The 922746-nt window shown below is 71.8% G+C and carries 748 protein-coding genes, 2 tRNA genes and 4 pseudogenes (2 of these 754 running past the window's edge); 427 read left to right on the top strand and 327 right to left on the bottom strand.

Translation table 11 applies throughout. The features are described from left to right. Positions 1–2279 carry the end of a discoidin domain-containing protein gene (locus Cs7R123_RS32705; RefSeq protein WP_212832293.1) on the top strand. It extends 2299 nt beyond the left edge of the window, so only the last 2279 of its 4578 coding nucleotides appear in the window; the start codon falls outside the window, past its left edge; the stop codon is at positions 2277–2279. Between the two features lie 66 nt (positions 2280–2345). On the opposite strand, the gene Cs7R123_RS32700 is transcribed toward Cs7R123_RS32705, so the two are convergent. Next, on the bottom strand, positions 2346–2855 hold the full coding sequence (locus Cs7R123_RS32700; protein WP_212832291.1) for an IPT/TIG domain-containing protein: 510 nt from the start codon (positions 2853–2855) through the stop codon (positions 2346–2348). A gap of 213 nt (positions 2856–3068) precedes the next feature. After that, complete coding sequence (locus tag Cs7R123_RS32695; protein WP_212832289.1) at positions 3069–4748, bottom strand: GDSL-type esterase/lipase family protein; 1680 nt, start codon at positions 4746–4748, stop codon at positions 3069–3071. 208 nt (positions 4749–4956) lie between these two features. Here Cs7R123_RS32695 and Cs7R123_RS32690 point away from each other — a divergent pair, with 208 nt between their 5' ends. From Cs7R123_RS32690 to Cs7R123_RS32680, 3 genes are all read left to right on the top strand, one after another. Beyond that, positions 4957–5493 carry a hypothetical protein gene (locus Cs7R123_RS32690; protein ID WP_212832287.1) on the top strand — a complete coding sequence of 179 codons (537 nt, stop codon included), beginning with the start codon at positions 4957–4959 and terminating at the stop codon, positions 5491–5493. A gap of 31 nt (positions 5494–5524) precedes the next feature. Then, positions 5525–8038: a LuxR family transcriptional regulator gene (locus Cs7R123_RS32685; protein ID WP_212832279.1), complete on the top strand. Its 2514-nt coding sequence runs from the start codon at positions 5525–5527 to the stop codon at positions 8036–8038. Positions 8039–8193: 155 nt separating this feature from the next. Further along, positions 8194–10482, top strand: a complete 2289-nt coding sequence (locus tag Cs7R123_RS32680; RefSeq protein WP_244872294.1) for a glycoside hydrolase family 3 N-terminal domain-containing protein — start codon at positions 8194–8196, stop codon at positions 10480–10482. A gap of 50 nt (positions 10483–10532) precedes the next feature. Here the strand turns inward: Cs7R123_RS32680 and Cs7R123_RS32675 are convergent, their stop codons facing one another. After that, complete coding sequence (locus tag Cs7R123_RS32675; protein ID WP_212832277.1) at positions 10533–13766, bottom strand: GH92 family glycosyl hydrolase; 3234 nt, start codon at positions 13764–13766, stop codon at positions 10533–10535. Positions 13767–14090: 324 nt separating this feature from the next. Here Cs7R123_RS32675 and Cs7R123_RS32670 point away from each other — a divergent pair, with 324 nt between their 5' ends. Next, entirely contained in the window at positions 14091–15569 is a 1479-nt protein-coding gene (locus Cs7R123_RS32670) for a cellulase family glycosylhydrolase (RefSeq protein ID WP_212832275.1), read from the top strand. 64 nt (positions 15570–15633) lie between these two features. Here the strand turns inward: Cs7R123_RS32670 and Cs7R123_RS32665 are convergent, their stop codons facing one another. Continuing rightward, the gene (locus tag Cs7R123_RS32665) at positions 15634–16587 is read right to left on the bottom strand and encodes an RNA polymerase subunit sigma-70 (protein ID WP_212832274.1); all 954 of its coding nucleotides are present in this window, start codon (positions 16585–16587) and stop codon (positions 15634–15636) included. A gap of 125 nt (positions 16588–16712) precedes the next feature. On the opposite strand from Cs7R123_RS32665, the gene Cs7R123_RS32660 reads away from it, so the two are divergent. The 7 genes from Cs7R123_RS32660 (at position 16713) to Cs7R123_RS32630 (ending at position 23258) form a co-directional block, all read left to right on the top strand. Then, on the top strand, positions 16713–17051 hold the full coding sequence (locus Cs7R123_RS32660) for an RNA polymerase-binding protein RbpA (protein ID WP_212832273.1): 339 nt from the start codon (positions 16713–16715) through the stop codon (positions 17049–17051). 114 nt (positions 17052–17165) lie between these two features. Then, the gene (locus Cs7R123_RS32655) at positions 17166–17690 is read left to right on the top strand and encodes a PadR family transcriptional regulator (protein ID WP_212832272.1); all 525 of its coding nucleotides are present in this window, start codon (positions 17166–17168) and stop codon (positions 17688–17690) included. Further along, positions 17687–18370: an ABC transporter ATP-binding protein gene (locus Cs7R123_RS32650; protein ID WP_212832271.1), complete on the top strand. Its 684-nt coding sequence runs from the start codon at positions 17687–17689 to the stop codon at positions 18368–18370. Before Cs7R123_RS32655 ends, Cs7R123_RS32650 begins: the two co-directional genes overlap by 4 nt. Further along, the gene (locus Cs7R123_RS32645; RefSeq protein WP_212832270.1) at positions 18367–20565 is read left to right on the top strand and encodes an ABC transporter permease; all 2199 of its coding nucleotides are present in this window, start codon (positions 18367–18369) and stop codon (positions 20563–20565) included. The genes Cs7R123_RS32650 and Cs7R123_RS32645 overlap by 4 nt, the downstream gene beginning before the upstream one ends. Before the next feature lie 65 nt (positions 20566–20630). Beyond that, positions 20631–21119 (top strand): ATP-binding protein, encoded by a 489-nt coding sequence (locus Cs7R123_RS32640; RefSeq protein WP_212832269.1) that lies wholly within the window; start codon positions 20631–20633, stop codon positions 21117–21119. Positions 21120–21162: 43 nt separating this feature from the next. Next, on the top strand, positions 21163–21360 hold the full coding sequence (locus Cs7R123_RS32635; RefSeq protein ID WP_212832267.1) for a hypothetical protein: 198 nt from the start codon (positions 21163–21165) through the stop codon (positions 21358–21360). Positions 21361–21647: 287 nt separating this feature from the next. Continuing rightward, positions 21648–23258, top strand: coding sequence for a TROVE domain-containing protein (locus Cs7R123_RS32630; protein WP_212832266.1), 1611 nt, complete (start codon positions 21648–21650; stop codon positions 23256–23258). Positions 23259–23263: 5 nt separating this feature from the next. On the opposite strand, the gene Cs7R123_RS32625 is transcribed toward Cs7R123_RS32630, so the two are convergent. From Cs7R123_RS32625 to Cs7R123_RS32615, 3 genes are all read right to left on the bottom strand, one after another. After that, positions 23264–24037, bottom strand: a complete 774-nt coding sequence (locus Cs7R123_RS32625; protein WP_212832264.1) for an SDR family oxidoreductase — start codon at positions 24035–24037, stop codon at positions 23264–23266. 102 nt (positions 24038–24139) lie between these two features. Further along, positions 24140–24925, bottom strand: coding sequence for a TNT domain-containing protein (locus tag Cs7R123_RS32620; protein ID WP_212832262.1), 786 nt, complete (start codon positions 24923–24925; stop codon positions 24140–24142). A gap of 163 nt (positions 24926–25088) precedes the next feature. Continuing rightward, entirely contained in the window at positions 25089–25934 is an 846-nt protein-coding gene (locus tag Cs7R123_RS32615) for a hypothetical protein (RefSeq protein WP_212832260.1), read from the bottom strand. 167 nt (positions 25935–26101) lie between these two features. Here Cs7R123_RS32615 and Cs7R123_RS32610 point away from each other — a divergent pair, with 167 nt between their 5' ends. The 7 genes from Cs7R123_RS32610 to Cs7R123_RS32580 all read left to right on the top strand — a co-directional run bounded on the left by Cs7R123_RS32610 (position 26102) and on the right by Cs7R123_RS32580 (position 36232). Next, the gene (locus tag Cs7R123_RS32610) at positions 26102–27127 is read left to right on the top strand and encodes a LacI family DNA-binding transcriptional regulator (RefSeq protein WP_244872293.1); all 1026 of its coding nucleotides are present in this window, start codon (positions 26102–26104) and stop codon (positions 27125–27127) included. 362 nt (positions 27128–27489) lie between these two features. Then, positions 27490–29385 carry a ricin-type beta-trefoil lectin domain protein gene (locus tag Cs7R123_RS32605; protein WP_244872292.1) on the top strand — a complete coding sequence of 632 codons (1896 nt, stop codon included), beginning with the start codon at positions 27490–27492 and terminating at the stop codon, positions 29383–29385. Then, positions 29385–31592, top strand: a complete 2208-nt coding sequence (locus tag Cs7R123_RS32600) for an RICIN domain-containing protein (RefSeq protein WP_244872291.1) — start codon at positions 29385–29387, stop codon at positions 31590–31592. Before Cs7R123_RS32605 ends, Cs7R123_RS32600 begins: the two co-directional genes overlap by 1 nt. Positions 31593–31693: 101 nt before the next feature. Then, on the top strand, positions 31694–32980 hold the full coding sequence (locus tag Cs7R123_RS32595; protein WP_212832255.1) for an extracellular solute-binding protein: 1287 nt from the start codon (positions 31694–31696) through the stop codon (positions 32978–32980). A gap of 74 nt (positions 32981–33054) precedes the next feature. Then, positions 33055–33954, top strand: coding sequence for a carbohydrate ABC transporter permease (locus tag Cs7R123_RS32590; protein WP_212832253.1), 900 nt, complete (start codon positions 33055–33057; stop codon positions 33952–33954). Next, the gene (locus Cs7R123_RS32585; RefSeq protein WP_212832251.1) at positions 33951–34847 is read left to right on the top strand and encodes a carbohydrate ABC transporter permease; all 897 of its coding nucleotides are present in this window, start codon (positions 33951–33953) and stop codon (positions 34845–34847) included. The genes Cs7R123_RS32590 and Cs7R123_RS32585 overlap by 4 nt, the downstream gene beginning before the upstream one ends. Next, the gene (locus Cs7R123_RS32580; RefSeq protein WP_244872290.1) at positions 34844–36232 is read left to right on the top strand and encodes a GH1 family beta-glucosidase; all 1389 of its coding nucleotides are present in this window, start codon (positions 34844–34846) and stop codon (positions 36230–36232) included. The genes Cs7R123_RS32585 and Cs7R123_RS32580 overlap by 4 nt, the downstream gene beginning before the upstream one ends. 94 nt (positions 36233–36326) lie before the next feature. Here Cs7R123_RS32580 and Cs7R123_RS32575 read toward each other — a convergent pair whose 3' ends face one another. Next, positions 36327–36773, bottom strand: coding sequence for a hypothetical protein (locus Cs7R123_RS32575; RefSeq protein ID WP_212832249.1), 447 nt, complete (start codon positions 36771–36773; stop codon positions 36327–36329). A gap of 315 nt (positions 36774–37088) precedes the next feature. On the opposite strand from Cs7R123_RS32575, the gene Cs7R123_RS32570 reads away from it, so the two are divergent. Further along, entirely contained in the window at positions 37089–37499 is a 411-nt protein-coding gene (locus Cs7R123_RS32570; protein WP_212832248.1) for a hypothetical protein, read from the top strand. Positions 37500–37569: 70 nt separating this feature from the next. Here the strand turns inward: Cs7R123_RS32570 and Cs7R123_RS32565 are convergent, their stop codons facing one another. After that, a complete protein-coding gene (locus tag Cs7R123_RS32565) occupies positions 37570–37968 on the bottom strand; it encodes a YchJ family protein (RefSeq protein WP_212832246.1) in 399 nt (132 codons plus the stop codon). Here Cs7R123_RS32565 and Cs7R123_RS32560 point away from each other — a divergent pair. Then, a complete protein-coding gene (locus Cs7R123_RS32560) occupies positions 37967–38479 on the top strand; it encodes a hypothetical protein (protein ID WP_244872289.1) in 513 nt (170 codons plus the stop codon). The two genes, Cs7R123_RS32565 and Cs7R123_RS32560, sit on opposite strands and share 2 nt — an antisense overlap. A 108-nt stretch (positions 38480–38587) precedes the next feature. On the opposite strand, the gene Cs7R123_RS32555 is transcribed toward Cs7R123_RS32560, so the two are convergent. Then, positions 38588–39073, bottom strand: coding sequence for an FBP domain-containing protein (locus Cs7R123_RS32555; RefSeq protein WP_212832245.1), 486 nt, complete (start codon positions 39071–39073; stop codon positions 38588–38590). 67 nt (positions 39074–39140) lie between these two features. Here Cs7R123_RS32555 and Cs7R123_RS32550 point away from each other — a divergent pair, with 67 nt between their 5' ends. Then, on the top strand, positions 39141–39479 hold the full coding sequence (locus Cs7R123_RS32550) for a nuclear transport factor 2 family protein (protein WP_212832243.1): 339 nt from the start codon (positions 39141–39143) through the stop codon (positions 39477–39479). A gap of 135 nt (positions 39480–39614) precedes the next feature. On the opposite strand, the gene Cs7R123_RS32545 is transcribed toward Cs7R123_RS32550, so the two are convergent. From Cs7R123_RS32545 to Cs7R123_RS32530, 4 genes are read right to left on the bottom strand one after another with little or no spacing between them, the layout of a single operon-like run. Beyond that, on the bottom strand, positions 39615–40919 hold the full coding sequence (locus Cs7R123_RS32545) for a toxic anion resistance protein (RefSeq protein ID WP_212832241.1): 1305 nt from the start codon (positions 40917–40919) through the stop codon (positions 39615–39617). 11 nt (positions 40920–40930) lie between these two features. Further along, positions 40931–42082, bottom strand: a complete 1152-nt coding sequence (locus tag Cs7R123_RS32540; RefSeq protein WP_212832239.1) for a hypothetical protein — start codon at positions 42080–42082, stop codon at positions 40931–40933. A 13-nt stretch (positions 42083–42095) separates the two neighbouring features. Then, positions 42096–42689 carry a hypothetical protein gene (locus tag Cs7R123_RS32535; RefSeq protein WP_212832237.1) on the bottom strand — a complete coding sequence of 198 codons (594 nt, stop codon included), beginning with the start codon at positions 42687–42689 and terminating at the stop codon, positions 42096–42098. 13 nt (positions 42690–42702) lie between these two features. After that, on the bottom strand, positions 42703–44340 hold the full coding sequence (locus tag Cs7R123_RS32530) for a VWA domain-containing protein (protein WP_244872288.1): 1638 nt from the start codon (positions 44338–44340) through the stop codon (positions 42703–42705). Positions 44341–44766: 426 nt separating this feature from the next. On the opposite strand from Cs7R123_RS32530, the gene pstC reads away from it, so the two are divergent. The 10 genes from pstC (at position 44767) to Cs7R123_RS32480 (ending at position 57105) form a co-directional block, all read left to right on the top strand. Beyond that, on the top strand, positions 44767–45783 hold the full coding sequence (gene pstC, locus Cs7R123_RS32525; RefSeq protein ID WP_244872287.1) for a phosphate ABC transporter permease subunit PstC: 1017 nt from the start codon (positions 44767–44769) through the stop codon (positions 45781–45783). 1 nt (position 45784) lies between these two features. Further along, the gene (gene pstA, locus Cs7R123_RS32520; protein WP_244872286.1) at positions 45785–46927 is read left to right on the top strand and encodes a phosphate ABC transporter permease PstA; all 1143 of its coding nucleotides are present in this window, start codon (positions 45785–45787) and stop codon (positions 46925–46927) included. Beyond that, complete coding sequence (pstS, locus tag Cs7R123_RS32515; protein WP_212832233.1) at positions 46927–48513, top strand: phosphate ABC transporter substrate-binding protein PstS; 1587 nt, start codon at positions 46927–46929, stop codon at positions 48511–48513. Before pstA ends, pstS begins: the two co-directional genes overlap by 1 nt. Further along, on the top strand, positions 48510–50876 hold the full coding sequence (locus Cs7R123_RS32510; RefSeq protein ID WP_212832231.1) for a hypothetical protein: 2367 nt from the start codon (positions 48510–48512) through the stop codon (positions 50874–50876). Before pstS ends, Cs7R123_RS32510 begins: the two co-directional genes overlap by 4 nt. Positions 50877–51020: 144 nt before the next feature. Continuing rightward, positions 51021–51977 (top strand): hypothetical protein, encoded by a 957-nt coding sequence (locus tag Cs7R123_RS32505; RefSeq protein WP_244872285.1) that lies wholly within the window; start codon positions 51021–51023, stop codon positions 51975–51977. Further along, a complete protein-coding gene (locus tag Cs7R123_RS32500) occupies positions 51974–53581 on the top strand; it encodes an Ig-like domain repeat protein (protein ID WP_244872284.1) in 1608 nt (535 codons plus the stop codon). The genes Cs7R123_RS32505 and Cs7R123_RS32500 overlap by 4 nt, the downstream gene beginning before the upstream one ends. Before the next feature lie 59 nt (positions 53582–53640). After that, positions 53641–54699 carry a DUF916 domain-containing protein gene (locus tag Cs7R123_RS32495; RefSeq protein WP_212832227.1) on the top strand — a complete coding sequence of 353 codons (1059 nt, stop codon included), beginning with the start codon at positions 53641–53643 and terminating at the stop codon, positions 54697–54699. Next, positions 54680–55393 carry a hypothetical protein gene (locus Cs7R123_RS32490; protein WP_212832225.1) on the top strand — a complete coding sequence of 238 codons (714 nt, stop codon included), beginning with the start codon at positions 54680–54682 and terminating at the stop codon, positions 55391–55393. The genes Cs7R123_RS32495 and Cs7R123_RS32490 overlap by 20 nt, the downstream gene beginning before the upstream one ends. Further along, positions 55390–56250 (top strand): sortase, encoded by an 861-nt coding sequence (locus Cs7R123_RS32485; protein ID WP_212832224.1) that lies wholly within the window; start codon positions 55390–55392, stop codon positions 56248–56250. The genes Cs7R123_RS32490 and Cs7R123_RS32485 overlap by 4 nt, the downstream gene beginning before the upstream one ends. A gap of 33 nt (positions 56251–56283) precedes the next feature. Then, positions 56284–57105: a phosphate ABC transporter ATP-binding protein gene (locus Cs7R123_RS32480; protein ID WP_212832223.1), complete on the top strand. Its 822-nt coding sequence runs from the start codon at positions 56284–56286 to the stop codon at positions 57103–57105. Between the two features lie 148 nt (positions 57106–57253). Here Cs7R123_RS32480 and Cs7R123_RS32475 read toward each other — a convergent pair whose 3' ends face one another. The 9 genes from Cs7R123_RS32475 to Cs7R123_RS32435 all read right to left on the bottom strand — a co-directional run bounded on the left by Cs7R123_RS32475 (position 57254) and on the right by Cs7R123_RS32435 (position 67339). Continuing rightward, positions 57254–58537: an ATP-grasp domain-containing protein gene (locus Cs7R123_RS32475; RefSeq protein ID WP_212832222.1), complete on the bottom strand. Its 1284-nt coding sequence runs from the start codon at positions 58535–58537 to the stop codon at positions 57254–57256. Between the two features lie 80 nt (positions 58538–58617). Next, the gene (locus tag Cs7R123_RS32470) at positions 58618–59178 is read right to left on the bottom strand and encodes an HD domain-containing protein (protein WP_212832221.1); all 561 of its coding nucleotides are present in this window, start codon (positions 59176–59178) and stop codon (positions 58618–58620) included. Between the two features lie 63 nt (positions 59179–59241). Further along, positions 59242–60183 (bottom strand): DMT family transporter, encoded by a 942-nt coding sequence (locus Cs7R123_RS32465; RefSeq protein WP_212832220.1) that lies wholly within the window; start codon positions 60181–60183, stop codon positions 59242–59244. A 40-nt stretch (positions 60184–60223) separates the two neighbouring features. Continuing rightward, a complete protein-coding gene (locus tag Cs7R123_RS32460) occupies positions 60224–61534 on the bottom strand; it encodes a glycosyltransferase 87 family protein (RefSeq protein WP_244872283.1) in 1311 nt (436 codons plus the stop codon). Positions 61535–61548: 14 nt separating this feature from the next. Beyond that, on the bottom strand, positions 61549–63018 hold the full coding sequence (mptB, locus tag Cs7R123_RS32455; RefSeq protein WP_212832218.1) for a polyprenol phosphomannose-dependent alpha 1,6 mannosyltransferase MptB: 1470 nt from the start codon (positions 63016–63018) through the stop codon (positions 61549–61551). Positions 63019–63094: 76 nt separating this feature from the next. After that, positions 63095–64252 carry a glycosyltransferase gene (locus Cs7R123_RS32450; RefSeq protein WP_244872282.1) on the bottom strand — a complete coding sequence of 386 codons (1158 nt, stop codon included), beginning with the start codon at positions 64250–64252 and terminating at the stop codon, positions 63095–63097. Then, entirely contained in the window at positions 64249–65466 is a 1218-nt protein-coding gene (locus Cs7R123_RS32445; protein ID WP_212832216.1) for a glycosyltransferase family 1 protein, read from the bottom strand. The genes Cs7R123_RS32450 and Cs7R123_RS32445 overlap by 4 nt, the downstream gene beginning before the upstream one ends. Positions 65467–65583: 117 nt before the next feature. Continuing rightward, positions 65584–66387: a hypothetical protein gene (locus Cs7R123_RS32440; RefSeq protein WP_212832214.1), complete on the bottom strand. Its 804-nt coding sequence runs from the start codon at positions 66385–66387 to the stop codon at positions 65584–65586. A 73-nt stretch (positions 66388–66460) separates the two neighbouring features. Then, entirely contained in the window at positions 66461–67339 is an 879-nt protein-coding gene (locus Cs7R123_RS32435) for a sigma-70 family RNA polymerase sigma factor (RefSeq protein WP_212832212.1), read from the bottom strand. Between the two features lie 92 nt (positions 67340–67431). Between Cs7R123_RS32435 and Cs7R123_RS32430 the strand changes: the two genes are divergently transcribed. Next, a complete protein-coding gene (locus tag Cs7R123_RS32430; protein WP_212832211.1) occupies positions 67432–67884 on the top strand; it encodes a carboxymuconolactone decarboxylase family protein in 453 nt (150 codons plus the stop codon). Positions 67885–68001: 117 nt separating this feature from the next. Here the strand turns inward: Cs7R123_RS32430 and Cs7R123_RS40505 are convergent, their stop codons facing one another. The 4 genes from Cs7R123_RS40505 to Cs7R123_RS32415 form a co-directional block, all read right to left on the bottom strand. Next, entirely contained in the window at positions 68002–68358 is a 357-nt protein-coding gene (locus Cs7R123_RS40505) for a transcriptional regulator (protein ID WP_244872281.1), read from the bottom strand. Next, positions 68355–69104, bottom strand: a complete 750-nt coding sequence (locus Cs7R123_RS40500; RefSeq protein WP_244872280.1) for a hypothetical protein — start codon at positions 69102–69104, stop codon at positions 68355–68357. Before Cs7R123_RS40500 ends, Cs7R123_RS40505 begins: the two co-directional genes overlap by 4 nt. A gap of 108 nt (positions 69105–69212) precedes the next feature. Further along, positions 69213–71240: a phosphocholine-specific phospholipase C gene (locus Cs7R123_RS32420; protein WP_212832209.1), complete on the bottom strand. Its 2028-nt coding sequence runs from the start codon at positions 71238–71240 to the stop codon at positions 69213–69215. Positions 71241–71412: 172 nt separating this feature from the next. Next, positions 71413–72507 (bottom strand): serine hydrolase domain-containing protein, encoded by a 1095-nt coding sequence (locus Cs7R123_RS32415; protein ID WP_244872279.1) that lies wholly within the window; start codon positions 72505–72507, stop codon positions 71413–71415. A 122-nt stretch (positions 72508–72629) separates the two neighbouring features. Here Cs7R123_RS32415 and Cs7R123_RS32410 point away from each other — a divergent pair, with 122 nt between their 5' ends. After that, the gene (locus tag Cs7R123_RS32410) at positions 72630–73622 is read left to right on the top strand and encodes an aldo/keto reductase (RefSeq protein ID WP_212832208.1); all 993 of its coding nucleotides are present in this window, start codon (positions 72630–72632) and stop codon (positions 73620–73622) included. On the opposite strand, the gene Cs7R123_RS32405 is transcribed toward Cs7R123_RS32410, so the two are convergent. Together Cs7R123_RS32405 and Cs7R123_RS32400 are read right to left on the bottom strand one after the other, a co-directional pair. Next, positions 73619–74572, bottom strand: coding sequence for a hypothetical protein (locus Cs7R123_RS32405; protein WP_212832207.1), 954 nt, complete (start codon positions 74570–74572; stop codon positions 73619–73621). The two genes, Cs7R123_RS32410 and Cs7R123_RS32405, sit on opposite strands and share 4 nt — an antisense overlap. 95 nt (positions 74573–74667) lie before the next feature. Further along, positions 74668–75204, bottom strand: coding sequence for a hypothetical protein (locus tag Cs7R123_RS32400; protein WP_212832206.1), 537 nt, complete (start codon positions 75202–75204; stop codon positions 74668–74670). Positions 75205–75692: 488 nt separating this feature from the next. Here Cs7R123_RS32400 and Cs7R123_RS32395 point away from each other — a divergent pair, with 488 nt between their 5' ends. The 4 genes from Cs7R123_RS32395 (at position 75693) to Cs7R123_RS32380 (ending at position 82246) form a co-directional block, all read left to right on the top strand. Then, positions 75693–78953, top strand: a complete 3261-nt coding sequence (locus Cs7R123_RS32395; RefSeq protein WP_212832205.1) for a S8 family serine peptidase — start codon at positions 75693–75695, stop codon at positions 78951–78953. A 149-nt stretch (positions 78954–79102) separates the two neighbouring features. After that, a complete protein-coding gene (locus Cs7R123_RS32390; RefSeq protein WP_212832203.1) occupies positions 79103–79678 on the top strand; it encodes a hypothetical protein in 576 nt (191 codons plus the stop codon). A 219-nt stretch (positions 79679–79897) separates the two neighbouring features. Then, the gene (locus tag Cs7R123_RS32385) at positions 79898–81430 is read left to right on the top strand and encodes a M4 family metallopeptidase (RefSeq protein WP_212832202.1); all 1533 of its coding nucleotides are present in this window, start codon (positions 79898–79900) and stop codon (positions 81428–81430) included. 114 nt (positions 81431–81544) lie between these two features. Beyond that, positions 81545–82246 (top strand): hypothetical protein, encoded by a 702-nt coding sequence (locus Cs7R123_RS32380; protein ID WP_212832201.1) that lies wholly within the window; start codon positions 81545–81547, stop codon positions 82244–82246. Between the two features lie 185 nt (positions 82247–82431). On the opposite strand, the gene Cs7R123_RS32375 is transcribed toward Cs7R123_RS32380, so the two are convergent. The 6 genes and pseudogenes from Cs7R123_RS32375 to Cs7R123_RS32350 form a co-directional block, all read right to left on the bottom strand. Further along, entirely contained in the window at positions 82432–83346 is a 915-nt protein-coding gene (locus Cs7R123_RS32375) for an MBL fold metallo-hydrolase (RefSeq protein ID WP_212832200.1), read from the bottom strand. 52 nt (positions 83347–83398) lie between these two features. Then, positions 83399–83755, bottom strand: a complete 357-nt coding sequence (locus tag Cs7R123_RS32370) for a hypothetical protein (RefSeq protein ID WP_212832199.1) — start codon at positions 83753–83755, stop codon at positions 83399–83401. A 31-nt stretch (positions 83756–83786) separates the two neighbouring features. Continuing rightward, positions 83787–85190, bottom strand: a complete 1404-nt coding sequence (gene sthA / locus Cs7R123_RS32365; RefSeq protein WP_212832198.1) for a Si-specific NAD(P)(+) transhydrogenase — start codon at positions 85188–85190, stop codon at positions 83787–83789. A gap of 125 nt (positions 85191–85315) precedes the next feature. Further along, a pseudogene (locus Cs7R123_RS41155) lies at positions 85316–86618 on the bottom strand (Ig-like domain-containing protein). A gap of 140 nt (positions 86619–86758) precedes the next feature. Beyond that, positions 86759–87262, bottom strand: a complete 504-nt coding sequence (locus tag Cs7R123_RS32355) for a hypothetical protein (RefSeq protein ID WP_212832197.1) — start codon at positions 87260–87262, stop codon at positions 86759–86761. A gap of 99 nt (positions 87263–87361) precedes the next feature. Continuing rightward, positions 87362–88648, bottom strand: coding sequence for a hemolysin family protein (locus Cs7R123_RS32350; RefSeq protein WP_212832195.1), 1287 nt, complete (start codon positions 88646–88648; stop codon positions 87362–87364). Positions 88649–89120: 472 nt separating this feature from the next. Here Cs7R123_RS32350 and Cs7R123_RS32345 point away from each other — a divergent pair, with 472 nt between their 5' ends. The 4 genes from Cs7R123_RS32345 to Cs7R123_RS32330 all read left to right on the top strand — a co-directional run bounded on the left by Cs7R123_RS32345 (position 89121) and on the right by Cs7R123_RS32330 (position 94210). Next, on the top strand, positions 89121–89564 hold the full coding sequence (locus Cs7R123_RS32345; protein ID WP_212832193.1) for a hypothetical protein: 444 nt from the start codon (positions 89121–89123) through the stop codon (positions 89562–89564). 20 nt (positions 89565–89584) lie between these two features. Next, positions 89585–90784 (top strand): hypothetical protein, encoded by a 1200-nt coding sequence (locus Cs7R123_RS32340; protein ID WP_212832191.1) that lies wholly within the window; start codon positions 89585–89587, stop codon positions 90782–90784. Continuing rightward, entirely contained in the window at positions 90781–91902 is a 1122-nt protein-coding gene (locus Cs7R123_RS32335) for a S8 family serine peptidase (protein WP_212832189.1), read from the top strand. Before Cs7R123_RS32340 ends, Cs7R123_RS32335 begins: the two co-directional genes overlap by 4 nt. 214 nt (positions 91903–92116) lie before the next feature. Beyond that, a complete protein-coding gene (locus tag Cs7R123_RS32330; protein ID WP_212832187.1) occupies positions 92117–94210 on the top strand; it encodes a sorbosone dehydrogenase family protein in 2094 nt (697 codons plus the stop codon). Positions 94211–94242: 32 nt separating this feature from the next. Here Cs7R123_RS32330 and Cs7R123_RS32325 read toward each other — a convergent pair whose 3' ends face one another. Further along, entirely contained in the window at positions 94243–95148 is a 906-nt protein-coding gene (locus tag Cs7R123_RS32325; RefSeq protein WP_212832185.1) for a metallophosphoesterase, read from the bottom strand. 139 nt (positions 95149–95287) lie between these two features. Continuing rightward, positions 95288–95710 carry a DUF350 domain-containing protein gene (locus Cs7R123_RS32320; protein WP_244872278.1) on the bottom strand — a complete coding sequence of 141 codons (423 nt, stop codon included), beginning with the start codon at positions 95708–95710 and terminating at the stop codon, positions 95288–95290. Positions 95711–95768: 58 nt separating this feature from the next. Here Cs7R123_RS32320 and Cs7R123_RS32315 point away from each other — a divergent pair, with 58 nt between their 5' ends. Both Cs7R123_RS32315 and Cs7R123_RS32310 read left to right on the top strand, forming a co-directional pair. Further along, positions 95769–96125: a hypothetical protein gene (locus Cs7R123_RS32315; protein ID WP_212832183.1), complete on the top strand. Its 357-nt coding sequence runs from the start codon at positions 95769–95771 to the stop codon at positions 96123–96125. Continuing rightward, positions 96125–97297 (top strand): glutathionylspermidine synthase family protein, encoded by a 1173-nt coding sequence (locus tag Cs7R123_RS32310; protein WP_212832181.1) that lies wholly within the window; start codon positions 96125–96127, stop codon positions 97295–97297. Before Cs7R123_RS32315 ends, Cs7R123_RS32310 begins: the two co-directional genes overlap by 1 nt. A gap of 10 nt (positions 97298–97307) precedes the next feature. Here the strand turns inward: Cs7R123_RS32310 and Cs7R123_RS32305 are convergent, their stop codons facing one another. Then, positions 97308–97952, bottom strand: coding sequence for a DJ-1/PfpI family protein (locus Cs7R123_RS32305; protein WP_212832180.1), 645 nt, complete (start codon positions 97950–97952; stop codon positions 97308–97310). Positions 97953–98054: 102 nt separating this feature from the next. On the opposite strand from Cs7R123_RS32305, the gene Cs7R123_RS32300 reads away from it, so the two are divergent. After that, on the top strand, positions 98055–98639 hold the full coding sequence (locus Cs7R123_RS32300; protein ID WP_212832179.1) for a TetR/AcrR family transcriptional regulator: 585 nt from the start codon (positions 98055–98057) through the stop codon (positions 98637–98639). Then, entirely contained in the window at positions 98636–99118 is a 483-nt protein-coding gene (locus Cs7R123_RS32295) for a GNAT family N-acetyltransferase (protein WP_212832178.1), read from the top strand. The genes Cs7R123_RS32300 and Cs7R123_RS32295 overlap by 4 nt, the downstream gene beginning before the upstream one ends. Positions 99119–99155: 37 nt before the next feature. Here the strand turns inward: Cs7R123_RS32295 and Cs7R123_RS32290 are convergent, their stop codons facing one another. The 5 genes from Cs7R123_RS32290 to Cs7R123_RS32270 form a co-directional block, all read right to left on the bottom strand. Continuing rightward, on the bottom strand, positions 99156–99977 hold the full coding sequence (locus Cs7R123_RS32290; RefSeq protein ID WP_212832177.1) for a hypothetical protein: 822 nt from the start codon (positions 99975–99977) through the stop codon (positions 99156–99158). Positions 99978–100056: 79 nt separating this feature from the next. Next, positions 100057–100590, bottom strand: a complete 534-nt coding sequence (locus tag Cs7R123_RS32285; RefSeq protein ID WP_244872277.1) for a GNAT family N-acetyltransferase — start codon at positions 100588–100590, stop codon at positions 100057–100059. A gap of 17 nt (positions 100591–100607) precedes the next feature. Next, positions 100608–101747, bottom strand: a complete 1140-nt coding sequence (locus Cs7R123_RS32280) for an LCP family protein (protein WP_212832176.1) — start codon at positions 101745–101747, stop codon at positions 100608–100610. 56 nt (positions 101748–101803) lie between these two features. Next, complete coding sequence (locus Cs7R123_RS32275; protein ID WP_212832174.1) at positions 101804–102442, bottom strand: FMN-binding negative transcriptional regulator; 639 nt, start codon at positions 102440–102442, stop codon at positions 101804–101806. A 12-nt stretch (positions 102443–102454) separates the two neighbouring features. Beyond that, entirely contained in the window at positions 102455–103411 is a 957-nt protein-coding gene (locus Cs7R123_RS32270) for a DMT family transporter (RefSeq protein ID WP_212832172.1), read from the bottom strand. Between Cs7R123_RS32270 and Cs7R123_RS32265 the strand changes: the two genes are divergently transcribed. Beyond that, positions 103410–104816 carry a PLP-dependent aminotransferase family protein gene (locus Cs7R123_RS32265; protein ID WP_212832170.1) on the top strand — a complete coding sequence of 469 codons (1407 nt, stop codon included), beginning with the start codon at positions 103410–103412 and terminating at the stop codon, positions 104814–104816. The two genes, Cs7R123_RS32270 and Cs7R123_RS32265, sit on opposite strands and share 2 nt — an antisense overlap. Positions 104817–105450: 634 nt before the next feature. Here Cs7R123_RS32265 and Cs7R123_RS32260 read toward each other — a convergent pair. Then, positions 105451–105921 (bottom strand): aminoacyl-tRNA deacylase, encoded by a 471-nt coding sequence (locus Cs7R123_RS32260; RefSeq protein ID WP_212832168.1) that lies wholly within the window; start codon positions 105919–105921, stop codon positions 105451–105453. 67 nt (positions 105922–105988) lie between these two features. Here Cs7R123_RS32260 and Cs7R123_RS32255 point away from each other — a divergent pair, with 67 nt between their 5' ends. After that, positions 105989–106789 carry a GNAT family N-acetyltransferase gene (locus Cs7R123_RS32255; protein ID WP_212832166.1) on the top strand — a complete coding sequence of 267 codons (801 nt, stop codon included), beginning with the start codon at positions 105989–105991 and terminating at the stop codon, positions 106787–106789. A 39-nt stretch (positions 106790–106828) separates the two neighbouring features. Here the strand turns inward: Cs7R123_RS32255 and Cs7R123_RS32250 are convergent, their stop codons facing one another. Together Cs7R123_RS32250 and Cs7R123_RS32245 are read right to left on the bottom strand one after the other, a co-directional pair. Beyond that, a complete protein-coding gene (locus tag Cs7R123_RS32250; protein ID WP_212832164.1) occupies positions 106829–107065 on the bottom strand; it encodes a hypothetical protein in 237 nt (78 codons plus the stop codon). 63 nt (positions 107066–107128) lie between these two features. Continuing rightward, positions 107129–107800 (bottom strand): SDR family NAD(P)-dependent oxidoreductase, encoded by a 672-nt coding sequence (locus Cs7R123_RS32245; RefSeq protein ID WP_212832162.1) that lies wholly within the window; start codon positions 107798–107800, stop codon positions 107129–107131. A gap of 101 nt (positions 107801–107901) precedes the next feature. Here Cs7R123_RS32245 and Cs7R123_RS32240 point away from each other — a divergent pair, with 101 nt between their 5' ends. After that, on the top strand, positions 107902–108147 hold the full coding sequence (locus tag Cs7R123_RS32240) for a DUF2630 family protein (RefSeq protein WP_212832161.1): 246 nt from the start codon (positions 107902–107904) through the stop codon (positions 108145–108147). A 178-nt stretch (positions 108148–108325) separates the two neighbouring features. On the opposite strand, the gene mctP is transcribed toward Cs7R123_RS32240, so the two are convergent. Both mctP and Cs7R123_RS32230 read right to left on the bottom strand, forming a co-directional pair. After that, complete coding sequence (mctP, locus tag Cs7R123_RS32235) at positions 108326–109972, bottom strand: monocarboxylate uptake permease MctP (RefSeq protein WP_212832159.1); 1647 nt, start codon at positions 109970–109972, stop codon at positions 108326–108328. 1 nt (position 109973) lies between these two features. Next, positions 109974–110201: a DUF3311 domain-containing protein gene (locus Cs7R123_RS32230; RefSeq protein WP_212832158.1), complete on the bottom strand. Its 228-nt coding sequence runs from the start codon at positions 110199–110201 to the stop codon at positions 109974–109976. Between the two features lie 238 nt (positions 110202–110439). On the opposite strand from Cs7R123_RS32230, the gene Cs7R123_RS32225 reads away from it, so the two are divergent. The 3 genes from Cs7R123_RS32225 to Cs7R123_RS32215 all read left to right on the top strand — a co-directional run bounded on the left by Cs7R123_RS32225 (position 110440) and on the right by Cs7R123_RS32215 (position 113207). Continuing rightward, a complete protein-coding gene (locus Cs7R123_RS32225) occupies positions 110440–111783 on the top strand; it encodes a lamin tail domain-containing protein (RefSeq protein ID WP_212832156.1) in 1344 nt (447 codons plus the stop codon). A 77-nt stretch (positions 111784–111860) separates the two neighbouring features. Beyond that, a complete protein-coding gene (locus tag Cs7R123_RS32220; RefSeq protein WP_212832155.1) occupies positions 111861–112466 on the top strand; it encodes a hypothetical protein in 606 nt (201 codons plus the stop codon). Between the two features lie 48 nt (positions 112467–112514). Then, positions 112515–113207 (top strand): GAP family protein, encoded by a 693-nt coding sequence (locus Cs7R123_RS32215; protein ID WP_212832154.1) that lies wholly within the window; start codon positions 112515–112517, stop codon positions 113205–113207. A gap of 119 nt (positions 113208–113326) precedes the next feature. Here the strand turns inward: Cs7R123_RS32215 and Cs7R123_RS32210 are convergent, their stop codons facing one another. Both Cs7R123_RS32210 and Cs7R123_RS32205 read right to left on the bottom strand, forming a co-directional pair. After that, the gene (locus tag Cs7R123_RS32210) at positions 113327–114142 is read right to left on the bottom strand and encodes a glycosyltransferase family 8 protein (protein ID WP_212832153.1); all 816 of its coding nucleotides are present in this window, start codon (positions 114140–114142) and stop codon (positions 113327–113329) included. A 100-nt stretch (positions 114143–114242) separates the two neighbouring features. Next, on the bottom strand, positions 114243–115160 hold the full coding sequence (locus tag Cs7R123_RS32205; protein WP_212832151.1) for an SPFH domain-containing protein: 918 nt from the start codon (positions 115158–115160) through the stop codon (positions 114243–114245). Between the two features lie 225 nt (positions 115161–115385). Here Cs7R123_RS32205 and Cs7R123_RS40915 point away from each other — a divergent pair, with 225 nt between their 5' ends. Then, on the top strand, positions 115386–116714 hold the full coding sequence (locus tag Cs7R123_RS40915; protein ID WP_212832150.1) for a glycosyltransferase family 2 protein: 1329 nt from the start codon (positions 115386–115388) through the stop codon (positions 116712–116714). A 209-nt stretch (positions 116715–116923) separates the two neighbouring features. Here the strand turns inward: Cs7R123_RS40915 and Cs7R123_RS32195 are convergent, their stop codons facing one another. Further along, on the bottom strand, positions 116924–120310 hold the full coding sequence (locus Cs7R123_RS32195) for a glycosyl hydrolase (protein ID WP_212832149.1): 3387 nt from the start codon (positions 120308–120310) through the stop codon (positions 116924–116926). 933 nt (positions 120311–121243) lie between these two features. Beyond that, complete coding sequence (locus Cs7R123_RS32190; RefSeq protein WP_212832148.1) at positions 121244–121984, bottom strand: dienelactone hydrolase family protein; 741 nt, start codon at positions 121982–121984, stop codon at positions 121244–121246. 493 nt (positions 121985–122477) lie between these two features. On the opposite strand from Cs7R123_RS32190, the gene Cs7R123_RS32185 reads away from it, so the two are divergent. From Cs7R123_RS32185 to Cs7R123_RS32145, 9 genes are all read left to right on the top strand, one after another. Continuing rightward, complete coding sequence (locus Cs7R123_RS32185) at positions 122478–122681, top strand: hypothetical protein (RefSeq protein ID WP_212832147.1); 204 nt, start codon at positions 122478–122480, stop codon at positions 122679–122681. 215 nt (positions 122682–122896) lie between these two features. Further along, entirely contained in the window at positions 122897–124312 is a 1416-nt protein-coding gene (locus Cs7R123_RS32180; RefSeq protein WP_212832146.1) for a hypothetical protein, read from the top strand. A 279-nt stretch (positions 124313–124591) separates the two neighbouring features. Next, positions 124592–125464: a MurR/RpiR family transcriptional regulator gene (locus tag Cs7R123_RS32175; RefSeq protein ID WP_212832145.1), complete on the top strand. Its 873-nt coding sequence runs from the start codon at positions 124592–124594 to the stop codon at positions 125462–125464. A gap of 22 nt (positions 125465–125486) precedes the next feature. Beyond that, positions 125487–126221 (top strand): sugar isomerase domain-containing protein, encoded by a 735-nt coding sequence (locus tag Cs7R123_RS32170; RefSeq protein WP_212832143.1) that lies wholly within the window; start codon positions 125487–125489, stop codon positions 126219–126221. A 28-nt stretch (positions 126222–126249) separates the two neighbouring features. Continuing rightward, a complete protein-coding gene (ngcE, locus tag Cs7R123_RS32165; protein WP_244872276.1) occupies positions 126250–127638 on the top strand; it encodes an N-acetylglucosamine/diacetylchitobiose ABC transporter substrate-binding protein in 1389 nt (462 codons plus the stop codon). 5 nt (positions 127639–127643) lie between these two features. After that, positions 127644–128519: a carbohydrate ABC transporter permease gene (locus tag Cs7R123_RS32160; RefSeq protein ID WP_212834770.1), complete on the top strand. Its 876-nt coding sequence runs from the start codon at positions 127644–127646 to the stop codon at positions 128517–128519. After that, positions 128516–129328 carry a carbohydrate ABC transporter permease gene (locus Cs7R123_RS32155; RefSeq protein WP_212832139.1) on the top strand — a complete coding sequence of 271 codons (813 nt, stop codon included), beginning with the start codon at positions 128516–128518 and terminating at the stop codon, positions 129326–129328. The genes Cs7R123_RS32160 and Cs7R123_RS32155 overlap by 4 nt, the downstream gene beginning before the upstream one ends. A 133-nt stretch (positions 129329–129461) precedes the next feature. Further along, complete coding sequence (locus Cs7R123_RS32150; protein ID WP_244872275.1) at positions 129462–130694, top strand: family 16 glycosylhydrolase; 1233 nt, start codon at positions 129462–129464, stop codon at positions 130692–130694. A gap of 40 nt (positions 130695–130734) precedes the next feature. Then, positions 130735–131778, top strand: coding sequence for an N-acetylglucosamine kinase (locus Cs7R123_RS32145; RefSeq protein WP_212832137.1), 1044 nt, complete (start codon positions 130735–130737; stop codon positions 131776–131778). Between the two features lie 550 nt (positions 131779–132328). Here Cs7R123_RS32145 and Cs7R123_RS32140 read toward each other — a convergent pair. The 5 genes from Cs7R123_RS32140 to Cs7R123_RS32120 all read right to left on the bottom strand — a co-directional run bounded on the left by Cs7R123_RS32140 (position 132329) and on the right by Cs7R123_RS32120 (position 139207). Further along, positions 132329–133150: an alpha/beta fold hydrolase gene (locus Cs7R123_RS32140; RefSeq protein WP_212832135.1), complete on the bottom strand. Its 822-nt coding sequence runs from the start codon at positions 133148–133150 to the stop codon at positions 132329–132331. Positions 133151–133451: 301 nt separating this feature from the next. Further along, the gene (locus Cs7R123_RS32135) at positions 133452–134894 is read right to left on the bottom strand and encodes a SigE family RNA polymerase sigma factor (protein ID WP_212832133.1); all 1443 of its coding nucleotides are present in this window, start codon (positions 134892–134894) and stop codon (positions 133452–133454) included. Between the two features lie 85 nt (positions 134895–134979). Continuing rightward, on the bottom strand, positions 134980–135474 hold the full coding sequence (locus tag Cs7R123_RS32130) for a hypothetical protein (protein WP_212832131.1): 495 nt from the start codon (positions 135472–135474) through the stop codon (positions 134980–134982). 156 nt (positions 135475–135630) lie between these two features. Next, positions 135631–138021, bottom strand: a complete 2391-nt coding sequence (locus tag Cs7R123_RS32125) for a Tex family protein (RefSeq protein WP_212832130.1) — start codon at positions 138019–138021, stop codon at positions 135631–135633. Between the two features lie 34 nt (positions 138022–138055). Next, the gene (locus Cs7R123_RS32120; protein ID WP_212832129.1) at positions 138056–139207 is read right to left on the bottom strand and encodes an MFS transporter; all 1152 of its coding nucleotides are present in this window, start codon (positions 139205–139207) and stop codon (positions 138056–138058) included. A gap of 227 nt (positions 139208–139434) precedes the next feature. On the opposite strand from Cs7R123_RS32120, the gene Cs7R123_RS32115 reads away from it, so the two are divergent. Then, entirely contained in the window at positions 139435–140904 is a 1470-nt protein-coding gene (locus Cs7R123_RS32115) for a multicopper oxidase family protein (protein ID WP_212832128.1), read from the top strand. Here the strand turns inward: Cs7R123_RS32115 and Cs7R123_RS32110 are convergent. Continuing rightward, positions 140896–141984 carry a winged helix DNA-binding domain-containing protein gene (locus Cs7R123_RS32110; RefSeq protein ID WP_212832127.1) on the bottom strand — a complete coding sequence of 363 codons (1089 nt, stop codon included), beginning with the start codon at positions 141982–141984 and terminating at the stop codon, positions 140896–140898. The genes Cs7R123_RS32115 and Cs7R123_RS32110 overlap by 9 nt on opposite strands. 64 nt (positions 141985–142048) lie before the next feature. Between Cs7R123_RS32110 and Cs7R123_RS40910 the strand changes: the two genes are divergently transcribed. The 5 genes from Cs7R123_RS40910 (at position 142049) to Cs7R123_RS32085 (ending at position 148014) form a co-directional block, all read left to right on the top strand. Next, the gene (locus tag Cs7R123_RS40910) at positions 142049–143206 is read left to right on the top strand and encodes an amidase family protein (protein WP_212832126.1); all 1158 of its coding nucleotides are present in this window, start codon (positions 142049–142051) and stop codon (positions 143204–143206) included. Then, the gene (locus Cs7R123_RS32100) at positions 143203–143898 is read left to right on the top strand and encodes an EcsC family protein (protein ID WP_212832119.1); all 696 of its coding nucleotides are present in this window, start codon (positions 143203–143205) and stop codon (positions 143896–143898) included. Before Cs7R123_RS40910 ends, Cs7R123_RS32100 begins: the two co-directional genes overlap by 4 nt. Positions 143899–144007: 109 nt before the next feature. Continuing rightward, positions 144008–145267, top strand: coding sequence for a nucleotide sugar dehydrogenase (locus Cs7R123_RS32095; protein WP_212832118.1), 1260 nt, complete (start codon positions 144008–144010; stop codon positions 145265–145267). A 145-nt stretch (positions 145268–145412) separates the two neighbouring features. Beyond that, complete coding sequence (gene manA, locus Cs7R123_RS32090; protein ID WP_212834767.1) at positions 145413–146567, top strand: mannose-6-phosphate isomerase, class I; 1155 nt, start codon at positions 145413–145415, stop codon at positions 146565–146567. Between the two features lie 196 nt (positions 146568–146763). Then, complete coding sequence (locus Cs7R123_RS32085; RefSeq protein WP_212832117.1) at positions 146764–148014, top strand: sporulation protein; 1251 nt, start codon at positions 146764–146766, stop codon at positions 148012–148014. A gap of 22 nt (positions 148015–148036) precedes the next feature. Here the strand turns inward: Cs7R123_RS32085 and Cs7R123_RS32080 are convergent, their stop codons facing one another. Next, on the bottom strand, positions 148037–148243 hold the full coding sequence (locus tag Cs7R123_RS32080; RefSeq protein ID WP_212832113.1) for a DUF2277 family protein: 207 nt from the start codon (positions 148241–148243) through the stop codon (positions 148037–148039). A 34-nt stretch (positions 148244–148277) separates the two neighbouring features. On the opposite strand from Cs7R123_RS32080, the gene Cs7R123_RS32075 reads away from it, so the two are divergent. Further along, the gene (locus Cs7R123_RS32075; protein ID WP_212832111.1) at positions 148278–149138 is read left to right on the top strand and encodes a hypothetical protein; all 861 of its coding nucleotides are present in this window, start codon (positions 148278–148280) and stop codon (positions 149136–149138) included. Positions 149139–149315: 177 nt separating this feature from the next. Here the strand turns inward: Cs7R123_RS32075 and Cs7R123_RS32070 are convergent, their stop codons facing one another. Then, the gene (locus Cs7R123_RS32070; protein ID WP_212832109.1) at positions 149316–150293 is read right to left on the bottom strand and encodes a GlxA family transcriptional regulator; all 978 of its coding nucleotides are present in this window, start codon (positions 150291–150293) and stop codon (positions 149316–149318) included. A gap of 99 nt (positions 150294–150392) precedes the next feature. On the opposite strand from Cs7R123_RS32070, the gene Cs7R123_RS32065 reads away from it, so the two are divergent. From Cs7R123_RS32065 to Cs7R123_RS32055, 3 genes are all read left to right on the top strand, one after another. After that, on the top strand, positions 150393–151682 hold the full coding sequence (locus tag Cs7R123_RS32065; protein ID WP_212834765.1) for an MFS transporter: 1290 nt from the start codon (positions 150393–150395) through the stop codon (positions 151680–151682). Positions 151683–151809: 127 nt separating this feature from the next. Continuing rightward, the gene (locus Cs7R123_RS32060; protein ID WP_244872273.1) at positions 151810–153009 is read left to right on the top strand and encodes a glycosyltransferase family 4 protein; all 1200 of its coding nucleotides are present in this window, start codon (positions 151810–151812) and stop codon (positions 153007–153009) included. 2 nt (positions 153010–153011) lie between these two features. Next, positions 153012–155123, top strand: coding sequence for a glycogen debranching N-terminal domain-containing protein (locus Cs7R123_RS32055; protein ID WP_212832106.1), 2112 nt, complete (start codon positions 153012–153014; stop codon positions 155121–155123). On the opposite strand, the gene Cs7R123_RS32050 is transcribed toward Cs7R123_RS32055, so the two are convergent. Beyond that, on the bottom strand, positions 155103–155894 hold the full coding sequence (locus Cs7R123_RS32050; RefSeq protein ID WP_244872272.1) for a SigB/SigF/SigG family RNA polymerase sigma factor: 792 nt from the start codon (positions 155892–155894) through the stop codon (positions 155103–155105). The genes Cs7R123_RS32055 and Cs7R123_RS32050 overlap by 21 nt on opposite strands. 122 nt (positions 155895–156016) lie before the next feature. Here Cs7R123_RS32050 and Cs7R123_RS32045 point away from each other — a divergent pair, with 122 nt between their 5' ends. After that, positions 156017–156499: an 8-oxo-dGTP diphosphatase gene (locus tag Cs7R123_RS32045; protein WP_244872271.1), complete on the top strand. Its 483-nt coding sequence runs from the start codon at positions 156017–156019 to the stop codon at positions 156497–156499. Between the two features lie 156 nt (positions 156500–156655). Here the strand turns inward: Cs7R123_RS32045 and Cs7R123_RS32040 are convergent, their stop codons facing one another. From Cs7R123_RS32040 to Cs7R123_RS32025, 4 genes are all read right to left on the bottom strand, one after another. Next, positions 156656–159541 (bottom strand): BTAD domain-containing putative transcriptional regulator, encoded by a 2886-nt coding sequence (locus tag Cs7R123_RS32040; RefSeq protein ID WP_212832104.1) that lies wholly within the window; start codon positions 159539–159541, stop codon positions 156656–156658. 77 nt (positions 159542–159618) lie between these two features. Continuing rightward, complete coding sequence (locus Cs7R123_RS32035; RefSeq protein WP_212832102.1) at positions 159619–160803, bottom strand: ABC transporter permease; 1185 nt, start codon at positions 160801–160803, stop codon at positions 159619–159621. After that, the gene (locus tag Cs7R123_RS32030) at positions 160800–161516 is read right to left on the bottom strand and encodes an ABC transporter ATP-binding protein (RefSeq protein WP_212832101.1); all 717 of its coding nucleotides are present in this window, start codon (positions 161514–161516) and stop codon (positions 160800–160802) included. The genes Cs7R123_RS32035 and Cs7R123_RS32030 overlap by 4 nt, the downstream gene beginning before the upstream one ends. Then, the gene (locus tag Cs7R123_RS32025; protein WP_244872270.1) at positions 161513–162850 is read right to left on the bottom strand and encodes an efflux RND transporter periplasmic adaptor subunit; all 1338 of its coding nucleotides are present in this window, start codon (positions 162848–162850) and stop codon (positions 161513–161515) included. The genes Cs7R123_RS32030 and Cs7R123_RS32025 overlap by 4 nt, the downstream gene beginning before the upstream one ends. A gap of 87 nt (positions 162851–162937) precedes the next feature. Here Cs7R123_RS32025 and Cs7R123_RS32020 point away from each other — a divergent pair, with 87 nt between their 5' ends. The 3 genes from Cs7R123_RS32020 (at position 162938) to Cs7R123_RS32010 (ending at position 165058) form a co-directional block, all read left to right on the top strand. Then, positions 162938–164056 (top strand): AI-2E family transporter, encoded by a 1119-nt coding sequence (locus Cs7R123_RS32020; protein WP_212832099.1) that lies wholly within the window; start codon positions 162938–162940, stop codon positions 164054–164056. Positions 164057–164064: 8 nt separating this feature from the next. Further along, positions 164065–164610, top strand: coding sequence for a hypothetical protein (locus Cs7R123_RS32015; protein ID WP_212832097.1), 546 nt, complete (start codon positions 164065–164067; stop codon positions 164608–164610). 64 nt (positions 164611–164674) lie between these two features. After that, on the top strand, positions 164675–165058 hold the full coding sequence (locus Cs7R123_RS32010) for a VOC family protein (RefSeq protein ID WP_212832095.1): 384 nt from the start codon (positions 164675–164677) through the stop codon (positions 165056–165058). 3 nt (positions 165059–165061) lie between these two features. Here the strand turns inward: Cs7R123_RS32010 and Cs7R123_RS32005 are convergent, their stop codons facing one another. The 4 genes from Cs7R123_RS32005 to Cs7R123_RS31990 form a co-directional block, all read right to left on the bottom strand. Next, positions 165062–167122, bottom strand: a complete 2061-nt coding sequence (locus tag Cs7R123_RS32005; RefSeq protein WP_212832093.1) for an Hsp70 family protein — start codon at positions 167120–167122, stop codon at positions 165062–165064. A 229-nt stretch (positions 167123–167351) separates the two neighbouring features. After that, positions 167352–168725, bottom strand: coding sequence for a DJ-1/PfpI family protein (locus Cs7R123_RS32000; RefSeq protein WP_212832092.1), 1374 nt, complete (start codon positions 168723–168725; stop codon positions 167352–167354). Positions 168726–168786: 61 nt separating this feature from the next. Further along, positions 168787–169752: a GlxA family transcriptional regulator gene (locus Cs7R123_RS31995; RefSeq protein ID WP_212832090.1), complete on the bottom strand. Its 966-nt coding sequence runs from the start codon at positions 169750–169752 to the stop codon at positions 168787–168789. Between the two features lie 187 nt (positions 169753–169939). Further along, positions 169940–170440, bottom strand: coding sequence for a DUF3592 domain-containing protein (locus Cs7R123_RS31990; RefSeq protein ID WP_212832089.1), 501 nt, complete (start codon positions 170438–170440; stop codon positions 169940–169942). Positions 170441–170498: 58 nt separating this feature from the next. Between Cs7R123_RS31990 and Cs7R123_RS31985 the strand changes: the two genes are divergently transcribed. From Cs7R123_RS31985 to Cs7R123_RS31975, 3 genes are all read left to right on the top strand, one after another. Beyond that, positions 170499–170831 (top strand): hypothetical protein, encoded by a 333-nt coding sequence (locus Cs7R123_RS31985; protein ID WP_212832087.1) that lies wholly within the window; start codon positions 170499–170501, stop codon positions 170829–170831. Next, a complete protein-coding gene (locus tag Cs7R123_RS31980) occupies positions 170804–171361 on the top strand; it encodes an HD family hydrolase (protein WP_212832085.1) in 558 nt (185 codons plus the stop codon). The genes Cs7R123_RS31985 and Cs7R123_RS31980 overlap by 28 nt, the downstream gene beginning before the upstream one ends. Before the next feature lie 96 nt (positions 171362–171457). Then, positions 171458–172129, top strand: coding sequence for an SMI1/KNR4 family protein (locus tag Cs7R123_RS31975; RefSeq protein WP_212832083.1), 672 nt, complete (start codon positions 171458–171460; stop codon positions 172127–172129). A 232-nt stretch (positions 172130–172361) separates the two neighbouring features. Here Cs7R123_RS31975 and Cs7R123_RS31970 read toward each other — a convergent pair whose 3' ends face one another. The 5 genes from Cs7R123_RS31970 to Cs7R123_RS31950 form a co-directional block, all read right to left on the bottom strand. Next, entirely contained in the window at positions 172362–172850 is a 489-nt protein-coding gene (locus Cs7R123_RS31970; RefSeq protein WP_212832081.1) for a hypothetical protein, read from the bottom strand. Further along, on the bottom strand, positions 172843–173511 hold the full coding sequence (locus Cs7R123_RS31965) for a response regulator transcription factor (protein ID WP_212832079.1): 669 nt from the start codon (positions 173509–173511) through the stop codon (positions 172843–172845). Before Cs7R123_RS31965 ends, Cs7R123_RS31970 begins: the two co-directional genes overlap by 8 nt. After that, positions 173511–174644, bottom strand: a complete 1134-nt coding sequence (locus Cs7R123_RS31960; RefSeq protein WP_212832077.1) for a sensor histidine kinase — start codon at positions 174642–174644, stop codon at positions 173511–173513. The genes Cs7R123_RS31965 and Cs7R123_RS31960 overlap by 1 nt, the downstream gene beginning before the upstream one ends. Before the next feature lie 99 nt (positions 174645–174743). Beyond that, positions 174744–175511, bottom strand: a complete 768-nt coding sequence (locus Cs7R123_RS31955) for a hypothetical protein (protein ID WP_212832075.1) — start codon at positions 175509–175511, stop codon at positions 174744–174746. Between the two features lie 109 nt (positions 175512–175620). Next, complete coding sequence (locus Cs7R123_RS31950) at positions 175621–176283, bottom strand: fasciclin domain-containing protein (RefSeq protein WP_212832068.1); 663 nt, start codon at positions 176281–176283, stop codon at positions 175621–175623. 303 nt (positions 176284–176586) lie between these two features. Between Cs7R123_RS31950 and Cs7R123_RS31945 the strand changes: the two genes are divergently transcribed. Next, entirely contained in the window at positions 176587–177984 is a 1398-nt protein-coding gene (locus Cs7R123_RS31945; RefSeq protein WP_374707103.1) for an MFS transporter, read from the top strand. 206 nt (positions 177985–178190) lie between these two features. On the opposite strand, the gene Cs7R123_RS31940 is transcribed toward Cs7R123_RS31945, so the two are convergent. From Cs7R123_RS31940 to Cs7R123_RS31925, 4 genes are all read right to left on the bottom strand, one after another. Then, positions 178191–178904: a M23 family metallopeptidase gene (locus Cs7R123_RS31940; RefSeq protein ID WP_212832064.1), complete on the bottom strand. Its 714-nt coding sequence runs from the start codon at positions 178902–178904 to the stop codon at positions 178191–178193. A gap of 134 nt (positions 178905–179038) precedes the next feature. After that, on the bottom strand, positions 179039–179491 hold the full coding sequence (locus tag Cs7R123_RS31935) for an RDD family protein (protein WP_212832063.1): 453 nt from the start codon (positions 179489–179491) through the stop codon (positions 179039–179041). Then, positions 179488–180240 carry a hypothetical protein gene (locus Cs7R123_RS31930; protein WP_212832058.1) on the bottom strand — a complete coding sequence of 251 codons (753 nt, stop codon included), beginning with the start codon at positions 180238–180240 and terminating at the stop codon, positions 179488–179490. The genes Cs7R123_RS31935 and Cs7R123_RS31930 overlap by 4 nt, the downstream gene beginning before the upstream one ends. 451 nt (positions 180241–180691) lie before the next feature. Next, positions 180692–181426, bottom strand: a complete 735-nt coding sequence (locus tag Cs7R123_RS31925; RefSeq protein WP_212832057.1) for a hypothetical protein — start codon at positions 181424–181426, stop codon at positions 180692–180694. A 190-nt stretch (positions 181427–181616) separates the two neighbouring features. Here Cs7R123_RS31925 and Cs7R123_RS31920 point away from each other — a divergent pair, with 190 nt between their 5' ends. Both Cs7R123_RS31920 and Cs7R123_RS31915 read left to right on the top strand, forming a co-directional pair. Next, on the top strand, positions 181617–182585 hold the full coding sequence (locus Cs7R123_RS31920; RefSeq protein WP_212832056.1) for an inorganic phosphate transporter: 969 nt from the start codon (positions 181617–181619) through the stop codon (positions 182583–182585). Beyond that, complete coding sequence (locus Cs7R123_RS31915; protein ID WP_212832055.1) at positions 182582–183217, top strand: DUF47 domain-containing protein; 636 nt, start codon at positions 182582–182584, stop codon at positions 183215–183217. Before Cs7R123_RS31920 ends, Cs7R123_RS31915 begins: the two co-directional genes overlap by 4 nt. A gap of 6 nt (positions 183218–183223) precedes the next feature. Here the strand turns inward: Cs7R123_RS31915 and Cs7R123_RS31910 are convergent, their stop codons facing one another. Continuing rightward, complete coding sequence (locus tag Cs7R123_RS31910) at positions 183224–183529, bottom strand: hypothetical protein (protein ID WP_212832054.1); 306 nt, start codon at positions 183527–183529, stop codon at positions 183224–183226. 102 nt (positions 183530–183631) lie between these two features. On the opposite strand from Cs7R123_RS31910, the gene Cs7R123_RS31905 reads away from it, so the two are divergent. Beyond that, entirely contained in the window at positions 183632–184333 is a 702-nt protein-coding gene (locus Cs7R123_RS31905) for an MBL fold metallo-hydrolase (RefSeq protein ID WP_212832053.1), read from the top strand. Between the two features lie 74 nt (positions 184334–184407). Here Cs7R123_RS31905 and Cs7R123_RS31900 read toward each other — a convergent pair whose 3' ends face one another. Both Cs7R123_RS31900 and Cs7R123_RS31895 read right to left on the bottom strand, forming a co-directional pair. After that, positions 184408–185844: a cellulose binding domain-containing protein gene (locus tag Cs7R123_RS31900; RefSeq protein ID WP_212832052.1), complete on the bottom strand. Its 1437-nt coding sequence runs from the start codon at positions 185842–185844 to the stop codon at positions 184408–184410. A gap of 507 nt (positions 185845–186351) precedes the next feature. Next, positions 186352–187401 (bottom strand): LacI family DNA-binding transcriptional regulator, encoded by a 1050-nt coding sequence (locus Cs7R123_RS31895; RefSeq protein ID WP_244872267.1) that lies wholly within the window; start codon positions 187399–187401, stop codon positions 186352–186354. Between the two features lie 248 nt (positions 187402–187649). Between Cs7R123_RS31895 and Cs7R123_RS31890 the strand changes: the two genes are divergently transcribed. Beyond that, entirely contained in the window at positions 187650–188861 is a 1212-nt protein-coding gene (locus tag Cs7R123_RS31890; RefSeq protein ID WP_212832051.1) for an RDD family protein, read from the top strand. Here the strand turns inward: Cs7R123_RS31890 and Cs7R123_RS31885 are convergent. The 7 genes from Cs7R123_RS31885 to Cs7R123_RS41150 form a co-directional block, all read right to left on the bottom strand. After that, positions 188848–190545 carry a proline--tRNA ligase gene (locus Cs7R123_RS31885; protein ID WP_212832049.1) on the bottom strand — a complete coding sequence of 566 codons (1698 nt, stop codon included), beginning with the start codon at positions 190543–190545 and terminating at the stop codon, positions 188848–188850. The genes Cs7R123_RS31890 and Cs7R123_RS31885 overlap by 14 nt on opposite strands. A gap of 50 nt (positions 190546–190595) precedes the next feature. Then, positions 190596–191282: a hypothetical protein gene (locus Cs7R123_RS31880; protein ID WP_212832047.1), complete on the bottom strand. Its 687-nt coding sequence runs from the start codon at positions 191280–191282 to the stop codon at positions 190596–190598. A gap of 46 nt (positions 191283–191328) precedes the next feature. Then, positions 191329–191892: a septal ring lytic transglycosylase RlpA family protein gene (locus tag Cs7R123_RS31875; RefSeq protein WP_244872266.1), complete on the bottom strand. Its 564-nt coding sequence runs from the start codon at positions 191890–191892 to the stop codon at positions 191329–191331. 195 nt (positions 191893–192087) lie between these two features. Beyond that, positions 192088–192594, bottom strand: coding sequence for a potassium channel family protein (locus Cs7R123_RS31870; RefSeq protein WP_212832046.1), 507 nt, complete (start codon positions 192592–192594; stop codon positions 192088–192090). A 52-nt stretch (positions 192595–192646) separates the two neighbouring features. Next, complete coding sequence (locus Cs7R123_RS31865) at positions 192647–193588, bottom strand: formylglycine-generating enzyme family protein (protein WP_212832045.1); 942 nt, start codon at positions 193586–193588, stop codon at positions 192647–192649. Between the two features lie 127 nt (positions 193589–193715). Continuing rightward, a complete protein-coding gene (locus Cs7R123_RS31860; RefSeq protein WP_212832044.1) occupies positions 193716–195128 on the bottom strand; it encodes a sulfatase in 1413 nt (470 codons plus the stop codon). 120 nt (positions 195129–195248) lie between these two features. Next, positions 195249–195326 carry a putative leader peptide gene (locus tag Cs7R123_RS41150; protein ID WP_374707102.1) on the bottom strand — a complete coding sequence of 26 codons (78 nt, stop codon included), beginning with the start codon at positions 195324–195326 and terminating at the stop codon, positions 195249–195251. Between the two features lie 272 nt (positions 195327–195598). Between Cs7R123_RS41150 and Cs7R123_RS31855 the strand changes: the two genes are divergently transcribed. The 3 genes from Cs7R123_RS31855 (at position 195599) to Cs7R123_RS31845 (ending at position 200590) form a co-directional block, all read left to right on the top strand. Then, positions 195599–196297, top strand: coding sequence for a PH domain-containing protein (locus Cs7R123_RS31855; RefSeq protein WP_212832043.1), 699 nt, complete (start codon positions 195599–195601; stop codon positions 196295–196297). 184 nt (positions 196298–196481) lie between these two features. Then, complete coding sequence (locus Cs7R123_RS31850; protein ID WP_212832042.1) at positions 196482–198596, top strand: N-acetylmuramoyl-L-alanine amidase; 2115 nt, start codon at positions 196482–196484, stop codon at positions 198594–198596. A 494-nt stretch (positions 198597–199090) separates the two neighbouring features. After that, a complete protein-coding gene (locus tag Cs7R123_RS31845) occupies positions 199091–200590 on the top strand; it encodes a VCBS repeat domain-containing M23 family metallopeptidase (protein WP_244872265.1) in 1500 nt (499 codons plus the stop codon). Between the two features lie 49 nt (positions 200591–200639). On the opposite strand, the gene Cs7R123_RS31840 is transcribed toward Cs7R123_RS31845, so the two are convergent. Further along, a complete protein-coding gene (locus Cs7R123_RS31840) occupies positions 200640–201230 on the bottom strand; it encodes a hypothetical protein (RefSeq protein WP_212832041.1) in 591 nt (196 codons plus the stop codon). 210 nt (positions 201231–201440) lie between these two features. On the opposite strand from Cs7R123_RS31840, the gene Cs7R123_RS31835 reads away from it, so the two are divergent. The 3 genes from Cs7R123_RS31835 (at position 201441) to Cs7R123_RS31825 (ending at position 208828) form a co-directional block, all read left to right on the top strand. Next, positions 201441–202919 (top strand): hypothetical protein, encoded by a 1479-nt coding sequence (locus Cs7R123_RS31835; protein ID WP_212832040.1) that lies wholly within the window; start codon positions 201441–201443, stop codon positions 202917–202919. A gap of 186 nt (positions 202920–203105) precedes the next feature. Further along, positions 203106–207644, top strand: a complete 4539-nt coding sequence (locus tag Cs7R123_RS31830) for an ExeM/NucH family extracellular endonuclease (protein WP_244872264.1) — start codon at positions 203106–203108, stop codon at positions 207642–207644. Positions 207645–207937: 293 nt separating this feature from the next. Further along, positions 207938–208828: a hypothetical protein gene (locus Cs7R123_RS31825; protein WP_212832039.1), complete on the top strand. Its 891-nt coding sequence runs from the start codon at positions 207938–207940 to the stop codon at positions 208826–208828. Between the two features lie 10 nt (positions 208829–208838). Here the strand turns inward: Cs7R123_RS31825 and Cs7R123_RS31820 are convergent, their stop codons facing one another. From Cs7R123_RS31820 to Cs7R123_RS31795, 6 genes are all read right to left on the bottom strand, one after another. Then, positions 208839–211061 (bottom strand): DUF3488 and transglutaminase-like domain-containing protein, encoded by a 2223-nt coding sequence (locus Cs7R123_RS31820; RefSeq protein ID WP_244872263.1) that lies wholly within the window; start codon positions 211059–211061, stop codon positions 208839–208841. Beyond that, positions 211055–212242 carry a DUF58 domain-containing protein gene (locus Cs7R123_RS31815; RefSeq protein ID WP_212832037.1) on the bottom strand — a complete coding sequence of 396 codons (1188 nt, stop codon included), beginning with the start codon at positions 212240–212242 and terminating at the stop codon, positions 211055–211057. The genes Cs7R123_RS31820 and Cs7R123_RS31815 overlap by 7 nt, the downstream gene beginning before the upstream one ends. Position 212243: 1 nt before the next feature. Next, the gene (locus tag Cs7R123_RS31810) at positions 212244–213251 is read right to left on the bottom strand and encodes a MoxR family ATPase (RefSeq protein WP_212832035.1); all 1008 of its coding nucleotides are present in this window, start codon (positions 213249–213251) and stop codon (positions 212244–212246) included. Positions 213252–213307: 56 nt separating this feature from the next. After that, positions 213308–215887, bottom strand: coding sequence for a fibronectin type III domain-containing protein (locus Cs7R123_RS31805; protein ID WP_308442902.1), 2580 nt, complete (start codon positions 215885–215887; stop codon positions 213308–213310). Between the two features lie 185 nt (positions 215888–216072). Further along, the gene (locus Cs7R123_RS31800; protein ID WP_212832025.1) at positions 216073–217674 is read right to left on the bottom strand and encodes a tetratricopeptide repeat protein; all 1602 of its coding nucleotides are present in this window, start codon (positions 217672–217674) and stop codon (positions 216073–216075) included. A gap of 60 nt (positions 217675–217734) precedes the next feature. After that, complete coding sequence (locus Cs7R123_RS31795; RefSeq protein WP_212832023.1) at positions 217735–218004, bottom strand: Smr/MutS family protein; 270 nt, start codon at positions 218002–218004, stop codon at positions 217735–217737. A 183-nt stretch (positions 218005–218187) separates the two neighbouring features. Here Cs7R123_RS31795 and Cs7R123_RS31790 point away from each other — a divergent pair. The 5 genes and pseudogenes from Cs7R123_RS31790 to Cs7R123_RS31770 all read left to right on the top strand — a co-directional run. Beyond that, positions 218188–219477 (top strand): annotated as a pseudogene (locus Cs7R123_RS31790) (M14 family metallopeptidase); the annotation flags it as partial. Between the two features lie 183 nt (positions 219478–219660). Then, entirely contained in the window at positions 219661–220101 is a 441-nt protein-coding gene (locus Cs7R123_RS31785) for a helix-turn-helix transcriptional regulator (protein ID WP_212832019.1), read from the top strand. A gap of 134 nt (positions 220102–220235) precedes the next feature. After that, positions 220236–221696 carry an APC family permease gene (locus tag Cs7R123_RS31780; RefSeq protein WP_212832017.1) on the top strand — a complete coding sequence of 487 codons (1461 nt, stop codon included), beginning with the start codon at positions 220236–220238 and terminating at the stop codon, positions 221694–221696. Then, entirely contained in the window at positions 221693–222697 is a 1005-nt protein-coding gene (locus Cs7R123_RS31775; protein ID WP_212832014.1) for an acetamidase/formamidase family protein, read from the top strand. Before Cs7R123_RS31780 ends, Cs7R123_RS31775 begins: the two co-directional genes overlap by 4 nt. A 66-nt stretch (positions 222698–222763) precedes the next feature. After that, positions 222764–223402, top strand: coding sequence for a GPP34 family phosphoprotein (locus tag Cs7R123_RS31770; protein WP_212832013.1), 639 nt, complete (start codon positions 222764–222766; stop codon positions 223400–223402). Here the strand turns inward: Cs7R123_RS31770 and Cs7R123_RS31765 are convergent. After that, positions 223368–224576 (bottom strand): sodium:proton antiporter, encoded by a 1209-nt coding sequence (locus Cs7R123_RS31765; protein WP_212832011.1) that lies wholly within the window; start codon positions 224574–224576, stop codon positions 223368–223370. The genes Cs7R123_RS31770 and Cs7R123_RS31765 overlap by 35 nt on opposite strands. A gap of 178 nt (positions 224577–224754) precedes the next feature. Between Cs7R123_RS31765 and Cs7R123_RS31760 the strand changes: the two genes are divergently transcribed. The 6 genes from Cs7R123_RS31760 to Cs7R123_RS31735 all read left to right on the top strand — a co-directional run bounded on the left by Cs7R123_RS31760 (position 224755) and on the right by Cs7R123_RS31735 (position 233028). After that, positions 224755–226350 carry an NAD(P)/FAD-dependent oxidoreductase gene (locus Cs7R123_RS31760; RefSeq protein ID WP_212832005.1) on the top strand — a complete coding sequence of 532 codons (1596 nt, stop codon included), beginning with the start codon at positions 224755–224757 and terminating at the stop codon, positions 226348–226350. Beyond that, complete coding sequence (locus Cs7R123_RS31755) at positions 226347–227489, top strand: aromatic ring-hydroxylating dioxygenase subunit alpha (RefSeq protein WP_244872262.1); 1143 nt, start codon at positions 226347–226349, stop codon at positions 227487–227489. Before Cs7R123_RS31760 ends, Cs7R123_RS31755 begins: the two co-directional genes overlap by 4 nt. A gap of 90 nt (positions 227490–227579) precedes the next feature. Further along, a complete protein-coding gene (locus Cs7R123_RS31750; protein WP_212832004.1) occupies positions 227580–228572 on the top strand; it encodes a hypothetical protein in 993 nt (330 codons plus the stop codon). Positions 228573–228642: 70 nt separating this feature from the next. Then, complete coding sequence (locus tag Cs7R123_RS40905; protein ID WP_212832003.1) at positions 228643–231684, top strand: glycoside hydrolase family 2 TIM barrel-domain containing protein; 3042 nt, start codon at positions 228643–228645, stop codon at positions 231682–231684. 194 nt (positions 231685–231878) lie between these two features. Next, positions 231879–232316, top strand: coding sequence for a hypothetical protein (locus tag Cs7R123_RS31740; RefSeq protein ID WP_212832002.1), 438 nt, complete (start codon positions 231879–231881; stop codon positions 232314–232316). A 4-nt stretch (positions 232317–232320) separates the two neighbouring features. Further along, positions 232321–233028 (top strand): hypothetical protein, encoded by a 708-nt coding sequence (locus Cs7R123_RS31735; RefSeq protein WP_212832001.1) that lies wholly within the window; start codon positions 232321–232323, stop codon positions 233026–233028. A 196-nt stretch (positions 233029–233224) separates the two neighbouring features. Here Cs7R123_RS31735 and Cs7R123_RS31730 read toward each other — a convergent pair whose 3' ends face one another. Beyond that, complete coding sequence (locus Cs7R123_RS31730; RefSeq protein ID WP_212832000.1) at positions 233225–234613, bottom strand: lamin tail domain-containing protein; 1389 nt, start codon at positions 234611–234613, stop codon at positions 233225–233227. A 280-nt stretch (positions 234614–234893) separates the two neighbouring features. Here Cs7R123_RS31730 and Cs7R123_RS31725 point away from each other — a divergent pair, with 280 nt between their 5' ends. Continuing rightward, positions 234894–236798 carry a DNA/RNA helicase domain-containing protein gene (locus Cs7R123_RS31725; RefSeq protein ID WP_244872261.1) on the top strand — a complete coding sequence of 635 codons (1905 nt, stop codon included), beginning with the start codon at positions 234894–234896 and terminating at the stop codon, positions 236796–236798. On the opposite strand, the gene Cs7R123_RS31720 is transcribed toward Cs7R123_RS31725, so the two are convergent. Next, complete coding sequence (locus tag Cs7R123_RS31720; protein ID WP_212831998.1) at positions 236795–237382, bottom strand: AAA family ATPase; 588 nt, start codon at positions 237380–237382, stop codon at positions 236795–236797. The genes Cs7R123_RS31725 and Cs7R123_RS31720 overlap by 4 nt on opposite strands. Positions 237383–237515: 133 nt before the next feature. Between Cs7R123_RS31720 and Cs7R123_RS31715 the strand changes: the two genes are divergently transcribed. After that, positions 237516–237599 (top strand) — tRNA-Leu (locus tag Cs7R123_RS31715). Between the two features lie 82 nt (positions 237600–237681). On the opposite strand, the gene Cs7R123_RS31710 is transcribed toward Cs7R123_RS31715, so the two are convergent. From Cs7R123_RS31710 to Cs7R123_RS31685, 6 genes are all read right to left on the bottom strand, one after another. Then, positions 237682–239094 carry a recombinase family protein gene (locus tag Cs7R123_RS31710; protein WP_212831996.1) on the bottom strand — a complete coding sequence of 471 codons (1413 nt, stop codon included), beginning with the start codon at positions 239092–239094 and terminating at the stop codon, positions 237682–237684. A gap of 456 nt (positions 239095–239550) precedes the next feature. Further along, positions 239551–240402, bottom strand: a complete 852-nt coding sequence (locus tag Cs7R123_RS31705) for a hypothetical protein (protein ID WP_212831994.1) — start codon at positions 240400–240402, stop codon at positions 239551–239553. Positions 240403–241170: 768 nt separating this feature from the next. Further along, the gene (locus tag Cs7R123_RS31700) at positions 241171–243909 is read right to left on the bottom strand and encodes an RNaseH domain-containing protein (RefSeq protein WP_212831993.1); all 2739 of its coding nucleotides are present in this window, start codon (positions 243907–243909) and stop codon (positions 241171–241173) included. A gap of 48 nt (positions 243910–243957) precedes the next feature. Continuing rightward, complete coding sequence (locus Cs7R123_RS31695; protein ID WP_212831991.1) at positions 243958–247236, bottom strand: hypothetical protein; 3279 nt, start codon at positions 247234–247236, stop codon at positions 243958–243960. Next, positions 247227–248450, bottom strand: coding sequence for a hypothetical protein (locus Cs7R123_RS31690; RefSeq protein ID WP_212831989.1), 1224 nt, complete (start codon positions 248448–248450; stop codon positions 247227–247229). Before Cs7R123_RS31690 ends, Cs7R123_RS31695 begins: the two co-directional genes overlap by 10 nt. 66 nt (positions 248451–248516) lie before the next feature. Beyond that, positions 248517–249752, bottom strand: coding sequence for a helix-turn-helix domain-containing protein (locus tag Cs7R123_RS31685; RefSeq protein WP_212831987.1), 1236 nt, complete (start codon positions 249750–249752; stop codon positions 248517–248519). Positions 249753–250003: 251 nt separating this feature from the next. Here Cs7R123_RS31685 and Cs7R123_RS31680 point away from each other — a divergent pair, with 251 nt between their 5' ends. Next, a complete protein-coding gene (locus Cs7R123_RS31680; RefSeq protein ID WP_212831979.1) occupies positions 250004–250192 on the top strand; it encodes a hypothetical protein in 189 nt (62 codons plus the stop codon). 8 nt (positions 250193–250200) lie between these two features. On the opposite strand, the gene Cs7R123_RS31675 is transcribed toward Cs7R123_RS31680, so the two are convergent. From Cs7R123_RS31675 to Cs7R123_RS31660, 4 genes are all read right to left on the bottom strand, one after another. Then, positions 250201–251538 (bottom strand): recombinase family protein, encoded by a 1338-nt coding sequence (locus tag Cs7R123_RS31675; RefSeq protein ID WP_212831977.1) that lies wholly within the window; start codon positions 251536–251538, stop codon positions 250201–250203. 511 nt (positions 251539–252049) lie between these two features. Then, positions 252050–253462, bottom strand: coding sequence for a hypothetical protein (locus Cs7R123_RS31670; protein ID WP_212831975.1), 1413 nt, complete (start codon positions 253460–253462; stop codon positions 252050–252052). Further along, complete coding sequence (locus Cs7R123_RS31665; protein ID WP_212831973.1) at positions 253462–255606, bottom strand: ATP-binding protein; 2145 nt, start codon at positions 255604–255606, stop codon at positions 253462–253464. Before Cs7R123_RS31665 ends, Cs7R123_RS31670 begins: the two co-directional genes overlap by 1 nt. Positions 255607–255674: 68 nt before the next feature. Then, complete coding sequence (locus Cs7R123_RS31660) at positions 255675–256640, bottom strand: DNA adenine methylase (RefSeq protein ID WP_212831971.1); 966 nt, start codon at positions 256638–256640, stop codon at positions 255675–255677. 315 nt (positions 256641–256955) lie between these two features. On the opposite strand from Cs7R123_RS31660, the gene Cs7R123_RS31655 reads away from it, so the two are divergent. From Cs7R123_RS31655 to Cs7R123_RS31620, 8 genes are all read left to right on the top strand, one after another. Continuing rightward, positions 256956–257879: a DNA-processing protein DprA gene (locus tag Cs7R123_RS31655; protein WP_244872260.1), complete on the top strand. Its 924-nt coding sequence runs from the start codon at positions 256956–256958 to the stop codon at positions 257877–257879. Then, positions 257866–258585 (top strand): hypothetical protein, encoded by a 720-nt coding sequence (locus Cs7R123_RS40470; RefSeq protein WP_244872259.1) that lies wholly within the window; start codon positions 257866–257868, stop codon positions 258583–258585. Before Cs7R123_RS31655 ends, Cs7R123_RS40470 begins: the two co-directional genes overlap by 14 nt. A gap of 1460 nt (positions 258586–260045) precedes the next feature. Continuing rightward, a complete protein-coding gene (locus tag Cs7R123_RS31645) occupies positions 260046–260651 on the top strand; it encodes a hypothetical protein (RefSeq protein WP_212831961.1) in 606 nt (201 codons plus the stop codon). 234 nt (positions 260652–260885) lie between these two features. After that, a complete protein-coding gene (locus tag Cs7R123_RS31640; RefSeq protein WP_212831959.1) occupies positions 260886–262406 on the top strand; it encodes a DUF3375 family protein in 1521 nt (506 codons plus the stop codon). Next, on the top strand, positions 262399–263163 hold the full coding sequence (locus Cs7R123_RS31635; RefSeq protein ID WP_212831957.1) for a DUF4194 domain-containing protein: 765 nt from the start codon (positions 262399–262401) through the stop codon (positions 263161–263163). Before Cs7R123_RS31640 ends, Cs7R123_RS31635 begins: the two co-directional genes overlap by 8 nt. Continuing rightward, positions 263156–266521: an ATP-binding protein gene (locus Cs7R123_RS31630; RefSeq protein ID WP_212831955.1), complete on the top strand. Its 3366-nt coding sequence runs from the start codon at positions 263156–263158 to the stop codon at positions 266519–266521. The genes Cs7R123_RS31635 and Cs7R123_RS31630 overlap by 8 nt, the downstream gene beginning before the upstream one ends. Next, positions 266514–267698, top strand: a complete 1185-nt coding sequence (locus Cs7R123_RS31625) for a Wadjet anti-phage system protein JetD domain-containing protein (RefSeq protein ID WP_212831953.1) — start codon at positions 266514–266516, stop codon at positions 267696–267698. The genes Cs7R123_RS31630 and Cs7R123_RS31625 overlap by 8 nt, the downstream gene beginning before the upstream one ends. 225 nt (positions 267699–267923) lie before the next feature. Continuing rightward, entirely contained in the window at positions 267924–268109 is a 186-nt protein-coding gene (locus tag Cs7R123_RS31620; RefSeq protein ID WP_212831951.1) for a hypothetical protein, read from the top strand. A 12-nt stretch (positions 268110–268121) separates the two neighbouring features. Here the strand turns inward: Cs7R123_RS31620 and Cs7R123_RS31615 are convergent, their stop codons facing one another. After that, the gene (locus tag Cs7R123_RS31615; RefSeq protein WP_212831949.1) at positions 268122–269003 is read right to left on the bottom strand and encodes a sigma-70 family RNA polymerase sigma factor; all 882 of its coding nucleotides are present in this window, start codon (positions 269001–269003) and stop codon (positions 268122–268124) included. 147 nt (positions 269004–269150) lie between these two features. On the opposite strand from Cs7R123_RS31615, the gene Cs7R123_RS31610 reads away from it, so the two are divergent. Next, positions 269151–269609, top strand: coding sequence for a carboxymuconolactone decarboxylase family protein (locus Cs7R123_RS31610; protein ID WP_374707046.1), 459 nt, complete (start codon positions 269151–269153; stop codon positions 269607–269609). Between the two features lie 18 nt (positions 269610–269627). Here Cs7R123_RS31610 and Cs7R123_RS31605 read toward each other — a convergent pair whose 3' ends face one another. Further along, positions 269628–269804, bottom strand: coding sequence for a hypothetical protein (locus tag Cs7R123_RS31605; RefSeq protein ID WP_212831947.1), 177 nt, complete (start codon positions 269802–269804; stop codon positions 269628–269630). Positions 269805–270839: 1035 nt separating this feature from the next. Between Cs7R123_RS31605 and Cs7R123_RS31600 the strand changes: the two genes are divergently transcribed. Together Cs7R123_RS31600 and Cs7R123_RS31595 are read left to right on the top strand one after the other, a co-directional pair. Next, positions 270840–271712, top strand: coding sequence for a hypothetical protein (locus tag Cs7R123_RS31600; protein WP_212831945.1), 873 nt, complete (start codon positions 270840–270842; stop codon positions 271710–271712). Next, positions 271712–275023 (top strand): DEAD/DEAH box helicase, encoded by a 3312-nt coding sequence (locus tag Cs7R123_RS31595; protein WP_212831942.1) that lies wholly within the window; start codon positions 271712–271714, stop codon positions 275021–275023. The genes Cs7R123_RS31600 and Cs7R123_RS31595 overlap by 1 nt, the downstream gene beginning before the upstream one ends. Positions 275024–275510: 487 nt before the next feature. Here the strand turns inward: Cs7R123_RS31595 and Cs7R123_RS31590 are convergent, their stop codons facing one another. Both Cs7R123_RS31590 and Cs7R123_RS31585 read right to left on the bottom strand, forming a co-directional pair. Then, a complete protein-coding gene (locus tag Cs7R123_RS31590) occupies positions 275511–277226 on the bottom strand; it encodes a recombinase family protein (RefSeq protein ID WP_212831940.1) in 1716 nt (571 codons plus the stop codon). A gap of 423 nt (positions 277227–277649) precedes the next feature. Beyond that, on the bottom strand, positions 277650–279494 hold the full coding sequence (locus Cs7R123_RS31585; RefSeq protein WP_212831937.1) for a recombinase family protein: 1845 nt from the start codon (positions 279492–279494) through the stop codon (positions 277650–277652). A 426-nt stretch (positions 279495–279920) separates the two neighbouring features. Here Cs7R123_RS31585 and Cs7R123_RS31580 point away from each other — a divergent pair, with 426 nt between their 5' ends. After that, positions 279921–280238, top strand: a complete 318-nt coding sequence (locus tag Cs7R123_RS31580) for a hypothetical protein (RefSeq protein ID WP_212831936.1) — start codon at positions 279921–279923, stop codon at positions 280236–280238. A gap of 248 nt (positions 280239–280486) precedes the next feature. Here the strand turns inward: Cs7R123_RS31580 and Cs7R123_RS31575 are convergent, their stop codons facing one another. The 7 genes from Cs7R123_RS31575 to Cs7R123_RS31545 form a co-directional block, all read right to left on the bottom strand. Continuing rightward, positions 280487–281026 carry a hypothetical protein gene (locus tag Cs7R123_RS31575; RefSeq protein ID WP_212831935.1) on the bottom strand — a complete coding sequence of 180 codons (540 nt, stop codon included), beginning with the start codon at positions 281024–281026 and terminating at the stop codon, positions 280487–280489. 684 nt (positions 281027–281710) lie between these two features. Then, the gene (locus Cs7R123_RS31570; protein WP_212831934.1) at positions 281711–282247 is read right to left on the bottom strand and encodes a hypothetical protein; all 537 of its coding nucleotides are present in this window, start codon (positions 282245–282247) and stop codon (positions 281711–281713) included. Beyond that, positions 282234–282941: a hypothetical protein gene (locus Cs7R123_RS31565; RefSeq protein ID WP_212831933.1), complete on the bottom strand. Its 708-nt coding sequence runs from the start codon at positions 282939–282941 to the stop codon at positions 282234–282236. The genes Cs7R123_RS31570 and Cs7R123_RS31565 overlap by 14 nt, the downstream gene beginning before the upstream one ends. 67 nt (positions 282942–283008) lie before the next feature. Then, positions 283009–283692 carry a hypothetical protein gene (locus Cs7R123_RS31560; protein WP_212831932.1) on the bottom strand — a complete coding sequence of 228 codons (684 nt, stop codon included), beginning with the start codon at positions 283690–283692 and terminating at the stop codon, positions 283009–283011. Positions 283693–285148: 1456 nt separating this feature from the next. Beyond that, on the bottom strand, positions 285149–285463 hold the full coding sequence (locus Cs7R123_RS31555) for a hypothetical protein (RefSeq protein ID WP_212831931.1): 315 nt from the start codon (positions 285461–285463) through the stop codon (positions 285149–285151). A 4-nt stretch (positions 285464–285467) separates the two neighbouring features. Further along, the gene (locus tag Cs7R123_RS31550; protein WP_212831930.1) at positions 285468–286205 is read right to left on the bottom strand and encodes a hypothetical protein; all 738 of its coding nucleotides are present in this window, start codon (positions 286203–286205) and stop codon (positions 285468–285470) included. Further along, on the bottom strand, positions 286202–286552 hold the full coding sequence (locus Cs7R123_RS31545; RefSeq protein WP_212831928.1) for a type VII secretion target: 351 nt from the start codon (positions 286550–286552) through the stop codon (positions 286202–286204). The genes Cs7R123_RS31550 and Cs7R123_RS31545 overlap by 4 nt, the downstream gene beginning before the upstream one ends. Positions 286553–287014: 462 nt before the next feature. On the opposite strand from Cs7R123_RS31545, the gene Cs7R123_RS31540 reads away from it, so the two are divergent. Next, on the top strand, positions 287015–288256 hold the full coding sequence (locus tag Cs7R123_RS31540) for an IS701 family transposase (protein ID WP_212834567.1): 1242 nt from the start codon (positions 287015–287017) through the stop codon (positions 288254–288256). A gap of 373 nt (positions 288257–288629) precedes the next feature. On the opposite strand, the gene Cs7R123_RS31535 is transcribed toward Cs7R123_RS31540, so the two are convergent. Further along, positions 288630–289364 (bottom strand): hypothetical protein, encoded by a 735-nt coding sequence (locus Cs7R123_RS31535; protein WP_212831926.1) that lies wholly within the window; start codon positions 289362–289364, stop codon positions 288630–288632. Between the two features lie 476 nt (positions 289365–289840). Continuing rightward, a pseudogene (locus tag Cs7R123_RS31530) lies at positions 289841–290332 on the bottom strand (helix-turn-helix domain-containing protein); the annotation flags it as partial. A gap of 642 nt (positions 290333–290974) precedes the next feature. On the opposite strand from Cs7R123_RS31530, the gene Cs7R123_RS31525 reads away from it, so the two are divergent. From Cs7R123_RS31525 to Cs7R123_RS31505, 5 genes are all read left to right on the top strand, one after another. After that, complete coding sequence (locus Cs7R123_RS31525; protein ID WP_212831922.1) at positions 290975–291685, top strand: hypothetical protein; 711 nt, start codon at positions 290975–290977, stop codon at positions 291683–291685. A 19-nt stretch (positions 291686–291704) separates the two neighbouring features. After that, positions 291705–292424, top strand: coding sequence for a tetratricopeptide repeat protein (locus Cs7R123_RS31520; protein WP_212831920.1), 720 nt, complete (start codon positions 291705–291707; stop codon positions 292422–292424). Continuing rightward, entirely contained in the window at positions 292312–293073 is a 762-nt protein-coding gene (locus Cs7R123_RS31515) for a tetratricopeptide repeat protein (RefSeq protein ID WP_374707101.1), read from the top strand. The genes Cs7R123_RS31520 and Cs7R123_RS31515 overlap by 113 nt, the downstream gene beginning before the upstream one ends. Positions 293074–293710: 637 nt before the next feature. After that, entirely contained in the window at positions 293711–295942 is a 2232-nt protein-coding gene (locus tag Cs7R123_RS31510) for a tetratricopeptide repeat protein (RefSeq protein ID WP_212831918.1), read from the top strand. Positions 295943–296510: 568 nt separating this feature from the next. After that, positions 296511–297041 (top strand): excisionase family DNA-binding protein, encoded by a 531-nt coding sequence (locus Cs7R123_RS31505; protein ID WP_212831917.1) that lies wholly within the window; start codon positions 296511–296513, stop codon positions 297039–297041. A gap of 165 nt (positions 297042–297206) precedes the next feature. Here Cs7R123_RS31505 and Cs7R123_RS31500 read toward each other — a convergent pair whose 3' ends face one another. From Cs7R123_RS31500 to Cs7R123_RS31490, 3 genes are all read right to left on the bottom strand, one after another. Then, complete coding sequence (locus tag Cs7R123_RS31500; protein ID WP_212831916.1) at positions 297207–298820, bottom strand: hypothetical protein; 1614 nt, start codon at positions 298818–298820, stop codon at positions 297207–297209. 1205 nt (positions 298821–300025) lie between these two features. Beyond that, positions 300026–302128 (bottom strand): FxSxx-COOH system tetratricopeptide repeat protein, encoded by a 2103-nt coding sequence (gene fxsT / locus Cs7R123_RS31495; protein ID WP_212831915.1) that lies wholly within the window; start codon positions 302126–302128, stop codon positions 300026–300028. Positions 302129–302615: 487 nt separating this feature from the next. Next, a complete protein-coding gene (locus tag Cs7R123_RS31490; protein ID WP_212831914.1) occupies positions 302616–303482 on the bottom strand; it encodes a helix-turn-helix transcriptional regulator in 867 nt (288 codons plus the stop codon). Between the two features lie 101 nt (positions 303483–303583). On the opposite strand from Cs7R123_RS31490, the gene Cs7R123_RS31485 reads away from it, so the two are divergent. Next, positions 303584–304327 carry an SDR family oxidoreductase gene (locus Cs7R123_RS31485; RefSeq protein ID WP_212831913.1) on the top strand — a complete coding sequence of 248 codons (744 nt, stop codon included), beginning with the start codon at positions 303584–303586 and terminating at the stop codon, positions 304325–304327. A gap of 576 nt (positions 304328–304903) precedes the next feature. Here the strand turns inward: Cs7R123_RS31485 and Cs7R123_RS31480 are convergent. The 5 genes from Cs7R123_RS31480 to Cs7R123_RS31465 all read right to left on the bottom strand — a co-directional run bounded on the left by Cs7R123_RS31480 (position 304904) and on the right by Cs7R123_RS31465 (position 309234). Further along, positions 304904–305329, bottom strand: coding sequence for a GIY-YIG nuclease family protein (locus tag Cs7R123_RS31480; protein ID WP_212831911.1), 426 nt, complete (start codon positions 305327–305329; stop codon positions 304904–304906). 447 nt (positions 305330–305776) lie between these two features. Next, positions 305777–305908, bottom strand: coding sequence for a hypothetical protein (locus tag Cs7R123_RS40900; protein ID WP_280517341.1), 132 nt, complete (start codon positions 305906–305908; stop codon positions 305777–305779). 10 nt (positions 305909–305918) lie between these two features. Continuing rightward, a complete protein-coding gene (locus Cs7R123_RS31475; protein WP_212831910.1) occupies positions 305919–307112 on the bottom strand; it encodes an NAD(P)/FAD-dependent oxidoreductase in 1194 nt (397 codons plus the stop codon). Then, positions 307112–307795 (bottom strand): bifunctional 2-polyprenyl-6-hydroxyphenol methylase/3-demethylubiquinol 3-O-methyltransferase UbiG, encoded by a 684-nt coding sequence (locus tag Cs7R123_RS31470; protein ID WP_212831909.1) that lies wholly within the window; start codon positions 307793–307795, stop codon positions 307112–307114. Before Cs7R123_RS31470 ends, Cs7R123_RS31475 begins: the two co-directional genes overlap by 1 nt. Next, positions 307795–309234, bottom strand: coding sequence for an MFS transporter (locus tag Cs7R123_RS31465; RefSeq protein WP_212831908.1), 1440 nt, complete (start codon positions 309232–309234; stop codon positions 307795–307797). The genes Cs7R123_RS31470 and Cs7R123_RS31465 overlap by 1 nt, the downstream gene beginning before the upstream one ends. An 83-nt stretch (positions 309235–309317) precedes the next feature. On the opposite strand from Cs7R123_RS31465, the gene Cs7R123_RS31460 reads away from it, so the two are divergent. Continuing rightward, entirely contained in the window at positions 309318–309944 is a 627-nt protein-coding gene (locus Cs7R123_RS31460; RefSeq protein ID WP_212831907.1) for a TetR/AcrR family transcriptional regulator, read from the top strand. A 261-nt stretch (positions 309945–310205) separates the two neighbouring features. Here Cs7R123_RS31460 and Cs7R123_RS31455 read toward each other — a convergent pair whose 3' ends face one another. Together Cs7R123_RS31455 and Cs7R123_RS31450 are read right to left on the bottom strand one after the other, a co-directional pair. Then, on the bottom strand, positions 310206–310976 hold the full coding sequence (locus Cs7R123_RS31455) for an MFS transporter (protein ID WP_212831902.1): 771 nt from the start codon (positions 310974–310976) through the stop codon (positions 310206–310208). A 12-nt stretch (positions 310977–310988) separates the two neighbouring features. Beyond that, positions 310989–311708 carry an MFS transporter gene (locus tag Cs7R123_RS31450; RefSeq protein ID WP_212831899.1) on the bottom strand — a complete coding sequence of 240 codons (720 nt, stop codon included), beginning with the start codon at positions 311706–311708 and terminating at the stop codon, positions 310989–310991. A gap of 164 nt (positions 311709–311872) precedes the next feature. On the opposite strand from Cs7R123_RS31450, the gene Cs7R123_RS31445 reads away from it, so the two are divergent. After that, on the top strand, positions 311873–312340 hold the full coding sequence (locus tag Cs7R123_RS31445) for a MarR family winged helix-turn-helix transcriptional regulator (RefSeq protein ID WP_212831897.1): 468 nt from the start codon (positions 311873–311875) through the stop codon (positions 312338–312340). Between the two features lie 537 nt (positions 312341–312877). Here the strand turns inward: Cs7R123_RS31445 and Cs7R123_RS31440 are convergent. Continuing rightward, the gene (locus tag Cs7R123_RS31440; protein WP_212831895.1) at positions 312878–313609 is read right to left on the bottom strand and encodes a hypothetical protein; all 732 of its coding nucleotides are present in this window, start codon (positions 313607–313609) and stop codon (positions 312878–312880) included. Positions 313610–314309: 700 nt separating this feature from the next. On the opposite strand from Cs7R123_RS31440, the gene Cs7R123_RS31435 reads away from it, so the two are divergent. The 15 genes from Cs7R123_RS31435 (at position 314310) to Cs7R123_RS31365 (ending at position 331218) form a co-directional block, all read left to right on the top strand. Continuing rightward, positions 314310–315671, top strand: coding sequence for a SagB family peptide dehydrogenase (locus Cs7R123_RS31435; protein WP_212831893.1), 1362 nt, complete (start codon positions 314310–314312; stop codon positions 315669–315671). A 395-nt stretch (positions 315672–316066) separates the two neighbouring features. Then, complete coding sequence (locus Cs7R123_RS31430; RefSeq protein ID WP_212831891.1) at positions 316067–316765, top strand: hypothetical protein; 699 nt, start codon at positions 316067–316069, stop codon at positions 316763–316765. Between the two features lie 386 nt (positions 316766–317151). Beyond that, positions 317152–319107: a DNA topoisomerase (ATP-hydrolyzing) subunit B gene (gene gyrB / locus Cs7R123_RS31425; RefSeq protein ID WP_244872258.1), complete on the top strand. Its 1956-nt coding sequence runs from the start codon at positions 317152–317154 to the stop codon at positions 319105–319107. A gap of 600 nt (positions 319108–319707) precedes the next feature. Further along, the gene (locus Cs7R123_RS31420) at positions 319708–319992 is read left to right on the top strand and encodes a hypothetical protein (RefSeq protein ID WP_212831889.1); all 285 of its coding nucleotides are present in this window, start codon (positions 319708–319710) and stop codon (positions 319990–319992) included. Between the two features lie 98 nt (positions 319993–320090). After that, positions 320091–321443 (top strand): radical SAM protein, encoded by a 1353-nt coding sequence (locus Cs7R123_RS31415; protein ID WP_212831887.1) that lies wholly within the window; start codon positions 320091–320093, stop codon positions 321441–321443. After that, positions 321440–322141 (top strand): hypothetical protein, encoded by a 702-nt coding sequence (locus tag Cs7R123_RS31410; RefSeq protein ID WP_212831878.1) that lies wholly within the window; start codon positions 321440–321442, stop codon positions 322139–322141. Before Cs7R123_RS31415 ends, Cs7R123_RS31410 begins: the two co-directional genes overlap by 4 nt. Then, the gene (locus Cs7R123_RS31405) at positions 322138–322743 is read left to right on the top strand and encodes a S9 family peptidase (RefSeq protein WP_212831876.1); all 606 of its coding nucleotides are present in this window, start codon (positions 322138–322140) and stop codon (positions 322741–322743) included. Before Cs7R123_RS31410 ends, Cs7R123_RS31405 begins: the two co-directional genes overlap by 4 nt. After that, positions 322740–323765, top strand: a complete 1026-nt coding sequence (locus Cs7R123_RS31400; RefSeq protein ID WP_212831873.1) for a radical SAM protein — start codon at positions 322740–322742, stop codon at positions 323763–323765. The genes Cs7R123_RS31405 and Cs7R123_RS31400 overlap by 4 nt, the downstream gene beginning before the upstream one ends. A gap of 216 nt (positions 323766–323981) precedes the next feature. Further along, on the top strand, positions 323982–325253 hold the full coding sequence (locus Cs7R123_RS31395; protein ID WP_212831870.1) for an AMP-binding protein: 1272 nt from the start codon (positions 323982–323984) through the stop codon (positions 325251–325253). Between the two features lie 18 nt (positions 325254–325271). After that, positions 325272–325520: an acyl carrier protein gene (locus tag Cs7R123_RS31390; protein ID WP_212831867.1), complete on the top strand. Its 249-nt coding sequence runs from the start codon at positions 325272–325274 to the stop codon at positions 325518–325520. Beyond that, positions 325517–326194 carry a 2OG-Fe(II) oxygenase gene (locus tag Cs7R123_RS31385; RefSeq protein WP_212831865.1) on the top strand — a complete coding sequence of 226 codons (678 nt, stop codon included), beginning with the start codon at positions 325517–325519 and terminating at the stop codon, positions 326192–326194. Before Cs7R123_RS31390 ends, Cs7R123_RS31385 begins: the two co-directional genes overlap by 4 nt. A gap of 12 nt (positions 326195–326206) precedes the next feature. After that, positions 326207–326980, top strand: coding sequence for an aspartyl/asparaginyl beta-hydroxylase domain-containing protein (locus tag Cs7R123_RS31380; protein ID WP_212831863.1), 774 nt, complete (start codon positions 326207–326209; stop codon positions 326978–326980). A gap of 228 nt (positions 326981–327208) precedes the next feature. Continuing rightward, positions 327209–328840, top strand: coding sequence for a hypothetical protein (locus tag Cs7R123_RS31375; RefSeq protein ID WP_212831861.1), 1632 nt, complete (start codon positions 327209–327211; stop codon positions 328838–328840). Then, the gene (locus tag Cs7R123_RS31370; protein WP_212831859.1) at positions 328837–330744 is read left to right on the top strand and encodes a TOMM precursor leader peptide-binding protein; all 1908 of its coding nucleotides are present in this window, start codon (positions 328837–328839) and stop codon (positions 330742–330744) included. Before Cs7R123_RS31375 ends, Cs7R123_RS31370 begins: the two co-directional genes overlap by 4 nt. Before the next feature lie 18 nt (positions 330745–330762). Continuing rightward, complete coding sequence (locus Cs7R123_RS31365; RefSeq protein WP_212831855.1) at positions 330763–331218, top strand: ATP-binding protein; 456 nt, start codon at positions 330763–330765, stop codon at positions 331216–331218. 2 nt (positions 331219–331220) lie between these two features. Here the strand turns inward: Cs7R123_RS31365 and Cs7R123_RS31360 are convergent, their stop codons facing one another. Continuing rightward, positions 331221–331739 carry an NUDIX hydrolase gene (locus Cs7R123_RS31360; RefSeq protein ID WP_212831853.1) on the bottom strand — a complete coding sequence of 173 codons (519 nt, stop codon included), beginning with the start codon at positions 331737–331739 and terminating at the stop codon, positions 331221–331223. A 219-nt stretch (positions 331740–331958) separates the two neighbouring features. Between Cs7R123_RS31360 and Cs7R123_RS31355 the strand changes: the two genes are divergently transcribed. After that, a complete protein-coding gene (locus Cs7R123_RS31355) occupies positions 331959–332579 on the top strand; it encodes a cyclopropane-fatty-acyl-phospholipid synthase family protein (protein WP_212831851.1) in 621 nt (206 codons plus the stop codon). 149 nt (positions 332580–332728) lie between these two features. Here the strand turns inward: Cs7R123_RS31355 and Cs7R123_RS31350 are convergent, their stop codons facing one another. The 4 genes from Cs7R123_RS31350 to Cs7R123_RS31335 form a co-directional block, all read right to left on the bottom strand. Next, a complete protein-coding gene (locus Cs7R123_RS31350; RefSeq protein WP_212831849.1) occupies positions 332729–334804 on the bottom strand; it encodes a hypothetical protein in 2076 nt (691 codons plus the stop codon). Continuing rightward, entirely contained in the window at positions 334801–335658 is an 858-nt protein-coding gene (locus Cs7R123_RS31345) for a TIR domain-containing protein (protein ID WP_212831847.1), read from the bottom strand. Before Cs7R123_RS31345 ends, Cs7R123_RS31350 begins: the two co-directional genes overlap by 4 nt. 2 nt (positions 335659–335660) lie before the next feature. Continuing rightward, positions 335661–337166, bottom strand: coding sequence for a helix-turn-helix transcriptional regulator (locus Cs7R123_RS31340; RefSeq protein WP_212831846.1), 1506 nt, complete (start codon positions 337164–337166; stop codon positions 335661–335663). 180 nt (positions 337167–337346) lie between these two features. Continuing rightward, positions 337347–340430 (bottom strand): DUF3427 domain-containing protein, encoded by a 3084-nt coding sequence (locus tag Cs7R123_RS31335; protein WP_212831844.1) that lies wholly within the window; start codon positions 340428–340430, stop codon positions 337347–337349. A 750-nt stretch (positions 340431–341180) separates the two neighbouring features. Between Cs7R123_RS31335 and Cs7R123_RS31330 the strand changes: the two genes are divergently transcribed. After that, complete coding sequence (locus Cs7R123_RS31330) at positions 341181–342188, top strand: serine protease (RefSeq protein ID WP_244872256.1); 1008 nt, start codon at positions 341181–341183, stop codon at positions 342186–342188. Positions 342189–342484: 296 nt separating this feature from the next. Here Cs7R123_RS31330 and Cs7R123_RS31325 read toward each other — a convergent pair whose 3' ends face one another. The 5 genes from Cs7R123_RS31325 to Cs7R123_RS31305 form a co-directional block, all read right to left on the bottom strand. Beyond that, positions 342485–343105: a hypothetical protein gene (locus Cs7R123_RS31325; protein WP_212831833.1), complete on the bottom strand. Its 621-nt coding sequence runs from the start codon at positions 343103–343105 to the stop codon at positions 342485–342487. A gap of 167 nt (positions 343106–343272) precedes the next feature. Continuing rightward, positions 343273–344931, bottom strand: a complete 1659-nt coding sequence (locus Cs7R123_RS31320) for an SGNH/GDSL hydrolase family protein (protein WP_212831832.1) — start codon at positions 344929–344931, stop codon at positions 343273–343275. A 185-nt stretch (positions 344932–345116) separates the two neighbouring features. Continuing rightward, positions 345117–346310, bottom strand: coding sequence for a hypothetical protein (locus tag Cs7R123_RS31315; RefSeq protein WP_212831830.1), 1194 nt, complete (start codon positions 346308–346310; stop codon positions 345117–345119). Positions 346311–346554: 244 nt separating this feature from the next. Continuing rightward, positions 346555–350088 (bottom strand): LamG domain-containing protein, encoded by a 3534-nt coding sequence (locus tag Cs7R123_RS31310; protein ID WP_212831829.1) that lies wholly within the window; start codon positions 350086–350088, stop codon positions 346555–346557. 307 nt (positions 350089–350395) lie between these two features. After that, entirely contained in the window at positions 350396–351304 is a 909-nt protein-coding gene (locus Cs7R123_RS31305) for a helix-turn-helix transcriptional regulator (RefSeq protein WP_212831826.1), read from the bottom strand. A gap of 174 nt (positions 351305–351478) precedes the next feature. Between Cs7R123_RS31305 and Cs7R123_RS31300 the strand changes: the two genes are divergently transcribed. The 4 genes from Cs7R123_RS31300 to Cs7R123_RS31285 all read left to right on the top strand — a co-directional run bounded on the left by Cs7R123_RS31300 (position 351479) and on the right by Cs7R123_RS31285 (position 356562). After that, on the top strand, positions 351479–352336 hold the full coding sequence (locus Cs7R123_RS31300; protein ID WP_244872255.1) for an aldo/keto reductase: 858 nt from the start codon (positions 351479–351481) through the stop codon (positions 352334–352336). A gap of 53 nt (positions 352337–352389) precedes the next feature. Then, positions 352390–353373, top strand: a complete 984-nt coding sequence (locus Cs7R123_RS31295) for an aldo/keto reductase (RefSeq protein WP_212831825.1) — start codon at positions 352390–352392, stop codon at positions 353371–353373. A 33-nt stretch (positions 353374–353406) separates the two neighbouring features. Beyond that, positions 353407–353817, top strand: a complete 411-nt coding sequence (locus Cs7R123_RS31290; RefSeq protein WP_212831823.1) for a hypothetical protein — start codon at positions 353407–353409, stop codon at positions 353815–353817. A 327-nt stretch (positions 353818–354144) separates the two neighbouring features. Further along, complete coding sequence (locus Cs7R123_RS31285; RefSeq protein WP_212831821.1) at positions 354145–356562, top strand: non-reducing end alpha-L-arabinofuranosidase family hydrolase; 2418 nt, start codon at positions 354145–354147, stop codon at positions 356560–356562. Between the two features lie 585 nt (positions 356563–357147). On the opposite strand, the gene Cs7R123_RS31280 is transcribed toward Cs7R123_RS31285, so the two are convergent. The 4 genes from Cs7R123_RS31280 to Cs7R123_RS40465 form a co-directional block, all read right to left on the bottom strand. After that, a complete protein-coding gene (locus tag Cs7R123_RS31280; protein ID WP_244872254.1) occupies positions 357148–358092 on the bottom strand; it encodes a hypothetical protein in 945 nt (314 codons plus the stop codon). A 122-nt stretch (positions 358093–358214) separates the two neighbouring features. Then, complete coding sequence (locus Cs7R123_RS31275; RefSeq protein ID WP_212831819.1) at positions 358215–359498, bottom strand: MFS transporter; 1284 nt, start codon at positions 359496–359498, stop codon at positions 358215–358217. Further along, complete coding sequence (locus Cs7R123_RS31270) at positions 359495–359668, bottom strand: hypothetical protein (RefSeq protein ID WP_212831817.1); 174 nt, start codon at positions 359666–359668, stop codon at positions 359495–359497. The genes Cs7R123_RS31275 and Cs7R123_RS31270 overlap by 4 nt, the downstream gene beginning before the upstream one ends. A gap of 134 nt (positions 359669–359802) precedes the next feature. Then, the gene (locus Cs7R123_RS40465) at positions 359803–360972 is read right to left on the bottom strand and encodes an OmpA family protein (RefSeq protein WP_244872253.1); all 1170 of its coding nucleotides are present in this window, start codon (positions 360970–360972) and stop codon (positions 359803–359805) included. A 44-nt stretch (positions 360973–361016) separates the two neighbouring features. Here Cs7R123_RS40465 and Cs7R123_RS31260 point away from each other — a divergent pair, with 44 nt between their 5' ends. Continuing rightward, a complete protein-coding gene (locus Cs7R123_RS31260) occupies positions 361017–361736 on the top strand; it encodes a hypothetical protein (RefSeq protein ID WP_212831815.1) in 720 nt (239 codons plus the stop codon). Positions 361737–361739: 3 nt separating this feature from the next. Beyond that, positions 361740–362993 (top strand): hypothetical protein, encoded by a 1254-nt coding sequence (locus Cs7R123_RS31255; RefSeq protein ID WP_212831813.1) that lies wholly within the window; start codon positions 361740–361742, stop codon positions 362991–362993. A gap of 66 nt (positions 362994–363059) precedes the next feature. Here Cs7R123_RS31255 and Cs7R123_RS31250 read toward each other — a convergent pair whose 3' ends face one another. Both Cs7R123_RS31250 and Cs7R123_RS31245 read right to left on the bottom strand, forming a co-directional pair. Next, positions 363060–363728: a 4Fe-4S single cluster domain-containing protein gene (locus Cs7R123_RS31250; protein ID WP_212831812.1), complete on the bottom strand. Its 669-nt coding sequence runs from the start codon at positions 363726–363728 to the stop codon at positions 363060–363062. Then, positions 363721–365073, bottom strand: coding sequence for a hypothetical protein (locus Cs7R123_RS31245; RefSeq protein WP_212831810.1), 1353 nt, complete (start codon positions 365071–365073; stop codon positions 363721–363723). Before Cs7R123_RS31245 ends, Cs7R123_RS31250 begins: the two co-directional genes overlap by 8 nt. Before the next feature lie 81 nt (positions 365074–365154). On the opposite strand from Cs7R123_RS31245, the gene Cs7R123_RS40895 reads away from it, so the two are divergent. From Cs7R123_RS40895 to Cs7R123_RS31225, 4 genes are read left to right on the top strand one after another with little or no spacing between them, the layout of a single operon-like run. Next, on the top strand, positions 365155–367446 hold the full coding sequence (locus Cs7R123_RS40895) for a serine/threonine-protein kinase (RefSeq protein ID WP_212831808.1): 2292 nt from the start codon (positions 365155–365157) through the stop codon (positions 367444–367446). A 52-nt stretch (positions 367447–367498) separates the two neighbouring features. After that, positions 367499–368881: a hypothetical protein gene (locus Cs7R123_RS31235; protein WP_212831806.1), complete on the top strand. Its 1383-nt coding sequence runs from the start codon at positions 367499–367501 to the stop codon at positions 368879–368881. Continuing rightward, positions 368878–370821 carry an AAA family ATPase gene (locus Cs7R123_RS31230; protein ID WP_212831804.1) on the top strand — a complete coding sequence of 648 codons (1944 nt, stop codon included), beginning with the start codon at positions 368878–368880 and terminating at the stop codon, positions 370819–370821. The genes Cs7R123_RS31235 and Cs7R123_RS31230 overlap by 4 nt, the downstream gene beginning before the upstream one ends. Continuing rightward, complete coding sequence (locus tag Cs7R123_RS31225; RefSeq protein WP_212831802.1) at positions 370818–371393, top strand: FHA domain-containing protein; 576 nt, start codon at positions 370818–370820, stop codon at positions 371391–371393. Before Cs7R123_RS31230 ends, Cs7R123_RS31225 begins: the two co-directional genes overlap by 4 nt. 71 nt (positions 371394–371464) lie before the next feature. Here Cs7R123_RS31225 and Cs7R123_RS31220 read toward each other — a convergent pair whose 3' ends face one another. Both Cs7R123_RS31220 and Cs7R123_RS31215 read right to left on the bottom strand, forming a co-directional pair. Next, a complete protein-coding gene (locus Cs7R123_RS31220; protein ID WP_212831800.1) occupies positions 371465–372193 on the bottom strand; it encodes a CHAT domain-containing protein in 729 nt (242 codons plus the stop codon). A 7-nt stretch (positions 372194–372200) separates the two neighbouring features. Beyond that, positions 372201–373502: a caspase family protein gene (locus Cs7R123_RS31215; protein ID WP_212831798.1), complete on the bottom strand. Its 1302-nt coding sequence runs from the start codon at positions 373500–373502 to the stop codon at positions 372201–372203. A 127-nt stretch (positions 373503–373629) separates the two neighbouring features. Here Cs7R123_RS31215 and Cs7R123_RS31210 point away from each other — a divergent pair, with 127 nt between their 5' ends. The 4 genes from Cs7R123_RS31210 (at position 373630) to Cs7R123_RS31195 (ending at position 378596) form a co-directional block, all read left to right on the top strand. Further along, positions 373630–374181, top strand: coding sequence for a DUF6232 family protein (locus tag Cs7R123_RS31210; protein ID WP_212831796.1), 552 nt, complete (start codon positions 373630–373632; stop codon positions 374179–374181). 12 nt (positions 374182–374193) lie between these two features. Beyond that, a complete protein-coding gene (locus Cs7R123_RS31205; protein WP_212831794.1) occupies positions 374194–374409 on the top strand; it encodes a hypothetical protein in 216 nt (71 codons plus the stop codon). A gap of 70 nt (positions 374410–374479) precedes the next feature. Further along, on the top strand, positions 374480–377128 hold the full coding sequence (locus tag Cs7R123_RS31200) for a CHAT domain-containing protein (RefSeq protein WP_212831792.1): 2649 nt from the start codon (positions 374480–374482) through the stop codon (positions 377126–377128). Between the two features lie 16 nt (positions 377129–377144). After that, positions 377145–378596, top strand: coding sequence for a hypothetical protein (locus Cs7R123_RS31195; RefSeq protein ID WP_212831790.1), 1452 nt, complete (start codon positions 377145–377147; stop codon positions 378594–378596). Here Cs7R123_RS31195 and Cs7R123_RS31190 read toward each other — a convergent pair. The 6 genes from Cs7R123_RS31190 to Cs7R123_RS31165 are packed head-to-tail and all read right to left on the bottom strand — an operon-like array spanning position 378593 to position 384047. Beyond that, a complete protein-coding gene (locus Cs7R123_RS31190) occupies positions 378593–380167 on the bottom strand; it encodes an AAA family ATPase (protein WP_212831788.1) in 1575 nt (524 codons plus the stop codon). The two genes, Cs7R123_RS31195 and Cs7R123_RS31190, sit on opposite strands and share 4 nt — an antisense overlap. Before the next feature lie 20 nt (positions 380168–380187). Further along, positions 380188–380733: a hypothetical protein gene (locus Cs7R123_RS31185; RefSeq protein WP_212831787.1), complete on the bottom strand. Its 546-nt coding sequence runs from the start codon at positions 380731–380733 to the stop codon at positions 380188–380190. Next, positions 380733–380897: a hypothetical protein gene (locus Cs7R123_RS31180; RefSeq protein ID WP_212831784.1), complete on the bottom strand. Its 165-nt coding sequence runs from the start codon at positions 380895–380897 to the stop codon at positions 380733–380735. Before Cs7R123_RS31180 ends, Cs7R123_RS31185 begins: the two co-directional genes overlap by 1 nt. Next, entirely contained in the window at positions 380894–382666 is a 1773-nt protein-coding gene (locus Cs7R123_RS31175; protein ID WP_212831776.1) for a hypothetical protein, read from the bottom strand. The genes Cs7R123_RS31180 and Cs7R123_RS31175 overlap by 4 nt, the downstream gene beginning before the upstream one ends. Positions 382667–382683: 17 nt before the next feature. Then, positions 382684–383154, bottom strand: coding sequence for a hypothetical protein (locus Cs7R123_RS31170; protein WP_244872251.1), 471 nt, complete (start codon positions 383152–383154; stop codon positions 382684–382686). A 32-nt stretch (positions 383155–383186) separates the two neighbouring features. Further along, positions 383187–384047: a hypothetical protein gene (locus Cs7R123_RS31165; protein ID WP_212831774.1), complete on the bottom strand. Its 861-nt coding sequence runs from the start codon at positions 384045–384047 to the stop codon at positions 383187–383189. Positions 384048–384553: 506 nt separating this feature from the next. Between Cs7R123_RS31165 and Cs7R123_RS31160 the strand changes: the two genes are divergently transcribed. After that, positions 384554–385579 (top strand): hypothetical protein, encoded by a 1026-nt coding sequence (locus Cs7R123_RS31160; protein ID WP_212831772.1) that lies wholly within the window; start codon positions 384554–384556, stop codon positions 385577–385579. Positions 385580–385583: 4 nt separating this feature from the next. Here Cs7R123_RS31160 and Cs7R123_RS31155 read toward each other — a convergent pair whose 3' ends face one another. Next, the gene (locus Cs7R123_RS31155) at positions 385584–385811 is read right to left on the bottom strand and encodes a hypothetical protein (RefSeq protein WP_212831771.1); all 228 of its coding nucleotides are present in this window, start codon (positions 385809–385811) and stop codon (positions 385584–385586) included. 331 nt (positions 385812–386142) lie between these two features. Between Cs7R123_RS31155 and Cs7R123_RS31150 the strand changes: the two genes are divergently transcribed. The 4 genes from Cs7R123_RS31150 to Cs7R123_RS31135 all read left to right on the top strand — a co-directional run bounded on the left by Cs7R123_RS31150 (position 386143) and on the right by Cs7R123_RS31135 (position 393134). Next, positions 386143–387129, top strand: coding sequence for a hypothetical protein (locus tag Cs7R123_RS31150; RefSeq protein ID WP_212831769.1), 987 nt, complete (start codon positions 386143–386145; stop codon positions 387127–387129). Between the two features lie 243 nt (positions 387130–387372). Beyond that, complete coding sequence (locus Cs7R123_RS31145; protein WP_212831768.1) at positions 387373–390225, top strand: helix-turn-helix transcriptional regulator; 2853 nt, start codon at positions 387373–387375, stop codon at positions 390223–390225. 71 nt (positions 390226–390296) lie between these two features. Then, positions 390297–392840: a caspase family protein gene (locus Cs7R123_RS31140; RefSeq protein ID WP_212831767.1), complete on the top strand. Its 2544-nt coding sequence runs from the start codon at positions 390297–390299 to the stop codon at positions 392838–392840. A gap of 60 nt (positions 392841–392900) precedes the next feature. Beyond that, entirely contained in the window at positions 392901–393134 is a 234-nt protein-coding gene (locus Cs7R123_RS31135; RefSeq protein WP_212831766.1) for a hypothetical protein, read from the top strand. A 71-nt stretch (positions 393135–393205) separates the two neighbouring features. Here Cs7R123_RS31135 and Cs7R123_RS31130 read toward each other — a convergent pair whose 3' ends face one another. Next, positions 393206–393625 (bottom strand): hypothetical protein, encoded by a 420-nt coding sequence (locus Cs7R123_RS31130; protein WP_212831765.1) that lies wholly within the window; start codon positions 393623–393625, stop codon positions 393206–393208. 39 nt (positions 393626–393664) lie between these two features. Between Cs7R123_RS31130 and Cs7R123_RS31125 the strand changes: the two genes are divergently transcribed. The 3 genes from Cs7R123_RS31125 to Cs7R123_RS31115 are packed head-to-tail and all read left to right on the top strand — an operon-like array spanning position 393665 to position 398869. Beyond that, positions 393665–396757 (top strand): CHAT domain-containing protein, encoded by a 3093-nt coding sequence (locus Cs7R123_RS31125; protein WP_212831764.1) that lies wholly within the window; start codon positions 393665–393667, stop codon positions 396755–396757. A 59-nt stretch (positions 396758–396816) separates the two neighbouring features. Next, the gene (locus Cs7R123_RS31120) at positions 396817–397413 is read left to right on the top strand and encodes a TetR/AcrR family transcriptional regulator (protein WP_212831763.1); all 597 of its coding nucleotides are present in this window, start codon (positions 396817–396819) and stop codon (positions 397411–397413) included. After that, the gene (locus Cs7R123_RS31115) at positions 397397–398869 is read left to right on the top strand and encodes a nitrilase-related carbon-nitrogen hydrolase (protein WP_212831762.1); all 1473 of its coding nucleotides are present in this window, start codon (positions 397397–397399) and stop codon (positions 398867–398869) included. Before Cs7R123_RS31120 ends, Cs7R123_RS31115 begins: the two co-directional genes overlap by 17 nt. A gap of 58 nt (positions 398870–398927) precedes the next feature. On the opposite strand, the gene Cs7R123_RS31110 is transcribed toward Cs7R123_RS31115, so the two are convergent. Together Cs7R123_RS31110 and Cs7R123_RS31105 are read right to left on the bottom strand one after the other, a co-directional pair. Beyond that, positions 398928–399827 (bottom strand): hypothetical protein, encoded by a 900-nt coding sequence (locus tag Cs7R123_RS31110; RefSeq protein WP_212831761.1) that lies wholly within the window; start codon positions 399825–399827, stop codon positions 398928–398930. Between the two features lie 60 nt (positions 399828–399887). Then, the gene (locus Cs7R123_RS31105) at positions 399888–401099 is read right to left on the bottom strand and encodes a serine hydrolase (RefSeq protein ID WP_212831759.1); all 1212 of its coding nucleotides are present in this window, start codon (positions 401097–401099) and stop codon (positions 399888–399890) included. A 262-nt stretch (positions 401100–401361) separates the two neighbouring features. Between Cs7R123_RS31105 and Cs7R123_RS31100 the strand changes: the two genes are divergently transcribed. The 5 genes from Cs7R123_RS31100 to Cs7R123_RS31080 all read left to right on the top strand — a co-directional run bounded on the left by Cs7R123_RS31100 (position 401362) and on the right by Cs7R123_RS31080 (position 406140). Continuing rightward, positions 401362–401883 carry a GAF domain-containing protein gene (locus tag Cs7R123_RS31100; RefSeq protein ID WP_212831758.1) on the top strand — a complete coding sequence of 174 codons (522 nt, stop codon included), beginning with the start codon at positions 401362–401364 and terminating at the stop codon, positions 401881–401883. A 31-nt stretch (positions 401884–401914) separates the two neighbouring features. Next, a complete protein-coding gene (locus Cs7R123_RS31095; protein ID WP_212831757.1) occupies positions 401915–404014 on the top strand; it encodes a bifunctional diguanylate cyclase/phosphodiesterase in 2100 nt (699 codons plus the stop codon). A 21-nt stretch (positions 404015–404035) separates the two neighbouring features. Next, complete coding sequence (locus Cs7R123_RS31090; protein WP_212831756.1) at positions 404036–404329, top strand: hypothetical protein; 294 nt, start codon at positions 404036–404038, stop codon at positions 404327–404329. 208 nt (positions 404330–404537) lie between these two features. Next, a complete protein-coding gene (locus Cs7R123_RS31085) occupies positions 404538–405200 on the top strand; it encodes a hypothetical protein (protein ID WP_212831755.1) in 663 nt (220 codons plus the stop codon). A gap of 205 nt (positions 405201–405405) precedes the next feature. Then, positions 405406–406140, top strand: coding sequence for a hypothetical protein (locus Cs7R123_RS31080; protein ID WP_212831754.1), 735 nt, complete (start codon positions 405406–405408; stop codon positions 406138–406140). 101 nt (positions 406141–406241) lie between these two features. On the opposite strand, the gene Cs7R123_RS31075 is transcribed toward Cs7R123_RS31080, so the two are convergent. From Cs7R123_RS31075 to Cs7R123_RS31055, 5 genes are all read right to left on the bottom strand, one after another. Continuing rightward, on the bottom strand, positions 406242–407069 hold the full coding sequence (locus Cs7R123_RS31075; protein ID WP_212831753.1) for a DUF1295 domain-containing protein: 828 nt from the start codon (positions 407067–407069) through the stop codon (positions 406242–406244). 109 nt (positions 407070–407178) lie between these two features. Beyond that, complete coding sequence (locus Cs7R123_RS31070) at positions 407179–408570, bottom strand: carbohydrate-binding protein (protein ID WP_212831752.1); 1392 nt, start codon at positions 408568–408570, stop codon at positions 407179–407181. Between the two features lie 155 nt (positions 408571–408725). Beyond that, positions 408726–409598 carry a permease prefix domain 1-containing protein gene (locus Cs7R123_RS31065; protein ID WP_212831750.1) on the bottom strand — a complete coding sequence of 291 codons (873 nt, stop codon included), beginning with the start codon at positions 409596–409598 and terminating at the stop codon, positions 408726–408728. After that, positions 409598–410008: a PadR family transcriptional regulator gene (locus tag Cs7R123_RS31060; RefSeq protein WP_244872250.1), complete on the bottom strand. Its 411-nt coding sequence runs from the start codon at positions 410006–410008 to the stop codon at positions 409598–409600. The genes Cs7R123_RS31065 and Cs7R123_RS31060 overlap by 1 nt, the downstream gene beginning before the upstream one ends. 84 nt (positions 410009–410092) lie before the next feature. Then, the gene (locus Cs7R123_RS31055) at positions 410093–412432 is read right to left on the bottom strand and encodes a carboxypeptidase-like regulatory domain-containing protein (protein ID WP_212831748.1); all 2340 of its coding nucleotides are present in this window, start codon (positions 412430–412432) and stop codon (positions 410093–410095) included. A gap of 297 nt (positions 412433–412729) precedes the next feature. On the opposite strand from Cs7R123_RS31055, the gene Cs7R123_RS31050 reads away from it, so the two are divergent. Then, the gene (locus Cs7R123_RS31050; RefSeq protein ID WP_212831746.1) at positions 412730–413599 is read left to right on the top strand and encodes a hypothetical protein; all 870 of its coding nucleotides are present in this window, start codon (positions 412730–412732) and stop codon (positions 413597–413599) included. Positions 413600–413675: 76 nt separating this feature from the next. Here Cs7R123_RS31050 and Cs7R123_RS31045 read toward each other — a convergent pair whose 3' ends face one another. Then, complete coding sequence (locus Cs7R123_RS31045; protein ID WP_212831744.1) at positions 413676–414116, bottom strand: globin domain-containing protein; 441 nt, start codon at positions 414114–414116, stop codon at positions 413676–413678. After that, positions 414113–416716: a LuxR family transcriptional regulator gene (locus Cs7R123_RS31040; protein ID WP_212831742.1), complete on the bottom strand. Its 2604-nt coding sequence runs from the start codon at positions 416714–416716 to the stop codon at positions 414113–414115. The genes Cs7R123_RS31045 and Cs7R123_RS31040 overlap by 4 nt, the downstream gene beginning before the upstream one ends. 213 nt (positions 416717–416929) lie before the next feature. Between Cs7R123_RS31040 and Cs7R123_RS31035 the strand changes: the two genes are divergently transcribed. Beyond that, the gene (locus Cs7R123_RS31035) at positions 416930–418912 is read left to right on the top strand and encodes a peptidoglycan DD-metalloendopeptidase family protein (protein WP_212831740.1); all 1983 of its coding nucleotides are present in this window, start codon (positions 416930–416932) and stop codon (positions 418910–418912) included. A gap of 219 nt (positions 418913–419131) precedes the next feature. Beyond that, positions 419132–419272: a hypothetical protein gene (locus tag Cs7R123_RS31030; RefSeq protein ID WP_212831738.1), complete on the top strand. Its 141-nt coding sequence runs from the start codon at positions 419132–419134 to the stop codon at positions 419270–419272. A gap of 39 nt (positions 419273–419311) precedes the next feature. Here the strand turns inward: Cs7R123_RS31030 and Cs7R123_RS31025 are convergent, their stop codons facing one another. From Cs7R123_RS31025 to Cs7R123_RS31005, 5 genes are all read right to left on the bottom strand, one after another. Next, the gene (locus Cs7R123_RS31025; protein ID WP_212831736.1) at positions 419312–419929 is read right to left on the bottom strand and encodes a response regulator transcription factor; all 618 of its coding nucleotides are present in this window, start codon (positions 419927–419929) and stop codon (positions 419312–419314) included. Next, a complete protein-coding gene (locus tag Cs7R123_RS40890; protein ID WP_280517339.1) occupies positions 419926–421131 on the bottom strand; it encodes a sensor histidine kinase in 1206 nt (401 codons plus the stop codon). Before Cs7R123_RS40890 ends, Cs7R123_RS31025 begins: the two co-directional genes overlap by 4 nt. Then, complete coding sequence (locus tag Cs7R123_RS31015) at positions 421092–421904, bottom strand: ABC transporter permease (RefSeq protein WP_212831735.1); 813 nt, start codon at positions 421902–421904, stop codon at positions 421092–421094. Before Cs7R123_RS31015 ends, Cs7R123_RS40890 begins: the two co-directional genes overlap by 40 nt. Beyond that, the gene (locus tag Cs7R123_RS31010) at positions 421901–422749 is read right to left on the bottom strand and encodes an ABC transporter ATP-binding protein (RefSeq protein ID WP_212831734.1); all 849 of its coding nucleotides are present in this window, start codon (positions 422747–422749) and stop codon (positions 421901–421903) included. Before Cs7R123_RS31010 ends, Cs7R123_RS31015 begins: the two co-directional genes overlap by 4 nt. Positions 422750–422999: 250 nt before the next feature. After that, on the bottom strand, positions 423000–423524 hold the full coding sequence (locus Cs7R123_RS31005; RefSeq protein ID WP_212831733.1) for a hypothetical protein: 525 nt from the start codon (positions 423522–423524) through the stop codon (positions 423000–423002). 216 nt (positions 423525–423740) lie between these two features. On the opposite strand from Cs7R123_RS31005, the gene Cs7R123_RS31000 reads away from it, so the two are divergent. Continuing rightward, complete coding sequence (locus Cs7R123_RS31000) at positions 423741–424250, top strand: DinB family protein (RefSeq protein WP_212834712.1); 510 nt, start codon at positions 423741–423743, stop codon at positions 424248–424250. Between the two features lie 24 nt (positions 424251–424274). Here Cs7R123_RS31000 and Cs7R123_RS30995 read toward each other — a convergent pair whose 3' ends face one another. Beyond that, positions 424275–425708 (bottom strand): WD40 repeat domain-containing protein, encoded by a 1434-nt coding sequence (locus tag Cs7R123_RS30995; protein ID WP_212831732.1) that lies wholly within the window; start codon positions 425706–425708, stop codon positions 424275–424277. Between the two features lie 153 nt (positions 425709–425861). Here Cs7R123_RS30995 and Cs7R123_RS30990 point away from each other — a divergent pair, with 153 nt between their 5' ends. Further along, on the top strand, positions 425862–426695 hold the full coding sequence (locus tag Cs7R123_RS30990) for a hypothetical protein (RefSeq protein ID WP_212831731.1): 834 nt from the start codon (positions 425862–425864) through the stop codon (positions 426693–426695). Between the two features lie 7 nt (positions 426696–426702). Here the strand turns inward: Cs7R123_RS30990 and Cs7R123_RS30985 are convergent, their stop codons facing one another. After that, positions 426703–428010 carry a macro domain-containing protein gene (locus Cs7R123_RS30985; RefSeq protein WP_212831729.1) on the bottom strand — a complete coding sequence of 436 codons (1308 nt, stop codon included), beginning with the start codon at positions 428008–428010 and terminating at the stop codon, positions 426703–426705. 177 nt (positions 428011–428187) lie between these two features. Between Cs7R123_RS30985 and Cs7R123_RS30980 the strand changes: the two genes are divergently transcribed. The 3 genes from Cs7R123_RS30980 to Cs7R123_RS30970 are packed head-to-tail and all read left to right on the top strand — an operon-like array spanning position 428188 to position 429973. Then, entirely contained in the window at positions 428188–428544 is a 357-nt protein-coding gene (locus Cs7R123_RS30980) for a hypothetical protein (RefSeq protein WP_212831727.1), read from the top strand. Positions 428545–428556: 12 nt separating this feature from the next. After that, positions 428557–428856, top strand: a complete 300-nt coding sequence (locus Cs7R123_RS30975; RefSeq protein WP_212831725.1) for a hypothetical protein — start codon at positions 428557–428559, stop codon at positions 428854–428856. A gap of 34 nt (positions 428857–428890) precedes the next feature. After that, on the top strand, positions 428891–429973 hold the full coding sequence (locus Cs7R123_RS30970) for an ATP-binding protein (RefSeq protein WP_212831724.1): 1083 nt from the start codon (positions 428891–428893) through the stop codon (positions 429971–429973). Here the strand turns inward: Cs7R123_RS30970 and Cs7R123_RS30965 are convergent. Beyond that, positions 429960–430787 (bottom strand): DUF72 domain-containing protein, encoded by an 828-nt coding sequence (locus Cs7R123_RS30965; protein WP_212834710.1) that lies wholly within the window; start codon positions 430785–430787, stop codon positions 429960–429962. The two genes, Cs7R123_RS30970 and Cs7R123_RS30965, sit on opposite strands and share 14 nt — an antisense overlap. A gap of 229 nt (positions 430788–431016) precedes the next feature. Here Cs7R123_RS30965 and Cs7R123_RS30960 point away from each other — a divergent pair, with 229 nt between their 5' ends. Both Cs7R123_RS30960 and Cs7R123_RS30955 read left to right on the top strand, forming a co-directional pair. Continuing rightward, positions 431017–433104, top strand: coding sequence for a hypothetical protein (locus tag Cs7R123_RS30960; protein WP_212831723.1), 2088 nt, complete (start codon positions 431017–431019; stop codon positions 433102–433104). Positions 433105–433284: 180 nt separating this feature from the next. After that, the gene (locus tag Cs7R123_RS30955) at positions 433285–436428 is read left to right on the top strand and encodes a BTAD domain-containing putative transcriptional regulator (protein ID WP_212831722.1); all 3144 of its coding nucleotides are present in this window, start codon (positions 433285–433287) and stop codon (positions 436426–436428) included. A 2-nt stretch (positions 436429–436430) separates the two neighbouring features. On the opposite strand, the gene Cs7R123_RS30950 is transcribed toward Cs7R123_RS30955, so the two are convergent. Further along, positions 436431–437288, bottom strand: a complete 858-nt coding sequence (locus Cs7R123_RS30950; protein ID WP_212831721.1) for a hypothetical protein — start codon at positions 437286–437288, stop codon at positions 436431–436433. 173 nt (positions 437289–437461) lie between these two features. On the opposite strand from Cs7R123_RS30950, the gene Cs7R123_RS30945 reads away from it, so the two are divergent. After that, positions 437462–438046, top strand: coding sequence for a hypothetical protein (locus Cs7R123_RS30945; RefSeq protein ID WP_212831720.1), 585 nt, complete (start codon positions 437462–437464; stop codon positions 438044–438046). Between the two features lie 58 nt (positions 438047–438104). Here Cs7R123_RS30945 and Cs7R123_RS30940 read toward each other — a convergent pair whose 3' ends face one another. The 6 genes from Cs7R123_RS30940 to Cs7R123_RS30915 all read right to left on the bottom strand — a co-directional run bounded on the left by Cs7R123_RS30940 (position 438105) and on the right by Cs7R123_RS30915 (position 445175). Next, entirely contained in the window at positions 438105–438572 is a 468-nt protein-coding gene (locus Cs7R123_RS30940) for a hypothetical protein (protein ID WP_212831719.1), read from the bottom strand. Between the two features lie 117 nt (positions 438573–438689). Beyond that, positions 438690–439097: a hypothetical protein gene (locus Cs7R123_RS30935; protein WP_212831717.1), complete on the bottom strand. Its 408-nt coding sequence runs from the start codon at positions 439095–439097 to the stop codon at positions 438690–438692. A 113-nt stretch (positions 439098–439210) separates the two neighbouring features. After that, positions 439211–440140, bottom strand: coding sequence for an LLM class F420-dependent oxidoreductase (locus tag Cs7R123_RS30930; protein ID WP_212831715.1), 930 nt, complete (start codon positions 440138–440140; stop codon positions 439211–439213). Positions 440141–440190: 50 nt separating this feature from the next. Next, a complete protein-coding gene (locus Cs7R123_RS30925) occupies positions 440191–441168 on the bottom strand; it encodes a hypothetical protein (RefSeq protein WP_244872249.1) in 978 nt (325 codons plus the stop codon). 54 nt (positions 441169–441222) lie between these two features. Next, positions 441223–442068 (bottom strand): alkaline phosphatase family protein, encoded by an 846-nt coding sequence (locus Cs7R123_RS30920; RefSeq protein ID WP_212831713.1) that lies wholly within the window; start codon positions 442066–442068, stop codon positions 441223–441225. Positions 442069–442235: 167 nt separating this feature from the next. Further along, positions 442236–445175, bottom strand: a complete 2940-nt coding sequence (locus Cs7R123_RS30915; protein ID WP_212831711.1) for a tetratricopeptide repeat protein — start codon at positions 445173–445175, stop codon at positions 442236–442238. Positions 445176–445388: 213 nt separating this feature from the next. Here Cs7R123_RS30915 and Cs7R123_RS30910 point away from each other — a divergent pair, with 213 nt between their 5' ends. From Cs7R123_RS30910 to Cs7R123_RS30885, 6 genes are all read left to right on the top strand, one after another. After that, positions 445389–451688, top strand: coding sequence for an RHS repeat-associated core domain-containing protein (locus tag Cs7R123_RS30910; protein WP_212831709.1), 6300 nt, complete (start codon positions 445389–445391; stop codon positions 451686–451688). After that, entirely contained in the window at positions 451685–452104 is a 420-nt protein-coding gene (locus tag Cs7R123_RS30905; protein WP_212831707.1) for a hypothetical protein, read from the top strand. The genes Cs7R123_RS30910 and Cs7R123_RS30905 overlap by 4 nt, the downstream gene beginning before the upstream one ends. Positions 452105–452180: 76 nt before the next feature. Continuing rightward, a complete protein-coding gene (locus Cs7R123_RS30900; protein WP_212831706.1) occupies positions 452181–455996 on the top strand; it encodes a LamG-like jellyroll fold domain-containing protein in 3816 nt (1271 codons plus the stop codon). Positions 455997–456035: 39 nt separating this feature from the next. Next, complete coding sequence (locus tag Cs7R123_RS30895) at positions 456036–456392, top strand: hypothetical protein (protein ID WP_212831704.1); 357 nt, start codon at positions 456036–456038, stop codon at positions 456390–456392. 152 nt (positions 456393–456544) lie between these two features. After that, positions 456545–462883: an RHS repeat-associated core domain-containing protein gene (locus Cs7R123_RS30890; protein WP_212831702.1), complete on the top strand. Its 6339-nt coding sequence runs from the start codon at positions 456545–456547 to the stop codon at positions 462881–462883. A 13-nt stretch (positions 462884–462896) separates the two neighbouring features. After that, entirely contained in the window at positions 462897–463235 is a 339-nt protein-coding gene (locus Cs7R123_RS30885; RefSeq protein WP_212831701.1) for a hypothetical protein, read from the top strand. 84 nt (positions 463236–463319) lie between these two features. On the opposite strand, the gene Cs7R123_RS30880 is transcribed toward Cs7R123_RS30885, so the two are convergent. Then, the gene (locus Cs7R123_RS30880) at positions 463320–464120 is read right to left on the bottom strand and encodes an anti-sigma-D factor RsdA (RefSeq protein WP_212831699.1); all 801 of its coding nucleotides are present in this window, start codon (positions 464118–464120) and stop codon (positions 463320–463322) included. Then, positions 464117–464710 carry an RNA polymerase sigma factor ShbA gene (gene shbA / locus Cs7R123_RS30875; protein ID WP_212831698.1) on the bottom strand — a complete coding sequence of 198 codons (594 nt, stop codon included), beginning with the start codon at positions 464708–464710 and terminating at the stop codon, positions 464117–464119. The genes Cs7R123_RS30880 and shbA overlap by 4 nt, the downstream gene beginning before the upstream one ends. Before the next feature lie 160 nt (positions 464711–464870). Here shbA and Cs7R123_RS30870 point away from each other — a divergent pair, with 160 nt between their 5' ends. Together Cs7R123_RS30870 and Cs7R123_RS30865 are read left to right on the top strand one after the other, a co-directional pair. Continuing rightward, positions 464871–465341, top strand: a complete 471-nt coding sequence (locus tag Cs7R123_RS30870) for an RNA polymerase sigma factor (protein WP_212831697.1) — start codon at positions 464871–464873, stop codon at positions 465339–465341. Then, positions 465322–466227, top strand: a complete 906-nt coding sequence (locus Cs7R123_RS30865) for a hypothetical protein (protein ID WP_212831695.1) — start codon at positions 465322–465324, stop codon at positions 466225–466227. The genes Cs7R123_RS30870 and Cs7R123_RS30865 overlap by 20 nt, the downstream gene beginning before the upstream one ends. Before the next feature lie 305 nt (positions 466228–466532). On the opposite strand, the gene Cs7R123_RS30860 is transcribed toward Cs7R123_RS30865, so the two are convergent. The 3 genes from Cs7R123_RS30860 to Cs7R123_RS30850 form a co-directional block, all read right to left on the bottom strand. Then, positions 466533–467018 (bottom strand): GNAT family N-acetyltransferase, encoded by a 486-nt coding sequence (locus Cs7R123_RS30860; protein ID WP_212831693.1) that lies wholly within the window; start codon positions 467016–467018, stop codon positions 466533–466535. 319 nt (positions 467019–467337) lie between these two features. Next, positions 467338–469368 (bottom strand): hypothetical protein, encoded by a 2031-nt coding sequence (locus tag Cs7R123_RS30855; RefSeq protein WP_212831691.1) that lies wholly within the window; start codon positions 469366–469368, stop codon positions 467338–467340. Between the two features lie 423 nt (positions 469369–469791). Then, a complete protein-coding gene (locus Cs7R123_RS30850; RefSeq protein WP_212831689.1) occupies positions 469792–470322 on the bottom strand; it encodes a hypothetical protein in 531 nt (176 codons plus the stop codon). 199 nt (positions 470323–470521) lie between these two features. Between Cs7R123_RS30850 and Cs7R123_RS30845 the strand changes: the two genes are divergently transcribed. The 6 genes from Cs7R123_RS30845 (at position 470522) to Cs7R123_RS40885 (ending at position 483434) form a co-directional block, all read left to right on the top strand. Further along, the gene (locus Cs7R123_RS30845; RefSeq protein ID WP_212831688.1) at positions 470522–471055 is read left to right on the top strand and encodes a DUF402 domain-containing protein; all 534 of its coding nucleotides are present in this window, start codon (positions 470522–470524) and stop codon (positions 471053–471055) included. Between the two features lie 133 nt (positions 471056–471188). Then, the gene (locus Cs7R123_RS30840) at positions 471189–472526 is read left to right on the top strand and encodes a C39 family peptidase (RefSeq protein WP_212831687.1); all 1338 of its coding nucleotides are present in this window, start codon (positions 471189–471191) and stop codon (positions 472524–472526) included. Between the two features lie 188 nt (positions 472527–472714). Beyond that, positions 472715–474742, top strand: a complete 2028-nt coding sequence (locus tag Cs7R123_RS30835; RefSeq protein ID WP_212831686.1) for a carboxypeptidase-like regulatory domain-containing protein — start codon at positions 472715–472717, stop codon at positions 474740–474742. 149 nt (positions 474743–474891) lie between these two features. After that, complete coding sequence (locus tag Cs7R123_RS30830) at positions 474892–477687, top strand: BTAD domain-containing putative transcriptional regulator (protein ID WP_212831685.1); 2796 nt, start codon at positions 474892–474894, stop codon at positions 477685–477687. A gap of 126 nt (positions 477688–477813) precedes the next feature. Beyond that, positions 477814–480909: a hypothetical protein gene (locus Cs7R123_RS30825; protein WP_212831683.1), complete on the top strand. Its 3096-nt coding sequence runs from the start codon at positions 477814–477816 to the stop codon at positions 480907–480909. A 128-nt stretch (positions 480910–481037) separates the two neighbouring features. Beyond that, on the top strand, positions 481038–483434 hold the full coding sequence (locus tag Cs7R123_RS40885) for a glycosyl hydrolase (RefSeq protein WP_212831681.1): 2397 nt from the start codon (positions 481038–481040) through the stop codon (positions 483432–483434). 100 nt (positions 483435–483534) lie between these two features. Here the strand turns inward: Cs7R123_RS40885 and Cs7R123_RS30815 are convergent, their stop codons facing one another. The 3 genes from Cs7R123_RS30815 to Cs7R123_RS30805 are packed head-to-tail and all read right to left on the bottom strand — an operon-like array spanning position 483535 to position 485625. Further along, a complete protein-coding gene (locus Cs7R123_RS30815) occupies positions 483535–483984 on the bottom strand; it encodes a nuclear transport factor 2 family protein (protein ID WP_212831679.1) in 450 nt (149 codons plus the stop codon). A 58-nt stretch (positions 483985–484042) separates the two neighbouring features. Beyond that, positions 484043–485293: an RNA polymerase sigma factor gene (locus Cs7R123_RS30810; protein ID WP_212831671.1), complete on the bottom strand. Its 1251-nt coding sequence runs from the start codon at positions 485291–485293 to the stop codon at positions 484043–484045. After that, the gene (locus tag Cs7R123_RS30805; RefSeq protein WP_212831669.1) at positions 485290–485625 is read right to left on the bottom strand and encodes a YciI family protein; all 336 of its coding nucleotides are present in this window, start codon (positions 485623–485625) and stop codon (positions 485290–485292) included. The genes Cs7R123_RS30810 and Cs7R123_RS30805 overlap by 4 nt, the downstream gene beginning before the upstream one ends. Positions 485626–486064: 439 nt before the next feature. On the opposite strand from Cs7R123_RS30805, the gene Cs7R123_RS30800 reads away from it, so the two are divergent. Next, complete coding sequence (locus Cs7R123_RS30800) at positions 486065–488032, top strand: N-acetylmuramoyl-L-alanine amidase (RefSeq protein ID WP_244872248.1); 1968 nt, start codon at positions 486065–486067, stop codon at positions 488030–488032. 259 nt (positions 488033–488291) lie between these two features. Next, positions 488292–490649, top strand: coding sequence for a transglycosylase domain-containing protein (locus tag Cs7R123_RS30795; protein WP_212831667.1), 2358 nt, complete (start codon positions 488292–488294; stop codon positions 490647–490649). Positions 490650–490703: 54 nt separating this feature from the next. Here Cs7R123_RS30795 and Cs7R123_RS30790 read toward each other — a convergent pair whose 3' ends face one another. Beyond that, the gene (locus Cs7R123_RS30790; protein WP_212831664.1) at positions 490704–492350 is read right to left on the bottom strand and encodes a beta-1,3-glucanase family protein; all 1647 of its coding nucleotides are present in this window, start codon (positions 492348–492350) and stop codon (positions 490704–490706) included. 597 nt (positions 492351–492947) lie between these two features. Here Cs7R123_RS30790 and Cs7R123_RS30785 point away from each other — a divergent pair. Together Cs7R123_RS30785 and Cs7R123_RS30780 are read left to right on the top strand one after the other, a co-directional pair. Then, entirely contained in the window at positions 492948–494747 is a 1800-nt protein-coding gene (locus Cs7R123_RS30785; RefSeq protein WP_212831663.1) for an anthranilate synthase family protein, read from the top strand. A 397-nt stretch (positions 494748–495144) separates the two neighbouring features. Continuing rightward, the gene (locus Cs7R123_RS30780; protein WP_280517338.1) at positions 495145–496179 is read left to right on the top strand and encodes a TrmB family transcriptional regulator; all 1035 of its coding nucleotides are present in this window, start codon (positions 495145–495147) and stop codon (positions 496177–496179) included. Between the two features lie 10 nt (positions 496180–496189). Here Cs7R123_RS30780 and Cs7R123_RS30775 read toward each other — a convergent pair whose 3' ends face one another. The 12 genes from Cs7R123_RS30775 to Cs7R123_RS30720 all read right to left on the bottom strand — a co-directional run bounded on the left by Cs7R123_RS30775 (position 496190) and on the right by Cs7R123_RS30720 (position 506498). Further along, the gene (locus Cs7R123_RS30775; RefSeq protein WP_212831659.1) at positions 496190–496450 is read right to left on the bottom strand and encodes a hypothetical protein; all 261 of its coding nucleotides are present in this window, start codon (positions 496448–496450) and stop codon (positions 496190–496192) included. Positions 496451–496591: 141 nt separating this feature from the next. Next, positions 496592–497377: an AfsR/SARP family transcriptional regulator gene (locus Cs7R123_RS30770; RefSeq protein WP_212831657.1), complete on the bottom strand. Its 786-nt coding sequence runs from the start codon at positions 497375–497377 to the stop codon at positions 496592–496594. 83 nt (positions 497378–497460) lie between these two features. After that, entirely contained in the window at positions 497461–497670 is a 210-nt protein-coding gene (locus Cs7R123_RS30765; RefSeq protein ID WP_212831655.1) for a hypothetical protein, read from the bottom strand. Positions 497671–497799: 129 nt separating this feature from the next. Continuing rightward, positions 497800–499287 carry a class I adenylate-forming enzyme family protein gene (locus Cs7R123_RS30760; RefSeq protein ID WP_212831653.1) on the bottom strand — a complete coding sequence of 496 codons (1488 nt, stop codon included), beginning with the start codon at positions 499285–499287 and terminating at the stop codon, positions 497800–497802. Continuing rightward, positions 499284–500123, bottom strand: a complete 840-nt coding sequence (locus Cs7R123_RS30755; RefSeq protein WP_212831651.1) for a hypothetical protein — start codon at positions 500121–500123, stop codon at positions 499284–499286. The genes Cs7R123_RS30760 and Cs7R123_RS30755 overlap by 4 nt, the downstream gene beginning before the upstream one ends. Before the next feature lie 9 nt (positions 500124–500132). Then, positions 500133–501074, bottom strand: a complete 942-nt coding sequence (locus Cs7R123_RS30750) for a 3-oxoacyl-[acyl-carrier-protein] synthase III C-terminal domain-containing protein (RefSeq protein WP_212831649.1) — start codon at positions 501072–501074, stop codon at positions 500133–500135. Continuing rightward, positions 501071–502759, bottom strand: coding sequence for an NAD(P)/FAD-dependent oxidoreductase (locus tag Cs7R123_RS30745; RefSeq protein ID WP_212831637.1), 1689 nt, complete (start codon positions 502757–502759; stop codon positions 501071–501073). The genes Cs7R123_RS30750 and Cs7R123_RS30745 overlap by 4 nt, the downstream gene beginning before the upstream one ends. Then, positions 502756–503145, bottom strand: coding sequence for a holo-ACP synthase (locus Cs7R123_RS30740; RefSeq protein WP_212831636.1), 390 nt, complete (start codon positions 503143–503145; stop codon positions 502756–502758). Before Cs7R123_RS30740 ends, Cs7R123_RS30745 begins: the two co-directional genes overlap by 4 nt. After that, positions 503142–504239 (bottom strand): acyl-CoA dehydrogenase family protein, encoded by a 1098-nt coding sequence (locus tag Cs7R123_RS30735; protein WP_212831634.1) that lies wholly within the window; start codon positions 504237–504239, stop codon positions 503142–503144. Before Cs7R123_RS30735 ends, Cs7R123_RS30740 begins: the two co-directional genes overlap by 4 nt. Positions 504240–504251: 12 nt before the next feature. Next, positions 504252–504920: an acyl-CoA dehydrogenase family protein gene (locus Cs7R123_RS30730; protein ID WP_212831632.1), complete on the bottom strand. Its 669-nt coding sequence runs from the start codon at positions 504918–504920 to the stop codon at positions 504252–504254. A gap of 4 nt (positions 504921–504924) precedes the next feature. Continuing rightward, positions 504925–505179: an acyl carrier protein gene (locus Cs7R123_RS30725; protein ID WP_212831630.1), complete on the bottom strand. Its 255-nt coding sequence runs from the start codon at positions 505177–505179 to the stop codon at positions 504925–504927. Continuing rightward, positions 505176–506498 (bottom strand): type III PLP-dependent enzyme, encoded by a 1323-nt coding sequence (locus tag Cs7R123_RS30720; RefSeq protein WP_212831628.1) that lies wholly within the window; start codon positions 506496–506498, stop codon positions 505176–505178. The genes Cs7R123_RS30725 and Cs7R123_RS30720 overlap by 4 nt, the downstream gene beginning before the upstream one ends. 181 nt (positions 506499–506679) lie before the next feature. On the opposite strand from Cs7R123_RS30720, the gene Cs7R123_RS30715 reads away from it, so the two are divergent. From Cs7R123_RS30715 to Cs7R123_RS30670, 10 genes are all read left to right on the top strand, one after another. Further along, the gene (locus Cs7R123_RS30715) at positions 506680–507636 is read left to right on the top strand and encodes a beta-ketoacyl-ACP synthase III (protein ID WP_212831626.1); all 957 of its coding nucleotides are present in this window, start codon (positions 506680–506682) and stop codon (positions 507634–507636) included. A 20-nt stretch (positions 507637–507656) separates the two neighbouring features. Beyond that, positions 507657–507902, top strand: coding sequence for an acyl carrier protein (locus Cs7R123_RS30710; protein ID WP_212831624.1), 246 nt, complete (start codon positions 507657–507659; stop codon positions 507900–507902). Then, positions 507902–509260: a condensation domain-containing protein gene (locus Cs7R123_RS30705; RefSeq protein ID WP_212831622.1), complete on the top strand. Its 1359-nt coding sequence runs from the start codon at positions 507902–507904 to the stop codon at positions 509258–509260. Before Cs7R123_RS30710 ends, Cs7R123_RS30705 begins: the two co-directional genes overlap by 1 nt. A gap of 112 nt (positions 509261–509372) precedes the next feature. Beyond that, positions 509373–510344 carry a 2,3-diaminopropionate biosynthesis protein SbnA gene (sbnA, locus tag Cs7R123_RS30700; protein WP_374707100.1) on the top strand — a complete coding sequence of 324 codons (972 nt, stop codon included), beginning with the start codon at positions 509373–509375 and terminating at the stop codon, positions 510342–510344. After that, on the top strand, positions 510338–511387 hold the full coding sequence (gene sbnB, locus Cs7R123_RS30695; protein ID WP_212831618.1) for a 2,3-diaminopropionate biosynthesis protein SbnB: 1050 nt from the start codon (positions 510338–510340) through the stop codon (positions 511385–511387). Before sbnA ends, sbnB begins: the two co-directional genes overlap by 7 nt. Beyond that, positions 511384–511587: an MbtH family NRPS accessory protein gene (locus Cs7R123_RS30690; protein WP_212831616.1), complete on the top strand. Its 204-nt coding sequence runs from the start codon at positions 511384–511386 to the stop codon at positions 511585–511587. The genes sbnB and Cs7R123_RS30690 overlap by 4 nt, the downstream gene beginning before the upstream one ends. Before the next feature lie 41 nt (positions 511588–511628). Beyond that, positions 511629–516593, top strand: a complete 4965-nt coding sequence (locus Cs7R123_RS30685; protein ID WP_244872245.1) for a non-ribosomal peptide synthetase — start codon at positions 511629–511631, stop codon at positions 516591–516593. Continuing rightward, complete coding sequence (locus Cs7R123_RS30680) at positions 516590–537652, top strand: non-ribosomal peptide synthetase (RefSeq protein ID WP_212831609.1); 21063 nt, start codon at positions 516590–516592, stop codon at positions 537650–537652. Before Cs7R123_RS30685 ends, Cs7R123_RS30680 begins: the two co-directional genes overlap by 4 nt. After that, positions 537649–538587, top strand: coding sequence for an ornithine carbamoyltransferase (locus tag Cs7R123_RS30675; RefSeq protein ID WP_212831600.1), 939 nt, complete (start codon positions 537649–537651; stop codon positions 538585–538587). The genes Cs7R123_RS30680 and Cs7R123_RS30675 overlap by 4 nt, the downstream gene beginning before the upstream one ends. Before the next feature lie 2 nt (positions 538588–538589). Continuing rightward, positions 538590–539882, top strand: a complete 1293-nt coding sequence (locus Cs7R123_RS30670) for an MFS transporter (RefSeq protein ID WP_212831597.1) — start codon at positions 538590–538592, stop codon at positions 539880–539882. 170 nt (positions 539883–540052) lie between these two features. Here Cs7R123_RS30670 and Cs7R123_RS30665 read toward each other — a convergent pair whose 3' ends face one another. Next, positions 540053–540823: an SGNH/GDSL hydrolase family protein gene (locus Cs7R123_RS30665; protein ID WP_244872244.1), complete on the bottom strand. Its 771-nt coding sequence runs from the start codon at positions 540821–540823 to the stop codon at positions 540053–540055. A gap of 223 nt (positions 540824–541046) precedes the next feature. Here Cs7R123_RS30665 and Cs7R123_RS30660 point away from each other — a divergent pair, with 223 nt between their 5' ends. Then, entirely contained in the window at positions 541047–543728 is a 2682-nt protein-coding gene (locus Cs7R123_RS30660) for an NB-ARC domain-containing protein (RefSeq protein WP_212831588.1), read from the top strand. A gap of 66 nt (positions 543729–543794) precedes the next feature. Here the strand turns inward: Cs7R123_RS30660 and Cs7R123_RS30655 are convergent, their stop codons facing one another. From Cs7R123_RS30655 to Cs7R123_RS30645, 3 genes are read right to left on the bottom strand one after another with little or no spacing between them, the layout of a single operon-like run. Beyond that, positions 543795–544583, bottom strand: coding sequence for a DUF4097 family beta strand repeat-containing protein (locus Cs7R123_RS30655; RefSeq protein WP_212831586.1), 789 nt, complete (start codon positions 544581–544583; stop codon positions 543795–543797). Between the two features lie 11 nt (positions 544584–544594). Further along, positions 544595–545236, bottom strand: a complete 642-nt coding sequence (locus Cs7R123_RS30650) for a response regulator transcription factor (protein WP_212831584.1) — start codon at positions 545234–545236, stop codon at positions 544595–544597. Beyond that, on the bottom strand, positions 545227–546501 hold the full coding sequence (locus Cs7R123_RS30645; RefSeq protein ID WP_244872243.1) for a sensor histidine kinase: 1275 nt from the start codon (positions 546499–546501) through the stop codon (positions 545227–545229). The genes Cs7R123_RS30650 and Cs7R123_RS30645 overlap by 10 nt, the downstream gene beginning before the upstream one ends. A gap of 134 nt (positions 546502–546635) precedes the next feature. Here Cs7R123_RS30645 and Cs7R123_RS30640 point away from each other — a divergent pair, with 134 nt between their 5' ends. From Cs7R123_RS30640 to Cs7R123_RS30630, 3 genes are all read left to right on the top strand, one after another. After that, entirely contained in the window at positions 546636–548801 is a 2166-nt protein-coding gene (locus Cs7R123_RS30640) for an MMPL family transporter (protein ID WP_212831582.1), read from the top strand. Positions 548802–549035: 234 nt separating this feature from the next. Further along, the gene (locus Cs7R123_RS30635; protein ID WP_212831579.1) at positions 549036–549974 is read left to right on the top strand and encodes a TauD/TfdA family dioxygenase; all 939 of its coding nucleotides are present in this window, start codon (positions 549036–549038) and stop codon (positions 549972–549974) included. Positions 549975–549987: 13 nt separating this feature from the next. Then, positions 549988–550917, top strand: coding sequence for a TauD/TfdA family dioxygenase (locus tag Cs7R123_RS30630; RefSeq protein ID WP_212831577.1), 930 nt, complete (start codon positions 549988–549990; stop codon positions 550915–550917). 67 nt (positions 550918–550984) lie between these two features. Here the strand turns inward: Cs7R123_RS30630 and Cs7R123_RS30625 are convergent, their stop codons facing one another. Beyond that, positions 550985–551737: a thioesterase II family protein gene (locus Cs7R123_RS30625; RefSeq protein ID WP_244872242.1), complete on the bottom strand. Its 753-nt coding sequence runs from the start codon at positions 551735–551737 to the stop codon at positions 550985–550987. Positions 551738–551832: 95 nt separating this feature from the next. Here Cs7R123_RS30625 and Cs7R123_RS30620 point away from each other — a divergent pair, with 95 nt between their 5' ends. From Cs7R123_RS30620 to Cs7R123_RS30605, 4 genes are read left to right on the top strand one after another with little or no spacing between them, the layout of a single operon-like run. Continuing rightward, entirely contained in the window at positions 551833–552213 is a 381-nt protein-coding gene (locus tag Cs7R123_RS30620; protein ID WP_212831576.1) for a hypothetical protein, read from the top strand. Continuing rightward, positions 552213–552683, top strand: coding sequence for a 3-hydroxyacyl-ACP dehydratase FabZ family protein (locus tag Cs7R123_RS30615; RefSeq protein ID WP_212831575.1), 471 nt, complete (start codon positions 552213–552215; stop codon positions 552681–552683). Before Cs7R123_RS30620 ends, Cs7R123_RS30615 begins: the two co-directional genes overlap by 1 nt. Continuing rightward, entirely contained in the window at positions 552680–553420 is a 741-nt protein-coding gene (gene fabG, locus Cs7R123_RS30610) for a 3-oxoacyl-ACP reductase FabG (RefSeq protein WP_212831574.1), read from the top strand. The genes Cs7R123_RS30615 and fabG overlap by 4 nt, the downstream gene beginning before the upstream one ends. Positions 553421–553440: 20 nt before the next feature. Further along, positions 553441–554187 (top strand): thioesterase II family protein, encoded by a 747-nt coding sequence (locus Cs7R123_RS30605; protein ID WP_212831572.1) that lies wholly within the window; start codon positions 553441–553443, stop codon positions 554185–554187. 301 nt (positions 554188–554488) lie between these two features. On the opposite strand, the gene Cs7R123_RS30600 is transcribed toward Cs7R123_RS30605, so the two are convergent. Then, entirely contained in the window at positions 554489–554911 is a 423-nt protein-coding gene (locus Cs7R123_RS30600) for a hypothetical protein (protein WP_212831570.1), read from the bottom strand. A gap of 190 nt (positions 554912–555101) precedes the next feature. Beyond that, a complete protein-coding gene (locus Cs7R123_RS30595; protein ID WP_212831569.1) occupies positions 555102–555998 on the bottom strand; it encodes an STM3941 family protein in 897 nt (298 codons plus the stop codon). A gap of 103 nt (positions 555999–556101) precedes the next feature. Between Cs7R123_RS30595 and Cs7R123_RS30590 the strand changes: the two genes are divergently transcribed. Beyond that, positions 556102–556542 (top strand): hypothetical protein, encoded by a 441-nt coding sequence (locus tag Cs7R123_RS30590; protein ID WP_212831567.1) that lies wholly within the window; start codon positions 556102–556104, stop codon positions 556540–556542. Positions 556543–556586: 44 nt separating this feature from the next. On the opposite strand, the gene Cs7R123_RS30585 is transcribed toward Cs7R123_RS30590, so the two are convergent. From Cs7R123_RS30585 to Cs7R123_RS30570, 4 genes are all read right to left on the bottom strand, one after another. Next, positions 556587–557096: a hypothetical protein gene (locus Cs7R123_RS30585; protein WP_212831565.1), complete on the bottom strand. Its 510-nt coding sequence runs from the start codon at positions 557094–557096 to the stop codon at positions 556587–556589. Positions 557097–557248: 152 nt separating this feature from the next. Then, complete coding sequence (locus Cs7R123_RS30580; RefSeq protein WP_212831564.1) at positions 557249–558262, bottom strand: hypothetical protein; 1014 nt, start codon at positions 558260–558262, stop codon at positions 557249–557251. Between the two features lie 66 nt (positions 558263–558328). Beyond that, positions 558329–561031, bottom strand: a complete 2703-nt coding sequence (locus Cs7R123_RS30575) for an AAA family ATPase (protein ID WP_212831559.1) — start codon at positions 561029–561031, stop codon at positions 558329–558331. Positions 561032–561142: 111 nt separating this feature from the next. Next, positions 561143–563344: a M4 family metallopeptidase gene (locus Cs7R123_RS30570; RefSeq protein WP_212831555.1), complete on the bottom strand. Its 2202-nt coding sequence runs from the start codon at positions 563342–563344 to the stop codon at positions 561143–561145. Between the two features lie 289 nt (positions 563345–563633). Here Cs7R123_RS30570 and Cs7R123_RS30565 point away from each other — a divergent pair, with 289 nt between their 5' ends. Then, positions 563634–564533, top strand: coding sequence for an aminotransferase class IV (locus Cs7R123_RS30565; protein ID WP_212831553.1), 900 nt, complete (start codon positions 563634–563636; stop codon positions 564531–564533). A 101-nt stretch (positions 564534–564634) separates the two neighbouring features. Continuing rightward, the gene (locus Cs7R123_RS30560) at positions 564635–564982 is read left to right on the top strand and encodes a hypothetical protein (protein WP_212831552.1); all 348 of its coding nucleotides are present in this window, start codon (positions 564635–564637) and stop codon (positions 564980–564982) included. Positions 564983–564997: 15 nt separating this feature from the next. Here Cs7R123_RS30560 and Cs7R123_RS30555 read toward each other — a convergent pair whose 3' ends face one another. Next, positions 564998–565708 carry an HAD family hydrolase gene (locus tag Cs7R123_RS30555; RefSeq protein WP_212831550.1) on the bottom strand — a complete coding sequence of 237 codons (711 nt, stop codon included), beginning with the start codon at positions 565706–565708 and terminating at the stop codon, positions 564998–565000. A gap of 167 nt (positions 565709–565875) precedes the next feature. Here Cs7R123_RS30555 and Cs7R123_RS30550 point away from each other — a divergent pair, with 167 nt between their 5' ends. From Cs7R123_RS30550 to Cs7R123_RS30530, 5 genes are all read left to right on the top strand, one after another. Continuing rightward, entirely contained in the window at positions 565876–566373 is a 498-nt protein-coding gene (locus Cs7R123_RS30550) for a hypothetical protein (RefSeq protein WP_212831548.1), read from the top strand. Between the two features lie 103 nt (positions 566374–566476). Next, on the top strand, positions 566477–568342 hold the full coding sequence (locus Cs7R123_RS30545; RefSeq protein WP_212831546.1) for a hypothetical protein: 1866 nt from the start codon (positions 566477–566479) through the stop codon (positions 568340–568342). Between the two features lie 291 nt (positions 568343–568633). Next, positions 568634–569344: a hypothetical protein gene (locus Cs7R123_RS30540; protein ID WP_244872241.1), complete on the top strand. Its 711-nt coding sequence runs from the start codon at positions 568634–568636 to the stop codon at positions 569342–569344. A gap of 56 nt (positions 569345–569400) precedes the next feature. Next, positions 569401–569946, top strand: a complete 546-nt coding sequence (locus tag Cs7R123_RS30535) for a TetR/AcrR family transcriptional regulator (protein ID WP_212834695.1) — start codon at positions 569401–569403, stop codon at positions 569944–569946. An 11-nt stretch (positions 569947–569957) separates the two neighbouring features. After that, the gene (locus tag Cs7R123_RS30530) at positions 569958–570659 is read left to right on the top strand and encodes a hypothetical protein (protein ID WP_212831544.1); all 702 of its coding nucleotides are present in this window, start codon (positions 569958–569960) and stop codon (positions 570657–570659) included. Here the strand turns inward: Cs7R123_RS30530 and Cs7R123_RS30525 are convergent. Continuing rightward, positions 570643–573432: a BTAD domain-containing putative transcriptional regulator gene (locus Cs7R123_RS30525; protein ID WP_212831542.1), complete on the bottom strand. Its 2790-nt coding sequence runs from the start codon at positions 573430–573432 to the stop codon at positions 570643–570645. The two genes, Cs7R123_RS30530 and Cs7R123_RS30525, sit on opposite strands and share 17 nt — an antisense overlap. Positions 573433–573941: 509 nt before the next feature. Between Cs7R123_RS30525 and Cs7R123_RS30520 the strand changes: the two genes are divergently transcribed. Further along, complete coding sequence (locus tag Cs7R123_RS30520; RefSeq protein ID WP_212831540.1) at positions 573942–575294, top strand: hypothetical protein; 1353 nt, start codon at positions 573942–573944, stop codon at positions 575292–575294. A 132-nt stretch (positions 575295–575426) separates the two neighbouring features. Here Cs7R123_RS30520 and Cs7R123_RS30515 read toward each other — a convergent pair whose 3' ends face one another. The 9 genes from Cs7R123_RS30515 to Cs7R123_RS30475 form a co-directional block, all read right to left on the bottom strand. After that, on the bottom strand, positions 575427–576887 hold the full coding sequence (locus Cs7R123_RS30515) for a hypothetical protein (RefSeq protein ID WP_212831538.1): 1461 nt from the start codon (positions 576885–576887) through the stop codon (positions 575427–575429). Positions 576888–576987: 100 nt separating this feature from the next. After that, the gene (locus Cs7R123_RS30510; RefSeq protein WP_212831536.1) at positions 576988–577743 is read right to left on the bottom strand and encodes a hypothetical protein; all 756 of its coding nucleotides are present in this window, start codon (positions 577741–577743) and stop codon (positions 576988–576990) included. A 109-nt stretch (positions 577744–577852) separates the two neighbouring features. Continuing rightward, on the bottom strand, positions 577853–579109 hold the full coding sequence (locus tag Cs7R123_RS30505) for an MFS transporter (RefSeq protein WP_212831534.1): 1257 nt from the start codon (positions 579107–579109) through the stop codon (positions 577853–577855). 277 nt (positions 579110–579386) lie between these two features. After that, positions 579387–580535: a cytochrome P450 gene (locus Cs7R123_RS30500; RefSeq protein ID WP_212831532.1), complete on the bottom strand. Its 1149-nt coding sequence runs from the start codon at positions 580533–580535 to the stop codon at positions 579387–579389. Beyond that, the gene (locus Cs7R123_RS30495) at positions 580532–581602 is read right to left on the bottom strand and encodes a glycosyltransferase family A protein (RefSeq protein WP_212831530.1); all 1071 of its coding nucleotides are present in this window, start codon (positions 581600–581602) and stop codon (positions 580532–580534) included. Before Cs7R123_RS30495 ends, Cs7R123_RS30500 begins: the two co-directional genes overlap by 4 nt. Next, positions 581590–582261: a lysophospholipid acyltransferase family protein gene (locus tag Cs7R123_RS30490; protein WP_212831528.1), complete on the bottom strand. Its 672-nt coding sequence runs from the start codon at positions 582259–582261 to the stop codon at positions 581590–581592. Before Cs7R123_RS30490 ends, Cs7R123_RS30495 begins: the two co-directional genes overlap by 13 nt. Continuing rightward, entirely contained in the window at positions 582254–582583 is a 330-nt protein-coding gene (locus Cs7R123_RS30485) for a lycopene cyclase domain-containing protein (RefSeq protein WP_212831526.1), read from the bottom strand. The genes Cs7R123_RS30490 and Cs7R123_RS30485 overlap by 8 nt, the downstream gene beginning before the upstream one ends. Then, positions 582573–582989, bottom strand: coding sequence for a lycopene cyclase domain-containing protein (locus Cs7R123_RS30480; protein WP_212831525.1), 417 nt, complete (start codon positions 582987–582989; stop codon positions 582573–582575). The genes Cs7R123_RS30485 and Cs7R123_RS30480 overlap by 11 nt, the downstream gene beginning before the upstream one ends. Continuing rightward, entirely contained in the window at positions 582989–583927 is a 939-nt protein-coding gene (locus tag Cs7R123_RS30475; protein WP_244872240.1) for a phytoene/squalene synthase family protein, read from the bottom strand. Before Cs7R123_RS30475 ends, Cs7R123_RS30480 begins: the two co-directional genes overlap by 1 nt. Before the next feature lie 115 nt (positions 583928–584042). On the opposite strand from Cs7R123_RS30475, the gene Cs7R123_RS30470 reads away from it, so the two are divergent. From Cs7R123_RS30470 to Cs7R123_RS30370, 21 genes are all read left to right on the top strand, one after another. Then, entirely contained in the window at positions 584043–585134 is a 1092-nt protein-coding gene (locus Cs7R123_RS30470) for a polyprenyl synthetase family protein (protein ID WP_244872489.1), read from the top strand. A gap of 20 nt (positions 585135–585154) precedes the next feature. Continuing rightward, positions 585155–586624 carry a phytoene desaturase family protein gene (gene crtI / locus Cs7R123_RS30465; RefSeq protein WP_212831521.1) on the top strand — a complete coding sequence of 490 codons (1470 nt, stop codon included), beginning with the start codon at positions 585155–585157 and terminating at the stop codon, positions 586622–586624. An 85-nt stretch (positions 586625–586709) separates the two neighbouring features. Then, positions 586710–587174: a MarR family winged helix-turn-helix transcriptional regulator gene (locus tag Cs7R123_RS30460; RefSeq protein ID WP_212831519.1), complete on the top strand. Its 465-nt coding sequence runs from the start codon at positions 586710–586712 to the stop codon at positions 587172–587174. Next, a complete protein-coding gene (locus Cs7R123_RS30455) occupies positions 587171–587587 on the top strand; it encodes a hypothetical protein (RefSeq protein ID WP_212831517.1) in 417 nt (138 codons plus the stop codon). The genes Cs7R123_RS30460 and Cs7R123_RS30455 overlap by 4 nt, the downstream gene beginning before the upstream one ends. A gap of 120 nt (positions 587588–587707) precedes the next feature. Continuing rightward, positions 587708–588952, top strand: a complete 1245-nt coding sequence (locus Cs7R123_RS30450) for a hypothetical protein (RefSeq protein ID WP_212831516.1) — start codon at positions 587708–587710, stop codon at positions 588950–588952. 209 nt (positions 588953–589161) lie between these two features. Continuing rightward, on the top strand, positions 589162–589662 hold the full coding sequence (locus Cs7R123_RS30445; protein WP_212831514.1) for an RNA polymerase sigma factor: 501 nt from the start codon (positions 589162–589164) through the stop codon (positions 589660–589662). Continuing rightward, positions 589662–590417 carry a hypothetical protein gene (locus Cs7R123_RS30440; protein WP_212831511.1) on the top strand — a complete coding sequence of 252 codons (756 nt, stop codon included), beginning with the start codon at positions 589662–589664 and terminating at the stop codon, positions 590415–590417. The genes Cs7R123_RS30445 and Cs7R123_RS30440 overlap by 1 nt, the downstream gene beginning before the upstream one ends. 52 nt (positions 590418–590469) lie before the next feature. Then, a complete protein-coding gene (locus Cs7R123_RS30435; protein WP_212831509.1) occupies positions 590470–591084 on the top strand; it encodes a DUF2625 family protein in 615 nt (204 codons plus the stop codon). Between the two features lie 40 nt (positions 591085–591124). Then, the gene (locus Cs7R123_RS30430; protein ID WP_212831507.1) at positions 591125–591322 is read left to right on the top strand and encodes a hypothetical protein; all 198 of its coding nucleotides are present in this window, start codon (positions 591125–591127) and stop codon (positions 591320–591322) included. Positions 591323–591422: 100 nt separating this feature from the next. Beyond that, on the top strand, positions 591423–593153 hold the full coding sequence (locus tag Cs7R123_RS30425) for a GTPase domain-containing protein (protein ID WP_244872239.1): 1731 nt from the start codon (positions 591423–591425) through the stop codon (positions 593151–593153). Then, a complete protein-coding gene (locus Cs7R123_RS30420) occupies positions 593150–594763 on the top strand; it encodes an ABC transporter (RefSeq protein ID WP_212831505.1) in 1614 nt (537 codons plus the stop codon). The genes Cs7R123_RS30425 and Cs7R123_RS30420 overlap by 4 nt, the downstream gene beginning before the upstream one ends. 37 nt (positions 594764–594800) lie before the next feature. Continuing rightward, complete coding sequence (locus tag Cs7R123_RS30415) at positions 594801–595538, top strand: NRDE family protein (RefSeq protein WP_212831503.1); 738 nt, start codon at positions 594801–594803, stop codon at positions 595536–595538. Between the two features lie 200 nt (positions 595539–595738). Continuing rightward, on the top strand, positions 595739–596092 hold the full coding sequence (locus Cs7R123_RS30410; protein WP_212831502.1) for a hypothetical protein: 354 nt from the start codon (positions 595739–595741) through the stop codon (positions 596090–596092). A 223-nt stretch (positions 596093–596315) separates the two neighbouring features. Beyond that, entirely contained in the window at positions 596316–597257 is a 942-nt protein-coding gene (locus Cs7R123_RS30405) for a hypothetical protein (protein ID WP_212831501.1), read from the top strand. Between the two features lie 451 nt (positions 597258–597708). Continuing rightward, positions 597709–599160 (top strand): APC family permease, encoded by a 1452-nt coding sequence (locus Cs7R123_RS30400; RefSeq protein WP_212831500.1) that lies wholly within the window; start codon positions 597709–597711, stop codon positions 599158–599160. A 1-nt stretch (position 599161) separates the two neighbouring features. Continuing rightward, positions 599162–599965, top strand: coding sequence for a hypothetical protein (locus tag Cs7R123_RS30395; protein WP_212831499.1), 804 nt, complete (start codon positions 599162–599164; stop codon positions 599963–599965). Further along, positions 599962–601179: a pyridoxal-dependent decarboxylase gene (locus Cs7R123_RS30390; RefSeq protein WP_212831498.1), complete on the top strand. Its 1218-nt coding sequence runs from the start codon at positions 599962–599964 to the stop codon at positions 601177–601179. The genes Cs7R123_RS30395 and Cs7R123_RS30390 overlap by 4 nt, the downstream gene beginning before the upstream one ends. A gap of 89 nt (positions 601180–601268) precedes the next feature. Further along, positions 601269–602702, top strand: a complete 1434-nt coding sequence (locus Cs7R123_RS40880; protein ID WP_212831497.1) for a pyridoxal-dependent decarboxylase — start codon at positions 601269–601271, stop codon at positions 602700–602702. A 196-nt stretch (positions 602703–602898) separates the two neighbouring features. Then, complete coding sequence (locus Cs7R123_RS30380; RefSeq protein WP_212831496.1) at positions 602899–603930, top strand: endonuclease domain-containing protein; 1032 nt, start codon at positions 602899–602901, stop codon at positions 603928–603930. Between the two features lie 2 nt (positions 603931–603932). After that, positions 603933–604604, top strand: coding sequence for a hypothetical protein (locus Cs7R123_RS30375; protein ID WP_212831495.1), 672 nt, complete (start codon positions 603933–603935; stop codon positions 604602–604604). After that, the gene (locus Cs7R123_RS30370; RefSeq protein ID WP_212831494.1) at positions 604601–607738 is read left to right on the top strand and encodes an ATP-binding protein; all 3138 of its coding nucleotides are present in this window, start codon (positions 604601–604603) and stop codon (positions 607736–607738) included. The genes Cs7R123_RS30375 and Cs7R123_RS30370 overlap by 4 nt, the downstream gene beginning before the upstream one ends. Positions 607739–607741: 3 nt before the next feature. On the opposite strand, the gene Cs7R123_RS30365 is transcribed toward Cs7R123_RS30370, so the two are convergent. The 5 genes and pseudogenes from Cs7R123_RS30365 to Cs7R123_RS30345 form a co-directional block, all read right to left on the bottom strand. Next, the gene (locus Cs7R123_RS30365; protein ID WP_212831491.1) at positions 607742–607981 is read right to left on the bottom strand and encodes a hypothetical protein; all 240 of its coding nucleotides are present in this window, start codon (positions 607979–607981) and stop codon (positions 607742–607744) included. A gap of 78 nt (positions 607982–608059) precedes the next feature. After that, entirely contained in the window at positions 608060–609034 is a 975-nt protein-coding gene (locus Cs7R123_RS30360; RefSeq protein WP_212831490.1) for an asparaginase, read from the bottom strand. A 46-nt stretch (positions 609035–609080) separates the two neighbouring features. Beyond that, positions 609081–611306, bottom strand: a complete 2226-nt coding sequence (locus tag Cs7R123_RS30355) for a germacradienol/geosmin synthase (RefSeq protein ID WP_244872238.1) — start codon at positions 611304–611306, stop codon at positions 609081–609083. A 197-nt stretch (positions 611307–611503) separates the two neighbouring features. Beyond that, on the bottom strand, positions 611504–612337 hold the full coding sequence (locus tag Cs7R123_RS30350; RefSeq protein ID WP_212831488.1) for a GNAT family N-acetyltransferase: 834 nt from the start codon (positions 612335–612337) through the stop codon (positions 611504–611506). 106 nt (positions 612338–612443) lie between these two features. Then, positions 612444–613730 (bottom strand): annotated as a pseudogene (locus Cs7R123_RS30345) (alpha-L-fucosidase); the annotation flags it as partial. 89 nt (positions 613731–613819) lie between these two features. On the opposite strand from Cs7R123_RS30345, the gene Cs7R123_RS30340 reads away from it, so the two are divergent. Then, complete coding sequence (locus tag Cs7R123_RS30340; RefSeq protein WP_212831486.1) at positions 613820–614677, top strand: AraC family transcriptional regulator; 858 nt, start codon at positions 613820–613822, stop codon at positions 614675–614677. A gap of 128 nt (positions 614678–614805) precedes the next feature. Beyond that, positions 614806–615483 (top strand): LysM domain-containing protein, encoded by a 678-nt coding sequence (locus Cs7R123_RS30335; RefSeq protein WP_212831484.1) that lies wholly within the window; start codon positions 614806–614808, stop codon positions 615481–615483. 117 nt (positions 615484–615600) lie between these two features. Here Cs7R123_RS30335 and Cs7R123_RS30330 read toward each other — a convergent pair whose 3' ends face one another. Together Cs7R123_RS30330 and Cs7R123_RS30325 are read right to left on the bottom strand one after the other, a co-directional pair. Next, complete coding sequence (locus Cs7R123_RS30330; RefSeq protein WP_212831482.1) at positions 615601–616842, bottom strand: cation:proton antiporter; 1242 nt, start codon at positions 616840–616842, stop codon at positions 615601–615603. Between the two features lie 9 nt (positions 616843–616851). Continuing rightward, on the bottom strand, positions 616852–617334 hold the full coding sequence (locus Cs7R123_RS30325) for a cation:proton antiporter regulatory subunit (RefSeq protein WP_212831481.1): 483 nt from the start codon (positions 617332–617334) through the stop codon (positions 616852–616854). 113 nt (positions 617335–617447) lie between these two features. Here Cs7R123_RS30325 and Cs7R123_RS30320 point away from each other — a divergent pair, with 113 nt between their 5' ends. Further along, complete coding sequence (locus Cs7R123_RS30320; RefSeq protein ID WP_212831480.1) at positions 617448–618695, top strand: MFS transporter; 1248 nt, start codon at positions 617448–617450, stop codon at positions 618693–618695. 7 nt (positions 618696–618702) lie between these two features. On the opposite strand, the gene Cs7R123_RS30315 is transcribed toward Cs7R123_RS30320, so the two are convergent. Further along, positions 618703–619260, bottom strand: coding sequence for a GNAT family N-acetyltransferase (locus Cs7R123_RS30315; RefSeq protein WP_244872237.1), 558 nt, complete (start codon positions 619258–619260; stop codon positions 618703–618705). A 155-nt stretch (positions 619261–619415) separates the two neighbouring features. Here Cs7R123_RS30315 and Cs7R123_RS30310 point away from each other — a divergent pair, with 155 nt between their 5' ends. From Cs7R123_RS30310 to Cs7R123_RS30290, 5 genes are all read left to right on the top strand, one after another. Next, complete coding sequence (locus Cs7R123_RS30310) at positions 619416–620702, top strand: M20 family metallopeptidase (RefSeq protein ID WP_244872236.1); 1287 nt, start codon at positions 619416–619418, stop codon at positions 620700–620702. 203 nt (positions 620703–620905) lie between these two features. Then, complete coding sequence (locus Cs7R123_RS30305) at positions 620906–623302, top strand: nitrate- and nitrite sensing domain-containing protein (protein ID WP_212831479.1); 2397 nt, start codon at positions 620906–620908, stop codon at positions 623300–623302. A gap of 45 nt (positions 623303–623347) precedes the next feature. After that, complete coding sequence (locus Cs7R123_RS30300) at positions 623348–623755, top strand: roadblock/LC7 domain-containing protein (RefSeq protein WP_212831478.1); 408 nt, start codon at positions 623348–623350, stop codon at positions 623753–623755. 80 nt (positions 623756–623835) lie between these two features. After that, positions 623836–624147 carry a DUF742 domain-containing protein gene (locus Cs7R123_RS30295; protein WP_244872488.1) on the top strand — a complete coding sequence of 104 codons (312 nt, stop codon included), beginning with the start codon at positions 623836–623838 and terminating at the stop codon, positions 624145–624147. Beyond that, positions 624128–624706 (top strand): ATP/GTP-binding protein, encoded by a 579-nt coding sequence (locus tag Cs7R123_RS30290; protein WP_212831477.1) that lies wholly within the window; start codon positions 624128–624130, stop codon positions 624704–624706. The genes Cs7R123_RS30295 and Cs7R123_RS30290 overlap by 20 nt, the downstream gene beginning before the upstream one ends. Positions 624707–624793: 87 nt before the next feature. On the opposite strand, the gene Cs7R123_RS30285 is transcribed toward Cs7R123_RS30290, so the two are convergent. Continuing rightward, entirely contained in the window at positions 624794–626776 is a 1983-nt protein-coding gene (locus Cs7R123_RS30285; protein WP_374707041.1) for a proprotein convertase P-domain-containing protein, read from the bottom strand. 164 nt (positions 626777–626940) lie between these two features. Between Cs7R123_RS30285 and Cs7R123_RS30280 the strand changes: the two genes are divergently transcribed. After that, positions 626941–627540, top strand: a complete 600-nt coding sequence (locus tag Cs7R123_RS30280; RefSeq protein WP_212831469.1) for a cadmium resistance transporter — start codon at positions 626941–626943, stop codon at positions 627538–627540. A gap of 3 nt (positions 627541–627543) precedes the next feature. Here Cs7R123_RS30280 and Cs7R123_RS30275 read toward each other — a convergent pair whose 3' ends face one another. Further along, positions 627544–628110, bottom strand: coding sequence for a DUF4352 domain-containing protein (locus tag Cs7R123_RS30275; protein ID WP_212831467.1), 567 nt, complete (start codon positions 628108–628110; stop codon positions 627544–627546). Between the two features lie 266 nt (positions 628111–628376). Here Cs7R123_RS30275 and Cs7R123_RS30270 point away from each other — a divergent pair, with 266 nt between their 5' ends. The 4 genes from Cs7R123_RS30270 (at position 628377) to Cs7R123_RS30255 (ending at position 633230) form a co-directional block, all read left to right on the top strand. Further along, on the top strand, positions 628377–629627 hold the full coding sequence (locus Cs7R123_RS30270) for an MFS transporter (RefSeq protein ID WP_212831465.1): 1251 nt from the start codon (positions 628377–628379) through the stop codon (positions 629625–629627). Positions 629628–629674: 47 nt separating this feature from the next. Then, the gene (locus Cs7R123_RS30265) at positions 629675–630268 is read left to right on the top strand and encodes a pentapeptide repeat-containing protein (protein ID WP_212831463.1); all 594 of its coding nucleotides are present in this window, start codon (positions 629675–629677) and stop codon (positions 630266–630268) included. Positions 630269–630624: 356 nt separating this feature from the next. Then, positions 630625–632619, top strand: coding sequence for an endo-1,4-beta-xylanase (locus tag Cs7R123_RS30260; protein WP_212831461.1), 1995 nt, complete (start codon positions 630625–630627; stop codon positions 632617–632619). 152 nt (positions 632620–632771) lie between these two features. Next, positions 632772–633230, top strand: coding sequence for a MaoC family dehydratase (locus tag Cs7R123_RS30255; RefSeq protein WP_212831460.1), 459 nt, complete (start codon positions 632772–632774; stop codon positions 633228–633230). 27 nt (positions 633231–633257) lie between these two features. Here the strand turns inward: Cs7R123_RS30255 and Cs7R123_RS30250 are convergent, their stop codons facing one another. Continuing rightward, positions 633258–633704 (bottom strand): hypothetical protein, encoded by a 447-nt coding sequence (locus tag Cs7R123_RS30250; RefSeq protein ID WP_212831459.1) that lies wholly within the window; start codon positions 633702–633704, stop codon positions 633258–633260. Between the two features lie 251 nt (positions 633705–633955). Here Cs7R123_RS30250 and Cs7R123_RS30245 point away from each other — a divergent pair, with 251 nt between their 5' ends. The 3 genes from Cs7R123_RS30245 to Cs7R123_RS30235 are packed head-to-tail and all read left to right on the top strand — an operon-like array spanning position 633956 to position 635427. Then, the gene (locus Cs7R123_RS30245) at positions 633956–634174 is read left to right on the top strand and encodes a hypothetical protein (RefSeq protein WP_212831458.1); all 219 of its coding nucleotides are present in this window, start codon (positions 633956–633958) and stop codon (positions 634172–634174) included. Beyond that, positions 634171–634575, top strand: a complete 405-nt coding sequence (locus Cs7R123_RS30240; protein ID WP_212831457.1) for a PIN domain-containing protein — start codon at positions 634171–634173, stop codon at positions 634573–634575. The genes Cs7R123_RS30245 and Cs7R123_RS30240 overlap by 4 nt, the downstream gene beginning before the upstream one ends. Positions 634576–634629: 54 nt before the next feature. Next, positions 634630–635427: a hypothetical protein gene (locus tag Cs7R123_RS30235; RefSeq protein ID WP_212831456.1), complete on the top strand. Its 798-nt coding sequence runs from the start codon at positions 634630–634632 to the stop codon at positions 635425–635427. A gap of 116 nt (positions 635428–635543) precedes the next feature. Here the strand turns inward: Cs7R123_RS30235 and Cs7R123_RS30230 are convergent, their stop codons facing one another. Further along, on the bottom strand, positions 635544–636329 hold the full coding sequence (locus Cs7R123_RS30230) for an SDR family oxidoreductase (RefSeq protein ID WP_212831455.1): 786 nt from the start codon (positions 636327–636329) through the stop codon (positions 635544–635546). Between the two features lie 142 nt (positions 636330–636471). Between Cs7R123_RS30230 and Cs7R123_RS30225 the strand changes: the two genes are divergently transcribed. The 10 genes from Cs7R123_RS30225 (at position 636472) to Cs7R123_RS30180 (ending at position 647811) form a co-directional block, all read left to right on the top strand. After that, positions 636472–637245, top strand: a complete 774-nt coding sequence (locus Cs7R123_RS30225) for an SDR family oxidoreductase (protein WP_212831454.1) — start codon at positions 636472–636474, stop codon at positions 637243–637245. 14 nt (positions 637246–637259) lie between these two features. After that, complete coding sequence (locus Cs7R123_RS30220) at positions 637260–638195, top strand: LLM class F420-dependent oxidoreductase (RefSeq protein ID WP_212834679.1); 936 nt, start codon at positions 637260–637262, stop codon at positions 638193–638195. Then, positions 638192–639229: a phosphotransferase family protein gene (locus Cs7R123_RS30215; RefSeq protein ID WP_212831453.1), complete on the top strand. Its 1038-nt coding sequence runs from the start codon at positions 638192–638194 to the stop codon at positions 639227–639229. The genes Cs7R123_RS30220 and Cs7R123_RS30215 overlap by 4 nt, the downstream gene beginning before the upstream one ends. 5 nt (positions 639230–639234) lie before the next feature. Beyond that, positions 639235–640446, top strand: a complete 1212-nt coding sequence (locus tag Cs7R123_RS30210; protein WP_212831451.1) for an acyl-CoA dehydrogenase family protein — start codon at positions 639235–639237, stop codon at positions 640444–640446. An 11-nt stretch (positions 640447–640457) separates the two neighbouring features. Next, complete coding sequence (locus Cs7R123_RS30205) at positions 640458–641042, top strand: TetR/AcrR family transcriptional regulator (protein WP_212831449.1); 585 nt, start codon at positions 640458–640460, stop codon at positions 641040–641042. Positions 641043–641137: 95 nt separating this feature from the next. Next, positions 641138–641830, top strand: a complete 693-nt coding sequence (locus tag Cs7R123_RS30200) for a hypothetical protein (RefSeq protein ID WP_212831447.1) — start codon at positions 641138–641140, stop codon at positions 641828–641830. After that, positions 641827–644007: a hypothetical protein gene (locus Cs7R123_RS30195; protein WP_212831445.1), complete on the top strand. Its 2181-nt coding sequence runs from the start codon at positions 641827–641829 to the stop codon at positions 644005–644007. Before Cs7R123_RS30200 ends, Cs7R123_RS30195 begins: the two co-directional genes overlap by 4 nt. A 23-nt stretch (positions 644008–644030) precedes the next feature. Then, positions 644031–644402 carry a hypothetical protein gene (locus Cs7R123_RS30190; RefSeq protein ID WP_212831444.1) on the top strand — a complete coding sequence of 124 codons (372 nt, stop codon included), beginning with the start codon at positions 644031–644033 and terminating at the stop codon, positions 644400–644402. Positions 644403–644513: 111 nt separating this feature from the next. Further along, positions 644514–646343, top strand: coding sequence for a glycoside hydrolase family 15 protein (locus Cs7R123_RS30185; protein WP_212831442.1), 1830 nt, complete (start codon positions 644514–644516; stop codon positions 646341–646343). 100 nt (positions 646344–646443) lie between these two features. Then, positions 646444–647811 (top strand): transaminase, encoded by a 1368-nt coding sequence (locus Cs7R123_RS30180; protein WP_212831440.1) that lies wholly within the window; start codon positions 646444–646446, stop codon positions 647809–647811. Between the two features lie 17 nt (positions 647812–647828). Here Cs7R123_RS30180 and Cs7R123_RS30175 read toward each other — a convergent pair whose 3' ends face one another. From Cs7R123_RS30175 to Cs7R123_RS30140, 8 genes are all read right to left on the bottom strand, one after another. Beyond that, entirely contained in the window at positions 647829–648569 is a 741-nt protein-coding gene (locus Cs7R123_RS30175) for a class F sortase (RefSeq protein ID WP_244872235.1), read from the bottom strand. A gap of 70 nt (positions 648570–648639) precedes the next feature. After that, positions 648640–649146 carry a hypothetical protein gene (locus Cs7R123_RS30170; RefSeq protein ID WP_212831438.1) on the bottom strand — a complete coding sequence of 169 codons (507 nt, stop codon included), beginning with the start codon at positions 649144–649146 and terminating at the stop codon, positions 648640–648642. A gap of 63 nt (positions 649147–649209) precedes the next feature. After that, positions 649210–650436, bottom strand: a complete 1227-nt coding sequence (locus tag Cs7R123_RS30165; protein WP_212831436.1) for a VWA-like domain-containing protein — start codon at positions 650434–650436, stop codon at positions 649210–649212. Next, positions 650433–651608: an AAA family ATPase gene (locus Cs7R123_RS30160; RefSeq protein ID WP_244872234.1), complete on the bottom strand. Its 1176-nt coding sequence runs from the start codon at positions 651606–651608 to the stop codon at positions 650433–650435. Before Cs7R123_RS30160 ends, Cs7R123_RS30165 begins: the two co-directional genes overlap by 4 nt. 5 nt (positions 651609–651613) lie before the next feature. Next, a complete protein-coding gene (locus tag Cs7R123_RS30155; RefSeq protein ID WP_212831433.1) occupies positions 651614–653281 on the bottom strand; it encodes an ankyrin repeat domain-containing protein in 1668 nt (555 codons plus the stop codon). Further along, positions 653278–654426 (bottom strand): gala protein, encoded by a 1149-nt coding sequence (locus tag Cs7R123_RS30150; protein ID WP_212831432.1) that lies wholly within the window; start codon positions 654424–654426, stop codon positions 653278–653280. The genes Cs7R123_RS30155 and Cs7R123_RS30150 overlap by 4 nt, the downstream gene beginning before the upstream one ends. Beyond that, a complete protein-coding gene (locus tag Cs7R123_RS30145) occupies positions 654423–655799 on the bottom strand; it encodes an SDR family NAD(P)-dependent oxidoreductase (protein ID WP_212831431.1) in 1377 nt (458 codons plus the stop codon). The genes Cs7R123_RS30150 and Cs7R123_RS30145 overlap by 4 nt, the downstream gene beginning before the upstream one ends. 94 nt (positions 655800–655893) lie before the next feature. Beyond that, a tRNA-Cys gene (locus Cs7R123_RS30140) sits at positions 655894–655966 on the bottom strand. Positions 655967–656236: 270 nt separating this feature from the next. Here Cs7R123_RS30140 and Cs7R123_RS30135 point away from each other — a divergent pair. The 3 genes from Cs7R123_RS30135 to Cs7R123_RS30125 are packed head-to-tail and all read left to right on the top strand — an operon-like array spanning position 656237 to position 663084. Continuing rightward, entirely contained in the window at positions 656237–659413 is a 3177-nt protein-coding gene (locus Cs7R123_RS30135) for an efflux RND transporter permease subunit (protein WP_212831430.1), read from the top strand. A gap of 4 nt (positions 659414–659417) precedes the next feature. Then, positions 659418–659894, top strand: a complete 477-nt coding sequence (locus Cs7R123_RS30130; RefSeq protein WP_212831429.1) for a hypothetical protein — start codon at positions 659418–659420, stop codon at positions 659892–659894. 22 nt (positions 659895–659916) lie between these two features. Next, entirely contained in the window at positions 659917–663084 is a 3168-nt protein-coding gene (locus Cs7R123_RS30125; protein ID WP_212831427.1) for an efflux RND transporter permease subunit, read from the top strand. Positions 663085–663382: 298 nt separating this feature from the next. On the opposite strand, the gene Cs7R123_RS30120 is transcribed toward Cs7R123_RS30125, so the two are convergent. Continuing rightward, complete coding sequence (locus Cs7R123_RS30120; protein WP_212831425.1) at positions 663383–664222, bottom strand: patatin-like phospholipase family protein; 840 nt, start codon at positions 664220–664222, stop codon at positions 663383–663385. A 388-nt stretch (positions 664223–664610) separates the two neighbouring features. Here Cs7R123_RS30120 and Cs7R123_RS30115 point away from each other — a divergent pair, with 388 nt between their 5' ends. From Cs7R123_RS30115 to Cs7R123_RS30095, 5 genes are read left to right on the top strand one after another with little or no spacing between them, the layout of a single operon-like run. Then, positions 664611–665486, top strand: a complete 876-nt coding sequence (locus tag Cs7R123_RS30115; protein ID WP_212831424.1) for a DUF4132 domain-containing protein — start codon at positions 664611–664613, stop codon at positions 665484–665486. After that, on the top strand, positions 665483–670213 hold the full coding sequence (locus Cs7R123_RS30110) for a hypothetical protein (RefSeq protein ID WP_212831422.1): 4731 nt from the start codon (positions 665483–665485) through the stop codon (positions 670211–670213). The genes Cs7R123_RS30115 and Cs7R123_RS30110 overlap by 4 nt, the downstream gene beginning before the upstream one ends. Then, complete coding sequence (locus Cs7R123_RS30105; RefSeq protein ID WP_212831421.1) at positions 670210–671370, top strand: AAA family ATPase; 1161 nt, start codon at positions 670210–670212, stop codon at positions 671368–671370. Before Cs7R123_RS30110 ends, Cs7R123_RS30105 begins: the two co-directional genes overlap by 4 nt. Next, the gene (locus Cs7R123_RS40435; protein WP_244872233.1) at positions 671354–675058 is read left to right on the top strand and encodes a DUF5682 family protein; all 3705 of its coding nucleotides are present in this window, start codon (positions 671354–671356) and stop codon (positions 675056–675058) included. Before Cs7R123_RS30105 ends, Cs7R123_RS40435 begins: the two co-directional genes overlap by 17 nt. Further along, a complete protein-coding gene (locus Cs7R123_RS30095) occupies positions 675055–677043 on the top strand; it encodes a hypothetical protein (RefSeq protein ID WP_212831419.1) in 1989 nt (662 codons plus the stop codon). Before Cs7R123_RS40435 ends, Cs7R123_RS30095 begins: the two co-directional genes overlap by 4 nt. 63 nt (positions 677044–677106) lie before the next feature. Here Cs7R123_RS30095 and Cs7R123_RS30090 read toward each other — a convergent pair whose 3' ends face one another. Then, positions 677107–677958, bottom strand: coding sequence for an SDR family oxidoreductase (locus Cs7R123_RS30090; protein ID WP_212831418.1), 852 nt, complete (start codon positions 677956–677958; stop codon positions 677107–677109). Between the two features lie 37 nt (positions 677959–677995). On the opposite strand from Cs7R123_RS30090, the gene Cs7R123_RS30085 reads away from it, so the two are divergent. After that, positions 677996–678250, top strand: a complete 255-nt coding sequence (locus Cs7R123_RS30085; RefSeq protein WP_212831416.1) for a DUF6343 family protein — start codon at positions 677996–677998, stop codon at positions 678248–678250. Positions 678251–678315: 65 nt separating this feature from the next. After that, the gene (locus Cs7R123_RS30080) at positions 678316–678669 is read left to right on the top strand and encodes a VOC family protein (protein ID WP_244872232.1); all 354 of its coding nucleotides are present in this window, start codon (positions 678316–678318) and stop codon (positions 678667–678669) included. A 17-nt stretch (positions 678670–678686) separates the two neighbouring features. Here Cs7R123_RS30080 and Cs7R123_RS30075 read toward each other — a convergent pair whose 3' ends face one another. Continuing rightward, entirely contained in the window at positions 678687–679277 is a 591-nt protein-coding gene (locus tag Cs7R123_RS30075) for a TIGR03086 family metal-binding protein (protein ID WP_212831414.1), read from the bottom strand. A gap of 46 nt (positions 679278–679323) precedes the next feature. Here Cs7R123_RS30075 and Cs7R123_RS30070 point away from each other — a divergent pair, with 46 nt between their 5' ends. The 4 genes from Cs7R123_RS30070 to Cs7R123_RS30055 all read left to right on the top strand — a co-directional run bounded on the left by Cs7R123_RS30070 (position 679324) and on the right by Cs7R123_RS30055 (position 682266). After that, positions 679324–679944 carry an SGNH/GDSL hydrolase family protein gene (locus Cs7R123_RS30070; protein WP_212831412.1) on the top strand — a complete coding sequence of 207 codons (621 nt, stop codon included), beginning with the start codon at positions 679324–679326 and terminating at the stop codon, positions 679942–679944. 63 nt (positions 679945–680007) lie between these two features. After that, entirely contained in the window at positions 680008–680619 is a 612-nt protein-coding gene (locus Cs7R123_RS30065) for a glycine zipper family protein (RefSeq protein ID WP_212831411.1), read from the top strand. Between the two features lie 50 nt (positions 680620–680669). After that, a complete protein-coding gene (locus Cs7R123_RS30060) occupies positions 680670–681668 on the top strand; it encodes an aldo/keto reductase (protein WP_212831410.1) in 999 nt (332 codons plus the stop codon). Between the two features lie 13 nt (positions 681669–681681). After that, positions 681682–682266: a TetR family transcriptional regulator gene (locus Cs7R123_RS30055; protein WP_244872231.1), complete on the top strand. Its 585-nt coding sequence runs from the start codon at positions 681682–681684 to the stop codon at positions 682264–682266. Here the strand turns inward: Cs7R123_RS30055 and Cs7R123_RS30050 are convergent. Together Cs7R123_RS30050 and Cs7R123_RS30045 are read right to left on the bottom strand one after the other, a co-directional pair. After that, positions 682263–682922 (bottom strand): methyltransferase, encoded by a 660-nt coding sequence (locus tag Cs7R123_RS30050; protein ID WP_212831408.1) that lies wholly within the window; start codon positions 682920–682922, stop codon positions 682263–682265. The genes Cs7R123_RS30055 and Cs7R123_RS30050 overlap by 4 nt on opposite strands. A 63-nt stretch (positions 682923–682985) precedes the next feature. Beyond that, on the bottom strand, positions 682986–683615 hold the full coding sequence (locus tag Cs7R123_RS30045; protein WP_212831407.1) for a hypothetical protein: 630 nt from the start codon (positions 683613–683615) through the stop codon (positions 682986–682988). Between the two features lie 76 nt (positions 683616–683691). On the opposite strand from Cs7R123_RS30045, the gene Cs7R123_RS30040 reads away from it, so the two are divergent. Both Cs7R123_RS30040 and Cs7R123_RS30035 read left to right on the top strand, forming a co-directional pair. Further along, complete coding sequence (locus tag Cs7R123_RS30040) at positions 683692–684777, top strand: hypothetical protein (protein WP_212831405.1); 1086 nt, start codon at positions 683692–683694, stop codon at positions 684775–684777. A gap of 23 nt (positions 684778–684800) precedes the next feature. Next, positions 684801–685160: a VOC family protein gene (locus tag Cs7R123_RS30035; protein WP_212831399.1), complete on the top strand. Its 360-nt coding sequence runs from the start codon at positions 684801–684803 to the stop codon at positions 685158–685160. A gap of 192 nt (positions 685161–685352) precedes the next feature. Here the strand turns inward: Cs7R123_RS30035 and Cs7R123_RS30030 are convergent, their stop codons facing one another. Next, positions 685353–685850 carry a hypothetical protein gene (locus tag Cs7R123_RS30030; RefSeq protein ID WP_212831397.1) on the bottom strand — a complete coding sequence of 166 codons (498 nt, stop codon included), beginning with the start codon at positions 685848–685850 and terminating at the stop codon, positions 685353–685355. A gap of 160 nt (positions 685851–686010) precedes the next feature. Here Cs7R123_RS30030 and macS point away from each other — a divergent pair, with 160 nt between their 5' ends. The 4 genes from macS to Cs7R123_RS30010 all read left to right on the top strand — a co-directional run bounded on the left by macS (position 686011) and on the right by Cs7R123_RS30010 (position 690657). Beyond that, complete coding sequence (gene macS, locus Cs7R123_RS30025) at positions 686011–687135, top strand: MacS family sensor histidine kinase (protein WP_308442901.1); 1125 nt, start codon at positions 686011–686013, stop codon at positions 687133–687135. Between the two features lie 37 nt (positions 687136–687172). Beyond that, a complete protein-coding gene (locus Cs7R123_RS30020) occupies positions 687173–687814 on the top strand; it encodes a response regulator transcription factor (RefSeq protein ID WP_212834667.1) in 642 nt (213 codons plus the stop codon). A 69-nt stretch (positions 687815–687883) separates the two neighbouring features. Continuing rightward, positions 687884–689785 carry a 3-oxoacyl-[acyl-carrier-protein] synthase III C-terminal domain-containing protein gene (locus Cs7R123_RS30015; RefSeq protein ID WP_212831396.1) on the top strand — a complete coding sequence of 634 codons (1902 nt, stop codon included), beginning with the start codon at positions 687884–687886 and terminating at the stop codon, positions 689783–689785. Beyond that, entirely contained in the window at positions 689782–690657 is an 876-nt protein-coding gene (locus Cs7R123_RS30010) for a hypothetical protein (RefSeq protein WP_244872230.1), read from the top strand. Before Cs7R123_RS30015 ends, Cs7R123_RS30010 begins: the two co-directional genes overlap by 4 nt. Here the strand turns inward: Cs7R123_RS30010 and Cs7R123_RS30005 are convergent. Continuing rightward, complete coding sequence (locus Cs7R123_RS30005) at positions 690618–691340, bottom strand: NUDIX hydrolase (protein ID WP_212831394.1); 723 nt, start codon at positions 691338–691340, stop codon at positions 690618–690620. The genes Cs7R123_RS30010 and Cs7R123_RS30005 overlap by 40 nt on opposite strands. A gap of 70 nt (positions 691341–691410) precedes the next feature. Then, entirely contained in the window at positions 691411–692340 is a 930-nt protein-coding gene (locus Cs7R123_RS30000) for a LysR family transcriptional regulator (protein WP_212831392.1), read from the bottom strand. 69 nt (positions 692341–692409) lie between these two features. On the opposite strand from Cs7R123_RS30000, the gene Cs7R123_RS29995 reads away from it, so the two are divergent. Beyond that, on the top strand, positions 692410–693615 hold the full coding sequence (locus Cs7R123_RS29995; RefSeq protein WP_212831391.1) for a DMT family transporter: 1206 nt from the start codon (positions 692410–692412) through the stop codon (positions 693613–693615). Then, positions 693584–694114, top strand: a complete 531-nt coding sequence (locus Cs7R123_RS29990; RefSeq protein WP_212831389.1) for a hypothetical protein — start codon at positions 693584–693586, stop codon at positions 694112–694114. The genes Cs7R123_RS29995 and Cs7R123_RS29990 overlap by 32 nt, the downstream gene beginning before the upstream one ends. A gap of 4 nt (positions 694115–694118) precedes the next feature. Here the strand turns inward: Cs7R123_RS29990 and Cs7R123_RS29985 are convergent, their stop codons facing one another. The 4 genes from Cs7R123_RS29985 to Cs7R123_RS29970 all read right to left on the bottom strand — a co-directional run bounded on the left by Cs7R123_RS29985 (position 694119) and on the right by Cs7R123_RS29970 (position 699139). Next, complete coding sequence (locus tag Cs7R123_RS29985; RefSeq protein WP_244872229.1) at positions 694119–694703, bottom strand: 4'-phosphopantetheinyl transferase superfamily protein; 585 nt, start codon at positions 694701–694703, stop codon at positions 694119–694121. Between the two features lie 145 nt (positions 694704–694848). Then, positions 694849–696333 carry a saccharopine dehydrogenase NADP-binding domain-containing protein gene (locus Cs7R123_RS29980; protein ID WP_212831388.1) on the bottom strand — a complete coding sequence of 495 codons (1485 nt, stop codon included), beginning with the start codon at positions 696331–696333 and terminating at the stop codon, positions 694849–694851. Next, positions 696330–697520, bottom strand: a complete 1191-nt coding sequence (locus tag Cs7R123_RS29975) for a type III PLP-dependent enzyme (RefSeq protein WP_244872228.1) — start codon at positions 697518–697520, stop codon at positions 696330–696332. The genes Cs7R123_RS29980 and Cs7R123_RS29975 overlap by 4 nt, the downstream gene beginning before the upstream one ends. 185 nt (positions 697521–697705) lie before the next feature. Next, positions 697706–699139 carry a M28 family metallopeptidase gene (locus Cs7R123_RS29970; RefSeq protein ID WP_374707099.1) on the bottom strand — a complete coding sequence of 478 codons (1434 nt, stop codon included), beginning with the start codon at positions 699137–699139 and terminating at the stop codon, positions 697706–697708. Positions 699140–699381: 242 nt separating this feature from the next. Here Cs7R123_RS29970 and Cs7R123_RS29965 point away from each other — a divergent pair, with 242 nt between their 5' ends. Next, entirely contained in the window at positions 699382–700005 is a 624-nt protein-coding gene (locus tag Cs7R123_RS29965; RefSeq protein ID WP_212831386.1) for a hypothetical protein, read from the top strand. 106 nt (positions 700006–700111) lie between these two features. Further along, on the top strand, positions 700112–701743 hold the full coding sequence (locus Cs7R123_RS29960; RefSeq protein WP_212831385.1) for an acyl-CoA dehydrogenase family protein: 1632 nt from the start codon (positions 700112–700114) through the stop codon (positions 701741–701743). A 7-nt stretch (positions 701744–701750) separates the two neighbouring features. On the opposite strand, the gene Cs7R123_RS29955 is transcribed toward Cs7R123_RS29960, so the two are convergent. From Cs7R123_RS29955 to Cs7R123_RS29945, 3 genes are read right to left on the bottom strand one after another with little or no spacing between them, the layout of a single operon-like run. Further along, positions 701751–702209 carry a hypothetical protein gene (locus Cs7R123_RS29955; RefSeq protein WP_212831384.1) on the bottom strand — a complete coding sequence of 153 codons (459 nt, stop codon included), beginning with the start codon at positions 702207–702209 and terminating at the stop codon, positions 701751–701753. A gap of 17 nt (positions 702210–702226) precedes the next feature. Continuing rightward, on the bottom strand, positions 702227–702649 hold the full coding sequence (locus tag Cs7R123_RS29950; protein WP_212831383.1) for a hypothetical protein: 423 nt from the start codon (positions 702647–702649) through the stop codon (positions 702227–702229). Between the two features lie 20 nt (positions 702650–702669). Further along, entirely contained in the window at positions 702670–703002 is a 333-nt protein-coding gene (locus Cs7R123_RS29945) for a DUF4190 domain-containing protein (RefSeq protein ID WP_212831382.1), read from the bottom strand. Positions 703003–703075: 73 nt separating this feature from the next. Between Cs7R123_RS29945 and Cs7R123_RS29940 the strand changes: the two genes are divergently transcribed. Both Cs7R123_RS29940 and Cs7R123_RS29935 read left to right on the top strand, forming a co-directional pair. After that, positions 703076–703804 (top strand): peptidase E, encoded by a 729-nt coding sequence (locus tag Cs7R123_RS29940; RefSeq protein WP_212831381.1) that lies wholly within the window; start codon positions 703076–703078, stop codon positions 703802–703804. A gap of 185 nt (positions 703805–703989) precedes the next feature. Continuing rightward, the gene (locus tag Cs7R123_RS29935; RefSeq protein ID WP_244872227.1) at positions 703990–707244 is read left to right on the top strand and encodes a carbohydrate binding domain-containing protein; all 3255 of its coding nucleotides are present in this window, start codon (positions 703990–703992) and stop codon (positions 707242–707244) included. 68 nt (positions 707245–707312) lie between these two features. On the opposite strand, the gene Cs7R123_RS29930 is transcribed toward Cs7R123_RS29935, so the two are convergent. Further along, complete coding sequence (locus tag Cs7R123_RS29930) at positions 707313–707978, bottom strand: DUF2238 domain-containing protein (RefSeq protein WP_244872226.1); 666 nt, start codon at positions 707976–707978, stop codon at positions 707313–707315. A gap of 37 nt (positions 707979–708015) precedes the next feature. Here Cs7R123_RS29930 and Cs7R123_RS29925 point away from each other — a divergent pair, with 37 nt between their 5' ends. After that, a complete protein-coding gene (locus Cs7R123_RS29925; protein ID WP_212831379.1) occupies positions 708016–708702 on the top strand; it encodes a hypothetical protein in 687 nt (228 codons plus the stop codon). Here the strand turns inward: Cs7R123_RS29925 and Cs7R123_RS29920 are convergent. Next, positions 708678–709118, bottom strand: a complete 441-nt coding sequence (locus tag Cs7R123_RS29920) for an NUDIX domain-containing protein (protein ID WP_244872225.1) — start codon at positions 709116–709118, stop codon at positions 708678–708680. The genes Cs7R123_RS29925 and Cs7R123_RS29920 overlap by 25 nt on opposite strands. A 153-nt stretch (positions 709119–709271) precedes the next feature. Here Cs7R123_RS29920 and Cs7R123_RS29915 point away from each other — a divergent pair, with 153 nt between their 5' ends. Beyond that, positions 709272–709760, top strand: a complete 489-nt coding sequence (locus tag Cs7R123_RS29915) for a hypothetical protein (RefSeq protein WP_212831375.1) — start codon at positions 709272–709274, stop codon at positions 709758–709760. Positions 709761–709974: 214 nt separating this feature from the next. Beyond that, positions 709975–711171, top strand: a complete 1197-nt coding sequence (locus Cs7R123_RS29910) for a hypothetical protein (RefSeq protein WP_212831373.1) — start codon at positions 709975–709977, stop codon at positions 711169–711171. 173 nt (positions 711172–711344) lie between these two features. On the opposite strand, the gene Cs7R123_RS29905 is transcribed toward Cs7R123_RS29910, so the two are convergent. From Cs7R123_RS29905 to Cs7R123_RS29890, 4 genes are all read right to left on the bottom strand, one after another. After that, positions 711345–713507, bottom strand: coding sequence for a transglycosylase domain-containing protein (locus Cs7R123_RS29905; RefSeq protein WP_212831371.1), 2163 nt, complete (start codon positions 713505–713507; stop codon positions 711345–711347). A gap of 68 nt (positions 713508–713575) precedes the next feature. Continuing rightward, positions 713576–715315 (bottom strand): serine/threonine-protein kinase, encoded by a 1740-nt coding sequence (locus tag Cs7R123_RS29900; protein WP_212831369.1) that lies wholly within the window; start codon positions 715313–715315, stop codon positions 713576–713578. Between the two features lie 228 nt (positions 715316–715543). Next, entirely contained in the window at positions 715544–715906 is a 363-nt protein-coding gene (locus tag Cs7R123_RS29895; protein ID WP_212831367.1) for a PH domain-containing protein, read from the bottom strand. Between the two features lie 32 nt (positions 715907–715938). Continuing rightward, on the bottom strand, positions 715939–717297 hold the full coding sequence (locus Cs7R123_RS29890; RefSeq protein WP_212831365.1) for a hypothetical protein: 1359 nt from the start codon (positions 717295–717297) through the stop codon (positions 715939–715941). Positions 717298–717483: 186 nt separating this feature from the next. Here Cs7R123_RS29890 and Cs7R123_RS29885 point away from each other — a divergent pair, with 186 nt between their 5' ends. After that, the gene (locus Cs7R123_RS29885; RefSeq protein WP_212831363.1) at positions 717484–718584 is read left to right on the top strand and encodes a YihY/virulence factor BrkB family protein; all 1101 of its coding nucleotides are present in this window, start codon (positions 717484–717486) and stop codon (positions 718582–718584) included. Position 718585: 1 nt separating this feature from the next. Here Cs7R123_RS29885 and Cs7R123_RS29880 read toward each other — a convergent pair whose 3' ends face one another. Beyond that, a complete protein-coding gene (locus Cs7R123_RS29880) occupies positions 718586–719074 on the bottom strand; it encodes a glutathione peroxidase (protein ID WP_212831362.1) in 489 nt (162 codons plus the stop codon). Positions 719075–719185: 111 nt separating this feature from the next. Here Cs7R123_RS29880 and Cs7R123_RS29875 point away from each other — a divergent pair, with 111 nt between their 5' ends. The 4 genes from Cs7R123_RS29875 to Cs7R123_RS29860 all read left to right on the top strand — a co-directional run bounded on the left by Cs7R123_RS29875 (position 719186) and on the right by Cs7R123_RS29860 (position 722648). Further along, positions 719186–719641 carry a hypothetical protein gene (locus tag Cs7R123_RS29875; protein ID WP_212831360.1) on the top strand — a complete coding sequence of 152 codons (456 nt, stop codon included), beginning with the start codon at positions 719186–719188 and terminating at the stop codon, positions 719639–719641. 503 nt (positions 719642–720144) lie between these two features. Continuing rightward, positions 720145–721305 carry an acetyl-CoA C-acyltransferase gene (locus tag Cs7R123_RS29870; RefSeq protein ID WP_212831359.1) on the top strand — a complete coding sequence of 387 codons (1161 nt, stop codon included), beginning with the start codon at positions 720145–720147 and terminating at the stop codon, positions 721303–721305. A gap of 130 nt (positions 721306–721435) precedes the next feature. Then, entirely contained in the window at positions 721436–721621 is a 186-nt protein-coding gene (locus Cs7R123_RS29865; RefSeq protein WP_212831357.1) for a hypothetical protein, read from the top strand. Positions 721622–721679: 58 nt separating this feature from the next. Further along, positions 721680–722648, top strand: a complete 969-nt coding sequence (locus Cs7R123_RS29860) for a GNAT family N-acetyltransferase (protein ID WP_212831355.1) — start codon at positions 721680–721682, stop codon at positions 722646–722648. A 16-nt stretch (positions 722649–722664) separates the two neighbouring features. On the opposite strand, the gene Cs7R123_RS29855 is transcribed toward Cs7R123_RS29860, so the two are convergent. The 8 genes from Cs7R123_RS29855 to Cs7R123_RS29820 form a co-directional block, all read right to left on the bottom strand. Then, positions 722665–722847, bottom strand: a complete 183-nt coding sequence (locus Cs7R123_RS29855; protein WP_212834657.1) for a DUF4236 domain-containing protein — start codon at positions 722845–722847, stop codon at positions 722665–722667. Between the two features lie 49 nt (positions 722848–722896). Then, positions 722897–723820, bottom strand: a complete 924-nt coding sequence (locus Cs7R123_RS29850) for a PfkB family carbohydrate kinase (RefSeq protein ID WP_212831354.1) — start codon at positions 723818–723820, stop codon at positions 722897–722899. Between the two features lie 29 nt (positions 723821–723849). Further along, on the bottom strand, positions 723850–724827 hold the full coding sequence (locus Cs7R123_RS29845; RefSeq protein WP_212831352.1) for a hypothetical protein: 978 nt from the start codon (positions 724825–724827) through the stop codon (positions 723850–723852). Positions 724828–724942: 115 nt separating this feature from the next. Next, positions 724943–725803 carry a hypothetical protein gene (locus tag Cs7R123_RS29840; protein WP_212831350.1) on the bottom strand — a complete coding sequence of 287 codons (861 nt, stop codon included), beginning with the start codon at positions 725801–725803 and terminating at the stop codon, positions 724943–724945. Positions 725804–725939: 136 nt separating this feature from the next. Further along, a complete protein-coding gene (locus Cs7R123_RS29835) occupies positions 725940–726971 on the bottom strand; it encodes a S66 peptidase family protein (protein WP_212831349.1) in 1032 nt (343 codons plus the stop codon). A 62-nt stretch (positions 726972–727033) separates the two neighbouring features. Beyond that, positions 727034–727378: an Imm51 family immunity protein gene (locus tag Cs7R123_RS29830; RefSeq protein ID WP_212831344.1), complete on the bottom strand. Its 345-nt coding sequence runs from the start codon at positions 727376–727378 to the stop codon at positions 727034–727036. Positions 727379–727555: 177 nt separating this feature from the next. Beyond that, a complete protein-coding gene (locus Cs7R123_RS29825) occupies positions 727556–728125 on the bottom strand; it encodes a hypothetical protein (RefSeq protein WP_212831342.1) in 570 nt (189 codons plus the stop codon). Then, positions 728125–728790: a reprolysin-like metallopeptidase gene (locus tag Cs7R123_RS29820; RefSeq protein WP_212831340.1), complete on the bottom strand. Its 666-nt coding sequence runs from the start codon at positions 728788–728790 to the stop codon at positions 728125–728127. The genes Cs7R123_RS29825 and Cs7R123_RS29820 overlap by 1 nt, the downstream gene beginning before the upstream one ends. A 163-nt stretch (positions 728791–728953) precedes the next feature. Here Cs7R123_RS29820 and Cs7R123_RS29815 point away from each other — a divergent pair, with 163 nt between their 5' ends. After that, positions 728954–729376 (top strand): NUDIX hydrolase, encoded by a 423-nt coding sequence (locus tag Cs7R123_RS29815; RefSeq protein ID WP_244872485.1) that lies wholly within the window; start codon positions 728954–728956, stop codon positions 729374–729376. Here the strand turns inward: Cs7R123_RS29815 and Cs7R123_RS29810 are convergent. Together Cs7R123_RS29810 and Cs7R123_RS29805 are read right to left on the bottom strand one after the other, a co-directional pair. Continuing rightward, positions 729366–733397: an AAA domain-containing protein gene (locus Cs7R123_RS29810; RefSeq protein ID WP_212831337.1), complete on the bottom strand. Its 4032-nt coding sequence runs from the start codon at positions 733395–733397 to the stop codon at positions 729366–729368. The genes Cs7R123_RS29815 and Cs7R123_RS29810 overlap by 11 nt on opposite strands. Before the next feature lie 103 nt (positions 733398–733500). Continuing rightward, positions 733501–734148, bottom strand: a complete 648-nt coding sequence (locus Cs7R123_RS29805) for a TetR/AcrR family transcriptional regulator (RefSeq protein WP_212831335.1) — start codon at positions 734146–734148, stop codon at positions 733501–733503. Between the two features lie 47 nt (positions 734149–734195). Between Cs7R123_RS29805 and Cs7R123_RS40875 the strand changes: the two genes are divergently transcribed. Both Cs7R123_RS40875 and Cs7R123_RS29795 read left to right on the top strand, forming a co-directional pair. Next, positions 734196–734900, top strand: a complete 705-nt coding sequence (locus Cs7R123_RS40875) for an ABC transporter ATP-binding protein (protein ID WP_212831333.1) — start codon at positions 734196–734198, stop codon at positions 734898–734900. Then, positions 734893–735630, top strand: a complete 738-nt coding sequence (locus tag Cs7R123_RS29795; RefSeq protein WP_212831332.1) for an ABC transporter permease — start codon at positions 734893–734895, stop codon at positions 735628–735630. Before Cs7R123_RS40875 ends, Cs7R123_RS29795 begins: the two co-directional genes overlap by 8 nt. A gap of 563 nt (positions 735631–736193) precedes the next feature. On the opposite strand, the gene Cs7R123_RS29790 is transcribed toward Cs7R123_RS29795, so the two are convergent. Continuing rightward, complete coding sequence (locus tag Cs7R123_RS29790) at positions 736194–737276, bottom strand: DUF5925 domain-containing protein (protein WP_212831330.1); 1083 nt, start codon at positions 737274–737276, stop codon at positions 736194–736196. A gap of 261 nt (positions 737277–737537) precedes the next feature. After that, positions 737538–737849 carry a MazG-like family protein gene (locus Cs7R123_RS29785; RefSeq protein WP_212831328.1) on the bottom strand — a complete coding sequence of 104 codons (312 nt, stop codon included), beginning with the start codon at positions 737847–737849 and terminating at the stop codon, positions 737538–737540. A 72-nt stretch (positions 737850–737921) separates the two neighbouring features. On the opposite strand from Cs7R123_RS29785, the gene Cs7R123_RS29780 reads away from it, so the two are divergent. Then, the gene (locus tag Cs7R123_RS29780) at positions 737922–739049 is read left to right on the top strand and encodes a DNA polymerase III subunit beta (RefSeq protein WP_212831327.1); all 1128 of its coding nucleotides are present in this window, start codon (positions 737922–737924) and stop codon (positions 739047–739049) included. A gap of 43 nt (positions 739050–739092) precedes the next feature. Here the strand turns inward: Cs7R123_RS29780 and Cs7R123_RS29775 are convergent, their stop codons facing one another. Continuing rightward, positions 739093–739632, bottom strand: a complete 540-nt coding sequence (locus Cs7R123_RS29775) for an NUDIX hydrolase (RefSeq protein WP_244872224.1) — start codon at positions 739630–739632, stop codon at positions 739093–739095. Positions 739633–739862: 230 nt separating this feature from the next. Beyond that, complete coding sequence (locus Cs7R123_RS29770) at positions 739863–740672, bottom strand: hypothetical protein (RefSeq protein ID WP_212831325.1); 810 nt, start codon at positions 740670–740672, stop codon at positions 739863–739865. A gap of 132 nt (positions 740673–740804) precedes the next feature. Here Cs7R123_RS29770 and lysX point away from each other — a divergent pair, with 132 nt between their 5' ends. The 3 genes from lysX to Cs7R123_RS29755 all read left to right on the top strand — a co-directional run bounded on the left by lysX (position 740805) and on the right by Cs7R123_RS29755 (position 746213). Next, positions 740805–744083, top strand: coding sequence for a bifunctional lysylphosphatidylglycerol synthetase/lysine--tRNA ligase LysX (gene lysX, locus Cs7R123_RS29765; protein ID WP_212831323.1), 3279 nt, complete (start codon positions 740805–740807; stop codon positions 744081–744083). A gap of 205 nt (positions 744084–744288) precedes the next feature. Then, complete coding sequence (locus Cs7R123_RS29760) at positions 744289–745113, top strand: glycosyltransferase family 8 protein (protein WP_212831322.1); 825 nt, start codon at positions 744289–744291, stop codon at positions 745111–745113. 173 nt (positions 745114–745286) lie between these two features. Next, positions 745287–746213 (top strand): polysaccharide deacetylase family protein, encoded by a 927-nt coding sequence (locus tag Cs7R123_RS29755; protein ID WP_212831320.1) that lies wholly within the window; start codon positions 745287–745289, stop codon positions 746211–746213. Between the two features lie 5 nt (positions 746214–746218). On the opposite strand, the gene Cs7R123_RS29750 is transcribed toward Cs7R123_RS29755, so the two are convergent. After that, a complete protein-coding gene (locus Cs7R123_RS29750) occupies positions 746219–747142 on the bottom strand; it encodes a hypothetical protein (protein WP_244872223.1) in 924 nt (307 codons plus the stop codon). A gap of 295 nt (positions 747143–747437) precedes the next feature. Between Cs7R123_RS29750 and Cs7R123_RS29745 the strand changes: the two genes are divergently transcribed. Continuing rightward, the gene (locus tag Cs7R123_RS29745) at positions 747438–748211 is read left to right on the top strand and encodes a DUF2127 domain-containing protein (RefSeq protein WP_212831319.1); all 774 of its coding nucleotides are present in this window, start codon (positions 747438–747440) and stop codon (positions 748209–748211) included. 29 nt (positions 748212–748240) lie between these two features. On the opposite strand, the gene Cs7R123_RS29740 is transcribed toward Cs7R123_RS29745, so the two are convergent. Continuing rightward, positions 748241–748642, bottom strand: a complete 402-nt coding sequence (locus tag Cs7R123_RS29740; RefSeq protein WP_212831317.1) for a YidB family protein — start codon at positions 748640–748642, stop codon at positions 748241–748243. Between the two features lie 124 nt (positions 748643–748766). On the opposite strand from Cs7R123_RS29740, the gene Cs7R123_RS29735 reads away from it, so the two are divergent. Then, complete coding sequence (locus Cs7R123_RS29735) at positions 748767–749165, top strand: hypothetical protein (protein ID WP_212831315.1); 399 nt, start codon at positions 748767–748769, stop codon at positions 749163–749165. Positions 749166–749296: 131 nt separating this feature from the next. On the opposite strand, the gene Cs7R123_RS29730 is transcribed toward Cs7R123_RS29735, so the two are convergent. The 3 genes from Cs7R123_RS29730 to Cs7R123_RS29720 all read right to left on the bottom strand — a co-directional run bounded on the left by Cs7R123_RS29730 (position 749297) and on the right by Cs7R123_RS29720 (position 751071). Continuing rightward, positions 749297–749815: a 2'-5' RNA ligase family protein gene (locus Cs7R123_RS29730; protein WP_212831313.1), complete on the bottom strand. Its 519-nt coding sequence runs from the start codon at positions 749813–749815 to the stop codon at positions 749297–749299. A gap of 71 nt (positions 749816–749886) precedes the next feature. Then, on the bottom strand, positions 749887–750630 hold the full coding sequence (locus tag Cs7R123_RS29725; protein ID WP_244872222.1) for a Sir2 family NAD-dependent protein deacetylase: 744 nt from the start codon (positions 750628–750630) through the stop codon (positions 749887–749889). A gap of 42 nt (positions 750631–750672) precedes the next feature. Then, on the bottom strand, positions 750673–751071 hold the full coding sequence (locus Cs7R123_RS29720) for a DUF6220 domain-containing protein (RefSeq protein ID WP_212831311.1): 399 nt from the start codon (positions 751069–751071) through the stop codon (positions 750673–750675). A 137-nt stretch (positions 751072–751208) separates the two neighbouring features. Between Cs7R123_RS29720 and sigJ the strand changes: the two genes are divergently transcribed. Both sigJ and Cs7R123_RS29710 read left to right on the top strand, forming a co-directional pair. Further along, on the top strand, positions 751209–752111 hold the full coding sequence (gene sigJ, locus Cs7R123_RS29715; RefSeq protein ID WP_212831310.1) for an RNA polymerase sigma factor SigJ: 903 nt from the start codon (positions 751209–751211) through the stop codon (positions 752109–752111). Further along, entirely contained in the window at positions 752108–752977 is an 870-nt protein-coding gene (locus Cs7R123_RS29710) for a hypothetical protein (protein WP_212831308.1), read from the top strand. The genes sigJ and Cs7R123_RS29710 overlap by 4 nt, the downstream gene beginning before the upstream one ends. Positions 752978–752987: 10 nt before the next feature. Here Cs7R123_RS29710 and Cs7R123_RS29705 read toward each other — a convergent pair whose 3' ends face one another. Together Cs7R123_RS29705 and Cs7R123_RS29700 are read right to left on the bottom strand one after the other, a co-directional pair. Then, positions 752988–754100, bottom strand: coding sequence for a serine/threonine protein phosphatase (locus Cs7R123_RS29705; RefSeq protein ID WP_212831306.1), 1113 nt, complete (start codon positions 754098–754100; stop codon positions 752988–752990). Between the two features lie 58 nt (positions 754101–754158). After that, a complete protein-coding gene (locus Cs7R123_RS29700; protein ID WP_212831304.1) occupies positions 754159–756249 on the bottom strand; it encodes a prolyl oligopeptidase family protein in 2091 nt (696 codons plus the stop codon). A gap of 105 nt (positions 756250–756354) precedes the next feature. On the opposite strand from Cs7R123_RS29700, the gene Cs7R123_RS29695 reads away from it, so the two are divergent. Continuing rightward, positions 756355–757398 carry a glucose 1-dehydrogenase gene (locus tag Cs7R123_RS29695; protein WP_212831302.1) on the top strand — a complete coding sequence of 348 codons (1044 nt, stop codon included), beginning with the start codon at positions 756355–756357 and terminating at the stop codon, positions 757396–757398. A 65-nt stretch (positions 757399–757463) separates the two neighbouring features. Here Cs7R123_RS29695 and Cs7R123_RS29690 read toward each other — a convergent pair whose 3' ends face one another. From Cs7R123_RS29690 to Cs7R123_RS29680, 3 genes are read right to left on the bottom strand one after another with little or no spacing between them, the layout of a single operon-like run. Next, complete coding sequence (locus Cs7R123_RS29690; protein WP_244872221.1) at positions 757464–758246, bottom strand: alpha/beta fold hydrolase; 783 nt, start codon at positions 758244–758246, stop codon at positions 757464–757466. Continuing rightward, positions 758243–759130, bottom strand: a complete 888-nt coding sequence (locus Cs7R123_RS29685) for an SDR family oxidoreductase (RefSeq protein WP_212831300.1) — start codon at positions 759128–759130, stop codon at positions 758243–758245. The genes Cs7R123_RS29690 and Cs7R123_RS29685 overlap by 4 nt, the downstream gene beginning before the upstream one ends. After that, entirely contained in the window at positions 759130–760620 is a 1491-nt protein-coding gene (locus tag Cs7R123_RS29680; protein WP_244872220.1) for an NAD(P)/FAD-dependent oxidoreductase, read from the bottom strand. The genes Cs7R123_RS29685 and Cs7R123_RS29680 overlap by 1 nt, the downstream gene beginning before the upstream one ends. A 247-nt stretch (positions 760621–760867) precedes the next feature. On the opposite strand from Cs7R123_RS29680, the gene Cs7R123_RS29675 reads away from it, so the two are divergent. Further along, positions 760868–761425, top strand: coding sequence for a TetR/AcrR family transcriptional regulator (locus Cs7R123_RS29675; RefSeq protein ID WP_212831298.1), 558 nt, complete (start codon positions 760868–760870; stop codon positions 761423–761425). A gap of 181 nt (positions 761426–761606) precedes the next feature. On the opposite strand, the gene Cs7R123_RS29670 is transcribed toward Cs7R123_RS29675, so the two are convergent. After that, entirely contained in the window at positions 761607–762104 is a 498-nt protein-coding gene (locus Cs7R123_RS29670; RefSeq protein ID WP_212831297.1) for a MarR family winged helix-turn-helix transcriptional regulator, read from the bottom strand. Between the two features lie 52 nt (positions 762105–762156). On the opposite strand from Cs7R123_RS29670, the gene Cs7R123_RS29665 reads away from it, so the two are divergent. Further along, positions 762157–762531 (top strand): VOC family protein, encoded by a 375-nt coding sequence (locus tag Cs7R123_RS29665; protein WP_212831295.1) that lies wholly within the window; start codon positions 762157–762159, stop codon positions 762529–762531. A 402-nt stretch (positions 762532–762933) separates the two neighbouring features. Beyond that, positions 762934–765045, top strand: a complete 2112-nt coding sequence (locus Cs7R123_RS29660) for a glycoside hydrolase family 6 protein (RefSeq protein WP_280517337.1) — start codon at positions 762934–762936, stop codon at positions 765043–765045. Between the two features lie 121 nt (positions 765046–765166). Here the strand turns inward: Cs7R123_RS29660 and Cs7R123_RS29655 are convergent, their stop codons facing one another. Together Cs7R123_RS29655 and valS are read right to left on the bottom strand one after the other, a co-directional pair. Then, positions 765167–767563, bottom strand: a complete 2397-nt coding sequence (locus Cs7R123_RS29655) for a transglycosylase domain-containing protein (protein WP_244872219.1) — start codon at positions 767561–767563, stop codon at positions 765167–765169. A 148-nt stretch (positions 767564–767711) separates the two neighbouring features. Further along, positions 767712–770210 (bottom strand): valine--tRNA ligase, encoded by a 2499-nt coding sequence (gene valS / locus Cs7R123_RS29650; RefSeq protein ID WP_212831291.1) that lies wholly within the window; start codon positions 770208–770210, stop codon positions 767712–767714. Between the two features lie 341 nt (positions 770211–770551). On the opposite strand from valS, the gene Cs7R123_RS29645 reads away from it, so the two are divergent. The 4 genes from Cs7R123_RS29645 (at position 770552) to Cs7R123_RS29630 (ending at position 772788) form a co-directional block, all read left to right on the top strand. Next, positions 770552–770758, top strand: coding sequence for a TM2 domain-containing protein (locus Cs7R123_RS29645; RefSeq protein WP_212831283.1), 207 nt, complete (start codon positions 770552–770554; stop codon positions 770756–770758). Positions 770759–770887: 129 nt separating this feature from the next. Next, a complete protein-coding gene (trmB, locus tag Cs7R123_RS29640; RefSeq protein ID WP_212834641.1) occupies positions 770888–771577 on the top strand; it encodes a tRNA (guanosine(46)-N7)-methyltransferase TrmB in 690 nt (229 codons plus the stop codon). Positions 771578–771878: 301 nt separating this feature from the next. Then, on the top strand, positions 771879–772073 hold the full coding sequence (locus Cs7R123_RS29635; protein WP_212831281.1) for a hypothetical protein: 195 nt from the start codon (positions 771879–771881) through the stop codon (positions 772071–772073). Between the two features lie 223 nt (positions 772074–772296). Further along, a complete protein-coding gene (locus Cs7R123_RS29630; RefSeq protein ID WP_212831280.1) occupies positions 772297–772788 on the top strand; it encodes a hypothetical protein in 492 nt (163 codons plus the stop codon). Between the two features lie 79 nt (positions 772789–772867). On the opposite strand, the gene Cs7R123_RS29625 is transcribed toward Cs7R123_RS29630, so the two are convergent. Then, positions 772868–774724 carry a hypothetical protein gene (locus Cs7R123_RS29625; protein ID WP_212831278.1) on the bottom strand — a complete coding sequence of 619 codons (1857 nt, stop codon included), beginning with the start codon at positions 774722–774724 and terminating at the stop codon, positions 772868–772870. 75 nt (positions 774725–774799) lie between these two features. Here Cs7R123_RS29625 and Cs7R123_RS29620 point away from each other — a divergent pair, with 75 nt between their 5' ends. Next, positions 774800–775765 (top strand): ketopantoate reductase family protein, encoded by a 966-nt coding sequence (locus tag Cs7R123_RS29620; protein ID WP_212831276.1) that lies wholly within the window; start codon positions 774800–774802, stop codon positions 775763–775765. Here Cs7R123_RS29620 and Cs7R123_RS29615 read toward each other — a convergent pair. Further along, positions 775760–776659, bottom strand: a complete 900-nt coding sequence (locus Cs7R123_RS29615; RefSeq protein ID WP_212831274.1) for a DMT family transporter — start codon at positions 776657–776659, stop codon at positions 775760–775762. The two genes, Cs7R123_RS29620 and Cs7R123_RS29615, sit on opposite strands and share 6 nt — an antisense overlap. Before the next feature lie 70 nt (positions 776660–776729). Between Cs7R123_RS29615 and Cs7R123_RS29610 the strand changes: the two genes are divergently transcribed. From Cs7R123_RS29610 to Cs7R123_RS29575, 8 genes are all read left to right on the top strand, one after another. Beyond that, the gene (locus tag Cs7R123_RS29610) at positions 776730–777635 is read left to right on the top strand and encodes a LysR family transcriptional regulator (RefSeq protein WP_212831272.1); all 906 of its coding nucleotides are present in this window, start codon (positions 776730–776732) and stop codon (positions 777633–777635) included. A gap of 204 nt (positions 777636–777839) precedes the next feature. Further along, positions 777840–778676 carry an SDR family NAD(P)-dependent oxidoreductase gene (locus Cs7R123_RS29605; protein WP_212831270.1) on the top strand — a complete coding sequence of 279 codons (837 nt, stop codon included), beginning with the start codon at positions 777840–777842 and terminating at the stop codon, positions 778674–778676. A 151-nt stretch (positions 778677–778827) separates the two neighbouring features. Beyond that, positions 778828–779652, top strand: coding sequence for a GDSL-type esterase/lipase family protein (locus Cs7R123_RS29600; RefSeq protein ID WP_212831269.1), 825 nt, complete (start codon positions 778828–778830; stop codon positions 779650–779652). 171 nt (positions 779653–779823) lie between these two features. After that, positions 779824–781398, top strand: a complete 1575-nt coding sequence (locus Cs7R123_RS29595) for a cellulose binding domain-containing protein (RefSeq protein WP_212831268.1) — start codon at positions 779824–779826, stop codon at positions 781396–781398. Between the two features lie 188 nt (positions 781399–781586). After that, positions 781587–783596 carry an MDR family MFS transporter gene (locus Cs7R123_RS29590; RefSeq protein WP_212831267.1) on the top strand — a complete coding sequence of 670 codons (2010 nt, stop codon included), beginning with the start codon at positions 781587–781589 and terminating at the stop codon, positions 783594–783596. Between the two features lie 188 nt (positions 783597–783784). Continuing rightward, positions 783785–784273, top strand: coding sequence for a thioredoxin family protein (locus Cs7R123_RS29585; RefSeq protein WP_212831265.1), 489 nt, complete (start codon positions 783785–783787; stop codon positions 784271–784273). Then, entirely contained in the window at positions 784270–784701 is a 432-nt protein-coding gene (locus Cs7R123_RS29580; protein ID WP_212831263.1) for a DUF4395 domain-containing protein, read from the top strand. The genes Cs7R123_RS29585 and Cs7R123_RS29580 overlap by 4 nt, the downstream gene beginning before the upstream one ends. A 526-nt stretch (positions 784702–785227) precedes the next feature. After that, the gene (locus Cs7R123_RS29575) at positions 785228–785509 is read left to right on the top strand and encodes a hypothetical protein (RefSeq protein ID WP_212835145.1); all 282 of its coding nucleotides are present in this window, start codon (positions 785228–785230) and stop codon (positions 785507–785509) included. A gap of 169 nt (positions 785510–785678) precedes the next feature. Here the strand turns inward: Cs7R123_RS29575 and Cs7R123_RS29570 are convergent, their stop codons facing one another. Continuing rightward, the gene (locus Cs7R123_RS29570) at positions 785679–787889 is read right to left on the bottom strand and encodes an ATP-binding cassette domain-containing protein (RefSeq protein ID WP_212831262.1); all 2211 of its coding nucleotides are present in this window, start codon (positions 787887–787889) and stop codon (positions 785679–785681) included. Positions 787890–788474: 585 nt separating this feature from the next. On the opposite strand from Cs7R123_RS29570, the gene Cs7R123_RS29565 reads away from it, so the two are divergent. Beyond that, complete coding sequence (locus Cs7R123_RS29565; protein ID WP_212831260.1) at positions 788475–791744, top strand: S8 family serine peptidase; 3270 nt, start codon at positions 788475–788477, stop codon at positions 791742–791744. Positions 791745–791820: 76 nt separating this feature from the next. Here Cs7R123_RS29565 and Cs7R123_RS29560 read toward each other — a convergent pair whose 3' ends face one another. Beyond that, positions 791821–792978: a lytic polysaccharide monooxygenase gene (locus Cs7R123_RS29560; RefSeq protein ID WP_212831258.1), complete on the bottom strand. Its 1158-nt coding sequence runs from the start codon at positions 792976–792978 to the stop codon at positions 791821–791823. A 257-nt stretch (positions 792979–793235) separates the two neighbouring features. On the opposite strand from Cs7R123_RS29560, the gene Cs7R123_RS29555 reads away from it, so the two are divergent. From Cs7R123_RS29555 to Cs7R123_RS29545, 3 genes are all read left to right on the top strand, one after another. Continuing rightward, positions 793236–793766 carry a hypothetical protein gene (locus Cs7R123_RS29555; protein WP_212831256.1) on the top strand — a complete coding sequence of 177 codons (531 nt, stop codon included), beginning with the start codon at positions 793236–793238 and terminating at the stop codon, positions 793764–793766. 19 nt (positions 793767–793785) lie between these two features. After that, positions 793786–794685, top strand: coding sequence for a Gfo/Idh/MocA family protein (locus tag Cs7R123_RS29550; RefSeq protein WP_212831254.1), 900 nt, complete (start codon positions 793786–793788; stop codon positions 794683–794685). A gap of 81 nt (positions 794686–794766) precedes the next feature. Then, positions 794767–796149, top strand: a complete 1383-nt coding sequence (locus Cs7R123_RS29545) for a serine/threonine-protein kinase (RefSeq protein ID WP_212831249.1) — start codon at positions 794767–794769, stop codon at positions 796147–796149. A gap of 88 nt (positions 796150–796237) precedes the next feature. Here Cs7R123_RS29545 and Cs7R123_RS29540 read toward each other — a convergent pair whose 3' ends face one another. Beyond that, entirely contained in the window at positions 796238–797674 is a 1437-nt protein-coding gene (locus Cs7R123_RS29540; protein ID WP_212831248.1) for a GH1 family beta-glucosidase, read from the bottom strand. Between the two features lie 697 nt (positions 797675–798371). Here Cs7R123_RS29540 and Cs7R123_RS29535 point away from each other — a divergent pair. Beyond that, on the top strand, positions 798372–798599 hold the full coding sequence (locus tag Cs7R123_RS29535) for a hypothetical protein (protein WP_212835143.1): 228 nt from the start codon (positions 798372–798374) through the stop codon (positions 798597–798599). A 197-nt stretch (positions 798600–798796) separates the two neighbouring features. Here Cs7R123_RS29535 and Cs7R123_RS29530 read toward each other — a convergent pair whose 3' ends face one another. Both Cs7R123_RS29530 and Cs7R123_RS29525 read right to left on the bottom strand, forming a co-directional pair. After that, positions 798797–799183 (bottom strand): hypothetical protein, encoded by a 387-nt coding sequence (locus tag Cs7R123_RS29530; protein ID WP_212831247.1) that lies wholly within the window; start codon positions 799181–799183, stop codon positions 798797–798799. 438 nt (positions 799184–799621) lie between these two features. After that, a complete protein-coding gene (locus tag Cs7R123_RS29525; RefSeq protein ID WP_212831246.1) occupies positions 799622–799813 on the bottom strand; it encodes a hypothetical protein in 192 nt (63 codons plus the stop codon). Between the two features lie 146 nt (positions 799814–799959). On the opposite strand from Cs7R123_RS29525, the gene Cs7R123_RS29520 reads away from it, so the two are divergent. Continuing rightward, on the top strand, positions 799960–800763 hold the full coding sequence (locus tag Cs7R123_RS29520) for a hypothetical protein (protein WP_212831245.1): 804 nt from the start codon (positions 799960–799962) through the stop codon (positions 800761–800763). Here the strand turns inward: Cs7R123_RS29520 and cutA are convergent. The 5 genes from cutA to Cs7R123_RS29495 form a co-directional block, all read right to left on the bottom strand. Then, entirely contained in the window at positions 800750–801073 is a 324-nt protein-coding gene (gene cutA / locus Cs7R123_RS29515; protein WP_212831243.1) for a divalent-cation tolerance protein CutA, read from the bottom strand. The genes Cs7R123_RS29520 and cutA overlap by 14 nt on opposite strands. Positions 801074–801143: 70 nt before the next feature. Beyond that, the gene (locus Cs7R123_RS29510; protein ID WP_212831241.1) at positions 801144–801554 is read right to left on the bottom strand and encodes a hypothetical protein; all 411 of its coding nucleotides are present in this window, start codon (positions 801552–801554) and stop codon (positions 801144–801146) included. 576 nt (positions 801555–802130) lie between these two features. Next, positions 802131–803090 (bottom strand): carbohydrate ABC transporter permease, encoded by a 960-nt coding sequence (locus Cs7R123_RS29505; protein ID WP_212831239.1) that lies wholly within the window; start codon positions 803088–803090, stop codon positions 802131–802133. Beyond that, positions 803087–804106, bottom strand: coding sequence for a carbohydrate ABC transporter permease (locus tag Cs7R123_RS29500; protein ID WP_212831237.1), 1020 nt, complete (start codon positions 804104–804106; stop codon positions 803087–803089). Before Cs7R123_RS29500 ends, Cs7R123_RS29505 begins: the two co-directional genes overlap by 4 nt. A gap of 101 nt (positions 804107–804207) precedes the next feature. Beyond that, the gene (locus Cs7R123_RS29495; RefSeq protein ID WP_212831235.1) at positions 804208–805551 is read right to left on the bottom strand and encodes an ABC transporter substrate-binding protein; all 1344 of its coding nucleotides are present in this window, start codon (positions 805549–805551) and stop codon (positions 804208–804210) included. 357 nt (positions 805552–805908) lie between these two features. Between Cs7R123_RS29495 and Cs7R123_RS29490 the strand changes: the two genes are divergently transcribed. The 3 genes from Cs7R123_RS29490 to Cs7R123_RS29480 all read left to right on the top strand — a co-directional run bounded on the left by Cs7R123_RS29490 (position 805909) and on the right by Cs7R123_RS29480 (position 808253). After that, positions 805909–806112: a cold-shock protein gene (locus tag Cs7R123_RS29490; RefSeq protein WP_212831233.1), complete on the top strand. Its 204-nt coding sequence runs from the start codon at positions 805909–805911 to the stop codon at positions 806110–806112. 281 nt (positions 806113–806393) lie between these two features. Next, on the top strand, positions 806394–807209 hold the full coding sequence (locus tag Cs7R123_RS29485) for a trans-aconitate 2-methyltransferase (RefSeq protein WP_212831231.1): 816 nt from the start codon (positions 806394–806396) through the stop codon (positions 807207–807209). A gap of 30 nt (positions 807210–807239) precedes the next feature. Beyond that, complete coding sequence (locus tag Cs7R123_RS29480) at positions 807240–808253, top strand: adenosine deaminase (protein ID WP_212831229.1); 1014 nt, start codon at positions 807240–807242, stop codon at positions 808251–808253. On the opposite strand, the gene Cs7R123_RS29475 is transcribed toward Cs7R123_RS29480, so the two are convergent. From Cs7R123_RS29475 to Cs7R123_RS29465, 3 genes are all read right to left on the bottom strand, one after another. Continuing rightward, positions 808254–808718: a type II toxin-antitoxin system PemK/MazF family toxin gene (locus Cs7R123_RS29475; RefSeq protein ID WP_212831227.1), complete on the bottom strand. Its 465-nt coding sequence runs from the start codon at positions 808716–808718 to the stop codon at positions 808254–808256. Positions 808719–808847: 129 nt separating this feature from the next. Next, positions 808848–811829 (bottom strand): EAL domain-containing protein, encoded by a 2982-nt coding sequence (locus Cs7R123_RS29470; RefSeq protein ID WP_212831225.1) that lies wholly within the window; start codon positions 811827–811829, stop codon positions 808848–808850. A 127-nt stretch (positions 811830–811956) separates the two neighbouring features. Then, positions 811957–813096, bottom strand: a complete 1140-nt coding sequence (locus Cs7R123_RS29465; RefSeq protein WP_212831223.1) for a class I SAM-dependent methyltransferase — start codon at positions 813094–813096, stop codon at positions 811957–811959. Positions 813097–813264: 168 nt separating this feature from the next. Between Cs7R123_RS29465 and thrS the strand changes: the two genes are divergently transcribed. From thrS to Cs7R123_RS29440, 5 genes are all read left to right on the top strand, one after another. Continuing rightward, positions 813265–815313, top strand: coding sequence for a threonine--tRNA ligase (gene thrS / locus Cs7R123_RS29460; RefSeq protein ID WP_212831221.1), 2049 nt, complete (start codon positions 813265–813267; stop codon positions 815311–815313). Next, complete coding sequence (locus tag Cs7R123_RS29455; protein ID WP_212831219.1) at positions 815310–815780, top strand: GNAT family N-acetyltransferase; 471 nt, start codon at positions 815310–815312, stop codon at positions 815778–815780. The genes thrS and Cs7R123_RS29455 overlap by 4 nt, the downstream gene beginning before the upstream one ends. Continuing rightward, the gene (locus Cs7R123_RS29450) at positions 815777–816277 is read left to right on the top strand and encodes an HIT domain-containing protein (protein WP_212831218.1); all 501 of its coding nucleotides are present in this window, start codon (positions 815777–815779) and stop codon (positions 816275–816277) included. The genes Cs7R123_RS29455 and Cs7R123_RS29450 overlap by 4 nt, the downstream gene beginning before the upstream one ends. Positions 816278–816313: 36 nt before the next feature. Then, positions 816314–817027, top strand: a complete 714-nt coding sequence (locus Cs7R123_RS29445; RefSeq protein WP_212831216.1) for a VOC family protein — start codon at positions 816314–816316, stop codon at positions 817025–817027. A 155-nt stretch (positions 817028–817182) separates the two neighbouring features. After that, the gene (locus tag Cs7R123_RS29440) at positions 817183–817980 is read left to right on the top strand and encodes a polysaccharide deacetylase family protein (protein ID WP_212831214.1); all 798 of its coding nucleotides are present in this window, start codon (positions 817183–817185) and stop codon (positions 817978–817980) included. Positions 817981–818031: 51 nt separating this feature from the next. On the opposite strand, the gene Cs7R123_RS29435 is transcribed toward Cs7R123_RS29440, so the two are convergent. Beyond that, positions 818032–820191 (bottom strand): elongation factor G-like protein EF-G2, encoded by a 2160-nt coding sequence (locus Cs7R123_RS29435; RefSeq protein ID WP_212831212.1) that lies wholly within the window; start codon positions 820189–820191, stop codon positions 818032–818034. A 138-nt stretch (positions 820192–820329) separates the two neighbouring features. Here Cs7R123_RS29435 and pgsA point away from each other — a divergent pair, with 138 nt between their 5' ends. The 5 genes from pgsA (at position 820330) to pdxS (ending at position 824616) form a co-directional block, all read left to right on the top strand. Then, complete coding sequence (gene pgsA, locus Cs7R123_RS29430; protein WP_212831211.1) at positions 820330–820965, top strand: phosphatidylinositol phosphate synthase; 636 nt, start codon at positions 820330–820332, stop codon at positions 820963–820965. Further along, on the top strand, positions 820962–821858 hold the full coding sequence (locus tag Cs7R123_RS29425; RefSeq protein WP_212831209.1) for a phosphatidylinositol mannoside acyltransferase: 897 nt from the start codon (positions 820962–820964) through the stop codon (positions 821856–821858). Before pgsA ends, Cs7R123_RS29425 begins: the two co-directional genes overlap by 4 nt. Before the next feature lies 1 nt (position 821859). After that, a complete protein-coding gene (locus Cs7R123_RS29420) occupies positions 821860–823014 on the top strand; it encodes a glycosyltransferase family 4 protein (RefSeq protein WP_212831207.1) in 1155 nt (384 codons plus the stop codon). 44 nt (positions 823015–823058) lie between these two features. Beyond that, complete coding sequence (locus Cs7R123_RS29415; protein ID WP_212831206.1) at positions 823059–823547, top strand: hypothetical protein; 489 nt, start codon at positions 823059–823061, stop codon at positions 823545–823547. A 160-nt stretch (positions 823548–823707) separates the two neighbouring features. Next, positions 823708–824616 (top strand): pyridoxal 5'-phosphate synthase lyase subunit PdxS, encoded by a 909-nt coding sequence (gene pdxS, locus Cs7R123_RS29410; protein ID WP_212831205.1) that lies wholly within the window; start codon positions 823708–823710, stop codon positions 824614–824616. Positions 824617–824759: 143 nt separating this feature from the next. On the opposite strand, the gene Cs7R123_RS29405 is transcribed toward pdxS, so the two are convergent. Then, complete coding sequence (locus tag Cs7R123_RS29405) at positions 824760–825230, bottom strand: Lrp/AsnC family transcriptional regulator (protein ID WP_212831204.1); 471 nt, start codon at positions 825228–825230, stop codon at positions 824760–824762. A 60-nt stretch (positions 825231–825290) separates the two neighbouring features. Here Cs7R123_RS29405 and Cs7R123_RS29400 point away from each other — a divergent pair, with 60 nt between their 5' ends. The 4 genes from Cs7R123_RS29400 (at position 825291) to Cs7R123_RS29385 (ending at position 828544) form a co-directional block, all read left to right on the top strand. Continuing rightward, a complete protein-coding gene (locus tag Cs7R123_RS29400) occupies positions 825291–826715 on the top strand; it encodes a PLP-dependent aspartate aminotransferase family protein (protein ID WP_244872218.1) in 1425 nt (474 codons plus the stop codon). Positions 826716–826731: 16 nt separating this feature from the next. Continuing rightward, the gene (gene pdxT / locus Cs7R123_RS29395) at positions 826732–827361 is read left to right on the top strand and encodes a pyridoxal 5'-phosphate synthase glutaminase subunit PdxT (protein ID WP_212831202.1); all 630 of its coding nucleotides are present in this window, start codon (positions 826732–826734) and stop codon (positions 827359–827361) included. Positions 827362–827402: 41 nt separating this feature from the next. Next, complete coding sequence (locus tag Cs7R123_RS29390; protein WP_212831201.1) at positions 827403–828155, top strand: YebC/PmpR family DNA-binding transcriptional regulator; 753 nt, start codon at positions 827403–827405, stop codon at positions 828153–828155. 101 nt (positions 828156–828256) lie between these two features. Then, positions 828257–828544 (top strand): 4a-hydroxytetrahydrobiopterin dehydratase, encoded by a 288-nt coding sequence (locus tag Cs7R123_RS29385; protein WP_212831199.1) that lies wholly within the window; start codon positions 828257–828259, stop codon positions 828542–828544. A gap of 108 nt (positions 828545–828652) precedes the next feature. On the opposite strand, the gene Cs7R123_RS29380 is transcribed toward Cs7R123_RS29385, so the two are convergent. Next, positions 828653–829432 carry a VOC family protein gene (locus Cs7R123_RS29380; RefSeq protein WP_212831197.1) on the bottom strand — a complete coding sequence of 260 codons (780 nt, stop codon included), beginning with the start codon at positions 829430–829432 and terminating at the stop codon, positions 828653–828655. Positions 829433–829760: 328 nt separating this feature from the next. Here Cs7R123_RS29380 and Cs7R123_RS29375 point away from each other — a divergent pair, with 328 nt between their 5' ends. Next, positions 829761–831362 (top strand): MFS transporter, encoded by a 1602-nt coding sequence (locus tag Cs7R123_RS29375; RefSeq protein WP_244872217.1) that lies wholly within the window; start codon positions 829761–829763, stop codon positions 831360–831362. 13 nt (positions 831363–831375) lie between these two features. After that, complete coding sequence (locus tag Cs7R123_RS29370; protein ID WP_212831196.1) at positions 831376–831981, top strand: TetR/AcrR family transcriptional regulator; 606 nt, start codon at positions 831376–831378, stop codon at positions 831979–831981. 743 nt (positions 831982–832724) lie between these two features. Here Cs7R123_RS29370 and Cs7R123_RS29365 read toward each other — a convergent pair. Continuing rightward, entirely contained in the window at positions 832725–833495 is a 771-nt protein-coding gene (locus Cs7R123_RS29365) for an alpha/beta fold hydrolase (protein WP_212831195.1), read from the bottom strand. Positions 833496–833830: 335 nt separating this feature from the next. Between Cs7R123_RS29365 and ruvC the strand changes: the two genes are divergently transcribed. The 8 genes from ruvC (at position 833831) to Cs7R123_RS29325 (ending at position 842723) form a co-directional block, all read left to right on the top strand. Further along, on the top strand, positions 833831–834370 hold the full coding sequence (ruvC, locus tag Cs7R123_RS29360; protein ID WP_212831194.1) for a crossover junction endodeoxyribonuclease RuvC: 540 nt from the start codon (positions 833831–833833) through the stop codon (positions 834368–834370). Continuing rightward, a complete protein-coding gene (ruvA, locus tag Cs7R123_RS29355; protein WP_212831193.1) occupies positions 834367–834963 on the top strand; it encodes a Holliday junction branch migration protein RuvA in 597 nt (198 codons plus the stop codon). The genes ruvC and ruvA overlap by 4 nt, the downstream gene beginning before the upstream one ends. After that, complete coding sequence (gene ruvB, locus Cs7R123_RS29350) at positions 834960–836024, top strand: Holliday junction branch migration DNA helicase RuvB (RefSeq protein WP_212831192.1); 1065 nt, start codon at positions 834960–834962, stop codon at positions 836022–836024. The genes ruvA and ruvB overlap by 4 nt, the downstream gene beginning before the upstream one ends. Before the next feature lie 206 nt (positions 836025–836230). Beyond that, positions 836231–836518 (top strand): preprotein translocase subunit YajC, encoded by a 288-nt coding sequence (yajC, locus tag Cs7R123_RS29345; protein ID WP_212831191.1) that lies wholly within the window; start codon positions 836231–836233, stop codon positions 836516–836518. 99 nt (positions 836519–836617) lie between these two features. Next, complete coding sequence (secD, locus tag Cs7R123_RS29340) at positions 836618–838441, top strand: protein translocase subunit SecD (protein WP_212834637.1); 1824 nt, start codon at positions 836618–836620, stop codon at positions 838439–838441. Beyond that, positions 838438–839535 (top strand): protein translocase subunit SecF, encoded by a 1098-nt coding sequence (gene secF, locus Cs7R123_RS29335; protein ID WP_212831190.1) that lies wholly within the window; start codon positions 838438–838440, stop codon positions 839533–839535. The genes secD and secF overlap by 4 nt, the downstream gene beginning before the upstream one ends. 81 nt (positions 839536–839616) lie before the next feature. Next, a complete protein-coding gene (locus Cs7R123_RS29330) occupies positions 839617–840174 on the top strand; it encodes an adenine phosphoribosyltransferase (RefSeq protein ID WP_212831189.1) in 558 nt (185 codons plus the stop codon). A 275-nt stretch (positions 840175–840449) separates the two neighbouring features. Next, positions 840450–842723, top strand: coding sequence for a bifunctional (p)ppGpp synthetase/guanosine-3',5'-bis(diphosphate) 3'-pyrophosphohydrolase (locus tag Cs7R123_RS29325; RefSeq protein WP_244872481.1), 2274 nt, complete (start codon positions 840450–840452; stop codon positions 842721–842723). Between the two features lie 55 nt (positions 842724–842778). Here the strand turns inward: Cs7R123_RS29325 and Cs7R123_RS29320 are convergent, their stop codons facing one another. The 4 genes from Cs7R123_RS29320 to Cs7R123_RS29305 form a co-directional block, all read right to left on the bottom strand. Next, positions 842779–842925: a GPGG-motif small membrane protein gene (locus Cs7R123_RS29320; protein WP_212831185.1), complete on the bottom strand. Its 147-nt coding sequence runs from the start codon at positions 842923–842925 to the stop codon at positions 842779–842781. Positions 842926–842970: 45 nt separating this feature from the next. Next, positions 842971–843801, bottom strand: coding sequence for a peptidylprolyl isomerase (locus tag Cs7R123_RS29315; RefSeq protein ID WP_244872216.1), 831 nt, complete (start codon positions 843799–843801; stop codon positions 842971–842973). A gap of 139 nt (positions 843802–843940) precedes the next feature. Beyond that, on the bottom strand, positions 843941–844768 hold the full coding sequence (locus Cs7R123_RS29310) for a peptidylprolyl isomerase (protein ID WP_244872215.1): 828 nt from the start codon (positions 844766–844768) through the stop codon (positions 843941–843943). 27 nt (positions 844769–844795) lie between these two features. Next, entirely contained in the window at positions 844796–845749 is a 954-nt protein-coding gene (locus Cs7R123_RS29305) for a peptidylprolyl isomerase (RefSeq protein WP_212831183.1), read from the bottom strand. 312 nt (positions 845750–846061) lie between these two features. On the opposite strand from Cs7R123_RS29305, the gene Cs7R123_RS29300 reads away from it, so the two are divergent. The 3 genes from Cs7R123_RS29300 (at position 846062) to Cs7R123_RS29290 (ending at position 849773) form a co-directional block, all read left to right on the top strand. Continuing rightward, complete coding sequence (locus Cs7R123_RS29300; protein WP_212831181.1) at positions 846062–846751, top strand: MBL fold metallo-hydrolase; 690 nt, start codon at positions 846062–846064, stop codon at positions 846749–846751. Between the two features lie 70 nt (positions 846752–846821). Next, complete coding sequence (gene hisS, locus Cs7R123_RS29295) at positions 846822–848156, top strand: histidine--tRNA ligase (RefSeq protein WP_212831179.1); 1335 nt, start codon at positions 846822–846824, stop codon at positions 848154–848156. Between the two features lie 57 nt (positions 848157–848213). After that, positions 848214–849773: a glycoside hydrolase family 3 protein gene (locus Cs7R123_RS29290; RefSeq protein ID WP_212831177.1), complete on the top strand. Its 1560-nt coding sequence runs from the start codon at positions 848214–848216 to the stop codon at positions 849771–849773. 60 nt (positions 849774–849833) lie between these two features. Here the strand turns inward: Cs7R123_RS29290 and Cs7R123_RS29285 are convergent, their stop codons facing one another. The 3 genes from Cs7R123_RS29285 to Cs7R123_RS29275 form a co-directional block, all read right to left on the bottom strand. Next, positions 849834–850577, bottom strand: a complete 744-nt coding sequence (locus tag Cs7R123_RS29285) for a LamG-like jellyroll fold domain-containing protein (protein ID WP_212831176.1) — start codon at positions 850575–850577, stop codon at positions 849834–849836. Positions 850578–850740: 163 nt separating this feature from the next. Next, the gene (locus Cs7R123_RS29280; protein WP_244872214.1) at positions 850741–852060 is read right to left on the bottom strand and encodes an ATP-binding protein; all 1320 of its coding nucleotides are present in this window, start codon (positions 852058–852060) and stop codon (positions 850741–850743) included. Beyond that, positions 852057–852752 carry a response regulator transcription factor gene (locus Cs7R123_RS29275; protein WP_212831174.1) on the bottom strand — a complete coding sequence of 232 codons (696 nt, stop codon included), beginning with the start codon at positions 852750–852752 and terminating at the stop codon, positions 852057–852059. The genes Cs7R123_RS29280 and Cs7R123_RS29275 overlap by 4 nt, the downstream gene beginning before the upstream one ends. Before the next feature lie 59 nt (positions 852753–852811). On the opposite strand from Cs7R123_RS29275, the gene Cs7R123_RS29270 reads away from it, so the two are divergent. The 4 genes from Cs7R123_RS29270 to Cs7R123_RS29255 all read left to right on the top strand — a co-directional run bounded on the left by Cs7R123_RS29270 (position 852812) and on the right by Cs7R123_RS29255 (position 857043). Continuing rightward, the gene (locus Cs7R123_RS29270; protein WP_212831172.1) at positions 852812–853399 is read left to right on the top strand and encodes a hypothetical protein; all 588 of its coding nucleotides are present in this window, start codon (positions 852812–852814) and stop codon (positions 853397–853399) included. A gap of 269 nt (positions 853400–853668) precedes the next feature. Further along, positions 853669–855462: an aspartate--tRNA ligase gene (gene aspS, locus Cs7R123_RS29265; RefSeq protein ID WP_212831170.1), complete on the top strand. Its 1794-nt coding sequence runs from the start codon at positions 853669–853671 to the stop codon at positions 855460–855462. Continuing rightward, positions 855459–856268, top strand: a complete 810-nt coding sequence (locus Cs7R123_RS29260) for a sugar nucleotide-binding protein (RefSeq protein WP_212831168.1) — start codon at positions 855459–855461, stop codon at positions 856266–856268. The genes aspS and Cs7R123_RS29260 overlap by 4 nt, the downstream gene beginning before the upstream one ends. Positions 856269–856311: 43 nt before the next feature. Next, on the top strand, positions 856312–857043 hold the full coding sequence (locus Cs7R123_RS29255) for a M50 family metallopeptidase (protein WP_212831167.1): 732 nt from the start codon (positions 856312–856314) through the stop codon (positions 857041–857043). Positions 857044–857553: 510 nt separating this feature from the next. Here Cs7R123_RS29255 and Cs7R123_RS29250 read toward each other — a convergent pair. Continuing rightward, a complete protein-coding gene (locus Cs7R123_RS29250; protein ID WP_212831165.1) occupies positions 857554–858291 on the bottom strand; it encodes a GNAT family N-acetyltransferase in 738 nt (245 codons plus the stop codon). Between the two features lie 106 nt (positions 858292–858397). On the opposite strand from Cs7R123_RS29250, the gene Cs7R123_RS29245 reads away from it, so the two are divergent. The 16 genes from Cs7R123_RS29245 to aroQ all read left to right on the top strand — a co-directional run bounded on the left by Cs7R123_RS29245 (position 858398) and on the right by aroQ (position 880247). After that, positions 858398–859798, top strand: coding sequence for a replication-associated recombination protein A (locus tag Cs7R123_RS29245; protein ID WP_212831157.1), 1401 nt, complete (start codon positions 858398–858400; stop codon positions 859796–859798). Further along, entirely contained in the window at positions 859795–862134 is a 2340-nt protein-coding gene (locus tag Cs7R123_RS29240; RefSeq protein WP_212831155.1) for a hypothetical protein, read from the top strand. Before Cs7R123_RS29245 ends, Cs7R123_RS29240 begins: the two co-directional genes overlap by 4 nt. A 77-nt stretch (positions 862135–862211) precedes the next feature. Then, on the top strand, positions 862212–862664 hold the full coding sequence (locus Cs7R123_RS29235) for a DUF948 domain-containing protein (protein WP_212831153.1): 453 nt from the start codon (positions 862212–862214) through the stop codon (positions 862662–862664). A gap of 1 nt (position 862665) precedes the next feature. Beyond that, on the top strand, positions 862666–862983 hold the full coding sequence (locus Cs7R123_RS29230; protein ID WP_212831152.1) for a hypothetical protein: 318 nt from the start codon (positions 862666–862668) through the stop codon (positions 862981–862983). A 119-nt stretch (positions 862984–863102) separates the two neighbouring features. Beyond that, positions 863103–863561 carry a Holliday junction resolvase RuvX gene (gene ruvX, locus Cs7R123_RS29225; protein ID WP_212831150.1) on the top strand — a complete coding sequence of 153 codons (459 nt, stop codon included), beginning with the start codon at positions 863103–863105 and terminating at the stop codon, positions 863559–863561. Continuing rightward, positions 863558–864775, top strand: coding sequence for an endolytic transglycosylase MltG (mltG, locus tag Cs7R123_RS29220; RefSeq protein WP_212831148.1), 1218 nt, complete (start codon positions 863558–863560; stop codon positions 864773–864775). The genes ruvX and mltG (Cs7R123_RS29220) overlap by 4 nt, the downstream gene beginning before the upstream one ends. Before the next feature lie 157 nt (positions 864776–864932). Then, entirely contained in the window at positions 864933–866192 is a 1260-nt protein-coding gene (gene mltG, locus Cs7R123_RS29215) for an endolytic transglycosylase MltG (RefSeq protein WP_212831146.1), read from the top strand. Beyond that, a complete protein-coding gene (locus tag Cs7R123_RS29210) occupies positions 866192–867010 on the top strand; it encodes a shikimate dehydrogenase (protein WP_244872480.1) in 819 nt (272 codons plus the stop codon). The genes mltG (Cs7R123_RS29215) and Cs7R123_RS29210 overlap by 1 nt, the downstream gene beginning before the upstream one ends. 260 nt (positions 867011–867270) lie before the next feature. After that, positions 867271–868518, top strand: coding sequence for an endolytic transglycosylase MltG (gene mltG, locus Cs7R123_RS29205; protein ID WP_212831144.1), 1248 nt, complete (start codon positions 867271–867273; stop codon positions 868516–868518). Between the two features lie 115 nt (positions 868519–868633). Further along, on the top strand, positions 868634–869734 hold the full coding sequence (locus tag Cs7R123_RS29200) for a glycerophosphodiester phosphodiesterase (RefSeq protein WP_212831142.1): 1101 nt from the start codon (positions 868634–868636) through the stop codon (positions 869732–869734). 335 nt (positions 869735–870069) lie between these two features. After that, positions 870070–876414, top strand: a complete 6345-nt coding sequence (locus Cs7R123_RS29195; RefSeq protein ID WP_212831140.1) for an RHS repeat domain-containing protein — start codon at positions 870070–870072, stop codon at positions 876412–876414. A gap of 73 nt (positions 876415–876487) precedes the next feature. Then, on the top strand, positions 876488–876880 hold the full coding sequence (locus tag Cs7R123_RS29190; RefSeq protein WP_212831138.1) for a hypothetical protein: 393 nt from the start codon (positions 876488–876490) through the stop codon (positions 876878–876880). A gap of 125 nt (positions 876881–877005) precedes the next feature. Beyond that, positions 877006–878184: a chorismate synthase gene (aroC, locus tag Cs7R123_RS29185; RefSeq protein WP_212831136.1), complete on the top strand. Its 1179-nt coding sequence runs from the start codon at positions 877006–877008 to the stop codon at positions 878182–878184. Between the two features lie 11 nt (positions 878185–878195). After that, complete coding sequence (locus tag Cs7R123_RS29180) at positions 878196–878702, top strand: shikimate kinase (RefSeq protein ID WP_244872213.1); 507 nt, start codon at positions 878196–878198, stop codon at positions 878700–878702. Between the two features lie 5 nt (positions 878703–878707). Beyond that, complete coding sequence (aroB, locus tag Cs7R123_RS29175) at positions 878708–879784, top strand: 3-dehydroquinate synthase (RefSeq protein WP_212831134.1); 1077 nt, start codon at positions 878708–878710, stop codon at positions 879782–879784. Positions 879785–879812: 28 nt separating this feature from the next. Next, positions 879813–880247 (top strand): type II 3-dehydroquinate dehydratase, encoded by a 435-nt coding sequence (gene aroQ / locus Cs7R123_RS29170; protein WP_212831132.1) that lies wholly within the window; start codon positions 879813–879815, stop codon positions 880245–880247. Here aroQ and Cs7R123_RS29165 read toward each other — a convergent pair whose 3' ends face one another. Then, positions 880248–880790, bottom strand: a complete 543-nt coding sequence (locus Cs7R123_RS29165; protein WP_212831130.1) for a hypothetical protein — start codon at positions 880788–880790, stop codon at positions 880248–880250. Positions 880791–880844: 54 nt separating this feature from the next. Here Cs7R123_RS29165 and Cs7R123_RS29160 point away from each other — a divergent pair, with 54 nt between their 5' ends. Then, the gene (locus tag Cs7R123_RS29160) at positions 880845–881996 is read left to right on the top strand and encodes a branched-chain amino acid ABC transporter substrate-binding protein (RefSeq protein WP_212831128.1); all 1152 of its coding nucleotides are present in this window, start codon (positions 880845–880847) and stop codon (positions 881994–881996) included. Positions 881997–882022: 26 nt separating this feature from the next. Further along, positions 882023–882637 carry a hypothetical protein gene (locus Cs7R123_RS29155; protein ID WP_212831126.1) on the top strand — a complete coding sequence of 205 codons (615 nt, stop codon included), beginning with the start codon at positions 882023–882025 and terminating at the stop codon, positions 882635–882637. Positions 882638–882640: 3 nt separating this feature from the next. On the opposite strand, the gene Cs7R123_RS29150 is transcribed toward Cs7R123_RS29155, so the two are convergent. Then, positions 882641–883939, bottom strand: coding sequence for a HAMP domain-containing sensor histidine kinase (locus Cs7R123_RS29150; RefSeq protein ID WP_212831124.1), 1299 nt, complete (start codon positions 883937–883939; stop codon positions 882641–882643). Further along, positions 883936–884601, bottom strand: coding sequence for a response regulator transcription factor (locus Cs7R123_RS29145; RefSeq protein WP_212831122.1), 666 nt, complete (start codon positions 884599–884601; stop codon positions 883936–883938). The genes Cs7R123_RS29150 and Cs7R123_RS29145 overlap by 4 nt, the downstream gene beginning before the upstream one ends. A gap of 125 nt (positions 884602–884726) precedes the next feature. Here Cs7R123_RS29145 and efp point away from each other — a divergent pair, with 125 nt between their 5' ends. After that, a complete protein-coding gene (gene efp / locus Cs7R123_RS29140; protein ID WP_212834628.1) occupies positions 884727–885284 on the top strand; it encodes an elongation factor P in 558 nt (185 codons plus the stop codon). A 54-nt stretch (positions 885285–885338) separates the two neighbouring features. Further along, on the top strand, positions 885339–885755 hold the full coding sequence (gene nusB, locus Cs7R123_RS29135) for a transcription antitermination factor NusB (protein ID WP_212834626.1): 417 nt from the start codon (positions 885339–885341) through the stop codon (positions 885753–885755). Between the two features lie 56 nt (positions 885756–885811). Here the strand turns inward: nusB and Cs7R123_RS29130 are convergent, their stop codons facing one another. Then, a complete protein-coding gene (locus Cs7R123_RS29130) occupies positions 885812–886303 on the bottom strand; it encodes a transcriptional regulator (protein ID WP_212831120.1) in 492 nt (163 codons plus the stop codon). A 348-nt stretch (positions 886304–886651) separates the two neighbouring features. Between Cs7R123_RS29130 and pyrR the strand changes: the two genes are divergently transcribed. From pyrR to Cs7R123_RS29060, 14 genes are all read left to right on the top strand, one after another. Then, the gene (gene pyrR, locus Cs7R123_RS29125) at positions 886652–887227 is read left to right on the top strand and encodes a bifunctional pyr operon transcriptional regulator/uracil phosphoribosyltransferase PyrR (protein ID WP_280517335.1); all 576 of its coding nucleotides are present in this window, start codon (positions 886652–886654) and stop codon (positions 887225–887227) included. After that, a complete protein-coding gene (locus Cs7R123_RS29120; RefSeq protein ID WP_212831118.1) occupies positions 887224–888132 on the top strand; it encodes an aspartate carbamoyltransferase catalytic subunit in 909 nt (302 codons plus the stop codon). Before pyrR ends, Cs7R123_RS29120 begins: the two co-directional genes overlap by 4 nt. After that, positions 888129–889436, top strand: coding sequence for a dihydroorotase (locus Cs7R123_RS29115; protein ID WP_212831116.1), 1308 nt, complete (start codon positions 888129–888131; stop codon positions 889434–889436). Before Cs7R123_RS29120 ends, Cs7R123_RS29115 begins: the two co-directional genes overlap by 4 nt. Next, positions 889433–890572, top strand: a complete 1140-nt coding sequence (carA, locus tag Cs7R123_RS29110) for a glutamine-hydrolyzing carbamoyl-phosphate synthase small subunit (RefSeq protein WP_212831114.1) — start codon at positions 889433–889435, stop codon at positions 890570–890572. The genes Cs7R123_RS29115 and carA overlap by 4 nt, the downstream gene beginning before the upstream one ends. A 1-nt stretch (position 890573) precedes the next feature. Continuing rightward, positions 890574–893930, top strand: a complete 3357-nt coding sequence (gene carB, locus Cs7R123_RS29105; protein ID WP_212831112.1) for a carbamoyl-phosphate synthase large subunit — start codon at positions 890574–890576, stop codon at positions 893928–893930. Continuing rightward, the gene (locus Cs7R123_RS29100; RefSeq protein WP_212831110.1) at positions 893927–894940 is read left to right on the top strand and encodes a quinone-dependent dihydroorotate dehydrogenase; all 1014 of its coding nucleotides are present in this window, start codon (positions 893927–893929) and stop codon (positions 894938–894940) included. The genes carB and Cs7R123_RS29100 overlap by 4 nt, the downstream gene beginning before the upstream one ends. Positions 894941–895017: 77 nt before the next feature. After that, positions 895018–896271, top strand: a complete 1254-nt coding sequence (locus Cs7R123_RS29095; protein WP_280517363.1) for an adenosylmethionine--8-amino-7-oxononanoate transaminase — start codon at positions 895018–895020, stop codon at positions 896269–896271. Between the two features lie 19 nt (positions 896272–896290). After that, on the top strand, positions 896291–897136 hold the full coding sequence (pyrF, locus tag Cs7R123_RS29090) for an orotidine-5'-phosphate decarboxylase (protein ID WP_212834621.1): 846 nt from the start codon (positions 896291–896293) through the stop codon (positions 897134–897136). A gap of 210 nt (positions 897137–897346) precedes the next feature. Next, positions 897347–897661, top strand: coding sequence for an integration host factor, actinobacterial type (mihF, locus tag Cs7R123_RS29085; RefSeq protein WP_120320109.1), 315 nt, complete (start codon positions 897347–897349; stop codon positions 897659–897661). Positions 897662–897985: 324 nt separating this feature from the next. Next, entirely contained in the window at positions 897986–898600 is a 615-nt protein-coding gene (gene gmk, locus Cs7R123_RS29080) for a guanylate kinase (RefSeq protein ID WP_212831105.1), read from the top strand. A 36-nt stretch (positions 898601–898636) separates the two neighbouring features. Beyond that, positions 898637–898903, top strand: a complete 267-nt coding sequence (gene rpoZ, locus Cs7R123_RS29075; RefSeq protein ID WP_212831103.1) for a DNA-directed RNA polymerase subunit omega — start codon at positions 898637–898639, stop codon at positions 898901–898903. Between the two features lie 10 nt (positions 898904–898913). Further along, on the top strand, positions 898914–900107 hold the full coding sequence (gene coaBC / locus Cs7R123_RS29070) for a bifunctional phosphopantothenoylcysteine decarboxylase/phosphopantothenate--cysteine ligase CoaBC (RefSeq protein ID WP_212831101.1): 1194 nt from the start codon (positions 898914–898916) through the stop codon (positions 900105–900107). 148 nt (positions 900108–900255) lie between these two features. After that, a complete protein-coding gene (metK, locus tag Cs7R123_RS29065; protein ID WP_212831099.1) occupies positions 900256–901443 on the top strand; it encodes a methionine adenosyltransferase in 1188 nt (395 codons plus the stop codon). Between the two features lie 398 nt (positions 901444–901841). Continuing rightward, positions 901842–903755, top strand: coding sequence for a primosomal protein N' (locus tag Cs7R123_RS29060; protein ID WP_212834619.1), 1914 nt, complete (start codon positions 901842–901844; stop codon positions 903753–903755). An 85-nt stretch (positions 903756–903840) separates the two neighbouring features. On the opposite strand, the gene Cs7R123_RS29055 is transcribed toward Cs7R123_RS29060, so the two are convergent. Beyond that, positions 903841–904131 carry a hypothetical protein gene (locus Cs7R123_RS29055; RefSeq protein WP_212831092.1) on the bottom strand — a complete coding sequence of 97 codons (291 nt, stop codon included), beginning with the start codon at positions 904129–904131 and terminating at the stop codon, positions 903841–903843. A 124-nt stretch (positions 904132–904255) separates the two neighbouring features. On the opposite strand from Cs7R123_RS29055, the gene def reads away from it, so the two are divergent. From def to Cs7R123_RS29005, 10 genes are all read left to right on the top strand, one after another. After that, on the top strand, positions 904256–904813 hold the full coding sequence (def, locus tag Cs7R123_RS29050; protein ID WP_212831090.1) for a peptide deformylase: 558 nt from the start codon (positions 904256–904258) through the stop codon (positions 904811–904813). A gap of 4 nt (positions 904814–904817) precedes the next feature. Then, entirely contained in the window at positions 904818–905744 is a 927-nt protein-coding gene (gene fmt, locus Cs7R123_RS29045; protein WP_212831089.1) for a methionyl-tRNA formyltransferase, read from the top strand. After that, positions 905699–907198: an RsmB/NOP family class I SAM-dependent RNA methyltransferase gene (locus Cs7R123_RS29040; RefSeq protein ID WP_374707098.1), complete on the top strand. Its 1500-nt coding sequence runs from the start codon at positions 905699–905701 to the stop codon at positions 907196–907198. Before fmt ends, Cs7R123_RS29040 begins: the two co-directional genes overlap by 46 nt. A gap of 353 nt (positions 907199–907551) precedes the next feature. Next, a complete protein-coding gene (gene rpe / locus Cs7R123_RS29035) occupies positions 907552–908226 on the top strand; it encodes a ribulose-phosphate 3-epimerase (RefSeq protein WP_212831088.1) in 675 nt (224 codons plus the stop codon). Beyond that, positions 908171–909274, top strand: coding sequence for a response regulator (locus tag Cs7R123_RS29030; RefSeq protein ID WP_374707097.1), 1104 nt, complete (start codon positions 908171–908173; stop codon positions 909272–909274). Before rpe ends, Cs7R123_RS29030 begins: the two co-directional genes overlap by 56 nt. A gap of 79 nt (positions 909275–909353) precedes the next feature. Continuing rightward, the gene (ribD, locus tag Cs7R123_RS29025) at positions 909354–910442 is read left to right on the top strand and encodes a bifunctional diaminohydroxyphosphoribosylaminopyrimidine deaminase/5-amino-6-(5-phosphoribosylamino)uracil reductase RibD (RefSeq protein WP_374707037.1); all 1089 of its coding nucleotides are present in this window, start codon (positions 909354–909356) and stop codon (positions 910440–910442) included. A gap of 56 nt (positions 910443–910498) precedes the next feature. Further along, a complete protein-coding gene (locus Cs7R123_RS29020) occupies positions 910499–911104 on the top strand; it encodes a riboflavin synthase (RefSeq protein WP_212831087.1) in 606 nt (201 codons plus the stop codon). Continuing rightward, positions 911101–912345: a bifunctional 3,4-dihydroxy-2-butanone-4-phosphate synthase/GTP cyclohydrolase II gene (locus Cs7R123_RS29015; RefSeq protein ID WP_212831086.1), complete on the top strand. Its 1245-nt coding sequence runs from the start codon at positions 911101–911103 to the stop codon at positions 912343–912345. Before Cs7R123_RS29020 ends, Cs7R123_RS29015 begins: the two co-directional genes overlap by 4 nt. Next, on the top strand, positions 912345–912842 hold the full coding sequence (gene ribH / locus Cs7R123_RS29010; protein WP_212831085.1) for a 6,7-dimethyl-8-ribityllumazine synthase: 498 nt from the start codon (positions 912345–912347) through the stop codon (positions 912840–912842). Before Cs7R123_RS29015 ends, ribH begins: the two co-directional genes overlap by 1 nt. Positions 912843–913072: 230 nt before the next feature. Further along, positions 913073–913954 (top strand): GerMN domain-containing protein, encoded by an 882-nt coding sequence (locus Cs7R123_RS29005; protein WP_212831084.1) that lies wholly within the window; start codon positions 913073–913075, stop codon positions 913952–913954. A 10-nt stretch (positions 913955–913964) separates the two neighbouring features. Here Cs7R123_RS29005 and Cs7R123_RS29000 read toward each other — a convergent pair whose 3' ends face one another. Next, a complete protein-coding gene (locus Cs7R123_RS29000) occupies positions 913965–914912 on the bottom strand; it encodes an NADP-dependent oxidoreductase (RefSeq protein WP_244872210.1) in 948 nt (315 codons plus the stop codon). 92 nt (positions 914913–915004) lie between these two features. Between Cs7R123_RS29000 and Cs7R123_RS28995 the strand changes: the two genes are divergently transcribed. The 9 genes from Cs7R123_RS28995 to pheT form a co-directional block, all read left to right on the top strand. After that, positions 915005–915268, top strand: a complete 264-nt coding sequence (locus tag Cs7R123_RS28995) for a phosphoribosyl-ATP diphosphatase (RefSeq protein WP_244872209.1) — start codon at positions 915005–915007, stop codon at positions 915266–915268. A gap of 124 nt (positions 915269–915392) precedes the next feature. Next, the gene (gene hisG / locus Cs7R123_RS28990) at positions 915393–916238 is read left to right on the top strand and encodes an ATP phosphoribosyltransferase (protein WP_212831080.1); all 846 of its coding nucleotides are present in this window, start codon (positions 915393–915395) and stop codon (positions 916236–916238) included. Positions 916239–916310: 72 nt separating this feature from the next. Beyond that, positions 916311–916751: a PH domain-containing protein gene (locus Cs7R123_RS28985; RefSeq protein ID WP_212831078.1), complete on the top strand. Its 441-nt coding sequence runs from the start codon at positions 916311–916313 to the stop codon at positions 916749–916751. 325 nt (positions 916752–917076) lie between these two features. Then, entirely contained in the window at positions 917077–917664 is a 588-nt protein-coding gene (infC, locus tag Cs7R123_RS28980) for a translation initiation factor IF-3 (protein ID WP_212834611.1), read from the top strand. Between the two features lie 69 nt (positions 917665–917733). Then, complete coding sequence (rpmI, locus tag Cs7R123_RS28975; protein ID WP_212831077.1) at positions 917734–917928, top strand: 50S ribosomal protein L35; 195 nt, start codon at positions 917734–917736, stop codon at positions 917926–917928. A gap of 83 nt (positions 917929–918011) precedes the next feature. Beyond that, positions 918012–918386, top strand: coding sequence for a 50S ribosomal protein L20 (rplT, locus tag Cs7R123_RS28970; RefSeq protein WP_212831076.1), 375 nt, complete (start codon positions 918012–918014; stop codon positions 918384–918386). After that, positions 918383–919204 carry a TrmH family RNA methyltransferase gene (locus tag Cs7R123_RS28965; protein WP_374707096.1) on the top strand — a complete coding sequence of 274 codons (822 nt, stop codon included), beginning with the start codon at positions 918383–918385 and terminating at the stop codon, positions 919202–919204. The genes rplT and Cs7R123_RS28965 overlap by 4 nt, the downstream gene beginning before the upstream one ends. Before the next feature lie 370 nt (positions 919205–919574). Further along, entirely contained in the window at positions 919575–920666 is a 1092-nt protein-coding gene (gene pheS / locus Cs7R123_RS28960; protein ID WP_212831075.1) for a phenylalanine--tRNA ligase subunit alpha, read from the top strand. Between the two features lie 61 nt (positions 920667–920727). Then, a protein-coding gene (pheT, locus tag Cs7R123_RS28955) for a phenylalanine--tRNA ligase subunit beta (RefSeq protein WP_212831069.1) crosses the window boundary here: on the top strand, positions 920728–922746 show its 5' portion. The gene runs 462 nt beyond the window's last position; only the first 2019 of its 2481 coding nucleotides appear in the window; its start codon is at positions 920728–920730; the stop codon falls past the right edge of the window.

Below are 922746 nucleotides of genomic sequence, written 5' to 3'. Positions count from 1 at the left end.
CCGCGACCACGCTCAACTTCTACCTGGACGGCGTGCTCAAGACGACCGCCAACGTCGGCCCGATCGGGGCGGGCAGCTCGCTGCCGATCTCGGTCGCGATCGGCAACCTGCCGCAGGGCACCTTCGCCCTGTCGGCCAAGGTCGACCCGTCCAACACGGTGATCGAGAAGAGCGAGGCCAACAACTCGGCCAACGCCGCCTCGCCGCTGACCGTCACCCAGGCCCCCGGCCCGGACCTCCAGGTCGTCGGCATCTCCACCACCCCGGCCAACCCGGCCGTGGGCGCGGCGGTCAGCTTCACCGTCCAGGTGAAGAACCGCGGCATCGACCCGGCCGGCGCCTCGACCACCCGCGTGGTCGTCGGCTCCACCACGCTGAACACCAGCACCGGCACCATCGCCGCGGGGGCCACGGCCACCGTCGCGATCACCGGCACCTGGACCGCGACCAGCGGCGGGGCGACCATCACCGCCACCGCCGACGCCGCGAACGCCGTCACGGAGACCAACGAGACCAACAACTCGCTCTCCCAGGCGATCGTGGTGGGCCGCGGCGCCGCCACCCCGTTCACCACGTACGAGGCCGAGGCCGGGACCTACCAGGGCACCCTGCTGACCGCCGACCCGCTGCGCACCTTCGGGCACACCAACTTCGGCACCGAGTCCTCGGGCCGGCAGTCGGTGCGCCTGGACAGCCAGGGCCAGTACGTGCAGATCACCTCGACCGTGCCGACCAACTCGATCGTGGTGCGCAACTCGGTTCCGGACTCCGCCTCCGGCGGCGGCCAGGACTACACGATCAGCCTCTACGCCAACGACGTCTTCGTGCAGAAGCTCACGTTCTCGTCGCGCAACAGCTGGCTGTACGGCAGCACCGACGACACCGAGTCGCTGTCGAACACGCCCCAGGCCAACGCCCGGCGCCTGTTCGACGAGTCGCAGGCGCTGCTGTCCTCCTCGTACCCGGTGGGCACGCGGTTCAAGCTCCAGCGCGACGCCGGTGACAACGCCTCGTTCTACATCATCGATCTCGTCGACCTGGAGCAGGTCGCACCCGCGCTGACCAAGCCGGCCGAGTGCACCTCGATCACCAGCTACGGCGCGGTGGCCAACGACGGCATCGACGACACCGCGGCGATCCAGCGGGCCGTGACCGACGACGAGAACGGCGTGATCAGCTGCGTCTGGATCCCGGCCGGCCAGTGGCGCCAGGAGCAGAAGATCCTGTCGCCGGACCCGGCCCGGGGCCAGTTCAACCAGAAGGGCATCAGCAACGCCGTCATCCGCGGCGCCGGCATGTGGTACACGAAGCTGTACACCAACACCGAGCCGCAGAACGTGGTGGGCAACATCAACCACCCGCACGAGGGCAACGTCGGCTTCGAGGTCGAGACCAACACCCAGATCTCGGACCTGGCCATCTTCGGTATGACCACCAACCGCGCCAACCGGGGCCACGGCCTCAACGGCCGGTTCGGCCAGAACTCGAAGATCACCAACGTGTGGATCGAGCACGTCAACGTCGGCGCCTGGGTCGGCCGCGACTACTCGGACACGCCCGCCTACTGGAACCCGGGCAACAACCTGGACTTCAGCGGCATGCGCATCCGCGACACGTTCGCCGACGGCATCAACTTCTCCAACGGCACCCACAACTCCCGCGTGTTCAACTCGTCCTTCCGGACCACCGGTGACGACTCCCTCGCGGTGTGGGCCAACCCGTACGTGAAGGACCAGAACGTCGACATCGGCCACGACAACCACTTCACCAACAACACGGTGGCCCTGCCCTGGCGCGCCAACGGCATCGCGATCTACGGCGGTTACGGCAACGCGATCGAGAACAACCTCATCTACGACACGATGAACTACCCGGCGATCATGCTGGCCACCGACCACAGCCCGCTCCCGTTCTCGGGAACCACGACGATCTCGAACAACGGGATCTACCGTGGCGGTGGCGTGTTCTGGAACGAGGCCCAGGAGTTCGGCGCGATCACCCTGTTCGCATCGGGCAAGGACATCATCGGCGCCGTCATCAAGGACACCGACATCTACGACTCCACGTATGACGGCATCCAGTTCAAGACCGGCGGCGGCAGCATGCCGAACGTCGTCATCACGAACGTCAAGATCGACAAGTCGAACAACGGCGCGGGCATCCTGGCGATGAGCGGCGCTCGCGGCAACGCGACGCTGACCAACGTCACGATCACCAACTCCGCCGACGGCAACATCCTCATCCAGCCCGGTTCCCAGTTCACCATCACCGGCAGCTGAGGTAGCGCGACCGCTACGGTCAGACAGTGCCCCCGGCTCGCGCCGGGGGCACTGTCGTATCAGGATCTAGCCCCAGGCGCGCCACTTGTCCCTGAACCAGGCCGCATCGTGCTCGTTGAGCTGGGCGAGCTGCCACTCCATCCAGCCCTGATCTCCCTTGTGCTGCTTGATCTGGGAGAGGACGTCCCGCTTCTCGAACTCCGACAGCGATCCCGGCTCGTACACCGACGTGATCCTGTTGTGCTGGCCTGGCTCGGTCGCGGCGGTGACGCCGTAGGTTCCGGTGGCCGCCATGGAGTCGCCGTCGGGTACGAGGACGTCGACCTCGGGAGTCGTGGACCTCTGGCCGTTGGCGACGACGTAGATGTGGAACGTGCCGAGGACGTTCACCCGTGGGGCGACCGCGGTCAGCCGGTTGTCGCTGACCACCTTGAAACTCTGCGCGTCGTACTCCTTGGAATTCTGGTCGCGGAAGTAGACCCTGCTGGCCCCCTTGAATCCCGACCCCTCGACGGTGACCTCATTGCCCCCGCTCCGGTAGAACGTGCCGCAGCTCAAGCCGGTGACACTAGGCATGGTCCAACACCCTCCTCGCATCGGTTGCCTTGGCCATAGTTTGGCAGCGTCAGCTAGGTTACCGACCGGTTTGGAATAACTCGCGCCATCAATCCCCGCCCTGAGGCGGGGAAGGGCAAGATCGGTGCAGTTTCGGGGAAACTGCACGAAAGGCAGCCGAGATTCCAGCACTTTCCCCGAAACTGCACCGATCTTGGGGCCTGGGCGGGCGGGTCAGGCGCCGGCGGCCTCCAGGGAGTAGACGCGGGTGACGGTGTCGGTGGTCTGGGACGGGGTCACCACGACCAGGCGGACGTAGCGGGCCGTGGCGTTGACCGGGTGCGTGGTCACGCCGTCGGCGTTGGCGGTCACGGTGACCAGGGTGGTCCAGGTGGTGCCGTCGGTGCTGCCCTCGATCCGGTACGCCTTCGTGTTCAGGGCCAGGATCTCGCCGCCCGCCGAGGCGTGGCGGACCACGAACCGCCGCACGGTGCGCACCGCGCCCAGGTCCACCTGGAGCGTGGCGCCCGCGACGCCGCTGCACCACTTGCTGTTGCCGCTGACCACGCCGTCGACGGCCTTGGCGGGTGCCTCGGCGGCCACGCACGCGGCGCTGCCCGTGGCCGGCCGGCCCAGCGCCAGGTCGCTGCCCGGGAACGTGCCGCCCTCGTCGGACAGGGTCAGGTCGTCGAGGTAGCCGCGGAACGTGCCGGTGCCGGTCGGCCGGTCGAAGCCGAGGTCGACGCGGGTGACGGTGCGCCCGGCCAGGCCGCCGAGGTTGACCCGGACCAGGTTCCACTGGTTGACGGCCAGGTGCCCGCCCTCGCCCTGGAACTGGGGGTGCGCGCGGACGCCGTACTGGTCGGCGGCGCCGGTGTCGCGCAGCGCCGAACCGTCGCTGAACTGGAGGTCGACCCCGACGAAGGTGCCGTTGGCCTGCTGCGGGTAGATCCAGTACGACAGCACGCTGCGCGAGGTCAGCGGCACGTCGGCGGCGAAGATCCGGGCGTACGAGTACGACTGGGTCGCCGAGTTGTCCGATCCCGAGTACAGCAGCGCCCCGGCCCCGCTGTGCGCCAGCTCGGCCCGGGTCGACGCCTCCATCCCGGTCAGCGCGCAGCAGTAGCCGCCCACGTTGACCGCGGCCGCGACGCTGTCGCTCCAGGTCGGGGCGGTGTCGGTGGTCTCGAACGCGGTCGACAGCAGCGGGTGGTCGCGCCCGTCGCCGAGCACGGACTCCAGCCCGCTGTACCAGCGCACCGCCATCCGGGCGTACCCGGCGTCGTTGGGGTGCAGCGTGTCGGCCAGGTCGGCCGAGCCGAGCACGGACAGGTCGACGAGCTTGGCCCGCGCGCCGCGGGCGGACACGATCCCGGGCACGGCCGCGTTGAACGTGTTGATCCGGGACTGGATGCCGGCGTCCAGCGCGGGAATGATCTTGGCGACCAGCACGGTGGCGGTGGGCCGGGCGGCCAGGATCTGGTCGATGAGGGCGGCGAGCCGGGCGGGGGCGTTGGCGACGTCGTAGTTCTGGTTCATGTCGTTGGTGCCGATGTGCAGCAGCACCACGTCGGGCTGGTACGTGTTGAGCCAGCCGGTGGCGCTGGCGGCGATCTGGTCGATGCGCCAGCCGGAGTGGCCCTCGTTGTCGGTGTCGGGCAGGCTGCCCGACTGCTGCGATCCGACGAAGTCGACGGCGTACCCGGCCTGGGCGACCAGGCGCTGCCACAGCGCGGCGCGGTAGCTGGAGGTGCTGGGGCTGCCGACGCCCCAGGTGATCGAGTCGCCCAGCGGCATGATCTTGATGGGGCGGGTGGTGACGGCGGCCTCGGCCGGTGCGGGCAGGAGCGCCAGGGACAGGAGTGCGGCCAGGGCCGCCGCGAGACGGGCGGCGAGGCGGGGGACGGATGGCACGGATACCTCCGGGACGGGGGAGGTGGCGGCGCGGCGGCCGCCGGGAACGGGTGCTTCCGTCCAGCCTGGAGTTATTATTCATGCTTGTCAATGAATTTTGACAACGTTGCCAATCGCCGGGGATCAGCATAGCGTCGCCTTGCGGACAGGGCGATCTGAGTGGCGGCCACTCAGGCGTACCCACCGCTTCGCCCCGATGCTCGGCGGCATGAGGAAATCGCTGCTCGCCATCACCCTGCTGACCGCCGCGCTCGCCGGCTGCGGCCCGGCCGACGAACCCGTCACCCCCGCGGCGAACCCGCCCGCCGCCACCTCCGCCGCGGCCGACCCGGCCCCGGCCGCAGCCGCCGCGGTGACCCCGGCGCAACTGTGCGGCCTGCTGAGCGTCGCCGACGCCGTGCGCATCACCGGCTTCAGCGAGATCGCCAAGGCGACCCCGAGCATGTCGGGTGACGTGGCGGTGTGCACGTACGAGAAGAGCGACGGCATCGGCAAGGTCATCACCGAGTGGCAGCCCAATGCCAAGACCATGTTCGACATGACCAAGGCCAAGGGCGAGCGGGTGTCCGGCCTGGGCCAGGAGACGGTGTACTTCAAGACCTCCGGCCAGCTGTCGGTCCGGCTGACCGCGCGTGGCGACCTGTTCCACGTGTTCATGCTGGACGTGCGGGCGCACGGCGGCGACCCGAAGGGCGGCGCGGTCGCGATCGCGAACATCGTGGTCCCGCACCTGCCGGGTGCGTAACCGACGCCGTGTAGGAGGTAGATTCGCCCGCGTGCGTGATCTTTCCGCGGTCGGTCCGGCGGTGGCCGGGCGCGGCGCGGAGCTGGCCCGCGCGCGGGCGTTCCTGACCGGATCCGGGGGCGTGACCCTGGTCGGCGCCTCCGGCATGGGCAAGACCCACCTGGCCCGCGCCCTGGTGGGCGGGCGCGCCGAGTGGATCGCCGCGACCCGGGCCGCCTCGGCCATCCCGTTCGGCGCCTTCGCCCGCTTTCTCGACGACCCCGGACCGCGCGGGGCCTGGCCCGGCCCCCGGGCCCTGCCGGCGGTGATCCTGCGGCGGCTGCTGGCACAGCTGCGCGAGGGCACCTCGACGATCGTCGTCGACGACGCGCACCTGCTCGACGACGGGTCGGCGGCGCTGGTGCACGAGCTGGCCCGCGATCCGTCCCTGCGGCTGGTCCTGGTCGTACGCGCCGGGGAGCCGGTGCCGGGCGGGCTCGGCGGGCTGCGTCCGGCCGTACACCTCGACGCTCTCGACGAGACCGGGGTGGCCCGGGTGGCGGCCGCCGTGCTCGGCGGGGCGCTGGACCCGGCCGCCGCGGCCGACCTGCACCGGCTCAGCGGCGGCAACGCGCTGGCCTGCACCGAACTGGTGCGCTCGGCGCTGGCCGACGCCACCCTGCACCGCGGCCCGGACGGGCGCTGGCAATGGACCGACCGGCAGCGCCGCGGCGGCGTCACGGGGGTGCTGCTGCAACGGCTGGCCGGGCTGACCCGGGCCGAGCGCGAGGTGCTCCAGCTCGTCGCGCTGGCCGAGCCCGCCGACACCGACGCGGTCGCGGCCGTCGGCGGCCCGGCGCTGGTGGAGGCCCTGTGCGAGCAGGGCTGGCTGGTCGCCAGCGCCGCCGGGGACCAGCTGTCCCTGCCGCACCCACGCTACGGCGAGGTGCTGCTCGACGGCGCGACCCCGGTGACGCTGCGGCGGCTGCGGCGGGCGCTGGCCGACCGGCTCACCGGGCCCGGCCACCTGCTGCGCCGGGTCACGCTGCGCCTGGACGCCGCCGACACCGCGCCCGACGCCGAGCTGCTGGCCGGGGCCGACGAGGCGCTGTCGCGGCTGGACGGCCCGCTGGGCGAGCGGCTGGCCCGCGCCGCGGCCGCCGACGGGCCGCGCCGGGCGGAGCTGCTGTCGCGGGCGCTGCTGCTCCAGCAGCGCTGGGCCGACGCCGAGCAGGTGCTGGCGGCGGCGACGGCGGCGTATCCGGGGCGGCCGGAGCTGGTCGGGGCGCGGGTGAGCAACCTGGTGCGCGGGCTGCGCCGCGACGACCTGGCCATCGCGTTCCTGGAGGGCGAGCGGCCGGACCCGGTCACGGCGGTGCAGCTGGCGGTGCTGCGCCGGCAGTACGCGGCCGCCGTCCGCGCCTGCGCCGCCGACCCGCTGCTGGCCGACCTCGACCTGGCCGGCCCGGCCGGGTACGCCATCCACCAGCTCGCCGGCGCCTACTACCAGCTCGGCATGGTGGCCGAGGGGCTGGCGCTGCTGCGCCACCACGACCGGCCCGGCATGCCCGCCGAGGTGCTGCTGTCGCTGCGCTTCGGCATGGTCGGCTCGCTGCTGGCCGCCGGGCGGCCGGACGAGGCGCAGACGCTGGCGCAGACGCTGTCGCACTGGGGCGAGCAGGCGGGCTGGCCCCTGGCGTCCTGCCTGGGCGAGGCGGCGGCGGGCGGGGTGCGGGCCTACCGGGGCGACTTCGCGGGGGCGGCGCGGTCGCTGCGGGCGGCGCTGGGGGCGGCCGGGGCCGTTCCGGCGGGGGTACGCCACTGGATGGCGTGCCAGCTCGCCGCGGCCGAGGCGGCCCTGGGCCGCGTCGACGCCGCGTACGAGGTGCTGCGCACCGCCACCGCCCTGCGCGAGAGCGGGTCGATGCCGTACGTCGCCGTCGACGAGCACCGGGCGCGCGCGTTCGTGCGGGCCTGCGCGGGCGTCCCGGCCGCCGCCGAGCTGCGCGACCTGTTCGACGACCAGCTCGGCTGCGCCGCGTACGCCGTGGCCGTCGAGGCGGCGCTGCTGCTGGCCCGGGTCGACGACGCGGCCGGGGCGCGCGACCTGCTGGACCGGCTGCCGCCGCTGGCGGGGGTGTACGCGATCCACGCCGGGTTCGTCCGGGCGCTGGCCGCCGGATCGGCCGCCGACCTGCTGGAGGTGTGCGACCGGTACGCGGCGGCGGGCGCGGCGGGGCTGGCCGCGGAGGCGGCGGACCGGGCCGCGCGCTGCGGCGGGCGCACCCCGCGTAAGCTCGCCGCGACCGCCGCGTGGCGCCGGGACCGGCTGGTGGCGGGCGGGGCGACCGCGCTGCCGTGGTGGTCGGGGACGCCGGCGCCGTCCGGGCTGAGCCCGCGCGAGCGGGAGGTGGCCGGGCTGGCGGCCGAGGGGCTGTCCAATCCGGAGATAGCCGCCCGGCTGGTGCTGTCGGTGCGTACGGTGGAGAACCACCTGCACAGCAGCTATGCCAAGCTGGGTGTGACCGGCCGGGCGGAGCTGCGCGCGGCTCTGGGCTGGGGCTGACCGTCCGGGTGATCCCAGGGCGGCGGGGGTGACGGCGAGCCGCCGGATGTGGCTATAGTGTTCGGAGAGCGCTCTCCCGGCGACGCGGGCGGGGGCTGTCGTGGACCGTGCGCCGGGAACGCCCGACTTAGGGCGTCCATGAAAGGACCTACCCCGTGAACACCCCGCTGCCCTATCTCGACCCTGCCCTGCCCACCGCTGCCCGGGTCGCCGACCTGCTCAGCCGCATGACCCTGCCGGAGAAGGCCGGGCAGATGCTCCAGCTGGCCGCCCGCGACGGCGTCCGCCGCATCGTCGAGGACCTGCACGTCGGCTCCATCCTCCACGCGTCGCCGGAGCACCTCCAGGAAGCCGTCGCGCTGGCCGCGGACTCCCGCCTGGGCATCCCGCTGCTGGTCGCCGAGGACTGCATCCACGGCCACTCGTTCTGGATCGGCGCCACCATCTTCCCCACCCAGCTCGGCATGGCCGCCACCTGGGACCCCGAGCTGGTCGAGCGGGTCGCCCGCGCGACCGCGGTCGAGGTCGCCGCGACCGGCATCCACTGGACCTTCTCCCCGGTGCTGTGCATCGCCCGCGACCTGCGCTGGGGCCGGGTCAGCGAGACGTTCGGCGAGGACCCGTTCCTCATCGGCGAGCTGGCCTCGGCGATGGTGCGCGGCTACCAGGGCGACGGCCTGGCCGACCCGACCGCCATCCTGGCCTGCGCGAAGCACTTCGCCGGCTACTCCGAGACCCAGGGCGGCCGCGACGCCAGCGAGGCCGACATCTCGCGGCGCAAGCTGCGCTCGTGGTTCCTGCCGCCGTTCGAGCGGGTCGCCCGCGAGGGCTGCCGCACCTTCATGCTCGGCTACCAGTCCATGGACGGCGTCCCGATCACCATCAACAACTGGCTGCTCAACGAGGTGCTGCGCGGCGAGTGGGGCTACACCGGGACGCTGGTGACCGACTGGGACAACGTCGGGCGCATGGTGTGGGAGCAGAAGGTGGCCGCCGACCACTCCGAGGCGGCGGCGCTGGCGGTCAAGGCCGGCAACGACATGGTGATGACCACGCCCGACTTCTTCGAGGGCGCCCAGGACGCGGTGGCCAAGGGCATGCTGGAGGAGGCCGACCTGGACGCGGCGGTCAGCCGCATCCTCACCCTGAAGTTCGAGCTCGGCCTGTTCGAGAACCCGCGCCTGCCCGACCCGGCCCGCCAGGCGCAGGTCATCGCGAACCCGGCGCACACCGCGCTCAACCTGGAGGTGGCGCGCCGGTCGCTGGTGCTGCTGCGCAACGACGGCACGCTGCCGCTGGCGGGCGGGTCCACCGCCGACGCCGCCGGCCGGGCCGCGGGCGACGGCACGGCCCGGACCGTCGCGGTGATCGGGCCCAACGCCGACGACCCGCACACCATCCTCGGCGACTGGGCGGGCGCCTCCGGCCAGGCCGAGTGGCTGCCCGACGGCCACCCCCGCGAGATGATCTCGACGGTGCTGGACGGGTTCCGCGCGCACGCGCCCGCCGACTGGACCGTCGTGCACGCCCGGGGCGCCGAGATCGTGACCACCGGCCCGGACCCGGAGGGCCCGTACTTCCCGGACGGCCAGCCCCGCCCCGACGTCGCCGTCCCGGCCGAGCCCGATGCGGCGATGATCGCCGAGGCGGTCGCGGCCGCGCAGGCCGCGGACTACGTGGTGGCCGTGGTCGGCGACCGGATCGAGCTGGTCGGCGAGACCAAGTCGACCGCGACGCTGGAGCTGGTCGGCGGCCAGGTGGCGCTGCTGGACGCGCTGGAGGCTGTCGGCAAGCCGCTGGTCGTGGTGCTGGTCAGCTCCAAGCCGCTGGTGCTGCCGCCGTCGGCGCACCGCGCCGCCGCCATCGTGTACGCGTTCAACCCCGGCATGCGCGGCGGTCAGGCGATCGCCGAGCTGCTGCTGGGGCTGGCCGAGCCGACCGGCCGCCTGCCGATCTCGTTCGCCCGCCACGCCGGGCAGCAGCCGACGTACTACAACCAGATCCGGGGCCAGCACGGCACCCGCTACGCCGACCTCACCCAGGCGCCGGCGTTCGCGTTCGGCGAGGGCCTGTCCTACAGCACCGTCGAGTACGCCGACCTGCACGTGCTCACCCCCGAGGTGCGGGCGGAGGACACCGTCCGGGCCCGGGTGATCGTGCGCAACACCGGCGCCCGCCCGGTCACCGAGACCGTCCAGGTGTACGTCACCGACACGGTCACCTCGGTGACCTGGGCGGAGAAGGAGCTCAAGACGTTCCGGCAGGTCGTGCTCGCCCCCGGCGAGGCGCGCACGGTCGACCTGGAGCTGCCCGCCGCCGACTGCACCCTGGTCGACACCGCGGGTCGCCGGGTCGTGGAGCCGGGCGCGTTCGAACTGCTCGTGGGCCCGTCCTCGCGCGAGTCCGAGCTGCTGCGGGCGGACTTCACCGTCTTCGCGGGCTGAAACGGGGGCGCCGCGGGCCGGGTTCACCGGCCCGCGGCGTCACAGCCGTACTAGCCGAGGACCCGCAGCTCGTAGATGCGGGTCGCGCCGTCGGTGGTCTGGGTCGGCGTCTGCACGGTGAGGCGGACGTACCGGCCGGACGCGGTCACCTGGTGCGCGGTCTCGGCCGCGTTGTTGTTGGTGACCGCGACGATCGGCGTCCAGGTGGTGCCGTCGGTCGACACGTCGATCGTGTACGCCTTCGTGTTGTAGGTCGCGGGTTCGCCGCCCGCCTCGGCGTGCGCGACCTCGAACCGGCTGATGTTGCGGACCGAGCCCAGGTCCACCCGCAGCCAGGCCCCGGCCACGCCGGAGCAGAACTTGTCCGCGTTGCCGCCGCTGACGGTGCCGTTGACGGCCTTCTCCGGGCCCTCGGTGGTGGCGCAGGCCGTGGAGCTGGTGACGGGCTTGTTGAGGGCCAGGTTCACCGGGCCCGCGGTCGGGGCGTACACCTCGAACTCGTAGACGCGGGTGGCGGTGTCGGTGGTCTGCGTCGGCGCGCTGACGTTGAGTTTCACGTAGCGGGCCGTGGCCGTGGCGATGGTGTGCGTGGTGACGCCGCTGTTGGCGCCGCTCACGTTCACCGGCGTGGACCAGTTGGTGCCGTCGGTGGACAGCTGGATCGTGAACGCCTTGGTGTCGTAGTCGGCCGACTCGCCGCCCGCGCCCGCGTGCCGGATCACGAAGCTGCCGAGCTGCTGGTTGGACCCGAGGTCGACCTGGAGCCAGCTCGGGCCGGTCAGCGAGCAGAACTTGTCGGTGTTGCCGCCGCTCACGCTGCCGTTGACGGCCTTGTCCGGGCCCTCGGTGCTCGCGCACGCGGTCGAGCCGGTGGCGGGCCGGTTCAGGGCCAGGTTGGTGCCGAGCGCGGGCGGGTTGGCGTGGACCGCCGACGGCGGGACGTCGCCCGCGCCGGTGCCCCAGGTGCCGGGGGTGCCGCTGACGGTGTAGTCGAGCGTGGCGCCCTTGGCGACGTCGGCCTGCGAGAGCCAGGTCCTGGTGAACCCGGCGCCGTTGCGGGCGGCGGTGGCGATGTAGCGGTTGGTGTCGGTGACGCCGGGGGCGTTGACGGTCAGCGTGCCGCCCTGCTGCGTGCCGTACGAGCCGATGGTGACCTTGGCGTACGGGAACTGCGGGGTGGTGACGCCGTAGAAGTTCGCGCCGTTCATCAGCGGGTACAGGCCGAGCGAGGAGAAGACGTACCAGGCCGACATGGTGCCGAGGTCGTCGTTGCCGGTGACGCCGTTGGGCGCGTTGGAGAACAGCGTGAACGCCGAGCGCACCACCGTCGCCGTCTTGTACGGCTGCCCCGTCCACAGGTACGTGTACGGCGCCAGCAGGTCAGGCTCGTTGTTCGGGTTGTACGTCATGAAGCTGTAGTAGTCGTAGGCGCCGTTGACCCACTTGGTGCGTGCGGTGCCCGACGGGTCGGTCAGCAGCCCGCTGTAGGCGAAGAACTGGTCCAGCCGCGCGTTGGCGGCCGTCTTGCCGCCGAGCAGCGCGACCAGGCCGTCCGGGTCCTGCGGCACCAGCCACTGGTACTGGTACGCCCCGGCCTCGTGGAACATGTGCGCCCCGTCGGTCGGCGAGTACGACGGCTGCCAGGTCCCGCCCGCGTTGCGCGGCCGGAAGAAGCCGATCGAGGAGTCGAACAGGTTGCGGTAGTTCAGGCCGCGCGCGGCGAGCATGTCCGCGTCGGCGGTGTGGCCCAGCGCCCGCGCCATCAGCGACAGGCCCGCGTCGGCGGCCGAGTACTCCAGCGTGGCCGAGGCGGGGTACTGGCAGTCGTGGTCGAACGGGTGCGTCGGGGTGCAGGAGCCGCCGGTCGGGACGTACCCGATGGAGGTGTAGTAGTTGTTGCCGTTGCGGGCGTTGATGCCCAGGCCGGTGCCGGGCACGCCGGTCGCGTTCTTGCGCAGCGCGGTGTAGAACTGCTCCTCGTACCCGTTGAGCAGCCCGCGCGCCCACAGATCGACCAGGAACGGGGTCACCGGGTCGCCGGTCATGGTGTTGGTCTCGGTGTTGTAGAGCGACCAGCGCGGCAGCCAGCCCAGCTCGCGGTCCACGGCCAGCAGCGACAGCGCGTAGTCGCGCGCCACCTGCGGTTCCAGCAGCGCGACGAGCTGGTTCTGGGCCCGGTAGGTGTCCCACAGCGAGAACGTCTGGTACGGCGTGTACCCGGAGGCGGTCCGGGTCACGTTGTCGAAGCCCCGGTAGGAGCCGTCGGTGTCGCCGGACAGGTTCGGGTGCAGCAGCGAGTGGTAGAGCGAGGTGTAGAAGGCGGTCTGGCGGTCGGCCGTGCCCCCGTCGACCTCGGCCTTGTGCAGCTTGGTGTTCCAGGTGTCGTGCGCGGCCTGCTTGACCGTGTCGAAGTTGAACCCGGCCGACGTGGTCTCGGCGGCGAGGTTGGTGCGCGCCCCCGCGATCCCCGTGTACGACAGCCCGAGCTTCAGCGTGACCACCCGGTCGGTGCTGGTGTCGAACCGCACCCAGCCGCCGGTGGAGGCGGTGCCGGTGGAACTGCGGCTGCCGTTGGTGAACGTGCCGCCTGACCAGGTGCCGAACGAGGCGAACGGGCGGCTGAACCTGGCCGAGAAGTACACGGTGTGGGCCGGGGAGCTGCTGCAGAAGCCGCTCTCGGTGACCGAGCCCTCGACGGTGTCGCTGTTCACGATGGACACCGAGGAGCTGTTGGCGCCGCCGTTGCCGCCCTTGACCTCGGAGGTGTTGAACATGACGTTGGCCTGGGTGCTGGCCGGGAAGGTGTACCGGTGCCAGCCGGTGCGCAGCGTCGCGGTGAGTTCGGCGGTGACCCCGTTGGGCATGCCGACCCGGTAGAACCCGGCGGTGGCCTGCTCCTGGGCGTGGTTGAGGGTCTGGCCGTAGGTGTTGGGGTCGTTGGAGCCGACCGCGCCGACGGTCGGCATGACCGACACCTCGGTGGCGGAGCCGCAGCCGACGCCGGACAGGTGGGTGTGCGAGAACCCGCGGATCTTGGTCTGGTCGTAGTTGTACCCGGTGCCCCAGCCGGTGTCCGGGCTGAGCTGCACCATGCCGAACGGCAGGGCGGCACCGGGGAAGGTGTTGCCCTCCTTCTGGGTGCCGATGAGCGGGTTGACCAGCGGGGTCAGATCGGCGGGCACGGCGGCGTGCGCGGGCGCGGCGGCGAGCCCGGCGGTCAGCAGCGAGGCGACGAGGGCGAGAGCCGAGGCCGCGGCGAGCGACCTGGGCGAAAGGGGTGGCATGACATGCTCCTTTGCCGGCGGACAACGTTGTCATGTTTCGGCAAAGTTTCACGGCCTTCGATTGGCATGTCAAGCGCGAGCAATCCGGACGGTGCCTGAAAGTTCCACGCCGGACACCGGTCCGTACGACTGTCACGGATGCAGATATTGCGAACGCGTTACCGGCGCCTTAAGCTCCGACCCGTGGGAGCGCTCCCGGCCCAAGTGGAGGCGCTCCATGTCGTCCCGCCTGCGCGTAACTGCCCGTACGCCAGGCACGGACGGGGCCTGCTCCATCCGGAATGTCCACTCCCGATCACCGGACAGAACAGAAAGGCCAGTCCCATGCAGTTCCTCCCGCGCGCCTCCCGGCGCAGCCTGGTGGCGGCCGGTGCCGTCGCCGCGCTCGCCGTGGGCGTGACCGCCGCCCTACCGGCGGTCAACGCGATGGCGGCCACCGGCTGCCAGGTCACCTACACCACCAACACCTGGGCCGGCGGCTTCACCGGCAACGTCGCCATCAAGAACCTGGGCGACGCGATCAGCTCCTGGACGCTGAAGTGGACCTTCCCCGACAGCGGCCAGAAGGTCGTGCAGGGCTGGTCGGCCACGTACACCCAGAGCGGCGCCAACGTGACCGCGGTCAGCATGGACTACAACGGCGCGCTGGCCACCGGCGCCGAGGCGACCATCGGCTTCAACGGCAGCTGGACCACCGCCAACCCGGTCCCGGCGTCGTTCACGCTGAACGGCACGGTCTGCACCGGCACGGTCACCAGCTCGCCGTCGCCCAGCCGCTCGGCGAACCCGTCGCCCTCGGCCTCGCCGTCGAAGTCGCCGTCCCCCTCGCCGTCGCCGTCCAGCTCGCCGAACCCGCCGACCGGGACCACCCCGGTCGCGATCAACGGCCAGCTGCACGTGTGCGGCGTGAACCTGTGCAACCAGTACAACAAGCCGATCCAGCTCCGCGGGATGAGCACGCACGGCCTCCAGTGGTTCGCGAACTGCTACAACGACGCCTCGCTGGACGCGCTGGCCAACGACTGGAACGCCGACCTGCTGCGCATCGCGATGTACGTGCAGGAGCAGGGCTACGAGACCAACCCGGCGGCCTTCACCAACCAGGTGAACACGCTGGTCGACAAGGCCCAGGCCCGCGGCATGTACGCCCTGATCGACTTCCACACGCTGACTCCGGGCGACCCGAACTACAACCTGGACCGGGCGAAGACGTTCTTCGCGGCGGTCGCGGCCCGCAACGCGGCCAAGAACAACGTGATCTACGAGATCGCCAACGAGCCCAACGGCGTGAGCTGGGCGGGCATCAAGAGCTACGCCGAGCAGGTCATCCCGGTGATCCGGGCCAACGACCCGGACGCGGTGGTCATCGTCGGCACCCGCGGCTGGTCGTCGCTGGGCGTCTCCGAGGGCGGCAACGCCTCCGAGGTCATCAACAACAAGGTCAACGCCCAGAACGTGATGTACACGTTCCACTTCTACGCGGCGTCGCACAAGGACAACTACCGCGCCGAGCTGGAGCGGGCCGCGGCCTCGCTGCCGATGTTCGTCACCGAGTTCGGCACCGTCACCTACACCGGCGGCGGCGCGTTCGACCAGTCCAGCAGCACCGCCTGGCTGGACATGCTGGACCGGCTGAAGATCAGCTACGCGAACTGGACCTACTCCGACGCCAGTGAGAGCAGCGCCGCGTTCAAGCCGGGCACCTGCGCCGGCGGCCAGTACGCGGGCACCTCCGTCCTCCAGGACTCGGGCCTGTTCATGCGCTCGCGCATCCGCACCGCGGACAACTTCCCGACCAGCTGAGGCAGCGCCTCGCCCGGTCCGCACAGCCGAACGGGGTCCCCGCCCGCCGCGGGGGCCCCGTTCCTCATACCTGCTGCGGCAGGTCGAACCAGGTGAACAGCTCCGGGTCGTGAAACGACGTGATCTCCGCGATGGCCCCGCCGGCCACCGTGAACACCGCCACGGCGTACGCGGTGTGCGCCCGGCCGCCGGGCGGGCACCGGTACACCCCGGCCGCGGGCTGCCCGTTGGCGCCCGTCGCCACGAGCCGGAACGTCCCGGCGTAGCGGGGCGAGGCCGGGTCCCAGGCGGCGGCGGCCACCGCCCGCAGCGTCTCGCGGCCCTGGTACCAGACCAGGTGCGGCGGCATGCTGATCCGGACGTCGGGGGCCAGCAGCGCGGTGGCCGCGTGCAGGTCGCCCGACTCGACCGCGTCGGCGTAGCGGCGCAGCAGCTCCTGATGCGACCCGCGCGGTTCGCCCGCGCGGCCGGCGGCACCGCCGAGCAGGGTGCGCGCGTGCCGCAGGTGGTGGGTGACCACCTGCCCGGTCGCGTCCAGGGCCGCCGCGATCCGCGGCACCGGCCAGCCGAGGTCGGCCAGCAGCAGCACCGCCCGCTGCCGGGGTGGGAGCTGCTGCAACGCCGCCGTGTAGGCCAGCGCGATCCCGGACCGGTCGTCACCGCGCAGCCGGTCGGGATAGGGACGCAGCCAGGCGATGTCCCGCCGGGCGACCAGGTCCGCGTCGGCGGTCGCGGGCGCCGACAGGTGCGGGGGCAGCACCCGCCGGTCGCGGCCGTCGAGCAGGCGCAGGCAGGCCAGGGTGGCGAGGCGGTACAGCCGGTCGGGCACCGGTTCGGCGGTGTGCGCGGACACCGCGTGCAGCACCGCCTCCTGGACCACGTCCTCGGCCTGGCCGTACGAGCCGAGCATGCGGTAGCAGTGCGCCCGCAGCCCGGCGCGGTGCCGCCGCAGCAGCGCGGCGAACCCGGCCAGGTCGCCGCTGCGCGCCGTGGCCGAGCCGTCGCCGGTAGTGGTCATGGCGGCCATCTTCGCTCATGAATGCGCACGGACGAAGTGGCGCGAGGAACAAAACCGCACTGCGCCTCGTTGGCTCACCGGGACACAATGTGTCCGACAGTGGTGCCAGAGCAGGAGGAGAAGGTATGGGCGAGCGGATGCTGCGGGGAAGCCGACTGGGCGCCGTCAGCTACGAGTCGGACCGCAACACCGAGCTCGCGCCGCGCCAGACGCGCGAATACCTGTGCGCCAACGGGCACCGGTTCGAGGTGCCGTTCGCGATGGACGCCGAGGTGCCGGCGCTGTGGGAGTGCAAGTTCGACGGCAGCGTGGCCCGGCTGATGGACGGCAGCGAGCCGGAGCAGAAGAAGGCCAAGCCGCCGCGTACGCACTGGGACATGCTGCTGGAGCGGCGCTCGGTCGAGGAGCTGGAAGAGATCCTGAGCGAGCGGCTGGCCGTCGTCAGCGCGCGCCGCGGTCGCTGATCCAAGCAGGTCAGAGGGCGCTTCCCGGTGGGGGAGGCGCCCTCTTCCGTGTGCCCGGAGACTAGACTCCGGGTGTATACACTCGGTGTATACACCCGGTGTATTCTCCTCGGCATGAGTGTCCCCCTCACCCTTCTCGGGCTGCTTGAGCGCGAGCCCCGGCACGGCTACGACCTCAAGCGCGACTACGACGCCTACTTCGGCCGCGGCCGCCCCCTGCCCTACGGCCAGGTCTACGCGACCCTCAGCCGCCTGGCCCGCGACGGCAAGGTCGTCATCAGCGAGGTCGGCCCCGGCGAGGGCCCCGACCGCAAGCGCTACGTCATCACCGACCTCGGCGCGACCGAGGTCGAGACCTGGCTGACCGAGCCGGTCGACCCCGAGCCGCACCTGCAGACCGTGCTGTTCGCCAAGGTCGTGCTGGCGCTGATGCTGGAACGTCCGGCCGAGGAGTACCTGGACACCCAGCGCGCCGCCCACGTGCGGCGCATGCGCGAGCTCACCGAGATCAAGCGCACCGGCAGCCTGGTCGACGCCCTGCTGGCCGACCACGGCCTGTTCCACCTGGAGGCCGACCTGCGCTGGATCGACACCACCAAGGCCCGCCTGGACCTGCTCGCCAGGACGGTGCGGCCGTGACCGCCCGCCTGATCGAGGCCCGGGGCCTGGAGCTCTCGTTCGGCCAGACCCCGGCCCTGCGCGGCGCCGACTTCAGCGCCGTGCCCGGCGAGATCGTCGCGGTGACCGGCCCCAGCGGCTCGGGCAAGTCGACCCTGCTGCACTGCCTGGCCGGCATCCTGGTGCCGGGCGCGGGCGAGGTCTGGTTCGACGGGAACCGCATCGACACCATGGCCGAGCAGAAGCGCAGCACGCTGCGCCGCGAGCGGTTCGGGTTCGTGTTCCAGTTCGGGCAGCTGGTGCCCGAACTGACGGCTGAGGAGAACATCGCGCTGCCGCTGCTGCTGGGCGGCGTACGCCGGAGCGCGGCGCTGGCGCAGGCCCGCCCCTGGTTCGCCCGCCTCGGCCTGGACGGGCTGGAGCACCGGCGCTCCGGCGAGCTGTCCGGCGGCCAGGCGCAGCGGGTCGCGCTGGCCCGCGGCATGGTGACCCGGCCGCAGGTGCTGTTCGCCGACGAGCCGACCGGCGCGCTGGACTCGCTCACCGGCGAGCACGTGCTCGACCTGCTGGTCGCGGCGGCCCGCGAGCAGGGCACCGCGGTCATCCTGGTGACGCACGAGGCGCGCGTGGCGGCGTACGCCGACCGCGAGGTGATCGTCCGCGACGGGCGCGCCACCGAGCTGGAGCAGGTCGTCGCATGATCCGCTTCGGACTGCGGCTGGCCCTGAGCGGCGGCCGCGACGCCGTGGCCCGTCTGGCGATCATCGCCGCCGCGGTGGCGCTGGGCACCGGCCTGCTGCTGGCCACCGTCGCCAGCCTGCACGCTGTGGACAAGCAGACGGCGCGCTTCGGCTGGATGACCACCCGTCCCGAAACGCCTGCGGCCACCCAGGGCGCCGACCCGCTGTACTGGGCCCTGCGCGAGGACTTCTACGACGCGAAGCTGATCGGGCGGCTCGACGTGGCCGCGACCGGCCCGGACTCGCCGGTGCCGCCCGGCCTGCCGCGGCTGCCCGGCCCGGGGGAGTACTTCGCCTCCCCGAAGCTGGCCGAGCTGCTGGCGCACACCCCGGCCGAGCTGCTGGGCGACCGCTACCCCGGGCACCTGGTCGGCACGATCGGGCGCCAGATGGTGCCCGATCCGGACACGATGCTCATCGTCGTCGGCCACGCGCCCGAGGAGCTGGCGCAGGCCGGGGTCTGGCAGGTGACCACCATCGCGAGCGAGCCGCCGGGGGCCCGGACCGCCGGGCTCGACCTGGTGCTGTCGACGGTCGCGGGCGGCCTGCTGTTCCCGGTGTTCATCTTCATCGGCACCGCGACCCGGCTCAACGCCGCCCGGCGGGAGCAGCGCTTCGCGGCGATGCGGCTGGTCGGCGCCACGCCGCGGCAGATCTCGGCGATCGCGGCGATCGAGTCGACCACGGCCGCCGTCATCGGCACGGTGCTCGGCTTCGGCCTGTACGCCCTAGGCCACGACACGCTGGCGAGCATCCCGTTCACCGGGTCCCGCTTCTACCTCGACGAGGTGGCGATCACCTGGCTCGACGCGCTGCTGGTCGGGCTCGGGGTGCCGCTGGCCGCCGCGATCGCGGCCCGCGTGGCGCTGCGCCGCGTCCGGATCTCCCCGCTCGGGGTGTCCCGGCGGGTCACGCCGCGCCCGCCGCGGGCATACCGGCTGATCCCGCTGGTGCTCGGGCTCGCCGAGCTGACGTACTTCATCGGCCGCCGACCGCCGACGTCGCAGGGCCAGGTGGCGGCCTTCCTGCCGGGCCTGCTGGTGATCATGGTGGGCCTGGTCGTCGCCGGGCCGTACCTGACCATGGTGGCCGCGCGGCTGCTGGCGGGCCGGGCGGGCCGCCCCGCCGCCCTGATCGCCGCCCGGCGGCTGGCCGACAACCCGAAGGCCGCGTTCCGCGCGGTCAGCGGCCTGATGCTCGCGCTGTTCGTCACCAGCACCACGTCCGGGATCATCACCACGATCGTGGCCGAGCGCGGCCCGCAGCGCGCCGGCACCGCGTCGGCCAACAGCATGGAGGTGCACCTGCCGCACGACAGCGGCCTGCTCGCGCTGCCGGACGGCACGTCGGCCCGGCTGGCGGCCATCCCCGGCATCAAGAACGTCATCACCGTGCGCCGCAACCCGGTCGACCGGCCGGGCACGGGCGGCGGCCCGGAAGACCCCGGCTCGCTGCCCGGCGTCATCACCTGCGCCGAGCTCGACCCGGACTTCGGCCGCTGCGCGCCCGGCGCGACCGTGGTGGAGGTCTGGGGCGACCTGATCGGATACCGCAACGTCAAGGGCGCCGACACGGTATGGGCCGCCTCCACCGTCACCCCCGAGCAGTACGCGCAGCTGCCCGTGCTGTCGGTGGTGCTGAACACCGACGGGGCGACAGCCGCGCTCGAACGGGCCCGCACGGTGCTCGAACTCGCGCTGCCGTGGCTGGAGATCCCGCCCATGACCAACCACGACTTCGAGTCCGACTTCGCCAACGCGCTCACCGGCTGGAAGCAGCTCGCCGACGTGCTCATCGTGGCCAGCCTCGTCATCGCCGGGTGCAGCCTGGCGGTGGGCATCGCGGGTGGACTCAGCGAGCGAAAGCGCCCGTTCAGCCTGCTGCGGCTGACCGGGGCGTCGCTGGGGACGCTGCGCTGGGTCGTGCTGCTGGAGAGCGCGGTGCCACTGCTGGCGGTGGCGGTCGTCGCCATCGGGGCCGGGATGCTGGCGGCGCACCTGTTCCTCACCGCCCAGATGAGCTACGAGCTGCGCCCGCCGGGGCCCGCCTACTACCTGACGGTGCTGGCCGGTCTCGCCGCCTCGCTGGCGATCATCTCGTCGATGCTGCCGATGCTCTCGCGGATCACCGGTCCGGAGACCGCGCGCAACGAGTGAACAAGCCGCCCTGGGAGTTCGTGGCGGAGCTCCCAGGGCAGCTTTCTATCGATACCATTCCACGGATGAGTGCCACGCTCTTCCTCATGTGCGGCCTGCCGGGGGCGGGCAAGACCACGCTGTCGCACGAGCTCGCGGCCGACCACGGCGCGCTGCGGATCAGCTCCGACGAATGGCTGCTCGACCTGCTCGAAGGGCCGCAGCGCGAGCGGGCCGACCCGATGCGGCTGCAACTGGAACCGCTGCTGCTGGCCGTCACCGTCCGCGTGCTCAGCCTGGGCGGCAGCGTGGTGCTCGACTTCGGCTCGTGGCACCGGTCCCAGCGCGACCGCGTCCGGGCGGCGGGCCGGATCGCGGGCGCCCGCGTCGAGCTGCACGTGCTCAACCCGCCGCTGGACGTGCTGCGGGCGCGGGTCGCCGCGCGCAACGGCGACCTCGACTCGCGGTCGTTCCCGATCACCGACGACGAGATGCTGGCGTGGGCGCACCTGTTCGAGGTGCCCGACGCCGACGAGCTGTCGCTGTTCGATCCGCACGTGTCGCCGTACGCGTGATGAGGTAGTTTCGCGGGGCAGGAAGAGCGAGCGGAGTGCGGCGATGGAGCAGGCGGGTCCCCTGATCGCGGTGGCGCTGATCGTGCCGGTGGTGGCGTTCTGGCTCTGGATGTTCCGCGACATGCTCGGCAACCACCGCCTCTACGGCCAGGCCCGCAACCTGTGGCTGTTCGGCTTCCTGTTCCTGAACGTCTTCGCCGCCGGGGTGTACTACGTCTCCGAATACCGCGACCGCCCGTAATTCGCTTGCCCCTGCCGGGCGCCGCCGCTAACTTCGGCCGTGCGCCTTCCGGTGTGAGCGGTGACGGCTACTTCCTTGACGAAAAGTGCCCGCCGTCGCCTGGATGTTCTCGGAGGGCGCCATCGCGCACCCGGTCATGGACTCGCTCCATCGACTGCGGGACGGCCGCCCGGCAGGTACCGGCGCCGCCCGCCGGCTCAGGCGACAGAGCGACATGTCGCCGCGACCTCGCTCCCGGGTTGACGCCTCCGCGCCCCGGGACCGGTCCTCTCGGGGGAATCGCACCTTTGGCCAGGTTCAACTTCAAGGCGCGCGAGAACGCTCACGAACTCGACGAGGTCGTCCTCGTCCCGCCCCGGCCGATCCGGGACTACCCGGCGCGTGTCCCGGTGCCGCACACGCCCGAGTGGGCGCCGGTTTTCACCGCCAACGGCGCCCGCGGCTACGAGCGGGAGCCCCGGCAGGAGCTGTACCTGCTCGCGGTGTCGAACATGGTCGGCGCGGACACGTACTACGAGGCTGCCGCCGAGCGGGACGCGCGGTTCCGTGAGCTGGCCGCCGCGGTCGCGGTCGACGACCCGGAGTGGTTCGCCCGGTTCGTGCCGTGGCTGCGCACCGGCGCGCTGCTGCGCTCGGCCTCGGTCGTGGCCGCCCTCGAAGGCGCCCGCGCCCAGCTCGCAGCGGGCATCACCGGCTCGCGAGCGCTGGTCGACGCGGCGCTGCAACGGGCCGACGAGCCCGGCGAGGCCCTGGCCTACTGGCTGGCCCGCTACGGCAGGCCGATCCCCAAGCCGGTCAAGCGGGGCATCGCCGACGCCGCCCGCCGCCTCTACACCGAGAAGAGCCTGCTCAAGTACGACACCGACCGGCAACCGGTGCGCTTCGGCGACGTCGTCGACCTGACCCGGCCCAAGCCCGTCGCGCCGTGGCAGGCCGACCTGTTCCGCCACGCCCTCGACCGCCGCCACCAGCGCACCGGCCCGGTCCCGGCGAGTCTGCCCACGGTCGCGGCCCGCGCCGAGCTGATGGCCGTCCCGGTCGAGGGGCGGGCCGCGATCACCGATCCGGCCGTGCTGGCCGGAGCCGGGATGACCTGGGAGGCGCTGGCCGGATGGCGCCAGTCCACCATGGACGCCGCCGCGTGGGAGGCGGCCATCCCCTCGATGGGCTACTTCGCCCTGCTGCGCAACCTGCGCAACTTCGACCGGGCCGGGGTCGGCGACGACGCCACGGCTGCGGTCGCCGCGCGTCTGGCCGACCCCGCGGAGGTGGCCCGGTCGCGCGTGCTGCCGATGCGGTTCCTGTCGGCGTACGAGGCAGCCGGTGCCCGTTGGGCCGAGGCGCTGGAGTCGGCCCTGCAGGCGGCGCTGTCGCACGTGCCCCCGCTGGACGGACGGCTGCTGGTGCTCGTCGACACCTCCGGCTCGATGGCGGCCGCGTTCAGCCGCGACGGCACGCTGGCGTACTGGCAGGCTGCGGCCCTGTTCGGGCTCGGCCTGGCCGCACGCGCGACCGAGGCGACCGTGGTCACCTACTCCGACCACCACGCGCTGTTCCCGCTGGTGGCGGACGAGCCGGTGCTCGCGTCGCTGCGGCGGTTCCGGGAGGGCTACTTCATCGGCTGCGGCACGCGGACCGAGCGGGCGGTGCGGGAACGGTATGCCGGCCACGACCGGGTCGTGATCCTCACCGACGAGCAGGCCGACCCCCACCGAGGAAGGGACGTGGCGCACGCCGTGCCGCGCCGCGTCCCGGTGTACACCTGGAACCTGGCCGGATACCGGATCGGGCACACGCCGCAGGTGCCGAACCGGTGCACCTTCGGCGGGCTCACCGACGCCGCGTTCGGCATGATCCCGCTGGTCGAGGCGGGTGCCGACGAACGCTGGCCGTTCTGAGCAGGTCAGGCCACGTGCTCGCCGAAGCCGCCCGCCGAGTCGATCACCTGGGCCGTCACCCACTCCGCCTCGTCCGAGCACAGGAACCCGACCAGCTTCGCGGTGTCGTGCGGGGTGCCCCAGCGCTTACGGGGGAAGCGCTCGCGGACCCACTCGTAGGTCTGCGGGTCCGCCCAGCCAGTGTCATTGGGGCCGGGGTTGACCGCGTTCACCGTGATGCCGCGCCCGGCCAGCAGGGCCGAGAAGTCGCGGGTCAGGTACTCCACGGCGGCCTTCGACGCGGCGTAGGCGAGCTCGGTGGTCATCGGGCCGTGGCGCTGGCCGCTGGTGAACAGCACGATCCGGCCCGGACGGGCGTCGTCGTGCGCGGCGGCGTACGCCTGCACCAGCAGCATGTTCGCGCGCACGTTCACGGTCAGGTGCCGGTCGATCTCGTCGGCTTCGAGGCTGCCCAGCGTCGTGGAGGTCGAATACGTGTGGCAGGAGACCAGCGTGTCCACCCCGCCGAACCGCTCGACGACGGCGGCGACCAGCTCGGCCGGGCCGTCGGGCGTGCCCAGGTCGTGCGGCTGGACGTGCACGTCCGGCCCGAGCTCGGCGGCCAGCGCCGCAGGATCGTCGCCCGGCACGCCGACGCTGGCGTCGTAGCGGGGCAGGCCGGTCGCGAAGACCCGGTAGCCGTCGGCGGCCAGGCGCCGCACCACGGCGGCGCCGATGTTGGCGGTCCGGCCGACGCCGGTGACCAGGGCGACAGGGCGATAGGTGTCATGGTTGCTCATCGCCGCCGACCGTAGCCGCCCGCCGGGTAGATCGACAACGGCATCAGCCGGAATGGACGGTGGTCCCCACCGCGCCGAGGCGACGGGGACCACCGGGTCAGGTCAGGGCCGGGGGCAGGCGTCCTCGCCCCGGCCGTCCGCGCAGTCGCCGTATCCGGTGCCGGGCGGGCGCTCCTCCACCAGGAACTTGTTGTCCAGCAGCCACTGCACGGTCGCGGCCGCGCCCTGCGGCAGGTACTTCTGGTCCAGCACGTACTGGGTGCCCAGGCTCGGCTGGGCGAACCACGTCGCGATCGGGCCGGTGTCCACGCCGAACGGCTTGAGCACGCAGTACACGTGGTAGTTGGCCAGCGGCACGAGGTCCTCGTGGGCGATCTCCGGGGTGGGGGTGTTCAGGTTGGACGGCGGCAGGCCGCGCTGGGCGAACGGGGTGCCCAGCGGCGCGAGGAACTGGCCGGTGCCGGGGCTGCCGAACCGGTCGACCCGGGTGCCCGGCTGGAGCTGCTGCGGGAACTTGATCGGCAGGCCGTCGGGCTGCAGGACGTAGCCGAGGGCGGGCGGGTAGACGTAGCGGGTCTTCGTGTCGTTGCCGTACTGGGTGAGGAACACCGAGTCGGTCAGGGCGCCGAAGCGGTGGTAGTCGGCCAGCAGTGGCCCGATGGGGACCGCTTTGGGCAGCTTCTCGGGGCCGAACAGGAAGTTGTCGTCGTAGAAGTCCGTGGTGGCGGGTGCGGCGTCGGGTGTGCCCGGCACGCACAGGCTGGCGGCGGCGGCCGCGCTCTGCGACGGGGGAGCGCTGGGCTGCGCCGGGGCGGCGTGGGCGATGACCGGCTGGAGCGCCAGCATCGCGCCGGCCAGCACGGGCAGGAGGAAGCGTTTGATCTTCACGATAGGTGATCTCCGACAGAATCAGGACGATGAGCCACCTGATCAACGGAGCACCGCGGACCGAGGACATGCGCCCGGCCCGGGAACCTCCCCTGCCGCACCCACCCTGACCAGGGCCGCTGCGGCCACCGACATCGACGGCCGCGATCTTCGCGCGCTGCGATCATGCAGTTTCGGGGAAAGTGCTCGAATCCTCGCCAAGATTCCAGCACTTTCCCCGAAACTGCACCCCGCCCACCGGCGGCGGGGTGGTCAGGAGGGGGAGGGGCTGGTGGGGGGTGTTCTGGGCTTCGAGCCAGGCGGCGAGGTTGAAGGTGCTACCGCAGGAGGTGCAGGTGGCGGTGCCGAACAGGTGGGCCAGGCCGGTCGCGATCGCCGGTCGGCCGCAGGCGAGCGCGGCACCGTGCATCCATGCGGCGATGCCGTCGAGCCGGTCCGGGTCGGCGGGAGTCAGCGGCACGCGGTGTATGTCCCCTGCCCAGCCGTCGCGTACCGCGCAATAGCGGCCGTAGTCACCGATCACGATCGCGAGCCGGGTCGCGCAGTGGGGGCAGTCGACGACATAGTGCTCGTCGGAGTAGTCGAGCCCGATCCGGGCCCAGAATACGTATCCGCCGAATGCCAGCGCCGCCCGGAAACAGCATTCGAAACCGTGCGCGGGATCGTCGGCCAATCGCGCCGCCGCGAGGCGGTGCAGCGCCGGAAAGACATCCGCGACGGTACGGAAGACCTCATCATCCTCGTCCCGGACGTGTAGGGTCGTCGTGATCGCCGCGGCCAGTGCCAGCGCGTGGTGCTGGTTCTCCGCATCGGCGGACGCCGCGATAGCGGCCAGTCCGGTGAGGGCGGCGGCCCCGATCGGGGAATGGCATTCGCCTTCGATCGTCAGCCGGCGCCGCAGATCGTGCCATAGTTCGGCGGTGGGCTCCTGCCGGAGCTGTTCGAGCAGCCCGGGGATCTCATCGGCGGGACGATCCCGGAAATCGCGGTACGCGCTCCACTCGAACACGTCCCGATTCAACCGGAAGATCGCCGTCTGCGGTCAGCCGGTGCGCTTAGTGCGCGGCCGCTGACCGGAAACGGCGATCTTGGGAACAACGGCGCGCCGGGAGGGTCACTGGCGCCGGGTGGGGGTGGGCGGCCATGATGGCGGCGTGTCGGGAGCGGGAGGTTGGTGTGGCTAGGACGGCGGGGGTGCGGGCGACCGTGCGCGACGTGGCCGCCGAGACCGGCCTGTCCATCGCCACCGTCTCGCGGGTGCTCAACGGCGCGACCAACGTCGCCCCGCATACCCGTGACCTGGTCCTAGCCGCGGTGCAGCGCCTCGGTGACCGCGCCCCGCTGCGCCGCACCGATCCGCCCGCCGCCTCCGGCGCGATCTACGTGCGCTGCCCGTACGTGCTCACCGACTACTTCGGGATCATCGTGAGCTCGATCGCGGAGACCCTGGAGTTGCACGGCCGCCAGCTGGTGCTCAACGCGGGCGAGGCGGCGCAGCCGGTGCGGGTGCTGACGGGGCTGAGCGAGCGCCCCGACGTGGCGGGCGCGATCCTGATCCTGCCGCCGGACCCGCCCGAGGACCTGGTGCTGCTGCGCGACCAGCAGTTCCCGTTCGTGGTGATCGATCCGCGCTCGTCGCCGCCGCGCGACGTGGTGACGGTGTCGGCGGCGCACTTCGCCGGGGCGCGCCGGCTGATGTCGCACCTGGTGGAGCTGGGGCACCGCCGGGTGGGCATCATCGGCGGCCCGCAGGAGTGGCTGGCCAACGACGCCCGCATGGCCGGGTACGTGGCACCGCTGGCCGACGCCGGGGTGCTGCCGACGCCGGAGCTGGTGCGGCACGTGCCGGAGCCGAACACGGCCAACGGCTACCTGGCCGCGGGCGAGCTGCTGGACCTGCCGCAGCGGCCGACGGCGCTGGTCGTGTTCAACGACAAGATGGCGGTGGGGGCGCTGGCGGCGGCGGCCGACCGGGGGCTGCGGGTGCCGCAGGACCTGTCGGTGGCCGGGTTCGACGACATCGACGTGAGCCGGGCGACGACGCCGATGCTGACCACGGTGCGCCAGCCGCTGCAGGAGATGGGCCGGATGGCGGTGACCATGCTGATGCGGATGCTGGAGCGGCACACGCTGGAGGCTGTGCACGTCTCGCTCGGCACCGAGCTGGTCATCCGCGACTCGACGGCCCCCGCGCCGCGTTAGTCGTAAAGAAAGTTGGCATATTCGGCCGGGGCCGCCGCGCGCCCTCGGCGGCGTCGCACTGTGCGCTGAATCACGGCAGGCAGATCACAAGTTTCATTTTGTTCCACTGCCAAATCGGCCTATTGCGACGCTCCGAAAGCCCTAAAACGGCGCCTTGACAGGCATGTTGCCGTATGTTTCAGTGCTGTCAACAGGACGTCAATCATTTTGTTACATCCGTTACATCGACGTTCCTGCGTGTACAAGGCACGGCTGCACAGGCAACTCCGGGCCGGGTCAGGCGGGTGCCCCCTCGCCCACCCGGCCCGTTACCCCCAGCCACTCATGGCACCGCCATGGCTTGTCGAAAGGAGGGTCCCGCCTTGTTCCGTCCCCGATCAGGCTGGACCACCGCCGGCGCGGTCACCGCCGCCGGCGCCGCCGCACTGCTGGCGGCCGCACTGCTCGTCGCCCCGCCCGCGCAGGCGGCGGGCGAGCCGGTGAGCATCTGGCTCACCACCACCTCCGACTCCGGTGGCCGCACGGTCACCCGCGGCCTGCAGCAGCAGGCCAACATCGCCTTCGGCCCGGCCGGCGGCAGCGCCAACCAGACCGTCACCGTCAACGAGAACACCACCTACCAGCAGTTCGAGGGTGCCGGGGCGTCCATCACGGACACCACGGCATACCTGCTGCGCGGCGGTCCGATCAGCGCGGCCACGCGCGACGCGGTGATGGCCAAGCTGTTCTCGCCGACCTCGGGCATCGGCCTGTCGTTCGTACGCAACCCGATCGGCGCCTCGGACCTGTCCCGGCCCGGCAACGTGTCGCTCGACGACACCTGCTGCGACCTCAACGACTTCGGCTCCAACGGGTACGACACGAACGTGCGGCTGCTGACCGTCCAGGCCAAGCAGCTCAACCCGGCCCTGCGCATCATGGCCGTGCCGTGGAGCGCCCCGGGCTGGATGAAGGACAACGGCCGGATGGACCAGATGGGCTGGCTCAAGGCGCAGTACTACTCGCTCTACGCCCAGTACATGGTCAAGTACCTCCAGACCTACCAGGCGGCGGGCGCGCCGGTGGACTACCTGTCGGTGCAGAACGAGCCGAACTGCTGCCAGTCCGGCAACCCGACCGCCATGGACTACCCGGGCATGAGCTGGAACTCCTCCGGGCTGATCGAGCTCACCAAGAACAACGTGTACCCGGCCCTGCACAACGCCGGCCTGGGCACCAAGGTGCTGATCCACGACTGGAACTACGGCGACTACGCCAGCATGAGCGCCCCGACCCTGGCCGACGCGGGCATCCGCGGCGACGCCAACTTCGGCGGCATCGCCTGGCACGGCTACTTCGGCGACCCGTCCGTCGGCAGCTCGGTCCACGGCAGCTACCCGTCGGTCAAGCAGTTCAGCACCGAGCACTCGGGTGGCACCTGGATCACCAACCAGCACAACGAAGACATGTCCGACATCGTGAACTACACCCGCAACTGGAGCAGCAGCGTCGTCAAGTGGAGCCTGGCCCTGAACCAGAACATGGGCCCGCACAACGGCGGCTGCGGCACCTGCACCGGTCTGATCACCGTGCAGGAGGGCGGCTCGCGCGCCGGGCAGGTCGACTACACGATCGAGTACTACACCACCGGCCACCTGACCAAGTTCGTCAAGCCGGGGGCGTACCGGATCGACTCGACCGCCAACAGCACCGTGCAGAACGTCGCGTGGAAGAACCCGGACGGGTCCAAGGCCCTGATCGCGCACAACGGCGGCACCTCGGCGCAGTCGGTGCGGGTCAACTGGGGCAACCAGTCCTTCGTGTACACGCTGCCCGCCCGTACCACGGCGACCTTCACCTGGTCGGGCACCCAGGGCACCGGCGGCGGTGGCGGCACGACCGGCACCATCACCGGCCTGGCCGGCAAGTGCATCGACGTGGCCGGGGCGGCGACCGCCAACGGCACCGCGATCCAGCTCTACACCTGCAACGGCACCACGGCCCAGCAGTGGACCCGCAACGCCGACGGCACGGTGAGCTCGCTGGGCAAGTGCATGGACATCGTCGGCCCGAGCGCGGCCAACGGCACCAAGGTCCACCTGTGGGACTGCCACACCGGCAGTTCGCAGAAGTGGACGTACAACAGCAGCACCCAGCAGCTGGTCAACGGCTACTCGGGCACGTGTCTCGACGTCACCGGCAACAACTCCGCTGACGGCACCCAGCTGCAGATCTGGTCCTGCACCACCGGCGCCAACCAGAAGTGGACGTTGAACTGATGAACCGGCGCATCCTCATCGGCAGCGTCGCCGTCTCGACGCTTGTCAGCGCGGCCGTCATGGTCGTGCTCGCCGCCCCGGCGGCGCAGGCCGCGGTCACCTCCGGCACCACCTACACGGTGGTGAACAAGAACAGCGGCAAGTGCGTGGACGCCCGCGCCGCGGCGACCGCCAACGGCACCGCGGTGCAGCAGTACGCCTGCAACAGCACCACGGCGCAGCAGTGGCAGTTCGACGCCACCAGCGGCGGCTACTTCCGCACCGGCGTCGCCCCGAACGTCAACCAGGTCTGGGACGTCACCAACGTCTCGACCGCCGACAACGCCGCGATCCAGCTGTGGCTCTACGGCGGCGGCAACAACCAGCAGTGGCTGCCGGTGCAGGAGGCCGACGGGGCCTACCACTTCGTCAACCGGCTCAGCGGCAAGTGCCTGGACGTGCCCGCCGCCTCGACCGCCGACAGCGTGCAGCTGGTGCAGTACACCTGCAACGGCACCGGCGCACAGGCGTTCTACCTCAACCCGGTCGGCGGCCCGCAGCCCTCGACCAGCACCGTTCCGCCGAACCCGAACAACCCCGACCTCGGCCCGAACGTGCGGATCTTCGACCCGTCGCAGTCCGCCTCGACGATCCAGTCGCAGCTCAACACGGTCTTCAACGGCCAGGTCAGCAACCAGTTCGGCACCCAGCGGTACGCGCTGCTGTTCAAGCCGGGCAGCTACAACGTCGACGTCAACGTCGGCTTCTACACCCAGGTCCTCGGCCTGGGCCTGTCCCCGGACGCGGTCAACATCAACGGCGCCGTGCACGTGGAGGCGGACTGGTTCCCGCCGAACAACGCCACCCAGAACTTCTGGCGCGGCGCGGAGAACCTGTCGGTCACCCCGAACGGCGGCACCGACCGCTGGGCCGTGTCGCAGGCGGCGCCGTACCGGCGCATGCACGTGCGCGGCAACCTGGTGCTCGACGACGGCGGCTGGGCCAGCGGCGGCTGGTTCTCCGACGTGAAGGTCGACGGGCAGGTCAACTCGGGCACCCAGCAGCAGTGGATCTCGCGTAACTCGCAGTTCGGCAGCTGGGCCGGTTCGAACTGGAACATGGTGTTCGTGGGCACCTCCGGCGCCCCGTCCAACACGTTCCCGAGCCCGCCGTACACCACCGTCGGGCAGACCCCGGTCGTCCGGGAGAAGCCGTTCCTGTACGTCGACAGCCAGGGCGCCTACCAGGTGTTCGTACCGGGGCTGCGCAGCAACAGCACCGGCACCACCTGGGCGGGCGGCAGCGCGCCGGGCACCTCGCTGTCCATCAGCACGTTCTACGTCGTCAAGTCCGGCGACACCGCCGCCAGCATCAACGCGGCACTCGCCGGCGGCAAGAACCTGCTGTTCACGCCGGGTGTCTACCACGTCAACGACACCATCCGGATCACCCGGGCCGACACGGTCGTGCTGGGCCTGGGCCTGGCCACGATCATCCCGGACAACGGCGTGACCGCGATGTCGGTCGCCGACGTGGACGGCGTCAAGGTCGCCGGGCTGCTCATCGACGCGGGCAGCACCAACTCGGCCACCCTGATGCAGGTCGGCCCGGCCGGGTCGACCGCCAGCCACGCCGCCAACCCGACCTCGCTGCACGACGTGTTCTTCCGCATCGGCGGCGCCGGGGTCGGCAAGGCCACGACCAGCCTGGTCATCAACAGCAACGACGTGATCGGCGACCACACCTGGATCTGGCGCGCCGACCACGGCTCGGGCGTCGGCTGGGGCAGCAACACCGCCGACACCGGCCTGATCGTCAACGGCAACAACATCGTGTTCTACGGCCTGTTCGTCGAGCACTACCAGAAGTACCAGGTCATCTGGAACGGCAACGGCGGCCGCACGTACTTCTTCCAGAACGAGATGCCCTACGACCCGCCGAACCAGGCCTCCTGGATGAACGGATCGACCCGGGGCTACGCCGCGTACAAGGTGGCCAACACCGTCACCTCGCACCAGGCGTGGGGGCTGGGCAGCTACTGCTACTTCAGCGCCAACTCCTCCGTCGTCGCCGATCGGGCCTTCGAGGTCCCGGCCAGCGGCACGACGTTCCGCGACATGGTCACGGTCTCGCTCGGCGGCACGGGCACCATCGCCCGGGTCATCAACAACACCGGCGGCACCGCGAACTCGTCCAACAACGTCGTCTACCTGACCACCGGTCCCTGAGAGACCGGTCGCCGGCCGCCCACGACCCCTCTCGTGGGCGGCCGGCACCCCTGAATGGCACTACGGCACCAGACACATAGATCCAGCCCTGGAGGATTTCGATGCGTTCCGTGTTTTCGCGCCGGCGGGTGACCGCGGTCGCGGCGCCGCTGCTCGCGGCCGCGCTCGCGCTGACCACCGCCGCTTGCGGCGGTAGCGACGACCCGGCGAAGCCGGGTGGCAAGGTCAAGCTGACCATCGCCACGTTCGGCGAGTTCGGTTACAAGGATCTGTACAAGGAGTACATGCAGCTCAACCCGAACGTCGAGATCACTGAGCGGATCACGAAGGCTGAGGACCACCACAAGAACCTGGCGGCTCACCTGGCGACGAACACGGGTGCGGCTGACATCGAGGCGATCGAGGAGGGCTGGGCGGGCCAGTTCACCGCGAACCCCGGCAAGTTCTACAACTGGAACGACTACGGCGCGGCGGAGATCAAGTCGCAGTGGCCGGCGTGGAAGTGGCAGCAGGGTTCGGCCGCCTCCGGTGAGGTCATCGGCCTGGGCACCGACGTCGGCGGTATGGCGATGTGCTACCGCCGCGACATCTTCGAGAAGGCCGGCCTGCCGACCGACCGCGAAGAGGTCACCAAGCTGTGGCCGACGTGGGAGGACTACATCAAGGCCGGCGAGCGCTTCAAGGCCGCCAACGTCAAGGGCTCCTCGTGGATGGACGGCCCGACGGTCATGTACCGCTCCGTCCTGGGCCAGCAGCCGGTGGGCATCTACGACGGCGCCAACGTCGTGGTGGAGACGAACCCGGGTGTGAAGAAGGCCTGGGACCTGACGATCGACGCGATCAACAAGGGCCTGTCGGCGAAGATCGCCGCGTGGTCGGCGGACTGGAACGCGGGTATGGCCAACGGTTCGTTCGTGACCCTGGCGTGCCCGTCGTGGATGATGGCCTACATCCAGTCGCAGGCCAAGGACTCCTCGGGTAAGTGGGACATCGCCGGTATCCCCGGTGGTGGCGGTAACTGGGGTGGTTCGTTCCTGACGCTGCCCAAGCAGGGCAAGAACGTGGCTGAGGCGTCGAAGCTGGCCAAGTGGCTGGTGGCGCCGGAGCAGCAGGCGAAGGTGTTCCGGGCGCTGGGTAACTTCCCGTCGACGGTGTCGCTGTACGAGCAGCCGGTGATCAAGGACTTCAAGAACCCGTTCTTCAACAACGCTCCGGTCGGCCAGATCTTCTCGCAGTCGGTGAAGACGATGGTGCCGCAGTACATGGGTCCGAAGTCCGGTGACATCAACACCGCGATCCAGAACGGCCTGACCCGGGTCGAGCAGGGCAAGCAGAAGCCGGACGAGGCCTGGACGCAGTCGCTCAAGGACGTCAAGGCGCTGCTGTGAGACCGGGGCCGGGTCCGGCCGCGTCGCTCGGCCGGACCCGGCCTCATTCCCCTCGGAAAGGATCGGGCCCGTACATGAAGAACCTGTTCTACCGCCTCGACACCAAGGGTTCGCCGTACCTGTACGTCGCCCCGTTCTTCCTGCTGTTCGCCGCGTTCGGGGTGTTCCCGCTCATCTACACGGCGTGGGTGTCGCTGCACGACTGGAGCCTGCTGTCAGAGACCCACACGTTCGTGGGGATCCAGAACTACAAGGACCTGTTCGCCGACGAGTACTTCTGGAACGCACTGCGCAACACCGCCCAGATCTGGGTGATGTCCACCGTTCCCCAGCTGATCATGGCCCTCGTGCTGGCGCACGTGCTCAACCAGCGCCTGCGCGCCCCCACGTTCTGGCGCATGACGGCCCTGCTGCCCAACATCACGTCCGTCGCGGCCGTCGCCATCATCTTCGGCCAGATCTTCGGCAAGGACTACGGCCTGGTCAACTGGCTGCTGGACGTGTTCGGCCTCGGCCGGATCGACTGGCAGGCGGGCACCGCCAGCTCCCAGATCGCCGTCTCCGTGATGATCATCTGGCGCTGGACCGGCTACAACGCCCTCATCTACCTCGCCGCCATGCAGGCCGTCTCCAAGGACCTCTACGACGCCGCCTCACTCGACGGTGCGAGCAGCTTCCAGCAGCTCACCCGGATCACGGTCCCGGCGATCCGCCCGACGATCATCTTCACGGTCATCATCTCCACCATCGGCGGCATGCAGGTCCTGGCAGAACCGCTGCTGTTCGGCGGGGCGTCGGTGACCGGCGGTTCGGACCGGCAGTTCCAGACGCTGTCGCTGTACCTGTACGAGGTCGGCTTCTCCCGCTTCGACTTCGGCTACGCCTCCACGGCCGCGTGGGTGATGTTCTTCATCATCGTCATCGTCGCCGCGATCAACTACTTCCTGACCAGCCGTGTGCGGAGCGCGCGATGACATCCACCACCCTGACCCGCCCCGTGGCCGACGCCGAACCGCAGGTGCGCGCCCCGCGCCGCCGGGTGTTCCGCGCCGACCGCCGCCCCGGCAAGCTCGCCTACCTGGCCCTGAGTGGCCTGGCCCTGTTCTCGGCGTTCCCGCTGTACTGGTCGCTGGTCGTGGCCTCGCACGACAACGGCATCCTCGGCCAGGTCCCGCCGCCGCTCGGCCTCGGCGGCAACCTCTTCGCGAACCTGGACCGCGCGTTCGGCACCGTCCCGTTCTTCAAGGCCCTGGCCAACTCGGCGCTCATCTCAGGATCCATCACCTTCAGCGTGGTGCTGTTCTCCACCCTGGCCGGGTTCTCGTTCGCGAAGCTGCGCTTCAAGGGCCGCAACGCGCTGCTCGTGATGATCATCGCGACGATGATGATCCCGAACCAGCTGGGCATCATCCCGCTGTACATGCTGATGGCCAAGATCCAGTGGACCGGCACGCTCTACGCGGTCGTCGCGCCCGGCCTGGTCAGCGCGTTCGGCGTGTTCTTCATGACCCAGTACCTGCGCGAAGCCGTTCCCGACGAGCTGCTCGAAGCGGCCCGGGTCGACGGCTGCTCGACGATCCGCATCTTCTGGCACGTCATCCTGCCCGCCAGCAAGCCCGCCGCGGCCGTGCTCGGGATGCTGACGTTCATGACGGCGTGGAACGACTTCTTCTGGCCCCTGGTCGTGCTGACCCCGGAGGACCCGACGGTGCAGACCGCGCTGTCGACCCTGGCGTCGGGCTACATCCAGGACTACTCGCTGTCGCTGACCGGAACGGCGATCGCGACCGTGCCGCTGCTGGTCGTGTTCGGCCTGCTCGGCAAGTACATCATCGGAGGCATCATGCAAGGAGCGGTGAAGTCGTGACCGCCGTCGCACCAGCACAGCTCGGCAGCGCGCTGCGGTTCCCGGAAGGCTTCCGGTGGGGCGCGGCCACGGCGTCGTACCAGATCGAGGGGGCGGCGCACGAGGACGGGCGCACGCCGTCGATCTGGGACACGTTCGCGCGTACCCCCGGGAAGGTCTTCGAGGGGCACACGGGTGACGTGGCCTGCGACCACTACCACCGCTACCGCGACGACGTGGCGCTGATGAAGGGGCTCGGCATCGGGACGTACCGCTTCTCGATCGCCTGGCCGCGCGTCAAGCCGGACGGCTCCGGCCCGGTCAACTCCCGCGGCCTGGACTTCTACGACCGGCTCGTCGACGAGCTGCTGGCCGAGGGCATCTCGCCCATGGCCACCCTCTACCACTGGGACCTGCCGCAGGTCCTGGAGGACCGGGGCGGCTGGACCAACCGCGACACGGCCTACTACCTGGCGGACCTGGCGGCCGCGGCCGTGGCCCGGCTCGGCGACCGCGTCGCGACGTGGACCACGCTGAACGAGCCGTGGTGCTCGGCGTTCCTCGGCTACGCGGCCGGCGTGCACGCGCCCGGCCGCGAGGACCCGAAGGCCGCGTTCGAGGCCGTCCACCACCTGCTGCTCGGGCACGGGCTGTCGGTGCGGGCGCTGCGGGCCGGGGGAGCGCGGGAGGTGTCGCTGACCCTGAACCTCGCCCGCGTACGCCCCGACGACCCGGCCGACCCGCACGACCTCGCGGCGGTGCACCTCATCGAGGGCCTGCACAACCGTCTGTGGCTGGACCCGGTGCTGCGCGGCGCCTACCCGGACGACATGCTGGCGCTGTTCCGGCGCTTCGGCGCCGACCACGCCCTCCACCCCGGCGACGACGCGATCATCGCCAGCCCGATCGACCTGCTCGGCGTGAACTACTACCAGCCGGCCCGGGTCCGGGCCGCGCTCGGCGTCGACGCCGGACCGGCCAACCCGGGCACCGAGGGCGCCGAGTACGTCGCCCAGGACCTGCCCGTCACCGCGATGGACTGGCCGGTCGACCCGTCGTCCTTCTACGAGCTGCTCCTGTGGCTGTCGGAACGCTACCCCGGCACCCCGATGATGATCACCGAGAACGGTGCCGCGTACGACGACGTCCTGGTCGGGGACCGGGTCGCCGACACCGACCGGATCGGGTTCCTCGACGGGCACCTGCGCGCGGTCCACTCGGCCATGGCCGAGGGCGCCGACATCCGCGGCTATCTCGCGTGGTCGCTGCTGGACAACTACGAGTGGGGCTACGGGTACGGCAAGCGCTTCGGCATCGTGCACGTCGACTACGACACCCAGCGGCGCACCCTGAAGGACAGCGCCCGCTGGTACGCCGCCGTCATCGGCCGCAACGGCCTGGACTGACGGCGGTACGTGACTCACGTGGGGGAGGGGAGCGGCCCTCCCCCACGTGCCCATCGCAGCATCAGCGGCGCCTGCCGCGCATCGACCGGAAGGGCTAGGGCAACCGCCGCCAGAGCTTGGCCAGGGCCGAGACCACGACCACCACGGCGGCGGTCAGCGCCAGGTTGCGCAACCCGTGGAGCGGTCGGGCCGGACTGCCGAAACCGAGGAACACCGGCCACGAGATCAGCAGGGCGGCAGCGGCGATCCCCGCGATCCACAGCACCCGGGTCCGGCGGGTCGAGGTCGGCTCCAGCATCGGCAGCGGCACCCGGACCCCGTTCGCGTACAGCACCGCGATCCCCAGCAGGGCGCATCCGAACGGGATCATGGACCAGGCCCCGGGGTGGTGCACCGAGCCGCCCGCGTACAGCAGGGCGAGGAGGTTCCCGTAGAAAGCCGCCATGGTCACGGCGGCGACGGCGTGCAGCGCGCGCCGAGGCAGCCAGGGGCGTCGCGGCGGCTCGGGCTCGTCCGGCTCTGCCCCGTCACCCAGCATCATGCGCAGCAGAATAACGGCCTCCGGCAATCCACCACCCTCTCCCGCTCACCCACCGGCCCCAGGCCCGGCCGAGCCCGGCCAAGATCTGCGGAGTTGCCGGGCAACTGGGCGAAAGCGGTGGCTTCATTCGCCCGATTGCCCGGCAACTCCGCAGATCTTGAGCCCGCCACCCCACCAGCCTCATCATCGTCGCAAGTGGATGGCAAGCATCCGGATAAGCGCGTTCTCGCAGACTTCTCGCAGCGGTCAGGAAGACCGTGAACGCCGATCGGGCGGGGACGCGCATAGGTCCCGCCGTTCTACGGGGAGAGCTCTATGAGAATGTCCAGAAGGGTCGCCGCGCTGGTCGTGGCGGTGGCGTCGGCCATCCTGTTCGTGCCGGGACCGGCCGAGGCAGCGTCGGGCGGCGGTTGCAAGACCGGTTCCTACGACCTGCGGCCGTGCATCAGCTTCACCAACGACGGCGGCGGCACCCTGCACGCCGACTTCTACGCCCTGGTCGACCACGGGTGCCGCAAGGCCGTGCTGCTGATGTACATCAACGGCAAGGCGTCCACCACCACCGGGACGTACGAGATCCGGTCCGGGCACTACGGCCCCATCCGCGTCTCGGTCGCGAGCGCTCCGTCCTACGCCCAGAGCGCCTACACCCGGGTGAACTACTACGACTGCAACTGGAACTACATCACCTACGTGAACAGCCCGACGATCTACTACTTCGCCTGATCACGGTCCGGTCCGCCGGGGCGGTCCGACCCTGCTCTCCGCAGGGCCGGGCCGCCCCGGCCTGGTGGCGTCAGCGCGGGCCGACGTAGCGCCAGTGGCCGTGCTCGCGGGTGAAGGTGCTGTGTTCGCGCAGGACGCCGGGGTGGCCGCCGTCGACGTAGTGGGCGGCGAAGCGGACGGTGCCCTCGGACTCGAACATGCTGCCGCCGGTGGTCTCGAAGACCTCCAGGCGGGTGTAGCGCGGGCTGTCGGACAGGTCCAGGGTGCGCGGGCGGGTGCGGGGGTGCCAGGTGCGCAGCAGGTACGCCGTGTCGCCGCGGACGAAGGCCGTGTATCGCGAGCGCATCAGCAGCTCGGCGGTGGGGGCCGGGTCGGTGGATCCGTGCCAGCGGCCGCAGCATTCGGCGTAGGGCGGGCCGTATCCGCAGGGGCAGGGGGCGGTGTCGGACTGCGGACGGTTGCGGGCCATGCGTCCATCGTCCCGTACCGGGCGGCTGCTCTACGCTGCGGGGATGGCCGCCGAGGAGCAGTACGTCCCGCCGGAGGAGGTGCTGGCCGCGACCTGCGCGGTCTGCCCGGCGCAGCTGCTGCGCTCCGGCGCGTTCGACGTCGCGCCCCGGCCGGGCCCGGAGAGCAGCTACCGGCCGGAGCTCGGCTGGCGGGCCGACGTGGCGACGGGGGTGCCGACGTGCGTGCATCCGTACCGGGTCGGGCTGCCGCCGGGCCGCTACGCCTCGGCGGCTGAGCCGCTGCCGCCCGAGCCGGCGGTGCAGGTGCCGGATCCAGCCGCGCTGGTGCTGCCCGAGGATCCGACGCTGCTGGAGGCGTGGCTGGTCGCGGTGCTGCGCACCGCGCCGCCGGAGCGCATGGCGTATGCCCTGTTCCAGGCGGAGGCCTCGGCCGGTGCCAGGTTCGAGCCCCGGGTCGTGGTCGCCGCCATGCGCCGGGTCATGTCACACGAGCTGGCGCGCGGGCGCTGAGCCCAGCGCGGCCGACCATCCAGCAGTTTCGGGGAAAGTGCCGCAATCGCGGCCGAGTTTCGTGCAGTTTCCCCGAAACTGCACGCAGACCCGGCGGGGGGAGGGCGGTCAGCCCGTCACCCTGGCAAGGAATGCGGCGAGGTTGGTGGTGAGGCGCTGGACCTTTTCGTCGAGGTCGAGCGTCTCCCCGATGGGCCGCCCGGCGGCCTTCTTGCCGCGCAGGTAGAGCGAGCAGGCCAGGTCGGCGCAGAGGTAGAGCCCCGCCGAGTTCCCCTGCCGCCCGCCGGCTCCGGCCAGCCGGGCGGTCATCAGCGCGACGCCGTCGCCCTCGTGGGAGGTCAGGCAGAGGGTGCACACGCTGCGCCGCATGAGCCCGGACTGCTGGGAGACCCGCAGTGCCGCGCCGATCAGCCCGGTCGGGGACGGGAAGACCAGGTAGGCGCGGTCTTCGGTAGCGGGGTCGCGCCAGCCGAGGTAGTCGAGGTCGTCCCACGGCCGGGTCGCGAGATCCTTCGGCACGGCCATCCGCTGGGCCTCGCCCTTGGTGCAGTTGACGAAGGACGCGCGGATGGCGGGAACGGTGATCGGCTCCATGAGGCCTACCCTAGGTTCACCGGCAAACGATTATCTGCGCACGTCAACGGCGTGAAGGAGTCGGAACATGGACGCGCTCGGGCTGATGGACGCCTTCAACGCGGCGTGGAACGGCCACGACATCGAGGCGGCACTCGACCTGTGTACGCATGACGTCGTGTTCGAGAGCACGGATCCGGCGCCCGACGGGCGGCGGTTCGAGGGCCGCGACGAGGTGCGCGAGGCCTGGCTGCCGGTGTTCTTACAGCTGGGTGGCCGGTTCGACATCGAGGAGCTGACCGTCTCGGGTGACCTGGTGGTGCAGCGCTGGCGCTACGACTGGGGCACCGGCCACGTGCGCGGGGTGGACGTCGTCAGGGTCCGGGGCGGCCTGGTCGCCGAGAAGCTGTCCTACGTGAAGGGCTGAGCGGGGGAGCGGCGCTCAAGTTGCCGGGCAATCGGGCGTAAGCGGGTCCAAGATACGCCCGATTGCCCGGCAACTTGAGCAGGAAGCGGCCCGTCCCCGGTGGTCGGGGACGGGCCGGTCGGGCGGGCGGGTGGGTCAGGCGGGCTGGCGGGGGACCAGGGCCGGGGCCTGCTCCAGGATCGAGGCGGGCAGGGCCGGGGCCGCGGGCAGCTCCAGCGGCTTGGCGGCCCGGGTCACCAGGTCGACGACGTTGCGGCTGAGCTGCTGCGAGCTCGCCGACATCGACTCCTGCGCGGTGACGATCGCCGACACCACCTCGGCGCGGGCCTGCTGGCCGAACCGCACCGCCTCCTCGATGCCCTTGGCCTGGGCGTCGATCGAGGCGGCCACCTCCAGGATGGTGTCGGGGCGGATGGTCGGGGTCTGGATGAGCTTGGCGATCTGCGGCACGGCGGAACCGGCGGCGTGGGCGTACGCCGAGAGCACCTCGTTGGCGCCGTCGGCCACCGCCTGCTGCATCGCGGCGGCCTGGTTGGCCTGCAGCAGCAGGCCCCACTGGGCGATGGTCAGCTTCATGGTCGGGATGGTCAGGTTGACCAGCAGCGCGAGGCGCTGGCCGAGCCCGTAGTGCAGCGAGCGGATGTTGCGCACCTGCGGCGAGGTCGACCAGGCGACGAACAGCCGCTGCTGGTACTCGTTGATGCGCACCTCGATGGCCTGGATGAACTCGGTCACCCGGGCCAGGCGCTCCTCCTTGTCCCGCTTGTCGAGGTCGGCCGGGTCGATCTTGATCGACTTGGCCTCCTCCAGCGCCAGGTCGCGCACCAGCTCCATCACGGCGATGACGCCGACGAGCTGGCCGATCGCGGCCTCGTTGGCCTTGTACAGCTCGTCGCAGAGCACCACGTTGCGCTTGAGCTGCTGCTGCTTCTCGACCAGGGTGCCGGCGATGCGGTCGAGCTGCTGCTCGACCGAGCGCGCCTCCTCGAACAGCATCTCGACCAGGTCGCGGCCCTTGCGGAAGATGCCCTTGACCGCGTCCATGAACTTGTCGAACGCCTCGCGGACCTTCGGGTCGGACGGGTCGTACTTGCGGCGGAAGTCGCGCATCCGGTCGTTGATGTCGTGCATGATCTGGGTCAGCTCGGGGATCTTGACCGGGCCGACCTCGCGGAAGATGCGCTGCACCTGGGTGTTGACCTGGTCGATCGCGCCGTTGCCGAAGTTGGCCAGCTTGTCGGTGTCGGCCAGCATCTGCGGGTAGGTCTGCCTGGCCAGCGACAGCGCCTGCTCGCGCTGGGGCGCGGTGAGCAGGTCGACGCAGACGAGCTGGCGCGGGTCGCCCGACTGGGCGACCGCGGCCAGGGCCTTGTCGGCGCTTCCCGTGGGCTCCTGCGCGGCACCGGTGATGTTGCCGAAATCGATCTGAAGCTCAGTCATCGTCGTCCTTCTTACGAGCACTTGCCGGCGTCGCGTACGCAGGCGAGCAGCGCCAGCGTCACCTCGGCGTTGGGCGGGGTGGTGGTGCGGATCTGCTCGGCCAGCGCCAGCGTCGGGAAGTCCGACGCCTTGCTCAGGCCGACCTGGACACCTGAGCGCAGGCCGTACTTGTGCCAGGCGATGCCCTGGATCTGCGGGTCCTTCATGGCGTCCAGGAAGCGGATCGCGTTGGCGTTCAGCGCCAGGATCGGGTGGTCGCTGTAGATCGTGGGGTCGGGGTAGAGCACCCGCACGTCCTTGAGCAGGCCGGCGCTGTCGGCGCCCAGCTGCACCACGAGCTGGATGAGCTGGTTCTCGTAGCCGGCGTACAGCGGGGCGTGGAACTCCGCGCCCTGGGTCAGCCACTGCCGGAACCCGGCGTCGGAGCCCGCGGCCTGCAGGCCCTGCGCGTCGTACACGGCGCGCACCGTGCCCAGCGCCTTCTTCGCCTGGGCCAGGCTGGGGGCCTGGAAGACGTCGTCGGTGGCGATGATGTTGAGCTGGAGCTGGGCCATGGTGAAGCCGCTGTTGGACTTGGCGGCGTCGGTGCTGGACACCGCGATCGGGCCGCGCAGGTCGGCCGCGCCCAGCGACTCCCAGGTCTTGCGCTTGAGCACGTTGTCCAGCAGCAGCTTCTTCATGTCGACGATGAAGTAGCGGTCGCCGCGCTTGCTGACGATGCCCGCCTTGACCAGCGCGTCGGTGCCCTGCGGCCCGGCGTAGACCACCTCGGGGGACTGGAGCACGGTCTCGGCCCGGTACTGCGGGTACTTGCCGGTGTGCAGGCTCTCGAAGACGCTCTGCGCGCTGGCGCTGGACGGCCACAGGCAGTCGGCCTTGCGCTCGGCGAGCTGCTCGGCGGTCAGCTGGACCTGGTCGTACGACCCGAGCGGGTTGTAGACGACGGTCAGGCCGTACTTGTCCTTGAGCACCTTGGCGATCTCCGGGTCGGCCATGAGCTCGGTCTTCTCGGAGCCGCCCAGGCAGGTGACGGTGATCGCCGCCGCGGGGGTGGCGCCGGGCGGGTCGGACTTGCCGCGCTGGGTCAGGACGTACGCGGTGGCCACGCAGACCACCAGGACCAGAACGAGCCCGATGAGGAATCGGGGGCTCGGCATTCTCACTTCGGTGCTCTCCTTATCCCAGCTGGGGAAGCTTCGGCGGGGCGACGGTCTCCAGGTTCGCCTGGTACTGCGCGAGATCGCCCTGGTTGACCAGCCGCAGGCTGTCGATGGTGAAGTCGGTGAACCGCTGCACCGCGCCCTCGCCGCCGGTCAGCAGGGCCGCCGGGTCGTGGTAGAAGGTCGGGTTGCGCTGGATGTCGAGGTACTGGGTGACCACGCCGAGCAGGCTCTGCAGGTGCGCCCCCAGCGCGCTGGCGCTGGAGTAGAGCGTGTTCGGCGCGGTCGCCTTGACCCGGGTCAGCAGTTCGGGCACGTAGTCGGCGGACTGCTGGAGCAGGTGCCGCACGGTCGGCGAGTGCACGTCCTTGCTGAGCTTGCGGATCTTCCGGGCGGTCTCGACCGCCTGCTCCACCTTGGCGTCGGCGTCGTCGGCGTACTCGTCGTCGCGGATCTGCGCGGAGGTGCGGCCGTCGAGCATCAGGTAGAGGCCGACCGCGGCCGCCGCTGCGAGCAGCGGCGACCACAGCAGGCTGCCCGTGGCGGCGTACAGGCCGCCGAACACCGCGATCGCGGCGACGAGGGCGAGGGGGGTGGCCAGCTTGCGCATCAGGGCTGCTCCGTCACTTGTAACCGGCCGCGGTGCGCAGCGCCGCGACGAGGTCGTTCTGCTGGACGAACGCGCCACCGGTGGCGGCGGCGACCTCCTTGAGCTGGCCGGGGTCGGCGTCGTCACCGAACGCGATCGCGATGACCGGGATCTTCGCGGCCTTCAGCGCGGCGACGGCGGTGTCGTGGTTGTCGGTGCCGGACTGGCCGTCGGACATCACCACCACCAGGCGCTTGCGGTCGGTCGAGGTGCCGGTCAGCGCCTGGGCGGCGCGGATGAGGCAGCTGTACATGTCGGTGCCGCCGCCCGCCTCGTGCCGGACGATCGACTCGGTGAGGCTGTGCAGCTTGGCCGCGTCGTTGCCGGTGACCGTCCACGGGCCCGCGGCGATGCCGCTGTTGAAGATGGTGACCGTGGTGGCGTCGTCGGGGTGGGTCTGCAGCAGGTTCAGCGCGGCCTGGTCGGCGTCGAAGATCTGGTGCGCGGCGTCGCGTACGCCGGTCCAGCCCTTGTTGTCGTTCATCGACCCGCTGCCGTCGAGGCAGTAGTAGATGTCGGCGGGCTTGCGGTAGTGGGTCTGGTAGCGGTTCAGCGCGGCCTGGATCACCGCGACCGACGGGTACGCGATGCCCTGCTCCTTGAGGTTGGCCTGGATGCCCCAGTCGGGGTTGAACACGGCCAGGTCCGGGTTGTCCAGGGTCAGGCCGATGCTGGTGGCCGGGCGGCGGCCCAGGGTGAGCAGCTTGGCCTTGGCGTCGGCGTCGGTGAGCAGGTAGTTCTGGAGCTCGCCGAAGGCGGCCCGCTTGCCGGTGTCGGCGTCGTTGTGGTGCGGCAGGAAGCCCAGCGGGGCGTCGCTGATGGCCAGGGCGCCGCGCGGGTAGACCGCGTACAGCGGCTCGCGGCCGGCCTTGACCAGTTCCTGGTTCTTCTCGATGACCAGGTCCTCGTAGGTGAAGACGGTGCGGCAGTCGTCGGGCCGGGCCAGGCAGTCGTTCATCAGGGTGCCCGAGGAGGGCGGCGTGGCGTCCATGGCCCGGATGAACCGGGTGATGCCCGCGTCGACCTTGTCGGAGTCGAGCTGCTGCTGGGTGAGCGGCTGGCCGGGGCCGTTGCCGGCGAAGTGGTTGAGGAAGCCGAACAGCACGGTCGCGCCGGAGTTGGACTGGGTGGGGTTGGTCACCCACACCTTGGTGCGGCCCGACTCGACGGCGGTCAGGATGTCGCCGACGGCGACGTCGGACTTGCCGACGAAGCCGAGCTGCTGCATCTGGCTCTTCCAGCCCGCGTACACGATCGGGGTGAGGAACATCGGCTTGACGTCCTGGAGCACCGAGGCCTTGTCGCCGATCTGGGAGAAGACGGAGCTGGCGAACCAGTACGCGTCGTAGGCGGTGTCACCGCCCGCCAGCAGCCGGGCCTGGTCCACCGAGCCCTTGAGGGTGAACCGGCAGTCGTAGCCCTTGGCCTTGCACCACGGCGCGACGACCGTGTCGAGGACCTTCTGCTGCTCCGAACCGGCCACGATGGACAGCGACTTCGGATCGCCGCTGTAGGTCGCCGAACCCTTCGGCGGATCAGCCGAGTCGTCGCATCCCGCCGACACCAGCAGGGCGAAGGCCATCACCACCGCCGACAGCACCCTGACGCGCACGCCTTCTCCTTCGTCTGTATTGCCTGATCGCTGGACGATCCCTTGATAGCAGGCGTCTACCAGGGCAAACAGGCGAACGAGAGGTAAACGGAACATGAACTGTGCCCGGATAATCCGATGTGGTGTGAGACGGACGGCCACAGCTGTCACCCGATCGGCTATCGTCGGCGAGCGGACATACGACCCCGCGATGCGGCTCGTCCCTTGGTGTGTCGGCTTGCGGCGATAGCCGCTATTGCCGATCAGGCACGGTTGTGGACGCTCATGGCCGTCGTCATGACGATTCGGTGTCCCTGTGTGACATGCCCGTTACCGAGTCATGTTACGTGCGCGCTTCGCCTCCAGTTCACACAACCCGGGCCGGGCGGCAAGGTGATTTGGATTCTCTCTATCCGGACTTGATTTCCTCTGGTTCGGAGGTGCGGGGTGACCGCGACCGTGCAGGTGCAGCCGGACGCCCCGGCCGAGGCCGAGCGGCGCCGCAGGCTGGCGCCCAGTGGCGGCGCCGACCTGGCGTTCCGTGCGCTGCTGCGCACCGCGGGCGCCGTGGTGCTGGCCATCATGGCGATCGTCGGATTGTTTCTGGCGGGCCGGGCCGGAGAGGCTGTCTCCCAGGCGGGTCCCGACTTCGTCACCACGCAGAACTGGGAGCCCGACAGCCACAACTTCGGCATCGCCGCGGTGCTGGTGGGGACCTTCCTCATCGCGCTGGTCGCGATCAGCCTGGCGGTGCCACTGGCCACCGGGATGGCGCTGTTCATCTCCGAATACGCCACCGGCGGCCTGCAGCGCTTCCTCATCGGGTTGGTGGATCTGATGGCCGCCGTGCCCAGTGTCGTATATGGACTATGGGGCGTGAACTGGCTGCAACCCAACATCGTCGGGCTGTCGCGGTGGCTGGCGACGTACTGCTCGTGGATTCCGTTCCTCCGGGTCGACGGGTACGACCCCGGCGATCCGCTGTCGCCGCAGACGGTGTTCACGTCGTCGAGCTTCATCGCGGGCGTGGTGGTCGCGCTGATGATCACCCCGATCGTCTCCTCCATCATGCGCGAGGTGTTCTCGCAGGCGCCGCTGGGTGAGCGCGAGGGCGCGTACGCGCTGGGCGGCACGCGGTGGGGCATGATCCGGACCGTCGTGCTGCCGTTCGGCCGCGGCGGCATGATCGGCGGCACCATGCTGGGCCTCGGCCGCGCGATGGGAGAGACCATCGCCATCTACATGATCATCTCGCCGGTGTTCGTGATCCAGCCGCACCTGCTCCAGAACGGTGCCAGCTCGATCTCCTCGCTGATCGCGCTCAAGTACGGCTCGGCCTCGCCCTTCGGCACCTCGGCGCTGATGGCGGCGGGCTTCGCCCTGTTCCTGGTGACGCTCGCGGTCAACTTCCTGGCCTCGATGGTCATCGCCCGCAGCCGTTCCGGCGCCCAGAGCGAGGTGTGACGTGACCACCGCCATCCCGCCCATGACCACCGACGCCCCGCCCGTGACGACCACGGTCCCGCCGGTGACGACCACCATCCCGCCCGAGCCGGCGCAGACGCCGGAGGTGCGCCGCGACACCAGCGCGGGCCGTTCGGCCGACCGGGTCGCCGTGCTCGGCAGCCTGGCCGCCGCGATCAGCTTCACCTGGATCATCTTCACCTGGATCGCCCCGTTCGACGGCGTGATCGGCTTCGCGGTGATCACCTACGTGCTGTTCCTCGCGGTGTACGCGGCGCTGGTCTCCCTCGACGAGACCGGACCGACCATCCGCGACCGCGTCGCCGCGGTGGCGATCCGGGGCATCGGCGCCCTGCTGCTGGTGACGCTCGGCCGGATCATCTGGTACACGGCCGCCGAGGGGCTGGGCGCCGCGCTGCGCCCCAACTTCGTCACCCAGGACCTCTCGGTCACCCAGCAGCTCGACCCGCTGAGCGTCGGCGGCATCCTGCACGCGATGGTCGGCACCCTGGAGCAGATCACCATCGCCCTGGCGGTGGTGCTGCCGCTGGGCCTGACCTGCGCGGTGTTCCTGACCGAGACGCGCGGGGCGTTCACCCGGTTCGTGCGCATGGTGGTCGAGGCGATGACCGCGCTGCCGTCCATCGTGGCCGGCCTGTTCGTCTACGCCGCGCTGATCCTGAGCCTGGGCGTGCCGACCTCCGGGTTCGCCGCGGCCATGGCGATCAGCGTGATGATGCTGCCGATCGTGATCCGCGCGGCCGACGTGGTGCTGCGGGTGGTGCCCGGTTCGCTGCGGGAGGCGTCGCTGGCGCTGGGCGCCTCGGCGTGGCGCACCACGTGGCACGTGGTGCTGCCGACGGCCCGGTCGGGCCTGGCCACCGCGCTGATCCTGGGCACCGCGCGCGGCCTCGGCGAGACCTCGCCGGTGCTCATCACCGCGGGTTTCACCACGAACCTCAACCTCGACCCGTTCTCCGGCCCGCAGGTGTCCCTGCCGCTGGTGACGTTCAACCTGGTCCGCTCGCCGCATCCGCACATGGTCACGCGCGGCTTCGGTGCCGCGGCCGTGCTGATGGTGGTCGTGGTGGTGCTGTTCTTCGTCGGGCGGCTCGTCGGACGAAACCGGAAGGGGAGCAAGTGATGCGTACCTGGTGGCGGGCTGCCGCGGCCGGGCTGGCGCTGGTGCTCGGAGCACTGCTGCCGGCGGCCCCGGCGTACGCGGTGACGTACGTGCCGATCAGCGGCGCGGGGTCGTCGTGGAGCGGCCCGGCCGTCTACCAGTGGGCCAGCAACGTCAAGCAGTACGGCATGACGGTCAGCTACGCCGACACCGGTTCCTCCGACGGCCGCAACCGGTTCAAGAGCGGCGTGGTCGACTACGCCGTCTCCGAGATCCCGTACGGCCTGACCGACGGCGGCGTGACCGACTACCCGCCGACCACGAAGTTCTCGTACATGCCGATCGTCGCGGGCGGCACCTCGCTGATGTACAACCTGAAGATCGGCAACAGCCGGGTGAGCAACCTGCGCCTGTCCGGCGAGGTCGTCGCGAAGATCTTCACCGGGGTCATCACCAACTGGTCAGACCCGGCCATCAAGGCCGACAACCCGCGGCTCAACCTGCCCGCCCGCAAGATCGTGCCGGTGGTGCGCTCGGACGGCTCCGGCACCTCGGCCCAGTTCACGCTGTGGCTGTCCACGAAGTACCCGAACCTGTGGAACGACTACTGCCGCAAGGCCGGCCGGTCCACCCCGTGCGGCTTCACCTCGAACTTCCCGGTGGTGCCGGGCATGGGGTTCACCGCGCAGTCGGGCTCCAACGGCGTCGCGGGCTACGTCAAGCAGGACGGCAACATCGGCACCATCACCTACGTCGAGTACTCGTACGCGGTGAACCTGAACTTCCCGGTCGCCAAGGTGCTCAACAAGGCGGGCTACTACATCGAGCCCACCGCCAGCAGCGTCGCGGTGGCCCTGGTCCAGGCGCAGATCAAGAGCGACCTGACCCAGAAGCTCGAAGGCGTGTACGACGCCGAGGACCGCCGCGCCTACCCGCTGTCCAGCTACAGCTACATGATCATCCCGGTGGACCAGGTCCAGGGCTCGTTCAGCCTCGACAAGGGCCGGACCCTGGCCGCGTTCGCCTACTACTTCCTGTGCGAGGGCCAGCAGCAGGCCGAGTCGCTGGGCTACTCGCCGCTGCCGGTCAACCTGGTCACCGCGGGCAAGGCCCAGGTCGACCGTATCCCCGGCGCGGTGCCCAAACCGATCGACGGCCGCAGCTGCAACAACCCGACCCTGTCACCCGACGGCAAGAACGCCCTGGCCACCAAGGCGCCCCAGCCCAAGGACTGCGACAAGAAGGGCCTGGACATGTGCGCCTCCGGCACCGGCGGCGCGCGGTACAACACGCCGCTGCTGGCCATGCCGACCGGTGGCGCCAGCGCCAGCCCCGGGGCGTCGGCGAGCCCGGGTGCGGGCACCGGCACCGGGACGGGCACGGGCACGGGGACCGGCACCGGCGGCACCGTGATCGACCCCGACACCGGCCAGCCGATCGGCACCGGCGGCGGCGCGACGGGCGGGGACGTCACCGCGACCACCGTCGACCTCGCCGCCCAGGACAGATCCACCCGCCGCGGCATGCTGCTGCTGGCCGCCGCGACCCTGGTCGCCGTCGTCCTGCTGCCGCCGCTGCTGGCCCGCACCCTGCGGAGACGGCCGTGAGACTCAGACTCGTCCTGGCCGTCGCGGCCATGCTCGCGGGCCTCGTGCTCGCGGTGACCCCCTCGCCGGTCAACAACGCCCCGGCCGCCGCCGACGAGGCGGGCTCGGCGGTGACCGTCAACGGCACCGGCGCGTACGCCGACCTGGCCGTCACCGTCGACATCACCGAGGCGCTGGTCAACCAGACCGTGCACCTGACCTGGACCGGCGGCCGCCCGACCGCGCCCGACTACGGCCGGTTCGACACCGACTTCCTCCAGATCATGCAGTGCTGGGGGGACGAGGAGACGCCACAGCGGGAGAAGTGCCAGTTCGGCGGCCTGTTCACCGACACCCGTGGCGGCAGCTTCGCCAACTCGCGGCAGGTCGACTACGGCAGCACGCTGGTCGACCCGAACGAGGTGTACGCCACCCCGGGCCGGTACGTGCCGTTCCGCCCGGCGACCGGCGCCCCCGACGTGATCGGCTCGCGCAACGAGTACTTCGACGCCAACACCACCAACGAGATCCCGTACGCCCGGATCCGTCCCGACGGCACCGGCGAGGCGTTCTTCGAGGTGCAGACGGTCACCGAGGCACCCGGCCTGGGCTGCGGCGAGGTGCCCGAGGGCGCCGTCGCGCCGCGCGCCTGCTGGCTGGTGGTCGTGCCGCGCGGCGCCGCCGAGGTCGACGCGACCCCGGCCGCCGGCCAGCCCGACCACCGGCTGGTCTCCTCGCCGCTGAGCGCGTCCAACTTCACCCACGCCCTGGCGGTGCGGCTGACGTTCCAGCCGGTCGGCACGGCCTGCACCATCGGCGTCAACGAGCGGCGCATGGTCGGCCACGAGCCGCTGCGCGAGGCGGTCAACCGCTGGCAGCGCTCGCTGTGCACCCCGACCACCGTGTACGGCTTCTCGCAGGTCTCCGACGACACGGCCCGCCGCCAGGTCGTCTCGGCCGACCCCGGCATGGTCTTCACCGGCCGCGCCGCCGACCCCGACACCGTCGACCCGGCCCGCCCCCTGGTGTACGCGCCGGTCGCCGTCTCCGGGGTGGTGATCGCGTTCAACGTGGAGCGGTCGGCCAACCCGGTCGGCGACCCGCAGCAGCGCCTGCGCGACGGCGAGCGCATGACCGACGTCAAGCTCACCGCGCGGCTGGTGGCCAAGCTGCTGACGCAGTCGTACCGGTTCGGGGCGTTCTTCGCCGAGCAGGAGCTGGCGGGCAACCCGTCGGACATGACCGAGGACGAGGAGTTCCTGACCCTCAACCCGGAGTTCCGGCAGGACTCGTTCCTCACCGCGCTGCCCGACGCGCTGATGCCGCTGATCCCCACCGACGCGGCCGGGGTGCTGTGGGCGTGGGTGAACGGCGACGCCCAGGCCCGCGCGTTCCTCGACGGCACGCCCGACGAGCACGGGATGATCGTCAACCCGCACTACAAGGAACTGGTGCTGCCGCGCAGCGACTTCCCGAAGCAGGACCCGTTCTGCGACGCCGGGCAGCCGGGCACGCCGTGCACCCAGGACGCCCACCCGTACACGACCGACTTCCACGACGGCGCGCGCGCGGCCAGCCGCGGCGACACGCTGACCCGCTTCTACGACACCACCAGCGACCCGGTGGCGTGGAAGAAGGTCCCGCCGCAGCTCGGCGGCCTGCGCGCGGTGCTGACGGTGACCGACAGCGCCAGCGCGGCCCGCTACGGCCTGCCGGTGGCCAAGCTGCGCAACGCGGCCGGGCAGTTCGTGGCGCCGACGGCGCAGTCGCTGCTGGCCGGGGTGGCCGCGATGGTCCCGACGGCGGTGCCGAACGTGGTGTCGCCCAACCCGAACACGACCGACGCCGCGGCGTACCCGCTGACGATCGTGTCGTTCGCCGCGACCGCGCCCAAGGCGCTGGCCAAGGCGGCCGGGCGCGACTACGCGACGTTCCTGCGCTACGCCGCCGGCGACGGGCAGGTCCCGGGCGTCGGCGCGGGCCAGCTCCCCGAGGGCTACGCGCCGCTGCCCGAGCAGCTGCGCGCCGCGACCCGCACGGTCGCGACCAGGGTCGAGCAGGAGGCGGGGACCGGGGTGGTCGTCTCGCCGTCGCCGACCCGGCGCAGCCCGTCCCCGACGCACACGTCGTCGGGCTCGGGTTCGGGCAGTGGTTCGGGCTCGGGCAGCGGATCCGGCAGCGGCCAGTCGGTCGCGCCCGTGCCCTCACCGACCCCGACCGACGTGGGACTGGCGCCGATGAGTGCCACGCCCGCGCAGCCCACCTCACCCACGGGCCGCTACGCGCTGGCGGCCCTCCTGATCCTCGGCGGGCTGGCGGGGGCCATCGGCCCCATCCTGTCCCGCCGACCGAAGACCCGGCCCATCGAAGGAGGTGGCAGCTGAGGTCTTAGGCGCTGCGACCAGGAGCGGCAACTCCCGATCGCAGCTGGGGAAAGAACGAACCGGACAAAAGTCCGGTGCGATCCGTCGTCGCAAAGGATACCCGCAGTGCAGAAGAAGGCGCTTCTCGCGCTCACTGGAGCGGGGGTGGCCGTCGCACTCATGCTGGCGTCCGCACCGGCTCAGGCGGACCCCACGGGTACGCCCACCTACCGTGCCCTGGTCGGTGTCGGCTCCGACACCACCCAGGGCGTGATGAACGGCCTCTCCGAGGTCGTCGTCGACGGCACCGGGACCAAGCTGATCGGCTCGTACGACGCCGTTCCGCAGGGTTCCAGCATCACCACCAAGGACCCGTCCACCAACCCCGCCTGCACCCTCACCCGCCCGAGCGGGTCGGGCGCCGGCGTCACCGCGCTCGTGAACTCGCTCGCGGCCGGTAACGGGTGCATCCAGTTCGCGCGTTCGTCGAGCAACAACTCGGCGAACTACGCGGGCAAGAACCTGACCTACGTCCCGTTCGCCACGGACGTGGTCGCCTACGCGGTGCGCTCGGACAGCACGATCTCCAAGAAGCTGACCAAGGCGCAGCTCACCGCGATCTACAACTGCGCGGGCGGTGTCAACTACAAGCCGCTGTTGCCGAAGTTCGGCTCGGGCACCCGCTCGTACTTCCTCAGCCAGCTCGGTTTCACCGACGCTGCCAACTTCACGTCGACCCCGAACCACACGTGCATCGTGGAGACGGACGCCACCTCCACGCCGATCGAGGAGAACGTCGGCACCCTGCTGACGGACCCCAAGCACATCATCCCCTACTCGGTCGGTCCGTACCTGTCGCAGATCAACGCGGTGGTGCCGGACGTGCACGGCAAGGCGATCCTCGGCCAGATCGACGGCATCGCCCCGCTGGTGAGCAACGTGGGTTCGACGCTGGTCCGCACCGTCTACAACGTGGTGCCGACCGGTCAGCTCAGCGACCCGACCTACGCGAGCGTCTTCGTGGGGCCGACGTCGCAGATCTGCACCAACACCGCGGTCATCGTCAAGTACGGCTTCGGCCTGAACGCGAACTGCGGCAACACCACCCTGACCACTCCGTGACCCTCCGTCGGAAGGAGAACAGCAACATGATCGTCAACAAGCTCCTGCGTCCGGTGGGTGTCGGCGTGGTCGCCGTCACCGCCCTCGCGGGCATCATGATCGGTGCGCCGGCGTACGCCGCCGTACCGACCGGCACGCTCGGCACCGTCGCCCTCATCCCGGCGAGCGGCTCCGACGTGATCGCCCCGAAGGTGCACACCTCGGCCGGTTGCCCCGCCTCGGCGGACGGCTACTACGCCTCGATCTACGGCCCCGGCGCGTTCGCGGCCGGTGCCATCGTCACGAGCACGACCGACGTCGGCTTCTCGACGTCGGGCGGCTTCGACGTGCAGATCGGCAACAGCGCGAAGGACGTCGCCACCGACCTCGGCACCACCGTGGTCGCGGGCCAGTACGCCTACGAGGTCTCCTGCATCGACCAGTTCAGCGGGGACGTCAAGGGCACCTTCGCCGGCTCGTTCTGGTTCACCAGCGCCACGGCGTACCAGAGCACGGACCCCAACGCCCCGGTGTCGACGACCACGTCGCTCGGCATCGCCCCGGCCGCGCCGGTCGTCCAGGGCACCACGGTGACCCTGACCGCGACCGTCACCCCGGCCGCGGCGACGGGCACGGTGCAGTTCTTCGACGGTGCCACCCCCCTGGGCGGCCCCGTCACCGTCGCGAGCGGCTCCGCGTCGCTGTCGACGGCTGCGCTGACCGCGGCCACGCACTCCCTGAAGGCGGCGTTCACGCCGTCGGGGGCGCCGTACACCGCGTCGGAGTCCGGCGTGACGTCGTACCAGGTCACCGCCCCGGTGGCGACCGTGACGACGACTGCTCTGGCGGTCACCCCGAGCGGGACCGTCACGCAGTACAGCCCCGTGTCGCTGAGCGCGACCGTCACCCCCGCCGGTGCGGTGGGTGCGATCCAGTTCCTCGACGGCGGGGTCGCCCTCGGCGCCCCGGTGGCTGTCAGCGGCGGTTCCGCGTCGCTGAGCATCAGCTCCCTGGGCGTGGGCGCCCACTCGCTGAGCGCCCGCTTCGTGCCCACCAACCCGGTCAACTACGCCGGGTCGGAGTCGGACTCGGTCGCCCTCGCGGTGACCGCGTTCGCCGGTGTCTCCACCAGCGAGAACATCTCGACCACGGTGGTGCCCGGTGCGCTGGTCATCAGCGTCGCGAACGCCAACGTCGTGCTGCCCACCCCGCAGCTGACGCCGGACGCGACCAAGCTGACCACCGCGGGCAGCCTCAACCCCATCACCGTCACGGACACCCGGGCCGGCAACGTGGGTTGGAACGTCGCGGGTCAGGTCTCCGACTTCACTGACGGAGCCGCGCACGGGATCAACGGGGCCAACCTCGGTTGGGACCCGAAGGTCATCGACAAGTTCGCCGTCCAGACGATCACGGCTGGTCCGTCGATCGCCCCCGCGAACGCCATCGCCGTCGGGGCCTCGGCTCCGGCCGGCCTCGGTCTGGCCACCAGCCGGACGCTGGCGACCGCGGCGGCACTGGCCGGCGTCGGCACCGCGCACCTGGGTGCCGACGTGTCGCTGTACGTGCCCACCTCGACCGTGGCGGGCACCTACTCCGCCACGCTCACCCTCACCGCCATCTGATGGCAGGGCGGGCGGGGCCTCGCGGCCCCGCCCGCTCCCTCGCAGAACGGACCTCCGCGATGAGACCCCTCGCCCGCCTGCTCGCCGTGGCGCTGCTGGCCGTGGCGCCCGGCCTGGGCGCCCCCGCCGCGGCGGCACCGCGCACCGCACCCGCCCCGGCGGCCGCCCCGGCCACCGGCCCGGCGACGTTCGGCATCCAGCCCGCCAGCCCCACCGGCCCGGACAGCCGGGCCCAGTTCCTCTACAGCGCCACCAAGGGCGCCGTGGTCAAGGACCAGTTCGTCGTCAGCAACTACGGCACCGCGCCGCTGACCCTCAAGGTGTACGCCAGCGACGCGTTCAACACCGTCGAGGGCGGGTTCGACCTGCTCGCCGCAGCTAAGCAGCCCGTCGACGTCGGCGCCTGGACGAAGCTGACCGCCGGCACGGTGACCATTCCCGCGCGCGGCAGCACCGTCATGCCGTTCACGCTGACGCTGCCCGCCAACGTGACCCCGGGCGACCACGTCGGCGGCATCGTCGCCTCGCTGACCACCACGCAGACCGACGCGAGCGGCAACAAGGTCGCCGTCGAGCAGCGCGTGGGCGTACGCGTCTACCTGCGGGTCTCCGGCCTGCTGCGGGCCACCTTGTCGGTGGACTACCTGCACGGCGAGTTCCAGCCCGCGGGCGCGACCCGGGGCGGCGTCGTCTACCTGACGTACACGGTGCGCAACACCGGCAACGTGCGCCTGGCCGGCCACCAGCAGCTGAGCCTCAGCTCGCCGCTGTGGACCGACATCACCGTGCCCAGCCTGCCCGACCTGCCCGAGCTGCTGCCCGGCGCGACGCTCCAGCGCACCGTCGCCGTCGCCGACGCGCCGCCGGTCGGCTGGCTGGACGCGACGCTGCGGGTCGACCCGCAGGCCGTCGGCACCGACCTCAACCCGCCGACCATCGCCGTGGTGCGCCACACCACCGTCTGGGCGTTCACCTGGCTGACCTGGGTGGTGCTGGGGGTCGTGCTGCTCCTGCTCACGCTGCTCGGGCTGTGGATCTTCTTCCTGGTGCGCCGCCGTCGCCGCGGCACGCCGCAGCAGCAGACGGGAGGGCGCAGCCGTGCGACCGTCGCCGCGTGACCTGCTGGCGCCACTGCTGGTGGCGCTGGCCCTGCTGCTGCCGGGCACCCCGGCGTACGCCGAGAAGCTGGGCGGGCTGGTCGTCTACCCGGGCGCCAGCCTCGACACCGCCTCGATCAAGGTGGTGACCGCCCGGGGCTGCCCGAGCACCGCCGACGCCTACTACGTGAAGGTGCGCGGGCACGGCTTCCCCGCCGACGGGCTGGTCGTCACGCAGACCACCGACGCGGGCCTGTCGCACACCGACGGCTTCGCCGCGTACTTCGCGCTGACCATGATGGACTTCGCGGCCGACCAGCACACCAAGCTGTCGGGCACCTACGACGTCACGCTGTACTGCATCGACGCGTTCACGCAGGAGAGCCGGGGCGAGTTCACCGGCTCGATCCGCTTCTCCAGTCCGACCCGCTACCAGGCCGTCGGCGCGGCCATGCCGCCGCCGAGCCCGTCGGCGGTCCCGGGTGCCTCGGCGTCGCCGGGCGTGGGCACGCCCGCCCCGGGCGCCGGGTCCGGCGATCCGGCCCTGGCCGCGGGGGCGCCGTCCGCGGCCGCCGCCGCGACGCGGGCCAGGCCGAAGGCGGCCGAGGGCGGTTGGGTGATCTGGCTGGTGTGCACCGCCGCCGCGGTGGGCCTGGTCTGGGCCTGGCAGCGGCGCAAGGCGTGGCTCGACGCCGGACCGAGGCGGTCCAGGTGAGCGCCGGAGGCCGCCCGCCGCTGCGGGTGCTGATCGGGCAGATCCTGACCCTGTCCGCCGCGGTGCTGCTCGGCACCGCGGTGGCGCTGGTGCTGCTCGGGGCGCTGCGCCACCAGCGCACCCAGACCCTGGCCGAGGGGCGGCTGCGCCTGGCGCTGGCCGAGGGCACCGCCCCGGTCAGCCAGCTCGCCCCCGACGGCGCCCCGCTGGACCCGGGCACGCCGGTCGCGGTGCTGGTCATCCCCAGCATCGACCTGCGCGAGGTCGTCTTCGAGGGCACGGCGGGCCAGGTGCTGACCGACGGTCCCGGGCACCGGCGCGACACCGTGCTGCCCGGCCAGGCCGGGGTGAGCGTCCTGATGGGACGGCGCGCCGGCTACGGCGGCCCGTTCGCGAGGGTGCCGGACCTGCGCGTCGACGCCGAGATCACCGTCACCACCGGCCAGGGCGTGCACCGGTACGTCGTCACCGGCGTACGCCATGCCGGGGATCCGCAGCCCGAACCGGCCGACCCCGGCACCGGCACGCTCATCCTGACCACCGCCGACGGCCTGCCGTACTTCCCGGACGACGTGGTGCGCGTCGACGCGAAGCTGACCACGCCGGTCATGCCGACGCCGGGACGCGCGTTCGGGGTGTCGGCGCTGCCCGCCGGGGAGCTGGCGATGGCCGCGGGCGACGACGTGGTGCCGCTGGTCTTCTGGCTCCAACTGCTGGTCGCCCTCGGCTGCGGCGTGGTCTACGTGCGGCTGCGCCTGGGCGCCTGGCACGCGTGGCTGGTCGGGGTGCCGACCCTGGCCGTGGCGGGACTCGGCGCCGCCGACGCGGCCCTGTCGCTGCTGCCGAATCTTCTCTGACGTATCACCCGTACCCGTGAAAGGCCCTGCCCGATGATCCTCACCGAGACCGCCACCGACGCCTACGCCCCGGTCGGCGACGCCGCCCCGCTGGACGCCCGGTCGATCTCCGCCTGGTTCGGCGAGCGCAAGGTGCTCGACCGGGTGTCGCTGGAGATGCCGGCCGGGACGGTGACCGCGCTGATCGGCCCGTCCGGCTGCGGCAAGTCCACCTTCCTGCGCATCCTCAACCGCATGCACGAGCTGGTGCCCGGGGCCACCCTGGCCGGGGAGGTGCTGCTGGCCGGGTCCGACATCTACGACGCGGAGCGGCGCCTGACCGAGGTGCGCCGCCAGATCGGCATGGTGTTCCAGAAGCCCAACCCGTTCCCGGCGATGTCCATCTACGAGAACGTCACCGCCGGGCTGAAGCTCACCGCGACCAGGATCAGCCGGTCCGAACGCGACGACCTGGTCGAGCAGTGCCTGCTGCGGGCCGGGCTGTGGAACGAGGTGCGCGACCGGCTGCGCCAGCCCGGCGGGGCGCTGTCCGGCGGCCAGCAGCAGCGCCTGTGCATCGCCCGCTCGCTGGCGGTGCGTCCCCGGGTGCTGCTGATGGACGAGCCGTGCTCGGCCCTGGACCCGACCTCGACGCGCCGGGTGGAGGAGACCATCGCCGAACTGGCGTCGCAGATCACCATCGTGATCGTCACGCACAACATGCAGCAGGCGCAGCGGGTGTCGCAGCAGTGCGCGTTCTTCCTGGCGGAGCAGAACACCCCCGGCCACATCGTCGAGCACGGCCCGACCGACCAGATGTTCCGGCGGCCGCGCGACCCGCGCACCGAGGACTACGTCAACGGCCGCTTCGGCTGACCGGCCGCGCGCGCCGCACCCGGCGCGCCGAGAGGGAGGCGGTCGGCTCGCGCGGCCGCCTCTTTCGTCATAGACGTTGGCCTATTACATCGAGTGTGATCTTTGTTCAGTCGATGTAATAGGCCAACGTCTATAGAAAAAGGGGTCGTCAGGCGAGCGGGATCACCTCGACGCCGTCGACGAGGGCGGCGACCAGGGCGCTGGCGCGGGCGGTGAGGGCGCGGCCGTCCGGTGCGGCGAGGCTGCCGGTCGACTCGATCCGGCCGAGGATCGCGCCGGGCAGCAGCGAAACGCCGGTGCCGGGCAGGCCCGAGACGCGGGCGGCCGGGTCGGCGACGGCTCCGTCAGCGGGTACGGCCCGGACCACGCCCGCCGGGCCCTGCCAGCGGATCAGAAGGTGGCTGCCGGACGGCACCGGGTCGGGGTGCCGCTCCGGGCCGTCGAGCGGGGCGCCGAGCAGGGCCAGCAGGTGCTGGTGCAGGCACGGGGTGCCGCCCTGACGCTCCTGGAGGCGGCTGAGCAGCCACGACGAACCCTGGATACGCGGATTGACCTCCAGGAAGCCCAGCTCGTCGCCGGACACCGCGATGTCCACGCCGAACAGACCGCGGTGGCCCTGCCCGCGCAGCCAGTGCCCGATCGCGGCGGTGTGCGTGTAGGCGCGGTCGAGCACGCCGGCGCCCAGTGCCGGAGTGGTGAAGTCGCTGCCGCAGTAGCCGCCGAAGGCCAGGCCGAGCTGGTCGATGCCGCTGATCTGGGTGGAGGCGGGCAGCAGGCGTACGCCGTCGTGGTGCACGACGCCCGCGCAGTTGATCGTGGTGGGCCCGGCGAAGCGGGACACCAGCCAGCGGTCGACGTGCGGGTGCGCGACCAGCGCGGCGACGAGCTCGGCAGCCTCGTGCACGAGGTAGGTGCCCTGGCCGCCCGCGCCGTTGGGGGTCTGCGCCACGAACGGGGTGCCCAGCCGCTCGGCCAGCGGCGCGAACGCCAGCTCGGTCGCGTCGGCGACGACCGCGTCGGGCACCGGCACCCCCAGCGACGCCATCACCTCGCGTACGTGGATCTTGTCTCCGGCCAGCCGCTCCACCACGGCCAGCGGGCTCGCGCCCAGCCGCACCCGGCCCGGCCAGGCCGCCGCGGCGGCCTCCCAGGCGGTGCTGGCGCGCGGCGGCACCAGCAGGATCGGCCGGTCGTCGGCGGGGGCCTCGGCCAGCACTTTCGGGACGAAGTCGGCCAGGCGCGCCACGTCGCCGAAGCGCCAGCGGCGGCGTACCCCGTCCAGGCCTTCGAGGGACAGCACCGGCCGACCGGGCAGCCCGGGGTCGGCGTCGCCGGACAGGACGCACACGCACGACCCATGCTCGGTCAGCGGCGCCATCATGCCCGGGTACGCGCTGGCGGTAACCAGGCGGAAGTCGTGCAGGTCGGTCATGGCGGCTACTGTGACCGATCGGGGTCGGCGCAGCAGGGCGCCGCGGCGGTACGCCGAGCGAACGGTGGGGAAACTCTTGCCTATGCGGCGGCGAGCCGCCGCTCCACCCGCCCGGCCACAGCCAGCAGGTACGGCTCCCGCAGGTGGTGGATGCGGGCCTGCACCGAGTCCGCCCCGTGCCGCGCCAGCACCTCGGCCATGCGGTCCGCCACCGCCATCGGCCGCCCGTACGGCCCCACGGTCTGGTCGGCGTAGGTCAGCGCGTCGGTCACCGGCGACACCTCGAACGGGTAGCGGGCCAGTTCCCTGGTCAGGCCGCGCGCGGAGGCGGCGAACCGGGCGCCGGAGTGGTGCGCCACCAGCGCGCACACCGGCTCGGGCCAGCCCTGCCGGTGCAGCCACGACGCCCCGTCGAGGGGATGGAAGCCGGTCTCGGCCAGCTCGGTGTGGTAGCCGATGTCATGCAGCCACGCAGCCGCGACGAGCAGCTCGCGGTCGGCGGCGGCGACCGAGGCCGACAGCTGGGCGGCGCGGTGCGCCACCCCGGCCGTGTGCGCCCAGCGCTCGGGCAGGTCCCGCAGCAGCAGTTCGGCCGTCCGGGCGGCGGAGGCCAGGTCAGGGCGGGTCAGCACGAGGGGCATGTTCGTCACGCTAGAACCGTCCCGGGGCTGCGCCAATCGCGGTCCCGCCGCTGGACGGTTTGTTCATCTTCTGTTCGTGTCGTGTTCGGCAGGTGTTGGCAGCTCGACGGCCGGGGCGAGGGTGGGGGAGAACGCCAGCGTGCCGACCCCGACCGCGATCGCCACCCCCGAGGCGGTCAGCGCCGACAGTGCGGTCACGCTGGTCGGCGGGGCGGCGTCGAACAGCAGCGCGCCCCACACCCAGCTGAACACCGGGTCGGCGACGGTCATCGCGGTGAGCGCGGTCGGCAGCGAGCCGCTGCGGAACGCCTCCTGCACCAGCAGCGCGGCGACCAGGCCGGACAGCGCCAGGGCGTACAGCGGCCAGTGCAGCGGCAGCGCCGCCGGGCCGCCCCGGGCCAGCTCGTCGGTGACCACCACGGTCAGCACGGCCGTGGTGCTGAAGCCCGCGCCCGCCGCGACCCCGACCGCGGCGGTGCGCGCGACCCGGCCCAGCCGCCCGCGTACCGCGACGAGCAGGCCCGCGATCAGCAGCACCACGGTGAGCAGCACCAGCGGCACCCGGCCGTGCCGAACCGTCTGCGGCACCGAGCCGCGCGCCAGCACCAGCGTGACCAGCCCGGCCACCACCGCCAGGGTGCCCCACCAGTCCCGGGGCGCGGGCGGGCGCCCGGTGCGGGCGGTGGCCAGCGGCAGGGCCAGCAGCAGCTGCACCGACAGCAGCGCCTGCACGATGCTGATCGACCCGGTGTGCAGGGCGGCGGCGTGGGCCGCGAAGCCGAGCACGTTGCAGGCCAGCCCGGCCAGCCATACCCGGTGGCGCAGCAGCCCCGGCACGACCGCCAGCACCGGCAGCCAGCCCTCGGCGGGCCGGTCGCGCCGGTCGCCGGGGACAGGCTGGGTGCTGACGACGCGATGGGTGCTGGTGACCCGGTGTTGCAGCGCCGCGGCCGCCGCGAACAGCGCCGCGGCGAGTATGCCCAGCGCGATGCTTGCGAGGTTCATCTTCCCGCCCCTTGCCGCCCTCGGTCAGGCGGCGTGCGCATCATCGCCGGGCCGCGAGTACGGAGATCGACTCCCGATCCGCCGCCGCGTGAACGGCCGGGGACGGGACCCGCTCCTCGGCCGCCGTAGCACCGGCCACCAGAACCGGAGCCTGCTCGCGTACGGCGGGCACCGGGGCGGCCGGGGCGGGGGCGGCGGCCCGCAGCGGCATGAAGGCCAGCAGCCCGAGGGTGACCCAGACGTACGCGCTGCCGCCGAGCAGCCCGCCGAGGCCGTCGAAGTGGTACCACCACAGCCACACCACGCTGCTGCACAGGATCGCGTACGCCGTCGCGGTGCCCCACAGCAGGCGCCGCCGCCGGGCCGCGGCCTGGGCCAGCGCCACCTGCGCGGTCACGGCCAGCGCCGGGACCGCCCACACCAGGTGGTGCACCCAGGTGATCGGGCTGACCAGGCAGGCGACCAGCCCGGTCAGCGCGAACCCGCCCGCGAGGTCGCCCGCCCGCACCGCGCGGCGCGCCCGTACGGCCCACAGGGCCAGCACCGCCACGACCGCGACCAGCCACGCGATCCGGCTCGGCGCGGCCGGGTGCAGCCGGGCCAGCGCCCCGAGCAGCGACTGGTTCGAGATGTACGCCAGGTCCCCGACCCGGCTGGTGTGCCACAGCGCGCCGGTCCAGAACGCCAGCGACGGGCCGGGCGCGACCAGCGCCGCCACCGCGGTCGCGGCGGCGGCGGTCGCGGCGGCGGTGGCCGCGGCCCGGCGCCGTCCGGCGAGCAGCAGGAAGACGATGAAGACGGCAGGAGTGATCTTGATGGCGGCGGCGAGCCCGATGCCGACCCCGGCCCAGCGGCCGCCCCGGCGGCCCGCCCCGCGTGCCAGCAGTTGCGCGTCGGCCCAGACCAGGGCCACCAGCAGCAGGTTGACCTGCCCGAAGCTGACCGTGTCGCGGACCGGTTGCAGCATCGCCAGCGCGCACGCGCCCAGGCCGTACACGAAGGGGCGGTTCCAGCCGTGCTCGCGGGCGATCGGGTCGACCAGCCAGTACAGCAGCGCGGCGCAGGCCGCGGCGGTCAGCACCGTGTGCACCGCGACGACGGTGTGCCACCCGAGCAGGCTCATCGGCAGCATCGCCACCGCCGCGAACGGCGGGTACGTGAACCCGTAGTGGGTGCCGGGCTTGAGGTAGTCGTAGATGCCGCCGCCGGCGTGCACCCAGTCGTTGACGGTGCCGTAGTACACGCCCACGTCGAACCAGCCCCGGTGCCCGGGCACCAGGGCGATGAACAGGGACACTGCGGTGGCCAGTCCGGCCACGCACAGCAGCCGGGCACGGCCGGTCGTCACCACGAAACGGGTTCCCTTCATCGGGCGGCGGCGGCCGGGCCGACGCGGCGGTAGTAGCTCAGCGCGGCCAGGACCGGGACGGCCAGCAGAGCCCCGGCCCCGGCGGCCGCCAGATCGGGCAGGCGCGGGGTGAACCCGCTGGGGAAGACGAGCACCGCGAACAGCAGGCACACCACGGCGGCCCAGCGGCGTACGCGCCCGTCCGGCGCGGCGGCGGCGATGGGGATCAGCCCCCACAGCAGGTACCACGGCCGCAGGGCAGGCCCGAGCAGGGCCAGCGCGCCCAGGCTCAGCCCGAGCGCGTACACCGGCCCGAACCTGGGTTCGGCGCGCCAGGCGTAGCAGGCGACGGCGACGGTGGCGAGCAGGCCGAGCCAGCGCCAGGCGGGGATCGCCAGCGGGGCCAGGTCGCTGCCGAACAGGTGCAGCAGGTTGCGGGTCAGACGGCCCAGGGTGCTGCTCAGGGACCAGTTCTGCGACGAGACGGGCGTGTTCAGGGAGCGCAGCCAGCCGTAGCCGGTGCCGGTCACGGCCGTCACCGCGACCGTGGTCGCGGCCGCCACCGCGGCGGTCAGGCCCAGCGCGGTCAAGGTGGCGCCGACGGTCCGGCGCCGGGACGCCTGTTGTTCCGGGTCGGACCGCGGCAGCCGGTCGCGCCACAGCCACACCACCACCAGCAGGCCGAGCGCGGCGGGGGCCTTCACCAGCGACGACAGCGTGATCAGGGCGGTGGCCAGGCCGAAGCGGGCCGCCGCCGCGGCGGTCAGCCCCGCCGCGAGCAGACCGAGCATCACGGCGTCGTTGTGCGCACCGCCGACCAGATGCAGCAGCACCAGCGGGTTCAGCCCGCCCAGCCACAGGGCCGCGGCCGGGTCCACGTGGCAGGCACGGGCCAGCCGGGGCAGGCATCCGATCATCAGGACCACCCCGGCCAGGGCGACGGCGCGCATGCCGAGCACGCCCAGCGGCACGTCGGTGTCGGCGGCGCGGGCCACGGCGGTGGCCAGGGCGAGGAACGCCGGGCCGTACGGGGTCGGGGTGTGCTGCCAGATCGGGGGCACCTCGGCCGACAGCGGGCCGCCGAGGCTGGACGGGCCGAACTCGTACACGTCGATGCCCGCGCCGACCATGGCGCCCTGCGCCAGGTAGCTGTAGACGTCGCGGCTGAACAGTGGCGGGACCAGCAGCAGCGGCGCCGCCCACACGGCGAGCGTGGCCAGCAGCGACCGGATGCCCGGCGGGACCGGTCCGCGCACCGCCCGGCCCAGCCGCCACCAGGCCGCCGACAGCAGCGCCAGCCCGAAGTACGCGCAGACCAGCCCGGCCTGCTCGTGCTGGCGCAGCCCCGACAGGCCCAGCACCGGCGCGAGCGTGTCGCGCACCGGCAGCGCGCCCGCCGCCAGGCCGCCCACGGCCAGCGCGGCCGATCCGGCGAGGCCGAGCAGGCGGCTGGCGCGCGCGTCGGCGACGGCTGGGGCAGCGGGCACCCAGGCAGGCTGCCAGCGCACCGTGTACGAAACGCGACGGCCGGTTGAAGGACCCGTGTCCGCCACGTGGCCGCCGTCAGGCCGACAGCGCCCGGTGCACGGCGAGGAACCCGCGCACCGCGACGTCCCACCCGAACCGCTCCGCGCGCTGCCGGGCCGCGCCCCGTCGCGCCGCCTCGGGCCGGGCCAGCAGCTCCCGCACCCCGGCGCTCAGATCCTCACCGGCCACCGCGATCCCGGCGTCGCCGACGACCGCGGGCAGCGCGCTGGACGCGCTGACCACCGAGGGCGAGCCGCACGCCAGCGCCTCCAGCGCGGCCAGCCCGAACGTCTCCATCGGACCGGGTGCCACCACCACGTCCGCGGCGGCCAGCAGTTCGGCCAGCCGCTCCCGGTCGCTGAGCCAGCCGGTGAACACGACCGGCAGCCCGGCCGCCTCGGCCTGCAAGCGGCCGCGCAGCGGCCCGTCGCCGATCAGCACCAGCCGCGCGGGCACCCCCTGCTCGCGCAGCGTACGCAGGGTGAGCAGGGCGCGGTGCGGGCGTTTCTCCAGCGACAGCCGGGTGCAGCACACCAGCAGCACCTCGTCCGGCCCCGCGAACCCCGCGCGGGCCCCGGCGTCGCGGCGCGACGGGTGGAACAGGTCCAGGTCCACCCCGAGCGGCACCTGCGTGACGTTGACGGCACCGAGGCCGGTGAACTCGCCGGTGGCCCAGTCGGTGGTGCAGACGATCCGGTCGTACCCGTCGGCGCTGGCGCGGTTGAGCCGCGCGGCGGCCAGGCCGCGGACCCGGGCGGGCAGCTTCACGACGCCGAGCAGGCCGTCGACGCTCTCGTGCGAGACCATCACGCTGGGCACGCCGTGGCGCCGCGCCCACGCGCCGGTCCAGCGCAGCGTGGTCCGGTCGGACACCTCCAGCCGGTCCGGCCGCAGGTCCGCCAGCACCCCGGCCAGCGGGCCGCGCCGCACCAGCAGCCGGTATCCGCCCAGCGCGGGCACCTTCGGGCCGGGCAGCGTGATGACCCGGCCCTGCTCGGTCAGCTCGTCGGCGTGCTCGGGCCCGGGGATGACCAGCACCGGCTCGTGCCCCGCCCGCAGGTAGCCCTTGCCCAGCTCGCGCAGGGCGGTGCGCAGCCCGCCGGAGCTCGGGGTCACGAAGTTGGCCAGCCGCACGATCCGCAGCGGCGGCCCGTCGACGGGGGTGACGGTGTCGGTGGCGGCAGGTGCGGTCACGGGACCGGCACCGCCACGGCGAGGCTGCTCGCGGGCAGCGGCTGTGCCGCGACCGCCGCGGGCGGTGCGGGATCGGGGACCGGCTCGGGCAGCGCGGCCGGGGCGGTGCCGGCCGCGGCGTGGTAGTGGTCGATGAGCTGGTCGCCGAGCGCGGCCCAGGTGCGGCCCGCGACGGCGGTACGGGCGGCGGCGCCGTACGCGCGGCGCAGGGACGGGTCGGCGTGCAGCCGGGCGACGGCCCCGGCGATCGCGGCGGCGTCGACCGGCGGCACCAGCAGCCCGTCCACGCCGTGGCGCACCAGGTCGAGCGGGCCGCCGGTGGCGGGGGCGACCACGGGCACGCCGCTGGCCTGCGCCTCCTGCACGGTCTGGCAGAACGTCTCGAACGGGCCGGTGTGGACGAACACGTCCAGGCTGGCGTAGAGCCGGGCCAGCTCGACCCCGCGCCGCCCGCCCAGCAGCACCGCGCCGGGCACCGCCTGCCGGACCGCGTCGCGGGTCGGCCCGTCGCCGACCACCACCACGCGTACGCCCGGGACACGCGCGGTCTGGGCCAGCAGCTCGACCTTCTTCTCCTTGGCCAGCCGCCCGACGTACCCGACCAGCAGCTCGCCGTTCGGGGCGAGTTCGGCGCGCAGGCTCTCGTCGCGGCGGCCGGGGTGGAACAGCTCGGTGTCCACGCCGCGGCCCCAGCGGCCGACCCGGGGCACCCCGTTGGCGACCAGCTGGGCCGCGGTCATCGACGACGGGGCGAGGGTGGCGGCGGCGTCGGCGTGGATGCGCCGGATCCAGCGCCAGGCGGCCGCCTCGCCGAGGCCGACGCCGTACGCGCGGGCGTAGCCGGGCACGTCGGTCTGGTAGATCGCCACCACGGGCAGACCGAGGCCGGCGGCGGCGCGGGCGCCCCAGGCGCCGAGGATGAACGGGCTGGCCAGGTGCACCACGTCGGGCTGGAAGGCGCGCAGCGCGGCGCCGATGCGCCGGGTGGGCCAGGCCAGCCGGACGTTGCCGTACCCGGGCATCGGCAGCGAGTCCAGCCGCACCACCGGGTACGGCTTGGGCGTGATCAGCTGCCGCGTCCGCCGCCCCGGCCGGGGTGCGATGACCAGCGGCTCGTGCCCTCTGGCCAGCAGATGGTCCGCGACGCGAGAGACGGAGTTCGCCACGCCGTTGACGTCCGGGGAGAACGACTCGGTGATGATCGCCACGCGCATGGCCGCCACGCTAGGAACGCCAGCGGGATCCCAGGAGACACTCCGACGTCGCCCAAACGAAGAACATGCGAACGATGCGCCACGCCCCGGGGTGCGCCCGGGGCGTGAGGTCTGCGGCTACGGGGTGGGGTCGGGGAAGTTGCGGACGGGGCAGCTGTTCGGGGTGGCGGGGTCGACCCGCTTGAGCGCGTACGCCACCCCCTGCGTCGGCACGTGCGTCACCGGCGCCCGGTCACCGATCACCACCAGCGCGTGCCATCCGGTGGCCGTGGCCGTGTACCTCGTGCACCCGTCCACGTACTCGATGGTCTGCGACGAGGCGGCGGCCGTCCGGTTGCGCACGTACGTGCCCGGCACACCGGCCGTGCTGGACAGCAGGAACACGTGCGACCCGGCGCCGCTGGTGGCCGCCCAGAACTGCTGGCCGCTGGTCAGCCAGATGTCGGCGATGCTGACGATGTCGTGGTCGACCAGCGTGGCGAAGGCCAGGTCCGGGTCGGACGGCCCGGTGCTGCCGGAGTGCGTGATCGGGGGCAGGTTGACGATGGCCGCCCCGCTGCGCTGCTGCACCCAGTACGACCCGGTCCCGGTGGCCACCGCCTGGTAGCGCCCCAGCGGCCGGAACCCGCTGTTGGAGTTCACCGCCGTGAAGTCGGTCCGGCTGCCCGGCATGATGCTGGTCGCCAGGATCGCCCCGGTGCCGTCGTTGAGGGTCAGGTCGGTGCCGCCGGGCACCGCGGGCTGCACCGCGGCGACCGACCAGTAGTAGTTGCCCGTGGTGTAGAGATAGGTCTCCGGCGCGGACGCGGCGACGACCGCGCCGTCGGCCAGCGAGACGGCCGCCTGCGCGACGCCGGGCAGCGCCGCCACGAGCAGCCCGGCCAGCAGCGCGGGCAGTGCGGTGATACGTCGGATGGACACGTTTCCTCCCTGAGGTTGGCGCGAACGGTAGCGGTGATGCCGCCGCCGTTCAGTCGCCAATCCGTCGGTGTGATCACATGTCCAGGAACGTCACGTCCAGCTCGCGCAGCCGCTCGGGGTCGCCGACGATGTCCATCTCCACGATGCGCCCGTCGCGGATCAGGAAGCCCAGCACGGACATGATCTTGCCGTCGACCACGGTGACCACGCCCGCCGCCCCGTTGACCAGCGCGTACCGCGCGGGGGGCGCGAACCGGTTGTAGGCGGTGGCGCCGGAGGCCACCGCGTGCGCGCCGCGGATCAGGCGGGAACCCGCGCCGGGGCCGTAGTCGGCGCGCAGCACCACGTCGGGGTCGAGCACGGCCAGCAGGCCGTCGAAGTCGCCGCCGCGCGCGGCGGCCAGGAACGCGTCGACGACCTCGCGCTGGCGGCCCAGGTCCGGGTCGGGCGCGGGCGCGGCGCCCTGCACCCGCCGCCGGGCGCGGCTGGCCAGCTGCCGGGCGGCGGCGCTGTTGCGGCCCACGATCGGGGCGATGTCGTCGAACGGCACCGCGAACATGTCGTGCAGCACGAACGCCAACCGCTCGGCCGGGTCGAGCGTGTCGAGCACCACCAGCAGCGCCAGCCCGACCGCGTCGGCCAGCAGCGCCTGCTGCTCCGGGTCGGTGCCCGAGGGCGGGCTGAGCACCGGGTCGGGCACGTGCACGTCCAGCGGCTCCTCCGGGTGGGTGCGCCGGGCCCGCAGCATGTTCAGCGACACCCGGCCGACGACCGTGGTCAGCCACGCGGCCAGGTTGTCGATCTCGGCCGCCTCGCTGCGGCTCAGCCGCAGCCACGCCTCCTGCACCGCGTCGTCGGCCTCGCTGAGCGAGCCGAGCATGCGGTACGCCACCGCCCGCAACTGCGGCCGGTGCTGCTCGAACCGGCGTGCCAGAAATTCCTCGTCGTCCACGGTCACATTCCTCCGTCGTGCGGTGTCGAAGAAGCGACCCCACCGGAGCGGCCGATGTGACCGGCCGCCCCAAGATCCTAAAGGAGCACGACATGCAGGCACGAATGGCACACCCCGCCCTCAGCATCCCCGGCGCCCTGGCGGCCCTCCAGGCGCTGTCGGCCGCGGTCGGCACGACCGGCCTGGACAAGAACCTGCTGGAGCTGGTGAACCTGCGCGCCAGCCAGCTCAACGGGTGCAGCGTGTGCGTGCGGATGCACGCCGCCGACCTGCGCAAGAACGGCGAGGGCGACGACCGGCTGGACACGGTCGCCGCCTGGCGCGACACCCCCTACTTCACCGACGCGGAGCGGGCCGCGCTGGCGCTGACCGAGGCCGTGACGCTGCTCGCGGGCCGCCCCGACCCCGTCGATGACGCCCTCTGGGCCGAGGTCAACCGCCACTACACCGAGGCGCAGGTGCAGGGCCTCCTGCTGTCCATCTCGGGCATCAACGTGTGGAACCGCCTCAACGCCGCCACCCGCCAGGTCGCCGGCGCCTGGTGACGCCACCCGGCGTGCGCCCCTCGCGGGCGCGCGCCGGGGCGTCACCCCGTCGATCATGAACTTATGGCACGGGTCGACGGTGTGTCCCGGGCACAGCTTCCTGATCAACCGGTCTGATCAACCGGCCTGGGCGGCCGGGTCGGGCGGTGCCGTGGCGTCGGCGGCGCGCAGGCGGGTGACGAGCTGTTCGAGGGCGGCCAGTTCGCGGCGCAGGGCGGTGCGGCCGTCGCGGGTCAGGGCCAGCCAGGTGCAGGGCTTGCGGCCCTCGTACGCCTTGCGGATGCCGACCAGCCCGGCCTCCTCCAGCACCCGCAGATGGCGGCTGAGGTTGCCGTCGCTGAGCTGGAGCTGATCGCGTACGGCCGTGAACGCGCACTCGGGCGTCTCGGCCAGCACGGTCAGGATGCCCAGCCGGATGCGCTGGTGGACCGTCTCGTCCAGCCCGAGCGCCGGATGCGCCCCGTCCTGCGTCACCGGCTGCCGCCCCGCGTCCGCAGGGCCCGCACCACCGCGAACACCACTAGCGGCAGTGCCATCAGGATCAGCGTCGGGCCGGGCCGGTTGAGCCCGAACAGGGTCAGCTCCCCGCCCAGCGCGGGCCCCTCGAAGAAGCCGAGCACCCAGGCCGTGAATCCGGTGAGGTGTCCCATGCCCATGGCGGACTGCCACCAGGCGATCAGGCCGACCCAGGCGCCGGCCAGCGCGACCGCCCGGCTGCGCTCGATCCATCCGAGCGCCACCAGGGCGAGCGAGACGGGCAGCAGCGGGGTGGCCAGCCCGCCCAGCAGCGACGACCGCTCGGCCAGCAGTTGCGAGTCCTCCGGGTGCGGCACGGGCGCGGCGGCGAGCACGGCCAGCGCGGCCAGGGCGCCGAGCGCGGTGAGCACGAACCAGCGCAGCGGCAGCCGTACGCCCACCCGCTGGGCCCGGTGGCGGTACCACGCGGCGCTCAGCGCGATGACCAGCGGGGTGCCGACGAACCAGAACAGGTACGAGGCGGTGGCGCTGCGCTGGGCGTCGGGCAGCCCGGCCCAGGAGTCGGTCGCGGGAATCCAGCTCACCTGGGCGAAGGGCGTCCGGTAGAGCGCGATGCTCGCCAGCAGCAGCGCGGCGAGCAGGGCGACGGGCAGCCAGGCGCCGCCGTGGGTGCGGCGGCGTGCCTGCTCGCGCAGGTGCCGCAGGTCGTCGAGCAGTTGCGCGGATGGGTCCACTGTGGCCATGGGTCTGCTCCTTGTCTATTGGCAAGTACTTTGTATCGCAAAGTGCTTGCCAGGGCAAGGCATATGCGGCGCGTCCGTCCGGAACCGACGGACGCACCGCGCACCGGCTCAGCCGCTCACACTGGCCGAACCGGTCTCCAGGTGGCCGGTGAACCGCTGCGACCAGGACGTGTCGCCGCTGACGGTGATCGTGAAGTCGTACCAGCCGCTGTTGTAGGCGACCGCGTTGAAGTAGTCGTCCGCGCTGCCCCCGGCGGCCACGGTGTAGGTCCACGGGCCGTCGGTGCGGTACTGGTTCGACTTGATGGTGAAGGTCATCGCCGCGGTCGACGTGTTCTTCAGCCGGAACCAGATCGCCTGCTGCCCCGTGTTCGGGGCGACCGCGAACCAGCTGCTCACGAAGGCGTTCTTGCCCGCCGTCGTCGCGTTGCCGGTGAACCGGCGCAGGAACCGGTTCGGGCCGTACATGCTGATGTCGTACTTGCCGTCGCCGTAGCCGGTGCCGACGTTGAAGTAGTCGGTGGCGGTGGCGCCCGCGTCGACCGTGTACTGCCACGGGTCACGGGTGCGGTACGCGTTGGGGTGGATCGAGAAGTGCGCCGCCCGGGTCGCCGGGGCACCCTGGTTGACCAGCTGGAACCAGGTCAGGATCTTGCCGCCGGTGCCGAACTCCAGCCGGTCCAGATACCCGTTCACCTGGTACGGCAGCGCGCGGGCCGGCCGGGTGCCGGGCTCCTGGGCGGGCAGCGCGTTGGTGGTCGGGGCCGGGTTGGGCAGCGTCTTGCAGTAGTTGTGCGTGATGACGCTGGTCGCGGGGAGCGTCGGCAGGCCGTACACGGGATGGGCGAAGTCGAACGCGCCCGTGAGGTCACCGGTGACCCGGCGCCGCCACGCGCTGATGTTCGGGCAGTTCGCGGGCGTGCCGCGCGCGGCCGTCCAGGTCTCCAGGAACCGGATCACCGAGGTGTGGTCGAACACCTCCGAGCTGACCCAGCCGCCCCGGGTCCACGGCGAGATCACGATCATCGGCACCCGGAAGCCCAGGCCGATCGGGGTGCCGCTGAGGAACTCACCGGTCGTGTCCGCCGGGGGAGAGGGCGGCGGCACGTGGTCGAAGAAGCCGTCGTTCTCGTCGTAGTTGAGGAACAGCACGGTGGAGTTGAAGGTGTTCGCGTCGGCGGCCAGGGCCTGGAGCACGAGGTTGACGAAGTGGGCGCCGTCGCCGGGCGGGGCCGACGGGTGCTCGGAGAACGCCTCGTTCGCCACGATCCAGCTGACCTGCGGCAGCGTGCCCGCGACCACGTCGGCGCGGATCGCGGCCGCGATCGCCTCGTGCGTGGGCAGGCTGCCCGGCACCGAGGCCATGCCCCGGTCGTAGAGCGGGTTGCCGGGCGCGGCGCTGCTGAACTGCGAGAAGTACGCCAGCCCGTTGTCGCCGTAGTTGTCGCTGGCCCGCTGGTACACCTTCCAGCTCACGCCCGCGTTCTGCAGCGCCTCGGCGTAGGTCTGCCAGTTCAGCCCCGACTCGTCGCCGCCGTCCTTGCTGCCCGCGTCGATGCGGCCGCTCCACAGGAAGGTGCGGTTGGGGCCGGTGGCGCTCAGCGCCGAGCAGAAGTACGCGTCGCAGACGGTCCAGTTGTCCGCCAGCGCGTAGTGGAACGGGATGTCGGCCCGGTCCAGGTATCCCAGGCTGCGCACGCTGCCGACGCCGGAGACCCAGTTGTCCATCTTGCCCTTGGCCCAGGCCGAGTGCTGCGAGCTCCAGCTGTGCGGCAGGTCGCCGTTGCACTGCGCCATGTCGTCGGGGTCGGCGCCGCCGGAGGAGTTCGTGCTGCTCATCTTCCACGGGTACTGCCGTCCGGACCCGTTGGGCTGCTGGAACGCCGGGTACCCGCCGTTGAGCAGCACCCCGGCCCGGTCCGCGAACCCGCGTACGCCCTTGAGGGTGCCGAAGTAGTGGTCGAAGCTGCGGTTCTCCTGCATCAGCACGACCACGTGCTTGACGTCGGTGATGGTGCCGGTGGCGGCGGCGCTCGCCTCGGCCGTGCTGCCCAGCTCCACCCCGGTCGCGACGACGGCGCCCGCCGCCGCGCCGGCGGACATCGCCACGAACTTACGGCGGCTCACTTCTTCCATCGGAGTCTCCTTCGCCTGCTCTCTGCCATGGACGGTGGCGAGAGCGTGAAGGCTCCGGGTTACGCCGGGTTTGCCCCGTGACGAAGACCCGCCCAGCGTCGTGGCAACACCACGCGAACAGGGCGGATATCCGATGATCCGATGTGTACACGGTACGTTCGGCCGACCCGCGTCAGTGCGCGGCGACCTCCGTCTGGATCAGCTCGCGCAGCTGCTCCATCGGGTCGCCGTCGCCGAACGACATCTGGTTCTTGGTCGCGGCCACGGCCAGGCCCAGCTGCGGGAACGCGTACGCGAGGCTGCCGCCGCTGCCGCTGGAGCCGAAGTGGCCGTCCTCCACGGCGTAGCCGAGGCTGCGGCGCACCGGCTGCCCGAACACCCAGTCGGGCCCGTCCATCGCGACCGCGGTGACCCGGGCCAGCCGCTCGGGCGAGATCAGGCGCACGCCGTCGACCGCGCCGAGCAGGGCGGCGTACATCCGGGCCGCGGCGCGGGCGCTCATGGTGCCGGTGGCGGGCACGTCGGCGCGCAGGAACTCCGGCCGGTTGCCCAGTGCCGCGTCCGGTCGCACCGCGGGCGGAACCACCAGGTCGATGTGGGGCAGGTTCGCCGACAGGTACGCCAGCGCGGGCTGCCAGCCGTGCTCGCCCAGCCGCGCCACCCGCCCGAGCTCGGCCTCCGGCACGCCGAAGAACAGCTCGCCGCCGACGCCCAGCGGCCCGGCGACCTGCTCGGCCAGCGCCTGGGCCAGCGTGCGGCCGGTGGCCCGGCGCACCGTCTCGCCGACGATCCAGCCGTAGGTCCAGGCGTGGTAGCCCTGCCGCGTGCCCGGTTCCCACTGCGGGGCCTGCGCGGCGATCAGCGCGCACATGCGGTCCCAGTCGGCGAAGTCGGCCGGGGTGACGTCGGCGGGCAGCTGCGGCACACCGGTGGCGTGCGTCAGCGCGTGGGCCAGGGTGGTGCCGGATTTGCCGTGGGCGGCGTACTCGGGCCACACGTCGGCCAGGCGCAGGCCGTAGTCGAGCTCGCCGCGCTCGGCCAGCACGTGCACGACCGTGGCGGTGACACCCTTGGCGGTGGAGAAGCTGGGGAACAGCGTGTCGGCGGTGACGGGGCGACCGGTGCCGTCGGTCCCCGCGTACGCCTCGACGATCGGCTCGCCGTGCAGGTAGGCGCTGACCTGTACCCCCGTCTCGGCGCCGGAGGCGACGAGGTCCTCGATCGTCTGCTGCACCCGGTCGCGCAGCCCGTCCCACTGTCCGCTCATGGCGATCCACCCTGCCAGACCGGAACGCCCGCCTCGACCGCATTTCCCGGCGACATTTCCCGGCGGCGCCATTTCATATATCGTATAGGATAAGCCCGCCGCCCTGCTCCGGAGGTTTCGCCATGCCCCACCAGCTCGGACGCTCCCGCGTCACCGTCGGCCCGCTCGGCCTCGGCGCCGCCTCCATCGGCAACCTCTACCGCGCCGTCCCCGACGACCGCGCGGCCGCCACGGTCGACGCGGCCTGGCAGGCGGGCGTCCGCTACTTCGACACCGCCCCCCACTACGGTCTCGGCCTGTCCGAACGCCGTCTCGGCCAGGCCCTGGCCGCCCGCCCGCGCGAGGAGTACGTCCTGTCCACCAAGGTCGGCCGCGTCCTGGTCGACAACCCGGCCGGTGCGGGCGCCAACGACCTGGCCAACGGCTTCGACGTCCCGGCGGGCCTGCGCCGTGAGTGGGACTTCAGCTCCGCCGGGATCCACCGCAGCATCGAGGACAGCCTGCGCCGCCTCGGCCTGGACCGCATCGACCTGGTGCTCATCCACGACCCCGAGGAGAGCCCCGACGCCGCCCGCGCCGTCACCGAGGCCTACCCGGCCCTGCACGAGCTGCGCGACCAGGGCGTCATCGGCGCCGTCGGCGTCGGCTCCAAGGACACCGCCGTGCTCACCCGGTTCGCCGTCGAGACCGACGTGGACGCGCTCATGGTCGCGGGCCGCTACACGCTGCTGGAACAGCCCGCCCTCGACGACCTGCTGCCCGTCTGCGCCGCCCGGGGCATCTCGATGGTCAACGTGGGCGTGTTCAACAGCGGCCTGCTCGCCGTCGACTGGCCCGACGAGACCCGCCCGTACGAGTACGGCACCGTCCCCGCCGACATCCTCGCCCGCGCCCAGGCCATCGCCCTGGCCTGCCGCCGCCACGGCGTGGCCCTGCCCCAGGCGGCGCTGGCCTTCGCCGCCGCCCATCCGTGCGTCGCCTCGGTCGTCGTCGGCGCGGGCCGCCCCGAGAACATCCTGCGCAGCGCCGACCTGTTCGCCCGGCCGGTCCCGCCGGAGCTCTGGACCGACCTGGTCGCCGAGGGCCTGCTGCGCCCCGACGCCCCCACGCCCTAGCGCGCGGCGGCCATCGCGCCCAGCAGCGCCTCGACCTCCGCCTGCCGCCGGGCCAGGCGGGCGGGGGCGGCGACGGCCAGCCGCTCGAACCGCGCCGCGGCCCTGCGGGCAGCCTGCTCGGCGGCGACCGCGTCGAACGGCCGCAGCGCGTACGCCACGGCGAAGTCGGCGTAGCCCATGCCCTCGGACTCGTGCTCGCCGTAGACACCGAGGTCGAGCAGGCCTCGCCAGATCTCGGCGGCGGTCTGGGCATCCGGGCGCCCGTCCTGGCCCGCGTCGGTCCGGGCGAGCGCCAGCGCCGCGTGCAACCAGCCCGCACTGGCCCGAGTGAACGGGGGCAGGCTGCCGGCGGCCAGGCGCCCGTCGACGCCGACACCCCACTGCGCCACGGCGATCGCCGTCGCGCAGTCGCCGAGCCGGCGCAGGACCATGGTGTAGTTCGCGGCGACGAGCACCCGCAGGGCATCGGACTCGGGGTCGTTCGAGGGGTCGGCCCGCACGTCCTCGTAAGCCTCGCGCAGCCGCTGTCCGGCCCCGTGGTCGTCGCGCTGGTCGGCGAGCACCTGCCCCAGGATCACCAGCGGCCAGGCCGCGTGGCCGGGATGGCGGTCGGCGACCGGCCGGGCGACCGCGACGGACTCCTCCGCCAGCGGCCGCGCCTCGTCGAGGCGCCCGTCGCGGTGGTAGAGGTGCGCGCACATCCGCAGGATGGTGGCCAGCCGCGACCGGTCGGCGTCGGTGGCCGCGGACCGGCGCAGCCGATCGATCTCCGCGAGCATCAGCGTGGCCGCCTCGGCGTCCAGGCCGCGGTCGAGCAGCTGCCGCAGCCGCTGGTCCAGGCGCCGCGCGCGGCGGTCGGCCGCCCAGCGGCGGATGCGGGACAGGTTGAGCAGCAGGCCGATCGCCAGCAGGGCCAGGCCGAGCAGCAGCGGGACGCGTTCGTCGGACACGAGCCGAGATGCTAGACGCACCACGGCCATCGCGGGGGGTGGTGCGTGTGCCGGGGCGGCACCCCGCGCGAGGTGGTGCCGCCCCGGCCCGGCGATCAGTGGAAGATCGTCAGCTGCACCTTCGACACGATGCTCGGGAGCTTCCCGACGCCGTTGAGGCAGTTGATCAGGTCGGTCGCGTTCGCGGTGAAGACCTGCTTGGCCGAGCTGCCCGCGAACAGGCCCGCGGTGACCGTGCCGTTGAAGGTCACGATCAGCTGGCCACCCGAGATGGTGGCGGTGCGCACGGCGCTGATGGTCGACGTCGCCCCCGTGTTCCAGGTGATGGTGAAGTTGACGTTGAGCGTCAGCAGCACCATCGTGCAGTCGTCGTTCATCGTGATGGTCTTGGTCTCGAAGCCCGAGTTGAGCTGCGGCACGCGCGGCGCGCGGCAGGGCTCGTACTTCGTCGTCCGCTGGACGACGGTGGGCTGGTTGACCAGCGTCAGCGGCGGGTTGAACGTGGTGACGTTCTGGCTGTTGGGCGACACGCAGGTGAGGTCGATCACCGCGGCGTCGGCGGGCGCGGCGGCGAGCAGGCTGCCGCCGAGCGCCAGGGTGGCGATCATGGCGGCTCTGACGAGTCGGACCATGAGGGGACTCCGATCTGAGGGGGGACGGTGGTGACCGCCGGCGTGGGAGCGTTCGACGGTCACCGATATATTAGGTATCGTTGTCGGTCTATTGATTGTCGGATATCGATCCGCTGCGGCCGTTGAAACAATCTATTAACATCTATATAGTCGTGTGGTTGCGGGTGCGTCGCCCCCGGTGAAGCGACCATCGAGCGCCTTCTCAATTGCGTCCAGAATGGACAAACAAACCCCACCCTGAAGTTCAGCTGTGAACCACCCACCCGTTAGGTGGATTCCACAACCGACCCCTTACTCGAAGGATGGTCGGATGACATGGATCGGCGCGTGGTGCGCACGCTGCCGGTCCGTCGGGATCGGATCGCTCCCGCGATGCCGGTGAGCACAGCCAACACCCTCGGGAAGGGGCTCAGATGAGACCTCGCAAGTGGCTACGAGCTGCGTTCGTGGGGGTCCTCGTCGTTCCGTTAGCCGGTGCGACGTGGACCATGCCCAGTGCCGCCGCGCCGTCGCCATCGCGGTTCACCGCGACGGCCATCGCACCGACGTCGGTGATCACCGGCACCAAGACCCCCAGCAGCCGCCTGGCCCAGACCGACCCGTCGCTGCTGGGCCGCAAGGACGGCGCGCTGGTGCCGGTGCTGGTGAAGCTCGACGCCGACGCGGTGGCGACCTACACCGGCGGCGTGCAGGGCTACGCCGCGACCAGCCCCACCGTGACCGGCCGCAAGCTGTCCGGCGCCGCGGCGGAGAAGCGGTACGAGGGCTACCTGGCGCAGCGTGAGGACGCCTTCGTCAAGGCGCTGGCCAAGGTCCCGGGCGCCAAGGCGGGCACCCGCCTGCGCACCGTGTACGGCGGCGTCGCGGTGGTCGTGCCGGCCAACCGCATCGCCGACCTGCTGCGGATCCCCGGCGTGGTCGCGGTGCAGAAGGACGAGCTGCGCAAGCCGCTCACCGACGCCAGCTCGGCGTTCATCGGCGCCACCTCGCTCTACCCGGGCCTGGGCGGCACCCGCAACGCGGGCCGGGGCGTCATCATCGGCGTCATCGACACCGGCGCCTGGCCGGAGCACCCGTCCTTCGCCGACCAGGGCAACCTGGGCGCCCCGCCGGCCAAGGCCGACGGCACCCCGCGCACCTGCGACTTCGGCGACAACCCGCTGACCCCGGCGACCGACGTCTTCGCCTGCAACAACAAGCTCATCGGCGGTGCCAAGTTCCTGGACACCTACGACGCGCAGACCGGCGACGACATGTACCACTCGGCCCGTGACAGCGGCGGCCACGGCACCCACACCGCCTCCACCGCGGCGGGCGACAAGCTCGCCTCGGCGAAGGTGTTCGGGGTGGAGCGCGGCCCGCTGAACGGCGTCGCGCCGGGCGCGTGGCTGTCGGTCTACAAGGCGCTGGGCCCGCAGGGCGGCTTCAGCTCCGACCTGGCCGCGGCGGCGCAGCAGGCGATCCTCGACGGCGTGTCGGTCATCAACTACTCGATCTCGGGCGGCAGCAACCCGTACACCGACGCGGTCGAGCTGACCTTCCTCGACGCGTACGCGGCGGGTGTGTTCGTGGCGGCCTCGGCGGGCAACTCCGGACCGGGCTCGGCCACGACCGACCACGTGTCGCCGTGGGTCACCACGGTGGCCGCGTCGACGCAGACGCGCGAGTTCGTGTCGACGCTGACCCTCAAGGGCGGCGCGGACACCCTGACGCTGACCGGTGCCTCGATCACCAGCGGCGTCGGCGAGTTCCCGGTCGTGCTGGCCTCGGAGGCGCCGTACAGCGACGCGCTGTGCACCACGACGCCGCCGGCGGGCCTGTTCGCGGGCAAGATCCTGGCCTGCCAGCGCGGCGTCAACGCCCGCGTGGAGAAGGGCCTGCACGCCTCCCAGGGCGGCGCCGCGGGCATGATCCTGTTCAACGCGACGCTGGCCGACGTGGAGACCGACAACCACTTCCTGCCCACCGTGCACCTGGCCGACGGCACCGCGTTCAACGCGTTCCTGGCCGGCCACACCGGCGTCACCGCCAGCTTCACCGGCGGCACCAAGCACAACGGCCAGGGCGACGTGATGGCCGCGTTCTCCTCGCGCGGTCCGGGCGGGCTGGGCATCAAGCCCGACATCACCGCGCCGGGCGTGCAGATCCTCGCGGGCAACACGCCCACCCCGGACTCGCCGGAGAGCGGCCCGGCGGGCGAGTACTTCCAGGCGATCGCCGGCACCTCGATGTCGTCGCCGCACATCGCCGGCGCGGCCGTGCTGCTGAAGGCGGCGCACCCGAACTGGACCCCGGGCCAGATCAAGTCCGCCATGATGACCACGGCGAAGACGTCGGTCGTCAAGGAGGACACGGTCACCCCGGCCGACCCGTTCGACTACGGCTCGGGCCGCCTGGACCTGACCAAGGCGTCCAACCCCGGTCTGACCTTCGACGAGACCCCGGAGCGGATGTACGCGCTGGGTAACGACCCGCTCGCGGCGGTGCACCTGAACCTGCCGTCGGTCAACGTGCCGACCCTGCCGGGCCGGATCACGACCGAGCGCGTCGCCAAGAACGTCTCGGGCAAGACGCTGACCTACAAGGTGAGCACCACGGCGCCGGCCAAGAGCAAGATCACGGTGTCGCCGAGCACGTTCACGCTGCTGCCGGGCAAGTCGGTGAAGCTGACCATCACGATCAGCTCGTGGGCCGAGACCGCGCAGCTCTTCGGCCAGATCAAGCTGACCCCGACCAAGGCCGGCCAGCCGGCCCTGCACCTGCCGGTGGCCTTCGTGCCGCAGCAGGGCAGCGTCAGCCTGGACAGCAAGTGCGCCGACACGTCCATCGTGAAGTACGGCACGACCAGCTGCACCGTGACCGCGACGAACAACTCGTTCGCCGACGCGGTGACCGACTTCAAGACCACCGTCGACTCCGACCTCAAGGTCACCGGAGCCACCGGCGCCACGGTCAAGAACGGCAGCACCGTCGAGCTGAAGAACGTCACGCTGCCGGGTGCGGCCGCGGGCGTGCCCTCGATCGACCCGGGCGTGACGCCGGCGGGCTACCTGCGGCTGTCGCTGTTCGGCATCCCGGCGACGCCGGTCGGCGACGAGAGCATGCTGAACTACACCGTGCCGGAGTTCCTGTTCAACGGCGTGACCTACGACAGCATCGGGGTCGACTCCAACGGCTACCTGGTCGTGGGCGGCGGCACCAGCGAGGACAACAACTGCTGCAACCTGACCCAGATCCCGGACCCGGCGAAGCCGAACAACATCCTCGCCCCGTTCTGGACCGACCTCGACGGCACCGCCGCTGAGGGTGTCCGCATCGCCAACCTCACCGACGGCGTCAGCAGCTGGCTCGTCTTCGAGTGGCAGGTCAACATCTTCGGCACCAGCGCCAACCAGCACTTCCAGGTCTGGATCGGCGTCAACGGCGTCCAGGACATCTCGTTCACCTACGACCCGGGTCAGCTCCCCAATAACATGGGCCAGCCGTTCCTGGTCGGCGCGGAGAACGAGAGCGGCCTGGGCGGCGAGGGACTGCCGCTGGGCGTCCTGCCGACCGAGGACCTGGTCGTCACCAGCACCGACCCGACCCCGGGCGGCTCGGTGTCGTACACGGTGAACCTGCGGGCGATCAGCACCGGCGTGGGCGTGGTGACCACCGAGATGGTGGCCTCGACCGTGCCGGGCACCACGGTGGTCAACTCGGCCATCCTGGTCACGCACTCCTCGCGCAGCACGGGCCGCCTGCCCTGACGGGCTGACGGCCTCGGTTGACACACCGGCGGCTCCGGCACCTGCGGGCGCCGGAGCCGCTTCGCGTCGCGGGCCGGGTCCGTGCGATGCAAGAAAAGATATGGATCCGTTGGGTACCGTCGGCGGCCGGATCGAACCGGAGGAATGCCTTGCGAACGTCGTCGAAAGCCGTGGTGGCACTGCTGCTGGCGGCCGGTCTGCTCCAGGGGTGCGGATCGGGGCGCGACCCGGACGGCCCGCTGCGCGGCGTCGACCCGGCAGGCGGCTTCGTCGTGAGTGACCGGGAGTCGGTGGTCGACCGGCCCTGGAGTGTGGGCGCCATCAGGATCTGCATGCAGGAGGCGGGCACCGCGGTCATCGAGGCCGTACGCCCGCAGCAGGTGATCGGAGCCGTCGCCGTCGACCGCTTCGGCCTGCGTGCGAACAGGTCGGACGAGGTGGAGACCGGTGGCTCGCACGAGCCGCTGCCGACGCTCGGGTTCGGCGACGTGAACGGGTTCGCCGTGACCGCGAGCTGCGCGGCGGACCAGCCGGGCCCGGAGCTGGCGATCCAGCTGCACCGCACCGGGACGGGCGGCGGCGCCGTCGACGGGATCGTCGTCGACTACCGCGTCGGCGACCAGGAGTACCAGCTGGTGAACAAGCTCGTCGTCGTCGCGTGCGACCCCGATGTGCCGGGGGCCGCCCCGGAGGAGCTGAGGCAGGACTGCCCCGACGCGGACTGACCGCGGTCATGGAGAGCACCTTCTACATCGGATACCGACAAGAAGTTGCCCTTCCTTGTCTTCAGGGTGGTTGCGGCGTGTGACCAGCTGTCGGACAGGCGGTGACACATTCGCGGCTCGCATCGCTGTATGGACAGCAATGAGACCCTCGCCGACCGGTGCGGGTCCGATGCGGGCCCGCTACCCCGCGGTCCGCCGAGCCAGCGGAGGCACCTCTCCATGCGTCGTACCCCCGTCATATTGAGCGGCCTCGCGGTGGCCGCCCTCGTCGCCGCCGCGGGCGCCACCGCCGCGGCCGCACCGCCCGCGGACCCGTTCGCGCGCGCCGTCGGCCACCTCAGGTCGCACTCCGGCACGCAGTACGCGGCGGGCCAGACCTTCACCCTGCGCGGTGTCGCCACCGACGCCGACGGCACGCAGCACGTCCGCATGCACCGCTACTACGAGGGCCTGCCGGTGCTCGGCGGCGACGTCGTGGTGCACCTGGACCGCGCCGGTGCCTACCGGGGCGCCAGCCAGACCCTGGCCGGGGCACCGCGGCTGGACCGGACACCGCGGGTGAGCGCGCAGGCGGCCGCGGGCGCGGCCCTGGCCGCCTCGACCGCGGGTTCGCGGGCGGTCGCCGGGACGCAGCTGGTCGTCGACGCGGACGGCGCGGCGGCGGCGCTGGCCTACGAGGTCGTGGTGTCCGGGGTGTACGCCGACAGCACCCCCAGCGAGCTGCACGTGCTCGTCGACGCGACCAGCGGCCGGGTGCGCGACTCGTGGGAGGCCGTGCAGGCCGACGGCGTGGGGCACAGCTTCCACTCCGGCGACGTCGCCGTCGGCACCGTGCTGTCCGGCGGGACGTACCAGCTGAACGACGCCGCGCGCGGCGGCCACAAGACGTACGACCTCAACGGCGGCACCAGCGGCACCGGCACGCTGTTCACCTCGACCGCCAACGTCTTCGGTGACGGCACCCTGGCCAACCGCGCCACCACCGGCGCGGACGCGCACTACGGCGCCGCGATGACCTGGGACTTCTACAAGAACACGTTCGGCCGCAACGGCATCCGCAACGACGGGGTCGCCGCCTACAGCCGGGTGCACTACAGCTCCAACTACGTCAACGCCTTCTGGGACGACTCGTGCTTCTGCATGACGTACGGCGACGGCAACGCCGCCCAGGGCTGGACGCCGCTGACCTCGCTGGACGTGGCGGGCCACGAGATGAGCCACGGGGTCACCAGCAACACCGCCGGGCTGCGCTACAGCGGTGAGTCGGGTGGCCTCAACGAGGCGACCAGCGACATCTTCGGCACCATGGTCGAGTTCTACGCGGCCAACGCCAACGACCCCGGCGACTTCCTGATCGGCGAGGAGCTGCGCACCAACGGGACGCCGCTGCGGTACATGGACAAGCCGTCCAAGGACGGCGCCTCGGCCGACTGCTGGTCCAGCAGCGTCAAGCGGCTGGACGTGCACTACTCGTCGGGCGTGGCCAACCACTTCTTCTACCTGCTGTCGGTCGGCAGCGGCGCGTCGTCGTGGGGCAACAGCCCGACCTGCAACGGCTCGACGGTCACCGGCATCGGCCGGGACAAGGCCGCCGCGATCTGGTACCGGGCGCTGACGGTCTACATGACCTCCCGCACGGCCTACTCCGGCGCCCGCACCGCCACCCTGTCCGCCGCCGCCGACCTGTACGGGTCGGCCGGCACCGAGTACAGCACCGTGGCCGCCGCCTGGTCGGCCGTCAGCGTGAGCTGACCCCTGACGCGGCAGGACCCGGACGGCCTCCCCGCCGGGTCCTGCCGCCGGATGACGCCGATCCGCCAGTGCCGGGCCTGGTGCGGGGCCGGGCCGCTCGGGCACGATCGCGGAATGGATGCCGAGGTCGCAGAGCAGGGCACCACGTACCGCGCCGTGCCGGCGTGGCGGAGGGTGACCGAAGGGGAACAGCGCTGGCGGGTCGGCCTGGCCGTGCTGGTGCTGATCGGGTTGCAGCTGTACGTGCCGCGCGAGTACGCGTTCCGCCCCGCCTGGGTCGTGCCGGCGCTGGAGCTGGCCCTGCTGGTGGTGCTCAGCATCGCCAACCCGCGCCGGATCAACCGCCGGTCCCGCCCGCTGCGGGTGCTCGGGCTGGCCCTGGTATTCCTCTCCGGGCTGGCCACCGCCTGGTCGGCGCTGGTGCTCGGCTACGCCCTGATCCAGGGCACCGACCTGGACACCCCGCTGGAGCTGCTGCGCGACGGCGGCGCCATCTGGGTCACCAACGTCATCGTCTTCGCCCTCTGGTACTGGGAGTTCGACCGGGGCGGCCCCGCGGCCCGCGCCCACAACGTCTGCCCGCCGCCGGACTTCGTGTTCCCGCAGATGACCAACCCCGAGCTGGCCGCGCCCGAGTGGGAGCCGGAGTTCGTGGACTACCTGTACCTGTCGTTCACCAACGCCACCGCGTTCAGCCCGACCGACGTGCTGCCGATGTCGCGCTGGGCCAAGCTGACCATGATGACCCAGTCGGCCACCACCCTCGTGGTGATGGCCCTGGTCATCGCCCGCGCCGTCAACGTCCTGGGCGCCTGACGCACCCGTCGCGCCCGTCGCACCCGCCGCACCCGCCGCACCCCGTGCGACGGTGCAGTTTCGGGGAAACTGCACGAAAGACCGCCAAGATTCCTGCACTTTCCCCGAAACTGCACGAACCCGCCGCGGCGGGCGCGGCGGGCGTGGCGAGCCGGGCGCGAGACGGGTGGAGCGGGTGGGACGGGTCAGGCCAGGCAGGTGGGGATGCGGCCGCCGTTGAACACGACCATGTCGCCCAGGACGGCCGGGACCGGCAGCTCGGCGGCCTCGGGCAGCCCGGACAGCTCCGCGTACCCCCGGTGCAGGTTGGCCACCAGGCGCTCGGAGTCGAGCAGGCTCTTGAACGCGCCCAGGTCGGCGGTCTGGGCCGTCTCCAGCGGCGTACGCCCGGCGGCGCGGCCCTCGGCGGCCAGCTCCTGCACCCACCGCAGGTAGGCCGCGTTGGCGTCGAAGACCTCGGGCCCGGTCACCGGCCCGTGCCCGCTGACCACGATCTCCGGCTCCAGGGCCCGCAGCAGGTCCAGCGCCCGCAGGGTCCCGGTCAGCGACCCCATCAGGTACAGCGGCGTGACCCCGGAGAAGGTGATGTCGCCGGTGAACAGGATCCGGTGCTCGGGCACCCACACCACCGCGTCCCCGGCGGTGTGCGCCGGACCGGGGTGGATCAGCTCGACCCGCAGCTCGTCGACCCACAGCGTGAGCCGGTCGGTGAAGGTGACCGACGGCGCCCGCAGCGCGACCTCGCCCCAGGCGACGTCGGGCCAGATGCCGGGCAGGTTCAGCCCGTCGGACAGCAGCAGCTCGCGGGTGCGCTCGTGGGCGACGACCGTCGCGTCGGGCGCGACCGCGCAGGCGCCGTAGTGGTGGTCGCCGTGCCGGTGGGTCACGATCAGGGTCCCCACCGCGGCCGGGGTCACGGAGTCGATGTGCTCGCGCAGGTGCAGCGCCCGGGGCACCGTCGCCGTGGCGTCGACCAGGGTGACCGCCTCGCGGCCGACCAGCACGCCGGCGTTGCTGACACACCAGCCGCCGTCGGGCTGGACGTACGCGAAGACGCCGGGGGCGAGCGCGGTCAGCGTGGGCGGCGGAGTGATCGGCATGGGCTCTCCTGGACGGTCGTGACACGAGACCGCCAGTGTTCCACGCCCGCCGTCACAGGGCGCAGAAGATCAGTCCGAGCGGCACGAAGCCGAGGCCGAGCCCGATGGCGGCGGCCAGGTGGCGGATGCGGTGGTACGCCCGGTAGAGCTGGAAGAAGACCGCGGCGGTGAACAGCATCGCCACGGTCAGCGCGACATACGCCGACCCGGCCGCGACCGAGGCCAGCAACCCTTCGGGGCTGCCGTCGTGCGCGGCCGCCTCGGCGACGGCGAGCAGCACGATGCCCAGCGCCCAGCACCCCAGGGCCGGGCCGATCAGCCCGCGGCTGACGACCTCGCGCACCGGCCGCACCGGTGGCGGCTCCTGCGGGGCGGGCGGTTCGGGGGCCGGGGCGGCAGGGTCGGACATGTGCGGCATCGTAGACCCATCGCCTCGGCGTTCAGTCGCGCAGGCTGGCGATGTGCCGCATCTTGTTGGTGGCGTCCAGCGCGGCCACCTTGTACGACTCGGCCAGCGTCGGGTAGTTGAAGACCGCGTCCACCAGGTAGTCGACGGTGCCGCCGCAGCCCATCACCGACTGCCCGATGTGCAGCAGCTCGGTGGCGCCGGTGCCGAACACGTGCACGCCGAGCAGCCTGCGGTCCTCCGGTGACACCAGGATCTTCAGCATGCCGTGCGAGTCGCCGATGATCTGCCCGCGGGCCAGCTCGCGGTAGCGGGACACGCCGACCTCGAACGGGATGCGGTTGTCGGTCAGCTCATCCTCGGTGCGGCCGACGTAGCTGATCTCGGGGATGCTGTAGATGCCGATCGGCTGGAGCGCCGACAGGAGGCCGACCGGCTCGCCGCAGGCGTGGTGGGCGGCCAGGCGGCCCTGCTCCATCGAGGTCGCGGCCAGGGCGGGGAAGCCGATGATGTCGCCGACGGCGTAGATGTGCGGCACCGCGGTGCGGAAGTTCTGGTCGACCGCGATCCGGCCGCGCTCGTCGGCGGACAGGCCCGCGGCCTCCAGGTTCAGCGTGTCGCCCATGCCCTGGCGGCCCGCCGAGTACATGACCGTGTCGGCGGCGATGGTCTTGCCGCTCTCCAGCACCGCGATCGCGCCGCGCGCGTGCCGTTCCACCGCCGCGACGGCCTCGCTGAACCGGAACGTCACGGCCAGGTCGCGCAGGTGGTACTTGAGCGCCTCCACGACCTCCAGATCGCAGAAGTCCAGCATCCGGGCCCGCTTCTCCACCACCGTCACCTTGGTGCCCAGGGCGGCGAACATCGAGGCGTACTCGATGCCGATGACGCCCGCGCCGACCACGACCATCGAACGGGGCACCCGGTCGAGCTTGAGGATCCCGTCGGAGTCGATGACGGTCAGGTCGTCGAACTCCACGGTCGCGGGCCGGGCCGGGCGGCTGCCCGCGGCGATCACGATGTGCTCGGCGGAGATGGTGTACTCGCGGTTGCGCTCGCCCGCGACGTGCACCGTGTGCGGGTCGGCGAAGGTGGCCTTGCCCGCGTGCAGCCGGATGCCGTTGCGGGCGAGCTGGTTGCGCACCACGTCCACCTCGCGGCTGATCACGTGGTGGGTGCGGGCGGTGAGGTCGGCGACGGTGATGTCGTCCTTGAGGCGGTAGCTCTGGCCGTACAGCTCGCGCTGGCTCAGGCCGGTGAGGTAGACGACGGCCTCGCGCAGCGTCTTGGACGGGATGGTGCCGGTGTTGACGCTGACGCCGCCGACCATGTCACCCCGCTCCACCACGGCGACCTTGCGGCCGAGCTTGGCGGCGGCGACGGCGGCCTTCTGCCCGCCGGGGCCGGATCCGATGACGAGCATGTCGACGTCGCGCATGGCCGAAACTGTGGCACGCCAACGTTAACGCCGGGCACCTCCGCGGCGGCGGAGTCGCCCGGCGAAAAGAACGAGGGGGTACGGCCTGACGACGGTCAGGCCGCACCCCCTCGCGAAGACGGGTGCTACGCCGTGGGCGAGGCCGACGGGGCCGGGCTGGCCGAGGCGGACGGCTCCGGCGACGCCCCCGCGCCGCCCAGCGCGGCGAGGTCGGCGGGCACCGGCAGCGCGCTGCCCTTGACGTACTCGTCCCAGGTCAGGTCCCAGGCGGTGAACCCGTTGCCGGACTTGAGCCGGCGCTCGGTGCCCTTGACGGTGACCGGGTCGCCGATGCGGGTCAGGTTGAACAGGAACTTCGCGTTGGCCATCGACACGTTCACGCAGCCGTGCGACACGTTGCGCTTGCCCTGGTTGGGCACCGACCAGGGCGCGGCGTGGATGTACTCGCCGTTCCAGGTCAGGCGCTGGGCATACTCGATCTCGACCCGGTAGTGGGTCGACGCCGGGCTGGCCGGTGGTGTCGAAGATGGTCTTGACCAGCTTGTCCATGATCACCATCGTGCCGGAGGAGGACGGGGTGCTGGCCTTGCCCAGGCTCACCGGCAGCGTCTTGATCAGGGTGCCGTTCTTCATCACCCGCATCTGCTTGTCGGCGTTGTCCACGAACAGCTCGACCTTGTCCTTGCTGATGTTGCCCTCGCCGTAGCGGTCCTGGTCGCCGTAGCGGCCGCCGCCCAGCGGCACGCCCTCGAACGCCACCCGCACCTTGATCTTCGTGCCGGGCTGCCAGTACTCCGGGGCGCGGTACATGATCTGCTGCGGGCCGGTCCAGTGCCAGATGCCGGGCTGCGGCGGGTCGGTGGTGACGAACAGGCGCTTCTCCACCGCCGCGCGGGCCGAGTCGGCGATCGGCTTGGTGAACTCGACGACCACCGGCATCGCCACGCCGTACTCGCGGTCGGCGAACAGGTAGAGGCCGCTGCCGCCGCGCTTGCCCGGCTTGGCCATGGTGGTGAACGAGGTCTGCTGGGTCACCGTCTGGCCGTCGGGCGCGGCGGCGACCACGGTCGCGGCGTACTTCTTGCCGTACTTGAGCGGCTTGTCCGGCACCCAGGAGCTGCCGTCGGCGCGCATCTTCCCGGCGACCTTCGCGCCGCCCGCGTCGGTCAGCGTCACCGACTGCACCTGGCCGCCGGTCAGCTTGGTGCCGACCTCGGTGCTCACCGGCTGGTTCTTGGCGTCGGCGGCCGGGTTCAGCGCCAGCGTCAGCGGCTCGGGCGCCGGGGACGGGCTGGCCGACGGGGCCGTCTGCACGAACGTCGGCGGTTTCTCGTCCTCGCTGCACCCGGTGAGCAGCAGCGGCGCCGCGATCAGCAGCGCCAGGGCGGCCACCGTCCCGCGCGCCCGCAGCCTGAACCGACCCGTCATCACGTCAAACCCCCGCTCGATACCCCGACGACACAACCGCACATGGTGCCGGACGCGAGACATTCTCGGGAGGGCTGTTCGGGTCGTCTGCGCTGGCGGGCCGGTCGCCGGACCGTCGCCAGTGGAACTCTGCGGCAGTCTCAGGGCGTGAGCTCGGCCGAGAACGCGGCCAGCACGCTGCCGTCGGCGGCGTACGCGGTGAGCTCGCCCGCGGCCAGGTTCGCGCTGCGGAACGAGAACCCGCGTTCGCCGAACATGTCCACGATCGGGATCAGCCGCCGGGCGCCGCCGGGCGCCGACCGGTACTCCAGCCGCGCCACCGCCGGGTCGACCACGCCGTTGACCCGGGCCTTCGTCTTCTCCCGCACGATGCCGAACCGCACCGCCGCCCCCTGCGCCGCCGCCCCGTGGGCCGCGTCGGCGCAGGTCGCCTCGGTGCGGCAGAAGTAGAAGTAGCGCGGATTGGCGGTGTCGGTCTGCGCGTACGGCTTGAAGGTCGGATCGGCGCCCGCCGGCAGCGGCAGCACCGCGAAGCAGGCCAGCACCGCCGCCATCGCCGTCGCCGCACGCAGCCACACCCGCCCGCGCCGCCGCGCCGTGCCCACCGCCAGCGCCGCCGCCCCGCCCAGCCCGGCCAGGCCCATCACGTTAAGGCTCCGGTGCCCGGCCCCGGACGGCCTAGATCTATGTCTGCGGTCGGAAGACGTCTTCCTGCTGCGTCTTCCGACCGCAGACGGCGATCACTACACCGACTCGTGCCGCTCCCGGTCGACGGCGCGCAGCCGTATCCGGGTGATGGTGTGGCCGGTCACCTCTACGACCTCGGCGGTCAGGCCGGGTGCCTTGATGGTCTCGCCCGGGGCGGTCGGGATGTGGCCGAGCTTGTCCAGCACGAGGCCGGCGACGGTGGTGTAGTCGACCTCGCCGAGACGGTCGTCGTCGATGCCGAGGTCGGGCAGGTCGTGCAGCGGGAACGAGCCGGGCACCAGGAAGACGCCCTCGCCCTCGCGCACCGCCGACTCGACGTCGCGGTCGGTCTCGTCGTAGATCTCGCCCACGACCTCCTCGACCAGGTCCTCCATCGTGATGATGCCGTCGATCGAGCCGTGCTCATCCACGACTAGGGCGAACTGCTCGCGCTGGTGGCGCAGCTTGCGCATGGCGTCCGACACCGACTGCGTCTCGGGCAGGAACAGCCCCGGCCGGGCCGCCTCGGCGGCGGTGCCGTCGCTGTTCAGCAGGTCGCGCAGGTGCACCACACCGACCGTGGAGTCCAGGCCGCCCTCGCCGACCACCGGCGCCCGGGTGTGCCCCGACTCGGCCAGCACCCGCAGCGCCTCCTGCGTGCTCAGGCGCCCCGGCAGGGTGAACACGTCGCGGCGCGGCACCATGATCTCGCGTACGTCCCGCTCGATGATCTCGAACGCGCCGGAGATGATCTCCCGCTGCTGCGCGGTGAACCCGCGCTGTGCCACGACCAGGTCCCGGATCTCCTCGGCCGAGATCTCCTCCCGGCCCGCCCTCGGGTCGCCGCCCGCGATCCGCACCAGCAGGTCGGTCGACTTGCCGAGCAGCCACACGAACGGCCGCGACGCGGTCGCCATCCAGTTCAGCGGCCGGGCCGCCAGCAGCGCCCAGCTCTCGGCCCGCTGCATCGCGATGCGCTTGGGCGCCAACTCGCCGATGACCAGGGTCAGGAACGTCAGGATCAACGTGACCACGATGATCGAGACCGCTTCGGCCGCCTCGCCGAGGAACGACAGCGGCTTGTACAGCGGCTGGGCCAGCGAGGTCGCCGCGAACGCCGAGGCGAGGAAGCCCGCCAGCGTGATGCCGATCTGAATGGTGGCCAGGAACCGGTTCGGGTCGCGCGACAGGCGGGCCAGCACCCGGCCGCCGCCCGAGCTGCGCTCCAGGCGCTGGATCTGCGACTCGCGCAGGGAGATGAGCGCCATCTCGCTGCCCGACAGCGCGCCGTTGATCAACATCAGGACAAGCACCAGCAGTACCTGGGTGCCGTAGCCGCCCACAGGCGTTCACTCCTCGGAAGGTGAGTACGAAGCCTCAACCGTAGTCGGCCCGCGCCAACCGGTCGGCACCGCGCCACCCGTCCGGCCGCCGCCGACTACCCGACCGGCCCCGCCAGGCGTTCTCCGGCGTTCTCCGGTTGGGAGCTTGTGTCATTTTCGGGATGTATGTGTTGAAGTGGCGTGTGTCGGGCGTCGGTGACGTGGGCGGTACCTGCGACCAGAGCGGACGGGTCACCCCGACGGGTGGAACCGCCAGCGGCTTTCGTCGCGATGTAGCTGCCGGGTTGAGCCGGCCGTTTCCTGGAGGCTGCAAAAAGGGGTGGACAGGAAGCGGAACTAGGAGTGAGCTGTGAGTCCGGGCAGGACGGTTGAGCCACCGTCCTGCCCTACTCGTACCCCGGGATTCTGCCTGTGGGTAACGGTTCCTGCCTGTGGACAACATCGACGCTGCCGTTTGAGTTCGATACGCTCCGTGCTGATCCATGGAGGCGGGGAGGATCTCATGGGCAGCGGGGGAAGCCCCAAGGTATCCGTAGACCTCGGCGAACTGCGCATGTTCGCCGACGTACTCAAGGCTGACGTCGACCGGGGGCTGCGGCCGGGGGTGGCGAAAGCCGACCAGGAATTGCAGAACGGGCTGCGCTTCGGCGCGCACACGGTAGGTGGCGAGGTCATCGCCAGCCGACAACTGGTCGCCATGGCCCTGAACCGAGCGAAGGCCAACGGTGCACGCCAGGTCGAGGCGGCAGATGTTCTGGCACAGGCTATGCAGCAGGTCCTCGAGAACTACTCGAACGCGGACACTCACTCCGCCGGGCAGATCGATGCCATTGAGAAGACACTTTTGGATGCCATCGTAAGGGCGAAGCTCATACTGCCTTCGGTCACTGAGCCTCACCGGAGCGAGATCGCATGAGTGATCAAAGGCGAGCCGTCGTGGCGCCCCTGAACGCTGCTGTGATCAAAGGCGAATTCGTTGCCCCAGTCCGCACAGTTTTCACAGAACAGCCCGAGATCCAGGCGGTTTGTACTTTCTGGGGTGCATTCGATGTACCCCGGATGTGGGACTCTGTTCGGACCGAGGACGATCCCGACGCCTGGAAGCAGGTGCAGGGATGGGAGAGCCTCGGTCAGCTGCTCGCTGAGCATCACGACCGACTGGCGGGCATGCGCAACAGCCTCATTGAGGTGTGGGATCCAGCGCGTTCTCGCGCGGCGGACGAGTTCTTCAAGTTTCTGGACAAGCTGATCGACACGATGGGCGAGAACGCTTACGCATCAGTGGGCAATGCACGTGGACTCGACGGTGTGCTTACAGCGCTGAAGACGGCGAAGGAGAAAGTGTCTCCACTCAAGGAGCAGTGGGACAGCGTGACTTCGGACTGGCTGCCCGAGTGGTGGGATCACGCGGCGGGGAAGCTCAACGATCAGGCCCGCCAGGCCATGACCGATGCTGAGACGGCGGTGGCCGACCACCGTCGCCGTATGATCATTCCTCAGCCGTACGAGTTTCGCGAGGCGCAGTCCAGGCCTCGTGATGAGGACGACGATGACGACGACTCGCCGCACGGCGGTGGTCCTGAGACGCACCGGATTGGCAAGCCCGCAGGTCCGCCTCCTGTCCCCGGGCACCACCCGGTGATGCCCGGGAGCCCTGAGCTGGAAGGCCTACCGGACCCAGTACCGGCAGTGCCCGGTTCGCCGGTCTCCGTTCTCCCCGTGCCGCCCGGCAATCGTTACGCGCCAGGCGGTGGTGCATATGTGTTGCCCGGACCTGGCGTCGGACGTGGCGGCTGGATCGCGCCTATGCCCTCGCCTGGTGGCCTTGGGTCCGCGCAGGCTGGTGCCACAGCTGGCAGAGGCGCCGCCGGAACGGGCATGATGCCGATCGCCAGTCCGGTCGGTGGGCCCGGTCAGCAGGGTGCCCGTGGATCTGGTCGAGAGGGTCGTAAGGATGTCATCTGGCAGGTGGGCCAGGGCGTTCCGCCTGTGATCGAGGGTGCGCCGCGCGACCCTGGTCCGGCCAGCCGCGACGAGATGGCCGCAGTAGATGAAAGCTTTGTCGACTGGTTCGCAGGTGTGGCGACCCCGTGGAGCGATGACCTTAAGGTGAAGATCACGAGGCGGGCGGAATGACTTTCGTATTTGCGTCATTCCGCTCGCGCATCTGGGCGGCCGCGATTGTGGTGCCGATCGCGTTGAGCCTTTCCGCTCTCGGCTCTCCTGCTGCGGGAGCAGACAAAATCTCCGATGGCCAGTGGTACCTGAACTATCTCGATGTTTCTGCTGCGCACAAGATCAGTCAAGGTGAAGGTGTTCGGATTGCGGTGATCGACACCGGAATCGATCCGAACCATCCCGACATCCGAGGCTCGGTGGAACCCGGGGTTGATGTCAGGCAGTTCCCTGCGTCCGGCGACGGACTGACCGACGATGACGGCCACGGCACCTCCATGGCCAGCCTGATCGTCGGCCATGGCCGGATTCGGGGTATTGCTCCGAAGGCCACCGTGGTCTCGTTGAAATACGCGGACTCGGTTTCGAGTTCGCCGACCGCCATGGGTAGCGCGATCAACTGGGCCGTCGAGCACGGCGTTAAGGTGATCTCCATTTCGGCGGCTCATGTAGACCGTGACCTGGTTCTACAACAGGCTGTGGAGAAGGCGATCCTTCAGGACGTGGTCATCATCGCCTCTGCGGGCAATAAGCCGGAGAAGTCGGCGATCGAGTACCCCGCTGCCTTCCCTGGTGTGGTGGCCGTGTCCGGAATCGGCTCGGACGGGCAGCTCTGGTCGAGTTCCGTGACCGGGCCCGAGGTGCTCCTGTCGGCGCCGGCGAAGGGGATCAGCACTGCCTGGCGGGACAACCGGCGTGTGGTCACGGACGGCACCTCCAACTCGGCTGCCATCGTCGCGGGAATGGTCGCCCTCATCCGGGCCAAGTATCCGACGATGCCTGCTACCGAAGTCATCCGTCGGCTGATCAGCACCGCAACCGATAAGGGCCCAGCCGGACGAGACTCAGCCTACGGATTCGGCGTGCCGAATCTCGTCGCGGCCCTCACCGCACCGGCAGTCAGTGCATCGGCAGGGAGGTCCGTCGCCCCCAGTCAGATCGCGCCAACCCGGATCGACGCACCCGGGGCCGAGTTCCCGCTGCGGACGGCACTCTTCTTGGGCGGGGGCTGTCTGACGATCGTCATTCTCGCGGTTGGGCTCGTGGTGATGGTTGTTCGGCGGCGTAGGCCCGAGTGAATCTTGCAGTTTCGGGGAAAGTGCTGGAATTCGGGCGAGGATTCGTGCAGTTTCCCCGAAAGTGCACGCACGCAGGGAGCTCGAGTGCGGAGGCGGTCCCGAGGGGGAGTGATGCGTCCGGGATGTGCGGCGTGTTGGGGGCATAAGTCCGAAATGTGGCGTGTAGCCTGGCGCGGTTGTCAGCACCCCCGCGCTGATGGAGATCACGCCGATCATGAATTCCCGAAAGGTCGCCCTCGCTGGTGAGGCGGCCCTGCTCACGTTGGTCATGGCCGCCGCCGGAGTGGTGGCGCTGGTGCGCCCCGCCGCCCCGGCCGGGCCGGTAGACCTGTCCCCGCTCGCGCCGACCATCAGCGAGCCGAGCACCGACGGCCAGCTGGTCAGCGGTGCCGATCTGCACATGGAGGCGCAGCCGTTCGCGGACCCGGACGTACGCGACGAGCACCGCTGCACCGACTGGGAGGTGTGGACGGTGCCCCCGGCGCAGGCGGAGCGGGTGTGGGCGTCGGAGTGCATCACCGGCGCCCAGCGACTGCACGCCCACCTGGGCGACGGGGTGTTCCAGGGCTCGCTCGCGGGCGCCGCGGAGCTGCCGCCGACCACGGCGTTCGAGGTCCGCAGCCGCCACCGGGACAGCAGCGGTGATCCGCGTGCGGAGTGGGGCCAGTGGTCGGTGCGTACGTTCCGGACGGACGCGCAGCTCAAGCCGCTGCCGGGGGCGCCGATCTGGCGCACCTTCCAGGATGGGTACGTCGTGGAGGAGGTGGCGTCGGGCTTCTCGCTGCCGGTGAACATCGCGATGGTGCCCGCGCACGGGTCCGCGCCGAGCAAGCCGATGTTCTACGTGACGGAGCTGTACGGCCAGATCAAGGTGGTCCGCGGCGACTTCACCGTCGGGACGTACGCGAAGGATCTGTTGAATTTCGACCCGCGCGGCCGGAAGGTGCCCGGTGACGGTGAGATCGGCCTGACCGGCATCGTGGTGGAACCGGCCAGCGGCGACGTGTTCGCCTCGATGCTGTACCGGTCGGGCTCGGGCGCGCACTTCTATCCGAAGGTGGTCCGGTTCCACAGCGACGACGGCGGGTTCACGGCGGCGAAGGCGACGACGGTGCTCGACATGAAGGACGAGGCACAGGAGGCCTCGCACCAGGTGTCGAACCTGACGATCGGGCCGGACGGCAAGCTGTACGTGCACATGGCCGACGGGTTCGAGCCGAAGACGGCGCGCAGACTGGATTCGTTCCGGGGCAAGGTGCTGCGGATGAACCTGGACGGCAGCGCGCCGGAGGACAACCCGTTCTACGACGCCAAGGACGGGATCAAAGCCAAGGACTACGTGTACGCCTCGGGCTTCCGCAACCCGTTCGGGGGCGCCTGGCGGGCCGCCGACGGCCAGCACTACTCGGTGGAGAACGGCCCGTCGGTGGACCGGTTCGCCCGGGTGACCCGCGGTGCCGACTACGGGTGGTATGCCGGTGACAGCGCGATGCGCAAGAAGGCGCTGTACAACTGGGGTGTCGCGCACGGGCCGGTGAACATCGCGTTCGTGCAGCAGGAGGGCGGGCAGTCGGCCGGCTTCCCGAAGGACAAGCTCGACCACGCGTTCGTGTCCGAGAGCGGCCCGACGTACGCGACGGGGCCGCAGGTGCGCGGCAAGCGGATCGTGGAGTTCGTCTTCGACGGCGACGGCGAGGTGGACGACCCGAAGACGCTGGTGGAGTACAACGGCAACGGCAAGGCCAGTGTCGCGGGCCTGGCGGCCGGGGCCGACGGGCTGTACTTCACGGCGCTGTACCCGGACGATCTGAAGGACGGGCCGTACGCGGCGAAGGCGAAGATCTACCGGGTGCGCTATGCCAGCGAGGCCGGGGCGGCGCCCAGGCCGGTCAAGCTGGACCCGAAGCTGTGCACCGACGACGAGCTGTCGGTCACCGCGGTGCCCGCGCGGACCAGCCTGGACGCGGGCTCGCCGCTGGCGGTCACGCTGAAGGTGAAGAACTCGTCGAAGCGGACCTGCTCCCGCGACATCGGCGCGGACCTGCAGGAGCTGCGGCTGCTCGACGGCGAGCAGCGGGTCTGGTCCTCCGACGACTGCGGGGCACAGCACGGCAACCAGCTGGCGAAGTTCGCGCCGGGCTACGAGCGGGTGTTCCAGGTGGTGTGGAACGGCCGGTCGAGCACCGAGTGCGTACGCAAGAACCGCCACCGGATCCCGGACGGCCCCGTTCCGGACGAGGGCAAGTATCAGCTCGTCGGCCGGATCGGCTCGGACCGCAGCAGGCCGGTGACCATCACCCTGAAGTAGTCCGCCGCTGCCGCTGACCGGGGACGCCCCCGTCAGTGGCAGCGGCCGGTGCCGGTGTCGGTGAAGGTGCTGCCAGGCTGGGCCACGAACGCCCAGTCGTACCCGTCGGGGTGCAGGGCCAGCTTGAGCACCCCGAACGAGCGGTCGTCGCGCGACTCGGAGTTGGCGGCGACGGCGTCGGGGAAGCGGTAGAGCGAGGCGCCGCCCGTGCCGACGACGAACTCGCGCACCCCGGCGGCGTCGTCGCGTATGCCGTCGGGGTTCTGCGGGGCGAAGCGCTCGTAGTTGTGGTTGTGCGCGGTGACCAGGACGTCGACGCCGTGCTCGTACAGCTCGCGGAAGGCGGGCAGCAGGCGCTGCTCCGGCGGGTGCATGCCGCCCGAGGTGAAGACAGGGTGGTGCCACATCGCGACCGTGCACCGCGCCTGCTCCTGCTGGAGCGTGCGGTGCAGCCACCGCGCCTGTGGCCCGCGGGCCGAGCAGTCCACGACGTCGCAGGTGGAGTTGAGCACCAGCACCAGCCAGTCGCCGACCCGGTAGGAGTACCAGCCCTGGCCGGGCGTCCCGGCGGCGGCGCCGAAGTAGTCGTAGTACGGCGCGCCGCCGTCGGTGAGCAGGTCGTGGTTTCCGGCGGCGGGCCGGGTGCGGTCGCGGTGGCGCCCCCAGTACGGCGCGTAGCACTGCCGGAACTGGCTGCGCGAGCCCGACATGTACGCGTTGTCGCCCAGCGTGAACACCGTGCCGGGGATGCCGTCCAGCAGCTTCGCGGTGATCTTGTCGCCCTTGCTGGTGCAGCTGCCGATGTCACCGGCCCCGACCAGCACGGTCGGCTGCGGTTCGCCGGACCCGGCGGCGAACACCAGCGCCCCGGCGGCGAGCACCGCCAGGGCGACCGGCACCAGACGCAGGACCAGTCGCGGATTCAGCGGCGGCAGCACCGCCCGATTATCCCGAAAGATGACGTTATCGCTGGTGGCGCCATTCGTGCAGTTTCGGGGAAAGTGCACGAACGGCGGCCAAGATTCCTGCACTTTCCCCGAAACTGCACCCACGCCCCACGGGGGCGCGGAGGCGGGCTCAGGAGATCGAGGCGCAGACGATCGCGGCGACGGCGACGTTGGTCGCGGCGCTGACCCAGACCGCCGGGTGCGGCTTCGCGTCGACGAGGATCTCGCCGAGCCGCCCCGGTGTGACGAGATCGACAATCAGGAACGCCACGGCCATCAGCACCATCCCGAGCACGCCGAACACGGCGGTCGAGAACAGCCCGACCAGCAGGTCGTCGTACGTGGTGATGATCGAGGTGAAGCAGATCGCGCCCACGCCGACAAGCGCTGAGCTGAGGAAGATCGAGGCGTTGGCGTTGCGCTCGGTCCAGATCTGGTGGCGCAGCCGACCCGGGGTCAGCAGATCGACCAGCAGGAATCCGCCCAGCAGGAGGGCCACGCCCACGGCGGCGAAGGTGGTCGCGGCGACCAGTCCGTGCAGTACGTTCGTCACGGCCGCAGACCGTACATGATTACCGCCAACTTGCGTCAGCCTTGTAGCCTGCCCGCTCATGACGTCCACGAGGAAGAAGCGCAGGTCGAAGGTGGTGCGCCAGCAGCGCCGCCAGGCCGGCCTGGGCCTGGTCGCCGGGTCGCCGCGGCCCAAAACGGGCATCAAGCGGTCCCAGTATGTGACCTTCGGCGTGGTCGGCGCGCTGGCGCTGGCGTGCTGCGGGTGGGGAGCGTTCGGCCAGAGCCGCGAGTGCGTGGACGCCACCAAGACGGTCGTGGACAAGTCCCGGTGCGAGCGGGGCGGCACCGGCGCCCGGTGGTACTACGGCGGCTCCAGTCGCGGCACGGGCAGCAAGGCGACCGGCGGCTCGTACGAGCGCGGCGGCTTCGGCGGCCGCTTCTTCGGCGGCGGCTGATGCGCCGCGTCGCCTGCGCGCCCCGTGAGGGCTGGCGCGAGACGGTCGAGGAGCAGGGGCTCGTGTACGCGGTCCCGCGCGGCCAGGACGACCTCTACTGGGACGAGTCGGCCTACTACGAGTTCACGCTGGCCGAGGTGGAGGCCCTAGAGGAGGCCGTCGCCGACCTGCACGAGATGTGCCTGGACGCGGCCGGGCACGTCGTGGCGTCCGGCCGGTACGCCGACCTGGGCATCACCGACCGCCGGGTGATCGAGCTGATCGAGCGCTCCTGGGCCCGGCGGGACACGGAGATCAGCCTGTACGGCCGCTTCGACCTGCGCTACGACGGGTCCGGCCCGGCCAAGATGCTGGAGTACAACGCGGACACCCCGACGTCGCTGCTGGAGGCGGCCGGGCCGCAGTGGTTCTGGCTGGAGCAGCTGCATCCGGGGTGCGACCAGTGGAACTCGCTGCACGAGCGGCTGGTGGCGGCGTGGCGCAAGCACGCGGCGACCCTGCCGCGCGGTCCGGTGCACTTCGCGTACACGCTGACCGACGAGATCGGCGAGGACATGATGACCGCCGCGTACCTGCAGGAGTGCGCCGAGCAGGCGGGCCTGCACGGGACGCTGCTGCCGGTGGAGGAGATCGGCTGGGACCCGGCGCTGCGGCGGTTCGTCGACGAGCAGGACCGGACCGTCAACACGATCTTCAAGTTGTACCCGTGGGAGTGGCTGGTCGCGGACCGCTTCGGCGGGTACGCGCTGGACCTGGCGCTGGCCGGGCAGGGGCCGGCCTGGATCGAGCCGCCCTGGAAGATGCTGCTGTCGAACAAGGCGCTGCTGGCGATCCTGTGGGAGCGGCACCCCGGGCATCCGAACCTGCTCCCGTCGTACCTGGACGGGCCGCGCGAGCTGTCCGTGTTCGGGTACGTGGAGAAGCCGCTGCTGGGCCGGGAGGGCGCGGGCGTGCGCATCGTGACGCCGGGCCACACGGTCGGCACGGCGGCCGAGCCGGGCGAGCGGCTGTGCTACCAGGCGTTCCACGCGCTGCCGGACTTCGGCGGCAACCGGACGGTGCTGGGCGCCTGGGTCGTCGACGGCGAACCGGCCGGGCTGGGCATCCGGGAGACGGCCGGGCTGATCACGGACACGACGGCCCGCTTCATCCCGCACCTCATCCGCGGCTGACCCGCCCCGGTCAGGGGAGGGTCTCGCTGCGGAGCAGGGTGGTGGCGTGGGTGATCGCCTCGGGGGAGGCGGTCGCCGGGGAGCCGGTGGTGAACGGCGGCCGCGGGTCGTATTCCAGCGCGAGCTGGATGCTCTCGGCGACCTCGGGGCCGGCGACGAGGATGGCCAGTTCGAGGGCCATGTCGATGCCCGCGGAGACCCCGGCGGCGGTGATGACGCGGCCGGAGCGGACGACCCGGCGCGGCACGTAGGTCGCGCCGTACGCGGCCAGGGCGTCGTGGGCGGCCCAGTGGGTGGTGGCGTCCAGGCCGTCGAGCAGCCCGGCGGCGCCGAGCAGCAGCGCGCCGGTGCACACCGAGGTGGTCCAGGTGCTGGTCGCGTGGGCGTTGCGCAGCCAGTCGAGCAGGAGCGGGTCGTCGGCGGCGGCGTAGGTGCCGTGCAGGCCGCCGGGGACCACCACGATGTCGGGCTCGGTCAGGTCGGCCAGGCCCGCCTCGGCGGTCATGGTCAGCGCGCCGGTGTCGGCGACGACGGGTCCGGCCCGGTGGGCGAGGAATACGACCCGGGCGTCGGGCAGGCGCGAGAGCACCTCGTACGGCCCGACCGCGTCCAGGGCCGTGAATCCCGGGTAGAGCAGCACCCCGATTTTGGTCATTCATCCACTATCGCCCGCCTGGACAGGTGCTGCTGGCACTGTTAGCGTAACGCGTGTTACGTAACAAGCGTGATGCAACAGCTGATGCGACGGAGGTGCGCGATGCCCCGCCAGGTCGACCACGACCAGCGCCGGGCCGAGCTCTCGCAGGCGGTGTGGCAGGTGGTCGGCGAGCGCGGGCTCGACGGGCTCACCCTGCGCGCGGTCGCCGGGGCGGCCGGCTGCACCACCGGCCGGGTGGCGCACTACTTCGCCGACAAGGAAGCGCTGCTCGCGCACGCCCGCGACATCATGCACCGGCGCATGACCGAGCGCATCGAGGCGCTGCCGACCGGCACCGGGCCGCGTGCGCGGCTGCGGGCGGTGCTGCTGGAAGGGCTGCCGCTCGACGCGGAGCGGCTGCTGCTGACCACGGTGTGGGCATACTTCCTGATCGCCGCGCACAGCAGCGCGATGCTGCGGGCCGAGCACGACCAGCGGCACGCCTCGTGGATCGGACGGCTGACCGGCCTGCTGCGCGCGGCGTACCCGCAGCCCCCGGCCGACCTCGACCTGCGGGTGCGCGGCCTGGTCGCGCTGCTGGACGGCCTGGCCGTCTACGCCGTCACCACGCCGCACACCTACCCGCCCGAGCTGCTGGTGCGCACCCTGGACAACCACCTGGAACTGCTGGGAGTCATGCCATGACCGTGAACTGGCCGACCGTGGACGAGCTGACCGTGGACGAGCTGACCGTCGCCGAGACCTCGGGCACCGACCCGCGGGTGGCGCCGCTGGTGGCGGCGATGAAGGCCGAGATGGACCTGCGCTACCCCGAGGAAGTCGGGCTCGACCACCCGCAGGTGCTCACGGATGCGGTGTTCCTGCTGGTGCTGGCGGCCGGGGAGCCGGTCGGGACCTGCGCGGTGCAGTTGCTGGGCGCCGAGGCCGAGCTCAAGCGGATGTATGTGCGCCCCGACCAGCGCGGGCGCGGCGTCGCCGGGCGCCTGATGCGCGAGGCCGAAGCCGTGGCGCGGCGGGCCGGGTGCGCGCGGTTCAAGCTGGAGACGGGTGTACGCCAGCCCGAGGCGATCGCGGTCTACGAGCGCGCCGGGTTCGCCCGCATCCCGAACTACCCGCCGTTCGACGGCTGGGAGCTGTCGGTCTGCTTCGCCAAGGACCTGTGACCGGCCCGCCGAGCGCGGCCGGGGCGGCCGTGGCCGGTCAGGCGACCACGGCCACGCGCACCTGGTCGGGCAGTCCGACGTGCGCGGCGATGATCTGCGAGGGCACGCCCCCGGCGCGGCACTCGCGCACCGCCTCGTCGCGCAGGGCGGTCAGCCGCCCGGCGTTGTAGTCCAGCGCCCAGGCCAGCTGCGCCATCCGCTCCAGCAGGATGCTGTCGGCGTCCGACGGCGGGTGGTGCTCGGCCGCGGTCATCGCCGCGCGGACCTCGTCGACGGTCACGCCGGCCAGTTCGGCGACGGTCGTCTCGGGCCAGCCGTGGTGGCGGGCCAGCACCGCCGCGTACAGGATGCGCGAGGCGTCGTTGGCGGCCTGCAGGCCCTCGACGAAGCGCAGCCAGTGCGCGCAGTGGGCCACCCGTTCGGTGGGCCCGTCGGGCAGGTTGCGTTCCAGCCGCACCGCGGGCAGCAGCCGGGTGGCCTGGTCGTACGCGCGTTCCAGCAGTTCGTGCAGGTCGGCGACGACCTGCTGGTGCTGGTAGAGGTCCTGCTCGGTGCCGGGGGCCTCCTCGGCGCCGTAGGCGTGGCGCAGGCCGGTCCAGTCGACGATGGTCGCAGCGCGGTGCGCGTGGGCGCGGTGGCCGCAGATCACCTCGGCCACGTCGGCCGGGGACCAGCCGCTGCGGCGCACCAGCGACGCGGCGGCCTGATCCCGGGCCAGCAGTGCGCGGCGGTACTGCTGGCGGAGGTTGAGGGTGAGGGTGCACACGTCGAGCGCGCTCTGGTCGACGTCCTGGTAGTCAAGCAGGTCGACCTGCCGCCCCAGCTCCGGCACGCAGATGTCGGCGATAGGGTTGGTCATGCCACCGACCGTAACCGAGCGTGTGCACGCTGCCTACGTTTAGTGCTGGTCGGGTGACATTGCCGACCCGCGGAACCGGTCAAAGCGCCTTGATCAGCAGTTCGAACTCCAGATCGGTACGTTTGGGCAGCCCGAAGCGCGGATCGCCGTACGGGAACGGGTAGCGCTGCCCGGTCCGGCGGTAGCCGCGCCGCTCATACCAGGACAGCAGTTCGGGGCGCTGCACCAGCACGGTCATGTGCAGCTCGGGCGCGGTCCATTCCTGCCGGGCCAGCCGCTCGGCCTCGGCCAGCACCGCCCGGCCGATCCCGCCGCCCTGCCGGTCGGGGCGCACCGAGAACATGCCGAAGTAGGCATATCCCTCACGGCGCTGCACGTGGCAGCAGGCGACCAGGGCACCGTCGCGTTCGAACAGCAGCACCCGGCCGTCCTCGGCGCCGACCATCCCGGCCACCGCGTCGGGGTCGGTGCGCTGCCCTTCGAGCAGGTCGGCCTCGGTGGTCCACCCGGCCCGGCTCGACTCGCCCCGGTACGCCGACTCGACCAGCGCCACCACCGCGGGCACGTCCGCGGTGGTGGCGCGACGGATCTGCAACTGTCTGATCGTCTCCACCCGATCAAACTACCGAATCAGGCTCGTGGATCGACGTTGACCAGCTTCGGATGCGTCTTCACCCAGCCGGCCAGCTGATCCTTGCGCAGCGCCGCGAAGTACGACGCCTGCACCGAGTCCAGCGCCTCACCCTGGTACTTGCCGCCCGTGTAGACGCCGTGGCCGGGCAGCCCGACCAGGGTGATGGCGGCCGGGGTCAGCTTGCGCAGCGCGTACGCCCAGGCTGAGGGGGTGTGCCCGCGCCCGTCGAACACCATCGTCTTGCCCAGCGCCTGCAGGATGGCCTCCAGCCGGCCGGGGCTGGTCAGCAGGTCGCCGCTGAACGCCCTGGCCGCCATCGCCTTGATGAGCTGCCGCTGGTGCCGCTGCCGGGTGTACTCGCTGCCCGCCGTGTAGCGCTGCCGCCCGTAGTCCAGCGCCTGCCAGCCCGTCATGTGCATGGTGCCCACGTTGTAGGTGGCCTGCGGCCCGCTGTAGCCGTGGCTGCACCCGCCGCAGGAGGGCCGCAGCTTGCCGTCGGGCGCGCGGTGGATCGAGACGATCTTCTGGTCGACGTAGATGTCGACCCCGCCCATGGCGTTGATGAGGTCGCGGTATCCGGTGAACGTGACGACCGCCCCCGCGTCGAACCGCGCGATCCCGGTGTACCCGCTCACCGCCTTGGCCATCAGCTGGAACCCCTGCGCCATGTCGAACCGGCCGGTGCCGGGCACCCGCGCCCCGAACGTCATCGCGTGGGTCAGCTTGGTGTGCGCCGTGCCGCCGTAGTTCGACGGCTTGAACGCGGGCACCCGCACCACCAGGTCGCGCGGCAGCGAGGTCAGCCACGCGCTGCTCAGGTCGGCGTTGACATGCATGATCATGACCGCGTCGCCGTGCGCCGGCCAGCTCTTCTGCGCCTCGCGGGTGTCGACGCCGACGATCAGGATGTTCAGCGGGCCCTTGATGTCCGATCCGGCGGGCGGGGTCGGGCTCGCGCTGGGGCTCGGCGAGCCGGGCGCCGACGGGGACGGGGTGTCGCTCGGGCCGAACAGGTCTGCCTGCGGGATCGCGTCGTCCACATGGGAGCGCAGCATCGACACTCCGGCGTACGCGCCGCCGCCGAGCAGGACGACGATCACACCGATGATCAGCAGGAGACGGGTGGAACGGGTCATCGGTCTTCCTCCAGGGGGTGCGCCGGGGGACGGCGCGGAGGTCAGGGGCCTCGACTTTAACCATCCGCTCCCGCGCGGAACACCCCCCGCACCGCCTCGGCCGCCGCGTGCTGCCCGGCACCGTCCAGACCGGACGCCACGCCGCGCAGGTCGGCGTCGGAGCGGTTCTGGCTCAGCTTGAACTTCGCCTCGACCCGCGAGATCACCAGTTCCACGCCGACGATCGCCCGCAGCTGGCCCTCCACGTACGCCGCCGGGGCGTCGTCGACCGACCAGGGGTGCTCGCGGCCGGCCTCGTGCCGGTCGGTCAGCTCGCGCACGAGCGCCCCGGTCCAGACCGGGTCGTCGTGCACCACCAGTTCGCCGTAGACGTGCGCGGTGACGTAGTTCCAGGTGGGCACGACCCGGCCGTGCTCGGCCTTGGCGGCGTACCAGCTCGGGCTGACGTAGGCGTCGGGGCCGCGCACGATCGCCAGCGCCTGCCCGAGCACCGGCAGGCGCCACTGGTCGTTGTTGCGGGCCAGGTGGCCGCGCAGGCGGCCGTGCGGCAGGTGGGCCGGGCGGTCGAACAGCATCGGCAGCAGGGTCGCGACCGGGCCCTGCTCGGTCGCGGTGACCAGGTCGACGGCGCCGATCCCGGCCAGCAGCTCGGCCACGGCCGCCTCGTCGGCGGCGAAGTGCGCGGGAATGTACACGGCTCGCTCCTCTCAGGGCGTCGCCGCGACCGGCGCGGGCGCGGCGGGCGCGGCGGGTGGCGCGGCGGCGCGGGTGCGCTGGGTCAGGGCCACGCAGGCCAGCACGGCCAGGGCCGCAACGATAGCGGCCGGGCCGACCGGCTCGCCCAGCAGCAGCGCCGACCACAGCAGCGTGAGCACCGGCTGCGCGAGCTGCACCTGCCCGACCCGGGCGACGCCGCCCCGGGCCAGGCCCGCGTACCAGGCGAAGAAGCCCAGGAACATGGAGACGACGGTGACGTAGCCGAACCCGGCCCAGGCGGTCGCGGCGGCGTGCGGCGGGTGCGCGAGCGCGGACAGCGCGGTGACCGGCACGGTGACGGGCAGCGCCACGATCAGAGCCCAGCAGATGGTACGGGCGCCGCCCAGCTCGCGGGCCAGCGCGCCGCCCTCGGCGTACCCGAGCCCGCACAGCAGCACCGCCGCCAGCAGGTACAGGTCGGGCAGCTCGACCGTGCCGCGCACCGCCCCACCCGCGACCAGGAAGCCCAGCACGGCGACCAGCCCGGCCGACGCGGCCAGCCAGAACGCCCGGGGCGGCCGCTCGCCCGCGCGCAGCACCGCGAACACGGCCGTGGCGGCGGGCAGCACGGTGACGACGACGGCGCCGTGCGCGGCGGTCTGCGCGGTCAGCGCCAGCGACGTGAACAGCGGGAACCCGACCACTACGCCGAGCGCTACCACGGCCAGCCGCCGCCACTGGGTAGCGGTGGGTCGGGGTGCGCCGGTAACGCGCAGGTACGCCGAGGCCAGCAGGCCCGCCCCGACGGCCCGCCCGAACGCGACGAACCACGGATCGAGCTCGTGCACGGCCAGCTTCGTGGCAGGCAGCGACATGCTGAACAGGACCACCCCGAGCGCGCCCAGCAGCAGTCCGCCGGTCGGGACCGCTACCGTATCGGCGACGATAGCGCTACTCTTGCTCTTCATGAACAACGGTAACGCAGTGCTCCGCGTTATCCAAGATCTGCGCGACCGGGCGGCCGCCGCCCGCCCCGGCGCCCAGCTCCCCTCGGTACGCGAGCTCACCGCCCACCACCAGGCCTCGCCGGTCACCGTGGCGCAGGCGATCCGGCAGCTCGCCGCCGAGGGCGTGCTGGACGCCCGGCCCGGCAAGGGCACCTACGTGGCCGCCCGCCCGGCCCGCGCCCAGGCCGCCGACCTGGCCTGGCAGACCGTGGCGCTGGGCAGCGCGCCCGACGGCGAGCGCGAGATGCAGGAGCTGCTGGCGATCCCGCAGCCGGGGGCGATCAGCCTGTCCAGCGGATACCTGGAACCGGGGCTGCAACCGGTCGCGGCGCTGGGCGCGGCCCTGGCACGGGCCGCCCGCCAGCCCGCCGCCTGGGCGCGCGGGCCGGTCGAGGGGCGCGAGGACATGCGCGCCTGGTTCGCCCGCGAGGCCGGGGCCGGGCTGCGCGCCGACGACATGGTCATCTGCCCCGGCGGCCAGGCCGCGCTGTCCACGGCGCTGCGGGTGCTCGGCCGCCCCGGCGACGTGCTGCTGGTCGAGTCGCCGACCTACCTCGGGGCGCTGGCGGCGGCGCGCGCGGCCGGGCTGCGGGTGGTGCCGGTGCCGGCCGACGCCGACGGCGTACGCCCCGACCAGCTCGCCACCGCGTTCGCCCGCACCGGCGCCCGCCTGTTCTACTGCCAGCCGCTGTACGCCAACCCGCACGGCGCCACGCTCAGCCCCGACCGCCGCACCGCCGTCATGGACGCGGTCCGCGCCGCCGGGGCGTTCCTCATCGAGGACGACTACGCCCGCGACCTGGCCATCGAGGGCGACCCGCCGCCCCCGCTGGCCGCCGACGACCCCGACGGGCACGTGGTCTACCTGCGCTCGCTGACCAAGTCGGCCGCGCCCGGCCTGCGGGTGGCCGCGATCGGCGCCCGCGGCCCGGCCGGGGCGCGGCTGCGGGCCGGACGGCTGCTCGACGACTTCTTCGTCTCCGGGCCGTTGCAGCAGGCCGCGGTCGAGTTCGTCACGGCGCCCGCGTGGGGCCGCCACCAGCGCGCCCTGCGCACCGCGCTGCGGACCCGCCGCGACGCGCTGCTCGACGCGATCCGCCGCCACCTGCCCGCGGTCACCCCTGTCGGCGTCCCGCGCGGCGGCCTGCACCTCTGGGTACGCCTCCCCGACGGCACCGACGACGTCGTCCTCGCCGCCAGGGCCGCCGCCGAGCAGGTGATCGTCTTCCCCGGCCGCCCCTGGTACGCCGCCGAGCCCCCCGCCCCGCACCTGCGCCTCACCTACGCCGCCGCCCCACCCGACCAGCTGGAAGAAGGCACCCGCCGCCTATCCCGCACCCTCCCCACCCCACCCCCACCTGGTTGATCATGAACTTATGGCCGTGTTCGACGGCGTGTCACACCCCCACCACCGTGATCACCTCTATCCGCCAGCCCGCCAGCCCGCCAGCCCGCCAGCCCGCCAGCCCGCCAGCCCGCCAGCCCGCCAGCCCGCCAGCCCGCCAGCCCGCCAGCCCGCCAGCCCGCGGGGCGGGTGCGTGTCGTGCGGTGGGTGCCGGTCCGGAAGCGCGGTCTCGCGCGCAAGATCGCTGTCTCCGGTCGAAACCGGCAGGAAAACGGCGCCGTTGGACCGCAAGCGGCGATCTAGGCGAACCGCGCGGGCCCGCAGACTCCCTCCCGCCAGGCGCGGGCCTCCGCTGGTGGCTGCAGTTTCGGGGAAAGTGCAGCTAAGGCGGCCAAGATTCGTGCAGTTTCCCTGAAACTGCAGCCGACCGAGGGCGAGCGGCGAGGCGACGCGAGGCGGGCGAGGCGAGGCGAGGCGGCGGTGGGCGGCGAGGCGGGGCGCAGGCGGGATGCGGGTGGGGTGCGGATCAGCGGGTGATGGGTGGGGTGCGGGTGAGCAGGTGGTGGGTGGGGTGCGGCTCAGCGGGCGGTGGGTGGGGTGCGGGTGAGCAGGTGATGGGTGGGGTGCGGGTGAGCAAGCGGTGGGTGGGTGCGGGTCAGCGGGTGGGTTCGGGGTCGGTGAGGTCGGCGAAGGTGCCGGCGAGGCCGGTGACGGCCGTGTCGGCGTCCACGGCGACGGCGACGCCGCGCTCGCCCGCGCCCAGCGTGATCTCCCGCCCGCGCAGCCGCTCGTCGGCCAGCACCGGCCACGCCTTCGCCGCCCCGTACGGCGTGATCGTGCCGCGCTCGTACCCGGTGGCGTCCTTGGCCTCGGCGGCGTCGGGCAGGGACAGGCGGTTGACGCCGAGCAGGGCCCGCAGCTTCGGCCACGAGATCACCCGGCCGCCGGGCACCAGCACGAACAGGTAGTCGCCCGCGCCGCGCCGCACCACGATGGTCTTGACGACGTCGGCCACCTCGACGCCCCGCGCGGCCGCCGCCTCGGCGAGGCTGCCCACGGCGCCATGTCTGATCACCCGATGGGCGATCCCGGACGAGACGAGCGCGTCGAGCGCCGAACCGGTCATGTGCGCACCCTACCGGCCGGAACGACGGGTGCCCGTGACGGCCGAGCGGCCGCACTACCCTGAGTACGTGCCCACCGTGCGCCCGGCGACCGCGGCCGACCTGCCCGGCGTGCGCGCCGTGGCCGCCCGCTTCGGCAACCTCTGGCCGAGCCGCCCCGACCATCTCGACCGCGAGCTGGAGACGGGCCGGCTGTGGGTGGGCGAGCGCGGCGGCCTGGTCGTCGGATTCGGGGGTACGACCGCCCGAGGCGCCCTGACCCACCTGGCCGACCTGTTCGTGCTGCCCGAGCACCAGTCCAGCGGTGTCGGGCAGGCGCTGTTGGCCCGGCTGCTGCCCGCCGGCGCGCCCCGGATCACGTTCGCCTCATCCGATCCGCGCGCGATCGCCCTGTACACCCGGCTGGGCCTGCTCCCGCGCTGCCCGCTGCTGTACCTGCGCGGCGTACCCGGCGCCCTGCCGCCACCGCCCGCACCCGCCCGCCCGGCGACCGCCGCGGCCGTGGCCGACCTGGACGCCCAGGCCGCAGGCGGCGCCCGCCCCGCCGACCTGGCCTGGTACGCGGCCCTGCCCGGAGTCACCGCCCACCGGGCCCGGGACGGCTACGCGTTCGCCCGCGCGCTGCCCGACGCGGTGCTGATCGGGCCTGCGGGCGGCGCCACGGCACCTGACTGCGCGGCCGCGGTGCTCGCCGCGCTGGCCGCGCACCGCGAGCTGCCCAGCGCCCGGCTGACCGTGTTCGGGCCGAACCCGCTGCTGCCGCTGCTGCTCGGCCACGGCTTCACCATCACCGACGTCGACCTGTGTGCCGCCAGCGTCGCGGACCCCCTGCCGTACGACCGCTACCTGCCACATCCCGACCTGGGCTAGAGCAGGTCGCGACCGCTACCGGCCGCACCCCGATCTGGGCTAGAGCAGCTTCACCGCGGTCCCGGTCATCACGCAGTGGGTGTGCTGGCCGGTGCTCAGCAGCGTCTTGACGTCGACGATGCCGTCGGCTTCGAAATGGGTGGCCTGGTAGACGAGCTGCTGCACCAGCTGGTGCACGCTGGTGCCGCCCAAACTGCTCAGGGCACCGTCCGCGAACACCAGTCCGCGCACTTCGAACGCGCGTCCGCCGAGGTCGGGCAGGGTGGAGATGAGCACGGGATACCTCCGGGAAGCAAGCCTGGTTCGTCGGCTGGATTGTGGCGTACGGGCGCCAGCGCGTCAGACGAGCAGCTGCGAGCCGCGTACCGCCGCGGAGTCGGGCGAGCACAGCCAGGCCACGGTCTGGGCGATGCGCTCGGGCGGGGTCCAGCCGCCCCGGTCGGCGCCGGGCATCGCCGTGCGGTTGGCCGGAGTGTCGATCACTCCGGGCAGGATCGTGTTGACGCGCACCCCGTCGGCGGCGTACTCGGCGTGCAGCGCCTCGGCCAGGCCCAGCACCGCGGTCTTGGCGGTCAGGTAGCCCGCCGCGCCGGGGAACGGGTGCCGCACGGACTGGCTGGACACCAGGACCAGCGCGCCGCCGCCCGCCGCGACCAGGTGCGGCAGCGCGGTCTGGCTCACCAGGTATGCCGGGCGCAGGTTCAGCCGCAGCATCCGGTCGAACTCCTCGACCGGCGTCTCGTGCACCCGCCCGCCCATCGCGAACCCGCCGACCAGGTTGACCACCGCCCGCAGCGGCCGCTGCGGGTCGGCGGCGGCCAGTTCGGCGCAGCGGGCCGCCGCGTCCGGGTCGGTGAGGTCGGCGCGCACCCCGACCAGGCCCTCGCCGGCGTCCGGGGCGGGTTCGGACCGCTGGGGCAGCACCACGCGCCAGCCCGCGGCCAGCAGCGCGGTCACGACCGCCCCGCCCAGCCCGCCCGTGCCGCCGGTGACCAGTGCCGTCGCGCCCATGCCCGCTCCCTGCCGATCGTGAGGTCGGGCGGCCGCCCGCACCCATCACAGCACACGCGGAACGGCGGCGCGGCCGTACCGCAGCGTGGAAGGCTGGGAGCATGAACGAGAAGCAGATCCTCGACCGCATCGACGCGCTCGTGGCCGAGGAGCACCAGCTGCGGGCCAGGCGGGTGGCGGGGTCGATCGAGCCTGAGGTCGAGTCCGCCCGCCTGCGCGACCTCGAACAGACCCTCGACCAGTGCTGGGACCTGCTGCGCCGTCGGCGCGCCCGCACCGACGCGGGCGAGAACCCCGACGACGCCAAACCCGCCGACATCGCCCAGGTCGAGAGCTACCTCCAGTAACACCCCGCCTGCGGGAGTGCAGTTTCAGGGAAAGTGCACGAATTCAGGGACGGATTCCTGCACTTTCCCCGAAACTGCACGGCTGCTGCGTCATACACGAGACGGCGACCTCCGGGGAGGAGATCGCCGTCTCGTGCCGGGAGCCGCGCCGGGCCGCGCGGCTGACCGGGAGGGAGGGTCAGGCCACCGCGACCGGCTCGCCCTCGTCGACGACGTCGCCCCGGCGCGGGGTGTCCTCGTCGGCGAAGTAGTCGGCGCGGGTGGTGGCGTCGATGCCGTCGGCGACCTTCGCCGCCCGCAGCACCAGGGTGAACAGGACCGCGACGAGCAGGTTCACCGCTACGGCGACCAGCCCCGCGTAGATCGTCATGGGGGTGTCGAAGCCCAGCTTGGACAGCGGGAACGCCGATCCGGCGAAGTGCGCGCGCCCGGTCGCCGGGTTGGCGACCTGGTAGAGCATCCACATGCCGAAGCCCATGCCCGCGACCCAGCCCGCGATCAGCGCGCCGCGGTGCAGCCAGCGGGTGAACAGGCCCAGCGCCACCGACGGCAGCGTCTGCAGGATGATCACACCGCCGATGAGCTGGAGGTCGATGGAGAACTGCGGGTCGAGCAGCACGATGCAGCCCAGCGCGCCGACCTTCACCACCAGCGAGGTCACCTTGCTGACCTTGGCCTCCTGGGCCGGGGTGGCGTCGCGGTTGAGGTATTCGCGGTAGATGTTGCGGGTGAACAGGTTCGCTGCCGCGATCGACATGATCGCCGCGGGGACCAGGGCGCCGATGCCGATGGCCGCGAACGCGATCCCGGCGAACCAGTCGGGGAACTGCTGGTCGAACAGGAGCGGCACGATGGTGTTGGTGTCGACCGAGCCCGGCTTGGCTCCGGCCAGCGGCTTGACCTTGGCCGCGATCGCGGCGAAGCCGAGCATCGCCAGCAGGCCCAGCAGCAGCGAGTACGCGGGCAGCGCCGACATGTTCCGCTTGATCACGTCGCGGTTGCGGGAGGCGAGCACGCCGGTGACCGAGTGCGGGTACAGGAACAGCGCCAGTGCCGAGCCCAGCGCCAGGGTGACGTACTGGAGCTGGTTGTTGGCGTTGAGCAGCAGGCCGTCGCTGGGGGCGGGGCTGGCGTCGTACTTGGCCTTGGCGGCGCCGAAGATGGCGTCCCAGCCGCCGAGCTTCGCGGGCAGCCAGAACACCGCGACCAGGATGACGATGTAGATCAGCGCGTCCTTGACGAACGCGATGAGCGCCGGGGCGCGCAGCCCGGACTGGTACGTGTAGGCGGCCAGGATCGCGAAGGCGATGATGATCGGCGCGTGCCGGGCCACGGTGGACTCGCCGGTCACGCCCATCGTCTTGAGCACCGCCTCGATGCCGACGAGTTGCAGCGCGATGTACGGCATGGTCGCCACGATCCCGGTGATCGCCACCAGCAGCGCCAGCGTCGGCGAGCCGAACCGGGCGCGGACGAAGTCGGTCGGGGTGACCATGCCGTGCCGGTGCGCCACCGACCACAACCGGACCAGGACCAGGAAGAACATCGGATAGATGATCACGGTGTACGGCACCGCGAAGAAGCCCATGGCGCCGGCGCCGAACACCAGCGCGGGCACGGCGACGAACGTGTACGCCGTGTACAGGTCGCCGCCGACCAGGAACCAGGTGATCCAGGAGCCGAAGTTGCGGCCGCCCAGCCCCCACTCGTCCAGGTGCTCCATGGTGGTGGGGCGCCGCCAGCGGGCGGCGACGAAGCCCATCGCGCTCACGCCGACGAACAGCAGCGAGAACAGGATGATCTCGGTGAGATGGTCACGCCACATGTCAGCGCCTCCGGGTCATCCGGTAGACCAGCGTGGTGGTGCAGACGCCGACGGCGATGTACGCCAGCTGCTGCCAGTAGAACCGCGGGAAGCCCAGGAAGGCCGGGCCGGCCGTGTTGAAGAACGCGGGGATCAGCGGCAGCACGATGGGGACGAGCAGCAGCCAGTTCCACGGGCTGTGATCGCTGCGGGAGCGGTCTGGCAGCGCGTCGGGTGCGGGTTCACCCATGGGGGTCTCCTAGCCGGACGGGATCGACGGTGCCGGGAGGATACGCAGCGCGCGAGCGCCGTGTGCCCCTAACGGCCGCCGACACGCGCCGAACGGTGTCATCGGTGCGCTGAACGGCTGATGCCTGCTTAGGCAACCAGTGGCACATCATCGCCTTATGTAGTCATACCAATGCAGAAAGTAACCTTCGGACACCGGGTCAGTTGAGCGCACCAGGGACGCGGGTCGAGGGGGACACATGCGGCACGGGGCGCGGACACTGGCGGGACTCGGCCTGGTCGGCCTGGGCGCGGGCACGGGAGCGCTGACCGGCACGCCCGCGCTGGCGGCACCCGGCGACATCGTGATCAGCCAGGTGTACGGCGGCGCCGGCAGTGCCGCGGCGGCGTACCGCCAGGACTTCGTCGAGCTGTACAACCGCTCGCGGGTGCCGGTGTCGCTGGACGGCTGGTCGGTGCAGTACGCCTCCGCCCTCGGGATCAGCTGGCGGCTCACCGCGCTGTCCGGCACGCTCGACCCCGGCCGCCACTACCTGGTCGCCGAGGCCGCCGGGGTCGGCGGTGCCGCGCTGCCGACTCCGGACGCCACGGGCGTGATCAGCCTCAACGCCGTCGCGGGCAAGGTCGCCCTGGTCGCCGGGACCACCCGGCTGTCCTGCCTGGGCTCCTGCCACGACGCCGCGGGCGTGGTCGACTTCGTCGGGTACGGCGACCGGGCCGGCGACTGGGAGGGCGGCGGCCCCACCCCCGACCTGGATCGCGTCACCGCGGCCGTACGTGACGACGCGGGGGCGGGCGACACCGACGACAACGCCACCGACTTCACCACCAGCCCGCCCGACCCGCGCGACAGCGCCGACGGCGTCCCGCAGCCCCCGCGGTCCGAGGCGGACCTGGTGGTGGCGGTCGTGGACACGCCCGACCCGGTGGCGGCGGGGGACAAGCTGCTCTACACGATCACGGTCCGCAACGACGGCCCGCAGGCCGCGCGCCAGGTGCGGCTCAGCGACGCCGTGCCGGTGCAGACGGCGCTGCTCGGCTTCAGCGCCCCCGACGGCTGGGCCTTCTCGGCGCCCCCGGTCGGCAGCGGCGGCACCGTCACCGCGACCCGCGACGCCGTCGCCGCGGGCGAATCGGCGACGTTCACCCTCACCGTGGCGGTCGGCGAGGCGGCGCTGGGCACGATCACCGACCGGGCGCAGGTCACCGCCCTCACGTCCGACGGTGACACCGTCGACAACACCGCCGTCGCCGCCACGCCGATCGCGGTAAGCACGCCGTCGTGCACCATCACCGGCACCGGCGGCCTGGACCTGCTCACGGGCACGTCCGGCGCGGACGTGATCTGCGCGCTGGGCGGCGACGACATCATCTCCGGCGAGGGCGGCGACGACGTCATCTACGGCGGCCCTGGCAGCGACTTCATCGACGCGGGTCCGGGCGCCGACACCGTGTACGGCGAGGACGGCGGCGACTTCATCGACGCCGTGGACGACGTGGCCGGCAACGACACCGTCGACGGCGGCCCCGGCTTCGACCTGTGCGGCACCGACAGCGGCGACGTCATGTCCGCCTGCCCGTAGCCGGGCCCTTCGCGCGGGGCATCGCGCGGACGCCCCGCGTGAGATCATCTCGCCCTACGCGCGACGGTGGAGGGGCGATGCTGCACACACGGCTTCCGGTGGCCTGGGTACGCGCCGGGCACGGCATCCCGACGGTGTGCAGCCGGCACGGCCTGCCCGCCACGCTGCGGGCCCACACGGGGTTCGAGTCGTCGCCGCCCGGCTGGACGTACGCCACGATCCCGCTCGGCCTGTTCCTCTTCTTCATCGTCCGGGCCGCCACCCGCAAACGGGTCGAGGCGCCGGTGTGGCACTACTGCGACCGCTGCCGAGCGCTGCGCCGCAACGCACGGGCGGTGTTCGGCTCGGCCACCGCTGCCGGAGTCGGGATCATGGCAGCCGGGTTCGCCCGCCACGTCGGCGATCCGGGGATCCTGCTGTTCTCCCTGGGCCTGCTCGTGGCGGTCATCGGGTATTTCGGCCTCACCCGTACCCGGCTCGCGGTCATCGCCCAGGGCGCGGTGACCCAGGACGGGCAGTGGGTGACCGTCGCCAGGCCGGCCGCCGAGTTCGCCGCGCAGGTCGACGCCGCCTACCGCCAGGCCCAGGCCCAGGCGCAGGCGCAGGCGGCGGCCGTGCCCGCGGTGCCGCAGGCGTCCTTCGAGGAGCAGGCGCGCCAGTTGCTGCGCGAACCCGGCCGCTGATCGGCAACCAGGCCCGATCTGGTCTTTGACCAGGTCAGACTGGACGGTGTGAGCGCGACGGGCGACGCGATCGGCGCGATGCTGCCGTACGCGGTGGGTATCGCGGTCAGCCCGCTGCCCGTCATCGCCGTGATCCTGGTGCTGTTCTCCAGCCGGGCCCGCGTCGGGGGCCCGGCCTTCCTGGCCGGCTCGCTGCTCGGGGTCGCCGTCGTCGGCACGGGAACGTTCCTGCTGGCCGGGGGCGGCACGGTCGCGCCCGGCTGGGAGTCGGCGGGCTGGACCCGCTGGGTGCGCCTGGCCCTCGGCCTGCTGCTGGTCGCCGCGGCGGTACACCACTGGATGCGCCACCGGCACCACTCCCGCACCGGGCGCGAGCACCTGATGCCGCGCTGGATGTCGGGCGTGGACCGCTGGTCCCCGGTCAAGGCGGCCCTGCTCGCCCTGGTCATGTACGGCCTGGACCCCAAGAACCTGGCCCTGTGCGCCGGTGCGGGCCGCCAACTGGCCGGACACGGTGTCACCTGGCTGGGCGCGGTGCTGGCGCTGACGGTCTTCACCGCCGTGGCGTGCGTGCCGGTGCTGGTCGTCGTGCTCGGCTACCTGGCCGGCGGCGACCGGGCGGCGCGCATGCTGGGCCACTGCCGCACCTGGCTGTCCCGCCACCACCTGCTGGTGATGGCGGCCCTCCTGCTCGTCTTCGGCGCCATCCTCATCAGCCACGCCCTCCGCGACTTCCTGTGACCCGCCTGCGCGCCGCCCGGCCTCGTGTTGATCAGGAAGCCGTGCCCGCGACGCGCCGTCGAGCCGTGCCATAAGTTCATGATCAACGCGGAGAGGGTCGGTGGGGGGCCGGTGGGGGGTTAGTGGTAGGTGGTGACGCGGGTGGTGAGGGTTTGGTGGCGGGATTGGCGGAAGCCGGGGCGGAAGCCGGGGGTCCAGGGTTTGCGGGGGCCGGCGAAGTGCATGACGCGGACGTCTTCGGCGGCGCGCTGCTGGGGGGTCATGGGTTCGAGGAGGTAGCTGCACATGTGGTTCCAGCGGGGCGGCAGGCGCAGCCATTGGGCGAAGGCGACCAGGTTCAGGGCGTCCTGGTCGGGGAAGCGCAGGCTGCCGCCGTGCTCGGCCAGGTACGCCAGGCAGCGTTCGGTCACGCGCAGCTCGCGCCAGCGGTCCATGTTGATCAGGAGCACGCCGGAGTTGAAGTACGGCGCGTCGTCCGGGTGCTCGGCCCCCGCGCCGGGGATGCCGCCCCACATGTCGAACCGGTCGGTGAACGCGTCGCGCACCGCGGCCAGCGGTGCCGTGCCCAGCGGTAGCTGCCACAGCGGCCCGAGGTCGCCGCAGACCTGGATGTCGGCGTCCAGGTACAGCAGCCGCCCCGGGCCGTCGACCAGGTCGGGCAGCAGCAGCCGCAGATACATGCCGGGGCTGAGGTAGGTCAGCGACTCGTGCTCGGCGACCGGCAGCGCCCGGAAGGCGTCGCCGGTGGTGAGCAGGTGCAGCCGCCCGCGCCCGGCCAGCTGGCGCCGCAGCGACTGCTCCTGCTCCTTGGCGACCGTGTCGGTGGTCAGCAGCCAGAACGTGATGTCGTCCCGGTCATGGCTGTCGAGCACCGACTCCAGCGCCACCCGGGCGTGCCCGGCGTACGCCTCGTCGAAGGCGAAGGCAATGTCCACCCTGGTGGTATAGCAAGACTTAACCGCATCACTGAACCGTCATGTCGGAATCTGGCACAGCTTCGTTAAAAAACTTGCACGAGTCTGCAACAGACTTGCGCTACTTGACCGGCACCACGGTGGTGGGCGGGGCGCCGCAGGTGAACGCGGCGGGCAGCTGGCGGCCCTCCTTGGTCATCCGCTCGACCATGTCCAGGCAGTTCTGGTAGAGCACGCCGGTGGTGTTGTTCGCCGCGGCCAGCAGGTCGTTGGCGCGCTTCTGCGCCTCGGCGGTCTTCTGGCGCTGCTCGGCGATCTGCGTCTCGGCGACGGCGGCCAGGTACTGGTTGATCTTCGCCTGGATGTTGTCGTCGAAGCGGATCGTCGGGATGGTCACGCTGCGGATGATCACACCGGGGGGCATGACGCCGCTCAGCTCGGTCTTGGTGTCGCCGGCCAGCTTCGACAGCGGCGCCTGCTCGGCCCCGGCCTTGGTCAGCGCGCGCAGCGGGTCGTACTGCTCGAACACCGAGTTCAGCGCGCTGGCCAGCTGCCGCTTGACCACGTTGTCCTGGATGTTGTCGAAGTTCCGGTAGTCGCTGTACAGGTCGACGATGTTGGCGGCCGGGTCGATCTGCCACTGCACGGTGACGTCGACGCGGGCGGTCGCCGCGTTGGCCAGCCGCACCAGCAGGCCCGGGTGGTCGCCCTGCTCGCCGGAGAGTTTGAGCGTCTGCACGGTGGCGTCGAACTGCTCGATCGTGGCCCACGGCGCGACCAGGTGGAAGCCGTTGCGCAGGGTGCCGACCGGCTTGCCGAAGCTGGTCTCGACCGCGACGGTCCGGGTGGGCACGACCTGCGCCATGGTGCCGAAGATGCCCAGCACGCCGAGCACCACGGCGGCGGCCCCGCCCCAGCGGATGTAGCGGGAGCCGTCCTGCGCGGCCCTCGTCGACGGGCCGCGTGAGGCCAGCGAGGAGACGACCAGCGCGGCGAGGCCGGCCAGGACGAGGAGGGTGAGGAGGACGAACGCTGACATGGTCGCTTCCGATCTTCAGGTACGGACGCCAGCAGGGTGCCACGACCCGTCAACCCCGATCCGCCGAGAGAGCGCGATCATCGCCCGTCGATGAAAGCTGACACCGGCACCGACCTGCGAACAGAGCCGAATATCAAACCACGGGCCGGGAAACCGTTGAAGCGTTTTCGCAACTCCTTCAGGATCGGATCGACTGCACCGCATCGATCAATGAACGGAGCCCGGATGCTCGCCAGTGCGACCGGTCGCTTGAGCGTGCTCATCCCCACCTACGGCGACGCCTACGCGTTGGAGCTGGTGCTGCGGATGCTCGACCGGCAGACCCTCGCCCCGGACCGGTTCGAGGTGGTGGTCGTCAACGACGGCTCCGACCCGGCGCCCTACCAGCCGCTGCTGTCCGCCGTACACCCGTATCGGCTGCGTTTCGACACCCTGCCCGCGCACCAGGGCCGCGCCGCCGCCCGCAACCGGGCCGTCGCGCTGGCCACCGGGGAGGTGATCTGCTTCCTCGACGGCGACGTGCTCGCCGAGCCCAGCCTGCTCGCCCGCCACCTGGAGTTCCACACCGAGCGCACCGAACCCGCCGTGCTCATCGGCAAGCGGTACGAGGGCGACTGGGGCGTGCTGGCCGCCGCCGCGGCGGGGGAGCCGGTCGACGCGGGGCTCGTCAGCGACCGCCACGAGGACTTCCGGTTCCGGGTGCCGGGCCGCGACGAGCGCCCCCGGGCCTGGCTGGCCGGGGCGCCGTGGGCGTTCGCGCTGACCAACAACGTGTCCATGCCCCGGCGGGTGGTGCTCGACGTGGGCGGCTTCGACGAGGCGTACGGCACCCGCTGGGGCTTCGAGGACACCGACCTGGCGTACCGCATCCACCGCCACCTCGGCGGCGACGACGAGCGCTTCTGCTACGACGCGGCCGCGATCGGCTTCCACCTGCCCGCCGTGCGCGACCTGACCAACCTGCAGGACGACTACCTGGTCAACCTGAAGCTGTTCCGGGACCGGCACCGCGACCTGGCCGCCGAGCTGATCGACCTGCCCGCCCCGACCGAGGTGTCGCGCAAGCTGCGCTACTACCGCCGGATGCTGGCGCTCTGCGAGCAGCAGCGGGTGGGGTGGCTGCCGGACGCGTGGCCCCGGGTGGACCATCTGGCCGGGCGGCGGGTGCTATGCCAGGCGTTCGGCACCGGCGAGGTGGAACTGGGCCCGGGTTCGGCGACGCTCGACCACGGCCGGGAGGCGTCCGAGACCAACCTGCACCTGCTGGGGGTGTGGACGCCGTACGCCGACGACGAGTTCGACGCGGTGGTCAGCGTGGACCTGTGGCGGTTCCTGGAGCAGCGGGAACTGTCGCGGTTCCTGCGGCAGAGCCTGCGGGTGGCCCGTGAGGTGGTGCTGCTCTACACCGAGGGTGCCGCCGAGCGGATCGCCGGGCCGGACCTGCCGGTGCTGACCACGCCGGACCTGTTCCTGCCGATGCTGCGCCGCCGGTATCCGCAGGCGGTGCGCGAGCCGGACGGCTCCGGCAGCGTCCTGCGCATCCCCCGCACCTGACCCCGAGGCGCGACCCGGCCCACGCCTCGGCGGTGCCCACCCTCGCCGGCCGCCCCGACCTAGCATCGACGCTGGCCTATCTAGGAGACGATTCTCCGAAATCCGTCCTCTGGATAGGCCAGCGTCAATGCTAGGTCGGGGCCGTGAACGCCGTGTGGGTGGTGCCGACGCGATGTCGGCACCACCCACACGTTCACCGCCGGGACGGGCTACGGCGAGTAGACCTCGAACTCGAAGAGGCTGTAACCCCACGCGGTCGCGCGGGTGGTGGCGTAGACGCGCACGTAGCGGCCGCTGCCGGTCAGGCCGGTGAGGTCGTCGGTGCCGCCGTCGCCGCCGGTCACGGTCCGGATCGTGGTCCAGGTGGCGCCGTCGGGCGAGGTCTGGATCTGGTACGCCGACCCGTAGGCCGCCTCCCACACCAGCTTCACCCGGCTGATCGAGTACGTGCCGCCCAGGTCGACGCTGACCCACTGCGGGTCGGCGAACGCGCTGGACCAGCGGGTGGCGGTGTTGCCGTCCACCACGTTGGACACCGGGTAGGTCGCGTTCTCGGTGCTGGACGCGGTCACCGGCTTGTTCAGCGCGACGTTGGTCGAGGTGGTGGTGCCCGTGTAGGGCAGGGTCACCTTCGACTGGTTGCCGACGCCCAGCGTGGTCGCCGTGTTGCCGATGGCGTTCCACACCTCGACCTTCACCGTGCCGTTGGCCAGGTTCGCGAACGTGCCGGTGGCGGTCTTGATCCCGGACGCCTGGGTGTAGTGCTCGTACCCGGCGACGGGGTCGGTGGCGAAGTAGTTGTACGTCTCCACCCGGTCGAAGCTGCCGTCACCGGTGAAGTCGTACGACACCCGGGCCTGGGAGCCGCTGCCGACGCCCGTACCCGCCTCCAGGAACAGGTCGTACTGGGTGGCCGCCCCGGAGTAGGCCGCGGTCAGGCCGGTCGCGGTGAAGACCTGGGCGCTGTGCGGGGTGCCGTCCCAGTTGCCGTTGGCGGCCGCGATGGTCACCGTGGTCGCCGCGCCGGTGGTGCCGGGCAGGCCGCCGCCGGTCTGCGGGTAGCGGATCGCGGCGAAGTTGCCGGGCGGGTTCGGCGAGGTGCTGGGCGAGGGGCTGGGGCTCGGGCTCGGCGACGGCGACGGGCTGGTCGACGGCGTCGGGCTGGGCGAGTTCGGCGGCTGCGACGGGTTGGTTCCGCCGCAGGCGTTGCCGCCGCTCCAGGTGAACGCGCCCGAGGTGACCGTCTTGCAGCCGGGCACGGTCAGCGTGGTGCCGTTGGAGAAGGTGACCGTGATCGCGGTGCTGCCGGTGTTGGCCGCGACGTACGTGCGTACGCCGTTCTTGCTGAACACCTTCGCCAGCGGGTGGCTGGCCGTGACCGTGTTGTCGACGTTGCCCAGCGCGGCCAGGTTGCGGATCCAGTGGTAGGTGTGGGCCTTGCTCTCGCCCTCTTCACTGGTGAACCCGCTGTTGGCGTTGAAGTTGTTCAGCGCCGTCTGGCCGTTGCCCAGGGCCAGGAACTCCCAGATGACGTCCTGCCAGACCGTCGGCGCGCCGCCGTTGTTGGTGACCAGCTCGTTGTAGTTGGTCTGCACGTACGCCGGGTTGTCGCCCAGGTAGAAGTGGCCGCCGGTGACGGGCAGCATGTTGATGCCCTGGATCATCTCCGGCTCGCCGCTGAACCAGGTGGCGTAGGCGCCGCCGTCGCCCCAGACCATGCCGACCGCGTTGTGCGCGAAGGCGGCAGGGAAGTTCTGGTTGCGCACGTCGAACCAGTACTCGCTGATCGCCGCGGCCTGGGTGGTGTAGATGAACACGCCCGCGTCGCGCACCGCCGTGTTGCCGGTGGCCTGGCCCCACTGGATCAGGGCGTTGGCGAAGTTCATGCCCTCCGACGAGGACTCCTGGTTGTTGCCCGCGCCGAACGAGCCGTGGCCCGAGGCCCAGTCGTGCCCGGCGAAGATGTCGAAGTCGCGCAGGTACGGGAACCGGGTGTCGTTGCGGTCGTAGTTGTTGGCGTCGCGGACCAGCAGGTCCACCATGCCGCCGTACTGCGCGTTGGTGGCCCAGGTGGGGTCGAACTTGGCCAGCGTCGCCGCCGCGGCCACGAAGTAGCCGTAGTGGAAGTGGTGGTCGTTGAGCTCCTGGTCGGAGCCGTACGACGCCGGGTAGCCGAGCAGGGTGCCCCACGACGGGTTGTAGTAGAAGACCCGGGCGGTCTTGCCCGCGGACGCGGTGAACCAGTCGTTGAGCCGCGTGCGGATCGTCGACAGCGCGGTGTCGCGCACCGAGGTCAGGTTGAGCTGGTCGGCGATCTCGGCGATGCGCGCCGCGCGGCCCAGGCCCTTGCCGGTCCAGTACGTGTCGTCGCCGCGGAAGTCGGCCGGGTTGGCCGCCACCGCGTTGAGGTAGTTCGTCAGCGTGGTCAGGTCCGCGCCGCTGCTGTCGGCGACCGCGGGGATCTCCGGCAGCACGCCGTTGTACTTCATCGAGGTGGTGAAGCTGCTCACCCCGGTGAGGATCTTCATCTGACCGCGCGCCGACGTGTACGTCTGCGCCAGCGGGGTCGCGCCGGTCAGGTAGTTCCACTGGTGCGGGTAGAGCGCGGTGACCGTGCCCGAGCCGCTGCCCTGCCGGGCCGTGGTGGTGAAGCTGTACGTCGTGTTCAGCGTCGCCGTGGCCGGGTTGTAGCTGTACGACACCCGGGTGCCGGTGACGTGGTTGTGGGCGTACTGCCCGTACGTGGCGGCCAGGGCGGGCTTGTCGGCACCGGCCGGGAGCACGGCGACGGAGAAGAAGCCCTGCCCGTTCAGGCCCGACGAGATCGAGGTGCCGCTGACCGACCAGGTCGCCCCGGTCGGCGCGTACGCCACGTAGTCGCGGCCGTTGACGGTGAACCCGATCGTGGCCCCGCTGTTGGACCACACCGTCGGCGTCGCCACCGTCGTGATCTGCGCGTTGCCGCCGGTCACCTGGAAGTACGAGAACGGCAGGCCGTGGCCGATCGTCGCCTTCATGGTCCGGGTGCCGTCACTCCAGTACGGCGTGACCGTCCAGTCCGACCACCCGTCGACCTTGGTGTTCGGCGAGTTCAGCCCCGCCACGCCGACGAGGATGTCCTGCGTGTACGGGTAGTGGAACTCACCCGGCCCGGTCGCGGTGCCGCTGATCGCCGGAGTCGTGTTGTACGAGAACCCGAGCCCGCCCGCGAGCGTGTCGTACGACAGCGGGTGGGCGTGCAGCGGCTCGCTGTAGGCGCATTCGGTGCGCTTGAAGATGAGCGAGGACCACCAGTCGTTGGTGGGGATCGGCCCGGCCGGGGCGTTGGCCGTGACCCACAGACGCGGGTTGGTGGAGATGGCGCCGCAGCCCGTCGGCAGCGAGGCCCCGGCGGGCAGCGAGTCGGCGTAGCTGCCCGCGCCGACCGTGCCCGCCTGGGCGGGGGTGCCGGCGGTGGCGATGGCGAAGCCGAGCAGCGCGGCGGTGAGGGTGGCGACCGTACCGGCGGCGAACAGGCGCCGGCGGGTGCGGTGGAGCGGGCCGGACCTGCGGCGGGGGGCGCCGCCGGAGGTCGGGGTCCGCGAGGACGGTTGCATGGCATGGCCTCCCGAGCTGAGGGGCGGTGCGTGACAGGGAGAGCGCCCGGAGGGGGCGGGTCGGGCGGCCGTCGGAATCGGCCGTGAGAGCGCTCTCTGCGTGCAAACTAGACCGTGCCTGTGGGATACGTCAATGTTTCACCGCGATGGCGTCCGGATTAATGGCGCCGCCGCAACCGTTCCCACCCCCGTCCCTCCAAATGAGAGCGCTCTCATCCCACCCCCCACCACCCCCTCACCCGTCGATCATGAACTTATGGCCGGGTTCGACGGTGTGTCGCCACCCTGGCACCGTGATCGATCTGCGAGAGGCGTCGCCGTGCGGCCGGGCGGGGCGTCTGTCGCGCCGGGCGGTGTGCGGCGCGGGGCCACTGGCCGGGGCGTCTGCTGTCCTGGGCGGTGTGCGGTGCCGGGCCGCTGGCCGGGGCGTCTGCCGTGCTGGGCGGTGTGCGGCGCGGGGCCACTGGCCAGGGCGTCTGCCGTGCTGGGCGGTGTGCGGTGCCGGGCCACTGGCCAGGGCGCCTGCTGTGCTGGTCGGTGTGTGCGGCGCCGGGCCGCTGGCTGGGGCATCTGCCGTGCTGGCCGGTATGTGCGGCGCCGGGCCGCCGGGTGTGGCGTCTGCTGTGCTGGATGGGGTGTGGCGCTGGGCCACCCGCCCCAGGGGGTGGGTCTGGATCTTGGTAGTGCGTTCGTGCAGTTTCGGGGAAACTGCGGCTCTGGCGGCCGGGATTCGTGCAGTTTCCCCGAAAGTGCAGCTTCGACGTGCCCGGTTTGGGGCGGACGGTGGCGGACGGTTCGGGCGGTGGCGCCTCTGGCGAGTCGATCACGGTGCCAGGGTGGCGACACACCGTCGAACACGGCCATAAGTTCATGATCGACGGGGTGGTTGCGGCGGCGGCGGCGGCGGTGGGCGGTGGCGGCGGTGGTGGGGGGTTAGGGGGTGGGGTGGGTGGTGGTGAAGGTGAGGATGCGGTGCCAGGCGTCGGTGCAGGCGTCGGCCCACTGGTCGTACGAGCGGTCGAAGAACGAGTGCGGGGCGCCCTCGTAGACGTACATCTCGTAGTCGGCTCCGGCGTCCGCCAGCGCGTCGGCGAACTTCTCGAACTCGGCCAGCGGGGTGGCGGCGTCGTCACCGGCGACGAGCAGCAGCAGCGGTACGTGCATCTGGTCGACGACGTCGTAGACGCGCTCGGGCCGGCCGTAGAAGCCGATCACGCCGGACAGGCCGAGGTCGGACGCGGACAGGCGCCACGAGCTGCTGCCGCCGTAGCAGAAGCCGACGGTGAACACGGGCCCGTCGGGGTTGGCGGCGCGGACGGCGGCGACCGCGGCGGCGGCGTCGGCCTTGACCTGGTCAGGCGTGAGCTGCGGCAGGTGCTCGGCGAACGGGAAGGACTCGTCGCGCTGGGACACCCCGGCGGTGCGGCCGAAGTAGTCCATGGCGACGGTCTCGTATCCCGCCTCGGCGAACCGCTGGGCGAGCCGGACGTAGAACGGGTGCAGCCCGCGCACGTCGGGCAGGATGACCATGCTCGCACCGTTGGGCGTGGCGGGGCTGGCCTGGTACGCCGCGAACGTGTTGCCGTCGGCCGCGGTCAGTTCGAGCGGGCCGTGCGAGGCGACGTCGCCGGCCTCGGGCGCGGCGGGCGGGGCGCTGTCGTCACTGTGGCACATCAGGACGGATCCTCTCAGAATCACTCTAAACGGCCGATCCGGCAGCGGACCGCCGCGGCGGCAGCCTAACCCGCAAACCCGGACACCGAACCCTCGCATGCCGCGCCGCGCCGCCCGCCCCCTACCAGCCAAGTTGCCGGGCAATCGGCCGTTTGACCGGCCACCGAGTGCCCGATTGCCCGGCAACTTGGCCAAAAAGGGGTTCGCGACCACGGGCGGGTGAGCGGGGCGCGGGGCGGGGCGGGCGGCGCAGGGCGGGGCGTGGGGTGGCGGGGGGATTGTCAGGGAACTCCGAGGGTGGTGCGGGTGGTCTGGGGGGTGTATAGGTGCTATGAGGTGTTAGTACTTTTCTTGAGGAAGATGCATTCCGCGTAGTGGCGGATGTTTCGTGGGCTTAGAACCCGGATCCTTGGTGGGGTGAGGGCGACCCGGCGTGCCGGGAAGTCTTCTGGCGTGCCGGGGCACCGGCGCGCCCCGGAGGAGGAGACGCACTTTGTACGTCACATCTGATCTGGCGCTGTGCCTGGTCGACGAGGCGTCCGCAGGACGGGTCGACGACAGCGACAAGGTCTGGCGTTCCGCGATCCGGGAGGCCATCGCGTGTAACGCGCCGATCGAGCACGTGGCGATGCGCGCGCGGACCACGGTCGAGGACGTCATCTCGATCGTGAGCGACGAACACGGGATGCTGCCGTGACGGTGCGGTCACGGCGCCCGGTGTACGCCGGCTGAGAGCGAGCTTTCCGCACAGCGCAGTGCGGCCGCGATGACCGCACAGTGCTGTGCGACCCATCCCCAGCAGGTCACCCGATCCCCGAAGCCTGAACCGTAGGGCCCCGACGCGAGTCGGGGCCCTACGTGTATCAGTACGCCCGCTAGCATATCGGGCAAAATGCGCTTCGAGGGAGGAACGTGAGCGGGACTCTGCTGGAGCGGCGGCGGGCGTCGGCCCGTACCCCCGAGCAAGCGCGACCGGAGCGGCTGCCGCGCGTCCTGGCCTGGTCGGTTGCCGCCGGTGCCGCCGCGACACTGCTCGCGGTGCTCGCCCTGCTGCTGCGCGAGCTGCCCACCGGCTCGCGGCTGGGTGGCTGGACCTACCCGTACGTGCGCGCCGCCGGGTCCTGGGCGGTGCTCTGGCCCGCCGTGCCGGTGATCGCGGCCGTGCTCGGCCTGCTGGTGCTCTCGCGGCGGCTGCCCGCCCGCCTCGACGCCGCGGCGGTGACCGGGTGGCTGGTCGCGGCGGTGCCGCTGCAACTGCTGCTGCGCTGGTACGCCCCGTCGTCGCTGGCCGGGATCGTGGTCAGCGACCGGGCCAACTCGTTCTACTCGCCGACGCGGCGGTGGAGCGCGGGGGAGTTCATCCGGGGCTACCACGAGCTGGTCGAGCAGCTGCCGCCGCACGCGCGCACCAACATGCCGGGCAAGACGATGCTGTACTACCTGCTCGACGCCCTCGGGCTGACCCCGGCGGGCATGGGCACGGCGGTGCTGGTGCTGTCGAACCTGGCCGCTCTGCTGCTGTACCTGGTCGTGCGCGACCTGACCGGCGACCGCCGCCTCGCGCTGTACGCGCTGGTGCTGTGCCTGTTCGCGCCCGGGCGGCTGCACTTCGTCCCGATCCTCAACGCGGTCGCGCCGGTGCCGATCCTGCTCGCGCTGTGGCTGCACGTGCGCTTCCTGCGCACGCGCCACCGGGCGTACGCCCTGGGCCTGGGCGCCGCCGTCTACCTGACCCTCTTCTTCGAGCCGTCGCCGCTGATCCTGGGCCTGGTCTTCGCCGCGCTGCTGGCCTTCGCGCTGCGCGGCGGGTCGGACCGCGTGCACGCGAGCTGGGCCGACACGGCCCGCCTGGCGGCGCTGGCCGTCGCCGGCTTCGCGGCCTGCCTGGTCGCGATGCGGCTGCTGTTCGGCTACGACATCGTGGCCGGTTTCGAGTACGTGCTGGCCGACGCGAACCGGTTCAATGACCGGTGGCGGCCGTACGGCATGTGGGTCACCCGCAATCTGTGGTATTTCGTGCTCTGTGCCGGGTTCGCCAGCTGCGCGCTGCTGCCCGCGGCCGCGTGGGCCTCGGTGCGGCGGGTGCTGGTGCACCCGATGGCGCTGCTGACGCTGTCCGGCCTGGCCGTGCTCGCGCTGCTGGACCTGCTCGGGATGAACCGGGGCGAGACCGTCCGGCTCTGGATCTTCATCGCGGTGTTCCTGGAGCTGCCCGCCGCCTGGCTGTGCGCGCGGACCACCCGCCTGTGGCCCTTCGCCGTCGTCACCTCCGCCCTGATCCTCCAGGCCGCCGCCGCCACCGCGATGATCGGCTTCGTCCAGCCCTGACGCCTCCCCGGAGCGCGCCCCGACGCCCGTTCTGACGTGCAGTTTCGGGGAAAGTGCTGGAATCTTGAGCCGGATTGCAGCACTTTCCCCGAAACTGCACGAAACCGCAGCGCGAGTGCGTTGAGGCGGCGGCGCGGTCGATAATTTGTAACACCCGAACCCGTTACGGGGAAACAAAATTTTTGTCGCGGTGCGTTGACAGCGGGGGGTGTGGGTCGTAATTTTCTTCACCAACGGCATGCGGTGAAGGGAATTCTTGTGCAGGGTGTGATCGGTCGGATGCGGATGGAGCTGCCCAACCTGCCCGACGCGTTGCAGCGGGTGGCGGAGCAGATCCTGGAGGACCCGGCGCTGGCCGCGCAGGCGTCGATCGTCGACCTGGCCGAGCGCTCCGGCACCTCCACCGCGACGGTGACCCGGTTCTGCCGGGTGCTGGGCTTCCGCGGGTACGCCGCACTGCGGGTGGCCCTGGCCACCGAGAGCGGACGCGCCGCCCAGGCCCGCTGGGAGACCGACATCGACCGCGACATCGAGCCCGGCGACTCGCTCGACCGCGTGCTCGGCGTCATCGCCAGCGCCGACGCCCGCGCCATCCAGGAGACCGCCGCCCGGCTCGACATGGCCGCGGTGGCCCGGGTCGCCGAGGCGGTCGCGCAGGCCAACCGGGTCGAGTTGTTCGGCCTGGGCAGCAGCGGCACCGCCGCCCGCGAGATGGCGTTCCGGCTGGAGCGCATCCGGGTCCCCTGCTGGCACCGCGAGGACTCGCACAAGGCGCTGACCAACGCCGCGCTGCTCGTCCCCGGCGACGTCGCGATCGTGCTGTCGCACAGCGGCCGCACCCGCGAGGCGATCGAGGTGCTTGCCGAGGCGGGGGAGCAGGGGGCGCTCACGGTCGCGGTCACCTCGTTCGACAAGTCACCGCTGGCCGAGGCGGCCGACGTGGTGCTGACCACGGCCGTACACGAGACGACCTTCCGGCTCGCGGCGCTGTCGGCGCTGCACGGGCAGCTGGTCGCCCTCGACCTGATCTACGTGGCGGTCGCGCAGCTCACCTACGAGCGCACGTCCGAGGCGTTCGAGGTCACCGCCCGTGCGGTGCAGGCGCACCGCCTGCACGACGAGCCGACCTCGCACCGGCGCAACCGGCGCTGACAACCATCCGAACAGGAGCATCATGAACGCGCAGACGTACCTGGAGACCGTCACCGAGCTGGTCGCCAAGGTGGGCAACGGCCAGGCGGCCGCGGTGCAGCGGGCCGCCGACCTGATCACCGAGAGCCTGGCGGCGGGCGGGGTGGTGCAGGCCTTCGGCAGCGGCCACTCCGAGGCGGTGGCGATGGAGATCGCCGGGCGCGCGGGGGGCCTGGTGCCGACCAACCGGATCGCGCTGCGCGACATCGTGCTGTACGGCGGCGAGCCCCGCGAGGTGCTGGAGGACCAGCTCCTCGAACGGCGCACCGAGGTGGCGCACCGCATCTACGACCTGGCCCCGATCTCGGCCGCCGACGTGTTCGTGCTGGCCTCGCAGTCGGGCATCAACGGGGTGATCGTCGAGCTGGCGCTGCTGATCAAGGAGCGCGGGCACCAGCTGATCGCGGTCACCTCACTGGAGCACACGGCGCGCTCGGAGCCCCGCCACCCCTCGGGGAAGCGGCTGGCCGAGATCGCGGACGTGGTGCTCGACAACGGCGCACCGTACGGCGACGTGGTGCTGGGCAACCAGAGCGGCGCGGTCTCGTCCGTGACCGCGGCGGTGCTGGCCCAGATGGTCGTCGCCGAAGTGGTGGAGCGCCTGGAGCAGGCGGGGCAGACCCCGCCGATCTACCTGTCGGCCAACATCGCCGGCGGATATGAGCACAACCTGCAATTGGAGGCGCGATACGCCGGGCGCATCCGGCGTATCGCCTAAACCACCCCTATGTGCGAAGGGCGATACCGTGAACCCTACAAGACGAGGCCTGCTGCTCGGGACGGCTGCCGCGGCCGCGACGACGGCCTTGGGCGCCTGTGCCACCTCGGGCAGTGACGCCGACAGCGCCGGCAAGGGCGCTGTCACCGCCGAGAACCCGCTGGGCGTGCCGGCGGACGCGAACCTCGAAGTCGTGATCTTCAAGGGCGGCTACGGCGACGCGTACGCCGTGGACGCCGGCAGCAAGTACAAGGCGAAGTTCCCCAAGGCGACCGTGGACCACAAGGGCATCCAGGGTGTCGGCGAGGTGCTGCAGCCCCGGTTCGTGGCCGACAGCCCGCCGGACGTGGTCGACAACAGCGGTGCCGGTCGGTTGGACCTGGCCACCCTGGTCACCGCGGGCAAGATCAAGGACCTGACCGAGCTGCTGGACGCCCCGAGCCTGGACGACCCGAGCAAGAAGGTCCGCGACACCCTCATGCCGGGCGTGATCGAGGACGGCAGCTTCGACGGCAAGCCGCTGGTGCTCAACTACTCGTCGGTGGTCTGGGGCGTCTGGTACTCCAAGTCGCTGTTCGCCAAGCACGGCTGGACGTTCCCGAAGACCTGGGACGAGATGCTGACGCTCAACGACGAGATCAAGAAGGCCGGCCTGCACGCCTGGACCTGGCAGGGCAAGTACCCGGAGTACCTGAACGACCCGCTGGTGTCGCTGGCGGCCAAGGCGGGCGGGTTCGAGCTGGTCAAGGCGATCGACAATCTGGAGCCCGGCGCCTGGAAGAGCCCGGCGATGACCGCGGCCGCCGAGGCGATCTACCAGCTGGCCGTACGCGGGCACATCATGCCGGGGTCGGAGGGCCTGTCCCACACCGAGGCGCAGAACGCCTGGTGCAAGGGCCAGGTCGCGTTCATCCCGTGCGGCTCGTGGCTGGAGGGCGAGCAGCAGGCCGTCACCCCGGCCGGGTTCGACATGGTGATGGCGCCGGTGCCGTCGCTGACCAGCGCCGACAAGCTCGCCGACGGCGCGGTCATGGCGACCAGCTCCGAGTCGTTCCTGGTGCCCGCCAAGGCCAAGAACGCCCAGGGCGGCCTGGAGTTCCTGCGCATCCTGTTCTCCAAGCAGGTCGCGCGGGGCTTCGCCGAGAGCGCCAAGTCGCTGCCGGTGGTCGCCGGGGCGACCGACGGGCTGACCCTGTCCAGCGGGCTGGGCTCGGTCGCGCAGGCGGTGGCCGGTGCGGGTGCGAACGTGTTCAGCTACAAGTTCCGCACCTGGTACGCCCCGCTGTCCAAGGCGGTCGACGACGCCACCGGCGAGCTGGCCACCAAGCGCATCAACCCCGCGCAGTGGGCCGAGCGGGTGCAGAAGGCCGCCGACGCGGTCGCCGCCGACAGCTCCATCGCCAAGCACAAGCGGTGAGCGGCATGCGGCACGGCAAGTTCCGGTTCCTGGCCGGGGCGCTCACGCTGCCCCTGGCGCTGTACGGCCTGCTCGTGCTGTGGCCGTACCTGCAGGCCTTCTACCTCGCCTTCACCGACTGGACCGGTGTCACCAGCGAGGTGAACCTGATCGGGATCGACAACTTCACCCGCATGTGGAGCGACCCGCTGTTCCTGGCGGCGCTGCGGCACAACGGGCTGATGCTGCTTGTCGTGCCGCTGGCCGTCATCGTGGTGGCGCTCGGCCTGGCCGCGGGGACCCGGAACACGCGGGTCTACCGGGTGGTCTACTTCTTCCCCCAGCTGCTGTCGGTGGCGATCATCGCGGTGCTGTGGCAGTTCGTGTACACCCCCAACAGCGGGCTGCTCAACGGCCTGCTGTCGGGGCTGCACCTGGACTCCTGGCGCCGCTCCTGGCTGGCCGAGCCGGATCTCGCACTGTGGTGCGTGATGGCGGTGCTGGTCTGGTCGGCGATCGGCTTCTACGTGGTGCTGTTCGCCGCGGCGATGGAGTCGGTGCCCGCCGACATCATGGAGGCGGCCGCGATCGACGGGGCCGGTGAGCTGACCGTGTTCCGGCGGATCACGCTGCCGCTGATCTGGGACAGCGTCCAGGTCGCCTGGATCTACCTGGGCATCCTGGCGCTGGACGGGTTCGCGCTGGTGCAGATCATGACGGTCGGTCCTGGCGGGCCGGACAACGGCACCGAGGTGATGGGGCTGACCCTCTACCGGTCGGCGTTCACGTACGGCAAGTTCGGCTACGCCTCGGCGATGGGGGTGGCGATCTTCTTCCTGTCGCTGACCCTGGCCGTACTGATGCTGAGGTTCACCAGGCGGGAGCGGGTGGAGCTGGCATGAAGACGATCCGGCACACCGTCCTGACCCTGTGGGCGCTGGTGTTCACGGTGCCGCTGCTGTGGGCGTTCATGTCGTCGGTGAAGACCGACGCGGAGATCTTCGACAGCCCGTGGCAGCCCCCGTCGACGCCGCACTTCGAGAACTGGTCGCGGGCCTGGGAGCAGGCCTCGATCGGACGCTACCTGGGCAACACCGTCATCGTGGTCGGCGGGTCCCTGATGCTGACCATGCTGCTGGGCGCGCTGGTGGCGTACTGCCTGGCCCGGTACGAGTTCCCGGGCAACCGCGCCATCTACTACACGCTGGTGGCGGGGATGCTGTTCCCGGTGTTCCTCGCCCTGGTGCCGCTGTTCTTCGTGGTCAAGCAGCTGGGCATGCTCGGCACGTACCAGGGGCTGATCCTGGTGTACACCGCGTACGCGCTGCCGTTCACCGTGTTCTTCCTGCACGGCTTCTTCCGCGCCCTGCCGGGGGCGGTCGCCGAGGCCGCGTTCATCGACGGTGCCTCGCACGCCGGGGTGTTCTGGCGGGTCATGCTCCCGATGGCCCGCCCCGGCATGGTCAGCGTCGGCATCTTCAACTTCCTCGGGCTGTGGAACCAGTACCTGCTGCCCAAGGTGCTCAACCCCGATCCGGACGACTACGTCATCACCCAGGGCCTGGCCGCGCTCGCGCAGAGCCGCGGGTACGGCAGCGACTGGAGCGGCCTGTTCGCCGGTCTGGTCATCGCGATCCTGCCGGTGCTGATCGCGTACGTCTTCTTCCAACGGCAGATCCGGGCCGGCCTGACCGCGGGGGCGGTCAGGTAACCACCACCGGCCCGTTTTGCGGGCACGGTTCGGCAGACGCCGCGGCGGGCGTGCTCCGCCGCCGCTGGACCGTGCCCTTTTTGCTCCAAACAGCACAGTCAGCACCTCAGCGCAGTTCAGAAAGGAGAGCACCATGTCCATCAAGCGTCCCATGGCCGCCGGATTCGCGGCAGCCATGGTCGCCCTGGCCGCCGGCACCGTCGCCGCCGTGGCCTCGGGCGGCACGGCCGTCGCGGCCCCCACCTCGTGCCAGGCCCTGTTCGACGACTTCTCCTACAGCAGCGCGTCGGACCCGCTGATCCAGTCTCACGGCTGGACCGTGCGGACCAACTCGGGCGGCCCCGGCATCCCCGGCGCCTCCTGGCCCGCCTCCAACATCTCGTTCCCGACCGTCGACGGCGCGAAGGGCCTGCAGCTGCAGGCCGCGACCGACGGCACGGCCGGGGGCACCAGCCAGGCGGAGTTCCTGGCCGGGCAGCGGTTCTTCGAGGGTACGTACGCGGCGCGCGTCAAGTTCGCCGACGCGCCCGTGTCCGGCACCGACGGCGACCACCTGGTGGAGACGTTCTTCACCATCACGCCGCTCAACGCCCCGATGGACCCGAACTACGGCGAGATCGACTTCGAGTACCTGCCCAACGGCGGGTGGGGCGAGCCGTCGAACATCCTGTACGAGACCACGTGGGAGACGTACCGCCCCGACCCGTGGGAGGCCGTCAACGTGCACGGCCAGCAGTCGATCTCGTACAACGGCTGGCACGACCTGATGTTCACCGTCTCGGGCGGGCATGTCATCTACTACGTGGACGGCGTGCAGGTGGCCGACCACAGCGGCATCTACTACCCCGAGACCAACATGTCGGTGAACTTCAACCTGTGGTTCATCGACTCGGCCGCGCACTCCGGCGGCACCGCCACCTACCGGCAGCAGGTCGACTACTTCCTGCACACCGCCGGTGAGGTGCTCACCCCGGCCCAGGTGAACTCGCGCGTGGGGTCGTACCGCGCGTCGAACATCGCCTGGACCGACTCGGTCGGCACCGGCGGCGGCACCTGCCCGACCGCCTCGCCCACCGCGGGGCCGAGCAACCCGCCGACCAGCCCGTCCCCGTCGCCGAGCAAGTCGGCCTCGCCGTCGCCGTCGGCGTCGCCGAGCCCCGGCGGCACCGGCTGCGCCAGCGCGCCGCTGTGGAACATCAGCGGCGTGTACCTGGGCGGGGCGCAGGTCAAGTGGGAGCGCAGCGCCAACGGCAACCCCGGCGGCCCGAAGTCGGGCGACGGGGTGCACCTGTGGCGGGCCCGCTGGTGGACCCAGGGCTCCGAGCCCGGCTGGACCCAGCAGTGGGAAGACCTGGGCCGCTGCTGATCCGGCCCGCACAATGCACTGAATGAGAGGAGCAGCGCCCGTGACGTACGTACTCGGCCTCGACGTGGGCGGGACCGCGTCCCGGGCGCTGCTCACCACGCTCGACGGCGCCCGCGTCGGCTTCGGCCGCGCGGGCGCCGGCAACCCCGTCGCCGTCCCGCTGGACGAGGCGGTCACACAGGTCGCCACCGCCGCCCGCGACGCGCTCTCCGGCGCCGACGGCGCGCGGATCCAGGCCGCGGTGATGGGCATCGCCGGGGCGGGCCGGTTCACCGACCCGGTCATCGCGGCCGCGTTCGCCGCCGGGTTCGCGCAGGCCGGAGTGCCCGTGGCGGTACGCCCGGTCGGTGACGTCGACGTCGCGTACGCGGCCGGGGCGACCGTCCCCGACGGCACCGTGCTGATCTGCGGCACCGGCGCGATCGCGGCCCGCATCGAGGGCTGGGAACTCGGCTCGACCGCCGACGGGCTCGGCTGGCTGCTGGGCGACCTCGGCTCCGGCTTCTGGCTCGGCCGGGCCGCCGCCGCGACCGCAGCCCGCGAGCTGTACGCGGGCCGGGCCGACTCCCGGCTGGTCCGCCAGGTCACCGTCGCGCTGCTCGGCTTGCGTCCGGACCTGGCCGCGAGTCCCCCGACCGTTGACCCGAGTCCGCTTCTGGCCGTTGATCCGGGGCCACCTTTGGCCGGTGACCCGGGGTCGCCCCCGGGCGCAGACCCGGCACCGGCGCGCACCGCGCGACGCGGGCCGTCCCGGCAGGACGCCGATGATCTGGTCAACGCGGTGCACGAGCGGTCGCCCCGGACACTCGCGCAGCTCGCGCCGCTGGTCACCGAGGCCGCTGTGGCGGGAGACCGGCTGGCGCTGGCCATCGTGGCCGAGGCGGCCGGGCATCTGGTCGACACTGCGTGCGAGGTGCACGCGGGCGGGCCGGTGGTGCTGGCGGGCAGCGTGCTCCGCCATGCCGCCCCGCTCCGCGACGCTGTGCTGGCGTCGCTGGCGCTGCGCCTGCCGGGCACCCCGGTCACGGTCGCCGGTCCTGGCGAAGTAGGTGCCGCCCGCCTCGCGGCCGCCTCCCTGCCCTGACCCCGCCTCTCGCCTGCCCACCCGCTCACCGCTTGCCGACCCGCAGACGAGTTCAGACCACCCGATTTGCCGGGCAGCCGGGCCACTGGAGACGGGCGATCGGCCGGCTGCCTGGCAGGTCGCGAAGTCCGCGCCAAGGGCCGTTCGCGTCGTATCCGTCTGCACCGGGTCACGTCCATGGACGTGGTGTATCGCTAGACGACCATCGCTGATCCTGGGTTGAGCCTATGCGCGGCGGTGAGCTCGGGTTCGGGCTGCGCCGCGCTGGACGGGACTTGGTCCTCGATGGTCTCTTTCCGGGCCTTGGTGAGGAGTTCCGGGCCCATGGAGCGGCGCTGCTCGGTCCATCACTCAGGTGTCGCGGATTCGCTTCTCGGACACGTTATTGTCCCACGGCTTCAATCGACGCTATCCGATTCGGGTAGCGTCTTTGCTGTTTGACGGGGTGTGCGCTGTTTCGGGATGGGCGGCATCCGAGGCGGGTCGTTCTCGGCTACGAGAGAGATCACCGGCCGGGCCAGCACGCAGGCAGGCAGGCAGGCTGCTGCTGCTAACCGGCCGCGACCGCTGCGGCCAGTTCATGGAACGCGTCGCGCACCTCGTCGGGCCGTTCGATCCATGGGAAGTGCGCGGCACCCTCGATCTGGCGGTGCAGGACGTGACGGCCCTGGAACCGGGGCTCGTCCCACAGCCGCTGAGCGACGATCCGGTCCTGCGCCCCGCTGACGATCAGCGTCGGCATCGCGGCGGGCCACCACCGCAGTTCGTAGGTGCTGTCGAAGTTCTGTGCCGACCAGTTGACAGCGGCGGTGTTGTAGGGCATCCGGGCGAGCAGCTCCGTGCCGACGGCCAGGCCGTCGGGGGTGAAGTTCCACGGTGCCGACGCGACCGTGATTCGCCCGAGGTTCGCGTCAGTGGGGTCGGCGTCGAAGGCGGTGGTAGCCGCGTCGACGGCGGGCAGTGGGTTCTCCTGTGCCATGTGCACGAAGTCGGTCAGCCAGCCGGCGTGCGGCGCTGAGCTGACCAAGGCGATCCCCGCCAGTAGGGGCTCCAGTTCTGCTATGGAGAGCAGGTACATGCCGCCGGTGGAGTGTCCTACGAACACCGGGCGGGGCAGGGCCCGCGCGGCTTCGACGAGAACGTCCGGCCACTGCGCGAATGGGTCGCCGCAGGCGGCGGTGTTGGACCCGTCGCCGGGCAGGTCGACGAGCCAGGTCACGCCCGGCACACGGACCGTCTCGGCCAAGCCCTGCAGGATCTCCGATCCGATGCCGGGCCCGCCTGGCAGCAGCAGCCAGTTGAGGTCGCCGGGTTGTTCGATCACCGGCCGTAGCCGCACTCCGGACGCGGTCCGGAACTCATGTGTCGTCACGAGGTGCCATACTCCGCCGTGCCGCCGCCCCGTGCCACGCATTTGTGGTTGGCGGCGGCTGAGTCGCCGGCTGTCCGCAGTGGTGCCTGCCGCCAGGCGGATCCGCACCTGCAGTGCGGCGCCGCCAGCACGCTCAGGACACCATCATCATCATCGGTAAATCACGCTCAACCAGCGCCCGGCCGGCACCAACAACCTGTTCGTGGCCTGGGAGACGCTGACCCACGCCGCCAACCCGGCCTGATCCGGCTCGTCGCGGCGCCCTTCCCGGACCGGGTCGGGCGCCGCGACGCCGGTCTGCTCATCCCCGTATCCGCACTGCCCAGTCGCCGCCGAGGTGCTCCGGAGTGACGGTGACGGTCACCCGCGAGTCCGGCCGGAACACGAGTCCGCGCTGCCGCAGGCTGTCGGTGTCGAGATCCACGTCGTACTGGGTCCCCGTGGCCCGGTAGTCGTACCAGGCCAGCGTGGCGATCCGTACCCCGTCGACGGCGACGTGCAGCAGGCCCGGCGTCTGCGACCAGCCGAGCAGGGTGAGCCGGCCGCCGCCGACGGCCATGGTGAACTCGGTGGCGCCGCCGGAGCGCAGCAGGACGCCGTCCGAGACCTCGACGCGCTGGGGCAGGGGTTCGAGTCTGGCCGGCGGGGCCGGCAGCGGGTACTGCTCGAAGGGCACCACCTCGCCGACGATGAAGGCCATCACGCCTTGCGGCAGGTCCGCGACGTTCGCGGCGTCGCGGTAGGGGTTCTCGGCGTCGAAGTCCTTCCCGGGGACGGCGGTCAGGGTGATGGTGGCGGGTTCGCCCACCCGCACGCCCCACCTGCTCGCCACGTCCTCCGGCGGGATGTGGGAGCCGGCACCGAAGTTCAGGCCGCCGTACGGCTCGCACTTCTTCATCAGCGGCGGCCTGCCGTTCACGGCGAGCAGCAGCATCACGTCCGCTTCCGAGTCGGTGGCGCAGTCCGGGTAGAACCAGGCGTCGAGCGTGGACGGAGTCCAGCTGAAGGTGGCGGTCCCCCCGGTCATCGGCGCGAGGCCGCGCGCCGTGATGTGGCGGCCGTCGCGGTACTCGGGGACGGCCGCCAGCGCGTCCTGCGGCGAGCGCGTGCGCGGTGCGACGGCGTATCCGGTGACGGCGGCCAGGACGACCAGGCAGGCGGCGGCCAGAGTGGTGAGCCGGTGGCGGCGGCGTTGCGTGATGCGGCCGCGTACGGCCGCGAGCCGCTCGTTGCCCGCGGGCACGTCGTCGTCCGCGGGCAGCGGCAGCGCCCGCAGGGACGGGTCCAGGCGCAGGCTGCTCAGCGCCCGCGACGCGTGCGCCTTGACCGAGCCGGGAGAGATGCCCAGCGTGCGGGCGATCTCGGCCTCGCTGAGGTCCTCGAAGTAGCGCAGCACCACGACGAGCTTCTGCTGGCGGGGCAGCCGCGACAGCGCCCGCCAGATCTGGTCCCGGTCGTCGACGGCGGTCTGCGGCGCCGGGCCGGTCTGCTCGGGCAGCGTCTCGGTGGCGCGCTCGCCGTGCCAGCGGCGGCGCCACCAGGAGTTGTACGTGTTGGTGAGGATCTGGCGCACGTACGGCTCGGGGTCGCCGTGCACGCGCGGCCACGCCGACCAGGAGCGGGCGAGCGCGGTCTGGAGCAGGTCCTCGGCCAGCGTGTGGTCGCCGGTGAGCACGTACGCGATGCGCAGCAGGTGGCGCGATCGCGCCGTGACGAACTCGTCGAACTCCACCGTGCCGGCCATCCCCGAACGCCTCCCGTTGCCATGGTCAGCAGTGTGTACCGGGTGGGCCTGGGCGCCGGTTGACACCGGGTGGGGAATTCCGGCCTCAGCTCTGGTTGAGGTCGAAGTAGGCGAGGCCGTGGGCGGCGTCGAGGTAGAGGGCGCCGAACCACGGGCCCATGAGGTGCGCCTGCTCGTAGCCGTCGCTGCGGGACCAGGTGGTTCCGGCGGGGACGAACGGGGCCAGCTTCGCGTGGATCTTCGGCGCCTCGGTGACGGGCGCCCACTGGTAGGCGCTCGCCAGGGCCCGGGCGACGTCAGGTTGCAGGCGCAGGACGACCTCGTGGTACCAGTCGGACAGGCCCGGTGCGCGGGAGCAGGCGTTCGCGGCGGGCCGGGCCAGCCAGTGCGCCTCGACGGGGGTGCCGACGCCGGACAGGGCCTGCTGCCATACGGCGGAGTCGGTCTGGACGGTCACCGCGTCAGGGGTGGCGCAGGCGGCGGGCGGATCGGCGTCCCGGTCCGCCGGGCCGTTGACGGAGCAGCCGGTCAGGGCGGCCGTGAGGACGAGCGCGGTCAGCCGCAGCCATGGGCGAGTCACGCTCGGCAAGGTAACCGGTGTGCGCTCGTCGCGCTGCCCCGAAGATCGTCGTCGCGTGGTCCCGCCGCCCCAAGATCGGTCGAGTTGCCGGGCAATCGGTGGTATGGCGAGTGCGATACCACCGATTGCCCGGCAACTTGGATGACCTTGGGCCCGTCAGCGGAGCTTGTCGAGGCCGGCGCGGCGCAGGGCCTCGGCCATGGCGTTGTTGGCGATCGGCTCGTTGCGCTGCTGGCGGGGCTGCCCGCCGCCGCTGCGCTGGCCGCCCCGGTCGCCGCCGCCGCGCTGGCCGCCGCCACCGCCGCTGCGGTTGTCGCCGCCGCGCTGGCCGCCGGGGCGGTTGCCGCCGCCGGCCGCCGGGGTCGCCTCGTCGTCCAGGCGCAGGGTCAGCGAGATGCGCTTGCGCGGGATGTCCACGTCCAGCACCTTGACCTTGACCACGTCACCGGACTTGACCACGTCGCGCGGGTCCTTGACGAACGTGTGCGACAGCGCCGACACGTGCACCAGGCCGTCCTGGTGGACGCCGATGTCGACGAACGCGCCGAACGCGGCCACGTTCGTGACCACGCCCTCCAGCAGCATGCCGGGCTGGAGGTCGCCGATCTTCTCGACGCCGTCCTTGAACGAGGCGGTCTTGAAGGCCGGGCGCGGGTCGCGGCCGGGCTTCTCCAGCTCCTTGATGATGTCGGTGACCGTCGGCAGGCCGAAGACGTCGTCGGCGTACTCGGCGGGCTTGAGGGTGCGCAGCAGCGAGCCGTTGCCGACCAGCTTGGCCATCTCGACGGCGTTCTGCTTCAGGATCCGCTGCACCACCGGGTATGACTCGGGGTGCACGCTGGAGGCGTCGAGCGGGTTGTCGCCGTTGGGGATGCGCAGGAAGCCCGCGCACTGCTCGAACGCCTTCGGGCCCAGCCGCGCCACGTCCTTGAGCGCGGTACGGGACCGGAACGGCCCGTTGGCGTCGCGGTGCAGCACGATGTTCTCGGCCAGCCCGGCGCTGATGCCGGAGACCCGGGCCAGCAGCGGGGCCGACGCGGTGTTCACGTCGACGCCGACGCCGTTCACACAGTCCTCGACGACGGCGTCCAGCGAGCGCGACAGCTTCACCTCGGACAGGTCGTGCTGGTACTGGCCGACGCCGATCGACTTCGGGTCGATCTTGACGAGCTCGGCGAGCGGGTCCTGGAGGCGGCGGGCGATGGAGACCGCGCCCCGGATGGAGACGTCGAGGCTGGGCAGCTCCTGCGAGGCGTACGCCGACGCCGAGTAGACCGACGCGCCCGCCTCCGACACCACGATCTTGGTGAGGTTGAGCTGCGGCGCCATCTTGATCAGGTCCGTGGCGAGCTTGTCGGTCTCGCGGGAGGCGGTGCCGTTGCCGATCGCGATCAGCTCGACCTTGTGCGCGGCGCACAGCTTGGCCAGCGTCGCCAGGGACTCGTTCCAGCGGTTCGCCGGCACGTGCGGGTAGATGGTCTCGTACGCGACGACCTTGCCGGTGGCGTCGACGACGGCGACCTTGACGCCGGTGCGGAAGCCCGGGTCCAGGCCCATCGTGGCGCGGGTGCCCGCCGGGGCGGCCAGCAGCAGGTCGCGCAGGTTCATCGCGAAGACCCGCACCGCCTCCTCCTCGGCGGCCTGAAACAGCCGGGTGCGCAGGTCCAGGCCCAGGTGGACCAGGATGCGGGTGCGCCAGGCCCAGCGGACGGTGTCGTTGAGCCACTTGTCGGCGGGGCGGCCGCGCTCGGAGATGCCGAACTTGGCCGCGATGCGCTGCTCGAAGATGGTCGGCCCGGCCGGGGCGCCCTCGGGCGCGGGCTCGTCGGGCTCGGTGACGAGGTCGAGGACCTCCTCCTTCTCGCCCCGGAACATGGCCAGGATGCGGTGCGAGGGCAGCTTGGCGTACGGCTCGGAGAAGTCGAAGTAGTCGGAGAACTTCGCCCCGTCGTCGGCCTTGCCCTCGCGCATCTTCGAGACCAGCCGGCCCCGGGTCCACATCTGCTCGCGCAGCGCGCCGATCAGGTCGGCGTCCTCGCCGAAGCGCTCGACCAGGATCGACCGGGCGCCTTCGAGCGCGGCGGCGACGTCGGCCACGCCCCGGTCGGCGTCGACGTAGCCTGCGGCGGTGGCCTGCGGGTCCTGCGACGGGTCGCCGATCAGCGTGTCGGCCAGCGGCTCCAGCCCGGCCTCGCGGGCGATCATGGCCTTGGTGCGGCGCTTGGGCTTGTACGGCAGGTAGATGTCCTCCAGCCGGGCCTTCGAGTCCGCCCCCATGATCAGCGCTTCGAGGGCGTCGTCGAGCTTGCCCTGGGACCGGATCGACTCCAGGATCGTGCCGCGCCGCTCCTCCAGCTCGCGCAGGTAGCGCAGCCGCTCCTCCAGCGTGCGCAGCTGTGCGTCGTCCAGTGCCCCGGTCACCTCCTTGCGGTAACGCGCGACGAACGGGACCGTCGCTCCGCCGTCGAGCAGCTCGACCGCCGCGGTGACCTGGTTCTGCCGTACGCCGAGCTCCTCGGCGATGCGCTGTGCAATGGACGTCGTCACGTGGCCATTCTGCCCGCCCGTGACCTGGAAAGGGTCACAGGGGGACTGTGGCGGGGAACCCGTTGCGCCGCCCGGCCGCCACACCGACCAGGCCGATGCCGGTCAGCACGGCCGCGACCAGCGGCAACGCGGCCACGCCGAACGAATCCAGGACGAGCCCGCCGGCCAGCGCGCCGCCGCCGATGCCGATGTTGAACGCCGACGCGTTCAGGGCCGACGCGGTGTCGGTGGCCCCGGCCGGGGCGGCCCGCAGGGTGGCCGCCTGCACGCCCAGGGCCTGCGAGTTCAGTGCCATGCCGGCCAGGCAGGCGCCGATCACGGCCAGCGGGACCGAGCCGCGGCCGACGGCCATCAGCGCCAGCGCCCCCGTCAGCAGGACGGCGCCGCCGAGCATGGCGACGCGGGGCCGCTTGTCGATGAGCAGGCCGGTCACGAACAGCCCGACCGCCCCGGCGACGCCGTAGCCGAGCAGCACCGGGCTCAGGCCCTGCTCGCTCACGCCCGCGTGCAGCAGGAACGGGGAGATGTAGGTGAAGAAGCTGAAGAAGCCGAGCATGGTGACGGCGGTGGTGAGCACGACCACGGTCACCGCCGGGGTGCGCAGCACCTGGAGCAGGCTGAGCTCGTCGGCGCCGTCGGCGCCGGGCAGGTCGGGCAGGATGCGCCAGCCGAGCAGCACCAGCAGCAGCGACACGGCCGCGAGCACGACGAACGCCATGCGCCAGCCGACCGCGACGCCCAGCGCGGTGCCCGCCGGGACGCCGAGCAGGATCGCCAGCGTGCCGCCGGTGAAGACCAGGGTCATGGCGCGGCCGAGCCGGGCCGGGTCGACCATGCGGGCGATGTACCCGGCGAGCATGGCCCAGAACAGGCCGTGGGTGAGGCCGCCGGTGAGGCGGGCGACGGCGGCGACGGGGTACACCGTGGCCACGGCCATCAGCACGTTGCTGGCGGCGTACCCGGCCAGGGCGCCGGTGAACAGGACGCGGCGGCGGATGCGCGCGGTGGCCCGGCCGAGCGGGGCGGCGAACAGGGCGACCATCAGGGCGTACCCGGTGACGAGGATGCCGACGCGGGCCTCGGAGGCGTGCAGGTCGCGGCTCATCGCGGTGAGCAGGCCCGTGGGCAGCATCTCGGTGGTCACCGACAGGAAGGTCGAGGCCGTGAACAGCACCAGCGCTGCCACCGGCCAGGGGGTACGGGTTGATCTGTCGGCGCTCACCCCACGAAGGTAAGCGCTCTCTCGGCGAACCTCACCTTACTTATCCGGGTGAACTCCGACACAGGCCACGAGCCCGGCTCGGGGTTCCCCTGACTTCTGCCCTGGTATCGGCGTCGATCCCTCGACGGCGCCCGGCCCCCTGCGCCACCCTCCCTTCGACCATGCGGGACGGAAGAGGGACGGGGATCAGGGTGCGGCTCAGGCAGGTACTCGTGGTGCTGGTCGTGACGGTGCTGGTGCTGTGCGGGCTGTGTACGGGCGCGGGGGTCTGGGTGTGGAACAGCGCGGTGCTGTCCACCGCCGACCAGGTGGACTTCACCCGGCCGCTGGCGGTGCCGCCGCTGGCCCCGTCGCACCTCGACGCGCAGGGGCGGCGCGTGTTCGAGCTGAAGGCCCAGGCGGGCACGCACGACTTCGGGCACGGCGCCACCCCGACCCGGGGGTACGGCGGGTCGTACCTCGGCCCGACGCTGCGGGCGGCCCGGGGCGAGCAGGTCGTCGTCGACGTCGCCAACGGGCTGGACGAGGCGACCACGCTGCACTGGCACGGCATGCACCTGCCCGCGGGCATGGACGGCGGGCCGTACCAGGGCATCGAACCCGGCACGACCTGGTCGCCGACCTGGCAGATCGACCAGCCCGCCGCGACGCTCTGGTACCACCCGCACCCGCACGGGCGGACCGCGCAGCACGTGTACCAGGGCCTGGCCGGGATGTTCCTGGTCGACGACCCGGCCACCGACGTGGCGGCGCTGCCGCACGAGTACGGCGTCGACGACTTCCCGGTGATCGTCCAGGACAAGAAGTTCCACGGCGACGGGCGGCTCGACGACACCGCCCCGTTCCTGAGCGGCATCGGCGTGCTCGGCGACACGGTCGCGGTCAACGGGACGGTCGGGCCGTACCTGGAGGTCACCACGCAGCGGGTGCGGTTGCGGCTGCTGAACGCGTCCAACGCGCGCTCCTACGACTTCGGGTTCGCCGACGGGCGTACGTTCGCGCTGGTCGGCAGCGACGGCGGGCTGCTGCCGCGGCGGGCCGACCTATCGCGGATCATGCTGTCGCCGGGGGAGCGGGCCGAGATCGTGGTGACCGTGGCGCCGGGCGAGCGGGTCGTGCTGCGCAGCTACCCGCCGCAGCTGGGGACGCCGCTGTTCGACCGGTTCTCCGGCGGCGCGGACACCCTCGACATCCTGCAGCTGCGGGTGTCGAGTGGGGCCGTGGCACGTCCGCAGGTGCCGGAGCGGCTGGTGGACGTGCCACGCCTCGACCCGTCCGGCGCGGCGCAGCGGCGGTCGTTCAGCCTCGGCGGGCACGCGATCAACGGCAAGGGCATGGAGCCGGCCCGGGTCGACGCCGCGCCGGTGCTCGGCACGACCGAGGTGTGGCGGGTGGTCAACAACGACGGGACGCCGCACAACTTCCACATCCACGACGTGCAGTTCCAGGTCGCGAGCGTGGACGGCCACGCACCGCCGCCGTGGCTGGCGGGCTGGAAGGACACCGTGTACCTGCCGCCGAACCGGCCGTACGAGCTGGTCATGCGCTTCGCCGACTACGCGGACCCGAACACGGCGTACATGTTCCACTGCCACCTGCTCGCCCACGAGGACGCGGGGATGATGGGCCAGTTCGTAGTGGTTCCGGCCGACTCACGTTAGCCGGATGTCGTGGGCCGTGTCCGGGGCGGCGAAGGTCAGCAGGGCGGCGGCCTCGGCGGCGATCTCGTCGCGGACGGCCGCCGGCTGCGGCCCGAACAGCTCGACGGTGACCGTGGCGGTGCCGCGGCCGCGGTCCAGCCGCCACATCCCGGCCACGGCGCCGTCGACCAGCACCGTGGCCCGGATGATGCCGTTGACCGTGAACACCCTGGCCCGGTGCGGCTCAGACAGGACGCGGGAGCGGTCGGCGTACGACAGCAGCATGTTGTCGAACTCGCCCAGCAGCCGGACCGGCGCGGGCGTGTCGGCGGGCGGGCGGGGCGCGTCGGGCAGGTCGTACAGGGTGGTGCCGGACTCGTCGGTGAAGGTGACCAGGCCGGGCCGCAGCCGGTCGAAGACCTCGCGCAGCCTGGTCAGCCCCGACCAGGTCTGCGCGTCGCGCACGCTCGCCGGGCCGTACGCGGCCAGGTAGCGCAGCACCGCCCCGTCCACCGACGGCTGCGGCAGCGCGCTGCCCAGCCAGGCCTCGGCCGAGGTGTGCGCGGCCTGGCCGCTGGTGTTCCACAGCCCGCGCGGCGGCACCTGCACCAGCGGCACGCGGGTGCGCACCACCGGCGCGAGCGCGTCGGCGTCGTGGCCGGGCCAGCGCCGGGCCAGCCGCTCGCCCAGCTCGGCGAAGGTCAGCGGCTGCCGCTCGACCAGCTCACGGCCGTGCGCCGCGACCTCGGCGAGTTCCAGACCGGTCAGCCGCCTGCCGAAGGTGTGCTGCAACTGCCGGTCGAGCACGGGCTGGACCACCGGCCGCAGCAGCAGGCAGTCGGCGGCGGTGACCAGGTGGATCGTGCCGCGCATCAGCGCGATCCGCACCACCTTGCGCTCGGTGACCAGCTGGGACAGGTGCTCGGGCGCGAACCCGGCCAGCCGCGCCCACAGCCCGGTGTACGGCGGGTTCGGCGCCTGCGCCTGCATCCCGGCCAGCCGTGCGACCGCCTGCTCGGCGGGCAGGTCGGCCCGTTCCAGCAGCAGCTGCCGGGCGAGCGTGGCGCGGTTGAGGGCGGGGCGGGACAGGACGTCGGTCATGGCCGCCACGCTACGTCGCCGGTGCGTCTTCCTCCGGCCCCACGTTCGTGGTAGGAGTGTGGCGGTGACCGACGTGATTGCCGCGCCCTACGTGCCCTGGCTGCCGACGATGCCGTACCGGCCCGAGGCCGACGGGCCGCTGAGCGGGATACGGCTGGCCGTCAAGGACCTGTTCGATGTGGACGGCCTGCCCACCGGGGCGGGCAACCCGACGTGGCTGGCCACGCACGCGCCCGCGACCCGGGACGCGGCCGCGGTGGCGGCGCTGCTGTCGGCCGGGGCCCGGCTGGCGGGCAAGACCCATACCGACGAGATGGCGTATAGCCTGTTCGGCACCAACGCCCACTACGGCTCCCCGGAGAACCCGGCCGCGCCCGGCCACCTGACCGGCGGCTCGTCCAACGGCACCGCCGCGGCGGTCGCGTCCGGCAGCGCCGAGCTGGGCCTGGGCACCGACACTGGCGGCTCGGTGCGCATCCCGGCCGGGTGGTGCGGCCTCTACGGGCTGCGGCCCAGCCACGCCCGGGTCAGCCGGGACGGGGTGGTGGCGCTGTGCGGCTCGTTCGACGCGCCGGGGCTGCTCACCGCGGACCTCGGGCTGCTGCGTACCGCGGCCGGGGTGCTGCTGCGCGGCGGTGTCGACAGCACCCCGGTGCGGGGCCTGCTCGCGCCGCCGGACCTGTGGGAGCTGGCCGGGCCCGAGGTGCGGGCGGCGCTGGCCCCGGCCGTGGACCGGCTGCGGGCGGTGCTGCCGGTGGACGGGAAACCGCTGTTCGACGCGGCCGCCCCCGACTACCGGTTCGGCTACGCGGTGCGCACCGGCTGGGAGTTCTGGCAGGAACACGGCGACTGGGTACGGGCCGAGAACCCCGTCTTCGGCCCGGGGGTCGGCGAGCGGGTGCAGGTGGCGTCGACCCGTACCGCCGAGCAGCTGGCCGCGGCCGACGAGCAGATCCGCGCGGTGCGCGACACGATGGCCCGGGTTTTGACCGGCGCGGTTCTGGTCATACCCACGGCACCGCAGCCCGCGCCGTTGCGCGGCGCCGACACCGCCCCGCTGCGGGCCCCGATCCTGGGGCTGACCGGCATCGCCAGCGTGGCGGGCCTGCCCGCCCTGAGCGTCCCCGGTGCCCGCGTCGGCGGCCTGCCGGTCGGGCTGTGCCTCGTGGGCGCCCCCGGCACCGACGAGTACCTGCTCGAACTCGCGGAGGTGCTGAGATGACCGTCGAGGTCGCCGCCGAGTCGCCCCCGGCCGGGCTGTGGGAGACGATGCGCGCCGATCCCCAGTACGCCCCCGAGCACCTGGCCCTGGCCGCCGTCCGCAGGATCGGCCCGCAGGCGGCGCAGTGGGCGCGGGCGATGCGCGAGCGCCACCCGTCCATGCATCCCGACGGGCTGGCGCAGCTCGCGGTGCAGCGGTTCCGCTGGCACGGGCGGCTGTCCGGGGCGGCGACCGGCGCGATCGGCCTGCCCGGGGCGGTGCTGGACGTGGCCGGGCTGGCCTGGACGCAGAGCCGCCTGGTGCTGCACCTGGCCGCCGTGTACGGCATCGACCCGACCGTGCCCGACCGGGCCACCGACCTGCTGGTGCTCCAGCGGGTGCACAAGGCGGGCGAGGGCGCCCGCGCCGCGCTCGGGGTGGCCGCCGGGCGGGAACACATCGGCGCCGCCGTCGCCCGGGTGGCCGGGATGTCGACCGCGCGGGCGATGGCGCAGCTGAGCTGGCGGCTGGCGCGGATGGCCGGGGTGCGGGCGGTCCGCAAGGTCGCCGCGAAGGCCGTCCCGTTCGCCGGGATCGTGCTCGGGGCCTGGGTGAACTCGTCGGCGGTCAACGACGTGGCCCGGCGCGCCATCGCGCAGTACCGGCCGCCCGAGCTCACCGCCGTCCCGCTGCCCAGGTCACCCTCGGCGTAGCGGGAGGACGCCGCCGGATCCGGGTCGGCTACGATCGCGTCTTCGGCGACGTGAATCCGGTTCGGGACGGCCGCGAGGGTCACGCCGAGACGCGCGAAGGAGCAGGTGCATGGCTGTCGACGTGGTCATCCTCGGACTGGGGTACGTGGGCCTGCCGCTGGCCCAGGAGGCCGTGAAGGCCGGGCTGACCGTGTTGGGGTACGACGTCAACACGAAGCTGGTGACGTCGCTGAACGAGGGCCGTTCGCACGTGGACGACCTGTCCGACGCCGACATCGCGCAGATGCTGGCGGGCGGGTTCCGGGCCACGACCGACGAGACCGAGATCGCGTCCGCGAAGACGGCGGTGATCTGCGTGCCGACCCCGCTGTCGGCCGACGGCGGCCCCGACCTGGGCGCGGTCGACTCCGCGACCCGCGCGGTCGCCCGCAACCTGCGCCCGGGCATGGTCGTCATCCTTGAATCGACCACCTACCCCGGCACGACCGACGAATACGTCCGCCCGATCCTGGAAGCAGGCGGCCTGACCGCCGGGACCGACTTCCACCTCGCGTTCTCCCCCGAGCGCATCGACCCGGGCAACAAGCAGTACGGCCCGCACAACACCCCGAAGGTCGTCGGCGGCCACACCGAAGCCTGCACCGAAGCCGCCGCCGCGTTCTACGGCCGGTTCGTGGCCACCGTCGTGCGCACCAAGGGCACCCGCGAGGCCGAGACCGCCAAGTTGCTGGAGAACACCTACCGGCACATCAACATCGCCCTGGTCAACGAGATGGCGAAGTTCTGCCACCACCTCGGCATCGACCTCTGGGACGTGATCAAGGCCGCGTCGTCCAAGCCGTTCGGGTTCCAGGCGTTCTACCCCGGCCCCGGCGTCGGCGGCCACTGCATCCCGATCGACCCGAACTACCTGTCCCACAACGTGCGCGCCAAGCTCGGCTACCCGTTCCGGTTCGTCGAGCTGGCCCAGGAGATCAACGCGACCATGCCCGCCTACGTGGCCCGGCGGGCGCAGAACATCCTCAACGACGCCGGCAAGGCCATCAACGGCGCCTCGGTCCTGCTGCTGGGCGTCACGTACAAGCCCAACATCGCCGACAAGCGCGAGTCCCCGGCCACGCCCCTGGCCCGCGCCCTGGCCGGACTCGGCGCCAAACTCAGCTTCCACGACCCCTACGTGCAGCGCTGGGAGGCCAACGGCGTCGAGGTCCTGCGCGCCGACGACCTGGAGGTCGCCGTGGCCGAGGCCGACCTGGTCATCCTCGTCCAGCAGCACCGCCAGTACGACGTCGACGCCCTCGCCGCCGCGGCGCGGGAGTTCTTCGACACCCGCGGTGTCACCACCGGGGACGACGCGCACCGGCTCTGACCTGCGCAGCTCTGCCCGGCGCCCACGGCTATGGGCCTGCTCACAAAGCAGGCCCGGCCGTGGCGCCCGCCTTGCCGTCGGGCCCGCGCGGAATCTAGTGTCGCTGCCGGTCCGGTGCCGTGCCCCCAGGAGTGTGAAGGTGACGCTGTTCGCTCTGCGCTGCGCGGTGCGGCCGTACGCCTGGGGCTCGCGCGAGTTCATCGCCGCCATGCAGGGCCGGGCCGTGCCCAGCGCCGGACCCGAGGCCGAGCTGTGGATCGGCGCCCACCCCGGCGACCCGTCCCGGGACGAGGCCGGGCGGGGGCTGGACGAGCTGATCGCCGACGCGCCGCAGCGGCTGCTCGGGGCGGCCGCCGACCGGTTCGGGGCGCGGCTGCCGTACCTGATGAAGGTCCTGGCGGCGGCCTCGCCGCTGTCGTTGCAGGCCCACCCCGACCTCGACCGGGCCCGCTCCGGGTACGCCGCCGAGGACGCCGCGGGCGTCGCGCTGGACAGCCCCGCGCGCAGCTACGTCGACCGCAACCACAAGCCTGAGCTGCTGGTCGCGCTCACCCCGTTCGACGCGCTGTGCGGCTTCCGCCCGGCCGGACAGGCTCGGGAACTGCTGTCCGCCGTCGCCGTGCCCGTGCTGGACCCGGTGCTGGCCGACCTGGCCGCGCGGGGACCGGTCGCGGCGGTCGGGGCGCTGCTCGCGCTGCCCCGCGACACCGCGGCCGCAGCGGTCCGGGCGGCCGTGAACGCCGCCGACCGGCTGCCCGTGACCGAGGCCGCGCTGGTGCGGCGGCTGGACGCGGCGTTCCCAGGGGACGTCGGCGTGCTGGTAGCGCTGCTGCTGGCGCACCTGACGCTGCGGCCCGGCGAGGGGCTGTGGGTGCCGGCCGGGGTCATGCACGCGTACGTCCAGGGCGCCGGGATCGAGATCATGGCCGCCAGCGACAACGTGCTGCGCGGCGGGCTGACCGGCAAGCACGTCAACGTGCCGGAGCTGCTGGCGGTGCTCGCCGACGGGTCGGCCGCGCCCATGGTGATCGCCCCGGTGGAGACGGGCGACGGGGTGACCTCGTGGCCGGTGCCGGTGGACGACTTCGCCCTGCACCGGGTGCAGCTCGACGGGGGGCGCCACGAATTGGAGCTGGACGGGCCGCGGCTGGTGCTCTGCGTGGCGGGGGAGATCGTCGCGGGCGGTGCTGATGCGGGCGCTGGTTTGGTGCGGCTGGGTGCGGGGTCGGCGGCGTTCGCGGCGGCGGGTACGCGGCTGGAGCTGTCCGGCACCGGCACCGCCTTCATCGCCTCCGCCTGACCCGGCGAGTAGTGGGGCGACCGCCTCACCGCTCACCGCCTGGTTTTTCATAGACGTTGGCCTATGACATCGAAAACGATCTCGATCCAGTCGATGTGATAGGCCAACGTCTATCGAAAACCGTGGCCCCGGTGGCGGTCGGCGGATATTGTGTCGGAGTCGGGCGGGTTTGCCCTGTTCGGGTCATGATGGACGCATGGTTCTGCGACGGATCCTCAGCAGCCTCGGCTTCGGCGGCGTCGACGTCGACACCGTGCTGGCCACGCCGACCGCCCGGCCGGGCGGCCCGTTCGCCGGGCAGGTGCGGCTGCACGCGCGCGGCGCGGTCGAGATCAGCGCGGTGGACCTGCTGGTGGTCGCGTCCAGCCCGGCCGGGTCGGGCGAGTTCGAGCTGGCCCGCTTCCCGGTCGCGCAGCGGCTGGAGCTGGCCGGCGGCGCGGGGCAGGCGGTCGGGTTCCACCTGGTCCTGCCGTACGCGGTGCCCGTGACGCTCGTGTACGGCCACCCCATGCCCGGCATCGGCGTCGGGGTGCGTACGCAGGTGAGCGTGGCGGGCGGGTCCGCCAAGACGGACTTCGACCCGCTCGGCGTCGAGCCGACCGAGATCCACCAGCGGGTGCTGGACGCGCTGGGCACGATCGGCTGCCGGTTCGTCCGCAGCGAGCTGCGCCCCGGCCCGCAGCCGTGGCAGGCGATCACGTTCTACGCGCCCGTGCCGGCCGGGCAGCCGGTGGGACCGCAGATCCCGCAGCTCATGTTCGCCTTCACCGCGGACCCGCAGGGCATGACCGTGTACGCCGAACCGGCCGCCCGGTCCGGCCACGGCGACACGTACCGGATCACCACCGAGCAGTCGCGCGACCTGGGCGCCGACGCCGCCCGCTGGATCGAGCTGGTCGACGGCTGGGTGCGCGGCGCGCTGGCCCGGCTGGCGCAGGCCCCGGCCGACCAGGGCGCGTTCATGCGCCCGCCCGCCGCGGCGCCCGCCGGGCAGGGCTGGCCGCCGCGCCACCCCAACCACGGCTACGCCTACTCCGGGTTCGGCGGCCCCGGCGGCTACCGGTACGGCGGCTACCGGCCCGGGATGGGCGGGGCGATCGCGGCCGGGCTGGGCGGCGCGGCGCTGGGCTTCCTCGGCGGCATGGTCGTGGGCGACCTGGTCCACGACGCGCTGACCCCGGACGTGACCGCCGACGCCGCCGGTGCCGGGGACGCGGCCGCCGGGGACGCATCCGCCGACCAGGGCGCCGACCAGAGCGCCGACCAGGGCGGCGACGCGGCCTCGGCGTTCGAGGGCGGCGGCTACGACCCGAACAACTACGAGGTCGGCGGCGACGGGTCCGGCGGGTTCGACTCCAGCGGCTACGGTGCGGGCGGCTACGACCCGGGCGGCTACGACCCCGGCATGGACGACTTCGGCGGAGACTTCGGCGGCGGCGACTTCTGACCGCCCCCGCACCGGGACGCGGTCAGCGGCGGACCTGGAGGGTGGCGAGCAGGGTCGCGGTGGCGGCGGTGACGGCCGCCACGGCGTCCTCGAAGGCCTGGGCGTTGTGGGCGGCCGGGGCGCGGAAACCGGAGATCTTGCGGACGTACTGCAGCGCGGCGGCGTGCATGTCGTCCTCGGTGACGATCTCCTGGAACGGCGGGCGAAGGGTCTTGATGCTGCGGCACATGGCATCCATTGTCCCCGCTGCGCATCATGGACGGGTGACCGCAGCGCCGGATACTTCCGCACCCCGCCCCGCCTCCGTCCGCGTGCTGGCGGTGCTGCTGGTGCTCACGGCGCTGGTCACCGCCGCCGTTGAGTGGCTGAACTGGTACTACGCCGAGGACGGCGGTTACAGCCTGTTCATCCGTACCGGGTGGGCGCTGCTGCGGGCGCTGGGGTTCCTGGTGCTGATCTGGCACGTGTGGGCCGGGCGGCCCGGCGCGGCGCCGTTCGGGCTGATCCTCGCCGTGACCACGATCTTCTCCGTGGCGCGGCTGGTGGTGCCCAAGCAGGGCTACCCGCCGTTGCCCGGGATCGCCGGGTTCGCCGTCGTCATGGTGCTGTGCCTGCTGGTCATCGCACTGCTGTACCGGGCGTCGGGCGTCGTCGGGCACCTGACCCGGCCCCGGGCCCGGTGGGTGCTGGACCGGGAGGGGTTCAACCGCAAGGTCGTGCAGGCGCGGCCGCACGCCGCGGGCTGGCTGATCACCGCGCGGGTGGCCTCGATCAGCTACAGCGCGCTGATGCTGGTGGCGTGCGCGGTCGCGTTCGGGCCCGTGTTCGACGGGCGGCTGGGCCGGCTGCCGCTGGTCGTGGTCTGGTTCCTGCTCGCACTGGCCACCAGCTACGTGACGGTGGTCGTCAGCTACTTCCTGCTCAAGGGCAAGACCTGGGCGAAACTGCTGCTGGTGGCGCTCACGATGACCGTGCTCGCCGTGCACCTGCCGCTGTGCTGGTGGCTGCTCGGCCTGGACGGACTCGTCCGCGACGGCGGCCCGCTGCTGGTCGCGGCCCTGCTCGCCCTGTACGGCCTCTGGCGCGCCGGCCGCAACGGCCGCACCGCACCCGCCCCCGCCTGACCCTCGGGACCACCCCCACCGCCCCGCGTCCGCCTGCCGCGGCGGCAGCCCGATCTTGCAGTTTCGGGGAAACTGCTGGAATGCGCGGCCGGATTCGTGCAGTTTCCCCGAAAGTGCAGCGATCAAAGGGCGCGACGGCGCGCGGAAGCGCGGGTGCGGGCGCGGGTGGGCGGCGGGTCAGGGGGTCGGGGTGAGGGTGGGGCGGTAGGTGCGGCGGTAGGCGAGGGGGGCGGTGCCGACGCTGGCGCGCAGGTGCTGGCGCATGGAGACGGCGGTGCCGAACCCGGCCCGCTCGGCGACCTGGTCCACGGTCAGGTCGGTGCTCTCCAGGAGGTGGCGGGCGTGCTCGACGCGCTGGCCGGTGAGCCAGCGGCCGGGGCTCATGCCGGTCTCCTCGCGGAAGCGCCGGGTGAAGGTGCGCACGCTCATGTTCGCGTGCCGGGCGAGCTGCGGCAGGTCGAGCGGTTCGCCGAGGCGGTTGAGCGCCCAGGCGCGGGTGGCGGCGGTGGTGGCGTCCCCGGCCTCGGGCATCGGGCGCTCGATGAACTGGGACTGGCCGCCGTCGCGCCAGGGGGCCACGACGGTGCGCCGGGCGGCCCGGTTGGCGACCTCGGCGCCGTGGTCGCGGCGTACCACGTGCAGGCACAGGTCGAGTCCGGCGGCGACCCCGGCTGAGGTCAGGATCTCCCCGTCGTCGATGAACAGCACGTCGGGGTCGAGATCCACCTGCGGGAACATGCCGCGGAACAGGTCGGCGTACGCCCAGTGGGTGGCGGCGCGGCGGCCGTCGAGCAGCCCGGTGGCCGCCAGCGCGAACGCGCCGGTGCAGATGGACATGATCCGGGTTCGCGCGGCGGCGGCGCGGCGTACGGCGTCCAGCGCCGGGTGGTCGGGGTCGAGGCGGACGTGTTCGCGGAACAGTCCGGGGATGATGACGGTGTCGGCCCAGTCGAGCAGCTCCAGCCCGTGCTGGGGGACGATGTCGTAGCCGCCGCTGCTGCGAATCTGGGCGGCGCCGGGGGTGCAGACGCGCACCTCGTAGAGGCGGTTGCCGTCGGCGTCGGTGGCGGAGTGGAAGACCTGGGTGGGAATGCCCAGGTCGAGGGCGACGACGCCGTCGAAGGCCAGCACGGCGACGCGGTGGGCTCGGTCCATACCCCCGATGATGCCACGCCCGTGGCCGGATGTTTTCGGATAGTGGCAATCAGGCCACTGGCCGGGCCGGGCGCGTGCTCGGATGATGGCGTCGTGACATTGCTCGAAGGCCGCGTCAAGCGGGTCAGAAGTCAGAACGTCGCCTGGGCGGTGGCGGCGGTCGCATTGGTGGCGATCGTCGGCTCGGCCGGGTTCCGGGCCACGCCCGGGGTGCTCATCGAGCCGTTGCAGCAGGAGTTCGGCTGGTCGCGCGGCATCATCTCGATCGCGGTATCGGTGAACCTCCTGCTGTTCGGGTTCACCGCACCGTTCGCCGCCGCGCTGATGGAGCGCTTCGGCATGCGCAAGGTCGTGGCGGCGGCGATGCTGCTGGTCGCCACGGGCAGCGGGCTGACCGTGTTCATGAACGCGAGCTGGCAGCTCATCCTGTGCTGGGGTGTGCTGGTCGGGCTGGGCACCGGGTCGATGGCGCTGGCGTTCGTGGCCACGTTCACCGGCCGCTGGTTCATCAAGCACCGGGGCGTGGTGACGGGCGTGCTGACGGCCGGCGGCGCCACCGGCCAGCTGATCTTCCTACCGCTGCTGGCGAACCTGGTCACCCGGTTCGACTGGCGCGTCTCGGCGCTGGTGGTCGCCGGATCGGCGCTGCTGGTGGTGCCGCTGGTGCTGTGGCTGCTGCGCGACGACCCGGCGGAGCTGGGCGTGCTGCCGTACGGTGCCGACCCGGCCGAGCCGGTGCCGTCGACCCCCGCCCCGGCCGGCGCGGCCGGCCGCGCCCTGGGCGCGCTGCGCGAGGCGGCGAAGACCAAGACGTTCTGGCTGCTCGCGGCCGGGTTCGCCATCTGCGGCGCGACGACCAACGGGCTGGTCGGCACGCACTTCATCCCGGCCGCGCATGACCACGGCATGCCGACGACCACGGCGGCGGGGCTGCTCGCGCTGGTCGGCGTGTTCGACATCGCGGGTACGGTGCTGTCGGGCTGGCTGACCGACCGGTTCGACCCGCGCAAGCTGCTCGGCGCGTACTACGCCCTGCGCGGCCTGTCGCTGCTGATCCTGCCGAGCCTGTTCGCGGCCGACCCGCACCCCAGCATGCTGGTCTTCGTCATCTTCTACGGCCTGGACTGGGTGGCGACGGTGCCGCCGACGATCGCGCTGACCCGCCAGGCGTTCGGTGCCTCGGGGCCGATCGTGTTCGGTTGGGTGTTCGCCTCGCACCAGCTCGGCGCGGCGGCGGTCGCGTTCACGGCGGGCGTGGTCCGCGACCAGTCCGGCACGTACGCCGGGGCGATCTATGTGGCGGGGCTGCTGTCGCTGCTGGCCACGGGGTTGTCGCTGGCGGTCCGCCGGCCGGGCGAGGTGCGCCGCTGGCGCCTGGCCCGCGCCTGACCGCTTGGCGTGGGGTGGTGACGGGGAGGGGTGGCGAATGCGACATCCTCCCCGTTTCCGTGCCACGTTTCATCGACAGGTCGTGTTGCAAGGTGTGTCCGGGGGCCGGTCGGGGTAAACAGGGGTGGTGAGAACCACGCTGGTCAAGGGCGGTGACAGTACGCCCGAACATTTCGCCAGGGTGCAGAACACCCTGTCCGGCACCGGGTCGGCCCCACTGCGGATCGCGATGGTGGCACCGCCGTACTTCGACGTGCCGCCCGCGGCGTACGGCGGCATCGAGGCCGTCATCGCCGACCTCAGCAACGCGCTGGTCGACCTCGGCCACACGGTGACCGTGATCGGGGCCGGCCGCGACGGCACGCAGGCCCGCTTCTGGCAGGTCTGGGAGCAGGCGGTCCCCGACCGGCTCGGCGAGCCAGGCCCGGAGATCATCTACGCCGCCCTGTCGCGCCGCGTGGTCGAGGACCTGGCCGCGGCGGGCGAGGTGGACGTGGTGCACGACCACACCTTCGCGGGCCCCCTCAACGCCCCGGCGTACGACATGCTGGGCCTGCCCACGATCGCGACCGTGCACGGGCCGGTCGACTCCGAGCTGCGCGGCTACTACCGCACCCTGGACCGCGACCTGTCGCTGGTGGCGATCAGCCGCCGGCAGCGGTCGCTGGCGCCGGAGCTGAACTGGCTGGACACCGTCTACAACGGGCTGAACCCGCACGACTGGCCGTTCCAGGAGCACAAAGAGGACTACGCGCTTTTCCTGGGCCGGTTCAACGCCGACAAGGGCGCGCACACGGCGATCGAGGCCGCGCACCGGGCCGGGCTGCCGCTGATCCTGGCGGGCAAATGCTCCGAGCCCGAGGAGAAGGAGTACTTCGCCAAGGAGGTCGAGCCGCGGCTGGGCCCCGACGACCGGATGATCGGCGTCGCCGACGCCCACCGCAAGCGTGAGCTGCTCACCAACGCCCGCTGCCTGCTGTTCCCGGTGCAGTGGGAGGAGCCGTTCGGCATGGTGATGATCGAGGCGATGGTCTGCGGCACGCCCGTGGTGGCGCTGCGGGCCGGGGCCGTGCCCGAGGTCGTGGAGACCGGCGTGAGCGGCATCGTCTGCGACGATCCGGACGAGCTGCCGCAGGCGCTGGCCGACGTGGTGCAGCTCGACCCGCGGGCGTGCCGGGAGCACGTGGTGCGCGGGTTCAGCGCGACCCGGATGGCGGTCGGCTACGCGCGGGCATACCGGGCGGCACTGGCGGCCCGCCGCCGACCGCAGGCACCCGGGCGCGCGGGCCGCTCGGCCGTGCGCGCCGGCCGGCTCACGGGGCGGTGACCGTGACGAATCCCGCCCCCCTGAACGCCTCCGAGCCGGTTCCGCACGGCCAGGGCGAGGTCACCATCGTCGAGGGCACGACGTTCAGCATCTGCGCGCCCAACGGGGACATGAACCCGGGCGCGGCGCAGGGGCTGTTCTTCCGCGACACCCGGATCGTGTCGTGCTGGCAGCTGCGCCTGGACGGGCAGCCGCCGCAGCCGCTGCAGGTGGTCGACCGCGACGCGTTCGCGGCCCGGTTCATGCTGCGCCGCCCGCCCGCGCCGGGGCATGCCGACAGCAGCCTGCTGGTGGTGCGCGAGCGCATCGTCGGCCAGGGCATGCGCGAGGTGATCACGCTGCAGAACGTCGGGTACGAACCGACGATGATCACCCTGGACCTGCGCGTGGAGACCGACTTCGCCGACCTGTTCGCGGTGAAGGAGGGCCAGATGGTCCCGTCGGTCACGCACGCCACCGCGACCGGGGTGAACCTGGTGTTCAGCCGCTCGGACAACTCCCGCGGGCTGCTGGTGCACGCCACCGGCGAGCCGACCAGCAGCCATAACGGGTTGAGCTGGCAGGCGGTCATCCCAGGCCGGGGCCGCTGGCAGACCGAGATCGAGGTGCACCCGGTGGTGGAGAGCCGCCGGATCGAGCCGCGCTTTCGCGACCACCTCGCCGCCGAGGACGCCGACGACGGTTCGTGGCGGCGGCAGGTCTCGGCGATCCGGGTGCAGCACGACGGCATGTCGCTGGTGCTGCGCCGCAGCGTACGCGACCTCGACGCGCTGCGGATCTCCATCACCGACGAGGCCAGGCAGACGTTCGTCGCGGCCGGGGCGCCCTGGTTCATGACCCTGTTCGGCCGCGACAGCCTGCTCACCTCGTGGATGGCGCTGCCGCTGGACCCGGGGCTGGCCGTGGGGACGCTGTACACGCTGGCCGGGCTCCAGGGCCGCAAGGTCGATCCGCGTACCGACGAGGAGCCGGGGCGGATCCTGCACGAGCTGCGGCTGGGGCCCGAGAGCGCGTCGGCGCTGGGCGGCTCGCACTACTACGGCACCATCGACGCCGGGCCGCTGTTCGTGGCGCTGCTGGGCGAGGTGTGGCGGTGGGGCGCGGCCGAGTCGGACGTGCGCGCACTGCTGCCAGCCGCCGACGGCGTCCTGAACTGGATGCAGGTCTACGGCGACCGCGACGGCGACGGGTTCGTCGAATACCGCCGCGCCACCGACCGGGGTCTCTTCAACCAGGGCTGGAAGGACAGCTTCGACGGCATCAACGACGCGGCCGGGCGGCTGGTGGAGCCGCCGGTGGCCCTGGCCGAGGTGCAGGGCTACGCCTACGCGGCGTGGCGGGCGCGGGCGGAACTGGCCGAGGCCTTCGGCGACCAGGCGTGCGCGGCCGCCTGCACCGAACGGGCCGACAAGCTGCGCGAACGGTTCGCCGAGGCGTTCTGGCTGCCCGACGAGGGCTACTTCGCGGTGGCGCTGGACGGGCACAAGCGGCCGATGGACGCGCTGACGAGCAACCCGGGCCACTGCCTGTGGACCGGGATCGTCTCCGACGAGCACGCCGCGCAGCTGGTCCAGAAGTTCGCGGGCGCGGACATGGACAGCGGGTTCGGGCTGCGCACGCTGTCGGAGCGGATGGGTGCGTACAACCCGATGAGCTATCACAACGGCTCGGTGTGGCCACACGACACCGCGCTGTGCATCGCCGGGCTGATGCGCTACGCGCACGTGCCGGGCGCGGTGGAGCTGGCGCACCGGCTGGCCGACGGCCTGATCGCGGCGGCGACGGCGTTCGGCGGGCGGCTACCGGAGCTGTACTGCGGGTTCCCGGCCGACGTCTACCGGCCGCCGGTGCCGTACCCGACGTCGTGCTCGCCGCAGGCGTGGGCCAGCGCGGCGCCGCTGCTGATCGTGCGGGCCTTCCTCGGCCTGGACCTGGACGTGCCGCGCCGCAGCATCGTGCTGCGGCCGCGGCTGCCCGAGTCGTGGGGGACGGTCACCGTGGACCGGCTGCCGTTCCTGGGCGCGAAGCTGCGCATCAGCGCCAAGGGCACCGAGGCGGAGATCAAGGGGCTGCCGGAGTCGTCGGCGGCGGAGTCAGGCCTGGTCGCCGAGTGATTCGCGCAGCTGGACGAAGCACCGGTTGAGCAGCCGCGACACGTGCATCTGGGACAGGCCGAGCCGCTGGGCGATCTCGGCCTGGGTCAGGTCGGCGGTGAACCGCAGCGCCAGCAGGTGCCGGTCGCGCTGAGGCAGGGCGGCGACGGCCTGGCGGACGACGTGCTGGTCGGCCAGCGACTCCAGCCGGGCGTCGGCCGCGCCGAGCAGCTCGCCGAGCTCGGCGAGGCTGCCGCCGGTGCTGACCATGCTGTTGAGCGAGCCGACGGCGTACGCGCTGGCGCAGGCCATCCCGGCGCGGATCTCGTCGGGGTCGCGGTGGAGGTGGTCGGCGAGGTCGCCGACCTGCGGGGTGCGCTGGAGCCGCTGGCACAGCTGCGGGATGCTCCGGTTGATCTCCAGGTGCAGTTCCTGGAGGCGGCGGTGCACGCGCAGGGTCCAGCCCCGGTCGCGGAAGTGGCGGCGCAGCTCGCCGAGCATCGTCGGGGCGGCGAAGCGCTCGAACCGTACGCCCTGGGCGACGTCGAAGCGGTCGACCGACTTGATCAGCCCGAGCAGGGCGACCTGGGTGAGGTCGTCGAGTTCCTCGCCGCGGAAGCTGAACCGGCGCGCCAGCCTGCGGGCCAGCGGGATCGCGGCGTTGATGGCCTCGTCGCGGGCCTGCGCCCAGGCGGGATCGTCGCGCGGGAACCGGCGCAGCCGCGCCAGCGCCGCTGACACGACCCGGTCGCGTCGCGCCGACCATCCGTCTGTGGACCCGTCCCCGTTCACTATGCGAATTTTATCCGTGTACGCCCCGCCCGCCGCCCGATCAGCGGAGTTGCCCGGCAACCGGGCGTATCTTGAACCGTCATACGCCCGATTGCCGGGCAACTCGTCCCGGGGAGGGCTGATTGATCACGCCGATCATGGCGACGCTGGCGTACGTGGTGTCGCCCGACGGGGGCAGCGTGCTGCTGCTGCACCGGGACAAGCGGCCCGACGACATCCACTACGGCAAGCACGTCGGGCTGGGCGGGCGGGTCGAGCGCGACGAGGACGTGCTGACCGGCGTACGCCGCGAGGTGCACGAGGAGTCCGGGCTGCACGCCGGGGCGCTGTCGCTGCGCGGCACCGTGTCCTGGCCCGGGTTCGGCAAGCGGGGCGAGGACTGGTTCGGGTTCGTGTTCCGGGTCGACTCCTTCACCGGGCAGGCGCACGAGGGCAACCACGAGGGCACCCTGACCTGGGTGCCGGTCGAGCAGCTCTACGACGTGCCGATGTGGGCCAGCGACCGCGAGTGGCTGCCGATGGTCTTCGACGACGACCCGCGCCCGTTCCACGGGGTGATGCCGTACCGCGACGGCGAGATGGTCAGCTGGTCCTACGTCCGCTGACCGCGGCCGCCGCACCGGGCCGCGGCAGCCGCCCGCTGTTCAACCGTCGTAAATATATGACCCGCTGTATCGGAGCCTGGCAGGATCGACGGCACCGCACGGGAGCGGTGTGAGTTTCGGTGATGATCCGGCAATCCCACACTGGCGGTGACGCGCCTACGGAGGGTGCGGGAGGGTCGGGTCATCACCGAACAGGAAGTACTCGATCGCGGCGTCCTGCGGTTCGACCAGCCGGAACTTGTCCCGGGCCCGGTCGAGCGCGGCGTCCGCGCCCGGATCGCCGAGGGCGCGTAGCGCCTTGACGCGCAACCGCTCGGCCGCGGCCGGGATGTAGCGGTTGCTCAGCTGCCCGTACCGCCGCTCGATCAGCGCGGCCTCGGCCAGTGCCAGGTCGGGCCGCCCGAGCCGGACGCAGGTCTCGGCGCGCATCAGCAGCTGCAACGCCAGCGTGGTGCGGTCGCTGACCGCACGGGCCAGCCGCACCGCGCGCGCGTGCTGGCGCAGGGCCGACGGCCACCGGCCCGCCATCGCCTCGAACCGCGCCAGCGACGCCGCGTCGCCGATCCGTCCGATCAGGTCGATCCCGCCCGCGCGGATCTCCACCGCCAGGTGGAGCGTCGAGACCGCCGCGTCGATGCGGCCCATCTCGGCGTACGTGTCGGCGAGGTTGTTCAGGACGTTGGCCTCCAGCGACCGGTGGCCCAGCCGCCGCAGCACGGTCAGGCAGGCCTGGAAGTATTCCGTGGCGCCGGGGAGGTCGCCCTCCAGCCGGGCCGTGAAACCGAGGCTGTTGAGGACCACCGCCTGCCCGTCGGGCTCGCCGAGCCGCTGCCACAGCTGCGCGGCCTGCTCCAGGTGGCGCCGCGCGTCGGCGGTCCGGCGGTAGCGGGTCAGCTGCTGGCCGACGATGCCGTGGGCCACCGCCTGCGACTGGAGGTCGTCGGGTGCGCACGTCTCCAGCGCGACGGTCGCGATCTGGCCGACCATGCGCCACTGCCGGCTCTGCATCAGATGGTGCGAGGTGCCGCGCAGCAGCCGCGCCGGATAGCCGCGCGACGGCCCGGTCAGCTCGCCCGCCTGCGCCGCGATCGCCAGGGCGCACGGCCAGTCCAGCTCCAGCCACCGGTGGGCGTCGTCGACGGTGTCGATGCGCACCAGGCCGGTGCCCTCCGGCCCGTCGAACGCCGGGTCGGCCGGGCGCTCCACCGTGTGCAGCCGGTACACGGCGCGCCGGGCGGTGCCCAGGTAGTAGACGAGGGCGCGGTGCACGGCGGCGGCGCGCGGCTCGGCACCGTCCTCGGCGGTGCTGCGCTCGGCGGCGTACAGGCGCAGCAGGTCGTGCAGGCGGTAGCGGCCGCCGTCGGCCTCGACCAGCCGCGCTTCGACGAGCCGGTCGAGGGCCGCGGCGGCGGTCGCCTTGGACTCGCCGAGCAGCGCGGCCAGCGACGGGACCGTCAGGTGGGGCACGCGGGCCAGCCCGCTCATACGGAAGGCGCGGGCGGCGACGGGTTCGAGGGCGCGGTAGCTGGCGTGGAAGCAGGAGCGCACGGCCATGTCGTCGGTGTGCAGCTCGTCCAGGCGCATGCGTTCGTCGACGAGGCGTTCGACCAGGTCGTCGGCGGTCCAGTCGGGGCGGGCGGCCAGGCGGGCCGCGGCGATGCGCAGCGCCAGCGGCAGCTTTCCGCACAGCGCCACCAGGTCCTTCGTCGCGGCCGGGCCGCGGCCGGGGCCGGCCAGGCGGTCGACCAGCTCGGCGGCGTCGTCCTCGGACAGCACGTCCAGCGGGAGCAGCTCGGCGCCGTCGAGGGACGTCAGCGCGCGGCGGCTGGTCACGACGACCAGGCTGCTGGCCGTGCCGGGCAGCAGCGGGCGCACCTGCGCGGCGTCGACGGCGTTGTCCAGCAGGATCAGCATCCGCCGCTGCGCCAGCTGCGACCGGTAGAGCGTGGTGGCCTCGGCGGGGGTGGCGGGGACGGCCGCCTCGGCGACGCCGAGCGCGCGCAGGAACCGGCTGGTCACCTCGTCGCCGGTGAGCGGGGTGAGGCGCGGGTTGGAGCCCTGGAGGTCGAGGTAGAGCTGGCCGTCGGGGTAGCGGTCGGCCAGGCGGTGCGCGGCGCGTACGGCCAGCGCGGACTTGCCGACCCCGCCCGCGCCGTGGATGTTGTGGACGGCCGCACCCGACCGGACCAGCCGGTCGAGTTCGCGGTCGCGGCCGACCAGCACCGGGATGTCGGCGGGGAGCTGGCGCGGCACGTCGGCGGGCGGGGCGGCCGCTGCCGTCCGCGCCGCCAGCGCCGGGTCGCGGCGCAGGATCGCCGCCTGCGTCTCGCGCAGCTCCGGGCCGGGCGACAGGCCGAGCTCGTCCTGGAGCGCGGCGTGGGCCTGCCGGTACACCTCCAGCGCCGCCGCCGGGTCGCCGGAGCCGTACAGCACCCGCATGAGCTGGCCGTAGCCGCGCTCGCGGGTGGGGTGGGCGGCCAGGTGCCCGCGCAGCGGGGCCACCAGCGCGGTGCCGTCCCCGGCCAGCAGCCGCGCCTCGAACAGGTCCTCGCTGGCGGCGGTGCGCAGCTCGCCCAGTGCGGTGGCGCGGGCGGCCAGCGCCGCGCTCACCGGCACGTCGGCCAGGGCCGGGCCGCGCCAGCGCGCCAGCGCCCGTTCCAGCAGCGGGACGGCGTCGGCGGGACGGCCGGCGGTCAGCGCCGCGCGGCCGCGGTCGGCGTCGGCCTCCCACGCCGCCAGGTCGGACTCGCCGTCCTCGACCCGCAGCCGGTAGCCGCCGGCCGTGGTCTCCAGCCGGTCGGGGTCGACCCCGGCGGCGGCCAGCAGGCGGCGCAGCGTCGAGGCGTACGAGCGGAGGTTCGCCACGGCCGAGCGGGGCGGGTCGTCGGCCCACAGCTCGTCGGTGAGCCGGTCGAGGCTGACCTGCCGGTTCGCGTCGAGCAGCAGCACCGCGAGCAGGCAGCGCACCTTCGGGACGGCGACCGCGACGGCGGCGCCGGGCCCGAGCGCCACCGGCCCGAGCAGGTGAAACACCGCCCCCATCGCCGCACCCCTTCACCCCGTGACAAAACGGGATACATGATACGTGCAGCGTGCGGGCGGCCTTCCTCATGATCCCGTCAGTCGGTACGCAGTGCCACCACGGGATCGAGCTTGCCGGCCCGCTGCGCGGGCACCACCCCGAACGCGATGCCGACCCCGGCCGAGACGCCGAACGCCAGCGCCGCCGACCACCAGGTCACCGTCGCGGGCACCGGGCTCAGCGCCCCGACGGCCAGCGACACCCCGACGCCGATGACGATGCCCAGCACGCCGCCGACCGAGGTGAGCAGCACCGCTTCGAGCAGGAACTGCAACCCGATGTCGCGCGGGCGGGCGCCGACGGCCTTGCGCAGCCCGATCTCGCGGGTGCGCTCGCGGACCGACACCAGCATGATGTTGGAGACGCCGACGCCGCCGACCAGCAGCGAGATGCCCGCGATCGCGGCCAGCACGGCGGTGAGCACACCCAGGATCTCGCCGAGGGCGCCCAGGATCTGCCCCTGGGTGACGGCGCTGAACTCGTCGTCGGGGTGGCGGCGGTGCAGCTCGGCGACGATGTCGCGGCCGAGGGCGTCGATGCCGTCGCTGTCGGGGGCCTTCACCGCGAACGCGTCGATGCGGTTGGTGCCGATGAGCCGCTGCGCGGTGGTCAGCGGGATGTGCACCTCGTTGTCGCGGTCGACACCCAGGCTCTGGCCCAGCGGCGCGAACACCCCGATCACCCGGAACCGCACCCCGGCGATGGTGAGCTGCTGGCCGACGGGGTCGCGGGCGCCGTACAGCCGCTTGGCGACCTTGTCGCCCAGCACCGCGACCCGGCGCCCGGTGTCGACGTCGGTGCGGCTGAGGTACGTGCCGGAGCGCAGGTCGCGCAGGAACACGTGCGGCGTCGACTCCAGCACCCCCAGGACGCTGGTGAACATGGCGTTGTTGCCCGCGCGCACGTTCTCGCCGGAGGTCAGCGACACGGTGACCCGGTCCCGGTCCCCGACGATCTTCACCACGGCGTCGAGGTCGGTGCGGTCCAGCTTGGACACCGTCGGGGCGGCGTTGAGGTTGACCTGCCCCGGGACCACGATCAGCAGGTTCGAGCCCAGCCCCTCGACCTGGGCCTGCACCGCGTCGCGGGTGCCGGTGCCCAGCGCCACCAGGATCACCACCGCGCCGACGCCGATCACCATGCCCAGCATCGTGAGCAGGCTGCGCAGCCGGTTGGCGCGCAGCGCGTCGACGGCGACCCGCCACGCCTCGGCGAACCTCACGCGGCCACCTCCCCGGCCGGGGCGGCGCTGTCGGACAGCATCAGCCCGTCGCGCATCACGATCTGCCGCCGGGCCCGCGCGGCCACCTCCCGGTCGTGGGTGACCAGCACCACCGCCACCCCCTCGTCGGTGTTGAGCCGTTCCAGCAGCTCCAGCACCGCGGCGCCGGTGGCCGAGTCCAGGTTGCCGGTCGGCTCGTCGGCCAGCAGCACCACCGGCTCGGTGACCAGCGCGCGGGCGATGGCCACCCGCTGCTGCTCGCCGCCGGACATCTGGTTGGGCCGGTGCAGCATCCGGTGGCCGAGCCCGACCCGCTCCAGCATCAGCGCGGCGCGGCCGCGCCGCTCTTTGGCGCCCAGGCCCCGGTAGACCAGCGGCAGCGCCACGTTGTCCAGGGCGCTGGTGCGCCCCAGCAGGTGGAACGACTGGAAGACGAAGCCGATGGTGGCGTTGCGCAGGTGCGCCATCTCGCCCGGGTCCAGCCCGGCCACGTCGCGGCCGCCGATGCGCAGCGTGCCGCGGGTCGGCTGGTCCAGGCCGCCGAGCAGGTGCATCAGCGTCGACTTGCCCGAACCGGACGGGCCGACGATCGCAGCGTACTCGCCGTGCTCGATGGTCAGGGAGACGCCGCGCAGCGCGGCCACGTCGACCCCGTCCAGGGCGTACGTGCGCTCGACGCCGACCGCCTCGATGGCCGGGGCGGGGCCGGTCACGGCAGCCGGTCCCCGGCGGTGACGCGGTCGGCGCCGCGTACCACCACCTGCTCGCCCTCGGTCAGCCCGGCGGTGATCTGCAGCGTGTCCATCCCGGACACCCCGACCGTGACGGTACGGCGCTGCGCGGTGCCGTCGGCGGCGCGCACCCATACCGTGTCGTGGCCGTCGCTGGTGAACACGGCCGAGGCCGGCACCGTGACCGCGTCGGCGGCCTCGCGGACCTGGAGCCGGACCACGGCGCTCATGCCGGGCCGGGGCTCGGGCGCGCCCGAGGGCAGCGCGGCCAGCGACAGGTGCACCCGGTAGGCGACCGCGCCGCGGCTGTTGGGCGTGGGCAGCACGTCGATCGCGGTCACCGTCGCCGGGTACGCGGTGCCGGGCGCGGCGTCGAGCTCGGCCTCGGCCGCGATGCCGGTCCGCACCAGCAGGATGTCGGTCTCGTCGACCTCGGCGACCAGGCCGAGCTCGCTGGTGTCGACCACGGTGACGATCGCGGTCCCGGCGGACACGGGCGCGCCGACGGCGGGCACCCCGGCGACCCCGGCGGGGACCGACGTGCCGCCGCCGCTCGCGCCGCCGGCACCGCCCATGCCGCCGAGCAGGCTGGACAGGTCGGGGGCGGCGGCGGGGGTGGAGGTGCCGCCGAGCTGCACCACGCCGGGGATCGGGGCGCGCAGCGTCAGCGCGTCCACGGTGGCCTTGGCCAGGTCGTACGCCTGCTGCGCCTGCAACCGCTGCGCGGCGCCCAGCGCCTTCATCGCCGAGCCGAGCGACGCGACGCCGCGCTGCACCGCCCCGGCCGCGTCGGCGACGGCCGCCGACGCCTGCCGGTAGCTGCGCTCCCCGGCGGTGATCTGCGCCAGCAGCGCCTGCCGGGCCTGCTCGTCGGCGATCTGCCCGGCCGCCGTACGGGCCTGCGTGAACGCCTCGGCGGCGGCGGAGTCCAGGTGCCGCTGCGCCCCGCGCAGGTCGACCGACGGGCTGCCGCCGCCGGAGCGCTTCGCCGCGTCCAGGGCCTGTTTCGCCTGGGTGAGCCGGGATTGGGCGGCCGGCGAGGCGACCACGGCGAGCACCTGGCCCTTGGTCACCTGCTGGCCCGGGGTTACCGCGAGCCGGGCCAGGGTACCGTCGGCGGGTGCGGTCAGGGTGGCCGCGGCCCGCGCGGTCACCGCGGCGGGGGCGTCGACGACCTCGGTGACGGTGGCGCGGCTCGCCGCGGCCAGGGTCACGTCGGGGGCGTCGTCACAGGAGGCGGCGGACAGGCCGATCGTCAGCAGCACCGTGCCTAGCAGCAGGGTGGGCCGGACGGTTCGGTGCAGGAGGGGTCGCACCTCGGCGATGGTAGCCAGCGTCGGCCGCCGATCGCCATACTCAGGTGGCTCAGCTCACCGTCCGATGTGAGCTCAGGGAGGTCGATCGTGGACAAGCACATGTCGCCGCGCAGGTCGGTGTTCGGGACCGGGTTCGTGGGCGGGCTCGGGCTGGTGTGCGCGGTGGTGCTGGCGCTGGCCGTCCGCGAGGCGCTGTCGGTGCTGCTGCTGATCCTGGTGTCGCTGTTCCTGGCGATCGGCCTGCACCCGGCGGTGGCGTGGCTGCGGCGGCGCGGCCTCAACCGGGGCCTGGCCGTGACCGTGGTGGCGCTGGCGGTGGTGCTGCTGGGGTGCAGCGGCATCGTGGCGCTGGTGCCGCCGCTGCTGAGCCAGTCCGGCCACCTGGTGGACGCGATACCCACCTATCTGGACAAGATCGGCAAGGACCCGCAGCTGGCCGAGTTCCTGGCCCGCTACGACCTGGTCGAGCGGCTGAAGTCGGCGGCGACGCCGGAGGCGCTCGGGCAGGCGGTGTCGGGCGTGTTCGGCGGGGTGCTGCTGTTCTTCGGGCTGATCTTCAACCTCGTCACCGCGGCGGTGCTGACCATCTACTTCCTGGCCGCCTGGGACCGGCTCCGCGAGGGCTTCTACCGGCTGTTCCCGGCATACCGGCGCGAGCAGGCGCGGGCCGTGGGCGACGAGATCTTCGAGAAGTTCGGGGCGTACCTGCTGGGCTCGCTGGCGGTGGCACTGCTGGCCGGGGTGTCGGCGTTCGTGTTCTTCCTGATCGCCGGGGTGCCGTACGCGTTCGCGCTGGCCTCGGTGGTGGCCGTGTGCGACCTGATCCCGCAGATCGGGGCGATGCTGGGTGCGATCGTCGGCGTCATCGCCGGGTTCGCCGTCTCCGTCGAGGTCGGCGTCGCCTGCATCATCTTCTTCATCGTGTACCAGCAGATCGAGAACTGGATCATCGCCCCGCGCATCATGAAGCGCTCGGTCGACATCTCCGATCTCGCGGTCATCCTGTCCGCGCTGGTCGGCGCGGTGCTGCTCGGTGCGGTCGGCGCGCTGATCGCCATCCCGGTGACCGCCGCGCTCCAGCTCATCCTGCGCCGCATCATCATGCCCCGCCTCGACCGGGCCGGGATCATCGACATCCCGCCGCAGTCCGAAGCGCCGCAAGAGGAAGCAAGCCGACACACCGAAGAACAACTCGATACGGTATGACTTCAGCCATGACGAACGCCTTCGGCGCCCCCGCGCCGTCCACTCCCGACACCGACGCGGCCGCGAAGGTCAGCGACTCGGCCCGGGGCTGGCACGGCATCCAGCTCGGCGTGCTCGGCTTCATCGGCTTCTGCGGCGTGCTGCGGATGGGCGACGAGAGCGCGGGCCCCGAGTGGCTGTCGTGGATGGCCGCGATGGCGACGGTCGGCGCCTTCGTCACCGCCCTCTGGTCGATCCTGAAGGTCGGCAAGGTCGCCTGGCCGGTCGGCGACACCCCGGCGCACCCGCGGTGGTCGAGCGCCCAGCTGCGCACCGGCATCCGCGCCACCATCGCCTCGGTGGCGATGATGGCGGTGGCCGGGCTGACCGCGTGGTGGCCCGCCACGCCCGCGCCCTCGGTGGAGCTCCAGTTCGGCAACGGCGCCACCGCGTGCGGCGTGGTCACCGACGGCGCCCCGCCGCGCATGCTGTGGCTGAGCACCGACAGCGGCGTCACCCTGCCGGTCCCGGTCGACCAGATCGTCACCATGCGGCCGGTCTCCAGCTGCGCCTGAAACGTGTGAGGCCGTGCGGGCAAGTCGGTGGTGCCCGAGCTGAAGATCGGGATAGCTTGCCCGCATGGTTTCGGTATTGCAGAACGTGGCGATCGACTGCGCCAACGCCTACGAGCTCGCCCGCTTCTGGAGCGGCGTGACGGGCCGTCCGCTGGACCCGGACAACCGGCCGGGAGACCACGAGACCCAGGTGCTGCTGGCGGAGGGCCCGATCCTCTACTTCAACCAGGTGCCCGAGCCCAAGCAGACCAAGAATCGGCTCCACCTGTGCCTGCGCCCGCAGACCTCGCGCGACCAGGAGGTGGAGCGGCTGCTCGGCCTCGGCGCCACCCTCGTCGCCGACCGCCGCAACCCCGACGGCACCGGCTGGGCGGTCCTGGCCGACCCCGAGGGCAACGAGTTCTGCGTCCTGCGCAGCGACTCCGACCGGGCGGCGACGGGTTCCTGAGGCTCAGACCTGCCAGACGTCCACGCAGCTGGTGTCGGCGGCGCTCCACTGGGCCAGCAGGTGGTGGCCGTCGGCGCTGAACGCGGTCCGGGCCGAGCGCACCGAGCCGAGGTCGCTGCGGAACACCTCCTCCGCGCTGCCGGTCTCGTGCAGCCACACCGCCAGCCCTGCCGCGCTGCGCGCCGTGCCCGCCCGCAGCCGCCCGTCGGGGCTGTCGCACTCGGCGGCGAACCCGTCGGCGGTGCAGTGGTCGGTGTACCCGCCGTAGCGCCGGTTCAGGTCCTCGCCGACCATCTCCTCGACGACGGTGCCGGTGTTCAGGTCCCACATCGTCGCCACGTCCCGGACGTACCGCCCGACGTGCACCTTCCGGTCGGCTTCGGCGATCAGCCGCCACTGGCCCTCGTGCACCAGCACCTTCACCGGCCGGTTGTTGGCCGGGGCCTGGAACCGGTTGGTGAGCTGCCCGGAGAACACGTCCCAGACCGAGAACTGCCCCTGCGGGTCCCACGAGACCAGGGCGAGCCGGTCGCCGGGTCCGACGAAGACCTTGCCGCGGGTGTCGGCGGTGACGCCCATCGGGCGGACCTCGCTGACGACCGCGCCGGACGAGATCGCCCGCATCCGCACGTACGCCCCCGAGCGCTCGCACTCGACCAGCAGCTCGTGGTCGGGGGTGAGCATCCAGTCCCCGGCCACCCGCATCTGGTGCCGCTTGGCGGCCCGGTCCCCGGCGATCACCCGGACGGTGCGGCTCATCGCCGCGATCGCGTCCGAGGTCAGCATCGCGCCGGGCGCGACCCGGTGCTCGACGAGGATGCCCTCGCGCGGGGCGGTCAGGTCGAAGACGCGGTCGTCGGCGGTGCGCACCTGGGCGATCGTGGTGCCGGGACCGTACTGCTGGCCCTGGCCGACGAGCCAGCGCACGAGCCGGGCCCGGCCCTCGGGCAGCTCCCAGATCAGCGGTTCCATCCGCCACGTCGGCGCGTTCGCGGCGATGCGTCGGGCCCCGACCCGGCCCGCCCAGCGGGCCGCGCCCCGGATCACGGCCAGCTCGGGATCGGTCGGCTGCCACAGCGGGCGCTGCAGGTCCGCGCGCAGCGCCGCGCGGGCGGCGGGCAGCCGGGAGGCGCCGCCGACCAGCAGCACGCCGGTGACGTCGTTCAGGCTGAGCCCGGCGCGGGCGACTACCGCGCGGCAGCTGGCGGTGAGCCACCGCAGCGCCGGTTCGGCCAGCCGGTCCAGCCCGGCGCGGGTCATCCGGTATGCCGGGGCGTGCGGGGAGATCCGGTCGGTGACGTCGTCGGTCTCCGCCAGCCGGTGCTTGACCGAGCGGACGAAGTCGGCCGCGGCGTAGCGGGCCAGCAGCCCGGTGTCGCCCCCGGCGTGCAGCGCGGGGGCCAGCCACTCGTGCAGCGCCGCCCGCAGGTCGTTGACCAGCAGCAGGTCGAAGTCCTGCCCGCCGCCGGAGGTCTCCTGGCCGAGCACCACCGGGTGCTCGCCGTCGACCCTGGTCAGGGCCACCGACCAGGAGGCGCCGAGGTCGCACACCAGCAGCAGCGACCGGTCGGGGAAGTCCCCGTGCGTGTACGGGTCCACCACCGCCGCCACCGCGTCGCCGACCAGCTCCGCGTCGGGGAACCCGGCGTCCGCGGCCAGTGCGAGCAGCTGCTGCCGCCTCGGGTCCTGCGGCCCGTACGCCGAGGGCACGGTCAGGGCCAGCCGCTCGATCGGGCCGCCGTGGCGCTGCTCGGCCTCGCCCCGCAGCACGCGCAGGTACGCGCCCAGCACTTCGGCGGCGGTCAGGGTGCGGTCGCCGAGGTGGACCGGTTCGCCGGTGTCCAGGGCCTGCCGCGGTCCGGCGGCGAACCAGCGCGGCAGCAGCTCGCGCCGCTGCACGGCGGCGGTGCCGATCACGAGGCTGTCGCCGTCGAGGCACACCGCCGAGGGCCAGCGGGTCGCGCCGGACAGCGGGCAGGGCACGGGGTGGATCTGCGTGCCGGACACGACGGCGGCGGTCGTCTGATACGCGCCGAAGTCGACCACCAGGATGGGCTGTGTCATTTGCGGACTCCCTGCTCGTGCCGCACCGAGGGTTGACACCGTCGTCAGCCGCGCGCTGATGGACGCCGATGCTAACCATCGGCTGTTGCGAGCCCGTTAACCATTCGCGTATCGGGGTTAAGAGTTCGGCCGCCCCGTCCCGCCCGCCCCCTTCTTGATCGTCCGAGTTGCCGGGCAATCGGGCGTATCTTGGCCGGTCATTGCCCCGATTGCCCGGCAACTTAGCTGATCAAGGGGTGGGGCGGGGGCGGCGGCGCAGGCGGGAGAAGAGGAGGGGGAGGAGGGCGGCGGCGGTGGACAGGGCGAGGGTCAGGGCCAGCAGGAGGGTCGGGCGCCAGGGCCAGGCGGGGCCGTCGAGCGCCAGGTGGCCGGTGGGGTATTCGACGAAGCGGGCCGCGGCCAGGGCGGTGGCGCGGTCGGTGTGCGCGGCGAGGTCCCGCAGCACCGGGTCGAAGCTGAACTCGTCGGGGCGCTGCGCGGCGTGCGGCAGCTCGATCCGCAGGTCGCGGGCCTGCGCCCAGCGCGCGAGCGCCGGGTCCACGGCGGCGGGGTCGCGTACGCCGGGGACCAGGAACCGGTCCGCGTCCGCGTCCGTGTCGGCCGCCGCGCCGACGACCAGGGTCACGCCGTGCGCGGTGGCGACGGTGCGGCCGGTGCCCAGGGCGACCAGGGCGGCGGCGTTGGCGGTGCCGCCGTACAGCTCGAACGGTGCTGCCGCGTCGAGCTCGCCGACCCCGTCGACCAGCCCCACCGCGAGCGTCGGCCGCCCGAGGGGGAAGGCGGCGTTCAGCGCGTACGGCAGGTCGCCCGGTCGCAGGCGCAGCGCCTCGATGGCGGTGCCGGACGTCGGCGACCAGCCGGGGAAGTGCAGCTGCCCGCCGATCCGGGCCGCCTCAGCCGGTCCGGCGAGCAGCTGCATGACGTGCAGCGCGCCGACCACCCCGGAGGTGACCCCGGCGGTGGTGGTGAACAGCCCGTCGTCGACGTACCGGCGGCCGGCCTGCCAGCGCACGGCGGGACGGCTGTCACGCAACCGGTCCAGGTTGGACCAGTGCGTGGTGGCCGTACGCCCGTCGAGCAGCCCTGCCGCGGCCAGCACCTCGACCCCGGAGCACACGCCGAGGATGCGCGCGCCGCGCGCGGCCTGCCGGGCCAGCCAGTCCCGCAGCGGCGCGGCCGAGGCGGCTGCCGGGTCGACGAACGCGGGCACGACCACGGCATCGGGTGCCAGCTCGGGCCGTCGGTCCAGCTCGGACACGGTGTAGTCGGGCAGCAGGTGCAGGCCGCCGGACAGCGGCACGGGCACCCGCGCCGTGGACACGGTGAAGACGGCGAACCCGGCCGACCGGGCGAATACCTCGTACGGGGCGAGCACGTCGCTGACCACCGACCCGTCGGGCCCGGCCAGGACCGCGATCCGGTGCGGTCCCGGCGGCACCGGCCGGGGTGCGGGCCAGCCCGCGGCGGGCGGGTCGGGTGGCAGGGCGGCGAAGCTGGCGGTCATGGCCGCGGTGACTCCGGTGACGGCGACCGCGGTCACCGTCGCGGCGGCCAGGACCAGGCCCGTCAGGGCCAGAGCGGCTCGGCGCAGGGCACGGTGCATCGTCTCTCCTCGCTGGGGGGTGCGGCAGGATTCGGGGGTACGGCGGGAAGGGCGGGACGGCTCAGGCGCGGGCGGCCGACGGCGTGCGGCCGAACCGGGCGCTGAACAGGCGGCGGAAGTGCCGCGGGTCGCGGAACCCGCAGCGGGCCGCGATCGCCTCGACGGTCAGCCCGGTCTGCGCGAGCAGGCTGCTGGCCAGCTCCAGCCGTAGTCCCTGCTGGTATTCCAGCGGCGTCAGCCCGACCGCCGTGGTGAAGGCCCGGGTCAGGCCGCGTTTGGACAGGCAGGCCAGGGCGGCCAGGTCGTCGAGGGTGTGCGGGGCGTCCAGGTGCTGCGCCAGGTGCTCCTGGACCCGGTGGACGGCCGGGTGCAGGTGGCCGCGGTGGGCCAGGAACGGGCTGAGCTGCTGCTGGTCGCCGTCGCGGCGCAGGTAGACGACCAGTTCCCGGGCCACGGCGGCGGTCAGGGCCGGGCCGTGGTCGCGTTCGACCAGCGACAGGGCCAGGTCGATGCCCGCGCTGATCCCGGCGCTGGTGCTCACCGGTCCGTCGTGGACGTACAGCACGCCGTCGCGGACCCGGGCCGCCGGGTAGCGCCGCCGCAGGTGCTCGGTCAGACCCCAGTGGGTGGTGCAGCGGCGCCCGTCCAGCAGCCCCGCCTCGCCGAGCGCGGCGGCGCCGGTGCACACCGCCGCGATCCGCGCCCCGGCCCGGTGCGCCCCGCCCAGCCACGAGGTGACGGCCGGCGCCACCAGCGGGGCCCCGCCCGCCCCGGCCGTCGGCGACAGGCGCGGGCCCGGCACCAGGACCAGATCGCCCGGGTACACCTGCGGCAGGCTGGTCAATCCGGCCAGCAGCAGGCCCTGTGCCGAGCGCTGCTGGGGCGCGTCGGCGGCGTACTCGACGCGGTAGTCCGCGCCGAGGTGCGCGGCCGCGTCGAAGACCTGCACCGGGCCGCTCAGGTCCAGCAGGTTCACCTCGGGCAGCACCAGCACCACGACCCGGCCGGTACGCGGTTCGTCACTCACCGCCCCAGGCTAGCCAGCCGCCCCATACCCCCAGAAGGGCTCCACAGGCCCCCCACCGGACGGATCAGGCACCGCCCACCGCCCTTCGCCCGCCGCCAAGATCGCGGCAAGTTGCCGGGCAATCGGCCGTATCTTGGGCGCCGATTACCCCGATTGCCGGGCAACTTGCCGCGATCTTGGGGGGCGGTCAGCTGTTGACGTTCACCGAGGACAGGATGTCGTTGATGGTGTCGGACAGCATTTTGGACACGTCGGGGAACAGGACCGACACCACGACGATGACCAGCGCGAGGAACAGCAGCACCGCCAGGCAGCCGCCGCAGCCGCTGTTGGCGCTGGACTTGCGGCCCATCAGCGGGACGTAACCGTCGGTCTGGTCGTAGCGGACGTTGACCTCGTCGCCCTGCCGGAAATGGCCGTCGAGGCGGACCGTGCGCTGCTCGTTCCAGTGTGTCCGGTATGCCGCCTCGGCGTGGTGATTCGTGATGGTGTGCATGCCGCCGTTGGCGTTGTGATGCGTATGCGTGGTGGTCCAGGTCCGGGTGATGGTGCCCGTGGCCGACCAGCCGCTGCCCTTGATGCGGCGGCGCCGGAAGAACTCGTAGACCAGGTAGAAGAACATGCCCGCGCAGATGAGCGCGATGAACAGCCCGATTATCGCGCCCATGCCATCGGCATTGAAATCCATCACGCGAGTGTAGGTAGGCGGGCATCGGGACGGGCAGTCGGGAAACTGGATCGGGGAGGTGACCGAACGGCAGCGCGACGACCGGTTCATGGTCGACAGCGCGCTGACCTGGCGCGGCAACCGGCTGATGCGCCACCTCGTCGGGCGAGTCGATCCGGCCAAGCCGTACGTCGACCTGTCGATACATTCGCTGTGGGCGCTGCTGGCCGTTCGCCCCGGGCTGCCTCATGATGATCCTGAATCCGCTCGACAGCTCTACCGTCGGGCTGAAAGCCTGGTCGAGGCTGCATCTGTCTCGCGTCAGTCACGACGAGAACTCGAATCGATCATCTACTGCTTGCGTGTCGAGGGATGGGAGAAGCGATGGGCGAGGACCTCGCCGGAACGGTGAGTTACCTGTTCGAGCTGGGGATGCTCAAGCGGGCTCGGCGTACCGGATGGTGGATCGCCGGAGTCAGGGATCCGGAGAGCATCGCCGAGCACAGCTTCCGTACTGCGATCCTCGGCTCGATACTCGCCGCGATGGAGGGGGCCGACCCTGCCCGCACCAGCCTGCTCTGCACGTACCACGACACGCAGGAGACGCGGATCGGAGACATTCCGCGCATCGGGCGGCGTTACCTGACTGCGGCTTCCAACGAGTCGGTCACGGCGGACCAGGTGGCGAAGGCTCCGGACGCTGTGGCCGAGATGATCAGGTCCGTCGTGGCGGAATACGAGCAGGGAGAGACGCTGGAAGCAGTCGTGGCCCGCGACGCCGACAAGCTGGAATGCCTGATCCAGGCGGTCGAGTACCGACACCAGGGGTACGCGGACGTGCAGCGGTGGGTCGACAGCTCCCGGAGCAGCTTGAAGACCGGGGCCGCCATCCGGATCGCCGACACCGTGGAGTCCGTCGGCATCCTCGACTGGCTGCGCTGACCCATAGGCGTGCAGCCGGTCGTGGGGCGAGGGGCCGGCCGCTGCCGCCGCCGCTACCGGCACGTGCGCTCGGCCGCCTGCCGCTAAGGTGCGGCGGTGGAGTACTGGAATCGGGCCGCGTTCGACGCCCTAGGCGGTGGCGTGACGACCGGCGACCCGGCGCGGCTGGCGGCGCTGCGCGAGCGGCTGGACGTGGAGCTTCCCGCCGCGGTGCGCGAGTGGCTGACCTCCGACGGCCCGGATCTGCTGTACGACCCGCGTGGTAACCGGCTGGCGACGGCGTCGACGGTCACGCGGCTCGACGACACCCCGCCCGGCAGTGACTACGTGTGGCTGGAGACCGACTGCCAGGACTGCTGCGACTGGTTCGTCCGCGTCGACGAGGGCGACGATCCGCCGGTGTACCTGCTCGACCCCGAGGACGGGACGGGCGAGTCGCGGCTGGAGTATGCGGCCAGGTTCAGCGACTACGCCCTGGTCCGGGTGTGGGAGAAGCGGATGTTCGACGCCGAGGTCGACTTCCTGCTGCACCGCCGGATCCCGCCGGGCGCGGTGGAGGTGCTGCGGGAGCGGCTGACCGAGCTGCCGGTGACGTACGGCTGGGCCGGGAACCAGGGCTGTGAGCAGGTGCTGCGCTTCGACGGCCCGGCCATGGTCGGCTTGGCCCTGATCGGCGACACCGCCGTCTGGAGCGTGGTCATCAGCGACGACCCGGCCCTGCGCGCCGAACTCTCCACCCTCCTCTACGGCAACCCCACCCTCACCTGACCCGCGAAGATCGGCCTCTCCGGTCACTCGCCTCCCCGCCACTGGTCCCGCGGCGTCCCATTCCCGCCCGATCCGGCGAGTTCCCTGCCGGAGATCGCCGTCCTCGGTCAATTTGTGGCCTCAAGCGCAATCTTCTGACCGATAACGACGATCACCACGGCTTCACCGTCGAACCTCGCCGGGGAGGCGAAGCCGGTGCCGGTCGCCTGGCGCGTCGGGTGGTTCGGGGTGGTCAGAGGGGTGCGCCGGTCTTGCCCCAGGGTTTGTAGACCGAGAGGACCGTGGCGACGCTGAGGACCACCACCGAGGCGATCGAGGCGTCCAGGACCTGGCGGGCCGGGTCGGTCAGCAGGCCCGCGCGGGCGGCGGCCAGCGCGTCGCCGAGGGCCGGATGCCGGGTCAGCATCGGGATGACCAGCGCGGCCAGGTTGAGGCCCAGCTTCACCGCGACCCACCAGTGCCGGATCAGGCCCCAGTGGGTGCCGAGCCCGAGGATCACCCCGGTGGCCAGGGCGAGCAGGCCCAGCGGCAGGACCGCGGCCAGGTCGAGGACCGACATCAGGGCGTACGCCCCCTGCCGGGTCGCCAGGTCGTCCGACCCGGCGGCGGTGATCGTCATGACCAGCATCGCGTACGCGACGCCGAGCCAGCCGACCGAGGCGCCGATGTGCGTGGTGAGCAGCCAGCGCCGGTGGTCGCGGGTCAGGCGCACGTCACTCACCGGCCCAGCCGGGCCGGACCAGCCCTGATTCGTACGCCTCGACGACCAGGTGGGCCCGGTCGCGGGCACCCAGCTTGATCATGGCGCGGCTGACGTGGGTCTTGGCGGTGGCGGGGCTGACGAACAGCCGCTCGCCGATCTCGTCGTTGGACAGCCCGGCCGCGACCAGTGCCATCACCTCGCGTTCGCGCTCGGTGAGCGCGGCGAGCCGGTCGGTGTCGCGGGGCCGCCGCGAGCGCTGGGCGTACTCGGCGATGAGGCGGCGGGTGACGCCGGGGGACAGCAGCGCGTCGCCGCGGGCGACGATCCGGACGGCCTGGATCAGGTCGGCGGGCTCGGTGTCCTTGACCAGGAACCCGCTGGCGCCGTAGCGCAGGGCGTCGAAGACGTACTCGTCGAGGTCGAAGGTGGTCAGGATGACGATCTTGACGTCGGCCAGGGCGGGGTCGGCGGCGATGCGGCGGGTGGCCTCGATGCCGTCGAGGCGGGGCATGCGGATGTCCATGAGCACGACGTGGGGGCGCAGGGAGGCGGTCAGGGCGACCGCCTCCTCGCCGTCGGCGGCCTCGCCCACGACGCTGATGTCGGACTGCGCCGCCAGCAGGGCGCGGAAGCCCGCGCGCACCAGCGCCTGGTCGTCCACCAGCAGTACGTCGATCATCACGCGGCTCCGGTCGGCAGCACCGCGCAGACGGTGAATCCGCCCTCGGCACGCGGGCCGACCGCGACGGTACCGCCCAGCGAGTCGACCCGTTCGCGGATGCCGGACAGGCCGTTGCCGTCGCCGGCGACGCCGCCGCGGCCGCGGTCGGTGATGTCCAGCAGCAGCTCGTCGTCGGCGTACCCGATGGTGACCTGGGCGTTGTCGACGCCGGCGTGGCGGTGCACGTTGGTCAGCGACTCCTGCACGATCCGGTACGCGGCCAGGTCGACGGCGGCGGGCAGGGGCCGGGCGGTGCCGGTGACACGCAGGTCGACGCGCAGCCCCGCGGCGGCGAAGCGTTCGACGAGCTCGTCGAGGCGGGCGATGCTGGGGGCGGGGCTGCGCGGGGCGTCCTCGTCGACGTCGCGCAGCACGCCGAGGGTGGTGCGCAGCTCGCGCAGGGTGTCGCGGCTGGCGGTCTTGATCGCGGCCAGCGCGGTGCGGGCCTGCTCGGGGTCCTCGTCCAGCAGGTGCAGGGCGACGCCGGCCTGGACGTTGATCAGGGAGATGTGGTGGGCGACGACGTCGTGCACCTCGCGGGCGATGCGCAGCCGCTCGTCGCCGACGCGGCGGCGGCGCAGCTCCATCACGCGGTCGCGGTTGCTGCTGACGATCTGCCCGATCAGCAGCGGCGCGGCCAGCGCGACGGCTCCGGCGGCCAGGCGCGCCTGGTGGTGGTACTCCATCACCGGCAGGTTCTGCCAGAACCAGAAGGCGTAGGCCGCGGCGGCGGTGATCCAGGCGGCGAGCCGGTGCCCGAGCACCACGGCGGCGGCCAGCGCGAACAGCAGCGCGATGAAGAACGGGCCGTACGGCGGGTAGTCGAGCAGGACGTACGCGGCGGTGCAGGCGGCGGCCCCGGCCAGCGCCGCGACGGGGCTGCGCCGGGCCAGGTACAGCGACAGGGCGGAGCCGAGCAGCAGCGCGTAGCCGAGCGGGGCGAAGTCGAGCATCCCGCCGGGCGAGAAGCTGGTGCGGGTGGAGTGGGTGATCGCGAAGACACCGAGCACCTGGATCAGGCCGACGACGATCGGCAGGCCGACGGCGCGGCGGTGGGGGCGGAGGTGGCGCGGGTGAGGTTCCCAGGTCATGGCCCCTAAGTTAGGTCGCGGCGGGGGCCGGTGTCGTCGCACGCGGGGAGTGAGCGTGCCTACTCCCGCGGGAGTAGGCACGCGGCGGGTCGGGGGCGGTCAGGCGCAGCCGGGGTTGCAGAGTCCGCCGATGGCGTGGGCGTCGCCGAGGTTCTGGTTGACCACGTTGAAGGTGTAGCTGGAGGTGCCGCCGTCGAAGCTCATGGTGATCTTCGTGTGCCCGGCGGTGTTGTCCTCGCCGGTGACCATGGAGGAGGTGGGCGGGGTCTTGCTCAGGAAGAACGCGGCGACCTGCTCGTTGGCGTACCGGATCATGCGCTGCTTGTTGCCCTGCTGCCAGGCGTAGACGAAGCCGCTGACGTAGCTGCCCGCGTCGTTGGCGTACGAGGTGCGCATGAGCTGGGCCTCGGTGACGGCGGTGGGGTGGCCGAGCTGGGTCTTGACCATCTTGACCAGGCTCTCGTCACCGTGCGCGTTACGGAACAGGCAGGTGGCGTACGTGCCGTCGTCGTCGCACTTGATGTAGGTCCACGACGAGTTGGGGTAGCCGTTGTCCTTGATCTGCTGGACGGCGGCCTGGACGGCGAGCTGGTCGATGCGGGTGCCGTTCTTGGCACCCCACGCGCTGAGCAGGGCCTGCGCGTACGACTTGGCGGAGCTCGGGTAGGTCGGGGCGCCGTTGCCGCTGCCGCCGCCGCTGGTGGGCGAGGGGGCGGCGCTGGACGGGGCGGTCGAAGGCACGGCCGAGGCGGTGACCTCGGTGCTGAAGGTGGGGGCGGTCTGCGGCTGCTGCTTGCCGCCGCAGCCGGCCAGCAGGAGGCCGCCGGTGGCGGCGAGCGCGACGAGGGTGCGGCGCAGGGGGGTCATGGCGCGAAGGATAGGTTCGGCCACGGCAAGATCCACGGGTACGTCGAGTATCCGACGGAGGTCCCCGGTGCCGGGTGGCACCGGGGACCTCCGCGTGGTGCGGGCTGGCTCAGGCCGGGGGCATGAGCACGCCGTCGATGACGTACACGGTGCCGTTCTTGGTCTTGATGTTGCCGCAGGTGATCGCCGCGGTGTCGTTGACCTTGAAGTCGGTGCCGCTGCCGGCGATCTTCAGGTCCTGGCCCTCGACGGTCTTGTGCGAGCCGTCGAGCTGCTCGGGCGTGATCGTGCCGGTGACGACGTGGTAGGTCAGCACCTTCTTGAGCAGCTCCGGGTCGGCCATGACCTTGTCGAGGTCGGCCTTGGGCACCTTCTGGAACGCCTCGTTGGTCGGGGCGAACACGGTCAGCTCCGGCGCGGAGTTGAGCGTGTCGACCAGCCCCGCCTTGGTGGCGGCGCTGACCAGGGTGGACAGCAGCGGGTTGCCCGCCGCGGCGGCGGCCAGCGGCTGCTGGGCCATCATCGCGGTGCTGCCCGGGTTGGCCGGGTCGGTGGGCAGGGCCGCGCAGCCGGTGCCGAACGTGCCGCCCGCGCCCATGCCGCCGCCGGGGCTCATCATGGGCATGCTCGGGCTCATCATGGGCGCGCCCGTCTCGGTCTGCTTGGCCTGCGGGTTCGCGGTCATCGTCTCGCCGCCGCAGGCGGCCAGGGCCAGTGACAGCGACAGCGCGACGAGGCTTGCCGCCGCGGTGAGCTTCTTGGTGCGGTACATGCTGGGGTCGGTCCTTTCTCCGGTGAAACCTCCACCGGTGATTCGACACCGAATTCGCCCAGGTTTGTCGCAATTCACGGTGTTTTGTCATTTTTGTGTCAAACATGGGTACCGTGATGCACACCTCAGAGCTGCGAGAACGGGCGTAACCGCTGGCTACGGTCGATGCGACTTCCGTACCGTCCAGCAAAGGGCCGCTCCTTGACTGCCACCCTCACCCGGGCCGACGCGCCCGTCCCGGCCGCCGCGCCGGTCCACCCGCGCCGCTGGCTCGCGCTCGCGATCATCGCGCTCGCCCAGCTCATGGTGGTGCTCGACGCGACCATCGTGAACATCGCGCTGCCGCAGATGCAGGTCGACCTGCAGATCACCGACGCGCAGCGGCAGTGGGTGCTCACCGCGTACACGCTGACCTTCGGCGGCCTGCTGCTGCTCGGCGGCCGCGTCGCCGACTACTGGGGCCGCAAGCGCACCTTCATCGTCGGCGCCATCGGCTTCGCGCTCGCCTCCGCCCTCGGCGGCGCCGCGCAGGACGGGACCACCCTGTTCGCCGCGCGCGGCCTCCAGGGCGTGTTCGGCGCGCTGCTCGCCCCGGCCGGCCTGGCCCTGCTGACCGTGCTGTTCACCGAGGCCAAGGAGCGGGCCAAGGCCTTCGCCGTGTACGGCGCCATCGCCGGCGGCGGCGCCGCCATCGGCCTGCTGCTCGGCGGCGTGCTCACCGAGTACGCGAACTGGCGCTGGTGCCTGCTGGTCAACATCCCGATCGCGATCATCGCGATCGCCGCGGCGCTGCCCGTCGTGCCCGAGAGCCGTGCCCACGGCAACACCCGCTACGACATCCCCGGCGCCGTCACCGTCACCCTCGGCCTCATCGGCGTCGTGTACGGCCTCACCAAGGCCGCCGAGCCCGCGTACGGCTGGGAGTCGCCGGTGTCGCTGGGCTTCCTCGGCGGCGGCCTGCTGCTGCTGGCCATGTTCGTGGTCATCCAGCTGAAGTCGAAGCACCCGCTGCTGCCGCTGCGCATCGTGCTCGACCGCAACCGGGGCGGGGCCTACCTGTCCGGCACCCTCACCGGCGCCGGGCTCATGGGCGCGTTCTTCTTCCTCACCTTCTACTTCCAGGGCATCCTCGGCTACACCCCGATCGAGGCGGGCCTGGCCTCGCTGCCGATCTCGGCGGGCGTGTTCATCTCCGCGGGCGCCGCGAGCCAGCTCATGCCCAGGCTCGGCGCCAAGCCGCTGATGGTGGCCGGAGCCGTGCTCGCCGCCGGGGCGATGTTCTTCCTCACCCAGATCGGCCTGGGCACCTCGTACGCCACCCACGTGCTGCCCGGCGCGCTCGTGCTCGGCCTCGGCCTGGGCTTCACGTTCGTGCCGCTGTCCAGCCTCGCGCTGGTCGGCGTGCCCGAGCACGACGCCGGGGCGGCCAGCGCCACGCTGAACGCGACGCAGCAGGTCGGCGGGTCGCTGGGGGCGGCGCTGCTGAGCACGTTCGCGCTGAACGCGTCGGCGTCGTACCTGACCGAGCACATCGCCGACGGGCCGCTGCCGCTGGTCCAGGCGAACGCGGCGGTGCACGGGTACACGGTGGCGTTTGCGTGGGGCGGCGGGCTGCTGGTCTTCTCGGCGCTGGTGATCCTGCTGCTGATCAAGGTCAACAAGAAGGACCTGCCCACCGAGGGCGCCATCCACGTCGGCTGACCCGGCGGCGGCCACCCCGCCCCGGCCACCCGCCCCGGCCACTCCGCCCCGGCCACTCCGCCCCGTTTTTCATAAACGTTGGCCTATCTCATCGAGAATGATCTACCCGGATTCGATGAGATAGGCCAACGTCTGTGTAAAAGCGGGTGTGGCGCGGGGCGCTCCGGGGCGGGGCGGGCGGCTCGGGCGGGGTGCTGGAGGGCTGGTCAGGGGGCGGTGGGCTTGGTCGGGCAGCCGTTCTTCTTCTCCCAGGCCGTGATCTCGGCGACCGGCGACTTCTGCCCGCCCTTCTTCCACGAGTCCAGGTACTTCCACGGCCAGATCACCCCGCGCCGGTTCCACCAGTCCCCGGTACGCGCGCACACCGGCGAGATGCCGAAGTGCAGGTGGCAGGCGCTGGCCAGCCCGGTCTCACCCACCTTGGCGATCTTCTGCCCGGCGGTGACCCGCACCCCCGGGTTGATCCCCGCCTCGATCGCGGAGAAGTGCGACCCGTAGTAGCGCAGCCCGTCGTCGCCGAGGATCGAGATGTGCAGGCCGCCGCGCAGGGCGCCGTCGTCCTTCTTCGGGTCGTACCGGTTGACGCGCTCGACCTCCAGCACCACCCCGTCGACGGCCGCCACGACCTGGGCACCGCACTTGGCCATGACATCGGTGGCCGGGTAGTCGTGGTGGGTGTGCCCGTACGACGTGTTGCCGAGCACCGGGTACACGTACTTGCCCTGGTAGCCGCTCGGGCTCGGGCTGAGGGAAGGGCTGGGCGCGGCCGACGGCGCGGGGCTCGCGGCGGCGCTGGTCGCGGGGACGAACGCGGGCGCGGCGGCCGGAGCGGTGCCGCAGGCGGCGAGGGTGGCCAGCGCGACCGCGCCGGTTACGAGAAGGGGGAGGCGCACAGCAGCCGACCCTACCCCCGCGCCCATCCCCCCGCCCCCCGCCCGCCCACCCCCCGCCGCCGCCCGACGGTGCAGTTTCGGGGAAAGTGCAGGAATCATGGGCCGCTTTCCAGCACTTTCCCCGAAACTGCACGAACCCCACCCCCAACGGGCGGGGTGGGTCAGCGCGGCAGGCGGCGGCGGGGGACGTACTGGACCACGGTGCCGAACAGGCGGTCGTGCCAGGCGCGGCGGTGGTCGTCGGTGAGCACGCCGAGCAGGCCGAGCAGCCAGACCGGCGGGAAGGCGAGGCCGACCACGGCGCGCAGCAGGGCGCGGCCCGGCCCGAGGTGGCGGCCGTCGATACGCCGGACCACGGTGCCCAGCAGCAGGCAGCCGACGGTCTGGCCGGTCAGCCACCAGCAGGCGGCGAAGTACAGCACCGGCAGCAGGGCCGCGATCAGCCCGGTGGTCGCGTCGAGCCAGCCGGGGGAGTGGCCCTCCAGCGTCGCCCAGACGCTGGGCACACCGGTCACGACCAGTGACGCGGCCAGCGCGAGCAGGCTGGCGTCGATGGCGAGGCCCCCCAGGCGCGAGACGATTCCGGCGTACGGCTGACGGCCGGGCGCCGTCACCGGTCACCGTTCGTATGGTGCACGTGGAACAGCCGCCGGAACGACTCCTCGATCCGGTCGTCGGCGGTGGCCGAGGTGGTGCGCAGCTCGTCGGCGGCGTTGGCGAGCACGCCGCGGCTCTGCTCGGTGATGAGCGCCTGCAGTCGCGGGTCGCGGGTGAGGTCGTCGATGACGACCGGGATGACCTTGTGCCTGATCTCGGGCAGGGCGCCCTCGACCAGGCGCGGCACCACCCGGTCGATCAGGTGCGGGACGAGGTTGTCGACCATGCGCGGCACGATGGTGCGCTCCAGCCACGAGACGGTCTCCTCGACGGTGCTGTCGAAGGCGCGTACCGCGGCGGCGCGGCCGGTGAGCAGGGTGTCGCGGCCGCGCAGGCCCGCGGTGGCGACGACGTCGCGGCCGCGGTCGCGGGTGCTCCGTACGGCGTCGCGGGCGGCGGCCAGCGGTGCGATCCGGGGCGAGGCGGCGTCGTCGAGCAGGCGCCGGGCGCGGTCGCGGCCGGTCGCGGCGAGTCTCGCGCCGGTCTGGCGGGCCAGGTCGGCGCCCTGCTGGGTGAGGCCGACGGCGACGGCCAGCGGGGAGCGGGCGTCAACCAGCGCCGGCTCGACCCCGCTGGTGAGCAGGTCCTGTACGCGCTGCTGGTCTTCGGGGTCGGTGCCGCCCAGCCGGCGCAGCCGCTCGGCGACCAGGACCGCGGCACCGAGGGCCAGCCCGGTGAGCCCGGGCTGCCGCTGTTGTTCGGACATAACATGAATTTACGGCAAAACGGGAGCGCATCTCGGTAAATGGTCGGGAGCGCATCTCGGAAATGGTGGAGCCCGGGAGTATGTCCAGCTCCCGGGCCCCGCTGTGCCGCCGAATTGCACACGCCAGCACGTTTAAGCGAACGGATCAGTCGTCAATACCCCGTGCTCTACCTTTGAACCATCGCCGCATGGAGAGCGGCGAACCGGATTCGAACCGGCACCCCGGCGGTGTTCGTCCGTACGCGGTCGATCTGGCGATCGGCGGCGAATGCTGAGTCTGGAGCGAGAATCTGAGTTTGATCGCGGCTGCCTCTGCCGTTTGGGCTACCCCCGCCTGTGGTGCGGGGGGCAGGAGTCGAACCTGCACTGGACCGCGTTCGTCAGCTTCAGCGTCAGCTTCAGCTTGCGCTCATTGGCGCACCCCCCGCCCTCCGGCGGGGGGAGTCTGTGATCATGCGGCGAAGAGGAACCCGAACACCTTCTCGCCGACTCGGCGGTCGACGGTCTCGGTGTCGTTGGCCCGCTCGCGGGCGAACTTGACCGCCTCCTGGAGCCGCTCCACCCGGTCCAGCAGCACCGACACGCGCTTGGCCGGCAGCGACCCGGAGAACTTCACCGTGGTCCAGTAGCCCACCGCGATGTCCTCGTAGTACACCTCGACCTGCGCCGGGTGCTTCTCGGTGGCCTCGGCCTTGACGTGGTTGCGCGGCACCTTCTTGGTGCGGATCGTACGCACCGGCTCGGTCGACCAGCAGTCGGCGGAGTCGCTGAACACCCACGACTCGGCCGCGTCCAGCACCGGCAGCTTCTTGACGAAGGTGTGCAGGTCGGTGAGCTGCTTCTCCAGGAACAGCAGGTACGTCACCGGCACGTCGGACAGCAGCACCCGGTCGTCCACGACGACGTCGGCGCGCGCGACGCAGTTGGTGGCGTCCTTGGTGGCCGTCACGTCGAACAGGCGGGTCAGCGTCGTCGAGATCTGCCGCAGCACGTCCTCGGCGCGGGTCTGCACCCGGGTCGACTCCGGCGGCAGCTGCTCGCCCTCCTCGTCCTTGGCCTGGTATGTCCGCGAGATGCCCGACAGCAGCGCCGGCTTCTGCACGGCGTGGTGGGCCTCGGTCAGGTCCTGAAACGAGCGGCTCTTGACGCCCTTCTCGACCGCGATTATCTGGTTGAGCTTGGCCATGTGAATGTCCCTCCCGGGCGGGAACCCTATGCCAGCCGCGACCGGAGTCGCAAAAGGATTAGCCCCCGATTCGCCCAGGTGAGCCCGCCGTCACGGGTTGATCACGTACGGTGGACTCCTGCACAGTCCGGCCGCGGCGAGGCCCGCCACCGAGCACGGAAGATCCCTGCGCAGCCGGGGGGTGTTCGAGATGGCACTCGTGTTCGCGGCGCTGGCCACCGGGTTCGTCTTCGTCTGCGGCGCCAACGACGGCGCCGCGCTGCTGTCCCTGGCGCTGCGCCGCGAGGTCCCGCTGGCCGGCGTGCTCGCCGTCCTGCTGACCGCGATCGTGGTCGGCCCCGCCCTGTTCGGGCTCGCCGTGGCGCGCACCTTCACCGACCGCCTCGTCGACGCCCGCGCCGTACGCGGACCGCTGATCCTGCTCGCCGGGGTCGCCGTCGCGCTGGCCCTGGTGCTGCTGCTCACCTGGCGCGGCGTGCCCACCAGCCTGACCCTGGCGGTGCTCGGCGGCCTGGCCGGGGCCGGGGCCGGGGTCGGCGTGCCGCCGGTCTGGTCCACCCTCGGCCTGGTGCTGGCCGTCGCGGCCGCGGCGCCGCTGCTGGGCGGGCTGCTCGGCTACCTGCTCGGCCTGGCCGCCCGGCGGCTGCCCACCAGCGCCCGGCTGCCCGGCGCGCTGCGCTACGCCCATGTCACCGCGTTCGCCGGGCAGAGTCTGGCGTACGCGGCCAACGACGGGCAGAAGATGTTCGCCGTCGTCGGCGTCGCCCTGGCCGCCGCGCACCGGGCCCGGGGCATGCTCGCCCCGTCGCTGCCGGTGCTGTGCGGGACCGCGCTCGTCTTCGCCGCCGGGGCGGTGCTGAGCCTGCGCCGCATCGCCCGGGGCGCCACCGCCGGGCTGCTGCCCCCGCGCCCCTGGCACGTGGTGTCGGCGGAGGTCGCCGCGGCGACGGCGGTGCTGGGCAGCGCGGGGTTCGGCGTGCCGGTGAGCATGACCCAGTCCGCCGCGGCCGGGCTCGTCGGCGCGGGCGCCAGCTGCGGGGTGCGCCGGGTCCGCTGGCAGTTCGCCACCCCGGTGATGACCGCGTGGCTGGTCACCCTCCCGGCCAGCCTCGCCCTCGGCTACGCCGTGGGCCTCGTCCTGCGGGAGGTGGCGGCATGAGGCTGCGGCGGGTGATCGACGACCTGGCGGGGCGGGCGCCGCGGCGGGTGCTGTCCATCGTGATCGCCCAGATCGACGCGGCCCTGGAAGGGGTCGTGCTGGCCGCGGCGGTGACCATCGGGGAGCTGGAGCCGCCGCTGGCCCGGCTGCGGATCGCCGAGGTCGAGCACGTCGGCGACGCGCACCGGGGACGGCTGGTCGCCGAGCTGGGGGCGGCGCTGACCACCCCGATCGACCGGGAGGACCTGTTCCGGCTGTCGCGGTCGGTCGACGACGTCCTGGACCACCTGCGCGACTACGTACGCGAGACCGATCTCTACGGGGTCCGCCTGGACGCGGGGGCGGTGGCGATGCTGGAGCAGGTCGCGGTCGGGCTGCGCGAGCTGCGCCGGGCGCTGGACCGGCTGCTGGAGCGGCCCGCCGAGGCGGCCGAGGCGGCGCTGGCCGCCCACAAGCGCTCCGGCCGGGTGCGCCACCTCTACGCCCAGGCCCTGGCGGACCTGCTCAGCGGCGACATCACCGCCCCGGTCCTGAAGCAGCGGGAGCTGCTGCGCCGCCTGGACGTGGTAGGGCTGCGCCTGGCCGAGTGCGCCGACGCGCTCGCCGACGCCATGCTCAAACGCAGCCTCTGACCCCGGTCAGCGGTCGGCGGCGCCGGGGCCCACCCAGCGGCCCAGCGGCCGGGTCGGGTCGTCGTCCTCGTCCTTCTTGTCGGCGGCGGCCAGCAGCCCGGCCAGCCCGCCGCTGCCGATGCCGCTCTTGGACAGCCGGGCGTCCAGCGCGGTCGGACCGGCCCCGGTGGCGTCGGTGAGCGTGAGCATCTGCGCGGTCTCGTCGGGGCTGAGGCCGTATTCGTCGGCGACCTCGTCGGGGCTGGTCCGGGCGTGCGCGGCGAACTCGGGGTCCGTGGCCATCCGCTCGACGACCTCAGGGAATCGGGACATGATCTTCGGTCCTTTCGCTGGGTGGTCCATTGTGTTGGCGAACGCGGCCTGCGTCCAACTCCGGTAAGAATGCTGACGCTTTCACTTTACGGAGGAGGTCTGATGAGGCTGACGATCGTCGGCTGCTCGGGTTCGGTGCCGGGCCCGGACAGCGCGAGCTCGTGCTACCTGGTCGAGCAGGACGGATACCGGCTGCTGCTGGACCTGGGCACCGGCGCGGCCGGGCCGCTGCAACGCCACTGCGCGCCGGAGCAGGTGGACGCGGTGGCCATCAGCCACGCCCACAACGACCACTACTACGACCTGAACGCGCTGTCGTACCTGCGGCAGCGGGTCGGCGCCGGGCCGCTGGACGTGTACGGCCCGGCGAACCTGCCCGGCGCGCTGGGCTGGAGCGACGAGGCGGTGCTGCGGCTGCACCCGGTCGCGCCGCCGGGCCCGCTGGCGCTGGGCCCGTTCGCGGTACGGGTCGCGCGGGTCGAGCACGGGATGGAGTCGTACGCGTACCGCGTCGGCGACGGCGTCTGCTTCACCGGCGACACCGCCCCCTGCGCCGAGCTGGACAAGCTGGCCGACGGCTGCGCGATCGTGCTCGCCGAGGCGTGCGGCTACGAGCGCGACAGCGTGCCGCGCCACCTCAGCGCCGCCGACGCCGGGCTGCTCGCGGCCCGCGCGGGCGCCCGCCTGCTCGTCCTCACCCATCTGCGGTCGTGGCTGGACCACGACCGCCTGCTGGCCGAGGCCGTCGCCGTTGCCGGCTGCCCGGTCGTGCTGGCCACCCCGGGACTGCGCCTGCACGCCTGACCGGGCGCGGTCCGCGTCCGCGGCGACCGGGCGGTCGCTGGGCATCCGACCGCCCGGTCGCCGGTTCTACGGCGTCACGGGCTGGTGCAGGTGAGTGCAGGCGTCGACGGCGATCCGCCGGCGAGGAACCCGAACTTCGTCGTGCCGTTGGCGGCGATCGTGCCGTTCCAGTTCAGGTTCTTGACCGTCACCGCGGATCCGCTCACCGCCAGCGTGCCGTTCCAGAGCTGGCTGATCGTCTGCCCGCCGGCGAGCGTCCAGCGGGTCGTCCAGCCGCTGATCACCGAGCTCCCGGCGCGCACCGTGACCTCGCCCTCGAATCCGCCGGGCCAGGAGTTGACGGTGCGGTAGGTCGCCGAGCAGGCGCCCGTCGACGGCTGGGACGGCGACGGGGAGGGAGAGGGGGAGGGAGAGGGCGACGGGGAGGGAGCGGGCGAGGTCGGGTTCGAGGGGGTGGGCGTGGTCGTTCCCTTGTACTGGGCGGCCACCTGTGCCAGGTCGGCTCCCCGGCCCTTCATGTACGCCTGGTTGACCCAGGTGGTGAAGGCGGATTGGACGGCCGACGACGACGTGCCCGACCACCGCTCCTCCTTGTCCTGGTCGAAGTAGGTGACCAGTTTCAGGTCGGGGTAGCGGCCCGATTGCAGCACGGTGGACATGTCGTTGATCCACTGGGCTTTGTTCCCGCCGTCCTCGCTGGACCCGACTTCGGCGATCATCACCGGACGCCTGGGGGCGACGGCGCGTGCGGCGGCGTATGCGCTGGCGAACATGGAGTCGAAGCTCGTCCAGTAGTTGCCGCCCGGATCCCAGGACGGACCGAGACCCCAGTTGTAGCCGTCGATCGCGACCCAGTCGACGTAGGCGTCACCGGGGTAGGAGCGTGCCGGTTCGTTGTACGAGGCGTTGGGGGTCGGGCTGTTGTTGAAGCACCACACCCACTGCACGTTGGTGGCGCCCGCGGCGACGACGAGGTCGTGGACCCGCCGGAAGGCGCTGACGTACAGGGCGGGGTTGCTGCTGTTGTTGACGATGCCCCACGGGTACCAGTTGCCGTTGAACTCGTGGCCCCAGCGCACCATGATCGGTGCGCCCACGGAGGCGAACTCGGCGCCGCGGGCTCTGATGTAGGCGTCCCACTTGCCGTCGATGATGTCCTGCAGGTGGATCTGGTTGGGGTCGCTCACGCCGAGGGCCGTGTTCCAGGGCTCCCAGGTGTAATGCATCATGATCCCCTGGCTCCACAGCGTCCTGGCGTCCGCGGCGTTGAACGCGTTGCCGGTGGCCCAGCTGTCGAACCACTGGACGCTCGCCGGAGTGACCCCGTAGCGGCTGACCGTTCCCGCGGGGATGTCGGTGGGGCTCGTCTGCCGGAACACCCCCAGGTACTTCGTCGAGGTGTCCGCGGCCGCGCTCAGCGTCGGCACGGCCAGCACCGCACCCAGTAGGAGACCGGCAGCGGTGAAGGCGACTGCTGTTCGCAGCCGCCCGGACCTGAACAGGCTTCTCATGGTTCCTCCGTGGTCGGCGCGAGCCGATCAGCTCGCGCTGGTGTCCGGGCGATCAGGCTCACCGGAGGGTGCCGGGTCCGCGACGGATGGGTCGCTGGCCGGGCCGAGTGCGGCTGGTCGCTCGGTGCCGCGCCCCGATGGGGTGCGGTCGGCACCTGCCGTCGGCCGCCGAACGGCGCGAGGCAGGTTGTCGCGGATGGATCGACGCCCGGCCCGGCGGACGAAAGTGGGTATGCGGCAGCGGGAACCGGCCGCTTGCTCCGCTGACCTGGTGTGAAAACAGGTTGCCCTCAGCAGAAAGTTTTCGCGACACATGCTCCCATGTGGCGCATCGTCATGCTTGCATAGTTGCTCGGCGCGCACAACGGGCGGCTTGATATCGACTGATAGCCGAGCGTCAGTCGCTCATATCACTGTCAGCGGAAAGAAATATTTCTTCCGGTGGCGTCGGGGTGGCCGACGTCGGCAGCCCGAACCGCCGGGCGGTCGGGACTGCGGCATGTGGCGTCAGCGGTCCGGACGCGGTGGCGCTGTGCTCTGCCTGACGACCAGCGTCGTCGACAGCTCGACCCGATCCTGCGCGGGGGGCCGACCCGAGGCCAGGTCCAGCACCATCTCAGCCGCTGTCGCACCCATCTGCAGCAGCGGCTGCCGCACGGTCGTCAGCGCGGGCACCGACCACTGGGTGAACAGCAGGTCGTCGAAGCCGATTACGCTCAGGTCCTGCGGAACCCGCAGCCCGGCCGCGCGCGCCGCCTCGTACACACCGAGCGCCTGCAGGTCGTTGGCCGTGAAGACGGCCGTCGGGGGGTCGGGCAGTTCGAGCAGGTGGCGGCCTTCCCGCAACCCGCCCTCGACATACAGCGGAGCCTGCCGGACCAGACGGTCGTCGACCGGCACCCCGGCGGCGTCCATCGCCGCGCGGAAACCGTCCAGCCGGGCCCGGCAGCAGAACAGTTCGGCCGGCCCGTTGACCATCGCGATCCGGCGGTGGCCGAGGTCGAGCAGGTGGCGGGCCGCCAGCAGCCCTCCGTTCCAGTTCATGGCGCCGACCGACGGCACCCGGTGCACCGGCTCTCCCGTCGGGTCCAGCGCCACCACCGGGATGGCTCGGCTGGACAGATGCGCGAGCTGCGCCCCGGTCAGCTCCGCCGACACCGCGATCACTCCTACCGGTCGCCGGGCCAGCACCTCCTGCGCCCACGACCGCCCGGGGGTGAGCCTTCCCTGCATCTGGGTGACAGAGACGGCCAGGCCGCGCGGACCGACGACCTGCTCGACACCACGCACGATCTCCAGCGCCCACAGGCTGTCCAGCGCCTGGAAGACCAGCTCCACCGACGGCGTGGTCTCCGAGTTCTCGGGTTTGCGGTATCCGTGCTCACGGATCAGCTCCTCGATCCGCGCACGCGTGGCGGCTGACACCCCGGAGCGGCCGTTGATCACCTTGGACACCGTCGGCACGGACACGCCCGCAAGATCGGCGATCCTGGTCACTGAGACCTCCGCGCGCCGACGCCCGGCGTCGGGCAGGCCGATGGAGTCCGCACTGTCCACCGGCGCAGCCTACGTGAGCCGCGAACGCGCGAACACGTCACCGATGCGTCCGCCACCGCCGCACGGACCTGCGGCCCGCGCCTGCGGGCGAACGGGTGAGCGCCGTTCCGGTCACCGGAACGGGCGATCCGGTCCGGTGCCGGAGCCGCATGAACGGCGCGCGCACCGCGGCCGTACGGCAGAATGTTGTCCGATTAGGAGTCAGTGCGTCGGCATGAGTGCCGGGTTCCGAGGTTGCGGAGGGCGATGTGACGGATCCAGGTCAGCGGGGAGCAGACCAGACGGCACAGGCGGACGAGGTCCCGACGGCGAGGCGCCGGGTCGCGGGCTGGCTCATCGACTACCTGATCGTCGTGCTGCTCGGCGTCGTGCTCGTCGTGCTCGCGACCGTCTTCGTCATCGACAACGCCGTGAACACCGCGCTCAGCACGGCTGTGGACGCGGGCAGCCAGGCCGTCTCGACGCACCACGTGAGCGTCGGCGGGCTGGTGGTGGGTGTCACCTGGCCGGTGCTCGTCGCGGTGCTGCTGATCCCGTTCCTGCAGTTCACCTACCTCGCCGGGATGCTGGCCTGGGGCGGCCGGAGCGTGGGCAAGGCGGTCACGGACGTCCGGGTGGTTCCGGTCGCGGCCCAGCTGACCCGGCTGCGCCCGAGCCACGTCGTGGCGCGGGCGCTGCTCACCGCGATGCTCGACACCGGCATCGTCAGCGTCGCCTTCGTCGTGTTCGTCAACAGCCCGCTGCTCGGGGTGCTGGTGTGGGCGGTGGCGGTCGTGGCGTTCTGGGGCAATCTGCTGGCCGCGTTCGGCCGGCGGCGGCGCACCGTCGTGGACCTCATCAGCGGGACCAGGGTGGTCCGTACCAGGATGTACGCCGCTCTCGCCGCCGGTGCCGCCGACCTCGCCCGCCGGGCGGCGGAGGCGGCGGTGACCGCCGGACGGCAGACCTCCGGCCTCGCGGTCGCCGCCGGTCAGGTGACCGTCGACCTGGGCACAGTCGCCGGGCAGGGGGCCCGTGAGGGTGCGCAGGCGGTGGCGGGCAGCGCGCCCGTGCAGCAGGCGGTGGCCAGGGCGGGTGACGCGGCCACCGCGACCGGGCAGCGGCTGCGGGAGGGCGCGCAGGCGGTGGTCGGCCGCGAGTCGGTGCAGCAGACGGTGGAGAAGACGGCCGTCGCCGCGTCCGCCGCCGTGCAGTCGGCGCGGGAGGGCGCGGAGAAGCTGGCGCGCAGCGCACCCGTGCAGCAGGCGCTGAACTCCCCGGCCGGGCAGCAGGCCCAGGCGCTCGGCGCGGCCGGGGCGCAGCGTGCTCGTGACGTCGGCGGTCAGGCCGCCGAGCAGGCCCGCCGGATCGGCGGCCGCGCCCAGCAGCTGTGGCGGGAGCGCCGCGCGCAGCGTACGGGCCCGGTGCCGCCGGGGGCGGACACCGAGCCCGACGAGGGCGACGAGATCACTGGGGCATGAGCAGGGCGGTGAGGCGGGCGACGGCTTCGGCCAGCGGGACGCGCTCGGTGGTGCCGGTGGCGCGGGCGGTCAGCTCGACGGTGCCGTCGGCCAGGCCGCGGGCGCTGACGGTGATCCGGTACGGGATGCCGACCAGCTCGATGTCGCTGAACTTCACGCCGGGGCGCTCGGCCCGGTCGTCGAGCACGACGTCGATCCGGCGGCCCCGCAGGTCGGCGTAGAGCCGCTCGGCGGCGGAGACGACCTGCTCGTCGGTGCCGAGCTGGGCGATGGCGACCTCGAACGGGGCGACCGCGGCGGGCCAGACGATGCCGCGCTCGTCGTGGTGGGTCTCCACGATCGCGGCCAGCGCCCGCTCGACGCCGATGCCGTAGCTGCCCATGATCGGGGTGACCCGTTCGCCGTCGGGGCCGAGCACGGTGACGCCGAGGCTCTCGGTGTACCGGTAGCCGAGCTTGAAGATGTGGCCGATCTCGACCGTGCGCAGCACGTCCAGGGGCTGCTCGCAGCGCGGGCAGGGTTCACCGGCGACGACTTCGCGCAGGTCGGCCCAGCGGCCGACGGCGATGTCGCGGTCGAGGTCGACCCCGCGCAGGTGTACGCCGTCGCGGTTGGCGCCGGTGGTCATGCCGCGGCGGCCGCGCAGCGCCTCGTCGGCCAGGATCGGCAGGCCGGTGACGCCGACGCCGCCGAGGCTGCCGGGCAGGGCGCCCAGCGCGGCGCGGATCTCCTCGGGGTGGGCGGGGCGGACCGTGACGGCGCCGAGGGTGTCGATGAGCTTCTGCTCCACCAGGGCGTGGTCGCCGCGCAGCAGGACCAGGGTGAGCTGGTCGTCGACGACGTATACGAGGGTCTTGACCTGGCGGCCGGCGGTGACGCCGTAGTCGCGGTCCAGGTCGTCGATGGTGCGCACGGCGGGGGTGTCGAACGGCTCGGGTGCGGGCAGGCCGGCGCCGTCGTCGGCGGCGGGCAGGTGCGAGGTGGCCTTCTCGACGTTGGCGGCGTACCCGCAGGCGCAGTGGACGACGATGTCCTCACCGGCGTCGGTGGGGCACATGAACTCGGTGGAGTCGCTGCCGCCCATGATGCCGCTGGAGGCCTCGACGGCGATGGCGGGGATGCCGAGGCGGGCGAAGATGCGGTGGTAGGCGTCGCGGTGGGCGGCGAAGGAGCGGTCTAGCCCGGCGGCGTCGGTGTCGAAGCTGTACGAGTCCTTCATGGTGAACTCGCGCACCCGGATGAGGCCGCTCTTGGGGCGGGGCTCGTCGCGGAACTTGGTCTGGAACTGGTACCAGCGCTGGGGCAGGTCGCGGTAGGAGCGCAGCTCCTGGGCGACGGTGGTGAAGATCTCCTCGTGGGTCATGCCCAGGGCGAGGTCGGCGTCCCTGCGGTCGGTCAGCCGGAACATCTCCGGCCCGATCATGGACCAGCGGCCGCTCTTCTGCCACACGTCGGCGGGCTGCATGGTGGGCAGCAGGAACTCCTGCGCGCCGATCGCGGTCATCTCGTCGCGGATGATGTCGATGATCTTCGCGCGGACGCGGACCGCGAGCGGGAGCAGGCTGTAGTGGCCTGCCATGAGCTGCCGGATGTAGCCGGCGCGCAGCAGCAGCCGGTGGCTCACCGCGTCGGCACCGGCCGGATCCTGGCGCAGCGTCGGGACGTACAACTCTGACCAGCGCATATTGACGACACCTGCACTCTCTGCGTCCGGGGCGTTCGGTTGCGCCGATCCTAGGCGGCGGCGCCGCGGCCCGGCGAACGGATAACGCCAGGTGGGGTGCTGTCGGTGCGGTCCTCCATCTCCCAGGCGTGATCGAGGGCGTGCCAGGCGAAGCGGCGGGCGGCGTAGGGGACGTACCAGCCGCCGGGCACGGGCGGGGTGCCCTCGCGCGGCGTGGCGAGCACGTCGAGGACGTCGGCGCGCAGGGCCGCGATCGCGGCGGCGTCGTCGAAGGCGGGGGCTTTGTGCTTCACCCCGATCCTGCGGGCGTACGACGCCTCGGCGGCGACCACGTGGTCGAGCATCCGGTCGCGGTCGCGCCCGCCGCCCCGCGGACCTTTGCGCAGCTCGGCAGGGGTTCGCGCGGCGATGTCGGCGAGCGTCCCCCACGCGGCGGCGACCAGGGCGGCCTGGCGTGCGGCCTGCTCGGGGCCGAGCGGTCGGCGGTCGGCGCCGGCGGGGCGTTCCGGGGCGCCGAAGTCGGTGGTGCTGCCGCCCCGGACCCGTTCGACCACGCGCAGGGAGCCCGGCTCGAAGGGGATCTCCGCGCGCTCGGCGACCGGTGCGTAGCGGTCGGTGTAGGCCGTGAGCGCCGCGAGCGCGGACTCCGCGTCCGCGCCGGAACGGCACCAGCCGGGCCATTCCAGCGCGCACGCGAAGATCCGCTTCGAGCCGAGTTCCAGGTAGACCGACGGCATATCGACATCTTGGCATGCCTGCGGCGTCTTTGCGCCGGTCGGCGGGTTACTTGAGGATGTCGTACCTCACTGTGGTGACCCCGCTGGACAGGCTCGCGATCTGCGCGAAGGCGGCGCGGGACAGGTCGAGGCAGCGCCCGGCGATGTACGGGCCGCGGTCGTTGATGCGTACCACGACGGACTTGCCGTTGGTGGTGTTGGTGACGCGGACCCGGGTGTTGAACTTGAGGGTCTTGTGCGCGGCGGTGAGCTCGTTCGGGTTGAAGCGCTCGCCGCTGGCGGTGCCCTGCCCCTCGGCGTAGAACGAGGCTTTGCAGGTGCCGGTCCCGACGACCGTGGCGGCCGGGTTGCCGTCGGCGACGGCGGCGCGCACGGAGCCGCGGGAGGCCTTCTCGGGGTCGCGCTGGACCACGATGGGCGTGACGCTGGGTGAGGCCGTGGCGTGGTCGTCGGTGTGCTGTGTGGCGGCGGCGCCGGTGCCGGTGTCGGGCGTGGTCGCCTCGACGGCGAGTGCGGTGCCTCCGACCAGGATGGCCGTGGCGACGGTGGCGGTGGCGATGGGGGCGAAGTTCCGTCGGGGCTTGTGCTCGAGGGAATGTCGGCCGGACAAGTCGCTTACCTTCCGTAGGCAACAGGGACTGGCACGATGCCTGCCGTGACGCGAGCACCGGGCCGAAGTGGACCGTATCGAGCCGACTGCATCTGTTGTCAACATGATCACGTATTTGATGGTGATTTGTACTAAAAGGTTCGCACGATCGTAGTACTCCGCCACCCGTGCGGACGGCCGCGGCGCGCCGAATGATCACCGGTTTCGGTGGCGCTCGCGGACCCGCTCGGTGAGTTGCTGCGACAGGACCGACACCCCGGCGGCGATGATCATCGTGTTGAAGACCATCTGCAGGATCAGCAGCACGCGGGCGGACTGCCCCTGCGCGTGCACGTCGCCGAAACCGACCGTGGCCAGGGTGGACAGCGCGAAGTAGAGCGCGTCGACCCGGGTCTGCAGGTCGACGAAGGAGCCGGGCGAGCCGACCGCGAGCACGTAGTCGGCCAGGGCGAAGAACAGCACCCCGGTGGTCAGCGCGTTGAGCAGCCCGAGCAGCGGCGCCTCGTCCCCGGCCAGCTGGCGGTTGATCTGGCGCAGGATCAGCGCCGCGACCACCACGATCCCGACCAGGGAGAACAGCGTCCGGGCGACCAGTTCCCAGGCGGCGCTGCCCCGGTCGGTGGGCACCACGAAGTACACCGCGATCATGATCGAGGTGCTCAGCAGCCAGCGTACGAGCGGACGCCGGGCCAACCTGGACATGACGCCCATACTGCCCGCCGGGCCGGAGCGGGCGGGGCAGGACGCGCGGAGGTCAGTCCGCGGCCACCCGGAAGCCGATGTTGCTGGTCGAGCTGTCCGGGGTGTTCGCCGACCGGGCCGCGACCCGGTAGCGGTTGCAGTACGACACGTGGCACAGGTGCGAGCCGCCCCGCATCACCTTCGCGCTGCCCTGCGGCGGCCCGGCCGGGTCGGTGCGCGGCCCCGTGGCGTGGAAGTCGGCGCTGAACCAGTCCGCGCACCACTCCCACACGTTGCCGGCCATGTTGTACAGGCCGAACCCGTTGGGCCGGAACGACCTGACCGGCGCGGTCCCGGCGAACCCGTCGGCGGCGCTGTCGCGCGCGGGGAACTCGCCCTGCCAGATGTTGCACATGTGGCGCCCGCCCGGGGTCAGCTCGTCGCCCCACGGGAACCGGGCCTGCACCAGGCCGCCCCGGGCGGCGTACTCCCACTCGGCCTCGGTGGGCAGGCGGGTGCCCGACCAGTCGCAGTAGGCGGCGGCGTCGTGCCAGGAGACGTGCACCACGGGGTGGTTCTGCCGGTCGCCGGTGCCGGAGTCCGGCCCGAACGGATGGCGCCAGCTCGCCCCGGCGACCTCGAACCACCAGGGCGTGGTCGGCACCCGGGCGCTGCGGGCGGTCACGTCGCGGGCCAGGTGCCCGCCGAAGACGTACGACGAGCCGAACCGCTCGGCCTCGGTGGTGTACCCGGTGGCCTTGGCGAACGTGGCGAACTGGGCGTTGGTGACCGCGGTCGGGTCGATGCGGAACGGGCGCACCGTCACCTCGCGCACCGGCCCCTCGCCGTCGGCCGGGAAGCCCTCGGTGTCGTCGGTGCCCATCAGGAACGCCCCGCCCGGCAGCGTGACGGTGCGCCCGGCGGCGCGCGAGGCCGCCGCCGGCGGCGGGCTCAGTACCAGCGCGGCGGGCGCGGCGCGGCCGGGGGTGCAGCAGGCGCCATGCGGTTCGTCCACGACGTCTCCATCTCTGTGCGCCCCGCCCGCTCCGGCGCGAGGTGAGGAAGGGCACCTTCTTAACAGACGTCTGTTAACAAGGTGCCCTTCCTCACCCGCGGGGCGCGAGGGCAGGCGGGGGTGGGTGTTACGGGGCGGTGGCGCCGGAGCTGGTGCGGTCGGCGGCGAGCTGGGCGGCCAGGGCGGGGATGCCCAGCGCCGTCTCCTGGGCCGGGGTGGACTGGTAGAGCAGGTTGGTGAGCTGGTGCGGGTCGTTGACCAGGTCGTAGTACTCGCGGAACAGCACCGCGCCGCTGCCGGTCGGGATGCCGTTGGCGTCGGTGTGCACGTCGCGGTACTCGGTGTACTGCTTGGTGGCGGTGACGTACGACGACCAGCTCGGCGGGCCGCCCGCCGCGGTGCCGTGCTTGAAGAACTCGGTCAGGATGTGGTCGCGGCGGTAGGCGCCCAGCAGCGAGTGCCCGTCCTGCGGGTGCTGGGCGTCCGGGGTGATCCCGGCGGCGGCCAGGATCGTCGGGGCGATGTCGATGTTGCCGGTGAGCCGGTTGTCGGTGGCGCCGGTGTTGAGCCCGCCCGCGGGCCACGACACCCGGAACGGCACCTCGATCGACGGGCCGTAGGGCACCGACTTCTTGGTCCAGCCGTGGTCGGCCCAGGCGAAGCCGTTGTCGGAGATGTAGAACACCAGCGTGTTCTCCAGCTGACCGAGGGCTTCGAGCTTGTCGTGGATGGCCTGCACCGCGTCGTCGACCGACAGCAGCGTGCGCAGCTGGTTGGTGCGGATGTTCCTGCCGTCGGCCAGGGTGCCGTCGGCGTTCTTGATGTAGGCGGGCTTGTCCGAGCGGTCGTTCTCCGGCACGCCGGGACGGCCGTCCCAGGCCGGGACCTCGGTGTCGGCGTACGGGATGTCCGGGGTGTTCGGGCCGTGCGGGGCCTTCGGGGCGACGTACAGGAACCAGGGGCGGGTGTCGGTGGTGCTGCGCTGGAGGAACTGCAGCGCCCGGTTCTTGACGACGGTGGTGGTGTACCCGTTGATCGTCTGCACGGTGCCGTCGACGTTGTACTGGCCGTCGTTGTACGTGATGGGCGCGAGCAGCGCGAACTCGTCGAAGTACGGCGGGTTGTCGTGCACGTCCCAGCCGTTGAGGTACTTGCCGTACAGGCCGGTGCGGTAGCCCGCCTCCTGGAGGTAGCGCTGCACGGTGGCGTGGTGGTTCAGGTTCTCCTGGTGCTGGTTGCCGCGTACGCCGTGGTTGTGCGCGTACTGCCCGGTGAAGATGGTCGAGCGCGACGGCGCGCACAGCGGCGTCACCGAGAACGCGTTGGCGAACGTGACGCCGTGGTCGCCGAGCCAGCCGATGGTCTTGCCGGTGGCCCACTGGGTGTTCTTCGGCTGGTCGTCGGTGACGATGATCAGGATGTTCGGGCGGGTGGCGGCCGCCTGGGCGGGCTGGGACGGCAGGCCGGCGGCGGCCGCCGCGCCAGCCGCGGCCGAGGCCGCGAGGAAGGTGCGCCGCCGCAGCGACGGGGTGTCCGACATGGGATCGACCTTTCCGTGGGTGCGCGGCGGCGCACGGGCGCGCAGCGGCGCCCGAGTGGGCCGAGCAGGAGATGCCGGAATGCTCCGGCGGCAGGGGAACGGTGGAGCGCGCGCGAGCGGTCAGCGCGGACAGAGTGAGCTGGCCTGCCGTCGCAGATCGACGTGCAGGCGTGCCGTGAACAGGCGCGTCAGCTCCACCCGGCCAGCCTAGGAGCGCGGCGTCCAGGATCTCAAGAAACTAAATATTTCGACATCCGTGAACGTGTTAATCAATTGTGTATCCGCAGGTCAGCGCTGCCGGTGCCCGAAGTGGCCGGCCAGTCCCGCCAGGTCGGCCACGGTGAACGGGTACGGCCCCGGCGCCCCCGCAGCCCCGCCCACCCCGATCACCACCCGAACTCGACCGAGATCAATGTCCCATGGGCGGGCAAGGGCCGCGCGGGCTCGCGATCGCACCTATGCTCACCGCCATGCATCTGTCGCGCCTGCTGTTCCGCGCCCTCGTGGCCGTCTACGCCGTCCTCGGCCTGGGCACCGCCGCCGCGCTGCTGGCCGGGCGGTCCGGGATGGACGGCGCCGTCGACGGGGTGAGCCTGCTGCTGCTGGCCACCTCGCTGGCGCTCAGCCAGCTGCGGAGTCCGAACGCGCAGGTGTGGCGCCTCCGGGTGCGGGGCGGGACCCGGCCCGCCTTCATCAGCGCCTCCCGGCCGGGCCGGATCGGTCGGCCCGGGATGGTCCTGCTGCTCAACCTGTTCCTGATCTTCGGACTCAGTCGGCTGCGCCCCACGACCGAGCCGGTGGGCCAGGCGGCCGTGACGCTGGTGGCGGCCATGGTCGTCGTCGGCTGGGTGTGGGTGCTGCTCGACGTCCCGCGCCTGGCGCTGACGGCCGACGGGCTCACCGTCACCGACTGGCGCGGACGCCGCAGCTACGGCTGGGATGAGCTGGAGGTCGCGCGCACCTGGTCGCGCGACCCCGGCCAGCGGCAGCTGCCGGTGCCCGGCGGGGTCCTGCCGCTGCACTGGGCGGTGCACCCGCTGCTGCTCGGCGACGCCGTGCGCTGGTATCTGGACAACCCGCAGGAGCGCGCCGCGATCGGCACCTGGGCCGGGCTGAGCAGCCTGCTCGGCGGGGTCGGACCACAGCCCGCCGCTGTGCGCGGAGCATGATCACGATCCACGGCGGACAGCTGACGCGGAGCTCGTTTCCGCTGCTCCCGTGATGCAACGCGGGTCGGGTCGGCAATAGATCCGTGGTGCCACGCATTGCAGGCGGCGGTGCTCGGATCAACACTCGGACATCGATTTCTCCCACCCATCCGGCCGTGCTCCCACGCGGCCGAGAGGAGACTCCATGCTCCGAAGAGCACCCCTCGTCGTCAGTACCCTGCTGCTCGGCACCCTGGTCACCGCGGCACCCGCCGCCGCCGGGCCCGTGCCGGCCCAGGGCCTGAACGCGGTGTTCACCGCGGCGGCCACGTCCTACGGCGTGCCCCGGGATCTGCTCGTGGCGGTCGGCTACGGCGAGACCCGGCTGATCGACCACGCCGGGCTGCCCAGCCAGGACAACGGCTTCGGGATCATGCACCTGGCCGCCAACCCCGGCAACGGCAGCCTGGCCCTGGCCGCCCGGCTCACCGGCAGCGACACCGCCGCGCTGAAGACCGACGCAGCCGCCAACGTGCGCGGCGCCGCCGCCGTGCTGCGGTCGTACGCGGACCGGGCGGGCCTGACCGCCGCCGACCGCGCCCGCACCGCCGCCTGGTACCCGGCCGTGGCCGAGTACGCCGGTGCCAGTGGCGACGCCACCGCCCGCCTCTACGCCGACCACGTGTACGAGATCGTCCAGCAGGGCGTGACCGTGCGCACCCCCGGCGGCACCGTCACCGCCGCGCCCGACCGGGTCCGCCCGGAGCTGGGCCGCTACGCCGCGATCCGGCCCGCCGGGACGCAGCCGGCCGCGGCGCCGAAGACCGCCGGTCCGCAGGCGGCGGCGGCCGCGGCAGCGGCAGCGGTGCCGCAGTACTCCGGCGCGCACTGGGTCGCCGCCAACGGCAACAACTACTCCCCGGGGCGGTCGGCGAAGATCACCACCGTCGTCATCCACGTGATGCAGGGTTCCTACGCCGGTTCGATCAGCTGGTTCCAGAACCCGTCGGCGCAGGTCAGCGCGCATTACCTGGTGCGCTCCAACGACGGCGACATCACGCAGATGGTGCGCGAGGAGGACACCGCCTACCACGTGCGGTCGGCCAACTCGTACGCCCTGGGCATCGAGCACGAGGGCTACATCGACAACCCGTCCTGGTTCACCGACGTCATGTACCGCTCGTCGGCGAACCTGACCCGCTACCTGTGCGACAAGTGGGGCATCCCGAAGACCCGCGGCTACATCAAGGGCCACAACGAGATGCCGGGCAACGACCACACCGACCCGGGCCCGAACTGGAACTGGAACTACTACATGTCGCTGGTCAACGCCGGTGGCGGCGGCGGTGGCGGTGGTGACGGCGGCGGCCTGACCGCGGCCGGTGCGCCGACAGACTTCAACGGCGACGGCAGGGACGACATCGTCACGTTCACCCTGGGCTCGCTCAACGATGCGTACGTGGCCACCTCGAACGGCGGCTCGTTCACGGGCACGTCGGTGAAGTGGAACGACTACTTCGGCCTCAACGGCGAGAAGCTGCTGTCGGGTGACTTCAACGGCGACGGCCGCGACGACGCGATCACGTTCACGGGCGGGTCGCTGGGCGACGTGTACGTCGGGTTGTCCAACGGCTCGTCGTTCGGCGGCGGGGCGAAGTGGCACGACTGGTTCGCGCCGAATGCCGAGGTGCCCGGGGTGGGCGACTTCAACGGTGACGGCAAGGACGACATCGTCACGTTCACCCACGACGGCAACGGCGACGTGTACGTGGCCCTGTCCAACGGCAGCTCGTTCGGCCCCGGCGTGAAGTGGCACGACTTCTTCGCCCCGACCGGGGAGTTCCCGGCGGTCGGTGACGTCAACGGTGACGGCAAGGCCGACATCATCACGTTCACGCAGGGCCCGTCGAGTGCCTCCGACGTCTACGTGGCCCTGTCCAACGGCAGTTCGTTCGGGCCGGGGCAGAAGTGGCACGACCTGTTCGCGGTCGGCAACGAGCAGCCGCGGGTGGGTGACTTCAACGGCGACGGCAAGGCCGACATCGTCACGTTCACCTGCAACGGCGACGCCGACGTGTATGTGGCGCTGTCCAACGGGAGCAGCTTCGTCGGCACGACGGTGAAGTGGAACGACTGGTTCTGCCTGGCCGGGGAGTACCCGTACACGGGCGACTTCAACGGTGACGGCAAGGACGACATCGTCGTGTTCACCAAGGGCGGCACCAACGACGTCTACGTCGGCCTGTCCAACGGCTCGTCGTTCGGCGGCGGAGCCAAGTGGCACGACTACTTCGGCCTCAACGGCGAGGCCATGCTCTGACCCTGACCCGCCGCCACGCGCCCTGCTCGTCGATCGGCCGTTGATCGTCCGAGTTGCCGGGCAATCGGGCAGGTGGCGGCCCAAGATACGCACAGGTGCCCGGCAACTTCGACGGTGGAGACCGGCCCGCGCTCGACGACCCGGACGGGGGTGAGCGCGGGCCGGCGCACTTGGGAGACGCCGACCCGCGCCGTCCACAGGGCGGCCTTCCCGTTCCGGTCGGAAAGGCCGCGCCGTCCGGCACGCCGGATACCATACGTCGGAAATCGATTGCCGACAAGAGTCGGCGGCCGCTCGCTGCGGAGGATGCTCCCGCTTCGATCGCGTGATGCCTTCCACCTGTACTGACATGGTTTGAAGGTCGTGACGCGACAGTCCTGTACGGATCGTCGGTCATGCCGACCATTGACAGAGATGACGGTCGTGCCCAAACTCGGGAGATCGATTTCCCACACCCCGTCCGACCGCACCCCCCGCGGTCGAGAGGAGATGCCATGGGCCGCAGAGCCCGTCTCGCCCTCAGAACCCTCCTCGTCACGCTCCTGGCCACCTCGGGTCTCACCGTGGCGAGCCAGGCGCCCGCACTCGCGGCACCGAACTTCAAGGCCCCCTTCCCGTGCGGCCAGACCTGGACTTACAGCCACCACGACGGCGAGGTCCGGCTGGCGCTGGACTTCGTCCGCTCCGACGGCGGCGTCACCAACGGCACCCCCGTCATCGCCTCCGCCGCGGGCACCGCGTACCGGTTCTCGCAGCCCAGTGGCGCGGGCAACTACATCGCCATCGAGCACGGCGGCGGCTGGAAGACGTACTACTTCCACCTCAGCGCCTATTCGGTGCCCGACGGCGCCGTGGTCGCGCAGGGCCAGCAGATCGGCGTGACCGGCAGCACCGGCAACTCCAGCGGCCCGCACCTGCACTACGAGCAGCTGCTCAACGGCGTCGGCCAGAACATCGCCATCAACGGAGCGTCGCTGGCGCCGTACCCGGGCGTCTACAACCAGCGCTACCTGACCAGCGACAACTGCGGCACCGCGGGCTCGCTGCTCCCGGCCGGGTCGCCGACGGACTTCAACGGTGACGGCAAGGACGACATCGTCACGTTCAACCTGGGCAACCTCAACGACGTGTACGTGGCGACCTCGACCGGTTCGGCGTTCGCGGGCACCTCGGTGAAGTGGAACGACTTCTTCGGCCTCAACGGCGAGAAGCTGCTCACCGGCGACTTCAACGGCGACGGCAAGGACGACGTCGTCACGTTCACCGGCGGCACCCTCGGCGACGTCTACGTCGGCCTGTCCACCGGCACCGGGTTCCTGGGCGGCGCCAAGTGGCACGACTGGTTCTCCCCGGGGGGCGAGATCCCGGCCGTCGGCGACTTCAACGGCGACGGCAAGGACGACATCGCGACGTTCACCCACGACGCCCAGGGCGACGTGTTCGTGGCGCTGTCGAACGGCAGCTCGTTCGGCGCGGGCGTGAAGTGGCACGAGTTCTTCGCCCCGGCCGGGGAGTACCCGGCGGTCGGCGACTTCGACGGCGACGGCAAGGACGACATCGCCACCTTCACCCAGGGCGCGGCGACCGCGGCCGACGTGTACGTGGCGCTGTCCAACGGCTCGTCGTTCGGGCCGGGCGTGAAGTGGCACGACCTGTTCGCGGTCGGCTCGGAGCTGCCGCGCGTCGGCGACTTCAACGGCGACGGCAAGGACGACATCGCGACGTTCACCTGCAACGCCGACGCCGACGTGTACGCGGCCCTGTCCAACGGCAGCAGCTTCGTCGGCACCACGGTGAAGTGGAACGACTTCTTCTGCGTCGGCGGGGAGTTCCCGTACACCGGTGACTACAACGGCGACGGCAAGGACGACATCGTCGTGTTCAGCAAGGGCAGTACCAACGACGTGTTCGTCGGGCTGTCCACCGGCACCGGGTTCCTCGGCGGCGCCAAGTGGCACGACTTCTTCGGCCTGAACGGCGAGACCACCTACTGATACGGCTGCTGTGCTCCGGCGCCCGCTCTCCCGGGCGCCGGAGCGCGGGTCACTCGTCGGCGGTGCGCCGGGGGCGGCCCGCGAGCAGGCACAGGGCGGCGGTCGTCAGGTACAGCACGATCAGGGCGAGCCAGCTGTCGCGGTGCTCGGTCAGGTCGGCGGGCAGCATCGGGTCGGCCAGCCCGCTGGGGTCCTCGACCACGGTCACCGGGTCGCCGACCCCGTAGCGGGCCTCGCCGAGGGTCAGCTCGCCCGCGATGGGGCGCCAACCGCCGGTGGTCAGGGTGTAGTGGTAGCGGTCGGCGCGGCTGCCCGCCTCGCGTACGGCGGTGACCCGCGACTCGGCCCGGCCGCCGCGCAGTTGCAGCAGCGTCGGCCCGGTCTCGACCAGTACGCTCACCACCAGCACGAAGCCGACGAGTCCCGCCGCCGTCGTCCACAGCGGACGGTAGCCGGTGACGGCGAACCAGCCGCCGATCAGCCCGGCCGCCAGCAGCAGGCCGATCACCAATCCCCGCAGCTCGGCGTCGACGACCGTCGTGCCGCTGACCGCCGCCGCCAGCGCCAGCGCGGTGACCAGCAGGAGCAGGCGGACGCCCCGGAACTGGCGGGGGTGCAGCGCGCGCAGGGGATTACGCATGGCGGACAGGATAGGCGTCGGCATGCGCCGTCCATATCCCCTGGCCGGGCCACGTAATCCTGCCGGAGATCCGTGCAGTTCCGGGGAAAGCGCACGAATACCGGGCAAGACTGCGGCAGTTTCCCCGAAAGTGCGGCGCAGAACACGCGGGGGAGTGCGTTGTCGTGGGGGCTTACGCTCGCGGGCATGGATGCGGGCGAGGTTGACGGGGTGCCTGTCGCTTGGCAGGAACTGGACGGTGACGTCCGGGCGTCGCTGGTGTTCGGGGCGGGCGCCCGGGATGAGGGCGTCGACCAGGTCGGGTTGAACCACCTGGTGCAGCTGCTGGTGTACGAGTCGGTCAGCACCGAGGCCGACCAGGCGACGACCGTGGTCGACACCTCGTTCACCGCCTCCGGCACCGCGGCCGAGGTCGCCGAGCACCTGGCCGAGTGCTGCACCGCGCTGGCCGAGCTGCTCGTCGACGACCTGGAGGACCTGGCGGAGGTCGCGGCGCAGGCCGACGCGTCCGACCGGGTGATCTCGCTGGACCTGCTCATGGACTCCCCGCACCGGGACCCGTGGGGGTCGCTGCTGGCGCGGCGGCTGGGTTCGGCCGGGGCCGGGGTGCTGCGCTGGCCGCCGATCGACTACACCGACTTCACCGCCGCGGAGGTGCGCGCGCATGTGGCGCGCTACTTCACCGGCGGCAACGCGGCCCTGGCGCTGACCCGCGGCCCGTGGCCGGACCTGCGGCTGCCGCTGCCGTCAGGCGAGCGCCCGGCGCGTGCCGACACCGTCCCGGTCCGCCCCGGCGGCGGCTGGTATGCCGACGAGGTCGCCGCACCCGGGATCGCGGTGACCGCCACCGCCGGCCCGCACGCGCACCTGGTGTTCGCGCTGCTGCACCGACGGGTGTCCGAGGCGCTGAAGGCGGCCGGGATCGACGCCTGGGGCACGCCCTGGTACACGCCGGTCGGCGCGCTGACGGTGCAGCTCGGGCTCGGGCTGGAGTTCTCCGGCAAGCGCGGCCGCGACGCGGCCGGGGCGGCCGAGGTCCTGTGGCAGGCGCTGCGGTCGCTGGCCGAGCAGCCGGTGCCGGCGGCCGACCTGGAGTGGGCGGTGCACTGGCATGACGGGGACGCCGCCGAGGTCCCCGAGGAGGTGCGCCTGCTGCTGGAGCGGCAGGGCAAGGGCGACCTGCTGCGGGACGCGGCGGCGCTGGAGCAGGTGGGCGGCCAGGCACGGGCGGAGCTGCTCGGCGTGTTCGACGGCGCCGCCCCGGCGGAGGTGGCCGAGGCGGCGCGGCTGACCCCGGCCGACGTGCGGTCGGCGGTCGCGTCGTGGCTGCACACGGCGCTGGTGGTGGTGCCGGTCGGCACGGTGGCGGACCTGGCCGGGCTGGCCCGGCTGGACTGTCCGACCGGCACGTTCGTGCCGCAGGGCACGGTGCTGGGGCCGTCGCTGTGGCGCAGGCTCGGCGGCGGGGCGCAGGAGCGGCTGGTGCTGGCGATCGACGGAATCCACCATGTCCGGCGCGACGGTTCGGTGCATCCGTTCCCCACCAACGACGCGATCCTGGTGGAACAGGGCAAGCAGGTGTTTCTCGGTAACATCCGGCACGGCTGCCTGGTGGATGTGAGCGGGCTGGCCGAGGCGAAGGCGCTGGCCGTGGCGCTTGCGCCCCGCCGGTGGCGCCGGACGGACTGAGCGGCCGCCGGCGGGCACGCGATGGCGAACAGGTCCATAGTGGATCTGTGGACGGGTGGGTGTGGAGTTACGCTCGGCTGACGGAGCAGTTGCGGTTTCGCGAACCATCGACACTGCTCTTGTGAAGGCATGACTTCACACATACGGTGACTACCATCCCCGTCCCCTGCGCAGAGAGGTATCCCTGTGCGTCTCCATTTTCGACGCAACCTCGCCCGTCTCGCCGTCGCGTTACTGGTGATCCCCGGCGCGGCCACGCTGACCGCGTCCGGCGCCGCAGCAGAAACCAGCTCCGGCAACCTCGTGGTGGTACGGGTCGGTGACGGAGCCGCTGCGTTGAGCAGCGCGGCCGCACCGGTCTTCCTCGACGAGTACACGCCCGCTGGTGCGCTGGTGCGCACGGTCGCGCTGCCGACCTCGGTCTCGGGAAGCAACCGCCGCTTCACCGTGAGCGGCAGCGCGACCTCGGAGGGGGCGCTCGCGCTCTCGGCTGACGGCCGCTATCTGACGCTGGGCGGATACGACGCCGACCCCGGCCTGGCCGGTGTCGCCACGAGCTCCACGGCGACGGTGGCGCGGGTGGCCGCGCGGGTCGACGGCGCGGGCGCGGTCGACACCACGACGGCGATCACCGATGCCTTCAGCGGCGCCAACATCCGCGGTGTCGTCTCCGACGACGGCTCGCGGGTCTGGGCCGTCGGCTCCTCCGGCGGCGTGCGCCTGGCCACCGTCGGCGCGGGCACGACGACGCAGATCAACAGCGCCACGCCGACGAACCTGCGGGCCGCCGCCATCGCCGGCGGCCGTCTCTACGTCTCCACCGGCAGCGCCCCGACCGGCGTCTACGCCGTCGGCGCGGGGCTGCCGACGACCGGGGGGCAGACCCCGGCGCTGGTCACCGCCGCGCCCAGCCCGTACGGCATCGTCGCGCTGGACCGCGACCCCGGCGTGCCGGGCATCGACACGCTCTACCTCGCCGACGACTCGGGCAGCCCCAACGGCGGCATCGTGAAGTACTCGTTCAACGGGTCGGCGTGGACCGCGCGCGGCAACTTCCGGCCGAGCGGCAGCGGTGCCCGGGGCATCACGGGTTCGGTCACCGGCGCCACGGCGACGCTGTTCGCCACGACGAGCGCGGGATCGGCGCAGCTGGTCAAGGTGGAGGACACGGCCGCGTATGACGCGCCGATCAGCGCCACGGCCGTCGTGCTGCAGACCGCGGGCACCAACACCGCGCTGCGCGGCGTCGCCTTCGCCCCGGCGGGCGGCTCGGTGCCGACGGCTCCGGTGATCACGACGCAGCCGCAGGACGTGGCCGTCACCTCCGGTGCCACGGCGACGCTGACCGTCGCCGCGACCGGCACCGGCCCGCTGAGCTTCCAGTGGTATGCGGGCACCGCCGGTGACACGTCGACGCCGGTGGGCACCGGCGCGTCGTACACCACCCCGGCCCTGACCGCCACCGCCGCCTACTGGGTGCGCGTCACCGGAACGGGCGGCCAGGCCGACAGCGTGACCGCGACCGTCACCGTCAACCCCGTCACCCCGGCGTGCACCGGGGCCGTGACGGCGATCGGCGCGGTGCAGGGCACCGGCGACATCAGCCCGCTGGCCGGGCAGACCGTCACGGTCCGCGGCACGGTCGTCGGCGACAGCGAGGGCCCGAGCCCGGCGCTGCGGGGCTTCTACCTCCAGGACTCCGGCGACGGCGACACCGCCACCTCCGACGGTGTGTTCGTCTTCGACAACGGCGCCAACCTCGTCAGCCTCGGCGACGTGGTCGAGGTGACCGGCCCGGTCTCGGAGTTCCAGGGCCAGACCCAGCTCACCGCCTCCGCGACGACGGTGGTCTCCTGCGGCGCGCAGGGCACCGTCACCCCGGCCGACGTCACGCTGCCCCGCGCGAGCGCCGCCGACCTGGAGCCGTACGAGGGCATGCTGGTGCGGTTCCACCAGACGCTGACCGTCACCGAGCACTTCCAGATCGGCCGGTTCGGGCAGGTCGTGGTCTCGTCGGGCGGCCGGCTGCGCCAGCCGACGGCCGACATCCGGGCCACCGACACCGCCGCCGTCGCGGCGGCCCAGGCGGCCAACAATCTCAACCGGCTGCTCATCGACGACGCCGACCAGGCGCAGAACCCCGACCCGATCGTGTTCGGCCGGGGCGGACAGCCCCTGTCGGCGAGCAACACCCTGCGCGGCGGTGACACGGTCACCGACCCGGTCGGGGTGCTGACCTACACGTGGGCGGGCAACTCGGCCAGCGGCAACGCGTACCGGCTGCGTCCGCTCGGTGCGCTCAGCGGCACCGCCGTGTTCGAGGCCGCCAACCCGCGGCCGTCGGCGGCACCGGTGGTCGGCGGCTCGCTCAAGGCGGCCAGCGCGAACCTGCTGAACTTCTTCAACACCTACACCGGCTGCCACCTGGGCACGCTCGGTGCGGTGACCGACTGCCGGGGTGCCACCAGCGACACCGAGTACCAGCGGCAGCTGGCCAAGGAGGTCGCGTCGCTGCGCTTCCTCGACGCCGACGTCATCGGCTACATGGAGATGGAGAACGACGGCTACGGCACCGACAGTGCGGTGCAGGCGCTGGTGAACGCGCTGAACGCCGCCGACGGGCCCGGCACCTGGGCCTTCGTCGACGCTGACGCGGCCACCGGCATCACCGACGTCGCCGGTACCGACGCGATCAAGGCGGGCCTGCTCTACCGCACCGCCAAGGTGCAGCCGGTCGCCGGTGCCACGTTCATCGACGTCAACCCGGTCTTCGAGCGGCGCCCGGTGGCGCAGACGTTCCAGACCCCGGCCGGGGCGCGGTTCACCGTCATCGCCAACCACTTCAAGTCCAAGGGCTCCTGCCCGACCTCGGGTCCGGACACCGACCAGGGCGACGGCCAGAGCTGCTGGAACGTCCGCCGCACCGCGCAGGCCAACGAGCTGGCGAGCTGGATCTCCACGACGGTCGTGCCGGGCGCGGGCGACCCGGACGTGCTGATCGTCGGTGACCTCAACTCGTACGCGGGCGAGGACCCGATCGCGGCGCTGGAGGCGGCCGGGTACGTGAACCTGATCAAGGCCTTCCACGGCGACGACGCCTACTCGTACGTCTTCGACGGCCAGTGGGGCTACCTTGACTACGTGCTGGCCAGCGCTGCGGCGGTCGGCCAGGTCACCGGGGCCGGGGACGCGCACCACAACGCCGACGAGCCGTCGGTGCTGGACTACAACACCGACTTCAAGACCGCCGGGCAGGTCGCGTCGCTGTACGCGCCCGACCGCTTCCGGACCAGCGACCACGACCCGGTCGTGGTCGGTCTCGACCTCGGTGTCGCACCGGCGGTCACCGGCACCGCGCCTTCGGGCACGGTCGGCGAGCCGTACGGCTTCGCCTTCACCGTGACCGGCTCGGGCCTGGTGGCGGCGAGCGTCTCGGCCGGCAGCCTGCCGCCGGGCGTGTCCCTCACGCCGGACGGCCAGCTCACCGGCGCTCCGGCGGCCGCGGGCGACTTCGCCTTCACCGTCCGGGTGTCCAGCGCGTACGGCCAGGCCGAGCTGCCGGCCTCGATCCACGTCGGTCCGGGCACCAGCGCCACGGTGGTCACCGCGGCGCCGAACCCGGTCGCGACCGGCAGCGGGCTCACCCTGACCGCGACCGTCACCGCGGCCGTCCCGCCGACGGGCACGGTGACCTTCCACGACGGAGCCGCCACGATCGGCACGGCCGTGCTCAGCGGTGGCACGGCGACGCTGGTCACCTCGGCCCTGACGGGTGGCGACCACGCGGTCACGGCCTCGTACTCGGGCAGCGCCGACCTGGTCGGGTCGTCGTCGGGCCCGCTCGCGGTGGCCGTGGTCGACCCGGTGACGCTCGACGGCACGCTGCCGGGCGGCACGGTCGGGTCGGCGTACTCGGCGGCCGTCTCGTACGGCGGCGGTGGCCCGGTCACGTTCGCGCTGAGCAGCGGGGCGCTGCCGCCGGGCCTGTCGCTGTCGGCGTCGGGTGTCGTCTCCGGCACGCCGACCGCCGGTGGTGGCTACACCTTCACGGTCACCGTCACCAACCCGGTCAGCACGGTCGCCCGGGACTACACGATCACCGTCGCCGCCGCGGCGACCACCACGGCGGTCACCTCCTCGGCCAGCCCGTCGGTGCTCGGCGCGCCGGTGACGTTCACGGCCACCGTGACCGGTCCGGCGGGGACGACCCCGACCGGGTTCGTGCAGTTCCGTGTCGACGGGGCGGCGGTCGGCGGTCCGGTCGCGCTGTCCGGCGGCAGGGCGACGAGCAGCCCGATCGCGAGCCTGGGCACGGGGTCGCACCAGGTGACGGCCGCTTACCTCGGGGACGGGTCCTACCTGGCCAGCACCGGCACGGCCACTCAGGTCGTCCGGTCCGGGGTCCGGGTGGTCACTCCCGCGGCGGGTGGTTCCGTGCGGGCTGGCTCGGTGGTGCCGATCGTGTTCCAGCTCACGGATGCGTCGGGTGCGCCGATCCCGCTGCTGGAGTCGGTCTGCCTGCTGCTGAGCGGGCGGGTGAAGGTGTCGGTCGCGGGGGCGCAGTCGCTGGGGGCGACGACGCCGGTGTTCGAGCCGATCACGCGTAACTTCGCCGTGCTGTGGCCGACCGCCAAGCGTCCGACCGGCCCGGTGACGATCACGGTCACGGTGACCTACCCGGACGCCCCGGCGCAGCAGGTGACCACGACGATCACGCTGACCTGACCGTCCGCGTGAGGTAGATGGGCGATCACATCGGAGAGCCGGGTGCCGCAGGGCGTCCGGCTCTCCTTTTCTGTACGGTGCCCGGCCCGATCGCCGTTTCCGGCCCGTGATCGCGGTTTCCGGTCGGATCATGCGCCGTGGCCTCCGGAAATGGCCGCAGGGCGCGATCTTGGAGAGAAGATCGGTCAGGCGTGCACGCCGGTCGGCTGAACGCGAAAGGATCACGAGTCGGTGCGGGCCGTGGCGTACGGCGTCGATAGAATCGCTCCTCCAGCCAATGTGGAGGAACTCGGATGGCACAGCGAAGCGGTCGGTCCGGGTGCGGCTGCCTGTTGTTCCTGCTGCTGGGGCCGTTCGTGCTGAGCGTGCTGATCGCGGTGCCCGGCACCATCCTGGCCTCCCCGGCGATCGTGGCGTATCTGCTGGTGCGCCAGCCGGACCAGATCGCGGCATACCCGTCGTGGTGGATCGGGGTGGCGCTGGCGCCGCTGGTGGCGTACCTGGTGGTCCGCCTGGCCGCCCGCGGCAGAGCCCATGCCGGGCAGCGCATCCACCTGATCCGCGCCGGAATCCTGACCGTCCTGTGCACCGCCGTGGCGCTGACGACGCTGCTGCTGGACCAGAAGTACCTGGGCGGCACCGCGACCCCGCCAGCCCCGACGGCGGCGCCTGAGGAGCGGTTGAAGCAGCTGAGCTACTCGCTGCCGCTGATCGGCCCGGCTGCGGCCGCGCTGACGGCGCTGCTGTGCTACGGCGTGCTCAGGCTGCTCGACCGCAAGGTCGCGATGCGCCAGCCGGTCGTGCCGCGGCCGCAGCGCAGCACCGGCACCAGCACCTGGACGCCGCCCGAGCCGCGGCCGAAGGAGATCTGGTGGGGCGAGGTGGAGTTCCGCGAGGGCGAGGGGTCCAAGGACCGGCCGTTCGTCATCCTGCGGACGTTCGAGAGCCACCTGGAGGTCCTGCAGATCACGTCGCAGGACAAGTCGCACCGCGACGACCACCTGGAGTTCCGGACCACCAGCGACGACCCGTACGCCGTCGAGGGCGGCTGGCTGGAGCTGCGGGTGCGGCAACTGGACCGGGTCGACCTGCGGCGCCAGGACGCGGCGTACTGCCCGGACGACATCTGGCGCCAGGTGCGGACGCTGACGATGAAGGGCATCCCGCACAACCGCGCCGCCTGAGCGGTCCCGCTCAGGGGCGGCGGCGCCAGCGGAGCGGGCCCGGGTGGATGGTCCACAGCAGGCGGCGCCACCAGGAGCGGCGGGCCTTGAGCTCGTCGATGTAGGCCAGCGCCCCGCTGCGGGCGGCCTCGGCCTGGGCGTCGGTGGTGGTGTCCGGCCCGAACACGCTGGCGTTGACGGTGCCGGCGACGTCGTCTAGGGCGGGGGCGCGCAGCCGTACCGTGTGCTTGCCGCGCACCAGCGAGGCCGCGTCGGCGGCGTGCGCGGCGACCTCCTCGGCACTGAGGTGCCCGCCCGCCGGGTGCCCGGCCAGCCGCAGGGCGTCGCCGACCTCCAGCCAGGCCCCGGCGACCCGCTCGGCGGGGGTGCCCTGGTCCAGGCGCCTGCGGCGCAGCCCGGCACGGGCCAGCAGCACGAACGCAGCCGACCCGATCAGGATGAGCAGCAGCAGGCCGCCGCCCCCGGCCCCGGCGATCAGGCCGACCGGTGTCCCGGCCGCCTCGGTGGTGGGGCTGGGCCCGGAGTCGGTGCCGGTCGGCGCCGCGGTGTCGTACGTGGGGACCGGGTCGGGCGACTGCGGCGGCGGCGACGAGGTCTCCGGCAGCGGCTTGAACTCGTTCTCCAGCGGCTTGACGTCCTGGTTGGGCTGCGGCAGCGGGTGGAACGGGATCCAGCCCAGGTCGGTGAAGTACACCTCGGGCCAGGCCAGCGCGTCCCCGGCGGTCAGCGCCCGCTGCCCGGCGTGGGCCTCGAACCCGACCACGACGCGGCTGGGCAGGTTCAGCAGCCGGGCCAGCACCGCGAACACGGCCGCGAACTGCTCGGAGGTGCCGCGCTGGCCGCCGCCGTTGGGCGGCCCGAACAGGAAGAAGTCCAGGTTGGGGTAGGCGTGGCCGCTGGGGGCCTGCGGGTCGAGCTTGTAGTGGTCGGCCAGGAACTGCTCGATCGCCAGCGCCCGCTGGTAGGGGGCGCCGTTGTCGGCGCCGAGCTGCTGGGCCAGCCGGGTCAGGTGGTCGGGTGCCCCGGGTCCGAGGGCCAGGTAGCGGGCCATCTGCGAGCCGGTGGGGACCTCGGCGCCGGGCAGCAGGTTGACGTCGGGGTCGGTCTGCTGCGACTGCACCGTGTACGTCAGCCCGGGGGTGAGTCCGCCCGGGAACAGGATCGTGCCGGTCAGCTGGTCGTAGGAGACGCGTACGCCGTCGACGCGGCGGGGGGTGGCGGCGGCGGGCAGGAGCTTGCCGGTGAGCCCGGAGACGGTGATGCGCTGGGTGACCTGCCGGGTGCCCTGCCCGTCGGGCGGCAGCGGCAGGGTGCGCCCGGCGGGCCGGTAGGTGGCGCCGACGCGCCAGGTGACGCCGTCGTAGTCCGACAGCACGGCCAGCCGGATCCGGGCGTCCTTGTCGGTCTGGACGTCGAGCAGCTGCTGCTGGGGTTGCAGGGCCCAGCCGGACAGCCGGATCAGCGGGTTCTCGTCCAGGGCGTCGAGGTCGGGCGGGTCGATGAGCGAGCGCGGGTCCAGCGGCGCGGTGCTGACCTGGTGGGCGACGGGGCGTTCGAGCGCGGCGGTCAGGCCGACGATCAGCAGCAGGCCGACGGCGCCCGCGAGGGCGGTGCGCAGGCGCAGGGCGCGGCGGGTGGCGGCGTCCACGCCGGTGTCGGGGGTGCGGACCCGGCCGGTGAACGCCAGCGCGGCCACGGCCAGGGCCGCGAACGCGAGCACAGGCCACGTGAGCCGGGGTGCGGAGGGGCCGACCAACCAGAGGGCGCCCGCGAACAGCAGCACGGGCGGGGCGAGGCCGATCAGGGTGCGGCGGGTGCGGGTGGCCAGCTCGGTGGCGGCGAGCCCGGCCAGCCAGGTCACCACGATCGGGACGGCGACGGTGTCGGGCTGGGGCTCGACCGGCAGCAGGACGGCGATGAGGCGGGGGATGCCGTCGCGCAGGGCGTCGGTGGCGAGCTGGGCCAGGGGCCCGTCGATCCCGGCCCGCTGGGCGGACAGGTGCAGGGCGAAGGCGAGGTAGGCGGCCAGGCCTAGCACGGACAGCGGGGCGACCAGCCAGGCGCGCAGCCGGGTGCAGGCGACGCTGACCAGCACCGATCCGGCGGCCGCACCGGCGACGAGCTGGACGAACAGGGTGCCGGAGTAGATGCGTCCGGCGACGGTGCCGCTGAGCACCAGCATCGCCAGGATCAGCAGCGGCAGGGTCAGCGCCCGCAGCGCTCGGATCACCACCGGGTCACTCCATCCCAGACGGCGGCGAAGTCCTCGCCGTCGTGCGCGCGCAGCAGCAGCACTCCGGCGGCCTGCGGTTCCTCCAGCACGCGGGGGCCGAGCAGGCCCACGGCGACGGCGGGGAACGGGCCGCGCAGGCCGCTGACCAGGCCGAGGTCGGCGGCGCCGCCGAGGCCGGTGAGGTAGATCAGGGTGTCGCCGGGGCGGTGCTGGCGCAGCCGCCGGGTGGCGTCGAGCAGGCGGGTGTCATCGCCGGTCGCGGGCTGGGGTTCGGCCTCGGCGAGCAGGTCCAGCAGGGCGCGGGCGGAGCCGCGGATCCGCCCGCCGCCCGCGGCCTGGCCGCTGGTCAGCTGGAGGGCGATCGGCAGGTCTTCGCGGGTGGCGGCGGTGACGATCGAGGCGGCGGCCTCGCAGGCGGCTTCGAACGCCTCGGACTGGGCGCCGCTGCGGTCGGGCCAGGAGGCCGCGCGGTCGTCGAGCAGCACCACCAGTTGCGGGAGGCTGGTGTCGAGGTGTTCGCGGACCATGAGCTCGCCGACCTTGGCGCTGGTGCGCCAGTGGACGTGGCGCAGCTCGTCCCCGATGACGTATTCGCGCAGGGTGTCGAAGGTGATGGCGCCGTGCGGGACGCGGTCGAGGCGGCCGTCGAGGCTGCGGGAGATGCCGGCGGGCACGGCGCGGATCGGGTGGGTGCGGGGGTACACCCAGATGCGGTTGGTGCCGCCGTGGCTGCGGGTGGCGGTGAGCAGGCCGAGCGGGTCGCGGCGGACCACCTGGAGCGGGCCGACCTCGACGATGCCGCGCCGGTCGGTGGGGACCGGGTACGTGACGTCGGTGTCGTGGCCGGGGCGCAGGCGCAGCAGCGGCACGGGAACGGTCCGGGCGGGCTGGTCGGGGCGGCCGCAGCGGTCGTGGGCGATGAGGGTTGCGGCGCCGAGGCGGCCGTTGTTGCGTACGGTCAGCGTGACGGTGCTGCTCTCGCCGCGGGCGACCCGGTCGGGTTCGACGGAGCGGGTCACCGACAGGCGGGGCCGCAGCGCGGCGTGGCCGAGGGCGTAGCCGAGCGCGGCCAGGGCGGTGGAGCCGAGCACGGCGAGGTCGGGGTATCCGAACCGGTACCCCGCGCCGAGCAGTGCCGCACCGCCGGCCGCCAGGCCGGCCCCCCGAAGCGTGATGCGCATTTCAGGCCGGCCGGGCCCCGGCGGGGCGGGCGGCGTCCTGGCCGGGCAGCGGCACGGGCACCGACTCGACGGCGTCGCGCAGCACCTCGTGGGCGGTGACGCCGCGCAGCTGGGCGTCGGGGGTCAGCAGGATGCGGTGGGCGAACACGGGCTCCAGCAGCACCTTGACGTCCTCGGGCAGCACGTGGCCGCGGCCTTCGGTCAGCGCGTACGCCGAGGCGGCGCGGGTCAGCGCGATGACGCCGCGGGGGCTGACGCCGACGCGGACGTGCTTGTGCTCGCGGGTGGCCGTGGCGAGCCGGACGGCGTAGGCGTAGAGCTGGTCGGCGATGTGGACCCGGTTGGCCAGGGCGACGGCCTCGCCGATGGTGGTGGTGTCGGTGACCGGGGTGATCGCCTCGGGGGAGCGCAGCGCGGCGCCGCGCAGCACCTCGATCTCGACGGCCTCGTCGGGGTAGCCGACCGACAGCTTCATCAGGAAGCGGTCGAGCTGGGCTTCGGGCAGCCGGTAGGTGCCGTCCATCTCGACGGGGTTCTGGGTGGCCACGACGAGGAAGGGGCGGGGGACGGCGTGGCGTACGCCGTCGACGGTGACGTACCGCTCCTCCATGACCTCCAGCAGCGCCGACTGGGTCTTGGGCGAGGCCCGGTTGATCTCGTCGGCGATGACGATGTTGGCGAAGATCGGGCCCGGGTGGAACTCGAACCCGCGGTTGGCCTGGTTGAAGATCGTGACGCCGCTGACGTCGGAGGGCAGCAGGTCGGGGGTGAACTGGATGCGCCGCCAGGCACCCTGCACGGATGCGGCGATGGCGCGGGCCAGGGTGGTCTTGCCGACCCCGGGCACGTCCTCGAGCAGGACGTGGCCCTGGGCGAACATGGCGACCAGCCCCAGCCGCACCACTTCCGGCTTGCCGAGCACGACGGCGCTGATGGCACCGCTGAGCTTCGCGGTCAGGTCGGCGAAGGCGCGGACCTGCGCCGAGGTGAGCGGCTGGGGCTGGTTCACGAGCTATATCCTTTTTGTCTGGTCAGTACGGTCGTTCGATCAGCGTCGGTGCTCTGTCAACACTGCGGCAGCAGGTCGTAGTTGCTGCTGGTGTTGCCCGAACTCTCCAGGTTCACGAAGGCGAACGGCAGGTAGTTGGTGCTGCTGACCTTAATCCACTTGTCGCTCTTCTTGTTGCCGTTGTTGCCGGCCGCGTTCAGGGTGGCCGCCCGGTTCTGCGAGTTGGCCGTCACCCCGCCCTGGTACCAGCAGATCGGCGTGACCGGCGTGTTGTTGCTGTAGTACTTGTTCATCGCGCAGCAGTTGTTGTCCTGCGCCAGCACCCCGGACCCGTTCGGCTTGTACGCCCACACACCGTCGGAGCAGCCCGCGCACTTGGCCCACGCCGCCAGGTCAGGCGTCTTGGGCGCCTGGTTGGGCGTGGTGGCGCTGCCCGCGTCGTTGGTGATGGTGACGGTCCAGTTGTAGGTGTTGCCCGGCCACAGCCCGGAGACGGTGTAGCCGCCCGAGCCGGTGTTGCAGCCGATGCCCCGGTTGCTGCCGTTGAGGGTCAGGGTGCAGGTGGCGCTGCCGCCGCCGTCGTCGTAGGCGAAGTGGACGACCATCGAGTTGTAGCCGAGGTCGCTGGTGCTGGGACCGGACACGGCCGGCGCGGTGATGGTCTTGGCGCTGGTGGTGTCCTTGGCGCCGGTGCCCGCCTCGTTGACCGCGGCGACGTCGACCGTCACGACCTCGCCGTCGCCGAACCCGTTGAGGTTCACGCTGGTGCCGGTCACGGTCTGGGTCTTGCCGCCCGCCGTCACCTTGTAGCCGTCGATCGGGCGGCCGTTGTCGGCCGGGGCGCCCCAGGTCACGTGGATGGTGCCCTTGGCGGTGCCGACCGTGCTGGCGGCCAGGGACTTGACCTGGCCGGGCTTGGTGAACGGCACCACGGTGTCGCTGGCCGGGGACGGCTGCGAGCCCGCGCCCTTGTCGTTGACGGCCACGACCGTGAACGCGTACTGCGTGCCGTAGTCGAGCTCGCCGTCGGCGATGGTGAGCTTGACGGCGCCGCTGGTGGTGCCGATCGCGACCGACGAGCCGCCGGACACGGCGGTGACCTCGTACCGGGTGATCTTGCGGCCCTGGCCGTTGGCGGCGGGCCAGCTCAGGTCGACGGTGCCGTCGTTCTGCGCCTTGGCGGTGACGGCGGTCGGCGCGTCGGGCACCTCACCGGTCGGCATGACCGGGTTGCTGCGCCGGTCCTGGCCCGCGCCCTTGCCGTTGACCGCGTGCACGCTGAACACGTACGTCTGCCCGTTGACCAGCCCCGGCACCACGAACGTCCGCTGGTTGGCGCCGACCTCGACCGGCTTGGGCGCGCCCGGCCACGAGATCACGTACTTGGTCACCTTCGAGCCGTTGTCCGGAGCCTTGCCCCAGCTCAACCGGACCTGCTTGTCACCGGCGGCCGCCGTCACGCTGCGCGGCATGCCCGGCTTGCCGACCGTCGGCTTCGTCGGCGGCGGGGTCACCGGCGCCGGCGGCGGCTCGGCCCCCAGTACGTCGCGGGCGAACTTCTCCACCACCTTGACGTGGTTGTTCTCGTCGACGACCCGGGCGGTCGAGGAGCCGGGCGCGTTGATGAACAGGTGGTTCTCGCGCACCTCCAGCTCCAGCGGGCCGTTCGGGTCCTTGAACGCGATCGCGTCGACCGGGTTGCCGTTGCCGTCCAGCACGTACACGGTGCCCGCCGCGTCGTCGGCGATGTAGAACCGGCCCGCCCACGGCACCGCCGCGCGCAGCCGGTCGCCGGTGCCGGGCACGGTGAACTCGCGGACCTGGTCGCCGGTGATGACGTACACATGCCGGCCCTCGCCCACGGTCACCGCGACGTCCGGGCCGGTGCTGGTGCCGGGGAGGACACCGCCCGCGGCCTGGTCGACGGTCACCTTGTGCAGATCGTCGGCGCCGCGCAGCGTGGTCAGCGTGCCGGTGGTCTGGTCCAGCACGGCCACGCCGTTGTCCAGCACCGACAGCGCCAGGTCGTGCGACGGCGACGCGACGGCCTCGGTGCGCACCAGCGACGGGCTGCCGCCGCCGGCACCGCCCGCCCCGGCCGTGCCCACCGACTTCGCCGGGGTGATCGCCGACACGGTGCCCTGGCTCGGCACCGCGATCCACAACCGACCCTCGCCGTCGAACACGCCGCCGGTGATGCCCGGCGGGTAGTGCAGCTCCTCGCCGATCGGCTGGAGCGTCGCCGGGTCGAGCTGGCTCACCACGCCCTGCACCGGGTCGATGATGAACGCGTACGCCCCCTGTAGCGCGATGGTCACGCCCAGGCCCTGCTGCGACTCCTGCGCCGCCGTGATCTGCAGCGTGGCCGGGTCGATGGCGCTGATGCGCCCCGTCGACTCGTCGCGCACGATCAGGTAGCGGTCGGACTGGTTGACCTGGACGAAGTGGCCCGACGACGCGGTCAGCGCCTGCGTGCGGGTGTCCACCTTGCCGGTCAGGCCGTTGACCCGGGCGAGCTCGCCCTTGGTCAGGCTCCACAGCCACGCGCTGGCGTCGTAGTTGGCCGACACCTGGTCGTTGGCGCTGAGCCCGAACCAGGTCACGCCTATCCCTGCCACGAGCGCGAGCACCGTCACGATGGTGACGATGCCGCCCTTTGTCCGTGCTTTTCGTGTGATCGCGCCTGGTGACAGATCCGCCATGGACCGGCCCCTCCCCCTAGAGCGCAGGGCACTGGAGACCCCGCTGACTGGCGTTCGTCCATGAAGCCGCCGTCATCCTAGGCGCTGCATGTGACGGGGGAAAGTTCAGGCGGAGCTGGTCAACTGGTCGGTGAGGGTTTGTCCGTACGATTTGTACAGACTGGAGCCGAACGGCGGAGGTCGTCTGTCGAGTAGATGCTCATCACCGCGAAGCAGTAGTCGAACTTCGGGTTCAGGCCGTCGAAGGTGAACTCGGTCACCCCGTTCTGCGGCGACGCCCACCGTTGCAGCTCCTCGCCGGGGCGGCCGACCAGGATCCACTGTGCGGCGATGCCGTGGGACGGGTCGGACCAGCTGAGGGTGATCTTGTCGCTGTGCTCGGTGAGGAACAGGTCGGTGGCCGGTCCCTGGACGCCGGTGCCGGGCGACTGCGGGTCGTCCTGGCGCGGCAGCACGACCATGACCAGGGTGACGGCCGCGGCGAGGATCGCGACCACCGCCGCGGTGACCGCCGCGATCACCGGTCCGCGTCCGCGCGGCGCCGGCGGCGGCGCGGCGGTCGGCCCGGCCGGGGCCAGCACCACCGGCGCGGGCATGGCCGTGGGCACGGCCGCGGGCTGCTGAGGCTGGCGGTATTCCGGCCGCTCGACCGGCTGGACCGCCTGCGGCTGCTGCCGGTACTGCGGCTCGACGGGCTGGACCGGCTGCGGCACCTGGCGCCGCGGCTGATCGACGGGCTGGACCGGCGGCGGCAGTTGACGCTGCGGCTGCTCGGTCGGCTGGACCGGCTGCGGCAGCTGGCGCGCCTGCGGATCGACCGGCTGCACCGGCGGCAGCTGGCGCGGCTGCGGATCGGCCGGGTGGACCGGTGGCAGTGGTCGCCGGTGCTGCGGCTCGTCGGTGGCCGGGGCCGGTGGCGGGAGCTGGTGGACATGGTCGTCGGCGGGCTGGCGCGGCGCCGGGACGGTGGGCTGACCGGGGCGGCGCAGGTGCGGCAGGTCCAGATCGGGCAGTGGTTGCAGCAGCCGCGGCGGCACCGGCTCGTCCTGCTCCACTGGGTGGTGGACCGGCGCGGGCGGCGTGGCGAGCACCGGCTCGGTCGCGGCGGGCAGCTGCGGGGCCGGGGGCTGCTGGGGCAGCGCGGGCAGCTCCGGTTCGGGCCGGGGCTCGGCGGCGGGCAGCGGCGGCCACGCCGGCGGGGCGCTGGGAAGTTCGCGGGGCTCGTCACGCTCGGCGGGCGGCGGCGTGGCCGCAGTGGCGGGGGCAGCGGGTGCGACCGGGCGGGGTGTCTCGGCCGAGCCGGGGCCGAGCCAGGCCTGGGCGGCGGCGATGCGCTGCGGGTCGAACCCGGCGGCGGTGCCGTACGCGGCGATGCGGGCGTAGTGGCGGCGGGCCTCGTGCCGGTTGCCGAGCTCGTCGGCGATCTCGGCCAGGTCGTACGACATCGCCAGCAGCACCGGGTGGTCGTCGCCGTGCCGGTGCGCGCCCGCGTAGAGGGCGTTCTCCAGGACGCGGCGGGCTGCCGACAGGTCGCCGGACTGCCGGTGCAGGCCCGCGAGCAGGTGGCCGGTGGCCAGCACCTCGGGGTGGTCCTCGCCGGCGGTCATGGTGGCGGCGTCGAGGGCCTGTTCCAGCAGGGCGCGGGCGCTGCTGAGGTCGCCGCGGTCGCGGCGGGCGAGCGCTTCGGCGCGGATGTCGGACAGTGAGGTCGGCGACGGCACGCGCCCCATGCTGCCGTACGCCCGGCGCGGGCGCCACCCCGCAAGATCGGGGCGGTGGGCCTACTTGCGGCCGGGTTTGGTGTGCTTGAAGTGCACGAACAGGCGGCCGAAGTTCTTGGAGTCCTTCTCGACCCGGTGGTACATGGCCTTGATCTCCTTCTGCTCCAGGAACCGCAGCACGGTCTTCTTGAGCGCGCCGGAGCCCTTGCCGGGGATGATCTCGATCATCGGCGCCTTCTTGGCGACCGCCTCGGCCATGATGTCGTTCAGGGCGCGCTCGATGTCGCGTCCTTTGTTGAAGATCTCGTGCAGGTCCAGTACCAGTTTCATCGTCGCCGAGCCTACCCGCTCGGCGGTCCGGCTGCCGGGCGGTATTCCCGTTTGCTGTCGCCGGGCCGGTGATGTCGCGGCAGCCGGGACCGCCGTCAATCACATTTAATGATCGACATATTGCAATGACCATGTTCCTGATGGTCTGCTGGGAGCCTCCTCAACCCCCTACAGGAGGCATTCATGCGACGACGGTTGACCGTCCTCGTATCCGCTGCGGCGCTGCTCGGTTCCCTGGTCCTGACCGGGCCGGCCGAGGGCGCCCCGTTCAGCGCCGAGCCGATCGTCAGCTCGGCGCAGTATGTGGTCAACGGTCCCAAGACCCTGGCCGACCGCAACGCCATCGCCCGTACCGGTGCCTCGATCGACGCCGTCGTCGACGGCAAGATCGAGATCACGGCGACCACCGCCGAGGCCAAGGCCATCAAGGCGCTGGGCTTCACGCTGACCGAGCTGGCGCTGCCGAAGGCGCCCGATGCGGTCGCGCAGGCGTTCCCGTCCGCCGACTCGAACTACCACGACTACAGCGAGATGACCACTGAGATCAACTCGCTGGTCGCGGCGCACCCCACGATCATGTCGAAGTCGACCATCGGCAACTCGTACCAGGGCCGGGCGATGCCGCTGATCAAGATCTCGGACAACGTCGCCACCGACGAGAACGAGCCCGAGATCCTCATCAACGCGCATCAGCACGCGCGCGAGCACCTGACCGTCGAGATGGCGCTCTACGTGCTGCACCTGTTCGCCGACAACTACGGCACCGACACGCGGATCACCAACATCGTCAACAGCCGCGAGATCTGGATCGTGCCGGACATGAACCCCGACGGCGGCGAGTACGACATCGCGACCGGCTCCTACCGGTCGTGGCGCAAGAACCGCCAGCCCAACAGCGGGTCGAGCAACGTCGGCACCGACCTCAACCGCAACTGGTCCTACCAGTGGGGCTGCTGCGGCGGCTCCAGCGGCTCCACGTCGAGCGAGACCTACCGCGGCCCGTCGTCGTTCTCCGCGCCGGAGACGACGAACCTGCGCAACTTCGTCAACAGCCGGGTCGTCGGCGGGGTGCAGCAGATCAAGGCCAACATCGACTTCCACACGTACTCGCAGCTGGTGCTGTGGCCGTTCGGCTACACCACGGCCAACAACCCGAGCGGGATGACGGCCGACCAGTACAACACGTTCGCCACGCTGGGCCAGCAGATGGCGGCGACCAACGGGTACACCCCGGAGCAGTCCAGCGACCTCTACATCGCCGACGGCACCTCGATCGACTGGATGTGGGGCACGCACAAGATCTTCGCGTTCACGTTCGAGATGTACCCGGGCTCGTCGGGCTCCGGTGGCGGCTTCTACCCGCCGGATGAGGTCATCCCGGCGCAGACCAGCCGCAACAAGGAGGCTGTGCTGATGTTCGCCGAGGCGGCCGACTGCCCGTACAAGGTGATCAACAAGCAGGCGCAGTACTGCTCCTGAGGCGTGCGGCATCGGCCGTGATCACTCGGCGGTAACCTGCGGTTAAGAAGATCAGGGCAGCTGGTTAACCCAGCTGCCCTGATCTTTTGTCTCTCCGTCGCCTTGGCCGAGGTCCGGTGGGTGTTGTTTACTGTCAGACGATTCTCGGATTGATCACGTGGGGCCGAGCTGTCTGGCATGGACATGGCCTTGGAGGACGAAGTGACACAGACCTCCGCCCGCGTGGAGACCATCTCCGCGGCGCGCGACTTCGCCGACCAGCTGCGCTGGTGGCGCGGTGTGCGCGGGCTGTCACAGGGCAAGCTGGCGCAGGCGATGCCGCACAGCGAGGCCATGATCGCCAAGGTCGAGTCGGGGGAGCGGTGGCCGACGGAGGATCTGGCGCGCCGGTGCGACGAGGCGCTGGAGACCGGCGGGGTGCTGGCGGTGCTGTGGCCGCGGGTGCGGGCCGAGCAGCAGGCCAGCGACGGGCGGCGGCGCAGGCGCAAGGACGCCGATGGACTTCCACCGGCGGATGCGCGGCAGTTGCTGGCCATGGTGCTGGCGGACGCTTCAGCGGCGCAGACTCATCCGTTCGTACGTGATGCTTTGGCCGCTTTGGAGGCCACGGACAACTAGCCGTACCGACTAGTTGTCCGGATCGGAGATCTACCCGACCAGCTCGGCGTACTTGCAAATGGGATCGCAGGCGCGCGCGCCGCGCCACACAAACGTCGAACATCAGACATCCGAATACCACAGGAGGCACTGCCATGTCTGTCCTGACGCCGCAAGCGGAGGGGTCGCTGCCGACCACGCCGCCCGGCGACCCTGAGCTCAGCAAGTTCGGGTACACCCCGCAGCTGCGCCGGTCGCTGAGCTTCACCGACCTGCTGTTCTACGGCCTCATCTACATGGTGCCGATCGCGCCGTTCGCCATCTTCGGCCAGGTGTTTCAGGCCTCCGGCGGCATGGTGGCGCTGGCGTACCTGGCGGGCCTGGTCGTCATGCTGTTCACCGCCTCGTCGTACGCGCAGATGGTCAAGGCGTTCCCGATCGCGGGCTCGGTGTACAACTACGCCGGCCGCGGCATCCACCCGTCGGCGGGCTTCCTCGCCGGCTGGGCGATCATGCTGGACTACTTCCTGGTCCCCGGCCTGCTGTACCTGGTCGCGTCGGTGACCATGGAGGGCGCGATCCCGTCGGTGTCGCCGTGGGTGTGGCTGGTCGCGTTCGTGGCCATCAACGCGATCGTCAACTACTTCGGCATCCGCCTGACCGCCGTCGCGATCAACATCATGATCGCCGGTGAGCTGATCGTGCTCGGCATCTTCCTGGTCGCGGGCATCGCGGGCCTGGCCTCGGGCCGCGGCAACGGCGACTGGACGGGCGCGTTCTTCAACGGCGACAACTTCAGCTTCTCGCTGGTGCTGGGCGCGGTGTCGGTGGCGGCGCTGAGCTTCCTGGGCTTCGACGGCATCTCGATGCTGTCGGAGGAGAGCAAGGGCGGCTCGCGCACCGTCGGCCGGGCCATGTCGGTCGTGCTGATGCTGGCCGGCCTCATCTTCATCGCGCAGACCTGGGTCGCGTCGCTGTTCACCGACTCCAAGGCGCTGCTGGAGACCACCGACGCCGGTGTCGTCGGCTCCGCCTTCTACGACGCCGCCGCGGCCGCCGCGGGCGCGCCGTGGCTGGCCACGCTGTGCCTGGCCGCGACCGCGATCGCGTGGGGCCTGCCGGACTCGATGGTGGCCCAGACCGCGCTGTCGCGCCTGCTGTTCGCCATGGCGCGTGACAAGCAGCTGCCGAAGTTCCTGGCCAAGGTCTCCACCAAGCACGCCTCGCCGGTCAACGCGGTGCTGCTCACCGCCGTGGTCTCCCTGGCCATCTCCGGCACCGCGCTGTACGCGCTGACCGAGAAGGAGTACGACAGCATCACGCTGCTCGGCACCATGGTCAACTTCGGTGCCATGTTCGCCTGGCTGCTGCTGCACACCTCGGTCATCTGGCACTACGTGGTCCGCAACGGCAGCAAGAACTACTTCCTGCACCTGGTCGTGCCGATCGCCGGCATCGCCCTGCTGGTCGCCGTCCTGATCAACATGAAGGTCTACACGCAGATCTGGGGCAGCATCTGGGTCCTGCTCGGCCTGATCGTCCTGGTGGGTCTGTACGTCGTCGGCCGCCGGCCGAAGCTGTCCGGTATGGGTGGCGACGAAGCGGACGCCGCGTGAGCGAGTTCTACGAGTTCAACCCGACTCCGGAGCAGTACGCGTACACCTTCGGCCCGAACAAGCCGCTGGCCCGCGTACGCCCCGGGGACGTGCTGAAGATCCGCACCGAGGACTGCTTCGGCGGCCTGGTGCGGGGCTTCGGCGACCTGCCCTCCCAGGTGTGCACCTTCCCGTACCTCAACCCGGTCACCGGGCCGTTCTACGTGGAGGGGGCGGAGCCGGGCGACACCCTCGCCCTGCACTTCGTCTCCATCACCCCGGCCCGCGACTGGGCCGTGTCGAGCACCTTCCCGCACTTCGGCGCGCTGACGGCGACCTCGCACACGGCGATGCTGCACCCGCCGCTGGAGGAGCGGGTCTGGGTGTACGAGATCGACAAGGCCGCCGGGATCGTGCGCTACTCGGCGCGCAACTCGGACTTCACCGTGGACCTGCCGCTGGACCCGATGCACGGGACCGTCGGCGTGGCCCCGGGGGCGTTCGAGTCCCGGATGACGATCACGCCCGACGCCCACGGCGGCAACATGGACACCCCGGAGCTGCGGGCCGGGACGACCGTGTACTTCGGCGTGAACGTCGAGGGCGCGCTGTTCGGCGTCGGCGACGGCCACGCCCGGCAGGGCCAGGGCGAGGTCTCCGGGGTCGCGGTCGAGGCCGCGATGGAGACCGTCGTGGCGGTCGAGCTGATCAAGGGTGTGGCCACGGCGTGGCCGCGCATCGAGTCCGACACGCACCTGATCTCCACGGGGTCGGCGCGGCCGCTGGAGGACGCGTACCGGATCAGCCAGCACGACCTGGTGACCTGGGTGTCGGAGCTGACGGGGCTGGACCTGCTGGACTCGCTCCAGCTGGTCACCCAGGCCGGTGAGGCCCCGGTCGGCAACGTGGTCGACACCAACTACACGATGGTCGCCAAGCTGGCCAAGGATTACCTCGGGCGGACCAGCGTGTACGAGGGCGTGCACGCGCGGCTGCGGGCGCTGGGCGCGCAGTACCGCTGACACCATCATCACCGTGGTGTGGCCGGGTCGGACCCGGCCACACCACACCCGTTTCGGGAGGACCGCATGGACCTGGCGCTCGCCGACGAGCTCTTCCTCATCGGCCACGACGAGTACAGCGGCAAAACAAAGATCAACAATGATGTGCTGTCCTGCGGGCTGGCCGCCGCCGCGCTGGCGGAGCTGGTGCTCGGCGGGACGCTGGTCATCGAGTCGGGCCGCGTCGCGGCGTGGACCGCGCGCCAGAACGGCGACGCCGTCAACGACCAGGTGGTCGCCGAGCTCCAGCGGGTCGGCACGGGGCATCCGGTGCAGAACTGGATCCAGCATCTGCGTACCGACATCAAGGAGGTCGTGGCGCACCGCCTGGGCCTGCGCGGGGTGGTCCGGCGCGAGACCGCGCGCAGCCTCACCGGCCGCACCCAGATCCGCTACCCGGCCACCGACCCGACCGAGGCGACCCGCTCGGTCGTGCGGCTGGGCTTCCTGCTGGGCCGCCCCAGCGAGACGCTGGACACCCCGGCGTCCCTGCTGTGCTCGCTGACCACGGCGATCGGGGTGTCGATCGTGGTGCCGATGCTGTCGAACCCGGCCACCCGCGACCGGCTGGAGCAGGTCCGCACCGGGATGCCGCAGGACCTGCGGGACCTGGTCAAGGGGGTCGAGTCGGCTATCGCGACGGTGGCGCTGCAGGCGCGGGGCTGAGCACCGCGGCCTCGCGGCGCGCCCACCGGTCGGCGAACAGCCGGGTGCTGAGCCCGTGCACGAGGATGCTGAGCCCGATCACGACGACGACCATGTCGGCGACCCAGTCGGCGTCCAGGCCGCGCAGCTGCTCCAGGGCGATGATGCCCAGCACCATGCTGTCCAGGCCGCGCGGTCCCCAGAACCCCAGGGCGAGGACCTCGCGGCGGGGCAGGCGGGTGCCGATCAGCGCCAGCGCGACCGGGACCATCCGGATCACGGTGAGGCTGGCGAAGGCGTAGAGGAACACCCGCCAGTCCAGGCCGTCGGTGAACGCGGGCACGACCAGCGACCCGAACACGAACCAGACCGCCGCCGACAGCACCGACACGGTGTCCTCGCACGTCTGCAGGGCGGCACGGGGCAGGTCGGGTGCTGTCGCGCGGGCGGTCAGCCCGGCGGCGAACGCGGCGACGAAGCCGTTGCCGTGCAGCACGAAGGCCAGCGCGAAGCTGGCGATGGCCAGGGCGAGCAGGCCGACGCGCTCGGCGTCGGGGGTGCTCCAGCCGCGGTGGCGGGCCAGGTGCAGCAGCCGGGCGCCGGCGTAGCCGAGAGCCAGGCCGACGACCAGGGCGATGAGCAGTTCGAGCAGGACCTCGGGGATGGTCTCGCCGCCGACGGCCCCGGCGAGCACGATGAGCAGCAGGGGCGCGGCCAGGCCGTCGTCGAGGCCGCTGACGACGGTGATGGTCTGGCGCAGGTCGCCGGGCAGGCGCTGGTCGTGCAGCAGCGGGGTGATCGGGGTCGAGTCGGTGGCCGACAGGACGACGGCGGTGATGGCGCAGACCCACCAGCCGGCACCGGCCAGCAGCGGTATCGCGGCGAGGAAGCCGAGCAGCACGGTCAGCGGGAACGCGATGAACAGCATCCGGACGGTGACGCCGGCGTGGGCGCGCAGCCAGGTGGTGCTGATGTCGGTGGCGTCGGTGAACAGGACGACGGCGAGGGTGAGCTCGACCAGGTGGCGCACGGTGGCGCCGGTGAGCTCGACGTCGACGAGCGGGTGGGTGCCGCTGGTGAGGATCATGCCGGAGGCGGCCATGGCGATGGGGACGGTGACGCTGTAGCGCTGGGCGGGGCGGGCGATGACCGCCCAGGCGACCAGCACCAGGCCCAGCATCAGTACGGCGAGCATCGGCGGCCCCTCACCCTGCCCATTCAACCGGGCGGCGGGGCCGGATGAGGTGCGAAACGCCGATCCGGGTGGGGGCGCCGCGGTGGCGGGAGTGCGCCAGTTTAAATCATCAGCATAAATATTACGCATGTCGAACGTGCTCTTCCCAACTGAGTGGTCAGTCAGGCACACTCTCCGGGTGACGTACGACGTGATCATCGTCGGTGGCGGCCACAACGGTCTGGTGGCCGCCGCCTACCTCGCCCGGTCCGGGCGCCGGGTGCTGGTGCTGGAACGCCGCGAGATCGTCGGCGGCGCCGCCGTCTCCGAACGCCCGTTCGGCCCCGACTTCCTGGTTACCTCCCTGTCCTATGTGGTGAGCCTGCTGCCGCCGGACATGGTCGCCGACCTGAGGCTGGCCGAGCACGGCTACCACGTCTACCCGCAGGGCCCCTACTTCGCACCCCGCCGCGACGGCCGCCACCTGCACCTGCTGGCCGACCCCGGCCGCCGCCACGCCGAGATCGCCAAGTTCTCCAAGGCCGACGCCGACGCCTACGAGCGGTGGGAGGCGTGGCTGGGCGCGCTGGGCGCCAAGGTTGGGCCGCTGCTGGACGCCATACCCCCGAAGCTCGGTTCCAAGCGGCCCGGCGACCTGCTCGCGCAGGCGGGCCTGCTGGCCAAGGTGCGGGGCATGGACACCCGGGCGGTGTTCGACCTGACCCGGCTGTTCACCGCCAGCGTCGCCGACCTGGTCGAGCACCGGTTCGCATCCGACGCCATGCGGGGGCTGCTGTCGGTGTCGGGCGTCATCGGCACCTGGGGCGGGCCGCGCAGCGCCGGGACCGCGTTCGTCACCCTGCACCACCACCTGGACCAGACCGGCGGCCAAGCCGCCGCCTGGGGCTTCCCGCGCGGCGGTATGGGCGCGGTCACCGCCGCGATGGCCGCCTCGGCCCGCGCGTTCGGCGCCGAGATCCGCACGAACGCCTCCGTGGCCCGCATCGACGTGCGCGGCGGCCGCGTCACCGGGGTCACCCTGGACTCCGGGGAGCAGATCGCGGCGGCCACGGTGATCACCACCGCGCACCCGAAGATCTCGTTCCTGGACCTGGTCGACCGCGCCGAGCTGCCCGCCGACTTCATCGACGACATCGAGGCCTGGCAGACCCGCTCCGGCACCGTGAAGGTCAACTTCGCCGTCGACCGGCTGCCGGTGTTCACCAGCCACCCCGACTTCGACCCCGACGTGCACGGCGGCACCATCGTGCTGTCGGAGTCCCTCGACGACGTCGAGACCGCGTTCCAGGAGGCCGCCGCCGGGCGCGCCGCGACGCTGCCGTTCGCCGACGTCTGCATCCCGTCCGTGTTCGACCCCACCCTCGCTCCCGAGGGAAAGCACGTGGTCAGCATGTTCACCCAGTACGTCCCGCACACCTGGGCCGCCGAGCCGCACACCGCCGAGCTCGACGCCTACGCCGACCGCCTGGTCGCGCGGATGGAGGCCGTCGCCCCCGGCTTCACCGGCTCGATCCTCGGCCGCCAGGTCATCGGTCCGCACCAGATGCAGACCGAGTACGGCCTGGTCGGCGGCAACATCTTCCACGGCGAGCTGACCCCGGGGCAGATGTTCCACTGCCGCCCGGCGGCCGGCTACGCCGACCTGCGCACCCCGATCCGGGGCCTGTACCAGGCCGGATCGGCCACCCACGGCGGCGGCGGGGTCACCGGCATCCCGGGCCGCAACGTGGTCCGGCAGGTGCTGCACGACACGAAGTCCGGAGCCCGGCGGTGAGCCCGGCGCCGCTGGCCGCCGACGGCCTGGCCGCCGCGCTGCGGCCGTTCGGGCAGTCGCGGATGCTGCCCGTGGCCGCGTACACCGACGAGCGGGTCCTGGCGTGGGAGCGGCGGCACCTGTTCGCCGGATCGTGGACCTGCCTGGGCCGTACGGCGCAGCTGGCCGCCGACGGCAACCAGCACCAGGTCACCGTCGGGGACGTGTCGGTCGTGGTGACCGTGGGGGAGCAGGTGCGGGCGTTCGCCAACGCCTGCCGCCACCGCGGCCACGAGCTGCTCGGCGCGGGGCAGCGGTGCGAGCGGCGGGCGCTGGTGTGCCCGTACCACGGCTGGTCCTACGACCTGGACGGGGCGCTGCGGACCGCGCCCCGGATGGGCGACGACTTCGAGGCACGCGCGTTCGGCCTGGTCGAGCTGCCCGCGGTGGACTGGCACGGCTGGGTGTTCGTCAACGCGGGCGCCGCGGCGATGCCGTTCGAGCAGCACCTGGGCACGCTGGACGACCTGGTCGCGCCGTACGCGGCCGAGCACCTGACGGTCAAGGCGGTGCACCGGTACGAGGTCGGCGCGAACTGGAAGATCATCGCCGAGAACTACCACGAGTGCTACCACTGCCCGCTCATCCACCCTGAGCTGTGCGCGGTCACCCCGCCGACCTCCGGCGACAACTGGCACGAGCCCGGCAACTGGCTCGGCGGGTCGATGCAGCTGCGCGAGCACGCCGAGACGATGTCGCTGGACGGGCGTTCGCGCGGCGTCATGCTGCCCGGCGTCGACCCGCGCGAGGTCCGCTACCTGGGACTGTTCCCGAACCTGCTGCTGTCGCTGCACCCCGACTACGTGATGGCGCACCGGATGGTGCCGCTGGCGGCCGACCGGACGTTCGTGGAGTGCAGCTGGCTGTTCGACGACAAGGTCGCCGACCCGGCGTACGCGGTGGACTTCTGGGACGTGACCAACCGGCAGGACTGGGCGGCGTGCGAGTCGGTGCAGCGCGGCATGTCCTCGCCGCACTACACCCCGGGACCGCTCGCCCCGAACGAGACGGCGATCTACGACTGGGTGACGATGCTGGCCCGCGCCTACCGCGACCCGGCCGGCGTGCTCGGCCCCCAGCTGGTGGAAAACAGGACATAAAGCCTCGCTGAGCTCGCGAGCCCCTATATGGTGCGAAACGGCGCGTGCCGGGACGGTCGGCGCGCACGACAGCACGCGGAGGACCAGCACATGACGGGGTTCACGGGGGTATCGCGGCGGCCGGCGGCAGCCTGGTCGGCCACGGGGGCGGCACTGGCCGCGATGCTGGCGCTCGCCGGCCCGGCAGTGGCCCACCCGGCCCACGACACCGGCGCCGACACGGGAACCGCCGCGGCCGTGAAAGGCTGCGAGCCGCTGACGAAGTTCAAGCCCAAGAACTTCCCCGACGGCGCCGACGTCGACAACAAGTTCTACCCGCTGCGCTCGGGCTTCGAATACACGCTCCAGGGGTTCGCCAACACCGGCGGCGCCCCGCAGCCGCACACGGTCACGTTCTTCGTCACCGACTTCGTCAAGGAGATCGCCGGAGTCAAGACCCGGGTGCTGTGGGACGTCGACAGCGACTCCGGCGTCGTGGCCGAATCGGAGCTCGCGTTCCAGGCCCAGGACAAGCACGGCAACGTGTGGGTGCTGGGGGAGTACCCGGAGGAGTTCGACGAGAACGGGGACTTCACCGGCGCCCCGAACACCTGGATCACCGGGCAGGAGGACGCCCAGGGCGGGGTGCTGGTGCCCGGCAAGCCGAAGAAGGGCGTGTCGTTCCTGGAAGGGTCCGCGCCCGAGATCGACTTCCTGGACTGCGGGAAGGTGCACCGCACCCACGAGGACGGCGTGTGCGTGCCGACCGGCTGCTACGACGACGTGCTCGTCATCGACGAGACCAGCCCGCTGGACCCCGACGGCGGCGTGCAGCGCAAGTTCTACGCCCCCGGCGTCGGCAACATCAAGATCACGGCGGTGGACGACCCGGAGGGCGAGACCCTCGCGCTGACCCGCGTGCGCAAGCTGGACCTGGCGGACCGGCTGGCGGCCGACCTGGAAGCGCTGAAGCTGGAGCAGCGGGCGTACGAGATCAGCCCCGTCTACCAGACCACCGACCCGATGTGCCTGGACCCGAGCAGCCCCGACGCGGTCGCCTACGAGCTCACCAAGCAGCTCGCCGACCGGGGGCCGCGCGCCTGATCCGGCGCAAGCCCGATGCCGGTCCCGGGGACTGTTGACACCTGGTGGATCATGTTGAAACCTGTTCAACGTGCGATACCTGGAGACGATCAGCCCCGGGACCGGCGCCCTTCCCCCGCGCGCCCACCACCCCAGCGACGCCCCCCGCCTGAACCTCGACGGCACCTGGCGCTTCCGCCTGTCACCCACCGCCGACCTCGACGACACGTTCGCCGCCGACGGCCACGACGACAGCGACTGGGACCTGATCGACCTGCCCGCACACTGGCCCCTGGCCCGCCGCGACGGCACCTGGGGACACCCCGCCTACACCAACGTGCGCTACCCGATCCCCGTCGACCCGCCGCACGTGCCCACCGACAACCCCACCGGCGACCACCGCCGCACCTTCGACCTGCCCGCAGACTGGCCTAGTGGCGACGCCGTGCTGCGGTTCGACGGCATCGACTCCTGCGGCCGGATCTGGCTCAACGGCACCGAACTCGGCACCGTCTTCGGCAGCCGCCTGCCCAGCGAGTACGCCGTCGGGCACCTGCTGCGCCCGACCGGCAACGCCCTGGCCGTACGCGTCCACCAGTGGTCACCCGGCACCTATGTCGAAGACCAGGACATGTGGTGGCTGCCCGGCATCTTCCGGTCGGTCACGCTGCTCGCCCGGCCTGAGGGCGGGCTGCCCGACGTCGCCGTCCACGCCGACTACGACCACCGCACCGGGCTGGGGACCCTGTGTGTCGACACCGGCGCCGTCATGGCGGCTGTGACGTGTGCCGAGCTGGGTGTGGCCGTGGCGTCCGGCGAGAGCGTGAGCGTGCCGGTCAGCCCGTGGACCGCCGAGACGCCGCGGCTGTACCGGATCGAGGTCGCGAGCGCGACCGAACGGGCCGTGCTCGACGTGGGGTTCCGGACCGTCGCGATCGAGGATGGCGTGTTGAAGGTCAACGGGCGGCGGGTGCTGTTCCGGGGCGTCAACCGGCACGAGTTCGACCCCGACCGCGGCCGCGTCGTCGACGAGGCCCTGATGCGCGCCGACCTGCTGCTGATGAAACAGCACAACATCAACGCGGTACGGACCAGCCACTACCCGCCGCACCCCGACTTCCTGCGGCTGTGCGACGAACTGGGCATGTGGGTCGTCGACGAGTGCGACCTGGAGACCCACGGGTTCGAGGAGAACGGGTGGCGGCGCAACCCGACCGCTGAACCCGCCTGGCGCGAGGCGCTGGTCGACCGGGCCCGGCGCATGGTCGCCCGCGACCGCAACCACCCCAGCATCGTGCTCTGGTCCCTGGGCAACGAAGCCGGCGTCGGGGAAAACCTCGGGCACATGGCCGACGCCGTCCGCGCCCTGGACCCCGGACGGCCCCTGCACTACGAAGGCGACCGCAGCTGCCGGTACACCGACGTCTACAGCCGTATGTACGCCGACCACGCCGAAGTCGCCCTCATCGGGCAGCGCGCCGAACCGCCGCTCGACGACCCCGAACTCGACGCCCGGCGCCGCGCCATGCCGTTCATCCTCTGCGAGTACGCCCACGCCATGGGCAACGGACCCGGCGGCCTCACCGAATACCAGCAGCTCTTCGAGTTGTACGACCGCTGCCAGGGCGGTTTCGTCTGGGAGTGGATCGACCACGGCATCCGCTCCCGCACCCCTGACGGCCGCGAGTTCTACGCCTACGGCGGCGACTTCGGAGAGGAACTGCACGACGGCAACTTCGTCTGCGACGGCCTCGTCTTCCCCGACCGGACCCCTTCCCCGGGCCTGCTCGAATACAAGAAGGTCATCGAACCCATCCGCATCACCGCCACCCCGGACGGCGCCGCCCTCATCGAGAACCGGTACGACCACACCGACCTGTCCGGGCTGGCGCTGCGCTGGTCGTACACGGTCGATGGCCTGTCCCTGGCCACCGGCGAGCTGCCCTGCTCGCCGCTTGCCCCAGGCCAGCGCGCCGCCGTGGCCCTGCCTGCTCCGGACCACGCGCCCGTCGCCGGGACGTCCGACCTCGGCCGGGTGCCGGAGGGCTGGTGGACCGTCAGCGCGGTCCTCGCCGAGGACACGCCCTGGGCCCCGGCCGGCCACGAGATCGCCTGGGGCCAGTGGCCCGCCGCCGAGCCGTCCCCGGTCCCGGTCTTCGGCCGAGTTGCCGGGCAATCGGGCGAATCAAGGGCGCCCATTGCCCCGATCGCCCGGCAACTCGGCGGGGGTGGGGGTGGGGTCGGCGGTCCTGCGGCGTCGGGGGTGGTCGGTGGTACGGCGGTCTCGGTGGCGCCTTCGGGGGCGGCCGCCGGATCGGGCGGGTACGGGGCCGGGCCGGGTGGGTTCGGGGCGCCGGAGGCGGGCGTGTTCGACGAGCGCGGGCAGGTCGTGCGGGTGGGCGGGATCGAGATCGTGCCGCCCCGGGTGGACCTGTGGCGGGCGCCGACCGACAACGACGTGCCTTTGCTGGCGCCGCAGTGGCGGCGGGCCGGGCTGCACCGGGTGCACCAGCGGGTGATCGACGTGGTGCGGGACGGGGAGGCGGTGACGGTGCGGACGCGGGTGGCACCGGCGGCGATCGACGCGGGACTGCTGGCGACGTACCGGTGGTCGGCGTGCGGGGACGTGCTGCGGCTTCAGCTGGAGCTGGTGCCGGACGGGGTGTGGGCGGTGGCGCTGCCCCGGCTCGGGCTGCGGTTCGCGCTGCCGGGCGGCTTCGACCAGGTGGAGTGGTTCGGGCGCGGGCCGGGGGAGGCGTATCCGGACACGCGGCAGGCCGCCCGGGTCGGCCGGTACAGGGCGTCTGTCGACCAGATGCAGACGCCGTACGTACGCCCGCAGGAGAACGGGGCCCGCGCCGATGTCCGCTGGGCCGAACTGCGCGACGCCGGAGGACGGGGTCTGCGACTGGAAGCCGAGCCGGCGTTCGGCCTCACCGTACGGCGCTGGACCAGCGAACACCTCGACGCCGCCGCCCACACCACCGATCTGGTCCCGGGCGACCACGTGTGGGTCAACGTCGACCTCGCCCAGCATGGCATCGGCAGCCGCTCCTGCGGCCCCGCCACTCTGCCTCGGTATGAGCTCCACCCCGCCCCCATGTCCCTGACGGTTCTGCTTCGCCCCCTCTGACCTGCGGCCCCTTCCTTCCGTTTCCTGCAGGGAGTTCGATGAGCACCTCCCAGGAATTGCGCATAAACAACTAAAGCATCATTCATTGACAAATCGCTGCGTGACTATTCCTCGATGGTGTCGTTCACACGGGTAATGGATCAGGTACGGGCGTGCGATGGCGGAAGCGGACGCCCACATTAGATAGGTTTGCGATGAATGCGGAGCTCGCGATCGGTATCACGGCGGCGACACTCGTCGTCACCGTGATCGACTTGAAGTACCGTGCGGTGCTGGAGCGCCGCAAAAGAGTCGAGGAGACTCTGAACGGCGTCGTGGGCGGGCGGGTTTCCGGCCTCGCGCACCTGTCGTCGAACACTCGGATGCACTTCTCGACCACTCACGCCGTGCGCGTGGAGGATGTCGAGCGGCAGCTGGACGGGCCACCGGCCATCAGGCACCGGGACGCCTGCAAGATCATCGCCAACACGTACCTTGCGTCGGCGAGATACGTGACCCGTGACGACAAGTCCACCGAGGAATGGGAGCAGATCCTCCAGCAGCAGACCATCATGCAGATCATAGACTTCAGGGGCGGAAGGGGAGGTCCGGGAGTCGACGGCAGCCCTGTTCCGGACTCGCCGGAGTGGTGATCTGATGCCCCCTCGTCCCTACCCGCGCCGCACGCCCGAACCCGGGAGGAACGCGGATCGCGACATCGAGATGCGGCGCGTCGATCAGGATCTCCACCTCATCATCGCCCACGCTGACCAGGATGCTCGGTTCCTGCGCGGCCCGCTGTTCATGCTTCGAGCGCGGACGGCGGTGCGGCGCAGGTATCTCGAACTCCAGGCGAGCGGCACGCCCCTGGTCAATCCCTATGGCGTCACGGCGGTAGGGCTCGTCAGCGGAGTGCTGGTCCTGGGCGTTGCTGCAGCGGTGTGGGGTGTGGAAATGGTCCTACCCCTCGCCGAGGCGGCGGCGGCCGAGCTTCCCGTGAAGTTCGCAGACCAACCCGCCGAGGAGACATCGGAGCCGATCTCGGCATACGAAGAGCCTCCGACCGAGGCGGTGCTGGACGACCAGCCGCGGGTATACACACCGGCGGCTCACGCTCGGCAGGACGACACTGCGGAGATATCGGTCGTCGCGTCGGTCAAGGACGGCCGGCTCGCCACGGAGATCGTCGTACCGGGTGTTCTCGAATTGTCGATCGCCGCTGACACCGACGTTGACGCGGCCGTGTGTCGGCTGCTCGGCGTCGGTGACGATCGGCCGAGGCATGGTGCCGCGCCGCCCTCCACGGGCGTGGCGACACTCTCGGTCCTGGGTCTGGACGTTCTCGGAGGCAGCGGCACGACGTGATGCGTGACCTGCCTGGTGCCGCCCCGGCACGTCCGGGCCGTGCGGCACCTGAACGGGCGTCCCGCTCTGAACGAACGAGAAGGTCAGGGGCATCAGCACGACCGTGCGGATGCCCCTGACCCAAGTCAGAGGTCCTCATCCCGCCGAGCCGGCGGGGCGTCACCTCGTGTTCGTCGTGGCGCTGTGCCAACCGCAGTCAGGCGGTGCAGTTCAGGGTGCCCGAGCGGAGGGCGTGGCCGCCGTCGTTGTCGTCGTCGGACCAGACCACCTGCTTGGAGCCCGAGGAGCAGAGCGGGGAGATCGCGAAGCCCTCGTTGTTGTAGTTCGACATGCCCGACGGCCGGTTGTACGTCGCGGTCACCGCGAACCGGCCCTGCGCGTTGACGTCGAGGATCGCCGTACGGCCCGAGCAGGTGTTGTCGCAGACCGACCACAGGTGACCGGTCGCCGCGTCGTACGTCAGCTCCATCACCGACGAGAAGCCGCTGCCGAACGTCGCCACCCGGGTGAAGGAGCCGCCGGACTGGGTCAGCGCGTACGCGTACACGGTGCCGTTGGCCTCCAGGCCCACGAAGAACAGGCCGCTGCCGTGCCCGGCGTAGTCGGCCGGGTTGTACGCGGCGCCCGTGTGCTCGTCGAAGAAGCCGTGCGCGGTCAGGAACGAGTCCGGGACCCAGGTGATGCCCTCCAGGCCGCTGTTGGCGTCCACGGACGGCAGGTCGGCCTTCAGGTTCCACTCCGCGGCCGCGTTGATCGTGGTCGCGGTCGACGTGGTGTCGTAGCGCAGGATCTTCGGCAGGCTGGTGCCGCTGCTGCCGTTGTCACGCTCGGTCGCCACGAACAGGCCGTCCGGGGTGCTGACGACGCCCTCGGCGTCCGGGTCGCCGCTGCCGCTCGCGTAGCGAAGGGTCTTGCCGGAAGACCAGCCGGTCGCGGTGTCGCGGATCCAGGTGCTGCCGGACGGGATCAGGCGGTACAGCTTGCCGGGGCCGTTGTCGACCGCCCACAGCACGGTCGAGCTGCTGAACGACAGGCCGCTGAGGTTCGTGCCGAACACGTTCGAGGCGTCGGCGACCGCGACGGCCGAACCGCCGGGCCAGGTCACCGGGGCGGGCGGCGGGCACGAGTTGGCGGCGCCCTTGGTCGCGGCGACGGTCGTGGTGAACGCGCCGGTGCCGTCGGCGCAGCGGCCGTAGGTGGTGCTCGCGTGCGAGGTCCAGGTGTAGCTGTCGACCAGCGTCGAGCCGTCGGCCAGGTAGAGGCGGGCGGAGTCGGAGCTGCCCAGGCCGTACGCCGACTCGACGTCCAGGGCCAGGAACGCGCCGACGGCCAGGGACGTGCCTGAGGCGATCGTGTACGCGTGGGAGTTGTCGTTGTCCCGGACGATCCACCCGGACAGGTCGACCGCGGTGGTGCCGGTGTTGACCAGCTCCACCCAGTCGCCGGGGCTGCCGCCGCTGGACTCGACCTCGTTGACGCGCACGCTCGGGGTCGCGGCGAACGCGGGGGCGGCGGGCATGCCGACGGCCAGGGCGGCCAGGGCGGTCGCGGTGGTCAGGATGGTGTTTCGCCAGGAGGTACGCAAGATGCGGTCCTTCCGCTCGCGGATGGGCAGGGGCGGGCGAGCAGCCGGTTCACGCCCGGTCGAGCATCCGGGACGGGGGATAACTACGACTTAACGCGTACCGAACGGTGCGCGTATGTCGCGGAACCGCGAGCGCCGCACCATTCGTCCGCTGGACTGAGCCGGGTCGCCCGGCAGGGTACGGCGCGCGCCGCGGCCGCCCGGTAACCTGGTCGGGCGGCCCGCCGGGCACCGCTTTACGCGTTGCTGCCCCCACCCGCACGTGATGACACGTGCCCAGGTGGGAGAACGTTCGGTGGCGCTGGTCCGCAAATCCGCCGCGGCAATGCTCGACGACGCCCAGGCCGGAAGGCTCATCCCCGTGCTCGCCGAGCAGGCCGCGATCGCGCTGAACAGCGGCGTCTCCGTCGCCGAGGTGCGCTCGTGGGACCGCAGCCTGCCCGCGTTCCTCGGTGACCTGGTCGACGCCGGGCTCGGGCACGTCGAGGTGCTGCTGGAGCACCAGTTGCCGTACAGCCCCAAGCGCGCCGACGTGATCCTGTGTGGCGTCCATCCGCGTACGGCGCTGCCGTCGTATGTGGTGGTCGAGCTCAAGCAGTGGAGCCGGGCCGAACCGGCCGGTGAGGACCTGGTGCGCATCGAGCACTACGCGCAGCCGGTGCTCCACCCGGTCGAGCAGGTGCGGCGCTACTGCCAGCAGCTCGTCGACTTCACGCCGATGCTGGCGGAGCGGGCCGACACCGTCCACGGCATCGCGTACCTGCACAACGCCCTGGACACCGGGGTGTGGAGCATCCGGCAGTATCAGATGGACGCTTACGGCACCCTGTTCACTCTCGACGCGAAGCAGGCGCTGGTGGAGCGGCTGCGTTCGCGGCTGGACCCGGCCGCAGACCGCGACCTGGCTCGGAAGGCAGCCGAGGACCTGCTCGGCGCGGAGCTGGCGCCGTCGAAGATGCTGCTGGCGGCTGCCGCCAAGGAGATCCGGGAGCGGGAGCAGTTCGTGCTGCTGGACGAGCAGCAGGTCGCGTTCAGCACGGTGAAGGCGGCGGTGGAGCGGTCGCGGAACGCGCGGCAGCAGACGGTGGTGATCGTGCTCGGCGGGCCCGGGTCGGGCAAGAGCGTGATCGCGCTGAGCCTGCTGGGTGAGCTCAGCCGCCAGGGGCGGCGGGTGCTGCACGCGACCGGGTCGAGCGCGTTCACCAACACCATGCGCAAGATCGCAGGGGCGCGCAGCTCGCAGGTGAAGAGCATGTTCACCTACTTCAACAACTGCATCGACGCCCGGCCCCGGTCGCTGGACGTGATCATCTGTGACGAGGCGCACCGGCTGCGGGAGACCAGCGTCAACCGGTACACCACGAAGGCCAAGCGCGACGCCGCGCGGCCGCAGATCGAAGAGCTGATCAACGTGGCGCAGGTGCCGGTGTTCCTGCTCGACGAGAAGCAGATCGTGCGGCCGGGGGAGATGGGCTCAGAATCGGCCATCCGGTACGCCGCCGAGGGGCTGGGCTGCAAGGTCGAGGTGGTGCGGCTCGACGGGCAGTACCGGTGCGGCGGGTCGGAGTTCTACGACGCCTGGGTGGCGCGGCTGCTCGGCCTGCGCCGCGACCCGGCGATGCCGTGGTCGAAGCTGGTCACCCGGGAGGACGAGCACTTCGCGGTACGTACCGCGCGGACCCCGGCCGAGCTGGAGGCCTGGCTGCTGGGGCGGCAGCAGGAGCACGCGGGGACGGCGCGGATCGCGGCCGGGTACTGCTGGCCGTGGAGCGACCCGGGGACGCGGGGCGGGCGGACGGTGCTCGTCGACGACGTGGTGATCGGGGACTGGGCGCGGCCGTGGAACGTGAAACCGGCACAGAAGGTGCCCGACGCGCCTGAGTCGTATTTCTGGGCGTCGGATGAGCGCGGGTTCGGGCAGGTGGGGTGCGTGTACACCGCTCAGGGGTTCGAGTATGACTGGGCTGGGGTGATCTTCGGGCCGGACTTCGTGCGGCGGGGCGGCAGCTGGGTGGCGCGGCCGGAGCACTGTAAGGACCCGGCGGTGCGGCGGGCTGACGGCAGCCACTTCGCCGAGCTGATCCGGAACACGTACCGGGTGCTGCTGACCCGGGGCATGCGCGGCGTGATCATGTATTCGACTGATCCGGAGACGCAGGCGTACCTGGAGGAGATGGCGGCCTAGGGGCCGGTGGCCGGGGCCTCGCGGGCGGCCAGGAGCGCGGCGAGCTGGTCGGCCAGGGGTGGGGCGCCGAGGCGGTTGTCGACCGTCAGGTGGGGGACGGGCGGTTCGACGCCGGCGCGGATCGTGGTCGTGTAGGTGTCGAAGTTCGCCAGCTTGGCGGCGTCGCGGGGCAGGGCGCGGGTGGTCAGGCGGGCGTGCAGGGTGGCGGGGTCGGTGCGTACCCAGATGAGGTGGACCGGGTCGCCGCCGAGGTCTTCCACCCAGGCTGCCCAGCGGGCCGGGTCGTGGATCTGGGTGGTGAACGGGCCGTCCAGGAGGACGGGGCAGCCGTGGGAGCGGATGGCTCGCGCGGTGGTGGTCATGCCGCCGTACTCGTGGATCTTGATGTGCTCGTCGTACCAGGGGCCTTCGCGCTCGGTGAACGGGCGGCCCGCGGCGGCGAGGGTGGCGGCTACGAAGCTGCCGTAGAGGACGTCCTTGTCTAGATGGGCGGGGGTGGGGTTGAGGGCCTTGAGGAGCAGGTCGGAGATGGTGGACTTGCCTGCGCCAGGCGGGCCGGCGACTACCCAGACGTCAGCTGTCACGGGCGGCACGATACCCGGGCGGTAACCCGATGTGCGTGATCAACCGGGACCGTGTATCGTTGTGCCTCGTGCGGCTGAGGCCGGACACCTGCGGGAATGTGGGCAGGTGTGCGGGAGGGGTCGGACACCACCGGTCCGGGTGGCGGAATGGCAGACGCGCTAGCTTGAGGTGCTAGTGCCCGTATAGGGCGTGGGGGTTCAAGTCCCCCCTCGGACACATAAATCCCCCACGGAACGCTGACTCGTTCCGTGGTAGGGCGTCTGAAGCATTGCGACTGCTCAGGAATGTGTTCGAGGGGTCAGGGAATCGTCACGACATCCTCCCCGTATTCGAGAACAATGTTCGTCGGACCGTAGACGATCACCGCGTCCAAGCTACGCAACGCGTCGATGATCTGGGTCTGCGAACGTCCATGGAAGTCGGGACTGTTGCACCAGGCCAGCCTCCGCAAGACCTCGTCCTCGCGAACATAGAACTGCTTGACGCGCTCCTGGACAGGAGCGTTGCGGTTCCTGACGCCATGTTTGCACCGGTATGCAGGCTTGCCGTGCGACCAGTGCGACTCCATAGAACGTTCGCAGAACTCGCAGTACATGTGGCCGACCAGCCGATACAGCCGTGGCGTGCTGCCTACCTTTTCGGTATCGCGCCTCGGTGCCGCGATCACATCCTGAACTGCGACGAAGACCTCCATGGTGACCAGCGGTGGATGGGCGACCCTCTCAGAGAAGGTCCACTCCGACGCCGGTACACGCCGACGGACCTCCCGGTCCGACAAGACGCGATTCTCCGACAGGGTCACCTCGTGCTCAGTCCGCTGCTGTCCCCACACGGCCCGGCCTGTGTAGCGAGGATTGCGCAGAATCCTCACGACAGTCTGCTCCGACCACTCGCCATAGGCTCGCCGCCGACTGCTGCGTGGATCTACATCCGAGGGCGTAGGAACCTGACGGCAGGTGAGCTCCTCGGTGATTTGCCTCGTGGAGGCACCGGACAAGCGCCGATCGAATATCCACTGAACATGTCGTGCCGTGTTCGGATCCGGCCCAAGCCGCTGCAAACGGCGACCCCACCGCGCATCCTCGCGGTCAGGATGCAGACCTGCGTCGACGAGCTGGTACCCATAGGGAACGCGGCCCCCCATGTACCGCCCTTCATCGCGAATGATCTGCGCCATCGCGGTAAGGGTGCGGTAACGCGCCTGCTGGGACTCCCGGGCAGAGTGCCTGCCCAACTCGTCAAGAATCCGCCGATGCTCGATGTCGTCGAAGTCGACCGGTCCTTCAAGCTCCGCCAGCCACAGCTCAACCCCGGCCTGGCGCAGGTAAGGTTCGACCTCGCGAATTTGTCGGCGACTGAACGCGCGTGCGTACTCGCCGACCACTATCGCATCGAAGCCGCGGCCGGGGTCGACCAGATCGGCGAGCAGTCGCGCGGCCTCAGGCCGCAGCGGCCAATCGACCAAGCGCGACACGTTAACGTCGAAGTACTCCTCGACGATTCGTCCGCGCCCTTCGATGAGCGCATCGGCGCTGTATCGCTGCCACCCGCGCGACGTTCGGCGGTCCTGCCGATGGGTGGACATACGGCCGTAGAACGCAAAGCGCAGCCCTGGAATGACCGGCTCGATGATGACCCGCGGCTTCCTGCGCCGGCGCAACGCCCAGGCCAGGTCTGCATCACCACGGTCGCCTGCAGTTTCCGACTCCAATCAATCCTCCCGAAATGTGAGGGTTGGTCATGATATGCGGAAACTCTAAATCGAACGACCTATTTCGACAAACGCGCAGGTTGTACGAGTCCTCCTAGTTGGGCTCGGTTATAGAGGGTTCATCCCTATGATCGAACTCCGGCGTCCGGCCGTGCGTTTCCCATCAGCCGAGAAGCGCGCTCCTGGTGTGTGCGCATGGCCGGTCGGCGAAAGCCCTACTCATGGGCGGCGCGTCGGTCAGAGCAGGTTAGGCGGTTGGTTTATGTTCGCGAGAACGGCACCTTCAGCGTCGACGGCCAGTCTGGCCATCGGCACGACTGTGCCTGGTCGAGCGCGGGCACGGCAACTAGCAGCTCGACCCCCAAGTACGCGACGTCTGTGGACGCTCCACACAGGTCCGCCCATGGCGGCTTTCCGGCCCAGGCTGCCATCCGAGTCGGCAGTTGCCTGGCCGTCCTACCCGTTGCGAAGAGTCGTCATGATCCGGTCGGTGTCCCCGGACGTGATCGCGTCGAGGATCCCGGTTATCCTGGCATCTTTTTCGGCGTCCTTAATGACCTTCGTCAAGTTCGCGCGGTCGGTGTAGAGGGAACGTGCGAGTTCGGCGATCGGCAGTTCCTCACTCGGCACCCGCGAGTACCCCGCTAAGCCGAACTTCAGGGAGAAGCGGGCTTGCTGGAGCTGTGCCTCGCCTGCCTCGCGCATCAGCCATGCGCTCACGACCGATCGCGCCATGCCGGGCGGCTGGGGTGTGTCGGAAGCAATTGCCTCGTCACCGCTTCCATACTCCAGGGCAAGGTCGGTCACCCATCGGGCGAAGGTGCCGTACGCATCAAGAACGTTGTACGTGTGCACGACCTCGATATCCCCGCCGGCCAGGGTACGGATGATCTTCGACTCCTTGGGGCCGACTTCCTCGGGCACGATTGCGACCACCCGGTCCTGCCATCCACAGAACTGACTGGCGGCCCCGTTGCGCAAGCTTTGGGCCAGGAAGAGGCGAGCGGTGTCGTCGTAAACGTCCTCTCGCCGAGTTCCCGCTGGCACCATCCACATCCGGGACGGGGCTCCGGGCACCCAGTCACCTTCAGCGTCCACCGTGATGTCGCTCTCGTATAGGACGATCTCGCCCGACCTTACTGCTTCACCGAGCACTCGGCCGGCCTGCGAGATGAAGCCGGCGATGTACTCGGATGTGTCGGTGTCGACCAGGCCGGCAAGGCGGTTCCGTTCGGCGGGGTCGTCGACTATCGCAGCGTGGCGCGGGGTGAGGAGGTCCGCAAGGTACCGAAAGTCAACGCGTGTCATGGGTACACACTACACACCCCCTCTTGGTCTCGGTCAAGAGCCACACCCAACGGTCACTTCGACCGGTGTCGACAGTCTCCCGTGATTGGCTGGATGACTCGGCCTACGAAGTAGGTTGCTGTTGCTGCGCGCGTCCCGGTCAACGACTGGACACGTTAATCACGTGCGCAGGATTTGCCGCCATCCGCGCGGGCCTCGCCGCGCATTCGTCACCGTACGTGAGCGGATCGGCGGGCGACCCAGCTGGCAGCTGTGGTGACGCCGAGACTCGTGAACATCGAGACCCGCTAGGTCCTCGCTGGCGCTCAAACTTGGCGACATTTGGCGCCGTAGGGAACAAAACCAGGTGGTGGTCGCCTCGTGCGGGCGAGGTGCGATCCGCACGACAAGGTTCAGGATCAGGATAGGTGTCTGCCCCGGGGCTGATCGAGTGCGGTGCGCCGTGCTCGTGGTCTGGAGCCGGTTTGCAGGCATCTACTGCACAGTTGATCAGTCGCGCCAAAGGTAGCAGGTCTGGGTGCTGGACGACATGATCTCTGCGCTCGCAGCTGCTTCGTTCGTCGACTCTGTCGCGATGTACCTCGCCCTGACTAGCGGTGCCCGCTGCCTCACCGTAGAGCCGATTGGCTCCGTATGTGACCGTTTCTGGACAAGGCCGGATCATACGTCGATGTTAATGGAAATTGGGCCTGAGTCGGGGCGTATGAAGGGCTCCGATGGCACGGCTTGTCCGACGCCTCACGGTGAGGACAAGCCGTGCCGTTAAAGCTATTCTCCGTCGGGCTGGTCGTCGAGCTGCGCCTCGCCCACCGGTGCTGCTTCTGGGTCCTGGGTGGCGGCCGACCGCCGGTACTGCGGATGGTCAAGATCCATCTGCTGTGCCGCGTGGAGTTGAACCGAGTAGCGGGTACGGCTGGTCCAGGCCAAGGACTGATGGCACAGCCGGGCAGTCATTGCGGCGAGTGCCCGGGAGTCGACGCCTTCTCGAAGTGGGATCACGAAGATCTCCGTGGCGTTCATCGTGTACCAGTTGGCGCGCATCTCGTTTTTTGCCAACTCGCCTTCGACGTTGGAGCCGTAGCTGGCGGTCCACCGCGTCTTGTCAGCGCCGAGCCGGCCCGCACCGCTGCCGTCATGCTGCACCGGCACGGTGGAAAGTAGCCAGGTCGGGTCACCGAAGTCGGGCTCGAGACGGTACAGCAGCGTAGTGGTGCCACCCTCCCTGAGAATCTCGTCCTCGGAGTTCAGCGTGGTGTGGCTGATCGGCCTGATCACCTCGTCGTCGTCCTTGTTGAGCCTGATGACGGCCAGCGGACGCTCGGACAGGGGAAGGGTGTGGCCGGGCAGCCAGGTGGTTCCCGGCTTGCCGACCTGGCCTTGCTTCTTGTTGTGCAGGCCTTCCCACAGTCGCCGGGTGGCCAAGCCATCGACCGTGACCGTGTATGGAGTGCCGCCGAGATAGTGGTGCAACTCCGATAGTGCCTGATCGATGACCACGGCGACCTGCTTGCGCCCGGCATTGTCGTCATCGTGCATCGCGAGTTTGCCGGACGGGTAGTCCTTGCTGTGGTAGGCGGTCTGGGCCAGGTGGTATGGCCGCCAGCGGCGGTCTGTGTAGCTCCAGCCGTGCAGGGTCCATGCAAGGCCCTCGGATGCCGGTGGCTTGAGCACGACAGCGGTGATGCAGATCTTGGCTGAACGCTCACCGGGCCGTTTACTCTGGCGCCGCACATGGATGCCGCAGTGCGCCACCTCCTGTGGCCCGAAACTGCCGACGTGATCGATCATGACGTTGTCGACGCGTCTATCGATCAGGCCGAGGCTGCGGTTGAGGTCAAGCTGGGCGAGCTGCACAGGGTGGTCTCCGGGCTTCTTGCCCGGTTTGAAGTCCTTGATGAACTGCGATACGACGCTGAGCTGGCTGAGGCTGCGTCGAGTGCGGTGCTTGGCGTCATGGGCGTCATCCGGCCTGCGCGGCCTGTCTTCCCTGGGCGTGGGCGGATTCTGGGTCTCGGCGAGCTCCGCTGACTCGTCGACCTCATCTTCATTGCCGTCGTAGTCGGTTTCCGCCCAAACTCCAACGAGCGTGCCGGGGCTGGGTCGCAGGGTAGCGATCCTTCGCAGGTCGTCGAGTTTGCCGGACTCCGGTCCGTGCTCCAGCACACCGGGGACCCGATGGAAGGTGGCACTGACGGCGCCTTCCACGAGCGTCACCGGCTCGCCTTCGGCAGGGTCGAGCGTTGAGGCGTCGAGCCCGTATGCTTCGGCCAAGCCGTTCAACATCCGGATCCGGTTCTCATCTCGATACCAAAGGCACGCCAGCGTCAGGCGTTCGTACCCCATGGAAGTCAGTGATCTTGTGACGTCCTGAGGATCCGCATACAACCCGTCCCTGCGTTCGACGCGCTTGAAGCCCTGCGTGTCGAAGAAGATCTGAGGGCTTCGTGCGACATCACCGAAGACGGACCGCACGTGCTTGTCCAGTTCACGCAGGAAGTGCATGCCGACGCCCCGGCCGACCGGGAACTTGTAGTTCTTGCTGTGGATCGGCCGGATGGGACCGAGGTCGCCAGCGGGTGGATACCACTTCACGCCGCGCGCCTTTGCCTCTTCTGCTTGCGCGACTTCGCGGTCGACTTGCGCCTGGATCTGGTGGAGGACCGAGTTGTCCATCTTCAGCCGGCCCAGAACCTGCAAAGCCATTCTGCTGATGTTTCTGATGTGCGACCGACCGACCATCTCGACTTCGATGACCGGCCCCTTGGCGTCTGTCTCGGCGAGCACGGTGCGTGCGAAGAACATGCCGCTCTTCACTCGTGTGCTCGATGCGGAGAGCAGGAACACCGGGTCAGCGAGGTTGGGCATGGTCTTCATGGCGATGCGACCTCGCGCAATGGCGAACGCGGTGCCTGATTTGTTCGCCCACGGATGGTCCCAGGCCACGAAGCCGCCGACATTGTCCGGCCGCAGACTGATCTCCTTGCCGTCGACGTTCCACGAGCGCTGCGTGAGCTGCCGGGCGAAATCCCACGTCGCAGATCGGTATACCCACGGCTCGGCGTTGGACTGGCCCTGGGGTGTTCTGGTGAGGTAGTCGGCGAGCCTGCGGGGCTCCTCCGGGGTGCCGGCGATGCGCTCAGCTAGCGCCACCGGGCTACCGAGGTGGATATCGTCGATCTCCAATCCTGCGGCGAGGCCGTGCATCAAGGTGAACGCGTCGCAGAGCGTGTCGTCGTCGATCGATCTTCCGGAAACCAGGAACAGCCTCTCCGGGTCGAAGAACGCGTAACCGCCGGTCAGACATCGAAGAGCCGTGGTGGCGATGGTGTACGGCGCCTGGACCTCTTCTCTGCCCATACGGTCCCTGTAGCGGCGTTCGAGCAGCGTCCACAGCGACTTCACTGCGTCGGGGAACTGCCGGAGATAGACCGTAGAGTCGCCGAGTAGTTCTGGGGTGCACCGGTAGCCCAGCACGTCCAGCCGTCGGCGGTTCTTTTGCTCAGCCATGCCCTTGTGCTGCTCCTACTCTCGATGATTGGACACGCCCGTTGCCTGCTAGCCGTTGGCGTCGATGCCCGCGTATGCCAGGAAGGCGGCGAGCGCTTCGCGGTATATGGCGTTCATCTGCTTGCGCTGGTCGGGATGCCACTGCTCGTACATTCGGCGCAGGATGTTCGCGAGGTCGGATTGCCATGAGTCCTCGTGGAACGCATAATCGACCAGGTGGAGGGTCATGTCGGTCCCGCCTCGCCGGGCACGCCCGGCAAGCTGAATCATATCGACAATCATGCCCGCGACGATTTCTTCTTGAAGCTCGGGCCGTGTCGCGACGAATCCGGGTGCCGATCGCATAATCACACCGAGTCGCTCCCAGGCAGCCTGCCGGGCTACCTGTAGCGCGGCCACGGGGTCGGCAGACGGACCGGCCGGCAATGCCCGCAGTCCCGCAGCATTGATGCTGGCATACATCTCTGGCGGGTCGGTCAGCAGCGCGAGCGGACGGGTGCACAGGTAGACCGGGGTGATGGCCGACTTGGTGCCGATGACGATATTCAGGCCGCGGGCGATCCGGGCCATCGGCACGACCAGGATGGTGCCCCGGCTGGGGAAGGTCTCGAACTCTTCCGGTGTGAGTTCCGCGATGCCGGGCGGCAGTGGGGGGAGTTTGTCGCGTCGCTCCTTGTCAGGTGGTACGGCGACGCAGAGTCCCCCGGTGTAGAGACTTGATCCGCGGATGCCGAGGGCGATATGTCGGCAGTGTTCGTAGGAGTTGACGACGACCGCAGCATGGGCCCGCGCCGGGTCGGTCTTCGCGATCCGGGCGAGTTCTGGATGAATCTGCTTGTCGTAGAGTTGGTCGCCGAGGGTGATCAATGCTCGGCGTTTGTGGGCCTGTGGGATGCCGGAGATCCGGATGGGCTGGTCGACCGCATCGGTGATCATGTGCCGTCGTGCGCGGATGCTGTCCGGGGCGGCGTCGGTCATCCACCACTTGACCTCGGCGTGCACGTGCTCGCGAACCGCCTGAGGGAAGTAGGCGGTCGCCGACAGTCCCATTACGGGCCGTTCTACTCCGGCCAGGACCAAGGAGACGATGCTGCCGAGCTGCGCGGTGTAGGTGTGTGGATCACCGGAGATGCACTGTGCGGTGAGCTCGGCGGACTTGTCTGGGTCGTCGAGCCCTGTCACGCGGTATCCGACGATCGCACCTCCCAGCATCCCGTAAGGCAGGACGTTGGCGGCGACTCTGGATTCGAGCCGTTCGGCGAGTTTGCGTGCCGAGGGCAGGCCGATGGATCGAAGTTGAGCGGTTTTGTTGCGTAGCAGAGCAAGCGCGGCGTCGAGTTCCCGCAGCCACGTGCGGACCAGCAGCAGCTCGATCGCTTCGCTGCGCAGGTGGGCGTCTTTGACCGCGTCCCGTAGTGCATCGGAGAGCTCCAGCTTGACCTGGGCGAGCAGATCCTCGCCCCGTGGTGCAAGAACCTTCTCCAGACTGGCCCGTACCGCGCGCAGGTGCGGCGGTAGCTCTATCGATTCATCGGCGGTGTAGCCGTCGTCTGCGCCCGGATGGGCGGGGCCGAGGGCATTGAGGAGCCCGAACAGTTCGTTGGGTACCTCTTGTTCGTTGGTGATGCCTGCGTCGGGGAACAGCAGCATGATCAGCCGTCGGTCCCGTCCGCCGGCCAGATGCCAGCCGGTGGTGTTCAGCCCTTGCTGGTCGCGAGCCGGGCCGCTGCCCTCGTACTGCCGAAGATGGATGTCGTTGGTGCAGATGCCCGCCAATAGGAATTCGGAGAGGTACCGGGCGTGGCTGATTGTTGGGCAGAGGTCTTTGGCCGCCTCGATCGGCAGCCGGGCCTTGTCATCATCGAGTTCTTTCAGTGGGACTGCGTAGTTGCGTCGGGTGTCGAGCACCAACTCGCTCGCGCACATCCCGAGGGCGGTCGACTGGAACTGGTCCACCTCGTCGATGAGGACAGCATGAGACCTCCTGAAGATGAACTCGGCTATCGACACGTCGTCGACCTTGCGTCCGTCCAGCACGACGGGCAGCGGGAAACGTCCGACCATGAAGTTGTGATGGTTGGTGACGATGACGGAAGCACCGATGGCTCTGCGCGGCTGCTCGAACTTGCCGCACGTCGTGGTCATCCACGGGCAGGCGTGGTTACCCGACTTCGGCGGTAACGGCGTGAGGGTGCGACACGATTCGCTGCCCGGCGGGAACGGCGCATTGATCTCGGTGAGCGGGCCGAGCGCGCAACCGTAGGCGAGCTGGTCGATGCGCCACCGCGACTTGGCCGACTGATCGAGAAACGAGCCCTCGACGCGGGCGCCGGCCTTGAGTGCCCGCTCGTACAGGCCGTAGGGCGACATCAGCGGAGTGCAGACGAGTTCCTGCGGCAGGGACCGCAAGACTCGAAGATGTTGCAGATCCTCCTGAATGTCCCACGCCGTGGAAAGCGTGGCCTCAACGGTCGGTAGCACGAGCGTGATCGTCAACTTGTTCAGCGCGAACCACGATGCCGCGACCCTGACGAAGACGCTCTTACCCGTGCCCGTGGGTGCGTTCAGGATCTCCAGCGGCCCGGCGATCAGCTTCAGAGCCTTCGCTACCTCGATGGTGTCGGTGGTGTCCATCTGCCGGAAGAGATCGCTGAGGACGCGCTGCACATAGCGATCCTCGGGGCGATAACGCTTGTCGATGTCTCCTGCAAGGTCGAGGAGGGCGTCGGTGTCGATGACGACCTCGGCCATGTAGGGCACGGTCTCTACGTTGAACGACCCCTCGTTCTCGCCCGGCTCGCCGAAGTCCGGAATCACAACCTTCCCCTGGACCAGCCCGATCCCTGGGGAGTACCACGTTCGGGTGAGCCATGTCCCTTCTCGCGCGATCTCCTGGGGCCGCCGACGGCGATGGTCCCGGCGCAGTCGATCTAGGATCCTGTCTGCGTAGCCGAGAAGATCACCACCGACGCGCGGGACCGCCGCGTCCGCCCGCTCGGGCTCCTCGCCGTAGAGAGAGAACGGGTGACTGCTCTGGCCCTCAGGGCCTGCCGAGAGAAGCCTACGCGCGCGTCTGCTGAGTTTGCCCAACTTGCAGAGTTCCTCAGGTGCCGCCCCCAGCACCGCGGCGATGCGTTGACGCTCCTGATGCGACATCTCCCGCCACCTATCCCAGGTGTCGTAGTGTCCACCGATCAGAAAGGCGGCATGGGTAAACCTGGCCAATGAGACACCGCCGGTGCCGCGAGCAGGGAAATAGTGCGCCGCCAAGGCGAGAGAAGCGAGGATTGCCCCGTCATTCTTGCTGAGTCTGTTTGTCACTGCCATGCGATCCCAGCCTTCTCACAGATCATCTGTCCCATGGCGCCGGCGGTGGCTACGCGTAGGCCGAACTCCGCGCAGACCGTTGTCAGTACCGGGACGCTGGATGGCCGGAAGTCTGGCACGACCAGCCACTGAGCGCCGCCGGCGTCGCCCTCATCAGCCTGAATCTTCTTCCCAAGAAGCAGCGGGTTGCTGTAGTCCTTTACATCGATGCGGAATGACATCGCCGGCAACTCGACATGAAGGTCGTACGCGTCAAGGGCTGGCCATAGGTCCACCTTGATCCCGCGAGCCTCCAAGGCGCGGTGCAGCCCGACCTCCACAAGTCCTGGAATCGTTGTCCAGCGCCAGACACCGCGAGTGAGCGCCTTGTGGTCTTCGGCGGGCGTCGGTTCAGGCACGCGGCCCGAAACATCAGTGAACAAGACCGCCGCCGCGCCGGATGGACGAGGAGGAGCGGATGCCGCAGGCATCAAAGACGGAGGCCGGCCGCCGTCAGGAATACCGAAAATGTATGAGGCACCCATTGCAGCGTGCGGGCGATGGAAGCATCTGGCGCTGCCGGTTTTAGTTCCTCGGCCCCTCTGAATTGTGATCTTCATAGGCCATCGGCACACCGGGCACGCGAACCACCACCGGTCGAACAACGCGGCGTGCGCGATCGGCTGGTAGAAGTCGACGACCGAACTCGGGATTCGAAGCTTCCTGAGATCCTTGTCAGATCCGGCCGGCATGTCTATGAGCGCCTGGCGGCCCTGCACGTAAACTGCCTGCTCGCCCCGCTTCTTCAGCGCCGTATAGGCCCGTTCCTGATCCATTTCCTCTGCGAGGCTTTCACCTGAGGGGGTCCGCCCACCCCGCACTGCCTTGGCCAAGGCCCGCAGCACGAGCATCTGCTCCTGCTCCAGGTCGTAGAGGTCATCGTCGTACTGGCCGTCTTCGGTGATCAGGCAGACACCCTGCAATTCCTCGGCCGCGATGTGCGAAGGAAGGAGCAACGAGAGGTCCTGCGTGAGGAGATCACGGAAGTCGGAAAACGTGAGCGGATTTCCTGGACCGCGGACGGCAAGGACCCGCGCATGGGCGTCCATTAGGGTCTGCAGCCTACTCTCCGGCGGCTGTTCGGTATCGGTGACCGCTTGGGCTGCTCGGGCTGCCGCAGTCATGACCTGAACGCGGGCAGCTGTCGCGTTTAGAGCAGGGCTGGAGAAAGTCACGGGCGGCACACTACGCGGTGGCGGCGACAATCCAGATGGTGCGGTTCACCCGTTAGGGGAGGTGGATCAGGACCACAAGGGCTCCGAGCCGTCATGGACGGCGGGGTAGAGACGGCGGTATGTGGGGAAGTGCTGGTCAATATGGGTTCGGCCGGCGTCCGTAAGATGCCATCGGTACGCACGGACATAGGTTCCAGCCTCGGTCGCCTGCTTGACCGGAACAAGATCGATATAACCGCGGCTCGGTGAACCATTCGGGCGATAGCCTGTGCCGAGAAAGAATCTCGCTTTCCCCCAAAGTCCGTCCTCGGCGAGCCCGTTGATGCCAGCCGCTGCGACCTTGACCAAGTTCTGCCAGAGCCAATCCGAGAGCAAGCCGTCTCTGTCTCGTGGCTCCGGCAGTTCGTCGAGGCCGTACCGTGCACATGCGCGCCCGGCGCGTGTCAGTTCAACGAGCACCCGCGGCACGAATCCCAGTGGGAAGACCTCGACTTGGTCCTCGCTGACCTCCACCAGACCACGATGGGCCAAAGCGTGCACCGTGGCGCCGGCGCCGGCGTCGTGCTGGCCGTCCGTGCGCAGCGCCTGCTGTATCGGCGTATAGCCGGTGAAGGCGGGATCTGCCTTGATGCTGAATGGGAGCTTGCGCCACACCGATGGAGGAACGGGCCTTCGTCCGGCGGCATGCGTCGCTTTCGCCTCACGTTCTGCGGCTCGATCCTGATGAAAGAAGATCTTCAGGTATACGCGCTGCCTCTCGTTCAGCCCATCCCAGTCGCGGGCGGCTTTACTGCGCGCGTCCTGCGAGCCGGCCTCTGTAGGAGTCTCGCCCGCGTCGGAAGGTGTCGCCGATGTTCTCTTCCAGGCGCTGAGCACGACAGCTTTCGGCACTTGGTAGACCTCTGCGAGAGCCGCGACCACCTGGGGTGGCGATGCCGACGACGGCCAGGTTGCGACGGCTTCTCCAACCTCAAGACGTTGCAGCCTCCAAGCCCAGGCACCTGGCAGAAGCCTAGCCATCCGCGTTGCCGCCTCTTCGCGATCCATGCCCGCAAAGCGTCGAAGATCGCTAAGCGTCTCGTGGCCAGGGGGAGTGCCGACCAATTGTTGCGCGGTTGTCGACAGTGCTTCCGCCAGCGCCTTGAGTTTGGCAGGCGTCGGGGTATGCCGGCCCTTCTCGTAGTTGATGACCTGCCGCTTCGACACCTTGATCAAGAGGGCGAGTCGCGACTGGCTTAGTCCAGCGGACAGCCTGAGCTGCGCCATCACCGACGGTGCGAACGGCTCAGCAGGTCTCGACACCTCATCAATATAAACTTCACTCGGCCGGATTTCACGGACCTGAACCAAAATTTCGAACAGGTGTACCGACGGCTCCGGTCAACGCCATACCGTGTCGGCCCTCGCGAGGGTCGCTTTCGGCCAGCCTCGCACGATGAGCAGCGCCGCGCGAACCTCAACCGAGCCGATCCGGCCCCGACGGTCCACCAGCGCCGATCTGGTGTTTCGGACGATGATGGTCGAGTAGTGCGGTTAGGTCGCAGGCGACGACGATGCTGGCGCCGAAGGCGGTGAAGTTGACGACGGTAATGCTGGTGCTGTCGGAGCAGGCGGCGGTGTGCGCGGCGCGGGGTGGAGATGACTGCCGCGGTGACCAGTGCGACGAGCGCGGTCAGTACGCGAGCCAGCCGCTGGCGGCCGTGCAGGGTGAGGTGGGTGACATCGGTGGCTCTTTGCTCTGAATCCGCCGTCAGTAGAATTCCATGAAGGCGCGGGTGCCTGCGCGCGGCGGGGTGGCAGGCCCTTTCGGCGATCGTGGACGCGGAATACGGGCGGGACTACGGACCGACGCATCGAGGCTCAGTTTTCGATCAGGGCCGCACAGCACCCGGCTGCCGTCGGCCCGCAGCCGTACAGCGATCGTCTCGGGTTCGTGCGACAGCCGCAGCAGCTCAGCGACCCACCGCACGACGTCGTCTTCGCGGATGTAAAGCCATGGCTCGTTGGTGCCGCCGGGCTTGTCGCTGCGCTGGCCGTGTCGGCATCGGTAAGCCGGGTTCCCATGAGACCAGTGGGAGTCGAACTTGCGGCCGCACATCTGGCACCAGACCAGGCCCGCCAGCGCGTAGATCCGGCTTGTGGCGTCCTTGGGTGCCGGTACGCTGCGGATGAGTTGAGCCATCACGAAGTCCCGCTCGCTGACCAGCGGCGGATGAACGGCGACCTTCGAGATCGCCCAGTCGCGGATCAGATTCCAGCGGCGGTTCTCCGATCGGCCCAGCAGGTCGTCTGCTGCGTCCAGCGGCCCTTGCTCGGTCTGCTGCCGGTTCCACACCTGCCGGCCGGTGTAGCGCGCATTCTCCAGGATCGACCTGACCGTGGTCTGCACCCACACCTCACCGCTGCGATGGGGGTTGCGGTCGGGGTCTACACGCGACGGGCACGGCACACCGCGCTCGTTGAGCAGCTTGGCGATGTTGGCTACGCTGCGACCGGCGATCCGCTGCGCGAAGATCCACTGAACGTGATGCGCTGTCCGCGAGTCAGGATCGAGACGAAACGCCGGCCGTCCCCATTTGGCGTGAGCGGGATTCGGATGCAGGCCGGCCCGGACCAGGCGGTAGCCGAACGGTGGCCGTCCGCCTTGATGGCGGCCCTGCTCGATAACCTGTGCCCGCATCGCGGCCTTGGCCCGGAACCGGGCGCGCTGGATCTCCCTCTTTGAGTGAACCCCCAACAGCTCCAGCACTGCCATGTGTTCGTGGCTGGCCGGGTCGACCGGTCCGCCGATCTCAGGCAGCCACAGCTGGACGCCGTTCTCGGCAAACAGGGGAAGGATCTGCTTGAAATGGTTGCCGTAGAACGCGCGTTCGAACTCGCCGATCACCACGGCGTTGAACAGGCGGTCAGGGTCGGTCAGCGCTGCCAGCAGCATCGACGCCTGCGGACGTTGATGCCATGGTCTCACGCGCCGGCCGAGGTCGAAGTACTCGGCCACGATCTCGCCGTGACCACGGACCACGTCCTCGGCGAAGTCGCGCTGCCAACGTCCTGACGACAAGCGATGCTGCCACTCCTTGGTCGACATCCGGCCGTAGAAGGCGAATTTGAGCCACGAAGGCCCTGCTGGCGTGTCCCGAAGCGCCGTGACTCGTCCAGGTGTGTCAGCTTGAGTAAGCCACCAATCCAAAGGGCTATCGACGTCTGGCGGCAGCATGACAACCTCCTGCCCCTCATTACGGCGGGATGTGACTCCTCCATTCTGACCCGCTTTGTCTTGTTGGTCGTTCCTGCTCTTGGGGGTCAGCGCGACGGGTAGTCAGCCGTACGTGTCAGGCGCTCAGTTCACGACTTCACGAACGACAGCCGCCGTCGGCCTGTGGCCGGCGCCAGCCGAACGCAGAGTTTCAGTCTTCCAAACTGACTACGCGGGTGCCGTCTCGCCGCCGGTGTTCTGTCAGCCGCCCGCTGCTGACTAGCCTGGCTGATACCGAGTCGGTTACGGGCTTGCGGTCTCAAGACCTCGAGAATTCGGGTCGATCCCGTCCGGCGTGGTGCCATCCGACAGATGCCTCCCGTCGAACCGTGCGCAGTGCGTTTCATTGGAACGGGCTGTGCTGGCCGAGCAGCCCTTTAGTGTTTTGTTCCAGGCCGAGGTGATGCTGCGCCAGCAGCGTCAAGACGCTGCGGCCCGTCCCGAGGGGCAGCGATGCCTCCGAGTGGGCCAGCGCGACGGGAATGATGGCGTTGGGGTAGAGCCTGGTCTGCAACCGATCAAGCTGTTCGACTGTACTGCGCAGCGTGGGGTAGCTGGCAAAGTCCTCACACGGGTTGGTGCCGTCGGGCTGGGCGGCCTCATACGGCTGACCGGCCGGCACGCGCGGAACCGTCAAGACGATCATCTGGTCCGTGCTCGTCTTGTAGAGGAAGCGGCGGCCGTAGAACTCATCGTGGCCGTAGATATCGTTGTTGCTGCTCCGCTGGATCTTGTCGTGGATGTAGATGTTATCCAACATCATGACGTGCCGCTGAGGTATGAACTCGGCGATGCTTGCGGCGTGGTCGACGAACACACCCTTCTTCTCCACGCCGACCAACAGCGGCGGGGCGCACCCGGCTTGCTCCTGGGCGCTGCAGACCTCGCCCCAGTAGCCGACCATGCGTCTCTTCAGCGGTGCCGTGGGTCCATGGAATGCCAGAGGCCCGTCGGTGATGAACATGCCGCTCGCAGCCACCTGCGGCTTGTACCGTGAGAGGCCACCCATGTAGATCAGCATCAGCAGCCGCTCGGCCACGTTCATCGTGCGCGTGAGGATCTTGTCATTACTGCCGTCAGGGTTGTACTCCTCATGGGTGCGCAGCACGTCGGTGGGGTAGAGGGCGGACGCGCAGGCGGTGCACGCCGTGGGCTTGACTTGCACGGTCTGCGTCGTGTCTTTGCAGGTCGGGCAGCGTCCCAGTTTGATGGTCTTGGCTGGCTCGCCGTGTCGGCCGTACAGATGCATGAGCGCTTCGGTCAGGCTGAACAGATCCGCGGAGAAGTCGCGGGTGCCCTGCGAGCTGAACATGTTGTACAGCTCGGCGCGCCAGGAGTCCACGCCGCTGAAGCCTTGGATGGCCACGTTCGATCCGGGCAGCGCGGCCTGGATGGTCTGGGCGTCACGGGCGGCGATCAGGCGCCGGGGATCGACCAGGCCGTCAACGCGGCTGTTGAGGAACTGGTTGATGTTGACGAACACGCCGGTGATCTGGATGAACCCGACCCGGATCGACGGGTATTGCGCGCGGGCCTGGATCTCCTGGTCGGAGCCGTCGAAGGCCACCACGTAGGCGGGTGGTGTGCGCGTGGGACCCGGCAGGTCCTGAACCGCGACACACCGGGTTGACACGGCTTCGGGCGTTCCTTTCTCCACGGCAGGTGTGACCCACCGTGTCATCGCTGTCTCTATCATCGCGTTCTGGACGGTGGAGACATGCCCGAGACGCGACGCGCGTTCGTTCGGCGAGGGCATCAGCTGCCTCCCACAGCCAGCGGCTGACGCGGCAGGTGTCCGTTGTGGGCAGCGAGCGTCTGCGGGTCGATCGAGTCGAGACCTGCGGCCGCCCTTGCCCTGTTGATCATGTCGTGGTCGAACTTCGCGATCTGAACTGGCACGATGTACTGGCCCGACAGTGTCTTCATGCGGACAAAACCACGTTCCTCCGCACGCTTGATCGAGTCCGCGAACTGGGCGAAGTCGTAATAGTGGGAAAGCTCCCGCGTCTCGCGATCGGAGTTGAGGTGCGCGATGATCCAGTTGTGGGTGTTGGACAGGATCCGCGGATCTATCGCTGACACCTCCTGCGTTGCGTAGAGCAGGCCGATGTCGTACTTGGCCGCCTCCTTGGCCAGGGCGACCCACGGATCGCGGGTGTCCTGCGTCGAGTTGCGCCGGTCGAACAGCCGGTGTGCCTCCTCGACCACGATCTGGATGGCGACGGGGTCGAGGTTCTGGCGGAAACGCTGGTTGCCGCGCTCCAGCAGCCGGTTGACGATCCGCTCGGACATGACTGTCGCAACGCGCTCGCTGCCGAACGACAGGTCGACGATGACGACCTTGCCTTCGGTGAGGTCGTCGTAGACCTGGCTGGCGACGTCGCCGCTGCTGTGTGCGGAGTGGAACTCGACGAAGCCTTTGAGGGAGTTGAGCACGCCGCTGCCGCCGGTGGCGTCGTAGGCGGCGCGCACGTCGTTGAAGGGGCCGCAGTTGAGCCAGCTGGACAGGTTCAGGCTCAGGTACTGCGCTGGGATCTTGCCGCGGCTGTGTTCGGCGAGCCGGTTGCACAGCCAGTCCATGACTTTCTTCAGCCCTTCGCCGGTCTTCACCGTGGCGTTTCCGGAGCCTTTGACCAGCACGCCGGCATGATCGGCCAGGATGGCGTCGGCGAGTTCGCCGGTGATGCTGAACCGGATGCCGGCCCATGTGGGCGGCACCTTGAAGCCGGCCTTGGCCAAGGTGGCGTAGAAGGCGAGCCGTGCTCGTTCGGCGTCGCTCTTGGCCTCCCAGTAAGCGGAGTCCTTGTCGCCTGCGGGGAAGTCCTCGGCGGCCGGAGGGCTGACTTCCGCGGCACGGAAGGCGTGCACGTACTTGGCGTCCATGCCGGCCAGGCAGTCGTTGACCAGGTCACGTGCCGCCGCGAGCTCACCGGGGTCGTAGAAGTTCAAGGTCAGTGGCTTGACCTGCTGATGGTCGTTGCTGGCGCCGAACCGGTAGATCGTCACCCAGTCCTGGCCCAGTAACCGAAGACCGGTGTTGTCCTGCTTGTTGACGTTGGCGTACTCGCCCTGCGGGTCGAAGATCAGTTGGCCGATCGGGCGGCCTGCCCGGCGGGAGTGTTCGAACACCGACGTGCAGATCGTTTTGACCGTGTTCGACTTACCCGCCCGGGTCATGCCGAGGATCGCGGTCTTGCGGGACACGAAGTCTGTGACGCGGATGCGCACCGGCACATCCTGCATACCGGCCACCTCGGCGCGGCGGCGGGTGGCGGCGTAGCGGACGGTGCCGATACGCACCAGGCTCGGTAGAACGCTGCCGGCGGCCTCGTCCTCCGTCCGCTCCGGGTAGGAGGCGATGAACGACAGCACGCGTGCTGACGGGCTGTAGACGAAGTAGCGGGCGCCGGAATAGACGTTGTCGATGTCGGCGCCCCACTTGATGAATGTCGAGTCACCGGCCACCGTCGCCGGGTAGAACGTGCCCAGCACGTCGCATTCGAAAGCGCAGGTCTCGATCTCCCGCCCGGTGAGCGGGTCGACGATGTCACTCGGACGCTGGTCACGGACGTTGGCATCCCGGATCGTCGTCATACGTGTGGCGACGAGCTCCGGCTGGTGGGGCAGCTGGGCCACACCGCGCACCCTGAGAAGGATGACCTCGTCCTCGTCGAGCGGCTCGCTAGTCTCACGCGTGGGCCGGGTCGCCGCGGCCAGCAGGAAGCTGTGGCGAGGCACACCGCCGGCGGCACGCTTGGCGAAGTCGTCGGTGATGACGACCGCCTTCTCATAGTCGAGGTGGTAGATGCCGCCGATGCGTTTAGCGTCAAGCAGTAGCTTCGCCAGCGGGCTTGCCTCTGCCGCCGCCAACGCGGCCAGACCAGAAAGCTGCTGTGTCACCGAGCGACCCTTCGTGAGCAAGAGAGATCGAGTGTGCTCAACCTTCCTACCACTTGGATGCGACGAAGTCAGGGACCCAGGACTCGATACGAGCTGGATTCGGGAACGGTGGGGTAGTTGGTCACCAAAAGCTCATCGCGACTGGCGCGTCGCGCCTTGGCGCTTTCGCCGCTCCTGGCGCCAGCCGCCGTGTACTGCTGAGACACATGCAGCACCGAACGTCCCTGCCCTGTCGGATACAGGCCACGCACCAGAGGGCTGTCGTCGTACGACAAGAACCAGCGAAAACGCGACTCGGTCTGCAGCGCTCTAGCGAACTGCTGATGACCGCCGGTGTCAAATGACCACTCGTACAGGAACTCGGCCTTGTCCACGTACGGCGGGTCGAAGTAGACCAGCATCTCCTCCGACGACAGCAGCGATCCATGCTCACGCAGCAGCCGCCGGATGCTGTCAGACCAGTCCAGCCGCCAAACGTCAAGAATCCGGCCGGTGCGAGCCAGTGCGCCGACATGGTTGAGCCGACGCGTCAGCCCTTCCAACCCGAACCGACAATCGATCTTGTAGGGAGACGTCTGTGCCCGTCCACCGATCGGTCCGGCACGCCCATGCAGGATCCCCGAAAACGTCGTGCGATTGAGGAACAGGCACTTCAGCGCACGATCACGCCGCCCCCGCGGCTGCGCCGCGCGCCACCAGTCCCAATGCGCGACCGTGGCCTTCTCGCGCTCCTCGCTCATCGCGGAGATCAACCACTGGGTATCGAACGCCGCGGTATGCCAGAACGCCGCCACCAGCGGGTCAGCGTCGGCCAGGATGGCATGCTCGGCCACGCCCGCGCCGACCAGCCGCAGCGCCGTCGATGCCCCTCCGCAGAACGGCTCCAATAGAAGCCGCGGCGGCGGCACATTCGCCTTGACGACCTCGGCGATCACCGGACCCAGCTGACGCTTGGCGCCGGGATAACGCAGAGGACTCACCACAGAATGCGGCAGAAGCTCCCAATCTGCCAGGTCGCCCGGCTTGTCCAGCACAGCTTCGACCGGCCACGGCGAACGGCGACGTTTCGGCGGCCTACCGTGCCCTGGAGGGGTCGTCGCGCCTGCCACGCCATCCCTCCCCGGGTGATCCTCATCTGCCGACACCCTACTGGCTCGGCAGGCCACGCCCAACCGCAGACGCACCGGCACTACGTCCCACCCGGCCCGGCCCGGCGATCCTTGACAATACGCCCATTCGTACTAATGTACTAGCGACATGATCCGCGGACGGCATCCACCGTCCGCCGAGTCGCCAAACGCTCGCACGGATGAGGCATACCTGCAGGCCGAGGTTCTAGGATGACGTACATGACCGATGATCTCGCCGAACGCGCAGCGCTAGTCGCGCTGCTGAACCCTGGCAGCGGTCATCCCACCGCGTCGTGGCCCCGCCTGGCATCAGAGGTCCTCGACCGCGGCAGCGCCCGCGACCTGCTGCAACACCCCAGCGGCCAGCAGACGCTGATCAACGCCGACGCCGACGAACGCCTGGCGGCAGCAACCGCGCTCGTCCGGCACTGGCAGGACCAAGGAATCGGCGTACACGGCGTCCTCGACGACACCTACCCGGCGCTGCTACGCGACATCAGGGAACGGCCCCCCATCATCTTCACCAAAGGCCAGCTAGCCGACGACGTGCGGGCAGTAGCCGTCGTGGGCAGCCGCGACGCGTCCCCCCGCGGTCTACGCATCGCGAACACCATCGCCACCGAGTTCGCACGCAACGCCATCACCGTCGTCAGCGGCCTGGCCGAAGGCATCGACACCGCAGCCCACACAGCAGCACTCGCCGCAGGAGCACGCACCGTCGCCGTCATCGGCACAGGCATCAACAGGCACTACCCTGCCTCCAACAGGGCACTCCAGGACCAGATCGCCGACCAAGGCCTCGTGATCTCACAGTTCTGGCCAGACGCCGCACCGACCCGCAGCCACTTTCCCATGCGCAACGCCGTCATGAGCGGATACTCGGCAGCGACCGTCATCGTCGACGCGGGCGAACACAGCGGCACCCGCATTCAGGCCCGTCTTGCCGTCCAACACGGACGCCACGTGATCATCCTTAAGGACCTGCTGCACCTGCAATGGGCGCGTGAACTCGCCGGCAGGCCTGGAGTAAGCGTGGTCGGGAGCCCCGACGAACTCTTCACGACGGTCGAGGGCGTCTTAGCGAAACGCCAGCGCCAGCTCAGGCCCACCCCCCGAGACCTCGCCGACCTTGTCCTCACCTAACGACCCCCGACCCGCCGGGGACTACCTACGAAACCCGCTGCACGCCAGACCCGGCGTCTGCGGCGTCTGCCGCGGCCCGGCAGACCCCACCTACCAGCTCTGCTATGCCTGCGGCCAACACGCACGGGCATCACAGACCCTCGCCGACGCGATCTTCCCCATCGCCTACTGCGCCAAAGACGGTCAGCACTACGAAGACCTCAAGCGCTACAAGAACCACCCGATCATGCCACTAGCGCAGGCACGGCTACGCAGCCTCGTCGAGACCTTCCTCGACTGGCACATCGAGTGCCTCACGCAAGCCGCCGGAGGCAAACTCACCCACCTCGCCGTCGTGCCCAGCACCCGCCGCCAGGGACCGCACCCGCTGGCCGAAGTCCTCGGCATACAGCGACAGGTGATTGCAGCCACCGGATCAAACCCTGACCGTGCTCGGCGCTTCAGCACCGACACCTTCACCGTTCACTGGAGCGCCGCACGGCACCAGCCTGCGCGAGTGCTGCTCTTCGACGACACATGGACCACCGGTGCGAGCCTGCAGTCCTTCGCCTACGGCCTCAAGCAGGCTGGAGCGACTTCAGTTGTGGGGCTTGTCCTGGGGCGGCTGCTCAACGCCGACTACGCGCCATCGCGCGCCATCCTCAGCTCGATCAGAGGTGTGCCATTCAGCGTAGAGCGGTGCGCATCACCGTCCTGCCATGGGTAGACATCGGACGCTGTAGACAGCAAGCGTCGCAACGGCCGCACTCACCGAACGGATCGACGTGCAGCTGGGCAGGAAGAACTAACCGTTCTACTCCAAGCTCTGGCGCGGACACAGACCAGCTGCTGACCCACGGCGTCCAGGACACGTGACCCTCAGCCGACTACGCACGGCCTGCCAGGCGGACCCTGCCCGATCAGCCGATCGAGCCGCGAGCGCGTACTGCCTGACAGACCGTAAAAGCAGCGACAGCGCACGACGACTATCGTTCGTGGATGGATCTCTCGTTGTCGAGGTAAACGAGCCCATTCACGGCGCTCGCAAGTCGCCGGATCGCACCTGGCATATCGGGACCTTGTAGTCTCCGCTGTCCCCCTGCTGTTGGATATTCCCAGTGGTCAAAGCGGCCAGCCACGTGCGGCCGAGGGCGGGGGGCAGGTCCCGCTGCATGTGCGACCGGTGTGCCTCGATCGTCGCGACTTGAGCGTGTTTGCGGTGACGGCAGCCAGGTCATGTGGTTGAACGGTCCGGTCGGGTCCAGCTTGGCGGCCCACGCGTGGGTATCGACCGCAGCCGACGGTGAGGGGGCGGCCTTCGGCGCAGACGCCGCCGACAGCCCTGACGGTCAGTCACGTTTATGTGAAAGTGCTAGGGGCTGTGCCCCGGCTCCGACGGCTGCTTGCGCTGACGTTCACAACTTGCAGCTGCCGCTTCGCGAATGGCAGGAACGCATTGTAGGAACTCAATGCGATGGTGACTTTTCACTGCTCAGGTGCGTACGGGCCTGGTAGGGAAGCGGTGGGGAATTCGCGTGGCATGAGCTCGCGGCGGTTATTGCGGTGGCCGGATTGCGATTCACGAATTGGTGCGCTAGTTCGGAAACGGCTAGCCCATGGGTTCGGCGACGCTTGTTCTGAGTTTATTCGGGGGCGTTCGGCTGGTACCCGAACGCCCCTCAACCGTGTCCCTGGCAGGGCCTTCACAACACGGAGCGGACACTTCGCCCCGGTCACCGGGGCTAAGTTCTGCCCTGACATTGTGGGTCGAACAACGGTTTGATGTCGAGAACCCTCATCTAACAAGTGCACGAATCTGCTGTTAATCCTTACCTGTCAATGCCTGTGCGTATCCAATCTGGCGACGATCATACAATCTGCGCCTGGCTGAACGGCTGTGACGGCTATGGCGAACGGACATCCTCGCGGCGACGTCCGAGCAGAGTAGGCGATTTCAACTCGGCTAACACTTGATCCCAGACAGAGGGTCCAGTCCAATAGAAACGGTCGTGTTCCGGCTGGTACCCGGTGGCGACCCAATCTATGACCGGTAGTCCCTGGCAGGGCTACACCAACAGAAGACGGAGTGAGAGCGCATGGCCTACAGGCCGGTGCGCGGCTCGGAGACCCTTTCTCCGGGCCGTGCCCCCATACCTCTGCGCCCGGCACCGAGGAAGACGGCGCACGTTGACGATCTCTGACTACACCGACGTGGGCAGCCTCGCGCTGGGCGTCGGCGGTGTCATCTTCGCTGCCTGGCAGTGGAAAGACGCCCGGCGGGGCCGCGTCGAGCGGCTCGCCGCGACCGAACAGGCGCAGCAGGGCGCTCAGCGGCGCGCATACGGCCTACGCCACCAGCATGCTCTGTCGGGCGCCCTCACCTTGCTCGACGAGCTGGAGGAGATCGCCGACGCGATCGTGATAGGCCGCGAGCTGTGCAGCCACACGCGCCTGGCTGAAATGGGTCTGAAACGGCTCGCCGATAAGGCCGAGGGCAAGGCGCGCAGCTTCCCCGCGGGGGACTGCCATCTGCTGTGCCGTGACCACGACGGCGTGGCCCACTACGCCGACGAACTGCTCGCACGACCGTTTCCGGCCGCGGCGCACCGCGGACCACGGGTGCGGATCCAGCCGGCCGGAGCGACGGCGGTCGTGGCGGCGCCAGCTGACGCGGAAGCCGATCTTGCCGCTGCGGGCCGTGCCGCTGTGGCGCAGTTCGCAGCGGCGCAGCAGTTGCGGCGCAGGATCGGCGAAGCGCGCGAGCTCATCCGCGATCACCTACCCACGGTCTAGGTTCGAGGCGGCTAGAAGACGGCAGGTCGGTGCCCGTTCCGTGCTTCGCGGGGCGGGCTCGGCCAGCCGGGCGGCACGCCAGTGCCGCGAGCGCAGTGCCCATAGCGGCTGAGCCGATCACCATGAGCGCCCACCTCCGATCGCATGGTGACGTTCTGGGATCAGAATGTGGCTGACGGTCGCTGCTTGTCGTACACCGGATATAGCATGGCTGGCCTTGGGTGGGGGTGGTCAATGCCGAGTAAGGCCGAGGCGCTGCTGCATGAGTTCCGTGGTAACGCGACTGCCGATGTGACCATGTCCCTGCTCCGGTCGCCGTATGCGGTCCCGTATCTGGCGTTCATGGCTGCGCATCTGGGCGATGGGCAGATCGTCGACGGGCAGAGCCTCACTGAGGCATTGGATGCTGAGCTTCCCGGACTGCTGCTCGCCGATGCCGACAACCCGGTGTCCGTCACGGTGCCGGACGCGCACGAGGTGTTGACGAACTGGACGAAGCGGGGCTGGCTGTACCGGGGTGTCGATCCGGTCTCCCGGATGGAGCGGTATCAGCTGACGGCTGGTTCGAGTCAGGCAGTCCGGCACATGCGGGGTCTGCAACGGCACTCCTCGGTGGCGACCGAGTCCGCTCTGACGCTGGTGATGTCGGAGATGCGACAGGTGGCCACCGATGCCAACCCCGATCCACGTACCCGCCGGGAGTCGCTCAAGCAGCAGATCGCTGTGCTGGAGGCGCAGGTCGAAGCCCTCGACCGTGGTGACCTGCCTGAGGTCAATCATCGCGACCTGGTCGACAGGGTGGTGGTGTTGGCGCAGTTGGTGGAGAAGATCCCTACGGACATAGCTCGATACGGTGAGCAGATGCACGCCAACACGGCAGCTCTGTTGCGCCAGACGCTGTCTGAGGATCCGGCGGAGTTCGCCGACGTGTTGCAGCGGATGTTCGACGGACATGACGTCATCGCGGAGTCGCCGGAGGGTCAGGCGTTTCGTGCGTTCGCCACGGTGATCGCCACACCGTCGCTGCGGTCGCAGCTCGAGTCGGACACCGCTGAGGTGATCATGCGGGTGCCGAGTCTTCCGCGGCATGTCGTCGACCTTCTGCGGGATTTCATCGACGCGATGTGGTCTCGGGTGCAGGAGGTCGAGGGTGTGCGGGCGGTGGCGTTTCGGCGTATCAGCAACTTCGTGCGCGGTGGTGACGCGCTGCATTACCGCAGTATGCGTACCCGGGTCGGTGAAGCCCAGGCAGCGGCCGCTGATGCGTTCGAGCGAAGCCACGGCGGCCGCGACATCGGCTTCGTCGTGCCGATGAGCGGCGTCGATGCCGCCTCGGTGGGCAGGTTGAAACTCCACTCGGGGACGGCGGTCTTGCCGGATCCGGTGGCGGACTCCAGCGACGAGTTCGTCATCGACGCGACGGCTCTGGCGGGCCGGGAGTCGATCGACTGGTCTGGGCTGCGGGCGGCGGTCGGCGCGGCGTTGCAATCACATGGCGGTTACGCCACGTTGGCGGAGGTGCTCAAGCACGTCGACGCCCCGCGTACCGGCGACGTGATCGGGCTGTGGTGGTTGGCGACCAAGCACGGCGACGTCGACACCGCAGACCAGGCGAGTGTGTGGGTGAACTCCAGCCGAGGCCAGCGGCGGATCACGGTTCCCTATCTGGTGTTCGGCGAGCCGATTGCGGATCCGGTGGCGCAGGTGGTGGCTTCAAGGCGAGCGGGCAGGGGCGGTGGGGAAGCTGATGGCTGAAGAAGAGCGGCCACTGTTCGAACAGGTCTTCGGAGAAGACCTGTTCGACGACGACGGCCGGCGGGAGCCGGCGGTGCTCGACGCCGAGGCGATGTTCGCGGAGGGTTTGGCGGCCAGCGTCGGTGTGCTGGTCGACAGTGGTGTGCGCCAGCCGCGTTTCGACGGCGACGCCAGCGAGCTGCCCGCTGAGGTGTGCTGGACGCTGCAGGAACTGGTCGCGGCGCCGCACGTGACGGAGAAGTCGCGTAAACACTGGGCGGTGGTGCAGCAGTACGAGGATGTGCTGCGCAGCCGACTGTCTGAGCTGAACCTGATCCTGGAGGTGAACCGGGAGCACCGCTACGCCTTCACCCGGCAGGCTTTCGACCCCAGCCCGCACAGCCGCGCCATTCTGCGCAGCAAGACGCTCAGTCTTGCAGCCAGCGCGTTGGCGCTGTACCTGTACCAGCAGTACGTGATGTCACCGGATGAGCCGGTCGTGGAGACCGCCGACATGATCGATCACATGATGGCCTACAAGCCCTCAGGCGACACCGACGAGGCCGGGTTCCTCAAAAAGGTCCGGACGGCGATCACGGCTCTGGACGATGCGGCGATCATCAAACCTGTCAGAGGCGCCGACCGCTACATCATCTACCCGGTGATCACCTCGATCCTCACTGCGGAGCAGGTGGACGCGCTGACCGACAAGTACCAGGCCATCGCTGGCGGGCAGGTCCGCGGCTCGGATGCAGAGCAGGAGCCCGCTGATGACTGACACGAGCGATGTCACCCAGCTGCGCCAGTTCCGCTTGGTGAGGCTGCAGATCGTCAACTGGGGCACGTTCAGCGGATACAAGGACTTCCCGATCAACCGTCAAGGGGTGCTGTTCACCGGCCCGTCAGGGTCGGGAAAGTCGTCGCTGATGGATGCGCACTCCACGGTGCTGCTGCCAGCCCACGACCAGCGGTTCAATGCCTCGGCGGATCTGACGGCCCGAGGATCCAAGCAAGCGACCCGCAGCGTCGCCGACTATGTCCGTGGCGCCTGGTCGGAGACCAACGACGAGCACGAGCAGTCGCAGGTCCGCTATCTGCGCGGCGGCAAGCCGACATGGTCAGCGATCGGCGCGACCTACGACGACGCGGCTGGCAGCGTCGTGACTGCCGTGACGGTCAAGTGGTTCACGGGTGTGGACAACGACAGCGCGAATCTCAAACCGCTGTACATGATCGCCCAAGGGCAGTTCACCCTGACCGATCTGGAAGGGTGGGCCGAACGCGGATTCGACACCCGGTGGCTGAAAGCCGCCTACCCGGTGTCCTATCCTTCGAGCCAGGAAGCGTACATCCGTGATCTTGCGGCGATGATCGGCCTTGGCGGTTCCAAGTCGGCGCTGTCGCTGCTGGGCAAGGCCAAGGCGATGAAGAACGTCGGCGACCTGAACTACTTCATCCGGGACAACATGCTCGACCGGCCGGAGACCTTCGCGGCCGCCCAGCGGATGGTCAATACGTTCAAACCGCTCAACGACGCCTTCGAGATCGCCCACCGGGCCTACCAGCAGGAGAAGGAGCTACGAGACGTCCCGAGCCAATGGCAGCGTTATCAGCAGGCCACCACCGAGCGGACCAGAGCCGACAGTTTGAAGGGCGGCCCTGCTGAGGTGTACCTGCGCGGTTTGCACCTGCGGCTGCTGGCCGAGGAGATCGACCAGATCGACACCGCCCTCCAAGGGCTCGACGAGGACCTGCAGGCCAGGACCAAAGATCAGCAAGCGGCCTATGACAGCTTCTGGTCGCTAGAGCAGCAGTGGAGCGAGCAGGGCGAGGTCCTACGGACGCTGCAGGTGCAGCTCGACGCCGCCAACATCGAAGTTCAAGCACGCCGCGACGCCTACGCCGCCTACGGCGGGCAGCTTGCTCTGCTGGGGCGTTCGGCGCCGGTGACCGAAGCGGAGTTCCTGGCTCTGCGATCGCAGCTGCCGCAGTTGGCGGAGTCAGCGCGTGCCGAACGCGAGCAGCTGGCGCCCACGCTGAGGGCGGCGTTCGCAGAAGCCGGGCAGCTGGAGAAGGATCTGCAGGGCAAAACCGCCGAGTTGCAGGCGCTTCGCGTGGCCAGGAGCCTGATCCCGGCTCGGGAGGCGCAGCGCCGTGACGCTATCGCCCAGGCTGTAGGCGTGCCAGCGGCGGACCTGCCGTTCGCGGCGGAACTCATCGACGTCGCCGAGGGCCAGGAGCGCTGGCGGCCGGCGGCCGAGAAGGTGCTGCGCAGTTTCGGCCTTCGGCTGCTGGTGCCAGAACGCCACGAGCGGCCGATCAAGGAGTTCATCGACACGCATGACATGCGGGGGATCGTCGAGTACAGCGTCGTCACCGCCACCTCGGCGCACCGGCCGCGGCCGCGGCCGGAGACCCTTGCCGCCAAGCTCACCGTGAACACCGATCACCCGTCCGGGTTGTGGCTGGCCGCGCAGATCACGGCCCGATTCGACCATGTGTGCGTCGACACCGCTCGTGAGCTCGACCAGCACCGCATCGGGGTCACCGTGCGAGGAACGTTGAAGCTGCCCGGCAACCACTACCGCAAGGACGATCGGCCGGAGCTGACCAATCCATCGTCGTACATCCTCGGCGCGAACACCGCGGCGAAACGGGCAGCCCTGGAAGCAGAGGTCTCCGCGCTCGTCGGTGACAGCAAGCAAGCCAACGACGCGGCAGATACGCTGAGCCGACGTGACCATGCGCTGTCTGCCGCGCAGCAAGCAGCCGGTGCCGCCACCAAACACACCATATGGTCAAAGCTCGATCACTGGAAAGCAGCCGGCGACGCCGAACAGCTCGAAGGCCGGCTGGCCGAGATCCGGTCCGGGGACGTGGACCTGCAGCGCCTGGAAGAAAGACGCGACGACGCCAAGAGCGTCTGGCGGAAGCTCGTCGGTGCATGCGAGCTGCTCACCAAACGCATCGAAGGCGAGTCACATCGGCAGACGAGCCTGGTCGACGAGCACGAACAGGAGCAGCGCAGACCTCACGAGATCCACGACGAAGACGACCGCCGCTACCTCGACGAGGTCCTGGCCGAACTTGTGCTGACGCGTTCACCGGACAACATGGCTCAGATCCGCACCACGTTTCGTCGTGAACTGGAACGCAGAACCGGTGCGGCTGACACGACCAGGCAGAACGCCGTCATGCTCATGAAACGGGCCGTCGACGGGTTCATCGAGAAATGGCGGGATGCTGCACCGGACACCAGCGGCGACGTCGAAAAGTGCGGAGCCGACTTCGCCGCGTTGCATGACGAGATCGCCGCCCGCAAGCTGCCGGAGGCGATGACGCGTTTCCAGCAGATGATCAGCGAGGACATGGTCCCGTCGATCGGGATGCTGCAGCGGGCGATCGAGAAAGCCACGCAGGAGATCCAGGAACGTGTCGACATGGTCAACATCGGGCTGGGACGGGTGGAGTTCAACTCCGGCACCCATCTGCAGATCGCATGCACGTTCAACCCGCCCGCGGAGGTCAAGGCGTTCCGGGCACGGGTCGACGAGCTGCTGAGCCTGGCTCCCGGTGTCCGCAGCGACAGCGGCAAAGCCGTGGCGCAGTTTCGCCGCGTCCGTGACCTGATGGCCCTGTTCACCTCCGACACTACTGAAGCACGGCGATGGCGCACCGATGTGCTCGACGTCCGCAACAGCTACACCTTCTATGGCAGCGAGAAGGACCCCGACGGGGCGACCGTGCACACCTACCGCAACACGGCCGCCAACTCCGGCGGGGAGCAGGAAAAACTCGTCGCGTTCTGCCTGGCCGCCGCGCTGAGCTACAACCTCGCCGACCGTGACTCCGACGGCCGGCCGCGCTTTGCCCCGCTGATGCTCGACGAAGCGTTCAGCAAGTCCGACGAGACCTTCTCCGCACAGGCGTTGTCGGTCTTCGACGAGTTCGGATTCCAGATGCTGATCGCAGCACCCATCCGCATGTCCGGCATCGTCGAACCGTTCATCGGCCAGGCGATCCTCGTCGAAAAGCGCATGGCGGCAGACGGCGCCCACTCCAACGCCGCCTCGGCCACCTTCGGTGAGCTCGCCGCCCGCCGTGGGCAGGAGTTCGACGGTGACGCCGGTGCGTGACCCCGACGAGATCACCGCCCTGGTCAGGCAGCGGTTCGCCGCCGTCTACCCCGACTGGGCACGCGGCCTGGGCACCTGGCCGATGCGGCTCTCGCTGCAGCCGCCGGACACGCGGGCCAGGTCCGAAGACCCCGTCGCCTGCCACGAGTGGGCCCAGCGCTGGGCGGACTACACGGGTCCGGGAGAGATCATCTACGCTAACGCCCGCTTCCCCACGGGCGTTCACGCCCTCCCTCAGACTCTGGTCTTCGGCCAGCCGCACGACGTCGCCGCAGCCGACTTCGACACGGCCCAGACCTGGCGGCGCTGCGGACGGCGACTGGTCCAACTCCAGCGGGCCTTTCCTGACGCTGACTTCACCGGCATCATCCGCCGCATCACCGAACTTCCCGAAACGGACTTCGCGCGACTCGTCAATGCCGTCACCTGGCTGAAGGCCAACCCCGCGTCGGGGATGCTGCTAAGACAGCTGCCGATCGAGGGCATCGACACCAAATGGCTGGCAAGACACACCCAGCTGGTCGTCAACCTGCTGGGACACGGCGGCGGGCAGACCGACCCAGAATCGGCCGCCCCGGCAGCGACCAGGCGCCTGCATCAACGGCTCGGCCTGCGCACGCCACCAGAGCTTATCCAGGTCGTGGTATGCGACCCGGCGCTGCGCGAGAACCTCGGCGGGATGCGGCATCTGGCCACAGCCGTTGACGACCTCAACCGTTGGCTCAAGCAACCAGACGTCGTGCTCATCATCGAGAACAAGGAGTCGGCCTACGCGTTCACGGACGACATGCCAGGCACCGTCATCCTGCACGGGCAAGGCTTCAGCGTCGCCAACTACGGCAAGATCCACTGGGTGAAGGCCGCGCGCAAGGTCTTGTATTGGGGCGACATCGACGGGCCTGGACTGGTGTTTCTCAACGACCTGCGTGGCCACGGCGTCGACGCCACCAGCATCCTCATGGATTGCGAAACCCTCGACCGGTTCCGGCACCTGGCGGTCGACGGCACGGCACCTGACAGGCGGAACCCCGATCGGCTCACACCCGGCGAGCGCGAGCTGTATCTCCACCTGACCGCCTACGCGGCCGAACGAGACCGAGGCCTGCTGCTCGAGCAGGAGCGGATCCCGTGGCACTTCGCGCATGGACACGTTGCTATGGCGATGAGTCGCGACTAAGGGATCTCTTAGGACTCCATGGCAGTGGGCTAAAGCAGAGTCTTCGCTGGTAGTGGTAGGTGGCCTCGGGGGTGAGAGCTGGCCCCGCCTGGGAGTCGGTTTAGGGCCCGTTTGGCGATCTTCAGCTTCATGATCGTGGGTGAGTTCTGGCCCCGGGTTGGTGTCATTCGGTGATACCGCTTGTGTGGTGGCGGGTGGAGCCCAGCCCAGCTCCCAGATGAGGCCATGACTCGCTCGCAGAGCCGGCCCGGCCACTACCGGCTGGCCGCCGTACGCGGGCACCTGCTGGAGCTGGCCGGCGGCCGCGCGGGCGCGGTGGCCCAGTTCAAAGCGGCCGCCGCAGGCATGGCAAGCACCCCGGAACAGCGCTACCTGCTCACGGAGATCGCCCGCCTCAGCGACGCGCGCTGAGGCGGGCGTGGCTCAGTTGAGGATCGCGACGTCCAGCTCGGTGAGCCTCTCCGGGTCGGCGGTGAGGCGGATGCCGGTGATCCGGCCGTCGGTCACGGTGAAGGAGAGCGCGACACGCACCTTGCCGCGGGGGGCCCATACGGCCCCGACGATGCCGTCGAGCAGCGCGACGCGGGCGTCGGCGGCCTTGCCGTTCCAGTAGTCGGCGAGCGTCGACGCGCCGTGGATCTCGGCGGCCGAGCCCAGCCGTACCGCGGCGGCGTCGGAACGCATCACCACGTCCGGGTCGAGCACGGTCAGCAGCGCCTCGAAGCGGCCCTCGCGGGCGGCCGACAGGAACGCCTCGACGACCTCGCGGCGGCGGGCCTGGTCCTCGACGGCGTTGTCAGGTGCCTGGCCCCGCACCCGGCGGCGGGCGCGGCTGGCCAGTTGCCGGGCGGCGTCGGGTGACTTGCCGATGACGGGGGCCACCTCGTCGAACGGCACCGCGAACATGTCGTGCAGCACGAACGCCAGCCGTTCGGCGGGGGAAAGGGTGTCCAGCACGACCATCAGGGCCAGCCCCACCGAGTCGGCCAGCAGCGTCTGCTGTTCGGGATCGGTCCCCGCGACCGTGGCGGCGGGTGCGAGGTCGTCGTCGGTCTGGTCGTCGAGGAAGTCCTCGCGCCGGGTGCTGCGCGAACGCAGCATGTCCAGGCAGATCCGGCCGACGACGGTGGTCAGCCAGCCGCTGAGGTTGTCGACCTCGGCGACGTCGGACCGGCTCAGTCGCAGCCAGGCCTCCTGCACGGCGTCGTCGGCCTCGGCCGACGACCCGAGCATGCGCAGCGCCACCGCGCGCAGCCGTCCCCGGTCCTGCTCGAAGCGTCCGGCCAACCCGTCCTGATCCCGCATATCTCTCTTACCTCCCCGAATCACCATAAAATGTGATGCAGGCCACATCTGTCACATCACTCGGAAGCGGCCCGTCATACCGATGACGAACGAGATCGGGCCGATGTGACAGGCCCGGCGAACCTCAAGATCCTAATGGAGGATGCCGTGCAGGCACGCATGAACAACCCCGCGGCTCTGCTCCCCGACGCCGTGAAGGGGATCAACCTGCTCTACAAGGCCGCGCACTCGGCCGGCCTGGCCAAGTCGACGCTGGAACTGGTCCACCTGCGGGCCAGCCAGATCAACGGCTGCAGCGCCTGCGTCGACTCCGGGGCCCGGTCCATGCGCAAGTCCGGCGAGACCGACGAGCGGCTGTTCGCCGTCGCGGCCTGGCGCGAGACCGACTACTTCACCGAGGCCGAGCGGGCCGCGCTGGAACTCGCCGAGGCGGCCACCCGGCTGGCCGACCGGCCGGACCCGGTACCCGACCACATCTGGGAGGCCGCGGCCAAGCACTTCAGCGAACCCGAGCTCGCGGCGCTGGTGCTGTGGATCGCGACGACCAACTTCTTCAACCGCATCAACGCCACCACCCGCCAGCCCGCGGGCCAGAACTGGGGCTGACCGGCGGCGGGCCCGCCGTCAGGGCGGGCCCGGCCGGAACCGGGCCGTCGTCGGCAGCCGGCCCGCCGCCAGGCGGGCCAGCGCCGCGTCGGCCGCCTGCACGCGCAGCCGCCGGGTCACGTCCGGCCAGGACGGCACGGCACGGCTGTGTTCGGGATGACGGGCGCCGCCGACCGCGCCGACGATGGTGGCCACGGTGCGGACCCGCGTCGACCTCGACGCTGTCGCACAGACCCGACGCCTCACCCGACACGAGGTCACCGACGAATGGCGCAGCTGGTAATCAGCACCTGGGGCCAAAACCACATCTTCGAAACCACGGGTGGAGCCCAGCTCCGCTCCCAGATGGGGCCACGACTCGCTCTCAGGGCCAGGTAGGTTTTGGCGACGCGCTGGTGTGCGTGACGCCATTGTGACCATCGATGGACTTGAGCGCCGCCAGGTATGGCGGCGGTCAGGTGTGCCGGCTCACACTGCCGGAGCTGCGATTCGAGGGCACCGAACGGATTCGCGCGGTTCGAGGTGAGCGCCATGAACTAGGCCCGAATCGCCGGCGAACTCAGCGACGAAGAACTCGTCACAACAGGCAAGATGCCGGCGCATCCAGTGACACAGATCAACACCGGCTACTGAGCTGGCTTCGCTTTGTGCTCATGCCGCGGCGGGTAGAGGTAGTCCGCCTCAGCGGATGCCCTTCTCGCTGCGATCGGCCGCAGCACATCGAGCGGGCGCACAGCAGCCTACCCGCCCGTCGTGTCGGACCCGACCGAGCAGCTCTCACTGGAGCACCGGGGGAGCGCCGCTGTGTCGTACCTAAACTGCCCGACCTGCTCAACCGTCTGAGTGAATCTGCTGGGCAGCCGCGACCGCGTCGGCGTCCGGTCGCGCCGTCGGCATGGGAAAGCAGAGTCTCAGGAGGCGGCGGGCCGGCGTCCGCAGTGCGGGCACCGACGCGGCCTCGCCCGGCGTGCCCGCTATCGCCTGCCTGGCTCGCTCGTTGCGTCACCTGGTCCGGGGGTGTTCCCAGCTGCTACTCTCCACGGCCTGCCGGTGGGCGGGCGGCGGCCCCACCTTCCGCGGAGAGGTGCCAAAGTAGGTTGATCCGCTCTGTTCGCGGGTGGGGTGACGGATGATCGTCGACAACCGCTAGCGTATTCGGCACGCCAAGTGGTGACTAGCCAATCGTCGGTATCCAGGTATCGCGCCGGCTTACGCGAGTGTGGAGGGGAAATGGGCGGCCGTGATCCGATCGCACTGCTGGCCGACGCACTCGACGACCTCGAAAAGGCGATCGATTTCAACAAAGGCAAGGCCGCCGACACGCATACCGTTGTAGCGATCAATGGCCTGAGTAAGCCGGAGGTACCGGTCGCCCTTGGCCGCTACCTCGTCGGAGCACTCGCCGGGGCCGTGGAGCTGGACGCAAAGTTGTCTTCCCAACTGCTCGCATACGGCCCTGACGGTCATGCTGAGATCCAGTCGACCGTCACGGCACTGGTTGGAACGACCAACGTCTTCACCACGGACGGGGAGATACGGTTTCGTGATACCAAACGCAACGCCTGGATCGGCGAAGGAGTAGGGCATGCGTTGCTGGCGCTTAGCGCTCGGCAGGAGACTTCGTGCACGGACGGACAGGTCGTAACGCTCAAGCGGGTTCATCCGACCGCCACCCGGCAGGGCCTGGACTCGGTCAGCACGTACGTGAAGGCCGGCGTACTCGGCATCGCCATCGGTGAGAGCAAGTCGACACAGAAGTACGCCTCGGGAAACCTCGGCGAGGCGATCGGACTATTCGTCAAACTTGAGAACGGCGTCTACGAACAGGACCTGCGCGACGCGGTGATGTCGTTCCGCTACGTACTTTCGGACGACCTGAAGCCCCAGGTCAGCCAGGAACTCTGGAAGACCAACGCCGCCTACCTGCCGATGATCGTCCACGAGACGGCCTACAACTTCGCCACCAGCCGCCCGATTCTGGCATCGCTTCGCCAACCGCTCGAACGGCGCCGGATCATCGTCGTGCAGCTCGACGACTTCCACGCGTTCTTCGACCGGGTCGCCGATGCGATGCGCGCCGCCGTGGACGAGGTCGTGATCTGATGTTCAACCGGGGGATAGAACAGCTCCTGCAAGCTCTGCCTGCCATTTCCGGCCTGGAACCGGCAGAGATCAGACGGCTGCTCACCCGGGCCTGGCTTGAATCGACCGACGGTCGGTTCGGCGTCGACGGCGGCGACGAGCAGGTCCGGCCGGCGGTCCTGCGCCGCCTGGCGACAGCGCTTGAAGTGCACGCAATCCTGCCCCTGGACGGCGAGCCTGCCACGACTCAAGCCTGCGCCTTCGTCGCCGCCGAGGCGCTGATGATCGCTGACGAGACCTCGGACCCGTCCGAACTCAACGAGCCGTACTCCCTATTCGGCTCCCTGGTTCGGATGGAGCACGTCGAAGCGTCGCTGCTCTACCTGATCGCTGGATACGACGCCAACGCCAACCTCGCTGCAGCTGCCCTCGAAGCCCAGCCGACTGACGGCCCTGACGACGCGATTGCCGAATGGGCCCTCGCTCAGATTCTTCACCTGGTGAGGCTCACCCCGATCACCGACATGCCAACCCCACCGCCCCCCGCATCTGACCGCTTGCCATCACTACGGCAAGCGGTCCGCCATGAACTGTGGCGCCGACTCGGCGTACTCGTCGGTGATCATGTCCGTTGGCTCACCTTCGGGCGCCCGGACGACCCGCATGCGGGACTTGAACTGCGTAGACTCGCCGAACTGCTAGAGGACCGGCAACAAGACTCACCCGAGCCAGCGGCGCACCCAGACCTGCACCGCCTGCTGCTGCTACTGGCGGCAGCGTGCGACAGCTCGCAGGGCCGATCGCTTCGAACTGTCCCACCCCCACCCGACGATGACGGCGGGTTCGTCGGATACCAGAGAACACGAGCATCCAGCCGACCACTGCTCTGGCCCGCCGCCCAGCTCTACGCTCAGGCAGCGCTACCCGGCCCATCCGCCCACGCCGTCGTGGCTGTACCCACTGGGTCAGGCAAATCGTCCGTGGCAGAACTCGCGATCAGCCACGCCCTGTCTACCGGATGGGTTCTCTACCTGGCGCCCACAAACGCACTGGTCGGCCAGATCCGCAGGCACACCGCCGAGGTGTTTGGCCGCGACCGGGTGCAGGAGTTCATCGGAGGGGCCGAGTACACCGAACTCGCCGGCGAATCCATGATCGATATCGGCGACCGCAACGTCCTGGTCATGACGCCAGAGAAGTGCTCGCTCGCACTACGGCAGAACCCCGCGGCTTTCGCCCAGCTCAAGCTATGCGTGCTCGACGAAGCACACCTACTCGGTGAGCGCAACGGTCGCGGCGCTATCGCTGAACTCGTACTGGCCGAGATCATGCACCGCGCCCCCAAGGCACGGCTGCTACTGATGTCAGCCCTCATAGCCAATCCTCAAGACCTTGCGAACTGGCTCCAAGACGCCACCGACACACCCACGGTGGTGATCGACGCTCCCTGGCGCCCGACACGCACCGTGCGTTCCGTCGTCGGGATCGACCGCCAGCGCGGCGAGAGCCGATGGCAAGCAGCGGCGGCCCGCCTCGCCGCCATGGGCCCGCACCGAGTTCGCGAACGGTTCAAAACGCCGCTCGCACTGCTTTCGGGACTTCAGGGACCATGGGTGAGCAGCAGGCCCGAGGACTACCTGTTGACCTCCACCGACATCGAGATCGAACTGCAGGTCGAACGCGACGACAGCGTCAACGACTCCGGCTACTGCACCAATGTCACTGCCGCCATCGCGCAACGCCTGGGCGAACACGGAGACAACGTCCTCGCCTTCCTACCGGCCAACCGGCACGACAGTTTCCTGGCCGCAACCAAGATCGCAGGATTCAGGCAAGCAGTCACGGCGACCACCGACGAGGTCGAAGCACACCTGCACCTAGCCGATCTTGAACTCGGCGTCCCGTCTGCACTGCGCCCCCTGCTACACAAAGGCGTAGCGGTACACACCAGCGCGCTGCTGCGCGAGGAACAACGCGCCAGCGAACTCGCCTTCGAACAAGAAACCGCCCGAGCCATGTTCGCCACCGGCACCATGGCCCAAGGCCTCAACCTGCCGGCAACCGCAGTGATCATCGGCGGCACCAAGATCGGATTCGACGCCAACGCTGGTGGCCAGGAAGCCAGAAACAGAGCACGCGCCCAACTGCTCAACGCCATCGGACGAGCTGGACGAGCGCACGTCGCCCCCCGCTCGCTCGCGATCGTCGTCCCAAACAACGCGATAGGGCTTAGCTCTGCCGCTGACGCTGCCAGAGCGATCAACAGCGCCGAATTCCTGCGCGACGAAGACGCCTCGACCGACATCGCCAGCTCCCTCGACGGCCTGGTCCGCGACATCATGGACGGCAACCTCAGCCTCGACACGATGACCCACGCCGAGCAGACCGCCTTCAGTTTCCTGTCCTTCGCCGACGACCCCCAAAGCGCCCAGGAGGTCGTGGCCAAGACCTGGGCCGTCCACCGCAGCGAAGTCCGGGCCTTCGCCGAGGGCATCGCGGGCGTGATCAATAGCGTCGGACAGGCATACATGGCCCAGCAAGCAGTGCCATCCTGGGTTGCGCACGCCGCACACCAGTCCGGCATCGCGCTGCCAGAGACAGTCCGGCTCTACCGGGGCCTACGACACCGCCTCGAAAACGGAGCAGCGCCAGCCAGTATCAGCGCCTGGGCAGACCTGCTCATCGACCTACTCGGCGCCCTACCCCTAGACGCGCTCGCCCGCGTCCTTCCACCCAAGCCATACGGCGATTCCAGCAGGCTCGCGGCGATATACCGGGACCGTGCAAGCGACCGCGCTGCAGGCTGGGACGCTTACCGGCAAGCGCTGCACGCATGGATGCGCGGGCAGCCGCTCATCTCCGTGGCGGAGAACGTCCACAGCACGGCGGTCAACTCGAACGCAAACCGCGGCCGCCGCGACCCTCTACCGCGTGTTGTCTCCGTTGTAGCAGACGGCTTCCGATTCGGGCTCTCCCTCGTCGCGGGCAGTCTCGCCGCGATCGTCTCCACCGGTCGAGAACACGAACCCGACGTGATATGGAATCTGCCCGGCGATGCTGTCAGAAGTCTCACCCTTCTGCCGCTCGCGGTGCGGGTCGGCGCGGAGAGTCCCGAGGTAGTTGCCTGGATTCGGGCCGGAGTTCACACCCGGGTAGCGGCTCACATCCTGGTCGGCGTCGTCACGGCACCGGCGGAACTGAACGATGACCAGCTCCGGCAATGGGCACGTGCCCAGCTACGCGAGTTGGCCGACGCAGAACTGCAGGGGCTGAGCGCGCCTGCTGAGATGACGGTCATCCGCGCTCTAGAGATCGTCCGCCGGGCGCGATGAATCCTGCACCCGGCGAGGACGCCGCCGTCGTTACCACCGGACAGCTGCGCGGTGTGACTGAGCAGCTGATCGCGGTCGGCCGCTGGCAGCCCTGTGACCTTGACATCCTGGTCGTGGTCGACGCTGCGGCGCCAGTGAGCCGGCTGGTCTGTCACGCTGGCCGCGGCCACATCCCAGAGTGCTTCGAGGCGGCGGGGCAGGGGCGTCGCAGGGCAGGTCGCAAGCCTCCCCGCGCCTGCCGGGCTAGAGCTAAACCGGGGGAAGGCAGCTGGCCGATCACCTCGAAGGATGAAGCCAAAGGCATCCGCTGGACCCGTCGAGCCAGTGTCATGTAGGTTCGAGGCTAGGACACGACACGAGCCTAAGACGCTTAGCATGTGGCTGAACTCCCAGCTTGGGAGGTTGCCTGGCCGAGTTGACCATATAGCGTCTGATGCACTATCGTCGGGACGCATGGACACCGGTTTCCATCGCCGGTGCTGTAAAGCTATGCCCCTGTCCCCCCTCGGACACCAACCAAATCCCAACGGTGCTTGCCAAGATCAATCTCGGCGTGCACCGTTTGTGTTTCTGCTGAGTACGTCAGCTTCAGGTGCAGGCTCCGGTACAGGTCGAGCTTGTCTTCTGGTTCTGCTTCTTCCAGCGCCACAGCGATGTTTCCCAGTTCGGTGATGAGCGAGGCGATGTCCTCGGTGGTCATCGAGCTGACCGCGTCGGGTTCGTACGCAGCGGGACCGCTTGCCAGTGCCTTATCGCGTTGCTGCTCAGCCTCGGCGATCCAACCCGCCACGACCGCCGGGCTTGCTCCCTCATCGAGGGCCTGCCTGTACCGAGCGATCTTCTTGTCGAACTCCGCGGTGATGTCGCCAGCGGCCCGTTGCCGTGGAATCGCCGGGCGGACCTCAGCGCCGAGCTGGCGAGTTAACAGTTCGATCGTCTGGTCGCGTCGTGAGGGGTCGAAGGCGGAGGCGATCCAGTGGTCGATTGGGCCGCTGACCTGGTCTTCGCGCATGATCACGTTCTTGGGGTGGTCGACACGGTTAGCCAGGGCGTAGTCGGAGGGGTAGCGGCAGCGGTAGTAGGCGACGTTGTGGGAGTGCTGGCCCTGCATGCGGCGGTTGCACACCGAGCAGTAGATGAGGCTCTTGAAGACGTACGGGTGCCGTGTGCGGTGTGGCTTGTGGGCGGCGGGCGTGTGTGCCCGCGACCCGAGCAGATCGCGAGCGGTGTTGAAGACCTCGTCGCTGACGAGAGGCTCGTGTACGACCTCTTGCGAGGTGATCCACTTATCCCGGGGGTTCCACCGCATGACGGGCATGTGCCCCAGTGCCACATCATCCACGTCTACAAGCACCTCGTCGGTGCGCTGCTTGTTCCAGACTTGTCTACCGGTGTAGCGCGGGTTCGTGAGAATCACGCGGACGGCACTTTTCGCCCAGGCGCGACCGTTGCGATGAGGGTTGCGCTCCTGGTCGTATGCCGAAGGTGAGAGGATTCCGTCGCTGGTCAGGGCCTCCGCGATCGCGAAGATCCCGTTTCCGTTGAGGAAGTCGCGGAAGATGCGTTGCACGACGGGGGCCGTCTGTAGGTCTGGCGTAAGGCCCTGCAAGCGTTTGCCGTCGACAGCCTTCTGCGGATTTGGATGTGGACCGAGATCCTTGAGCGTGTAGCCGTACGGTGGTCGTCCGCCGAGGTAGCGGCCCTGTATGAGCGCCTGGGTGGCCATGGCGCTACGGACCCGCACCTTCACGCGGGTCCGCTCGCCTTTGCTCATGCCGCCGAAGACCGACATCACCAGGTCATGGGCCTCGTTGTCCGGATCGATAGGTCCGCCGACCTCGGGCACCCACAATCTGACGCCGAAGTGGGCGAAGATCGGAGCCGTTAGGCCGTACTGGTTGCCGTAGAACGCGCGATGGGGCTCACCGATGACCACGTTGTCAAAGCCTCGGTTTGGGTCTCTGAGGGCCGCTAGGAGCCGGGTTGCGTCGGGGCGACGAGGCCATGGAATGGAGCGGCTAGAGCCCACGTCGAAAAAGCTGTCGACTATATTTCCGCCAAGGGGCTTGATGAGATTATCGGCGAGCATAAATTGCCAATTGTGCGATGACTCGGGGTCTTGGTTGTCCTCCGTGGAGACTCGTCCGTAGAACGCGAAACAATTCGCATAACGCGATGTTCCGAGGAGGTGGTGTGTATTCATTGAGACTCCATTGTGTGACTGTTCCCTTGGCTCCTGCGCTTGTCACGGACGTCGAGTAAAAGCCGAAGCAGCACCTTGGTGGCGCGTGCGCCGAACGTCGGTGGTGTATTGGGTGGGATCACCGACAGGTCGCCTGAATTGCGTCCCGGCCCGTCTGGATTGTAGTCGTCATTGGTTGATATAGGCTGTTCGGGATCGCTGTTCTGCACTGTTCCCCAATGGAAATGCGCTGCGGTCTCGCGCGCGGATATTTGCCATGCGGGAACCTCCATTCAGTTTTGGCGGGTGCGGAAAAGTCCAGCGAGCAACGCTTGACGGGGCTGAATGTTCAGGATTGTTCCGGTCGCCGAAACGACAAGTTCGGCAGCGGGCAGATGAGTGCATCAGCCCACTTTGCGGAGGTTATGCGTCCGCCCTGTCGGGCTAGACCAAGACCGCGATGCGGCGGATCATGTTCCCGAGGGGATTGTCGTCATCGGGATGCTGAAACTTTGGTGGCACGGCAGCCTCCGGGCTGGGACTCGTGCCAAGATCTACCCAGGCATCGATGACGGCTGCTAGGCTGTTAACGAGGTGAACTAGCGGGTTGATGTCCATGATCGTCCACCGGTTCGGCGGAGGCGACAGGCGTGACGGTCTGATCGGTTCGATCCCAGTGCGGCCCACCATAGGTAGCAGTGCGCGAACCAGGTTCGCGTCACCGATGATTGCAAGGGCTGGTCCGTCTAGGGCTGGCCCTTCGTCGTTGGTCAGTAATGGTAGCCGGAAGACCGGTGTCAGGCTGTCGTCCGAGTTGATCTGGACTTCCTCGATGAGGGCTTCGAACAGCGCCTTTCGTACCGTGGGGCTACCTCGGCTGATGATCTCGCCGATCTGGGCGGTGATCTGGGCGAGCTGCGCGGGGGTTGGCGCGGTGGCAGGCTGGGTTGTTTGGAATTCCAGCTGCGCCTTGTGGGCGCGCAGCTGCTTGCCTCGTTCTTTAAGGGCGGCCAACCGTTCGCGCACGTTGGCGTCTTGGTCGTCGAACGTTCCCCGTTCGAATGCGTCGAGGTACTTGTCGAGGGCCGCGTCGGTCTGCCTGAGCTCGCGTCGGACTGCCTCGATCTGGTCAGTGCTGCTGCGGGCGGTCTTGTGCTGCTCGTCCTGGAACTCGGTGATGGCGCGGTAGATGAGGTCGTAGCCGGCGCTGTAGAAGTCGAGCAATGCCTGGGTGACGGCGGCTTCGAGGGCGTCGGCGTTGAAGCGGTGGAGGTTGCACCCGGCCTTGCTGCCGTAGCGGGCGCGACTCCAGCAGACGTAGTAGCGGTAGCGGTTGCTGCGGCCGTGTGCGGCGGTGCCGATGTACTTGCGTCCGCATTCGGGGCAGCGGATCTTTCCCGTCAGGGCGTAGTCGGAGGAGTTGGCAGCGCGCTGGCCGATGTCGGCGCTGCGTTTGCCCAGGATGCGCTGGGCGAGGTCGAACTGTGAGGTGTCGATGATCGCGGGGTGGGCGCCGGCTACGACGATCTCGCCGAACTTCTTCTCGCCGAGGTAGACCCGGTTTGTGACGATGCCCTCGACGGTATGCGCTGACCAGGGCTTGTTGAAACGGGTCCGCAGGCCGCGCTCGTTGAGCCGGGTGGCGATCGATCTGGTGCCCAGCCGCTCGCGGGTGTACCAGTCGAAGATCAGTCGGACGAGACTCGCCTCTGAGTCGATGATCGCCAACTTCTGGGAGGCGTGGTCGACCACGTAGCCGACGGGTCGGGCGCCGCCGTTCCATTTGCCCTGTTTGGCTTTGGTCTCCATACCGGCGATGACGCGGTCGATGATGACCTCACGTTCGAACTCGGCGAACACACCGAGCATCTGTACGAGCATGCGTCCGACCGGAGTGGAGGTGTCGAACGGCTCAGTGGCCGATCGGAACACGACCTCGGCCTCGGTCAGGTCGTCTAGCAGGCTGACCAGGTCGCGCAGGCGGCGGGAGAACCGGTCTACGCGGTAGACGAGCACGGTATCGAACAGGCCGGCACGGGCTGCTCGGAGGAGTTTCTGCAATTCCGGTCGGTCGGTGGTGGCCCCGGAGGCGTCGTCGGAGTAGACGGCCACGATCTGCCACTCGCCCGGCTGGGATGCGACGAAGGCGCGCAGTTTTGCCTCTTGGGCCTCGAGGCTGAACGGCTGGTGTTCCTCGTCGGTGGAGCGGCGCAGGTAGATTGCGACGCGCCTGGTGGCCATCTCTTCGATTTGTCTGATGCGGTGTGTGGCACGAGTTCGTTTCGCCATGATCGCTACCTCGCATGATCAACTAATGGGTGGGGGCCGTCGATCGTCGGTCCATCCAGGGAACTGGTCAAGCCGCGCGCATAGCGACTGAACTGGTGAAAGGCAATCAGAAGGGGCCCGGTCGGCTGTGTGCCGATCGGGCCCTTGACCGCTTGGCATGAAGGGCTGTGTGGTTGGCGGTGACTCTGTCCTGGCAGCCCGGCCTGGCCCGTATCGCGCGATGCTCGCAAACATCAAGCGATCAACAGGCCAAACTCGGCACCCTTCAAGCGGCCACTGGGACGCCGATGTCAAGCATCTACCGGGACAACACAAGGCGGCGGCAGATGTGTCTAGTCCCAGGAGAGGCTTGACCGATCCGTCACAGTAGCTGCTTGACCGATGATCTAGTACCTTCATCGCCAGATCAGGGGAGGACAAGCAGCTGTGGCGGTCAGGGACGAGGTCGTGGCGTTTTGCCGCCTTGGCGGCTTGCCCTCGGAGCAGGACGACTCTGAGGACGGCGATGAGGCGTTTGAGGAGCTCGAACGTCGGCTACACGCGATCGCAGCTCCAGTGACAGACGAAGAGGCCCAGCTCCTGGTGGGCTGCTTCGGCGGTGATAACTGCTTCGGCTTGGCTTGGACGCTTCTCCACCTGGTGGAGTCCGCCCCGTCCCCGCTGGTCACGTCCGAGCCGGTGGAGGGCTCGAACGAGTGGCGCGTGCTGCTGTGGCGGCGCTACCGGAACGCACAGGCCGACTAGGTCAACCTCGCAGCGACCGGGGCGGTCAAGCAGCTCCTGGGACGCCGATGTCAAGCAGGTACCGGGACAGCACAAGGCGGCGGCAGATGATGCTGTGACAACTTTCTGTACGACTTCAAGGCTGCCCTGAGGGCCGCGCACGCCGCCGATCGAGCGTCAGTGTCGTCCGGCGGCCATGGGAGGCCGGACGATCATGACCACGCCCATCGGCTGGCGTGCCGGGTAGCGACCAGGAAGGCCGCCGTCGGTCAGATCCAGTCGACCTTGTCGTCGCGCGCCGCCGTCGGCAGGTAAGCCGCCAACTGTGCGTCAGTCTGGGGATGATCAGGCGGCAGCAAACCCAGCCTGACCAGTCGCGCAACTATCGCGCTGGTCTTGCGGCCGAACTCGCCCGCCAGGTCGACCAATGGCGCGCCTGCCTGGAAACGCTCGGTGAGCAGCGCGTCGGCCTCGTCGGTCCACGGCCGGTACGCGTTGGGGTGTCGTTGGCGCAGCTGGTCCAATCCGAGACTTGGCTTCGCCTGCCCTACCGCAACCGCGACCGACCCGATCAACGCCGCCAGTGTCTGTCCTGCCTGGGTCATGTCAGCCAGGGCGATTTCACCGTTCAGACGACCGGCTTCATTGCCCTCTGCATCCTGTATCGCGAGTTGGACCCGTACCCGTTGCCCATCACCAGTCGCATGGACGGTGATGGTGCGTCCATCGGCCGTCACGCGACGGCTGACCTCGACGCGTTCAGTTGCGGGCCTGTCGGCATCCTCGACAGGAGCGGTCGCTTCATCCATGCACAACAATCTAATGCGGACGTGAGACGGTTCCGGCCCTTTCCGACTGTCGGCAGGTTGGGCAGGTAGGAGTCACGCGCCGCTGTCCAGGCGCGGCGCCAGGCCGCGTCGCATGCTCCTGCGCCCGGCGCCGCCTACCCTGACGCCTAGCGCGTACTGGCAGCGGATCGGAGGGCCGCGTCGACGACAACCGCGGCGGGAACTGCCCGTCGCCGCCGGGCCGCCGGGGTTGGGCTCGCCAGCCGGGACTGGGTCCACGCGGCCGGGTCGCGGCCCGCCGGGCGACTGCGCTGTGGAAGGCCGGCGGTTGCCATCAGCGAAGCGCCCGACGCTTGAAGACCTCGGGGCGCTGCCCCGAACCCCGGCCACCGCTGCAGAGATCCAGCCCCGGATGGCGCCAGGCGAGTGGGTGGCTTTGGTCCGTGGTCCGGGTGGTGATCTCCTTACGTCGTCACCACAAAGGCAGTACCACAGCGCCCGGGGGTCAACTCCGCTGCGCTACGCCGACCCCCGGCCCCTGCGGTCTGGTCAAGACCGCCGCCGCAAGGAGATCACCACTCGTTAGGAAGCCACGAGGGCTAGGCGATCCAGACATTCGGTCGTAGAGGAGGCTTCGCGTCATACGAAAGAACACCGTCAAGGCACTCTTGACGGTGTTCTCGGGTTAACCCGTGTAGCAGCCAGTCAGGCCATATCGGCAACCGGATCTTCAGCCTTCGAGCCGGGTTCCAACGTGTATCCCCGTACGGACGCAGTCGCGGGTGCGGCCTGGCCTTGCTGCAACAGGCCTAGAGTAAAAGGCCCAACGCCCAATTTCATAGACATCGCTTGCAGCGCTTCACGAGCGTAAGGGAATATTACAAAATAGCCGACCTCTTCGAGGAAAGAATTGACGAACGCACGGCTTATCTTTTCTTCGTCAAGAATGAACGAGGCGATTACGACAACTTCGATTTCTGCCAGTTCATGGTCGTCATCCGCAAACAGCGTTGCTGCCATGTCGTACCGACATTGGAACGCACGACTTAGCGTCTTTACGGACTTTGAGGACGACAGCCGGATTTGACTGACCCCATCGGAGTCTTCGGAAAAAACCTCACCAGCCCATTTAATGATTTTCACGGATTCTAGTTGGGTTTTCTCCACAAGCCTCGAAAGATCGTTTTCCGAGATTGTAAGTTTGCTAGCGCCTTCGCTCTTTCGCACCTTACGACTTGCCATGCGAAGCCCCGCGATGATGAGGAGCCAGGACCCACTGTACAGTGAAAGTCCGGGGAAGATCTGCGCCGGCCTGAACACTAATCTCAGTTATACGGTTTCGAATATGACGTGAGAGCGCTGCTCCCAGGTCGACTGGCTCAGGGTCATTTTCAATCATGGGAAGTGTCTGCTCACTGGAGCTTACGACTTCGAATTCGCTATCTATCGAATCGTGGTTCTGCGCCAAGGCGTTGTTGATGGCAGCGACTTGAGCAGGCGAAAGAAGAAGGTCATCTTCCTCAATGCCGTAGTGTTCGGCTAGCCACCGAGATACGTCCGCCCAGCGCCAAACCTTCTGGGAACCACGATCGCCGCCAGCTAGGGCGCCAATGGCACTAGGAAACGCTCCGGGGCCACGGGTGCCATCCGCCCACTGACGAACCGCTTCCCGCGAAACGCCGGCACGGATCGCAATAGCTGGAATGCTGACGAGATCCTGGTCAACCTCATGGACGGTAGCGCTCAAGTGGTTTGTTATACGTCGTGCAGCCTGGATTGCCGCACCGACCGGTTCACACTCAACATAGATGAGAGCCAGTACCCGTCCACCGACACGAGCCCAACCCAGATCGGCCAGATGCCGGCTGATCTGACGAAGCGTCGCATCATCATCTAAGTTGATGCCGTCTACACGTAACGGGATGCGGTACAACATCTCACCTCACCCACCTCGCACCTAGAGGAACTAGCATACGAAACCCTGTTGGCATTTGCCAACAGGTTCACTCCAAGTCGCCCACGACCTGCTTCGCTTCGGTCAAACGACGGCGCACTGTCGCGAGTTGCGCTTTTGCGTCGACGAGTCTGATGCGTAGGCCCTTAACCATGGCCGCACTGGGAAGAGTTCTGGCAGCTCTGGTGGCCATGGTATGGGTTTCCGCCGCCTCTTCAACAACTTCCTGAATGCGCGCAGTAGCTAGGCCGTAGCCTTCAAGTAACTCAGTGGCATGAGCCAGCGCAGCGTTAGAGGCTTCACTGTGGGTTACAGCCTTGCTGAGCAGGTAATCTATCGTGGCTGCCTGTTCTTCAATGTCGGAAACCAGTTCTTCTGCTCGAGCTAGAAGACTCAAGGATTCCTGGTCTTGCTCGTAATGATCCAGTTTTGCATTCGCTGCTTCGATCAGCTTTTCGACCTTCAGAACTAGCGCCTCGAGCGCACCTATCGATTCGCCCGACTTGTGCGTACAGTTTGCGACAAGCTGCCGTAGCCCACGAGCCGCGCCCTCTCCGCCCTCGCCCGTCGAGAAGATGAAGAATTCGCAGGGATCATCGTCGATGGTGTCGGGATCACAGCAGCGAACCTGCCCGAAGCCGTGACCTTTAATTTTTTGGAACTGCCATTCGGACTTCTTGGCAAATGCGAGCGCATCTCGGAACCAGGACTTGGGGTGCTTCGTCCAGTTCATGCGTGAATCACGCCAGGGCTCTGGGGCCCCGCTGGCTGCCATTGATCACCTCGTCACGCGCCGCAATGCGACAGAAGGTTTCCATCTTCTCATAGATTCGAAGAACCGCCTCGCGCGCACCTAGGAACCCTCAGGATTGCCCGACTTGTAACCTTCATACCATTGGTCAATTTCGGAATATGGCCAATACAGTCTTCCGAGAAAACGCTGCGCAGGCGGGAATGGGGCGTGTCGCGGACCACCGCGCGCCAACCAGCTCGTGATTGTCTTCGGCTTGAGTGAGAACGCCGCCGTAACGCCAGCGATATCCAGCCAATATCCATTGTCGGGAAGATCTGGCAACCCAAATAGCCGGCCTTTCGGCGTGGTGTGCCCGTTTTGCTGCTCTGCAAGGATCGCTCGCCGTCGTCCGTCAAGATCTACAACCGATCTATGGCGAGTTCCTTGGGGTCGAGCTAGGGCCGACGACATCAGTCGCCGCCGAAGCAGGGCTGCGAACTCGACCGATGGAAAGTTTGACTCATGATCTTGCGGTATCTGTCGATCGCCCATATCGCCTCCGGAGAGATAACGGACGACAACGGTCAGGGTTACGCAGTTCTAAAACTTCAGGCTGAGTCGGGATCGGCGCGTTGGGTGTGTGCTGGCCCGGCCAGTGTCCATCCGACGAGTGAACTGATCGTTGTTCGGTGCGGATGCGGCTGGAACTGGCGGCGAAGCTTCAACGGGGGAGCAGCGTCAAGTTGACAATGCCACTGCTCCCCCGTTCAGGACTGTTCTGCTGACCTGGGCCGTCCAGGCCGTTTCAGGCCGTCAGGCGTTCGCGAACGCTAACCACCAATGACCATCGTTGACCACGTTTGCGCAGGCCAGGAGATGCTGACAAGTCCAGGGGCTGCAGTCGGTCGGCGGCGTCGACAAGACACCCCCTTCTGCTGCCAGCCCTCCGCTCTGCTGGGCCGTTCCTGGGCCGTCCGATAGTGGTCTGGGCCGTCGTTGGGCAGCCAGACGATGACCAACGACGACGGTTGGCGACCGATGATACCGGACGAAATGCCAGCTCAGACTGACTTGCCGGGTCCTGTTCTGGAGGGCGACGGACGAGTCGACCTGTACGCCGGATACTGCTGCCTAATGCGGTGGCGTTTACCGGGTGAGCGCGGCGGTCAGCAGAAAAATCGAGATACCCACGGCGTATGCCGCGACGACACGCCAGGTTAGCGCTCGGCTTCGGGCCTGGTTGTTGGCTCGGTAGATCTGGATCGCGTTGTAGGCGCCGACGGAGTAGCAAGCTGTTGGTGGGACCAGGAGAAGGAGCATCCGGTGAAGTTCGCCCGCGGTGAAGTCGCCGCGGACTGCCTGGACTGCGACGGCGATTGTGGGGACTAGGGCGAGTAGGAGCCAGAAGCCCAGTGCTGCCCAGGCTACGGTGCGGCGGAAGTCTTCCCAGCTGGGGTTAGCCATCGTGGCTGTCCTTCTCCAGGGTGGTGCGGAGCGCTTGGGCGTACTTGCCGGTGTAGGCCGCAAGGCGTGACAGCTGTTCGTCGGTGTGGGTGTCGCGGAAGTGGGCGAAGCGGGCCGCTGTGCCGAGCAGCAGTTCGGCGGTGTTCGTGGCGTTGGCCAGGTCGTGGAGTCGCATGTTGCCTGCGAGCAGGTCGGTGGCCAGGTCGCGTAGGGCGGGGTTGCGGTTGGTGGCGGCGATGGTCTTGAGCGCCGAGGTGAGCAGGGCTGCGGTGGTGGTGTCGGGGTGTAGTGGCTCGGGGGTGGTCATGGTGTCACCTGGCCAGGGGGTGGTCGTAGGCGGCGCCGATGGTGGGGATCGGGCCGAGGTCCTGGAGTTCCTTGGAGATGCCGGCCATGAGGGAGAAGCCGGTCTGTAGGAGCATGTTGCCGGTCTGTATCCGCATGGAGGCGCGGTTGATGTCCTGCATGAGGGATGCGACTTCCATGGTCGCCAGTGCGTATCCGGCGACGGCGCCGATGCCTGTTTCGCACAGGGCGGTTCCTGCTGCGGTGTAGATCATCGCGAGGAGGGCTTTGTCGATGATGCTCTGCACCATGCCCTTGGCCGCCTCGCACAGCGTCCAGGCATCCACGGCAAGTTGCTGATACTGGGTGGCGGCACGGTCGAGGACGTCGGCGTGTGCGGTCAGGGAGCGGTGAGTGCTGGCGAAGTAGGTGTGGGCGGCGTCGGCAGCGTTGCCGTTCCAGCGGTAGTCGAGGGTGGTGTTGGTGGTGGCGACGTTATCGGCGATGCCGCGTAGGCAGGCGGCTGTCTTTTTCAGGGCGTCGCCGTAGCGGGAGATGCGTTCCCAGTCCCCGGACAAGGGCTGGACGATGGAGGTGAGGATGTCGAAGCCGGTCAGCTCCTTGACGGCCTCGTTGACCCATGCCGAGACGCTGAACAGGTCGGTGACGGAGGTGACGCTGACGTAGCCGCCCTCAGCGGTCTGTCTGACCGGTTGTGCCGGGGACAGGTGCACCAGCGGATCGACCGGGAGTGCGAGACTCATCGAGGCTCACCGCCGAACATCGCCGGTACGGCGTCACGTGCCACCGGCGGGTAGGTCCCGTCGAGCCGTTCGGCTTCTGCCTCGTCGATGCGGCCATAGGCGGCCGCGGCCGAAGCGAGCTCGTCGGCGCTGCCGGTGAGCATCCGGGCTGCGTCGGCCAGGCGCTTGGACAGCAGCTCCTGGAAGTCGTCGTGCGTTCCGTTGAACAGCACGATGATCCCCGTGCCCAGCAGCCCGAAATCGGTGTACTGCCCGTGATAGTCAGCCGCCGCGTACAGGTTGTCCGCACTGACATGAAACTCTGCCGAAGCAGTTGTCACTGCCTCCGGCTCCACCCGGAACGCCAACTCAACTCCTCATCCGAGATCTCCTTCGTCAGTGACGCTATCGAAGTAAGTCGACGCCGGGCAGTCCCTGTGGATAACCCCGGAAGCGGTGAACGGTGCGCAGCGTCAAGTCGCCATTGCCGCTGCTCCCGCGTTCGGAGTCTGTCTGGTCCGCTGGGCCGTCTGGGCCGTCAGACGTTGGAAAATGGCGACCAACGATGACCATCGTTGACCGTGTTTTCGCACGTCGAAGGGTATGAGCCGTCTTCCGGCCTGGGGCGGAATCAGGGTGCGGACAAGACACGGCCTACAACCAGCCACCCCGCCTCTTAATACGGCAGTGCCGGTTCGTGCTCTGAGCTGCCCGGATGCGTGAGGGCGGCCACCGTCTGATCATCGAATGTTGTGGACAAGTCAATAAGCAAGACGGTGGCCGCTGCGCATAGCGTAGGGCCTGCCGCGTCGCGGGTGTTCGACGAGGTGATGGGCCGGATCGCGGTCCGGTTCACGCGGGTCGAGCCGCGGCTGGTGGCCAGGGACTTCGTGCGGGCGCTGATGGCAGGAGTCGACAGGAAGAACTGCTGGCAGTTGGCCGAGGCGGCCGGGCACGAACGGCCCTCGCGGATGCAGCGGCTGCTGCGGGAGGCGGTGTGGGACGCCGAGGCGGTGGCCGCTGATCTGCGCAGCGTCGTGGTCGGCGGGTTGGCGCACCCGGACGCGGTCCTGGTGGTCGACGAGACCGGGTTCTTGAAGAAAGGCTTGCGCTCGGTCGGGGTGCAGCGCCAGTACTGCGGAACCGCCGGGCGGATCGAGAACAGCCAGGTCGCGGTGTTCCTGGCCTACGCCTCGCCGCACGGTCGGGCGCTGGTCGACCGCAGGTTGTACGTGCCCAAGTCGTGGACCGCCGACCCCGACCGCTGCCGGCAGGCGGGCATCCCGGTCGACCTGGAGTTCGCGACCAAGCCTGCCCTTGCCGTGCAGATGATCGACGCGGCGGTCGCCGCCGGAGTCCAGGTTGGCTTCGTCACGGCTGATGAGGCATACGGCCGTGACCCGGCCCTACGGCAACGGCTGCGTGAGCTGGGCATCGGCTACGTCCTGGCCGTGGCCCGCAACCACTACGCCCAGGTCACCACCGTGGTCAGAGAACGCGTCGACGTGACCGAGTCCTGGCTGTCGGAGCTGGCCTGGCAGCGGCGCAGCTGCGGACCCGGGTCCAAAGGTGAGCGGTTCTACGACTGGGCTTGGGTCGGTGTCCACGACGACGGGCCTGGCCTGCACAGCCTGCTCATCCGCCGCAACAGCGACGGCGACCTCGCGTTCTACCGCTGCTGGACCCCGCGACCGGCACCGCTGAGAACCCTGGTCCGGGTCGCCGGCAGCAGGTGGACGGTCGAGGAGACGTTCCAGATCGCCAAGGGGCAGGTCGGCCTGGACCAGTACCAGTGCCGGAACTGGACTTCCTGGCACCGTTTCACCATCTTGGCGATGCTGGCCCTGGCCGTCCTGACCCTCACCACCCTGGCCGTGGCCAGCACCACCACGAGCGAGATGGTCGCCCTGACCGTCGCCGAGACCCGGCGCCTGATCAACGCGCTGTACCACCGACCACCCGACATCGCCCATCTGCTGCGCTGGTCCTACTGGCGACGCCGACACCAAGCCCTCGCCCGAACCAGTCATTACCGCAGACGCGAGTTACAGCAGCCCAGCAGCCAAACGTGACTGCCGTATTAGAAGGACGCTCACACGGTGGGACGCCACAGCTATGTGGCGGTCGCCGAGGTCGACGGGGTCCACGTCGAGTTGGCCGGGAACTTGAATGCCCTGCGGTGACGGGAGCTAGCCGGGCGGCGTCGGGACTATGTGGGTCGCCGCCCGGCCCGGCGATCATGGAAGTAGCAGGTCGCCTGCCATGATGATCATGTACTTGGGGTTCATGTAGCCCCGGAGACTCCAGACTTCGGTCTGAAGCTGTTTGTCCTGTTCAGCGGCGTTCTCGGGGCCGCGTATCGGAGTGCGTATCGGGCGGCTCCTCCATGGCGTCGGGTTCGCATACATCGATGTCGTGGCCGCAACTCAAACATGGCCAGAAGCGCTACATAATTCCGCGAAACCGGCCAAGGCGCACCTCCACCGCCTTGAAGCCCTCAAGTAGCGACTGCAGCGATTTCGTGATGTTGATAAGAGTTCCGGCGATCTCGGCGACGTTTGCGGCCTTATCCGCCGCTTGCATAAGCGACGTTGCAGATGTCTCGAGGTGGCTCAAGCTCCGCCCTGCTGTCAGCAGCATGCTGGCCACGTCCTCATTCGGATACCGGCTCGTGAACTTAGACTCGGCCAGCTGCTGAACCAGTGGACGCAACAGGTCGGCAGCTTCGGCATCGATGGCGCCGAGACGGTCAACAGCATCGTTGATCTGGCTCGATATTTCGGCAAAGGATCCTCCGATCAGCTCCTGCAGCCTGTCTTCGGTCAATCCCCGCAGCCCTCGCAGCGCCGCCAGTCCAGGACCTTCGCGCTCTTCCTTCCACCGCTGCAGCTCGTCGATCGAAAAGTCGTCCGGGCGAATCTTGTCAACGATCTTGTGGTGGACGATGCACAGCAGAACAAGGTTATCGAAGCTGTTGCGCTTCTCATCGGTCATGTTCGCCACATAGCGGCGACCGCCCTTGTTTGCGGCGCGGATGTGGGCGATTTCGAAATTGTTGACAGGTATGCCCGCCACGAATTTGGTGATCCGCTCATCGCACGCTGGCCAGTAACACGTCCCCTGCGACAGCGCGGCCAGGGCTGGGACTACCCCACGCCCGTATTGCCGTTCATTGACCATGTGGTCCTCTCAATGAAGTGATTTCGCGGAAGTTCCAGCAATCGAATGACCAGTCAGAAGTGGCAGCTCGATGGCGGTTGGGACGGTCGCCCGCCGTGCCTTGCTCATGCCGGGTCAGACGTCGCGTCGACGTAAGCGGGCACTGACTAGATCTCTAAGGGCGTCACCGTGCCGTCTGCAACGGAGCCGGATGGTACGGCCCGCCGGGCCCCGTGAACGACGGCAGTATGCACAATCTCGGATATGGGCCGCCCTCCATCAACACGAAACTGGATGCTAGCTGCTAACCATTGTCAATGGACCGCTCAGCTGGGTCTTCTTGGCGACACCTGTGGACCGTCGGAACCACTCGCGCTTACGACGGTCGTTCCGACGCGCAGCCCCAGCGCGGCATCGCGGCCCAGAGTCTCGTCGCGAGGGGTGAGCCGACGGCCCATCCAGTCTGCTGCTTGCCGAATGAGCTGGGCCGGTCGGGAACATTCCCGTCCGTCGGCGATGAATACGCCGCTCATGATGTCGAGCTGCCACAGCTGCATCGGGGCGTCACGTTGCCAGCGGCGGTAGCGGCGGCGGTGCTGCTGCAGTTCTGGCCGGACGAGGCCGTTGCGGAGCAGGACCCGGTAGACGGTGCTGCGACTCGGCGTGCCGGCCACGCCACGCGCTGGAAGTTCGTGGCTGATGCGCCGTGGTCCCCAGGCGGGGAACTGCTGGCGCAGGGTGCAGATCATCGCTTCGATCTCGGCGGCCAGCCGTGTCGGTGACCGGTGCGGCCGCCGGGACCTGTCCTGCAGCCCGGCCAGGCCTTCGGTCTCGTACCGCTGCAGCCATGAGTACAGAGATTGCCGTGACGCTCCCGCGGCACGAGCTGCTACCGCCACGGGTACACCGTCGAGGACCTGCATCACCGCCCGATAGCGGTGTTCAACCAGGCAGTTTACTTGATCGTCGCCGGTCTGAGCACTGTTCATGACGTAGGGACGATCGATGATGTAATCCATGTGTCGATATCTTCATGAATGTCGTGAAGACGCCAGTAATGAGGTGGAGTCGAGCTGTCCAACATCTCGTGGAGCCTCACGTTGACAGGACGTAAGTCCGGGGGCGGCGGGGAGTGCGCCGGGCAACGCTCGGCTGCCGAACTGGCTGTGAAATCGGCGCACACCGTCGCGGGCAGGGGCAGGCCCTTTCGGCCGGGCTGGTCGGGTAAGCGGAACGTCATCACATTAGATGCCTTGCCGACATGGCACCTGCGGTGTCTGGGCGTTTGGGGGTGTTGTGATGTTGATGGATGTGTATAGGTTGCGATGATGGGGCGGTGGCTTCGGCGGGGGTTGAGCGCGGCGGTAGTGGGTGGGGTCGGTGCTGCTGCGGCGGCGGCATCGGTGGCTGAGGGCAAGCCCTTGGCTGCGGTGCTCGCCGGTGTGGCGGCGGCCTTAGCAGGCGGGTTCGCGCCTGGGCTGCTGGGCCGTATTCACGGTGATCCTCCGGGTGGAGAGGTCGCAGTTGTGGCGGCCGTAACGTTCCCCAATGACTCGCGAGCGGTCCCAGCGGTGCGGGTGGTCGGGGCGCTGCCGCGTGAGGCGGGGCATTTTCAACCTCGTATGGCTGAGATGGCGGCCCTGCGCAGTGCGGTGGCCGGTCCGGGCGAGGTTGCGTTGGTGGCGTTGCCGGGGGCGCGCGGCGCGGGCAAGACACAGTTGGCCGCCGTTTATGCGCGTGACTGCATCAAAGCCGGGTTCGATCTAGTGGCGTGGTTGAACGCGGAGTCGGGGCCGGTGGCAGGGCTTGCCGAGATTGCACGTGCGCGGAAGCTCGGTGCTGAGGGTGATGCGCCAGAGGTGCTGGCACGGTCGGCGGTGCGATGGCTGGAAGACGACGGCCAGGCGTCACGATTGGTGGTATTCGACAACGTCGTCGATCCAGACGGCCTGGTCGAATGGCTGCCGTCCCGAGGTGGAGCCAAGGTGCTGGTGACGACGAACCGGCGTGAGTTCGAGCGGATGGGCGGAGTTACGGCGGTCGCGGTGGGCATGTTCACCGAGCCAGAGGGCCGCCGGTTCCTGCATGAGACCACCGGGTTGCCGGATGGCGCCGAGGCAGTTGCGGTGGGTGTGGAGCTGGGGTGGCTGCCGCTGGGTTTGGCTCAGGCCGGTGCGTATATCGCGCGCGGTAGGCATTCCTACCAGGGTTATCTCGTTCTGTTGGCAGGTCAGCGGTTGGATGAGGTGCTGCGTCGGGAGGCGGGGGCGGGGCATGTCGGGGTCTGGCAGGCCACGGCGCTGAGTGTGGCGGCGGTTGGTCAGGTGGACGGGGTCGGGTGATGCGGTACGGGTGTTGTCGGTGTTGTCGGTACTGTCGCCGGACGGGACCAGCCGCCGCCTGCTTGTAGAGGGTGAGTCGGGGCTTGGCTTGTCGGGTGGGGTGTTGGCGGCGTTGGAGGTGCTGGCGGGGTGGTCGCTGGTGACGCTGTCAGGTTCAGTCGACGGTGGACAGGATCGGGTGGTGGTGTCGGTCCACCGGCTGACTGCACGCATCGTGCGGCTGCTCGGCCGACGACCCGATGCGACAGTGCCGGCAAGTGTCGCAGTGGAGGTGGCGGCGGAGTTCCTGGGAGTGCTGTCGGCTGGACTGCCGTTGTCGCAGGTGGCCCTTCGCCGGACCGAGGTCGACGAACTGGTCGCACACGTACGCGCAATCCGCGACAACACCGTCGGTGAGCCTTCCGCCCTGCTACTGGCACAGGCCGACTGGGCGGCCCAGTCGCTGAGAGGGGCTGGTGATGCCGCCGGTTCGGTCGTGATGCTGGAGGCGAACCTCACCGACCGTGTGCGGGTGCTGGGTTCCAACCATCCCGAGACTCTGAGCAACCGCCACAATCTGGCTACCGCCTACAGAGGTGCGGGTCGGGTGGGTGAGGCGATCGATCTTTACAAGCTGGTCCTGACCGATCACCCTGCGGCTATTCGGCGTCGACCACCCGGAGACGCTCCGCACCCGCCAGAGTCTCGCCGTTGCCTACCGTCGAGCGGGTCGGGTGGACGATGCGATCGTCCTGTATGAGCAGGTTTTAACCGACTACGTGCGGGTACTAGGCGCCGACCACCCCGACACCCTGACCACGCGCCACGGCCTCGCCAACGCCTACCGAGAGACGGGTCGAACGGGCGAAGCGATCGCCCTGTTCGAGCAGGTGCTCGCCGACCGGTTGCGGGTGCTGGGTGCCCACCACCCCGACACCCTAAACTCGCGCCACGGCCTTGCCATCGCCTACCGGGAGACGGGTCGGGTCCGCGATGCGATCGGCGTGTTCGAGCAGGTGATCGCCGACCACATGCGGGTGCTGGGTCCCGACCACCCCGACACCCTTAGCTCGCGGCACGGCCTCGCCGTTGCCTATCGGGAGGCCGGTCGGGTGGGCGATGCGATGGCCCTGTTCGAGCAGGTGCTCGCCGACCGGTTGCGGGTACTCGGCACCGACCACCCATACACCTTGAACACGCGGCACGGCCTCGCCGTTGCCTATCGGGAGGCGGGTCGGGTGGACGATGCGATCAACCTGTTCGAGCTCGTGCTTACCGACCGGGTGCGGGTGCTGGGCACTGAACATCCGGATACCTTGACCACGCGCCTCAACCTTGCCAAGGCCTACAGGATGGCGAGGCGAGCAGAAGATGCGGTGCGCTTACTTGCGTCGGGCGGACACACCTGACCTACCTCAACAACGTGGCCGGCGCCTACGAGACGGCGGGCGTGCCGCCTAGGTCCGCACCCTCTACGAGTGGGCCGACGACCAGCCACTAGGCGGTCATGAGGACCGGTAGCGTCAGCACCGTGCGCTGGTGCGACCCCCAGTAGGTCATCTTCGTGCCCGCCTCCTGCCCAAATCTTGGAGGCGTCCCTCGTTGAGGCTGCGACGGTGGCGCGTGACGTTGCGGCCGGAGCAGGTCACCGGGGCTTGAATCGATCAGACTGAGTCCCCCTGCAGTGGCCGCCATAGGTAGGATCGGCCGGGCAGCGTCATGACCGTGGTCGATCGCCGCCCGGCCAGCTGATCATGAAAGTAGCAGGTCGCCCGCCATCGTGATCATGTACTTGGGGTTCATGTAGCCCCGGAGACTCCAGACTTCGCCAACGAAGCTGTTTTCCCTGTTGAGGGGCATCCTGTTGTAGTCGTTTGGGGGCGCGCTTCGGGTCGGAGTTGACTCGACTACATGGGCTTGTTCCGTCGAGACAATCATGACCCCAAAGGCAGTCAGGCCGCGTGACTGCACCTGTCACCTATCGGTGCGGCAGCCCCGGGTGTTCGGGCGGTGTTGCCGGTTGATGGTCGTATATAGGTTGCGGTGGTGACCGGTCGTCGGTGGTTCAGGTACGGGTTGATCGCCGTGGCGTGCTGTGTGGGAGGCGCGACGGTTGTCTGGTCGCTGCTCGCCGATGGCAAGCCGCCGGTGGTGATCGTGTCGACGGCGGTCGCGGCGCTTGCCATGGCCTTCCTGCCCGATTTAGTCAGTGCCTTGCGCGCGGTCCGTGACGCGGGTAATCCGCCGGTGGTCGAATTGTCGTCGCGGGTCGTCGGGCAGGTTCCGTTGCTGTCATCGCACTTCCAGACGCGGTTGCATGAGATGAAGGCGCTGCGTAGGGCGGTCGGTGGTCGTGGCCGGGTGGCGTTGGTGGCGTTGCCGGGGCAGCGCGGTGCGGGCAAGACACAGTTGGCGGCGGCGTTCGCACGTGAGTGTGACGCAGCGGGGTTCGACTTGGTGGCGTGGTTGAACGCCGAGTCGGGTCCGGTGGCGGGGTTGGCGCAGGTGGCGCGGGCGCGAGGCCTTGGCGGTGCGGACGATGCGCCGGAGGTGCTGGCGGGCCTTGCGGTGCGGTGGCTGGGCGATGGTGGCCGGGCGCGACGGCTGGTGGTGTTCGACAACGTCGATGATCCGCAGGCACTGCGGGAGTGGCTGCCCACGCGTGGCGGGGTCAAGGTGCTGATCACTTCGAACCGGCAAGAGTTCCTGCGGATGGACGGGGTTGCCGCGGTCGAGGTGGGGGTGTTCACCGAAGCGAAAGGACGGGCGTTCCTGCACGAGGTGACCGGCCTGCCCGACGGCTCGGATGCGGCGGCGCTGGGCAGGGAGTTGGGTTGGTTACCGCTGGGTCTGGCGCAGGCGGGCGCCTACGTGGCACGCAACGGCGAGACCTACGAGCAGTATCTGCGCCTGCTGGCGAGTGAGCCCTTGGATGACACGCTGCGGCAGGAGTCGGGGGCGTCCCATCCGGGGGTGTTGAAGGCGACCGCGCTGAGCATGGCCGGTGTCGGCGCGTCCGACCAGTCCGGGGACGCGGTACGGCTGCTGGGGGTCCTGTCGGTGTTGTCAGCCGATGGCGTGAGCCGCCAGCTGCTGGTTCGAGGCGAGTCCGGGCTGGGATTGTCCGGCGGGGTGCGGCCTGCGCTGGAGGTTCTGGCGTCCTGGTCGCTGGTCACGCTCAGCGGATCGGCCGGGGCCATGGGCGACGGGGTGGTGGTCGTGGTCCACCGGCTGACCGCGCGGGTGGTGCGATACCTCGCCTCTCACGACGACGCGCAGCCCAGCCTGGCCGAGGCCGTCGACACGGCGTCACAACTGCTCGACGTCATCACCGACGACCTGCCGTTGGCTCAGGTGGCCCTGCGCCGAGCCGAGGTCGACGAACTCACCCGGCACGTGGTGGCGGTTCGCGAGAACTCGGGTGGTGACCCTCCCGCGCTGCTGCTGACTCAGGTCGACTGGATGGGCCGAGCGCTTCGAGCTGTGGGCGATACGGCCCGCGCCGTCACGGTGTTGTTCAACAACCTCATCGACCGCAGACGGGTGCTCGGCGACGACCACCCGGACACCCTGACCTCCCGCAGCAACCTGGCCGGCGCCTACGTAACGGCGGGCCGGGTTGCGGAGGCCATCGCCCTCGTCGAGCAGGTCCTCACTGACCGCGGACGGGTGCTCGGCGATGACCACCCCGACACCCTGGCCTCCCGCAACAACCTGGCCTACACCTACGAGATGGCGGGCCAGGTTGCGGAGGCCATTGCCCTCTACGAGCAGGTCCTCACCGACCGCGGACGGGTGCTCGGCGATGACCACCCCGACACCCTGGCCTCCCGCAACAACCTGGCCGGCGGCTACGGGAAGGCTGGCCGGGTCGCGGAGGCCATCGCCCTCCTCGAGCAGGTCCTCACCGACCGCGGACGGGTGCTCGGCGATGACCACCCCGACACCCTGGCCTCCCGCAACAACCTGGCCGTCGCCTACTGGAAGGCTGGCCGGGTCGCGGAAGCCATCGCCATCTACGAGCAGGTCCTCACCGACTGTCGGCGCGTGCTCGGCGATGACCACCCCGACACCCTGACCTCCCGCAGCAACCTGGCCGTCGCCTACGAGAAGGCGGGCCGGGTTACGGAGGCCATCGCCCTCTACGAGCAGGTCCTCACCGACCGCAGACGGGTACTCGGCGACGAGCATCCCCACACGCTGACCTCCCGCAGCAACCTGGCCGTCGCCTATGAGAAGGCTGGTCGGGGTGCGGAGGCCATCGCCCTCTACGAGTAGGTCCGGCGGCCAGCCACTCCAGCGGTCACGAAGACCGCCACTGTCTGCACTGTGCGCGGGTGTGACCTGCGGTAGGTCATCTTCGTGCCCGCTTCCTGCCCGGATCTTGGAGGCGCCCCTCGTTGAGGCTGCGATGGCTGCGTGTGACGTTGCGGCCGGAGCGGGTCGCCGTGGCTCGAACCGATGAGCCTGAGTCCGTCGCGGTGGCCACCGCAGGTGGGAGCGGCCGGGCGGCATCATGACCGTGGTCGGTCACCGCCCGGCCAGCTGATCATGGAAGTAGTAGGTCCCCTGCCATCGTGATCATGTACTTGGGGTTCATGTAGCCCCGGAGACTCCAGACTTCGTCAACGAAGCTGTCTTCCCTGTTGAGAGGCATTCTGCGGTACGCGTCTGGGAGTGCGTTTCGGGACTGGCGGTACTCGTTAGTACATGGTCCAAGCTCCTGCACGCCCTTCGCGGGTTTCACAGGGTGCGGATGCTGTGATGGTTGGCGTTGAGCGGCATGGCGTCCGGTTGGCTGGGTTGTCGGCGTTGGCGGGTAGCGGGAGCTGCGGAGGTTGTCGAGGTGAGTGTCGGATCTGCTGGCGGGGCTGGGTCGGATACGGCGGGGCTGCGGCGTCTTGCTCTTCGCGTGCTGGGCGGCCGTCGCCTGCGTTTGATCGTCGATGATGAGGCGCCGGTCGAAGTGCCGCAGGCGGTCGGTGAGGCGCTAGACGAGGTCCTGGCGATCCTGGGGGAGGGGAAGTCTGTCCGCGTCGTACCTCAGAACACTTTGGTGACCGTAGGTGAGGCGGCGCGACTGCTGGGGGTGGGTCGGCTGACGGTAGTCAAGCTGATGGAGGATGGCGTCCTGCCGTTCACTCGTCCGAACTCCAGCCGGCGTATCGCCTTGCGTGACGTCCTGGTTTATAAGGGGCACTGGTCCCGCCGACGGCGCGAAACGCTCGACGAGATGACCGCAGACGCCGTGGACTTGGGCCTGTACCGCGAGGCGATCGATGGGACCCGCGGTAGCCACACCTGTTTCGCGCGTCGTTGTGCTACGCCCCCGCGTCGACGCAACAAGGCTCGCCTCAGGCGCCCTGCTATGCGCTGATGATCGCAACTCGGTTCGTCGGTCGACCGTATGGGTTCGGCGCGACCGACGGACCTTCGAGGTGTCCGGCCGATGGGGTCACTTCAGAACATGAAACTGCACCGAGCTGACGTGGCGACTGAGCGTCCGTCAACACCGGCCCTCCTCAATGCCGGTCGGGCCGCATCAGCTGCTGGGGTCCTTCCAAAGAAGATCCGGTAGCCGGTCGAGGGTGACGAAGTCGTGTGTGCGGTCATCGGTGAAGGCTGCCGGGGTCGGCTCTCGGGTCACGAACAGGCCCCGCACGGCGAATGTCCCTACCACATCGGCAGCACCGAGCCGACCTGCGACCTCGGCCGGATTCGCGGCGACGTCCTTGACCTTGGCCAGCAACTTGTCCACATGTCCGCCGGCCCGATGGTAATTGTGCACTTCGCCGCGGATACGGCGCGGCGAGAATGGTACCGCCAAGTCCTTGGCCTCCAGCACCCAGATGGTCAGCGAGTGTACAGCGACGACAACGGCATCGATCTCGGCACGCACAGAAACGCCAAGCACGTCAGAGGGGCGATGGAGGGCGCTTTGGCGGACCCTGACGGCGAACGGCAAACCCGTAGACGCGAGGGTGCCTTTCAGGTCGGCCTCGAAACCTGCAATGGGACGTACCCGCTCCCGACGCTGCTTCAGTGCTCGGGAAAGCGAGGCATCGCTTGCCGAGAGCTGCTCGGGCCAGGTCCCCTCGAAGATTCGTTGTAGCAGCACAACGCGCGCCAGTCCGGGCGCGTTCCGAGGCACGAAGAGGGACAGGTCGGCAAGCTCGAGAACCGGACGGCTGTAGAGGCGACCGACCGATTCCCGGTACTCCAACATTTGCAGCGGTGAGTCCTGCATGAGGGCTTGTGTCCAGATCAGGTGTCGGCATGCTTCGAGCACGCCGTCGAGATGAGCGGCGGGCAGGAGCTGATCCATGTTGGCCCGGACGGTGCCCTCCAGGCTCTCGCGACTGGAGAACAGATGTCCAGGAACACTGTCATCGTCGACCCCGCTGACCTGGATCAGAAACTCCTGTGCGGCGAAAAGATCGACCAGCCCGTAGCCACGGTCGTCCTTTAACGCCGCATCTATGGCAGCTAAATTGCCAGGAATTGCCGAACCGCTTTTCAAAGACCGAACAAGAGCTTGAAGGACAGCGTTATCACCCAAGCCTCGAAGTGGACCGTTGTCGGCCATCCGCCTGACGTAAGCGTTCTCGAACTGGGATAGCCGGAAGGGGGGAAGGTCGCGAACCTCCACATCGAAGGTGCCTCGTTTGGTCAGTTTGGCGCCAGCCACGGTGACCAGCCGGGCCGCGACCTGGTCTGCTACAGTCCGCCATCGCCAGAGTTCATGGCCCAGGATTGCGAGGGCCTCGAAGTCACGTCGGCTCGGATCCCGCCGACTGCCACCGGCTGGTTGCCTTGCGGCGAGTTCCAGGACGAGGTGGACAGCTGCGGCATTCTCGGCGTGCAATTGTGCCTCACGAGCCCTAGTGAGCGACGATGGAGCCGCGGTTCGCGCCTTGAGCTGGAGGTCTGTGCAGTGCGCCATTTCCACTGCCGCCCAACGGACAACTTCACGGGTGTTCAGGCCCTCGAGCCGCTTCCGAATGTCCAGTTCAACGGCGTCCGCAATCTGGCCGATGGCGGCATCGGCGGTGGGCGCTTCCCAGGGGCCACGGCCGACACCAACGTTGCGCAGAGATACCTTCAGAGAGTCGAGGACCAGATCTCGCGACGTAGGAGGATGCGGTGGCTTCGGCACGAAGAAATCATGCCCGACGCTCTGCCGTCGGGAAAGGCAGATACGGAGCCACCTCATCCGGCCGCATCGGCGTCGCATTGCCCGGCAGGGAACGGGGTGCCGCGCCGTTACAGATGCCCGGCTCAGTTCCTGATAAACGTTCGTGTTCGGCGGCGCGTTCTGACTCGCGAGCGAGCGCTGAGACATAGGTCCGGATGCATCGGTTAATGCTTGTGGGCGGAGATGACGAGAAGGGCGGCGGAGAGTTCGTCTGGTTCTATACGTAGTCCTGCGTGTAGTGCGGCTGCGGCGGCGAGGTTGAAGGGGCGGTGGTCGCCGACGTTTATGTCGCTTGCGTCGGGGGCCGGGGGTTGGTGGGCTCGGCAGGCGAAGCTGCGGGCTGCTGCTCGTGCGTCGGTAATGTGTCCGTCCTGGCTCAGGTCGGTCTTGGCGGCGCCGGAGACGAACGCTTCCCATAGCAGCAGCGGCGTGTCAGGGGACCAGCGCCCGGGTTGGGTCGTCGCATGGACGGGCGTGCGTGTTGCGACCTCCTGCAGCACCCAAGCCAGCTGGTCCAGGCCGGTCGCCATGGAGGAGGCGCCGGCGGTGGCCGACCAGGCTCGCCGACGCGTCCTCGGCCCAGGTGCTCCCACGCGGCGGGGACGGGGATCAGCAGCGGGCACTCCATACCGAGTGCCACTAGACTGCCATCGTGCAGCGCGGCGGTGATGACGTCAGCAACGCCTGCAGGGTCGCGGCCCGCAGCAACTTCACGGCCTTCCGCTGCCGACTCACCGCTGGGTGTCGGCGAGCAGTCCCAGGCAGCCCACGCGAATCGCGAGTGCTCGGGCGAGCGACGGAGCCGACGTCCACGGCGACTACGCGTACTTGCGGCATCGTCATGGGAACATGATGACCCAACGACCCCGCGCAACAGCCAGCTGGGGCAGTGAGCGCACCATCGCCGTCACCACCCCGGCCGGCGTGATCATCACAACTGCAGCTCACCGGTCATCGTGATCATGTACTTGGGGTTCATGTAGCCCCGGAGACTCCAGACTTCGGTTCGACGATGTTTGTCCTGATGGCGGGCCGTCTCAAGACTGCGTCTGGGAGTGCGTTTCGGACGGCACTTCCAAAGTGCGAGTGCCAGTTGACTGGGCATGGGGTGCGCAGGGTTGGCAGGGCTTGACCAGCCCGGTCTCTGAAATGATCGGCAGATTCGGCTACTCCTGGCCGTCTGCAGTCGATAGGTTCAGGCGGGGCTGGATGTCGGCTGCGCGGCGGGCGAAGGGCTCAGCCTCACTGGGACGGCCCAGGGCTTCCAACACACGAGCAATGCCGTTTAGCCGGATGGCGACATCGGGGTGGTTGGGGCCGTAGGCGGCCTCGTCGATAGAGAGGGCTCGGCGTGCGAAGGGCTCAGCGTCACTGGGACGCTCCAGGTCGAGTAATACTTGAGCGAGGTTGTGCAATCGGATGGCTACGGTGGGGTGGTCGGGGCCGTGGACAGCCTCACTAATCGCCAGAGCACGGCGGGCGAGAGGCTCTGCTTCGCCTGGCCGCTCTAAATCCCGAAGCACTCGGGCGAGGTTGTGCAGTCGGATGGCGACGCTGGAATGATCAGGGCCGTTGACGGACTCGTTTATAGCCAGAGCTCGACGAAGGAGCGGTTCAGCTTCATCGGACTGCCCCAGGTCCTGCAGCGCCATAGCCACGCTGTTCAGACGGATGGCGACGCTGGGATGATCGGGGCCGTGGATAGCCTCATTAATGGCCAGAGCGCGATGGGCGAGGGGCACTGCTTCACCTGGCCGCTTTAGGTCCCGCATTGCTTTGGCGAGATTATTCAGCCGAATCGCAACCCTTGGATGATCGGGGCCGTGGGTGGCCTCGGTGAGGGACAGGGCTCGACGCAGGAGCGGTTCGGCATCGCTGTACTGACCTTGAGTTTGGAGGAACGCGCCCGCGCCCGCCAGCATTCTGTCCATGCGGTCGGGGTCGATCGTGGTGGCCTCGGGGTAGCTGGTAGCAGTCAGGACGTGTGGGAGAAGTTCGCGCCAGCTGGGCCAGTTCCGCGGTCGGCCATATACCTTCTCTGGCGCAGCAGTGTCGAGCAGCGCGACTGCTTCCGTTAGTGCGGCAGGTGTTGTAGCGCGAACGCTGGCCTGCAGTAGCCGGTGGACGGCGATGTTGGTGCCGTCACGGCGGATAAGACTGAACGCGACTAGGATGCCAACCGCGTCGGCGAACGCCACCGGGTCTGCAGCTGCTTCGCTCAGGGGTGAGGGCAGTTCGTTCGGGTGGTTCGTGAACAGATCCAGCGGGATGGCGTCCGGGTCCAGCCATGCGCACACCTCGAGCAACTGCACCGCCGCAGGGGTGCCGGCGCGCAACCGTTCGAGGGTCACCTGCCATAGTGTCGCAATGGTCGTGCCGTCGCGGTCGACGACGTAGCCACGTCCGACCATGTCTCCCAGCCGCGATTCCAACAACCGCACGTACTCGGTGACCGGAATCCCCGTCTGGCGGATGTAGGAGGCAGCTTGTACCAGGGCCAGCGGCAGGTCTCCGACAAGATCAGCCAGCCGATCAGCTACGGTTGCGCTCAGCTCGGGAAGCCGGTCCTCGAGCAGTCGTACCGACTCCGTCCGGCGCAAGACGTCCATGCTGAGGACCTGCCCGAACGCCTCGGCCCCGGTCCGACGGGTGGTGATCAGTACCCATCCGTCGCCTCGGGTAGGGATTGCGTCCCGGAGCACGGCAAAGTCTTCGACGTTGTCAAACACGAGCAGCCATCCCGATCTGCGGCCGAGCTCCGCGCGCACCGCTGCGAGGGGGTCGTCGCCGGCGTCCACGCCGAGCGCGGTCGCGAAGGCGGCCATCTGAGCGGGGATCGTGGCGGCTTCCTCTGCACGCACCCACCACGCTGTGTCAAGAGTGTCCTGGTGACGGTAGGCGAACTCAAGGGCGAGGTGCGTCTTTCCGACCCCGCCTAGTCCATGGAGCGCTGACACCGATACCACGCGATCGGCCGACAGCGCAACGGCCAGGGCTCGCAGTTCGGTCTCTCTACCGGTGAAATGCGGATTTCGAGGCGGCGTGCTCCACACCTGGATGGGTCGGTCGTTTAGCGGACTTGCGACCGGCGCAGCAGAAGCCGGACTCGTGTCAGGTGCTAGTACCGCTGTTGGGGCACTGGTGCGTATCGTTGCTAACGTCGCGATTAACGCGGCCACGCCTGTGATCGACTGCACGACGTTCTGCGTCCGATCATCCGCACCAACCAAAAACAACAGCACCGCCACTACGGCCAGGATCGCCACCACGATCAGCAGTATCGGTATCCACACGGGTCGACGACCCAACCACGACATGCGTCAAAGTCTGACAACCTGCTGCCACCTCCGCCCAGGGGCCAACCAGACCCCGGTACATAGCCGGACGGCGATACAGGGCCGCATTGTCGGCGACCGCTAACGCGGCCGGCGAAGCGGCCGCTCACACCCGCTTACGGTACCGAGCGCCGACCCCTGCGAGACCCACGCGAGGCAACCTCGAAAAGTCGTAGAGCAGCAGGGAACCTGGTCGTGTCAGCCGCCCTCGCTCTGGCCGTCAGAGCTATTCTGCGGTCGTGAGTGTTCAAGATCGACGATACCGCGCCAAAGTTTGCGTGGGGGTGACCATTTCGCCTGGTCATAGTAGGTACAAGTGGCCTTCTGTAAATCCGTCGCGAAAGCTACAGCTCGCCGTCGCGACGAGAGCGTCATCGGAGGCATCGGACAAGCGGCGTCACGTCCCTGGTCGTCGGCCGGTTTACCTACCTGCGGCCAGGGGACGGCTGCTGGCGCCCGTCGGTGGCAGCGCGGCCAGCCGCCGGAACGCCGCCTCGGTCGGCGAGCCGGGAGCGGCGCAGTAGACGATTATCGTCTGGTCGGTGTCGGTGACCCGCAGCTGCTGGCACTCGAACTCCAGCGCCCCGGCGGCTGGGTGGTCGATGCGCTTAACCATGCCGCGGCGGACGGCGACCTCCCGCTCCTCCCACAGCTGCGCGAACCGGGCCGACGTCCCCAGCAGCTCCGTCACGAGCGATTCCACGCCCGGGTCGTTGGGGTATTGGGCGTAGGCGGCGCGCAGATCGGCGACGGTGGCCCGGGTGAAATTGAGTGCGCCCTCGTTGGACCAGATGTGTTCCTCCGCGACCCGGCTGAACGACCAGCGGATCATGTTGCGCTCGGGCAGCGGATACGCCGACAGGTCGCCGATGAAGTGCGTGGCCATCGGGTTCCAGGCCAGCACGTCATACCGAGCGTTGACCACGTACGCCGGGGTCTCCCGGAGGCTGTCGAGCAGGTAGCGCACTGCGGGCAGCAGCCCGGTGCTGGGCCCGATCGCCGCGGGCGGGTTCTCTCCGACGATGCGGAACAGGTATGTCCGCTCGTCGCCGGTGAGCATCAGCGCCCTGGCCAGGCCGGCGAGCACCTGCCGGGACGGGCGCGGGCTGCGGGCCTGTTCCAGACGTACGTAGTACTCCACCGAGATGCCGGCGAGGTGGGCGACTTCCTGGCGGCGCAGGCCCGGGGTGCGCCGGTGGGTGAGGTCGCCGCCGGGCAGGCCGACGTCGGAGGGGCGCAGCCGGGCGCGGCGGGTGCGCAGGAAGGCGGCGAGTTCGGTGCGGTCCACGTCCCCATCGTGCCCCTCGGCGCATGCCCGGTGGGTGGTACAGGTGGTACCAGCCTTGGTCGTGCCTGGTCCGGGCCCGGCTGCGGGGTAATGATCGGAGCATGACGACTGCGTTGGTGACCGGTGCGAACAAGGGCATCGGGTATGAGACGGCACGGCTGCTGGGCGAGCGGGGTTTCACGGTGCTGGTGTGCGCCCGAGACGAGGCGGCGGGTGGCGCGGCGGCACAGCGGCTGCGCGACGGCGGGGCCGCCGCGGTGTTCGTGCAGCTGGACGTGACTGATCCGGAGTCTGTGGCGCGGGCGACGAAACGGGTCGAGGACGAGTACGGCAGCCTGGACGTGCTGGTCAACAACGCCGGTATCGCCAAGGGGGAGTGGATCGCTTCGGCGTCGACTGTGGCGTCGATGCGGGAGGTGTACGAGACGAACGTGGTCGGCATCGTGGCGCTGACCAACGCCCTGCTGCCGCTGCTGCGCCGGGCTCCGGCGGCGCGGATCGTGAACGTATCCAGCGAGGTCGGGTCGGTGGCGACCCAGCTGCGGCGGGAGGGGCCGCTGTGGCGCATGACGGGGCTGGCGTACCCGGCGTCGAAGGCGGCGCTGAACATGGTGACGGTGATGTACGCCAAGGAGCTGTGGGACACGCCGATCAAGGTGAACGCGGCCAACCCCGGCTACTGCGCAACGGATCTCAACGGCAACAGCGGCTACCGTACGCCGGAGCAGGGTGCGCTGGTCAGCGTGCATCTGGCGACGCTGGGGGAGGATGGGCCGACGGGTGTGCTGTGGGGCGATCTGAGCATGTCCCACGGCGACACCGAGGACGGTGTGCTGCCCTGGTGACCTGTCACGGCTGAACGCGGACGGGCGCCCCGGGGTGAGCGGTCACCGGCCGGGGTGCCCGCCCGCGCTCGGCGCCACCCCTCAGTCCGGTGAGACTCACGCAGTACACGCGTCGGTCCGGCGGTCACGGGACGGCCCGCAGCCGATCCGCCGTCCGTCCGATCGGGCTGCGGCTGCCGGTCAGCCGGCACCGCCGTAAGTCGCGCACGCTGCGCAGCGCGGTGCACCCCCAGCAGCCCCAGTCCGGCCCCGCCGATGATGAGCAACACCCGGCGCAGACCCGTGTCCGGGCTGACCGCTGTCTGCGCTGAACCAGCCGAGCGGGTCGACCGCGACGACGATCCGGTTACCGACCTGCAGCCGGGGAACGGGACCGTGATGGCGTCGTGCGTCCGTGTCATGAGCTGGATCAGTCCGATGTTGACGTCCAGCTCGCCTTCCCACACACTCGGGGCCAGCTGCGGCAGCAGCTTCTCCAACTCGACAGCACACGTGACCCTGCCTGCAATCAGGCCGCTGTCCGTTCTTGACGCGTGTTCCGGCGATCACCGCCTGCGAACTATGGGCGAGTTGCGCTCATAGGTATCGCCTCTCCCAGCATTGCTCTCTGCACAAGGTGCTGACATAGTCGCTCAGCTCGTCAGTCCAGCGGAACCACTCGCGGGCCACACGAAGGTGAAGGAAACGATGCTGTAGCTCAGCTTCGAGGGCACGACGCCGACCGTTGTCGGGTTCGTAGATAACGTGCTCTAAGTCCAGTTCAGCCGAGTTTCCGGTCCGGAGGTTAGCGAGTCTGAGACGCGGGTCGTCGCTTTTACCGATCTTGACCCGATCGGGTTCCCTGCCGTGGCCCCAGTCGCGGTACTCAACGATGAAGTAGACCCCAGGAATGTTGTGGGGGTCGTCGGGCGGATAGTCGGCGTCAGTCATGACGTCCTTGGCGGAACCGCGGTAATCGCGGAGCAGTTGGGCAATCCTCCTGCTCGCAGCCTTCCTGCTCATCACGGCTCCGCCCTCCAGGCATAGGTTCCGACCGGAACGGCGCCGAAACGGAAGTTAAGAACTTGGGGAACACCGACGGCCTCAAGGCCGAATGCCGACGCACCTGCCGGAGGGACAGCCAGCGGAACGGGAATGGTCATAACCAACCGTTCTACTCCACGCTCGCCACGTCGGGGATCATGCAGGCGGGAAGTCCTCACACGCCGCTGCCGGAACGGCAAGCCGGTTGCGGCAAGATGCGAGATCTCGAGCAAGGTTAGCCGGAGCGGCGTTACGACATTTCGTCGCCGCCCGGCATGACGATCACGGGAGTAGCAGATCACCGACCATCGTGATCATGTACTTGGGGTTCATGTGGCCCCTCGGACACGCTAAACTCCGCGAGGCATTCGTCTTAGACGATGCCTCGCTTTGTTTTCTGCTGCTGGCTACGTTGGCGCGGAATCCTCACCTCTGCGGCGCGGGCGACAGCATCATGCACGCGGTCTGGCCGAAGTCGGCCAGTGACCGGGTGTAGACGGCGGCGGCGCGTCCGGTGGAGGTCTTGCGCGCGACGGGTACGACGTGGCGGATGGTCACAGGGAACTCCTCAAGATTGATGCTGGGAATCGGGTGCGGGCGACATTCGGCGGCGGCTGGTCGAGTGGGGTGGTGGGCCGGCGGAACGGCACCGGCTCGTGGCGATGCCATCGGCGATGAGCCCGGCTTCGCGCCCGTGCCGGCGCAGGTTGCCCTCGATCGCGGGCCAGAATCCGGTGAGCCACAGGCCAGGCAGCGCCTGGCGGCCCTTGCCGGTGCGTGGCCGCTGGTGCTGGTCGAGGACGTCCAAGGGGCCGAGGAGGTCGGCGAGGCCGGAACGGTAGCCGGTGGCGGCGACGATGACGTCGGGCTCGACGCGTGTGCCGTCGCACAGGACGGCCTCGTTCGCGGTGAGACGGGTGACGTCGGCGACGACGCGCAGCTTTCCGGCGGCGAGGTGATCGACGAATCCCTGGTCGATCGCGGCGGTCACCCCGCTGGTGCGCATCCGCCGGAACGGGCCATCCGTGGCCGTGGGCAGGCCATAACGGCTCAGATCACCAAACGCATGCCGGGAGATCGCCTGGGCCAGGCGGTCGCGCAGCCCTTCAGGAAGGTAGCGCAGCGCGACGGTGACAGGGTGCAGCGGGATGCCCCACAGCTGGCGCGGCAGGATGTTGGGCGGGCGGCGCACGGACATCCACAGCTCGGCGACGGCATGGTCGACGAGGTGCCCGGCGATCTCGACGGCGGAGTTGCCCGCGCCGATCAGCAGGACCCGCTGCCCGGCGAGGTCGGCTGCACGCCGCAGTTGGGCCACGTGCATGACCGGTCGGCCGAACGCGGCGAGACCGGGCAGCTGGGGTTGCCAGGGAACCCGGTCGTTGCCGGTGGCGACGACGACATGCGCCGCCTCGTACACTCCAGCGTCCGTGCCGACCTGCCAGCCGCGGGCGGTCGGGGTGAGGCGCTGGGCGCATACGCCGAAGCGGATGTCGAGGGCCTGCTCCAGTGCGTACCGCTCCAGGTAGGCGATGTAGTCGTCGCGGCTCACCCAGCGGCCCGCCTGCCGGGGAATGGCCGAGCCAGGCAGGCCCGACAGCCACCGTATGGTGTTGAGCCGCAGGTCCTCGTGGCGCTGCCGCCATGAAGTCGCGACCTGGTCGCCCTGCTCGAGAACGACGCTCCTCACGCCGCGTTCCAGCAGGGCGGCCGCTGCGGCCAGTCCGGCCGAGCCGGCGCCGATGATCACAGCCGTCGGCATCATGACGCCCGGCGGCCGACGTAGCGGATCCCGGTGGCCCGAACCGAGCCCTCTTCGATCGCGGCCTGCTCGTCAGCGCTCGTGGCGTCGAGGCCGGCAGCGAAGTACGGCGTGTAGGTGAGCTGGTCTGTCGTGAACGTCGAGTTCAGAACTCCGGTGATGGCGTCGCCGGTATGCAGGCCCTCCTCGGCCGCGAAGCCGCGTAGATAGGTGTCCCAGCTGATTCCGGCTGCCTGCCACCGGTCGTGGTGGCGCTGCAGCCATCCTGGCTCCATCGGCTCGGACGGCAGGTGGGTGAAGCACCATCGGGCAGTCGGTTCGTCGAACCGCTCCCATGCCCATTCGACGACGATCAGCGTCCCGCCGGGACGCAGCGCAGCGTGGATCCGGTCGACGATGGTGTCGATGCGGTCCACGTGGTGCAGCGACGTGCATGCGACGATCACATCGAACGGGCCGTCGACGGCGTGGTCTTCGAAACGCTCGCGGTGGTAACCGGGCGCATGCGGTGCGTGCGGATCGACGCCGACCGCCGCATAGCCTGCGGCGTGCAGCGCGGGAACGAAACCGCCGAGCGGCCCGCAGCCGACCTCGAGCACCCGGGCGGGTGCCGTCGGCAGCTGGTCGCGGACGAACGGCCAGGTCTCAGCAAGCCATCGCTCGTCGCCAGTGGCAAGGGTCATCAGTGGTGTCCTTTCGCTACGGCCGGCGTCACGGCGGCCTTGGATGGATCGGGGCGCAGAAGGATGAGGGTGAGCAGCAGGCCGAGCAGGGCGAGTGCCGCGCACGCGGCGAACCCGGCCCGCAATCCGGCCAGGTACGCGGGGCTCGTGGCGGTCGTCTCGTCACCAGTCACCGCGGCGGCCAGTACGAGGACTGCGGTGACCCCGAGCCCGGAGCCGATGCGCTGGGCGGTGCTGACGACTCCCGCCGTCACGCCCGCGTCGGCGGAGGCGACCGCCGTGACCGCCGGGGCGGTGACGCCGACAAACGCTGCCGGAAGGCCGACGCCCAGCAGGAGCGCCGCAGGCAGGACATCCGACAGGTAGTCCACTCTGGGGGGCAGCATGGCGAACCAGGCCAGTCCGGCCGCTTGCAGGGCGAGGCCGATGGCCAGCACCTGGCGGGCACCCAGCCGTTCGAGCAGCCCGGGGATGACCGTCCGCGACGTGACCAGGGCAGCGGCCGCGACAGGCAAGACGGCCAGGCCCGAGCGGTTCGGGCCGTAGTGCTGCGTCTGCTGCAGGTACAGCGCCAGCAGCGCGAATGCCGGGACGTGCGCCGCACCGACCAGCGCGTTGACCAGCGTCGACCCGGTGACCTCGCGTACGCCGAACAGCCGCAACGGCACCAGCGGCTCCTGGGTACGCGACTCGATGACCGCGAAAACCACGAGCAGCACCACGGCGACGGCCGACAGCCCCGCGGCGACTACGCGCGTACCGGGGTCGGCCAGCGCACCGACGGCGTAGCCGAGTGTCAGCAGTCCTGCGGTACCGACGACGGCGCCAGGAAGGTCGAGCCGGGCGGTCGCGCCCCGAGTCCGGACCGGATCGGCCGCGAGAAGGCGCGGGCTCACGATGAGGACGACCGCGCCGATCGGCACGTTGATCAGGAAGATCGCGGGCCAGCCCAGGGTCTGCGTGAGCAGCCCGCCGGCGGAGGTGCCGATCGCCGCACCGGCAGCCCCCATCGCGCTCCACACCCCGAACGCGCGGCGGCGCGCGTCCGGCTCGGTGAAAGTCTGTGTGAGCAGAGAGAGTTGCGCGGGGATGAGCACCGCGCCGCCGATGCCCTGCAGTGCGCGGGCGGCGATCAAGTGCCAGGGTGCCACGGCCAGTCCGGCAGCAGCCGAGGCTAGCGTGAACAGGGCCAGTCCGATCTGGAACATACGCCGGGCGCCGAAGTGATCGGCTGCCCGGCCACCGACCAGCATGCACCCGCCAAAGGCCAGCAGGTACGCGTTGGTGACCCAGCTCAGACCCGCCTCACGCAGGTGCAGGCCGGCGCCGATCTGCGGCAGAGCGATGTTGACCACCGAGGTGTCCAGAAAGACGAGCAGCTCGACGGCGGTGATCAGTGCCAAGGCCCCGCCGCGACCCATGAATGAGCGTGCACGCATCAGATCTCCAATTATCACTAGAGTTAGACTCCAGTGAGAATTGCGCTAGAGTGAAGCTCTAGTCAACGTGAGGAGAGTCACCCGTGAGCGGCAGCCTGAAGACCGGAGTGCGCGCGGCGAAGGCCGCCGCCACCCGCGAGCGCATGCTGAAGGCGGCCCGCAAGCTGTTCACTGAAGGCGGCTACACGGCCACGACGATGCAGGCGATCGCCGCCGAAGCCGGCGTCGCCGTGCAGACGCTCTACTTCACCTTCGACACCAAACGCGCGATCCTCAAAGAACTCCTCGACGTCGAGATCGCCGGCGACACCCTGCCGATCGCGTCCCTCGAGCGGCCCTGGGCCGATGAAGCCCTAGCCGCCCCACCCGCCGAGATGCTGCGCCTACTCGCGGTGAAGACCGCCGAGGTCCATTCCCGAGTCGCGGCGGTACTGGAAGTCGTACGGTCCGCCGCCGCCACCGACCCGGAGATCGCCGAAATCTGGCGCACCAACATCACCCAGCGCCACACCGTCGTAGCCGTGTTCACGGGCCGGCTCGCCGCTGAAGGCAGCCTTCGTCCCGGCGTCAGCCCACTGCGCGCCGCCGACACCGCGCTCGCGATCATGACGCCGGAGACCTATCTGCTCCTCACGCGCGACCGCGGCTGGAGCAACGAGGAATGGTCCGAGTGGGCCGCCGACACCCTCGCGCGCCTGCTACTCCCATAGCTCACTAGAGGCTGTTTCCAGCAAGGCGTCGTCGAACGCCGCAGGCGTTGGCATCCGCAGGCACGGGCCCCGCGTGCCGGCGATCCTCTTGCCGAACTCCGCCGAGACGTTCAGCTCCGGCCGCTTCCGAGGGCTCAGCGGCTCGGCCTGGGTCCCGAGCGGCCGGACCATCTGCGCGGTCGTCCGCTCCCGGTGCGCCGGGGCGAAGGCCGAGGTGAGCCACTGGTCGACGTGTTCGATCAGGAGGTCCCCGGCCGGGGCTCACACAGTGAGGTGCTGCTTGGTGCCGGAGCTGTCGGCAGCTGCGTCGAGGGTGATGCCGTGGTGCAATTCTTCGGGGCGGCCCTTCTCGGGCAGCAGGAAGGTGATCGCGAGGAAGACCACCAGCAGGCATGCGTGGACGATGAGGGCGCGGTGGAAGCCGCTGGTGAAGTCGCCGGTCTTGGCCTGGGCGAAGAAGACCGAGCCGAAGACCGCGACGCCGATGGAACCGCCGACCGCCTGGACCGCCGACAGGACACCGGAGGCGGATCCGATCTCGTCGTCGTCGACCGCGGCCAGGATGAAGCTGAACAGGGCGGCGATCACCATACCGGCGCCGACGCCCGCCACTGCCACGCCGAGGGCGATGTCCCAGATCGAGAACGAGGCGGCGTCGAGGCCGTCGAGCTCGGACCACAGTACGGCCGCACCGGCCAGCTGGACCAGCGGCCCGATCTGCAGCACCTTGCGTCCGATCTTGTCGGCGAGGAACGCGCCGCTGACCGCGCCGCCGATCGCGGTTCCTACCGCGAGGGGCAGGTTGCCGAGTCCCGCCTCACCGGCGGTGAAGTGCTGGCCGATCTGGAGGAACAGGGTCAGCACGAGTTGGGTGCCGATGAGCCCGCTGAAGAACAGGGCGATGCCGCCGAGCCCGACGGTGAAAGCTGGCTTGCGCAGCAGGGCCGGGGTCACCAGCGGCTCGCGGCCCGCGGCGGCTGTACGGCGCTGCTGGAGGGCGAAGAGGGCGAAACCGATCATGGAGGTGGCCATGGACAGCCACGTTCACAGCGGCCAGCCGTCCTCCTGCCCCTGGTTCAGCGGTAGCACCAGCAGAGCGCAGGAGATCACGACCAGCGCGGCACCGGCCATGTCGACCTGCACCGTGCGGTCGCCCACCTTCCTGGGCACGAACTTCGCGGCGACGATCAGTGCCGCGATGCCGATGGGCAGGTTGACCAGGAACACCGACCGCCAGCCCAGGTCGAAGAAGTCGCCCTCGATGAGGAAGCCGCCCAGGACCGGGCCGATGATGCCGCCCAGACCGAGGACGGGGCCGAAGATCGCGAAGACCTTGGTGAGTTCGGGGCCGGAGAAGTTCTCCCGCAGCAGGCCCAGGCCCTGGGGCAGCAGCATCGCAGCGGTGACGCCCTGTAGCAGGCGGAAGGCGATCAGCGACCCGATGTTCGGCGCGGCCGCGCACAGTAGCGAGGTCGCGGTGAAGGCTGCCAGTCCCACCAGGAACATCCGGCGTCGGCCGTAGCGGTCGCCGAGCCGGCCGCCGAGCACGAGCCCGGCGCCCAGGGTGAGGGCGTAGCCGCCGATCACCCATTGCAGGCCGACGGACCCGGCACCGAGGGACTTCTCCAGGTCCGGTCCGGCGACGTTGACGATCGATGCGTCTAAGAGATCCATGATCTCCGCGACGATCATCACCGCCAGGATCAGCCATCGCCACTGGTAGGGCTCGGTCGCCTGGTCAGGGGTGGGGGCCGGGTCACGCACGCTAGATACCTCCATGATGAAGTAATTCCATGGTGAAGGTAATCTGGCGGCGGTAGGTTGTCAAAGCCGGATGATCGCGTGGACCGCCTGGCGGAGAGAAGGGTGGAGGGGTCGGCATGGAAGAAGCCGTGCATGGCGGTGTCGCGGGGCAGCGGGAGCGGCTGATGGAGTCGCTGAGGAGCTACGGCGGCCACTACGCCGAGCTCAGCCGGCGCTTCGCCGCCTGGCTGGGCCTGCACTCCACCGACGCGACCGCGGTCCTGGAGATCGCCGCCGCCGAGGAGCGCGGCGCCCCCCTGTCGCCGGCGCGGCTGAGCGAGCGGATCTCCCTGTCCACGGGCGCCACCACCGCGCTGCTCAACCGCCTCGAAGCGGCGGGGCACATCATGAGGGCCCGCGAGCACTCCGACCGGCGTATCGTCACGCTGCGCAGCGGCGGTCACATCCAGGAACGGGCGGACGAGTTCTTCGGCCCGCTCGCCCACCGTCTCGACGCCGCGATGTCGCACTACCCGCCCCGGTTCCTGGAACAGGTCGAAGCGTTCATGGCCGACCTGAACACCACCATGGACAGCCACCTCGCGGAACAAGACGCGGTGACACCGCGCTCCCGCCGCACCCCCGATGCGTAAACTCCCTGATCGCATTACGGGTTCGTGCGGCGCTCCAGGCCCACCACGCTGGCTTGAAGCGCCGCACGGCCGCTAGATCAACAGCATCGGCGTGGACGACGTTGGACCTGGTTGGGTTTTGGATCGTGTGGCTTCACTGCAACCAGCCTTCGGCGTCGACCTCGTGCGTCTGGTGGTCAACGCGCCGCTGGCTGTCTGGAGAGCAGGTCCGCGCGGATCCGGTCAACATGCTGGGCGATCTCACGATTGCGAGCGGTACGGCGACAGCCGATGCGCCATCTCCTCCAGTTGTCGGACGATCAGCTGTGAGCCAAGGGAGCGGGCTGTGGTCGCGACCTCAGCAGCCGAGCGCCCGCCTCGTCGAGCTCGCCTTGTGATCAGCGAGGCGCTGAGGTAGCCGACCTCGCTGACCCCGGCGTTCAAGGTCTCGACCGCCGCCACCGGTAGCACGAGGAGCCCGAAGCGCTGGTCGAGCTGGGACCGTGACTGCGCGGCCCGGAACCTGAGGAACCGACTTCGTCGGTAAGCGGGCTCACCTCACGCAACGCCCCTGGCACGGACGAAGAGCAGCGGCGGTTGGCCCTCGACGTCGTGGAGAGTGAACTCGACATCGACCCACCCGGCGTCGTGCAGCGCGGACCCGAGGAAGGCCTCGCTGTGCGTGAACTCGTGGAGGTGCGCCTGATGGACCTCACCGTCGGCGAGCAGGAGGAACGCGTGCACCACCTGCCGGTCGTCGAATCTGTACTGTTCCCAGCAGGGAAAGCCCCGAATCGTCGACAGATCGTGCCATCGTTCCCCTCTGCGGGCACGGACCCCCTGGAAGTAGTCGCTCGCCAGGAGATCGAACCGCAGCTCGCCGTCGGGCAGGGAATTCCGAGCCGCGTTCCGGAAGAATTCTTCAAGCGAGCGCGCGGAGAAGTTGCTCAGGGTCTCTCCGCCGACGACCGACACGGACACCTTTTCCGGAAGTTCGACATGACACATGTCTGCCGCGATGAACTTCGTCGTCAACGCCAGGTGCTCGATCGACTCGATGGTGGCCGTCGACAGCTCCACCGCGTACGTCGGTTGTACCCACCGGGTCAGCCGGCCGTCTCCCGCACCGTATTCGACGCTTGGAGTGCCGGGTGCCACGCCGAAGAACTGCTGCTCCATCGCGTAGGTCGGGTGCTCACGGCGGGGCAGCCTGGCGAACAGGTCATACAGATCGGTCGTGCACTCTCGCGGGTCGCAGGTGAGGTTGTCGTCGGAGGAGTATCCAGTCATTTTCTATTTTCTCCGGATGGTCAGAGCGAATGCGAACCGAAGCATCGATGTCCTGCTCACGAGGAGCGACCCCGCTTGCCGGAGGGACGTTCCGTGAGGCGACTATGCGGGAAGGAATCGTCGACTCCGTGATAGACGGAACCCAGCCTGTCTCGTCATCGCATGCGCTGGCTACACGCGACATGAAGGTTGAGTTCGCGTAAAGGCTTCTTGGCGGCCGTCTCTAGACGGGGCCGCACGACGGGAGGCTCCACCGCAAGTAGCTCTGATCGGTTGGAAGACCTCTCAGAAGGACGGCTGCGCCCCCGCTCAGCGCCGACATTTCGTGCATGAGGCCGAGCGTATCAATGTGATCCGTCGATGTCGAGAAGGAAGATCGGCTGATGAGCACCCGGGCCCACGACCGTCTCGGCCACGCCTCAGCTCCTGGCAGACGTACACATACATTTATGATCATCATGTTCGTGATGTTGCGCCATTCAGGAACCGGCCGAGGTCCGTGATGCTCACACCAGCGTGCCGAACGGCGATTGCGACCGGCCTAAGACGTATCGGATAGGACGCGGAGGCTGCCGCTGGCCATCGATGGAGGTCAGGATGAGATGGCTTCAGTGTGATGTTTACGTTCCTGGCGTTTCGTGCGATCCGCAAGTACCGTGGCCGGAACCGAGCTGGCTCTCGTTTTCTCATAGGACGGACGATGACGACCACAATGGCTCCCGACCGGATCGCGGTGACGGTACGCCGTGGCATCACATTCGAACCCGTGACCGACGGACTCGCGATCACCGGTCCGACCTGGTCGACGGTCCTCCCGAGCGCCGATCCCCAGCTCGCGACCGCCCTGTGCGAAGCACTCGCCGAGGCAAGACCACCCTCGTCCGTAGTGCGCGAGGTTGCCGGCCGGATGGGCCTGGCCGCGGTGGCCGCCGCCTACCAGACCATCGCACGGCTCCAGGGGGCGGGACTGCTGGACCGCGTCGTGCTCTCCGAGGGGCGGGTGGTCGCCCGGCTGACCGGAGAGGGCACGGTGCCCGCCTCGGACGCCACGATCCAGGATGGACCCCATCTGCGGTTGTCGAAGTTCGCGGTGATGACCGGCCACGGCGGGACCGCGGCATTGGCCAGCGGCCGCGACCCGAGGCGGGTCGAGGTCGATCCTCAGCTCCTACCCGACATCGTCGGCGGTGGCCTCGCCGCGAGAACGGACTGGCCGGGCGTCGGCGTACGCCAGCTGCTGCTGGCAGCCGGGCTCTGGGTCGATCCGGCAACGGAACTCGAGGCGGGCGGCTGGACGCCGTGGGAGCTGTGGTTCTATCAGCGCACGACGGAGTGGCGCGGCTCTGACCGGTATGGCGGCACCTACCCGTTCACCGGGGATTCGCCGCCGTACGCGACACCGGTCACCGGGCGGCTCTTCCCCCTCGACGTTCCGGATCTCGCGAGTCGCGAGCGCACGGACCCCCCACTGGTCGAGGTGGTCGAACGCCGCAGATCCGCTCGGCACCTCACGCCGCCGTCGATCGCGCAGGTCGGCGAACTGCTCTACCGCAGCTGTCGCGTACGCCGCTCGTTCTACGACAGAGGGCTGGAGGTCGTCGACCGGCCGTGCCCCTCCGGTGGGTCCATCCACGAGCTGGAGACCTACCTGATCGTCACCGAGTGCGAGGGCATCGAGCCGGGGCTCTGGCGATACGTGGCCGACCAGCATGCGCTCGAACTGATCAGTGCCGACCCCGCCCGCTGCGCCACCCTTGCGCAAGACATCGGCGACGTCGGGAAGATCTTTACCCCGCCGCCGGTGGGCATCGTGCTCGCAGCACGCTTCGGCCGGCTGATGTGGAAGTACGAGACAATGGCGTACGCCCTGGTCCTCAGGCATGTGGGCGTCATGTACCAGACGCTCTACCTCAACGCGTACGCCACCGGTCTCGGCGTCCGCGGCCTCGGCGGCATGTCGAACTACGCGTTCGAGCGCGTGAGCGGCCGCGACCCGCTCGTGGAGGGCATGGTCGGCGCGATGCTCCTCGGCGTGCCCACGGAGCCGGAGGCAGGGTCATAAAGTCTCGACTCACGACACCGGACAGGCCGCGGCGACTCGATCGGCCCGCACCCGTGCCGCGTGGGCGCGGCGAACACCCCGGTGGGCGGTTCTCTCGATGCGATAGGTCGTGTGGCCGCCTCGTCTGACGGCGCGGGGGTGGCTACGCTCCTACCTCGTTGCGGCCCACCCTGAGTTCGGTGGTCCAGCCTGGTGTCGGTACACGGATTCGTTGATTGACCTGGAGTTATGTGTGATCGTCCGGCGACCGGGGCGGGTCACTGGGGCAGGCGGCGGTGCGCCCCGAGCTGCGGCGTGCGAACGCAGCGGATCCCTGCGCCTGGCTTGCATCGGCAGGGCTGCGGTAATAATCGCAGCAAGACTTACACATCAAGCGTCCATCGGAGAAGGCATCGATGACGAGCGAGGCCATGCCCCCTTTTCGGCACACGAACATGGTCAATTTCGATGATCCTGCCGCGGGAGCGCGCCCCCTGCTGGCTGATGAGGGTCGGCACCGACTTCCCGGCAACATCACGACACGTCTCCGCGAGATGGGCGCAGCCTGCAATGACATCAGCCTCGCCCTGGCCGCCGCGGTGCTCGACCTGGTCCGCTACACCGACCGGTACGAACTTGACCGCGCGAGTGACAGCGAGACCTCCCTCGGCACCACCGAGGCGCTGATCGCCGTCACCGCGTCGCACATCGACAGTCTCACCCGGCTCTACGCGGATACTGCGGCGGTCTACGCCGTCTGGGCCTGCGAAGTCCTCGATGAGACGGTAAGACGGCGGCCCATCAAACAACCCGAATATCTGCATATAGCCGCCGTCGACATCTACCTTCTCACGGGTGTGCATCTACCCCTCGTCCAGATCCCCGTTACCGGTGACCAGCGCATCCAGCAGACCCAGCTGCACAACAACGCGCTCGACGCCACCTATCGGCTGCTCGCCGCGGCGATAGACGAGATCCGGCAACCGGCCAATATCCGGCGTGACAACGATCGTACGAAGGCAGTGACCGTCGAGCCCAGGTTCGCCATGCTCCTGCATCAATATGCCACCGACTGCATACAGGCACTTCCCTTTGCGGCAGGTCTCTGCGAGTGATCTAAGGGTGTCGAGGTCCTGGCCTGTTCGTGAAGAAGTGGATCAACGGCTGACGGCTGACCCAGCACTGGGGCGATCAACCTCGGAAGATCCACGTCGACCATACGGGCTGCCGCCACATCGATGGCGGCGCATCACCCGAAAGGTGACAAAGTCCTAATTGGGGCCAGGCGTGTCCGCGGGCGCCATACCCCGTGCCACACCGGCTAGTCTGCTATGAACGTACCGGGTCAGTAAATCGCGTACACGCCGTCCTCGGCGGTCGCGGCAGGTAGCGCCGAACTCGCTGCGGCTTGCGGTGTCCTGCCGCAGCGCCGGCTGAGAGCGCGTGCGCGTGTCAGCACGTCCTGCATCCGACTGAGGTGCAGGCGGGAAAGCGATGTGCGGTGAACACGGCTAAAAAGCCCACGGATGACTACAACGCCTCATCGATCACGGTGCTCGAGGGACTCGACGCGGTGCGCAAGCGCCCCGGCATGTACATCGGGTCCACCGGCGAACGCGGCCTCCACCACCTGGTCTGGGAGGTTGTGGACAACGCGGTCGACGAGGCGCTCGCGGGAGTGTGCGACACCATCGGGGTGACCTTGCTCCCCGACAACGGAGTCCGGGTGACCGACAACGGTCGTGGATTCCCGGTCGACATCCATCCCCAGACCAAGATGACCGGCGTGGAGATGGCGTTGACCATGCTGCACGCGGGCGGGAAGTTCGACGGCAAGGCATACGCGGTGTCCGGCGGCCTGCACGGCGTCGGCGTATCGGTGGTGAACGCCCTGTCGACCCGCGTCGACGTCGCGGTGCAGAAGGACGGACATTTCTGGCGCCAGAGCTTCGTCCACTCGAAGCCGGAAGGCCAGATGGCCAAGGGGGAGCCCACGGATCAGACGGGCAGCTCCGTCAGCTTCTGGCCCGACCCGACGATCTTCGAGACGACGGACTTCAAGTTCGAGACCATCTACCGCCGTCTTCAGGAGATGGCATTCCTGAATCGCGGACTGACCATCACTCTGCGCGATGAGCGCGAGGTCGAGGGACGACCGGTCGAGGATCGGTCGGTCACCTTCTGCTACACGGAGGGGATCTCGGACTTCGTCCGCCACCTCAACCAGACCAAGAGCCCGATCCACAAGTCGGTGATCGAGTTCAGCGCGGAGATCACGGGCCGGTCGGTCGAGGTCGCGATGCAGTGGAACGAGTCGTACGGCGAGTCGGTCTACACCTTCGCCAACACGATCAACACGCACGAGGGCGGCACGCACGAAGAGGGCTTCCGGGCGGCACTGACCACGGTCGTCAACAAGTACGGCGCGGACAAGAAGATCCTCAAGGGCGACGACAAGCTCTCCGGCGAGGACATCCGGGAAGGGCTCGCCGCGATCGTCTCGGTCAAGCTGACCGAGCCCCAGTTCGAGGGGCAGACCAAGACCAAGCTCGGCAACACCGACGTGAAGGGCTTCGTGCAGAAGGCCTGCAGCGAGTGGTTGTCGGACTGGCTGGAGCGCAACCCGGCCGAGGCGCGCGTGATCATCACGAAGGCGTCGCAGGCGGCCCGGGCCCGGATCGCGGCGTCGCAGGCGCGCAAGCTCGCGCGGCGCAAGTCGCTGCTGGAGTCGGGCTCGATGCCGGGCAAGCTGGCCGACTGCCAGTCGACCGACCCGAAGATGTGCGAGCTGTTCATCGTCGAGGGCGACTCGGCCGGCGGCTCGGCCAAGCAGGGCCGCGACCCCCGAGTGCAGGCCATCCTCCCGATCCGCGGCAAGATCCTGAACGTCGAGAAGGCGCGCATCGACAAGGTGCTGCGCAACAACGAGGTCCAGGCGCTGATCACCGCGATGGGCACGGGCATCCACGACGAGTTCGACATCGAGAGGCTGCGGTACCACAAGGTGGTGCTGATGGCCGACGCGGACGTCGACGGCCAGCACATCCAGACCCTGCTGCTGACCCTGCTCTTCCGCTTCATGCGGCCGCTGGTCGAGCTGGGCCACGTCTACCTCGCGGCCCCGCCGCTCTACAAGATCAAGTGGAACAAGAAGGGCGACGACTTCCAGTACGCCTACTCCGACCGGGACCGCGACAGCCTCATCGCCCTGCGTCAGGAGAAGCGGGCGAACGCGAAGCCGGACGACGTGCAGCGGTTCAAGGGTCTCGGCGAGATGAACTACCCGGAGCTGTGGGAGACCACGATGGACCCGGCCACCCGGACGCTGCGCCAGATCACCCTCGACGACGCGGCTACCGCGGACGAGCTCTTCAGCGTTCTGATGGGCGAGGACGTCGAGGCTCGGCGGTCGTTCATCCAGCGCAACGCCAAAGACGTTCGCTTTCTGGACATCTAGCCCGTCGCATGTCGCGGCTTCCTTCGGGGGGCCGAATGGTCCTCCACGCAATTGTTGTGCTGCGTGGAGGACCATCAACTCAAAGAGGGCGTCAGCGCCTCTTTGACTTCCCGATGACAGCCATGTTTCGATTCGCTGTCATCGCAGCTCTCCTCGCGGTCGCCGCGACTGGGGAATGGATTCGCGTGACCTGCCCGCGAGTGCCGCGTCCGCGTGCCGAGGAAGCGGTGGCCGTCCGTGCGGCGTCGCGGCCGCGGTGCAGACGTTCTCTTCCGGGCGGCTGATTTCGCAGCGTAGGGCCGGTTCCCGCCGCCGGCTGTCGCCGGTGATGCGACACCTTACGTGTGCCGACATATTCGTGGAGCCGAATGGTTCGGCAATCGATATATTGACCATCGCCAGTGTGATCCTGTAAAAAATCATTACGGCTCGCGCCAAGGACCGAGAGGAAGTTCATGCACCACTGCTTGCGCGCGATTGCCTCATGTTGCACCGCGTCGGCTTCTTTCTTCTGAGCGGTAATCGCTTGCGCAATGACGCAGTCGACCCGCCGGCAGTCAGGCTGACAGCGGAAAGAATCCAACGCGACAGGGAGTTCACATGGCAGAAACCACGGAACTGGTTCGTACGGACGCCGAGCTGGTGGCCGAGACGGCTGCGCGGCTTGACCGGCTGGTCGAGCGCCTCGAGGACGAGGCGTTCGCGACCGCCCTCGCGAACAACCCGAAGGAGACGATGATGGCGGCCGGCCTGACCCTCGACCACGAGGGTCTGGAGGCCTACATCCGGACTGACCCGGAGCGGTTCGAGACGGTCACGGACGCGCTCTTCCAGCGCGTCGACTCGGACTTCCTGATGGCGATGTCTGTCCCCTCCTGCTGCTAGTAAGCCCTCAGCCGCCGCAGATGCAGCTCTCGGTTCATCTGCGGCGGCTGATTGCCTGCGATAGGTCCCGGAAGTCGCTGAGCTAGAGGTGAGTACACATGGCACGTATCGCGTTGGTGAACCTGTCCAGTCTGTCGATGCCGGGAAATGACCCGATCTTTCCCTTGGGCATTGAGCGAATTCGGCAGGTCCTGTGCGAGGCCGGTCACAGCGTGCGTGTCGTCGACTTCCAGCGTGAACCGCAGCTCCAGCGTGACCACTCGTGGGTTCGCCAGGGCTGGGACGTGGTCGGCATGACCATACGCAATGTCGATCCCATCGAACTCGCCTGCGAGAGCCACGTCCCGCATTATCGCGATTACGCTGCCGACCTGCGCGAAGCAGCGGGAGCTGCGGCCGACTCGATCCTGTGGGTCGGCGGCGGCCCCGGCTTCAGCCTCTTCGCCCAGGAGTTCACCGAGGCCCTGAACCTGAATGTGGGAGTCGTCGGGCCGGGCGAGAGCGTCATGCTGCGTCTCTGCAAGGATCCGCTTCGCTCTGCTGAACAGCGCAACGTCGTCGTCACGGGAACCCCCGACCCGAAGTTCTCCACCCGTGTCATGGACTACGACCCCGAGCTCATGGCTGTCTACGCCAGCAAGCGCAGCGCGATGATCGGTGTCGAAACCCGCAGGAAGAGCTGCTACCAGGGCTGCACCTACTGTCCGTACGCGCACATCACGAAGGACGACTGGGGCGCGGAGCGGGACATTCCCGCCCTGCTGGCCGAGGTGCGGGCCATCCATGACGCCGGGATCAGGCAGATCTTCTTCACCGACGCGATCTTCAACGCCGACATCCGGTATGCGAAGAAGGTCGTGGCCGCTCTCAACAGCGACCTGGACTGTCCCGGCCTGAGGTGGTCTGCCTACTTCACGCCGAAGCCGTTCGACCGGGAGTTCGCCGCGCTGCTCGCGGAGAGCGACGTCGAATACGTCGTCATCTCACCCGACAGCCTGCACCCCGGGATGATGAACGAGATCGGGAAGTCCTTCGGCATCCAGCATGTCGACCGCTGCCTGGAACTGTGCCGGGAATTCGGTCTCAAGCCGAAGATCAATGTCGTGCTCGGTGGACCTAATGAGAACGAGGACACCGCTCGGGCCACACTTGAGTACATCAACCAGAACCTGGAGCCTCAGGAGCTGGTGCTGCATATCGGATACCGTGTCCTGCCCGAGACCGCCATGAGCCGGCAGACGGAGACGACTGCCAAAGAGCTCCTGGAACCCACCTTCCTTCACATCGACCCCGAGATGTTCGGGTGGCTCTACAAGTACCTGGACTCCAAGTTCCTGAAGCCGGAGTTCATCCTCAACGCCGCAGCGGCCAAGCGTGGTCTGCGCAGCCGTCGAGTCGTGCGGGCACAATACTCCGTCGCGCGCAAGCTGCTGCCCTTGGCGGTCCAGTGACCAGCGGCGACGGGGGCCAGCCGGAGGCGGTGCAGCTTCGCGCGGACATGGAACTCACCCACGCGGTCCAGGCGCTGCTGCCCGAGAGGAAGGTCGTCGAGGAGGTGGCCTCCGCCGACGAGTATCTGTGGATGGCCCTGGTCGACAAGGACAGGGTGCTCGCCGCTCACCGGGCTCTGCTGGCGAACAGGTGCGTCTATCTGCGTGCCGCTTTCGCGTTCGACCAGGACGTGCGATTCCCCACCTACCGTCTCGCCAAGGCGATCATCGGCCGAGCTGAGCAGTCTGGTCTCCATCGGGCTCACGTGTGGGTGGAAACGCGGGGACAGGAGGGAAACATGGCCCGGCTCCTGGGCGTGTTGCAGTCCACGACCCCGCTGCACCGGTATCGACTTCCCCAGGCCGCATGTCTTCGCCCTGCGCAGGCGCAGAGTCCGACGGACGCCGACCTCTGGGTCCGAGATGGTCGCTGCCTGGTCTCCCACCCCTCCTTCGGCGCCGACGGGCTGCCCGGGCCTGCGGTCTCGCGGGTCCCCGGAACGCCACCCGCCCACCTTCTCGACGAAATCGACGAGATCGAGGTGGCGCTCCCCGCGTTCGACATCAACGCGGCCTTCGACCTCCGAGGCCGGGGAGCAAGGCGCATGAGCCGCGTTCCGGTGATGCACGGGATCGTGAACCTCCGGGTCGGGTCATGAGGCACGGTCTCGCGCTCCACGGCGCCGGCGACACGGCTGACGCGTTCACGAGCAAATTCGCGTATGTCGCGACGAACACCGACTCCGTGGCCTGGCATGTTCCCACTGCCGACAAGAAGCCGAGTGTGTCGGACGCGCTGCACTATGCCGGACTCGCTCAGCGCAGGTACACGTTTCCCTGCTGGAACATCGATGAACTCGCGGAGTCCGCGGTGCCCGGCGGAGTTCTGCTCGGGTTCTCCATGGGCGCGATAACGGCGATGCGGCTGCTCCACGAGTCGAAGCCGGACACCTTCTCGGCCCTGGTCTGCATCGCGGGCTGCTACAGCATCCTGCAGCAGGTCACCGGCTTCTACGACCCGCCCCAGCGGACGAACACCAGAATTCTGTTCATCCACGGAAGCGACGACCGCGAGATCCCTCCCGCGCTGTCCCGCGAGTGTGCCACAGGACTTCTTCGCAGCTCTCACACAGTGGACTACTGGTCTGTTCCGAACGCTGGGCACAACTGGACCGAACTGGGTCTGCACACCCAGGGAGCTCTGGCCGACCGTCTAGTGCGCTGGATCAACACGCAAGTGAAAGGAACCCCGGCGCCATGAAGATGACGACGCTGCCACTGCTAGGACCACCGTCGACGACGCGCACCGCCACGCGCCTCACCCGCAGCGAGATCCTCGCGGGACTGGCGGCACGCGGTGCGGAGCAAGCACTCCTCCACCAGCGTGCCGCGGCCATCCGTGACGAGTCGTTCGGGCGGCAGGTCGTCCGCCGCGGGGTGATCGAGATCGGAAACCCGTGCCGAGTCGACTGCACATACTGCCCGATGCGCCGAAGCAATAACCGGGACAACGACCAGTACTTCATGACCTCGGATGAGATCCTCCGCCGGTCGGAGGCGATCCACAGCGCGGGAATCGACGTCGTGCTGCTCCAGGCCGGCGAGACGCCCAAAGCGGTCGACCGCGCAGCCGATGCGATCCCGAAGATGATCGACGCCTTCGGTGGTCGCCTTGAGATCATCTTGAACCTGGGGTCGCTCTCTTTCGAGACGTACAAGTCGCTCGCCGGGCTGGGGGCGACGACGTACATCCTGAAGCATGAGACCAGTTCAGACGATCTGCACTACTTCCATCGGGGAGAGCTGCTGTCCGACCGGATGAAGCACTGGTATCTCGCTCGGGAGGCGGGGTTCAAGATGGGGACCGGCATCATCTCCGGTCTTCCTGGCCAGGACTACGACTCGCTCGCCGACGAGATCGTCTTCATGCGTTCGATGAACCCGGACATGATCTCGGTGAGCCCGTTCGTTCCTGCGGACAACACGCCCCTTTCGGTCTCCCCTGCGGGCAGCGTCGATGATGCGCTGAACTTCCTGGCGCTGACCCGCATCGAGCACCCGCACGCCCTGATCCCGTCCGTGAGCGCTCTCGAGAAGAACGAGCGGGGCGGCCAGGCGGCAGGCCTTCGAGCCGGTGCGAACGTCATGACGGTGAACTTCACCGGTTCGGCGCAGGACAAGTACTTGATCTATGGGAAAGACCGCTTCGTCGTCATGGCCGACCACGTGCAGACCATTCTCGCCAACGAGGGCATGGGCAGCCGGGGCTCGCTGTACATCTGATGTCAACGATCTTGAATTTGCTTGGTAGACCGTATCGGGATGTCGCCCATGCTTGCACCGGATTGCCTGAGGCAAGGGCGGCGGCGACCGAGACGGGCATCGTCACCGCTGGCCGATGGGGTGTTGCACGGTAATGTCGACTGCGTTCGTGGCCGCTCCTTCAGCGGATGTGCCGGTGCTCCGTGCCGATGTTCGCCGGAGTAGGGCGGTGGCGTCTTGAGCTCGCTCTTGGACGAGCTTGCGTCCTCGGGGGCCACCTACAACCGCCGTCACGCAGCGGAGCTGATGGACCTGGCGGGGCTGACCCTTGCCGCCGACACGCTCCCGGGCGCGGTGGTCGTCGTGCGTGAGACGGAGTCCGAGAAGGCTCTCGGGCTGGTGCTCCTCAGCTGGGCGTCCGGGGCTGTTCCGCTGCTGGCTCCGGTTCCTCCCCGAGACCGCCGGCAGTGGGTCGGCGGTAGCGGCAGCCATGTCATCGAGGGGGCGGTCGCCGAGTGGGGGCTGCCCGACGGATGCGCTCTCCTGCAGGAGACGTCCGGCTCGACCGGTCGCGCAAAGATCGTGATGCGGGGCAGCGAGTCCCTTCGGTGGGAGCGGCTGGCCTATCGGGAGCTGCTCGGAAGTCCGGCGAACTCACTGGTGCACAACGTTCGCCTGGAGCAGTCACTCGGTATCGGCTTGACGCTGGCAGCCATGCTCGACGGAAGATCGGTGCTCCACGCGGAGCCGGAGCGTTCCGGCCGCATCATCGACGCCGCGACCGAGTCATGCGTCCTCGGCGGTACGCCGAGCACCCTGCTGGTGTTGATCCGCAACTGGTCACGGAGCGACATCCGACCCGGCGCGGTCTTCTGCGGGGCGGGGCGTCTCGCGCCGGAGATAGTCGCGGGCAGGGACCGCCTATGGCCGGAGGCCCGGATCGTGACGGGGTTCGGGAGCACCGAAACGGGCGGTGTCCTGGGCGGTGACGAGTCCGGCGAGCTGCTGCCCGTCGGCGGCGTCGAGGTGCTGAGTCCGGGGCGAGGCGAGATGGCGCTGCTCGGCGTGCGAATGCCGCACCGAGTCCTCGGCTATCTCGGGGACGTTCCGTCAGCTCGCGCAGGCGACGAGTGGGAGTTCTCCGACCTGTTCAACGAGCAGTCGTACGGCCGGTACCGGCATGTCGGACGGGTCTCGCAGTCCCTGCGCCTGCGGGAGCAGTACCGCCACTTCGCTGATCTGGCCGGCCTGCTTCGCGAAGCCGAGCGGAACTGGACATTCGCCGAATTCGACTCGAAGCGCGGCATCCGGGAGCACTCGCTCGTCATCGAAGGCGCTCCCATGACGCCGGATCAGTTCGCACTCATAAGTTCCCTCGCCAAAAGCATCGACGACTCCATCTCGGTCCGCACCATCGCGAAACTGCCGACGACCGATCTGGGGAAGGTCCGCTGGGATGCGCTGATCCAGCTGCTCGACGAACGCGACGGAGAAGAGGCGGTGATCTAGGTGGAATTCCGTGATCTCATGACTGAGCTGCAGGCGGTCCTGGCACGCGACGTGGACTCCCTTCGCGGGCTGACGGTGGAGCAGTTCGCGGCGAGCCCGCTGCGGGAGCTGGGCGTCGATTCGCTCGCCCTCACCTCCCTGGCGGTCTTCGTCTCCAGCCGCTTCGCGCTGGAGATCCCGGACGACTTCCTGTTCTCGGATGACGTGGAGCGCGCCGAAGGGTGGACAAGAATGATTCATTCCCAAAAGGACGGAGTAGTCATATGAGCGGCGATGTGGTGTACAAGGGAAGCCGGTTCTCCGTCGTCGACAACTTTCTCGACGCTCCGACACTGGCGGCTGCGCGTGATTGGGCCCGCAGCCTGGAGATGGAGTTCCGCCCCTCGGTCATCGGCGGCGCGGACAACGGCTCATGGCGAAGCGCCAATTTCAGTCACGCGTCCGATTCCGAGGACGCTGTCCCTCATATCGGCAGCGTGCTCGCCGAGCTCACCCGTGACGAAACGCCGTGGATGGTGCGGTCCGACGCGCGGGCGAGCAGCGCGGTATGGCGGTATCCGAAAGGCAGTTCCCTGGGTTGGCACAACGACTGGGGCGGCGGTCGCGTAGGCGAGTTCGTCCTGTTCCTCCACCCGGAATGGCGGCCGGACTGGGGTGGCGAGCTGGTAGTCCTCGACGAGCCGGCCGAGCACGTCAGCCTGACTGCGAAAGCAGGGTCTATCTCGGTGGAGGAGTACGTTCTCGGCAGCAAGGGGATGCCTACCATGGTGGCCCCGAAACCGAACCGCATCGTGTTCCTGCAGGCGGGTACGCCGCACACGGTCAAGCGGGTCGAGGCGTCATGGGGCGAGCACGAGCGGCTGACCCATACCGGTTTCGTCTCCAGTCGAGAGGCCATCAACCGGCAGCGAATGGATCGGCTCATGAGGGTCGTCGACTAAGAGGAGTTGGAAATGGAAGATTTCTCGGGAGCCCGCAGCCGAGTCGAGCGGTGGGCGCAGGACAACGATGTCGATGTGAGCGACATCTCCCGCATCCTCGTCGGCCTGGAGGCGAGCGCGGCGGGCGAGGCAGGCATCGCCGAAACGGGTCAGAACCCGAATTTCGGAGTGCGGGGACTGAAGTCCAAGCCCTTCTGGTCGAGGGACGAGATCCCCTGGTGGGACTCGGTCCAGTCCTCCTGGGAGAGTGCTTGGGACGAGTTCCGCGCGAATCGCGACCTCGTAGGCGGCGGCTCCTCGGTGAAAGACGACTTCCTGTTCACCAAGGGGAGCTGGGACACCGTCCAGCTGGTTCATCGCGGGGTCCGGCAGGAGGCGGCCAAGTCATTCCCCAAGACCATGGGGATCCTGGAGGGCACGCCGGGCGGCGCCGACTGCGGCATGTCGTTCTTCTCCACGCTTCGACCTGGATCGGCGATCCGCCCGCACACGGGATACACGAATGTCCACCTGCGCGCGCACCTCGTGCTCAAGAAGGCCGACGGTGCCCGGTTCCGCGTCGGCACCGAGTGGGTCTCGTGGGACGAGGGCGGCCTGCTGGTCTTCGACGACACGTTCGAGCATGAGGCGATCGCGGACGACACTCGTGAGCGCGTGGTGCTCCTGTTCGACATCTGGCATCCCGATCTCTCCCCGGTCGAGGTGCGCGCGGGCACGGAGGCCCTCAACTATCTCCGGAGGAGAAGCAACCGGGACAAGATGATGGAGCACTTCGCCAAGAAATAGCGCGAGCCGCCTGCGTCGAGCGACGGGTCGGAGTGCGCTCTGAAGGGCTGGTTCCCAGCCTGGCGGAGGCCTGCGGCCCGCAGCACCTGAACCGTTCGAACAGCACGAAGGCAGGCGCGAGCGGCGGCCTGTCAGGGGTCGGCGTCACGGCGCCGCATCGGTGGCGGGTCACCGCTGCGCTGCCGCGAGCGGCGCATATCTCGTAGTGGCGAGTAGGGGGCAACACACGTGACCTTAACGCTGCGTCCGTTCGTAGATGTGGCGCCGATTCCTGACGGTGTCTATTTCAGCGGTCCGACGTCACAGTTCGTAATGAAGGGCTGGAGCGGTCTCTACCAGGTCGCCTCCGTGTGCGTGAAGCTGCTCGCGGGTGGCGCCACCGAGCCCGAACTCGTCGCAGTGTTCGGCACGCCGAAGGTGGAGCCGGTGGTGCGGCGGATCCTGCACGGCCTGAGCGAGCACGGAATGCTGCTGACCGAGAAGGACGCTGGAGACCTCGGGGCAGCTCCGCGCGGAGCGGCAGGTCACGCCCTCGCGTTCCTTGAGGCGGTGAGCAGCGAGCCGCACGGGGCGTTCGAACGTCTGCGTGGGGGGAAGCTGGCCGTGCGCGGCCTGCCGGCCAGCGGTGCCGCTGTCGTGGCCACGCTGCTGGAGATCGGGTTCAGCCAGGTGAGCTGTAGCGAATCCGACGGCGACCTGGACGTCGACGGTGTTCTCTGCTGTGTCGCCCGGCCGGAGGAGCTGTCCGGCATCACCCTGCCCGGTGCGGCCGAGACGTTGGTGGTACCCGTCCTGCTCGGCGACGTCCTGCGGGTCGCCGGTCCGGCGGTGAGCCGCAAGGATCTGCCGACCGTGGCCGAGATCTGGAAGCGGGCGGACCGCTGGCGGCGGGATGGCACGGCACCGGATGCCGAGGTCGCCGATGCATTCGCGCTCGGCTTCGCCGGGCATCTGCTCTTCGACGCACTCGCAGGCCTCGCCACCGGCACGTTCGCCGTCGTCCACGGACATCAGCCGGCCGTGGATCGACCGGCCTACACCCCGCGGGCGGTGATCGAGCCGTCGGCTCGGCTCCGGCTTGAATCCGTCGACTCCGCCGAGGTGGCTGTCCCGCAGGTCCTCGCCGCCGTGGTGGACATGTCCAAGGAGTGGACCGGTCTGTTCGCGTCTGGACCGGGGGAGAAGACCCTTCCGCAGGTGCCGCTCGCACTCCGGGAGATCGAGTTGCGAGAGGGACCTTCCCGGGAGAACGTGGCGTCGTGGGGTCCGGACCAGGAGGCCGCCACGTTGGTGATCGCAGTGGACGGGGTGCGGCTGATGGGGGCGGCACCGGCCGGCCTGACCGCGGAGCGCTGGCTCCTGGACGGTGTGCTCAGGCTCCTGGCCGATGAAGCCGAATACACGGGCGACTCCACCGATGCCATGTGCGACGCGGACGGTCGCCGAGTCCGTCGGGCGCTGGCGGTGTCGGGGGTGGGGGAGCTTCAGCTCAAGGTGAGCGCGCTGCCTGGAGTCGACTGGCCTATGGTGTCGGCCCATGACGAGGACGGGGCGATGCTCGCTGCGGCATGGGCGGAAGACGAGAGAGGCGCGGGTTTCGAAGCACTCGCGACCGTTCTCGCCAGCCGACAGGTGTCGGCGGCCGGGCAGGCGGCAACCATGTCTCGACTCCGCACCGGCCGGCTGGTCTACGGCGATCCCGAGCGGATCAGCCGACTGCGGGCGCAGCTATGCGACTACCTCGCCGCAAGCGGGAGAAGGGCAGAGGGGCGTCCCAGCGGATCTGATCCGGTGCTCGGACAGCTCCCCTTCTGGACCGGGTCGGTCCAACTGGTTCCTGCGGAAGGAGTCTGCCGATGACCCTCATGGACGAGCAGCTCGTCTGGGGCCCAGGTCTGACCGCCTCGGACGACGTCTGGGCTGAACCGCTGACGCAGCTGTCCGCCGTGATGCCCGCGGCTCGGATCGCCGCGTCACGTGGCTGGAACCTTGATTGGGAACGCTCGCAATGGGCGCACGGCGCCGCCGATGAGCTGGTATCTGTCCGCATCCTCCAGGACGAGGTTCTCATCGGGCCGCGCTGGCGTGCCATCGATCAGGTCGGCTGCGCCGGCTGCGCCGAGTTCCGGGAACGGGCGGTCCAGGAGCACCCCCTCGTAAACGACCTGAGGTACGCCCGGGTGCGCACGATGACGAACCACCCATTCCTGCCGCACCTGCTCTCAGCGGCTGTTGCGCAGTTGCGGTTGGAGCCGTTGCGCGTCGGCACGCTGCTGGCCGTGGGTGCGGGCGGCCTGCGCCGGCACCGGATCGCGCGTAGCGCCGAGTGTTCGATCTGCGCACGTCATCCGGCGGAAGCTGCCGCTGCTCCGGATCCGCTGGGTTTCATCGGACGGCCGGCGCTTGAGGAAGATCCGGGCCGGGGGAGAGCCTCCGCGGCGTTGATCAAGAACAACGTCCTGCGCAGTCGTCTCGTCGACAGCCGGTTCGGCCCGGTCGGCGCACTCGTACGCGAGGCGAAGGGGCCGTTCGCCACGAGCGGCGCCCAGATGCCCGACTGCCCGAAGCGGGGGTACGGGCATGGGACCACCTTCGGTGAGAGTGAGGCAGTGGCGATCATCGAGGCGTACGAGCGTTTCGCCGGATTCCCGTTCGACGCCGCGGTACTGACGGACGTGGCCTTCGACGACATCAGCGATCGCGCGCTGGACCCCTGGACGCTGGGCCGCTATGCGCCGGCCCAGCTCGCGCACCCCTCCTGCACGGTGACGCCGTGGGACAGGTCCAGCCCGACCGACTGGGTGTGGGGCCATGACCTGGCGACCGGTGAGCCCCGCCTCGTGCCGGCAGACATCGCGTACTACCAGTACGAGTACACCTTCCGCCGGGATCGTCGCGCCGCCCGAGGCGCCGACCCGGCCACTCATCGAAGGTTCTTCCACGAATCCGCCAGCGGCTGTGCGGCCGGGGCGAGCTTGGAGGAGGCGACACTGCACTCGCTGCTGGAGTTGGCCGAACGCGACGCCTTCCTCCTGTCCTGGCACGGGCGCAGACCTCTACCGCGAATCGTCAACTCGAGCATCGTCGACCACGGGTGCCAGGCACTGATCGAGTTCATCGAGGCGCGCGGATTCGACGTGCACGTCCTGGTCGCGACCCAGGACATCCGGCTCCCGATAGTGTGGGTGCTGGCGATCAATCGCGACGGTGTCTTCCCGGCACATTTCTCGTCCGGCGGCTCCGGCATCCTTCCCCGCGGCGCTGTTCACGGCGCGCTCCGTGAGGTGGCGCAACTGGTCTCGATGCACGGCCACTGGGACCTGGACGAGCTGCGCGCCATGTACGCCGACCCCTGGCGCCTGGTGGAAATGGAGCAGCACGCGAGGCTGGGCGCACTGCCTGAGATGCTGCCGCGCGTCTCGGCGGTGCTCGGGGGCCCCGAGCTGTCGATCCGAGAAGCCTTCCCGGATTGGCCGGAGGTATTGGTCGACGCGGCCGACGGCGACGTGACGGGCGCGCTGCGGTTCGTGCACGACCTCTACCGAGACGCAGGGCTGCGTGAGGTCGTGGTAGTCGATCAGCGCACGCGCGAGCACGTCGACGCCAGCATCGCGGTGGTGAAGGCGGTCGTCCCCGGCATGGTGCCGATGTGCTTCGGCTACGCCCAGCAGCGCCTGGTGGGTCTGCCCCGACTGGACGCCGTGATGAAGGGGACCGTGCAGGACCACCCCGAGGTGCCGTTCGACCCGCACCCGTTTCCCTGATGCCGGACGCTCGTCCCCATGATCGGGCCGAGCCGGTCACCGGGCATCCTGCGGCTGGTCACCCGCCGGGACGGCGACGGCGTGATCGCCGAGATCGGCGACGACGGCCCGGGTATGCCACCGGCCGTGCTGGCGCATGCCTTCGAGGCGTTCTACACGACCAAGGACGTCGGCAGGGGTACGGGTCTCGGGCTCGACATCGCCCGCCGGCTGCGTCGAGGCGACATCATGATGGTCATGCGGTCACCCCGGAAGGCCGGCAGGCAGGCCCTTGTCATGTCGGTCCTGTGGCGAGTGCTCGTCTGGCTGCTGGTGTCGACCGTTCTGGCGTGCGCGATCGGCGGCTGGGCGCTGCCGGAGGGCGACCCGCTCTTCCGAGTCGGTGCGATAGCGTTCGCCGTCATCTTCGGGTACATCGCCATCCGGTTCGAGCTGATGATGCGTTCGGCAGGGCGGTCGGACCAGGAGGACTGAGGTCACTGCCCCCCGTCGTGCAGGTAGGCGACCTGGCCTGAAGCGAGCGCGTCCAGCGCTGCCGCGATACGCCGCGCGAGTCGTTCAGACAGCATCTGCTCGGCCGAACTGGGGGCCACGAAACTGTGGGAAGTGAGTTCCCCGTCCAGACGAGTGATCGAGTCGATGACTTCCACCGGCAGGATTCCGCCGTCGAAGATGAACATGAGGCTGTCATCCCATGGGTCATGCGGGGGCACCCAGTCGACGGCCAGTAGGCGGCCGCCAGGCCAGGACAGTCCAAGCTCCTCGCGAACCTCGCGGATGGCCGCACCGAGCGGCGGTTCATTGGCGTTCGCCATGCCACCTGGAAGATCCCAGTAAGGCTTGTAGCTCGGCTCGACGATCAGGACCTTCCCCGTCGCGTCGCGGAACAAGACGTCCGCGCCGACACGTTTCCGGGGCTGGGTCCGGTTACCCTCGGCGAGATGGTCGCGCCATGCCTGAGGGTCGCGTCGATAGAGCGGGATCTCGGAGCTCACTGCAACCAGCCGTCGGAGTCGACCTCTGTGTCTGGCGGTCAATCCACCTTAAGCTGTCGGGATAGCAGATCCTGGCAGCGTATGGGATCTCCACGATTGTGAGCATACGGCGACAGGCGATGCGTCATCTCGTCGAGTTGTCGGACGATCAGCGGGATACGCCAGGGCCGAGACTTGAGCGCCACGCGTGAAGCGCGGCGGCGCTGGCACCATGAAGGTATGACTGTGACTCCACCGACCCCTGCCGACGGTTGGGACGCGACCTACCAGGCAACACCGCCGTGGGACATCGACCGCCCCCAACCAGCCCTCGCGGCGTTCGCCACCGCGGGTGGCCTGCACGGCCGGTTGCTCGACGTCGGCTGCGGCACCGGCGAGCACGTGCTGCTGGCCGCGTCGCTCGGCCTGGACGCGACCGGCGTCGACATCGCGCCGACGGCGATCCGGCTGGCGCAGCAGAAGGCCGCGGCGCGGGGTGTCACCGCGGCCCGCTTCGTCCTGGGCGACATCCTCTCGCCGACGACCCGGGCGGAGCTGGGCGGCCCGTACGACACGATCACCGACTCCGGGGTGTTCCACACCTTCACCGACGACGACCGCCCGGCGTTCGTCTCCGCCGTGCGGTCGCTGCTGTCGGCGGGCGGACGGTACGTGATGCTGGTCTTCAGCGACGCCGAGCCCGGCACGTGGGGGCCGCGGCGCATCAGCCGCGCCGAGATCCGCACCGCGCTCGCCGACGGCTGGCAGATCGAGTCGATCGAGCCGGTGACGATGGAGGTCGTCGGTCTCCCGCAGCACGAGGTGAGCTGCTGGCTGACGCTCGCCAGGGCGGTGGACTGACCGGGTGGGACAGGATTGTGGCCGCCTTGGCGCTTGCCGGGGCGGCCACAATGCGTACGCGACAGTGTCGCCGGTGAGGGGTGACCGGTGGGGTGCCCGAAACGGCCTGGCAGCACGGCACGGGGATCGAGTCTCCCGTGAGGCTGACCTCAACTTTGAGGCTTCTCCGGCTCGCCGTCGGCGTATCTGCGGGCGTGCAGGCGTCGGCGTTCATGGTCACGCTGGATCCACTGCTGGCCGTCTGCGGCGACCGCTTCCAGCACCCGCAGCGCGGAGTTGATGCCCGATGAGTCGATCGCGAGCTCGTAGAGCTGCTGCGGGTCCTGCTCCCGGGCGTCGGACAGGCCGGCGCCGAAGCCTTCGATCCTGATGTCGATGGCATCGTGGTTCCCGTCGACCAGCATCACCCGCAGCGCCCGGCTGGGTGGCACTTCGTCAGGCGTTGGATCCGTCGTCCGCCACCGGCGTCCGAGCTCGGCCACCCTGGCGACGGCGATGGCGTCGTATCGGAACGACTGCCGCTCCTGTTTGCGCTCCCTGCCGGAGGCGAAGTCGAGGGTGGTGCGCCACTGGCGTACACCGCTTTTGGTCAAGAGGAAGATCGTCACGATGTATCGGGAGTAGCGCACCGGGCCGAAGACGTACCGGGCTCGCAGGCATCCCGGGTCCGGCTCGGTGAGCACCAGGTGGGCGATGACGTCCCGGTGGGAGAGGCTGTACAGCTCCATCGCCGTGTCCTTGAGAAGCTGGAGGTCGAACTGCAGCCACTTTCCCATCTCGATGTCGGTAGGGCGGGCCTCCAGCCGTTCCTGCCAGGACTCGTAGGCCGCCTGCTCGATCTGCAGGCGGTGGTGAGCCCTCGCTAGCCCCATGCTCCGTTCGTACCTGCGCCGCAGCAACGCGTTGGTCCCGGGCACGCAGCATGCCGCCGCGATGAGCCCGAGCAGCTGAAGGAGCATGCCGTAACCGGGACCGGTCAGGTTCACGACCGCTGCCAGCGCAGTGGCAGTCATCAGCAGCGCAATGCTCGCGGCGCAGCACAAGGTGAGTCTCGCGCTCGGGCGCTGCTTCGGCGGCATCAGGCTGGCCTCGTGCCGCCACCGAGCGGCTACCACCCTTGCGTGGTGCCTGACCAGCCAGTAGATCTCGTTGACCTTGATGTCGGAATAGAACTCGCCCAGTTCCCGGGCGATGATCTTCCGCTGCGGTTTGGTCGCCTCGAGCCATGCGACGCGCGATGCCGAATCCGTGGCGTACTCGCCGAAGGCCTTGAGGAGCGCCCGGGAGACGCTGTACCGGAATCGCTTCTCGTTGGGGGGAACCTCGGGCTTCCACTTGAGTTCGGCGGGCCGACCGCCGGTCCGCGCCGGGACGGGCGGGAGCGTGAGGGATCGCCATCTCGGCACGCTGACCAGGTAGAGAAGGCTGCCGGCGATCCACGCCGTCGCAGCGGCGACGGTCAGGATCGCACCTGCCTGGAACATCAGGGGCAGCAGGGCCCACATGACGCCGATCCAGGCCAGTGTGCTGACCAGCAGCCAGAAGACGCGGGCCCTGGGGACCGGCGCCGGCTCGCGGTACATGAGGCGAGGGGCAGCAGGAACAGGTTCGAAGAACAGCGGCACCCGTGCCTGGCGGCCGCCTCGGGACCGGTTCGCGCGCGCGTGTTCGACTTCGGTCCTCGCGACGCGGCCCTGCAGTGCCCCGCTGAGGAGCATGTCCAGGTTTCCGGTGATCTCCTCCATCCGCTCCGCGGGCAGACGGTCGAGCCCGGCGACGATCCGGTCGATCTCGGCCGGGTCGTCCTTTCCGATCTCCTGGTTGACCGCGCAGTCGAGCAGGCCGCTCACGATGTCGATCGCCTCACTCCATCGGCTCCGGGGTGAACTGTCGGCGATCTTGCGGGCCGACCGGAGCTTGTCGAAGTGGGTGACATTGAGGAACTCCAGCGACTGCCCACTGAGGATGGCGAGCATCCAGTGATAAGCGGCCTCGATGGACTCGTAGCCGTTCATCACCGCCTCGCTGATGAGTTCCTCGGCCTTGCGGGGCACGCCGGCGCGCAGGAAGTTGACGCCCACTCGGAATTGGCGCTCCGCGTCGGGCCGGCCGCCGACGCTGTAGAAGTTGGCGTTGTGCAGCACTCCGATCTGAACATCGACGTGTGCGTCGTCCTGTGCGATGTTCTGTACGAGTGGACTCGGCGGGTTGGCCAGGGTGGTCATGCCGAGACCTTGGCCAGGATGGTCGCGGCGAGCGCCGCCAATGGTCCGATGTCGCCGACCAGCCGTTCGAGGCGGCGCATCGCGCGGACGAAGCGCCCGCGTGCCTCGGGGTCGGCAGTGGCGGCATCGGCTTCGGCGACGTCGAGCTCGCACGTCGCCTCCCGGAGCGCCTCGCCGTCCAGACGTCCGCTGCGGTATGCCAGCTCCAGGTGGCTGCGCAGTGAGTCGAGTAGCGGGGTCAGGTCCGGTGGCGCCGCGGGAGCCGGCCCGAAGTACACGGTGCCGGAGATGTTGGCGATCTGGTTGCCGACATGTGCGCCGGCGTGGGCGATGTTCTCGATGCGCTGGGTCACCTGCTGCTCCTTCCGGCCGGACTCGTTCGCGGAGATGTGCTCGTTCCCAAGTTCCTGCAGGTCGTCGATGAGCCTGGCGATGTCCCAGGGATAGTTGCGGTGGTCCAGGCGCCGATACTGGTAGCTCGCCAGGGCCCGGATGTCGTGCGGCAGGTCCTGTGCCGTCGGCATGGCCGCGCCGGTCAGCAGCAGCGGGATCACCCGCCGCCCCTTGCCGATGGCCGCGGCGATCTCCTGGAACACCCAGTCGTCGGGCTGGTCGAGCCTGCGGGTGCCGTCCGGGGTGGCGGCGGTCAGCCAGGCCGGTCCGATGACGGAGAGCATCACCTCGCAACCGGCCGCCTGACGCAGCAGCATGGCGGCGTAGTCCTCGCCTGGCGGAATGGAACGGTTCGACTTGAAGACGCGGTCGCGGTCCAGCCGCTGGACGAGTGCGTCGTAGAGCAGCGACGCAGCGTACGCCCCGTCCTCGTTGCGGGAGTTGATGAAAACCGTCGGCATGCTCACATCGGTCTCCGGACGTCGGTGGTGAGGATGTGGTTCATCTCGGTGAGCAGGTGCGACACGGCGGCGTGCCGGCGGTGGCGGTTCAGCACCCGCACGAGCGCGCGCAGGTCGCGCAGCGCTGTCGCCGATGCGGTGTCCGCCACCGCGGGCAGCAGTCGCCACGTCAGCGCGCACGCCTGGTCGATCTCATTCGCGGCGGCGTGCGCCAGAGCCTGCCTGGCTCCGAAGTAAAGGTGCGCGCGGCGGGCCTGCACGGGCAGCGCGGCCCGTTGAACCTCCAGCATCGAGGCGGCCCGGCTCGGACGGCCGAGCAGGTAGAGGCAGTAGGCCGTGGTGATGGCGACGTGGTCGGTCACCGTGGACGCCTCCAGCCCGGCCAGATCCTCGGCCGGTTCACCCGCGGCGACGCGCAGCAGTTGTCCGGCACGTTCCAGAGCGTGTCGGCAGGCCGTCTCGTCGCCCGCTCGAGCGTGCCCCAACGCCTCGCGCAGCGCGGCGAGCCCCAACGTCCGCGAGGAGACGCCGGGCAGGCTCTGCGCGGAACGCGCGAGTCCGATGATCTCTTCGGCGGGTCCCGCGGCGTAGAAGGTCAGCAGTGCTTGGCGTGCCAGGACATACGCCATGAGGCCGGGGCTCTCGCAGCGCAGTGCCCAACTGCGGGCCTGCGTCGTCCACCGGCCCGCGGCGGCGAAGTCGCCCGCTTCCTGGAACATCTTGCCGGTGTAGATCGCATAGTGCGATGCCACGGTCAGCAGCTCCGTCGGCCTACGCGAGCCTACGGTCTCGGCAATGCGCCGGATCCCGTTGGTCTTGCTGACCAGCACCGGAAGGGCGAGCTCCGGGCTGACCTGCTGACACATGGCCCTGATCGTGGAGAACAGGCTCGTCAGCTCGGTCACATCGGTCTGCGCGGCCGTGACCGGGCCGTCGAACCAGCGGGAGACCCCCAGCGCCGCGCTCGTGCGAAGAGCCGTGCGCCGGTCGATCTCGGTGAACCAACCTCGGCCACTCACGTCGACTCCCATCACCCATGCCTGCTCGTCTTCCCGGGCCGCGTCGTGCGGCACCGGGTCCAGCAGAGCCACCAGCGCTCCGTCCGCCGCGAGCAGGCGATCGCAATGCCGGGCGATGTCCCGCGAAGGGATCCTTCGCCCGTGCTCGTAATTGGACAGCGAGCCCGGATCGCAGGGAATCCGCACCGCCAGTTGCCGGAGCGTCAGGCCCGCCGCCTTGCGGAGGCGTTGCAGCTCTGATCCAAAAGTCTGGTACGGCAACGGCAGCGGTGCACGACTGGGCATGTTGTCGTCGGGGATGACAACAACGGGTGTGTATTGCTGTGACTGGTGCTCGTCGACTGCGGCGAGGCACCTTCGGCGCATCTCGCTGGACCCGGTGGACAAGCCTCGCTCGACCTTGCTGATGTAGGTGCGGTCATACCCGGTGAGCTCTGCCAGTTGGATGAGGGAGAGCCCGGCCGCGATCCGGCGTCGACGCAAGTCCATAAGCGACAATAAACCAGCGAACGTCGATGCGATGGCTCGCTGACCAGGACGATGACGAGCTGACGCAGTGACCCCTGCTCGCAGGGGTGCAACGACGTCACTGCTGCCCGGCGAGCCGCCTCGGCCGGTAGGCATCGGCCGCGCTCGAACCGCGCCGGGGGCGGCCCGGCTGACGGAGCATCAGGCTGCGACGGCCGCGCGCCGGAACAGCTCCTCCGGCATGGGTTCGTCCAGCCGCCAGGTGACCGCCATCGGCTTCTCGCCGCGATGATCGACATACTGAGCCGTGCCGTGGAATACGTACGGCTCCGGGTGCCCTGCCTCGGTGGACTTGCTTTCGCGGGTGAACAGCAGGATGTGGCTGCCCAGCTGCGCGTGGTGGCGATAGCGCACCCCGACCGACGAGGTCCCCGACGTGCTGTTCTGTGACTCCCAGTGGAACAGCTCCGGGGTCAGCGCGTAGTCGCGGTACATCGTTTGCGGCGAGAACTCCTTCTCGTTCTTGCGCAGGGTCACCAGCAGCGCGTCACACTGGGTCGCCGGCGCCCAGGCGACACCGCTCTGCATGTGTGCGGGGACCCGCCGTCCGAGCTCCGCCCACCCCAGCGCGGCCAGGATCTCATCGGTGGAGTAGCGAGCGTTGACCGTCAGCGGCACCTGCGACAGCGCCTCGGTCAGCGGCTTGGCTACCCGCCGCGGCCGGTCCGCCGTGTACGCGACGATCTGGCGCAGTTCGTCGCGTACATACCTCTCGCTGCGGAGCCGGCTCAGCGCCTCGTCATAGTCGGCGAAGTCGTCCCCGTCACGCCAGATCGAGAAGACCAGCATCCGAGCGAACGCCTGCTCGACGGGGGACAGGTCTGCGTACGGCGCTGAAGCGGTCGCCAGCTGCGCATACGCTGCCGCTCGGGGCTCGTCGTCCACGTGTAGGAACGCCCGCAACCGCCGTCCGACGGTGTGCTCCAGCTCAGAACCTTCGCCGGGAAGCAGGCCGCTGCGCCGCAGCAGCAAGGTCCAGTAACGCTCGCGCCGGTAGACGTCGACGATGTCACGCCCGCTGGCCTCCAGGTAGTCGGCGAGCTTGGGCTGCGCGTACCTGCGCAGCTCCTGCACCAGCACGGCGGCCTTGACGCTCAGGTGCTCCTGGAGGCTGCTGAGCAGGCGTTCCTTGGCGATCCGGTCGAGCACCACCTGGCAGCCGGGCGGCAGCCTCGGGAAGTCCTTCGCGACGTCGTCTTCGAGGCGGCCGCGGAACAGCCCGGTCAGCGCCTGGAAGCGGTTCTCCAGCCGGAACTCGGCGCGGTGCTGGCCGACGAAGTCCAACACGGTCAGCACATCCTTCTCCGGCGTACGCCGCAGACCACGCCCGAGCTGCTGCAAGAACACCGTGGCGCTCTGCGTCGGCCGCAGCATCAGGATCGTGTTGATATCCGGGATGTCCAGGCCCTCGTTGAAAAGGTCCACCGCGAACAGGAACGTGACCCGCCCCGCCCGCAGGTCGTCGAGGGCCTCGCGCCGCTGGTCGACCGATGTGGTGCCGTCGACGGCACGCGACAGGACGCCGTGGCTGGTGAAGAACTCGGCCATGAACCGCGCGTGCTGCACCGAGACGCAGAACCCCAGACCGCGTACCGCTCCAAGATCACTGACCTTGTCCCGCACCGCGTTGAAGACCAGCCGGGCGCGATCCTTGTTGCCGGTGTACGCAGCGTCGAGGGCGTCGCTGTCGTAGGCGCCCCGTACCCATTCCAGGCGGGTGAGGTCGGTCTCGTCGTTGATGCCGAAGTAGTGGAACGGGCACAGCAGGTCGGCATGCAGTGCGTCCCAGAGGCGCAGCTCGGCGGAGATGTGCCGGTCGAAGAACTCGTCCTGCACCCAGGTGCCATCGGCCCGTTCCGGTGTGGCGGTCAGCCCGAGCAGTTCCTGCGGCCGCAGGTGGTCGAGGATGCGCCGGTAGGTCGGCGCATGAGCATGGTGGAACTCGTCGATGACCACGACGTCGAAGTGTTCCGGCGCGAGGTCGGCGATATTGCGGTGCAGGGACTGCACCGAGGCGAAGACGTGGTGCCATTCGCGGGTGCGGTCGTCGCCGACGTGCAGCTCCCCGAACGTGGGCCGGGCGAGGACCTGCCGGTAGGTGTGCAGCGCCTGGTCCAGGATCTCCCGCCGGTGTGCGACGAACAGCAGGCTGGGCAGCCTGCCGAGCCGCTGCTGCAGGTTGCGGTAGTCGAACGCGGCGGTGACAGTCTTGCCGGTGCCGGTCGCGGCGACAAGCAGGTTGCGGTGCCGGTCGTGTGCGGTGCGTTCGAGGTCGAGGTCTTCCAGCATTTCGCGCTGATGCGGGTACGGGTGCGGCACCAGGGCCGGCACGTCGATCAGCCGTCGCTTGGTGGACGTGGTGACGGCCAGCGCCTCATCCAGCCGCTGCGCATGCTCGGCCGGGTCGTACAGCTCGAACTCGGTGCGGTCCCAGTAGGAGTCGAAGGTCGCGCGGAACTTCTCCAGCAGCCGTGGCGTGGTGACCGCCGACAGGCGGACGTTCCACTCCAGGCCGTCGAGCAGGGCAGCCGCGGACAGGTTCGAGCTGCCGACGTACGCCGTGTCGAAGCCCGTGTCCCGGCGCAGCAGCCAGGCCTTGGCATGCAGGCGGGTCGAGTTCTGCTCGTAGCTGATCTTCACCTGAGCGCCGAAGTCGTTGACCAGCCGGTCCAGGGCGCGGCGCTCAGTAGCTCCCATGTACGTCGTGGTGATCACCCGCAGCGGCACACCGCGCCGCTGCAACTGCTCCATCCGCTGCTCCAGGATGCGCAGCCCGGACCATTTGACGAACGCGCAGAGCAGGTCGACGCCGTTGGCACTAGCCAGCTCGGCGGCGAGCTCGTGCGCGAGGTGCGGATCCTCCCGGGCATTGGTGAGCAGCGCGGCCTCAGCCAGGGCCGTCGACGGCCGCACCGGCGGCTGGGCGCCCGGCTCTCCGGCCGTGATCGCGAGCAGCTTGCCCGGCCCGGCGTGGACCAGCTCGGGGTCGGCGAAGGTGCGGAGCAGTTGATTGGCGAACTCGACCTGTGCGTCGGTGCCCCGCAGAGCGGCGAGGGCGCGTGCGGCGGCTTCACCGATGTAGCGGCCCAGCAGGTGCGCAGCGTCGGCTTCGTCGATGCCGTCGACGTGGACCACGTGCCCGGCGGCGCGCCACTGATCGACCTGCTCGTTGAGCCGCTGGGTCAGCAGGGTGTCGTAGAGCCCGAGGATGGGAGAGTCCGCCATCACGAGATCGTAGGCATGGGCGCCGCTCGTTGGGGGGCCGGCGAAGTCGATGTGGGCGGATGATTCCGGACACCGACCGGATGGCCCTCAGCGTGCTCTTCCGCATACGCAGGGTGATCCTCTCGGAGGAGACGCCTCCGCGGAGCCGGCAGTCGTCGCCGACTCTTCAGTCCACATCGGACACCGAATTCGTCCAGGCCACCGGGAGTGAGTCCGCATGACCACGCTTCCTGTGCCTGGTCACCTCTCCCTGGTGGATGCGGCACCCGTCCGCGCTGTCGAGTTCCGGTGGCCCGAGCTGCCGCCGGGTCGCCCGTCGGCGTGCGGCCAGTCGCCCGCTCCATCCGTGCGGCATCCGCCGGGACGTCCTGGGATAGGCGCGTTGTCGCCCGACTCGATTGCGCCCTGTCGAACGTCACCCGCATGGCCGGAAGCGGGACTGACCTGTGAGTACGGCTACTCCGAAGCGGCGCCCGCCAGCCGTGTTCCCGGCCGCCGATGCCATTGCGCGGGATCGCCGCAGTCGTCGTCCATGACTATGCGATAGCGCATTCCAGTCTGCCTGTACCGCAATGGACGATGGCGCCTCGCCGCGGGGGATGACCGGTGATCCTCACTCTTCTCATATGCGGCTTCCATCGGCATTCATCATTCCACATCGAGGGACGTGGTCGTTTGATAAGCGTTGACACATTCAGGTGTATCGATAACGCTGTGACCTACCCCAGCTCCCCACAGAAGGGATGTCTAGTGTCAATCACCTCGAAATGGTCAGTCGCGACCGGCCTGGCGGCCGTGCTCGTGCTGGCCGGCGGGACGACTGCCTCGGCTGCGCAGTCGACCACCGCCGACCGCAGCGGCAACACCACCGCCGTGAACCGCACCCTCGACGGCCGCCCCGTCACCGACGAGGCGACCGCCAAGGAGGTCGTCGCGTACTGGACGCCGGAGCGCATGGCGGCCGCCGTCGACCTGGACTTCGTCCGGCCCAAGGCGTCCGGTGAGGCGTCGACCACCGTGCCCAGGCCGACCGGGCCCGCCGGCACGATCGCCCCGGCCGCGCCGAGCAGCACGATCGACCGCGCCGGGCTCATGCTCAACGAGTCGCTGGCCATCGGCAAGCTGTACTTCAACACGCCCTGGGGCGGCTCGTCGTGCTCGGCCAGCACGGTCTCCAGCGGCAAGCGCCGGCTGGTGATGACCGCGGGGCACTGCGTGCACAGCGGCGGCGCCGGCGGCTCCTGGTACGGCAACTGGGTGTTCGTCCCGCAGTACCGCAGCGGCAGCCAGCCGTGGGGGTCCTTCGCGGCCTACACGGTGGCGACCCGTACCGCGTGGGTCAACAGCGCCAGCTACAACGAGGACATGGCCGTCGTCATCATGAACAACGGCGGCTACTGGGGCCTCAAGGTCGTCGACACCGTCGGCGGCCACGGCCTCCGGTGGAACTGGGGCTACGGCCCGTACATGACCGCGATCGGCTACCCGTCCAACCTCGGCGGCGGCGAGATCCAGTGGTTCTGCCAGAGCGGCACCTGGCACGGCCACGACGAGGTCATCCGGATGACCTGCCCGATGACCTACGGCTCCAGCGGCGGTCCATGGCTGCAGGAGTACAACGACGCGACCGGGTACGGCTACATCAACAGCGTCGTGAGCCACGGCGACAACCCGGGCAACGGCGAGTTCGACGGCCCCTACTTCGACAACGACATCAAGAGCCTCTACGACTACGCCGAGGCCCTGTCCCCGGCGTGACCGGCGGCCTGACGTCCACCACCTGACCCCCGGTCCCCGGCCCCGACCAGGGCCGGGGATCGGGGCCGACCGGCTGAAGCCCACCGGCCGTCTCCAGCACGAACAGACAGGCCACGTGACGGGTACCCCGTACGTGGCCTGCCTGCCGTTCGGCCACGGAACGGACGGCACCTTCGATGATCTCGTCGTCGGTCACCCGAAGACCGTGCCGCTTCCGCCGCCACCGAGGCGACCGTGACCTGCGGCAGGCGCTTGACCGGCAGTTCGCGTCGACGACCTGCCGGTGCTCACGCCGCTCAGTCGCGCCGGGACATGCTGACGCCCATGTACACGCACACCGCGAGGACGTCGACGACGATGGCGACGAGGAACAGCACCGGCACCCGCCCCATCAGCCACAGGACGACGATGTTGAACGCGGTCAGGACGCCCACGAAGGTCAGCTTGGATCCCGGGCGGGCGGGCTCGGGTGTGAGGTCGGGCGCGGGACGGCCCGAGTATCGGGCCAGGGCGTCGTTGAGCTGCCGGATGGTGCGCTTGGTGTTGATCCAGTCGACGAGCACCTGACCGCCGGACTTGAGGTGGATCACCATGCCGCGTACGAGGTCGGGACGGCGCTTGTCGCCGGACACCCACCTGCCGAAGTCGAAGCGGTCGATGTCGTCCCAGGCCAGGGTGTGGCTGCCGTCTTCGCTCATGACGTACAGGCCGGCCGGGCCGTAGGTGAGCTTGTTCTGCGACATCAGGGTGAACACGACGGCACCGGCCATGAGCGCCACCACCAGGCAGACGAGCCCGGCGACCAGCGAGCCGGTCAGGTGGTAGACCCCTGGGGGCGCCACGATCATGCCAGCCAGCAGCAGCGAACCGACGATCATCGCCGTCGCCGACCGGATCACCCGCGTCCTCGCAACCATGGCGTGCAGGGTACGGCCGCCGAGCAACCGATGGGGGCCGGCGCTGCGTACGGGGCGACATCGTGATGGTCATGCGTTCACCCCGCAAGGCCGGCGCGTTCAGCGGTGGCATTGATGGCCGGGCACCTGGATGACGGGATGCCCGGCCCATCGTCGTGAGGATGCGGTTAGGTGCCGATCCCCGCCTGCCTGATCAGCTGGCTTGCCATCTCGACGTAGCCAGGGTTGTTGGGGTGGAAGGTTTCTGGGACGTCAGCCAGGTTGACGCCGTTGGCCCAGGTGTCGTCGCTGCAGATCCGGTGGCCGCGGAACGCTTCCAGCAGGTTCACGAACTTCACGCCCGAGTCGCCGAGCCGGGTGACCGCACCGCTGACGACGTTGTCGACCAGCGTGGCCGCCTCATAGATCCGCCTCAGCTCGGCGGTGGTGATCTGCGAGTTCACGACGGGACACCGGGTGAACGACGGCTGGGGATCCGCTGAGTCATCCGGATTGGGAAGGAAGGCCGGGTAGCTCAGCACGACCAGCAGACTGTTGTTCCTCATCTGAGATCGGATCGTCCGGTAGAGCCTGATCAGGTCTTCCTGGAGGGCGGCCGCCTCCTGCGCGGTGACGAGCGGGGCTGCCGAGCAGTCGCCGGTGACGCAGGCCCTGAGCCTCGGCGCGAAGCCGACGTCGTTGCCGCCCAGGGTCAGGGTCACCAGCCGGGTGCGCCGGGTCACGTAGTCCAGCTGTCTCGCTTCCGCGCCGGCGTCTGTCTGGGGGAAGAAGAAATCGGTGAACCTGGCGCCGTGGCAGGCCTTCAGGTTCGGCGTGTCGATGGAGATCCGCTCACCGTGGTCGCCGATCGGCAGCCCGCCGCCGCCCATCCGGTAGGAGTAGGTGTCGAGGCTGCGCCGGCACCCGGGCGGGTTCGGCGCGCCCAGGTAGGTGGAGGCGCCGGTCCCCGACGAGTAGGAGTCGCCCAGTGCCGCCCAGCGCGCCACCGGTGCCTGCAGTCCGGTCGAGAAGGCCCCGGTTCCCACGATGACGTGCAGGGTGGGGGTGCCCAGACCGGCGCAGAGCAGGTACCGCAGGCCCGGGATCGGGTTGCAGGCCCCCCAGGTCGCCGCGCCGGTGTTCATGTAGACGTCGAGGATGATCTCCACGGAGCGGCCGCCGTCATACAGGTCGCCCTGGTTCTCGAAGGACCCCTGGCTTGCCCCGGAGCTTCCGGTGCCCCCGAAGGAGGTGCCGACGTACCCGGTCTGGCCCTCGTAGTGCGGGGTCCAGTCGACGACCGAGGAGACGCCGGACATGTACCGAAGTACGAAGTTGCACGAGATGCCGGCCGTATAGACCGTGTCGGAGTAGGGGCCGATCGCCGAGTTGCTGCCCACGTAGGTGCTGCCGTAGATGCTCGGCTCGCAGACGGCCCCAGCCTGCGTCCCGTTGCCGTTGGTGCCGCCGCTGGAGTTCGAAGGAGACGCCGCGGTGATCTTCGCGTCCCGCATGAGTGCGGGCCCGCTCCCCGTGGCCGCTCCGGGAAGGGCGGCGGGTTCGACGGGTTTGAGCGGCGAGGTGAGCGGCGCGAACGTCTCGCCCGTACCCGGGATGGTCAGCGGCTGCGGAAGCTTCACCTGCGGGTCGAAGACCTGAGTCGGCCGCTGTGCTTTGGCCTGCGGGGTGTCCGCGAACACCCCGGTCATACCGGAATGGGCGGGAGCACCCGGCGCGGCTGGTGCCGCCAGGGCCGCCTGCGTGCCCGTCAGCAGGCTGCACGCGACGGCCACCGCCGTGATCAGCGTCGATCGCGGGCCTCGGGACAGGCGCCGTTGTGTCTTCACTACCGCCTCCTAGCGATAGAAATCAGTGGATGCCACTATAGACACCCATTGACACCACTGAATACCTGTCCGAATCCGCGGGGAGCGCCCGGCCGGGCGGAGGGAGCAACCGTACCGAGACGTGCTCCTCGGCCCGGGCGCGCTCGCGGCCGGACGGGACCCGGCCGGCCTGTTGGCGAACCGTCTCAGACGGCGCCGAGGAACTCCGCCCAGCCGCCGGCCGGCTTGTGGCCGACCGGCAGTGTGCGGAGCCTGGCGAGGACCGCGGGGGTCTGCACGTCGAGCCATTCGACCAGCTGCCGGAACGAGACGAACCGCACCGAGTCGTGCTGGGCCATCTCACGCACCGCGTCGGTGACCGCGTCCATGTAGATGCCGCCGTTCCACCGCTCGAAGTGGTTACCGATGATCAGCGGTGCGCGGTTGCCGGTGTAGGCGCGCCGGAAGCCGGCGAGGTACGCGTCACGGGCCTGCTTGTACCAGGTCGGCCGCTTGCTGGCGTCGCCGCCGCTGGGGGTGCGCGACTGGTTGAACATCATGTTGTAGTCCATCGCGAGGACTTCGAAGCTGTGCCCCGGGAACGGGATCTGCTGCATCGGCAGGTTCCAGAGCCCGTTGCGGAACTTCGACGGCCAGATCTGGATCCCGGTCCCCGAACTGTCGTAGCGCCACTGTCGGACCCGCTTCGCCTTCAGCAGGTTCGCCTGTCCTTCCAGGCAGGGCGTACGGCCGCCGATCAGCTCTTTCGCGTAGTCGAACGGCAGCGGCGGCAGATCGGTGAACCCGGTGTTCGTCCGCCACTGGGACACCATGGCGACAGCCTGGTCGATCTCACTGTCCCAGTCGTCGGGCGACCAGTCGGACACTCCGCCGGGACCGCAGAAGTGGCCGTTGAAATGGGTGCCGATCTCGTGGCCCTCGCGCCAGGCGAGACCGACCTGCTCGATGGCGCCGTGCACCGCCCGGTCCGACAGGAACCCGAGTGAGGAGGCACCGACCGGGTGGCGCGGCGGCCGGTAGAAGCTCCGCTTTCGTTCGGGGAGCGTGTAGATCCCGGACAGGAAGAACGTCATCGCGCCGTTCAGCTCGTGCGCCAGGCCGCGGAAGCGGGTGAACAGCTGGGCCGACCCGGCGCCGTCCCAGGACATGACCACGAACTGCGGCGGCGCCTCGCCCGGCCCGAGGCGTTGCGGGCTCGGCTGGTTCGGCTGGGGGCCGGTGTCCTGGGTGCTGCCGTCGCCGATCAACGTCGCCGTCGGCGAAGGGGTCGGTGCCGAAGTCGGCGGCGAAGTGGCGACAGGCGACGTGCTCGCGGACGGCCGGGACGGCGTCGGCGACTCCTCCGTGCACCCGGCCAGCGCGGAGGCCGTGGCCCCCATCGCCGCTCCCAGTACGGCTCTTCTACTGATCACCATCGCGGCCCGCCATCCCCGTATGTATCGAGCTGCGTCCAAGTTAGACGTTCCGAACCCGTGGGGCAATCACGGCCGGTGGCGGATACCCGCCTTATGCCGCAACGGATTCGCCGTGGTCTCGTGCCGAAGCGATGGGACGAAGCCGCGGGCGACCCGGAAGAGATCGCCCGCGGCTTCGTCTACCGCCGGGGAAGCCCCGGCCCCGGTCTCAGCCGGCGTTGTAGATGCCCGTCACCTCCCGGGCGTTCAGCGCACCCTGGAAGACGCGGACCTGGTCGATGTTGCCCTGGAAGAAGGCGTTCGTGATCATCGTGCCGACCCGGAGCGCACCGGTGGAGTCCCAGCCGGTCGCCCCGGTCGGCTGGTTCGTCTGCGCGACACCGTTCACGTAGAGGGTCACCCTGCCGGTGCCGGCGTTGAACGTGCCGACCAGGTGCACCCAGGTGTTGAGCGCGGCGGGGGCGTTCGAGTCGGCGCCGAACCAGTTGAGGCCGCCGGTCCCGTTCGGGTTGGTGATGGAGACGGCCCACTTGCCGGAGTTGCTGTAGAGGAGCTTCATCGCCGAGCCGACGGTGTCGCCCTGCTGCAGGATCACCTGGTCGATCGCCCCGCCGCGGGTGAGGTAGACCCACGCCGACACCGACAGCGAATCGTCGGTCTTGAGCACCCGGGTCGACGTCGTCGCCCCGCCCGCGATGCCGTCCAGTTGCAGCATGTCGTTGCCGTCATGGCCGCCCTGGGCGAAGGCCGACGTCGGTGGCGCGCCGGCCCACCCCGCGTCCAGGGTCAGCTGCCGGCCGAAGTACGCCGTGTCCAGCACGTTGTCGCAGTAGCACGACGAGCCGCCGTTGAAGTCCCAGTTGCCGACCTCGACCGGGGCCAGGATGCCCTGCTGCGCGGGAATGCCCTTGGCCGCGTCGGCGTCCGTACCGGTGAGGTCGTCGATCGTGATCGCCCGGTTCCAGACCCGCACATCCGAGATGTCGCCGTCGAACGCGTCCGAGGAACCGCCGTTCCACCAGCCTCGCCCGAGGCTCAGCGGGCCGACCGCCGTCCAGGGCGCCGCCGCCCGCGGCGACTCGCCCACGAGCGCGCCGTTGACGTACAGCCGCATGATCTTCTCGCTGGCGTCGTAGACGGCGGTGAGGTGCGCCCACCGGTTCAGGTCCGCGGTCGTGAACGTGGCCGGGCTGTACGCGGCCACGCCGCTGCTGGTCGTGGCGCTCGTGTTCATCATCATGAACGACCAGTGCGGCGTCGACGGCGAGCCCGTGTAGCGCAGGCCGAGGTAGAAGCCGCCGGCCCCGCTGGGGACGTCGGTGTCCTGGCCGATGGCGGTCATGTTGCCGGTACGGATGTTCGTCGGCTTCAGCCAGGCCGAGACGCTGAACGACTTCGCCGTGTCCAGGCCCGCCACGGTCTCGGTGGCGGACTGGCCGCTGTCGAAGTGCGATCCGTTGGCGCCCACGATCCGCGAGTCCGGCTTCCAGGTCGGCGCCGGGTTGCTCAGCGTCAGCGGGGTGCCGCTGACCTGGTCGGTCCAGTTGTGCGCGCGGATGTCGTCGAGCGGCAGGTTGGCGATCGCCGCTGACGGCGCGCCGACGGTGAACAGGTACGCCTTGGTGGGGCCGGGCGTGCCGGCCGGGTCCTTGGCGTACACGTAGAGGGTGTTCTGGCCGTAGCGCGGCGGCGTCAGCTGGAACACCGGCGAGGGCTGGCCCGCCGCGACGGTCACGGTGCTGGTGGGCGGGTCCGTCCAGCCGTACGCGTAGGACGTGACGTCCTGGCCCGTGGTCCCGGAGACGCTGAACTTGAAGTCACCGGAGACGCCGGGGCCGCCGTGGGCGGTCGTGCCCGCCGGGTAGGCGACCGAGGTCACCACCGGCTGCGGCGGAGGTGAGGCGTTGACGGTGAAGTCGCACCAGCTCGACCACGGCGACGAGTAGTACCCGTCGCTGGTGACCACCTGATATGAGTACGTGTGACCCTCGGCGCCGGCGCCGAGCGCGAGCGTGGTCGAGCCGACGTTGCCGGCCGGCTTCGACGGCCCGGCGACGTTCGTGACCGTGCCGACCGCGTTGTCCTTCCACGCGAACGTGGCCGACAGGGTGTCCGCGCCGTCGGCGTCGTTGTAGGTGGCCGACAGCACCGGCGACGTCGTGCCCACCACGCCGCCGCAGGCGACACCGGACACGTTCAGGTTGCTCGGCGCGGTCGGCACGGTGTCGTACGTGACCGACAGCGCCGGCCAGTCGTGGCTGCCCCAGTTCGAGTTGGTGTAGTACTTCTTCCACCGGTCCGAGGTGCTCTCGCCGCCGCCGCCGCTGTCGCAGGCGCACAGGCCGACCGGGTAGGTGCCCCAGGCGGCGTTCGCCACGGCCTGCAGGTCGGCGTTCAGCGTGCCGCTGGCGAACGAGGCCAGGTAGTCGGGCTGGTTGCTCCCGCAGCCACCCGCCTTGTTCGCGTGCGAGCCTGCCACGGCGAGGTAGATCGCACTCGCCCCGAGCGGCCGTGTGCCCCAGTCCATCCGGCCGGCGTTGCCCGAGGTGATCGTGCCGCCCGTCGGCCGGAACATGTACGAGTTGGTGTCCCCGCACGACCACGTGTGGTAGACCCAGATGTTCATGGAGGCGCCGAGGATCTTGTGGTTGCTGCCCGCCCACGACAGCGACCCCGACGAGGTGGCGAAGTCGAAGTACGACCGGTAGAGGGCGCCGTCGTAGGTGTTGCGGCCCACCCAGCCCAGGTTGCCGACGTCCCAGTTCGAGTTGATGTTGTTGGAGTACGCCCACTTGTACGCGCCCGGGCCGATCGCCGGGTCGATGTAGACCGGGTAGACCGTCTTCGAGCTGGACAGCATCGCCTGGTCCGGCGTGAGCTCCAGCTCGCCCGAGGCGGCGACGCCGACGGAGAGCTGGCTGGACCGCGCCGACAGGCCCGGCCGGGCCACGGTGGAGACCATCTCCTCCGACGGGTGGGCGGCGATGCTCGCCGCCGAGACGCCCGGCAGGACCTCACCGACCGCCGCCGGGTCGATCGAGGAGTCCCAGACCGACGCCGCCGCCGTGGCGGCGACCTCCTTGCTGGACGCGTCGGTGAAGCCCACCCGGCCGTCGGGCGTGCGCTTCGCCTTCACGTCCCCGCCGACCCGGAAACGGATCTTCTTCAGCGCCGGGTTTGCCGCCGCCGCGGCGTTCTTCACGATGAGAACGTGCTGGAAGCCGGTGGCGTTGGCCGTCAGCGCCAGGTCGACCCCGGGCAGCACGTCGGCATACCGCGCCGTGGCGCCCTCGATCGTCGGCGCCGGGAGCTTGCCCGGCCACGCCATCGTGAAGTTCTTGCCGCGCGCCTTCAGCGTCACCATCGGGCCCGCCCCGCCCGCCGAGAAGCGGACGTCAGTCGAGATCGCCCGCGGCGTGATCGAGCCGTCCGACGCCACCGTCAGCGTGGGGTCGATGTCGGCCCAGGAGCCGTCGGCGCGGTGGACCCAGCGCGGTGACGCGCCGGTGACCAGCGTGGTCGTGCCGTCCGGGTTGGCGAATCCCTGACCGATCTCGCTGCGTGCCGCCATGATCTCCACCCGCGCGCCACACGTCGCGGCCGCGCGGTCCGCCGCGTGCCTGTCGGGCGCCGACGCCGGGCAGGCGATCGCTGCGCTCGGTGCTGCCGCTGCCGCCGACGCCGCCGACGGCAGCGCGGTCAGCATGGACGCGATGGTGAGCAGACCTACGGCCCCGGCCATATGGGTGATCATCGCCCCGCTCGGCGCACGGCCTTGACGCATCCGGTTCATTGCAACCCTTCGACATTGGATTCCGTGGGCTTCCTGTCGAAGAGCCTCATGGCATACGGGGGCCGCGTCATCAGTTCGCGGCTGGCCTGAACGGGCCTGGCCGATAGTTGCCACGCCCGGCTCGCGGTGAGGACGGAGCTCGTCGTGCGTCCCCTGCTCGCGTCGGCCGACTCGTCGGCAGGCTCTGCGAGCTGCGAATTCGCTGCCTGCCAGGTCGGCGACATGTCTATCGCGATGGCTGGCGGTCCCACTCGGGCTATCTGCCGATTCGGGGCTGTCCACGACGTTTCTCCGCGCCCCGACGGTCTCCACCGTCGGCTGACTCGGTGTTCCAGGACGCGAGGAAGTCGAGGGCCTGTTCGGTGGGGCTGGCGGGCTCCCAGGTGTAGGTGATGATCGTCAGGTCGGGGTTGCCGGGCAGTTGGAGGGCTTCGCCGGTGAGTTCGAGGTCTCCTGCGACGGCGTGGTGCATCGTCTTGGTCGCGGTGTGGTGCAGTTTCACGTTGTGGGTGGCCCACCAGGCCCGGAAGGCTTCGCTGCGGGTACTGAGTTCGCCGACCAGGTCGGTGAGGGCGCGGTCGTAGGGATTGCGCCCGGCGTACGTGCGCAGGGCGGCGACACTGTCGGCGGCCACGGTGCGCCAGGCGGGGTAGAAGTCCTGGGCGCGGGCGTCGAGGAACATGAAGCGGGCGAGGTTGAAGCCGCCGTTCGCGCCGATCGCGTCGGCGAACAGCGCCCGTCCGAGCCGGTTGGTGGCCAGGATGTCCATCCGCCCGTTGCGTACGTACGCGGGGGCGTTGATCGTGTCCAGGATGCGCTGCACACCCGGCCGTACTGTCGTCCGGTTCGTCCCGCGCCGAGGTGTCTGGCCGGTGTTTGACGTGTTGGCGGTTTCGGCCAGGTCGAAGAGGTGGGTGCGCTCGGCTTCGTCGAGTCGCAGTGCGCGGGCCAGGGCGTCGAGGACCGGGTGGGAGACGCCGGTGAGGTTGCCGCGTTCCAGTCGGGTGTAGTAGTCGGTGCTCATCCCGGCGAGCATGGCGACCTCTTCGCGGCGCAGCCCCTTGACCCGGCGCCGGCCGCCGAAGAACGGCACCCCCGCCTGCTCGGGGGTGAGACGCTCACGACGGGTCGTGAGGAAGTCGCGGACCTCGTCGTTGTTGCTCATGCCTTCGACCCTAGGCCTGGCCCCAGCCGGTAGGGAGGGACTGGCATTACCGGGTAAGACCGTCACTGCCTACCCGAGCCGGAACGCGGTTGGCTGAAGTCGGCACCAGAAAAGGACCGTGTTCTGGCCTGGCAGGGCTGGTGGCGGCCACTGACACCGGCGGAGGAGATTCTGATGGCAGCGCAGAAACAATTGATCACGCTCAACAACGGCGTTCAGATGCCGATCCTGGGCTTCGGCGTCTTCCAGGTCGCCGATGAGCACACCGAGCAGGTCGTGACCGACGCGCTCGCCGCCGGCTACCGGGCCCTGGACACCGCCGCCTCGTACGGCAACGAGGAGGCCGTCGGCCGCGCGATCGCGGCCAGCGGCATCCCGCGCGCGGAGCTGTTCGTCACCACGAAGATGTGGATCCAGCACACCGGCGAGGACACCGCCCGGCGCGAGTTCGACAAGTCGCTGGCCAAGCTGGGCCTGGACTACCTCGACCTGTACCTGATCCACCAGCCGCTGGGCGACTACTACAGCTCGTGGCGGGCGATGCAGAAGCTGCACGGCGAGGGCCTGAGCCGGGCGATCGGCGTGTCGAACTTCTACCCCGACCGCCTCGTCGACCTCATCCTGAACAGCGACGTGACCCCGGCGGTCAACCAGATCGAGACGCATCCGTTCTTCCAGCGCACCACCGATCAGCAGGTCATGGCCGAGTACGGCGTACAGATCGAATCGTGGGGGCCGTTCGCCGAGGGCAGGAACGACCTGTTCACCAACCCGGTCCTGGCCGGGATCGGCGCCGCGCACGGCAAGACGGTCGGACAGGTCGTCCTGCGCTGGTTGACCCAGCGCGACGTGGTGGTGATCCCGAAGTCGGTGCGGCCCGAGCGGATGGCCGAGAACCTCGACATCTTCGACTTCGACCTCACCGACGACGAGATGACCGCCATCGCAGGCCTGGACACCGGCAAGTCCCTGTTCTTCGACCACCGTGACCCGGCCATGGTCAAGTGGCTCGACGGTCGCCGCGTCGACTGACCCGCCACGCCGTCCACGGCCGCGACACCGACTTCGATCAGGCAGGAAACCTCATGCGTACCGCACATCTCGGAAAGCTGGACGTCGCCCGGATCGGGCTGGGCGCGATGGGCATGTCCCACGGCTACACCGGCGCCGGCAGCGACGACGCCGAGTCCATCCGCACCATTCACCGGGCCCTCGACCTCGGCGTCACCCTGATCGACACCGCCGAGATCTACGGCCCGTACACCAACGAAGAACTCGTCGGACGGGCCTTGAAGGGCCGCCGCGACCAGGTGGTCCTGGCCACCAAGTTCGGGCTCGTCGCGCACGACGGCCGCGGTCCGTGGACCCGCGACAGCAGCCCGGCCAACATCCGCGTCGCCGTCGAAGGCTCGCTGCGGCGCCTCGGCACCGATCACATCGATCTCTACTACCAGCACCGGGTCGACCCGGGCACACCGATCGAGGACACCGTCGGCGCCCTCGCCGACCTCGTCGGCGAAGGCAAGATCCGGCACATCGGCCTGTCCGAAGCCTGGACCGACACCATCCGCCGGGCCCACGCCGTCCACCCGATCAGCGCCCTGCAGTCGGAGTACTCGCTGTGGACCCGCGACCAGGAGGAGATCCTGCCGCTGCTGCGCGAGCTGGGCATCGGCCTGGTCGCCTACTCGCCGCTGGGCAAGGGCTTCCTCACCGGCGCCCTGCGCACCCCGGAGGATGTCGCGCGCCTCGACGACACCGACTTCCGCAAGACCAGCCCCCGCTTCATCGGCGAGAACTTCCAGCGCAACCTGCGCATCGCCGACGAGGTCCAGACGATCGCCGCGCAGACCGGCGCCACCGCGGCTCAGGTCGCGCTGGCCTGGCTGCTGGCCAAGGGCGACGACATCGTTCCCATCCCCGGCACCAAGCGCGTCCACCGCGTCGAGGAGAACACCGCCGCCGACACGGTCACCCTCACCGCTGACCAGCTCGGCGTCCTCGACCGCCTCACCCCGGCCGAAGGTGGCCACCACACCGACGCGCAAATGGAGATGATCGAGCGCTGACCGGCCAGCCGATGTGCCGATGATCGACCGGAGGTGAACGACACGCCGGACTTCGCGGTTCAACGCCGATCACTCCTGCTGCGCCTGACCGGAGCAGGAGTGATCGGCGTCGCAGCGATGGCCACGGGCGGCTGCGCGCCAGACACCAGCGGACAGCGCACAGCCGGCACGGCGCCACGCAGCTCCGCCACACCGGGGAGGCGGCCCGAAGTGCTGCTCGCGTACTTCTCCCGGGCCGGCTGGAACTACCACGACGGCGGTCGAAGGTATCTCCAGACCGGCAACACCCAGCGGCTCGCCGACATGATCGGCAAGTTCACCGGCTGCGACGTCCACCGCATCGAGGCCGTCGAACCCTACTCCGACGACTACGATGCCCACTCCGGCGCAGGCCTTCGCTACCGCGCCCACACCTGGACCGCCAGCACGCCGTCGTCCAGTTAGTCGTTCGGGTTGCGAGGCGGTGCGGGCATCTGTCCGCCAATGGCGCTCCCGAAAACTGTTATGAAAGTCGGTGCCGCCGAGTCGCGGAACTTCCGCGAATCACATCCCGGATCACCGCCACCTCGGTCAGGGCCGCCATCATGTCAGATCCTCTTTCACCTGCACTTACCTTCCACTCTGGCGCAAGATTTGTTTCCGGAACTTTTCCGAAAGTTGTTGCCTGAAACGGGATTCTGATGGCAGCATCGGCGCTGTTAAATCTTTCGACAAGGACGGCCGGTCGTCCCGTCAAGACGGCTCGGGCGCCCGCCAGAAAAGGAGGCCAAGGTGGCTACAAGCCCCTCCGTCCATCGTGGCGGAACCCGGCGGAAGCGATTGCTCATCGCCAGAGCGCTGGTCGCCGGCGTGGCCGCTGTCGCGACAGTGGCCACGGCCGCGGTGATGATGCCGTCGGCGCAAGCGGCGGAGAGCACGCTGGGCGCGGCCGCCGCGCAGTCGGGCCGGTACTTCGGCACCGCCATCGCCGCGAGCAGGCTCAGCGACTCGACGTACACCACGATCGCGGCCCGTGAGTTCAACATGGTGACGGCCGAGAACGAGATGAAGCCCGACGCCACCGAGCCCAACCGGGGCCAGTTCAGCTTCGGCTCCGGCGACCAGATCTACAACTGGGCCACCCAGCGCGGCCTGAAGGTCCGTGGCCACACCCTGGCCTGGCACTCGCAGCAGCCCGGCTGGATGCAGAGCCTGTCCGGCAGCTCCCTGCGCCAGGCGATGATCGATCACATCAACGGCGTCATGGCCCACTACAAGGGCAAGCTCGCCGCCTGGGACGTGGTGAACGAGGCGTTCAACGAGGACGGCAGCCGCCGGCAGTCGAACCTGCAGAACACCGGCAACGACTGGATCGAGGTGGCGTTCCGCACCGCCCGCAACGCCGACCCGTCGGTGAAGCTCTGCTACAACGACTACAACATCGAGAACTGGTCGTACGGCAAGACCCAGGGCGTGTACCGCATGATCCAGGACTTCAAGTCCCGGGGCGTGCCGATCGACTGCGTCGGCCTGCAGACCCACTTCACGGGCGGCAGCTCGCTGCCGGGCAACTTCCAGACCACGCTGTCCAGCTTCGCCGCCCTCGGCGTGGACGTGGCCCTGACCGAGGTCGACGTGACCAACGCGTCGACGTCGCAGTACTCGGGGCTCACCCAGGCGTGCATGAACGTGTCCCGCTGCATCGGGATCACGGTGTGGGGCGTGCGGGACAGCGACTCCTGGCGCTCCAGCGAGAGCCCGCTGCTGTTCGACGGCAGCGGGAGCAAGAAGTCCGCCTACACGTCGGTGCTCAGCGCCCTCAACGCCGTCAACCCGACCACCTCGCCGACCGCGAACCCCACGCCGGGCGGCGCCGGCAGGATCGTCGGGGTGCAGTCGGGCCGGTGCATCGACGTGCCCAACTCGTCGCAGACCAACGGCACCCGGGTGCAGCTGTGGGACTGCAACGGGCAGTCGAACCAGCAGTGGACGTACACCGCCAGCAAGCAGCTGGCCGTATACGGCAGCAAGTGCCTCGACGCGAACGCGAAGGGCACCGCGAACGGTACCGCGGTGATCATCTATGACTGCAACGGGCAGCCGAACCAGCAGTGGAACATCAACGCCAACGGCACCATCAGCGGCGTTCAGTCCGGCCGGTGCCTGGACGTCTGGGGCACCGGCAACGGGCAGCAGATCCAGCTGTACGACTGCCACGGGCAGGCCAACCAGCAGTGGCAGACCGCATTCACCACCCCCACCTCGCCGTCCCCGTCCTCGTCGGCCTCGCCGTCCCCGGGTGGCTGCACTCTTCCGTCGACGTACCGCTGGTCGTCGACCGGCGCGCTGGCGAACCCGCAGAACGGGTGGGTCTCGCTCAAGGACTTCACCAACGTGGTCTACAACGGCAAGCACCTGGTCTACGGGTCGAACGTCTCGAGCGGAGGATCATACGGCTCGATGAACTTCAGCCAGTTCACGAACTGGTCCGACATGGGCTCGGCCGGCCAGACCGGGATGAGCCAGGGCACGGTGGCGCCCACGCTGTTCTACTTCGCCCCGAGGAACGTCTGGGTGCTGGCCTACCAGTGGGGTCCGAACGCGTTCAACTACAAGACCTCCAGCGACCCGACCAACGCCAACGGGTGGTCCTCGCCGCAGGCGCTGTTCACCGGGAGCATCTCCAACTCCAGCACCGGTGTGATCGACCAGACGCTCATCGGTGACGACCAGAACATGTACCTGTTCTTCGCCGGTGACAACGGCAACATCTACCGGGCCAGCATGCCGATCGGGAACTTCCCCGGCAGCTTCGGCTCGAACTACACGACGATCATGAGCGACTCGACCAACAACCTGTTCGAGGCGGTCGAGGTCTACAAGGTCCAGGGCCAGAACCAGTACCTGATGATCGTCGAGGCGATCGGTTCGCAGGGGCGCTACTTCCGCTCGTTCACGTCCAGCAGCCTGAGCGGCTCGTGGACCCCGCAGGCCGCCAGTGAGAGCAACCCCTTCGCCGGCAAGGCCAACAGCGGCGCGACCTGGACCAACGACATCAGCCACGGTGACCTGGTCCGCAGCAACCCCGACCAGACCAAGACCATCGATCCGTGCAACCTCCAGTTCCTCTACCAGGGCAAGAACCCCAACGCGGGGGGCGACTACAACCTGCTGCCGTGGCGGCCGGGTGTGCTGACCCTGCAGCGCTAGGGAATGGGCTGCTGATCCAGGCCGACCCCGGTCGCTGACCGTTCGGGTGTGTCCGGCGCCGACTGGTGCTGGACACACCCTTCTTGGCCGGTACCGCACTGCCCGCACTGCCCGCCCAGCGCGTGGCCGGACGCCGAAATGATGTTCCCGACGACGCGGCCGATGTCCGGCGCCACCGTCGACATGACCGGGAAGCAGCCAGGGCCAGGCCACCGACCCGAGGCTGTCAAGGGCGCCACGGTCACCGACGCGCGCGGGCACTACGAATACCCGCAGGCCGAAGGCGGGGCGCTCGGCAAGTGGTTCATCGGCGAGGTCGGGTTCACCCGCTTCGGCACGACGGGTGCTGCCGTGCACGACGAGTACAACCCCGGCCTGTCCACGCATGTGCCCACCGCGCAGAGCGGCGACCGTCCTGCTCGGCGACGCCCAGCCGCACCGCCCGGACCTCGCCACTGGCCGTGCAGGGCGAGGTCCGGGCAGTGTGCTAACGCCCGGCGACGAGCCGTCCGCGCCAGTCCATGATCAGGCGATGGTTGCCTTACGTATCAGGGCAGCCCAGGGGCCGGGACAGGGACTGCCGTGCTAGGCCGCGACGTAGCCGTTGAACACGTGGACTCCGTCGTTGGAGCCGCTTGTGCTCTCCCGGTTCGTGTTGAAGTACAGCTTGCCGTCGCTGATCCCGACGCCCTCGATCTCGAACTTGACCGAGTACGCCGAGGACGTGATGCGGAACGACAGGTCGGTCGCCGCGGGCGCGGTCCCGGTCGTCGTGGTCGACACGTTCCGGTAGACGAGCACGATGCTGCGGTTGTCCTTGGTCAGCGGGTAGTAGAGGACCTTGTTGCCGGCGTCGTAGAAGAACCCCTGGTTGAGGAACGTCCCCAGGTCCGGCACCTCCGCGCCGTTGACGAGGGCTCCGTCGACCTGAAGGTCGAACGCCTTCGTCAGGTCGATGGTCCCGGAGGAGGCGCGCAGCGGCAGGCTCCCGTTGTACACCGTCCGCCCGCTCTTGAACATGAACGTGATCGCCGTGCTGGTGACCGCGACCCGGCTGATCCCCGACGGCGACGCCACCGCCCCGTTCAGCCGTACCTGGTACGACCCCGCGTGGTAGTAGGTCGTCCCGTCGTAGCGGAGCTTCACCAGCTGCGCGCCGGTCGCGTTCATGGTGACGACGAACAGGTGGTGCTCACCGTCGATGTCGACGATCGTCATGTCGTTCGCGTGCCCGAGCCAGGTGTTGGTCGTACCCCCGTTGGTGCCGTTGGTCATCAGCACCCGCTCACCGGTGGTCTTGTGGACGCGGTAGATGGCGGAGACGTCGTCGACATTGGTGTGGTTCTTGACCGAGTACAGGTAGGTGGATCCCGCCGCGAACCCCTGCACCCCCGTGCAGCAGCTCGTATTGGGCAGGCTGGCGATGTCGCTGTAGGTGTTGTAATAGGCGGCCTGCGCGGCCTGACCGGGCCCGACCAGCAAGCCGAGCACTGCCGTGACCAGCAGCGCCAGTCTTCTACCGAACCGCATGTCGTCCTCCCCAGACGTTCGGCGGCCTGAGCCCGGCCGCCATCGAGATCATCGGATGCAGGCTATGGCGGCGTGATGAAGCGGTCAAACGGCGCCGGAACTCACGAACCGCCCACCGGACGTCACGCGGGCAGCGGCTCGGCCGCCACGACTACGGCCTGCGTCTCGTTGCGGATGAGACGGTCCATGCCGAAGATCGGCAGCACCGTCACGCAGGTGCCGACCACCCCGATCCACATGCAGGCCGCCACCCCGAGCTGCCCGCCCAGCCAGCCGGCCAGGAGCGCGGCCAGCGGCATGCTGCCCCAGACCACGAACCGGATCGAGGCGTTCATCCGGGCGAGCAGCTCCTTCGGGCACACCCGCTGCCGGACGCTGAACTGCGTGATGTTGAACATCACCGCCCCGAGGGTCATCCCGAACTGCCCGAGGGTGAGCATCGCGACCGGCATCAGGGAGCCGGAGCCGCGGACCAGGTCGGCGGCGGGGAACGCCGAGGTCGACAGGGCCGCGAGCAGCAAACCGCCCGCCATGACGGTGCCTGCGCTCAGCCTGCTGCGGACCTTGGGCAGCAGCATCGCCCCGAGCAGGCCGCCGAGCGTGCCGACCCCGAGCACGACACCCATCACCGTGGTGCCGAGGTCCAGTTTCTTCAGGATGAGCAGCGGCGTCAGTGTCATGACGATGGTGGCGAAGAAGTTGGAGACGCCGACCGACACGACCAGCCGCCGCAGCACGGCACTGCCGGAGACGAACCTGATCCCGGCGAGGATCTCGCGCCCGAGGTGCCTGCGCGCCTTCTCGTCGGCCTGCCGACGCGGCTCGTTGTCGCGGACGGTGGCCAGGAAGACCGCACACAGCAGGTAGGCGAGGGCGTCGAGGCCCAGGACCAGCGGCGCGCTGACGACCTTGAGCAGCAGGCCCGCGGCGGCCGGGCCGCCGACGGCCGAGACCTGCGCGGAGGCCTCCAGCCGGGCGTTCGCCGGTTCGATGCCCTGGTCGGAGACGAGGAACGGCACGTAGGACTGGTAGGCCACGTCGAAGAAGACCGAGGCCGTGCCGACGGCGATCGCGACCGCGTACAGCCACGGCAGACCGAGGTGCCCGGCCGCCCACATGGCCGGGATCGAGGCGAGGGCCACCGCCCGGATGACCGCCGAGCGCATCATGGTCGGCCGCTTCGCCCAGCGGTCGACCCAGGCGCCCGCGGGCAGCCCGACGAGCAGGTAACAGGCGGTCAGGGAGGCGGTCAGGTAGCCGACCTCCTCGATCCCGGCGTTCAGGGTCTCGATCGCGACCACGGGCAGCGCGATGAGCCCGAAACGCTGGCCGAGCTGGGACAATGTCTGCGCGGCCCAGAACCGCAGGAAACGGGTGGCGCTGACGTCGTTCACAAGCGTGGTCACAGTGCGGTCACTCCGCTCATCACCTCATGGTCGAGGAACACCGAGCCGTGCGGCTCGAGCCCGGCCGGGTCGGCCGGCGCGCATACGTGGTCGAGGGTCACCACGAATCGACCTTTACCGTAAATCAGGTGGCGTTTCCGGTCCATGACGCTGGAGCGGTCGGCGGACATCGCGTCCGCCCCGGCGGCGAGACCGCGGGACGGTCGCCGTCACCGACCCGTCCGAGCGCCGCGAGGCGCCGTACACGCAGAGATGGCCGCCCGAACCCGGGCGGCCATCGAGGTGAGCCGTGCTGCGGCCGCGGCTAGCGGCAGTTGATTTTGATGGTGACCCTGCGGTTCAACTGGTCGTAGCGGGGGTCCGGCGGCGAGTCGGGCTTCGGGTACGGGCCCCAGCCCATGCCCTTGGCCGTGACCCCGTTGCGGACACCCAGCGAGGCCAGCTCCTGCCGCACCCGGTCCGCGCGGCGCTGGGACAGGTCGGAGTCCTTGTCGTAGTGCGCGACGAAGCCCTCGATCTCCACGGCGGCGTCCGCGTTCTGCTTGAGGAAGTCGGCGAGCCGCCGCAGGACCGAGCGGGCCGCGTCCGGGTTCTTGAACACGTCCTTGTCCGGGACGAAACCCACCTCGCCGTCGTCGGGCAGCACCGCGGTCGCGCCGCACTCGAAGTGGAGCACCCCGATCGGGAACGGCACGACGCTCACCGGCGGGCTGCTGACCGCGGCGGCGCCGGTGTTCGGCTCGGTGCTCACCACCGGGTCCTTCGCCCCGGCGGTCCGCACGATCTCACGCCACAGGCCGATGATGAACGACCTGCTGTCGTTGTCGAGCGGGTCCTGCGGCGCCGCGGTGTAGCCGAGCCCGGCCAGGATCACCTTGCGGCCCTTGAGGTCCGGCAGCAGCCGGGCCCGGCGCAGGGCGGCGGCGATGGCCTCGGGCTTCCTGGCCGCCAGGCCGCCCTCGCGCAGGTCCAGCGGCGCGGTCGTCTGCACCCCGGAGTCGATGAGCACCACGGTGCCGCCCGCGCCCGCCGCGCCCGCCGCCAGGCTCAGCGCCCCGAGCACGTCGGCCTCGGGCTCCTGGGCCTTCGCGGCGGCCACCCGCGTGCCGACCGCGGTGAGGAAGTCGCCGATCTCGATGTCGAGGTTCTGCTTGGTCTTCGCGACCGAGCTGAACACCAGCGGGCCGTCCACCACGTCGGGCCGGCCGTCGATCCGGATCACCGTGATCTTCGCGCAGGTGCGGACGGCTTCCGCGATCAGCTGGCGTACGTCGGAGGGCAGCGCCGGGGCGGGGCTGTTGGCGCGGTCGCCGACGGCGATGGCCACGCCCGGACCCGCGGGATGCGGGCACTGGAACTGGGCCTGCTCGTCCGCGAACGGCCCCCCGATCACGTCGCACCCGGCCGCTGCGGCGAGGACGAGCGGCACGCACAGCGCCCATGCCGCGATCCGGGCAGATCTGGTGTGTCTCATGTCCTCTGCTGACGGACACCGCCCGACGTCCGTCAGAAGAGGGCATGGCGACCTCGGAAGACATGTCCTATCCGGAGAAACTCCGGCGCGAGGACGAACGCCGCGGCCGGCAGGACGGCGAGCAGCGGATCCCGTCCCTGTCTGAGGTGCGGCGCCGGCAGCAGGAACTGAAGGACAGCGGCGGCCGGCCCGCCCTCGGGTACCAGGTCGTGCTGCTCGCCGAGCTGCACAGCCTGCTCGACGCGCTGCACCCCCAGTTCCAGGGCACGAGCCGGTCGGCCGCCCACGAGATCGGCCGCATCGGCGACCGGATCGCGGCGGCGCGCGCCGACGTGCAGCGGCTGGAGGAGCGGCTCGGGACGGCGTCCGCGGTGCTGACCGAGGACGAGCTCCGGCCGCGCAACCCGGAGGAGGAGGGCTGGCGGCCCGAGCGGCTGCGCAGCCGCCGCGAGGTCGAGCGGGCGCGGCGGGCCAGGCTCGCCCGGGAGTCCGTCGACGCCGGGGTGCGGCGCTGGGACCAGCTGCGCGCCGAGCACACGGAGGCGGTGCGGCGCCGCGACGAAGCGCTCGCGGCGTACGGCGTCCGCGCCCGCAAGCTGGTCGAGCTCTGCCAGCGGCGCATGGCGACCTACCTCGACGCGCTCGCGCGCAGCCATCCCGACGGCAAGACCCTGTACGCCCTGCTGAGCGTGCCCGACATCCCGCTGCCCAGCTGGATCCCCGAGATCGCCGAACCCGGCGACCCGTCATCAGACATGGAGTGAGGCGTGAGGAAGAAGGAACCCCGGCGGCGCTCGGAGCTCAGCTGGATCGACAGCCGGCTGGAGCAGCTGAGCAAGCAGCCCGTGCCGCGCATCGACGGCGAGGAGCAGCTGCGCGGCGTGGTGCGGCGGCACCTCGAACGCGAGGGCCGGTACGGCATCGACGGTTTCGTGCTGGACGCGGTCAACCGGATCATCGACACGTACGTCATCGAGCTGCACATCGAGATCGCCCGCCGCCACACGGCCGACGACGCGGAGCTCAGCGGGCTGGAGGTCCAGCTCGACAAGCTGGAGGCGCAGTTCGGCGAGGAGGAGCAGAACAAGTCCGGCGAGGTCCGCGAGCTGGGCTACAACCAGCAGGCGGCGCTACGGGTCATCGAGGACTGGGACACGCCGATCCCCGCCGGGGCCGACGCCGTCGAGGAACCCGGCGCCTACCGGCACGGCAACCCGGCCGACACGGCGCCGCGCAGCCGGCGTAAGCAGCTCGTGCTCTACGTCGTGCTGCTGCTGGCGATGTACGCCGACTACTTCGCGTTCCAGCAGGTCGTCGAGCGGGTGGCCAACTCCGGTCACGTGTGGCCGCTGGTCCTCGGGCTCACGGCGACGACCACCTACCTGGCGCACAAGGTCGGCGAGGGGTTCAAGACGGCGAAGGAGGCGCGGCGCAACATCCGCCGGGCCTACGCCGCCTGGACGCTGGCCGCGGTCTGGCTCGCGATGGGGATCGGGGCGTTCGTGTTCCGGCTGCTGGCGCCGCCGCCGGCCTCCGGCGACCCGCTGAACGCCTTCGTGAACAGCGGGGCCGCGGCGACCGCGACGGACAGCTCGGCCGGGCTGAACGCGATGCTCCTGCTCCTGCTGTACCTGGTGACGGGGGCGATCGCGATCAACGCCGGGTTCCACCGGCCGCGCCCGGAGATCCACCAGTTCCGGTGGTTCGGCAGCCGCAGGCGCCGGGCGGAGCCGCGGCTGGCCCTGCTGCGGGCCGACGTGGCCGAGGCCGCCGCGCTGCGCCGGAAGCTGACCGAGATGCGGGCCAAGCGGGCCGAGCAGTACCAGGACGAGCTCGGCCGCTGCGACGCCGCGGCCGACCGGATCAAGGCCGAGGCGGAGATGCTGGCCCGCCGCCCCGGCGAGCTGACCTGGATGCGGCGGCTGCTGCGGAGCCGGATGCCCCTGAACCCCGGCCGCCCGGCGGCCGTACCCGCCGCCAGCGCGCACCCGACCGAGCCGGGCCACCCCGGCACGCCCTGACGGTGCAGCCGCACACCGATACGGCCCGGATCCGAGGAGGATCCGGGCCGTATCGGTGTGTACGGGTCAGCGCGGGCGCCGCCAGCTGACCGACTCCACCGTGTAGCCGAGCGACGCCAGGGCCGACTCGACCTCCTGCTTGGTGCCCGGCCGGTTCGGCACCCCGACCCACCACGCCCTGCCGTCCGAGGTCGTCTCGACCTGGATCGGCGGGGTGTCCGGCTCGTGGTCCAGGTAGGCGGCGTAGCGCAGCTCGGCCAGCGGGGTCTGGAGCAGCATCCGCTGGTTCGCCGAACCCCGCCAGATGAGCCCGGTCGGCTCGGTGACGACATACCTGCCGGTGATGAGCACGTCGGCCAGGTCCGCGGCGGCGCGGCGGTCCGCGTCCAGCTCGGCTGGTTCGAAACCGGTGTACAGCAGGACGTCGAACCCCGATCCGGCCGCGGCGGCCAGCTCCCGCACGCCGAGCAGGAACGCCGCCAGCGGCGCGGCCTGCTCCAGCGGCTCGCCGCCGCTGACCGTGACCCCGTCCGCGCCCGCCGCGATCGCGCGGCGCACGTCGCCGAGCAGCTCGCCGACGCCGACCGCGGTGCCGCCGTCCGGGTCCCACGTGTCCTTCGCGATGCACCCCGGGCAGGCCAGCGGGCAGCCCTGCAACCAGATGCCCAGCCGTGTGCCGTAGCCGAGGGCGGTGACGGGGAAGTGCGCCCGGGTCAGCCGCAGGACATCACTCATCGCCGGGGCTCCGGCCGGGCTCGACCGGCACGAGTTCGGCGGCGGACTCCACCGGGGGCACCGCCACCAGCTCCGGCAGCGGCGGCGGCAGCACGTCCGGCGGCAGGACGTCCGGCGGCAGCGCCGGGCGGTTGCGGCGCCGCATCACCGCCTCGGTGAACGTCGGGTCGGCCACCGCCTCGATCAGCCCCTGGTAGTAGGCGTCCTCGGCGGCCAGGTACGCGTGCCGGATGGCCGCCTCCCGGTCGACCGCGTCGGTGGGCGCCCCCTGCTGGTCGCCGAGGTCCGTGGCCAGCGCCCGGTAGTCGCCGTTGATCCGCGTACCCATGCGCTGGCTCAGCAGCAGCGTGCGGTCGCGCACGCGGCGGCTGCGGGCGAACGCCTGCTGGAACGGGTGGCGCTGCGCCATGCCCAGCACGTACGCCATCGTGCAGGCGAGGAAGAGCACCACGTCGAAGACGACCACCAGCGTGCCCGCCGTGAGCCCGAGCGAGGAGGCACCGGCCCCCGGCGTCACCGGGGTGCCCTGGTCGAACAGCCGCGCGGCCAGCAAGCCGAAGCCGAGGATGATCGCCAGGCTCGGCAGCAGCAGCAGGAAGGTCAGCGCGGTGAGGACGCGGTCGTGCCCGGTCGCGTGCCGGTGCCGGAACAGCTGCCCCGCCACCAGCGGCCCGAGCACGGTCAGCCCGGCGATGGCGGCGGTCATCGTCACCGCGGCCGTGCTGCCCAGGTCGGTGACCGGCAGGAACGACGACGCCACGTAGCGCTCGATCTCGAAGACCACCACGCCCAGGAACAGCACGATGAGGATCCGCCAGAACAGGCGCATCGGCGGGGCCTCGCCCTCCCATACCGGGTGGCTGAGCTCCGGCAGTTGCAGGGCGTCGACGTCGATGTCGCGGCGGTGGAAGAACGCGCGCAGCGAGTCCTCCTCGTCGCGCTCGCCGCGGGCCGCGATGCGGGCCATCCGGTCCCGGGCCGCCCGCATGTTGCGCTCCTCGTCCCACACCAGCAGGTGCAGGTCGGCCAGCCGCGCATCGGTCAGCCGCTGCCGGTCGCGGTGCTCGTGGACCGCCGTCCGGCACTGGTGCCGCAGCCCGAGCACGTATTCGGGGTCGAGGATCGCGTCCGCCGGGTCGTCCTCGTGCCCGAAGGACCAGCCGTCGAACAGGTAGCGCCGGCCGTCGGAGCGGCCCTGCTCGCGGGCGGCGTCGGCGAGCCGCCCGGCGTCGACGCGCGGGTCGACCGCGGGCTCGGGCAGCGGGCGAAGCAGTCCCCCGTCGGGGTCGCGGAACACCGCGAACGCTTGGCCGAGCCGCCGGGCCAGTCGCTGGAAGAAGTTCACCGGTCCGTCACTCCCTTGATAGTCGGCAAACGGTGGTCACCAGAGAACTGGCGGACCGAGACGCGGAGGTGACTGCGGCGCATGACGGAGCCCGAGCGACCGTCGGAACTCGACGAGACACTCCTGGACGAGGGCCGGGCGAGGCTCTTCCCGCCGCGCTACCGCGCCGAGTCCGAGGCGACCCTGCTGGACGCGGGGCGGCACCGGCAGGCCGCGCCGCCGGTGGACTGGCCCGGCGACGGCACCCTGCCCGAACCGCTCGCGCAGCGGTACGAGCGGCTCAGGGAGCTGCCCGTCCCGGCCAGCCAGGCCGACCTGTACCTGGTGCGCAGGCGCTCCGACGGGGCCGAGGCGGTGCTCAAGCACTACCACGCCCCGCGTACGCCGCACCCCGACCTGGTGGCACACCTGACCGGCACCCAGCACCACACCATCCGCTTCCTGGAGTTCGGGCCCGGCTACGAGATCATGGAGTACGCGCGCGGCGGCACCCTGCTGCGCCCGAAGGAGGCGGCTCCGGGCGGCTTCACCCTGCCCGAACTGCACGCGATCGTGCAGCAGCTCGCCTCGGCGCTCATCAGCCTGCACCGGCTGGGCCTGCTGCACCGCGACGTGAAGCCCGCCAACGTGCTGCTGCGCTCGGCCGCCCCGCTGGACGTGGCCCTCGCCGACTTCGGCCTCGCCGGTCCCGTCGGCGAGACCGTCCCGCAGGAGCGGCTCAACCCGGCATACCAGCCGCCGGAGTCCGTCCTGCGCGGACGGATCACGCAGGCCGCCGACTGGTGGGGGCTCGGGATGACCATCCGGGAGCTCGCCTCCGGCGACCGCTGCTTCGACGGTCTGGAAGCCGAGGACATCAAGGACCACTTCACCGCGTCCCGCCTGATCGACGTGTCCGTGGTCCCCGACGACCGGCTGCGCGGCCTGTGCCAGGGACTGCTGTGCCCCGACGAGCGGCAGCGCTGGGGCGCGGGGAAGGTGGGGGAGTGGCTCGTCGGCCGCGACCCGAGCCCGCCGGCCGCCGGGGCGGGGCGGCGCCCGCACACGCCCGCCCCGGGCGCCGCGACCCAGCCGTTCGGCTTCCGGGGGGTGCTCTACCACCACCGCGACGAGCTGGCGGCCGCGATGGCCACCGAGTGGAACTACGCGGTCGACTTCCTGCTGGCCCGCAGCGGCCTGGAGATGCTGCGGGTATGGCTGGACGAGTTCACCGACGACGAGGGCGCCACGGCCCGGCAGGGCGTCGACACGCTGCGCCAGGACCCCGGCCCGTCCCGGCACGTACTCCTGCTGCGCGTCCTGCGCCTGCTCGACCCCGGATTCCCGGCGGTGTTCCGCAACCACAGCATGTCCCGGCAGCACCTGCTCGCGCTCGCACACCAGGCCCTGCGCAACGAGGGCGACGCGGCGTCGGTGCTGGGCGAGCTCTGGCGCGAGCGGCTCCTGCCCTCGTTCGACCCGGCCGCGACCGGCGCCGCGGGAACGGGCGGCGGCGAGGCCCTCACCGACCTCGACCAGCAGTGGCAGCAGCAGCACGACCGCTGGCTGGCGGGGGCCGGCACGGTGTCCGACCCGGAGGCCCGCCAGGTCCTCCAGCGACTGGCAGACGGCTCCGGTGCGCTCGCCTACAGCCTCCTGGCGGCCCTGAACCAGCCGGACGCCGTCGAAGCGGCGCACGAGGCGGTGCGCGCGACCCTCGCCGGGCTGCCGGAGCGGCTGCCGTGGTTCCGCGACCTGGCCGCCGACCCGGACCTCGTCTGGGTGGCGCTGCCGCTGTGCGGCCACGCCAAGAGCCGCGCGCAGACCCTGGCCGACCATCGCGAGGCGCAGGAACGGGCGCAGCAGCAGCAGCGTATGGCCTCGGCCTACCGCGAGTGGTCCCGGCGGCAGAACCGCCCGGTCGCCCTCGGGTGGGCCGTCGCGGGGGTCTGCCTCATCGCCGTCTGCTGTGTCGTGCTCATCGTCGCCAGCGACCGGGTCGGCTGGGTCGGTGACCGCGCGGTGGACCTGGCCTGGATCGGCGCCGCCACCTGCCTCGGCGTGACACTCGTGGCCGAGTGCCTGCTCGCGGCGGAGGTGGGCGGGCGGTTCCACGCCCGCTACTCCGTCCCCGGCGCGGCCGGGATCGCGCTCCAGCCCCTGGGGCGCTGGATGCAGCGCGCGCCGCTGCCCGCCGCCGGCGTCATCCTCGCCGTCCTGGCCGGCCTCGTCCTGGGCGCGCTGCGGTATCCGGAGGCCGTCGGGATCAGCGCGATGGTCCTGCACCTGGGGTGGGTGGTCCACCGCTGGCGCGACTGGCGCACGCGCACCGCCGCCGAGGACGCCGCGGTCGCCGACCAGGGAGCCGGGTTCGCCCCGGCGCACGAGAGCTGACCGTCAGATACCGGTGTCTTGGTTTCATCCATACGACCTGAGGAGCGAATGCATGAGTGGCGGAGCGATAGCGGTCGCGCCGGTGGTGATGGGCGGCGCGGCTCTGGCCGCCGTGGCGGTCGTCGTCGTCGCGGCCGTGGCCGTGGCCCTGGTGGTCCGGGCCGCCCAGGCCGGCACGGAAGCGACCGGCCGGGCGCTGGAGCAGTTCGGCGCCGAGATGGAGCAGACCGCGAACGCGCAGGACGACCTGGCGGTCCGGACCCGGCTGTGGGAGCTCGCGGCCGGTGCCGTCGTACGGACGAACAGCGAGATCTGCCTGCTGACGGCCAGGGCGCAGCAGGCCGGGGTCCTCCGCCCGGCGCTGCCGCCGCCGGTGGACCTGACCGGCCTGAGCCTCGCCACCACGCGGGACCGGGTCGCGCAGGCGCAGGCGGCACTCGCGCAGGCCCGCACGGCGATCGAGGACGCCGAGGCGGAGCGGGAGCAGCGGATCCTCATCACGCAGCTGCCCAAGCCCGCGGACGGCTCGCCGACCGCCGCGCAGACGCTGGCGCACTACCGCAAGGTCCTCGCCGCCCGCAAGGACGCCCCGGCCGTCCAGGTCCCGGCCCCCGTCCCGGCCGAGATCGACAAGGACCGGATCGGCACCGAGATCGACCGGATCCTGCTCCGCCTCGACACCGCCGCCACGGCCGACGAGCGGGCCGAAGCGGTGCTCGCGGCGGCCCACGCGGCGAAGCAGACCGACCCGGGCATGGCCAGCACCCACCTGGACCGGCTCATCCGAGTCGTCGACGTGAAGATCAACCCGAAGGCGGCCCGCCGGAAGGAGGCGGCCGGCTTCCTGTCGGCGCTCCAGCACCCCGTCGTCGCCGCGGCCATCGGCGAGACCGATCCGCGGCCGCCGTTCCTGCGCTCGCTGGAAACCCTCCAGGGGGTCGTCTCCGGCGACGCCGACCTCACCGACGCCGACCGGCGCGACGCGCAGGACTCGCTGGCGTGGGCCGAGAAGGCGGTGGAGCGCCGCCAGCTGCTCCAGGCGCTCAACGAGACCTTCACCCGGCTCGGCTACAAGGTCACCAACGGGCTGGCGACCCACCACGCCGGACAGCTGTCCGTGGCCAGCGACCGCTGGAACGGCGGCCACAGCGCCGACGTGTGGATCGACGACCAGGGCGGCGTCCAGTTCCGCATGGTGGAGCTGGCCGAGGGCGCCACGGGCGAGGCCGTCCACTGCGAGCAGCTCAACCAGGCCATGGGCACCGTCGGCACCGAGCTGGAGCAGCGCGGATTCCAGGCGCGCGTCACCGTGCCGAAGCAGGCGATGAAGCCCGTGCGCCGGTGGACCGCGGACCACCGGGCCGAGGCCGAGGCCGTCGAGCAGTCCGGCGGGAAGACGAGGGCCAAGGACCTGTTCGAGGAGGACGACAAGTGAGCAGTCAGCGGTCGGAACTCCTGCCCGGGTTCCCGTCCTTCGCGCAGGAGCTGGCGGGCACGCTCGCCGTGCACTCGCAGTACGTCCTGCACGGCAACGTCCGGGACGTGTACCTGGTGCCGGACCGCCGCATGCCCGACGGCGTGCGGCCGATGAAGATGCTGGAGGCGCTGTGGCAGGCGCTCATGCCCTCCGGGTACCGCTGCCTCATCGTCTCCGACCAGGTGGACGGCATCACCGTCTACCCCGACACCGACGACGCCCGTGCCACGGCCGAGCAGATCCTCGGCCGCCGCATGATCGGCCGCAAGCAGACGCTGGAGCGGCTGCGGACCTGCATGGCGCGCGTGGCCGGGGCGGCCGAGCCGCCGCCGATCGACGCCGACGCGATCCCGGCCGCGGCGGCCGCGGAGGACACCGCGGGTGCCCAGGCCAAGTCCCTGCGGGCCGCGCTCGTCATCGACTACGCGGCGCGCATCCCGCGCAGCCAGAACGGGCTGGACGGCCTGGAACGCGACTTCTTCCTGTTCGCGCAGAAGCTCGCCGCCACCGCGGAGACCCGCCTGGGCGGCCCGCCGACCCGCCCGGCGGACCTGTTCAACCCGATCATCTGGCTGACCGAGGGGGAGCGGGACCTGCCGACCTGGCTGACCATCGGGATGGAGCGGGTGCGGACCATCGCCGTGCCGCTGCCCGGCCTGGCCGACCGGATCAAGGCGGCCCGGTACTTCTCGCCGATCGTCACCGGCAGCGCGCCACTGCCGGCCGGCGACCACGACGTGTCGCGCTTCGCCATGCGGACCGACGACATGACGCTGCACGCGATGCGGGAGATCGCCCGCCTGGCGGCCGACCGGCAGCTGCCGATGAGCCAGATCGACGACGCGATCCGGGTCTACCGCATCGGCGTCGACGAGAACCCGTGGCGGCAGGACTCCGTACGCCAGCAGATCGTCCTCGGGCAGACGGAGATCCCCGCCCGCGTCCTCGGCCAGCAGATCGCCGTGGTGAAGACGTTCGACATCCTCAAGCGGGCCGCCCTGGGCCTGTCCGGGGCGCAGGCGTCCAGCTCGGCGAACCGGCCGCGCGGCATCCTGTTCCTGGCCGGGCCGACCGGTGTCGGCAAGACCGAACTCGCCAAGCAGATCGCGACCACTCTGTTCGGCGACCCCGACGCGTACCTGCGCTTCGACATGTCGGAGTTCTCGGCCAGCCACTCCGCCGACCGGCTCACGGGCGCCCCGCCCGGCTACGTCGGGTACGAGGCGGGTGGCGAGCTCACCGGCGCCATCCGGCGCAAGCCGTTCTCGGTGGTGCTCTTCGACGAGTTCGAGAAGGCCAACCGGCAGATCTTCGACAAGTTCCTCCAGATCCTCGACGACGGCCGGCTCACCGACGGGCAGGGCACGACGACGTACTTCTCCGAGTGCATGCTCATCTTCACGACCAACCTCGGGATCGTCCGTACCAACCCGCAGACCAACGAGAAGGAGCAGCTGGTCGAGCCGGGGATCGGGTACGGCGAGCTGGAGCGCAAGGTCAAGGAGGCCATCAGGGACCACTTCACCCGCGATCTCGGCCGCCCGGAGCTGCTCAACCGCTTCGGCGACAACATCGTGGTGTTCGACTTCATCAGCGCCGACATCGCGCGCGGCATCCTGGCCGGGCAGCTCGCCAACGTCCAGGACCGCCTGGCGCGGGAGCAGAACATCCGGCTGGAGCTGGACGCGACGGCGACCGAACGCCTCCAGGGGTGGTGCACCGCGTCCGAGACGCTGGCCAACGGCGGCCGGGGCATCGGCAACGAGGTGGAGAGCAAGCTCATCAACCCCCTCGCCCGCTACCTGTTCGACGAGAACGTCCGCGCGGGCAAGGTTTACGTCAGCGACATCCAGATCGACGGCGGTGTCGTGACGCTGGTGGCCAGGCACGACCGATGACGGCCGACGACGAGGAGCGCTACTGCCGCCTGGGCCGGCGGACCTACCGGGGCCTGGTCTTCTGCCCGGAGCACTCGGGCGAGGAACTGGTGGCGGTCCCGGCGGCCGCGAAGGAGGCCGGCGGCGACCCGGAGCCCGCCGACCCCGCCCGCCAGCGGACGGCGTGCTGGAGCTGCGGCGCCCAGGCCGTGGACGCCACCAACAGGACCTGCGCCGCCTGCCACGAACCGCTGGTCCCGCCCGCGCTGGCCATCGACTTCCCCGGCGGGCGGGTCGAGGTGCGGCAGCGCGGGACGTCGGCCGAACTCGGCCGGGGCGGCACCTACGGCCACGTCTTCGCACGCCATCGGAACGTGTCGCGCTGGCACGCCACGGTCAGCGTCGACGAGCACGGCACCGCCTGGCTCACCCCGAACCCGGGCGCGCCGAACGGCACGTTCGTCAACGGCTGCGAGATCTTCGTCCGGACCCCGATCACCCCGGACGACCGCATCCGCTTCGCCACCGACCAGGGACCGGACCCGGGTCCCGTCAGCGCATCGATCCGGCTGCCGCAAAGGGACGTCCCCTGACGGGAGACGGGCAGCACGCCGGGCACGCGGGACGCCGTACGGCGTCCCGCGTGCCCGGCACCGCGTTCCGATCAGGACCGGGGCACGACGGGCTCCTCCCCGGCGCCGTCCGCCGCGAGCAGGACCGGCGCCTGCCCGGTGTACCCGTGCAGGCGCAGGCGGGCCCGGCCCAGGGCGAACGCGACCGGTACGGACTTTCCGTGGGCGATGCCCTCGTAGAACCCGGTCGAGAACAGGATCGCCGCCTCGTCGTCGATCCACTTGCGCATCCCCACGACGTAGGGCACGTGCTCGGCGATCGCGCGCGCCTGCTCGGCGGAGTAGCAGGCGTTGAGGACCACGCACCGCAGCCCGTCGCTGAGCACGGCGAACAGCTCGGCGAGCGCGTCCGGCGGCACCGGCCGGGCGCCGCCGTGGTCGTCGCTGAACACGAGCCCGTCGGCGGCCGTGCCGTGGCCGCTGAAGTGGGCGATGGCCGGTCCGTGCCGCAGCAGGCAGTGGGACAGGTCGTCCACCCGTACGGCATCAGCGATCTTGAAGGCCAGGCGGTGCTCGGCCTGCGCCCGCACGATCGCCTGGTCGATCGCCCGCCGCTCCTCGTCCAGGCGCAGCGGAGCGTCGCGGTTCGGATTCGCGCTCATCATCAGGACGACCGCGCGCTCGCCGCCGTCCCGGCCCCGCCCGTCACGGGGCGCCGGAATGTGCTGGCCGGGGTTCTGATAGACCACCTTGGAACCGGCCACCTTATCGCCGACGATCTTGTCTCCGTTGATCTTGTCGCCGTGGACGATGTCGCCCATGTGCACCTCACGTGGGGTCGGGCCGGCCGGTGGCCGGCAGCAGCTTCACTTCGAAGGGGTGGACGTCGGACAGGACCGGGCGCTTGGCCGGCCTGACCTCGCGGTGGTGCCGTCCGGGCGGCGGCAGGTCGCGCGGCGCCGAGCTCACGACGACGGCGAACGTGACCGTGCGGGGACGCCCGCGCAGGTCCCGGGCGAGCGGGAAGCCCGTCCAGCGGCCGGTCAGCTCGTCGTGGCCGACCGCGTACCACTCGCCGGGGTGCACCGTGGCGCCCGAGGAGTCCAGCGTGCTGACCAGCGACGCCCGGCCCCCGGCAGGGAGCTCGACCACGGCCGCGTAGACCGTCGCCGGGCCGGTGTTGCGGACGCGTACGTACAGGTGCGCGCCGTCGTGCACCTCGGCGCCCGTCGCCGGCAGCCGCCGCGGCACGCCGTCGACGACCTGTCCCCACTCGACGACCACGGCCGCGCCGAGGTCGCACCGGACCGGGATCGGAGTGTCCTCCTCACCGTGGCCGGGCCGCGATCGCGACCGGAACAGCAGCCGCCCCACCGGCCCCTCGGCCTCGGGCCGCTGCTCCCACCCGGCCGCCCGCATGCGCGCCCGCACCCGGCGGACGAGGTCGGCCCAGGTGATCCGGTCGTCGCCGACCTCATCCAGCTCCCGGGTGAGCGCCTCGGTGAACACGCCGACCCGCCGCCCGCCCGCCCCGGTGTACTCGTACGCCGCCTGGTCGCGCCGGCAGGCCGCCAGGCGGATCACCCGGGGGTTGCCGAGCAGGTGCAGCAGGCTCAGGTCGGGCCCGAGCCGGTCCAGGTGCTCGGCGACGTCGAGGTACGCCAGGCGGGGCAGCGCCTTCACCCGTACGCCGTCGTCGCGCACCATGTTCGCGGCGTGGCAGGTGTCCAGCACCGTCGCCACGTTCGGGGTCGTCCGGGTGAGCCGGGCCAGCAGCACCGACAGCTCCGCGGCGGTGATGCCGCGGAACTCGCCGGACGCCGGGTCGTGGTCGGTCGGCACGAGGAACTGAAGGCGCGGGACCGGGGTGCGGCCCTGGACCAGGGCCGGCGGCGCCGTCACGAGGCCGCCGTGGCCGCTGAAGTAGACGACGACCGCGTCCGGCTCGCGCGCGTCCCGGACGAGGCGCTCCAGCGCGTCGAGGACGGCGTCCCGGGCGGCGTCGGCGCCGATGCGGCACCGCACCTCGAACCCGCGGCGCTCCAGCCGCTCGGCCATCGCCTCGACGTCGGCGTGGACGCCGCTGAGCCCGAAGGTCTGCGCCCCCACCAGCAGGGCTGTTCTGCGCACCGGGTGCCGTCCTCGTCCGCTCGCCGATTCCCCGCCTGCCGCGGTTCTGACGGACGGGCCTTCCTGTCCGTCAGAAGACGGACGCCGACCCGGGCCGGAAGCCCGCGGCCGAAGCCGGGGAGGGTGTATGAGAGTCAGGCACAGATCTGTCGAGGTCCGGATCACCGGGCGGACGCTGTGGGTCGAGGACGAGGCGTACCCGCTCAGGAACATCACCAGCGTCCGGCCGCGCGTGTACCGCCCCCTGCGCTGGCGGATGGTCGGGTCGTACCTGCGGCGGGCGGGCGGCTCGCTCGGGTTCGGTGCCGCGGGCCTGGTGGTCCTGGGCTGCCTGCGCGGTGTGATCCCGCCGTCCGCGACGACCGTGTTCGCCCTGGTGATGCTGGGCGTGCTGGGGTTCCACACCTGGCGGCTGGTCCAGCTGCTGCGCCTGCCGAAGGTGTGCGTGCTGAGCATCAGCACGGCCGGGACGACCCGGGCGGTGGTGACGAGCACCGAGGAGCAGCAGATCAGGGACCTGGCCCGGCACGTGGTCGACGCCATCGACAACCCGGCCATGGACTACGCGATCCGCATCGACCACATCGACATCATCCAGGGGGACAAGGTCAACGGCGACAAGATCGACGGCGACAAGATCATGGGCGACTTCGTCGAGGGCGACAAGGTCCTGCTGTAGGAGGGATGAACGATGCAGTCGATCGCGGATTACCTGACCAGCCTGGTGTGCAGTGTGGCCTCCGTCCTCGTGGTGCCGACCGCCCTGCTGCTCCTGCTGCGGATGTTCGTGCCCGCCCTCGGCGGACCCCTGCTGAGCGCCTGGGGCCAGCTGCTGGCCTGGCTGCTGCTGGTGCCGGTCCGGCTGATCCGCTGGCTGGCACAGGAGGCCTTCAGCCGGCGCCGCTGAGCGCGTGTGGCGGCGGCGCCGTCCGTCAGGTGAAGGGCGAGACCTGGCAGGCGTGAAGGGCAGGGTGGCCGTGACGGTTCAGGCACAGGCGGACGACGGGTTCGGGGCGGCGGCCGCCGAAGTGCTGGGGCTGCCCGACGACGACCCGGACCGCCCGCGGCGCGCGGCGCAGCTGATCATTGAGATCGTCGGGCAGCGGGCACCCCTCTCGGCGTCGAGGCACCTGGAGGGGCTGCTCGCGGCCGCCGCCGTCCGCCCGCCGAGGACGCCGCAGTGGCCGCGCGTCGATTTCGTCGCCCGCATCAAGTCTGAGATGTACAAGATCGCCGAAGGTCCGGCCGCGGAGCACGAGGCCGTGGACGCCAGACTGCGGTCGGCCGAGGCCGAGGCGGGCGCCGATCCGACGATGCGGGCACTGGTGCAGTCGGCCCGGCTGGCGCTGGACGTACGCCGGGCCGCCGACCGCGGTGACGAGAGCTTCCTGCTGCGGCTGCCCCAGCTCGCCCAGGGCCTGATCGCCTCGCTGCCCGACCAGTCGGGCCTGGCCGGGCTGAGCGACTTCCTCTCCCTCGCGGCCGAGGGCGCCGCCGCCCATCGCCGAGGCGACATCGCGACGGCCTGGACGACCTTCCAGCAGGTGGAGAAGGCAGCCGAGGGGCTGTCGATCGACCCCTCGATCCGGGAGTCGCTGCGCGGTGCCGCCGCGACCGGCGCGGCGCTCAAGTCGGTGCTCGACGACGGCGTGCGCGACGACCACCTGGCGATGTTCGCCGCGCTGCTCGACCGGCCCGGCGTCGATCGGCACCTGGCCGGCCTGGGGCTGGACATGGTCCGGATCGGAGACCCCGGACTGGACCGGGAACGCATCGGGCAGGGCATCACGCACCTGCGTGACGGCCTCAGCGTCCTGCCGGACGACGACCCGGGGCGGCCGATGCACCTCGTGGGCCTCGCGCTCGGGCTGTTCCGGCACAGCGAGGCCACCGGAACGACCGACGGCCTCGGCGAGGCCCGCACCCTCCTGATCGAAGCGAGGGAGCTGCTGCACGGACCGCACGATCCGCGATGGCCCATGACGAACGGACTACTGGCCGAGATCGAGCAGCGGCTCGGGGCCTACACCGGCGTCGCCGAGGCGGCGCTGGACGGGCAACGCGGCCATGCCTGGCGGGCGATGCTGGCGCACGACGTCGACGAAGCGCGCGACGCCATCCGCGACGCCGCCGATTCCGCCCTGAGCGGCGCGCGCCAGTGCCTGTCCACCGGGAAGCTGGCCGAGGCGCTGCGGCTGCTGGACACCGGTCGCGGCCTCACGCTGTTCGCCGCGGTGGAGCAGCACCGGATCCCGACCCGGCTGAGCGACGCCGGACGCGACGACCTCGCGGCGCAGTGGAACGAGCGTGGCGGCCTGCTGTCGGAGCAGGCACGCCGGCAGGCGCTCGAGGTGCTGACCGAGCAGGGCACGCCAGAGCTGTTCGATCCGCCCCGCCTGGTGTCGATCCAGCAGGCACTGCGGCTGCTGGACGCCGACGCCCTCGTCTACCTCGTCCCCGGCGAGCCGCCCCGCGGCGGCCTGGCGGTGATGGCCCCGGCCCAGGGGCCGCCGGCGTTCATGGCGCTGCCGAACCTGAACCTGGCCGAAGGGACCGAGGGCGCCCGCTACCTGATGACGCTGTCCTCCCGCAACGCCCGCGAGACCGACCCCGAGCCCGGCCGCGAGATCAGGCCGCCGCAGTCCGGGGGCGGGTTCGCCGACAGCCTGGCCGACCTGTGCCACTGGGCCTGGGGCGCGGCGATGGGCCCGGTCCTGGAGAGCTACCTGCCGCGGCTGGCCCTACCGGACCACCGCGTGCCGCGGATCGTCCTGATCCCGATGGGCGACCTGGGGCGCGTGCCGTGGCACGCGGCCCGGCGCAAGGACGGGGTGTACGCCGTCGAGCTCGCAGCGGTCTCGCAGGCCGTATCGGCCCGGATGATGTGCGACAACGCCGTGCGGGCGCCCGTGCCGATCGGCTCGACCGGCCTGGTGGTCGGCGACCCGCAGACCGGTCACCGGGCCCGGTCGCTGCGATCGGCCCGGGCTGAGGCGTACACGATCCGCGAGGCGTTCTACCGCGGTGCCCGGTACCTGGGCCGGCTCCCCGACACCGGATCAGGCACCGAGCGCACCAGCGCCTCCGGTCCCGGGACGGCCGGGCAGGTCCGCGACTGGCTCGTCAGCCGCAGCCCGGCGGCGGGCACGATGCTGCATCTGGCCTGCCACGGCATCTTCCGGCCCGATCCGGAACCGGCGGGATACCTGCTGCTCGGCGACGGGAGCGAACTGAGCGTCGACGAACTCGTCGACCTGCTGGCCACCGCGCCCGACCGCGAGATCTCGATGGTGGTCCTCGCCGCCTGCAACTCGGGCCGGGCCGTGTCCGGCTACGACGAGGCGTACAGCCTCGGGACGGGATTCCTCGCCGGCGGCGTCCGATCGGTGCTGTCCACCCAGTGGAGCATCCCCGACGCCGCCACCTCGTGGCTGATGTACCTGTTCCACCACAACCTGCGCACCGTCGGGATGCCGCCGTGGCAGGCGCTGCGGCAGGCGCAGCTGTGGATGCTCGACCCCGCGCGGACGCCGCCGCCGGGCATGCCGGCCGGCCTCGTCCCGGGCCCCGGTGACCATCCGGAGGAACCGGTGAACTGGGCCGGATTCGTCCACTACGGACAGTGAACCCCGAGGGGGAGACATGAGTGAGATCGACGACCTGCGCGAGCAGCTGGCCGGGTTCGGCGACGCGCCGGGCAGGCTCAACACCCTGGTGCGTCTCGGCCAGGCGCTGCTGGCGGAGTACCACCGCGTCGGCCCCGGGCGGCCGGAGGCCAAGCCGCACCTCGACCAGGGCATCGCCGCCCTTGCGCAGGCATACGAGATCCTGCGGCCGGACGACGCGATGCGCGGCCCAGTGGCGGCCATGTACGGGTTCACGCTCGCGGCCCGCCACGGATCGCACGGCGGCGCGGACGGCGACTGCGACACGGGCATCAGCGTCCTGGAGGAGGCGCTGACGTCCTCCGCCCTGAGCCCGGCGAACCGGGCGATATCCCAGGTCATGCTCGGCCAGCTGTACCTGGCCCGGGCGTCGAGGTTCACCCAGCTGCAGGGGATGTCCGCCGCCGCCCGGAGTGTCGGCGTGCCGCCGCCCGACGGCGTGGCGCGCGACTTCGACCGGGCGACCGCCTGCCTGCGGTCCGTGATCGACGGCGAGCCCGTGAGCGCGGACCTGGCCATGCTCGCCAGCCGGTTGCTGGAGGTGGCCGAGGCGATGCGGACCATCCTCGACGCCGTGACCGGCGATGTCAGGAACGTGGACTTCAACCGCATCGCCAGCGCGTTCGCCATGATGCAGACGCTGCAGGACAAGGCCAGGTCGGGCGGTGGGCCCGGGTTCCGGCTCCCGGCCACGGGCATGTTCGACGTCAGCCTGACCGAGCTCGTCACGATGCCTCCCATGGAACGGCCGGTCGCGGTCGTACAGCTCGACACGGAGACCGACCCGGTCCCGGCCGTCCAGCGGCCCGCGCCCGCCGCGCCGCCCGCCGCGGCCGAGCTCCGGGAGTCGCTGTCCGTGCTGCGGCCCGGTGCCGACGCCTGGTCGGCCGCCGCCGAGCTGCTGCTGCCCGGCACCCCGACGCCCGACACGGCGACGGTGGACGAGATGGTGGCGCTGGCCCTGACCGTCGTGGAGGCCACGCCGCCCGCGGAGGCGAAGTCGGCGCAGGCCGCGGTCGACCGCTACGTCCTCGCGGTCGCCCTGCTGCTTCGCGGCCGCGGCGACGAGGCGTCGTCGGACCGTGCCGCCGCGCTGGCGGAGTACGCCACCGCGGCGGCGCTGATCCCGCCGGCCCATCCGGCCGCGCCGGTGATCCTGCGCAGCCTCGGCGCGTTCCTCAGCGACGACCACCCGCTGGACGACACCCTCGGGGCGGTCGCCGGGCGCCTGGCCGACCGGATCGACGGCGCCATCCTCGCCGGGGTCGCGGACGCCGCCGACCTGGCCGTGCTGGACGCGCTGCGCTGCCTGTGCCGGGCCGCCGAGGCGCTGGCGGACCTGCGCCGGGCGGCCGGGAAGGTGCCGGCCGACTATCCGTGGCCGGCACCCGTCAAGGCGGCCGGGCTGCTCGCCGCCTCCGCCGCCTAGGGCTGCTGCTCGCCCATGACCAGGACGCGCCGTCCGCCGGAGGCGGGCCCCGGGCCCGTACCGGCGGCGGCGCGTCCGGCGGGCACCGCCCGGTCGCGGCCCCAGGCGCGGATCTCGTCGATCTGCTCGGGGTTGGTGCGGCTGAGGGGGATGGTGTTGGCGAACGTCTCCACGACGAAGTCCGGCCGCAGCCGGTCCACGCCGCCGTTGAGGTGGATCTCCGCGCCGACGTCGTGCAGGGCGGCCTCGATGTCGGACCCGGCGAAGCCCTCCGACAGCCCGATCAGCTTGTCCAGCAGGTCCGCCGACGGCGCGCCGGTCACGTAGCGCCGGTAGTACAGCTGGATGATCTCGCGGCGGTCGTCGGCGTCGGGCAGGTCGACGAAGAACATCTCGTCGAAGCGCCCCTTGCGCAGCAGCTCCGGCGGCAGCGAGCGCACGTCGTTGGAGGTCGCCACGACGAACACCCGCGACCGCGACTCCTGGAGCCAGAACAGGAACTGCCCGACGAGCCGGCGGCCGACGCCGGTGCTGTCGTTCTGCCCGGCCAGGCCCTTCTCGATCTCGTCGATCCACAGCACGCACGGCGCCACCCGGTCGGCGGTGTCGAGGGCCTCGCGCAGCCGGTTCTCCGACTGGCCGACGTACTGGCCGAGGATCGTGGCCAGGTCCAGCCGGTACAGCGGCAGGTTCCACTGCGCGGCGACGGCTTTGGCCGACAGCGACTTGCCGCAGCCGGGCACGCCGACCAGCAGCACGCCGCGCGGCGGCCGCAGCGCGGTGTCGCGCAGGTCCGCGACCATCAGCTGATGCTTGCGCGCCAGCCAGGTGCGCAGGGTGCTCAGCCCGCCGACCTGGTGGTCGGCCGCCTTGAGGACCACCCGCTCCAGCCCCGACAGGTCGCCGAAGTGCTTGTCCTTGAACAGGCTGACGGACTCGACGTCCTCCTTGGCGATCGAGCCCTTCGCGACCAGGGTCGCCATGACGTTGACCGCGGTGCCCTCCGGCACGCCGACCAGGAACTCGGCGGCGCGCCGGGCGTCGTTCTCCGACCAGGCGATCGGGACGACCTGCCGGTGGTCGCCGAGGAACGACACGATGACGTCGTACATCTCGCTGGCGTCGGGCAGGTCCAGCCGCAGGCTCATGCCCAGGCGCTGCAACCCGCCCCACAGGGGCGTGTCGGTGATCAGCACGATGCAGCCGGAGTTGCTGTCGGCCAGCCGGGCGAGCTCGGCGAAGTGGCGGCTGGCGGTGTTGTCGTCGGACAGGTCCTCGGGGTCGACGAAGACCAGCGTCGACTGCGCCCGGTTGGTGAACTGGAGGGCCGCGTACTCCATGGCGCCCACCAGCGACCGGTCCTCGCTGACCGGGCTGTTGGTGCGCAGATCCCGCAGGCCGGTCGCGCGCGTGTAGATCCAGAACGGCAGCGCCGACCGCTTCGGCGCCTTGGCCACCTCACGGATCAGCCGGATCGCGCGCACCTGCTCGATGCTGCGTACGCCGATGACCGGCACGCGCGCCGTCAGGTAGGCGTCCAGGTCGCGCTTGCTCTCGGTGAAGTCGGACATCGGTTAACTCCTGCGGGGCGTCAGCCGGGATCGACGATCCGGCGGGGCGGGGTGGTCGCGCCGAGCCAGCCGTCGGTGGCCGACGGCGCCGGGGCCTCGGCGAGGACGGCGGTCAGACCGTTGTCGCGGATGGTGCGCAGGCGCTGCTCGGCGAACCGGCGGTCGCGCCCGCCGAGGTCGGCCGCCGCCTGCCGTTCGAGCTGGCGCTGGGCCTCCCGGACCTGCTCGTCGACCAGCGCCAGCAGCCGGGTGCGCAGCTCCTCGGGCAGCTGCGGCAGGACGGCCATGGCCCGCACCGCGCGCAGCCCGGTGCGGGCCTGGGTGAGCGCGCGGGCCGTGGCGAACTCGTCGCCCGCGGCGCCGAGGCTGCGGCTGGTCACGCCGGCCCACGTGATGAGCCGCTCGCTCACCGCGGTGGTGATCCGGTCGGCCAGGCGGGCCCAGGTGCCGGCGTCGAAGTACTCGGGGGCCAGCGGCGGCAGGGCCGACGGATCGATGGGCTCACTGCGGGCCCACCGATCCATCGTCTGCGCCCAGGCGCCGTAGACGCCTCCGTCGCCCCACATCAGTCGCGCCGCCGCTGCACCACGATCTCGCCGGGCGGCAGCGGCTCCCAGTCGGGCAGGCCCTCGGCGTAGCGCCGGGCACGCGTGGTGGCCCGGTCGACCGGGGCGCTCTGGGCCCGCGCCCAGGGGGTCTGCGGGTCGTCGGGCTGGATCGGTTCGGTCATCGCTGCTCCTCCGTGATCACGGGACGCCGCTCGTACGGCGATCCCGACTGCCCGGCCCGGGCGAGGTCGCCGATCATGTCGCGGACGGCCGACTCCTGCGCGTCGGCGTGCGCGTACCGGCTGCTCCAGTCGGTCAGCTCGGCGGCCGCCGCCCGCAGCAGCCGCACCGACTCCGCCTTGGACCTCTCGATGTACGTGCGCGCCTCGGCCTGCTGCCGGGCGGCCGTCTGCTGCTTCGTGTGCAGCACCACGGCCCAGATGCCCGCCGAGACGACCGCCCCGGCCAGGCCGACCACCACGCTCTGGGTGCAGGCGCCGACCAGGATCAGCACGCCGACGGCGGTGCCGATGAGCCCGGCCAGCCCCGGCTTGATGTCGAAGGCGAACGAGTCGACGAACGGCCGCCCGTGGCGGTCCCAGTGCTCGGCCAGGTCGTGTTCGAGGCGGTCCAGCGGCTCGGCCAGGTTGCCGGTCCACTGCGGCAGGCTGAACGTCTTCGCCCCGACGTTGTGGCTGGTGCCGAAGACCGCGTCGACCTGCGGCGGCGGCAGCAGGCGGTAGTCGCGGGTGAAGGCGGCGTGCGCGCGCTGGAACCACTCGTGGCACGCCGCGACGGCGAGCCGCTGCGTGGTGCGGGAGACGCCGATCGCGGCCGGGTTCAGCGCCGACTCGGACTGGATCGTCAGGTAGTCCAGCGTCTTCTCGTACGCGTGCTGGGCGTCGATCGTCCGCCGCGAGACGTCCAGGTCGCCGCCGCTGTCCACGACCGCCTTGTGGTACGCGAGCTCGCGGCGCAGCGGGAGCTCCTCGTTGTCGTACTCGCGGACCAGCCGGTCGAGGATGTCGTCGATCGCGTCCTCCAGCCGCTCGGCCGGCGGGATCTCCTCGGACAGCATCGCCCGGTACTTCAGCAGCAGCGGCGCGTGCGCCTGCGCCCGCGACAGGGCGGCCTCCAGCGCGGGCCACTGCGGGGACAGCGTGCGCAGGTGCGGGAACGCGGCCGGGTCGGCCGCCGCGGCGAACAGGTCGATCTCGGCCCGCCACCGGTGCACCTGGGTGAGCTGCACCGTGTCGTCGGTCAGCAGCAGGTCGGTCCAGCGGTCCAGGGTGTCGCGCATCAGCTTCACCCCGGTGGGCCCGAACGCGCCGTGCGCGATCGACTCCAGGATCACGGCGAAGTCCCGGCCGAGCGCGGCCGGGTCCTGCGTGCTCAGGTAGTGCCGCAGCCACCGCACGGACGCGTCGGCCCGGCGCTGCCGCCGCAGGATCAGGGCCATGAGCAGCGACGCCTTGCTCGGCGAGCGCCGGAACGCCTCCTGGATCGCCTTCTCGCACAGCTCGCGGTCGTCGGCCGCCCACGCGGCCAGCCCGACCAGGGCCGGGGCCAGCCAGTAGCGCGGCGTCTGCACCATCAGCTGCTCGCCGACGGTCCGGATGGTCTCCTCGGAGATGATGCCGATGTCGAACGCCTGCAGCACGCCGACGGCCGACCGCCGTACGGCGTTGTAGTGGCCGAAGTCGTGCTGGATCTGGTCCTGCAAGGCGCCGATCTTGGTCTCGGACCGCTGGATGTTGGTGTCCAGCTCGTTCCGGCGGACGAACGCCAGGAACTCGGCGCGCAGGGCGGCCAGGTCCGAGCGCGCCTGCTCGGTCTCCTGACCCACCTTGCCCACGTCCAGGCCGACCTGGTTGACGGTCTGGCCGATCTGGATCACCAGTCGCTCGACCTCTTGGACCTGGTTGCGCAGGCGGTAGTCGATGTCAGCCATGAGAGTCCAATCGGTAGTCAGATGACGACGGTGCCGTCGGGGAGCACGGGGTGGATCGCTCCGCTGCCCCAGATCTCGACGTACGCGTAGGCGCCGGTCCGGACGAGCATGCGGGCCTGGGCGTGCGGATCGGGCATCCGGTCGGCGGGTGCGTAGTGCTCGACGATGTTCTGGAACAGGTCGAGGATGTGGTCGACGTAGGGCGGCCCGAGATGGCACTGCGCGACGAAGCCGAGCGGGATGTCGCCCAGCTCGTGCTCGTACGCCTCGCGGATCCACCGGGCCAGGTCCGCGCGTGCGGCCTGGTTGATCTCGACGTCGAGCCGGTGGACCGCGTCGAGCAGCGCCGCCGACCTCGGCCGGCGCAGATCCCGGACCAGCGGCTGCTGCGCCGCCGCGGCCTCGGCCGACCGCTCGCGTCCGGTGTAGCCGGACAGGCCGCTGGAGGTGCCGGGGAACTCGACGCGCCGCCGCAACGATTCGTCCATGGGTCCTGCCTTCGTGGTCGGTGTCCTGCCGCCTACTGACGGACGGCTCCGGCGATGCCCGCGACCAGCACGGCGACGAGCAGCGCGGCCAGCACGAACGCGCCGCGGTCGAGCCAGCGCAGGAGCCGGAAGCCGGGTGGCTGCGACGCGCTGATGCGCCGGACGGCCGTGCCGCCCGCCCGCGGGTACACGTCGACGGTCCGGACGAGGTAGTGGTCCGGGCGGGTCCGGCCGGTGAGGCCGACGTGGTCGTCGCGCCGCAGGTCGCCGTCGGCGATCCGGCCCGCCAGCAGGCAGGTGATGTACTCGCCGGACACCAGCTGGACCTGGAAGCGCTGCACGACGAGGTCGTAGGAGAACCCGCTGGACCGGCCCGCCCCGCGGGCGGCCGCGCCGGCACCGCGCAGGCTGAGCGCGACGATGGTGGAGACCAGCCAGATCAGCCCCCGGGCGATCATCGCGAAGACCACCGTCCAGCCGCCCAGCAGCCGTCCGAACCCGAACGCCAGGACCATGAGCACGACCGCCGCGCAGAGCAGTCCGGCCAGCGCTCCGCCGGCGGCGTACACCACGACCGCCGCGATCGCGGCGACGGCGACGGCGACCAGCACGCCGAAGCCGAGGAACCGGTGCGGCTGGTGCGTCTCGGTCACCTGGCTGTTGACCCGCCCGACCAGGACACCGGCCGCGGCCGCCGCCACGGGCACGGGCGCGGGGGCGGGCGGCGCGGCGTGCGCCGGTGGCGGGGCGGGGAGCGGGCCGGGTGGCCGCGGCGGGGGCGGCAGGTCGCCGCGGCGGCGTACGACCGGCGGGTCGAGGGGCTGGTCCAGCGCCGGCGAGTCGGCGAACAGGGGCCGGTCGCCGTCGTCGGCGGCGGAGGGAAGGGTCGTCATTCGCCGTCCTCCTCAGAGGGCGCCGGTGCGCGCCGCGAGAGTCTGTCCGCCGTTACTGACGGACGGCGGCCGCCCGTGACAGGAGGTGAATGGCATTCATGCCCGGTACGGGCCCTGCCGGTGCCCGGCTTACGCCCGCCGGTGGTCGGCGGTGCGTACCGGTGCGCGGGGTCGATCCGGTCGCCCCGGCCGACGGACGTCGGCTCCCACCTGCCCGAACGGTCCCGCGCGGGGCGGGGCGCAGCGGTGCGGCGCACGTGGGAGTCAGTCCCTTGTGGATGGTGGGTCGCATGAATGGCCGGTCTACCTCGCCGTACACCCGATAACCGTCCGGTCGACCAACCTGGGGCCCTTTGTCCGATGAGGTGGTGAACTGCTGTCAACGGCCGCAACTGATCAGGCAGTAAATCGTTCGCGGGCTGTACCGCTGGCTGCGGAGGTGGGCAGACTTCATCCCAGCCGAGCCCGATCCGTGACGGTGCGGATACGGAGAGTGGAGAGCAGTCGTGGTCGACCTCGACCCAACGCACTGGCCGGACGCCATCGCCGACCTGCGGTCGCTGGCGGGGCAGGGACGCCTCGCCGCCGTGGCCCGCAGCGCGACGGACGCGCAGCGGGTGCGGCTGAGCGGAGCGGCGTTCGCGCTGGCCTGGCCGATCGTCTTCAGCCGCGTCACCCGCGTGTACGAGCAGCGGCGCGGCCACCGGACCTGCGCGGTCGCCGTCGACCGCCTCGCCGACGGCTGCCTGGACCGCTTCTACGACGACGTCGAAGCGGTCGTCGACGACCTGCTGACGCACTCCACCACGAAGATCGCGAACCCCGAGGGCTGGATGACCAGCCGCCTGCGCGCGGTCACCGTGGACGCCCACCGGCGCCGCCGCGGCGCCCGCGGCGCGCTCCAGCGGCCCCGGCTGCCCGCATGGCTGGTCCGGCGGCTGCCCGGCGAACCCTGGTACCAGCAGCTCGCCGTCGAGATCCTCACCTGGGTCGGCGTGCCGACCACCGCGGGAACCCAGCTGTGGCCGCTGGACGCCTGGGCCGAGCACCGGGCCCGCGCGACCGGCGACCCGCTCGGCAGCGACGTGCGCGCCGTGCAGCGCGACGTCGAGCAGGTCCTCGCCGCCATGCTCACCCGCCCCCGGTGGTACGACGACCACGTGGAGCGGCCACTGGGGCGCAAGACCCCGCCGCTCGCACCGATGATCGTCGAGGGCGGTTCGGTCGCCGAGCCGCCGCCGCTCGTGCTGGCCGACCCGGACGCGACCGCCGACGCCCGGCTGGCGGACCTCGCCTCGCTGGCACTGGCCGCGATCGAGCAGCAGCTCGCCGACGACCCCCAGGACGAGGCGGCGATCGGGCGCATCATCGCCGAGGTGTTCGGCCGGATCGACACCAGCGCAGACTTCGCCGGTGCGGCCGGTCCGCTGGACGGGCGGCCCGTCGAGGCGCTCGTCACCGAACCCGCCGAGCTGCACCGGATCGTCCAGGCGGTGCGCGGCATCCTCGACGGCATGGTCGCCGCCGTCTGAGCGGTCAGGCGGCCTGCTCGCCGTCCGACAGATCCTGGATCTGCGCCCGCAGGCGGGCGATGCGCGCGTCGAGCTGGGCGGACAGCTCCTGCGGGGTCATCCCGCGCGCCCGCGCCTCGTCACCGGCCCGCCCCAGCTCGGACTTCAGCAGCGCCGCCAGGCGTTCCCGCGTGCCGTCGTCCAGCGGACGGCCGTCCGTCCGGCCCGGTCTCTTCCCTGATGTGTCGGCCACGGCGTGCTCCTTCCAAGCAGTGCGTAGGCATGTGCTGCACGGGGGCGCGGCCCCGGGCGGATCCTCAGAAGCACCGCTGAGCTCTGACGATACCGCCGACCGCGACGGCTCACGAACGGCCGGGACGCTGAGTCGTTATGCCGACCGGCCCGACCTGGTTAGTCGATGAAGTAGGCAGGCCCGCTCCGCGCCGCCGACACCCGGACGGGCTAACGAGGTCGCGGTATTTTCGGCCTCCACGCCGTTCGTGAGAAGCGCTCGCCATCCGCCCCTGCCTACCTTCCCGGATACATGCCGGCGAATGGACGCCGGTGGGGGGAGGAGGCGCATCATGGCCGAGCGAATGGACAGCCAGCCGGGCATCCGCGACCTGGCGTCGTCGGGACGTCTGGCCGAGTACTTCGAGCAGGCGTCGGAGACCGAGCAGCGGCGGCTGCGGATCGACGTGCGCGAGCTGGTGCAGCAGCTGGTGTTCACGCAGCTGACCCGGAAGCTGGAGCTGCGCCGGGGACACCGTGACTGCATGGTGGCGGTGACCAGGCTGCGGCCGGAGTGCCTCGACCGCCACCACGACGACATGGACGCGGTCGTCGACGACGTGCTCCACTCGGCGCGCACGCCGATCCAGAACCTCGAAGGCTGGGTGAGCAGCCGCCTGACGGCCGTCACGATCGACGCGCACCGTCGGCGGCGGGGCGAGCGGGGCGCGCTCCAGCGTCCGCGCCTGCCGCGCTGGCTGATCGAGGAGCTCGGGCAGGACCAGCGGCTCATGGGCGTGGCCCTGGACATGCTGGACTGGGTCGGCATCGAGACCAGTGCGGGACTGCACGACTGGCCGATCGAGGCATGGGAGGGACGGCGGCTCGCCGGGAGCGGCCACCGGGCCGGACCGTCGGTGGCCGAGGACATCGCCACGGTCGTCGCCGCCATGCGCAAGCGCCCGCTCTGGTACGCCAAGTACGTCGAGCGGCCCATGGGACGCAAGGCCCTGCCCATGGCGGTGCACGACGCCGACGGCGGCGACCCGGTGGACCCGGGCTGGGCCGCCCAGGAGGCCGACCTGGCCGACGACGCCCGCCGCGCCGAGCTGGCCGAGCTGACGGTCCTGCTGGTCGGGCAGCGGCTGGCGCGCGGCGAGGACGTCCGCGAGGTGGTCGTCGACGTCGTGGCGACGCTGTTCGGGTCCGGCACCGCGTCGGAGGAGATGGGTCGGGCGCCCGGACTGGGCAGCACCGACGACGAACAGGTGATGCGCCGCCTCGCCGAGCCCGAGACGGTCGACCGGATCGTCGCCCTCGTCCTCGACCTGCTGGGGTGACGGGCCGGCCGCGCGACGGGAGTCCGTGCGGATTCGGTGCCGGCCGGATGGCCGGACGGCCGACCTGCATGGACTCCCGGCCGTTCGGGTCGTCTTCACTGTGGGCCTTCCTGGCTGGTGCTGTGATACCTCACGAAGAGTCAGCCTGATCTGACGGACCGCTACGATGCGGCCGGAAGCCGCACGGATGAGTTGTCTGTCGACATCTTCCGATGTGTCGCCGGGGCGGAGATTATGGACGCCATGCCAGCCGTCGTCGGGCGTCTCATGGAGCGCCAGAAGTTCAGGGATTGGCTGACGGCGGCCGAGGAGCGAAACCCGTCGGTCGTCTTCGTCAGCGGTGACCCCGGCGTGGGGAAGTCGAACCTCGCCGACTGGCTCGCCGAGGAGGCCCGGGGGGTGGGAAGGGCGTTGGTGCTCCGGGGCGGCTGCATCGACCTCGGTGGCAGTTCCTCCATTCCCTACAGCGCCTTGGAAGAGGCGGTGCGGCTGTTCGGGCTGCGCCCCAGCGCGGAGAACCAGTCCTTCATCAATGGGGATTTATGGAAGGCGCTCGTCGGCCTCATGTCGGCCTCCGGCGCCGCGCACCCGACCGTTGACGTGCAACGGCGGATCTTCGATGCGGTGTTGCGGCTGCCGGATTCCCTCGTCGTCAAGCAGACCAAACTGGTGCTGATCCTTGAGGATCTGCACTGGGCCGACCCGTCCACGCTCGGCCTCGTCCGGTACCTCGCCTCCGCCAAGTCCGATCAGAGACTGCTGGTGGTCTGCACGCACCGTTCCGTGCCGCCCAAGCACCCGCTGCGCATACTGCTAGGCGAACCGGACTTCATCCGCCGTATCGAGCAGGTCGCCCTGCCCCCCTTCAGCCGCGTGGAGACCGACGAGTTCGTGCTCCAGCGGGCAGCCGACGCCGGTCGGACCGTGCCGGAGGGCCGGCTGCACCGCTATTACGACCTGTCCGGGGGCAACGCGTACTACGCCGAGCAACTGATGATCACGGACGACCTGGAGAAATTGGACGTCGTGGTGCCGCAGTCGCTGCGAGCGGTGATCACGACGCAACAGGACCAGCTCAGCGATGGTGCCCGCGAGGTCGTCCGGATCGCCGCGGTCGCCGGTCGGCGGTTGGACGACGCTCTGCTGACCGCCGTCTGCGAACTCGGTGCGAAGGCTCTGGACGATGCCATGGACGAGTGCCTCAACCAGCAGATCCTGGTCAAGGTTCCGGTCGAGGACGCGTACGTCCTGAAACACGCCCTGCTGCGCGACGTGGTGTACGGCGACATCCGGCCGGCCCGCCGCAAGGAGCTCCATAAGCGGATGGCGATGGCGATGGCGGCGCAGTCGGGCGCCGAACGCAGGCTGCTGCCGGAGCTCGCGTACCACTGGTTCGAGGCGGGCGAGCTGCCGGAGGCGTTCGCCGCAGGGCGCCAGGCGGCCGAGATGGCGACCCGGGTCGGTGCGTTCGAGGAGGCTGCGGCGCAGTACGGGCGGGTGCTCAGCCTGTGGCCCGACATTCCCGACGCTGTCGCGCGGGCCGGTGCGTCGCGGGAGGTCATCCTCGGCCGTGCGGCGGACGCGGCTCGCTGGGCCGGGGACGTCGCAAAGGCGTTGCAGTGGGTGCGCCAGGCCATGGCGGAAGTCGATCCGGTCGCCGATCCGGCCCGGGCCGGCGAGTTGCAGGAGCGGTTGGGCAGCTATCTGTGGGAGGCCGGAGAGCGGGAGCCGGCGGCGGCCGCTTACTTCGAGGCCGACCGGCTGCTGGCCGGGCTGCCGTCGGGCGCGGTCGCGTCGCGGGTGAAGGCGGCGCTGGCGACCGCCGTGATCCGGCAGGGGAAGTACGGGGCGGGCGGCGACCCTGCCCGGCGAGCCATGGAGCTGGCCCTTTCTGCGGGCACCGAAGCAGAGGAAGGACGGGCGCTGAGCGCACTCGGTCTGACCCTGACATTCGAGGGCAGGTTCGATGAAGCGGTCGAAGCTCTCACCAAAGCGGTCGACATCGCCCTGGCCGGGAACCACCTGGAGGACCTGTTCCGGGCGTACGGCATCCTGGGCGTCTGCCTGGAGGAGGGCGGCCGCCTGCCGCAGGCGGTCACCGCCATGACGGAGGGCCTGGCACACGCCAAGACCTACGGCCTGCTGAACACCCGGCAGAGCGATGTCCTGGCCGGCAATGCCGCAGTGGCGCACTTCCTGCTCGGGCAGTACAGGGCGGCCGCGGACCTGCTGGACCCGATCCTGCAGAACCGGCCGATGGCCGAGAGCATGTACGCCCGCATCACCCGCGCCGAGATGTACGTCGCCCAGGGCGACTACGCCGGCGCGGAGGGCCTGCTGTGCGCGCTCAACTGGAAGGAGAACTCCGATCCCCGTTTCGTCGGCTCGCTGTACGGCTGCACCGCGGAGCTGGCAGCGTGGCGCGGCCACTTGGACCACGCTGACGAGCTGGTGTCGCAGGGCATGAAGGACGTCGCCGGGACGAATCCCAGGGTGATGGTGCAGCTGTGCGCGACCGGGCTGCGGATCGCCGCCGATAGCGGCACCGTCGACCGCGCCGACGAGCTGGTGGAGTTCGTGCGCGCGTGCGCGGCGAAGGCATCGGCCGCCGAGGTCGGGCCGCTGGTCCGGCAGTGCGAGGCCGAGCACGCCCGAGCACACGGCAGGGACACCCCTGACATGTGGCTCGGAGTCGCCGAGGGGTGGGCGGCACTACGGCAGCCGTTCCGCCTGGCATACGCCCAGTTCGGTCTGGCCGGTGCGGCCGCCCGGACGGGAGAGCGCGGCCAGGCGAACGCCGCGTTCGCAGAGGCGTCCGCCGCCGCGGCGGAGATCGGTGCCGGACCGCTGCACGCGCGCATCGCCGCGGCTCACCAGGCGATGAACAGCAAGCCGCCCTACGGCCTGACCCCGACCGAGCTGACCGTCCTGGGCTACCTGGCCACCGGGGCGACGAACGCCAGGATCGCGGAGCTGTGGGGGCGCGCCGAGAACACCGTCGGTGTCCACGTCGGCAACATTTACAAGAAGATGGGCGTGAACAGCCGGTGGGAGGCGGCGGAGAAGGCGCGCCGGGACGGAGCGCTCGGCGGCTGATCGCGCCGTCCGCCAGATGTGTTGTGACCGTGCCGCGCAGCGGCCGCTTCGACGTATCTGGGAGGTCGCGCATGGCGCGCAAGGCGTTGCTGATCGGGTCGCAGGTCAAGGGCCTGACCGGCGTGGACCACGACATCACATCCATGCAGGCCGCCCTGGACCGGTGGGGCTTCGACAGCGTCCGCTGCGAGGCGGCGCAGGCGACGCGGGCGGGCATCCTCGACGCGTGCGAGCGGCTGATCGCCGAGGCCCGGCCCGAGGACGCGGTCTTCGTCTACTACAGCGGCCACGGCGGATACTGCCGCCCGCCCGCGAAGGCCGAGCCCGGCGAGCGGCCGGACCCGGCCATGCAGTTCATCGTCCCGTGGGACTTCGACGACTCGGTGGAGGGAGACTTCCGGGGGATCACCTCGGTCGAGCTGTCGGTGCTGTTCGCCCGCCTGACCGACACGACGCGCAACGTCACCGTCGCCCTCGACTGCTGCCACTCCGCGCACATGTCCCGCAAGGAACTGGTCCCGAGGGCCCTCGACCGGGCCGTGAGCTACGAGACGGTCGTGGACCACTACGCCCGGCTCCGGTTGCAGGCCGGGAGGCTGGGCCGGTTCCTGCCGCAGAGCAACCCGTACACCGTCCGGCTCGTCGCCTGCGCCGCCGAGCAGTCGGCGTACGAGTCGTACAACGCCGACGGCGTGAGCAGCGGGCTGTTCACCGACGCGCTGACCAGGGCGCTGACCGAGGCGCATACCGAAGGGCTCCAGGTCTCCTGGGGGACGGTCGTCGACCGCGTACGCCAGCAGGTCCTGTCCTTCTACTCGTCGCAGCGGCCGGAGGCGGAAGGGCCCGCCCGGCGGCTGCTGTTCGACGTCGCCGAGACCGACGCCGTCGCCACGTTGCCCGTCCTCGTCAGTGCCGGGCGGGCCGAACTGGGCGGTGCACCGCTGCTGGGCGTCCGCGTGGGCGACGAGTTCACGGTGATGCCGCCCGAGAGCACCGGCCCGGACGACGCGACCAAGATCGGCGACGTCCGCGTGGACGAGGTCCATCCGCTGGCCGCCAGCGGTGTCCTGGAACTGCGCGACCCGCAGGCGCGGGTGCCCCTCGGCGCGCGGGCGTACCAGCGCCGGATCGCCGCGCCCGCGCTGCCGGTGCGCCTGCCCGGCACCGGCCCGGCTGCGGCGCCGCTGCGCGCCAGGATCGGTGCGCTCCCGACCCTGCGCCCGGCCGAGCCCGGCGAGGACAGCCCGGTGGAGGTCCGCGCCGACGAGTCCGGTGCGCTGACCATCGTCGACAGCATCGGACCGCTGGTGCCGCCGAAGGCCCCCGACGCCGTCGGCCTCAACGAGGTCGTCGCGAACCTGCAACGGATCGCCTGGGCCACCGGCCTGCGCCGCCTGGCCGCCGACCCGGGCCATGAGCTGGACATCCCGATCGACGTCGAGTTCGGCACCGTCCACGACGGCGAGGCCGATCCGCTGCCGGCGGCCGGCGGCGTCGTCTACCGCAGCCAGCACATCTACGTCCGGGTGCGCAACGGCGGCCGCGAGCGGGTCTACGTGTCCCTGCTCGACATCGGCGTGTCGTCGTCGGTGTCCCTGCTGAACCAGGACACACCGGGCGGCACCCCTGTCGACCCCGGAGCGGACGCCACCTTCGGCTGGAACGTCCAGCGGCAGGTCCTGGAGGGTTGGCTGGTCGACTGGCCGCGCTCGATCGTCCCCGCCGCCCCGCGACCGGAGACGATCCTCGTCCTGGTGACGACGGAGCCGCAGGAGATCCGCGGCCTGGAACAGAGCGGCGCGCGCGAGCTCTACCGGCTGGGCATCGTCCAGGACGGGCCGCGGTCGCCGCTGGACCGCATCCTCGACCAGCTCGCCAACGGCGGGTCGCGCGAGGTGATGCCGCCGGAGGTCCAGACCCTCAAATACGCCGTACGGACCATCGACTTCGAGCTGATGCCCACGGCGGCACCGGTCAGCGAGCAGGCACAGTTCCAGGTGGACGAGCGTCCGGAGCAGTCGACGCTGCTGTGGGCGCCGCGTGCGATCGCGCCCGCCACGGTCGCCGTACGCCTGTCGGACCTGGTGGTGCACAGGAACCGGGCGCTCGGCAGCGCCGACATCAGGCTGGACGCGATGGTCCTCACCCGCGGCCCGGACCGGCAGCCGGTGTGGTCGACCCAGACCGAGCGGTTCGCCGGTATCCGCGACGAGCAGTGCCTTCCGCTGGACAAGATGGGCATCTTCCACGGTCCGGTGCTCGACTACCTCGACCTCGCGGTCTGGGTGACGCGCGACGTCTCCGGCAGCCTGTCGCTGGGCGACCTGCTGGAGCAGAAGCTGAACGACAGCAACCTCCAGATGGCCATGAGCCAGGCCGGCAGCCTGTTCGCGGCGGCACCGCAGGCGGCGATGGCCGTCGCGGCGATCGGCGCGAGCGCGGTGCTCGTCAACACCGCATATCACCTGCTCACCGGGATCGTCGGGCAGACCATCGGCCTCTACCGCACCACGCTGCTCGCCCACGAGAGCTTCGGCGTCGGCCGGCCGGCCGAGCAGTGCCGGATCAGGGCCCAGGACTTCACGTTCAGCTACCTCGTCGAGGACGTCGGCTGACCAGCCGTCCGTCAGAACCCTTGTAGAAAGCCATCGCGAACCCGGAGAGGATTCCACGATATGGGCCGCAAGCGCGTCATCATCGGGGCAACCGAGTGGGGCATCAGCGACGAGGACGTCGTCGACGTCGTCGCCAAGATCAAGGCGGCGCTGCAGAACGGAACGGTCGCCGAGCTGCAGCTCGTCGACGGGGCCAACCGCCGCGTCACCGTCTACCTGAACGGCAGGGCCGCCGCGTCGGTGGTGCTCGACCTCGACCTCGGCCCCCGGCCGACCGAGATCCCGGGCGGCTGACCGACCCCGCGCCGAAGGCCCGGCCGCTGTACCGGCCGGGCCTTCGGCGTGTCATATTCAAAGTGTCCTTGCTATCGATCCTGCTCGGACTGCCGACGGGTTTCCATGAGCCGCCTGTTCTCGTAGGCGGTGAGGGAGAAGGACCCCAGTCCCCGAGCCAGCTTGAACTCGATGCCGGCGTCGATCAGCGCCAGCGCCGCAGGCGGCTCCCGGCCTTCGCCGCTGAGCAGTTCCCGAGCGACACAGGCGGCCCCGTAGGTCGCGAATCCGCCGCGATCCTCGGCGACGATCGTTCGAAGGTCGGTGAAGAAGCCGTCGGGATCCTCCTTCATCATCTCCCACAGCCACCCGAACCAGTCCCACGGGTTCATTCCCGACTCCGGCGGAACGTTGCTGCGCTGCGGGTCGAGCTGGTACCGACCGAACGCATCGAGCCATTGGAGCATGTCGGCCCGGAAACGCGACCTGGGTGCGCGGCGGAAGAACCTCATGGCGGATCCTGACGGACTGCCGTCCGTCACAGGGACGGTATGGGCCGGCGACCGCTGCGAACCTCGTACGGGTATCAGATTCCTCGTGATGCGCGCCTGAGCGGCTGGGAGTGCCGCAACGACGGCTGCGGCAATGGCGACGAGCCCGCACCCAGGTCATGGCCGCATCCATGTCCTGAGTGCGGGAGGCCTGTCGACCCTGTCTTCCGGGAACCATGGGCCCACCACGCCCGTATCTACAAGATCCAGCAGGAGATGCGCAGCTCAGAAGAGCATGCGCGGCAATGGGCTCAGATCGAACAATGCGCATGGGAGTACAAGGACGCCTGGTTTCGCGACGACCGCCCGGCCGCCGCCCGCGCCCGTGACGCCTACCGTCAGATCATGCGGACTACAACCGGGTCCGACTGGTACCTGCGAACGCTGGCCATATTCGAGATGGCCAGGACCGCAGGGGTGTTCGGCGACATCGACTGGCTGATCGACGATCTTCTCAGCCGTCACCGCCTCATCGACACCGGCGATCTCGAAGACGACAACGACCGTAGGACGACCGCCCGGAACTTCGTGTCCCTGTGCGCCGACGTCCTGGAGAGCGAAGCGGCCGTAGACCATCCGCGCGAGGACGAACTCACAGAAGCGATGCGCGACATCGCGCGGCGCTCCGAAAGCGTCCTCACGGACCACCACCATCGGGGCTTCCAGCGCGTCGCCGAGATCCGTGCCTTCCGGCGATCGAGAGCCGCGATCGCGCAGACTCGCCGTTCGGTGGCGGCGGCCTTCGACGGCCTGCCACCAGTCTCGTGGGCGCCGCCGCTGGGCCAGCGGCAGCGGTCGCCTGCCGCGGTGGACCCCCGCGGCCTCGTCGGTGTCTTCGGGCTGAATCTATGGCTCGCGTTCAGGCTCGCCGACGACGCCCTCGAAACCGCCGAGACGCACGGCGACCTGGCGCCGCTCGACGATCTGATCGACCGCCTCCAGCGCGCCGGGATCTGCCCCGGCCTCACTCACCTGGTACGCGCGCGCCGACATGTCGTCGCGGGCGATCTGCCCGCCGCCCTCGGCGAGTTGGACGCCGGTGTACGGGCGGACGACTTCACAGCTCGCCGCCTGCGGCCGCAACTGCACGCCAGCTACGGAATGCTGCTGGCCCGGCTGGATCCGGACCGGCTCGACGACGGCATCGAAAGCTGCCGGGACGGTCGGCGAGCCGCGCTGCGCTGGTGGCGGCGTACGACGGCGGCGGATGCGGGCCTGGCCAGGCTGCTGCTCTGGCGGGCTGGGCAGCAGCCGGAACCTTCTGCACAGCAGGCGGCCGACATACGCGAAGCCGCCCGCCTGATCGGCCGCAGGTGCCGTATCTGGCACATACACGGTGCGGACGACCGGCTTCTCCTGCACGAGGTCAGGGCGGCCCGGGACGCCGTGACCGGCCGCGGCAACCCGCAACGACGGCATCGGCAGTGGCGCGACGCGGTGGGCGCCCGTTGGACCACGGCGGCGAGAGCCCGGCTGGCTGCCGCATGGGCGGAGTGGGCTCTCGGTACCGACGTCGCCGAGTGCGCGGCCGAGGCATACGAGAGCCTCGTGAACCTGGCCGCCCAGGACGCTGCCGAGCGGTACGGCACCGGTGCCAAGCAGAGGATCCTCGCCGCCGCTCAGGAGCACGCCGAGGAAGCTGGCTACTGGCTGGCCCGCACCGGCCACTATCGGGAGGCCGTCCTGGCGCTGGAGACCGGCCGGGCGGTCGGCCTCACCGAACTCCTGGGCCGCGACGACCCGGCACTGTTCGATCAACTGGATCGGGCCGGTCGCGGGGATCTCGCAGGGGCGTATCGGAAGGCGCTCGCGGTGTACGCCGAACACGAGCACGCGCAGTCTGCCGGCCTCGGGCAGGCATGGACCCAGGTGCGTGCGGCCGCCCGGCTGGTGGCGAGGGCGACAGGCGCGGATCCGCTGGGAATCGGTGCCCGCTACGAGGACGTCATCGCTGAGACCGGGGAGGGCGCCCTGGTCTACCTCGGCGCGGCGAAAGCCGGCGGATACGCGCTCGTCGTCGCCGCGCAGCACGATCCGCAGTACGTGGATCTGCCGAAGCTGGACCGCGGGTCCGTGGCGCGGATCATCGGCCGGATACGCCCGCAGGTCGAACCGTCGACCGGCCTGGCCCGTCTCCCGGACCGCGAGGTCAGGCCGATCGGACCCGTGTACGAGGATCCGATGGCGGACGGCCTTCGCACGCTGTGGATGGACGGCATCCGGGATCTCGTGCGCTTCAGTGCCCGAGGTCGGATCATCACGTTCGTGCCGGTGGGCCTGTTCAACCTCCTGCCGCTGCATGCGGCCGGTGACCCGGGCTTGCCGGGGGACCGGCACACCGAATGGCAGCACGCCGGGAACTTCTCCGCTGTCCGATACGCGCCCAACGCCCGTGGCCTGCGCCGCTGTCGCGACACCGCGGCCGAGCTGGCCGACGGGGAGCAGACGCTGCTGGCCGTGGACGTTCCGGACGGTCGCGGACTCGCCGCCGGCGCCCGCCTCCGCTTCGTCGCACGGGAGACCGTCGAGGTGACCCGGCGCTGGACCGGCCGGGCGGTGCGGCCGGTCCACGGCTGCACGTGGGAGGAGTTCGTCACCAACGCGGACCGGTACACGGTCTGGCATCTTGCCTGCCACGGCTCGTCGCGGCCCGAGGCGATCTCGGACACCAGGCTGTACTTCGCCGACCGGCAGGTGACGCTGACCGAACTTCAGGAGGCGCTGCGGCCGGGCCTGCGCCGCCTGGCGGTCCTGTCCGCGTGCCAGACGAACATGACCGGATCGGCGCTGCCGAACGAGGTCATCGGCCTGCCGACCGCGCTGCTGCGGCTCGGCTTCGCCGGGGTGATCGCCACCGCCTGGGCGGTCGACGACCTCGCCACCACGTACCTGATGGCCGCCTTCTACGAGCGCTGGTGCCGGGACGGGCAGCCGCCCGCGGTGGCGCTCAACCAGGCCCAGCACTGGCTGCGTACGGCCACCCGCGACGACCTGGCGGCGCTGCTGCCCGGCATCGATCCGCCGGGCGGGTCGAGCCCGTGGCCCTACGCCGATCCCCGGTACTGGGCCGCGTTCGCGTACACCGGTGCCTGACGGGCCGGCCGGAGTCGAGCGGCGTTGACCGCCGCGCCCGTCATGTATACGGTGTAGACATGAAAGTCTACGGTGTAGACAAGGCGTCGACCAAAGAGCGGGTCGCGGCGGTCGCGCGCGAGATCCTGACCACCGAAGGGGCCGACGCGGTGTCGATGCGCCGGGTCGCCCAGGCGGTGGGCCTCACCCCGATGGCGCTCTACCGGCACTTCGACAACCGCGAAGCGCTGCTGCGCCACGTCGCCGACGAGTGCTTCGCCGAGATCGCCCGGCGGTGGTCGACCGGCATCCGCCAGGGCACCCCGGTCGAACGCCTGAGCGGCGGCGTCGACGACTACCTCGACTTCGCCCTGCGCGAGCCGAAGCTCTACGCCTTCCTGTTCGGCGAGCGCCGCGACGACGCGCGCATGTTCCCCGAGGACTTCCGCGCCCGCAGATCACCCACGCTGAACCTGCTGGTCGAGCAGCTCACCGCGGGCATCGAGGGCGGCGTCTTCCGCGACGACGACGTATGGGAGGTCGCGATCACCGTGGCCGCGCTCCTGCACGGCTTCGTCGAGCTCTACCACGGCGGCCGCATCGGACTCGACGAGCCCGGATTCCGCGCGCTGTGCCACGCGGCCCTGGAGAGGATGTTCGATGGCATCAAAGCGTGACCGGGCCGCGCTCGCCGCCGCCGCGCTCGCGTCGGGCGCGGCGCTGTACTTCGGCACCGGCCTGCGTCCACTGGCCTGGCTGACCTGGATCGCGGTCATCCCGGTGCTGCTCGCGGCACCCCGGCTCGGTCGGCTGGGCGCGGCGCTTGCCGCGGCTGCGGCGTGGCTGATCGGCACGCTCAACGAGTGGACCTACCTGACCGGCGACCTCGGCATGCCGCCGGTACGGGCCGCCCTGATCGACCTGGCCGCCGCCGGAGTGTTCGCCGCCGTGGTCCTGGCCTACCGGGCCCTGATCCGCCGCGGACGCTGGGCCGCCGCGGTCCTCCTGCCGCCCGCGGCCTGGGTCGGAGTCGAGTACCTGTTCGCGATCAGCTCACCGGACGGCGCCTTCTGGAGCCTGGCGTACACGCAGACGGCGGTGCTGCCGGTGGCTCAGCTCGCCTCGCTGACGTCGTACCTCGGTATCACGTTCGTGCTGCTCGTCGTGCAGACGACCGTCGCCGTGACCGTGCACCGCAGGGCGGGGTCACCCGGGTGGTGGCGGCCGGTCGCGGCCGTCGCCGTCGGGCTGGCCGCCGTCAGCGGATACGGGCTGGTGCAGCTGGGACGGCCCGCTGACGGGCCGGTCGAGCGGATCGCCCTGATCGCCCAACCCGGGCGCGGCGACTTCGTCGACATCGCCACCCCCGCAGGGACCGAGCTGTTCGACGGGTATCTGGCGCAGGTCCGCGCTGCCGTCGGCCAGGGCGCGAAGACGGTCGTACTGCCGGAGGCCGTGCTGGTCGCCGACCCCGACCGGGTGGCCGGGGTGACCGACGCCTTGGCCGCCATCGCCCGGGACGGCGGCGCGACCATCGTGTTCGGCGTCGCGGTCCGCCACGGCTACAACACAGCCCAGGTCGTCACGCCGGACTCGGTGGTGGCTTACCACAAGCAGCATCTGCTGTTCGTCGAGCCGAACGTGCCCGGGACCGGGCTGACGTTCGTGCCGGATCGACCGTGGGGCGTGGCGATCTGCAAGGACCTCGACTTCCCGGACCTGGCCCGGTCGTATCGTGCCGAGGGCGCGGAGCTGCTGCTGGTCCCGGCGTGGGACATGGACCGTGACGGGTGGCTGCACAGCCGGATGGCGGTCATGCGCGGCATCGAGAACGGGCTGCCGATCGTACGCAGCGGACGGATGGGTGCGCTGACCGTCAGCGACGCGGCAGGCCGGGTCCTCGCCGAGGCGCGTACCGGGGAGTCCGGCTTCGCGACCGTGACCTACGACCTGCCGGTCTCGGTCCGGTCCACGCTCTACACCGCCGCCAGACCGTGGTTCGCGTGGCTCTGCCTGCTCGCCGCGGCGGCCGCGCTACTGCGGCTGCGCGGGCGGCCGCGGTCTTCCGGCGACCACGCGGCCGCGGAAACGGTTGCGGCTCAGCCCGCCGACGAACTCGCCTCCGCGCGATGAAGGGACCGGGCTCCGCGTACGGTCGACCGCCGCCCGACGTGAGCAGGCGGGCTGCGGGTCAGGAGCAGTCGAACCGGTAGTCGAACGGCCGCGACGGGCAGACGGCGCACGCGAACAGGTAGATGCCCCCGACGTCGCCGAGCATCATCCCTGCCGGATTGCGGATGGCCCACCACGGATGGGTGTCGGGGGCATCCCACGACCACCCGGTCATGGCCGGGCGGTCCTCCAGGGCGATCCACCGCTTCTCGTCACCGCGGCTGAACTCCCAGCTGGCTACCGTCAGCAGGTGCTCCATCCGGCTGCCGCATCCGCACACCGGCCAGTCCGGCGACTGAGTCCACCCCGGGTAGCCGCCGGTCTTGGTGCCGGAGGCCACCGCCAGGTCGGCGTCGTAATCCCAGCCCGTGTCCTGCCTGATCTGCGCGACAGCGTCGCGGATCTGCGCCCATACGCCCTCGGGAAGGTCATGGGTCGGGTATTCGGTCACCCGCTCCGGGGCCAGCACACAGGCCTGCGGTAGGTGTTCGGGGTCTGCTTCGCCGTCCGGGTCGGGCATGTGCGCCAGGCGGTCGGTGATGTCGGCGGCCTGCCGCCACCGCAGCAGCGGCCGCGGCGAGCTGAACGGCGCGTGATCGAACGGGCACCACAGGACCTGCAGTAGATCGGTGCCGGCCGGGAACGGCAGTTCCGGGACGTCGGCGGCGTACAGCTGAAGGACCGGCACCAGCGGGGCCTCGGCCTCGGCCGGCCATTCGTCGAGGTGGTCGTCACCTTGCGGGCCGTCGCACGTCGGCCAGGGTTCGTCGGCGGGCCACAGCAGCGGCCCGCCCATCGAACTCTGCTCGACGGTCGGCGAGCCCTGCCGCGGGTGCAGCCGGACCGTGGTGCGGGCAAACGGCCCAAGCTGTGGCAAGACGGCTGCGACATCGACGGGGCTGGCGGGCGTGGTGTACACGGCGACGATCGTAGGACGGCCGGGGCCTGCGCGTGGTCGGCCGGTCAGGTCCAGGTCGGATCAGCGGGAAGGCGACGGCGCCGGGGACGGCGTCAGGGTGTGGCCGTACAGCGCCTGCATGATCGCCATGGCGATCACGTTGGCCGGCTGCTTGCCGTCCGGCCCGGCGAACAGCGAGGTCAGCACGATGATCGTGTTCTTGGTGGCCGGGTCGTGCGCCATGAACGAGTTGAACCCCGGGATCTGCCCGTCGTGGCCGTACAGCGGCCCGAACTTCACCAGCGCCAGCCCGTACCCGACGTCGGCATTGTCCGGGGTCGGGATCGGCTTGATGCTGTCCATCCTCGTCTTCTGCATCGCCGGGTCGAGCAGCCCGCCGTCCACCAGCGCCGTGACGTAGCGGGTGAGGTCGGCGGCGGTGGAGATCGCGCCACCGGCCGCCCACGCCCACGACGGGCTGCTGTCGGTGACGTCCCGGGGCAGCAGCCCGCCCTTGGCGGCGGCCGCCTGGTCGGCGGGCGACAGCGCCGGGTTCGACAGCGTGCTCACGTTCGTGCCGAACATGTACCCCTGCGGATGCGGTGCGGGAATCCCGGTGTCGGTGTTCTCGGGCAGTTGCGTCTGCCCCAGCCCGAGCGGCCCGAAGATCCGCTGCTGGAACTCGTTGCGCAGCGTGCTGCCGGTGAGCTGCTCGATGATGAGCCCCACCAGGATCAGGTTGGTGTTGGAGTAGTGGAACTCCGCCCCCGGCGCGAAGTACGGCGGCTTGGCGAACGCGATCGCGAGCAGTTCGTCGGGCTTCCAGACGTAGCCGGGGTCGTTGTCGAGCCGGGCGTTGAACTGCTCGTCCTCGGAGTAGTTGTAGAGCCCGCTGCGCATGTCCAGCAGCTGGGTGATCGTGATGTTGTCGCCGTCGGGCACGTCCGGCCGGTACTTCGACACCGGATCGTCCAGGCCGATCTTGCCCTCCTGCGCCAGTTGCAGCAGCACCGTGCCGGTCATGGTCTTGGTGTTCGAGCCGATGCGGAAGTGGTCGTCGGCGGTCACAGGCGCGTTCCCGACGACGGCCTGGCGGCCGAAGGTCTGGGTCCAGTCGCCCTTGCCCGGTGACGTGATCATCACGACCGCGCCCGGGACGCTCATGGCATCCATGATCGACTGGATCCTGGTCTGGAGGTCGGCGGCGTACGCGGGGGCAGTCGGTGACGGTGCCGTCCGCAGCTGCTGCCAGGACTCCACCTGGCCGCACGAGCCCGCTGAAGCCGCGAGCATGAGTGACACGGCCATGCCGCCTACGCCGAACCGTCGCATCCCGACCCCCGTGCCGATAACGGCAGACCGGGACCGGCCGGCCCGGTGCCTCTCTACGGAGTAGATCAGAACGTGAAACCGGTGGCGGAGGTTTCCTCGGAATACCCCGCCACCGGCAACATCGTGGTCCGGCGGCTCGGACGGTACGGGCGACGAATCAGTCGTATACTGAAATTCGCGTAATAGCCCTATGTGATAAGGACAGGTCGGGAGATAAGCGACCATGGCCCACACTGAGGGCAGCTCGATCGAATGGGCGATCGAGCTGCTTGACAAGGCGAAATCCGTCGAGGACGTCCAGACCGCCCTGCGGTGCAGCGTACGAGCCGCCGTGGGGGCGCAGGGCGCCACCGTCGTGCAGTTGCAAAACGGCCAGTGCTACTACGCCGACGAGGACGCGATGAGCCCGCTGTGGAAAGGCCAGCGGTTCCCCGCCACGGCGTGCATCAGCGGCTGGGCGATGCTCCACGACGAGACCGTCGCCATCGCCGATATCCGCACCGACAGCCGCGTCCCGCAGGCGGCCTACCGCCCGACGTTCGTCCGCAGCCTGCTCATGGTGCCCGTCCGCGTCACCGGATCACCGGTCGGCGCCATCGGCGCATACTGGGCCGACGTCCACCAGGCATCGGCCGACCAGGTGGCCACCCTGGAGCGGCTCGCCGCCGCGGCCGGACGCGCCCTGGCCAGGATCGGTCCGCAGGCCGAGCCCGCACGGGAGCCGACCCGACTGGCCGCTGTCTAGCGCCGCGGCGCGACAGCCGTCGGCGGCCGCGATGAGCGCCAACCCAGAGGAAGCTTGCTCGCGGCAGGCGGCGGCGGTGCACCACGTGCTGCGCGACGCCGCCGCGGCGCTGGCCGCCGCCACCGGCACCGAAGCCGTCCTGGGAGCCGTCGACCAGGCCCTCACCAGGCTCACCCCACCGGACCACCCGCACGAGGTGCGCATCCGTATGCCCGAGGACCCGGCCTCGCCCGGCGACCGGCCCGGTCCGGACCACTCCCCGGACCTCGTGCCGATCGAGGTGCGCACGGCGGCTGCCGGCCCGCTCGGTGTGCTCCTCGTCGACCCCGACACCGCCGCCACACCCGGCCTCGACCTGCCGCTGCAGATCCTCTCGGCGCAGGCCGCGCAGGCGGTCGAGCGCATCTCGCTGGCCGACGAACTCCGGCGCTACCGAAGCCTCCACGAGGTCGAGGCGCTGATGGAACGGATCTGCGACGCGGTGCTGATCATCGACGCCGACCACCGCATCCGGTACGCCAGCCCGTCCGCCCGTACCGTCTTCGGCACCTCCGCCCTGCCCGACCGCGACCTGCTCGCCTTCGTCGCCGCCGACCAGCGGCCCGCGGCCGAGTTCCTCCTGCGCCACGTCCGCACCGGCTCCGGCGGCACGGAGCCGGGCCGCGCGGACTGGACCATCGAGGCGGCCGACGGAAGCACCCCGACCGTCGAGGTCACCTGCACGATGCACCAGCCGCAGGACCCCGCGGCCGCGGTCACGCTCACCCTCCACGACGTGACCGCCCAGCGCCGGCTCGAACACGAGCTGACCGAGCGCATGTTCCACGACGCCCTGACCGGGCTGCCCAACCGGGTGCTGTTCGCCGAACGGATCGAGCACGCCATCGCCACCGACCGCGGCCTGACCGCCGTCATCCTCGTCGACCTCGACGACTTCGGCTCCGTCAACGACACCTTCGGCCACGCGGTCGGCGACGAGGTCCTCAGGACCGTGAGCCGTCGCCTCACCGACGTCGTCGGCGCCGGAAACGTGGCCGCCCGCTTCGGCGGCGACGAATTCGCCGTACTCATTCAGAACGCCGCCAGCCCGGCGGACGTCGCCGCCGTCACGACCAGCCTGAGCCGACGGCTCGCCGAACCGATCCGCACCAGCGGCGCGACCGTGGTCGGCTGCGGGGCCAGCATCGGCGCGGCCACGACCGCGCACACCGGCGACGCGCACGGACTGCTGCGCAACGCCAACCTGGCACTGCGCGCGGCCAGGGCCGCCGGTGCCGGGCAGTGCCGCCACTTCGCACCGCCGATGGCCGACCGGGCCGGGCAGCCGCAGCTCCGCTCCGCCCTGGCCGCCGCCATCGACGACGGGACGCTGCTGCTGGAGTACCAGCCGATCGTGGCACTCGGCACCGGCCGGACCGTCGGACTGGAGGCACTGCTGCGCTGGCAGCACCCGGACCGGGGGCGGATGCATCCGGGCGAGTTCATCGACCTCGCCGAGGACTGCGGTCTGATCGTCCCGATCGGAGAGTGGGTGCTGGCCACCGCGATGACCGCGGCCGAACTCTGGCACACCACCGCGCGGGGCGGTGCCCCCTATGTCAGCGTCAACGTCTCGGCCCAGCAGTTCCGGACCGACGGCTTCCCCGATACCGTCACGCACCTGCTCGCCGCCACCGGGCTGCCGCCGCACCGGCTCGTCCTGGAGATCACCGAAAGCCAGCTGCTACCGGACGACGACCGGGTATGGGAAGCGCTCGCGCTGCTGCGCCGCGGGGGCGTGCGGATCGCGATCGACGACTTCGGCACCGGCTACTCGGCACTGGGCTACCTGCGGCAGATCCCCCTGGACATCGTCAAGCTGGACCGCCTGTTCGCCAAGGGGCTGACCACCTCGCGGCGGCAGCGCGACCTGATGCAGGGGACCGTCACGCTGATCCGGACCCTCGGCCTGGACGTCGTGGCGGAGGGCATCGAGACCGAGCACCAGCACCAGCTGTCGGCCTCGATCGGCTGCATCTACGGGCAGGGCTACCTGTTCTCCCGGCCGATGCCCGAGTCGCAGGTGCCGGTATGGCTCGGCGAGCCCGGGGCGGCTGCTGGAGACGGCTTCCGGTCCTTGTACGAACAGTGAAAGATTTCTACAGTGACGTCCATGAAGATGACAGCTACTTTCCTTGTCACCGTGGCGGTCGCCGCCGCCACTGTCGCCCTGGCTGCTCCGGCAGCGCACGCTGCCTCGCTCGTCGTGTGCGAGAGCGAGGGCGGCTACTACGACTGCTACCTGCCCACGGGCTACTCGTCGCAGCGCTGGTACTACGACGGCGCGCTGCAGTCCGCTGCCAACAACCTGTCCTCGGCGGGTGGCACCTGTGTGCCCGGCACCCGCCACAGCATGCGGGTCACCTTCTCCGGCGGCAGCTCCAGCACCAACTTCACCTGCCACTGACGTCGGCGGACGCTCGGCGCCGTCAGGCGGGAGTCCTCGGAGAACCCGGCTGAGCCAGGCGAGGTTCAATGGATCCGCTGGGCCACGCGATGGACCATGGCCCAGCGGATCTTTGCTTGCGGGTGCCCGAGTCCTGCGCCGCGGACCGCTTGGTAGCGAAACGCGAGGGCGGAGTTTGCCGCCCTGGCGATCCTCGATGGGAAGTGTCATGGAGTTTCTGGATCTTTCGCGGTACGAGTACTCGGACTTTCCGCTGGAGATGCGAGCTGTCGGCTGGCTGGGACGTGAGCACGGGTTGCAGAGCGGCGACCCTCATGCCGACTCTCGCCTGATTCTCAAGGAGCTGAAAGCATCATCCGTGCGGGAGGCCAGCCTGACCTTGGGGTTTCACGACTGTGCATTCTGCCCGCCTGGCGCTCGAGTCAGAGGGAACGGCGAATTCCGCTATCACACGCTGAGTGGAAATTCCTATGCGGCTCCCGTGATGATCCTCCATTACGTTGAGGCCCACGGCTACGTTCCATCGCAGGTCTTCATCGAAGAACTCAGAGCCGGGCGTGAACTCCCGTGGGACCACCGTGCACAGCGCCTCATGGAGGTCCTGTTCGATGAGAACGCCGAGTTGGGCATGCGCTGCCAGGCGATCGTCGATCTCCCGCGCTGGCGCGATCCCCGGGCGTTGAACGCGTTGAAGTGGGCGATGCGACATGAGGACCTCGCCGACGTGGCAAGTGATCAGATCGGCATTTCGCTAGGCGAGATGATCCTTTCGGGGCTCGATGTGGGCGTCGATTCGGAAGACCTGGGTTATGGCGTCAATTACGGCATTGCGCAGGTCATCCCCGGTTGGAAGTGGGCGGGCGACGCGTGAGTTCGTCGACCCGCTGACGAAGCGGGCGGCCAGGAAACCCGACTCGGGGCCGACGGCATGGGTGGGCGCGAAGCGAGTAATAAAGCGCCGCTGCACGGCACGCAGGCATTCCCCTGTTTTTCAGCAAGTGCGAAGTTATGGTCGACAACCTCAATATCGCTCGCGAGCGTAGCGACCAAAATTGACGGGATGCTAAGGAACTGAAATGCGCGTTGACGGTGTCGACTGGACGACCCTTGCTTCTACGGCGGAGGCCGCCGTAGATATTCCGCGATACCTCGTAGAGTTGTACGAGGTGACGGACGAGGGGCGCGCAGTCGACACCGTCTATGCGTTGCATGAGTTACTGTGCAATGGCTCGGTAACAGTGGAGGATGCTGCGGCGCCCGCAGTTCGGATACTGTACGGGATGCTCGATTCGGAGAATTTCCGGTGGCGGCAGTATGTCCTTCAGTTGATCGACACGATAGCTTGTGTCGGCAGCCTCATTGACTCCACTGAAACCAAATATTCAATTGGCAAGTCGCGAGTGCGCGACGAGGTGCTTCGCGGGATTCCTGCGGTCATGAAGATTATTGAGCATGACGAAGACCGCGACGTGCGAGGAGCGGCCATAGTCCTTATGGGCGACGCCGGTCCGGTTGTGCCAGACATGTTCGAACGTTTGGCGTCCAAGGTTTTTGATGAACCGGATATGGTGCTGCAAGCGGACTGGGCTTACGCGGCGACGGCCGTATTGCGCCGCAAGGGTGAACTGCCCGGTGTCCGCGGCGAGACCTGGATCAGATCCATGCTGACCAGTAACAACCCGGCCGTGCGGTACCGCGTGGCGCAGTATCTTCTTCGGTCGGGCATCGAATTCGCAAATGTTGATCTTATCATGCGGGAAGCGACCCCCATCGTGCTGGCCGAAGGGTTGCTCCGTGTGGAATACATGTGATTCTCCGGAACGGACGACGTCGCGGGGGTCCCGGCTGAAGGTTGGTCGGGACCTTGATCAGAATCCTTGGTGCCAGAGTCGCAGCCGCTGAGACGGCTTGGCTATCTGGGGGGCTCGACCGCCAACTGTCCTCGCCGCCGGATCCGGGGAATGATGGATGAGGTGTTCGCCTGGTAGTTGGCGTACTCCGGGTAGCGGGAGCGGGTGATGCTCTCGGTGAAGACGGTCGAGCCGATGAACAGCAGGGTCAGCAGGAATGCGCCGAGGACCGTCCATTGCAAGAGTGAACCGGCGGCGACGGCGCCGAAGGCAAAGACCACCCACCACTGGGCCTGCTCGAAGAAGTAGTTGGGGTGGCGGGAGTAGCGGAACAGGCCGGTGCGCAGGAAGCGGGACTCCGGCTCGCGCCCCTCGGCGAGCGCGGTGTGCTTGCGGCGGTGGAAGTCCCACTGCTGCTGGTCGGCGACGGTCTCTCCGGCGAGCAGCCCCAGGAACACCACCGCGAGCACCACGTCGAGCACGCCGAACGCCCGAGGATGCGTCAGCGCCGTGTACGCCGGCAGCGTGATCAGTAGCAGGATGATGTTCTGGTACACCGTGATGAAGCCCAGGTTGAACACCTGGAACTGCCACGGCGCCAGCCGCTCCCGCAGGATCGCCCAGCGGTAGTCCTCGCCGCCGGGGGCGTACCCGCCGCGCCGGGCGAAGTTGAACGTCAGCCGCGCCCCCCACAGCAGCACCAGCCCGACCAGCACGTTCAGCCGCGTGTCGCCGAAGTCGGCCGCGGCGGCGAACACCGCCACGTACGCCACCGGGACGATCGACCAGATCCGGTCCACCCACGAGTGCTCGTTGCTGATCAGGGAGGCGATCCACGTCGCGGCGCAGGTGCCGGCGCAGATCCACAGGCAGACGATGAGGGCGTCCATGATCGGGGACTGTAGACCCGTGATCAGGTTCCGTAAACCGGCCGTGAAGCCGGACCGGCCCGGCTCCGCTCGCGTCAGGGGCGTGCGGAACCGGGCCGGGCGGTCTTGCTCAGCAGGGGCCGTTGTCGGTCCAGACGCCCTGGCCGTTGTTGCCCGGGATGTCGCCCTGGGTCCACCACTTGGCGGTCCACTTGTGCCCGCCGTAGGAGACCACCGCCCCGCCGTTGTACGCGGTCGCGGCGACCCACGCCGGTGCGGTGCACTGGCCGCCCGGCGGCGGCGAGCTCGGCGTCCCGGTGCAGGTGCCCTGGTCGAGCCACACCCCGGCGGTGCCGGGCGTCTCGCCCTGCGTCCACCACTGCGCCTTCCAGGTGTGCCCGTTGTAGGACACCAGCGAGCCGCCGGTGTACGCCGTCCCGCTGTTCCAGGCCGGGGCGCTGCATCCGCCGGGCGGCGTCGGCGAGCTCGACGGCGGGGTCGACGGCGGCGTGGTGGGCGGTGTGGCTCCGGCGAACCGGGCGGTGTACTTGGTGAACTCCCACGCGGTCTGCGGCACGCTGCTGCACGTGCCGGACGTGGTGCTCTGGTTCGGGTCGGCGCACTGCCGGTCGCGGTTGACCGACCAGTACGTGTACCGGGCCAGCCGGTGGCCGGTGGCGTAGTCGAGCACCGCCTGGAAGTCGGCCTGCCGGAAGTACTCCCCGGCGTCGCTGCGGCCGTTCATCATCGAGACGCCCTCGTGGGCGTACGCGGTGTCGCTGCTCCAGCCGAACGTCGTCATCAGGATCGAGTGGAACGCCTCCAGCGCGCTGATCTGGCTGGAGCCGCCGTTGAACCCGCCGTCGAACGGCATGATCGAGTAGTTGGCGGGGGTGAAGCCCAGGCCCTTGGCGTCGTTGAGCATCTGCTGGCCGAACCAGCCGGTGCCCGCCGCGGTCCCGGCGGTGGTGACCGAGACGTACAGGCCGGGGTTGTCGCGCTGGAGGATCTGGGCGGCGCCGAGCTCGTTGTGCACGGCCGCGGCGTTCTCGTACTCCGGCTCCTCCAGGTCGAAGTCGATCGCCTTGAGCGCGTACTTGGTGACGACCTGCTGGTAGGCGGCGGCGGTGGCGGCCGGGGTGCCGCAGGTCTGGCCGAGCTTCGTGCCGCCGTACCCGCCGATGGAGACGCTGACGTCGCCGCCGTTGGCGCGGATGCGGCTGATCAGGTTGGCCGCCTCGGTGTCGGCGGACACCGCGCGGGTGCCGTCCCAGGTCGGGGTGCAGCCGCCGCCGTTGGGGGCGAGGATGAACGCGAGCTGGAAGGCCTTCTGACCGGTCGCGGCCATGACCGGGATCGGGTCGGGCGGGCTGTTGTCGAACGGCATCAGGTACGGCGCGGAGGCGTACCAGTTGCTGGTGAGCGCGGCGTCGGCCGCCGGCGCGGAGACGACGGCCGCGGTCGCGGCGGCGAGCAGGCTCGCCCCGATCGATCCCAGGACCGCCAAGGTTCGTCGTTGCATGTTCCTACCTCCGGGCGAGAGAAGAAACTGTTAATAACCTTAACGATTTGGGACTGTACGCTTCCGTCAATTCGATGGGTATCACTGCGGACGAAGTTGACGGCCGGACGCCAAATGGCATCCGGCCGCCCAATCACCGCTGAAAGCGGAGCAACCTAATCGGAACTCCGCGACCTGAAGATGGTGCGCGCCATCGTGAGCATCATCAGCAGCAGGCCCCCGAGCAGCGCCAGCCACGACCAGCGCCAGCCGGCCGTCAGCGTCAGCACCGCGAACCCGCCGAGCGCGGCGATCCAGATGGTCGCGGTGTAGATGCCGAACCGGGCCGCCGCGGCCGGGTCACCGGCGAACGCCTCGTGCACCTGCTGGTGCTCGCGCTGCATGCGGACCACCCAGGGCTTGTGCCGGTTGGTCTGGGTCACGCCCAGCCAGGTGAACGCGACCGCCGAGACGACCAGCAGCACCCCGCCCGCGACCAGCGGGCCGACCGGCCACTGCGGACCGGCGGCCGCGGCGCACCCGGCCCCGGCCAGGCCCAGCGCGGCCGCGGCGCCGTAGCCCGCCGACCGGCCGGTGGGCAGGGGATAGTTGGTCGTGGTCTCCTGGCGCAGCGCGTCGGCGGTGATGAGGCCCCCGGTCACGGCGAGCACCGCGACGGCCAGCACCTCCCAGACCACCGCGACGGTGGCCAGCGCCGACAGCACCAGCACCGCCAGCGCGCCCGCCGCCAGCAGCGACAGCAGCAGGGTCCGGACGACGAACGCCGGGCGCGGGCGGACCCGCTGGTCCAGCCAGGGTGCGGCGGGCGTGCCCGCGGTGTCGCCCACGATCGACCGGACGTCGCCGAGCTCGGCCATCGCCCGCTGGGCCGAGACGTCGCCGCCGACGCCGGACTCCTCCAGCTCGGCCACCCGGGCCACCAGGTTGGCGCGCATCTCCTCCTTGAGGTCGCGGGCCTCCGCGGTCATGTCGATGCCGGCGAACGCCTCGTCGAGGAGGCGGTGGATCGCCAGGCTGCTGTCGGTCATCACGGCCGCCTTCCGGAGCGGGTGCTGCCCGGGTCGGCGGACTTGCCGAGACGGAGCAGGGAGTCGATGAGGCCGCGGGTGATCTCCCAGGCCTGGACGTTGTGGCCGTACACGGCCCGGCCCGCATCGGTGATGCGGTAGTACTTGCGGCGGCCGCCCTGGGTCTCGTCGCCCCAGTAGGCCTCGACGAGGCCGTCCTTGAGCAGCCGCCGGTAACTGGCGTAGAGGGTCGCTTCCTTGATCTCGTACGCGCCGCCCGTGGCGTCACGGATGGTCTTGAAGATCTCGAAGCCGTAGCTGTCCGCCTGGCTCAGCACCGCCAACACGATCGTGTCGGTGTGCCCACGCAGGAGGTCGGCGGCGAACGCGTCGCTCGCCAGGAAGGTATCGCTGTCAAACTTCTCGGGCACGTTGAGTACTGTAACAGATAAAGTACTCGAACACGAAAAGGGCCCTCGGCCTCGACCGCAGCCGAATCCGAGGGCCCCGAACCGTCAGCTGAACGCGTACGTCAGCGTCGCCGGTCCCGTCGGCGTGATCGGCACACTGGTCGCCGAGGCGAAGCCCGTTCCGCCGTACCAGCCGAGCCGGTCCCCGCTGCCGGTGGACAGCTGGAGCTTCACCTGCTGCCCGCCGAGGATCAGCAGGCTCACCTCGTCCCCGGACATCTCGGCGTAGCCGAGCGCCGCCAGGTCACCGGTCGCGACGTTGAACGCCGCCTGCTCCCCGCCGTCCGGCCCGCCGGTCACCGTGACCCGGACCAGCGTGCCCCGCTTGAGCTGCTGGTCGAACACCGTGGTCTGGTCCGACACGACCGAGACCTTCACCGCGTCGTGCCGCTTGGCGATGCCGCCGCTCCACTGCCACGCGTGCCCGGCGGTCCGGAACTGCAACGGCCACTGGTACGGCCCCAGCCACGAGATCGTGTAGTGCCCGGTGCCGTCGATCGGGGCCGCGCCCCGGGTGCCGTTGCCGATCGTCGGGGTCACCACCGACACCTCGCCCTCGGTCACCGGCTGGCTGTCCGCGCCGGTGACCAGGCCAGTGACCGTCCCGGCCCGATCCATCCTGATCTTCTGGATCTGCCGGGTCTCACCGGGCGCCAGCGTGAACGAGCGCGCGTCCAGCTGGCTGCCGGTGCCGAGCCCGTTCTTGCCGAACCACTGCGCCCCGTACGCCGAACCCTCCGCGGCCAGCACGAACAGCTGCACCGTGCCGGGATCGACGTGGTCGAGGGTCAGCCTGCCGTCCGGGCCGCTCTCGCCCGGGCAGCCCTCCCAGGTGCGGAAGCTCTGCCGGGTCGCCGGGAACACGCACACCCCGGCCACCGGCTCGCCGGTCACCGAGTCCACCACCGTCGTGGTGATGTGGGCGTACGGCGTGAGCGTCACCTCCAGCTCCGTCTGCGCGCCGACCGCGACCGCCGCCGGGAACCGCCCGTACTGGTAGCCCTCGGCCGACACCGACACCTCGTACTGGCCGGCCGGGACCCCGCCGAGCACCGCCGCGCCCTGCTCCGCCGAGACCTGGCGCTCGCCCAGCATCGCGTCGAACACGCCGATCGCCGCCCCGGTGACCGCGTCCTTTGCCGTGACCCGGATCGAACCGACGGGCACCACGGTGTCGTTGACGACCACCGTCTGCCCTTCCTGGAGGAAGAACCGGGTCGCCTCCTCCTGGCTGGGCTTGCCGTAGGCGTACTGGAACACGTTCTGCGCCGGGGAGCTGAACCGGACCAGGTACGTGGACGCGGGCAGGCCCGACGCGATCCAGTAGCCTCCCGCGTCGGTGTGGACCGTGGCCGCCGAACCCCAGTCGGTCTCCAGCCGCACCTCCACCCCGGCCACGCCCTGCCCGGTGGCGCCGGTCAGCCGCCCGCGCAGGGTGACGCCGTACCCGAACTGGCCCAGCACCGTCTCGTCGACCGTGGTCACCGAGTCGGCGGCCAGGTCGAACACGGTCCCCTGGGCCTCGATGCGGCGCTGCGGCACGTACTGGCCGAAGCCGTCGGAGTAGACCGCCACCCGGTACTGCCCCGGCCACGCCTCGATCCGGTAGGCGCCGTCGCCGTCGGTCTCCGTGCCCAGGCCCCACTCGGCGCCGCTGACCACCGACAGCGACACCGACACCTGCACGGCCGGGCTGCCGTCCGGCCGCGTGATGTGACCGGTGACCACCGCCCGCTCGGCCACGGCGTCGTCGACCTGCACCGTCTGTCCGACCGCGACCGTGAACACGGCGGCGTCGGTGGAGAACGGCTTGCCCGGGACCCACTGGGCCTGCGACCGGTAGCCGCTGAACGAGACCTGGTAGCTGCCCGGCAGCAGCGCGGCCCGATACCGGCCGTCGGGGCCGATCTCCGCCCACTGGTGGGATCCGCTGCCGACGGGGAGCAGCTCGACCGAGCCTTCGGTGAGCGGCGTGCCGTCGTGTGCGGTGAACCGCCCGGCGATGTAGCCGACCGGGATGAGGCTGTCGTCGACCACGGTCTCGCCGCCGTCCACGACGGTGAACGTGTCCGCCTGCTCCCAGTCCGTCGTCTGGTGGGCGTACTGGTTCAGCCGGCCGGCCGGGAAGAAGAACACCCGGTATTCGCTCCCGGGCGCCAGGTTCTCCACCCGGTAGTAGCCGTTCTCGTCGGTCCTGGTGTTGCCGTACCCGGCGCCGGACACCTCGACCCAGGCGTCGGCGACCGGCGCGCCGCCCTCGGCGGTGAGGTGGCCGGAGATCGCACCGGTGCCGGGATCGGCGTGCGCGGGCGTGACCAGTCCCGTTACGGCGACCGTCACGGCGAGCAGCGCCGACCCGAACCGGCGCAGGATGTTTCTGCGCATGCGTTTACCTCGGAGAGTGAGAGGTGGATGAGTGCACGCACAGGGGCTTACGAACGTTCCCCCGTCGTATGCGCGACACCCTAGTGACCACCGCCGACACTCGTCGTCCCGTTTATCGGCGCCGGGTCACTGTCGAGTTCGGCCGGTCGGGTCTACCATCGACATGGCCCGCGTCACACCGGCCGCCGTGCCCCGCCCCGCCGGGCCTGCGACCTCGGGCGGCCGAGCAACTGTCACCCACGCGCTGAGCAATCCTTGCTCAGGTCCGGCCGCGCCCCGGCCGACAGGATCGTGGGCATGACGAAGAAGACCCTCAAGGCGATGCTGATCGCCGCCGTGACCTCGACGATCCTGGTCACCGCCGCCGGACCGGCCGCCGCCGGGACCGTGCTGCCCGACCCGGAGAAGTACGTCTCCACCCCCACCGCCTGGGGCTGGTTCCTCAGCGCGAGCAAGGCGACGATCGACAACTGGGCCAACACCAACAACATGCGCGTGGTCGACGTCGAGGTCGACAGCCCCACGACGTTCAACGTCACGCTGGTGCAGAACTCCGGGGTGTACGCCCGCGGTCTGACCGGCTCGGCGTCGTGGACCACCGGCGAGACCGCCGCCACGCTGTCGGCGAAGCTGATGGGCAAGCGGCTGCTGGACGTCGAGCGCTACCTCGACAACGGCCAGGTCCGCTACGCCGCGGCGCTGGTGGACAACCCGGCCGGCGGCAACTTCCACGACTACAAGTACCTGTTCAACGGCACGTCGGCGCAGATCAACGGATGGCTGGCCGCCAACCGGGGCCGCCTGACCGACATCGACTACGTCTCGCCGGACCACTACGACGCGGTGCTGGTCCCCAACACCGGCGTCGACGAGCGCAGCTGGGTCTGGTACCCCGACGCCACCACGCAGACCGTGAACGACGAGATCGACCTGCACCTCGACAGCCGCATGGTGGCCATCTCGCCGATCGCGACCAGCCACTTCGCGATGATCTTCGTACGCAACGACCCGCAGGTGGGCGTGTGGAACTGGCACCCCTCGCTGAGCGCCTCGCAGCTGATCAGCGTCCAGTCCGGCGACAACTACCGGGTGCTCCAGGCCGAGCGCTACTGGTCGGCCGGCTCCAACGAGTGGCGCTACGCGGCCGTCTTCATCGAGAACGACTGACCGGCCCGCGGAAGGGGCGGCCCGGCCACCGGCCGCGCCGCCCCTCGCGCCTGCGCCAGGGCCGCCGCCGCGCCGATCAGGGCCGCCACGCCGCGCGCGGCGCGTCGGCAGACCTGCCGCGGCCCAGCAGCATCGCCTCGGCCACCATGTCGTACGCGCTGCGCCACGCCTGCTCGTGCTCGGCCGTCCAGTCCTGTGGGAACCCCGCCGCGAACGTCGCCGCCAGCACCTCGCGCATCACCCGGTAGTGCTCGGCCCGCACCTGGTAGTTGACGTGCCGCACGCCCAGCGCCCCGGCCCGCAGCAGGAACGCCGGGAAGTCGCTGATCGCCGCGACGATCGCCGTCAGCTCGTCGACGAACTTCTCCTGCTGGATCACCGGGTCGGTGGAGAACATGCCCTCCAGCCCCGGATCGGCGGCGAACAGCCGCCGGTAGAAGTCGGCGGCGAACTCCTGCCGCCGCGGCTGCACCCAGGTCATGGTCTGCCGGACGAGCGAGATCTGATCGGGGGTCATGCGGTCACCTCCGCGGCGAGGACGTCGGCGAGTTCGGCGCGGCTGCCGATGCCGAGCTTGGTGTAGACGTTCTGCAGATGGTTGTTGACCGTACGCACCGACAGGAACAGCAGGTCGGCGATCTGGCGGCTGCTGTTGCCCGACACGACCAGCCGGGCGATCTCCCGCTCCCGGTCGGTGAGAGGGGTGAGCGTACCGCCCCCGAGCAGCCCCGGCGTACGGGCGCCCTGGCAGCCCTCCGCCAGCCGCCGCGCCGCGGCCGAGCAGCCGACCGCCGCCCGCCCGCTGCCCTGGCGCCGGTGCAGCTCGGCGGCCGCCGTCATCGCCTCCGCCGCGAGCAGGTGGGCGCCCGACTCGGCGAACCGCTGCGCCACCTCCTGCAACCGGCCGGGATCACCGGCGGCCACCGCGGCGGCGTGAGCGGCCCGCACCGCCGCCAGCGCACCCTGCACCCGCTCGCACGCCTCGCCCAGCGGCCCGGCGACGTCGCCGCCCAGCCGCAGCGCGTCGTGCCACAGCTCCGTGGCGGCGTTGGCCCGGCCGCGGCGCAGCGCCTCGGCCGCCGCCTCCTGCAACCGGGACCGGGCCTGCGAGACCAGGCCGCCCGCGGCCTCGGCCCACGCGATCGCCCGCTGCGGCTCGGCGCTCCAGGTCGCGTACCCGGCGATCTCCAGCAGCTCGGCCAGCAGCGGATCGCCATCGGGCAGCGGCCCGCGCGACGCCCGCGCCCGGATCAGCCCCGACATCGCCATCGGCAGCGCGCTGCGCTGACCGGCCCCCCGGGCCTGGGCCAGCGTCTCGGCGAACCGCGCCTCCGCCGTCGCCACCTGCCCGCGCGCCAGCGCCACCGCGCCCAGCCGCCCGGTGAACCAGCAGATCAGCGCCTCCACCCCGGCGTCGACGACCAGCTGGCGGCCGCGCTCGGCAGCCTGCTCGGCGGCGTCGAAGGCGCCCTGGCGCAGCAGCGCGTCGGCCAGCGTCAGCAGGTGCGTGGCCGGATGCGACACGACCGTGCGGTCCTCGACCGTCTCGTGCAGCTCGAATCCGGCACCGGCCAGCTCCGCCGCCTCCACCACCCGCCCCGCGTCGGCCAGCACGGCGGCGGCCGCCCGGTGCCACAGCACCCGGACCTCGGCACGCTGCCCGTCCGGCTGCGGCGGCAGCAGCCCCGCCGCCTCGACCGGCCCGGCGACCGCGTTGGCCAGCAGCGCCGACACCGCCGCCACCGCCGGATCACCGGCCGGGACACCCGCCCCGTCCAGCGCGGCCCGCGCCGCCACCGGATCACCCAGCCCGAACAACAGGTTCATCGCCCGCGACAGCGCCACGGGCAGCTCCTGCCCCGGAGACCGCCCGTCGGCCGCCCTCGCCAGCGCCGCCTCCGCCTCGGCGAACCGGGCCTGCTCATGCAGCGACTCGGCCAGCAGCAGCCCCGCCGCCGCGCCCGCACCGTGCGCCAGCGCCGCCGACGCCAGCCGCTCCGTCCGCGGCAGATCATGGGCGAACCGGGCCAGCCGCGCCGCCCGCAGCAGCAGTTCCGGATCGGCCGAACCGGTCGCGTCCAGCCGCCACGACGCCAGCAGCAGCGGATCGCCGCGCCGCCGCGCGCCGTGCCCGGTGACCCGGTCCGCCTGCCGCAGCAGGATCGTCCGCGCGCGCAGCTTCGGCAGCGACGACTGCAACGTGTGCGAGTGCAGCGGATGCGCCAGCCGCACCTCGGTCCGCCGGCTCTCCCACGCGACGCTGATCAGGCCCTCGTCCTCCAGCTCCGTCAGCACCTCGGCCGGATGCTGCGCCAGCAGCTCCTCCACCGACAGCGGCTCGCACAGCGCCAGCAGCTCCAGCACCGCCCGGTGTGCCGAGCTCAGCCCCGAGAGCCGGGCCTGCACCAGCTCGATCAGCCCGCTGCTGCCCCGCGGCGTACGCAACAGCTGCCACACCCCGGCCGGGCACGCCAGCGCACCCTCGTGCTGGGCACTGAGCACCAGCTCGCGCAGGAACAGCACGTTGCCCCGGCTGGCCTCCCACAGCCACTGCACCGCCCCGGCCGTCGCCGGACCGCCGAGCGCGAAGTGCAGCAGCGTCTCCACGCTCTGCCGGTGCAGCGCGTCGAGCGTCAGCCGGACCGCCCGCCCGTCACGCCACCGCGTCTCCAGCGCGTCCGGGACCGCGCCCTCGCGGCGCTGCGTGGCCACCACGAACAGCGTCCCGTCGGCCATCAGGAACGACAGCAACGCCAGCGACACCGTGTCCAGCAGGTCCACGTCGTCGATCGCCAGCACGAACCGGCGCCCCTGCGCCCGGTCGCGCAACCGCCGCCGGGCCGCCTCGAACAGCGTGTGCGGATCGGCCATGTCCTGCTCGGCGGGCAGCAGCGGCGCCAGCGCCGACAGCGGCACCGCCGACGCGCTCGCCGTCGCGGTCACGTGCGCGACGTGGTGGCCCCGGTCCTCGGCCGCGGCCAGGCACTCCAGCGCCAGCCGGCTCTTGCCCACCCCGGCGTCGCCGACGACCAGGACCGTGTCCACCCGAGTATCGCCGAGGGCGTCGGTGAAACGCTCCAGTTCGGACCGCCGCCCGATGAAAGGCCAATGTGCCACCGCGACGGTCACCTGATGCCATCCCTATTCCGCGTGAGTCTGACAGCAGCGTAGCCGAGCGCGATCAACCGGATGCGTACGGCGAAAACGCTGCCGGGCCGGTGGGTATGTCGCCCAGACGATAGGTAGTCGTTGCTCAGGCCGTACCCCCATGGCGGTTGGTTTTCTGTTCTCAGCGGGCGGCCGGCCCGCAACCATCCGAAAGGGACCGTCATGGACCGCCGTAAGCTGCTCCTGTTCACCGCCGCCGCCGTGCCCGCCGGAATGGGCCTGTTCGGCTCGGCACGCCCCGCGGCCGCCGTGCCGTTAGGCAACCCGATCGCGATCGCGGTCGAACCGATCGAGTCCGGCGACGCCGCCTACGCGCTGCTCGCCCCCGCCAAGAACGGCGACCCCGAGGCCGTCAAGGTCGTGCTGCGGCTCAACCTCACCAACACCGGCACCCAGGACCTCAAGGTCTCCGGCATCGAGTTCCAGTTCGCCGGCGGCTACACCCAGACCATGCAGGGCCTGGACCAGCTGCTCGTCATCAAGGACCCGGTGGCCAACACCGACGACGGCGGCGTGTTCACCCCCGGCCAGACCAAGACCTGGACCAACGGCCGGATCACGCTGCCCGGCAACCAGGTCGGGTTCAACCAGGTGTACCTGCCCGCCCCGGCCCCGGCCTGGGTCACCGTCCGGGTGTTCGTCGCCGGATACCTGTTCGCCTCCGAGGTGACGCTGCCGCTGGTGCCGTACAACCGGGCGCACCGGTTCCCGCTGCACGCCTCCGACCTGCGCCCCGGCGAGGTCCTCACCACCACCGGCGACCACTGGGCCAACGGCGGCGCCGGCGGCACCCAGATCTACGCCCACGACGTGGGCGTCGTGGCCTGGGACGGCGCCACGTGGTCCAAGCTGCTGCCCGGCGGCGACGGCACGAAGAACGAGCACTACCGCGCCTGGGACCTGCCCGTCCGCGCCGTCGCCGACGGCACCGTGCTGATGTGCAACGACGGCACCATGCCCGACAACCCGGCGCCCGGCGCGCTCCCCACGCCGACGCCGAAACCGGTCGGCGGCAACAACGTCTGGGTCCAGCACACCGACGGCACCGTCACCTGGTACACCCACCTGCGCCAGGGCACCATGACCGTCGTGCCCGGCCAGATGGTCTTCGCGGGCATGGAACTGGGCCGCCTCGGCGACTCCGGCAACGCCTCCGAGCCGCACATCCACCTGGAGGCCCGCCGCGACATCCCCGGCGACTACCCGCTGCGCCCCATGCACTTCACCGAGGCGTGGCAGATCGACAAGGCCGCGGGCTCGCCGTGGAACCCGGAGTCGCCGCTGTGGGTGCCGATGAACGGCCGCGCCATCCCCAACAGCGAGGTGCTGATCTGGCCGGAGGCGTCGGCCCCGGCCTGGTACCCGCCGGGCAAGTCCGAGATCGTGCTCTACGGCATCCCCGCCGCCAAGTACCAGGACACGTACAACAAGCTGGTGAAGTCCGGCTACCGGCCGGAGTGGATCGACGCGCACGAGGGCACGGGGGAGCGCGGCGGCGTCTTCTTCAACGTCATCTACCGGCCGCAGGACGGCTCGGTGTGGCAGGCCCGCCACGGCATGACCAGCGCCGACTACCAGGCGCAGTTCGACGGCCTGGACAAGGAGGGATTCCGGCTGCACAACGTCACCAGCTACCTGTCCGGCACGACGGTGCTGTACGCGGCCATCTGGTACAAGCGCAGCGGCCCGACCATGGCCGCCTACCACGGCAAGGACGCCGTCTGGCACCAGAACCAGTTCGACTCGCTGGTCAAGCAGGGCTTCCACCCGGTCAACATCTCGATCGTGTCGCCGGGCAACGTTCCGCAGATCACCGCGTTCTATGTCAAGGAGGACGTGGGCACGTTCGACGCGCCGTCGTTCGCGACCTCGGCCGAGTACCAGAACGCGTGGAACATCAACGGCAAGCTCGGCCGGCAGCTGACCTACTTCAGCGCCTGCCAGCACGCCGGGGGATACCGGATCTCGGCGATCTTCCAGGACGTCGCGCCGGGCAAGGGCGGCACCGTCGGCCGCCACGACCTGGGCGAGGCCAAGTTCTCCGCCGAACTGGACCTGCGCGAGAAGTCCGACTACCTGACCCGCTGCCTCGGCGGCTACACCAGCGGCGGCACCGTCCTCTACGGCGCCGGCTGGCGCCGCTGACCCTCCCCGCGGGGCGGGGGCTCAAGATCGCGCAAGTTGCCGGGCAATCGGGCGAATAGCGGCCTCGCTTTCGCCCGATTGCCCGGCAACTTGGCTGATCTTGGCGGGCTCGGCTCGGCTCGGGCATCGGGCAAGTGTGTTCCAAGCGGGTCACAAGTGGGGGCGGTGACAGTGTTGGTGCGCCCCGGGACAGGCCCGGTGCGCGGAAGGAGAATTCCGATGCGTACCCTCGCCCGTCTTGCCGCCGTCGCCGCGCTCGTCGCGGTCGGCGCCCTGGCCACCGCCACCGCCGCGTCGGCCGGCGACCCGTCCCAGTGGGGCCTGGCCAAGCGCGGCGCCAAGGTCACCCTGGTCGGCTGACGCCCCGTGGGCCGCCGCGAGGCGGCCCACCGCCCGCCGTCACAGCAGCCCGCGCGCCATCGCCGTCGTCACGGCCGCCGTACGGTCGGCCACGTCCAGCTTGCTGAACACCCGCAGCAGGTGCGTCTTGACCGTCGCCTCCGAGATGAACAGCTCCCGGCCGATGTCGGCATTGGTCAGACCCCGTGCCACCAGCCGCAGGACCTCCACCTCCCGCGCCGAAAGCCCCGGCTGCGCGGGCTGGCGCACCTGCCGCAGCAGCCGCCCCGCCACCGCCGGAGCCAGCACCGTCTCCCCGCGTGCCGCCGCCCGCACCGCCGCGGCCAGATCAGCCGGTGACGCGTCCTTGAGCAGGTAACCCGAGGCACCCGCCTCCACCGCCCGCAGGATGTCGGCGTCGCTCTCGTATGTCGTCAGCACCACCACCCGGCTGCCCGACCCGCCCCGCAGGATCCGCTCCGTCGCCGAGGCGCCGTCCCCGCCGGGCATCCGCAGATCCATCAGGATCACGTCCGGGCGCAGCGCCGCCGCGGCGGTGACCGCCTCCGGGCCCGAGGCGGCCTCGCCCACCACCCGCAGATCCGGCTCCGCCTCCAGCATGCCCCGCAGCCCCGCCCGGACCACCGGATGGTCGTCGGCCAGCAGAATCGTGATCACGAAGGCACCTCCACCGTCACCGCCGTGCCCCGGCCCGGCGCACTGTCCACCGTCAACACCCCGCTCACCTGCGCGACCCGCGCCCGCATGCCGCTCAGCCCGAACCCGGGGGCCGATCGCGCGGCGTCGAACCCCTGGCCGTCGTCGCGTACGCACAGCGCCACGCCCTCGGCCCGGAAGTCCAGCCGCACCCGCACCGCCGCGGCAGCCGCGTGGCGGCGCACATTGGCCAGCGCCTCCTGCGCCGCCCGCAGCAGCACCACCTCCACCGCCGTCGGCAGCGGGCACGGCTGCCCGCCGACCTCGTACGACACCGCCGCCCCCGTCTCCTCGCCCAGCCGCTCGACCTGGCGGCGCACCGCCTGCTCCAGCGAGCTCGCGTCCAGCGCCGCCGGTTGCAGCGCCGCGATCAGAGCCCGCGACTCGGCCAGGTTCTCCCGCGCCGTACGCACCGCCAGCTCCACGTGCTCCCGGGCCCGGTCCGGGTCGCGGTCCAGTTCGGCGCCCACCGCCTGGAGCAGCGTGATGATGCTGGTGAACCCCTGCGCCAGCGTGTCGTGGATCTCCCCGGCCAGCCGGGACCGCTCCGCGGCCACCCCCGCCTCCCGCGACAGCCGCGCCACCTCGCCCCGGCTGGCCTCCAGCTCCCCGATCAGCCGCAGCCGCTCGTCACTCTGATCGATCACCCGGACGATGAACACGCCCATCAGCACCGACAGGCTGATCCCGAACACCGCCATGATCGACGTCGTACGCAGGTCACCCGGGTGAGAACCACGGACCAGTGCCACCGCCGGGGGCAGCAGGTTCGCCACCGTCGCCCCCGTGATCGCCTGGCCCAGCGGCAGGCTCATGAACATCAGCGGCGACAGCGCGAAGTCCGCGTACGCCGTCACCGGCACCGCCGTGATCGCCACGACGTGCAGCACCAGCATCGCTGCGATGAACGGCCACAGCCGCCCCGCCTCGGCGTCCATCGCGATCAGCGGGCGGCCCCACCACACGTACCCGGCCGCCATCGCCGTCAGCGCACCCGCGGCCACGGCGGCACGCGCCGTGCCGGTGCCCTGGTCGGCGACCACGAGCACCAGCACGACGGCGTACGCGATGGCGAAGTACAGGTCCCACGTCCGCAGCGTGGTGAACCAGGACTGCCGGCAGCTCATCGATCCTCGGCCGTCCAGCGGAACGTCGTCAGGCACAGCGCCAATCCGATCACACACCAGGCGCCGAGCACGAGCGCGATCCGGCCGTGCTCCCAGCTGCCCGCGAGCTCCTGCGCGGCCAGCGCGTCGGGCAGGAACACCGACCGGAACCCCTGCGCCATCCACTTGACCGGGAACAACGAGGCGACCGTCACCATCCAGTGCGGCAGCGAGCTGATCGGGTGCACGAAGATCCCGGACAGGAACTGCAGCGCCACCACCGGCACGTTCAGGATCACCCCGGCGCTGCGCGACGACCGCACCAGCGCGCTGGCCGCCACCCCCAGCGCCGTGCTCGACACGATCGACAGGCCGAGCACCCAGGCGAAGGTCAGCCACCGCCCGGCGCCGTCGGGCAGCTCCATGTCGAACGCCAGCACCCCCACCGTCAGCAGCAGCGCGACCTCGGCCAGGGTCGTGACCGCGACGACGATCAGCTTGCCGGTGAAGTACGCCAGCGCCGTCATCGGCGTGCCGCGCAGCCGCTTCAGGGTGCCGTCCTCGCGGTCGGTGGCGATGCCGGTGCCGATCGAGATGAACGCCGTCGACACGATCCCGTACGCGATCATGCTCGCCGAGAACACCTGCGCCACCGACGACTCCGGATGGTCCCCGGAGCCTTTGAAGATCGAGCCCAGCAGTACCAGCAGCAGCGCCGGGAAGGCCAGGCTGAAGCCGACGGCGGCCTTGCTGCGGAAGAACTGGCGCAGCTCCACCGCGCCGCGGGCCAGGCCGAGGCGGCCGCTGGAAGGCAGGGAGAGAGTGGTCACCGGTCTGCTCCGATCAGGGTCAGGTAGGTCTGCTCAAGGGTCGGGCGGGACACCGTCAGGTCGGCCACCGGGCCCGCGGCGGCGAGTTTCGCGATCAGGACGGCCGGGTCGGCGGACTGCTCGGTACGGCGGCCGCCGGCGTCGCTCCACGTCACCGTGGCCAGCTGCGCCTCCCGGTCGCCGATCGAGGCCGGGGTGCCCTCGGCCACGATCCGCCCGGCCGCGATCACGGCCAGCCGGTCGGCCAGGACCTCGGCCTCGTCCAGGTAGTGGGTGGTCAGCAGGATCGTGGTCCCCTCCGCGTTGAGCAGCCGGATCAGATCCCAGAACTGGCGGCGCGCCTCCGGGTCGAACCCGGTCGTCGGCTCGTCGAGGAACAGCAGCTCCGGGCGGCCCACGATGCCGATCGCGACGTCGAGGCGGCGCCGCTGGCCACCGGACAGGGTCCGTACCCGGGAACCGGCCTTGGCGGTCAGGCCGACCAGGTCCAGCACCTGGCCGGGGTCGCGCGGGGCCGGGTAGCAGGTGGCGAAGTGGCGCACCGCCTCGGAGACGGTGAGGTCGCCCAGGTCGTTGGCGGACTGGGCGACGATGCCGATCCGCGCCCGCCAGGCGCGCCCGGCGGTGCCGGGGTCCGTGCCGAGGACCGCGACGTCGCCGCCGTCGCGGCGGCGGTAGCCCTCAAGGATCTCCACGGTGGTGGTCTTGCCGGCCCCGTTCGGGCCGAGCAGGGCGAAGACCTCGCCGGAGGCGACGGTCAGGTCGAGACCGGACACGGCGTCGCGGCCGCCGTACGACTTGCGCAGGCCGCGGATCCGAATGGCCGCTGGGGGTGTGGCTGTCATGCCTCCAGCGTCGCGTTCGGACCGGGGTCGCCGGGACGACCGGGAGACGGAATCCGGTTGTCCACCGACCGGTGGACAACCGGGCCGCGACCGGCTGCGCCCAGTCGCGCCAGAGGTCGTCACGGTGGTGATCCGAAATCGTGGACGCCTGGTGTCGCTATAGCAGCATCCAGCGTCCACGATTCCGGATCACCACCGTGCCCCGGCGGCGCGCAACGCGCGGCGGAGCTTTCGCGGACTCCGTCCGGCGTCAGGCGGCGGCTCGGCGCCGCCTGACGGGCTTGGCGGGCTTGGCCGGTTCGGCGCGGGGGATCGGTCCGTCGGCGGGCAGGCCCAGGGCGATCCGCTCCGCCGACGTCAGCATCCGCTTGTCCGTCGCGGGGACCGGGGACGCCGTCGTCTCGTCGACGGGCTGCTCCTTGGCCTTGGCCGCCTTCACCGCCTTGGCCGGGGCGGGCGGCCTGGCGGCGGCTTTCACCCGCTCGGTCTCCCCGGCGAGGCTGATCAGCTTGCGCACCCGCGCCTCGGCCGCCAGGTGCGTCTTGGCCGCCACCTCTGCGACCGGCATCCCGGACACCAGCAGGTCGGCCAGGGCGCGCCCCCGCTCCCGGCGCAGCGCCGCGGCGATGCCGTCGAAGAGGACCTGCTGGTAGGTGAGGTCCTCGTACCGCTGCATCGGGTCCGGCTCGCCCAGCGCGTACGCGCACAGGTTGCGCACCATCGCCTCGACCTCTTCGGGCGCGACGGTGTACCCCTCAGTCGTCGGGTCGGTCATCGACGGCTCCTTTCACAGCCCTGGGCAGGCCGGGCGGCGATCGGAACTCTATCCGCCGCGGCTCCGCCATGGGTGATCTTGACTGCGGCCCGCGCCCTGGCACGGGTTCGCCGACCGGTCCCACTTCACCGCCGCCGGACGCCCCCTGGGCGGTATGGTCCGAAAAGCACCATGTCTCGTCGAGACGTGACCGCGTACGCGGGAGAGGACGCCGCCGTGGACGTTAACGACCTGCTCGCCGACCTGTACGGCCGGCTGCCCGAGATGATCCACGAGGCCGTGGACGGGCTCACCGCCGCACAGCTCCAGTGGGCTCCCGCACCCGGCGCCAACTCCGTCGGCTGGCTCGTCTGGCACCTCGCCCGCGTCCAGGACCACCACGTCGCCGAGCTGCTCGACCGGGACCAGCTGTGGGCCACAGGCCCGTGGGCCGCCCGCTGCGGTCTGCGGCCCGACCCGGACGACACCGGCTACGGGCATACTCCGAAGCAGGTCGCGGCCGTGCGGCCGGACGGCCCGGACGTGCTCACGGACTACTACGACGCGGTCGCCACCCGCACCGGCGAGCTGCTGCGCTCGCTGGCCCCCGCCGACCTCGACCGGATCGTCGACGAGCGCTGGGATCCGCCGGTGACCATGGGCGTACGCCTGATCAGCATCGCCAACGACGACACCGCCCACGCCGCCCAGGCCGCCTACGTCCGCGGCATCCTCCCCACCCCCTGACCATGAGGGTTCGGGTCGGGGTGGTCAGGGGTGGGTGGGTGGGAGGGGCTGGCCGGTGACGGCGTCCCAGCGCCAGACGGAGAAGTTGTCGCAGGAGAAGAGCATCGGGCGGCCGTCGACCTCGGCGTAGCAGGTGTCCACGATCGCTTCCTGGTGCCCGTGCAGCAGGTCGCCGAAGCGCTCGCCGGTCACCGCGTCGAAGCGCTGGATCTGGAAGCCGCCGCCGACCGCGACGAGCAGGCGGCCGCCGACCGGGTACGGGCAGATCCCGCCGACGAGCTCCGGCATCAGCCACATGTCCCCGAGCTGCTCGCCGGTCTCGGCGTCCCACCGGTAGGCGGCGTTGTCGGTCGCGCCGGTGGCCAGCACCGTGCGGCCGTCGACGGTGTACGCGGCCCCGTGCAGCACCAGCTGATGGTGCTTGCCCGCCACCGGCAGCGGCCGCTGCCCCGGGCCGGGCCGCCATCGCCAGACCCCTCCGCCCCAGCCTCCGGCCGCGAGGTGGACGGCGCCGTCCAGCTCGTACGGCCACAGCACCGACACCCGGTCGCCGAGCCGCACCGGCTCGCCCACCGGCAGCCCCGTCGCGGCGTCCCACCGCTGAACCACCCCGTCCCGGTCCCCGGTGACCAGGATCAGCGGGCCGCCGTCCTCGCGGTACGACGTCATCGACTCCGCCTGCGGCGGTTTCGGGCGGCGCAGCGCGAACCGCCGGTGCGGGCGGCCCAGCGGTGCCGTCGGCCGTCCGGACGGCAGCCGTCGGCGCATCGCCCGGCCGGTGGGGTCCACCCCCGCGACGACCAGGTCGCCGTCGTCGACGTACACGTGCTTGGCGACGCCGTCGAGCAGCCTGCCGACCTGCTCGCCGGTCGCGGCGTCCCAGCAGCCGATGCCGCCGGGCGCGTTGTAGGAGGTCGCGACGATCAGTGCGCGCCCGCCGACCGTGACCGGGAACAGCCGGTGCGCGTGATGGCCGAGGAACGGCCCGGCCCGGTCGCGCCACGGCTCGGCCACCACGCCGCCGGGGAGCTGCCCGGATGCGATCAGGCCGACCAGGCGCCGCGCGTCCGGCGTGTCCACGGCGCGCAGGTCGGGCAGGCAGGCCACGAGTTCGCGGCGCAGCACGAACGGTAGCTCGTACCGGTCGCCGGCCTCCGCGGCGGACGCGGGTGAGGCGAACGCGATCGTCTCCAGCAGGTCCACGGCCCGGTCCCGGACGGCGGGCTCGGGGCGCCGCGCGATCAGGGCGAGGACGCGCGGCAGGTGGGCGCCGGCCTCGGAGATCATGCCGCAGTGCCCGGCGCGGGACTCGATCAGGTCGAGCGCGTGCTGCGCGGCCGGGACGTCGGCGCCGGGGTCGGCGGCGGTGGTGAGCAGGCCGGGCAGGTCCCCGCCCGTGCCCGTGGAGGTGCGCAGCCGTGCCCACGGCACCTCGTCGATCGCGAGCGACACCGTCATGGCCACGGAGTATCGCAGCCTGCGGCGGCCGCCGCGGCCCGCCCGGAGGACGCGTTGAGTAACTGGTGGTGATTCGTGGCGTTATATGCGGATAGTTCCGGTGGATGGTCGGCCGCGCGGCGGCCCTGGTCCCGGACCTAGAAGAGGCCCGACGTGAACATCTACTTTCCCCGGCCCAAGGCGCTGCTGCGGGCCCTGCTGATCGCGGTACTGGTGCTGCACGCGGTCAGCCTGGGCAGCCATTTCGTCTACCACTACCTCGGCTGGCACAACATCGTGCCGTACTTCGGCAAGCTCACGGGCTTCGTGAACGTGGACAAGGAAGCCAACATCCCGACCTGGTTCTCCAGCCTTCTCCTGTTCGGCTGCGCGTACGTCGCCTGGGCCGTCTACCGGCACGTACGCCGGACGCAGGGCCGCTACCGGCGGCACTGGGCCGTGCTCAGCGCGATCTTCGCCGCGCTGTCCATGGACGAGCTGGCGCACATGCACGAGCTGGCCGGGCGCTTCGGGCTGGCGGGCCACGGCGGCGCGTCGTACCTGTCCTGGGTCGTGGCGATCACCCCGTTCGTGCTCGGCTTCGCGGTCGCCTACCTGCGCTTCCTGCTCCACCTGCCCGCCCGGATCCGCACGCTGGTCACCTGGAGCGGCGTGCTCTACGTCGGCGGCGCGGCGGGTATGGAGGTCGCCGGCGCCCTGCTCGGCCGGGACCTGAGCGTTCACCTCGAACCCGGCAAGCCGTACTTCCACTACCTGCTCTACGCCTCGGCGGAGGAGGCGCTGGAGATGGTCGGCGCCGTCCTGTTCCTGTACGCGATGACCCTGCACCTGCGGACCCTGACCCGCACCGAGACCGCGCCGCCCGCCATGCCCGCCCCGGCCCGACCCGCCGACGTCCGCGAGGCCGGGGCCCACGCCGCCCACCGGCGCCCGGCCAGCCCCGGCCGGCCGTCCCCGGCGCGCACCGGCCGGCCCACGCGGCGCTGACCGGCGGTCAGGAGAGCAGCTTGGCGATCGCCTCGTCGACGGCCACGAAGTCGGTCTGCGCCACGTCCTTCGGGTGGATGACGATCCGCAGCTCGTCGGCGAGCCGCCCGTCGGCGCAGTGCCGCAGGAACGACTCCACGATCGCGGTGACGTAGTCCACCCGGTCGTAGCCGTAGATGCGCGACAGCCCCGAGCCGAGCACGCCCATCGCGAGCGGCCGGTGTTGGCCGAAGCGGCGCACCGACAGCCACAGCTGGTCCAGGCTGTGCCGCAGCAGGTCCATGCTGGACTTGGCCAGCAGCCCGTCCGGGCCGCGCTCGGCGTAGGCCACCGCGTAGATCCGGCGGCCGCCCTGGACCAGGGTCGCCACCGTGCCCAGCGGGTAGCGGGCCCGCTTGCCGTACTGCCGGGGCGTCCGGCTCTCGACCGTGCGGGGCACCCCCGCCAGCGCCTTGCGCAGCTGGCCGTCCAGCAGCGCCCGGTCCCCGCCGTAGAGGCGGTGCAGCAGCTGGCCCTGGAGGCTCTTCGAGCTGACCAGGAAGTCGTCGTCGGTGTTGGTCTCGAACGTGTCGCTGAACCCGACGACCAGGTGCGCGTCGTCCTGCTCGAACAGGTCGCCCCGGGTCACCGTGATGATCGACCCGGCCGGGCCCGGGTGGTGGATCTCGAACTGGCGCTGCTCGCGCAGCGCCTCCAGCCGCTCCAGCCGCTCGCGCAGCTGCGGATCGGCCGGGCTGTCGGCCAGCGCCGTCGTGGCCAGCTCGATCGCCTGGTCGAACCGCTCGAACTTCTCGTGCAGGTCCAGCAGCCGCAGCCGCGCCTCCCGGTGCGTACGCCGCAGCTGCTCCACGCGCTCGCGGGCCCAGCTCTCGTCGGCGACGTCGACCAGCGGCCGCCCCTGCCACAGCCCCAGCGCCCTGGTCAGCAGCGTGATCGCCCGCAGGTCCGGCGCGCTGCGCGCCGCGGCCACCCAGCTCTCGAACTGGAGCAGGTCCACGCACTCCACCGGCAGCTCCAGCCGGTATGCCGGATCCCGGCCGCGGTCGTTGCGCAGCACCGTCGACGCCGCCCCCGGACGCTCGGGATCCAGCGCGGCGCGGATCGCCGACACGCACTTGTAGACGTGGTTGTGCCGCAACCGGGGATCGCCGTACGCCGCGTGCAGCACCTGGCGGCTCAGGTCGTCGCGGGTGACGTTGCGGCCCATGTCCAGCGCGAGCCGGATCAGCACCCCCATGATGCGCTGCTCCAGCTCGACCGGCACGCCGTCGCGCAGCAGCCGCGCGCGGTCCAGCAGGTTCAGGCGGATGTCCACGTCAGCTCCGGTCGGCGCGCTCGGAACGGGTCGCCGCCATCCTAGAGCCGTCCGTCTTAAAAGGATACGGAATCAGTTCGGAATCATGCCGACAGCGCCGGATCACGAGAGTCGGCAGCGGCCTTCGGGGTCTGATGGCAGGGCCGGCCACCGACCCGAAGCAGAGGGGACAGGCACATGACACCGCAACCGCAGATCGCCGACCGCACCCCGCTCACCCAGCTGCGCACGCTCACCGCGCCGCTGGAGCAGCTCCTGTCCATGCCCGCGCCCCGCGCCGAACTCACCTACCGCGAGGTCGTCGACTACTTCGCCGCCTACGACCCGCGCCTGCCGCAGCCGGTGCGCGGTGCGCTGCTGCGCCGGCGCCGGGGCGGCGCCTGGGCGTTCCGCATGCTCTACCTCGACGCCGACGGGCACCCGCTGCCCGACCCCGGCACCCGCCGCCTGCTCAGCCGCACCGTGCACGCGCTGCGCTGCGACGACGAGCTCGCCCTGCTGTTCGCCGACCGCGACCTCATCCTCTTCGACTGACGGGTGCCCGGCATGCTCGAACTGATCCTCGCGGCGCTGGCCACCGCCGTCGTCGACCTCGTCCTGACCGTCGCCGTGCTGGGATTCGTCGCCGTCGTCCAGTGGTTCCTCGACGTGCAGGCCGAACTCGACGACGACGACGTCGCCTTCACCGTGACCAGGGCGCTGGACACCGGCGGCTACACCGTCTACCAGGGCATCTTCAACCAGGGCAGTGACCGGCTCGGCCCGGTGCGCCGCGTCGACGCCCAGCGGCTCGACCCCGCGCTGGCCCGCGCCCACGCCCGCGAACCGCTCGTCGTCTTCGCCTGATCCCGACCACCCGCGCCCTGACAGGAGCAACGCCGTGGCAGCGTACGAACACCCCGCGCCGTACCCGATCGAGATCGACGGCGTGCCCGGCTCGGTGCCCGCCGGGGCGGCCGCCGCCTTCCGCGGCCGGCTCCACCGGCACGCCCGCGAGCTGTTCGACGAGACCGGGCTCACCGAACTGCGTCTGCGCGTACGCCGCAGCGACATCCCGCCCGCTCCCGAGCCCGCCGCCGACGAGCCCGACCAGCGCCAGCGCATGTCCTGCTTCGTGCCCACCACCCCGCGACACCGGCTCGACCAGGCCGTCCTGCCGCCCGAGACCCTGGCCGACCTCATGCTGGCCGTCGACACGATCCGGCTGCGCGGCACCGTGTTCGACGACTGGGGCCTGCGCGAGATCGAGCCGCACCCCCGCGCCGCCGTCAACCTGCACGGCGCCCCGGGCACCGGCAAGACCCTGGTCGCGCACGGCATCGCCGCCCACCTGGGCGCGCCGATCCTGCTCGCCCGCACCTCGCAGCTGGAGAGCAAGTTCCACGGGGAGGGCGGCAAGAACCTGGCGGCGCTGTTCGGCGCCGCCGCGCGGGCCGGGGCGGTGCTGTTCGTCGACGAGGCGGAGTCGCTGCTGTCCCGGCGCTTCGACAGCGTCGGCCAGGCCTCCGAGCACGCCGTCAACACGCTGCGCGCCGAACTCGTCCAGCACCTCGACACGTACGAGGGCGTCGTGGTCTTCGCCACGAACCTGGTGGAAAGCTACGACCCGGCCATCGGCAGCCGGCTCAGCCACGTGCACCTGCCCGAACCCGACCGGGCCGCGCGGGCCGCGATCTGGCGCCGCCACCTGCCCGCCCCGCTGCGCCTGGACCCCGGTGTCGACGTCGAGCTGCTGGCCGAGACGAGCGCCGTCGGCCGCGACATCAAGCGGGCCGTCATCGCCGCCGCGCTCGCCGTGGCCCGGCGGGGCGGCGACACGGTCACCCAGCACGACCTGGCCTCGGCCCTGGACCGGCTGCTGGCCCAACGGCCCCGCACCGGCCGGGAGGCCGGGCTCACCGACCGGGAGCGGCAGCACCTCAGCTCGCGGCTGCGCCGCCGGACCGCCGTCAGAACAGCGTGAGCGGCTCGGTCGGCACCGGCTCCGGCAGCGGCTCCAGCTGCGGCAGCCGGGCCCGGACCTCGTCGTGGAAACGGCGGGCCAGCGGCAGCGCCTCGGCGTTGTCGGGCGTGTGGACGAACACCGTCGGCGAGCGGCCCTCCCGCAGCCAGCCGGTCACCACGTCCACCCAGAACCGCCAGCCCTCCACCGTCCGGTCGACCGAGTCCCGGCCCAGGTAGCGGACGATCGGGCGGTCGGTCAGCGCCTGCGCGCGCCGCGGCATCCGTGGCTTCTTCACCCACGCGTCCCGCTCGGCGTCGCTGGTCGGCGGCTGCTCGAAGAACATCACCGTGTCGAACGGGACCCACTCCGCGTCCGCGGCGGCCAGCGTCTCCTCCAGCAGCCGCACCGAGCGCGGCTCCTCGAAGAAGGCCCGGTGCCGCACCTCCACCGCGTACCGGTGGCCGGCGGGCAGGCGGCGCAGGAAGTCCGACAGCACCGGCACGTCGCCGGGCCCGAACGAACCAGGCAACTGCAACCACAGCGCATGCGTACGCGGCCCCAGCGGCTCCATGACGTGCAGGAACTCCCGCAGCTCCGCCTCGGCGCCGGTCAGCCGCCGCTCGTGCGTCACCGCCTTGGGCAGCTTCACCACGAACCGGAAGTCCGCACCGGTCTGCGCCGCCCACGACTCGACCGTGGCGCGGGCCGGGGTCGCGTAGAAGGTGGTGTTGCCCTCCACGGCGTTGCACCAGCTCGCGTACGCGTGCAGCCGCTCGCCCGCCGCCAGCGGGTGCGGCAGGAACCGCCCCTGCCACGGCTTATGCGTCCACATCGCGCACCCCACGTGCAGCCGCATGACCTCGACCCTCCCGCCGCCGGACCGCGGCGCTCGGCCGCGCCGCTGCCGCAGCCACGATATACGCCGTGGCCAGCCACATCGCGACGCAGTCGCCCGATCACGGACCGTATCCAAATGGGATGACGGGATTCGGAGGCGCGATCTACGCTGACGGTCGCCTTCCGGCGCGACGCCGGGGGGACATTCGCCTGGGGAGGCATTTGTGCAGTACAGACACGGGGGATTGCGGTGGGCCGCGGCTGCGGCGGTGTCGCTGGCGACAGCGGCGACGGTGCTGACCGGCACACCGGCGCAGGCCTCACTCCTGCAACTGGTCCGGGCGGACTCGGTGGCCTACACCGACTCGCGCGAGCCGAACACCGCCCACGTCGACGTGCCGGGTGACGCCCCGGTCGGCGCGTGGCGCGACGAGCAGGGCAAGAAGCACACGTCCCGCTCGTACTTCACCTTCGACCTGTCCGCGTTCCGGGGCCGCCAGCTCAAGTCGGCGTACGCGATCGCGCAGGAGGTCGCGGTCACCGACTGCGACAAGCAGCGCCGCGTCGAGGTGTGGCGCACCGCGCCGGTCACCGCCCAGACCACCTGGCGCAACCCGCCCGCCGAGCTGGCCAAGCTCGGTGAGTTCACCGTCAGCTACTTCGGCTGCCCGTCGGGCTACCTTGAGGTCGGCGCCCTCGACGCGGTGCGCGACGCGCTCGCCCGGCCGGACGCCGCCCTCACCATCGAGCTGAAGATCCCGGCCGACAGCGAGGGCAACCCGCATCTCGGGCGCACCTTCGCCCGGGGCTTCGGCATCTCCATCGACTCCAACGCCGCCCCGTTCACGCCCACCGCGCTGAAGGTGGACCAGAGCGCGTGCGGCGGCCCCGCCGCGCTGCTGACCAGCAGCCGCGGGCCGGTGCTCAGCGCCCAGACCAGCGACCCGGACGTCAACGAGACCGGCGGCTCCGACTCCGTCTACGCGACGTTCGCGCTGTGGCCGGTCGCCGACCCGTCGGCGCGGCGGGAGTATCCCGAGGTCGGCCCGATCACGAACTCGTTCCCCAAGGCCCAGCTGTTCCTGCCGTACGGGGCGCTGACCGACGGGACGTACGCGTTCCAGGTCAAGGCCCGTGACGCCGACTCCGAGACCGGCTGGTCCGCCGAGTGCCGGTTCACCGTCGACACGGTCCGCCCGGCCGGGGTGCCGACCGTGACCTCGACCGACTACCCGGAGAACACCGCCGGTGGCGGCGGCGGCATCCCCGGCCGGTTCACCTTCAGCCTGCCCGGGGTGTCCGACCTCGGCGGCTTCCTCTACGGGCTCGGCTATGCCACCACGTACGTCGCCGCCGCCGCTGACGGGACCGCCACGGTCACCGTCACCCCGTCGCAGGATGGTCCGGCCAGCCTGCACGTTCTCGCCCGGGACCGGGCGGGCAACTTCTCCGACGAGCGCGTCTACCAGTTCTACGTCAACCGCACGGCCCCGGACGTCGAGGACCTCGACCCGCAGGCCTGGGTCGGCCAGCCGCACCGCATCGTGTTCCGGCCGCAGATGGCCGGGGTCGTGTCGTACGCGTACACGGTGAACAACGGCCCCGAGCAGACCGTGGCCGCCGCCGCGGACGGCACCGCGCAGATCGCGTTCACCCCGCAGGACAGCTACACCGAGCTGCGGGTCCGCAGCGTCACCGCCGCCGGGTGGCGGTCCAGCGAGGGCTGGCTCCCGATCATGATCAGCACGGCGCCGACGGTCTCCTCGGCCCAGTGGCCGAGCAGCGAGGTCGGCGCCAAGGTCGGCACCACCGGCACGTTCACCTTCCGGCCGCAGATGGCCGGGGTCACCGAGTACGTGTGGACCGTCGACGACGTCGAGACCGGCACCGCCGCCGCCGGACCTGACGGCACCGCCGCAGTGACCTGGACCGCGACCGCCTCGGGTTGGCACTACGTCACGGTCTACTCCCGCACCGCCGACGGCACCGAGTCCGAACTGGGGTACTACGAGTTCCAGGTCGACACCACCGCGCCGGTGATCGACGCCGGGGTGCCTCCGTACCAGTACGCGGGGGTGTTCGGGCAGCCGATCACGTTCCGGGTCAGCCCGCGCGAGCAGGGTGCGGTGTCGTACTCGTACCGCGTCGAGGGCGCGACGGACCTGAGCGTCACCGCGGCCGCCGACGGCACCGCGGTGATCACCTGGACCCCGACCGACACCGCGGTCACGTTCTACACGCTCCAGGTCCGCGCCATCGGCGCGGACGGCACCCCGTCGGAAGCCGCCTACTTCGGCTTCTACGTGCGCTGACAGGTGGCTTGATCTGAAATCGTGGACGCCAGGTGTCGCTATAGCAGCACCTGGCGTCCACGATTTCGAATCTTCCCCGGCCGACGACGGCCCTATTTCCGACAGATGGGTTGATTCGGGGAGCGGGTCGCCGCAGCCTGCATGGCGTACGCACCGACACCGCCGCCCGATAGGACGAGCATGGTCAGCCGACCCGGCCGCCGGATCGTGGTCGCCGCCGCCGGCTACGGCAAGACGACCGCCCTGCGCCGCTGGCACCCCACCGGCCAGGCCCACTGGTGGCCCCACCGCACCGACCCGCACCACTTCGTCCGCGACGCCGCCCGCGACGGCGCCCGCCACCTGGTCCTCGACGACCTGCCCGCGCTGTCCGACGACGCCCTGCGCCTGCTGCTGCGCGCCATCGCGGACCTCGACGCGGCCGCCGACGTGACCCTCGCCTCCCGGCACCCGCTGCCGTGGCGGCGCCTGGGCACCCCCGACCACTGGTCCGAAACGGACCCGCGCGAGCTGGCCTGCACCCCCGACGAGATCGACGACCTGATCACCGAGGCGTGCGGCAGCGGCGACCCCGAACTGGCCGCCCGCCTGCACACCGCCACCGCGGGCTGGCCCACCCTCGCCCACCTCGCCGTCGAGTCGGTGCGCCGCAACGGTGCCACCGGCCCCCCGCCGGGCGCGGACGGGCCGCTGCGCGAACACCTGCTCGAACACGTCCTGGCAGACCTGCCGCCCCCGGCGTACCGGCTGCTCGTCCAGCTTGAAGACCGCAGCCCGGTCACCACCGGCCTGGCCGCCGCGTTCGGCCACCGCGACGCTGCCGACCTGGTCACCCTGCTGCGGCAGACCGGCATCCTGGTCCGTACCCGCGCCACCGTCCCCGGCCTGGCCCCGGCCGAGCACGTCGTCCCGGCCGTCGCCGCCGCCGTCGCCACCGACCGCCGCGGCGTCTCCGCAGCCGCCACCGCCCGCAAGGCCGCCACCTGGTATGACGAGCACGGCCCGCCCTCGGCCGCCGCCCGCGAGCACCTGCGCGCCGCCGACCCCGACCGCTGCGCCCGCGTCCTGGCCGACCACGGCGACCGCATCATCGCCTCCGGCGACGCCGAGCTGGTCACCGCGCTGATCACCGCACTGCCGCCGCCACTGCGCGGCCCGCGCCTGCTCACCCTGCTCGGCGACGCCCAGCGGACCACGGGCGACCTCGATGCCGCCGCCCGCACCTACACCGCGGTCACGGACGGACCGCCCGACCCGGGCCTGGCCTGGCGGATCGGCCGCATCGCCTACCAGCGCGGCGACGCCCACGGCGCCCTCGCCGCCTACGCCGCCACCGCGACCCCGGCCGCCTCTACCGACAACATGGCGAGCACGGCCGCCTCTGCCGACAGCGCCGCAGCTCCGGCCGGCCCAGCCGACAGCACGGCGAGCACGGCCGCTCCTACCGGCGGCATGGCGCCCGCGGCCGCTCCTACCGATGACACCGCGCTGCTGGCCGCCTGGACCGCGCACGCGCAGCTGCTCGCCGGGGACGTGCCGCTGGCCACCGCCACCGCCCGCCGCGCCGTCGCCGGGGCGGTGGCCAGCGGCGGCGACACCGCGCTGGCCACCGCCCACCTCGCGGTCGCGCTGTGCCTGGCCGTCGCCGGGGACACGGCGGGCAGCGAGGAGCACTTCGCGCTGGCCCTGCCGATCGCGCAGCGCACCGGCGACGTGCTGCTGCTGACCCGCATCCACACCAACCGCACCTACCAGCACCTGCAGGGGGCCCGCTACCCCGACGCGCTCGTCTCGGCCCGGCTGTGCGTCGCCTACGCCCAGGCTGCGGGCTCGCCGAGCCTGCACGCCATCGCCACCTGCAACGAGGCCGACGCCCTGGCCATGCTCGGCCGCTATCCCGAGGCCGTGCGCCGCTACCAGGCCGCGGTGACCCACTACCAGCGCCAGGGCTCGCGCCGCTTCGCGGGCGCGATGCTCGGCCTCGGCGAGCTCTACCGCCGCCGGGGCTGGCGCGAGCAGGCCCGCGCCGCCTACGAGCAGGTCGTCGCGGTCGCCACCGGCACCGGCGACGCCCACGTGCTGGTGCCGGCCCTGGCCGGGCTGGCGCTGGTGCTGCTCGCCGACGACGTCAAGGCGGCCGCCGGGCACGCCGACGCCGCAGCCGTTCGTGCCGGACCGCAGTCGGCCGCCGCCGCGCTGCTGGCCCAGGGCTGGGCCGCGCTGGCCGAGGGCGTGCCCGGACGGCCCGCCGAGCTCGCCACCGAGGCGGCGCGGATGGCCCGGACCGGCGGGGACCCGGCCGGGCTGGCCGACGCCCTGGAGCTGCGCGCCGCCGCCGAGACCGACCCGCAGCGGGCCCGCGCGGCGCTGCGCGAGGCCGAGGCGATCTGGGACCAGGCCGGGGCGGCTGTCGAAGCGGCCCGGATCGCGGTCCTGACCGCCGCGCTGGCGGGTGCGAGCACCGACGACCGGGCCGCGGCCCTGCCCGCGGCGCAGCGGCTGGCCGCCGTCGACGCGATCGCCGACCGGCTCGGCATCGGCACCTCCGGCGCGGCCCGGCCGCAGGTCGCCGTACGGGCGCTGGGGCGGTTCGAGGTCGAGGTCGCCGGGCAGGTCGTGCCGCCGTCGCAGTGGCAGTCCCGCAAGGCCCGCGACCTGCTGCGGATCCTCGTCGGACGGCGCGGCCGCCCCGTGCCGCGCGGTGAGCTGTGCGACCTGCTGTGGCCCGACGGCGAACCGGGGCGCACCGGCCACCGGCTGTCGGTCCTGCTCAACATCCTGCGCGGCGTGCTCGACCCCGACCGGGCCCAGCCCGGCGACCACTTCCTGCGCACCGACACCGCCGCGATCGCGCTGAACCTGCGCACCTGCGCCGTCGACGTCGACGACTTCCTCGACCACGTCGCGCACGCCCGGCGGCTGGTCGAGCAGGAGCAGCTCACCCGGGCCCGGGAGGTGCTGCTGGCCGCCGACGCGCTGCACCGCGCCGAGGCGTTCGAGGACGAGCCGTACGCCGACTGGGCCGGGCCGCTGCGCGAGGAGGTCCGGGCCGCGCACCTGGCCATGCTGCGGATGCTCGCCCACACCCACCGCGCCGCGGGCCAGCCCGGGGCCGCGGTCGCCTGCCTGCTGCGACTGCTCGAACGCGACCCCTACGACGAGCGCGCGCACCGGTCGCTGGTGCGCACCCTGGTCGCGGGCGGCCAGCACGGCGAGGCCCGGCGCGCCTTCGACCGGTACGCCGCGGCCATGCGCGAGATCGGTGTACGGCCGCCGGACCGGGAGCTGCTCGCCCCGGTCCGGCAGCCGGCCGCCGCCCGCTGAGGTCAGTGGAAGGTGCCGATCCGGGCCGCGTACGCGGTGACCGTGCCGTCGTCGGCCACCGCGGCCCGGACGGCGCCCGGCTGCGTCGGCACGGACGGACGCTGGGCCCGGACCCAGCTGGTGCCGAACGGTCGGGGCGCGAACAGGTCCAGGTGCGTCCCGGCCGCCGTGGCCTGCCCGCCGACACCGAAACTCCAGTCGTCGCCGTTCGGGTCCACACCCACCGTCTTCGGCCAGACATCCCCCAGATCACCCGCAGCCCCCATCCGGTACGGCCGGATCTGCGGCTGCTTCGGGTCGACCTTGTAGCAGATCGCCGCGACCGCCAGCGTCCCCGGCAGCCCGGCCCCGGCCGCGTGGACGCCCACGCTGGTCAGCCCGAAGTCGGGGACCAGAGCGTCGATGCGCCACTGGTCCACCGGCCGGTCGATCCGGAACCCGAAGCCGAGCAGGTCCGTCTCCCCGGGACAGGTCGCGGCCACCGACGGCGCCTGCACCGTGTCCCGGGTGACCAGCACCGGCGCCCGCTCCGAACGCCCGCACACCGCCTCGGCGGTGACGGAGAACGTGCCCGTGGCCGTGCTGCGGGGGCGGGCCGCCACGGTGACCGTGCGCAGGTCGGCGGCAGGCTCCATCCGTACCAGCTGGACCAGGCCGCCACCCCCGGTGACCTGCGCGCCCAGCGCGAACACCCACGAGCCCGCCGGGCACTGCACAGTCACGGACTTCGGGGCCGCGTCGACCCCGCTGGTGTGCTGGACCAGGCCCACCAGCGGATCGGCGTACGCGGGCACGGGCGCGACCGGCACGGCCAGGGCGCCCGCCGCCAGCGCGGCGGCGGCCAGACGGCTTGCCTTCACGACTACCTCCTCTGCGACCGGTCCCGGGTGGAGCGGCCGGCCTCCATCGTCGGCACCGGCGTCACGGTGGCGTCACGGTCGCCGCTGATCCGACCGTGACCGGACCCTGACAGCCCCCGGCGAGCCTCGGAAGGCCGCGAACCCGTCGCGGCACCGGCAGAAGGAGCACCACCATGAACAAGCGCACGGCCGCCGTACTGGCGGTCCTGACCGCGGTCCTGGCCGTCGGCGTCGGCGCCGTCCCCAGCTCGGCCGCCCCGCTCGTCGCCCTCGACGACGACCGCGCCACCAGTGCCCCGACGGTCGGCCTGAGCGTCTGCAACGGCGGCGTGCAGGAGGCCAGCAACGTCCGGATGCAGGACGTCCCCACCAACCTCGTCGAGAACGGGGCGTTCGCCCCGCTGCCCGGTGCGTCGATCGCGGTCACCACCCCCGCCGGCGACTCCGACCAGCTTGTGATCATCTTCTCGGCCGAGGCCCAGCTGCAGGGCCAGGCTCTGACGTACGCGGCGCCGATGGACTTCCTGCAGGTCCGGATCCTGGTCGACGGCGTCGTGGCCGGCCCGAACGACCTGTCGTTCACCACCGGCGCCGGGGAGTCCGACGCCACCCAGGCGTGCAAGCGGGTGTCGGCGCCCGCGGCCGCCGCGATGGTGCACACCGTCAGCGTCGAGTGGATGATCGTCGACCAGGGCGCCAACAACGTCCTGACCGGCACCCTCGACGACTGGACCCTCAACGTCCAGGTCAGCAACTGACTCTGCGGCAAGCGGCGGGCGGGACCGGGCTGACCGGTCCCGCCCGCCCGCGTCCGGATCAGACGTGGATCGACCGCACGCCGCTGCGCTCCCAGTTGGTCCAGCCCGAGGTCACCGGGCCGCTGGTCACCTTGAAGTGCACCTTCTGGTACATCTCCTCGTACATGTCGAACAGGTCGTCGGTGTCCGGCAGCGTTCCGGTGATCGTCCAGGTGATCGTGTCGGCCGTCGGGAACGCCCGCACCAGCGAGCTGTCGCCGATGAAGTCGTCGGACTGGTTCGCGTCCTCCTCCCAGCGCTGCTCCTCCACGGTGATGGTCACCCCGGCCACGCAGGTGATCTCCACCTCGTACGCGATGCGCTTGAGGCCCGCGGCGGTGAAGTCGCCGTTGTGGTAGGGCGTCTTCGGCGTCACGGTGCACCCGTTGCTGGCCGTCGACGCGTGCGCGGGGGCGGCCACGGCGATCGGGGCGGCCAGCGCCGCCGCGACCAGCAGGGCCCGGACCAGCCGGCGGGAAGTGTTCATGAGGGGCTCCTCGGGGGTGTGCGGCCTTCGGCCGCGGTGTCGGCGCCGCGATCGCGGCGCCGACATCCACGTTCGGCCGCACCCCTCCCGGTGGCGTCAGCGTCCGGTCACGGCGGCTCAGACCTTGGTCTTGCTCTCGGTCTTGACGTACCCGATGACCTCGGAACCGACCCGCTGCGCCGCCTCCTTCGTGGCGGTGGACTCCGAGACGCCCAGCGTGCCGGTGACGGTGATGAAGGTGGACGCCTTGGTCTGCTCGTCGGTGACGTGGAACTCGTCGAAGGTCAGGTCGGCGACGTTGGTGTGCAGGCGCTTGCTCGCGGTGTTCTCGTAGTCCTCGCCCGACTCGTACATCATCTGGCTCATGCACCAGCCGTCGTCGGGGATGATCGTCACGTGCATGTCGTTGCCGATCTTGAACGTCAGCAGCGGCTTGTGCTTGAGCAGGCCGGTCGACTGGCCGTACGAGATGTTCGGGGTGCCGTAGGTCGCGACGAGCTTGGTGTCGCCGATCTTCTTGGGCATGGTTCGCACTCCTCCACTGGCGGACCGGCCGGGGCGGCAGGTCGTTCACCAGGAAAGAGGCGGTCCGGGGCCGGGCTGATACGGCGCCGCGCTGTCGGTGAGGTGACTGCGGGTCACACCTGCGGGGCGACCTGCGCGGCCACCAGCTCCAGGTGGTCCAGGTCGGTCAGGTCCAGGATCTGGAGGTAGACGCGCTGGGCGCCGGTCTCGGCGTACCGGCCGATCTTCTCGACGACCTCGGCGGGCGACCCGGCCAGGCCGTTGGTGCGCAGCTCGTCCTCCTCCCGCCCGATCGCCGCCGCCCGCCGCCGCACCTCCGCGTCGGTACGCCCGCAGCACAGCACCAGCGCGTTGGACAGCCGCAGCGTCCCCGGGTCGCGCCCGGCCCGCTCGCACGCCTGCCGCACCCGCCCGAACTGCGTTTCCGTGTCCGCCACGCTCGCGAACGGCATGTTGAACTCGTCGGCGAACCGCGCCGCCAGCACCGGCGTGCGCCGCTTTCCCCCGCCGCCGAGCAGGATCGGCGGATGCGGGCTCTGCACCGGCTTGGGCAGCGCGGGGGAGCGGGTCAGCGTGTAGTGGCTGCCGTGGAAGTCGAAACTGCCGCCCACCGGCGTACGCCACAGCCCCGTGATGATCTGCAACTGCTCGCCGAGCAGGTCGAAGCGCTCGCCGACCGGCGGGAACGGGATGCCGTACGCCTCGTGCTCCTCGGCGAACCAGCCCGCGCCCAGCCCCAGCTCGACCCGGCCGCCGCTCATCGCGTCCACCTGCGCCACGCTGATCGCCAGCGGGCCCGGGTGGCGGAACGTGGCCGCCGTCATCAGGGTGCCCAGGCGGATCCGGGACGTGTCGCGGGCCAGCCCGGCCAGGGTCGTCCACGCGTCGGTCGGGCCGGGCAGGCCGCTGACCTCGCCCATCTTCAGGTAGTGGTCGGAGCGGAAGAACGCGCCGTACCCGGCGTCCTCGGCGCAGCGCGCCACAGCCAGCAGCTGGTCGTAGGAGGCACCCTGCTGGGGTTCGGTGAAGATCCGCAGCTCCATGACTCCGAGCCTAGGAGCAGCAGGGCTGCCGTACCGGGCAAAACCACAGGTCAGCGCAGCGGGGCCGGGGACTCGGCGTCGGGGACGAGCAGGCGGGCCCGGCCGGTGCCGTCGGCGGGCACGGCCCACACGTCGGAGCCGTGCTCGCGCACGATGGCGTACCCGATGGTGCGGTCGTCGAGCCAGACGACCTGGTCGTCGACGCTGCGGGTCTCGGCCAGCGGGGTCCGGGCCAGCGTGGCCAGGTCCAGCACGGTCACGCGCCAGCCGCGCGCGGGGTCGCCGCCGACCGCCTCCTTGAACCCGAGCCGGGTGCCGTCCGGCGACAGCGACGGGCACTCGACGTTGGCCGCCAGCGTCCGCACGGTACGCGTCCGCAGCGAACCTTCCACCAGGTAGCGCCGGCCGCCGGTGTCCAGCGTCGCGTAGAAGCGGTCGTCGTCGGCGGCCGCGGTGATGCCCCAGAAGTTGACGTCCACCGACCGGTACGGCGCCCCGTCCAGGAGGATCGTGAACTGCTCAAGGTCGTACTCGGTGCCGGTGGCGGGGTCGAGCAGGCCGGTGCGGGTGGAGAACCGGCCGCCGTTGTAGGAGTCGCCCTGCACGAACGCGGTCCAGGCCAGCAGCCGGCCCGACGGCGAGACCCGGGCCCGGTTCGGCACCCCGACGATGGGGATCTCCGCGCGGTGGTGCAGCTCGGCGTCGAGCCAGACCAGCTGGTATGTCGGCAGCAGCCCGTCGGGGCGCAGGCAGATCCCGGTCCCGGCGGCCGCGTAGACGCGGTTGCAGCTCAGCTCCGACACGGTGCGGGGCCCGGCCGGGTCGGCGGCCGAGACCGCCGCCAGGTGCCCGAGCGAGTCCGGGGCGGTGCTGCGGAACAGGATGCGCCCCGGTTCGCGCAGCGAGACCGCGCCGGTGGCGACCGGCTGCGCGGCACGCGACGCCGCGATCCGGATGTAGCCGGTGGCGGCGGTGGCCAGCAGCACGGTCGCGGCCGCCATGACGATCAGCTTGGTACGGGTGCGCACGGGACTCCTCGACCGTGGGCCCGCACCCGGCCTCGACCGGGTGCGGGCGGGTTGCTACTGCCAGCAGTCGGTGATCGGGGACTTCGAGGCGGCGCCGCCGATCGCGGCCAGCCCGTAGGCGTCCTCGATGGTGCGCAGGACCGAGTAGTGGTTGATGCTCTCCGAGTAGTTGCCCGGCTTCACGTGCTGACCCACGAAGACCGTGAAGATCTTGTTGGTCAGGCTCACGCCCGACTCGTCGAACGTGACGATGAGCAGGCTGTTGTGGGTCTTGGCCCACTGGGCGTACGCGTCGAGGTTGTTGCGCAGCCACGTGTCGCCGGTGCCCACCGAGCAGTCGTGCATGTCGTTGCACATGTCCGGGGACACGAACGACACCGTCGGCAGCTTGGTGAAGTCGCTCGGGAAGCTCGCGTACGTCAGGTTGCCCGACGCGGGCACGTTGTCGAAGTTCACCCAGCCGTTGTGCTTGCGCCGGTAGTTGCCGCTGGAGCAGCCGGTGTAGCCGTCCGACGGCATCGCCTCGGAGTAGCCGGTGAAGCTGAACCCGGCCGCGTTGAGCTGGTGGGCCAGGTTCTCCTTGCCGGTGAAGTTCTTCGGGCAGTCGTCGTTGGTCACGCCCTGCACGCCGCCCGACACCAGCGCGATGTAGTTCGGCTGGCTCGGGTGGGTGATCGCGTACGAGTTGGTGAACTTCGCCCCCTGCGACGCCAGGGAGTTGAAGTACGGCGCGCTGGAGCTGCCGCTGATGCTGGAGTAGTTCTTGTTCTCGAACATCACCAGCACGATGTGGTCCGGCCGCGGCACGGCGGGTGCCGCGGCGGCGTGCTGGGCGTAGACCGTGGTCGCGGCGAGCGCGGCCAGGGCCACGGCGGCGACGGAGAGCCGTCGGACGCGCATGAGGTGCCTCCCTGTGGGACAGAGTGTCGCCACATGCTCGGCAGCGCCTGCGGCAGCCGGTGAACCCACGGGATAGGCGGTGGTGAATTCTGAATGGATTTCGCGTACCGGGCGAGCGACTTCGTCCACAGTGGCCGAATCGGCGTGAAACCGACACGGCCGGAACGTCAGTCCGCCTCCTTCAGCAGCAGCTCGATCCGGTCGGCCTGCGGCAGTCCCAGCTCCCGGAACCCGTCCAGCGCCGCCCGCAGCAGCTGCTCCGCACCCGCCCGGTCCCCGAGCGCCAGCAGCGCCCGGCCCGCCCCCTCGTCTGCGCGGGCCACCCCCGACGGCTCGCCCACCGCCCCGGCCAGCTCCCGGGCCTGATCGTGGACGGGCAGCGCCGCTTCGGGCCGGCCGGCCGCCGTCAGCGTCTCCCCGAGCGAGTTCAGCACCCGGTGCTCGTCGGGCCGGTTGCCGATCTCCCGGCTGATCGCCAGCGCGCGCTCGTGGTGCCCGACGGCCCCGTCGGGGTCACCCAGGCACGCCAGCGCGCGGCCGCCCGCGTCGAGCACGTTCGCCTCCAGCGACCGGTCGCCGAGCTCCACCGCCATCGGCAGCGCCCGCCGCAGGTAGGCCAGCGCCTTGTCGTAGTGCTCCAGATCGATGCCCAGCCCGCCCAGGTTGAACAGCGTCAGCGCCAGGCTGCCGGTGGCACCGAGTTCCTCGAAGATCGGCAGCGCCTGCTCGTGGGCGGCCGTCGCGGCGAGGTGGCGGCCCAGCATCTTGTACACCGTGCCGAGGTTGCCCAGCGACCGCGCCTCGGTCAGCCGGTCGCCGACCTGCCCCGCCAGCTCCCGCCCCCGCTCGTGGTGCCCGATCGCCGCGTCGGGCTGCCCCGTCCACGACAGCACGATGCCGACGTTGTTGAGCAGCCGGCTCTCCGAGGCCCGGTCACCGGCGGACCGGACCAGGCCCAGCGCCCGCTCGTAGTGGTCCAGCGCGACCGGGTAGTGGCCGCGCCGCAGCGCCATGTTGCCCAGGCTCCCGTACGCCGAGGCCCGCACCGCGGCGTCCGGGTCGGCGGCGGCCAGCCCGTGCAGGAACTGCGCGTCCCCGTAGTGCCCCCGGTTGTCCAGGTAGCGGAACAGCAGCCGCGACAGGTCCCCGGCGTAGCCGGGCACGCCCGCCCCGGACCGCGCCAGCGCGATCAGGTTCGCCCGCTCGGTGTCCAGCCAGGCCAGCGCCCCGGCGGCGTCGGCGAACACGGGCACCGGGTCGGCGGCCGGGCCGATCACGGGCCGGTACTCGCGCTCGGCGGGCACGTACGCGTCCATCGCCGCGGCGGCAGCCGCCCGGTGCCAGTCGCGCACCCGGGCTCCCGCCTCGGCCCGCTCGCCCGGCCCGGCCAGCTCCGCGGCGAACACCCGCACCAGGTCGTGGCAGCGATACCGGTCCGCCGTCCGCTGTAGCAGCAGGTGCGCGTCGAGCAGCGCCTCCAGCAGCTCGTCGGTGCGCACCGGATCGGCCCCGAGCAGCGCCGCCGCCGAGGCGGCCGTCACGTCGTGGCCCGGATACGTGCCCACCAGCCGCAGCAGCCGCTGCTCCAGCCGGGTCAGGTCGCGGTAGGACAGCCGAAAGGCAGCCTCCACGTCGTTGTCGCCGGAACGCAGCTCCGCCAGCCGCCGCTGCTCGGCCCGCAACCGCGCCGCCAGGTGGCCGACCGACCACTGGCTGCGGTGGTGCAGGCGGGCCGCCGCGATCCGGATCGCCAGCGGCAGGTGCCCGCACAGGGCCAGCACCTCGCCGACCGCCGCGGGCTCGGCGTGGGCGCGCGCCCCGACGACCCCGTTGAACAGCCGCCGCCCCTGCGGCTCGTCGAGCACCTCCAGCGACACCGACCGGGCCCCGTCCAGGCCCGCCAGCCTGCGCCGCGTCGTGACCAGCGCCAGCGAGCCCGCGGTGCCGGGCAGCAGCGGCCGGATCTGCTCCGCCGTGGCCGCGTTGTCCAGCAGCACCAGCATCCGCCGCCGCGCCAGCAGCCCCCGCCACAGCCCCGCCCGCTCCGCGGCGCCCTCCGGCAGCGCCGCGTCGGCCGTGCCCAGCGCCCGCAGCAGCACCCCCAGCGCCTCGCCCGCCTCCATCGGCACGTGCCCGTCGGTGAAACCGTGCAGGTCCAGGAACAGCTGCCCGTCGGGGAACCAGTCGGCCAGCCGGTGCCCGACGTGCACCGCCAGCGCCGTCTTGCCGACTCCGGCCATACCGTCGATCGCGCAGACGACCACCGCCGCGCCGTCCTGGCGCGCGGCCGCGACCAGCAGCTCGACCTCCCGGTCCCGGCCGGTGAAGTCCGCCACGTCGTGCGGCAGCTGCCGCGGCACCGGCAGCACCGGTTCCGCCGCGGCCGTCAGCCCCGGATCGTCGCGCAGCAGCCGGGTGTGCAGCTCGGCCAGCTCCGGCGACGGGTCCAGCCCCAGCTCCTCGGCCAGCCGCCGCCGGACCCGCGCGTATCGGTCCAGCGCCAGCGGCCGCTGCCCGTCGCGATACAGCGCCAGCAGCAGCAGCGCCAGCGGCCGCTCCCGCAGCGGCTGCTCCTCGTGCAGCGCCGACAGCTCCGCCACGACCTGCTGGTGCCGCCCCACGCGCAGCTCGCGGTCCAGGCACTCCTCCCGCGCCGCCAGCCGCTCCTCGGCCAGCCCGGACCGCAGCCGGTCCAGCAGCGGCGTCGACCGCAGCCCGGCCAGCGGATCGCCGCGCCACAGCGCCAGCGCCGCCCGCAGCGGCGCCGGGTCGTCACCGGGCAGTGCCGCCGCCACCGCCGCCCGGAACGCGTGCAGATCCACCTGGCCGGGCGGCACGTCCAGCCGGTACCCGGTGCCGTGCAGCTCGATGCCCGCCCCGATCGGGCGCAGCAGGGCCCGCAGCCGCGACACGTACGTCTGGATCACCCCGGCGGGCCGCTGCGGATGCTCCTCGTCCCACAGCCCGTCCACGAGGCGTTCGACCGACACGACCCGGCCCGGCTCCAGCGCCAGCAGGGCCAGCACCGCCCGCTGCATCGCGGGGCCGAGCGCCAGGGCCCGCCCGTCGTGCCAGGCGGTGACCGGTCCCAACAGCCCCACTCGCACGGGGAGAAAACTATCCGCATGCGTGAGCGTCCTAAGACGACTGAACGCGGGTAGAGATTCCGATCACGCCGCATCCGTCCCAGCAGACGGGCCGTGAACCGGGTCCCATGTGGCCGGAGCTGCGATGACAGCGGTGTTCAAGCGGCCGCTCCTAGCGTCGGCGCCGATACTGCCGATCCATGCCTGGAGGCGTGCACACCCATGACCGACGTCATGTCACACCCACCGCGGGGCAGCGGGCGGTGGACGCTCGCGCTCGTGCTCACCCTCGCGGCGAGCGTCACCGCGTCCCTGCTCGGGCCGCCGCCCGCCGGCGCGGCCCCGTTCCACCCCGGCCGGGCCCAGCACGAGAAGCCGGTCGCGGGCGTACGCGTCCCGCCGCGCCAGCTCACCCGGCCCCGCACCGGCACCCCGTTCACCGGTGCCGCCCCCGTGTGGCCGGGCGCCACCACCACCGACCTCGATCTCGCCCCGGCGCTGACGGCCGCCGCCGCGCCCGGGTTCGCCCCGGCCGCCGCCCCGGCCTCCCGCGCGGGCACCGCGCCGGTGTGGGTCGGCCCGACCGCCGCGGGCAAGGCCGCCCCCGGCAAGGTCCGGGTGCAGGTCTACGACCACGACACCGCCCGCCGCGCGGGCACCGACGGGCTGCTGCTGCGCGTCTCCGGCCTGACCGGCGGCGGCGCCGCGAAGGTCGCGGTCGACTACTCGTCGTTCCAGTGGGCGTACGGCGCCGACTGGTCCCAGCGGCTGCGCCTGTCCGAGCTGCCCGAGTGCGCGCTGACCACCCCGGAGCTGGCGAACTGCCAGCCCCGCCCGGTCGCCTCGCACAACGACGCGGCCGCGCGCACCGTCTCGGCGACGGTCACGCTCGCGGCCCCGCGCCAGGCCACGTCCGGCAACACTGTCGGCACCGCCGCCGACACCGCCGCCCCGGCCGGCACCCTGATGGCCCTGGACGCGGGCCCGGCCAGCTCGGCGGGCGACTACGCGGCCACGCCGCTGTCGTCGGCGGCGACCTGGACCGCGGGCGGCAGCTCGGGTGACTTCACCTGGTCCTACCCGATGCGCAGCCCGCCCGCGCTCGGTGGCCCGGCGCCGTCGGTGGCCCTGTCCTACACCTCGTCCAGCGTCGACGGGCAGATGGCCGCCACCAACAACCAGCCCAGCTGGATCGGCGAGGGCTTCGAGTTCGACGGCGGCTTCATCGAGCGCAAGTACCGCAGCTGCGCCGAGGACATGAAGAACGGCGCCAACAACACCACCAAGGCCGGCGACCTGTGCTGGGCCACCGACAACGCGACCCTGTCGCTGTCCGGGCACGCCGGTGAGCTCCTCGTCGACGGGTCCGGGGGATGGCACCTGCGCACCGACGACGGCACCCGGGCCGAGCATCGGACCGGGTCGGCCAACGGCGCCCGCAACGGCGAGTACTGGGTGGTCACCACCACCGACGGCACGCAGTACTGGTTCGGCGACAAGGCCGCGACCACGCTGACCGTGCCGGTGTCGGGCAACCACACCGGCGAGCCGTGCCACGCCGCCGCGTTCATCGACTCCTTCTGCACCCAGGCCTGGCGCTGGAACCTCGACCACGTCGTCGACACCCGCGGCAACACCATGAGCTACACCTGGACCAAGGAGAGCGGCAAGTACGCCCGCAACCTCAAGGAGACCGACGTGGTCTCCTACGACCGCGCCGCGTACCTGAACCGGATCGACTACGGCACCCGCGCCGACCGCACCGAGACCGCGCCGATGCAGGTCGTGTTCGACCCGGCCGACCGCTGCCTGGCCGACTGCGGCACGCACGACGCCGTCCACTGGCCGGACGTGCCGTGGGACCAGGAGTGCACCGGCTCGCCGTGCAAGCACGCCTCGCCGACGTTCTGGACCACCAAGCGGCTGGCGAAGGTCACCACCCGCACCGGCGGCAGGGACGTCGAGTCCTGGACGCTGACCCACTCGTTCCCGAACCCGGGTGACGGCACCCGCGCGGGCCTGTGGCTGGACCGGATCTCGCACCGGGGCCTGGTCGGCACCGCCGCCGACCTGCCCGACGTGGTCCTCACCGGCGTGCAGCTCAACAACCGCGTCGACACCACCACCGACGGCTACGCCGCGATGAACTGGTGGCGGATCAAGGACATCGACACCGAGTACGGCGGCCGTACCGAGATCACCTACTCCGACCGGGACTGCGTCGCGGGCAGCCGCATGCCGGACAAGGACAACCTGGCCGGCAACACCCTGCGCTGCTACCCGACGAAGTGGATCCCGGACGGCAAGACCACCCCGATCCTGGACTTCTTCCACAAGTACGTCGTCGTCGCGGTCACCGAGTCCGACCTGACGAACTCCGGTTCCACCCGCAAGCTCACGAAGTACGACTACCTCGGCGACCCGGCCTGGCACTACACCGACGACGACGGCCTGATCGGCGCCGACTACAAGACCTGGTCGGTGTGGCGCGGCTACGGCGCCGTCCGCGAGACCAAGGGCGACCCGGGGGAGCAGACCTCCGCCGAGACCCGCTTCTTCCGCGGCATGGGCACCACGCTGCCCGCGGCCGGGGCCGCCCCGGCGGTCACCGACGCGGAGGCGTACGCGGGCATGACCCGCGAGAAGATCACCTACGCCGGGCCCGGCGGCGCGGTCGTCTCGGCCGAGTCGAACGCCCCGTGGCAGTCCGACCCCCGCGCCACCCGCACCGTCAACGGCAGCACCGTGGAGTCGCGGCGCACCGGCGTGGCCGCCGCCTTCACCCGCACCGCCCTCGACGGCGGCCGGGCCGACCGGACCACCAGCCAGACCACGGTCTTCGACAGCTACGGCGAGGCGGTCCAGACCGAGGACCGCGGTGACGACGCCGTCGCCGGGGACGAGACCTGCGAGCTCACCGACTACGTCCGCAACACCACCGCGTGGATCGTCGACAAGCCGTCGCGCACCCGTACCTTCGCCGTCGACTGCGCCCGCGCGCAGGCCGGGGGCCTGACCGACGCCGACGTCGTCGGCGACGAGCGCACCTCCTACGACGACAAGGCGTTCGGCACCGCGCCGGTCAAGGGCCTGGTCACCCGGTCGGAGACACTGCGGGCGTACCACGGCGGCCAGCCGACCTATCTCGCCGCCACCAGCACCTACGACGCCTACGGCCGCATCCTGGACGCCGTCGACACCCGGGGCAACACCACCCGCACGGTCTACACCCCGGCGGCGGGCGGCCCGCTCACCCAGCTCGACGTCACCGCGCCGCTGGGCTGGAAGACGACCAAGACCCTCGACCCCGCCTGGGGCTCGACCCTGGTCGAGACCGACCCCAACCTGCGCCGCACCGAATGGAGCTACGACGGGCTGGGCCGCACCACGGCGGTGTGGCTGCCCAACCGCGACCGCTCCGCCGGTCAGAGCGCCAGCCACACCTTCACCTACCTGGTCCGCGACAACGCGCCGACGGTGGTGACCACCCGCGAGCTGACCGCGAACGGCGGCTACCACGCCGGATCGATGCTCTACGACGGCCTGCTGCGGGTGCGGCAGAGCCAGGACCCCGACTCCGCCGGCGGCGGCAACGCGGTCGTCGTCGACAACTGGTACGACAGCGCCGGGCGCGCCAGCCGGGCCACCGAGCCGTACCTGTCGGACACGCCGGTGGGCACCGCCCTGATCCGGTCCACCACCGTGATCCCGGTCGCCACCGACTCCGTCTACGACGGCGCGGCCCGCGTCACCGCCTCGATCCGCCTGGTCAACGTGCCGCCCAACGGCAGCCCCGGCGGCACCGAGCGCTGGCGCACCACCACCGCGTACGGCGGTGACCGCATCGACACGACCCCGCCCAGGGGCGACACGGTCACCTCGAAGCTCACCGACACGCACGGCCGCACCACCGAGCTGCGCCAGTACCACGACGGCGTCGCCGCCGGCTCGACCGACCCGGCCGGCTACGACGTCACCCGCTACACCTACACCGCCAAGGACAAGCTGTCCCGGGTCACCGGCCCGGACGGCGCGCACTGGGACTTCGGCTACGACCTGTTCAACAACGTGGTGTCCACGTCCGACCCGGACAAGGGCACCGCCACGGCGACGTTCGACGACTTCGGCGCCGAGCTCACCACCACCGACGCCCGCGGCGTGACGCTGGCCTACACGTACGACACGATCGGCCGCAAGACCAGTGTGCGCGAAGGGTCGGCGACCGGGCCCAAGCGGGCCGAATGGGTCTACGACACGCTCGCCTACGGGCAGCTCACCTCGGCGACGAGGTACGCCGGGACCGACGCCTACACGCAGGAGACGCTCGGGCTCACCGCCGACTACCAGCCCACCAGCGTCCGGTACACGGTCGCGGGCGCCGCGGCGGGCACCTACACCTACAGCTACACGTACCTGGCCGACGGCTCGCCGTACACGGTGCGCACGCCCGCGCTCGGCGACCTCAAGCAGGAGACGCTGAAGTTCGGCTACGACGCCCTGGGGCGGCCGACCACGCTGCGCTCGGGCTACGGCACCGCGGCCGAGACCGACCTGGTGACCCGGACCGGGTACACCTCCTTCGGCGAGCTCGGCGACTACACCCTGCGCAACAGCAACGGCAACGTCGTCGCGGTCACCCGCACCTATGAGACCGACACCCGGCGGCTCTCGCAGCTGTGGACGTCGAAGCAGACGTCGCCGACCTCGGTCGCCGACCTGCGCTACACCTGGGACGACGCCGGGAACATCACCCGGCTGTCCGAGCAGGTCTCCGGCGACACCCAGTGCTTCCGCACCGACAACCTGCGGCGGATGACGCAGGCGTGGACCCCGGCGAGCGGCGACTGCGCCACCGCGCCGGCCACGGCCGGGCTGGGCGGACCGGCGCCGTACTGGCAGTCGTTCGGCTATGACAAGGGCGGCGACCGCACGTCGCTGGTCGAGCACCTGGCCGGGGGCGACCGGAGCACGGCGTACACGGTCACGGCGGGCACCCACCGCCTCGACACCGCCACCACCGGGCCGACCACCTCGACCTGGCAGTACGACGCCGCGGGCAACACCACCAGCCGCCCGACCGGCACCACCGCGCAGACCCTCACCTGGGACCGCGAGGGCCACCTCGACACCGTCACCGACGGCACCGGCACCACCTCGTACGTCTACGACGTCGACGGCGCCCGGCTGACCCGCACCGACCCCGGCGGCACCACCCTGTACCTGCCCGACCAGGAACTCCGGGTCACCAAGGCCGGGGCCAAGACCGCCACCCGCTACTACAGCCACGCCGGCGAGCAGATCGGGGTCCGGTCCGGCAGCGGCCTGACCTGGCTGTCCGGTGACCACCACGGCACCGCGCAGCTGTCGATCACGGCGGTCGGCCAGGCCGTGGCGGTCCGGCGGGAGACCCCGTTCGGCACGCTGCGCGCCACCACCGGCACCTGGCCCGCGGCCATGGACAAGGGCTTCGTCGGTGGCACCAACGACAACACCGGCCTGACCCACCTCGGCGCCCGCGAGTACGACCCGGGCACCGGACGGTTCATCTCGGTCGACCCCGAGTTCGAGACGGCCGACCCGCAGCAGCTCAACGCGTACACGTACAGCGACAACAACCCGATCACGCTGTCCGACCCGGCCGGCACCAAGTGGAACTGGGGCAAGATCCTCAAGACCGCCGCGGTGGTGGTCGCGGTCGTCGCGGTGATCGCGGTCGCGATCGCGGTCCCGGCGGCGATCCCGGCCATGGCCGCGGCGGCGGGCAACGCCGGTCTCGGCGCCCTGGCCGGTGGCGCCACCATGGGCATGGCCGCCACCGCCGGAGTCGCGGCGGCGGCGGGCGAAGCGGCGGCGGCCGGGGCCGTCGTGGCCGGGTCCGGGGTCATCGCCAGCACCCTGTACACCGCAGGCAAGATCGCCAGCGGCTACGAGCAGGGCGACTACCCGTCCGGCCCGGTCGGCACCCCGCGCTCACCCGCCCGCCGGACGCCCGATGCGTCAGGCGGTGGTGCGCCGGACGCCTCCGGCGGTGTCGGACCACGCCCGAGCGGCCCGGTCCGCCCGGCGTTCCCCGGCCGAGCGGGCCGTCCCGACGGCGCGTCGGTGATCAGCGGGCACGGCGACGAGACCGGCGACCGCTTCCGGGTGCCCAAGGGCACCTACCCGGTCTTCGGCGGTCCGCACCGCCACGCGATCTGGGACTCGACGGGCAACCTGATGGAGCGTGGCTTCGACGTCATCTACCAGGCATTCCGGCCTGGGCAGTTCATCCAGGACTACGATGTGACCTGGCCGGACGGTCTGAGCCTGGCCGGCAACCCGTGGATCGTCGACGTCCCGCCGGACGTACCGGTCCGGCTGTCGCGACTGCTGCGGCCGAACATGGGATGCGTCCACCTCGCGTTCTGCCGGGGTCCTGAATGGCCGGTCGACTTCCCCTCCGGGCCGCCGTCGCCACCGGCACCAGGCGCTCCGCCCGGCAACCTGGGCGGCTGGAACCGGGGTCACAGCCGGTACACGGAGGGCAAGGAATGACCTACCGTCGCGAGCTGAGCCTCTTCGCGAGCCCGGACGTCTCGGTCATCGAGCCGTGGCCCGAGTTCCGCGCCGTCGGCTGGCTGGACGGCGACCACGAGTTCCGGCGCGGACCGGTCCCGCCGGAAGCCGTCCGCCGGATCGGCTGGCTGTGCGTGCACCGGCCGCAGGCGCGGGTACGCGGCTTCCGGCAGTGCCCGATCGCACCCTGCCAGCAGGAACGCGGCCGGTTCGGCACCCCGGCCGTCATCGACGGCACCGAGGTCCGGCTCGGTGGCGCGGAGATCCGCGCCACCGGCCCGGACGGGCAGCGCTACAGCGCCCCCGACCTGATCCACCACTTCATCACCGAGCACGGCTACCAGCCGCCGCAGGAGTTCCTGACCGCTCTGGCGGCCGAGGACATCGGCGGCTGACCGTCCGGCAACCGGACCGGGCGCGGCCACCGTCGGCCGCGCCCGGTCCACCCACCCCTTTTCCGAAGGAAGCCACATGTCCTCACCCCTTGCTGCCCGCCTGCGGCGGACGCTGGCGCTGGCGGTCGGCACCGCGCTGACCGCCGCGCTCGCGCCGCTGGCCGGCCCGGCGGCCCCCGCCGCGGCCGCGCCCGCCTGCTTCGACGCCCGCCCCGACACCCCGGTCGCGAGCGCCACCGCCCGCCGCTGCGGCCAGCGGGTCGAGATCACCGCGCAGCGCACCGAGACCTCCCAGACGTACGCCCGCCCCGACGGCGGCTACACCACCGAGATCTCCGTCGAACCGCGCTGGTCGCACCGCCCCGACGGCTCCTGGACCCCGATCGACACCACCCTGGCCCCCGCCGCCGACGGCACCGTCGCGCCGAAGGCGTCCGCGCTGCCGGTGGCCTTCTCCGGCGGCGGCACCGGGCCCCTGGCCACCGTCCGCTCCGGCGACAAGTCCCTCGCCGTGACCTGGCCGGGCGGCGCGCTGCCCGCGCCGGTCCTGTCCGGCGACAGCGCCACCTACCCCGAGGTGCTGCCCGGGGTGGACCTGAAGGTCACCGCCACCGCGACCGGCTTCGCCGAGGTGCTGGTCGTCAAGACCCGTCAGGCCGCCAAGCACCCGGCCCTGGCCGAGGTCGCGTTCGGGCTGGCCGCCAAGGGCGTCACCACCCGCGCCGCCGACGGGGGCCTGACCGCCGTCGACGCCGACGGCGACACCGTGTTCACCTCGCCCGCCCCGCAGATGTGGGACTCGGCCGACCGCGCCGACACCGCCAAGCTCGCGCAGACCCCGGGCCGCGCCGCCAAGCGGGCCGTCATGCGGGTCCGGGCCGCCTCCGGCAGGCTGACCGTCACCCCGGACCGGACCATGGTCGACGCGGCCGACACCGTCTACCCGCTCTACATCGACCCGTCCTGGTCCGGCGGCCTGCGCAACAACAACTGGGCCATCGTGATGAGCAAGTACCCCGAGTCCACCGGCCTGTCGCTGACCAACGCCAGCACCAAGGGCGGCGCCGGGCACGGCCGCGTCTGCGACTACGACAGCAACGGCAACTGCCTGTCCACCCAGTACACCGTGCGCAGCCTGTTCCAGCTCGACACCAGCGGCATCCGCGGCCACCACGTCACCAAGGCGTCGTTCTTCATCAAGCAGCTGTGGTCATGGACCTGCAACCCGGCCTCCAACGCGAGGCTGTGGCGCACCGAGAACGTCGCCAACTGGGAGAACTTCTCCAACCTGACCTGGAACTACTCCAACGACTGGAACAAGTTCCGCTGGTACGAGTCCACCACCGCCTGGGCCAGCCGCCGCGTCGACAGCGCCTACGGCTGCTCCGGCCCCGGTGACGACGAGTTCGACGTCACCGGCTGGACCGCCAACGCCGCCGCGAGCGGCGCCTGGTACCTCGGCCTGGGCCTGCGCGCCGACAACGAGAACGACACCAGCCAGTGGAAGCGGTTCGACGCCGGCACCGCCCGGCTGGCCGTCGACTACAACGACCCGCCCGGCTCCCCGGACTGGCTCCAGGTCGAAGGCCATGACTGCGCCACCGGCGCCAACCGGCCCGTCGTGCCGACCGACACCCCGCGCCTGTCGGCCCGCGCCTGGGACCCCGACGGCGACACCATGCAGCTGTGGCTGGCCGCGATCAAGGCCGACGCCACCGGCGCCTTCACCGGCGCGGCCGTCGCCGGCTACCAGGACTACATCGCCAACGGCACCCGCGGCTACTGGACCACCTCCAAACTCGACGACGGCGGCGTCTACGCCTACCGCGCCCAGGCCAACGACTACGGCAAGGGCGGCGCCGGGCCGGTCACCAACCTGCCCGGCAACTGCGAGTTCGAGGTCGACACCACCGACCCGGTCGTCCCGACAGTCACCGGCGACGTGTACACCCCGGGCTGCGACGCCTGCGGCGAGATCGGCCGCACCGGGCACTTCACCTTCCGCAGCTCGCCCGACGTCACCCACTACCGGTGGGGCTTCGGCACCGCTGCCAACGACGTGTGGGCGGCCAAGACCGGCGACCCGGTGACGGTGGCGTGGACCCCCGGCGACGGCGCCACGCTCCAGCAGAACCTCGTCGTCGTCGCCGTCGACCGGTCCGGGCGCACCAAGGACAACACGTCGGCCAGATACCAGTTCACGGTACGGCTGCCGCAGCCGTCCCTGGCCCGCTGGCGCCTGGACGACCCCGCCACCGGCCTGCAGAACGCGCAGAACCCCGGCACCTTCGACGCCACCCTCACCGGCGGCACGCTCGGCGCCGCCGGGCGCATCCCCGGCGGGGACACCGCCCTGTCGCTGACCGGCGCCGGCTACGCCGCCACCGGCGGACCCGTGGTCGACACCAGGGGCAGCTTCACCGCCGCCGCCTGGGTGAAGCTCACCGACAGCAGCGCCACCCGGGTCGTGCTCGGCCAGGACGGCGCCCACACCGCCGCCTTCCGGTTGCAGTACTCCACCACCTGCGGCGGCTGGCAGTTCGCCCTGCCCGCCGCCGACACCGCCAACCCCGCGCTGACGGCCGCCTGCGCCGCCGGGGCACCGCTCAACACCTGGACCCACCTGGCCGCCGTGTACGACTCCGCCGCCGCGACCATGACCCTGTACGTCGACGGCGTCCAGGCCGCCCAGGTCCCGGCACCGGCCGGGCGCTGGACCGCCACCGGCCCGCTCACCATCGGCCGGGGCCGCTGGAACGACGCCCCCAACGACTACTGGAAGGGCTCCGTCGCCGACGTTCAGGTCTGGGACCGGGTCGTCACCGCCGCCGAGGCCGCCGCGGCCGCCGACGGCGGGATCACCGGCGACTGGCAGTTCGGCGAACCCGGCAAGGGCCCCGCGCTGGACTCCTCCCCGTACGCCCGCGACCTGCTGTTCATCCCCAACGCCAACGTGCCCGTCTCCGGCGCCGGGCACACCGGCACCGGGCTGCAACTCGACGGCACCGGCTACGCCGAGACCGGCCAGGCCGTCGCCACCGACCAGTCGTTCACCGTGTCGGCGTGGGTGCGGCTGCACGCCATGCCCGGCTGGAACGCGGTCGTGGCCAGCCAGGACGGCACCGTCAACAGCGCCTTCCACCTGCGCTACGCGAACTTCGGCGGCGGCACCGGCAGGTGGGCGTTCACCTGCCTCACCCCGGACAGCACCAGCCCGGCGATCGTCGACGCGTTCGCCACGACCAACGTCGCGGCCGCCGACCTGAACGTGTGGCAGCACCTGGTCGGCGTCTACGACGCCCGCGCCGGGCAGCTGAAGCTGTACGTCAACGACGTCCTGCAGAGCACGGCGTCGTGCCGGGTCGGGGCCGCCGCCGGCAAGTTCGCCATCGGCCGCGGCCGGTGGATGAGCGCGGTCGGCGACAAGTTCACCGGCGACATCGACGAGGTCAAGGTGTACGCCGCCGCGGTCACCCCCGCCAAGGTGCTCACCGTCGACGGGCCGCGCACCGGCAACGTCCGGATCGAGGCGACCACCACCTGCGCGGCGATCCCCGGCGGCAACATCGCCGACCCGCGCGGCGTCATCACCTGGACCTGCGACAGCAGCTACAGCGACCAGCGGTTCACCTACGACCCCGACACCCGGTCCCTGACGGCGCTGGGCGCCTGCGTCGAGGCCAAGGACGGCGTCGCCGCGGCGGGCACCCAGGTCCGGATGGGCACCTGCAACGGCAGCGCCGGGCAGCTGTGGACGTACGACCCGGCCACCCAGGCGTTCACCGCCCTGGGCCTGTGCCTGTCCACCGCGTCCGGCAACACCACCATCGGGGACAGCCTGCAACTGGCCGCCTGCACGGGCGCTGCCGCGCAGCGCTGGCGGATGAGCTGACAGCACGGGCCATGGTGCTCGGCCGGTACGGTCGAGACCATGGCCCGACCTCACTCGCAGGACGCGCTGGCCGCCCTGCGCGACTTCGTGACCCGCATCGACGCCCTCGACCCGCACGCCACCGCGCTCGGTGAGCTGACCGTCCGCCTCGACGGGGAGGAGGTCCGGCTCACCCTGCGCGCACCGGTCGCCGAAGCGCTGGTGGAGGCGCTGCGGGTCTACCACGACCCGCGCGACCGGGGCCGCTGCGACCACTGCGGCGGCGGCCGCCTGGACGACAACTTCCGCTGCCTGGACTGCGGCCGGTTCAGCGGCGTGTTCGGGCAGCTGCTCGCCGAACGGGCCGCGGGCTACACCGAACCGGAGCAGCTCCCGGGTCCGGACCGGCAGGACTGATCGGGGTGAGTGGAAGGTGGATGGCGGGTTCCTCCCAGGGCTGAGCTGGTGACTTCGGTGGCGGGCTGCGTGAGATTCGGAGCAGTTCACCGGCGCGGGGCGGTGAGTGCGCTTCCGCGTCCGGTCCCCTCACGTAGCCCGAGGAGTCCGGGATGTTCAGACAGAGTCCGCCGAACCGTCGGCGGGCATGGCGCAAGGTCGCGATGGGAACAGTCTCCAGCGCGATGGTCGTCGCGGCGGCACTGACCGCCGTGCCGCAGCAGGCTTTGGCCGCAGCGGCGACCCGTACGCTGTCGGCCCAGCAGGTGGCCTCGCAGCACGGCACCAAGGTGGTGCCGATCGCCCGCCCCGCCGACCTGACCCAGGGCGCGCTGGCGGGCAAGCTCCGCCGCGCCACCTGGCCCGGCGCGGGCAAGGCCGTCGTCGACCTGGCCGCCGTGGCCGGATCGCGGCCCGCTCGGGCCGCCGGGCTGCCGGTGCTGGTCGGACCGGCCGCGGGCAGGCGCGGCACCGGCAAGGTCGGCGTCGAGGTCGTCGACCGGGCAGCCGTCCCGGCCGCGTGGCGCGACGGCGTCGTGCTGCGGCTGGACGGCGTCGCCGGGTCGGCCGCCACGGGGCAGGTCACCGTCGCCGTCGACTACTCGGGCTTCGCCGACGCCATGGGCGCCGACTGGTCGCGGCGGCTTCGGCTGTACGCGCTGCCCGCCTGCGCCCTGACCACCCCCGGCGCCGCCGGGTGCGGCGCGCGGGAACTGCCGTCGCGCAACGACGCCGCGGCGAAGACCGTCACCGCCGACACGTCGCTGGCGCAGCCGGTGAGCCAGAAGGCCGTGGCCCAGGCGGGCGACCTGGCCGCCGCGCAGGTCGGCGGCGGGGTCATGCTCGCGCTGGCCGCGGGCCCCGACGGCGACTCCGGCGACTTCAAAGCGACCTCGCTCCAGGCGTCGTCGACCTGGGCCGCCGGGAACAACTCGGGCGCCTTCACCTGGAACTACCCGATGCGCATGCCGCCGTCGCTGAACGGGCCCGGCCCGAAGATCGCGCTGGCGTACTCGTCGTCGGCCGTGGACGGCCGCAGCGAGGCCACCAACAACCAGCCGTCCTGGATCGGCGAGGGCTTCGACTGGTGGCCGGGCTTCATCGAGCGCAGCTACAAGCCCTGCGCCGACGACATGGGCTCGGGCGCCAACAACAGCACCAAGACCGGCGACCAGTGCTGGGGCACCGACAACGCGGTGCTGTCGCTCAGCGGCTCCGGCGGCGAGCTGGTCAAGGACGGCACCACCGGCCAGTGGCGCATCTCCAACGACGACGCGTCGAAGATCGAGCGGCTGACCAACACCGTCAACGGCGACAACGACAACGAGTACTGGAAGATCACCGGCCCGGACGGCACGAAGTACTACTTCGGCCTCAACCGGCTGCCCGGCTACACCGGCACCGCGCCCGCGAACAAGACCACCAACTCGGCGTGGACCGCCCCGGTGGCCGGCAACAACAGCGGTGAGCCGTGCCACGCGAGCGGCTTCAGCTCCTCGTTCTGCGACCAGGCGTACCGGTGGAACCTCGACTACGTCGTCGACCCGCACGGCAACACCATGTCGTACTTCTACGGCGCCGAGACCAACAAGTACGCCAAGAACCTCACCGACTCCAGCGCCGTGAGCTACGTACGCGGCGGCTGGCTGGACCACGTCGACTACGGCACCGACAACCGCTCCGGCACCGACACCGAGAACACCGCCGCGGCCGCGCCGATGCGGGTCCAGTTCGGCACCGCCGACCGGTGCCTGTCCGGCTGCACCACCCACGACCAGGCCCACTGGCCCGACACCCCGTGGGACCAGGAGTGCACCGGCAGCTCGTGCGCGGGCAAGTACTCCCCGACGTTCTGGACCACCAAGCGGCTCACCAGCGTCACCACCAAGGTGTGGGACACCGCCGGTGCCGCGTACAAGAACGTCGACCAGTGGACGCTGGCCCACACGTTCCCCGACCCCGGTGACGGCACCCGCGCGGGCCTGTGGCTGGAGTCGATCGTCCACTCCGGTGTCGCGACCGGCCCGGCGATCAGCGGCGGCGCCGTCACCCTGCCCGAGGTCAACTTCGACTGGGTGCAGCTGCCCAACCGCGTCGACACGGCCACCGACGGCAAACCGGCCATGAACTGGATGCGCATCGGCACCATCTGGTCGGAGTCGGGCGGCAAGGTGTCCGTCGCGTACTCGGGCGCCGACTGCGTCCCGGGGACGCACATGCCCGCCTCGCCGCAGACCAACACCCTGCGGTGCTTCCCGGTGCTGGAACCCCAGCCCGACGACACCATGAAGACCGAGTACTTCCACAAGTACCTGGTCACCAGGGTCACCGAGGCCGACCTGACCGGCGGCAGCCCCGACGTGGTCACCAGCTACGAGTACGTCGGCAACCCCGCCTGGCGGCACACCGACGACGACGGGCTCACCAAGGACAAGCTGCGCACCTGGTCGGACTTCCGGGGGTACGCCTCCGTCAAGACCCGCGTCGGCGACCCCGGCTCCGGCATCGAGACGCTCAGCGTCGCGACGTACTTCCGGGGCATGAACGGCGACCTCGACGGCGCGGGCGGCAAGCGCAGCATCTCGCTGCCCGCCATCGACCTCAACGCCGACGGCGACACCACCGACACCGCCGACGCCCCGGCCGTGCCCGACGACAACCCCTACGCGGGCATGATCCGCCAGACCACCGACTACGCCGGAGTGGAGACCGCGCCGGTCGGCACCAAGGTCAGCGCCCCGTGGGCGTCGGACCCGACCGCGACCCGCGACATGGGTGACACCAACGCCTACGCGCGGTTCTCCGGCACCGCGACGGCGTGGACCGCCACCTGGCTCGCCTCCGGCGGCCGCCGGGTGACCCGGGCCGACACCGCCTACGACCCCACCTACGGCCAGCCGACGCAGATCGACGACCAGGGCGACCTCGCCGTCAGCGGCGACGAGACCTGCACCGTGAACACCTACCTGCGCAACATCGGCACCACCCTGCTCAACCTGATGAGCGAGATCGACGTGTACGGCCGGTCCTGCGGCACCGCGCCGCAGTCCGACCAGGACGTCGTCTCGATGACCCGGACCAGCTTCGACAGCCAGGCCTTCGGCCAGGTCCCGACCAAGGGCGACAAGACCCGGGTTGAGGTCGCGAAGGCGTGGACGACCGGGGCCGGGCCGAGCTGGCTCACCCAGTCGACCAGCGCGTTCGACGCGTACGGCCGCGTCACCGACGCCGCCGACGTGCGGAGCAACCACACCACCTCGGTGTACACCCCGGCCTCCGGCGCCCCGCTGACCTCGCTCGCGGTCACCAACAGCCTCGGCACCGCCACCAAGACGGTGGAGCCGGGCTGGGGCGTGCCCACGGTGTCGGTCGACGTCAACGGCAGGCGCACCGAGGCGGTCTTCGACGCCCTCGGCGAGATGACGCAGCTGTGGCTGCCCAACCACCTTCGGGCGAGCTTCCCGAGCCAGCCCAGCGAGATGTACTCCTACCTGGTGCGCAACAGCGGCGGCCCGAACGCGGTGACCGCGCAGAAGCTGCACGCCGGCAACGCGTACACGGTCACCTACCAGCTGTTCGACGGCAGGCTCAAGCCGCGCCAGACCCAGACCGCGTCCCTGGCCGACGGCCACGTCGGCACGGTCTTCACCGAGACCAAGTACGACCCGGCCGGCCGCAAGTCGATCGAGTCCACGTACTTCGACGCCTCGGTGCAGCCGTCCACCACCCTGTTCACCATCCTGGACTGGCAGCCCAAGCAGCAGAACGTCACGGAGTACGACCGGGCCGGCCGCCCCACCGCGTCCGTCGCCCGCTCGTCCGGCCAGGAACTGTGGCGCACCACCACCACGTACGGCGGTGACCGCGTCAACGTCACGCCGCCCACCGGCGGCACCGCGACCACCACGCTCGTCGACGCGCAGCAGCGCACCACCGAACTGCGCCGCTACCACGACCCGGCCACCGTCGGCCAGGACACCCGCGCGCTGTACGACCGGGCGCTGTACCACTTCAACCGCCGCGGCCAGCAGGACGTCGTCACCGACAACGCGGGCAGCACCTGGACCTACCAGTACGACCTGCTGGGCCGGATCACCGCCGACCACGACCCGGACAAGGGCGACCACTCGGCCTCGTTCAACGACTACGGCGACATGCTGACCAGCACCGACGCCCGCACCCAGACGCTGGCGTTCGGCTACGACACCCTGGGCCGCAAGACCGGCGAGTTCGCCGGGACCACGTCCGGCACCAAGCTCGCGACGTGGGCCTACGACCTGCCGGGTGCCAAGGGCTACCTCGCCTCGTCCAGCCGCTGGCTCAACAACGGCACCGACGAGTACAAGGTCAAGGTGCGCGGCTACACGCCGACGTACCTGTCCACCGGCGAGGATTACACCGTCCCGGCCGTCACCGGCACCACCGGCATCTCGGGCACCTGGACGATCGCCCGGACGTACAAGGTGGACGGCCAGCCCGCGACCCTGTCCTACCCCAACGCGGGTTCGCTGGGCGCCGAGACCCTCACCTTCACCTACGACCCGGTCACCGGCAGGCCGGAGCAGTTGCAGACCAACGCCCCGGGCCTCGGCCAGTACGTCACCGACACGGCGTACACCGCGTACGGCGAGACCAGCTTCACGCAGTTCCAGCTCACCGGCGGGAACTGGCTCCAGCAGTCGATGGCGTACGAGGACACCACCCGCAGGCTCAGCCAGGCCACCACCATCCGGCAGACCGTGTCGCAGGCCGTGGCCGACAACCACTACACCTACGACGCGGCGGGCAACACCACCGAGTCGACCCAGGTCACCTCGACCGGCGTCACCGACCGGCAGTGCCTGCGCTACGACTGGGACAAGCGGCTCTCGGCGGCCTGGACGCCGTCGGGCGCCTCGTGCAGCCCGAACCCCGACGCCTCGGCGCTCGGCGGCCCCGCGCCGTACTACCTGTCCTGGACGTTCGACACCGTCGGCAACCGGGCCACCCAGACGACCCACGCGGCGGCCGGTGACACCGGCGCGGTGTACACCTACGGCGGCGCCAACGTGCACGGCGTGCAGGCGGTGGTCACCACCGGTCCCGGGGTCAGCCGCACCGACAACTACGAGTACGACGCGGCGGGCAACCTGACCAAGCGGCCGGGCACCGGCCTGCCGCAGGTGCTCACCTGGGACGCCGAGGGCCACCTCGCGGCCAACAGCGAAGGCGGCGTCAGCAGCGTCTACACCGCCGACGGGACCCGGCTCATCCAGTCGGACCCGGCGTACACCACGCTCTACCTGCCGGGTCAGGAGATCCGGGTGGCCAAGAGCGGCGGTGCGGTGACCGCGGTGCGCTACTACACCTACGCCGGGCGCACCTGCGCCATGACGGCGACCGGTGCGGGCGTGACCTGGCTGGTGACCGACACGCAGAACACCCAGCAGATCACGGTCGCGGCCGGGAACCAGGCGATCACCCAGCGCTGGTCCGGCCCGTACGGCACCCAGCGCGGACCGGCCGTGTCCTGGCCGAACGCGCGGGGCTTCGTCGCCGGTGACATCGACACCACCGGTCTGGTCCACATCGGAGCACGCGAATACGACCCGGCCCTGGGTCGGTTCGTCAGCCCCGACCCCGAGTTCGACCAGAAGGACCCGCTGAGCTGGACCAACTACGGGTACGCCGACAGCACCCCGGTCACCGCCAGCGACCCCGACGGTCGCCGGGCGTGCCTGGACGACTGCAACAGCAAGGAGGACCGCGAGTGGTGGGCTGAGCAGCGCCGCCAGGAGGCCGCCAAGCGGGCGCTCATCCAGACGTACTGCCAGCTGCGGGCACGGGCGGGTCAGCCGTGCGGGCCGAGCGGCCCCTTCGGGACGCCGCGTCCGGCCCCGGGACCGACCCCGGCCCCCGGGCCGGGCGGGAACACCCAGCAGCCGCTGGGCACGCCGAACCCGACGCCGTGGGGCGACAACCGGCCGATCCCGGCCGGGTGCACGTCCAACGGGGACGGTTCCTACCACTGCGACGGCGAGGGCGAGCCCGGCCTGCTCAGCGACATCAAGATGGTGGGCTACTGCCCGATCTCCGGGGGTCTGAGCGCCTACTTCGGCGTGGCGGGTTCGGTGTGCATCGGCGTGGACGACAAGGGCGTCGGGTTCATGCTCACCGGCGGCACCAGCGAAGGCGTACAGGCCGGCGGCTGGCTCGGCATGGGCATGGTCTTCTCCAACGGCGACCTGATGGACCAGGCCGGCGGGTTCGAGACGACCGACGCCGGTGCCGGCTGGGGCAAGATCGGCGGCGACATCACCTACGCCACCGGTACCTCCAACGGCCGGCCGATCTGGACCACCGCAGTGACCGGGACCTACGGCGTAGGATCGCCCGTGACCTGGACCCACGGCGGGTCGGAGACCCTCGTCTGCCGATTCAACCGCGATTTCACCTTCACCTGCGGCCATTGATCAGGAGCGGGACATGACGACGTTCGACGAGGAGCAGGAGCGGTTGCGCGCCACGACGCCATATCGGTTGCTCGTGGTGCTCTACCGGATCGTTCTCATCGCGCTGGTGGTGCTGGCCGTGCTTCTCGGCGCGTACCGGTTGGGCCTGCCCACCACGGTGTTCGCCATCGGCGCGTTCGCCTGCGTCGTCGTGATCGGCATCTGCGGACCGGCGTCGTTCGTGTCGCTGATCGCCGTCGGCGCCACCGACCTGGCGCAGCGCCGGGGCCGTCCGGCCCTGGCGCGGCAGAAGGCCGGGTTCGCGAAGATGCTGCTCACCGATCTGGTGCGGCCGCTGCGCCGGAGGCGGTGAACCTCGTGGTCCGGGAGCCCGTGCTCCCGGGCCACGATCCGGGCCCGGCCCGCGGTGGCGACCGCGAGCCGGGCTCTTCCGTCGCTAGCCGAGGCCGCCCAGCCCGGACGGCAGCAGCGGCGGCAGCGGAGGCAGGATCGGCGGCAGTGACGGCAGGATCGGCGGCAGCGAGGGCAGCAGCGGCGGCAGTGACGGGAGCAGCGGCGGCAGGCCGCCCCGCCCCCGCGTCGGGGACGGCGCCGCAGCCCCGGCGGACGGGCTCGGGGCGACCGTGCCCGGCGTGGCCGACGGCACCGGCGCCTGCCCGCCGGCCACCGCCAGGTGCGGATCGGCTATAGCCGCCAGCAGCTTCTGCAACGTGATCGTCAGTCGGCGGCGGTCGGACTCCTCCGATACCAGCTCGATCGTGGTCTCGGCCTTTCGCAGCAGCGCCGCCGCGTCGTCGCGGCGCCGGTCGCGCAGCGCCAGTTTGGCCTGGTCCAGCAGCCGCTGCGCGTCGCGGGCGGCCAGGCGCGAGTCGGCGCGGTCGGCGTACAGCACCCGCGTGACCGGCCACAGCGGACTGTCCGGCCGGGCGTTGCCCGCCGCCAGCGCCACCCCGCCGACCAGCGCCACCACCACGGCCGCCGAGGCCACCAGCGCGCGGCTCGGCCGCCGCCGCCCGGGACGAGTCCCTGTGCGCGGCCACACCTGTGGAGGTGTACGCACACCACCGGAGGTGTGAGGTGCGGAGCGCAACCCCGGCCCCGCCCCGTCAGCCGCCGGCGTGCCCGCCACATCGTCGCGCCAGGCCGCCAGCAGCGCGGCCACGCGGTCGCCGTCCGGGGCGGCACCGCCGGTGGCGAGCGCGTCGAGCAGTTCGTCGTCGCGGTCCGGCCCGGTCATGCCGACCTCCCTTCCAGGGCGGCCGACCCGTCGCGCAGGTCGTCGGCCAGTGCCCGCAACCGGGCCAGGGCCCGTGACTGCGCGACCCGCACCGCTCCGGCGGTCATGTTGAGCGACAGCCCGACCTCGTCGGCGCTCAGCCCGACCGCCACCCGCAGCACGATGATCTCCCGCTGCGTGTCGGGCAGCTGCCCGAGCAGCAGGGCCAGCCGCCTGGCCTGGTCGCGGTCGAGCGCCCGCTGCTCCGGGCCGGGCGTGTGATCGGCCCGCTCCGGCGGAGTGTCGGGCCGGGCGGCGGCCAGATGGCGGACGGCGGCCCGCTGCGCGTCGGCGACCTTGCGGGCGGCGACGGTGTACACGAAGGCCGCGAACGGGACGCCCTGTTCGCGGTAGCGGGGCAGCGCCTGCAGCAGCGCCATGCAGACGTCCTGCGACACGTCGTCGGCGGTGGTGTACGCGCCGCCCACCGGCCCCAGCCGGGCGCGGCAGTAGCGGACCACCCCCGGGCGGACCTGCGTGATCAGGTCGGCGGTGGCGTCGGTGTCGCCGCGTACGGCCCGAGCCACCAGCTCGGTCTCCGTCCAGGCCAAGGCGTAACCTCTCCTCCCGGCATCCCGGGACGCCGCGTCGCACCACGGGCACCAGCGACCCTATTCCCTTGTGACATAAGCGTCGAGCCGACCGTCTTGGTTGGTATGAAACCTCGTCATAGACGCTGTGCGGCCGAGGGAGACGACCATCGCCACCACGATGACCGACCTGTTCCGGGCGTACTGGCCGGTCGTGCTCGGCTACGTGCGGCGGCGCACCGGCGATCCCGCCCTGGCCGAGGAGCTGGCCCAGGAGGCGTTCGCCCGCGCCACCGCCGCGTTCCTGGGCTGGCGCGGCGAATCGCCGCTGGCCTGGCTGCTGGCGATCGCCCGCAACGTGCTGGCCGACCATCACCGCAAGGGGCGCCCGCTGGTGCCGCTGGAGGAGGTGCTGGAGCCCGCCGAGGCGTTCCCGCACACCCGCATCGAGGTGCGCGACCTGCTGGCCCGGCTGCCCGCCACCGACCGGCGGCTGCTGGAACTGGTGTACCTGGACGGCTTCAGCCACGCCGAGGTCGCCGCGATGGCCGGACGTACCCCGGCCGCGATCCGCACCGCGGTCTGGCGGGCCCGCGAGGCGCTGCGCACACTGGCACAGGAGGAGCACGGCCATGACCGACGAACCCCTTGACCTGCCCGAACTGCCGCCGTACGACGACCGGGCGGTGCGCCGGGCCATGCGCCGCGGCGTGGTCCGCACCGCGCTCGCGGCCGCGGCCGCGCTGATCGCCGTGCTGATGCTGGTCGTGGCGACCGCGATCACGATCAGCGCGCTGCGCGGCGACCGGTTCTTCACCGTCGGCTACTACGGCACCGTCGCCGCGCACCCGGAATACGATTTCAAACAGGAAGGGAGCTGCTGCGCGGCCGGGCCGCTGGGCGGGCTGACCAACCTCGGGCTGGCCGCCGAGCTGCGGTTGCTGGCGCGGCCGCTCGGGGCACTGGGGTACCCGCCCGCCGGGATCGCCACGGTCACGCAGGACGTCGACGGCAGCCTGCACACCTCGTTCGACGACGGGCCGACCCCGCTGCGCGACGCGATGCAGCGCGGCCGCCCCGACCTGGCCAGGACGAAGGCGCTGCTGGCGGGACTGCCGGACGCGACCCTGGTCTCGGTGCTGGTCGAGTTCGCCGAGCCGGTGCCGGGGGAGCGGTTCGGGGCCTGGTTCGACAGCAGGGTGCCGGTGGAGGCCGTGCCCTACCGGGGCGTGCCGGTGTTCGCCGTCAGCCCGTACGAGTCCAGCCCGTACTTCCCGGTCACCTGGCCGAACGCGGACCTGGGCGAGCTGCGGGCCTGGGCTGAGCGGATGGACGGCAGCTACGACGAGGCGCTGTACGAGGTCGGGCTGCCTCCGTCGGCGCAGATCCGGGCGGTCGCGCAGGCGGGGCTGGTGCACGCGTTCGTGCTGCCGCGCGTCCCGCTGGCGGTGCTGCGCGACCTGGCCGCCGATCCGGCCGTACGCAGCGTCAACCTGCTCGACACCGCGACGGACCCGGAGGGGGCGTACCCGTACTGACGGGTGGCTGCGGGGTGGAGAGGCGGGGCGCGGTCTCCGCCGCAGTCGCGGCGTGGCGGCCAAGATCGCCGTTTCGGGTCACTTGCTGGCCTGGAAGCGAATGTTCTGACCGCCAACGCCGATCACCACGCCGCTCGGCGGAGCTCCGGCGGGGTTTGATAGTCGTTGGCCTGTCACGTCGACTGGAGCCTGGATCGACGTGATAGGCCAGCGTCTATGACAGTGGGGGTGGGGCTGGCGGGGCGTGGTGGAGCGGCGAGCGGGTACGGGGCGACACCGAGCCGGTCACCGGCCGGGCCGGCCGCTCACAGTGCCAGTGCCATCTCCAGCTCGCCGCGTTCGCCGTCGGGCATCGGCTGGACGTGGCCGGTCTCCTTGAAACCGCAGCGCCGGTAGAGCGCGATCGCGGCGTCGTTGCCGTCGGCCACCATCAGCCGCAGTTCGGGCACGCCCTGCGTACGCGACCAGGCGGCCACCGCCTCGATCAGCGCGGCCGCGACGCCCTTGCCGCGACCGGCCGGGCTCACCCACATCGAGATCAGCTCGGTGTGGCCGGGCTGCTCGCCGGGGACGCCGCTGGCCATGCCGACCGGCACGCCGTCCAGGTGCGCGATCAGGTTGTACGAGCCGGACAGCTCCAGGCGGATGCGCCAGCGCTCCTCCTGGTCGCCGGAGCCGGTCCAGTCCGCGAGCGTCGACCCGAACGCGTACGGCGCCTCGGCCAGCGCGGCCAGCCGCAGCTCGCGCCACAGCGCCCAGTCGTCGGGGGACAGCACCTGAATCTCGATCATGTACGCATCGTGCCGTACGGCGCCGCCGTCGCGCAGCCGGGATCAGCGGGATCACGTGCGTCACTGTCACGCACCTGCCGCCGCAGCCCTCGTGGCAGGGGTGTCCATCTCCGCGCTGTCGAGGACTGCGTCGGCGAAAGTGCCCACGTCGGCGAGGCGGCCAGCGTGGCCCCTCCTGTCATGGAAGCCAGCTCGACGCACAGCCGAATGATGCCAACGGCACGGGAAATAGCCGGGGCGGTGGTCCGGACCGGATGGTATCGGCGCAGATAGCGGGCGTACGTCCTAGCGGTCTTCGTGACCGCTTGGTGATGGGTGTCTACGTGTGGTGTATGCGTTGGCTGGGTTCGGCAACGTATGTCTCACCTAGCAGATCTTGAAGTGCGGCATGGCGAAATTGGTAGCTCGCTCCAGCCTGACGTAGTACGTGCCTGGCTAGGGCGGTCTCCAGCAAGGACATGAACCGAATACGGTGTCCGCGTAGCCTCCAGACCACATCGGCCTTCAACATTTCCAGGGCTGGTCCGGCCGCGCTCATGGCTGCGGTCATGAGCCCGAACCCGAGCCCGCTCGCGAGCCCGATCGCGAGCCCGACCGCGAGCCCGAACGCGAGCCCGAACGCGAGCCCGAACGTGAGCCCGAACGTGAGCCCGGCCGTGAGCCCGACCACGACAGTCCTCTGACGATCAGAGCGATAGGTCTTCATCGGGCTGGCTGCCTGCGCTGTTTCCAGCGGATCGCGCCAAGATTCCTGAAGTGCGATCATCGCGGCCGTGAGCCCGACCGTGAGCCCGACCGTGAGCCCGACCGTGAGCCCGACCGCGAGCCCGACCGCGGGCCCGGCCGCGAGCCCGAACGTGAGCCCGGCCACGAGCCCGAACATGAGCCAGGCCATGACAGCGCGAATAAATGGTCTGCGGCCTGGCCATTTCATGGCGAAGCTATGAGGCTTGAGCTCGTCCGCCAGCCCGAACGTGATCCCGGCCGCGAGCCCGAGCGTGAGCCCGACCATGAGCCCGAGCCTGAGCCCGACCGCGAGTCCGCTGGCGAGTCCGTCCACGAGCCCGACCGTTAGTCCCGCCGCAAACCCGCCTACAAGGTGTCGTTGTCGATTGGGTACCCAGGCGGGGATGTCCCACCAGCGTAGGTCGCGGTTGGTGCCCATGTGATGGGCGATCCAGCCCAGCCATCGGTTGGCGTATTCGTACTCTGCTCGGTCGGGGTAAGCAAGGTGGAGCGAGCGGACTAGCAGATGCCGTAGTAGCGCGTCGGGTGTGGGGTAGGCGTGCGTGTCGAGCATGGCGGTGGGGTCGGCTTGGCTGTAGGTGTCGCGGGCCAGGCTCAGGGCCAGTGGTGTGGTCAGGGTGTGAGCGGCCACGCTATGCGGGTGGGTGAGCAGATCGTCGGTCAGCCGTTCCCAGGCGCGGCGCCGTGGGCCGAGCTGGTCGGCCAGGAGGAAGTCGCGGGCGTGTCTGGTCGTGACGGGCAGGATGTCGATGACGTCGGCCTGGTAGAGGCGGCCCTGGTTGACGGCGGCCTGATATTCGTCGGGGCGGCTGGTGAGCATCAGGGCCAGCCCGGTCGCGTCGCGGTCGATCGCCTCCAGCGCCCGGCCTTGCAGTGTGGGGGCCATCTCGTCCAGCCCGTCGAGGAACAACGAGACCCGCCCCGTGCGGATGAGTTCCCCTGCCGCATCCACCCCGCCGTCCTCGGTGGCGCCCAGAGCGGGGTAGTCACGTTGCAGGACGGTAGCGGCCCAGTCCCGCAATGCTGTGGTGTCGGGATCCCAGCCGCCGAGGGTCAGCCAAATCGGCACGGGCTGCGCCGAGCCGGTGGTCCGGTGGTCCAGGACGTCGATGAGCAGCAGCAGCATCGCGGTGGTCTTGCCGCTGCCTGGACCGCCGAGCACCACCACCCGCGCCGGGCCACTGGCGCGCTCGTAGAGCTGCTCGCGCAGGTGCGTCACTGCCCCCTCGGTCAGCAGTGCCGACTGCGGGCCGACCCAGGCGGCGACATCGTCACCGGCTCGCCGCCAGCGGACCGTCACCGGCGACGGCGTGGTGATCAGCCGGGCCTTGGCCTGATCCCGCCAATACCGCAGGGTCTCGATCGCTAGGTACTCCACTGCCGCGTCCGCTCTCTCGGCACGCATCGTGAGCGTCTCTGCTCGCCGCCTGTCTGGCCACAACGCCGCGACAGTGAAGATAAGCGCCACGGCGCCAGCCGCGCCCCCGACCACGTTCGCCTTGTTGACTGCCGAGGTCTGGGCTTCCGGGCCGAGAAATATCCATGTCAGCCCGACCGTGCATGCCAGGAGCACCGAGGCGATCACGAGCCGCTTGAGATTCACGGGACTGATTGTGTCAACCGCTCCGGCCGGCCCGGAATCCGCCGCTATGGCAGGGGGAGTGTCGGACAAGGTGAAGTACCCTCGACCCGACTTGCGCCTTCCGAACGGATGAACTCACCACGACGCTGTGAGACCTGGCCGAGGTAACCATCCGCCTGTAGGCAGCAAGATCCGGGCAATGCGCGGGTGTCTGATGCGCCTGCGGCGCATCCTCGCTGGTTGAAGAGTAAGAGCTGGTTGGTCTTGAAAACCGCTGACGGTCGTCGAGTTCGCGGGCGAGGATGCCGTCATTCGCTGTCACCGCCTTTCATCGGCGGACGGTGACAGGCCTTCGGAGCATCTCGGATGAAGGCGCCGACGACACGGGCGATGGGCGGGTCGTGCTCTCCGGATCGGGCACGAGGGCGCTTGCTTGCCACCGTGTCACCGCGACCAGGGTTGCCTTTCAGCCATGACGGTGGCGTTGTCGGACCCACTGGGCGAGTACAGGTCGCTGGGTAGGAGCTTCTGGTCCGCCGCGTCCAGTTTCGAGGTCTTGGGCGGAGAATTGCCGAGGAGCCGCCCGGGGGCTGCGATGATGCCTTCCTTGCCGTTGATGTTGAGGATGCCGGAGGCGATCGCGAGGATCCCCGCGTCGAGGTCCTGGATGTCCGCGAACGACTTGGTGATGCCGTATTTCCGCAGGATGCCCTCGGCGATCGCGACAAGCTCGCTGAGCCCTGGGCCGACCGGCCCCCCGTTCGCGACGGCGATGTCCTCGTCGGCATCCCCGGTCAGGAGGTCGCAGAGAACGTCGAGCCCGATCTCCTCCTCGGGATCCTCGGCGGGGAGGTCGCAGAGAAGATCCGACACGATCTCCTCCCGAGGCCCGGGATCGGCGGCCTGCGCGGGCGTCGCCAGGAACAAGGGCATGGCCGCGAGGGCGACGGCTCCGAGCACGGCGTGTGGCTTCATACGGTGATCAACGATCCGGCAGACCGCGGGACACATCCCGCCGGCGGCTACCCGGGACCTGGCCGAGCAGTTTCGGGGAAACTGCTGGAATCGTGTCCAAGATTCGTGCAGTTTCCCCGAAACTGCGCTGGACCAGGGCGGGCCGAGGGACGTGGTAAATGGGTCGCGGATGCATATAACGGACCTATAGCGTCGCGGCATGACGAGTGAGCGGGTACGCGTGGTCTACACCAAGTTCGACGGGAGCCTGCACTGGCACCAGACGATGACGCGGCTCGGCGAGGACGAGCACGGTGTCTGGCTCGGCGCGGGGCCGGGGCTGATCGCCCGCAAGGGGCACGACGGTCCGGACGTCGTGATCAAGCAGGCCCACGTGCTGCTGTTCCCGCGTACGGCCTGGTGGACGGCGGTGTTCAACGGCCGCCCGTCCGACGTCGAGATCTACTGCGACATCACCGGCCCGATCACCTGGCCCAGCGAGTCCGAGGTGACCATGGTCGACCTCGACCTCGACGTGGCCCGCCTGCGCAACGACGGCCGGGTCGAGTTGTGGGACGAGGACGAGTTCGCCGAGCACCAGGTCCGCTACGCCTACCCGCCGGACGTGATCCGGCAGGCGGCGGAGGCGGCGGCCTGGCTCCAGCAGGCGATCTCCAGCGGTGCGGAGCCGTTCGCCACCACCTACCGGACCTGGCTGTCGCTGGTGGACGAGGCGGTCGAGCCGGTGTCCTGAGCGGCTCGTTGGTCACCGGAAGCAGGCCGCCGCGCGTACAAGAAAATTTTCTGCCTGTTCGCATCTAGCGAAACTTGGTTTCAGTCGCGATAGTGGCGGGTGAATGTCCACCCCCGACCATCGCGGAGCAGCCATGAGCAGATCACGCCTGCGCGCAGCGGCCGTCGCAAGCCTCACCGCGTTCAGCCTCGCCGCCTCGGGCCTGGCGGCGCTGCCAGCCGTCGCCGACACCCCCACGCACGACGAGCAGATCACCTTCCAGGACTGGTCCGGGCTCGCCGACTGGCGCTCCGGCACCGGCAAGGGCACCCTCGCGCTGCCGGGTCAGCACACCGGCATCACGATGCTGATCCCCGAGGGCCGCACCGATTTCACCGACCCGCACACCGGCACCACCAGGACCTGGGACTACTCCACCTGGACGGGGCCGGTCACCCAGATCGGCTTCGACGCCACGGAGCTGATCGCCTCGTGGAACGCGCAGACCCCGGCCGGCACCTGGATCCAGGTCGAGATGCAGGGCACCTACAACACCGGCGGCCAGACCCCGTGGTACGTCATGGGCCGCTGGGCCTCCGGTGACGCCGACATCCGCCGCAGCTCCCTCGACGGCCAGGGCGACCCGTACTCCAGCATCTGGACCGACACCTTCTCCATCGACGACGCCTCGCGCGGGGTGCTGCTGCACGCGTACCAGCTGCGGCTGACCCTGTACCGGGCGCCGGGGCAGTGGCAGTCGCCGCGGGTGTGGATGCTCGGCGCGATGACCTCCAACGTGCCGGACCGCTTCACCGTCACCCCGAGCGCCGGGCACATCGCCTGGGGCACCGAGCTGGCCGTGCCGCGCTTCTCCCAGAACATCCACACCGGCCAGTACCCGGAGTACGACGGCGGCGGGGAGGCCTGGTGCTCGCCGACCTCGACCGAGATGGTGGTCGAGTACTGGGGCCGCGGCCCGTCCGCCGAGGACGTCAGCTGGGTCGACCCGTCCTATGCCGACCCGAGCGTCGACCACGCCGCCCGCATGGTCTACGACTACGAGTACGACGGCGGCGGCAACTGGCCGTTCAACACCGCGTACGCGGCGTCGTACCTGGGCCTGGACGCCCGGGTCACCCGGCTGCACTCCCTGGACGAGGCCGAGCGGTTCATCGCGGCGGGCATCCCGATCGTGACCAGCCAGTCGTTCCTGTCCTCGGAGCTCGACGGCGCCAACTACGGCACCTCCGGGCACCTGTTCGTCATCGTCGGCTTCACCGCCGAGGGTGACGTGATCATCAATGACCCGGCGTCGTCCAGCGACGACGTGGTCCGCAACGTGTACAAGCGCAGCCAGTTCGAGCAGATCTGGCTGCGGACCAAGCGCCACCGCGCCAGCGGGTCCGTGGCCAGCGGCACCGGCGGCATCGCGTACCTGATCAAGCCGTGGTGGAAGCCGTGGCCGCAGGTCGCCGGTTCCACCAACTGGTGATTCCACCGTCCAGGGCGGCCGCGTCGGCCGCCCTGGACGGCACCTGAACGGGGGAGCGGAGCCGTCGCGATAATCCGATGACGAACTGTCAGAGCCGGTGTGCAGAATGACTGCGCCGCAGTTCGATCACGGGGCGGCTTCATCACCGCGACAAGCGGCAACGCGTCGCGAATCCCCTCAAGGATGACATGTTCACAACGACCAGACGCCGTGCGGGCATCATCGCGCTCACGGCCACCCTCGGCGTGCTCGGCCTGACCGCGCCCGCCCGAGCCGACGGCTACGGCACCATGGCCGGCACGCTCACCGACGCGGGCCAGCCCGTCGCCGGTGCGACCATCACCGCGTTCGGTGACGGTTCCGGCGAGACCACCACCGACGAGACCGGCCACTACCAGCTCGTCGATCTCCCGGCGGGGACCTACCGGGTGCAGATCGAGGCGCCCGGCCATCCGCGCCAGTACGCCCACCAGCAGCTGTCCTCCGACACCGCGACCGAGTTCACGGTGCCCGCGGGCGGTCAGGTGACCGTCGACGACGAGCTGCTGCCGACGGGCGTCATCACCGGCACGCTGACCGAGCAGGGCGGTGCTCCCGCCGCGTCGGTCCCCGTCACGGCGCAGAACGAGGTCGGCCTCGGCGCCTCGACCACCACCGCGGCCGACGGCACGTTCACGATGCGCGTGCTGCTCGACAGCTACCAGGTCATGTTCGAGCCCGTTCCGCAGGGGCGGCAGTGGGCGCCCGGCACCGCCGACGAGCGCAACGCGGCGAAGTACTCCGTCGCGGCTGGACAGACCGTGGTCGTGAACGACACCGTGCTGCCGACGGGCCGCGTCGCCGGGCGGTTCACCGACCGCGACGGCACCGGCATCGCCGACGTACAGGTGCAGATCTACCAGAGCTGGGGATCCAACTTCACCGCCACGACCGACGGCAACGGCGAGTTCGCCATCGACCGCGTCTTCACCGGGACGTACCAGGTCCGGTTCGACAACTACGAGCGCAACTTCTTCCAGTTCTACCACGGCAAGATCGAGGACAGGGACGCCGACCCGATCACCGTTACCGCAGGGCAGACCACCACCGTCAACGACACGCTGCTGCCGACCGGCTCGGTGCACTTCACCGTGACCGACGCGCTCACCGGCGCGCCCATCGCCGGCTTCGACGCCGGGGCGGGGTCCGCCTCGGTCACCGGCACCGGCGGTTCGGCCACGATTGACGGTGTGACCGTGGGCGACCAGCGGGTCTACGCCTTCGCCGAAGGCTACCTGGCCTCCGAGGGACTTCGGGTCACGGTCACCGAGGGTGCTGTCGCCGAGGTCGCCATCGCGCTCGCTCCCGCCGCGAAGATCACTGCCACGGTCGTCGACGCCCGCACGGGCGCGCCGGTCGAGGACTTCTGTGTGCAGGCGACCAAGCAGGACGAGAACATGTTCCTCGACGGCTGTGTCCGGCCCGACAGCGACGGACACGTGGTCCTCGACTACCTGAAGGTAGGCAGCTACCAGCTGTTTGCCTACGGCAGCCCGTACAACGGCAGCGAGCACTCGCCGTACGGCGCACAGTGGGTCACCACGAACGGCGGCACCGGCAATCAGTCGCTGGCGGCGTGGGTCACGGTGACGGCGGGGCAGACCACCGCGGGGCCGGTCATCAAGCTGGACCGCCGGGGCACCATCACCGGCATGATCAAGGGTGTCGGCGGCACGACCGTCAAGCACGCTGCCGTGATCTTCGGCAATTTCCACTACCACAGCGGCGCCGGAGGGATCTCCCTCCCGGCGAACGCCGACGGCACCTACACCGTCGACTTCCTCGGGCCTTACCACTGGCCGCTGCGCTTCGTCGCCGACGGCTACCCGACCCAGTGGAGCGGCAACGCGCCCACCCGGCCGTCCGCCACGAAGATCAAGGTTAACGCCGGGCAGTCCGTCACGTACGACATCCAGCTCGTGCGGGGTGCGACGATCACGGTGAGCGGGCCGGGTCGCAGGACGTACGTGTTCTACAACGCCAGCAACGGCGAGACTGTCGGGTCCTGCAACATCCTCGATACGCAGACCTGCCAGCTGCCGGTGATGGGCCCGCAGAACGCGCGCATCAAGATCTGGAGCGACACCGACTTCTGGTACGGCGGCACCGACATCACCAACGCCACCGTGGTGAAGATCCCGGCGACCGGCACCAAGACGGTCACCATCACCCAGTGACGCAGTGCCGGGGCGGGCGGGACCGCTCGCCCCGGCACCACCGTCGGCATCGGAGCCTGTGGCAGACGACACGGGCGGTCAGTCGGCATGCGGACGTAACCCCCTAATGAGCTGGAAGAGAGCGTTCCCCAGCCCCTAGGTTCGCCGTCGTGTCCGTGCGCATCAACATCCTCGGCGCCATGTCCGCCACCGTCGACGGCGCCGAGATCCCCCTCGGCGGCCCCCGGCAACGGGCGGTCCTGGCCAGCCTGATCCTGGCCAGACCCCGTGCCGTCTCGGCCGCCCGCATCGTCGAGGACGTGTGGGACGGCCACGCCACCCCGTCCCCGACCACCCTGCACGCGTACGTCGCCGAGCTGCGCCGGGTGCTGGAGCCGGGCCGGGCCGCCCGCACCACAGCCCGGCTGCTGGTCACCGAGGGCACCGGCTACGCCCTGCGGCTGCCCGCCGACTCCGTCGACGCCGACCGCTTCACCCGGCTCACCACGCACGGCGCGGAGCTGCTGCGCCACGGCGACCCCGCCGCGGCCCACGAGGCGCTGACCGAGGCGCTGGCGCTGTGGCGCGGCCCCGCCTTCGCCGACCTGGACGACTGCGACTTCGTCGCGACCGCCGTCCGCCGCCTGGAACTGCTGCGCCAGACCGCCGAGCTGGACCTGCTGGAAGCCGGCCTGGCCCTGGGCCGCCACGGCGAGCTGGCCCCCGAACTGGCCGCGCTGGCCGAGCAGCATCCGCTGACCGAGCGCGCCTGGCACCTGCTCGCCCTCGCCCTGTACCGCAGCGGCCGCCAGGCCGACGCCCTGGACGCGATCCGGCAGGCGACGTCGCTGCTGGCCGACCTGGGCCTGGACACCGGCGCCGCGCTGCGCGAACTCGACCTGGCGATCCTGCGCCAGGACCCGGCCCTGGACCTGCCCGGCACCGCCGCGGCCACCCGCAACCTGCCGTGCGCGCTGTCGGACCTGGTCGGCCGCCGCGAGCAGCTGCACGTCCTGGCCGCGCAACTGGACCGCGCGCGGCTGGTGACCGTCACCGGGGCGGCGGGCATCGGCAAGACCCGGCTGGCCCTGCACGCGGCCGGGCAGCGCGCCGACGGCGACGGCCCGTGGCTGGTGGAGCTGGCCGGGCTGGCCCAGCCGGACCTGGTCGTCGCAGAGATCGCCACCGTGCTCGGCGTGGCCGGGGCCGCCGACGCCGCCCGGCTGGCCGCCGTGCTCGGCACCCGCCGCGTGCTGCTGGTGCTGGACAACTGCGAGCACCTCGTCGAGGCCGTACGTGACGTCGTGGCCACCCTGCTGCGCCGCTGCCCGCACCTGCGCGTGCTCACCACCAGCCGCGAGTCGCTGGGCCTGGCCGGGGAGGTCGTCGTCGAGATCGGGCCGATGGCCGGCGGCGAGGCCGCGGACCTGTTCGTCGCCCGTGCCCAGGCGGTGCTGCCCGGCTGGGCGCCGACCCCGGCCGAGCTGGCCCGCGTCGGTGAGATCTGCCGCGAGATCGACGGTGTGCCGCTGGCGATCGAGCTGGCCGCGGCCCAGTGCCGGGTGCTGTCGCTGGACCAGATCGCCGGTGATCTCGGCGGGCGCCCCGACCCTGCCGCCGACCGGCGTCCCGCCCGCCACCGCGACCTGGCTCAGGCCATCACCTGGAGCTACGACCTGCTCGGTGCGCCGGAGCAGCGGCTGTTCGGGCGGCTGTCGGTGTTCGCGGGCGGGTTCGACCTGGACGCCGCGGCGGCGATCGCCGGGCAGCGGCCGACCGTGCTGCTGCCGGACCTGTCGGCCCTGGTACGCAAGTCCCTGCTGGCCACCGAGCCGGGCACCGCCCCGCGCCGCTACCGGCTGCTGACCCCGCTGCGCGCGTTCGCCGGGCAGACCGTGTCCGAACCGGACGCGCGGCTGCTGCGGCGCCGCCACCGGGGCTGGGTGCTGGCCTGGGCCGAGTCGGCCGAGGCGGGCCTGCGTGGCCCCGAGGCGAACACGCTGCTGGCGCGGCTCGACCGGGACCAGCCGGAGACCCGGGCGGCGCTGTCGTCGGCGCTGCTGGACGGCGACGGCGAGACCGCGCTGCGCCTGGGCGGGGCCCTGGCCTGGTTCTGGTACCGGCGCGGCCACATCACCGAGGGCCTGGGCTGGCTGCGCGCCGCCCTGGACCTGGCCGCCGACGCCCCGCCCCGGGTACGCGGCCGCGCCTGGCTGGGCGTGGCGGGCCTGACCTACCTCACCGGCGACCCCGCCGCCGCGCTGGCGGCCGCGACGGCGGCGGCCGAGGCCGCCCGGACCGTCCGGGACCGGGTCTGCGAGGCGCACGCCGTGGTCTATCAGGCGCACTTCCAGGCCATGCTGGGCCGGGCGGCCGACGGCGCGCGGCAGGCTGAGGCGGGCCTCGGGCTGGCCGAACGCACCGGCCTGCCGTGGCTGCGGGCCGAGGCGATGATGGTGCTCGGCATGCTGCGCCGCCTGACCGGGCCGTCCGAACAGGCCCGTGCCGAACTCGACGCTGCCGTGCTCGCCGCCCAGCGGTGCGGGCACGTGTGGGCGGCCGGTTCCGCGGCCTGGGGCGCGATGAAGTGCGCCCGCGACGCCGGCGACCCCGACCGCGCGCTGCGTACGGCGGCCGAGCTGCTCGGACCCCTCGACGCGGCCGCCGACGTCACCTCGTGGCTGGTGCTGGCGCACACCACGGCGGCGGCGCTGGCGCAGGCCGGGCGGGGCGAGGACGCCGCGGTGCTGCTGGGCGCGGTCGCGGCCCACGGCGCCCGCACCGGGTTCGACCCGGCGGTGATGGACCCCATCGACGGCCCGCGCGAGCAGGCCGCCGTGCACGCCGCGCTGGCACCGGCCGACCTGGCGCGGTGCCTGGCGCGCGGTGCCGGGCTGAGCCGGGCCGAGGTGAGCGCCCTGATCGTGCGCGGCAGCCAGGCCGGCACCCCGGCCCTGGTGGGCTGAGCAGGGCGGATCCTCCCGGCCGGGCGTTCCAAGCCGTTCCGAAGTGGCGCCCGGCAGCGTATGGGTCAGGCGGCCCGCTCTTCCCCGTGGTGCGGGCCGCCCCTTCCCGACGAGAGAGGAACGACAGTGAAGCTCCACTGGCGCGGTCTCGGGCTCACCCGCCCGAAACGGACCCGCCTGTCCCGATCGCTGGCCACCGTGACGACCGTCGCGGTGACGGCGGTCCTCGCCCTCGGCCACGCGGCGCAGGCCGGCGATCCGGTCAGCGTCGACGGCCAGGACCTGCGCGACAAGCTCTTCGTCGCCTCGGTGCGCCTGCACTCGCAGGGCAACCAGGGTCTGAAGGACCTGGTGCTGAGCACCGAGATGTACGGCTACCGCCAGCTGCACCCGGCGTACACGCTCGACCAGATGCGCGATCACACCGCCGTGATGAGCCAGTGGTACGACAGCAAGCTGACCGGCAGCGACGCCAACCGGCAGGCCTACGAGCTGCTGCCGCACATGCTCAACATGATCGCCCTGCACCCCGACGCCGCGATCGCCGCCCCGGTCATGAAGGAGCTGCTCGACACGGTCGTCAGCCCCGACGCCAAGGCGTACGGCGAGCGGCTGGACCAGGTCGCCACCGCCCAGTTCGAGTACGACCAGTTCCAGCGCCTCTACCCGGTGCAGGACATGATCTGGCGCCGCATCACCGCCCTGGCCCAGCAGGACCAGCAGTTCTCGGCCGCGTGGGACGGCAGCTTCGGCGCCCGGCTGGGCGTGCTGTCGACGGCGTCCATCGACCAGCTCGCCGCCGACCCGATGATCTCGGTGTACCTCAACGTCGACGCGATCCTCGACCACCAGCAGAACACCGAGCAGTACCTGGCCGAGGCCAAGGCGCAGCTGCTCACCGCGATGCAGCGGCTGGAGGAGCAGAACACCGTCATGGTGTCGACGGTGGGCCAGCTCAACGCGGCGTACCCGGCGACCGGCATCGGGCCGCGCCCGACCGAGGCGGTCTTCGCCCAGCAGCGCGACGCCGCCGCCGCGCGGCAGAAGATCATCGACGGTGCGGGCAGCGCGGTCGAGGTGCTGGCCAAGCTGATCGGCTACGTCGACCCCAAGTCGGGCCGGATCGCGGCCGGGCTGGGCCGGGCCGCGGTGCAGATCGCCACGTCGATCAACAAGTACATCCCGTCGATCGCGGGGCTGAGCCTGGGCCAGGCGCTCACCTCGATGAGCACCGTGGCGCTGACCGGCAACATCATCGGTGCGATCGGCGCGCTGCTGCCGGTCTTCGCCGAGCAGACGACGCCCGAGCAGATGATCATGGATCAGATCCACCAGCTCCGGCAGGAGGTCGGCGCGCTCGCCAGCACCATGCAGAGCCGCTTCGACCGGGTCGAGCACGCCCTGACCGTCGTCTACACCGACATGCTGGACAAGTTCGACCAGGTCATCGACCTGCAGAACGCGACCCTGGCCCAGCTCGCCGAGCTGGAGCGCGGGCTCTACCAGCTGAACACCACGGTGGACAACTGGGGCGTGCAGATCATGCAGTCGCTTCAGCAGGGCCAGCTCAACGCGGTCAAGGAACGCATCAACTGGGGCATCGGCCACCGGCAGACCTACGGCGAGCCGATCCAGAGCTACGGCGACTACCAGACGGTGGAGAACCCGCTGCACCTGATGGCCACCGACACCGCGTTCAACCCGCCCTTCGCCGGGCCGGACGCCTCCACGTACGCCACGCAGAACCCGATGACGGTGCTCCAGACCTACCGGGCCAAGGGGTCGGTGGACTACCTCGACTGGTATGCCCGCCAGTACTTCGGCTGGCAGGCGCCGCAGGTCAACCAGCCTGCCGACGTGGTGCCGTGGATCGTCGCGGCCCGCGCCTACGCCCGCCTGGTGGCCGAGAACCCGGCCTACGCCAGGCAGGTCAGCCAGGCGCGCACCGGCGGCATCCTCGGCGCGGGTCAGGGCATCATCAACTCCACCACCCAGTTCAGCAAGCCGCTGTCGACCCCGGACGCCAACGGCAGGCGCACCAACGCGCTGTTCACCGGCCTGTCGGCCGAGTACCGCGCCGCGCTGCAGAACTTCTCGGGCCAGCTCGCGGCCGTCCGCGGCACCAACCCGGGCGGCAAGACGTACAACATGTTCGGCAGCGGCGACCAGTACACCGCCGCGACCCTGCCGGACCCGGCGAAGATGAGCGATCCCGCGAAGGTGCCGCCGTGCACCGGCACCGGGCCGTCGCTGACCCGCCCGTCCACGGTCACCCTCAACGGCACCCCGGCCAGCCTGCTGTTCGCGCAGTACGCCCACCCGGACGCGCCCACGGTCAAACTGTGCTACTCCGGCGGCCTGGCCAACGTGGAGGCCTACGACGACGTCAAGTGGCACCACGAGTACGCCGACCTCCAGGTCACCATCCGGGTCTGGGTCCGCTGGGCGGGCCAGGAGTACGACTACCGCAGCTGGACCATGACCTGGTCCCTCGGCGAGGTCTGCCGGCAGTACCTGTCCGGCGCCCCCGGCGGCTTCTGCCGCAACTCCGCGTACTACCTGAACCTGTGGGACGCCAACTACCTCGCCGGCTTCACCGCCGGGGCGCTGGACCAGACGAACCCGACCCTGGGTGGCATGGCCCGCGACCGGATGAACGAGTACCTGTCCGGACGGCAGAAGGCGTATTACGACCGCGTGCTGGGCGCCCTGGGCGACTCCAACAGCGCGCTGTTCGCGGCGAACGCCAGGGTGAGCCGGGCGGTGCGCCTGATCCAGGCGTACACCCAGCTCGGCTTCGCCAAGGCCCTGATCAACGACGACGTGCTGGCGGTGATCACCACCGGACTGGAGCGGCTGCCGACCGACCTCGACGGCGTCCAGTTCATCACCAGCTCGTTCGCCAAGGCCCAGTCCGACTACGCGGGCTGCAACCCGGTCGTCGCGGGCGGGGCCTGCGCTCCCGGCACGGGCACCTTCAACCCGCTCGCGGGCCAGCCCTACCTTCCGGTGAACTGCAATCCGGGCAACCCGGCCGGTGCGTCCGGTGATCCGGTCGGCGACTGCGTGCTGTCCATCGGCAACGTGCGCGACGCCGTGTACGACCAGCGCATCGAGCAGCACTCCCAGGAGCTCGCCGCCGGGACCTACACCGAGGGCCTGCCGGACGTGCTGGCGATCCTGGAGGAGCTGACGCTGGCCGACACGGTGGTCCGCCGCTGACGGCGGCCGCCTGAGCGACGTGCGGCGGGACCGGCGACCCCGGCCCGCCGCACGGGCGTCTCCGCCTCTGGTGGGCAGCGCGGCACGCTGCTCTACTCATACACATGAATACAAACATCATTCGATTCATGAGCGCGGTGCTGCTGGCGCTGGCCGCCACCGCGGTCGCCGCCAGCAGCCCGCACGAGCCGACCGACGTGACCGTCGGCTGCACCGCCGAGAAGCTGGAGGCGGCGGCGGAGGCTGAGGAGGCCCGCGAAGCCGAACGGGAGGCGCGCGGCGAGCCGGAGCGCGAGGAGGCCGAGGAACACGAGGCCGAGGAGGGCTGCGGCGCGGGCGAGGAGGAGGAAGAGGAGGGCGAGGAGGGCCCGGCCGGATCCGACGGCTGGTTCGCGCTCCAGCGGCTGTACCCCCGCACCTCGCTCGACCTGACCGCCCTGGACCAGGTCGCCCGCGACCAGGCGGTCAAGCTGGCCGCCGAGCGCCCCCCGAGCCTGGCCGCCGCGGCCTGGACCGCGCTCGGCCCGTCCAACATCGGCGGCCGCATCACCGACCTGGCCGTCGACCCCCTGCACGCCGACACGCTGTTCGCCGCGGCCGCCACCGGCGGCGTCTGGAAGAGCAGTGACGCCGGGGGGACCTTCAGCCCCGCCTGGAGCTCCGCCAACCCGCCCGCCGTCGGCGCCCTGGCCATGACCACCACCGGTGTCCTGTACGCGGGCACCGGCGAGGCCAACCCCGGTGGCGGCAGCGTCACCTTCGCCGGCACCGGCGTCTACCGCAGCGCCGACGGCGGCGCCACCTGGACCCTGTCCGGCCTGCCCGGATCGGCCCGGATCGGCCGTCTCGCCGCCGACCCGACCAACGCCAACCGCGTCTTCGCCGCCGCCACCGGCAACCTGTTCGTCCCCGGCGGCACCCGCGGCCTCTACCGCACCACCGACGGCGGCACCAGCTGGCAGCTCGTGCTCGCGGGCGCCAACAGCACCACCGGCGCCGTCGACGTCGCCATCGACCCGGCCAACCCCAACCGGGTGTACGCCGCCATGTGGGACAACTCCCGCCAGCCCGGCGTACGGATCTACGGCGGCACCGGCTCCGGCATCTACCGCAGCACCGACGGCGGCGCGACCTGGACCCGCCTGTCCGGCGGCCTGCCCGCCGCGAGCAGCAACCTCGGCCGCATGAGCATCGCGCTGGCCCCCAACACCCCGACCAGGCTCTACGCCATGGCCGTCGACACCTCCGGCGACTTCACCGGCTTCTGGACCTCCACCAACGGCGGCGACAGCTGGACCACGATCACCAACACGTCGTACCTGTCGTCGTCGCAGTCCACCTACGGCTGGTGGTTCGGCCGGATCTGGGTCGACCCCGCCAACGCCCAGCACGTCTTCGTCCCCGGCGTGCCGATGCTGGAGACTCTCGACGCGGGCGCCACCTGGCGGCGCAACTCCTCCACCTTCCACGGCGACCAGCACGCGATGGCCTGGGACCCGGCCAGCTCCGGGCGCGTCTACCTCGGCAACGACGGCGGCGTCTACCGCTCGCAGGCGAACGGCTCGCTGACCGGCGCCTGGACCAAGGGCACCTACCAGCCGTTCAACCAGTTCTACTCGGTCGCGGTGTCGCGGCAGGACACCACGCGGGTGCTGGGTGGCGCCCAGGACAACGGGTCGCTGCGCAACTGGGGCGCCACCGGGTGGAACTCCATCAACGGCGGCGACGGCACCACCAACCTGATCGACCCGACCAACCAGAACAAGGTCTACACCTGCTCGCAGTACGGCGTGTGCAGCAGGTCGACCACCGGCGGCGGCGGCCTGAGCAGCTTCGGGGCCACCACCTCCGACCGGCGGGGCTGGCTCACGCCGGTCGTGTTCGACCCGAGTAACCCGGCGATCATGTACTACGGCGGGAACCGGCTGAACCGCTCCACCAACAGCGCCGTCTCCTTCACCGTGATCAGCCCGGACCTCAGCCGGGGCGTCGGCGGCACCGACGGCTACCCGTTCGGCACCATCACCACCGTCGCGGTGGCCAGGACCAGCGCCGCCACCATCTACGCCGGCACCGACGACGGCCGGATGTGGATCACCCGCAACACCGGCTCCACCTGGACCGAGATCACGGCGGGCCTGCCCACCCGGTGGATCACCCACGTCGCCGTCGACCCCGGCAACGCCGACCTGGCGTACGTCACCGTCTCCGGCTACCGCAACGGCGAGGCGGCCGCGCACGTGTTCCGCACCGCCAACGGCGGCGCCACCTGGACCGACATCTCCGGCAACCTGCCCGACGCCCCCGTCAACACCGTCGTCCTCGACCCGCTGACCCCGTCGAAGCTGTACGTCGGCACCGACGTCGGCGTCTTCGCCACCACCACCGGCGGCACCACCTGGACCCCCGTCGGCACCGGCCTGCCGTCGACCCCGATCCTCGACCTCGACGCCGTCGCCTCCGGCGGCACCACCCTGCTCACCGCCGCCACCTTCGGCCTCGGCATGTACCGCACCACCGCCTGACCAGTGCGAAGGAAGGGCACCTTCTGAGCGCATCGCGTATAGAAGGTGCCCTTTTTAACCCACCGACCCGGGGCGCGCCGTGGTGCGGCGGCGGCCCCGGTCAGGCGGGAGTCAGCGCGGCGACGGCCGGCGCGGTGAAGGTCGGCAGCAGGCGCTTGCCGTTGATCCGGGCGACCAGCGAGGACGTGTCCTCGTACAGGTGCAGCGAGCGGATCAGGCCCTCCGACACGGTCAGCCACATCGCCACCGGCGTGCTCAGGGTGCGGTCGCCGGGCCGTACCGCGTGGGTGAACCGGCCCACGACCACGGCCGACTCGCCGTCCACGAGCGTGCGCTCGGCCTCGAATCCGCTGCGCCCCAGCTCGTGGCCTGGCAGGCGGGTACGCAGGAAGTCGGCGGCGAGGCTGCGGCTGGCGTGCCACGGCCCGGCCGCCGCGGCGGGGGAGTCGCACTCGTCGTGCTCGGCGAACAGCTCCCGTACGCCGGGCTGGTCGCCCTGCGCCATCCGGTGCACGTACGCCGCCACGACCTCGCGGGTGCTGGCGTTCATGGCCCGAACACTACTGATAGTGATCGACTCCGGCGAAGTAGTTGAACGGTCATCTGAATCACAGGCCAGGACGGGAATCCCGCAGCTCGTCCTCGGCCCGCTCCAGCAGCGCCTGCCGCTCCGGCTCGCTGTGCGCGGCCGCGGCCGCCCGCTGGAACAGCTCCGCCGCCCGTCCATGATCACCATTACGGGCGGTGAGGTGCGCCTCGACCGCGATCGTGTGCGGGTAGTCGTCCAGTGCCCCGCCCGCCCGCGCCCGCGCCAGCAGCGCCAACCCGGCCGCCGGACCGTGGGCGTGCCCGTGCGCGACCGCCCGGTTCAGCTCGATCACCGGGCTCGGCTCGCGGCGCATCAGCTCGTCGTAGCAGCCCGCGATCCGCGTCCAGTCGGTCGCGGCGGGCGTCGGGGCGGCGGCGTGGCAGGCCGCGATCCGGGCCTGCACCGCGTACGGCCCGTCGCCCGGCACCCCCTCCAGCAGCGCCAGCCCCTCCACGATCGCGGGCCGGTCCCACCGCGAGCGGTCCTGCCGGTCCAGCGTCACCAGCCGCCCCTGCCCGTCGCGCCGCGCCGCTCGGCGCGAGTGCTGGAGCAGGAACAGCGCCAGCAGCGCCCGCACCTCGGGCTGGTCGGGCATCAGCTGGGCCAGCAGCCGGGCCAGCCGGATCGCCTCCTGCGCGAACGCGGGTTCGCCGTCGGGGTTGTACCCGTGCGTGAACAGCAGGTACAGCACCGCGAGCACGCCCGGCAGGCGCTCGGCCAGCGCCGCGCCCTCCGGCACCCGATACGGGATGCCCGCCTGTGCGATCTTCGTCTTCGCCCTGGTCAGCCGCCGGGTCATCGCCGACTCGGTGCTCAGGAACGCCCGCGCGATGTCGGCGGTCGGCACCCCGCAGATGGTCCGCAGGGTCAGCGCCACCCGCGCCTCCGGCGGCAGCGCCGGGTGGCAGCAGGTGAAGATCAGCCGCAGCCGGTCGTCGACGACCTCGCCGCCGTCGGCCGGGTCCGCCTCGGGCTCGGTGCGGGCCAGGACGGCCAGGTCGTGCAGCTTGCGCCGCTCGACGGCGGCCCGGCGCAGCACGTCCAGGGCCCGGTTGCGGGCCACCGTCATCAGCCAGCCGCCCGGGTTGTCCGGCACGCCGTCGCCCCACCGCTGCACCGCCTGCGCCAGCGCGTCCTGCGCGCAGTCCTCGGCCAGCGTCCAGTCTCCCGTCAGCCGGATCAGGGTCGCGACGATGCGGGGGTATGACTCCGCCGCCGCGGCCGCGACGGCCGAAGCCGTCGCGGCCCCCCGATACGCGGAACTGCTCACTGCTCGAAGTCGGCGAACGGCCGCAACTCGATCCGGCCGCCCCGGGCCATCGGGTGGGTGCGGGCCACCTCGATCGCCTCGTCCAGATCGGCGCACTCCAGCAGGTCGAACCCGACGATGATCTCCTTGGTCTCGGCGAACGGGCCGTCGGAGACCAGCAGCTGCCCGTGGCGCACCCGCACGGTCGTCGCCGTCGACAGCGGCGCGAGCACGTGGCCGCGCAGCCGCCGCCCGGCGGTGTCGTTCTCGGCCACCCACTGGTCGATGTCGGGCTCCGGCGCGGCGTCGGTGTCAGGCTCGCCATCGGTGCAGACGAACATCATGTACTTCACGGCATGAACTCCTTCTGTGCGTTCCACTTGCCATCCTGACGAACCCCCGACCCCCGACCGGACACCCCGACGAGAAAAACCTCGGCCAAGTTGCCGGGCAATCGGGGGAATCGAGCCCTCGAATACGCCCGATTGCCCGGCAACTTGGCCGATCAAGCGCCCCGCCCCGCCCTCGCCGCGCCCCGATCTAGTCCGGACCGTGCCGTTCCGCCGGGGCCACGCCGCTCGGGCGGTGGGGATCATGCAGTTTCGGGGAAAGTGCATGAATCTTGGCCCGCATTCGTGCAGTTTCCCCGAAACTGCACCCTCCGGCGGCGGGCGGGACGGATCAGTGGGCTGTGAAGGAAAATTTTGTACGGTGAAGGTTGGGGGAAAGTATTGACCGGTCGGGGAATCGGGAGAAGGGTGACACGCATCGCACATCGACAAGGAGTCATGCGTGGCACCCCGATTCCCCCTGCGCCGATTGGCGCTGCTCACGACCGCCGGGCTCGCCCTCGGCACCGCCGCGGTCCCCATGCCGGCCGGTGCCGAACCAGCCCCGGAGAACCGCCAGGCCACCTACCAGGCCGCCGCCGACGAGTTCGGCGTACCGGTGGACATCCTGCTGGGCGTCTCCTATCTGGAGTCGCGCTGGGACGTCAACACCGGTGAGCCCAGCACCTCCGGCGGCTTCGGCCCGATGCACCTGACCGACGTCGACTACGTCGCCGCCCTGCCCGTGCCGGCGCAGGACGAGGCGCCCGAGGACGGCCGGGGCGACGACAGCCGCCCCATGCCCGTCGGCCACCCGACGGAAGCGCCCGCTCCCAGCAGCGAGTCGCTGCGTACGCTGGCCGCCGCGGCGGACCTGACCGGGCTGGACGAGGCCGCGCTGCGCACCGACGCGACCGCCAACATCCGCGGCGGCGCGGCGCTGCTGGCCTCGTACCAGCAGCAGCTTCAGGCGCCGGCCGGCGCCGCCAGCGACCCCGCCGCCTGGTACGGCGCCGTCGCCCGCTACTCCGGCGCCGACAACGAGGCCGCCGCAGCCGCGTTCGCCGACGAGGTGTACACCACCATCGCCGAGGGCGCCGCCCGCACCACCGACGACGGTGCCGCGCTGACTCTGGGCGCCCGCAGCGTCGTGGCGGACCACGGCTGGCTGTCGCGGCTGCACCTGCCGCGGCTGGAGCGGCCCGACGGCATCGAGTGCCCGATCGACGTCTCCTGCGAGTGGCTGCCCGCGCCGTACGCGAAGTACGGGCCGGGCAGCGGCGACTACGGCAACCACGACCTGGGCAACCGCCCGCAGTCGCAGCGCATCGAGTACATCGTCATCCACGACACCGAGGCGAGCTGGGCCACCACCCTGAAGCTGGTCAACGACCCGACCTACCTGGCCTGGCACTACTCGCTGCGCTCGGTCGACGGCCACATCGCCCAGCACGTCAAGGCCAAGGACGTCGGCTGGCACGCGGGCAACTGGTACGTCAACGCCAAGTCCATCGGCCTGGAGCACGAGGGCTTCGCCGCCCAGGGCAGCTGGTACACCGAGTCGCTGTACCGGACCTCGGCCAAGCTGGTGCGCCACCTGGCGCTGCGCCTGGGCATCCCGCTGGACCGCCAGCACATCATCGGCCACGACAACGTCCCCGGCACCACCAGCTCGACCGTCGCCGGGATGCACTGGGACCCGGGCCCGTACTGGGACTGGTCGCACTACTTCGACCTGATGAAGGCGCCGTTCCGGGGCCTGCCGGACGTGCTGGCCGGCCACGCGGGCCTGGTCACCCTGAACCCGGACTACGCCACCAACCAGCCCGCCTTCACCGGCTGCACCGGCGCGGCGAGCAACCCGTGCCCGCTGCGCCCCAGCTCCGCGGTGATCCTGCGGACCGCCCCGGACCTGACCGCGCCGCTGGTGCGCGACCCCGGCCGGTGCGGCACCAAGGCCAGCACCATGGTCGTCAGCGACCACTGCGCCCGCGCCTCGGCCGGGCAGACGTTCGCGGTGGCCGAGCGCTCCGGCGACTGGACCGCGATCTGGTACCTGGGCCAGAAGGCCTGGTTCCGCAACGCCGACGCCGGGCCGCGCTGGAACATCGGCTTCGTGGTCGAGCTCAAGCCGGGCCTGGCCAGCACGCCGGTGTACGGCCGGGCCTACCCGGAGGCGGCGGCCTACCCGGCCGGGGTGCCCGTGCAGGCGGTCAGCCCGTTCTCGCAGTACACCTTCGCGGCCGGGCAGCGCTACGCGGCCGGACCGGTGCTGACCTCGGAGTACTACCGCGCGGCCACGTTCGACTGGTCGGCGCCCGGTGACGGCACCGTGATCCGCGGAACGGACAAATATGTGCAGATCCAGTTCGGACAGCGCATCGCGTACGTCAAACTCGCCGATGTGGTGATCCGCCCCTCGGTGCTCTGACGCCGACGGCGGGTGGGGCGTCGCATCGACGCCCCACCCGCCCAGTGGGTCCCGTTCTGTCACGTATGTCGATCACCGATGGCACGTGACGTGCGGGGACGTGATCATTACAGATACATCTTGGACAAATGGCGCGCACCTGAGATCCTTGTCACAGCGGAGATCTCGCTGCTCAGTACGCGCGTCGTGCGACCCGTCACGGGGGTTGTCGCGGCAAGCCACGCTGGGATCCGTCCACCAGACCCAGGCGGTGACCCCAATGCGTAAGCGCCCCGTAGACGTCCTGGTCAACCTCGCCTACCTACTGATCTGCGGCCTGCTCGCCGGAGTGGTGGTGGCTGCCGCGGTGTTCCCGGCCGCCGCCCTGTCCGGCTACGCCGCGGAGATCGGCGGCCACGCCCTCGGCCGGCTGCCCGACGACCTGATCGTCAAGCGTTCGCCCCAGATCAGCTACCTGTACGCCGCCGACGGCAAGACCCTGCTGGCCAGCATCTACGACGAGAACCGGCGCGACGTGCCGATGTCGGAGATCCCGCTGGTCGTGCGGCAGGCGATCCTGGCCGCCGAGGACCAGGCGTTCTACAAGCACGACGGCGTCGACCTCAAGGGCATCGCGCGCGCGTTCATCGCGAACAAGCAGGCCGGCGAGGTCCAGCAGGGCGCCTCCACGCTGACCATGCAGTTCGTCCGCCTGTCCATCTCGTACGCGGCCGACACCCCGCAGGAGGTGGTGGACGCCACCGAGGACACGCCCCAGCGCAAGATCCGCGAGATGCGGTACGCGCTCGCCATCGAGCAGCGGCTGACCAAGGACGAGATCCTGGAGGGCTATCTCAACACCGCCTACTTCGGCAACCGGGCCTACGGCATCTACGCCGCAGCGCAGGTCTACTTCGACAAGGAGCCGCGGGACCTGACGCTGCCCGAGGCGGCGTTCGTGGCCGCGCTGGTCAAGTTCCCCGGCGACTTCGACGCCATCACGCACAAGGGCGAGGAGCTGGCCGTCGACCGGCGCAACTACGTGCTGGACGAGATGGCGCAGACGAAGGTCATCACGGACGCGCAGGCGGCCGCGGCCAAGGCCGAGCCGCTGAAGGTCGACGGCAAGTTCACCCCGAACGGCTGCGTGCAGACCACGAACATCAAGTGGGGCTTCTTCTGCGACTTCTTCCAGCGCTGGTGGGTGCAGCAGGAGGTCTTCGGCGCCACCACCTTCGACCGGGAGCGGGCGCTGCGCTCGGGCGGCTACCGCATCGTCACCTCGCTCGACCCGGTCACCCAGAGCGCGATGGACCGCAGCATCGACCGGGCCCTGACCAAGAACCCGGACCTGGACAAGGGCCGCTGGGCGTACAAGTCCGACGCGGTGATGCTGGCCGGGGTGGAGCCCGGCACCGGCAAGGTGCGCGGGCTGGCGGTCAACCGCAACTTCCGGCTGGACAGCAAGATCAAGCCGACCAACGGCCTCGCGTCCAACCCGGTGCTGGCCCGGCGGGGCATCCGGGGCAGCTACCCGAACACCACCAACCCGCTCATCACCGGTAGCGCGGACCTGGGCGGCTACCAGCCCGGCTCGGTGATGAAGATCTTCACGCTGACCTCGGCGCTGGAGAACGGGTTCCCGCTGTCGTACACCATCAACACGACCGCGCCGTACGTGTCCCACACCCGGATCACCGGCAGCCCGAGCTGCGGCGGGCGCTGGTGCCCGACCAACTCCGGCGGCAAGTCCTGGGGCGCGATGAACATGTGGACCGGGTTCGGCAACTCGGTCAACACGTACTTCGTGCCGCTGTTCGAGCGGGTCGGCGGTACGAAGGTGATCGACACCGCCCAGCGGATGGGCTTGACCTTCCACGACAACCCGAACGTCGACGTCGACGACTACTACTGGTCGCAGCACGCCGAGCTGTGGGGCCCGTTCACCCTCGGCGCCTCCGACCATACCCCGCTCCAGATCGCCAACGCGTTCGCGACGCTGGCCGCCGACGGCCTGTACTGCGAGCCGATCCCGGTCGACGCGGTCTACAACAGCCGGGGCGAGAAGATCGACGCCGCCGACCCGCGGTGCACCCAGAACCTGCCGGTCGACGTGGCGCGGGCCGCCATCGACGCGGCCCGGTGCCCCATCGGCGACCAGTCGCTGTACGGCCGCTGCAACGGCACCACCGCCCGCGACTCCAAGGAGATCATCGGCAAGTACATCGCGGGCAAGACCGGCACCACCGACAACTCCAAGTCGGTGACCCTGACGATCACCACCAAGCAGCTGGCCATCTCCGGCTTCTTCACCGACCCGGACTGGGCCCAGGTCAACCACAAGATGTCGCACCGGGTGGTCAACCCGGCCGTGCAGTACGCCATGAAGTGGGCCATGCAGGACAAGCCGAGCGTCCAGTTCAGCAAGCCCGGCAACCAGAAGGTCGTGTTCGGCAACTCGCCGCCGCCCCAGCCCAAGCCGAGCGCCCAGCCCAAGTCCAGCACCAAGCCCAAGCCCAGCGCCCAGCCCAAGCCGAGCGTCCAGCCCAGCCCGCTGACCCCGCCGCCGCCCGCCGACGGCAACGCGCCGGTGCTCCCGGACGCCCTGGCCCCGGTGCTCCGGCGGCTGCTGCCCTGATACGAGAAGGCCGCCCCACCTCAGCCCAGGTGGGGCGGCCTGCGGTCGCGCAGGTCAGGGCTGCGCGGCCAGGCGGAACGACTGCGCCGCGGTGCCGTTGCAGGTGTACTGCTGCAACTGCACGCTGTCGGCCGTGGACGCCGCGGGGACGTCCAGGCACTTGCCGCTGTGGCGGGCCACGAAGTGGTAGTAGCCGCCGCCCTCGTCGACCGGCAGCCACTGCTGGTTGCCGCCGCCGACATAGCTCCACAGGTTGATCAAGGCGCCGTCGGCGGTGGACACGCCGGTCACGTCCAGCACCTGTGCGGAGTTGTTGCGGTTGTTGATCCGCACGTAGCCGCTGTCGGTCGGCTGGAACTGGTACTGCTGGGCGTAGCTGTTGTTGCAGGTGTACTGCTGGATGGCGGTGCCGTTGGCGGTGCCCGACGAGCGCGCGTCGACGCACTTGCCGCTGTTCTTGCTGATGACGGTGTTCCAGGTGTTCGACGGGATGCCGCCGCCACCGCCGCCACCCGCGCCGAACGGGCTGAGGATGATGCTCGCCGAACGCGGGTCGCCGTCGTTGACCAGCGACTCGAACGCGCCCACGTCGTCGAACGCGAACGCGTACGCCTTACCGTCGACCATGTTCGCATGGATGATCTTCGCGTACTGGTTGGTGGGGCTGTTCTGGTAGAACTGCGCCGCGTTGGTGCTCGGCTGGGTGTCGACCGTGCCCAGCGTGCCCCGGTTCAGCGCCGCGCACAGCGTGCGCGAGATCGGGCCGACGACCTGGTCGTTCGGGGCGGCCAGGTTGCCGTCGCAGCCCCACACGTTGGCGCTGCTGGGCTTGTTGAACGAGGCCACCTGCGCGCCGGAGGAGTTGGTGAAGTTCATGACGTTGCCGCTGGTGCGCCCGAAGTACTTGGTGTTGGGCTGGTCGGCGAACGGCACCACCGTCAGCGTCTTGGACGCGTACGCGTTCCAAGCCGAGGTGATGTAGGAGTCCAGGTACGTGGCGCTGAACAGCCCGGCCCCGGCCGCCTTGCCCGGGGACAGGGCCCGCAGCACGGTGCCGTCGGAGCGGGTGTAGACCGTGTTGGCCCACCCGGACTGCGCCTTGATCGAGTTGATGGTCTTGTTGCGGCCGTCGCTGACCACGTCGCCGGTGCGCTTGGTGACCCCGGTCGCGCCGGTGACGGTCACCGCGTGCGGGATGGCGAACATGTCCACCTGCGAGCTGTTGAGCCACAGCCCGGCGTCGTTGTAGGTGAACTCGCTCCAGTCGAACAGGATGTTGTAGTTCGGGTCGCCCGAGGCCCACGGCGCCGGCTGGACCAGCCCGTCCGGGGTCAGGAAGAACTTCAGCTTCTCGCCGAAGGAGAAGTAGACCCGGCCGGAGAAGCCGCGCGGGAACCGGATGGTCGTGCTGCCGCCGTTGCCCGGTCCGGCGATGGAGACGTCGGGGGCGGGGGAGGGCGGGAGCTGGCCGCCGCTCCAGGCGGTGAAGGTGCCGGCCGAGTTCACGTAGCCGAGGCGGCCGGTGGACAGGTTGACGCCGAGGACGTACAGGAAGGTCGCGTCGCCGCGGCCGGTGTTGTTGGTGACGGTGACCGGGAGCGGGTTGGGCCCGATCGCGGCGGCGGGCGTCGCCGTGACGGCGGCCGCGGGCACGGCCAGGGCCAGGGCGGCGAGGGTGCCGAGTAGGTGTCGGGTACGCATGTCGTGCGAGCCTCACATTCCGGAAAGGGACGGCGGTGCGGGGCGGTGCCCGGCCGAGCGGGACGCGGGCGTACGGGGGGAGCCGGTGCCGCTGCTCGCACGGGCCGATGCGAGAGCGCTCTCTCACTGCGCGCACGCGGCCGCCCGCGTTCGCGCCGCCACTCCGGTTCGAAGCGGCGGTGAAACGCTGGCGACATCTTGCGTTCATGAGAGCGCTCTCACGATACGCTCCGCGCAAACGGGGCGTCAATAGACGTCAAGCGATGCCGTCGTGCCTGCTCGCGGGACGGGGCGGGATGGGTGTGGCGGCAGTTTCGGGGAAACTGCACGATTCCCGGCCCCCATTCGCGCACTTTCCCCGAATCTGCACGAGACCCGCGTGCGGCCCGGGGCGGCGGCGGGTGATATCCCGAATAGCGGGAAGGGGTGAATTGGGGTGTGTTCGATCAGCTGACGAGGTGGTGGGTGATAATCAATCTGAGATCGTGAATGTGTGTTTCGGGGGGTGGGACGGGTGATCCGGGGGCCACGGTGAGGTGCCCTAGACTGGAAATTCGAGCAAGGAACCGACTTTTCCCGTCAGCTAGGTGGCCGGCCATGACGTTCGACTTCGCGCATCCCTACTGCCTGGTCCACAACCAGGGGACCGTGTCGTATACGACCGGCTCGATCCTGCGCACCAGGCAGCTCGCCGACGTCCCGCGGTCGACCGGCCTGCCGGTGATCAGCATGGTCCCCTACACCCAGCTGCGCGAGCGCGGCTACGTCTGCCACGACGGCGACGAGCCGATCATCTCGCTCGTGCCCACCGAGCACCGCGACGTCGACCTGGCCTCCTTCGCCGACGCCGACACGCCGGTGCGCATCGGCGGCGAGCCGGTCTACACCCCGGACGACGCGGAGTTCGAGGCGGTCGTCCAGCGGGTCATCGACCAGGAGATCTGCCGGGGCGAGGGCTCCAACTTCCTGCTGTCGCGCCGCTGCGACATCGACATCACCGACTTCGGCCCGGACGTGGCCCACGCGATCTTCGCGCGGCTGGCCCGCAACGAGTTCGGCGCCTACCTGACGTTCTGCTTCTTCGACGGCGAGCGCTACTTCATCGGGTCCTCGCCGGAGCGGCACCTGACCTACCGGCACGGCACCGTCACCATGAACCCGATCTGCGGCACGCTGCCGCGTTCGGCGCTGCACTCCCGGGCCGACCTGGTGCAGTTCCTGGCCGACCCCAAGGAGATCAACGAGCTGTTCCAGGTCGTCGACGAGGAACTGAAGATGATGTCGCGCATCTGCCGCGAGGGCGGCGTGGTGCACGGGCCGTACCTCAAGGAGATGAGCGCGCTCGTCCACACGGAGTATGTGCTGGAGGGGACGTCGACGATGGCCCCGATCGACGCGTTCCGCGAGTCGATGTTCGCCGCCACGATGATCGGCAGCCCGCTGGAGAACGCCGCCCGGGTGATCCACCGGCACGAGTCGGAGTCGCGCCGCTACTACTCCTCGGCCCTGCTCATCACCGGCCGCGAGGACGACGGCGAGGAGTGGCTCGACAGCGCGATCACCATCCGCACCATGGAGGTCGAGCGCAGCGGCCACGCGGTGATCCGCTCGGGCGCCAGCATCGTGCGCGACTCGGTGCCGTGGAAGGAGACCCGCGAGGTCCGGGCCAAGGCCGAGGGCATGCTGACCGCCATCACGGGCGCGCAGTCGCCCGGCCGGTTCCTGCACCAGTACGTCGACCCGTTCGTCACCGACGTGCTCCAGCTGCGCAACAAGTACCTGTCGCGGTTCTGGACCGACCGGCAGACCGACGACCGCTACGCCTCACCGCAGCTCATCGGCCGGACCGTGCTGATCATCGACAACGAGGACCAGTTCACCGAGATGCTCAAGCACACGCTGGAGCACCTCGGCATGAAGGTGACGATGTCCGACTACCGCGACCCCGAGATCGCGCTGGACGGATACGACCTCGTGCTGGTCGGGCCCGGCCCCGGCGACCCCAACGACCTGGCCATGCCGAAGATCGCCCGGCTGCACGAGCTGACCGGGCAGCTGCTCGCCCGCGGCATCCCGTTCCTGGCGGTGTGCCTGGGCCACCAGATCCTGTCGCGCTCGCTGGGCATGGCGGTGGCGGCGGTGGATCCGCCGATGCAGGGCGTCCAGGAGACGGTGGATCTGTTCGGGCGCAGCGAGCCGGTCGGCTTCTACAACACGTTCTTCGCCGGTGCTCCGGCGGAGGTCCCGGCCGGGGTCGAGGTCGCGGCGGAGGCCGACGGCCGGGTGATCGCGCTGCGGTCGGAGAGGTTCTACAGCTTCCAGTTCCACGTCGAGTCGGTGCTGACCACCAACTGCATCACGATCCTGCGCGAGGCGCTGTTGTGGCTGCTGCGGTGACGCGCCGCCGGAGGCGGCCGGTGTGACGCCGACGGGCGGCCGGCGGGTTGTCATACCGGGCTGTCGTCCTTGCGATAGAACGGGCATCCGACGCCGTTCCGAAAGCATGGGATGACCGGACCATCATCCATGCGAATAATTGGTCTTGATAGCTGGGACGGCCGCGTACCGAATGGTGCGCGGCCGTCGCATGCGTGAACACCGCTGACCATCGGTTTTCTTCGACAGTGCTGGTCGCGCCGCGTGGAACCGGCGCCGCCGGTGGCGGGAGGTCGCCAATAGATAATGGAGATTTCTCATTTTGGCAGCTACCTGCCATCGGCCAATACCGACCTATTTGGATGGTTTGGTTTAGATGCAATGGGTCAGTCACGTCCGGTAATATGCGCGATCGTCCATGCGTGTCACTTCGGCGTTCCATGGGGGAATCGTGCTCGAACCGCTGGGTATCACTGACCTGATGCAGTCGGTCTATCTCGCGCTGTTGCGGTTGCCCGACATAGGGGTGAGGGAGATCGCCGCCGAGCTCGGCGTCGACCAGGACACGGTGCGGGCGACCCTGGACGAGCTGGTCCGGCTCGAACTGGTGCGGATGCGCTGGGAGGAGCCGCCCGAATTCCGCGCGGTCAGCCCGGAACTCGGCCTGGCCGCGCTGCTGGAACGCGAGCAGGCCAAGCTCGCCCAGCGCAACCACGAGATCGCGCGCAGCCGGGCGGCGGTGGCGAACCTGCTCATCAACCACGCCGAGATCAAGGCCAACAGCAACGACCCCGCGGTCGAGCGGCTCATCGGCATGGAGGCGATCCGCGAGCGGCTGGAGTCGCTGGCCCGCTCCTGCCGGACCGAGGCGCTGTCGTTCATGCCGGGCGGGGCGCAGTCGGCCGAGAGCCTGCGCGCCAGCCGACTGCTGGACGAGCAGGCGATGTGCCGGGGGGTGCGGATGCGCACGGTCTACCTCGACAGCATGTACAACGACGCCCGCACCACGGCGTACGCGCTGTGGCTGCAGGAGATGGGCAGCGAGGTGCGCACCATACCGGTGCTGCCGGTGCGCATGCTCATCGTCGACCGCGAGTGCGCGGTGGTGCCGATCGACAACGACCGCAGCGGGGCGGGCGCGGTGGTGCTCACCGGGGCGGGCCTGGTCGAGGCCCTGGTCTCGCTGTTCTTCTTCGTCTGGGAGATGTCCACACCGGTCGGCACGTCCAAGAGCAGCGACAGCACCGAGCTGTCGGCGCAGGAGAAGCACGTGCTGCGGCTGCTGGCGGCCGGATACACCGACGAGGCGATGGCGCGCCGGCTCGGGGTGTCGGTGCGCACCATCCGCCGGGGCACCGCGGAGCTGCTCCAGCGGCTCGGTGCGCAGAGCCGGTTCCAGGCCGGGGTGCTGGCCGCCGAGCGCGGCTGGATCACCGGCTCGGACGGGGCCTGACACAGCCGGCTCAGTACAGGTTCAGCCACCAGCTCTCCACGCCGGGCAGCGTGGCCACGGTGCGCCGGACGAGCTGGTCGGCCAGCTGCCGCGCCTGGTCCCTGCTGCCCGCGCGCACGTACAGGGAGCAGGCGATGCGGCCCGGCCGGGTGTCCAGGTACGCGTGCTCCAGCAGGTCCGTGCCGGCGACGCCTTCGAACAGGCGCCGCCGGACGTCCTCGCGGTCAGCGTGGTGCCCCGGGGTCTCGACGATGGCTATGACGAGATGCATCGGTGAATCCCGTCGTCGGAGCCAGGCACGGCGGAACCGGGCGTGGCGCATCGAGGCATGGTGGTCTCCCCGAGGGGTCGCTGAGGAAGGTTTGCGCGTAGGCGGGTGGCGGCCGTCGCGGCCGGATCGCGCTACGTCAGGCTAGACGCCGGCGGCTTGCCTCGAACTGCGGGAGGCGCGCTCGACCTGCTGGTTCTCGCCGTCGGCGACGAGGATGGCCCGGTAGGTCTCCGTCATCATCCGTCCGGGTGACACGCCGAGTTCCTCGGCGAGCACCCTCCGTCCGTCGTGGAAGACGGCCAGGGCGTCGGCCCGGCGGTCGCAGCGCCACAGGGTGTCCATGAGCAGCGACCGGAACCGTTCGTGCATGGGGTGCTTGGCGACCAGGCCGGTCAGTTCCGGCAGCAGGTCGACATGGCGGCCCAGCGCCAGGTCCGCTTCGACGCGGGCCTCCAGCGTCACCAGCCGCGCTTCGTCGAGCCGGTGGGCTTCCTCGTCGGCCAGTTCCTGCGTGACATTGGTCAGCGCGGGTCCGCGCCACAGCGACAGCGCCTGGGTGAGCAGGCGGGACGCGGCCAGGAAGTCGCCGTCGCGCAGGGCGTCGGTGCCCATTCGCGCCAGCCGCGCGAAGTTCTCGCTGTCGACCTGGGCCGGATCCACGTGGAGCTGGTAGCCGGGACGCTGGCGTGAGATCGTCACGGCGTCGCCGAGGTACTTCCGCAGCCGCGACACGTACGTGTAGATCTGTGCGTTGAAGGTCGCGGGCGGGTCTTCGTGCCACAGCAGCCGGCACAGGTGGGAGTCGGAGACCATGCGTCCCCGGGCGAGGAGGAGTGTCGCGAGAACGGTGCGTTGCTTGGAACCGTCGAGTGGTATTTCCCCGTCGCTTCCCCAGACCTCAACTGGCCCGAGAATTCGAAATTCCATCTCTTTCCGATCCGGTGTTCGTAGTCGCGTCCGTGAGGGGTGACGCCGCGGTGGACGCGAAGGCCGCGGAGCGTGCTCTTGCTTCAGTTGGCGGCCGACGGGCTGGGCGAGGGCGTCACGGAGTCCCAGCCGAAGCCGCCGTTGACCGAGTCCCAGCCGAAGCCGTCGGCGACGGTCGCGCGGCCCGGCGCCGCGCCGTCCGCGTCGCCGCCGGCAATGGCCGGAATGGCCATGGCGACAGCGATCGCGGCGGTCGCGGCGAGGACCGTGAGAGCCTTGGTCGAGGTGTTCATCAGATCTCCTTGGAAAGGCGGTTCATTGGTGTCGAGATGATTTCTACCGACCGCGGAGATCCATATCCGTTATTCGATCTTGCATCAAGGTGCCATGGCAGCATCCTGACGGTGTGACCTGCGTTTATCTCAGCCGTGGGCCGTCGCCAGCGCCTTGCGGTCGATCTTCCCGTTGCCCGTCAGCGGCATCTGTTCCACCACCGTGCACCGCTGCGGCACCTTGTACGGCTCCAGGTCGGCCCGCAGCAGTTCCAGCACCTCGGCCGCGCTGAGCTTGGCCACCACGAACAGCCGCGGATCGGGCCGGTCGGCCGTCGGCGGCAGCACCGCCGCCGACTCCACCCCCGGCAGGCGGCACACCGCGGCCTCCACCTCGGTCGCGCTGACCCGGAACCCGTGCGCCTTGTACAGGTCGTCGCGGCGCCCGCTGAAGTACAGGTAGCCGTCCTCGTCCAGCCAGCCGTAGTCGCCCGAGTGCAGCTGCGGGAACAGGCCGTCCCGGCGCGGGAAGCGTTGCGCGCTCAGCTCCGGGCGGCGCCAGTACCCGCTCATCACGTGCGGCCCGCGCACCACCAGCTCGCCGATCTCGCCCGCCGGCAGCGGGCTGCCGTCGTCGCCCAGCACCAGCACCTCCGTGCCCGGCAGCGGCCGCCCGCAGGCGCCCGGCCGGCGCAGGTCCTCGTCCGGCGGCATGATCGACACCCGCTTGCACTCGGTCAGCCCGAACATCAGCTGCACCCGCAGCCCCGGCACCTGCTCCCGCAGCCGCGCCAGCGTGCCCGGCTGCATCGCCGCACCCGTGTTGGTCACCAGCCGCAACCGCAGCTCGCCACCGTAGCGGGCCAGCATCCGGGCCAGGTTCTCCGCCAGCGACGGCACCGCGGGCAGCACCGTCGCGCCGCTGTGGCGCAGGTTGCGCAGCAGCGTCGGACCGATCTCGGCCGACGTGCTCAGCCAGCAGTGCGCCCCCGACAGCGCGCCCAGGAACAGCTGGTAGAGCCCGTAGTCGAAGCTCAGCGGCAGCGCGATGTAGACGGTGTCCTCGGCGCGGTACTGCAACTGGCTCTGGATGGCGCGGGCGGCGAACACGACCTGGGCGTGCGTGGACACCACGGCCTTGGGCAGCCCGGTGCTGCCCGAGGTGTAGATGAGGCAGACCGGGTCCACCGCCAGCGGCCGCTGCGGACCCCGGGCCAGGGCTGCCGCCTCGGCCTCGTCCAGCTCGGCCGCGGCGGCCCCGGCCAGGTCGAGCACCGCGATGCCCAGCTCGGCGGCCTCCCAGCGGATCGCCGGGGTGTCGGTCACCAGCAGCACCGGCTCGGCGTCGGCCAGCACGTGCGCCAGCCCCGAGCCGCGCACCTGCTCGTGCAGGATCACGAACACCGCGCCCAGCCGCGAGCACGCGTAGGCCAGCGTCGCGGTGACGGCGTGGTTGGGGGCGACGATGACGACGCGGTCGCCTCGGCGTACTCCCCGGGTGTGCAGCCGCGCGGCCAGCCGGCGGCTGGCCTCGGCCAGTTCCGCCCAGCTCAGCTCGGTCTGCTGGCAGGTCAGCGCCTGCCCGTCGGGGTCGCGCGCGGCGGCGGTGTCGAGCAGGTCGTGCAGCAGCTCGGTCATGGACGGTCCTCTCGGTTGCGGGGCGAGACGGTGAGCGTGAGCGTGCAGAGGTAGCCGAGCGCGGTCTCGTGCTCGACCGCGACCACGGTGCGCGGCCCGGCGTCGGGCACCGACAGCTCCTGGGCCAGCGCCGACCACACCGCGGTGGTCAGCCGGTCGCGGGCGGCGTGGCGGACCACCACCGGGCCCGCGGCCGCGGCGGCCACGTCGGCCGGGTCGAGCCCGGCCCCGGCCACCACCACCCCGGCCGGGGCGGCGGTCGCCTCCTTGACCGCCTCGGCCAGCGCCGGCGAGCGCGGACCGGTGCGCGGGCACACCCGCAGCCCGGTCACGGCGACGTCGCCGTCCGGGGCCAGCAGCAGCCCGACCGCGTGGTCCTGGCGGCGGTCGAGCCCGGCCAGCAGCGGATCGGTGTACGGGAACGTCGCCTGGTCCAGCAGCACCACGGCGATGCGGGTGCCGCCGCCGGTGTCGTACAGCGCCTGGGCCAGGGTCAGCGCGGCGAACCCGGTGGTGGCGCCCTGGTCGCTGACCGCGAACACCAGCGGGTCACCCGGCAGCCGCTGCTGGAGGTAGCCCGCGATCGAGGTGCTCAGGTCGCAGTCGTGTGCCGCGTGCGCGACGAGCACCACGTCGGGCACGTCCTGCGGGCACAGCCGCGCCAGCACCGCGGCGCACATCCGGGAGAAGCTGTTGCGGTTGCCGCTCAGCTCGTCGGCGACCGGCACCGCGTACGGGGCCAGCCGCTCGGCGAACACCTCACGCAGCCCGTCGAAGGGCGGGCGCCCCTGGTCGGAGTCGAACCGCAGGTGCGCGACGGCAGCGATCCTCAGCACGGTGGCCTCCTAGTGCCGCAGCAGCATGGCCGAGAACGTCGCGCCCAGCCCGACGCTCGCCATGAGGTAGTGGTCGCCGGGCCGCAGCAGGCCCAGCTCCAGGGCACGTACGTAGTTGATGAACGGGTCGGCGCAGAAGCAGTGCCCGGTCCGGGCGATGTTGTCGAGCATCAGCCGGTCCAGCGGCAGGTCGAGCAGCCGCCCGAGCCGGGTCCAGGAGATCCGGTTGACGTTGTGCGGCAGCACCAGGCGCAGGTCGGCCAGGGTCAGCCCGGCCGCGGCCGCGGCCACGGTGTCGGTGATCAGATCGGCCAGCGCCGGGATGTACATCTGCTCGAACTGCGCCGCCAGCGGGCCCGACCGGGCCGTGATCGCGTGGAACTCGCCGAAGGTGCGGGTGGTGTAGGCCAGCACCCGGTCCCGGGCGCCGTCCAGGCCCACCAGGCACGCCGCCGACGACTCGCCCATCACCATCGCGGCCGGCATGAACCGGGCCACGTGCGGATACGTCTTCTCGCCGGTCAGCACCAGCACCAGCGCGTCGGGGTCGCCGTCGGCCGTCAGCAGCCGCCCGGCCAGATCCACCGACAGCAGCCCCGACGCGCACGCGTGCTGGCTGATCGCGAACGCCTGCACGTGCCCCAGCCCGACCGCCGCCAGCGCCTCGTGCAGCGGCTGCGCCGCGTACGGGCCGGTCGGCTCGATCGTGCGGGCGTGCACCGCGTACCGGATGCGCGAGCGGTGGGCGTCCAGGTCCGGCAGCCGCCGCAGCGCCTCGACCAGCAGGTCCGCCTGCCGCGCCTGCGGCGCCCAGCGCACCCGGTCCAGCCCGAAGAACCGCCGGTAGCGCTTGAGCTCCTGGTCGGACAGGCCGAGCACCTCGGCCGCCTCCTCCAGCGTGAACTCGGTCTCCGGCAGGTACGCCGCCACCGCCGTGAGAGTCGTGCTCATGACCGCTCCCGGCGGCCCGGGTGGCGGTCGGCGCGGGTGCCGCGCGAGGCCAGCAGCGGGTCCCAGCCGGGGCCGCGCTCGGGCAGGGCCGCGGCCGAGCCGTACACCTTGCCCGCCAGCACCTCGCTCAGCAGCGACTGCTCCAGCACCAGCTCGGCGGCGCGCACGCCGCCCACCGTCACCGCGCTGATCCCGCACCCGTTGCGGCTGCTGGAACCGGTCAGGAACAGCCCCGGCAGCGCCGTGGCGTGGTCCGGGCGCAGCGCGCCGTACTGCCGGGGAGTCGTGGCCAGGCCGTACGGGGTGCCGCCGGTGGCGCCGGTGAAGCGGATCTGGCTCAGCGGCGTCGCGAGCTCGCAGTGCAGCAGGTGCCCGCGCAGCGGCGTGCCGAGGATGCGCTCGGCCAGGTCGAGCAGCTGCTGCTCCAGCCGCTGCTTCTGGCGCTGGTAGACCTCGTCGCGGCGGTAGGCGTACGCCTCGGCGGCGGCCGGGGTCGCGTCGGCCGGGTCGACCGTCCAGTGCTCCCAGCCCGGGGGCGCCACCGTGATCACCTCGATGGTGTGGTGGTCGGCCGCGTGGTGCGCCGGGTTCTTGGCGCTGCCCGAGCTCAGGAACGCCACCTCGGGCTGATCGAACTCGCCGTCGGCCAGCCGCTGGTAGAGGCCGTCGATGTCCTCGGTCTCGTACCACCAGATGTTGTGCGCCGGTGGCCGCACCACCCGGGCGTCCACGGCCAGGTAGAGGCTGACCAGCGGCAGCGCCATCACGGCGCGCTCGGCGCGGGCGGTCGCCGCGGCCGGCAGGTGCTCGGCGCCGACCAGTTCCAGCACGGTGCGGCGGTAGTCGGCGTTGGAGACCACGATCGGGGCGTGCAGCTCGGTGCCGTCGGTCAGCCGCACCCCGGCGGTCCGGCCGCCGCGCACCAGGATCCGCTCGACCCGGCTGCGCGTGCGCAGCTGCCCGCCGTACCCGGCCAGCGCCTCGATCAGGCTCGCGCTGAGCTGCTGGCCGCCGCCCTCCGGATACCAGGCCCCGGCGAGGTAGTCGCCGAGCATCGCGGCGTGGCCCAGCGCGCTGACCTGCTTGGGCGCCAGCCCGTAGTTGAGCGACTGGGCCGCCAGCGCCGTGCGCGCCCGCGCCGACAGGCCGCAGTGGCGCATCAGCTTGTCCAGCGTCGCGGTGCTCCACCCGCCCAGGGGCCGGTCGCCCGGCTCGGGCGCGGTGCCGTACGGCCGGATGACCTCGGCCCGCACCCGCTGGTAGAGCTCGTGGGTGAGGTCGGCGTAGGCGCGCACCGCGTCGGCCTCGCCCGGCAGCGCGGCGGCCATCCGCTCGCGGTAGCCGGCCGGGTCGGCGGGCACGGACACGTCCAGGTCGGGCAGCACCACCCGGTCGAAGCAGTCGGGGTCCAGCGGGGCGAACGCGATCCGCTCGCCCAGCCCCAGCCCCCGGTACGCCGCGTGCAGCACCCCGCCGGGCCCGCCCTCGGGCAGGTAGTGGGTGCCGACGTCGAACTCGTACCGGCCGCGCCGCCGGAACACCTGGGCGCTGCCGCCCGCGATCGCGTTGGCCTCCAGCACCAGCACCTTCAGGCCGCCCGCCACCGCGAGGTAGGCCGCGGCGGTCAGCCCGCCCTGGCCCGCCCCGACGACGATCGCGTCCCAGCGCTCCTCAGACATGCTCATGTGCTCAGTCCTGCCGCTACGGAGACCACGACGGGTCCCTGGTGGGTGATGGATACCGAGATGTCGCTGAGGCGGTTCGCGTCGGCGGCCTCCTGCGCGGAGCGGCCCAGGTTCACGTACGGGCCGCCGCGCGGGTCGCGCAGCACCTCGATGTCGTGCCACACGATGCCGCGCAGGAACCCGGTGCCGAGCACCTTGGCGACCGCCTCCTTGGCGGCGAACCGCCCGGCCAGGTATTCCTCCACCCGCTGCGCCGAGGCGGGGGCGGGGGCCTGGTCCAGCTCGGCGGCGGTGAACAGCAGGGACCGGTAGCGCGGGTGCCGCGCGAGGCGGTGGAACCGCTCACGCAGCAGCACGTCGACTCCGACCCGGACGTTTGCGCTCATGATGCAACCCGTTCCTTGAGGCGTCCCTGCGCCACGTGCAGGCGCTGGATGTTGCCGGTGCCCTCCATGAACTCGAAGGCCGCCGTGTCGCGCCACCACTTCTCCAGCAGCGGGTGCTCCAGCAGCGCGCCCCGGCCCAGCAGCCGCGGCAGGCGCCGGCAGACGTCGCGGGCCAGGGCCACCGCCGCGAGCTTGGCGATCGAGGCCGGGTAGGTGCGCTGGCGGTCGGCGTCGACCGCCGCGGCCGCGCGCTCGGTCAGCGCCCGCACCGCCGCGATCTCGGCGTGCGCGCGGTCCAGGTCGGCGCGCTGCGCCGCGGGCCAGGTGCGGCGCTCGGCGCGTACGTAGTCGTGCACGGCCAGCGCGGTGCCGACCGCCATCGCGGCGATCTGCACCCGGACCGTGGTGAAGCCCTGCATGATGCCCCACATGCCGCGCTTGAGCGGGCTGAGGTGCTCGCCCAGCAGGTCATCGGGGCCGACCGGCAGGCCGTCGAACTCCATCTCGCTGATGCGGGCCCCGCGCAGCCCCACCATGTCCAGCGGGCGGGCGCGCAGCTGCGGACCCGCCTCGACCAGCACCGCGCGCAGGGCGAGCGGGCCGGGGCCGGTGCGGGCCAGCACCACGCCGACGCCCGCGCGGGCGCCGTTGCCGATGTAGCGCTTGATGCCGTACAGGCGGAAGGTGCCGTCACCGGCCGGGCGCAGCTCGGTGCGCAGCGCGGTGGCGTCGCTGCCGACCTCGGGCTCGGTGATGGCCAGGAACGCCCAGCCGCCGTCGGCGACGGCCGCGCGCAGGCGCTCGCGCTGCTGCTCACTGCCCATGATCGCGGTGACGGTCCCGGCCAGGGCCGGGCCGGGGCAGGCCAGGATGGTGCCGGCGTCGCCGCGGGCGAGCTCGACGAGCATCGCCACGGTGCGGCGGGCGCCCAGGGCGACCGGGTCGAGGCCGCCGATGGCCCGCATCGCCGGCGACGCCGCGAGCTCGTGCAGCCGGTCGGGTTCGGCGTCCACGGCCAGGGCCCGGGCACGCAGCTCCACCGCGTGCTCCCGGGCCTGTGCGCGCAACGCCGCCAGCTCGTCGTCGCTGTTCAAGGCAGGTCCTATCTAGTCGTCGGTGCGCCAGGCGTCGTGGACCAGCCCGGCCACGTAGAGGCAGCGCACGGGGTGGTCGCGCAGATAGCCGGCGCCGCCGAACAGCGTCGTCAGCGTCCAGCCCGCCTCGTCCAAGCGCTCGTGCAGCGCCGCCAGCGCGGCCGCCGGACCGGCGAAGCCGTCCAGCATGGCCAGGGCGGTCTGCACGGTGACCTCGACGTCGGCGATCGCGCCCTGCACGAGCTGCCGGGTGGTGGTCGGCTGGCCGTCCACGCGCCGGGCGCCCAGGTGGGCGAGGGCGGCGTCGAGCATCCGGCGCAGCAGGCCGACCCGCACCGCGGCGAGCAGCAGCAGCGCGTCGTCGGCGGGGTAGTCGTGCCCGTCGCGGGGCTGGGGGATCGGGGCGTGCGCGACCACCCGGACCTGGCTCAGGCCCTCGCTGACGGCGAAGGCGTGGGCCAGCACGGTCACGGTGACCCGGTCCGGGGTGAGGGTCGCGCCGGGCGGCCGCCAGCACGCCACCGAGGCCAGGCTGCCCGTCGGTACGAGGGTCAGCCCGGCCGCCGAGCAGGGGATCGCCGCGCCGGTGGCGACGATCTCGTGCAGCCCGGCGGCCAGCCCGTGTGCCTGCGCGGCCAGCCGGACCCGGTCGGTCGCGGCGGTGATCAGGGCGGGCGGCATCGGGTCAGCCCTGCGGGACGGCGTCGACGATGTAGTCGGCGAAGCTGCCCACGGTCTCGAACACGGCCGGGTCGAGCGAGTCGATGTCGACCTCGAACCCGAGCGTGTCCTCCAGCTCCATCAGGATCTCCAGCATGCTGGTGGAGTCCAGGTTGAGGCCGTCGAGCAGGCGGTCGTCGGGCGACAGCGGCCCGATCTCCTGGCCGAGGACCTTGCCGACCACGATCCGGATCTGGTCGATCACATCGTTGCGGTTCATCGAGTGCTCCTTTGCAGGCTGTCGGCCGGCGTCGAGCCGGTTGCGGAGAAGTCGTGCAGGTGCTGCTGGCGCAGCAGGTCGGCGGGTTCGTCGCGGGACCGGACGAGGTATGCGGTGCCGTCGTGCACCAGCACCTCGGCCGGGTGGCCGTGGCTCAGGAACAGCACCGGGGAGGCCGACGGGCCGTACGCGCCGGAGCGCAGGATGCCGACCAGGTCCCCGGGGGCCAGGTCGGGCAGGGCCACGTCCTTGGCGATGAGGTCGTTGGGGGTGCACAGCGGCCCGGTGAGCTGCCACAGACCGGTGGCCGGGGCGTCGGGGCGGCTCAGCGCCCGCACCGGGAAGTTGCGCTTGACGAACGAGCCGATGCCGACCGCCGCCATGTGGTGGTGCGTGCCGCCGTCGGTGACGGCGAAGCGCTGCCCGTGCGACCGCTTCACGTAGCGGACCCGGGTCAGGTAGATCCCGGCGCGGGCGGCCAGGAACCGTCCGGCCTCCCACAGCAGCCGGGTGCCGGGGTGGCGGCGGTGGAACGGCTCCACCACCGCGTGGATGCCCTCGCGCAGCGCGGCCAGGTCGAGGTCGGTCTCCTTGTCGAAGTACGCCACCCCGAGCCCGCCGCCGACGTCGACGGTGTCCAGGCCGATGCCGGTGGCGGCGGCGACGCGCTCGGCCAGGTCGAGCACCTGCGCGGTGTTGGCCACCGCGGTGGTGTGGTCGAGGATGCGGGTGCCCAGGTAGCCGTGCACGCCCGCGAACAGCAGGTGCGGGTGGCGGCCGGGCAGGTCGCCCGCGGCCAGCACCTGGTCTTCGTCGATGCCGAACTGGCGGGGCTTGCCGCCCATGGCCAGCCGCGAACCGGGGGCGGTCTCGGCCGGGTTGACCCGGACCAGCACCCGCACCGGCCGTCCGGCCCGCGCGGCGAGCTCGTCGAGCTCGGCCAGCTCCTCGAACGACTCGGCGACCACCGCGTGCACGCCCGCGTCGAGGCAGGCGGCCAGCTCGTAGGCGGTCTTGCCGGGGCCGAGGAAGATGATGTCGGCCGGGTCGACTCCGGCGGCCAGCGCGGTGCGCAGCTCCACCAGCGACGACACCTCGGCCCGCGCACCGTGCGCGGCCAGCAGGGACAGCACGCTGATGTTGGGGTTGGCCTTGAGCGAGTAGAAGACCTCCATCGCCGGGTGCAGTGCCCCGGTCAGCTCGGCCAGGCTGCGGACCAGCGTGCCGCCGTCGTACACGTACAGGGGCGTCCCGAACCGGTCCGCCAGCTCCGCGCAGAGTGCGGGAGTCACCTCGTCGTTGTCGGGCAGGGCGCCCATCGTCGGTCTCCTCGCGATGCCCTCGGATGCGGTCGAATGCGAGTCCGAAAGCTAGGGACGGCGGCTATACCGTTCCTATAGGCGCTGGCGTGGAGAACCGTATTGGAAAAATATAGCCAGCCTCTCGACAGTCCCTTTCGCGAAGCCGCAGCAGTGCGGTCTATCGACGAAAGGGAATGCGATGCTCGACGTGTACGGCTCGACCGTTACCGGAGTCGGGGCATACCGTCCGACACATTGTGTCGGAAACGACGAACTGTCCGGAATGACCTCCGTGACACCGGATTGGATCGTCGACCGCACCGGTATCCAGACCCGGCACCACGCCTCGCCCGAAGAGGACATCGTCACCATGTCGGTCGAGGCGTGCGGCAAGGCCCTCGCCATGGCCGACGTCGACGTCAACGACGTCGACCTGCTCATCCTGGCCACCTCGACCAGGCTCCAGCGGATCCCCGGCGCGGCGGCGCAGATCGCCAGCCGGCTGGGCATCCCGTCCGCGGGCGCCTTCGACGTCAACGCCGTCTGCGCCGGCTTCACCTACTCGCTGGCCAACGCGTCCAACGCGGTCCGCCTCGGCGAGGCCCGCAACGCGGTCGTGGTCGGCGCCGAGCGCACCTCCGACCTGATCAACCCGGAGACGCCCGACACGTACGTCATCTTCGGCGATGGCGCCGGCGCCGCCGTGGTGTCCCGCGCCGAGCGGGCCGACATCGGCCCGGTGGTCTGGGGCAGCGACGGCGGCCGCCACGCGGTCCTGGAGACCCGGGTCTTCGACGACGGCAACGAGTACGTCGCGATGGACGGCCCGCTCGTCTACAAGTGGTCCACCGCGACCATGCCGAAGGTGGCCCGCCAGGCCTGCGAGCGGGCCGGCGTCAGCCTGTCCGACGTCGCCTGGTTCGTGCCGCACCAGGCCAACCGCCGCATCATCGACACCCTCACCCGGGTGCTCGGCTTCGCCGACGAGCAGGTCTCCCGCGACGTCGTGCACACCGGCAACACCTCCGCCGCGTCGGTGCCGCTGGCCCTGACCCGGCTGCGCGAGAGCGGCAGGACCGCTCCCGGCGACCTCGTCCTGCTGCTCGGGTTCGGCGCCGGCCTGACCTACGCCGGCCAGATCGTGCGCATGCCATGACCATCGAGATGGGATCCAACATGACCGACACCGCCCTGCTCTCCGACGTCGTCCGGCTCATCCGCGAGGTGATGCCGGAGCTCGCGACCCGCGAGATCGACCTCGACACCTCGTTCGAGGAGATCGGGATGGACTCGCTCAACCGCGTCGACCTGCTGGCCGCCGCCGAGAGCGAGTTCGACGTCACCGTCCCCGACGACGACGTCGCCACCTTCATCCAGGTCCGCCACCTCGTCGACTTCGTCGCCGGGACCAGGGTCGGCTGATGCCCGCCACCGTCGCGCCCCTGTCGGCGGGCCAGCAGGCCCTGTGGCTGCACCACACGCTGGCCCCCGACAGCGCGGCGTACAACGACGCCGACGCGGCGCTGTTCGAGCCCGGCCCCGACACCGACGCGCTGCGCCGCGCGGTGGAGCTGCTCGTGGCCCGCCACGACATGCTCCGCTCGCGGTTCGTGCGCGACGGCGACGCGGCGGTGCGGGCCGTCGACCCGCCCGGCGCCGACGTGCTCGCGGTGCGCGACGTGCCCGAGCTCGACGACGTCGCGCTGCTGGCCCTGGTACGGCAGGTCGCGGCGCAGCCGTTCGACCTGGAACACGACGTGTTCCGGGCGGTGCTGCTGCGCCGCGGCCACGACGCCGTGCTGGTGCTGGCCGCGCACCACATCGTCACCGACGCGCTGTCGCAGCGGCTGGTCTGGCGCGAGCTGGCCACCGCGTACCTGGCGCTGGCCGCCGGGGCCGAACCGGAGCTGCCCGCCCCGCGCGGCAGCTACGCCGACTACGTGGCCAACGAGCAGGCCATGCTCGCCTCCCCGCTGGGGCAGGAGCAGGCTGCGTACTGGCGCGAGGTCGCCGACGGCGCCGAGCCGGCCGGGATCCCGCACGACCGCCAGCGCGGCGAGCGTCCCGCCTACACCGGCGCGACCGTGACCCGCGACCTGCCGCCCGAGCTGGCGCTGCGGGTCCGCGCGGCCGCGGTCGCCGGGCAGGTCACCCCGTTCACGGTGCTGACCGGTGCGTTCTTGGTGCTGCTGCACCGGCACACCGGCCAGGAGGACCTGACCATCGGCTGCCCCACCACCACCCGGCGCAGCCGGGCGCTGCGCGACGTGGTGGGCCTGCTGGTGAACACGGTCCTGGTCCGGGTGCGGCTGAGCCGCACCGACACCGTCGCGGAGGCGGTCGCGGCCGTCGGGCGGCGGCTGACCGAGGCGACGGCGCGCGGGACCTACCCGTACGCGCTGGTCGGCGCGGGGCGCCGCCAGGGCGGGCCGCTGTTCCGGACCGCGGTGACGATGGTGGCCGCCCAGCGCGGCGACCAGGTGCCGGTGGCCGGAGACCCGCCGATCCGGCTCGGGCCGCACCGGGTGACCATGCTCGACGTCCCGCACCTGGAGGGGCAGGCCGACCTGACAGTCGAGTTCACCCAGGGCCCGCGCGGGTTCAGCTTCTCGCTGCGCTACGACACCGAGCTGTACGACCGGACCACCGTCGATCGCTTCGCCGACCAGCTGCTGCGCGTGGTCGCCGTCGCCTGCGACGCCCCGCAGACCCGCCTGTCGCGGGTGCAGCTGGTCGACGCCGCCGAGCAGTCGCGGCTGCTCGCGTTCGGCGCCGCCTGATCCATCGAATCTGTATAGACCCGGTATAGCGCATCGCCGCACCGTTGTGCATGACCGCGCAATGGCGTCCCGAATGGAGGGTTCAGCCGTGGCAAGCGTAGTTCCGAAAGGCATTCTCTCGACGGTCGGCAACACGCCGCTCATCGAGCTGGAGAACATGTTCAGCGGCAGCGGCGTGCGTGTCTTCGCGAAGCTGGAGCGCTTCAATCCCGGCGGCAGCATCAAGGACCGCTCGGCCCTGAGCATGCTCCTGGCGAAGATCCGGTCGGGGGAGCTGGAGCCGGGCCGGTCGGTGGTGGTGGAGTCCAGCTCCGGCAACCTGGCCATCGGCATCGCCCAGATCTGCGCGTACTACGGCATCCGGTTCATCTGCGTGGTGGACGCCAAGACCACGGCCCAGAACCTCGCGATCCTGCGGGCGTACCAGGCCGAGATCGAGATGATCGGCACCCGCGACCCGGAGACGGGCGAGTACCTGCCGATGCGGCTGCGCCGGGTGCGCGAGCTGCTGGAGAGCATCCCGCACGCGTACAGCCCCAACCAGTACGCCAACCACCTCAACCCGCGCGCGCACCACCGCACCATGGCCGAGATCGTGCAGGCCCTCGACGGGAAGGTCGACTACCTCGTCTGCTCGACCAGCACCTTCGGCACCCTGCGCGGCTGCGCCGAGTACGCCCGCCTGCACGACCTGCCGACCCGGTTCATCGCGGTCGACGCCGTCGGCAGCGTCATCTTCGGCCAGGAGCCGGCCCCCCGGCTCATCCCCGGCCACGGCGCCTCGGTGGTGCCGCCGCTGCTGGACCCGGCCGCCGCACACGAGGTCGTGCACGTGTCCGACCTGGAGTGCGTGGTCGCGTGCCGGCTGCTGGTCAACCGCGAGGGCATCCTCGCGGGCGGCTCCTCCGGGGCCACCGCCGCGGCGCTGGAGCGGATGCTGCCGCGCCTGCCGCTGGGCGCCAACGCCGTGATGATCTTCGCGGACGGCGGCGACCGCTACATCGACACCATCTACTCCGACGAGTGGGTGCACCAGCACTTCGGTGAGGTCTCCCACCTGTGGAAGGAGCGCAAGTCGTGCTGATCCTCGGCCACGACGACGTCACCGCCCTGCTGGACGGACGCGAGCTGGACGTGGTGGAACTGGTGCGCCAGACGTACCGCCGCCACGACGAGGGCGGCACCGTGCTGCCCCACTCGGTCTTCCTGCGCTTCCCCGACGCCCCGCGCGACCGGATCATCGGCCTGCCCGCGTACGTCGGCGGCCCCCAGCCGGTGGCCGGGCTGAAGTGGATCTCGTCGTTCCCCGGCAACATCGAGCGCGGCATCGCCCGCGCCAGCGCCGCGATCCTGGTCAACTCCCTGGCCACCGGGCACCCGGAGGCGCTGCTGGAGGGCGCGGTCATCTCCGCGCGCCGCACCGCCGCCAGCGCGGCCCTGGCCGCCGACCTGCTCACCGCCCAGCGCCGCCCCGCGGGCGTCGCGCTGATCGGCTGCGGGGTCATCAACTTCGAGGTGCTGCGCTTCCTGGCCGCGCTGCTGCCGGCGTTCGCGCAGGTCACCCTGTACGACCACGACCCGGCGCGGGCCGAGGGCTTCGCCCTGCGCGCCGCCGCGCTGTGCCCGAAGGCGGTCTTCACGGTCGCCCCGGACACCGCCGCCGCGCTGGCCGCGCAGCCGCTGGTCAGCCTCGCCACCACGGCCGGCGAGCCGCACCTGGACCTGTCCGCGTGCGCCCCCGGCACCCGCGTGCTGCACGTGTCGCTGCGCGACATCGACCCGGCCGCGCTGCTGACGGTCGCCAACGTCGTCGACGACGTCGACCACGTCTGCCGCGAGCGCACCTCGCTGCACCTGGCCGAGCTGGCCACCGGCGGCCGCGACTTCATCCACGCCACCATCGGCGGCCTGATCCGCGGCCTGGCCCCGGTGCCGGGCCCGGACACGACGGCCGTCTTCTCCCCGTTCGGACTCGGCGTGCTCGACCTGGCCCTGGCGGCCTGGGTACGCGACGAGGCCCGGCGCACCGGCGCCGGGACCACCGTCACCGGCTTCCTCGGTGGCGGACCCAACCCGGGGCCCGGCACCGCCGGGCAGCCCCACCTCACCCAAGGAGAACACCCGTGAGCGACGAGATCCGCTACACCGTCGTGCGCAACGACGAGGAGCAGTACTCGATCTGGTGGTCCGACCGCGACCTGCCCGCCGGCTGGGCCGACCAGGGCTTCTCCGGCAACAAGGACGAGTGCCTCGCCCACATCGCCGACGTCTGGACCGACATGCGACCGGCGAGCCTGCGCCGGCGCATGGAAGCCGCCGCGGCCTGACCCGCATCCCCTCCCACCACAGAGCCAGTGAGGACTACGCGATGGACGCCATGACGGCAGCGCCGGTCGACCCGACCCGCGACGACCTGCCTTCGCTGCTGCACCACCTCGTCGCGCGCCAGGCCGCGACGACCCCGGAGGCCATCGCGGTCGTCGACGGCCCGCGCACCCTGTCCTACGGGGAACTGGACCGCCGGGCCAACCAGCTGGCCCACCTGCTCGCCGGCCGGGGCGTCGGCCCCGAGAGCCTGGTGGGGGTATGCCTGGAGCGAGGCTTCGACCTCGTCACGGCGCTGCTCGGGGTGTGGCGGGCCGGTGGCGCGTACGTGCCGCTGGACCCGTCGCACCCCGCCGAGCGGCGCGACTGGATCCTGACCGACACCGCCGCCCGGGTGCTGCTCACCTCCGGCGGCATCGAGGGCGGCACCGGCGCCGCCGAGGTGATCCGGCTGGACCGGCCGGGCCTGCTCGACGGCCTGCCGGACACCGACCCCCGCGCCGCCGTCGCCCCGGACGCCCCGGCGTACGCCATCTACACCTCCGGCTCGACCGGGCGCCCCAAAGGCGTCGTGATCACCCACGCCGGTATCGCCAACCGCGTCGCCTGGACCATCACCCGCCACGGGCTCGGGCCCGCCGACCGGGTGCTCCAGAAGACGTCGATCAGCTTCGACGCCGCCGGGTGGGAGTTCTTCGGCCCGCTGTCCAGCGGCGGCACCGTCGTGCTGGCCCCGATCGGCGCCGAGCGCGACCCCGCGCAGATGGTCGCCGCCGTCGCCGAGCACGGCGTCACCGTGCTCCAGGGCGTGCCGTCGGTGCTGCGCCTGGTCGCCGACGAACCCGGCTGGGCCGCCTGCGACAGCCTGCGCCTGGTCTTCTCCGCGGGCGAGCCGCTGCACGGCGAGCTGGCCGCGCGGCTGCGCGGCGGGCGCGACCGCGCCGTGTGGAACACCTACGGCCCGACCGAGTGCTCCATCGACGTCAGCGCGTACGAGGTGGACCCGGCGCTGACCGCCGGGCCGGTGCCGATCGGCCGCCCGATCGAGGGCATGCGCCTGCTGGTGCTCGACGACGAGGGCTTCCCCGTGCCCGTCGGCATGGCCGGTGAGCTGCACGTCGGCGGCGTCGGCGTGGGCCGCGGCTACCTCGGCCGCCCCGACGCGACCGCCGAGCGCTTCGTCCCCGACCCGTACGGCCCGGCCGGGCAGCGCCTCTACCGCACCGGTGACCAGGTGCGCTGGCGCGCCGACGGGGTGCTGGAATACCTGGGCCGCGGCGACGACCAGGTGAAGATCAACGGTGTCCGGATCGAGCCCGCCGAGATCGAGGCGGCGCTGGCCGGGCACACCGGGGTCCGCTCGGCCACGGTCACCGCGTACACCGACGCCAGCGGCACCAAGCGGCTGGCCGCGTACGTGGTCAAGCGCACCGAGCTGGACAGCTCCGGCCTGCGCGAGTGGCTGTCGGCGCGGCTGCCCGACGCGCTCGTCCCGACCACGCTGCGGTTCCTGGAGACGCTGCCGCTGACCCCCAGCGGCAAGGTCGACCGCAAGGCGCTGCCGCCCATCGACGAGCCCACCCGCCGCGAGTACGTCGCCCCGCGCACCGCCTCCGAGCAGGCCGTCGCCCAGGCCTGGCAGGACCTGCTGGGCGTGCCGACCGTCGGCCTGCACGACGACTTCTTCGAGCTCGGCGGCTCCTCCCTGGTGCTGACCCGGCTGGCCAACCGCCTCAACACCCACGCCGACGGCCGCATCGCGCTGCGGAGGCTGTTCCGCGCCGTCACCGTGGAGTCCCAGGCCCGGCTGCTGGACGAGTCCGCCGGCGAGCAGGTCCGTGCCCTGGTGCCGGCCGACCGCGCCGCCGCGCTGCCGCTGTCGTTCGGCCAGCACCGGCTGTGGTTCCTGGACCAGATGCACCCCGGCAGCCCCGAGTGGGTGTCGCCGCTGTTCCTGCGCCTGCCCGCGATCTACTCCCCGCAGCTGGTCCGCCAGGCGCTGCGGCAGCTCGAACAGCGCCACGAGGCGCTGCGCACCCGCTACGCCACCGTCGGCGGACAGCCGACCCAGGTGATCGCCGAGGCGGGCGACGTCGAGCTGCGTATCGCCGACGCCACCGAGACGGAGCTGCCGCAGCTGTTCGCCGAGCAGTTCCAGCGCGGCTTCGACCTCGCGCAGGGCCCGCTGTGGCGGGCGATGCTGGTGCGGGTGCCCGGTGCCGACCACGTGCTGCTGGCCACCGTCCACCACATCGCCTCCGACGGCTGGACCACCGTGGTGCTGGAGCGCGACCTGCGCGAGCTGTGCGCCGCCCTGGCCCAGGACCGCCCGGCCGCCCTGCCCGCCCTGCCCGTCCAGTACGCCGACTACGCCGCCTGGCAGCGCGCCGAGTTCACCGACGCCGCCCTCGCCGCCGACCTCGCCTTCTGGCGGCAGAACCTGGACGGGCTGACCCCGCTGGACCTGCCGCTGGACCGGCCCCGCCCGGCCGAGCGCGACAGCCGCGGCAGCGGCGTGCGGGTCAACCTGCCCGCCCCGCTGGCCGCCGCCGTCACCGAACTGGGCCGCGCCGCCGGCGCCACCCCGTTCATGACCCTGCTCGCCGGGTTCGCCGCCGTGCTGGCCCGCCAGGCCGGGCAGTGGGACCTGCCGGTGGGCACCCCCGTCGCCGGGCGGCTGCGCCCGGAGGTCGAGCACGTCGCCGGGTTCTTCCTGAACTCGCTGGTGCTGCGCTGCGACCTGCGCCCGGACATGGGCTTCACCGAGGCGGTCGCCCGCGCCCGCGAGGTCTGCACCACCGCGTTCGCGCACCAGAGCGTGCCGTTCGAGCGGGTCGTCGACGAGCTGGTGCCCGTGCGCGACCTGTCGCGCACCCCGCTCTACCAGGTCGCCTTCGACCTCCAGGACGAGGGCGGGACCAGCGTCGTGGCCCGGGACGCGGTCGCGATGGAGGCGTTCCAGCGCGCCTGGGGCGTGGCCAAGACCGACCTGACCCTGTTCATGTGGCGCCGCGAGGACGGCAGCCTCGACGCCGCGTTCGAGTACGCCACCTCGCTCTTCGACGAGGCGACCGTGCAGGCGCTGGCGGACCGGTTCGTCCGGCTGCTGGAGCTGGCCGCCGCCGACCCGGCCGCGCCGCTGGGCGGGCTGGACCTGCTCACCGAGGGCGAGCGGGAGCGGCTGCTGGTGTCGTACAACGACAGCTTCGCCCCGCGCACCGGCGCCTCCGTGCTGGACCTGTTCGAGGCCCAGGCCGCCACCCACCCCGACCGGGTCGCGGTCGCCACCGAGACCGGCACCGTCTGCTACGCCGAGCTCGACGCCCGCGCCAACCAGATCGCCCACCAGCTGCGCGCCCTCGGCGTCGACCGGGGCTCGGTGGTCGCGGTGCTGCTGGAGCGCGGCACCCGGCTGCCCGCCGCGATGCTGGGCGTATGGAAGGCGGGCGCGGCCTACCTGCCGGTCGACCCGTCCTACCCGGCCGAGCGCGTCGCGCAGATGCTCGCCACCGCCGGGGCGACCATGGTCGTCACCCAGGCGTCCTACGCCGACCGGTTCGAGGTCCCGTCGCTGCTGGTCGACACGCATGCGCTCATGATCGCGGCGTCGCCGGCGCAGCGGCCCGGCCGCGCCACCGATCCCGAGGAGCTGGCGTACGTCATCTTCACCTCCGGTTCGACCGGCACCCCCAAGGGCGTCATGGTCACCCACCGGGGCCTGGCCAACCACGTCGTGTGGGCCGCCGAGGAGCTGGCGTCGCAGGGCGAGCACGGGGCGCCGCTGTTCTCGTCGTACGCGTTCGACCTGGTCGTGCCGAACCTGTGGGGGCCGCTGGTCACCGGGCAGGCGGTGCGGATGCTGCCGCCCGACGCCGACGCCACCCAGCTCGGCAAGCTGCTGGCCGAGGCCGGGCCGTACAGCTTCATCAAGCTGACCCCCGGTCACCTGGAACTGCTCGGCCACCAACTCGACGACGCCCAGGCCGCGGCCCTGGCGCCGATCATCGTGGTGGCGGGCGAGGCCCTGCCCGGCACCCTGGCGACCCGCTGGCAGCACCTGCTCGGCCCCGGCCGCCTCGTCAACGAGTACGGCCCGACCGAGGCGTCCGTCGGCACCTGCATCTACCCGGTGCACGCCGCGCAGGACGTCGAGGTGGTCCCGATCGGCTACCCGCTGCCCAACATGGCCATGCACGTGCTCGACGCGGGCATGCGGCTGCTGCCGCCCGGCGTGGTCGGCGAGCTGTACGTCGGCGGCACCGGCGTGGCCCGCGGCTACGCCCACCGCCCCGACCTGACCGCCGAGCGCTTCCTGCCCGACCCGTACGGCCCGGCCGGCAGCCGCCTCTACCGCACCGGCGACCTGGCCCGGCGCCTGGCCGACGGGGCGGTGGAGTTCCTCGGCCGCATCGACGACCAGGTCAAGATCCGCGGCTACCGCATCGAGCTCGGCGAGATCCGGGCGGTGCTGGAGACCCACCCCGGCGTGCGCACCTGTGCCGTGGTGGTGGCCCAGCGCCCCAACGGCGAGAAGCAGCTAGCCGCGTACGTGGTCGGCGACACCGCCGACCTGGCCGCGCACTGCGCCGTCCACCTGCCCGAATACATGATCCCCAGCGTGTTCGTGGCGCTGGACGAGCTGCCGCTCAACGCCAACGGCAAGGTCGACCGGGGGGCGCTGCCCGACCCGTTCACCGCGTTCGCGGCCGAGCAGTTCGAGGCGCCCAGCACCCTGGCCCAGGAACGCATCGCCGCGATCTGGAGCGAGCTGCTCGGCACCCCCGCCGTCGGCGTACGCCAGAACTTCTTCGCCCTGGGCGGCCACTCCATCCTCGCCGTGCGGCTGGTGTCGCGCCTGCAGGAGGAGTTCGACCTCGACCTGTCGATCCGGCTCATCTTCGAGCGGCCCACCGTCGCCGGCCTGGCCGAGGCGATCGAGGACCGCATCTGGGCAGAGGAGTCCGCCCTGCTCACCTCTTCCACGTCCGCTAAGGAGCACCAGGCATGACCAGCACCGCAGACCGCGCGCAGTCCCGCGAGGAGCTGATCCGCCGCCGCCTGTCGGGCCAGTCCGGCACCCGCCGCACGCGCATCCCCGCCGCCGACCGCACCCGGCCGCTGCCGCTGTCCTTCGGCCAGCAGCAGATGTGGTTCCTCAACCGGCTGGAGCCCGACAGCGGCGAATACCTGGTGCCCGTGGTGCTCCGGCTCACCGGCGCCGTCGACGAGGCCGCCCTCGCGGCGGCCTGGCAGGCGGTGCTCGCCCGGCACGAGATCCTGCGCACCCGCTACGAGCTGGCCGACGGCGACCCGGTGCAGGTCGTCGACGCCGCCCGCCCGCTCGACCTGCCCGTCACCGACCTGACCAAGGTGGCGAAGAAGAAGCGCGACGCGCAGGTCGCGGCGCTGGTCGACGAGGAGGCGCTGACCGGGTTCGACCTGGAGCGGCAGTGGCCGGTCCGCGGCCGCCTGATCCGCCTGGCCGCCGACGAGCGCATCCTGGTCACCGTCTTCCACCACATCGCCTGCGACGCCTGGTCCACCGAGGTGTTCGTCCGCGAGCTGGGCGCCCTGTACGCAGGCGACGCCCCGGCCGCGCCGCAGGTGCAGTACGCCGACTTCGCCGCCTGGCAGCGCACCCAGCTGTCCGGCGAGCACCTGGAGCGGCAGCTCGGCTACTGGCGGCACCGGCTGGCCGACCTCAGCCCGCTGGAGCTGCCCACCGACCGGCCCCGCCCGGCCCGCCGCGACTGGCGCGGCGGCTCGGTCCCGATCGTGCTGCCCGCCGACGTCGCCGCCGGGGTGCGCAAGCTCGCCGCCGCGGCCGACACCACCGTCTTCGTCACGGTGCTCGCCGCCTACCAGGCGCTGCTGGCCCGCTACACCGGCGCGGGCGACGTCGCGGTGGGCACGGTCGTGTCCGGCCGCGGCCGCCCCGAACTCCAGCAGATGATCGGGTACGGCATCAACAGCCTGGTCATGCGCGCCGACCTGTCCGCCGACCCCGCCTTCGCGGCGCTGCTCGACCAGGTCCGCGGCACCGTGCTGGACGCCTTCGACCACCAGGACACCCCGTTCGCGCGGCTGGTCGACGAACTCCAGCCCGACCGCGACATGTCGCGAACCCCGCTCTACCAGACCGTCTTCACCATGCACGAGCAGCGCACCGGCACCGCCGGCGGCCCGATCGGGATCGAGCCGGTCGCCGCCGGGTTCCAGGTGTCCAAGGTCGACCTGACCCTGCACCTGGAGGACCGCCTCGACGGCGGCCTGGCCGGCCGGTTCGAGTACGCCACCGCGCTGTTCGACGCCGCCACGATCGAGCGGATCGCGGGCAACCTGGTGCGCCTGCTGCGCCACGCGGTCACCGACCCCGAGGCCCGGATCAGCACCCTGGAGGTGCTCGGCGCCGACGAGACCGCGCTGGTCACCACCGGCCCGCTGCGCGCGGCCGACCCGGCCGCGCACCGCACCCTGCACGAGCTGTTCGAGCAGCGCGTCGCCGCCACCCCGGACGCCGTCGCGGTCACCTGCGGCACCGAGTCGCTGACCTACGCCCAGCTCAACGCCGAGGCCAACCGGCTGGCCCACCACCTGCGCGGCCTCGGCGCCGGCCCCGGCACCCTGGTCGGCGTCTGCCTCGACCGCGACCCGCGGCTGGTCCCGGCGCTGCTCGGCGTGCTCAAGTCCGGTGCGGCCTACCTGCCGCTGGACCCGTCCGTGCCCGCCGACCGGCTCGCGTTCCTGCTCGAAGACGCCCGCACGGCGCACGTCGTCACCGACACCGCCCGCGCCGGGCTGCTCGGCGGCTTCACCGGCCACACCGTGCTGCTCGACACCGACACCGTGCTGCTGGCGGCCCAGCCGGACACCAACCCGGCGCCGACCGCCACCGCCGACGACCTGATCTACGTCATCTACACCTCCGGGTCGACCGGCAAGCCCAAGGGCTGCGAGCTGACCCACGCCAACGTGCACCGGCTGTTCACGGTCACCGATCGGCTGCCGGAGTTCCGGTTCGGCGCCGACGACGTGTGGACCCTGTTCCACTCGTACGCGTTCGACTTCTCCGTCTGGGAGCTGTGGGGCCCGCTGCTGTACGGCGGCCGCCTGGTCGTCGTGCCCTTCGACGTCGCCCGCTCCCCGGAGGAGTTCCTCGACCTGCTCGTGGCCGAGCGGGTGACCGTGCTCAACCAGACCCCGTCGGCGTTCCGCGGCCTGGTCACCGCCGCCGCCGACGGCGACCCGCGCGTCGACCGGCTCGCCCTGCGCGCCGTCGTGTTCGGCGGCGAGAAGCTGGAACTGGGCGACCTGCTGCCGTGGACCGACCGGGTCGGGCTGGACCGCCCGGTGCTGGTCAACATGTACGGCATCACCGAGACCACGGTGCACACCACGTTCCGGCCGATCACCGCGCAGGACATGGCCGTGCCCGGGGTGTCCCCGGTCGGCGGCCCGCTGGACGACCTGGCCGTGTACCTGCTCGACCCGTACGGCCGCCCGGTCCCGGTCGGCGTCGCGGGCGAGATCCACGTCGGCGGCCCCGGCGTGGCCCGCGGCTACCTGCACCGGCCGGAGCTGACCGCCCAGCGGTTCGTGCCCGACCCGTACGGCCCGGCCGGAAGCCGCCTGTACCGCTCCGGCGACCTGGCCCGGCGCCTGGCCGACGGCAGCCTGGAGTTCCTGGGCCGCATCGACGACCAGGTCAAGATCCGCGGCTACCGCATCGAGCTGGGCGAGATCCAGGCGGCGCTGGCCGCCGTGCCCGGCGTGCGCGAGGCCGTCGTGATCGTCCGCGAGGACGTCCCCGGCGACAAGCGCCTGGTCGGCTACGTCGTCCCCGACGGCGGCGAGCTGCCCTCGCCCACCCAGATCCGCACCCAGCTGGGCCGGACCCTGCCCGACTACATGGTCCCGACCGCGTACGCGGCCGTGTCCCGCATCCCGCTGACCGCCAACGGCAAGCTCGACCGCAAGGCGCTGCCCTCACCCGACCGCGCCGCCGCCACCGCGGGCACCGAGTACGTCGCCCCGCGCACCCCGGCCGAGGAGCGCATCGCCGCCGTCTGGCAGCGTGTCCTCAAGGTCGAGCGGGTCGGCGTCGAGGACGGCTTCTTCGACCTCGGCGGCGACTCGATCCGCGCCGTCGCCCTGGTCGGCGCCCTGCGCGCCGAGTCGTTCGACGTCGCCGTGCGCGACGTGTTCGAGCACCGCACCGTCGCCGCCCTGGCCGAGCTGGTCACCGGCCGCCCGGCCCCGGCCGAGCCGGTCCCGGTGGTCGCGCCGTTCACGCTCATCTCCGAACTCGACCGGGGCAAGCTGCCCGCCGGGGTCGTCGACGCGTACCCGCTGTCGCAGGTCCAGGCCGGCATGATCGTGGAGATGCTGACCGGCGACGGCCAGCACAACTACCACAACGTCACCTCGTTCCGGATCCTCGACGAGCAGCCGTTCTCCGCCGACGCCCTGGCCCGCGCCGCCGCGACCGTGGTCGCCCGGCACGACGTCCTGCGCACCGGCTTCGACCTGATCTCGTTCTCCCAGCCGCTCCAGCTCGTGTACGACCACGCCGTCATGGCCAGCGGCGGCACCGACCTGCGCGGCCTGGACGCCGCCGGGGCCGAGGCCGCCCTGCGCGCCCACGCCGCCGCCGAGCGGGCGACCCTGTTCGACCTGGCCCGGCCCACCCTGTTCCGGGTGCACGGGCACCAGGTCGACGGCGGCGCCTGGTGGCTGTCGGTCACCGAGTGCCACGCCATCCTCGAAGGCTGGAGCCTGCACTCGCTGCTGATGGAGCTGCTGGAGTGCTACCGGGCGTACAACGGCGGCGGCGAGCCCGCCGACCGGGAGCGGCCGCCGGTCCGCTACGCCGACTTCATCGCCGCCGAACTGGAGGCCCTGAAGTCCGAGGACAGCCGCGGCTACTGGCGGGACACCGTCTCCGGATACCCCCGCTTCGACGTGCCGACCGGCTGGGGCGACGGACCCGACGCCCCGCGCGAGATGTACGTCCTCGCCGCGCCCTACCACGACCTCGACCACGAGCTGCGCGCCTTCGCGGCCCGGACCAAGGTCTCGTTCAAGTCCGTGATGCTCGCCGCGCACCTGAAGGTGCTCAGCCAGCTCACCGAGGCCGAGTCGTTCTCGGCGGGCCTGGTCTGCGACGCGCGCCCGGAGATCCTCGGCGCCGACCGCGTCTACGGCATGTACCTCAACACGCTGCCGTTCGGCTTCGACCGCACCGCCCGCACCTGGCGCGACCTCGTCGCCGACGTGTTCGCCCGCGAGGTCGCGCTGTGGCCGCACCGGCGGTTCCCGCTGCCCGCGGTGCAGCGCGAGGCCGGTGGCGACAAGCTCATCGGCGTCTACTTCAACTACCAGGACTTCAACCAGGTCGACACCGACCTGGTCGACTACCAGGCCAGCATCGACGACAGCCCGACCGAGTTCCCGCTGACCGTGTCCAGCCGCGCGGGCGCGTTCATGCTCACCTGCAACAGTCGGCACGTCAGTCGGGACAACGCCAGGCGCCTGGCCGCGATGTACCGCGCGGTCCTGGAGGCGATGGTCGAGGACCCCGACGGCGACGCGCAGGCCGTCTACCTGCCCACCGTCGACGGGATCGTGCTCGCCGAGCACTCGCACCCCGAGCGCGGCGTGTCCGCCGACCCGTGCGTGCACGAGGTGTTCCAGGCCCGCGTCGCGGCCGCCCCGGACGCGGTCGCGGTCGAGTTCGAGGACACGTCCCTGACGTACGCCCAGCTCAACGCCAAGGCCAACCGCCTGGCCCACCACCTGCGGTCCCTCGGCGCCCAGCCGGAGACCCTGGTCGGGGTGTGCCTGGACCGCGGCGCCGAACTGGTGCCCGCGCTGCTGGGCGTGCTCAAGTCCGGCGCGGCCTACCTGCCGCTGGACTCGGCGCAGCCCGCCGACCGCCTCGGCTTCATGCTCACCGACGCGGCCGCCCCGGTCGTGGTCACCCAGCGCGCCCACGCCCACCTGTTCGACGGGTACGCCGGGACGCTCGTGCTCGTCGACGAGACGTCCTTCGACGACCAGCCGTCGCACGACCCCGAGGTGCGGTCCACCTCCGACAACCTGATCTACGTCATCTACACCTCCGGCTCCACCGGCCGCCCCAAGGGCGTCAGCCTGACCCACGCCAACGTGCTGCGGCTGCTGCGCATCGCCGAGGAGCACTACCACTTCGGACCCGACGACGTGTGGCCGCTGTTCCACAGCTACGCCTTCGACGTCTCGGTGTGGGAGCTGTGGGGCTCGCTGCTGTACGGCGGCCGCCTGGTCGTCGTCCCGCGCGAGGTCACCCGCGCCCCGGAGGAGTTCCTCGACCTGCTGACCGAGCGCGGCGTCACCGTCCTCAACCAGACCCCCTCGGCCTTCCGCGGCCTGGTCGGGCTGGCCCGCGACGGTGACCCCCGCATCGACGCGCTGCGCCTGCGCGCGGTCGTGTTCGCGGGCGAGAAGCTGGAGTTCGCCGAGCTCCAGCCGTGGACCGACCGCCTCGGCTTCGCCGCCCCGCGCCTGCTCAACATGTACGGCATCACCGAGACCACGGTGCACACGACCTTCTACGAGGTGCGGCCCGCCGACATCCTCAGCGGCGGCAACCCGGTCGGCTACCCGCTGGCCGACCTGACCGTGCACCTGCTCGACCAGCGCGGCCACCTGGTCCCGATCGGCGTCGCGGGCGAGATCTACGTCGGCGGCCCCGGCGTGGCCCGCGGCTACCTCAACCGGCCCGAGCTGACCGCGCAGAAGTTCGTGCCCGACCCGTACGGCCCGGCCGGCTCGCGCCTCTACCGCTCCGGCGACCTGGCCCGGCGCATGCCCGACGGCAGCCTCGAATTCCTGGGCCGCATCGACGACCAGGTCAAGATCCGTGGCTACCGGATCGAGCTCGGCGAGATCCAGGCCGCGCTGCGCGCCCACGAGGGCGTCCGCGACGCCGTCGTGATCGTCCGCGAGGACGCCCCCGGCGACAAGCGGCTGGTCGCGTACTACACCGCCGCCGACACCACCCCCGGCGCGGCCGAACTGGCCGCCCACGTCGGCGCGCACGTCCCGCCGTACATGGTCCCGGCGGCGTTCGTCGCGATCGAGAAGATCCCGATGACCGTCAACGGCAAGCTGGACCGCCGCGCCCTGCCCGCACCCGAGCGCGACTCGCTGCGCTCGGACCGCGAGTTCGTCGCCCCCCGCACCGACGGCGAGCTGCGGCTGGCCGGGGTGTGGCGCGACGTGCTCGGCGTCGACCGGGTCGGCGTGCACGACAGCTTCTTCGAGCTGGGCGGCGACTCGATCCGCGCGGTCGCGCTCGTCGGCGCCGCCCGCGCGGCGGGCTTCGACGTCGCCGTGCGCGACGTGTTCGAGCACCAGACCGTCGCCGAGCTGGCCGAACTGCTCGGCGGACGCACCGCGCCGGTCGAGGTGTTCGCCGCCGTCGCGCCGTTCGAGCTGATCAGCGCCGCCGACCGGGCCGCGCTGCCCGAGGGCGTCGCCGACGCGTACCCGATGGCGCAGGCGCAGGTCGGCATGCTCGTCGAGATGCTGGCCGGGGACGGCGGCAACGCCTACCACAACGTCACCTCGTTCCGGATCGCCGACGACCAGCCGTTCTCCGCCCCGCACTTCCACGCCGCCGCCCAGCGCGTCGCCGCCCGGCACGAGATCCTGCGCACCGCGATGGAGCTCACCGCCTACTCGGTGCCGCTCCAGCTCGTGTACGCCACCGCCGAGATCCCGGTGACCGTGCACGACCTGCGCGGCCTGGACGCCGAGGCGCAGCGCGCCGCGGTCCGGCAGTACCTGACCGGCGAGCGCGGCGTCCTGTTCGACCTGGCCACGGCGCCGCTGCTGCGGTTCGCGGTGCACCTGCTGTCGGACGAGGCCTACCGGGTCACCTTCACCCAGTCGCACACCGTCACCGAGGGCTGGAGCTACCACTCCATGCTGGTCGAGCTGCTCGACTGCTACCGCGCCCTGCGCGCGGGCACCGAGCCGGTCGAGCCGGAGCCCGCGCCGGTCCGCTACGCCGACTTCATCGCCGCCGAGCTGGCCTCGCTCGCCTCGGCCGAGCACCGGGCCTACTGGCGCGGCGTGGTCGCCGACTTCCCGCGCCACGCCATGCCCCAGGGCTGGCAGGACGCGGGCGTCGCCCGCGAGGCGATCCGCGGCGGCGTCTCACTGGCCCGGTTCGAGGACGGGCTGCGCGCCCTGGCCACCCAGGCCCGGGTCTCGGTCAAGGCCGTGTTCCTGGCCGCGCACCTGAAGGTGCTCAGCCAGCTCACCGAGGCCGACACCTTCTCCACCGGCCTGGTCTGCGACGCCCGGCCCGAGGTCCTCGGCGCCGACCGTGTCTACGGCATGCACCTCAACACGCTGCCGATCGGCTACCGGCGCGGCGCCCGTACCTGGCGCCGGCTCGTCCAGGACGTCTTCGCCCGGGAGGCCGAGCTGTGGTCGCACCGCAGCTTCCCGCTGCCCGAGGTGCAGCGCGAGGCCGGCGGCGAGCGGCTGATCGACTGCATCTTCACCTACCTGGACTTCCACGTCCTGGACGGCGAGCAGGTCGACGCCGACGGCACCATCGGCGACAGCCCGACCGAGTTCGACCTGTCCGTCACCACGATGGGCGGCTACCTCGGCCTGAGCAGCCACACCGGCGTCCTCAACCGCCAGCACATGAACCGCCTGTCGCTGATGTACGAGGCCGTGCTCGCCGCCATGGCGGCCGACCCCGACGGCGACGCCCAGGCCGTCTACCTGCCCGAGGCCGAGCGCCGCGAGCTGGCCCGCTGGGCCCGGCCGGAGGAGTTCCCCGCCGACACCACGGTGGTGGAGCTGTTCGCGGCCCGGGTGGCGGCGGCACCGGACGCGGTCGCGGTGGTCAGCGGCGGCGTCGAGCTGACGTACGCGCAGCTCGACGCCAAGGCCAACCGGCTGGCGCACCTGCTGCGCGCCAAGGGCGCCGGGGCGGAGTCGCTGGTCGGCGTATCGCTGGAGCGCGGCCCGGAGCTGATCCCGGCCCTGCTCGGCGTGCTCAAGGCGGGCGCGGCATACCTGCCGCTGGACCTGTCCCAGCCGACCGAGCGCCTGGCCTTCATGGTCGCCGACGCCGGGGCCCGGGTGGTCGTCACCACCTCGGCGCACGCCGAGCGCTGGGTCGACTTCGACGGCGAGCTGGTGCTGGCCGACCGCGCCTTCGAGGCCGACCTGCCGGAGTCCGCCCCGGACCCGGTCGCCGAGCCCGGCAACCTCGTCTACGTCATCTACACCTCCGGCTCCACCGGCAAGCCGAAGGGCGTGAGCCTGTCGCACGCGAACGTGGTGCGGCTGTTCGCCTCCTCGGAGCGGCACTACCACTTCAACGGCGACGACGTGTGGGCGCTGTTCCACAGCTACGCGTTCGACGTGTCGGTGTGGGAGTGGATGGGCTGCCTGCTGTCGGGCGGCCGCCTGGTGGTCGTGGCGCAGGACGTGGCCCGGTCGCCGGAGGACCTGCTGGACCTGCTGGTCTCGCAGCGGGTGTCGGTGCTGTGCCAGACCCCGTCGGCGTTCCGCGGCCTGGTCGCCCTCGCGGCCACCGCCGACCCCCGGATCGACACGCTGAACCTGCGCGCCGTCATCCTCGCCGGTGAGAAGCTCGAAGGCGCGGAGCTGCGCCCCTGGGTGGACCGCAAGGGCCTCACGTCGCCTGCTCTGATCAACATGTACGGCCCCACCGAGGGCACCGTCTACGACACCTTCCACACCCTCACCGAGTACGACCTCAACCCGGCCTCGGGCAGCCGCCTCGGCCACCCCCTGGCCGACGTGGCCGTCCACATCCTCGACGCCAACGGGTACGACGTCCCGGTCGGCGTCTCGGGCGAGATGCACCTCGGCGGCGCGGCTGTCGCCCGCGGCTACCTCAACCGCCCGAGCCTGACCGCCGAGCGGTTCATCCCGGACCCGACGGGCACCGGCACCAGGCTCTACCGCACCGGTGACCTGGCCCGCCGCATGCCGGACGGGACGATCGACTTCTTCGGCCGCATCGACGACCAGGTGAAGATCCGCGGCTACCGGATCGAGCTGGGCGAGATCCAGGCCGTCCTGTCGGGCCTGCCCGGCATCAAGGAGGCCGTGGTCGTGGTCCGCGAGGACGTCGCGGGCGACAAGCGCCTGGTGGCCTACGCGGTGCCGTCCGGTGCCGAGGTGCCCAAGGCCGCCGAGGTGCGCAAGCTGCTGGCGCGCAGCCTGCCGGAGTACATGATCCCAACGGTCTTCGTCCCGCTGGCGGCGCTGCCGCTCAACAACAGCGGCAAGCTCGACCGCAAGGCGCTGCCCCACCCGGAGCAGGGCATGCTCACCGCCGACCGGGAGTACACCGCCCCGGCCGGCCCGGTGCAGGAGGCCCTGGCCCAGGTCTGGGCGCAGGTGCTCGGGCTGCCGCGCGTCGGCGCCGAGGACAGCTTCTTCGAGATCGGCGGCGACTCGCTGCGGGCCGTCGCGCTCGTCGGCGCCGTGCGCGCCGCCGGGTTCGACGTCTCGGTGCGCGACGTGTTCGTGCACCAGACCGTGGCCCGCATCGCCGCGCTGGTCGGCGGCCCGGCGGCCGCGCCCGGGTTCACCCCGGTCGCGCCGTACGCGCTGGTCGGCGACGCCGACCGGGCGCTGCTGCCCGCCGACGTCGTCGACGCCTACCCGGTGACGCAGGCGCAGCAGGGCATGGCCGTGGTCGCGCAGAACACCGGCGACCAGGCGTACCACATCGTGTCGGCGTTCCGGATCAGCGACAGCGGCTTCGCCGCCGCGGCGCTGCGCTCGGCCGTCGCCGAGCTGGTGGCCCGGCACGAGACGCTGCGCACCACGTTCGCGCTCAGCGGCTACTCCGTGCCGCTGCAACTGGTGCACGCCGGGGCCGACGCCGAGGTGTCGGTCTTCGACACCGCCGACGCGCACGACGGCTACCTGGCCGCCGAGCGGACCCGCCCGTTCGCGATCGAGCACGCCCCGCCGCTGCTGCGGGTCGCCGCCCACCAGGACGGCCCGGACGCGTGGTGGCTCACCCTGACCGTCAGCCACCTCGTGGTCGGCGGCTGGGACTTCAACTCGCTGCTGGCCGAGCTGGTCGACACGTACCGCGCGCACCGCGACGGCACGGTCGCGACCGGTGCGGAGCTGCCCGAGGTCCGCTTCGCGGACTTCGTCGCCGCCGAGCAGCAGTCCCTGGCCGACCCGGCCGACCAGCGGTACTGGGCCGACGTGACCGGCGGGTACCCGTCGTTCACGCTGCCCGCGGGCTGGTCCGGCCGGGCGGGCGCGCGGCCGGTGAAGGTCCGCGCCGCCTACCACGACCTGGAGCCGCAGCTGCGGGCCCTGGCCGCCACGGCGCAGGTCTCGCTGAAGGCGGTGCTGCACGCCGCGCACCTGAAGGTGCTCAGCCAGCTCACCACCGAGCCGGTGTTCAGCACCGGCCTGGTCTGCGACGCGCGCCCCGAGGTGCTCGGCGCCGACCGGGTGCGGGGCATGTACATCAACACCCTGCCCTTCGCGTACGACCGCGGCGCCGCGACCTGGCACGACCTGGTCAAGCAGGTCTTCGACCGGGAGAACGAGCTGTGGCCGCACCGGCGGCACCCGCTGCCCGCCATCGTCCGCGCCGCGGGCGGCGGCCTGCGCCTGGACGTGACCTTCAACTACCAGGAGTTCCGCCAGGTCGAGCAGGGCCCGATCGACGTGCGTGACAGCGTCGGCGGCGGCGCGACCGAGTTCGCCCTGTCGGTGAGCACCGCGGGCGGCCACGTCGTGCTGACCACCGCCGTGCTGACCCCGGCCGACGCCGACCGGCTGGCCGGCATGTACCGCGCGGTGCTGGCGTCGATGGCGGCCGGTGGGGCGGGCGACGCCCGTGCCACGTACCTGCCCGAGGGCGAGCGCGAGCAGATCGTGCGCGCCGGGACCGGCCGGGTGACCGACCTGTCGAAGCTGCCGAAGACCGCCTACCAGGTGTTCGAGGCGCGCGTGGAGCAGGCGCCGACCGCCGTCGCGATCACCAGCGAGGGCGTGGAGCTCACCTACGCCGAGTTCAACGCCCGCGCCAACCGGCTCGCGCACCACCTGCGCGCGCTCGGGGTCGGCCCGGACGTGATGGTCGGCGTCTGCGCCGGCCGCTCGATCGAGCAGGTCATGGCCGTCATCGCGATCGCGAAGGCGGGCGGGGCGTACGTCCCGATCGAGCCGGAGTACCCGGCCGAGCGGCTGCGCTTCATGATCGAGGACGCGGCCACCCCGATCCTGCTCACGCAGCGGGAGCTGGTGGCGTCACTGCCGGAGACCGACGCCCGGGTCGTCGTGCTGGACGAGCCGGAGGTCTGGGCCGACCAGCCCGACACCAACCCGGTGTCGGTGTCCGAACTCGACCACGTCGCATACGTGATCTACACGTCGGGTTCGACCGGCCGCCCGAAGGGGACGCTGAACACCCACCTGGCGCTGCTCAACCGGGCCGTGGTGGCCGGGCGTGAGGCGTTCCGGCTGGACTCGGCCTCGACCGTGCTGCTCAAGGGCGAGATCGGCTTCGACCTGGCCGTCGGCGAGGTGTACGGCACGCTGTGCGTCGGCGCCCGGCTGGTCGTGGCGCAGCCCGGCGGCCACCGCGACCCGGCGTACCTGCGCGACCTGATCATCGCCGAGGACGTCACCATGTTCTACTCGGTGCCGTCGATGCTGGCCGTGCTGCTGTCCGAGGGGCTGGAGCGCTGCTTCAGCCTGGAGCTGGTCGAGGCGATCGGCGAGGAGCTGCCGATCGACACCGCGCGCCGGTTCCGGGCGCTGCTGCCCTGGTGCGAGCTGGTCAACGCGTACGGCCCGGCCGAGGCCGCGATCGAGGTCAGCACCTGGGACTGCACCCAGGACGGCCTGGCCGCGGTGGACCGGGTGCCGATCGGCACGCCGTACCCGAACGTGCAGCTGTACGTGCTCGACCAGTACATGCAGCCGCTGCCGGTCGGGGCACCCGGCGAGCTCTACATCGCGGGCGTCGCGCTGTCGCGCGGCTACCACGGGGCGCCGTCGCTGACCGCGGCGAAGTTCGTGCCCGACCCGTTCGACCCGGCCGGCGGCCGGGTGTACCGCACCGGCGACGCCGCGAGCTGGCGCGCCGACGGCACGCTGGACTTCCACGGCCGCATCGACACCCAGATCAAGCTGCACGGCGTCCGGATCGAGCTGGGCGAGATCGAGGTGGCGCTGCGCGCCTGCACCGGGGTCGCCGACGCGGCCACCACGGTGCACACCGACGAGCGCGGCCGCCGCAGCCTGGTCGGCTACGTCGTGCCGCAGGCCGGTGCCGAACCGACCCCGGCGCAGCTGCGCGAGCAGCTGAGCGAGGTACTGCCCGAGCTGATGGTGCCCACCGCGTACGTCCGCCTGGCGGCGCTGCCGCTGAGCCCCAACGGCAAGCTGGACCGCCGCCTGCTGCCCGCACCTGACGCCGACGCCTACACCGCCGTGGAGTACGTCGCGCCGCGCACCGAGCTGGAGGAGCGGCTGGCCCGCATCTGGGGCGACGTGCTCGGCATCGACGCCCCCGGCGTCGAGGACAGCTTCTTCGACCTGGGCGGCGACTCGATGCGGGCCGTGGTCCTGGTCGGCGCGCTGCGCAACGCGGGCTTCACCACCTCGGTGCGCGACGTGTTCGCGGTGCGCACCGTGGCCGGGCTGGCCCGGTCGCTGGGCGTCTCCGACACGGCCGTCCACGCCGTGACGGCGCCGTTCGCGCTGCTGTCCGACACCGACCGGGCACTGGTCCCGGCCGGGGTCACCGACGCCTACCCGATGTCGCAGATCCAGCTCGGCATGATCGCCGAACTGGCGGCCGGGGACGGCGACGGCACCTACCACAGCGTGCTGTCGCACCGGGTCCGCGACGGGCGCCGGTTCGACGCCGACGCGTTCCGGGCCGCGGTCGCGCACGTGGTGTCGCGGCACGAGGTGCTGCGCACCTCGTTCGCGGTCACCGGGTACAGCGTGCCGGTGCAGCTCGTGCACGCCGACGTCACCGCGCCGGTGACCGTGGTCGACGGGCGGAGTCTGTCCGCCCCCGAGCAGGTCGACGTGCTGGAGGCGTTCCTGGGCGCCGAGCGCGCCACCGCCTTCGAGCTGGAGGCGGCCCCGCTGCTGCGGGTCGCCGCCCACGTCGAGAGCGACGACGCGTGGTGGCTGACGTTCACCATGTGCCACGCCATCACCGAGGGCTGGAGCATCAACACGCTGCTGGCCGAGCTGCTGGCCGCGTTCGACGCCCTGCGCGACGGCACGGCCCCGGCGGCCGAGGCGGCCCCGGCGGCCGAGGCGGCCCCGGCGGTCCGCTACGCCGACTTCATCGCCGGCGAGCTGGAGTCCCTGGCCTCGGCCGGGGACCGCGACTACTGGAACGGCATCGTCGCCGGGCACGCCCGGTTCGCGCTGCCGGGCGGCTGGCAGGACCGCGACGCGGCCCGCGAGCCGCTGCACGCCACGGTCGACTACCGCGACCTGGAGCCGAGCCTGCGCGCGGCGGCCACCGCCGCCCAGGCGTCCTTCAAGGCCGTGCTGCACGCGGCCCACCTGAAGGTGATGAGCCAGCTCACCGACGAGCAGGCGTTCTTCACCGGCCTGGTCGCCGACGCCCGGCCCGAGCTGCCCGGCGCCGAGCGGGTGCACGGCATGTACCTCAACACGCTGCCGTTCGCCCACGACCGGTCCGCCCGCACCTGGCGCGAGCTGATCACGGCCGTCTTCGAGCGCGAGATCGAGCTGTGGCCGCACCGCCGCTACCCGCTGCCCGCGATCCAGCAGGCGACCGGCCGCAACCTGATCGAGGTCTTCTTCAACTACCAGGACTTCTCCCGGACCGCCTCGAACAGTGAAGGCGGCGGCCAGGTGCAGGCCCGGATGGGGGAGGGCTCGACCGAGTTCGGCCTGGAGGTGATCGCCCGCGACGGCGCGTTCACCCTGTCCACCGATACCGGCCTGCTCAGCCCCACGAGCCTGGACCGGGTCGCGGCGATGTACCGCCTGGTGCTCGCCTCGATCGCGGCCGACGTGGACGGCGACGCCCGCCCGGTGCACGTGCCCGAGGCCGAGCGCCGCGAGGTGGCCCGCCGGGCCCGGCCGGAGGTGTTCCCCGCCGACACCACGGTGGTGGAGCTGTTCCAGGCCCGGGTCGCGGCGGCGCCGGACGCGGTCGCGGTCGGGTTCGAGGACACGTCGCTGACCTACGCCGAGCTCAACGCCAAGGCCAACCGGCTGGCGCACCACCTGCGGGGCCTGGGCGCCGAGCCCGAGACCCTGGTCGGGGTGTGCCTGGACCGGGGCGCCGAGCTGATCCCGGCGCTGCTGGGCGTGCTCAAGTCGGGTGCGGCGTACCTGCCGCTGGACACCTCGCAGCCCGCCGAGCGGATCGGGTTCATGCTCGACGACGCCCGCGCGGCGATCGTGGTCACCCAGCGCGTGCACGCCCACCTGTTCGACGGGTACACCGGCAAGCTGGTGCTGGTCGACGACGCCCTGGACGCCGAGCCGGCACACGACCCGGCCGTGGTGTCCACCCCGGACAACCTCGTCTACGTCATCTACACCTCCGGCTCCACCGGCAAGCCCAAGGGCGTGAGCCTGTCGCACGCGAACGTGGTGCGGCTGTTCGCCTCCGCCGAGCGGCACTACCACTTCGACGGCGACGACGTGTGGGCGCTGTTCCACAGCTACGCGTTCGACGTGTCGGTGTGGGAGTGGATGGGCTGCCTGCTGTCGGGCGGCCGCCTGGTGGTCGTGGCGCAGGACGTGGCCCGGTCGCCGGAGGACCTGCTGGACCTGCTGGTCTCGCAGCGGGTGTCGGTGCTGTGCCAGACCCCGTCGGCGTTCCGCGGCCTGGTCGCCCTCGCGGCCACCGCCGACCCCCGGATCGACACGCTGAACCTGCGCGCCGTCATCCTCGCCGGTGAGAAGCTCGAAGGCGCGGAGCTGCGCCCCTGGGTGGACCGCAAGGGCCTCACGTCGCCTGCTCTGATCAACATGTACGGCCCCACCGAGGGCACCGTCTACGACACCTTCCACACCCTCACCGAGTACGACCTCAACCCGGCCTCGGGCAGCCGCCTCGGCCACCCCCTGGCCGACGTGGCCGTCCACATCCTCGACGCCAACGGGTACGACGTCCCGGTCGGCGTCTCGGGCGAGATGCACCTCGGCGGCGCGGCTGTCGCCCGCGGCTACCTCAACCGCCCGAGCCTGACCGCCGAGCGGTTCATCCCGGACCCGACGGGCACCGGCACCAGGCTCTACCGCACCGGTGACCTGGCCCGCCGCATGCCGGACGGGACGATCGACTTCTTCGGCCGCATCGACGACCAGGTGAAGATCCGCGGCTACCGGATCGAGCTGGGCGAGATCCAGGCGGTCCTGTCGGGGCTGCCCGGCGTCAAGGAAGCGGTCGTGGTCGTCCGCGAGGACACCGCCGGGGACAAGCGCCTGGTCGCCTACGCGGTCCCGTCCGGCGAGGAGGTGCCCAAGCCCGCCGAACTGCGGCGCATGCTGGCCCGCAGCCTGCCGGAGTACATGATCCCGAGCGTCTTCGTCCCGCTGGCGGCAATGCCGCTCAACAACAGCGGCAAGCTGGACCGCAAGGCGCTGCCCCACCCGGAGCAGGGCATGCTCACCACCGAGCGCGACTACCTCGCCCCGCGTACGCCCATGGAGGAGCAGCTCTGCCTCATCTGGGCGCAGGTGCTCGGGCTGCCGCGCGTCGGGGTCCGCGACAGCTTCTTCGACGTCGGCGGCCACTCGATCCGCGCGATCGCGCTGGTCGGCGCGCTGCGGGCGGCGGGTTTCGCGGCCACGGTCCGCGACGTGATGCAGTTGCAGACCGTCGAGGCGCTGTGCGCGGCGCTGACCGAGCGCACCGGCCCGGTCGAGGACGACACCCTCGTCGAGCCGTTCGCGCTGGTGTCGCCGGAGGACCGGCAGCGCCTGCCCGAGGGCCTGACCGACGCGTACCCGCTGTCGCAGGTGCAGCTCGGCATGCTGGTCGAGCTGATGGCCGAGAACGAGACGCGCAACTACCACAACGTGGCGTCGTACCGGATCCCGGACACCGAGCCGCTGGACGGCGACGCCCTGCGGGCGGCGGTGCAGCTGGTCGCGGGCCGGCACGAGGTGGTCCGCACCTCGGTCGACCTGACCAGCACCGCGGTGCCGCTCCAGCTCGTGAACGCCACGGTCACCGTGCCGGTGGCCGTGCAGGACCTGCGGCACCTGCCGGAGGCCGACCGGGACGCGGCGCTGCGCGAGTTCGCGCAGCAGGAGTACCGCATCCCGTTCGACGTCACGGCGGCGCCGCTGCTGCGGGTGCACGCGCACCTGGAGAGCGACACGCACTGGCGGCTCGGGCTGACCGTCTGCCACGTGATCCTGGAGGGCTGGAGCCTGCACGGGCTGCTGCTGGAGATCCTGGACGCGTACCGGCAGCTGCGCCGCGACGGCGCGGCGGTGCTGCCGGAGCTGCCCGAGGTCCGGTTCGCCGACTTCGTCGCCGGTGAGGTGCAGGCCCTGGCCTCGCCGCAGGACCAGCAGTACTGGCAGGGGCTCATCGACAGCCACGCCAAGTTCACCCTGCCGCCGAGCTGGGGCGACGCGAAGTCGCCGCTGGAGAGCTACACGGTGCGGGTGCGGCTGTTCGACCTGGAGCACGAGCTGCGCGCGATGGCCTCGCGCAACCGGGTGTCGTTCAAGAGCCTGCTGCACGCCGCGCACCTGAAGGTGATGAGCCAGCTGACCGAGGAGCCCCGGTTCTACACCGGCCTGGTCTCCAACAGCCGGCCCGCGGTGCTGGGCGCCGAGCGCGTCTACGGCATGTCGCTGAACACCCTGCCGTTCGGGTACGACCGCTCGGCGCGCACCTGGCGCGAGCTGGTGCAGCTGGTCCACGCCCGCGACGTCGAGATGTTCCCGCACCGGCGCTACCCGGCCCCGGCGATCCGGCCGGCCAACGGCGGCGGCGAGCGGCTGCTCGACGTCTACTTCACCTACCACGACTTCGACGAGGTCGTGGGCGACCAGGTGGAGGCGGACGCCACCATCGGCGCGGGCACCAACGAGTTCCCGCTGTCGATCGCGACCGAGCCGGGGCACCTGCTGATCCGTACCAACACCAAGGCCCTGACCCGGCCCAACGCGGACCGGCTGGCGGCCATGCTGCGGCTGGTGCTCCAGGCGATGGCGGCCGACGACTCCGGCGACGCCACCGTCACCCTGCTGCCGCAGGCGGAGCTGGCCGACGTCCTGGCCACCTGGAACGACTACCCGGCGCCGCCGGTCGTCGCCTCGGTGCTGGAGATGTTCGAGGCCCAGGCGGCGGCGCGGCCGGACGCCGAGGCGGTCACCGGCGCGACCTACGCCGAGCTGGAGGCGCGGGCCAACCGGTTCGCCGCCCACCTGCGGGCGCTGGGCGTCGGGCGGGAGGACGCCGTCGGCGTCCTGCTGGACCGCGGCGTCGACCTGGTCGCGGGCTTCCTCGGGGTGTGGAAGGCGGGCGGCGCGTACCTGCCGATCGACCCGTCGTACCCGGCGGAGCGGGTGGCGTACATGCTGGCCACGGCCGGTGCCAAGGTGGTGCTGACCGACACCGCGTCGGCGGACCGCTTCGGCGGCGACCTGGAACTGGTGCTGGTCGACCGCGACACGGCGGCGATCGCCGCCCGCCCGGCCGACTTCACCCCGCGCCCGATCGACCTGGACCAGCTCGCGTACGTCATCTTCACCTCCGGCTCGACCGGCCGCCCCAAGGGCGTGCAGGTCACCCACGGCGGGCTGGCCAACCACGTCCGCTGGGCGGCCGAGGTGCTGGCCAGCCGGGGGACGGGCGGCGCGCCGCTCTTCTCCTCGGTCGCCTTCGACCTGGTGGTGCCGAACCTCTGGGCGCCGCTGGTGACCGGGCAGCGGCTGTGGCTGCTGCCGGCCGAGGCGAGCATCGAGGAGCTGGGCGCGCGCCTGGCCGAGGCAGGCCCGTTCAGCTTCATCAAGCTGACCCCGGGCCACCTGGACGTGCTCGCGGCGCAGCTGACCGCCGAGCAGGCCCAGGCGCTGGCCCCGGTGCTGGTGGTGGCCGGTGAGGCGTTCACCCGCCGCACCCTGGACGGCTGGACCGCGCTGGCCCCGGACGTGCAGATCATCAATGAGTACGGCCCGACCGAGGCGTCCGTCGGCACCTGCATCTACCCGGTGCACGGCCCGCAGGACTTCGACGTGCTGCCGATCGGCCACCCGCTGCCGCAGATGAAGATGTACGTGCTGGACGCCGCGATGCGCCCGGTGCCCGTCGGCGTCGTCGGCGAGCTGTACGTCGGCGGCTACGGCGTGACCCGCGGCTACGCCCGGCAGCCGGGGATGACCGCGGCGCGGTTCGTGCCCGACCCGTTCGGCGGACAGCCGGGGGTGCGGCTCTACCGCACCGGCGACCTGGCCCGGTGGCTGCCGTCGGGCGACGTCGACTTCGTCGGCCGCATCGACGACCAGATCAAGATCCGGGGGTACCGGATCGAGCTGGGCGAGATCTCGGCCGTGCTGGCCGAGCACCCCGAGGTCGCCGACGTGTTCGTCTTCGCCCACGAGGCGACGCCGGGGGACAAGCGCCTGGTCGCGTACTACGTGCCGGTCGACGGCGCGCAGCCGGACCTGGCCGCGCACAGCGCGACCCGGCTGCCGGACTACATGGTCCCGTCGGTGTTCATCCCGCTGGAGAAGATGCCGCTCAACGCCAACGGCAAGGTGGACCGCAAGGCCCTGCCCAGCCCGGAGTCGGCCGCCACGCACGAGTACGTCGCGCCGGTGACCGCCAACGAGCAGGCGCTGGCCGAGATCTGGGCCCGGGTGCTGAACGTGGCGCAGGTCGGTCTGCACGACCGGTTCTTCGCTCTCGGCGGCCACTCGATCCTGATCATCCAGGTGATCGCGGCGGCCCGGCAGGTCGGCCTGCCGCTGACGCTGCGGATGCTGTACCAGGACCTGACCCTGGCGGAGGTCGCGGCGCTGCTGCCCGATCCCGAGCCGGTGGCCGAGACCCCCGCGCCGGAGCCGGACCCGGAGCCGGTGCTCTCCCCGGAGATCGCCGCGCTGGAGGCGATCGAGGCGGCCGAGACGACCGCCGTGCTGGTCGCCGACGGTCCGCGCCAGGTGGCGCAGCTGTCGGTGCCCGCCGACGTCGACGCCGACCTGCTCAACGCCGCGGTCGCCGCGGTGGTGGCCCGCCACGGCTGCACCCGGCCCGAGCCGGTGCAGCAGGTCGCGGCCCAGGCCCGGCGCGGCCTGGCCGGGGTCGTCGGACGGCTGCTCGGCCGCGGCCGGGGTGCCGAACCGGCTGCCGACCCGGCCGAGCAGCGGCGGTCGCTGCTGCTGCGCGCCGGGCGCGACGAGTCGGCCAGGCTGCTGCTGGCCGTTCCCGACGATGCGATCTCCGACGCCGACTGGCCGGTGGTCGCGGCGGAACTCGCCGCCGCGTACCGGCAGCTCGCCGGGCAGCCCGTCCCGGCGGCGCAGCCCGCGGCCGTGCGGCGGGAGCACCTGATCGAGGTGGCCGCGCCGTCGGCGGTGCGCAGCGAGCGGTTCGCCGACACGGCCGAACCCGGCCGTACGCGGCTGACCACGGCCCTGTCCGTGGAGGCCACGGCGGTGCTGCTGCTGGCGGCGCCGTCCGGGCTGGACGCGACGCTGGCAGCGGTGCTCGGCCAGGCGGCCGCCCGCTGGGCGCCCGACGCGGTCCCCGCCGACGCCCCGGTGGCGCGGCTGACCTACCGGGGCGCCGGCGACCGTACGCCGGTGGACTGGCGGCTGGACCGGGTGCTCCGCCCGGCCGATCCGGCCCCGGACCGGATCGACGTGGCGGCGGAGGTGGTCGGCGGCGCACTGCGGCTGACCTGGGCGTACCGAACCGACGCGCACGCGGCGGCCCGGGTGCGGGAGCTGGCCGACGACACGCAGCGGCTGCTGCGCCGCCGTACCGGCCGGGCCGTGCCCAGCCCGGTGCCGGTGATGGCCCGCCACCAGGTGCCCGGCGCCAGCGTGGTGCTGATCAGCGACGGCGAGGTGGTCGAGGCCCGCGCCTACGGCACCCTCGTCGCGGGCGGCACCGACCCGGTCACCCCCGAGACGGTGTTCCACGTCGGCTCGGTGAGCAAGCACGTCACGGCGCTGGGCTTCCTGCGCCTGGCCGCCGAGGGCCTGGTGTCCCTGGACACCGACGTCAACGAGCACCTGCGCTCGTGGCGGGTGCCCGGCGGGGTCGTGATCACGGCCCGGCAGCTGCTGAGCCACCTGTCCGGGCTGACCCCGGTCGGCAACATCGGCTACCAGCCGGGCACCCCGGTGCCGCCGCTGGTGGACCTGCTGCGCGGCAGTGGCGCGATCACCACGCCGCCGGTCGTGCCGGACCAGGTGCCCGGCAGCGCGTTCCGCAAGGCCAACGTCCACTTCTCGGTGCTGCAACTGCTGATGGAGGACGTGACCGTGACCCCGTTCGCGCGGCTCATGGACGAGCTGGTGCTGCGGCCGCTGGGCATGACCGGCAGCAGCTTCGACCAGGACTTCCCGCGCACCTGCGGGCGGCCGGTGGCGCTGGGCCACGACCAGCACGGCACCCCGGTGCCGGGCGGCTGGCGGGCCCGGCTCGACCCCGCCGCGGCGGGCCTGTGGTCCACCGCGCCGGACCTGGCGCGGGTGGCCTGCGAGATCCGCGACGCCTACCTGGGCGGTCCCGCGAAGGTGCTGCGCCCGCAGGACGCCCGCGAGCTGCTGACCGAACACCCGGGCAGCTTCTACGGGCTCGGCAGCATCGTCGACGACAACGGCACCGAGATCGAGTACGGACACGGCGGCGAGCCGACCGGCTACCGCGCGATGGTCTTCAGCCGGCTGCACGCCGGAGTGGGAGGTGTGGTGCTCACCAACGGTGAATCGGGCAAGGAGGTCGTGCAGTTCCTGTCGGACACCGCGATGGGACGCAGCAACGAGTGGATCGAGGTGCCGCGATGAAGCCCCCGGTGCGGCACCTGATCTCCATCGAGGATCTCACCGACGAGGACCTGGCCGCGATCGTGGCCAGGGGCGTCCAGATGGCCGCGGGCGACCACGGCCAGCCCCTGGACGGGCTGGTGGCGGGGATCTACTTCGCCAAGACCTCGACCCGTACCCGCAGCGCGTTCTCCGCCGGGGCGCTGCGGCTCGGGGCGCGGCTGGTGTCGTACGGCCCCGGCGACCTCCAGCTGAACACGGGGGAGACCAGCGAGGACACCGGCCGGGTGTTCGCCGGGATGCTCGACGTCCTGGTGGCGCGCACGGCCGCCGACGAGGCCGAGATGCGGGCCTGGGCCTGCCAGGACCGCATGGCGGTGATCAACGCGATGAGCGCCCAGGAGCACCCGACCCAGGCGCTGACCGACCTCACCACGCTGATGCGGCGCTTCGGCCGGATCGAGGGGCTGCGGCTGCTCTACGTCGGCGAGGGCAACAACACCGCCACCGCGCTGGCGCTGGCCCTGACCCGGGTGCCCGGGTTCGAGCTGGAACTGCGTACCCCGCCGGGCTACGGCCTGCCCGCCGAGCTGCTCGACCGGGCCCGCAAGCAGGCCGCCGCGTACGGCGCGGTGATCACCGAACGGCACGACATGGACGACCTGCCCGTGGGCGTGGACGCGATCTACACCACGCGGTGGCAGACCACCGGCTCCAGCAAGCCCGACCCGGACTGGCGGGAGGTGTTCGCACCGTTCCAGGTGCGGCCGCAGCTGTGGCGGCACAGCCCGAACGCCCTGTTCCTGCACGACCTGCCCGCGCACCGGGGCGAGGAGGTGGCCGCCGAAGTCCTCGACGGCCCCGCCAGCATCGCGTTCGAGCAGGCCCACAACAAGATGTACAGCGCGATGGCGGTTCTGGAGTGGAGCCACCAGGTCACGGGAAGGATCTGCTAGTCATGACCGTCGTCGAACAGGCCGCAGTCTCCACGGAGCTGCCCGACCAACCGGCGCCCGCGCCGCCGCCGGTGCCGCTGCGCCGCAACCGCGACTTCGTGCTCCTGTGGGCCGGCGCCGGGATGGCGTTCCTGGGCACCCGGGTCAGCGCGCTGGCGTACACGCTGGTCACGTTCTGGTCCACCGGGTCGGCCACCGCGGCCGGCCTGGTCACCTTCGCCGCGCTGCTGCCCAACCTGCTGGTGCAGCTGCCCGCCGGGGCGTTCGTGGACCAGTGGGACCGCCGCCGCACCATGATCGTGTGCGACCTGGGCCGGATCGTCGCCATCGGCAGCGTCGCGGTGGCGGTGCTGTCGGGCCACGTCTGGGTGGCCCACCTGATGGTGGTGGCGTTCGTCGAGGCCAGCCTGGGCGTCTTCTACCGGCTGTCCGAGCGCGCCGCCGTACGCAACGTCGTCGCGCCCGACCAGCTCGGCGCCGCCATGGCCGGCAACGAGGCCCGCGGCCAGGCCGCCGGGCTGCTCGGCCAGCCCATCGGGTCGCTGCTGTTCTCGCTGGTGGCGTGGATCCCGTTCGGGTTCACCGCGCTGGCGCACCTGGGCTCGCTGACCACCCTGCTGTTCATCCGCAAGAGCCTGCAGGCCGAGCAGGAGGAGCACCGGGCACCGCGCATCCTGGCGCGCATCAGGGAGGGCTTCGCGTTCGTCTGGGGGCAGAAGTACCTGCGCCGGGCGCTCGGGCTGCTCGCGGCCAGCAACATCCTGTTCCAGGTGCTGGCGCTGGCCCTGATCGTGATCGTGAAGGAGGACGGCGGCACGCCGCCGGTGATCGGCTTCATCCTGGCCGTCAACGGCGTCGGCGGCATGCTCGGCGCGCTGAGCAGCAACTTCTTCATGAAGCGGTTCGGCATCCGCAAGATCATCATGTTCGTCAACGTGTCCTGGGCCGGGCTGATGGCGGCCATCGCGTTCGCCCACCACCCGGTGGCCCTGGCCGCGATCTACACCGCCATCGTGTACGGCGCCGGCGTCGGCAACGTCGCGGGCATGGTCTACCAGGTCAAGACGACCCCCGACAACATGCAGGGCCGTGTCGGCTCGATCTCGATGCTGCTCGCCTCCGGCGCGAACTCCATCGGCGCCCTCATCGCCGGCTTCGCCCTGGACGCGTTCACCTCGACCACCGCCGTCCTGGCCGTCACCGCCGTGATGGCCCTGCTCGCGATCCTCTCGGTGCTCGCCTTCGGCGGCCGCCGCGCCGCCGAAGCCGAAGCCGCCATCAACCTCACCCGCTGACCCCGACCCCCGCCCGCCGCCCGCCGACCCCCGACCCCCGACCCCCGACCCCCGACCACCGACCACCGAGCGCCGAGCGCGTCAAGATCACCGCCAAGTTGCCGGGCAATCGGGCATATGAACGCCCAAGATACGCCCGATTGCCCGGCAACTCGGCTGATCTAGAGGGGTCAGTGGGGCTGGTGGACGGGGAGGGGATGGGGGCGCTTGGCGGTGATGCCGTCGCCGGAGGACTGGCCGCGGGCGTGACGGACCAGCCAGGGCAGCAGGTATCCGCGCAGCCAAGCCCCATCGGCCGCGGCCCGCTGCCACACCGTCCGGCGCGGCTGATCCGGCAGCGGCGCGCCCCACGACCCGTCGAAGCCCGGCAGCCCGAGTGCCCAGGCCAGCCCGCGCCCGATCCGCTCGTGACCGGCGCTGTTGGCGTGCAGCCGGTCCGGGCTCCACAGCCGCGGATCCCCGGCCACCTCGTACGCCCCCAGGTCCAGCAGCACCGCGCCCGAGGCCGCGCTGACCTCGCGCAGCGCCGCGTTGTACGCCTCGAACCGGCCGCGCAGCGGGCGCGCCAGCGGCATCACCCGCACCGGGTCCGGCATCGTGAAGGTCAGCACCGTCGCCCCGGCCCCGACCAGCGCCGACTGCATCCGCCCGATCCGCCCCACCACGTCGTCGACGTCGAACCGGCGGCGCAGCATGTCGTTGACGCCCGACACCACCGTGCACAGGTCGGGCCGCAGTGCCAGGGCCAGCGGCAGCTGCTCCTGCTCGATCTCGGCCGTCTCGCGGCCCCGGATGGCGAGGTTGGCGTACTCCAGGCCGGGGTGGGCCGCCGCGACGTGCTCGGCGAACCGGTCGGCCCAGCCACGGAAGCCGCCCCGCCCGTCCGGGTCGTCGAGCCCTTCGCTGGTGCTGTCACCTATCGCCACGTACCGCCGCCACATGACCGCCGAGAGTACCGGGCCCGGCGGGCGGCCCCGGCAATCAGGCATGAATCTACATAGGAGGACCGAACCGGTCGATGCCGTATGGGCGTTTACGGCAGGTGACCGGGCCGGTTCGGCGCTGTAGCGGGCGATCGGCGGCACATAGACTTCAGATTCGGCTTTCTGCCGGACTCCTCTGTTTTGTCGCCCATCGGCCCCACCGTGCCTTGCGAGGGAAACTGTGAACGATCGGCTCGACGTCCGGCTGACCCGCATGCGCATGTACGTGCTGATCGACGCCTTCGAGCGCGACATCCGCGACGTCCTGCGGCGCTTCGTCCTCGACGACCTCTCCGACGAGGAGGTGCTGGGCGGCCAGTTGCTGGTCAAGGCCAGAGACCGCCAGATGAAGGACCGGGGAGACGAGTCCGGGCACTCGCTGGTCGAATACCTGGACTTCCGGGAGACGTACGGGCTGCTCAACCGGCACCGCGCCATGCTGCCCGAGGCGCTGGCCCGCGAGACCACCGATCTCACCGCGGGCCTGGACCGGCTCGTGCTCATCCGCAACCGGGTCATGCACGGCCGGCCGCTGGCCGCGGGCGACCCGGACGCGCTGTCGGCGCTGCTCAGCATCCTGCTCGCGCCGCAGTGGCGGGCTCTGCACGACACCTGGCGGATGCTGCGCGACGACCCGTTCTGGGAGCCGACCGACGAGCCCAGCCCCACCGACTTCGGCTACGCGCTGCACAACCTGCCGCTGCCCGACTACGACGAGACCGGCCTGATCGGCCGCGAGGCCGACGTCGACCGGCTGCTGGAGATGTGCAAGCGCGGCCGCGACAACGTCATCACCATCACCGGCGAGGGCGGCATCGGCAAGACCGCGCTGGCGCTGGAGGTCGCCTACCGGCTCGTCGACGACCCGTCCCGGCCGTACGACGCGGTGCTGTGGTGCTCGCTGAAGACCGAGCGGCTGACCGCCGAGGGCATCCGCAGCATCTCCAACGCGGTCACCACGCTGACCGGCGCGATGGAGTCGATCGTGTCGGCCGTCGACTCCGGCACCATGACCAGCTACGACCAGCTCGCCCGGCTGCTGGCCGGGCTGCGGACCCTGATCGTGATCGACAACCTGGAGACGGTCAACTCCACCACCTTCGTCGACCTGTACGAAGCCCTGCCGCCCGAGGTCCGCTTCCTGCTCACCAGCCGCGTCGGCGTCGGCGAGCTGGAACGCCGCTACCCGCTGGGCGCGCTGTCGGACAAGGACGGGGTGCGGCTGCTGGCCGACCTGACCAACCGGCGCCACGTCGCCACCCTCCAGCGGATCCAGCCGCAGTCGCGCGAGGAGATCGTGCGGCGCCTGCGCAGCAGCCCGCTGGCGATCAAGTGGTTCGTGCTGGCGGTCGAGGCGGGCAGCGAGCCGCTGACCCTGCTGCGCAACCAGGGCGAGCTGCTGGAGTTCTGCGTCCGCTCGGTCTACGACACGCTCAGCCCCGAGGCGATGAAGCTGCTCCAGGCGCTGTACGCCCTGGGCCGCCCGGTCACCGCCGACGAGCTGGTGCTGCTCGTCGGCAGCTCCGTCGACGACATCAGCCGGTCGAGCAAGGAGCTCACCCGCGGCTCGCTGGTGCGGGTGTCGGCCAAGAACGAGGTCAGCGGGGCGTTCGACATCGCGATCTCGGAGTCGGCGTCGCAGTTCATGCGCCACGCCGACCTGGCCGACAGCACGTACATCGGGGAGATCGCGCGGCGGGAGGAGGAGTTCCGGGTCGACGAGGAGCGGCGCGCGCACGAGGCCGCTGAGCGCAGCCTGGCCCCGATCGTGGTGCGCGCCCGCGACCACGCCGACGCGGCCACGGCCCAGCTGCTGCGCCGGGCGCTGCTGGCCAGCCAGGCCGACGACTACGCCCACGCGTACGAGTTCGTGAGCAAGGCGCGCAGCCTGAACCCCGACTTCTGGGAGGTCGACCGGGTCGAGGGCTTCCTGCGCGCCAACCAGTCGGAGTACTCGGTGGCCACGAACCTCTACCTCAAGGCGTACAAGCAGGCCGAGGGCGAGCACCGGGCCGTCGTCGCGCACTTCCTGGCCGGGCACCTGTCGCGCAACGTCAAGGACCTGGAGACGGCGCTGAAGTACTCCCGCGAGGCCCACCAGGTGCTCCAGACCCCTGAGACCGGGGTCGCGCTGGGCAACACGCTGGTGTGGTGCCGCCAGTTCGACGAGGCCATCACCCTGATCGAGCCCGCGGTCGGCCGGTCCAAGGCCAAGGCGCGGCTGATCGCCGTCACCAGCCTGATGGAGGCCCACCGCCGCTACGGCGAATACCTGCGCGACAGCATCCGCAACCCGATGGCCGCCTTCGACCAGGCGTGGAAGGGCTTCGAGACGGCGGTGCCGCTGCTCACCGAGGGCATCATCGACCGCAAGTTCATCACGTCGGCCACCGACGCGGTCGGGGTCGGCTTCCTGAGCATCGCGATGGCGCTGGAAGGCTCGGTGGAGATCCCGGCCGACGCCCAGGAGCGGATCGGGGCGGTCCTGCCGTACCTGTCCCGGATGGCGGCCTCCAGCAGGTGGCAGTTCCTGGTCAACGCGCTGGACCGGGTCTGCCGCGTCGAAGACGCCCCCGCGGTGTTCGCCACCGTCAAGGAGCGGACCACCACCTGGACCAGGGGCGGGCGCGACGGCGACGGCGAGGCCCAGTCGGAGCTGCTGGGCCAGATCCACTCGCTGCCGGGGCCGACGTTCGGCTTCATCGCGCACGACGACTTCCCGGGCAACATCTTCTTCCACCGCGACTCGTGCGCGGCCGACAGCCCGTTCCGCAGACTGGCGGCGGGGCAGATGGTGCGGTTCCGGGTGCAGACACGCGAGGACGGCCGCATCCGCGCCGTCAACGTGTCGGCCGCGGACTGAGGCGGACAAGAAGAGGCCCGGCCGCTGCGGGCAGCGGCCGGGCCTCTTTCAGGGGGTACGGGCGGATCAGGCGTACACGACGCTCACGTTGCCGGACTCGGTGGTCGCGTCGATGCTGCGGCCGCTGGCCGCGTCCTGCGTCACGTCGACCTTGCGGTCGCCCGCCTTGGTCTCGGCCTTGATCTGGAAGCTGCCGCTGTCGGCCTTGGGCACCGCGACCTCGATGTTGCCGGAGGTGCTGGTGGCCACGACCTTGGTCGGCACCGCCGCGAACCGGGCGGTCACGTTGCCCGACTCGGTCTTGAGCTGCGCGTCGGCCGACTTCAGGTCGGAGGCGTCGATGTCGCCGGCGGTGGTGTTGATGCGCAGCTTGCCGGCGGTGCCGCGGATGGTGGAGTCACCGGCCTCGGTGTCGAGGTCGATGTCGCCGGTCACGTCGGTGATCGCCAGGTCGCCCGCGCCGGTCTTGCCGGTCACCGACACCGCGGCGGGAGCCCGCACGGTGTAGCTGACCGAGCAGTGCTCGGGCTGCTTGCAGTGGACGGTGATCCGCAGGGTGTCACCGGCCCACTCCTCCTTGACCTCCGGCTTGTCGTCGGCCCACTCGAGCTTGCGCTCGACCGCGACGGTGTCGGCGGCGTCGGCGGAGCTGACGCTGATGTCACCGGCGTTCAGGTTGAACTCGATCTTCGTCACCTTGTGCTGGTACGTCTGGGACTGCTGCTCGGTCTTGGTGCCGCCCAGGCCGGTCTTGTCGTCGCAGCCGGCCAGGCCGGTGACGGTCAGGGCGGCGGCGGCGAGCATCAGCCCGGCGGACAGCCGGCGGCGGATCGTCGAAGTGGTCATGGTACGCATGTCGGCTCTCCTCAGGACTTCAGGAACTGGAGCACCGCCAGGACGCGGCGGTGGTCGTTGTCTGCGGCGGTCAACTGGAGCTTGGCGAAGATGTTGTTGACGTGCTTGGCGACGGCGCCGTCGCTGATCGTCAACGCCGAACCGATGCCGGCGTTGGACCGGCCCTCGGCCATCAGCGCCAGCACCTCCCGCTCGCGGGCGGTCAACTGGTCGACGGGGTTGCGCCGGGTGCGGACCAGGATCTGCGCGATCACCTCCGGATCGAGTGCGGTGCCGCCCCCGCCGACGCGCTGGAGTGCCTCCAGGAACTCCGTGACGTCGGCGACGCGGTCCTTGAGCAGGTAGCCGACCCCGCGGGTGTCGCGGGACAGCAGTTCGGAGGCATAACGCTCCTCCACGTACTGCGAGAGCACGAGCACCGCGGGACGCGATGACGCCTCTCGAAGTCTGAGGGCCGCGCGCAACCCCTCGTCGGTGTGCGTGGGCGGCATCCGTACATCGATGACGGCCAGATCCGGGTCGTGCTCGCCGACGGAGACGAGCAGCTGCTCGGCGTCGCCGACCGCGTCGACCACCTCGTGCCCCGCGCTGGTCAGCAGCCGGATCAGTCCCTCGCGGAGCAGGACCGAGTCCTCGGCGATGATCACGCGCACGGCAGGTCCGCCACGAGGATGGTCGGGCCGCCCTGCGGGCTGTCCAGCGTCATCGTGCCGTCGACCGAGTCGATGCGCTGGCGCAGGCCGCGCAGCCCGGTGCCCAGGTTCGGGTCGGCGCCGCCGCGGCCGTCGTCGGAGACGACGATGCGCAGCAGGCCCCCCTCGATGCACTCCACGATGATGTCGACGCGGCCGGCGTGGGCGTGCTTGGCCACATTGGCCAGTGCCTCCGACACCACGAAGTAGGCGACGGTCTCGACCGTCCGGGTGGGACGGCGGGGCAGGTCGACCAGCAGCCGCACCGGCACCGGCGAGCGGGCCGCGATGCCGGACAGGGCGGCGTCCAGGCCCAGGTCGTCGAGGATGGCCGGGTGCAGCCCGCGGACCACGGCGCGCAGCTCCGACAGGGCGAGTTTCGCCTCGTCGTGGGCGCGTTCGATGGCCTCGCGCAGTTCGGCGGGGACATCGATCAGCATGGTCCGGGTCATGCCCAGGTTCATGGCGAGCGACACGAGGCGCTGCTGCGTGCCGTCGTGTAGATCTCGTTCGATGCGCCGGCGTTCGGCGTCGGCTGCGTCAATCATGGCGGCCCTGCTTTCCGAGAGGGTGGCGACCCGGCGTGCCAGCTCCTCGCTGCGGCTGGGAGCCAGCAAGGCTGTCGCCATGCCGGTGTCGACGCGCACGGCGAACAGCGTCACCCACGGTGCCGACAGGAGCATGATTATTCCTATAGTCGAGACGGCGACGATCGATGACGCGCCATGCGGTGCGACCGAGGAAGGCAGCGTCGGGGCATACACCGCGATCACCGCGAGGGCCGGGCCGAGCAGCCACAGCGTCAGCACCACCAGCGCCAGCAGCGGCACGAGCAGCCCCGCCACCACGTGGTACGAGATCTGGCGCCAGGTGTTGCGGGTGCGGGTCTGCGCCCACGCCCGGTGCAGCCAGTGCCCGTCGCGGGGCACCGGTGCCACCGCGGGGATATCCACCCCGAGCAGGCGGCGGAACCGCCACCGCTGCCAGCGGGTGAACAGATCGGACACCTCGTAGGTCGCCATCAGGAACGGCACGGCGAGCACCGCGGTGACGGCCAGGGTGGCGGCGCTGGTCAGCAGGCACAGGAGCACGGAGAAGGTGATCAGGTGCAGCGGCAACCCGGTCAGCAGGTGGACCAGCGCCGCCCCGAGCCTTTGCCACCAGGGGTGGGCCAGGGGGCGCGGGACACTGCTGCGGGTGGCGGCCTGCCCGGCGTTCGTCGTCATGACAGCGACCTTACGGGCGTGACCAGGGCCGGAACATGACACAGGATGCCGGATCGGGGGTGAAGCCAGCACCACCATGAATGCGGATGGGAATACCATCGACGCTGATCGCATCGACTGTCACGCTGCTTGCCATGAGTTCTCGTATCGGCGCATTCGCCTATCGGAGGGCGTGGCTGGTTGCCGTCCTCTGGCTGCTTCTTGCGGTCGCGGGAGGCACGGCACTCGATCCCCTGTTCGGCAACATGGGGGACACCAACCAGTTGCAGGGCACCGAGGGCGGGCACGCCCACGAGGCCATCGTGGCCGCGATCGACCACGGCGTCGAGTTCGCCGCGGTGATCCAGGGCACCGACACCCAGGCCCAGTCGACCACCGACGTGCTCACCAAGGCCGTCACCGACATGCGGGCCGTGGACGGAGTCAAGGAGGTCTCCGACCCGGTGGTGTCGGCGGACAAGACCACGATCGCGGTGTTCGTGACCCTGGCCAAGGCCGAGTCGCAGCACAAGCCGTTCGTGGCCGTGACCGACCGCATCACCGAGGCCGCCGGGCAGCTGCCCGGGGCCAAGCTGGAGATCGGCGGCGGCGACCTCATCGGTGAGGAGGCCAACGGCGCGGTCGAGAACGACCTCGCCAACGCCGAGTCCTTCTCGCTGCCGGTGACCCTGCTGGTGCTGATCTTCGTGTTCGGCGGCATCGTCGCCGCCGGCCTGCCGGTGGCCACGGCCGTCGCGACGATGTTCGGCGCGTTCGGCCTGCTGCTGGGCTTCTCGTCCTTCGTCGACCTGGACGCCAACGTCATCACCGTGGTGACGCTGCTGGGTCTGGGCCTGTCGATCGACTACGGCCTGCTGCTCGTCGCCCGCTACCGCGAGGAGCTGCTGACCACCGACGACCGTGCGGAGGCGGTTCGCCGGGCCTGGTCGACGGCCGGCCGCACCATCAGCTTCAGCGCGCTCACGGTCGCGGCGTCGCTGACCGGCCTGCTCGCCTTCGAGATCCCGCGGCTGCGGGCGATGGCGCTGGCCGGCATCTCCACCGCGCTGATGGCGCTGCTCGTGGCGCTCACCCTCACCGCCGCCCTGGTCCGCCTCTGCGGTAAGTGGATCAAGGTGTCGAAGAAGGAGGCCGCCCGCAAGGAGGCCCGCGGCAGCGGTGTGCCCACCGCCGCCGAGCTGGAGGGCGGCTTCTTCGCCCGGCTGGCCAAGGTCACGCAGCGCCAGCCGCTGCTGATCACCCTGGCGGGCGTGGCGGTGCTGCTGGCCATCGCGCTGCCGCTGCTCAACGTCACCATCAAGGTCCCCCAGCTGGAGGGCCTGCCCCGCAGCCTCCAGGCGGTGCGGGTGGCCGACACCCTGACCGCCAAGTTCAGCCAGACCCAGCAGGCGGCCGTCCGGGTGGTGGCCCGCACCGACAAGGCCACCCTCGACGCGTACGCGGCGAGGTGGGCGAGCGACCCGGAGGTGGTCCGGGTCGAGAAGGCCGGTTCGGTCAGCTCGGACCTGTCGACCGTGATCATCGCGGTCAAGCACCAGGGCCAGGGCCCCGAGGCTCAGGCGCTGGTCAAGCGGATCCGCGCCGACCGCCCGGCGGGCGTCGAGTCCTGGGTGACCGGTGACGCGGCGACCCTGATCGACCTCAACGAGCGCCTGAAGTCCGGGCTCCCGCTGGGGGTCGCCATCACCGTGCTGGCGATGATCATCCTGCTGTTCCTCATGACCGGCTCGCTGGTGATCCCGGTCAAGGCGGTCGTGATGAACCTGCTGTCGCTGGCCGCGACGTTCGGCGTGCTGGTCGGGGTGTTCCAGGAGGGCTGGCTGTCCGGCCCGCTGGACACGCTGACCGTGGGCGGGCTCAGCCCGTACATGATCGTGATCGTGTTCGCGTTCGCGTTCGGCCTGTCGATGGACTACGAGGTGTTCCTGCTCGGCCGGATCAAGGAGTACCGCGACACCGGCCTGGACAGCAACACCGCGGTGCGCTGGGGCCTGCAGCGCAGCGGCGGCATCATCACCTCCGCCGCCGCGCTGATGCTCATCGTGTTCGCGTTCTTCGGCGCGTCCAAGGTGGGCCAGCTGGAGCAGGTCGGTCTCGGCCTGTTCGTGGCGGTGCTGATCGACGCCACCATCGTGCGGTGCATCCTCGTCCCCGCCGTGCTGTCGCTGCTGGGCCGCGCGGCCTGGTGGGCCCCGGGCCCGCTGGCCAAGCTGCACCGCCGCTACGGCCTGCACGAGGCCGCGGCCGCCACGGCCCCGGCCGAGGACGACCCCACCCCGGAGCTCGTCGGCACCCGCTGACGGACCTCCGACCGCCCGGGGCCGGGCGAGGGCTGACCCCCTCGCCCGGCCCCGGTCCGCGTCCTTGGCCAAGTTGCCGGGCAATCGGGGGAATGGGGCCCCGAGATACGCCCGATTGCCCGGCAACTTGGCCAGGGGTGTGGCCCCGGCGGGCGGGGGTGATCTGGGTGTATCGACGAAATATAGGGCGGGGGGCGACGGTGCGGCGTACAGCCTGAAGAGAGGCCAACGCCAATGACGCAGCACCACCGCTGGACGCCCACCGAGATCACGCCCGCCGACGCCGGTGTCGCCGCGACGGCCGAGGGACTGGCCGGCTACCTGCGCGACCACCCGGACCTCGGGGGACTGCTCACCGAACGCAAGGCCCTGGTCTTCCGCGGCTTCGGGGTCACCCCGCAGACGCTCGACCCGGTGATGGACCTGCTCCTGCCCCACCGGCTGGCCTACGTGCACGGCAACTCGCCGCGTACCAAGGTCGGCGCCAACGTGTACACCTCCACGGAGTACCCGCCGGAGTTCACCATCTCCATGCACAACGAGCTGTCGTACGCGGCCGCCTGGCCGTCCCGGCTGCTCTTCTTCTGTGAGATCGCCGCCGAGACCGGCGGCGCCACCCCGGTCGTCGACGCCAACCTGTGGCTGGAGCTGCTCGACCCCGAGGTGCGCGCCGCGTTCGCGGGGGGCGTGCGCTACACCCAGAACCTGCACGACGGCCTCGGGCTGGGCAAGAGCTGGCAGCAGACGTTCGAGACCGAGGACCGCGAGGAGGTCGAGAAGTTCCTCGCCGCCTCCGGCGCGCAGTGGTCCTGGAGCGCCGAGGGCCTGAAGGTCAGCCAGATCCGCCCGTCCACCACCACCCACCCGGTCACCGGCGCCGAGGTCTGGTTCAACCAGGCCGACCAGTGGCACCCGGCGGCGCTGGGCGACGACACGGCGCGGGCCCTGGCCCAGATCCTCAAGGAGGACGAGCTGCCCCAGTCGGTGCGGTTCGCCGACGGCTCGCCGATCCCGGACGAGTACGTCATCCAGGTCCGCGACCGCGCCCTGGAAGCCGCCGTGAACGTCGACTGGCGCGTCGGCGACCTGCTGCTCATCGACAACCTGCTGGTCGGGCACGGCCGCCGCCCGTACACGGGCAAGCGGCGGGTGCTCGTGGCCATGTCGGACTGAACCGGGGGAGAAGATGACCGAATACTCACTGCCGTTCGTCGTCGAGTCCGACGGGGGGCCGTCCGGGCTCAGCCATATCGAGGCCGACCGGGAGCGGATCCGCAAGGCGCTGCACACGCACGGCGCGGTGCTGCTGCGCGGCTTCGCGATCGGCGGCGTCGACGGGTTCGACGCGGTCGTGCGCGCCCTGTCCGGCGCGCCGCTGACCTACTCGGAGCGCTCGTCGCCGCGCAGCACGATCAAGGGCCAGGTCTACACGTCCACGGACTACCCGCCGGACGAGGAGATCTTCCTGCACAACGAGAACTCCTACCAGGCGGTCTGGCCGCGCACGCTGTACTTCTACTGCATCGAGCCGCCGACCTCGCAGGGTGCCACGCCGCTGGCCGACGTGCGCCGGGTGCTCAGCCTGGTCCACCCGGCCGTGCGCGAGGAGTTCCAGGCCCGGGGCTGGCTGGTGCAGCGCAACTTCTACCCCGACTTCGGGGTGGCCTGGCAGCACGTCTTCGGCACCGAGGACCGCACCGAGGTGCAGGCCTACTGTGAGGACCGGGGCATCCAGTGGGAGTGGCTGCCCGACGGCGGCCTGCGCACCCGCGCGGTCCGCCAGGCGGTCCACTACCACCCGGTCAGCGGAGAGCCGGTGTGGTTCAACCACGCCACCTTCTTCCACGTGACCACGCAGGCGCCCGACGTACGCGACGGGCTGCGCAACCTGTTCGCCGACGAGGAACTGCCGACCAACTCCTACTACGGCGACGGCGGTGTGATCGAAGACGACGTGGTGGCGCACCTGCGGGCCTGCTACCGGCTGGCCAGCACCCGGTTCGACTACCAGCGCGACGACGTGGTGCTGGTCGACAACATGCTGGTCGCGCACGGCCGCGAACCGTTCACCGGGCCGCGGAAGATCGCGGTGGCGATGGCGGAGCCGTCGGTCTGAGCGCGCAGACACGGCGCCCGCCGCGGTCGTCTCCCCCGTACGACCGCGGCGGGCGCCGCTCCACGTCTCAGCGCAACCGCTGCACCAGGTCGCCGACCAGCTGCGGCTCGGCCTCGACCAGGTAGAAGTGCCCCCCGGTGAAGACCCGCATGTCGAACCCGCCCGAGGTCAGCTCGCCCCACGCCCGCACCGCCGGCACCGCGCACCCCGGATCGCTGATCCCCGTGTACGCCGTCACCGGCGCCGCGACCACGGCGGGCTGCCGCGGCCGGTACTCGTCGATCAGCCGGAAGTCCGAGCGCAGCGCGGGCAGGATCAGCTCGCGCAGGTCCGGATCGGCCAGCGTGGCCCGCTCGGACTCGTCCACGCCGTGCATCTCGTCGATCAGGGCCTGGTCGGTACGCGAGTCCGGGTCGACGACCCGGCCCCGGTGCGGCGCCTCCCGCCCCGACACGAACAGCCGCGACGGCCGGAACGCGTGCCGCTGCTCCAGCCGCGCGGCCACCTCGTACGCCACCGCCGCGCCCATGCTGTGCCCGAACAGGGCCAGCGGCCGGTCCAGCAGTGGCACCAGCGCCTCGGTGATCCGGTCGGCGAGCTCGGCCATGCCCGTCACCAGGGGCTCGTGCAGCCGGTCCTGCCGCCCCGGATAGCGCACCGCGAGCAGCTCCATGCTGTGCGGCAGCCGCGCGGCCCAGGTGCGGTAGAAACCTGCGGTGCCGCCCGCGTGCGGCAGGCACACCAGCCGCTGCCGCGCCGACGGGACCGCCGCGAACTGCCGCAGCCAGGCCGAGCCGCGTTCGATCATCGTCTCAGTCATACGCGCGAAGCTAGGGTCCGGTTCTATCGCGCACCTGTATTCGGCGCCGCGCCAGCCCATAGGAACCGTATAGACGCCCCCGGCACGGTATGGCGGTGACCTCCGTCAGCCCGCCCCGCGCCGAACCGCTCACCCCTTTCGCGATCGAGCCGGCCGTCGATCCGGACGGCACCGTCCACGCGGTGCTCAGCCCCCAAGCGGACCTTCCGCTGTACGCCGGGCACTACCCCGGCTTCGCCATCCTCCCGGGGGCTTTCCTGCTGGACGCCGCCGACCGGATGATCCGCGCCGCCGGTGCCGGCACGGGCGAGCTGGCGGAGGTCGCCAACTGCCGTTTCCGTGCGCCCGTGCGCCCCGGCACCCCCGTGGCCGTGACCCTGCGCCCGGACCCGGAGGCCACCCGCTGGCGCGCCGAACTGTCCGACGAGCACGGCCTGGTCGCCACGTTCGTGCTCGGCTACACCGGGCGGCCGTGATGACCGGCCGCGACCAGATCACCCGGATCATCCCGCACCGCCCGCCGGTGCTGCTGGTCGACGAGATCCTCTCAGTCGTGCCGCGGCGCACCATCACCGCCCGGTACACCGTCACCGCGCAGCGGCCCTGGGCCGCCGGGGAGGACGAGTTCCCGCCCGGCCTGACGATCGAGTCGTTCGCGCAGGCCGCGCTGGTGCTGATGCTCTGGGAGCGGCCGAACCCGGACGTCGTCCGCGGCGCCGTCGCGGTCGCGGGGCAGGGCGAGGGCATCCGCCTGCCGGGCCGGGCCCGCACCGGCGACGTGATCGAGCACCGGGTCGAGGTGGTGCGCCACTTCGGCGACACCGCGATCTTCCGGGGCGCGGCCACCGTACACGGGAAAACGATCATGGAAGTGTCGCGGCTGATGGCCGGGCTCCGCCCGGCCGAGCAGCTCATCCGCGCCACCACGACCGAGGAGGCGGCATGACCGACCGACCTGTAGCCCTGGTCACCGGCGGCTCGCGCGGCATCGGCGCCGCCGTCGTCACCCGCCTGGCCGCCGACGGCTGGGACGTGGCCTTCTGCTACCAGTCCGCCGGGGACGCCGCCGACGCCACGGCCGCCGCCGCGACCGAGGCCGGCGCCCGCGTGTTCGGCGCCAAGGTCGACGTCGCCGACCGGCAGGCCGTCCAGGACTTCGTCGCCGACGTCGAACGCGAGCTCGGCCCCGTCGACGCCGCCGTGCCCGTCGCCGGGATCATCCGCGACAACCCGCTCGCCCTGCTCAGCGACGACGACTGGCAGCGCGTGCTGCGCGTCAACCTCGACGGCACCTACCACGTGTGCAAGGCCGTCATCCGGCGGTTCATGCGCCGCCGCCGGGGCAGCATCGTCACCATGTCGTCGGTCGCGGGCCTGGTCGGCACCCCCATGCAGACCAACTACGCCGCGTCCAAGGCCGGGATCATCGGACTGACCCAGGCCCTGGCCAAGGAGGTCGGGCAGTACGGCATCCGCGTCAACGCCGTCGCCCCCGGCTTCATCGAGACCGACATGATCTCCGGACTCCCCGCCGAGATGAACGAGCGCATGCACGAGCGGGTGGCGCTGCGCCGGTACGGGCGCGCCGACGAGGTCGCCGACCTCGTGGCGTTCCTGGTGTCCGAGCGCGCGAGCTACATCACCGGCCAGGTCCTGCGCATCGACGGCGGAACGGCCATCTGACGAGAGTGAAGGGAGGGGACATGGACGTACGCCCGGCGGCCGGGTGGTGGGTGGCCCTGCGCCCGGCCGCCACGGCGTACCCGCGGCAGCGCCTGCTGGTGCTGCCGCACTCCGGGGCCGGCCCCAACAGCTACCGGCCGCTGCTGACCGGCCTGCCCGACGACGTCGAGGTGCGCGGGCTGAACCTGCCGGGGCGGGAGCGGCGGCTGGGGGAGCGGCCCGGGTGCACCGTGGCCGACGTGGTGGCTTCCTTGGGGGAGCTCGCCGACGACGTGCCCTCGGCCGTGTTCGGGCACAGTCTGGGCGCGCTGCTGGGGGTGTGGGTGGCGCGGGAGCTGGGGTCCCGGTGCACGGCGCTGATCGTGTCGGGGCAGGTGCCGGGGGTGCGGCCGCGGTTCCGGCATCGGGCGCCCACCGAGGCGGAGATGATCGGGCTGCTGGAGCTGGGCGACGTGCCGCTGCCCGCGGCGCTGTACCGGCCGCGGTGGCGCCGGGTGCTGCTGGGCACGCTGAGCGCGGACCTGCGGCTGGGCGCGGAGGCGACCGAGTTCACGGGGGTACGGCTGGACGTGCCGCTGACCGTGCTCATGGGCGCCGAGGACCGGATGGTGGATCACGCACTGGTGCCGTGGTGGGCGGAGCACACCAGTGCGGAGTGCGACGTGCACGTGCTGCCCGGCGGGCACTTCGCGGTGCTCGCCCCGGAGAACCGGGACGCGGTGGCGGAGCTGCTCGGCATACGGACCGGCGTTCCCGCGCCAGCTTAGGCTCGACGGTTTCCCGGAACCGCAGGGCCGCGGGTTCGATCCCGGCCGGGTGCACCGGGTCATCTGGCTGCGGTCCCGCCCGGCTGCCGTCCCAGCACCAATCGATGATCCGATCTCGTGGACGCTGGGTGCTGCTGTGGCGACACCGGGCGTCCACGAGATCGGATCATGGCAAGCGGCCGGGGCGGTGCGGGTCGCATGGCGATGTTGCGGTAGGCCGCTTGCGTCGGCTCGCGATGACCGGATGAGCGAGGCCGGGAACCGTTGCACACCAACGGTTCCCGAACCCATGAAGCGCGCTTCAGAACACGACGGTGACCGAGGGCGATTGCGCCGAACCGCCGCCGAACCCGATCTGCACCGAGGCGAGCGCGGCGTAGGTCCAGTTGTTGTTCAGGCTGCCCGAGCAGGAGTCGGCCCAGGTGTCGTTCGGATGGACGACGACGTTGTTGACGGTCTTGCAGGTGATGTGGGTGCCGTTCTGGATCTTGGTAATCACCACGTTGACGGTCTTGTTCGTAGAATCGAAGTTCCTGACCTTGGCCCAGTAGTTGTTCGAGGCTGAAAGCACAGTCAGGCATGCCTGGATGTCGATCAGTCCGATGGACTTCCAGTCCGAGCACCAGTTGCCTGGCACCGGCCCTGCTACGGCCGGTGTGGTCACGCCAGCGACCAGCATCACCCCTACCGTCGACACGGCGGCAAGACGCTTCAGTGCTCTCACGGTGTTCCGCCCTCTTCATTGGTCCGATGTGCATCGACGTCGTGCGGGGACCAACGTATAGATCGAAGAGGACGTCGGCAAGGTCGAAAAGTCGTGGCAGAACGCTGCTCAGCCCCGGGTGAGCTTTCCGAGGCGGACACCGCCGGGAGCGTCAACCCGGGCAGTCAGGACCGGATCAGGCCTCGACTGTTCAGCCAACCGGCGCGAAACACCAGATCACGCCCAGCTCGCCGTTCTTGCCGTACCAGAACTGGACTCTGCTGGTCGGGTAGGCGTCGCAGGGGCTCAGGACCTCGTTCTCCTCCTCGGTCTTCTTCGTGAACTGACCGACGATCTGGTATCTCGCGTCCTTCGCGTCGCAGTCGACCACCTTGACGGAGTCGCCGTCGTCGCCGGTCATGGCCACGCACGAGCCGACCTTCGCCGTGCTGATGTCACCGGTGACGTGCAACCAGGTCTCGATGCCCACGACAAGAGCGACCACGACACCGGTCCAGATCAGCGCGCGCTTGAGGAAGCGCTTCACCCTCCCCGGCCCGGCCGCGGGGGCGGGCCACGAGGTGATCTCCAGTGCCGGGTGGTGCGCCCGCATCGCGGTGAGGATCTGGGCGTGCGGGTGCTTCCGTCCGAGCGGGGCGATGTTGAGGGGGCTGAACCCGATGGCCCTGTTGGCGCGGGCGGCCAGGGAAGCCGCTCCGCCCATGCGGGTCGCGACGGCGACCGATCCGCTCGTGCCGGCGATGTAGGCGTCCGGGTCGTGCAGCACGACCTCGATCAGTTCCCGGCGTCCGCCGCGGGTCTCGATGGTGCGGATGCCGACACTGCGGACCTCGGACCACCTGACCGGCAGCGCGCCGGCCACCTGGAAGCCGTCGTAGGTGATGGTCAGTTCGGGCTCGCCTTTGAGCAGCCGCTGCGCCGCCACCAGGGCGCAGAATCCGAAGAACAGCACCGACAGCGCACCGGCGACGATCTCCTTGACCGTGCCGTGCTGATAGACCATCACCGCGCCGACGGCGACGAATGCCAGCGAACCCAGGAGAATCGCCAGCCAGCGGGTCTTGCTGAACGGGATGACGGTGGGCACGGTGTCACTCCTCGGTTCTGCCGCGTCGGGAGACCAGCGGCGGCAGAACCTAACAGCGGCTTGAAGACCCGCGCAAGTGGCGGCGGCAGACTACCCTCTCGCCGTGAGTGAATCGGGGAAGCCGGGCCGGCGGGACACGGTCGTCGGGGCGGTCGTGTTCGTCCTCGGTGCGGGGGCATCGTGGCTGGTGTTCCGAGACTGGGATCTCGCCCTGCTCGGCGGGTCCGCGGTCGCGGTGCTGTGGGCGGTCGGAGCCCTGGCGCTGTTCCTGCGCAAGGTGAAGCGGGGCGAGGTGAAGCTGGAGACCTCGGACCCGGTCGACTGGCTGGCGCTCGGCACGGTCGAGGTCCGCGTCGAAGGCGCCGAGCAGCGCTATCTGGCCACCTTCACCGGAGGCGCCCGCGTGGTCGAGTCCGCGGACCGGCGCGAGCAGCAGGTGGCACGCCTGATGGACCGGGTGGGTATGCCGCCCGCCGTCCTCACGGCGCTGGACCGTGACGCGCCGACCATCGCCGCGACGGTCGTCGAGCTGCCCAGGATGTAGTGAACGCCCTTGCCGGGCCCGCGCGGCGCCGCGACCGGATCCGCCTAGGCCGCGCGCCGGAGGTCGGTGAAGCGGGTTCCGGCGTGGGCGGCCAGCGCGGCGGCGATCCGGTCCGGCGACTCGCGGACCTGCCCCAGCGCGAGGATCTCGTAGCACCGGCGGCCGTCGGCAGCCGTCCGGACGTGACGGAGCATGCCGGGATAGGGATCAGCCCGGTATCCCGGAGCGGGGAACACGAGGACGCGCATGTCGTCCATGAGGATCGACTCGACGTCCGTCCACCGCACGGCGTCGGTGAGGTCGGGCGTACGGATGTCCAGCCCGTTCGCGTGGATGACGAACCGGAAGCGGAGCGCGCCGAAGGTCCGGACCATGACGTACACGCCCGAGGGCAGGCCGACCAGCAGCGCCAGCGCCTCGCGTACCGTGATCACCGGGGGCAGGCCGGCCTGCACGTCGTGCCGGAACAGCAGCAGCACCCGCACCAACGCGAACGGGGCGATCAGGGCGATCGCTACCTGGATCAGCCACGTCCGGCTGCGGTGGAGGATCACCTCGCCGAAGGTAGTAACCCGGCGCCAGTCGGCGTGGCAGGGTGCGGTTTCGGGGAAAGTGCAGGAATCATGGCCTGCATTCCTGCACTTTCCCCGAAACTGCACGAAGCGCGCGCGGTGCGCGGGGAGCGCGGGGAGCGCGGTCAGCGCGGTCAGCGGGTGCCGATCAGCACCCCGATGTGGTCGGGGACGTGCTGGTAGAAGCGCTCGCGGCGGTCGGAGTAGCGGGCGTTGCCCGCCGACCAGGCGAGCTGGCCGCTGGTCCATACCCCCGGGGCCATGGCCACCGCGCGGACCGCGACCGACTCGCCGCCCGAGCCGAGCCCGGCCTCGACCGCCGCGACCGCCGCCCGGTAGTCGGCCAGCCGCTGGCCGTAGCGGGCCAGCAGCAGGTCGGTGGCGGCGTCGTACGAGCACGACTCCTGCGCCGCGACGATCGGCACCAGATTCAGCATGCTGCCCTGCCCGAGTTCGACCTCGGCCGACAGCAGGTCGTTGGAGATGGCGATCAGCTCGATGCCGGCGTCGACGGCCCGGCGCAGCAGCGGGTCGCGGTCGAACCGGCCGGGCAGCTCGACGCCGTGCGCGGCCTCGGTGAGCACGACCGCGATGTGGGCGCCGAGGTAGCGCGGCCGCTGGCGCAGGTATTCGGCGAGCGTGGGCACGCGGCCCGCGCGGACCTGCTCGGCCTCCCACCGGCAGCCGTCGACGTGGTCGCGCCACGCGTCCCGGAAGCGCGCCTGCCAGGCGGCCGAGGTCCGCTGCGCGACGGCCTGCCAGACGTGGCCGAACGCGGTGCCGATGCGGCTGGGGTCGGGTGCGGCTCCGGCGGGGGTGAGGAACCCGGCGATGCGCTCGCAGACGGCGGCCAGGGCGGTGCCGGTCATGCGCGGGGCGAGTGCTTCGAACTGGTCGTCGGCGATGGACCACAGGGCCATCCACTGGGCGAGCAGCGGCAGCACCGCCGGGTCGGCGTCGGGGTACATGCAGCCGACCATGGCCCCGAAGTCGGTCTCGACCAGGTAGCCGTCGCCCCGCGCCGGGTCGACGATGCCGTGCCGGTAGAGGAAGTCGCGTGCGGCCTGGTCCGCCTGCTCGGAGGCGGGGTGCAGGCGCAGCGGCACGGGCGGTTCCAGCGCGGCGGCACGCAGCGAGAACGAGGTCATGTATCCAGAGTGGATGGTCTAGCGGCAGTCCGCCACCGGACGGCCCTATTTTGGCACGCTCAGCGCTCAGTCGGTCACCCGTAGTAGTGCGGCCCGGTTGGGGACGCCATAGCGCCGGTACAGCCGGGTCAGGTTCGCCTCGACGGCCTTGACCGACAGGTGCATCGCCCCGGCGATGGCCCGGTTCGTGGCACCCGAGCGCAGCAGCTCCAGCAGCCGCCGGTCGGCGTCGCTCAGATCGGTCTCGCCCGCGTCCAGCCGCGCCAGCTCCTGCCGGGCGAACCGGATGTACGGGGCGCACCCGGCCTGCTCGTACCCGTCGAGGGCCTCGGTCAGGGCGGCCCGAGCGGCACCGCGCCGCCGGGCCCGCCGCTCCAGCGCCGCCAGCACCAGCGCGCACCGCAGCCGCTCCAGCGGGTACGGGTGCGGCGCCGCCATCAGCGCCCGCAGCCGGTCGGCGGCCTGCCGGGCGTCGCCGGACAGCCCGTCCAGCAGCGCCTCCACCCGGTCCAGCCCGAGCAGCACCACGGTGCGGTTCTGCCGCAGCGCGGCGGCCCGCGCCACGGCCAGCAGCTCGCGGGCCCGCGCGGCCTCGCCCGCCAGCGCCAGCGCCTCGGCCAGGTCCGCGTCGACCAGGATCATGGTCGGGTCGTGGTAGCCCAGCTCGGCCAGCAGCTGGCGGCCCCGCTCCAGGTTGCGCGCGGCCGTCGCGGCGTCGCGGCGCAGCAGGTCGCAGCGGCCCAGGAAGATCAGCGCGTACGCCTCCCACTCGCGGTCGGCCATGGACCCGCCGAGCACCACCGCGTCGGCCAGGTGCGCCGCCGCCTGCTCGACCGTGCCGTTGTTCAGCTCGGCCGCCCCGGCCATGACCAGGGCGCCGGTCGGCGGCAGGTCCACCTCGCGCCACAGCAGCGCGCACAGCCGCCCCGCCTCGCCCGCCTCGGCGCACAGGCCGGCCCGGTGGTAGATCGACGACGCCGTGTACAGGGTGCGGGCCAGGTCGCGGGTGCGCCCGGCACGCTCGGCGTCGGCCGTGAACCGGCGGGCGGCCTCGACCGCCGCGCCCATGTCGCCCCGGCGCATCTGCACGATCGCGTACCCCATCCGCACCCACACCGACGCCTTGTGCAGCGGCAGCGCCTGCGCCAGCGGCAGCGCCTCGGCCAGCGCGGGCAGCTCGCCGCCGGTGTCGCCCTGCATCTCCACCTGCAACCGGTGCGCCATCACCTCCAGCAGCAGGTCGGCGTCGCCGGACTTGCGGGCCAGCCGCTCGGCCTCGTCGACCTCGGGCGTGGCCACGGCCACCCCCTTGTCCCGGGCCAGCACGTCGGCGCGCATCGCGTGCAGCAGGCCCATCAGCAGCGGGTCGCCCTCGGCGTCGGGCGCTGCCGCGTCCAGCACCACCCGGATCGCGTCCGGGGTGCCGGTCAGCAGGTCGGCCAGCAGCAGCCGGGCACCGACCCGGGCGGTGCGGTCGGTGCGGCGCAGCACCGCCGCGCAGGTGGCACGGGCCTGCTCGGTCAGTCCGGCGGCGGCCGCGTGCTCGGCGCAGGCCAGCAGGCGCCGCGCCGACCGGTCCGGATCGGGGCTGCGCGCGGCGGCCAGGCGGCACAGGGTCGCCGCGGTCGCGGGGGCGCCCCGGTCGCGGGCGATCCGGGCCGCCGCGACCAGCTGCTCGGCCAGCGCCTCGTCGGGGCGGGCCGCGGCCAGCGCGCGGTGGCGGGCCGACTCGACCGGGTCTTCCACCAGCGCGGCGAGGCGGGCGTGGGCGGTGCGGCGGGCGCGCGGGGAGGCGTCGCCGTACACGAGTTCGGCCAGCAGCGGGTGGCTGAAGCGCAGCACCCCGTCCGGCTCGACGGCCAGGATGCCCGCGGCCAGCGCGGCGGCCAGGCCGGGGTCGTTGTCGGGCAGCATCTCCCGGCCCGGCTTGGCGCCCGTGGCGACCAGCAGCAGCGCCGGTCCGGCGGCGGCGGGCAGCGCGGCCAGCCGCTCGGCCAGCAGCGCCCGCAGCCGCTGCGGCACCGGCAGCGGGTCGTCGGGGCTCTCGCCCGCCCGCGCGTGCAGCGCCGCCCGCGCCAGCTCCAGGGCGAACAGCGGGTTGCCGCCGCTGGCCGCGCAGACCCGGTCGGCGGCCACGGCGGGCAGCGGCTGGGCCATCCGGTCGGCCAGCAGGCGGCGCAGCGCCGCCGACGGCAGGGCGCTGACCTCCAGCTCCAGCAGCGGCGCGGGGCAGAACCGGGCGCTGTCGGCGACAGCGCCCTCGTCGACCAGCTCGGCGGCCAGCACCCGGACCGGGGTGCCCGCCAGCCGCCGGGCGGCGAAGGCCAGCACCTCGGCGCTGGCCTCGTCGAGGAACTGCGAGTCGTCCAGCACCAGCAGCACCGGCCGCTCGGCGGCCAGCAGCCGCAGCCCCTCCACGACCGCGACCCGGATGGCCAGCTGGTCGGTGGCCCGCCCGGTCGGCGGCGCGGCCCGCAGCAGCGCGCTGTCGAGGGCTTCGCGCAGGTGCTGCGGCAGCGCGGACAGCTGCGGCAGCACCGCGCCGAAGAGGTCGATCAGCGCCAGGTACGGCAGCTCGCGTTCGGCCGCCGTGGGGCAGGCGCGCAGCACCAGCTCACCCGCGTGCGCGGCCAGCGCCGCCAGCGCCGCCAGCAGCGTCGATTTACCGATTCCACCAGGCCCGCGCAGCAGGACGCTCCCGCCGGTGCGCAGCTGCGCCCAGCATTGCTCCTGCTCCTCGCTTCGGCCCAGCATCGCGCCTGAGTCCATCACCGGACAGTGTTGCGCGTGCAACCGATTCGCGCGAGGCCCTTAGAGACGGCGGTGCTCCCCGCACTGAGCCAGGTGCGGGGAGCGGTCCGGTGGGGACGGTGTTCAGGCTCAGTTCAGCGACACGTCGTCGACCCGGAAGGTGGTGGCCAGGTTCGAGTCCTCGGTGCCGGTGAAGCGCAGCGTGACGGTCTGCCCGCGGTAGGCGGACAGGTCCAGGGTGCGCAGCTGGTAGCCGCCGCCGGCGTTGAGGTTCGAGTAGGTCAGCTTGGCCACGCCGTTGATCTGGACCTGCATGGTGTCGTAGGCCAGGGCCTCCCACTCCTGCGTGGTGATGTCCAGGTAGAACGACAGCGTCGCGGTGCCGGTCGTCGGGACGGTCACGTTCTGGGTGATGTACTCGGTGGCGGCGAAGCCGTTGCCGAGGATCCAGGCGTACCGGGTCCCGCTGTGGGCGTAGGTGGCGTTGGTGTTGACGACCGGCGAACCGCTCCAGCCGGTCTGGCCCGCCTCGAAGTCACCGTTGACGATCACGTTCGTGCCCGGGTTGCCGGTCGGCGACGGGCTCGGCGAGGTCGGCGGGGTGCTCGGGGACGGCGACGGCGACGAGGGCGCCGACGGCGAGGCCGACGGGGAGGCGGTCGGGCTGGTGGTGGGCGAGGGCAGCGCGGTGCCGACGCTGCACGCCGCCCACGCGACCGAGACCTGCCAGTACTCGACGCTGCTCGCGCCGTAGAGGTCCTTGGCGGCGTTCAGCGACGCGGTGCGGGCCGCGGCGTAGTTGGTGTTGGACGTCATGTACGTGGTCAGTGCCCGGTACCAGATCCGCGCGGCCTTGTCCCGCCCGATGCCCGCCACGGTGGAGCTGTTGCAGGTGACGCCGTTGTGCGCGCGGCCCCCGATGGTCTTGCTGCCGCTGCCCTCCGACAGCAGGTAGAAGAAGTGGTTGCCGATGCCGGAGGAGTAGTGCACGTCGAGGTTGCCGACGCCGGAGTACCAGCAGCCCTTGCTGTTGCCGTCCAGCGTCGGGTCGTCCATGCGGCGCAGCGCCCCGGCGTTGCCGGAGTTCCAGTTGATCTTCTCGCCGATGTAGTAGTCGCCCGGGTCGCTGCTGTTGGCGGTGTAGAACTCCACCACGGTGCCGAAGATGTCGGAGGTGGACTCGTTGAGGCCACCGGACTCGCCGCTGTAGACCAGCCCGGCGGTGTTGGAGGTGACGCCGTGGGTCAGCTCGTGGCCGGCCACGTCCAGCGAGGCCACCGGGGTGGTCTGGTTGCTGGAGTTGCCGTCGCCGAACACCATGCAGAAGCAGCTGTCCTGCCAGTACGCGTTGAGCAGGTTGGTGCCCACGTGCGCGTACGCCTTGGCGCCGACGCCGTCGCCCCGGATGCCCGCCCGGCCGAACGTCGCGTTGTAGTAGTCCCAGGTCTTGGACAGGCCGTAGTTGACGTCCACGCCGACCGTGGCCCGGTCGGTCTTGGCCCCGTTGCCCCACACGTTGTCGCTGTCGGTGTAGAGCGTCGCCCCCTGCGAGGGGTTGCTGTCCGACGCCCCGTGCGCGTCGTAGATCTTCGTGTTGCCGCGCACCGGGTCGGTCATCGAGTACGAGCCGCCCGACAGCGTGGTGTCGAGGCTGACCTGGCCGACGAGCAGGCTGTTGCCGGTGCCCTGCACCTCGTGGATCAGGTCGTAGCCGCCGAGCACGGCGCCGGAGGCGGCGTCGGTGATGACCGCCTCGCGGGCCAGGTCGCCCGCGGTGTCGGTGCCCTCGACGGTGGTGCGGTAGGCCAGCACCGGCGCGCTCAGGGTCGCGTACACGACCAGGTCGGGCGTCGCGGCCCTCGGCTTGCGGGCGTGTCGGGCGTGCCCGGGGGCGGCCGCGGCGGCCTGCTGACGGGTCAGCTTCGGGGTGGTCGTGGCCAGCGTGATCGCGCCCCGCGTGCCCGCCGCCCAGTCCGAGGCGGCCAGGCCGCCGCCGGGGGCCAGGTGCACCACCAGGTCGCCGCCGACCACCGGCAGCCCGGCGTACGTGCGCTCGAAGCGCAGGTGGCGGCTGCCGTCGGAGTCGACGACCACGTCCTTGGGCACCAGCCGCTCGGCGGCGCTCAGGCCCAGCTGCTTGGCGATGGAGGTCGCCTCGGCGCCGGCCTGGCGCAGCTGCCGCTCCCGCGCCGCCGGGTCCAGCCGGACCTGGCTGATCCCCGCCGTGACACCGGTGCCGGTGTTCGCGTGCGCCTGCGCCAGCCCGATGCCGACGGCGCCGAGCGCCGTCGCCACCGTGGCGGCCGCGGCCACGATTGCTCTGCGTGACATGGTGTGTTCCTCTTCCGGGCCCGCGAGTCGGGGTTGGTTGCCGGGCGGTGAACGTCCGGCGACGGGCCCGAAGCGAAAGCTAGAGCCGCTCATACCGGCTCCAGAAGGTCCGCAAGGGACTCGCAAGGGTAGATCGAGGGGCACCCGAGGGAACCGCCGTGCCGCCCCGTACCGCCCGGCAGGGCGTCGAGGAGATGTCACAGGGGTGCCCCGCGCGCTGCTGTTCGCCGAGGAGTGGGAAGCAGATAGCGTCACCTGCGGACCAGGCGCCACCGACGGAGGAGACACCATGCTGCAGCGCTACGACCAGCGCAACGCCGATGTGAAGTACTGGGTGAACGGGGTGCTGCGGCACCGCGACGAGCCCGGGATCTCCCCGTTCGACTCGGTGGTCCAGGGCGGCGACGCGGTCTGGGAGGGGCTGCGGCTGTACCAGGGGAAGGTCTTCGGGCTCGACGCCCACCTGGCCCGGCTGCGGCGCTCGGCGGCCGCGCTCGGCTTCGCCGCCGTCCCGTCGGACAAGGAGATCACCGACGCGCTGACCGAGACCCTGCACGCCAACGCCATGACCGACGGCGTGCACATCCGGCTCACCCTCACCCGCGGCGTGAAGGTCACCAGCGGCATGGACCCGCGGCTCAACCAGTCCGGCTGCACGCTGATCGTGCTGGCGGAGCACAAGCCGCCCGTGTACGACACCACCGGCCTGACCCTGGCCACCTCCAGCGTCCGCCGCCCCGGCCCCGACGTGCTGGACCCGAAGATCCACCACAACAACCTGATCAACTCGATCCTGGCCAAGATGGAGGCGACCGTCGCGGGCGCCGACGACGCGCTCATGCTCGACGGCCGCGGCTTCGTCGCCGAGACCAACGCGACCCACCTGTTCGCCGTGGTCGGCGGGGCGCTGGCCACCCCGCGTACCGTGGCCTGCCCCGAGGGCATCACCCGGCTGACCGTGCTGGCCCTGGCCGCGCAGCACGGCATCGAGGCGGTCGAGCGCGACATCTCCCTGGCCGAGATGTACGCCGCCGACGAGGTGTTCTGCACCGGCACCATGGGCGAGATCGCCGGGGTGACCGTGATCGACGGCCGTACCATCGGTGAGGGCGGCATCGGCCCGGTGACCAGGCGCGTCGCCGAGATCTACCTCGCCCACGCGCGGAGCTCCGGCACGCCCGTCCTGTGAGCCGATGCGCGGAAACCGGGATAGAGCCTCCTACGCGCCGTTTAGCATCAGATCCGGTGGAGACCATCGGTTATCGATCATCGGCGCGAGGAGGCTCGACCGTGGCGGACGAGGCGGTGACCCGGCACCTGGCCGGTATGGACGAGCTCGATTTCCAGGCGTGGAACGGTGCCGACTGGCACGGCCTGTTCGCCCGCTGCCACACGGACGACGTGGTGGTCGAGGTCCACGGGCAGCCGACCACCCACGGCATCGGCGAGCACATCGACGCCATGAAGGAGCTGGTCCGGCAGGCCGGGGGAACGCCGCCTCAGATCGTCTCCCATCCGATCGGATTCGGATCCGGCGACTGGACGTGCGTGGTGGGCGAGTTCGAGGACGGCCGCCGGATGGTCACCGTGGCGAAGTGGCGCGACGGCGCGATCGCCGAGGAGCACATCTGGCTGTAGCCGAAACCAGCGCCGTCAGGACGTGACGCGGTGGGCGTGCAGCTCGTCGTAGTACGGCTGCGCCGCCTCGACCAGGTGGCGCAGCCGGTCGGGCACCCGCGCCGGAGCGGGGTCGTACGCGGCGAAGCCGGTGGACGCCTCGACCGAGGCGTACCAGTGCGGCGCCCACACCCCGTCGGTGTCCCGGGGGCCCTTCGACCAGTGCAGCATCGCCGGGGTGTAGCCGATGCCCAGCGCCGCGCACAGCCGCGCCAGCACCCCGGCCGGGTCGCGCAGCAGGTCCGCCGAGTCCACCACCGGGCCGCCGTACGCGCGGAAGATCTCCGCCTGCTGCACGTAGCCCAGGTCGGCCAGCGTCGGTTCGCCGCGCACCTTCGCGTACGACGCCACCACGTGCGCCGGGTCGCGGATCAGGTAGGCGTTGGCCAGCGCGCCCAGCCAGTCCCGCCCGATCTGCGGCAGCAGGTGGTGGGTCATGTGCTTCTGGTAGTGCACCTCGACCCCGTCCGGCAGCGGGCCGGTCAGCTGATCGGCCACGTCCTGCCAGCGCGCGGGCTGCGAGGCGATCACCTCGGCGCGGCCGGGGTGGTCCAGGCCGGTGGCGAGCAGGTAGTGCGCGTACAGCGGCTCGTCGACCACCAGGGTGTCCGGCCGGGCCCCGAAGCTGCGCATGAGTGCCGTCGACACGTTGCGCGGCCCCGACCACATCGCCACCCGCGTCACCATGACCGCCACCTCTCTCCGCAGCGCAGCGTACCCCCAAGATCCTGGTCGGGCACCGGCATCGCCCCGGTGATCATCGTCGTCCCGCGGGGACCTAGAGTTCGATCACGGTGCCGTCCTCTTCGGAGGGCGGCGCTCGTGCTTGAACGTCCACGGGATGGAGAACTCCGATGCGCTACCCCCTCGCCCTCGCGCTCGCCACCGCGCTGCTCGCGCTGGCCGCCTGCGGCACGAGCGCGGGTGACCCCGCCGCGCCCGCGTCGTCCGCCGCGGCGCCCGAGGTGCCGGACGGCCTGGTCATGACCGCCCAGGCGGCCTGCGAGGAGGCTGACGGCCTCTACCACACGCTGGGGCCCGGCGCCCGCGCCGAGATCGTCAAGGGTGTCCGGGCCGAGGCCAAGGGCGACACCGCCGCGGTCGAGGCCGCGCTGACGGAGCTGCGCCCGCTGTTCACCAGTACCTCGGCGACGTTCGCCGACGTCGCGGGCAAGGTCGCCGACCCCGACCTGAAGGCCGCGCTGACGACCCTGTCCGAAGTGGCCGCCAAGGAGGCGACGTTCACGTCCTTCGCGGCTTTCGAGTCGGTCGCGGCCCTGGCCGCACCCGCAGAGAGCGTGCTCAAGGGCAAGTGCGCCGAGGCCGGGCGGCCCCTGGTGAACCTCGATTAGAAGCGTGCCGACCCGACCGGCGGCCCGGCCGGTACGCCGTTAGAGTGTCCCCTCTGTACAGACCGCAGCGCCTCCCCCTCCCTGCGTTCGAAGGGCACCAGCCATGTCCCGAAAGGTCAGTGCCCGCGCCCGCTGGCGGTACTGGTTCGACAACACCATGTCCCGGGGCACGACCGGACTGATCGGCTGGCTGGCCGTCGCCTCCGCCGGACTGATCCTCGTGCTCACCACGGCGATCGAGCTCGTCCGGCCGAGCAAGGACCGCGGGAACCCGGTGCTGCTGCTCTGGAAGACGTTCATCACGACGTTCAGCCTCGCCGCGCCGGAGACAGGCCGCTGGCCGGAGCTCGCGCTGTGGTTCGTGCTGGCGCTGGGCGGCATCTTCATCGTCAGCGCCCTGGTCGGTCTGCTCACCAGCGGCGTCAACCGGCGGCTGGAGCAGCTGCGCAAGGGCCGCTCCCAGGTCGTCGAGCGCGACCACACCGTGGTGCTCGGCTGGTCGGACCAGATCTACACGGTCATCACCGAGCTGGTCGAGGCCAACGCCAGCCGCCGCCGCGCGGCCGTGGTCATCCTGGCCGACCAGGACAAGGTCGCCATGGAGGACCGGGTCCAGCACCGGATCGGCAGCACCGGCCGCACTCGGCTGGTGTTCCGCACCGGCAGCCCGCTGGACCTCAAGGACCTGGAGATGGTCAACCTCAACGAGGCCCGGTCCATCATCGTGCTGGCCCCCGACGGCGGCACCGCCGAGGACGCCGACGCGTACGTGCTGAAGACCCTGCTCGCGATCAACAAGGGGCCCGCGTTCCGGGGCCGCCCGCACCACGTCGTGGCCTCGGTGCGCGACAGCCGCAACCGGGACGTGGCCAAGCTCGCCGGCGGGGACGCGATCGTGCTCGACGGCGACGACATCGGCGCCCGGCTCATCGTGCAGACGGCCCGGCAGTCCAAGCTGTCGGTGGTCTACCACGACCTGTTCGACTTCGGCGGCGACGAGATCTACATGACGGCCGAGCCGACGCTGGTGGGCAAGCAGTTCGGGCAGGCGCTGCTGGCATACCGGGAGTGCTGCCCGATGGGGCTGCGGCTGGCCGACGGCAAGACCGTGCTCAACCCGCCGCCCGGCACCGTGATCAGCCCCGGCGACCAGCTCGTGCTGCTGGCCCGCGACGACTCCATGATCAAGCTGGCGGCGCGGCCGCTGACCGTCGACCCGTCGGCGATCCTGCACGCCGTGCGCGGCCCCGCCGCCCCCGAGAGCACGCTGATCCTAGGCTGGAACCGGCGGGCGAGCCGGATCATCGAGCAGCTCGACATCTACGTCGCGGCGGGCTCGACCGTCGACGTCGTCACCGACCGCACCGACGCCGCGACGGCCGTGAACCGGCTCGGCCCGAAGCTGCGGCGGCTGCTGATCCGCTCCAAGTCCGGCGACACCCGCGACCGCGGCGTGCTGGAGACGCTGGACGTGCTGGCGTACCACAACGTGATCGTGCTGGCCGACGACGACCTCGACGCGCTGACCGCCGACTCGCGGGTGCTGGTCACGCTGCTGCACCTGCGCGACCTGCTGGCCGGGCGGGGGCCCGGCATCGTCAGCGAGATGCGCGACGACCGCGACCGGGCGCTGGCCCAGCTCACCAAGGCCGACGACTTCGTCGTCAGCGAGCAGCTGGTCAGCCTCCTGATGACCCAGATCTCGGAGAACCGGGACCTGGAGTCGGTCTTCGACGACCTGTTCGACGCCGACGGCGCCGAGATCTACATCAGACCCGCCAGCTACTACCTGCGCCCCGGGGTGTCGGTGACCTTCTCGACCGTGGTCGAGGCGGCGTGGCGGCGCGGCGAGGTCGCCATCGGCTACCGGGTGGCGGACCCGGGCGACAGCCACGGCGTCGTCCTCAATCCCGACAAGGAGCAGGTCATGCCCGCCATCGACCGCGTCATCGTCCTGTCGAGCAGCTGACACGCGCTCTTCTCGGCGTCTGAGTGCAGTTTCGGGGAAAGTGCGGGAATCCGAGCCGCGATTCCAGCACTTTCCCCGAAACTGCACTCGCGTGGGGGACGTCCGGTGCGGACGGGGTTACGGAATGTGTCGGGGGGTGCGCGCATTGCCGGGGGTCGGCGGGCAGGGTGAACCGCCTTCCCCGGTTTCGGCCCGGCAGCTACGATCGTCGCTGTTGTCGACGGTGCGTGACACCGGGACGGATCCGGCCGGCGGGACCCGCGGCGCGCAGACTCAGGTGGGGAGAGCGGCATGACGGACAACCGTTTGAAGGGCCGGGTCAAGGGCCTGTTCGGCGCACAGCCCGAACTGGAGGCAGCGCCCGAGCCGGTGGAGGCGGTGCTGGCCGATCCCGACGCCGAGCGGCAGGCGCTGCAGGTGCTGGTGCTGGCGCGGCGGACCGCCGACGAGCACATCGCCACGGCGCAGCAGGAGTCCCACCGCATCCGGCAGGAGGCGCGCGGCAAGGCCGAGGACACGGCTCGGGAGGCGCGGGCGCTGGTCGAGGCCGCCCGGGAGGACGCCGCGAACATCATGGCGCAGACGCAGGCCAAGGCGGTCGAGCTTGCCCGGGAGGCGCAGGCCAACGCCGAGGGCGCCCGGCGCGAGAGCGAGCAGCTGGTGTCGGAGGCGCGCCAGCGCGCGCTGAGGATCACCGAGGACGCCCGCACCAAGGCCGACGAACTGGAGCGCGACGCCCTGCAGCAGTACGAGGACGTCGTCGGCAGCCTGGAGGCCAAGCGCGACGCGCTCAACGAGCGGATCGACGCGCTCCAGCAGTTCGACCGGGAGTACCGGGCGCGCCTGCGCCGGTTCATGAACAGCCAGCTTGACGCGCTGGCCCAGGACGACCCGGGCACCGAGCTCGACGCGCGGGCCGACGCCGAGCCGCGCGAGGCGGAGCCGCGGCAGCCGGTCGGGCGCCAGCGCAAGCCCGCCGCCGAGGGCAACGTGCCGGCCTGACCGCCCGCCCCCTGCTATCTTGTCAATGGAAAGATAGCGTGAAGGGGGCGGGCGCCATGGCGTACCACCACGGAGACCTGCGCCGGACCATCCTGGCCGCCGCCGTCGACGCCATCGCCGAGTCCGGCCCCGACGGCTGGAGCCTGCGCGAACTGGCCCGCCGCGCCGGCGTCTCGCACGCCGCGCCCGCCCACCACTTCGGCGACCGCACCGGCCTGCTCACCGCCCTGGCGGCCGAGGGCTACGACCTGCTCGCCGACACCCTGGGCGCGGCCGATCCGGGCTTCCTGGAGGCGGGCCTGGCCTACGTGCGCTTCGCCACCGAGCACCCCGCCCACTTCACCGTCATGTTCCAGCCCACGCTGTACCGCGCCGACGACGAGGCCGTCGCCGAGGCCCGCGAGCGGGCCGGCCGGGTGCTGCGCGAAGGCGCCCGCGCCGCCGCCCCCGGCCGGGCCGACGCCGACACCACCGCGCTGGCGGGCTGGTCCATCGCCCACGGCTTCGCCAGCCTGTGGCTGGCCGGGGCGCTGCCCGAACACACCCGCCCCGACGCCGTCGCCGCCGCCCGGCCCGTGCTGCGGCGCCTGCTCGAACACTGACCGGAGCGACCATGGACCCGCGTACCGCGCTGCTGGCCGAGGTGGCCGCGGGCATCGTCGCGATCGACCGGCCGCACCCGGTGCGCGTCGCCGTCGACGGCTGCTCGGCGGCGGGCAAGACCACGTTCACCGACGAGCTGGCCGCAGCGGTGCGGGCGCGCACCGACCGGGAGGTCGTGCGCGTCGGCGTCGACTGGTTCAAGAAGCCGGTGCACCTGCGTACGGCGTACCCCGTCGATTCCCCGGAGAGCTACTACCTCGACACCTGGGACTACGGCGCGATCCGGGACCTGCTGCTCGTGCCGCTCGGCCCCGGCGGCCACCGCCGCTACCGCGACGCGATCATGCACCCAGCCGGAACCGAGCACGTCGACGGTCCCGAACACACCGCCGCGGCCGACGCCGTGCTGCTGGCCGACGGCGGCTTCCTACAGCGGCCCGAACTCGACCCGTACTGGGACCTGCGGATCTTCCTCGACATCGGCCTCGACGACGTGCAGCGCCGGGGCACCGCCCGCGACCAGGTGTGGATGGGCTCGGCCGAGGCCGCCGCCCACCGCTACCGCACCCGGTACGTGCCCGGCGAGCGCCGCTACCTCGACGAGGTCCAGCCCGCGCGCCGGGCCCAGCTCGTCGTCGACAACCGCGACTTCGCCGCCCCGCGCCTGCTGCGCGCCGACTGGCCCGGCCCCGCCGTCACGGCGCCTGTTTGAGCTTGGCGCGGATGCGCTCGGCGTCGGCGTGCCCGAGGTCCTCGAAGATCTCCAGCACGTCCTGCCAGGTCCGCCGCGCCTCGTCCACACTGCCCAGCACCTGGTACGTGTCGGCGAGGTGGTCCAGGACGAACCCCTCGTAGTAGCGGTCGGGGGTCAGCCGGAACAGCTCCACCGACTGCCGGTAGCAGTCGAACGCCCGGCCGTAGTCGCCCAGCTTGTGGTAGGCGTACCCGAGGCTGTTCCAGGTCTCGGCCATCCCGGTGCGGTCGCCCACCTCCTCGTGCAGGCCCAGCGCCTGCTCGCAGGTCGCGATCGCCGCCTTGTGGTCGCCCAGCAGGGTCTGGAACCAGCCGACCGTGTTCAGCGCCTTGGCCTGCCCCGAGACGTGGCCGGTGACCCGGTGCAGCTCGTACGCGCGCTCGGCGTACGCCAGCGCCGAGGGGTAGGACCGCTGCAACTCGTGCAGCCAGGTCAGCGCCAGCAGGGTGTTGGCCTGGCTGGTCAGGGCATACTGGCGGCCGAACAGCTCCAGGGCCCGGTCGTGGTGCTCCTGCGCCTGCTCGTAGCGGCCCAGCCAGGTGCTGGACACGCCCAGCCCGTGGTGCACGTGCGCCTGCCCGGTCACGTCGCCGCTGCGCAGCGCCGCGTCCAGCGCCGTGCGCTGGGTCGACGCCTGGTCCAGCCAGTGCCCCTGCCGGTCGAAGTACGTGATCAGCGTCCAGGCCAGCTGCCAGGTGTGGGTGTCGAAGCCCGCGTCGTACGCCTGGCCGATGACGGCCAGCAGCACCGCGTGCTCGACGGTGAACCAGGCCAGCGCCTGGTCGCGGTCGGCGTGCTCCTGCGGGGTCACGCCGTCGGTGGCGGGCAGGACCGCGACCGGGTGCCGGTGCGGGTAGAGCATCATCGTCGCGGCGTACGCCGTGTGCAGGTAGTGGTCGTAGCAGCGGCGCAGCGCGGTCCGCCGGTCGGCCGCCGGGTCGTGCTCGGCGACCAGCTCCGCCGCGTACGCCCGCATCAGGTCGTGCAGCAGGAACCGCCCCGGCGCGTGCTCGATCGCCAGGTGCGCCCGGGTCAGCTCGCTCAGCAGCGCCCGCGCCTGCCGCGCGGCGACCCCGGCGGTCCCGGCCGCCGCCGCCAGCGAGATGTCCGGACCCGGATGCAGGCCGAGCAGCCGGAACATCCGCGCGCCGTCGTCGCTCAGCCGGTGGTACGACCACGAGAACACCGCCCGCAGATCCGTGGCGCTGTCGTCGCCGCTGAACGCGTCGAGCCCGGCCCGTCCCTCGGTCAGCTCGGTGGCCAGCGCCGACAGCGGCAGCGCCGGGTTGGTGGCGGCCCGCGCGGCCACGATCGCCAGCGCCAGCGGCAGCCCGCCGCAGTGCCCGATCACGTCGTCGATCACCTCGCCGGCCTGCGCCAGCGCGGGCCCGCCGAGGCGCGCCGTCATCAGCCGCCGTGCCTCGGCGGGCGTGAACAGCGCCAGCGTCAGCGGCACCGCGCCCTCGGTGGCGACCAGCCCCGCGAGCTGGTTGCGGCTGGTGACCACCACCGCGCTGCCCCGGGCGCCCGGCAGCAGCGGCCGGATCTGGTCGGCGTCGCGGGCGTTGTCCAGCACCACCAGCACCCGCCGGTCGGCCAGCAGGCTGCGGTAGAGCGCGGCCTGCTCGGCCAGGTCGCCGGGGATGCGCGCCGACGGCACGCCGAGCGCGTCCAGCAGCCCCCGCATGGCCTGGCTGGTCGGCATCGCGGGCCCGGCCGCCCCGAACCCGCACAGGTTCAGGAACAGCTGGCCGTCGGGGAAGTCGTGGGCCACCCGGTGCGCCCAGTGCACGGCCAGCGACGTCTTGCCGATGCCCGCCCCGCCGGTGACCACCGCCAGCCGCGAACCCGCCGACTCCAGCGTCCGGTCGAGCACCGCCAGGTCGTCGTCGCGGCCGGTGAACCCGGCGACGTCGCCGGGCAGCTGCCGCGGCACCGGCGCGCCGGAGGCCGGCGGCGGCTCCTCGGCGGCGAAGTCGTAGCGGCCGGGCCGGCTCAGCCGCTCGTCGGCCTGGAGCATCGCCTCGTGCAGCCGCCGCAGCGCCGGGCCCGGGTCCAGGCCCAGTTCCCGCCGCAGCAGCGTGCGCGTGTCCCGGAACACCTCCAGCGCCTCGGCCTGCCGCCCGCTGCGGTACAGGGCCAGCATCAGCAGCCCGCGCAGGTGCTCCCGGAACGGCTGCTCGACGACGAGCGACTCCAGCTTCGCGGTGATCTGGCCGTGCCGGCCCAGCGCCAGCTCCGCGTCGGCCCAGCCCTCGTACGCGGTGAAGCGGAGCTGGTCCAGGCGCTGCGCCTCGACGGCGACCACCGGGCAGTCGGCGAACTCCGCGTACGCGGGCCCCCGCCACAGGTGCAGCGCCGCCCGGAACGCCTGCGCGGCGGTGTCGACGTCCTCGTCACCCAGCGCGGCGGCCGCGCGCTCGCTCAGCTCCAGGAACCGGTCGGCGTCCACGGATTCGCCGCCGCGCATCGCGTACCCGTCGGCGGCGGTCAGGATGCGGTCGGCGCCCACGACCCCGCGGAGCTGGCTGACGTACTGGTGGATGTTGCGCCGGGCCGAGACCGGTGCGCCGTCGTCCCACAGCGCCTCGGTGAGGGTGTCCATGGAGACCGCCTGGCCGAACCGGGCGAGCAGCACCGCGAGCACCAACCGTGCTTTGTGGCCGGTGGGCAGGTAGACGGGTCCGCTCGCCGCGACGGCCGCCACGGGCCCCAGCACCAGGAACTCCACGCCACCTCGCTCGCCGCAGACCGAAGGCCCATCACGCGGTGTCAGTCACCGTTGACTGTCTGCGTTGTACTGAGCCTGTACCAGGCTCGGGCAGGATCACGGTAGCCGAGCGTACGGCACCACATCGATCCGGTGCTGACGCTTTTGCATGGGCGCGGGGGCTGATGCGGGTCTCCGCCGCCGCCTCCGGGTTGGTGGAGCTTCGGGGGAACTCCACCAACCCGGCCACCCGCCCTCCGGCGCGTCGCCTCCCCGACGAGATCCACGAGCATCGCTCGGAGGGTAGGGTGCCGACCTGGCCGGGAGGCCAGTCCGTTTCTACCGGATCATCCTGTTAGCGCATCGGCCAGGCGTACCGGATTCGTTGCGAACCCGCAGGCGGCTGGTACTTTGCACCGGCCGGGCCGCATAATGCCCTGCGGCGCGTCATCCGCGCCCGGCGTCCGCTGGTCGTATGGAGGGTTTTGCGCATGTCTCAGGGTGAGGAACTGTACGCAACACGTGACCACGTGTCCGCGCGTCCGGCCTTCGACGTGGCGATGCGTGGCTATGAGAAGCGCCAGGTCGACCAGTTCGTGGCCCGCGCCGACAGTGAGATCTCGACCCTGTCGGCCGAGCGCGACCGCGCGTTCTCGCGCATCCAGGACCTGACGGCGCAGTACAAGCAGCTGTCGCTGGAGATGGCTGAGCTGCGCCAGAAGCCGACGCAGGTCGAGCGCGCCTCGTTCCGCGACCTCGGCCCGATGGTGGAGCAGATCCTGGACCTGGCCGAGAAGCAGGCCGAGGCGATCACCACCACCACGGCCCAGCAGATGGCCGCGCACAAGTCAGACTCGGAGAAGCTGCTGGCCGAGGCCCGCGAGCACGCCGAGAAGCTGCGCGTCGAGAGCGAGGCCGCCAACGAGCGCGCCGAGCAGGAGGCCAAGCGGATCAACGAGGTCAGTGCCCAGCAGATGGAGCACGCCCGTGCCGAGGCCGACGCGCTGGTCGAGGCGGCCCGGCTGCGGGTGCAGCAGGAGGTGGAGGCCGCCCACTCGCAGATCCAGCAGGAGGTCGCGCAGTGGAAGAGCAACGCCGAGCGTGAGATCGCCGAGCTGCGCGCCTCCTCCGAGCGGGAGCTCGCCGGGCAGCGCACCGCCACGAACCAGAAGAACGCCCAGCTGCACGCCGAGGCGCAGCAGTACACCACCGACCTGCGCCGCCGGGCCGACGAGCAGACCTCGGCGCACCAGCAGCAGCTGACCGTGGTGCAGCAGGAGATCCGGGCCCGCCGCCAGGCGCTGGCCCAGCTCCAGGCGGAGCTCGACATCGCCCAGCAGCGCCTGGCCCAGTCGCGCCAGGAGGGCACCGCGGCCGAGCGCGAGGTCTCGCAGTTGCAGCAGCGGCACAGCCAGGTCAGCCAGGAGCTCGGTTCCGAGATGAACCGCCTGGAGGAGGCGCGCCGCCAGGCCGATTCGGCCGAGCGGCACGCGCTGGCGGTGCGGGCCCGGGTGCAGCGCGAGGCCGAGCGGGTGGCCAACCTGGCCGCCGCCGCCGTCATGGCCGCCGCCACGGGCTCGGTCGAGACGGGCGAGTACCCGCGGGTGATGCCGCGCGACGTCCAGGTCGGCCCGCCCGCCCCGCACACGCTGCCGGAGGTGCACGCGTTGCAGGAGGTCCAGGAGGCCGTCGAGCAGCTGGCCGAGGAGGTCGCGGAGTTCACCGACTTCCCCGAGGACGAGGACGCCGCCGACCTTCAGCCGCTGAGCCGCCACGCCCGGCGCGAGGGCGAGGAGCACCAGGTGCCGATGCAGCGCCCGCCGTACGACGAGCTGCCGCAGCGTCAGCCGCGCGACGAGATGGTCGCCGCCGACGCGGAGTGAACCCCGCAGCACACGGCGCGGGCGGGACGGATCCCCGGTGATCCGTCCCGCCCGCGCTGTTTCGCGCCGGTCAGGTCAGCGCAGCGACCAGACCTGGTTGGCCTGGGTGCCGCCGACGTAGCAGGCCCGGGGTCACCCCCGCGCGCCGCCCAGCCCGAGCAGGGCGGCCAGGCCCAGAGCGCTGCGCGGGGCGTACGGCATCCGCCACAGCCCGCCGTGCGCGGCCCCGTCGGCCTCCTCCTGCCACACGTGCTCGCGCACCGGCGGCGGGTTGCGCAGGTCGTGCACCAGCAGCGCCGCCATCAGCGTGTTGCTCGTCGCCGGGTCGAAGATCTCCACCCCGAACGCCGGCGCCCCCGCGTACGCCGCCGCCAGCACCCGGTTCTTCACCACCGACCGGGTCCGCGTCGGCGGGGCCACCTTGAAGCTCACCGTCGCGCCCTGCTGCCGGGCCACCGCCGCACGCCAGCGCTGCAACCGCTTGGCCAGCGCGTAGTTCGGCCCCTGCTGGGCCACCAGGCTGTCGCAGACGCCCGGGTCGGCGCCGGGCGCGTAGTTGCGCCGCAGCAGCCGCCCCGCCGACACCATCCGCAGCGGCCCGCGCAGCGTACGCAGCAGCGACGACTCGTGGTAGCGCCGCTCAGCCTGCGCGGCGGCCTCCGCCGGGACCGCGAACACGTCCGTCGGCGTGGCCAGGAACGACAGCGCGGTGTCGGGCCGGTGCGTGCGCAGGTGCTCGGTCAGCGCGTCGACGGCGGTGCAGACGCGGACGTTGACCGCGCCGTCGGCGTACACGTAGTTGCCGACGACCAGGCGGCCCTGGACCCCGCGCAGCCACGCCGCGACCGCGGGCAGCTGGTGCAGCAGGTCCGCGCCCGCGACCTCGGCCAGGTCGCCGCCGCCGTCGTGCCCGGCCGGCACCGGCAGGTGCACCCGCCCACCCGAGCGGCGCACCGTCTCCAGCAGGTCGCGCCACAGCCCCGGCCGGGGCAGGTCCAGGGCGACCACGTCGGCACCCCAGCGCAGCAGCGACCGGGTCGGGCCCATCTCCGCGCCCGCGCCCAGCACCGCGACGCGCAGGTCGGACAGGTCCAGCCAGTCCGGGTTGGCCTGCACCGCGCGCACCGCCTCGGCGCAGCCCGGCTCGATCACACCCGCCTCGGTCCACGCGTCCAGGCGGCGCAGCAGCGCGTCCCCGCGCAGCCGCTCCCCGCGGTACGGCAGCGACAGCTCGCGGTCGGGCTCGCCGTCCCCGGCGACCACGGCCGTGCCGAGCTCCACCGCGGGCGTACCGTCGAAGGCCTCGCGCAGCCCGACCTCGGCGCCGTCGGCAGCGGCCACCCGCATCCGGTCGTGCAGTGACGCCAGGCCCGCCGCGGCGATCGCCCGCGCGGCGTCGCCGGAGGTCAGCCCGGCCTCGACCAGCCGCCGGAAGTGCACCAGGTAGTCGGCGCGCCAGTTGGTCTCGTGGTCGGCGGCGCGGGCCCCGACCGGGTCGGCCGCGCGCAGCGCGTCGGCGACGACGGCGCGGCCCAGCGCGGAGGTGCTGCGGTTCGTGCCGTCGCTGACCGGGAACACCACGCCCGAAGTCATGCCCTGTGCCTCCCGTCGGCGGCACCCGGTGGCGCCGCGCGCCAGCGGACCCTACCGGCCCGGCCGGGCGGCGGCAACGACCACGCGCCGGACGTGCCCGTCAGCAGGTGACGACGCCCGGGGACCGGGTCACCGTGAGCGGGTCGCCGAGGATCGCGCCCGGCGGCAGGTTCATCGACGACCACCAGGTCGCGTTCGCCTCCTCGGTGGTGCCCATGAGGTAGTCGTGCCACGGCGCGGGCAGCAGCACCACCCGGATGCCGAACCGCTCGGCGCCGCGGTCGCCCTTGGCGCCGAGCGTGACGCTCGCCGCGTAGCCGCCCTTGGCCTGCGGGTCGGGTCCGACCTCGCCCTCGAAGTAGTACCGGTCGTCGTGCTCGCCCTTGACCGCGACGGCCGGTGTCAGGCCGGCGGGCCAGTCGCCGGTGAACCGCACGTCGAAGCAGGCCGGGACGCCGGTCGCGCCGTCGGCCGGGGCGACCATGGTGATGGTGGCCGTCGGCGCCGACGGTCCGGCGGCAGGGGAGAGGGAGGGGGAAGGGGCCGGCGCCGAGGCGCTCGGGGAGGCGACGGGGCCGCTGGACTCGGGGTGGCCCTGGAACTTGAACACCACGCCGATGGCGGCCAGCACCACGCTCAACAGCGCCGCGTTGGCCCAGTGCACCCAGCGCAGACTGTTGCGGCTGACCAGGGTGGCGGCGATCGGGACCCAGCAGACGCCGAGGAACACCGCCGAGACGAACTCCGTGTTGGTCAGGCCGACCAGGGCGGCGACGACGCCGCCCACGCCGAGCAGCCAGCCGAGCAGGCTGGGCCAGCTCAGCGGCGAGGAGCCGGTTCCGGAGGGTGAGGTCACCGCCGCAGTCTATTGTTTATGATCAATGAGTTCCCTGAGGAGTTCGGGCACAGTCGGTAGTTGATCGGCTATCAAGAGTGAACCGGTGGGCGGCGTGGACCGGCCGCTGTCACGCGGGCCGCGTGCCGATCGGCCGGGTCCGCTCGGCCCAGCGGACCGCCGCCGGGACGGCCAGCCCCGCCAGCACGAACACCGCGCCCATCAGCAGCCAGCCGGGCGCGCCCCAGCTCACGCACAGCAGCCCCAGCACGGTCGGCGCGGCCGCGCCCGCCAGCCCGGTGCCGAGCCCGGACACTCCGGTGTACTGCCCCTGGGCATGCCGGGGCGCCAGCCGGAACCTCAGCTCCAGCGACCCGGCCGCGTGCCACAGCTCGCCGACGGTGTGCCCGGCCACCCCGACCAGCACCAGCGCCGTCGCCGCCCAGCCGGGCAGCCCGGCGGCCAGCGCGATCACCGCCATCCCGGCCAGGAACGCCCAGCCGCAGCGGCGCATCGCCCGCGCCGCGGCCGCGCCGCTGTCGACCCTGCGGCCGACCCGTACCTGTAGCACCACCACCATCGCGGTGTTGAGCAGCGCGGTCACCCCGACCAGGCCCCGCGGGGCGTCGGTGTGCCCGACGATCCACAGCGGCAGCGCGTACATCAGCACCGCGCCCTGGACGCCGAGCAGGCTGTCGAGCGCGGTCACCGCGATGAACGCGGGATCGCGCAGCGCCAGCCACCGCCCGGCGGCCGCCGGGACCGGCACGGGCGCCAGCGGCGGCAGCGTACGCGTGATCGCGGCGCACGCCACGAAGCTGACCGCGTTGCCCAGCACCAGCGCCAGGTACGCCGCCCGGCTGTCCAGCTGCACCGCCACGCCCGCCCCGACGGCGCCGAGGCTGATCGCCAGGTTCGCCACCGACCGCAGGTATGCCCGGAACCGGGGCAGCTCCTCGCCGCCGAACCCGCGCACCAGGGGCCCGCGCGCCGCCGCCCCGGCCGCCCGGGACAGCTCCACCGCGCACAGCACCGCCGTGAATTGCCAGAAGGTGTGCACCAGCACCAGCGCCGCCATCGCCGCGGCCTGCACGAGCTGGGTGGCCAGATACACCTCGCGCGGCCCGCGCCGGTCGGCCAGGTGCCCGACCGGGACCCCGGCCAGCAGCCCGGCCAGCCCGGCGACGCCCATGCCCAGGCCCACCTGCGCCACGGACAGGCCGACCGAGCGGGTGAAGTACAGGGCGGCGGCGACCATGTACACGCCGCTGCCGAGCATCGTGACGAACGTGGCCACCGCCAGCGTGCGCTGCGGCCCGGCCGGGGGCAGCAGCCCGCGCCCGGCCCAGCGGCCCTGCTCGTGATCGGAGGCGGTGACATCGGACATGGCTGTACCAGCGGACGACTTCGGCAAGACCCCGTTTCCTTCCCTCGGCCCGGCACGAACCTAACGGGCGGCGGGCCTGAGCGGAGTCGATCTCTCGCCCGATACCGGGGAAGGGTGGGAGCTGCTAATTTGGATGTACGCCCGGCAGCCGGCGGCGGCGAACACCCGCCCTTCCCCGCGATCACGCGAAGCGTTGCGTGCAGTTTCGGGGAAACTGCGCGAATGCCGGCCAAGATTCCAGCACTTTCCCCGAAACTGCACCCACCCCCCGCGACGGTCAGCGGCGGAGGAGGAGTGGGCCCACTGGGCGTAGGGCGATGGCGGCGGTGGGGGTGGGGTCGCCGGTGAGGCGGGTCAGCGGGGTGTCGCACCAGGGGGCCAGGGCCGCGAGCAGCATCGCGCGGGCCAGGTGGGCGCCGAGGCAGGTCCGGCGGCCCGCGCTGAACGGCAGGAAGCCCCAGGCCGGGCGGCCGTCCTCGGCGAAGCGCTGCGGCCGGAACTCGTCCGGCCGTGCCCACAGCTCCGGGTCCCGGTGGGTCAGGTAGGGGGAGTACAGCACCAGCGTGCGCGCCGGGACCGGCACCCCGGCGATCTCGGTGTCCCGCGCGGTGATCCGGCTGCCCAGCCAGCCCGCCGGATACAGCCGCAGGATCTCGTCCAGCGCCGGGCCCAGCCCCTCGGCCGTACGCCACTCGGGTGCGCCGGCCAGGTGCCACAGCGCCCAGGCCAGGGTGTGCGCGGTCGTGTCGTACCCGGCCGCCAGCGCCACCCGGGTCTCCGCGACGGCCCCGTCCAGCCCGGACAGCGCGGCGGCCAGGCTGCCCTCGGGCGGGTCGGCCAGCAGCCGCGCGATCGCCGCGTCCAGGCGCCGGAACAGCAGCGGCCGGGGCAGCATCGGGCCCGGCACGGGCGTCTGGAGGGGATGCAGGAACGCCGCGAGCAGCCGGTCGTCGAACGCGCCCCCGAAGAACGCGGCGTTCAGCATCCGCCGCACCGTGTCCCCGGCCCAGGCCAGCGCGTCGAACGGGCCGTCGGGCAGCCGCGCGGCAGCCGTGGCCGCCAGCCGCTCGCGCAGGTGGTCCAGGCCGCGGGCGTGGAAGTGCGGGTTCAGCTCGCGGCGGCGCGGGTCGTGCGCGGGCACGTCGGTGTAGACCACGCCCGCCGACAGGTACGGCGTGAGCCCGCTCAGGCTGCCCCGGCTGCGGAACGTGTCCAGGTCACCGAGGACGGCCCGGTTCCAGTCCGGCCGGTAGCCGACGACCGCCTGCCGCCACAGCCGCAGCCGGAACACCGGCCCGGTGCGGGCGCCCTCGGTCAGCAGGCGCACCGGGTCGCGGGTCCACCGCCACAGGTGCCCGAACGGCGGCGTGGTCGCCGGGGCGGGCAGGCGCAGGGCCGGGGCGGGCCTGGTCAGCAGCGCGGTCACGGGTAGCGGCGTCCCTTCCAGACGGCGGTGCGCCGCAGCGCGACGGCGTACACGGGCAGCGCGGCCGGGGCCGTGAACGGCACCAGCACGGCCTCGGCGTACGCGCCGCGCCCGGTCTTGGCGTTGGCCAGCAGCCGCTCGGCCAGCCCGAGCAGTGCCGCGACCCGCCACGCCGCCCCGCGCCGCCACAGCAACCACGGCACCGTGTACGCGGTGACGTTGAACGCGGCGCTGGCCGCCAGCACCAGGTCGCTGCCGCCGTGCGCGGCCCGCATGCTCTTGCCCATGCCGCGCACCGTCGCCGGGTAGCCGTCGTACATGCGGGTGCTGATCAGGTCGCCGCCCAGGGCCAGCCCGAGTTTGAGGCCGCGGCGGCGGCTGAGCCGGGCCAGTTCGAGGTCCTCCACGATCTGGTCGGCGACGGCGGCGTGCCCGCCGACGTGCTCGTACGCGGCGCGCCGGAACGCCAGCAGCTGCCCGTTGGCCACGGCCGCGGCCCGGATCGGCAGGTCGAGCAGCTGGTGCGGCAGGAACGCGAGCAGGTTCTCGTCGATCAGCGGCACCAGCATCCGCTCGCCGAGGGTGCCGGTCTGCTGGCGCGGGAACACGCTGAACACGTCGGCGCGCTGGCGGCGCAGCTGCGCCCATACCGCGTCCAGGGCGCCGGGGCGCAGGGTGACGTCGGCGTCGGCGTACACCAGCAGGTCTCCGGTGGCGGCCTGGGCGAGCTGGTGGCAGGCCCAGTTCTTGCCGATCCAGCCGTCGGGGCGGGGCGTGCCGGTGATCAGCCGCAGTCGGGGATCGGCGAAGCCGCGCACGATCGCGGCGGTGCCGTCGGTGGAGCCGTCGTCGAGGATCAGGATCTCCTCGGCGGGCTGGGCGAGCAGACCCGGGATCGTGTACGGCAGCCGCCGCGCCTCGTCGCGCGCGGGCACCAGCAGCGACGTACGCGGCCGCCCGGGTGCCCGCTGCCCGCGCGCCAGCACCGGGAACGAGCGCGCGTTGGCGACCAGCCCGGCCGTCTTCACCAGGTGGAACGCCGCGACCAGCGCGCCTACGACCGCCACGGCAGCACCGCCCTGGCCCGGTCGATCCGCTCGTCCCAGCTGGAGCGTCCGGCGACCACCCGCCGGAACCCGGCCAGCGGCGTACGCGGGTCGGCCACGGCGAGCTGCCCGTCGAGGTTGGCCAGGTCCTCGGCCAGCACCTCGGTCAGCAGCTCGGTGGTGTGGTCGACGTCGGCCTTGACCGGGACCTCGGTGCACGACACGTACGCCTCGGGCCGGTCCTGGCCGCGCAGCACTACCCGCACCGCGACCGCCAGCAGGGGCGTGCCGGTGCGGGCCGCGTACCAGGCGGCGCCCGGCGACAGCGGGCCGGGCGGGGCGGCCGGGCGCAGCTCGCCCTCCGGGAAGACGACCAGGGTGCGGCCCCGTTTCAGCAGCCGCAGGCCGGTGGCCAGCTCGGCGGTGCCGAAGACGCCGAGGCGCCGGACGAACCGGTAGCGGTCCAGGTTCTCCTGGAGCATCAGCAGGCAGACCGGGCGCCCGGCCCGGTGCAGCACCGCCGAGGCGACGAACGGGTCCCACCAGCTGTGGTGGTTGGCGGCCCAGACGAACGGGCCGGCGGGCAGGCCGCCTCGCAGGTACACCCCGCGCAGGTCGCGGCGCACCATCCGGTCGAATCCCGCGCGCAGCAGGCTGCCGAGCAGGCTCGGCTCACTCATCGGCGCCCTGTCCGCGGTGGGCCGGGCGCAGCTTGAGCCAGAGCAGCAGGGTCAGCGTGACCAGGGCGAAGCCGAAGCCGTAGTCCTCGACCGGGATGTGCCACGGCGCCCGCAGGCCGGAGATCGCGGCGTCGTCGTAGTGCACGACGGTCGCGTCCGGCCGGGTCAGCCAGCCGTCGACCGGCACCTGGAACGCGAACGCGATGGCCAGGGTGACCCAGTAGCGGACGCTGCGCAGCAGCCCGGTGCGCAGCACGCCCAGCTCCAGCGCCACCACCGCCACGGACGCGGCGACCGCGGCGACGGTGTACTCACCGCCCACGTCGGCCCCCACGGGCTGCGACGTCGAGAGGGGCACCCTCTGCCACCGATTCTGGCGAGAGGGTGCCCTTCCTTTCCTCGGGATGGGCGGGCGAGCGGAGCAGATGGCCGGCGCGGCCGAGCACTTCGTACGTGAGCAGCGCGCACAGCGGGACGACGACGAAGAACAGCCACTCCTCGACGGGCAGCCCGAGCAGGCGGGCGCCGGTGGTGTAGCGGGGGTCGAACCACCAGTGCCCGCGGGCGACCGCGGCCAGGTCCCACAGCACGAACAGGGCGACCACCGGGGCGAGCGCGGCCAGCAGGCGGCGCGGGCGGCGGTAGACCCGGGCGCCGAGCAGCAGCTCCAGCGGCAGCGTCACGGCCAGGCACGCGGCGAGGATCAGCAGGTAGCGCAGCGGGTCCATCAGCACACCGGCTGCGGGGACGGCACCGGCGGCGCGGCGACCGGCGTGCCGGGGCGGGTGAGCAGGCAGCGCGCGGCCACCGCCAGCCGCCGCCGGTTCGGCACCACGGCGCGCCGGGCGAACACGTCGTGCCCGGCCTGCTCGACCTCGTCGAGGATGCCCGCGTACAGGTGGTAGGCGGTGCGGATGCAGGCCTGCGAGGTCGGGGCGAGCATGGTGACGCCCGGCGCGGCCAGGGCGTAGTGGGCACGGGCACGGGCGATCTCGAACCGGACCAGCTCGCGCACGGCCGGGGTCGCCGCATGCCGCCGCGCGCACTCGTGCAGTTCGGCGTCGGTGACCCCGAACCGGCGCAGGTCCTCCTGCGGCAGGTAGACCCGGCCGCGGTCGAGGTCCTCGGCGACGTCGCGGATGAAGTTGGTGAGCTGGAACGCCAGTCCGAGCTGCCGGGCGGGCTCGCGGGCGGCGGCCGGGTCGGCCGGGTCGAGGATCGGCAGCATCATCGTGCCGATCACCGCCGCCGAGCCCTCCATGTACTCCAGCAGCGCGTCGTAGTCGGCGTACGCGGTGATCTCCAGGTCCATGGCCATGGAGTGCAGGAACGAGGCGAAGTCGGCCCGGTCCAGGTCGAACGCGGCGATGGTGTGCAGGACCGCGGGCAGCAGCGGGTCGTCGGTGCGGGCACCGTGCAGCCCGGCCACGAACCGGTCGGACCAGTCGCGCAGCAGCCGGGCCCGCTGCGCGGGCGGCAGCTCCTCGGTGCGGTCGACGATCTCGTCGGCGTGGCGGGTGAAGCCGTAGAGCGCGTGCACGTGCGGGCGCTTCCACCCCGGCAGCAGGCGGGTGGCCAGGTAGTAGGTGCGGCCGTGCTGTCGGTGCAGCTCACGACAGCGGGCGTACGCCGCGGCGAGTTCCGCCTCCGGCAATTGCGGCTCCACGAGCCCTCCCCAAATCGACTCAGTAATCGACGCAACATCGACTCTACGCTAGTCTGGCCGCGTGGCCAACGACACCTCTTCCGCACCCGCCTCCATCCTTGCCGCCCCGGGCCTACTGACCTGTGAAAACAGGCATAGCAACGCCGAGGTCGGCCCGGCCGCGCTGCCCGGCGCCGTCGAGGAGGTGCTGGCCGACTTCGTCCGGCAGGAGAGCGCCGCGCTGCTGGCGGTCGACCCCGCACTGCGGCCGCTGGCCGACGCCGCCCGCGACGCGGTGCTCGGCGGCGGCAAGCGGGTGCGGCCGCTGTTCGGGTACTGGGGCTGGCGCGCCGTCGCCGGGCCGCACGCGCCGCTGCACCGGGTCCTGCCCGCGCTGGCCGCCCTCGAACTGCTGCACGCGTTCGCGCTGGTGCACGACGACGTGATGGACCGCTCCGCCACCCGGCGGGGCCGCCCCACCGCGCACCGGCAGCTGGCCGCCGCCCACCGCGCGCAGCGGCTGCGCGGCGACGGCGACCGGTTCGGCGACGCGGGCGCGATCCTCGTCGGCGACCTGTGCCTGGTCTGGGCCGACCAGCTGATGGCCCGCGCCGACGTGCCCGCCACGGCGCTGTCGGCCGCGCGCGCCACCTACGACCGGATGCGGGTCGAGGCCGTGGCCGGGCAGTTCCTCGACGTGCTCGGGGACTGCGCCCGCGCCTGGTCGCCCGAGCGGGCGCTGCGCACGGCCCGCCTCAAGACCGCCGGATACACCGTGACCTGGCCGCTGCACTTCGGCGCCGCGCTGGGCGGCTCCGGCGGGGCCGCGTTCGCGCACGGGACGGCGGGCCGGGCGTTCACCCGCTACGGCCTGGCCGTCGGCGAGGCGTTCCAGCTGCGAGACGACCTGCTCGGCCTGTACGGCGAACCCGCCGTCACCGGCAAACCGGTCGGCGACGACCTCGGCAAGCCCACCATGCTGCTGCTGCTCGCCCGGGAGCGGGCCACCGCCGCCCAGCGCGCCGAGCTCGACGCGGCGCTGGCGGCGGCCGAGGTGGCCCGCCTGGCCGAGGCGGTCCGGGCCACCGGCGCTCCCGAGCAGCTCAGTGACATGATCGGCGAGCGGGTCGCCGAGGCCCGTGCCACGCTGGCGGCCGCGCCGCTGCCCGGCGCGGTCCGCGCCGGGCTGGACGAGCTGGCCGCCGCGGTCGCCTGGCGCGCGGCATGAGCACGAGGGGAGCGGCGGGGATGCGTACCGTGACAGGGCCGACGGAGCGGGTGGTCGTGGTCGGCGCCGGGCTGGGCGGCCTGGCCTGCGCGCTGCACCTGGCGGGCGCCGGGCGGCAGGTGACCGTGCTGGAGCGCGAGGCCGAGCCGGGCGGCCGGGCCGGGCGGCTGCTGCGCGACGGGTACGAGTTCGACACCGGCCCGACCGTGCTGACCATGCCCGAGCTGATCGCCGAGGCGTTCGCCGCGGTCGGCGAGGAGCTGGCCGACTGGCTCACCCTGACCCCGCTGGATCCGGCATACCGCGCCTGGTTCCCGGACGGGTCGAAGCTCGACGTCATCGCCGACCCGCCCCGGATGGCCGAGGAGATCGCGGCGGTGTGCGGGCGGGCCGAGGCCGACGGGTACCTGCGCTTCACCGCGTACGCCCGCCGCCTGTGGGAGCTGGAGCGAAACGACTTCATCGACCGCAACTTCGACAGCCCCCGCGACCTGCTCACCGCCAACCTGCTGCGCCTGGTCGCGGCCGGGGCGTTCGGCCGGCTCCAGCCCCGCATCGACCACTTCCTGAAGGACCCCCGCACCCGCCGCGTCTTCTCGTTCCAGGCCATGTACGCGGGCCTGTCCCCGCAGAAGGCGCTGGCCGTCTACACCGTCATCTCCTACCTGGACTCGGTGGCCGGGGTCTACTTCCCGTACGGCGGCATGCACGCGGTGCCCCGGGCGCTGGCCGCGGCGGGGGAGAAGCACGGCGTGGTGATGCGCTACGGCACCGAGGTGGCCCGGGTCGAGACGAGCGCCGGACGCGCCACCGCCGTGGTGACCGCCTCCGGCGAGCGCATCCCCGCCGACGCGGTGGTGCTCAACCCCGACACCGCCGCCGCGTACGCGCTCACCGGCGCCGCGCCGCGCCGGCCGCTGCGCTACTCGCCGTCGTGCGTGGTCATGCACGTCGGATCGGACCGCGAGTACACGAAGGCCGGGCACCACAACATCCACTTCGGGCGGGCCTGGAAGTCGACGTTCGACGAGGTGATCACGCGCGGGCGGCTGATGAGCGACCCGTCGCTGCTGGTCACCAACCCCAGCCGCACCGACCCGACCGTCGCCCCGCCCGGCGGGCACACCTACTACGTGCTCGCGCCCGTGCCGAACCTGGTCGCCGGGCGGCAGGACTGGCGCGGCGAGCTGGCCGAGTCGTACGCCGACGAGCTGGTCGAGGTGCTGGAGCAGCGCGGGTACGTCGGCTTCGGTGACGGCATCCGCACCCGGCACGTGGTGACCCCGGCCGACTGGGCCGACGCCGGGATGGCGGCGGGCACCCCGTTCGCGGCCGCGCACACGCTCACCCAGTCGGGCCCGTTCCGCCCCCGCAACCTGCACCCGTCCCTGTCCAACGTGGTGTTCACCGGGTCGGGCACGACGCCCGGGGTCGGTGTGCCGATGGTGCTGATCTCGGGCAAGCTGGCCGCCGCCCGCATCACCGGCTGACCCGGGCCGCCGCGCCGACCGTTCACGGCACGGCGGCCGGGAAAAATACTAGCCATGGCTATAGTAGCCATGTACATTAAATCCCATGAGCGAAGCACGTGCCGCGACACCGGGGTTCCTGGTCTGGCGGCTGTCCATGAAGTTCCGGGTCGCCGTCGACCGCGCGGTGGCCCCCCTCGGCCTCACCCACGCGCAGTACTCGGTGCTCGGCTCCCTGTACGGCATGCAGCGGGCGGGGGAGAGCCCCAGCCAGCGCCGCCTGGCCGACCACACCGGCCTGGAGGCCCTCTACATCTCCAAACTGGCCCGCGGCCTGGAGGCCGCCGGGCTGGTCGACCGCGCCCCCGACCCCGACGACACCCGGGCCGTGCGGCTGACCCTGACCGAGCACGGCCGCGAGGTCACCGCGCGGGCCGTCGTCATCGTCCGCGACCTCCAGGAACGCCTGCTCGCCCCGCTGGGCGGCCTCGACGGCGAGCGCACCGCCGCGTTCGTCCGCGACCTGTCCCTCCTGCTCGACACCCCGCTGGACCCGAAGGAGAAACCATGACCACCCTCAACGGACAGATCCTGGGCCAAGCCGAGCGCGCCGCCCGCGCGGTGCTCGACCGGCTGCTCGACCAGGATGGAATCGACTTCCACCGCTGGGTCGCGCTGAACGCGACCAACGGCGCGCCGGTCCCCGGCCCGGCACTGACCGCCCGGCTCGCCGCCGGGCTGAAGGTCGCCGAGGCGGAGGCCGCCGTCGCGGTCGAGCAGCTCACCGCGGCCGGCCTGCTGGCCGACACCGGGGCCGGCGTGGAGCACACCGCCGCCGGGGCGGCCCGGTTCCAGCAGCTGCGCGCCGCCGTCGGCGAGGTCACCACCCGGCTGTACGGCGGCATCCCCGCCGACGACCTGGCGGTCGCCGGGCGGGTGCTCCAGCTGGTCACCGCCCGCGCCAACGCCGAGCTGGCCGCCTGACGCCCGGTCACCCGCGCGGGGGGATCGCTCCCCCCGCGCGCGTGACATCCGGCCGGGCAGGCATTGCGCGCACAGCGATATAAGGGGCATTTTGGACTCCTCCGGTGTAGGGAGTCTGAGATGCGGGCACGGCAGTCTTTGGCGGCGGGCGCGGCGATCCTGGTGGCGTTCGCCTGGGCACATGCCGGGGCATCCCCGGTCGGCCGGGCCGCCGCGGCCGGCACGGCCACGCCGCCGCTGGTCGCGTACGCGGGGAAGGCGTTCGGCGGCGACTGGCAGTCCTACGGCACCGGCGTCTTCGACAGCGCCCGGGGCGAACTCGGCACCGTCGGCGACGACGAGCTCAGCTCGCTGCGGGTGGCCCCCGGCTACCGGGTCGCGGCCTGCGCCGACGGCGGCACCGACGGCCGGGTCGACGAGGGCGACCTCGGCGAGTGCCGCCTCTTCGGCCCCGGCGACCACGACCGGGTCGACAAGGACCTCGACGACAAGACCTCGCTGCTGGCGGTGTTCGGCGGCCCCTCCCGGCATCCCGGCGCCACCGCGTACCAGGGGCCCGGCTTCACCGGTGCCGACCTGCCGCTGGGCGTCGGCGGGTTCGAGGCCGCCACCGGCGCGCTCGACCGGCTCGGCGCCGCGGTCTCCTCACTCGCCGTCGAATCCGGATACCGGGTGCTGGCCTGCGACAACGACACCGTCTCGGCCGGATCCGACGCCGACCTCGGGCTGTGCCGCCTGTTCGGCCCCGGCCGCCACAGCAGCGTCGGCGACGACCTGCAACGCAAGGTCTCGCTGCTCGCGGTCGGCGGTCCCGCGCTGATCGCGACCGGCGACGCCGGTATGGCCGGGCCGGCGCAGGACTTCGGGCCCGGCATCCACCAGGCGCTCACCGGCGAGCTGTCCCAGGTCGGCAACGACACGATCACCTCGCTGCGCGTCGCCGACGGATACCGCGCCATCGCCTGCGAGGACGACCGCACCGACCTCATCGGCGAGGGCGACCTCGGCCTGTGCCGCCTCTACGGCCCCGGCGACCGCGACCTGTCCGGCGGCCGCCTCAACGACGCCGTGTCCCTGCTCGCGGTGTATCCCGGCGGGGCGAGCGGCGACAGCGTCCTGGCGTACGCCGACCGCGACCTCAACGGCACCTCCGCCCCGTTCGGCCCCGGCTGGTATCCGGCCGCCGACCTCGGCAAGGTCGGCAACGACACGGCCAGCTCGCTGCGGGTCCGGTCCGGACGCGCCGTCGCCTGCGAGCACGACCGCGAGAAGCTCGGCACCTGCCGCCTGTTCACCTCCGGCGACCACCCGTTCGTCGGCCCGTCCCTCAACGACCGCCTCTCCCTGCTCGCCGTGGCCCCCTGACACCTTGCACCCCCCACCCGCCCCGCCGCCGCGGGGCGGGTGGGCGTTCGTGCAGTTTCGGGGAAAGTGCTGGAATCGCCGCCAAGATTCGTGCAGTTTCCCCGAAACTGCACGCCCATGCCCACGCCCGCGCTTCACGCGGCGGGCGGTAAAGGTGGGGGAGGGCTGGGGCGTTGTCTGTGCGACAGTTCCCGGAACAGGTGGAGTCGATGGACGATTTCGGAGAGTTCTACGCCGCCCGCAAGGACGCGGTGTATCGGGCCGTGCTGGTGGCGACCCGGGGCGCCCCCGGGGCCGAGGACGCGGTGGCCGAGGCGTTCACCCGGGCGTTCGCGCACTGGGCGACGGTGCGCGCGCACCCGAACCCGGTGGCCTGGGTGCTGCGTACCGCGCTCAACGAGCAGCGGTCCTGGTGGCGGCGGCTGCGCCGGGAGGTGCTGGCCGAACCGCCCGAGGTGGGCGTGGAGCCCGGGGCGTACGCGGGACTCGACGCCCGCCTGCGCGCCCTGGTCCTGGCGCTGCCCCGGCGCCAGCGGGAGGTGCTCGCGCTGCGGGTGCTGGCAGACCTGTCCGCCGAGGAGACCGGCGGCGTGCTGCGGATAACGGCGGCGACCGTCCACGTGCACCTGCACCGGGCACTGGCGGCGCTGCGTACCCAGGTCGGTGCCGTGACGCCGGACGGCTTGCGGCTGGTCGAGGAGGCGATGTGATGACGCTGGAGCTCGACGACGAGCGCCTGGCCGACCTGATCCGCCGGGCGCACCGGGACACGCACCTGGCGGTGCCGCTGTCGCGGATCACCCGGGGCCGTCCCGCGCGGCGCCCGCTGCCCCTGGTGCTCGCCGCAGCGGCGCTGGTCGCGGTGGTGCTGCTGAGCACCTGGTGGCTGACCGGCGGCGGCGGGCCGCACGCGCAGCCCGCGCTGCCCTCGGCCGCGCCCACGCCGACGTCGGGCAAGCCGCCCCGGCCGTCGTCGGACGCGGTGGATCCGCTCGGCCGGTGCGCCGACTACGCCGCGGCCGACCTCGCCGCCGACGGGCGGGACGCGCTGCCGCCGCTGCGGTTCCAGCTTGAGGTGGTGCCCGGCGAGCTGACGCTGCTGCTGTACGCCGAGGACCGCTGGGGCGCCGCCTGCTGGCTGACCCCGCAGCAGGGCTACGTCGACGTCAACGGCTCGTCGCTGACCACCGAGATGAATCCGAGCTACCCGCCCGGAAGGCTGTCCAACAGCTCTGCGGCCTACGCGACGGATCCGCGGGCGGCGTACACGTTCGGGCGGGTGCCGACCGGGACGACCCGCGTCGAGGTGCACTTCCCCGGCGGGCCGAAGGTCGTCGCGCAGCTGCGCGACGGCTGGTACGTCTACGCCGCGACCGGTGCCGACGCCGACCGGATCGCCGAGATCACGAAGATCGTCGTGTCCACGGCGGACGGGCAGCAGACCCTGCCGATCGAGCACGGCTGAGCAGTGGCCGGGGTGCCCCACGGCGGGGCGCCCCGGCCTCTACGATGCGCGGATGCAGCAGAGCGCGTGGCCTGAGGTGCTGGAGGCGGTCGCGGGGGCGCCGTACCCGGTGGAGGTCCTGCCCGCCGACCCGGAGCGGGCCAGGCGGTGCCTGGACGGGCTGGAGATCACCGAGCGCTCCTGGCTGGGCGCGGTGACCCTGCACAGCGGCGGCCTGCTGATCGACCACGGCTGGCTGCGGGTGCTCGGCGGCGGCACCGACACCCTGCCCGACGTGCTGGCCGAGGCCGACCCGTCGCGCGGCGGTCTGGTCATCGCGTACGACGTCCTGGGCGGCATCTTCATCTGGGCCCCGGCCGGACCCGGCGCCGCCCCGACCGTCCACTACTTCGCCCCCGACTCCCTGCGCTGGGAGGACCTGGACCTCGGCTACGGGCAGTGGCTGGGCGCGATGCTGTCCGGCGCGCTGACCGGCTTCGCCGAGGGCCTGCGCTGGCCCGGCTGGGCCGAGGAGGTCGCCCAGGCCCGCCCCGACCAGGGCATCAACACCTTCCCGCCGCTGTGGACCAAGGAGGGCAAAGACCTGTCCGCGGTATCGCGCAAGGCGATCCCGCTGACCGAACTGGTCAGTTACCACCAGCACTGCGTGGAACAGCTCGGCGGATAATCGGCTGCGTCGATCGCGTCGCCCGGCTACCTTGATCGGCATGACGACGATGCTGGTACAGGTGGATCTGAGGTCGAGCGGCCGCTATCTCACGTGCTGGGTCGAGCCGAAGGTGCGCGTGGGCGACCAGGTCACGCTGAAGACCTCGGACGAGCCCGCCCGCCGCTGGGACGTGCTGCGCGTGGGCGAGGCCCGCGCCACCACCGACATCAAGCGCGGCTGGAACAACAACATCTGACCAGCACGAACAGCTGCCTGAGCCGCCCCGTCCCCGCTGGGACGGGGCGGTTTCGTATGTTGCGGGAGTGACGAGCCGCGATATTGGGCATGCTGGACGCATGAACGAGGCAGGAGCAGGGCTGGCGGCGTCGCTGGTACGGCTGCGCGATGAGCTGGCCGCGGCGGCGTACCCCCTGCCCCTGCCCGACGCCGCCACCGACACCGCCCTGGCCCGGGCGACGGTCGGCCAGCTCGACGACTACCTGATCCCGCGCCTGGCCCGGCTGGACGCCCCGCTGCTCGCGGTCGCGGGCGGCTCGACCGGCGCGGGCAAGTCGACCCTGGTCAACAGCCTGGTCCGGGCTCCGGTCAGCGTGGCCGGGGCGCGCCGCCCCACCACCCGGGCGCCGGTGCTGGTCTGCCACCCCGGCGACGCGACGTGGTTCGGCCAGGCGCAGCTGCTGCCGCGGCTGGGGCGGACGCACACCCCCGGCGGCACCGGCACCGACCTGGTCATCGTCACCTCGCCCGAGCTCACTCCCGGTCTGGCGCTGCTGGACGCGCCCGACATCGACTCGGTGGAGGAGGCCAACCGGGTGCTGGCCGAGCAGCTGCTCGCCGCCGCCGACCTGTGGCTGTTCGTCACCACCGCGGTCCGCTACGCCGACGCGGTGCCGTGGGAGCTGCTGACCACCGCCCGCGACCGGGGCACCGCCGTGGCGGTGGTGCTCAACCGGGTGCCGCCCGGCGCCGACGGCGAGGTCGTCCCGCATCTGCGCGAGATGCTCACCGAGCACGGCCTGGCCGAGGTCGGCCTGTACGTGGTGGCCGAACGCGTCCTGGACGCCCAGGGCCTGCTGCCGCCGGAGGCGGTGGCGCCGCTGCGCGACTGGCTGGACCAGCTCGCCCGCTCGGCCGCCGAGCGGGCCCGGGTGATCCGGCAGACCGTCGACGGGGCCGTGGCCGCCCTCGGCCCGGCCGGCGACCGGCTGGCCGCCGGGGCCGACGCGCAGGCCGCGGCCGTCGGCGAGCTGCGCGAGGCCGCCGACCGGGCCTACCGTGACGCCGAGCAGGCCGTCGACCACGGCCTGCTCGACGGGGTGCTGTTCCGGGGCGAGGTGCTGACCCGCTGGCAGGAACTGGTCGGCACCGGCGAGTTCATGCGCGGCCTCCAGGCGCGCGTGGGCCGCTGGCGCGACCGGCTCGTCGCGGCGGTGTCGGGCAAACCGCTGCCCGACGAGCAGCTCAAGACCGCGCTGGAGTCGGGGCTGGTGACCTTCCTGCATGCCACGGCCGCCGACGCCGCCGAGCAGGCGGTCAACGCGTGGCGGACCCGGCCCGCGGGTGCGGCGGTGCTGGCCCGCCCCGGCACGCAGGACCTCGGGTCGGCCTCATCCGACATCCAGGCCCGCGCCGACCGGCTGGTGCGCGACTGGCAGCGCGGCGTGCTGGAGCTGGTGCGCACCGAGTCGGGCAACCGCCTGCTCGCCGCCAAGGCCAGCGCGTACGCGGTGAACGCGCTCGGGCTGTGCCTGATGGTCGCCGTGTTCGCCGCGACCGCGTTCATCCCGACCGGGGCCGAGATCGCGGTCGCGGGCGGCACCACCATCGCCGCGCAGAAGGTGCTGGAGGCGGTCTTCGGCGACCAGGCCGTGCGGCGGCTGGCCCAGCAGGCCCGGCAGGACCTGCTGGCCCGGGTGCGCACCCTGTACGGCGAGGAGGCGCGGCGGTTCCACGCGGCCCTGGCCGCCGTCGGGGTGGATCCGGACGCGGGGCAGCGGCTGCGCGCGGCCGCCGCGGCGGTGCGCGCCGCCCGGCAGGCCGACCCGATCCCGGGCGGTGCCGCGTGAACGACACCGCCGTGTACGACCGCATCGAGGCCCTGCGCGCGTTCACCGCCGCCGCGCGGCCGTACCTGCCGGAGGCCGACCTGGCCGCCGCGGCGGCGCTGGCCGTCAAGGCCGACGAGCGGCTGGCGCTGTCGCGGCTGCACACCGTCGTCGCGCTGGCCGGCGCGACCGGCACCGGCAAGTCCAGCATCTTCAACGGGATGGCCGGGCTGTCGCTGTCGCAGGCGGGCCTGCGCCGCCCCACCACCGGCCAGGCGCACGCCTGTGTCTGGGGGGACCAGGGCGCCGACGACCTGCTCGACTGGCTCGGCGTCGGCAAGCGCTTCGTCCGGCCCGGCGGCGCCGACCCGGACCTGTCCGGCCTGGTGCTGCTGGACCTGCCCGACTTCGACTCGGTGCACGACGCCCACCGCGCCGAGGTCGACCGGCTGCTGGCCGTGGTGGATCTGATCGTCTGGGTGCTGCACCCGCAGAAGTACGCCGACAAGATCGTCCACCACGGTTACCTGGCCCGGTTCCACCGCCACCGCGAGATCACCGTGGTCGACCTCAACCAGGTCGACCTGCTGTCCCCGGACGACCTGCAACTGTGCCTGGTCGACCTGCGCCGCCTGCTCGCCGACGACGGCCTGGCCGACGTGCCCGTGCTGACCAGCTCCACCGTGGGCCCGCCGGGGCTGCGCGCGCTGGCGGACACGGTCGGCGCCGCCGTCGCGGCCCGGCAGGCGGCGCTGCGGCGGCTGGCCGCCGATGTGGACGACGCCGTCGCCGACCTGAAGCCGCTGGTCGCCCCGGACGTCCCGAAGGACGCGCTGGGCAAGCAGGTGCTGCGGCCGCTGACCGACGCGCTGGCGCGGGCGGCGGGCGTGCCGCTGGTGGCCGCCGCGACCGAGCGCGCGTACGTGCACCGCGCCCGCAAACGCACCGGCTGGCCGCCGCTGCGCTGGCTGCGCCGGGTCCGCCCCGACCCGCTGACCCGCCTGCACCTGGGCGGTCCGGCCGATCCGGACACGACCGGGCCGGTCGGGGCCACCTCGCTGAGCCCGGCCGCGCCCGCCGAGCAGGCGGCGGTGGCGCTGACACTGCGCGACACCGCCGCCCGTGCCGGGGCCGCCCTGCCCGCGCCCTGGCGCGACAGCCTGCTCGCGGCGGTGCGCTCCGGCGCCGACGGCCTGCCCGACGCGCTGGACCGGGCGGTGGCCACCACCGACCTGGGCGTGGCCCGGCCGCGGCGCTGGTGGACGCTGATCAACGTACTGCAATGGGTCTTCGCGCTGACGGCGCTGGTCGGGCTGGTGTGGCTGGGCGTGCGCTGGGCCATGTTCGCCCTGGCCCTGCCCGCGCTGCCGCTGCCGCAGGTCGCGGTCCAGGGCTGGCAGCTGCCGACCCCGACCGCGCTGCTCGCGGGCGGGCTGCTGGCCGGGCTGCTGCTGTCGCTGCTGGTGCGGCCCGTGGTCCGGCTGGCCGCCCGGCGCCGCCGCCGCCGGGCCGCCGCGCGGCTGCGCGCCGGGGTGGAGCGGGTGGCGCGGGAGGAGGTGCTCGCCCCGGCCCAGCGGGTGCTGGACGCCTACGACGGGGCGCGGTCGGCGCTGCGGCGGGCGGGGGGCTGATGCGCCGCCCCGGGACGCGATGCGGTGAGATGGTCCTATGTGCACGGTGATGCTCAGCTGGGAACCCGGCGCCCGCACCCCGCTGCTGGTCCTGGCCGTACGCGACGAGGTGCTCGACCGGCCGTGGCTGCCCCCGGCCCGGCACTGGGCGCCGCTGCCGCTGTTGGGCGGGCTGGACCGGCTCTCCGGCGGCACCTGGCTCGCCGCCGACCCGGAGACCGGCCGCGTCGCCTGCGTGCTCAACGGATCGGGGTCCGAACCCGATCCGGCGGCGCGCCGCTCCCGGGGGGAGCTGCCCCTGGGCGCCGCGTGCGGCCGGGCACTGCCCGCCGACCTGGGCGTGTTCTCACCGTTCCACCTGGTGACCGCCGCGCCGGGACAGGCACCCGGGCTGGCGGGCTGGGACGGGCGGCGCCTGGCCGGGTCGGTGCTGCCCACCGGTGTCACCGTGGTGTCCAACACCGGCGCCGATCCGGCCGATCCGCGTACGGCCGCGCTGACCGCCCGGCTGTCGGCCGCCCCGCGCCCCGATCCGCGCGACGACGCCCCGGAGCAGGCCTGGGCGAGCTGGCTGGCGGTGCTGGCCGCGCAGCGGGTCGCCCCGCCCGCCGACCCGCACGCCGTCTTCCGCCGCGGCACCGTCGACGGCCGCCGGGCGTACGGTTCCAACTCGCTCACCCTGCTCGCGGTCGCGCCGGGCCGCCTGCGCTACGACTTCACCGCCCTGGGTGATCCGCCGTGGCCGCCGCTGGGGCTGACGACCGTACTGCGCTGAGCTGCTCACGGCGGCCGCGTCAAGCCCCCGTGGGTGTGATGCGTCCGCATCAATTTCCATGCATCGACCCCTGGACATCGTGGCCGCTTTCCCCCTAAATGGATCGGGACCCGCAGCAGGCCGGCAGCGGGCCGTGGCGGTGTGCGGGGTGGGACGGAGTCGTCCTGCCCGGATGTCGCCAGGTCGTAAGGGGTGGACGAATGACGCCGTCGGTGTTGGAACTGAGCAGCCAGGGCGCACAGCCGTCCGCCGACGGGGCCGCCGACGCCCTCACCGCCCAGTGGTGCTGGACCTCGGCGGCCGACGCCGACGGGGAACCGCTGCGCGACGTGCTCGCTCGGCGTGACATCGGCAAGCTGTTCACCTTCCTGCGCGGACAGGGCATGAGCGTCAACGCGATCAGCCGCGCGACCGGGATGCAGGAGCACTCGGTGCGTGCCGTCTGCGGCGGCAAACGCACCGTGCAGCACTACGACGTGCTGGTGCGAATCGCTGAGGGATTGCGCATTCCGCGAGACATGATGGGCCTCGGACAACGCCTGCACCAGCACTGAACCACTCTTGAATTACCGGCTGTGACGATATCGCCGCCTACTGCGGCTTGGCGGGATCGCAGGTTTGCCGTAGCTTTCTCTGCACAGCAGACCGGGCCGATGCGACAGAAACGGGGACGTGCGCAGTGGCTTTACAGGTAAGGAGGCCACACTGATGACGTCGTACACCGTCACGATCTCGCCGGACGATCCGTCTCTCGCCACGACTACACTGCGTGTGGAGGTGACGGACGCTTCCGCGATCGTGACGGAGCTGCTGCTGCGTGCCGGTGACGGCGGCGGCCTCACGCCGGGCGGCCTGCCGGTGCTCGACCTGAACCAGCTGGTCCGCGCGGTCACCGCCGCGACCGGTGCCCCGCTGCCGCCCGCCGCGCTGCCCGCCGCCGCGTCCGCGCCGGAATCCGCCGCGCGGCCCGTCATCGTCGTCGAGGCCACCGCACCCGTCACCGCCGCCCCGTCGGGCGCCAGGCCCGCCGCGCCCGCCAGGCAGGCCCCGGCCGCCCGGAGCACGGCGCCCGCGCCGCGCGGCAGCGCGGCCGGGAGCACCGCCGCGCAGCCCGCCGCGCGGCCCGCCCCCGCGCGGGCGACCGCCGCGAAGGCTGCCCCGGCCAAGGCACCTGCGGCCAAGGCGGCTCCGGCTCCGGCCGTGGTGGCCAAGGCGGCTCCGGCCCCGGCCGTCGTGGCGAAGGCCGCCGCCCCGACCGCCGCGAAGGCGGCCCGGCCGACCTCGGCGCCGGACGGACCCGCGCTGATGCCGGTGTTCGCCGCCCCGCCGGCCGCGACCGAGCCGCAGCCCGCCGCCGCGCCCGTGGCCCCCGTGGTGCTCGCGGCGCCCGCCGAGGCGGCCGCCTCGGCCAAGCCCGCGAAGGCCGCCGCGCCCAAGGCGGACGGCAAGGGCGCCAAGGCCGCCGCCGCACCGGCCAAGACCGCGACGGCCAAGGCCGCCGGTCGCAAGACGACGGCGGCGAAGGCGGCCGCGAGCAAGGCCGCCAAGCGCGGCGCGGTCAAGGCCCCCGCGCGGGTCTACCGCCGGGTTCCCGACGACTTCGAGTCGGTGATGCGCCAGACCGGCGACAACGGCCCCGCCATCGCCGACCACTACAACGTGCCCAAGCACACCGCGTACGGCTGGCTGCGCACCGTGCGCAGCCGGCCCGACGCCTGACCGTCCCGGTCCCGCGAGGCCCGCTCCACCCGCCGCCACGGCGCGGGCAGGGGCGGGCCTCGCGCGTGTCGGCGATGAAATCCACCGGTCCGAACGGTGTCGGGACCGGGTCGGCCGGTGCCCGGCCGTGACGATCGGACCGCTGGTCCGCACGCGTGTCGCGGCAACCCGGCACGTTTGCGTATGGTGTCCTGACGCGACTGTCCAGTATGGGGGGTCCAACTTAGACCCCCATGACAGTCTGGTGCTCCAGCGATTACAGTCGGCTCGCTTTATCGAAATGCCTGCGGGCGGTCGGGCACTCACCGGAAACGAGCAGCGTGGCTCGATGGTGCGTGCACCCGGCTGGGTGGGGGCGAACGACGCTGGGGAGGCGGACCGCGATGCGCGGAATCGGCAAGGACGGAAGCGGCACCGTGCCGCACCGGGCACAGCAGGCCCGGGAGGTGCGATGACGGGGCGCGCACTGGCCCGCCGGACGCTGGGCGCCGGATCGCTGTGGGTCTTCGCGGTCGGGGCGTCCTCGCCGCTGACCGTGCTGGTCGGCGGTGTCGTCGCGATGTACGCCTTCACCGGCGTGGTCGCGGTGCCGCTGTCGTTCGTCGTCATCGGCGTGGTGGTCGGCCTGCTGGCCGTCGGCTACGTCGCGATGGCCCGGCACGTGCCGCACGCGGCACCGTTCTACGCGCTGCTCGCGCGCGGACTGAACCCGTCGGTGGGGGTCGCCGGCGCGGTCATCGCGTTGCTGGGCTACAACGCCATCCAGATCAGCCTGTACGGCCTCTGCGGGGTCACCCTGGCGGGCCTGGTCGGCGGGCAGTGGTGGGTCTGGGCTGCCCTGGTCTGGGTCGTCGTCGCCATCCTCGGCCAGCTGCGCGGCGTCACCAACGCCAAGCTGCTGGGCACCCTGCTCGCCGTGGAACTGGCCATCATCGTCCTGTTCGACCTGGCCGCGATCGCCAACCCGGCCGAGGGCCTGGACATGTCGCCGTGGTCGCCGTCGCAGCTGGCCGTGCCCGGCATCGGTGGCGTGCTCGCGTTCGCGATGGCCGCTTTCGTGGGCGGTGAGACCGGCCCGGCCTTCGGCGAGGAGGCCCGCGCCGACGGCGCGGTGGGGCGCGCCATGGCCGCGACCGTCGCGTTCCTCGGCCTGTTCTACGCCGTGTCGGCCTGGGCGTTCGCCGTGGCTGTCGGCCCGGACCACGTCGTGGACGCCGCACGCGACCCCGATCAGGGCCCGCTGGGCGTGCTGGGCACGGTATACGGCTCCGGCATCATCACCGTGGCCACGGTCCTGCTGGTCACCAGCGTCATCGCCGCCATGTCGGCGTTCCACGCCACCGTGGCCCGCTACATCTTCGCGCTGGCCCGCGAGGGGGTGCTGCCTCCGGCGCTGGCCAAGCTCAGCGGCGGTGTGCGGGGTGGCGCGCCGCTGGCCGGCTCGGCCGTCCAGTCGGTCGTGGCGGCCGTGGTCGTGACCGCGTTCGTGCTGGTCGGGGCCGACCCGATGACCATCATGTTCACCTGGCTGTCCACCATCGGCGGTATGTCGGTGCTGGTGCTGCTGGTGCTGTCCGCCCTGTCGGCGCGCGCGTTCTTCGCCCGCGGCGGCGGCTCCCGCGAGTCCGTCCTCGTCCGCACCATCGCGCCGACGGTCGGCGCGGTGACCGGCTTCCTCGTGATCGTGTTCATGCTGTCCAACCTGGGCGCGCTGCTGGGCGTGTCGCCGGGGTCGAAGTGGCCGTGGATCATCCCGGTCCTCATCGCCGGGGCCGGTCTGACCGGTCTGGCCTGGGGCGGCGGTATGCGCCGCGGTCGCCCTGGCGTCTACCAGCAGATCGGGCGGGGCACCCCGAACCCGCTCACCGTCGGCGACCACCGCCTCGAACCCCTGGAGCTGTGACATGGGACCGACCGCATACGGGCAGTCGCAGCCCGGCACCGGAAACCGGCCGCACGGCATGGACGAGCAGTCCGATCCCATCGGTGAGGCGTCCATGCTGGACCTGGCCCAGATGGCCGACCTGCGGCACCAGGCCGCGCAGCGGCTGCGCAAGATGAACGTGCTGCACGCCCGGCACGCGTGGGAGAAGCGGCGCTCCGACCCGCTGTCGCCGTACGCGCTGGCGTTCCTGTACAAGCAGGTCGATCCGTTCCGCCGCGACCGGCAGCTGCTCACCGCGTCGACGAAGATCTGGCTGGCCGGGCCGGAGGTCAGCAACCTGCCCCGGCTGCTGTTCGAGCTCAACCAGACCATCGCCGCGCAGCGCCCGCCGTACGACGTGCGCTTCGCGCTGGCCAACCGGCGCGACGACACCATGACCGACAAGGCCGTCTACGCCGGGCTCGGCGTGTCCAGCCTGGACACCCACACCGGCACCTGGGAGCAGGTCCGCTCGCAGGTCAGCCGGGACTCCGACGTGCCGGGCAGCATCCGGGTGGTGATGACCGACGGCAGCGTCATGGTGGGGGAGCGGCGCGGCCTGGCCGAGTTCAACACCTTCCAGGTGCACTCCACGCACAGCCTGGAGGTCGCACCCGGCCACCACCTGATGCAGTGGAGCCCGGTCGGCCTCGACAACCTGATCTCCGACGAGTACCACGGCCAGATCGTGCGCTGGATGAACGAGCTGTCCACCACCCTGGCCTGGGCCGACAACCAGCGCATCGCCGCTGCGCAGGCCCGGGGCCGCAGGAGGGCCGGGTGACCGGCGCGCCGGTCACCCCGCTGCGACCGGCGGCGCCGCCGCTGTCGGTCGCAGCGACCCTGCGGGACCTGACCGCCCGCCTGGCGCAGTCACGACATTACGACATCGGGTTCCCCGGCGCGGTGGACCTGGTCTTCCCGGAACTGTCCGAGCTGATGACCGGCCACCTGCTCAACAACGTCGGCGACGCCTGGGGCGACCCGGGGCACGGCGTCAACCACACCAAGGAGCTGGAGCGGGAGGTCGTCACCACCATCGGCGACCTGTTCCAGGCCCCGCGCGACTGCTGGGGGTACGTCACCGGCGGCGCCAGCGAGGGCACCGAGCACGCCCTGGACGAGGCGTGGCAGCGCTACCCCGACATCGTCGTCTACACCTCGGCGGCGGCGCACTACTCGGTGGCCAAGGCGGCGCGCAAGCTCAAGTTGCAGCTGGTCATCGTACGCACCGACGTCACCGGGCGGATGGACGTCGCCGACCTGGCCGGGGAACTGGCCCGGCGCCGCGAGCGGCCCGCGATGATCGTGGCGACCGCGGGCACCACGATGACCGAGGCGATCGACGACGTCGCGGCCATCCGCGAGGTCTGCGACGACCTGGCCATCATCCGGCGGCGCATCCACGTCGACGCGGCCATGGCGGGCGTCCCGCTGGCGCTGCTGCCCGAGCGGCAGCGCCCGGCCTTCGACTTCGCCGCCGGAGCCACCTCGATGGTCGTGTCGGGGCACAAGTTCCTGTCTACCCTGATGCCGTGCGGGGTGCTGGTGTACGCCCAGTCCCCGTACCGCAACGCCGACACCCGGGTGTCGTACACCGGCAGTGCCGACACCACCATCACCGGCTCCCGCTCCGGCCACACCCCGCTGATCCTGTGGACGGTGCTAAACCGGGTTGGCCTGGACGGCCTGCGGGCGCGGGCCGAGGCGTCGCGGCGGCTGGCCGACTACACCCACAAGCAGCTGTGCGAGCTGGGCTGGGACGCGCACCGCAACCCGCACGCGTTCACGGTCACGCTGCCCAGCCCGCCGTCGGGGCGGCTGGGCCGGTGGGTGCTCGCCGACGACGGGCGCCTGTCGCACGTCGTCTGCATGCCGGGGATCACCGTCAACCAGATCGACGAGTTCCTCTCCACGCTGGGCCACGGGCCCGGCCGGCGGCGGATGCTGCGATCCCGTGCTGCCGCCTCTTCGGCGGTGCTCAGCCCGGCGGTGTGAGGCCGAGGGCCGGGGTGGGGCGGGCGCTGCTCGCCCCACCCCGGTGGGTCCCGTGCGCCGCGTATCGCCGTCCGGCGAGGATGTACCCCGTGGACGAGCTGTTTGGAGCCGGGCGGACCGCCGCCGAGATGGCGGCCTGGCATGTGGCCGGGATCGCCGGTGCCCCGGTGTGGCGGCCGGTGTCCGACGACGACCGGGCCTGGCTGACCGGCCAGCCGCTGCCCGCCGCCGGGCGGCCGCTGACCGAGCTGCTGGCCGACGTGCGCGACCGGGTCATGCCGTACCCGATGGGAAACGGCCATCCGCGCTTCTTCGGGTGGGTCAACTCCGCGCCCTCGCCCGCCGGGATCGCGGTCGCGCCGCTGGCCGCCGCGCTCAACCCGAGCTGCGCCGGGGGTGAGCACGCCGGGGTGCTGCTGGAGCATTCCGTGCTGCGCTGGCTGGCCGAGCTGGTCGGATTCCCGCACCGGCCCGGCGGCGGCCTGCTGACCAGCGGCGCGTCGATGGCCACCGTCATCGCGCTGGCCGCCGCGCGCGGCCGGGCCGCCCGGCGCGACGGCTGGGACGTGCGCGAGGACGGCCTGGCCGGGCAGCCCCCGATGACCGTGTACGTCGGCGCCGAGGGCCACAGCTGCGTGCAGAAGGCGGCCGAGCTGCTCGGGATCGGCCGCCGGGGCCTGCGCACCGTGCCTTGCGACGATCGGCTGCGGATGGACCCGGAGGCGCTGTGGCGCCTGATCGAGCAGGACGTCGCGGCCGGAATGCGGCCGATGTGCGTGGCCGCCAGCGCCGGGACGGTCGGCACCGGCGCGGTCGACCCGCTGGCCGAACTCGCCGACATCGCCGCCGCGTACGACACCTGGTTCCACGTCGACGGGGCGTACGGGGCGCTGGGCGTGCTCGCCGTGCCCGGACCGTACGCCGGGATGGACCGCGCCGACTCGCTCGCCCTGGACCCGCACAAGTGGCTCGGCGTGCCCGTCGACTGCGGCTGCGTCCTGGTCCGCGACCCGTCGGCGGTGCGCGACACGTTCAGCCTGGTCCCGGCGTACCTGCGGGACGACGGCGCGGGCGACCTCGGCTGGTTCTCCGAGTACGGCCCCGAGCAGACCCGGCCGTTGCGCGCGCTGCGGGTCTGGGCCACCCTGTCCCACCTCGGCCGCGACGGGGTCACCGACCTGATCGGGCAGACCGTGGCCCGCACCCGCGAACTGGCCGGCCTGCTCGCCGCCGCGCCCGACTTCGAGCTGACGGCCCCGGTGGTCACCTCCATCGCCGCGTTCCGCCACCGCCCGCCGGGCCTGCCCGACGACGAGCTGGACGCGCTCAACCGGGCCATCCCGGCGGCGGTGCAGCGGCGCGGCCTGGCATTCCTGACCGGCACCCGCATCGCCGACCGGGAATCGCTGCGCGCCTGCCTCCTCAACCCCGCCACCACCACCGACGACCTGCTGATCCTCCTCGGCGAGATCCGCGCCGCCGCCCACCACCTCACGCGAGTTGCCGGGCAATCGGGGGATTGAGCGGTCAAGATACGCCCGACTGCCCGGCGACTCGCGTGATCTTCGGGGTGGTCTCACCAGATCGGAGCAGCGGGGGCAGTAGCCCGATCCGGTGAAGTTTGCGTCCCCTCGGCGTGCCGGGGGGCCGAACATCCGGTTGCGGGGCAACGGGAACGCGAGCAGACTCGCGATCGTCGTCGCTCAGGGGAGTCAGATGATGGCGCAGAGTTGGGCAGACCTGCCGCTGGGCAGGGTCGTACGCCTGCGCGGCGCCGCTCTGGACGCCGTCGAGCTCTCACTGCGCCCGCTGCCCGACGGGGCGCCCGCCGTGGTCGTGTACCACCCGCAGGCCGCCCGGACCACCGCCGACCTGGTCGCGGCGGTGCTGGCCGAACTCGAACGCGTCGCCGTCCAGCTCCTGCCCGCCTGGCTGCCCGCGGCCGCCGCGCTCGACGGCCCGGCCGGAGCCGGAGTCGCCGCCGTACGCGCCCTGGCCGCCGAACTCGCCGCCGACAGCGGCCACTTCGGACCGTTCCTGGCCGACCTGGCCGAGACGGCCCTGCGCGGCGGCGGTCCCGGCACCACCCGCTTCGCCCCCGAGGTGCGCGCCGCCGAGCTGGCCAAGGTGCTCGCCGCCAGCTACAGCCGCCGCGGCACCGCGATCGTCGTCGACGTGCCGGACCTCGGCCCGGCCGCGCAGCGGGTGCTCGGCGCCGCCTGCGAGTGGCTGGCCGCCCACGGCGCCTTCGGGGTATGGCTCACCGGCGCGCCGCTGCCCTCGGCCGAGCGGATCGAGCCCGTCCCGTTCCCGCTGCCCGAGCACGTCGCCCAGGTCGTGGCCCATACCCCGGCGGCACCCGTCCCGGCGCCGCCGCCCGGGACGGTCACCTACCCGCCGGTCGAAGGCAGGCCCGACCCGAACAGCGCCGCCGAGAAGGCCCTGGAGGCGGCGCTGGCCAAGGCCGCCTGGGCGACCGGCCGGATCTGGAACCGGCGGTTCGAGACGCACCCGCACTACATCATCGACCTGCAATGGCGGGCCGAGCGGTGCGCCGTGGAGGTCGACGGGCCGGAACACCGGGGCCCGCGTAAGTTCGAGAACGACCGGCGCCGCGACGTGCTGCTCCAGCTCGACGGCTTCGCGGTGCTCCGCTTCACCAACAACCAGGTCCTCACCGAACTCGACCAGGTGCTGTCGCATCTGGAGCGATACATCCGCAACAGCCGCAACGACGCGCACAAGGAGTGAAGATGGCAGGCACCACCCTCAAGCCCTCCCAGAAGGCCTTCCTCATGCTGCTGATGGCCGAGGCCCGGGAGGTCTCCAACAGCGAGCTGACCGCCCGCTACGGGATCTCCCTGACCGGCGAGGACAGCCGCGCACTCGTCGAGGCGAAGCTGGCCGTCCGCCGCAAGGTCGGCCGGGGCCTGGCGCACGAGCTGACCGACGACGGCTGGGCGGAGTGCAAGAGGGAACTGACCGCCGAGTATGTGAAGGGCACCGGTCCCGCCGTCCCGGCCCTGCACGCGCTGCTCGGTGCCGTCGAGCGCTACCTCAGCCGCGCCGAGCTGAGCCTGGGTGAGGTGTTTACGGCCAGTGACGCGCCCGTCGAGGCGCCGAAGCCGGTCAGGGTCGCCAAGCCGCGCGTGGTCAAGCCCGCCGAGGTCGAGAAGCGGATCGGCACCGCGTACCGCAGGCTCGCCGCCACCCCGCAGGGCTGGGTCAGCCTCACCGACCTGCGCGCCGCGCTGTCCGGCATCGACCGGGGCGCCGTCGACCAGGCGCTGATGACCATGGCGGTGCACCGGGCGGTGGTCCTGGTGCCCGAGGAGAACCAGAAGAACCTGAGCGACGCAGACCGCGCGGCCGCGATCCACATCGGTGGTGAGGACAAGCACCTGCTGTCGATCGAGGCGGCATGAACGAGGACGACCGCAGCGCGCTGTCCTGCCTGAGGTTCGACGTCGCCCCCGTCCCCGACGACGTCTGGCGCAGCTCGCCGTTCCACGTCGAGGCGCTGCACGGCGAGGTGGCCGGGTACATCCTGGACGGGCTGGCCGACGCCGAGCGCAGCGCCGACGGCAGCCCGATGGGCGTGGCCATGCAGGGCCAGGCCGGCTCCGGCAAGACCCACCTGCTCGGCTGGGTACGGGAGCAGACGCAGCTCAAGGGCGGCTACTTCTTCCTGGTCGGGCTGCTGGACGGCGGCTACTTCTGGAAGAGCACCGCACTGGCCTTCCTGGACGGCCTCTACCGGCCATACCGGGAGCAGCGCAGTCAGCTCGCGGTCTTCCTCGACCGGCTGTGCGAGCAGGCGGGGGTGGGGGAGCAGGCCCGGGCCGCGATCGGCGGCAACGGGCTGCTGGAACGCGGCCACGTGGACGAGTTCGTCGGCGCGCTGCGCCGCCACCACCAGCCGGTCGGGATGGCCTGCCACCACACGGCGCGGGCCCTGGTGCTGCTGGCGGCGGGCGACCCCACCGCACAGGACGTCGGTTACGCGTATCTCCAGTCGATGGAGGAGCTGGAACAGGGTGAGCGGCACGCCTGGGGCATCCACCCGGAGCCGAAGCTGCCGCAGCTCGTCGTGCAGGAGATCTCCCAGCTGCTCGCGCTGACCGGACCGGCCGTGGTCGCCGTCGACCAGCTCGACACGCTCATCGCGCAGGCGGTCACCGACACCTCCGGCGGCAGTGCCGGTGACGAGAGCCAGGACCAGATCATGCTGGTCAACCGCATCGCGGACGGGTTGATGTCGCTGCGGCAGACGACCCGGCGCACGCTCACGGTGCTGTCGTGCCTGCCCTCGACCTGGACGCTGATCCGGACGCAGGCCACGAAGTCGGTCGCGGACCGGTTCCGGGAGGCGGTGACGCTAAAGGGGATCGCCAGCGCGGACATCGCGCGCGACATCGTCGAGAAGCGGTTCGCGGTGCGCTTCGCCGAGATCGGGTACGTCCCGGAGTACCCCTCCTGGCCGGTGCTTCCCGAGGCGTTCGCGTACGCGACGGTCATGACGCCGCGCCGGCTCATCAACACGATCAACGACCACGTCCAGTCCTGCCTGCGCCGGGGCGTGGTCCGCGAGCTGGAAAGCCTGCTCGCCGACGGCGATTCCGCGCCGCCGGTGGTGCCGGTCGCCCCGCAGCCGCCGGGCGACGACGTGCTGGAGGCGCGGTTCACACAGCTCAAGCAGGCCGCGGACATCTCCGGGGCGCTGCGGCCGTCCACCGAGGACAGCGTGGTGCGTGAGCTGCTCGAAGCCGGGCTGGCCGCCTGGATCGAGGAGCAGGGCCGCTTCGGCGGGCAGTTCAAGCTCGATCCGCCGCAGGGCGGGAAGGTGGCCCTGCACGCCCGGCTGCGCCGGATCCTGGACGAGACGGTCGAGGACGAGCAGCACTGGTCGTTCCGCGCGGTCTCGGCCGAGCAGCCGATCGCGGCGCTGGCGCGCATCCACGCGGCGCGGACCGGCGCCGGGCTCAGCCGAGGCATCACCAAGCGAAAGCTGTTCCTGCTGCGCAACGAGGACTGGAACAAGGGCCCCAAGACCCAGGAGGCGCTGAAGGCGTTCACGGAGGACGGCGGCGCCTGGCTGAAGATGGGCGAGGACGACCTGCGTACCTTCGCGGCGCTGCGGCAGCTGCTGGCCGAGCGCGATCCCGGCCTGGCGGCGTGGCTGGTCTCGCGGCGCCCGGCCGGGCGCACGATGCTGCTGCGCACCGTCCTCGGCGAGGTCGCCGCGGAGCTCGCCCAGGTCGAGCAGGCGGCCGAGGCCGAACCGGCCGAACCGGCGGCTGACGCGGCCGCGACCGGCGGGGAGTCGGCGGTGATCGCCCTCGGCACCGGGTACGACGACGGGCTGCCGCTGCACCTTCAGCTGGAGTGGCTGCGCAAGCACACGGTGATCTTCGCCGGTTCGGGCTCGGGCAAGACGGTGCTGATCCGGCGCCTGATCGAGGAGTGCGCGCTCCAGGGCGTGTCCACGATCGTGCTGGACCCCAACAACGACCTCGCCCGCCTCGGCGACGCCTGGCCGCAGCCGCCGTCGGGCTGGCTGGACGGGGACGCCGCGCGGGCGGCGGAGTTCCTCGACGGCACCGACGTCGTCGTGTGGACGCCGAACCGCGACGCGGGCCGCCCGGTGTCGTTCCAGCCGCTGCCGGACTTCCGCAGCGTGCTGGGCGATCCGGACGAGCTGGCGATCTCCATCGCGGCGGCGGTGGCCAGCCTGGCGCCGCGCGCCAAGGTCGACGGCAACACGGTCAAGGCGGAGCTGGCGCGGGCGGTGCTCAAGGAGTCGCTGACGGCGTTCGCCCGTACCGGTGGCGGCGGGTTGAAGCAGTTCCTCGACCTGCTCTCCGAGCTGCCGGAGGGGCTGAGCCAGATCGACGACGCGGAGCGGATCGGGTTCGGGCTGGCGCAGACGCTGCGGGCGGCGACGGTCAACGACCCGCTGTTCGGCGGGGACGGGGCCCCGGTCGATCCGGGGCTGCTGCTGACCCCGGCGCCGGGCAAGCGGGCGCGCATCTCGGTGGTCAGCTTCGTCGGCCTGCCCTCCGACGAGCAGCGGCAGAGCTTCGTCAACCAGCTCCAGATGGCGCTGTTCGCCTGGATCAAGAAGAACCCGGCCGGGGAGCGGCCGCTGGGCGGCCTGTTCGTCATGGACGAGGCGCAGACGCTGGCGCCGTCCGGCCCGATGACCGCGTGCACCCGCAGCACGCTGGCCCTGGCCTCGCAGGCCCGCAAGTACGGCCTGGGCCTGGTCTTCGCGACCCAGCAGCCCAAGGGCCTGCACAACGGCATCCCGGGCAACGCCGCGACGCAGTTCTTCGGGCTGCTCAACGCCCCGGTGCAGATCGACGCGGCGCGGGAGATGGCCCGCGCCAAGGGCGCCGACGTGCCGGACATCGCGCGGCTCGGCACGGGCGAGTTCTACGCCTCAGGGGAGGGCTTCGCGTTCCGCAAGGTGCGTACGCCCCTGTGCCTGAGCCACCACCCCAAGAGCCCGCTGACCACGGAGGAGGTCGTCGATCGCGCCCGCGCCGCCCGCGACTGACGGTCAGGGTTCGTGGGGGTCGAGGCGGTGGCGGAGGTCGTCGCGGCGCTGCTCCAGCTCGCCCAGCAGCGCCTCCTGCTCCTGGGTCTCGGCGAACAGCTCGCTGACGTCCCCGGGATCGCCCGGCCCGTCGTCGCGGTTGCCGATCTCCTCGTGGATGCCCTGCGCGCTGCGCCGCAGGTCGGCGATCAGCCGTTCGACCTCCGCCAGTTCCGCCCGCGTGGCCGCCTCGTCGGTCGCCATGGCCCGCCCCCTCGTACGCTCGACCGCTTTCTCACCCATTGTCCGCAGCCGTACGCGGTCGAGGGCGGGTTCGGCCGATCAGAGGCGGGCGAACCAGTCGCGTACGGCCTCGACCCCGCCGCCGCCGAGCGCGGCCATCAGCGCCACCCGGGCCTTGGCCGGGGCCAGGCCGCGGGCGCCGATCGCGCCCATCCCGGCGGCCAGGCCGGTGCCCGGCGGCAGGTCGGCCAGCGCGACCGCGCCGGTCGCGCTGCGCGAGGCCACCACCACCGGGATGTCCCAGCCGACCAGCTCGCCGACGGTGCTGAGCAGCCCGACGGGGATGTTGCCCGAGCCCGTCCCGGCCAGCACCACGCCGCGGGCCCCGGCGTCGACGGCCGCGTGCAGCAGCCCCGGCTCCATCCCCGGGTACGTGGCGATGAGCGCGACGTCGGGCTCGGGCTCGCCGGACACGGCCGGGGGCCGGGGCGGCGGCGCGGCCAGCAGCTCGACCTTGGTGCCGATGACCTGGCCCAGCGGTCCGGCCGGGCCGGAGTCGAACAGGGCCACGCGGTCGGCGTCGACCAGGGTGGCCAGGCGGGCGGCGTGCAGTTCGCCCGCCGCGCAGACGACCGCGCCGACCCCGGTCAGCACGGGGTCGGCGGCGGCGGTGATCGCGTCGGCGAGGTTGCCCGGCGCGTCGGCGTCGGGGTCGTCCAGGCGGCGCAGGCCGCCGGTGAAGACGATCGCGCCCCGGTCGGCGGCCGGCCCGGCCAGCAGATCGGTCAGGTAGGCGCTCTCCTCCAGGGTGTCCGGGCCGTGCGCGACGACGACGCCCTGGTAGCCGTCGTCGAGCAGCGCGGCGCGGACCCGGCGGGCCAGCGCCAGCATCGTGGTGGGGGAGATGTCCCAGCTCGGCTCGGCCATCACGTCCGCGGCGGCGACGTGGACCCCCTCGGCGAGCGGGCCGGCCGCCGCCAGCAGCTCGTCGGCGGTGGCGACGGCCGGGCGGTCGCCGCGGTGGGTGTGGGCGTAGGTGTCCTTCAGCGCCAGCAGCAGCAGCCGTACGGTCATGACAGAACTCCTATCGCGTCGCCCGCCGCGGCGTCCACCCGGGTCGTCACGCGACGGCGAGCGACTGCGGCAGCCGGGCCGCCGAGGTGCCCAGGCCGGTCAGGCCGGGCAGGGCCGGGGCGGTGTGGTGGCGGGCGCGCAGCTCGTGCTCGCCGTAGCGGATGCAGGTGTCGTGCCACACCAGGATGCCCGACATCCAGTCCTTGAGCTGGCCGACGTAGCGGTCCAGGCTGTCGCGCACCGGGTGGGGCAGGTCGAGCTGGGCGTACAGCTGCGGCAGCTCGACGGCGTCCAGGTGCTCGAACTGCCGCATCCGCTGGTTCATCAGGTCGGCGACGACGTCGCGGGCGGTGTACGGGTCGCAGCCCAGGAACCGCTCCACCACGAACACCATGTTGTGCACCTCGTCCTCGTACTGGATCTCCTTCTGGTACGAGTACAGGTCGTTGGTGAGGCAGGCGTAGTCCTGCGCGGCGTGTTCGAGCTGCTGGAGCACCCGGTGCGCGTACAGCTCGTCGGGGACGGTGTCGGCGTGCGCCAGCCGGGCCAGGCCCATGGTCATGTCCGAGCCGAACGTGGCCCGCCGCATCTCGACGTAGTCCACCGGGTCGGGCACCCGGTTGATCGCCTGGTTCTCCAGCTCCCACACCCAGGAGGCGATCATGTCGATCACCGCGACGCGGAACCGGGCCCGCGCGTGGGGGCCCATCGGCCCGGCGGTGCGCAGCCACAGGTCGGCCAGGCCCCGCTCCAGCGGGGTCACCGCCTCGGGCGCCGCCGCGCCGTCCAGCGGCATGAACAGCGCCAGCCGGTCGTTCTGGACCCGCGCCCCGGCCAGGTCGCGGGTGCGGCCGTAGCGCACCGGGTACAGGTCGTCGCCGTAGGTGCCCCAGGCCAGCCAGTCGGCGGACAGTTCCAGCTGCTCCGGGCTGGCGTCGACGTGGATCATCGCGGCGCAGTGGGCCAGGTCGTACCCGGCGACCAGGCCCGCGTCCCAGACGGTGATCGGGCCGTCGCCGGGCGCGGGCTCGAAGAAGCCCATCTGCTCGCTCCAGGCCAGCACGTGCCGCCGGGCCTGGGCCAGGTGCGGGCTGGTCCGATGGGCGTACGGCATGTGCAGCGGCGGGATCGGCAGGTGCCCGACGACCCGCCCGGTCGGCACGTGCGCGTGCTGGACCAGGAAGGTGCGCACCCCGGGGGCGAGGTGGCCGGGCCACGCGGCCGACGTGCCCAGCCCGACCGGCCGCCCGCTGAGGTCGGCGGCGTCGCGGTCGCGCAGCTTCTGGTAGCGGCTGGACCGGGCGTGCCACTCGTGCCCGCCCGCCTGCCAGTCCTGCAGGCCCTTGGCGTACAGCGCGACGGCGAGCTGGTCCTCCAGCGGCACCCCCTGGGCGGCCAGCAGCTGGGGCAGTTCGGTCAGCGCGGTGTGCTCGAACTGGCGCAGCCGGGAGGTGAGCAGCTCGTTGACCAGGTCCGCGGCCCGCTGCGGAGCCAGGTCGAGGAAGCGCTCCAGCACCAGCACGGCGTTGGAGTTCTCGCCCTCCTCGGCGACCTCGCGCTGGTAGGAGAACAGGTCGTTGCGCAGGTGGACGGCGTCGGCGAAGGTGTCGCAGAGCACCCGCAGCGGCCGCAGCGCGGCCAGGTGCGCGGGGATCTCGGCACCGGCCGCGTACTCGACGAGGTTGGCCGACCAGGGCGCCCCGCCGACCCGCCGCCGCATCTCGATGTACTCGATCGGGTTGGCGATGCGGTGCCGGCTGATGTTGTCCAGCTCCCACATGGACTCGACCATGAGGTTGTGGGTGCTGGCGACGAAGCGCCGCCGCCAGCCGTCCGACATGGCGGGAATCGTCCGCGCCCACAGGTTCGCCAGCCCCGCCTCCGCCGGGTTGCGCGGCTCGGGCACCTGCGCACCCGGCTCCGTCATGAACAGGCTCAGCCGGTCCAGGTAGGCCTGTGCGCCGGCCAGATCACGGGAGTACTTGAACTCCTCCAGGAAGTGGTCGTCGAAGAAGAAGACCCACACGTACCAGTCGGTGACCAGGTCGAGGGTGGGCTCGTCGCAGTCGGGGTGGGTGTAGGCGCACATCAGCCCGTAGTCGTGCCGGTTGAGGCGCTCGGCGTCCCATACCGGCTCGCCCGACGGCCCGACGGCGTCGAGCATGCCCATCTCCTTCGCCCAGGCGTTGGAGTGGTCGCGGGCGTGCTGCTCGTGCGGGTTCAGCCGGGCGGGGTAGGGCAGGTAGAACTCGGGCAGGTCGAACGCTGGCATTGCGGCTCCTGACGGGTCGGGGGCGGCGTAGCCAGCACGACATTACCGATAAAACGGACTTCTGGGTAGATGTCTCCTGGCGTTGATCCTCGTCCGCCCAACGACCCACGGCGCGGCCGCGACACGGGCGACGATGCGGCCATGATGGACGGTCACCGTCCGAAATGGAAATCGTTCACGCCGCCGCCCGAAGTGGATCAGCCGAGTGCCTGCATGAGGGGGCTGTAGTGCGGGCCGCGGTCGCCGCGCACCGGCCCGCGCGCCATGATCGTGCAGGTGAAGCGCTCGGTCAGCCCGTGCGCCAGCGCCCATGCGCGCAGGTGCGGCCGCCGCTCGTCGAAGTCCATCCGGACCAGCCCGTCCGTGCCCGCGAGCGACTCGGTGATCAGCGCGAGGGCGTCATCGTCACTCTCAGCGACGACAGGACCCACCATCAGTCGCTCGGTATTGGGCCACACGCCCGCGAACCCGGTGATCTCGCCGCCGCGCTCGACCACCCGCAGGCTCCGGCAGAAGCCGGGCAGCCGCCGCAGCACCTCCGTGCGCTCGGCGCCCATGGCGCGGGCGTCCACCCGGATGATCGCGGGCAGGTCCGCCCCGGTCGCCGGGCGCGACACCGGGTCGGCGGGCAGCGCCAGGGGCGGGGTGAAGACGCCCGCGTGCACGTGCCGCACGCCGACGGGCTCGAAGCCGAGTTTCTCGTACAGCGGACGGCCGTGCTCGGTCGCGTCGAGGATCGCGGTCGCCGGACCGGCCTGGTCCAGCGCGTACCGCATCAGCCGCCGCCCGAGGCCGCGCCCCTCCAGCCGGGCGGCGACCAGCACCATGCTGATCGCGGCGACGCCGGTGCCGTACCGGGTGAGGATGGTCGTCCCGACGATCGTCCCGTCGTCCTCGCGCAGGCCGTAGGCCTCGCCGACGGAGAACAGGAAACGCCACTTGCCCTCCTCCGACAGCCAGCCGCGGTCGTCGGCCAGCGCGAGGCAGCCGGGCAGGTCGTCGAGGGTCAGGCGCACCACGTCACTCGTCACGACCGGATGCTCGCACCCCCGGCGGGCTCCGGTCATCTCCGTTTCGGCCCTGAGCGGGCAACTCGGGTGGTCTTGGGCCCGGGTCCGGTCTGGGGGGGGCGGGCGGTCAGTTGCGGCCCTGGCCCCGGTAGAGGTCGAGGGGGCCGTCGAGGTCGACGGCGATCACGGTGGCGTGGGGGTCCACGTCGGCGGGGGCGGGGGCGTCGATCCAGGTCACGCCGGGCACCGCGCCGTGGCCGCCGGTCACCCGGTGACCCAGCTCGGCGCCGGTGCCCAGCACGTACGCCCGCCGCACCGGCGTGCGCAGCCCCTTGACCGCCAGCTCACCGGGTGAGCCGAAGCAGACCAGGTACAGCGTGCGCCCGTCGGCCGACAGCGTGCTCGGGCCGTAGTGGTGCCCGGCGGGCAGGCCCGCGCCCGTGCCCCACACCGCGGCGCCGTGCCGGGCGATCCACGCGCCCAGGCCCTCCAGCCGCTCGACCTGCTCGGCCGGGATCACGCCCGCGGCGGTCGGGCCCACGTCCAGCAGCAGGTTGCCGCCCAGCCCGATCGTCTCGGCGAAGTAGCGCACGAGCTGCCCGACCGATTTGAAGTTGGTGTCGGAGTGCCGGAAGCCCCAGCTGTCGTTGATCGTCAGGCACAGCTCCCACGGCCCGTCCGGCGCCGCCATCGGCAGGCCCTGCTCCGGGGTGGCGTAGTCGCCGAACGACAGCATCCGCGCGTTCAGCACCGTCTGCGGGTTGGCGGCCATGATCCGCTCCGCCAGCGGCGCCAGCCGCCACTGCGACTCGTCGCGCTCCCACTCCCCGTCGAACCACAGCAGGTCCGGCCGGTACCGGTCGACCAGCTCGCCGACCTGCCCGTCCCGGTAGTCCAGGTACCGCGACCAGGCCTGCGGGTCGTCGGGGCGGCCGTCCTGCGGGGCCACCCACCGGCTGTCGTTGACGTGCTGCTGCTCGCCCCGCGAGCGCACCGACGGGTACAGCGGGTGGTTCCAGTCCGAGTGCGAGTAGTAGAAGCCGACCTTGAGCCCCTGCTCGCGCAGCGCCTGCGCGTACGGCCCGAGCAGGTCGCGCCCCGCCGGGGTGTGCCGGACGACGTTCAGGTCGCCGTGGTCGGTGTCCCACAGCGCGACGCCGTCGTGGTGGCGCGAGGTCAGCACGGCGTAGCGGGCCCCGACCCGCGCGAACAGCTCCGCCCACGCCCGCGGGTCGTAGTCGGCGGCGGTGAACCCCTCCGTCTGGCGCATGTACTGGTCGTGGGGCACCTCACCGGCGTAGAACGCCCACGACTCCAGGGTGCCCTCGACGGCGTAGATCCCCCAGTGGACGAAGATGCCGAGCTTGGCGTCGGCGAACCACGGCTGCATGGCCACGTTGGCTTTTCTCCAGGTTTCCTCGCTGGGCGGTGACCTGGAGAGGTTATGTGGGCCCGGCCGCGCGCAGCGTGGGCTGTAATCACCACTGCTGGTAGATTTTCACCATGCCGGACACGCTGGACGCACCGGCGCCACTGCCGGAGCCGGAACTGGAGCCGGGCGGCGCGCGGGTGCGGCTGCGGCTGCACGAGCCGCCGCGCGTGGTCAACATCGGCGTCGGCGTGCACGGCGTCGGCACCTCCCGCGACGTGTTCCTGCTGCCCGACCTGTGGCAGCTGCACCTGTACGGCTACCACGCCGAGCTCGCCCTCGGCGGGGCCGTGCACGAGATCCGCCCCGGCCACGTGAGCCTCATCCCGCCCGGGTGCGAGGTCGCCTTCCGCTACCGGGGGCGCTCGGAGCACCTGTACGCCCACCTGCGGCTGCCGCGCACCGGCCCGGCGCTGTCCGTGCCGGTGATGCAGGACGCCGCCGAGCGGACCCCGGCCCTGCGCGACCTGTTCGGCCAGGCCCTGGCCGCCGCGCCGCGCGACGGCGGGCACGCCGACGCCGAGGTGTGGGCGCTGCTGTGGCGGATCAGCCGCCTGCCCGGCCCGGCGGCGTCCGCGCCCGGCGGGCCGCATCCGGCCGTGGCCGCCGCGACCGCACACATCGAGCTGCACCTGGCCGAGCCGCTGACCGTGCCGGAGATCGCCCGGCACGCGGGCGTCTCGCACAACCACCTGACCCGGCTGTTCCGCGCCGAGACCGGCGACACCGTGGTGGCGTACCTGCGGCGGCGCCGCCTGGCCCGCGCCGAGCACCTGCTGCGCCGCTCCACGCTGTCCATCCCCGCGATCGCCGCCCAGGTCGGCCTGCCCGACCTGCAGGCCTTCAACAAGGCCTGCCGCCGCGAGCTCGGCGCCTCCCCCCGCACCCTCCGCACCCCGCGCCCCCACTTCGGCGCCCCCAGCTCGCCCTGAGGTGAGGAAGGGCGCCCTCTTGTCGCAATACGTGCTAGCAGGGCCCCTTCTTAACGCCGGCCTGGCGCGATAGCGGCCGGGTGGGCGGGCGAAAAACCATAAAATGGGCGCGGAGGGGGTGGTTCGCCATGCCCATCAAGCGCTGGCACAGGGTGCGGACCGGGCCGACCGGAGACAAGATCATTTCGATCTTCGAGAAGTACTACCCGAAGAAGCGCGACCTCTACGTCAGCTCCGGCATGGACGGCGACCACGGCGGCTCCAGCCACCACTACGGCCTGGACTACCGCGGCTCGCCCACCGCCGCCGTCGACTTCGGCGTGGGCGCGAAGGCCGGGACGGGCCGCGACCTGGCCAGATGGATCGAGGACGAGTTCCACGACCAGTGCGTGGAACTGATCCACACCACCCCGTACGGCGACGACGACGGCTTCTACGTCAAGAACGGCGAGAGGATCTCCTCGTACGGCGCCTCCGTCGACGCCGCGCACGCCGACCACGTACACCTGGCCATGTCCGCCGCCCAGGCCGACGAGGTGCTGACCCGCCTGGAGCGCAAGTACGGCGACAAGGTCGCCGCCACCCGGGCCCGCCGCACCACCACCGCCAAGAAGACCACCGCGAAGAAGGCGCCCGCCGAGCAGGCCGCCGGTGCCGCGAGCAGGCGCTACACCGTCAAAACCGGCGACACCCTCACCGCGATCGCGGCCCGCTTCGACACCACCGTGCTCGACCTGCGCCGCCTCAACCCGCAGATCACCGACCCCGACCTCATCCAGCCCGGCTGGCGCCTGCGCATCACGTGACCCGCCGCCGTCGCGCGCCGTCGCGCGCCGCGCTGTCTGGGTGCAGTTTCGGGGAAAGTGCACGAATCATGACCGCGATTCCAGCACTTTCCCCGAGACTGCACGCTCGCCTGAGCGTCAGGAGGTGCGGGGGTGAGGGACGGGGATGGGGGGTCCGTCGGGGGTGGGGGACGGGGCGGGGACGGGCTCGGCGGCGGGGTGGCGGCGGCGCTGGGCCAGGCGGCGGACCACCGGCTCGACGCCGCGGGCGACCAGCGGCCCGAGCACCGCGAGGATCAGCACGTACGCCGCCGCCAGCGGCCCGAGGCGCGGGTTGATGCCCGCCGCGACCGCCAGGCCGGCGATGACGATGTTGAACTCGCCCCGGGGCAGCAGCGCCACACCGGCGCGCAGCCGGCCCGCCGCGTGGATGCCCGCCCGCCGAGCCGCCCACCAGCCGGTGGCCAGCTTCGTCGCGATACCCGCGACGGCCAGCGCCAGCGCGATGCCGATGACCGGCGGCAGCTGCGCCGGGTCGGTCTGGAGTCCGAAGAAGACGAAGAAGACCGCGGCGAACAGGTCCCGCAGCGGGGTCAGCAGCTCCCTGGCGGTGTGCGCCAGCGGACCCGACAGCGCGATGCCGACCAGGAACGCGCCGACCGCCGCCGACACCTGGAGCTGCTGGGCCACCCCGGCGACCACGATGGTCAGCCCGAGCACCTTCAGCAGCAGCACCTCCTCGCTGGGGGAGTGCACGAACTTCTCCACCCACTTGCCGAACTTCAGCGCCACCACCAGGATCACCGTGATCGTGGCCCCGGCGATGCCCAGCGTGGTCAGCCCGGCCAGGAAGCCGACCCCGGCCAGCATGGCGGTGAGGATCGGCAGGTAGACGGCCATCGTCAGGTCCTCGAAGACCAGCAGCGACAGCACGACCGGCACCTCGCGGTTGCCGAGCCAGTTCAGGTCGGCGAGCACCTTGGCGGTGATGCCGGACGAGGTGACGTACGTGATGCCGCCGAGCGCGACGGCGGCCACCGGACCCCAGCCGAGCAGGAGCGCGGCGATGACGCCCGGGGCGCTGTTGAGGACCAGGTCGACCAGGCCCGCCGGGGCGTTGTGCCGCAGCGTGCCGACCAGTTCGGGTGCCGTGTACTCCAGGCCGAGGGTGAACAGCAGGAGGATGACGCCGATCTCGGCGCCGGTGGCGGTGAACTCCTCGGTGGAGACCAGCGGCAGCAGGCCGCCCTTGCCGAACGCCAGTCCGGCCAGCAGGTAGAGCGGGATCGGGGAGATGCCGACGCGCACCGACAGTGCGCCGAGCAGGCCCAGGGCGAGGATGACCGCCCCGATCTCGATGAGGGTGACGGCTCCGTGCACGGGCGCCCCTCAGCCGTTGTTCAGGATGTCGGACACGGAGGCGGTGCCTTCGGCGGTGCCGACGGCCACGGCCAGGTCGCCGGGCCGGAACTCGAAGTCCGGCCGCGGGCTGGCCAGGATCTCCCCGGCCCGGATCACGGCGACGACCGAGGCGCCGGTACGGGTGCGCGCCTGGGTGTCGCCGAGGGTGCGGCCGTCGTACGGCGAACCGGCGGTCACCGGGATCTGCACCGTCTGGAGCCCGACGACCTGGCGGCGCAGGTCGGCCAGCCGCTCCACGATCCGGGCGGTGCCGAGCAGCTCCGCCACCCCGTTGGCCTCGTCGGTGGTCAGCGACAGGGTCGCGACCGCGGTATCGGGATCGTCGGGGTGGTAGATGACGATGTCACGACGGCCGGAGACGTGGGACACGACGGCGGCGTGCTGTCCCTTGGCGGTCTCGAACTCGTGGCGCAGGCCGATACCCGGCAGTGCGGTGCGCTCGACGTCCAACGGTGAACCTCCCGGTGCGGCGTCAGGATTTGCGATCACCTTACCCGCACCGGCACCGACATCGGCAAACTCGAACTTGACCTCAAGTGCGCTTGAACCGCCAACCTCGTCGCATGAGCCTGCACCCGGTGGCCGAACGGCTCGGCCTGCCCCGCACCCGCGGCAACGGCCGCCTGCTGGTCGCGCTGGCGATCGACGCCCTTGGCAACGGCGTGATGGCGCCGTTCCTGCTGCTGTTCCTCGGTGCGTGGACGGGGCTGGACCTGCTCGTGATCGGATCGGTGCTGACCGCGGCCCGGCTGGCGGCGCTGCCGCTGGGGATGGCCGCCGGGCCGCTGACCGATCGGCTGGGGCCGCGCCGGGCCCTGGTGCTCAGCGGTGCCGCGCAGGCCGCCGGGACCGGCGGCTTCCTGCTGTGTACGGGCCCCGCGCAGGTCGCCGCCTGCGCCCTGCTCGCGGCGGTCGGCGACGCCGTGTTCTGGGTGGCGTACCGGTCGCTGACGGCCGCCGTGGTGCCCGAGCCGGACCGGCCGCGCTGGCTCGGCGCCCAGATCGCGCTGCGCAACGCGGCGTTCGCGGTGGGCGGGCTGGCCGCGGCACTGGTGGTGGCCGCGCCCGGCCGCACCGGTCTGGCCGTGCTGGCGGCCGCGAACGCGGCGAGCTACCTGGTGCTGGCGGTCATGATCGGCACCTGGCACCCGGCCGTCGCGCCGACCGCACGGCACTCCGATGTGGACGCGGTCTCCTACCGCGTGGTCCTGGCCGACCGGCCGTACCTGCTGTTCGTCGGGGTGAACCTGCTGCTCGTCGTGGCGATGGCGACGCCCGCGCTGCTGCTGGCCGTCTACGTCGGCGAGGTCCTGCACGGACCGGTGTGGCTCGTGGGCGTGGCGTTCACGGTGGAGACGGTGCTCATCGCGCTGTGCCAGACCGTGGTCGGCCGGGTGCTGGAGCGCCGCCGCCGGACCTCGGTGCTGCGCTGGGCCGCGCTGGCCTTCGCCGCCTCCTCCGCCGCGTACGCGCTGCTGCCGGCGGTGCCGGGTGGGCTGCTGGGACCGTGCCTGCTCGGGGCGGTCCTGATCACGACGGCGGCGAACCTGCTGGAGGGCCCGACCGGGATCGGCCTGGTCACCGACGCCGCCCCCGACCGGGTACGCGGCCGTTACACCGCCGTCTACCAGCTCTCGTGGAACGTCGGCAAGGCCGTCGTGCCGGGCGCGGCCGCCTGGCTGCTCGACCGGGGGCCGGCCGTGCCGTGGCTGGCCCTGACCGCCTGCTGCGTCCTCGCGTACGCCCTGCTCACCCGGCTGTCCCGGCTGCTGCCCGCCCACGTCGACCGACCGGCCGTCGCGGTCGGGTAGCAGCAGGTCAGAAGGCGGGGCGGTTGTTGAGGATCTTCTGGAAGAGGACGTGGTCGCGCCAGTGGCCGTCGATGTGCAGGTAGTCCCGGGCGGTGCCGATCCGCTCGAAGCCGCTCTTGGCGAGCACCCGCTGCGACGCGGCGTTGTCGACCAGGGTGCCCGCCTGCAACCGGTGCAGCCCGAACTGCTCGTCGGCGGCCCGGCAGGCCACGGCCACGGCGGCGGTGGCCAGGCCGCGACCGGTCTGCCCCGCGTCGACCCAGTAGCCGAGGTTGGCGCTGCGCAGCGGCCCGAACATGATGTTGGACAGGGTGACCGCGCCGAGCACCTGGTCGCCGTCGTGCAGCAGCCACGGCGCCATGTGCCCGGACTCGGCCAGCGCGAGCTGGTCGCGTACCCGGGCGACGTGCGCGGTGGTGGTGAAGAACTCCTCGTCGCGCTGCGGCTCCCAGGGGCGCAGGTGTTCGCGATTGCGCCGGTACGCCTGCGCGATGGCGTCCGCGTCGGCCACGCTCGGCAGCCGCATCACCACCCCGGGCAGCACGGGTAGCACTTCGCCGATCATCCCCTCACCCTAACCCGCACCCGCTTCGGCGCACTCCTTCCGTCGTCGGCAGGCTGCAGTTTCGGGGAAAGTGCTGGAACCGGCGACCGGATCGCCGTGCTTTACCCGCAAGTGCGGCCTCGACCGGGGGTGGGCGGGGGCGGTAGCGTGCCGCCATGTCTGTGCCCGCGCCCGCCGCGTCCGACACCGTTTCCGCCACGGCGGCCGAGCCCGCGTCCGAGGGCGGTCACGACGGGTCGGGGCCGGGCGGCCGGTTCCTGGTCGACGTCGAGGCGATGCGTGACGAGCTGATCGCGCTGCGCCGCGACGTCCACCAGTACCCGGAGATCGGGCTCGACCTGCCGCGAACCCAGGAGGCGGTGCTGCGGGCGCTGGCCGGGCTGCCGCTGGAGGTCGGCACGGGCACCGGGCTCAGCTCGGTCACCGCCGTGCTGCGCGGCGGCCGTCCCGGCCCGGCCGTGCTGCTGCGCGGCGACATGGACGCGCTGCCGGTCACCGAACTCAGCGGCCTGGACTACGCGTCCCGGATCGACGGGGCGATGCACGCCTGCGGCCACGACCTGCACGTGGCGATGCTGGTCGGCGCGGCCCGGCTGCTGTCGGCGGCGCGCGACGAGCTGCCCGGCAGTGTCGTGTTCATGTTCCAGCCCGGCGAGGAGGGTCCGGGCGGGGCCGAGCCGATGATCGCCGAAGGACTGCTGGAGGCGGCCGGGGTGCCGCTGGTCGGGGCGTACTGCCTGCACGTGCTGTCGGGGTGGCTGCCCCACGGGCAGTTCACCACCCGGCGCGGCACGATGCTGGCCGCCGCGGACACGCTGCACGTGACCGTGCACGGGGCGGGCGGGCACGGGTCGGCGCCGCAGTTCGCCCGCGACCCGATCCCGGCGGCGTGCGAGATGGTGCTCGCGCTCCAGACGTTCGTGACCCGCAGCATCGACGTGTTCGACCCGGCGGTGGTCACCGTCGGCACGTTCCACGCGGGCACCGTGGAGAACGTCATCCCGGCGCGGGCGCAGTTCTCGGCGACGCTGCGCTCGTTCTCGCCGCAGACCCGCGAGCGGTTGCGTACCGGCGTGCAGGACGTGGTGAACCACATCGCCGCCGCGCACGGGCTGACCGCCGACGCGGTGTACGTCCCCGGCTACCCGGTGACGGTCAACGACGGCGGCGAGGCCGACTTCGCGGCCGCGACGGCGGCGCAGCTGTTCGGGGCCGAGCGCTTCGCCTGGATGGAGCACCCGGAGGCGGGCGCGGAGGACATGTCGTACGTGCTGGAGCGCGTGCCCGGGGCGTACCTGAACCTGGGCGCCTGCCCGCCGGAGCTGGACCCGCTGACGGCGCCGCTCAACCACGCGCCCGAGGCCCGTTACGACGACGCGCTGGTGCCCGACGGCGCGGCGCTGCTGGCCGAGCTCGCCTGGCGCCGGTTGCACCGGGGTTAGCGCTCCGGTTCCCTTCCCGACGGACACCACTCTCTAAAATGGAGGGTGGTGTTCGTCTCTTTGTCGCACTCGTTGTGCGACAACCTCGGCACGGGTTCGTGTTGAGTGCGATACGCCGATCACCTTGCGTATCGGTGACGGCACCAACAGATGCGGACCGGGCCGGTCGGCACCCTTCTAGAGACGTCGCTGGGGCGGTGGTGATGAGTCTCCGGACCTCGAACCTGCGGGCCAAGATCGTATTCCTGCTGGTGTCCCTGTCCGCGCTGTGGCTGTTCGCGGCCTTCGTGACCACGCGCGAGGGGCTGAACCTGTTCTGGATCAGCACCCTGGACCAGCAGGTGGGCCGGCCGACCGACGCGCTGGTCGCCGACCTGCAGGCCGAGCGCCGGCTGTCGGTGGTGCTGCTGGCCGGCGACACCGCCGCCCGCGAGCAGCTGCTGCGCGCCCGCCAGGACACCGACGAGGCCGTCCGCAAGGTGCGCGAGTCCGTCGACGGCACGCTGGTCGGCCTGGCCGCCTCGCCGCTGGCCCGGCAGCGCATCGACGAGCTGCTCGCCGGACTCGACAAGATCGCCCCGGTGCGGATGGGCGTGGACACCGGCCGGATGGAGCGCGCCGACGTCGCCGACTACTACACCGACACCGTCGCCGCCGCGTACCAGATCTTCGCCAACATCGCCCGCTTCGACGACCCGGAGATCAACGACCAGCTGTCGCACCTGCTGACCATGTCGCGCGGGCGCGAGCTGATGTCGCAGGAGGACGCGCTCATGTCCGGGGTGCTGGCCGCGGGCCGGTTCACCTCGGCCGACGCGGCCCGCTTCGCCGAGCTGGTCGGGGCGCAGCGCTACGTGCGCGCCATCGGGACGCAGGGCCTGCCCGACGACGTGAAGATCTACGACCCGGTGCTCAGGGGCGCCGCGCTCACCCGCCTGCACGCCGTCGAGGAGTCGGTGATCACCGGAGTCCGCGACGGCGCCGCGCCCCCGGTGTCGCAGCAGGTCTGGCGGCAGGCGTTCGACCCCGCCCTGACCGAGCTGGCCCAGCTCGACATCGACCTGGCCGACGCGGCCATCGCCCGCTCGCGCGGCCCCATCGTCTGGACCGTCATCCGGCTCATCCTCGCCGCCGGGCTCGGCCTGATCGCCGTCATCGCCTCGATCGTGCTGTCGATCACCACCGCCCGCGCCATCGTCACGCAGCTGCGGCAGCTGCGCGACGCCGCCCACGAACTGGCCACGGTGCGCCTGCCGCGGGTGGTGCAACGGCTGCGCCAGGGCGAGGAGGTCGACGTGGCAGCCGAGGCGCCGCCGATCGCGGGATTCGGCGGCGACGAGCTCGGGCAGCTCGGCCGGGCGTTCAACGTGGCGCAGGAGACGGCCATCCGCACCGCCGTCGAGCAGGCCGAGCTGCGCAGTGGCGTACGCGACCTGTTCCTCAGCCTGGCCCGGCGCAGCCAGACCCTGGTGCACCGCCAGCTGGGCATGCTCGACGCGATGGAGCGGCGCACCACCGACTCCGCCGAGCTCGACGAGCTGTTCCGCATCGACCACCTGGCCACCCGCATGCGCCGCAACGCCGAGAACCTGATCGTGCTCGCCGGGGCGGTGCCCGGCCGGGGCTGGCGCCGCACCGTGCCGATGATCGACGTCATCCGGGGCGCGGTCGCCGAGGTCGAGGAGTATCCGCGCGTCGAGGTCCGGCCCAGCGAGACCGTCGGCCTCGCCGGGTACGCCGTCGGCGACGTCATCCACCTGCTGGCCGAGCTGATGGAGAACGCGCTGTCGTTCTCGCCCCGGCACTCCAAGGTGCACGTCGGCGGCTCCTCGGTGGGCAGCGGCTACGTCATCGAGGTCGACGACGCGGGCCTGGGCATGACCGATCTCGACCTCGCCGAGGCGAACGCGCAGCTGGCCCACCCGGTCGAGTTCTCGCTCAGCGGCACCCCGCGCCTGGGCCTGTACGTCGTCGGCAAGCTCGCGCAGCGCCACCACCTCCAGGTGCGCCTGCAGCACGGCCGCGGCGGCGGCACCACGGCCGTGGTGCTGATCCCGGCCGAGCTGCTGGCCGAGGGCTGGTCGCCGCAGGGCCCCGGGCTGGACGACGAGGGCAGCGGCGAGCTGCCGGTGGTCCCCGCCCTGCCCGCGGCGCCGCGTCCGCCGCAGCCCCGCGCCGTCGCGCAGAGCCCCGCCGAACCCGCCGCCCCCGAGCAGGCGGCCGCCGAACCGGCGGTCGCCGAGGGGGGTCCGGCACGCATCCCCGCGCCGCGCGACGGTGCCGCCGAGGCCGAGTTCACCCCCTCGGGCCTGCCGGTGCGCCAGCGCCGCCCCTCGCCGCACCCGGCCGAGCCGTCCGGGACCGCCGTGCCGGTCCCGGACGCCGCAGCGGCCGAGGCGATCGAGGCGGAGGCCGAACCCATTGACGACGACGGTCCTGACACCGTCGCCGACCTGCCGGGACTGCGCGAGGAACAGGTAAGAGCCCTGTTCTCGTCGTTCCAGAGCGGCTCAGATCGAGGCCGCCGAGAGGCGGGCCTCATGTCCGTCAACGGATCTCCACCGGCGGCCCCACCCCCGCCACCGGCCGACCGGTCCTGAACCCGGTCATGGCGATCAACCACCGGAAGGGAAAGCACGATGCACGTGGAGCAGACAACGAGCGCGGTGGCCGACCTGGCGTGGCTGGCCGACGACTTCGTCGACCGGGTGGCCCAGGTGCGCAAGGCCGTCGTCCTGTCCTCCGACGGCCTGCTGATGGCAGCCTCCAGCGGGGTGGGCCGCGAGGACGCCGAGCACCTGTCGGCGATCGCTGCCAGCATGTTCGGCCTGGCCAGGGGTGCCGGGCGGCACCTGGGGCGGGGCAAGGTCCGCCAGGCGGTGATCGAGACCGACTCGGGGTTCCTGTTCGTCACCGCGGCGGGCAACGGGGCCTGCCTGGCGGTGGTCGCCAGCCGCGAGGCCGACGCCGGCATGGTCGCCTACGAGATGGCCATGCTGGTGGTGCGGGTGGGCCAGTTCCTGACCGCACCGGTCCGAAGCAGCGGCGCGTGAGCGCCACCGGGGCGCTCGGCCCGGCGGACGGCCTGAGATGGCTGGACGACGACGCCGGGCCGGTGGTGCGGCCGTACGCGATGACCGGCGGCCGCACCCGCCCCATGCACGGCGACTTCGACCTGATCGAGCTGGTGGTGGCCACCAGACCGATGCTGTCGGTCGACGCGGGCATGGGCACCGAGCTGGCCGAGATCATCCGGCTGTGCCAGCGGCCGCTGTCGGTGGCCGAGGTCGCCGCGCGGCTGCGCCTGCCCGCGGGAACCGTACGCGTGCTGCTGGCCGACCTGGCCGAGCGGCAACTCATCCGCCGGCGACCGCCGGTGGACCTCAGGCATCTGCCAACCCAGGACATCCTCAGGGCGGTCATCGATGGGATCCGAGCACTCTGACGTCGCGCCGCTACCGGCCGCGTTCAAGATTCTGGTCGCCGGCGGCTTCGGCGTGGGCAAGACGACTCTCGTCGACACGATCAGCGAGATCGCGCCGCTGCTGACGGAGGAGTACCTCACCGACGAGAGCGTCGGCGTGGACGACGTGTCCGGGGTGGAGGGCAAGAACACCACCACGGTGGCACTGGACTTCGGCCGCATCACCATCAGCGCGGAGCTGGTGCTGTACCTGTTCGGCACCCCCGGCCAGCAGCGGTTCGCGTTCGTGTGGGACGAGCTGGCGCACGGGGCGATCGGGGCGGTGGTGCTGGCCGACACCCGGCGGCTGGAGGACGCGTTCGGCTCGATCGACTACTTCGAGCAGCGCGGCATGCCGTTCGTGGTGGCGGTGAACTGCTTCGACGGGGCGAAGGTGTACCAGCCGGACGAGGTCGAGCAGGCCCTGAACCTGGACCCGCACGTCCCGGTGCGGCTGTGCGACGCCCGCCGCCGAGACTCGGTGAAGGAGATCCTCGTGGCGCTGCTCGAACACGTCATGAGCGCCCCCCAGCCGGCCTGACCGCCGGTAGGGGCTCGACCCTCTGAAACGGGCCGCGGCCCCGGGCGGTGTGATGCCCGGGGCCGCGGAGTCGTGCGGACGAGATCGCTACAGCGTCAGCGTCCAGGAGTTGAGGTACCCGGTGTCGTTAGCCGCCGCGTCCTGCACCCGCAGCGTCCAGGTGCCGTTGCGGGTCTCGGTGGACAGGTTCACCGTGAACGTCTGGTCGATGTTGTCGGCCGAGCCGCCCGCCCGGTTGGACAGCACGTACGCGCTGCCGTCCGGCGCGATCAGGCTCACCACCAGGTCACCCTTGTACGTGTGCACGATGTGCACCTCCACCGTGGAGGTCGCCGAGGCGGTCCCGGTGCAGCCGGAGACCACGATCGTGCTGTTGACCGTGGTGTTGTCCGGGATCGTCACGTCGGTGCCGTTGGTGCCGCCGCACGCCGGGGGCACCGAGCCGCCGAGGCTCAGCGTCCAGGAGTTGATGTAGCCCACGTCGCCCGACGCGGCGTCCTGCACCCGCAGCTTCCAGGTGCCGTTGGCGACCTCCGACGACAGGTTGACCGTGTAGGTCTGGTCGATGTTGTCGGTCGCGCCGCCGGTCCGGTTGTGCAGCAGGTACGCGCTGCCGTCCGGCGCGACCAGGTTCACCGCCAGGTCGCCCTGGTACGTGTGCACGATGTGCACCTCGACCGTGCTGGCCGAGCCCGCGTTGCCCGCGCAGCCCGACACGGTGATCGACGACTCGACGGTGGCCAGGTCGGCGATGGTGACGTCGGTGCCGTTGCTGCTGGTGCAGCCGGGCGGCCCGGCCACGGTCAGCGTGAACGTCGCGGTGTGCGTGGCGTCGGTGCCCGTGCCGGTCACCGTCACCGGGTAGGTGCCCGTCGGCGTGCTGGTCGTGGTGGTGACGGTCAGCGTGGACGACCCGCCCGAGCTGACCGACGCCGGGCTGAACGACGCGGTGGCACCGCTGGGCAGCCCGGCAGCGGTCAGGTTCACCGTCTGCGCGGCGCCGTTGGTGACCGCCGTGCCGATGGTCGAGGTGACCGACCCGCCCGCGGTGGTGCTGCCCGAGGCGGGCGTGGCGGCGATGGAGAAGTCGTTGACCGCCGGGGCGGGCGCGACGGCCAGCGTCCACAGCGCGTACGCGGCGGCGTCGCCGGAGCGGTTCAGCACGGTGTCGCTGATGTTGCTCGGGTATGTGTCGCAGGACGAGTGGTAGCACGGGTCGTAGTCGCCCGTGGTGCCGCCCCACTTGGTGACCTGCGCCGACGTCTTGTTGGCGCTGGCGCCCGCGGCGACGCCCGAGGTCTGCACGCCCACGGCGTTGAAGGATGCGTCGTCGGACCGGCCGGCGCCCTCGACGTTCTCCTCCGGTGCCAGCCCCGGGAAGTTGGTGTCGTAGTACTGCTTGAGCACCTGACCCGGGGTGGACGTGATGCGGTTGATGAAGTAGCCGCCGTTGGTGGAGGCGACCATGTCGAAGTTGAAGTACGCCTTGATCTTGGTGCGCTCGGTCGACGACAGCGCGTTGGCGTAGAAATCAGAGCCGTTGAGGCCCTGCTCCTCGTCGGTCCACCAGCCGAACCGGACGTGGTTGAGCATCGTCGGGTTGGTGGCGGCCAGCGTGAGGGCCATCTCCAGGATCGTCGCCGAGCCGGAGCCGTTGTCGTTGATGCCCGGCCCGGCCGAGACGCTGTCCAGGTGGGCGCCGAACATGTAGACGCTGTTGGCGTCGCCGCCCGGCCAGTCCGCGATCACGTTCGGACCGGCTCCCGACGTACACCCTGAGGTGCAGTTCTGCTTCACCACGCTGAACCCGGCGGCGACGAGCTTGTCGTAGACGTAGGTCACCGAGGCCGTGTATCCGGACGTGGTCGAGCGGCGGTTGCCGCCGTTGGCGGTGGCGATGGTCTGGAGCTGCTGGAGGTGCGCCTTGACGTTGGTCAGCGAGATGTCCGGGATGGCCGCCAGGGCGGCGGCCGGGGCGGGGGCGGCTTGCGCGGGGATGCCCACGCCCAGGGTCGCGGCGCAGGCCAGGGCGACAGTCGCCAGGCCGCGCAGGATCGGGTGTCTCGTCACGCCGTTCTCCTCTTTTCGGTGGTGCCGGGGTTGCCGGTCCTGCGGAGGATAAGGCATGAGGTAGACAGATTTGAATAGGTGAAAATGATCGCCACGCTGCGCCTCCGTCTCGGCGAACGAGCCGGACGGGCCGGGCGTGGCGGCCGCCCCGTAGGCTGCCCGCCATGGCCCAGCCGCTCGGCACCGCGCTCGCCGCCGCAGGCGTGTTCGCGGGCACCAACATCGACGACCTGCTCGTGCTGACGGTGCTGTTCCTGTCCGCGCGCGCCTCGGGCGTGCCGGCCCGGGGCGCGATCTGGGCCGGGCAGTACGCGGGCATCGCCGCGCTCATCGCCGTCTCGGCCGCCGCCGCGCTGGGCCTGGCGGTCGTGCCGGGCCGGTGGGTCGGGCTGCTCGGCCTGGTCCCGCTGGCTCTGGGCGTACGCACGCTGCTGCGCCACCGCGCCGGCGACGGCCAGGACGGCCCCGCCGTGCCCGCCCGCACCGCGTGGGCCGTGGCCGGGGTGACCGTCGCCAACGGCGCCGACAACATCGCCGTCTACACCCCGGTGCTGCGCACCGCCGGGCTCGGCGCGGGCATCGTCATCGTCGCGGTGTTCGCACTGCTGACAGCGGTGTGGTGCCTGGCCGGGTCATGGCTCGGCGGCCATCGCCACGTGGTCGCGCTACTGGAGAAGGCCGGTCACCGCCTGGTCCCGGCCGTGTTCATCCTCATCGGCGCCGTCATCATCGCCGAGTCCGGCGTGCTGTCCGCCCTCTTCTGACGCTCAGAGCGTCCAGTAGCCGCGCACGTCGTTGCCCAGGTCCGGGCGCAGCTGGGCGCGCAGCCCCGCCAGCGCGTCCTTCGGCACGTCGAACACGACCACCCCGGCGACCTTCTCCCCGCTGTTCAGGGTCACCGACTGCATCCCGTCGTCGAACCCGAACGGCAGCACCGGCTCGAACAGCGACCCGTCGGCGGCGACCAGCGCGAAGTCGCAGTAGCAGGCATAGGTCTTGCCCGACACGACCCGCACCTCGACCGCCAGCGCCACGAACACGCCCTTCTTCGGGCGGATCAGCGAGCTGTCCGGGGCGGCGGTGTGCCGGGTGGCCTTCGCCACGGTGTACGACACCCGGTTGTCGCCCAGCCCGCCGCTGGTGGTGATCGTCTGGCCGACCTTCGCCGACGGCGGCCCCTGCGGCGCGGCCGTCGAGGCGGGCGCCCCGGACGGGCCCGTGCCCTCCACGTCGGCCCGTTGGGGCTTGACACCGCAGGCCAGTGCGGTGAGGGCGGCCAGGATGAGCACCGCGGTCAGCGCCGTACGCCCGGCGCGGGGGGTGGGGGCGGGCACGCGAGCATCGTAGCCGCCACCGGTGATCACGTGCGGAAACCCGTTTGCCGCCCCCTCGCCCGCCCCCTAACCTGGGCCTTCGGCTCCGCCGCTCCCAGCCCCGTGCCCAAGACCGCGCAAGTTGCCTGGCAATCGGGCACTTGGACGGTCAAGATACGCCCGATTGCCCGGCAACTTGGCTGATCTTGACGGGCGCGTGGGCGCGTGGGCGCGCGGGGTGCGGGTGCGTGGGGTCGGGGAGTGTCGGGGTCAGGGGAGTGGGCGTCATGCGGGTCGGGGTGCCGTCGGTGCTGCGGGAGGAGCCGCAGTTCGCCCGGTATTTCGCCGGGCAGCTGCTGTCGGTGCTCGGTGACCGGATCACCATGGTCGCGCTGCCGTTCGCGGTGCTGTCGGTCGGCGGCAGCGCCTCCGACGTGGGCCTGGTCGCCGCCGCCGCGCTCGTGCCGTTCCTGCTGTTCGCCCTGGTCGGCGGCGTATGGGCCGACCGCCTGCCCCGCCACCGCGTCATGCTCGCCAGCGACGTGGTGCGCGGCGTGCTCCAGGCCGCCATCGCGGCGCTGCTGCTGTCCGGCACGGCCCGGGTCTGGCACCTCGTCGTGCTGATGGGCCTGTTCGGCATCGCCGACGCCTTCTTCACCCCGGCCGCCACCGGCCTGATGCCGCTGGTGGTGAGCCAGCACCGGCTCCAGGAGGCCAACGCCCTGCGCGGCTTCACCTTCTCCACCGGCGTGGTCATCGGTCCGGTGGTGGCGGGAGCCCTGATCGCGGGCTTCGGGCCGGGCGGCGCGATCGCGCTGGACGCGGCGACCTTCGGCGTCAGCGCGTACTTCCTGGCCAGGCTGAATCCTCGCGCTCCGGAGAGCACCGCCGAGCACGCGCCGTTCCTGCGGCAGCTCGTCGACGGGTTCGCCGAGGTGCGCTCGCGCAGCTGGCTCTGGGCGACGATGGGCGTGGTCTCGGTGTACCACGTGATCGTGCTGCCGTCGGTGTTCGTGCTCGGCCCGGTGCTGGCCGAGCGGGAGTTCGGCGGCGCGGCGGGCTGGGCGGCCGTGGTGACCGGCTTCGGCGTCGGCTCGATCGTCGGCGACCTGATCGCGCTGCGGGTACGGGTGCGGCGGCCGCTGATCGTGGCCGCCGTGGCCTTCGCCGTCTCCTCCTGCCAGGCGCTGGTCATCGGGGCCGGGCCGAACCTGCTCGTGATCGCGGCCCTGGAGGCGGTCACCGGCGTCGCGGTGTCGCTGGCGTTCACGCTGTGGGAGACGGCGCTGCAGGAGCACGTGCCGCAGGCGTCGCTGTCGCGGGTCAGCTCGTACGACCACCTGGTGTCGACCGGGCTGATGGCGGTGGGGCTGGCCGTGGCCGGTCCGGCCGCGGACGCGTTCGGCATGCGCCCGACCCTGTTCGCGATGACCGCGGTCGGCGCGCCGGCCGCGCTGCTGCTGCTCGCCCTGCCCGCGGTGCGCGCCCTGCGCAGCGCCCCGGCGGTGCCCGCGGCGGTCCCGGTCGCGACCGCCTGAGGTCCGGCCGGGGTCCGGCCCCCGGCGGGCCTCGGTAGGGTGGGCCGGTGACCGAGGTGACCGAGGACGCCGTCTTCCGCGACGAGGACTGGTACGGCGACGAGTTCGCCGAGCGCCGCTTCGTCCGCTGCTCCTTCCACGAGGTGGACCTGACCGAGGCGGTGACCCGGGGGGCCGTCTTCGAGCAGTGCGTCTTCGGCAACGTGCGGTTCAACGCCTCGCACCACACCGACTCGGCGTTCCTGCGCTGCACGTTCACCCGGTGCAACCTGTTCGAGGCCGAGTTCACCGGCTGCAAGATGGTGGGCAGCACGTTCACCGAGTGCGTGGTGCGGCCGCTGCGGGTCGTCGGCGGCGACTGGTCGTTCGTCGGGCTGAGCGGGGCCGACCTGCGCCGCACCAGCTTCGACGGGGTACGCATGCGCGAGGTCGACCTGACCGGCGCCGACCTGACCGGTGCCGCCGTGGTCAGCGCCGACCTGTCCGGGGCGCATCTGGCCAAGGCCAAGTTCGGCAAGGCCGACCTGCGCGGCAGCGACCTGACCGCGTTCGTCCCCGGTGAACTGGAACTGGCCGGGGCGACCATCGACGACGCCCAGGCCATCGTGATCGCGCAGACGCTCGGGCTGATCGTGCGCTGACGGCGCCGACCGCCGGTCGCGCGGCTTCGGACCCGTACACCTTCCGGTATTTTTCCGTGAATTGTCGGTCGCCGCTCGCGGTCGGCACCGCGCCGACCACGGCGGCGATGCGGGCTGAGCGCGGAAACTTCCGGCCGCGACGGTCGGGATAGGCGAAGGCCGATAGTTTCCGGAAGTTGTTGACTTGCAACGGGATGCGGCCGAACAATGGGAGCGCTTCCATTGATGTGTGCCGTATCGGCCGCGACCGACCCCGCTGCGTCGCCGATCTTGCCCGGATCGTCGCCGCACCGCTCCCTACCTGGGTCGTGCGCGGCCGATGCGGCACAGCTGCCCCGTCCCTAGGAGGAAAGACAATGACGCATCGCAGCGTCCCTGTCGCCCGAGCACGCCGCCTGGCACCCGTCGCCGTGGCGGCGCTGCTGGCGGCGTTCGCCGTACCGGTGCTGGCGGCCGAGCCCGCCAGCGCCGCCACCCCGCTGCGGACCCTGGCCGCGGCGAAGAACAAGTTCATCGGGTTCGCGGCCGCCACCGGGCCGCTGGCCAACGAGTCGGCCTACCGCTCCATCGCGCAGACCGAATTCAGCCAGATCACGCCCGAGAACGCGATGAAGTGGGACTCGACCGAGCCCAACAACGGCCAGTTCAACTACACCGGCGCCGACCAGATCGTCGCCTTCGCCACCGCCAACAACCAGGTCGTGCACGGCCACACCCTGGTCTGGCACAGCCAGACCCCCTCCTGGGTGCAGAGCCTGGGTGCCACGGCGATGCGCACCGCCATGAACAACCACATCGCCAACGTGGTCGGTCACTTCGCCAGCAACCCCGTCGTGCAGTCGTGGGACGTGGTCAACGAGGTCTTCGACGAGAACGGCGGTTACCGGACCAGCTTCTGGTACAACACGCTGGGCTCGGGCTTCATCGCCGACGCGTTCCGCGCCGCCCGCGCGGCCGACGCCGACGCGAAGCTGTGCATCAACGACTACAACGTCGAGGGCGTCAACGCCAAGAGCACCGCGATGTACAACCTGGTCAGCACGCTGAAGAGCCAGGGCGTGCCGATCGACTGCGTGGGCCTGCAGACCCACCTGTCGACGCAGTACGGCTTCCCCGGCGACATGCAGCAGAACATCGCCCGGTTCGCCGCGCTGGGCGTGACGGTGCGCATCACCGAGCTCGACATCCGCATCCCCACGCCGCGCACCTCGGCCAAGGACGCGACCCAGGCGCAGTACTACACCAACGTGGTCAACGCCTGCCTGGCCGTCTCGGCCTGCACCGGCATCACCATCTGGGGCTTCTCCGACAAGTACTCGTGGGTGCCCGACACGTTCCCCAGTGAGGGCGCGGCGCTGATCTACGACGAGAACTACCAGGTGAAGCCGTCGTACACGGCGGTCTACACCGCACTGGGCGGCTCGCCGAACAACGACACGACGGCACCGTCGGCGCCGAGCAACCTGGCCGCCTCGGGCACCACCGCCTCCGGCACCGGCCTGTCGTGGACCGGTTCGACCGACAACGTCGGCGTCACCGGGTACGACATCCTGCGCGCTCCCGGCACCTCGGGCGGCTCCTTCGCGGTCGTCGGCTCCTCGGCCACCACGTCGTTCACCGACAGCGGGCTGTCGGCGTCCACCTCGTACCGCTACCAGGTGCGGGCCAAGGACGCGGCGGGCAACCTCTCGTCGGTGTCCAACACGGTCACCGTCACCACCTCCGGCGGCACCGGCGACACCACGCCGCCGTCCACGCCGAGCAGCCTCGCCGCCTCGGGCACCACCGCCTCCGGCACCGGCCTGTCGTGGACCGGTTCGACCGACAACGTCGGCGTCACCGGGTACGACATCCTGCGCGCTCCCGGCACCTCGGGCGGCTCCTTCGCGGTCGTCGGCTCCTCGGCCACCACGTCGTTCACCGACAGCGGGCTGTCGGCGTCCACCTCGTACCGCTACCAGGTGCGGGCCAAGGACGCGGCGGGCAACCTCTCGTCGGTGTCCAACACGGTCACCGTCACCACCTCCGGCGGTGGCACCGGCGGCTGCACGGCCACCGCGACCGTGCAGACCTCGTGGGGCAACGGCTACGTGATGGACCCGGTCACCGTCAAGAACACCGGGACCTCCGCCATCACCGGCTGGACCGTCACCTTCACGCTGCCCGCCGGTCACACGATCTCCGGCAGCTGGAACGGCACGGTGACCGTCAGCGGCCAGAACGTGACCGTCAAGCCGGTCGGCTGGAACGCCACGGTGGCGCCGGGTGCCAGCGTGGCGTTCGGCTTCCAGGTCAGCCGCCCGAACGGTGACACGTCGACGGCGAGCGGCTTCGCCTGCACCACGCCGTGACCCGCGCCTGACCAGGTGGCCGGTCGGCACGGATCGGTCTGACCGGCCACCGCGGCCCGCGCGTACGGCCCACCCACTGCCCGGGTGGGCCGTACGCGTACGCGGCTACCATGCGGGTGCGGCAGAGCAGCCGCGTACAGGAGGAGCCCGGCATGCGCGTGTTCACGTCCCCCGACGACCTGGCGGCCGCGATCGGCGAGGAGATCGGGCCGGGCCCGTGGCACCGCATCGAGCAGGAGCGGGTGGACGCGTTCGCCGCCGCGACCGGCGACGACCAGTGGATCCACATCGATCCCGAGCGCGCCGCGCACGGCCCGTTCGGCGGCACGATCGCCCACGGGTACCTGACCCTGTCGCTGCTGCCGCTGCTGGTGCGCGACCTGTACCGCTTCGACGGCGTCGCCATGGCGGTCAACTACGGGCTGAACAAGGTGCGCTTCCCCGCGCCGGTGCGCGTGGGCGCGAGCGTACGGCTGAGCGCCCGGTTCCTCACGGTCGAGCCGGTCAGCGGCGGCGTGCAGCTCGCCGCCCAGATGACGATCGGCACCGACTCCGGCGACAAGCCCTGCTGCGTCGCGGAGACCGTCACCCGCCTCCACTTCCGCCCCTGACGGAGCGCGCGCCCTGCGCCGGTGGGCTCACTCCCAGTGGAGGGTGAGGAGGAGGTCGAGGAAGTCGGCGAGGCGCAGGGGGGCGCGGCAGACCAGGCGGTGGCGGGCGGTGCCGTCGCTCCAGCACGCCTCGAAGCCGCGCCAGGTGGTGCCGGCGCTGACCCGTACCCGGAAGGCACCCAGGTTGAGCTGCGCGATCTGGCGCTGCGGGGTGTGCTCGCCCCAGCCCAGCATCGTGTGCAGGTGCAATTCGACGGCGCCGCGCGTGTACGTGGTGTAGCGCTCGGCGGCGGTGGCGATCCGGCTGCGCTCGACCCACTCGGTCGGCAGCAGCGGCAGCACCGGCTCGGGCGCGGCGGCCGTCCGGGTGGCGGGGGCCAGCAGGGGCACGCCCGCGTCACACGCGGCGGCGGCCAGGCTGAGCAGGTCGGCGCGGCGGCGTACGTCGCGCAGCTGGGGGGCAGGGGTCTGCACGCTGTCGCTCCAGGGGTAGCGGAGGTGTGCCCGCGCGATACGCCCCGGGTGAGCGCGGTACGCGGCGGATGCGGCCGGGGTGCGGCCGCCGAGCCCGACGCTGCGCTCGTGAACCAGTTCACACCATCCCGCCACCCCGCGCCGCCCCTGCCCACCCACCGGGACTGGCGCTCGAACGGCTGGCGGCACCGATATGCCAGTGGTGATATCTTGATGCTTAGTCATGTATATCGACGAGGACGGAGACGGGTATGGCGCGCACAGTGGTGGATCTAGACGAGTCGGTGCTGGCCTTCGCACAGCAGCAGCTCGGCACGAAGACAAAGCGTGACACGATCAACCGAGCCCTGGCCATCGCTGCCGGCACCAGCGCGGACGACCGGGCTCGCGGGCTTGCCTGGCTGAAGGACAACGCTGATCAGATCCTCGACTTCGAGGTGCTGGAGGAGCAGGAGCGGTCGGGTAGATGAGCTACCTCGCCGACACCTCCGCCGTCTGGCGCATCCTGCGCGGGCAGATCGGGGAGCCGTGGGTCACGTATGTCGCGCAGGGCCTCGTGGCCGTCACCTCTCCGGTCGAGTCGGAGCTGATGGTCTCGGTCCGGTCAGATCGCGACTTCGAGCCGTTCTTCGCCGTCCTGAAACAGACATTCAGCTGGTGTCCGCCGATCGAGGAACCCTGGCGGCAGGTGTTGGCAGTGCAGCGGGACCTGATCCGCATCGGGCACCACCGTGGCCCCTCCCCGATGGACATCGTCATCGCGCTGACGGCAGCCGAGCAGCGACTCACCCTCCTGCACGCGGATGCCGACTTCGCCTCGGTCGCGAAGGTGCGACCCGGTATCGCGATGATCCGCGTCGATCAGCCGTGACCCTGCTTCGCGCGACGTGGGTACCTGGCCGAGATAGCGGGATAAACTGCGGAAATGGAGACGACGCGGGCAGGCGTCGGCGATCCGCTGGCGCACATCGATCTGGGCAGGCTCCGCGAAGACCTGCGGGCCGTGCGGCGGTCCGGCACCTCCGGCGGCGCGTTCAACGCGTGCGCTGTGAGCGCCGAGATCCGTCAGGCCTACCGCACAGCCCTGGCCGCCCGCGACGAGGCGGCGGCATACCTGCACGGCAGCCGGGTCTGGTCCCGGGCCGATCTCGCTGAGGCGATCTGCGCCTACAGCGAGCATGAGGGACGACCCCGCCTGGTCGCGCAGTGGTGCGTGACCACGGCCCCGCAGCACCTGTACGACGCCGGGCACGAACTGCTGCACCGCCAGCAGGTCGTCACCGAGCTGCGGGAACTGCTCACCGAGGCGCGCCACACCGCGATCCGGCAGCTGAACGAGGCCCGCCTGCCGCTGCCGGACGATCCGCTGGCACGGGCGCGCAAGGCCACCGACGTGATCGCCTTCGCCCGCCACCACCTCGACTACGTCGCCGCCAACCGCAACCTGTACGCGGCCAACCTGGTCGTGCACCACGGCTGGGATCTCGATGAGGTCATCGAGGTCGCCGCGGCCGACCCGGTCCAGGTCGCCGACGCCTATGCCGCGGCGCGCGAGCACCCGCCCTCGGACGCCGACGCCCGCACGGTGCGCGAGCTCGCCCTGATCGCGGCCGCGATCGCGGGCCGTATCGAGCACTGGGAGTCGGCCCGGGCGGAGGCGATCGCGGACTGCCTCGCCACGGGCGTCGACGCCGACCGCATCACCGTCCTGACACCCGCCTGACGCGCGGTTCTTCAGCGTGCAGTTTCGGGGAAAGTGCTGGAATCAGGTCCAAGATTCGTGCACTTTCCCCGAAACTGCACGCAAACCACGCGCGGCAGACGCGGGGGCGGGGAGGGTCAGCGGAGGCGGCGCATGGCGGAGAGCCAGCGGTCGGGGTCGGTGGCCTTGCGGCGGAGGTATTCGGCGACCTCGGGGTGGGGGAGGATGTGGAAGCGGCCCTCGGCCAGGGCGGTGACGGTGGCGTCGGCTACCTCCTCGGGTTCGAGGATGGTGCCGGCGCGGGCCACGGCCAGGGCGGCGGGGGACCCGGCGGCGAGGCCGTCGGTGAGCAGCGGGGTGCGTACGCCCTGCGGGCACAGCACGCTGACGCCGATGCCGCGGTCGCCGTACTCGATGGACAGCCATTCGGCGAACGCGACCGCCGCGTGCTTGGTGACCGCGTAGGGAGCGTCGCCGGGGGAGCTGAGCAGCCCGGCCGCCGAGCAGGTGTGCAGCAGCCAGCCGTGGCCGCGCGCCAGCATGCCGGGCAGCACGGCGCGGGCGGAGTGCACGTGCGCCATGACGTTGACCGACCAGGCGGCGGCCCAGACGGCCGGGTCGGCGTCGAGGCCCGCGCCGGTGCCGATGCCCGCGTTGGCGCAGAACAGGTCGATGCGCCCGAGTTCTCGTTCGGCCGCCTCGACCAGGGCGGTGACCTGCTGCTCGTCGGCGACGTCGGCTTCGACGGTGATGGTCGGGACGCCTGCGGCGGACAGTTCGGCGGCCAGGGCGTCGAGCGGGGTGCCGGGGCGGTCGGACAGGCACAGGCCGGTCGCGCCCTCGGTGGCGAAGCGGCGGGCCAGGGCGGCGCCGATGCCGCCGGTGGCGCCCGTGATGACGACGGTGGAACCGGCCACGCGCATGTGCCCACTCCGTTCGGGTAGGGGTGTCGGCGGTTGACAGCGGGCGGCGGGCTGCCGCAAGCTCCATACCGACCGGTCGGTCTGTTGGGTAAGGTAGGCGCCGACCGCGCGTGCGTCAAACATCGACGTGGAGGCTGGACAGGTGGAGACGGGTCTGCGGGGCAGGACGGCGCTGGTCACGGGCGCTTCCCGGGGGATCGGCAAGGGCATCGCGACGGCGCTGGCGGCCGAGGGCGCCAACGTGGTGCTGGTGTCGCGGCGGCAGGAGGCGCTGGACGCGGTCGCGGCGGAGCTGGCGGAGGCGTACCCGCAGGTGGGGGTGTTCGCGAAGGCGGCACACGTCGGCGAGCCGGAGCAGGTGCAGGAGTGCGTGGCCGCGGCGGTCGAGCGGTTCGGCACGGTGGACGTGCTGGTCAACAACGCGGGGACGAATCCGTACTTCGGGCCGCTGGTCGACATCAGCGTGTCCCAGGCGGAGAAGACGGTGCAGGTCAACCAGCTGTCGATCGTGCTGTGGACGCAGGCGGTGTGGCACGCCTCGATGGCGCGGCACGGCGGCAGCGTCGTCAACATCGCCTCGGTCGGCGGGCTGGTGACCGAGCACGGGATCGGCTACTACAACGCGACCAAGGCCGCGGTGATCCACCTGACCAGGCAGTTCGCCGCCGAGCTGGCGCCGTCGGTGCGGGTGAACGGGATCGCGCCGGGGCTGGTGCGTACGCAGCTCGCCCGTGCGCTGTGGGAGCCGTTCGAGGAGCAGATGAACGCGGTGCTGCCGCTGGGGCGCATCGGTGAGCCGGAGGACATCGCCTCGGTGGCGGTGTTCCTGGCCGGGTCGGCGTCAGGATGGATGACCGGACAGACGCTGACCGTCGACGGCGGGTCGCTGATCCGTACCTCGGTGACCGTGGGATGAGCGGGCGCTGGGAGATCACCGTCCCGCTGCCGGGGGTGCCGCTGGCCGAGCACCGGCGGCTGCTGCCGCTGCTGGCCGAGCTGGGCTACACCGGGGTCTGGACCGCCGAGACCAACGGCGTCGACGCGTTCACGCCGCTGGTGCTGGCCGCCGAGCACGCCCCCACGCTGCGGCTGGGCACCGCCATCGCGCCCGTCTACACCCGGGGTCCGGGCCTGCTGGCGATGACCGCCTCCGCGCTGGCGCAGCTCGCGCCGGGCCGGTTCGCGCTGGGCGTCGGCGCCAGCTCACCGGTGATCGTGGAGAACTGGAACGCGGCCGCCTTCGACCAGCCGTTCCAGCGCACCCGCGACACGCTGCGCTTCCTGCGGGCCGCGCTGGGCGGCCAGAAGATCGACACGGCGTACGACACCTTCGGCGTGCGCGGGTTCGCCCTCGATCCGGCCCCTGCCGAACCGCCGCGCATCCTGCTCGCCGCGCTGCGGCCGGGCATGCTGCGCCTGGCCGGGCGCGAGGCCGACGGGGCGATCACCAACTGGCTCGCCGTCGAGGACGTGCCGAAGGTGCGCGCCGAGCTGGGCCCGAAGGAGCTGGCCGCCCGGATCTTCGTGTGCCCGAGCGAGGACGCCGGCGCCGTACGGGCACTGGGGCGGCGGCTGATCGCGGCGTACCTGACCGTGAGCGTGTACGCGGCGTTCCACGACTGGCTGGGGCGCGGCGAGCAGCTCGCGCCCATGCACGCGGCCTGGGCGGCGGGGCAGCGCAAGGAGGCGGCCGCGGCGATCCCGGACGAGGTCGTCGACGCGCTGATCGTGCACGGGTCGTACGGGCGGTGCCGCGAGCACGTGGCCCGGTACGCGGCGGCCGGGATCGACACCCCGGTGCTGGCGCTGGTGCCGCTGCCGGGGCTGGACGCCGAGCGCGCCGTGCGGGAGCTGGCGCCGCGATGAGCCTCTTCCCTGATCCGCCGGGCATCGACACGGTCCGGCTGGCCGCGTACCTGCGCGACGCCCTGCCCGGCGCGGACCAGGCGGCGGAGCTGGCCGGGCCGCTGCGCGGGGAGCTGATCGAGGGCGGCCGATCCAATCTGACGTACCGGCTGACCGACGGTGCCACCCGGTGGGTGCTGCGGCGGCCGCCGCTGGGGCACGTGCTGCCCACCGCCCACGACATGGGCCGGGAGTACCGGGTGATCCGCGCGCTGCGCGACACCGGCGTGCCCGTGCCCGGCACCTGGCTGCTGTGCACCGACCCCGAGGTGATCGGCTCGCCGTTCTACCTGATGGACGAGGTGCCGGGCGTCGTCCTGCGGGGCGTGGGCCACGATCCGCTGACGCGCGAGCAGGCGGAGCGCTGCGGCCGGACCCTGGTGGACGTGCTGGTGGCGCTGCACGCCGTCGACCCGGCCGAGGTGGGCCTGGCCGACTTCGGCAAGCCCGACGGCTACCTGGTGCGCCAGGTCGCCATCTGGCACAAGCAGTGGCAGCGCTCGGTCACCCGGGAGCTGCCCGGGTTGCAGCGGCTGCACGACCGGCTCGCCGGGGCGGTGCCGGACTCGGGCCGGGCCGGGATCGTGCACGGGGACTACCGGCTCGACAACGTCATGTTCGACCCGGCGGTGACCCGGGTGCTGGCGGTGCTCGACTGGGAGATGTGCACCTTGGGCGATCCGCTGGCCGACGTCGGGCTGCTGCACGTGTACACGGTGCTGGCCGAGCAGGGCGCCCGGCCCGGCGGCGGGCTCGAACCCGGCAGCGGCTTCCCGCCCGCCGGGCAGCTGACCGCCTGGTACGCCGAGGCGACCGGGGTCGACCTGGCGCAGCTGGACTGGTACATCGCGTTCGCGTACTACAAGCTCGCGATCATCCTGGAGGGGATCCATGCCCGGTTCCTCGCCGGCAAGACCGTGGGCCGTGACTTCGAGACGGTCGGCGCCATGGTGCCGCATCTGGTGGAACAGGGACTTTCGGCGGCAGGGGAGTAGGCGGCATGGACTTCGCGATGGACGGGCGTACGGCCGAGCTGGCGGGCAGGGTGCAGGCCTTCCTCGATGAGGTGGTCTTCCCGGCCGAGGCCGGGTTCGAGGCGCAGATGGCGGCCGAACCGGACCGGTGGGACTCCCCGCCGCTGATGGCGGACCTCAAGCGGGAGGCCCAGGCCCGGGGGCTGTGGAACCTGTTCCTGCCCGACGCCGGGCACGGCGCCGGGCTGACCAACCTCCAGTACGCGCACCTGGCCGAGCTGTCCGGCCGCAGCCCGCTGCTGGCACCGGAGGCGATGAACTGCGCCGCCCCCGACACCGGCAACATGGAGCTGCTGGCCCAGTTCGGCACCCCGGAGCAGCACGAACGGTGGCTCAAACCGCTGCTGGCCGGGCAGATCCGGTCCTGCTTCTCGATGACCGAGCCCGAGGTGGCCTCCTCCGACGCCAACAACATCGCGCTGCGCATCACCCGCGACGGCGACGAGTACGTGGTGGACGGGCGCAAGTGGTGGTCGTCGGGTGCGATGAACCCCCGCTGCGAGATCTCGATCGTGATGGGGCTGTCCGACCCGGACGGGCCGCGCCACCGCCGCCACAGCATGATCCTGGTGCCGCTGGACACCCCCGGCGTCACCCGGCGCCGCTCCACGCACGTGTTCGGCTACGACGACCGCAGCCACGGCGGCCACGCCGAGATCGAGTTCGATCGGGTCCGGGTGCCGGTGACCAACCTCGTCGGCGGCGAGCACGAGGGCTTCGCCATCGCCCAGGCGCGCCTGGGTCCGGGCCGCATCCACCACTGCATGCGCCTCATCGGTATGGCCGAACGCGCCCTGGAGCTGATGTGCCGCCGCGTGCTGTCGCGCGAGACGTTCGGCGGCCCGATCGCGGGCCACGGCGTGGTGCAGGAGTGGATCGCCGACGCCCGCATCGACATCGAGCAGGCCCGGCTGCTGGTGCTGAAGACGGCCTGGCTGATGGACACCGTCGGCAACCGGGGGGCGCGCACCGAGATCGCCGCGATCAAGGTGGTGGTGCCCGCGATGGCCTGCCGGGTCATCGACCGCGCCATCCAGGCCCACGGCGCGGCCGGGGTGTCCCAGGACACGCCACTGGCCTCGCTGTACGCCCACGCGCGTACCCTCCAGATCGCGGACGGTCCCGACGAGGTGCACCGCCGCACGGTGGCGCAGCGGGAGCTGGCCCGATACCGATGACGGGAGCAGACGTGGCAGGTCGGCGGCCGGGGGTGCGCGAGCGGGTGCTCGCCGCCGCGGTGGAGCTGTTCGCCGGGCAGGGCTACGACGCCACGTCGGTGCAGCAGGTGGTGGAGCGCGCCCAGGTCACCAAGGGCGCGCTCTACCACTACTTCAGCTCCAAGGACGACCTGCTGTACGAGATCTACCACCACCTGATCACCCTCCAGCTCACGGAGCTGGACGCGATCGTGGCGCGGGAGATGCCGACGGCCGAGGCCGTCCGCGCCGTGATCGCCAGCCTGGTCGCCACGACCGCCGGGCACGCCCAGGAGGCGGCGGTCTTCGGCCGCGAGATGCACCGGCTGGACCGGGAGCGGCGCGAGGCGATCCGCGCCGACCGGCGCCGCTACCACGAGACCTTCCGTGCCGTGATCGACCGCGGGCAGGCGCGCGGCGAGCTGGCCTCGGTGGCCTCGGCCGAGACGGTGACGCTGATGGTGTTCGGCATGGTCAACCAGATCCCGGTCTGGTATCGCCCCGACGGCCCCAAGGGCGCCGACGAGCTCACCCGCGAGGTCACCGACTTCGTGCTCGCCGCGCTGCGCCCCGCGTAGGCCGACAGGCGGCCCGCCTCCACCGTTCGGGGCTTCCGGTTGCCGGGTCGCGGCTGTTTGCTGTACCACGTGTCCTGTTCGGATAGGAGCGGCGCGTGACGGCTAACCTCAGTGTCCCGGCGCTGCGTAGGCGGATCTTCCTCATCGGATTGCCCATGGCCGGCGGCGCCGGCCTGGTGCTGCACATCCTCACCGACATCTCGCTGCCGCTGGCCATCGGCGCGTTCGCGCTGCTGGGGGCGGCGGTCTTCGGCTTCGTGCTGTCGCGCCTGGACCCCGCCGGGCGCCGCGCGCTGCGCCGGCGGGCCGGGGTCGGCCTGGTCGCCGGCCTCATCGGCACCCTGGCGTACGACGCGGCGCGCTACGGTGTGGTGGCGCTGTTCGACATGTCGTTCAAGCCGTTCCACGTGTTCCACATCTTCGGCGAGCTGTTCATCGGCACGAACCATCCCGATGCGCTGATCTTCGCGGTGGGCCTGGCGTACCACATCTCCAACGGCACGTTCTTCGGCCTGGCGTACACGATGGTGTTCCGGCGCCCGTCCTGGTGGACCGGCGCGCTGTGGGGCATCGGCCTGGAACTGTGCATGGCGTTCCTCTACCCGACCTGGCTGCGCATCCAGATGCTCAACGAGTTCCTGGAGGTCTCGGCCCTCGGCCACGTCGTGTACGGCGCCACGCTCGGCGCCGTCGCCGCGGCCGGGATCAGCCGCCTGGCCGCCCGCTCCACCGGACCGGCGGCCGCGCCGGTCGAGGCCCCCGCCCCGAACCCCTCGGAGGTGCCGTGAACAAGCTGGTAGACACGCTCTGGTTGCAGCTGCCCGCCGCGATGCGGCGGTTCTGGCTGACCCTGGGCGCGATCACAGGTGACGGCGCGTACCTGCGCGCCTGGCCGCCGCTGGCGCTGGTCGCGCCACTGGGCGGCTTCGTGCTCGGGGCGTTCCTCGGACTGATCCACCCCGGCACCGTCTACACGTACTCGTTCTTCGTGGTCGCGCTGATGGTGCTGGCGGCAGGGGCGGGCTCGGCGGTCGGGCTGTGGACCTGGTCCGGGTACACGCTGGTGGACCTGGTCGTGACCGACCGCACCGGCCTGCCCGGCTTCTGGTTCTACGGCGACCCGCTCGACAAGTTCACCACCGGGTACGTCCCGCTGGTGATGTCGTACCTGCTGCTGGCCAGCCTGCTGGTGATCGCCCCGCTGCTCGGCACGGGCTTCGCCGTCAGGACCGCGCAGGTGGTCCGCAAAAGCAACGCCGACCTGGCCCTGCTGGCCGGACAGGGCGTGTACGTGCTGGTCGTGGCCGGGTACACCTACGCCTGGGCGCACGCCACGCCGTTCATGATCCGTCCGCTGTGGAGCTTCGCCGGGCAGGTGCCCGACACCGCGGCGGTGCAGCCGATCCAGTCGAACACGTTCTGGCTGGCGGTGTTCGCCGGGTTCGCCGCGGTGGCCCGCAGTGTCGCGGTGCTGCTGGCCGCGCGCAAGCCGGTCCGCCCGCCCGCCGTGGCCGTGGCGGCCCCGAAGCCGCCCGGCGCGCTGCCCGACGTGATGCGGCTGCTGCTCCTGCCCGCGCAGGCGCTGTTCGTCACGCTGCTGCTGTCCGGCCTGGTCGGCAACCTGTTCCTGGGCCTGGTGGTGTGGGTGCTGCTGACCGGCATCCTGCTGCTGCGCGTCGCGGTGGTGCCGCTGATCCCGTACTACCCGGCGATCGTGGCCAAGGTGCCGCTGCTGGTCCGGATCGGCGTCTGCGTGCTGTTCAGCTACCTGTCCACGTCGCTGATCGTGCAGCCGTTCGTGGACCAGGGCGAGCGCTCGTTCACGCCGCTGGTCGTCTCGATCTTCCTGTCGTTCATCGTGTCGGTGTTCCTGCTGCCCGGCCCGCGCCTGACCTTCGGCCGCCTGCGCACCCCGGCAGGTCCGGCCGGTCCGGCCACCACCGGCGGTACAGCCGGTACGGCCGCAGCCGCGGAGTCGGTGCCGCCGACGCTGGCGATCCCGACGCAGCCGATCGCGACCCCGCCCGCCGCGCCGCCCGCGTCGGCTCCGGCCGCCCCGCCCGCCGCCCCGCCGGCTCCGCCGTCTGCGCCGGTAGCGGGAGAACCGCCCGCGTTCCCGCCGCCGGGCACCGCGACCTTCGCGGCGCGGACCGGGCGCCGGGCCGCCGGGTTCTGGGCACGGATCGTGCGCCGCGTCGCCGTGCTCGCGGCGGCCGCGGTCGCCGCGGTCGGCGTCTGGGCCGCTCCGGCGTTCGCCGACAACTGCTCCGGGCTGACCGACTGCTCCTTCGGGGTCAAGGTGGCCCTGGTGGTGGGCGCGATCGCGCTGATCGCGCTGGCGGTCTTCCTGCTACCGGAGATCCTGGCCGCGGGCGCCGCGGAAGCTGCCGCCATTGCCGCCGCCGAGGCCGCTGCGGAGGCCGCTGCCGCTGCCGCTGCTGAGGCTGCTGCTGAGGCCGCTGCCGTCGCCGCCGCCGAGGCCGCCGCCGCGGAGGCTGCCGCGGCTGCTGCTGCTGAGGCCGCCGCTGCGGAAGCGGCTGCTGCTGCCGCCGCCGAGGCCGCTGCCGCCGAAGCTGCCGCTGCCGAGGCTGCTGCCGCTGAGGCCGCGGCTGCCGAGGGCGCTGCTGCTGAGGGGGCTGCTGCGGAAGGGGCGGCAGCCGAGGGCGCCGCCGCGGGCGAGGGCTTCTCGGAAGAGGTGATGGAGCAGGCGTACGAGTACGCCAACACCGAGTCCAAGCTCGCCCACATCATCGACCCGGCCAAGCACAACCTGGAGCCCATCGTCGAGGCGGCCGGCGGCCGCTCGGAGGCGATGAAAGCGCTGGTCGACAGCCTCGCCAGCGGTGAGGGGCTGCCCGCGGCGGGCCGGTTCGAGGTGACCCGGATCATCGAGGGCGCCACGGTGACCATCCGGGGCGCCGTCGTGAACGGCGTACCCAAGATCGGTACCGCCTTCATTCCGTGATCGACACCTGGAAGGATGCCACGATGAGCGACGCGACCGGACGACCGCTGACCGAGCAGGAGCGGGCGGTGCTGCGCCACCTGCTGTCGGCCCCGATCGAGGGCGCGCAGGCGCTGCGGGACCAGGTGGAGGCCGCGACCGCCGAGGGCGCGTGGGACGACGGCGACGGGCCGAGCCTGGACCTGGTCGTGCCCGCGTCGGCGCCCGCGGCCCCGCTGGCCGACGGCCTGGTGCCGGTGGACGCCGCGGTGACCGGCCCCGACGGCGAGTTCGCCGGGGAGCTGCTGCTGTGGCTCCAGGACGGCCGCCTGGCCGCGCTGGAGTACGCCTGGGTCACCGACGACGCCCCGACCGCCCTGCCCGCCGTCTCCGAGATCACGGTGACGGCGCGGTAGGTACGTACGTACCGCCGCAGCCCACACCTCATATGGTGTGACTACACCGGATTAGGTGTGGGCTGCGGCGAAAGTGTCACCGCGGGCGCCGGTCGTGGTGAGACTGGGAGCATGAGCGGCGTACCGATCGGCGCGCACGCGCTGCTGTCCGACTGCCACAGCGCGGCGCTGGTGACCCGGGACGGGTCGGTCGACTGGCTGTGCTTCCCGCGCTTCGACAGCCCGTCGGTGTTCGACCGGCTCCTCGACGACGGCGGCGGGCACTGGTCCGTCACCCCCGTCGACGAGCACCACACGCTGCGCGGATACGCCGATCAGACGCTGGTGCTGGAGACGACCTTCCACACCGCGACCGGCACGGCCGTGCTCACCGACGCGATGGCGATGGGGGAGGGCAACCACGGCCACGCCCTCGGCGAGGGCGCCCCGCACCTGCTGATGCGCGGGCTGCGCGGCCTGGACGGCGAGGTCGGGTTCGAGCTGCACTTCCGTCCCCGCCCCGAGTACGGGCTGGTCCAGCCGCTGCTGTCGGCGGTCGACGGGGGCGTGTCCGTGCGGGGCGGCGCCGACCGGCTGGTGCTGTCGAGTCCCGTACCGCTGGAGCTCGCCGAAGGTGACGCGCGGGCGCGGCTGACCGTGCGCGGCGGCCAGGAGCTGTGGTTCGCCCTGCACCGCTCCACGCTGGAGCAGCAGCCCGCGCGGGTCTGGTCCGAGGAGGAGATCGCCGCCCGGACGGCGGCGACGATCGAGTCCTGGCGCTCGTGGTCCGCGCTGCACCAGCGGTACGAGGGCCCGTGGCGCGAGCTGGTGCACCACAGCGGTCGCGTGCTCCAGGGGCTGACCTACCAGCCGAGCGGTGCGATCGTGGCCGCGCCGACCACCTCGCTGCCGGAGGAGGTCGGCGGGGAGCGCAACTGGGACTACCGGTACTCCTGGGTTCGCGACGCCAGCTTCACCATGCAGGCGCTGTGGGTCGCCGCCTGCCCGGACGAGGCGGAGAGCTTCTTCGCCTTCATGACGACCGCCGCCGCCGGGACGCTGAGCGCCGACCGCCCGCTCCAGATCATGTACGGCGTCGGCGGCGAGCACGACCTGTCCGAACGCACCCTGCCGCGCCTGCACGGCTGGCGGGACAGCCGCCCGGTGCGGGTCGGCAACGGCGCCTGGGACCAGCAGCAGATCGACGTGTACGGCGAACTGCTCGACGCGGCGTGCCGCCTCGAACGGCACATCGCGACCATGGACGACGAGATGCGCGCCTTCCTGGTCGCCCTGGCCGACACCGCCGCCCGCCGCTGCCACGACCCGGACCAGGGCATCTGGGAGGTGCGCGGCGGCCCGCGGCACTTCACGTACTCGAAGGTGATGTGCTGGGTGGCGCTGGACCGGGCGATCCGGCTCGCCGACCGGCTCGGCGCCGCCGACCGGGTGCCGCAGTGGGCCCGCGTCCGCGACGACCTGCACGCCACGATTCTGCGCGAGGGCTGGAACGAGCGCGTCGGCGCGTTCACGCAGTACTTCGGGAGCGACGAACTGGACGCGTCCTGCCTGATGCTGCCGATCGTCGGGTTCCTGCCCGCCACCGACCCGCGGGTGCTGGCCACGGTCGAGGCGATCGCCGACCGGCTCACCGACGAGCGCGGCCTGGTCTACCGGTACCGGGCCGAGGCGGGCGTGGACGGGCTGCGCGGGGGCGAGGGCACGTTCCTGCTGTGCACGTTCTGGCTGGCCGAGGCGCTGGCCGAGGCGGGCCGGGTCAACCACGCCACCGAGGTGTTCCAGCGCGCCGCCGCGTACGTCAACGACGTCGGGCTGCTGGCCGAGGAGGTGGACCCGGACAGCGGCGAGCTGCTGGGCAACTTCCCGCAGGCGTTCAGCCACATCGGCCTGGTCAACGCCGCCTGGGCCATCGCGCGGGCCCGGCACCGGGCGGCACTGTGAGGTGGCGGCAGCGGTGAGCTGACCGGCCGGGGCGGCTCACCGCCACGGAATCCGAAGGCGAGTAGATCGAAAAGCTCGGAAACCGTGTTACCGTGCCGGGATGACCGGCATCGACCGTACCCGGGTGGAGCAGCTCGTGGACCGCGAGCGCGAGCGCTACCGGGCCGACCACCCGCGCTCGCTGGAGCTGCACGCCGCGGCCGACCACCTGTTCGGGCGGGTGCCGATGACCTGGATGAGCAAGTGGGCGGGCGGCTTCCCGCTCGCCTACGCCACCGCGCACGGCAACAAGATCACCGATGTGGACGGGCGGACCTACACCGACTTCGCGCTCGGCGACACCGGGGCGATGGCCGGGCACAGCCCGCAGCCCACGGTCCGGGCCGTGGCCCGCCGCATCGGCACCGACGGCGGCATCACCACCATGCTGCCCACCGAGGACGCGGAGTGGGTCGGCGCGGAGCTGGCCCGCCGGTTCGGCCTGCCGAAGTGGTCGTTCACGCTCAGCGCCACCGACGCCAACCGCTGGGCGGTGCGCCTGGCCCGGCTGGTCACCGGTCGGCCGAAGCTGCTGGTCTTCTCGTACTGCTACCACGGGTCGGTCGACGAGACCTTCATCGTGGTCGGACCCGACGGCCGCCCGGCCAGCCGTCCCGGCAACGTGGCCCCGGCCGTCGACCCGACCGTCACCACGCGCGTCGCCGAGTGGAACGACCTGGCCGCCGTGGAGCGGGAGCTGGCCCACGGCGACGTCGCGGCGATCCTGACCGAGCCCGCGCTGACCAACATCGGCATCGTGCTGCCCGAACCCGGCTTCCTCGACGGCCTGCGCGAACTGGCCACGAGGTACGGCGCGCTGCTCATGATCGACGAGACGCACACGATCTCGGCCGGTCCCGGCGGCATGACGATGCGCGACGGGCTGCGCCCCGACGTCTTCGTCATCGGCAAGTCGATCGGCGGCGGCATCCCCTGCGGCGCCTACGGGCTGAGCGACGAGGTCGCCGACGCCGTGCACCGGCGCGCGAGCAGCGGCGAGGCCGACATCGTGGACGTCGGCGGCGTCGGCGGCACCCTGGCCGGCAACGCGCTGTCGCTGGCGGCGATGCGCGCCACACTGGCCGAGGTGCTCACCGACGACGCGTTCGCGCACATGATCCGGCTGGCCGACACGTACACCGAGGACGTGCGGCGGGTCCTGGAGACCGCGGCCGTCCCCTGGTCGGTGACCCAGCTCGGGGCACGCGCGGAATACCGGTTCACCAGGCCCGCGCCGCGCTCGGGCGGCGAGTCCGCCGCGGCCGCCGACGACCTGCTCGACGAGTACATGCACCTGTACACGCTGAACCGGGGCATCCTGATGACGCCGTTCCACAACATGGCGCTGATGTGCCCGGACACCTCCGACGCCGACGTGGCCCAGCACGCCGACGTGTTCGAGTCGGCCGTGGCCGAGCTGGTCGCCTGACCGGCTGACGGCGCGGTTCAGCTCACGCGCTCGGTGCCGGTGAGCGAGGCGAAGACGACGGTGCTGTTCAGATAGTTGCGCTGGGCCTCGTCGTACGTCCCGCCGCAGGTCACCAGGCGCAGCCCCATGTCGTCGCTGCTGCCGAACACCCGTGTCGCCGGGAACTCCGCCTTCGGGAACGAACGCACCTTGACCACGCCGAACACCGCCACGGTGCCGTCCATCCGGACCACCTCGACCCGGGTGCCCGCCGCCAGCCGTCCCAGGTCGTAGAAGACCGCCGGACCGCTGGCCCGGGTGTCCACGTGGCCGACGATGACGGCGTTGCCGCGCTCGCCGGGGCTGGGCCCATACCGGTACCAGCCGGTCAGGTCGGCGTGGGTCAGCTCGGGCACCTGGAGCGTGCCGTCGGGATTGGTGCCGACGGTGACCACGACCGCGTCCACGTTGATCGCCGGGATGCGCACCCGGACCGGCACCGACCGGTCCATCGGCCGCACCCCGCGCGCGTCGGGGCGCCGGTCGGCGTCCCCGGCGTGGTAGCGGCTGCCGTCGGCGGCGGGCTGCGGCGGCGGCTCGGGCGCCGTGATGAGGGCGGCGGCCAGCAGCCCCAGCCCGAGCAGCGCGCACACTGCGGTCAGCGTGGTCGCGCTGAACCGGCCCATGCGGCGCCGCCCGCCCGCCCGATGGCGGCCCAGCAGCAGCTGCACCGGCACCGGAAGCTGCGCCGACACCGGCACCAGGGCCTGCCCCGGCACCGGCTCGCGCCCTGGCGGCACGGGCCCCGGCGGGCCCGGCGGTCCGTCCGGACGCGACCCGGGCGCGGGCTCAGGCACAGTGGTGGCCACGGTACCTCCGGCGCAGCAGCAGACCGGCGCCCGCGCCGGACACCAGCAGCAGGCCGCCGCCCGCGGCCAGCAGCACCCGGTTCGGCCCCAGCGACGTCGCGCCGCCGCCGCCCTCGGGTGCGCCCGTCGGCGACACCACCAGGCTGCCGGTCCCGGTCTCGCCGTCACCGCAGGTGACATCCAGCTGGTACGTCCCCGGCAGGGTCGCCGCCGGCACCGTCAGCGTGGCCGCGAACGCGCCCGGCCCGCCCTCGGTGTACCCGTCCAGCGTGATCTCCGACGGGCCGCCCCAGCTCGTGCCGCTCAATCGCGCCGAGGTGGCGCTGGCGCCGCAGTAGGCCGCGACGGTGAACTGCCCGCCCGGGGCCACCGCGGACGGATTGACGGTGACGTCGGCGGCCGCCGACGCCGCCACCGGAAACGCCAGAACCGCCGCCGCGGCGCCGATGGCGCCGGTCATCGCCGTGCGCGCAGCGAGTGTGCCCATGACCGATCCCCCCGAACGTGCTGATCGTATGGGTACACAAAACCATCTCCGAGCTGCCTCAACTCACGTTTTGGCAGAGTTGGTCGTGATGAGAACCGACTCGATCCACGGCGGAGGCGTCGGCGGCTCCGTGCCGACCAGGCCCGCGATGATCCTCGTCCGGCTCAGCGCGGCCTCCGGCCACGGCGTGTAGCCGTCGGTGAGCACGATGACGATGTGCGGCGGCTGCGGCACCGCCAGCGCCGCGCCGATGCCCACGCGCATGTCCGTGCCGCCGCCGCCGGCCAGCACCACCTCGCCGAGCGTGGACACCTTGCGGGTCGCGTGCACGTCGGCGTCGCAGGCCAGCACGGTGACCCGGTTGCCTCGTACGCCGACCGCGCGCAGCACGCCCGCGATCTCGCCCATCACCGCCGCCAGGTCGTCCGGCGACATCGAACCGGACGTGTCCACCACGATCGCCACGCGCGGCAGCGGGGCGCGCAGGCTCGGCAGCACCACGCCGCGCAGCGCCGCCCCGCGCCGCGACGGCCGCTGGTACGTGTAGTCCACCGCCCCGCTCGCCCAGGCCGCCGCCTCGCGCACCGCGCCGGTCAGCGCCTGCCGCCAGTCGACGGTCGGCTCCAGGACCTGCTCCGCCCAGCGCTGCCAGCCGCCCGGCAGCCTGCCGCGCGAGCGCTGGTGCGAGCGCATCGCCTGCGCGGTCTGCCGCCGGATCGCGTCAGCCTCCACGCCCGACACGCCCACCTGGCCGTCCAGCTCCCACGGCATCGAGATCCCGTGCGCGCCCGACCCGCACTGCACCAGCACCAGCCGCGTACGCGGCAGCGACGGCAGGTACTGCTCGAACAGCTGCCCCGTCGGCAGGCCCAGCCCCTTCGGGTCGACTCGGTTCTCCGGCAGCGGCAGCCCGTCGGCGATCAGGTCGTCGTTGATCTCGCAGTCCTGTGCCACGTTGAGCCGGTGGTGGTCGTGCCGGTCGGCGACGGGCAGCCGGTCGGCCCGGCCGTGGTGGTCGCGCAGCAGGTGCGCCACCTCGTGGATCCACACCGCCGCCAGCTGCTCGACCGGCGTCCGCGCGACGAAGTCGGGATTGACGTAGCAGCGCCAGTACCGGTCCACGCCCATCGTCGGCACCTGCTCGCTGGCGACCACGGTCAGGCTGTACAGCGCGGTGCCCAGGTAGGGCCGGTCCTGGGCGGCGCGCAGCCGCGCCGCCAGCAGCCGGGTGCGGTCCAGCCGCGCGGAACCGTCCGAGCGCCCGGTGCCGTCCGGTGCCCCGGCGGTCATCGGCCGGCGAGCATTCCGGACAGGCTCAGCACCTCGACGAACGCGTCGATCGACGCGGGCACCGGCCAGTCGGTGTCGCGCAGCGCCGCCAGGTCCAGCGCCGCCCGCGCGGCCACGTCCGGCACGCCCGCCTCGACGGCCTTGGCCAGCACCACCCAGCCCGCCTCCCAGCGCGGCCGGGTCACCCGGGCCTGCACCGCCGCGACCACCGCGGCCAGGAACGCCAGCTGCCGGTCGCCGCGCTCGGGCAGCGCGAACGCCTCCGGGTCGGCCAGCACCCGCTCCGGGTCGGGCAGGTCCAGCTCCTGGAGGTACGTGGTGAACTCCAGGCCCGGCCCGTCGCCCACCGCCCCGATCACGGCCGTGGCCAGCGCGTCGCGGCTGGTGTCGGTGCACAGGTGGAACGCCAGCAGCCGCAGCGCCATCTCCCAGCTGCGCGGCGACGGCCACGCCCCGCCCCGGCTGTCGGCGTCGGTGGGCAGGTGGTGCACCAGGCCGGGCCGGGCGGTGAGGAAACCGGCGATGGTGCCGCGGGCCTTGGCCACGGCACCGGCCGTACGCGACGGGACCACCGCGGGGACCGTGATCGACGGCCAGGTCCCGGCCAGGCCCCGGGCCACCGCCGCCGGGTCGTGCGTCCAGTGCAGGTGCACGAACCGGTTGGCCAGCGGCGGGCTCAGGTGCCAGCCGTCGGCGGCGCTGGCGGGCGGGTTGGCCGCCGCCACGATCCGGATCGAGGCGGGCAGCTCCAGGCTGCCGACGCGCCGCTCCAGCACCACCCGCAGCAGCGCCGCCTGCACCGCCGGGGGCGCCGACGACAGCTCGTCGAAGAACAGCAGCCCCCGCCCGGTACGGGCCAGCCGCACCGCCCAGTCCGGCGGCGCCATCGGCACCCCGTCCACGGCGGGGTTGTCGCCCACGATCGGCAGCCCGGCGAAGTCCGAAGGCTCGTGCACGCTGGCGATCACCGTCTCCAGCGGCACCCCCAGCCCGGCCGCGAGCTGCTGCAACGTCGCCGACTTGCCGATGCCCGGCTCGCCCCACAGCAGCACCGGCAGGTTCGCCGACACCGCCAGCGCCAGCGCCTGCGCACGCGGGTCGGTCACCGGCTCGCTGCGCCACGCCCGGGTGCGGCCGATCAGCTCGTCGGCCGCCAGCAGCGGATCCTCCACCCTCGTCACTGTTCCCCCGCCTCGTCCAGGTATCGCTTCACCAGGCGCAGGTCGGCCTGGCCGTCGAACCAGTCCTCGTCCTCGGAGTCGAAGTAGTCGCCGCCCTTGTACTCCAGCAGCAGCGTCGGCGACACCCCGCTCTCGTCGTCGGCCCTCGGGTCGGCGCCCGCGTCCAGCAGCGCCTTCACCAGCGCGGCCGTGCCGACCCAGCCGACCGCCACGTGCAGCGGCGTACGGCCCCGGTGGTCGCGCTCGTCGACGTGCAGCCCGGCGGCCAGCAGCCGGGGCAGCAGCCGCTCGTGGTCCAGGCAGCGCAGGTGGTGCAGCAGCGTGAAGCCGCGCCCGTCGCGGATGCGCGGGTCCATGCCCCGGTCCAGCAGCGCGAGCAGGCCGTCGGTGTCGCCGTGCAGCACCCGCTGCATGAGGTCGTCGCGCTGGGCGCGCAGGAGTCTGGGCAGCCGGCCCCTGCCGTCGTGCCAGGACTGCTCGGCGGCGAAGCAGCCCGCGGTCCTGCCGCCGAGGCCGTGCATCATCCGCTCGCGCAGCACCTCCTCGGGCGTGTGGTCGAGCACGCGCAGCAGGCCCGCGTCGTTGTGCACCCGGTGCCACGCGCCCCGGCAGCGCACCGCGACCGGGGCGAACTCCGGCACCTCGGGCTCGTCGCGGTGCTCGGGCGTCACCGCGTCCGGCGCCAGCGCGGCGCGGATCAGCGGGTGCAGCTCGGCGACGGTGATCAGGCCGTGCCGCAGCAGCTCCAGGTCGACCGGCAGCCGGTGGACCGGCTCGGCCAGGTCCGCCGCCGGGGTGTCCCGGTCGCTGCTCAGCCGCGCGCCGATCGGGCCGCCGTCGTCGGGCCCGCTCAGGTCCAGCTCGATGCGGGTGCGCCAGCCGAAGCTGACCCGGACCGCGGTCACGCCGCGCCGCGCCGCCAGCGCGCGGGCCTGCGCGGGCAGGCCGACCAGGTTCAGCGCGGGCAGGCCCTGGACGGTCATCGCGGTGCCCCAGCGGCCCTTGGCCTCGGCCGGGTCCAGCTCGATCCCGGCCACCCGCCAGGCCGCGACGACGTCGCCCGCCGCCAGCAGCGCGGCCGCGCGCTCGGCGCGGGCCGGTGCGGTGTCGCCGGCACCCAGCTCGGCGGCGGCCAGCGGGGTGCCGTCGGGGGCGAGGAACGGCATCCGCTCCGCGCCGCCCCAGGCCGCGCGCAGCCCGTGCGCCTGCCGGGCGTCCCACAGGTGACCGGGCAGCTCCTCGCGGGCGGTGGTGCGCACCTCCAGGCGCAGCCGCTGCGAGCCGTCGACGGTCTTCGGCAGCACGACCACCAGCCGGGGCAGCTCCTCGGGGACCGTGTCGGCCTTCGGGGCGAGCGCGAACACGTCGCCGGTGGACAGGCTGGCGCGGCCGCCCAGGGCCCGGGGCAGGTGCCAGCGCAGCAGGTCGGGGGCGAACCCGGCCAGCTCGCCGGCCAGCCGCGCGGCCGCCTCGGCACCGTAGGTGCCGACGAGTTCCGCCTCGTCGAACCGCACGTCGACGTTGGCGGCGGCGCAGGCGCCGCGCCAGTCGCCGGCCAGCCGCCGGGCCGTGGCCCGCGCGACCATCTGCGCCGGTACGGCATACCGCCGCACGCGGCGCCAGGTGGGCAGGTCGTTCTGGTGGGCCTGGTCGGGGTCGCTCATCGGTAGACGCTCGCGATCGCGCTGATGTCGGGGTGCGGGGCCTCGGCGGGGCCGAGCACGGCCGTCGACAGCCGCCGCAGCCGCCGGGGCACGCCGCCGTTGAGGCCGAGGTAGCGCAGGGGCATGTCGTCGTTCAGGGCCGCGACCAGCACCTTCGCGCCCCGGCCGGTGATGGCGGTGAAGCGCAGGTCCAGCCGCCGCAGCGCGCTGGCGGGCAGGACCGCGGCCAGCGCGGCGGCCCCGTCGTCGCCGACGGTGTTGGCGGTGGCGCCCAGCGCCCGCTCCGACGGCGGCCGGGCCAGGTCCAGGGCGTGCCAGGCGCCCAGCCGGGCGGCCAGTGCGGCCACCCCGGCCGGGGTGAGGCCGTTGCCGCCCAGGCCCAGCGTCATCGGCAGCCCTTCGACGGCCTCGGCCAGCGCGGCGGCGCCGGTGTCGCCGAGGGCGTTGGCGGCCAGGTAGAGCTCGCGGACGCGGCCGTCGTGGACGATCGAGGCCAGCGCCGCGACGGCCTCGGGGCCCAGGCCGTTGCCGCCCAGGAACAGCCGCTCCAGCGGCGCCGCCCGCCCGGCCAGGGTGCGGGCCAGCTCGCCCAGCCCGGTCGCGGTCAACCCGGTGTTGACCAGGTCGAGGGTGCGCAGCGCGGTGTTGCCGGCCAGGGCGGTGCACAGCCGGGCCAGGCCCGCGTCGCCGATCGGGTTGCGCTTGAGCCACAGCGCCCGCACGGTGCGGTCGGCGGCCAGCCGGTCGGCCAGCGCTCCGGCGCCGTCGGCGTCGATGCGGTTGCAGCCGAGGTAGACGGTCTGCACCCGGTGGCCGTCGGTGAGCGCGTCGGCGACCACGCGGGCGCCCTCGCTGCCCAGCCCGTTGGTGCCCAGCAGCAGGTGGGTGGCGTGCCCGAACGCGACCGCCGCCGGCACCACGCGCTGTGCCGCGTACGGCCCGAGGCCCTGTTTGCACAGGTCGAGCCGCCCGTCGGGTTGCAGCGTGCCGCGTGGGAAGTCCTCGGACGCGGCGACCGCGGCCGGGTCGGCCAGGCGGGCCAGCAGCGCGTCGAAGTCGCCGGGGTCGGCCAGGCCCAGCTCCGGGTGGGTGATGGCGGGGCAGCGCACCGGGACCGGGCCGGCGGGCGGGGTCGGCGCGCTCACCACGGCACCGGCCGGTAGTCCTTGAGGAACTGGCCGTGCACGGGGTCGCCGTGCTGCTCGCGCACGATCGGGTCGTACACCCGGGCGGCGCCGTCGACGACGTCCAGCGGCGGGCGGAACCCGGCCTGGCGCTGCGCCTGCTTGGCCGGGTGCGGCCGCTCGTCGGTGACCCAGCCGGTGTCCACGCTGTTCATCAGGATGCCGTCGCCGCGGTAGTCGGCGGCCAGGGTGCGGGTGATCATGTTCATGGACGCCTTGGCCATGTTGGTGTGCGGGTGCCGCTCGGTCTTGAACTCGCGGGAGAAGCTGCCCTCCATCGCCGACACCTGCACCACGTGCCGCAGCGGGTGCGGGGCGGCGGCCAGCAGCGGCCGCAGGCGCGAGGTGAGCAGGAACGGCGCGAACGCGTTCACCACGTGCACCTCCAGCCACTCCTGCGGGGTCACGTCCCGGTCGCGCAGCACCCAGCTGTTGACCTCGCGCAGGTCCAGCGGCTCGCCGGTCTCGTCGACCGCTCCGGCCGGGAACAGCGACTGCACCAGCGCGGGCAGGTGCGCGGCGGTCGCGGCGCCGCCGGGGGCCCGCGCGGGCACCGCCTCGATCGCGGCGGCGGCGCCCGACAGCGGCGTCAGCTCGGCCGCCCGCACCTCGCGGTGGTAGGCGGCCGGGCGGTGCAGCGTCTGCGCGGCGTTGTTGACCAGGATGTCGAGGTGGTCCCAGCGCCGGTTGACCGCGTCGACCAGGTCGAGCACGCCGGGCAGGTCCAGGAAGTCCACCCCGTGCACGTGCAGCCGGTCGCGCCAGTCGGCGGCGTCGGGCACGGCCGCGAAGCGGCGGGCGGCATCGTACGGAAAACGGGTCGTCACCAGCACGTCCGCCCCGTCGCGCAGCAGCTTCAGCGCGACGTGGAACCCGATCTTGACGCGCCCGCCGGTGACCACGGCCCGCCGCCCGGTCAGGTCGCAGCGGGCGTCGCGGCGCAGCCGGTTGTCGTGCGCGCAGTCCGGGCACATCAGGTGGTAGTCGGCGTCGACCAGCCGGTAGTGCGTCTTGCACACGTAGCAGCGGCGGGGCTTGTGCAGCCGGGGCTGCTCGTCGGCGGCCGCGGCCGGGGACGCGGCCGTCAGCGCCGGGATCTCCTCCCGGAACCGGCGCGCGGCGGCAAGCAGCTCCAGGTCCTGCTCGCGGCGCTGCGCCGTGCGGGCCGCCCGCCGCTCCCGGCGCCCGTCGCGGTAGGCGGCGCCGACCGCGCGGCCGACCGCCGCCGCGTCCGCCTCGGCGAGCGTCCCGCCCCGCAGGGCGTCCAGCACCCGCAGGCAGGCGTCCACATCAGAGGCGGACACCGCCGGTCCGGCCGCGCGCGCGGACGGCATCCGCGTGCTGCTCGGCGGCATCGGACCCTCCCGGCACTTCAGTCGCGGCACGACCCGGCGTCGCCGCCGGGCCGTGCGCGGGTTGCTGTGGGGGCGAGGCCGGTCGGATTCGAACCGACGTCCTCCAGCTTGCAGTCAAGGCGCGACGACCTCTGCGCTACGACCTCGCCGCGCGGGACACTACCCGACCCCGCCGACAACCCGCCGCCCCACCGTGCGCGAGGCCCGGCACCGGACCGTCCAGCCTGCTCACAGGTACCTCTCTGATTTGGCCCTAACTGCCAGAAAACTCCCAGTTGGAGCGGGTCGCGGGCGTAGCGTTGACGGGCGGAGGACTTCCGTGAAACGGCGGAAGCGGTGGCAGGGGCATGGCGCTCCGAGGGCCTGTCCGGCACCACCGCTTACGCCGTGACCGCTGCTAGGAACGGGGGCGGGCCATGATGCGCTGGATCATCCGGTCGAGTCTGAAGTTCCGCCTGCTGGTCATACCGGTGGCGGCACTGCTGATGTTCTTCGGCTTCACCAGGCTGAACAAGTCCGCATCCGATGTGCTGCCCGAGTTCTCGCCGCCGACCGTCGAGATCCAGACCGAGGCGCTGGGACTGTCGGCCACCGAGGTGGAGCAGTTCATCACCGTCCCGTTGGAACAGGACCTGCTCAACGGCGTGCCGTGGCTGGAGTCGATCCGGTCGCAGTCGATGAGTGGCCTGTCGCAGGTGGACCTGGTGTTCGAACCCGGCACCGACGTGCTGCGGGCCCGCCAGGCGGTGCAGGAGCGGCTCACCCAGGCGGTCGCGCTGCCGCACGTGTCCAAGGCCCCCAACATGATCCAGCCCGTCTCCTCCACCAGCCGGGTCATGGTCGTCGGCCTGTCCTCGCCGGACGTGTCGCTCATCGACATGTCCCTGCTCGCGCACTGGCAGGTCAAACCCAAGCTGATGGGCGTGCCCGGGGTGGCCAACGTGTCCATCTGGGGCGAGCGCGACCGGCAGTTGCAGGTCCAGGTCGACCCCGAGAAGCTGGCCGCCGCGGGCGTCACGCTTACCCAGGTCGTCGAGACCACCGGCAACGCGCTGTGGGTGTCCCCGCTGACCTTCGTCGAGGCGTCCACCCCCGGCACCAGCGGCTTCGTCGAGACGCCCAACCAGCGGCTGAGCATCCAGCACATCCTGCCCATCCACACCGCCGCCGAACTGGCCAAGGTGCCGCTGGAGCAGCCCCGCGCCACGGGTGAGGACCAGACCGCCCAGGCGCCGGTGCGCAACGGCGAGCGGATCATGCGGCTGGGCGACGTGGCCACCGTGACCGAGGACCACCAGCTCCCGCTGATCGGCGACGCCCTGGTCGGCGACAAGCCCGGCCTGATGCTGGTGGTGGAGAAGTTCCCCGGCGCCAACACGCTGGAGGTCACCAAGGGCGTCGAGGACGCGCTGAAGTCCCTGGAGCCGGGTATGGCCGGAGTCCAGGTCGACACCACCCTCTACCGCCCGGCCAGCTTCATCGAGTCGGCGCTGGGCAACCTGCGCACCGCCGTACTGCTGAGCATCCTGCTCGCGGTGATCGTGATCGGGGCGCTGCTGCTGGACTGGCGCGCCGCCCTGATCGCGCTGATCGTCATCCCGCTGTCGCTGCTGCTGGCGGTGCTCGTGCTCGACCTGCGCGGCGGCGGGGTCAACATGCTGGTGCTGGCGGGGCTGATGTTCGCCCTGACGGTGGTGGTGCACGACGTGGTCACGGAGACGGACAACGCCAGACGGGGGCTGGCGCGCCGCGAGGGCGAACCGGTCACCGAGCAGTCGTTCGCCGACGTGGTGCTGCGCACCCGCGTGCCGCTGCTGTACGCCACCCTGATCCTGCTCGCCGGGCTCGCCCCGCTGCTGTTCATCGGCGGCCTCACCGGCGCCTTCACCGGCCCGATGGCGTGGTCGTGCGGGCTGGCGGTGCTGGCCTCGCTGCTGCTGTCGCTGACGCTCACCCCGGTGCTGACCTGGCTGCTGTACCGCAGGGCGGACCTGCCCGCGCAGTCGCCCGCGCTGGGCTGGCTGCGGCGCCGCTACGAGGGCCTGTCGCTGCGCGGCAGCCGCCACCCGAAGCTGGCCCTGGCCACCGCGCTGGTGCTGGCCCTGGCCGGGCCGCTGCTCGCGCCGCTGCTGGGCGGCCAGGCGCTGCTGCCGGTGCCGCAGGACCGCAACCTGCTGGTCCGCTGGACCGGGGTGCCCAGCATGTCCCAGCAGGAGATGGTCCGGGTCGCCGGGCAGGTCAGCGAGCGGCTGCGGGCCACCGAGGGCGTGTCCAACGTCGGCGTGCACGTGGGCCGGGCCGTCAACTCCGACCAGGCCGTCGGCATGAACTCCGGCGAGTTCTGGCTGACCATCGACCCGAAGGCGGACTACACCGCCACCACCGACCGCATCCAGGACGTGGTGAGCCAGTACCCGGGGTTCGACCACCACGTGATCACGTATCCGGCGCAGCAGGTCAACGAGGCGCTGACCGGCACCAAGGGCGACCTGGTGGTGCGGATCTACGGCAAGGACCTGGACACGCTGCGGGCCAAGGCGCAGGAGGTGCGCGGGATCCTCGACCAGGTCGACGGGGTCACGGCCCGGCCGGTGGACCTGGGCAAGGACCAGGCCACCATCGAGGTCGAGGTCGACCTGGCGCGGGCGGAGAAGTACGGCATCAAGCCCGGCGACGTCCGGCGCAGCGCCGCCGTGCTGGTCTCCGGCCTGACCGCGGGCAGCCTGTTCGAGGAGCAGAAGGTCTTCGACGTGGTCGTGCTGGGCGTGCCGTCGGTGCGCAGCAGCGTCGCCGCCGTCGGCAACCTGCTCATCGACACCCCGACCGGCGAGCACGTGAAGCTGTCCGACGTGGCGAACGTACGGCTCGTGTCGGCGCCGGCGGACATCCGCCACGACTCCGTGTCCCGCCGCGTCGACATCCCCGTCGACGTGACCGGCCGCCCGGTCGACATGGTCGCCCGCGACATCCAGGGCGAGCTGAAGAACGTCCAGTTCCCGGTCGAATACCACGCCGAGGTGCTGGGCGACTACACCACCGCGGGCCCCGCGCACTGGCGCCTGCTGGCGCTGCTCGCGGTCGCGGCGATCGCGGCCTACCTGCTGCTCCAGGCGGCGTTCGGCAGCTGGCGGCTGGCTACGCTGCTGATCCTGCTGCTGCCCGCGTCCCTGTTCGGCGGGGTGCTGCTGGCGCTGCTGACCGGCGTCGGCGTCTCGATCGGCTCGCTGCTGGGCCTCGGGGTGCCGCTGGCGCTGGCCGTGCGCGAGGGCGTGCTGCTCGTCCGCGGCTGGCAGCAGCAGGCCGCCGCGGCGGGCGCGCAGCCGTCGTACGGCGTCGGCGACCGGTTCGCGCCGATCGTCACCACGGCGCTGGCCGTGGCGGCGGCGCTGGTGCCGATGCTGGCCCTGGGCAACGTGGCGGGCCTGGAGATCCTGCGCCCGCTGGCGGTCACCGCGCTGGGCGGCCTGGTCACCGCCGTGCTGCTGATCCTGTACCTGCTGCCCGTGCTCTACGGGTACTTCGACCCCGCACGCGGGCAGCACCCGGCGGCCGGCCCGGCCGGGACCGCACCGTCGGCCGCAGAAGGAGCGTGACGCCATGTCGGGCAACAGGTGGCTCAAGTGGGGCCTGGGCGCCCTGGTGGCGGTGGCCGTCGGCGTGGGGCTGGCGGCGATGCTGGGCAGCTCGTACCCGCCGCTGTCGGACATCGTCGACACCCAGAACGACACGTCCGGGGTGGCCGAGCCGGTCGAGGGCACCGACCTGAGCCGGGTGACGCTCCAGCCGGACGCGGTCGAGCACCTGGGCATCGTCACCGCCCCGGTGGCCATGGCCAAATACGGCAGCAAGCAGAAGCTCACCATCCCGTATAAGGCGCTCTTCTACGACCCGACCGGCGCGACCTGGGCCTACGCCGTCGTCGGCGACCGGGTGTACCTGCGCCAGCCCGTGACCGTGGAGACCGTCGCGGGCGACACCGTCGTGCTGTCGGCGGGGCCGAAGGCCGGCACCCAGGTGGTGGTGCAGGGCGTCGACGAGCTCTACGGCACCGAGGTCGGGGTCGAGGAAGAGTGACGGCGGGGAGGGGTGACCGGTCATGATGCGCTGGATCGTCGCGACGAGCCTGAAGTTCCGCATCCTGGTGGTGGCGCTGGCCGCCGGCATGATGGCGCTGGGCTTCGTCCAGCTGCGCAAGATGCCGGTCGACGTGTTCCCCGAGTTCGCCCCGCCCCGCGTGGAGATCCAGACCGCGTGCCTGGGCCTGTCGGCGGGTGAGGTCGAGTCGCTGGTCACGGTGCCGATGGAGAACGCGCTCAACGGCGTCGAGGGCCTGGAGACGATGCGGTCCAAGTCGCTGGCGCAGCTGTCCTCGATCGAGCTGCTGTTCAAGCCGGGCACCGACCTGTTCACCGCCCGCCAGCTCGTGTCGGAGCGGATGGTCTCGGTGACCCCGACGCTGCCGACCTGGGCGGCGCCGCCGGTCATGCTCCAGCCCGTGTCGTCCATGGGCCGGGTCATGAAGATCGGGCTCACCTCGGACAGCCGGTCCATCATCGAGATGTCGATGATCTCGTACTGGACGATCCGGGCGAAGCTGCTGGAGGTGCCTGGCGTCGCGAACGTGGCGATCTGGGGCGAGCAGCTCCAGATGCTCCAGGTGCAGGTCGACCCGAAGCGGATGCAGGCGCACAGCGTCTCGCTGGACCAGGTGATGACCGAGACCGCCGACGCGCTGGAGGTGGGGCTGCTCCAGTTCTCCAACGGCGCGGTGATCGGCACCGACGGCCAGGTCAACACCCCCAACCAGACCATCGGCGTACGGCACGTGCTGCCCATCCGCACCGCGGCCGACCTGGCCAAGGTGACCGTGTCCCGCGACGGGCAGGCGCCGCTGCGCCTGGGCGAGGTGGCCGACGTGGTCGAGGGCCACCAGCCGCTGATCGGTGACGCGGTGATCCAGGGTCAGCCCGGCGTGATGCTGATCGTGGAGAAGCTGCCCTGGGCCAACACCATCGACGTCACCAAGGGTGTCGAGCAGGCGCTCAAGACGCTGGAGCCGGGCCTGACCGGCATCAAGGTCGACCCGGCCATCTTCCGGCCCGCCTCGTTCATCGAGACGGCGGTGGACAACCTCTCCCGCGCGCTGCTGCTGGGCTGCCTGTTCGTGGTGCTGGTGCTGGCGCTGTTCCTGTTCGAGTGGCGTACCGCGCTGATCAGCCTGGTCGCGATCCCGCTGTCCATCGTGGCCGCGGGCCTGGTGCTCTACTATCGCGGCGCCACGATCAACACCATGGTCTTAGCCGGGTTGGTGATCGCCGTCGGCGTGGTCGTCGACGACGCGATCATCGACATCGAGAACATCATGAGACGGCTGCGCCAGGCGCGGGCCGAGGGCTCGGACCGCTCCACCGCGTCGATCATCCTGGACGCGTCCCTGGAGGTGCGGAGCCCGATCGTGTACGCCACGATGATCATCGTCGCGGCGGCGGTGCCGATCTTCTTCCTGGGCGGGCTCACCGGGGCGTTCTTCCGGCCGCTGGCGCTGTCGTACACCCTGGCGGTGCTCGCCTCGCTGGTGGTGGCGCTGACCGTGACGCCGGCCCTGGCCCTGCTGCTGCTCTCGCGTGCCCCGCTGGACCGCCGGGAGTCGCCGGTCGTGCGCTGGCTCAAGCCCGCCTACGGCCGGGTGCTCGACCGGATCATCCGCAAGCCGTTCGTCGCGTTCGCGGCCACCGGCGTGGTGCTGCTGTTCGGCCTGGCCGCGCTGCCCGGCCTGGGCCAGTCGCTGCTGCCGGCGTTCAAGGAGCGCAACGTCTTCATGCACTTCATCACCGCGCCCGGATCGTCCAACGACGAGGAGATCCGGATGATCCAGAACGTCTCCAAGGAGCTGCGCCAGGTGCCCGGCGTGCAGACGTTCGGCGCGCACATCGGCATGGCGTACCTGGGCGACGAGACGGCGGGCGTCAACTTCGGCGAGCTGTGGATCAGCATCGACCCGTCCGCCGACTACGACGAGACCATCGCCAAGATCGAGGCCGTCGGCAAGAACTACCCCGGCCTGATGCACAACGTGTACACGTACCTGCGGGAACGCACCGACGAGGTGCTGACCGGCTCCGGCGACGCCATCGTGGTGCGCATCTACGGCGAGGACCTGGACCAGCTGCGGGCCAAGGCCGAGCAGATCCAGCAGCTGATGGCCGACACCCCGGGCACCGTCGACCGGCACGTCGACCTGGAGGTGGACGTGCCGCAGGTCGAGGTCACCGTCGACCTGGCCAAGGCCGAGAAGTTCGGTGTCAAACCGGGCGACGTACGGCGCGCCTCGGCGACGCTGATGGCCGGCGAGGAGGTCGGCGACATCTTCCGCGACGGCAAGGCCTACGACATCGTGGTATGGAGCACGCCCGCCACCCGCGACTCCGTCGCCGACATCGAGAACCTGCCGATCGACACCCCGAACGGCGGGCACGTGCGCCTCGGCGACGTGGCCAAGGTCGAGGTCAAGTCCACGCCCAACGTGATCCTGCACGACGGCACCCAGCGCTACATCGACGTCGGTGCCAACGTCGAGGGCCGCGACCTCGGCGCGGTCGTCCAGGACCTAGACACCAAAATCGGCAACGTGCAGTTCGACCGCGGCTACCACGCCGAACTGCTCGGCGAGTACGCCGAGCGCCAGGCCGCGGCCCAGCGCATCCTGTGGTTCGGCCTCGGGGCGGCGCTGCTGATCCTGATCCTGCTGCGGCTGTCGTTCGAGAGCTGGCGGCTGGCGGTCATGTCGTTCCTGACCCTGCCGTCGGCACTGGTCGGCGGCGTGCTCGCGGCGTACTTCTTCAGTGACCGCACCATCTCGCTCGGCTCGCTGGTGGGCCTGCTCACCGTGCTCGGCATCGCCGCCCGCAACGGCATCCTGCTGATCAGCCACTACCAGCACCTGGAACGGTTCGAGGGCCGGCCCTTCGGCAAGGACCTGGTGCTGCGGGGCTCGCTGGACCGGCTGTCGCCGATCCTGATGACCACGCTGGCGACCGGCCTGGCACTGGTGCCGCTGGTGGTCCTCGGCGACGTGCCCGGACACGAGATCGAGCACCCGATGGCGGTCGTCATCATCGGCGGCCTGCTGACCTCGACGCTGCTCAACCTGCTCATCGTCCCGGTGCTGTACCTGCGGTTCGGCCGGCCGCGCACGGAGTCGGCCGCCGCCGAGCCACCGGCCGCGCCACCCGCCGCGGGGCCGGAGCCGGTTCCGGCGGGGTGAGGCTGAGGGCGGGGTGATCGCGCTCTGCGGTCAGAAGATGTGCTGGAACGCGCGATTCTGACCGCAGACCGCGATCATCACCGATCCGATGTTGCACAAATAAGAACGCTCGTCTTGGCAACCACGGGGGAAGTCGCCAAGCCGAGCGTTACGCAGAAGCATAGCGGCCCCAGCGGCGTTTGGCTACGTCGTGTTCGGACGGGGTTCACCTGCGAAAACAAGCGAAGTCACCGCTGTACGCGCAGTTCAGACCGGCTGCCCTCGGCGTCCGGCTGATTTCACCGGACCTTCGGATCGGTCACCGGCCCCAGACGGCGGCCACCTCCGCGATGATCGTCGCGGCCTGCGCCCGACCGGCCAGCGCCGACACCGCCCGCTTGGCGGGGTCGAGCATGTTGCGGCCGATCGCCGTCCGGGCGCTGCGGTCCGGGCTCACCAGGCTCACCTGCGCCCCCTCGGCGCGCAGGTCGACGGCGTGCCGGGCGGCGCTGGAGACCAGCCCGCCGCCGACGGTCACCGGCGCCACGATGACGACCCGCTCGTATCCGGCGGCCAGGTCGGCGTTGGTGGCCGACCGCATGCCGCCGTCGATGAAGCTGCGCCCGTTGATCTGCGCGGGCGGCCACACCCCGGGCACCGCGCAGCTCGCGGTCACCGCGTCCAGCAGCGGCACCCCGCTGTCGCGGTCGAACACCACGAACTCGCCGGTGTGCGCGTCGCTGGCGGTGATCATCAGCGGCCGCTCGGGCCAGTCGAGGTCGGGCAGGCGCGAGGCGATCACCGCGCGCCGCTCGTCGGGGGTCATCCGGGCGTTGGCGAACGCCAGCGCGCCCAGCCGGGCCCGGTACTGCTCCGGCTGGCGGCTGCGCAGCATCGCCCAGCCGTACCCCAGCAGCATCCAGGTGCTCAGGCGGTCGGCGACCTCGTCGGCCGGGTCCTCCAGCTGGGTGGCGTAGCGCTCCTCGATCGGCGTGCGCCCGGTGAACAGCGACGCGACCACGGAACCGGCCGAGGTGCCGATCAGCAGGTCGGCGTCGCTGAGGTCAAGCCCGGCCTCGGCCAGTCCGGCCAGAATGCCCAGCTCCCAGGCGATTCCGGTGATCCCGCCGCCGCCCAGCACCAGTGCCCGGCTCTTCATGCGCGACCCCTTCTTCCGCCTCGGGCTCCGACGGTACTCCGCCGACGCTCGGGCGGCGGGACGCCGCGAGACGGGCGCGGACTCGCCGGCCCGCGCGCTGGTCGTGGTGCGGGAGGCCGCGGCCTCGTCCGGCTGCTTCAGCATCGTCGCCCTCTTTCCGGCGAGCTCGGCGGCGGGCGGCAGCCCACGCCTCGCGGTGCTCCTGCGCGTCGTACGCCTGATCAGATCTTACGTCCGATTCTGCCGCGTCCTGGTGCTAACCGCAGCAAGCGCCCGACCGAACCAGTTGCGGCGCCGCAGGTCGCACCGGATGTACACCCGCGGCCGGGGGAAGTGTCACCGCGGTGGTTTAGCCTCCGGTGTCCTCGACAGGAAGGGGGCCGTCCACATGGGATGGCTGACCGCATCGGGTGGCTATGAGGTCACTCTGCGGGAATCGACGCTCGTCGCCCGCAACGCCAAGGGGCGCGAACTGCGCTCCGTGCCCGCCGCGCTGCGCGACGACCCGGTCGTGGTCGGGCTGCGGCAGCTCACCGAGTGGCTGGGCCGTCACGAGTCCCAGTGCCGCACCGACATCGAGCGCTGGATGGTCCGCTCGCTGCCCGTGCCGGTCGAGGTGCTGGCCGAGGTGTGGCCCGACGAGAGCTGGCGGACCGCGCTGACGGACCTGGTCGTGGCGGTGCTCGACGACGACGGCGGCTGGGACCCCGACGAGGTCGGCTTCCTGCGCGCCGCGGAGCCCGGGCGGATCGGCGTGGTCACGCTCGACGGCGACACGGTGCGCCGCGAGGCCGCGCGGGTGCTCATCCCGCACCCGGTGACCCTGAGCGACCTGGACGACCTGCGCGAGTTCGCCGCCGACCTGGGTGTGCAGCAGTCGGTGGACCAGCTGTTCCGCCAGATCCACGTCCGCCCGGCGACGCAGGACCCGGCCGCGACCAGGGTCGAGGAGTATTCGGGCGGCCGCTACGAGCAGCTGCGCCACCTGACCTCGCGCGCCACCAAGCTCGGCTACCCGGTGCGCGGCGGCAACGCCGTCTGCCGGGTGTTCGAGGGCGGCCGCGTCGTCGAGGCGCGGACCTGGGTCGGCGCCGACGACCCGTACTACGAGGCGGAGACCGGTGACCTGGTCTTCACCGACCGCGACGGCGCCGGGCTGCCCCTGGCCGACGTCGGGCCGGTCGCCTGGTCGGAAGGCATCCGGATGGCCGCGGCCCTGTACGCCGGGCGCGTGGTGAAGCAGGAGGAGGGTGAGGACGAGTGAGCGAGCAGACGAAGGTCCTGCTGGAGGCCGGTGCGGTGCTGCCCGCCGGCACCGCCGTGGCCAAGGACGACACCGTCGACGCGCTGAGCGCGCGCCGCTACCGGCACCCGGTGCTGGGCGAGCGCACCATCGTGCGGCTGGTCCCGGCCACCCTCGGCGCGGCCGAGGACCTGAGCATGGAGTTCCTCGGCTTCGACAAGCCGGAGTCGACCGAGCCGGTCGGCGTGGTCCGCCAGCAGGCGCTGGGCTTCCCGGCCTGGGCGCTCGTGCACGACCCCGCCAACGGCCACCACGCGCTGGCGCTGGTCAAGGAGATCGAGCGGCTCGCGCGCATCGCCAAGTCGCGCACCGGCGCGGCCAAGGAGGGGTTCGACGCCCTCGGCGAGCGGCTGGCCCGCTCGGTGCCGCACTTCCTGCCCACGTTCTACGAGGAGGCGGGCCGGGCGTTCCTGGCCGGGGACAGCACCTCGTACGCGGCGAGCATGTTCGGCAAGGCCCGCGACGCCGAGCGGGCGTACGGCCTGGCCATCGACGAGGAACGCCAGCACGCGGTGTTCCTGGAGTTCGCGCTGGCCGGTGCGCTGACCGTGAAGGCGCTGACCGGCCACGCCCGCGACCTGGCCGCCCGGTGCACCCCCGCCGACGCCTACGAGCGGTTCCGGCGGCTGTGCGTGGAGCGGACCCTGGGCGGGCTGCCGCCGTACGCTGCGATGCACACCGACCTGCGCCGCCTGGCCAAGGCCGCCAAACTCGACCAGGCCGCGGCCGATGAGCAGGTGCTGCGCGACCTGTTCGGCGCCCCCGCGACCATCGGCGCCCCGGAGCAGTTCTGGGCCGCCTACCGGGCGCCGCTGGCCGGCCTGGCCGCCGCCGACCCCGCGATCCGGGGCCGCCTGCTGGGCATCTTCCCGAAGAACTGCACCGACGACACCTGGCTGGCCCTGCTCGGCGAGGCGGGTGCACTGCCCGCGCTGACCGAGCCCGCCGACCGCGTCGCCCCCGGCGCCGCCTCGCCCGACGGCCCGGCGGGCTGGCTCCAGCGCTTCGACGCCCACCGCAACAACCGCTCCTGGCGCGACCACAAGCGCAGCCCGCACCTGCTGGCGCTGCTGGAGCAGATGGCCCCCCGGCTCAAGGCCGACGGCGTGCCGACGGCGCTGTGCCGCCGCTACGGACAGGTCGACCTGGACCTCGTCGACGCCTGCCTGGCGCTGGGCGTGCCGCTCACCGAGCCGCACGATGACGCCCGCTACGACGTCGGGCACTGGCTCCAGGACAGCACCGAGGGCCGCCGCGACCTGGTCGCGCTGGCCGGGGACGGCCGCTTCCTGGACGAGCTGGTCAGCGGCGTGGAGGACTACCTGGGACGAGGCGTCAGCGCCGACCGCATCCGCAACGTCCTGTCGGTCGAGGGCCTGCGCACCGCCGTCCGGGTCTGGCTGGAGAACCTGGCCCGCGAGGTCGGCGACCACGGCCTGCCCACCCTCGGCGGCCACCTGGACCGGCTGGAGCGGCTGGACACTCCCGAGGGCCTGGCCGTGCACGCCGACGCGGCCCGTACCGTGATCGAGCACGACGTCGCCGCGGTGCTCGCCCGCACCCTGCGCGCGGGCGTGCTGGACGAGTTCGGCTGGCCCGCGCTGGAACAGGCGGTGCACCGCTTCGACGGCGTGAAGGTCGACGAGACCACGGTGGTCGAGCAGTGGCCGCACCTGATCGTGCGCGTCGGCGACCTGGTCCAGGTCGTCGGCCCCGACCGCGTCGAGTACGAGCACCTCCTGCGCATCCCCGCCGACGAGCGCCGTTACCAGTGGCGCCAGGTGTTCCGCTGGGTCGACGGCCAGCTGCTGGTCTGCTGGGACGCCGGGGCCGAGCGGCGCGGCTACTGGAGCGGCACGCCCGACGACGTGTTCACCGTCCCCGACGAGGCGTTTGACCTGTCCAACGGCCTCTCGCTGCCCCTGCCCGGCGGTGGCCGCACCCTGGGCGGCCGGCCGCTGCACGTCGGCGACCGGTCCGAGCGCCGGGGCGGCCCCGTGCTCAGCGACGGCTCGGCCTACTGGGTGTGGCGGTGGCGCAGCGAACGCCACGAGCTGCGCGAGTTCGACCCGGCCACCGGTGAGGCGGGCCGGGCCAGCCTGCCCGCGTTCCTGGAGGACGGCGCCGTCGACGGCGAGCCGCTTCAGCTGCACTCCTGCCGCCTGCACCCCGGCCCGGCCGGCAGCCCGCTGGGCGCCCGCGACGGCCTGGTCGGCTGGCGCGTCCGGGAGCGGGCCGACGGCACCCGCGTCGGCGAGTCGGTCGACGGGACCGCGTACACGCTGCCCAAGGACAAGGGCACCGGCCACCTGGTCGGGGCGCTGCGCCTGCCCGGCGGGCCGGTGTGCGGCCTGACCGACGAGGACAGCTACCGCCGCAGCACGCTGCGGCTGTACGGCGCCGACGGCACCGCCCTGGGCGAGTACCAGCGCGGCTGGGGCGCCTCCCCCTACGCCCGGGGCACCGTGCTGGTGCCGCCCGCCGAGTTCTGGCACCACCTGCGCCCGCGCGACGAGGCCGGATCGGCGGCGCTGCGGACCCTGTCCGACGAGCGTGCCGCCGCACTGATGGCCGCCGCGCGGACCGTCTCCGAGAACGGCGGCTTCACCACGGCCGCCGCCGAGCAGCTGCCCGACCTGATCGCCCCGCTGCTGCCCGAGGTCACCGACCCGGCGCTGCGCGCGGGCGTGGGCGGGGTGGTGCTGCGCGCGGCCGCGCTGGCCCTGCGCCAGCACCGGCTGGGCGAGACCCTGGCCGGCCGGGTCCGGCAGCAGGCAGCCGCGCCGGTGACGCCCGCCGGAGTCGGCGACAACGAGCTCGCCGAGGTGCTGTCCGGGCTGATCCGCTACTGCTACCGGCGTGGCGACAGCGCCGTCCGGCTGCTGGAGGCGGCCGGGGCCGCGCTGACCGCCGCCGAGGTGCCGGCCGAGCGGGTCGCCTTCCCGGGCGACATCGACTGGATCGACAGCTTCGGCCTGCTGCGACCGGCCATGGCCCGCGCCGCCAGCCCGTTCATCCCCGACGGGCAGCGCGAAGCCCTGGCCGACCTGCTGGGCGCCGCCGCACGCAGCGGCCTGACCGCGCCGGGCAGCGCGCTGCGCCGCATCGACGTCACCTCCGACGCGCCGGTCACCGCTGTGGCGGGGCAGGTGCTGACCCTGGGCGGGCGGCGGCAGCTCGTGCTCACGGTCGACACCGACGACCGCGAGCTGACCCTGCTCGACCACGCCCCCGACGGGGTGTTCGGGGCGCTGCCGGGCCACACCATCGACGAGGAGATGCGCTTCGACCTCACCGGGGCCGACCCGGCCTCGGTCGAGGCGTTCCTGGCGGCGCTGGCCCAGCACGGCCCCGCGCCGTGGCGGGCCGAGGCCCCCGGCGACCTGTCGCAGCGGGCCGGCATGTCCCACGCCGAGGCGACGCTGCTGCTGGCGGCCCTGCCCCGGCGCCAGTGGGACCGGGCCGAGAACCAGCCGCTGCGCGAGCAGCTCGGCGGCGTCGACGCCGACGCGCTGACCGTCGCGGCCCGCCGCTGGCAGCACCGCGACGAGACGGTGCGGATGCTGTCGCTGATGCTGCCCGAAGACCCGGCCGCGCTGTGGGCCACCGGCCCGGCCGTCGACCGGGTGGTCGCGGAATGGACCGAGCGGCACGGCGTACGCCGCCCGGTGCGCGACGAGCTGATCGTGGCGCTGAACAACTCCAACGCCTCCGGCAGCGTCGCGGCCACCGAGCTGCTGCACGGCATCGCCAACCCCGACACCTGCCGCTGGCTGCACGGCAAGGCCGACGGGATCGACCCCGACGACCTGATCGTGGCGCTGGCCAAGGCGCTGCCCTGGCTGGTCTACCACCTGCCCGCCGCCGACCCGCTGCGCGACGGGCTGCCCCGGGTGCTGGAGCTGCTGCGGGGCCGGCTGCGCGACCCCAAGCTGGTCATCCACGCCGGGCACATCGCCGCCAAGGACATCGACGGCCTGGCCCGCGCCGTGGGCGCCACCCCGAGCGAGGGCCCCGACGGCGTCCAGGCGGGCGCGCTGGTGTTCCCTCCCGGCGGCGACTGGCGGCACGCGCACCTGCGCACCGGCCTGCTCGACGGCGCGGGCGACCCGGCGCTGACCGTCCTGCTCGCCCAGGTCAGCGGCGTCAGCGCGCTGGTCGCCAGCCTGCGCGCGGTGCTCGGCGACCAGATCGAGAAGCTGGTCGGCTACCCCGTGCCCGACGCCGACGGCTTCGCCCAGGACCCGTCCCGCTCGGCCCCCGAGCTGGTCGCCGAGGTCGCCCAGGCCACCGGCCTGCCCGCCGACGCCGCCGCGCTGTACCTGCAACTGCTGGCCCTGCCGGACCCCACCGACCGCAACGTCGCGGCGTGGACCGGCTGGAAGCCCGCCCGGCTCAAGGCGGCCCGCGCCGCCCTGGCCGCCTCCGACCTGATCGTGGAGGCCAAGCGGCCCCGCGCCGGACGGTCGCTGTTCCTGCCCGGCGGGTGGCTCGCGCTCAAGGCCCCGCACCTGCCGCTGGAGACCTGGAAGTACGGGCTGCTGATCGGCGGCGCGCAGGGTCCGGTCGTGCTCGGTGTGGTGCTGCCGGTCGCGCCCGCCCCGCAGCTGTTCGACCTCGCGTGGGCCCGGGTCCGCCAGGGCGACGCACCCCGATTCGATGAACTCGTCACCGAGAGGCGCCGATGACCACCACCACGACAACGGCTCGGCAGGTCGACCCGGCCGAGCACCGGCACGCCGAGGAGCTGGCGTTCCTGGCCGCGTACGACGGCGGGCCGCGCCCGCCCGGCTGGCGGCTCACCCCGCGCGCCGTGGTCACCTTCATCACCGGCAGCGACGGCCGCGAGCTGGAACTGGCCAAGGAGGACCGTCGCGACGGCCTGCCGGCCAAGCTCACCGTCCCGGCGAAGTTCGTCGGCGAGCGGGCCCTGGTCGAGCGGTGCGTCGTCACCCTCGCCGGGGAGCGGGGCCTGCTGCTGGTCGGCGAGCCCGGCACCGCCAAGTCGATGCTGTCGGAGCTGCTGGCCGCCGCGGTCTGCGGCACCAGCGAGCTGACCGTGCAGGGCACCGCGGGCACCACCGAGGACCAGCTGCGCTACGGCTGGAACTACGCCCTGCTGCTGGCGCACGGCCCCAGCAGCGAGGCGCTGGTGCCCTCGCCGGTCCTCACCGCGATGCGCTCCGGCGCGGTCGCCCGGGTCGAGGAGATCACCCGCTGCCTGCCCGAGGTGCAGGACGCGCTGGTGTCGCTGCTGTCCGACCGGCGCATCGCCGTGCCGGAGCTGGCGGGCACCGCCGGGGCCACCGTCCCGGCCGCACCCGGGTTCACGCTGATCGCCACCGCGAACCAGCGCGACCGGGGCGTGTCGGAGATGTCGGCGGCGCTCAAGCGGCGGTTCAACTTCGAGACCGTCGGGCCGATCGCTGACCTGGCCCAGGAGACCGCGCTGGTCGCCCGGCAGGCCCGCGCGGCGCTGGAGCGGGTCAAGGCGCCGTTCGAGGTGGACGAGGCGGTGCTGGAGGCACTGGTCACGGCGTTCCGGGACCTGCGCCAGGGCCGCTCGACCGAAGGCTGGGACGTGCCCAAGCCGTCGACCGTCATGAGCACCGCCGAGGCGGTGGCCGTGGCCACGTCGCTGGGCCTGGCCGCGGCGTACTTCCCGGGCGACCGGGACGTGCTGTCGCTGCTGCCGGGGCACCTGCTCGGCGTCGTACGCAAGGACGACCCGGCCGACGGCGGCAAGCTGCTCGGCTACTGGGACGGGGCGGTGCGCCGCCGCGCCGAGGACGGCGCCCGGCTGTGGCGCCGCCTGTGGGAACTGCGCGATGAGCTCGACAACTGAGCAGACGGTGCCGGGCGCCCACGCGCCCGGCACCGCCCACGACGATCCGGCCGTGGCCGCCGCCGAGCTGGCCGGATGCCGCGAGCCGTACCTGATCGGGGTGCGGCACCACTCGCCCGCGCTCGCGGTCGTGCTGCCCGACCTGCTGGACCGGGCCGCGCCGCAGACGCTGCTGCTGGAGCTGCCGCCGGAGCTGGGGGAGTGGCTGCCCTGGCTGGCCGACCCGGCGACCACCGCGCCGGTGGCGCTGGCGGGCATCGTCGGCGACCGCGGCCCGGCGTTCTACCCGTTCGCCGACTTCTCGCCGGAACTGGTCGCGATCCGCTGGGCCGCCCGCAACGGCGTCCCGGTCGTCCCCTGCGACCTGCCCCTGGCCGACCGCACCTGGCACGAGCCGTCCGGCCCGCGCCCCGAACAGGTCGCGTCCACCGGGCCGGTCCTAGCCGAGGTGCTGAAGGAGACCGCGACCGGGCGGTCCGACGAGGACATGTGGGACCGGGTGGTCGAGGCGCGCGCGCCCGGCGCCGACGCCGAGTCGGTACGCCGCGCCGCGCTGCTGGTCGGCTGGGCGCTGCGCCGCGACGCGGCCCGGGGCACCGGCGTGTCCGGCCTGGACCTGCGCCGGGAGGCGCACATGCGCGCCGTCCTCGCCGCCCACGCCGGGCAGCGGGTGGCGATGCTGGTCGGCGCGTTCCACGCCCCGGCGCTGACCACGACGGCCGACGCCGTCGCCGGGGGCGGGTCGGGGCAGGCGGTGGTGACGTCGCTGGTGCCGTACACGTTCGGGCTGCTCGACGCCCGCTCCGGCTACCCGGCGGGCATCCGCGACCCGCAGTGGCAGCAGGACGTGCTCACCGCCGCCGGAGACCCGGCCAGGATCGAGTCGGCCGCCGTCGCGGCACTGGTCGCGGTCAGCGCCCGGGTCCGCGCCGCCGGTCACCCGGCCGGCCCGGCCGAATCCCGCGAGGCCGCCCGGCTCGCCCTCGACCTGGCCCGGCTGCGCGGGCTGCCCGCACCCGGCCGGGGCGAGCTGATCGAGGCGCTGACCAGCGTGCTCGCCCACGGCGAGGTGCTCGGGCGGGGCCGCGTCGTGGCTGCGGCGATGGAGCACGTGCTGGTCGGCGAGCGGCGCGGCCGCCTGGCCCCCGGCACCCCGCGCTCCGGCCTCGGCCCCGCCGTGGGCGACCTGCTCGCGGCGCTGCGCCTGCCCGGCCCCGGCGAGGCCGCCAAGGACCTGCGGCTGGACCCGCTGCGTTCCGACCTGGACGCCCGCCGCGAGATCGCGCTGCGGCGCATGGCAGCCTGCGGCATCGCGTACGCCGAGGAGGTGACGGGCGAGGCCGCGGGGGGCGCCGACACGGTGACCACCCGCTGGCGGTTGCAGTGGACCGCCGTCACCGACGCCACCGTCGAGATGGCGGGGCTACGCGGGGTGACCCTGGCCCAGGCGGCCGAAGGCGCCCTGGCCGACCGGCGCCGCCGCGAACGCGACGGGGGCGGCCCCACCGCCGCGCAGGTCGTCGCCGGGCTGCATGACGCCGCGGTGTGCGCCCTGCCCGCCCTGGCCGAAGCCCGGCTCGCCGAGCTGGCCGCAGTCGTGCCCGGCGAGGGCTCGCTCACCGAGGCGCTGGACGCCCTGGCCCTGCTCGACCGGCTCCGGTCGGGCCACGTGCCGGGCCTGCCTCAGCCCGACCCCGTGCCGCTGGCGGCCGCCGCCGAGGCGATCGAGGCCGCCGCTGTGGCCCAGGTCGACGGCCTGGCGGGCTCCACCGACCCGGCCGACGCGCGCGCCCTGGCCGCGCTGGCGCAGCGCGCCGACCGGGCCGGGTCGCTGCTGCGCCTGTCCGACGCGCTGGCCCGGCTCGCCGCCGACGGCACCCCGCTGCTGGCCGCCGCCGCCGGAGCGGTCCAGGTGCTGCTCGGCCACCGCCCCGCCGCCGAGTACGGCGTCCGCGTGGCGTCCTGGGTGGACGCCGCGACCACCGACGAGTCCCGCCGCGACCTGGTCGGGCAGCTCACCGGCCTGCTGGTGGTCGCCGAGCCGCTGCTGGCCGCTGCCGTTCCGGTGCTCGACGGGCTGCTGGAGCGGGTCGAGCGGCTGCCCGACGAGGCGTTCCTCAGCCGCCTGCCCGCGCTGCGGGGCGGCTTCCACGCCGCCAGCCCGGCCGCCCGCGACCGGCTGCTCGCCGTCGTCGACGAGCGGCTCGGCGACCGGGTCCGCGTCGACGACGTGCCCGACCCGGACGCGCTACTGCTGCGCCTACTGGCCGACGAAGCGGGCCGCGCGGCCCTGGCCGCCCTCGGCCTACTACCCTCCGACACTCCGCCCACCCCGTCCCCGTCCACCCCGTCCACCCCGTCCACCCCGTCCACCCCGTCCACCGTGGATGCCGCGGACGCCGCGGCGTCGCTCGTCGCCGAGCCGGACGCGGGTTCCGGCAGTTTCGGGGAAACTGCACGAAAGCCGACCGTGATTGCTGCACTTTCCCCGAAACTGCACGATGCCCCGGCCGACGCCGACGCCGACGCCGACGCCAGTGCCGGTGCCGGTGCCGGTGCGGAGGACGGAGACGGAGCAGGGGCGCGGCGGCTGGTGCCGGCCGACCGGTGGCGGCTGATCCTCGGGCGGGATGGTGGCGCCTGCTCGGCGGGGGCGCGGCGGTACGCCACCGCCCTCGACGAGCTCTACGGCGCCGGAAAGGGCGAGGGCGCTCGCGCCGACGCCGCCGGGCGGGCCGGGCGCGAAGCCCCGTTCCCCGGCGTACGCGAATGGTCGGAGGAGCTCGCCGCCCTGTTCGGCCCCGGCGTACGCGAAGAGGTGCTGGCCCGTGCGGTCGAGTCCGGCCGGATCGAGGCCGCGCTCGCGCTGGACCCGGACGCGGTCCGCCCCTCGATCGGGCTGCTGCGCGACGTGCTGTCGCTGGCCGGTGGCCTGCCGGAGGGTCTGCTGGCAAAACTGCGGCCGCTGGTGGCCAAGCTCGTCGAGGAGCTGACCCGGCAGCTGGCCACCACGCTGCGGCCCGCCCTCAACGGGCTCACCACGCCCCGCCCCACCCGCCGTCCCGGCGGCCGGCTGGACCTGGCCCGTACGCTGCGCGCGAACCTCGCCACCAGCCGCCGCGACGAGCACGGCACCGTGGTCGTGGTGCCGGAGCGGCCGGTGTTCCGCAGCCGGGCCCGCCGCGGCGTCGACTGGCGGCTGGTGCTGGTCGTGGACGTGTCCGGCTCGATGGAGGAGTCGGTGATCTGGTCGGCGCTGACCGCGTCGGTGCTGGCCGGGGTGCCCGCGCTCAGCACCCACTTCGTGGCGTTCTCCACCGAGGTCGTCGACCTGACCGACCGCGTCGACGACCCGCTCAGCCTGCTGCTGGAGGTGCGCGTCGGCGGCGGCACCCACATCGCCGCCGGGCTGCGCCACGCCCGGTCGCTGGTGACCGTGCCGTCGCGCACGCTCGTGGTGCTGATCAGCGACTTCGAGGAGGGGTACGGCATGTCCGGGGTGCTGGCCGAGGTCCGCGCGCTGGTGGAGTCGGGGGCGACCGTGCTCGGCTGCGCCAGCCTCGATGACGCCGGGCGGCCGCGATACTCGGTGTCGGCGGCGGGCCAGCTCGTCGCGGCCGGGATGCCGGTCGCGGCGCTGAGCCCGCTGGAGCTGGCCCGCTGGGTGGGGGAGCAGGTGAGCTCGTGACCGCGACCCTGCCCCCGGTGGACCCGGCCGTCCTGGCTGAAGCCCTGGACGCGCTCCCCGCCCGCCTGCGCAAACGCGTCGACGACGCGGTCGCCAAGGCCGCCGCGTGGCCGGTGGCGGCGACCGCCGACGGCTGCACCGTCCGCCCCGACGAGGACACCGTCGTCACGCTGACCGCTCCCGACGGCGCGGTCCGCACCGCCGACCAGGCCGTATGCAGCTGCCTGCTCGCCCCGCAGTGCCTGCACCGCACCGCGGTCCTGGCCCTGGCCCCCATCCACGACGGCAGCACCCCCGCCGCACCCGTCCCCGACCTGTCCACCCCGCCCCCGGGCACTCCCGACGCATCCACCCCGGGCACGGGCACTCCGGGCGCATCCACCCCGGACACGGGCGCTCCCGACGCGTCCACTCCGGACGCGAGCGCCCAAGATCACGGCACTTTCGGGGAAACTGCACGAAAGTCGGCCAAGATTCCAGCAGTTTCCCCGAAAGTGCAGCCGAGCGGCGTAGGCGCGGGCGGTGCGGGCGCGAGCGCCACGGGCGGTGCGGGGGACGCGGGTGCGGGCGGGGGGCGGTTGACGCAGCGGCAGCGGGCGGCGGCCGACGGGCTGTGGCGGGCGGCCGTGGCCGTGCTCGACGCGGGGCTGTCCGGCAGCGGGGTCGTGCTGCGGTCCGGGCTGCTGCGAGCCGTGCACGAGTGCCGTGCCCAGGGGCTGCACCGCGCCGCCGCGGCGGGCCTGCGTACCGCGAACGGGATGCAGGCCGCGGCCCAGGCACAGCCCCAGTTCCGCCTGGCCGAGCTGACCGACGACCTGTGCGAGCTGCTCACCGTCACGGCCCGGCTGCGCGAGCCGGACCTGCCCGCCGCCGCGGCCGCCCCGCTGCTGGGCGCGGCCCGCCGCGGCTACGACCCCCAGCAGGGCCTGCGCCTCTACGGCCTGTGCACGGTCCCCGTCGTCGCCGACACCGGCTACGCGGGGACGGTGACGTACGTGGCCGACCGCGACGGCCGCCTGTGGCTGACCGCGGACCTGTTCCCGGGCGGGGCCGCCCGCGCCGCCGCGGCCGCCGACGCGACCGTGGCGCTGGGCGAGGCGGGTCTGACCCACCGCGAGCTGACCCGGGCCGGGCTGATCGTGTCCGGTGGCACCGCCACCGAGACCGGCCAGCTCGGCGCGGGCCGCTCGGTCAAGGCGGTGCGCGCGGCGGGCGCGGCCTGGACGCAGGAGCCGCTGTCGCGGCTGTGGGCGCAGCCGCTGGCCGACCAGCTGCGGCGGGCGTTCGCGGCGCTGACCGTGCCCGTGGTGCAGCGCCAGGTCGGTTCGGACCTGCTGTTCGTCGCAGTACGGCTGCTCGGCCGCGACGGCGGCACGGTCCTGGCGGCCACCGCCGAGGGCACCCTGCTGCGGTTGACCGTCGCCGACGACGAGCCGGTGCTGCCGTACCAGGAGAATCTGACCGTGCTCGGCGGCGTGGCCGGGGTGGAGCTGCTGCTGGTGGGCCGCCCCGACCCGACCCGGCAGGGCCATGTGGCGGCGCTGGCGGTCGGCGACCCCGGCGGCGACAGCGGCCTGCGCCTGCCACCCGCCTGGGGCGGCCACGCCGACCTGGGGTTCGACCGCCTGCACCGCAGCCACCTGTCCGGCTCGGCGCCGGACGCGACGCCGCCGGTGCGGCGGGCCGAGGCGACCGGCGACCCCGCGCTGCGCCTGCTGCGGCGCCATCTGGAACGGGTGGTGACCGGCGGCCGGGCGGTGCAGGCGCTGGCCGAGTCGCAGGAGCGGGCGCTGCGCCGGGCCCGGCTGGACCTGGGCGCCCACCTGCTGGGTGAGCTGACCGGGACGGCCCGGCACCGGCCGCGCGACACGTTCGGCCGGGTGACCGGGGACGACGGCGCCGCCTTCGCCCGCGCCTGGCTGGCGGCGGCGGTCTACGAGCAGGCCGCCTCGGCGGCCCTCACGGAGGCGTCCTGGCTGCGCTGAACAGCGGTCCCGGCCCGCTCGCGTCCCGGCCGCCGGCCAAGACGCGGGCGGGGCGGGCCGGATTCAGCCCAGCCGCAGCAGATCCTCCAGGGTGAGCGGGTCCACGCCGGTCAGCCGCTTGACGGCGTCGGTCGGCGCGGCCAGCTCCCCGGTCCCGATCGCCAGGTACGTGCTGACCCACGCCTCGACCTGCCAGTCGGGCGCCTGGTAGTGGGTCCGGGACTGGTACGCCTCGGCCGGGGTCTCGGCGTGGTAGCGCATCGGCCGCCCCGTCACCAGCGTGACGATCTCGGCCACCTGGGCCAGGGTGAGCGCCTGCGGCCCGGTGAGGTCGTACGTCTGCCCGTCGTGGCGGCCGGGCTCGCGCAGCACGGTGGCGGCCACGTCGGCGATGTCGTCGATCGCGACCGCCGCGACCCGCCCGTCGCCGGCCGGGCCCCGGATGACCCCCTCGGCGTCGGCGAACAGCGGCAGCACGTCCAGGTACAGGTTGTCGCGCAGGACGGTCCAGGCCAGGCCGCTGGCCTTGAGGTGCTCCTCGGTGTGCCAGTGGTCGCGGGCCAGCGTGAACGTCGCGTCCGGCGCGGCGCCGTAGAACGAGGTGTAGACCAGCCGCCGCACCCCGGCGGCGACCGCGGCGTCGATGAAGGTGCGGTGCTCGGCGACCCGCCGGGCCGACTCGGCCCCCGACACCATGAACACGGTGTCGACGCCGGTCAGCGCCTCGGTCACCGCCGCCCCGTCGTGGTACGCGGCCCGCGCGATCTCGCATCCTGGCAGCACCGGCGCCCGCTCGGGCTGGCGCACCACGAGCCGCTGGCGCACCCCCGCCTCGGCCAGCCGGTGCGCGACCCGGCCGCCCAGCCTGCCGGTGGCACCGGTGACGGCTACGAGCGGCTGCGGCACCTCGGTCATCGAACCTCCCCGGCCTAGTATGGAGGAGAGGCCCGTGATGACACGTCAGAAGCCGGACGGCTCGCACGATCATCCGTACAGCGCGCTGAACCTGCGCCTGGCGCTGGCGGGCTTCGGCCTGGTCTTCGCCGGGACGCTGGCCGTGATCGCCTTCGCCTTCGGGCTGGTCCCGCTGGGCTGGGCCGCGATCGTCCTGTGCCTGATCACGATAGTGGACCTGATCGTGATCGCGCGCCGCCGCCGCGAGCGTGCCCGCGCCGACCACCACGCCCCGCACTCACTGTTCGAATGAGCTCCCCCGTGCGCAGGAGAGCCGATCGGACCTGCTCAGCGGCTGTGCCGTCCTAAGATCGAGTAGTGATCAAGGGAATGCACGCGCTCATATACAGCACGAACGCCGAGGCCGACCGGGCGTTCTTCCGCGACGTGCTGGGCCTGCCGCATGTGGACACCGGCGAGGGCTGGCTGATCTTCAAGGCGCCGCCCGCCGAGATCGCCTTCCATCCGGCCGAGGCGCACACCCGCTGCGAGCTGTACCTGACCGTCGACGACGTCGAGTCGACGGTGTCGCAGTGGAGCGAACGCGGCCTGGAGGTCATCGTGGCGCCGACCAGGCGCGACTGGGGCACCGAGGCCGTCGTCCGCCTGCCCGGCGGCGCCACCCTCGGCGTCTACCGGCCCACCCACACCACCGCCTACGACGCCGCCTGACCGCCCTGGCGCGCGGTTCAGGCGGTGCGGTTCGGCGAGGTCCAGGCCGGGTCGCGGCCGAAGGCGGCGATGAGCCGGTCCTGCGGCCCGGCATCAGCGGGTACGGCCACCGCCGGGCCGATCACCCCGGCGTGCCGGTATTCCCGCTCGCGGTCGGCGAACCAGGCCGCGATGAACGCGACCGCGTCCGGGTCCAGCCGCCGGTCCAGTCCCGCCGCCGCGGCCAGGTCCCAGGTGTGCACCAGGTGGTCGGCGGTGAGCTGGTGCAGGTACTCGGTGGCGGGCGTCTCGCCGAAGGACAGGAACACGGTGCGGTCGAGGGCACCGGGCGCCTCGACGGCCTGCCGGGCCTGCCACGCGGCGTCGACGGCGGCCGTGTGCGGGTCGTCGCCGAGCAGGTCGCCGGAGAACCGGTCCCCGACGTCGGCGATGGTCGAGCCGCCGAACATGGGCGGCGTCCAGCGGTCCTCGCCGACGAGGTGGTTGACCAGCTCGTTGACGTTCCAGTCGGGACACGGCGTCGGCTCGGCCCACGCTTCGGGGCCGACCTCGCCCACGCGCTGCGTGAAGCCGTCGAGGCTGGTGCGGTACGCGGTGAGCAGGTCCATTCTTTCCACCCCCGCAGCAAGTATCGCTCCCACTTACGATGGGCCGGTGATTTTCCAGCAGGGACAGCGGATCGTCTTCATCGGCGACAGCATCACCGACTGCGGCCGCCGCGACCACGCCGCGCCGTACGGCGACGGGTACATGAGCCTGGTGCGCGCGTTCGTCACCGCGGCCCATCCCGAGCTCGGGCTGAGCTGGGCCAACCGGGGCGTCAGCGGCGACACCGTGCGCGACCTGGCCCGGCGCTGGGAGGAGGACGTGGTCGCCGAACGCCCCGACTGGCTGAGCGTGAAGATCGGCATCAACGACGTGTGGCGGCTGTTCTCCGATCGCCCCGACGAAGCCGTGCCGATCGACGAGTACACGGTGACCCTGCGGGCGCTGCTCGCGCGGGCGATCGAGGCCACCGGCTGCCGCCTGATCCTGGCCGACCCGTACGTCATCGAGCCCGACCGCGCCGAGCCGCAGCGCGCCATGACCGCCCGGTACGCGCAGGTGGTGGCCGGGCTGGCCGCCGACTTCGACGCCCTGCACGTGCGTACGCAGGACGCTTTCGACGAGGCCCTGAAGAGCACCTCGCCGGAGGACTGGGCGCCCGACCGCATCCACCCGAACCTGCCCGGCCACGCGATCATCGCCCGGGGTTTCCTGAACCTGCTCGGCTGACTTCGGCGCCCGGTGCGGGCGCGGCCGGGTTAGCGTGCGGGGATAGCTCGGTGGGCGTACGCGGTGACGTCGGTGCTGGCGCAGGTCGGTGCCGCGGTGCTGGTCGGTGCCCTGCTCGGGTGGCCCGGCGCGGTGGCGGCCGGGCTGGCCGCGGCGGTGGTCGCGCTGCCCTACGGGTGGGCCGTGGCGCGGCTGGACGCCTATCCGGCCACCGGCCGCGGGCTGGTGCTCTTCGCGGTCGACCACAGCTGGAGCCTGCTCAACACCGTCGCCGGGGCGCTGTTCCTGGCGCTGAACCTGGTCGGCGGCCACCGGCTCGACCGGGGGCCCTCGCGCGGCCGGGGCCGGATCGTGGTGCGGGAGCAGGCCCTGCCCGGGTACGCCACCACGGTCGGCAACGTCGTCGCGGGCCTGACGCCCGCCAACGAGGCACACGAGGATCTGCACGTCCAGCAGGGCCGCCTGTTCGGCCCGCTATACCTCCCGCTGGTGGCGCTGGGGTATGTGCTGTGCACCGTCTGCCCGCTGTGGCTGCGCCGCCACGACCACGCCTCGTGGCCGATCACCGGACCGGTCCGCTACTTCACCCACGGCGTGTACCCCCATGTCTGGCACGAGGCCTGGGCCTACCGCCGTGACCGCCTGAGCAGGCAGAACGGTGATCCGGGCCACTAGCGAATGACAAATCTTGAAATCTGTCAGCTGTCAGTCCTATCGTTGTCGGCATGACAGACACCCGCACCCTCGGCCTGACCGGCCCCCGCGTCTTCCCGCTCGGCCTCGGCCTGATGGGCATGTCCGACCTCTACGGCCCCGCCGACGAGGCCGAGAGCATCGCCACCGTGCACGCCGCCCTGGACGCGGGCGTGACCCTGCTGGACACCGGCGACTTCTACGGCATGGGCCGCAACGAGCTGCTGCTGCGCGATGCGCTCAAGGGCCGCGACCGCGAGAAGGCGGTCATCAGCGTCAAGTTCGGCGCCCTGCGCGACGCCGCGGGCGGCTGGCACGGGGTGGACACCCGCCCGGTCGCGATCAAGAACTTCCTCGCGTACTCGCTCAACCGGCTCGGCACCGACTACGTCGACGTCTACCGCCCCGCCCGGCTCGACCCGAATGTGCCGATCGAGGAGACCGTCGGCGCGCTGGCCGACCTGGTCAAGGCGGGCTACGTGCGGCACATCGGCCTGTCCGAGGTCGGCGCGGACACGCTGCGGCGGGCCGCCGCCGTGCACCCGATCAGCGACCTGCAGATCGAGTACTCGCTGATCTCGCGCGGGGTCGAGGACGAGATCCTGCCGGTCGCGCGCGAGCTCGGCATCGGCATCACCGCGTACGGCGTGCTGTCGCGCGGCCTGCTCTCTGGCCACTGGTCGGCCGACCGGCAGACCCCGGCGGGCGACTTCCGCACCCACCTGCCCCGGTTCGGCGGGGACAACCTCGACCGCAACCTCGCCCTGGTCGAGGCGCTGCGCGAGGTCGGGCAGGACCGGGGCGCCAGCGTCGCCCAGATCGCCGTGGCCTGGGCGCTGAGCCGGGGCGGCGACATCGTCCCGCTGGTCGGGGCGCGCACCCGGCAGCGGCTGGCCGAGTCGCTCGGGGCGCTGGAGGTCGGGCTGACCGAGGCCGACCTGGCCCGCATCGAGGCCGCCGTGCCCGCCGGGGCCGCCGCGGGCGCCCGTTATGACGCGTTCCAGATGTCACACCTGGACAGCGAGCGGTAGGGTCTGCCTCACCATGGCAGATGTACTCACCTCGGACCGGATCCTGGAGGCGGCGGAGGACGTCCTGCGCCGCTTCGGGCCGGCCAAGGCCAACGTGGTCGACGTGTCGCGGGCGCTGGGCGTCAGCCACGGCAGCGTGTACCGGCACTTCCCGAGCAAGGCCGCGCTGCGCGAGGCCGTCGCCGAGCGCTGGCTGGCCCGGCTGTCCGAGCCGCTGGCCGCCATCGCCGCCGACCACGGCCCGGCCCCGGAGCGGCTGCGCCGCTGGCTGGACGCGCTGAGCGAGTCCAAGCAGCGGATGGCGCGCGAGGAGCCGGAGCTGTTCGCCACGTACCACGGGCTGGCCATGGAGTCCGGTGAGGTGGTGCGCGCGCACATCAGCGCGCTGTCGACCCAGCTCGGGCAGATCATCGCCGACGGGGTCGGCCGCGGCGACTTCGCCGTGGCCGACCCGTTCGGCATGGGCCGGGCGGTGCTGGACGCCACCAGCCGCTTCCACAACCCGGCGCACACCGCCGAATGGACCGACCCCGACCTGCCCGGGGCGTACGAGCGGGTGTGGCGGCTGATCCTCAACGGGCTCGGCGCCCGTCCCTAGGCGGTCAGGACCTTCGGCGGGCGCAGGCGCCATACCCGGGTGCGCTTGACCGTCATGCTCTCCAGCGCGAACGGCACCGGCACGTCGTATGCCGCCACCTCGTCGAACAGGGGGCGGGGCAGGAACGCCCGGTCCGGGTCGCCGACCAGCACCACGGCGCCGGTCTTCACCGCCCGGCGCAGGAAGCCGATCATCCGGTCGGCCATGGCCTGGCTGTAGAACACGTCCCCGGCCAGCACGACCTCGGCGTCCCCGGCGTCCCCGTCCAGGATGTCGGCCTGCTCCGCGTCCACCGCGAGCCCGTTGGCCTGCGCGTTCGCCTCGGTCGCGGCGGTCGACAGCGGGTCGATGTCGACCGCGCGCACGGACGCCGCCCCGGCCCGCGCCGCGCAGACCGCGACCAGCCCCGAGCCCGCCGCGAGGTCGAGCACCCGCCGCCCGGCCACCGTCTCGGGGTGGTCGAGCAGGTAACGGCTCAGCGCCTGGCCGCCGGCCCAGGCGAACGCCCAGAACGGCGGCGGCTGCTCACTGCGGTACTCGCCCTCGGTCAGCTCCCACAGCCCGATCGCGTCGGCGGCCTGGTGCAGGCGCACCTCGGGCACGAACGGCACAGGCGCCAGCACGGTGTACTCACGGACGAACTCAGCAGCGGTCACCCAGCGAGTGTGCCGTCCGCGCCCGCCCGGTGCCCGCACCACCCCCGGTGAGCCTGCCCACGCTCACCACGTGAGGACGGCGTCCTCCTTGACCACGGTGATCGGGATGGCGGCGCCGTAGCGCGCGACCAGCTTCTCGCGCACCCCGTCGACCTTGCTGACGCCGACCTGCACGCCGGAGGCGTCGGGCAGCGGGCCGGTCATGTTGATCTCGACGCCCTTGCCGTGCCAGTACTTGACGTCGTCGCTGATCCGGTTGCTCAGCTTCACCAGCGAGGCCAGGCTGTACAGGGCGTCGCGGAAGTGGATGCACTCCTGCCCGGCCACCGACGCCACGTACGCGTCGAAGTCGGCCGACGGGACCCGGTAGATGATCGCCTCGCCCTTCTCGGGGACGACCTCGACCCCGCCGAACACGTCGGCGAAGCGGCCGCCCTCGGACTCGCGCTGCACGACGCCGAGCGCCGCGTCCAGCTCGGTCGGGGTGCTGTACATGGTCGAGCCCGCCGTCTCGATCGGCGACGGTGCCGGGCGCGGGCTGTCGCAGCCGGGCGTCTGCGCCGACGGGAACCGTGGCGGCGCGGCCGCCTCCTGGGCGTCCTTCTCCTGCCCGGCGCAGCCTGCCAGGATCCCCAGCAGGGCCAACGCGGGGAGCGCGACCCGCAGCCGGGCACGGGTGTGAATACGTGTCATGGCAGTCCAGACGCGCCCGGTGCTCCGCCGGTTGCCGGGGACAGGATCGGATCATCGCGTGGCGCGTTAGCAGGGTATGACCCGAAAGCGGATCATCGCCGCGGCACTGCTCGCCTCCGCCGCGACGGCAGCCATGCACGTCCGGCTCGCCCCGCCCGTGCCCGCCGCGCTGACCGGCTCGGCCGCCGACGGCCCGATTCCGCTGCCCGAGCCCGGCCGGGGCGTGAGTCCGTTCGCGACCGTGGCGGTCGGCCGCCAGGTCGCCGTCGGCGACGTCGACCTGCCCGCCAGCGAGGCGTCCGGCCTGGCCGCGAGCCGCCGCTTTCCGGGCGTCTTCTACTGGCTGCGCGACGGCGGCGGCGCCACCGCCCAGCGGCCCCGGGCGGCGCTGTGGGCGATCAAGGTGGACGCCGACGGCAACTCCCACCCGGTCCGCCGGGGCGAGAACTTCCCGTTCGCCGGGGTGTTCGACGCCGCCAACGGCGACTGGGAGGACATCGTCCTGGACGACGACGACAACCTGTGGATCGGCGACATCGGCGCCAACGACTGCAAGACCCAGCAGCACCTGTTCAAGACGCTGGAGCCCGATCCGGACACCGACGACCCGTTCGTGGTCGTGGCCAAGTACCCGCTGGCCTTCCCCGACCCGGCCCCGGGCTGCCGCACCCGCAACGCCGAGGCCATGCTCTGGCTCGACGGCGAGCTCTACATCTTCGCCAAGGCCCTGCACTCACCGCTGTACCGCGTGGAGCTGCCCGCCGGCCGGGGCGACGACGCCCAACTGGAGCCGCTGGGGCAGTTCGCCGCGGCCGCCAACCGGATCTCGGTCAGCACGCTGTCCGACGACCGCACCCGGCTCACCCTGGCCGGCCACGCCCTGTATTGGGTCTTCACGACCGACCCGGCGCTCCAGGGCGACGACCTGCTGCGTGACGCGATGACCCGCCAGCCGGTGTACGTCGGCCGCTTCCCGCAGCCGAACGGCAGGTCCGCGGCGGTGGAGGGCGGCAGCTACCTGCCCGGCTCGCACGACGTGCTGTTCGTGGCCGAGGACAAGCGGATCTTCCTGCTGCCCGACAGCGGCGGTCCCGGCAGCCCCGGTGGGCCGGTCGGTCCGGGCGGTCCGGGCGCGGCGTCCGGTCCAGGGGACCGGAGGTGATGATCGCGTTCTAGGCTCGGCTGGTGAGCCTGGAATGGGAGCAGACGATCGTCGACGCGCACGACCCCGCCGCGCTGGGGCGCTGGTGGTGCGAGGCGCTGGGCTGGGTCGTGATCGACCCCGACCCCCGCTGGTACGAGATCCGCCCGGCCCCCGACCGCCTCCCCGGCCTGCTGTTCGTGCCGGTGCCCGAGGAAAAGACGATCAAGAACCGACTCCACCTGGACTTCCGCCCCGACGACCGGGACGCCGAGGTGGCCCGCCTGCTCGCCATGGGCGCCACCCGGATCGACGTCGGCCAGGCCGACGACGCCTACTGGATCGTCCTGGCCGACCCCGAGGGCAACGAGTTCTGCGTCCTGTCCTCCCGCCGCCCCACCTGACCGACCCGCGCCGGGCAGCCGCACGCCGCGCGTACGGCGTACGGCGTGCGTGCGTGCAGTTTCGGGGAAAGTGCTGGAATCCGTGCTCGGATTCGTGCAGTTTCCCCGAAACTGCACCTTCAAGACCGTGCCCGCGGCGCGCGCGGCGCGGGCGCCGCGGGCGGTGCGACGCGAGCGGCGGGGCGGGTGGGGTCAGCAGCCGCCGCAGTTGTAGTAGGTGATGTCCCAGTGGTTGCCTTCGTCGGTGTAGAGGTTGCCGGCGCCGGACTTCCACTGGTAGCCCCAGCCGGAGATGTATCCGACGTAGGTGAACGTGTTCTGGATGTAGTTGCCGATGCAGCTGTACTTGCTGATGTCGACCTTGTAGCCGTTCCAGTGGCTGTAGGTGCCGCCGGCGTGGCCGGTCTCGGTGCCGGCGGTGATGTTGATGGCGCAGCCGCTGGCGGATTTGAGGGTTTTGACGCCGCTGATGGTGGTCTGGCGGATCTGGTCGAAGGAGGTGCAGGTGGCGACGTTGCGGTTGGAGCAGCCGCCGCTGGAGGACCAGGTGATGCCGGCGGCGCTGAGCTGGGAGGCGGCCTGGGCGTGGGTGAGGAACGTGGCGGCGTGGGCGGGGCTGGCGAACGCGAGGACCACGGCGACGGCGGTGGCGCCGAGGACGGTGATCCCGCGGCGGACGGTACGGAGCATGGGGGTCTCCCGGTGAGAAGTTCGGGGGGTAACTTCAGGGCGCTGCGCAGCGACCGGAGTTTCCTATCACCCATTCGCATGTGCCACTAGACATGCCGCTCCAGACGCACTACAGCCCGGCTACAGGGCTAGTTGCCTAGGACGGCGTACAGGTGGTGCCGTGAACCCCGAAAGGACCTGGATGGGCCTGCTCACGCCCCTGTGGCGGGCGGTGGCGGTGTTCCGCGTGGCCGCCCTGGCGTACGCCGCGATCCTGATGCTCAACAGCTACCGCGACTTCGTCCGGCCGTGGCTCGGCTGGGCGGTGCTGGCGCTGATGGCGGTGTGGACGATCGTCACCGGCGCCGCGTACGCCGACCCGGCGCGGCGGCGCTGGCCCATGCTCAGCGCCGACATGGTGGTCACCATCGCCTGCCTGGCCGCCTCCGAGCTGGTGGTGGCCCCGCAGCGGCTGCACACCGGCAGCGCGACGCTGCCCATGGCCTGGGTCGCCGGGGTGGTGCTGGTCTGGGCGATCTCCGGCGGCCGCCGCCGGGGCACCATCGGCGCGCTGCTGGTCGGCACGGTCGACCTGCTGCTGCGGCAGGGGGTCACCTCGGCCACCGTCAACGGCACCGTGCTGCTCCTGCTCGCCGGTTCGATCATGGGGTACGTGTCCCGGCTGACCAGCGACGCCGAGGAGCGGTTGCAGCGCGCCACCGAGCTGGAGGCCGCGACGAGGGAGCGCGACCGGCTGGCGCGGGGCATCCACGACTCGGTGCTCCAGGTGCTGGCACTGGTGCAGCGGCGCGGGGCCGAGATCGGCGGCGAGGCGGCCGAGCTGGGCCGCCTGGCCGGGGAGCAGGAGGCGACGCTGCGGGCCCTGGTGGGCGTACGCGCCGACACCGCCCCCGACGGCGTCGCCGACCTGCGCGTCCTGCTCGGACGGTACGCCGGGGCCAGGGTCACCGTCGCGTCCCCGGCCACGCCCGTGCTGCTGCCCGCCGCCACCGCCGAGGAGATCGCCGCCGCCGTCGGCAGCGCCCTGGACAACGTGGCCGTGCACGCCGGAGCCCAGGCCCAGGCGTGGGTGCTGGTCGAGCACGAGCCCGACCAGGTCACCGTGTCGGTGCGCGACGACGGCTGCGGCATCGCGCCCGGCCGCCTGGCCGAGGCCGCCGACGCCGGGCGGCTGGGGGTGGCCCAGTCGATCCGGGGCCGCGTCCGCGACCTGGGCGGCACCGTCGCCGTCACCAGCGGGCCCGGTCAGGGCACCGAGGTGGAGCTGCGGGTCCCCACCGGTTGAGGCGATGCTGACTAGGCTGCACCGCGTGGTGGACGTGATGGTGGTCGACGATCATCCGATGTGGCGCGAGGGCGTGGCCCGCGACCTGACCGAGGCCGGGTACACGGTGGTGGCGGCGGTGGGCGAGGGTGCCCAGGCGGTGCGGGTGTGCCGCTCGGTGCGGCCCCAGGTGGTCGTGCTCGATCTCCAGCTCCCCGACCTGTCCGGCGTGGAGGTGATCCGGGGCCTGGTCGGCGCGCTGCCCGAGGTGCGGGTGCTGGTGCTGTCGGCCAGCGGCGAGCAGCAGGACGTGCTCGACGCGGTGAAGGCGGGCGCGACCGGATACCTGCTGAAGTCGGCGGCGCGGGAGGAGTTCCTGGAGGCGGTGCGGCGTACGGCCGAGGGCGACGCGGTGTTCACGGCAGGCCTGGCCGGGCTGGTGCTGGGGGAGTACCGGCGGCTGGCGGCGGCCCCGGCGGCCGACCCGGACGCCCCGCGGCTGACCGACCGGGAGACCGAGGTGCTGCGACTGGTCGCGAAGGGACTGTCCTACCGGCAGATCGCCGAGCGGCTGACCCTGTCGCACCGTACGGTGCAGAACCACGTGCAGAACACGTTGGGCAAGTTGCAGCTGCACAACCGCATCGAGCTGGTCCGCTACGCGATCGAGCGCGGGCTGGACGACTCAGACGCCGGCTGAGTAGCCCGGCGCGGTGGTTGAGTACGTGCCCGGATTCGCGCGGCGGCCGGTTCTGGCTGAATCGGGGGCATGGCTGGAGAGGTCTACCTGACCGGTTTCGGGGCGTACCTGCCCGGGGAGCCGCTGGACAGCGAGCAGATGGCCCGGCGCCTCGGCGCGGGCGAGCGCGGCGCGGCACTGCGGGCACGCGTGCTGGCCGCCAACGGCATCCGCACCCGCCACTACGCGCTGGACGAGCGCGGCGAGGTGACGATGCTCAACGAGGAGCTGGCCGCCGAGGCGGTCCTGGGTGCGCTCAAGGACCGGGACCTGCCGCTGGAGTCGGTGGGGATGCTGGCGGCCGGGACGACGCAGGGCGACCTGCTGGTGCCCGGGTTCGCCTCGATGGTGCACGGGCGGCTGGGCGGCCCGTCGATGGAGCTGCTGTCGGCGGGCGGGGTGTGCGCGTCGAGCATGACGGCGCTGGCCGCCGCCGCGCGGGCGGTGCGGCTGGGCGAGCACGGCGCGGCCGTGGTGGTCGGATCGGAACTGGTCAGCCGCTCGCTGCGGCAGAGCCGGTACGAGGGTGCGCGCAGCACGTTCGACGCGGAGTTCCTGCGCTGGACCCTGTCGGACGGGGCGGGCGCGACGCTGCTGGAGAGCGCGCCGCGGCCGGGCGGGCTGAGCCTGCGCCTGGACTGGACGCACGTGGTGTCGTATGCCAACGAGCGGCAGGTGTGCATGTCGGCCGGCGGCGAGCCGGTCGCCGGGCGGAGCTGGCAGGACGGCCCGGATCTGGCCGGGGCGGTGGCGGGCGGGCTGATCCGGCTGCGGCAGGACGTCAAGAACCTGCCCGCGCTGTTCCAGCTGGGGCTGCGCGAGTTCATGGCGCTGGTGCGGGCGGGCCGGTTCCGCACCGAGGAGATCGAGCACGTGCTGTGCCACTACAGCGCCGAGCACTTCCGGGGCGAGATCTTCGACCTGCTGCGCGGCGCCGACCTGATGATCGACGAGCAGCGCTGGTTCACCAATCTGCACAGCCGCGGCAATACGGGGGCCGCCAGCATCTTCGTGATGCTGGAGGAGGCGTGGCGGACGGGGCGGTTCGCCCCCGGTGAGCGGATCCTGCTGATCGTGCCCGAGTCGGGCCGCTACTCGCTGGCGTTCGCGCACCTGACCTGCGTGGACGGAACCGAGGCGGCACCGGCGGCGGTCGCCCGTCCGGTGTCGCACACCGAGCGCGCGCTGCCCGCGCGGGCCCGGTTCGCGCAGCCGTCGCCACCGGTCGCGGCCACGCCGTCGCCGCTGGGGCAGCCGCTGCCCGGCGACGGCGACGCGGTCCGCTGGACGGTGCTGGAGCTGGCCCGGGTCTGGGGCGACTTCGAGCGGCAGCTGCACGCGGTGCCGCTGGTGCGGCGCATCGACACCGGCACCGCGACCCTGGCCGACTACCGGCGGCTGCTGCTGCACCTGCGCCAGCAGGTGGTGGAGGGCGGCCGGTGGATCAGCCGGGCGGCGTCGAACTTCTCGGTGGAGCTGTTCGCGCTGCGCAGCGCGGCGATCAAGCACGCGGCCGAGGAGCACCGCGACTACCAGCTGCTGGAGCGCGACTTCGTCGCGGCCGGGGGCGAGCTGGCCGAGATCCAGGGCGGGCGCAAGAACGTCGGGTCGGAGGCGCTGTCGGCGTACATGTTCCACCAGGCGAGCCAGCCGGATCCGGTGGACCTGCTGGGGGCGATGTTCATCATCGAGGGGCTGGGCACGGCGCTGGCGCGGGGCTGGGCCGGGGCGCTGCGCGAGCAGCTGGGGCTGCGCGAGGACCAGGTGCGGTTCCTGGCGTACCACGGGGAGGCCGACGACGGGCACTTCGCGGAGCTGGCGCACCTGCTGCGCGAGGGGGTGCTCGACGGGGCGCGGGCGGCGCGGGTGGTGCGCACGGCCGAGGTGGTGGCGCGGCTGTACGCGATGCAGCTGGCGGAGGTGGACGCGTGAGGACGCTGCGGGACCCGTCGGTGTGGACGGCGATGCTGGCCGACCCGGCGGTGCCGATGGACCGGGCGACACTGCTGCTGGTCGTACGCGATCAGCGGCGGTGGACCCGGCGCTGGCTGTACCCGGTGGTCCGGCCCTTCTCCGCGGTCATGGTGTGGCTGATCCGGGTGCTCAAGCGGCTGGTGCCGGTGCCGCTGTCGGCGCACGGCACGATGGACCGGCTGTGCGTGTGGTTCCTGCACCGGTTCGTGCACCCGGAGGCGGGGGCGCTGCTGGTGCGGCACTTCATCGTGGAGACGAACCTGCTGGCGTTCCTGGTGCGCAACGCGCCGGTGGCGGGGGCGGTCGAGCCGGTGCTGCGCCCGGTGTCGCTGGCGCAGCTGGGCGACCGGGCCGTGATCGAGCACGACGTCAACGTGTACGAGGTGCTGATCGGCCTGGGCACCGGCGTGCCCCGGCGCAGGCCCGAGCGGCTGGACCTGTCCATGCTGGACGTCCCGCCGATCGATCCCGCGCCCGGGCGGCGCCGCTGGCTGCGGCTGGACATCCAGACCGCGCTGTGCCTGATGAACATCCCGTTCGCGCTGTGCCTGACCGTGCCGGAGTACCAGCGGGCGGTGCACTCGATGCGGCTGGACTCGTCGCTGCTGGCGCTGCTGGCCGACACCGCCGGCGACGAGACGTTCCTGCGCTGGCGCCCCGCCGGTGTCACGGTGCGCCTGGACAGCGGTCTGGACGTGCCCCGGGCCGTCTACGAGCACGCCGTGATCTGCGAGTACGCCCACGAGCACCTGGTGCGGCTGCGCGACCGGCTGGCGGCGCCGGACCCGGCTCAGGCGGGCCAGAGCCCCCGGACGACGGCGTACGCGTAGGCGGCCAGGGTGAACGTGTCGCTCATGCGCCCGTCGCGCATCATCTCGGCGAACTCGGCCGGAGTGACGGCGATGACCTCGTCGATGCCCTCGTCGACGTCGTCGCCGATCGCGGGTGCCTGGGCGAGCCGGGCCAGCCACAGCTCGTCGGTGCCGCCCTGGCCGTCGGTGCCGGTGCCGAACCGGCCCAGGAAGGTGATCTCGGCCGGTTCGACGCCCAGCTCCTCGACGACCTCGCGGACGGCGGTGGCGGCGCCGTCGGCGCCGGGTTCGGCGAAGCCGCGCGGGGCCTCCCAGTGCCAGTTGCGGGACTCGTGCCGGAAGTGGCGCACCAGCACGATCCGGTCGTCGGGCGTCAGCGTCAGCACGGCCGCGCCGGTGCCCTCCTCCGGCGACACCTCGCGGATGTAGGCGCCGTGGCGGCCGGAGCGGAACCGGACCGCGTCGCGCACCAGCATGACGTAGGGGTCCTGGTAGACCACGCCGATGTCGCCGTACTGCTCGGGGACGCCCGCCTCGCGCAGCTTCTCGGCCGCCGCGTCGGCGACCTCCTCCTGCACCGCCGGGTCCAGCACGATCTCGTACGCGGCGTCCGGCGGGTTGTGGAACAGGTGCGGGCGCTGCTCGCGCAACCGGTCGTAGGCGGCCAGCCGCGCGGCGCGGCGGGTCTGCTGCTCGGTCATGCCAGGTCCTCCGTGTGTGTTGGGATCGACGCGAGGGTATCGACCGGATGCTCGCCTCAGCCCGTCCAGCTCACGGCGCGGTGGCGCGCATGGCCCGGTCCAGGGCGCGCATCCGGCTGGTGGCGATCGCGGTGACGACCCGGGTGGCGGGGGACAGCTCGGCGTCGCGGCGGTGCACGATGGCGAACTCCTCGTACATCGACGGGCGCAGCGGGGCCCAGCCCAGCCCGGCGGGCAGCCGTTCGCCGAGGTTGTGCAGCACGCCGCGCCAGGTGACGGTGTCGGCCAGGCCCCGGGCGGCGATCTCCAGCGCGGTCTCGGTGTCCTCGACCTCGACCCGGGGGCGCAGCGAGCGGCCCGCGCCCTGCACGGCGCGGTTGAGCTGGCGGCGGGTCGTGTCGTCGTCGCGCCAGCTCGCGTCGGGCAGCACCAGCGGGGCCTCGGCCAGCGCGGCCGGGGTGATCCGGCGGGCCAGCCGGGCCGGGTCGGCGCTGACGTACACCAGCTCGTCGCGCAGCACGGGGGTGACGACCATGCCCTCGTCGGCGACGGGCAGCGCGATCACGGCGGCCTCCAGGCGGCCGCGGCGCAGCTGCTCCAGGATCTCGGCGGAGTTCTGGCCGACCAGCTCGACCCGGATGCCGGGGTGCTGGCGCAGCACGTCGGCGACGAGGTCGGCGGCGAGGTAGAACCGGGCGGTGCGGAACACCCCGAACCGGACCGTGCCGGTGAGCAGCTGGCGCACCGAGGCCACGGCCCGGCGCGCCTCCTCGACCGCGCCCAGGGCGGTGGCGGCGTGCGGGGCCAGCGCGCGGGCGGCCTCGGTGGGCACCAGCCCGCGGCCGACCCGCTGGAACAGGGTCGCGTCCAGCTGCTGCTCCAGCAGCCGCACCTGCTCCGACACCGACGGCTGGGCGTAGCCGAGCGCGGTCGCGGCGGCGGTGAAGGAGCCCAGTTCGAGCGTGGTGAGGAAGCAGCGCAGCTGGTGCAGCGAGATCAAGGAAATTCCTTCGGTATGTGCTGGAATCCAAGGCTACCTCGATGGCTCACCGCCTCATACCTTCTGATGGTGTCCTCGGCTTTCCCCGCCTCCACTCTGACGCCGCCCCGGTCGCCCCGGCGCGGCGTCGCGCTGTGCCTGCTGTCGGCCGCCGGGTTCGGCGTCTCGGCCGTGTTCGCCAAGCACGCCTACGCGGCCGGCCTCAACGTGCCGACGCTGCTGACGGCCCGGTTCGCGCTCGCGTCGGTGCTGCTGTGGGCGATCGTGGCGTGGCGCCGCCCGAAGCTGCCGACCGGCCGCAGCCTGCTGGTCGCGATCGGCCTGGGCGCGATCGGGTACGCCTGCCAGTCCGGCTTCTACTTCGGCGCCCTGGCCCGCATCGACGCCTCGCTGACCGCGCTGCTGCTGTACGCGTACCCCGGGCTGGTGCTGGTGATCGCCGTGGTGCTGCGCCGCGAGCGCGCCGACCGGCGCCGGATGGCGGCGCTGGCCTGCTCGGTGGCCGGGCTGCTGCTGATGCTGGGCGCGGGCGGGATCAAGGGTTCGGCCGCCGGGGCCGGGGTGCTGTTGGCGCTGGCCGCGGCCGTCGCCTACGCGCTGTACCTGACCGTGAGCGAGGGCCTGCCCGCCGGGCTGGACCTGTTCGCGGTCACGGCGATCGTGTGCAGCTCCGCCGCGGTGAGCCTCGGCCTGACCGGCCTGGTCACGGGCAGCCTGCACGCCCCGGCGGACCCGTCGGCCTGGGGCTGGACGGCGCTGCTGGCGGCCTGCTCGACGGTGCTGCCGGTCGCGGGCATGTTCTTCGGCGTACGCGAGGTCGGCGCCTCCACCGCCGCGATCCTGTCCTGCGCCGAGCCCGCCGTCACCGTCGCCGCGATGGCCCTGGTCTACGGCGAGCGCCTCACCCCGGCGCAGGCCGTGGGCGGGGCGGCCGTGCTCGCCTCGGTGGCGGTGCTCCAGTGGCCCCGCCGGGCCGCCCGGGCCGCGCGGGGCACCGGGTCGGACACGGCGCGCGGCGGCGCGGGTATCGTGCGGGGCGATCGACTCGCGGAGGAGACCCCTGCCCATGCGCCGCTTCCTGCCCCTGGCCCTGCTCGCGGTGATGTCAGGCGCTGGCTGCGCCGCCGGGCCGACGCCGGTGTTCCACGCCGCCCCGAGCACCCCGGCCAGCACCACGGCCCCGACGGCCGGCGCGACGCCGTCGGCACGGGCCGCGCTGTCGGCGGCCGAGCAGTTGCAGGCGGTGCTGGTCACCGACGCCGAACTGAAGGCTGACGCGGCCTTCGGCAGCGCCGACTTCGAGCGCACCTTCGACCAGGACCACCAGGTGAACTACGCCTACGGCGTGGTCCCGGCGTGCGGGCCGCGGGCGGCGTCGTCGACCACCGAGGGGCGCGCGGTGCACGCGTGGTCGCGCGGCTGGTGGACCGGCCACGGCATCGCCGGGCAGGACGCGTACGTGCTGCCCGAGCAGACGGCGGAGACCGTGCTGGCCAAGGTCAAGTCCAACCTCGCCGGGTGCGGCTCGTTCCACGAGGACGACGTCACCTACCAGAAGACCGCCAAGAACCAGGTGAAGCTGCCCGCCGGCTTCCCGGGCGCGGTGGCGGTGTGCTTCGAGGGCTCCGGCGACTCCGCCTGCTTCGCCTACCTGGGGCGGGGGCACGTGGTGGTGCGGCTGTTCAGTACCGCCGAGGACCAGGCGGCCGCGCAGAAGCAGCTCCAGGCGCTGCTGGTCCCCGTCGTCGCCCGCCTTCGGCCCCTCCCCGCCTGACGCGTCAGCGGGGGTCGAGGTCGGCGGTGTCGAGGTCGACCTGGGCGCCCAGCACGTTCGCTGCGGCGCAGGCCACCGCGAGCACGAGTTCGCCGCCGTCCGAGCCGGTCAGTGCGGTGCCGTACAGGGCGATGGCGCTGGTGCCCGGGACCAGGGCGGTCAGCGCGGCGCCGTCGGACGGGGGCGGCAGCGGCATCTCGCGGCGCAGGCCGCCGCCGCGCAGGCCCGTGCCCAGCGCCTTGCCGACGGCCTCCTTCTGCGTCCACAGCGGCAGGAAGTCCTGCGGGCGCTCGCGCACCCAGCCCGCTTCGCGGGCGTCGAACCAGCGCGCCGCCAGCTCGGCGGCGGGCAGCTCCCGGCGCAGCTCGACGTCGATGCCGACCGGCCCGAGCGTGCTCAGCGCGACCGCGGCCACCTTCTCGGTATGGGCCAGCGACAGGTGCAGTCCGGGGTGGGCGGGCAGGAGCGGCCGCCCGGACGGGTCGCGGCGTACGCGCACCGTGGTCGGGCAGGTGTCGAGGGTCTGCGCCACGGCCAGCCGGGCCAGGCAGGTGGCGCAGCGCGATTCGGAGATCCACACACGCAGCACCAGTCGAGCACATCACGGCCGGTGCCGCACCGGTATCGGGGAGCCGGTCCCGGCGTCGCGCTGATACGGCGGTGGCCGCGACCCGAGTGCGGGTCGCGGCCACCGGACGGCGCGTCGACCGACCGAACGGTCGGTCAGGCTGAGGTCAGCTCACCAGGAAGTTGGCGAACGCCCACTGCTCGCTGTCGTCGCCGGACGCCGGGCGGAACCTGGCGAACGGCTCGTAGTGCGCGCTGCGCGGGGTCCAGTCGGTGTGCACCGACGGGACCGTGCCCAGGTACGGGTTGGCCACCGCCAGGACGGTCTCGTGGTCGAGGTCGTCCGGGACGCACAGGCCCTTGTTCGGGTTCTGCACCATCCAGTACACGGCGCCCAGCACCGAGGCGGCCACCTGGAGGGTGGTCGCGTTCTGGTGCGCCACCAGCGCGCGGGACTCGTCGATGCTCAGCTGCGAGCCGACCCACCAGCCGTTGAGCTCGTGGCCGAGCAGGAGCACGCCCAGCTCGTCCATACCGCTGACGATCTCGTCGTTCATGATCCGCTGGTTGGTCTGGAGCTCGTAGCCGTTCATGCGGCACTCGTACAGCGAGTTCATCGCCGCGTCGGTGGGCAGGTAGGCGTAGTGCACCGTCGGGCGGTACACGGCCTTGCCGTCCTCCCACACGGTCAGGTGGTCGCTGATGGTGAAGGCCTCACCGTGGCGGACCACCATGCCGATGATCGGGCCGCCGATCGGCACCCAGGAGCGCACGTACGTGGTGATGCCGGTCTGGGCCAGGCAGATCTGGTTCTGCGGCCCGGACTCGTGGGTGTACGCGTGCTCGGGCAGCGACGGCTCGTGCGTGCCCCAGCCGAGCTCGGCCGGCGCGATGCCCTCCTCGTAGAAGCCCTCGACCGACCAGGTGTTGACGAACTCGCCGACCTGCTTGGGCTGGTCGCCGATCTGGGTGTCGCGCTCGGAGATGTGGATGACCTTGGTGCCGGTCTCCTTGCCCAGTGCCGCGAAGTCGCGGTTGGCCAGGGCGTCCTCCAGGCGGGCGCGGTGCGCCTCGTCCAGCGGGCGGGCCAGGCGCTCGGGCTCCTTGAGCATCGCGGTGGCGATGTCGATGAGCGCGACCTTGGTCCAGTGGCTGACCAGGCCCGGGTTGGCGCCGTGCTCGACGACCGCGGTGGGGCCGTCGGCCTTCCACGACTTGGCCTTCTCGCGCAGCCGCATGTGCCGGGCGTAGAGGGTCCGCGACTGCGGCGTGGCGTTGAGCTGGTCGGCGTACGGGTCCCACTCCTCGACGGAGGTGTCGACGTACAGGGTCCCGTGGCGCTGGCACCAGTCGATGATCGTGGGCGTGTCGATGTTCCACGCCAGGTTGATCAGCAGGTCGCCGTCGCCGACGTACTCGGCCAGCTTGGTCTCGATGTTCTCCGGGGTGATCCGCTCCCGCACGTACGTCGCGCCGGCGGCGGTCACGTCGGCGGCGGTGTGCGCGAGGTCCTCGAAGTCCATGACCGTCAGGCGCGAGAAGTCCATGTCCAGGTGGCGCAGCAGCAGCGGCTGCAGGCACTGCGAGACGGAGCCGCTGCCGAGCAGGAGGATGCGGCCCTCGAAGGCCAGCTTGGGAATGGAAGTAGTCACGCGCCGTCTCCGATACAGAATGTTGCCAAAGGTGCGAATCCGTTGAACCCAACGGAAGAATACGTGGTGGTATAGGCCCCTGTGCCCAGGATGTCCACGTAATCGCCGGGCTGGAGGTCCAGCGGGAGGCGATAGGGGGCCTTCTCGTACAGGATGTCGACGCTGTCGCACGTCGGACCCGCGAGCTTGACCGGTCCGCTCGGCTCGCCGTCACGGGCGGTGACCAGGCGGTACTGGATCGCCTCGCCCTCCGTCTCCGCCAGCCCGCCGAAGCGACCGATGTCGAGGTAGACCCATCGGTGGTCGTCTTCGTAGGACTTCTGCGACACCAGCACCACCTGGGCGCGGAGCACCCCGGTGTCGGCGGCGATGTAACGGCCCGGCTCGACGGCCAGGTGGGGCACCGGCAGGTCGGCGAAGTGGCGGTCCACCGCCCCTTCGATCGCCTCCGCGTACTCCTCGATCGGCGCGACCGGCTGCTGGTAGCCGGTGGGGAAGCCCCCGCCGACGTCGAGCAGCCACAGGTTCACGCCGCGCCCGGCCAGCTCCCGGAAGACCCCTGCCGCCTGGGCGATGCTGGGTTCCCACCGGGTCGGGTCGAGCTGCTGCGAGCCCACATGGAACGAGATGCCGACCGGGACGAGCCCGAGCCTGCGGGCCGAGTCCAGCAGCTCCACCGCCATGTCCGGCGTACAGCCGAACTTGCGGCTCAGCGGCCACTGGGCGCCGTCACTGGCGGCCAGCAGGCGGCAGAAGACGGAGGAGCCGGGGGCGTGCTCGGCGATCTTGCGGAGCTCGGCCTCGCTGTCGAACACGAACAACCGCACGCCGCGGTCGTACGCGTAGCGGATGTCGGAGGCCTTCTTGATGGTGTTCCCGTACGACAGGCGGCCCGGATCCGCACCCTCGGAGAGGCACAGGTCGATCTCTGCGGGGCTTGCCACGTCGAACGAGGAGCCGAGCCGGGCGAGGTGCCTGATCAGCTTCGGCTGGGGGTTGGCCTTGACCGCGTAGAAGACCTGGGTCTGGCGGAAGGCGCCGGTCAGGCGGAGGTACTTGTCCGCGCCGACCTTGGTGTCAATGACCAGGTAGGGGGTTTCCTGCCGGGTCGTGTCGAGGAAGTCCTGGATCTCGCGGTTGCCTGCCGCGAACGTGGTGACCAGGGTGGTGCCGTTGGTCATCGCCATTGTCTCGCTAATCCTCCACTGAAGGGTTTGATGCGCACCCCGATGCGGGAACGCCGACGGAGGAGTCTAGGGGCAAAGGGTGAACAACCGCGGGGCGGGACACGGTGACGGGGTGTGGCGATGCTCATACGCAGGTGGGGGCGGGCTGTCCGGCAGCCCGCCCCCACCCGATCAGGTGACGTCCGTCACGAGACGGTGATCTTCACGTCGTCCACGCCCGCCTCGACGAGGCTGGCGGTCGACGCGTCGGCCGCCTCGATCAGGATCCGCACCGACTGCCCGGCGTACGGGCTGAGGCTCCAGCTGCCCTGCGCCCAGGCGCCGTTGCGGTTGCTGGCCGCCCCGGCCTGCGTGAACAGCACGGTCGTGCCGCCGCTGTGCACCACCGAGACCCGGAAGAAGTCGGCGCTGGAGGCGTTGCTCCCGTGCGCCAGGTACCACGACAGCGACAGGTTGATCGCGCCCGAGGAGGGCAGGGTCACCGCGGGGGAGCGGACGCTGGTCGTACCCCCGTCGATGTCGTAGTCGCCCGCGGCCGTGCCTGCCAGCCGCCCGGTGACCAGGTCGTTGCTGCCGGAGACGGTCGTGCCGAGCTGCTTGGCGCCGCTGGAGTCGGTGTCGGCGGGGTCGCCGCGCTCCCAGGCGCCGGTGGTGGCGGTGTCGGTGCCGCCCGGGTTGGTCGTCCAGCCCGTGGCGGTCTCGAAGGTGTCCTGCCAGACCACGGTCGCCGGGGTGCCGGTGGCCAGGCTCCACAGCGCGTAGGCCGCCGCGTCCCCGGCGCGGTCGAGCACGGTGTCGCTGATGTTGCCGGTCGTGTCGCAGGACTGGTGGTAGCAGGCGTCGAAGGCCGTCGCGGTGCCGCCCCACTTGGTGACCTGCGCCGCGGTCTTGACCCGCGACGCACCCGCGGCCACCCCCGAGGTCTGCACGCCGACCGTGTTGAACGGAGCGTCGTCGGAACGGCCCGCGCCCTCGGTGTTCTCCTCCGTCTGCACCCCGATCGAGTCGTAGTACGCCTTGAGCACCGCGCCCGGCGTCGACGTGATCCGGTTGATGAAGTAGCCGCCGTTCTTCGAGCCCACCATGTCGAAGTTGAAGTACGCCTTGATCTTGGCGCGCTCCGTGGCCGACAGGTTGTTGGCGTAGAACTCCGAGCCGTTGAGGCCCTGCTCCTCGTCGGTCCACCAGCCGAAGCGCACGTGGTTGAGCATGCTCGGGTTGGTCGAGGCCAGGGTCAGCGCGATCTCCAGGATCGTCGACGAGCCCGAGCCGTTGTCGTTGATGCCCGGCCCGGCCGACACGCTGTCCAGGTGGGCGCCGAACATGTAGACGCTGTTGGCGTCACCGCCCGGCCAGTCCGCGATCACGTTCGGACCGGCGCCGGAGGTGCAGCCGGAGGTGCAGCTCTGCTTGACGACGGTGAAGCCCGCCGCGACGAGCTTGTCGTAGACGTAGTTCACCGACGCGGTGTAGCCCGCCGTGGTCGAGCGGCGGGTGCCGCCGTTGGCCGTGGCGATGCTCTGCAACTGCGTCAGGTGCGCCTTGACGTTGGTCAGGGAGATGTTCGGTGCGGCCAGCGGCGCTGCAGCCGGTAGCGCCGGGGCCGGGGCGGCGGCCATGGCCGCGGGCGCGGCCAGCACGCCCGCGGTGGCCAGGGTCAGGGTCAGCAGTCCGCGCAGGACCGGATGTGGTCTCACGGGGTTCTCCTCACGGTATGGGTGTCGCCGGGGGTCACCGGCGCCCGCAGGATATTGCCAGCAGTGATGAATGTGAATACTGAAAATCATTTCGGTGCCCGCTCGGCATCGGCTGTGCCCCGCTCCGGATGCGCGGCGGCGCCGTCGGGCCTACCCTGGCGGCCGTGTCGCTCGATCTACGTCGATCAGCCCGGACCACCGCCCGCTGGGCCAGCCCCGCGGGGCTGCTGCTGGCCGGATTCTGTCTGCTCCTGCCGTTCCTGGCCGTGTCCTGTGACGCGCCCGGCGGCTACGGCCGGGCCGCGCCCGGCGGCACCACCACCTACACCGGCTGGGATCTCGCCGTCGGCGGGACGCCCGAGGTCACGCCGGACCACCTGCGCCCGGCCGAGGCCGTCCGCGACGACACTCTGCCGCCGCAGCCGCTTGCGATCGCGGTGGCGGTGCTCGTGGTGGCGGGGCTGGGCGCGGCTGCCGCGATCCGGGGAGCGCGGGCGCGGCGGGCCGCCACGGCGCTGGCCGCAGCCGTGGCGGCGGTGTTCCTGGTCGCCAGCCAGGCCACCGCGCGGGCGCTGCTGGAGTCGCGGCTGCGCGAGCAGTTGACCGCGCCGATGCCGGCGGGCAAGACCGCCGCCGACTACATCGCCGACCAGGGCGGCTTCGCCCTCTGCCTGCTGCTGCTCACCCTGATCGCCCTCGCCAACGCCATCGGCTGGCTCCGCGCCCGCCCCACCACCGAGCCCCCACCCCCCAAGATCGGCCAAGTTGCCGGGCGATCGGGGGATTGAGGCGCCAAGATACGCCCGGTTGCCCGGCAAGTCGGCCGATCTTGGGCGGTCTTGGGCGGGTGGGACGGGTTAGCGGGCGTTCAGGCGGTGGGGGAGGATGGGCGGCATGGTCGCCACGCATGAGGTCTTCAACCAGGTGCCGCCGCTGGTCGATCACGACGTCGCCGCCGACCCGCCGCTGCTCGCGGCGCTGGAGCGCGAGGGCGCCGGGTGGTACGCGCCGGACCTGCACCGGCTCGGGCGGCTGGCCGGCACCGAGCAGGCCCAGTGCTGGGGTGAGGAGGCCAACCGGCACACCCCGGTGCTGCGTACGCACGACCGGTTCGGCAACCGCGTGGACGAGGTCGACTTCCACCCGTCCTGGCACGAGCTGATGCGGGTGGCGGTCACCGAGGGGCTCGCCGGGGCGGCGTGGGCCGACCCGCGCCCCGGCGCGCACACGGCCCGCGCCGCCGGGCTGCTGGTGTGGAGCGTGGTCGAGCAGGGCCACACGTGCCCGATCTCGATGACGTACGCCGCGGTGCCCGCGCTGCGCGCCCAGCCCGACCTGGCCGCCGCCTACGAGCCGCTGCTGGCCTCCCGCGAGTACGACCCCGGCCTGCGCGCCCCGCTGGGCAAGCGCGGCCTGCTGTCGGGCATGGGCATGACCGAGAAGCAGGGCGGCTCCGACGTCCGCACCAACACCACCGCCGCGACCGACGCCGGGGACGGCACCTGGCTGCTGCGCGGCCACAAGTGGTTCACCAGCGCGCCCATGAACGACCTGTTCCTGGTGCTGGCGCAGGCCCCGGGCGGGCTGTCCTGCTTCCTGGTGCCCCGGGTGCTGCCCGACGGCGCCCGCAACACCTTCCGCATCCAGCGGCTCAAGGACAAGCTCGGCAACCGCAGCAACGCCAGCGCCGAGCCGGAGTTCGACGGCACCGTGGCGTGGCTGGTCGGCGAGCAGGGCCGCGGCGTCTCGGTGATCATCGAGATGGTGTCGCTGACCCGCCTGGACTCCAGCCTCGGCTCGGCCGCGGGCATGCGCGCGGCGCTGGCCCAGGCCGTGCACCACGCCCGGCACCGGCACGCGTTCGGCGGCCCGCTGCTGGACAAGCCGCTGATGCGCAACGTGCTGGCCGATCTGGCGGTCGAGTCGGAGGCGGCGACCACGCTGGTCATGCGGGTGGCGGGCGCGGTCGACCGGTCGGCGCGCGGCGACGCCGGGGAGCAGGCGTTCGCCCGGCTGGCCACGGCGCTGGCCAAGTACTGGGTGTGCAAGCGGCAGCCCTCGATGGTCGCCGAGGCGCTGGAGTGCCTGGGCGGCAACGGCTACACGGAGGAGTCCGGGCTGCCCCGGCTCTACCGGGAGGCGCCGCTCAACGGCATCTGGGAGGGGTCGGGCAACGTCAACGCCCTGGACGTGCTGCGGGCGCTGGAGCGCGAACCGCAAGCCTTCGCCGCGTACGAGCGGGAGGTGTCGCTCGGCCTCGGCGGCGACGACCGGCTCGACCAGTCCTGGCGCGAGTTGCGCAAGGAGCTGGCCGACCCGGCCGACGCGCAGCTGCGGGCCCGGCGCCTGGTGGAGCGGCTGGCGCTGGTGCTGCAGGGCAGCCTGCTGGTCCGGCACGCCCCGGCGGCGGTGGCCGACGCGTTCTGCGCCTCCCGCCTGGCCGGCGACCGCGGCCTGGCCTTCGGCACCCTGCCGCCGGGCCTGGACCTCGGCGGCATCCTGGACCGCACCCCGCCCGCTTCGTGACCTCCGGTCAGCAGGCCCCGATGAGCCCGACGACGGCCAGGACGAGGCCGCACAGCAGTGCCGACGCGTGCGCCGTCGTCAGCGCCGTCGTCAGGCCGGCGTCTTCGCCGGGCCGGCCGTAGGGCACCGTCCGGGTGGAGTCCTTCGGATCGCGGGGCGCGAACTCCCGGTAGAGCGCGCCGGCCGACAGGGCGCGGCGCTCGATGGCGTCACGGCAGCGCAGGCCGATGCCGATGCCGAGGCCACCGACCGTGATCAGGACCGCCGCGGCGCCCAGGGTGGTGAAGTTGGCCGGGTGGCCGCAGCCGCCGGCGGTCAGGTCGCGTCCGGCCAGCACCAGGGCGGCCAGGATCAGCCCGTCGACCAGCAGGCAGGCGACGCTCCACAGCACGGCCAGCTGGAGGGTGTGGCGGATCGCGGCGCGCTCCTCCTGCCACAGGCGCACCTTGAAGTCGCGGTCGTCCATGCGGTTGCTCCCCGGGTTCAGCGGATCAGGCTGGCGGCCGCGCCGCACAGTATCAGCAGGCTGAGCAGGCCGATGATGATGTGGATGATCCACAGCGTCATGGTGATGCCGGGCTGGGCGGGCGCCCCGGTGACCGGCAGGTCCAGCTGCTCGGCCAGGGCGCTGGCCCGGGTCAGCTGGCGGTTGATGCGCCGGTCGCAGCCGACGACCACGGCCAGCCCGGTCGCCGCCAGCACGAGCATCAGCACGGCGCCGGACAGCACCGCGGACGCGGCCTGCCCGTCGCTGACGTCGGCGCCGCCGAGCCCGATCAGCACACCGCAGACCACGACGGCGCCCAGCAGGCAGGCCGAGGAGAAGGTGGTCGCCAGGCGGGCCTGGTGGCGGATCTCGGCGCGGGCGTCCTGCCATGCGGCCAGCTGAGTGTCGGTGGTCCTCATGGCGGCGTACGGTAGCCGACTCAGAAGCCGCCCGGTGCCCCGCTGGCCGCGCTGCCGAAGATCGCGGCGAAGAACGCCGTGTACACGCCGCTGAACGCGCACGGGATCAGGCAGGCCAGCAGCATGAACGCGGTGAGCACCCAGCCGACGATGATGCCCACCTGGGCCAGCTCGATGCCGCGCTCGCCGCTGACCGCGATCTGCTTCTTAGCCTGGGTGCCGAAGTAGATGCCCAGCGGCGGGAACACGAACAGGGCCAGGACCAGCGACAGGATGGCGTACACGTTGTACGGCGGCTGCGGCTGGTACGGCGGCTGCTGGTACGGCGGCGGCGTCGAGTAAGGGTCGGTCACGGCTGTCTCCCCGAGGTGGTTGGCCCTGAGGCTAGCCCCCGCGCGCCACTGCCGGGTGTGGCATCATCGCCCGGTGCCTCGACCGCAGCAGATCTTCGCCACCTCCGGACTGTTGACCCCGCCGCCGGGCTGGCCGGCGCGGCGGCTCAGCCCCCTGATCGAACACGCGATCTCGCTGACCGGCGCCGCCTCGGCCCGGGTGTGCTACGTGCCGACGGCCGTGGGCGACGATCCGTCGCGGGTGGCGGCGTTCGTCGACGCGTTCGCGGGCACCCCGCACACCGTGTCGCACCTGAGCCTGTTCCCGCAGCCCAGCGTCGCCGACGTGCGGGCGCACCTGCTGTCGCAGGACCTGATCTGGGTCAGCGGCGGCAGCGTGGTGAACCTGCTGGCGGTGTGGCGGGCGCACCGGCTCCCGGAGATCCTGCGCGAGTGCTGGGAGGCCGGGGTGGTGCTCGCGGGCGGCAGCGCGGGCAGCATCTGCTGGCACGTGGGCGGCTCGACGGACTCGTTCTCCGACGAGCTCGACCCGGTGACCGACGCGCTGGCGTTCCTGCCGTACAGCAACGGGGTGCACCACGACTTCCCGGACCAGCCGCGCCGGGAGAAGCTGCACGGCTACATCGGCTCCGGCCTGCTGCCCGACGGCTACGCCACCGACGACGGCACCGGCCTGCACTACGTCGGCACCGAGCTGGTCGAGGCGGTGACCCTGCTGGAGTCGGCGGACGCGTACCGCGTGGAGCTGACCGCCGCCGGGGTGGTCGAGCGGCCGCTGGGCGCCCGCCTGCTGCGCCCTTAACTCCACCCGCCGCCACGGCGGCTGCAAGAATTTTCAGAAGCACCCTCCACCTCGGAGGGTGCTTTTTGGCATGGGAGCGGTACCCGGAAAGCCTTTACAGGCCAGACATCTTGTTGCTAACTTTCAGAAACTTTCAACTGCCTTGCGCAAGGTCGAGGCGCACGGCCCTCATCAGGGAGCCATACGTGAGAACGCATCAGCGTGCTCGCGGCCGGTGGGGCGTGCTGTTGCTCGCCGTCATCGGGCTGCTCGCGAGCCTCGTCGTGCCGGTGCCGCCAGCGTCGGCGGCCAACACCGTGACCGTCTTCTACCAGCCGTCGTCGAGCTGGACGACCGTGAACATCCACTACGCGCCGACCGGCGGCAGCTGGACGGCCGTGCCGGGCGTCGCGATGGACGCCGCCTGCACCGGCTGGCGCAAGAAGACCATCGACCTGGGCACCGCCACCGGCCTGCAGGTCGTGTTCAACAACGGCGGCGGGACCTGGGACAACAACGGCGGCGCCAACTACGCCCTGGCGACCGGCAACGTCACCGTCTCCGGCGGGGTCAAGGGCACCGGCGACCCGTGCGCCACCACCACGCCGGGCAACACCGTCACGGTGTACTACCAGCCGGCGGCGAGCTGGACCACGGTGAACATCCACTACGCGCCGACCGGCGGCAGCTGGACCACCGCGCCCGGGGTGGCGATGGACGCGGCCTGCACCGGCTGGCGCAAGAAGACCATCGACCTGGGCACCGCCACCGGGCTGGCCGCGACGTTCAACAACGGCAGCGGCACCTGGGACAACAACGGCGGCGCCAACTACGTCCTGGGCACCGGCAACGTCACCGTCTCCGGCGGGGTCAAGGGCACCGGCGACCCGTGCGCGACGGCGCCGCCGGGCAACAAGGCGACCGTCTTCTACTACACCAAGACCCGGGCGTGGACCTCGGTCAACCTGCACTACGCGCCGACCGGCGGCAGCTGGACCACCGCGCCGGGCGTGCCGATGAACGAGACCGCCTGCACCGACTGGGTCAAGAAGACCGTCGACCTGGGCACCGCCACCGGGCTGGCCGCGACGTTCAACAACGGCAGCGGCACCTGGGACAACAACAGCGGCGCCAACTACGCCCTCAGTGCGGGCACCGCGACCGTACGCGACGGCGTGGTCAAGAACGACACCACCGACCCGTGCAGCGCGGTGCCGCCGGACACCACCGCCCCGTCCGTGCCGGCGAACCTGACCGCGACCGCGAACATGCTGTCCATCCTGCTGGCCTGGACCGCCTCCACCGACGACCGGGGCGTGACCGGCTACCAGGTCACCCGCACCGGCGGGGCGGCGGGCACGGTCGTGTTCACCTCGGCCGGCAACGCGTTCACCGACACCGCGCTCGCGGCGACCACGACGTACTCGTACACGGTCAAGGCCATGGACGCGGCCGGGAACCTCTCGGCCGCGAGCGCCCCCGCCTCCGCCACCACCGGCACTCCGCCGCCGGTGACCAGCGGCACCATGCTCGGCGGCGACCCGCGCAAGGACAGCATCTACTTCGTGCTGACCGCGCGGTTCTACGACGGCGACACCGCCAACGACCGGGGCGGCAGCCAGGACGTCAAGTCCGGCAACGCCGCCAACGGCGACCCGATGTTCCGCGGCGACTTCTCCGGCCTGATCAAGAAGCTCGACTACATCAAGGGCCTGGGCTTCTCCGCGGTCTGGATCACCCCGGTGGTGCTGAACCGGTCCGACTACGACTACCACGGCTACCACGGGTACGACTTCTACCGCGTCGACGCGCGCCTGGAGTCGGCCGGAGCGTCGTACCAGGACCTCATCGACACCGCGCACGCCAAGGGCCTGAAGATCTACCAGGACGTCGTGTACAACCACAGCTCGCGCTGGGGCGCCAAGGGCCTGTTCACCCCGAAGGTGTACGGCGTGCGCGACACCCAGTGGAGCTGGTACTACGACCAGCCGAACCCGAACTTCACCTACGACGGCCTGTCGATCGAGCCGACCTCCGGCAAGAGCTACTACACCGGCGACCTGTGGTCGACGCCCGAGCCCGCGGGCAACACCTGCCGCAACTGGGGCACCTTCAGCGGCTTCTACAGCGCCGAGGGCTACAAGGTCTACAACTGCCAGTGGCCGAGCCCGACCTCGGGCATGTTCCCGGCGAACCTCTACCACCAGTGCTGGATCGGCAACTGGGAGGGCGAGGACGCGCGCAGCTGCTGGCTGCACGAGGACCTGGCCGACTTCAACACCGAGAACGCGACGGTGCAGCAGTACCTGATCAACGCGTACAACCGGTTCATCGACATGGGCGTGGACGGGTTCCGCATCGACACCGCCGTGCACATCCCGCGCGTCACCTGGAACCGCCGCTTCCTGCCCGCGCTGGAGGCGAAGCTGGTCAGCAAGTACGGCGCGGCCAAGGCCAAGGACTTCTACGTCTTCGGCGAGGTGGCCGCGTTCGTCAACGACAAGTGGAACCGGGGCTCGGTCAACCACTCGGCGCAGTTCTTCACCTGGAAGGAGCGCCGGGACTACAGCGCCGACGACGTCACCGCGGCGATCGAGCAGTACAACTACGAGAACACCCTCGGCACCGCGGGCCAGCCGACCAGCACCAACGCGTTCCTGCAGGGCAACACGTACCACGCCCCGGACCGCACCCAGTTCAGCGGCATGAACATCATCGACATGCGCATGCACATGAACTTCGGCGACGCGCCCAACGCCTTCAACAACGGGCGCGACTCCGACGACAGCGTCAACGACGCCACGTACAACGTCGTCTACGTCGACTCGCACGACTACGGCCCGAACAAGTCGTCCACCCGGTACGCGGGCGGCACTGACGCGTGGGCCGAGAACATGTCGCTGATGTGGACGTTCCGGGGCGTGCCGACGCTGTACTACGGCTCGGAGATCGAGTTCCAGGCCGGCAAGCAGATCGACTGCGGCCCGACCTGCCCGCTGGCCAGCACGGGCCGGGCCTACTACGGCGCGAACCTGGAGGGCACCGTCACCGCCGCCGACTTCGGCGTCGTGTCCAGCGCGTCCGGGGCGGTCGCCACGACGCTGAGCAAGCCGCTGGTCAAGCACCTCCAGCGACTGAACCTGATCCGCCGGGCGATCCCGGCGCTGCAGATGGGGCAGTACTCGACCGAGGGGGTGACCGGGTCGATGGCGTACAAGCGGCGCTACACCAGCGGCTCGGTGGACAGCTTCGCGCTGGTCGCCGTCTCCGGCACCGCCACCTTCACCGGTGTCCCCAACGGCGTCTACACCGACGCCGTCACCGGCACGTCCATCACCGTCACCAACGGCACGCTGACGGCGTCGGTCTCCGGCAAGGGCAACCTGCGCGTGTACGTCCTCGCCCTGCCCGGCAACCCCGCCCCCGGCAAGATCGGCACCGACACCACCTGGCTCCACTAGCCCGGCGGCGGTGGGGGTGGGCGAGCGGCTCCGCTGCCGCCCACCCCCACCGCACGTTGATCATGAACTTATGGCACGGCTCGACGGCGTGTCGACGGCACGGCTTCCTGATCGCCGAGCGCCAGTAGTTGGCGGGTGTGCGGGCGGGAGAGGAGAAGGAGGGCCAGGGCGGCGCCGAGGAGGGCCAGGAGCATGTCCCACTGGGTGTCCCAGGGGTCGCCCTGGCCGCCGAGGAAGTCGGGGGAGCCGCCGGCCACGGCGTAGGCGCCGGCCCATTCGAGCAGCTCCCAGAGGGCGCTGAGGGACAGGCAGCAGGTGAGGGTGAGGGGCGTCAGCCAGCGGGAGCCGCGCAGCGGGGAGGTGCGCCAGAGGGTCTCGCGGAACGCGATCGCGGGGACGAAGCCCTGCATGAAGTGACCGAGGCGGTCGTACGGGTTGCGGGCCAGCCCGAACGCCTCCCGGGCCCAGTCGCCGAGCGGAGTCAGCGCGTACGTGTAGTGCCCGCCGTAGCACAGCACCACCGCCCACACCGCCAGCAGGCACGTCAGCAGCGGGGTCAGCGGGAAGCGCCGCCGCAGCGCGACCACCGCGGCGAGCCCGGCGACGACCCACACCGTCTCCATGACCCATGAGCCGGTTCGGTTCGGTCGGATCCCCGACCACACCAGCACCCCCGCGACCAGGGTGAGCAGGGCGAGCCGCCATCTGCGCGAGAACGAGGAAGCGTCAACCACTAGCTGATTGTGGCGTAGTCGTCGCACAATGCGGATCATGCGTTGGTTCGGACTGCCGGGAAGCCGGGCGGCACGCTGCCCGGTGCGCCCGCAGGAGCATGCCTGGCTGGAGTCGTCCCTGTCGTGGCTGGAGCAGGAGTTCGGCCGCGCCCCGCTGCTGGCCCCGCCCGCCCGGCCGGCCGACCTGATCCCGGCCGGCTACACCGGCGGCCTCCAGGAGGCACGGACCCTGGTCGACCTGCTCTGCTGGCGGATGGGCGTCGATCCGGTACGGGTCGAGCTGGAGCTGCACTCCCAGCCCGCGCCGCTGGGCCACCACCGGCTGCGCGGCGGCAACTCCGTGATCGGGGTCGGGTTCGGCCACGCGGCCACCCCGACCGCGATGATCGCCACCGTCGCCCACGAACTGGGCCACGTGCTGCTGGTCGGCGACGGGCGGCGCGACGCGGCAGACCCCGACGTCGAGGCGCTGGCCGACCTGGTGACCGTCTGGTACGGACTGGGCGTCTTCGGCTCGGCCGTGGCCGTACGCTGCGCGCGGCGCCGCCCGGGGCTGACCCTGCCGCGGTACTCGTACGCGCTGGCGCACTATGCCTGGCTGCGCGGCGAGACCGACCCGGCCTGGCTGGCCGACCTGCGGCAGGTCCCGCGCGCGCAGGTGCGCCGGGGGCTGCGCCACCTCGCCCAGCGGTCGGGCAGTCAGCCTGCGGCCCACTCGCTGTAGCCGACGCCGCCGCGCAGGTGCGCCAGCGCCGCCGCGGCGTAGCCGACCATCGGCGCGGGCAGCTTGCGCAGCCCGAACCAGTGCAGGTCGGCGCACTTGTGCGGCTCGGCGTTGACCGGCGTGCCCTGCCAGCGCTCCACGGTGAAGAACAGGTGCAGGCGCGGGTCCTCGCCGGGCAGGTGCATGTGCATGGTGTGCGCCAGCGTCGCGGCGGGCGGGTCCAGCACCAGGTCGAGCTCCTCCCGGCTCTCGCGGACCAGCGCGTCCAGCGGGGACTCGCCGGGCTCCACGTGCCCCGCGGGCAGATGCCACCGGCCGTCGGACCAGCCGGTGCCGCTGCGCAGGCCGAGCAGCACGTCCGCGCCGCGCCGGAGGACCAGGTGTACCGCGATGATCGTCTGAGCCCGGTGTGCCACCTGCGCATTCTCGAACGGGTGTACGACCGCGGTCAAGCACCGCCACGCCCGGACCTGCGGCTGCGAATGCGCGATGTTCCTGGGGCGTCTTAGGATGCGCCGTCGCCCGGTGCGGGTATGCCGGCCGGGTCGCCCCATCGAAAGGAGCCGCCCATGACCACCCCCCATCCGTCCGGCACGAGCGTGTCCGGCGCCCTGCAGCCGCTGCGCCTGCTGTTCACCCTCGGCCTGCTCGGCTACACCGCGCTGTTCCTGTTCTTCCGCTTCACCGGCTGGCTGCTGCCCGACGGCGGCAGCACGCTGGCAGGCCGCTCGGCCGGGGCCGGGTTCACCGACCTGTTCCACCTGGCCCTGCCGCTGGTGGCGGTCCTGATCGCGACCCAGGCCGGGCCGCTGCTGTTCGGCAGCCGCCTGTTCAGCGTCATCGCGCTGGCCGAGTATGCCTTCGCGGTCTTCTTCGGGCTGCTGGCGTTCGTGATCGGACTGGGCGCGCTCCAGCTCGGCGACGTCCTCCAGTACCTGATCATGGGACTGGCCCGGCTCGCCCTGATCGCCCTGGCCGGGTACGCGGTGTTCCGGGTGTTCCAGGCCCTGGGCGGCAAGCTGACCATCCCCAGCGCCCTGCGCCAGCCGCAGCCCTGACCCGCGCCCCCGCCCTGTGCGCCGGGGCAGTTTCGGGGAAAGTGCACGAATCCGACCCAAGATTCGTGCACTTTCCCCGAAACAGCAGCCTGCGCGCTCGGGGGCGGGCGGCGTCGGACAGGGTGTGCGTCCCGATGTCGGACGATTGACTGTGGTTGATGGGGGATTGCTCTAGTGTGCGGCGGAAGATACCCAGCCGAGCACGGGGAGCGCGATGGACGTCAGGAGCGTGGGCGGGACCAACCGCCTACAGCCGGACTTCACCAGGGTCAACGAGCTGGCGGTCCGATCCGAACGGCTGCCGCGCCGCAAGAGTGACGCCGTGCTCCCGTTCCCGCCCGCGATGTGGCTGTGGGTCGGGTCGGCCTCGCTGGTGCGGCTGGGGTGCTGGCTGGCCGGGGCCGCCGCCGCGGTGGCCGCCGTCTGCGCCGTACTGGTCCTGCTGGGCGGCCGGGCCGCCGCCTGGTGCTGGCTGGGCGCATTGGTGGTCGCGCTGCTCGCGCTGCTGGCGGCCCCGGCCCGCGACCTGGTCCGCCGCCGCGACGCCAAGATCTGGCAGCAGGCCGTGGCCGGGGAGTACTGGTCGTGGCGGCGCCCGCCGCGCCGGTTCGAGCCCGTCCCCGCCGCGGCGCCGCTGCCCGCGTGGCTGCGCGACCCGCTGCACCGGCGCCTGCTGGGCCTGCTGCGCCGACCCGGCACCGCCTCGCACGCCGACAAGCTGCGCTGGGCCGGGCGCTGGGCGCGCAGCCGCCGGCTGCGTCCGCTGGTGCCGCGCCTGGCGGTGCTGGCCGCGCTGTCGGTGCTGCTCACGGTCGCCGCGTGGCGGGCCGGCCTGATCGAGGCCCGGCCCGGCCGGCTGCTCCCCGAGGGCACCGGAATCGGGGGGTACGAGCTGGACCCGGCCGTCCGCCCCGCCGTCGACCTGGCGCTGGCCGCCGCCGCCGATTACGCCTGGCACCTGCTGGACCTGGTGCCGCTGCTGCACCTGACCGAGGTGTTCGGCTGGACCCGCCCGCCCGCGCTGGCGGCCTCCGGACTGCACAACGTCTTCGCCGAGGTGCTGCGGCTGGGGGTGCTGTGGCTGGTGGCCGTGGCGGTGCTGGCCCCGGCCCGGCGGCCGGTCGAGGTCGACGCCCGCCCGCCGCTGCTGGCCGGGCAGGTGGAGCGGGCGCTGGTCGACGCGCTGGTGTCGGCCCGGCGGCTGCTCACCGCGAGCGGCACCGACCGCCACGACCTGCGGCTGCTCGACGACGCCTGCCGCCGCCTGCGCGCCGGGGAGGTGCCGGTGCCCGCCCCGCACGAGACCTGGAGCATCGACTCCCTGTGCCAGGCCCTGGCGGTCGAGCAGTCCTGGATGGCCGACTGGCGCATCCCCGAGCAGCGCACCGGCGAACCCCCCGCCCCCTGGTGACCCACCCGCCCGCCGCTGCCCGCCGCTGCCCGGCCCGCCCGGCCCGCCCGGTCGGCGCGGGGCGGGGCGGCGGGTACGACGCGAAGTTGCCGGGCAATCGGGCGGTGCGAGCACCGACATACCCCCGATTGCCCGGCAACTTGTGCCTAGGGACCTGGCTGGGACGGGACGGGTCAGTCCAGGATGGCGGTGGAGGGCGGGTTGAAGTCGCGGACCGGCTTGCCCTCCAGGGCCGTGCGCAGGGAGTTGGCCACCGCCTCCAGCGGCTTGTTGTAGTTGCCGTCGGTGGCCGCGTTCCTGGTGTTGTCCGGGTCGGCGATGAAGCTGGCCGCGGCGAGGTCCGGCGTGAAGCCGACGAACCAGGCGGCCTGGGTGTTGTCGGTGGTGCCGGTCTTGCCCGCGACCGGGCGGCCGACCAGGCCGTACACGATGGAACCGGTGGACCAGTCGCCGCAGCTGCCCTTGGCGGCCTTGTAACCGGTGACGCAGCGGGCGGCGTCGGTGGCGGCCCGGCCCACGTCCTGGCTGAACACCCGGGTGCACTGCGGGTCGGCGGCCTTGAGCGTCTTGCCGTCCTTGGCCTTGTACGTGATCTCCTCGCCGGTCGGCGCCTTGATCGACATGACCGGGCTGGGCTTGCAGTACATGCCCTCGGCGGCGACGGTCGCGTACGCGTTGGCCATCTCCAGCGGCGTCGTGTCGGCCACGCCCAGGGTGAACGAACCCCAGCCGGGCGCGCGGGCCGGTGAGGCCAGCGACCGGTCGACGTCGTTGTGCCAGCTCAGGCCCAGCTTTTCGGCCATCCGGACCGCCTTGTCCGCGCCGACAGCCTGCTCCAGCTGCACGAAGTACGTGTTCACCGACTTGCCGAACCCGGTGTACATGTTCTGCTTGCCGGTCATGCTGCCGCTGGCGTTGGACGGGCACCACCGGTTGCCGCAGGCGGCCGGGCCGCCGGGCTCGACGACGTACTGCGAGACGTAGCGCTGCGGGGCGTAGAACGACTTCGACATCTTCATGCCCGAGTCCAGCGCCGCCAGCATGGTGAACATCTTGAACGTCGACCCGGCCTGGTAGCCGGAGATGTTGCCGCCGCCCAGCAGCGGCGCCACCGTGTTGGGATAGCTGCCCTTGATCCCAGCGGCCTGCTTGTACGGGTCGGAGTTCGCCCCGTTGCCCGACTGGTCCAGCGAGTACACCCGGTTGACGGCCATGCTGATCACCCGGCCGGTGCCCGGCTGGACCACCACGTTGCCGTACGCCAGCTTGCTGTTGAGCGGCTCGCGGCTGATGACGTCCTGCTCGGAGAACGCCTGGAGCTTCGGGTCGAGGCTGGTCACGATCTGGTAGCCGCCGGTGCGCAGCTCGTCCATGCGGTCGTTGGGGTTGGTGCCGAACGCGGCCTGCTGCGACCACCAGCTCTTGAAGAAGTCGCAGAAGAAGCCCCAGTCGCGGTGCGCCGTCGGCACCGAGGAGCAGTCGTGCGAGGGCTCGGTCAGCTTCAGCTTGATCGGCGAGGCGGTCGCGGCCGTGGCCTGTTCCGGCGTGATCTCCTTCAGCTCGGCCATCCGCCGGATCACGTAGTTGCGCCGGTCGAGAGCGGCCTGCGGCTGGTTGGCCGGGTCGAACGACGACGGGGCCTTGACCAGGCCGGCCAGCGTGGCCGCCTCGACCAGGGTCAGGTCCTTGGGCTCCTTGGAGAAGTAGATCTGGGAGGCGGCGTAGATGCCGTAGGCTCGATGGCCGAAGTAGGCCATGTTGAGGTAGCCCTCCATGATCTGGTTCTTGCTCCAGTGCCCCTCCAGCTTGATCGCGAGACGGATCTCGGTGAGCTTGCGCTCGGGGGTCTGCTCGGTGGCCTGGATGGCCTCCTCCGGGGTGCGCGCGCTGTCTCTCAGGGACATGCGCACGTACTGCATGGTCAGCGTGGAGGCGCCCTGGGCGACCTCGCCCTCGCGGCGGTTGGTCAGGAACGCGCGGGCGATGCTCTTCACATCGACACCCATGTGCTGGTAGAACCGTGCGTCCTCGGCGGCGAGCACCGCCTGGGTGACGTTGGGCGACACGGTGCTGAGGGGCACGAACTTGCGATGCTCGTCGTAGAACATCGTGATGAGCGTCTTGCCGTCGTTGGCATAGACGTACGACGTCTGGCCGACCTGGTGGTCGCGCAGCTGCGTGGGGAGTGCCTGGTAGATCTGCGACGCCTTCATCACGCCGAGGCCCGCGGGGACGACCAAAGGCAGGGAGGCCAGCGCGATCGCCGCGCCCCCCAGCACGCCGGTGCGCAGCACGCCGCTGTAACGGCCGAAATGGCTGAGGAACCGCTGCACCATAGAGCCGAATATAGGCAGCTCAGCAGGCCCCATGAGGCAGATTCACCAAACCGGATGCGACTGTCCGGTCAGGCCGACACCGACCACAACCTGACGTTGGCGAAGCTCACCCGCCACGGCGCCGTCCCGGTCCCGCCGTAGGCCTCCACGCCGAGGACCACCTTGCCCTCGGGGAAGTCGGCCTGGTCGTACTGGCCGATCTGCTTGCCTCCGGCGAACAGGCGGATCTTGGGGCCGCTGCCCGAGACGGCCACCCGGAACCGCTTGCCGACCGTGACCGGGGTCAGGTAGCGCAGCGTGCGCAGGATCGTGACGTCCGCGCTCTTGGGCACGCCGTAGCGCACCAGGTAGGCCGAGTTCTCGCAGGCGCGCAGCGCGTAGCCGGTGGTGCTGCGGATGCGGAACCACACCATCGCGCACGCGCCCGGGTCGAGCAGGGTCACGTCGACCTCGGCCCGGAAGTCGGTGAGGACGTCCTCCGGGCCGCCGCAGCGGTACGACCACGGCTTCAGCGTCGTGGCGACGTAGACGCTGTCCTCGTATACGCAGGTGGCGCCGTTCTCGTCGTCGGTGCGCTCCGGCCACCAGTCCGGCTTGCCCAGCGAGTCGACCAGGAACGGCTTGGCCGCGGGGCTGACCGACGGCGACGGGCTGGCCGACGGGCTCAGCGACGGGCTCGGGCTGGGGGACGGGCTCGGGCTCGGGCTCGGACTGGGGCTCGGCGACGGGGTCGCCGTGGCCGAGGGGGCCGGTCCGGCGAACCCGGCGGGCAGCTCCAGGGCGCCGGTGAGCAGGGCGACCACCAGCCCGCCGAGCACGACCGTCGACGTGGCCAGGCCCAGCACGGCCGCGGTCCACCGGCCGCGCCGCGGCGGCGGCACCGGGGTGGGCGTGTCGACCACGGCGAAGCGGCTGCCCGCGGCGGCCAGCGCCTCGGTCTGCCGGGGCACCTCCCCGGCGGACAGGGCCCGGTTCGGGCCGCTGGTGAGCAGCCGGTCGAGCAGGTCGCGGGCGGTGGGCCGGTCGGCCGGGTCCTTGGCCAGCGACGCCTCCACCAGCTCGCGCAGCGGGCCGCTCAGCCCGTCCAGGTCGGGGCGCTCGGTCAGGATGCGCACCGCCACGGCGGGCATCGAGTCGGCGGCGAAGGTGACCCGGCCCGTCCCCGCGTACGCCACCACGGCGCCCCAGGCGAACACGTCCGCGGCCGGGGTCAGCGTCTTGCGGGCCTTGGCGTCCAGCCGCTCCGGCGCCATGTACGCCACCGAGCCGATGAGCTGGTCGGTGCGGGTGTTGCCGTCCTGGCCCTCGACCGCCCGCGCGATGCCGAAGTCGATCACCTTCGGGGTGCCCGGTGCCAGCAGGACGTTGCTCGGCTTGAGGTCGCGGTGGATCACCCCGGCGCCGTGGATCGCGGTCAGCGCGGTCGCCACCCCGATGGCCAGGCCGTGCAGGTTGGCCGGCGACAGCGCGCCGCGCTGCTCCACCACGGTGGACAGGCTGGGCCCGTCGACGTACTCCACCACCAGGTACGGCGAGTCGTGGTCGGGATCGGCGTCGAGCACCTCCGCGGTGCAGAACGGCGGCACCTGCTTGGCCCGCTCGACCTCGCTGCGGAAGCGCTGCCGGAACTCCGGATCGCCGGCCAGCTCGGCGCGGATGACCTTCAGCGCCACGGTGAGCCCCGACGCCGACCGGGCCAGATAGACACTGCCCATGCCGCCCTCGCCCAGCCGGCCCAGCAGCGTGTAGCCGCCCAGCTCGCGAGGGTCTGCGGCGCGCAGCGGCCGGCTCGTCTCAGGGCTCACCATGGTGCGCGGGCTCCCGTCCTGTCGTCCCCGGAGACTCCGGGGACCGCGGGGTCGGCCGCGCAGGTCCGATCGCGACCCGTCCCCCGGCGAAGTCTGGCGACATACTGCCATCCCGAGGACGGTCCTGGAAGTCCAGTAGTTGACGCTGGGGAGAAGCCGGAGGTTGCGCGCGGCGGCTCACGACGCGGTGTCGGATCCCGGCACCCGGCCCGGCACCCGGACCTGCGCTCAGCGCGTGATGCGGTGCAGGATCATGTCGTGTACGTGGTGGGTCTTCTCGTCGCCGCGGAACTCCATCTGGTACACGTGCGCGCCGACGTGGATCGCGATCGCGCCGCTGGAGAAGAACTGCCCGGCCCAGGACCGGTTGCTCACCACGCTCACACTCGTGATCTTCGAGTACGGGATGCTGGTCAGCGCGACCTTCTTGCCCACGAACGAGGTGTCCTGGATGATCACGCGCAGGTCGGTCAGACCGAGGAAGCCGGTGCCCGTGCCGATGGCGTCGTACACGGCGATCACCTGCTCGCCGGGCAGCAGCCCGCTCTGGATCTGCTGCAACTGCTCCTTGCGGTCGTACACGACACTCATGGCCCGACCCTAGATCGGGCGCGCAACCCCGGTCAGCCGCGGCTCAGCGTCCACACCCCGCTCGCCTCGATCACCACGACCACCGTGCCCCGGGGCAGCAGCGTCTCGCCGGTGAAGTCGCCGTTCTGGCTGAGCAGGCTCTCGCTCTGCGCGCCGTACGCCTGGACGCTGAACGGGCCCGTGCCCCGGTGGTCGAAGGTGACCTTGGTGGCGTCGTCGGCGACCCTCGGCACCAGCAGCACGTCCGACCCGACCCCGTTGGCGGTGCCGTTCCAGACCGGCGACTTGGCCAGCTGCCGCACCGTCATCTTCCACGGGCCCTCGGCCTTGATGCTCACCGCGGCGGGCTTGGTGTCCAGGTCCAGCGGCCGTACGCCGTCGTAGCTCTCCCCGGCCTCGACCAGCGTACGCATCTGCTGGCCGTCCTTGTCGACCGTCTGCACCAGGAACGGCCCGCTGCCCCGGTAGCTCAGCAGTGCGGTGTGGAACGCGGCGTCCAGGTCCAGCGGCACCACCAGCGGCCCGACGCCCTCGAACACCTGGTCCTGCACCACCGCGCCCGGCTCCTGCCCGGCCTGGGCACCACTGGGCGCGGGCGCCGCCTGCGCCTGCGCCGACTGCTGCGGGGCGGGCGAGGCGCCGACGTCGGTGGAGTCCGGCTCGGCCGACTCGATCACGGGGTCGGCCTTGCTGTGACCGGCCCGCTCGCGCATCAGCGCGAACCCGCCGGCGCCCAGGTCCAGGCACAGCAGCAGGGTCGCCGCTCCGGCCGCGCCGGCCAGCCACCAGCGCCGCCGCCTGCCCTTCGGCTGGGCGTGGGTGGGTCTGTGGGCATGGGTGAAGGCGCGCGACAGCGAGCGCCCGGGGCCTGTCGCCTCGTGCCGCCCGTGTCCGGGCGCGTGCGTGTGTGGGTGGGCGGCCGGGACGATCTCGCCCTGGAGCGCGACCGGTGTGGCCTCTGCCGGCGCGGGTCCGGCGGGAAGCGGAACGGCCTGCGCGGCCCCGACCGGCTCGGGTTCCGGCATGACCGGCTCGGGCTCCGGCCCGACCGGCTCCGCCGGACGGTCCGCTTCGGCCTCGGGCTCGCCCGCCTGCGGCGGCACCTCGGCCGCGACCGGCACCTCGGCCGCGACCGGCGCGGCGGGATCGGCGGGATCACCGGCCGCGGCGAGGTCGCCGGGCTCCAGTTCCGGCTCCGGTTCCGGCTCCGGATCGTCGTCGGGGAACAGCACGCTCATGAACTGGGTCGGGTCGTCGGAGCCGTCGCTGACCCAGAACTGCCAGCCCTCCGGCGGCGCCGGCCAGGCCGGGTCGGGCTTCCAGCCGGGCGGAGGCGTCCAGTCCTCGGGCGGCGCCGGCCAGCCCGGTGGCGATTGGTACTTCCACCCCATCGTCGTACCCCCGTCGTGCTTGTCACGGTATATGCACTGCGTAGCGGGGGTGCACCGATCATACGGTGCGGGGCGGGGGCCGCGTGGGTGATCCACAGACGACCCGGAGGTGTGAGGCGACCTTGTCGGGGTATGCCGCGCGGTGGTGTCATACACCTCGATGGCGTGACAGGGGCGGAGGCGGCGGTGGCGCGAAGCAGGGAACCGGGGCGGGCGTACCGGGAGCGCCTGGTCAGGTTGCTGGCGCACGGCCCGGAGCGGCCCTCGCAGCTCAGCGTCCGCGCCTGGCTGCGCATCACGGTTCGCACCGTGGTCGAGTTCATCGACGACGACCTGGCCGACCGCGCCGCCGCGCTCACCTACTACAGCGTGCTGTCGATCATCCCGGGCCTGCTGGTGCTGGTCGCCGGGGTGGGCCTGTTCGGCAGCAAGACGACCCAGGCCGTGGCCGAGAACCTGAGCGAGCTGACCCCCGGCCCCGCCCAGCGGGCCGTGCTAGACGTGCTCGACCAGCTGCGCTACGACCAGCGGGCCGCGGGCGTGGCGTTCGCGATCGGCATCGGGCTGGCGTTCTGGTCGGCGACCAGCTACACCGGCGCGTTCATGCGCGCGGCCAACGTCATCTACGACGTGCCGGAGGGCCGGCCGGTGTGGAAGACCGTGCCGGTGCAGCTGTTCGTGACCGCGGTGACCGGCCTGACCCTGGCCGTGAGCGCGCTGGCGGTGGTGTTCACCGGCCGGGTGGCCACCCACGCCGGGCGGGCGCTGGGGCTGGAGGAGGCGACGGTCCGCATCTTCGACGTCGTCAAGTGGCCGGTGCTGATCATCGTGGTGAACCTGCTGCTGTCGCTGCTGTACTGGGCCGGGCCCAACGCGCGGCAGGCCGGGTTTCGCTGGATCACCCCGGGCACGATGGTGGCCATGCTGACCTGGATCGCCGCGTCGGCGGGGTTCGCCTACTACATCACCACGTTCGACTCGTACAACCGCACGTACGGCGCGCTAGGCGGCGTGATCATCTTCCTGGTGTGGCTGTGGCTGACCAACGTGGCCGTGCTGCTCGGGGCGGAGTTCGACGCCGAGCTGAGCCGGGCGCGGGCGATCGCGGCCGGGCTGCCGCACGACGCCGAGCCGTACCTGCCGCTGCGCGACGTGCCCCGGCAGGTGCCGCCGGGCGCGCCCGGGGTGCTGCCCGAGGCCGGTCCCGACGTGATCGAGACCGGGCCGGAGGTCATCGAGGGCGACGTGGTGGAGCCGGACGAACCGGCCCCACCGGCGCGCGACTGACTCAGGCCGCCAGGGCCTTCTCGACCGCGCCGACCAGCTCGGCCGACTCCGGCGTGGTGCGCGGGCGCAGCCGGGCCGTGACCTGCCCGTCGCGGCCGATCACGAACTTCTCGAAGTTCCACTGGATGTCCCCGGCCTCGCCCGCGGCGTCGGGCACGGCGGTGAGCAGGTCGTAGAGCGGGTGCCGGCCGTCGCCGTTGACCTCGACCTTCTCGGTCATCGGGAAGGTCACGCCGTAGTTGACGTCACAGAACTCGGCGATCTCCACGGCGCTGCCCGGCTCCTGGCCGCCGAACTGGTTGCACGGCACGCCGAGCACCACCAGGCCCCGGTCGGCGTAGTCGGCGGCGAGCTGCTGCAGGCCCGTGTACTGCGGGGTGAGACCGCACTTCGACGCCACGTTGACGATGAGGACGGCGCGTCCCCGGTACTGCGCGAGGTCGGCGTCGGCGCCCTGCAGAGTCTTGATCTGTACGTCGTAGATGCTCATAGCGGCCACCTTAGCCGCCGTCGCCGCCGCGCCCGGCCGCGCCGAGCGGCCGCCGCAGCCTCCACCGTTGGGCCGGTGGTGCCGCGGTGTGGATCTGCCACCATGTCGGTCATGACGAACATCGAGCCCGACGCATCGCCGTCGACCGCCGTCCGCGCCGTACGCGCCGCGCTCGCCGCCCTGCTGGCGACGGCGGTGTGGATGGGGATCGCGCTGGCGCTGGTGCGCCTGCAGGGCTGCGTGGGCGGGATGGAGTGCCTCGGTGACGCCCTGCTGATCATCATGGGGTGCCTGCTCGCCGCCGCGGTGAGCATCTGGCCGCTGCTGCGGCTGTTCCGGGTACGGCCGGCGTGGCCGGTGGCCCTGGTCGGTCCGGTGCTGTTCGTCTGCCTGACCGTCGTCGTGGTCCGGTACGAGCTCGCCGCGCGGCTGCCGTGGGTGTGGGTGGTCGCCATCGAGCTGGCGTACCTCGGCGCTGCGGTCCTGATGGACCGGCGCGTCAGCCGCGTCCTGCGCATCGGGATCGTCGTGCTGGCCCTGGCCGCCTTCGCCTCCCGCGCCTTCTGACCTCCCCACCCCCTCACCGCGAGCCGCCGGTGCCCGGTCCGGCGTCGCGCCTCGCCACGTTCCGCGCCGCGCCGGGCCGCGCCGGGCCGCCGGGCCGCGCCGGGCCGCGCCGCGCCGGGCCGCGCCGCGCCGGGTCGGGCCGCGCCGCGCCGGGTCGGGCCGCGCCGCGCCGGGTCGGGCCGCGCCGCGCCGGGTCGGGCCGGGCCGGGTTGGGCTGCGCTGAGATCGCTGATTGCGGTCACTATGTGCGCTCCAGCCACGTGTTCTGGCCGCCAACGGCGATCATCGCGGCAAGATCGGCGCCTGCGGTCGAAACCTTCGCGCGCTGCCCGCCGGCAGGTTGGTTGATCACGGTGCCGGGGTGGCGACACACCGTCGAACCCGTCCATAAGTTCATGATCGACCGGGCGGGTAGGCGGGTGGGTGGGCGACCGGGTGGGGCGTGGGGGTGGGGGATCGGTGGCACCCGGGTGGGGGCGGTTACCGCGCAGTAGGCTTCGGGCATGCGTGATGCGGTGATCATCGGTGCTCTTCGCACGCCTGTGGGGCGGCGTAACGGCGGCCTGTCCGGCGTACATCCGGTCGACCTGGCCGGGCAGTTGCTGGAGGACCTCGGGGACCGGACCGGGTTCGACCCGGCCCACGTCGAGGACGTGATCCTCGGCTGCGTGTCGCAGAGCGGCGAGCAGTCCTGGAACATCGGCCGCAACGCGGTGCTGGCGGCGGGCTGGCCGCAGACCGTCCCCGGCACCACCCTGGACCGCCAGTGCGGTTCCAGCCAGCAGGCGGTGCACTTCGCCGCCGCGACCGTGCTGTCCGGCCAGGCCGATTTCGTCGTCGCCGCGGGCGTGGAGTCGATGAGCCGGGTGCCGATGGGCTCCTCGGTCGGCGAGCTCGGCGTGCCGTACGGCCCGGCCGTGCGCACCCGCTACGCCGGGGTCGAGGGCTTCGCCGGGGACGCGCCGGTGCCGTTCAACCAGGGCGTGGGCGCGGAGATGATCGCCCGCAAGTGGGGCTTCTCCCGCACCCGGCTCGACGAGTACGCCCTGGCCAGCCACGCCAAGGCGGCCGCGGCCAGCGACGGCGGCCTGTTCGCCGCCGAGATCGCCCCGGTCGGCGACGTACACGCCGACGAGGGTATCCGCCGGGAGACCTCGCTGGAGAAGCTCGGCCAGCTCGCCACCCCGTTCCACCCCGAGGGTGTGGTCACCGCCGGGACCGCTTCGCAGATCTCCGACGGCGCCGCGGCCGTGGCCGTCACCACCTCGGCCTGGGCGGCCGCCAACGGATTCGCCCCGCTGGCGCGGATCCACACCGCGGTCGTCGCCGCGGACGACCCCGTGATCATGCTCACCGCGCCCATCCCGGCCACCGCCAAGGCGCTGCGCCGGGCCGGGCTCACCATCGCCGACATCGGCGCGTACGAGGTGAACGAGGCGTTCGCCCCGGTGCCGCTGGCCTGGCTGGCCGAGACCGGCGCCGACCCGGACCGGCTCAACCCGCGCGGCGGCGCCATCGCGCTGGGCCACCCGCTGGGCGCCAGCGGCGCCCGGCTGATGACCACGCTGCTGCACCACATGCGCGACAACGGCATCCGCTACGGCCTCCAGACCATGTGCGAGGGCGGCGGCATGGCCAACGCCACCATCCTGGAACTGCTCTAACCGCAGTGTCGCGCCGACGGGTGCAGAGCAAGGCCGTGGGGGCAGAGCAAGGCTGGGGGTGCGGAGCGAGGCCGTGGGGGCAGAGCAAAGTCGACGCGGATCGGTCCGCCCGGCCGCCCGCGCAACCGGAATGCAACCCGTATCGGCGACCATGGGCGCGCGGGTGGACCGCAGCTGCCTGTCGGTCTGGACACGGGGGTGGACCGCCGCCGTCGGCTGCGACCCGCACGCGGTGGTGCGCCGGCTGCGGGTCGAGGACACCAGCAGCCCGGCGCGCACCCGGACGCCGCTCACCTCCGGTTGCCCCGCTCCATGACCTGCGACTGGAGCCGGGTCGTTGGCACGGATGGCATCACTGCGCTAGAAAGCCATCCATGGACGTGACGCCGTTCGACGCCGCCCAGGCCGACCACGACACGGTCGCCGACTGGCACCGGGTGCACGCCGCGGCCGCCGCGGTCGACGACCCCGACCACCCGCACGTGCCCGCGGCGGCACTGGCCGCACGCCTGGCCGCCCCGCCGCCGCAGACCCGGGCGCTGCACTGGCTGGCCCGCGACGGCGACGAGCCGGTGGGCACGGCGACGCTGTCCCTGTCGGACCGGGAGAATCTGGGCTGGGGTTTCGCCGAGGTGGTGGTGCACCCGGCGCACCGGCGGCGCGGCCACGGCCGGGCGCTGCTGGCGGCGGTGCGGGAAGGCCTGACCGCGGCCGGTCGCGGCACGCTGGTGTACGACGTCGGCGCGGACTCGGCCGGGGCGGCGTTCGCGGCGGCGGCCGGGGCACGGCACGCGCAGACGCTGTGGGAGTCCGAACTGGAGCTCGCGCGGGCCGCCGACGAGCTGCCCGAGGAGCGGGAACCGGCCGGCTACCGCGCGGTGCGCTGGTCGGGTGCGGCCCCTGACGAGCTGGTCGCGTCATACGTCGCCGCCGCCGAGGCGATGGCCGACTCGCCCGACGGCGGGCTGGGCTACCAGGTGGCGCCCGGCAGCGTCGCGCACACCCGCGAGGTGGAGCAGTGGTGGGCCCGGCGCGGCTGCCAGCTGCGCACCGTCGCGGCGGTGCACGAGGGCAGTGGGGCCGTGGCGGGCCTGACCGTGGTGGCGGTCCCGCTGCTGCACCCGCAGCTGGCATACCAGGAGGACACGGCGGTGGTGCCCGCGCACCGCGGGCACGGTCTCGGCCTGTGGCTCAAGGCGCGGATGGTGCGGTGGCTGGTGGCCGACGGGATGGTGGTCCGGCGCATCCGCACCACCACCGATCCCGCCAACACCCACATGCTCGACATCAACGCCCGCCTGGGCTTCCACCGCACCCGCGTACGCGAGCAGTGGGTGGGCTGACTCGGAGCGGGCCGACTCAGCTCTTCGGGCTCTTGTCCTGCTTCCAGGACAGCGGACCGGGCAGGTCGACGCGGTGGGCCCTGGTCTTGGAGTTCCACGACCAGCGCCCGATCTTGAACGTCCACGACGACAGGCCGTTGCGCGTGAAGTTCAGGCGCAGCGGGCCGATTCTCATGACCTTTCGGAACACCAGACTCATGCCTGCCATGTAACCGCTCCCGCACCACTCCAAACCCGGCCCGTCCACATCAGCCGGTGGCGTCCGCACCAGCCCGTTTCCGCAGCGTGGCAAGGTCGAGCGGGGCCATCTCGGTGGCCGGCACGGTGCACGCGTGGGCGCCGCACAGCGTGGCGAAGCGCACAGACTCGGCGGTCGGGGCGCCGGACAGCCAGCCGTACAGGAAGCCGCTGACGAACGCGTCCCCCGCGCCGTTGGAGTCGACCACCGGGGCGGGCGGTGCCACCGCCGCGAACCGGACCGGCCCGGTGGCGCCGCGTTCGAGCACGTGGCCGCCGTCGGCCCCGGCCGTGGCCACCACGACCCGGGCCCGGCCCTGCTCGATGATGCGGCGCAGCACCGGCTCGGGGTCGTCCAGCGCCGCCGCGGACAGGAACACCACGTCCGCGGCGAGCGCGAACGCCTCGTGGTACGGGTTGTGCCCGTCCCAGTTGTGCAGGTCGGTGGAGACGGTGACCTCGGAGTCAGCCAGCCGCGCCAGCGTGTTCGCCCCGGGATGGGTGATGCTGACGTGCACGTGCCGCGTGGCGGCGGTGAGGCGGTCCAGCAGGTCGGCCGGGAAGTCGGCGGTGCCGTCGCCGCGGCCGACGTCGTACAGCGACAGGCGCCGCCCGTCCGGGCCGACCAGGTTCACCGCGCGCTTGGTGCCGCCGGGCGACGGCAGCGCCGTGAACGGCACCCCGTGCCGCTCGTGCAGCCGCCGCACCAGCTCGCCCTCGTGGTCGTCGCCGATCGCGTCCAGGTGGTGCGTACGCAGGCCCAGCGCGTGCAGGCCGAGCGCGACCGCGTCGCCGGTGTGCCCGGCCCGGGTGGTGATCGCCGGGACCATGTAGCTGTCGGCGTACGGCAGCGGCAGGTCGGGGGTGTAGACGATGGTGTCCACCCCGGCGCCGCCGAGGACCAGGACGTCGAGGTCGGGTGAGGCATGGTTCATCGGCGCAGGCTAGCCGCCGATCATGGACGTCACGGCAGCGGCACCCGGTAGATCCCGTCCTGCGATACCGACGACACCCACAGCTGCCCGCCCACCACCGCCGCGTCGCCGTTGGCGGCGTCGCGCAGCGGTCGCGCCCCGCCCAGCACCGTACGCCGCAGCTCGTGCGGTGCGGCCGGGTCGGTCGACAGCTCCACCAGGGTCGGGCCCTTCGTCGCCACGACGAGCAGGCGGTCGCCGGCGGCCAGGATCGCGTCGGGCTCGCCGGTGACCGCGACCCGGCCCAGGACCCGCAGGCTCGCCGCGTCCACGGCCAGCACCTCGTCGCCGCCGGTGCAGGTCACCCACACCACGTCGCCGCGCACCAGCAGGCCCTGGGCGCCGTCGCACAGTTTCGGGCTGGTCCGCGCCCGGCCCGACGCCTCGACCCGGGTCAGCGTCCCGGCCTGGTACGACGACACCCACACCGCACCCGCGCCCACCGCCGCCAGGCGCGGCCCGCCCGGAACCGGGACGTCGGCCAGCCTGTGCCCGGTCCGGTCGAAGCGGCTGAGCGTGTTCGCGTCCTGGCGCACCAGCCACACCGAGCCCAGCCCGACCGCGACCCCCTCGGGGCCGTCCGGCGCGGGCACGTCGACCTTCACTGCCCCGGTGGCGGTGTCGACGCCGAGCAGGCGGCCGTGGCGGAACACCGAGACCCACAGCAGGTCCCCGTCGGCGGCCAGGCGCAGCGGCGTACGTCCCACCGCGACGGTGCGCACCACGGCCCCGGTGGCCGGGTCGAGCTGCACGACCGCGTCGCGGTCGGCGCTGGCCGCCCATACGCCGCCGTCGGCGGTGACCGCGAGCCCGATCGGCGAGTCCACCGCGACGCCCGGTCCGGCCGGCGCGCTCGGCGAGGGAGAGGCCGCCGGGGGCGGGGTGTGCGCGGGCTCGGCGCAGGCGGCGACCGCCAGCACGGTGACGGCCAGCAGGGCGGCGGCCGCGGTGAGCGTACGACGGAACATGCCGACCAGCCTGCGGCGTCCCGGACAAGACCGGGCCGCGCCCGGACGCCGGTTCGATAACAGCTACCGCGCCAGGCTTACTGTCCTGGGCCCGGCGGGACCAGGTCGGCCAGGCTTACTGTCCTGGGCCCGGCGGGACCGGGTCGGTCAGCGCCGTGGCGGCGCCCGCGACGGCCGCCGCCTGGCCGGTGCGCCCGCGGTAGCGGCGGCGCAGCCACTTGGCCACGCCCAGGATCGACACCCCGAACGCGCTGAGCAGGCCGCCGATGCCCAGCAGCACCTGCCAGGCGGTCGCGCCGGTCGAACTCCACCAGTACGTCGAGGTGCTGGCGACCGGGAAGCGCAGCGTGAAGACCTGGTCGGGCATCAGGTTCTCGCCGGAGTCACCGGCCAGGGTGGACACCACGAACGTCAGCGTGTAGTCACCCGGTTCGTCGGCGCGCACGTCCCAGATCCAGTTGGCCGTGTCGTCGGCGGCGACCACGGGCTGCACGGCGTTGGAGACCGCGTCCAGCTTGCCGGGCAGCTGCGACGACAGCCGCACCCGGATCCGGGCACCGGTCATCACCTGCGGCAGCGGCGAGGCCGAAGCCTGCGGCGACGCCTGCGCGGACGCGCCGGCCGACGCCGAGGCGGCCGGGCTGGGCGCCCCGATCGGGCCGCAGGCCGTGGACATCGGCCCGCAGATGGTCGCCTTCACCTGGTACGTCGTGCCGACCTCGGGCGCGTCCGGCCCGTCGAGGTCGATGTGGCCGGGAGCCAGCTTGGCCCGGTCGGCGGCGATCTGGTCCTGATAGGCGACCTGCACCCGCTGCGCCTCCTGGGCGCCGCCGGGCATGGCGGTGTTCGCCTCGGGCTCGGCGGAGCACCCGGCCAGCACCCCGAGCGCGGCCAGCACCGTCAGCAGCGCCGGCGCGCCGTGCCTCCGGTTCGCCCCGCCCCGCCCCGGCGCCGCCGCGCTCCGCCTCGCCTGCATGCCAGTGTCCTCTCCGGACTCGTCCCCGCTCGCCGAACGGCGTTCAGCCTACGACGGCGCCTCGGCGGTCAGGGTCCCCCGCCCGGCTGTCATTGCCGAACTGCAACCGGCCGGTCGCCGACCCGCGACCGGGGCGTCAGTAGTAGACGCTGACGCGCCGGGCGATCGCGTCGACCCGCACCGGGTTGCCGATCGGCACGATCAGCTGCGGGTCGGTGTGGCCGACGTCCAGGTCGAACACGACGACCGCGCCGGGCGCGTACGCCTCGACGGCCCGCAGCACCGCCGCCCGCTGCGCGGTCCGGTACGCCGCCTTGGCCGCCGCGTCGTTGCGCTGCCCGAAGTTCCAGGCCTTGGCCCGGCCGACCAGGATCGCGGCGAAGCGACCCAGCAGGCCGCGCTCGCCCATGTTGCGCAGCATCCGGAACACCTCCTCGTCCGGCGGCATCTCCTCGGAGGTCTCCAGCAGCAGCACGTGCCCGGCGAACGCCTCGGCGGGGCCGACCCGGTCGGCCTGGAGCAGCCACGAGATGATCTCCAGGTTGCCGCCCCAGCACGGCCCCTCGACGGCGGCGGCCGGCCCGTGCCAGTGCCAGCCGCCGGCCGGCTCCATCCGCGGCGGCCGGGTCAGCGCGGCCGGGTCGGCCCAGTTCAGCGCCTCGTCGCCGGACTCGGCGGCGGGGGAGAGGTCGTACCAGCCCTCGGTGAACAGGGCGGCGCGCAGGCTGTCCATGCTGGCCGGGTGCGCCGAGCCGCCCCGGCCGAGGTGCATCATCACCGACCCGCCGTGATAGGACACCACCCCGGCGTGGAACAGGGTGTTCAGCAGGTTCGTGTTGTCGGAGAAGCCGAAGAACGGCTTCGGGTCGGCTCGCAGCACGGCGGGGTCGAGGTGCGGCACGACCGTGATCTGGTCGTCGCCGCCGATGGTGGCCAGCACCGCCCGGACGGACGGGTCGGCGAAGGCGGCCTCGATGTCGCGGGCGCGCTCACGTGCGGAAGCGCCGGCCGCGCGGGTGGTGGGGAACTCCACCGGCACCAGGCCCAGCTCGTCGCGCAGCCGGGCCAGGCCCTGCTCGTACACGTGCGGGAAGTGCGCGGGAGCGCCGTATGACGGGGACAGCACCGCCACCCGGTCGCCGGGGCGGAGCTTGGGGGTGCCGACCATGGCCGGGCGGGCTGTTGCTATGGCCGGGACGCTAACCCAGGGCGCGCCCGGCCCGCACGGCATTAGTCGAGCAGGCCCTGCTCCTCGGCGCGGGCGATGGCGTCGGCGAGCACGTCGAGGTCCACGACGGCCTCCCGGATCACCGCGACCACCTCGAGCAGCGGCTCCTCGCTCGCGGCGGTGACCGAGAACGTGCCGGTCTCGGAGTCGAACTCGATCTGGTCGAGGATCTCGGGCACGCGCTCGGCGAGCATCACCTGGACCACGCCCTCCCAGGCGTAGCCGTTACCTTCCCAGCCCTGCTCGTCGAAGATGTCGACATAGTCATCGAAGTCGTCGAAGAGCAGGCTGTACTCACCGGATTCGTGCTCAATCAGGCGGCACGGCGCGAAGTCGTTGCTCGACATGTTCGCGAGCATAGGCGCTTGGACGTGCCGCTGATGTTTCGCCGAAGGGCCGACTTTGCCTCGCCCGTTCGGCTGAAACCAGCGCTCAAGCCCCCTTGGCTCCGTGCTGCCGTCCCGGCGTGACCCACACCACGCCCAAGATCGGCCGAGTCGCCCGGGGACGGCCCGGCCGATCCGCTAGCCGGTCTCGGCTGCGTTCAGCGCCGCGACCGCCTGGGTGACCGTCACGTCGGCGGCCGTACGGTCGAAGCGCAGCAGCGTGTCACCGTCGACGAAGAAGAGCTCCTCGACGGTGGCGGCGGTGACCCCGGGATCGATCTGCGCGGGCGGGGAGACGAACAGGAGCAGCTCCATGCCCGGCCGCAGCGTCACCGGGTCGGGCTGGATGGCGCTGACGTACTTGCGGTCGCCCTCCACGCCGCCGAAGATCCGCACGGCCAGATCATCGGGGACCGGTTGCCGCCAGCCGTGGTCCACGGCCAGATGCACCAGGCAGTACGGATACCGGATGCTCTCGCCGTCGTGCCAGCGCACCGGGTCGATCGCCACGATGCGGGCCCGCACCGCGGCCGGTAGGTGGTCGTCCGCCACGAGGTCGGCGAACGGCCGGACCGGCGGCGGTTGCAGCGGTCCGACCCCGATCAGGTTGCTGAGCTGCGGCTCCTGCGACGGGGCGGACGTGCACGCGGCGACCGCGCTCCAGAGGACGGCGAGCGCGGCCAGCGCGGCGAGCCGGCGTGACCTCATCAGTAGAGGAAGGCCATCGCGGCCTTGTCGTCGGAGTTCGTGGTCCACTTCTTGACCCACGTGACGTTCATGACCGACGCCTTCTCGGCGTCCGTCATGCTGCGGTTGGCCGAGCCGGAGCAGTTGCCCTGCCAGGGGTGGGCGAGTCCGTTGGCGTGCCCCATCTCGTGGGTCACCACGGTGCGCACGTCGGCGACGCGGCTGGCCTGGTTGAGCGTTCCCGTGGTGTTCCAGCTCCACTGGTTGCTGAGGTTCACGTACGCGATGCCGTGGTTGACCGACAGCGGGTCGAGGTTGGACGTCCAGGCCGGAGTGTTGGCGGGGATCCCGTCGTTGGCCTGGATGTTGTAGTAGCGGACCGCGGTGCCGTGGCCGCCGGCGGGCGGCAGCGGGCCGGTCACGCGGACCGGCGCCGAGTAGCTGAAGCCGGAACCGGAGATGCCGTTCCACTGCTGCCGGGAGGAGTCGATCGCCGACGTCCACGCGGTGGGCACGGTCGCGGCGGCGATGTAGACGCCCTGGGACGCGGACGAGAACTTGCCCCCGCCGCACAGCTGCTGGAAGGTCATGTACGCCCCGGCCGGGGCCTGGCCGACCAGCGTGACCGCTGCGGCGACCAGGGACACCGTGCCGGCTGCGGCGATCCGGCGCACGAGTCGATTCATCGAGTTCCCCTCGTGAAAAGGACAGAGGGCGCCACGGTATCGACACGTAGCAGTATTTGCATCAGTTGAACGGCGGAGGGACCCGAAAGCCCGATGACCGGATTAAGTAGGACGGCCATCTGTCCGGCCGCGCCCGGACATGGCAGGCTTTTGTGTCGTGACTATGGTCAGGCAATGGCAGCGGGTCTCGGCGTACGGTCTTGCGCGCGAGGGTGACACCGTGCTGCTCGTGCAGATCGGCCGCAGCTCGCACGGCGACCTGGGCAAATGGATGCCGCCCGGCGGCACCATCGAGCACGGTGAGCATCCCGCCGAGACGGTGGTCCGCGAGTTCGCCGAGACCACGGGGCTCCAGGTGCGGGTGGACGGGCTGCTCGACGTCGGCTCCGACCACCGCGAGCTGGCCGGCGGCCTGGACTTCCACGGCGTCTTCATGCTGTACGCCGTGACCGTGCTCGGCGGCGACCTGCGTCCTCAGCCCGACGGCACCATGGTGGAGCCGAGCTGGCACCCCTCCGCCGAACTCGACTCCATCGCCATGCTCGACGCCGTCCGCGACGTGCTGCGGGCCGCCGTCAAGAAGTAGGCCGCGCCCGCCTGACGGCCGCGCGGATCGACTCGGTGACCCGGGCGGTGCGCCTGGGCACGTCCAACGCGGTCGACGCCTCGGCCACGACCTCGTCCTCCGTGCGGTTGAGGCCGTCGCTCTCGATCCAGCGCACCAGCTCCACCAGCGTCTCGTCCGGAAGGTCGGCGACCGGGACGTCCTTGGGCAGCTCGGGTCGCGGCAGGCGGCGCGGGGCGGCGGTCATCAGCTGCACGGTCACCGCGTCGGCCAGCTGCTGCGGTCCGGGCAGGTCGGAACCGGACACGGCCAGGTCGTACGCCGCCCGCGCCTTGGCGATCTCCACCTCGCGCTGCCGGGCCCAGTCGGTCGACCAGATCCGGTGGAACCGCCAGCCCAGCCGCTCCAGGTGCTGCTGGCGCAGCCGGTCGCGGTCGCGCACCGTCGGCGAGGCGTGGTACGTCGACCCGTCGGCCTCGATCGCCAGCACCGGGCGGCGGGGGTCGGCCGGGTGCACGGCCGCGAAGTCGATGCGCTGCCCGCCCACGCCGTGCCGGGCCGTCAGCGGGATGCCCGCGTCGGTGAGCCGGGCGAACACGTCGGCCTCGAACGCGTTCAGCGCCGCCGTGTCGGCGGCGGCGGTCTGGCGGGGGCCGCCGGCGGCGGCGTACTCCAGGAAGTCGCGCAGCATGACCGCGCCCGGGGCGCGCAGCTTCGCCGGGTCCAGGTCCAGGTGGCTGAACGAGCTGACCACGGTCATCCGCCGCCGCGCCCGGGTGATCGCCACGTTGAGGCGCCGGTGCCCGCCCTTGGTGTTCAGCGGCCCGAACCGGTACAGCACCCGCCCGTCCGGGCTCTTCGGGTAGCCGACGGTCAGGATCACCGCGTCGCGCTCGTCGCCCTGCACCCGCTCGATGTTCTTGACGAAGAACGGCTCGTGCCCGCTCTCGGCGAAGAACGGCTCCAGCTCCGGCCGCCGGACCAGCGCCCGGCGCAGCGCCGTGTCGACGCGCTCGGCGTGGGTGATACCCATGGTGATCACGCCCAGCGACTCGCCCGGCCGCTGCTGCGCGTGCGCCAGGATCAGCTCGACCACCTTGCGCACCTCGGCGCTGCTGCTCTCCAGGTTCGCCGGGACCGCCGCCGCGGCGGCCGCGGCCACCGCGGCCGGGGAGTCGGCGTCGGTCGGCTGCCCCGACGCCGCCGCGGCGGCCAGCGGGTCGGCGACCAGCACGTGGCTGATCCCGTCGCCGATGTCCGCCCCCGGGAACGTGGTCAGCGCGTTGCCGCTGGGACCGTAGATGTGCGCGTTGGAGAACGCGATCAGCCGCTCGTCGCGGCTGCGGTAGTGCCAGGCCAGGTGGCGCACCTGCGGCAGCGGCAGGGTGTGCGCGAACGCCTGGAGCAGCGACTCCACGTCGTCGGACAGCGCCGTGCCGTCCTCGCTGTCGGACAGGCCGCTGTCGCCGCGGCTGAAGAAGTCCGTCGGCGGCAGCTGGTGCTCGTCCCCGGCCACCACGACCTGGCGGCCCCGCATGATCGCGGTGACGCCGTCGACCGGCTCGACCTGGCTCGCCTCGTCGAAGATGACCACGTCGAACAGCACCCGCGCGGGCAGCACCTGGCTGACCAGCAGCGGGCTCATCGCCCAGCACGGCTTCAGCGCGGTCAGCGCGTCCGGGGCCTGCTCGAACAGGCGCCGGATCGGCAGGTGCCGGATCTTCTTCGCGGCCTCCCGGCGCACCAGCTGCTGCTGGTCGGGGTGGGCGTCCAGCACCCGCATCATGTTCAGCGCGGACAGGTGCCGCACCCGCTGCGCCGCCGAGGTGATGTGCGCGGCGTCGGCGACGTGGAACCGGTTCACCGCCGCGTGCAGGGCGGTGCCGTGGAACGCCGACAGCTCCGGGTCGGCCAGGCGCACCTCGTCCAGGATCGAGCTGTGCCAGGCGTGGTCGAACGCCGCGCCGGCCAGCCCCGCGTCGGACCCGCGCCCGGCCAGGTCGTCCAGCAGCCGGTGCGCCTGCCAGCGCACCACCTGCTCGGCCAGCTCGTTGCGGCGCGCGGTGTGCAGCAGGTCGGTCTGGTCCAGCGCCAGCCGGTCGAGCTCGGTCTGGAGCGCGGCCAGGTCGTCGGCGTCGACCGGGACGTACGCCCGCAGCCGGTCGATCAGCCCGTCGACGCGCGCGGACTCCGCCACGGTCGGCGCCAGCGCCGGATCGGTGCGCGGCGGCTGCCCGTCCAGGCTGACCACCCGCCACCGGGCGAGCTGGTCGGCGGCCGCCACCAAGGCCTCGTGCAGCTGCGCCGGGCCGGGGCGGCCGCCGCCGCGCCAGTGCCCCCGGATCTGCTTGACGGTGCGGCGCCGCGCCCAGAAGCCCAGCCCCTCGCGCTGGTCGCCCTCGGCGGTGGCGCGCAGCCACAGCGGCAGGTCCGCGCCGTACACCGCAGCGTCGAAGCGGGTCAGGGTCGCGCCCACCTCCGACAGCAGCGTGCCCATCTTGCGGGCCGAGCTCAGCGTCGCCGGGGCGGCCAGGCCGAGCCGGGCGGCCAGCGCGGCCAGCTGCGGGCGCACCCGCTCCAGCGCCGGGGCGGCCTCGCCGGCCAGCGTGTACGCCTCCTGCGCGGCGGCCCGGTCGCGGAACACCGCCCGCACCCACGGCCCCGGGCCGGGCTCGGCGGCGAACGCGCCCAGCTGCGCCAGCTCCACGACCGCGGCGCGCAGCCGGGGCGCGGCGTCGGCGTCCAGGGCGGTCAGCAGCTCGCCCTTCCAGCGCTGCCGGGTGGCGGCGGCCGGGTCGGTGCCCAGCAGGCGCGCCTGGAGGTCGTACGCGGACAGCCCCCACGGCTGGTGCACCGCGTGCAGCGCACTGTGGTGGCGGGACAGGGCGGTGCGGGACTCGACCAGGTCGCGGTCGGTCTGCTCGGTGGTCGGCCGCGACTCGTGGCGGGCCCGCTGCAACCGGGAGTCCAGCGCGCGGGCCAGCTCGCGGCGGCTGGACTGGTCGCCGTGCAGGTTCTGCACCAGGTCGGACAGGCCGACGTGGGCCAGCCGGTCGAGCACGGCGTCGATCGCGGCCCGCTTCTCGGCCACGAACAGCGCCGTACGGCCCCGCGCCGCCAGCGCCATGATCATGTTGGCGATGGTCTGGCTCTTGCCCGTCCCCGGCGGCCCCTTGACCACCAGGTGGTGCCCGGCCACCGCCGCGTTCACCGCGTAGCTCTGCGACGAGTCGGCGTCGAGCACCAGGAACTCGTCGGACGGGGCGACCTGGTCGGGCTGGTCCACCGCGATCGGGTCGGCACCGTACAGCGAGCTCAGCGCGTCCGGGTCGCCGGCCAGGGCGGCGATCACGTCGCTGTCGGCCAGCAGCCGCGGGTGCTCGGTGATGTCGGTGACCATCGGCAGCTTCTCGTAGAGGAAGGTGCCCGCCAGCAGGTGCGGCGCGACGGCGAACCCGGGCACGTCCTGCGCGGCCTTGCCCAGGCGCTCGAACAGCGGCGCCGGGTCGTACACGCCCTCGGGCAGCGCGTCGAGCAGCTCCTCCGGGTCGACGGCGAGGCCGTGCTCCTTGGCCAGCTTGAACAGCAGCACCGGGTTGACCGTCGGCTCCGGGTCGGCGGTCAGCGCGAACTCGGTCTCGGCCGCCGAGGTGGTCCGGATGACCAGCCGGTGCAGCAGCACCGGGGCCCGCGGCGTACGCCCCTGCTCGTGCCAGGTCGCCAGGCCGCTGGCCAGGTAGCCGGCGTCGACGCCGCGCTCCTCGGCCAGCGTCCGCATCCGGGTGCGGATCGTCTTGGCCCGCCGCAGCGCGTCGGCGTGCGCGGGCTCCTCGGGGAACAGCTGGCGCAGCGTGACCTGCCGCCCGGCGAGCAGCATGGTCAGCGCGGCCGGGCTGGCCCCGTCCAGCGGCAGCGTCCCGGCTTTCAGATCGCGGTAGTACGCGAGCTGGTTGCGGCCGGAGTCGTCGATCAGCGAGTCGGCCCAGCGCCGCGCGGCCGTGGCGACGTGCGGCCGGGCGATGGGGGAGACGGGCACAGTCACCGCCCCACCATCGCATCCCCGCGCACCCCGCACCAATCGCACCACCGCCCCGCGGGTCAGGAAGGGCACCTTCTACCACGTATCGCTATGAGAGGTGCCCGCCTCAGCTCGCGGGGGCGGGGTGGGCGTGGCGGCGGATGACGTGGAGCAGGTCGTCGAGGTTGGCCTCGAACTCGGCGTCCCAGTCGGCGGGCCGGGCCAGCACCTCGGCCAGCGCGCGGTGGGCCGGGGCGTCGCCGCCGAGCGAGCGGCCGCGGTCCCATCGGTCCGGCGTGGGCGTGAACCGGCCGCTGATCTCGCCCTCGGCGAAGCCGAGCACGGCGGTGGAGACCAGGCGCTCCAGCCGGGGTACGCGCTGGGGCGGGACGCCGGCCTCCAGCAGCGCGGCGTAGATGCCGTCGACGAGCCGTACCGCGTCGGGGGTGACCGAGGCGCGGGCCAGCAGCAGGCCGAACGTCTCCGGGTGGCGGCGGGCCAGCCCGCGCACCGCGCGGGCGACGGCCCGCAGCCGGTCCTCCCAGCCGCCGCCGCTGCGCGCGGCGGGCAGGAGCTGGGCCAGCAGCAGGTCGACCAGGCCGTCGAGCAGCGCGTCCTTGCTGCCGACATGGGGGTACAGCGCCATCGGCGTCACCCCGACCCGGGCCGCCACGGCCCGCATGGACAGCGCCGCCAGCCCCTTCTCCTCGGCCAGCGCCAGCGCGGCACCGAGGATCTCGCGGCGGCGGTCGGTCTCGACACCCTGCTCCGGCATGCTCTACAGTGTAGATCTATACAGCGTAGATCACAAAGGAGTCGCACGTGCTCACCGCGTACGACCTGCGCAAGCGCTACGGCGCCAGCACCGCCCTCGACGGCTTCGACCTCACCGTCGCCCCCGGTGAGATCTGCGGCCTGATCGGCCACAACGGCGCCGGCAAGAGCACCTTCGTCGAGATCGTCACCGGCCTGACCCGCCCCGACTCCGGCACCGTCACCGTCGGTGGGCTCCCGCCGGCCCGCGCCCGGCACCTGGTCGGCGTCGCCCCGCAGGAGATCGCGCTCTACGCCCCGGTCACCGTCGAGCGCAACCTGCGCCTGTTCGGCGGGCTCGCGGGGCTGCGCGGCCCGCGCCTGCGCGCCGCGATCGACGACACCGCCGCCGCGCTGGACCTGTCCGACGTGCTGGGCAAACCTGTCGGGCTGCTCTCCGGCGGCCAGCGCCGCCGCACCCAGGCCGCCGCCGCGATGCTGCACCGGCCGCCCCTGCTGCTGCTCGACGAGCCGACCACCGGCGCCGACCCGCTCACCCGCACCGCCGTGCTCACCCTGGTCCGCGACCACGCCGCCACCGGCGCCGCCGTCGTCTACACCACCCACTACCTGCCCGAACTCGTCGAGCTGCGGGCCACGCTCGCCGTCTGCGCCCGCGGCCGGGTCGTGGCCCGGGGCAGCCAGGACGAGCTCCTCGCCGAGCACGAGACCCTCGACGGCCTCTACCACGCCCTGGCGGTGCACCATGCGTAGCGCGGTCCTGATCCGGCACAACCTGGCCCTGCTGGCCGCCGAACCCGGCGCGGTGATCAGCCGCATCGTCATGCCGCTGGCGATCATCACGGTGCTGCGGCCGCTGTACACCGCCGCCATCGGCGCCTCCGGCACCGCGTACGCCGTCACCGGCGCGCTCGTGCTGTTCTCGCTGCTCGGGCTGTCGATCGTGGGCGGCTCGCTGCTCACCGAACGCACCTGGCACACCCTCGACCGGGTGCGCACCACACCCGCCCGGCCGGTGGAGATCCTGCTCGGCAAGGCGATCCCGCTGGGCGGGGTGCTGCTGGCGCAGCAGGCGGTCGTGTTCGGGTACGGCGTCGTGGTCATGGGGATGCGCGTGGCGCGCCCGGACCTGCTGGCGCTGGCCGCGCTGGCCTGGGCCGCGACACTGCTCGCGCTCGGGGCGCTCGCGGCGGTGCTGGTGCGCAGCCACAGCGAGCTCGGCGCCGTTAACGACCTCGGCGCGCTGGTGCTGACCACGCTCGGCGGGGCGATGGTCCCGCTGTCGCTGCTGCCCGCCTGGGCACGGACGATCGCGCCCGCCTCACCGGGCTACTGGGCCATGCGCGCCATGCACGGTGCCGTCGACGGCGACCCGCGTACCACCCTCACCAGCGCCGCCGTCCTCGTCACGATCGCCCTCGCCGCCACCGCCCTCGCCACCTGGCGCATGTCCCGCGGCTGGGGCCGCTCCCGCCTCCTCTGACCCACCCCACCCCTTCCGCCCCACCCCTTCCGCGCCGCGCCGCGCCACGCCTATCCACGCCACGCCACGCCTATCCACGCCGCGCCACGCGCACAGCGCGCCGTGCCAAGATCACGCAAGTTGCCGGGCAACTGGGCGAATGGCCGCCCAAGATACGCCCGATTGCCCGGCAACTCGGCCGGGGTTCCGCACCGTGCGCGCGTCCCGTCCGGTGCTGGCCACGCCGGGGCACCCTGGCCCGCGCGCCCCGCCTGCGCGGGCGTCGCGCCTGGGCGCGTTCGGAAGATCAATGCAGTTTCGGGGAAAGTGCAGGAATGGGCGTCAAGATTCGTGCACTTTCCCCGAAAGTGTAGTGATCTTGGGCGCGGGTGCGCGGGTGCGCGGGTGCGCGGGTGCGCGGGTGCGCGGGTGCGCGGGGAGTGCGGGGAGTGCGGGTGCGCGGGTGCGCGGGGAGTGCGGGTGCGCGGGAGTGCGGCGGGCGGGGGTGTGCGGTAGTGCGGGTGCGCGGGGGTGCGGCGGGTGGGGGTGTGCGGGAGTGCGGCGGGGGAGGTGGGTGGGGTGGGTCAGAGGTAGTAGCCGGTGGCGGGTTCGGGGGAGTGCGAGACCAGGTCGCGGTCGCCGCGCTGGAGGGCGAAGAGTTCGGCCAGGGTGGCGCCGGACGAGTTGAGGCCGACGGAGGTGCCGAGCCAGGCGCTGGCCTGGGCGAAGGGCAGCGGGCCGACCTCGATCTGGGCCAGGCACCGGCCGGGGCGGACCACGGCGGGATGCAGCCGCGCCAGCGGCTCGTTGGTGGTCAGTCCGACCAGCACGTCGCGGCCCTGCGCCAGCAGCCCGTCGGTCAGGTTGAGCAGGCGTGACAGCGCCTGGCCGCTGGAGGCTTTGGCCGCCGAGGAGATCAGCTCGTCGCAGTCCTCGACCAGCAGCAGCCGCCAGCGCCGCTCCTCGTGCTCGTCGTCGCCGATCGCCACCTCCATCAGGTAGCTGGAGTCGTGGAACAGGTTCTCCGGGTCGAGTACGCAGTCGACCTGGCACCACGACGACCACGCCTGCGCCAGCGCCCGCAGCGCCGTGGTCTTGCCCGTGCCGGGCACCCCGTGCAGCAGCAGCAGGCGGCCGGAGATCGACTCCGGCGTCAGCGCCATCAGGCGCTCCAGCGACGCGGCGACGTCGCCCGCGTAGTTGTCGCGGATCGCCGCCCACGACGGCGTGGTGATCGGCCGCGTGCTGCGCTGGGCGCCGCGCTTGGCCGAGTGGTGCCAGAAGCCCATCGAGACGCTGTCGGCACGCTCGGCGTGCTCGTCGCGGGCGCCGCGGGTGGCGTCCTCCAGTATGCGCAGCGCCAGCTCATCGCTGGTCGCGGTGACGGTCACCTCGGCGACGCCGCCGCGCCAGCGCGCGGCCCGCAGCGTCCAGCCGTCACCGGCCGCCAGGTGGCTGCGCAGCCCGTCGTCGGTGGCCACGCGCAGGATGCGCCCGTCGGCGGGCAGCAGCGGGGCGTCCTTGCGCACCCTCGGCAGCCGCGCGGTGTGCGCGTACGGCTGATCGCCCGTGCTGAACGGGGCCAGGATCATCGCGTCGACGATGTCGCGGGGCGTGTCGGCGTCGTCGAGGGTGAGGTTCGTCGGCAGCTGTGACAGGGTGCCCATACCAGCGATGATCTCTCAAGTGGACGTCCCGCCATAGCAGTTTTCGGCTGGCCGCGCAGGCGCGCGCTCAAGAATTCACACACCTATGCGTGCCCAGGGTCCCCGGATGGCGAAGGTCGTCCCGTGTGCGGCCTGCACGTTGACGACAGGGTGTGCCCGTCGGGGCTGAACACCGCCCGGCGAACTCGTCGTGATGGCGCGGATCGCCCTGGAGGAACGAGCGAGCCCGGCCGCGATCACGCCGGTGTGACGCGCACCTGCTCAGCGCGGCAGCCGCGCCAGCACCTTGGCCGCGCACTCCGACAGCACCTGGTCGGAGTCGAACCCGAGGCTCTCGATCGCGACCAGCGCCGAGATCACCACGTCCGCCAGCTCGTCGGCGACCTCGCGCGGGGTGTGCGTCACGCCCTTGCGCGGGTTCTGGCCGGTGACGCCGATCCAGGCGCGGGCGGCCTCGCCCGCCTCCTCGGTCACCTTCAGGATGCGCATCGTCTGCTGCTGGGGCCCGTTGCCGTGGTGCTCGTTCAGCCAGCTCACCGCCGCGGCCACCGCCGCCCTGCTCACGTCGTCCACGGCGGCCACCCTATGCGGGGCGTGCGCGGCGTGCGCGGCGGGTTGTCGTACCCCCGCCATAGCGTGCGGGCCATGACGCTGGACCTCACCGTGCCCACCGCCCTGCTGGCCGACGCGGCCGCCCGGCTGCTGCGCCTGCTGCCGGTGCGGGCGATCCGCCCGGCGCTGGCCGGGGTCCTGCTGCGCGGCGCCGGAGACCGGCTGGAGCTGCACGCCACCGACGGCGAAGCGGCCGCGTGCGTGCGGCTGCCCGCGCTCGTGCACACCGACGGCGAGGCGACGCTGTCCCGCCGGGCGCTGGCCGACACCCTCGCCCACCTGGACGCGCCGCAGCTGCGCGTCGCGGTCGAGGGCAGCCGCGTCGCCCTGCGTACGCCCGGGGCCAGGTTCGCGCTGCCCCGGCTGGAGCCCGCCGCTCCCGCCCTGGCCGGCCTTCCGGCCGCGCTCGGCACGGTGCCCGGCGCCGACCTGGCCGCCGCCGGTGCCGCGGTGGCCGCGGCCGCCTCCCGGGAGGAGGCGCTGCCGCTGTTCACCGGGGTGCGGCTGCGCTCGGCCGACGGGCGGCTGTCGCTGCTGGCCACCGACCGGTTCCGGCTCGCCACCGCGTCCCTGGCCTGGCGGCAGGCCGCCGCCCCGGCCGCCGAGCTCGACGTGCTCGTGCCCGCGACGCTGCTGGCCGAGGTCACCCGGCTGTGCGCGGCGGCCGACGCGGTGACCCTGCACGGTGGCGACGGCCGCTGCGCCCTGTCCTGGCCCGGCTGGGCCGTGACCGCGCCCTCGCTGGCCACCGGCTTCCCCGACGCGCAGCTGGAGCGGCTGCTGACCGCTGAGGCCGCCGCCGGGGCGGTCGTCGACGCCGACGAGCTCGCCCACGCCGTGCGCCGCGCCGCGCTGTACGCGGGCCCGACCGGCGGGGTCACCCTCGACGTCGCCGACGGGCAGCTGCGCGTGCAGGGGCGCGACTCGCAGGCCGGGGAGTCCGAGGAGACGCTGAAGGCCGAGACCTCCGGCGACTGGCTGACCCGGCACTACCAGTCGCGCTTCCTGCTCGACGCGCTGCGCCCGTTCGCGGGCGGCCCGGTGCGCCTCCAGTTCCAGGCCGCGCTGCGCCCGACCGTGTTCACCGCCCGTGACGGCGACGCCGCCGACCTGCGCTACCTCGTCGTTCCGCTGCGCCGCGACGCCGACCAGGTGCGCTGACGCCGATCGGCGGAGCCGCCGCCCCGGGCCGGGGCGGCCACGGTCAGAGCAGCGGCGCGGTCCCGGCGGTGCGCAGCTCGACGGCCAGCTCGACCAGCTCCGGGAACCACGCGCCGTCGGACAGCAGCAGCTGCCGGGCTTCGGCTAGCTCGACGGCGCGGACCTCCACCACCTGCTCGGCGCCGGGCGGGTTGAGCGGCGCCGCCTCGACCGCGACGTCGGCGAAGCACCACAGCCAGGCCTGCTCCGGATGCGGATGATGCGGCCGGTACGGCCCCGGCCGGTCGGACAGGCAGGTGTGCGCACCGACCACGTAGAGCGGCCCGCGCAGCACCGCACCGGCCTCTTCCAGCAGCTCGCGGGCCGCGCACTCGGTCAGCGACTCGTCGGGTTCGCGGCTGCCGCCGGGCAGGAACCATACCGGCCGGGCGTCGCGGCACAGCACGATCCGGTCGCCGTCGAACCCGACCAGGTGCACCTTGGTCACCAGCTCGGCGGGCGGATTCTCGACGGAGAAGCGCCCGTCGACACCGGCCCAGTCCCAGCGTTTCGGCGCGAACAGCAGCGGGAAGCGTTCGATCACCCCTGGGATGCTATCGACGCCGGTCACGTCCCGCCGCCCCGCGCGGTGGCCGCCCTGCGCCCCGCCGCGCTGCCCCTGTGCCGTGCCCGGTGCGCCACCGCGCGCTTTTTCATAAACGTTGGCCTATCTCATCGAATAATCGGAGATCGAACTCGACGAGATAGGCCAACGTTTATGAAAAAACCGGGGTGGGCGGGGCTGGTGCGCGGGTTCCGTGGCTGCGTCGCGGGTCAGGGGCGGGGTGGGGCGTCGTGGTCCGGGGTGCGGTCGTCGGTGGGGTCAGGGGCGGGGTCGGGGCTGGGGTCGGGGCGGCCGGCGACGAGTTCCTGGAAGCGGATCTTGGTGCGGACGACGGGGCCGCGCAGCTGCCGTTCGCGCCACTGGGACCGGGCCAGCTTCGACTGCGCCTTCGGGGTCGGTTGGAGGTAGCGCCAGCGGGCCCAGGGGGAGTGCGGGCGGGCCAGCCGGATGGCGCCGACGTACAGCAGGATGGGGACGAAGATGCCGAGCAGGCCGGTCCAGATCTTGCCCTTGAGCACGGTGATCGCGCACAGGCACAGGTGGAACAGGGCGCCGACGCCCGCGATGGTCCAGCCGACGGCGCCCGGCCCGATGCTGCGGGCCTGGATCAGGTCGTCGATCCCGACCGGGCGCAGCCCGAGCACGAGCAGGCCGGTCAGCGCGACCGCGACGAAGACCGCGTCGATCGAGGTGCGGCCCGCCTCCGACCAGTACACGTCGTCCAGGTGCAGGATCAGCGCGAACTCGTCCAGCACCAGCGCCGAGCCGATGCCGAACAGCGCGGCGGCCAGCGAGCGCCAGGCCGTCAGGTCGTCCGGGATGGCCAGGCCGATGACGCCGCCGACCAGCATGAATATCACGCCGAAGACCACGTGGTGGATGTGCATGCCGCCCGGCGTGACGTTGCCGGGCCACCACTTCACCTGCGCCCGGATCATGCGTACCGAGAAGCGGATGAACGCGAAGCCGAGGATGAAGCCGGAGAAGAAGCAGAACAGGGGTAGCCGCCCCGTTTCCACGACTGTTCGGTGGAACCAATCCGACACCCGGTAACCCCCGCCCCGAGCTTTACTCGTAATCGCCATGTTAGGTGCAAGTGAGTGCCATATGTTCGGTGTTGACGCCGCCTGAGCGTCAGATCGGAGCGCCGGGTGAACGGACAGGGCGGTTGGCGGTCGAAGGTCCCGCACGTCTTCGCGGTGATCCTGGGCGTGGTCGCGGCGATCAGCGCGATCGCGGCGTTCGGCGGGGCGATCGGGCACAGCACCCAGCCCGTTCGGCGGCTGCTCGACGACGTGCTGATCCCGGTGCCGGCGAACCTGGCGTACGCGGCGTTCATGGCGGTGCTGGCCGGTGCCACGGCCCGGCGCAAGCGGGTCGCCTGGTGGACCCTGCTGGTGTACTTCGCCCTCGACGTCGTCTCCAGCGTGCTGGCGCTGGGCCTGGTCGCGTTCCTGCCGGACGCGAAGCTGGTCGACGACGCGGGGCGGCCGCTGTTCACCGGCTGGGGCCGGGTCGCGACGGGGGTCAGCGTGGTCATCGCGGTGGCCGCGCTGGTGGTGCTGCTGCTGGCCAAGCGCGAGTTCTACGCGCGGGTGCGCAAGGGCGCGGTCTGGCGGGCGCTGCTGGTCTTCGCCGCCGTCGCCGCGGTCGGCATCGGGCTGGGCTACAGCCTGGTGGTCGCGTTCCCGGGCACCCTGGAGGGGTTCACCGAGCAGTTCACGTACGCCGCGGAGAAGGTGCTGGGCGGCGCGTTCGCCTTCGACGTGACCCGCAGCGGCGAGGCCTCCGGCGCGGTCAACCTGATCCTGGGCCTGTTCGGTGCGATCGCCGTGTTCGCGGGCCTGTTCACGCTGCTGCGCTCGCAGGAGATCGCCTCGGTCCTCGGCGCGGACGACGAGACCCGGGTCCGGGGCCTGCTGGACCGCTACGGCGAGCGCGACTCGCTGGGCTACTTCGCCACCCGCCGGGACAAGGCGGCGATCTTCGCGCCCAGCGGCAAGGCCGCGGTCACCTACCGCGCCGTCAACGGGGTGAGCCTGGCCAGCGGGGATCCGATCGGCGACCCCGAGGCGTGGGACAAGGCGATCGGTTCCTGGCTGGCGCAGGCGCGCAGCTACGGCTGGACGGCGGCCGCGATGGGCGCCAGCGAGGAGGGCGCGACCGCGTACCACCGGGCCGGGCTGAAGGTGATGGAGCTGGGTGACGAGGCGATCCTGTACGCCGACCAGTTCGCCCTGGACGGCCGCGAGATGCGCGGCGTGCGCCAGGCCGTGAACCGGGTCGAGCGCTCCGGGTACACCGCGCAGGTGCGCCGGCACGCCGACATCCCGCCCGACGAGATGCGCGAGCTGGCGCAGCTGGCCACGAGCTGGCGCGACACCGACAGCGAGCGCGGCTTCTCGATGGCGCTGGGCCGCCTGGGCGACCCGAACGACGGCCGCTGCGTGCTGGTGGAGGCCCTGGACGGCGACGGCAGGGTGGCGTCGCTGCTGTCGTTCAGCCCGTGGGGCCGCCGGGGCCTGTCGCTGGACCTGATGCGCCGGGACAAGCACGCCGAGAACGGGGCGATGGAGTTCATGGTCGCCTCCCTGATGGGCGCCTGCAACCGGCTGGGCGTGGACCGGGTGTCGCTGAACTTCGCCGCGTTCCGGTCGGTGTTCGAGGAGGGCGCGCGCATCGGCGCCGGGCCGGTCCTGCGGCTGTGGCGGCGGCTGCTGCTGTTCTTCTCCCGCTGGTGGCAGCTGGAGTCGCTGTACCGCTCCAACGCCAAGTACAACCCCACCTGGGTGCCGCGGTACCTGTGCTTCGGCGAGCGGCGCGAGCTGGCGAAGGTGGGCCTGGCCTCGATGATCGCCGAGGGGTTCGTGAGCCTGCCCGGCACGCCGGCGGCGGCACTGGACGCGACCGGGGTGGCGCCGCTGGCCGCGCTGCCCGCGGCCGAGCAGGAGGCGGCCGCGGGGAAGGAGGCGGGCGACGAGGTCAGCGAGCAGATGGCGGTACGGCTGGCGAAGCTGGAACGGCTGCGCGCCGAAGGCGTCGACCCGTACCCGGTGGGCTTCCAGCCGACCGCGACCTGCGCCGACGTCGCGGCCCGGCATCCCGGCCTGCCGCCGGGGACCCACACCGGTGACATCGTCAGCGTGGCCGGGCGGCTGATGCTGATGCGCGACCACGGCCGGATCGCGTTCGCGACGATCCGCGACTGGAGCGGCGACCTCCAGCTGATGCTCGACAAGGACATCGAGGGCTGGACGGCGGCCGTCGACATCGGCGACCAGCTCGGCGCGACCGGCGAGGTGGTCACCACACGGCGCGGCGAGCTGTCGGTGCACGTGGACTCGTGGCTGATCACCGGCAAGTGCCTGCGGCCGCTGCCGGACAAGCACAGCGGCCTGACCGACCCGGAGGCCCGGGTGCGCCAGCGCTACCTGGACCTGATCACCAACAGCGGCGCCCGGGAGCTGCTGCGCGCCCGCAGCGCGGCCGTGCACAGCCTGCGCGACTCGTTCATGAAGCGCGGCTTCATCGAGGTGGAGACGCCGATCCTGCAGCGCGTCCACGGCGGTGCCAACGCCCGGCCGTTCACCACCCACATCAACGCGTACGACCTGCGCCTGTACCTGCGCATCGCGCCGGAGCTGTACCTCAAGCGGCTGGCGGTCGGCGGCGTCGAGAAGGTGTTCGAGCTGGGGCGCACGTTCCGCAACGAGGGCGTGGACTACAAGCACAACCCGGAGTTCTCCATGCTGGAGGCGTACCAGGCGTACGCCGACTACGACTCGATGCTGGCGCTGACCCGCGAGGTGGTGCAGTCGGCCGCGATCGCCGCCAACGGCGAATGCGTGATCATGCACGACGGGCAGGCGCACGACGTCTCCGGCGACTGGGCGGTGCGCACGGTCGACGAGGCGATCTCGGCGGCGCTGGGCGAGGAGGTCACCGCCGACACCGACGTGGTGATCCTGCGCAAGCTGTGCGACGCGGCGAAGATCCCGTACGACCCGAAGTGGGGCCGCGGCGCGGTCGTCCTGGAGATGTACGAGCACCTGGTCGAGGGAAAGACGGTGCTGCCCACGTTCTACAAGGACTTCCCGACCGACGTGTCGCCGCTGACCCGCCAGCACCGCCGCGATCCGCGCCTGGCCGAGCGCTGGGACCTGGTCGCCTTCGGCACCGAGCTGGGCACGGCGTACTCGGAGCTGACCGACCCGGTGGAGCAGCGGCGGCGGCTGACCGAGCAGTCGCTGCTGGCGGCCGGGGGCGACCCGGAGGCGATGGAGCTGGACGAGGACTTCCTCCAGGCGCTGGAGTTCGCCATGCCGCCCACCGGCGGCCTGGGCATCGGCGTGGACCGCCTGGTCATGCTGCTGACCGGCAAGTCCATCCGCGAGACCCTCCCCTTCCCCCTCGTCCGCGCCACCCGCTGACCCGCCCGCGCCCTCAAGATCAGCCAAGTTGCCGGGCAATCGGGCGAAAGAGGGCCCCGATTACGCCCGATTGCCCGGCAACTTGCGCGATCTTGGTGGGCGGCAGCGCGGGCTGTCGGCCGAAGCGGTGGAGTTTGCTGCAAGTTCGGTCATCTTTTGAAATGAAGAAGCATTCATGTGCCGGGTTCTTGCTATACCGACGGGCATGGATATCGCCTTCGCCGTGGACGAGACGTACGCCGAGCACGCGCAGGTCGCGATGGAGTCCGTGCTGGAGTGCCACCCCGGCCGTGACGGCATCGTGTTCTGGCTGCTCACCACCGATGAGGTGGTCAAGACCAGGCGCGGCCACCTGGAGCGCCAGCTCGCGGGCCGGGCCGGGCTGCACCTGCTGACCTGCGGCGACGAGTTCCGGGGCCTGCCGCTGGCCGAACCGGACTGGCTCGACTACCTCAGCCCCGGCATGTACCTGCGCCTGCTGCTGCCCGACCTGATCGGCGACGGCCCGCGCCGCCTGCTCTACCTCGACGCCGACATCGCGGTCTGCGGCGACCTGGCCCCGCTGTGGACGGTGCCGCTGGGCGGGGGCACGGTGCTCGCGGCGGTGCGCGACGCGTACAACGCGACCATGGACGCCCAGGGCGGCATCCCGGGGGCGGGGGCCGACGTGGACGGCGGGGCGCCGTACTTCAACTCGGGCATGCTCCTGATCGACCCGGCCGCGTGGCGGGCCGCCGACGTCACCCGCCGCTGCCTGGACTACCTGGTGGCCAACGCGCCCGCGCTGCGCTTCCCGGACCAGGACGCGCTCAACCTGGCCGCCGCCGGGCACTGGCTGCGCCTGCCGCACCGCTGGAACCACATGCGCAGCTACGACCTGGAGCCCGGCCCGGACGCGCCGTGGCCCGACACCGACGTGCGGATCATGCACTTCGCCGGGCGGCGCAAGCCGTGGAGCGAGGGGTTCCGGCCGGGACACCGGCTGGCCCGCTACCGGCGCCTGGCCGAGGCCGTGGCGGCATACGCGTAGCGGGCTGAGGGCTGCGGGGCTGCGGCGAGCTGCGGCGATGCGGGCTGCGGCAGGCTGCGGCGATGCGGGCTGCGGCGATGCGGGCTGTGGGCTGGGGCGGACTGCGGCGATACGGGCCGCCCGATGTGGACTGTTTGCTATGTTGTGCAGACAGTTGTCGGTGGAGGGCCGCCATGAGCGCCGCAGCGTCGACCCGGAAGGGACCCCGCGGACTGCTGGTCGCGCTCGCCCTGGTCGCCGCGGTGCTCGGCGCGGGATTCCTGCTCGGACGGCTCAGCGGGGTGCGGGAGGCGACCGAGGCCTGGCTGCTGCGGGCCAGCCCCGGTGCGCACGCCCGGGACGCGGCCGCGATCGGCGGGCACCCGCGTGCCCTGCCGCCGCTGCCGCCCCGGGCCCAGCCGGTCACCGGGCCGGGGCGCCCACCGCTGCCCGTGGAGCGGTTCGGGCCGTCCGGCAGCCGCTACACCACCGGCACGCCCGAGGTGGCGCTGACCTTCGACGACGGCCCGGATCCGACCTTCACCCCGCTGGTGCTCGCGCTGCTGCACGAATACCGGGTCAAGGCGACCTTCTGCCTGATCGGCGTCAACGTGGTGAAGTATCCGCAGCTCGTGCGCGACATCGTGGCGCAGGGCCATACCCTGTGCAATCACAGCTGGTCGCACGACCTGAAGCTCGGCGGACGCGACCGGGGCGACATCGTGGCCGACCTGCGCCGCACCAACCGGGCGATCCGGGCGGCGGCGCCCGGCGCGCGGATCTCGTACTTCCGCCAGCCCGGCGGGGCGTGGAACGACCGGCTCGTGGCCGCGGCGCGCGAACTGGGCATGACCGCGCTGCACTGGCAGGTCGATCCGAGGGACTGGGCGCTGCCGCTGAAGCGGGCGGCCGAGATAGCCGCGCTCGTCGACGGGGCCGTCCGCGACGGCTCGATCGTGCTGCTGCACGACGGCGGCGGCGACCGGGGCGGGACGGCACTGGCGCTGCGCACCATCCTGCCGACCCTGTCGGCCAGGTTCCACCTGGCCGCGCTGCCCCCGGGTGTGGACCCGCCCCGCCTGTACGGCCTGGACCGGCCCGAGCACCCGGGGCAGCGATAGGGGTGTTACCGGTTCAGGGCGTCGACGACCTGCTGCGCGCGCCACTCGTGCTGGGCGTAGGCGTACGGGAACGCCGAGACCTGCACGGCCTGCACGGCGTCGGTCAGCGCCATGTTCTGCCAGCCGTACACGTTGACCAGTGCGTTGTAGAACTGGGTCGCGGCGTACTTCGGCTGCATCAGGTCGCGCACCGCGCCCCAGCCGGAGCTGGGCCGCTGCTGGAACAGGCCGACCGAGTCGTGATCGGAGCCCTGGCCCTGGTCGGTGTACTGGAACGACTCCGGCAGCACCGTGCTGGCCAGGTTGTACAGGTTGCTCTCCTGCATCGAGCAGGCCACGGCCAGCACCATCGCCCGCTCGGGCAGCTGCATGTCCTTGGCGGCCTGCACGATCGCCTGCGCGTTGCGCATCTGGGTCAGGTCCAGCCCGGCCACCGGCATCAGCACGGCCTGCTTCGGCTTGGCCGCGGCCCTGGGCTTGGCGGCCGCCTTCGGCTCGGCCGCGGCCTTCGGCTTGGTGACCGCCTTGGGCTTGGTGACCGTCTTCGGCTCGGTGACGGCCTTCGGCTTGGCCTGCGGGGCGACGGCGCCCTTGGGTGCCAGGCGCGCGATGTCGGCCGCCATGCGCTCGATCCGGTCGAACGAGCGCGTCGCCGACTTCTCGGCGGTGCCGCGGCCGACCTCGGCGCGCAGCGCCACGGCGGTCGTCGCGGCGGGGTCGGGCTCCGGGTTGCCGGCCCCGGCGGCGACGCCGCCGAGCGCGGCCGCGCCCAGCACGCCGGCCAGGCCGGTCAGGGCGAGCGCGCGCCGGGGGTCGACCGCCCGGAGGCGGGCCATCAGGGCCTTGACGGATTCGGTACGGGGGTTCTGGCGGGCGACCACGGGGGAGTGGTCGGTCCCGCACTGCTCGTGTGCTTCATTGCCACGCATTCGGCGATCCTAGAAAGGCATTGAGCTGGTGCCCACCTGGGAATAGTGACGGGGTTCACTGTCACGCGGGGCGAAGTCGCTGGTAAGGGGCCTCTTCGGTTCTTTCAGCCGAGCCTCTACTAGTACTTTCGGAGGATGCCCGCGGCGGCTACGGGGCGCGGAAACGCTCTCCGGTACGGCCGGATTGATCGGCATACGCTGCGGAAACGGACCTGCCGCGGCGATCCCGACCCGGCGTCCGGTTCCGGTGGCACGCGCCCGGTAGCGTGTGGGCGACCTTGGAGGGAGGGCGGCGGTGGACTGGAATCTGCTGGCCTGCGCCCGGCACCACCTCACGTACGCCCCGGACGAACCGGAGCTGCGCGAGCACCTGCACGTGGCGACCTCGGCGGGCCCGGCCTGGCGCTGCCTGCGCTGCGGCGACTTCGTGCCCGGCGAGCCGCGCGCCCAGGGCCCGGCGGACGACGCCCCGGTGCCGATGCGCGGGCAACTGCTGCGCGACGCGGTGATCCTGCGGCTGCTCGCGGTCGAGCGGTTCCTGCGCGGCCTGCTGCTGGTGCTGGCCGGTTGGGCGGTGCTGCGCTTCCGCAGCCACCAGGGCGAGGTGCGTACGCAGTTCGACACCACGCTGCCGCTGCTCCAGCCGCTGGCCGACCGGCTGCACTGGAACCTGCGCGACTCGCCGCTGCTGCACCTGGTGGAGCAGGCGCTGGCGACCGAGCCGAAGACGCTCATCCTGATCGCGGCGGGCCTGTTCGTCTACGGCGGGCTCCAGGTGGTCGAGGGCGTCGGCCTGTGGCTGCTCAAGCGCTGGGGCGAGTACCTGGCCGCGGTGGCGACCTCGCTGTTCATCCCGCTGGAGGTGTACGAGCTGGTCGAGAAGATCACCTGGGTCCGCGTCACCGCCCTGCTGATCAACATCGGGGCCGTGGTCTTCCTCGTCTACCGCAAGCGCCTGTTCGGCGTACGGGGCGGCCACGCCGCGGCCGCGGCCGAGCTGCACCACGAGAACGTGCTCCAGGTCGCCCGCGCGGCGGCCATGTCTCCGAAACGCGCCGAGCCCGCCTGATCCACAGGCGGGCCCGGCAGGGTCGGCGGCTACGCGCCGCCGCCCATGAACTTGCTCATCATCTGCTGCATCTGCTGCGGGTCCGGCATCTGGCCGTTCGGCGTGGCCTGGTCGACCAGCGTGGGCAGCACCTTGGCGAGGGAGTCGGCGGCCTCGCGCGGCGTGGTGCCCGCGTCGGACGCGATCTGGTCGAGCATGCCGCCGCCGAGCGCCTGCTGGAGCTGGGCGCCCGTGACCGGCTCGTTCTGGCCGGTGCTCATCCAGGACTGCGCCTGCGTGCCGAGGCCCGTCTTGTTGAGCTGGTCCATCAGGCCGGCGAGGTTCGGCGAGCCGCCCTTGCCGCCGGTCAGCTGACCTAGCAGACCCTGGACCAGCTTCTGGACCGTCGGGTCGCTCATCAGCTTCATGATCTGGTTGAGGTCGACTGCCATTTCCCCGTTACCCCCGTTTCGGTGAGCTGTCGCTCTTCCCCGACCTTAGGGGGTCGCCCGCTGGTACGCGGCAAAAGTGGCGAAACGGCCAATGGCATAACCCGCTTCGTCCAGAATGTTCCGTATGACGGATTACACCGACGAAGAGCGCCAGACCCTGCGTACCGCGGCCTTCGGCGCCATGTACCTGGTCTCCAGCGCGGACCCCGGCTTCTTCGCCAGCTTCAAGGAGAGCATCGCCGGGGCCAAGGCCCTGGCCAGCACCTCCACCGAGCTGCGTGACGTGCTCAAGACCGGCGGCCTGCCGTCGCTGCCCAAGGGCTCGCCCACCGAGATGGAGTCGGGGGTGCTGACCGCGCTCCAGCAGTCCGCCTCGATCCTGCAGGCCAAGAACCCGACCGAGCTGACCGAGTTCCGCAACGTCATCAGCGCCGCCTGCGACCAGGTCGCCGGCGCCTCCGGCGGGGTCAAGGACACCGAGACCGCCGCCATCGCCAAGGTCAAAGCCGCCATCGGCGCCTGACCGGCGCCCCTCGACCAGCGAAGTTGCCGGGCAACCGGGCGTATCGCGGGGTGCTGTACGCCCGATTGCCCGGCAACATGCGTGATCTTGGTGGCGGCTCGGCGCGGCGCGTGGCCCGGGGCGGGCGCGGGTCAGGACGGGAGGCGGTGGTACTGGTCGCGGGCGTGGTCGGCCACGGCCGCGCCGGTGAAGGTCGCCTCGACCGGGAGCACGTCCAGGCACAGGCGGATCGCGTCGGTCATGCGCACCAGGGGGACCCGCATCGACAGGGTGCAGTGCGGCACCCACGATCCGGGCTGGTAGAACGAGCCCGTCTCGATCCCCGCCGCGGCCAGCCGGGCGTGCACGGCCGCCTGGTGGTCCAGCAGCTCGCGCGTCGGCACCGGGCCCAGCCACAGCACCCGGCCCAGGAACTGCCCGATGTGGTCGAAGGTCAGCTTCAGCGGCGGTGCCGCGGGCAGGTCGCCCAGCGCCTCCTGCACCGCCGGGCCGTCCAGCACCTCCGCGCTGGTGATCGACAGGTGCGGCCGGTGCTTGCGGTGGGTCAGATCGCGCAGGCTCGGGATGCCCTCGGCCTCCAGCGCGTCCCACAGCCGGCGCAGGCGGAACGTGGTGGCCTGGTCGAAATACAGCTCCAGCGCGGCGGTCATGATCGCAAGATATCCGGTATCGCCAAGCGAATTAGCCGCCCGCCGCGGCGTACCCCGGCGGGCGGCCCTGCTCAGTCCGGGTGTGCCGCCAGCAGCTCGCGCACCATGCGCGGCACCGCCGTCCCGATGGGCTCGCGCACCACCTCGTCGGCGACCCCGTCGTACGGCGTCGGCTGCGCGTTCACGATCGTCGTCTGCGCCCCCTCGGCCAGCGCCAGCGCGCACATCGACGCGGCCGGCTGCACCGTCAGCGACGTGCCGACCGCCCAGAACACCTGGCACGCCTTGGAGATCGCGGCCGCGTCGGCGAGCTTCTGCCCATCCAGGTTCTCCCCGAACATCACGGTGCCCGCCTTGAGGATGCCGCCGCAGCTCAGGCAGCCCGGGTCGGGGTCGCCCGCCTCGACCCGGTCCAGCGCGTCGCGCATCGTGCCCTGCTCGCCGCAGCGGGTGCAGCGCACCGTGAACATGGTGCCGTGCAGCTCGATCACCTTGCGCGGGCTGAAGCCCGCCTTCTGGTGCAGCCCGTCGATGTTCTGCGTGATGATCCGCACCGGGAACCCGGCCCGCTCCAGCTCCACCAGCGCCAGGTGGGCCGCGTTGGGCTCGGCCTGCCAGGCGGCGTTGTCCCGCCGGGCCAGCCACGACTTGCGGCGGATCGCGCCGTCGGCCATGTAGTGCTGGTAGGTGAACAGCTTCTCCGCGTCGGGGTCGCGGGTCCAGACGCCCTGCGGGCCCCGGAAGTCGGGGATGCCGGAGTCGGTCGAGATCCCCGCTCCGGTGAAGACGGCGACCATCGGCTTGCGCTCGCTCATCGCTCCATGGTCACAGGCCGGGCAAGCGGAATAGGGGCGCCGCTACGCACCGGCACCGATGCGGGCGGCTGGGAGGCCGGCCTGGCGGAAGAGCTGCCAGGCGGCGGCGAGCAGTACCAGCCCGCACACTCCGTGCAGTCCGAAGACGAGCCCGCCGGGGGCGCCGCCGAGCGCCATGGCGACCTTGGCGATCACCACTTCGACCGTGGTCAGCCCGACGGCCAGCAGGCTCAGCCACATCAGCCGCCGGGTCAGGCGGGCCAGCGCGGCGACAAGTGCCATCACCAGCGGCAGCAGGAAGAGCACATATCCGAGGGCGTGGTGGGGGCGGAACGCGCCGCGATCCGGGTCGGTGCTGAACGCGCCGGTGGCGGCGAAGAAGAACTGGGCCACGACGACCAGCAGGAACAGGGTCGCGAGTGCGGCGAACACTTTGCGCATGGGATGCCTCCAAGATTTCTGATGTCTTGTTCGTACGGTGTGACGACGCGGCCCGGCCGGGTGTGAGGCGACGTGCCCGGCCTCACACCCGGCCGGGGCCGCTGGGCGCCCCCGGCGGGCGGGGAGATCATCGGCGGATGACCACTGCCGACCCGCGCCCGGTGACGTCCGAGCGGCACCGGCTGGTGAACCTGGCCTACCGCATGCTCGGCAGCCTGTCCGAGGCGGAGGACGCGGTGCAGGAGACCTACGCCCGCTGGTACGCCCTGCCGCCGCAGGAGCGGGACGCGATCCGCACGCCCGCCGCCTGGCTGACCACGGTCGCCAGCCGCGTCTGCCTCGACCTGCTCGGTTCGGCCCGGGTGCGCCGCGAGCGCTACGTGGGCCAGTGGCTGCCCGAGCCGATCGCCGAACCCGCCGAGTGGGGTGCGGGACGCCAGGCCGATCCCGCGGACCGGATCACCCTCGACGAGTCGGTCACCATGGCGTTCCTGGTCGTGCTCGAATCGCTGACCCCGGCCGAGCGGGTCGCGTTCGTGCTGCACGAGGTCTTCGGGTACGCCTTCCCCGAGGTCGCCGAGATCCTGGGCCGTACCCCGGCCGCCTGCCGCCAGCTCGCCACCTCCGCCCGCCGCCGCGTCCGCGCCCTGCCCGCCGCCACCACGCCGGTGGCGCGGCAGGCTGACGTCGTCCGGGACTTCAGGCGGGCCTGGGAGGCCGGGGATGTCGCCGCTCTCATCGGGCTGCTCGATCCGCGCGCCACAGCGGTCGCGGACGGCGGCGGCGTGGTCGGCGCCGTGTCCGGCCCGGTCGTGGGCGCCGAGCAGATCGCCCGGTACGCCGTCGCGATCGCGGCCATGGCACCCGGGCTGACGATCCTGGAGCGGTCGGTCAACGGACGGCCCGGCCTGGTGGCCCAGCGGGACGGCGCGATCGTGGTGGTGATGGCGTTCGACATCGCCGACGGCAGGGTCAGGAACATCTGGGGCGTACGGAACCCGGAGAAGCTCCGTCCGTGGGCGGTTAAGCTCTCGCCGTGATCGATGCCGACGGCGAGGCGCCCACCAACGCGCTGCTGAGCCGGGAACTGAGCCGGGCCGCGCAGGTCGTGATCGTCGAGGCGGCTCCGAACCAGCTGGACCGCGCGGACGCCGCCCGGATCGTGCTGCGCGGCGGCGAGATCGCCGACCTGGCCGGGGTGCTGGCCATCGTCGACGGCGGCACCGGCGACCACTGCCGCTGCCTGGGCTGGCCCACCATCCTCCTGCTGGACGGCGAGGGCACGCAGCTGGCCTGCTGGACCCTGCACCACCAGACCGGACTGCGCGGGCCCGGCAACTGCGACGCGGACCTGCGTGACGGGCCGGTGCTCTCCGAGTGGCTGGCCCGCCGCGGCCTCGCCGGGTCGCTACGGGTGCAGCAGCACCTGGCCGCGGTCCGGGCACGCGAGGAGGCTCGGCGCAGGTCCTGGGTGGATGCCGCACCGGCTGATCTGACATCCGCCGCCGAGAGCGCCTCGCTGGGGAAGCGGGGTGCCGAGACGAGGCTCGCCGGCGCGGTCATGCGGCGGTATCCCGAGGTGCGGGAACGGATCCGTGTCCTGCTCGGCTGGGCCGGATTCACGGTGCGGTACGCGGGTGGCACCCCCTGGCACGAGCTGATCCCGCAGCGGATCCTGCTCCAGGAGCCGTCCGAGGCCGTCTTCACGGCGCTGGCGGCGGCGCCGCTGAGTGTGGCCCAGCTCGACGGCGCGGCGGAGCTGTTCACGTCGTTCGAGTGGACGCAGGCGGATCCACCCGCGCTGCCGGAGGCGCTGCGCGCGACACTGATCAGCCATGTCACGGCGGTGGGCACCGAGCCGATGAAGTTCCGCATGCACTACGGCTACGGCGCGCCTGCGGCCTGAGCCGCCAGCGTTACGGCAGGCGTACAACATGGTTTTCGTATGAAATGTTCGGTTCGGCCGTGGCGTGCCGGTCCAGGGCCTGGGCGAGGGCGGCGGCCGGGAACGGGATGGTGCGGCTCTCGCCGTGCAGCGGCCAGTAGAAGTCGTTCATGACGGCCGCGGCCGGGGCGTGCCGCTGCACCAGGTCCTCGGCCCAGCCGGGCAGCTCCGGGCAGGGCAGGCCGTGGGCGCAGCGGCGGATCAGGCGGAACCGGTCGGGCCAGCAGGCCAGCCCGCCGAACGCCGTCACGACGCTGTTGACCAGCTCCATCAGCGCGTACGCGCGGTCGTGGTCGCGGTGGTCGGCCAGGAACTCCCGCTCGGCCGCCGCCAGCTCGAACCGGGGCGAGGTGGCCAGCCCGAGGTCGCCGAAGTAGAGCCGGTGCCCGTCGGTGAGCATGTTGCGGAAGTGGTGGTCGAAGTGGACCAGCTCGCCGTTCAGCAACGGCACCTGCGCGAGCAGCTCGCGTTCCACCATCGCGTACGCCGCGCCGGCCGCCTCGTCCCCGGCGGCGGTCTGTGCCGACAGCCAGTCGGACAGGTTCGACGGCAGGTGCTCGACCACCAGCACGGCGCTCGCGGTCGCGGCCGCCACCGCGTCCAGCCGCCGCCGCACCGCCGCCGAGCCGTGGAAGTAGGCGACCGTCCGGTCCGGATCGGCGTGCTCCTGCGGGGTCGTCTGCGGGGGCGTGCCGTCCAGCACCCGCCAGTGGTGCAGCAGCGGGAAGCCCTCGGTCCGCCCGCCGACGACCCAGCCGTTGGCCAGCTCGTGCGCGGCGATCTCCCGCCACACCCCGAAGCCCGGCCCGCCCACGCCGTACTGGCAGAACGGCGGCAGGTCGAACAGGTTGGCGGTGCTGCGCGGGTGCCGCAGCTCGACCTCGGTCACCGGGATGCGCTTGACGAACACGGTCACGCCGTCGAGGTCCAGCACCGTGTGGACACCGCCGATGCCGGCGCCGAGCGGCGGTGCCGAGTCCAGCAGCCGGGTCAGCCGGGCGTCGCTGAGCAGGGCCAGTGCCGCCGACACGGTGCCGTGACGGGCCAGCCGGGCGGGCAGGGAGCGGTCGAGGCGATCGATCACCGGCTCAGCGTAGGGGCCGGGCCGGTCCCGGGCTGCCCCGCGACCGGCCGGATCCGGGTCAGCCGTCCGCGCGGGTATGTGCGGCCAGGAAGGCGAGTTGGTCGGCGTACAGGTCGATGGTCCGCGAGATCGACGCCGCGCCGTGCCCGACGTCGCCCTCGCGCCGCAGCAGCACCGGCGCGCCCGTGCTCGCGTGCTGGAGCGCGGCGGCCAGCTTGCGGGCGTGCAGCGGGTCGACCCGGGTGTCGCTGCCGAACACCGTGAACAGCACCGCCGGGTACGCCGTGCCCTCGTGCACGTTGTGGTACGGCGAGTACGCCAGCAGCCAGTCCAGCTCCTCGGCCACCGAGGCGCTGCCGTACTCCCCGGCCCAGGTGGAGCCGAGGCCGAACAGCTCGTAGCGGACCATGTCCAGCAGCGGCGCCGAGCAGACCACCGCCGCGTACCGGTCCGGCCGCTGCGTCAGGGCCGCGCCGACCAGCAGGCCGCCGTTGGAGCCACCGAAGATCGCCAGCTGCTCCGGCGTGGTGACGCCGTTGTCGACGAGCCAGTCCGCGGCGGCGTGGAAGTCGTCGAAGACGTTCTGCTTGTGGGCGAGCATGCCCGCCCGGTGCCAGGCCTCGCCCTCCTCGCCGCCGCCGCGCAGGTTCGCCACCGCCCACACGCCGCCCGCCTCGATCCAGGCGATGGCGCTGGGGGAGTACCACGGGGCCAGCGAGACGTTGAAGCCGCCGTAGCCGTACAGGACGGTCGGGCGCGGCCCGGCCGGGCGCCCCGGCGCCGAGACCACGAACATGCGCACGTCGGTGCCGTCGGGCGAGGTGTACGTGACCTGCGTCGTGGTCAGCGCCGGCGCGGACGGCGCGCCGGGCGGCCCGGCCCACCGCGACACCGACGCGTCCCGGGCGTCGAAGCGGTAGACCGTACCCGGGCTGGTGTAGTCGCCGTAGCTGAACCACACCTGGTCGGCCCGGTCGGCCCGGACGCTGAGCGGGCCGATGCTGCCCAGGCCGGGCAGCGCCACCTTGGACAGCTCGACGCCGGACTCCAGGTCGTGCACGGTCAGCTCGTCGATGGCGTGCCGGGTGGTGTTGACCAGCAGCACCGGCTGCTCCAGCGCGTCGCCGTCGAGGATCTCGTACCCGTTGAGCACCGCGTCCGGGTCCTGGCCGACCAGGTCGGTCCAGTGCGCGTAGTCCAGGTGCGCCGGATCGGTGGTGCACAGCCGCCAGCGCGGCGCGTCGCGGTTGGTGCGCAGGTAGACCCGGTCGCCGTGGAAGTACGGGTAGGTCAGCGCGTCGACGCCGACCTGTAGCGGCCGCAGCGCCGGAGCGTCGGCGGCGGACGCGGACAGGTCGGCGATCCACACGTCGTTGCGCGGATCGGTGCCCTGGTTCTCCTGCACCGTCAGCCACCGCCCGTCGCGCGAGACGCTGGGCCAGAAGTAGCGTCCGCGCGGCGACCCGTCACCCAGGATCAGCGGGTCGGTGTCCGGGTCGGTGCCCAGCCGGTGCAGGTAGACCCGGCGGTGCAGCTTCGGGTCGTCGCCGGGCACCGAGCCCGGGGCCAGGAAGCGCGAGTAGTAGAAGGCGGCCCCGCCGGGCAGCCAGGCGATGTGGGTGTGCCGCATCCGGCCGATCGGGCCGTCGACGACCTCGCCGGTGGCGACGTCGAGCACGCGCAGCTGCGGCTCCTCGGTGCCGCCGACGCTCAGCGCGTACGCCAGCAGCGTGCCCTCCCAGGACGGGTAGAACCAGTCCAGGGTGGTGGCGCCGGACGGGTCCAGCGCGCCGGGGTCGATCAGCGGGCGCTCGGTGCCGTCCGGCTCGATCACCAGCAGCACGGCGTGGTCCTGCTCGGCGGTGCGGCGCAGGAAGAAGCCGCGCTCGCCGTACCAGCGCGGGGCGCTCACGGCGCCGACCGACAGCAGCCGCGACAGCCGCTCGTGCAGCGCGGCCCGGTCGGGCCAGTGGACGCGGTGCGCGGCGAGGAGCTCGTCCTGCCCGGCCGACCAGGCCTGGGCACGGGGGTCCGCCGGATCCTCCAGCCACCGGTAAGGATCGGCGACCAGTCGGCCGTGCAGCTGTTCGACCAGGTCGAGGCGCGGTGCGGGCGACGGGTTGACGGGGGGCGTCGTGGGGGTGGACATGTCGTCAAGGATGCCCGACACCCGCCACGTTCTCGCGTGATCTTTTCGTGCGTGCGGAAACCGTTCGCCGCGCGAAGCCGGGGCCGGGCCCTTACATTCGGTTCCATGCGCGGACTCATCGTCGAGGCGGGACGGCCGGACTCGGCCCAGCTCGTCGACGACCTGCCCGAACCCGATCCAGCCGAGGGCCAGGTGCTGGTACAGGGCCTGGCGGTCGGCATCTGCGGCACCGACCGCGACATCCTCGCCGGCGAGTACGGCACCGCCCCCGGCCCCGACGGGCGCCTGGTGCTCGGTCACGAGTCGCTGGGCCGGGTCGTCTCCGACGACTCCGGCCGCTGGCAGCCCGGTGACCTGGTCGCGGGCATCGTCCGGCGCCCCGACCCGGTGCCCTGCCCGAACTGCGCGATCGGCGAGTGGGACATGTGCCGCAACGGGCAGTACACCGAGTGCGGGATCAAGCAGCGGCACGGCTTCGCCCGCGAGCGCTGGCGGACCGAACCGGACTTCGCCGTCGGCCTCGATCCGGCGCTGGCCGAGGTCGGGGTGCTGCTGGAACCGGCCAGCGTGGTGGCCAAGGCGTGGGAGCACCTCGAACTGATCGGTGCGCGGGCGCAGTTCGGGCCGCGTACCGTCCTGGTCACCGGCGCGGGGCCGATCGGCCTGCTCGCCGCCCTGCTGGGGCGGCAGCGCGGGCTGGAGGTGCACGTGCTCGACCGGGCCGACAGCGGCCCCAAGCCCGAGCTGGTGCGGCGGCTGGGCGCGACCTACCACACCGGCGCCGTACGCGACCTGCCGCTGGAGCCGGACCTGGCGCTGGAGTGCACAGGTGCGCCCACCGTCATCGCCGACACGCTGCGCCAGGTCGGGCCGAACGGCATCGTCTGCCTGACCGGGGTCTCCACCGGCGGCCGCGCGCTGGCGCTGGACCTGGGCGGGCTGAACCGCGAGGTGGTGCTGGAGAACAACGTCGCGTTCGGCTCGGTCAACGCCAACATGCGCCACTGGCAGGCTGCCGCGGCCGACCTGCTCGCCGCCGACCACGACTGGCTGTCCTCCCTGATCACCCGCCGCGTCCCCCTGGACTCCTGGCCCGACGCCCTCCAGCACCGGCCCACCGACATCAAGGTCGTCCTCCACCTCACCTGATGTCGATCAGGAAGCTGTGCACGCGACACACCGTCGAACCGTGCCACAAGTTCATGATCGACGGCTCAGAGGGCGGTGGTGGTGGTGGACAGGATGGTGGTGGTGACCAGGGTGGGGTTGTCGGACATGGGGACGTGGCCGCAGTGGGGGAGGGTGATGTGGGTGGCGTGGGGGAGGGCGCGGCGGGCGGTGGCGGCCTGGGCCGGTAGCAGGATGCGGTCGCGGTCGCCCCAGGCCACGGTGACCGGGACGGTGGGGGTGCCGCGGTAGCGGTAGGCGGCCGCGGTCCGGGCGACCGGGCGGAAGCCGGGGGCGTCGCGCATGGCCAGCGCGTCGGCGGTGGCCCGCTCGGCGGTCAGCCGGCCGGGGTGGCGCATCAGCATGCCGAAGGCGAGGCTGCGGCCGGTCCGGGCGCTCAGGTGGGCGCGGACCAGCGGCGACGGCAGCATCGTGCCCCAGCGCAGGGTGTTCAGCACGGTCAGGGCGTACGCGACGTGCCAGCGGCGCCAGAAGCCCGCCGGGGCGAACGCGGTCGCCGAGGCGGCCAGTCCCGCCGCGGCCAGCTCCAGCGCGATCGCCCCGCCCAGGCTGTTGCCGGCCACGTGCGGCCGGTCCAGGCCCTCCCGGGCCAGCCAGCGGCGCAGCAGCGCCACGGTCGGGCCCATGCCGTCGGGCATCCCGCCGTCGGGCACCGGCGAGCAGCCGAACCCGGGCAGGTCGATCGCGATCACGTCGTGCGACTCGGCGAGCCGGTCCAGCACCGGCTCCCAGGCGCGCCAGTGGTGGCCGATGCCGTGGATCAGCACCAGCGGGGTGCCGCTGCCGCGGCGCTCGTACGCGATCCTCACCGGCCCGCCTCCTCCGCGCTGCTGGCGCCGAACGAGCGGCCCAGCGCGGCCACCTCGGCCTCCATCCTGGGCACCAGCTCACGCGAGTGCCGCGACACCGCCGCCCCGCCCGCCCGGCTGTTGATCACGGTACGGAGCGCCTGCACCACCGCGATCGCCCGCGGCACGTACACCCGCCGCCTGCGCCGCTCCAGCCCGCGCACGAACGCGGCCGCGCACCGGTCCACCGAGGTGATCGACCCGACCGGCCACGGCAGCCGCCCCAGCGCCGCGCGGAACGACGGCAGGTCGTCGCGCGCGTCGCGGACCAGGTCGGTGTCGATCCAGCCCGGATGGGCGGTGCCGACGGTGACCCCGTGGTGGGCCAGCTCCAGCCGCAGCGCGTTGCCGAAATGCTCCACCCCCGCCTTGGCGGCGCAGTACGCCGCCATCCCCGGCATCGCCGCGAACGCCGCCGTCGAGGAGACCAGCAGGTAGTGCCCTTGCGCGGCGATCACCGGCCCGGCCGTCGCCGCGGCGGTGCGCATCACCCCGATCAGGTTCACCTGCACGGTACGGGCCAGCGCCTCGATGTCGCCCGTGGCGACCGTGCCGAGGCTGGCCACGCCCGCGTTGGCGACCACGTGGTCGATCCGGCCGAACCGCGCCACCGTCCCGGCCACCGCCGCCGCCAGTGCCGCCGAGTCGGTCACGTCGGCCTCGAACCAGGCCGCCGCGCCGCCGCCGGTGTTCAGCTCGGCCGCGAGCTCGCGCAGCAGCACCGGCTCCAGCCCGACCAGGGCCAGCCGGGCGCCCCGGGCCGCGGCCAGCCGGGCCGTGTGCGCCCCGATGCCGCGCGCCGCGCCGGTGATCAGCACGGTCTGCCCCGCCAGCGTCGCGCCCATCACGACCTGCCCGGCACGGCCGCGGCCGCGGCGGCCACCACCCGGTAGGACGCCGGGTCGAACCGGCGCGAGCGCAGCCAGAACGTCCACGAGTAGCCCGGCCACAGCGTCGAGTTGCGACCGCTGGCGTCGAGGTACCAGCTGCGGCAGCCGCCGGTGGTCCACACGGTGCCCCGCATGCGCCGGTCGAGGCGCTCGTTGTAGGCCCGCTGGGCCGACTCGGTCGGCTCGATCGCGGCGGCGCCGGTGCGGTCGAGATGGCGCAGGGCGCCGAGCAGGTAGTCGTACTGGGCTTCGGCCATGAAGACGACCGAGGTGTGCCCGAGGCCGGTGTTCGGGCCGAGCAGCAGGAACAGGTTCGGGAATCCGGCCACCGTGGCGCCGTGGTGGGCGTACATGCTGCCGCCCCAGTGCTCGGCCAGGGTGCGCCCGTCGGCGCCCCGGGTCAGCCGCGCCAGCGGGGGGTCGGTGACGTGGAACCCCGTACCGAAGATGATCGTGTCGACCGGATGCTCGCGCCCGTCGGCGGTGACCACGCCGCGCGCGGTGACCCGCGTGATCGCCTCGGTCACCACCTCGACGTTCTTCCGGTTCAGCGCCGGGTAGTAGTCGTTGGACAGCAGCACCCGCTTGCAGCCCATGGTGTAGCGCGGGGTCAGCCGCTCACGCAGCACCGGGTCGGGCACGGCGCGGCGCAGGTGCCGGCGGGCCATCGCCTGCCCGAACCGCATCAGCGCGGGCCGCAGGAACGCGGTGCCCTGCAGCTCGCGGGCCCAGTAGATCGCGGCGCGGGCCAGCCGCCGGGCGCCGGGCACGTGCCGGTAGACGGTGCGCTCCAGCGCGGTGAGGCGCCGGTCGCGACGCGGCAGCACCCAGGCGGGCGTACGTTGCAGCAGGGTCAGCCGGGCCACGGCGGGCGCGATCCGCGGCACGAACTGGATCGCCGACGCCCCGGTGCCGACCACGGCGACCCGCCGCCCGGTGAGGTCGAGGTCGTGGCGCCAGCGCGCCGAGTGGAAGACCTCGCCCTCGAAGTCCGCCAGGCCGGGCAGGTCCGGGACGCTGGGCTCGGCGAGCGGCCCGCCCGCGGCCACGAGCACCTCCGCCGTGTACGTCCCATGCTGGGTCTCCAGCCGCCACACCCGGTCGGCGCCGTCCCAGTCGGCGCGGCGGACCTCGTGGCCCAGCCGCAGGTGCGGGCGCAGCCCGTGCTCGTCGGCGACGCGGCGCAGGTAGGACCAGATCTCCGGCTGCGGCGAGAAGCTGCGGGTCCAGTCCGGGTTGGGCGCGAACGACAGCGAGTACAGCTGCGACGGCACGTCGCAGGCGCAGCCCGGGTACGTGTTGTCGCGCCAGGTGCCGCCGACCTCGGTGCCCCGGTCGAACACCAGCAGGTCGCGGTATCCCGCCCGGCGCAGCCGGATCGCGGCCCCGAGGCCGCCGAACCCCGCCCCCACCACGGCGATCCGCGTGTGCACGGCCTGAGCCACAGGCCCACCTCCCTCTTCCGAGGTCCGTCGCCGTCCTCCGAAGTCCGGCCCGACCGTTGGTACTGTCTGGTACCAGTCGTCGCGGCCGAAATTACCACCAGGTAACACCGGAGGGAAGGGGATGTTCCCGCAGCGTCGCGCCGGTACAGTCGGCAACCGTTCCAGCATCATCGGAGGAGCCGTGGCCGCACCCACGAGAACGGCCCAGACCATCCGTCGCGACCTCACCGGTGCGCTCGCGACATGCGTGAGTGAGAAGGGATACTCCGCCACCACCATCGCCGACATCGTGGCCCTGGCGCGGGTGTCCAAACGCACCTTCTACGAGCACTTCACCGACAAGGAAGAGTGCCTGATGGCGCTCTACGAGCACGTCTGCGACCGGCTGATGCTGATCATCCGGGCGGCCGCCTCGGGCGACCAGCCGTGGCCCCAGCGCATCGGCGACGGCGCGGCGGCGTACCTCGGCGCGCTGGAGACGATGCCGCAGTTCACCCGGACGATGCTGATCGAGGTGCAGGCGGCGGGGCAGCGGGCGTTCATGCTGCGCCAGCGGACGTTGCAGGGGTTCGCGCAGACGCTGGTCGACCTGGTGGAGGTCGGCCGGCAGCACGACCCGGGACTGGAGCCGCTGTCGCCGGCGCAGGCGCTGGCGATCGTGGGCGGGATCAACGAGCTGCTCCTGCACGCGATCGACCCGTACGCCCCCGCGGTGGCGCCCGACGGCGGCCGCGACGGCCGGTTCGCGGCACTGCACGCCGACGTGGTCCGCCTGATCTCGGCGGTACTGAACTTCCGCCCCTGACCGCCTCCCCTGACCGCCTCCGCGTCTGGCCCTGCGCCCCGTTTTTCATAGACGTTGGCCTATCACGTCGAAAACGATCTTCGCTCAGTCGATGTAATAGGCCAACGTCTATGAAAAACGGGTGGGGGCCGGGCGTGCTCGCCCTGGCTGGCGGGAGTGGGTTGGGTCAGGGCGTCAGGGGTCAGGGGTGGGGGGTAAGGCGGGCGGCGATGAGGTGGGCGGCGCGTTCCAGTAGGGCCAGGTCCTCCGGGGGCAGGCCGTCCAGCAGGGCGGCGACCGTGCGCACCCGTTCGGCCCGGCCCCGTTCCAACGCCTCCCGCCCCGCGTCGGTGGCCGACACCAGCACCACCCGCCGGTCGTCGGGCGACGGCGTACGCGTGGCCAGCCCGGCCGCCTCCAGTGCCGTGACCAGCTTGGTGATCGCGGGCGGCGACACCCGCTCGATCTCGGCGAGCCGGTTCATCGGCTGGGCCCCGCCGAACACCAGCACGGACAGCAGGGACGCGCGCGGCCCGTCGAGGTCCATCCCGGAGTCGGCCGCCGCCGCGCGCCGCAGCAGCCGCAACGCGGCGGAGTGCAGCACGTTGGCAGTGCGGTGGCGCTCGTCGTCGGGCAGGTCGGCGGGCGGGCCGGGCAGCGGGCTGGGCAGCGGGCCGGGTTGACGGGTCTTCGGGCTCATGCCATCCTTCACCTGAGTTAACATTTAACTGCGGTTAAGTATAGGGGCAGCCATGGCACTCGGGCCACTGGGCCAGATCCACGTCAGCGTCACCGACATCGACCGCTCGGTCGCGTTCTACCGCGACGTGCTCGGCATCCCGCTGCTGTTCCAGGTGCCGGGGCAGCCGATGGCCTTCTTCGCCAGCGGCGACGTCCGGCTCTACCTCGGGGTGCCGGAGGCGCCGGAGTTCGCCAGCCGGGTGACGCTGTACTTCACCGTCGACGACATCGACGCCGAGCATGCCCGGCTGCGCGCCCTCGGTGTGTCCTTCGTGGACGAACCGCACGCGGTGCACCGCGACGGCGGCTCCGAGCTGTGGATGTCGTTCCTGCGCGACCCCGACGGACATCATCTGGCGTTGATGCAGCAGCGTTCCACCGAATGAGACAAGCCGCCCCCGCGGCCGTCGCGGGGGCGGCTTTTAGGCGGTTTCACGCCCGTCGTCAGGGGTTGCGTGGGAGCGCGACCAGCGCTGGTCAGGTGCTTTCCTTCGCATGCCGTTCAAATCGACGGACAGTGTTGTGTCGCCCGTGTTTCCTGTGCGACTATGAAGCCCGTTCGTGGGGAGCCGAACACGCGAACTCATCGCCGAGGGCAGCCCGGTGTCTCATCGGGACGGCGGTGGCACGGACCGTGATGCGGTCGCGTGCGTCACCAAGTTCCGCCCGGCCGGGCCGGGTAAACCCGTTCCATCCCAGTGTTCTCATACGCGGCCATCCTCCCGGCCGTCCGTGGGAGCGCTACCGCGATCTCGTCCGGGATTGCGGGACCTGCCCAAGGAGATGGCATGAAGTTCCCGATCAGGCTCGCCGGAAGGCGCAAGGTAGCCGCGCTGACCGGTGCCGGCGCCCTCGTGGTCGCCAGCCTCGTCACCCTCCCCGCAACCCTGGCGCACGCCGCCCCCGGTTGCGACATCACGTACACCACCAGCGACTGGACCGAAGGCACCAACATGGGTGGCTTCACCGGCACGGTCGTCGTCAAGAACACCGGTGACGCGATCACCAACTGGACGCTGAAGTTCGCCTTCCCGGGCGGCCAGACGTTCACCCAGGGCTGGTCGGCGACCTGGTCGGCCTCCGGCGCCAACGTCACCGCGGTGGCGCTGGACTGGAACAAGAACCTCGCCACGGGCGCCTCCACCAGCATCGGCTTCAACGGCAAGTGGACCGGCAGCAACCCGAAGCCGACCTCGTTCACGCTGAACGGCGTCACCTGCACGGGCGGCACCACCACCAGCCCGTCGCCGAGCACCCCGCCGAGCCCGAGCGCCAGCGCTAGCCCCAGCGCCAGCCCGAGCCCGAGCGGCGGCACCAAGCAGATCATCTTCTCGCCCACCTCCACGGTGGTCGCCGAGGGCGCGAGCAGCTCGGTGACGGTCAAGCTGAGCTCGGCCCCCACCGCCAACGTGACGGTGGCCCTGGCCCGCACCGGTGACACCGACATCACCACCCCGGCGTCGGTGACGCTGACCCCGGCCAACGCCGTCGCCGGCGTGGCCGTGGCCGTCTCCGCGGCCGAGGACGCCGACCAGACCAACGGCACCGCCACGGTCACCGCGTCGTCCTCCGGCTACACCAGCGCCACGCTGGCGGTCACCGAGTCCGACAACGACTCGATCGGCAAGGTCGACAACCCGTACTCCGGCTCGACCGGTTACGTGAACCCGGAGTGGAAGGCCAAGGCCAACGCGGAGCCCGGCGGCAGCCGGGTGTCCAACACCTCCACCGCCGTGTGGCTGGACCGGATCGCCGCCATCGCCGGCTCCTCGACCAGCATGGGCCTGCGGGCGCACCTGGACGCGGCTGTCGCGCAGGACGCCGCCAACGGCGCCACCCCGCTGACGGTCATGTTCGTGATCTACGACCTGCCCGGCCGTGACTGCTCGGCGCTGGCCTCCAACGGTGAGCTGGGCACGGAGGACCTGCCCCGCTACAAGACGGAGTACATCGACCCGATCGCCGCGATCCAGGCCGACTCGAAGTACTCGGCGCTGCGGATCGTCAACATCATCGAGATCGACTCGATCCCGAACCTGGTGACGAACCTCAACGTGGCCAAGTGCGCCACGATGAACTCCAACGGCGGCTACGTGAAGGGCATCGGCTACGCGCTGTCGAAGCTCGGCCCGATCGCCAACACCTACAACTACATCGACTCCGCCCACCACGGCTGGATCGGCTGGGACACCAACTTCGGCCCCACCGCCACCAAGCTGAAGGAGGCGGCGACCGCCGAGGGCAGCAACGTCAACTACGTCCACGGCTTCATCACCAACACCGCCAACTACTCGGCCCTGACCGAGCCGTACTTCACCATCAACACCTCGGTGAACGGCACCTCGGTCCGCCAGGCCAAGTGGGTCGACTGGAACTTCTACGTCGACGAGCTCACGTTCGCGCAGGCGTTCCGCAGCCAGCTGGTGTCGGTCGGCTTCAACTCCACCATCGGCATGCTGATCGACACGTCCCGCAACGGCTGGGGCAACTGCGTGCAGGCCCCGTGCCAGTCGATCCAGACGACCCGGCCCACCGCCGCGTCGACCTCGACCGACGTGAACACGTTCGTCAACCAGTCGCGGATCGACCGCCGCATCCACGCCGGCAACTGGTGCAACCAGGCCGGTGCGGGCATGGGCGAGCGCCCGAAGGCCGCCCCGGCCTCCGGCATCGACGCGTACGTGTGGGTGAAGCCCCCGGGCGAGTCGGACGGTTCGAGCAGCCTGATCCCGAACGACGAGGGCAAGGGCTTCGACCGGATGTGCGACCCGACCTACACCGGTAACGAGCGCAACGGCAACAGCCTGACCGGTTCGCTGCCGAACGCCCCGATCTCGGGGCAGTGGTTCTCGGCGCAGTTCCAGCAGCTGATGGCCAACGCCTACCCGCCGCTCTCCTGATCCCGGGCTCCTCGGAGCCCGCGAACCTGACAGGGTGGTGAAAGCCCCCTCCTCCGCCGACGCGGGGGAGGGGGCTTTTCGCCGTACCGGATGAAGTCGTACTCGATGAAGTCGTACCCGGTCAGTGCCGCCGGCTGCGGCTGGGCTGCGGACTCGGCTTGCTCTCGTCCTGGCTCGGGCTGGGGCTGCTGGACGCGGTCGGCTTGACCGACGCGCTCGGCTTGGCCGACGGGGTCGGCTTGGGCTTGCCCGGCTTGTCGCTCTGCGGCTTGTCCTGGCTGCCCTTGTCCTGGTTGTTCTTGTCGGAATTGCCCTGGTCGCCGTTGCCCTTGCCGTCATGGTGGCTGTCGCGGCTGGGCGACGGCTGCACGCTCGGCGACGGAGACGGCGAGGGCGACGGCTCGGTGGTCGGCTCGTTACCGGGCAGGTCGCCGCGGTCGCGGTCGTCGGCGACGACCTTGGTACGGGTCGGCGCCACGAACTGCCGGACCTCCAGCGGCTTGGAGCCGGTGGACAGGGTCGCCGCCACGGCCCGGTAGACCTGCGGCAGCACCGCCGCGCCCACCTTGTCGAGCGAGCTGTCCGGGTTGGCGGCGATCGCCGCGGCGGCCAGCTGCGGCGTGTACGCCACGAACGTCTCGGTCATGTTGTCGGTCGAGCTGCCGGTCTTGCCCGCGACCGGGCGCCCGCCCATGAGCTGCGAGACCGCGGTCGCCGTGCCGCCGTCGCAGCCGTGGTACGCGCTCTGCTGGCCCACCGGGCAGCGGGCCGCGTCGGTGGCGGCCCGCGCCACGTCGCTGTCGACCGCCTGGTGGCAGTCCGGCTGCCCCACGTTCAGCTGCTCACCGGCGGCGGTGGCCACCTCGCGCACCGGCACCGGCGTGCAGTACTGCCCGTCGGCGGCCAGCGTCGCGTACGCGTTGGCCAGGTCCAGCGGGGTGGTCAGCGAGACGCCCAGCGTGAACGAGCCCCAGCTGTCCGGGCTGGTCCGGGCCCGGTCGGCGTCGCCGGAGTCGCGGAACTGGATGCCGAGCCGCTGCGCCATCTCGACCGCGCGGTCGGCGCCCACCTGCTGCTCCAGCCACACGAAGTACGTGTTCACCGAGCGGCCGAAGCCGGTCCACATGTTCCGGTCGCCGTCCATGAAGGCCGGGTTGGCGTTCTTGGGGCACCAGAGGCCGTCGCAGCTGGTGTCCTTGCCCGAGTCCGGCCACTTGGTGACCAGGCGGCTGGGCGAGTCGAAGGTGGTGTCCAGCGTCTTGCCCTGCTCCAGGGCCGCCAGCATCGTGAACATCTTGAACGTCGAGCCGGCCTGGTAGCCGTGCGCGGTGTCGGCGCCCGCGACGAGCTGGTTCACCGAGTTGCCGGGCTTGTCGGCCGGGTTGTAGTGCCGGTTGACGGCCATCGCCAGCACCCGGCCGGTGCCGGGCTCGACCACGGCCATCGGCAGGGCGCGCTTGTTGGTGTACCCGTACACCTTCACGACCTGCCGCTGCGCCTCGGTGGCGATCGCCGGGTCGAGCGTGGTGACGATGCGGTATCCGCCGAGCCGCAGCGCCTGCACCCGGGCCTCGGGGGTGTCGCCGAACGCGGGCTGCCCCTTCCACCAGGTGCGGAAGTAGTCGCAGAAGAAGCCCCACTCGTTCTTCGAGGCGACGCAGTCGTTGGGGGAGGAGCCGTGCTTGAGCACCGGCGTCGTGGCGGCGGCGGCGTCGGCCTGCGCCTGGTCGATCGCGCCGGTGCCGACCATCGCCTTGAGCACGTAGCCGCGGCGCTCCACCGCCCGGTCGAGGCCCTGCGACAGCGGGTTGTCCGCTTCGGGCGCCTGGAGCAGGCCCGCCAGCAGCGACGCCTCGCCCAGGCTCAGGTCGGCGGCGTCCTTGGAGAAGTAGGTGTGCGCGGCGGCGTCGACGCCGTAGGCGCCCGCGCCGAAGTACGCGATGTTGAGGTAGCGCTCCAGGATCTGGTTCTTGGTGAGCTTCTGCTCCAGCGACAGCGCGTACCGGGCTTCGCGGATCTTGCGGGAGGCGGTCTGCTCGGTGGCGGACTCGCGCTCCTCGGGGGTCAGCCCCGGGTCGTTCTTGAGCACGTTGCGCACGTACTGCATGGTCAGCGTCGAGGCGCCCTGCTCGACCCCGCCGCTGGCGCTGTTGGCGACCACGGCGCGCAGCACGCCGCGCACGTCCACGCCGTGGTGCTCGTAGAAGCGGGTGTCCTCGGCGGCCACCACCGCGTCGCGCATCGCGGGCGCGACCTGGTCCAGCGGCACGTCCCGGCGGTTCTGGTCGTAGAACGTGGTGATCAGCGTCTTGCCGTCGTTCGCGTACAGGTAGCTGGCCTGGGCCGTGGTCGGCTCGCGCAGCACCTGCGGCAGCGACTCGTACGAGGGCGCGGTCTGCTCGATGGCCCAGTCGGCCAGGGCGGCCGCGGGGGCGGCGGCCGCGACCAGCACGACACCCGCCACGGCGGTGATCACGCCGATCTTGGTAAGTCGCTTGGCCAGGGGTTTTCGCGACATGGCAGCACCTTCGGGGGAGGGACGGGGCTGATCAAGACTGCCCCGCCCGCCCCCGATCGCCCGGCACATGTGGTGCACATCGCATTTTTTTCATTTAGCACCCAACTCAGACACTTCCCAGCTCAGAGGGGGTGCGAAGGGGCCCCGCTCAGAGGGTGACGGCGAGCGGGGCGCCACGGGTGAGGGTGGTGATCACGCCCGCGTCGCGCACGTCCGCCGCGATCGCGTCGTGCCGGTCGCCGTCGGGCAGGGTCAGGGCCGACACGGGGGTACGCATCGACACCTTCGCCTCCGACTTGGCCCGGCGCACCGCCTCGATCGCCTCGATGGCGGCGGACAGGACCGCGGGGTCGCCGCCGCCGTCGAGCTCGGCGGAGGTCGGCCACGGGGCCCGGTGGATGCTGCCGTCGTGCCACCACGACCAGGCTTCCTCGGTCACGAACGGGAGCACGGGGGCCAGCAGCCGCAGCAGCACCGACAGGGCGGTGCGCAGGGCGAGGCGGGCCGAGTCGGCGGCGGCCGCGCCGTGCTCGCCGTAGGCGCGCACCTTCACCAGCTCCAGGTAGTCGTCGCAGAACGTCCAGAAGAAGCGCTCGGCGGCGGCCAGGGCACGGCCCTGGTCGTACTGCTCCAGCGCCTCGGTCGCCTCGGCCAGCACCGGCCGCAGCGCGGCCAGCAGCGCCCGGTCCAGCGGCGCGGTGATCGCGGCGTCCGCAGCGGGTTCGCCCAGGCCGAGCACGAACCGGGTGGCGTTGAGGATCTTCGTGGCCAGGCGGCGGCCGATGCGCATCTGGCCGGTGTCGAACGCCGTGTCGGCGCCGGGCCGGGCCGCGGCGGCCCAGTAGCGCACCGCGTCGGAGCCGTACTCGCGCAGCAGCCCGATCGGGGTCACCACGTTGCCCACCGACTTCGACATCTTCTTCCGGTCCGGGTCCAGGATCCAGCCCGCGATCGCGGCGGTGCGCCACGGCAGCTCCCCGTGCTCGGCGTGGCCGCGCAGCACCGTCGCGAACAGCCAGGTACGGATGATCTCGTGCGCCTGCGGCCGCAGGTCCATCGGGAACACCCGCGCGAACAGGTCGTCGTCGTGGCCCCAGCCGCCCGCGATCTGCGGGGTCAGCGACGAGGTCGCCCAGGTGTCCATCACGTCCGGGTCGCCCGTGAACCCGCCCGGCACCCCACGCTGCTCCTCGGTGTAGCCGCTCGGGGTGTCGGAGCTGGGGTCGATCGGCAGCGCGCCCTCGGCGGGCGTGAGCGGGCGGCCGTGATCGGGCTGCCCGTCGGCGTCCAGCGGATACCACACCGGGATCGGCACGCCGAAGAACCGCTGGCGGCTGATCAGCCAGTCCCCGGCCAGGCCGTGCACCCAGTGCTCGTACCGGGTGCGCATGTGGGCGGGCTGCCAGTTCAGCTCCCTGCCCCGGGCCAGCAGGGCGGCGCGCAGTCCGGGGTCGCGGCCGCCGTTGCGCACGTACCACTGGCGCGTCGGCACGATCTCCAGCGGCTTCTCGCCGCGCTCGTAGAACTTCACCGGGTGCTTGATCGGCTCCGGCTCGCCGAGCAGGTCACCCGTTTCGCGCAGCAGCGCGGTCACCTGCTCGCGGGCCGAGGCGGGGGTCAGCCCGGCCAGCCGCGCGTACGCCGCCCGCCCCTGCTCGTCCAGGTGCTCGGGGGCCTCGGGCCGCAGCCGGCCGTCGAAGCCCAGCACCGGGCGGGTCGGCAGGTCCAGCTCGCGCCACCAGATCACGTCGGTGGCGTCGCCGAACGTGCAGATCATCGCGATGCCGGTGCCCTTGGCGGGGTCGGCCAGCGGATGCGCCAGCACCGGCACCCGGGCGCCGAACCCGGGCGTGCGCACGCTCGTGCCGAACAGCGGCGCGTAGCGGGCGTCGTCCGGGTGCGCCACCAGCGCCACACAGGCGGGCAGCAGTTCCGGCCGCGTGGTCGCCACGATGATCGGGTCGGCGGCGGCGCCGTCGGGGTGGAAGGCGATCCGGTGGTACGCCCCCGGCCGCTCCCGGTCCTCGGTCTCGGCCTGCGCCACCGCGGTACGGAACGTGGTGTCCCACAGCGTCGGCGCCTGCGCCTGGTACGCCTCCCCGCGCGCCAGGGCCCGCAGGAACGCCCGCTGCGACACCGCCCGCGCCCGCTCGCCGATCGTCGTGTAGAGCAGCGACCAGTCCACCGACAGCCCCACCAGCCGGAACAGCTCCTCGAAGGCGCGCTCGTCCAGCTCGGTCTGCCGGGCGCACAGCTCGGTGAAGTTGCGCCGCGACACCGGCACCTGCTCGCGGCCCGGCTGCTCCGGCGGCGTGAAGTCCGGGTCGTACGGCAGGGACGGGTCGCAGCGCACCCCGAACCGGTGCTGCACCCGGCGCTCGGTCGGCAGGCCGTTGTCGTCCCACCCCATCGGGTAGAACACCTCGCGCCCGCGCATGCGCTGGAACCGGGCCAGCACGTCGGTCTGGGTGTACGAGAACACGTGCCCCACGTGCAGGGCGCCGCTGGCCGTCGGCGGCGGGGTGTCGATGGCGAACACGCGCTCGCGCGGCGCCGCGCGGTCGAAGCGGTACAGCTGGTCGGCGTCCCAGCGCTGGGACCACCTGTCGGCCAGCCCGTCGATCGAGGGCTTCTCCGGAAGGCTCATGACCTCACCTCGGTGGGTATGGCGCCCGGACGCGAGAGAGAGGTTGGGTGACCACCGCGCGCGTCGGGCGCGGTGATCGAAGGATTACGCGCGGCCCGGTTCGGCTACGCGTACTACCGACAGCGTCGATGCGGGGAGCGCGCGGGTCATGGCTCCTCCTTCGGCATCGGTCGGTCTGCCCCCGATGGTAGCGGTCCGGCCGCCCCGGCGCATCCGTCCACCGAACGCATGATCATTGCGGCCGTTGCGGCCGATGTGATGGAGCGCACAGGTTGCTACGTTCCGGTTCCCGCCGTCCGGCTGGCGGCGGGAATCGCGATCCCTCGACAGAAGGAACCCCTGTGAACAGCAAGTCCTGGCTCGTGACCCTGCTGCTCTGCTTCTTCCTCGGCGTGCTGGGCGTGCACCGCTTCTACGTCGGCAAGGTCGGCACCGGCATCCTCCAGCTGGTCACCTTCGGTGGCCTGGGCGTATGGGTGCTCATCGACTTCATCATGATCCTGGTCGGCAAGTTCAACGACAAGCAGGGCCAGGCCCTCGCTCGTTGATGAACCCGGCAGCCCCGGCCGCCCGCCGCGGCCGGGGCTGCCGCCTGTCGGCGCTGATATCCTGACTCTCTTGTGACCTCCGCTGACCTCGTGCCCGCCGCCGACCTCGACGACGCCGAACCGGACGACGTGCTGCCCGACGGGCGCCACCGCACCCGGATCACCACGTTCTACCCCCGCCGGGGGCGGGTGAGCGGCCGCCACGAGGACGCGCTGACCCGGCTGTGGCCGCGCTACGGGGTCACCATCGCCGAGCCGTGGACCCCGATCGACCAGGTCGCGCTGTTCGGCCGCCGGGCGCCGCTGGTGCTGGAGATCGGCTCCGGGATGGGCGACGCCACCGCCGCGATGGCCGCCGCCGACCCCGGCCGCGACTACCTGGCCGTCGAGGTGTTCCCGCCCGGCCTGGGCAACCTGCTGGCCGTGGTCGAGCAGCAGGACCTGGCCAACGTACGGGTGGCGCAGGGCGACGCGCTGCACCTGGTGCGGCACATGCTCGCCGAGGGCGCCCTCGACGCCGTGCACGTCTACTTCCCGGACCCGTGGCCCAAGGCCCGCCACCACAAGCGGCGGCTGATCCAGCCCGACACCGTGGCGCTGCTGCGCTCGCGGCTGGCCGTCGGCGGCGTGCTGCACTGCGCCACCGACTGGGCCGACTACGCCGAGCAGATGGCCGAGGTCCTGTCGGCCGACGAGGGACTGGTCAACCTGCACGACGGCTACGCCCCCCGCCCCGCCCACCGGCCGCTGACCAAGTTCGAGCAGCGCGGCGTCGCCGCCGGGCGGCAGATCTTCGACCTGCTCTACCGGCGTGCCTGAACCCGCCGCCCCCGCCCGCGGCCCCGGGCGCGCGCGGGTGCGGATCATCGTGCAGCCTGCTAGGCTCCTGCGCATGTACAACTGAGCGTGATCCCACGCCCCGCGTAGTCGACGCGCGCCGCGCACCACCGGCGGCCCGCCCCGGCGGACCGCGGCCGACTGCCCGCGGGCGTGCCGCATAGAGCCTCGAGGCCGTACCCGTCCGGGACGACGCCGCGACGTACGGCTCGTCCTGATCCGACTTCGCCCGCCCCGCCGCCCATCGGCAGCCGTCGGCGTGCCCGCATCCACAGGAGACACCATGCGTGAAGATCACAGCTCGCCGTCCGACGCGCCCGAGCCTGACGAGTCCGCCGAGCCCCAGCCCATGAACCGGGCCGAGCGCCGCGCCAAGGGCAAGGGCCAGCAGCAGCAGGCGCACGGCAAGCAGGCGTTCGTGCCCAAGAAGACCCAGGGCGGCGGCCCGCGCCTGTGGGCCAACCGCCGCGCGGGCTGACGTACCGCCGCATCCGCACCCCGCACGTCCCGCGTCCGCGCGGGGTGCGGGGTTGCTGCATTTTCGGGGAAAGTGCTGGAATTCCGGCCAAGATTCCAGCACTTTCCCCGAAAATGCGTGCAGGCCGCGACCGGTGGAAGCGGGTTTGTCGGGGGAGGTGCCTACAATCCGCCGACATGACGACACCGACCACTGTGGACGGGCCTCCCGAGGCGGGGCGCAGATGACCGCCCCGGCCACATACGCGCAGCGCCTGGCGCGCATCGAGGCCCGCATCGCCGCCCACGACCTGGCCGAGGCCGCGTCCGAACTGGTCAGTCTGCGCCGCGGCGGCGGCATGGCGGGCGACCCGGGCGAACCCAGCCTGTCCGGCATGGCCGCGACCCTGCCTCCACCCACCCTGATCGCCCTGGTCCGGGCACTGCTCGCGCACCGGCGCACGGACGGGGGCTGGCACACCGACGCCGTCCTCGGTTCGCTGTGCCCGCTGCTGCCACCCGAGCTGCCCCCGGACCTGGTGCGCGACCTGCTTTTGTTCGCCGCCGACAGCGCGTACGACATGCCGGTGATGACCCTGGCCGGGCTCGTCGCCCAGCAGCTGCGCCACGGCCCGCTGCCACCGGCGCTGCTGGCCACCATGCACCGGCGCCAGCGCGAGAGCCTCTGGCTGCGCCAGCTCACCGTCCGCGCCACCACCCCGGCCGACCCGGCCTGAACCGCCCGCCCCGCCCGCCCACCGCGCCGCCGCCGGGTGTCCGCCCGGCGGCCGACCCCGCCCGCCGCGCCGCCGCCGTTCAGCGCTCGGTGCAGACGGCCGGGGCCATCACCATGCGGTCGGTGGCGTACGCGAGCGTGATGGTCAGGCAGTAGTCCCGGTCGGGGTCCAGCCCCGGCACGGTGACCAGCTCGGTGCCCGCAGGCAGCGACTGGAGCGGCCGCATCGGCTGCCCGGCGAACGCCATCGACACGATCACCGGCGCCGCCACGTCCTCCGGGTACGTCCACGACAGCTGCACCCGGCTCCCCTCGTCGTGCAGCGTCAGCCCCGCCACCGGGGGCGCCTTGGGCGCACCGGCCGGAGCGGGCGACTCGGTGCCGTCGGGATCATCCCCGCCGGTCACCAGCATCACCGTCCCGGCCACCGCGGCGACGGCGACCAGCGCCGCACCCACCGCCAGCCCGGCGGCCAGCCGCCCCCGGCGCCGCGGCGCAACCCCGGTGCGCGGCAGCCGGTCGGTCGGCACCCGGTCGGTCGGCAGCCGCCGGTCCCCGGGCAGGGAACGGTCGTCGTAGCCGGAGCGGTTCTCATAGCCGGAGCGGTCGTCGTAGCCGGAGCGGTCGTCGTAGCCGGGGCGGTCGTCGTAGCCAGGGCGGTCGTGGTATCCGGGGCGGTCGGCGGCCGGCCCGGACGGAACGCGCCCCGGCACCGGCTCGGACGCGAGCGGCGCCGCTCGCGTCCCGAAGGACGTCAGCACGGGTTCGGGTGCGGGAGACGGCGCGGGGCGCGGCGACGGCCGAGGTCCCGGCCGCCGGACCGGCGCGCCGACCACGGGTTCGGGCTCGAAGATCTCGTCGTCGGGCCAGAACCCGTCGGTGTCGGCCCGGCCCGCGTGCGGTGCGGGCCGCTCGGCCTCGGGGGCCTGCCAGGCGGGCCGCTCGGCCTGGGCGGGCTGCCAGGCGGGCCGTTCATCGCCGTGCCCAGCCGGTTCCTCGCCGGACCAGGATCGCGGCTCAGGCGATGCCGCGTAGCGGTCGTCGGCGTGTGGCTGCCAGACTGCGTCACCGTCACCGTCACCGTCACCGGCGTGTGGCGGCCAGCCTGCCGCGCCGGTCGTCATGGGCGGCCAGCTGCCCGGGTCGTCGGCGGGCGCGGGCCACTCGCCCGGCGGGGCCGCTGCCGGGCCGGGCCGGGCCGGGGCGGTCGGCGGGTCCTCGTCCTCGTCGGGGTCGGCGGTCGGGTCGACGCCGCAGTGGTGGTGCGGGTCGGCCGGGGCGCGGGAGGCCGACTGGAGCAGGCGGTGCAGGTCGCCACCCGCGGGCTGGTCCGCGAGGTGCTCCCGGGCCTGGGCCAGCAGCCGGTGGGTCTGGTCGAAGTCGCCGCAGTCGCGCCACATCCCGGCCAGCCGCACCAGCATCCGCACCGCCATCGGGTGCCCGGCGCCGTGGCGCAGCTCGTACGCGGTGACGACGTCGGCGAGCTGCTCGCGGGCCCGCTCGCAGCGGCCCCGGGCGTGGTCGACCACCGCCGCGTCGGCGCGGGCGGCCAGGGTGCGGTCGCCGCGGTGGCCCTCGACCCGGGTCAGGTCCTCGACGAGCTGGGTGTAGAGCAGCCCGGCGCGGTCGAGTGCGCCCGTGCGGTGCTGGGCCAGGGCGAGCAGGCCGAGCGTGTGCAGGGTGCGCCGGTCGAACTCGCCGTGGTGCAGCCGCGTGGCGGTGTGGGCGTACGCGGCCCAGGTGCGGGCCGTGTGCGGTTCGTTGAGCTGGAGCATCACTCCGGCGTACAGCGCCGCGGTGTCCGCTTCGGACTCGTCGGCGGCGTGCGGATCGACGTGCGCGCGTGCCAGCTCGTCGCGCAGCAGTTGCTGGGCACCGGGAAAGTCCAGCCGGGACACCAGTTGCCGTGCTTGAGCCAGCCTTCCCCCCTCAGGCATGCAGCCATCGTGCCCGCTGGGGCACTGTCTGTGAAGTGGCCTGGTCGATCGTGCCGTGAAGTAGGCTCAGTGATCGTGCGTTTCCTGGTTTACGGCGCCGGTGCCGTGGGCGGTGCCGCTGGCGCCCTGCTGCACGAGGCCGGACATGAGACGGTCCTGCTGGCCCGGGGCGATCACCTGGCGGCGATCCGGCGCGACGGCCTGACCCTGGCCACGCCCGCCGGCCGCCGTACGGTCCCGGTCGCGGCCTGCGCCGATCCGGCCGAGCTGCCGCACCCGGTGGACGCGGTGCTGCTGGCGATGAAGGGCAACGACACCGAGGCGGCGCTGCGGGCGCTGGCGGCGGCGGTGGACCCGGCGACGCCGGTGGCCTGCCTACAGAACGGCGTCGCCAACGAGCGCGCCGCGCTGCGCCTGTTCCCGAACGTGTACGCGGTCTGCGTCGCCTTCCCCGCCACCCACCTGGAGCCCGGCGTGGTCGTGGCGCACAGCGCGCCCACTCCCGGCATCCTCGACCTGGGCCGTTACCCGTACGGCACGGACGGCACGGCGGAGCTGATCTCCGAGGCGCTGCGCGAGGCCGGGTTCGCGTCGTCCACCCGACCGGACGTGATGCGCTGGAAGTACCGCAAGCTGCTGGTGAACCTGTCCAACGCGGTCGACGCGGTGTGCGGCCGCGACGGCGGCGCGGCCGAGCTCGGCGAGCTGCTGCGCGCGGAGGCGGTCGCGGTGCTGGACGCGGCCGGGATCGACTACGCCTCGGCGGAGGAGGACCGGGTGCGACGCGGCGACACCATCGTGCGCCAGGACGTGCCCGGCACGCCGCGCGGCGGCAGCTCGTCGTGGCAGAGCCTGGCCCGGGGCACGGGCAGCATCGAGGCCGACTACCTCAACGGCGAGATCGTGCTGCTGGGGCGGCTGCACGGGGTGGCGGCGCCGTACAACGAGCACGCCCGGCGGATGGCGAACCTGTTCGCGCGCGAGGGGCGGCCGCCGGCATCGCTGCCGGCGGCCGAGTGGCGGGCGCTGCTGCCCTCATGAGGCCGCGGCGGTCCGCAGCGGCGCCGGGCGCGGCGCGGCCGGGCGGGTCGCCAGCCACGAGCCGCCGAGGATGAGGGCGAACCCGGCGAGCGTGCTGGCGTGCATCGGCTCGCCGAGCAGCACCGCGCCGAGCAGCACCGCGACGGCGGGGCTGGTGTAGGAGACCAGCCCGGCGACGCCGGACCCGGCCAGCGCGATGAGCCGGTAGTACAGCAGGAACGCCGCGGCCGTGCTGAGCAGGCCGAGCACCAGCACCGCGCCGATCGCGGAGGTGCCGGGCAGCCGGGCCGGGGCGGTGAGCACCGCGAGCGGGGCCAGCAGCGCGGCGGCGATGCCGGTGGTGCCGGTGACCACGCCCAGCGACGGCACGTCGGCCAGCCGCTTCTTGACCAGGGTGGTGGCCAGCGCGTACGAGATCCCGGCCAGCAGCACCAGCCCCGCACCCACCAGCTGCGACCCGGTGCCGCCGCCGAGGTCGAACCCGACCGCCGCGGCGACCCCGACCAGCCCCGCGAGCAGCCCGATCAGCTTGCGCCGGTCGGTGCGCTCGGCCGGGTCGATCCGCAGCGCCAGGGCGGCGATGGCCAGCGGCTGCACGGCCAGCAGCAGCGCGGTGAGCCCGGAGCTGACATGCAGCTCGCCGTACGTGATCAGCAGCTGCGGCGCGACCACGTGCACGACCGCGAGCGCGGTGACCGCCCCCCAGCGGCCGCGCAGCGGCGCCAGTGCCTTCGCGCGTACGGCGATCGGCAGCAGCACCGCGACGGCGACGGCGACGCGGCCGAAGGCGATCGCCGCCGGGGGCAGGTCGACGAGCGCGACCTTGATGAACAGGTACGGGATGCCCCACAGGACGGACATCGCGGTCAGCAGCAGCCAGGCTTGACGTCTCATGTGTCCAGCCTGCAAGCTCGCAGGCATAAGCAGTAGTCACCGCTTGCTTCATGACCTTTAAGGAATACTGATGATCGACGTCCAGCGGCTGCGCATCCTGCGGGAGGTCGCCGCGCACGGCAGCTTCAGCCGCGCCGCGAGCGCGCTGCTGCTGACCCCGTCGGCGGTGTCGCAGCACATCGCGGCCCTGGAGCGGTCGGTCGGCACCGAGGTGGTGGCGCGCGGGGCGCGCGGCACCGAACTCACCCCGGCGGGCCGGGTGCTGGTCGAGTCGGCCGAGGTGGTGCTCGCCGAGCTGACCCACGCGCGGGTGCGCCTGGACCGGCTCGCCGGGGCCGACCCCGACCTGCTCACCGTGGCGACCTTCGTCAGCGGCGGCCAGCGGCTGCTGCCGCCCGCGCTCACCCGGCTGGCCGAGTCCCGCCCCGGGCTGGAGACCACGGTCCTGGAGCACGAGCCCGAGGAGAGCCTTGCCCTGGTACGGCAGGGAAAGGCCGACCTCGCGCTGGCGTACCACTTCGACGGGCCGCCGCCGGTGCGCCCCGGCGACCGCTCCGGCCTGCTGTGGACGCCGCTGCTGGACGACCCGCTGTTCGTGGTGCTGCCCCCGGGCCACCCGCTGTCCGGCCACGCCAGCCTCGCCCTGGCCGACCTGGCCGAGCAGCGCTGGGTGCAGGGCTGCCAGAGCATCGCCGACCTGTTCGCCGGGTACGCCGCCATCGCCGGGTTCGCCCCGCGCATCTCCTGCCGCGCCACCGACTACGGCTTCGCGCTGTCGCTGGTCGCCGCCGGGGTGGGCATCGGCGTGGTCCCGTCGGTGGCGCTGGTCGGGGCGCCGCCCGGGGTGACCGCGATCCGGCTGGCCGCCCCGTGCCCGACCCGCTACCTGGGCGCGGTCACCGCCCCCGGCCGCACCCGCCCCGTCACCCAGGACCTCCTGCACACCCTCCAGCAGCTCGCCGCACCCCACCCCTGACCGGTCACACCCAGCCGCACCCGCTCACCACCCGTTTTTCATAAACGTTGGCCTATCTCATCGATTCGCAGTAGATCGAAGTCAATGAGATAGGCCAACGTTTATGAAAGGCGTGGACCCGAGCCGTTGGGCGTGGACTCTCGGGCCGTTTTGCGCGGACTCTACCGGTATGGTGGCCCGCACGACGAGCAGGGGAGCGGTGGGATGGCGCGGGCGATCGCGGGACTGACCGTGGCGGTGACGGGTGCCGCCCGGGGGATCGGCGCGGCGATCGCCGCCGAACTGGCCGCGGCCGGAGCCCGTGTCGTGCTCGGCGATCTGGACGCCGCCGCCGTGACCGCGACCGCCGCCGCGCTGCCCGGCGAGACCCTGGCCGTGCCGCTGGACGTCACCGACCCCGACTCGGTGACCGCCTTCCTCGACCGGGCCGAGGCGGCGTTCGGCCCGGTGGACGTGCTGGTCAACAACGCGGGCGTGATGTGGGTCGGCCCGTTCGCCGATGAGCCGCACGCCGCCGCCCGACGGCAGTTCGACGTCAACGTGCACGGCGTACGCCACGGCTTCCTGGCCGCCGCCCCGCGCATGCGGGCCCGGGGCCGGGGCCACATCGTCACCGTCGCCTCGGCGGCCAGCCGGATCAGCCCGCCCGGCGAGGCCACCTACGCCGCCACCAAGCACGCCGTGTACGGCTTCGCCCTGGCCGCCCGCCACGAGCTGGCCGGCACCGGCGTGCAGGTGACCGTGGTGATGCCGTCTGTCGTGGAGACCGAACTCGCGGCGGGCACCAGCCACGGCTCGGTGCGGCGGCTGACCACGGCCGAGGTGGCGCGGGCGGTCGTGCGGGCGATCCGGCGGCCCCGGTTCGAGGTGTTCGTGCCGTGGCGGCTGAACCCGCTGACCCGGCTGCTGGCGCTGCTGCCGCAGGGCGGGCGGGACGTGGCATACCGGCTGCTGGTGCCGGACCAGGTGGTGCTGCGCGACGACGCGGCCCGGGTCCGCTATCAGGACGAGGCGGGACTGTCCGAACGGGATGCCCGATAGGGACGAACGTCTTGTGACCTAGGTCACCGGAATATTACCCTTCGGTAACCGCGTGCCCGCGCGGTAGCGGTGCCCCGACCCGGTTGCTGTGCGCTGAGCTCGGGAAACCGTACGCCCCCGTCTTCTCCGTCCCCCTGGAAGGCAGGCCCCCATGCGCCTCGCGCGCCCCTCCCTCGTGCTCGCGGCCGCCGCGGCCGCGGTCATGCTGCTGGCCAGCCCGGCCGCCGCCGCCGTCACCCCGCCCGACTCCATGGCCAGCATGGGTGACTCGATCACCCGCGGCTTCAACGCCTGCGGCTGGTACTCCGACTGCACCGCCCGGTCGTTCAGCACCGGCAACTACGCCTCGGTGAGCAGCCACTACTCGCGCATCCTGGCCAAGAACGCCGCCATCAGCGGCAAGAACTACAACGACGCCAAGAGCGGGGCCAAGGCCGCCGACATGCCCGGCCAGGCGGCCACGGCGGTCAGCCAGAACGCGCAGTACGTCACGATCCTGATCGGTGCCAACGACGCGTGCACCAGCACCGAGGCGTCGATGACCTCGATCGCCTCGTACCGTGCCTCGATCGACTCGGCGCTCGGCACGCTCAAGGCCGGCCTGCCGAACGCGAAGGTCGCGCTGATCTCCGTCCCGGACGTCAAGCGGCTGTGGCAGGTCGGCAAGGACAGCTCCTCGGCCCGGTCGACCTGGTCGCTGTTCGGCATCTGCCAGTCGCTGCTGGCCAACCCGACCTCGACCGCGCAGGCCGACGTCGACCGCCGCGACCGCGTCCGCCAGCGGGTGATCGATTTCAACGCCCAGCTCGCCCAGGCCTGCGCCGCCTACGGCGCCAACTGCGACTTCGACGACAACGCGGTGTTCAACTACCCGTTCGCGCTCTCGCAGGTGTCGACGTGGGACTACTTCCACCCGAACACCTCCGGCCAGGCGGTTCTCGCCCAGATCTCCTACGCCGCCGGCTTCGGTTTCTGAGCCGGGATGGCACAGAAAAAATCGACAACACTCTTTACTGTTAACACTCTTAAACCCTAGGGTGTACCCAAGCTCATGAGCGCCTGAAGAGTCTTCTAGCTCGCCGTCGGGCGACGTGCTCCCTGCAGCCGTCGCCCGCCGCGCGCTACCGACGAAAGGGCTCCCCCCGCCATGAGAAGATCCCTGCGCGCCGGTCTCGCCACGCTCAGCGTGGCCCTGATCGCCGGTGCCGCCTCGCTGCTCGGCTCCACCCCCGCCTACGCCGCCACGGCCGCCTTCACCAAGGTGCAGGACTGGGGCACCGGCTACGAGGGCAAGTTCATCGTCATTAACAACACCTCCAGCACCATCACCAGCTGGAACGTGCAGTTCGACCTCCCCTCCGGCGCCACCATGGGCACCGCCTGGGACGCGGTCGTCACCACGTCCGGCCAGCACGTCACCGCGACGAACGCGGGCTGGAACGGCACCGTCGCCCCCGGCGGCACCGCCTCGTTCGGGTTCAACGTGAGCGGCTCCGGCAACCCGCTCAACTGCACCGTCAACGGGGCCTCCTGCGGCGGCGGCACCCCGCCGTCCTCGCCGCCCCCGGCCGGGGTCCCCGGCAAGCCGGGCAACCCCGCCGTCGGGACGGTCACCAACACCTCGATCGCGCTGAGCTGGGGCGCCTCCACCGGCACCGTCACCGGCTACCGCGTGTACGAGGGCAGCACGGTGAAGGCCACCGTCACCGGCACCTCGGCGACGATCAGCGGCCTGGGCGCCTGCACGGCGCACACGTACACCGTGAAGGCGTACAACGGCAACGGCGAGTCCGCCGCCAGCAACGCCGCCAGTGCCACCACCACGGGCTGCACCACCAGCGGCTTCAAGGGCGCCGCGCCGTACTACTACGTCGGCTGGGGCAACCCGCCCAGCGTCAGCACGGTCATGTCGGCCACCGGCATCAAGTGGTTCACCATGGCGTTCGTGCTCTCCGGCGGCGGCTGCACCCCGGCCTGGGACGGCAGCCGGCCGCTGACCGGCGGCGCCGACCAGAGCACCATCAACGCGATCAAGGCGGCGGGCGGCGACATCGTGCCGTCGTTCGGCGGGTACAGCGGCAACAAGCTCGGCCCGAACTGCTCCACCGCCGCGGCGCTGGCCGGGGCGTACCAGCAGGTCATCAACGCGTACAGCCTGAAGGCCATCGACATCGACATCGAGAACACCGACGAGTTCGAGAACGAGGCCGTGCAGGACCGCATCCTCAACGCGCTGAAGATCGTCAAGCAGAACAACCCCGGCATCAAGACGATCATCACGTTCGGCACCACGACCACCGGCCCGAACTGGTGGGGCACCCGCCTGATCAACCAGTCGGCGGCGCTGGGCACCAACATCGACATCTTCACGATCATGCCGTTCGACTTCGGCGGCGGCGCGAACATGTACCAGAACACGGTCAACGCCACCGAGGGGCTCAAGAACGCCCTGAAGACGGCGTACGGCTGGAGCGACGCCACGGCGTACGCCCACATCGGCATCTCCGGCATGAACGGCCTGTCCGACCAGCAGGAGCTGACCAGCACCGCGACCTGGACCCAGATCCGCGACTGGGCCAACAGCCACGCCATCGCGCGCCTGGCGTTCTGGTCGGTCAACCGCGACCGGGGCTGCGCCGGCGGCGGCGTGGTCTCCAACTGCTCCGGCATCGCCCAGTCCGACTGGGACTTCACCCGCATCACCGCCGGCTTCACCCGCTGACCGCCCCGACCGGCCCGACCGGGTGACCGGCCGACCGGTCCCCTAGATCCACAAAGTTGCCGGGCAATCGGGCGTGTCGGTGGTCAAGATACGCACGATTGCCCGGCAACATGAACGATCAAGGGGGATCGGCCACGGGTTCGCCGGAGATCGCCCGCGGGCGCAAAGCGGACAATTAGTGTGAGCGCATGGACCGCAGTGGCGAGCTCAGCTCGGCGCGCCGCAACGCCGTCTTCGTCACGGTCGCGCTCGGCATGCTCCTGGCCGCCCTCGACCAGACCATCGTCGGCACCGCGCTGCCCACCATCGTCGGCGACCTCGGCGGGGCCTCCCATCTGTCCTGGGTGGTGACCGCGTACCTGCTCGCCGAGACCATCGCCACGGCGCTGGCGGGCAAGCTCGGCGACCTGTTCGGGCGCAAGGCGCTGTTCCAGGTATGCATCACGATCTTCCTGGTCGCCTCGTTCTTCTGCGGGTTCGCCCACAACATGGCCTGGCTGATCGCCTGGCGCGGCGTGCAGGGCGCGGGTGCCGGCGGCATCCTGGTCACCGCGATGGCCCTGATCGCCGACTACATCCCGCTGCGCGAGCGCGGCAAGTACCAGGGAGCCCTGGGCGCGGTCTTCGGCGTCGTCACCGTGCTCGGCCCGCTGCTGGGCGGCCTGTTCACCGACCACGCCTCCTGGCGCTGGGCCTTCTACGTCAACATCCCCGTCGGCATCGTCGTCATGATCGTCTGTGCGCTGTCGATGCCGAAGCTGCCGACCGTGGCCCGCCCCGTCATCGACTACCTGGGCATCGGCGCCATCGCCGTCGCGTCCACCTGCCTCATCCTGATGACCAGCTGGGGCGGCACCGAGTACCCGTGGGGCTCGTCCACCATCATCGGCCTGGGCGTGGGCGGCCTGATCGCGCTCGCCCTGTTCGTATGGATCGAGCTGCGCGCCCGCGAGCCCATGCTGCCGATGCGGCTGTTCGCCAACCCGGTGTTCACCGTCTGCGGCATCCTCAGCTTCATCGTCGGCTTCTCCATGTTCGGCGCGCTGACCTTCCTGCCCACCTTCATGCAGTACGTCCAGGGCGCCTCGGCCACCGCCTCCGGCCTGCGCATGCTGCCGATGGTCATCGGCCTGCTGATCACCTCGATCGCCAGCGGCACCGTCGTCGGGCGCACCGGGCAGTACAAGTGGTTCCCGGTCGTCGGCGGCCTGGTCACCGCGCTGGGCATGTACCTGCTGTCACTGATGGACGCCTCCACCACGCTGGTGGTCGAGTCGCTGTTCCTGTTCGTGCTGGGCCTGGGGCTGGGCATGAGCATGCAGGTGCTCACCATCGTCGTGCAGAACACCGTCAGCTACCACGACCTGGGCGTGTCCACCTCCGGCGTGACGTTCCTGCGGACGCTGGGCGCCTCGTTCGGGGTGGCACTGTTCGGCACCGTGTACGCCCACGCGCTCAACCAGCAGATCGCGCGCTTCGGGCCGCTGCCCGCCGGGGTGGACCTGCACGTGCTGGAGAGCCCGGCGGGGGTGCGCTCGCTGCCCGAGCCGCTGCGGGCACTGGTCGTCGACGGGTACGCCGAGTCGCTGCAGACCGTGTTCCGGACCGCCGTACCCATCGGGCTGCTCGCCGCCGTGGTCGCGCTGCTGCTCAAGCAGGTCCCGCTGCGCGACACCGCCCGCGCCGCCGCCACCGACCTCGGCGAGGGCTTCGGCATGCCCGACGCGGGCGACCGCGAGGAGAACCTGGAAAGGGCCATCGCCACGGTATGGCGCCACCGCGGCCCCACCGCCGCCCCCGGCGTGCTGGCCTCGGCCGGGATCTCCGGCGGCATCGGCCTGGCCTGGTGCCTGTCGCGGGTCGTCCTGTTCGCCGAGCACTACGGCCGCGCCCGGGTGGACCAGATCGCCCGCCACTACCACCTGCCGCCCCAGGTGCTGTGGCCCGCCTACCAGCGCTGCGTCGAGGACGGCTACGTCACGGCGGCGGGCGGCGACGTGGCCCTCACCCCGCGCGGCGTCGCCGAGTACGACCGCATCGCCGCCGCCTGGCGCCAGTGGCTGTCCGGCGAACTCGCCGACTGGGAGGACGCCTCCGACACCGACTTCTCCGACGCGGTGCGCTCGGCCGCGCGCCAGCTCGTCTTCGAGGACGAGCCGGCCGCCCGCGAGCCCGCCCCACACTCCCTCCGGGGGTAACCGTCCCCGGCGGCAACCGTCCCCGGGCGGTAACCGTCCCGGGCGGCAAGGACGGGCGTCTTCTTGTCGCTTTCTGCGGGGAAGGGCACTTGCCGGTGATGTGGCGCGGACGTGACGGAGATGTGAACCACGTCCGCCCCTCGGGACGGTGCTCGGATCTTGGCGCGTACCCGTGCCACGCTGGTGCCGTGAACGGGACCGGAGCGGTGGTGGCGGTGGTGGCGCTGGTCGCCGCGACCGCGGCCGGGCTGGTCCACCGGCGGCGCGCGGGTACCGTACGTCGGGTGTCGAACGACGACGGCCAGACCGCGCTGCTGCGCGACCTCGGCGTGCCCGGCGGGACCGTCACGCTGCTCCAGTTCTCGTCCGCGTTCTGCGCCCCGTGCCGCGCCACCCGGGTGATCTGCGCGCACGTCGCCGAGACCGTCCCCGGCGTCGCCCACGTCGAGATCGACGCGGAGAGCAGGCTGGAGGCGGTGCGCGCGCTGGACATCTGGCGTACGCCCACCGTCCTGGTCGTCGACCGGGCCGGCCGGATCGCCGGGCGCGCCCAGGGCACCCCGACCCGCGCACAGGTCCTGGCCGCCGTCGCGCCCCTGCTGGCCGCCGTCGCGCCGACCTCCGCCGACACCTCAGCCGCCGACACCTCCGCCGACACCGAGAAGAGTCCCGCATGACCGACCCCAGAGGTCCCCGTTTCGGCGCCGTGATCACGACGTTCGTGGTGCTGGCGGTGCTGCTCACCGGATCGGGATGGCTGATGCTGGCGCAGGCGGCGGTGTTCGCGGTCACGGCCGCGTGGCCCCGGCTGGGGCCGTACGGCCTGGTGTACCGCGTCCTGGTCGCCCCGCGCCTGGCGCCGCCCGCCGAACTGGAGCCGCTGGCACCGGTGCGCTTCGCCCAAGCGGTCGGGCTGGGGTTCGCGCTGGTGTCGGCGGCCGGATACCTATCGGGCGCCACTGTCGTCGGGGCGGTCGCGGCCGGGTTCGCGCTGGTCGCGGCCTTCCTCAACGGCGCGTTCGGGCTCTGCCTGGGCTGCGAGCTGTTCCTGGCGTACCGCCGCCTCACCGGCCGCCCCCTCGCCGCCCGCGTCCCGACCCCCTGACCACCCGCCCACTCTGACCACCCGCCCGCTGCCGCGCGCCTTCCGGCGATGATCGCCGCCCACGGTCGATACCTGCTGCCGAAGCGCAGATCCTGACCGCAACCGCCGATCATCGGGGCCACCCACCGGAAGACCTGCCTCACCGCCGGGTTCCGCCATGCCCTGCGACGGCAACCCGCGCAGTGAAACCCCGGAGCCGACGATCTTCGCCCCGTCGCCGCCCACATCCCGATTCCCGGACCGCCCCGCCCCGCCCCCGCCTGCCCGCTGCCGCACGGCTTCCGGCGATGATCGCCGCCTACGGTCGATACCTGCTGCCGAAGCGCAGATCCTGACCGCAAACGCCGATCATCGGGGCCACCCACCGAAGGACCCGCATCACCGCCGGGTTCCGCCATGCCCTGCGACGGCAACCCGCGTGGTGGAACGCCCGGAGTCGGCGATCTTCGCCTCGTCGCTAGCCATGATCACTGTCTGCGGTCGCGATATCGCCACAGACCGCAGCTTGTGACCGAGGACCGCGATCTTGCGACCCGACCCGACCCGCCCGGCCCGGCCCGGCCCGCCCGACCTGGCCCGGCCCGGCCCGGCCCGCCCGACCTGGCCCGGCCCGGCCCGGCCCGCCCGACCTGGCCCGGCCCGCCCGACCTGGCCCGGCCCGCCCGACCTGGCCCGGCCCGCCCGCCCTGGCCCGGCCCGCCCGCCCTGGCCCGGCCCGCCCGACCTGGCCCGGCCCGCCCGCCCTGGCTCGCCCCGACCCGGCCCGCCCTGGCTCGGCCCGGCCCGGCCCGGTTCTTGCGTGAGTTGATCACGGCGCCAGGGTGGGGACACGCCGTCGAACACGGCCATAAGTTCATGATCAACGTGTCGGGGTTGGCCGGGGCGGGGGCGTGGGGTGGGGTGGGGGAAAGGGAGGCCCCGCGGGCCGGTGGGCGCCGCGGGGCCGGGGGTGTCGGGGGTGTCGGGGGTGGGCTGGGTCAGCCGCGGCCGGGTTCTAGGCGGCGCATGGCGAGGCGGGTGAGCAGGGTCAGGACGACCAGCTGCACCGAGATGAAGATCACTGCCCGCCACCAGGTCGTGGCGTCGTGGTTGAACAGCGGGTCCTGGAACAGCTTCGGCAGCATCTTGCCGACGTCGACGGTGGCCGCCGCAGCGCTGAAGCCCCACCGGGTCGGGAAGAACCAGGCGATGATCTCCATCATCTGGTTGCCCGCGAGCAGGAACAGGCCGCCGGAGAAGACCAGCTGGGCCATGACCACCACGACCATGATCGGCGTGGTCTGCTCGGAGGTGCGCGCCAGCGCGCTGATGAGCAGGCCGAGCACGGTCGAGACCAGCGCCACCGCCACCATCGCCACGATGATCTCGGCGGTCTGGCTCGGGACCACCAGGTACGACGACGGGGTGCCCTTGAACAGCGCGAGGTACACGAACAGTGCCACCTGCGCGGTGTTGATCAGGAAGAACACCGTCAGCTTGGAGGCCAGGTACGCCGCGGCCGACAGGCCGACCGCCCGTTCCCGGGCGTAGATCGGCGCCTCGCCGACGATCTCGCGCATCGACGCGGCCGTGCCGATGAAGGCGGCGCCGGTGACGAGGACGACCAGCAGCTGCATCGCCTCCAGGCTGATGATCCGCTGCATGGCCAGGCCGTGCTCGCCGGGCACGGTGTAGGACAGGCCCGCCAGGATCAGCGGCATCGCCAGCAGGAACAGGCTGAACCCGCGGTCGGAGAAGATCACGTTGAGCATGCGCAGGCACAGCGTGAAGTACTGCCGGATCGGCGCGCTGGGGTTGCGCGCGAACAGCCGGAACGTCCGTTTGTCCATGTTCACGGTGCCGGGCTTGGCCGCGGCAACGTTGGGCCGGATGCGCACGCCCTGGGCGTCGACGCTGGCCGCCGGGGCCGGTTCGGCGTCGTCGGCCGGGTTGACGGGCAGCTCGACCGCACCGGTGTCGATGAGCGTCTGCTCGTCGGTGCGCTGGGCCGGGATGGACGCGACCGGGTCGGCGGCGGCCGGCTCGGCGGGCGCCGGGGCGGCCTCCGTGCGGGTGACCGGGGCGACGGCGCTGACGTAGCGGGCGTACAGCGGGGAGTTGCGGAAGGCGCGGGTCCACCGCTCCGGCTCGTCAGTGATCTTGGTGAAGACGTCGGCGTAGTCGTCGGCGCCGAAGAACTCCAGCAGCTGGTCCGGCGGGCCGAAGTAGCCCATGGTGCCGCCCAGGCACATCACCAGCACCCGGTCGCACATGTCCAGGTGCAGCACGCTGTGGGTGACCACCACGACGGTCTTGCCCTTGTCGGCGAGCTCGCGCAGCTCGGTCATGACGCCCTTGTCCAGCGCCGGGTCCAGGCCCGAGGTGGGCTCGTCCAGGCACAGCAGCGACGGCTCGGTGAGCAGCTCCATCGCGACCGACGCGCGCTTGCGCTGGCCGCCGGAGAGCGTGTCGATGCGCGCCTTGGCCCGGTGGGTCAGGCGCATCGTCTCCATGACCTCGTTGACCTTGGCCCAGCGCGTCTTGCGCGGCACGTCGTCGGCGAAGCGCAGCGCGGCGGCGTAGCGCAGCGCCGTGCGGACCTTGAGCTGCTTGTGCAGCACGTCGTCCTGCGGGACCATGCCGATGCGGTAGCGCAGCTGGGCGTAGTCGGCGTAGAGGTCCTGCCCGCCGTACCACAGCCGGCCCTGGGTGGCCGGGCGCAGGCCGGTCAGCGCCTTGAGCAGCGTCGACTTGCCGCAGCCGCTGGGCCCGATCAGCGCCAGCAGGCTGCCCTCCTGGAGGGAGAAGCTGACGTCGTCGATGAGCACCTTGTTGCCGATGCGCACGGTGAGGTCGTCGGCGACGATCGAGGCCGGGCCGGTGTCGACGTACGCGTGCAGCCGGTCGCCGTCGAACAGCATCTCGTGCCGGCCGATCGACACCTTGTCGCCGGCGTGCAGGATCGTGGCCTTGAGCACCCGGCGTCCGTTGAGGAAGGTGCCGTTGCGGCTGCCCAGGTCGACGATCTGGTAGGTGTTGCCGACCCGCCGCAGCTCCGCGTGGTGGCGCGACGCCTGCAGGTCGCTGATGACTATGTCGTTGTCGCTGTCGCGTCCCAGTCGGGTGCGGGCGGCGCCGTCGCCGGCCGCCGATCCGGAGCCGGCCGGCGACGCGGCCGGCTGGGCGGAGGTGGTGGGGTCGTTGGACACCCGGTCATCCTTGCGGCAAGGTCAGCGCAGGGCAAGCGACGGACGGCCGGAATGAGCCGCCGTCAGGAACACGACCGGCGGTGATTCCCGGACGTGATCACGGCCACCATGTTCGGCAATGCCGCAGATCGGCGCTATGGTGGTCGAGGTCGGTGCGTGGACAGTGTCCCCGGGCCTCAAATACAAAGCCTTCACGGAATACCGTACGGCTGGAGCCGTGTCGCGCCACTCGCCGCGAGGCGACCGCACGCACCGACCATAACCTTTCCTAGGAGCCGCGCCCTGCCCAGTGGCGCGGCTCCTTCGTGTCTCGCCAACCGCCCGCCGCCGGATCCCGATCAGCTCCGGAAGCGGGCGGTCTCTTCGGCACCGCCAGGCGATACTTCGGCGAGAGTACCAACAAAATAGCCGCCCATCCATCCCCTGTCGAGGCGGATCGCGGCGGCCCTGGTGGTGCCACCTCGAAAGATCTTGAGAGTTCGCGGAACCGTTCGGCATGCCTGCGGCGTGTACGCATTGCGATGCGTGAGTACATTGCGTCGCAAGTGGACAGTCTGAAGCAGACGCCGAAATGGGGGAGAGCGAATGCGATCTCGACGGATGCTGGCCGGCCTACTCGCCGCCGCCGTCGTAACATCGTTGGTGGCCGGGGAACCCGGCGTGGCGGGCCCGAAGCCCGCCGCGCCCGAGGGGACCGGGTTGCACCAGGCTCAGTCAGTCGGGCGCACGGTCACGCTGGTGACCGGCGACCGGGTGACCACGCACGGAGACGGAAGGATCAGCCTGACCCCGCGCAAGGGGGTCCAGTACCTGCGCTACACCCGCGCCGGGCACCGCTACGTCATCCCGACCGACGCGCTGCCGCTGCTGCGCGCCGACCGGGTCGACCTGCGCCTGTTCGACATCACGGGGCTGCTCGCGGCCGGTTACGACCGCCGTGACTCGCTGCCGCTGCTGGTGTCCGGGGTCGGCAGCACCACCGCCGCACCCGCCGGGCTGACCGTGACGCGCCGGCTGCCGGTGCTGCGCGGATACGCCGCCAAGGCCCCGCGCGCCAAGCTCGGGTCGTACTGGAAGAACCTGAAGTCGGCCGGCGGCGGCGACGCCCGCGCGGCCAACCCGGGCAAGGTGTGGCTGGACGGGGTGCGCAAGCCCAGCCTCGACGTGAGCGTGCCGCAGATCGGCGCGCCCGCGGCCTGGGCCGCCGGCTACGACGGCACCGGCGTGAAGGTGGCGGTGCTCGACACCGGCATCGACGCCACCCACCCGGACCTGTCCGGGAAGGTGGCCGCCGAGCAGAACTTCGCCGGGGAGTACGAGGACGGCCTGGACCACGTCGGCCACGGCACCCACGTCGCCTCGACCATCGCGGGCTCCGGCGCGGCGTCCAGCGGTAAGTACAAGGGCGTGGCGCCCGGGGCGACCCTGCTCGACGGCAAGGTCTGCTTCGAGGGCGGCTGCGCCGAGTCGTGGATCCTCGACGGCATGCAGTGGGCCGCCGACAACGGCGCCGACGTCGTCAACATGAGCCTCGGCGGCACGGACGGCCCCGAGATCGACCCGATCGAGCAGGCCGTCAACGACCTGACCGCCTCGTCGAACATCCTGTTCGTCATCGCCGCGGGCAACGACGGCGGCGACGAGACGGTCGGCTCGCCCGCCAGCGCCGACGCGGCGCTCGCGGTCGGCGCGGTCTACAAGAACGAGGACCTGGCCGAGTTCTCCAGCCGCGGCCCGCGCGTCGGCGACGCCGCGCTCAAGCCGGAGATCACCGGGCCGGGTGTCGACATCACCGCCGCCAACAGCAAGGACGGCTTCCTGGGCGAGCCCGGCCAGCCGTACACGACGCTGTCGGGCACCTCGATGGCGACCCCGCACGTGGCCGGTTCGGCCGCGATCCTCACCCAGCTGCACCCCGACTGGTCGGCGGCGCAGCGCAAGGCCACGCTGATCGGGTCGGCGGCGCCGAACCCGGCCATCGAGGGCCCGTTCGCGCAGGGCGCGGGCCGGGTCGACGTGGCCCGCGCGATCACCCAGCAGATCACCGCCGAACCGGCCGTGGTCAGCCTGGGCCGCCAGGCCTGGCCGCACGGCGACGACCCGGTCGACGTGCGCACCGTCACCTACCGCAACGGCGGCGCGGCCGACGTCACGCTGGCCCTGGCGCTGGACACCGCCGCCCCGGCGGGGTATTTCGCGCTCAGCGCGAGCACGCTGACCGTGCCCGCGGGCGGCACCGCCTCGGTGCAGCTCACGTCCGACGTGCGGTCGGGCACCGCGACCGGCTACTTCGGCGGCCGGATCACGGCCACCGCGGGCGCGGCCAAGGTGACCACCCCGTTCGCGGTGGACCGCGAGGAGGAGAAGTTCACGCTGAACCTGCCGCACCTGGGCCTCGACGGCCAGCCCGCGGCGGACTACTTCACCGTGCTGTTCAACCAGGGCACCGGCAAGGAGCAGCTGCTGTTCCCGGGTATGGGCACCGAGGTGCGCGTCCCGGCGGGCACGTACCTGCTGTTCACCTGGATCCCGACCGAGACGGGGGTCACCCAGCTGGTGTACCCGCGCCTGGTGGTCTCCGGCTCGGCCACCGTCACCCTGGACGCGCGCAACTCCGGCACGTTCGACGTGACGGTGCCGGACCCGGCCGCCACCGCGGTGGCGGCCGACATCAACGTGCAGTTCCCGATGGGCGACGGCGGCCAGGGCGGCGTCGGCGCGTCGGTGGGCGGCTACGACGGGCTGCGTTCCGGCCCGCTGGACAGCGCGCCCCTGCCGGGCATGCTGTCGTGGACCACGGGCACGTTCGCCCGCGTGGCCGCCGACGGTGACGCGTCGCGCACCCCGGTGGTGTACAACGGGGCCTGGTGGCAGACCGACCAGCTCATGGCCGGCCTGACCAAGCACCTGTCCGCCGCGGACTTCGCCAAGGTCCGCGCCGAGCACTACGCCCACGTGCCGGGCGCGTACGGCTACAAGGGCGCGTTCGCGTGGATCCCCGGCGCCTTCAGCGCATCGGCACTGTCGATCGGCAGCGAGCTGCCCTACACGCGCACCGAGTACTACGCCGGTGACGTGGCCTGGGAGCCGATGTTCGACGAGGTGGTGCAGAGCGACGAGTCGTACACGTTCGTGCAGTCGCTGAACGGCGGCCGCAAGACGTACCAGGCCGGGCGGACCTACCAGGAGCGGTGGAACGAGGCCGTGTTCGGGCCGAAGTTCTCCTCGGGCGAGGAGAGCGCCGACGTGGCCCGGTTCGAGGACGAGATGCTGATCGGCCAGGGCTTCTTCGGCGACGCGGCGGGTCACACCGGCTTCGGCGAGTTCACCGGCGGCCACATCGCGGTCTACCGCGACGGCGTGCTGGTGGGCGAGGCCGACACGCCCTGGGCGTTCTTCGAGGACATCCCGGCCGCACCCGGCCGGTTCCGGGTCGAGTCGAGCATCGAGCGCGGCGCCCCGGCGGTGCTCTCGGTGCGGGAGAAGACGGTCTGGACCTTCCGCTCGGGCCACGCCGACGACCTCACCCGCCTGCCGGTCACGGCGCTGGGCTTCGCCCCGGCGCTCAGCGACCGCAACACGGCGAAGGCGGGCAGCCTCGGCGTCATCCCGGTGACGGTGTCGCAGCAGTACGACTCCGGCGCGGGCAGCCTGCGCAAGCTCACCGTGCAGGTGTCGTATGACGACGGGAAGCACTGGGTCAAGGCCAAGGTGCTGCACATCTTCGGCTGCTGGGTGGTGACCGTGGCGCACCCGAACAAGGCGGGCTTCGTGTCGCTGAAGGCCAGCGGCGAGGACAGCAGGGGCAACACGGTGGAGCAGACCATCATCCGGGCGTACCGCCTGGTGAAGTGACCACCTGAACGAGACGGCGGGGGTGGCCTTCGGGCCGCCCCCGCCGCCGTTTCCGGCCATGCCGGCCGGTGCTACCTCACGGACTGGTGCAGGTCAGCGTCGGCGCGTTGTTCACGCCGGTATGGCTGCCCAGGAACCCGAACGTGGTGCTGCCGCCGCCGGGGATCGCGGCGTTGTAGCTCACGTTCTTGAACGTGGCCACCGCCCCCGACTGCGTGTACGTGCTGTTCCAGCTCTGCGACACGATCTGCCCGTTCGGGAACGTCGCCTTCACGGTCCAGCCGTTGAGCTGCGTGGTGCGCGGATTGCTCACCGTCACCTCCGCCTGGAACCCGTTGCCCCAGCTGTTGGTGACCGCGTACGTCGCGGTGCACGCCCCGGTCGGCGCGGGCGTGCTCGGCGCGGGGCTGCTCGGCACCGGCGACGGCGAGGTCGACCGCGACGGCGACGGCGAGGGCGAGGCCGACCGCGACGGCGACGCCGACGGCGAGGTGCCCGACGACGCCGACGGCCCCGGAGACTGGCTCGGCAGCGGGTTGTTGATGCCGGTCACCTGGCCGGTGCCGCCGTCGAAGACCACGTCCGAGCAGCCGTAGAAGGTCTCGTTGCTGTCCGAGCGCTGCCACACCGAGTAGATGACGTGGCGGCCGGTCTTGTTGGCGGGCAGGTTCCCGGTCCAGTAGTAGTAGCCGTTCGGCGCCGGGCCCGACATCGGCGGGTGGTCGACGCTGAGGAACGGCTGCTCCTCCATCTGCGCCCAGGTCAGCGCCTGGTTCGGGTCGTACCCGTCCTTGGTGATGTAGAGGTAGAACCAGCCCGGGTGGGCGGCCCAGTTGCTGTAGCGCCAGCTGTGGCTGGCCCCGGAGGTGAGGTGGGTCAGCGGCCAGTCGCTGCGCGGGGCGTCGAACCCGGCGTACTTGGTGAATCCGCCGCTGCACAGCGCGCCGTCCGGGATGAAGCCGCGGGTGCGGCCCGCCCCGTCGGAGCGCAGCACCCCGAACCAGTCGTAGAACGGCTGGGTGCCGCCCACGGTCGCCGCGTTCTGGCAGGCGGGGTTGGTCGGCTTGATCTCGCCGGTGCTGGCGAGGCCGTCCACATAGCACAGGTAGGTGCGGCTGCCCGGGGTCAGCAGCGCCCCGTGCGCGGCCGCGGGGCCGGGATTGATCAGCATGGTCGCCAGGCCGGCGGTCAATGCCGCGGTAGCCGCGAGCGCGGCCACCTTGAATCTGTTCACGTGCTGTCCTTTCCAGCACGGAGACGCACCGCACGACGGCGGGACGGGCCGTGCTGCGACTGCGGAGTCATCCCTGCCCGGCACCCGCTGCGCGGGTTGCGGGCAGAGCGGGGGATGCGTCGCGTCGAACACGGCTCACGCGCGTGCCGCGGCGCGCCCACGGGTGCCCTCGCGGCGCCACGGCATCGACATTTCACCATGTATGAGCCGGTCAGGCAATGGTTGCGCAGTGCCATCAGCTTTGCGACCATGTGCCGGTGTCGATGACCGCCGTGCGCCGCAACGCCTGGTGGGTGCTGCCGGAGCTGCTGGCGCTCGCCGCGGTGGCGTGGCTGTATCCGCTGCTGGTGCCGCCGCCCGATCTGGGCACGCTGCTGGCCCAGCGCGTGGTCCAGGTGCTGGAGCAGTCCTCCCCGGCCGAGCACCACCAGCACGGCCACCAGGTCAACGCCGACGACAAGGTGCTGTGCACCGCCGAGACCATGGGCTACGAGCCCGCCGACGCCCGCGACGTCGCCGACGTCCGCGTGGTGTACGCCTACTACCTCTGCGCCGCCGGGGCCGTCGGCCAGCCGTGGGACTTCGCCTCCCGCATCTCCGGACCCGTCGCCGTCGACCTGAGCGACCCGCCGGTGGTGCGCATCGCGCAGGCGGGGCTGGGCTACGAGGACCGGGTCCGCGCCCTGCTGCCCGACCAGTACGAGGCCCGCGCCTTCGACGGCTTCGTGAACCGCGACCTGCCGCTGCGGGTGCGCCAGCGCTACACCGACGAGGTCGCCGGAGCCTGAGGTCGCTAGGGTGATCACCATGCGATTCGGGTTGTTCGGCACGGGCCACTGGGCCCGGGTGACGCAGGGGGCGGCGCTGACCGCCCATCCCGGGACCGAGCTGGTCGGGGTGTGGGGCCGCGATCCGGCCAAGGCGGCGGCGCTGGCCGCCGACCTCGGGGTGCGGCCGTACGCCGACGCCGACGCGCTCATCGCCGACTGCGAGGCCGTCGCCGTGGCCCTGCCGCCGGACGTGCAGGCGCCGCTGGCCGTGCGCGCCGCCCGCGCCGGGCGCCACCTGTTGCTGGACAAGCCGGTGTCGCTGACCGTCGCCGACGCCGACGCGGTGGTGCAGGCGGCCGCCGACAGCGGCGTGGCCAGCGTCGTCTTCTTCACCGCCCGGTTCGACCCCGAGGTGACGCGGGCCCTGGAGACCGCTGCGGCGGCGGGCGGCTGGAGCTCGGCCCGCGTCGTCATGTACGGCTCGATCTTCGCCCAGGGCGGCCCGTACTCCGGTTCGCTGTGGCGGCGCGAGCACGGCGGCCTGTGGGACCTGGGGCCGCACGCGCTGTCGCGGCTGCTGCCGGTGCTCGGCCCGGTCGCCGAGGTGTCGGCGCTGCGCGGCGCGCACGCCACCAGCCACGTGCTGGCCCGCCACGACAGCGGCGCGGTCAGCGTCATGCAGCTGACCCTCGACGCCCCGCCCGCCGCGCAGCCGTTCGGCTACCAGCTGCTGGGCGAGGCGGGCGTGGTGGATCTGCCCGGCGGTTCCGGCGATCCGGTGGTCAACTTCGGCCGGGCGGTCGACGAACTGCTGGCCCAGGTGCGCTCCGGGCACCCCGGGCACCCGTGCGACGTGCGGTTCGGCCGCGACGTCGTGGCGGTGCTGGCCGCGGCTCAGCTGTCCGAACAGGAGGGTCGCACGGTCGCGGTGCGCTGACGGCGGGTCGCGCAACGATCATGCAACTGTTGTCGGTGGGGGCGTTGACACCACCGCCGATCATGCCGCACCGTGCGGGACGTGACCGAACATGATTTCCTGATGCGCGCCGGAGATCTGCTGGCCGGGCGCTACCGGCTGATCGACCGGATCGGGGCCGGTGGGATGTCGGTCATCTGGCGGGCCAAGGACGAGACGCTCGACCGGCTGGTGGCGCTGAAGGTGCTCGACCCGGTCCTGGCCGGCGACGAGCGGCTGCGGGAGCTCGCCCGCCGGGAGGCGTGGGCGGTGGCCCGGCTGAACCACCCGGACGTGGCGGGCGTGCACGACTTCGTCCGCGACAGCACCGCCGACGGCGAGGAGATCGCCGTCATCGTGCTCCAGCTGGTCGCGGGCGAGCCGCTGGCCGACCGGATCGCGCTGGGACCGCTGCCGTGGCGGGAGGCGCTGCGCATCGCCGGGCGGGTCGCCACGGTGCTGGAGGTCGCGCACCGGCGCGGGGTGGTGCACCGCGACATCACCCCCGACAACGTCATGCTGCACGGCGAGCAGGTCACCGTGCTCGACTTCGGCATCGCGGCCCGGGTCGGCGAGCCTGACGACGACAGCACCGGCGCCAGCTTCGGCACCCCCTCGTACGTCGCCCCGGAGCGCCTGGACGGCACCCCCGCCCAGCCCGCCACCGACGTGTACGCCCTGGGCGTGGTGCTGTACGAGATGCTGACCGGCCATCCGCCGTTCCGGGTCGCGGGGTGGGACGACGTCGCCGCCGACCACGGCCCGATCGTGCTGCCGCAGGTGCCGGGGCTGCCCCGCTCGGTCATCCGCCTGGTCGTCGAATGTCTCCAGCGCACCCCCGCCGGGCGCCCGTCGGCGGCCGAGGCGGCCCGGGTGCTGCGCTCGGCGCTGGCCGTCCCCGGACGCCGGCGGCTGCTCCCGGTGGCGCTGACCGCCGGTGCGCTGGGCGCGCTGGGGCTGCTGGTGTGGCTGCTGCCGCTGGACGACACCGAGCGGCCCGCCGGGTCGGGTGCCTCGCCCTCGGCCTCGGCCTCGCCCAGCACCGTCCCACCCGCCGCGTCGGCGTCGCCGGTGCCGAGCCCGTCGGTGTCGCCGTCCGTGCCGGCCAACTGGCCCACCGGCTATCCCACGAAGTCGCCGCCGCCGCCCCCGTCCCCGCTGCCGTCCTCGGCGGTGCTGACGGTTGTGCAGGCCCGCGACGCGGCCCTGTACACCCTGGAGCTGGCCGAGTCGCAGACGCAGGTGCGCTCGGACGTCAAGACCGACATCGCCAACGTGATCCGCAACATCGCCCAGAACAAGCCGACAGGCGACCTGCTACGCCAGCAGCTGGCGAACCTCAACGACAAGATCGACCTGCGGCAGGACGAGGGCAGCCTCGCCCCGGCGGCCGCGCAGCGGCTGCGCGGCGACGTGGCGGCGCTCGGCCGGGCGCTGGGGGCCTGACACACATTGGGGGCCGGGCGACCACTGGTCGCCCGGCCCCGTCACCCGCCGGCGTGGACTCGGTGGTCGCCCACCGGCGGGGAAACTTTCACAGGCCGTTGGCGCTGATGACGCCGCTGTACCACCCGGCGCTGTCCTTCAGGATCCGGCGCTGCGTGGCGTAGTCGACGTAGACCAGGCCCCACCGCTGGTCGTAGCCTTCCGCCCACTCGAAGTTGTCCATCAGCGACCACACGTGGTAGCTCTCCAGGTTGACCCCGTCGGTGATGGCGCGGTGCGCCTCGGCGAAGTGGTCGCGCAGGAAGGCGATGCGGCCGTTGTCGCGCACCCGGCCGTCGTGGCTCAGGGTGTCCGGCGTGGGCAGCCCGTTCTCGGTGATGGTCAGGGCGACGTCGCCGTAGTCCTTCTTGATGCGCATCAGGATGTCGTACATGCCCTCGGGATAGATCTGCTGCCAGAACGCCTCGGTCGTCGGGTAGCGGGTGACCGTGTCACCGTCGGCGGTGACGTACAGGGGCGTGTAGTACTGGACCGCGAGCAGCTCGATCGGCGAGTTGATGACCTGCAGGTCGCCGTCGAGGACGTACTTCTGCATCGGCGAGTACGACGCCAGGTCGTCCAGCACGTCCTGCGGGTAGCTGCCCTTGAGGATCGGGTCGAGGTAGAGGCGGTTCTCGTACCCGTCGTGCAGCACGGTGCGGGCCTGGGCCTGCGGGCTGTCGTCGGCCGGGTAGCAGGGGTGCAGGTTGAGCGCGGGTCCGATCCGGCCGGCGGCCCCCAGGTGCGGGCGCATCGCCTGCACGGCCAGGCCGTGGGCGAGCAGCTGGTGGTGGGCCACGACGTACGCGGCGGCGGGGTCCTGCTTGCCGGGGGCGTGCGTGCCGGACAGGTAGCCGTTCTGCACGATCGTCTTGGGCTCGTTGAGGGTGAGCCAGTTGGGCACGACGTCGCCGAGGGCCTGGGCCACGGTGGCGGCGTACTCGGCGAAGCGGTAGGCCGTGTCGCGGTTCTCCCAGCCGCCGAGGTCCTGCAGCTCCTGCGGGGTGTCCCAGTGGTAGAGCGTGACCATCGGCGTGACGCCGCGGTTGCGCAGGCCGTCGGCCAGGCGCTTGTAGAAGTCGAGGCCCTTGCGGTTCACCGGTCCGGCGCCGGTCGGGATGACCCGCGGCCAGGACACCGAGAAGCGGTACGACTTGAGGCCGAGTTCCCGGATCAGGTCCAGGTCGTCGGCCCAGCGGTGGTAGTGGTCGGCGGCGACGTCTCCGGTCTCGCCGTTGCGCACCCTGCCGGGGATCCTGCAGAAGGTGTCCCATACGGACTGCCCGCGTCCGTCGGCGTGAGCCGCGCCTTCGATCTGGTACGCCGAGGTCGCGGCCCCCCAGATGAATCCGTCGGGGAACCGCAGGGCCGGCGCCGCGGCGGGGGCGGGATCCGAAGTGGTCCCGTCCACGCCGGCGTTCTGAGCGCCGGTGGCGACCGTCGTGGTCGCGGCGCCGCTTGGGTCGGCGCTGGGGGTGCCTGGCATGTGGTGCTCCTCAAATACTGGGAAAGGGCTGATCATGAGTGGGAACGCTCCCATGATCGGGTACAGTTGTCCCTATCCCGGTGACGGGTGGAGATGTGGTGTTCGGACTTTCGCAAAGGTGGCGCAAGTCTGGTGCTGATGGGCGTCAAGGCGGACAATGCATCCCGATGGTATGGGAGCGGGGAAGGGCAGTCCCCGCCCCCATCGGGTGCTCACGCCCTGTGCCTGCCGGGCGGCAGGTCACGAGACAGCGTGACGCGCGGGAGCCGTTGGCACGCGACGTAGTCGCGAGCTTCACCTCCTCTCCGGCACCCGGAGGGAGGTCGGTCGCCGGTCGTAGGGAGATCGGCGACCGACCGCCTCGGGGAGCGGCCGGCGATGGCGTCCGGGCGGGCCATCGACGGGCTAATTCTTACATTGATGAACATCCGTGGAAGCGTTCCCATGGACGTTTGTTGAGACGATAGCGAGTTCTGAACCGGAGGGGAAGACCCTTCACCGACCCAGAATCTGTAGGCAACCACCTGGAAATCCTTGCCTGATAACCGATGTGCCCGCTACCTGCGGAAGCGCTCCCACGGGTAGAGATCAATGTGTCCGGCAGGTTTCCACATTGACACGAAACCCGGGCTTGCCCGGTTCAGTAGCCGCCTGGCCGGACCCTGTTCGTGCAGCTCTGTCCGGTATGGTGGCTCGCGTGATCTTGACTGAGGAAACGCGGCCGCTGGCCGTGATCAGCGGCGGCGGCACCGGGATCGGCGCGGCCACGGCGCACGCCCTGGCCCGGCGCGGATACGACCTGGTCCTGCTCGGCCGCCTTGCGCTCCTTCGGCGGCTACCGGCGACCGGCGAGGATGTTCTGTGCATCCAACATGCTGAGCTTGCCAGCGCGGTCGTTGAGCCTGCGCTAGACATAGTTAATTAGGACCAGGATTAGCAGGGCTCCGCCAGCGGCGAGCAACATGATCAAGACGGAGTGGAGCGACTTCAGCGATCCGGGGTCCACTTCGAGGAGCGTGCATACGTTCGATGATCTCTTCCCGTGAGGAGGCCCATCGTTGACGAGCGTGTAAACGCAAAACGCCCCGCCCTCCGGCGCGAACCGGGAGGCGGGGCGTGTCGTCAGAACGGGGGCTCTTGGTCCCATGGGTCGACGATCTTCGGCGGATTCGGGTCGCTGTCGAGGGCGTCGTTCCAGAGCCGTTTTACGTAGTCATAGCACGACGCCGAGTCCATCTCGTCTGGCCAGCGGTCGCTATGCACCTTGAAACCAGCGAGGTCACACAGGCCGTAGAGGATCGCCTCAACCGTCGTCCACCGCGAGGGCACCGAAGTGCCCTGTAGCACCCGCCGAATGGTTTCCCGGCTTGCGGTTCCGACTAGATCATATTTCCTGATCGCGTCGTCGATCTCGCGCAGCGTTGGCCGCCCGGCGGTCCGAAAGTAGAAAAACATCTCCTCGACGAACTCGCGCCGGGGTCCGTTCGGCAGCTCGCTCAGCGGCGGCATGCGGATTGGCCCAGGCACAGGGGGTGCGTCCTCTCGACTCAACCAGTGACGACACGCTGAGTCTATGCTTGGCAACTCACGACAACCAGAGGCTCAATGTGCCACGTGGTTACTGCGGTATGACAGCCGTTGACGGCGCCTGGCGGCGGCTGACGAGATTGATCAACCACTCTGAGCAGGCCTGACACTTGACATGAGACGCCGCTACCGCCTCAGGGCGAGCGGGAGCTTGATCTAGTGGAGGGCACCCCTGTGCGCGTTGTGAATGACCTGGACGCGTCCGACTGGCACGACCTACTGAACCGCGCGCACCGCGCCGAGCGCGACAGCGGCGCCCTGGCGGACGCCGTTCTTCGGGATCACGACGACAGTCACGCTGGTTGCGCGCGGTGGTGTGCGTCGCCCGCCTGCCGTCTTGCGGCCGATCTGCGTCGCTAATCAGGCGACCGTCAGGGCGGCTACGGCGGCCCTCGCATCGCTGAGGTAGGCGTCCGGAAGCGCCCCCGCCGGCCACGCCTCGCCCTGGGCAACGTCGGTCCAATACGCCACGACCGTCGGCGCCTCGGCGCGGTACCACTCGGCCAGCGCCGCGCACTCCTCGGCGCTCTCGGCCCTGCCACGAACGACCATGTAGAGCTGCTGCCGGGCGGACCGTTCGAGTAGGAACGTGCCGCCGAGGTCGTAGGCGCGGCGAAGGGCGCGTTCGTTGAGGGTGTAATGGCGAGGGATGACACGCTGAGCATGCGCGAAATGCTCGGGGCGATGCCTACTCCAAGGTGAGGGTCGACCGTTTCTTCAGCCGCCGCAGTGCCGTGCTCAGCGGCGGGACGTACACCGACGGCACCCGCCGGGCGCTGCTCGCGGTGCTTGCCGAGCAGGCTCAGCTAGCGGGCTGGGCTGCATTCGATGCGGGATGGATGGGCCGCTCCGCCCACCTTTACCAGACGAGTCGCCACGCGGCGGTTGAGGCGGGCGATCAAGCACTTGTCGCCAACGCGCTCGCGCTCGATGCGTATCAGCGGGCCTTCAGCGGGCGAGTGGATGTTGAGCTTGCCCGCGCATCGTGCCAGGCGTTGACCGCCTACGTCCCAGCGAAGGTCCGAGCGCTGGTCTTTGACCGGGCTGCGTGGTCCTACGCCGTTGCTGGGCTCGTTGCGGAGGCTGAGGCAGCTCTTGGCGAAGCGGCCCGAGCGCTCGATGGCCAGGGAGCCCCCGCCGATCCAGACTGGGCAGCGTGGGTCGACGCCCAAGAGATCGACATCATGACCGGCCGATGCTGGTCGGCGCTTGGCCGGCCGTTGCGGGCGGTGCCGCCGCTGACCGGCGCGCTTGCGGACTTCCCGGACGCTTACGCGCGTGACAAGGCGCTCTATCTGCTCGCGCTCGCCGAGGCGTACCTACACGGGCGCGAAGTTGAGCTTGCCGCCAGCACGATCACCAGGGCTCACAGTCTGACCGCGGGTGTTGCTTCGACGCGACCGAAGGCGCGGATAGCGGCGACGCTCGCGCTCTCCGCGCCTTTCGAAGCGACTCGTGCCATGCGCGAACTACGGGACGGCCTCGCGGTCAGCCCGCGTTGACGGCGCTGTGCGCCCAGGTGGCGCAGGCGGCTGAGGCAGCGACGATCTCGACGGCGGTCACCTGCGGGTTCTGCCACGGGTGGTTCGCCAGGATGAACGCCTCAAGCTCGGCGTAGCGGTCCTTGGTCGTGATGAGCGCGGTTTTCCACTCCTCACCCGTGCCGTACTCGCCCAGGTGCCAGAACACGGACGTCACAGGGCCAATGATCTGTGCGGAGGCAGCGAGGCGAAGGCGGACAGCCTCGCCCGCGAGGGTAACGGCAGCGTCGCGGTGCTCGGTCGCGGTGGACACCTGAATAAGGCCAGTCATGGCAGCGAGCCTACGAGGAAGTACCCCCATCGGGCGTGGCGAGGGCACCTCGGGCGGACACAGGCGGCGGTCAGGCGGACACCGCCCGCAGCGCCGCCCGATGCCGCCGGACCGTCCGGTCACAGACGCCAAGGGCGGCGGCGATGGCGGCGACTCGGGCGGCAGTCGTGGCGGCGGGGGCGGACGTCCGGGCGGACACCGCCATGTCCGGCGTTGCTATAACCAGCGTCGGGGCGGACCGCTGCCCGGACATTGTCCGCGTGCGGGCGGGCGTGTCGGCGGCGGTGGCGCACACCGGGGCGGACATGGCGGCGGCGAGGCGTTGAACCGCCCGGAGCCGCCGGACAGACGCCCGGTCCCAGTGGTCTACGGACTTGCCGCCGCATTGCCCGTTGGTGAAGGCGACACCAGCGCAGTAGTTCGCCACCGCGAGGCGTGCGGCCATCTCGCCGATGGCAGCGGTCATCGGGTGGGCGGTCATCGGTCTCCTCCAAGGCGCTCGGCACGGCAGGGGCCACAGTTGTGGGCAGGCTGTCCGGCGTGCCTCGGGGCACTGTCCGGCACGAGGCGCGGGGAGAGCAGCGCCCACCGGAGCGGCGGCCCGGAGGGAGCGCCCCGCGCGGGGGATGGTTCTTGATGGTTAAGGGCGGTTCCCCGGACGTAGGCGTCCGGTCGCTCGGTCGCCTACGTCCGGTCGCTCAGACGTACACGTCCGCCCGGTCACGTACCGGGGGGACATAGGCGTCCGCCCGGTTATCCACAGGCTCAGGCGCTTCCGTCGCACGCCCGGACTGCGGCTCGGCGTGCGGGTCAAGGGCACCGGGAACGGGGCGGCGACGCTCCATCGCGAGATCCCACACGACGGGGCGACGGTCGGCGGGCAGAAACGCGGTGTGCCGCTGGTCGCCGCACCGAATAAGGCCAAGCCGGGAGAGATCGTCGAGGTCTCGACGGTCGCCGCGGGGCGGGCGGGGCTGAATGCAGTTTCGGGGAAACTGCGCGAATCCGGGCTCGGATTCCTGCAGTTTCCCCGAAAGTGTCGTTCGGCGTGGGCGGGTCAGCCCTTGACGGAGCCTGCGAGCAGGCCTCGGACGAAGTAGCGCTGGAGGGACAGGAAGACGATCAGCGGTACGACGATCGAGACGAACGCGCCCGCGGTGAGCCGCTGCCACTCGTTGCCCCGGGTGCCCGCCATCTCGGCCAGCCGGACGGTCAGCGGGGCGTTCTTCGGGCCGCCCGCGAAGATCAGCGCGACCAGCAGGTCGTTCCATACCCACAGGAACTGGAAGATCGCGAACGAAGCCAGCGCGGGCACGATCAGCGGCAGCACCACGGACCGGAAGATCTTCGCGTGGCTGGCGCCGTCGACCTTCGCCGCCTCGACCAGCTCGCCGGGCAGCTCGGCCATGAAGTTGTGCAGCAGGAAGATGCCCAGCGGCAGCGCGAAGCAGGTGTGGGCGAACCAGACCGTGACGAACTTGGCCTCGTTCTCCAGGTCCCACGCGGGCAGCAGCTGGAAGCCGTCGATCGCCACGCCCTTGGTGAAGAACTGCAGCAGCGGGATGAGCGCCATCTGGAGCGGCACGATCTGGAGCGCGAAGATGCCGATGTAGACCCAGTCGCGGCCCCGGAAACGCGTCCAGGCCAGCGCGTACGCGGCCAGCGAGGCGAACGCGAGCGGGAACAGCACCGACGGGATCGTGATCACCAGCGAGTTGATGAAGTAGCCCGCCAGCCGCCCGGAGGACGCGGTGGTGCCGAACAGCACCTCCTGGTAGTTGTCCAGGGTGAGCTGGGGGTCGCTGAAGAAGTTCCACCAGCCGTTGCTCTTGATCTGGTCCTCGGGCCGCAGCGACGACACCAGCAGGCCGAACGTCGGCACCGTCCACAGCAGCGCGATGACCAGCGACACGGCGCTGGCGGTGCGGCTGGTCAGCCGCTTGCGCACCCGTCCCGCCGGGGTCGCGGGCACCTCCGACTCGGGCATCGCCGCGATCGTTTCCGTACCGGTGCTCATCGAGAACCCTCCAGCCGCCGCCGGCGCATGACCCGGATCTGGTAGATGACGATCGGTGCGACGAGCACGAACAGCAGCACCGCCAGCGCGGCGCCCTTGCCCTTCTCGTCGAAGCGGAACGAGTAGTTGTACATCTCGTTGGCCACGACGCTGGTGCCGAACTGGCCGCCGGTCATGGTGCGGACGATGTCGAAGACCTTCAGGGTGCCGATCGAGATGGTCACCATGACCACGACCAGCGCGGGCCGGATGCTGGGGATGGTCACCCGCCAGAACATCTGCCACGGCGTGACGCCGTCGATGCGGGCGGCCTCGACGATGTCGGCCGGGATGGCCTTGATCGCCGCCGACAGGATCACCATGGCGAAGCCGGCCTGGATCCAGACCAGCACCGCGATCAGGAACAGCGTGTTCCAGGGACCGTCGAGCAGCCACTGCTGCGGGGTGCCGCCGAGGGCGACGACGACCTGGTTGAGCAGGCCGATCTGGTCCTCGCCTTCCTGGCGGTAGGCGTAGATGAACTTCCAGATGATGCCCGCGCCGACGAACGAGATCGCCATCGGCATGAAGATCAGGGATTTGGCGAACGACTCCAGCCTGGCCCGGTCGACCAGTACGGCGTAGACGAGGCCGATCGCGGTGGAGACGCTCGGCACCAGCAGCACCCACATCACGGTGCTGAGCAGCACGCCGTAGGAGACCGGGTCGGAGCTGAAGTCGGGCAGCATGCCCGAGGTCTTGTCCGTGAACATCCAGACGAAGTTGTCGAAGCCCACGAACTTCGTCGAGTCGGCGTTCATGAACGACAGGATCAGGGTGCGGACCGCCGGGACGATCAGGCCCACGGTCAGCAGGGCGCCCGCCGGGAACAGCAGGCCCAGCGCCACCCAGCGGTCCTTGCGGCTGGGCAGCACATCGAGCACCAGCAGCAGCAGTCCCACCACGGCCGCGAAGGCGACGACACCGTACAGCAGCATCATCAGCTTCGGGCTTTCGGCGGTGAAGTCGAAGTCCACGCGGTCTCCTCGTCGGCCGATCGGGAGGAAGACTACGCCGTGTGGGCCCGGTCGGACCCACACGGCGCAGTCAGATGATCAAGAGATCATGCGGTGCCGGATCACTTCGGCCAGGACGCCTCGATCGCGTCGAGGGTGGTCTTGGTGTCCTTACCGTTGATCCACTCGGTCATGCCCTTCCAGAACGAGCCCGCGCCGACGGCGGCCGGCATCAGGTCCGAGCCGTCGAAGCGGAAGACCGACTTCGGGTCCTGCAGGATGCCGACCGCGACCTTGTCGATCGGGTTCTCGACGTTGTTCACGTCCAGGCCCTTGTTCGCCGAGATCCAGTTCTTCAGCTTCGCGCGGCCGTTGGCCCAGTCCGAGGTGGCCAGGTAGGTCTGCACCGCCTGGACCTCGGGACGGTCGGTGAAGGCCGCGACGAACTCGCCGCCGCCCAGGACCGGCTTGCCCTTGGCCGGGTCGATGGCCGGGAAGTAGAACGCGAACGCGTCGCCGTCGGCCGACACGTTGGTGCCCTTCGGCCACTGGTTGGCGTAGAAGGAGGCCTGGCGGTGCAGCGCGCACTTGCCCTCGATGATGGGCAGGCCGCCCTCCTGGAACGCGGTGGTGGCGATCGACTTCACGCCGCCGTAGCCGCCGTTGACGTACTTCTCGTTCTTCAGGATCGAGCCGACCCGGTCGGTCGCCGACGCGATGCGCGGGTCGTTGAACGGGATCGCGTGCTTGACCCACTGGTCGTACACGTCGGCGCCCTGGTCGCGCAGCAGCACGTCCTCGATCCAGTCGGTGGCCGGCCAGCCGGTCGCGTCACCGGACTCGATGCCGGCGCACCACGGCTTGACGCCGCTGGCGGCGATCTTGTCGCTGAGCGCGATCATCTCGTCCCACGTGGTCGGGACGGTCCAGTTCTTCTCCTTGAAGGTCTTCGGCGAGTACCACACGAAGGACTTCACGTTCGCGCCGAGCGGAGCGCCGTAGAGCGTGCCGTCGACGGTGCCGTACTTGAGCCAGTCGGGGGAGAAGTTCTTCTCCGCCATGGCCTTGGTCTTGTCGCCTGCGGCCTTGAGCTTGCTGCCCTTGGCGAAGAACTCCAGCAGGCCCGGCTGGGGCAGGAAGGCCAGGTCGGGTGCGTTGCCACCCTCGACGCGGACCTTGAGCTGGGCCTCGAACTCGCCCGAGCCCTCGTATTCGATCTTGACGCCGGTGCAGTTCGCGAACGCCTTCCAGGACTCCTCGAGCAGGCCTGCCTCGGCGTCGCGGATGGGGGAGTAGATCGTGACGGTCTTGCCGGCGATGCCGGTGTAGTCCGTGTACGCCGCGCACTCGGGTTTGTCGAGATTGCCGGTGGCGTCTGGCTTGTCCGAGCTGCCGCACGCGGCAGCGGACAGGGCCAGCGCGACCGCGCCCGAGAGGGCGAGCAGACGCCGGTGTCTGGTGGACATGGAGTTTCCTCCTCGATTCGTTGTCGGAGCGCAGCCCGAATGTGCCGGACTACACGCAACGTGACGCAAGATATGCAAACGCTTTCGATCTCACGCTGTCCAGCGCTCACCACAGTAAGGTTCGTAACGATTCGGAAACCAGCTCGCACTTGGTGGCAAGAGTAACTGTGCCACCTGGCCATAGGCTGTTCCGGCGTGGTGGGCTATACTAGTCCTCGGTTTTTGTGTATGTGGTCTGCTCGCGTTGCCCTCCCTGGGAGTCACCCTCCTGTGAGAGCCGCCGGTGCCGCTGCTCAAGTGGCCAGCCCCCGCACGAAGTGTGCGGAGCGGTTCGTTTTGTGCAAGGAAATGGTGAAAATGGCTCAGGGAACCGTCAAGTGGTTCAACGCCGACAAGGGCTTCGGGTTCATCTCGGTCGACGGCGGAGGCTCGGACGTCTTCGTCCACTTCTCCGCGATCCAGTCCTCCGGCTTCCGTAGCCTCGAGGAGAACCAGCGGGTCGAGTTCGACATCGTCCAGGGCGCCAAGGGCCCCCAGGCCGACGCGGTCCGCCCCGTCTGATCTGACACGCCGAGCCCCGCATCCCACCGTGGATGCGGGGCTCGCTGCTTTCCCGGGCCGGCCGGTGGCCTGGCGGTGGCCTGGGCCGTGGCGTGGGCTGTTGGTCGCCATTTGGGGTCGGAAGGTTCCTTCTGACGTGAGCGTTCGACCGAGGCTCGCGATCATCGGACAGCTTTTGCCTGCCGCCGTAGGCGGGTTGGCAGGTGGCCGGGCAGGGGTCTATCCTCAAACCAAGACGTACGTACGGTTTGTAAACCTGGCCCGGCGACGGAGGAACGATCATGTGGAATCCGGACATCTACCTGCGGTTTGCCGACGAGCGGGGGCGGCCGTTCCACGATCTCGTCGCGCGGATCGCCGCGGACGACCCGCGCGAGGTCGTCGACCTCGGGTGCGGGCCGGGCAACCTGACCGAGACCCTCGCGGCCCGCTGGCCCGGGGCGCGCGTGCGGGGCCTCGACTCCTCGGCCGAGATGATCGAGAAGGCGAAGACACAGGGCGGCAGCGTCGCGACACAGGGCGGCAGCGTCGCGACACAGGGCGGCAGCGTCGCGTACGAGGTCGCCGACGTGCGCGACTACGTGCCCGGCCCGGACGTCGACGTGATCACGACCAACGCGGTGCTCCAGTGGGTGCCCGGTCACGAGCAGCTGCTGACCGCCTGGGCGGCCGCCCTGCGCTCCGGCGCGTGGCTGGCGCTCCAGGTGCCCGGCAACCAGGACGCCCCCGCCCACCTGGCCCTGCGCGAGCTGTGCGGCAGCCCTCGCTGGGCCGACCGGCTCGGCGAGCTCGACGACCAGGTCCGCCGCGTCCCCGACGCCACCGGGTATGCCCGGCTGCTGCGCGACGCGGGATGCGACGTCGACGCCTGGGAGACCGAATACCTGCACCAGCTGCCCGTCGGCGGCCCGGAGCACCCCGTGCTGACCTGGCTTTCCGGCACGGCGCTGCGCCCGGTCCGCGCCCTGCTCGACGACGCCGGGTGGGACGAGTTCCGGGCCGGGCTCCAGCCTGCGCTGGAGCGCGCCTACCCGCCGTACGCCGGAATCGTCGACTTCCCCTTCCGCCGCGTCTTCGCCACCGCCCGCAAACGCTGACCCGGTGGTGGGACGCGTAAGGTGCCTGTCATGTCTGATCTTGCCGGTTTCGTCGCCGGACTGCCGAAAGCGGAGCTGCACGTCCACCACGTCGGGTCGGCCTCGCCGCATGTGGTCGCCGAGCTGGCCGCGCGCTACGAGGGCGACACCCGGGTCCCCACCGACCCGGCCGGGCTGGCCGAATACTTCACCTTCACCGACTTCGCGCACTTCATCCAGGTTTACCTCAGCGTGGTGGACCTGATCCGCGACGCCGAGGACGTGCGCACGCTGACCTACGGCATCGCCGAGGACCTGGCCGCCCAGCAGGTGCGCTACGCGGAGCTGACCATCACGCCGTTCTCCAGCGTGCGGCGGGGCATCCCGGCGCGGGCGTTCTGCGAGGCGATCGAGGACGCGCGGGCGCGGGCCGAGCGCGAGCTCGGCGTGGTGCTGCGCTGGTGCTTCGACATCCCGGGCGAGGCGGGCCTGGCCGCGGCCGAGCAGACCCTGCGGATCGCGCTGGACGAGCAGCCCGAGGGCCTGATCAGCTTCGGGCTGGGCGGACCGGAGATCGGGGTGCCGCGGCCGCAGTTCAAGCCGTACTTCGACCAGGCGCGGGCGGCCGGGCTGCGCAGCGTCCCGCACGCGGGGGAGACCACGGGCGCGCAGACGGTCTGGGACGCGCTGACCGAGCTGGGCGCCGAGCGCATCGGCCACGGCATCCACGCCGCGCAGGACCCGGAGCTGCTGGCGTACCTGGCCGAGCGCGGCATCCCGCTGGAGGTGTGCCCCACCTCGAACGTGCGCACCCGGGCGGTGGCCGAGATCGGGCAGCACCCGCTGGCCGCGATCGTGGCGGCCGGGGTGCCGATCAGCATCAACTCCGACGACCCGCCCATGTTCGGCACGACGCTGAACCGGGAGTACGAGGTCGCCGCGGGCTTGCTGGGGCTGGACGCGGCGGGCGTGGCCGAGCTGGCCCGCGCCGGGGTGCGGCAGTCGTTCGCCCCCGACGCGGTCAAGCGCTCGCTACTGGCCGAGATCGACGCGTACGCGGCCTGATCAGACCTTGTGCAGGGTGCGCACCTTGCGCCAGACGGCGGCGTCCAGGGTGCCGGCGCGGTTGGAGAACGACCCGGCCGGCACCCGGATCGGGTCGGTCAGGTCGAGGAAGCTGTCGTGATCGGCGTCGGCGTCCCAGGTCCGGGTCGGGATCGCGATGTGGTCGTGCCGGTGCGACTGGTCCTGGCTGGTGATCTTCAGCACGTCATAGGCCTTGGCGTCGCCGCGCAGCACGAGGCAGGGGCGCACCTTGTGCCCGGTGCCGTCCTCGTACGGCACGTCGGCCCACCAGATCTCCCCGGACTGCGGGCCGCCGGCCGGTGTCCCCGGGCGGCTCGGCGCGGTCGGGCGGCCGGGCTTGCGGCCGGGACGGCCGGGGCGGGTCGGCGCGGCGGGGCGCCGCCGCAGCCACCAGGCCAGGGCGGCCAGCGCGAGCAGTGCGAGCACGATGAGGGTGAGCCACATGCCCGCTGAGTTTAGGCGGGCCGGCTCCCGCTGCCGTGAGGGGCGCTGCCGGGCGCACTTAGCATCGACGCTGGCCTATCCGGAGGACGGCTGGACGAATTTCGTCCACTAGATAGGCCAGTGTCGATGCTAAGACGGGATCTGCGCCCGGGACGGCTCCAGGAGGCGGTAGGCGGTGTCGGCCGGGACGGGCCGGGAGAAGAGGAAGCCCTGGCCGTAGCCGCAGCCGAGCTGGATGAGGCGGTCGCGCTCGTCGGTGGTCTCGATCCCCTCGGCGATCAGTTCCAGGCCCAGGTTGCGGCCCATCAGGACGATGGTGCGCACCAGCTCGCCGCTGCGGCGGTCGGCCGACAGCCGCGTCACGAACGAGCGGTCGATCTTCAGCGCGTCGATGGGCAGCCGGTGCAGCGCCTCCAGCGACGAGTAGCCGGTGCCGAAGTCGTCGATGTAGAGCCGGCAGCCGACCTCGTGCAGGGCGTCGAGGATGTCGCGGGCCGGGCCGACGTTCTCCATCACCACGCCCTCGGTGATCTCGATGGCGAGGCTGCCCGTGGGCAGGTCGTGCCGGGCCAGCGCCCCGGCCACGTCGTCGAGCACCGTACCGGCCCAGAACTGGCGGTTGGAGACGTTGACCGCGACCGACAGCCCGGACGGGGCGCCCGCGGCGCGCCACCCGGCCAGCCGCCGCGCGCACTCGTCGATGACCCAGCGCCCGATCGGCACCACCAGGCCGGTCTCCTCCGCGACCGGCATGAACTCCCCGGGGGCGAGCAGCCCGCGCACCGGGTGGCGCCAGCGGATCAGCGCCTCGAACGAGCGGACCGCGCCCGAGCGCAGCAGCACGATCGGCTGGTAGTGCACCTCGAACTCGCCGCCGTCGATCGCCTGGCGCAGCTCGGTCTCGATCTGCATCCGGCTCACCGCGCGGTCGTGCATGGTCGTGTCGAACATCGCGTGCCGGCCCTTGTGCGCCGACTTGGCCGAGTACATCGCGATGTCGGCGTCGCGCAGCAGGTCCTCGGCGTTGAGGTAGCGGCGGCTGCTCATGGTGATGCCGATGCTGGCGGTCACCACCACGTCCTGGCCGTGCAGCTGGAACGGCTGGGCCAGCACCCGGTGCAGCCGCTCGGCGACCTGCGCGGGGGTGTGCGGCGCGTCGACCTCGTCCAGCAGCACCAGGAACTCGTCGCCGCCGAAGCGGGCCACCGTGTCGGTGTCGCGCAGCGCCCCCTTGATCCGGCGGGCGACCTGCTTGAGCAGCCGGTCCCCGGCCGAGTGGCCCATGCTGTCGTTGACCACCTTGAACCCGTCCAGGTCCAGGAACAGCACCCCGAACGGGCGGCCGTGCGGGCGGCGGAACTGGCGCATCGCCTGGCGCAGCCGGTCCAGGAACAGCGAGCGGTTGGGCAGGCCGGTGAGCTCGTCGTACAGCGCCGCGATGCGCAGCTGCTCCTTCTGCCGCAGCGACTCGCTCAGCAGCGCCTGCCGGTCCAGGGCGACGGTCAGCAGCGCCGACCACTGGTTGAACGGCTCGCGGCCGGTGGCGCCCGTGGTGCTGACCGCGTCGACGACGGCCAGCCAGCCCCAGTCGCTGGTGCCGTTCTTGACCGGCACCAGGAACGTGACCAGGTCGGGGCCGAGGTCGAGCGGGTGGCGCAGCTTCGGCGGCGGGAACTCGCTGACCGGCAGCGACGGCTCGGTCCCCGCCCGCGGGGCCTGCCCGGCCTCGAACAGGCTGGCCACCTCCAGCACCGGGTCGGCCTCGGTCGGCGGCAGCCCGCCCGCCCAGAGCCCGAGGCAGCCCGCGCGTACGCCGGTGCGGCCCAGCCAGTCCAGCCGGGCCGGTTCGCGGTGGCCCCGCAGCAGGTCCATGCCGACCTCGTACTGGATGCTCAGGTCCTCGCGCAGCCGGGCGCCCTCGTGGAACAGGGTCCGCCCGCGCATCTGGGTCAGCGCCAGCAGCACCGGCATGGCCGTCTCCCCGTGGCAGCGGACGAGCTCGGCGATCTCGTACAGCACCTCGGCCCGGCCGCCCAGGTGGAGCAGCTTCGCCAGCGCCAGCCGCAGCTCGACCACGGACGTGCCGTCCTGGCGGGAGGCGAGCAGCAGGTCGGTCTCGCACCCGGCGGCGGGCGCCTGGACGGCCTCGGCGACCACTCCGGCGGCGTGCATCAGCGTGACCGTCTCGGTGTCCGACAGCGTGCCGTGCACCGGGGCGACCAGGTCGGCGATCTGCTCGGTCAGGCGGTCGCCGCGCGGCGGCGGGCTGGGAGCGGCATGCTCGCTCGGGCAGCCGCACGACTCGCGCACGATCAGCGAGGTCGGCACCGTGATCCGCTCCCGCGGCGGCGGCTGGCCCGCCACCATCGCCAGCAGGGTGGCGGCGGCCGTCCGGCCGATCATGTCCATCGGCTGCCGCACGCTGGTCAGCCGGGGGGTGAGGTACGACGACGAGCGGATGTCGTCGTAGCCGATCACCGCCTGGTCCTCGGGCAGGCGCAGGCCGGCCCGCTCTAACACGTGCATCAGGCCCGCGGCGTTCTCGTCGGTGCCGCACACGACCGCGGTCGAGAGCAGGCCGTCGGCGAGCATGAGCCGGGCCGCGGCCTCCCCTCCGGCGGGCTGGTTGTCGGTCGCCGGGTATACCAGGCGCGGGTCCGGCTCCAGGTCGTGCTGGCGCAGCGCGGCCCGGTACGCCTCGCAGCGCTCCTGGACGTCCACGGTGCCGAAGTGCCCGGCGAACGCGATGCGCCGGTGCCCGTGCGCGACCAGGTGCGCCACGGCCTCGCGGACGCCGGTGCGGTTGTCCGGCATGACCAGCGGGAGGTCTATACCCGGCGTCGGCTGGCTGACCAGCACGACCGGCAGCCCGGCGGAGCGCAGCCCGGCCAGGTAGTGCGGCGACACGGCCTTGAGCACGACGATGAAGCCGCACGTGTGCCGCCACGCCACCGGGTGGGCCAGCTCGCCCGGCTCGGTGACCTCGATGTGGTCGGTGCCGGCGTCGAGCGTCTGCACGGCGATGACGCCCGCGCCGGCCTCGGCCGCGGTGCCGACGATGCCCGCCAGCACCCCGCCGAAGTACCAACCGCCGAGGAACGGCGAGAGCACCCCTACCGCCGCGGGGAGACCGCCGGCCCGCTCGTGCGGGCCGCGGGCATTCGCCGCTAGCGGAGTGGCGTCAGGCGACACCTATAGACGGTACCGCGCCAACCCGGACATACTTCGGGAAAACGGGTCAAGGCATCCGGAGCACCCACCGGTACGCCTGGACCAGGCCGGTGTCGAAGCTGGCCGCCGAGCCCCACAGGAACAGCCGGAACCGCCGGTACAGCGGCTCGCCCCAGCGCCGGACCACCTCGTCGCGGGCCGCGTCCAGCCGCCGCGCCCACTCGGCGCAGGTCAGGTGGTAGTTGTGCCGGTCGTCGTCCACACTGACCAGCTCGAACGGCGAGCGGGCCACCTGGCGCAGGTACGAGTGCAGCACCAGCGGCGAGGACTTGCCCGGGTAGATGTAGCGGCTCATGAACGTCGACACCCGGTGCTTGGCCCGCATCGCCAGCGCGTCCAGGTAGACGTGGCCGCCGGGGCGCACCAGCTCGGCGTACTTGCGCAGGGTGGCGCGGTAGTCGGGCAGGTGCTCGGTGACGCCCATGTTGACGATCGCGTCGTAGCGGCGCGGCGGCTGGTAGCGCAGCAGGTGCTGCCGGACGACCTGGGCGGGCAGCTGCTCGCGGGCGAACAGGGCGGACAGGTAGCGCTCGGACTCCTCGGCCAGCGTCAGCGTGGTGACGTGGACGCCCTGGCGGGCGGCGTACTCGGCGAAGGCGCCCCAGCCGCCGCCGACCTCCAGGACGTGGTCGCCGGGGGAGACCCGCAGCGATTCCAGGGCCAGCTCCATCTTGCGGGTCATCGCGTCTTCCAGCGGTTCGTCGTCGCGCGCGAACACGCCCTGGGTGTAGCAGCGGTGCCGGGAGTCCATGAAGGTGAGGAAGAACTCCGACTCCTCGTCGTAGTGCGCGGAGATGGCGCGCCGGTCGTGCTCGGCGCCGCCGAGGCGCAACCCGGGGGCGAACCGGGCCAGCCAGGCGATGGGGTGCCGGTCGTGGAACATGCCGCGGATCTTCAGGGCCGCCATCAGGTCGCCCTCGAAGTCCAGCCAGCCGCGCAGGTACGCCACGCCGATCTGGAACTGGTCGAGCCCGGCCAGCGCCTTGGCGCCGCGCGGGTCGCTGACGACGACGGTGAAGGCGGGCGCGCCCGCGCCGACGGTGTGCGCGAAGTCCCCGTGGCGCACCGAAAAGGGGGTTCCGGACCGGCCGGAGAAGAACTGCTGGAAACGTCGGTCCAGCGTACGACCGAGATCAATGCTCGTCATTGCGCCAATGTAACGGCGCCGAAACCGCCTCGAAAGGGGTCACCGGTGAACGGGGCACGACGGGAGCTGCCGGCGGCACCGGCTGACTGGTTACCGGCATGATCAGTACGCCCGATAGCATGGCCGGAGCCGGACAAACCGCTGAGGCCACACCCTGAGGAGAACACCGTGAGTGCACCGAAGAGCCCGCCAGCCGTCGACCCCGTCGTCGTCGCGGCCGGGACGACGTGCGCCGATGCGGTCGCCGCCGCGGGCCTGCCGGTCACCGGCGCCAAGGCGGTCGTCGTGGTCCGCGACCCGGAGGGCCGCCTGCGCGACCTCGACTGGACCCCGTCGGTGGAGACGGCGGTCGAGCCGGTCGCCATCGACACCCCCGACGGCCTCAACGTGCTGCGCCACTCGACCGCGCACGTGCTGGCCCAGGCGGTGCAGGACATCTTCCCGGAGGCGAAGCTCGGCATCGGCCCGCCGATCGACAACGGTTTCTACTACGACTTCTCCGTGCCCAAGCCGTTCCACCCGGACGACCTGGACAAGATCGAGAAGCGGATGCAGGAGATCGTCAAGTCGGGCCAGCGCTTCCAGCGCCGGCGGTTCGACACGCTCGAGCAGGCCAAGGCCGAGCTGAAGGACGAGCCGTTCAAGCTCGAACTGGTCGACATCAAGGGCGACGCCGGCGACGACGTGATGGAGGTCGGCGGCGGCGAGCTGACCATCTACGACAACCTCGACGCCAAGACCGGCGACCGCTGCTGGGGCGACCTGTGCCGCGGCCCGCACCTGCCCAGCACCCGGCTGATCGGCGCGTTCAAGCTGATGCGCTCGGCCGCGGCCTACTGGCGCGGGTCGGAGAAGAACCCGCAGCTCCAGCGGGTCTACGGCACCGCGTGGCCGACCCGCGACCAGCTCAAGGACTACCTGAAGCTGCTGGAGGAGGCGGCCCGCCGCGACCACCGCAAGCTCGGCACCGACCTGGACCTGTTCAGCTTCCCCGACGAGATCGGCTCGGGCCTGGCCGTCTTCCACCCCAAGGGCGGTGTGATCAAGCGCGAGATGGAGGACTACGTCCGCGCGCGCCACATCGAGGAGGGCTTCCAGTACGTCGGGACGCCGCACATCACCAAGGAAGGCCTCTTCCACACCTCGGGTCACCTGCCCTACTACAAGGAGACCATGTTCCCGCCGATGGACATGGAGGGCAGCGACTACTACCTCAAGGCCATGAACTGCCCGATGCACAACCTGATCTACCGCTCGCGCGGCCGGTCCTACCGCGAGCTGCCGATCCGGCTGTTCGAGTTCGGGTCGGTGTACCGGTTCGAGAAGTCGGGTGTGATCCACGGCCTGACCCGGGTGCGCGGCTTCACCCAGGACGACTCGCACTCGTACGTGACGAAGGAGCAGGCGGCCGCCGAGATCAAGCACCTGCTGGACTTCGTGCTCGGCCTGCTCAAGGACTTCGGCATCACCGACTTCTACCTGGAGCTGTCCACCCGCGACGACTCCAAGCCGGAGAAGTTCGTCGGCTCGGAGGAGGACTGGGCGACCGCGACCGCGGTGCTGGAGCAGTGCGCGGTCGAGACCGGCCTCCAGCTGGTGCCGGACCCGGGCGGCGCGGCCTTCTACGGCCCGAAGATCTCGGTGCAGGCCAAGGACGCGATCGGCCGCACCTGGCAGATGTCGACCATCCAGTACGACTTCAACCAGCCGCGCGGCTTCGAGCTGGAGTACCAGGCCGCCGACGGCACCCGCCAGCAGCCCGTGATGATCCACTGCGCCAAGTTCGGCTCGATCGAGCGGTTCATCGGCGTGCTCACCGAGCACTACGCGGGCGCCTTCCCGGCGTGGCTGGCGCCGGTGCAGGTGGTCGGCATCCCGATCCGCTCCGACGACGAGGCCGGGCACACCGCGTTCCTGTTCGACTTCGTCTCCCGCCTGCGCAAGGAGGGCATCCGGGCCGAGGTCGACGCCTCCGACGACCGGATGCAGAAGAAGATCCGCAACGCCCAGCAGCAGAAGATCCCGTTCATGGCGATCGTCGGCGACCAGGACCTGGCCGACGGCACCGTGTCCTTCCGCTACCGCGACGGCTCGCAGCGCAACGGCGTGAGCCTGGACGAGGCGGTCGCGCACGTGGTCGAGGTGGTCCGGTCGCGGACCAACTCCGGTCCCTCGGCCGGTGTCGCGGAGTCTGTCGAGGCGGGCGGCGCGGCGTGAGCACGCGCGCGCACGAGGCCGGGTACGTGCTGGACACGGACCCGGCCCGGCTCGACCTCGACGCCGTCGAGCAGTGGCTGCTGCGCGAGGCGTACTGGACCTCCGGCCGCGACCGCGAGGTCATGGAGCGCTCGCTGGCCGGTTCCACGGTGTACGGCCTGTACGCCCCGTCCGGCGCGCAGGTGGGCGTGTTCCGGGTGGTCACCGACGGGGCCACCTTCGCGTGGTTGTGCGACGTGTTCATCGACACCGCGCACCGTGGCATCGGGCTGTCGCACTGGGCGGTCACGGTGATCCGCGACGAGTTGCAGGCGCTGGGCGTACGCCGGATCATCCTGGCCACCGCCGACGCGCACGGGGTCTACGCCAAGGTCGGCTTCGCGCCGATGGCCCGGCCCGAGCGCTGGATGGAGCTCGACACCCGGCCGGTGATCCCGACGATCGCCCCCCGGCAGGCCGCCGCATGAGCACCGCCGACCCCGACGGCCTGGAGCGGCTGTGGACCCCGTGGCGGATGGCGTACGTCAGCGGCGGCCCCCGGCCTGACGGCTGCCCGTTCTGCGTCGCGCCGCAGACCGACCCGGACGGGCTGGTCGTGGCCCGGGGCGAGGCGGTGTACGCGGTGCTCAACCGGTTCCCGTACAACCCCGGGCACCTGCTGATCTGCCCGTACCGGCACATCGACGACTACCCGGAGCTCGACGCGGCCGAGACGGCCGAGCTGGCCGAGTTCACCAAGACGGCGATGCGGGTGGTGCGCAAGGTCTCCAACGCGCACGGGTTCAACATCGGCCTCAACCAGGGCGGCGCGGCCGGGGCCGGGATCGCGGCCCACCTGCACCAGCACGTGGTGCCGCGCTGGGGCGGCGACAACAACTTCCTGCCCGTGGTCGGGCGGACCAAGGCGCTGCCGCAGCTGCTCACCGACACCCGCGACCTGCTCCTGGCGGCCTGGCCCAGCTGACGGACTTTGTCGTACCCGTCGGGAAGGATGGCTGCCATGATTGGCACCCTGTACAGCGTCGTACTCGACACTCCCGACATCAAGGGGCTCAGCGCGTTCTACGCGTCCCTGGCCGACCTGGCCGAGAAGTACGCCGACGAACACTGGGTCTCGCTTCAGGCTGCCGACGGCACCCGGCTGGGCTTCCAGCGCGCCGACGACCACGTGCGGCCGCAGTGGCCCGACCAGGCCCACCCGCAGCAGCTCCACCTCGACCTGCGGGTGCCCGACCTGGCCGCGGCGGTCGAGCGGGCCGTCGCGCTGGGCGCGACCCGGCTGCCCGGCGGCGGCGACACCTACACCGTGCTGGCCGACCCGGCCGGGCACCCGTTCTGCCTGTGCCAGGGCGACCCCGACGGCGGCACCACCATCGCCGACGTGGCGCTGGACTGCCCCGCCGCGGGCGAGCTGGCCCGCTTCTACGGCGAGCTGCTCGGGCTGCCGGTGACCTGGGAGGGCGAGGGCGTCGGCGCCATGATCAGCGCCGAGGGCAAGCTTCCGGTCATCTTCCAGCAGGTCGAGGGCTACCAGGCGCCGCGCTGGCCGGACCCGGCCCACCCGCAGCAGCTGCACCTGGACGTCGAGGTCGCCGACATCGAGGCCGCCGAGCCGAAGGCCCTGGCTCTCGGCGCCGTCCGCCTGCCCGGCGGCGGCGATAACTTCCGGGTGTACGCCGACCCGGCCGGCCACCCGTTCTGCCTCGTCTGGTGAGTCGAAGCGGCCTGGCACCCGGGCGCCGGCGGCGCGGCCGCGCGCACGTGTGCCAGGTCACTCGGCCGGCCTGCAACCCTTGACCCGGGGGAAACCCTCTGATCAACATGGGAATCGGGGGCCGCCGGTCGGCGGAGCAGGGGAGCATCGGCGGTATGGGGGTGTCGCGCCGCGGGCTGGTGCGAGGCGGGCTGGCCGCGCTCGGCGGTGCCGCCGCCACGCTCGGGGTGCTGCGCGGACGTGAGTGGTTCGGACCGGACCGCCTGCCCATCGACGGCGGGTACGCGCCCGCCGGCAACGAGCTTGGCTGGCACGAGCGGGGCACGGTCGACGTGCTGTGGCACGTGCACACCGAGCAGCCGCTCGTCGCGCTGACCTTCGACGACGGCCCGGAACCCGACTGGACGCCCCGGGTCCTGGACACCCTCGACCGGCTCGACGCCCCGGCCACGTTCTTCGTCGTCGGCGAGCGGCTGCGGCGCAACGCCGCCCTCGTCCGCGACCGGTACGCCCGCCACGAGGTCGGCAACCACACCTGGGCCCACAAGGATCTCGCCCAGCGCGACGACAAGGGCGTACGCGACCAGCTGCGCCGCTGCCACGACGCGATCGCCGACGTGGTCGGCCGCGAGCCCACGCTGATGCGCCCGCCGTGGGGGCACCTGGGCGGGACCACGCTCACGGTGGCCGAGGAGCTCGGCTACGACGTGGTGATGTGGTCGCAGCGGATGCGCGAGGACGTGTTCAGGGCCGATCCGGGCGGGATCGCGGCCGACACGGCCGCGGCAGCCCGGCCCGGGGCGATCATCCTGGCCCATGACGTGGGCGACCGGGATCGCCTGGTGACCATCGATCACCTCGCCGAGATCATCACCGGGCTGCGCGACCGCGGCCTGCGCCTGGTCACCGTCTCCGCCCTGCGCGCGGCGGCGGCCCAGCACGCGGCCACGTGAGCCGTGCCGCCCGGCCGCAGACCGGCCGGGCGGCGCCGCCCCGGGCCGGGGTCAGCGGGTGGTGTGCTCCTTGCGGGCCTGGTCGGCCAGGTGGCCGGGCATGGGCTCGTAGCGGGTGAACTCCCGCGTGAACGTCCCCGCCCCAGCCGTCATCGACCGCAGGTCCACCAGGTACCGCTGCAACTCCAGCGCGGGCACCTCGGCCCGGATCTGGGTACGCTCGCCGCCCGCCGGGTCCGACTCCGACCCCAGCACGCGGCCGCGCCGCCCGGACAGGTCGCTCATCACCGCGCCGACCGCCGTGTCCGGCACCGTGATCACCACCTCGTCGACCGGCTCCAGCAGCGCGATCTGCGCCTTCTCCGCCGCGTCCTTGAGCGCCATGCTGCCCGCCGTCTGGAACGCCGCGTCGGACGAGTCGACGCTGTGCGCCTTGCCGTCGACCAGGGTCACCCGGAAGTCGACCACCGGGTAGCCGGCGACGATGCCGCGCTCGGCCTGGGCGCGTACGCCCTTCTCGACGCTGGGGATGTAGTTGTGCGGGATCGCCCCGCCCACGATCTTGTCGACGAACTCGATCCCGGCGCCGCGCGGCAGCGGCTCCAGCTCGATCGCGCACACCGCGTACTGCCCGTGCCCGCCGGACTGCTTGACGTGGCGGCCGCTGCCGCTGGCGGCGGCGCCGAACGCCTCGCGCAGGGCGACCTTCGCCGGTTCGGTGGACAGCTCGACGCCGCCGGTCCGCAGCCGGTCGAGGACCACGTCGGCGTGGGCCTCGCCCATGCACCACAGCACCAGCTGGTGCGTCTCCGGGTTGCGCTCCAGCCGCAGCGTCGGGTCGCCCGCCACGAGCTTGGCCAGGTTCTTGGCCAGCGCGTCCTCGTCGGAGCGGGTCTTGGGCACCACCGCGACCGGCAGCAGCGGCTCGGGCATCCGCCACGGCGCCACCAGCAGCGGCCTGTCCTTGCCCGAGATGGTGTCGCCGGTCTCGGCCGCGCTCGACTTCGTGATCGCGCAGATGTCGCCCGCCACGCACAGCGGCACCTCGCGCAGGGCCGAGCCGAGCGGCGAGTAGATGTGGGTGATCCGCTCGTCGGCGTCGTGGTCGGGGTGGCCGCGCTCGGCCAGGCCGTGCCCGCTGATGTGCACCGGGGTGTCCGGGCGCAGTGTGCCGGAGAAGACCCGGACCAGGCTGACGCGGCCCACGTACGGGTCGACGGTGGTCTTGACGACCTCGGCCACCAGCGGGCCGGCCGGGTCGCACTCCAGCTCGTCGCGCGGCGAGCCGTCGACGCCGGTGACGGCGGGCAGCGGGTGCTCCAGCGGCGTCGGGAAGGCGCGGGTGAGCAGCTCCAGCAGCGCGTCCAGGCCCACGCCGGTGGCGGCGCAGACCGGCACCACCGGGTGGAAGTGGCCCCGGGCGACGGCCTTCTCCAGGTCGTCGACGATCACCTGCGGGTCGATGTCCTCGCCGGCGAGGTACCGGTCCATCAGGGTCTCGTCCTCGCTCTCGGCGATGATGCCTTCCAGCAGCTCGCCGCGGGACTCCTCGATGGCGGGCAGGTGCTGCGGGTCGGGCTCGCGCACCTGGGGCGGGTAGCCGCCGGAGTAGTCGTACACCCGCTGGCTGATCAGGCCGATCAGGCCCTCCACCGACTGGCCGTCGTCGCCGTGCATGGGCAGGTACAGCGGCTGGATCTCCTCGCCGAAGACTCGCTGGCACAGGGCCAGCGCCTCGTCGAAGTCGGCGCGCGGGTGGTCCAGGCGGCTGATCGCCACGGCGCGGGGCATGCCGACGGCGGCGCACTCGTCCCACAGGGCGGCGGTGGCGGCGTCCATGCCGTCGGCGGCGCACACCACGAACAGGGCGGCGTCGGCGGCCCGCAGGCCCGCGCGCAGCTCCCCGACGAAGTCGGCGTAGCCGGGCGTGTCCAGCAGGTTGATCTTCACGCCGTCGTGGCTGAGCGGGGCGCAGGCCAGGGCGACCGAGCGCTGCTGCTTCACCGCGGCCGGGTCGTGGTCGCTCACGGTCGTACCCTCGGTGACGCTGCCCGCCCGGCTGATCGTCGCGGTCGCCGCCAGCAGCGCCTCCACCAGGGTGGTCTTGCCGCTGCCCGCGTGGCCGACCAGGACGACGTTGCGGACCTCCCCGGGCTGCTGCGCGACCTGCGCCGGAGCCTGCGAGACCTTCTCCTTGTCACCGCGCGCCATGCCGCAGCCTCCAGTCCATGTTCGGTTACTGCATTGTTTCCGATTCCACACCCATCTCGGGCGTTCGGCCACAACCCTGGCATGCCCGTGTCGCCGATGTCGGCGCGGGTGGACCACACCGCTATCGTTAGCGCCATCATGGCGAAGATCTTCAGCGTGGTCGGCAAGGCGGGCACCGCCAGGCTGCTCGACCCCCTCAGCCGGGCCCTGCTGCGCATGGGCGTCAGCCCCAACGCGGTCACGGTGCTGGGCACCGCGGGCGTGCTGGCGGGTTCGTTCACGCTCGTCGCGCACGGCCACTTCCTGGCCGCGACCATCGTGATCACGCTGTGCGCCCTGACCGACGTGATGGACGGGTCCATGGCCCGCCAGCGCGGCAGCGCCAGCCGGTACGGCGCACTGCTCGACTCGACCATGGACCGCGTCGCCGACGGGGCGGTCTTCGCCGGCCTGATCTGGTGGTTCGCCGCGATCGACGACCGGCCGACCCTGGTCGCGGCGCTGATCTGCCTGGTCGCCGGGCAGGTCGTGTCGTACGTCAAGGCCCGCGCCGAGGGCCTGGGCATGTCCTGCAACGTCGGCCTGGTCGAGCGGGCCGAGCGCCTGATCACCATCGGCGTGGGCGCCCTGCTGACCTCGGTCGCCGGGCTGAGCTGGGGGCTGCCCGCCTCGCTGTGGCTGCTCGCGGCGGGCTCGATCTACACGATCTGGCAGCGCATGTGGCACGTGTACAAGCTGGAGCAGGTCCGCACCGCCGGCGGTGACGCCGCGTGAAGGACCGCCTGGTCGACCTGAGCTACGCCGGGGGCTGGCGGCTGGTCCGGGCGATGCCGCACCGGGCCGCCTCGGCCCTGTTCCGGGCCGGGGCCGACCGGGCCGCGAACAAGCGCGGTCCGGGGGTACAGCGGCTGGAGCGCAACCTGGGCATCGTGCTGGGCGGCCCGGTCCCGCCGGAGCTGCTGCGCGCCGCGATGCGCTCGTACGCCCGCTACTGGCTCGAAGCCTTCCGCCTGCCGTCGCAGAGCCCCGCGCAGCTGCGCGACGGGTTCCGGCTGCACGACTTCCACAAGCTCGCCGATGCGCACGAGGCGGGCACGGGCGCCATCGTGGCACTGCCGCACGCGGGCAACTGGGACGCGGCCGGGGCGATGGTCACCGCGCACGGCCTGCCGCTGACCACCGTCGCCGAGCGGCTCCGCCCCGAAGGCCTCTACCAGCGGTTCCTGGAGTTCCGCGAGGGCCTGGGCATGAGCATCATCCCGACCACCGGCGGCAGCGGCTCGCCGGTCGACCTGCTGGCCGAGCGTCTCGGCCAGGCGCACATCGTGCCGCTGCTGGCCGACCGGGACCTGTCGGCGCGCGGCGTCGAGGTGGAGTTCTTCGGCGGCCGCACCCGGATGCCGGCCGGTCCGGCCCTGCTGGCGCTGCGCACCGGCGCACCCCTGTTCGTCGTCGACATGTGGTACGAACCCGACGCCCCCTGCGGCCGGGTGACCGGCCCGCTGCCCCTGCCCGATCCGGGCGCCCCCCTCGACGTGCGCGTGCGCCTGCTGACGCAGCAGGTCGCCGACGGGCTGGCCCGCGGCATCGCAGCCAACCCGGCAGACTGGCACATGCTGCAGAAGCTGTGGCTGTCCGAGCCGGGCACCCCCGACCCCAAGGAGTGACGTGCGGATCGGAATCGTCTGCCCGTACTCGCTGGACGTGCCGGGCGGCGTGCAGTTCCACATCCGGGACCTCGCCGAGACGCTGATCTCGATGGGCCACGAGGTGAGCGTGCTCGCCCCGGCCGACGACGACCAGCCGCTCCCGCCGTACGTGGTGGCCGCCGGGCGGGCGGTGCCGGTGCCGTACAACGGCTCGGTGGCCCGGCTGAACTTCGGCCCGCTGTCGGCCGCCCGGGTGCGGCGCTGGCTGCATAACGGTGACTTCGACGTGCTGCACGTGCACGAACCGCTGGCCCCGAGCCTGTCCATGCTGGCGGTGATGTCGGCGCGCGGCCCGGTCGTGGCCACCTTCCACACCGCGATCACCCGCTCGCGGGCCCTGGCCGCGGTGCAGGGCGTGCTCCAGGTGGTGCTGGAGCGGATCACCGGCCGCATCGCGGTCAGCGAGCTGGCCCGCCGGGTCCAGGTCGAGCACCTCGACGGCGGCGCGGTGGAGATCCCCAACGGGGTCTCGGTGGCCCAGTTCGCGGGGGCGCTGCCGCTGGACGGCTGGCCGGGGGAGTGCGGGCCGGGTCACGGCGGCACCGTCGGCTTCCTGGGCCGGTTCACCGAGCCGCGCAAGGGCTTCGACGTGCTGGCCAAGGCGCTGGAGGAGCTGATGCCGCAGCGTCCCGGGCTGCGGCTGCTGCTGGCCGGGCCGGGCGACGTGGCCGACCTAGGCCTGCCGGACGTGATCGCGCGGCGCACCACGTTCCTGGGCAAGGTGTCGGAGCAGGACAAGGCGCGGATGCTGCGCAGCGTCGACCTGTACATCGCGCCCAACACCGGCGGCGAGTCGTTCGGCATGATCCTCACCGAGGCGATGGCGGCGGGCGCCCCGGTGGTCGCCACCGACCTGGACGCGTTCCGGCGGGTGCTGGACGGCGGCCGGGCCGGGGCGCTGTTCCCCAACGGCGACTCCGCCGCGCTGGCCGCGACGATCACGTCGCTGCTGGACGACCGGCCGCGCCGCGAGGCCCTGGTCGAGCACGCCACGAAGGTGATCTCCGGGTACGACTGGCCGGTGGTCGCCGCGCGGGTGCTGGAGGTGTACAACTCGGCCATCGAGGCCTGCGGCGAGACGGTCCAGGGGGCCGAACCGCCCGCCGACTGGTAGCCGGGGACGCCGAACCGTGACGCGCTCCCACTACGATGCCCGGCATGGGTTGGGTGATCGGCGTGGTGGCCTTCGTGGTCGTGGGTGCGTCGTACGTCACCTGGGTCGCGGGCCGGGTCGACCGGCTGCACGCCCGTGCCGCCTCGGCCGGGCGGGCGCTGGACTCCCAGCTGGTGCGCCGGGCCGCCGCCGCGGCGGTGCTGGCCGAGGCCGCGCCCGGTGAGCCCGACGCCGCCGACCTGTACGCCGCGGCCCGCGCCGCGCTGGACGCCCGCGACGACGACCGCGAGGCGGCCGAGAACGACCTGACCCGGATGCTGCGCAAGCAGGCGCTGGACCCGGCGACGCCCGACGGGGCCGCCGTGGTGGCGGCCAGCCGCCGGGTCGCGCTGGCCCGCCAGATGCACACCGACCTGGTCCGGGCGGCGCTGGCGGTGCGCGGCCGCCCCCTGGTGCGGCTGCTGCGGCTCAACCGCAAGCACCCGCGCCCGGCGTACTTCGACATCGACGACCCGACCCTCATCGCGGTCTAGAACGCCAGGTCACTGCTGTGACAGCGGTCACAGGGCGGGCCACAGGGGTGTGATTGGCCGTCGGGTGGCCTGCCCGGCCGCACGTACGATGGATCGTGCAGGGCTTTGTCTGACAGGCCCGTTAAGTCCCTTCCCCGTCCGCGAGGAGAGCCGCGACACCATGTCTGCAACCGAGTCTTCGAACGTACCGGTCACCGGCACCGCCCGCGTCAAGCGCGGCATGGCCGAGATGCTCAAGGGCGGCGTGATCATGGACGTCGTCACGCCGGAGCAGGCGAAGATCGCCGAGGACGCGGGCGCCGTCGCCGTCATGGCGCTGGAGCGCGTGCCCGCCGACATCCGCGCCCAGGGCGGCGTCTCCCGGATGAGCGACCCGGACATGATCGACGGCATCATCGCCGCCGTCTCGATCCCGGTCATGGCCAAGGCCCGCATCGGCCACTTCGTCGAGGCCCAGGTGCTCCAGGCGCTCGGCGTCGACTACGTCGACGAGTCCGAGGTGCTGACCCCGGCCGACTACGCCAACCACATCGACAAGTGGCAGTTCACGGTGCCCTTCGTCTGCGGCGCGACCAACCTGGGCGAGGCGCTGCGGCGCATCACCGAGGGCGCGGCCATGATCCGCTCGAAGGGTGAGGCCGGCACCGGCGACGTCTCCAACGCCACCACCCACATGCGCAAGATCCGTGCCGAGATCAAGCGCCTCACCACGCTGCCCGAGGACGAGCTCTACGTCGCGGCCAAGGAGCTCCAGGCGCCGTACGAGCTGGTCAAGGAGGTCGCCGAGACCGGCAAGCTGCCGGTGGTGCTGTTCACCGCGGGCGGCATCGCCACCCCGGCCGACGCCGCCATGATGATGCAGCTTGGCGCCGAGGGCGTCTTCGTCGGCTCCGGCATCTTCAAGTCCGGCAACCCGGCCCAGCGGGCCGAGGCGATCGTGAAGGCCACCACCTTCTACGACGACCCGGACGTGCTCGCCAAGGTCTCGCGCGGTCTGGGCGAGGCCATGGTCGGCATCAACGTCGACGAGATCCCCCAGCCCCACCGCCTCGCCGAGCGCGGCTGGTGAGCTGACCTGTGCGCGCGACGGCCGCCGCCCCCTCCCGGGGTCGGCGGCCGTCCCCGTTCAAGACCAGCCAAGTTGCCGGGCAATCGGCCGAATCATGGACCCGAATACCCGCTATTGCCCGGCAACTTGCGCGATCTTGGGGGTTACGGGACGGTGATGTCCCACTTCTTGACGTGGTCGAAGATGAGCTGGGTCTGGAGGTGGGCGACCTCGCGGCGGGAGGTGAAGCCGTCGAGGATCAGGCGCTGGAGGTGGGCGGCGTCGCGGACGGCCACGTGGACCAGGAAGTCGTCCGGGCCGGCGATGTGGGACAGGGCCAGGGTCTCGGGCAGGTCCAGGGCGAACCGGATGAAGGGCTCCACCACGTCGCGGTTGTGGGGGCGCACCCGCACCGCGATGTACGCCTGGAGCGGCCGCCCCAGCGCCGCCGGGTCCGCCTCGGCGTGGAAACCCACCAGCACCCCGCGCCGCTGGAGCGAGCGCACCCGCTCCAGGCAGGTCGAGGCGGCCACGTTCACCTTCGCGGCCAGGTCCTTGTTCGAGATCCGCGCATCGTTCTGCAACGCGCGCAGAATCGCCAGGTCCACCGTATCGAGTGCGACGTTCTCGGCCATACGCCGAATGATATTCAGACCTTGTTGAGCTGTGCCGAAGAACTCCCCATGATCTGCGCCATGACGTACGCCGCCGATACCCGTGCCGTGCACGCGGGCCGCGCCGACCTCGCCGAGCTCGGCGTCCACGCGCTGCCGCTGGACTTCTCCACCACGTACCCGATGCACGACCAGGTCGCGGCGGGCGCCGCGCTGGGCGCCTTCGCCGAGGGCGCGGCCACCGCCGCCACCCCGGTCTACCAGCGCCTCTACAACCCGACCACGGCCCGGTTCGAGCAGGCGCTGGCCGACCTGGAGGGCACCGAGACCGCGGTGTCGTTCTCCTCGGGCATGGCCGCGATCACCGCCGTGCTCCAGGCCGCGTGCGTGCTCACCGGCAAGCGCCACGTCGTGGCCGTACGCCCCCTCTACGGCGGCACCGACCACCTGCTCGCCACCGGCCTGCTCGGCCTGACCGTCACCTGGGTCGACCAGGACGAGGTCGGCACCGCGCTGCGCCCCGACACCGGCCTGGTGATCGTGGAGACGCCGGGCAACCCGACGCTGAGCCTGGTCGACATCGCCACCGTCGCCATCCAGGCCGGGGACGTCCCGCTGCTGGTCGACAACACGTTCGCCACCCCGGTGCTGCAGAACCCCGCCCGGCTCGGCGCGGCGTACGTGGTGCACTCGGGCACGAAGTACCTCGGCGGGCACGGCGACGTGCTCGGCGGCGTGGTCGCCTGCTCGCAGGAGCGCGCCGCCGCGCTGCGCCAGGTGCGCATCCTGACCGGCGCGGTGCTGCACCCGCTGGGCGGCTACCTGCTGCACCGCGGCCTGGCCACGCTGCCGCTGCGGGTGCGCGCCGCCCAGGCGAGCGCGGCGATGCTCGCGGTGCGGCTGGCCGTGCACCGGGGCGTGGCCAAGGTGCACTACCCGGGCCTGCCCGGCAACGACCCGCGCGGGCTGGTCGGCCGCCAGATGCGCGGTCCCGGCGCGATGATCGCGTTCGAGACCGCCGACGACGCGGCCGCGGTGGTCTCCCACCTGAAGCTGATCACCCCGGCGGTGAGCCTGGGCTCGGTCGACACGCTCATCGAGCACCCGGCGCTGCTGACCCACCGGCTGGTCGACGAGGCGGGCAAGGCCACCGGCGGCATCACGCCGAGCCTGCTGCGCATGTCGGTGGGCCTGGAGGACCCGGAGGACCTGTGGGCCGACCTGGCCCAGGCCCTGACCGCCGCCGCGCGCGTCACCGTCGCCGTCCCGGCCGCGACGCCTGTCCCCGCCGCCCCGCAGCCGGTCCCGGCCTTCACCGACCCGGTCGAGGCCTTCGCCGGGCCGGTCCCGGCCTCGGCTGAGCCGGTCGGGGGCTTCGCTGAGCCGGTCGGGGGCTTCGCCGAGCCGGTCGCAGGCTTCGCCGAGCGGGCTGCGGTCGCGCCGGGCTGGGCGGTGCGGGACACGTCGGCGCAGGCCGCGCCGGAGGGACTGCCGGTCGCGGCATAGACTCGGAATACAGTGGATGATCTTTCTAGGAGGACCCGTGTCTGATCTCGTCATCGGCGTGCTGGCGCTGCAGGGCGACGTGCGCGAGCACCTGGCCGCGCTGGCCGAGTGCGACGTGATCGGCCGCCCGGTGCGCCGGCCCGAAGAGGTCGCGAGCATCGACGCGCTGGTCGTCCCGGGCGGGGAGTCCACCACCATGAGCAAGCTGGCGGTCGCGTTCGAGGTGTACGAGCCGATCCGCGAGCGCCTGGCCCACGGCATGCCGGCGTACGGCTCGTGCGCCGGCATGATCATGCTCGCCGACGAGGTGCTGGACGGCCGCCCCGACCAGAAGACCTTCGGTGGCATCGGCATGACGGTCCGCCGCAACGCGTTCGGCCGCCAGGTCGACTCGTTCGAGGCGCCGGTGGTGATCGAGGGCCTGGAGGGCGACCCGCTGCACGCGATCTTCATCCGCGCGCCGTGGGTCGAGTCGGTCGGCCCCGACGTGGAGGTCCTGGGCCGGGTGGAGTCGGGTCCGGCCACCGGTAGGATGGTCGCGGTCCGGCAGGGCAACCTGCTGGCAACCTCGTTCCACCCGGAGCTGACCGGGGACCTGCGGGTGCACCGCCTGTTCGTGGACATGGTGCGTGCCCGGGTCTCCTGACCGGCCAGGGGACGCTTCATCTCGCGCTGACGGAGGATCGTATGTCCGGCCACTCAAAGTGGGCGACTACCAAGCACAAGAAGGCGGCAATCGACGCCAAGCGGGGCAAGCTGTTCGCCCGCCTCATCAAGAACATCGAGGTGGCGGCGCGCACCGGCGGTGGTGACCCGACGGGTAACCCGACCCTCTACGACGCGATCCAGAAGGCCAAGAAGAGCTCCGTCCCGAACGACAACATCGACCGGGCGGTCAAGCGCGGTTCGGGCCTGGAGGCCGGCGGCGCCGACTGGCAGACCATCATGTACGAGGGCTACGGCCCCAACGGCGTGGCGATCCTGATCGAGTGCCTGACCGACAACCGCAACCGCGCCGCGACCGAGGTGCGCGTGGCGCTGACCCGCAACGGCGGCAGCCTCGCCGACGCGGGCTCGGTGGCGTACATGTTCTCGCGCAAGGGCCAGGTCATCGTGCCGAAGAACGGCCTGTCCGAGGACGACGTGCTGGGCGCGGTGCTCGACGCCGGCGCCGAGGAGTGCAACGACCTGGGCGAGGCGTTCGAGGTCATCAGCGAGGCCACCGACCTGGTCGGCGTCCGGACCGCGCTGCAGGGTGCGGGCATCGACTACGAGTCGGCCGAGTCCACCTTCGTCCCCAGCATGCAGGTGCCGCTGGAGGAGGAGGGCGCCCGCAAGGTGCTCAAGCTGATCGACGTGCTCGACGACTGCGACGACGTGCAGAACGTGTGGGCCAACTTCGACATCTCCGACGAGATCATGGAGAAGATCGAGGGCTGATCCCCCTCGCTTCTCCGATCGGGGGCACTTCTCGCCACATAGCGGGACGAAGTGCCCCCGATCAGCATGTGCGGCGCCGAATCTCGGACATCATGGTTCGTATGGTCGAACTGTTGAATCCGGGTGAGCTGGAGCGGGGGCTGACCGGCCTGCATGGCTGGACGGGCGACGTGCACGAGATCTCCCGTACCGTGAATCTGCCCAGCTTCGCCGCGGCGCTGGACGCCGTCGCGCGCATCGGTGAGCTCGCCGAGCGGATGAACCACCATCCCGACATCGACATCCGCTATCAGACGCTGATGTTCCACTGCGCCACCCATGCCTGCGGCGGAGTAACCGACCTCGACCTGCGCCTGGCCGCCGAGATCGACTCCATCCTCGCCGCCTGACCCGCCGCGCACCCCACCCAGATCACGCAAGTTGCCTGGCAATCGTCGGTATCGGGCCTGCCGATACGCCCGACTGCCAGGCAACTTGGCCGATCTTGGGGCGGGCGGTTACGCGGAGAGGCGGGCGGGGGTGACCCTGATCAGGGCGAAGACGCCGCCCTGGGGGTCCTCGCAGACGGCGAAGCGGCCCGGCGGGATGTCGGTCGGCGGCACGCACACCGCGCCGCCGAGGTCGCGGACCCGCTGCACGGCGGCGTCGGTGTCGGCGACGTGGAAGTACGCCATCCAGTGCGACGGCAGGTCGTCGGGCCACTGCGGGCCGTCCATCGGCATCATGCCCGCGATCGGACGCCCGGCGACCTGCCATTCCGTGTAGGTCGCCGACCCGAACGGCATGTCGTCGGCATCCCAGCCGAAGACGCCGCCGTAGAACTCCTTCGCACTCTCGGGATCGCGGGTGGTCAGCTCGTTCCAGGCCAGCGCCCCCGGCACGCGGAAGACCTGGCCCCCGCCGCTGGTGCCGGGCTGCCACACGGCGAACATCGCGCCCGCCGGGTCGAGGAAGACGGCCATCTTCCCGTGCCCGAGCACGTCGAACGGCGCCAGCAGCACGTTGCCGCCCGCCTCGGCGACCTGGTGCGCGGTCTGCTCCGCGTCGTGGACCTCGACGTACGTGGTCCACAGCGACGGCTGGTGCTCGCCGCCCTCGATCGGGCCCGCGCCCGCGACGGCCTTGCCGTCCAGGCGGAAGGTGGTGTATCCGCCCGCTTCGGGCTCGGGCGACACCTCCGCCTCCCAGCCGAACAGATCGGTGTAGAACTCGGTCGCCGCCTTGAGATCGGTGGTGCTCAGATCTACCCAGGTGGGGACGCCGAATGCGTTGGCCATCAACAACTCCCTCCGCGATGGCGGGCCGGCGGTGCTCGTCCGCACCATGCTCGGCCCGACACCCCGATGGTGGCACGCGAATCGGTCTTAACCTGACGAATCCGGCACCGTCGCCGTGTCGATAGGACGGTGCTGGTGGGGGCGGTGCGGACCCGTCCGGGTGAGTCCGGCTGTCACCCGTTCGAGCGACGCGGAGTGTGCCGTGGAGTGCGCCGCGAAGTGGGCTGGGTCACTTTCGATACGGAACCGTTTCGTATCGCGCGGGTGGGGGCGTAGCGTCCCCTCATACGATACGAGACGTGCCCGTATCGAATCCTGGGGGATAAACGTGGAATCTGCTCCGCAGCAGACCGGACATCCGAGGCGCTGGGCGATCCTGGCGGTGCTCGTGGTGAGCCTGCTCGTCGTCGTGCTCGACAATACTGTGCTGAACGTGGCGATGCGGACGCTCGCCGACCCCGTCCACGGCCTGGGGGCGACCCAGAGCCAGCTCGAGTGGGCGATCAACTCGTACACCCTGGTCTTCGCCGGTCTGCTGTTCAGCTTCGGCGTGCTGGGCGACCGCTGGGGGCGCAAGCGCTTCCTGATGCTGGGCCTGCTGGCGTTCGCGGCGTCGTCGCTGCTCTCGGCGTACGCCCAGACCCCGGGCCAGCTCATCGCGGCCCGCGCCTTCATGGGCGTCGGCGGTGCCGCCATCATGCCGGTGACCCTTTCGATCATCTCGAACGTGTTCGAGCCGCGTGAGCGGGGCAAGGCCATCGGCATCTGGGCCGGCGCGGTCGGCCTCGCGGTGGCGATCGGCCCGCTGCTGGGCGGGTTCCTGCTGGAGCACTACTGGTGGGGCTCGGTCTTCCTGATCAACGTGCCGATCATCGTGGTGGGCCTGATCGCGGTGGCGGTCCTGGTGCCCGAGTCGCGCGACCCCCGGCCGGGCCGCATCGACTTCGCCGGCGTACTGCTGTCGGTCCTGGGCCTGGTCGCCCTGGTGTACGGCATCGTCGACGGCGGCGAGCACGGCTTCGCCCGGGTGAGCGTGTGGGCGGCGATCGTCGGCGGCCTGGCGGTGCTGGCGGCCTTCGTCTGGTGGGAGGCGCGCACCACGCACCCCTCGCTGGACGTGCGGCTGTTCCGCAACGCCCGCTTCTCCGCCTCGATCGCGGCCATCGGCCTGATCTTCTTCGCGGCCATGGGCTCGTTCTTCTTCGTCGGCTTCTACCTCCAGCTGGTGCGGGGCTACTCGCCGATGGAGACCGGAGCGCTGCTGGTGCCGTTCGCGCTGGGCCAGCTGGTGTTCTCGCCGCTGAGCAGCACGATGGTCAAGCGGTTCGGCGTACGCGCCACGGCGGCCGCGGGCCTGCTGGTGGCCGGGGCGACCTTCGCCATCCTGGCCACGCTCCAGACCGACACGCCGATCTGGGTCGTCGGGGTGAACTTCTTCCTGATGGGCGCCGGTATGGCCAACGTGATGCCGCCGGCCACCAACACCATCATGGCCAGCCTGCCGCGCGAGAAGGCGGGCGTCGGCTCGGCCGTGTCCAACACCGTGCGCCAGGTGTCGGTCGCGTTCGGCATCGCGGTGCTCGGCTCGGTCGTCGCGGGCATCTACCGCGACAAGATCGCGCCCACCACCGCGGGGCTGCCGCAGGCCGCCCGCGAGGTCGCCAACGAGTCCATCGCCGGCGCGTACGGCGTGGCCGAGCGGATGGGCCCGGCGGGCAAGGCCCTGACGGCCGCGGCCGACGCCGCGTTCGTGCAGGCCATGCACTGGGCCGCCCTGGGCTCGGCGGCGGTGGCGCTGCTGTCCGTGCTGGTGGTGCTGCGCTGGATGCCCAGCAAGGCCCAGGCTGCCGCGGCGGCCCCGGCCCAGCCCGGCCCGGCGGCGGGCAGGGAGAGCACGCAGCACGAAGCCGAACTGGCTCACGTCGGGTAAGGTTCCGCTCACCATGACTGAGCTTGCCGACACGGCAACGGGAGCTGCGCGGGCGCAGGGGCGCCCGCGCAGCTCCCGCGCGCACGACGCGATCATCGAGGCGGTGCTCGACCTGCTCTCCGAGGGCGTCAGCGTCGAGGCGCTGAGCATGGAGGCGATCGCCGCCCGGGCCGGGGTGGGCAAGGCGACCATCTACCGCCGCTGGCCCGGCAAGGACGAGCTGCTGCTGGAGACCCTGGTCAAGCTCAAGGGCACGCCACCGCAGCCGGCGGGCAAGTCGCTACGCGAGGACCTGGTCCAGGTGCTCTCGGTGATCGGGCACAAGGACGAACGCACCGTCAAGATCATGCCGTGCCTGTGGCCGGAGGTGGCGCGCAGCCACGCGGCCTGGCGGATCTGGCAGGAGATGGCCGAGCCGCGCCGCGAGGTGATGCGGGGGGTGCTGCGGGGTGGGGTGGCCAGTGGCGAGCTGCGTGCCGATCTGGACATCGAGATCGCGGTCACCGCGCTGATCAGCCCGGTGCTGATGCACCGCATGATGCGGTGGAATCCCGCACTGAACGACGAGACGCTGCCCGAGCAGATCGTCGACATGGTGCTGCGCGGCATGCGCGCCTGATTCCCCGGTCGCCCCGATCTCCCGGTGGCTGCGGCCGCAGCGTGGTTCCGCACCCCGTCTGCCGCACGTGCTGCGGGCCCCGCCCGCCCCTGCCCCGTTGATCATGAACTTATGGCCGTGTTCGACGGCGTGTCCCAACCCTGGCACCGTGATCGACTCACGCCGAGGCGGCTGATCGGGTACGGACCGTGGCCTTGCGCCGGGTCGGGCCGCGACGTCTGTCGCGACTGGCGCCTGGGGGCGCTGTGCTTGCGAAGATCGCGGTCCTCGGTCATAAGCTGCGGTTTTTTGGCGCACTATGACCGCGAACGGCGATCATGACGCCCTCGTGCGGGAGACGCGCCGTCGAACACGGCCATAAGTTCATGATCAACGGGGCGGCTGCGGCCATCGGCCGGCAGCACTTAGCATTGACGCTGGCCTATCCAGAAGACGGATCTCGATGTTCGCCTTCTAGATAGGCCAGCGTTTATGTAAAGCGGGTCGGGGCGCGAGTCGGGGCCGGGGCCGACGGTTGGCTCCTCGGCTCGACTCGGCTCCTCGGCTCGACTCGGCTCCTCGGCTCGACTCGGCTCGCTCAGCTCGGCTCGCTCAGCTCGGCTCGCTCGGCTCGCTCGGCTCGCTCGGCTTGCTCGGCTTGCTCGGCTTGCTCGGCTTGCTCGGCTTGCTCGGCTTGCTCGGCTTGCTCGGCTTGCTCGGCTTGCTCAGCTCGGGCTCGGCAGGGGCGGGTTGGGGTGGGGTGGTCAGGAGGGGGTGGCGGCGGGGAGGGCGGGGGCGTTGGCGGCGAGGAAGTCGGCCAGGGCCAGGGTGAGTGGGCTGGTGCCGCTGTCGAGCAGGGAGACGCCGTGGAAGGTGCCGGGGCCGTACGCCAGCTTCTTGGTGGTGGCGGGGGTGAGGTCGTACAGCTCCTTGGCCATGCGGGTGAAGCTGCCCTCACTGTCGCCCGCGCCGTAGAACACCGGCATGGTCAGTTTTGGGGCCGCGTCCAGGGCGTTGCCGCTGAAGACCGTGGGTGCCGATAGGGCGACCACCGCGGTCGGGGCCGGGTTCACCGTGGGTGCGGCGATCAGGGCGGCGGTGCCGCCCATCGAGGCGCCCATCAGCACGATCGACGTCGCGCCGTCGCCGCGCAGCACGTTGGCCGCTGCGGCGACCTGCTGGGCGTTGGTGGACGAACCGCCCGAGGAGACGCCGAAGCCGCCGAAGTCGAACAGCAGCACCCGGTAGCCGCGCTGGACCAGGACCAGGCCGTAGTCGAGCCACTGGCAGACGTCGCCGCCGTTCTGGTGGGCCATGACCACGCCGGTGCGGCCGGTGCCCAGGATGAACCCGCCCAGGTCGGCGCCGATGTCGGAGCCGAACCGGGTCTGGCGGGCGCCGTCGGGCAGGCCGCAGTCGGCGCCGGCGTTGAGGCCGGTGGGACTGGGTGCCGGTGCGGGGGCACCGGTGCAGGCGGTCAGTGCCAGTATCGCGGCGAGTGCGCCGAGCGCGGCCAGCCTGCGGGGTGTCGCCATCTCTCCTCCGTGGGGTGCGAAACGGTGGTGGGCAAGCGCCGGGAACGCTCCCACGCCATCCTAACCACCACATAGGACCCCGCCCCGGTCGCGCCGACCCCCGAACGCGGGCGCAGTTTCGGGGAAAGTGCTGGAATTACGGGCCGGATTCCAGCACTTTCCCCGAAACTGCACGAGTTCCCCGGAATCGCGCGCACGAGTTCCCCGGGACCGCGCGAACGAAATCCCCGGAACCGCGCGAACGAGCGGGGCGCCGGGCGGTGCGGTGGCGCGTAAGACGTCTCACCCGTCCACTAGGGTGTCGTACACACGTACGGCGACGGGAGTGACCACAGGTGCAGCAGCGGCGGGTGCTCGGCGTGGACCCGGGGCTGACCCGGTGCGGGGTCGGCGTGGTCGAGGGCGTCCCGGGCCGCCCCTGCACGATGGTCCACTACACGGTGGTCACCTCCGATCCCGATCTGGATCTGGCCGACCGGCTGCTGCACCTGGACACGAGCCTCGCGGAGCTGATCCGGATCCACCAGCCCGACAGCATCGCCGTCGAGCGGGTCTTCGCCCAGCACAACGTGCGCACGGTGATGGGCACCGCGCAGGCGGCGGCGGTGGCGGTGCTGGCGGCCGCGCGGGCCGGGCTGCCGGTGCGCACCTACACTCCCAGCGAGGTGAAAGCGGCCGTGACCGGCTCCGGTCAGGCCGACAAGAAGCAGGTCACCTCGATGGTCACCCGGCTGCTGCGGCTGGACGCCCCGCCCCGCCCGGCGGACGCCGCGGACGCGCTGGCGCTGGCCATCTGCCACATCTGGCGCGGTGGCACCCGCGACCGCCTGGGTGAGGCCATCCGCAAGGCGACGGCACGAGGAGAGGCACGATGATCGCGAGTGTGGCCGGGGTGGTGGCCGCGGTCGGCGCGGACACGGCCGTGGTGGAAGTCGGCGGGGTGGGCCTGAGCGTGCACTGCGCGCCCGGCACGCTGTCCTCGCTGCGGGTGGGCCAGCCTGCGCGGCTGGCCACCACGCTGGTGGTGCGGGAGGACTCGCTGACCCTGTTCGGGTTCGCCGAGGACGACGAGAAGCAACTGTTCGAGCTGCTGATGACCGCCACCGGGGTCGGGCCGCGGCTGGCGCAGGCGGCGCTGGCGGTGCACTCGCCCGACGTGCTGCGGGCGGCGATCGCGCACGGCGACATCGGCGTGCTCACGCGGGTGCCGGGCATCGGCAAGAAGGGCGCCGAGCGCCTGGTGCTGGAGCTGCGCGACAAGATCGGCCCGGTTTCGGCCGTACCGGTGCAGGGCGGCCGCCCGACGGCCTGGACCGAGCAGGTCCGCCAGGGCCTCATCGGCCTGGGCTGGAGTGCCGCGCAGGCCGAGCAGGCGGTGTCGGCGGTGGCCGAGACCATCGACGGGACCGTGCCGCCCGTGCCGGACCTGCTGCGGCAGGCCATCCGCATGCTGGGCAAGTCGCGATGACCGATTCGCTGGTCAGCGCGCTGGCCTCGCCGGAGGAGCGGGACGCCGAAGCCTCGGTGCGGCCCAAGCGGCTGGCCGAGTTCGTGGCCCAGGAGCGCGTGCGCGAGCAGCTGGAGGTCCTGCTGCACAGCGCGATGCGCCGGGGCACCCCGCCCGACCACATCCTGTTCTCCGGCTCGCCCGGCCTGGGCAAGACCACCCTGGCCATGATCGTGGCGGCCGAGCTGGGCGGCGCGCTGCGGATGACCTCGGGCCCGGCGATCGAGCGCTCGGGCGACCTGGCGGCCGTGCTCACCAGCCTCCAGGCCGGTGACGTGCTGTTCATCGACGAGATCCACCGCATCGCCAAGCCCGCCGAGGAGCTGCTCTACAGCGCGATGGAGGATTTCCGGGTCGACGTGATGGTCGGCAAGGGGCCCGGCGCCACCGCGATCCCGTTGGATCTGGAGCCGTTCACCCTGGTCGGCGCGACCACGCGGGCCGGTCTGCTGACCGGGCCGATGCGGGACCGGTTCGGTTTCGTCGGGCACATGGAGTTCTACACCTCGGCTGAGCTGGCGGTGCTGCTCCAGCGCTCGGCGCGCATCCTCGGGGTGGCCGCCACCACCGAGGGCATCGCCGAGATCGCGGGGCGCTCGCGCGGCACACCGCGGGTGGCCAACCGGCTGCTGCGCCGGGTGCGCGACTACGCCGAGCTGCGGGCCGACGGCGTGGTCACGGTGTCGGCCGCCCGCGCGGCGCTCAAGGTGTACGACGTCGACGCCGCCGGTCTGGACCGCCTGGACCGGGCGGTGCTCGTCGCACTGGTGGAACTGTTCGGCGGCGGGCCGGTCGGCCTGTCCACGCTGGCGGTCGCCGTGGGTGAGCAACCCGACACGGTGGAGGAGGTGGTGGAGCCGTTTCTGGTGCGTGCGGGCCTGTTGGCGCGTACGCCGCGGGGTCGTGTCGCCACCGCCGGTGCGTGGCGCCATCTAGGTAAAAATCCCCCTAATGGTACGTTCGGGGCAGGTACCACCGGGGTACCCGACCTGTTCTCCGCCGACAGTCAGCCGGACTCCTGACCCTCCGTGCCGGGTCGTGATCTTAACGTGATCCGCACCGCAAGTGTGCGATCGTCAGCACACCGACTAGACTTCGCGCGGTCCGAACGGACGACAGTCGCCACCGACGGCGCGCGATGCTGCGCCGCGGGGCCGTGTGGAAAGGTCACATCGTGAGTGATTCCTGGGCTGCGGGCCAGACGGGCGGGGGATACACTCCGCTTCTCATGATCGCGCTGCTCTTCGGTCTGATGTACTTCATGTTCATCCGGCCGCAGTCCAAGCGTCGCAAGGAAGCCGAGTCGATGCAGAAGGCGCTCGGCGCAGGCGACAAGATCGTCACGATCGGCGGCCTGTACGGCACGGTGGTGGCAGTCGACGACGAGAGCATCACGCTGGAGATTTCGCCTGGCGTCACCGCGCGCTACGCGCGCCAGGCCGTGGGTCGCGTGATCTCGGAGACGACCGCGCCGACCGACCACGTGGTGGACAACCCCGTGCAGGAAGACAAGTAAGGAAACCCCTGCACCACGGCCGCGTCCCGGCCGTGGTGTATCCCCATCCGTACCCATTCCCAGAAGGACTCGACAGCCGTGGCACCACCTCAGGGACAGATGCGCCCCGGGCGGCAACTCGCCTTGCTCGGCGCCATCTTCGTCATCCTCGCCAGCCTGGCCTGGTTCGGCGGTAAGGGCGGTTTCAGTGACCGCCTGGCCCCCCAGCTCGGACTCGACCTCGTCGGCGGCTCGCGGGTCACCTACAAGGCAGTGACGCAGGACGGGGCTCCGCCCAAGCCCGAAGAGCTCGAGCAGGCTCGCCAGATCATCCAGCAGCGCGTCGACGCCCGCGGCGTCGCCGAGGCGCAGGTCGTCACCGAAGGCAACGATCTCATCGTCGTCCAGGTGGCCAAGAAGGCCGAGGACGCGATCCGCGACGTCGGCCAGGCCTCGCAGCTGTTCTTCCGCAAGGTCATCAAGGTCACGGACGGCGGCGGCGCCGTGGCGCCGGCGGCGACCCCGTCGGCCGCGCCCTCCGCGTCGGCCTCGGCCAAGCCGTCGACCTCGGCCAAGCCGAGCGCGTCGGCCAGCGCCTCGCCGAAGGCCTCGGGTTCCGGCGGCGGTGCGGCCATGGCCAGCGCGTCGCCCAGCGCGTCGCCCGCCCCGAGCGCCAGCGCGTCGCCCGCGGCCACCCCGGCCGCCGACGACACCGACGTCCGGGTGACCCCCGAGCAGGTCCAGGCCAAGGTCGGCAAGGCCGCGTGGGACGCCGCCAAGGCGCTCACCGCGGTGCCGACCGACGCCGCCCAGATCGTGGCGCTCAAGCCGTTCGCCGACCTGACCCCGGCCGACGTCAACGCGCTCACCACCGAGATGCAGTTCTACGTGCCGCAGGTCAGCTGCGACAAGCTGAACAAGCGGATCACCGGTGCGATCGCCACCCCGGACAAGCAGGTCGTGGCCTGCCAGGGCCAGAGCAAGTACCTGCTGGACGTCGCGAAGGTCGCCGGCACCGACGTCGACACCGCGACCCCGCAGGTGGAGCAGGGCACCAGCCGCCGCGTGGTCGGCCTGACCTTCTCCGGCGCCGGCCAGGACAAGTGGACCAACCTCACCCGTGAGGCGTTCCAGAACACCGGTGACCCGAAGTGCGACGCCGGCGCGGTGGACGAGTCCGGCCGCTGCGCGGTCGCGGTGGTCCTCGACAACAAGATCCTGTCGGCGCCGTACATCCAGGGCGTGCTGACCGACCGGTCGCAGATCACCGGTGACTTCGACGCCAAGTCGGCCAAGGAGCTGGCCGACGGCATCACCTACGGCTCGCTGGCGATCTCCTTCAAGCAGCAGGCGACGCAGACCATCACGGCGACGCTGGGTGGCGAGCACCTGCAGGCGGGTCTGCTGGCGGCGGGCATCGGCCTGCTGCTGGTCATCATCTACTCGTTCTTCTACTACCGCCTGCTCGGCACGGTCATCACGCTGTCGCTGCTGCTGTCGGCGGTGCTGACGTTCCTGGCGCTGGTGGTGCTGGGCCGGACGATGGGCTTCACCCTGAGCCTGGCCGGTATAGCAGGTTTCATCGTGTCACTCGGTGTGGCGGCGGACTCGTTCGTCATCTACTTCGAGCGGCTCAAGGACGAGATCCGCGAGGGCCGGGCGCCGCGCAGCGCCGTCCAGCGCGCGTGGGTCCGCGCCCGCCGCACCATCCTCACCGCCAACGCGATCTCGCTGCTGGCAGCGGTGGTGCTGTACCTGGTCTCCACCGGCGCGGTGGCGGGCTTCGCCTTCGCGCTGGGTCTGGCGACCCTGATCGACCTGATCGTGGTGTTCCTCTTCCGGTACCCGATCATGGCGCTGTTCGCCCGCACCGACGCGTTCCTGTCCCCGCGCGTCAGCGGCCTCGGCCGCGTGCTGCACGAAGCCAAGGAGGCTAAGGCATGAGTGGTCTCGCATCCCGCCTCTACCGCGGTGAGGCCGGGCTTCAGATCGTCGAGCGGCGCAAGCTGTGGTTCGGCGTGGCCGGCGGCGTCGTGCTGCTGGCGATCCTCAGCCTGGTGCTGATCGGCTTCAAGCCGGGCATCGAGTTCTCGGGCGGCAACCAGTTCCAGGTGCCGGTGGCGGCGGGCTCGCTGGCCGACGTCGAGACGGCGATCGACAACGCGGTCAAGGACGCCGACCCGGGCGCCACGATGGTGCCCGCGCAGCAGATCGGCGACGCGGTCTACCTGATCCGCACGTCGGCGCTGGACGACGCCCAGACCAAGGCAGTCAAGGAGTCGGTGGCCAAGGCGCTCAACCTGGACGTCAAGTCGATCTCCGACGACCGGGTCAGCCCGCAGTGGGGTGAGCAGGTCACGCAGCAGGCGCTGCTGGGTCTGGGCATCTTCCTGCTGGTGGTCACCGCCTACCTGGTCATCCGGTTCGAGTGGCGGATGGCCGCGGCCGCGGTCGCCTCGCTCATCTTCGACCTGGTGGCCACCGCCGCGGTGTACTCCGTGGTCGGCTTCGAGGTCACGCCGTCGACCGTGATCGGCTTCCTCACCATCCTCGGTTTCGCCCTCTACGACGTCGTCGTCGTGTTCGACAAGGTGCAGGAGAACACCCGTGGCATCACGGGCTCCAGCACCTCGACGTACGCCGAGGCGGCGAACCTGGCGCTGAACCAGACCTTCATGCGGTCGATCAACACCTCGCTGGTGGCGCTGCTGCCGGTCGGCGGCCTGCTGTTCATCGGTGCCGGCCTGCTGGGCGCGGGCACGCTGAAGGACCTGGGCCTGGTGCTGTTCATCGGTATGGCGATGGCGGTCTACTCGTCGCTGTTCTTCGCCACCCCGGTGCTGGTCTGGCTGAAGGAGATGGACCCGGTCATCGCCAACCACACCCAGCGGGTGCGCGCCCGCCGGGCGTCGCTCGGCAAGACCGCGGCCGAGGTCGTCCCCGGCCAGCCCGTGGTCGCCGTCGGTGCCACCTCGGCGCCGAAGGCGGGTGCCAAGCCGGTCCGCCCGGCCGGTCGCCCGGCGACCAAGCGCCGCTAGGCGCACGTACCACACAGGCCCGGCACCCTCGAGGTGCCGGGCCTGTCCCGTTCCTGGGCTGGTTGCCGCTAGGGTGAGCGCGTGACCAACGATGTGCTGCAGGGCGACAGCGGTCCGGCCACCGCGGCGCGCGTCGCCGAACTGGTCGTCGACGTGCCCGACTTCCCCCAGGCGGGGGTCATGTTCAAGGACCTCACCCCGCTGTTCGCCGACGGGGCGGCCTTCCGCGAGCTGATCGACGTGATCGTCGGCCACTACGGCGAGGACACGTTCGACGTCGTGGTGGGGGTCGAGGCCCGCGGTTTCGTGGTCGCCGCCGCGGTGGCGTACGCGGCGGGCAAGGGCGTCGTCCCGGTCCGCAAGAAGGGCAAGCTGCCCAGACCGGCCCACTCGGCCTCATACGCGCTAGAATACGGCGAAGCCACCCTGGAGATCAGCGAGGAGGCGTTCGTCCCCGGGCAGCGGGTGCTGGTCGTCGACGACGTGCTGGCCACCGGCGGCACCGCCGAGGCCACCCTCGACCTGGTCGAACGGGCGGGTGGACAGCTCGCGGGCTTTCTCGTGCTGATCGAGCTCGGCTTCCTCAACGGCCGCGAAAGGCTGACCGGGCGGCCCGTTCACGCGCTGCTGCGGGTCTGAGCTGAGCTTGCGCGCCCGATCCCAGGTAGCATGGGCTATCCGAACCTCTTCTGAAGGAGCGGCCATTGTCTTCCGAAGTCGCCCCTGACGTGGCCGTGGCGGAGTCGGCGCAGGCCAGTGGCGGTGCCCCGGCCAAGGCGACGAAAGCGCCGGCCGGTGCTGCCAAGCCCGCGGCCAAGCCCGCCGCCGTCGAGCAGCCGGTCCAGACCGCGCCCGCCGAGGACGGCAGCGCGGCGCCCGAGGTGCGTGCCGCGCCGGGCACCAACCAGCTCGGCATGTTCAGCGCCGTCCCGTCGGGGCGGCGGGTGCGCGCGCGCCTGTCCCGCTTCAACGCGCCCTGGCAGTCGGCCAGCGTCAGCGAGGAGCTGGAGCCGCTGATCGCGGCCCACCGTGCCGCGCACCCCAAGGCCGACATCAAGGTGCTCCAGAAGGCGTACGAGACGGCCCGGCAGTGGCATGAGGGCCAGTTCCGCAAGTCGGGCGACCCGTACATCACGCATCCGCTGGCGGTGGCGAGCATCCTGGCCGACCTCGGCATGGACACCACCACGCTGGTGGCGGCGCTGCTGCACGACACCATCGAGGACACGCCCTACACGCTGGAGCAGGCCCGCGCCGACTTCGGCGACGAGGTCGCGCTGCTGGTCGACGGCGTCACCAAGCTCGACAAGGTCAAGCTCGGCGACTCGGCCAAGGCCGAGACGATCCGCAAGATGGTCGTCTCCACGGCCAAGGACCCGCGCGTGCTGGTCGTGAAGCTGGCCGACCGGCTGCACAACATGCGTACCCTCACGTTCCTGCCGCAGGCCAAGCGGGAGCAGAAGGCGCGCGAGACGCTGGAGATCCTGGCCCCGCTGGCGCACCGCCTCGGTATGAACACGGTCAAGTGGGAGCTGGAGGACCTGTCCTTCGCCACCCTGTTCCCGAAGCGGTTCAAGGAGATCCAGCGGCTGGTCTCCGACCACACCCCGCAGCGCGACAACCTGCTGCGGGCGGTCACCGAGCGGGTGCAGTCCGACCTGCGCGGCTCGAAGATCAACGCGAAGGTCACCGGGCGGCCCAAGCACCTGTACTCGATCTACCAGAAGATGATCGTGCGTGGGCGCGACTTCAACGAGATCTACGACCTGGTGGGCGTGCGCATCCTGGTCGACACCGTCCGCGACTGCTACGCGGCGCTCGGCGTGATCCACGCGGCCTGGCAACCGGTCCCCGGCCGGTTCAAGGACTACATCGCCATGCCGAAGATGAACTTCTACCAGTCGCTGCACACCACCGTCATCGGCCCCAACGGCAAGCCGGTGGAGATGCAGATCCGCACCCACGCCATGCACGGCACCGCCGAGTACGGCATCGCGGCGCACTGGAAGTACAAGGAGGGCGCCAAGAACGCGTCCACGACCGTGGCCGGCCCGTCCAGCCACATCGACGGCATGACCTGGCTGCGGCAGCTGCTGGACTGGCAGCGCGAGACGTCCGACCCGGGCGAGTTCCTCGACGCGCTGCGACACGACCTGTCCAGCCAGGAGGTCTTCGTCTTCACGCCCAAGGGCGAGGTCATCGCGCTGCCCAACGGCTCGACCCCGGTCGACTTCGCGTACGCGGTGCACACCGAGGTGGGCCATCGCTGCATCGGCGCCCGGGTCAACAGCAAGCTGGTGCCGCTGGAGTCGGTGCTGTCCAACGGCGACGTGGTGGAGATCTTCACCTCGAAGTCCGAATCCGCCGGCCCGACCCAGGACTGGCTGGGCTTCGTCAAGTCGTCCCGGGCCCGCACCAAGATCCGGCAGTACTTCAACAAGGAGCGCCGCGACGAGGCCATCGACGCGGGCAAGGACTCCCTGGCCCGCGCCATGCGCCGGCAGGGCCTGCCGCTGCAGCGCCTGCTGACCGCGGGGGGCCTGCTGGCCATCGCCCGTGAGCTGCACCTGAGCGACATCACCTCGCTCTACGCGGCTGTCGGCGAGGGCGTGGTGTCGGCCCAGTCGGTGGTGCAGCGCCTGGTCGCCGGATACGGCGGCGAGGAAGGCGCGATCGAGGACATCGCCGAGACCACGATGCCGACCCGGCCCAGCCGGTCCCGGGCACCCGGTCACGACCCGGGAGTCGAGGTCAAGGGCGTCTCCAACGTCTGGATCAAACTGGCCCGCTGCTGCACTCCGGTGCCCGGCGACGCGGTCTACGGGTTCATGACCCGCTCCGGCGGCATCTCGGTGCACCGGGAGGACTGCGTCAACACCCCGGACCTGCGGGCGCAGCCCGAGCGGGTCGTCGAGGTGACCTGGAAGCCCACCGCGGGCTCGATGTTCCTGGTCGCGATCCAGGTGGAGGCGCTGGACCGGCACAAGCTGCTGGCCGACATCACCAGGGCGCTGAGCGAGGAGCGGGTCAACATCCTGTCCGCGACGGTCACCACGACCCGCGACCGGATCGCCGTCAGCCGGTTCAGTTTCGAGATGGCCGACCCGAAGCACCTGGGCCACCTGCTCAACGCCGTACGCGGCGTCGAGGGCGTCATGGACGCCTACCGGGTGACCTCCGGAGCCTGAGCACCGACCACACGAGAACGGGGCGCCCGCGACCTGCGGGCCGCCCCGTTTCGTGTCAGTGGGTGAAGATGCTCACCCCACCCGGGCCGACCAGCAGGCCGACGACGATGAGGACGATGCCCCAGAGGATCTGGCGGCGCACCAGCGCGAAGATGCCGGCGACGACCAGGATGACGGCGAGGATCCACAGTAGGAATGCCATGTCCGCACCCTCCTTCGTCCCCATTCTAGGACGGATCGTCGCAGCTCAGGCCGGGTCTGACAGCGTGATCGAGGTGATCGCCACCGGCTGCTTGGGCTCGCCGTCCGCGGCGGCCTGGCCGTCGCGCACCGCCCCGGCCCGGCCGATCGCCTTCACCACGTCCAGCCCCTGGGTGATCACGCCCAGGACGGTGTAGTCCGGGCCGAGCTGGCTGGTGCCCCACACGATGAAGAACTGGCTGCCCACGCTGTCCGGCTGGCCGGTGTCGGCCATGGCCACGGTGCCGACCGGGTACGTCTCGGCGGCGCCGACGGGCAGGTTCTCGTCGCCGAACCGGTACGCCGGGCCGCCCATGCCGGTGCCGCTCGGATCGCCGCACTGGAGCACGCTGATGCCCTCGGTGGTGAGGCGGTGGCACTTGGTGCCGTCGAAGAACTTCTTCGACGCCAGGTAGGTCATGCTCGCCGCGGTGCAGGGCGCGGCGGCGGTGTTGACCTCGACCTTGACGACGCCGCGGTTGGTCGTGATGGTCATGGTCTGGCTGCCGCGCGCCGGGACCGTCACGGGCGGCGTGCCGACGTCGCGGACCATCTCGGACGGGGTCTCGGCCAGCCACCGGCAGCGGGCCGACCCGGCCGGTGCGGCCGTGGACTGCCCGGCGCCGGACGTGGCGGCGGGTGCGGCACCGGGGCCACCCGCCTCGTCGACCGAGTCGCGCAGCCGCAGCACCACCACGGCGGCCACGCCGACCAGGCACAGCAGCACCGCGACGGCGGCGGCGACGACGGTGACGATCAGCCCGGTGCTCGTGCCGCGGCGCTGCGGCGGCGGTGCGGTGAACTGGCTTGGTTCGGGGGTCCAGGGCGGAGTGGCCACGTCATCTCCTGTAACAGCGGGGGACCGCAGCCTAGCGCGGTGCCGCGACTCCGCGCCCGTGCGGCGGGCGTCCATTCCGGAATACAAGGAGGGGCGGGCCCGACCGGGCCCGCCCCTCACCTGAGGTGTCCTGCGTGGATCAGCTCGCGGCCGGCGTGACCGTCAGCGAGGTGATGATGACGTCCTTCTTCGGAGCGCCGTCGTTGGCGGCCTTGCCGTCCTTGACGGCACCGGCGGCACCGATCTTCTGGATCACGTCGAGGCCCTTGGTGACCTTGCCGAGCACGGTGTAGTTCGGGCCGAGCTGGCTGGTGTCGTACACGATGAAGAACTGGCTGCCGGTGCTGCCCGGCTGGCCGGTGTTGGCCATCGCGATGGTGCCGGGCGGGTACGCCGTCGTCGGGTCGGTGACGTTCGGCAGGTTCTCCTCGGCGAACTTGTACGTCGGGCCGCCGCTGCCGCTGGCGCTCGGGTCACCGCACTGGAGCACCTTGATGCCCTCGGTGGTGAGGCGGTGGCACTTGGTGTTGTCGAAGAACTTCTTCGACGCCAGGTACGTCATGCTCGTCGCGGTGCAGGGCGCCTTGGCGGTGGCCACCTCGACCTCGACCGTCCCCGTGTTCAGGGTGATGGTCATCTTCTGGGTGCCCTTGTCGGCGATGCCGGTGGTGGGCGGCGTGCCGACGTCCTTCAGGTTCGGGTTCGCCGCCTTGTCCTCCGCCGTCCAGGCGCACTGCTGGGCCACGGCCGACGGGGCGGGCGCCGCGGTGTTGGTGCTGCCCTTGTCGTCGCCCGACATGGCCGACACCGCCCACACGACGCCGCCGACGACGAGCAGCAGGGCCACCCCGGCACCGATGACGGCGTTGCGCTGCTTGCGCTTGCGCGCATCCTCCAGGCGCTCGCCCATCTGGCGCTCGAGCCGGGCGCGAGCCGCGGCACGCTGGCGCTGGATAGTGGAACTCACGCGTCTGTCCTCCTGGCTAAATGCTGATCAACTGGCGGCGGAAGCCGACGTGGTGGGCTTGGGGCTGCCGGCGGCGCTGGCCGACGGCAGCGGCGAGGGGGCGTCCGACGGCGCGGTGCTGTCGACCACGGTCAGCGTGGTGATGGCGACGTCCTTCTTCGGCTTGGTCTTCGACCCGTTGCCGTTGTCGATCGCGCCCTGCTCGGCGATGTTCTTGACCACGTCGAGGCCGTCGATGACCTCGCCGACGATCGAGTAGTTCTCGGTGGTCACCGAGTCCTGGTAGAAGATCAGGAACTGGCTGCCGGTGAGGGTCGGCTGCATCGCGATGGTGCCGGCCTTGTAGCGCACCGTCCCGGCCGCCGGGCTCGCCGACGCCGAGGCGCTGGCCGACGGAGCCGCGGACGGCGTGGCCGCCGGGGTCGCGGACGGCGTGGCCGCCGGCGCGGCCTCGGGCTGGTTCTCCGGGTACCAGCCGTACGCGGCGCCGCCGTTGCCCGACTGCGACTTGTCGCCGCAGCGCAGGGCGTACTGCTCGGCGCCACGGGTGATCTCGTGGCACTTGGTGGCGTTGAAGTAGCCGCTGTCGGCCAGGTACTTCAGGCTCGCCGCGGCGCAGGGCGCGGCGGTCCGGTCGAGCTTGGCGACCACGTTGCCCGTGCCGAAGGCGATGGTCATCGCGGAGGTGCCCGAGGTGGCCATCCCGTTGGCGGCCGGCAGCCCGACGTCGTTGAGCTGCGTGTTGGCCGCAGTGTCCAGCTTGTTCCAGCTGCACGTGTCGGCGACCGGGGTCTCGACGGGCTTGGGGTCGAAGACCCCGTAGCCCCACATGCCGAGAACCGCGATCACCACGATCGCGAGCAGACCGCCGAACACTGCCTTGAGCTGGCGCGAGCGGCGCGTGCTCTCGGCCCGGCGGGCGAGCTGCCGGTCGACCTTGGCACGGGCCAGCTTGCGCTGCCGGGTATTGCTCGAAGCCACCCGACTCCTCCTGTCACCGTTGACCGCGGCCAGCCGAAAGCTGCCGTGTCACCTTTATCACGTTAGGGGTGGTGTGTCGGTATCACGCGCCGTCGGGCCTGGGCCGCAACGATGCGCGTGGGCCGCGCCACACGTCCGAGCGAGTGTACGGGTAAACCCTGTGAAACGGTTATGCGCATCCGCCGAACATGACCGATCATCATCTCCATGGCGTGAGCAGCCGCGCGCCGCCCGCCCGGGTGTCCGGGACCGTGGCGTGCCGGCGCGCGCACTACGCTGGGCCTACCAGTGGAGAAGAGGGGGATTGTCGTCGTGCTTGTCGTGGGCTTTCCGGCACAGGCGTTCGGGACCAACTGCTACGTGGTCGCCCCCGCCGCCGGCGAGCATTGCGTCGTGATCGACCCCGGTATCGGTGTGGTCGACCGGCTCGACGAGGTCCTGGCCCAGCACCGGCTCCGGCCCGCCGCGGTGATGCTCACCCACGGCCACCTCGACCACACGTTCTCCGTCGCGCCCGTGTGCGGCGCGCGCGGGATCACCGCGTGGATCCACCCCGACGACCGCGAGCTGCTGGCCGATCCGGCCAAGGCGCTGTCGGTGGATCTGACCGCGATGTTCGGCGGGCGGCTGCCCTACGCCGAGCCCGACGACGTCGCCGAGCTCAAGGACGGCGCCGTCCTGTCGCTGGCGGGGCTGGAGATCACCGTCGACCATGCGCCGGGCCATACCGGCGGGTCGGTGATGTTCCGGCTGCCCGGCGCGGACGGCGAAGCCACCTGCTTCTCGGGTGACGTGCTGTTCCGCGACGGCATCGGCCGCACCGACCTGCCGGGCGGCAGCGACGCGCTGATGGCGGCGAGCCTGCGCGACAAGGTGCTGACGCTGGCCGACGAGACCGTCGTGCTGCCCGGCCACGGCCCTTCCACCACGATCGGCCGCGAGCGCGCGCACAACCCTTGGCTGCGCGGTCTGGGCACGCCCGGACCCCGTCGCGGCCTGTGACCCGGCGACCGCCCGGCCCCGCCGGCGGTCCCACCGAGACTTCATTCCTCAGCTTCCAGGAGCACATCCCATGAGCAAGATCATGCCGCTGTCCGGGTTTCCCGAATGGCTTCCCGCCCAGCGCATCGTCGAGCAGCGCTTCCTCGACCGCATCCAGCGCACCTTCGAGCTGTACGGCTTCGCCTCGCTGGAGACCCGGGCGGTCGAGCCGCTGGACCAGCTGCTGCGCAAGGGCGAGACCTCCAAGGAGGTGTACGTGCTGCGCCGCCTCCAGGCCGACCCGAACGACGCCTCCGACGCCAGCCTCGGCCTGCACTTCGACCTCACCGTGCCGTTCGCCCGCTTCGTGCTGGAGAACGCCGGCAAGCTGCACTTCCCGTTCCGCCGGTACCAGATCCAGAAGGTGTGGCGCGGCGAGCGCCCGGCGGCGGGCCGCTACCGCGAGTTCGTCCAGGCCGACATCGACATCGTCGACCGCGACACCCTGCCCGCGCACTACGAGGCCGAGCTGCCGCTGGTCATCGGCGACGCGCTGGCGGGCCTGCCGGTGCCGAAGGCGACCATCCTGGTCAACAACCGCAAGGTGCTCCAGGGCTTCTACACCGGCGCCGGGATCTCCGACGCCGAGGCCGTGATGCGTGTCCTGGACAAGCTCGACAAGATCGGCCCGGCCGGGGTGACCGCCGAGCTGGCCACCCTCGGCGTGGCCGAGTCGCAGGCCAAGCTGTGCCTGGCCCTGGCCGAGATCTCCACCGACGACGCGTCCTTCGTCGACGAGGTCCGCAAGCTCGGCGTCGCCGACCCGCTGCTCGACGAGGGCCTGGCCGAGCTCGCGATGGTCGTCGAGGCGGCCAACGAGCACTCGCCGGGCCTGTGCCGGGCCGAGCTGAAGATCGCCCGCGGCCTGGACTACTACACCGGCACCGTGTACGAGACGCAGCTGGCCGGGCTGGAGCGCTACGGCTCGCTGTGCTCGGGCGGCCGCTACGACAACCTGGCCGCCTCCGGCAACGACCGGTTCCCCGGCGTCGGGCTGTCGATCGGCGTGAGCCGCCTGCTCGGCGCGCTGTTCGGCGAGAACGCGGTGACCGCCAGCCGCTCGGTGCCCACCGTGGTGGTCGTCGCGGTGGCCGCCGAGGAGGACCGGCGCGCGGCCGACCGGATCGCGGCTGCGCTACGCTCGCGCGGCATCGCCACCGAGGTCTCGCCGAACGCGGCCAAGTTCGGCAAGCAGATCCGCTTCGCCGAGCGGCGCGGCATCCCGTACGTGTGGTTCCCCGGCCAGGACGGGGCCGGTGACACGGTGAAGGACATCCGCTCAGGCGATCAGGTGGAGGCGGCCGCCGGACAGTGGAATCCACCGAGTGCCGATCTGCACCCCGCGGTGGAAGGTACTTTTAATTAGTAAACTTTAGTAATAGTGTTGTGGCTCTCCATACCCGAACCGGGGGGCTGCACGCGCATGACCACGACCGATCACCGCACGTCCCCGGCGCCCGCCGTCTCCGCGCCGGGGACGCGTCGTCCGCTGCACGACCGTGGCCTCTTCCGGCTTGCCGACGCGGTCCTGCAGCCCGGGTTCGTGGGGACGACCCCGCCCGAGTGGCTGCGCCGCCGGCTCAACGACGGCCTCGGCGGCGTCGTCCTGTTCTCCCGCAACATCGTCGAGCCGGTGCAGCTCGCGGCGCTGACGGCCGCCCTGGTCGCCGAGAACCCCGACGTGGTCATCGCCGTCGACGAGGAGTCCGGTGACGTCACCCGCCTCGACGTGGCGACCGGCAGCCGCCGCCCCGGCAACCACGCGCTCGGCGCCGTCGACGACCCGGCGCTGACCGAGTCCGTCGCCGCCGACATCGGCGCCCAGCTCGCTGCTGCGGGCATCACCATGAACTACGCGCCCACCGCCGACGTCAACAACAACCCGAACAACCCCGTCATCGGTGTACGGTCGTTCGGCGCCGACCCGGCCCTGGTCGCCCGGCACACCGCCGCCTGGGTGCGCGGGCTGCAATCCACCGGCGTGGCCGCCTGTGCCAAGCACTTCCCCGGCCACGGCGACACCGGCGTCGACTCCCACCACGGGCTGCCGGTCATCGAGGTCGACGCCGCCCGGCTCGGGCTGGTCGAACTGCCGCCGTTCCGGGCCGCCATCGAGGCGGGCGTGCGCAGCATCATGACCGCGCACCTGCTCGTGCCCGCGCTCGACCAGCACCGCCCGGCCACCATGAGCCCGGCCGTGCTCGTCGAACTGCTCCGCGAGCAGCTCGGTTTCACCGGCCTCATCGTCACCGACGGCATCGAGATGGCCTCGGTCTCCGAGCGGTACGGCCTCGGCGGCGCCGCCGTGCTCGCCATCGCGGGCGGCGCCGACGCCATCTGCGTCGGCGGCGAGCGCTCCGACGAGGCCACCGTCGAGCTGCTGCGCAACGCCATCGTGGACGCCGTCGTCAGTGGCGACCTGCCCGAGGCCCGCCTGGTCGAGGCCGCCGAGCGGGTCGCCGCGTTCGCCGCCGACAGCGCCGCGCTGCGGGCCGCCCGCGCCGCCGCCGCCCAGCAGTGGGACGCCGCCAACCGGCCCGCCGTCGGCCTCGACGCCGCCCGCCGCGCCCTGCGCGTCACCGGCGCCCAGCGGCTGCCGCTGCCCGGACCGGCGCACGTCGTCGAGTTCGCCACCGCCACCAACCTCGCCATCGAGGCCAGCACCCCGTGGGGGGTCGGCGAGCCGCTGCGCGCGCTGCGCCCCGACACCACGGTGGTCCGCCTCGGCGAGGACAGCACGGTCGCGCAGGTGCTGTCCGGGCTCAACGGCGGCACCCCGGTGCTCGTGTGCCGCGACCCGCACCGCTTCCCGTGGCTGACCGACCTGCTGCACGGCGTGGTCGCGGCCCGGCCCGACACGGTCGTGGTGGAGATGGGCGTGCCGGCGGGGGAGCCGGTGGGCGGGACCCACGTGGCGACGTACGGCGCGGCGGCGGTGTGCGGCCAGGCCGCGGCGGAACTGCTGGCGGGCGACGGCCGCTGAGCCGTCGGACCGCATCGGTGCGGGGCCGGGCGGATCATCGCCCGGCCCCGCACCGTTTCGTCAGGCCGGGAGGCCGTACTTGCCGCGCAGCAGGTTCTGCACGTCGGTGCGCTCGGTGGCGTTCAGGGTGTACGCGTAGATGAGGATCTCGGCGATGTCGCCCTGGAGGAAGTAGGACGAGTAGTAGGCGCCGATGGAGGACAGCACCCACGGGCCGGACGAGCTCACGTTCGCGCTGGAGACGAAGGTGCTGTTGCGGTAGAAGCTCAGCGTGGACCCGTTGAAGTGCAGGCCCAGCACGTGCCACGAGCTGTTGGCCACCGGCGAGGACACCGCGGGGAAGCTGTTGCCGGTGCCGACGGTGAGCACCGAGCTGCCGTACTCCCAGCGCAGCTGGTTGTTCGGGTTGAGACCGCTCGGCCCCATGATCGGGCTGATGGACTGGCTCGTGTTGCTGTTGCGACCCACCACGAAGATGGAGAACTGCGTGGGGCTGGCCGGGTTGAGCAGGTTGAGCGACTGGCTGCCGTTGAAGTGGACCGCGGGCATGTTGTTGCCCAGTGCGCTGAGCACGTAGGTCGGCCGGCGGGCGGCGACCGTCATGGTCGCGTTGTGGCCGTTCGGGGTGTAGTCGTCCCACTGCGTGACGACGTTGCCGGACAGGTGGGCGCCGATGTCGGCGCGCAGCCACAGATGCGGGTTGGGCGGGTACAGCGGGTCGCCGGCGAGCGCGGCCGTCGGGGCGGCGGTCAGCAGCACGGCCGCGGCGGCCAGCGCGCTGAGCGCGGCGAGGAGTCTTCGCACAGTTCCTCCTGAGGCATCCGTCGTGGTTGACGGTTCCCTCATAAAACTATAAATTTCGATGTCTGAATATCCGTCCGAACGTCGGGGCGGCATGCCGGATCGGCCGACAACGAAGCATGTCAGACCAGGTGAAAGGGGCTGCTAACCATCTGTTGTGGACGGTTCAGCCGGGCATGCCGCGCCGGAACCTGGCGGGCGCCGGAGCCTGCGCGGGGGTGGTGGGGGCGAGGGAGACCGTGATGCGGGCCCCGCCGAGGTCGCCCCGGTCCACGGTGACCGTGCCGCCCGCCTGGCGGGCCACGCGGCACACGATGTCCAGGCCGAGGCCGGTGGAGCCGCCGCCGCTGACCCCGCGCCGCAGGGCGGCCTCCGGGTCGGCGATCCCGGGGCCCGCGTCCTCGACGACCAGTTGCTGCCCGGTGACCCGCAGCCGGAAGCCGGTGCCCTGCGGGGTGTGCCGGAAGATGTTGCCGACCAGGGCGTCCACGGCGCCGATGACGTCGGCGCGGGGGACGGGCAGCCATACCGGGCCGTCGGCGCCGTGGACCTGCCAGGGGCGGCCGTGGTCCTCGGCGAGCACCGCCCAGAACGCGAGCCGGTCGGCGACCACGTCGACCAGGTCGGTCTCCTCCAGCGCGCGCTCGGCGGCGGTGCGGCGGGCGCTGGCGATGATGGCGTCGATCTCGGCGTCCAGCGCCTCCACGGCCTGGCGCATGCGGTCGCTGGCCGGGCCGGGCGGCAGCGCGTCGGTGTCCAGCCGCAGCGCGGTCAGCGGGGTGCGCAACCGGTGCGAGAGGTCGGCGGCGCGTTCGCGCTCGTCGTCGATGACGGCGGTGAGGCGGTCGGCCATGGCGTTGAACGCCTCGCCGACGTCGAGCAGGTCGGGCGGGCCGGCGGGCTCCACCCGCACCGTCAGATCGCCCGCGCCGATGGCGCGCGAGGCGGTGGCCAGCTCGCGGGCGGCCCGCACGACGCGGGCGCCGAGCCGGTCGGCGAGCACCACCGACGCGGCGACCAGCAGGGTCGCGAGCACCCCCATCGACCACCAGGCGGTGGCCACGCCGCGGGTCAGGTCACCGGCGGGCACGAACACCTCTACCACCGCGGTGCGCCCGCCGTCCAGCGCCGCGGGTTGCAGCAGCACCACCCCGCCGTCGACCTCGGTGGTGAGCGCCCCGCCGCGCGCGGCGACCAGCGACACGTCCTCGGGCCGGGCGTGGGTGGCGCCCAGCGGGGCGCCGTCGGGCAGGTGGACGGCCATCCGGTGCTGCGGCCCCGCGACGGTCGCGGCGACGGCGCGGGCCAGTTCGGCCCGGTCGGCGGCGACGGTCATCGCGGTGACCGCGGCGGCGGCCTGCTGCCGGGCGTCGATCAGCGCCCGGTCGGCGGCGATCTGCTTGGTCACCAGCGCCAGCGGCACCAGGAACGCCAGCGCCACCATCGAGGTCACCGCGAGCGTGCCGCGGGCCAGCACCGCCCTCACGACGGGGGCACCAGCATCACACCGACGCCGCGGATCGTACGCAGCATCCGCGGTTGCGCGGCGGTCTCGCCGAGCTTGCGCCGCAGCCAGGACAGGTGCACGTCGAGGGTCTGGTCGGCGCCGACGAACGGCTGCTGCCACACCTCGGTGAACAGCTCCCGCCGGGTCACCACCCGCCCGACCCGGGCGGCGAGGTAGGCCAGCACGTCGTACTCCTTGCGGGTCAGGGTGAGCGGGGTGCCGTGCAGCAGGACGGTGCGGGTGCGCTCGTCCAGGCGCAGCGGCCCGATCTCCACCACCGTGTCCGGGGTCTCGGAGCGCGGCTGGGTGCGCCGCAGCACCGCCGCCACCCGGGCGGTGACGTGCGCGGCGGAGAACGGCTTGGTCATGTAGTCGTCGGCGCCGGAGTTGAGCAGGCGGATCGCGTCGTGCTCGCTGCGGCGGGCGGTGGCGACGATGACGGGGACGCTGCTGACGGCGCGCATCATCCGCAGCGCGTCGGCGCCGTCCAGATCGGGCAGGCCGAGGTCGAGGATGACCAGGTCGGGGCGGTCACCGTGCTCCCCGGTGAGCGAGCGCAGTCCCTGCAGCGCGGTGCCGACGGTCAGTACGGCGTATCCGGCGACCGTCAGGGCGTTGCCGAGGGCGTCGCGAATGGCGGGGTCATCCTCCACGACGAGTACGAGGGGCATGGTGGGCACCGTAGCGGAAGCGGTTAGATAGCGGGATGGGTTCGCGGTGGCCGGTCGCAGTGCGCGCGACGCTGTACGTGTCCGGCTGGGCGGCCGCCACGACGGTGGCGGCGACGGTGGTGTGGATCGGGCTGCGCCCGGTGCTGGCCGCCGCCGTGCCGGAGCCGGTGCCGCTGTCCCTGGAGTCGGTGGCGGGACGGTCCCCGGCCGCGGAGCCGTCACGTCCGGCCGTGCCGCCTGTCGTGCCCCCGGCGCCGTCGCGTTCGCCGTCACCGCAGCCCTCCGTCTCGTCTGTCGGGTCCGCCCCGTCGTCGGGGCCGTCGCCGAGCCGCCGTCCCAACCCGCCCGCGTCCCCGAAGCCGTCGCCGTACGCGACGGTGGAGGGGTGGCAGGTGGTGCCGGAGAAGGACGGCTCGGTGTCGTACCTGCGCAGCTTCGCCACCGCCGGCGGCGACGCGGTGATCCGGATCGCCGCCGGGGCGGTGCACCTGGTCTCGGCCACGCCGCGCGGCACCTACCGGGTGGCGGTGTCGCAGACCGAGCCGAACCGGCTGGTGGTGCAGTTCTACGACACGGGCCGCCAGTTCCTCATCGACACGATGTGGTGGCAGGAGAAGCCGTGGGCGCAGGTCTCCGACATCTCGTGAGCCGCGGCGGACCGAGTCATGCGCCTGAGCTTCGGGCACCGCGGCGCGGGCGGGAAGCGGACTAAGCGCATCTTCGGCGCCGCTTCAGGATCTTTTGAGGTCAGCGCCGCGCGGACGGTCCCGGCGGCCCCGCGACGGCCCGGCGACCGTGCCGGGGCGGCACCGGGACGGCACCGCGCGCGACGGGCGGCACCGGGGCACATGCGAGAATGACGGCTGGCGGCCCGGCACCCCGGACGCCCCGGACGGCCATTCGAAGGAGAGATTCCGTGATCCGCACCCATACCGCCGGAAGTCTGCGTGCCGAGCACGCCGGACAGACCGTCACCCTCGCCGGGTGGGTGGCCCGGCGACGCGATCACGGCGGCGTGACCTTCATCGACCTGCGGGACGCCTCCGGCGTCGTGCAGATCGTGTTCCGCGACGAGGCCCAGGCCCACGCGCTGCGCAACGAGTACTGCGTGAAGGTGACCGGCACCGTCGGGCTGCGCCCGGCGGGCAACGAGAACCCGGAGCTGCCGACCGGCGCCGTCGAGGTGACCGTCACCGAGCTGACCGTGCTCAGCGAGGCCGCCCCGCTGCCGTTCCCGATCGACGACCACGTCACCGTCGGCGAGGAGGCGCGCCTGCGCCACCGCTACCTCGACCTGCGCCGCGGCAACCAGGCCAAGGCGATCCGGCTGCGCTCGCGCGCCAGCGCCATCGCCCGCGAGGTGCTCGGCGCGCGCGACTTCCTGGAGATCGAGACCCCGACGCTGACCCGGTCCACGCCCGAGGGCGCCCGCGACTTCCTGGTGCCGGTGCGCCTGCAGCCGGGCTCCTGGTACGCGCTGCCGCAGTCCCCGCAGCTGTTCAAGCAGCTGCTGATGGTGGCCGGCATGGAGCGCTACTACCAGATCGCGCGCTGCTACCGCGACGAGGACTTCCGCGCCGACCGGCAGCCCGAGTTCACCCAGCTCGACATCGAGATGTCGTTCGTGACCCAGGACGACATCATCGAGCTCGGCGAGGCGATCGTCGGCGCGCTGTGGAGCGAGCTGGCCGGATACGACATCCCGGCGCCGCTGCCGCGCATCACCTACCACGACGCGATGAACCGCTACGGCTCCGACAAGCCCGACCTGCGCTACGCGGTCGAGCTGACCGAGCTGACGAGCTACTTCGAGGGCACCGACTTCCGGGTCTTCCAGGCCGAGTACGTCGGCGCGGTGGTCATGCCCGGCGGTGCCGCGCAGACCCGCAAGGAGCTCGACGGCTGGCAGGACTGGGCCAAGGCGCGCGGCGCCAGGGGCCTGGCCTACGTGGTGCTCGACGCCGAGACCGGCGAGGCCCGCGGCCCCGTCGCCAAGAACCTGTCCGAGGCGCACCTGGCCGGCCTGGCCGACGCCGTCGGCGCCAAGCCCGGCGACGCGGTGTTCTTCGCCGCGGGCAGCCGCCGCCACTCGCAGGAGCTGCTCGGCGCGGCCCGCATCGAGATCGCCAAGCGGGCGAACCTGATCGACGAGTCGGCGTGGGCGTTCTGCTGGGTCGTCGACGCGCCGATGTTCGAGCCGGTCGACGTGCCCGGCGAGGGCGTCGTCGAGGGTGCCTGGACCGCGGTGCACCACCCGTTCACCTCGCCCAACGAGGACTGGATCGACAACTTCGAGTCCGCCCCGGACCAGGCGCTGGCGTACGCGTACGACATCGTCTGCAACGGCAACGAGATCGGCGGCGGCTCGATCCGTATCCACCGCGGTGACGTGCAGAAGCGGGTCTTCACCCTGCTCGGCATCACCGACGAGGAGGCCAAGGACAAGTTCGGCTTCCTGCTCGACGCCTTCCAGTACGGCCCGCCGCCGCACGGCGGCATCGCGCTGGGCTGGGACCGGGTCTGCATGCTGCTCGCCGGGGTCGACTCGATCCGCGACGTCATCGCGTTCCCGAAGTCCGGCGGCGGCTACGACCCGCTGACCGGCGCCCCCACGCCGATCACGGCGCAGCAGCGCCTGGAGGCGGGCGTGGACGGCAAGCCGAAGGCGCCGGGCGAGGCCAAGCCCAAGGCCGAGGCCGCCTCGGCATGAGGCTGCTGGTCACCGGGGGCTCTGGCTACACCGGTGGCCGCCTGGTCTCACTCGCCCGCGCGGCGGGCCACGACGTGACCGGCACCAGCCACTCCGCTCGCGCGGAGGGGCTGGTGCCGCTCGACGTCCGGGACCGGGCGGCCGTGGACCGGCTGCTGGACGAGCTGCGCCCGGACGCGGTCGTGCACACGGCGTACGTCCAGGGCGACTGGCACGTCACCGCCTCGGGCGCGGCCCACGTCGCCGCCGCGGCGGCCCGGACCGGGTCACGGCTGGTGCACGTCTCCTCCGACGCCGTGTACGGCGGCCGCCCGCAGCCCTACACCGAGGCCGACCCGCCCAGCCCCGTGTACCCGTACGGCGCCGCCAAGGCCGCCGCAGAGACGGTCGTGGCGCTCGTCCACCCCGGCGCGGCGATCGTGCGCACCTCGCTCATCGTCGGCGACGACGCGTCCAAGCAGCACCAGCTCGCGCTGGACTTCGCGCTCGGCCGCCGGACCGGCGTGCTCTTCACCGACCAGGTGCGCCAGCCGGTATCGGTGGACGACCTCGCCGCCGTGCTGCTGGAACTGGCGCTCGGGGACTTCCGCGGCGTGCTGCACGTGGCCGGGCCGACCCCGCTCACCCGGCACGAGCTCGGCGTGCTGATCGCGGCACGGCACGGCATCGCCGCCGACCTGGTCCCGGCCGGGCGCGGCGCCGACCTGCCCGCGGCCGGGCCGCAGGAGGTGCGGCTCGACCTCACCCTGGCCCGGACGGTGCTGCGGACCCGGCTGCGGCCACCGGACGAGGTGCTGGCCGTCTGATCGGCCCGTGTACGGCCTCGGCCCGCCCTTGTACTGTCTGCGCATGCCGTACCCCCTCGGTGACATCCTCGTCGCCCAGCCGGCACCGCCGCTGGGCGTCGTGACCAGCGCGGCCGTGATCGCGCTGCTGCTGGTCGTCTTCAACGCCTCCTGGCGGGTGGTCCGCAACGCGGTCACCATCGCGCACGAGGGCGGGCACGCGGCCGCCGCCGTGCTGACCGGGCGCCGCCTGCGCGGCATCCGGCTGCACTCGGACACGTCCGGGCTGACCATCATGCGCGGCAAGCCGACCGGGGTGGGCATGATGCTCACACTGCTCGCCGGGTACCTGTCCCCGGCGCTGGTCGGGCTGTTCGGGGCCTGGCTGCTGTCGCGCGGGCTGATCACGCTGCTGCTGTGGATCTGCATCGCGCTGCTGCTGGCGATGCTCGTCATGATCCGCAACTGGTTCGGGGGCGTGCTGATCCTGGTCACCGGGGCGGCGGTGTTCGCGGTGTCGTGGTACGCCCCGACGCAGTGGCAGGCGCTGTTCGCGTACACGGGGGTGTGGTTCCTGCTGGTGGGCGGCGTGCGGCCGGTCGTCGAGGTGCAGCTGCACCGGCGGCGCGGGACGGCCAGCCGGTCGGACCCGGACCAGCTCGCGTCACTGACCCGGCTGCCCGGCGGGGTGTGGGTGACGTTCTTCCTGCTGTGCACGATCGGCGCCCTGGCCTTCGGCGCCTGGCTGCTGGGGGTCCTGCCGGACCCGTCGACCTGGCACCTGCCCACGCGCTGACACCCGCTCCCCGCCCGCCCCGCCCCCACCCCGCGCTCCCGACACCGGCAGCACCCCACTCCGTTGATCATGAACTTATGGCAGGGTTCGGCGGCGTGTCGCCACCCTGGCATCGTGATCGATTCGGCTGGCGGGGTCTGAGGTGTGCGGGCGGCCCTGGGGTGATGGGGCAGATGTGAACGGTGGTCGCCTCGGTGTGATCACTGTTTTCGGTCAGAACCTGGGCTTGAGGGGCAGGCGATGACCGGAAGCGGCGATCTCCACGGGAAGATCGCTGTATGCGGCCGGAATGTGGCTGCCGGACGCCGCCGGATCGGCGTGAGCGGTCTCCGTGGCCGTTCCTCCATAGACGTTGGCCTATGACATCGACTCCGTCGAGATCGGACTCGATGTCATAGGCCAACGTCTATGAGAGAGCGGGGGGTGCGGCAGCGCTGGGTGGGAGGGTGGAGGGGCAGGTGGTGGTTGCCGCGAGTCGGGGTGCCCGGGGGCTGCGCCCGCCTGTCCGGGTCAGTCGGTGAGGCGGATGGAGCTGCGGGGGATGGCCTCGGTATAGCCGAGGCGCTGGTACAGCCGGATGGCGCCGGTGTTGTCGGACATCACACCCAGCGAGCACACCCCGAACTCGGCCAGCAGCAGCCGGGTCACCGCCGCGGTGAGCGCCGCGCCGTGCCCGCGGCCCTGCCGGTCGGCGGCCACGCCGATGCCCGCGAGGAAGCCGACGCCGTTGGCGCTGCGATCCCCGGCCACGGCGACGAGCCGGTCACCCTCGCTGATGCCGTACCAGCGCCGGATGCGGGTGTCGCTGGGGCGGCTGGTGCTGTGCGGCAGCGCCTCGTCGAGCACCGCGTCGACCGCCGGGTGCTCGGCCGGGTCCAGGGCCCGGACCGCCGCCTCGCCGGGAACGGGTGCCGGGTCGGTGACCGTCCACAGGAAGTCCCAGTCGTCCTGGATCACCACCGGCAGCCGCCGCGCGACCGCCTCGGCCGGGACCCGGGGCAGGTGCAGCCACCGGGTCTCGGCCAGCACGCCCGCGTCGGCGAGCTGCCGGAACACCTCGACGGCCCCGTCGGCGTCGCCGAAGGAGGCCGCGACCGGCCCCCACGGGCCGTCCGCGGTCCACACCAGCGCTCCGGCGTGCTCGTACCCGTGCACCTGCTCGCCGCCGACGGTGAGCCGGGCGTACGGGTGGTCGGCGAGCCGGTCGAGCAGCGCGGGGCGCCCGGTGAGAACGGGGTGCAGGGGCATGCCGTCACCCTAACCGGGCACATTCCGCTGCCGGTCACGGCCTGTGACGATCATTCACGAAGATCGGCTGAGGCGTCTGCCGGGAGCGTTGGGTATCGTCTGCGTGATGCATGACGAAGGGCTGTTCCCGTTGGAGCCCGCGCCACCGGCGCACCGGGGCGCCGCGCCGGGGTTCGAAGCACCTTCGGCCGACGCCCCCCTCGCCGTGCGCATGCGTCCGGCCAGCCTGGACGAGCTGGTCGGGCAGGAGCACCTGCTGGCGCCCGGGGCGCCGCTGCGCCGCCTGGTCGCCGGGGGCGCGCCCATGTCGGTGATCCTGTGGGGGCCGCCCGGCAGCGGCAAGACCACCATCGCGCACCTGGTCGCCGGGGCCGACGACCGCACCTTCGTGGCCATGTCCGCGCTGACCGCCGGGGTCAAGGAGGTGCGCGAGGTCATCGACACCGCGCGCCGGCGCCGCCGGTCCGGGGGCGCCCCGACGGTGCTGTTCATCGACGAGGTGCACCGCTTCACCAAGACCCAGCAGGACTCGCTGCTGGCGGCGGTCGAGGACCGGACCGTCACGCTGCTGGCGGCGACGACGGAGAACCCGTACTTCTCGGTGATCTCGCCGCTGCTGTCGCGGTGCGTGCTGCTGACCCTCAAGCCGCTGGGCGACGACGCGGTGCGGACCCTGGTCGGGCGCGCGCTCGCCGACGAGCGCGGGCTGGGCGGTGCCGTCACGCTGGCCGCCGAGGCGCAGGACCATCTGGTACGGCTGGCCGGCGGCGACGTGCGCAAGGCGCTGACCGCGCTGGAGGCGGCGGCCGGATCGGCACTGGCGCTGGCCGAGGACGGCACCGTGCCCGAGATCGACCTGGCCACCGCCGAGCGGGCCGTGGACACCGCCGCGCTGCGCTACGACCGCGCCGGGGATGCCCACTACGACGTGATCAGCGCGTTCATCAAGAGCATGCGCGGCTCGGACGTGGACGCCGCGGTGCACTACCTGGCCCGGATGCTGACCGCGGGCGAGGACCCGCGTTTCATCGCCCGCCGCCTGATCATCTTCGCGTCCGAGGACGTCGGCCTGGCCGACCCGACGGCGCTGACCGCCGCCACCAACGCCTCGTACGCCGTACAGCACGTGGGTCTGCCGGAGGCGCAGCTCAACCTGGCGCAGGCCGTGATCCACCTCGCCACCGCGCCCAAGTCCAACGCGGTCACCACGGCGATCTTCGCCGCGATCGCGGACGTGCGCGGCGGCAAGGCCGGGCCGGTGCCCGCGCACCTGCGCGACGCGCACTACGCCGGGTCGCGGGGGCTCGGCCACGGCATCGGCTACCGCTACCCGCACGACGACGCCCGAGGCGTGGTGGCGCAGCAGTACCCGCCCGACGAACTGGTCGGGGTCGACTACTACCGTCCGTCCGGACACGGCGCCGAGCGGCAGATCGCCGAGCGGCTGCCGAAGCTGCGCCACGCGGTGCGCGGCGGCGCGGCGAAGGCAGGAGAGGAAAGCCGATGAGCAGGTCACGCGACGACGCCACCGACGGTCGCGGCCGCAAGAAGGGCCGCGGCGAAGCCGAGGAGGTTTCGCAGGAGGAGACCGGGTGGCTCGACGACCTGCGCAGCGCCAAGCAGGGCAAGGACCAGTTCGACGACGGTGACTTCACCGACGGCGGCACCAACCGCTGGAACAAGCTGAGCGCGCTCAGCGACGACGCCCCGGCCCGCCCGAACGCGGCCGGGCCCGGCCGAGGCGCGCCCGAGGCGCCGGCCCGCCGCGGCCCCGCCGACGAGCCCACGGGCGGCGTCCGCCGCCGTGGTGAGGACGAGCCGACGGGTGGCGTCCGCCGTCGGGTCGAGGACGAGCCGCCGGGTGGCCGGCGGCGCGTGGAGGAGCCGCCGACCGGTGGCGTCCGCCGTCGCGAGGACGAGCCGACCGGTGGCGTCCGCCGTCGTGAGGATGAGCCGACGGGTGGCGTCCGCCGTCGGGTCGAGGACGAGCCTACGGGCGGTGTCCGCCGTCGCGAGGATGAGCCGACCGGTGGCATCCGCCGTCGGGTCGAGGACGAGCCTACGGGTGGCGTCCGTCGTCGTGAGGATGAGCCGACCGGTGGCGTCCGCCGTCGGACCGAGGACGATGCGGCCGGTGGCCGCCGCAGGGTCGAGGACGAGCCGCCGCTTGGCCGGCGGCGTGCCGAGGACGATCCGGCTGCCGGTCGGCGCCGGGTGGAGGAGCCGCCGCCGGGTGGCGTCCGCCGTCGTGAGGATGAGCCGACCGGTGGCGTTCGCCGTCGTGAGGATGAGCCGACGGGTGGCGTTCGCCGTCGTGAGGACGAGCCGACCGGTGGCGTTCGCCGCCGGGTCGAGGAGGAGCCGCCCGCCGGGCGCCGCCGCGCGGACGACGAGGCGGTCCCCGGACGCCGTCGCCCCGAGGACGAGCCGCGGCGCGGGTTCGGGGACGACCCCGTCCGCCGCGTGCCGCCCGGCCAGGCCGGTCCGGCCGAGCCGCCCGCCGGGCGCAGGCCCGAGCCCGCGCCGGTGCGCAAGCCCAGCAGCGAACCGCCGCTGGTGCGCCGCCGGGAGATCGACCTCACCGGTGACCTGCCCCGGATCACCAACACGCCGCCCGACGGCCCGCGTGGCGGCGTACGCCCGCCCGCGGACGGCCCGCGCGGTGCCGTGCCGCCCGGCTCGATGCCCGGTTCGCCCGTCGTGCGCGGCGGCCGCCCGGCCGAGCCGCGCGGCGACGCCGGCCGGCCGCCCGCGACCAGCCGGCCCGACCGCTCGGCCGCACCCGTGTCCCCGGCCCGCCCGCCGCGAGGCACCGCCGACCGCGGCCCCGCCGGTCCGGCCGGTCCCGGGGTCGGTGGCCCTGGCGGTCCCGGCGGTCCAGGTGTCGGCAGCCCAGGAGTCGGCGGTCCCGGCGTGGGCGGTCCCGGCGGTCCGGGTGGTCCCGGTGGCGTGGCCATGCCCGGCTTCGGCGGCCTGCCCGGCGAGGCGCTGGTGCCCGCGGGAGGTGCGCCCGGCGGCGGCAAGCGGCCGCCCGCGCAGCCGATCGCGGTGCGCCCGCCGGACCCGTCCGCCGTGGTCCCGCCCGGCGACCGGCGCCCCGGCTTCGCGGCCGGGGTCGAGGTCATCCGCGGTGCCCGCTCGGAGGTGCGCAAGCAGCTGCGCGAGCAGCAGCGGCTGCGGATGTGGACGCTGATCGCCCTGGTCGTGCTGGTCGTCGGCGCGCTGCCGTTCTACTTCGTGCTGCGCGCGGCCACCCGCGACCCGGTGCTGACCGCGCTGGACGCGCTCGAGGTGCCGTCGTGGGCGGTGATGTCGGGCAAGACCATCGACAACATCTCCGGCAGCCGCTGGTGCCTGATGGAGTGCCGCTACCGCGAGCGCTCGGTGCAGTCGGAGCGGGAGGACGCGGAGACGGCCAAGGCGTACGAGCAGGCGCTGACCGACGCGGGCTGGACCCGCTGGAAGGTGTCCAGCTGCGTGGCGGAGGGCACCGGCGTCTACTCGTGCTGGCGGCGTGACGAGTTCACCCTCGACCTGTGGGTGCGTCCGATCACCACCGAGCAGTGCACGGAGCTGCTGCGCAACCGGCCCACGGTCGGCCCGCTCGACCCGAGCGCGGCCCCCAGCGGGGCGGCGGAGCCGGACGCCTCGCCGAGTTCGTCGCTGCCGGCGGAGTGCCGGGGTTCGCAGGTCACGCTGAAGGTGGTCAACACCATCGCGGACGAGCGGATCGGGCACGAGAACGATCCGACCACCGATCCCGAGGGCGGCGAGGGCGAGGGCGACGGGGAGCCGGAACCGGACGCGTCGGACGCCCCGGCACCGACACCGTCGGCGAACTGAGGTGCATCTGCCGCGCCGCCCGTACGCGCGGGCGGTAGGGTCGCAGACGTCGGACTAACGGTGTTGGAGGCTTGGGGATGTCTGGAGGCGAGATCGCGGCGTTGATCGCGGCCGGCGCTTTCGCGATGCTGGTGCTGGTGCTGGCGGTGCCCATCCTGCGGCTGCGGCACACGGTCGACGCCGCGACGGTGACGTTGCGGCAGGTCAGCCAGAAGACGGGTCCGATCCTGGACAACGTCAACCTGACCGTCGACAACGTCAACACGGCGCTGGGCCAGGCGCAGGTGACCCTCGACGGGGTCAACGTGCAGCTGGCCAAGGTCGACGTGGTGACCCAGCACCTCGCGGCGACCACCGCGAACGTGTCGAACCTGGTCAGCGTCGTGAGCGCGACCGCGGCCAGCCCGCTGGTGAAGGCGGCCGCCTTCACGTACGGGGTGCGCCGGGCGAGTGCCGCGCGCAAGCAGGCCGACGAGGAGCGCTCGGTGCGCGACGAGCTCAAGGCGCGCAAGCGCACCCGGCGGGGCTGACATGTTCCGCAGGCTGTTGTGGCTGGGCGTCGGCATCGGCGTCGGCGTCGTGGTGGTGCGCATGGTGACCCGCCAGGCGAAGAAGTTCACCCCGGCCGGGCTGGTCGACACGGCGCAGGAGTCGCTGGGCGGCGTGGCGGGTTCGGTGCGCGGGTTCCTCGACGACGTGCGCGACGGGATGGTCGAGCGCGAGGACGAGATCCTCGCGGCCTTCAGCGACGGGGTGTCGCTGGAGCAGGTCGAGCTGCCGTGGGCGCGCGGGGTCGGCACGAGGTTCAACCAGTTCAAGCACGAGCTGGGCGAGCAGTACGGGCAGTAGGCACGGGCGGCGGCGCGGCCGCCGCAGCACGTCCGCCAGGGGCGCTTCCGCGATGTCGGGGGCGCCCTTCGCGGTGCACGGGGACGATGAGCCGGGACGACATGGGAAGTGGTGCGGAGATGGCGTGGACCCGGGGGGTTCGGCTGGGCGTGGACGTGGGCACGGTGCGGATCGGGGTCGCGGTGTGCGATCCGGACGGCATCCTGGCCACCCCGCTGGTGACGGTGGCACGCCGTCTAGAAACGGACGAATCTGTCATACCAGCTGATATGTTGGAGATCGCGCGCCTGGTGGCCGACCACGGCACGGTGGAGGTGGTGGTGGGGCTCCCGCTCAACCTCGCCGGAGTCGAGGGCCCGGCCGCCGTGCACGCCCGGGCATACGCCGACAGGCTGGCCGCGGTCATCGCGCCGGTGCCGGTGGTGCTCACCGACGAGAGGATGTCCACGGTCGCGGCGACCCGGCGGCTCTCCGACCGCGGCGTCAGGGGCAGGCGGCAGCGAGCTGTCGTCGACCAGGCTGCCGCGGTGGAGATCCTGCAGGGGTGGCTCGACCTGCAGCGAAGGCGAGCAGGATGATCGACGAACTGGACCTCGCGTTCGACGACGACCACAACGGGGACGGCACCCGGCAGGGGCGCCGCAAGCAGCGCAAGCGGCGGCGGCGCAGCCTGCGGCACACGCTGCTGGCGCTGGCCATGACGGTGCTGCTGCTGGTCGGCCTGGGTGCGGCGGGCTGGTTCGGATACAACAAGATCACTGACGCTTTCGTCACCCCCGACTACCGCACCGCCGCCCACGGCAGGGCGGTCGCCGTGCAGGTCAAGGCCGGGGACACCACGGCCGACATCGCGCGGTCGCTGAAAGAGGCCGACGTCGTCAAGAGCGAGAAGGCGTTCGTCGAGGCGGGGGCGCGCAACCCCGACGCGCTGCGCATCCAGCCCGGCCACTACACGCTGCGTACGCACCTGAGCGCCGACGACGCGCTGAAGATGATGCTCGACCCGAAGAACCGGGTGGTCAACGGTGTGACCATCCCCGAGGGGCTGAGCACCTTCCGCGTCTACGAGCTGCTGGAGCAGAAGACGAAGATCCCGGCGGAGAAGTTCGCCGAGGCGGCGAAGGACCCGATCGCGCTGGGCGTGCCGGACTGGTGGTTCACCCGCAGCGACAAGAAGAAGTATCCGCCGTCGATCGAGGGCTTCCTGTTCCCGGAGACCTACGACTTCGCGCCCGACGCCGACGCCGAGACCATCCTGCGCACGATGGTCAACACCTTCCTGACCGTCACCGGCGAGATCAACTACGCCGACCGGGTGCAGGCGGACCTCGGCGGGATCACGCCGTACGAGGCGCTGATCGTGGCGAGCCTGGCCCAGGCCGAGGCCGGCAACGCCGACGACCTCGGCAAGGTCGCCCGGGTGGCCTACAACCGGGTGTACAAGCGCACCGAGGACCTGACCTGCGCCTGCTTCCAGTTCGACGTGACGGTCAACTACGCCCGCGAGCTCAAGGGCAAGGATCCGAAGGCGTCCCGGGAGCTGAGCATCGAGGAGCTCAACGACCCGAAGAACCCGTACGGCCGCAACGCCGAAGGCATGATCCCCACCCCGATCAACAATCCGGGCAAGGCCGCCCTGGAGGGGGCCATGGATCCGCCGAAGGGCGACTGGTACTACTTCGTCGCGATCGACAAGGAGGGCCATTCGGCTTTCTCGAAGTCGTTCGAGCAGTTCTGCGAGGACAACGACAAGGCCGTGAAGAGCGGCGTCCTCAAGCACAGCTCGTGCTGACCCGGCTCCACGCCGTCGCAGCGCCAGCCGTCTCGTCCGAATTTGCGTAGAACGTACCTGCGGCCAGGGCATTTTCAGTCCGTGCGCATGGCGCTCCAAGAAAACTTCGCGTGTAACGTAGCCGCCGTTGGCGCACCCGTACACGAGAGGCGTTCAGATGACGGACGAGCTGTTCCTGTCGTTCGACGAACATCCTGACCGCGACCGGCGGCGTCGTCGGCACGCCGTCGACGACTCCCCCCGCGACCCGCGCCGCAAGAAGAAAAAGAAGAAGAAGCGCGGACGCGGCCGGTCCTGGATGGCGCTGCTGATGTCGGTCGTCCTGCTGGGCATCCTGGGCGGCGGAGCCTACCTCGGCTACGACAAGATCAAGTCGTACTTCGTCACCCCCGACTACGCCTCCGCGTCGAACTCGGCCGAGGTGACGATCGAGATCAAGCCCAAGTGGCTGGGCCTGGACATGGCCAAGGCGCTCAAGACCAAGGACGTCATCAAGAGCGAGCAGGCGTTCATCGAGGCCTGGGAGGCCAACCCGAAGGCCAAGGGCATCCAGCCCGGCTTCTACAAGCTGCGCGTGCAGCTGTCCGCGGCCGACGCGATCACGATGCTGCTCGACACGAAGAACCGCATCGTCAAGGGCATCACCATCCCTGAGGGCAAGATCAGCCTCGAGATCTTCGACCTGCTGTCCAAGGGCCTGGGCATCCCGGCCGCCGACTTCGTGACCGCGGCCAAGGACCCGGTCGCGCTGGGCGTGCCGGACTGGTGGTTCAACCGCAAGGACGGCAAGAAGTCGGCGCTGGGCACCAAGGGCGCCATCGACGGGTTCCTGTTCCCGGCGACGTACGAGTTCCCGCCGAACGTGACCGCCAAGAGCGCGCTCCAGATCATGGTGCAGAAGTTCCTCGACATCACCACGAAGATGGGCTTCGTCGACAAGGTCCAGGCAGACCGCGGCATCTCCCCGTACGAGGCGCTGATCGCCGCGTCGATCGCCCAGGCCGAGTCGGTGAACATGGGTGACATGGCCCCGGTCGCCCGGGTGCTCTACAACCGGGTCTACACCGACAAGTTCCCGTGCAACTGCCTGCAGATCGACAGCGCGGTGAACTACTGGCTGCGCCTGTCGGGCAAGCTGCCGAAGGACTCCAACGACATCGTGGCCTCCGAGCAGCACAACCGGAAGGACCCGTACAACACCTTCGACTTCTCCGGCATGCCGCTCGGCCCGATCAGCAATCCGGGTGAAATCGCCATCAAGGGTGCGATGGATCCGCCGAAGAACAGCTACATGTACTTCATGACGATCGACCAGAAGGGCACCATGGGCTGGGCGACCACCTGGCAGCAGCACCTGACCAACATCAGCAAGGCGTGCCAGAACGGTGTGCTGTCGGGCGGGTCGTGCCACCAGTGATCCAGCACCGGGCCGCCGTGCTCGGTAAGCCGGTCGGCCACTCGCTGTCGCCCGTCCTGCACAACGCGGGATATGCGGCGGCGGGGCTGACCGGCTGGTCGTACACGGCGATCGAGTGCGCTGAGGCCGAGCTGCCCGACCTGGTGTCGGGCCTCGGCCCGGAGTGGGCCGGGCTGTCGCTGACCATGCCGCTCAAGGAGGTCGGCCTGACCGTGGCGACCGAGGTGCGGCCGGTGGCCGCCGCCCTGGGCGTCACGAACACCCTGGTCCGGCTGCCCGGCGGCGGCTGGCGGGCCGACAACACCGACGTGCCCGGCATGGTCGCCTCGCTGCGTGAAGCCGGGGTCGACGCCGTCGCGGAGGTCGCCGTGCTCGGCGCGGGCGGCACCGCCCGCGCGGCCGTCGCGGCGGCCGCCCAGCTCGGCGCGGACCGGGTCGTCGTGTACGCCCGCCGCCCCGAGGCGGTCGACGAGTTGCGCCCGGTCGCCGAGCGGCTCGGCGTCGCGCTGGCCGGCGCGGGCTGGGACCGCGCCGAAGAGTGCGCGTCCGCCGACGTGGTCATCTCGACCGTGCCCAAGGGCGTCGCCGACGGCCTCGACGTGCCGTGGCGCGCCAGCACGGTGCTGTTCGACGCGCTCTACCACCCGTGGCCGACGCCGCTGGCCGCCACGGCGCAGCGGGCCGGCTGCGGCATCGTCTCCGGCCTCGACCTGCTCTGGGCCCAGGCGCTGGGTCAGTTCGAGCAGTTCACCGGCGTCGCCGCCCCGGCCGCGCCGATGCGCGAGGCCCTACTGGCCGCCTGGCGGTCCCGCACCTGACCTCCGGCGGTCCCGCACTGACCTGTTGCGCGCGGTTCACACGTGTGGTGGTGTGGCCACACCACCACACGTGTGAACCGCAGCGGCCTGGTGTCGCCGCCGCGGCCGGGCCGCGTGACAACGGGGCGGCCGGGCGCCGCTTGTCCGATGGGGACACCACGTTCGGGTGAGCCTGGGTAGCCTGTGCCAGTCGACGACACCAGGGGCGTCGGCCGGACCCTCGGCTCAGCAGCCCCGGCCGGAGCCGGAGAGGCACTGCGATGAGCGAGGACCTGTTCGCCGAGATCCAGGCGGAGCAGCAGCGGCGGCGGCCGATCCGCAGTCACCGCTCCGGACGGTCGGGCCGCCGCCCGGAACGCTCCCGCTCCGGTCGCGGCAGGTCGAAGCTGGCCCTGCTGCTGGCGCTGGTCCTGCTGGCGGGCCTGGGCGTGGGCGGCTGGATCGGATACACCAAGGTGCGGGACCTGTTCGCGGTGCCCGACTACGCCACCGAGGCGCAGTCGGCCGAGGTCACCGTCGAGATCAAGGAAGGCTCCTCGGGCGGTGACATGGCCCGCGCGCTGAAGGCCGCCGACGTGGTCAAGAGCGAGCAGGCGTTCCTCGACGCCTGGGAGCGCAACCCGAGCGCGATGACCATCGGTCCCGGCGTCTACAAGCTGCACGCGCACCTCAGCGGCACCGACGCGGTGCTGGCGCTGCTGGACAAGGCCAACCGGGTCGTCAACGGCATCCTCATCACCGAGGGCATGGTCACCGTCGAGATCTTCGCGCTGCTGTCGAAGCAGCTCGGCATCCCGAAGGCCGACTTCGTCGCCGCCGCGAAGGACCCGGTCGCGCTGGGCGTGCCCGCCGAGTGGTTCGAGCGGCAGGACAAGCGGCCGTCGGCGCTGAAGACCGCCGGTGCGCTGGAGGGGTTCCTGTTCCCGGCGCGCTACGAGTTCCCGCCCAACGTCACCGCCCGCGACGCGCTGCGGCTGATGGTGAAGAAGTTCCTGGAGGTCGCCGACCGGCTCGACTTCGTGGACCGGGTGCACGAGGAGCGGCGGATCTCGCCGTACGAGGCGCTGATCGCGGCGTCGGTCGCCCAGGCCGAGTCGGCGTTCGAGAAGGACATGGGCCGGGTCGCGCGGGTGCTCTACAACCGGGTCTACGCGGGCAAGTACTCGGTGTGCCACTGCCTCGGCGTCGACAGCGCCATCAACTACTGGCTGAAGCTGCAGGGCAAGGACCCGAAGAACTCGAACAAGATCAAGCAGAGCGAGATCAGGGACAAGCACAACCCGTACAACACCTACATCGTGGACGGGATGCCGCTCGGGCCGATCAGCAACCCGGGGGAGACGGCGCTCAAGGGCGCGATGGACCCGCCCAAGACCGAGGAGATCTTCTTCATCACCGTCGACCAGCAGGGCACCATGGGGTACGCCGTCGACGACGCGGGCTTCCGGGCGATCCTGAAGCAGTCCTGCGCCAACCACGTGCTCACCACGAGCGCGAACTGCGGCTGACGGCGGCGAGAAGTCTCGCCGTGTTGTCCGGTAGGTCACCCGGGCGCCGCTGGCGCGCCGCCCGGGTCGCCTGGACTCACCTCGACATGCAGCCCGCCTGTGGAGGTGCAAGAGAATGGACCGCCGGGAACTGTTCGCGGCCGGGGCGCTCGGCGCGGCGGTGGCCGCCCCCGCGCTGATCGGGGTGCCCGCCTGGGCCGACGACGACGACCGTCCGCGCCCGTCGTCGCGCCGCCCGCTCGTGGTCGGCCACCGCGGCGCCAGCGGCTACCGGCCCGAGCACACGCTCGCCTCGTACGAGCTGGCCGCCCGCATGGGTGCCGACTTCATCGAGCCCGACCTGGTCAGCACCGCCGACGGTGTGCTGGTGGCCCGGCACGAGAACGAGATCTCCGGCACCACCGACGTCGCGTCGCGCCCGGAGTTCACCGCCCGCCGCACCACCAAGACCGTCGACGGGCTCAGCGTCACCGGCTGGTTCACCGAGGACTTCACCCTGGCCGAGCTGAAGACGCTGCGCGCGGTCGAGCGGCTGCCCGCGGTGCGCCAGCGCAACACGGTCTACAACGGCCTGTTCGAGGTGCCGACCTTCACGGAGGTCCTGGAGCTGCGCGAGCGCCTGTCGCGCGAGCTGCGCCGCGAGATCGGCGTCTACCCGGAGACCAAGCACCCGACGTACTTCGCCGGGATCGGGCTGGCGCTGGAGGGCCCGCTGGTGGCGGCGCTGCGCCGGCACGGGCTGGACCGCCGCGACGCGCCGGTGTTCGTGCAGTCGTTCGAGGCGGCCAACCTGCGCCGCCTGCGCAGCGAGTTCCGGGTCAAGGCGCCGCTGGTGTTCCTGGCCGGGGCGGGCACCCCGTTCAACGACCCGCGCCCGTACGCCGACTACCTGTCCCCGGCGGGCCTGGCTGAGCTGGCCACGTTCGTGCAGGGCATCGGGCCGGAGAAGACGATGGTGATCGCGCGGCTGGCCGACGGGTCGCTGGGCGCGCCCACCCCGCTGATCGCCGACGCGCACCAGGCCGGGCTGAAGGTGCACCCGTACACGTTCCGGGCCGAGAACCAGTTCCTGCCGGTGAACCTGCGCAACGGCACCGTCCCCACCGAGTACGGCCGCCTGCTGGACGAGCTGGCCGCCTACATCGCGGCCGGGGTCGACGGCTTCTTCACCGACAACGCCGACCTCGGCGTGCTGGCCCGCTCGCTGGCCGCCTGATCCCGAACAGCAGAGGCACCCGCCGCGCGACCTGCGCGGCGGGTGCCTTTTCGCATGCCCGCCGACCGGGCCGGGCGCCGGACACGTTGCGCTCAGACACGTTGCTGTCACCGCTTCCCCGCTGACAGGCCGGGTGCCGGCTTGGCACGCTGTTGCCACTGAACGGCGCCACGCGCGGTCGCCGGGGCAGTGCGGTTCCTCCGTGCGGCGCTCGCCGCAGGGATCTTCCACCGGTGTCGCATCAGGGCGCCCACGCCGCGGACGTGGGCGCTCCGGTGCCGCCTGCTCGCCAACGTATGTCCTATGTGGATCGATCATCGATTGAGGAGAACGTCATGAGACCAGCGTTCCGACATGTGGCGCCGGTGCGCGCCGCACTGCGGATCGCCGTCAGCGCCGTCACCACCGTGGCGGTGCTCGCCCTGGCTCCGGCGGTTTCGTCGCCGGCTGCTGCGGCGGCGCTGACGACCCAGCGCACGGATTCGATCCGGGGCACGGCGGTCGGCGCCGCGCCCCGGCCCAAGGACCTGTCGCAGGGCACCGCGGTGCGCGTGCTGAAGCCGGCGGCGTGGCCCGCCGCGGCGACCGCGACGGTGGACCTGGCGCAGGGCCGCGGCCGGGCGGCCGGGCTGCCGGTCGAGCTGCGCGTGCCCGCCAAGGCGGACGCGAAGGCGGCCAAGGTGGGCAAGGCGCAGGTCAGCGTGGTGGACCGGGCCAAGGTCCCGGCCCCGCTGCGCGACGCGATGGTGCTGCGGGTCGGCCGGGCCGACGGGGTGTCCACCCCGGGCCGGGCCACGGTCAGCGTGGACTACACCGGGTTCGCCGGGAAGTACGGCGCGGGCTGGTCGTCGCGGCTGCGGCTGTACGCCCTGCCCGACTGCTCGGTCACCACGCCGGACGCGCCCGGCTGCGCGCCGGTGCCGCTGGCCTCGGTCAACGACGCCAAGACCGGCACGGTGACCGCCGACGCCACGGTGCGCAGCGCCGCCGCGGGCGGCACGATGCTGGCCCTGGCGGCCGGGTCGAGCGGCAGCGACGGCGACTACGGCGCGACCAACCTGCAGGCGTCGTCGAGCTGGTCGGCGGGCGGCAGCACCGGTGACTTCTCGTGGACGTACCCGTTGCGCAGCCCGCCGTCGCTGGGCGGCCCGAAGCCCTCGATGTCGCTGGCCTACTCCTCGTCGGCGGTCGACGGCCGCAGCGAGACCAGCAACAACCAGCCGACCTGGGTCGGTGAGGGCTTCGACTACTGGCCCGGCTACGTCGAGCGCCGGTACAAGCCGTGCGCCAGCGACAAGGGGTCGGGTGCCAACAACACCACCGACAGCGGCGACCAGTGCTGGGGCACCGACAACGCGGTCATCTCCCTCAACGGCCGCTCCAACGAGCTGATCAGGGACGACGCGGCCGGCACCTGGCGGCTGAAGAACGACGACGGCTCCAAGGTGGAGCGGCTGAACAACACGGTCAACGGCGACAACGACAACGAGTACTGGAAGGTCACCACGCCCGACGGCAACCAGTACTTCTTCGGCCTCAACCGGCTGCCCGGATACACCGGCACCGCCCCGGCGAACAAGACCACCGGCTCGGTCTGGACGGCGCCGGTGGCGGGCAACCACACCGGTGAGCCGTGCCACGCCAGCGGTTTCGTCGCGTCGTTCTGCAACCAGGCCTGGCGCTGGAACCTCGACTACGTGGTGGACCTGCACGGCAACTCCATGTCGCTGTTCTACGCGTCCGAGACCAACAAGTACGGCCGCAACCTGAGCAGCAGCGACGTCGTCAGCTACGTGCGCGGCGGCACGCTGGACCACATCGACTACGGCACCGACCGGCGTTCGGGCACCGACACCGAGAACACCTCGACCGCGGCGCCGATGCGCATCGCGTTCGGCACGGCCGACCGGTGCCTGTCCTCGTGCGCCACGCACGACCAGGCGCACTGGCCGGATGTGCCGTGGGACCTGGAGTGCACCGGCACCTCCTGCGCCAACAAGTACTCGCCGACGTTCTGGAGCACCAAGCGCCTGGCGTCGGTGACGGCGAAGGTCTGGGACGCGGCCGGGGCGCAGTACCGCGACGTGGAGTCGTGGACCCTGACCCACAACTTCCCGGACCCCGGCGACGGCACCCGCGCGGGCCTGTGGCTGGAGTCCGTGGCGCACACCGGCCTGGCGGCGGGTTCGGCCGTCTCCGGCGGCAGCGTGTCCATGCCGGACGTCAACTTCGACTGGATCCAGCTGCCCAACCGCGTCGACACGGCCACCGACGGCAAGCCGGCGATGAACTGGATGCGGATGGGCACCATCTGGACCGACACCGGCGGCAAGGTCGACATCCGGTACACGGGTCCGGACTGCGTCGCGGGCTCGCACATGCCGGCCTCGCCGCAGACCAACACCATGCGCTGCTACCCGGTGCTGGAGGAGCAGCCGGACAAGTCGATCAAGACGGAGTACTTCCACAAGTACCTGGTCACCTCGGTCACCCAGGCCGACCTGGTCGGCGGCAGCCCGGACGTGGTCACCAGCTACGAGTACGTGGGCGGCGCCGCCTGGCGGCACACCGACGACGACGGGCTGACCAAGGACAACCTGCGCACCTGGTCGGACTTCCGCGGCTACAGCCAGGTCAACACCCGGGTCGGCGACCCCGGCTCGGGCATCGAGTCGCTGTCGGAGAGCATCTTCTTCCGCGGCATGCACGACGACCTGAACGGCTCCGGCAGCAAGCGCTCGGTGACCCTGCCCGCGCTGGACCTCAACGGCGACGGCGACACCACCGACACCGCCGACGCTTCGGCCGTCAACGACGAGGACCGCTTCAGCGGCATGGTCCGCCTGTCGACCGTGTACGACGGCACGGAGGCGCAGCCGGTCAGCGCGACGGCCTCGCAGCCCTGGCAGGGTGCGGTGACCGCGTCGCGGAACATGGGCCAGACCACCGCGACCGCGCGGGCCACCGGCATGACGGCCACCTGGTCGGCGATCAAGGTCGCCGCGGGCGGCTGGCGGGTGACCCGGCAGAACACCGTCATGGACGGGTACGGCATGGTGACCCAGCTGGAGGACCTCGGCGACGTCGCGGTCACCGGGGACGAGAAGTGCACCAAGACCACCTACAACCGCAGCACCGGCCTCAACCTGCTCAGCCTCGCCGGGCAGACCGAGATCTACGCGCTGACCTGCGACAAGAACCCGCAGTCGGAGGCCGACGTCATCCAGCTCACCCGGGCGAGCTTCGACGGGCAGGCCTACGGCAGCGCGCCGACCAAGGGTGAGACCACCCGGACCGAGCGGGCCAAGAGCTGGACGTCGGCGGGCGGCCCGGTGTGGCTGATCGTCGCCACCGAGGCGTTCGACGCGTACGGCCGGGGCGTGGACGCCACCGACGCGCGCGGCAACCACACGCTGACCGCGTACACCCCGGCCAGTGGCGGTCCGGTCACCCGGATCACCACCACCAACCCCAACACCTGGTCCAGCTACCAGGACCTGGAGCCGGCCTGGGGCAGCGTGACGGCGAAGGTCGACGTCAACAGCAGGCGCACCGACATCAGCTACGACGCGCTCGGGCGCATCACGCAGGTGTGGCTGCCCAACCACCTCAAGGCGACCTACCCCGCCCAGCCGAGCTCGCAGTTCGCCTACCTCGTGCGCAACTCGGGCGGGCCGACCGCGGTCACCACGCAGAAGCTCAACGCCGCCAGCGCCTACGTGAACACGTACGCGCTGTTCGACGGGCTGCTGCGGCCGCGGCAGAGCCAGTCGCCGTCGCAGGCGGCCGGCAACGTCGGGACCATCTTCAGCGAGACCAAGTACGACGCGCTCGGCCGGGAGTCGGTGGTCAGCACCCACTTCGACGCCTCCGTCCAGCCGTCGACGACCCTGTTCACCATCCTGGACTGGCAGCCGAAGACCCTGACGCTCAAGCAGTACGACCGGGCCGACCGGGCCGTCGTGGAGATCATGAAGTCGGCGGGCGCGGAGATCTCGCGCACCACGACGACGTACGGCGGCGACCGGGTGTCCGTCGTGCCGCCGGCCGGGGGCACCGCCCTCACCCGGCTCACCGACGCCGCCGGGCACACCGTCGAGCAGCGGGAATACCACGACCCCGCCGACGTCGGCAGCGGCACCCGCGCGCTGTACGACCTGACCACCTACCACTACAACGGCAAGGGCCAGAAGGACTCCGTCACCGACAACGCGAACACGACCTGGTCCTACCAGTTCGACCTGCTCGGCCGGCAGACCGGCATGCACGACCCGGACAAGGGCGACTCCAGCGCGGAGTTCAACGACGCCGGCGACCTGCTGTCGACCACCGACTCGCGCGGCGCCAAGCTGGCGTACTCCTACGACAACCTGGGCCGTAAGACCGCCGAGTTCGTCGGCTCGACCTCCGGGACCAAGCTCGCGAGCTGGGCGTACGACCCGGCGGGCGGCAAGGGCCAGCTGGCCTCGGCCAGCCGCTGGACGGGCACCGACGAGTACAAGGTCAAGGTGCGCGGCTACACGCCGACGTACCAGTCCACCGGTGAGGACTTCGTGATCCCGGCGTCGCAGACCGGCCTGGCCGGGACGTACACGATCACGCGGACGTACAAGGTGGACGGTTCGCCGGCCGCGGTCACGTACCCGAACGTGGGCAGCCTGGGCGCCGAGACGGTGACCTACACCTACGACCCGGTGACGGGCCTGGCCGAGCAGCTCCAGACCAACGTGCCCGGCTTCGGCCAGTACGTCGCCAACACCGACTACACCGCCTACGGCGAGCTGAGCTTCACGCAGTACCAGCTCACCGGCGGCAGCTGGGTGCAGCGCAGCTTCACCTACGACGACGCCACCCGGCGGCTGACCCGGGCCCAGACGGTCCGCCAGACGGCACCGCAGGCGGTCGCGGACGTGAACTACGCCTTCGACGCCTTCGGCAACATCACGAAGATCGCCGACCAGTCGACGGCCGACACGCAGTGCTTCGCCTACGACGGGGCGCAGCGGGTCACCGACGCCTGGACGCCGTCCTCGGGGTCGTGCACCGACGCCAAGTCGGCGGCGGCGCTGGGCGGCCCGGCGGCGTACTGGCAGTCCTGGACGTTCGACGCGGTCGGCGACCGCAAGACGCAGACGCTGCACGCCTCGGCGGGCGACACCACCGCCACCTACACCTACCCGGCCACGGCGGCGCAGCCGCACGCGGTGGGCAGTGTCGCCACCACGGGGCCGGGCGTCAACCGGACCGACAGCTACGGCTACGACAGCACCGGCAACACCACGTCCCGCCCCGGCCAGACGCTGGCCTGGGACGAGGAGGGCCGGCTGAACCGGGTCAGCGCCGCCGGGACCGGCACCGAGATCGCGTCCTACCTGTACACGGCCGACGGCGCGCGGCTGATCGCGTCCGACGCCACCACCACCACGCTGTACCTGCCCGACCACGAGGTGCGGCGCAACAAGTCCACCGGCACCGTCACCGCCACCCGCTACTACAGCTGGGGCGGGCAGGCGATCGCCTCGGTCAGCACCGGTGCTCCGCTGACCTGGCTCGTCTCCGACAACCAGGGCACCCAGCAGATCGCGATCGCCTCGGGCAACCAGGCGGTCACCCAGCGGCGGCAGGACCCGTACGGCAACGCGCGGGGCGCCAACCCGGCCTGGCCCAACAGCAAGGGCTTCGTCGGCGGCGAGGTCGACCCGACCGGCCTGACCCACCTGGGCGCCCGCGAGTACGACAGCACCCTGGGCCGGTTCATCAGCGTCGACCCGGTGTTCGACTTCGCGGTCACGCAGAGCTGGACCGGCTACGGCTACGCGGGCAACAGCCCGGTGACGCAGTCCGACCCCAGCGGTCTGTGCTGGCTGTGCGACGTCGGCAAGGAGACGTTCGCCCGCGCCTGGATCGCCGGGGTCGAGACGATCGGCCACCCGGTGGCCAACGCCATGAACAAGATCGACAACTTCGGCCAGAAGGTGGCTCCGGTCATCGACGGGGTGACCGAGGTCCTGGGCGGCCCGGCCGACCTGGCCTGGGACGCCGTGCAGCAGACCAACACCGCCGTCATGGGCACGCCCAGCGACCCGTCCGCCTTCCGGCTGGGCTGGGAGTGGGCGACCGGCAACGGGCCGAAGGACCGCACGCTGACCGACGACAACCGCTTCACCCAGACGCTGCAGCAGCACCAGCACGTCCAGGCGACGCGGCAGCTCATCGCCGACCGGATCAACAGCGGAGATCTCAAGGCAGGCCAGTCCGACACCAACAAGTACAGCCTGGCCGACCCGGCCTCGGAGGCGCTCAACAAGCTGGTCAGCGACTTCACCAGCAACTCGTCGGCGGCCTTCCTCGGGTCGTACCAGCTCAAGTACACGGTGAAGGCGGTCGACGAGCAGGCGGGCACCGCCACCGTCGAGTTCGAGGTCACCAACAACAGCACCATCAACTCGGCCACCCACACCAGCCCGGTGCTCGGCGGCTACGGACCCTGGTGGCGCAAGCGGATCGAACCGGAGCTCAACGAGAACTTCGGCGAGACCGGCCCCGGCTCCAAGAAGACCCAGACGATCCGCTGGACGGAGACGATCAGCCTGAAGAACCCCAAGCCCCCGGCTCCGGCACCGTCGCCGGTGGACTACATCTCCCGCATGTTCCGCAACAGGTGGATCTGGTTCATGTAAGCCCCGTCCACCCATAAGCTGTCGGCGCGGGCCGGAGCAGTCCGGCCCGCGCCGCGCACCAAGGAGCATCCTCATGACACTGACCTCTGCCCGACTGCTCGCCGCCACCGCCGCCGCGGCCGGGCTGCTGCTCACCGGCGCCTGCGGGTCCGAACCGGCGCGCGTGGCCACCACCGACCTGGTCGGTGCCTGGCACGGCTCCTGCGACGCGGACCTGACCCTCGTCGCGGGCGGCACCGCCACCGGGCGCGCGGTGCCCATCGGCGCCACCCCCACCACCGGCGACCACGGCACCTGGCGGCTGGACGAGGACATCCCCGGCGGCCCGGCGCAGCGCGTCGCGGTCAACCTCGACGGCCAGCACTGGGACAACCTCGACATCAAGGGTGCCGGGGACTCGCTGCGGCTGGTGCTCACCATCGGCGACCCCGACGACGGCAAGACCTGCGACTTCAGCCGGGCCTGACCCGGCGGCGGCGTGATCGCGGCCACCCGGGCCGGTCCGGGTGCCCGCGATCACGCCTGTCCCGCCTGGTGGCATGGGCGGGGCGCGAAGGAGGGCGCGCCGCCGGGCGTGACAGACTGGTGATCGTGTTGCGATGGCTGACCGCAGGGGAGTCGCACGGGCCGGCGCTGGTGGCCGTGCTCGACGGAGTGCCCGCCGGAATCGAGATCACCAGTGGCGCCATCGGCGCCGAGCTCGCCCGCCGCCGCCTCGGCTACGGCCGCGGCGCACGGATGGCCTTCGAGCAGGACGTGGTGACCATCATCGGCGGGGTGCGCCACGGGCTCACCCTGGGCAGCCCGGTCGCGATCGAGGTCGGCAACTCCGAGTGGCCCAAGTGGCAGACCGTGATGGCCGCCGACCCGGTCGACCCGGACGTGCTGGCCGCGCTGTCGCGTAACGCGCCGCTGACCCGCCCCCGCCCCGGCCACGCCGACCTGGCCGGCATGCAGAAGTACGGCCACACCGACGCCCGCCCGATCCTGGAGCGCGCCAGCGCCCGCGAGACCGCCGCCCGCGTCGCCGTCGGCACCGTCGCCAAGGAGCTGCTGCGCCAGGCGTTCGGCATCGAGATCCTGTCGCACGTCATCGAGCTCGGCTCGGTCGCGGCCAAGCCCGGCCTGGTCCCGGTGCCCGGCGACACCGCGCGCATCGACGCCGACCCGCTGCGCTGCCTGGACCCGCAGGCCAGCGAGCGCATGGTCGCCGAGGTCGACGCGGCCAAGCGCGACGCCGACACCCTCGGCGGCATCGTCGAGGTGCTCGCCTACAACGTGCCGCCGGGCCTGGGCACGCACACCCAGTGGGACCGCAAGCTCGACGCGCGGATCGCCACCGCGCTCATGTCCATCCAGGCCATCAAGGGCGTGGAGATCGGCGACGCGTTCACCCAGGCCCGCTCGCGCGGCTCGGTGGCGCACGACGAGATCGTGCCGACCCCCGACGGCGTGAAGCGGATCACCGACCGGGCCGGCGGCCTGGAGGGCGGCATCACCTCGGGCGAGCCCCTGCGCGTGCGCGCCGCGATGAAGCCGATCTCCTCGCTGAACCGGGCGCTGTCCACCGTGGACGTCACCACCGGCGAGGTCGCCACCGCGATCAACCAGCGGTCGGACGTGTGCGCGGTGCCCGCCGCCGCGGTGGTCGCCGAGGCGATGCTCGCCCTGGTGCTGGCCGAGGCGGCCACGGAGAAGTTCGGCGGCGACTCGGTGGCCGAGATGCGCCGCAACCTCGCCGGATACCTCGACAACCTGCTCATCCGCTGAGAGGGACCGCCGTGACCAAGCCGTTGTGCGTGCTCGTCGGCGCGCCGGGTGCGGGCAAGACCACCGTCGGGCAGCTGCTGGCGCAGCGGTTCGGGGTGGCGTTCCGCGACACCGACGCCGACATCGAGGCGGCCGTGGGCAAGCCGATCCCGGACATCTTCATCGACGAGGGCGAGCCGCACTTCCGCGAGCTGGAGTCGGCGGCGCTGGCTGCGGCGCTGGCCGAGCACGACGGGGTGCTGGCGCTGGGCGGCGGCGCGGTGCTGGCCGAGGCCAACCGGGCCCTGCTGGCCGGGCACACCGTGGCCTACCTGAGCGTGGAGCTGTCCGACGCGGTGGCGCGGATCGGGCTGGGGGCGGGACGGCCGCTGCTGGCCCTGAACCCCCGCGCGACCCTGCGCTTCCTGCTCGACCAGCGGCGGCCGCTGTACCAGCAGGTCGCCACGGTCACGGTGGTGACCGACGGGCGCGACGCGGAGGAGATCGCCGCGGAGCTCGCCGACCTGCTGAAGGGCTGAGACACGTGGCGCAGGACATCCGCATCCCGGTCGCCGGCGAGCGGCCGTACGAGGTAGTCGTCGGCGACGACGTGCTCGGCGAGCTGCCCGGCCTGGTCAAGGGCGCGGCCCGGGTGGCCGTGCTGCACCCGGCGCCGGTGCGCGCCTGGGCCGACCGGGCCCGCGCCGTGCTCGCCGCGGCGGGCGTCGAGGTCACCATGGTCGAGGTGCCCGACGCCGAGGCGGGCAAGACCGTCGAGGTGGCCCAGCGCTGCTGGGAGGAGCTCGGCGCGGCGAGATTCACCCGCTCGGACGCGGTCGTCGGCGTGGGCGGCGGTGCCGCCACCGACCTGGCCGGGTTCGTCGCCGCCTGCTGGCTGCGCGGCGTGGCCTGGGTGCCGGTGTCGACCAGCGTCAACGGCATGGTCGACGCGGCCGTCGGCGGCAAGACCGGCGTGAACACCGCCGCCGGCAAGAACCTGGTCGGCGCGTTCTACCCGCCCGCCGGGGTGCTGTGCCCGGTGCCCGCGCTGGCGACCCTGCCCGGCGGGCAGCTGCGCGCCGGGATGGCCGAGGTGGTCAAGGGCGGTTTCATCGCCGACCCGGTCATCCTCGACCTGATCGAGGCCGACCCCGCGGCGGCGCTGGACCCGGCCGGGCCGGTGCTGCGCGAGCTGATCGCCCGCAAGATCAGCGTGAAGGCGCGGGTGGTGGGCGAGGACCTGCGCGAGTCCGGCCTGCGCGAGATCCTCAACTACGGCCACACGCTGGGCCACGCCATCGAGCGGCTTGAGGCCTACCGCTGGTCGCACGGGCACGCCGTCAGCGTCGGCCTCGTGTACGCGGCGCGCCTGGGCGTGCTCACCGGCCGCCTCACCGAGGCCGACGAGCAGCGCCACCGCGACATCCTGCGCTCGCTGGACCTGCCCGTCACCTACCGTGCCGATGCCTGGGAGCAGCTGCGCGCCGTGATGTCGGTGGACAAGAAGGCGCGCGGCCGGGCGCTGCGGTTCGTGCTGCTCGACGGCGTCGGCCGCCCGGTGACCGTCCCCATCGACGACGAGGCGCTGCTGGAGCAGGCCTACGCCGCCGTCGCACCCTGACCGACCGCAAGGGCAAGGAGAGCGCCGCATGAAGGTGTACGTGCTCAACGGGGTCAACCTCGGGCGCCTGGGCACCCGCCAGACCGACGTGTACGGCATGACGTCGTACGCCGGGCTGGTCGAGCTGTGCGAGAAGACCGGCTCGCAGCTAGGGCTGGACGTGCAGTGCCGCCAGACCGACAGCGAGGCCGAGCTGGTGGGCTGGCTGCACCAGGCCGCCGACGAGCGGGCCGCGGTCGTGCTCAACCCGGGCGCGTGGAGCCACTACTCCTACGCCGTGCGCGACGCGTGCGCGATGCTCAACGGCCCCCTGGTCGAGGTGCACATCTCCAACATCCACGCCCGCGAGGAGTTCCGGCACCACTCGGTGATCTCGGCGATCGCCACCGGGGTCATCTGCGGGCTGGGCGTCGACGGATACCGGCTGGCGCTGGAGCACCTGTTCCGGCGGCTGACGGACTGATCACCCCGCCGGGGTGCCCAGGGTGCCGGGGGAGGGCCCGGCCCGGGTGCCGACCGGGGTGACCGCGAACCACCGCCCGTCCAGGCTGTGGCCGAACGTGTCGCCGGGCATGCGGTCGCCGCGGTAGCCGTACAGCGGCCAGCCGGCCAGGGTCAGCTGGTAGCCCCCGTCGGGGCGCAGCACCGAGCCGATCAGCTGCCGGTCGATGCCCTCCACCCGTACCGGGTCGGTCGCGGGCACCGGCAGCCAGGCCGCCACGCACTCGTCCACGCACAGCGCGCGCGACGGCGCGGCCGAGTCCCCGTCGAAGCGGTACAGCACGTACCCCTGCACGTCGATGACGATCGAGCCCAGCGTGTCCGACCGGATCCCGAACAGCGCGGGATGCGGCGGTGAGGCGCGCACCTGCTGCTGCGGCGGCGATGCCGCCGGGGCGGCCGACAGGGTACTGTCGCAACCCGCCAGCACGGCGATGAGCAGGGAAAACGTCACCGCCAGGGCGCGGCGCGCGGCCGGGCCCACCGTTTCCACCGGGTTACTCATCCAATCCTCACGCACGTCGGGGCAGGATTGGCACCTTACGTGAGAGGGAGGGCTGTGCGAACCCCCGCTGGGCGAACCGTGTGGATGCTGACGGCCCTGCTCGGGCTGGCCGCCGTGGCCGGCTGCGACACCGCCGCGCCCGCCGCCGCGCCGAAGGCCGCCTGCGACCGGTCGGTGGCGGTGCTCGGGCCGCTCAGCGGTGACTCGGCAGATCTGGGTGCCAACATCCGCTCCGGAGCCGCGCTCGCGTTCGCCGAGTACAACCAGCGCCACCCCGACTGCCCCGCCCGGCTGCTCGACTTCGACTCCCAGGCCGACCCGAAGCAGGCCCCGGCGCTGGCCCAGCGCGTGGTCGCCGACCCGCGCATCGTCGGCGTGATCGGCCCGGCGTTCTCCGGCGAGTCCGAGGCGGCCGGGCCGCTGCTGGCCCAGGGCGGCGTCCCGATGATCACCACCTCGGCCACCCGGACCAACCTCAGCAAGCGCGGCTGGTCGACCTTTCACCGGCTGCTCGGCAACGACGCGGCGCAGGGGCCCGCCGCGGCCCGCTACATCGACGCGGTGCTGCGCGGGAGCAAGGTCTTCGTCATCGACGACGGAGGCGCGTACGGTCAGGGCCTGGCCGACGAGGTCGCCGCGACGCTCAGCAGCCGCGTGGTGCAGCGGGGCGTGGTCGCACCCCGCCAGCTCGACTTCTCCGCGATCGTCAGCCAGATCCGCTCCGCCGGGGCCGACGTCGTCTTCTACGGCGGCTACTACTCCGGCGCGGGCACGCTGCTGCGCGCCATGCGCGAGGCCGGGGTGAAGGCCGTCTTCGTCGCCGGGGACGGCGTGAAGGACGCGGGCTTCGTCCGCGCCGCGGGCGTCGCGGCGGCCGAGGGCGCCATCATCACCTGCGCCTGCCTGCCGCCCGAGCGGGCGTCGGACGGGTTCCCCGAGCGCTACCGCACCGCGTACGGCCGCGACGCGGCGACCTACAGCGCCGAGGCGTACGACGCCGCCACCATCCTGCTGTCCGGCCTCGAAGCCGGGCACACCGACCGCGACGCGATGGAGCGCTGGGTCGACGCGTACACGGCCGACGGGGTCACCGGCCGCATCCAGTTCACCCCACAGGGTGAACTGGTCGACGGCGTGGTGCTGGTCTGGGCGTACCGGGTCCACGACGGCCTCGTCACCACCGACCAGCAGATACCCAAGAGCTGACCGCCCCCGCACGAGAGGAGCCCGACGTGGCGACCACCCTGATCGCGACCGCTCCACCGAGCACCGCGCAGGCGCTGCACCAGGCGCTGGCCGATGCCCCCGGCGGGGCGTACCCGCTGCTGGAGGCGGCACTGGGCTGGCACGAACTGCGCCCCTCCGGCTGGCACCGCACCGACGCGCCCGCCCGCGCCACCGCCGTCGCGCACGTCGGCACCGAGGCCGCCGCGACCCGGCTGGCCAGCCTGCTGTCCACGCTGACCTGGGCCACCGTCGCCCCGGCCGGGACCGGCTGGCGGGTGGAGGTGCCGATCGGGTCGTACCACCGGATCACCCGGGCGCTGACCGGCGCCTGGCGCAGCCGCGAGCTGCTGCTGGCCGCCCCCGGGCCGAACATGGACGGGCACCAGGCCGCGCTCGGGCTGTGGCGGATGGCGCTGCTGGTCGACGCGCCGGAGCTGCGGCCGGGGGCGCTGGCGGTGCGGGTCGGCTCGGCCTCGACGGCGCAGACGCTGGTGGCGGCGGCACGGCGGCTCGGGCTGACCGCGATCACCGACGGGCCGTGCGACGGCCGCCACGCGGTCCGCCTCATCGGCCGCGACCAGGTCCACCAGCTCCTCGGCGAGGCCACCGGCCGCCGCTGACCGTCAGCGGGTGGGGTCGGGTGGGAGGGTGAGGACCGCTTCGGTGCCGCCCTCGGGGGACGGTTGCAGGCGCAGGGTGCCGCCGTGCAGTTCGGCCACCCAGTGCGCGATCGCCAGCCCCAGCCCGGTGCCGCCCGCCGCCCCGGGCCGGAACCGCTGCCCGGCCGCCTCGTCGTCGGAGATGCCCGCCCCGGCGTCGCGCACCGTGATGACCCCGTCGTGCACCGACAGCCGGATGTCGGCGGGGGCGTCCCCGGCCCGGCCGTGCTGCACCGCGTTGTGGATCAGGTTGCGCAGCGCGATGCGGACCAGGGTCGGGTCGCCGGAGGCGACGGTCGCGGCGGTGTCGGCGGCGGCGGTGTGCGGCGGCTGCACGGTCTCGGCGAGCACCTCCTCGGCGAGCTGGTCGAGGCGGAAGCGCTGCCGTTCGAGGTGGCGCAGGCCCGCGACCAGCCGGGCCCGGGTGAGCAGCGCGGCGACGGAGTCGGTGAGCCGGTCGGTGGCGCCGATGACGCGGCGCAGCGCGTCGGGCTGCGCGGCCGTGTCGGCCAGCGCGGACTCGGACACGGCCCGGATCACCGTCAGCGGCGTACGCAGCTCGTGCGCGGCGTCGGCGACGAAGCGCTCCTGCTGGGTGAGCGCGTCGGCGATGGGCTGGGTGCCGCGGCGGGCCAGCATCCACCCGCCGAGGCAGGTCATGGCCGTGAACGCGGTGCCGCCGACGACCAGGGCCAGCGCGAGCCGCCGGTGCGCGGCCTGCCCGGGGCTGGGGTCGGCGACGGCGATCACGGTCCCGGCGACGGCGTCCGTGTCGGTGTGGCGGAACGGCACCGCGAGCAGGTGCACGATCTCGTCGCGCTCGTCGGTGACGGTGGCGCTGGCGTCCTCGGCGGTGCGCCGCACCTGGCGGGCGGGGGTGAGCAGGGTGTCGGGCGGGATCACGGCCAGGTGCGCCGGGTGGGCGAAGACGAGGCTGAGGTCGGTGCGGTCGGCCTCGTACACGAAGACGGCGGTGGAGCCCTGGGCGACCGCGTTGTCGAACAGCTTGTCCAGGCGCAGCACGCCGGAGTCGTAGTACAGCAGCGCGACGGCGGTGCCCGCGGTGCGGTGCAGGTCGGCGGTGACCGCCTCGTTGCGCTGGCGCTCGTCGACGACCAGGGCGACCGCGCCCATCCCGGCCAGGCCGATCAGGTTCAGGGCCAGCAGCAGGCCGGTCAGCCGCAGCCGCAGGCTGAGCAGGCGCTCGGCGGTCTGCAACTGCCGCCCGGGAGCGGTCGGCGGCCTGCTCGGGCGCCGCCTCATCCGGCCAGGTCCACGCGGTAGCCGCTGCCGCGCACCGTGGTGATCACCGGCGGGTCGCCGAGCTTGCGGCGCAGCTGCCCGACGACCACGTCCACGACGTTGGAGGCGGGGTCGGCCAGCTCGTCCCAGCAGTGCTCCAGCAGGTCGGTGCGGCTCACCACGGCGGGGCGGCGGACCAGCAGCAGCTCCAGCACGGAGAACTCCTTGGGCGTGAACGTCAGCAGCACGCCGTCGCGGCGCACCTCGCGCCGGGCGGTGTCGACCTCGACGTCCCCGGCGCGCAGCACCGCCGCGACCGTGCTGCCCCGGCGGCGGCACAGCGCCCGCACGCGCAGCACCAGCTCGGCGGCGACGAACGGCTTGACCACGTAGTCGTCGGCGCCGGCCTCGAACCCGGCGAGCCGGTCGGTGACGTCGTCGAGCGCGGTCAGCATCAGCGCCGGCACGGCCAGCCCGGCCTGGCGGCGGCGGCGCAGCTGCCCGGCCGAGTCGCCCTCGGGCAGGATCCGGTCGAGGACGAGGCAGTCGTAGTCGTTGACGCTCATCCGCAGGTCGGCCTGGCTCCAGTCGGCGGCCTGGTCCACGGCGAAGCCGACCGAGCGCAGCGCGGTGACGACCACGCCGCGCACCTCAGGATCGTCCTCGACCACCAGCACCCGCACGCGCGCGACGTTACACAGCCTGAGCGGGGGCGGGCCACCCGTGCCGAGCGGCTGAGATCACGGGCCGGTAAACTCGTCTGGTCTGTTCTTTCTCAACTAACTGATCATGTAATGGGAGCATGGCTGTGGCCACCACGAACGACCTCAAGAACGGCATGGTGCTCAACCTCGACAAGGAGCTGTGGGCTGTCGTCGAGTTCCAGCACGTGAAGCCGGGCAAGGGTCCGGCGTTCGTGCGCACGACGCTCAAGCACGTGCTCACCGGCAAGGTCGTCGACAAGACCTTCAACGCTGGCACCAAGGTCGAGACCGCCAACGTCGACAAGCGGGAGATGCAGTACCTGTACCCCGACGGCGAGGACTTCGTCTTCATGGACCTGGACACCTACGACCAGATCCACGTCCCCGGTACGGTCCTCGGCGACGGTGTGAACTTCCTCCTGCCGGAGGCCAAGGTCATCGTCGCGACCCACGAGAGCGCCCCGCTGTACGTCGAACTGCCGACCAGCGTCATCGTCGAGATCACCTACACCGAGCCGGGCCTGCAGGGCGACCGCTCGACCGGCGGCAACAAGCCCGCCACCATCGAGACCGGCGCCATCGTGCAGGTGCCGCTGTTCATCACCACCGGTGAGAAGATCAAGGTCGACACCCGCGACAGCCGCTACCTGGGCCGGGCCTGATGTCCCCTGCGACCCATCGGGGGATGAGTCGTGGCTGAGGCACCGAAGGCGCAGATGCCCGCCCGCCGCAAGGCGCGCAAGCGGGCCCTCGACGTCCTGTACGAGGCCGACCTGCGGGATCTGCCGATCCCGCGGGTGCTCTCGGCCTACCTGGAGCGGATGGAGAGCCCCCGGCCCGAGCATCTGCCCTACGCGGTGTCGCTGGTCGAGGGCGTGGACCGCAACCTGGACCACATCGACGAGACCATCGCCACCTTCGCGGAGGGGTGGACGATCGACCGCATGCCGGTCGTCGACCGCAACCTGGCCCGCATCGGCGTGTTCGAGCTGCTCTACGTCGAGGAGATCGACGACCCGGTGGCCATCACCGAGGCGGTCGAGCTGGCCAAGGAGCTGTCCACCGATGACTCGCCGCGCTTCCTCAACGGCCTGCTCGGCCGGATCGCGGACTACGCGCCCCGCAGGCAGTGAGCCAGACGTGAAAAGAGGCCGCCCCCACTGAGGGGGCGGCCTCTTTCGGTGTTCGGTCAGCTGCCGGCGAAGAACGCCCGGGGGTCGGCCACGAGCACTCCGTGGTCGGCCAGGCGCTCGATCAGCTCGCTGGGGGTGCAGTCGTAGAACACCGCCAGCGCCTGCAGATCGACGGCCCGGATGGACAGCACCCGGCCGTTGTAGTCGCCGCGCTGCTGCTGGATGGCGCGGGCGTACCGCGCCACCGAGGCGAGGTCCTCCTTGGCCTGGTCGTACAGCCGCTCCAGGTCGAGGACGATCTTGCTGGTCGCCTCCTGGCGCGGAGCCGGGCCGTCGGGCAGGAGCTCGCCGACCGGTACGCGGTAGAAGTCGGCCAGCTCGGCCAGCCGGGAGACCGTCACCGCCCGGTCGCCGCGCTCGTACGAACCGACGACGACAGCCTTCCAGCGCCCGTTCGACTTCTCCTCGACGCCCTGCAGCGACAGACCCTGCTGCTGCCGGATCGAGCGCAGACGCGCCCCGAGGGACTTGGCGTAATCAGACGGCATTCCGACACTCCCAGCTGTGGGCCGGGGTGGTTTCCCCAGCGATCGCTACGCAGCGTGACGGTACGGCGATACCGATGCCTTGGTCAAGTGCTGGCTGCCTACTAGTTGAGACAACCTCATCCGAATAGCCTGATCAACTAAGCCGATCAGCCAGGGTGACCGGTGTGAGCTGCGGCTCGTTGCGCACCCTCCGGCGGGTTCCGCACCCCACGCTGCTAAGTTTACTGAGATGACGGTGGGGCGGTTTCGGCCGCGCACCGTTGACCTCGACATCCTTTAACGACCCGTCCAGTGAGGCGGGGAAGGAGGTCTGCCTTGGCGCGCCCAACGACAGACGAGTCAGCAGCAGTGCCCCAGCAGGTGCCCGCGCAGGCACCCTCGAAGATCGTCCTCGCCGCCGCCGACGTGCAGCGTGTCGTGGATCGCATCGCCCACCAGATCCTGGAGAAGACCCAGGGCGCCGGCGACGTGGTCCTGCTCGGCATCGCCACCCGCGGCGTGCCCATCGCCCGCCGCCTGGCCGAGCGCATCCACGCCTTCGAGGGCCGCGAGGTTCCCGTCGGCACGCTCGACATCACTCTTTACCGCGACGATCTGCGCCGCAACTCCATCCGTGCGGTGGGCCGCACCGAGGAGCCGCCCGGCGGCATCGACGGCCGCAGGGTCGTCCTGGTCGACGACGTGCTCTTCTCCGGCCGCACCATCCGCGCCGCCCTCGACGCCATCGGCGACCTGGGCCGCCCTGCCGCCGTGCAGCTGGCCGTCCTGGTCGACCGGGGCCACCGGCAGCTGCCCATCCGGGCCGACTACGTCGGCAAGAACATCCCGACCGCCCTGTCCGAGCAGGTCAAGGTGCGGTTGCAGGAGATCGACGGCATCGATGAGGTCGTACTGACCGCCGGGGTAAAGGACAAGCAGGCATGAAGCACCTCCTCTCCGCGGCCGACCTGGACGCGGCCACCGCGACCGAGATCCTCGACATCGCCACCGAGATGGCCAGCGTCTCCGGCCGCGAGATCAAGAAGCTGCCGACGCTGCGCGGCCGCACCGTGGTCAACCTCTTCTACGAGGACTCCACCCGCACCCGCATCTCGTTCGAGGCGGCGGCCAAGCGGCTGAGCGCCGACGTGATCAACTTCTCGGCCAAGGGCTCCAGCGTCGCCAAGGGCGAGAGCCTGAAGGACACCGCCTGGACGCTCCAGGCCATGGGCGCCGACGCGGTGGTCATCCGGCACCCCGCCTCGGGCGCGCCGCACCGGCTGGCGACCTGGGTCAGCGGCAGCGTGCTCAACGCCGGGGACGGCACGCACGAGCACCCGACGCAGGCGCTGCTGGACGCGTACACGATGCGCGCCCGGATGGGCCGCCTGGACGGGCTGCACGTGGCGATCGTCGGCGACGTGCTGCACAGCCGGGTCGCCCGCTCCAACGTGCTGCTGCTCAACACCCTCGGTGCCAAGGTCACCCTGGTCGGGCCGCCGACCCTGGTGCCCACCGACCTGAGCAGCGCCGTGCAGGTCTCCTACGACCTGGACGCGGTGCTGCCGCAGGCCGACGTGGTGATGATGCTGCGCGTGCAGCGCGAGCGCATGACCGACTCGTACTTCCCCTCGGCGCGGGAGTACTCGCGCCGCTACGGCCTGGACGGCGCGCGGCTGCGCCGGATGCCCTCGCACGGGATCGTGATGCACCCCGGCCCGATGAACCGGGGCATGGAGATCACGCCCGAGGTGGCCGACTCGCCCCGCTCCACCATCGTCGAGCAGGTCACCAACGGCGTCAGCGTCCGGATGGCCTGCCTCTATCTCTTGCTCGGAGGTCGTTCGTGAGCGTCGTGTTGATCAAGGGTGCGCGCATCATCGGCGGTGAGCCCGCCGACCTGCTGCTGCGCGACGGCGTGATCGCCGAGATCGGCACCGGCCTGTCGGCCGACGGCGCGACCGTCGTCGACGCCGACGGCCTGGTGGCCCTGCCGGGCCTGGTCGACCTGCACACCCACCTGCGCGAACCGGGCCGCGAGGACGCCGAGACGGTGTACACCGGCTCGCGCGCCGCCGCCCTGGGCGGTTACACCGCCGTCTGCGCCATGGCCAACACCTCGCCGGTGGCCGACACCGCGGGCGTGGTCGAGCAGGTGTACCGGCTGGGCCAGGAGGCCGGGCTGGTCGACGTGCAGCCCATCGGCGCGGTCACCATCGGCCTGGCCGGCGAGCGCCTGGCCGAGCTCGGCGCGATGGCCGACTCCGCCGCCCGGGTGCGGATCTTCTCCGACGACGGCCACTGCGTCGCCGACCCCCGCCTGATGCGCCGGGCCCTGGAGTACGTGAAGGCGTTCGACGGCGTCATCGCCCAGCACGCCGAGGAGCCCCGGCTCACCGAGGGCGCCCAGATGCACGAGGGCGACGTCTCGGCGCGCCTGGGCCTGACCGGCTGGCCCGCCGTGGCCGAGGAGTCGATCATCGCGCGCGACGTGCTGCTGGCCGAGCACGTGGGCGCGCGCCTGCACGTGTGCCACGTGTCGACCGCGGGCAGCGTCGAGATCATCCGGGTCGCCAAGGCCCGCGGCGTGCGGGTCACCGCCGAGGTCACCCCGCACCACCTGCTGCTCACCCACGTCAAGGCCGAGTCCTACGACCCGGTGTACAAGGTGAACCCGCCGCTGCGCACCGACGCCGACGTGGCGGCGCTGCGTGAGGGCCTGCGCGACGGCACGATCGACATCGTCGCCACCGACCACGCCCCGCACGCCGCCGAGGACAAGGAGTGCGAGTGGGCGTACGCGCGCCCCGGCATGCTCGGCCTCGAAACCGCCCTGCCGATCACGCTGGCGGCCCTCGGCGAGCAGAGCATCGGCACGCCGGCGGAACCGGCGATGTGGGACCTCATCGCCGAGCGCATGTCCCGGGCCCCGGCGCGCATCGCCGGGCTCGACAACCACGGGCACGACCTGACGGCCGGTGCCCCCGCGAACCTCACCCTGATCGACCCCACGGCGCGGTGGACGGTCGAAGCGACCGGGCTGGCCAGTCTCAGCCACAACACGCCGTACGCCGGGATGACCGTGCCCGGCCGCATCGTCGCCACCTTCCTGCGGGGCGTGCCGACCGTGCTCGACGGAAAGGTGCAGAAGTGACGCAAGCGATCCTCGTCCTGGAAGACGGACGGACGTTCCGCGGCCAGGCGTACGGCGCCGTCGGCGAGACGTTCGGCGAGGCCGTCTTCACCACCGGCATGACCGGTTACCAGGAGACGCTCACCGACCCGTCGTACCACCGCCAGGTCGTGGTGCAGACCGCGCCGCACATCGGCAACACCGGCGTCAACGACGAGGACGACGAGTCCGACCGCATCTGGGTCGCCGGCTACGTGGTCCGCGACCCCGCCCGGGTGCCGTCGAACTGGCGCAGCAAGGTCGATCTCGGCACCCGGCTGGAGCAGGCGGGCGTCGTCGGCATCAGCGGCATCGACACCCGGGCCCTGACCCGGCACCTGCGCGAGCGCGGCGCGATGCGCGTGGGCGTGTCCAGCACCGAGACCGACCCGCAGGCGCTGCTGGCGCGGGTGCTGGAGCAGCCGCAGATGAGCGGGGCGGACCTGTCGGCGCAGGTGACCACGCCGCAGACGTACACGGTGGCCGCGAGCGGCGTGCACCGGTACACGGTGGCCGCCCTCGACCTGGGCATCAAGCGCAACGTGCCGCGGCGCCTGGCCGCCCGCGGCGTCACCACCCACGTGCTGCCCGCCGCCTCGACGATCGAGGAGCTGCTCGCGGTCAAGCCGGACGCGGTGTTCCTCTCGCCGGGGCCGGGCGACCCGGCCACCGCCGACCACCCGATGGAGCTGGCGCAGGAGGTGATGCGGCGGCGCATCCCGCTGTTCGGCATCTGCTTCGGCAGCCAGATCCTGGGCCGGGCACTGGGCTTCGGCACGTACAAGCTGGGTTACGGCCACCGGGGCATCAACCAGCCGGTGATGGACCGCCTCACCGGCAAGGTCGAGGTCACCTCGCACAACCACGGCTTCGCCGTCGACGCGCCGCTGGAGGGCGTGGTCGAGACCGGTTTCGGCCGGGCGGAGGTCTCCCACGTGTGCCTGAACGACAACGTGGTGGAGGGGCTGCGGTGCCTGGACGTGCCCGCCTTCACCGTGCAGTACCACCCGGAGGCGGCAGCGGGGCCGCACGACGCCGACTACCTGTTCGACCGCTTCGTCGAGCTTGTTGAGCCGGATCTGAAGCGCAGTGCCGAGCTCATCGAAGGCGGTAAGTGAGATGCCGAAGCGTTCCGATCTGAAGCACGTCATGGTGATCGGGTCCGGCCCGATCGTCATCGGGCAGGCCTGCGAGTTCGACTACTCCGGCACCCAGGCGTGCCGGGTGCTGCGCAGCGAGGGCCTGCGGGTCAGCCTGGTCAACTCCAACCCGGCCACGATCATGACCGACCCGGAGTTCGCCGACGCCACCTACATCGAGCCGATCACGCCCGAGTTCGTGGAAAAGGTCATCGCGGCCGAGCGCCCCGACGCGATCCTGCCCACCCTGGGCGGCCAGACCGCGCTGAACACCGCCGTCGCCCTGCACGAGGCCGGGATCCTGGAGAAGTACGGCGTCGAGCTGATCGGCGCCGACATCGAGGCGATCCGCCGCGGCGAGGACCGGCAGCTGTTCAAGGACATCGTCGCCAAGGCCGGCGCCCGTCTGGGCCTGACCGGCGACCTGGTGCCGCGCAGCCGCGTCTGCCACTCGATGGACGAGGTCCGCGACACCGCCGCCGAGCTCGGCCTGCCTGTCGTCATCCGCCCCAGCTTCACCATGGGCGGCCTCGGCTCCGGCATGGCGCACACCCCCGAGCAGCTCGAACTCATCGCGGGCAGCGGCCTGGCCGCCTCCCCGGTCACCGAGGTGCTGATCGAGGAGAGCGTGCTCGGCTGGAAGGAGTACGAGCTGGAGCTGATGCGCGACAAGCACGACAACGTCGTGGTCATCTGCTCGATCGAGAACATCGACCCGATGGGCGTGCACACCGGCGACTCGGTGACCGTGGCCCCGGCGATGACGCTCACCGACGTCGAATACCAGGCCATGCGCGACCTGGGCATCGCCGTGCTGCGCGAGGTCGGCGTGGACACCGGCGGCTGCAACATCCAGTTCGCGGTCCACCCCGGCACCGGCCGCATCGTGGTCATCGAGATGAACCCGCGCGTGTCCCGCTCCAGCGCGCTGGCCAGCAAGGCCACCGGCTTCCCGATCGCCAAGATCGCGGCGAAGCTGGCCATCGGGTACACCCTCGACGAGATCCCCAACGACATCACCCTGAAGACCCCGGCGGCGTTCGAGCCGTCGCTGGACTACGTGGTGGTCAAGATCCCGCGGTTCGCGTTCGAGAAGTTCCCCGGCGCCGACCCCGAGCTGACCACCACCATGAAGTCGGTCGGCGAGGCGATGAGCCTGGGCCGCAACTTCTCCGAGGCGCTGAACAAGGCGATGCGCTCGATGGAGACCAAGGCGGCCGGGTTCTGGACCACCCCGGACCGCTACGCCACCGTCGAGGAGGCCCTGGAGGCGCTGCGCATCCCGCACGACGGCCGCCTGTACGCCGTGGAGGAGGCGCTGCGCCTCGGCGCCACCGTCGCCCAGGTCACCGAGGCCTCCGGCGGCATCGACCCGTGGTTCGTGGACCAGATCGCCGGGCTGGTCGAGCTGCGCGAGCAGATCGTGGCCGCGCCGGTGCTGGACGCGGCGCTGCTGCGCCAGGCCAAGCGGGCCGGGCTGTCCGACCGGCAGCTGTCCGCGCTGCGGCCGGAGTTCGCGGGCGAGGACGGCGTACGCACGCTGCGGCACCGGCTCGGGGTGCGCCCGGTCTACAAGACCGTCGACACCTGCGCGGCCGAGTTCGCGGCGACCACGCCCTACCACTACTCGTCGTACGACGAGGAGACCGAGGTCGCCCCGAGCGACCGGCCGAAGGTGCTGATCCTGGGCTCCGGCCCGAACCGCATCGGCCAGGGCATCGAGTTCGACTACTCCTGCGTGCACGCGGTCATGGCGCTGCGCGGCCGGTACGAGACCGTCATGGTCAACTGCAACCCGGAGACCGTGTCGACCGACTACGACACCGCCGACCGCCTCTACTTCGAACCGCTGACCTTCGAGGACGTGCTGGAGGTCGTCCACGCCGAGCACAGCTCCGGCCTGGCCGCGGGCGGCCCCGGCGTGGTCGGCGTGATCGTGCAGCTGGGCGGGCAGACCCCGCTGGGCCTGGCGCAGCGGCTCAAGAACGCCGGGGTGCCGATCGTGGGCACCAGCCCCGAGTCGATCCACCTCGCCGAGGAGCGCGGCGCGTTCGGCCGGGTGCTGGCCGAGGCCGGGCTGCGCGCTCCGGCGCACGGCACCGCGATCAGCTTCCCGGACGCCAAGAAGATCGCCGACGAGGTCGGCTACCCGGTGCTGGTGCGCCCGTCCTATGTGCTCGGCGGCCGCGGCATGGAGATCGTCTACGACGACGCCACGCTGCGCGACTACATCGGCCGCGCCACCGACATCTCGCCGGAGCACCCGGTGCTGGTGGACCGGTTCCTCGACGACGCGATCGAGATCGACGTGGACGCGCTGTGCGACGCCGACGGCGAGGTCTACCTCGGCGGCGTGATGGAGCACATCGAGGAGGCGGGCATCCACAGCGGCGACTCGGCCTGCGCGCTGCCGCCGATCACGCTGGGCAGCCGGCACCTGGCCGTCGTGCGCGAGTACACCGAGGCGATCGCCCGGGGCGTGGGCGTGCGCGGCCTGCTCAACGTGCAGTACGCCCTCAAGGACGACATGCTCTACGTCCTGGAGGCCAACCCGCGCGCCAGCCGGACCGTCCCGTTCGTCTCCAAGGCCACGGCGGTGCCGCTGGCCAAGGCGGCGGCCCGGATCATGCTGGGCGCCACCATCGCCGAGCTGCGCGCCGAGCGGATGCTGCTGGCGGCTGATCCTGATGGGTCACCGCGGGACGGCGGGCTGCTGCCCGAGGGCGCCCCAATCGCGGTCAAGGAGGCGGTGCTGCCGTTCAAGCGGTTCCGCACCCGCGCCGGCAAGGGCGTCGACACGCTGCTCAGCCCGGAGATGAAGTCGACCGGCGAGGTCATGGGCATCGACACGGCGTTCGGGCACGCGTTCGCCAAGTCGCAGGCTGCGGCGTACGGCTCGCTGCCGACCAGCGGCAAGATCTTCGTGTCGGTGGCCAACCGCGACAAGCGCGGCATGATCTTCCCGGTGAAGCGGCTGGCCGACCTCGGTTTCGAGATCGTCGCCACCGTCGGCACCGGCGAGGTGCTGCGCCGCCACGGCATCGTCTGCGAGGTCGTCGGCAAGCACAGCGAGGACGCCGAGCGCGACGCGGTGTCGCTGATCGCCTCCGGCGAGGTCCGGATGGTCATCAACACGCCGCAGGGCTCGGGCGCGTCGGCCCGCTCCGACGGGTACGAGATCCGCAGCGCCGCCGTCGCCGCCGACATCCCGTGCTGCACCACGGTCCCCGGCGCCGCGGCCGCGGTCATGGGCATCGAGGCGCTGATCCGCGGCGACATGACCGTCCGTCCCCTCCAGGACCTGCACGCCGTCATCCGCCCGGAACTGTCCGCATGACGTTGTTCGAGAAGGCCGCCTGGCCGGTGCTGTTCCGGCTGGGCGGCGGGGACGCCGAGCACGCGCACGAGTGGACGCTGCGCCGCCTGGCGGCGCTGTCGGGCCGCCCGGCGCTGCTGGGCGCGCTGCGCCGCCGGTATGCCACGGCGGCGCCGGTCGAGGCGTTCGGGGTGCGGTTCCCGAACCCGGTGGGCCTGGCGGCCGGAATGGACAAGAACGGCGTGGCGCTGCGGGCCTGGCCCGCGCTCGGGTTCGGGTTCGTCGAGGTCGGCACGGTCACCGCGCACGCCCAGCCCGGCAACGACCGGCCGCGCCTGTTCCGGCTGCCGTCCAGCCAGGCGGTCATCAACCGGATGGGCTTCAACAACGAGGGCGCGCACGCGCTGGCCGCGCGGCTGGCCGCGCTGGGCCCGCTCGGGGTGCCGCTGGGCATCTCGCTGGGCAAGTCCAAGGTGACCCCGCTGGAGGACGCCGTCGCCGACTACCGCGCCTCGTACGACGCGCTGCGCGACTTCGGCGACTACTTCGCGGTCAACGTCTCCTCGCCCAACACCCCGGGCCTGCGCAGCCTCCAGGACAAGGACTCGCTCGACGCGATCCTGGCGGCGCTGAGCGGCCCGAAGCCGGTGCTGGTGAAGATCGCCCCGGACCTGACCGAGCAGGCCGTCGCCGAGCTGCTGGAGGTGTGCCTGGCGCGCGGGGTGGCCGGTCTCATCGCGACCAACACCACGCTCAGCCGCGACGGCCTCGCCGCCGCCGACCAGGCGACGGCCGGGCAGGCCGGCGGCCTGTCGGGCGCGCCGCTGACGGAGCGGGCGCACAAGGTGGTGTCGTTCGTGCACCACGAGACGGCCGGGCAGCTGCCGATCGTCGGCGTCGGCGGCCTGATGACCCCGGACGACGTCGCCCGGATGTTCGACGCGGGCGCGAGCCTGGTGCAGCTCTACACCGGCTTCATCTACCACGGCCCGGCCCTCGTCCGCGCCGCCGCCCGCCGGGCGGCCCGGTGACGGCGGTCGACGCCGAGAAGGGCGCCTTCCTCGGCGGACAGCGAGCGGAAGGTGCCCTTCCGCTCGCTCAGGGCGAGCTGCTGGCGCTGGACCGGGCGCACGTCTGGCACCCGTACGGCCCGATGCCGGGCACGCGCGAGCCGCTGGTGGTCGACAGCGCCGAGGGCGTGCGGCTGCGGCTGGCCGACGGGCGGGAGCTGGTCGACGGGATGTCGAGCTGGTGGGCGGCGATCCACGGGTACCGGCACCCGGTCCTCGACGCGGCCGTCACCGACCAGCTGGGCCGGATGAGCCACGTCATGTTCGGCGGCCTCACCCACGAACCCGCCGTGCGGCTGGCCCGCACGCTGGTCGACATCACGCCGGCCGGGCTGGAGCACGTGTTCCTGGCCGATTCGGGCTCGGTCAGCGTCGAGGTCGCCGTCAAGATGTGCCTTCAGTACCAGGTGTCGCGCGGGCGGCCCGGGAAGCGGCGGCTGGCGACCTGGCGCGGCGGCTACCACGGCGACACGTGGCAGCCGATGAGCGTGTGCGATCCCGAGGGCGGCATGCACAGCCTGTGGGGCGACGTCCTGCCCCGGCAGGTGTTCGTCAGCGTGCCGCCGGTGGATTTCGAGCCGTCCTATGTGGCCGAGCTGGACGCCGCGCTGGCCGCGCACGCGCACGAGCTGGCTGCGGTCATCGTCGAGCCGCTGGTGCAGGGCGCGGGCGGGATGCGCTTCCACCATCCGGGTTACCTGCGCGAGCTGCGGCGGCTGTGCGACGAGCACGACGTGCTGCTGGTCTTCGACGAGATCGCGACGGGCTTCGGGCGTACTGGAGAGCTGTTCGCGGCCGACCACGCCGGCGTGACCCCGGACGTGATGTGCGTCGGCAAGGCGCTCACAGGCGGATATCTGACACTCGCGGCGGCACTGTGCACCTCGGAGGTGGCGCGGGGCATCTCGGCCGGCGCGGTCCCGGTGCTCGCGCACGGGCCGACGTTCATGGGCAATCCGCTGGCCTGCGCGGTCGCCAGCGCCTCGATCGAGCTGCTGCTGGCGCACGACTGGCGGGCCGAGGTGGCCCGGATCGAGGCGGGCCTGCGCACGGGCCTGGCGCCCGTGGCGGACCTGCCGGGCGTGGCCGGGGTACGGGTGCTCGGCGCGATCGGGGTGGTGCAGCTGGACCACGAAGTGGACATGGCGGCGGCCACGGCCGCGGCGGTGGCCCACGGCGTATGGCTGCGCCCGTTCCGCGACCTCATCTACACCATGCCGCCGTTCGTCAGCTCCGATGCGGACGTGGCGGCGATCACGAAGGCGATGGCGGCGGCCGCGGCCGCCGCGTGAACAGGCAGGAGTGAACGTGATGGAGCCGTTCGGCGCCCGGCTGCGGGCAGCGATGGACGAGCGCGGGCCGCTGTGCGTGGGCGTGGACCCCCACGCCGCGTTGCTCAGGCAGTGGGGGCTCGGCGACGACCCGGCGGGGCTCGCCTCGTTCTGCGCCACGGTGGTCGACGCGCTGGCCGACCGGGTGGCTGTGGTCAAGCCGCAGTCAGCCTTTTTCGAGCGATTCGGGGCTCGTGGGGCTGAGATTCTTGAGTCAACTATCCGACAGTTTCGAGAGGCCGGAGCACTTGTGCTCCTCGACGCGAAGCGCGGCGACATCGGCTCGACCGTTGCCGCGTACGCCGACGCGTATCTCAATCCATCGAGCCACATGTATGCCGATGCGATCACCGCGAGCCCGTTCCTCGGCCTCGGGTCGCTCGCGCCGATGTTCGAGTCGGCGGCCGCGCACGGCGGTGGCGTGTTCGTTCTCGCGCTGACGTCCAACCCGGAGGGTCCGTCCGTGCAGCACGCTCGCAACATCGACGGCCGTACCGTTGCGCAGACGATCGTTGACGAGATTTCCCAGCTCAACGCGGGTGCGCAGCCGATGGGGAGCATCGGGGTGGTGGTCGGGGCGACGATCGGCGAGACCGGTCACGACCTGTCGAAGCTGGGCGGCCCGATCCTGGTTCCGGGACTGGGGGCGCAGGGCGGCACGCCTGATGATCTTCGCTCGATCTTCGCGGGCAACCTCGGATCGGTGCTTCCGTCGTACTCCCGCGAGGTGCTCGGTGCGGGGCCGTCCGTGCAGGCGCTGCGCGACGCGGCATCCCGGGCGCTCGATGCCTGCGCGGCCGCATTGGGACATCCGGGCCTCTCGTGACCTTTCCGTGATCATGCGCGGTGACGTTGCCGAAAACGCCTCCGACCGCTAGGTTTCCCGGCGCTGGGCTGATCTGCCTGCGTGGCTGTGGCCACGCATGCGTTTCACCTGCGAGGCGGGTGCCATGCGAACCTTCCGGTGGGAGGTGCGCGTGTCACCACACGCGTCGGCGATCCCGTCGACGTGAGGAAGAGGACCTGAGGAGAACTGGTGCCGCTCCCGTCACTGACCCCAGAGCAGCGCGCTGCCGCGCTGGAGAAGGCCGCGGAGGTCCGTAAGGCTCGCGCTGAGCTCAAGGAGCAGCTCAAGCAGGGCAAGACGACCCTGGCCGCCGTGCTCGACCGGGCCGAGGGCGACGACGTCGTCGGCAAGCTCAAGGTTTCGGCCGTGCTGCAGGCGCTCCCCGGTATCGGCAAGATCCGGGCCACGCAGATCATGGAGAAGCTGAAGATCGCCGACAGCCGCCGTCTGCGTGGGCTGGGCGACCAGCAGCGCAAGGCTCTGCTGGCCGAGTTCGCGGCCTGAGCCGTCGGACCGTCAGTACCGAGCTGAACCCCCCGCCGCGGAAGGACAACCGTCCGCGGTGACCGGCCAGCCGGGCGCCGTGGCGCCCGGAGGGCCGAAGGAACCTCGGAGCCCCAGCCGGGTGGTCTCACACGCCCTCGGGTGAAGGCCCCAGGTTCCACGGATCGTCGCCCAGCGGCGCTGTCGCATCGACAGCGCCGCTGGTTCGTTTCTGACGGTGACGGACCCTTTCGGCCCGTTCGCCGGTGTGGCAGATCTGTGACGTGAGCCTTGACACCGGGGGGCGGCTGCCACGACCACTCCTCGATTGGGTAGAAATTGAGAATGGAAGACGTCGTACCGCTCGCCGCACGAGCGGCCGCGCCCGCCCGACTCACCGTTCTGTCCGGTCCGTCCGGTGTCGGCAAGGATGCCGTCATCGAAGTGATCCGCAAGCGCAATCCGTGGGTGTGGCTGTCGGTCTCGGTGACCACCCGCCGCAAGCGCGACTACGAGGTCGACGGCAAGCACTACACGTTCGTCTCCCGTACCGAGTTCGAGCGCCTGGTCGACGGCGGGATGCTGCTGGAGTGGGCCGAGTTCGCCGGCAACCTCTACGGCACGCCCCGGGCCGCGGTGGAGGGCCGCCTGTCGGCCGGGATCGCCACCCTCCTCAAGATCGACCTTCAGGGCGCGCGCCAGGTCCGCGACGCCATGCCCGACGCACAGCTGGTGTTCCTCGCCCCGCCCAGCCGGGAGGAGCTGCGCCGTCGGCTCATCGGCCGCGGCACCGAGGACCCGGACACCATCCGCCGCCGCCTGGCGCACGCCGATGAGGAGCTCGCCTCGGAGTCGGAGTTCGACGTGACCGTCGTGAACGACTACCTCGAGCGTGCTGCGGACGAGTTGGTAGGATTGCTCGGTTCGCCGGTCCTCGCCTCAGCGCGTCCGCGTATTTAGCCGACCGGCACACTTCAACGACTAAGGATTGACACCGTGGCTGGAACCGTCGCCGATCCCATTGGCATCACCAACCCGCCGATCGACGAGCTGCTCGACAAGACCTCGTCGAAGTACGCCCTGGTGATCTTCGCGGCCAAGCGTGCGCGGCAGATCAACGCCTACTACAGCCAGCTCGGCGAGGGCCTGCTGGAGTACGTGGGCCCGCTGGTGGAGACCACCCCGCAGGAGAAGGCGCTGTCGATCGCGATGCGCGAGATCAACGCCGGCCTGCTGACGGCCGAGCCGACCGGCGAGGCCTGAGCATCCGTCCATGGCTCGGATCGTGTTGGGCGTCAGTGGCGGCATCGCCGCGTACAAGGCGTGTGAGCTGCTTCGCCTGCTGACCGAGTCCGGGCACCACGTGCGCGTGGTGCCCACCGAGGCCGCGCTGCGCTTCGTCGGCGCCCCCACCTGGGAGGCGCTGTCGGGCCAGCCGGTCGCCACGGGCGTCTGGGACGACGTCCCGCACGTCCCGCACGTCAAGCTGGGGCAGTCCGCCGATCTCGTGCTGGTCGCCCCGGCCACGGCGGACCTGCTCGCCCGCGCCGCGCACGGGCTGGCCGACGACCTGCTCACCAGCACCCTGCTGACCGCCCGGTGCCCGGTGGTGTTCGCCCCGGCGATGCACACCGAGATGTGGGAGCACCCGGCCACCGCCGACAACGTCGCCACGCTGCGCCGCCGCGGCGCCGTGGTGATCGAGCCCGCAGTCGGGCGCCTGACCGGCGTCGACACCGGCAAGGGCCGCCTGCCCGACCCCGCGCAGATCTACGCCGTGGCGCTGCGGGTGCTCGCCCGGGGCGCGCAGCCGGCCGCGGACCTGGCCGGGCGGCACGTGGTCGTCACCGCGGGCGGCACCCGCGAGCCGCTGGACCCGGTGCGCTACCTGGGCAACCGCTCCTCGGGCAAGCAGGGCTACGCCTTCGCCCGCACCGCGGTGGCCCGCGGCGCCCGGGTGACGCTGGTCGCGGCCAACGTGGCCCTGGACACCCCGGCCGGGGTGGACCTGGTGCGCGTGGGCAGCACCGCCGAGCTGCGCGAGGCGGTCCTGGCCGCCGCGCACGACGCCGACGCGGTCGTGATGGCGGCGGCTCCGGCCGACTTCCGCCCCGCCGTGTACGCGGACCAGAAGATCAAGAAGCGGGACGACGGTGCCGTGCCCGTCATCGAACTCGCGGTGAACCCCGACATCGCCGCCGAGATCGGGGCGAACAAACGCCCTGGTCAGGTGCTTGTGGCCTTCGCCGCCGAGACGCACGACGCCATTGCGCACGCAGGCGTAAAACTGCAGCGCAAGCGGGCTGACCTGATCGTCGTCAACGAGGTCGGCACCGACAAGGTCTTCGGCGCCGACGACAACCAGGCGGTGATCCTCGGCGCGGACGGCACCCGGGTCGACCTGCCGTCGCAGCGCAAGGAAGACCTCGCCGACGCCGTCTGGGACCGCGTCGCCGCGCTGTTGTGAACAAAGATCGCTCAATGTCCCGCGTTGCGGACGCGGGGTCGCCCAATGCGTGTCTGTTCCGGTCTCGTTGACTAGACTTCTCGGCCAGGACGCACATGGCCGCACAGACCATTGGCCGCAGTCAGCCATCGCAGTATTGGAGAGTCGAGTGGCACGTCGCCTGTTCACCTCGGAATCGGTCACCGAGGGGCACCCGGACAAGATCGCTGACCAGATCAGCGACGGCATCCTGGACGCGCTGCTGCGCCAGGACCCGCGCAGCCGCGTGGCCGTCGAGACCCTGATCACCACGGGCCAGGTGCACGTGGCCGGCGAGGTGACCACGCAGGCGTACGCCGACATCCCGGCCATCGTCCGCGACACCATCCTCTCGATCGGCTACGACTCCTCCAAGAAGGGCTTCGACGGCGCCTCCTGTGGCGTGAGCGTGTCGATCGGCTCGCAGTCGCCCGACATCGCGCAGGGCGTCGACAGCGCGCTGGAGCAGCGCACCGGCGGCTCGGACACCCTCGACGCGCAGGGCGCGGGCGACCAGGGCATGATGTTCGGCTTCGCCTGCTCCGAGACGCCCGAGCTGATGCCGCTGCCGATCGCGCTGGCGCACCGCCTGGCCCGCCGCCTCACCGCGGCCCGCAAGGACGGCGCGATCCCGTATCTGCGCCCCGACGGCAAGACCCAGGTCACCATCGAGTACGACGGCTTCCGGCCCGTCCGCCTCAACACGGTGGTCGTCTCGTCGCAGCACGCGCCCGACATCTCGCTGGAGTCGCTGCTCACCCCGGACGTGCGCGAGCACGTCATCGCCCCGGAGCTCGACGGCCTGGGCTTGGACACCGAGGGCTACCGGCTGCTGGTCAACCCGACCGGCCGGTTCGAGATCGGCGGCCCGATGGGCGACGCGGGCCTGACCGGCCGCAAGATCATCGTCGACACGTACGGCGGCTACTCCCGCCACGGCGGCGGCGCGTTCTCCGGCAAGGACCCGTCGAAGGTCGACCGCTCGGCGGCGTACGCGATGCGCTGGGTCGCCAAGAACGTGGTCGCCGCGGGGCTGGCCGAGCGGTGCGAGGTGCAGGTGGCGTACGCCATCGGCAAGGCGCAGCCGGTCAGCCTGTTCGTGGAGACCTTCGGCACCGAGACCGTGCCGGTCGACCGGATCGAGAAGGCCATCGGCGAGGTGTTCGACCTGCGCCCGGCCGCGATCATCCGCGACCTGGACCTGCTGCGCCCGATCTACCAGCAGACCGCGGCGTACGGTCACTTCGGCCGCGAGCTGCCCGACCTGACCTGGGAGCGCACCGACCGCGTCGCCGACCTGAAGTCCGCCATCGGCTGACCTGCTCCACCCGGCGGCCGGAGTGTCACCACTCCGTCCGCGCGCACCCGTTCCCCGCTTGTCATAGACGCTGGCCTATCTGGAGGACTCCGACTGCCGGAGACTCCCCCAGATAGGCCAGCGTCTATTTTCAACCCCTGCCCCCACGCGGCCAATGCGTGCACTTTCGGGGAAAGTGCACGAATCCTGGCCGGGGATCCAGCACTTTCCCCGAAAGCGCACGGATCTTGGGCGCCCCGCGCGGCCGCGCGGGGAGGCGTCTTGGGCGCCCCGCGCAGCCGTGCGGGGGAGGCGAGTGGTGTGGCGGAGGTGGGCGGGCGTCGGGGCCGTCTGGTAGGAACAGGCGCGTGACCGTACGCAAACCGCCACGCGAACGGCAGCCCGCCCCGGAGCTGCCCATCGCCCGCGTCTGCGTCGACGTCCCGCTGCCGCACCTGGACCGCCCCTTCGACTACCTGGTCCCGGCCGAGCTCGCCGACTCCGCCCAGCCGGGCGTGCGAGTCAAGATCCGCTTCAGCGGCCAGCTCGTCGACGGCTGGCTCCTGGAGCGCGCCGGGCGCACCGAGCACGAGGGCAGGCTGGCCTGGCTGGAGAAGGTCGTCTCCGCCGAGTCCGCGCTGGACCCGCAGGTGCTGACCCTGGCCCGCGCCGTCGCCGACCGGTACGCCGGCAGCCTGGCCGACGTGCTGCGCCTGGCCGTGCCGCCACGCCAGGCCAAGGCGGAGACGCCCGCGACCGGCGCGGTGCCGACGCCGCCCGCGCTGCCCGAGCCCGGCGGCTGGAGCCGCTACCCGGCCGGCGCGGCGCTCCTGCGCGGACTGGCCGAGGGGCGCGCCCCCCGGGCGGTCTGGTCGGCGCTGCCGGGTGAGCAGTGGCCGCAGCGCCTGGCCGAGGCGGTGGCCGCGACGCTGCACGGCGGCCGGGGCGCGCTGGTCGTGGTCGCCGACGCCCGTGACCTGGACCGCCTGGACGCCGCGCTGACCGCGCTGCTGGGCCCGGACCGGCACGTCGCGCTGACGGCCGCGCTGGGGCCGGGCGAGCGCTACCGGCGGTTCCTGAAGGCGCGCCGGGGCGAGGTCGCGGCCGTGGCGGGCACCCGGGCCGCGGCGTTCGCGCCGGTGCGGGACCTGGGCCTGGTGGCGGTCTGGGACGACGGCGACGACCTGCACGCGGAGCCGCGCTCGCCGTACCCGAATGCGCGGGAGGTCCTGCTCACGCGGGCGCAGCAGACCGGCGCGGGGGTGCTGGTGGGCGGGTTCTCGCGTACGGCGGAGGCGCAGCAGCTGCTGGCCACGGGCTGGGCGCGGGAGGTGGTGGCGACCCGGGACGAGCTGCGGCGGGCCGCGCCCGCGGTGCAGGCGGCCGACGACAACCAGCTGGCCCGGGATCCGGCGGCGACCTCGGCCCGGCTGCCCAGCCTGGCCTGGCAGGCGGCGCGCGAGGCGCTGGCGGCCGGGGCGCCGGTGCTGGTGCAGGTGCCCCGCCGGGGATACGTGCCGTCGGTGTCCTGCCAGGAGTGCCGCGACCGGGCCCGCTGCGCGCACTGCGCGGGGCCGCTGGCGCTGGGCGGTTCGGGCCAGGTGGCCAGCTGCCGGTGGTGCGCGCGGCCCGCGGCCGGCTGGACCTGCCCGAGGTGCGGCGGCCGCCGGCTGCGCGCGGCCGTCACGGGGGTACGCCGCACCGCCGAGGAGCTGGGCCGGGCCCTGCCCGGGGTGCCCGTGCGCACGTCGGGCCGCGACGCGGTGCTCGCGGAGGTGCCCGATGAGGCGTCGCTGGTGCTCGCCACGCCGGGGGCCGAGCCGGTGGCGCCGGGCGGCTACGGCGCGGTGCTGCTGCTGGACACGTGGGCGCTGCTGACCCGCGCCGATCTGCGGGCCACCGAGGAGGCGGCGCGGCGCTGGTTCAACGCGGCGGCGCTGGCCCGCCCGGCGGCGCGCGGCGGCCGGGTCGTGGTGGTGGCGGAGGGCTCGCTGACGCCGGTGCAGGCGCTGGTGCGCTGGGATCCGGCCTGGCTGGCCGAGCGCGAGCTGGGGGAGCGGCGCGAGCTGGGATTCCCGCCCGCGGCGCGGCTGGCGACCCTGACCGGCACCGCGGCGGCGGTGGAAGAGCTGATCGAGCTGGCCCGGCTGCCGGAGTCGGTGCAGGTGCTGGGCCCGCTGCCGGTGGACGAGCAGCAGGAGCGGATGCTGCTGCGCACCGCGCGCGGCGCCGGGTTGGCACTGGCCCGGTCGCTGCACGAGGCGGCGGGGGTGCGCAGCGCGCGCAAGGCGCCCGATCCGGTGCGGGTCCAACTTGACCCACATGAACTATGACGACTAAGTTGTACTGAGGATCCGATCTGGATCCCGAGCGGGTGGCGGCGGTTCCGGGGGTGGGACACCGACGCCACCCGGCCCGTCAGATCGCGTGCAGCACGTCCAGGTTGTGGAAGACCGGGCCCGTGGCGACCAGGGCCGCCATCGCCCCGGCCATCTCGCCGGTCCGCGGATCGGCGCTGTTGGCCATGGCCGCCTCGTACGAGTCGAACTCGACGATGGTCAGGTAGCGGCGCGGGTTGTCCCGGTCGCGGGCCACCCGCAGCAGCTTGAACGGCGGGGGGCCGTCCATCTCCTGCTCGCGGGCCTGCATCAGCGCCGCGACCTCGTTGAAGCGGTCGGTCTCGTACTCGATTATCTGAATGAATCCCATGGTGCCCTCCCTATGTCGAAAACGGGACAAAGTTAACCCTGGGCGACCGATGGCGCAGCCGGACATCAGACACTCCGTAGACTGATCAGGCATCCTTTTCCGCCCCGCCCTGGAGACGACACCTGTGACCGTTCAGCCGATCCGACTTTTCGGGGACCCGGTGCTGCGCACCCCCGCCGACGAGGTGGTCGACTTCGACAAGGAACTGCGCACCCTCGTGCGCGACCTGACCGAGACCATGCGCGACGCCGGAGGGGTGGGCCTGGCCGCCCCGCAGATCGGCGTGGGCCTGCGCGTGTTCAGCTTCGACGTCGACGACGTGGTCGGGCACCTGATCAACCCGGTGCTGCACTTCCCCGACGAGGAGGAGATGGACGGCGACGAGGGCTGCCTGTCCGTCCCCGGGCTCTACTACGACACCAAGCGCCGCGCCAACGTCATCGCCAAGGGCTTCGCCGAGAGCGGCGACCCGATCCAGATCGTCGGCACCGGCCTGATGTCGCGCTGCATCCAGCACGAGACCGACCACCTCGACGGCGTCATCTTCATCGACCGCCTCGACACCCAGGTGCGCAAGACCGCGCTGCGCGACATCCGCCGCGCCGAGTGGTACGACCCCACCCGGACCGTGGTCAAGGTCTCCCCGCACGCCGCCCCGAGTCCGTTCGGTCTGGGCCGGTGAGCTGATGCGCATCGTCTTCGCGGGCACCCCCGAGGTGGCCCTGCCCTCCCTGGACGCGATCGCGGCGTCCGGCCACGAACTGCTCGCCGTGGTCACCCGCCCCGACGCCCCGTCCGGGCGCGGCCGCCAGCTCGTCCGCTCGCACGCCGCGGCGTGGGCCGACGAGCGCGGGATCGAGGTGCTCACCCCGCAGCGCCCGCGCGAGCCCGAGTTCCAGGAGCGCCTGCGCGAGCTGGCGCCCGACTGCGTGCCGGTCGTCGCGTACGGCGCGCTGGTGCCGCAGGCCGCCCTCGACATCCCGGCGCACGGCTGGGTCAACCTGCACTTCTCGCTGCTGCCCGCCTGGCGCGGCGCGGCACCGGTGCAGCACGCCGTATGGCACGGCGACGAGATCACCGGCGCCTCGGTGTTCCAGCTCGAAGCGGGCCTGGACACCGGCCCGGTCTACGGCACCCTCACCGCGGCGATCCGTCCCGCCGACACCTCCGGCGACCTGCTCGCCCGGCTGGCCGTCGACGGTGCGGGCCTGCTGGTGACCGTGCTCGACGCGATCGAGGCCGGTAGCGCCCGCGCGGTGCCGCAGCCCGCCGACGGCGTCACCCTCGCCCCGAAGATCACGGTCGAGGACGCCGAGGTGCGCTGGGACGAGCCCGCGTTCGCCGTCGACCGGCGCATCCGGGCCACCACGCCCGCCCCGGGCGCGTGGACCACGTTCCGGGGCGAGCGGGTCAAGCTCGGACCGGCGGCGCCCGCGCCGGACGCGCCCGCGCTCAAGCCCGGTGACCTGCTGGTGGAGAAGAAGCGCGTGCTCGTGGGCACCGCGACCACCCCGCTGGCGCTGGGCGAGGTCCGGGCGGCGGGCAAGAAGGCAATGTCGGCGGTGGACTGGGCCCGCGGTGTGCGGGTCGGTACGGAGGACAGCTTCTCGTGACAGGTTTCCGTGGAGGAAGCGCGAACTCGTCGGGGCACCCGCCCCGGCACGACCGCGACAGCCAGGCGGGGCGCGGCCCGCGCGCCGGACGGCCCGCGCACGACCCGGCGCGGATGACCGCGTACCAGGCGCTGCTGGCGGTGCACCGCGACGACGCGTACGCCAACCTGATCCTGCCGTCGCTGCTGCGCGACGCGGGGCTGTTCGGCCGGGACGCCGCGTTCGCCACCGAGCTGACGTACGGCACCCTGCGCACCCGGGGCACCCTCGACCTGATCATCGCGGCGGCCGCCGACCGGGACGTGTCCCGGATCGACCCGCCCGCCCGCGACGCGCTGCGCCTGGGGGCATACCAGGTGCTGCACACCCGGGTGCCCGCGCACGCCGCCGTCGCCTCGACGGTCGACCTGGTGCGCTCGGTCGCGCCGGGCGCGGCCGGCTTCGCCAACGCGGTCATGCGCCGCATCACCGAACGCGACCTGGACACCTGGCTGGAGCAGGTGGCCCCGGCCGAGGCCGAGGATCCGATCGGCCACCTGTCGGTCACCGGCTACCACCCCGAGTGGATCGTCCGGGCGTTCCGGGAGGCGCTCGGCGGCGACCTGGGCGAGACGATGCGGATGCTGTCGGCCGACAACGACCGGCCCGAGGTGCACCTGTGCGCCCGGCCGGGGCGCGCCGACGCGGCCGAACTGGCCGACCAGGTCGGCGGGCAGCCGGGTGCGTTCTCGCCGTACGCGGTGTACCTGCCCGGTGGCTCGCCGGGCGACCTGGTCGAGATCAAGACCGGGCGGGCGCACGTACAGGACGAGGGCAGCCAGCTCGTGGCCGCCGCGCTCACCGACGCCCCGCTGGACGGGCGCGACGAGCGGTGGCTCGACCTGTGCGCCGGGCCCGGCGGCAAGGCGGGGCTGCTGGCGGCGCTGGGCGCCCAGCGCGGCGCCCACCTGACCGCGGTCGAGGTCACCGAGCACCGTGCCAACATGGTCGCCAACGCCGTACGCAACCTGCCCGCCACCGTGCTGTGCGCCGACGGGCGCAGCGTCGGCAGCGACCGGGACCTGCCCGAGGGCGGCTTCGACCGGGTGCTGGTCGACGCGCCGTGCACCGGGCTGGGGTCGCTGCGGCGGCGGCCGGAGTCGCGCTGGCGGCGCCAGCCGTCGGATCTGCCGCCGCTGACCAAGCTGCAACGGGAACTGCTCGGCGCGGCCCTGCGCGCGGTCCGGCCCGGCGGGCTGGTGGCGTACGTCACGTGTTCGCCGCATCTGGTGGAGACGCAGGTCAGCGTCACCGAGGCGGTGCGCCGGTCCGGGCTGGACGTGGAGTTCGTGGACGCGCGGGCCGCGCTGCCCGCGGGCATGCCGGGGCTGGGGGACGGGCCGACGGTGCAGCTGTGGCCGCACCGGCACGGCACGGACGCCATGTTCCTGGCCCTGCTCCGCCGCACCGCCTGACCGGCTCATCCGCTCCGACCAGCCCCGCCCCGGCCCACCGGCGCGGGGCTGGTCCGCCTCCGCCCGACCTCGCCGCCCCGCCCGCCCCCGTCCCGCCCCGTTTTCAATAGACGTTGGCCTATTACGTTGACTTTTCGCGGCCACCAGTCGATGTGATCGGCCAACGTCTATGCGGGGCGGGTGGTGTAGCTGCCCGCGAGGCCGCTGGGGGGTCGGCGGGGCGGTGGGTGAGCTGGGTCGGGCGTCCACGTCGGGGGTCCGTCTCGCGGGTGGGGCCGGTGACCGTTGGGGTGGTGGGATGCAACCACGGGTGCGGGTGCGATCGGTGGTTCACCGTCCGTAAGCTGATCAGCGTGACCGGACCGGAGATCGTGATCGCCCCCAGCATCCTCGCCGCAGACTTCGCCAATCTGGCCGCCGAGGCGCGGGCCGTCGAGGGTGCGGCGGACTGGTTGCACGTGGACGTCATGGACAACCACTTCGTGCCCAACCTGACGATCGGTCCGGCCGTGGTGGCCAGCCTGAGGGCGACGACGGGCATCCCGTTCGACTGCCACCTCATGATCGAGGACCCGAAGCGGTGGGCGCCGGGCTACGCCGAGCTGGGGGCGTACAACGTCACCTTCCACGCCGAGGCCTGCGCCGACCCGGTCGCGCTGGCCAACGACCTGCGCGCCGCGGGCAGCAGGGCCGGGCTGGCCATCGACCGCGACACCCCGGTCGAGCCGTACCTGGAGCTGCTGCCGCACTTCGACACCCTGCTGATCATGACGATCAAGGCGGGCTTCGGCGGCCAGCGCTTCATGCCCGAGCTGCTGGACAAGGTCCGGTCCGCCCGCCGCCACGCGAACGCGGGCCACCTGGACATCCGCATCGAGGTCGACGGCGGCATCGCCGACGACACCATCGCCGCGGCCGCCGAGGCGGGCGCGGACGCGTTCGTCGCCGGGACGGCCGTTTACGGCGCCAGCGATCCGGCCGAAGCCTGTCGTAAACTGCGGGCTCTGGCGCAAGCGGCAGCACGCTAGCCACATCGGACAGTGGAGGCACGACGGTTTGACCACTGAACCCCACGGCAGTGCCGCCGAGGTGATCCTGGTCGTCGACGACGACCCCGACATCGTGCGGGTCGTCGAGGTCAACCTGCGGCTGCACGGGTTCGACGTGATGACCGCGCACAGCGGCGCCGCGGCGTTGGCCCTGCTGGAGCACCAGCGCCCCGATCTGGCCATCGTGGACCTGATGATGCCGGGGATGGACGGGCTGGAGCTGACCCGCCAGCTGCGCGCCGACCCCCTGGTGACCGCGCTGCCGATCATCATGCTCACCGCCAAGGCGCTCACCTCCGACAAGGTGGCGGGCCTGGCCGCGGGCGCCGACGACTACGTCGTCAAGCCGTTCGACACCTCGGAGCTGATCGCCCGGGTGCGCGCGACGCTGCGCCGCAACCAGGAGGCGCGCGAGGTGTCGCCGCTGACCGGCCTGGCCGGCAACACGCGCATCCTGCGCGAGATCACCGACCGGCTGGAGTCGGGCACCGACTACGCGGTCTGCTACATCGACATCGACCGGTTCAAGGCCGTCAACGACGTGTACGGCTTCGGCCGCGGCGACGAGTTCATCGGCGCCCTGGCCCGCTCGCTGCGCCGCGCCACGGTCGCCGCCGGGCTGCCGCCCGCCTTCCTCGGGCACGTCGGCGGCGACGACTTCGTGGTGGTGTGCAGCCCGCTCCAGGTCAAACCGATGATGGAACGGGCGATCTGGGACTTCCAGGCCGCCGCCGACCAGCTCTACGACCCGCTGGACGCCGAGCGCGGCTTCATCGAGGTGGTCGACCGTCGGGGCAAGGTCTTCGTGGTCAACCTGGTCACCCTGTCCATCGGCGTGGCATTGTCGACGACACGCGTGTTCGAGCACCCCGGCGAGGTAGTCGCGGTCGCGTCGGAGATGAAGTCGAAGGCGAAGAAGATCCACGGGTCGTTCGTCGCGGTCGACCAGCGCCGCGACCGGCTGGCGCTGCCCTCCCAACGTGAACCGGAATCCGATGCCGCCGCCGAGGCCGGCTCCGGCGCGTGACACACTGGCCTCCCGCCAGCGCCCTCGGCGTGCCCGCGCCGCGAGCCACGGCGGGCTGCTTTGGGAGGAGCGAGCACGGATGGGGCAACAGCCCATGGTCAGCCCGGCCGAGGACAAGGCGATGGCGCGCGCGATCGAGCTCGCCGCGCGTGGTCTGGGCGCCACCAGCCCCAACCCGGTGTTCGGCTGCGTCATCCTGAACGGGTCCGGCCAGGTGGTCGGCGAAGGCTTCCACGCGTACGCGGGCGGCCCGCACGCCGAGATCGTGGCCCTGGCCCAGGCCGGGGAGAAGGCCAAGGGCGGCACCGCGGTGGTGACCCTGGAGCCGTGCAACCACACCGGGCGCACCGGCCCGTGCAGCGAGGCGCTGGTCCGCGCGGGCGTGGCCCGGGTCGTGATCGCCGTGGTCGACCCCAACCCGCTGGCCGCCGGGGGTGCGCAGACGCTGCGCGACGCCGGGGTCGAGGTGATCGTCGGGGTCCGCGCCGCCGAGGCCGAGGACGGCAACATCGCGTGGCTGACCTCGGTGCGGCGCGGCCGGCCGTACCTGATCTGGAAGACCGCCGCGACCATGGACGGGCGCGCGGCGGCCGCCGACGGCAGCAGCATGTGGATCACGTCCGAGGCCGCGCGGATGGACGTGCACCGGCTGCGCGGCACCGTCGACGCGATCATGATCGGCGTGGGCACCGTGCTGGCCGAGGACCCCCGGCTCACCGCCCGCGACCTGCGCACCGGCAGCCTGGCCATCCGGCAGCCGCTGCGGGTCGTGATCGACTCGCACGGTCGTACCCCCGCCGACGCCCGCGTGCGCGACAGCGCCGCGCCGACCCTGATCGCCACCACCGCCCTGCTCGGGGCCGGCCCCGACGGCCGCCTCGACCTGCGCGCGGTCCTGCGTGAACTGCACCACCGGGGGATCCGCAGCGTCCTGCTGGAGGGCGGCCCGCACCTGGCCGGTGCCTTCCTCGCCGCCGGTCTGGTAGACCTGATCGTGTCGTATGTCGCGCCGAAACTGCTCGGCGACGGACCCGCCGCCCTGGTCGGGGCGGGCGTGACAACGGTCACGGACGCCATCGATCTGGAAGTGTTAGATGTTGACCGGGTCGGGCCGGATCTCCGGCTCACCGCACGTCCGCGGGTGAGTGCGGACAGCGGCAACCTTTAACGTCCCCCAGGGACGCCAGACGAGGACCGCCGCGACGCAGCGGCATAGGAGGGCCAGTGTTCACCGGCATCGTGGAAGAACTCGGCGAGGTGCTGGGCCTCACCTGGCAGGGCGACGGCGCCGTGCTGACCGTACGCGGTCCGCTCGTGGTGACCGACGCGCGCCACGGCGACTCCATCGCGGTCAACGGCGTCTGCCTGACCGTCGTGTCCACCGACGGCGACACCTTCGACACCGAGGTGATGAAGGAGACGTTCGACCGCAGCTCGCTGGGCGGCATCGCCCCCGGCGACCGGGTCAACCTGGAGCGGGCGGTCAGCGCCCACACCCGGCTCGGCGGCCACATCGTGCAGGGCCACGTCGACGGGGTCGGCACCATCGCCTCCAAGCAGCCCGGCGGCGGCTGGGAGGATGTCCGGATCCTGCTCCCGGCCGGCCTGTCGCGGTACATCGTGGAGAAGGGGTCCATCACCGTCGACGGCATCTCCCTGACCGTGGTCGCGGTCGACGACGAGTCGTTCACGGTGAGCCTCATCCCCACCACGCTGGAGCTCACCACGCTCGGCCGCAAGGGCCCCGGCGCGCAGGTGAACCTGGAGGTCGATGTGATCGCCAAATACGTCGAGAAGCTGGTCGCGCCGCACCTGAAGGACAAGGCATGAGCGGGCGCAGGGGACTGGACTCGATCGAGGACGCGATCGCGGCGATCAAGGCGGGCAAGCCCGTCATCGTCGTGGACGACGAGGACCGCGAGAACGAGGGCGACCTGATCTTCGCGGCCGAGATGGCCACGCCGGAGCTGGTCGCGTTCACGGTGCGGTACACCTCGGGCTACATCTGCGTCGCCGTCACCGAGGACGAGGCCGACCGCCTCGACCTGCCGCCGATGTACTACACCAACCAGGACCGCCGCGGCACCGCGTACTGCGTGACCGTCGACGCCCGCGAGGGCGTGTCCACCGGCATCTCCGCCGCCGACCGAGCCCGCACGCTGCGCCTGCTCGGCGACCCGCAGACCCGCTCGGCCGACCTGGCCCGCCCCGGGCACGTGGTGCCGCTGCGCGCCAAGGCCGGCGGCGTGCTGCGCCGCCCCGGGCACACCGAGTCCGGCGTCGACCTGGCCCAGCTCGCCGGCCTGCACCCGGCCGCCGCGATCTGCGAGATGGTCAACGACGACGGCACCATGATGCGGCTGGGCGACCTCACCGCGTTCGCGGCGAAGCATGAGCTGGTGCTGATCAGCATCGCCGACCTCATCGCGTACCGGCGCCGCACCGAGCAGCTGGTCACCCGGGTCGTCGAGGCCCGCCTGCCCACCGAGTTCGGCGACTTCACCGCCGTGGGCTACCACGCCGCGCATGACAACGCCGAGCACGTCGCGCTGGTCTACGGCGACATCGGCGACGGCGAGGAGGTGCTGGTCCGGGTGCACTCGGAGTGCCTGACCGGCGACGTGTTCGCCTCGGTGCGCTGCGACTGCGGACCGCAGCTGCACGCGGCCATGCAGCGCGTCGCCCAGGAGGGCCGTGGCGTGGTGCTCTACGTGCGCGGGCACGAGGGGCGCGGCATCGGGCTGCTGCACAAGCTCCAGGCGTACCAGCTGCAGGACGCCGGGCGCGACACCGTCGACGCCAACCTCGACCTGGGGCTGCCCGCCGACGCCCGCGACTACGGCACTGGCGCGCAGATCCTCTACGACCTGGGCGTACGCACCATGCGGCTGCTCACCAACAACCCGGCCAAGCGGGCCGGGCTGGAAGGGTACGGCCTGCGCGTGGTCGGGCGGGAGACCATGCCGGTCCGCCCGCACCCGGAGAACCTGAAGTACCTGCGCACCAAGCGCGACCGGATGGGTCACGACCTGGACCTGTCCGGCCTGGACGACCTGGAAGGGCTGAGCTGATGGCCGGTCACGGCGCCCCCGAACTCTCCACCGTCGACGCGGCCGGGCTGAGCCTGGGCATCGTCGCCACCCGCTGGCACGCCGACCTGGTCGAGCAGATGCTCGACCGGGCGCAGGCCGCCGCCAAGGCCTGCGGCGTGGACGAGGTCGTCGTCGCGCACGTGGCGGGCTCGGTCGAGCTGCCCGTGGTGGCCCAGGCCCTGGCCCGCCGCCACGACGCGGTGGTCGCCCTCGGCGTGGTCATCCGCGGCGAGACCGCCCACTTCGAGTACGTCAGCCAGTCGGTCACCGACGGCCTGACCCGGGTGGCGCTGGACGAGTCCACGCCGGTCGCGCACGGCGTGCTGACCGTCGACAACGTGGCGCAGGCCCGCGACCGGGCGGGGCTGCCGGAATCGAGCGAGGACAAGGGCTGGGGCGCGGTCGTCGCGGCCCTGGACGCCGCGATCGCGCTGCGCGAGGTCAACCGCCGGAACCGCACCGTCGGCTTCGCCTGACCCGTCGCCCCCGGACCCCGCTTGTCATCGACGCTGGCCTATCTAGAGGACTGACAGTGATCAACTGTCCTCCAGATAGGCCAGCGTCGATGCTATGCGGCGCGGTCGGTCCACGGGACGCGGTCAGCCCACTGGATAGGCCAGCGTCGAAGCGTGGCGGCACCGGGGTCAGGGCCGCGTCGGCTGATCGGGGACTGGTGGGGGTTGCGGGGCGGGCGTACACCTGAGGGATGTCGGTCCATCGGCTCCGCCTGCTGCCGCTGATCCTGGTCGCGCTCCTCGCGGCGTGCACACCCTCCACGCCCGGCCCCACCACCCCGCCCGCTTCCCCGGGCGGCCCGGCCGCCTCGGCGAGCGCCCCCGGTCCCACCACCGATCCGGGTGCGACGACGGCACCGGCCGGTGCGCTGGCCGTCTACTACCTGGCCAGCGACAAGGGCGACCCGAAGCTGGTGCGCGAGTTCCACCGGCTGCCGGTCGGCGACGGCTCCCCGGCCGCCCGGACCAGGGCGGCGGTCACGGAGATGCTCGACGGGCGCACGGCGTACGACCCCGACTACAGCAGCCTGTGGCCCGCGAGCGCGCGGGTGCGGGCCACATCGGTCGAGGGCGACACGGTGACCGTCGACCTGTCCGGCGCGGCGGTCAACGGCGCGGGCAGCCTCGGCTCGGTCCAGGCCGTGCAGCAGCTGGTGTGGACGGCGACCGCCGCGAGCGGCAAGCCCGCGGTGCGCGTCCTGCTCGACGGCGCCCGCGCCGACGAGCTGTGGGGCCACGTCGACATCCACGATCCGGTGCGCCGCGCCGAGGCCGCCGACACCCTGCTGGCGGTATGGCTGATCGACCCCCAGCACGGCGCCGTGGTCGGCCGCGAGTTCACCCTGCACCTGGCCGGGATGGTGTTCGAGGCGACGGTCAACTACGAGATCCGGCGCGGTTCGACGGTCGTCAAGCACGGCGCGGTGACCCTGTCGGCGGGCAAGCCCGCGCAGGGCGAGGCCAAGGTGACGATCACGCTGGAGCCGGGGACGTACGTCGTCGAGGCGTTCGAGATCTCCGCCAACGACAGCTCCCGGCAGCACCTGGACAACCACACGGTGACGGTCCGCTAGCGCGTCCGCGCTAGTCCACCGTCAGCACGATCTTGCCGCTGGTGCGGCCCGCCTCGCCGAGTTCGTGCGCGCGGGCCGCCTCGGCCAGCGGGAACGTCGCCGCCACCACCGGGTGCAGCCGGCCGGCCTCGACGAGGTCCGCGACGGCCTCCAGCGCGGTGTGGTCGGGTTCGACGAGCAGGCCGGTGCCGCGTACGCCCAGGGCGGCGGCCTTGGCGCGGGTCTGGTCGGCGGTCCCGGCGTTGAGGATGCCGACGAGGATCCCGCCGGGGCGCAGCGTACGCAGCGAGCGGTCCTCGTAGTCGCCGCCGATGGTGTCGAGCACCACGTCGACGTCGCGGGCGGCCTGCTCGAAGTCGACCGAGGTGTAGTCGATCGGCTCGTCGACGCCCAGTTCGCGCAGCAGCCCGTGCTTGGCCTCGCGGGCGGTGCCCAGCACGTACGCCCCGCGCGCCTTGGCGATCTGGACGGCCAGGTGGCCGACCCCGCCCGCGGCGGCGTGCACCAGCACCCGCTGGCCGGGCCGCACGTCGGCGGTGTCGACCAGGGCCTGCCAGGCGGTGAGCGCCGCCAGCGGCAGCGCGGCGGCGTGCACGTGGTCCAGCCCGGCGGGTTTGCGGGCGAGCTGGCGCGACGGCGAGGTGACGTACTGGGCGTACGCCCCGGCGGCCATCGGGAAGCGGGGCATGCCGAACACCTCGTCGCCGACGTCGAAGCGGGTCACGCCCGGTCCGATCTGCTCGACGACTCCGCTGACGTCCCAGCCGACCGTGAACGGCGGGTCCCCGAACGCGCCGCCGCGGCGGCGCACCTTCCAGTCGACCGGGTTGACCCCGGCGGCGTGCACCCGCACCAGCACCTCGGTGGGGCGCAGGTGGGGGCGGTCCACCTCGGCCAGGCGCAGCACCTCGGGTCCGCCGAGGGCGTCCTGGCGGATGGCGAGCATGCGTTCGGTCATACCCCCATGATCCTCGCTGGATCGTCCCAGCATGTGCCGACGCGGCCGGGCTGGGCGGGGGTGCCGCGCGGCGGTCGGGCAGAATGTCGGGCGTGAAGACGTTCGAGGAGCTGTTCGAGGAGCTGCAGGCCAAGGTGGCCGCGGGCGACCCGGCCTCCGGCACGGTGAAGGCGGTCCGCGCCGGCGTGCACGCGGTCGGCAAGAAGGTCGTCGAGGAGGCGGCCGAGAGCTGGATGGCGGCAGAGCATGAGGGCCCCGACCGAGCCGCCGAAGAGATCTCCCAGCTTCTCTACCAGACCCAGGTCCTGATGCTGGCAGCCAACCTGTCCCTGAAGGACGTCTACCGACATCTGTAGGTCGCGCCACCACACCCCCTTCCGGTTGATCATGAACTTATGGCGCGGTTCGACGGTGTGTCGCGCCCATAACTTCATGATCAACTCATCGTGACGTGAGCTATGAGATGGGTTGACGAGACAGATGCTGCGTATTGCTGTTCCGAATAAGGGGACGTTGTCCCGGCCGGCTACCGAGATGCTCAAAGAGGCGGGGTATCGGCAGCGGGGGGATGACCGCGATCTGGTCTGCGTGGATGCGGACAATGATGTCGAGTTCTTCTATCTGCGGCCTCGGGACATCGCCACTTATGTGGGGTCGGGGGATCTTGATCTCGGGGTGACCGGGCAGGATCTGCTGGTGGACTCCGGGTCGCCGGTGGCCGAGCTGCTGGCGCTGGGGTTCGCGCGGGCGACGTTCCGGTTCGCGGCGCCGCCGGAGTCGGTGCGTGACCACTCGGATCTGGGCGGGCGGCGGGTCGCCACCGCGTTTCCGGGGGTCGTCGCGCGCTACCTGGACCAGCACGAGATCAAGGCGGACATCGTCAAGCTCGACGGGGCGGTGGAGAACGCGGTGCGCCTGGGCGTGGCCGACGCCATCGCCGACGTGGTCGAGACCGGTGCCACGCTGCGCCAGGCCGGGCTGGTCCCGCTGGGCGACCCGATCCTGGTCTCCGAGGCGGTGCTGATCGGCCGGGTGGACGCCGGGCGCAACGGCGCCGTCGGCCAGCTGCTGCGCCGCCTCCAGGGCGTGCTGGTGGCCCGCCGGTACGTGATGCTCGCCTACGACGTGCGCGCCGACCAGCTCGACCGGGCCGTGGCGCTGACCCCCGGGATCGAGTCGCCGACCGTGTCGCCGCTGCACCGCGAGGGCTGGGTGGCGGTGCAGGCGATGGTGCTGCGCGGCGAGGTGCACCGGATCATGGACGAGCTGTACGAGATCGGCGCCCGCGCCATCCTGGTGACCGACATCCACGCCTGCCGCCTGTGACCGTGCCCACGCACCGCCCGGCCGGGCACCTGCCCGCGCCCGGCCGGGCGGTGCGTGTGCCAGACTCGTCGCGTGACTGACGTGCAGGCTGTGACCTTCCGGCCCCGGCGCACCCGCACCGTGGCGATCGCCGCCGCGGTCGCGGTGGCCCTGCTGTTCGCGGTGATCGGCACCGCGCTGACCACGGTCGGCCACGGCGTGTTCCGCACCGGCGACCAGGCCGCCATGGTCGGGCTGGGCATCGTGTTCGGGCTCGGCATCCTGTCGCTGGCCCGGCCCCGGGTGCAGGCCGACGCGGCGAGCATCCGGGTCCGCAACATCATCGGGGCGTACGAGCTGCCGTGGGGTGCCGTGCGCGCCATCCGGCTGGAGCGCAACCAGCCGTGGCTGAGCCTGGAGCTGGAGAACGACGACACCGTGTCGGTGCTGGCCGTGCAGGCCGTCGACAAGAAGCACGCCCTGGCGGCGATCCAGGAGCTGCGCCGCCTGCACGCCGCGGCCCGGACCGCCTGACCCCGGCGGGGCCTGCTCTCAGCGTGTGTTAACCTTGGCAGGTCGACCTGTGGGCTGTGCCGTGCGAGAGCACCGGTAGGAGTCCACGACAAGCGGGGCGCCTGCTCCCACCCGATCGCCTTGAGCGAGCCGGGTCCGGTCACCTGGTAGGGGCGTTCTCCGTCCTGAGCTCAGGTTGTGCACTTGGCGTGCGCATTGACCGGTCGAGCGGGCCCAGGCATATGCCTGGGCCTTCTGCTTTCGGTCAGACGCCAAGCACGTCCCCGGGTGTGGTCCGAGGGCGTGGAACACGATTTGAGGAGGCCACATCAGCGTCGAGCCACGCATCAACGATCAGATCCGGGCACGAGAGGTCCGACTGGTCGGCCCTGAGGGTGAGCAGGTGGGCATCGTCCCGCTCGAGCGCGCCCTGCAGCTGGCCGCCGACGTCGACCTGGACCTGGTCGAGGTTGCGCCCATGGCACGCCCGCCGGTCTGCAAGCTCATGGACTTCGGCAAGTTCAAGTACGAGAGCGCGCTCAAGGCCCGTGAAGCCCGGCGTAACCAGCAGCAGACGGTCATCAAGGAGATGAAGCTCCGACCGAAGATCGACTCGCACGACTACGAGACCAAGAAGGGTCACGTCGTGCGATTCCTCAAGGCCGGGGACAAGGTCAAAGTGACGATCATGTTCCGTGGCCGCGAGCAGAGCCGCCCGGAGCTGGGCTTCCGGCTCCTGCGCAAGCTCGAGGAAGAGGTCGCCGAGGTCGGTTTCGTCGAGTCGTCGGCGAAGCAGGACGGCCGGAACATGATCATGGTGCTGGCACCGCACCGCGGTAGCAAGGTCGCCGGCGCCCGCAAGGGTGAAGACGGTGCGCTGCCCGAGGCGGACGAGACCGTCGAGACGGTCGTCGAGCCGACGGCGCAGGCCTGACGCCTCGATGAGGCACCAGCCGCCCGGCCCCCGCCGAGCGGCCACTAAGTAACAGGGGAGAACCTCGAGATGCCGAAGATGAAGAGCCACACTGGCATGGGCAAGCGGGTCCGTGTGACCGGCTCCGGCAAGATCGTTCGCCAGCAGACGGGCCTGCGCCACCGCCTGGAGGTCAAGGCCTCCAAGGAGACCCGCAGCCTGAGCGGCACGGTTGAGGTTGCCAAGCCCGACCTCAAGCGCATCAAGAAGATGCTCGGCCGCTGACGCGCGCCAAACGAAACGGGCGGAACCGGTAGCGACACCGACCCACGCCGGTTCCACACGCAGACCTACCAAGGAGAAGACGAATGGCACGCGTCAAGCGGGCGGTCAACGCCCAGAAGAAGCGCCGTACCCTGCTCGAGGCCGCCAGCGGCTACCGGGGCCAGCGCTCCCGCCTGTACCGCAAGGCGAAGGAGCAGATCCTCCACTCGATGCAGTACGCCTACCGGGACCGCAAGGACCGCAAGGGCGACTTCCGGCAGCTGTGGATCACCCGCATCAACGCGGGCGCTCGCGCCAACGGCATGACCTACAACCGCCTCATCCAGGGCCTCAAGCTCGCCGGTGTCGAGGTGGACCGCAAGATCCTCGCCGACCTGGCCGTCAACGACGAGGCGGCGTTCGCCGGCATCGTCGCGGTCGCCAAGAAGGCCGTGACCGAGGCCCAGGCCGCCGCCTGATCCCGGTGACCCAGCACCACTTCCGACCCGGGGATCCGCTGTTCACACAGCGGACTCCCCGGGTCGTTTCCGCGGTCAAACTGCACCGCCGCCGCGACCGGGACAAGGCCGGGCGTTTCCTGGCCGAGGGGCCGCAGGCGGTCCGCGAGGCGCTGGCCGCCGGTGCCGTACGCGAGCTGTTCGTCACCGAGTCCGGCCGCACCCGCCACCGCGAACTGCTGCACGGCGAGCCGTTCTCCGTCGTCACCGACGACGCGATGGACGCCCTGGCCGACACCGTGGTGCCGCAGGGCGTCGTCGCAGTCTGCGACCTGCTCGACATCCCCCTCGACGCGGCGCTGGCCAAGCGGCCGAGGCTCGTCGCGGTGGCGGTCGAGATCCGCGACCCCGGCAACGCCGGCACGGTGCTGCGTACGGCCGACGCCGCCGGAGCCGACGCGGTCGTGTTCGCCGGGGACGCGGTCGACCCGTACAACCCCAAGTGCGTGCGCTCCTCGGCAGGCAGCCTGTTCCACCTCGACGTGGTACGCGCCCCCGACGCCGCCGCCACCCTGGCCGCGCTGCGCGGGGCGGGCCTGCGCACCCTGGCCACCTCCGGCTACGGGGCCGCCGACCTCGACGACCTGATCGACGACGGCTCGCTGGCCGCGCCCACCGCCTGGCTGTTCGGCTCCGAGGCCCACGGCCTGCCCGACGAGCTGCGCGACGCCGCCGACACCGCCGTCCGGGTGCCGATCCACGGCCGTGCCGAGAGCCTGAACCTCGCCGCCGCCGCCGCGGTCTGCCTCTACGCCTCGGCCCGCGCCCACCGCCGCTGACCCCGCCCGCGGCCGCGGGTGCGGCCGTGGGCGGGGCCGCGGGTGGGTGCAGTTTCGGGGAAACTGCACGAATCCCGGCCAAAATTCCAGCACTTTCCCCGAAACTGCACCGCCCCACCCGGCGGGGGCGGGGGCGCGGGGCGGCGAGGGCGGGGCGCGAAGGCGGGTGCGCGCGGCGCGCGGCGGGCGGTATCGTGTGGGGCGTGACAGAGCGCCTCTCCTTTAGTCGGCCCGCCGGTGGCGGGCGGCGGGACTGACTGCGCTCAGCTCCTCTCCTCCTGAGATCCGCACCGGTGGGCTGCGGCGAAGCCGCGCGCGTCGTGGCTGAGCCACGCGCCTAGACTGTCCCGGTTGCCGATCTGGAGTTCTGATGACATACCGTCACGATCCGTACGACCCGAAGCAGGTCGCGATGCTCGATCCCACCGCCCTCGACGACGCCGTCGCCGCGGCGGCCAAGGCGTTCGCCGAAGCATCCGATCTGGACGCACTCGCCGTGCAGAAGGCCGCGCACCTGGGCGACCGTTCCGCGGTGTCGCTGGCCCGCCGCGAGATCGGCGCGCTGCCCCCGGCCGCCAAGGCCGACGCGGGCAAGCACGTGAACCAGGCCCGCACCGCCGTGCAGGCCGCCTACGATGAGCGCCTGGCGGTGCTCGAGGTGGAGCAGGCGCAGCGGGTGCTGGCCACCGAGCGCGTCGACGTGACCCTGCCCTGGGACCGCCGCCCGCGCGGCGCCCGCCACCCGCTGACCACGCTGATGGAGCGGGTAGGCGACCTGTTCGTCGGCATGGGCTACGAGATCGCCGAGGGCCCCGAGGTCGAGCTGGAGTGGGCGAACTTCGACGCCCTCAACATCTCCCCGGACCACCCTGCCCGCGGCCTGATGGACACGTTCTGGGTGCAGGCCGCCCAGTCGGCCACCGGGGCGACGGAGTCCGGTCTGGTGCTGCGTACCCACACCTCGCCCGTGCAGGCCCGCACCATGCTGACGCGCCAGCCCCCCATCTACGTGGTGGTGCCGGGCCGGGTCTATCGCACCGACGAGCTCGACGCGACCCACTCGCCGGTGTTCCACCAGGTCGAGGGCCTGGTCGTGGACAAGGGCATCACCATGGCCCACCTCAAGGGCACGCTGGACCACTTCGCCCGCGCGATGTTCGGCCCGGACGCGCGCACCCGGTGGCGGCCGCACTACTTCCCGTTCACCGAGCCGTCGGCCGAGTTCGACGTCTGGTTCGCCGAGCACCGCGACGGCCCGCGCTGGGTCGAGTGGGGCGGCTGCGGCATGGTCAACCCGAACGTGCTGCGCGCCTGCGGCATCGACCCCGGCGAGTACTCGGGCTTCGCCTTCGGCATGGGTATCGAGCGGACGCTGATGTTCCGCAACGGGCTGAGCGACATGCGGGAAATGATCGAGGGCGACGTGCGCTTCACCCGCGCGTTCGGCATGGAGGTGCACTGATGAAGGTGACCGGCGCTACGCGCTGCCTGCCCCTCCACCACGACGAGACGCGAGGTGCGCGATGAAGGTTGGTCTTTCCTGGCTGCGGGAGTATGTCGATCTGCCCGCCGACCTCACCGCGGCGGACCTCGACCTCGCGCTCAACAACCTCGGCATCGAGGTCGAGGAGATCCACGACCAGCGGCACTCGGTGCAGGGCTCGCTCGTGGTCGGCAAGGTGCTGACCGTCGAGGAGCTGACCGGGTTCAAGAAGCCGATCCGGTTCTGCACCGTCGACGTCGGCCAGGCCAACGGCACCGGCGCACCGCAGGAGATCATCTGCGGTGCCCGCAACTTCGCCGAGGGCGACCTCGTCGTGGTGATCCTGCCCGGCGGCGTGCTGCCCGGCGGGTTCGAGATCGGCGCGCGCAAGACGTACGGCCGCAACTCGCACGGCATGATCTGCTCCGCCGCGGAGCTGGGCCTGTCCGGCGACCACGACGGCATCATCATCCTGCCGACCTCGGTCGACGCGGCGGTCGGCGACGACGCCCGCGCGGTCGTCGGCCTGGACGACATCGAGGTGCACGTCACGGTCACCCCCGACCGCGGCTACCAGATGTCGGTGCGCGGCCTGGCCCGCGAGCTGGCGCACGCCTTCAAGGTGCCGTTCCGCGACCCGGGCCTGGGCGCCGCGCCCGGTGCCACCGCGACCCCGGCCTGGCCGGTGACGGTGCTCGACACCGAGGGCTGCGACCGGTTCGCCGCCCGCCAGGTGCGCGGCATCGACCCGGCCGCGCCGACCCCGGCCTGGATGGCCAAGCGGCTGCTCACCGCGGGCGTCCGCACCCTCGGCCTGGCGATCGACATCACCAACTACGTGATGCTGGAGCTGGGCCAGCCGATGCACGCCTTCGACGCCGACCGGATCACCGGCGGCCTCGTCGTGCGCCGCGCCACCGAGGGCGAGAAGCTGACCACGCTCGACGGCCAGGCCCGCGTCCTCTCCGCCGAGGACATGGTGATCTGCGACGACACGGGGCCCGTGTCGCTGGCCGCCGTCATGGGCGGGCAGACCTCCGAGGTCGTCGACGGCACGGCCAACGTGCTGTTCGAGGCCGCGCACTGGGACCCGACGATGGTCGGCCGGACCGCGCGGCGGCACAGGCTGTTCAGCGAGGCGGCCAAGCGCTGGGAGCGCGGCGTCGACCGGCAGCTGTGCCTGGTCGCGATCGAGCGCGCGGTGTCGCTGCTGGTCGAGCACGGCGGCGGCCAGGCCGGTGCCGACGTCCTCGACATCGACCACGTCCCCGCACCGGTCATGATCTCCATGCCCGGCGACCGGGCCAGCCGCCTGATCGGCGTGGACTACTCCGTGGACCGCGTCGGCGACCTGCTCACCGAGATCGGCTGCGACACGGCCGTGTACGACGACCACGTCGACGTCATCCCGCCGTCGTGGCGCCCCGACCTGCGCGAGACCGCGGACCTGGTCGAGGAGGTGGTGCGCCTGGACGGGTTCGAGAACGTGCCCAGCACGCTGCCGATCGCCCCGCCCGGCAACGGCCTCACCCCGTCGCAGCGGCGCAAGCGGACCGTGGGCCGGGCGCTGGCCGAGCAGGGGTACGTCGAGGTGCTGTCGTACCCGTTCGTCTCCGCCTCGGTGCTGGCGACCCTGGGCCTGCCCACGGACGGCGTGAAGCTGGCCAACCCGCTGTCGGACGAGGAACCGCTGATGCGGACCAGTCTGCTGCCCCCGCTGCTGGCGGCGCTGCGGCGCAACGTCGGCCGCGGTCAGCGCGACCTCGCCCTGTACGAGCAGGGCCTGGTCTTCCTGCCCGACCTGTCGGCCGGCGTCCCGCCGGTGCTGGGCGTGGCCGGGCGGCCCGACCCCGCGCTGTGGGAGAAGGCCAACGCCAGCGTCCCCGCCCAGCCGTGGCGCGTCGCCGCGGTGCTGTGCGGCGAGTTCGAGCGTTCCGGCTGGTGGGGCGCGGGCCGGGCGGCGTCGTGGTCCGACGCCGTGCAGGCCGCGCGCGACGTGCTGTCGGCCGCCGCGGTGCCCGCCGCGTCGGTGACGGTCGCCGCCGCCGAGAAGGCGCCG

This window comes from Catellatospora sp. TT07R-123, from assembly GCF_018327705.1.
In the GTDB taxonomy this organism is placed as follows: Bacteria; Actinomycetota; Actinomycetes; order Mycobacteriales; family Micromonosporaceae; genus Catellatospora.
The sequence above is the reverse complement of the archived record's forward strand: the minus strand, read 5'-3'. Positions and strand labels throughout refer to the sequence as shown.

Coding starts and splice junctions, on each gene's coding strand:
- Cs7R123_RS29960 (WP_212831385.1), top strand. CDS start 700,112: ATGGTCGCCACGCATGAGGTCTTCAACCAGGTGCCGCCGCTGGTCGAT.
- Cs7R123_RS30515 (WP_212831538.1), bottom strand. CDS start 576,887: ATGACTTCGGGCGTGGTGTTCCCGGTCAGCGACGGCACGAACCGCAGC.
- Cs7R123_RS32280 (WP_212832176.1), bottom strand. CDS start 101,747: ATGACCCGTTCCACCCGTCTCCTGCTGATCATCGGTGTGATCGTCGTC.
- Cs7R123_RS32475 (WP_212832222.1), bottom strand. CDS start 58,537: ATGACCGACCTGCACGACTTCCGCCTGGTTACCGCCAGCGCGTACCCG.
- Cs7R123_RS30605 (WP_212831572.1), top strand. CDS start 553,441: ATGGACGTACGCCCGGCGGCCGGGTGGTGGGTGGCCCTGCGCCCGGCC.
- Cs7R123_RS30040 (WP_212831405.1), top strand. CDS start 683,692: ATGACCCGAAAGCGGATCATCGCCGCGGCACTGCTCGCCTCCGCCGCG.
- ruvA (WP_212831193.1), top strand. CDS start 834,367: ATGATCGCGAGTGTGGCCGGGGTGGTGGCCGCGGTCGGCGCGGACACG.
- Cs7R123_RS31030 (WP_212831738.1), top strand. CDS start 419,132: ATGCGTACCCTCGCCCGTCTTGCCGCCGTCGCCGCGCTCGTCGCGGTC.
- Cs7R123_RS30335 (WP_212831484.1), top strand. CDS start 614,806: ATGCCCATCAAGCGCTGGCACAGGGTGCGGACCGGGCCGACCGGAGAC.
- Cs7R123_RS29825 (WP_212831342.1), bottom strand. CDS start 728,125: ATGAGGTCACGCCGGCTCGCCGCGCTGGCCGCGCTCGCCGTCCTCTGG.
- Cs7R123_RS29290 (WP_212831177.1), top strand. CDS start 848,214: ATGACCACGACCGATCACCGCACGTCCCCGGCGCCCGCCGTCTCCGCG.
- Cs7R123_RS30955 (WP_212831722.1), top strand. CDS start 433,285: ATGGTCAGCCGACCCGGCCGCCGGATCGTGGTCGCCGCCGCCGGCTAC.
- Cs7R123_RS29655 (WP_244872219.1), bottom strand. CDS start 767,563: ATGTCGCGAAAACCCCTGGCCAAGCGACTTACCAAGATCGGCGTGATC.
- Cs7R123_RS31555 (WP_212831931.1), bottom strand. CDS start 285,463: ATGACCACCCCCGAGCCACTACACCCCGACACCACCACCGCAGCCCTG.
- Cs7R123_RS31840 (WP_212832041.1), bottom strand. CDS start 201,230: ATGCGTAATCCCCTGCGCGCGCTGCACCCCCGCCAGTTCCGGGGCGTC.
- Cs7R123_RS29890 (WP_212831365.1), bottom strand. CDS start 717,297: ATGGGGTGGAAGTACCAATCGCCACCGGGCTGGCCGGCGCCGCCCGAG.
- Cs7R123_RS29845 (WP_212831352.1), bottom strand. CDS start 724,827: ATGTTCCGTCGTACGCTCACCGCGGCCGCCGCCCTGCTGGCCGTCACC.
- ribH (WP_212831085.1), top strand. CDS start 912,345: ATGGCCGGTCACGGCGCCCCCGAACTCTCCACCGTCGACGCGGCCGGG.
- Cs7R123_RS32590 (WP_212832253.1), top strand. CDS start 33,055: ATGAAGAACCTGTTCTACCGCCTCGACACCAAGGGTTCGCCGTACCTG.
- Cs7R123_RS30255 (WP_212831460.1), top strand. CDS start 632,772: ATGCGCGTGTTCACGTCCCCCGACGACCTGGCGGCCGCGATCGGCGAG.
- Cs7R123_RS30460 (WP_212831519.1), top strand. CDS start 586,710: ATGAGCGAAGCACGTGCCGCGACACCGGGGTTCCTGGTCTGGCGGCTG.
- Cs7R123_RS29000 (WP_244872210.1), bottom strand. CDS start 914,912: ATGACCGAACGCATGCTCGCCATCCGCCAGGACGCCCTCGGCGGACCC.
- Cs7R123_RS29255 (WP_212831167.1), top strand. CDS start 856,312: ATGCCGTACCCCCTCGGTGACATCCTCGTCGCCCAGCCGGCACCGCCG.
- Cs7R123_RS30980 (WP_212831727.1), top strand. CDS start 428,188: ATGACACCGCAACCGCAGATCGCCGACCGCACCCCGCTCACCCAGCTG.
- Cs7R123_RS32375 (WP_212832200.1), bottom strand. CDS start 83,346: ATGCCGATCACTCCGCCGCCCACGCTGACCGCGCTCGCCCCCGGCGTC.
- Cs7R123_RS29390 (WP_212831201.1), top strand. CDS start 827,403: ATGTCCGGCCACTCAAAGTGGGCGACTACCAAGCACAAGAAGGCGGCA.
- Cs7R123_RS29760 (WP_212831322.1), top strand. CDS start 744,289: ATGGATATCGCCTTCGCCGTGGACGAGACGTACGCCGAGCACGCGCAG.
- Cs7R123_RS32330 (WP_212832187.1), top strand. CDS start 92,117: ATGAATTCCCGAAAGGTCGCCCTCGCTGGTGAGGCGGCCCTGCTCACG.
- Cs7R123_RS32220 (WP_212832155.1), top strand. CDS start 111,861: ATGCTGCACACACGGCTTCCGGTGGCCTGGGTACGCGCCGGGCACGGC.
- Cs7R123_RS32400 (WP_212832206.1), bottom strand. CDS start 75,204: ATGGTCCGACTCGTCAGAGCCGCCATGATCGCCACCCTGGCGCTCGGC.
- Cs7R123_RS31165 (WP_212831774.1), bottom strand. CDS start 384,047: ATGACGACCCTTCCCTCCGCCGCCGACGACGGCGACCGGCCCCTGTTC.
- Cs7R123_RS30995 (WP_212831732.1), bottom strand. CDS start 425,708: ATGACGGTGTCGCTCGCGATCGACGAGGTGCCGTGGGCACGGCTGCGC.
- Cs7R123_RS30425 (WP_244872239.1), top strand. CDS start 591,423: ATGAACGAGGCAGGAGCAGGGCTGGCGGCGTCGCTGGTACGGCTGCGC.
- Cs7R123_RS31435 (WP_212831893.1), top strand. CDS start 314,310: ATGACGACCACAATGGCTCCCGACCGGATCGCGGTGACGGTACGCCGT.
- yajC (WP_212831191.1), top strand. CDS start 836,231: ATGATCGCGCTGCTCTTCGGTCTGATGTACTTCATGTTCATCCGGCCG.
- Cs7R123_RS31065 (WP_212831750.1), bottom strand. CDS start 409,598: ATGACCGACAGCAGCCTGGCGATCCACCGCCTCCTCGACGAGGCGTTC.
- Cs7R123_RS30115 (WP_212831424.1), top strand. CDS start 664,611: ATGGGATGGCTGACCGCATCGGGTGGCTATGAGGTCACTCTGCGGGAA.
- Cs7R123_RS30060 (WP_212831410.1), top strand. CDS start 680,670: ATGACAGACACCCGCACCCTCGGCCTGACCGGCCCCCGCGTCTTCCCG.
- Cs7R123_RS32095 (WP_212832118.1), top strand. CDS start 144,008: ATGGCTGTCGACGTGGTCATCCTCGGACTGGGGTACGTGGGCCTGCCG.
- mltG (WP_212831148.1), top strand. CDS start 863,558: ATGATCGACGAACTGGACCTCGCGTTCGACGACGACCACAACGGGGAC.
- Cs7R123_RS30215 (WP_212831453.1), top strand. CDS start 638,192: ATGAGCCTCTTCCCTGATCCGCCGGGCATCGACACGGTCCGGCTGGCC.
- Cs7R123_RS31055 (WP_212831748.1), bottom strand. CDS start 412,432: ATGCGCAGAAACATCCTGCGCCGGTTCGGGTCGGCGCTGCTCGCCGTG.
- Cs7R123_RS30145 (WP_212831431.1), bottom strand. CDS start 655,799: ATGCCGTCCGCGCGCGCGGCCGGACCGGCGGTGTCCGCCTCTGATGTG.
- Cs7R123_RS31300 (WP_244872255.1), top strand. CDS start 351,479: ATGGCAGCGCAGAAACAATTGATCACGCTCAACAACGGCGTTCAGATG.
- Cs7R123_RS32495 (WP_212832227.1), top strand. CDS start 53,641: ATGAGACCCCTCGCCCGCCTGCTCGCCGTGGCGCTGCTGGCCGTGGCG.
- Cs7R123_RS29435 (WP_212831212.1), bottom strand. CDS start 820,191: ATGGCGCGCGGTGACAAGGAGAAGGTCTCGCAGGCTCCGGCGCAGGTC.
- Cs7R123_RS32225 (WP_212832156.1), top strand. CDS start 110,440: ATGCGGCACGGGGCGCGGACACTGGCGGGACTCGGCCTGGTCGGCCTG.
- Cs7R123_RS29950 (WP_212831383.1), bottom strand. CDS start 702,649: ATGAGGACCACCGACACTCAGCTGGCCGCATGGCAGGACGCCCGCGCC.
- Cs7R123_RS30370 (WP_212831494.1), top strand. CDS start 604,601: ATGAACGAGGACGACCGCAGCGCGCTGTCCTGCCTGAGGTTCGACGTC.
- Cs7R123_RS31535 (WP_212831926.1), bottom strand. CDS start 289,364: ATGGTCAATGAACGGCAATACGGGCGTGGGGTAGTCCCAGCCCTGGCC.
- Cs7R123_RS32160 (WP_212834770.1), top strand. CDS start 127,644: ATGCGGCACGGCAAGTTCCGGTTCCTGGCCGGGGCGCTCACGCTGCCC.
- Cs7R123_RS30565 (WP_212831553.1), top strand. CDS start 563,634: ATGCTGCAGCGCTACGACCAGCGCAACGCCGATGTGAAGTACTGGGTG.
- Cs7R123_RS30125 (WP_212831427.1), top strand. CDS start 659,917: ATGATGCGCTGGATCGTCGCGACGAGCCTGAAGTTCCGCATCCTGGTG.
- Cs7R123_RS30840 (WP_212831687.1), top strand. CDS start 471,189: ATGAGCAGATCACGCCTGCGCGCAGCGGCCGTCGCAAGCCTCACCGCG.
- Cs7R123_RS32545 (WP_212832241.1), bottom strand. CDS start 40,919: ATGACTGAGCTTCAGATCGATTTCGGCAACATCACCGGTGCCGCGCAG.
- Cs7R123_RS29495 (WP_212831235.1), bottom strand. CDS start 805,551: ATGTCCACCAGACACCGGCGTCTGCTCGCCCTCTCGGGCGCGGTCGCG.
- Cs7R123_RS31415 (WP_212831887.1), top strand. CDS start 320,091: ATGGCACGTATCGCGTTGGTGAACCTGTCCAGTCTGTCGATGCCGGGA.
- Cs7R123_RS30365 (WP_212831491.1), bottom strand. CDS start 607,981: ATGGCGACCGACGAGGCGGCCACGCGGGCGGAACTGGCGGAGGTCGAA.
- Cs7R123_RS31915 (WP_212832055.1), top strand. CDS start 182,582: ATGAGGCTGCGGCGGGTGATCGACGACCTGGCGGGGCGGGCGCCGCGG.
- Cs7R123_RS30295 (WP_244872488.1), top strand. CDS start 623,836: ATGACCGGCGGCCGCACCCGCCCCATGCACGGCGACTTCGACCTGATC.
- Cs7R123_RS32355 (WP_212832197.1), bottom strand. CDS start 87,262: ATGGGCCTGGCCGGGCTGGGCGGGGCGGCGGCGCTGGCGGTGGGCACG.
- Cs7R123_RS32670 (WP_212832275.1), top strand. CDS start 14,091: ATGCAGTTCCTCCCGCGCGCCTCCCGGCGCAGCCTGGTGGCGGCCGGT.
- Cs7R123_RS30680 (WP_212831609.1), top strand. CDS start 516,590: ATGACCAGCACCGCAGACCGCGCGCAGTCCCGCGAGGAGCTGATCCGC.
- Cs7R123_RS31125 (WP_212831764.1), top strand. CDS start 393,665: ATGGGCCGGCGACCGCTGCGAACCTCGTACGGGTATCAGATTCCTCGT.
- Cs7R123_RS29590 (WP_212831267.1), top strand. CDS start 781,587: ATGGACCGCAGTGGCGAGCTCAGCTCGGCGCGCCGCAACGCCGTCTTC.
- Cs7R123_RS30655 (WP_212831586.1), bottom strand. CDS start 544,583: ATGCGTACCATGACCACTTCGACGATCCGCCGCCGGCTGTCCGCCGGG.
- Cs7R123_RS30935 (WP_212831717.1), bottom strand. CDS start 439,097: ATGCCCAAGAAGATCGGCGACACCAAGCTCGTCGCGACCTACGGCACC.
- Cs7R123_RS31405 (WP_212831876.1), top strand. CDS start 322,138: ATGAGGCACGGTCTCGCGCTCCACGGCGCCGGCGACACGGCTGACGCG.
- Cs7R123_RS29005 (WP_212831084.1), top strand. CDS start 913,073: ATGTCGGTCCATCGGCTCCGCCTGCTGCCGCTGATCCTGGTCGCGCTC.
- Cs7R123_RS30895 (WP_212831704.1), top strand. CDS start 456,036: ATGGCCCGACCTCACTCGCAGGACGCGCTGGCCGCCCTGCGCGACTTC.
- Cs7R123_RS32385 (WP_212832202.1), top strand. CDS start 79,898: ATGCGTCGTACCCCCGTCATATTGAGCGGCCTCGCGGTGGCCGCCCTC.
- Cs7R123_RS30930 (WP_212831715.1), bottom strand. CDS start 440,140: ATGGAGCTGCGGATCTTCACCGAACCCCAGCAGGGTGCCTCCTACGAC.
- Cs7R123_RS32005 (WP_212832093.1), bottom strand. CDS start 167,122: ATGACACAGCCCATCCTGGTGGTCGACTTCGGCGCGTATCAGACGACC.
- Cs7R123_RS29450 (WP_212831218.1), top strand. CDS start 815,777: ATGAGCACCGCCGACCCCGACGGCCTGGAGCGGCTGTGGACCCCGTGG.
- Cs7R123_RS31735 (WP_212832001.1), top strand. CDS start 232,321: ATGCCCCCTCGTCCCTACCCGCGCCGCACGCCCGAACCCGGGAGGAAC.
- Cs7R123_RS29630 (WP_212831280.1), top strand. CDS start 772,297: ATGACCGCCCCGGCCACATACGCGCAGCGCCTGGCGCGCATCGAGGCC.
- Cs7R123_RS32640 (WP_212832269.1), top strand. CDS start 20,631: ATGAGTGCCACGCTCTTCCTCATGTGCGGCCTGCCGGGGGCGGGCAAG.
- Cs7R123_RS31235 (WP_212831806.1), top strand. CDS start 367,499: ATGAGTGGCGGAGCGATAGCGGTCGCGCCGGTGGTGATGGGCGGCGCG.
- Cs7R123_RS30310 (WP_244872236.1), top strand. CDS start 619,416: ATGTCTGTGCCCGCGCCCGCCGCGTCCGACACCGTTTCCGCCACGGCG.
- Cs7R123_RS32565 (WP_212832246.1), bottom strand. CDS start 37,968: ATGGCCCGCAACCGTCCGCAGTCCGACACCGCCCCCTGCCCCTGCGGA.
- Cs7R123_RS32410 (WP_212832208.1), top strand. CDS start 72,630: ATGCCCCACCAGCTCGGACGCTCCCGCGTCACCGTCGGCCCGCTCGGC.
- Cs7R123_RS30920 (WP_212831713.1), bottom strand. CDS start 442,068: ATGCGCGTCCGACGGCTCTCCGTCGCCGCCGTGGCCCTGGCCGCGCTC.
- Cs7R123_RS30570 (WP_212831555.1), bottom strand. CDS start 563,344: ATGTCACGCAGAGCAATCGTGGCCGCGGCCGCCACGGTGGCGACGGCG.
- Cs7R123_RS32370 (WP_212832199.1), bottom strand. CDS start 83,755: ATGTCCGACCCTGCCGCCCCGGCCCCCGAACCGCCCGCCCCGCAGGAG.
- Cs7R123_RS31090 (WP_212831756.1), top strand. CDS start 404,036: ATGAAGATGACAGCTACTTTCCTTGTCACCGTGGCGGTCGCCGCCGCC.
- Cs7R123_RS29580 (WP_212831263.1), top strand. CDS start 784,270: ATGACCGACCCCAGAGGTCCCCGTTTCGGCGCCGTGATCACGACGTTC.
- Cs7R123_RS29790 (WP_212831330.1), bottom strand. CDS start 737,276: ATGGGCACCCTGTCACAGCTGCCGACGAACCTCACCCTCGACGACGCC.
- Cs7R123_RS30490 (WP_212831528.1), bottom strand. CDS start 582,261: ATGAGTGAGCCGAGCCTGCTCGGCAGCCTGCTGCGCGCGGGATTCGAC.
- Cs7R123_RS32245 (WP_212832162.1), bottom strand. CDS start 107,800: ATGGGCGCGACGGCACTGGTCACCGGCGGCACGGGCGGGCTGGGCGGG.
- Cs7R123_RS30845 (WP_212831688.1), top strand. CDS start 470,522: ATGACGAGTGAGCGGGTACGCGTGGTCTACACCAAGTTCGACGGGAGC.
- Cs7R123_RS30555 (WP_212831550.1), bottom strand. CDS start 565,708: ATGGTGACGCGGGTGGCGATGTGGTCGGGGCCGCGCAACGTGTCGACG.
- Cs7R123_RS31585 (WP_212831937.1), bottom strand. CDS start 279,494: ATGGCGAAACGAACTCGTGCCACACACCGCATCAGACAAATCGAAGAG.
- Cs7R123_RS31905 (WP_212832053.1), top strand. CDS start 183,632: ATGAGGCTGACGATCGTCGGCTGCTCGGGTTCGGTGCCGGGCCCGGAC.
- Cs7R123_RS30815 (WP_212831679.1), bottom strand. CDS start 483,984: ATGAACGCCAGCACCCGCGAGGTCGTGGCGGCGTACGTGCACCGGATG.
- Cs7R123_RS29735 (WP_212831315.1), top strand. CDS start 748,767: ATGACGGATTACACCGACGAAGAGCGCCAGACCCTGCGTACCGCGGCC.
- Cs7R123_RS31305 (WP_212831826.1), bottom strand. CDS start 351,304: ATGAGCAACAACGACGAGGTCCGCGACTTCCTCACGACCCGTCGTGAG.
- Cs7R123_RS31340 (WP_212831846.1), bottom strand. CDS start 337,166: ATGGACTTGCGTCGACGCCGGATCGCGGCCGGGCTCTCCCTCATCCAA.
- Cs7R123_RS30715 (WP_212831626.1), top strand. CDS start 506,680: ATGCTCGACGTGTACGGCTCGACCGTTACCGGAGTCGGGGCATACCGT.
- Cs7R123_RS31740 (WP_212832002.1), top strand. CDS start 231,879: ATGAATGCGGAGCTCGCGATCGGTATCACGGCGGCGACACTCGTCGTC.
- Cs7R123_RS32470 (WP_212832221.1), bottom strand. CDS start 59,178: ATGCCCCTCGTGCTGACCCGCCCTGACCTGGCCTCCGCCGCCCGGACG.
- Cs7R123_RS32395 (WP_212832205.1), top strand. CDS start 75,693: ATGCCCAGTGCCGCCGCGCCGTCGCCATCGCGGTTCACCGCGACGGCC.
- Cs7R123_RS30480 (WP_212831525.1), bottom strand. CDS start 582,989: ATGGACCCGCTGCGCTACCTGCTGATCCTCGCCGCGTGCCTGGCCGTG.
- Cs7R123_RS29530 (WP_212831247.1), bottom strand. CDS start 799,183: ATGCCGCCGCTGAGCGAGCTGCCGAACGGACCCCGGCGCGAGTTCGTC.
- Cs7R123_RS30900 (WP_212831706.1), top strand. CDS start 452,181: ATGTCCTCACCCCTTGCTGCCCGCCTGCGGCGGACGCTGGCGCTGGCG.
- hisG (WP_212831080.1), top strand. CDS start 915,393: ATGCTGCGTATTGCTGTTCCGAATAAGGGGACGTTGTCCCGGCCGGCT.
- secD (WP_212834637.1), top strand. CDS start 836,618: ATGCGCCCCGGGCGGCAACTCGCCTTGCTCGGCGCCATCTTCGTCATC.
- Cs7R123_RS32480 (WP_212832223.1), top strand. CDS start 56,284: ATGATCCTCACCGAGACCGCCACCGACGCCTACGCCCCGGTCGGCGAC.
- Cs7R123_RS29505 (WP_212831239.1), bottom strand. CDS start 803,090: ATGAGCACCGGTACGGAAACGATCGCGGCGATGCCCGAGTCGGAGGTG.
- Cs7R123_RS32230 (WP_212832158.1), bottom strand. CDS start 110,201: ATGGGTGAACCCGCACCCGACGCGCTGCCAGACCGCTCCCGCAGCGAT.
- Cs7R123_RS32070 (WP_212832109.1), bottom strand. CDS start 150,293: ATGGACCGAGCCCACCGCGTCGCCGTGCTGGCCTTCGACGGCGTCGTC.
- Cs7R123_RS30105 (WP_212831421.1), top strand. CDS start 670,210: ATGACCACCACCACGACAACGGCTCGGCAGGTCGACCCGGCCGAGCAC.
- Cs7R123_RS30905 (WP_212831707.1), top strand. CDS start 451,685: ATGACCTACCGTCGCGAGCTGAGCCTCTTCGCGAGCCCGGACGTCTCG.
- Cs7R123_RS30975 (WP_212831725.1), top strand. CDS start 428,557: ATGCTCGAACTGATCCTCGCGGCGCTGGCCACCGCCGTCGTCGACCTC.
- Cs7R123_RS31140 (WP_212831767.1), top strand. CDS start 390,297: ATGGCGCGCAAGGCGTTGCTGATCGGGTCGCAGGTCAAGGGCCTGACC.
- Cs7R123_RS32100 (WP_212832119.1), top strand. CDS start 143,203: ATGACCGTCGAGGTCGCCGCCGAGTCGCCCCCGGCCGGGCTGTGGGAG.
- Cs7R123_RS29615 (WP_212831274.1), bottom strand. CDS start 776,659: ATGAGACGTCAAGCCTGGCTGCTGCTGACCGCGATGTCCGTCCTGTGG.
- Cs7R123_RS29805 (WP_212831335.1), bottom strand. CDS start 734,148: ATGCCGGAGCAGGGTGTCGAGACCGACCGCCGCCGCGAGATCCTCGGT.
- Cs7R123_RS31070 (WP_212831752.1), bottom strand. CDS start 408,570: ATGCAACGACGAACCTTGGCGGTCCTGGGATCGATCGGGGCGAGCCTG.
- Cs7R123_RS29510 (WP_212831241.1), bottom strand. CDS start 801,554: ATGACCGCCCACCCGATGACCGCTGCCATCGGCGAGATGGCCGCACGC.
- Cs7R123_RS30940 (WP_212831719.1), bottom strand. CDS start 438,572: ATGAACACTTCCCGCCGGCTGGTCCGGGCCCTGCTGGTCGCGGCGGCG.
- Cs7R123_RS29120 (WP_212831118.1), top strand. CDS start 887,224: ATGAAGCACCTCCTCTCCGCGGCCGACCTGGACGCGGCCACCGCGACC.
- Cs7R123_RS30760 (WP_212831653.1), bottom strand. CDS start 499,287: ATGACCGAGCTGCTGCACGACCTGCTCGACACCGCCGCCGCGCGCGAC.
- Cs7R123_RS32305 (WP_212832180.1), bottom strand. CDS start 97,952: ATGACCAAAATCGGGGTGCTGCTCTACCCGGGATTCACGGCCCTGGAC.
- mltG (WP_212831144.1), top strand. CDS start 867,271: ATGAGCGAGGACCTGTTCGCCGAGATCCAGGCGGAGCAGCAGCGGCGG.
- Cs7R123_RS31080 (WP_212831754.1), top strand. CDS start 405,406: ATGCGCGTTGACGGTGTCGACTGGACGACCCTTGCTTCTACGGCGGAG.
- Cs7R123_RS31150 (WP_212831769.1), top strand. CDS start 386,143: ATGGCCGAGCGAATGGACAGCCAGCCGGGCATCCGCGACCTGGCGTCG.
- Cs7R123_RS30005 (WP_212831394.1), bottom strand. CDS start 691,340: ATGACCGAGCAGCAGACCCGCCGCGCCGCGCGGCTGGCCGCCTACGAC.
- rplT (WP_212831076.1), top strand. CDS start 918,012: ATGGCACGCGTCAAGCGGGCGGTCAACGCCCAGAAGAAGCGCCGTACC.
- nusB (WP_212834626.1), top strand. CDS start 885,339: ATGCCCGCCCGCCGCAAGGCGCGCAAGCGGGCCCTCGACGTCCTGTAC.
- Cs7R123_RS31590 (WP_212831940.1), bottom strand. CDS start 277,226: ATGAATACACACCACCTCCTCGGAACATCGCGTTATGCGAATTGTTTC.
- Cs7R123_RS30625 (WP_244872242.1), bottom strand. CDS start 551,737: ATGACTGAGACGATGATCGAACGCGGCTCGGCCTGGCTGCGGCAGTTC.
- Cs7R123_RS30740 (WP_212831636.1), bottom strand. CDS start 503,145: ATGAGCGCAAACGTCCGGGTCGGAGTCGACGTGCTGCTGCGTGAGCGG.
- valS (WP_212831291.1), bottom strand. CDS start 770,210: ATGAGCCTTCCGGAGAAGCCCTCGATCGACGGGCTGGCCGACAGGTGG.
- Cs7R123_RS31955 (WP_212832075.1), bottom strand. CDS start 175,511: ATGACCCCCCTGCGCCGCACCCTCGTCGCGCTCGCCGCCACCGGCGGC.
- Cs7R123_RS31960 (WP_212832077.1), bottom strand. CDS start 174,644: ATGACCTGGGAACCTCACCCGCGCCACCTCCGCCCCCACCGCCGCGCC.
- Cs7R123_RS31345 (WP_212831847.1), bottom strand. CDS start 335,658: ATGCCGACGGTTTTCATCAACTCCCGCAACGAGGACGGGGCGTACGCT.
- Cs7R123_RS30210 (WP_212831451.1), top strand. CDS start 639,235: ATGGACTTCGCGATGGACGGGCGTACGGCCGAGCTGGCGGGCAGGGTG.
- pgsA (WP_212831211.1), top strand. CDS start 820,330: ATGGCGAAGATCTTCAGCGTGGTCGGCAAGGCGGGCACCGCCAGGCTG.
- Cs7R123_RS30835 (WP_212831686.1), top strand. CDS start 472,715: ATGTTCACAACGACCAGACGCCGTGCGGGCATCATCGCGCTCACGGCC.
- Cs7R123_RS30270 (WP_212831465.1), top strand. CDS start 628,377: ATGCGGGTCGGGGTGCCGTCGGTGCTGCGGGAGGAGCCGCAGTTCGCC.
- Cs7R123_RS31910 (WP_212832054.1), bottom strand. CDS start 183,529: ATGTCCCGATTCCCTGAGGTCGTCGAGCGGATGGCCACGGACCCCGAG.
- Cs7R123_RS29525 (WP_212831246.1), bottom strand. CDS start 799,813: ATGGTCGTTCGTGGCAGGGCCGAGAGCGCCGAGGAGTGCGCGGCGCTG.
- Cs7R123_RS29605 (WP_212831270.1), top strand. CDS start 777,840: ATGGCGCGGGCGATCGCGGGACTGACCGTGGCGGTGACGGGTGCCGCC.
- Cs7R123_RS31315 (WP_212831830.1), bottom strand. CDS start 346,310: ATGGGGGCCACGGCCTCCGCGCTGGCCGGGTGCACGGAGGAGTCGCCG.
- Cs7R123_RS29540 (WP_212831248.1), bottom strand. CDS start 797,674: ATGCCAGGCACCCCCAGCGCCGACCCAAGCGGCGCCGCGACCACGACG.
- Cs7R123_RS29440 (WP_212831214.1), top strand. CDS start 817,183: ATGGGGGTGTCGCGCCGCGGGCTGGTGCGAGGCGGGCTGGCCGCGCTC.
- Cs7R123_RS29230 (WP_212831152.1), top strand. CDS start 862,666: ATGTTCCGCAGGCTGTTGTGGCTGGGCGTCGGCATCGGCGTCGGCGTC.
- Cs7R123_RS31075 (WP_212831753.1), bottom strand. CDS start 407,069: ATGGACGCCCTCATCGTCTGCCTGTGGATCTGCGCCGGCACCTGCGCC.
- Cs7R123_RS32380 (WP_212832201.1), top strand. CDS start 81,545: ATGGATGCCGAGGTCGCAGAGCAGGGCACCACGTACCGCGCCGTGCCG.
- Cs7R123_RS31195 (WP_212831790.1), top strand. CDS start 377,145: ATGAGTGAGATCGACGACCTGCGCGAGCAGCTGGCCGGGTTCGGCGAC.
- Cs7R123_RS30640 (WP_212831582.1), top strand. CDS start 546,636: ATGAGTTCTCGTATCGGCGCATTCGCCTATCGGAGGGCGTGGCTGGTT.
- Cs7R123_RS30360 (WP_212831490.1), bottom strand. CDS start 609,034: ATGACCGTACGGCTGCTGCTGCTGGCGCTGAAGGACACCTACGCCCAC.
- Cs7R123_RS32420 (WP_212832209.1), bottom strand. CDS start 71,240: ATGGAAGAAGTGAGCCGCCGTAAGTTCGTGGCGATGTCCGCCGGCGCG.
- Cs7R123_RS30505 (WP_212831534.1), bottom strand. CDS start 579,109: ATGTCCGATGTCACCGCCTCCGATCACGAGCAGGGCCGCTGGGCCGGG.
- Cs7R123_RS30435 (WP_212831509.1), top strand. CDS start 590,470: ATGCAGCAGAGCGCGTGGCCTGAGGTGCTGGAGGCGGTCGCGGGGGCG.
- Cs7R123_RS31700 (WP_212831993.1), bottom strand. CDS start 243,909: ATGGCTGAGCAAAAGAACCGCCGACGGCTGGACGTGCTGGGCTACCGG.
- Cs7R123_RS31670 (WP_212831975.1), bottom strand. CDS start 253,462: ATGCCCTCGCCGAACGAACGCGCGTCGCGTCTCGGGCATGTCTCCACC.
- Cs7R123_RS29725 (WP_244872222.1), bottom strand. CDS start 750,630: ATGAGCGAGCGCAAGCCGATGGTCGCCGTCTTCACCGGAGCGGGGATC.
- Cs7R123_RS32155 (WP_212832139.1), top strand. CDS start 128,516: ATGAAGACGATCCGGCACACCGTCCTGACCCTGTGGGCGCTGGTGTTC.
- Cs7R123_RS32675 (WP_212832277.1), bottom strand. CDS start 13,766: ATGCCACCCCTTTCGCCCAGGTCGCTCGCCGCGGCCTCGGCTCTCGCC.
- Cs7R123_RS31180 (WP_212831784.1), bottom strand. CDS start 380,897: ATGACCGAACCGATCCAGCCCGACGACCCGCAGACCCCCTGGGCGCGG.
- Cs7R123_RS31145 (WP_212831768.1), top strand. CDS start 387,373: ATGCCAGCCGTCGTCGGGCGTCTCATGGAGCGCCAGAAGTTCAGGGAT.
- Cs7R123_RS29490 (WP_212831233.1), top strand. CDS start 805,909: ATGGCTCAGGGAACCGTCAAGTGGTTCAACGCCGACAAGGGCTTCGGG.
- Cs7R123_RS31940 (WP_212832064.1), bottom strand. CDS start 178,904: ATGGGCGCGGGGGTAGGGTCGGCTGCTGTGCGCCTCCCCCTTCTCGTA.
- Cs7R123_RS29100 (WP_212831110.1), top strand. CDS start 893,927: ATGACGTTGTTCGAGAAGGCCGCCTGGCCGGTGCTGTTCCGGCTGGGC.
- Cs7R123_RS30675 (WP_212831600.1), top strand. CDS start 537,649: ATGAAGCCCCCGGTGCGGCACCTGATCTCCATCGAGGATCTCACCGAC.
- Cs7R123_RS32170 (WP_212832143.1), top strand. CDS start 125,487: ATGAACGCGCAGACGTACCTGGAGACCGTCACCGAGCTGGTCGCCAAG.
- Cs7R123_RS30540 (WP_244872241.1), top strand. CDS start 568,634: ATGACGGACAACCGTTTGAAGGGCCGGGTCAAGGGCCTGTTCGGCGCA.
- Cs7R123_RS31295 (WP_212831825.1), top strand. CDS start 352,390: ATGCGTACCGCACATCTCGGAAAGCTGGACGTCGCCCGGATCGGGCTG.
- Cs7R123_RS31615 (WP_212831949.1), bottom strand. CDS start 269,003: ATGCGGGATCAGGACGGGTTGGCCGGACGCTTCGAGCAGGACCGGGGA.
- Cs7R123_RS31335 (WP_212831844.1), bottom strand. CDS start 340,430: ATGGCGGACTCTCCCATCCTCGGGCTCTACGACACCCTGCTGACCCAG.
- Cs7R123_RS29875 (WP_212831360.1), top strand. CDS start 719,186: ATGACGAACATCGAGCCCGACGCATCGCCGTCGACCGCCGTCCGCGCC.
- Cs7R123_RS31920 (WP_212832056.1), top strand. CDS start 181,617: ATGGCACTCGTGTTCGCGGCGCTGGCCACCGGGTTCGTCTTCGTCTGC.
- Cs7R123_RS30725 (WP_212831630.1), bottom strand. CDS start 505,179: ATGAACCGCAACGATGTGATCGACCAGATCCGGATCGTGGTCGGCAAG.
- Cs7R123_RS31550 (WP_212831930.1), bottom strand. CDS start 286,205: ATGAGTCTCGCACTCCCGGTCGATCCGCTGGTGCACCTGTCCCCGGCA.
- Cs7R123_RS31785 (WP_212832019.1), top strand. CDS start 219,661: ATGGACATGGCCTTGGAGGACGAAGTGACACAGACCTCCGCCCGCGTG.
- Cs7R123_RS32555 (WP_212832245.1), bottom strand. CDS start 39,073: ATGGAGCCGATCACCGTTCCCGCCATCCGCGCGTCCTTCGTCAACTGC.
- sigJ (WP_212831310.1), top strand. CDS start 751,209: ATGACCACTGCCGACCCGCGCCCGGTGACGTCCGAGCGGCACCGGCTG.
- Cs7R123_RS29600 (WP_212831269.1), top strand. CDS start 778,828: ATGCGCCTCGCGCGCCCCTCCCTCGTGCTCGCGGCCGCCGCGGCCGCG.
- Cs7R123_RS30180 (WP_212831440.1), top strand. CDS start 646,444: ATGACCGGCATCGACCGTACCCGGGTGGAGCAGCTCGTGGACCGCGAG.
- Cs7R123_RS32335 (WP_212832189.1), top strand. CDS start 90,781: ATGACTTTCGTATTTGCGTCATTCCGCTCGCGCATCTGGGCGGCCGCG.
- Cs7R123_RS29780 (WP_212831327.1), top strand. CDS start 737,922: ATGACGCTGGACCTCACCGTGCCCACCGCCCTGCTGGCCGACGCGGCC.
- secF (WP_212831190.1), top strand. CDS start 838,438: ATGAGTGGTCTCGCATCCCGCCTCTACCGCGGTGAGGCCGGGCTTCAG.
- Cs7R123_RS29475 (WP_212831227.1), bottom strand. CDS start 808,718: ATGTGGCTCACCCTCATCGTGCTCGCACTGCTCGCGCTGGCCGCCCTG.
- Cs7R123_RS29740 (WP_212831317.1), bottom strand. CDS start 748,642: ATGGCAGTCGACCTCAACCAGATCATGAAGCTGATGAGCGACCCGACG.
- Cs7R123_RS31930 (WP_212832058.1), bottom strand. CDS start 180,240: ATGTCCGAACAACAGCGGCAGCCCGGGCTCACCGGGCTGGCCCTCGGT.
- Cs7R123_RS30075 (WP_212831414.1), bottom strand. CDS start 679,277: ATGGACCTGCTCACCGCGTACCGCACCAGCCTCGACGGCTTCACGCAG.
- Cs7R123_RS31220 (WP_212831800.1), bottom strand. CDS start 372,193: ATGGGCGACATCGTCCACGGCGACAAGATCAACGGAGACAAGATCGTC.
- Cs7R123_RS31310 (WP_212831829.1), bottom strand. CDS start 350,088: ATGGCCGGGGCCGTAGGTCTGCTCACCATCGCGTCCATGCTGACCGCG.
- Cs7R123_RS31480 (WP_212831911.1), bottom strand. CDS start 305,329: ATGAGCAGGAAGGCTGCGAGCAGGAGGATTGCCCAACTGCTCCGCGAT.
- Cs7R123_RS31675 (WP_212831977.1), bottom strand. CDS start 251,538: ATGTCGACCAAGGAGTGGCAGCATCGCTTGTCGTCAGGACGTTGGCAG.
- Cs7R123_RS31210 (WP_212831796.1), top strand. CDS start 373,630: ATGAGAGTCAGGCACAGATCTGTCGAGGTCCGGATCACCGGGCGGACG.
- Cs7R123_RS30545 (WP_212831546.1), top strand. CDS start 566,477: ATGTCCCGAAAGGTCAGTGCCCGCGCCCGCTGGCGGTACTGGTTCGAC.
- Cs7R123_RS30280 (WP_212831469.1), top strand. CDS start 626,941: ATGGCCCAGCCGCTCGGCACCGCGCTCGCCGCCGCAGGCGTGTTCGCG.
- Cs7R123_RS30870 (WP_212831697.1), top strand. CDS start 464,871: ATGACCGACCTGTTCCGGGCGTACTGGCCGGTCGTGCTCGGCTACGTG.
- Cs7R123_RS32080 (WP_212832113.1), bottom strand. CDS start 148,243: ATGTGCCGCAGCATCAAGACCCTTCGCCCGCCGTTCCAGGAGATCGTC.
- Cs7R123_RS30355 (WP_244872238.1), bottom strand. CDS start 611,306: ATGCCAGCGTTCGACCTGCCCGAGTTCTACCTGCCCTACCCCGCCCGG.
- Cs7R123_RS32295 (WP_212832178.1), top strand. CDS start 98,636: ATGACCGTGAACTGGCCGACCGTGGACGAGCTGACCGTGGACGAGCTG.
- Cs7R123_RS31190 (WP_212831788.1), bottom strand. CDS start 380,167: ATGTCCGACTTCACCGAGAGCAAGCGCGACCTGGACGCCTACCTGACG.
- Cs7R123_RS31695 (WP_212831991.1), bottom strand. CDS start 247,236: ATGGCAGTGACAAACAGACTCAGCAAGAATGACGGGGCAATCCTCGCT.
- Cs7R123_RS30530 (WP_212831544.1), top strand. CDS start 569,958: ATGGACCCGCGTACCGCGCTGCTGGCCGAGGTGGCCGCGGGCATCGTC.
- Cs7R123_RS29320 (WP_212831185.1), bottom strand. CDS start 842,925: ATGGCATTCCTACTGTGGATCCTCGCCGTCATCCTGGTCGTCGCCGGC.
- Cs7R123_RS32625 (WP_212832264.1), bottom strand. CDS start 24,037: ATGAGCAACCATGACACCTATCGCCCTGTCGCCCTGGTCACCGGCGTC.
- Cs7R123_RS30045 (WP_212831407.1), bottom strand. CDS start 683,615: ATGACACGTATTCACACCCGTGCCCGGCTGCGGGTCGCGCTCCCCGCG.
- Cs7R123_RS29730 (WP_212831313.1), bottom strand. CDS start 749,815: ATGACCGCCGCGCTGGAGCTGTATTTCGACCAGGCCACCACGTTCCGC.
- Cs7R123_RS31525 (WP_212831922.1), top strand. CDS start 290,975: ATGGCGGCCCTGCGCAGTGCGGTGGCCGGTCCGGGCGAGGTTGCGTTG.
- Cs7R123_RS31095 (WP_212831757.1), top strand. CDS start 401,915: ATGAGCGCCAACCCAGAGGAAGCTTGCTCGCGGCAGGCGGCGGCGGTG.
- Cs7R123_RS29635 (WP_212831281.1), top strand. CDS start 771,879: ATGCGTGAAGATCACAGCTCGCCGTCCGACGCGCCCGAGCCTGACGAG.
- Cs7R123_RS31325 (WP_212831833.1), bottom strand. CDS start 343,105: ATGGTTGCGAGGACGCGGGTGATCCGGTCGGCGACGGCGATGATCGTC.
- Cs7R123_RS31770 (WP_212832013.1), top strand. CDS start 222,764: ATGGACCTGGCGCTCGCCGACGAGCTCTTCCTCATCGGCCACGACGAG.
- Cs7R123_RS30190 (WP_212831444.1), top strand. CDS start 644,031: ATGAGCGACGCGACCGGACGACCGCTGACCGAGCAGGAGCGGGCGGTG.
- Cs7R123_RS29820 (WP_212831340.1), bottom strand. CDS start 728,790: ATGAATCGACTCGTGCGCCGGATCGCCGCAGCCGGCACGGTGTCCCTG.
- pdxT (WP_212831202.1), top strand. CDS start 826,732: ATGATCTTTCTAGGAGGACCCGTGTCTGATCTCGTCATCGGCGTGCTG.
- Cs7R123_RS32085 (WP_212832117.1), top strand. CDS start 146,764: ATGGTTCTGCGACGGATCCTCAGCAGCCTCGGCTTCGGCGGCGTCGAC.
- Cs7R123_RS29415 (WP_212831206.1), top strand. CDS start 823,059: ATGGGTTGGGTGATCGGCGTGGTGGCCTTCGTGGTCGTGGGTGCGTCG.
- Cs7R123_RS31045 (WP_212831744.1), bottom strand. CDS start 414,116: ATGACCCCCGATCAGATCTCGCTCGTCCGGCAGACCATGACCTGGGTG.
- Cs7R123_RS32600 (WP_244872291.1), top strand. CDS start 29,385: ATGAACCGGCGCATCCTCATCGGCAGCGTCGCCGTCTCGACGCTTGTC.
- ruvX (WP_212831150.1), top strand. CDS start 863,103: ATGGCGTGGACCCGGGGGGTTCGGCTGGGCGTGGACGTGGGCACGGTG.
- Cs7R123_RS29755 (WP_212831320.1), top strand. CDS start 745,287: ATGAGCGCCGCAGCGTCGACCCGGAAGGGACCCCGCGGACTGCTGGTC.
- Cs7R123_RS31440 (WP_212831895.1), bottom strand. CDS start 313,609: ATGACTGGATACTCCTCCGACGACAACCTCACCTGCGACCCGCGAGAG.
- Cs7R123_RS30575 (WP_212831559.1), bottom strand. CDS start 561,031: ATGGACTCAGGCGCGATGCTGGGCCGAAGCGAGGAGCAGGAGCAATGC.
- Cs7R123_RS31225 (WP_212831802.1), top strand. CDS start 370,818: ATGACGGCCGACGACGAGGAGCGCTACTGCCGCCTGGGCCGGCGGACC.
- Cs7R123_RS30745 (WP_212831637.1), bottom strand. CDS start 502,759: ATGAGCATGTCTGAGGAGCGCTGGGACGCGATCGTCGTCGGGGCGGGC.
- Cs7R123_RS30850 (WP_212831689.1), bottom strand. CDS start 470,322: ATGAAGCCACACGCCGTGCTCGGAGCCGTCGCCCTCGCGGCCATGCCC.
- Cs7R123_RS29870 (WP_212831359.1), top strand. CDS start 720,145: ATGCGTGATGCGGTGATCATCGGTGCTCTTCGCACGCCTGTGGGGCGG.
- Cs7R123_RS29925 (WP_212831379.1), top strand. CDS start 708,016: ATGCGTTGGTTCGGACTGCCGGGAAGCCGGGCGGCACGCTGCCCGGTG.
- Cs7R123_RS29835 (WP_212831349.1), bottom strand. CDS start 726,971: ATGGTCGGCACCCCCAAGCTCCGCCCCGGCGACCGGGTGGCGGTGCTG.
- Cs7R123_RS31485 (WP_212831913.1), top strand. CDS start 303,584: ATGACGACTGCGTTGGTGACCGGTGCGAACAAGGGCATCGGGTATGAG.
- Cs7R123_RS31680 (WP_212831979.1), top strand. CDS start 250,004: ATGCTGGCGCCGAAGGCGGTGAAGTTGACGACGGTAATGCTGGTGCTG.
- Cs7R123_RS30750 (WP_212831649.1), bottom strand. CDS start 501,074: ATGAGCACGACTCTCACGGCGGTGGCGGCGTACCTGCCGGAGACCGAG.
- Cs7R123_RS32300 (WP_212832179.1), top strand. CDS start 98,055: ATGCCCCGCCAGGTCGACCACGACCAGCGCCGGGCCGAGCTCTCGCAG.
- Cs7R123_RS29245 (WP_212831157.1), top strand. CDS start 858,398: ATGCATGACGAAGGGCTGTTCCCGTTGGAGCCCGCGCCACCGGCGCAC.
- Cs7R123_RS29660 (WP_280517337.1), top strand. CDS start 762,934: ATGAAGTTCCCGATCAGGCTCGCCGGAAGGCGCAAGGTAGCCGCGCTG.
- Cs7R123_RS29975 (WP_244872228.1), bottom strand. CDS start 697,520: ATGGCGATGACCAACGGCACCACCCTGGTCACCACGTTCGCGGCAGGC.
- Cs7R123_RS29195 (WP_212831140.1), top strand. CDS start 870,070: ATGAGACCAGCGTTCCGACATGTGGCGCCGGTGCGCGCCGCACTGCGG.
- Cs7R123_RS32110 (WP_212832127.1), bottom strand. CDS start 141,984: ATGACCGACGTCCTGTCCCGCCCCGCCCTCAACCGCGCCACGCTCGCC.
- Cs7R123_RS30090 (WP_212831418.1), bottom strand. CDS start 677,958: ATGACCGAGGTGCCGCAGCCGCTCGTAGCCGTCACCGGTGCCACCGGC.
- Cs7R123_RS30865 (WP_212831695.1), top strand. CDS start 465,322: ATGACCGACGAACCCCTTGACCTGCCCGAACTGCCGCCGTACGACGAC.
- Cs7R123_RS29550 (WP_212831254.1), top strand. CDS start 793,786: ATGCGATTCGGGTTGTTCGGCACGGGCCACTGGGCCCGGGTGACGCAG.
- Cs7R123_RS31885 (WP_212832049.1), bottom strand. CDS start 190,545: ATGCGCTGGTCAGAGTTGTACGTCCCGACGCTGCGCCAGGATCCGGCC.
- Cs7R123_RS32195 (WP_212832149.1), bottom strand. CDS start 120,310: ATGCAACCGTCCTCGCGGACCCCGACCTCCGGCGGCGCCCCCCGCCGC.
- Cs7R123_RS32175 (WP_212832145.1), top strand. CDS start 124,592: ATGCGGATGGAGCTGCCCAACCTGCCCGACGCGTTGCAGCGGGTGGCG.
- Cs7R123_RS30320 (WP_212831480.1), top strand. CDS start 617,448: ATGAGCCTGCACCCGGTGGCCGAACGGCTCGGCCTGCCCCGCACCCGC.
- Cs7R123_RS30395 (WP_212831499.1), top strand. CDS start 599,162: ATGGGACCGACCGCATACGGGCAGTCGCAGCCCGGCACCGGAAACCGG.
- Cs7R123_RS30450 (WP_212831516.1), top strand. CDS start 587,708: ATGCGGGCACGGCAGTCTTTGGCGGCGGGCGCGGCGATCCTGGTGGCG.
- Cs7R123_RS30685 (WP_244872245.1), top strand. CDS start 511,629: ATGGACGCCATGACGGCAGCGCCGGTCGACCCGACCCGCGACGACCTG.
- Cs7R123_RS29850 (WP_212831354.1), bottom strand. CDS start 723,820: ATGAACCATGCCTCACCCGACCTCGACGTCCTGGTCCTCGGCGGCGCC.
- Cs7R123_RS30290 (WP_212831477.1), top strand. CDS start 624,128: ATGGGATCCGAGCACTCTGACGTCGCGCCGCTACCGGCCGCGTTCAAG.
- Cs7R123_RS31600 (WP_212831945.1), top strand. CDS start 270,840: ATGGGCGGCCGTGATCCGATCGCACTGCTGGCCGACGCACTCGACGAC.
- Cs7R123_RS32550 (WP_212832243.1), top strand. CDS start 39,141: ATGGACGCGCTCGGGCTGATGGACGCCTTCAACGCGGCGTGGAACGGC.
- Cs7R123_RS29240 (WP_212831155.1), top strand. CDS start 859,795: ATGAGCAGGTCACGCGACGACGCCACCGACGGTCGCGGCCGCAAGAAG.
- Cs7R123_RS29880 (WP_212831362.1), bottom strand. CDS start 719,074: ATGAGCATCTACGACGTACAGATCAAGACTCTGCAGGGCGCCGACGCC.
- Cs7R123_RS30135 (WP_212831430.1), top strand. CDS start 656,237: ATGATGCGCTGGATCATCCGGTCGAGTCTGAAGTTCCGCCTGCTGGTC.
- Cs7R123_RS30880 (WP_212831699.1), bottom strand. CDS start 464,120: ATGACCGGGCCGGACCGCGACGACGAACTGCTCGACGCGCTCGCCACC.
- Cs7R123_RS29370 (WP_212831196.1), top strand. CDS start 831,376: ATGACTGAGCTTGCCGACACGGCAACGGGAGCTGCGCGGGCGCAGGGG.
- hisS (WP_212831179.1), top strand. CDS start 846,822: ATGAGCAAGATCATGCCGCTGTCCGGGTTTCCCGAATGGCTTCCCGCC.
- Cs7R123_RS30765 (WP_212831655.1), bottom strand. CDS start 497,670: ATGAACACCTCGACCAAGGCTCTCACGGTCCTCGCCGCGACCGCCGCG.
- Cs7R123_RS31765 (WP_212832011.1), bottom strand. CDS start 224,576: ATGCTCGCCGTACTGATGCTGGGCCTGGTGCTGGTCGCCTGGGCGGTC.
- Cs7R123_RS32310 (WP_212832181.1), top strand. CDS start 96,125: ATGCGCCGCGTCGCCTGCGCGCCCCGTGAGGGCTGGCGCGAGACGGTC.
- Cs7R123_RS29015 (WP_212831086.1), top strand. CDS start 911,101: ATGAGCGGGCGCAGGGGACTGGACTCGATCGAGGACGCGATCGCGGCG.
- Cs7R123_RS30120 (WP_212831425.1), bottom strand. CDS start 664,222: ATGAAGAGCCGGGCACTGGTGCTGGGCGGCGGCGGGATCACCGGAATC.
- Cs7R123_RS29860 (WP_212831355.1), top strand. CDS start 721,680: ATGGACGTGACGCCGTTCGACGCCGCCCAGGCCGACCACGACACGGTC.
- Cs7R123_RS31370 (WP_212831859.1), top strand. CDS start 328,837: ATGACCCTCATGGACGAGCAGCTCGTCTGGGGCCCAGGTCTGACCGCC.
- Cs7R123_RS29190 (WP_212831138.1), top strand. CDS start 876,488: ATGACACTGACCTCTGCCCGACTGCTCGCCGCCACCGCCGCCGCGGCC.
- Cs7R123_RS31380 (WP_212831863.1), top strand. CDS start 326,207: ATGGAAGATTTCTCGGGAGCCCGCAGCCGAGTCGAGCGGTGGGCGCAG.
- Cs7R123_RS32015 (WP_212832097.1), top strand. CDS start 164,065: ATGACGAACGCCTTCGGCGCCCCCGCGCCGTCCACTCCCGACACCGAC.
- Cs7R123_RS30860 (WP_212831693.1), bottom strand. CDS start 467,018: ATGATCGAGATTCAGGTGCTGTCCCCCGACGACTGGGCGCTGTGGCGC.
- Cs7R123_RS30615 (WP_212831575.1), top strand. CDS start 552,213: ATGACCGGCCGCGACCAGATCACCCGGATCATCCCGCACCGCCCGCCG.
- Cs7R123_RS29855 (WP_212834657.1), bottom strand. CDS start 722,847: ATGAGTCTGGTGTTCCGAAAGGTCATGAGAATCGGCCCGCTGCGCCTG.
- Cs7R123_RS30340 (WP_212831486.1), top strand. CDS start 613,820: ATGCCGGACACGCTGGACGCACCGGCGCCACTGCCGGAGCCGGAACTG.
- Cs7R123_RS31270 (WP_212831817.1), bottom strand. CDS start 359,668: ATGTCCGCCGACCGCTCCAGCGTCATGGACCGGAAACGCCACCTGATT.
- Cs7R123_RS32000 (WP_212832092.1), bottom strand. CDS start 168,725: ATGCACCGTGCCCTGCGCCGAGCCGCTCTGGCCCTGACGGGCCTGGTC.
- Cs7R123_RS30230 (WP_212831455.1), bottom strand. CDS start 636,329: ATGCGCGTGGCCGGTTCCACCGTCGTCATCACGGGCGCCACCGGCGGC.
- Cs7R123_RS30440 (WP_212831511.1), top strand. CDS start 589,662: ATGACGCTGGAGCTCGACGACGAGCGCCTGGCCGACCTGATCCGCCGG.
- Cs7R123_RS29565 (WP_212831260.1), top strand. CDS start 788,475: ATGCGATCTCGACGGATGCTGGCCGGCCTACTCGCCGCCGCCGTCGTA.
- Cs7R123_RS31120 (WP_212831763.1), top strand. CDS start 396,817: ATGAAAGTCTACGGTGTAGACAAGGCGTCGACCAAAGAGCGGGTCGCG.
- Cs7R123_RS29795 (WP_212831332.1), top strand. CDS start 734,893: ATGCGTAGCGCGGTCCTGATCCGGCACAACCTGGCCCTGCTGGCCGCC.
- Cs7R123_RS29970 (WP_374707099.1), bottom strand. CDS start 699,139: ATGGCCGCCGCCCCGGCCCCGGCGCTACCGGCTGCAGCGCCGCTGGCC.
- Cs7R123_RS30535 (WP_212834695.1), top strand. CDS start 569,401: ATGGCGTACCACCACGGAGACCTGCGCCGGACCATCCTGGCCGCCGCC.
- Cs7R123_RS29910 (WP_212831373.1), top strand. CDS start 709,975: ATGGACGTCAGGAGCGTGGGCGGGACCAACCGCCTACAGCCGGACTTC.
- Cs7R123_RS32260 (WP_212832168.1), bottom strand. CDS start 105,921: ATGACCGGTTCGGCGCTCGACGCGCTCGTCTCGTCCGGGATCGCCCAT.
- Cs7R123_RS31390 (WP_212831867.1), top strand. CDS start 325,272: ATGACTGAGCTGCAGGCGGTCCTGGCACGCGACGTGGACTCCCTTCGC.
- Cs7R123_RS32270 (WP_212832172.1), bottom strand. CDS start 103,411: ATGAAGAGCAAGAGTAGCGCTATCGTCGCCGATACGGTAGCGGTCCCG.
- Cs7R123_RS29380 (WP_212831197.1), bottom strand. CDS start 829,432: ATGGCCAACGCATTCGGCGTCCCCACCTGGGTAGATCTGAGCACCACC.
- Cs7R123_RS30885 (WP_212831701.1), top strand. CDS start 462,897: ATGACGACGTTCGACGAGGAGCAGGAGCGGTTGCGCGCCACGACGCCA.
- Cs7R123_RS30245 (WP_212831458.1), top strand. CDS start 633,956: ATGGCGCGCACAGTGGTGGATCTAGACGAGTCGGTGCTGGCCTTCGCA.
- Cs7R123_RS32265 (WP_212832170.1), top strand. CDS start 103,410: ATGAACAACGGTAACGCAGTGCTCCGCGTTATCCAAGATCTGCGCGAC.
- Cs7R123_RS30670 (WP_212831597.1), top strand. CDS start 538,590: ATGACCGTCGTCGAACAGGCCGCAGTCTCCACGGAGCTGCCCGACCAA.
- Cs7R123_RS40435 (WP_244872233.1), top strand. CDS start 671,354: ATGAGCTCGACAACTGAGCAGACGGTGCCGGGCGCCCACGCGCCCGGC.
- Cs7R123_RS31980 (WP_212832085.1), top strand. CDS start 170,804: ATGGGCGAGGACCTCGCCGGAACGGTGAGTTACCTGTTCGAGCTGGGG.
- Cs7R123_RS29955 (WP_212831384.1), bottom strand. CDS start 702,209: ATGGACGACCGCGACTTCAAGGTGCGCCTGTGGCAGGAGGAGCGCGCC.
- Cs7R123_RS31100 (WP_212831758.1), top strand. CDS start 401,362: ATGGCCCACACTGAGGGCAGCTCGATCGAATGGGCGATCGAGCTGCTT.
- Cs7R123_RS29720 (WP_212831311.1), bottom strand. CDS start 751,071: ATGCGCAAAGTGTTCGCCGCACTCGCGACCCTGTTCCTGCTGGTCGTC.
- Cs7R123_RS32415 (WP_244872279.1), bottom strand. CDS start 72,507: ATGAGCGGACAGTGGGACGGGCTGCGCGACCGGGTGCAGCAGACGATC.
- Cs7R123_RS31130 (WP_212831765.1), bottom strand. CDS start 393,625: ATGAGGTTCTTCCGCCGCGCACCCAGGTCGCGTTTCCGGGCCGACATG.
- Cs7R123_RS31655 (WP_244872260.1), top strand. CDS start 256,956: ATGACCGATGATCTCGCCGAACGCGCAGCGCTAGTCGCGCTGCTGAAC.
- Cs7R123_RS31900 (WP_212832052.1), bottom strand. CDS start 185,844: ATGAGAAGCCTGTTCAGGTCCGGGCGGCTGCGAACAGCAGTCGCCTTC.
- Cs7R123_RS31595 (WP_212831942.1), top strand. CDS start 271,712: ATGTTCAACCGGGGGATAGAACAGCTCCTGCAAGCTCTGCCTGCCATT.
- Cs7R123_RS29665 (WP_212831295.1), top strand. CDS start 762,157: ATGGCACTCGGGCCACTGGGCCAGATCCACGTCAGCGTCACCGACATC.
- Cs7R123_RS32690 (WP_212832287.1), top strand. CDS start 4,957: ATGAGGAAATCGCTGCTCGCCATCACCCTGCTGACCGCCGCGCTCGCC.
- Cs7R123_RS32560 (WP_244872289.1), top strand. CDS start 37,967: ATGCGTCCATCGTCCCGTACCGGGCGGCTGCTCTACGCTGCGGGGATG.
- Cs7R123_RS31185 (WP_212831787.1), bottom strand. CDS start 380,733: ATGTGGGGCGACGGAGGCGTCTACGGCGCCTGGGCGCAGACGATGGAT.
- aroQ (WP_212831132.1), top strand. CDS start 879,813: ATGAAGGTGTACGTGCTCAACGGGGTCAACCTCGGGCGCCTGGGCACC.
- Cs7R123_RS31365 (WP_212831855.1), top strand. CDS start 330,763: ATGATCGGGCCGAGCCGGTCACCGGGCATCCTGCGGCTGGTCACCCGC.
- Cs7R123_RS31815 (WP_212832037.1), bottom strand. CDS start 212,242: ATGCGCATCACGCTTCGGGGGGCCGGCCTGGCGGCCGGCGGTGCGGCA.
- Cs7R123_RS29485 (WP_212831231.1), top strand. CDS start 806,394: ATGTGGAATCCGGACATCTACCTGCGGTTTGCCGACGAGCGGGGGCGG.
- Cs7R123_RS29905 (WP_212831371.1), bottom strand. CDS start 713,507: ATGGTGCAGCGGTTCCTCAGCCATTTCGGCCGTTACAGCGGCGTGCTG.
- Cs7R123_RS31845 (WP_244872265.1), top strand. CDS start 199,091: ATGGGCCGCAGAGCCCGTCTCGCCCTCAGAACCCTCCTCGTCACGCTC.
- Cs7R123_RS30020 (WP_212834667.1), top strand. CDS start 687,173: ATGGTGGTCGACGATCATCCGATGTGGCGCGAGGGCGTGGCCCGCGAC.
- Cs7R123_RS31260 (WP_212831815.1), top strand. CDS start 361,017: ATGGCGACCTCGGAAGACATGTCCTATCCGGAGAAACTCCGGCGCGAG.
- Cs7R123_RS29235 (WP_212831153.1), top strand. CDS start 862,212: ATGTCTGGAGGCGAGATCGCGGCGTTGATCGCGGCCGGCGCTTTCGCG.
- Cs7R123_RS31005 (WP_212831733.1), bottom strand. CDS start 423,524: ATGACCGACCCGACGACTGAGGGGTACACCGTCGCGCCCGAAGAGGTC.
- Cs7R123_RS31620 (WP_212831951.1), top strand. CDS start 267,924: ATGACTCGCTCGCAGAGCCGGCCCGGCCACTACCGGCTGGCCGCCGTA.
- Cs7R123_RS29385 (WP_212831199.1), top strand. CDS start 828,257: ATGGTCGAACTGTTGAATCCGGGTGAGCTGGAGCGGGGGCTGACCGGC.
- Cs7R123_RS32430 (WP_212832211.1), top strand. CDS start 67,432: ATGCAGGCACGAATGGCACACCCCGCCCTCAGCATCCCCGGCGCCCTG.
- Cs7R123_RS31780 (WP_212832017.1), top strand. CDS start 220,236: ATGTCTGTCCTGACGCCGCAAGCGGAGGGGTCGCTGCCGACCACGCCG.
- Cs7R123_RS30170 (WP_212831438.1), bottom strand. CDS start 649,146: ATGGGCACACTCGCTGCGCGCACGGCGATGACCGGCGCCATCGGCGCC.
- pdxS (WP_212831205.1), top strand. CDS start 823,708: ATGTCTGCAACCGAGTCTTCGAACGTACCGGTCACCGGCACCGCCCGC.
- Cs7R123_RS30945 (WP_212831720.1), top strand. CDS start 437,462: ATGAACAAGCGCACGGCCGCCGTACTGGCGGTCCTGACCGCGGTCCTG.
- Cs7R123_RS31250 (WP_212831812.1), bottom strand. CDS start 363,728: ATGAGTGATGTCCTGCGGCTGACCCGGGCGCACTTCCCCGTCACCGCC.
- Cs7R123_RS40465 (WP_244872253.1), bottom strand. CDS start 360,972: ATGAGACACACCAGATCTGCCCGGATCGCGGCATGGGCGCTGTGCGTG.
- fabG (WP_212831574.1), top strand. CDS start 552,680: ATGACCGACCGACCTGTAGCCCTGGTCACCGGCGGCTCGCGCGGCATC.
- Cs7R123_RS30785 (WP_212831663.1), top strand. CDS start 492,948: ATGACGTTCGACTTCGCGCATCCCTACTGCCTGGTCCACAACCAGGGG.
- Cs7R123_RS31105 (WP_212831759.1), bottom strand. CDS start 401,099: ATGCTCGCGGCTTCAGCGGGCTCGTGCGGCCAGGTGGAGTCCTGGCAG.
- Cs7R123_RS40500 (WP_244872280.1), bottom strand. CDS start 69,104: ATGGCCACAGTGGACCCATCCGCGCAACTGCTCGACGACCTGCGGCAC.
- Cs7R123_RS30260 (WP_212831461.1), top strand. CDS start 630,625: ATGACGCATCGCAGCGTCCCTGTCGCCCGAGCACGCCGCCTGGCACCC.
- Cs7R123_RS29595 (WP_212831268.1), top strand. CDS start 779,824: ATGAGAAGATCCCTGCGCGCCGGTCTCGCCACGCTCAGCGTGGCCCTG.
- Cs7R123_RS29260 (WP_212831168.1), top strand. CDS start 855,459: ATGAGGCTGCTGGTCACCGGGGGCTCTGGCTACACCGGTGGCCGCCTG.
- Cs7R123_RS29150 (WP_212831124.1), bottom strand. CDS start 883,939: ATGAGGCGGCGCCCGAGCAGGCCGCCGACCGCTCCCGGGCGGCAGTTG.
- Cs7R123_RS31420 (WP_212831889.1), top strand. CDS start 319,708: ATGGCAGAAACCACGGAACTGGTTCGTACGGACGCCGAGCTGGTGGCC.
- Cs7R123_RS30890 (WP_212831702.1), top strand. CDS start 456,545: ATGTTCAGACAGAGTCCGCCGAACCGTCGGCGGGCATGGCGCAAGGTC.
- Cs7R123_RS30240 (WP_212831457.1), top strand. CDS start 634,171: ATGAGCTACCTCGCCGACACCTCCGCCGTCTGGCGCATCCTGCGCGGG.
- Cs7R123_RS31750 (WP_212832004.1), top strand. CDS start 227,580: ATGACGGGGTTCACGGGGGTATCGCGGCGGCCGGCGGCAGCCTGGTCG.
- Cs7R123_RS31870 (WP_212832046.1), bottom strand. CDS start 192,594: ATGTCCAGGTTGGCCCGGCGTCCGCTCGTACGCTGGCTGCTGAGCACC.
- Cs7R123_RS29750 (WP_244872223.1), bottom strand. CDS start 747,142: ATGCGTGGCAATGAAGCACACGAGCAGTGCGGGACCGACCACTCCCCC.
- Cs7R123_RS30165 (WP_212831436.1), bottom strand. CDS start 650,436: ATGACCGCCGGGGCACCGGACGGCACCGGGCGCTCGGACGGTTCCGCG.
- Cs7R123_RS30645 (WP_244872243.1), bottom strand. CDS start 546,501: ATGACGACGAACGCCGGGCAGGCCGCCACCCGCAGCAGTGTCCCGCGC.
- Cs7R123_RS32570 (WP_212832248.1), top strand. CDS start 37,089: ATGAGAATGTCCAGAAGGGTCGCCGCGCTGGTCGTGGCGGTGGCGTCG.
- pstS (WP_212832233.1), top strand. CDS start 46,927: ATGCGTACCTGGTGGCGGGCTGCCGCGGCCGGGCTGGCGCTGGTGCTC.
- Cs7R123_RS30550 (WP_212831548.1), top strand. CDS start 565,876: ATGCGCTACCCCCTCGCCCTCGCGCTCGCCACCGCGCTGCTCGCGCTG.
- pyrF (WP_212834621.1), top strand. CDS start 896,291: ATGGAGCCGTTCGGCGCCCGGCTGCGGGCAGCGATGGACGAGCGCGGG.
- fmt (WP_212831089.1), top strand. CDS start 904,818: ATGCGCATCGTCTTCGCGGGCACCCCCGAGGTGGCCCTGCCCTCCCTG.
- Cs7R123_RS40915 (WP_212832150.1), top strand. CDS start 115,386: ATGCTCGCCAGTGCGACCGGTCGCTTGAGCGTGCTCATCCCCACCTAC.
- Cs7R123_RS32010 (WP_212832095.1), top strand. CDS start 164,675: ATGGTTTCGGTATTGCAGAACGTGGCGATCGACTGCGCCAACGCCTAC.
- rpmI (WP_212831077.1), top strand. CDS start 917,734: ATGCCGAAGATGAAGAGCCACACTGGCATGGGCAAGCGGGTCCGTGTG.
- Cs7R123_RS30910 (WP_212831709.1), top strand. CDS start 445,389: ATGTCACACCCACCGCGGGGCAGCGGGCGGTGGACGCTCGCGCTCGTG.
- Cs7R123_RS30155 (WP_212831433.1), bottom strand. CDS start 653,281: ATGAGCGACCCCGACCAGGCCCACCAGAACGACCTGCCCACCTGGCGC.
- crtI (WP_212831521.1), top strand. CDS start 585,155: ATGCGTACCGTGACAGGGCCGACGGAGCGGGTGGTCGTGGTCGGCGCC.
- Cs7R123_RS31400 (WP_212831873.1), top strand. CDS start 322,740: ATGAAGATGACGACGCTGCCACTGCTAGGACCACCGTCGACGACGCGC.
- Cs7R123_RS31475 (WP_212831910.1), bottom strand. CDS start 307,112: ATGCCGACGGCTGTGATCATCGGCGCCGGCTCGGCCGGACTGGCCGCA.
- Cs7R123_RS29405 (WP_212831204.1), bottom strand. CDS start 825,230: ATGGCCGAGAACGTCGCACTCGATACGGTGGACCTGGCGATTCTGCGC.
- Cs7R123_RS30705 (WP_212831622.1), top strand. CDS start 507,902: ATGCCCGCCACCGTCGCGCCCCTGTCGGCGGGCCAGCAGGCCCTGTGG.
- Cs7R123_RS29695 (WP_212831302.1), top strand. CDS start 756,355: ATGCGCGGACTCATCGTCGAGGCGGGACGGCCGGACTCGGCCCAGCTC.
- Cs7R123_RS30775 (WP_212831659.1), bottom strand. CDS start 496,450: ATGCATCTCGTCATAGCCATCGTCGAGACCCCGGGGCACCACGCTGAC.
- Cs7R123_RS31385 (WP_212831865.1), top strand. CDS start 325,517: ATGAGCGGCGATGTGGTGTACAAGGGAAGCCGGTTCTCCGTCGTCGAC.
- Cs7R123_RS30015 (WP_212831396.1), top strand. CDS start 687,884: ATGGCTGGAGAGGTCTACCTGACCGGTTTCGGGGCGTACCTGCCCGGG.
- Cs7R123_RS30795 (WP_212831667.1), top strand. CDS start 488,292: ATGCGTAAGCGCCCCGTAGACGTCCTGGTCAACCTCGCCTACCTACTG.
- Cs7R123_RS31565 (WP_212831933.1), bottom strand. CDS start 282,941: ATGTTGTACCGCATCCCGTTACGTGTAGACGGCATCAACTTAGATGAT.
- Cs7R123_RS30315 (WP_244872237.1), bottom strand. CDS start 619,260: ATGATCGGCGAAGTGCTACCCGTGCTGCCCGGGGTGGTGATGCGGCTG.
- Cs7R123_RS29815 (WP_244872485.1), top strand. CDS start 728,954: ATGGTCAGGCAATGGCAGCGGGTCTCGGCGTACGGTCTTGCGCGCGAG.
- Cs7R123_RS30055 (WP_244872231.1), top strand. CDS start 681,682: ATGGCAGATGTACTCACCTCGGACCGGATCCTGGAGGCGGCGGAGGAC.
- Cs7R123_RS29400 (WP_244872218.1), top strand. CDS start 825,291: ATGACGTACGCCGCCGATACCCGTGCCGTGCACGCGGGCCGCGCCGAC.
- cutA (WP_212831243.1), bottom strand. CDS start 801,073: ATGACTGGCCTTATTCAGGTGTCCACCGCGACCGAGCACCGCGACGCT.
- Cs7R123_RS30445 (WP_212831514.1), top strand. CDS start 589,162: ATGGACGATTTCGGAGAGTTCTACGCCGCCCGCAAGGACGCGGTGTAT.
- Cs7R123_RS29480 (WP_212831229.1), top strand. CDS start 807,240: ATGTCTGATCTTGCCGGTTTCGTCGCCGGACTGCCGAAAGCGGAGCTG.
- Cs7R123_RS32595 (WP_212832255.1), top strand. CDS start 31,694: ATGCGTTCCGTGTTTTCGCGCCGGCGGGTGACCGCGGTCGCGGCGCCG.
- Cs7R123_RS31445 (WP_212831897.1), top strand. CDS start 311,873: ATGGAGTCGCTGAGGAGCTACGGCGGCCACTACGCCGAGCTCAGCCGG.
- Cs7R123_RS30375 (WP_212831495.1), top strand. CDS start 603,933: ATGGCAGGCACCACCCTCAAGCCCTCCCAGAAGGCCTTCCTCATGCTG.
- Cs7R123_RS31170 (WP_244872251.1), bottom strand. CDS start 383,154: ATGGACGAATCGTTGCGGCGGCGCGTCGAGTTCCCCGGCACCTCCAGC.
- Cs7R123_RS31560 (WP_212831932.1), bottom strand. CDS start 283,692: ATGAACTGGACGAAGCACCCCAAGTCCTGGTTCCGAGATGCGCTCGCA.
- Cs7R123_RS31050 (WP_212831746.1), top strand. CDS start 412,730: ATGACGAAGAAGACCCTCAAGGCGATGCTGATCGCCGCCGTGACCTCG.
- Cs7R123_RS29625 (WP_212831278.1), bottom strand. CDS start 774,724: ATGCCTGAGGGGGGAAGGCTGGCTCAAGCACGGCAACTGGTGTCCCGG.
- Cs7R123_RS32700 (WP_212832291.1), bottom strand. CDS start 2,855: ATGCCTAGTGTCACCGGCTTGAGCTGCGGCACGTTCTACCGGAGCGGG.
- pheS (WP_212831075.1), top strand. CDS start 919,575: ATGACATACCGTCACGATCCGTACGACCCGAAGCAGGTCGCGATGCTC.
- Cs7R123_RS29445 (WP_212831216.1), top strand. CDS start 816,314: ATGATTGGCACCCTGTACAGCGTCGTACTCGACACTCCCGACATCAAG.
- Cs7R123_RS31640 (WP_212831959.1), top strand. CDS start 260,886: ATGCCGAGTAAGGCCGAGGCGCTGCTGCATGAGTTCCGTGGTAACGCG.
- ruvB (WP_212831192.1), top strand. CDS start 834,960: ATGACCGATTCGCTGGTCAGCGCGCTGGCCTCGCCGGAGGAGCGGGAC.
- Cs7R123_RS29840 (WP_212831350.1), bottom strand. CDS start 725,803: ATGCAGGCGAGGCGGAGCGCGGCGGCGCCGGGGCGGGGCGGGGCGAAC.
- Cs7R123_RS31570 (WP_212831934.1), bottom strand. CDS start 282,247: ATGGCAAGTCGTAAGGTGCGAAAGAGCGAAGGCGCTAGCAAACTTACA.
- Cs7R123_RS30415 (WP_212831503.1), top strand. CDS start 594,801: ATGTGCACGGTGATGCTCAGCTGGGAACCCGGCGCCCGCACCCCGCTG.
- Cs7R123_RS30185 (WP_212831442.1), top strand. CDS start 644,514: ATGAGCGGCGTACCGATCGGCGCGCACGCGCTGCTGTCCGACTGCCAC.
- Cs7R123_RS32315 (WP_212832183.1), top strand. CDS start 95,769: ATGACGTCCACGAGGAAGAAGCGCAGGTCGAAGGTGGTGCGCCAGCAG.
- Cs7R123_RS32585 (WP_212832251.1), top strand. CDS start 33,951: ATGACATCCACCACCCTGACCCGCCCCGTGGCCGACGCCGAACCGCAG.
- Cs7R123_RS31455 (WP_212831902.1), bottom strand. CDS start 310,976: ATGGCCACCTCCATGATCGGTTTCGCCCTCTTCGCCCTCCAGCAGCGC.
- Cs7R123_RS40895 (WP_212831808.1), top strand. CDS start 365,155: ATGACGGAGCCCGAGCGACCGTCGGAACTCGACGAGACACTCCTGGAC.
- Cs7R123_RS32205 (WP_212832151.1), bottom strand. CDS start 115,160: ATGTCAGCGTTCGTCCTCCTCACCCTCCTCGTCCTGGCCGGCCTCGCC.
- Cs7R123_RS30130 (WP_212831429.1), top strand. CDS start 659,418: ATGTCGGGCAACAGGTGGCTCAAGTGGGGCCTGGGCGCCCTGGTGGCG.
- sthA (WP_212832198.1), bottom strand. CDS start 85,190: ATGCGCGACGTCGACATGCTCGTCATCGGATCCGGCCCCGGCGGGCAG.
- Cs7R123_RS32665 (WP_212832274.1), bottom strand. CDS start 16,587: ATGACCACTACCGGCGACGGCTCGGCCACGGCGCGCAGCGGCGACCTG.
- Cs7R123_RS32190 (WP_212832148.1), bottom strand. CDS start 121,984: ATGTGCCACAGTGACGACAGCGCCCCGCCCGCCGCGCCCGAGGCCGGC.
- Cs7R123_RS29250 (WP_212831165.1), bottom strand. CDS start 858,291: ATGCCCCTGCACCCCGTTCTCACCGGGCGCCCCGCGCTGCTCGACCGG.
- Cs7R123_RS31860 (WP_212832044.1), bottom strand. CDS start 195,128: ATGTCGGACACCCCGTCGCTGCGGCGGCGCACCTTCCTCGCGGCCTCG.
- Cs7R123_RS29900 (WP_212831369.1), bottom strand. CDS start 715,315: ATGGTGAGCCCTGAGACGAGCCGGCCGCTGCGCGCCGCAGACCCTCGC.
- Cs7R123_RS30085 (WP_212831416.1), top strand. CDS start 677,996: ATGACACGTCAGAAGCCGGACGGCTCGCACGATCATCCGTACAGCGCG.
- Cs7R123_RS30720 (WP_212831628.1), bottom strand. CDS start 506,498: ATGGGCGCCCTGCCCGACAACGACGAGGTGACTCCCGCACTCTGCGCG.
- Cs7R123_RS30030 (WP_212831397.1), bottom strand. CDS start 685,850: ATGCTCCGTACCGTCCGCCGCGGGATCACCGTCCTCGGCGCCACCGCC.
- Cs7R123_RS30410 (WP_212831502.1), top strand. CDS start 595,739: ATGACGCCGTCGGTGTTGGAACTGAGCAGCCAGGGCGCACAGCCGTCC.
- Cs7R123_RS31085 (WP_212831755.1), top strand. CDS start 404,538: ATGGAGTTTCTGGATCTTTCGCGGTACGAGTACTCGGACTTTCCGCTG.
- Cs7R123_RS29465 (WP_212831223.1), bottom strand. CDS start 813,096: ATGACGAGCATTGATCTCGGTCGTACGCTGGACCGACGTTTCCAGCAG.
- Cs7R123_RS31205 (WP_212831794.1), top strand. CDS start 374,194: ATGCAGTCGATCGCGGATTACCTGACCAGCCTGGTGTGCAGTGTGGCC.
- Cs7R123_RS32290 (WP_212832177.1), bottom strand. CDS start 99,977: ATGACCAACCCTATCGCCGACATCTGCGTGCCGGAGCTGGGGCGGCAG.
- Cs7R123_RS32445 (WP_212832216.1), bottom strand. CDS start 65,466: ATGCGCGTGGCGATCATCACCGAGTCGTTCTCCCCGGACGTCAACGGC.
- Cs7R123_RS29895 (WP_212831367.1), bottom strand. CDS start 715,906: ATGAGTGTCGTGTACGACCGCAAGGAGCAGTTGCAGCAGATCCAGAGC.
- Cs7R123_RS29055 (WP_212831092.1), bottom strand. CDS start 904,131: ATGGGATTCATTCAGATAATCGAGTACGAGACCGACCGCTTCAACGAG.
- Cs7R123_RS31825 (WP_212832039.1), top strand. CDS start 207,938: ATGGCACAGCGAAGCGGTCGGTCCGGGTGCGGCTGCCTGTTGTTCCTG.
- Cs7R123_RS32135 (WP_212832133.1), bottom strand. CDS start 134,894: ATGGCCGGCACGGTGGAGTTCGACGAGTTCGTCACGGCGCGATCGCGC.
- Cs7R123_RS30455 (WP_212831517.1), top strand. CDS start 587,171: ATGACCACCCTCAACGGACAGATCCTGGGCCAAGCCGAGCGCGCCGCC.
- Cs7R123_RS31965 (WP_212832079.1), bottom strand. CDS start 173,511: ATGATCGACGTACTGCTGGTGGACGACCAGGCGCTGGTGCGCGCGGGC.
- Cs7R123_RS30965 (WP_212834710.1), bottom strand. CDS start 430,787: ATGTGGACGCATAAGCCGTGGCAGGGGCGGTTCCTGCCGCACCCGCTG.
- Cs7R123_RS31035 (WP_212831740.1), top strand. CDS start 416,930: ATGGACCGCCGTAAGCTGCTCCTGTTCACCGCCGCCGCCGTGCCCGCC.
- Cs7R123_RS31630 (WP_212831955.1), top strand. CDS start 263,156: ATGACTGACACGAGCGATGTCACCCAGCTGCGCCAGTTCCGCTTGGTG.
- Cs7R123_RS31175 (WP_212831776.1), bottom strand. CDS start 382,666: ATGGCTGACATCGACTACCGCCTGCGCAACCAGGTCCAAGAGGTCGAG.
- Cs7R123_RS31795 (WP_212832023.1), bottom strand. CDS start 218,004: ATGAAACTGGTACTGGACCTGCACGAGATCTTCAACAAAGGACGCGAC.
- Cs7R123_RS31470 (WP_212831909.1), bottom strand. CDS start 307,795: ATGACCCTTGCCACTGGCGACGAGCGATGGCTTGCTGAGACCTGGCCG.
- Cs7R123_RS31990 (WP_212832089.1), bottom strand. CDS start 170,440: ATGGATTTCAATGCCGATGGCATGGGCGCGATAATCGGGCTGTTCATC.
- ribD (WP_374707037.1), top strand. CDS start 909,354: ATGGGGCAACAGCCCATGGTCAGCCCGGCCGAGGACAAGGCGATGGCG.
- Cs7R123_RS31855 (WP_212832043.1), top strand. CDS start 195,599: ATGCATCTGTCGCGCCTGCTGTTCCGCGCCCTCGTGGCCGTCTACGCC.
- Cs7R123_RS31355 (WP_212831851.1), top strand. CDS start 331,959: ATGACTGTGACTCCACCGACCCCTGCCGACGGTTGGGACGCGACCTAC.
- Cs7R123_RS30710 (WP_212831624.1), top strand. CDS start 507,657: ATGACCGACACCGCCCTGCTCTCCGACGTCGTCCGGCTCATCCGCGAG.
- Cs7R123_RS29325 (WP_244872481.1), top strand. CDS start 840,450: ATGTTCAGCGCCGTCCCGTCGGGGCGGCGGGTGCGCGCGCGCCTGTCC.
- carB (WP_212831112.1), top strand. CDS start 890,574: ATGCCGAAGCGTTCCGATCTGAAGCACGTCATGGTGATCGGGTCCGGC.
- Cs7R123_RS31880 (WP_212832047.1), bottom strand. CDS start 191,282: ATGCCGTCGGTCTACCTGGAACTCGGCTCGAAGCGGATCTTCGCGTGC.
- Cs7R123_RS29365 (WP_212831195.1), bottom strand. CDS start 833,495: ATGGCGACACCCCGCAGGCTGGCCGCGCTCGGCGCACTCGCCGCGATA.
- Cs7R123_RS31280 (WP_244872254.1), bottom strand. CDS start 358,092: ATGCGGTTCGGTAGAAGACTGGCGCTGCTGGTCACGGCAGTGCTCGGC.
- Cs7R123_RS29865 (WP_212831357.1), top strand. CDS start 721,436: ATGCAACCCGTATCGGCGACCATGGGCGCGCGGGTGGACCGCAGCTGC.
- Cs7R123_RS31115 (WP_212831762.1), top strand. CDS start 397,397: ATGGCATCAAAGCGTGACCGGGCCGCGCTCGCCGCCGCCGCGCTCGCG.
- Cs7R123_RS29830 (WP_212831344.1), bottom strand. CDS start 727,378: ATGTCGAGCAACGACTTCGCGCCGTGCCGCCTGATTGAGCACGAATCC.
- Cs7R123_RS30665 (WP_244872244.1), bottom strand. CDS start 540,823: ATGTGGCGGCGGTACGTGGCGATAGGTGACAGCACCAGCGAAGGGCTC.
- Cs7R123_RS29700 (WP_212831304.1), bottom strand. CDS start 756,249: ATGTCCACCCCCACGACGCCCCCCGTCAACCCGTCGCCCGCACCGCGC.
- Cs7R123_RS32535 (WP_212832237.1), bottom strand. CDS start 42,689: ATGCGCAAGCTGGCCACCCCCCTCGCCCTCGTCGCCGCGATCGCGGTG.
- Cs7R123_RS31850 (WP_212832042.1), top strand. CDS start 196,482: ATGCTCCGAAGAGCACCCCTCGTCGTCAGTACCCTGCTGCTCGGCACC.
- Cs7R123_RS29610 (WP_212831272.1), top strand. CDS start 776,730: ATGATCGACGTCCAGCGGCTGCGCATCCTGCGGGAGGTCGCCGCGCAC.
- coaBC (WP_212831101.1), top strand. CDS start 898,914: ATGGCTCGGATCGTGTTGGGCGTCAGTGGCGGCATCGCCGCGTACAAG.
- Cs7R123_RS32645 (WP_212832270.1), top strand. CDS start 18,367: ATGATCCGCTTCGGACTGCGGCTGGCCCTGAGCGGCGGCCGCGACGCC.
- mltG (WP_212831146.1), top strand. CDS start 864,933: ATGACGGACGAGCTGTTCCTGTCGTTCGACGAACATCCTGACCGCGAC.
- Cs7R123_RS30780 (WP_280517338.1), top strand. CDS start 495,145: ATGCGTGTCACTTCGGCGTTCCATGGGGGAATCGTGCTCGAACCGCTG.
- Cs7R123_RS32655 (WP_212832272.1), top strand. CDS start 17,166: ATGAGTGTCCCCCTCACCCTTCTCGGGCTGCTTGAGCGCGAGCCCCGG.
- Cs7R123_RS32635 (WP_212832267.1), top strand. CDS start 21,163: ATGGAGCAGGCGGGTCCCCTGATCGCGGTGGCGCTGATCGTGCCGGTG.
- Cs7R123_RS31945 (WP_374707103.1), top strand. CDS start 176,587: ATGGTGGTGCTCGACGCGACCATCGTGAACATCGCGCTGCCGCAGATG.
- Cs7R123_RS31350 (WP_212831849.1), bottom strand. CDS start 334,804: ATGACCACCCTGGCCAACCCGCCGAGTCCACTCGTACAGAACATCGCA.
- Cs7R123_RS32150 (WP_244872275.1), top strand. CDS start 129,462: ATGTCCATCAAGCGTCCCATGGCCGCCGGATTCGCGGCAGCCATGGTC.
- Cs7R123_RS32040 (WP_212832104.1), bottom strand. CDS start 159,541: ATGGGGGCGGTGTTTCACCTGCTCGGGCCGGTGGCGCTCGGGCCCGGC.
- Cs7R123_RS29165 (WP_212831130.1), bottom strand. CDS start 880,790: ATGAGTAACCCGGTGGAAACGGTGGGCCCGGCCGCGCGCCGCGCCCTG.
- gmk (WP_212831105.1), top strand. CDS start 897,986: ATGGAAGACGTCGTACCGCTCGCCGCACGAGCGGCCGCGCCCGCCCGA.
- Cs7R123_RS31925 (WP_212832057.1), bottom strand. CDS start 181,426: ATGGCCAAGCTCAACCAGATAATCGCGGTCGAGAAGGGCGTCAAGAGC.
- Cs7R123_RS31705 (WP_212831994.1), bottom strand. CDS start 240,402: ATGACACGCGTTGACTTTCGGTACCTTGCGGACCTCCTCACCCCGCGC.
- Cs7R123_RS31575 (WP_212831935.1), bottom strand. CDS start 281,026: ATGGATGAAGCGACCGCTCCTGTCGAGGATGCCGACAGGCCCGCAACT.
- Cs7R123_RS29685 (WP_212831300.1), bottom strand. CDS start 759,130: ATGGGCGCGACGCTGGCGGGGCAGACCGTGCTGATCACCGGCGCGGCG.
- Cs7R123_RS29130 (WP_212831120.1), bottom strand. CDS start 886,303: ATGCCGTCTGATTACGCCAAGTCCCTCGGGGCGCGTCTGCGCTCGATC.
- Cs7R123_RS30770 (WP_212831657.1), bottom strand. CDS start 497,377: ATGGAATTTCGAATTCTCGGGCCAGTTGAGGTCTGGGGAAGCGACGGG.
- Cs7R123_RS32465 (WP_212832220.1), bottom strand. CDS start 60,183: ATGAACCTCGCAAGCATCGCGCTGGGCATACTCGCCGCGGCGCTGTTC.
- Cs7R123_RS32240 (WP_212832161.1), top strand. CDS start 107,902: ATGAACGAGAAGCAGATCCTCGACCGCATCGACGCGCTCGTGGCCGAG.
- Cs7R123_RS29200 (WP_212831142.1), top strand. CDS start 868,634: ATGGACCGCCGGGAACTGTTCGCGGCCGGGGCGCTCGGCGCGGCGGTG.
- Cs7R123_RS31010 (WP_212831734.1), bottom strand. CDS start 422,749: ATGACAGCCACACCCCCAGCGGCCATTCGGATCCGCGGCCTGCGCAAG.
- Cs7R123_RS32660 (WP_212832273.1), top strand. CDS start 16,713: ATGGGCGAGCGGATGCTGCGGGGAAGCCGACTGGGCGCCGTCAGCTAC.
- Cs7R123_RS31465 (WP_212831908.1), bottom strand. CDS start 309,234: ATGCGTGCACGCTCATTCATGGGTCGCGGCGGGGCCTTGGCACTGATC.
- mctP (WP_212832159.1), bottom strand. CDS start 109,972: ATGTGGCGTGACCATCTCACCGAGATCATCCTGTTCTCGCTGCTGTTC.
- Cs7R123_RS30580 (WP_212831564.1), bottom strand. CDS start 558,262: ATGACCTCGTTCTCGCTGCGTGCCGCCGCGCTGGAACCGCCCGTGCCG.
- Cs7R123_RS30635 (WP_212831579.1), top strand. CDS start 549,036: ATGACGCAGCACCACCGCTGGACGCCCACCGAGATCACGCCCGCCGAC.
- Cs7R123_RS30400 (WP_212831500.1), top strand. CDS start 597,709: ATGACGGGGCGCGCACTGGCCCGCCGGACGCTGGGCGCCGGATCGCTG.
- Cs7R123_RS30430 (WP_212831507.1), top strand. CDS start 591,125: ATGACGACGATGCTGGTACAGGTGGATCTGAGGTCGAGCGGCCGCTAT.
- Cs7R123_RS31135 (WP_212831766.1), top strand. CDS start 392,901: ATGGGCCGCAAGCGCGTCATCATCGGGGCAACCGAGTGGGGCATCAGC.
- Cs7R123_RS31950 (WP_212832068.1), bottom strand. CDS start 176,283: ATGTACCGCACCAAGAAGCTCACCGCGGCGGCAAGCCTCGTCGCGCTG.
- Cs7R123_RS29670 (WP_212831297.1), bottom strand. CDS start 762,104: ATGAGCCCGAAGACCCGTCAACCCGGCCCGCTGCCCAGCCCGCTGCCC.
- Cs7R123_RS40885 (WP_212831681.1), top strand. CDS start 481,038: ATGAGCGCGGTGCTGCTGGCGCTGGCCGCCACCGCGGTCGCCGCCAGC.
- Cs7R123_RS30305 (WP_212831479.1), top strand. CDS start 620,906: ATGAGTCTCCGGACCTCGAACCTGCGGGCCAAGATCGTATTCCTGCTG.
- Cs7R123_RS30380 (WP_212831496.1), top strand. CDS start 602,899: ATGGCGCAGAGTTGGGCAGACCTGCCGCTGGGCAGGGTCGTACGCCTG.
- Cs7R123_RS30790 (WP_212831664.1), bottom strand. CDS start 492,350: ATGCGTACCCGACACCTACTCGGCACCCTCGCCGCCCTGGCCCTGGCC.
- Cs7R123_RS31635 (WP_212831957.1), top strand. CDS start 262,399: ATGGCTGAAGAAGAGCGGCCACTGTTCGAACAGGTCTTCGGAGAAGAC.
- Cs7R123_RS31430 (WP_212831891.1), top strand. CDS start 316,067: ATGACGAGCGAGGCCATGCCCCCTTTTCGGCACACGAACATGGTCAAT.
- Cs7R123_RS32575 (WP_212832249.1), bottom strand. CDS start 36,773: ATGATGCTGGGTGACGGGGCAGAGCCGGACGAGCCCGAGCCGCCGCGA.
- Cs7R123_RS30730 (WP_212831632.1), bottom strand. CDS start 504,920: ATGCCGCCCGCCCTGATCACCGCCGCGACCGACCGGGTCCGGCTGGCC.
- Cs7R123_RS29915 (WP_212831375.1), top strand. CDS start 709,272: ATGACCACCCCCCATCCGTCCGGCACGAGCGTGTCCGGCGCCCTGCAG.
- Cs7R123_RS29275 (WP_212831174.1), bottom strand. CDS start 852,752: ATGCCCCTCGTACTCGTCGTGGAGGATGACCCCGCCATTCGCGACGCC.
- Cs7R123_RS30235 (WP_212831456.1), top strand. CDS start 634,630: ATGGAGACGACGCGGGCAGGCGTCGGCGATCCGCTGGCGCACATCGAT.
- Cs7R123_RS30630 (WP_212831577.1), top strand. CDS start 549,988: ATGACCGAATACTCACTGCCGTTCGTCGTCGAGTCCGACGGGGGGCCG.
- Cs7R123_RS31540 (WP_212834567.1), top strand. CDS start 287,015: ATGGGCCGGATCGCGGTCCGGTTCACGCGGGTCGAGCCGCGGCTGGTG.